The organism is Demequina lutea (assembly GCF_013409005.1).
GTDB classification, from domain to species: domain Bacteria; phylum Actinomycetota; class Actinomycetes; order Actinomycetales; family Demequinaceae; genus Demequina; species Demequina lutea.
In genome coordinates this window covers 113593-1029311 of sequence record NZ_JACBZO010000001.1, presented here as the reverse complement: position 1 = coordinate 1029311, position 915719 = coordinate 113593, and the positions used below count along the sequence as shown (strand labels likewise).

Sequence of the window (915719 nt, the reverse complement as noted above, 5' to 3'; positions counted from 1 at the left end):
CGAGATGGCTCCCCCGGCCGACGCCGAGCGGTCATCCGGATACGTCGTGGGCGGCATCTCCCCCATCGGCCAGCGCAAGGCTCTCCCTAGCGCCCTCGACGAGACGGCCGAGTTGTACGACGTGATCTACGTGAGCGGCGGCAGGCGCGGCCTCGACATCGGCCTGTCACCCGCTGACCTCGTCGCGGTGACCCACGCGGTCATCGCCCCCCTCGCGAAGGACGCCTGATGGCGGATCTCGCGGCCGCCACGCCCGCATGGGATTACGCGGCCCGGCTCACGGAGGTGCGCGCCCGCATCCACACCACCGAGTACACCTCGGGGCGCGCGGCCTCCCACGTGCAGCTGCTCGTGGCCACCAAGGCATGGGACGCCGATGCCGCCGTCGCGGCGGTGCGTGCGGGCGCGGTCCTCGTGGGTGAGTCGCGCATGCAGGAGCTCGAGGTCAAGGGCGCGGCGCTCCGCGCCGCCGGCGCGCGCATCCACGTGATCGGCCAGCTGCAGCGCAACAAGGCCGCGACCGCCATCGAGTTCGCGGATTGCGTCCAGACCGTCGACTCTCTCGCGCTCGCCGAGCGCTTGTCGCGCCTGTGTGCCGAGGCGGAGAAGAACCTGGACGTGATGATCCAGGTCAACGTTTCCGGCGAAGACTCGAAGGCCGGCGTCGCACCACGCGAGGCTCTCAGGCTTGCCTCGGCCGCGCAGGCGCTGCCCTTCCTCACGGTCACGGGGTTCATGACTATCGGCCTCAATTCGCCCGACGAGGAGGCGGTCCGAGCCGGTTACGCGCGGCTCGCCGCACTCAGGGACGAGGCGCTGATCCGGTCGGAACGAGGCGAGATCGACCTGCGGGAGGCCTGGGAACTCTCGATGGGCATGTCGAACGACCTCGAGTGGGCCATCGCCGAAGGCGCGACTATTGTGCGCGTCGGCACCGCCGTCATGGGGCATCGCACCCGGTAAACCGCCGGTTGAGCCCTTTGTTGTCAAGCACGCTTGACAAATGGTCTTCTGTCAAGCATCCTTGTCATGACAAGGTCACTTGTCATCGCAAGGAGGTCGTCATGAACCGCGACAAGCGTTCCACACTCAAGCCGAACCTCGCCGTGTTCGTACCGCTGGCCACGTTGCCTGCGCTCGTCATGGCGGCCCTTCACGGCGAACACGAGTCGCGGTGGTCTGACCCGTCGACGTGGTGGGGCGTCGTGACAGGCATCCTGCTCGCGCTCGCGGTGCTCGGCGCCCGACTGATGGTCGGCCGCCGGAATCGAGACCAGTCGTGAAGAACGATGTCCGCGAATTGCGCGAGGCCTCGGGACTGTCCCAGGCGGCGCTCGGCGACGCTTTGGGTGTCTCGCGCCAGACCATCAACTCGATCGAGACGGGCAAGTACGACCCGTCTCTCCCATTGGCGATCGCGATCGCTCGCCACTTCCAAGCCACAGTTGAGGAGATCTTCCATGTTCACTGAGTCCGGTCTTTCCGCCCGCAAGTTCCTCGGCGGCCTCGTCGGAGGCACGATTGCCGGCGCCGCCTTGGGCATCGCGGCGCACCTCGTGCACAAGCCCGACTTCGGAAAGGGGGCAATGATCGGCGCTGGTGCCGTCCTCGTGTTGTTCATTCTGTCGGCCGCCCTCGGCGCGCGTAGACCCGCGGCCGCCCGGGTCATGTTGGGAATCAAGGACGAGCGAGAGCGGGCCATCTCGGTGCGCGCTGGCGCCGACGCGGCGCTCGCCATGTTCGGGGTGGGGCTCATCGTCACCATCGCGGGATTGTGGAACATTCCCCCGCTACTGCCGGGCGGCGCGGTCCTCATTGGAGGCGAGGCCGCGTTCGCGGTCAGTCTCCTGATTCGCCTGCGCCGCTCGTAGCGTATCGAGGAAGGCAAGCCTTCCTACCGCCCCTGCGAAGCCAAAGGTACATTTGGCGGCATGAGTAGCCCCACACACAAAGCCGACTTCAGGCGCGGCCCCGACGAGGCCGACATCTCCTCCCGACTCAACTGGCTTCGCGCCGGAGTGTTGGGGGCGAACGATGGCATCGTCTCGATCGCCGCGCTTCTTGTCGGCGTGGCCGCGGCAACGACCGACAGCGGCGTCATCTTCACGGCCGCCATGGCCGGCATCGCGGCAGGTGCGCTATCGATGGGCGTGGGCGAATACGTGTCGGTGTCGAGCCAGCGCGACGCCGAAGAGGCGCAGATCGCGCGCGAACGGATCTGGCAGAAGGCCCGCCCCGCATGGGAACTCGAGCAGTTGGTGCGCCTCAACATGGAGACCGGAATGTCCGAGGAGACGGCCCGCAAGGCCGCCGTCGAGCAGACCGCCAAGGACCCCATCGCGATCCACGCCCGCATGCACCTTGGCGTCGATCCAGACGAACTCACCAAGCCCATGCACGCCGGCATCGCATCCCTGATCGCGTTCAGCGTGGGCGGCATCGGCCCCTTGCTCACCACGCTGCTCCCGCCGGCGCACCTCAGGATTCCCCTGACGTTCATCATGGTGCTCATCGCTCTCGCGATCACCGGCTACACGTCTGCCCATGTGGCGCACTCGCCCTTCATCAAGGCGATCGTGCGCAACGTCAGCGGTGGCGCCGCGGCCATGGTGATCACGTACGGCATCGGCCTCTTGGTCGGCTCGACGCTCTAGTCGGCCGCGCACCTACGGCGCCACGCCAACTCCCGCCGCGCCTACGGCGCTACGCCGACTCCCACCGTGCCTACGGCACGAGATTGATCCACGCGTCCGTGGCGAATTTCTCGACGGCGAGGGCCTCGGCTTTGGCGAGCTCGTCGGCCCGCACAGCTCCAGGCACGGTCGCGTAGCGCGACTCGAAGTGGCCCAGGAACGACTCGATGATCGCGTCACGAGTCATCCCCGTCTGGCTCCGCAGCGGGTCCACGCGCTTGTTGGCGCTCTTGGTTCCCTTGTCGGACAGCTTCTCGCGGCCAATGCGCAGCACATCGAGCATCGCGTCGGCGTCGATGTCGTACGCCATCGTGACGTGGTGGAGCACCGCTCCCGCGATGTAGCGCTTCTGTGCGGCGCCCGCGATCTTGCCCGCCGGCGAGGCGATGTCGTTGAGCGGCACGTACGTGGCCTGGATCCCCAACTCGCGCAGCGCGCCAAGCACCCAGTCGTCCAAGAACGCGTACGACTGTTCGAAGGACAGGCCCTCAACCAGGGACGACGGCGCATACAACGAGTAGGTGATGGTGTTGCCAGGCTGAATGAACATCGCGCCGCCGCCAGACACGCGCCTCGTGACCGTGACTTCGTGACGCGCCGCACCCTCGGAATCGATCTCGTTGCGAATCGACTGGAAGGAACCGATCACCACGGTGTTGCGCTCCCATTCCCAAATGCGGAGCGCCGGCCCGCGCCGGCCCGCGCCCACCTCTTGGGCGAGCACCTCGTCGAGGGCCATCTGCAGGTGAGGTTCTCGCGGCTCGTCGTGAATGAGTTCAAACGTGTGGTCGTGCCAACCTGTCGCGTGGCCGAGCGCGCGCCTCACGGCGATCGCGACGGCCTCGGGGCTGAAGCCGATGAACCGTGAATCGGCCCCAGCGGCGCGAGACACCGCAGCGGCCAACTCTGCGACGGGCATAGATGTGGGCATCCCCACCAATTGCGAGTTGATCGCGACAAGCGCCTCGGCGGGCTCAAGGAAGAAGTCTCCCGAGATGACGACGCCGCTCAGCGCCGCCTCGGTGCCCTCACCAGAGGTTTCGACATCGGCAACTACGAGCTTGCCGCCAGGGATCTTGTATTCACCATGCATGGTGTCCATTGTCCCCGTTACGGAATGGGGACTACGTCCGCCTTCAGCAATCCGTAGAACAGTGCGTCCGTGAGGGCCTCCCACGAGGCCTCGATCACGTTGGGGCCCACGCCCACGGTGCGCCACGAGCGCCCCGTCTCCGTGTCCACCGTCGTGATGAGCACTCGTGTGACGGCATCGGTGCCGTGAGAGGCGTCCATGATGCGCACCTTGAAGTCGACCAGGTCGAAGCGTCCGATCTCGGGGTACACGGTGCTGACCGCTTGCCGCAGCGCGTGGTCGAGAGCGTTCACGGGGCCATTGCCCTCCCCCACCGTGAGGATGCGTTGTTCGCCTCCGGCTCGCAGCTTCACGACCGCCTCGGCGTTGGCGTTCTTCGGGTCGCCTGGCGTGGACGCGACGTTGACGGCCCAGTTTTCGACCGTCCAGTACCTCGGCGCCTCGCCAAGCTCCGAGCGCAACAGCAACTCAAACGACGCATCGGCCGCATCGAAGGTGTAGCCCTGGGCCTCGGCGTTCTTGACGCGCTCGGTGACGCGAGTAAGAAGTTCGCCCTGACCGGCGAGGTCGAAGCCGAGCTCCTTGCCCTTGAGCTCGATCGACGCGCGACCCGCCATCTCCGACACGAGCATCCTCATGTCGTTGCCGACGCCTGCGGGGTCGGTGTGCTGGTACAGGTCGGGATCCACCTTGATCGCCGATGCGTGGAGGCCAGCCTTGTGCGCAAACGCCGACGCTCCTACGTAGGGCTGGCGGGGGAAGGGAGCGATGTTGGTGATCTCCGAGATCGCGTGCGACAGCCGGGTCGACTCGCGAAGACCGCCCGACTTGAGCGCAATGGCTCCGCGCTTGAGCTCGAGGTTCGCGGCGACGGCGATGAGGTCCGCGTTGCCGGTCCTCTCCCCGTAACCGTTGACACATCCCTGTACGTGCAACGCACCCGCGGCGACGGCAGCCATCGAGTTCGCGACCGCGCAGCCCGAATCGTTGTGTGCGTGGATTCCGAGCGTGGTGGTGGTCCTCGCGGCAACTTCCGTCACGATGCGGTCCACCTCATCCGGGAGCATTCCACCATTGGTGTCGCAGAGAACCAGCGTCGATGCGCCCGCTTCGGCGCCTGCGAGCAGCGCGCGAACGGCGTATTCACAGTCGTAGCGATAGCCGTCGAAGAAGTGTTCCGCGTCGAGAAGGACTCGATGTCCCTCACCCACCAAGAACGCGACGGTCTCGGAAATCATCGCGAGATTTTCGTCGCCCGACACCCGCAGTGCCCGCTCGACGTGTCGCACGTCGGACTTGGCCACGAGCGTGATGATGGGTGCCTCGGAGTCAAGGAGCGCCCGCACTTGGGGGTCCGAGCCAGCCGAGGTGCCCGCGCGTCGGGTCATGCCAAATGCCGCAAACTGGGCGTTCTTGAACGTGAGTTCCTTGGCCACAAGCGAGAAGAAGTCGGTGTCCTTGGGAACCGCACCGGGCCATCCGCCCTCGATGACTCCCACCCCGAGCTCGTCGAGAAGTGCCGCGATGGCCATCTTGTCCGCCACCGACAGGTTCATACCCTCTTGCTGCGCGCCGTCACGCAGCGTCGTGTCATAGATCTCCACGGTGAGACCCGCCATGATGCTCTCCTCGTTCTAGCGGCCCGCCAGCACCAATCGCTCCAACAAAAAAGCCCCCCAGGCATCGGGAGGCTGCGCGTCGGGGGTGCCGACGCGCTACGGAATGATGACCGTTGTTTCCATCGACTTCATTGTGACACAACACCCGGGTTTTGGCGGCAATCGCGATGCGCCGGCCCCTGGGCCCTGACGGGACTCGCGCCAACTATTTGTGGACGATCTCACACTATCTTTGGGTTTGCCACGCAACGCCTCCTACGATGGTCCTATGTCCGTAAGCGTGGAAGTGGCGACGGTGCGGGGCGGCCCGCCGCCGATCTATGCGGCGAGCGCGCGATGACACAATCCTGGTACGCGCCCTTGTTGACACGCGCCGCAATCCTCAGGACCATCGGAGTCACCTCCACTCTCACAGTGTTTGTTGTAGACATCCTCCTTCCGCACGGATACGACATCGCCTACCTCTATGCGGTGACGGTGCTGGTGGCGGCCTTCTCACGACGTAGCAAAACGGTGATTCGCACCGCGTTCGGCGCTGTGGGGCTCACGTTCATCGCGTTCGCCCTCAAGAAACACCCGGGCACTCCTGGCGGAACCGGCATGGATGTCTTCAGCCGTGTGATGGCGTCCGCGGTCATCGCGCTGATCGCGGTCGTCGCGATCGCTGTCATTCAGCGAGAGCTCAAGAACTACGAACTCGGAAAGGCACTTCACGCCGCCGAGGGCGACAGGGACCTAGACAGGCGCATGCTCGCGGCTGCGAGCACGATCTCACCGATTGGAACGTGGTCCATCGAGGTTGACGACGACCGCATGGATTTGTCGGATGAGGCCGCCATCATGCATGGCACCCGACCGGGCGACCGCCCGCTGCGAAGCGAGGTCTTGAGCCACATGGATCCGGCCGACGCTCAACGCCTGAGGGACCGCGTCACGCGCGCTTGGGAGTCCGGCATCCCCTTCAGGGAGGAAGTGAGGATCAACAAACCTGACGGCACCCACCGGTGGATCGTCACCATGGGCGAGAAGACTCAGTTCGACGACGGCTCGGTTGCCCGCGTGCACGGCACGGTCCAGGACATCACCCTGTGGAAGGAGGCGGAACTCGCGGCATCGGTCTTGGGAAACCGCTTCTCGCAGCTCGCGAAGTCGCTTCCGATCATCATCTGGACCGCCGACCCCCAAGGGCACGTCGACTATTTCAATGACTTCTTGTCGAGGTACACCGGCCTGCCTGACGAGGAATTGCAAAATGACGGGTGGGTGACCACAGTCGACCCCCGCGACATTGACGGGGTCCTCGAACAGTGGAGTGAGGTGCGCGCCGCGGGTAGCAACCTCGACATCGAGTACCGGGTTCGCGGAGCGGATGGCATCTATCGCTGGCATCACGTGGCCGCGCAGCCGGAGAGGAACTCAAGCGGCGAGATTGTGCGGTGGTGGGGAAGCACCATCAACGTCGACGCGACTCGGCGGCTGCGCGAGGAAGCGGAGGCGCTTGCTGCCGAACGTGAGATCATCCTCGAAAGCATGAGTGAAGGAGTCTCTGCCTTCGACTTTGACTGGCGCTTTGTCTACGTCAACGCCAGCGCGGAACGCATCCTCGAACACACTCGAGAGGAGTTGCTCGGCCGCACCGTCTGGGAGCAGTTCCCCGGCCTTGAGGGACGCGATCTCCGCGGCACCGTCGCACAGACGCTGGAAAGCCACACACTCGAACGCTTCTCGTACCGCACGTTGACGGGCAAGTGGCTCGAGATATCGATCTCCCCCAGCGCCGTGGGTGCGACGGTCTTTTTCCGCGACGTGACCGAGGTCCGCCAACTTTCCGAACAATTGGCTCAGTCACAGCGACTGGAGGCGGTTGGCCAGCTCACTGGCGGCATCGCCCACGACTTCAACAACCTGCTCACCGTGGTCTTGGGCGGCGCCGACGCGTTGACCGCAGACCCCACGCTCACGGACGACTCCCGCGAAATGGCCAAGCTCATCGGCAGCGCGGCCGAGCGCGGCGCGGAACTCACCCATCGGCTCCTGGCGTTCGCACGTCGCCAGCCTTTGGAACCCCAATCGGTAGACCTCTCGGAGCGACTGAAACAACTCGAACCAATGTTGCGCCGCACCCTGGGCGAACACATCGACATCGTGGTCAAAACAGACGGAATCGCTCCGGCCGAGGTGGACCCTGGCCAATTCGAAAACGCGCTCCTCAACCTGGCCATCAATGCGAGGGACGCCATGCCTGACGGCGGCACCCTGACCATCGAGGTGGGCACCGTCACGCTCGACGAGCCATACGTGACGGCTCATGCCGACGTCGCCGCGGGCACCTACGTGGCGGTGACGGTCAGCGACTCGGGCACCGGAATCGACCCTGATCACATGGGACACCTCTTCGACCCGTTCTACACCACCAAGATGACGGCACAGGGCTCGGGCCTTGGGCTTGCGATGGTGTGGGGATTCATCAAGCAAAGCGGCGGACACATCACCGTATACAGCGAGTTAGGTTACGGGACCTCCTTTAGAATGTACTTGCCGCCGGCTGTGAAGGTGCCCGTCCCCCCAAGACCGGCGAGCGTGCAGATCTCCACGGGACCCTTGACTGGCACGATCCTGCTCGCGGAGGACGACGACCTGGTGAGGGTCTTCGCCACTGATCGCCTGAGGGCCAAGGGATACGAGGTGGTTGCGGCGGCCTCCGGCCCAGCAGCGCTCGAGGCGCTCGAGGCGATAGAGCGACTGGATCTGCTGTTCACCGACGTGATCATGCCGGGAGGAATGACGGGACGCCAGCTCGCCGACGCGGTGGTAGCGAGGCGCCCCGGCACTCCGGTCCTCTATGCCTCCGGGTACACGGAAAACGTCATTATCCACAACGACAGGCTCGACCCAGGGGTGAAGCTCCTCGCGAAGCCTTACTCCACAAGGCAACTCGTCGAGCGCGTCGGCGATCTGCTTGCCACCATCGCAGCGGACCCGTCATGAAAACACAACGGCCCAAGGGCCGCGTCCTCATCATCGACGACGATCACCTCGTCGGCGCGATGCTCGTCGCCCATGCGCACGCCTCGGGCTTCGATGCAAAGGTCACCGACGACCCGGAGTTGTTCTATTCGTTGGCACGCGACTGGAAGCCCACCTTCGTGGTGGTGGACCTCGTGATGGGCGAGGTCGACGGGCTCACGGTGCTGAAGGCCCTTGCCGAGATGCACTCGGATGCCGCGGTCGTGATCGCGAGCGGCATGGGTGCAAAGATCCTGGACTCTGCCAGGCAATTTGCCTCCGCGAGCGGGCTTGCATACGGCGGAGTGCTTCACAAGCCATTCCACAGGGCGGACGTTGCGGCGGTGCTCGCGGCCGGTTCGCACGCGCCCGACGCAGACGGCGCGGTACTCGACGTATTCGGCGAATGGGACTCGGACCGTTTCGAGGAGGCGCTACTGCGCGCCGTGGCCCGCGATGAGCTCGGCGTGGCCTTCCAACCCAAGGTGGCCTGCGTCGATGGTCGCCTCGTTGGCTACGAAGCACTCGTCCGCTGGAGCCACCCCACCCTGGGCGCCATCCCGCCCGATGCGTTCATTCCGAGAGCCGAGAGCCTGCGCCTCGTGAGTCTCGTGACGGACTCGGTCGCCGCCACCTCGATGGCGTGGTTCGCGTCCGCGAGGGCCCACACCTCGGAGCGGCTCGCAATCAACATTTCCGCGGTCGAGCTCACCGGTCCCGACCTGGGCACCCGGCTGTTGGCCGAATGCCATCGGTCTGGAGTCGACCCGTCACGCATCATCCTTGAGGTCACGGAGACGAGCGCGATGGCCAACCCGACCGAGTCGCTTGAGATCCTCACCCGTTTGCGGCTCGACGGCTTCCAATTGTCGATCGACGACTTTGGCACCGGCTACTCGTCGATGGTCCAGCTATCGACGATGCCGTTCACCGAGGTCAAGATCGACAGGTCCTTCGTTCGCAACCTTGGCTCATCGCTACCCGCTGAGGTCATGGTTCGTTCAATGCTCGATCTCAGCAGGGGCCTCGGAGTTGAATGCGTGGCGGAAGGCGTCGAAACGGCGGCGGCGCTGGAAGTGCTGAGCGAAATGGGATGCGACTTTGCCCAGGGTTACCACATCGGGTACCCCATGACCGAGTCCGACCTCGAGGCATGGATCGTCGCTCACAACGCCCGCCTCTAGCACCCCTCACGACGCGGCGCCCTACGCCGCTGGGTTCACGATGCAGCGGTGCCGTTGAGCACGCGCCTGCGATGCTTCCAGTCGGGCAGGTGCTCGTCCATCACTGAGTAGAAGCGCGCGTTGTGCCCTCGCTCGATGAGGTGTGCGAGTTCGTGGACGATGACGTATTCGAGAAGCGACGGGTCGCGTCGCGCGAGTTCCAGGTTGAGCGTGACGCGCTTGGTGGTCGTGTTGCACGTGCCCCATCGCGTCTTCATGCGGCGAATGGCGATCGTGGGCATCGGGACGCCCATTACTTGCGCCCAATACTCCATGAGCGGCGGCACGTTGGTCTTCAGAGTGCTCCGCAGCGCCTCCGCCTCGGGGCCCGCCGCGAGCGGCTGAGGTTGACCGGCGAGCCGCTCCCTGTGCTTGGCAATCCACGCGGCCTTGTCCGCAACGAACGCGGAGATCGTGGACACCGGCACATGCCTGGGCGCGCTCACGACCACCTCGCCGTGCGGTGCCTTCACCGTGAGGCGAAGGTTCTTGATCCGCTTGCGATTGATCGTGTATTCGAACGGCGCTTCCATGGTGCGATCAGAGTACGCCCGGCCTCAGACACCGTCACTCAGGCTTGCTGCACCCGCTGTGTGTCGGCCGCCAAGGCGCGCAACTCATCCGCGGTTGTCCGCTTTACGTATGCCGGGGTGTCACGCTCGACGCGCCAGGACTCGGTCAGGGGCCCCAGATCGACGGCGTCGTATCCCAGGCTGTCGAGGAACTGCGCGACGGCGGATTTCGCGACGCCGTCGTTCCCCGCAATGGGCAAGGCGCGGCGGTTCTCGGTGCCCGTCGGCAACCCGTCGGTAGGGATCTCGTTGGCGTAGATGTTGTTGAAGGCCTTCACGACATGGCTCTCGGGCAAGTGACCCTGGAGCAGCTCTGACGTGGTGGAGGCGTTGGTGTCGAGCGCCTCTATACGGCCGTCGCGCTGCGGGTAATAGTTGTTCGCGTCGATCACGACCTTGCCCTTGAGCGGCTCCACAGGGACCGCTTCGCGTGCGTGCAAGGGAACCGCGATGAGCACCAGGTCACCGGCCTCGGCGGCCTCGTGGGCCGTCGCGGCGCGGGCCTTGGGTCCAAGCTGCGCGACCACGTCCGCGAGTGATTCGGGGCCGCGAGAGTTGGCGAGCACCACGTCGTAACCTGCGTTGACGGCCGCCTGGGCCACGTTCGTGCCGATCCTGCCGGCACCGATCATTGCGATAGTAGGCATGTGGAGTGAACGGGCGCGGGGCGAGAGCAATTCCCGAACACGGCGGCCCGCTTCCACGACCTCGCCCCGCACGAAGGCCTATCCGGTCAATGCGACGCCGCAATCCCAAGCCACAGGACCAGGACTCTAGCCCTTGTCCTTGCATTGCTCGCATTGGGAGTAGTCGTTCGTACCGTTCGCCCGTTGACCGGCCGGAATCTTCTCGCCCTCCGGGCAGTCGTTGTGATTGTGGTACACATCGGGATCATCCGGATTCCTCGAGTGATACGGATAGGTCCTCATGGGATTGCGCCCCTCTCTCCCGTTCTTAGTTGCAACCTGCTCGTCCAATCTATTCCTAGTGGGAACATTGCGCGTGGCAACCCAACCCCCAATGCCTCATCTGCGTACTACCTGCATGAAGCGCGCAAGGACGACCCCATGAGCACATGGTCTCGCGCACTGGATGAGTTGGTCCGCGAGCGTGGCCCCGCCCTCTTCGGTTACGCCTACGTCCTGACGGGCGACAGCGCCGACGCCGTCGCTACGAGCGTCGCCTTTCACGAGGCAATCCTCGCCCTCCCCCCGCGCGAGCGGGCCTGCATCGTGCTGCGCTACCTCGAGGACAAGCCCGTGGGCGCGATCGCCTCCGAGCTCGGCCTGGCGACGGGCACCGTCAAGCGCTACCTGTCCGACGCCGTCGCCGCCTTGCGAGCGAGCGCCGACATCGACTTCACCGCCGACGAGAAAATCGCCGTCGTTTCCCACTCTGGAGGCAACTCATGAACACCGCACACGAAGAACTTGAACGCATCGCCCGTGCGGGCGCCGGCCACTTCGCTCAGAGCGCTCTTGCGTCCGGTCATGCCGACGTGACCCGTCGGGTCCGCCGCCACCGCACCGCGAGGGCCGCCGCGACCACCGTGGCGGGCATCGGCGTCATTGGTGGCGCGACGTGGGGCGGACTGGCGGCGTTCGGCCAGGGCAATGCCCTGGCACCGGGCGGCACGCTGGCGAGCCCCGCGACAACGAGCGAATCGCCGTCGCCGAGCCCAGCACCCGCGCGCATCGAAGACGCCGTCACCGTGCCAAGTGCCCACACGCTCGACTTCGTTTCTACCAAGCTCAGTGAGGCATACGGGGTCTCGCAAGACGATGCGCTCGCCGCGATCACTGCATCGGTCCGGGAGCTCGCTCCCGAGGCAAGCACACCAGAGGGCTGGCCGATGCCAGGCACGTTCGACCTCACCGTTGCGCCCACGGTGCGCGATGCCGCCGACCTGATGGTCTCGGCGCGCGTAAAGGAGTTCACGGACCTGGGCGTGCCCCGCGCTGACTGGCAGACGGTCATCACCAAGGCATCCCTCGTGGAGCGCGAGGCCAAGCTTGACGTGGACAGGCCCAAGATCGCGCGCGTCATCGACAACCGCTTGGCAAAGGGAATGAAGCTCGAGCTCGATTCGACGGTCAAGTACATCTCGCCGGTCGAGGGAGTGTTCACCACGGACGCCGACAGGGCCATCGACTCTCCGTACAACACGTACCTGTACCAGGGGCTCCCGCCCGGCGCGATAGCGGCGCCTTCCGATGCATCGATCCGCGCGGTCCTCAACCCGGCCGAGGGCGACTGGCTGTTCTTCGTGACCGTCAACCTCGACACGGGCGAGACCGCGTACGCAACGACGTTCGCGGAGCACCAGGCGAACGTGCAGAAGCTTCAACAGTGGGTCAGCGAACACGCCGCATCCGTGCCGCCGGATCCGGGCAACTAGACCTCGCACGACCAAGCTCGGCGAGCTCGTGTCAGCAGCACGCCCGCGGTCATGCCAGAGTGAGTGACACCCCAGGAAGGTGGCTCGCGTGCGGCATCAGGCACAGGTTGTGTGGTGGCACGTCTACCCCCTCGGGTTCCTTGGCGCCACGATCCGGCCCGATGGCGGTGCGGCATCCGCTCCAGCGGCACCCACCCGCACCCTGACGTCGCTCATCCCGTGGCTCGACTACGCGGCGGACCTCGGCTTCGAGGGTCTGCTGCTCGGCCCGATCTTCCGCTCGTCGAGTCACGGCTACGACACGCTCGACCACCTCGCGATCGACCCGCGCCTTGGCACCGAGGCGGACTTCGACGCGCTCGCCGCGGCGTGTGCGGCACGCGGAATGCACCTGGCCCTCGATGGCGTCTTCAACCACGTGGGCGACCAGCATCCGTGGGTTCTTGACGCGCTGGCCAACGGGCCCGACTCCCCCGGCGCCAAGCGCGTGCGTGTCGACCACGCGGCCGACGGCACGGCATCGGCGCACGTGTTTGAGGGCCATGGCGGCCTCATCACCCTCAGGCACGACGCCGAGGAGGTGCGCGCCTACACGGCCGAGGTCATGATGCACTGGCTCGGCCTCGGGGCCACCTCGTGGCGCCTCGACGCCGCCTATGCGGTCCCGAACGACTTCTGGGCCGATGTCCTGGGACGCACGCGCGCCTCCCACCCCGACGCCTGGTTCCTGGCCGAGGTGATCCACGGCGACTACGCCGCGATCGCCGCGGCGAGCACGGTCGACAGCGTCACGCAGTACGAACTGTGGAAGTCGCTCTGGAGCTCGATCGCGAACCGCAACTTCTTCGAGCTTGACTGGACCCTCACGCGCCACCTTGAGTTTTGCGAGGCCTTCACCCCTTCCACGTTCGTTGGCAATCACGACGTCACCCGCATCGCCTCGCAGGTGGGCGTCGATGGTGCGATCGCGGCCCTGTGGCTACTCATGACGCTGCCCGGCACGCCATTCGTGTACTACGGCGACGAGGTGGGCGCGCTGGGCGTCAAGGAGGATCGCATCGGCGGCGACGATGCCGTGCGGCCCGAATACCCGCCCACACCCCCTGCCGATTGGGCCTCCGCTGCCGACGCGGCGCGCGTGCTTGAGGCCCACCGCGAGGCCCTCGATCTGCGCCGCAAAAATCCGTGGCTGACGCGGTCGAGCGTCACGGTCGAGCTGCTCGAGAACACCAGGATCACCTACGTGGCCCGCGGCGAGAACGAGGGCGAGGCCCTGCGCGTGGATGCCGATCTCGGTGCCGACCTGGCCGCCGCGCCGCACGTCACCGTCGTGCCGGTGAACCAGACCTAGACCGACTTGTGAGCGGCGAGCTACACCGATTCAGTCGCCGTCGGCATGGCTCGGGAGTATATCTCCTCGACCACGTCGGCGAAGTGCGTGATCACCACGTCGCGGCGGATCTTGAGTGACGCGGTCATCTCCTCGCGGGCCTCGGAAAACCCGCGGGGCAGAATCCGGTACTCCTTGATCGCCTCCGCGCGGGACACGTGCTCATTCGCCGCCGCGATGGCGCGGCCCACGAGTTCGCGCACGCGCTCATTCATCGAGGCCTCCTCGACGCCCATCTCGGGGAGCTTGTGCGCGGTCAGCCACGCGGCGAGCAGCGCCTCGTCCAGCGCTACTAGGGCGGACACGAAGTGCCGTCCCTCGCCCACCACCACGGTGTCCTGGATGGCGGGGTGCGAACGCATCGCGTCCTCGAGCATGGCGGGCTGCACATTCTTGCCCGACGACAGGACGAGGAGCTCCTTCTTGCGGCCGACGATGCTGAGCGCCCCGTCGCGAATCTCGCCCAGGTCGCCGGTGGCGAACCAGCCGTCGCGCATGACCTCCGCAGTCGCCTCGGGCGCGTTCCAGTAGCCGGCGAAGGTGTTGGCGCCCTTGGTGAGGATCTCGCCGTCGTCGGCCAGGGTGAGCATGCCTCCTGCAATGGGCTTGCCCACGGTGCCCATGATGCCCGTCTTGTCGGGTGACCCCGAGTGCGCCGCCGTGGTCTCGGTCAGGCCGTAACCCTGTAGCACCTCGACGCCAAGCCCGCGGAAGAAGTGCCCCACCTCGGGCGTCAGCTTGGCGCCGCCCGACAGGAAGTAGGCCATCTGGCCGCCAAGAAGCTCGCGGATCTTGCCCAACACCAGCTTGTCGGCGATCGCGAAGCGCAGCCCGAGCGTGGCCCTGTGAGTGCCCTCGTCTCGCGCCCTCGACTTTTCCCTCGACACCTTGGCTGACCAGCGGAAGAGCGTCTTGCGTACGCCCGTCATCGACGTGTCCGCGCGGTTGTAGATGGTCTCGAGCACGCGGGGCACCAGGGGCATCCAGGTGGGACGGAAACTCTTGAGGTCGGCCGCGAGCGTCTTGTGGGAGGGCGCGTAGCCGATCACGGCGCCCGAGCCCAGCGCGACCAGCATGACGAAGCGGGCAAACACGTGGGCGAGCGGGAGGAACAGCAGCACGCGCGTCTCGCCGCGCACGAAGCCCCCGAAGTCGGGGTCGAGCTCGACGTTCTTGGAGTGCTCCACGAGGTTGCCGTGCGTCAGCATCGCCCCCTTGGGCCTGCCCGTGGTGCCCGACGTGTAAATGATGGTGGCAAGGTCCTCGACCGTGACGTCTTTGGTGCGCGCGTCGAGCTCCGCATCGGAGATGATCTGGCCCAGGAGCGCGAGCTCGTCCATCGCGGCCTTGTCGAGGCCAACGAGCGCGGGAGCGGCCTCCAGAGCGGCGAGGGTTTCGCGGGTCTCCGCCCTTTCCGCGGCGACAAGGTGGATGCCAGCATCGGCGATGATCCACGCGAATTGCGACTGAGAGGACGAGGGGTAGATCGGCACCGTCACTGCCCCGGCGGCGAGAATCGCGAAGTCCATGACCGACCACTCGATGCGGGTCTCGCCCACGATGCCGACGCGGTCGCCCCGCTGAACCCCGGAGGCCATCAGTCCCTTGGCGACGGCGCGGACGCTCGTGTTGAACTCGATCAGGGTCACCATCGACCAAGAGCCGTGCTCATCCTTGACCTCGGCGAAGGCGCGCAAGGGGTCCGCCGCGACCCGCTCGGCGAGCATGGCGGCCACGTGCATTCCCTTGGGAATGACTGCCAAACCGGGCGACGACAGCACGATGCGAGTCATAACAAAATTGTAAACTACGGGCCCGTAAGTTACGAGGGATTTGTGGCCCTAGACGGTCCTCATCCAGCCGTGTGTATCCGAAACTCGGCCGTACTGAATCCCCGTGAGCCGCTCACGCAGCGCCATGGTCACATCGCCAGAGTGCCCCGAGCCGACCGTGTAGTCGAAGTCGGGTGACACAAGGCGACCCACGGGAGTAATGACCGCGGCGGTGCCGCACGCGAAGATCTCGTCCACGTCGCCCGAGGACACTCCTTTACGCAGTTCCTCGAGTTCGATGTCGCGCTCGATCACCTTGTGCCCCGCATCCTGCAAGAGCGTGATGACCGCGTCGCGAGTAACACCCTCAAGGATGGTGCCGGTGAGGCGCGGCGTGAGGATCGAACCGTCCTTCAGCACCGCGAAGAGGTTCATGCCGCCCAGCTCCTCGATGTACTTGTCTTCCTTGGCATCCAGGAAGAGGACCTGGCCGCAACCGTTGTCTTGGGCCTGCTGCTGGGGAAGCATCGACGCGGCATAGTTGCCCGCGGTCTTGGCCTGGCCGGTGCCGCCTGCACCCGCGCGGTGGTAGCCCTGCGCGACCCAGATCGAGACGGGCTGGACGCCGCCGGAGAAGTACGCGCCTACCGGCGAGGCCATCAGCAGGTACTCGACCGTGTGGGAGGGTCGCACTCCAAGGCAGGCCTCGGTGGCGATCATGGTGGGACGCAGATACAGGCTGCTCTCGGGTGCTCCAGGGACCCACTGTGCGTCGACGCTCAGCAGGGCCGCGAGCGAGGCCAGGAAGTCCTCCTCGGGGAGCTCTGGCAACGCGAGGCGGCTGGCCGATGCGGCGAACCTCACTGCGTTGGCTGCGGGGCGGAACAGGTGCACGGAGCCATCGGCCCAGCGGTACGCCTTGAGGCCCTCGAACACCTGCTGCCCGTAGTGCAGCACCAGGGCGGCGGGGTGGAGCACCAGGTCGGCAAAGGGTTCCACGCGGTGGTCGCCCCAGCCCCCCTTGAGCGTCCAGGTGGCCTTGGCAATGTGGTCGGTGAACACGGTGCCGAACGGCGGCGAGTCCATCAGCCGGGCGCGATCCGCGTCCGATGCTGGGCTGGGATTGCGCGTCACCGCGAATGAATGTGTCATCGGCTGAGCCTCCATTCCGCCACCTTACCTGCGCAAGTGGCGCCTACGTGGCTGCCGCCAAGAGTGCTTTGAGAGTGACTCCGGCGGCTTCCCCGATCAGCTTCTTGCCAAGGTCTCCGACGAACCGCAAGCGCCCGTCGCGGCCGCGCGCCGCGAGGCGATCCTCGATCACGGCGCGAATGCGTTCGCCGTCCCTCCCGAAGGCGTCGTCGAGCGCCGCCATAAACACGTCCGTGGTGACGGTGATGCGTTCGCGGTTGAACGAGCCGTCGGTGTAGACGTCGAGGTCCTTGAGCCTGGCGACGAACGCGTCGCGCGCAAAGGCGTCCTCTACGTTGAGCACCGCGTCTCCCGCCGCGTCGATGCTCACCACACGCACGTGGGCGAGGATCGCGGCAAGGTCTCCCCCGCCGTCGGCGCGTGCCAGGCGATACGCGTACATGAGCGCCCGCACACGCGTGGGCGTGATGCCCAGCTTGCGAGCCATCGAGAACTGGGACTCGTCCGCGTCGAGGTACCCCGCCGCCACGAGGCCGCTGAAGAGCGCGATGTCCAACTCGCGCTTGGGCACCGTGCCGAAGGGATCGCCGCCGATGCGTTCGAGCACGGCATCGGCGAACGCCACGCGCTCGGCTGGCTTCAGGGAGTCGAGGTTCATCACCTAGGCATCATCTCCTGCGGGTGTGACGGTCGCAATCGGGGGCGCGCCGCTAGGCGAGAGTGCCGACGAGCCAGTCGAGGATCTCGACGCCCGCACTCATCACCGAGATGTGCCCGTCTCCCGGCCTCTCCCACAGCACCGCTCCAGGCGTCGCGACCGCATTCCAGCGGCCGTGGCTCAGGGGGACGATGCGGTCGTCCGTGCCGTGCACAAAGAGCGCAGGGGACGCGATCGTGTCGAGCGAAAAGCCCCACTCCTTGACGTACGCCACGTCGTCCGCCGTCATGCTGCCAAGGCCGCGCGAGACGCCCTCCGCGGCGATGCCGTTGAACCACGACCACTCGCCCGCGAGCGCCAACGTATCCGCCGGGGTGAACATCTCCGGGTCAAACTCGGACGCGGCCAACAGCGTGTGGAGGTTCGACGGCCCGTGCATCGCCGCGCGCAACTCCTTGGCGCCGCCGGGATGCATTCCCGCAAACCAGTCGAGCCCCTTCGCGTCGAAGGGTGCGAGCCCACTGATCGACACCACCGACGTCACACGGTCGCCAAGGAGCGCCGCGCAAGCGAGCGCGTGCGGTCCTCCGCCCGAGTGCCCCACGGCCGCGAAAGTGTCCACGCCTGCGGCATCGGCGACGCGCGCGGCCAGGTCTGCCGCGTCGGAAACCCCGCGTCCATCCACGGCGGTCGAGCCTCCGTAGTCGGGCCGATCGAAGCCGAGCCAGCGGATGCCACGCGCGGCCGATGCCTCGAGGAGTGGGACGGGCGGCTCTCCGACGTTGGGGGTGCCATGATGCCACATCGCCGAGATGGGGGCGTCGGCGGGGCCCCCGTCGTACCACCTGACGGTGCCGTTTGGGACGTCCAGGAGGTTGAGGATCATGATGAGGCGCTAGCGCGCCGGCGCCACATCGTCAGACCCGCGCCGGTGGCGTAGTGACCAGGTCCCCCGCCATGGCCGTACCGATGATGGCGCACACGGCGGTCGCGAGTCCGAGGGCGACGGCGCCGGCCAGGTAGGCGGCGAGGGCGCCGAGCAGCAGGACGTTGAGCCGCATAAACGGCAGCATGATCCCTTTGAGCCTGCGGGGCGCCTTGGGCGCAAGGAACTGCCCCCACAGCGTGACGGCAACGGACGGCAGCGCCACGGCGAGCAGCCACGCGGCCACGCCGTCGGCCGCATGAAAGCCCCACCACGCGAGCCCCGCGAGCATGCCGAGCTCGGCAAAAAAGACGAGGGTCGCGCCGAACCACTTCATGGGCATCTGCTCATGATGCCACGGTCACGGTTCGCGCGAGAGGTGACCACACGCACTGAGCGGCGGCGGGGTGGATGGGCAGCGGCGCGGCGCCTCGACCCTGCGGTCGGTCCGCCCCTCACCCTCGCGCCACATGGCGCGCGCCATGTGATCTGAGAACTACTCGCCAAACACGGGGTTGGCAACGATTGCAGCCCGCAACTCCGCGCTCGCCGGAAGCGGATGGGGTACCACGGGGAAAATGGTCGCGAGAGTCGCGGGCATGGCACAACCGTAGGGGTGTGATGCGGCCAAGAAGGGGGACCGTTCTCCCAGAAAACCCGGGACTATGCAGGAAAGACGGCCAGTTCTGAGTCCCTGGAACCGTCGGCGAGGGGCACGACGTCGGCCACCACGTGGCGCACCACCGCGCTTGCCGCGTCCAGCGCGGGCGGTAGCGGGGGCCTGCCGAGCGAGAGCAGTCGCACCGAGCGCACCGCGCCTTCGACGCGCGTCACCTCGACGTCAGGGTGGCGGTGGGCCGCGAGCGCCAGTCCGGGAAGCATCGTCACCCCGTGGCCCACGGCGATGAGCGACTGGGCGGCCACGTAATCGTCGGAGGCGAAGCGGATCTTGGGTGCGAAGCCCGCACGATCGCAAGCACTCACCAGGTACACGCGGCAGCGCTCGCATCCGGCGAGCCAGTCGTCGTCCTCGAAGCCCGCCAGGTCGGTGAGCGTCACCAGGCTCTTGGGATAGCGCGCAGGCGGCGTCACCAAGTAGAGAGGGTCCTCCCCCAGCACCTGGGAGGTCACCGCGTCGGAACATTGCTGCCCTGCGTAGGTGAACGTCACCGCGAGGTCCACCTCGCCCGCGATGAGGAGGGCCTCGGCCTCGGGGGGCTCGGCTTCGACCACGTCGAGTTCCAGGCCAGGGTGGCGCGAGTGCAGTTCGGTGACGATGCGGGGGGCGAGCGTGGCCATCCCCGAGGGGAAGATGGCCAGCCGCACGTGGCCGCTCTGCAGGGAAATCGACGACGCCAGCTCGGTGCTGGCGCGCGACATGAGGCCGAGGATCTCCTCGCCGCGGGCGGCAAGGCGGACGCCCTCCTCGGTGAGCACGAGCCCTCGGCCGACGCGCCTGACGAGCACCGCGCCCGTCTCGGCCTCGAGGCGCTTGAGGTGGTGAGACACGGTGGGTTGGCTGTAGTGGAGGGCCTCTGCGGCCGCCGATGCGGTGCCGTATTTGGCCAACGCCACGAGTACCTGGAGCCTGTTGACATCGATCATGTCTCCATCATATCGATGGCGTCAATGGTTATGGTCGATAACATTCACTAGACCGATGCATGGGTGGTGAGCGACCATCGGAGTATGGAGAAGCTCACGATCGACGGGGTCTACGCGGCGGCAGCGCGCCTGCGCGACCTCCTGCCCCCCACCCCGGCGTGGTCGTACCCAGTGCTGGATGCGGCCATCGGCTCGCACGCCATCGTCAAGCACGAGAACGTGCAGCCCACCGGCGCGTTCAAGGTGCGCGGCGGGCTCAACCTGCTCGCCACGCTCTCCCCCGCCGAGCGCGCCGCGGGCCTCATCACGGTGTCTACCGGCAACCACGCGCAGTCGCTGGCTTACGCCGCCGCCCGTTCTGGCGTCGCGGCCACCATCGTGATGCCCCGCAGCACCCCGGCTGAAAAGGTGGATGCCGTGCGCGCCTGGGGCGCCCGCGCCGTGCTCGAGGGCGCGGACATGGCCCAGGCCGCGGACTTCGCGGTGGGACTCGCCGCGCGCGACGGCCTGCACTTTGTGAACCCCGGCAACACGCCCGCCATCGTCTACGGCCACGGGACCGTGTACTTGGAGTTGCTCCAAGCGCATCCCGAGATCGAGACCCTGTACGTGCCCGTCGGCTCCGGATCGGGGCTCGCAGGGGCGCTGCTGGTGCGCGACGCGATCGCTCCTCATACCCGCGTGGTGGGCGTGCAGGCCGAGGGCGCATCCGCCGCCTACGACTCGTGGAGGTCCGGCACCGTGAAGACCGTGGAGGCCCACACCTTTGCTGCTGGGCTCGCTACTGGCTCCGGATTTGAACTCCCGCAGTCCATCATGCGCGAGCGGCTCGACGACTTCCTGCTGGTCTCGGACGACGATCTGCGCCACGCGATGTCGCTCATGGCGACCGCGGCACACACGTTGTGCGAGGGCGCCGGGGCTGGAGGCTTGGCCGGGGCGCTGGCCGACGCGTCGCGGCCCGGTGTTGTGGGGTTTGCGTGTACTGGTGGCAATGCGTGTGCGTCGGAGATGGCAGGGCTTGGGCGGGTTGCTGTGGGGGTTTAGGGACTCGGGCTCGCCTATCTTGAGCGAGCCTGTCCAACGCCTCCCCAGTTTTGCGAGCTTCAGCGCGCAGTCACCTTGAACCGAGGTGCGATCGCATCGACGTCCCGCAATTCGCCCGACGCGACTGCCATGGTGAGTTCAAAGGCCTCGTCCTGAGTGAGATCGAGCTCGCACCCGTTGAGCGCCAGGAACACGACCGTCGAATGCCATCCGAGCCTCTTGTTGCCATCCATGAGCGCGTGGTTGCACACGAGCGAGTGAAAGAGCGCCGCAGCCTTGAACTCGATGCTGGGGTAGGCGTCGTCGCCCATGAGGGTCGTCGCGGGGCGCATCGCTGCGGACTCAAGTAGTCCGATGTCGCGCACGGGGCCTACGCCAATGTCGTCCGCGAGGTAGAGCAGGTCCTCGAGGGTGAGCCACTCGGTCATGGGCTAGACGGTGCCGAGGCGATCGAGCGTCTCGGCCCAGCGGCTCTTCGCCTCGGTTGACAGCGCGGCCACGCGATCGTGGTGGCCAAGCCTGGCTGCGCGCTCGAGAACAGCACGGCGCACCACTTCTTGCTTGGAGCCGCCGTCGTGCTGCGCGAGGAACGCGAGGGCAGCCTCGAACTCGGGGTCGGTACGAAGTGTCATGGCCATATAGTCGATGGTATCACTATGATATCACCGCGTGCCGAGGCCGACTAGCTTCTCGTGTGCAACTCCGACAAGCTAGGCGTGTGGACTATCCCGCCTGGAAATACTATCCGCTCAACTCACGGCCGCCCGAGTGGGTCACCGAGGTCGTCAACGTGGTCAACCGGTGTGAACTCGCTATTTCGACAGTCGATGCGCATACAGGGCTCAGCAGCGACGCCGTTCTTGAACACTTGCGAATTGGGCTTGAGAGCCTTGGGTACGAGGTTGAAAGCGGTAAAGGCGCGGGCCAGAAAGTGCAACGCACGGTGCTGTTCGGCGAGAACGGCCGCCCCGAGGTCAACTACGACATCGACGCGTTCAACGACTATCTAGGCGTAGCTGTCGAAGTCGAGGCTGGCCGCGGTGCAGCAAACAACGCGGACTACCGCGACATCTTGCGGACGTCGCTCATCCTGGACGCCACGTTCCTCATACTGATGCAGCCATACGCGTACAGATCGAATGCCTCCGCGACACCTATGCACGCGTATGCGAACTCGCGCGCACAACTCGACGCGATTTACCAGTCGCGTCGACTCGTCCTTCCCTTCGAGGGGCTCTTGCTGATCGGATATTGAGCCCCCGCCCGCACCGGAAGCGACGGTAACGAACCACCGAAGGCAGCTGGCAAGGGCTCGCCCGGCTCTCACAAAACCGGAGGCGGTTCACTAACGTACGCACTGCCTGCAGAACGTCCGTGGCGGCTGCGAGAATCGTGCGGACGCCGCGTCGCACAATGGAATCACTCGGGCGGCGGTCCACTAGACGCAAGGCACCATTGGCTAGGGTTGCTCATGGGGACAGCCAAACACGAAAGCACCGGTACACCCGCGCCGACTCAAGGCTGGCCGTAGACGCTCATTCCTCAGTCTGTAATCATTCCATGGAGGCGGAACGTGACTATCTTGAGAACCGCGCCGCTCCTTGCCTCGAGCCCACCCACATCGCTGTCCAGCGTCGAGTTATTCGCCGGCGCAGGCGGGCTCGCTCTCGGTTGCGAGCTAGAAGGATTTCACGCTGCGGCCACGTTGGAGTGGAACCGATGGGCGTGCGACACGATGCGCCAGAATCGAGATGCTGGCCACCCTCTCGCGCGCAATTGGAAGGTATTCGAAGGCGACGTTCGCGACTACAACTGGGAGGACCTATCGAGGAAGATCGACGTCGTTAGCGGGGGCCCCCCGTGTCAGCCGTTCTCCACTGGCGGCAAGGCGCTCGCCGCAGACGATCCAAGGGATATGTTCCCAGCTACGGCCGAGGTGCTGGCGAGCCTTGCTCCCAGGTCGTTCATCATCGAGAACGTCCGCGGGCTGGCCCGACCGCGATTTGCCGAGTACTTCGAATACATTCAGCATCGCCTCGCGATCCCCGAAGACTCTGCGCGCGACGGCGAGGACTGGACGCAACACCTCACCCGGCTGCGCGCCGAGCGGGTGTCACGTACGTACAACGGCCTTCGCTACCGGGTCACCTCAGCCCTTGTCGACGCGGCCAACTACGGCGTGCCGCAGCGTCGCCATCGCGTCATACTCGTCGGCTTCAGGGACGATCTCGATATCGACTGGTCGCTGCCGACCGCGACTCACTCGTCTGCCGCGCTCATGGTTGACCAGTGGCACGGCACTTACTTCGATCGTCACGAGGTCGCGCCGGTGCATAGGCCGCAGCGCCCAACCGAGAGCGGCCTCCACAAAGCTCGCGAATCTGCTGATGCAGCGCTCCTACCATGGCGTACCGTTCGGGACGCAATTCACGACCTACCCGAGCCAGGGCTTATGGGCAGTACCGACGTCCTCAATCATGTCCTTAAGCCAGGCGCGCGTTCTTATCCCGGCCACACCGGCAGCACTTACGACCAGCCGTCGAAGGCACTTAAAGCAGGCGGCCATGGGGTCCCTGGCGGCGAGAACATGCTGCGCCGCCAGGACGGCTCTATCCGCTACTTCAGCGTACGTGAGTCCGCGCGCATCCAGACCTTCCCCGACGACTACGAACTTCACGGAGCATGGGGCGAGACGATGAGGCAGCTCGGCAACGCCGTGCCAGTCGATCTCGCGCGGGTTGTCGCCAGGTCCGTCCACAAGGCCTTGAACGAACAGAACCACTCGATCTGGGGGACCACATGACCGAAGTACCCGACAACGCTAACCTCGCGGCGGAGGAATCGCTTGACCTAACTCCCGACCCGCGCATTCTTGAGGTGATTGCTGAGGTAGACCTCCAAGTGGGGCAGTGCCTCGCGGAACTCATCGACAATGCGTTCGACGAGCTCTCGAAGGCTCGAGCGGAGGATGCCAACGCCGAGCATCGCGTCGAGATCACCATGCCGAACAATCGCGATGCCGCTCGACTGCAGAAATCCGCCACGATCGTCGTCGCCGACACCGGCCGCGGCATGTCCCGCGATCAACTCCGCGACGCACTGCGTGCCGGTTCATCCCACAACGCCCGCTTCGGCTCTCTGGGCTTGTTCGGCATGGGCTTTAACATCGCCACTGCCCGCATGGGTCACCGCACCGTTGTCCGCAGTGGACGCGCGGGGGACACTCACTGGAGCGTCGCCACCATCGACATCCGCGACATGAAGCGCGCCCGCTCGTATTCCGTGCCGCTGAAGTACACGCCGAAGGCGCCCACTGAGCACGGGACCGTGATCACGGTATCTGACCTTCGCGAAGACATGGTGACTCGCCTGTCGTCGCCGTCAGAGGTCAAACGCGTTACCAAGTTCCTTTCGACCACCTACTCCTACCTGCTGCGCAATATGGATCACTCGTCGATTTCCGGTGCAGAGTTCATGGGTGGCATGGGGCACTCGCTAACGCTCAACGGCAGCCCAGTGAAGCCGTACATCCACTGCATTTGGGACCCTTCGCGGTCCAAGGAGTACCAGGGCGACACCGTTGAGGCCGTGCAGCGCGTGCACAAGGAATTGTCCGAGGCGTACGCCTGCATGCGGTGCGGGCACTGGATGGTGATGTACGAGGAGACCGATGGCTGCGCCGAGTGCAACTCCACCGATGTCGAGAAGCGAACCCGCGTCATCCACGGCTGGGTCGGGCTGCAACGATACAACCACGAATCCGACTTCGGCATCTCACTGCTGCGTCAGGGACGCGTGATCTGCCACAAGGATCAGGGATTATTCACATGGGATGACGGCGAAGGAAGCCGCATCAAGGAGTATCCGGTCGAACTCAACACTGGTCGCGTCGTCGGCGAGATTCACCTCGACTTTGTGCCCGTGAACTACCGCAAGTCCGACTTCGACCGTGAGAGCAAGGGCTTCCGCCAGATGGTCAACTTCGTACGCGGCGAGGGACCAATCCTGCCCAAGTCTGCCTCCTCCCGCGGCTACCCCGAGAACCGATCAGCGCTGGGCCGGCTCATCAACGCGTTCCGACGCAATGATCCCGGAGTGAAGTCCCTCCAGCCCGGCAACGGCAGCACAGCGACGCTCTCCCTCGCGCGCGATTGGGCAAAGGAGTTTGAGAAGGGAACCCCCGGCTACCTGGACGACTCGAAGTGGTACGAGGCCGCTGTCGCTCACGACGAAATCAAGTCCGGCGCGGTGGCCCCCAAGTCTGACCCAGACGAAAAGAACGACGACGCCCTCAGGAACGCAGGACTTGACCACCTCCTACCTGGAACGCGCGCCGATGCCGCCCCGGGCGTTGACTCCCCGAGCGACTCTCAGCCTCCCGCAGAGGAGAGCGCGGAGGCGCGCTTTGCTCGCTATCAGCGCCACTCACGCGGTATCCCCGGAGTGCCAGATACCGTCGCGCTAGACCGGCGGAGCGCCTTCAATATCGAGGCCTACCTCACAAGTGACGTCGAGCTGCAGAGCGAGGGAAGGCCCGCCCACCACGCGGTCCGCGTCCGGTCCGGCCATTGCGAGGTCTACATCTCCGACCGCCACCCGCTGCTCGTCGATTTCGGGTGGCCAATGATTGACGTGGTTGCCATCCACACCGCCGAGACTCTGCACCGTCTTGCCGACGTGGACACTCCTGTCGTCGACGCTCTCATCACCGTGCTGGAATCCTCTCCCGACCACAAGGTCGATTACCAAGCAGCACAACGCCGCGCTGACTCGATTATCGAAACACTTCTCGAGAAGGTCATCCCGATCGCCAAAGCCTCGCCGACGGACGCATGGGTGGCATTGTCTCCTGCAGCCAAAGTCAATGCGGCGGAAGCCGCCGCAATGAAGCAGCCCGACATAAACTGGCCCGAAACAGTCAACGCCGGGCTGTTCGCAGCCCACCTTGACGTTCGCGGCCTAATTGACCTCGTCGACGAGATGCCCGAGAAAATGCTCGACGGTCACGTCTTCACCACCACCTACAGTTCTTGGGAGCACGCGGACGCGCGCCGCAACCAAGTCGACCGACTTACCGGGCTCCTGTCTGACGTGCACCGTATGACCGAAGCGAACCGTTTCACCGACTCGCGGGAACTCGTTCGGCTCAATATTGGCGCGGAAATGCTCGAGCGTGTAATCGCGGATGACTGACCAAGGGTTTCTGGATGCTGCCTTCCTCGTCGAGGTCGGCCCCTACGGCTTCGGCCGCCAGATTCAGCGCGCGCTCCCACTCGCGGGCTACACCGAGGTCGCAAACATCGACGGCCCCGGCGACGCGGGCGGTGATCTCATCGCGAACCTGAACGGCGCCGTGTGGGTCTTCCAGGCGAAGTGGAAGAAGCACCCCGCGACGGCAACTGTAGGCGAGGACGCAGTCGACGAGGTTCAGCACGCACTGTCGGTCTACGGCGGAAACGTCGGGGTCGTCGTGACCAACGCCCGCATGTCCGTTGGTGCGAAGAGGCGGGCCAGGACACTCACGAGTCTCGGACAGACGATTCACCTTTGGGACCGCGACACTCTGCAAGCCCTTCCCGGCCGGCTGCGCCTTCCGCGCAAATTCGAGCTTCGCACCTACCAAGCCCAAGCCGTCGATGTCCTCTGGAACGACCTAAGTGAGCACAAGCGTGCCCTCGCCTATCTCGCGACCGGACTGGGCAAGACCGTGGTCGCCGGGAGCATCATCGAACGGTTCCTCGACGCTAAGCCTGACGCTCGCATCGCCGTCGTCGCGCACTCTGACGATCTCGTCGACCAGCTCGAGACCGCCATGTGGCGCAATCTGCCCGAGCACGTCCGCACCCGAAAGCTCGGCGGCGGCGAGAGACCCGACAGCCTCGACGGCGTTACATTCGCCGTTCTGCCCACCGCCGCACGCTACGTCGAGAACGGGTACCGACCCGACCTTCTGATCGTCGACGAGGCGCATCATGTCGGCGAGTCTGGCCACTACGCCCGTATTTTCGACCACCTGCACGACATACCCCGCCTAGGTGTCACGGCTACCCCATGGCGCGGCGACAAGTTCGACATCGAATCCGAGTTTCGCGCGCCAGGCGTACGCATATCCATCTCGGATGGTATCTCCAACGGTTACTTGTCCAAGGTGAAGTACCGACTGTTCTCTGACAACATCGACTGGGACTTCGTCAAAGCGTCGTCTGAGCACGGGTACGCCATCAAGGACCTCAACCGCCAACTGTTCCTGCCTCAGCGCGATGAGGAGATCCGCGACCGCCTGTACGAAGTTTGGGAACGCACAACTCGGCCACGCGGCATCGTGTTCTGCCAGACGATCGAACATGCCGAGCGGATGGCGCGGATGCTCCGTGCTCTCCCCGACTGGCGCAATGCCGAAGCGATCCACGCCAAACTCACCAAGCGCGAGCGTCAGCAGAGGCTCCTACGCTTCCGCTCCGGCGCTACCCAGGTCCTCACATCGGTGGACCTTCTGAACGAAGGTGTCGACGTGCCGGATGTGAACGTCCTGTGCTTCGCGCGTGTCACCCACTCCCGGCGCATCTTCATCCAGCAACTAGGACGCGGACTGCGCCTGCAAAGTGGGAAGTCACATGTTGAGGTGTTGGACTTCGTATCCGACATACGTCGAGTTGCGGCGGTGACCGATTTGGCGAGGCAAACCATCGGAGAGACTGAAGTCCTGCCGCTGGACACATGCGCCGAGTTCATTTTTGAAGACCAACGCATCACCTCACTTCTTGACGAATGGCTCGCCGATGTGGGAGACCTCGAAGGTGCAGACGACAGCGTGCGGCTTGAGTTTCCACCCAGTGAGTTGATGTTGTGATGAGCAGAATCCCCGAGACTGTCCGCGCCTCTGTCATCGCCGCCATCTACTCTCACCTCGATGAGATGAAGTGGGAGTCGCCCGGTATCGACCGCAACTCCGCGTACTCCGCCTTGCTCGACGACCCGGACATTGGTGAGCGCCTGACGCCGTACATGACGCTTTGGCAAGCGCGCGTCTGGATCAAAGACGGGCCCGCGAAGGAGTACAGCCGCGCCCTCGAAGGAAGGTCGCCCTACGCAAAATACACGAGCAGGACACTCCCCGGGCCGCACGCGGTAGTCTCCGCTTCGTGCGGAGACGGCTGGGCGCTCAAAGAGGGCACGGTCGTTGACAAGCCAATGCGCTGCGTTGCAACCAACGGAACCCGCAGCCGAACCGTGATGTGGGGTGACGAGAGCAAGTTCTCCGACCTGTACCAGGCGGCATCACGCGAGCGAATCGCAGGAAACGACGTTCTGCTAGTCATTACTCGTCCCGGCAACGCTCCCGTCGCTCAAATCGCGTGGAACGGGGCCTGCGACCTCGCCGCTCTCATTGGCGCCGGCATCACTTCGATCGTTTATTCGCCGGTGATGAGGACGAGCGGTCGGCCAACACCGTAATTGTGCCGTCAGTCTCCTGGCGCAATTCGCAGCCCTACGGCTCGATGGCCCTGAGTGAAGTCACCACAACCGCCTTTGTCTTCCACATTATGCGTAGCGGGTCGTGCTGGTCATGTTGCCAGGCTGACGCGCGGGCTGTAGACATATGCGGCGATGGGCTAGGAAAACTGCGACGGTGCGACGTGGCAACGCCTCGGGATCACGACATCGGAAACAGCGAGAACTGCCCGGACATGGTTTTCCGGTTCTCAACCAGGGTGTCGCACCGCTCCCCCATGAGACGAATCTCAGGCGAGCGCGTAGCGCCCTCAAGGAAGCTAGCGGTGAGGCAAGCGGCCCTTGTCACGCCACCACCACGCACTAGAAGACGAGGGGTGCCGCACAACGCTTCCACGTGGCGCTGCCCAGACGGGTCTGCGAAGGGCTCCTGCCGAAAGGAGTGCGCCAAGGCGCGAAGTAGCAAACTACTTTCGACATCAATCAGACCGTGCCCGCACTAACCCATGGCCTGCACAATCCAGTCGAGTACCTCAACACCCGAGCGCATCACAGAAACATGACCCCCGCCCGGCCTGACCCACAGCTCGGCGTTGGGAAGCGCGTCGGCGTTCCAGCGGCCATGCGCCACGGGAACCACCCGGTCGTCTGTCGCGTGGACCACGAGCGCGGGCGCCGCAACATCGCGCACAGCGAAGCCCCAGTCGCTCACATACGCGACATCGTCGGCGGTCATGCCTTCGAGCCCGCGCGCCACACCCGCGGCCGCGATGCCGTCGAACCACGACCACTCCCCTACGAGCGCCTCGTGGTCCGCAGACGTAAACATCTCCGGATCGAACTCCGTCGCCGCCAACAACGCCTCTAGCCGCGATGCCCCGTCAAGCGCCGCCCGCAACTCCGCCTCGCCGCCGGCGTGCATTCCCGCGAAGAAGTCGAGCCCGTCTGCCCCGTAAGGCGCCAAGCCCGCGATCGATACCACGGCACGCACGCGCTCGCCCAGCAGCGCACCGCACGCAAGCGCGTGCGGACCCCCACCCGAATGCCCCACCGCCACAAAGTTGCCAACGCCAGCGGCGTCGGCCACGCGCGCGGCAAGATCGGCCGCATCGGCCACTGTGCGTCCATCCGCTGCAGTCGAGTCGCCGTAGCCGGGGCGGTCGAAGCCCAGCCAGCGGATGCCGCGTTCGGCCGATGCTTCGAGGAGGGGCGCCGGGGGCTCGCCGATGTTTGGCGTCCCGTGGTGCCACATGACGATGATGGAAGCGTCAGCGGGGCCCACGTCGTACCAGCGAAGGTTGCCATCGCCAACCGCGAGGTCGTTGGTCATCATGAGGCGAGACTACCGAGGCCCCACGATCCTGCCGAGGGTTCCCGTGCCCCTGGCCGCCAGCAACCGCCGACGCTAGTGTCCTGTCCGCACAGGGCGTCGGGTAAATGGGCGTTCACCTTGCGTGATGTGCGGAAGGGGCGCGACGAACCGGGCGTTCGCCAGGCACGCGCCAGAGCATGGCCGTCGGCATCGGCACAGGCACCTGCGTCAAACACACCGCTACCACCGGACGGTCTCTCCCCGCACTCAGAGACGGCCGCCCGGCGTAGCGACGCATTGCGGTGTAGTCCGGCTACGCCTTCTTGACGATCTTGATCGTCACGGGCGTGGTGTTCGCGATGTTGTCAGAGACGGGACAGCGCGATTCGGCGATCCGGGCGATCTCCGCAAGCTTGTCCGCGTCGACGTCGCCCTCGACCTCGATGTTCACCTCAACGTTCTGGTAGCCGGCGCGCACGTCCAGGTTCTTGCCTAAGAACTTGGACGGATCCAGATCGCCGCGCGCCGTCGCGCTGAACGAGGTGAGCGTCACGCCCTGCTCCTTGGCCGCGAGGTGCACCATCACGTTGAGGCAACCGAGCAGCGCGCCCAGCATGTACTCCACCGGGTTGGGGCCGAGGTCACCGCCGCCGAGCGACGGCGGCTCGTCAACGAGAAACTCAAAATTGCGTGCCTTGACAGTCAGTCCGGTGTCGGAGGTCGATATTGCCGTCGCTTCGAAGGTAGCCATCGTTGCATTCCCTACTCATCACACGGGAAGATTTCGACGCTGTGGAGGCCGCTCCCGCGTGGCCGCCGAGACAGAGGGGGACTCATTTCAGCCTAGGCACGCGCCGCGCAAAGACTGAGGACGAGGGTCCCAGTCAGGCCACAAATAAGAGCGTCAGGCGACCGCTATGCGCCAATCACGTGCCCCACCATCAGCCAAGCCCCACCTGCGGCACACGCCACAGTCACGAGCCAGAACAGCGCCACCCACACCAGTCCGGACACGTGAGTCACGCGGGCAAGAGCATCGGCATCGGACCCGCCGCCGCCAGCCGCGCGCCGCGTGCCGTGCAACTCCACGACGGCGCGCACCGCGCCCAGCAGCAGCAACCACGCCAGCCCGTAGGCCACGCCGATGCGCCACGTGTCGGGCGCGGCCCATGCCAGCCACCCGAAGGCGCCGATGGACACCACCATCACCAAGAACCCATAGAAGTTACGGATGAAGAACAGCACCAACACAAGCACCACGACCATGGCCCACAGCAGGGCGTAGGGATGCCCCGCCCTCAGCAGCGCGGCAGCGCCAAGACCAAGGACCGCGGGCGCCGTGTAGCCCGCGAACGAGACCAGCGCGAGCGGGAGCCGCTTGGTCGAGCCGGACGACGTCGTGAGGCCCGAGGTGTCCGCGTGCAGCCGGATTCCCCTGACATCCCGCCCCAGCAGGGCGCCGACGGCGGCATGGCCCGCCTCGTGCACGATGGTGATGACGTGTCGCGAGATGTGCCACAACTGCGGCACGGCGAGAACGAGCAACACCGCCGCGAGGGGCCAGAGCGCCGTGGACAACCCCGCGACAACGTGCGCCGTGAGATCGGCCCACAGCCTGTCAATGACGCCGCCGAAGCTCATGCTTCAAACCTATAGCCTGCGCGACGCCCCGCCTCGCCTACCGAGCGCCGTGACTCGCCCACCACTCCTCGAGCAGCCGCGCATGCTCGGCCGGACGGTCGATCCATGGCTGGTGACCTGAGCGAGGCATCACCCGCACGGTCGCATCCCTCGCATGGCCGGCCCAGGACCGCATGCGATCGGGCGCCGCGAAGGGGTCTGAATCCCCCGCTACCCACAACGTCGGCGCCGCGACAGCCTCGATGTCGCCGACGCTCGCGACCCACTGAGGCCGCGGCCCCCGCCACGTTGCCGCCAGACGCAACTGCTTCAACTCGTGCACATACGTGTGGGTGTCGCGAGACAGCGCGTAGCGCCACTCGAGATCCGCCGCTGACAGTCCACCGGCACTCACCAGGTCGCCATGACCCATGGACCTGAATGACCGGCGCAGGTCCCGTTCGTTGATGTGGTGGCGAGCGACCGCACGCGCGACGGGCGAGAAGGTCGCCATGCGCATCGACACGGGCAGGCGCATGCCCTCGACGGCAGGCGCGCCTAACAGCGCAAGGGTGCGCACCAGGTCGGGGCGCCTCGCGGCAAGCACCAGCGCCGCCAAGCCGCCCGCAGAGTTGGCGACCACGTCCACGGGCCCATCGGCGATGGCGCCAATCAACAGCGACAACCACGCCTCGGTCAGGTCACGCAGGCTCTCCGGCGTCATGTCGGTGAGGTCCAACGGATCGCTCAGCGCACAGCCAGGGCGGTCCACCACGATGGCGCGCACACCACGTAACTGGCCCACGAGCGGCACGAACACGCCGCCCGCGGTGGGCATGCCGTGCACAAACAGCACCGGGCGGCCCCTGCCGTGCTCGAGCGCGCGCACGCGGAGGCTGAGCACATCGTCCTCCACCCACCGCTCTGTGGGCTCCATGCCGTGGTGCTGCCACATGGCACGCTCGGCCTCGCGGTAGCGCTGCTCGTGGCGTGCGCGTGCACTAGTTGCGTGGACCTCGCCCGCAGCGCGGGATCGGTCCATGTTCATCGCGAGTAGGTACCGACAAGCCTGGCCTGTCCCACGACGTCGGCGCGATACTCATGAAGGAAATCTCGCCGCGTGGGGGTGCCTGCGACGGGCGCCTTCAATGCGTAGACCCAAAAGTAATAGTGATGCACGCCGTGCCCCACTGGCGGAAATGGCCCGACGTAGCCCACACCGTCGTCGTCATTGGGGCCGGGTCGCCCGGCCGACACATCGATTGCGCCTTCCTGCGCCGGCAAGCCGTACAGCGTCCAGTGTGTGAAGCCCGCAGGTAGCGGAGCGTCCGGATCATGGCACACCACCGCGAGTTCGACGGCCTCGGCGGGTACGCCAGCGACGCTCAACCGTGGGGTCTCGGCGCCGTGCTGACCCGCAAAGCGATCATCAATGCGTTCACCATTGCCGATGTCAGGGCTGGTCAAGACAAAGTCGTTCACAGACACGCGCGTCTCCTTCAAGCAGGGGCGATGGACACTTCCATCATGCGCCCGCGAGGTGCAGGACGCGACCCGAGCCATCGTCTCGGCCAGCATCCACGCCAACCGTTTCACATCGGATGCGCTCCGCCTCCGCTGCGGGCGAAGGGTGCGCTAGGCACGCGCCTGAACGTCACTTTCGGGGTGCACCAGCTCGCGGTCGTGGCCCGTCACGATCCACAGGACCCCGAGCCCTGCGGAGACGCCGAACGCCAAGATCCCGTTGTGGGCCGCAAAGACGATGACCCCGTAGCACGCGAAGAACGCCGTGAGCCAGGTCGCCGCCCGCAGCTGGCCAATGCCCACGGTGGTGAGGCCCAGCATCACGCCTCCCCACAGCACGTACCACGGCTGTATCGTCGGCGCGCAGACGACAAGCGCCAGGAGCATCAGCACCAAAGCCGTCACCGGCTGCCGCGGCGCCCTTCTCAACACCAGCCAGGCGAGGACAAGCGCGCAAAAGAGCAGAGCAACCGCCTGAGTCACGGGCACGGCGAGACCGGCGATCGTATCGTGCCCCGTGCGACGCAAGCCGATCTCGAGCAGCGATCCCAGGCTCGTGGACGGTGAAAGAAAGCTCCGCACCTTCCCAGGGACGCTCATGGCGCCGATCCATCCGTAGCCCAGCCCCGTAGCCGCGGTGATGGCCGCGAAGCCCGCGAGCGCCATCGCCGATGCTGCGGCGACGTAGGCCCACCTCGCGCGGGTCCAAGACTCAGCCAGCGACCGCAGCGGTGCGGGGGCGCACAGCAGTCCCACCGGAACGACCGCGACGAGCGCTGGCTGCTTGACTGCCGCCGCAAGCGCCACGGCGAATGATGCAAGGACGAGTCGCCGCTTGGTGGCCAACCAGAGTGCCACCACCACCAGGGCGATCATCATGGAGTCGTTGTGAGCGCCGCCAAGCAGGAGCAGCACAGTCAGTGGGTTCAGCACGCCGAGCCACACGGCGAACCGGGGGTCCTTGCCGAACGCGCGCGCTAGGCGCGGCAACAGAGCCACGATGACCACGAGCGCGACGAGAGCGGGCAACCGCATCGCCACTGCGGACGCATACGGGCTGCTCCCGGCGAGGTCCACCACCACGTGCTGGATCTGCAGAGCGAGCGGGCCGTAGGGTGCGGGCGTGTTGAGCCAAGCGGGATCGACCTGGCTGGCGAACGAGCCGCCGAGCTGACCGGGGCCCACCGTGTAGGGATCCATGCCCAGTTGGACGATCCGGCCTTGGGCCGCGTAACTGTAGGCGTCGTCGCTGAACAAGGGCGGGGCGAGCAGGAGCGGCAAACTCCACAGCACGAGGGTGGCCCTGCTGACGTCGATGCCGTCGTCACGCGGGTAGAGCCGCAGCCAAGCAGAAAGGAGGATAAGGACACCGAAGAGGAGGACGGCGGTGGCCAAGACGCGCCCTGGGCCGTCCTGAAGCCACCTCAGCAGCCACAGGTGGTGCAACGCCGTGCCCGCCGGCAGGAACGCGGGAGTGAGTGAGCCGACGAAGATGAGGCACGATCCCAAGGTGCCCGTACGCACCGCAGGGACGGCCCAGGCGCCGACGACGGCGTCACGCCACCGGGCGGCGATGCCGACCTCGGGGCTGCGGAGCGCGGTGTTCGCCGTCATTGCCTCCAGTCGTCTCGTTGGGGTCACGAGCGTGACCCAGACGAATGCTAGCCGACCATGCCCATCTGCGCGCCCCTAGCCACCACCGGCGCCGCCGCCCCTCGAGGTCGCAGCGGTCTAGACGACGCGCTGCATCCACCCAAACGCATCGTCGGCACGGCCGTACTGAATGTCCGTCAGGCGCTGGCGCACCGCCAAGGTCACGGGCCCGGGCTGGCCGTCACCGACGGTCACCTCGAAGTCATCGGACCCCATGCGACCCACCGGAGTCACGATCGCGGCGGTGCCGCAAGCGAACACCTCCGAGATCTCGCCGGAGTCGATGCCCTCGCGCAACTCCGCGAGCGTGATGTTGCGTTCCACGACCTTGAGGTCTTGGTCCTCGATCAGCTGGATCACTGAGGAGCGGGTCACGCCCTCCAGGATGTTGCCGTTGAGAACCGGGGTCAGCACGCTGCCGTCGGAGCGCACGGCGAACACGTTCATGCCGCCAAGCTCCTCGAGCACCAGGCCCGTGGCCGCGTCCAGGTAGAGCACCTGGTCGTAGCCGCGCGCGCCCGCCTCGATCTGGGGCCGCAGCGACGCCGCATAGTTGCCGCCGCACTTGGCCGACCCCGTACCACCGGGGCCCGCACGGTGGAAGTCCTTCTCCACCCAGATCGACACCGGCTTCACGCCGCCCGCAAAGTACGGGCCCGAGGGCGAGGCGATCAGCAAATAGTCGACCTTCTTGGGGGCACGCAGGCCAAGGAACACATCGGTGCCGATCAGGAACGGACGCAGGTACAGCGAGCTCTCGGGCGCGGTGGGCACCCAGTCCTTCTCGACCGACATGAACGCCCTGATCGAGCCCATGAAGTCCTCGACCGCCAGCTCCGGCAGCGCCATGCGCCACGCCGACTTCTGGAAGCGCAGCGCGTTCGCCTCGGGCCGGAACAGCCACACCGAGCCATCGGCCCAGCGGTACGCCTTGAGACCCTCAAAGATCTCCTGCGCGTAGTGAAGCACCGACGCGGCGGGGTCCATCGGGATCGGGCCGTAGGGCTCGATCCTCCTGTCATCCCAGCCGCCGTCGGCCGTCCACGTGATGCGCGCCATGTGGTCCGTGAAGCTCATGCCGAACTTCATGTCGCCAACGCGCTCGATGCGCTCCGCCTCCGTTGCGGGCGACGGATGCGCGACGATGCGGAAGGCCCCAGCGGTCGACGGTGCCGGTGCTGCATTGGCGGCGGTGAAATCACCCATCGTAAAACCTTCCTTGTCGTATCTGCGTCCTGTTCGTCCAGCCAAGCTTCCTGCCAGTCACTGAGTGCTCTTGCGAGCCAGATGTGGGCACTCATCGACTGCTAGGGCGCGTTGGAGGCCTCTAGCCCCTAATGCGGGCGGCGAGAGCGTCGCCCACTTCTGCCGTGGTGCGTGTGGTGCCCGACTGCTTTCCTGCCGCACTTGCCGCGGCATCGGCCGCAACCGCGCCCTCGACCTTGGCCGCAAGATCGGGGTAGCCGAGGAAGTCGAGCATCATCGCGACGGAAAGCACGGTGGCCGACGGGTCGGCCTTCTGCTGGCCGGCGATGTCGGGTGCCGAGCCGTGAACGGGCTCGAACATCGACGGCGCCGTCTTGTCCGCGTTGATATTCGCCGATGCCGCCAGCCCGATGCCGCCAGAAATAGCGGCGGCCTGGTCGGTGAGGATGTCGCCGAACAGGTTGTCGGTCACGATCACGTCGAACTTGCCGGGGTTGGTGGTCATCACGATGGTCGCGGCGTCGATGTGCAGGTAATCCCACGTGACCGTGGGGAACTCCGGCGCGACGGCCTCGACGGTGCGACGCCACAAGTGCCCCGCGTGGACGAGCACGTTGTGCTTGTGTACGAGCGTGAGCTGCTTGCGCTCGCGACCGGCGGCCACGGCAAACGCGTAGCGCACCACGCGCTCCACGCCGTGACGAGTGTTGATGGACACCTCGGTCGCGATCTCGTGAGGAGTGTCGACGCGCAGCGCGCCGCCATTGCCCACATACGGACCCTCGGTGCCCTCGCGCACCACCACAAAATCGACCTCGGTCACGTCGCGCAACGGCGACACCTCGCCGGGGTAGAGGCGCGAGGGACGCAGGTTGACGTACTGGTCGAGCGCAAAGCGCAGCGGCAGCAGCACGCCGCGCTCGAGCACGCCAGACGGCACCGACGGGTCGCCGATGGCGCCCAACAGGATCACGTCGTGGCCGCGGATGGCCGCCAGGTCGGCATCGGTAAGGGTCTCCCCCGTCGCGTGCCAGCGCTTGGCGCCCAGCTCAAATTCGGTGGTCTCGAACGCGAGGCCGGTGCCCTCGGTCGCGGCGGCGAGGCACTTAAGCCCCTCCGCCACCACCTCCGGCCCGATGCCGTCGCCCGCGACAACCGCAAGGCGGTAGGTCTTCGCTGCTTCACTCACAGGCGCGTCACTCACAGGCGTATCACTCACAGGCGCGTCGCTCACTACCGTGCCGTCTGGCCGTCGACGTAGTCGGAGTCCTTGGCGTCCTGCCATGCGAAGAGCTTGCGCAGCTCGCGGCCGGTGGTCTCGATCGGGTGAGACTCGCCCTCCATGCGCAGGTTCTTGAACTCGACGGCGCCATTGTCCTGGTCGTCGATGAAGCGCTTGGCGAAGACGCCGGTCTGGATGTCCGTGAGGACGTCCTTCATGCGCTCCTTGACCGAGGCGTCGATGATGCGGGGGCCGGAGACGTAGTCGCCGTACTCGGCGGTGTCGGAAACCGACCAGCGCTGCTTGGTGATGCCGCCCTCGTGAATGAGGTCCACGATCAGCTTGAGCTCGTGAAGCACCTCGAAGTACGCGATCTCGGGCTGGTAACCGGCCTCGGTCAGCACCTCGAAGCCGTACTGGATCAGGCGCGACGTGCCGCCACACAGCACCGACTGCTCGCCAAAGAGGTCCGTCTCGGTCTCTTCGGTGAACGTGGTCTTGATGACGCCCGCACGCGTGCCGCCGATACCCTTGGCGTACGCCTTGGCGACCTCCCAAGCCTCGCCCGAAGCGTCCTGCTCGACGGCGATGATGTCCGGGATTCCACGGCCGGCGACGAACTCGCGGCGCACCGTGTGGCCCGGCGCCTTGGGCGCGATGAGGATGACGTCGACGCCTGCGGGAGGCGTGATGTAGCCGAAGCGAATGTTGAAGCCGTGTGCGAAGGCGAGCGTCTTGCCCTCGGTGAGGTACGGCGCGATGTCCTCGGCGTAGATGCCACGCTGGTGCTGGTCAGGCGCCAGGATCATGATGAGGTCGGCCCACTTGGTGGCGTCGGCCACCGTCATGACGGTGAAGCCGTCGGCCTCCGCCTTTGCGGTCGAGTTGGAGCCCAGGCGGAGTGCGACGCGCACCTCGACGCCGGAGTCGCGCAGGTTCTGGGCGTGGGCGTGGCCCTGCGACCCGTAGCCAACGATGGCCACCTTCTTGCCCTGGATGAGCGAGAGATCGGCGTCCTTCTCGTAGAACAGTTCAGCCATGCTGTGACTTCTCCTTGGGTTGTGATCGGCGCCTGCGATGGCGCCCACGTTGGGTCGGCGCGAGTTGCTCCCACGCCCTCTGAAAAGAACTCTATGCCCGCTAAGCGATCACGCGATCGAGCGAGCGCTCGGTGATGGAGCGGGCGCCACGACCGATCGCCACCGTGCCCGACTGAACGATCTCGCGCACATCGTGCGGCGCAAGCGCGGTCAGCAACGCCTCGAGCTTCTCGGGCGTACCCACGGCCTCGATCACAAGCGAGTCGGGCGACACATCGACAACGTGCGCGCGGAACAGGTTCACCACTTGCAGCACGTCCGTGCGCTGGCGCATGTCGCAACGTACCTTCACCAGCAGCAGGTCTCGCTGAACTGATCGCGAGTTGTCGAGCTCGACGATCTTGAGCACGTGCACCAGCTTGTTGAGCTGCTTGGTGACCTGCTCGAGGGGAAGGTCCTCGACGTCGACCACCACGGTGATGCGCGAGATGTCGGGGTGCTCCGTCTGGCCCACCGCGAGTGAGTGGATATTGAACGCGCGGCGCGAGAACAGCCCCGCGACGCGCGCGAGCACGCCCGGCTTGTTCTCCACCAGTACAGACAACGTGTGCTTCTCGTTCACGGTCACGCCTCCTCGCGGTCCCATTCGGGGGCGACGCCCCGCGCGTACTGAATCTCGTCGTTGCTCACCCCGGCGTTGACCATCGGCCACACCATCGCGTCCTTGGAGACCGTGAAGTCGACGACGACCGGCTGGTCGTTTATCTCGTTGGCGCGCTTGATCGTCGCGTCAACATCGGCGTCCGATTCGCAACGCAGGCCAACGCAACCCATCGCGTCTGCGAGTTTCACAAAGTCGGGGATGCGCGCGGTGCCGTGACCGGTGTTGAGGTCGGTGTTGGAATACCGCCCGTTATAGAACAGCGTCTGCCACTGGCGCACCATGCCGAGCGAACTGTTGTTGATGATCGCCACCTTGATGGGGATGTTGTTGAGCGCGCAGGTGGTGAGTTCCTGATTGGTCATCTGGAAGCATCCGTCGCCGTCGATCGCCCACACCGTCTGGTCGGGCATGCCCACCTTGGCGCCCATGGCCGCCGGCACGCCGAAGCCCATCGTGCCCAGGCCACCCGAATTGATCCAGGTGTTGGGGCGCTCGTACTTGATGAACTGACTGGCCCACATCTGGTGCTGACCAACGCCCGACGTGAAAATGGTCGACATCGGGTCATTGAGCTCACCGAGGCGTTGGATCACGTACTGCGGGATCGACAGGCCGTCGTGCGTGGGCGCATAGCCGAGCGGGTAGGTGGCGCGCCACTGATCGAGCTGAGCCCACCAAGCGCCCAAGTCCGGCTTGCCGTGCTTGCGATGCTCCTCGCGCAGCGCCGGCACCAGCTCCTGGAATACATCCTTGAGGTCACCGACGATCGGCACATCCACCTGACGGTTCTTGCCGATCTCGGCGGGGTCGATGTCCGCGTGGACGATCACGGCGTGCTGGGCGAAGCTGTCGAGCTTGCCCGTCACGCGGTCGTCAAAGCGAGCGCCAAGCGACACGACGAGGTCGGCCTTCTGCAGCGCGGCCACCGCGGGAACGGTGCCGTGCATGCCAGGCATGCCCAGGTGCTGCGGATGGCTGTCCGGCAGCGCGCCGCGAGCCATGAGGGTGGTCACCACGGCCGCGCCGGACAGGTCAACGAGCTTGCGCAGCCCCTCCGCCGCCCCAGACCGGATCACTCCACCGCCCACATATAGGACGGGGCGCTTAGACGTGGCGAGCAGGCGCGCGGCCTCCTGGATGGTCTTGGCGTGCGGCTTGGCCCCCGAATTGAATCCGGGCAACTCGATGCGCTCCGGCCAGTGGAAGGTCGTCCTCTCCTGCATAGCGGACTTGGCGATGTCTACCAGGACGGGGCCCGGGCGGCCATGGCTCGCAATGTAGAACGCCTGGGCAATCGCAGGGGCGATATCCGCGGCGTCCTTGATGAGCATGTTGTGCTTCGTGACCGGCGCCGTAATTCCCACGATGTCGGCCTCTTGGAAGGCGTCGGTGCCAATGAAAGAGGCGGCCACCTGACCCGTGATCGCGACCATGGGGATCGAGTCCATGTTCGCGTCCGCGATGGGCGTCACCAAGTTGGTGGCGCCGGGGCCAGACGTCACGATGCACGCGCCGGTGCGGCCGGTCGCGTGGGCATAGCCTTGGGCCGCGTGGCCGGCGCCCTGCTCGTGGCGCGTGAGGATGTGGCGCAGCTGCGTCGAGTCCATGAGCGGGTCGTAGGCGGGCAGGATCGCGCCGCCGGGAATGCCGAAGATGTCAGTCACACCCGCAGATTCAAGCGCGCGAATGAGCGACTGAGCGCCCGTCATCTCCTCGCCGACGCTGCTGGCGGCGTGCGGGTCCGTCGGACGGGGCGTTGCCGTTGCCCTGGGCCGCGAGGGCGCCTGGGGCTTGGCTTGTGCCTGAGTCATGTCACTCCCCTGATTCTGTCGAGATTGCGAGGCAACTCACCGGCCGCTTCGCATGAAAAAACCCCTCGGCCTGGATGGCTTTCGGGGAATGCGCGCGGACGATGCCTGGGCTTGGACTAGAGGTCCGCGCGCCCGGTAACTAGTACGAGAATCGCCTGCATGGTGGCGACTCTACGCGCCAGTGTGTTGACGTGTCCAGTTTCGACCGACGAATCTCACATTGTGGTTTATCGTCTCGCTATTCAAGACAACAGGTTCTCTCGTCTCGCCTCTCGACCTTGTCGAAGGTTCCTTGAAGAGTCACAGGAAAGTTCAGCCTCGCCTGCAAGATTGGCGGCGGACCACTAAGTCAGCCGACGCGTGAGGCTCACGGTAACCTCATCGCCCATCCCTTTGCCCAACTGCTTGCGAACCTTCGCATTCAGCGAGAGCATGTGACCGCCGCGACCGGTCACCATGAGCCCCACGTTCTCGAGCTGAACGTGATCCACCGCGCCGTCGATCTTGACCGCCCTGCCGGTGCCGAAGAACTCCGCGGAACCAGGCATCTCCACGCAGGCCCACATCTCGCCTTTGACTTCGACTCCGATAACGGCAGTGAACGTGTGATGCAGGGGCCCGATTTCGTGACTCATGAGACCATTATTGCCAGTCGACGGTCCAGCCGAAGATCGCCAACGAGACTCCCCCAGCTGCCCGTGCGCCGCGCGCTTAGTCGAGCACCGCGCTGTGAGTCGCACAGCGCGCTGTTACCTGTGCTGGCTCGTGACGTTGGCAGCGCGCCTGCCTGCCCTTCTCGGTTGCCGGGCTGGCGCGGTTGCCTGCCTTTCTCGGTTGCCGGGCTGGCGCGGTTGCCTGCCTTTCTCGGTTGCCGGGCTGGCGCGGTTGCCTGCCTTTCTCGGTTGCCGGGCTGGCGCGGTTGCCTGTTGCCTGTCGTGCCCAGGATGTGTGTTGGTGGTGTCTCCACAGGGTGTTGTGCCTGGTAGGTGGTTGTCTGACTGAATCGCCCCGGGTTTAGTGGAGGGTGAGTTCTCCCAGGAGCGGCTGCTCCTGGGTCGTGTTCTCACGGTAGTACAGGTCTTCCATCTCGATCGGGGTGAGGTATCCGATCGAGGAGTGCAGCCGGTTTTCATTGAACCAGTGCACCCAGGACAGGGTTGCGTATTCAAGCTCGTCAGCGGTGCGGAACGGGCCGTCGATTTTCACGCACTCGGTTTTGTAGAGCCCGACGACGGTCTCTGCGAGGGCGTTGTCGTAGGAGTCCCCGACGGTCCCGATCGACGCGATCGCTCCCACGTCTGCGAGCCGTTCCGAATAGCGCAGCGCGGTGTATTGAGCTCCCGCGTCCGAATGCTGGATGACGCCGGCGACGTCCTGACCGGCTCGCTCTCGCACCCATAACGCCATCTCAAGCGCATCAAGGGGCAAGTCAGTGGGCATTCTCGACATCGTCCGCCACCCGACGATCCGGCGCGAGAACACGTCGGTGACGAACGCGGTGAACGCCATACCCGACCAGGTCGGAACATAGGTGAAGTCCACGACCCACAACTCGTTGGGACGCTCGGCACGGAAGTTACGTTGAACGTGATCCGGCGGACGCGTCGCCGCAGCATCTGGTCTCGTGGTGATGAACTGCTTGCCACGACGCGTTCCCCGCAGTCCCTGAACACGCATCAGGCGTTCCACAGTGCACCGAGCGACCTCGACCCCGTCGCGGTGCAGCAAGCGCCACACCTTACGGGGGCCGCTGATGCCTCGGCCGCGGTTGCGGTCCCAGAACACCGCCTCGATCAAGGAGGCAACTTCCCGGTCACGCACTGAACGCGCCGAGTCGGGACGGTTCCTGGCGGCGTAGTAACCCGACGGGGCAATCCGGCACCCGTGCTCGGTGAGCACCCGGCAGATTGGCTCGACCCCGAACCGTGAGCGATGCTCATCGATAAAGGCCACTAGAACGGAAGTCGCGGGTCGAGCTCCCGCGCGAAGAAAGAAGACGCGGCAAGCAAGATCTCGTTCGCGCGTTTAAGTTCTCGCACTTCTCGCTCCAACGCCTTGATCGTGGCCGCGTCCGTCGTCGTGACACCGGCAACCTCTCCGGCATTGATCCGGGCCTGTTTCACCCAGCCACGCAGCGTGTCTGAGTTCACTCCGACCCGATGACCGACACGGACCACGGCCGCGTTCATCGACAGCGACGTCTCCTGCGACATCGCTTCTCTCACAAGCCGCACGGAACGCTCCCTGAGCTCCTGCGGATACTTCCTCGGTGCTGGCATGACTCCCATCCTTTCGGGGAATCAGACCCTCCACCAAACCCGGGGCGATTCAGACCCTGCTGGTTGACTGTTCTTGTGGCTATCGTGGCGGCGGAAATTTCCAGGGTGAGTGCCCTGGTGGGTGTGCTCGCGCGCCGTGACGTGTCGGACCTTCCGGATGCTGCTTTCTTGGAGGCGCACGATGAGATGGGCCGGCTCGAGCGGTTGGTTGGGACGTGGGGGGCGCGTTTCGCGGGTGATGTCGCGCGCAGGTCCGCCCCAGATTTGCCAGGTGGTGGTTTGGCACGAAGGCAGGGTTTTGGTTCCGCAGGCGCGATGGTTGCCCGGGTCACGGGTGGGACGACCGCGGGTGCGATGCGCTCCATTGAGGCAGGGCTCGCGCTCATGCCGGCGGTGGTGTTGGTTGCGTCGCCCGATGGGTCCTTACCCACCCAGTCCACCACCCCACCTGCGCCCCGCTATCCCGCGGTGGCACAGGCCGCCCACGCGGGTGATCTGGCCGTTGATGCGGCGGGGCTGATCACCGCAGGGCTGGAAACCCTTGCGGAACGGGTGCCGAGTGAACGGTTGCAGGAGTTGGAGCGTCGCCTGGTGGACCGGGCGGTGCATTTGGCGGTGCATGAGGTGCGGCGCCTGGTCGCCCACGCGGTGGCACACGCTGACCTTGCCGGTCATGAACAGCGTGAACGCCGTCAGCATGAGGAGCGGTTCCTGGCGTGGAAGGAAGACCACACCGGGATGGTCACCTTCACCGGCAAACTCGACGCCGTCACAGCAGCACCCATTCGTACCGTGATCGAACAAATCGTCACCCATCAGTTCCGTGCCAGGCGTGACCAAGACCCGTCGCAGCGTGATCAGCGCACGCCAGATTTGAGAACTGTGGGTCAGATGCGGGCCGATGCCTTGTTTGAGGTCTGTCGGCACGCGTTGGGGTGCAAGGAAACGGACCGGTCGGGGATCCGCACCACCATCATCGTGCGGATGAGCCTGCGCGACCGCGACACGGGGACCGGTTTGGGCAGTATTGACGGCACCAACCAACCCGTCTCAGTAGGTCAGCTGCGCCGTCTCGCGGGGGATGCGGGCATCATTGCCGAAGTGTTGGGCGGCGAGAGTGAGGTACTCGACCTGGGCCGCAGAGTCAGGCTCTTCACACCGGCACAAAGACTCGCACTACTCGAACGCGACGGCGGGTGCGCCAAATGTCATGCCCCACCCGAACACTGCGAAGCCCACCACATCCGCTGGTGGGAAAGAGGCGGTCCCACAGACCTTGCCAACGGGGTAATGCTTTGCACCAGATGCCACCACGACATCCACCGCCAAGGCTGGAACATTCAAGTGGAACACGGGCGGGTCAACTTCATCCCACCACCCCACATCGACCCCACATGCAGACCCAGACCAGGAGGACTCGCCGCAATCACCATCGACATCGGCAACCTCACCGGCGGCGGCGACCTGAGTGACATGAGCAACCCAGGCGACCCGGGCGTCACGGAAGAACTCTGCCCACCCCCCGACAACCCCGCCCGGAACGACCTAGCCTGGGACGACGCTGCCTGACACCCCGCCCCGGCCACCGCCACTACGCCAGCCAGCCCCAGCCAGCCCCGACCCGGCCCGGCCCGGCCCGGCCCCAACCTCAGCCCCAACCCCTGCCATCTAGGACCGACCGCTCGCTGAGGAGCAGTGCACCACCAAACTTGCGAGGCTCAACAGTTAGTCGAGAACAGCACCCTTTGAGGCCGAACCCACGAGCTTGCGGTACTTGGCGAGAACGCCGCGCGTGTACTTGGGTGCTGGCGGCTCGAAGCCGACGGCTCGAGCGGAGAGCTCCTCTTCGCTCACATGCAGCTCCAGCAACGCGTTGGTCACGTCGAGCGTGATCTTGTCGCCGTCCTTCACAAACGCGATCGGGCCGGCATCGACGGCCTCGGGGGCGATGTGGCCCACGCACAGGCCCGTGGTACCGCCAGAGAAGCGTCCATCGGTAATGAGGAGCACGTCCTTGCCGAGGCCAGCGCCCTTGATGGCGGCCGTGATGGCGAGCATCTCGCGCATTCCTGGGCCACCCTTGGGGCCCTCGTATCGAATGACCACCACGTCGCCCGCCTTGAGCGAGCCCTCCTCGAGTGCGTCAAGCGCCTTGCGCTCACCATCGAAGACGCGCGCGGTGCCCTCGAAGACGCTCTCATCGAATCCTGCCGACTTGACCACCGCGCCGTCGGGTGCGAGCGATCCCTTGAGGATGGTGATGCCGCCCGACTTGTGCATCGGGTTGTTGAGCGCACGCACCACGCGTCCGTCGATCTTCGCCGGCTTGAGCTCTTCCATGTTCTCGGCGAGCGTCTTGCCCGTGACCGTCATGACGTCTCCGTGCATGAGGCCTGCGTTCAGGAGCGTGTTCATGACCGCGGGCACGCCGCCGACGCGGTCAACGTCGTTCATCACAAACTGGCCGAAGGGCTTGAGGTCGCCAAGGTGCGGCACGTTCTTGGCAATGCGTGCAAAGTCGTCGAGAGTGAGGTCGACATCGGCCTCGTGCGCAATGGCGAGCAGGTGCAACACGGCGTTGGTCGAGCCGCCGAATGCCATGACCACGGCGATCGCGTTCTCGAAGGCCTTCTTGGTCATGATGTCGCGGGCTGTGATTCCCTGGCGCAGCATGTTGACTACGGCCTCGCCCGACTTGTGGGCGTACATGTCGCGACGACGGTCGGGGCTGGGCGGGGAGGCGGAGCCGGGAAGCGACATGCCGAGGGCCTCGCCAACCGATGCCATCGTGTTGGCCGTAAACATGCCGCCACAGGCACCCTCGCCTGGGCATATCGCCTTCTCGATCGCGTCAACGTCCGCTTGGGACATGAGGCCCGCAGCGCAAGCGCCGACGGCCTCGAAGGCGTCGATGATCGTGACGTCCTTCTCCGTGCCGTCCGACAACTTCACATGGCCGGGCATGATCGAGCCCGCGTAGAGGAACACCGAGGCGAGGTCGAGCCGCGCGGCGGCCATGAGCATCCCAGGCAGCGACTTGTCGCAACCCGCGAGCAAGACCGAACCGTCGAGGCGCTCGGCCATCATGACTGCCTCGACAGAGTCGGCGATGATGTCGCGCGACACGAGCGAGAAGTGCATGCCCTCGTGGCCCATCGAGATGCCGTCGGAGACGGAGATGGTGCCGAATTCGAGCGGGTAGCCGCCGCCAGCGTGCACGCCCTCCTTGGACGCCTGCGCGAGGCGCTGCAGCGAGAGGTTGCACGGCGTGATCTCGTTCCACGAACTCGCGATTCCGATCTGGGGCTTCGCAAAGTCGTCATCCCCCATGCCGACGGCGCGGAGCATGCCGCGCGCGGCGGTCGCCTCCAATCCGTCGGTGACCTGGCGGGAACGGGGCTTGATGTCTGGCGTCTTCGTCATGTTTTCGAGTGTATGGCCGCGCCACGCATCGGCGACTCCAAAGCGCAAAAACGGGGCCGGAAGTTGACGCTGCGGCAACTTTTCCCGCTCGCCAGGACCCGGAGCGGACACCCTCGATCGGGGGGACAAAGAACCCCGGGGACTTGGTCGCCTAGGCCGGTGTGCAAAAGGTCTACGCTCACCTGATGTGAGTCCCACATTGCTCAAAATGCGTCGTCTCGTTCTTGGTGCACCACTGCCGACGTACGCGGCGGGCCACCAAACACTTCGCAAGCGGATGGCCCTCCCCATATTCGCATCCGACCCGCTCTCCTCCGTCGCCTACGCGCCGCAAGAACTCCTGCTCATTCTCGCCGGCGGGGGCCTTGCCTTCATCGGCTACACCCCGTGGATCGCCGCGGCCGTCATCCTCCTTCTCACGGTGGTCGTTGTCTCCTACCGCCAGCTCGTGCGCGCCTATCCCTCGGGCGGCGGCGCCTACACCGTCGCCGCCAAGAACCTGGGCGAGAGCGCGTCGCTCATCGTCGCGTCGGCGCTCACCGTCGACTACGTATTGACGGTCGCGGTGTCCGTCGCGAGCGGCGTCGACAACGTCATTTCAGCCTTCCCGGCACTGCACGAGTGGCGCGTCGAGTTCGCCATCGTGTGCGTCGCCCTTCTCGTGACCATCAACCTCCGCGGGGTCGCCGAGTCGTCCAAGGCCTTCGCACTTCCCACGTACCTCTTCATAGGCTCGATCGGCGTGATGATCGTCGTCGGCGCGTTCCGCGCGGCTACTGGCAACTTGCCCCTGGCCGAGTCCGCCGGGTACACGCTCCAGCACCACGACCTCGCGCGCGCCGCGCTCGCGTTCCTCTTGCTGCGTGCGTTTGCGTCCGGTTGCTCGGCCCTCACGGGGGTCGAGGCCATCGCCAACGGCGTGCAGGCCTTCAAGCCGCCCAAGGCGCGAAACGCCCAGGCGACGCTCGTGGCGATGGGCGCGGTGGCCGTGAGTCTGTTTGCCGGCGTCACCTACCTCGCGCTCAAGACCCATGTGCTGTATACCGCCAACGCATGTGACCTTCACGGGTTCGCGAATTGCGATACCAAGGCGCAGCGATCGGTCATGGCACAGATCGCGGCGAGCGTGTTTGGTGGACATCACGCCGTGGGGTTCTACGCCGTGCAGGCGACCACGGCCCTGGTGCTCTTTCTGGCCGCCAACACCGCCTTCAACGGCTTCCCCTTGCTCGGCTCCGTGCTCGCTCACGACCGCTATGCGCCCAAGGCCCTGCTGGCACGGGGCGACCGGCTCGTGTTCTCAAACGGCGTCATCGTGCTCGGCACCGCCGCTGCGATTCTCTTGCTGGCGTTCCGCGCCAACCTGAACCTGCTCATTCAGATGTACATCATCGGGGTGTTCGTGAGCTTCACTCTTGGCCAGTTTGGCATGGTGGTTCACTGGACGCGGCAACTGCGCAGGGGCGACACCGTGCATCGCACGACGCGCGCTCTGCACGTCTTCAGGGCCATCAACTTTGTGGGCGCGGCCACCACGGGCGTGGTCCTCGTCATCGTCACCATCACCAAGTTCACCCACGGCGCATGGGTCGTCTTCGCGATCATGCCCGTCCTGTGGTTACTCATGTTCCGGGTGAATCGCTACTACGGGGCGGTAGCCGACCAGGTCGCGCCCGACGCGGTGACGAGGTTCGGCTCCGCCGGAGATTACGCGGTGGTGCTGGTTCACACGGTCAACAAGCCCACTCTCAAGGCTCTCGACTACGCGATCGCTGCCGACCACAAGCGTCTCGCGGCCGTGCACGTTGCGGCGGAGCCCGAGCTCACGGAGTCGCTCCGTGCCGCCTGGCGGGCGCTCGAAATCCACGTGCCGCTCACGGTTCTCGAGTCCCCCTTCCGCGATGTTTCGAGCCCGCTCGTCGAGCACCTGGAGAGAGACAGGACCCTGCACGGATCCGAGGTCGTCTCCGTCTACATCCCGTTCTACGTCTACGGGCATTGGTGGGAGGGCTTCCTGCACAACCGAAAGTCGCGCAGGGTCCGCCACCGCCTGCAGCTGTGCCCGGGCGTGGCAGTGGTGCTGGTTCCGTGGCTGCTCGACTCGTCGCAGTCCCTCTATACGCGTCCCGCGCGCCCGCTGCCAGGGCTCGAACGGCGGGGCCTCACCGCGCTACCCGCGAGCCGCAAGATCACGACCCAACGCCGCTTCCACCGGCCGATCCAGCGATAGCTTGACGTTGACGCGACGTCAACTTCTACAGTGGTCGCATGGACACCGACTACGACATCGGCAAGGTGGCGCGCATGAGCGGCGTCACGAGCCGCACGCTGCGGCACTACGACGACATCGGCCTTCTCACCCCCGCCGGGACGGGGGCCGACGGCAGGCGTCGCTATGGCCAGCCCGAGCTGCTGCGCCTGCAGCACATCCTGGTCCTTCGCGAGCTGGGAACGAGCCTGGAACGCATCGCGCGCATCGTCAACACCGATGACCCCTCCACGACGATCGCGCTGCTACGCGACCACCTCGCCGGCCTCACCGCCGAACGCGAGCGCTACGCGAGGCTGGCCGCGACGGTCGCCCGCACCATCGACTCGATCGAAAGGGGAAAACCTATGAATGCTTCACATGTCTTCGACGGCTTCTCACACGAACGCTACGAGCCGGAGGCCAGGGACCGCTGGGGGGACGACGCCGTCGACCGCTCGAACGCCAGTTGGGAGAGGCTCGGCGAGGAAGGCAAGAAGAGGCACCTGCGCATCGACCAAGAAATCGTCGAGGCCCTTGGGGCCGCTGTGCGCGTGGGCTTCACCGCCGACAGCGCGGAGGTGCAGGACATCGTGGCCAGGCACCACGCGTGGCTCAGCGAGATCTGGACGCCCGACGCACACGCCTACCGGTCGTTGACGCAGATGTACGTGGACGACGAGCGCTTCAAGGCCCACTACGACGAGGTGGCCCCCGGCGCCGCAGAACTGCTTCGAGACGCGGCCGCGTTGTACGCGGCACGGGAACTCTGAGGCCCGGTAGCGACACGCAACGAACGGCCGCACGGCGGTCGGAGCCGGACCTTTGGTTGATTTGTCAACGAGGGGAATAGGTGACGCACCGCAGTGCGTTGAGTAAGTGAAGCCGCCGACGCTGGCGGCACCCCCCTCATCTTCAAGGAGTTTGTCATGCCCCGCATCGGAATCATCGTCGGATCCCTCGCCAAGAACTCGATCAACAAGAAGGTCGCCCAGGCCCTCGTGGGACTGGCGCCCGCAGATGCGGAACTCACGATGCTCGACTTCTCGGAACTCCCGCTCTACTCGTACGACTACGACGCGAACTACCCCCAGGTCGCCAAGGACTGGAAGGCGTCCATCGAGGAGGTCGACGGCATCATCATCGTGACACCCGAGTACTCCCGCTCGATCCCGGGCGCCCTCAAGAACGCGCTCGACTGGGCCTCGCGTCCGTGGGGCACCAACTCCTTCAACGGCAAGCCCGTTGCGGTCATGGGTGCCTCGATCGGCGCCACCGGTACCGCGATCGCTCAGCAGCACCTGCGCACGATCCTGGCGCACCTCAACGCACCCACGATGGGCCAGCCGGAGACGTTCTTCCAGTACAACGCGGCCGCCTTTGCCCCATCCGGCGAGATTCAGGACCAGGGTGCCGCTGGCGTACTGCAGAACTTCGTCGACGCCGCAGTGGCGCACGTCGAGCGCAACGCGCGCGAGCACACTGCCGCCTGACAACCAAGTCTTCCGTTCAACAGAGGCGGGTCACCCACGGAATGCCCTGGTGGCCCGCCTTCGTTGATCCCACGTGACGGCGATCTGGTGGGTGCGACACGATGCACGGCTGAGCGACAACCCCGCGTTACTGGCGGCGCAATCCGCAGGCGCCGCGCTCCCCGTGTTTCCGTGGTCCCCGCCCCTCACACTGTGGTCGGGGCGGAGCCGCGCACGGAGGACGGAGATCGCCCCGATCGCGGCGCGGCGCGGCAAGGCCTAGGGCCGCGGCCTCTTAGGACTGCGCGCCCTGATTCACCTCGACGTAGTCGACGTCGACGTGTCCCGCGCCCACCGCGAACGGACCCCACCAGCTCCCCATGAACCATCCGGGGCGGCCGGTCGCAAGGCACGTGATGTCCACGGCGCCCACCATGGTCGAGTTCGCCGTCAGGGTTGCCACGTGTCGGTCAACCGAGAGCGAGAGTTCAACCGGGCCATCAAGGCCGACCTCAACCGCCCCTACTTCCGTCCGCACACCGTCGTCAACCAACACCCCACGCACGACACCATCCGGATGAAGCGCCAGTTCGAGCAACCCAGTTTCCGTGGTCCTCAGCAAGAGTCCCGCCCTGAGCGAATCGGCACCTTCGACCTCGCATCGCGCCGTGATCTGGGATGTGTCGGCGTCAAGTCGGCGACCCATAAACGACGTCCGGCCCACGATCGTCGGCTCGTCCGTCGTGGCGCGAAGCCGGGCGAAGCCGGGGCGCGCCGCGAGATCGACGAACTCGGAAGGCAACCATCGCACGGCGTTCCACGCGAGATCGAGTTCGTCGGCGTCGAAGTCGTCGCGAATGGTCGTGACGGGTGGCAACTGATCGGGAACGCCATCGACGGTCATCTCGACGGCGACTCGACCCGTTCCAGGAGCAAACAGCGGTCTACCCTCCTCGAACTCGACGGGGACCAAGTGCGTCTGGCGGCCGCGCAGGCTGTTGACCCCTTCGCGTTGGTGAGTCGCCAGCATCACGGACCACCAGGATCCATCCGTCGCTTGAACAAGATCCGCGTGGCCGACGTCGGCAATGTCCGCCCTGTCGCCAAGGAAGCGATGGGTAAGCCGGGGATTGCCCTCGTCCCCCACATACGGACCCTCGATGGCATCGGCGTAGGCGACGCAAATCGCATGGTCGCGGTTGGTGCCACCCTCGGCCGCCATGAGCATCCATCCGCCACCTGGCCTGGGGTGGATGTGGGGCCCCTCCGCCCATCCCGCGCCCACCAAGGCACCGCGCCAGATCGACCGCGGAACGCCCATGGGCACATGCGTGCGAGGGTCGAGCTCAACCAACCAGATGTCGGTCTGGCCATGCCACAACCCGGGGTCGGCGAGGTTGGTCCAACACAGCCACACCCGGTCGCCGTCAAAGGTCAGCGATGGATCGATTCCGCCGAGTCCCTCAAACCACATTGCCTCGCTCCACGGACCGGCAGGGTCCGTCGCGGTCACCAGGAAGTGTCCCGCGCGTGCGGGAGGCTCCTCCTCGCCAGGAACGTGAGTGCACACCACGTAGAACGTGCCGTCGTGATAGCGCAATGTGGGCGCGTACAGGCCCTTGGAGGCCGCGATGCCGGTGTAGTCGAGCTGGTCGGTAATGACGTGGCCCACAAGCTCCCAGTCGACGAGGTTGTGCGAGCGATGCACGGGGAGTCCGGGGAGGTACTCGAACGTGGACGTCACCATGTAGTAGGTGCCGTCGACCTCGCAAATGCTCGGGTCCGGGTGGCAGCCGGGCAGAATTGGATTGCGGTACGTACCCATGACTTACCTCCGGCGCGGTGGCGCTGTTGTTGCACGCACGACGAGTTCCGTGGGGAGCTCGACATGCCTGACCGCGGCGTCCCCCCCGGCGAGGCGCGCAAGGATCAGCTCGGTGGCCGTCTGGCCGATCAGGCGCATTGGTTGCCTGACGGTGGTGAGCGGCGGGACCAGCCGCGAGGCCTCCACCACATCATCGAATCCGATCACGGATAGGTCGCCAGGGACGTCGATTCCAAGGCCCCTCGCCACCTTGACGATGCCGATCGCAGACGCGTCGTTCGCCGCAAAGACCGCGGTGGGTCGATTCTCGTTCCCTAGGAGGGATGACCCTGCCGCCCGCGTGGTCTCCTCATCGTAAAAACCCACGCGCACGAGCGCCGGGTCATACTGGATTCCGGCCTCCGCGAGGGCCCTGCGATAGCCCGCATCGCGGGCTCGCGAGGAGCGCAGGTCGGGGCGTCCAGCGACGAAGCCGATGCGACGATGACCGAGCGAGATCAGGTACGCCACGGCGATGTGGGCACCATTCAGGCTGTCGGCCTCGACCGTCGAGATCTCGCCCGTGGACACGTGGGGGTCAATCGCCACTAGGGGTATCTCGGTCGCCGCGGCAACCACAGTCGGGGTCACCATGATCGCGGCATCGATGAGGCTGCCGCTCAGCCTGCGCAGAGACCGATTCTCCCAACCCTTGGGTTCATGACTGAAGGCGACGGTGTACACCAAGAGATCGAAACCGGAACTCTGCACAGTGGCACCGATGCCCTTGAGCACCTCCGCCGCGAAGGACTCGATCTCCGCAACAAGCACGCCGATGACGCCCGTCTTGGTCCCCCTCATGCCGCTCGCTCCGAGGCTCGATTCGTAGCCCATCTCCGCGACGACTCGCATGACGTGCTCCGAGGTATCTCTAGAAACTCCGTAGCGGCCGTTGACTGCTTTGGACACGGTGGCGACCGAAACGCCAGCAGCGGCAGCGATGTCGGAGATGGTCGGACGGCGTCCCATGCCTAGTTACATTACAGTATGGAAAAGGTTTTCGAAAACGCTTGACACGACGTGTCCGAACTGCAGACACTGAAGACACGAGGCGGCGGCGCGGCCGTTTCGGTAACACCTGGTGCGCGTGTCCAATGAGACGAGCGTTCCGCATCGCACAGCGTGCCCAACGAGGGGCTCGTGACTCAATGAAGAGAGAACGGTGTATCGATATGCAGAAGAGAAAGTTCGTGGTCGGCGCGGCAGTACTCGCGGCTGGCACTCTCTTGCTTTCCGCATGTAGCAGCGGATCTAGCAAGACCACTACCAGTGGTGGCACTACCACCGCCGACCAGAGCCTCACGCTGTGGGAGAACTCCACGACCGGCGACGGCGTGCAGTACTGGAAGGACACCGCCGCCGCTTTCGAGAAGGCAACAGGCGTGAAGGTGACTGTCGTTGCCATCCAGAACGAGGAGATGGACGGCAAGTTGCAGACCGCCCTCAACTCGGGAGACGCCCCTGACGTGTTCATGGCTCGCGGTGGCGGCAAGCTCGCCGCTGTCGTGAAGGCGGGTCAGGTCATGAAGCTCGACGGCAAGCTTGCTCAGTCCACGGTGGACGACATGGCGGGCTCGATGTCGGCCTTCCAAATCAATGGTGGGACCTACGGCGTGCCCACCGCAGTGCTTCCAGAGGGCTTCTTCTACAGCCAGGACCTCTTCACGGCGGCAGGCATTACGTCTAATCCCAAGACGATCGACGAACTGTCGACGGATGTGACCAAGTTGAAGAGTTCGGGAGTCGACGCGATCGCGGTCGGCGCGAAGGACGCATGGCCGGCCGCTCACTGGTACTACAACTTCGCGCTTCGCGAGTGCTCGCAGGACGTCATGAACAAGGCAGCTACCGAGCTGACGTTCAACGACGACTGCTGGCTCCGTGCTGGCAAGGATCTGCAGACCTTCGCGGCCACCAAGCCGTTCAACAACGGATTCCTGACCACTGCGGCTCAGCAAGGCGCGGGTTCGTCCGCTGGACTTGTCGCCAACCACAAGGCAGCCATGGAACTCATGGGTGCATGGGAGCCCGGCGTCATCGCCTCGCTGACCCCCGACACGAAGGCGCTTCCCGACCTCGCGTGGGCACCCTTCCCGGAGATCACGGGCGGTAAGGGTACCCCTGGTGCCATGATGGGCGGCGCCGATGGCTACGCCTGCTATATCAAGGCGCCTGACTCTTGCGTCAAGTTCCTCGACTTCATCGCGACGCAGGACAGCCAGGAGAAGTACGCGAAGGCCTTCCAGACGATTCCTGCGAGCTCAAAGGCGCAGTCGGTCGTTACGGATCCGTCGCTGACCAACCTGCTCGCCGCCTACAAGAAGGCGCCGTACGTCATGCTGTGGCTCGACACGATGTATGGCCAGAGCGTCGGAAACGCCCTCAATGTGGCCGTCGTCAACCTGCTCGCAGGTACCGGCACACCGGCAGACATCGTCAAGGCAGTCAACGACGCCGCAGCCAAGGCCTAATAGGACTGCCACTCTCCATGACATCCATGAGTGAAGCCGCCCCCTTGCGGAGCGCGCCAACCGTGGGTCGAGGTTCAGAGGGGGGCAACGCGGGAGCGTTGCCCCCCTCTGCGCCGCAACGCTCCCGGCTGGAACGTCTTCGCAAGCCGTTGGAGATCACGATCCTCGTTGGTCCCGCACTGCTCGTATTCCTCGCCTTTGTGATCTTTCCAGTGGTAATCGCCGCTTACTACGGCTTCTTCAGCTGGACGGGATTTGGGCCTGCCAACCACTTCATCGGGCTCCGCAACTACACACAGATTCTTGCCGACGACGCGTTCCGCGCCGCCGTGTGGCACAACGCGGAAATCGTCGGGCTATCTCTGATTACTCAGGGGCCGATCGCCCTCCTCATCGCCCTCCTGCTTAATCGCAAGATGCGATTCCAGTCGGCATTACGCGTCCTGATCTTCGTCCCCTATGTGATCTCTGAGGTCGTCGTGGGCACCGGATTGAGCCTGATGCTCGCGTCGGGCGGTGCCGCCAACGACCTTCTCGGCAAGCTCGGACTCGGTGGCCTCAAGCAGGACTGGCTGAGCAACCCGCACGTCGCCATCTGGACTCTGATAGCGATCATTACATGGAAGTACATTGGCTTCGCCGTGCTCCTCTTCCTTGCGGGGCTCCAGGGGATCCCGGAAGAACTCACCGAGGCCGCTCAGATCGACGGCGCGTCGTATTGGCAGGTGCAACGGCGGATCGTCTTGCCTCTGCTTGCCCCCACCGTGCGTATCTGGGCATTCCTCTCGATCATCGGATCACTTCAGCTCTTTGACCTCGTCTACATCATTTGGGGCCAATACGTCGCCGCCACAGCTGGCACCTCGACGATGGCCACCTACATGGTCACCACCGGTCGTACGGCCGGCCAATACGGATACGGAAGCGCCGTCGCCGTGCTCATGTTCTTGATCTCACTCACAGTCGCGCTGGTCTACCAACGCTTCGTGCTGCGCCGTGACACCGAGGGCGCAGTAACGGGAGGTGCCGCGTAATGGCCACAACGAATTTGTCCAGTATTGACCGGCGGCACGTGCGCACGTCCGGGCGACAAGTACAACGATCGCGACGGACATCTCCCAAGGCGATGTTGATCTACTTCGTTGCCCTCATGCTGGTCGCGGCCATCCTTGCACCCATCGTCTACATCATCCTTGGTGGCTTCAGGTCGAACTCGGCTATCACCGTTGATCCGTCCGGGCTACCGACCAGTTGGCACGGGGAGAACTACTGGAATGTGCTGTCCACTGGCACCTTCTGGCAAGAGATCGGTAACTCGACCTTCGCGGCAGTTGGCACGTCCGTCCTCGTCGTCATCCTTGGCGTCATGGCCGCATATGTGCTCGCAAGGTACCGGTTTAGGGGACGAGGAGTGCTGTACGCGATCTTCGCCGCGGGCCTGATGTTTCCGATGACGGTCGCGATCACACCGCTTTACATCCTGATTCGCGACCTCGGGCTCACCGACAACCTGATCGGCGTGATCATCCCACAAGTCGCCTTCCAGCTCTCGGTCACGATCATCATCATGGTGCCGTTTCTCCAGGCTCTCCCACGCGAGATTGAGGAGGCCGCATTCATTGATGGTTGCGGTCGACTCTCGTTCTTCTGGCGCATGGTGATTCCGCTTTCCAAGCCAGCGGTCATCACGATCGGAATCCTCGCCTTCATTGCCAGCTGGAACTCGTACGTGCTGCCACTGTTCCTCCTCAGCGACACCGCGAAGTACACGCTGCCACTCGGGGTCCAGTACTTCTCGTCGCAGTACTCCGTCGACACCGCAAGGGTCCTCGCGTTCACGTCGCTGTCGATGCTCCCGGCACTCGTGTTCTTCAGCCTGTTTGAACGCCGTATCGTCGGCGGACTCACGGGCGCCGTCAAGGGTTAGATCCGGGTTGGGGCGCGCCAACGCATCGGCGCGCCCCTACCGCCCAAGAAAGGTAAAAACCACCGTGAACACACCGCATGCGCCCGAAGTGTCGGCACGCGTACGCGAGCTCCACTCGCAGATGACACTTCCCGAGAAGGTCGCCCAGTTGGTGGGCTTCTGGGTCGATCAAGGGAGCGAAATCGTCGCTCCCATGCAGGGTGAAATGGCCGTCTCCTCTCGGTATGAGGACGCCACCGTTCACGGAATAGGGCACCTGACGCGGGTGTACGGAACACGACCTGTCGACCCCATTGAACGGGCCGGCTGGCTCTGGGCCGAACAGCGCCGCTTGGTGGAGCAGACCCGTCTTGGCATCCCCGCGCTCGTCCACGAGGAGTGCCTCACCGGCTTGGCCGCGTGGAAGGCCGCGACGTTCCCGACTCCACTCGCGTGGGGAGCATCCTTCGATCCCGGCCTGGTTGAGACGATGGCGGCGTCCATCGGCGACACGATGCACCAGTTGGGCATCCACCAGGGCCTCGCACCCGTTCTCGATGTGATTCGCGACCCCCGTTGGGGACGGGTCGACGAGTGCATTTCCGAGGATCCGTATGTGGTGGGCGACATTGGCACGGCCTACGTGCGAGGCCTCCAAAGCGAAGGCGTTCACGCCACGCTCAAACACTTCACCGGCTACTCCGGCTCTCAGGCCGGACGCAACCACGCCCCCAACCATGCGGGAAAACGCGAGGTAGCCGACGTCTTCCTGCCTCCGTTTGAGATGGCAGTGAAGCAGGGACACGTGCGTTCCGTCATGAACTCGTACGCCGAGATCGACGGGGTTCCGATGGCCGCCTCTGTCGAGCTACTCACCGAACTCCTTCGCGACACGTGGGGCTTCGATGGTGTTGTCGTTGCCGACTACTTTGCGGTGGCGTTCCTGCAAACGATGCATCGCGTCGCGCCCACCACGTCGGCTGCGGCGGAGCTCGCGCTCGCCGCGGGGATCGATGTCGAATTGCCCTCGGGCGACGCCTACGTCGAATTGCTCGCGGGCGACGGCGAGGCCGCCAAGCGCGCCGAACCGTTCATCGATCGCGCCGTGCTGCGCGTGTTGGCGCAGAAGGAGGAACTCGGGCTGCTCGACGCCCGGTTCGATGCGCCGCCCACCGCGATCGAGATGGACTCCCCCAGGCACCGCGCGATCGCGCTGTCGCTGGCGGAAGAGTCCATCATCTTGCTGAGCAACAACGGCATCCTGCCCTTGGCATCGGCGCCTGGCACGATCGCTCTGATCGGCCCGAACATGGATGACTCGTCGGCGCTCATGGGCTGCTACTCCTTTGCAAACCACGTGCTCGCCCACCACCCCGGGACGCCGTACGGCTTCTCCGTTCCCACGGTCGCCGATGCTCTACGTGCCCAGTTCCCCTCGTCGAACGTGGTCACGGCGGCAGGCTGCGACGTCGAGGGCGACGACAGGTTCGGATTCGCCGAGGCGATCGCCGCGACTCAGGCAGCAGACGTTGCCGTCGTTGCGGTCGGAGACCGTGCCGGGCTCTTCGGTCGAGGAACCGTCGGTGAAGGTAACGACGTCGCGACCCTCAACCTGCCCGGCGTGCAGCGTGAGCTCGTCCTGGAACTCTGCGCGACGGGCACCCCCGTGATCCTGATCATGTTGACCGGGCGGCCGTACGCCCTCGACTGGGCGCTCGACGCGCAGACGATGCCCGCCGCTGTGTTGCAGTCGTTCTTCCCTGGCGAGGAGGGCGCCGCGGCGCTCGCGGCGATTATCTCTGGCGCCACGGCGCCTTCGGGTCGCCTGCCCGTGTCGATGCCCCGTGCCGCCGGGGCTCAGCCCTACTACTATCTGCACCCCGTCTTGGGTGGAAACTCCGAGGTCACTTCGGCGGACTCCAACCCGGTGAGGCCGTTCGGATTCGGACTGACATACACCACGTTCGAGCACAGCGACCTTGAGGTTCCGGCCATCGCGGCGACTCACGAGACGTTGGAGGCGTCCGTGACAGTCACCAACACCGGCGACAGGGCAGGCACCGATGTAGTACAGCTCTACACGGCCCAGCCCTACCGCTCGGTGACGCGCCCCGTGGCCCAGTTGGTCGCGTACGAGCGCGTGAACCTGGAGCCGGGCGAATCGGTCACCGTGACCTTCTCCGTGCCGCCAACTCGGCTCGCATTTTCGGATAAGGAGTACCGCAGGGTGGTTGAACCTGGCCCGGTCGAGTGGTGGGTGGGACCCTCTTGCGAGGAGAAGGAGACGACGGCGGAGCTCATCCTGAGTGGCGCGCCGTACGAACTCACGGGCGATGAGGCGTTGTTCTCGTTGGCAACCGTCTCCAGGACCAGCGTCGTCGTCCCTGGGTGACGGCCATCGCGGCTCAGGGAACAGTCGCGTCTCAGGTAACAATGGTTCCATGACCCCGCAACCGGCCGAGCGCGCCGGGCTCACGATGGCCGATGTGGCCCGGTTGGCGGACGTGTCGGTGATGACAGTTTCCAACGTGGTCAACGACCGCGCGGAGCGCGTCAGCGCCGAGACTCGTCGACGTGTGCAGGCCGTCATCGCCTCGACCGGTTACCGCGTCAACGTGCCCGCGAGGCAACTGCGACAGGGCCGCACCGGGTCGATCGTGCTGGCCGTGCCCGACTTCGCTTCTGCCTACTTTGGCGAACTCGGAGCACGGCTCGCGGAACGCCTTCGACCACACGGCTTTCGCTTGGTCATGGAACTGACGCGGGGCACGCTTGACGACGAGCTCGCCACTCTCAGCAGCCCCCACCTCGACGGTCATGATGCGATCATCTTGTCGATGACCGCGGGGACCGCCAGAGACCTCGCCGACGCCCAGCCCCGCAAGCCCCTCGTCGTCATTGGTGAGCGGTCGGTTCCCCCCGGTTTCGACCACGTGGCGATGGACAACATCGGCGGCGCAAGGCTCGCCACCGACGCACTGCTCGACGCTGGAGCGCGGCGCATTGCCGTCATCGGCGGCCAGCTTGATGGTCCCGAGTCGATGCCGGTGCTGCGCACCCAGGGGTACCGAGACGCCTTGGCCAGCAGGTCGGTGCCGTTGGACGAGAGCCTCGTGGTCGCGGGCGGCGTCGGGCTCGCCGACGGAGAGCGCGCCATCAGGGCCTTGATCAAGGCAGGAGTGAAATTCGACGCGGTGTTCGGCCTGACTGACGCGGCGGCCCTGGGGGCCATGTCGGCGCTCGCTGCAGCGGGACTGAGGATCCCCCACGACGTCAAGGTCGTCGGATGGGACAACACAGAACTCGCGACATACGCCATTCCGCCGCTGAGCAGTGTGGAGCCGGACAACGAGGCGATCGCCGACGGCATCGTCCGGCTGCTGCTACGGCGCCTCGACGATGCCGACGCTCCCGCCGAGACCACCGCTCCCCCCGCCCGGATGGTGCACAGGGAGTCGACGCGCTAGAAGGAAGGCGCGCCCAACTCGAGCTCGATCGTGGCGAACGCGTGAGCCGGCAGACGCACGGCCAGCACTCCATCGACGAGTCCTACGGCGAGCGCAACTGGCGCGACGGCGCTGGGGTTTGCACTGCTGTTGTGCGCCGCGGGACTCTGCCCGCTGAGCACCCTTGCGCGCTGAACACTCGCGCTCACTCCCCTGAGGTCGATGCGGAGATCGAGATCGTCTTCGATCGAACCGTTTGTCAACGAGAGGAGCGCCGTCCCGCCCGAGGTCGACGCGGACATCGAAACGAGGGGGACCTTCTTGTCGCCAACGTCCACCGTGGGTCCATCGAGCACCATCGCGGGCACGTGCGTCGCGCCTTGGTGATTCTTGTTCATCTCGAACACGTGATAGGTCGGGGTGAGGATCAGCCCACCCTCGTCGTCGGTGAGGATCATCGCCTGCAACACGTTCACCGTCTGCGCGATATTGGCCATCGTGAGACGACCGGCGTGACGGTGGAACGCGTCAAAGTGGATGCCCGCCACGAGCGCGTCTCGGACCGTGTTTTGTTGGAACAGGAAGCCGGGGTTGGTGCCTGGCTCGACATTCCACCAGGTCCCCCACTCGTCGCACACGAGGCCCACCCTGCGTTCGGGGTCATAACTGTCCATGACGGCCTCGTGTAGCGAGATGATGCGCTCGATGTCATGCGCATTCGCAAGGGTGCCGTAGAACTGCTCCTGCGTGAACTCGGTGGCCGACTCGGTATTGATTCCGGCGCCAGCGTGGGTGTAATAGTGGAAGGAAACGCCCTGGAAGATGGGCGATTCTGGCTTTATTTGGCAGTCAACGCAAGATACCGCCTGCATCAGCGCTCTGGTCCAACTGAGGTCGTCGTCGGGGGCACCCGCGGCGATGCGATAGAGCGTGTTGTCGCCGTGGTTCCTGAGGAACGTCGAGTAACGACGCGCCTCGTCCGCATAGGCTTCGGGCCGCATGTTGCCGCCGCAGCCCCAGGCCTCATTGCCGATTCCCCAGAAGGGCACCCTCCAGGGCTCGTCGCGTCCATTCGCTCGGCGAAGCCTCGCCATCGGGCTATCGTCGGCGCGCGTGAGGTACTCGACCCACTCGCTCATCTCCTGAACGGTGCCCGATCCCACGTTGCCGTTGACGTAGGGGGCCGCGCCGAGCATCTCGCACAGCAACATGAATTCGTGGGTTCCGAAGGAGTTGTCCTCGACCACGTCTCCCCAGTGCGAGTTGACCATGGTAGGTCGTTCCTGCACCGGGCCGATGCCGTCACGCCAGTGGTACTCGTCGGCAAAGCAACCGCCGGGCCACCGCAGATTGGGAATGTTGAGCGCCTTGAGGGCATCGACGACGTCCTGCCGGATGCCGGCGGTGTTCGGAATGTCGGAGTCCTCGCCCACCCAGAAGCCACCGTAGATGCACCGTCCGAGGTGCTCCGCGAAGTGTCCATAGAGATGGGGGCTGATGGTGTCTCCAGCGACATCGAGATCGACCACAGCGCGTGCAGTGAGAGTCATGATTCCCCTTGGCTAGACCACCGCGCGTCGTCGGCGACCACGGTGGTTTAACGATACACCAGTCGCGACGCGGACGGCCCTGCGAGTCGGTTTACGACGCGCGGACGTCCACGAGGTTGACCGGCCCGCGGCCCTCACGACGGGCATCGATCTGGCTCTTCACCAGGTCCGTGTATCGGCGATTCGTCAGCACTTCGACTCCCGCCACGTGGGGAACGATGATGCACTGCGGTGCCGACCACAGCGGGTGGCCCGTCGGCAACGGCTCGGGATCGGTCACATCGAGCGCCGCGAACAGCCTTTTGGACTCGAGCTCGGCCAGCAAGGCGTCCGTGTCGACCACCATGCCTCGACCCACGTTGATGAGCAACGATCCATCGGGCATCGCGGCCAGGAACGCCGCGTTCACCAGCTTGTCGGTCTCGTCGGTGTGGGGCGTCACGATGATCACGATGTCGAAGGCAGGCAACAGCGTCGGCAGGTCCTCCACGGCATGCACCACCGTCCCGTCCGGTGCCGTGCGCGCCGACCGCGCCACGCCCTCGACATGAACCTCGCTCGCACGGAGCCTGACGCCGATCGCCGCGCCGATGCTTCCGTAGCCGACCACGAGCGCGCGGGAGTCGGCCAGGCTGCGAGTATCGAACTTCGGCTCCCAGGTCTCGCGGCGTTGTGCGTCAAAAAATAGGGGAAGCTGCCTCCTGCTGGCGAGCGCGAGCGCGAGCGTCATCTCCGCCACACGCGAGTCGTGCACGCCTCTCGCATTCGCGAGCGCAACGCCCGCAGGCACGAGCGGCAGGACGTGCTCGAAGCCCGCCGAGGCAATCTGGATCACCTCGAGCCGCGGGCATTGCGCCAGGCGCCCATAGACCGTGCGCCCACCCGAGTAGTGAGCGAGGCACGCAATCGTGATCCGCTCCCGCTCTGCCTCAGGTGGCTCGGATTCCGCGGGATTCCACACGATCACCCTGGCGTCATCACCAACGTCTCCCAAGGCGTCGGCAACGGCCTGATCGGGAACTGAAATGGTCATCATCCCGACAGTCTTCCACTCCGCGAGCGTCAGACGTTCAAGCCGTCGGTCACGCGCACCAGGCGTATCGCCTTGTATTGCCGCGAGGGCAACGGAATCCGGAACGATCCGGAGTACGTGCCCTCCAGGCGCTTCACCTTCATCTTCCACGTGTCGAGGTGCCCCACGGCGTGTACCGCTCGCCGTTCCCGGCATCGTGCGAGAAACGAGGGACCTCGACCGCGGGTATGTAGCACGAGCCGCAGCGGGCTGTCGTTATTCAGGCGGCTGGCCGTCAGCCCTGCACGTGCGATCGGGTCAACCTGGAAGACTCCTTCGTCACGGGGTGAATGGGGCCGCAGTCAGGCGAATCGCCCCGGTCGTCAGGCGGTGTTCCGCATCGCCAGTCCACAGGTCAACTTGTCCCGTCTCGACCACGCAATTGGAGGTGCGGTCAGAGCACGCCGGTCGCGTCGTGGGCACGTCAAACGCGATCGATAACGTTTGCGCAACAAAATCGCCGCACGTGTAGCATTCCTGTCATGGAACCGCAAGGGCGCGTCAAACTCTCCGACGTCGCTGCGCGCGCAGGGGTGTCCGTCGCCACGGTTTCCAAGGTCGTGAACAGCCGCTACGGCGTCGCGAAGCAGACCATTTCGATGGTCGAGGGCATCATCGCCGAGATGGGTTACGTAGGAAATCTCGGCGCATCTGGGCTTCGCGGCCAACGCACCAACGTCGTCGGAATCCTCGTCGCCGAGTTTGAGCCGTACAGCGCGGAGCTCATCAAGGGCGCCGCTCGCGCGACGCGAAACACGAAGTATGACGTGCTGGCATTCTCGGGCGGCGAGGCCCCCGAGTGGGAGCGCCGCTCGTTGGCTCGATTGGGCGGCACGCTCATCGACGCGGCGGTGGTGGTCACCCCCACTGCGCTTGCCACCGCGATCAGCGTTCCCATTGTCGCCATCGACCCTCACTACGGCCCCAACTGGCTACCGACGATCGATTGCGACAGCTTCGGCGGCGGGCGGTCAGCAACGCAGCATCTCATCGAGCTCGGCCACACCCGCATCGCATTTCTTGGGGGTCGCGAGGAACTCGACTCGTCGCAATTGCGCGAGGCAGGCTTCAGGGAGGCCATGCGCCTAGCTGGCATTCAGGTTGCCGAAGAACTGGTCCGCGACTCCCGTTACGACCCCGACGTCGCATACGCGGTGTGCAACGACCTACTGGCGCTTCCCGAGCCGCCCACCGCGGTCTTCGCTGCAAACGACGTGACCGCCATGCGTGTGATCGCCGCTGCTCAAGCGAGGGGCCTCGTTGTTCCGGACGACTTGTCCGTGGTCGGTTTCGACGACATTCCCGATGCCACACTCAGCACCCCTCCCCTCACCACCGTGCGGCAACCGCTTCAGGCAATGGGCGAGGCGGCGATGCGCATGCTGCTCGAGATCCTGGAAGGCAAGGAGCACGTGCAGCACGTGCGGATGGACACGGAATTCGTTGTGAGGGCAAGCACCGCTCCCCCACACGCGTAGCCCACGCCCGCTGAGCGACCGCCGCAGCCGCGGCTCCTGGAGCGTGACGCGGCAGGGGCGGCCACCCCCGCGTCGGGGAATGACCGCCCCGGCCAGAAAATCGCCGATGCTTCTCGCTTACGCGTACAACTGCTCCGTCGCGGCCCGATACTGCTCCCGCACCGCCGGCCTAAGGTCGGGCTCCAGGTGGGTTTCCATGTCGACGGTCCATTGCGGCTTCTCTCCCGTAAGGGACCACGCGGCCTGCACCGTCGCCCCCATTGCCACATACTCGCCGGGCTTGGGAATGTCTATCGGCAGCCCAAAGACCTGTGCCGCGACCTTGCCCACTGCCGGGTTGAAGGCGGCGCCGCCCACCAACAGGACGCGCTTGGCGTCCAGCCCACGCGCGCGCACCGCGTCGACCCCGTCGGCTAGGCCGCAAAGCATGCCCTCGACGTGAGCCCTGGCGATGTTCGCCCTGGTCGACGAGGCCAGGGTAAGGCCCATCAGGCTTGCGGTGGCGTCGGGACGATTGGGAGTCCGCTCGCCCTCGAAATACGGGACCAAGACCACTCCACCGGCGCCCGGCTCCGCCGAGAGCGCGAGTTCAGCCAATGCGTCAAAGTCGACCTGTAGCAGCCTGGTCGCGGAGTCGAGCACCCTCGCGGCGTTGAGCGTCACGACGATCGGCAGGTACTGGCCGGCCGCGTCGGCGAACCCCGCGATGGTGCCCGATGCGTCGGTGACGGGCTCTGGGGTCACGGCGAAAACCGTGCCGGAGGTGCCGAGCGAGACGACCACGTCGCCCTCGCCCGCCCCGAGGCCAAGCGCGGCGCCTGCGTTATCGCCCGCACCCGGCCCGACCACGATTTCCGTGGGTCCATCGATGTGGACCGTTCCCGCACTGCCGTCGGGTGCAATCACCCGCGGAACGATGGCGTCATGTCCGAGCGCGGCCACCAACAACTCGCGGTCGTACTCGCCGGAGGCTGGGCTCCAGTAGCCGGTTCCCGATGCATCGGATCGATCCGTTGTGAGCGCCTCGAGGTCGGGGCCAAGAGGCGATTCGACCGCGGGGCCGTATCCGCGCAAGCGCCACGTGAGCCAGTCGTGAGGGAGCGCCACGGCGGCCACCTTGGCGGCGTTCTCTGGCTCCGCGTCGCGTAGCCAGCGCAGTTTGGTGGACGTGAACGATGCCACGGGGACCAGCCCGGTGCGGCGTACCAGCTCCTCGGCGCCAAACTCGGCGATCAGGTCGCGCGCCGCCTGTGCGGAACGAGTGTCGTTCCACAGGAGTGCCTCGCGGACCACGGTGCCGTCGGACGCGAGCGCGACCATGCCGTGCTGCTGACCGCCCACGCTGATGGCGGCCACATCGGCCAGCCCTCCGGCATCGTCGATCGCGGCCAGCAACGCGGTCCACCAGTGGTCAGGATGAACGGATGTGCCCTCTGGGTGTGAGGCGCGGCCCGTACGGACCACCTCACCCGTGACAAGGTCGCGCACGACGACCTTGCAGCTCTGCGTGGAGGAGTCGACTCCTGCGACGAGCGTCATTGCTGTCTCCCTGGATGTGAGATGGGTGGGGACGTGAAGCCGGCCCGCCGCCAGTGGTCAATCCACGGGCGGCGGGCCGGTATATCGCTTTGCTAGCCGCGCGCGCCCATGAGGTGCTCGGCAGCGAGCTGCTGCAGGCGAACGAAGCCGAAGCCCTTGCCGTCGTAGTACGAGTCGGCGTCGAAGGTCTCGTAGACACTCGTGTTGGCCATGAGGTCCGCCACGGTCTCGTCGGCTCCCATCGTGGTCTGTGCGAGCTGGTCCTGCTTGGTGGCCACAATGGCCTCCTGAACCTCGGGGTCCGCGCGGAAAGCCTTGGCGCGCTCCTTGAGGAGCAGGTACATGCGCATGTTGGCCTTCGCCGAGTCCCACACGCCCGTGATGTCCTCGGTGCGCGACGGCTTGTAGTCGAAGTGACGAGGGCCGCTGTAGGCCTCGCCGCCATCCGGGCCGCCGTTTTCGAGCAGGTCGACGAGCGAGAACGCGTTGTACAGGTCGCCGTGACCGAAGACCATGTCCTGGTCGTACTTGATGCCGCGCTGACCATTGAGGTCAATGTGGAACAACTTGCCGTGGTCGAGCGCCTGAGCGATGCCCGCGGTGAAGTTGAGGCCCGCCATCTGCTCATGGCCGACCTCTGGGTTGAGGCCCACCATCTCGGGGTGGTCGAGCGTGTTGATGAACGCCATGGCGTGACCAACGGTCGGCAGCAGGATGTCGCCGCGGGGCTCGTTCGGCTTGGGCTCGATCGCGAACTTGATGTCGTAGCCCTTGTCGATGACGTACTCGGCAAAGAGGTTCGCTGCCTCACGGTAACGCTGGAGGGCCACGCGGATGTCCTTGGAGAAGTCATATTCGGCGCCCTCGCGGCCGCCCCACATGACGAACGTCTTCGCGCCGAGCTCGGCAGCCAAGTCGAGGTTGCGGAGGATCTTGCGCACCGTGAAGCGACGCACGTCACGGTCGTTTGACGTGACACCGCCGTCCTTGAACATGGGGTGCGAGAACGTGTTGGTGGTGATCATCGGGATCACCATGCCGGTCTCGTCGCACGCCTTCTTGAGGGCGTCGATCGCAGCCCGACGGTCTGCATCCGAGCAGCCGAACGGGAAGAGGTCGTCGTCGTGGAACGTCATGCCGTAGGCGCCGAACTCGGACAGCTTGTGAATTGCTGTCACGGCGCTCACCGGACCGCGGGTGGGGGAACCGAAGGGATCCGCTGCATTCCAGCCGATCGTCCACAGGCCAAACGTGAACCGGTCTTCGGGGGTGGGGGTAAGAGTGGGGGTCATGATGATGACTCCGATCATCGTCGATCAATAGTTGCCATTGCAAACATAATCGTGCCCGAGACCAATGTCAAGACGAAAACGGGCCGTGACTCGTGAACCGGGTCACATTGAAACCGGTCTCTCCGATCGAGCATAGTCACGATCGTGTAACACCTGCCCGTTTGAGGTTTGCACTGACCATCGAACCGGTTATATGTTTGCGGGGTCAACTTAGTGTGACAACTCACGATGCAGAGCCTGACAAAGGAGTGAGGCATGGAACGTGTCATAGCGCTAGCGGTCCTCGGACCGTTTGCCGCGATCGACGTGCCTGCTGAATTCCCCACGAGCACGCCCGCATCGCGCTCACGTCCCGGAACTTGTTCGGCGTAGTCGCCGTGCAAGCCTCCGGGTTCGCGCAACCGCAAAGTGCCTCAAGGCACGCAAGGAAGGGAATTCTGCGCATGAAGAGAAGGAACAAGCTCGCGCTTGTAGCTGGCATCGGCGCCATGGCGCTGTCGCTCGCCGCGTGTTCGTCCGGTGGCACCTCCACCACGACGGCCGCCAGTAATGCACCTGCCACGTCGGCGGCCACCTCGGCCACCTGCAACGTCGGTATCGCAATGCCCACTCGCTCGCTCGAGCGGTGGATCAACGATGGTGAGGGCTTGCAGAAGCTGCTCCAGGCCGACGGCTGCACCGTCGACCTGCAGTACGCAGACAACAAGACCGACCAGCAGATCTCGCAGATCCAGAACATGGTCGCCAACGGTGCGAACTTCCTGGTGATCGCGGCGATCGACGGCACCACGCTCGGCCCGGTACTCGACACCGCGGCCACCGCCGGCGCAAAGGTCATCGCGTACGACCGCCTGATCCTGGGCACGCCGAACGTTGACTACTACGCAACGTTCGACAACTACGGTGTGGGCAAGCTCCAGGGCCAGTACATCGTGGACACCCTCGGCCTGGCCGATGGCAAGGGCCCGTTCAACCTTGAGCCCTTCGCCGGTAGCCCCGACGACAACAACGCCGGATACTTCTTCGCTGGCGCTTGGGACATCCTGAGCCCGTACGTGGACAGCGGCAAGCTCGTTGTTCCTTCGGGCAAGAACCCCAAGACCGACGCTGACTGGAAGGCCATCGGCATCCAGGGTTGGCTCTCTGCCACCGCTCAGTCGGAGATGGACAACCGTCTCGCGTCGTTCTACGCGGGTGGCAAGAAGGTCGATGTGGTGCTCTCACCCAACGACTCTCTCGCACAGGGCATCTCGCAGTCGCTGCAGCTCGCTGGTTACACCGCAGCCGACTTCCCGCTCCTCACGGGCCAGGATGGCGACAAGGCCTCCGTCAAGAACATCCTTGACGGCGTGCAGTCCATGACGGTCTGGAAGGACACCCGTCTTCTCGGCCAGCGCGTCGAAATGATGATCAAGTCCATCATGGCCGGCCAGACCCCCGAGGTGAACGACACCAAGACGTACAACAACGGCGTCAAGGTTGTTCCTTCGTACCTCATCACCCCCGAGGTCGTCACCAAGGACACCGTTAAGTCCAAGCTGATCGACTCCGGCTTCCTCAAGGCCTCTGACGTAGGCCTGTAGTCCTCAGGCTCAGGCCTGAAACTCACCAAAGATGCGGTGGTGGCAGTCGGCAACGGCGGCCACCACCGCCTCCTACGACAGGAAGGATTACCGTGTCTGATGTGATCTTGAGGATGAAAGACATCGTCAAGGAGTTTTCGGGCGTTCGCGCCCTCGATGGCGTGTCTTTGGACGTCACCCGTGGCGAGGTGCATGGCATTTGCGGTGAGAACGGTGCGGGCAAGTCCACCCTCATGAAGGTGCTTTCGGGCGTTTACCCCCACGGCCACTTTGAAGGCGAGATTGAGTTTGATGGCGAGCCTGCCCAGTTCGGGTCGATCAACGACTCCGAGGCCGCGGGAATCGTCATCATCCACCAGGAGCTTGCCCTCTCTCCCTACCTGTCGATTGCAGAGAACATCTTTCTCGGCAATGAACGCGCATCGCGCGGCGTCATCGACTGGCACGAGACCAACCTGCAGGCCAAGACGCTTCTAGACCGCGTTGGCCTGCGTGACAAGGTCACGACCCCCGTCCTCCAGCTTGGAGTCGGCAAGCAACAACTTGTCGAGATTGCCAAGGCACTGTCGAAGGACGTCAAACTTCTCATTCTCGACGAGCCCACCGCCGCCCTCAACGACGATGACTCGGCACATCTGCTCAACCTCATCAGGCGACTTCGTGACGAGGGCATCACCTCGATCATCATCTCCCACAAGCTGGCGGAGATCCGGGCGATCGCTGACACCATCACTGTTATCCGTGACGGCCACACCGTTGATGGTTTCACCATGGACGACAAGGACAACTCGGAGGGGCGACTCATCAAGTCGATGGTCGGCCGCCCGCTGAACAACCTGTTCCCGCCACGCACCAAGAACATCGGCGAAGAGATCTTCCGGGTGGAAAACTGGAACGCCTTCCACCCGGTCGACACCCACCGTCAGGTCGTGAAGGACGCCTCCTTCTTCGTCCGCGCGGGCGAGATCGTCGGGTTTGCCGGCCTCATGGGCGCCGGGCGCACCGAATTGGCCATGAGCATCTTCGGCCGCCAATACGGCACAAAGATCTCGGGAACCGTGTACCGCCGCGGCGAGCAGATTCTCACCCGTTCGGTCGACGAGGCCATCGCAAACGGCATCGCGTACGTCACCGAGGACCGCAAGCGCTACGGGCTCAACCTCCTCTGGTCCATCGCGGCGAACATCACGGGGGCGAACCTGGCCGGTGTCTCCAAGTACGGAGTCATCGACCTTCACCGTGAAGTCGCCGTTGCGGAGGAATACCGGGAAGCGCTCAACATCAAGACGGATACGGTGACGCGTTTCACCGGCACCCTCTCGGGCGGCAATCAGCAGAAGGTCGTCCTGTCAAAATGGCTCAACACTGCACCCGATATTCTCATCCTCGACGAACCCACTCGGGGCGTCGACGTGGGCGCAAAATACGAGATCTACGGAATCATCAACGAGCTCGCCGCACAGGGCAAGGCGATCATTGTGATCTCCTCGGAACTTCCCGAGCTACTCGGTCTGAGCGATCGCATCTACACGATCGCCGAGGGCCGCATTACGGGTGACTTGCCTCGTGAAGAGGCGACTCAAGAACGACTCATGCAACTGATGACAGTGGGAGAAAACTAGAGATGTCCGAGGCACCGACCTTGACCGCGACGCCGAAGAAGCGTCAAACGCTCAACATTAACGTCCGCGACTACGCGCTCTTAGGTGCGCTCATCGCGATCGTCCTCTTCTTCCAGGTCGCGACTCACGGAAAGCTCCTGCTTCCCGCGAACGTGAACAACCTGATCAGCCAGAACGCCTACGTCGTCATCCTGGCAATCGGCATGGTCATGGTCATCATCGCCGGACACATCGACCTGTCGGTCGGCTCGCTCGTCGCGATGATCGGCGCCGTGTCTGCCATCGCCATTCAGTATTGGCATCAACCCGTGTGGGTCGCGATCTTGCTCTCGCTCGCGCTCGGCGCAGTTGTTGGCGCTTGGCAAGGCTTCTGGGTGGCGTTCGTCAAGGTACCTGGGTTCATCGTGACGCTCGCCGGAATGCTCATCTTCCGTGGTCTCGCCATCGTGTTCTTGACGGGCGGCACCATCGGCGGCCTGCCCAACAGCTACGTGGCGATCGGCGCTCGCTGGGTGCCCGCGTGGTTCGGCAAGGCAGACAAGCTTGACGTCTTGACCCTCGTGATCGGCGTGGCCGCAGCGACTGGCTACGTCGTGAGCCAACTCGCGTCACGACGCAAGCTCATGGTCAGGGACCTTCCCCACGAGTCGTCTCCCGTCTTCTTCACGAAGATGGCGCTCGTCGTGGTCGCCATGCTGTACTTCGCGCTCCTCCTTGCGAAGCACAACGGAACCCCCTACGTGCTCATCCTGCTCGGCGTGCTTGTGCTGACCTACACGTTCGTTCTCAACCGCACGGTGTTCGGTCGCCACATCTACGCCATGGGTGGAAACCGCTTCGCCGCCATGATGTCCGGCGTCAAGACCAAGTGGGTCGACTTCTTCATCTTCGTGAACATCGGCACCCTTGCCGCGGTGGCCGCGATCGTCACGACGTCGCGCGCTGGAGCCGCCCAGTCGGCGGCGGGCACGTGGTACGAGTTGGACGCCATCGCATCGGTGTTCATCGGTGGAGCAGCCGTCTCAGGTGGTGTGGGTAAGATCTCCGGCGCCGTGATTGGCGCGCTCGTGATGGGTGTGCTCAACCAGGGCCTGTCGATCATGAACGTCGACTCCGCATGGCAGCAGGTCGTGAAGGGCCTCGTGCTTCTCTTTGCTGTTGCATTCGACGTCATCAACAGGCGTCGCTCCGGCTCGTCCTGATCAAACGCGAGGAACGCGCCATCGCCGAGAGCACCGACTCATTCGGGGTAAACAAAGACACCCCGACGGCGATGGCGCGCACCCTCGCGCCCGGTCGAGGCAGTCGTCTCGACGCCACGCGGCGGCACAATCTGTCGACCATTCTGACGACGGCCCACCATCACCCTGGAGTATCGAGGGCGGAACTCACCCGCCTGAGCGGCCTGAATCGCTCGACGGTAGGAGCGCTCGTCGCGGAGTTGAGTGAGCTGAAGCTTGTGCGGGAGGTGGCCCCTGCGGAGCACTCCTCCCGGGGACGCCCCAGCCCTCACATCTACCCGCGTGCCGAGGTGACCGCCCTCGCCATCAATCCCGATTACGACGCCGTCGTCATCGGCCTTGTGGGACTCGGCGGCACGGTGCACCAACGGGAGCGACACCCCTGGAAGGGCACGCCCTCCGTCGCGGAGACCGTCCAGGTCGCGACCTCCGCGCTCGAAAGACTTCGTCGCGACACGAAGCCGACGCCGTGGGTGATTGCGGCGGGGGTTGCGGTTCCCGCGCTCGTGCGCTCCGACGACTCATCGATCGTCCGCGCGGTCCACCTTGACTGGACCGAAGAGCCCCTTGGCGAAATGCTCGCCGCAGCACTGGATTTGCCCGTCGTCGTAAGGAACGACGCCCGCGTCGCGACGATTGCGGAGACCGTCTTCGGCGCCGGGCGAGGAGTGCGCGACCTCGTCTACCTCAACGGCTCTCCTTCCGGGGTCGGCGGTGGGGCCATCGTGGATGGCGTCACCCTCAGGGGCCAGGACGGTTTCGGCGGCGAGATGGGGCACACCGCCGTCGCTGGCGGACGCGAGCAATGCCACTGTGGCCGACGAGGCTGCCTCGAAACGGAGGTGAGCCTCGTGCGGCTGCTGGCTGCGCTTGGCCGCGAGTCGGTGGACCCCCGAGACCTCGACGACGAGCTCTCCCGGGCTGCGGCAAACCCGACGGTCCGCGCAGAAATCCAGCGACAGATGACTGTCCTAGCAGGTGCGATCGGCAACTTCATCTCGATCTTCAACCCAGAGCTCGTGATTCTCGGCGGATTTCTCGGCTCGCTGTACACCGCCGCGCCACAGATGCTCGATTCCGCTGTCGCCCGTGATTCCTTCGCTCAGATCTCGGCGAGCGCGCGCATCGAGCGGGCCCAACTCGGCTCTCGCCTTCTGCTTGTCGGCGCCGCGGAACTCGCGTTCTTGCCGCTGTTGAGGGACCCCGCCGCGCACGCCCAGCCCGTCCCCAAGTAGCCGCTTAGCGCCGGCCCTGCGAGTGGCTACTCGGCCCCGAGCGGCAAGGTGAAGCGCCACCCTTGCGCCAACTTCTCATCGACTACGCGCAATGCGGCGGCCACCGAGCCAGCACGGTCTCCCCCGCCGTCGTGCACCAAGACGAGTTCGCCGGGAGTCATGACGGCGCTCAGGCGCTCCGCCAGAAGGTCCGCGTCCTGATCGATCCAGTCCTGGATCACGTTGGTCACGTCGAGCGGTTGCATTCCAAGTTCGACCGCGACCCCGGCGGTCACGCCCCAGTTGCCGTTGGGCGCGCGCCAGAATGGCACCCGTGCGTCGGAGTCCCCGAGCGCCTCGCGAATGATGGCCAGGTTTGCCTGCATGTCCGCACGCACGGCGTCGGCACCCCAGTTCCCCATGTCGGCAAAGGACGTCGAGTGGTTACACAGCACGTGGCCCTCGGCGACGGTGCGTCGCAATAGGTCGGCGCCACCGGGTGCGGCAATCTGTTCGCCAATGACCGCAAACACCGCCGTGATCCCGCGCTCGCGGAGCGCGTCGAGCAGCGCGGCGGTGTCCTTGCCGTTCGGACCGTCATCGAACGTGAGGGCACACACGAGCCCCTCGCCTGCTGCGGCCTTCACCGGCGTGGTGACGGGAGCCATTAGCCCTCGACGCCCGCCCTTGCCAGGATGATCTCGCGAACCCGCGCGGCGTCGGCCTGGCCCTTGGTGGCCTTCATGACCGCACCGACGATCGCGCCGGCGGCCTGAAGCTTGCCCTCGCGAATCTTGTCGAGCACCTCTGGCTGCGAGGCGAGAGCCTCGTCGACGGCCGCCTCAAGGGCCGAGTCGTCCGAGACCACCACGAGTCCACGGGCCGCCACGACTGCGGCGGGTGATCCCTCGCCCGCGAGCGTGCCCTCGAGGGCCTGGCGCGCGAGTTTGTCGTTGATCGTTCCGGCGTCGATGAGGCCCTGGAGTTCGGCAATATCGGCAGGCGTCACCGGCATGTCTCCCAGGCTGATGTCGCGCTCGTTGGCGACGCGCGCGAGCTCGCCCATCCACCACTTGCGAGCGGCCTGCGGCGTGGTGCCCGCGGCGACCGTGTCGGCGATGAAGTCGAGCGCATCGGCCGCTACGACGTCGCGCATTTCGAGGTCCGCGAAGCCCCAATCGGCCTGCAGGCGAGCGCGCATCTTGGCCGGGTGCTCGGGAATGGTGGCCCTGAGCTCCTCGACCCACTCGCGCGAGGGCTCGACCGGGAGAAGGTCGGGCTCGGGGAAGTAACGGTAGTCCTCGGCCTCCTCCTTGGAGCGACCCGGCGTGGTCGAGGACGTGTCCTCGTGCCAGAAGCGCGTCTCCTGCACCACGGGCTCGCCCGCGAGCAACAGCGCCGCCTGGCGGCCAGCCTCGTAGTGAATCGAGCGCTCGACGGCGCGCAACGAGTTGACGTTCTTGGTCTCGCTTCGCTTGCCGAACTTGATCGCGCTCTGATCCTCGCCCGGCCCGGCCTTGGCGCGCAGCGACAGGTTCACGTCGGCACGCAGGCGACCCTGCTCCATGCGGCCGTCGGAGATGCCGAGCGCCCTGACGATGTCGCGGATCGTCGCGACATACGCGCGGGCGACCTCGGCGGTGCGGATACCCATGCCCTCGATCGGCTTGGTGACGATCTCCACGAGCGGCACGCCGCCGCGGTTGTAGTCGACGAGCGAATAGTCCGCACCCTGGATGCCGCCGCTGCCGCCCACGTGGGTGTTCTTGCCCGCATCCTCTTCCATGTGCGCGCGCTCGATGCCGATGGTCACGACCGTGCCGTCGTCGAGCACGACGTCGAGGGAGCCCTCGTACGAGGTGGGCTCGTCGTACTGGGAGATCTGGTAGTCCTTCGCCAGGTCGGGGTAGAAGTAGTTCTTGCGCGCGAAGCGGCTCGACTCGCGAATCGAGCAGCCCAGCGAGAGCCCCAGTCGGATGGCCGACTCGACCGCCTTCTCGTTGACGACGGGCATCGACCCTGGTAGACCGAGACATACGGGGCACACCTGGGTGTTTGCCTCGTTGCCAAAGGTGTTCTCGCAACCGCAGAACATCTTGGTCTTGGTGTTGAGTTCGACGTGGACCTCGATGCCGAAGACTGGGTCGAAGCTCTCCATCGCGTCGTCGTAACCGACGAGGTGTGCGGCGGCACTCATCGCGTCACCTCCAGCTCGGGGGCCAGCGAGGCCAAGGAGCCTCCCCATTGCGCGACAAGCGCCTTCTCGAGCGCCGCGCCGACGCGGTACAGGCGGGCGTCCTCGTGCGCGGGGGCGATGATTTGGAAGCCGACGGGCAGGCCATCCTCGGGCGCCGTGCCCGAGGGAAGAGACATCGCGGGAATCCCCGCGAGGTTCACGGGGATCGTCGCGACGTCCTGCAGGTACATCGACAGCGGGTCGTTCAGCTTCTCCCCCAACTTGAACGGCGTCGTGGGAGCCGTGGGCGACACGAGGACGTCGGCCAGTTCGAATGCCGCGGCGAAGTCGCGCTGAATGAGCGTGCGCACCTTCTGAGCCGAGCCGTAATACGCGTCGTAATAGCCGGCCGACAGGGCGTAGGTGCCCAGGATGATGCGGCGCTTGACCTCGTCACCAAAACCCTCGGCGCGCGTGGCGAGCATCGTCTTCTCGATCGTGTCCCTCTCGACGCGCTTGCCGAAGCGCACCGAGTCGAACTTGGCCAGGTTGCTCGAGGCCTCCGACGGGAGGATCAGGTAGTACGCGGCGAGCGCGTACTTGAACGACGGGCAACTCACCTCGACAATCTCGGCGCCCAAGGCACGCAGGTGATCGAGTGACTCGGCGAAGCGCTGGCGAACACCGGCCTGATAGCCATCGCCGCCAAGCTCCTTCACCACGCCGATGCGTACCCCCGCCAGTCCGTTTTCGCGGCCGTCGCGGGCGGCGGCCAGGCACGCAGGCACGGGCTCGTCGAGGCTGGTGGCGTCCATCGGGTCGTGACCGCCCATGACCTCGTGCAGCGCCGCGGTGTCCTCCACGGTGCGGCCGCACGGGCCGAGCTGGTCGAGGGAAGACGCGAGGGCGATCGCACCATAGCGACTCACCCCGCCGTAGGTGGGTTTGACGCCCACTGTGGCGGTGACGGCGGCGGGCTGGCGGATCGAGCCGCCGGTGTCCGAGCCGATCGCGAGCGGAGCCTCGAAGGCGGCGATCGCAGCGGCCGATCCGCCGCCAGAGCCACCGGGGATGCGGTCCAGGTCCCACGGGTTGTGCGTGGGACCATAGCCGCTGTGCTCGGTGGAGGAACCCATCGCGAACTCGTCCATGTTGGTCTTGCCAAGAATGGGCATGCGCGCGGCCTTGAGCTTCGTGATCACCGTGGCGTCATAAGGAGGAATCCAGCCCTCGAGGATGCGAGAGCCGGCGGTGGTCGGCAGGCCCTTGGTGACGACGAGGTCCTTGACGGCGACGGGAACACCCGCAAGAAACGGCATGTCGACGCCGGCGGCGCGGTCGGCGTCCACTGCTGCGGCGGTCGCGAGCGCGCCCTCCGCGTCAACGTGCAGGAATGCGTGCACGGGACCATCGACGGCGGCGATGCGATCCAGGTGGGCCTGGGTGAGCGCCACGGAGGAAACAGCCCCCGATCGCAGGGCCTCGGCCATCTCAACCGCGGTGGAGCGGGTCCAGTCGGTCATGCTTCCTCCCCCAGGATGCGCGGCACACGGAATCGGCCGTCCTCGGCGTCGGGAGCCCCAGAGAGCACCTCGGCCTGAGTGAGAGACGGTCGCACCACGTCGGGGCGGTGCACGTTGCTCATGGGGATCGGGTGGGAGGTGGCGGGGACGTCGGCGGCCGCGACTTCGGCCACGAGCGCGACGGCGTCGACGATGGCGGCCAGTTGTCCTGACAGCCTGTCGAGGTCCTCGTCGGTCATGTCGATGCGCGCAAGTGCGGCCAGTCGCGCGACGTCTGCGCGGCTGAGTGTGGACATGCGCCCGAGTCTACTGGGCGGGCTCCCACGAATAGCCCAGCAGCTTCACGCCGTCCTGGGCGCAACTCGGGTCTTCGGCCAGGTTCACCTGCGACACGGAGCCGTCGGGGTTGTCGACCACCACCCAGTCGAGGTCCTCGCGCCGCAGGAAGCCGATCCGCTCATACAGCCGGTGGGCGGCATGCATCGTGTCCATCGTCGACAGGACCACACGGCGGGCACCGCGCTCCACGGCCATGTCGAGCGCGGCACGGGTCAGTTCCCCACCGATGCCGCGACCGCGTTCCATGGGAGACACGGCGAGCATCCTCAGCTCGAACTCATCGCGCTGAGCAAGTTCCGCGAATTTGGAACCTGGGGGTACAAGGGTGAGCGTGCCTACGATCTTGCCCTCTCCCGCACCTCCATCGAAGATCGCCAGAAGCAGGGCGTGCTCCGCGCGGGCCGAGGCGTCACGCAATTGCGGGACGTAGGGGTGGGCGTTGTCGATCAGCCCATCCGCCAGATAGGCAAGTGCTGTGAGTTCGCCAATCTCTTGGAGCCGGCCCAGTTCGGACGGTTCCACGACGCGTACCGCTAAAGTCATCGGCCACCCTTCAGTTTGTCGGTCAGTGCCTTGAACTCTGCCCACTTGCCATCGGCCAAGAGGCTAGCCTGCCTTGGCCACGAACCCGGGTTGTGGACCTTGTAGCGCGGCCCGGCCGCGTCCAGAACGCCCTGCAGGCGTTCGACATTTGCCTTGGAAAGCTCACGCCACGAGGTGATGCCGTCCGCCTTGAACAGAGTCTCGATTCTGGGCCCGATGCCCTCGATGAGCTTGAGGTCGTCGAGCTTGACCGTCACGCCTAGCGCGGTCTTCGCCACCGCCAGGTCGAGCACTGCGGCCTTCGCGGCCTGCTTGGTGGACGCCTGCCTACGGCGAGCTGGCTTGGCGGCTGGCGCGGTGGCGGCTAACACCCTGGCGGCGGCTGGCGCGGTGGCGGCTAACACCCTGGCGGCGGCTGGCGCGGTGGCGGCTAACACCCTGGCGGCGGCTGGCGCGGTGGCGGCTAACACCCTGGCGGCGGTCTTCTTGGCGGGGACAACGACCGTCGCGGGCGCGCTCGCCGCGAGCGCTGAGACCCCGAGCGCTGAGACCCCGAGCGCTGAGATCCCGAGCGCGGAGACCCCAATGGCGGAGACCCGAACGGCTGAGACCCCCACGGCGGCGGGTGTCAGCGGTGCCAGGCTGCGGTCCTCTAGATGGGCCTCATACTGGGCCTCGAGCGCGGCGATCCGCGTCGTATCGGTACTGCCCGCCGTGGCATGCGCACGCGACGGACGCCGCCTCACGAAGTACCCGATCGCGAGACCGAGCAGGAACGCGAGCAGGAGCCACAGCCAGGCCTCGCGTAGTGATGCACCCATGGGGAATTCTTACCTTTCCATCGAGACGAGCCCGATCCGGCGGTTCGTGGTGCGTCCGTCGGCGGTGTCTTTAGTCAAAGTGGGGGTTGCCTTGGTGATCGTGGTTCTCAATGTACGTCGTTGCCAGCGCGCCGCGCCAGAGCAGATGCGGGCCGGTTTCCTCGACTTGTCGGCATACCCTACAGGGGATGCGCGGGGCTCTCGACCGTCACACTTCCATCCGCAAGCAGCGCCTCGAATGCCACCTCATCGAGCACCGGAACCCCCAGTTCTTCCGCCTTCGCGGCCTTGCTACCCGCATTTGCTCCGACCACCACGTAGTGCGTGTTCTTGGACACGGACGACGCCGCCTTGCCCCCGTGGGAGATGATCGCCTCCTTGACGCCATCCCTCGTGAACCTCTCGAGGGAGCCCGTCGCGACGACCGTGAGGCCGGCCAAGGTCTGCGGAATTGACTCGTCCTTTTCGTCCTCCATGCGCACTCCTGCGGCGGCCCACGCGTCGACGATGTCGACGTGCCACTGCTCGGAAAACCACGTCTTGACGGCGTCGGCGATGATGGGGCCCACGCCGTCGACGCTCGCAAGTTCGACATCGGTCGCACCCCTGATCGCGTCCATTGAACCGAAAGAACCCGCGAGCGCACGCGACGCCGTCGGGCCCACATGCCTGATGCTCAGCCCCAAGAGCACGCGCCACAGCGGCTGGGTGCGAGCCTTCGCCAACTCGTCGAGAAGCTTCGAGGCGTTGCGCGTGAGATCTCCTGCCTGCCGCGGCTCCTCCCCCGCCGCCCGCTGGGCCTTGCTGACCTTCTCGTCCACGTCGAGCGTGAAGAGCGTCGCGCGCTTGAGTGCGTCTTCGCCGATGTCGAACAGACCCGCCTCGTTGACCAACACCCCGGCCTCGATCATGGCGGCGGCGGCCTTCTCGCCGAGCACCTCAACATCGAGCACTCCGCGCGATCCTATGAACGCAATGCGGTCGATGATCTGCGCGGGGCACGACTGGGCGTTGGGGCAACGCATGTCCTTGTCGCCCTCCTTCTGCTCCACCAGCTCCGTGGCGCACGAGGGGCACACCGTGGGCGGAACCCACGCGAGCTCGGTGCCGGTGCGTGCCGCGACGACGGGCCCCACGATCTCGGGGATCACGTCGCCCGCCTTGCGCAGCACCACCGTGTCCCCGATCAGGACCCCCTTGCGCACCACCTCGTGGAAGTTGTGGAGGGTCGCGTACGTCACGGTGGATCCGGCGACCGTCACCGGCGTCATCACGCCGTAAGGCGTCACGCGTCCCGTCCTGCCGACCCCGACCTCAATGCGCTCCAGCGTCGTGTGCACCTCTTCCGGAGGGAACTTGTACGCGATCGCCCACCGCGGCGCCCTGCTGGTCGAGCCCAGTTCGGCCTGAACCGCGCGGTCGTCTACCTTGAGCACCGCGCCATCGATCTCGTGCGTGAGCGAGTGCCGCTTCGCCTCCAGGTCCCGCAGATAGCCCTCGACCTCGCCGACGCCGTTGACCACCTTGGCGTGCTCGCTTACCGGCAGACCCCAGTCACGTAGTACCTGATAAATACCGTGTTGCGTCTCGATTCTTTCGTCGGCAGACGCATCGCCCCAGTCCAGGATGCCCAGCGCGTAGGCGGTCAGGGCCAGGGGCCGCTTGGCGGTGACGGAGGCGTCCTTCTGCCGTAGCGATCCCGCCGCCGTGTTGCGCGGGTTGGCGTACGGCGCCTTGCCCTCAGCCAGCAGATCCTCGTTGAGGCGCTCAAAGTCCTTGACAGGCAGGAACACCTCGCCCCTGATCTCCACGAGAGCGGGAACCACGCCGGCGAGCGTCTCCGGCACGGCCGAAATCGTGCGCACGTTGGCGGTGACCACCTCGCCCGTGGTGCCGTCGCCGCGCGTCAGCGCTCGCTCCAGCACCCCGTCCACGTAGGTGAGCGAGATCGACAGGCCGTCGATCTTGGGCTCACACACCACCGGCTGCGGCCCTGCGTCCTTTGTCACGCGCTCAAACCACGCCGCCACATCGTCGATCGAGAACGCGTTGTCGAGGCTCATCATGCGTTCGCGGTGACGCTCCGAGGCGAATCCCGTCTGGCCGCCGGCGCTTCCCACTGTCTGCGTGGGAGACTCCGGCTCGATCAGTTCGGGAAACCGAGCCTCGATGTCGCGGGCCTCGCGCTCGAGGGCGTCGTATTCGCCATCCGAAACCGTGGGGGCGTCGTCGCCGTAGTAGCGGGCCCGATGCTCCTCGATCTCCTGCACCAAGGCGGCATGGCGTGCACGAGCGGCGGTAGCGGCGGCGGGGGCTTCAGTCACTCCCCCATTCCACCACGCGCCTGTGACGCACGGACCTGTGACGCACGGACCTGTGACGCGCCCATCGGCACGAGGAGAGACACTGGAGGGGTGAATGACATTCTGGTTCCCACTCCCGCCCAGATCGAGGCCGCCGCCGTGGCGATCAAGCCGCACGTGAGGCGCACGCCCATCATCGAGATCGGCGGTCACAACCTGGGCCTCGACGCGACGCTCGTGTTCAAGCTCGAATACCTCCAGGTCACGGGGGCGTTCAAGGCGCGCGGAGCGGTGCACTACGTCGCGACCCAAGAGATTGCCCCCACGGGCATCGTTGCCGCATCGGGCGGAAACCACGGCGCGGCCGTCGCTTATGCGGCGCAGCGCTTTGGCCACGAGGCCCACATCTTTGTGCCCACCACCGCCAACCCCTCCAAGGTCGAGCGACTCATCCAACTCGGCGCACACGTGCACCGCGTGGGGGCCACCTATCCCGAGGCTCGTGAGGCCTCATACGCATACCTTTCCGAGCACGCCGCGACCACGATCGAAGCCTTCGACGACCCGGTGGTCATGGCGGGCGCGGCCACCGTGGCGCGGGAGTTCGAGGCCGACGGCGTGGGCGAGGATGGACGGCCGCTCGACGCGATGCTCGTCGCGGTGGGCGGCGGCGGCCTCGCGGGAGGAGCTGCCGCGTGGTGCCAGGACAGGATCCGCATCATCGGCTGCGAGACCGTCGGCACGTCGTCCTACGCCGCGTCGCTCGAGGCAGGCGAGCCCACCTCCGTGCCCATCTCCGGAGTCGCCGCCGACCACTTGGGCGCCCAGATCGGCCGCTACCCGTGGGCGGCACTGTCCGCGCACCACGTGGAGTCGGCCGTCGTGACGGACGAGGAGGTTCTCGATGCCCAATCCCGCTTGTGGCGCCTGTTGCGGGTCGTGGTCGAGCCGGGGGTTGCCGCCCCCTTCGCCGCACTCCTCACGGGAAGGTGGGTGCCGGAACCCGGTGCCCGCATCGGCGTCGTCCTGTGTGGTGCGAACGTCGTCAACCCCACGCTCGCGCCTGCCGAGGTGCTCGCCTAGACGCTCCCGCCTCGTGGGCTCGCCCGGTGCCGCCTGACAATGGCCCCGGCTGCCGCGAGGGGTCCGTGCTACGGTGAAAATCCGTCCGGTGTGCGGCCATCGCATGCCGCGTTCGAAGGGGGCCTTCCATGCATCCGGTTGCCGTCAAGTGCATCAGATGGGCCGTGGGGCTCTTTGTCTTAGGCGCGCTCACCAGCACCTACGGGTCCGACGTCTATTACAGACTCTCGGAGTACGCCGGCATCAACGCGAGCGCCGGGTTGACTGTCATCAGCGTCGTCGTCACCCTCATGCAGTGGACCTTGATGCCCCTGGGAGCATCTCTGGTTGGAGCGGCGGTGGTGATCCAGACGCTCGCGCCACACCTGCGCGAGGTCGAAGACGGCGAGGGCGAGGACAGCGGGGGAACAGTCGGCGAGGGCGAGGACAGCGGGGGAACAGTCGGCGAGCTCGAGGGCAGCGAGCACATCTAGCCCCCTCTCCCCCACGGAAGTGGGTCACCAGGTACCCGGTGAGGCCCAGTGGGCCCCGCCAGTGGGTCATCAGGTACCCGCCTACCATCAAGACATGAGCGTTCTCGGCATACTCGGCGCAGGGCGCGTGGGAATGGCCCTGGCGCGTCTGGCTCGCAACGCCGACCTAGAGGTGCTGATCGCGGGTTCCGGGGATCCGGCGTCCCTCGCGGATGGCATCGCAGCGGAGTCCCCCGGCGCAGTGGCCGTCACCGCCGAGGAGGCCGCCCGTAGCGCCTACATCGTCATCCTGGCGATCCCCTTGGGCAAGTACCGGACGCTCCCCGCCACTGCCCTCGCGGGAAAGCTCGTGATTGATGCCATGAATTACTGGTGGGAACTCGACGGCGTCCGGCCCGAGTTTTCGGACCCACAAACATCCACATCGGAGACTTTGCAGAAATTTCTTGTGGATTCGCGCTTGGCGAAAACATTTAATCACGCGAGCGTGTGGGAGCTCGAGAATTTGGCTCGCCCGGCGGGCCACCCTGAGCGCCGCGCTCTGGCAGTCGCCGCCGACCAACAGGAGGACATGGCCCAAGCATCGCACCTGGTAGATGCCATGGGCTTCGACCCGGTGCCCGCCGGCCCGCTCGCGAACGGCGTGATGCTCGAACCCGGCGCGGAGGCCTTCGGAGCCGATGCATCGGCCGCGGAAATGAGGACAATGCTGAACCGGTTCTGGACCTCTCAGAGGGGCCTTGTGGTGGCAAGAAACCGTGACATGCCACCCGCAGGGTGCTAATCTGTTACCTGTAACTCGTTATGGCAATGTCGACATCGACGCAAAGCCATGGCGAGTTTTTTTGTTCCCAACGTGGGGCCCCGGTAGCCCGGACTCCACGTTCAGGCTCCCGGTGCACCACACCAGCACAAGGAGAGTCACATGATCACCAAGTTCCTGTCAGCGTTTACCACCACGAGTCGCGACAACGGCTTCTCGCACCTCCCGCAGGCGATCCAAGACGAGATCCACGCCGCCAACGAGGCGACCTCCGTCTACGACATCCGCTAGTCCACCGCGCCCGGGGGCGTGACGATGCTGGAATGCGTCGGCGGTCCCCACCGTTGAGACTGGCGTAAGTGCAGTCTCTTTTCCACCCACTCGCTATGGCAACGTCGCTTTCCGCGGCAGCCATGGCGAGTTTTTTGTCCCAACGTGGGGCCCCGGTAGCCCGGCCTCCACGTGCAGGCTCCCGGTGCACCACACCAGCACCAACACGAAGGAGAGCCCCATGATCACCAAGTTCCTGTCCTCGTTCGCACGTAGGAGCAGCACCAACGCCTACGCCAGCCTCCCCGAGCAGATTCAGGCCGAGATCCAGGCCGCCAACGAGGCGACCTCCGTCTACGACATCCGCTAGCCCGTGCCGCCGCCCATAGCCGCGGAACGGCCGCACGCGAAACCCCGTTGATGCCCAGGCATCGGCGGGGTTTCGTGCATCTGCGCCCGGCAACGTCGTTGCTACCGGTGGTCGCGCGGCGGACGTGCGGGCGGGACAATGGCACCAATGACTTCGACACCGACGACCTCGACACCGACGACCTCGACTCGGATGACTCCCACCACCGCGCCCCTGCTGGACCTCCTGCCCGACACCGCTGCCGGCGCCAGCCCCGATCCTGACGCCCTCTACGAGGCGTTTTCCGGCTGGGCTGCGGACCAGGGCCTGGCGCTGTACCCACATCAGGACGAGGCTCTCATCGAGATCGTCTCCGGCGCGCACGTGATCCTCGCGACGCCCACGGGCTCCGGGAAGTCACTCGTGGCGACGGGCGCGCACTTCGCCGCCCTGGCGGCGCATCGGGCGGGCACGGGCGGCCGTACGTATTACACGGCGCCGCTCAAGGCGCTCGTGAGCGAGAAGTTCTTTGCGCTGATCGAGCTGTTCGGCACGGCAAATGTGGGCCTCATGACGGGCGACTCGGCTGTAAACGCCGATGCCCCGATCATCTGCTGCACCGCGGAGATCCTGGCGAACCTGGCGCTGCGCGATGGCGCCGCGACCGACGCCTCGCTCGTGGTGATGGACGAGTTCCACTTCTATGCGGATCCGCAGCGCGGGTGGGCGTGGCAGGTGCCGCTGCTTGAGCTGCCGAACGCACAGTTCGTGCTCATGTCGGCCACGCTTGGCGATACCGATTGGTTGGTGGAGGATCTCCAGCGTCGCGGCACCCGCGCCATCGCCCAGGTCACTACTGCCGAGCGGCCCGTGCCGCTGACCTTCGAGTACGTCGTCGAGCCGCTGCCCGAGGTGATCGAGCGGCTGGTCCAGACCGGGCACGCCCCCGTGTACGTCGTGCACTTCACCCAGAAGGACGCCGTGGAGCGAGCGCAGGCGCTGCTCAGCACCAAGGTCGCATCCAAGGAGGAGCGGGTGCGCATCGCCGATGCTCTTGGCGACACCCGCTTTGGCACCGGCTTTGGCAAGACGCTCAGCAAGTTTTTGCGCGCAGGCATCGGCGTCCATCACGCAGGAATGCTGCCCAAGTACCGGCGCATCGTGGAGGTCCTCACCCAGCAGGGGCTCCTCAAGGTGGTGTGTGGCACGGACACGCTGGGCGTTGGCATCAACGTCCCGATCCGCACAGTGCTGTTCACGTCTCTCGTCAAGTACGACGGCGAGCGCATGCGTCACCTCAGCGCGCGCGAGTTCCACCAGATCGCGGGCCGCGCGGGGCGGGCGGGCTTTGACACCGAGGGCGACGTGATTGTCATGGCGCCCGAGCACGTCATCGCGAATCGCAAGAATCTCGCCAACGCGGGCGACGATGCGAAGAAGCGCAAGAAGATCGTGCGCAAGAGCGCTCCCGCGGGCGCAGTGAACTGGACCGATGCGACGTTCGAGCGCTTGCGGGACGCGCCCCCCGAGGCGCTCGTCAGTCGCTTCGCGGTGACCCACGCGATGGTGCTCAACGTCCTGTCGCGCGGCATCGCGAACCCGTGGCTGGACCGCGAGGCTCAGGACCCCGTGCTCGCGATGCGCGACCTACTCGCGGCCGTGCACGACACCCCCGCCCAGAAATCCGCGCACGTGCGCCAGGCGCTCAGGATCGCGAGGTCGCTGCGCATCGCCGGCGTCGTCGAGCGCATCAGGGTGCCCGATGCGACCCACCCCCGCGGCGAGCGCCCCTCATTGCGCCTCACGGTCGATGTGCCGCGTGGCTTCGCGCTCAACCAGCCCCTATCCCCGTTCGCGCTGGCCGCGATGGATCTGCTGAACGTCGAGGCGCCCGACCACGCGCTCGACGTGGTCTCCGTGATCGAGTCGACCCTGTCGGACCCGCGCCAGATCCTCATGGCCCAGCAGTATCAGGCGCGAGGCGAGGCCGTGGCCGCGATGAAGTCCGACGGGATCGAGTACGAAGAGCGCCTGGCCCTGCTCGACGAGGTCACGTGGCCGCGGCCGCTGGCCGACCTCCTCGAGCCGGCCTTCCTCGCCTACCGCCGCACCAACCCGTGGCTCCTGGACGCCGAGCTGTCCCCCAAGTCAGTGGTCCGCGACATGCTCGAGAAGGCCATGACGTTTGGCGAACTCGTCTCGGTCTACGGCCTGGAGCGCACCGAGGGCGTGGTGCTGCGCTATCTCGCCGAGGCCTACCGCGCGCTGCGGCAGACCGTCCCTGAGGAGCACCGCACGGAGGAGGTCCTGGCGATCACCACCTGGCTTGGCGAGCTCGTGCGCGCGACCGACTCGTCGCTGCTGGACGAGTGGGAGCGCCTCATGAACCCCGACGCCGTGCTGAGCGACGAGGCGGATCCCGCCGCCGGCGCCCCACCCGCCCCTCTCCGCCCGATGTCGGGCAACCCGACCATGCTGCGCCGACTGGTGCGCAATCTCATGTTCCGCCGCGTGGAGCTCGCCGCACGCGAGAACTACCCCGCCCTTGGCGCGCTCGACGGGTCGGCGGGTTTGAACGGCGCCGGAGGGGACGGCGCGCGGTGGGATGGCAACGCGTGGCGCGAGGCCCTCGATCCCCTGTTCGAGGCGCAAGGCGACCACGCCATCGGCATCGGCCCCGATGCGCGCTCGGCCGCGCTCGTGACGTTCGTGGAGCCGGGCGGCGACCATGCGGGGGGCGGCGCGCGTGCGGCCCTCGCGGCCGCTCCTGATGGGGCGCTGACCGACGGCGCGCTGCCGGAGGGTACGTGGCTGGTGCGACAGGTGCTCGACGACCCAGCGGGCGACCACGACTGGGCGATCGTCGCCGCGGTGGACCTCGACGCCTCCGACGAGGCGGGCGCCCCAGTGCTCACGGTCCTGCACGTGGGCCCTCAGTAGAGAGCTGGCTCGACCTACGGGCTCGGCCCGGCTTGTCTTGCGGGATCTTGTTGCGGAGGTCCCGCACATCGGGCCCCCAAAAGCGCCTAGCCTGGTAACCGTGAATGCACCTATCGATCCCACCTCCACGGCCGCCTGGGCCGAGCTTGAGGCCCACAAGTCCGCCTTCGCTCCCGACCTGCGTGGCTGGTTCGCCGCCGACGCCGGCCGCGTGGAGCGCATGAGCCTGACCTTGGGCGACCTCCACGTCGACCTGTCGAAGAACCTCGTGACCGACGAGATCCTGTCGTCCCTCGTACGCCTGGCAGAGCAGACGGGTGTGGCCGAGCGCTACGCCGCGATGCTCGCGGGCGAACACATCAACACGACCGAGGACCGCGCCGTGCTGCACACCGCACTGCGCCGCCCCGCGGGCACCTCCCCCGCCTTGGTCGTCGACGGCCAGGACATTGACGCCGACGTGCAGGCCGTGCTTGGCAAGATCACCGCCTTCGCCGACCGCGTCCGCTCCGGCGACTGGAAGGGCGTCACCGGCAAGAAGGTGACGCACATCGTCAACATCGGCATCGGCGGCTCGGACCTGGGCCCCGTGATGGTCTACGAGGCGCTCAAGCCGTACGCGACCGCGGGCATCACCGCGCGCTTCGTGTCCAACATCGACCCCACCGACATGGCGCAGAAGACCGCGGACCTCGACCCCGAGACCACGCTATTCATCGTCGCGTCCAAGACCTTCACCACGCTCGAGACCCTCACCAACGCTCGCCTCGCCCGCGACTGGTTGTGGGACTCGCTGGCGGCCGCGGGCACCATTTCCGGCGACGACGCTTCCAGGGCCGACGCCGTGGCGCACCACTTCATCGCCGTCTCCACCGCGCTCGACAAGGTTGCGGCCTTCGGCATCGACACGGCCAACGCGTTTGGCTTCTGGGACTGGGTGGGCGGTCGCTACTCGGTCGACTCGGCCATCGGCACGTCGCTCGCGATCGCGCTGGGCCCGGACGTCTTCCGCGAGCTCCTCGCGGGCTTCCACACCGTTGACCGCCACGTCGCGGAGACACCGCTCGCCGAGAACGTGCCCGTCCTCATGGGACTGCTCAACGTCTGGTATGTCAACTTCCTTGGCTCGCAGTCGCACGCCGTACTCCCGTACGCGCAGCAGCTGCACCGCTTTGCTGCCTATTTGCAGCAGCTCACGATGGAGTCAAACGGCAAGTCGGTGCGCTGGGACGGCACTCCCGTCACCACCGAGACGGGCGAAATCTTCTGGGGCGAGCCTGGAACCAACGGCCAGCACGCGTTCTACCAGCTCATTCACCAGGGCACACGCCTCATCCCCGCCGACTTCATCGCGGTGGCCAACCCGGCGTACCCGCTCAAGGATGGCGAGCAGGACGTGCACAACCTATTCCTCGCCAACTTCCTGGCGCAGACCAAGGCCCTCGCGTTCGGTAAGACCGCCGCCGAGGTCGAGGCCGAGGGCACCACGGGCGCCCTGGTCGCGGCCCGCACTTTCGCGGGCAACCGTCCGACGACGTCGATCTTCGCCCCAGCCCTGACCCCGGCCGTGCTCGGTCAGCTGATCGCACTGTACGAACACATCACGTTCACGCAGGGCGTCATCTGGGGCATCAACTCGTTCGACCAGTGGGGCGTGGAGCTCGGCAAGCAGCTGGCCCTGCAGATCGCTCCCGCCGTCGAGGGCGACGACGCCGCACTCGCCGCGCAGGACGCCTCGACCCAGGCGCTCATCGCGTACTACAAGGCGAACCGCAAGTAGTTCCGTTCATTGCGAAAGGGGCTGGGCGCTCAGCGCGCCTGGCCCCTCTTGTCGTCTCCGGATGCGGCCGACGCTTGGGTTGCGCCTCTAGGTCGCCTCGACGCATTCCGTGATGAGGCTTGGCCCTGGGCGTCGCAGCGACTCCCATCAAAGCCACCATTTGTGTCGTTGTCGCCCGACGCGCCAACTCGACTGCGACCCCAACCACTACCCTTGGCACCATGTCCTACAAAGACGATCTCGCCCTTGCCCTGAGCCTCGCCGACGCTGTGGACGCGCTCACCATCGCGGGATCGCTCGGCGACTTCGCCGTCGAGTTCAAGGCCGACGACACCCCCGTCACCGCGATCGATCGCGCCGCCGAGGAACTCATCAGGGACCGCCTGCTGGCGGAGCGCCCGGCCGACACCATCGTCGGCGAAGAATTTGGCGTCACCACCGGCACAGAGAAGCTGAACTCCCCACGCCGCTGGGTCATCGACCCCATCGACGGCACCAAGAACTTCGTACGCGGCGTCCCGGCATGGGCGACACTCATCGGCCTGATCGTCGACGACGTCGCCGTGGTGGGCGTGGTGAGCGCACCCGCCCTCGGCCGCCGCTGGTACGCGGCCCAAGGCTCGGGCGCGTGGACCGTCACGACCATGCCCGGCCACCCGCAGGAGCCGCGCCGCATCTCCGTCTCGGGCACCTCGGACCTCGCCGATGCCTTCGTCTCCATCAGCTCGCTCATCGGCTGGGAGAACAGGGACCTGCTCGAGCCGCTGCTGGATTTGACGCGCGCCACCGCCAGGACCAGGGCGTTCGGTGACTTCTGGAGCTACATGCTGGTGGCCGAGGGAGCCGTCGACATCGCTTGCGAGCCGGAGCTCGCCCTCCATGACATGACCGCGTTGGTTCCGATCGTCACCGAGGCGGGCGGGATGTTCACCTCACTCGGCGGCACCCCTGGGCCCTTCGGCGGCGACGCGTTGGCGACGAACGGGATCCTTCACGACAAGGTCCTGAGCATCCTCGCGCCTCGCTAGCCCCCGCCCGCCGCAAGTGGGTCACCACGTACCCGGTGGCGGGCTCTCTGCGCCGCAGTGGGTCACCACGTACCCGGCACCACGTGCCCGGCACCACATGGCCAGCTAGTTCCCCAGCACCTCGGCCAGGTCATACCAGAGCAGCGTGCGGTCGGCCAGGCGCTCGAGCGCGGCCTCATCGCCTCCGCGCGCCGCTGCCACATCGCCGGCCGCATCGTCCTCATCGAGGAACACGCAAGCGACCGACGCCGGCGACAACTTGCCGTTGATCCGCACGGCCCCGGGATGCACCTTGGGGTCGACCACCGCGTCGGCCCTGGAGACGTCTGCGGCAATCACCGCGCGCAACCGGGAACCCAACTCGAGGCCAGACTCCATGGCGGCGGCATCGATCGCGGCCTCCGCGAGCTCGTCCTCGTCAAGGGCGTCGGAGGCATCGCGCCAGGCCTCCGTCACCGCGAAGGCAAACTCGGGCTCCCACTGGCCCGAGGTCTGGAGGGCCAAGTCATCGACAGTTGCTGGAATGTAGACCCTCATGACCCCAGTGTCACCCGGAGGCGGCTAAGAGCGCGCGGCGGCGCGCGGGACCGTCCCGACTGTCTACCCGAGCGCCGGCTATCCGAGCGCGGGCTACCTCGACACCGGCGCCGAGGCAGCGTGGGCGGGCGCCATCGCCCTCGCGGCAAGCGCGACCGCCTGCATCCCCCTCCGAGCCGCAGACCGCGGAGCGCGCTCGCCAAGCGCCTGGCCCGCCAGCGCCGCGGCATCGCAGGCGCGTGGATCCCAGCCGACCGTCCACACCTTCTGGACCCCGCTGTAGCGAAGCAAGGCATCGGCCACCGCCTCGCGCGGTCGCACGCCCGCAACGGACGGTCGCACCCTGTTCACCACCACGAGCCGCGGCGTGGTCGCCTCCGGCACCACCGCCTCGAGCGCGGCGAGCCCGTGCACCAGTCGCTGCAGGCCAACGGGCTCCGCAGACCCAATGGCCACCACGACGTCGGCGGCGGCCAGGGCGGAGAGCGCCGCGCCGTTCCGCTGCGGCGCACGGGTGTCGTACTGCAGTTCCTCATCCGACTCGAGCGGCGAGGCGCAATCGATGATCGTCACCGCCGCGTGTCTCCTCAACAGCTCCCACACGGGCTCGAGCGCGGACGGGGAGAGCTCCGGCCAACGATCCGGCCTGGTAATCCCGGACAAGACCCGCAGCCCCGGTGACACTGACAGCGCATGCCGCGCGACCGTCTCATCGGTGAGGGTGCCATGCAGCGACGCGCGCGCAAGGGCCGCGATCCCCGGGGCCTCGTCCAGCAGGCCAAAGGTCTGAGCGATTGCGCCGCCGTACGTGTCGACGTCGACGAGAATCACGGACTCCCGTTGAGCGAGGTCGTAGGCCATCGCCGCCGCGAGCGTGGTCCTTCCGGGGGCCCCTGCGGGGCCCCACACCGCGATCACGGCCCCACGCGTCACGGGAGCTAGGGTGGGGATTTGCGCGGCCGATGCCGCCGCGAGGTCCCTGTCTGGCACGCGCCGCGCCGCGCCGGTCACCACGGCGGCAAGAGCGGCGGCATCCGCATCGGCCGAAATCAAGTCCCTGATGCCGAGGCCGCGCAAGTGGTCCGCCGCGTCGGCGGCCGACGGGACGCCCACCACGACCACTCCCACCGCGGCAAACTCCGCGACCGTCCCACGGTGCAGATGAGGCTGCTCCGAGACGAGCACCACCGCGCCCAACCCCGCGTGAGCGGCGGCGAGAGCCTCGCTCAGGTCGGCGCAGCGGCGCGCGACCTGCAGCCCGGGAGCCGCACCGACGATCGCCGCGATCGCGGATTCCCGCGCACCACGGACCGCAATGAGAACGGGGATGCTCACGCGCCGCCGCCAGCGAGGCCCACCACGGAGATCCCGCCGCCCGACGCGAGCGCGTCCAACAAGTCCTCGATGCCCCCCGGGGGGACCACCACATAGACGGTCTCGATCGTTGCCCCTGAGAACGACCCTCCGCCATGCTCAACCGCTTCCACGGTGAGCCCGCGCGCGACCACGCTCGTCTTGGGTGCGGCGCCGTCGCTCGTGAGGTAGACATCGACGACCGAGCCGGCGTCAATCCCGTCCGCAAGGGGAAGCGAGGTGCGCACCGCAATGGTCCGCGCATCGAAGTCATCCGCCGCGGCCAGGGCCGCAGAGGGCAGCAATTCGCCCTTCCCTACGACGCGAGTCACGACCTTTCCCCACGGCTCCTCCCCCGCCGCAACGTAGTCGCCGCCATCGAGGCGCACCCGGACCACCCGGACGTCGTCGCGAGTGACGACCGAGCCTGGAGTCAGTGTCGAGCGCACCGCGAAATACGGGGAGGTCTCGTCTGCGGATCTCACGACGGCCGTCACCGCCGTCACCGAAATCGCCATCAACAACAGCCCTATCAGGAGGCGCGGATCACGCCACCCCGGCCTTCTCAGCCTGCCCGCCACCGGTGCGTCGACCATGTGAATCCCCCTCTCAACGTGCCTGACATCTTGCCGGATCACGCCCTACGCGCCAAGTGGGTGTGGATAACTCACCCCTGTCGTCTCCCAATGACACAATGGGTGCATGGCGCCGCGCTTCCTCACCTTGCCCGATGTTCAAGAAGTTCTCAACATTTCGTCACCCCAGGCGTACGCCCTCGTGCGTTCCGGCGAACTCCCCGCGATCCAAGTCGGGGGCAGGGGCCAGTGGCGAGTCGAGGCCGTCGAACTCGAAAACTACATCGCGCGGCAATACCAGGCCACTCGCGACAAGATCCAGGCGGGCAGCTCCGAATAACCGCATGTCGGGCTAACCCGCAGCGCACATTAGCCAGCAGCGCGCACTAGTTGGCAGCGCGCACTAACCCGCAGCGCGCACCCTGGTGATTGCCGCCATCGGCACTGCGACCGATGCACCTACGGTCGTCGACACCTCGATGAAGTCCGCGCCCACCACTCCCACGAGACCAGCCGTCGAACCAGCAACCGTGTCCACGATGACTCTTGCGCGGTCGCGCGCGAGCGCCCGGAGAGCATGGCCGATGCCTAGCCGCTTTTCGACCTCGGTCAGCTCCGTCGTTCTCGGGGGCAGCCCCGACACCAAGGCGATCGCGCGGACTGGAACAAGCGTCTGCGGACCCGTCGCCCCCAGCAGCAGCCACTGCGCCGCCGCGTCGACAAGCACGCCCCTCACCGTCTCGCCGTCGGTCAACGTGAGCCCGATCGTCCGGCCCTTCGCGCTCACCAACCGGGCCGCGAGCTCGATGCCCGCCCTCTCGGACCTCGTGAGGTCCTGAACCTCCGTTTGGAACTGGGCGCGCTCGGCCGCGCTCATCTGAGCTTCGAGGTCCGCAAAGAGGTCATTCCAGCGCATCACACCACGCTACGGGACCTTTTCTCCACACCCGAGAGCGGCACGCCTCGACAACCAAAGCCCTTTCGTGTATATCTATCTTCATCAAACAGCATCAAATAACGCTTAATGGTCTGAGGAGGGGAAATGAGGAGCATCGGGAGGGCAGTGGCCCTGGTTGCCGTGGGGGGTATGCCCGCGATCGCCTACGTACTGGGGCGGGTCGCCGTGGTGATGTGGGAGGGGATGCATCCCGCGTATGTTGCCGATGCTGGGGTCGCGCTCGAGGACGGCCTGACGCTTCTCGCGGCGGCCGTCGGCGCCACCATCGCCGCGTACCTGGCGCTCACCGGCTACGCAATGCTCCTCGGTGCCGTGTGGCGGGGTGGGCGCGCGATTCCCAGGGCGCTCACCGCCTTCTCCCCCCAGGGATGGACCAAGGTGACCGCGACCGCACTCGGACTGAGCATGTCGGCGGGACTCGCCGCGCCAGCGCTCGCCGCAGACGGAGGCTCAACGCAAGGCACGTCTGCGGGATGGGTAGCGGCGCCGGTTTCCGTGGTGGCCGACCCTGCGCCCGCGTCCCTCGCCGTCGGCTGGGTCGAGGCGGACGCTGCGTCGAAAGAGACCTCCGCACAGGCGTCGAGCACTCACATCGTTCAACCAGGCGAATCGTTGTGGCGCATCACGGAGGCCCTCCTTGGGGCCGAGGCAAGCGCGGCCCAGATCGCTGCGGCGTGGCCGGAACTCTACGAGGCGAACCGCGGCTCGATCGGCGACAATCCGTCGCTCATCCAACCGGGCACCGCACTGCTAGTCCCCGCAGGACTCGGCTCATGACCGCCGTGGCGGTCGCGGCCCCTCTCTACGCCCCCGCCCCCCAAGCCCCTGCCCCGCAAGCCCCTGCCCCGCAAGCCCCCGCCCCCCAAGACCTTGCGCCCTACTCCCGCGCGCACGCGCCGCTGACGCCGGTTGCACCTCAGCGCGCGATCCCTGCGGCCTACGTCAAGCGAGGCCCCCTGGGCGACCCCACCCCCCTGGTGTGCACCGTGGCGAAAGCCGCCCTCGATATTGCCTTGGGTGCGAACGGGATCGATCGCCTCGCACGATGGATCACGCCCACCCTGCGCACCACGCTCTTGCGGCAACAGTCCCTTTCACGCAGGGCCAAATACACCGCGCGCGGCCAGGTCTCCGTCGCGAGAGTGCGCCTCTGCAGGGTCAGCGCCACGGCGGTCGAGGCCGCCGTGGTCGCCACAGAGGGAGATGTCGCTCACGCCTTGGCCATGCGCCTCGAGGCAGTGTCGGGACGATGGCTCGTCACCGCGCTCGACGTCGGCTGACGTCGACCTCGGCTAACTAGGCAGTTCGCGAGAGACTCAGTCCTCGTTCTTGCCGTGACAGGCCTTGTACTTCTTGCCAGACCCACACGGGCACGGAGCGTTCTTGGCGGTGCCAGGGAAGGTGCGACCGTCGGCATCGGCCTTCGCGGCGCCCGCCTTGGCCGTCACAGCCTTGCCCGAGCCGTCATCCGAGGGCCCCGAGTATGTGAGCGCACCCATCGACGACCTGACCGCACCGCCACCGGTGGCGGTGCCCGCACCAAAAGTGCTTCGACCCGCAGACCCAGCCTGGCGCGTCACGGGTGCCATCGGCTTCTCTCCGGAAGCCGCGGGCGCATCCGCGGCGTTGCGGGCTTTGGACGCAGTCGCTGCAGCGGCAGTCGCGTCAAGAACGGGCGGGGGGGTCGTCTCGCGCTTTTCCACACGGAAGAGAACCTGAAGCGCCTGCTCCTTGACCGCGTCGGCCATCGCGCCGAACATCTGGTGTGCCTCGCGCTGGTACTCGATCAACGGGTCACGCTGACCCATAGCGCGCAGACCGATTCCCTCCTTGAGATAGTCCATCTCATAGAGGTGCTCGCGCCACTTCTGGTCGATCACCTGCAGCAACACCTGACGCTCCACCTGGCGCATGAGGTCCACGCCGATGCGTTCCTCGACGGCCTCGTAAGCGACACGTGCGTCAGCGGTGAGCTCGCGCACCAGGAACGGCTGAGTGAAGTACCGCACCCCACCCGCCTCCTCGATCAGCTCTTCCGGGGTGAGCGACACGGGATAGACGGAACGCAGGTCCTTCCACATCGCATCCATATCCCAGTCATCGGGCGTGCCCACCGCCGTCGAAGACGTGACCGAATTGCCGACGACATCGTCAACAAAGTCGCGCACCTGATCGCGGAGATTTTCGCCATTGAGGATGCGCCGACGCTCGCCGTAGATAATCGTGCGCTGCGACGAGGCGACATCGTCGTACTTGAGAATGTTCTTGCGGATCTCGGCGTTGCGGCCCTCGATCTGCGCCTGCGCGCTTCGCACACCGCGCGAAAGCATCCGGGACTCGATCGGCAGGTCATCCGGCAACGCGGCGGAGTTCATCATGGTCGCCGCGAGGCCCGACTGGAACATCCGCATCAGGTCATCTTCGAGAGACAGATAGAACCGTGACTCACCGGGGTCTCCCTGGCGACCCGAGCGTCCACGCAACTGATTGTCGATGCGTCGCGACTCGTGGCGCTCACTACCCAACACGTAGAGCCCGCCCGCAGCGAGAACCTCCTCGTGCTCCGCGGCAACTTCCGCCTTGGCCTTCTCGAAGACCGACGCCCACTCCCGCTCGTAGTCCTCGGGGTGGTCATGCGGGTCGATGCCCCGCTTGTGCATCTCTTCGACGGCCCTGAACTCAGGGTTTCCGCCGAGCATGATGTCGGTGCCACGGCCAGCCATGTTCGTGGCAACCGTCACGGCGCCCTTACGCCCGGCCTCCGCAACGACCGCGGCCTCGGTCGCGTGGTGCTTGGCGTTGAGGACGTTGTGAGGGATGCCGTGCTTGCGCAATTCCTTACCGAGCGCCTCCGACTTCTCGACGGAGACCGTACCGATCAAGATGGGCTGGCCAATCTTGTGGCGGACAAGAATGTCCTCAACGATGGCGTTGAACTTGGCCTGCTCCGACTTGAAGAGCAGATCCGACTCGTCGGCACGAATCATCGGCTTGTGCGTGGGGATGGGCAGGACAACCATCCCGTACGTCGAACTCAGTTCGGCGGCCTCGGTCTGAGCCGTACCCGTCATTCCCGCCAGCTTGTCGTACTGGCGGAAGTAGTTCTGCAGGGTGATCGTGGCGTACGTCTGGTTTTCCGCCTTGATCGCCACGCCCTCCTTGGCCTCAATGGCCTGGTGCAGTCCCTCGGAGTAGCGGCGCCCCGCCAGCATGCGGCCGGTGTGCTCGTCGACGATGTGCACCTCGCCGCCTTGGACCACGTATTCGCGGTCCTTCTTGAAAAGCTCCTTGGCACGGATGGCGTTGTTGAGGAAGCCAATCAGCGGGGTATTCGCGGGGTCGTACAGGTTGTCGATGTTGAGAGCGGCCTCGATCTTGTCGATGCCAGGCTCCAGGATCCCCACCGTGCGCTTGCCTTCTTCAACCTCGTAGTCGACGTCTGGCTGGAAAGTCTTGACCAGGCGTGCGAACTCGACGTACCACGTGAGGTTGTCGCCAGCGGCTGGCCCGGAGATGATGAGCGGCGTCCGCGCCTCGTCGATGAGGATCGAGTCGACCTCGTCAACGATCGCGTAGTTGTACCCGCGGTGCACCAACTGGGTGGGATCCATCGCCATGTTGTCGCGCAGGTGGTCAAAACCGAACTCGTTGTTCGTGCCGTACGTGACGTCCGCCGTGTATTGACGCTTGCGGGTCGCGGGATCCTGGCCACCAATGACACAACCCGTGTCAAGGCCGAGGAAGCGGAACACACGCCCCATAAGTTCGGACTGGTAGGTCGCCAGGTAGTCGTTGACCGTGACGACGTGAACACCCTTGCCCGACAGGGCGTTGAGGTATGCGGGAAGGGTCGCGACAAGCGTCTTTCCCTCGCCGGTCTTCATCTCGGCAATGTTGCCGCTGTGAAGCGCGGCACCACCCATGATCTGGACGTCGAAGTGCCTCAGGCCGAGAGTTCGCTTGGATGCCTCGCGTACAGCGGCGAAAGCTTCCGGCATGAGCGAGTCAAGACTCTCCCCACTCGCGTGCCGCTCCTTGAAGTCGTCAGTAAGCGCGCGCAACTCGTCGTCGGTGAGCTCCGCGTAGACCTCTTCGAGGCCGTTGGTGAGGGTCACGACGCGCTGCAGGCGGCGCATCTGGCGCCCCTCGCCCATGCGGATGATCCGATCAATGACTGCCACGATGCTTGTCCCGCCTTCCTGCGTGGGGCCGCCCACCATCCTAGGCGGTTCGTGGATCGGCTCCGATTCGTCTCGCTCTGGGCGCAACGGCACAGCGTTCACGTCCAAAACGGCTCTCGCCGTGATTCCCACTGGACCGCGCCGTTCACCAAGAACGATCGCGCCCCACACCGCGGTGATCACCGGTTCGAGTAGAGCAACGATCGTATCCACAAAGGAGGTGCGGCCTGCAATCTGGTCAGAAGAGCACCTCCATGACACGCGGTCGTGCCGGCGACCGCCACCGGACACGGCGAAGGCCCGCCCTCCCGGACGGGCCCCGCTCGCGTGACGGTTAGGCGCTTGCCCTCTCCACCTCGGCGGCGACCTGATCAAGCTGGATCACTCCGTAGGTCCAACCGCGCCTGCGGTAAACGGCGCTTGGCATGCCCGAGTCTGAATCGAGAAACAGGAAGAAGTCGTGTCCCACAAGTTCCATCTGGTCGATCGCTTCGGAGATGCTCATGGGTTCCGCGCTGTGCACCTTGGAACGGATCATGATGGGCGTGCCATCGAGCGGAATTTCGCGCACGGACGAGGCTGGCTGCCCGTCCCACGCCTCAACGCTTTCGACTTCTGACGCCGCAGCAGCAGCTTGGGCGGCGGTCATGTCGGCCATCGCAAAGGTCGCCATATCGGCCTTGCCCTGATGACGGTGGGCCCTCCGTTCGTGGAGCTTGCGTAACTGCTCGATGACTCGAATCGTGGCCAGCTCTAGCGCGGCAACCCTGTCTTCGGCCGACGCCTCGGCGCGCACCACTGCGCGGCCATGAAGCGTGATTTCCACACGTTCGGCATCGGTCGAGAGCTTGGGGTTGCGCTCGTGGACCACGTGGACCTCGGCCCTCGTCGCCAGAGGCGCGAGCGCGCTGAGCTTCTCCATCTTGGTGGCGATTCGCCCACGCATGTCGTCGTTGACCTTGGTGTGGCGTCCCACAATGGCGATGTCCATGAGAGGTGCTCCTTCGGAAGTTGCCACGCTATGACGTGGCACAACGGGTGATGATGTCGGCGCCTCTGCGCGCCCTCTGCATCACCCCCTCTTCGCCTCGGAAGGTGCGACGGGAAAGTCGTCTTTTCACGATAGTGCCCCGCGCGTCCTTACGCCAGAAGGTGGTGCGGCGGCGAGGCAGAAACCGGCTCCTACGGTGAGGAATGTCACGTCAAGGGAACGAACCGCGGCCGCAAGAGTTGCACCGGTGGTCATCACGTCGTCTACCAGGAGCACCGTGGCGGGCGGTCCCACATCCCGAGTCACCCGCAGCGATGATGCCTGTCGCCACCTCTGCTTCGCGCTCGCACCCCGCTGCTCCCCCCTGCCGATGCCGAGAACGGGGCGCACGGTCGCATCGACTCCCCCTGCGCGCAGGCCCTGTGCCGCCGCCGAGGCGAGCATCAGCGGCAGGTCGATTCCCCTCGTTCGGGTGCTCGCCGCACGAGCGGGCACGGGAACCACCGCAATCGGCGCACCGGCGTGAACGAGCCCTCGGTCCAATGCGGGTGCGATGTGTGCGGCGGCCCTCCTTGCCGCGTCGGCGAAGAAGCGATCGAGGTCCCTCCTGCCACCGTCCTTCCACGCGACAATCATCGAGTGGCTAGCGCCCGCGAGCTCGGCGATCGCCCAGACGGGGAGTGGCGGCCTACCCTCGATATCAAGTCGCGGGGACAGCGACTCGGACCGGAGCGGCGCCTCCCACCACGCAGACGCACAGTCATCGCACCAGCGCACGTCATGCGCCCCGCAGCCGGGGCACGAGACGGGCACGATCAGGCGCGCGATGTCACGCGCGGCACGCTCCACCGCGCGGATCGGTTCGCCTAGTGTGGCGCGGCCAACCTCAACCATGACCCCACGATGCGCCCTGGGCGCCGCTACCGGCGCCACGCGCGCTGGCGTCGCGGATGTGCGCGGCGCCTAGAGCCTGGGGACGACGTCAGCCCGCGAACGCGACTTCCGAAACGTTCGATGCCTGTATCTTCCAGTCGTTCCCATAACGGGCGACGAGAGTGTCGCCCTCGCCCACGGCCAACAAGGTCGGCACGCCGTTTCGGGCCGCAATGGACATCGCGCCGACCGGGGCCGTCACATCGGTGGTCCAGCCGCCCACCGCCACTACCGAGATGCGGCTGGAATCGGCTCCTAGTGCGGCGACGGACACGTCATCGAGCCACGCGAGGTCAATGGAGTCCGGCACTGCGGGGCCAAGCGCTAGCGTCGCGCCGAGGGCGAGCGGCTCGCCCGCGCTTCCCCTCACGACGGCCATGACCTCGAGGACCTGCACCCCGCTCGCGCGACTTAGTACGGCCACCCTCGCGCCATCACGCGAGACCGCAAGCGCCTGTATCGTCCGGCCCTCCAATTGGGGTGCCGCGAGTTGCGTCACGGCGCCGTCCGGCCCCGCGACCGTGATCGTGCCGTCGGAGAGCGTCTCGGTCGTCCACAACCATCCGCGCAGGTCGAATGAGGGCGCCACGAGGTTGCGGCCCTCCACGATCGTCTTGGTGGGGACGACGGGGCCGCCGGGCGCGTCCGGGTTCGCCGGTGGAGCCTCAAGCACATGCGCGTCCGACAACGCGGTCGACGTAACGATCGAGCCATTGACAACCATGGCCACCCTCTTGGCGTCGTACGAGAGAGCCAGCCCGCTCGCCCCAACAGGGACCACTCCCACATCGGCTGGTGTGACCTCCACCTTGTCGCCATTCCACATGCCGAGCCGCCCGTCCGCGATCACCGCGGCACGCTCGTCGGGAAGGGCCGCGACCTTAGGGGCAGCGGAGTCGTCACCCGCAAGTGGCAAAGCCCCGACGGTCGTGACAACTTCTTGAACGGACGGGAGTTGCGTCAAAGTCAGGCGCAACTGCTCCGCCGCGAGCGACCGTTGTGCCGCATCGCCAGCCGAGCCCGCGGCGAGCGTGACCTTCGCCACGCCGTTCTCGACCACGACGGCATCCACATTGAGCGAGGAGCCGGGAGGAAAGCCGGTGTTTACCGCATCGGCGAGCCATGGGGACGGCCCCTTGACGAGTTCGCGGGCGGTAGCAGTCGCGATCTGGTCGTTGCTGGGGAACCACCGCAATTCGGGAACGAGCGTGGCGTTGTCCTTCGACACGAAGAGCAACTTGACGGGACGGTAGTAGCGGGCGAAGTCCGCCGCGGACATGACGATGCCGTCGTCGAGACCCGAGATGCGCGAGTTGCCGTCGTTGTCGGTCGTGACGGTGAATTCGAGGGTGCTTTGCTCGTCGGACGACGCCTCGACAAGGACGCCGTCCGCGTTTACCCGCGCCGCAACGGGAACCTTGTACGTGGCCGTGCGCTTCGCCTCATCAAAGCCGAGGAAGACCTCCCTGGAGTCGAAGACCGTGACTTGCGCGAGCGGATCCCAACCGCTGCTGGCGGCGGGAGTCAGATACTCCCTGGCCACGTCAAAACCGTTCACGGAGCCGCCCGAAGCCGCCGTCAGGAATCCCTGCACGATTGCGGTAGGCGTGGCGCCGGGTGTGGGACCAGGAAGAATCGGCGAAAAGTCATTGGGGGCCGAAACATCCGTGACACCCTTTTCCACCGGACCAGAGGTGGGGATGGCGGAACAGGCCGCGAGCGCGAGGCATGCGAGCGTGGCAGCGATGAGACGCTTCATCGGTCCAACTCCTCTACGCCAAGTGTGACGCGCTGTGCGACGGCGGGGAAGTCGTCGACGTCCATGTTGAGCGGCAAGGGTTCCCTCACCCCGAGCCCTCCCGAACGGCGCGGGAGCATCAGCCGGAACGATGCGCCCTTCCCTGGGCTGCCCCACGCCTCAAGAGCGCCGTCGTGAAGTTGGGCGTCTTCGCGCGAGATCGACAGACCCAAACCCGTGCCACCCATCGTGCGTGCACGGGCGGGATCTGCGCGCCAGAATCGGTCGAAGACCCGAGCGGATTGAGATGGAGTGAGTCCCACGCCATAGTCGCGCACCACGACCGCTACGGTGCGCGAACTCGACGCGACCGCCACGTCGATCGGCTGGCCCTGGGCGTGCTCGATCGCATTGGACAGGATGTTGCGAATGATGCGGCCAACGCGCGGGACGTCCATCGACGCAGTATTTTCTCCCTCGCGCACCCAAAGCCTCAGCTCGATTCCCTGCTCGGCTGCAGCGGGGACCAGGCCCTCGAGTTGGTAGCGGACCACCTCTGCCAGGTCGTGGTTCTCGAACTCGAGCTGGGCAGCTCCCGCGTCGATGCGCGAGATCTCCAGTAGGTCGGCCAGTAAGGACTCGAAGCGGTCAAGTTGGGTCGCGAGAAGTTCCGCGGACCTGCCGACGGAGGGCTCGAACTCGCGGCGGTGTTCGTGCAGGACGTCAGATGCCATGCGAATGGTCGTGAGGGGCGTACGCAGTTCGTGCGAGACGTCGGAAACGAAGCGGCGCTGCAGCCGCGACAGGTCCTCCATGCGGGTGATCTGGCGCTGAAGCGAACTCGCCATGTCGTTGAACGTGGTGGCGAGGGTCGCCATCTCGTCATTCCCGCGCACGCGCATGCGTTCCGAAAGGTGCCCGTCTGCCAGCCGCGATGCGATCCTGGCCGCCGTGCGCACCGGCCGCACCGCCTGGAGGGTGACCGTCCACGTCATGAAGAGGACGAGGCCGACGAGCACGCCCGCCCCGAGTGCGAGCACGTTCTGAATCAGGCCCAGCGTGGCCTGCTCATTCGCCAGCGAGTAGACGAAGTACAGCTCGTAGTCTCCAGCAGATCGCACCCTGAGGGGCGCGCCGACGACGACCGCGGGGATATCCGTTCCTGGCATGACCGCGAACTGCCAGAACTGAGACCCGCCGGGCACGATCGACTCGCGCAGCGACTGCGAGATCGCGGAATCGAGCGGCGAGCCGGACTGGGATAAACCGAATGTGGTGAGGAAGACGGGGAATGTGTTCCCCGGCGCCCTCAGCACCGCCACGCTACGCCCGACGGCGCCCAGCTGGATGGACGCCAACTGGTCGTTCACGAGTCGCTGCAGTTCGTCGGGGGTCTCCGCCGTCGACGCCTCGATTGCCGCCTGGGTTCCCGCGACATCGCTCGCCGATTCGGACAGGATTCCCTCGACCCGCTTGTCGACAAGCCCGTCGCGAATCTGCGTCGTAACGTAGGCGCCGATACCCGCAACCGCAACCAGTCCCACCACGAGCGTGGATGTGACGACCCTGAGCAGCATCGACCTGGTCCAGCGCCTCCACAAGGTGCGCAACGGCGCACGCAACATCATCCCGACGGCGCGCGTGGTGGGCTTCACGGCGTGTAGCCGCCTGCTTTGTATCCCACCCCTCGCACGGTGAGCACGATCTCGGGGTTCTCGGGGTCACGCTCGATCTTGGCGCGCAGGCGTTGGATGTGGACATTGACCAGCCTGGTGTCGGCGGCGTGGCGGTATCCCCACACGTCCTCGAGCAGCACCTCGCGCGTGAAGACCTGGCCCGGGTGCCTCGCGAGGGTCACCAGCACGTCAAACTCCAGCGGGGTCAGTTGGATGACCTCGCCGTCGCGCGCCACCCTGTGGCCCGTGACATCGATCTCAAGTTCGCCGATGCGCACCACACCGGGAGCACCGTTGTCATTGCGGCGCAGCCTGGCGCGGACCCTCGCAATGAGTTCGCGCGGCTTGAATGGCTTGGGAATGTAGTCATCCGCGCCCGATTCCAGGCCCAGAACCACGTCGACCGTGTCCGACTTTGCGGTGAGCATGATGATGGGCACTCCGGACTCTGCGCGGATCTCCCGGCAGATGTCGATGCCCGACTTACCAGGCAGCATCAGGTCAAGCAAAATGACGTCCGGCTGTTCCGCCCTGAAGATCGCGACGGCGTGGTCGCCATGGTCACAGAACACCGGATCGAATCCGTCGGCGCGCAGGACGATGCCGATCATTTCGGCAACGGCGGGATCGTCGTCGACCACCAAGATTTTCGCGACCATAGCGCCATGATGCCACGCACTCCGCATGCGTCGTCGCAAACATGGCAAGAATGGCTCCCGTCGGCGTGCGCGCGCGTGGCAAGATGGGCAAGACATCAGCGAGGAGGGGACATGGCCGACAACAGCGCGTCGGGCAACGAGGCGTGGGCCTCTCCCGAAGGCGGGCCACAAGGTTGGGCCTCTCCCGAGACGGCGGGCAGCGGTGCCCCCATGCCTCCAACGCCCGATGGCGGATGGCAGGCGAACGATCCCGTTGCCGGCGCCGCGACTGGCCAGCAGTACCCCTACCCGCCGGCCGGCCCCAACGCGGCCGACGCTTACTCGCGTTACAAGCCGGGAATCATCGTGCTGCGGCCGCTCGGCTTTGGCCAGATTCTCGATGGCGGCATCAAGGCTCTTCGCCACAACCCCAAGGTAATGATCGGTCTCAACGGCGCGGTCACGTTGGCGGCCACGGTGGCCATGTTCGGGCTCGGCTACCAGTACTTCAGCAGTGCCTTCTCCTTTGACACCTCCGCGAACAGCCAGACGTTCTCCCCCGGTTCGATCATCAGCATGGTGGCGGGCTACCTTGTCGCGACGCTCCTGTTGACCATGGTCACCGTCATCAGTTCGGTGTCGGTGGGCCGCTCGGTCATCGGCGACGTGATCACCCCTCGCGACGCCTGGAAGCGGTCCATGCGGCGCATGCCAACCGTGCTCGCCATCACACTGCTGATGTTGCTCGCGATCCTGCTCGGCTATGCCGTCGTCGCCGGCCTCGTCATCGTGTCCGCGCTTGTCGCAACGTGGCTGGCGATCGTCGTCGGCCTCCTCGGCGTTTTGGGCTTGATCGTCCTGTTCGTATGGCTCGGAATCAAGTTGTCGATCACCCTGCCCGCGTCGGTGTTGGAACGCCTTGGTCCGGTCGCATCGATGCGTCGCTCGTGGCGCCTCACCACGGGCCGATTCTGGATGATCCTCTCGGTGCTGTTGGTGGCGACCATCATCACGAGCTTCATTCAGAGCTTCGCTTCCGCTCCCGTGTACATGATCATGCCGTTCATGTTCCTCAACTCCGACTCGCCTCCCGCCGGCCTCATGCTCGTGGTCCTGGCCGTCGCGTCGTACGTGGGCATGTTGGCGTCCACCGTGTTTGTCGCGTCGGTGACGGCCGTGGTCTACACCGATCAGCGGATGCGACGTGAAGGATTTGACCTCGTGCTCGCCCAAGCCTCAGTTCGCCAGGGCGCGTAGATGCGCTTCTCGATTCCGGTGACGCCCGATCCGGACACCGCTCGACAATGGGCCCAGGATGAGCTTTCCAAGTCGATCTACCAACACGGCGAGTCTCTCGCAGACCGGCTCGGGAGCTGGTTCTCGGACCTGATGAATAAGCTGCTCAACGCGGGCTCGGGAGGTTCGATACCGCCCGTGGGTTACCTCCTCGGCGCGATCGTGCTGATCGCGCTCATCGTGATCGCCACCCGAATTGCGATTCCCGCGGCTCAGCAGCGGCGGCGGCGAGGCACCGCGGTGCTCTTGGCCGACGATGCCCGTACGGCCCAGCAAATCCGTGACGCCGCACAAGCGGCCTCCCGAGCTGGCGACCACACCGCGGCGACACTCGAATACTTTCGCGCGCTCGTGCGAGGTTGCGAAGAGCGCGTCGTCATTGACGATCGCGCGGGCCGCACCGCTCGCGAGGCCGCCATAGACATCGCCGCCTCGATCAACCTACATTTCGCCCAGCTCCGCGCAGCCGCCCAGACGTTCGATGCGCTCCGCTACGGCCACCGCGTCGGAACGGCGGAGGACTCCTCACGCATGAAGGACCTCGAGGCCGTGGTGCGGGGAACTCGCGCGGTCCACCTGGTGGCATCATGACGCTCCATACCTTGCCTCCAGGGTTTGTGCTGGGAGATGGGTCGACAGCGGGAGCCGCGGCCCGCAGCGGTTGGCGGCGCTTCGGGTGGATCATCACGTTGGTGGTGGTGGCGTTGCTGGTTCTCGCGTTCCTGGTCTTCACCAAGGCGCCGACGTCGACCGCGCCGCTGAGCACCAACAATGCCCAACCGGCGGGCGCGCGGGCTCTCGCCGAGATTCTGCGCCAGCAAGGCGTCGAAGTGACAGAGTCCTCGACCCTGTCGGGAGCTTCCAAGGCGCTGGGCGCGGATGGCACGCTCGTCATCGCTGGCTACTCGATCCTGGACACGGATCAGATCACGTCGATCCTTGCCTGGCCCGGCCCGGTGATCTGGCTGGCACCCAGCGACTACGACGTGCCCACCATCGTGCCAAGTACCGTACCCGCCGCAGACGCGTCTTCCGCGATCGTCTCCGCAGACTGCTCGGTGCCGGCGGTACAGCGAGCCGGCGACCTGAACGCTCCCGGCGGGCGCTACGCGACGATGTGGAAGACGCCGTCCGTGACCACCTGCTACGCGACCCCTTCCACCGGGGATTCCATGATGCTGCAGGTCACTCGCGACGGTGCGAGCCCGATGACAGTGATCGGCGCACCCAAGTTTCTGACCAACCAGTATCTTGCCGACGAGGGCAACGCGTCGCTCGCGCTCAACCTGCTCGGTAGCACGCAACACCTGGACTGGTACATGGGTACCCCCTACGACACGTCGACTCTGGGCATTAACGGCCAGAGCGGCGTCGTTCTCAGGGCGCCCGCTTGGGTCAACGCGGCAGCACTCGCGGCGGCCCTCACCTTCTTCATGGCGGGTCTGTGGAGGGGCCGACGCCTGGGCCCGCTCGTCACCGAGCCTCTTCCCGTCGTGGTGCCCGCCTCGGAGGCCACCACGGGGCGTGCACGCCTGTACCGGCGAGGGCGCGCTTCTGGGCACGCCGCCGCCGCGTTGCGCGCCGGCTCGGCCAGACGGCTCGCACAACGCCTGGGCCTCGGCCCACACGCGGACCGTGCCACCATCACGTCCGCCGTGGCCGCATCATCGGCGACCGATGCCGCAACGGTAGATTTCCTGATCTTCGGCCCGCCGCCACGCGACGAGGCCTCCATGCTTGATTTGGTACGGCGCCTAGACGCCCTTGAAAGTGAGGTTGATCCCACGTGACCGAGACACCCGAGACCCCGCAACACGAAGGCGCGGCAGGCCCGGCATTCCAGCCTGCGGTCGGAACCGACCATTCCGACTATGCACTGCCGACCTCGCCGAGCCCTGTATCGAGCCCTGAGCCGAGCCCGGAGTCGAGCCAGTTGCCGAGCCAGGGGCCGAGCCAGGGGCCGCGCGGGCCCGAGGCGCCGCGGTACTCCGATCTAGTGACCACCCTCGCCAACATTCGCTCCGAGGTGGGCAAGGCCGTCGTGGGCCAGGACGCCGCGGTCACCGGCCTCGTCATCGCGCTGTTGTGCCGCGGCCACGTGTTGCTCGAAGGCGTCCCCGGCGTAGCGAAGACGCTTCTCGTGCGCGCGCTGGCCCAGTCCTTGGCCCTCGACACCAAGCGCATCCAGTTCACGCCCGACCTCATGCCGGGAGACATCACCGGCTCGCTCGTCTACGACGCCCGCACCGCAGAGTTCCACTTCCGCGAGGGCCCCATCTTCACCAACCTGCTCCTCGGCGACGAGATCAACCGCACGCCACCCAAGTCGCAGTCCGCGCTGCTGGAAGCCATGGAAGAGCGTCAGGCGACCATCGACGGCGTGCCGCGACTGCTTCCGGATCCGTTCCTCGTGATCGCCACCCAGAACCCCGTCGAATACGAGGGCACGTACCCCTTGCCCGAGGCTCAACTCGACCGCTTCCTGCTCAAGATCGACCTGCCGTTGCCGCCACGCGACATCGAGATCGAGGTACTGCGTCGCCACGCCAACGGCTTCAACCCGCGCGACCTCGCGGCGGCCGGGGTCCACCCCGTCGCCACCGCTGAGCAGCTCGCCGCCGCACGCGCCGAGGTGGCACGCGTGCGGGTAGACGACGCCGTGCTCGGGTACATCGCCGACGTGTGCAGGGCGACCCGCTCCGCGCCCTCGACATCACTCGGGGTCTCGCCGCGTGGGGCAACCGCCCTGGTGGCCACCTCGCGCGCATGGGCCTGGCTATCGGGCCGCACGTTCGTCACTCCCGACGATGTGAAGACCCTCGCCGGGTCGACCCTTCGCCACAGAATTCAGCTACGTGCGGAGGCCGAGCTCGAAGGTGTCACGGCCACAAGCGTTTTGGACAGCGTGCTCGCGTCCGTTCCCGTACCGCGCTGAGCCGATGTTCATCTCCTGGCCATCGGTCGCTCTGCTGGCGTGTGCCGTGCCGCTCGCCATCGTCACGGCGCGCCCCGAAACGGTCTGGGCTTGGCTCGTGCTCGTGCTCGTTGCCGCAACTGTCGACGTCGCGCTGACGCCGTCACCGCGGAAGCTCGCCGCCCGACGCACCCTTGAGGGCTCCGTCCGGCGTCTCGAGGAGACCACCAGCACCATCTTTGTCGTCAACCCCACGCGAAGGCATGTGCGCGGCCTGGTGCGGGACGCGTGGCAACCATCGGCCGAGTCGACCGGGGAGCGCCACGAACTCGACCTGCCGCCAGGGGAGATGCGCCGCATGCGGACCAGGCTCGCACCATCGCGCAGGGGCGACATCCACGCGGGCCCCGTCGTGGTGCGCGTCAACGGACCCCTGCACCTCGCCGGTCGCCAGCTGTCGATTCCCGTTCCAGCCACCCTGCGAGTCCTTCCCGAGTTTGCCTCGCGACGCCACCTGCCATCGCGGCTCGCACGGCTACGCGAACTCGACGGGCGCAGTGCGGTGCGGGTACGGGGTGCCGGTTCCGAATTCGACTCGTTGCGCGAATACGTGATTGGCGACGACGTTCGATCGATCGACTGGAGGGCAAGCGCCAGACGGTCCGACGTTGTCGTCAGAACGTGGCGTCCGGAACGGGATCGGCGCGTCCTCATCCTGGTCGACACCTCCCGCCACGCTGCCGCACGTGTCGGAGACCAGCCTCGCATCGACACCTCCATTGAGGCGACGCTGCTGCTCGCTGCTCTGGCCTCCAAGGCCGGCGACCGGGTCGAAGTGATCGCGTTCGACCGCACCGCGCGCACCCGTGTGCGAGGGCTATCGGGCCCAGCGATGATGGCCGCGCTCGCTAACCAGTTGGCGCCGTTGGAGCCCCGACTCGTCGAGGCAGACTGGACCGCCGCGGCGTCGATCGTCGATCAGGCCCTCGGCCAACGCGCGCTTGTGGCGGTGCTCACCAGCATCGACCCGGCCGCGATCGAGTCGGGCATGTTGCGCGCCCTCAGGCCCCTGGCGAGGAAACACCAGGTGGTCGTGGCATCCGTTGATGATCCGGACGTGCTGGCCATGATGTCGCTTCGGAAGGATGTTCTCGACGTCTACGGAGCGGCCGCAGCGACTCGCTTTGACCTTGAGCGCAAGGGCGTCTCGGAGCGACTGCGGAAGAGCGGAATCGACGTGGTGTCAGGCGGGCCCGAAGAGATCGCACCGCGACTCGCGGACCGGTACCTCGAACTCAAGGCCGCGGGCCGGCTCTAGTCCCTTTTTAGGTACGGTCGCCTGCTAGGTACAGTCCCCTGCTAGGTACAGTCCCCCGCTAGCCGCTCGTGGCAGCGATGGCCTCGCGTGAGCCCTCGTCCACATCGCCGGTGAAGCCCGCGCGCCATGCCCTGCGTCCTACGACCAGGACGTATACCCAGAATCCCGCCAACGCGGTCACGCCGATGGATATCTTCACGGGCCACGGCAACGCGGAGCCGGTCACGAAACCCTCAATGGCCCCGGAAACGAGCAGGACCAGCACAAGACCAAGAGCCACACCGAACATCGCGCGGCCCTCCTCCGCCATCGCCCGCAGGCGTGGCCGCGGTCCGGGCGCCAATATGGTCCAAAACAGTTTGAATGCGGCGGCCCCTGCCACCCACACCGCGGTCAGTTCGAGGAGTCCGTGGGGTGCGATCAGTTGGAAAAAGATACCGAGGTAGCCGAACTCGTGCATGATCGCGGCCGCGTCGCCGATGCCCACCGCATTCTGATATTGGACATAGAGCGGCACGACACCGGTGAAGGATCCCGCGATGGTCATCGCCGCCACCCACGCATTGTTCGTCCACACCTTGCCGAAGAAGGACAACGATGGGTTCTCGGAGTAGTACGACGCGAACGCCGTCTGCGCATACTGCTGGCGATCCGCCTCGGAGCCCAACTGCGCGAGGACCTCAGGGTGGCCCGCCGTGTGGAAGCCCACCGCGATCGCCACCGCGAAGAACGCGACCATGGTGGCGACCGTCCACCACCGCAACCGATACAGAGCTGCGGGGAATCGCCACGCGAGGAAGCGCGCGAACTCGCGCCACACCGGCTCCCTCGCTCCGGCGAGCGATGCCCGTGAGCCCGCGAGCAACACGGAAAGCCTCGACACGGTCGCGGGGTCGGGCGCGCTCGAACGCACGACGGCGAGATCGGTAGCGGTGTGCTGATACAGGCGCGTGAATTCGTCGGCCTCGGCACCGGTCAGGCGCCTCGTCGAGCCGAGCTTCTTGAGCCTTTGCCACCGCGGCTCGCGCACCGCAGAGAACGCGTCCAGATCCATGCCCCTACCTTGCCACAGGCGCTAGGGTGCATAGGTGGCCACTGGTGACGAAACGATTATCGGTGAGGGCGTCGCCCTCGACACCGCGGCGGCATCCCTCGGCTCAAGGGCCGCGTCGGCGCTCCTCGACGCCCTCGTCCTGGGTGCCGTCTACTTCGTCGCCACCATCGTGATGGCCATCGTCGTGCCGCACACCCTGGACTTCGCTGCCGTCACCACGCTCTACTTCACGGAAGCCCTTGCCGTCTTCGTCGGCATTCCGGTGGTGTTCGAGACGCTTACCCGAGGCAAGAGCGTGGGCCGCTATGCGCTCGGCCTGCGCATCGTTCGAGACGACGGTGGGCCGATCGCCGTGCGTCAGGTCGTGGTGCGCGCCCTCGTGGGCGTGATCGAACTGTGGCTGACCGCCGGGTCCATCGCGCTGATCGCCTCCGCCTCCAATTCACGCGGCAAGCGCGTCGGGGACATGCTCGCTGGCACCTATGCGCTGCAAACGCGCGCGGCGAGTGCCCAGCATCTGCCCCTGACGGTGCCATTTTCCCTGAGCGGATGGGCGCGCGTGGTGGACATCCGCCGGCTTCCCGACGGGCTTGCGCTGGAGGCCAGGCAGTTCCTCACTCGTGCCTTGGCCCTGCATCCCTCGTCCCGGAGGCACATGGGCGAGAGCCTGTCGGCCAGGATCGCACCGCACGTGTCGCCCCTCCCGCCGGAGGGCACCCACCCCGAGACGTTCTTGACGGCGGTGCTGGCCGTGCGCCGCGATCGAGAATACGCACTCGAGATGCGGCAACTACAGGCCGACTCCGCACAAGCCCTCGCCGTGCACCAACTGCCGCATGGCGTGCCCGACGTCGCAAACTAGCGCACGACGCAACGACTGCCTGAGGCGGTCAGTACCGTCGGCCGTCAGTACCTGTAATGGTCCGCCTTGAACGGACCCGCGACGGGGATGCCGAGGTAGTCCGCCTGGCTATTCGACAACTCGGTGAGGCGCACTCCTAACGCGTCGAGGTGCAGGCGCGCCACCTTCTCATCGAGCTGCTTGGGCAGGCGATGCACGCCCAACGGATAGGCGTCGAGGTTGACCCACAACTCGATCTGCGCGAGCACCTGGTTGGCGAAGGACGTCGACATGACAAAGCTCGGGTGCCCCGTCGCGTTTCCGAGGTTCATCAGCCTGCCCTCGCTCAGCACGATGATCGAGTGGCCGTCGGGGAACGTCCACTCGTCGACCTGGGGCTTCACGGGCTGGTGCTTGGCTCCCGAGCGAGACAGCCCCGCCATGTCGATCTCGTTGTCGAAATGCCCGACGTTGGCCACGATCGCCTTGTCCTTCATCGCCACCATGTGTTCGATGCGGATGATGTCCTTGTTGCCCGTCGTGGTGATGAAGAAGTCGGCGCGGGACACGTAGTCCTCGACGCGCGTGACCTCAAAGCCGTCCATCGCCGCCTGCAGGGCGCAGATCGGGTCGACCTCGGAGATCACGACGCGGGCACCCTGGCCGCGCAACGCCTCGGCCGCTCCCTTGCCGACGTCACCGTACCCGCACACGAACGCGATCTTGCCGCCCATGAGCACGTCGGTGGCCCTGTTGAGGCCGTCTGGAAGCGAGTGGCGGATGCCGTACTTGTTGTCGAACTTGGACTTGGTGACCGAGTCGTTCACGTTGATTGCCGCAAAGAGCAGCTCGCCGCGTGCGTGCATCTGGTCCAGACGGTGCACGCCCGTCGTGGTTTCCTCGCTCGTGCCGACGATGCCAGCGGCCATGCGCGTGAAGCGAGTGGGGTCGGACGCCAGGGAGCGGCGTAGCACCGCACGCATTCCCTCCACCTCGAGGTTGTAGGCCGGGTCCTCCTCGTCAAGCGGGGCGGGCACCGAGCCGGCCTTCTCCGCCTTGACCCCCTCGTGAACGAGAAGCGTCGCGTCGCCGCCATCATCGAGGATCATCGTGGGGCCGTCGAAGCCCTCCCACGTGAGGATCCTGTCCGTGTAATCCCAGTAGTCGGCGATGGTCTCGCCCTTCGTGGCGAAGACCGGCACTCCGGCGGGGGCGGAGTACGTGCCAGGGCCGACGACGATCGCAGCCGCGGCCTCGTCCTGGGTCGAGAAGATGTTGCACGACGCCCATCTGACCTCGGCGCCGAGCGCGGTGAGGGTCTCGATCAGGACGGCCGTCTGCACTGTCATGTGGAGCGATCCTGCGATGCGGGCGTTCCCCAGCGGCTGCGCCTCGCCAAACTCTGCGCGCAAGGCCATGAGGCCCGGCATCTCCACCTCCGCGAGGCGAATTTGGGTGCGACCCGCCTCAGCGAGGGCGAGGTTGGCGACGACGTGCTCGGTCATGTGGAACTCCTTGGGTCAAATGCGCGGGGGTTACCGGCGCACGTCTGGTTCTAGGTAGATAAGGCGCGCGGCAGGGACCGCCGTTCGGATGCGAGCCTCGGCGCCGTCGACGAGGTCGGCGACCTGTTGCGCGGTGAAATCGGCGGGCACGCCGACCTTGGCCGCAACCAACACGTCGTCGGGCCCCAAGTGCATCGTGCGCAGGTGAATGACGTCGCCGAGCTCTGACTCTGCCAGGGCGGCCCGAATCGCGGCCACGTCCTCGGGAGTGGCCGACTCCCCCATGAGCATCGACTTGGTCTCGCGGCCAAGAACCACCGCAATGGTGCACAACAGTGCGCCGATCAGCGCGGTGCCTGCCGCATCCCAGAGGCCATTGTGGGTGATGAGGGTCATGGTGACCCCGAACAGCGCAAATACGAGGCCCAGGATGGCGCCCACGTCCTCCAAGAGGATCACGGGCAGTTCTGGAGAGCGAGACTTGCGCACGAAGGCGGGCCACGAAGCCTTGCCGCGCGTCTTGTTGGACTCGACGACCCCCGTTCGCAACGAATATCCCTCGAGCCCGACCGCGATCACGAGGACAACGACGGGGACCCACGGCCACGACTCGATCGGCTCCGGGTGCTGAAACTTGTGCCAGGCCTCATACAGTGCGAACAGGCCACCCAGCGAGAAGAGGACCACCGCCACGAGGAACGCGTAGTAGTACCTGGCGCGCGAGTAACCGAAGGGGTGCTGCGTGTCTTCTTCCTTCTTGGCCTGCTTGCCGCCCAAGAGCAAGAGCAACTGGTTGCCCGAGTCGGCCACCGAGTGGATGGCCTCGGCAAGCATCGATGACGCGCCCGTCAGTCCAAAAGCCACGAATTTGGTAAGGCCGATGCCCAGGTTGGCGCTGAGCGCCGCGACGATCGCCTTTCTTCCGCCCTCGGTAGACACTTAACTCGACCTGATCGCCGCGAGCACCCCGTCGCGAATCCGTTCCATGACCGACTGCTCCGCCGCCTCGACGTTGAGCCTGAGCAGCGGTTCCGTGTTGGAGGCGCGCACGTTGAACCACCAGCGATCTCCCTCGTCGGACCAGTGCGTGAACGTGAGCCCGTCGAAATCGCCGATGACCACGCCGTCGCCCGCAAAACCCTCGCGGACCCTCGCGAGCGCCTCGGGCACCGACGCGACGCGCGAGTTGATCTCGCCGGACGCCGCGTACGGGTCGTGGGCCTCGAGCAGCTCCGATAGCGGGCGGTCGCTCTCGCCAAGTGCGGCGAGCACGTGCATGGCCGCAAGCATTCCCGAGTCCGCAAAGTAGAAGTCACGGAAGTAGAAATGTGCCGAATGTTCGCCGCCGAAGATCGCGTTGAGCTCCGCCATCTGGGCCTTGATATTCGAGTGGCCCACCTTGGAACGGACAGGGTTCGCACCGGCGGCCGAGAGCTGTTCGGGAACCGCCCGCGAGGAAATCAGGTTGTGAATGATCGTGGCGGTGCGCCCGACGGCGGCCTCCCTGGCCGTCTCCCGTAGCCCCACCAGGCAGGTGATCGCCGAGGCGCGCACGATGTGGCCCTTTTCGTCCACCGCGAAGCACCTGTCGGCGTCTCCGTCGAAGGCGAGGCCGATGTCGGCGCCGTGTTCAAGGACGGCGGCCTGCAGGTCACGCAGGTTCTCTTCGTCGAGCGGGTTCGCCTCGTGATTCGGGAAGGTCCCGTCCAGCTCGAAATACAGCGGGATGATCTCAAGGGGAAGCTCCGGAAGCCCTGCGGCGGTACCCAGAACGGCGGGGACGGTGTAGCCCCCCATCGCGTTCGCCGCGTCGACGACGACCTTCAACGGACGCCCGTGACCCAGCGGGACGAGCGACCTCAGGAACTCCGCGTACTCCACGAGCATGTCGCGCTCGGTCACCGTGCCTGCCGTTTCGGCCGTCTCGAAGGGCTCGACAAGGTAGCGGGACGCGAGCGCACGCACGTCACCAAGCCCCGAGTTCTCGCCCACTGCGCGGGCGCGCGAGCGGCACATCTTCATGCCGTTGTATTCGGCGGGGTTGTGGCTCGCGGTAATCATCACCCCTGGCAGATTGAGCATTCCAGAGGCGAAGTACAGTCCGTCCGTCGAGCACAGGCCCACGTGGATGACGTCCACTCCGCGCGCGGAGAGGCCGGCGGCGATGGCCGTGGCGAGTCCAGGCGAACTGTCACGCATGTCATGGCCGATCACTACGGTGCGCTCGGAGTCGGGCAACACGATCGCGTCCGCAAAGGCGGCGCCGATCGCCTTGGCCACGTCGTGCGTGAGGTCCTCACCGACCACTCCGCGTACGTCGTAGGACTTGATAAGGCCGCTCAGATCTGGGAAGTTCACGCCCCAAGAGTACCGAAGCCTGGCCGCCTTCGGGCGCCCAGGCCAACTGAGACCTCAGGCCTCCGAGGAGACGACGCGAAGGTGGCCTCGGCGGGGTTCCGATGCGAGAGAGGGCCGAGGCTCCGCGATCGGCGCTTGGGCCACGGGCCGGCCAGCCTCGCGAACGGCCCTCGCGAGCGCGTCCAAGTCATCCGGCGACGGGCCGTTGTCTTCGAACTCCTGCTGAATGTGAACGACGTCCCAGCCGCGCGGAGCCGTGAACCGCTCCGCATGGTGGGCGCACAGGTCGTAGCTGTGCGGCTCCGCCTCGAAGGACAACTGACCCACGACAACGGTCGAGTCTGCGTAGACGTACGTGAGAGTCGCCACCGCGGCGCGCGAACACGCGGTCTTGGTGCACTGCCTACTCGGGATCACACACGCGACGGTACCCGCGATCCAGTGCGCGCTACGTGAACCACGCCGCGACGCGAGTTAGGGTCGAGTCATGAGGAGAGATGCACACGGCAGGGGAATGCGAAGGCCCCTCTTGGCCGTAGCGCTCCCCGGGCACCGCACCCGGTCGGAGCGCTTCGACGAGATCGTGGCCGACGCCTCCGAGCGGCTCGCGACCCGCTGGAGTTCGCAGTGGGGTTCACTCGAATTTGGCGTGGAGGACGTGCCTCCCTCCGATCCCGCGCCATGGGAGCAAGGGGTGCCCCTCGGGAGGGTACTTCCGGGCGAGTACGGGGCGCCCACCCGCGTCGTGCTGTACCGCCGGCCGGTAGTCCAGCGCGCGGGCGAAGAAGAACTCCCCGGGCTGGTGCGTGACATCTTGGCGGAGCAAGTGGGTCACCTCTTATCGATCCGTCCCGACGAGATCGACCCCGACTATGGGGCCGCCGAGTAGCCGCACCGCGATCTCATGAATCGCGACAGTCCGTGCGAGAACTCGCGAGCCGGTCGAGTGCGCCCCTAGCCGCCCGCAGGCAGGTGCGCGGCCACGACGGTCGCGGTGAGGCTCTTCTGGCCCACGTCTACCGGTTCGGAAGAGGTGAGGTACCCGGCATCGGACTCCATGACGAACGCCCACGCGAACTCACCCGTCGTGCTCAACACGGTTCCGGCAGGTGCGGGCACATCGAGCCATTGGACCGTGCGCGCCGTAAGGTCGGCCTCCGCGACCGTCGCACCTCCGGAATCCTTCACGACCACGTGTGCGTCCGTGGGTGAGTAGACGGCGATCCGTGCGCCTTCAAGCGGCAGGACACCCGTGAGAGTGCCCTGGCTCACGGCCTCGCCGGCCACCCACATGTGGTCGTATGCGACGTCCCCTTGGATTGCCTCGCGCGGCGTGCGCGGCACCACTGTGCGCGCGGAGGCCAGCACCGCGCTGTCCGCTCGGACCTCGATCGCGCCCGCGAGCCCCTGCGGCAGGTCGATGTCGGTGACGACCCCCGGCTCTAGCGCCAGCGCGTGACCCACGGACCACGGCTGGACTCCCTGGTCAGAAACCAACGACAGTTCCACCGATGCGCCCTTCGGAGCCATGAGTCTCAAGGTCACCGTGGCGCTCGGATTCTGAGCACCCACCGCGGGGATCACGAGCGTCTTCGCCAGGTCACTTGGCGTGACCCATTCGGTTCCAGCCGGTTGGAAGCCTTCCAGTCGCGAGTCTTGAAGATCCGCTACGACACCAGGTCCTGTCGCCTGCACTCGGACCACCATCGCGGGCAATTCGGCGACAACCGCCTCGAGAAGCTTGTTGACCTGCCCCCCGGGCGCCACCGCGACGACAAACGCGTTCTGCACCTGGCCGAGCGGCCCGTACACCGTCACGGTGGCCTCGGTGGGGGCGGCGCTGGGGTTAGCGAGTACCAGTCGCGCGCTCGAACCAAGGGAGGTCGATCCCCCGACGAGCCACTGATCCAGTTGCGCCTGTCCACATGACATCGCCGACCAGCCCTCAATGTCGCCGTCGCCGATGCGCTCCACTTGGGCGGCAACCGGTGCCACAGCAACCTCGCCATCACCTTGCGGAGACGTGGGCGCTGGCGCGTAGACGTTGTAGGTGCGCTGCGTCGGTTGGGAGGCAAGGTCTCCTCCCGCGCCGACGTTGCCTACGGGCACGCGTTGCGGTCCGGGGCACGCGACAACAGGCGCGGGCGGGGCAATGGAGAACGTGGAACTCGATGGCGTGGCAAGGCTCGCTGGAGACGCCATATAGGCGGCGAACGCCCCTGCCGCTGCGACGAGAACGACAACTATTCGCGTCACGATCCTGGCGATCATGCCGCCACCTCCGAAGACCTGCGCAAGGGCACCGCGCCGAGGAGCGCCCAAGCGACTGCCACGGCACTCGCCCACCACCACCACCGCTGTGCGGGGTCTCTGTACGCGTAGGACACGTTCGATGCCCCCGCAGGAACCGCAAACGCGGCGCGGCCGAGAGCGTCGTTCACGGGCTTCAGCGCCGAGCCCTCTGCCCACGCCTGCCAACCCTTGCCCGCCGGCACCGCGATCACGAGGGTCCCGCCTGTAGCGAAATCTTGGCTCAATGAGCCCTCGGTCGCCGTTGAGCGCAACGCGACCTTGGAGCCGTTCGTCTCGACCCACGCCCGCGATGCCGTGCCACCTTCGATGCGATACGCGGTTCCGCGCTCGGAGTCACCGGCCAAGGTCAACGACCCATTCTGATCCAGAGCGCTTCGGATGCGGTCTCCTCCCGGCGTGACGACGATGGCGCCGATGCCCCACGCGGTCAGCGCGTCGAGTTTGGCTTCCCCCGAACGGCTCGCATCCGCGACGGTTTCCGCGATCGACGAGACAGCCGCAGAGGCCTCGCCCGACGTTCCGAGCGGTTCGCCCGTCGGCCCCAGGTCCGTCCTTCCGATCGCTTCGCTCGAACCGTCGTGACTCAGCACCGTGTACGCGATCGTGCCGTCGTCTCGCTGATCAAGAACAAGCACGCGTTGGCGGTACGGACCCTCTTGGTCGAGCGGCACCGCCAGGGGAAGCACCGTCGAGGCCGCTACCGTTGCCGATCCGCGCACCGCTCCGGGCCACGCCATGAACACGACTGTCGCAAGCGAAGCGCCCACGGCGAGAGTTGCCAGGGAAGCGCCCACAACCCTGCCCACCGCGAAGCGCCTCCCGATGAGGCCCCGCAATGCACCGTCGGTGCTCAACGCCGCCACGAGGGCTCCGAGCACGACGAGTGAGGATCCCGCCCCCGGCCACCCGCTAATGGCGCCAGCGCCCGCGTTGTCAGACCAAGCGACCGTCGACGAGGCCGACCACCACGAGACGCCGAAGCCAATCCCGACGAGTGCTAATCCAACGGCTGCCGAACGCCACGCCGACCGGGAAAGCAACGCGGCGAGTGCCGCGACGATCAACACGCATGCGCCCACCCGGCCGATCACGCCGGCGCCATGTATCAGGGGAGCCCATCGGCCCGTATCGGACAATCCCATGGCGACTCGCCACGCGTCTCCTTGCCAGGAGGCGCCCGGCCCAGGCTCGCGAGCGAGGATCGACAAGGCGTCGGTCGGATGAGATACGTAGCGGGCCGCAGCGACGAGGCCAGGGAGGCCGACGACAACCGGAACGCTAATCATCCCCCCGAGACGACGCCGCGAACTGCTCGCCGCCGCGCCGAGCACCACAATGACCACAATCACCGGAATCAGCAACACCGGCTGGGCCACCGTCGCCACCGTGAGAGCGAGCGCGGTTGCGAGCCCCGCCGACGCAGACGCGGGAGCAGAATCGAGCACCTCGCGATCCCTCACCAGTTCACCGCGGCGCCAACCCGTCGCTCGCGCAAATGCGTCCGCTGCGATGGCGAGCGCAATGTGCGCGATCACGGGTCCGACCCTGCCGTCGAAGATGGCCGCCAGGAACGGCGGCCACAGCGCAAAGACCAGGGCTGCGGACCCGCGCATCCACGATCCGCGCGTGGCGTGCCCCGCGGCCCTCCACGCCGCGAGCGCCGCGATGAGCGGCGCGGCGATCAGGAACACGCCGAGCGAAACCCTGAGGCCCCCAGGAAGCGCCGCAAGCGGCGCCATGAGCCCGGCGAACGCCCCGTCAATTCCGGGAGAGCCAAACCCTGTATCGGACCATCCAGTCCAAGCGCGCGACCACACCGCTCCTGAGCTGAGCGCCGTGCTTCCGATTCCTGGCCCGGTGATCATCTGCCCCCCGGCAAGCGCGCGGATCCAGCCGATGCCAAGAGCCACCGCCGCCCCCGTGGCCACGATGGCCACGAAGAGAAGGCTCAGTCGGTGTGTGGCACGGGAGCTGTCGAGTTCGGCCCGCAACAAGTCGCTCGGGACGTTCGCTGCCCGTGATCGCTCGAATACACCGAGTTCGCGCTGACGCACCGCGTCCATGACCAGCTTGGGGCTCGCAAAGAGTCTGGGCTCGATCGCTCCCCTCGCCCCCGCGCGCCGATGGGCCGCCACGGTACGCGCGATCGCGGGAAGCCTGCGAACCAGGAGTGCGGGAACCGCCAGTTCCGCGAGAGCGACGCGAGGCACGTTCTGTGCGATCCGGACAGGGACCCTGACGACCGCGGAAAGGGGAACCAAGATCACGAGCACGGGCACGAGCCACCAGGGAGCCCAGGCGAACGCATGGTGCCAATCGCTGACTCGCCTGCGGGCGTGGGTCGATGCGCGCCCCCTTCCTGCTGATCGCGCGCCGTACAACGAGGCTTGAGCGTGTCGGACGAGGGCCGACGGGTCGACAACCACATCGAGGCCGCTCGCCCACGCCCGCCTGCAGAACTCGAGGCTGTCACCGAATCCGTCGTAGCCGCTATCGATGCCTCCGAGCCGCTCGAACGCCTCGCGCCTGATGAGCGCTGCGGCGAGGGATACGGCCATGACATCTTCGCGCCAATCGTGTTGGCCTTGATTGATGTCGTCCTCGACCACGAGCGGTATGCGTCGTGCACCGATTCGCGAGACGGTGGTGCCGAGGTTGACCAACCGGGAAGTGTCGCGCCACCGGACGTGAGCCGCGCCAACAATTGCTGCCCGCGGGCGTTTACCCATGGTCGCCACGAGGCGGCCTAGGGCGTCCGGAGCGGGGGCGACATCGTCGTGAAGTAGCCACAAGAGCTCGCCGTCACGCGCGGATTGCGCCTCAAGCACCTCGTCGATTGCCGCAGCGTATGTGCTCGCGGACGAGGTGAAAACGTCCACGTCGAGACCGAAAAGATCGGAGGGACCCGCGCCGTCGACCAGGACCAGATGGAACTGGGATGGCGGGTAGTCGGACGCGGCGATCGCGGCTAGCGCGGTCGGAATGTAGTCCGTGCGACCGTCGGTGACAAGCACGGCCCTCACAAAGGGCGTGCTCATGAAGCTTGTGGGTTCCGCCGCGGCACCCTAGACCGCGCGGCGCTTGAGCTTGCGACGCTCCCGCTCGGACAACCCACCCCAGATGCCGAAGCGCTCGTCATGAGCCAAGGCGTACTCAAGGCACTCGGAGCGCACGTCACAAGAGGTGCACACCTTTTTTGCCTCGCGTGTCGATCCGCCCTTTTCGGGGAAGAATGCCTCAGGATCGGTCTGCGCACACAGCGCACGATCCTGCCAGCCGAGGGGCCCGTCGCCCTCCACCGAGAAAATGTCGACGACCGAGGCAATTTTGACCTTCGTGCCCGCATCGGACGGGAGGGAGCCCGTATACAAATTCCACATATGCCCATCCTCCGATCGATGCCGGGGTGTACCCCGCTCGCACTGAATTACACCGGTGTAATCCGCGTCCGTCAAGTCGAATGTAGCGCACACGGCGTGTTGATGCACGGGAAGGGGCATCTAGGCCCAACCGAATCGACTTCATAATCGTTGTGAGGTTGAGGCACTTACACTATGAGACTGATGCAAGCCGGAGAGTAGAACCATGACCGAACAGACCGACGTCCACGTCAGACACGCCGCCAAGAGACCTGGCCACCCGGTCCTCAAGGGCATCACGTGGCTCGTGGCGGCGACCGCCGGCTTTGGCCTGGTGTTCGTACAGACCTACAAAGCACAGGTCGAATCGCACATCACGACCGAGGACATTGCTCCCCTGCTCGGGCCCAACCGCCCCGCCGCGGCTCTCCCGCCAGCCGATGGATCATCTGGCGCCGCCGTCAATATCCTGCTGATGGGCTCCGATTCCCGTTCGGGCGCCAACGCCGCCATCGGCGGCCAGGACGGCGGCCAGCGCAACGACACGACCCTGCTCATGCACGTCTCCGCGGATCGAACCCGCATTGACGTGGTGTCGATTCCCCGCGACACGATCGTCAAGGTCCCCACGTGCGACCGTTCGGATGGGTCCTCCCAGTTGGGTTGGACAGCCATGTTCAACGTGGCCTTCGCCAACGGCGCGGCGCACGGCTCGAACGCCGATGGCGCGGCATGCGTGATCAAGACGGTCGAGTCGCTCACAGGCATCCACATCGATCACTTTGCCGTCATCGACTTCGTCGGCTTCCGGGACATGGTCGATGCCGTCGGAGGCGTGCCGGTGTGTATCCCCGTCAAGTACGCCGACCCGTTCTCGGGCACGTACCTGAACCCTGGACCGCAGGTTCTCAATGGCAGCCAAGCAATCGCGTATGTGCGCATGCGCCACGGGATTAACACGAGCGGCTCCGACCTCGACCGCATCAAACGCCAGCAGGAATTCCTCAAGAACCTGGCCAGCAAGGTCCTGAGTGCCCAGATGCTCTACCGGCCCCAGGACGTCACCAACTTCATCAAGGCCGTTGCTAACTCCCTGACGGTCGACCCCGACCTGGGCAACCTCAACTACGTGGGTGGGCTCGCGTACTCCCTGCGCAGCCTCAATCCCTCGACCGGGATCACCTTCGCCACGGCTCCGGAAGAGGCATACCCTCCGGACCCCAAAAACAGGGTCCAATTCAGCGGCAAGGCCAAGGCCGTGTGGCAGGCCATCATCGCCGATCAACCGATCGCTCCGCTGCTCGATTCCCAGTCGAACTCCCCCGCCAACACCGCCCCCGCGGCAGGAACCGCGGTGGCTCCCACGACGGGAACCGCCACCGGCGCCGCAACCGTGGATCCGAATAGCCAAGCCGGAATCCTCGCGGCTTGCGGCTCATAGGCAGATTGCATCAGACGGGTCGCCGTGGGGCCGGCTCTCGAGCCGGCTCCGCGGTGGACCCGCACGTGGCCACAGGGGCCTGCCGAGTACAGCTAGAACTCCCGAGCGCTAGAGTTCCCTAAGCGCGGCGCCCTTCGCTTCGGCAGTTGCCCGCAATCGATCCTGGAAGCCTCGCATGGCCTCACGGATAGCGGCGGCCTCTTCGCCCTCGCCCGCACCAAGAATGCGCGCCGCGAGCAGACCCGCGTTACGCGCGCCGGCGATCGATACGGTCGCAACGGGCACGCCCGCAGGCATCTGCACGATGCTGAGCAGCGAGTCCATCCCATCGAGGTAAGCGAGCGGCACCGGCACTCCGATGACCGGCAGCGCGGTCACGGAGGCGAGCATCCCGGGTAGGTGTGCGGCGCCGCCCGCCCCTGCAATGATGACCCGCAATCCACGCTCTTCGGCATCCCTGCCGTAGGCGATCATGCGCTCGGGCATGCGGTGAGCAGACACGACGTCCTTCTCGTACGCGATGCCGAATTCATCGAGCGCCGCGGCGGCTTCCCTCATCACCGGCCAGTCGGAGTCGGATCCCATGACTATGCCCACACGTGCGCTCATGCGGCGCCTCCATCCCTGATCCAGTCGGCGGCCTCGGCGGCTCGCCTCCTCACGTCATCGACACGTTGCCCCATGCACGTGACATGGCCCACCTTGCGGCCCGTCCTCACGCCTTTGCCGTACAGGTGCACCTTGACGCTGGGGTCCGCCACGCCTGGCCAAGCCGTCGCGAGATCCTCACGCGAGCCACCAAGGACGTTGGCCATCACCGTCACGGGGGCGAGAGTCGAGGTGTCGCCGAGCGGCCAATCAAGGACCGCCCTGAGGTGCTGCTCGAATTGGCTCGTCACCGACCCCTCGATGCTCCAGTGCCCGGAGTTATGGGGACGCATGGCGAGCTCGTTGATAAGTAGCCGCCCGCCAACGTCGAACATCTCGACGGCGAGCACACCGGTGACGTCGAGCTCGGTCGCGACCAACCGACCGATGCGTTCGGCTTCGGCCTGCAGCGCAGAAGAAAGCTCCGGAGCGGGGGCGATCACCTCGGCACACACTCCGTCGACCTGAATGGACTCGACGAGCGGCCAGGCCCTCATCTCACCCGATGGTCGGCGCGCCACCTGGATGGCCACCTCCCTGTCGTATGCCACCTTTTCCTCGATCAATAGCGGCGGGCCACCGTCGGCAGCCGCGGCGAGCCAGTCGTCGACTTCGGCAGGATTGCGCACGATGCGCACTCCCTTGCCGTCGTAGCCGCCCATGGACGTCTTGAGGACCCCCACACCGCCGTGAACCGCCAGGAAGGCCTCGACCTCGTCCTCCGTCTCCACCGTGCGCCAAGCGGGCATCGGCAGTCCCAAAGAGTCGAGGCGCTCGCGCATCGCGATCTTGTCACGGGCAAACAACAGGGCCGATGCGCCTGGCCGCGCGGCGACACCCATCTCGGCGGCGAGCGCGAAGACCTCGAGGGGGATGTGTTCGTGTTCCCACGTGATGACATCCGGACGAGGCTCGGCCAGCAGGGACCGGATCGCGTCGGCGTCTCCTGGGAGTCCCACTACCGTCTCGTGCGCGGCGAGGGCGGCCGATGCCTCGGTCGATTCGACCAGGACCCGCAGCGTGACACCCATTGCCGTCGCGGCAGGCGCCATCATTCTGGCCAGCTGTCCGCCGCCAACCACAGCCACTCGCGTCATGCCCCTAACCTACCTGCCAGTACGCTCGTGGCTCATGAGCACAGTGACTCCGGTGCGGCGCGCCACCTCGTGGGTGCGCGATCGCGCCGCCGTACTCACCAAGTTCGGCGTGGTCGGGGCACTCGGCGTCGTGATTAATCTCGGCGTGTTCAACCTCTTGCGCGCGGGGCCCCTTGGCGTCGACGTCGCCGTTTTCGGAAACTACGACAGGGTGGTGACCGCCAAGGTCATCGCGACAGTGGTTTCGGTTGCCTTCGCTTGGGTCGCACATCGGGGCTGGACATTCAAGGACAGGCGCCGCCACCGCCCCACAAAGGAACTTCTACTCTTTGGCGCCGTCAACGCAGTCGCCCTCGTCCTTGAGGCGGGAACGGTGGCGATCACGCACCACGGCCTCGGTTGGACATCCTGGCTGGCAGACAACCTGTCGACTCTCGTGGGAATCGGCCTGGGTACCATCGCCCGCTACGCAGGCTTCACGAGATTCGTGTTTGCGTCCGATCCGGCATCGTCAACAGACGCCGAGGGATCCGAACAGGCGCCATCGGCTCCTTAGCCGCCGCTCCTGCGTCGCCGCGGTGACTCTTGCTTTCCGTGCGAGACCACCGTGTCGAGATCCACCATTTTTGGCACCCCCTGCAGGAACACCGAGAACACTGCGGGCACGCGTTGAGAGAGCTCGAGACGGCCGCCGTCCGCGGTCACGAGGTCGCGGGCGAGCGCGAGGCCGAGCCCAGTGCCCTTTCCCGACGTCACCGCACGCTCAAAAATGCGAGAGGCGATCTCCTCGGGAACGCCCTCCCCCTGATCGCGCACCTCGATGACCATTGCGTGACTTGCCCCCGACGCGCGGGCAACAACGGTCGTCGTGCCTCCTCCATGGATGAGGGAGTTTTCGATGAGCGTCGCGAGCACCTGAGCGAGACCACCCGGAGTGGCGAAAACCGTGGCGTCGGTTTCGCCCCAGCGAAGCTTCCTCCCCGCCTTGGTAAATGCGGCGCTCCACTCGGAGCGCTGTTGTTCAAAAACGTCGCTCAACATCACCAATTCGGTTCCTGAGCCAAGCGTTCGCCGCGTTCGCCCCAACAGTTCGTCCACCACGCCGACGAGCCTCTCGATCTGTTCGAGCGAAGCCTCGACCTCCACGCGCACCTCATCCTGAGTGGTCGTCGCGCCGATCTCCTCAAGGCGCATGCTCAACGCCGTGAGCGGCGTGCGCAATTGGTGGGAAGCATCGGCCGCAAATTGTCGCTCGGCGGACAGCCTGGCCGCCATGCGGTCCGCGCTCCGCGCAAGCTCGTCCGCCACCAAGTCGATCTCCTCGACGCCGCTCGGTTTGAGTTTCGGTCGCGTTTGGCCCGAGCCGATCAGCTCGGCCGAGGCCGCCAAATACACGAGAGGTGCGGCCAACCGGTTTGCCTGCCACGACGCCATGGCGGCGCCAGCCAGGACGGCAACCACACCGACCGCGAGGACCAACCCGACGGCGCGAGCCGCCTCCCAAAACACCTCGGACCGAGAGATAGCCATGATGACAACCACGCCGGAATCGGTCACGAAACTGCCCCGGAACGACGGCTGGGGCTCGGTCCCCGCGGACATCTTTCTTCCGTCGGGAAGAGTCACGGCAATGTACCGAGGCGCGCCGGTCGAGGAACTAAGGAAATTCGCGAGGATGCTTCCGTCGAGCGGCTCGCCCGCCACGTAACGCACCTCGATTGCCCTGGCCGCGGTCGCCGTCCGCGAGTCGAGAGCCCGCAGCGAATCACCCTTCACCAACTGGAATGCGAATATTCCCAGGGGGATGCCGAGCAGCACCATGGCGACCGCCAAGGCGGAAAGCGTCGCGCCAAGGACCCTGCGGCGCACCGCTCAGTCGTTCTCGAAGCGGAAGCCCATGCCCCGCACCGTGGTGATAAAGCGCGGCTGGGCGGCATCGTCACCCAATTTTCGCCGCAGCCAAGAGACGTGCATGTCGAGAGTCTTCGACGGGGCGTGTGGGTCCGCGTCCCACACGTCGCGCATGAGTTGGTCGCGCGACACCACGGAACCGGCGTGCGCAACGAGCACCTGCAACAGGTCGAACTCCTTGCCGCTCAACTGGAGCTCCTTGTCGTCAAGGAATGCCCTGTGACCCGAAACGTCGACCCGGATTCCGCCGGCGACGAGCTCACCCGCGCCTTCGCCGTCTCCGCGTCGGCGCAGCAGGGCGCGCACGCGTGCCAACAACTCGGCCAAGCGGAAGGGCTTGGTGACGTAGTCATCGGCGCCGGCGTCAAGCCCCACGACGAGGTCTACCTCATCGGCCCTGGCGGTCAGCATGAGGATGGGAACGGTCAGGCCCTGATCGCGCACGCGACGGGCCACCTCCACGCCATCGATGTCGGGCAGACCGAGATCAAGAATCAGCAAATCCGCTGTATGTGCGGCACCGACACCACCTTGACCGGTCCCAAACCACTCCACTACATAGCCCTCTCGCCCCAAAGCGCGGGTCAAGGGTTCTGAAATGGTGGGGTCATCTTCGACCAAGACTATTCTCGCCATGAGGCCACATTACCCGTGGGGAGCGACTTTGCCACGCCGAGTTGATCGAGTGGTGTCCCGAAGCGTTGATAGTGTCCCGACGTGAGACTCAAGCGCTTTGCACGCGGCCGCGCCGCGACTGACCTGCTCTCCAGGTTCCCCGAGATGCTTGTTGCCGCGACGGTTGCCGTGGCGCTCGCCGCGGGAACCACTGTCACTTTGGGCATCCATCGGCCGTGGACCACTCTCCCCCTGGCCCTCATCGTCGGTGTCGCGTTGTGGCGTGCGATCCGACCGCACGACGCCCCGAGCGACGCCGATGCCCGCGCTGCCAGGTGGTCTCTCGGCGGCGTGGCGGCCTGGATCGTCGTCGGGTTCTTCTTTGCGTCGGAATACCTCGTCGTCACCAGGGACCCTGGTTTCCTGTCACTGACGGGCGTCTGGCTCACGAACCACCCCACGACGGATATCCCCACCCGCGGGGCGATCGAGGCTGCCGCTCAGCAGACAAACGTCATTGCCGACGCGTGGCAAGCGTGGAATTTGTCCGGAAACGTCGTTCAGCCGCAAGGCGCGAAGATGCTGCCAGCCGTCCTGTCCGTCGGCGGCTGGGTCGACGGCGTGACCGGCGTACTCGCCACCAACATCGTGATTGGCGGCATCGGAATTCTCGCGGTGTATCTCGTGGCGAGGAGACTCCTGGGGCCGTTCGCCGCCCTCGGACCCGCCGCCCTGGTTGCCCTCACCGTCTCACACATCGGCCTAAGCCGCTCGCCCTATTCGGAGCCCCTCACGCTCCTGCTCATCGTGGCGTCGATTGCTTGGGCTTGGCGCGGACTCGAAGAGGGCCGCATCGGAGCCCTCGTGGCGGCCGGCGCGACATCGGGTGCTACTGCCCTGTGCCGCATCGACGGCGGCGTCTACGCGCTTGGCGTCCTTCTCGGTGTGGGCGTGGTGTGCGTGTGGCGCGGCAAGAAGGGAATCGCGCCGCTCTTGGCCGTCGTCATTCCTCAGGCGCTCATGGTGGGCGCGGGTTACTGGTCGCTGTGGCGCTGGAGCACCTCGTATATCGAAAGGCTCGGCAGCGAGGCCCGCACCCTGGCGATTGTCTATTCGGCCGTCGTGGTCCTCGTCGTGATTTTTCAGGTGGCGATTGCGCCGTTCCTTGGCCGGGTGAGGGTCTCGGTGGCGGCGCATCGCGTCGTCCTCGCCAGGATCGCGGCGGCACTCACCGCGCTCACCATGGTGGTCCTCGCGTCGAGGCCCCTGTGGATGATCGACAGGCGGGGCACGGTCAGCACCACGGATCAGTTCACGAACAACGTCGTTGGCCAGTTCCAGCAGCTTGATGGCTACCCCGTCGATCCAACGCGCACCTACGCCGAGCACACCATCACGTGGCTGAGCTACTACCTGACGTGGCCGATACTCGCCCTCGCGACGCTCGGTCTCGCAATCATCGTCTGGCGCACCTTCACGTCGAGGCCGATCGCGGTCGTCTTCCTGGGCGCCTTCGCCGTGCCAAGCCTGGTCTACCTGCTGCGCCCCGAGATCGTTCCAGATCAGCTGTGGGCCATTCGGCGCTTCGAGCCGATCACTCTTCCCGGTCTCGCGATCGCAGCGGGCGTGGGGGCATGGTGGCTTGCGCAGTGGGTAGCACGGCGCTTTTCCTCCCCCTACGAGCGCGAGCACGCGACCCACGTCGCCTCGGTGATTGCCGCGATTATCCTGGTCGCCGCACCCATCTCGACCTACGTCAGCGTCAAACTTGGCGCCGCGAATCCCGTCTCGGCACCCCCCTATATTTACATGAGGGAACAGGGCGGAGCCCGCGCCGAAATCGACAAACTGTGCCGCATCATCGATGGCCGCCCGGTCATCCTGTCGGGATCGTCGGGTTACTTCGGGACCATCCGCGTGATGTGCGACGTTCCCGTTGTTCTCGCCTTGGAGCCGCTGCAGGCAGACGCGCTCGCGCGCATGGCCAAGGTGTGGGGCCAGGACCCTGTCGTCGTGACTCGTAGTCCAGAAACGGTGTGGTCAATCACTCCAGCACCGGTCTTCACGAGCAATTTGCTGAGTGGCGAGTACGCCCTCGAATACATTCCACGACTTGCCGTCGAGTCGACGTCGAAGTGGTACGCGGGCACGGTCGGGTCCGACGGCACGGTTACCCCCATCGCTCCGCTGGAGTAGACGCGCGGAGCGTTCATGGGGTGAGCGCGTGGAGCCCGTCAGCGAGCGCCCCAAGCGTGTCAGCGTGTCGTCCCCACACCTGGTCTTCGTGCGTAACTCACCGCGCCGCGCCCTTCTCTCGATCGTGCGGCCCGCGCCCGACAAGGTTCGAGGAGTGCGCCTGACCATTCACCACTCGCTGACCGGTCAAGGTCACGTCGACTTCGAGGTCGCTCCTGGCACATTGTTGCGCGAGGTCGTTGCCGAATTTGCCGCGCCCCGCGTGTGGTGCGGCGGTGTGGCGCTCGACCCTGAGCATGAAGCGGGCGATTGGCCGCTTCTCGCCGGCGCGATCCTTTCCGCACACCCCCGACGCGCAGGCATCGCCCCTGGCGCGCTCCATCTCGCTGCCATCTCTGGCCCGGACGCGGGTGTCGTCATACCTGTTGACCCCATCGCCGCGATCGGGTCGGCGTCGCCCGGAGCAGTGGTGAGGGATGACGCGATCGATGCCCATCACGCGACGGTCTCTGCCACATCTGGAGGGTCGTTGCGCGTCAAGGACCACGGCTCCGTCAACGGCACGGGCGTCTGGTCCCGGCGCGGCAACGCACTCTCTTGGCGCGGCAGAAGGCGCGTGGCGACAGTTCGAGTCGGTGACGTGATCGCCATCGGGCGCACGCTCCTCGAGGCGAGGCGGGGTGTGGCGCTTGAACGGGCCAACGCACCAGTCCGCGAACGTACGGAGTCGGCGGAACCCCAGGCGCGCCCGGACCCGACCGCATCCGGCCAGACACGTGGAGCAACTTCGGCGGCGCTCTCCGGCGCGATGCATCAGGCAATTCGCGCGCTGGGCGTCTTAGGCCGCGGGCGCCGCCATGACGCACCCCACCTCAGCGCGTTCCCCGATCCGACTCGATCGGGCGGGTGGTCCGGCCCCATCGCCGTCGGCGGTGCGCACTCGGTGGACCTCGCTCGCGCGGTAATTCTCGCTCGCGGTCGGCGTCCTCCATTTCCGATGCCGGTGGACGAACCATGGCTGTCGTGGCTACCTCCCGCACTCGTTGGCGATGGACTCATCCGCATCGTCACTGGCTCGCCCGCCAAGAGCGAGAGCGGATGGACCATCCTCACGGCGGAGACAGACCGCACCACATCGCGCATCGGCGCCGTCACCAGGATTGGACCTGTGTTGCGCGTCGGCGCGAATACCGCCGATGCTCTGGCACGGTCGCGAGCGGGATCGTTGCCCGATCCTCCTCCCCGGACACTCCACTGGGCCGACGCCGCGGCGCTCAGGACAATGCCAGCGGGCGGCAAAGCGAGTCTTGAGATCGTCACCGGTGTGAGGGCCGACGAACCGGCGGTGCCCTGGACCATCTCGCTCAGACCGGGCTTCCCTCACACCGTCGTCGCGGGCGCGGCTGGCTCGGGAAAGACCACGCTCCTGGCGACCATGGCCGGAGCGCTCGCGATCGGCATGCCGCCCCACGAGCTCGAGCTCGTCATCCTCTGTGCCGGTGCGGCCGGGCCCCTGGAGCCCTACCTGGACCTGCCGCATGTGAGGGCCGCGGCCTCGCACGTGCGACCCCAAGCGGCACTCCGCATCCTCGACCTCCTCGACACCGGCGCCGCCTTCACAGTCGTGATCGCCGACGACCTTGACGCCTTGGGGCCCGACGGCAGGGCCGTCACGGCGCGACTCGAGGCGATCGCTGCGCACGGCGGCTCCGGTCACGTGCACGTCGTGATGGCCACGCGACGGCCCACGGCCGTCCTCACCCCCACGGTGAGGGCCACCACCGGCACGGCGATCGCCCTAAGGACCGATTGCGAGTCCGACTCGGTCGAGATCACCGGCACCGCCGCGGCCTGCGGCATATCCCCCGATGCGAGGGGAATGGGCATCGTCAGGAGCGGCGGGCGCCTCGACAAGGTTCAGGTCGCGCTTCCCCTCGCAGACCGCCTGCCGCGAGTGCGCCGGTGCGGCGTGCCCCTTCCGGTAGCGACGACCTTGGCCGCCGCGGCGCGGGGTGCCCCTACTGCTATGCGTCGAGATCGTCCTGCTCCTGCCGACCTAGCGCGGCCTGCCTCTTGAACACCGCGACGGCGACCATCACGGCGGCAGCGATCAGTAGCGCTCCGACGATGGGGAACGCGCCGAGGAGCCACACGCCGACGCTCGCTTGCATCAGTTGCCACGTCATGGCTCCGCCGAGAGCGAAACGACGTCGCTTGGCAAAGCCCCTCGTAAAGAGCCCTAGCCCCGCGGCGAGAATGGCCGCGACAGCGGCAAGGGACAAGCCAAGACCAGAAAATGACCTATCCATGAGGGCATATGCCACATATCCGACCGCAATCACGGCTACGAGGGCGGTCTCGGCAACCAAAATCACGAGGGCCACGGCGTCCACCAAGGCGGTTGCGCTCCTGCTTTTGTGCATGGTCTCCAACCTCAACGCCAAAATTGTTTCCGAGGTTACAGGAACTATCCCTTGTCATCTGTTGTTAACAATGCGAACATGTTCACAGGACCGTGACGATGCGGCGAACTCACCACTGGTGAATCGCCGCTCTTTCTTTGTGTGAGGTGACTTGATGGATTGGCGCGACCGTGCGGCATGCCTCGATGTTGATGACCCCGAACTGTTCTTCCCCGTGGGGAACACCGGGCCTGCACTCGTGCAGATCGAGCGAGCCAAAACTGTATGCAATACCTGCCACGTGAGGGACACCTGTCTCCAATGGGCAATGGAACACAACCAAGACTCCGGCGTGTGGGGCGGGCTCTCGGAAGATGAGCGCCGCTCGCTGAAGCGTCGTGCCGCTCGCGCCCGCCGCGCAGCAAAATAGCCAGCGCAGCCAAGTAACGAGCGCAGCAAAATAGCCAGCGCGGCCGCGTAGCAACTGCGGTCTCGACGACCGGGCGACGCGTAAGCGTCGTCGCTCAGTCGCCTTCGACGACCACTTCGAGACTCACGACCGAGCCTCGTTCGGCCAACGACCATTCGATGCTCCCGTGAAGTTCGTTGGTGACGAGCGTCCGCACGATTTGTGAACCGAGGCCAGACGGTTCGGTCGTGAGCCCGTTGCCGTCGTCCGCGACGGAGGCGCGAAGAATTGCGCCCTCACGCTCCGCGGAGATCGTGATGGTGCCGTGCTCGCGGCCCTCGAATCCGTGTTCCACCGCGTTGGTGATCAGCTCGGTCATGATGAGCGCGAGGGAAGTCGCGTATTGGGCGGGGATCATCCCAAAGTCACCCTCACGGACAAGCTTCACCTGAACACTTGGCGACGCCACATCGGCAGCCATCCGCGCGGAACGCGCCACGAGGTCGTCGAAGTGGACGAGTTCGTCGAGGGTTCCCGAGAGCGTTTCGTGCACCATCGCGATCGTCGACACCCTGCGCATCGCCTCGGCGAGAGCCTCCTTGGCCTCCGGCGCCTCGACCCGGCGGGACTGCAGCCGTAACAGGGCCGCCACCGTCTGCAAGTTGTTCTTCACGCGGTGGTGGATCTCGCGAATGGTGGCGTCCTTGGTGATGAGCTCTCTTTCACGCCTGCGGAGTTCGCTCACGTCGCGGCATAGCAGCACGGCGCCGTTGCGCTGGCCCCTCTCCGTGACCGGAATCGCGCGCAGCGACAGCGCCGCGCCGTTCGCCTCGACGTCCGCGCGCCAAGCGGCACGACCGGCGGTCACCATCGCGAGAGTTTCGTCGACCACGCCCACCTTGGACACCATGGCGCTCACCACTCGTGGCAGCGAGCGGTGCATCAGCGAACCCGTGACCCCCAAGCGGTGGAAACACGACAGCGCGTTGGGGCTCGCATAGGTCACGATCCCTTGTGCGTCGAGGCGCACCACTCCATCGCCGACCCGGGGAGCTCCTCGCTTGGGGCCCGTCACCGAGGTGCGCAACGGGAATTCTCCTCGCGTGACCATTCCGAGGAGATCGTCGGCGGCGCCCTTGTAGTTGATCTCAAGCCGGCTCGACGACCGCAAAGCTGCCATCGACGCCTCGCGCGCAAGCACCGCGATTACCTTGTTGCTCTTCATCACCACGGGAAGCGCCTCTTCGCGCACGGCGTACGTCTCGTCCCACCGCGGTTCCCTCGACACGACGATTTCGCGCTTCGTGAGCGCTTGCTCGAGGTGGCCGATGCGCCCGGCGGCGGCACGGCTTCCGACCACCTCTTCCTGGTGGACCGTGGGGCCCGTGGAGGGCCTACAGTGGGCGATCGCCACGAAGCCCTCGTCAACCTTGCGCCACAGGACGAGGTCGGCGAAGGACAAGTCGGCGATGATTTGCCAGTCGGCGACGAGTTCGGAGAGCCAGGCGGCCTCGTCTTCGGCCATGGGTCCGTATTGATGAGCGATCTCACGCAAGGTTGCCACGAGACCAGCCTAAGAGTCCTACCGTCCATCGCACGCCGCGATAGTCTATGTTCCAGCATAAGGAGGCGCCATGAGAATCACTTACGAGCACCGTTTCACTGCGCCGCTGGACGACGTCGTGGCCATGATGGGCGATGAGGAATTTGCCGCAATCAGGGCGAACGCGTCTGGCGCCCTGGAGTGCGACACCTTCGTTGACCACGCCGAGGACGGCTCCTTCACCATGGTCATGCGTTGCACCATGCCCACGACCGCGATTCCGGCCGAGTTCAGGGCATTTGTGGGGTCAAGCCTCGCGGTGCGATACACGGAGGTATGGTCGGCCCCCGAGAACGGTGGCGATCGGGACGACCGTGAAGGCACGTTCGCCTTCGAAATTCCAGGCACACCCGGCCACGCCCGCGGTGCCGTGGTCTTGCGTGCCGACGGCGACGGGACGGCCTTCGGACTTGCGGGCGATGTTCACGCTCCGGTGGCGATCGTGGGCGCAGTGGTGGAGCGCGCCGTCGCGGCGGCCATCGAGCAGGGGCTTCCCGGACAACTTGCCGCAGCGGACGCCTGGCTCGCGGCCAAGTGACACCGCACGATCCCGCAATAGCGGCCCGAAGGCTTTCCCTAGTCGACCGACACTAGGCGCAGTGTCTGCAACTTCCTGACCGCGAGGAACGTGGCCGCAACCGTGGCGACAATCAACATGACGACGCCCGTGACGATGCCGACCTCGGCGGACACCCCCCATGCAGCCGCGTGGCTTCCCAACGTCCTCTCGCCGACCGACAGTGCCCACTGCCGCACGCTCACGGCACGAATGCCGGGCACGTAACCTCCCAACACCGTCTCCCACAGCAGCGCGTACAACAGGCCGAGAATGACCGCATTGCGTGTGGCCACGGACAACGCCACGAACAGCGCCGTGTAGGCGACGGCCGCGAGCGCCGTCGACAACCCGAACGCGAGTGCGAGGCGGCCCCCGTCGTCCCCCGCGATCTCGACGGCAATGATGGTGGGAAGCACCGCGAACACGAAGGCCGAGCCGACCGCGACCGCCATCTTGGAAAGCACGATCGTGCGTCGAGGAATCGGCTTGGCAAGCATGTAGACAATCGAGCCGTCATCGATCTCCGCGCCGATCACGCCGGTGCTGATGAGCAGGCACATCAAAGGCAAGAGCGTGCCCATCGCGAACTGACCCGCAAGCGTGGCCGACGCGTCGGGGGCGCCTCCCGACGACCAGCGTGTGAGGCCTGCAAGCCCCAGCAGGATGGCAGGCAGGATGAGGAGCAGGATCGCCCGACGACGGCCCAGCAGGCCGCGCATCGTCAGTCGGATCACCGTGAGGTTCATCGGGTTGTCCCCATTCCGCGCGCACTCATCGCGCGACCAAGTAGGCGAACACGCTCTCGAGCGACTCGTCGGCGGGCGTGACCTCGAGCAGGCGCACATCGTTGTCCCTCGCGAGTCGCGGCAGTGCGTGCACAAAGCGTCCAAAGTCCGAGGCCTGGACAGAGAGCGTCGGCTTGGTGAGATCCACCGTGTCGGCAGACCCGTCGGCGATGATGGCCGAGGCCAGCAGCCGGTTGTCGCTCGAGTCGATCGTGTACTGGTGAGGGCGCTCCGTCATGAGCCTGCGAATGCGCCTGAAGTCTCCAGATGCCGCGTGCCTGCCCGCAACGATGACCTCGATGGTTCCCGCAATCTCCTCGACCTCCTCGAGGATGTGGCTCGAGAACAGCACGGTGCGCCCCGATTCGCCCAGGGCCGTTAGCAGGCCCATCAGGTGGATGCGCTGGCGCGGGTCCATCCCGTTGAACGGCTCATCGAGCAGCAGAACGGCGGGGTCGTGAACGAGTGCGGTCGCCATCTTCACGCGCTGCTTCATGCCCTTGGAATAGCCCGCGATGCCGCGATCCTTCGCGTCCATCATGTCGACCTGTTCAAGCGCGGCGCGGGCGGCTCCCTCTGGGTCAGGAAGCTTGTGCAGCCTCGCGTTCGCGACCACAAACTCCCAGCCGGTCACCATGTCGTACATAGACTCGACTTCCGGCACCAAGCCAATGACCTTGTAAACGCCGGGGTTGCGCCACGTTGGCACTCCGTCGAGCGTCACCGTTCCAGACGACGGCGCGAGGAACCCGCCCATCATGGAGATGAGCGTTGACTTGCCCGCGCCGTTTGGTCCCAACAGTCCCGTTACCCCTGGACCGATGGTCATGGTCACGTCGTTGACGGCCACCACGTCGCCGTACCAGCGAGAGACGCCCTGCAGCTCGAGCGTGCTCATACGACACCGACCTTCCGGTAGCGGGCCAAGAGGATGGCAAGCGAGCCCCCTACGGTCGCGACCGCGAGGGTCGTGAATACCAACCCTCCGGTGAAGCCAAGCGAGGAAAGGGCCGTGATCGACGTGTCGGCGCTGAACCACGAGCCCGCGAGCCCGTCAACGACGTTGTACGGGTCGACGGCGCTCAGGTAGGCGCCCAGCGTCGCGTTGCCCATCTGACTGAGGATGACGGAGAGGATCGCTCCCAGCGCGTTGGCGACGACAAGAGTCGTGATGATCGCCGCCACGCCGAGCCCCCTGCGTGGCGTGAAGGCCGCGATCACGAGGCCGATTCCCGTCAACATGAGCGCCAGGATTACCGCCATCGCTAGACCCTCGGCGTAGCCGGCAATCTGTGCGCCGACAGGCAACTTGGCCAGCAGCGCGCCGACAAACAGCAGCGTCTCTGGCGCCGCCAGGATGGCGAACATCGCGAGCGACACGCCCCCGAACTTGGCGAGGACGTAGTCGCCCCGCTTGAGCGGCCGCGAAAGGTACAACGGCATGACGCCGTGGCGTAGGTCCCGGGACACCGCGTACGGGGCCCTGCCTGCGATGAAGAGCGAGATGATCAACTGCAGCGACCCGAAGTACTGGGTATACGAGACCGGAAGCCTGTCCATCCCCGTGAGGACGATGACAAGCACAAAGATCACGGGCGGCGCCAGCAGGATGCCGATCAGTATCCACGGCATGGCCTTGGCCTTGGCGGGGCGCCCAAGACCAAAGGCACCCCTGAACGTCTCGACCAGGAGCGAGCGAACGATCCAGCCGCGACCTAGTCGGGGCCCGTCGTAATGCCTGAAGCCGATGTCATGGATGACTCCTGCGGTCTGTTGCTCAGCCATGGGTCGCCTCCTCGCGGGCCTGGAACATCTCCGCCAAGTGGTGGCGCCTGCGCTGCATCCTGATGAGGCCAACGTCGAGGTCGGCCACGGCCCCCCTGATGTCGTCGAGCACGCGCTCGTCCGCGACCTCGACGGCGAATGTTTGCGCCGTCTCTGCCGCGACGACCTTCGCGCCGGAGGCCGTGAGCCGCGCGATGACCTCGACGGCTCGTTCGGTGACCTCGACGAGCACCACGGAACTCATCGTGGTAGCGGCCGCGGTGGAGGTCGACCTCTGTAGCACGCCGGCCTCGATGACCACGAGGTGGTCGGAGATCCTCTCGAGCTCACCCAACAGGTGCGACGTGACCACGACGGAGATGCCGAAGTCGGTGCTGATGCGCTGGATGAGGCCCAGCATCTCGTCGCGGCCCGCGGGGTCAAGGCCGTTAGTCGGCTCGTCGAGCAGCACCAGCTTGGGGTCATGGACGAGCGCTTGCGCGAGCTTCACTCGCTGCTTCATGCCGGTCGAGTAGCCGCCGATGGGCCGGTACCGCTCCTCGTAAAGCCCCACGTGGCGCAAGGTATCCGCGGTGCGCTCCCTCGACACATCGGTGGGGAGGCCAGACATGCGGCCCATATGGACAAGGAACTCGGTGGCCGAGACGTCGGGAGGGAGGCACTCGCTCTCCGGCATATACCCGACGAGTTCACGAATCTTGAGGCCGTCGGTGAGGCAGTCGAGACCCAAAATGGTCGCGGTGCCCGAGGTGGGGGCAAGGAGGCCCAACAGTATCTTGATGAGCGTCGACTTGCCCGCGCCGTTGGCGCCCACCAGGCCGACGACTCCGCTCGGCATCTCGACCGACAATTGGGAAAGCGCGGTCACGGACCCGAAAGTTCGGGTGAGGCCCTGGGTTGCGATGGCTTGCATCTTCGAAACCTAACAGGACAACCAGAATTTGGGCGTCCGTCCCAGGGACGACGACCACCCCTGTCTCCACTCAGGGCACACCCTGAGCGATGCACGTGCTTCCCTTCGGGGTCCCTCTTGCGTCGCTAGTCGGCGACGACGACGCCCTTCCAGAAGGCGACGCGACCGGTGATCTGCTTGGCGGCTTCCTTTGGCGCGTCGTAGTGCCACGCGGCATCCGCGTTGACGGAGTCGCCGACGACGACGTCAAAGTACGCGGCGTTGCCCTTCCAGGGGCACACCGACGTCATCTCGGATTCGCGGTAGAACTCCGGCTTGATCGACTCTCTCGGGAAATAGTGGTTGCCCTCGACTACGACAGTGTCGGCAGATTCGGCAATGACCGTGCCGTTCCATGTGGCCTTCATGGGGTTCTCCTCGCTATAGGTCCGTCAGTGAATTAACCCCGCGACGCCTGTCGAGATTCCAACCCCCGCTTGCGGACCCCGAGTACGACCGCCCGCACGACCACGGCAACCACGCCCACTCCGACCGCGGCGAGGGTCGGCACGCGATCGAGGGACAGCGCGAGCGCAAGGCAAAGGACGAGACCCACGGCCGACACCGCGCGTGGAATCGCAAAGCCCGTGGCGCGACCGCGCGCCGCGAAGGCTGCCGCATTCGCAATCGCGTAATACGTGAGAACCGAGACGCTCGACATCGCGAGCGCGAAGCCAAGGTCAGCCCACCACGCCAATGCAATCGCGGCCACACCCGCGACGGCCTCCGCAATTTGCGGAACACCCGTGGTGGGGCTCGTCCGCCCGAGGACACGGGGAAGGTCCCCCGCCCGCGCCATCGCCATGGCGGTGCGACCGATCCCCGCCATGAGCGCGATTAGGGCACCTCCCGCGGCGAGTGCGGCCAGCGCCGCCAGTGCGGAGCGCCACACAGCGATGTCCGGGACCGCGAGCGTCAGCGGTGCGTCGGCGCCGATGAGGGCCGCCACGCCTGGCCTTCTCAACAGCACCGCCCCGAGTATTCCGTACACGACGACGACGATCGCCAACGCGATCGCCACGGCGCGTGGAATGGTCCGCGCGGGATCTCGCACCTCCTCGCCGAGGGTTGCGAGCCGCGCATACCCCGCGAATGCGAAGAAGATGAGCGCGGCGGCCGACGCAACGCCCACCACCGTGATGGGCGCCGTTTCCACCTTGTGCACCGACTCAACGTTCGTCGATAGCGAGGCGACGACGACGGCCGCGATTCCCACGAGCACGATGACGGCGATGACCGTCGTCGCCCACGCCGTCCTGCTCACCCCTCTAGCGTTGAGCCCCCATACGAGCGCGACCACCGCCACCCCAACGATCGGCGCGTGAGCGGGCCACACATAGGACCCGATGGCGAGCGCCATCGCGGCGACCGACGCAATCTTGCCCACCACAAATCCAAGCCCTGCCACGAAGCCCCACGCTGGGCCGAGTTCGCGCGCACCGTAGGCGTACGCTCCCCCCGCCACGGGATGAATGGCGGCGAGCTGAGCGGTCGACGCGGCGTTAATCACCGCCACGAGGGCCGCGAGCGCGATCGCGGCAAGCAGCCAACGCCCCGCCACGGCCACCGCGGGCGCCCAGACGACGAAGACACCGGCGCCGAGCATCGACCCGATGCCAATGCCTACGGCCCCCACGAGGCCAAGCCGTCGGGGGGAGGGAGCCTGAGGATTCACGCGAGCGGTGGGCACGCGAGAAGGCTATACGGTCGGGTCCTCCGGAGCCTCAGCCTCGGCGAGCGCATGTGACGCTCCACGGGGGCGGCCCGCGCGCACCCACGCGACGTACAGCCCGCCAGCCACGATCGCCGTGGCGCCAAGAGACCCGATGGCGGCGGGCCTAAACAGGTTGGCGACGAGCGTGAAGGCCACCGCAATTGCCGCCGAGACGTTGAGGATGAGCCAACCGAAGTGCCGCTCGCGATATGCGAAGTACGACATCGCGGTAAGCCCCATGAGAAAGCTGACAAAGACGGCCACCGCGTAGAACAACACGAGCTCCTGATCCTCCGCTCCCCCGGCGATGACCACTGCTGCGGAGAGCACGAAGAATATGGCGACGCCCACGAGGGGAACGTGATGCTTGTTCATGCGGCCGAGGGCGACTGGCAACACTCCATGGAGAGCTTCCCCTGGCGTCGTGCTGCGGGCAAGGGCCTTGAGAAGACCAGGTCCGGCTTGGAACGATGAACTCGCAGCGGAGAGCAGCAGCAAAGCCGTGGCGCCTTGGAAGGCCGCGAAGACGCTTCCGGAACTGCCGGCTCGCGCGATGTTGGCGACCAGCGTCGCGTCTTCGCGAGGCACCCCAATCTGAAGGTGAACCGCCGCGACCGCCAGTCCGATCGTCAGTACGCCCACGATGCCGAGAGTGAGCCACAGCGCCCAGCGTCCGAAGGCACGCCTGCCGGCGTCATCGAGCTGAGGAAGCTGGGCGATCGCCGAGGACGGGGCCTCGACCCCGGTGGCGAGCGCCATGGCTACAGGGAAGGCCAGGATGACGGCGAGGGGCGCGGATTTGGTCAGGGCGGGCTCACTGATCACGGCGGCCGCAGAATCCCCCAAGGCCTGGATGAGGACCGTCGCACCGATGACGAGGAAAACGAGCGTCAGCACCGCGAACACCGCGCGTCCCAAGTGACCGAACTGCATCAGGAGCGCCACGAGAGTGAGCAGGCCGAGCGCGAGCCACAACCGATGAGGCGCCACACCTAGCACGTACGAGTGATCGCGGAAGATCCCGCGGAGACCGAAATGGCGATCGTCAAGACGAAGTCGACCACCAACGCGCCCATCGGCACGAATGACCAGCCCTCACCGAAGGCCTTGCCCGTCGCCGCGGCAGAGCCGCCCCCCTCGGGAAAGCGTGCGACGAGCTGGTGGTAGGAAGTCACGACAAGCGCGACGACGAACACGACCGCCGCCATCGCGGCAACGAGTAGGTCAAGCCTGCCGCCGAGCGCCCTGAGCGCCGCCTCGATCGCGTAGGCGACCGAGGACACGGGATCCGCCATGACCGAGAACGCGAAGGCAATGAGGAGAACAACACGGCTGTTCCACCAGCGTGAGCGGACAGGGACAGGTTCGCTCAAGGCTGTCGTTTTCATGGGGCCTCCGGTCGAGGCGCGTCGGTTGCCCGGCACGCACGATCCACCAGAGTACTCGCGCCCGAATGGTGCCGGTGCAGGCCCACCGGCCCGGATGCCGGCAAGTCGTGCCGACGCGCGCCTAGGCGAAGTCCGGCGGGATCATGGGAAGCGGGGTCTCGCTGGCCAGCGGACCCCTGTCATCGCGCCAATTCGGCACCCTTTTCTCACCACTCTGCCGAATCCAACGCCCGCCACGCCCGCCACGCCCGCCACGCCACGAGGCGAAGCACACTTCCCGTGGAAAACGACAAAGGCCCCGACCGGTCTAGGTCAGGGCCTTCATCTTTCGTAGCGGGGACAGGATTTGAACCTGCGACCTCCGGGTTATGAGCCCGGCGAGCTACCGAACTGCTCCACCCCGCGTCGGGTGCGCGTCGTGCGCGGATATGAACTCTACCGCGTGCCGTGGCGAGCGCCTAATCGGCCTCCGGAATGATTCATCATCATGCGCTAGCAGGATGCGGTCTTTGCCCAACTTGACTAGCGTCGTTGCTATGACGACACCACCAGCAACGCCAGATCCCTTCGCTTCACCGACTTCGGACTCTTCCCCGACGCCCGCGCCGATGGCTCCTCCCGGTTACACGCCCATGGCTCCTCCCGGTTACGTACCAATCACCGTGCAAGCGGCGGCCCCCAACAAGGTCGCGCTGTGGGCCACCATCCTGACCGGCGCGTACGCCGCGACCTCGGTACTTGGCGCGGTGTCGGCTCCCGCCATGGTCGAGGGACTCAAGCAACGACTCGCGGACCCCCAAAGCGCATCGCTATTTGCGGGCCAGAGCCCCGTGTCCGCTCTCAGCATCCCATTGTCGATCGCAAGTTTCGTCCTTCTCGCGCTGTGGATGTCCAGGATTCGTGCGGCGAGGAAGGCACGCGGCGAGACGATCGGAGGTCCCCCTGCGGTCGAGTGGTGGGGTTGGTTTGTTCCGGTCGCCAACATCGTGTTGCCGCTCCTTGGAATGAGGGCGATCACCAAGGCGCGGGCAGGGATGGGCATTCTGCTCGGCTGGTGGATCGCCTACGTGGCGGCCGTCGGCGTGTCCGTGGCGTCTGTGATTCCGGAGTTCACGGCTATTGACTTGTCAACGGGCAAACTCGCTCATCCCGAGGCCCTCGACCCGATTGTGGGCCTCATGTGGGCAAGCTCCATCGCAATGCTCGTGTCGTGGGTCTTCCTCGCGATGATCATCCGCGTCACAACGCGCCACGAGGCCGAGGTGTCCTAACTGCAGCGTGCTAGCCGATGGCTCTCCACCGAACTTGACAATGACTGGGGCCCGCGGGAAACCGCGGGCCCCAGTCATGCCATCAGTAGGTGTTGACGGGCGCTAGGCGCTCGCTGGTGCCACCGCCGGCTTGGACGGCGTGGGCGTGGGCGTTGCCTGCGGCGTCGGGGTCGGGGCCGTCACACCCGTACTCGCCGTACCGTCCAAGGTAGACTCGGCGTCGATGGCCCTGGCGAGCGCACTCTTCAGCGCATCCTGGGCCTCGCCGTATGCCGCGAAGTCTCCGTTGGCGAGGGCAGCCTGGCCGTCCTGTATCGCCTTCTGAGCATCGCTCAACGCCTGCGCAAGCGCCACGCGCGATTCGCTTCCGTTGGGGTTCGTTGGGGTTGGGGTTGGGGTTGGGGTTGGGGTTGGGCTCGTAGTCCCCGGGTTGAGACCGGGCGTTACCCCACCGCCAAATACCTGGTCCAGTGCGCCTGACAGCGTGTCGGCAAAGCCGACCTGGTCGCCAAACGACACGAAGACCTTCTGGAGTAACGGGAACTGAGTTCCCGTGGAGGACTTCACGTATACCGGCTGGACATACAGGAGTCCCCCGCCAACGGGCAACGTCAGCAGGTTGCCATTGATGACATCGGTCTCACCTTGGCGAAGAATGTTGAGCACCTTCTGCGCCTCCGTGTCTGAACGGAATTGGTTCTGTACCTGGCCTGGACCGGACACGGTCGTGTCTCGTGGCAGTTCAAGGAGGCGAAGCTTGCCGTAATCCGGATCCTTGACCCCTGGCGTACTGCCCGTCTCCGAGTTGACCGCCAAGAAACCCGTCAGCACGTTTCTCGAAGACGTGCCTTGGGGAATGAAACTGCTAGTGAGCGAGAAGGACGGCACGCTTTGACCTGGCATTTGCAGGGTCAGGTAGTACGGCGGTTGGTCCACCGCCTCGTTCGTGGGGTCCTTGGGGTTCGCCCAGAAGTCCTGACCCGAGTAGAAGTCGGACGCGTTTGTGACGTGGTAGCGCGTGAGCTGATAGCGCTGAATCGTGAACAGGTCCTCGGGATAGCGCATGTGACTCATCAGGTCGCCGCTCATGTCCGAGTACGGCTTGAGCGTCGAGGGAAACACCTTCTGCCAGGTCTGCAGGATCGGGTCCTGCGGGTCCCATGCGTACAGCGTCACTTTGCCGCTGTACGCGTCCACCGTTGCCTTGACCGAGTTTCTCACGTAGTTGAGGACCGTGGGGTTCAGCGGATCTGGGTTCGAAAAGAGCGTCGTCGACGTGATGGACGCCGAATAGGGGAAGTTCGCCGTCGAGGTATACCCGTCAACTACCCACACGATGCGACCATCGACGACTGCGGGATACGTCGTCGCGTCGAGCTTGAGATAAGGCGCAACCTTCTGGACCCTTTGTATCGGGTCGCGGTAATACAGGATTTGCGAATCGGGGGTCACGCGGTCCGAGAAGAGGATCTGCTGTTCACCGAACTTCAGTGCGAACATCAACCGCTCAAACGTGCTCCCCACGGCGGGCCCGCCGTTGCCGTCGAAGGTGTTGTTGACCTGTCCGCCGGCATTGTCGTCTGGGTAGTCGAGTTCCCACGGCGTGGAGCCCTTGGGCGCCCCCACGATCGAGTAGTCGGGCATGCCCGTGCCAAAGTACACACGAGGCTGGTACGTTCCGAGCTCACCCGTCGAGGGAATTCCCGACTGGTAGAAGACGGGTCGCCCGTCTGTCTCGACACGGTTGCCATACGCCGCGACCACGCCAAAGCCGTGCGTGTACACGGTGTGGTCGTTGACCCACGTGCGGTTCTCGGCACTGAGTCCATCGAGGTTGAGCCCGCGCACGGCGATCACGGTGTCGCTCAGTGTGCCGTTGATGCGGTACCTGTCCACGGTGAGCGTGCTCGGGAAGGAGTAGTACTGCTTGTTCTGCTGGAGTTGCTGGAACGTGGGTGAAACGACGTTGGGGTCTAGCAAGCGAATCTGTGCGGTCGTGTCGGCATCGGCGCGCAAGGCATCGGCGTTCGCTTGCGTGGTCGCCTTGTATTGCGTCGCGGTCACATTGTCGATGCCGTACGCATACCGCGTCGCGTTGATGTCACGCTGGATGTATTTCGCCTCAAAATCCTGCGCGTTGGGCTCCACCTGAAAGTTCTGGACGATCGCAGGATAGACGGCGCCAACAACGATGGCGGACAACGCCATGAGCCCCACGCCCGTTGCCGGAATCCGCCAGTCGCCGCGCCAAATCACCAGGAGGAACATCAGGCCCACGAGGATGGCGATGCCCGCGAGGATCGACCGCGCAGGCAAAATCGCGTGCACGTCGGTATAGCTTGCGCCGGAGAAACGGGTTCCTTGATTGAGCATCAGGGAGAATCGACTCAACACATAGTCGGCGGCGATTCCGACCATCACGATGAAGCCGAGCACCGCCAACTGAGTACGTGCTCCCTTGCTCGCGACGAAGCGCCTGCCGCCGCCGGAAATCCCGCCATACAGCAGGTGCACGAACGCCGCGAGCACGGCACACATGACCGCGATCGCGAGCGCGAAATCGACAATGGCGCTGAGCACCGGAAGTGTGAAAACGTAGAAGGACGCATCGAGATTGAACTGCGGGTCCTTCACCCCGAAGGGCGTGCGGTGAAGAAACGTCAGGAATTCCATCCACTTGCCTGCCATCACGCTGCCCGCGATGAGGCCCACAAACACAGGCAGGAGTCTGGTGACGACGCGCTCGATGGGCCGGATCTGCTCGCGGTATTGATCGAGCGGCGTGGACCGGGGCGCGGAAGGCGCGGGTCGAATGGACCTCGCCCAGCGCAATGAGCCCCACACGGCGAACGCCGATACGAGGGCGAAGATCGCGAAGATCGCCGCGCGCGCGACCCACTGTGTGCGCCACACGGAGAAGTAGCCGACCTGCTTGTACCAGGCGACCTCGGTCCACACGTTCGCAAACACCACGGTCACGACCACCACCACGGCGACCACAAAAACTGCAACCGCTAGCGGCGACCTGCGTCGTGGCACGTCGACGGGTCGCGGACGACGGACGGGGCGTTCCTCGTCAAAACTCACGGGCGATCCTTACTTGTTGGACTTATCGGAGGCTGCGCTGCACGTGGGCAGCCCGTCGGTCTTTCCCTGACCGATAGCCACGATGGCGGCATAGGCATCGGTGAGGTCGTTGACTGCATAAACGCTGAGGCCCGCAGGAATGTGCCCGATGACGTCGGGACAGTTCGCGACGGGCGCTAGGAAGTAGTCCGCTCCGGCTTCGCGAGCGCCTTTGAGCTTGTACTGAATTCCGCCGATCGGGTAGACCTTGCCGTCAACGTAGATCTCTCCCGTGCCGGCGACCTTCGCACCATGAAGTTCGTCTTGAGGGCTGAGCTTGTCCATGATCGCGAGGGCGAACATGAGGCCCGCGCTCGGCCCCCCGACATTGTTGATGTCCACCTTCACCTGTATGGGCAGGTTGAAGGTGGGGTCGATCGATACTCCCATGAGCGCCCGCCCGTCCGTAGCGGCGATGAGATCGAACGTCACGTCGACGCTTTGGCCGCTCCTGACGACGGTCAGGCTGATGCTGTCGCCAGGCTTGTGCGCTTGGAGCACTCGCGTGAGGTCCGAATACGAGACCAGCTTCTTGCCATCCGCCGCGGTGATCACGTCACCAATTTGGAGCACGTTCTTGGCGTTGGACGTATCAAGAATGCTCGCAACCCTCATCGTGGCCGGCACCACGACCCCGCTCGCCTCGAGCGCGGAGACCGTTGCGGACTCTTGAGACGAGATCCAGTCATCGGCGCTCTGCCGCGCCTCCTGCTTTTGCGCCTGGGGGGACTTGTAGACGCGTTCCACGGGAGCGACGGTGCTGTTGGGAGAAACAAAGGCCTCGAGAACCCTGCCGATGGTGAATGCGCGCTTGGCGCCGGTGCTGAGCAAGACCGTGGTGAGCCGCAATTCGCCCGTAGAGGCATACGTCGGGGCCCCATCTATCGCGACGAGCGCTGTTCCGTCCTTGGACGCCAAGGTGTCGTAGGTTGGTCCGGACGTTTCGATCGCGTACGGCGACGGCAACACTGTGAGCACCGCAATCAGGAGCGACGACAACAGGCCTGCGGCGGCCATCACCCCCGCCTTGCGGGTCGCCGACCGCTCGCTCCAAGCGACGAACGCATCATCATCAGGACCAGTCACCCATCCATCATTGCCCATAGCGAACGTCAGCCCCAATCGCGGTCGCCGTTCGTTACCGTGGGTAACGGTGGGTTCGCACTCTGAAGGAGACACGATGGCCGACGCCGAAGAGCCGTGGATGCGGCTGCTGAGGGAACTCTTTGGCGACGACGCCGATGAGGCGATGGAGCAAATGCAACGGATGGGCATGGACCCGTCCGCGTTGGCGCAGGCCTCGGGCATGGGCAACACCCCTGGAATGGTCGACCACGTGCTCGCACAGATTCGCGCACTGATGTCGCAATCGGCTGGTGAAGACGTGAATTGGACGCTCGCCCACGACGTGGCGCGCGGCGTCGCCGCTCAAGGCGGTGACCCGATCGTCTCTGCCGCCCAGGCCCGCGAATACAGGGCGGCCATCACGCAAGCCGAGTTGTGGCTCGATGCCGCGACCGACTTTGACCCGTCGCGCGCCCAGCCCGCCGTGTGGAGCAGGGCCGAATGGGTGGAAGCCACCCTGCCGACTTGGAAGTACCTGGCGGGACCCGTTGCATCGTCGGTGTCTCAAGCCCTCGGCGGCGTCCTCCGCAGCGAGGAGAGCGCTCTTGACGGCGAGGCCACCCGCGGGCTGATCGACACGGTGAGCCCCACCGTGTGCGGGATGCATGTGGGCCAAGCAGCGGGTGCGATGGCGCGCGAAGCCTTTGGCGCGACCGACCTGGGCATCCCTCTCGTCGAGGAACCCCGCGTCGTGGTGGTACCGCGGGCAATCGAGGGTTTCGCCGAGGGGCTCGACGTTGATGTGGCCGATGTGCGGCTGTTCTTGGCCTTGCGCGAGGCCGCTCATGTGAGGCTCTTCCAGTCCGCCTCGTGGTTGCCTGGCCAGCTTCACGCGGCAATCGAGCGCTACGCGCGCGGCGTGACCGTCGATATCGAGGCTCTGGACAACGCGGTCAAGGACGCCGGCATGGGCGACCCCGCCGCACTCCAGGCCGCGCTCACCACGGGAATCTTCTCTTCGGCGCACACCGTGGAGCAGAAGACAACTCTCGAGTCGATCGAGACGTGGCTCGCGCTGATCGAGGGTTGGGTGGACGAGGTCACGGCGAGAGCGGCCGCGCCGCATCTGCCAGCGCTCGGCCAACTGCGCGAAATGATGCGCAGGAGGCGCGCAGCCGGAGGGCCCGCCGAGGACACGTTCTCCGCGTTGCTTGGCCTGACGCTCCGCCCGCGTCGTTTGCGCGACGCCTCGGACCTGTGGGGAATGCTCACCACCCGCGTGGGGTCCGAGGCGAGGGACGCCTTCTGGTCGCACCCGGACCTGCTTCCCGACGCCGAGAAGTTGGCCGAGTGGCGTGTTTGGGTGGAGGCAGCATCGAGCCCAGGCGAGGCCGACGACATCGACAACGAGATCGCGCAACTGCTTTCAGGCACCTGGCAAGGCAATTCCGGCGAGGATAACGAATCGGACACCCCGAGCGGCGCCTAACGGGTATTGTCGGGAAGCGCGTCTACGCTTGACGCAACGGACCCTCAGGTGGGGGACCAGCGGCACACGCCGCACGATGGCAAGAAGGAGAAAGCTCATGGCCGAGAAGTACCAGGGCGAGTTCTACTGCGTGAAGTGCAAGGCCAAGCGCACCACGGAGGGCGACGTTGTCGTCTCCGAGAACGGGCGTCGCATGGCAAAGGCCGTGTGCCCCGAGTGTGGCACCAAGCTGAACCGCATCCTCGGCAAGGCATAACGCCTTTCCAGACGTTGAGGCCGGGCACCTTCGGGTGCCCGGCCTTTGCCGTCCCAAGGCCGTCCTTGGCCGTCCCAAGGCGGTTCTTGGCCGCTCGGTGACCGGGGCCTGTGGATAGCGACACATGTGTGCCCCACAGATGCCACCCTGGTGCGATGAGACTGCGAAATGGTTCTCGCGTGCTTGACAGGGGCGACGGCACGGTTCAAGTGGGTTTGCGCTCGCCGGTGGTGTTTTCCGGATTGTCGGCCGAGCAGCGGCGCTTTGTTGAGAGGCTTGAGACCGCGAATTCGGTCACGAACCGTGCGAGCGCCCCCTTTGAGGAGATCGTCTCGCGCCTTGAGGACGCAGGTTTGCTCGCGAACCGGCCCACCGAACGCCGCACTGTGGCCCTCAACGATGCTGGGCCACTGGGCCTGAACGTGGGCATCGCCCTTGCCCGTGCAGGGTGGGCCGTCCACTTCGAAGACGACGCCCCTGCGTCGGCGAGCCCTCCTCACACGTACGCTCCGGGGACTCTCGCGACGACGCGCCAGTCGGCGGCGGCGGACACCGTCGCGAGGCTCGTTCCGGGAGCCGCGGTTCGCGTGAGTGCGGCTCGCGCAGACGCGTGGGTCCTGATATCGCACGGGGCGCCCGCGCTCGATGCCGCCCTAGCCTTCATGTCGACGGATACGCCACACCTGTTTGTGGTGACGGATGAACGCGGGGCCATGGTCGGCCCGTTCGCGGTGCCTGGCGAGGGAGCTTGCGGGCTTTGCGACGGACTTGCGAGGGCCGCCGTGGACCCCGCGTGGCCGCGCCTGGCCCTCCAACTTCGCGCGCCTTCTGTGGCTCCGCCAACTGCGGACGCGGACGTGGCGGCCTCGATCGCTGGGCTTGTGTGCGGTGCTCTCGGCGCGTGGCGCGCCGGCGACGCGCGCGCCTGGCTCGATAGCGTCTGGAGCCTGACGACGGGGGCGCCACCGGCATTTCGCACCGTGACCCCAGACACCGATTGCGGTTGCGGTGCTGCGGCTCCGGTGGGAGACGAGCTCGCCGCGCACAGGGCGCGATTCAAGTGAGCTGCCGCAGCGTGTGATGCACACGTGCAGTCCGTTGCGCGACCTCAGTGGGCGGCGACGACCTCGAGGATTTCCAGGCCGTAGCGGTCCAGTTTGGTGGCACCCACGCCGTGCACCTTCGCGAGTTCGCCCAGCGTTTGCGGCCTGCTCCTCGCGATCGAGATCAGGGAGCTGTCCACCAACACGGTGAACGCAGGCTTCGCATCGGCCTGGGCGTGCTCCCATCGCCACGCCTTGAGCGCCTCGAAGAGCTTCAACTCGTCCACATCGAGGTCGTGGGACGTGGCGCGAGCCGCACGCTGTTGCTGAGCGGGCCGCGCATCGGGCCACCACTTCTCGAGGAACCTCGTGCGCTTGCGCGTCGCCTTGCCGCCCTCCCTGCGCGAGCGTGCGAAGCTGAGGTTCAGGTGTTCGCGGGCACGCGTGACGCCCACATAGAGCAAGCGCCTCTCCTCCTCGATCGCCTCATCCGTCTCGGCCAGCGAGATGGGCAACAGCCCCTCGGACATTCCGACCATGAACACGGCGTCCCACTCGAGGCCCTTGGCCGCGTGGAGCGTGCTGAGGGTCACACCCTCGACGGCGGGGGCGTGTTGGGATGATGCGCGCTCCGCTAACTGCTCGACGAAGGTCCGCATCGTCGCGCCCTCACCCGTGGCAGCGATGGACTCGGCGTCGGTGTCGTCGGCAAGCTCCGCGAGCGCCTGGAGCGATTCCCAGCGGTCCCTCACAGCGCCGCGTGCGGCCGGTGGCTCCTCGGTCCATCCGGCGCTCTCCAGCGCCGAGCGCGCCTGGACGCCAAGCGGCTCGTCCGTTGCGGATACGGCGGCCCCGCGCAACAGGAGCATCGCCTTGCGCACCTCTTCGCGCCCGAAGAATCGCTGACCGCCGCGCACCAGGTAGCCGATGCCCCGCGTCGCGAGCGCCTCCTCGAGGGCCTCTGACTGACTGTTGGTGCGGTACAGCACGGCGATCTCCCGCGCCGAGACACCGGCGGACATGAGTGCATCGATGCGTGAGGCGACACCCGCCGCCTCCGAGCCATCGTCCGCATACGCGTGAAACGCCACGGCCGGACCCGAAGGTCGCTGGGCGACCAGTTCCAGGCCACCACCGGCGTTCGAGCGCTGAGCCATGATGCCGTTGGCGAGCGTCACCACCTGGGGCGTTGACCGGTAGTCGCGCACGAGACGCACGATGGCTGCGTCCTCATACTTCCTGGTAAAACCCAACAAGTATTGCGGCGATGCCCCGGCGAAGGAGTAGATGGTCTGGGCGGGATCGCCAACGACGCACAGCTCGCGCCGTCCACCGAGCCACTGATCGAGCACATATGCCTGCAGCGGGGAGACGTCTTGGTATTCGTCCACCACGAAGTGCTTGTATTGGCGCCTGATCTGGTCGCCCACGTCCTGGTGGCGGCCGATCATGTCCGCCAGAAGTAACAGGATGTCCTCGAAATCGAGCACCACCGCGTCGGTCTTCGCCTCCTCGTAGGCTCGCAAGACATCGACGACTTGTGCGCGCTCGATCCCCGCCGGCGCGGGCCGACCCGTGTCGGTGGTGAACTGCACGTAGTCCTCGGGAGCAACCAGCGTGACCTTGGCCCACTCGATCTCGGAGGCGAGGTCGCGCACGGTGAGACGGTCGACGCTCAGGCCGGCGGCCCTGGCGGCGCGGCCAACGAGCGGCGCCTTCTGCTCCACGAGGGAAGGCATCTGCCCGCCCACCACTTGCGGCCAGAAGTAGCTCAGCTGGCGCAGGGCTGCGGCATGGAACGTGCGGGCCTGCACGCCGTCGGCGCCGAGCTGACGCAAGCGGGTGCGCATCTCCCCCGCCGCCCGCGCGGTAAAGGTCACGGCCAAGACCGAGTGGGGGTTGAACGCCCCCACGCGCACTCCGTACGCCATGCGGTGCGTGATGGCGCGGGTCTTGCCCGTGCCAGCGCCCGCGAGGACGCACACGGGGCCGTGGAGGGCCGTGGCGACCTCGCGTTGTTCGGGGTCAAGGGCTTCGAGAAGTTCGTCTGCAGACATCGGCGCCATTGTGTCAGGCGGGGGTGACGCCGGTGACGATATCCCCAGGTCGACGCTCGTGAGCATCGACCTGGGGAACCCTCGCTTGACCACAAGGCGCCGGTCAGGGAGCCGTCAGAAAAGTGAACCGATAACGGCCGCGCTCTCAGTTTGCAAGCACAGCGTCAATGTCGGCCTCGAGCTCGGCGTCGCGTTCCGCGGCCTCCCTCGCCTCCACGCGGGCCGCGTGTGTCGCTCGTTCGGCACGTCCCGCAGGGATCGTGAAGGCAAGAAGCAACACGGTCGCTGCCAGGAAGAGCGCCGAGGCGAGGAACGCCCTGTCCGCGCCGACCACGAATGCGTGAGCGGCGATCTGTTGGGCGCTCGCCCCCACTTGGGAGGAACGCGAGGCAGCCCCGCTGCCGATCGTCACCAAGATAGCGAGGCCGAGCGAGCCCCCGATCTGCTGGGCGACGTTGACGAGACCGGAGGCGGCGCCTGCCTCGGTGGGCGCGACGTCCGTGAGGCCCGCCGCCGTCAACGGCACGAAGGCAAGTCCGTTGCCCAGCCCAAACAGGACGAGCGGCAAGACGACGCCGAGGTAGTTGCTGTCGGCCGCAAGCCTCGAGAGCAAGAGCAACCCCGTGGTGGAGAGCGTCAACCCGCCCACCATGAGGGTCCGCATCCCGACCCTGCCCATAAGACCGGCCGAGACCCGCGCCATCACAAAGAGCGCGAGCGTGATGGGGAGGAAGGCCAGTCCCGTTTGGATCGGCGTGTAGCCAAGGATCGACTGCAGGAACTGGGTCAGGTAGAAGAACATTCCCATCATCCCTGCGACAAGCAGGACTCGCCCGATGAGCGCCGCGGATCGTGTGCGGTGCCTGAACAGCCCGAGCGGGGTAATGGGCGACTCGGCGCGCAGTTCGACCGCGATGAAGAGGCTGATGAGCATCGCTCCCGCAGCGAAGGCGGACACCGTGCCGATGTTCGTCCAACCGTCCGTTGCCGCCCTGATGAAGCCGTAAACGACCGCCGTCGTGCCGAGTGTCACGGTGAGAGCACCCGCGATGTCGAAGCGCCCGCGGTGGCGGACGGTCTCGGCGAGGGCGAAGCGGCTGACCAGGATGAGCGCGATGCCGATGGGGACGTTGACGAAGAAGACCCAACGCCAGTTGACCCACTGAACCAGTGCGCCGCCCGCGAGGAGGCCGACGGCCGAGCCGCCGATCGACACCGCGGAGAACCAGCCGAGAGCCCTGGCGCGCTCACGACCCTCGGGGAACGTGCCGACCAAGATGGCCAGGACGGACGGGGCGGCGAAGGCCGCACCGATGCCCTGGACTGCTCGAGCGGCGAGGAGTTGGGTCTCGTTCTGGGCAAAGCCCCCAAGGAACGACGCAAAGACGAAGAGCCCGATGCCGGCGATCAGCATCCGACGACGGCCGAGAAGGTCGCCCGCGCGTGCCCCGAGGAGCAGCAGGCCACCGAAGGCCAGCGTGTAAGCGTTGATGACCCACGACAGGCTCGTGGGGCTGAAGCCGAGCGCGGTGTGGATGTGGGGAAGGGCGACGTTGACGATTGTTGCGTCGAGCACGATCATCAGTTGGGTGGTCAGGACCGTCGCGAGCGCCAACCTCGATGGAGCCAAGGCTCTGGCCGGGGTGGAAGTGGACATGAAAGCCTCCGCGAGTACTATGGGGACAGAAGTGGATGGAACCTCCGGTTAGTACTATACGGAGGCTTCCTCCGTTTATGCAACTGCAAGACGCCGCTCGCGTCGGAAAGGCCGGTCGTGACCAAGCCCATGGCGGCGGTACAGGGCGCCTCTCGTCCGCTACGTGCGGACGCGGCCCGCAACCGCGCGGCAATCGTGGCCGCAGCGTCCGAGACCTTCGGCACGTCAGGGACGGACGCCTCTCTCGAGGAGGTCGCCCGCCGCGCCGACGTCGGCATCGGCACCCTCTACCGGCACTTCCCGACCCGCGCATCCCTGATCGAGCAGGTCTACCGCAGCCTCGTCGACGAGCTGTGTGCAACGGCGCCAGCTCTTCTCGCGACGCGCACGCCCGTCGAGGCGCTTGAGGAGTGGGTGCTGAGTTTCACGACCTATGTGGGACGCAAGCGCGGCGTCGTCGCGTCGCTACGCGCCGCCCTGGGCGACGAGCCGACGACGGTGTTCGCCGATAGCCACGACAAGCTGCAAGCCGCGACCAGGCTCCTCCTTGACGCCGCCCAACGCGACGGCGCGATCCGCAGCGATGTCGAGCCGATGGACGTCCTCCGCGCCGTCAGCGGCCTGTGCATGGTCGGCGGCGACCAGGGCGACCCGCAGGAAGCGGCCGAGAGGACTCGAAGGATGCTGGGCCTCGTGCTCGACGGGCTGCGATTCGGAGCACCCGCCTAACGTGGCCTAACCGTTGAAGCCCTCGCCATGTGGCGCATCGGCGAGCGGCCCGCCATACCAGCCCTCGAGTAGCCTGCGCGCGATCGAGCCATGCGGCGCCAAGATGACGGTGCCGTCGGCCACGAGCGCGACGATCTCCTCACGAGACACGAACATGGCCTCGCTGATCTCGTCCTGGTCGAGCACGAAGGCCGCATCGTCGACGCTGGCGGTGAAGCCCACCATGATCGAGGCAGGGAACGGCCACGGCTGCGATCCCACGTAGGCGAGGTCGCGCAACACCAGCTGCGCCTCCTCGAACACCTCCCTGTGAGCGGCCTGCTCGAAGCTCTCCCCCGGTTCGACGTAACCGGCGAGGTGAGAGAAGCGACGTGGCGACCAGTACGACGCGTGGGCAAGCAATAACCTGTCCTCCTGGTCGGTAATCGCCACAATCACGGCCGGATCGGTGCGCGGGTAATGCTCCTTCTTGTCGCGCTCACACCACCGCACCCAGCCGCCCTTGCGGGGCTCAGTGAGATCGCCACACACGGCGCACCGCGGGTGGTTCGCGTGCCAGGTAGTGATCGCCACGGCGGTGGCCGCAAGCTCCCTGTCACGCGCGCCCTCCGCACCACGCAGCGCAAGGGAGCCGATGAGGTCCCTGAGCCCAACCATCCGCTCGCCGTCGATGCCGTCGTCGTTCGTGCCAAAGGCGGGGTCGACGGGAACGAGCGCGGCAATGTCGCGCCCCGCCTCGCGTCCTAAGTAGACGCGTAGCGACGCCGCGGGTTGGTCCGCAGGCGCGACGAACACGAGCTGTCCGTCCAGCGCCAAGACGGAGCCGTCGCGCACCACGATCGCGTCAATGGCGTCAAGGTCAACCGTGTCGCGGCGGTCCGCCGCCCTGTCGACCAGCAGGGGTCCGGTCAGATGTATGGGGCTCACGCGCTCCACGGTACCCGCACGCGCGGGCGCCATTATCGACCGCGCGGACCTGGTACGCGGCGTGGAACACGCGCATCGGGGCCGTTTCGCCGTACGGTTGCTTCGTGCCCCGCTCACCTCTCGCGCTCGCCGCCCTCGCCTCGGTCGCAGTTCCCGGCCTCGACGTGTATGACGTGTTGCGCAGCCCGAACACCGATGCCGACTTTGACGTCGTGGTCGTCAAGGACGCAACGGGCAAGAGGTGGGTCGTCCGCGCGCCCAAGAGAGCCGCCGCCGGCGCTGCGCTCGAGGCAGAGCGCGGACTGTTGCTCGCTCTCGGCAGGGCCCACGAAGCGGGACTCATCGAGTTCGATGTTCCCCGTCCGGCGGGCTCCGCAATTCTGACGGGCGAGGACGGTGGACGCGCCGTCGTCTACACGGAGGTGGCAGGCACGCCGCTCACGCTTGCCGCCGTCGAACCTGGGCCCGGGCTCGCGGCATCGATCGGCAGGACGCTCGCCGAGATCCACGAGTTGCCCGTCTCTTTGGTCGAGGATCAGGGCCTGCCGGTGTATGAGGCCGCGGATTATCGCGACCGACGCATGGCGGAGCTCGACACCGGAGTGGAGACCGGCCTGGTGCCGCCTCGATTGGCGGACAGGTGGGAACGCCAACTCGAGAATGTCGCATGGTGGCGCTTCGAACCCACCGTGACCCACGGCGACCTCGGAGAGCACCAGATCTTGGTGCGCGAGGGGATCGTTGCTGGCGTCGTCGACTGGATGGATGCCCGCGTCGCCGACCCCGCCGACGATCTCGCCTGGCTTGCCGCCGCCGCGCCCGACGAAGTATTTGAGTCCATCATCGAGGCGTACACCATGCGCAGGCGCGAGGTTCGCGACCCTCACTTGGTTGACCGCGCCCGACTCGCCTCCGAGCTCGCGCTGCTGCGGTGGCTCATGTTTGGCGTGCGCACCGAAAACGACAACGTCATCTCGGACGGTCAGGGGATGCTTCGCGACCTCGAGGCCATGCTCTTCGAGAGCTAGGCCCGCAAGGGAGGCAAGCGCCACCTGAGGTCAGGCGCCACCCACGGCTACGAACCCCGGCTGGGCCACACAGGTGCGATCACGGCCCTCGCGCTTGGCGTGATAGAGCGCCGCGTCGGCGGCATCCATCAGGACTGCGACCGAGCGGGCGCCGTCCCCCGTGGTCGCAACACCCGCACTGACGGTCACGTGGAGGGCCCCCTCCCGAGTCGACACCGACGCACGCGCACACGCGTCGCGGAGCCCTTCGGTATGCGCGAACGCCTGCTCGCTCGTGAGCCCGGGAAGCAGAATCAGGAACTCCTCGCCGCCGATCCTGGCGAGCGTTGACGAGGGGACCTCCTCAAGCATCGCGCTCGCAAGTTCCCGTAACACCCTGTCCCCCACTGGGTGGCCATATGTGTCGTTCACGGCCTTGAAGTGATCCACGTCAATGACGGCGATGCTCATCGGCACGCGCTTGGCGACACATCTCGCCAGAGATTGCGGGAGCGTCTGTTCCGCGTAGCGACGGTTATGCAGCCCTGTGACGGCGTCACGCACCACAAGGTCGGCCAACTCGGTGCGCAAGTGCGCGAGCTCGCGGCGCTGCAGCACCGCATCGGTCACGTCTCGCAACACGACTGCGCGACCGCTTGGCGCCCCGTTTGCCTCCGACAACGGCGAGATCGTCACGTCCAGGACAACGTCAGCTCCCGCGACTGTCAGATCGTGCTCGCCGGGATGCATCACCGCGTCCGCGATGCACGGCCACACTTGCCGCAAGGGCTTGTCAATGTACGCGGATGCGGGGCCTTGCGCGCCAACCACCCTCAATGCGGCCGCGTTGGCGTCGAGGATGTGGCCTTGGTTGCCAAGGACGATGACGGCATCGGCGAGCTCCTCGAGTACCTGGGAGCGCGCAATCCGGACTGCTTGGCGCATCTCCAACGGTACGACGGCGCGCCAAATCAACAAGGATGTCAATGCGAATGCGGGCGCCGTGAGGTCGATGCCGGCGGGACTCGAGATGACGACCGTCACGACACTCGCGACGATCGGAATCGCCCAGAACGATGCGATCAACGGCGCATTCCTGCCCGTAAAGATCGAAGAATCGTGACGACCCTTGAACATTTCGATCGTGGCGATCGTGAAGAGCGAATATGTGATCGCCACGTTCGCCCAAAAGAGCGGCCCGTAGGCCACCGAGCCGTCCTCACCCTTGACCGCGACGAGCCCCCACAGCATTGGCAACGAAGCCGCGATGACGGTCAGCGCCGGGTGAGCGGCGAAGCCCACCACATCAGGAGCGGAGAGTTTCCGACCCGGATGCGTCGCCCCGTGAATACCCGCGCGGATGCCCGCGACGACCAAGGCGAGCGCGGGCATGGTCCACGCCTCGATCGCCTGGACCGACGAGGGCCCGATGATCACGCGCAGCAGGTCGACGGTCGCCCACCACGCGGTGCCCGTGAGGTAGATGAGTAGTCCGACGCGCAGTGAAGACAAGCCGGGTGCGCGAACGGTGGCGAAGATCACGACGACCGCGATCAGGGCCGACGTGCCGTACACCCAGAGCAACACCGCCTCATGCACGACGATTCACCCCCTTGATTGGGTCTCGTGTCTCCTCATCGTCCGTCGCGCCCCCCTTTCAAGGGGCGGCAATGTGAGATTGCGCACGCGCGGAGCGCGCCTTGTAGCCCCGTCTAGCCCGAAATCAGCGCCTCAATCTCCTCGCGGCCCAGCAGCCGCTCGGGGCGCACGGTGGCGTCGGCGCCCACGTAGTAGAACGCGGCATCAACCTCGTCGATGCTCAACCCCTCTCGTGCGGCCCACGCCAAGCGATACATCGCAAGTTGGACTTCACGCGCTTGCCGCTCCTCCGGGTCGCTCGGGGGTCTGCCGGATTTCCAGTCGACGACGGTCACGCGGTCGAGGCCCGCTCCTGGAGCAAAGACCGCGTCAATGCGCGAGCGAATCGTCACGCCTCCCACCGGAAGTTCCACATCGGCCTCAACATGGCTCGGCGTGCGCGCGGCCCACTCCGAGGCGAGGAACGTCTCCTTGAGGGCGTCGAGGACCGTCGCCTCGTCGTCTTGGGCATCCTCGTCCTCCCACAACGGAACGTGGCCAAAGCGGGCCTCGATCCACGCGTGAAGCGCCGACCCTGTGTGCGCGGCGGCCGTCGGCTCGACGGGCACGGGCCTGCGCAACTGCCGCGCGAACGACTCGCGATCGCGCCTCATCGCCACGAGGGCCGACGTGGACAGGTGCGCGGGCAAGAGGACGTCGCCCGCGTTTTGGGACCGTGAAGCCCTCTCCGCAAGCATCACGGCAACCTCGCGCGCCAAAGGCAGGTTCTCGTCCCAACCGTCGGAGGGAAGCGTTGCAGTCGCCAGACGCACACGCTCGGCGAACGCCCTCCTCGCCTCCTGAGCCGCGGTGGCGGGCCTGGGCCATGGACGTGGCTCGACCATCGCGGCCGCGGGCGCGCCATCCTCGGGACAGTCCTCCCACACTCCGACATCCAAGTCTCCCGAGTCGACAAGGCCGGTCACGTAGGGCGACGGCGCGAACGGCTTGACGCCGGTGCCGAACCACGACCCGCTGAGCAGCACATGACTGCGCGCCCTCGTGAGCGCCACGTAGAACAGCCTGCGCTCCTCGTCGAGTCGGTACATCCCGGAGGCCTCGCGGAACTCGCCGACGCTCGCGGCGAGCTCCTTGTGATCGCGCGAGTCCCTGAACGCCCAGTGCGGCAACTGGTCCCTGTCGAGGCGAAGTTCGAAGGGAACATTGCCCACGCCGTCGAGCCATCCCGAGTCGGTGTAGTGGGGGGTACGTGCCGACGGCACCCCTACCTTGGGGAATTGCCCGTCGTTGAGCCCAGGAACCGCGACGACATCCCACTCGAGGCCCTTCGCGCCGTGGACCGTCAGCAATTGCACCGCAGCGGGATCGGGCTCGCGGACGGGGGCATCAAGGCCATTCTCTTCTTCACGCGCGGCGTCGAGCCACGACAAGAAGGCCCCAAGAGTCGCATGCCTGGCGCCTGCCGCAAAGGATCGCGTCGCGTCGGCAAAGGCATCGACCGCCCTGCGGGCCCTCCCATCGGGACGGGCCGAGGCCGCCTCAATGTCGAGCCCCCACGCGCGCTCGGCGAACATCACCAGTTCGGGAAGCGTGAGATACGTGTGGCGTCGCACGGAGTCGATGACCGCTGCGAGAGCACCAAGCCTCCGGCTCGCCTCCGGGGTGAGAGACCGTCCGGCGGGAGACGCCCAGCCGCGGGCAGGCAACGACGCGAGCGCATCGACGACGCTCGGGTTGCCTTCGCGCTCCTCGCGCGAGCCCGCGAGTTGCTCGGCGCGGTCGTAGAGCGCCGCGAGGTCACGCGGGCCCAGGCACACCCTCTCGCCCGTGAGGAGCCGCATGGCCGCGTCGCCGCGCGAAGGGTCGTGTGCCACCTGGAGCAACGCGAGGAGATCGGCAACCTCGGGAACGTCGAGCAACCCGCCAAGGCCGACCACCTCGTAGTCGACGCCCGCGGCCGCAAGAGCGTCGACGAGCGCACCGTATTGTGCCCTCCTGCGACACAGAATCGCGGCGGTCACGGGCGCCGATGGCCTGTGCCTCAGTTCACGCCGCCTCGCCTTGATGAAGTCAACGACCGCGAGGGCCTCGTCTTCGAGGGTGACGTGGCGCGAGGCGACGACACCGGGCGCGGCCCTCGATGGCTCGGGCCTGCCCAACTCCTCACCACGGGAACGCAGCGGGACGCCGACAATCGACCCCACGGCCAGCGGGACTACGGCCGCATTCGCGGCGGAGAGCACCGACGCCTCGTTGCGCCAGCTCACCGACAGCGTGTGCCTCGCGACCCCCTCGCCGCCAAAGCGTGCGACAAACTGCCGCAAGGCATCGGCCGAGGCGCCACGGAAGCCATAAATTGCCTGGTTGGGGTCGCCCACGGCCATCACGGGGTGCGAGGCGCCAAACATGTGGGCAAACAGATCGAGCTGCGGCGGCGAGGTGTCCTGGAACTCGTCGAGCAGGACCGCAGCGAAGCGCGCCCTCTCGCTCTGTTGCACGTACCCGATGTGCGAAAGGCGCACCGCGACGTCGACCTGGTCGGAAAAGTCCAGGAACGAACCCGCCCTCTTGCGCGCATCGAACTCCTCGACGAGGTCGGCCATCGACACGAGCGTGCGGAGCTTTCCCACGTAGCGCTCAAGGTCCTGAGTAAAGGTCCCCGGCGCACCGTCCCCCTGCTTCTTGGGAAGGCCGGTCATGAAGGCGAGGGCCTCCGCGGCCCACCGCCTCAGTTCCGACGGAGCGACCCTGTGGTCTCGCGCCTGGGCCGCCAAACGCGCGAGCGCAACGGTCACGGTGCTGACCGCCGCCTCGGTCTCGACGGCACGGTCCCACGACTGCACGACGGAGTCGGCCAATTGCCACAGTGAGGCATTCGTGAGGATCGTCGCGCCCGGATCGACCGCGACCCTCAGCCCGTGTTCGGCGGCGAGTTCGGCGGCGTAGCCGTTGTACGTCGCGACCGTCACGTCCGGCCTGTTTGGGTCCTGGCCGAAGACGGACGTGATGCGCGCCGATGCGCGTTCCGAGATCTCCGCAGCGGCCTTGCGGGTGAAGGTGAGGCACAGAATTTCGTCGGGAGACAGGTCGCGGCCGAAGAGCGTCTTGGCGTTGTCGAGCAGGTAGAGAATCCTCAGCGAGAGCGTCTCCGTCTTGCCGGAACCCGCCCCCGCGACGACGAGCGCCGGACCGAGTCCGGCCCCCACAATGGCAGCCTGTTCGGCGGTGAGTGTCCTGTCGGGGTCGACGATTGCGGCCAGCTGCTCGGGGCCGCGCCCTTGTCCGTCGACGAGGCCCTCGTGGATGCCCTGAGTCTCGGTCATGAGTCCGTCACCTGCGTCCCCTCGGCGTGCGCGGGGCACGAGCGGCGCAACGCGCACGAACCGCATGCGTCGTTGACGAGCGCGGGAAACCGCGCGTCCGTCATGGTCTCGACCACGGCGTCGAGCCGCGCCCTCGCGAGCTCGGGATCGACGCTGTCTTGAGACCGGATCGCCCCCGCCTTGCCTGTCGACAGATACGCGAGTTCGGCCCCCGCGGCCACTCCCACTCCAGGCACCGCCCCCTCGGCAACCGCGAGTTGGTACATCGCGAGCTGGCCGTTTTCGGCGGCCTCTGCCGCCGTCGGCACTGAACGTCCAGTCTTGAGGTCAACCACGTAGGCGCCCTCATCGCGCAACTCGATGCGGTCGGCCTTCCCCGACAGGATCGCCCTTCCCAACTCGAGCTTGAAGGGGTGCTCGACCAGCACCTCGCGGTCCGCACGCGAGTCGAGGTACGCCGCAAGCCGCACCGCCATCTCGCGACCTCTCGCGTAGGCCGCGCGCTCGGGCCAGGTGTCGAGCCCGTAGGCCGCGGTCCACCGTGCATCGAAATCGGCGAGGATCGTTTCGGCACCCCCGTGCGGGTGCTCCTCTGCGATCGCGTGCAGCAGACTCCCCACCTCCTGAGCAGAAGTGGACTCGCGCGTACCGCCCTGGGACTCGAGCGCCCAGCGCAGCGCGCACTTCTCGACCCACTCAACCTTGGATGGCGAGACCCTCACCGCCTCGTCGTCGCGCCAGAACGCCTCGCCCGTCGACGGCACCGCGACGCCGTGCCACGCGTCGGGGTCCGCCCCCGCGACCCCCTCCCTGGCGAGCCACGCGAGCATCGTCGCTCGTGACCCGACCAGGGCCTGCTCCGCGTCGCCGTCGTCGCTTGCGTGAGTGGAACCTGAGGCAGGCAGGTCCGCCCCCGACCGTAGCGCGGCGACCGCCGACCTCAGGTCCGCAACGCCACGCCGTGAAGAGGCGGCGATCCTCGTCACGCCGGCCGCTTGCTCGATGAGCGCCATGAATCTCGATGGCCGCGTCTCGCCGTCATCCACTGCGGTCACGGTGAGTTGCGTACGCGCCCGCGAGGCGGCAACGAGGAGCGCGCGCGTCTCGTCATCCAGCACGGCGGTGCGCGCCGAACGAAGGTCAGCGCTCCCCGTTGCCCTCTCCGCGGCGCCGACGGGTCCATCGGCAACCGCGTCCGCCAGCCGTTGCGCCCCCAACACCGAGTCGCGCAAGGTGAGACGCGGCCAGGCGCCCTCCTCGAGTCCGGCGATGACGACCACGTCCCACTCGCGCCCTTGGGCCGACGCTGCCGTCGCGAAGGACACGGCGTTTGCCGTGGCGGCACGGGCGCCCAAACTATCGGCGGCAAAGTCCTGGCCCTCGAGGTAGTCGAGGAACGCCTCGGCTCGCGCCTCTGGCAGTCGCTCGGTGAATGTTTGAGCGGCCCTCAACAGGCCGATGATCGCGTCGAGGTCGGCATCGTCCCTCGCGGATCCGGAGAGTGCAGATTCCCTCCAAGCATCGGCAACGCCGAGGGCTTCCCAGGCGGCCCACACCACCTCGCCCACCGTCGCGTTCCCGCTCGCCACCTTGGAGCCTGCCGCCACAACGGCCGCGCAAGCGCGCCCTGCGGCGACCGCCTCCGAGCCCGCGAGTGAGGCAAATCCTCCCGGTTGCGCGAGGGCCTCAACCAACAACTCGTTCGATGACCGCAAACCCCCGCTCGACCGCTCCTCGCGCACGAGTTCTCTGCGCAGCCTCCGCACGCTCACGGGGTCGAGTCCGATCAGGCGCGAAGTGAGAACCTCGACCGCGTCGTCCTCGGTCCACGGCGTGCCGAGTGCCACGCGCAGGATCGTCAACAGTGGCGATACCGCTGGCTCCTTGTGGAGCGCGACTCCCTCGCCCAGGGACTCGCATGGGATGTCCGCCGCCAAAAGGTCCGACCGCAAGGATCTCAGAACCATGGTCGACCTCGCGATCACCGCCATGCGTCCCCACGGAGTCGCGGGGCCCTCGAGCCCATGCCGCGCCCTGCGCAATTCCGCCGCAATCGCGCGGGATTGGCCATAGCCGTGCGGGGCCGTGATCACCGTCACCGGGGACGGCCCAGCATCGTCTTCGCGCGAACGTGCGCTCGCGACGGCAACGCGCGCCGTCGCCCTCGCGCTGCCGATGCCCTTCACACCGACGCGACCGGCGATGTTCCCCGTCACCGCCGCCAGGACGCCCGATTGCCTGTGATCACTCTCAAGTTCAATTCGCACGGCACCGAGGCCCCTTGCGTCGGTGGCCGCGTGCAAAGCACCAGGAACGGCGCCCCGGTAACCCTGCACGGACTCGTCAGCGTTGCCGATGAGCACCAACCGGGAGCCACGCGCCGCCATTTGCCTCAGGAGCGCCGTAGTCGCCACCGTCGCGTCCTGGTAGTCGTCGACGATGACAAGATCCCATGACGGAGGCTCGCCGCCCACCTCGTGCTCCCAGGACGCCAAGGCGTCCGCAGCCCTGGCGACGATGGTCGCGGGGTCATACCTCGCACCCTGGTCTGCGGGCGTCGAGCGCAGCGCCATGACGCCTTCGTACTCGGCATAGACCTGTGCCGCAGCGACCCACTCCTCGCGACCGGACGCGACCCCCAGAGCATGCAGGGCTTGCGGGTCCAGGTCTGCCTCGGCTGCCCTCATCAGGAGATTTCGGAGCTCTTCCCTAAAGGCTGGCAACACCGTCGCCTCGTCGGGGAGGTCCGCGCCCCACTCGAGGCGCGCCGCCCTGCCGCCGATGCGCCCCTCGAGCAGTTCGCGCAAGACGACATCCTGCTCCGCGCCAGACACCAGGCTGGGCCGCGGTTCGCCAAGAAGCGTCGCTTGGGCATTCAATATCGCGAAGGCCGTCGCTGCGGGGGTACGCGCCATGGGCACCGAGGTGGGAACGCCGATCGCGACCGACACCCTGTCCCTGAGCGCGGCCGCCGCGAAGCGGGTCGGCGCGAGCACGAGGACTCTCTCCGGGGCCACGCCCCGCCCCACAGCGTCAGCGGCAGCCAAGACCGCGAGAGTCGTCTTTCCGGTTCCGGCGCCACCCGTCACGACGAGGTGCCCCCGCAAGCCCCTGCCAGGCTCCACACCTCGCGTGATCGCCTCGAGCGCCCGCGACTGCGACGCATCCGGGGGATTTTCGCAGGCACGCGTGGCCGGAGTCACGAGGCGCAAGGAACTCATGTCCCTATCCCACCACGCCCGGGCGACAGCCGACGCGATCGAGGTCTAGGGAGCCAATGCGGCGGGCGAAGGCGATGGGCTGGCATTCGGGTCGACGTAGTGCGCGGGGGCGTCGGGGTTTGGCCAAGGGTTGACCTTGCAGCCGTCGGGCAGCGTCACCTCCTGGACCACCATGACGTCGGCGCGACCACCCGAGCACTCGACGTCGTCGTGGCCCAACAGATGGCCCATGTGGTGGTTCAGGATGTAAGCGCGCGCCCCCGCATAGTCAGTGCCGTACGTGGGGAATCCTGCCGTCCAGTTGTAGCTGGAGATGACGATTACGCCGTCCTGTGCGCAAGACCAGGGCGAGTCCACGACGGCAGGCGATGGACTCGAGGTCGGCGTGGGCGTGGGCATGGGCGTCGGGGACGCCTCGACGAAGGAGCCTGCCGGTTTCGTCAGGTGCGGATCAGGGCACAGAACCTTTGCGGTGTAGGGGCTCGCCAGCACAATCCGGTAGTCGGCGACGCCGTCGGTCGCCACGAATTGCACCGAATGACCGGTGCCCCAGCCCCTGTTGGCGTTGAGCGTGGCTATCACGTAGGCCTTGAATGCGGCGGCGTTGATCGTGACCCCGTCTTCGACAGCGATCGATACCCAACGCACGTCTCCCGCGCCCGCTGCGGGGCTTCCGATCCCGGGAACCACCGAGATCGTGCCCGCCGCCTTGCTGGTGACCGAGGTGGTCGTCACGCCGGCGTCGCGATCTTCCCCAGTCAATTGGCGCGTAATGGGCTCCAGATAGGGCAAGACCGGAGCCACGGTGGCGGTGATTGACGGGACCGGACTGGCGGTGGGGCTCGGCGAAGGATCGGCCCTTATCAACGCGGGCACAAAGCCCGTCGCCCACCCGGCGGCAACGCCGAGTGCGAAAGCTCCAGCGACCACCAAAACGGTCACCCCAAGACCGGGTAGGGCAATTCCCCTACCCGCGAACACACGACGACCGCGCCAAAACACCCCCCTACGATAGTTCGTACCCGCACCATTACTGTCCACGGAAGGCACCATGGAGATCCGCATCGGCGTTCAGAACGTCACAAGGGAGATCGTTGTGGAGACCGACAAGTCCTCCGACGACATCTCCGCGCTCGTCACGAAGGCCCTATCAGGCGGCGTTTTGGATCTGATGGACGTGCAGGGCCGACGCGTGGTCGTACCCTCTTCGGCACTCGCCTACGTGCAGATCGGCGAAGAGGTCAAGCGCCGGGTCGGCTTCGGCGACTAGTCGATCTTCGACTACTTGTCCTGCGGCTAATAGTCCTGCAGCGCGATGAGGTCTGCGACCTCTCTCGATACCTCGCGAGCCGTGAAGTGTGAGACGTCGATCGTTCCACCCACCTCGTCAAGGCCGAGCGGCTCCAGCGTCGCATATTGGGAGTCCAGCAGATCAGTCCCCGCAAAGTGACCCTCCGTTTCGGAGCGCTTCTCGACCCGCACGGCGAGGGTCGACTTCTTTGCGGCGAGGTGAACGAACAAGACGGCCCCGGCATCGACCCTGAGGCGGTCCCGATACGACCGCTTGAGCGCGGAACAAGCCACCACCGCATCCTGGTGGCTCGCGAGCCACGAACCGACGGCGTCGAGCCACGGCCACCTGTCCGCATCGGTCAGGGGAATCCCTGCGGCCATCTTCGCCACGTTGGATTCGGAGTGGAAGTCGTCGGCCTCAGCAAACGGAATCCCGAGGGACGCGGCGACGGCGGTTCCGGCGCTCGACTTTCCGCAACCTGTCACACCCATCACGACCACGCGCATGGCGACAGCGTAGGGCCCGGACATGTCCGGCGCACGCGCAATGGGGTTCCGAACGGCCCTACCGCTACACTTGGACCTGACCCTAGAGGTTGCCCGGTCGCATGTGATGCGCGGCGTGACGCCGCAGACCAACGATATTGCGCGATCGGCTACCCGCCATCGACGCATCGTCGCACCACATTTTGAGGACCCACAAGCGCATGACTGAACAGACCTTTGCCGATTTCGGCGTGAACCCACTCATCGTGGAGGCCCTGGCTGACCACGGGATCATTTCCCCCTTCCCGATCCAGTCCATGACCCTTCCCGTCGCCCTCGCAGGCCACGACATCATCGGCCAGGCCAAGACGGGAACGGGCAAGACGCTCGGATTCGGGGTGCCGCTCTTGCACCGCGCGATCGGCCCCGGCGAGCACGGCTATGACGAGCTTGGCGAGGCAGCGGGCAAGCCGCAGGCCCTCATCATGGCGCCCACGCGCGAGCTCGCCGTTCAGGTCGCTGGCGACCTTGAGATGGCCGCGAAGAAGCGCTCAGTGCGGATCGCCCAGATCTACGGTGGCCGCGCGTACGAGCCCCAGATCGACTCCCTCAAGAAGGGGGCCGACGTCGTGGTCGGCACGCCCGGCCGCCTCATCGACCTCATGAACCAGGGTCATCTCGACCTCCGCTTCGTCCGCACCCTGGTGCTCGACGAGGCCGACGAGATGCTCGACCTCGGCTTCCTTCCCGACGTCGAAAAGATCGTCGCAGCGACCCCCGAGGGCCGCCACACGATGCTCTTCTCTGCCACGATGCCCGGCCCGATCGTCGCGATGGCTCGCCGCTACATGACGCAGCCCACGCACATTCGCGCCTCCGAGCCCGACGACTTTGGCGCGACCGTGAAGGCGACCAAGCAGTTCGTCTACCGCGCCCACGCGATGGACAAGATGGAGGTGCTCGCGCGCATCCTCCAGGCGAACGGCCGCGGCCTCACGATCGTCTTTGCGCGCACAAAGCGCACGTGCGCCAAGGTTTCCGATGACCTTCGCGAGCGCGGCTTCGCGTCCGGCGCAATCCACGGTGACCTGGGTCAGGGTGCTCGAGAGCAGGCGCTGCGCGCCTTCCGCTCCGGCAAGATCGACATCCTCGTGGCCACCGACGTGGCCGCGCGGGGCATCGACGTGGAAGACGTGACTCACGTCATCAATTACCAGTGCACCGAGGATGACAAGACCTATGTGCACCGCATCGGCCGCACGGGTCGCGCAGGCAAGACGGGCGTCGCAGTGACGTTCGTCGACTGGGACGACATGCCGCGCTGGAGCATGATCAACAAGCAGCTGGAGCTCAACTACCCCGAGCCCGCGGAGACGTACTCCAACTCCCCTCAGCTCTACGCAGACATGGACATTCCCGAGGGAACCAAGGGCACGCTCCCACGCGCCGCACGGGTACGCGAGGGCCTCGGCGCCGAGAAGCTTGAGGACCTTGGCGAGACAGGCAAGCGCCACGCGGGCAGCGACTCCGGTCGCGGCGGCAGGGATAGCGGCGGACGCGGCGGTCGTGACGGTGACCGCGGTGGTCGCGGAGACGGTCGTGGCAGCCGCGATGGTGGTCGCGGTGGTGCACCGCGCGGAGACGGCGCGGGTCGCGGAGACGGACGCGGACGCAGCGCAGGCGGCCACGATGGCGCTGCTCCCGCTGGGGCTCAGGACCAGGCGCGCGCTCCGCGCGAGGGCGGCGCAACAGCGTCGGCCAATGGAACTCCTCGGCCCAAGCGCAACCGCAATCGCCGCCGCACGGGCGGTGGAAACGCTGCCGGCGGAGCCGCAGGCGGCGGTCAACCGGGCGCTCAGGCTCCCGCAGGCGACTAGCCCGACGGCCCGGGGTCTGGCGGCTGGGAGCCTAGGCTCCCGGCGCCGCCGTGGCCGCAAGCCTGGCCGATAGGCCCTGCCTCACGGCGGGCCACTCGCCGTCGATGATCGAGAAGACGACGGTGTCGCGCAGCGTTCCGTCTCTCCACACCTGATGGTTGCGGAGCACGCCGTCTTGCTTCGCACCCAGTCTGGCGATCGCGGCCCGCGACTGTGCGTTGTGCCAGTGCGTGCGGAACTCGACGGCGATGCAGCCGAGGTCATCAAAGGCGCGCGTCAGCAACAGCAGCTTGGCGGCCGGGTTCAACCCTGTTCGTTGTGCGTCTCGACCGAGCCAGGTCGAACCGATCTCGACGCGCCTGTTCGGGGCGTCGATGTTCATGTAGGTCGTCATGCCGACCGCACGGCCGCTGGCCCGCGAAACGACGGCCCACGGCGCCATCCGGCCCTCGGCCTGGAGCCCAAGCCGCCTGTCGATCTCGGCGGCCATGCCTTCGGGCGTGGGGATGGACGCGTACCAGGTCTTCCACAGGTCGCCGATGCTCACAGCTACGGCAAGGTGGTCGGAGTGGGACCTGGATAGCGGTTCGAGACGCACCCAGGCGTTCTCAAGGACGGGTGTCTGAGCGAAAGTCACAACGCGACCCTACCGATACCTCAGCGGCCGCGGGCGTCTTGGAGTTGGTGCAGCGCCGCGTCGGAGGTGACATTCTCGCCCAAGCGGTTGACCTTCCCTGTGCCGTGATAGTCGCTCGCGCCCGTATGCACCAGTCCGAGTCGCTGCGCGATGCGCGCAAGCCTGTCTCTCTGCGGCTCGTTGTGGTCGCGGTGCTCGACTTCGAGGCCAACCAATCCGGCATCGGCCATCAGCTCGATGACCGATGTGGGAACGACCTTGCCCCTGCCGTCGGCGCCGGGATGAGCAAAGACGGTGACGGCACCAGTGGCCCTGAACGTGCGGATCGCATCGAACACCTCGGGCGCGTAGTGAGGCACGTAGTAGGCGGAGTTGCCCGCAAGCACCTTGGCAAAGGCGTCGTCCCTCGTGGCGAAGACGCCTCGCGTGACCAGGGCGTCGGCGATGTGGGGACGGCCCACCGTCTCGGCGCCTCCCGACTGCGCGAGGACGTCGTCCCAGACGAGCGGATAGTCGGCGCCGACGCGGCGCACGATCTCCTTGGCCCGGTCAAGCCGCGCGTCCCGCGTGAGACCAAGCATCGCGATGACCTCTTCGTCACTCGGGTCGGGCCAGTACGCGAGAAGGTGGACCGATATCCCGTCGTGCCTGCACGAGACCTCGATGCCGGGAACGAAGTTCATGCCAAGCGCGGCCGCCATTTCGGCCGCGTCCTCGAGGCCAGCCATCGAGTCGTGGTCGGTCAGCGCGACGACATCTATTCCAGCGGCGTGCGCCGAGCGCATGACATCGGCCGGGGACTCGGTGCCGTCGGAAACGGTCGAATGAGTATGGAGGTCGATGCGCACAGGGCCAGCCTACGGCGGCTGATGCGGGCCGCTTTCCCACGGCCCCGTTCGGAGGACTCGCCGTCTGCGGACGGGGTCGCCGTCCGCGCTGGTCTTGGGTCTAGCGTGGGCGCGCGCGGTCCCGTCTGCGCCGTGCCACGATAGCCAGGTGGAAGAACAAGACAAAGCAACCCAGGAACTGAACAAGGCGCGCGCCACGCGCCCGACCGCCGAGGAATTCAAGAAGTTCCTCGCCACGGGTTGGGGCGAGCCGGAAGACGTCAAGACGACGGCGGTCGCCGGGGCGCCCTTCGCCGCCCAAAGACGCGCTCGGCTGAGCGCGATGTTCCCTGGCGTGCGCATCGTCGTCCCTGCCGGCGAGCTCAAGGTGCGCTCGAACGACACCGACTATCGCTTCCGCCCCCACAGCGACTTTGCGTACCTCACGGGCCTGGGCGTCGACTTCGAGCCTGGCGCCGTGCTGGTGATGACCCCCGTCGACGGCGCCGAGGCCGGTCACCACGCCGCCGGTCATGACGCAGTCCTCTACCTGATCCCTCCCGCGGGCACCGACAGCGAGGGCTTCTATTCCGACCCGCGCTCGGGCGAGTTCTGGATTGGCCGCCGTCCCGGCCTCGCCGAGTTCGAGGCGATGACGGGCATCGAAACCGCGCCGCTCAAAGAACTCCCCGGCGGAATTCGCTTGTCGAACCACCCCACTAAGGCCGTGCACAGGGCGCTCGCCGAGATGCGCTTCGTCAAGGACGAATACGAGATCCAGCAGATGCGCGACGCCGTCGACGCGACGATCGAGGGCTTCGCGCGCGCCGTCAAGGAACTCCCCCGCGCGATCGACCACAAGCGCGGCGAGCGCGTCGTCGAGGCCGCTTTCGACGGCCACGCCCGCGAAGAGGGAAACGCGGTGGGCTACGAGACCATTGCCGCATCGGGAGACCACGCGACCACGCTGCACTGGATCCGCAACGACGGTCAGGTGCGCTCAGGCGAGCTGTTGTTGCTCGATGCAGGCGTGGAGGTCGAGAGCCTCTACACGGCCGACATCACGCGCACCCTGCCGGTCGACGGCACCTTCTCCCCCGTCCAGCGCCGCGTCTACGAGGTGGTGCTCGAGGCCGCCAACGCGGGATTCGCGGTGGCACGCCCAGGCGCCAAGTTCCTGGACGTCCACATGGCGGCCATGGAGGTCATCGAGAGGCGCCTCACCGAATGGGACATCGTTCCCGATGCCGAGGACCCGGAGGCCAAGCTGTATCGCCGCTGGATGGTCCACTCCACGTCACACCACCTGGGGATGGACGTGCATGACTGCGCCTCCGCCAATCGCGACCTGTACATGGAGGGCACCCTCGAGCCAGGCATGGTGTTCACGATCGAGCCCGGCCTGTACTTCAAGGCGGGCGACCTGACGGTGCCAGCGGAGCTGCGAGGCATCGGTATCCGCATCGAGGACGACGTCCTGGTCACCGAGGACGGCTACGAGAACCTCTCCGTGGCACTCCCCCGCGATCCCGACGCGGTCGAGGCCTGGATGGCGCGACTGCGGGGCTAGCGGTAGCGTCGTCGGATGACGATGCGCAACTGGTCCGAGCGGCGGCGACGCGTGTGGCGTTGGGGTTGGGTTGCGCTGATCGCGGCCGTATGGTTCATGCCGCTGGGACAATCCGGATCGTGCTCCGCAGTGCCCGGAGGCGCGGGCCAATGCACCACGAGTTACACGCCTCTCATGGGCTACGTACTCGGGTATTCGATCCCCGCGCCGTAGACCCCACCCCGCCGACGCTGCGAACCAATCTCGGAGTCGACGCGCCGAGGAATAGGCTCAGGATGCGGGAGCGTGCGGGGTGTCGCGGGCCAAAGTGGTTCGGAGCGACGGAGGCGCGCCGTAGGCGCCTTCGACACGTGCCATGCGCCTGCCCGCGACGCATCGGAGGCCGGCCCCAGCGAGCCAAACTGAACTAGATCTTCACGACCATCTTGCCGACGTTCTCGCCGCGCAGCAGGCCGAGGAACGCGTCGACGGCGTGGTCGATCCCCTCGACAACGGTCTCGTCGTGTGCAATCTTGCCCGCGCCGAACCACTCAGTCATGTGCTGCTGGAACTCGCCCGCGAGATGCAGGTAGCCGCCCAGGGTGAAGCCCTTGAGGGTCAGCGAGCGGGTGATGATGTTGCCCATGTTGCGCGGCCCCGGCACGGGCTCGGTCGCGTTGTAGGCCGAGATGGCTCCGCAGACCGCAACACGGCCGCCGTGATTGAGTGCCCCGATGGCGGCCTCGAGGTGCTCGCCGCCCACGTTGTCGAAGTACACGTCGATGCCCTCGGGGGTAGCGGCGGCCAGCTGGCCGCGAATGTCGCCGTCCTTGTAGTTGAAGGCGACGTCGTAACCGTACCTTTCGGTCAGCAGCGCGACCTTCTCGGCCGAACCCGCCGAGCCGATGACGCGCTTGGCGCCGAGCAGCCTGGCAATCTGGCCCGCAGCCGTGCCCACCGCGCCCGCGGCACCCGAGATGAAGACGGTGTCGCCCTCGCGCATCTGGGCGATCGCGGTGAGGCCGACGTAGGCGGTCAGCCCGGTCATGCCGAGCATTCCCAGGTAGACGGAAGTCGAGACGCCGGGGATCTCGGGAACCACGCGGAACTGGGCGGCGTCGGCCTGGACGATGTCGCGCCAGCCCAGCTGGTGCTGCACGAGCGCGCCCACGGGCACCTCGTCGACGTTCGACTCGACGACGCGGCCGATGGCACCCCCTGTCATCGTCTCGTCGAGCGCGAAGGGGGGCGTGTAGCTCTTGACGTCGTTCATGCGTCCGCGCATGTAGGGGTCGACCGACATGAACTCGGTGGCGACGCGGACCTCGCCAGGGGCGAGGTCGCCGTAGGTGACCTGGACCGTGCGGAAGTTCTCGGCCGTCGGCCAGCCGGAGGGGCGCGAGGCGAGCTGGATCTGAGTGGATACTGCGGTGGTCATGAAATGCCTGGGCTTTCTATTGGGGTTGGGGAAACTTGAGAGCAGGGCTCAGAAGACGGAGACTCAGAGTGCAGCGATCGCGAGAGCGATCAGCGCCAGCAGCGGCAGGGCGCCTTGCTTGACGGCGGCCGACGCCTTAGTGCGGTCCGAGGCGATGAGGACGATCGCGGCGGCGAGCATCGAGCCCACACCTGCGATCACGAGCGCGGCGCCCACGGCAGGAGAGCCGACAAGCCACGCGACGATGCCCGCGGCCGTCACGATGGCCAGGAAGAGGTTGTAGAAGCCCTGGTTGAGGGCCAAACTCCGGGTGGTCTGGGCATCGGCCTCGGAGAGTCCAAACGTGGCGCGCACCCGCGGGGTGGTCCACCACAGCGACTCCATCGCGAAGATGTAGACGTGCAGCACGGCTGCGAGGGCCGCAATCACGAGCGCAGCAATAAGCACGGAAACTCCTCGGGGTCGACATACAGGGTTTTGTACCGTTCGGTGTACTATATATAGTGAAACGAGCGATTCACAAATCGATCGCCCCCGACCGAGGAGGCCGCACATGGGCCGCAAGCGCACCTTCGACACCCAGGAGGCGGTCAGGGCCGCGCGCTCCGTCTTCTGGAGCAACGGCTTCGAGGGCGCCTCTCTTCCCGACCTCGAGCAGGCCACGGGCCTCAATCGCTCGAGCCTGTATCACGCGTTTGGATCCAAGCGCGGGCTGTTCGATGCCGTGGTCGACAGTTATCTCGACGAGGTCATCCGGCCCCGCCTGCGCGTCCTCACCCAAGACCCCGTCCCGCCGGACGCCGTCCGCACCTACCTCAATGGCATGAAGGCCGCGCTACTCGCCCCTGCGTCGGCCGCATCGGAGCACGGCTGCCTCATGGTGAACACCGCGGCCTCCCCCATCGCGAAGGACGAGGCCGTCCGCGAACGGGTCGCCGCGTATCGGGCAGAGGTCGAAGCGGCAATCGCGCGCGGACTCACTCACCAGCCCGGCTTCGACCCCTCCCGCGTCGCACCCACCGCGATGGCCGTCACCTCCCTGATCGTGGCCGCGATGACGCTCACCAGGATCGACGCGGCGGCGGCGGCCGAGACTATCGATGCGGCACTCGCGATCGCGTGTGGGGAAGCGGCGGAGCCCTACGCGCGTTGAGATGACCATGCCCCTCACGCTTTCAGTGCTCGACCTTGCCCCCATCGCCCCCGACGAGGCCCCCTCCCAAGCGCTCGCCCACACCGTGCGCCTGGCGCAGGCCGCGGACGCCGCCGGTTACGCGAGGGTCTGGTACGCCGAGCACCACAACATGCCCACCATCGCGTCGTCCGCCACGAGCGTGCTGATCGCGCACGTGGCAGCCCACACCGAGCGCATTCGGGTGGGAGCCGGCGGGGTCATGCTTCCCAACCACTCGCCGCTGACCATCGCCGAGCAATTCGGCACCCTGGGCGCCCTCCACCCCGGCCGCATCGACCTCGGCCTCGGCCGCGCTCCGGGTGGAGACCGCGCGGTGTTCGCGGCACTGCGTCGCTCCCCCTCCGATTCCGACCGCTTCCCCGACGACGTGGTCGAGCTGCGCGACTACCTCGCCGGTGCTTCCCGGGTGCCGGGCGTCCAGTCCGTGCCCCACGCGGCATCGGCCGCCGACGCGGTCCCGCTGTACATCCTGGGCTCGTCCCTGTTTGGCGCCCAGTTGGCAGCCGCGCTGGGCCTGCCCTACGCGTTCGCCTCGCACTTCGCGCCCGCCGCGCTCCACGACGCCGTGCGGGTCTACCGCGACACCTTCCAGCCGTCCGATGCCCTGGCCGAGCCCTACGTCATCGCGGGAGTGAGCGTCTACGCCGCCGACGACCCTGCCGACGCCGCGACCCAGTTCGCGACGTCGCGCAGGCGCAGGGTGCGCGGAATGATCCAACGCGGACCCATAGCGCGCGAGTACAGCGACGACGAGGTGGACGCATTCCTGGCGAGCCCAGGCGGCGCACAGACAGCGCAGATGGCCAGGTACACGGCCGTGGGCACCGCCGCGGACGTGCGCGAGTATCTGGAGAGCTTCGCGACGGAGGCGCGGGCCGACGAACTCATCACCGTGCACGGAGCGCTCGACGCGGACGACCGCGAGCGCTCGCTGCGGCTCGCCGCAGGCTCAGTCGCCTAGCCGCCGCGCCCCTCACGCATCGACCGCCCCTCACGCATCGACCGCGACACTACGAACCAAAACCAAGCGCGACACGCCGGCCAAGACTCCCTGCGGGTCCAAGCGGCGGCGTGTTGCGCCCGAAATTGGTTCGGAGCGCACGATGGCCGGGTTCGGAGCGCTGCCCGCCTAGGCCGCCCGCTCCGCAAGCACCTTGATGCCTAGCCGCATCTCCTCGGGCGGCAGGTAGAACGGCAGCCGGAAGTGGTCGGCTCCGGCACCGGGCAACACCTCGAAGGCCGCACCCGCCGCGACCGGCGCCCCCGCCTCCGCGGCCCGCGCGGCAAACCTTGCCGCCCCGCCATCGGGAAGCCGCACCCACAACGCGGGCCCGCCGAGCGGCCGCGAGTATTCCCAATCGAGGCCGTGCTCCGCGACGGCGTCGTCCACGGCATCGAGTGACTCACGTAGCGCCGCGAGGCGCCACCCTTGGTCTCGTCGAAGTGCTCGGTGAGCAGCCGCGCCGCCACCCGCTGAAACAGCAACGGCGAGCCGAGGTCCATCGCCGCGCGGCGGTGCCGCAACTGCTCGGCGAGCGTGGCATTGGTGTGCAGCCATCCCACGCGCAACCCGCCCCAAAACAGCTTGGACATCCCGCCGATGGTGATCACGGAAGCGCCCGTGCCGAACGCGGCAAATGGCGTCCGGTCCACCCCGTCAAGAGACAGTTCGCCGATGGTCCTGTCGTCAATCACGGTGGTTCCAAGCGCGGCGGCGGCCTCCAGCAGGATGCGGGCGTCGTCGTCGGCAAGCGCGGTGCCGGTGGGGTTGTGGAACGTCGTCACGTAAGCGACGTCCGGCCGTGCGGCGCGCAAGAGCTTGATCGACGCCGCCGCGTCCAGCCCCGCGGGGCCCATTGGGAGCGCGAGCGGCCGCGAGCCCGCCGCATGAACGGCGTCGAACACCCCAGGGTAGGTCACGGACTCCAGCGCCACCGGCCTCTGCGCGCTCGCGAGCATCGTCACGGCGAGCCAGATGGCCTGCTGAGAGCCAGCCGTGATGACGACCTCCTCCGGCTTGGCATCCACTCCGCGCGCGCGCAAGTGCTCGGTCACCGCCAGCACCAGGTCCCTATCGCCGAGCGCGGCGTAGCCGTTGCCCTGCACCGGCGAGCCCCCAAGGAAGGACGCCATGTCCTCGAGCGCGGTCTTGACGATGGGTGCGGGCGGCGGCGAGGCCGTGTTGAACGCGACAAGCGGCTGCACCTGTCCGGTAAGAATCTGCGCGAACCGCTCTTGTGGGCTGAGGCCCAGCACCCCGCGAGAGCTCACGCCGAGCGTCGGCGCCGCGCCGGGGCGCACCTCGAGCCACCCCGCATCGCGCAGGCGCTGGTACGCGGCCGTCACCGTGTTGCGCGAAAGGTGGAGGTGATCGGCGAGCGCACGCTCGGAAGGCATGCGGGTGCCGTGGTCGAGCGAACCCGACTCGGCAAGGGAGACGATCGCGTTTGCCAACTGGACGTAGAGCGGCCCCGTGCCCGTCTGCCAGTGGTCAAGGACGTCCGTGAGCTGTTCGGCTGTGGTCCGCATGCGAGCCAGCATGCCGCAAACTGGCGCCCCTTGCCTAGTGCCAGTGATCCGCAGACCGGCCCTGGTGTTCGGGGTCCAGTTACCGAGACCATCGTCGTCATGACCTCTCCACTCGCCCACGCACTCGTCCAGGCTCGCACCCACCCCGCCGCGCTCAACCGCCTCCGCGAGCGCATCGGCCTCACGACCGAGGCGGCCCGACGCGCTGGCGGCTACCTCGCGGCGGCCCCCTACCGCCCGATCGCGCCCTCGGCCGATGCCGTGGCCGCCCTCGACATCTTCCGGCGCCCCTTGCAAAGCGAGCCGATCCCGGCGAGGGACGTGCTGGCAGAACTCGACGTGTTCGGCTCCCCCGCCACCGTCAACCAGGGAGTCGGCCGCTACTTCGGCTACGTCAACGGCGGCGTGGAGCCTGCTGCGGCCGCCGCCGCGATCCTCGCGGGCGCATGGGACCAGAACGTGGCGATGCCAGGTCAGTCGCCCGTCGGCGCGGTGCTTGACGAGGTGGCGGCGGGATGGATCGTCGACCTGCTCGGCCTCCCGTCCGACGCCGTCGCCACCTTCACCACGGGCGCCACCCTGGCAAACTTCACCGCGATCGTCGCGGCTCGGGACGCCCTGTTGGCGCGCGCCGGATGGAGCGTCGAGGAGCACGGCCTCACGGGAGCGCCCGCCATCCGCGTCATCGCTGGGGCCGAGGTCCACGCATCGGTTCTCAAGTCGCTGCGGATGGCGGGTCTTGGTCCCGGCATAATCGAGCGGGTGCCCGTCGACGCAACGGGGGCGATCGACGCCGATGCCTTCCCCACCGATACCGACGCACTCACTCTCGTGCTCCTCCAGGCGGGCAACGTCACATCCGGCTCTTCCGACCCGTTCGCGCGGATCATCCCTGGCGTCCGCGAGCGCGGCGGCTGGGTCCACGTCGACGGCGCGTTCGGCCTGTGGGCGGCGGCGTCACCCACGCGCAAACACCTCGTCAAGGGCGTCGAACTCGCCGACTCGTGGGCGACCGATGCGCACAAGTGGCTCAACGCGCCCTACGACTTGGGAGTGGTCATCGTGCGCGAACGTGAGGACCTTTACCGGGCCATGGCCATCACCGCCCCCTACCTCGCCACCGCCGACGAGCGACCTCTGCTTCACCTCGGCCCGCACATGTCTCAACGTGCGCGCGGCGTCGAGACCTGGGCGCTGCTCACCGCGCGCGGTCGCACAGGAATCGCGCAACTCATCGACGACTCGTGCGACCGTGCCTCACAATTTGCCGACCTCCTCCGGGCCGCGGGCGTCGAGGTGCTCGCACGGCCCGTTCTCAACCAGGTTCCTGTGGCGTTTGGAGAGGCTCCAGGCGAGCCAGGCGACGATAAAGTGACCGACGCAGTCATCGTCGCCATTCAGGCCGAAGGCACGCTGTGGGCGGGGGCCAGCACATGGAAGGGCCAACGAATCTTGCGACTGTCCATCTCCGACGCGGCGACCACGAGCGACGACATCGACGCCTCCGCGGTGGCGATCGTCGAATCCTGGAAAGCCGTTCTCGCCCGGCCTCAGCGCAGCACGGGGTAGGTCACGGCGTCTGTGGCCCACCTCGAAGCGTCACCCTTGGGAGGGCTCGTCTTATTACTCCCGATTTGTGGAGGAGGTCAGCGACAACGGCCTCGGCGTGTCGTTGTGCCAAGGCGCTATATGCACTGGGTGCCCCCACTTCTAGGGTAAGGACATGACCCTTGCGACGGCGCAACCCGAGGCCGAGGTGCGCGTCGACGCAGCTCTGGTCACATCTCTCATCACCAACCAGGTGCCCGAGGCGGCCGGTTTTGCGCTCGGCGAGCGCTTCGAGGGCAAGGATGCGATCGTGTGGCGCCTGGGCGACGCGTGGGCCGTCAGGTTGCCTCGCAGGCAAGTCGCGGCCGATCGGCACGTGACCGAGGTCGACTGGCTCCCTCGCATCGGCGCCTCTTGGCCATTCAGGGCGCCCGTGCCGGTGCGCGTCGGATCGCCAAACACCGCGTTTCCGTGGCGCTGGAGCGTCGTCCCGTGGGTCCCAGGAGAGCCGGCAACCAAGGCGCCCCTGTCGCCCGCAGGCGCGACCCAACTCGGCCGCGCCCTCGCCGCACTGCACACCGACGCGCCGGTTCAGGCTCCTCGGCACCCCAGGAAGTCGAAACCGCTCGCGGTGCGCGCGGCACGCTTCGAGGATCGGCTCGCGACACTCGCCCGGCGCACCGACGGCACCGCATGGCGGCTCAACGTGAACGCCGCACGTCGCGTCCTCGGTCGCGGGGCGTCCGTCCCTCGACCAGCGGCAACGTGGGCTCACCTCGACCTCAAGGGACAGCACATCCTCACCTACCACGGAGTTCTCGCGGGCATCATCGACTGGGGAGACGCCGGCGCGGGCGACCCTGCGGCCGACATCGGCCAATGCCTGGTCCTCCTCCCACCGAGCCACTGGGACGCGTTCGTTGAGGGCCTCGGCGGGCTCGACATGCCGACCTTCGCCAGGGCCCGCGCCGAGGCGATCGATTACGCGACGATGCTCGCGTTGTCGCGCGACAAGACCGATGTCGCGGCCGGCTGGCTCGGTTTGCAGGCCCTCGGGGTTGCCCAGCACCACGTGTGACCTTCCAAAAGCACCGCGCGTAGCCTCCCGAAAGCACCGCGCGGCGACAGTACGCTGGCCCTATGAGTACGGGAGTCGAGCGAATCTTTGTGGCGCGCCTAGCAGGCACCACCGTTTTCGACCCACTTGGTGACGCCGTGGGTAGGGTGCGCGACGTCGTCCTCCTCCTGCGCAGATCCGGGGCGCCCACCGCAGTGGGTCTCGTCGTCGAGGTTCCCGGTCGGCGACGCGTGTTCATGCCGCTCACCAGGGTGACGTCGATCAACCCCGGCCAAGTCATCTGCACGGGTGTGGTGAACCTGCGGCGCTTCCAGGCGCGCGCGTCCGAAACGCTTGCGATTGGCGAACTCTTCGAGCGGTCGGTCACCCTCAAGGCGGGTCGAACCCTCGCCTACATCGAGGACATCGCCATCGAACAAGGGCGCGGTCGCGTCTGGCAGGTCACCAAGTTGTACGTCCGCAGCGGGGAGCGCAGGCGCGGGGTGCTCGGCCTCTCGCGCAAGGGCGCCTCGTCCGTGGTCGACCTCGACGAGGTCACGGGCCTCGCGACCCGCGACAAGATGCAGGGCGCCGCGCTCGTCATCGAGTCGTTTGCCGACTACAAGCCCGCCGACCTCGCGGCCGCACTCATGGAGATGAGCCCCGCCCGATCGGCCGAAATCGCGGGAGCCCTCGACAACGAGCGCCTCGCCGACGTACTCGAAGAACTTCCCGAAGAGGACCAAGTCGCGCTGCTGAGCACCCTGCGCAGGGACCGCGCAGCGGACGTTCTCGAGGCCATGGATCCCGACGACGCCGCCGACCTCTTGGGCGACCTGCCCGCTACCGAGGCCGCGGAACTCCTCGAGCTCATGGAACCAGAAGACGCCCGACAGGTGCGCCAGCTCCTCGGCTACGAGGACGACACCGCGGGTGGACTCATGACCACCGAGCCCGTGATCGTCGGCCCCGAGACCTCGGTCGCGACGTGCCTCGCGCTCGTGCGCGTCGAGGCCATCGCCCCTGCCCTTGCGTCGATGGTCTTTGTGGTGCGCCCTCCGCTCGAAACCCCCACGGGCCGCTTCATCGGCCTCGTCCACCTGCAGAGGCTGCTTCGCGAGGCTCCGCACGACAGCGTCGGCAACTTTGTTGATCCCGCGATCGCCTCGCTCGAGCCTGCCGACTCACTCGCCGAGGTCGCCCGCCGCATGGCGGCGTACGACATCCTGGCCCTGCCCGTCGTGGATGAGGACAATCACTTGCTCGGCGCGATCTCGATCGACGACGTGCTCGACCATCTGCTCCCGCGCGACTGGCGCGAACATGAACCGCGCGCCTCTCGAATGACGACGGCGATGAAGGCGGTCACGACGGCAACGGAGGGGTCCGATGGCTGAGCGCCTGGACCGCCCCAAGGGCGAACGCAAACTCTTCAAGCCCCGACGCTCGAGTCAAGAGTCCGACCGCTTCGGCAGGGTCTCGGAGGGAATCGCCAGGTTCCTGGGAACGCCTCGTTTTCTGGTTTACCTCACGGGATTCGTCGTCGTGTGGCTGGTGTGGAACTCGATTCCCTTTACGGCGGAGAACCACCTCCGCTTTGACTCGCCCAAGTTGTACTTCACCGCGCTCACCCTCATCTTGTCGCTCCAGGCCTCCTACGCGGCGCCCCTGATCCTGCTCGCACAGAACCGCCAGGACGACAGGGACCGCGTCTCCGCCGAACAGGACCGACAGCGCGCCGAGCGGTCTCTCGCGGATACGGCATACCTTGCCCGCGAGGTCGCCGCGCTGCGCCAGGCTCTTGGCGAGACCGCAACCAGGGACTTCGTGCGCAGTGAGCTTCGGTCGCTTCTCGAGGAACTCAAGGACATGGACCGCGAACGCGAGGACGAGGTCAGCGGCGAGTAGCGAGCGCTTCTGCAGTCTGTGTCGTCCAAGCGTCGGACCATGCGTCTGTGCGCCCGCGCACCGGCGCGGAGGTCCAGCGCAAGCACCCGTACGATGGTGGGCATGCCCACCGAAGACATGTTGAGAAGCGCGCTGGCCCTGGTGATCGACCCCGAGATCCGTAGACCGATTACGGAAGTGGGGATGGTGCGCTCCGTCGAGATCGACGACGATGGGGTCGCCACGATCGGCATCGACCTCACGATCGCCGCGTGCCCGATGCGTGAACGACTCACGAGCGACGTGGATGCGGCGGTTCGGTCCGTCGAAGGCGTCACCGACGTCCGCATCGAACTCGGAGTGATGACGGACGAGCAGCGTCTCGCCTTGCGCTCCAAGTTGCGCGGAGGGGCGCCCGAGGCAGTCATCCCCTTCACTCAACCCGGGAACCTCACCAAGATCTACGCCATCGCCTCTGGCAAGGGCGGCGTCGGCAAGTCCACCGTCACGGCGAACCTCGCGGCGGCGATGGCGGCCGACGGCCTCAAGGTGGGAGTCCTCGACGCCGACATCTTCGGTTTCTCCATTCCGAGCATGCTCGGCGTGAAGGGCCAGCCCACGCGCCTCGACGACATGCTCCTGCCCCCGATCTCTCACGACGTCAAGACTGTGAGCATCGGCATGTTTGTGCCGGAGGGCCAGCCCGTCGTGTGGCGGGGCCCGATGCTTCACCGCGCGCTCGAGCAATTCCTTGCCGACGTCTTCTGGGGTGACCTCGACGTGCTCCTACTCGACCTGCCTCCAGGCACAGGGGACATGGCAATCTCCGTGGCTCAACTGCTCCCCCACGCAGAACTCGTGGTCGTGACCACGCCGCAGACCGCGGCGGCGGGAGTCGCCGAACGCGCCGGTTCGATTGCCACGCAGACTTCACAGTCCGTCGCCGGCGTGATCGAGAATATGGCATGGCTCGAACAGGCAGACGGTTCGCGGCTTCACCTCTTCGGCGAGGGTGGCGGCCAGCACGTCGCCGATCGCCTCACCGCGACCCTCGGCACTCCCGTTCCTCTTCTGGGTCAGATCCCTCTCGAAATCACCACGCGCGAGGGTGGCGACAACGGTATGCCAGTCGTCATCGGCGCCCCCGAGACCGCTGCGGCACAGGCGATGGTCGCCATTGCACGCTCGCTCACCTCAAGAAGCAGGGGCCTGGCAGGCAGAAAACTGGCGGTCACACCGGTAAGCGGCACCGGACACTAGACACCGCGCACTAGACACCGCGCACGACGTTCCAACGGGTCGCGCCGCCGGGCGACGCGACCCCGACACGGGCTACTTGTGAACGTAGCCGCTTTCACGCACGCCCCAGCCGGCGATGATGGCGGCCACGAGGCCGCACAAGATCGCTCCAGTTGAGACGGCAGGCGTCGCGAGGGCAGACATCACCGCGTCGTCCCACCCGAGACCGCCCCCGATGCCTTTCGCGCCGCTGAGAACGCTGGACAGGATTCCGCTCAAGTCGCCGAACTTCTGATTCACCAGTCCCGTGGTGGCCAGCACATGAACCCCGATCGCGGCCAGGACGAAGGCCGTCACCTGGTGCCTCAGTCCGCGGCAACCCGAAAGGTAACGCACGGTGAAGCCGACGGCGAACGCCTCGGCAAGGCCGAGCAGTGTGAGCGCGAGCAGAAGGTTCGAGTTGGGCACGAGCACGGACAGCAAGAGGGCCACCGCGATGGCGACGACGAGTCCGCCTAGCATCGCCCCCATCCGGTTGCGCCGCAGGCGTTCAAGAACGGACGGGGACGGGGAAGCGGGGACCACAGGGGCAGCCGCCGCTGCCGCGGGCGCCTCAACTTCTGGGGGCTGCACAGGCTCGGGCGTTGCAGACGAGCGTGGCGTACGAGCGGCCATGAGAAGACTCCTTGAGTTGACTACAGTTCCTTCACCCATCATGGCATGCGGAAAGTGAATGCAACCGGTCAGGCATTTGGCATGATGGTCAACGTGACTGATTTGCCTGATAAGGCCGAGACGCGGTGGATGACGGCTTGGTCGCGCGAGGAAGGCAACCGGCGAGCAGAGGAGAACCTCCTCGCCGCGTTCGGAGTCGAGGCCAAGGGCACGTGGTCCGCGCCGGGCCGCATCAACCTGGTGGGCGAGTACACCGACATCAGCAACGGCGTGTGCCTGTCGACCGTCATCCCCCACCGCACGTATATCGCGGCGACCAAGCGCGATGACTCGATCATCAGAATCACCACCGACCTTTTCCGCGACGCGAACGATGCGCACCCCGTGTGGGAGGGCAACCTCGAATCGCTGGAAGACCTACGCGACGAAGACGAATGGATGTCCTACCCGGCGGGAGTGCTCTGGTCTCTCCAGGAACGCGGCTATGCGGGCAGCGGCATGGACATCGCCATCACGTCGTGCGTGCCGATTTCGGCGGGCCTCAGCTCATCGACTTCGCTGACCGCGGCGACCGCGCTGGCCGCCAACGCCGTGTGGGGCTTGGCCCTGCCCACCGATGTCGACGCCACCGAACTCGCCGAGGTCTGCATGGATGCGGAAAACGACCTGGTGGGCGGCGCAACTGCCGGCGTGGCGCAACACACGATCCTGCGATGCGCGCCAGGCGAGGCGATCTATTTGGACTTCAGCGCGCGACCTCCGATCGCGCAACTGTGCCCCCTGACTCTCGCCGATTACGGGCTCGGGCTCCTCATTATCGATACGGGAGTACGCTCCACGCGGCAAGTCGCGATGGTGCGGCAACGGATGGCCGACGCCGCCGCCGCGGCCAAGGCCCTGGGAGTGTCAGCACTGCGAGAGCTCCCAACGGGACCAAACGGTCTTGCGCGCGTCAACTCCATCGCCGACCCCATCCTCCGCAAGCGGGCGCGGCACTTCTTCATGGAGAACGAACGTGTCGAGCAGGTGCGCGACGAGCTCACCGGCACCGCTCCCGCGCACGAGCGCTTCGTCTCGGTTGGCAAGGCGATGTACCGATCCCACGCGTCGCTCGAGGTGGACCTCGAAGTCAGTTGCAGTGAACTCAACCTCGCCATCGACACGGCCTTCCGTCTGGGAGCGATCGGCGCGCGGCTCGTCGGCGCGGGCGACGGAGGCTCTGCCATCGCGTTAATGCGTCGCTCGCAGTCCGCTGGCGCCGCAACGGTGATCGACGAGGCGTTTCAGAAGGAAGGACTCGCACGCCCGCGCTTTGCCTTCTTCTAGGCGCAACGCGGCCTGAGGCGCGCCGTTCTCTGCGAACCGCCTAGCTCACACTCAGGTCGTACTCGATCGTCAGCGGCGCGTGGTCGGACCAACGTGCATCCCACGACGCCGCCCGTCCCACGACAGCTGACCTCGCCGCATCGGCCAGTGCGCTCGTCGCGAACTGATAGTCGAGCCGCCAGCCGGTGTCCGTGTCGAAGGCCTTGCCCCGCATGGACCACCACGTGTACGGACCGTCATGAAGCCCCTCGATCGCCCTGTGAACATCAACCCAACTCGACTCCACCCACCTGTCAAGGTAGGCGCGCTCTTCGGGCAAGAAGCCCGCCGACTTGAGATTGCCCTTCCAGTTCTTGATGTCGTGGTGCGTGTGAGCGATGTTGATGTCCCCCATGACCACCACCCTGTCGAACGCCCCCTGGAGCGCGGCCAGCCGCGCGGTCATCAGATCCAGGAACTCGTACTTGGAATCCATCTTGGGCGTGCCCGCTTCGCCGGAGTGGACATACACCGACACGACACGCACGGGGCCAGCAGGCGAGGCGATCGTGGCCTCCACCCAGCGACCGGTGTGCTGGGCGGCACTGGCGGCTTCACCGAGAGCGTCGGCGCCCACGAGAACATCCGACGGCTCAGCCCGCGACAGGATGGCAACGCCCGCCCGGCCCTTGACCTCGCACTCCTGATGGACGACGTGCCACCCGGAGGCGAAGGCCTCCCGCACCACGTCATCGGGCGCGCGTACCTCTTGGAGACACACGACATCGGCGCCGGAGCCGTCGAGCCACTCCTGGAAGCCCTTGCGAAGGGCGGCACGCACCCCGTTGACGTTGATGGTGACGATGCGCATGCGGACAGCCTACCGAGGCCGCCCGACGCGCTATCGGCCCGCTTGGCGCTCGGCCGACTCCACCACGTTTGCGAGCAGCATCGCGCGCGTCATCGGGCCCACTCCTCCCGGGTTGGGCGAGTACCACGAGGCCTTCTCACGCGCCTCGATGGCGATGTCCCCGACCACCTTGGTCTTCCCCGTGACCGGGTCCGTCGCGCGGGACACGCCCACGTCGATCAGGATGACGCCGTGCTTGACCATGTCGGCCGTGACAATGTCCGGCACACCGGCCGCCGCGACGATGACGTCGGCGTTGCGCGTGTGCGTCGCCAGATCGGCGGTGCCGGTGTGGCACAGGGTCACGGTCGCGTTGACGGCCTTGCGGGTGAGCATTAGGCCGATCGTGCGGCCGACGGTGGCGCCCCGGCCGATCACCACGACATCCCGGCGTCCGAGGTTCACTCCGTGGCGCTCGACCAGCTCAATGATCCCCTTGGGCGTGCACGGCAGGGGGCTTTCGATGTCCTCACCCACGCGCGCCACGAGGCGACCGAGGTTGGTGGGGTGCAGCCCATCGGCATCCTTGTCGGGGTCGATGCGCTCCAAAACCTTGTTCGTGTCGATGCCATTGGGGAGCGGCAGTTGGACGATGAACCCGGTGCAGTCGGGGTTCGCGTTGAGCCTGTCGACCGCGGCCTCGACCTCGGCCTGGGTTGCCGTGGCGGGCAGGTCCTCGCGAAGCGAGGCGATCCCCACCTCGGCGCAGTCGGCATGCTTGCCGTTCACGTACCACGTGGATCCAGGGTCTTCACCGACGAGCAACGTGCCCAAACCAGGGACGATGCCGCGCGTCGCGAGCGCGGCGACCCTCTCGGCCAGTTCGGCCTTGATGGTGGCAGCGGTGGCCTTGCCGTCGAGTATCTGTGCCATTACTGGGCCAATCCGGGGTAGAGCGGGAATTCGTCCGTGAGTCGCTTGACGCGAGCCCTGAGCGCGTCGATGTCAGCGCCACCCTTGAGCGCGGTCGCGATCACGTCGGCCACCTCGGTGAACTCGACCGATCCGAAGCCTCGCGTCGCGAGCGCCGGGGTGCCGATGCGAACACCAGACGTGACCATCGGGGGGCGGGGGTCGAACGGAACCGCGTTGCGGTTCACGGTGATGCCGACCTCGTGAAGAAGGTCCTGAGCCTGCTGGCCGTCGATCGGGCTGTTGCGCAGGTCGACGAGCACCAGGTGGACGTCGGTACCACCGGTGACGACGTTGATGCCCGCAGCAATCGCGTCGGGTGCGGTCAGTCGTTCCGCAAGGAGCCTTGCCCCCTCGAGGACGCGCTCCTGGCGCTCCTTGAATTCCGGGCCGGCGGCGATCTTCAGCGCGGTCGCCTTGGCGGCGATCACGTGCATGAGCGGGCCGCCCTGCTGGCCGGGGAACACCGCAGAGTTGAGCTTCTTGGCGAGTTCCTCGTCGCGCGAAACGATGAGGCCGGAGCGGGGGCCGCCGAGCGTCTTGTGGACCGTGGTTGACACGACGTCGGAATAGGGAACCGGGCTCGGGTGCAGGCCCGCGGCAACGAGCCCCGCAAAGTGGGCCATGTCCGTCCACAGCTTGGCGCCGATCTCGTCCGCGATCGCACGGAAGGCCGCGAAGTCGAGGTGACGCGGGTAGGCAGACCAGCCAGCGATGATCACGTCGGGGCGCTCGGCGAGTGCCTGCTCGCGCACCTGCTCCATCTCGATGCGGTGGCTCTGCTCGTCCAGGCCGTAAGCGGCGACCTCGTAGAGCTTGCCGGAGAAGTTGAGCTTCATGCCGTGCGTGAGGTGGCCGCCGTGGGCGAGCGAGAGGCCCATGATCTTCTGGCCCTTGTTGATGAGCGCGTGCAGCACGGCCGCGTTGGCAGTGGCGCCCGAGTGCGGCTGCACGTTCGCGTAGGCGGCGCCGAACAGGGACTTGGCGCGCTCGATCGCGAGGGCCTCGGCCACGTCGACCTCCTCGCAACCGCCGTAGTAGCGCTTGCCCGGGTAGCCCTCGGCGTACTTGTTCGTCAGCACGGAGCCCTGAGATTGGAGCACCGAGCGGGGAACAAAGTTCTCCGAGGCGATCATCTCGAGGTAGTCGCGCTGGCGACCGAGTTCACGGTCGAGCACTGCGGCGATCTCGGGGTCGATCTCGGAGAGCGGGGCGTTCATGATTGCCTGAGTGGCAGTGGGAGTCGCGGCTTCAGTCATCGCAGTTCCTTCGCGTCGTTCGGCGCGCGCGGCGCCGAGGTGAACTCATCGGCGACCGTGGCCCAGGCGAACGACCGTGATCGATGGCCACGCCGCGAGGCACGGCCATCATGTCGCTTCCTCGCGGTTACCCGCGTGCGCCAGTCGCGACAGGAGCAGTCTAGCCGATGTGCCAAGACACTCGGCAAGCGACAAACGCCCGTGTCCGACGTCGGATACGAGCGCCGACTACTTCCAAACGAGCGTCTGATCCAAGCGAGCGAACACGTCCTGTGACTTGTAGACCCACTCCGCCTCGTTATATGCGTGGACGACGAAGCCGCTGATTTCGGTGCCATCGTCAAGGGTGCGAGGAACGGGGAGCATCACCACGTCGACCCGATAAGCCGCCAGTTGACCAATCGAGCAATCAAACTGCACCGCGGGCAGCCCACCCAGTTCGATGCTTTTCTCGACGATGTCGGTCGCGCCGCTGTCGGGCAACAAGCTGTCGCGCACGTATGCCGAGACCACCTTGATGTCGGTCGAGTTGAACGCGGTCATCAGAAAATCTGTCTTCAACGCCTCGAACGAGATCCCCGAGCCCGCGGCACCCGAACCGAAGAGCTTGATCTCGGGTTCCCCGCTACCGGACTTGTACTCCCACCACAACTCGCTCGATGGCTCGCAGGTGTCGGGAGAGCCCTGGGCCACCCACCAGGCCTCGCCATCGATCGTGAAGCACGGGGTGTCGATCGCATCACCCCTGAACATGCCGTCAACGGAGCTCGAGACGCCGGACTCGTCCACAAAGGCGGCGTATGCCGTGTCGAAACCCGAGTCGGCGATCCCCGCCTCGGTCAACGTGACACCGCCTGCTGGCACATCGGCGACCTCTGAGGGCTGCCCCGTCGCAACGGTATCCCCCGCCTCGCTCCGCAACGCCTCCTGGGCCTTCTGGTCAGAGAAGATGGCGACGGCGCTCACGATAGCGAAGATCGAGAGCGCGGTTCCGATTGCTCCCATCACGATTCCCCACACGGCCTTCGAGTCCGAGCGGGAGCGTTTTCGACTGGCGATGCCAAGAACTATCGCCACGGGACCGATCACTGTTCCCAGCCCGCACAGCACCAGAGAGGCGATGCCTGTGATGAGGGAACCGAGAGCCAAGCCATTGCCAGGCTGCGCAGGATTCGCCTGCGGCGGGAATGCCTGGGGGTTCGCCGTACCGTACTGGGGCGCGGTTGGCGGTCCATACGGAGGCGGCAGCTGCGGAGCAGGCGATTGCGGAGTCGGCGTTTGCGGAGTCGCCGGAGTCTGGTCGGTCATGGTTTTCCCCCCAAGTTAAACGCGAACGGCCTAGTTGTCGTCCACGATGTTGCCAGCCTCGAGAATCTTGCGCAGGTATGCGTACGTCAGGTCGCCCGAGACCTCGTCGAACTGGTGGTCGAAGCCAGCCTTGTTGTACAGCGCGATGTTGTGCTTGGAGTTTTGACCGGTGAACACCCATACCTCTTTAGTCGACTCGGGCAGGTAGCCGAGGACCGCGAAGAGAAGTTGTGTGCCAATTCCCCTCGTTTGCAGGTCGGGGACGACTGCGAGCCTGCCGATCGTCGCCTTGTCGTCCTCGATCCCCACGCGAATCGAACCCACGAGACGCGGGCCAAGCCATGCACCAAGCGTCACGACGTCCTCCCGCTCGATGTCAGCGGCGAGTTCCTCCAACGTCTGCGTGAGCGCCGGGATGTGCGGGTCGTTGTACAGCTGCGCTTCGGAGACGAAGGCCGCGCGACGAATCGTCAGCAGCTCGCCTGCATGCTCTCGAGTGATCCGGTCAATGTGGACGTCGGGGTCGTCGCTCATGTACCTATGGTGTCAGGATTTTGGCCCTAACACGACTAGCGTTGTCCCCGTGTCCAACGAATCGACCGCCTGGGTGTTGTCCCTGTCCTGCCCCGATCGCGCGGGAATCGTTCACGCGGTGACGGGAGTGCTCGCCGAGCACGGGGGAAACATCACCGAATCTCAACAGTTTGGGGACCCCGACACGGGGCTCTTCTTCATGCGCGTCGAGGTCGCGTGCGCCGCTTCACGTGAGAACCTCGAGTCGGCGATCGGCGTCTTGGGCGAGCGCTTCTCGATGACGTGGCGTCTCGATGTCGCCGGACGCCGCATGCGCACCATCGTCATGGTCTCCAAGGCCGCACACTGCGTCAACGACCTCCTGTTCCGCGAGCGCGCAGGCACGCTTCCCGTCGACATCGTGGCCGTCGTCGGCAACCACGCGACACTCAAGAACCACGCCGAGTTCTACGAGAAGCCCTTCGTCCACATCCCCGTGACGGCCGAGACCAAAGCGGACGCGGAAGCCGAGCTCTTGGCCCTGGTCGAACGGATGGACGTCGAACTCGTGGTCCTCGCCCGCTACATGCAGATACTGTCGCCCGAACTGTCGGCGGCCCTGCGCGGCAAGGCCATCAACATTCACCACTCGTTCCTGCCCAGCTTCAAGGGCGCGCGGCCCTACTTCCAGGCCCACGACCGTGGCGTCAAGCTCATCGGCGCCACGGCGCACTACGTCACGGCGGACCTCGACGAGGGCCCGATCATCGAGCAGGACGTCGAGCGCGTTGACCACACCCACACCCCGGAGTCGCTCACCGCGATGGGTGCCGACGTCGAGCGCAGGGCGCTCGCGAAGGCGGTGCGCTGGCATGCCGAGCACAGGGTGCTTCTCGACGGTCACAGGACCATCGTTTTCAAGTAGGGCCTTTCGGCGGGGATATTCTCGACGCATGAAGCGCTCCGCCATCGTTGCCCTGGCCCTGACCGGTGCCCTACTCCTCGCCGGATGCACCGATTCCTCGACCACGCGCACCACGATCAGCCCGACGGCGTCGGACGGCATCGATCGTGGCTACCTTGACCAGTCGCTGCCGATCGCCACGCGCGTCGACATCCTGCTCGGCCAGATGACACAGGCGGAGAAGTTCGGCCAGATGACCCAGGTCGAGGAGAACTCGCTCAAAACGGGAGACGTCGCGAGCCTCGGACTCGGCAGTGTCCTCCACGGCGGCGGAAGCGTCGGCGGAAAGGGCGACGTCGACGCGTGGAAGTCCACCGTGGTCGAGAACCAGCATGAAGCGGTCGACGACACCCGTCTCGGAATCCCCATCCTGTACGGCGTCGACGCCGTCCACGGCTTCGGCGGAATGTACGGCGCGACCGTGTTCCCGCAGCAGATTGGGCTGGGCGCCGCGAACGACGCCTCACTCATGACGCGGATCGGAAAGGCGACCGCGCAGGAAATGTCGGCCGCGGGCATCCGCTGGGACTTCGCCCCCGTGCTCGCCGTGCCGAGCGACATCCGCTGGGGCCGCACCTACGAGGCCTATTCGCAGAACCCGACGATCGTCGCCAATCTGGGCGCTGCCTACATTCGGGGCCTGCAATCAGCCAGCCTCAGCGATCCATCGGCCGTCCTCGCGACCGCCAAGCACTTCATCGGGGATGGCTCGACGGTCTACGGTTCATCGACTCAGGTGATTGACACGCCATACCTCCTCGATCAGGGCAACACCCCAGCCGACGCGACGCTGCTGAGCGACACCCTCCTTCCGCCATATAAGGCGGCGCTCGAAGCCGGGGCCCAGTCGGTGATGGCCACCTACTCGTCCTGGGGAGGCCAGAAGGTTCACGGCGACGCGGCCCTGCTCACCGATACGCTGCGCGGAAAACTCGGCTTCACGGGCTTTGTCGTGTCCGACTGGGCGGGGTGCGACCAGATCAATCCGTCAAACTACGACGATGCGATCGTGCAGTGCATCAACGCGGGCGTCGACATGGTGATGACCCCCTATGACGGGGCGAAGTTCCTCAGTTCGCTCGCCAAGGCCGTGGCCGGCGGCACAATCTCACAGCAGCGGATCGACCAAGCAGTGAGCCGCATCCTGACGGTCAAGTTCGAGATGGACGTGTTTGCGAATCCGTATCCTGACCCTGCCGCCGCAAGCCTCGTGGGGAGCGCAGATAACCGCTCGATCGCACGTACTGCGGTGCAAGAGTCTCAGGTGCTGCTCAAGAACGACGGAGCGCTGCCCATCCCCGCAACGACCCACACCATCGCCGTCGTCGGCAACGCCGCGGACGACATGGGAATGCAGGCGGGCGGCTGGACCCAGTCGTGGCAGGGCAGCGCCGGCACCGTCATCCCTGGAACGACCATCTTGGACGGCCTCAAGAAGCGCGCAGGAGCGAACGTCACCGTCACTGCAGGCCTCCCGACGTCGGGGAAGGTCGACGTGTGCGTTGCCGCCGTCGGTGAGACTCCCTACGCCGAGGGCAAGGGCGACTCCACCGACCTCGCCCTGCCGGGACTCAGCGTCCTGGACGGATTGAAGGACCGGTGCGGGAGCATCGTGCTCGTCGTCGTGTCTGGCAGGCCCGTGATTATTACGGACGCGCTCCCGGGCGTGGATGCAGTCGTCGCGGCCTGGCTTCCCGGCACGGCCGGAGAAGGCATCGCCGACACCCTGTTTGGCGACGTTCCGTTCACCGGAAAGCTGCCCGACAATTGGCCAAAGGACATCACCCAAGTGCCCACAGCACCGGCGGGCCAGGACTACCTGTTCCCCATGGGGTATGGACTTAGCGACTAAGTCAGGCCAAGGACCGCAGCCGGTACGGTCGTGGCCGCAACGATCGCCCCGTGGTCGAAGGCCCTCCACAGCGGCAACAGCCCAACACTCCCCCGTGTGGCAACGCCCTGTGGGGCGTCTGACAGGATGAACGGGTGATCCACGCCGCAGAAGACCCCGCGCTCGTCCCCGAGCTCCTCGTCACGGACACGGCGAAGAGCATCGAGTTCTGGTGCGGCCTGTGCGGCTTCCGCATCAACTATCAGCGAGCACACGAGGGCTTCGCCTACATCTCGCGCGGCACCGCGCACGTCATGCTGGACCAGCGCGGCGTGGGGCGAGACTGGATCACCGCACCCCTCGAGCGGCCGTTTGGACGCGGGATCAACCTGCAGGTCACGGTTCCAAATCTCGAGCCGATCATCGTGTCGCTTCGAGAAGCCGGCTACCCGCTCTTCATGGCGCCCGAAACGAAGTGGTATCGAGTGAGCGACGTCGAGGAAGCAGGTGTCCAGCAATTCCTCGTCGCAGACCCCGACGGCTATCTCGTCAGGTTCCAGGCCCCCATCGACCGTCGACCGTTCACCGGCGACGTGCACGCGACCTAGAGCAGTCCGAGCTCCGTGACCGCGTCGCGCTCCTCGATGAGCTCGGCCACCGAGACGTCGATCTTCTCGCGCGCATACGCATCGATTTCCAGTCCCTGGACAATCTCCCACGCGCCGTTCTTGGCCCTCGCCGGGAAGCCACAGACGAGACCCTCGGGCACGCCGTACGACCCGTCGGAGGGCATCGCGACCGAGGTCCACACACCCTCCGGCGTGCCGTTGACCCAGTCATTGACGTGCGCCATCGCTGCATTGGCAGCCGATGCCGCCGACGACAGACCGCGTGCCTCGATCACCGCGGCACCGCGCTTGGCAACGGTGGGCACGAAGGTGTCGCGCACCCAGGCGTCGTCGTTCACGATGTCGACCGCGCTCTTGCCATCGACCACCGCGTGAGCGATATCCGGGTATTGCTTGGCCGAGTGGTTGCCCCAGATGATGACGTTGGCCACGTCGCGCACGGGCACGCCGGCCTTGAGCGCCAACTGCGCCAGGGCGCGGTTGTGGTCGAGGCGCATCATCGCGTTGAAGCGATCGGCGGGGACGTCGGGCGCGTGCGCGGACGCGATGAGCGCGTTCGTGTTGGCGGGGTTGCCGACCACGAGGATGCGCACATCGTCGGCGGCGCCGGCGTTGATGGCCTTGCCTTGCGGGCCGAAGATCCCGCCGTTCGCGGCGAGTAGGTCGCTACGCTCCATGCCCGGACCGCGTGGTCGCGCGCCCACAAGCAGGCCCACGTTGACGCCGTCAAAGGCTGCGGTTGGATCGTCGAAGATGTCGATGCCAGCGAGCAGCGGGAACGCGCAGTCCTCGAGCTCCATGGCGGTGCCCTCGGCGGCCTTGACCGCTTGGGGCACCTCGAGCAGTCGCAAGCGGACGGGCACGTCGGGCCCGAGCAGTTGGCCCGACGCGACGCGAAAGAGCAGCGCGTAGCCGATCTGTCCTGCGGCTCCGGTGACGGTGACATTGACGGGGACGGTCATAGTCCGTGCCTTCCTTCTGGCAACAGTGCCAGGGACGAGGTGGGTGGTGGGTTAAGCGAGTCGTGCTGCCAGGTTCTCGTCGAGCGCCTCAAGGAACGCCTCGGTGGTGAGCCATGCCTGGTCTGGGCCGACCAGAGCGGCCAAGTCCTTGGTCATCTTGCCGGACTCGACGGTCTTGATGACGACGTCCTCGAGGGTCTCGGCGAAGCCGGTGACCTCGGGGGTGCCGTCGAGCTTGCCGCGGTGCTTGAGTCCGCCCGTCCACGCGAAGATCGACGCGATCGGGTTGGTCGACGTGGGCTTGCCCTGCTGGTGCTGGCGGTAGTGGCGCGTCACGGTGCCGTGCGCGGCCTCCGCCTCGACCGTCTTGCCGTCGGGGCTCATCAGCACGCTCGTCATGAGGCCCAAGGAGCCGAAGCCCTGGGCGACCGTGTCGGACTGGACGTCGCCGTCGTAGTTCTTGCAGGCCCAGACGTAGCCACCCTCCCACTTCATGGCCGAGGCGACCATGTCGTCGATGAGGCGGTGCTCGTACGTGATGCCAGCGGCGTCGAACTGCTCCTTGTACTCGGCGTCGAACACCTCCTGGAAGATGTCCTTGAACGCGCCGTCGTACGCCTTGAGGATCGTGTTCTTGGTCGACAGGTAGACCGGGTAGTTGCGCTGCAGGCCGTACGCTAACGAGGCGCGTGCGAAGTCGGCGATCGAGTCATTGAAGTTGTACATGGCCATCATGACGCCACCGCCCTTGGGCATCTTGATGACCTCGAACTCCACGGGGTCCGAACCATCGGCCGGCGTGAAGGAAAGCTTCACGGTGCCCGCGCCCGCCGCCTTGTAGTCGGTGGCCCTGTACTGGTCGCCGAAGGCGTGGCGGCCGATGACGATTGGCTTGGTCCAGCCGGGCACCAGCCGGGGAATGTTCGAGATGATGATGGGTTCGCGGAAGACCACGCCACCCAGAATGTTGCGGATCGTGCCGTTGGGCGACTTCCACATCTGCTTGAGTCCGAACTCCTCGACGCGCGCCTCGTCGGGCGTGATCGTGGCGCACTTGACGCCCACGCCGTGCTTCTTGATGGCGTTCGACGCATCGATCGTGATCTGGTCGTTGGTCGCATCCCGCGACTCGATCGAGAGGTCGTAATACTCGATGTCCACATCGAGGTAGGGGTGAATCAGGCGCTCCTTGATGAAATGCCAGATGATTCTCGTCATTTCGTCGCCATCGAGCTCGACAACTTTGCCTTCTACCTTGATCTTCGCCATGCGGCGGCTCTCCTCAACAACGCGGCGTGGGGGACGAGTCAAGGTTAGTCCACGCGAGACGCCCGGCGGTTCCCGCCCGCGCGCAACGATTCCGTGCCACGATTTCCTCGAGCGCACTGTTGCGCGTCAATAGGAGGAGAGACATGGCAGACGCACCCATCGAAACCGAGACCGTCGAACTCGAGGCCGACCTCGAAACACGAACCGTCGTGACCGAACCCTCGGGCCCCAGCCTGCTCGCGCGTGTGGGTGCAGAGGCCGCCGGTACGTTCATCATGGTGCTTCTTGGCGCCGGAACCGCGCTGCTCCTCAAGGTCACCGGCAACCCCCCGATCGTGGTTGGCCTCGGTTTTGGCCTCGGCGCGATGATCGCGATCATCGCCTTTGGCCACATCTCGGGCGCCCACGTCAACCCTGCGGTGACCGTGGGATCGTGGATCGCGGGCCGCCTGTCCGGCCTCGACGTCGTGCCCTACGTCCTTGCCCAGGTGGTCGGTGGCATCCTCGCGGGCCTGTTCTTGAGGCTCGGCCTCGGATCGCTCGACGTGGTCGACAAGGCACAGGCCATGGGGCTCATGAGCTCCGTGTCGAACGGATTCGGTGATCACGCACCATTCGCGACCGCGGGCCTCAACTGGGGTGTCTTCGTCGCGCTCATCGTCGAGATGCTGGCAACCGGTCTGTGGGCGCTCGTGGTCCTGAGCGCCACGGCCAAGAAGGCGTCTCCCGCCATCGCACCGTTCGCGATCGGCCTCGCCGTCGCGGCGCTGGTCAGCTTCACGCTTCCCTTCACGAATGCCGCCCTCAACCCCGCGCGCGCCACGGCCACGGCAATCTTTGCTGACAACTGGGCACTGACCCAGTTGTGGGCATGGTGGCTCGCCCCGATCGTCGGGGCCGCTATTGTGGGACTGGCGTTCCGCATCTTCGGACCCGCAGAGGACCTCGTCGCGGTGCCGTCGGCGAGATTCGAGTAGAAAGCCCCGTCCCGAAGCAAAAGCCGCCGCGTAGCAAGTATTGCCGCGCCCCGGTGCGTACAGGAGCGCCCCAGTCAGGCGCTCGCTGCGTCTACGGGCGCGATGCCGAGCTCGCTAAGCAGCGTCAGGATGCGGCCGCGGATCTCGTCGCGGATGGGGCGCACCGAGACGATCCCCTGTCCCGCCGGATCTTCGAGGACCCAATCCTCGTACCGCTTGCCAGGGAAGATCGGGCACGTGTCGCCACAGCCCATGGTGATGACGACGTCCGATGCCTTGACCGCCTCGGTCGTGAGGACCTTGGGCTGCTCGGCTCGGATGTCGATGCCGAACTCGAGCATCGCCTCGACCGCGGTCGGATTGATCTGGTCGGCGGGCATCGAACCGGCCGAACGCACCTCCACCGCGCCACCCGAGAGAACGCGCAGGAAGCCCGCCGCCATCTGGGAGCGGCCCGCGTTATGGACGCACACGAATAGGACAGACGGCTTGGCAGTGGGGTTGTCGGTCATTCTCTCTCCTGGGGTTTCCGGTGTTTCAGGCGGGTAAGTCAGGCGGGCAGGTCGGGGCTGGTCACATCAAGGACGTGCAAATCAAGGTCGGGCAGCAGCCCGGCGAGAAGCGCACGCACGCGGGCGTCGAGCTCGTCGCGGATCGCGGCGACACCGGCCGCGGAAGCCAAGGCGGGATCTCCCACGAGCCAGTCCTCGTACCTGATGCCGGGAAGGACAGGGCACACGTCGCCGCAGCCCATGGTGATCACGACGTCGGCGGCGCGGACGGCATCGTCGGTCAGGGGCTTGGGGAACACGTCGTCGCCGGCTCCAAGCTCGGCCAGGACAGGTCGCACACCCGGGTGAACGTCGGCGGCCGGCGTCGAGCCCGCGGAGCGGACGACGACCCGCTCGCCCGCGTAGTGGCGGACAAGCGCGGCGGCGAGTTGGGATCGACCGGCGTTCGCGACGCACACGAAGAGCACCTGCGGCTTGGCGTCGACAGGGCGCGTCGTGTCGGCGAGGCGCTGACGCGCGAACCGTTCGGTCAGGGTCAGCAGGTGCACGGAAACCGTCGCCGACCGTGCGAGCGCGGTGTATGACTCTCGCACGATCCGACGCACGACGTCCATGCGCACGTCAGGGAAGCGCAGTGCGAGGCTTTCGGACAGGCGGTCCAGGGACGCGTCGGCGTCCGTGAGACCCACCATGTGATGGGATTCGGGCACGGACGCCAGGGACGCGGGTGCGAACGACTCGAGCAGAGTGGACACCGCGCCCTTGAATCCAGGGGCGATGCGGTACCAGACCCAGGTCCCGCGCCGCTGTGACGTCAGCACCCCGACGTCACGCAAGACCTTGAGGTGGTGGGAGACCGTCGGCTGCGACACGTCCGTCAGCGCGGCGAGATCACACACGCACGCTTCCCCGGCCGGGGCGGTGGCGATGAACGAGAGCATCCGCAGACGCAACGGCTCCGCGAGGGCCTTGAGGGTGGTCGCTACGGCGCCGGCGACCCCGGTGTCGATGGCGTGCGACTCGACCTGCGGGGTGCAGGTCAGGTCAAGCTCGGTGCGCGAGGGCGTCGAGGCGGTCATGATCTCGCCCCGTCCAGCGTTTTTTGGGCCGTAGCGCCGGTGTGGGGATCAACGGCGAACCAGTGGCGGGCAGACCACAGGGAGACGTAGACGAGCCCGACCAGCACGGGGACCTCGATGAGAGGCCCAACGACCCCTGCCAGCGCCTCGCCAGACGCCGCCCCGAACGTGCCGATTGCGACCGCGATCGCGAGCTCGAAGTTGTTGCCCGCCGCCGTGAACGCCAGAGTCGCAGAACGTGCATAGCCGAGGGCAAGCGCCCTACCGAGAGCCATCCCTAGCCCCCACATGACGGCAAAGTAGGCCAGGAGCGGCAGCGCGATGCGTACGACGTCGAGCGGGTTCGAGGTCACGGCCTTCCCCTGGAGCGCGAACAGCAGGACGATCGTGAACAGCAACCCGTAGAGGGCCCAGGGGCCGATACGCGGGAGGAACTTCGACTCGTACCAGTCACGGCCCTTTGCTCGCTGTCCGATCCACCGTGACGCAAACCCGGCGATGAGCGGGATCCCTAGGAATACCAGGACATTCATGGCGATCTGTCCGATCGACACCTCGAGCCCTTGCGTGTCCAGACCGAGCCAACCGGGCAAGACCGTGAGGTAGAAGTACCCGAGGAGAGCGAACGCGACGACCTGGAACACGGAGTTGATCGCCACCAACACCGCTGCGGCTTCGCGGTCCCCGCATGCGAGGTCGTTCCAGATGACGACCATCGCGATGCACCGGGCGAGGCCGACGATGATCAGTCCCGTGCGGTACTCGGGAAGGTCGGGAAGGAACGTCCAGGCGAGTGAGAACATCAGCGCCGGACCCACGAGCCAGTTCAGCACCAGGGACGAGACGAGGAGCCTCTTGTCGCCCGTCACTGCGGCAACCTTGTCGTAGCGGACCTTGGCCAGCACCGGGTACATCATCACCAGGAGGCCGATGGCGATCGGCACGGAGATCCCGCCAATCTCCATCCTCGCCAGCACGCCCGAGACACCCGGGATGAAGCGCCCCAGTGCCACGCCTGTGGCCATGGCAAGTCCGATCCAGAGCGGGAGCCAGCGATCGAGCGTCGAGAGCCTGCCGCGAGTGCCTGCAGTGGCGAGGCCGCTCACGCGAGGACCTCCCCGGTCTCCGTCGTCAGGGCCTGCTCGGGTCGCGCGCGGACAAAGACCAGACCCTCGGCTTGTATCGACATGGCTCTATATTGACATACTTGGATTCAGGGGGCAACCTCCCGCCTGGTCCGCGAGTGCGACACGAATCGCCGGGTGGTTCGAGGTCGGTCAGCGGGGTATCCGTTCCGCGACTCAACCGAGCGGCGTCGTCAACCCCAAGAAGAGCAGCACCCCGCCCAAGACCACGAGCACAACGACGTCCACGAGCTTGCTCCTCACCACGAACGCCCTGCCAAGCGGAGCGAAAGCGCGGGCCGCCGCCCCCGCAAGCGCAAATGCGGCAAGCGACAGGATGGCCACCCTCGCCGACACGAAGCCCGCGAGCGAAACGAGCACCACCGTCGCCGCGAGCACGGCGACGGCGACGTGCCGAGAGGTGAGTTCGGGCTCGTTCTTCGGCATCAGTGAAAGAAGTGCCTGGTGCCCGTGTGGAAGAGGGCGATTCCCGCGGCCTCGGCCGCGGCTATGACCTCGCCGTCCCTGACGGAGCCTCCTGGGGACACCACGGCCCTCACCCCCGCATCGATGAGCACTTGTAGCCCGTCCGCAAACGGGAAGAACGCATCTGAAGCCGCGACGGAACCGAGCACTCGCTCCGCGCCCGCCCGGTCGACGGCGAGGCGGCACGAGTCGACACGATTCACCTGACCCATGCCGATGCCCATGGCAGCGCCGTCCCTGGCAAGCAGGATCGCATTCGACTTGACGGAGCGGCATGCCTTCCACGCAAAGTCGAGATCGGCGAGTACCGCCGATGACACGGGGGCTCCCGCGACCTGGGTCCACGTCGAGGGATCGTCTCCTTCCGCGTCAATCGCGTCGGAAACCTGGACCAGCACCCCTCCGGAAATGCGTCGCCACTCGGTGCTGAGCGGTACGTGCGTCACCTCAAGCAGCCTGAGGTTCTTCTTGACGGACAGAATCTCGATCGCCTCTGGCGAGTACGCGGGCGCCACCACGACCTCGGTGAAGATGTCCGCAATCTGGTGAGCCGCCTCGGCGGTGATCGTGCCGTTTGAGGCGATCACTCCGCCGTACGCGGAGATGGGGTCGGTCGCGTGCGCCTTGCGGTGCGCCTCGGCGATCGTCGCGCCCACCGCGATGCCGCACGGATTGGCGTGCTTGATCACCGCGACGGCAGGGCCGGTCTGGTCGTATGCGGCGCGCACAGCGGCGTCGGCGTCGACATAGTTGTTGTAGCTCATCGCCTTGCCGTGCAGTTGGCGTGCGTGTGCCAGCCCACCTGGCACCGAGGGGTCGCCATAGACGGCGGCCGGCTGGTGCGGGTTCTCGCCGTACCGCAGCGTCCCCAACTTTTCGAACGACGCCCCCATCCAGGAGGGGAAGCCCGTGCCCTCGTCATCGGGGGCCACCACGCTGCCCATCCACGAGGCGACGTGAAGGTCGTAGTCGGCGGTGTGCCTGAATGCCTTGGCCGCGAGAGCGCGCCTCTCGTCGAGCGTCGTGCCGCCCTGAGCGACGGCAGCGGCGATCGCGAGGTAGGACGAGGGGTCGACAACAACCGCGACCGAGGGGTGATTCTTGGCCGCGGCACGGACCATCGACGGACCGCCGATGTCGATCTGCTCGATCACGTCATCCGGTGCCGCACCCGAGGCCACGGTCGCGGCAAAGGGATACAGGTTCACGACGACGAGGTCGAAGGGCTCGATGCCCAGGTCCGCGAGCTGGTTCCGATGCGATTCGAGGCGCCTGTCGGCAAGGATGCCTGCATGGACGCGAGGGTGCAACGTCTTGACCCTGCCGTCGAGGCACTCAGGGAAGCCCGTCAGATCCTCCACTGGAGTGACGGGAACACCCGCCGCCGCAATGCGGGAAGCCGTCGACCCCGTCGACACGATGTCAACGCCCGCCGCATGGAGGGCGCGCGCAAAGTCCTCGATGCCCGTCTTGTCGTACACGGACACCAGGGCCCGCCGCACCGGCTGACGCTCACTCATGCAATTGTTCCTTCCGTCGTTCCCACGCGGGCGATCTTGCCCTCGATGGTCCATCCCGACCGCACCATCGTGCCGATCGTGTCGACAACCAGTTCTCTCTCGGCGGCCTTAATGCGCTCATGCAGAGAGTCCTCGGTATCATCTTCGCGCACGACGACGGCCCTTTGGGCAAGTATCGGTCCCGTGTCGACGCCCTCGTCGACGATCATCACGGTACAACCGGTGACCTTCACGCCTGCGGCCAGCGCCTCTTTGACGGCGTGGGCGCCAGGAAAGGCTGGCAACAGGGCGGGATGCGTGTTGACGATGTGGCCTGGGAAGGCCCGCAATACCGGCTCGCCAAGAAGCCGCATGAAACCCGCACACACCACAAGGTCAGGATCGAAGGTCGCCGCGGCGCGAGCGATGGCCGAGTCCCACGTCGTGCGATCGGGGAAGTCGCGGGGCGAGACAATCGCGGTCGGTAGCCCTGCGTTTGTGGCCACTTCGAGGCCCCGCGCATCCGCTCGATCCGCGATGACTGCGGCGATCGTCGCGCGGTACTCGGGGTCCTCGCAGGCCGACGCGAGGGCCGCCATAATCGACCCCGCGCCCGAGATAAGCACCACAATGCGGGCGGTCCGGTTTGTCACAGTCAGACCCTATAGGCATGCTGGGACCGTGACCGACTGGAATCTGACATGACGCCCAAGCCCGAAGCGCCCGCTCCCGCGCCCGAACTCGTGAAAGTCCGGCGCTATTCGCGCCTATTTGTGTGGAGCATGATCGCGACCTGGCTGCTCAGTTTCGCGCCCATGATCTATCGGCTCGGAACACTCCCGCTCGCGCTGCTCGCCATCGTCCTCGGCGTCCTCGCCTTCTGGTCCACCTTTGGGCTCCCCAACATGGGCAGCCTCCGGGTCATGCTTGGCATGGGGGGATTTGGCGCGGCGGTGCTTGCCCTCATGGGAATCGGGTGGCTCGCCATCGCACCGGAAGTGGTGCAACTCAACTCGTGTACCCGCACTGCGCTCACTCCGCAGGGGGAACTCGTGTGTCAGCAGGACTTTCACGCTGCGGTGAAGGCTCGGTACGGGATCGAGCTTCCCTAACCGGGGCGCGCATCAGGCCCGCGAGGGCCATGAGCAGCACCGCCACGAGCGCGCCGAGGCCCAGTTCCAGGCCGATCATGACCGCCGCGACGAGAGGCTGTGGCCCCACGACCGCGAGTACGCCGGGGCCGATAGCACCGCGCGCAACCCTCGAGACCGCCCCGACCGACACGGAGACGAGGACGATTCCGATGCCGATCGCGGGTAGCGCGCGCACGCCCTGCCCAATCCGCTTCCGCAGGATCATCGTGACGATGGCACCCACGACGCCGAGGACGACGGGGCTCCACGCGAGCGCACCGCCGGCAGCGTGCGGGAGAGTGGCCAAGAGAGGCAAGGCGGGGATGGTGGACGTCGGCGCCTCCGCCGAGGACGAAATGACCCCGCCGAGCACGTAGCCCGCTCCGCTCAGCCACGACACGACCCACACGACGAGCGTTGGCGCATACAGGATTTCGAGGAACGCCAGCGCGGCCCCACCAGCGGCGTCAACGCCGAGCGACGTCGCGGATTCCGCCACCAGGTGGCGAGCCCCCACCGTGGAGACGACGAGTGCGATGGCCGCCAAGGCGACCGAGCCAGACCCCATCGCGACCGCTAGACGGATTCCCGATCTGATGGCCTCCGGCACCCGCTTGAGCCAGGTCAGTGCCGCGCCCCTCTGACGCAACAGGCCCCAAGCCACCGCGGGTATCGCGAGCATGAGCGCGACAACGGTGGCGCGAACGACCCTGGTTCGCGAGTCATCGGCGCCACCCCACGCGAGCGAGGCGGACAGTCCGACGGTTGCGGCGAAGGCGGCAACGGCCGCGAAGCCCGCGGTCCAGGTGGGTGACGCGAAGCGCCTCGCGAGTTGCATGAGCATGAGGACCGTGAGCGAGGCGACTCCCAGCGGCACGAGCGTCACGGGTACTCCATCCACGGCCCACGGCACGCCGAAGCCCGTGAGCCATACGCGCGCGGCAATCCCCGTGGCCTTGCCCCAGCTGATCTGCGCGGCGGCCGCTGAGGAGGCGATGACCCACATGGGAATGAGCACCACCGCGAGGGAGAAGAGCGCACCCTGAATCCCTGCGAGCGCGCCACCAATCCAACCGGGCGCCTCGGTGCGCACCCTGGACACGGCTTCGGTGACCGCCCGCGCGGCTCCTGCCACGCGCCCAGTGGCCGTGGGAGGTTTCGCCTGGGGGTGCACCGTCATGCCGCTATGGTCACCCGCCGCGAGCCTCGCGGCGGGGACCGGCGCGCGTCAGCGGCCCAGGATCTCCCGCATGAGCTGCGCGGTTTCCGACGGCGTCTTGCCGACCTTGACTCCTGCGGCCTCGAGGGCCTCCTTCTTTGCCTGGGCGGTGCCTGCCGAGCCGGAGACGATCGCGCCTGCGTGGCCCATCGTCTTGCCCTCGGGAGCCTCGAACCCGGCCACATAGCCAACGACGGGCTTGGTGACGTGGTCCTTGATGTACGCGGCCGCGCGCTCCTCGGCGTCGCCGCCGATCTCGCCGATCATCACGATGGCGACGGTGTCTGGGTCGTTCTGGAACGCCTCAAGGCAATCGATGTGGGTGGTGCCCACGATCGGGTCGCCACCGATGCCCACCGCGGTCGTGAACCCGATGTCGCGCAGTTCGAAGAGCATCTGGTAGGTCAACGTGCCCGACTTGGACACGAGCCCGATCTTGCCCGGTCCCGTGATCGTGGCTGGGGTGATGCCCACGTTTGACTGGCCCGGCGTGATGAGGCCTGGGCAGTTGGGGCCGATAAGCCTGACGCCCTTGGCCTGCGCGTGGGCGAAGAACTCGGCGGTGTCCTTCACCGGGACGCCCTCGGTGATGATCACTGTCAGCGGCATTCCGGCATCGATCGCCTCGACCACGGCCGACTTGGTGAAGGCGGGCGGGACGAAGACCACCGAGACGTCGGCGCCCGTAGCCGCCATCGCCTCGGCGACGGTGCCGAACACCGGGACGGCCACGGTCGCGCCATTGATGTCGAAGTCGACCGCGGTGCCGGCCTTGCGGGGGTTGACGCCGCCGACGATCTTGGTCCCGGAGGTCAGCATGCGCGTGGTGTGCTTGATGCCCTCCGTGCCGGTCATGCCCTGGACGATGACTCTGGATGCTGCGGTGAGGAAGATGGCCATGGTGTCTCCTTAGGCTGCCGAGGCGGCGAGCTCGGCGGCCTTGGCCGCGGCGCCGTCCATGGTTTCGACAATGGTAACGAGCGGGTGGTTGGCGGCCGCCAGGATCTGGCGCCCCTCCTCCACGTGGGTGCCGTCTAGGCGGACGACGAGCGGCTTGGAGGCTGCGGCACCCAACGTCTCGAGGGCGCCGACGATGCCATTTGCCACCTCGATGCACGAGGTGATGCCGCCGAACACGTTCACGAGCACGCTCTTGACCTGCGGGTCATTGAGGATGACATCAAGCCCGTTCGCCATCACCTCCGCCGAGGCGCCGCCGCCAATGTCGAGGAAGTTGGCGGGCTTGACGCCGCCGAACTGCTCCCCCGCATAGGCCACGACGTCGAGCGTCGACATGACGAGGCCCGCTCCGTTGCCGATGATGCCGACCGCGCCGTCGAGCTTCACGTAGTTGAGGTTCAGCGCCTTGGCCTTGGCCTCGAGCGGGTCGGCGGCCTCCTTGTCCTCGAGTGCCTCGTGGTCCGCGTGGCGGAAGCCTGCGTTGTCATCGATGGTGACCTTGCCGTCGAGGGCGACGATCTTGCCGTCCTCGGTCAGCACGAGCGGGTTGACCTCGACGAGAGTGGCGTCCTCCTCGCGGTACACGGTCCAAAGCTTCTGGATGGCGTCGGCGACGGGTCCAGCAAGTTCCGCTGAGAAGCCCGCGGCCGCGACGATCTCGGCGGCCTTGGCCGCGTCGATGCCCACGATCGGGTCGACTGCCACGCGGGCAAGGGCCTCGGGACGCTCGACCGCGAGTACTTCAATCTCCACGCCGCCCTCGACCGAGCACATCGCCAAGTAACGGCGCTCGGAGCGATCCAGCAGCACGGAGAAGTAGAACTCCTGCGCGATCCTGGCGCCCGCGGCGATCATCACCTTGTGGACCGTGTGGCCCTTGATGTCCATGCCAAGAATCTGCGCGGCGGCGGCCTCGGCATCGGCCGGGTTGTGCACCACCTTGACGCCGCCCGCCTTGCCGCGGCCCCCGGCCTTGACCTGCGCCTTGACGACGACGGTGCCGCCTCCAAGGCTCTCGGCCGCGGCTCGCGCCTCGGCTGCAGTGGAAGCGACAATGCCCGCCAACACGGGGACACCGTGCTTCTCAAACATGTCTCGTGCTTGGTATTCGAAGAGGTCCATCGGATTCCTTGACGCATCGGGGCACACGGGTCGCGTGGCCTGGGGGACGATAGACCCAGCCTAATGGCGTTACAGGGGGGGTCGACGACGCCTGTCATTGGGGGCGTGCGCTGAGGGGATGGCCAGGGACACCGTTGCCGAGCGCTGCGGCCTCACCCTTTTCAAGGGAGAATTCATCCATGAAGCCCCGGTTCACGCAAGGCCGCAGTCGCTGGCTCGCTGGCGGCGGCGCGGCCTTGCTCGTGGTGGTGTCCGTTGCGGCGGCCCTCTTCGCGCTCGCCTCGCCTGGCAACCCCGCCCCCGCAGCGCCTCCGACCGCCGCGGCGGTCCCTGCGATTACTGCCACCGGGCTGGCCCCACTTGAGGCCCCCTCGATCAATTCCGGGATCGCGCCTGGCAAGGCCATTCTCACGTCGACGGTTGGCACCTTGGACGTGTTCGACGCGCCGGGAGGCACCGTCACTCGGGGACTGTCTCGGTACACCTACTACTCCAGCCCGCTCACGCTCATGGCCATCGATAAAGGCGAGGCCGACGGCGACACGTGGTACCAGGTGCTGCTGCCGGGCAAGCCAAACGGGCAGACCGGTTGGGTCAGAGCATCGGACGTCACCGTGTCGTCAACCGACACCGTGATTCACGTGTACCTCGCGGAACATGAACTCGACCTGGTGGTCGACGGCACCGTCGCGATGACGGCGCCCGTCGCCGTGGGTGCCCCCGCCACGCCCACGCCGCTTGGCACGTTCTACATCACGGATTCGATCGACCTGTCCACGAACCCGTCGGGAGTGTATGGCTCCTACGCGCTGGGATTGTCGGGCTACTCGGAGGCCCTCGACAGCTTCAAGGGCACGTTGCCGCAGATCGCGATTCACGGCACCTACCTGCCGGAATCCGTCGGCAAATCGGTGTCAAATGGCTGCATCCGCATGAGGAATGACGCGGTCCACAATCTCGCGGCTCGCGTGGGCCTGGGAACACCAGTCATCGTGAGCGCCTCACGAGTCGCGGCGTAGAACCGCAACCGGTGCGTCCAGGCATCGGGAGCTAGTCGCTGCCACCCGGCGCCACAAAGCCGCTCTCATATGCGGCGATGACCGCCTGCGTGCGATCGCGCACGCCCAATTTCATGAGGATCGACGCGACGTGGCTCTTTACGGTCTCGACGGACACGAAGAGTTTTGCGGCGATCTCACCATTCGACAATCCCGTGGCAAGCAGGCGCAAGACGTCCTCCTCCCGTTCGGTGAGGTCGGGAAGCGCGACGTCGTTCGCGGGGCCCGCAAAGCGTTCGATAACGGCCCGCGTTGATGCGGGAAACAGCAAGGACTCACCGGCAGCGACGATGCGTACCGCCTCGATCAACTCGGCGGGAGGCACGCGCTTGAGCACGAAGCCCGCCGCCCCCGCGCGCATCGCCTCGAACACGTACTCGTCGACCTCGAACGTGGTGAGGACCAGCACCTTCGCACCGCTGTCGCCCGCCGTGATTTCGCGAGTGGCGGCCAATCCGTCCAGGTGAGGCATGCGCACGTCCATGAGCACGATGTCCGGCCGATGCTCCGCGACGACCGCGAGCGCTTGACTCCCGTCGCCCGCCTCGGCGACCACTTCCCAGCCCGGCTCCGAACCGACGATCGCCTTGAGTCCCATCCGCACCAAGGGGTCGTCGTCGACGATCACAATTCTCACGGTGCCACCCTCTCACGGAGCGACGCCCACGGCGAGGCGGGATCTGGTGATTCTGCGGCGAGACGGGCATCGAGCGGCAGCAACGCGCGCACGGCGAATCCACCGGCCTCGGCGCCCACTGTGGAGCGTCCCCCGAGCAGTGCGGCCCTGTCCCTGATCCCACTCAGGCCCCGCCTGTTGCGCTTCGCCCAAGGCGTTTGAGGAGTCGGCGGCGCCTGGTTGACCACCTCGAGTCCGAGCGCATCTCCGTCTCGCTCCACCCGCACGCTCACGGGCACACCCGGCGCGTGCCGCGCCGCATTGGTGAGGGCCTCGCGCACGATGGCGAAAGCGGCGCGGCCCACGGTGGCGGGCACAGGCGGCGCATCGATGTGGGCGTCGATCGTCATCCCAGCGGCACGCGACTCCTCGATAAGCCGGCCGAGGTCGCCGACCCCCGCGAGGGGGGCCCGTGTTTCCTGCTGGTCACCCCTGATCGTCGCGATGATGCGATCCAGTTCGCCCATCGCCGCCCGCCCCCGCTCCTCGATATTCCTAAGAGCCTGGCGGGCAAACTCGGGGTCCGACTCGAACACGTGGGCGCCTGCCCCTGCCTGAATGATGTTCATGGTGATCATGTGGCCGATCGAGTCGTGCAGCTCCTGGTCAATGCGCACCTGTTCCTCGGCGATTTCGGCGCGCTCGGTGGCCGCCCTCACCTCTTCACTTGTGCTTGCACCCAGGGCCCACCGCCCAAACACCACGTGGAGAACGGCGAGGCCCCTCACCGACCATGCGAATGCGGGGACCAAGAGAAGCGCCACTGGGGATCCGACAAGCGCCCAGAACGAGAGGATGCCGCTCACGTGGTCGCCAGCACCACCGCCGTACCAGTCCGCCCACCCGAGCCGATACACGGCCGCCTGAACGATGGCGCCGACGACCGAGACTGGCATCAAAACCGCGACAAGCGCGAGCGAGAATCCAAGTGGGCCAAGGACGAGCCGGCCTACGGTCCAGACCGCCACGCGCCACGCGTGACCGTCAAATAGGACGTCCCTACCCCAGCGAGCAAGGGAGCTCCACACGCCGCGTGACTCGTCTCCTCGACCGCCGTCCATCCCGACGGGCCGACGGGCGGGAGGAGCGGGAATTCGCGCGTCGAGCATCGCGTTGGCGAGCCCACGCTCGGACGCGCCGATCCACCGCATCGAGACGTGGGTGAGTACCAGGAGCGGGACGCCGATCCACACGATCACGAGCGAAGCCCCCGTGAAGTACATCGTGATTGCGTAGATGCCCCACAGCAGGCCGAGCGGCAGGCCGAGTAGCAAGTAGGCCGCCTCCCGCCAAAAACGGGCGCGGAAGAGAATCAGCGCGTAGGAGTTGTTTCCGGTCATGACCTCATCGTGCCCGCGAAGAGGTCCCTTGCACCACACCCGCGAGCCGGAAGTTCCCTTCCCCCGTGGGAGTGATGGCCCGGTCGCGCTCCCCGAAGGTGCGACGCGGCCGCCCCAATTGCGCTTGAATGGCGTAGAGGAGGGGACATGACCACACCCGCAGGCTGGTACGACGACCCACACGACCCACGTTTCATCCGCTTTTGGGATGGCTCTCAGTGGAGCGGCAACGTCGCGCCGAAGGTGGCAAACACCGGTGTCGCCGGGTCGCCGGACCGTGACCACGGCCCCTCGAACCCCATGCACTACATCGTGCCGATTGGGCGTTCGTGGCAGTCGGTCCTCGCGCCCTATCTGGGGCTGCTCTCGCTCGCGCCCGTGCCGCTCATCAGCCAGGCGCTCGGCGCCGGCGGGATCGTCTTCGGCATCATCGCCCTTCGGCGGGCCCGTTCTGGCGGTCACGGAACGGGAAGGGCGATCATCGGAATCGTGCTCGGCGCGATCGGCGCGATCGGAAGCGCGATCTTCTTCGCCGTCATGCTCGCCAACCAGGGCAACTAGTCCTCCACGGCGCCGAAGCGGTCTGCGACCGAGGCCGACCACTCCCTGGCGCCGGCGCCCGCTCGGGTGCGCTAAGGAGAAGCGGAAGCGGGCCGGCGCCTCCTCGGCGTCGCCCCAGCCGCCGTTCGCTCAGCTGTCCTGGCCGATGCCCCAGTTCTCGATGACGTAATCCATGTCCTTGTCACCGCGTCCGCTGAGGTTCACCAGCACGGTCCCTGTGCCCATCTCGCGGGCGGTGACCAGGGCGTGCGCGACGGCGTGCGCGCTCTCGAGCGCGGGGATGATGCCCTCCTTGCGGCTCAGCGCGAAGAAGGCATCGCGGCACTCTTCGTCGCTCGCCGTGACGTAGCGCACCCGGCCGGTGTCCTTGAGGTGGCTGTGCTCTGGGCCGACGCCCGGGTAGTCCAGGCCGCTCGCGCAGGAGTACACCGGCGACGGCTGCCCCTCCTCGTCCTGCAGCAGGTAGCACTTGAACCCGTGGATGACGCCCGGCATGCCGTAGGTCATCGTCGCCGCGTTGTCGCCGACGGCCGTCCCGCGGCCGAGCGGTTCGACGCCGATGAGCTCGACCGGGTCGTCGAGGAACGCCGAGAATATGCCGATCGCGTTGGACCCGCCGCCGACGCAGGCCTCGACGACGTCGGGCAGGTTGCCCGTCATCTCGTGGAACTGCTCGCGGGCCTCGATGCCGACGACCTTCTGGAAGTCGCGGACCATCATCGGGAACGGGTGCGGGCCCACGACGGAGCCGATGCAGTAGATCGAGTTTTCGAAGTCGGCAAGGTAGGCCTCGAACGCCGAGTCCACCGCCTCCTTGAGCGTGCGCAGCCCGTGCCTGACAGGGACCACCGTCGCGCCGAGCAGCTGCATGCGGCTGACGTTGGGCGCCTGCTTGGCGATGTCGACCTCGCCCATGTGGATCTCGCACTCGAGGCCGAAGTGGGCGGCCGCGGTCGCGAGCGCGACGCCGTGCTGACCCGCGCCAGTCTCGGCGATGAGCTTCTTCTTGCCCATGTACTTGGCCAGCAGGCCCTCGCCCATGCAGTGGTTGAGCTTGTGCGCGCCGGTGTGGTTGAGGTCCTCGCGCTTGAGGTAGATCTGCGCGCCGCCGTTCTCCAGGGAGAGCGTGCGTGCGTGATAGACAGGCGTCGGGCGACCCTGGAAGTGCGTCCGGATGTAGCGCAGCTCATTGATGAACGCCGCGTCGTTCTCGATCTCGTGATAGGCCTTCGTGATCTCGGCGAACGGGCCCTCGAGTTGCGGCGGGAGGAACTGCCCTCCGTAGGCGCCGAAGAAGCCGTTGTCATCGGGGACGGTCGCGCGGCGGAAGTTCTCACGCGTGCTGGTTTGCTCGCTCATCACACACCTCATCGTGGTCGTTCGTTTAGGGCCGTGATCCCATATTAGGGGCGGGGGTCCGCGCCGGGACCCGTCGCACCGCGGTGGGGCCGCCCCTATGCCACCCGCCGGGCTCGCGCGCAAGCCGAGTACAACTAAACGGCGCCGAAGCGGTCTGCGACCTCTCGGATCGAACGCGCAGAAGCATCCAACGCGGCGCTCTCGGCGGCGTCGAGCGGCACGTCCACACGGTGCTTGACGCCGCTGCGGCCGATGACTGCGGGCAGCGACATGCAGATCTCACCCACGCCGGGGTAGTCGATGAGGGTCGACACGGGAAGCACCCTGTTCTGGTCCTGCAACACGGCCTCGACGATGCGCGCACCCGCCACACCGATCGCGTAGTTCGTCGCTCCCTTGCCCTCGATGATTTTGTACGCCGACTGAAGCACGTCGCGGTGCATGCGCTCGCGCACGTCCTTGGTCATGACGACCTTGCCGGAAGCATCGTGCCACTCGAGTAGCGGCACACCGCCGATGGTCGCGGATGACCACAGTGCCACCTCGGAGTCGCCGTGCTCTCCGGCGATGTAGGCATGCACGTTGGATACGGCCACGCCGCACTCAACCGCCACCTGGTGGCGCAAGCGCGACGAGTCAAGCACCGTACCCGAACCAAACATCTGGGACGGGCTCATCCCCGAGGCCTTGAGGGCCGCATACGTGACCACATCGACGGGATTCGTCACGAGGATGTAGATCGCGTGCGGCGAGACCTCGATCAGCGGAGGGATGATCTTGTCCATCAGGCCGATCGTCGCCTCGGCGAGTTCGAGCCGCGACTGGCCGGGCTGCTGCTTGGCGCCTGCGGTGATCACGATCACGTCGGAATCCGCGCACACCCCGACATCGGAGGACCCGATGACCTTCGCCTCGGGCATGAACTGAATACCCTGTGCGAGGTCGAGAGCCTCTGCCTCGACCTTGGCCGTGTCGATGTCATACAGCGCCACCGTGCGCGCGAAGCCGCGCATCAGGCCCGCGTACGCGAGGGTGGCGCCGACCGCACCTGCGCCGATAACAGAAACCTTGGACGTTCGGGCTTCCATGGAATGTACCTTTCGTGGGGACACGCACAGCGTATCGTCGAGCACGCGGCCACCCTGGGGCAGTCAGCCGCGGTGGTTGCTAGAGTTTTGAGAGGGAATTGAAGCGCAGCACGAGCCGCTTGACCCCTGCGTCACCGAAGTCGACCTTCACGACGGCATTGCGATCCACACCCTCGACGCCCACCACCTTGCCCATGCCGAAGCTGTCGTGATTGACGCGCTCACCCACCTCAAAACCCACGTCTCCCGCGCCCGCGCCAGGGGGACTCGGCGGCACGGAGCGGGTCCGCACGGCACCCGCCGTGCCGTACACGTTGCCGTCGCCACGGTCCTGGTTGCCCCCGTAGGTGCTCGACCACCCGCCGGATCCCCTCTTGTCGGCCCGAGCGCGCAGCGACGACATCGTGGTCTCGGAGCGCCGCCAATCGACAAGTTCCGCGGGAATCTCATCGACGAAGCGCGAAGCGGGCAGGTATTGCGGCGCGCCCCATGCCGCGCGCACGTCGGCACGGGTGAGATAGAGCCGCTCCCTCGCCCTGGTGAGGCCCACGTACGCGAGCCTGCGCTCCTCCTCGAGATCCTTGAGGTCCCCCGACTCGAGCGACCGCATGTGCGGGAAGGTACCGTCCTCGAGACCCACCACGAAGACCACGGGGAATTCGAGTCCCTTGGCGGTGTGCAGCGTCATAAGCGTCACGACTCCGCCGCCGCCATCGGCATCGGGGATCTGGTCGGCGTCGGCCACGAGCGCGACCTTCTCCAGGAAGTCGGCGAGCGTCCCGTCGGGGTTCTCCTCGGAGAACTCCCTTCCCACCGACACGAGCTCCATGATGTTCTCGATGCGGCTCGAGTCCTGCGGGTCCTCGGACGACCTCATGGCGCGCAGCATGCCCGTACGGTCCGCGATCGCGTCGAGAGTCCCCGCGGGACCGTTGTCCGCGGCGAGCGAGCGCAAGTCGTCCATGAGCGCCACAAAGTCCTGGAGTGGCTTGAGCGAGCGCGTGGCGAGGCCAAGCTCGTCGGCCCTGCGCAGCGACGCACCAAAGCTGGGCCCACGCCCGCCCTCGCGCGCGGCAATTCCCGACTGCTCGCGCTGGAAGCGTTCGACGGTGTCGATCGTGGTGTCGCCGATGCCGCGCCTCGGGGTGTTGACGATGCGGCGCGTGGCCACGTCGTCGTCCTCGTTCGCGATCGCGGCGAGGTACGCGAGCATGTCCTTGACTTCCTTGCGCTCATAGAAGCGCGTGCCGCCCACGATCTTGTAGGGAATGTCGGCCCGCATGAGCCGCTCCTCGATCGCGCGCGACTGGGCATTCGCGCGGTACATGATCGCGATATCGGACGGCGCAACCGTCTCGAGGGACGTGAGACGGGCAATCTCGCCCGCGATGAACAGCGCCTCGTCCTGTTCGTTGTCGGCGGCGTAGCCGACGATGCGCTCGCCGTCGCCCGCGTCGGTCCACAGGTTCTTGGCCGGCCTGCCGACGTTGTTTGCGATGACCGCGTTCGCGGCGGAAAGGATGTTCTGGGTGGATCGGTAGTTGCGTTCGAGGCGAATCACCTCGGCGGAGGGATAGTCCTTCTCGAACTCGAGGATGTTGCGAATGTTGGCGCCGCGAAAGGCGTAGATCGACTGATCGGCGTCGCCCACGACGGTGAGGTGACCGGAGTCCCCCACCAGTTCCCTCACCAGCACGTACTGCGCATGGTTCGTGTCCTGGTACTCGTCGACCAACACGTGGCGGAACTGCGCGCGGTAGCGTGCGGCCACGTCGGGGTGGTCCTGCAGCAGGCGCACCGTCTTGACGATGATGTCGTCGAAGTCGACCGCATTCGCGGCCTCGAGCCTGCGCTGATACGCGCCGTAAGCGACGCCCGCCGCATGCTCGATCGAGAACTTGGAGGCCATCGCGGCCGACGCCGCCGCGTCGTCAGGAGAGACGAGTTCATCCTTGTACTTGCCGACGCGGCCAAGCAGGGCCTTGGGCTTGAACTTCTTGGGGTCGAGGTCGAGCTCATTCATCACGAGCTTCATGACCGCCACCGAATCGGCCGAATCGTAGATGGAGAAGCTCGAGCGGAGACCCGCGAGCTCGAAGTCCCTGCGCAGCATGCGCACGCAAGCCGAGTGGAACGTCGACACCCACATCTGGCGAGCCTCGGGGCCGACGAGCGATTGCACCCGCTCCCTCATCTCGCCGGCGGCCTTGTTGGTAAAGGTGATGGCAAGCACCTCATGGGGGCGCGCGCGGCCCGACTCCAAGAGGTGCGCGATGCGGTGAGTCAGGACTCGCGTCTTTCCCGAGCCCGCCCCTGCGAAGATCAGGAGGGCGGGAGCCTCGCTGAGGACCGCCTGCGCCTGTTCAGTATTGAGCCCCTCGATAAGTGGGGAACCGGCGTGTGATTCGAGGCTAAACAGGGCATCCATGGGAGCCCCAGTCTAAGTCCGGGGCGCGCCACGAAGTGCCTACAAGGGGGTCTCGTTCGACAAGGCCCACCGCTCGTAGTCGTCCTGGGCCGGACGCCCCTGGGCGCGGGTGGGTAGGGTCACACCCACGGCAACGACCTTGTCCCTACCCTCTTCCTTGGCGCGGTAGAGCGCGTGGTCGGCGGCGGCGATGCACTCGTCGGGCGTCTGACCGAGGGCCCCCATGGAGGCGCCAATAGAGACCGAGACGGTATGGACGTGTCCGTTGCACCGCTTCTCAATCAGGTTGATCGACCTGCGCAAGCGCTCGAGGATGGGCATCAAGTCTGCGTGTCGAACTCCGGGAATGAGAACGAGGAACTCGTCTCCACCCCACCGACTCACCATGTCCGAGTCCCTGAAGTGATTCCTGAGGGTGTCGGCGACGGCCTGGAGAATCTTGTCTCCGCAGTCGTGCCCAAACTCATCGTTGAGCCCCTTGAAGTGGTCCAGGTCAACGAGCGCGATCGCGTAGTTTCCGCGGCCGCGCTGCGCCCACTCGCCGAGTTGGGTGATGACGGGCCGGCGGTTGTACACGCCTGTGAGCTCGTCGGTGGTGGCTCGCAGCTCGCCATAGCGAGCGGCACCCTCGAGGATCCTTTGCAGCCGAGCGTGCCGGAGCTCGAGCACGCCAACCACCAAGAACAGCAATACGCCCGCCCCGAATTTGTCAACATGTGCTACTTGACGAGCCAGGTCCAGCGGGAGCTCCGCGTCACCACTTCCCTCGGGGTATACAAACTCGCACACCACATACGCCCCGATGACAAAGGCGGACAGCGCGGCCCTCATGTAAGGGAGTTCCTTGGTCACGATCAGGTACGGCATGGCAGCCAACGCGAAGAGAAAACTCTCGAGACTGAGTCCGGCCGAGATCTGTGACACGGTCACGGTAATCCCGATCGTGCTCGCGACGAGCGCCACGACCGATGCCAACATCTCTTTTCCGCTCCAGGCGAAGCCCAAACAGGCGAGAAGGAGGGCCGCCCCTCCGAAGCTCAAAGTCGCGAGCCACATATGACCTTCAGGGGCCTCCACGCGCAAGATGATCGCGGTCGCGAGTGCGCCGGAGGCCGTCATGCCGATGAAGACGAGGCTGATGAGCCGTTCGGCGCGCACACCCGCCGCTCTCGCCGCGGCGACCTGGGCGGGCGTCAGGGGAACGCCCCGCGCACCATCGACGCGCCGCCGCCTCCGCCACCGCTTCATGCACAGCCTCCTTGGCCGCAGACAGTCAACGCTCGTGCGAACCCGTGCGTTTCTCTCTCTATCGGCCCGAACATCCCACGTGAAACGCACGCAGAGCGCCCACAACTGGGGCGCCACGGCAATTATCCCTTTTGCGCGACTTCACACGCACGACATGTGCGGTTTCCCACTCACTTCCTCTTTGTGCAATTCCTCACATTTTCGGGGGCACTGTCAAGGTTTGTCACACAATACGGCGTTGGGCCGCCCATCGCGCGAGCTCGTGGCGGTTCGACAATTGGAGCTTGTGAAGCACCTTTCCCACGTGAGTCTCCACCGTCTTGATGGAGATGAAGAGCTTCTCCCCCACCTCGCGGTACGTGTAGCCGCGCGCGATCAGCCGCATGACCTCTTGCTCGCGCTCGGTCAGGCTGTTGAGGTCTTCGTCCGCATGCGCGACCTCTCCGCCCGCCGCGTTGAAGGCGTCGAGGACAAAACCGGCCAGGCGAGGAGAGAACACCGCATCACCCGAGGCGACTCGCCTCACTGCGTCGGACAGGTCGGGTCCCGAAATCGACTTCGTGACGTAACCCCTTGCGCCGGCGCGCACGACGGCCACCACATCATCGGCCGCATCTGAGACCGACAGCGCGAGAACCTTGGGCGGGGCCGCGCCGCCCAAAATCTCGGCGAGCACATCGAGGGCGCCTCCTCCCGTGCCTCCGGGGAGGTGCACATCGAGGATCACGACGTCCGGCGCGAACTCCTTGATGGCGATGATCGCGGACTCGACATCACGCCCCTCGCCCACCACATCGATGTCGTCCGCGAGGGACTCCCTCACCCCCACCCTGATCACATCGTGGTCGTCAACAATGACTACTCGCACCGTCATCTCTCGTCCTTTCGAGGCATGGTGATCGCCACTTCGGTGCGCGATTGCGGCGCCGAGGAAATGATTGCGGTGCCGCCATGCCTGGCCGCCCGCCCGACGATAGAGTTGCGGATTCCCGCGCGGTCCTCGTCGACGGAAAGCGGGTCGAATCCGGGGCCAGAGTCGCGTACGAAGATTTGGTAGGCGTCGTCGGTGAGTTCGGCGTAGACGCTGATGGGCTCCATTCCGTGGCGGGCGGCGTTCGTGGCCGCCTCGAAGGCCGCCCTCACCGCCGCGCGCAGAGGAACCGTCGTGGGAGCATCGCCGACGCTCACCACCTCAATGGCCACGCCGTGGGTGTCCTCGACCTCCGACATGGCGGCGGCGAGGGCGGTCGCGACAGAGTCGGCCTCCGAGCGGCGATCTTGATATAGGTAGGCGCGCAGGTCTCTCTCCTGTGCCCTCGCAAGCCGCGCCACCGCGTCGGGGTCGTTCGCCTTTGCCCTGATCAGGGTGAGGGTCTGCATGACCGAGTCGTGCAAGTGGGCCGCGATCTCCGCGCGCTCAAATTCGCGCACTCTCTGTTCGCGCTCGACCGCGACCTGCCGGATGAGTCTTGTCCACCATGGGGCAGGAACCAGCGCGAACGCGGCCACCGCGACCACGGGAACGACGATCGCGCGTGTCAAAGGGTGGCCGTGAAAGTCCCATTGCGCGAACCAAATCACCGATCCGATCGCAAGGAGAATACCCACCACGACACGCGCCCATGCATCGCGCGAGAACAGGCTGACGACGTCGGGCCTGCGCGCGTCACTCTGCACCGCGGAATCAAGCGGGCTCCACACCAGGATGAGCGCGATAACGAACACGATCGCTGGGAGCGCCCACGCGGACACCTCATCGAATCCCAGGCGCCGCGCGAGAAGGGCCAGGGCGAGGGCGATCATCATTCCGCCCACAAGCGCGCGCCACCATGTCGATGGGGCCGCCTCTCTCCGGAGCGGCCGTGCCACGCGCGTCGACTCGGTCACGGGTTCATCGTCACACAACACACCCCTCACGCGCCTCGGTCGTGAGGCGGATAGGGATCGAAACGGCTCGGCACAGAAATCAGGGGCGATATCAGGGGGTCCCCTCATAGCGCCACGCCCCAAGGCGGCGAGAGCATGGACTCAGAAGCATCACACCCGGAAGGACCCACGATGACGACACCACCAGAGCAGGCGCCCCAAGAGGCGGCACTGTTTCGCACCATCCGGGAGTGGGGCATCACCCGTGGCGACCACGGAGTCGTCGGCGGCGTGGTCGAGGGCCTGGGCGATCGCATCGGAATGGCACGCGTCCCCGCCCGCATCATCGTGGTCGTTGCTCTTCTTGTTTTGAAGGGTCTCGTCCTCGTGGCCTACGCAGTAGCGTGGGCGCTGTTGCCCGACCGCAAGGGCAACATCATTCTGCAGAACTTTGGTCGCGGCATCCCCAACGTGGGCGCCTTGGTTGGCATTGGGATTCTCACGCTGACGGGGCTCGGCTGGGTCGACAACGGCCCGGGAATCACGTTCCACAACATCCCCTGGGGCGACCCTGGCAACTGGGGCATCGCACGCGTCCTCGTCCTCATCTTTGCCATCTTGGTGCCGCTTATCGTCATCGGTGCAATCGTCGCTGTCGTCGTTGTTCTGTTGCGGCGAAACGGCGCGGCCAAGGGGGCCACGCCCGTAGCCAACCCCGTGTTCGCAGCGCCTCCCGCCAACGGAGCATCGGTCGCTGCATCGAGCCCGGCAGGCTCCGCCGCAACGGCCACCGCGCCTGCCGTGGAGCCCCCGCCGCCCGCTCCATCTGCGGCCGCGGCCATGCCTCCCGCGCGGCAGTGGGCGCCCGTGCCTCCCGCACCACCCGTACCGCCCCGTCGGCCGCAGGTTCCCGGGCCAGGACGCACGTTCTACCTGATGAGTCTCGCGTGGGCGGCCATCGCAGCCGCGGCGGCGGTCTGGATGGACCGAATGGGTCACCTGGCCGTGCACCCCGTGATTGCAGGCTCTGTCATCTTCGCGACGGGCCTCGGCGTGATCGCAATCTTCGTGAGCCTCGCGGGGCGCAAGCTCGGGTTCCTCGGCTTCCTCGCGATCGCGTCACTCCTCCCGCTCGTGATCATCGCGGCGAACGCCAACGAGCTCCGCACGGCCTATGCCGATCACGGGGGGATCACGCCGAACGGCGGCATCACCGCCATGGTCCCCAGCTCGCCGCCGGTCGCCTTTGACCCCACCCTCGCCTTCGACCCCACGTACACGAACGTGTACTTCGACGCCTCGTGCTACCAGGCTGACTGGACAGACACCCACGACTCGACCGCGTACGTGAGCGTTCAACGCCTGAACCTCGCGGCCAACACAGCGGCACCCACGGCACCGACAGCATCCAATGCAGCCACGGCACCCACGGCACCCACGGCGTCCAATGCACCCACGGCACCCACAGACACCAAGGTCGCCGTCACCGCAGAGCTGACCTACGTCACGATCGCGAAGGGCGCCAACGTCACCCTCACCGGCGGCATCAATGCCTCGGCCACTGTCGTATTCGCCGACAAGGGCTTCGTATGTGACTTCCAGCCAGGGACAGACCCGTACATGGAACTCACCAACCCTGGCGCACCCACGATCGACCTGGTCGTCAAGGACGACCATTACGCCAACACCATCGTCATTCAGGAGGTCGCATCATGACCCGTCGCCGCCCCGCCCACCGTCTGACCTCGGCGCTCATCGGCGCGATCGTCGCCGCCGTCGGCGTCCTCACCATCGCGCTACTGTCCGGACGTGAGCTCGACACCGAGCTCATCGCGATCATCGCTCTCGCCGCGGTCGGCGGATGGTTACTCATCACCGCGTTGATCTCGGGCAGGCGACCGCGCTCGGGCGAGTGGGCCGCGCAAGACGACTCCTCCGTATACGCAGGCGGCTTTTCGAGTACCCCACCTGGCGTCGAGACCGGCGCCGCCCCGCTCACGGCGGCAGCCCGGTCGGCGGCAAGCAAAGCCAAGCGCGGGGGCGCCGACGCGCCGTCGTGACCCGCTAGTCCCTCACCGCGACCACGGCATTGCGACCCCCGAGTTTCGCCTGGTACAGGGCGTCATCGGCGCGACGTAGCACCGACTCGGGCTCCTCGCCCCCCAGGCCACTGGCCACGCCAAGAGAGATGGTCACCGGGTGGGCGGCGCGCGCACACGCGGGAAGCGCGTTGGCGATGCTCTCGCGCAGACGGTCGGTGACCTGCGCAGCCTCGTCAATGGCGGTGTTTGGCAACACAATCACAAACTCCTCGCCGCCCCACCGCGCCACCAGGTCACCGTCGCGCATATTGGCCTCGAGCAGGCCCGCAATGTAGATGAGCGTCTCGTCGCCGCAGTCGTGGCCGTACTTGTCATTGAGCACTTTGAAGTTGTCGAGATCCGCGATCGCGACGCTGAAGGACTCGTGCTGCGCCTCGAGTGCGTCGAGCCGCGCCCACACCGGACGGCGGTTCGCGAGGCCAGTGAGAGGGTCCGTTTGCGCCGCCAGATGGGCTACCTGCAATGCCTGATCTCCCAACTGCTTCGCGAGCCTCGCCGCGCGATTCAACGCCAGCGCGAGCACGAACAGGGCGACCGTCATGATGGTGCGGTTCGCCGTCGAAATCTCCGCGGTCTGACTTTCGGAGAGGGGCGACCACGCGCGGGACCGCGTGAAGAACACTTGGATGACGATCACGGCGGAGACAAGCGCGAAGATCAGCACGAACCTGGCTCGGGCGGCTTCGTCCGGCACCGTGACGACCACGCCAAGCGCACCGACGAACAGAAGCGATCCGAAGCCCGCGTGCACTGACGTCGCGGACGCGAACACGAGCACCGACAGAACCGGCGCCGCCTGGCTCAGGATTCCCGCTCCTGTGACGTGGCCTCGAGAGACCATGCCGATTCCGAAGACCTGGACCACCGCCGTGACGGCGCCTACCACCGCCACGTACCGATGAAAGGGCTCGGAAGTGCTGGCAAAGACCACCGCGTAGCCGAGCGACACCACCGCACCCACGCCCAGATAGATCCCAACCAACCTGCGACGGCGGTCACCGGCCTTCGCGCGCTCGATTTCAAGCGCGACGCGCGCGTCTGCAAGGCCGGTCGCTATTCCCATTCGATGGTGCCTGGCGGCTTGGACGTGACGTCGAGGACGACGCGATTGACCTCAGGTACCTCGTTCGTGATTCGGTTGGAGATGTGCGCAAGCACCTCGTAGGGCACGCGGCTCCAGTCGGCGGTCATGGCGTCCTCGCTCGATACTGGGCGCAACACGATGGGGTGCCCATAGGTGCGGCCGTCGCCCTGGACGCCCACCGAGCGAACATCCGCGAGAAGCACCACGGGGCACTGCCAGATGTCGCGATCGAGGCCCGCCTTGGTGAGTTCTTCGCGCGCGATCGCGTCGGCCGCCTGCAGGATGTCGATGCGCTCCTGGTTGACGGCACCGATGATCCGGATGCCGAGTCCTGGGCCTGGGAAGGGTTGGCGCCACACGATCTCTTCGGGCAGACCGAGCTCGAGGCCAACGGCCCTCACCTCGTCCTTGAAGAGCGCACGCAAGGGCTCGACCAGATCGAACTTGAGATCGTCCGGCAGGCCGCCCACGTTGTGGTGGCTCTTGATGTTGGCCGCGCCCTCGCCGCCACCGGACTCGACCACGTCGGGATACAAGGTGCCCTGAACCAGGAACTTCACCTCTTCGCCGAGGCCCGCGTCGTGAACGAGCTTGCGCGCTTCCGCCTCGAAGGCGCGAATGAACTCGCGGCCGATGATCTTGCGCTTCGTCTCCGGGTCGGTCACGTCCGCGAGCGCGTCGAGGAAGCGGTCGCGTTCGTTGGCAACCACGAGGCGCACGCCGGTGGCGGCGACAAAGTCGCGCTCGACCTGCTCGGCCTCACCTGAGCGCAGCAGACCGTGGTCGACGAAGACGCACGTGAGCTGATCCCCCACGGCCTTCTGCACGAGGGCGGCGGCCACCGCGGAGTCGACGCCGCCCGACAGACCACAAATCACCTGGGCCGAGCCGACCTGGGCGCGAATAAGCGCCACTTGTTCGTCGATGACGCTTGCGCTCGTCCAGTCAGGAGTGAGGCCCGCAACCGTGTAGAGGAAGTTCTCGAGCGCGGCCTGGCCGAGGGGCGTGTGCCTGACCTCGGGGTGCCACTGGACGCCCGCCATGCGACGCTCGGTGTTCTCAAAGGCCGCGACTGGCGCGCCATCCGTCTTCGCGAGCACCGTGAATCCGGCGGGGGCTTCGTGAACGGAATCGCCGTGGCTCATCCACACCGTCTGCTCCGCGGGGCTTCCAGCCAAGGTGGCGCCGGCGTCGGCGATGCTCGCCGTGGTGCGGCCGTACTCGCGCAGACCCGTCTTGGCGACCGTGCCGCCCAGCGCCTTGGCCATGAGTTGGAAGCCGTAACAGATTCCAAAAACCGGAACCCCCGTGTCGTAAATCGCGGAGTCGACGTGGGGGGCGCCGTCTTCGTACACCGAGGAGGGGCCACCCGAGAGAATGATCGCCGCGGGGTTCTTTGCGAGCATGTCCGCGGCACTCATCGAGTGAGGGACGATCTCGGAGTACAACCTGGCCTCACGCACGCGGCGTGCAATCAGTTGGGCGTATTGCGCGCCGCAGTCAACGACGAGGACGGGACGATGCTGGACGGGACGATGCTGGACGGGAGGGCGCTGAGTGGTCACGCGTCAACGCTCGCGGGGATCTCGCGGGACACCCGCCGCTCCATCACAAAGGACATTGCCGGAACCACACCGCCGAGCACCATGGTCAACAGGCGCCCTGTGTGCCACTTCATGCGACGCCATAGGTCAGCACAGGCAAGCACGTACACCATGAAGATCCAACCGTGGGTGATGCCGACCATCGTGGCGAAGGCCCAGAAGGCGTCCGCATGCCACCCCGCGGCCTCACCGATGTACTTCACGAGCGTCACCGCCGTGAGCAACAACAAGAACGAACCGGTCACGAAGGCCATGACGCGGTAGCGCTTGAGCGCTCCTTGAACGGGGGCGGGGGTCATACGTCCTCCTCGGAAGTCTGTTCGCGACCATTGTCCCGCATCCATCGCACGGAAATCACCGCCGCGAAGATGCCAAAGAGCCACCACTCGACCGAATACGTGAGCGATCGCAAATCGAGCCTTTTCTGCTCGACCGGAGGGGGGAGCGCCCTCCAGCCCGGTGCGGGAGAGTCCGCGACGACAAGGTACGAATAGACCGGAGCCGTCCAGTGCTGGGCCAGGGAAGCCGTCGACATCGAGCCCAACCACACTGCCCCGGCCACGGGCGGGTCGTTGGGGGTCGGGGTGAGGCCCTCTCCCCCTCGCACGTAACCCGTGACGTGCGTGCTCCCACCGACGGCCGGCGTGGACGCGACTTCGTCTGCAGGTAGCCAACCCGCGATCACGCCGAGGGTACCTTCGGCGCCGGTGCCCGTGGCGTCCGCGGGAACCGTGAGCGGCAACACCAGGAGCACCGCGGGCACGCCCTCGAGCTCCTTGCCTGCCACGAGGCCCACGTCGACATTCGCCCACGTTCCGTCGACCTCGATAAGGCGCCCCTCGCCCCTGCCAGCCTCGCCGGGACGCATCACCGCAGCAAGCGCAGCCCTAGGGTCGGGATCGACCGCGTGCGCCTGCTGGTGAGCGCGCTGCCACTGCCAGGTGCCCAGAAATCCGCAGATGGCAACCGACAGGATTGCCACCGTCGTGGCCCCAGCGAGAGCTCCCCACCGCAGACGGCGAACGCTAGCGACCGGGGGTGCTTCCGGGACGTCGGATTCGGGAGGCACGTGGATTCTCCTGATAAGACTCAGCGGGAAGTGACTCGGCAAGACCACGCGTGCTCACGGCGTCGCGGCCTGCCACCTTTGCATCGTAGAGCGCGTCATCCGCGCGCTTCACCACGTGGTGAGACAAACCGTCTGCCGTGCCGTCGGCAACGCCGATCGACATCGTGACCCGATGCACGTGACCCACACAGGGAATGACCGTTTCGGCCGCCTGCTCCCGCAACAACTCCATGAGCGCGGCGCCTTGTTCGATGCCTGTGTGGGGCAAGACGACGATGAATTCTTCGCCACCCCACCGGCCTACGGAATCCGTCACACGCAGGCGGTCCTTGAAGCCCGACGCGATCGCGGCAAGGACTCGGTCTCCGCACTGGTGGCCGAACTCGTCGTTGAGCGCCTTGAAGTGGTCCAGATCCGCAATTGCGACGACGTAGTCGCCCTCGAGTCCGCGCGCCTCGAGCGCCTCGATCAGGGGACGCCTGTTTGACAAGCCCGTGAGGACATCGGTGTTGGCGAGGTACTCGGCGGTGGCAGCCGAGCGGGCTGCCGCGGCCTTCGCCTGGTTGGTGCGTTGATAAAACAGGCCTGCGAGGGCAGAAACAAGGACGAGCGTCAGGACGGCATTGATCGAGAACACGATGGTGAGCTTCTCAACGGGAACCGAGCGCTCGGGTCCGGGTGACAGGACGGTCTGGCACACGATGAACGTGACCGCCGCGCCGAGGATGAAGAACCACCTCCACGGGGCTTGTCGTTCCGTGAAGATCACGAACACCAGCACTCCTCCCGCGATCAGGTAGAGGTGCAGCCCCGACTCCCAACCAAGGACTTGCACGGCGGCCATGATCTGAATGTTCGCGGTGGTGACCGCAACGAGCGCCGCTGCGAGTTGTCGACCTCGGCGTGCGAGGACCACTGCGGCGAAGTGAAGACAGGCAGCCGTCACGTTGACGACAAATAGACGGCCGAGCCCCGCGTCTGCCCAGTGGAGGTAGTAAGCGAGGTATCCGACCGTGAGGAGCGCGGCAAAGAGCGCGAAGTCGTGAGCGGTCCATCTCGCCTGGGTCGCCTCGCTGTGGCTCGCGCCCGTGCGCAGATCAATCAGGCGCGCGAAATTGCCAAGGATCTCCCGCTTCGCTCCAGCCGCGAAGCCTTCGTCCGTCGCCACAGATGAACCCCCAGGATTTGTGAGCGTGAAGGTGCGTCTTCGCATTGATGAGAACCGGGTTGGCCCATGCTAGGACCTCCACATTAACTTGTGATGAATGACCTTGACCACATTCGGTCGGCCGTCTCACTCGGACAAATCGGTACGAACCTGGGCATACCTCACACGATTCCTGCCTGCGTCCTTCGCGTCGTAGAGCAACGCATCGGCGACACGAACGGTGGTATCCCATGAAATCCCAGGAGACGCAGCCGCGAGTCCAGCCGAAAACGTCACCCCGGTGCCGCCTCGCTCAGCCCCCATCAGGGCCTCGACGGCCTCGCGGGCGCGCCCAATCCCGGCAACGGCCGCGGCGAGCGGCACGTCGGTCATGAGCACCAGGAACTCTTCGCCGCCCCAGCGCGAGACAATTCCCAATTCGCCGATGGCGTCACTGAGGATCCCCGCAATCTCGGCGAGGACCGTGTCTCCGTGGGAGTGGCCGAGGGTGTCGTTGACCTCCTTGAATCGGTCGATATCCACGAGCGCCATCGCATAGGGCCTGTGCGTTGGGACCGCAGCCAGGGCCTCCACCATGCCCCTGCGGTTCGCGAGTCGCGTCAGAGGGTCTGTTCGCGCTTGCTCTTGCGCCACCTCAAGTTGGCGTTCGGCGCGGCTCCTCTCGCGCGAAAAGTAGTAATGATTGAGCCCGGAGGTTGTGCCCGTCACCACGGTGATGAGGACGACGTTCGCCACCAGCAGGCCATTGACCAGACCCGTGCTGACGTCTAGCCTCGGCTCCGCGACCCGCACGTCGATGAACGACCATGCGACGGCAATCGCCGATGCCGTTGTGAGCACCATGCCCCATCGCAGTCTGCGCGGAGCGAACGTCACAAACGAGACGCTGGGCGTCATGAGCATCGGTAGCAGAAAGCCCGCTCGGTACGAAAGCAACCACGTGAGAACCGTGAACGCGATCAGCGGCGCGACGAGCTCGACGATCGAAACGGTGCGCACCCAACCCGCCACGTTCAGCGCAAAGCACCCGAGCCAGACCGCGATCACCGCGCCCTCGACGAGCGCGGCCGGCCACAGGGTCCCGCCGTCGGCAATCAGGAAGAAGACCTCGAAAGGAAGGGCCGTCGACAGCGCAAGCAGGAGGTATTGGTTGGATCCCTGGACGTACCTGGCGGCCGCTCGGTCAACCTTGCCAAGGCCCGCGCGACTGACGCGTTTGAACCCGCGCGTCACCACATCGAGGGCCATCCCCCCAACGTAGGGGCAGCGTTCTCACACGCCAAGAGCCCGTGGCGAATCGCACAAGGTCCCCCTCGGGCCAGAGGTCCTAGACAAGGCATGGAATGCTGGAGGCGTGACACGCAACATATACATCGCATCCGTAGAGGGCGATACCGGAAAGTCAACGATCGCCTTGGGCATCACCGCCCTCCTTGCGCGCAGTGTGACGAAGGTGGGCATCTTCCGGCCGGTGGCCCGGGTTTCCGACGGCTCCGACTACGTGTTGCGCCTTCTCCTTGGGCACGACGGCGTCGACCTCAACTACGAAGAATGCGTCGGTGTGACGTACGAGGAAATCCACGCCGACCAGGAAGCCGCCCTGTCGCGCATCGTGACGCGCTATCACGAGGTCGCCCGCAAGTGCGACGTCGTCGTCATCGTCGGCACCGACTACACGGACGTCGCCGGGCCTGCGGAGTTCGAATTGAACGCGAAGGTCGCCGCCAACTTGGGCGCCCCCGTCGCGCTCGTCGTGCGCGGATCCAACCGATCACCGGCTGAGATTGCCGAGGTGCTCGAGCAGGCGCGCGTCACGATGGAGGAGCACCACGCGAAGGTAGTGGCCGCATTCGCGAACCGGTGCGACCCCGCGCAGGTCGACGCCATTAAGGCCGCGCTGCCAGAGGACATCGGCGTCGCCGCGCTGCCAGAAGAGCCGCTGCTCTACGCGCCGACCCTTGGCGCGCTTTCCGAGGCGATCGACGGCGAGATGATCGCGGGAGACGCGGCGCTCTTGTCTCGCGAGGTGCGCGGGATCCAGATCGGCGCGATGACGGTGGAACATCTTCTCGACAGGCTTGAAGAGGGCGGGCTCATCATCGCCCCAGGGGACAGGGCCGACATTCTCCTTGCGTCACTCACGGCACACTCCGCCTCGGGTTTCCCCGCGCTCGCTGGGATCGTCGTCAACGGCGGCTTCCGGCCATCCGCGTCGGTGCAGCGCCTCATCGATGGCCTGGGTCCCACGCTGCCCATCATCGCGACCGATCTTGGCACGTTCGAGACCGCGCAACGTTGCTGGAACACCCGCGGTCGCTTGTCTCGCGAATCCGTGCTGAAGGTCAACATAGCCCTCAGCATGTTTGAGAACCACGTCAACGGCGGGGAGCTCATCGACCGGCTCAACCTTGCGGGCACGGACGTTGTCACGCCACTGATGTTCGAGTACGCGTTGCTCGACAGGGCGCGCGCCCACCGCCGCCGCATCGTCCTCCCCGAGGGCGAAGACGACCGGATCCTCCGAGCAGCAGGCACGTTGCTCACTCGCAACGTGGTCGACCTCACGATCCTCGGCGATCCGGCCGCGATCACCACGAGGGCCGGCGAACTCGGCATCGACCTTTCAGCCGCCCAGCTCCTATCGCCCACCGATCCCGAGTACGTCGACCGTTTCGCGGCCGACTACTACGAGATGCGAAAGGCAAAGGGCATGACCCCCGAAGCGGCGCGTGACCGCGTTCAGGATGTCAGCTACTTCGGCACGATGATGGTGCAGTTGGGCCTCGCCGATGGCATGGTGTCCGGCGCCGCTCACACGACCGCCCACACGATCGTGCCGTCGTTCCAGATCATCAAGACGAGCCCAGGCGTCTCGATCGTCTCGTCGGTGTTCCTCATGTGTCTGGCCGACCGCGTGCTCGTCTACGGCGACTGCGCAGTAAACCCCGACCCCACCGCCGAACAACTTGCCGACATCGCTATCTCGTCGGCGGAGACGGCGATCCAGTTCAACATCGAACCGCGCATCGCGATGCTCTCCTACTCGACGGGCGAGTCCGGCACCGGTTCCGACGTCGACAAGGTGCGCGAGGCTACCCGCCTCGTCAGGGAGCGCCGCCCCGATCTGTTGGTCGACGGCCCCATCCAGTACGACGCCGCCGTCGAGCCCTCCGTGGCAAAGTCGAAGGCACCAAACTCTCCCGTCGCGGGCAGGGCCACCGTGCTGATTTTCCCGGATCTGAACACGGGAAACAACACGTACAAGGCCGTGCAGCGCAGTGCGGGTGCAGTGGCGGTCGGGCCCGTTCTCCAGGGTCTTCGCAAGCCCGTGAACGACCTCAGCCGCGGCGCATTGGTTCAAGACATCGTCAACACCGTCGCCATTACGGCGATCCAGGCACAGCAACTCACCGCGGCCCCCGCGGCGGAAGGATAACCCGTGGCAGTGAACTACATCGGCTTGGCCCTCGTCCTCAACTGTGGATCGAGTTCGGTCAAGTATCAGGTGGTCGACACGACCTTGGACGCGCCGCTCGCATCGGGGCTCATCGAGCGCGTGACGGACCACGGACAGGCGATCCGCGAGGTCATCGAGAGCCTCAACGCCCCGGATTCGGGCGTCGACCTCAGCAAAATCACCGTGGTCGGGCACCGCGTGCTGCACGGAGGCGAGGAGTTCTCCGCGCCAACGATCATCGACGACGAGGTGGAGCGCAAGATCACCCTGTTGATCCCGCTCGGCCCACTGCACATGCCCGCAAACCTCGCGGGGATTGCCGCAGCTCGTGCGGCATTCCCGAACACGCCGCACGTGGCCATCTTCGACACCGCGTACTTCCAGACGATGTCAGAGGCCGCTTACACCTACGCGATCGATAAGCACATCGCCGCCGAGCACTCCATTCGCAGGTACGGCTTCCACGGCACGAGCTACGCCTACCTGTCGCACGAGGCTCCCCGCGTCATGGGCAAGCGTCCAGACGAGGTCAACATCATCGCCCTTCACCTTGGCAACGGGGCGTCGGCTTGCGCGATGCGCGCCGGCCGCGCCATCGACACCTCGATGGGGCTTACTCCCCTCGCAGGCCTCGTCATGGGCACCAGGACGGGCGACATCGACCCCGCCGTCGCGTTCCACCTCGGACGCAGCGCTGGAATGACCCTGGACGAGATTGACCAGCTTTTCAACCGCCAGTCCGGAATGCTCGGACTTACCGGATACTCGGACATGAGGGACGTGGAGAAGGCCGCGGCCGAGGGCTCGCACGACGCTCAGCTTGGCCTCGAAATCTACTGCCGTCGCATCCGTGGCTACGTGGGTCAGTACTACGCACAGCTTGGCCACGTGGATGCCATCGTGTTCACCGCCGGCGTTGGCGAAAACTCCGACGTCGTGCGACTCCAGTCGCTCGTGGGACTCTCCGAGCTCGGCATCGTCATGGACCCCGAGCGCAACGCCGGTCGCAAGAAGCAGGCAACGCTTGTGAGTGCCGACGAGTCCCGTGTCCAGGTATGGGCCGTGCCAACGAACGAAGAGCGCGAGATCGCCCTGGAATCGATCGCCGCGGTTTCCTAAGAGTCGCCTTCACTCACACCCTTCTACGCACGACGGCGCGCCTCTCGTCGGCCTGTGCGCGCCATCACCTCGCCTGGGGACGCCCGCAGTGGGGACTTGATCGATTCGAATTGCCATGCCGAGACTCGAAGTACCGCAAACTTCGGTGTGCCAAGGCGCGCCTCCGTGTTTCTCACACCGGGAGTATCCGGGTCGATAGGGATGGCGGGTGAGGAAGGCGACGCCAGGAGGGCGTCTACCATTCACGCCGGTAGTCCACGAGGAGGCCAGGATGGCAACGACATCGAGTTGGGTGGCGCACGCATCGCGCGAGCCAAGTTCAGGCATGATCGCGGCCCTGCACGAATGGATCGACGATTCCGTTCGCCTCTCCACCGCCACGCCCGGCTCCTGCCCCGTCCTGGCCGACTCTGTATTCGCGGGCATCGTTGCCCACACCGACCGTGCGCTTCACAAGCGGCGCCAGCATCCCACGTTCCTGTCATCGCAGCCCTGCGGCCTCACTGCGTCGGCCGGCCACGGCTTGCGGCCGATGTGCGAAGTCATCGCGCATGACGAGTACGGACCGGAGGACCTCCTCGTGGAGCACACGGGCGGAGCATCGACGCTCGCGGAAGCCATCGCGCGCGCCACGAGCTCCGAGAGATCGGCCCTTGTCCCCGTATTCACCGAGGCCGAATTCATGGATGCCGACCTCTTTCACCTGCACACCTCGAGGCTCCTCGACCCGCAAGACAGCGGCGTCGTGATTCCTTTCATGATCGTTCCCGGCGGGCAAAGTGGTCTCGATGCGCAGGATCGCGAGGACGTGGTGCGCGCTACGGGATTCACGAGCTACACCTTCGAGTGCGATTGGGAGAACTTCACTCTCGAGGACCACACCCGGCTCGCGCTGCTGATGGAGGACGTTCTCGACGAGATCATTCAGATCAAGGCGGAAGGCGGGGCCCGGGTATCGAGCTTCCAGCCATTGTGGCCGCTTGTCGAGATGCGCTCCACGACGCCCCTGCGCTAGACCTGCCGCGCCGACCCCGCCCTTCGCGGCGTGTCGACCTCGCCACATTCCCTTTGCTCTGCGACGGCAGGCCTCGTACCGTTGGGACAGCTGAGATCACCGCGGTACCGGCCACGGCCCGCACCATTTCGCAAGGAGTCCCCCGTTGAGCGCGCTGATTTCGAGTTGGGTCGCACACGCCAATCGTGAACCTTCCGACCTCCTGTTGGACGTCATGGATTCGTGGTTGACCGAGGGCATGCTGAGCGATTCCAGTGTGGATTCGTGCCCCTGGCTAAGTAGCGAATTGCACAGACTGATCCTCGTGCATGTGGACCGCGCCGCGCATAAGCGCAGGCACATGCCCACGTTCGTCAGCACCAGGCCGTGCGGCCTGGTCGACCATGGCGACGGCCCCATGTCCACCATCGTGCGGGACGACGTCTACGGCCAGCAACCGCTCTCGGTGCTTCATTCGGCCCCGGAAACCGCGCTGGCGCACGCGATCAACCTCGTGAAGGAGCGCGACTCCGCGCTCGCCGTGGCCCTCGTGACCGAGTCCGAGTTCGAGGACCCCGACCGGTTCGATTCGCACAGGGGAGTGCTGCTGTCGCCGCTCCGCGACGGCGTGGTTGTCGCGGTCATCCACGCGCCGCTGCACGCCAAGGAAAACCTTGATGACGAGACGGCGAGGGAGGATCTCCTGAGGGCCGCCGGTTACGCCGCATACACTCTCGACCTTGCGCGAGAGGAGGATCCGCGCCATTTGCACAAGCGCATGGCGGCGCTCCTCGAGGACATCTTCGACGAGATCACGCAAATCAAGGCGGACGCCGCCGCCAGGATTCTGTCGAGCAACCCGCTATGGCCAGCGCTCGTGGTGAGGACGTCTCCCGAGTGGCGCACCAGGCACGGCGAGCCACTCGTCACCGACCAGATTCCTCTGGCAGCAAGCCACTAGTTTCCAGCCAAGCACGCAGCGCGCGGATGCTGGCTGCCACCGCGTCGTCTCCCCACGTGCGCGCTTGAGCGCGGATGTCGTGCACGTCAATGCCCCAAGCCTTCAGGTCTGATGTGTGGCCGATGAGCCACCGTTCGATCGCCTCCGGGTCAGCCTCCGGATGGCACTGGAACCCGACCTGCCGCCCCTGGAAAAATGCCTGGTGAAGCGTGCCAGGGGTCGAGGCGAGGCTCGTCGCCCCCGGCGGGAGCACGATTGCGTCGGCGTGCCAGTGCAGCACCGGTGCTGACGCGAGTTTCTCCCAGGGTGTCCCCTCCGCGTCGGCCGTGGGAGTGAGGGGCGACCAGCCAATTTCGCGCTGTCCGCGCTCGACGCCGCCGCCAAGCGCCATCGCCATGAGCTGCGCCCCCAGGCAGATCCCCAGCGTCGGCAGATCCGACGCGGCGCGGCTCGCCAGCACCTCGCGCACGTCGGCCAGGTACGGGTAGCGGCCGTCGTCGTCGGCGTCGATGGGCGCGCCCAGCACCACCGCCAGCTCGGCTAGCGCGGCGGGACCGAGGTCGTCGACGCCCGCGTCGAGATAGCGCACGGCGAAGCCTTTTGCGGTGAGCTCGTCCTCCCACACGCCTAGATCCTCGAAGGCCACAAAACGCACGACGTCGCATCTCATGCGGCCAGGCTATCCGCGGTCGCGACCGCGCACCGGCCTCGCCGTCTCGCGTGCGGTCGAGCCAGGTGCTCGTCGCCGTCTACCCTTGGCGAGTGGCACACCTGGTCGGAGCGGAAGACATCGGAGTTGACTACGGCACGGGGACCGTGCTCGAAGCGGTCACCCTGGGCCTCGAAGACGGGGATCGCATCGGCGTGGTCGGCGCAAACGGCGCGGGAAAGTCGACTCTCACTCGCTGCCTCGCCGGGCTCGAAACCCCCCACACGGGTCGCGTCACCCGCGCCAAAGGGGTGCGCATCGGCGTCGTCGACCAAGGCGATCAGTTTGCCGAAGGCTCGACCGTGCTCCAGGCCATCGTGGGAGACGCCGACACCCACGAGTGGGCAGGCGACGCCCGCGTGCGCGACATCATGTCGGGACTGGTCCCCGACCTTGAGGCCGATGCCCTCGTAGCGAGCCTCTCCGGCGGGCAGCGGCGCAGAGTCGCCCTGGCCCGTGCGCTCGTCGCCGACGACGACGTCTTGGTGCTCGACGAACCGACCAACCACTTGGACGTCGACGGCGTGGCCTGGCTCGCAGAACACCTCAAGCGCCGCTGGACGGCATCCAGGGGCGCGCTTGTGGTCGTCACCCACGACAGGTGGTTCCTCGACGAGGTCACCACGGCCACGTGGGAAGTCGTCAACACGGGCGTGGAGCAATACGTGGGCGGTTACGCCGAGTACATCCTGCAGCGCCTCGAGCGCAATCGCATCGCCTCCGTCACGGAGTCACGTCGCCAGAACTTGCTGCGCAAAGAACTCGCCTGGCTGCATCGCGGCGCGAAGGCGCGCAGCACGAAGCCCAAGTTCCGTGTCGACGCGGCCAACGAACTCATCGCCGACGTGCCCGAGGTGCGCGACCCCATCAAGCTTCAACGCATGGCCGCGTCCCGCCTCGGCAAGATCGTGGTGAGCGTCGTGAACGCGTTCGTGACCTACTCCAACCCCGCTGGCGACAAGGAAGTCCTCAAGGACATCACGTGGCTCATCGGGCCCGGGGAGCGCACGGGCATCCTGGGCGCGAACGGCGCGGGCAAGTCGACCCTGCTCAAGCTCATCACCGGCGAACTTGAGCCCACCCGCGGCTACGTGAAGCGCGGCACGACCGTGCGCGTGGCCGCCCTCTCTCAGCACTTGGTAGAGCTCGACGAGTGGGCGGGAGAGCGCGTGGCGACCGTGCTCAAGCAGTACACCTCGGTGAAATTGGCCGACGGCACGGAGCTCAGTCCCGGTCAACTGCTCGAGCGCGTCGGCTTCGAACCCTCCCAACTCAAGACCGTCGTTGGTGCCCTGTCGGGCGGCCAGCGTCGGCGCCTGCAACTTCTCGTCGTCCTGCTGAGCGAGCCCAATGTGCTCGTCCTCGACGAGCCCACAAACGACCTCGACACCGACATGCTGGCGTCGCTGGAGGACCTTCTCGACTCCTGGCCTGGCACCCTCATCGTCGTCTCGCACGACCGGTACCTGATGGAGCGCGTGACCGATCAGCAGTACGCCGTGCTCGATGGCGAACTGCGACACCTGCCCGGCGGAGTCGACGAATACATCGCGATTGCGCGCGGACGCACGGGGACGGGCGGCGGCGTGGGGACGTTCGGACCCGAGTCTGGGGCCGACGCCGGCGGCGGCTCCTCTCCCGCGGCCGCCGACGTGCGCCCTGCGTCGGAGAGCGGAATGGACGGCGCGGATCTCAGGAGCACGCAGAAGGAAGTGGCTGCCGTCGAGAGGCGCCTGAAGAAGGTCCTACAGCAGAAGGCCGAGTTGAACGCCAAGATGGCCGCCCACGACCCCGCGGACTACCCGGGCCTGGCCGCCCTCGCGGACAGGTTGCCGGTGCTCGATGCCGAGGCTGGAGAGCTCGAAGACCGCTGGCTCGACCTCACCGACCGTCTGGGCTGACAAGCCGCCGCCCGCCCGGGACCTCAATACTGGCCGGCGGCAAAGTCACGCACGACGCCTGTGGACAAAGGGTCGTCGGAGAGGACCTTGCGCCCGGCGCAAGCCACGGCCGCGTGGGATGCTAAGAAGACCCCACAAGAATGGAGAACCACGTGTCGCCCCACCCCTGGGCCTATCGCTCCACAGAGTCGACATCCGCCGAAGAGCTCTCAGGAATCGACCTTTGGTGGCGTGCCACCAACTACATGAGCGTCGGCCAGATCTACCTGCTCGACAACCCCCTGCTCCGCGAGCCGCTTCACCGCGACCACGTCAAGCCCCGCCTCGTCGGCCACTGGGGAACCACCCCCGGACTGAACTTCATCTATGCGCACCTCAACCGCATGATCAAGGCGCGCAAGCAACCCACGATGTACATCATCGGCCCCGGACACGGCGGCCCCGGCATGGTGGCGTCGAGCTTCCTCGACGGCACGTACACGGCGACCTACCCAGACATCTCGAACGATGAGGCCGGCCTCAAGCGGATGTTCAAGCAGTTCTCGTTCCCCGGCGGAATCCCATCCCACGTGGCCCCCGAGACTCCTGGATCGATCCACGAGGGCGGCGAGCTCGGCTACGCGCTTTCGCACGCGTATGGAGCGGCATTCGACAACCCCGACCTCCTCGTCGCGGCCGTCGTCGGTGACGGCGAGGCCGAGACGGGTCCGCTTGCCACCAGCTGGCACTCGAACAAGTTCATCAATCCCGCGACCGACGGCGTCGTGCTGCCGATTCTGCACCTCAACGGGTACAAGATCGCCAACCCCACGGTGCTCGCGCGCATCTCGGATGAGGAACTCCTCAGCCTCATGCGCGGCTACGGCCACAACCCGCACGTGTTCGTCGGCGGCTTCGACGACGAGTCACACGAGTCGGTCCACGCCCGGTTCGCCGAGGTGCTCGACACGGTGATGGACGAGATCGCTGCCATCAAGGAAGAGGCCGCGCTCAACCCGCTCATGGATCGCCCGATGTGGCCCATGATCATCATGCGCACGCCCAAGGGTTGGACGTGCCCACCCACGATCGACGGCAAGAAGACCGAGGGCTCGTGGCGTGCCCACCAGGTGCCGCTCGCCTCTGCGAGGGACACCGAGGAGCACCTGCATATCCTCGAGGAGTGGATGAAGTCGTACCACCCCGAGGAGCTGTTCGACGAGAACGGTGTGCCGCTTCCCGAGGTCACCAAGTTGGCGCCCAAGGGCGAGCTGCGCATGTCCGCCGCACCTCAGGCGAACGGCGGGCTGCTGCTGCAGGACCTCAAGCTTCCCGACTTCCGCAAGTTCGCCGTTGACGTGCCCGCACCCGGTGCTGGACAGGCCGAGGCCACGCGGGTGCTCGGCGGCTGGCTCGAGGAAGTGATGCGGTCCAACCCCACCAACTTCCGCATCTTCGCGCCCGACGAGCTCGCCTCGAACCGGCTGCAGGACGTGCTGGAAGTCAGCGACAAGGTGTGGCAGGCAAGGCGTGAGGACGATGGCACGCATACCGGCCCGCAGGGTCGCGTCATCGAGATGCTGTCCGAGCACCAGTGCCAGGGTTGGCTCGAGGGCTACCTGCTCACCGGAAGGCACGGACTGTTCACCTCGTATGAGGCGTTCATTCACCTAGTCGACTCGATGTTCAACCAGCACGCCAAGTGGCTCAAGGTGTCGCGCGAACTGCCCTGGCGTCGTCCGGTGGCCTCGCTCAACTACCTGCTGAGCTCGCACGTCTGGCGCCAGGACCACAACGGCTTCAGCCACCAGGACCCCGGCTTCATCGACCACGTGGTCAACAAGAAGGCCGAAGTCGTCAGGGTCTACCTGCCGCCGGACGCCAACACGCTCCTGTCGATCTACGACCACTGCCTGCGCTCGCGCAACTACGTCAACGTGGTCGTCGCCGGCAAGCAGCCCCAGGCGTCGTGGCTCACGATGGACCAGGCGATCGATCACTGCACGCGAGGCATCGGCATCTGGGACTTCGCGTCCAACGTGCCGCAGGGCGAGGAGCCCGACGTGGTCATGGCCGCCGCGGGCGACGTGCCCACGCTCGAGATCCTGGCCGCGATCGACATCATCCGCCGCGAGCTCCCCGAGCTCAAGGTGCGCATGATCAACGTGGTCGACCTCATGCGTTTGCAGCCCGAGAAGGAGCACCCGCACGGGCTCTCCGACCGCGAGTTCGATCAGCTGTTCACCACGGACAAGCCGATCATCATGAACTATCACGGCTACCCGTGGCTCATCCACCGCCTCACGTACCGCAGGGCCGGCCACGCCAACCTGCACGTGCGCGGGTACAAGGAAGAGGGCACCACGACCACGCCATTCGATATCGCGATGATGAACGACATCGACAGGTATCACTTGGTCATGGACGTCATCGACCAGGTTCCTGGACTGGGCACCCGTGCCGCCTCACTGCGTCAGAAGCTGTTCGACATGCGCCTTGCGGCCCGCCGCTACGCGCGTGAGCACGGCGAGGACCAGCCCGAGGTTGCCGACTGGGTCTGGGCCGACGCCCGCGGCCTCGTGGACGCCAAGGTCGACGCCGTCGCCGCTACGGGTGGCGACAACGAGTAGGTTTTCCCCTCCTGAGATAACGCCGAGGCCCCGTCTCCCCCGTGGAAGGCGGGGCCTCTGTGTGTCCGGGTGCAGGTCCGCCCAGCGCCCCCCTCCGCCCCAACCCCGCGCCGCTGCAAATGGCTCAATTTGTACCGGTTTTCGGCACAATTCTCCCGCCAGTGGCTTATTCCGTACCGGCCGACGGTCGAGCCCGGCCGACGCCGTGGCTGAGGCGACGGTCTAGCCGGGCCGACGCCGGGGCCGGGCCGATGCTGTGGCTGAGGAAAGTTGCGGCGTCACCTTGGGCGTGAGTTAGGAAGCAGCTCTCTCACGGCGGTCAGGCTTGATCCCCTCGGAAGCGACGTCGCACCGCGTGCGTGGTTAGGTAAGGCGGATGTGCACTCCGGGTTCGCTCAGACAGGGTTGGGCGTGTCGGTTGACCCGCCAGGATCATAGATGCGTAGCGCCGCACCCAAGGGGGCAACTCGCCAATACATCCCTTGCGGATTGGGCGCTCTTGCACGGAGTCGTGCCCGTTCTCGCAACTCGATCGAATCTCGGTGGGGGAGCTCAGCGCTCCCTGCTTTGCGCTCTCTGCACTCGAACCATCAATGCGGACCCGACGATTGCTATGACCGCGAGAAAGGTGGGAAACGCCCAGTTCCCACCATTGCCAGCGGCGAGCACCACGCTGAACCCGAACACGGCAGCCGCCGCAAGCGAGACCGTAATGGGTGCGGTTCGCCTCATCTTCGCCTGAGTTGCGGCCATGGTTCCTTTTTTACACCCGCACTAGGCGCGCGGCCTGCTGAACGCCGTTGCACCGCCCGCAGCCGAGGTCGACTCCAGACCGAAGTACCGGCTGAACCTCAAATGGCGTACCGCTCTGCTCTCCAGCACATGGCGGATTAACGACAAGCCGGGTTGCTGTGTGGGTCCGACCGGCGAGTGGTCACCAGCGCCGACTGAGACGCACGGGACCTTCGTGAGTGGTCCTGAGCGCCGACTGAGGCGCCGGTTGCGTTTGCACGGCCTCCGGGAGCAGCCGCGCGGCATGGCTATGGCCTAGGCGTCACCCTGCGCGCCGTCGTCCGCATCCGGTACCCACTCCAGGATGTCCCCCGGCTGGCAGTCGAGCACCCTGCAGATCGCCTCGAGCGTCGTGAAACGGATCGCCTTGGCCCTGCCGTTCTTGAGCACCGCAACATTTGCGGGCGTGATGCCCACGGCGTCCGCGAACTCCGCGACCGACATCTTGCGCTTGGCGAGCAGCACGTCGATCGAGACGACGATGCCCATCAGACGACCTCGTCCAGCTCGCCCTTGTGCTGGACGGCGGTCTGGAGCAGCCCACGCATGACCATAAGGATGAGCGCCACGGTGCTCACAGCAACCGTCGCACCCATCAGGGTGACGGGCACGGTGATGGGGCCGAGCCCCTCGATGAACGTCGCGTCGATAGTCACGATCGCGACGAGCGCGGTGGCCACCCATGCGGAGTTCACCATGAGAGTGACCCACTTCAGGGCAGCCGCGTCGAAGATCCTCCCCCGCTCGACCATCCCCGCGAGCTTCCACGTGGCCACGAGGATCAGCTCGGCGCAGGCAACGGTCGCAATCGCGAGCGCGGCGTACGGAACGGCGAGGTAGTTCACCTCGGGGAAGTCCTGGGCCTCGGCCCACGCGATCCACGGGATAAACACGACCTGGGCGAGCAGTCCGCCGGCGAAGAGGATCACGATCAGTACCTTGAGAAGACTCAGCATCCATCTGTTCATGAATCGATTATCGATAGATATCTATCGTCTGTCAATACTCAAGCGCCCTCGCCTACCCCCATCTTCCGCCAGCGGCTCAATCTGTACCGGTTGTCGGCCCCATCTCCCGCAAATGGCTTGATTCGTACCGACCGACGCTGCGTACCGGGCCGACGCTTGGAGGCTGGCCGATGTTCGGGCGGGGGTTCGCACAGGCCACTATGAAGGCTCCACTTCACCCGCCAGGGTTCCCGCGCGCTTACGAGGCACGGCGAGACGACGTGTGAGAACGTGGTCTGAGGAAACCGAGGAGGCACGGATGGCAGCGCCCGACCACATCACCACTCCCCTGCGCATCGTCGTTGCTCTCGACTCCTTCAAGGGTTCCGTCACCAGCGCGCAGGCGTGCGCGGCCGTGCGTGAGGGCTCCTTGCGCGCGGCTCCCGACGCTATTGTCACCGTCGCCCTCGTGGCCGACGGCGGGGAGGGCACGCTCGATGCCCTTGCCCGTCTGGGACGGCCGGGCGCCGTTGACACGATCGACCTGCGCGGACGTCCGCTGCGCGCCGCCCACGTCATGCTCGGTGATACCGCGGTGATCGAGTCCGCGACCACCGTGGGACTCGGGTTGCTTGACGACGTGTCGCCCGCGTCCGCTCGCCGCGCGCACTCGTACGGCCTGGGTCTGCAGCTTGCCCGCGTCGCGGAATTGGAAAACCCCTCGCTCATACTTGTGGGACTCGGCGGGACCGGGTGCACCGACGGCGGCACGGGCGCCCTGCTCGCACTCGGCGCCAGGATGTGGGACGTCTCGGGGACGGAACTCTTCGCGGGCGACGGAGTTCCCGATGCCAATCCCCTGTTGGCGAGACCCGTGCGCGTGCTCCTTCCACCGACCCTTGCGTGCGCGGTCATCGGGCTGGCCGACGTGAACTCGCCCTTGCTCGGCCCCTCCGGCGCCGCCCGCATGTTCGGTCCGCAGAAGGGAGCCGACGCCCCCCTGGTCGCCGAGTTGGAGTACGCGATGGAGGGCTGGGCCCTCGCGCTGCGCGAGGCGGGGGCCGAGGTCTCCGGCGTTCCTGGGGCCGGTGCGGCCGGCGGCTTGGGGGCCGCGATCCTCACGCTCGGTGGGCGCATCGAGCCCGGACTTCAGCGCATCGTGGCCGAGACGGGGATGGGCGCAGCGCTCGCCGGGGCCGACCTCGTGATCACGGGCGAGGGCAGCCTCGACGCCCAGACGGCAAGGGGCAAGGTGCCCGACGCGATCGCACGGCTAGCGAAGTCGAGCCCGCCCGGTGGGCGCGTACCCGTGGTGGTCGCGCTCGCGGGACGGGTTGAGGGCGACGACCACGGCGCTCTCGACGCAACCTTCTGCATCCACCCCCGACCGCGCCCACTTGCCGAGGCGATGAACCCCGAGGTGACCTTGGCGGAACTTTCGGCGACCGCCGAACGGGTGGTGAGGGACTTCGCTGCGGGGATGGCTCTTTAGCTGCGCGGACCGCGCTACCTCTTGAGTCCCGGGCGCTTGGCCAGCAGCCCCGAGATCACGCGCCAGCCAATGAGGAACGACGCCAGCACTAACCCGGCGACCACCACAAAAGAGACCTCCACGCCCTGGCCGCTCGCCACGCGCAGCAACATGCCTCCTACTAGGGTCGACGCCCACACGACGACCCCCGTGGGGCGCCAGGCGCACGGCTTGCTCCACCCCTTGGCGATGACCCAGCCGATCGCGGCGCCCGCCAGGAAGGGCCACACCGTGGTCGCGAGGCCCAAACCGGCCCGGCCAAGGATCCCCTCGTCGTGGTTCGCGCGACCCACCGCGGCGAAGAGAACGATGGCACCCGCATCGAGCGCCGCCGCGCCGCGAATTGCCTGGCGGATGTTCATGAGACTCCTCGTCGAACGGGGGGGTGCGACCGTGGCCGACCGATGCGCTTAGCCGCCCTGGTACGGGCTGACGACCACGTCGACGCGCTGGAACTCCTTGAGCTCCGAATAGCCCGTGGTGGCCATCGAGCGGCGCAGCGCACCCATGATGTTGGTGGTGCCATCGGTGTGAGTGCCAGGGCCAAAGAGGATCTCGTCGAGCGGCGCGACCGTGCCGACGTGCACGCGCTCGCCGCGAGGCAACTCGATGTGGTGCGCCTCGGGGCCCCAGTGGTAACCGCCGCCCGGCGCCTCCTCGGCGCGGGCGAGTGCCGCACCCAGCATGAACGCGTCGGCGCCACAAGCGATGGACTTGACCATGTCTCCCGAGCGGCCCAAGCCGCCGTCGGCGATTACGTGGACATACCGGCCGCCCGACTCGTCGAGGTAATCGCGGCGAGCCGCGGCGACGTCGGCCACCGCAGTGGCCATCGGCGCGTGAATGCCGAGCGAGGTGCGCGTCGTCAAGGCCGCGCCACCGCCAAAGCCGACGAGCACGCCCGCGGCGCCCGTGCGCATGAGGTGCAGGGCCGCCTGGTAGGTCGAGGCGCCGCCGACGATGACGGGGACGTCGAGGTCGTAGATGAACTTCTTGAGGTTGAGGGGCTCGCCCACTGCGGACACGTGCTCCGCCGAGACGGTGGTGCCGCGGATGACAAAGATGTCGACGCCGGCCTTGAGAACCGTCTGGTAAAGCTCCTGGGTCCGGTGGGGAGACAACGCACCGGCCACGGTGACGCCCGCGGCTCGGATCTCACCAAGTCGCGCCGAGATGAGCTCGGGCTTGACCGGTTCGCGATAGATCTCTTGCATGCGCGCGGTCGCGGCCTCGCGGGGAAGCGACGCGATCTCCGCAAGCTGAGCGGTCGGATCCTCGTACCGAGTCCACAAGCCCTCAAGGTCGAGCACCCCAAGTCCGCCCGCCTTGCCCAAGGCGATCGCGGTCGCCGGGGACATCACGGAGTCCATGGGAGCCGCAAGCACGGGGATCTCGAAGCGGAACGCATCGATCTGCCACGCGAGAGACACCTTCTCGGGGTCGCGCGTGCGCCGCGAGGGCACAATCGCCACATCGTCGAAGGAGTATGCCCTGCGTCCGCGCTTGCCGCGCCCAATCTCGATCTCGTTTGTCACGGCATCCAGCCTACCGGTCGGGCGACGGGAGGTATCCGTGGCACCCGAAGTGCTCCCCACCCGACGGCGCCCTGCCGCGCCCTGCCGCGCCCTACGCGCTATCCGCACATGACACACGGTGTCGCGGCCGTTTCCTTGCGTGATGTGCCGATAGCGCGTGATGTCGTCACCCGTCGGTGGGTCGTGCCAGGCTGGGGGCATGAGCTGGCTTGACGGACCAATGGTGGGATTCGACACCGAGACCACGGGTGTGAGCACCACCACCGACCGGATCGTGACGGCGGCGCTGATCCGCCGCGAGGGCGAAAGGGTCGAGACGCGCACGTGGCTCATCGACCCCGGCGTCGAGATTCCCGCACGAGCCACCGAGGTGCACGGCATCACCACCGAGCAGGCGCGCGCCGAGGGCGTGCCTCCAGAAGGAGCCCTCGAGGAGATCGCCGCGGCACTCGCCGAGGCGCTCACGGCCAGCGTCCCCGTGGTGGGCTTCAACGTCCAATACGACCTGAGCATCCTTGACGCCGAGCTCTCCCGCCATGGATTGCCGACGCTCGGCCAACGTCTTCCCGGCGGCGTCAGGCCCGTGGTCGACCCGCTCGTGCTCGACAGGCACCTCGACAAGTACCGGAAGGGCCCGCGCAAACTCATCGACATGTGTCACATCTACGTGGTGCCCGTCGACGCGGACAGCCTTCACGCGGCGGATGCCGACGTGCTCGCGACGCTGGACCTCGTTCACGCGATCGCGGACCGCTACCCCACCGTCGGCCAGACCGATCTGCCCGCATTGCACGATCAGCAGGCCGAGGCCCACCGCGTGTGGGCGGTGCGGTTTGGGGCCTGGCTCAAGTCCAAGGGCACCATCGACGATCTGCCACGGCCCGACTGGCCGGTGCCCATCGAGGCCTCGGAGGCTGCGCAAGACAACGACGCGCTCTTCTAGCGCAGGGAGCGGGAGAGACCATGACGGAGCAGCAAGTCACCCACGGCGCCGGGCCTCTCGACGACGCGCACGCGCAACTGGCCGAGGCGGCCGCGCACCTGGGACTGAGCGAGGGCACACACCGCATGCTCGCCGCGTCGAGGCGCGAACTCATGGTCACCGTACCCCTCAAGCGCGATGACGGCTCCATTGCGGTCTACAAGGGCTACAGGGTGCAACACAACTACTCGCGCGGCCCCGCCAAGGGAGGACTCCGCTACGCGCCGGGTGTCGACCTGAACGAGGTGCGCGCCCTCGCGATGTGGATGACCTGGAAGTGCGCGCTGCTCGACGTGCCATACGGCGGAGCCAAGGGCGGCATCGCCATCGACCCTCGCGAGCACTCCCTTCCCGAGCTTGAGCGCGTCACGAGGCGTTACACCTCGGAAATTCTGCCGATCATCGGCCCCACTGTCGACATCCCTGCACCCGACATCGGCACCGACGAGCAGACCATGGCCTGGATCATGGATACCTATTCGGTGGCCGTGGGCCACACGGTTCCGGGAGTGGTGACGGGAAAGCCGGTCAGCCTCGGGGGTTCCTTGGGGCGCGCGCTGGCGACGTCCAGAGGTGTCGCACACGTGGCCGCTCTCGCGATGCGCACGCGCGGTATCGACCCAACGCGCGCCACCGCCGCGGTCCAGGGCTTCGGCAAGGTGGGCCACGGCGCTGCGCAGCTGCTCGCCGAGCACGGCGTGCGCGTGGTGGCCGTCTCCGACATCGACGGCGCCATCTACGCGCCGGGGGGGCTGGACACGGCGGCACTTACCATCCACGCCGCGAGCACCGGCTCGGTGAGAGACTTCTCGGGCGCCGAGAACATCGACGCGACCGAACTCCTGGCGCTCGACGTTGACGTGCTCGTTCCCGCGGCCGTCGAGGGCGTGCTGACGGCGGACACCGCTCCGCTGGTGAAGGCGAGCATCGTGGTGGAGGGCGCCAATGGACCCACGACCAAGGCGGCCGACGCGATCCTCGCCGCGCGCGACATCCTCGTCGTTCCCGACATCCTCGCGAACGCGGGAGGCGTGGTGGTGAGCTACTTCGAGTGGGTGCAGGCGAATCAGGCGTGGCAATGGAGCGAGGACGACGTCAACGCGCGCCTGGCGGACAAGATGGACAGGGCCTGGCACGACGTCTCGGCGTATTCCGTCGAGCACGCGATGACGCTGCGCCAGGCCGCGACGGCGCTCGCCGTGCGCCGCGTCACCGATGCCCACCGTCTGCGCGGGCTCTACCCGTAATCGCGCGGCGCGACCTACCCCACCAGCACCCGCACGAGCATCCCGAGCGACATCACCACGATGAGCACCCTGATCACCAGGGGCTTCACTCGGAACAGCACGTGCGACGCGACATACGCGCCTAGCAGCTGCCCGCCGATCATCGCGGCTCCTGCGGCCCACACCAAGTGTCCCGCCACCAAGAACACGGCGAGCGCAGCCACGTTGGTCGCAAAGTTCAGCGTCTTGGCCACGGCGGTGGACTGCACGAGCGGCCGCGCCCTGAGCGCCACGCCCGTGAGGGCGAACAGCGAGCCCGTACCAGGCCCAAACGCCCCGTCATACGCGCCGATCGCGGGAACCACGCCGCCGTCAAACACGCGCGAGCCGATGCGCGGCTGGGCGGGAGGCTCGTGGGCGCGGGGCACGAAGAGGAAGTACGCGGCGATCACGGCGAGCACCACGGGGATCAGCACTCGCAAGCCGTCGGTGTTGACCCACTGGATGGCGACCGACCCTGCCACCGAGCCGCCAAAGGCGAAGATCATCGGCCAGCGCACATCGGGCCACGACACCCGCCCGCGCCGCAACACCTGGTAGGTCGCCATGCCGGTGCCGAAGGAACCCTGGAACTTATTTGTGCCAAGGGCCGCGAGCGGAGGCACCCCGGCGAGCAGTAATGCTGGAAGGGTCAACAGGCCGCCGCCACCTGCGAGCGTGTCGAGAAACCCCGCCACCAAAGCCACTACCGCAAGAAGCGCGAGTGCATTCCAGCTGAGCGCCACCGCTAATTGTTGCCGGAGTAGTTGGGCGCCTCGACCGTGATTTGCACGTCGTGCGGGTGACTCTCCTTGAGCCCCGCGGGCGTGATGCGGACAAAGCGCCCCTTGGACTGCAGCTCTGGGATCGTCCTCGAGCCCACGTAAAACATGGACTGGCCCAGGCCCCCCACCAGCTGGCGCACCACAGAAGACACGGGACCCTTAAACGGGACACGCCCCTCGATGCCCTCCGGGATCAGGTCGTCGTCGCTCGGCGCATCGGCTTGAAAGTAGCGGTCCTTGGAGTACGAGCGACGCCCGCGCGATGCCATCGCGCCCATCGAACCCATCCCTCGGTAGCTCTTGAACTGCTTGCCGTTGACCAGCACCAGGTCACCCGGGGTCTCGTCGCAGCCCGCGAACAGCGAACCAAGCATCACGGACGATGCGCCCGCCACCAAGGCCTTGGCGATGTCGCCCGAGTACTGGAGGCCGCCGTCGGCAATGATGGGCACTCCCGATGCGCGCGCGGCGAGCGACGCCTCGTAGACGGCGGTCACCTGCGGGACGCCCACTCCTGCGACCACACGCGTGGTGCAAATCGAGCCGGGGCCTACTCCCACCTTGACCGCGTCGACGCCTGCGTCGACGAGCGCCTGAGCGCCCGCGCGGGTCGCGACGTTGCCGCCAATGATCTGGACGTCCTTGGTCGCCGGATCGGACTTGAGGCGCTTGATCATGTCGATCATGGCTTGAGCGTGCCCATGCGCGGTGTCCACCACCAGCGCGTCCACGTCGGCATCAACAAGCGCCAACGCACGTTCCCAGGCGTCGCCGTAGAAGCCGACAGCCGCCGCAACCCGCAAGCGACCCTCGGGATCCTTGGTAGCCCTCGGGTACTTTTCGGTCTTGACGAAGTCCTTGACGGTGATGAGTCCCGTGAGGCGACCCGCGGCGTCAACGAGAGGAAGCTTCTCGACTCGGTGCTTGGCCAGCAGTTCGGAGGCCGCCGCGTTGGAGACGCCCTCCGGTGCAGTGATGAGCGGCATGGCCGTCATTTGGTCGCGCACAAAGCGGCCCGCATAGTCGCTGGGCGACACGAAGCGCATGTCCCGATTGGTGATGATTCCCACCAAGGTGCCCGCAGCGTCGACGACCGGCAGTCCCGATACGCGGTACCGCGCGCACAGCGCGTCGAGCTCCGCAAGGGTGGCGTCGGGTCCGACGGTGACGGGGTCGGTAATCATCCCCGACTCGGACCGCTTGACTGTCACCACCTGTTGGGCCTGATCCTCGATCGACAGGTTGCGATGCAGCACGCCGATCCCGCCGAGCCGCGCCAGCGCAATTGCCATGCGCGCCTCCGTCACGGTGTCCATCGCCGCGCTCAGCAACGGAACCTCGATCTCGATACCGCGTGTGAGGCGCGTCTTGGTCGACACCTCGGAGGGGATGACGTCGCTCTCGCCGGGAAGAAGGAGGACATCGTCATATGTCAGACCGGTGAACCCGAAGGGGTCGTGCTCGCTGGAGGCCATGGCCCAAGTCTAGGGCGCGCGGTCGCGAGTCGAGTTCGGCAAGGCATGGCGAGGACATCGAGGCTCTTACCGGGATGGGTTCGCGAAAACAAGTGCAGGTACCCCCATAAATTGGGGGTTCCCACGGAGCCTCCAAAGGAGTAGAAACGGAGATGTAGGAAGCGAGCAGCCCGACAGCCGTGACCATCTCATTAGTCCGGTCTACGGTGAATATGTCTCTGGCTGGACGCCAGGGGCGGTCCCGGGTCAAAGACGACGCGGGCGGGGCCCGCCGACCGAGGAGCACGATGGAGATGATCGCAACACTGCCGGCCCCCACTCAAGTTCAATGGGAGTGGCAGTACGAGGGTGCGTGTAGAGACGCGGACCCCGACCTTTTCTTTCACCCAGAGGGCGAACGCGGAGCTGCCCGGCGACGTCGCGCGGAGGCCGCGAAGCACTACTGCAACCGTTGCCCCGTGCTGGAGTTGTGTCGCGAGCGTTCGCTCACTGCACGCGAACCGTTTGGCGTGTGGGGAGGGCTGAGCGAGGACGAGCGCCATGCAATCCTCGCTGGCCGACTCAAGCAGGCCAGTTGACCACCTGCGAAGTTGGCCAATGCCGCGGCCACCTCTGACGCGACCCCCCTTGCGACAGCGGAGCGGCCCTGAAAACACGAAAGCCCCAGAGAGAAATCTCCGGGGCCTTCGTGCATGCGATCGCTAGATCGCGATTGAGAACAGACAGCGCCTAGTCGACGATGGCGAGAAGGTCACGCACGGACAGGATGAGGTAATCCTCACCCGCGTACTTGACCTCGGTGCCGCCGTACTTGCTGTACATCACGCGGTTACCCACGGCGACATCCAGCGGAATACGGTTGCCATTGTCATCGATGCGGCCGGGGCCGACCGCGACAATCTCGCCCTCTTGGGGCTTTTCCTTGGCAGTGTCAGGGATCACGAGACCTGAGGCAGTTGTCTTCTCGGCGGTCGCCGGCTTGACTACAACCTTGTCCTCGAGAGGCTTGATAGAGACCGACACAGCGGACCTCACCTTCCTTGAACGAGACGATGTGATTCGGCTACTTGCCCGCCGTCGCGGGGGTCGGGCTGTGGCCGCGTTCCCTTGAGGGAACATCAGCAATTTAGCACTCCCCGGCTGCGAGTGCTAACCGAACACTGCGCTTTCGCCACCCGTGAAACCCCGGGCATGCCAGGATCAATCCATGGAAGCAGACGCCGCTCGCCTTGCCACGTCCCCAGCGGCCCTGGCCCTCTTGGCTTCAATGCCGCCGTATGACCCCGCTCACGCGCTGACGTTGGCGAGCCAACTCCGCTCCGGCGGCGCTGATCCGGCCGTCGTGGCCGCGGCCATGACGCAGGCACGGCTACGCGCGGCCGCCGCGTCCAAGTTCGGCCCGTTCGCGGATGGCATGCTCTTCACTCAGGACGGGCTCGAACAAGCGACACGCCTCGCCGTCGCCGCTCACCATGCCAAGCGCTACCTCGATGCGGGTTTCGGCTCGGTGGCGGACCTCACGTGCGGCCTCGGTGCCGATTCGATGGCCTTCGCCTCCTTGGGGTTATCCGTGCTCGCCTTTGAGCGCGATGAGGCGACAGCCCTGCTCGCGGACCACAACCTGCGCCATTGGGACGACGCGCGTGTGGTCCACGCCGATGCAATGGCCACCTTGGCATCGGGCCACATCGATGCGGAAGCCCTCTTCGTGGACCCCGCGCGCAGGGACGGTCGCGGCCGAAGGCACGACCCGCGCGACTACTCTCCCCCTCTCGACGACATCCTCGACCTGCGGTCCACATGGCCGGACATGGGAATCAAATTGAGCCCCGCGCTTCCGCACAGCGCGGTGCCACCCGATACCGAGGCGCAGTGGGTCAGCATGGATGGCGACGTGGTCGAGATGGGTCTGTGGACGGGAAGGCTCGCGAGAACGCGCGGGCACTCTGCGCTCGTCCTGCGCGGGGGTTCCTCTCACCTCTTCGAGGGCGAGCCCTTACCTGGGGAGGTCGGCCCGCTTGGGGCCTACGTCTACGAACCGGACGGCGCGGTGATCAGGTCGGGACTCGTCGGGCCCATGGCGGCGACCGTCGGGGCGACGCTGATCGACCCTCACATCGCCTATCTCACGTGCGATGCACCTCTCTCGACGCCCTTCGCCACCGGATTCAGGGTCGTCGAGACGCTGCCGTACTCGGAGAAGCGATTGGCATCTGCGCTCGCCGCCAGGGGAATCGGAACCCTGGAAATCAAGAAGCGCGGGATGGACATCGACCCCGCAGCGCTGAGGCCTCGCCTCAAGCTCAAGGGAGACACGAGCGCGACCGTCATCCTGATACGTGTCGACGGCGCACGGTTGGCGATCATCGCGGAACGCGTCGAATCGCCGAACGCGTAGCCCGGCCCGTCACGCACCCATGATCAAGCTCGCCGCGATCGCGATCATGACCACGGCGATCGCGGCATCCAGGAACCGCCAAGCACGCGGTCCGGAGAGCCAGCGCCCCACGTACCTCGCTCCGTAGCCAAGCGCCGCGAACCACACCAGGCTCCCCGTCGCGGCGCCTGCGGCAAAGAGCCACTTTGCGTCGCCGTGGGCGGCGGCCACGGAGCCGACGAGGAACACCGTGTCGAGGTAGACGTGGGGGTTGAGCCACGTGAGCGCCACGCATGTGAGGGCAACGCGCGCGGCCGTTTCACCGCGCCGCGCCTCACTTCCCGACGGTGAGCCGTTTCCCGCCCGCGAAGAGTCGAGGCCATGATCCTCCGTGAACGCCCGACGCGCGGCAAGAAGGCCGTACGTCACCAAGAAGGCCGCGCCGGCCCAGCGCGCCGCCGTCAAGAGCCAAGGGAAGGTCGCCGCCGCCAAGCCGACGCCAGACACCCCCGCTGCGATGAGCAACGCATCGGACACCGCACAAATCGCGACCACGAGCGCCACGCGTTCGCGCCGCACACCTTGGCGGAGGACGAAAACGTTTTGCGCGCCGATCGCGACGATGAGCGACAGGCCAAGTCCAAGCCCCGCCAGGAACGTCATGCAGTCCCGCAAGCGGGGGGCATCCCCGCAACCGCCCACTGCCCCGTGGGCGTGACCGCGCCGGCGAGCACGTCCGCCAATCCCGCGAGCGCCTCATTCGACCGCCCATACAGCCCGACATAGACGCTCGCGGTCGACTTCGGAAGCCCCCAGGGGCCGTCCATCGCCACCACGACGTCGGCGCGACCAGAGCCCGTCGCCGAGCCGAGGAGGAGAATGGTCGTTCCGCCGCCCGTCGTGATGCCGTAGCCAGCCAGGGCGTCGGCGAGGGCCTGCCTCTCCCCCGGCCAGCCCCCCCTGATCGTGACGCTCGATCCCACATACGGCCCGGTGCACGACGCCGCTGACACCGTGGCGGCCGATGCCGCGAAGGCACGGGCGTAGTTAGCTCCGGAGTTCGATTCGACTGTCTTGGTATCAGAGGCCTCGGCGCGTCGTTGTTGGAGCGTCATCAGCGAGGACACGCGCGCGACGGCCTCGTCGAGCCGGTCGCGCGACAACGTTCCGTTCTGGACGGCGGCAATGATCGCCTGACGGGCGGCGGCGGGGTCACGAGGCATGAGCAAGAGGTCGGCGCCTGCGGCGAGAGCGGCGACCTCCGAGTCGCCGGGCGCGAAGGAATCGGTGATTGCCCCCATATTGAGGGCGTCGGTGACAACGACCCCCGTGAATCCGAGCGACTTCCTCACATACGCGTACGCCCGGGGGCTCACCGTTGCCGGCACTCCGCCCCATTCCGCCACCGCAATGTGCCCCATCATGACGACGGGTGCGCCGTCGGCAATCGCCTGGGCGAATGGCACCAAGTCGGCGGTCTCGAGCTGCGCCACGGTGGCGGTTTGGACGGGCACCGAGACGTGAGAGTCGGTGGTCACCGATCCATGACCTGGGAAGTGCTTGATCGCGGGGATGACGCCTCCCGCGAGCAGGCCCTTCACGGCCGCATCCACCGTGTCCGCCACACGCGCGGGATCCGAGCCCGCCGAGCGTACCCGAATCGTGGGATCGGCCAACCCCACGGTCACGTCAGCGTCGGGGGCCCAATCGACGTTTACTCCCAGCGCCCTCATGTCGCGGGCGGCGGACTCGTACGCGTTCGCCACCACCGTCTTGTCTGGGATCGAACCGGCCGCCATGAAGGCGGGAAGGCCCGGAATGACCCCGGAAAGTCGAGACACGGGCCCACCCTCCTGATCGGTCGACACGACCGCGGGCCAGCTGCGCCCGTCCTCGGCAGCGGCCGCCTGTACCGCGGCCGCGAGTGCCCCTACCTGGGAGGCGTCGGTGATGGCACCGCCCATCAGAATCACGCCCGCCAAGTGTTGCGCGCTGACCAGGGAGGCCGCGGTTGCGGGATCGGGGCTGCTCACTGTCGCGACGATCACCTGCCCGGCCGCCACATCGAGAGGAAGATCACTCGCCGTAGCAACCGCGTCCGCGTAGTCGACGACGGACGGCCCCCAAGCCAGATCCGCAGGCACCTCCAGGGGAGCCCTCTCCACCGGTGCGGCGATGGGTGCGACCACGGCGTCCGCCACGGCGGCTCCGTGGCCCTGCCCGCCCTGTCGCAACGCGACCCACGCCGCGGAACCTCCAGCAACCACCGCAATCGCGGTGGCCGCGGCGATGACCCTCGAGCGCCTCATACCGTGATGGTTTCGAGCGGCATCGACGAGTTCACACCGATCGTGAGCGCGCTCGGTGCCACGCCGCGCGCGACCACGGCGGCCCCAAGCGCGGCGATCATCGCCCCGTTGTCCGTGCAGTACTTGAGAGGCGGAATGCGCACCTCGATGCCTCGTTCAGCGCCCCTCGCGAGCGCGAGTTCTCGCAACTGACTATTGGCGGAGAATCCGCCGCCGATCACCAGGGTGTCCACCTCGTGCCTCTCGCAGGCATCGAGCGTCTTGGACACCAAGACGTCGGCGACGGCCGCGGCGAAGGAGGCGGCGACATCGGCCACCGGGATGGGCCTGCCTGAGTCCTCCGCGGCCTCGACCCAGCGGGCGACGGCGGTCTTAAGCCCGGAGAACGAGAAGTCGTAGGCGTGGCGCTCGCGGTCCTTCGGCAACGTCAGGGCGCGAGGGAACCTGATGGCGGTCGGATTGCCCTCACGAGCGAGCCTGTCGACGTGGGGCCCGCCCGGATAGGGCAGCCCCAGGAGCCTGCCGACCTTGTCGAATGCCTCGCCTGCCGCGTCGTCGAGGGTGTGTCCAAGCTCCGTGACGCGAGTCGCGATGTCGTCGACAAGCAAGAGGGACGAGTGCCCGCCCGAGACGACGAGGGCCATCGTGCGATCGGGAAAAGCGCCGTGGACAAGCTCGTCCACCGCGGCGTGGCCGATGACGTGGTTGACCCCATAGAGCGGGCGGTCGAGCGCGAGAGAGAGCGCCTTCGCGGCCGCGACTCCCACCGTCAGCGAGCCCACAAGGCCGGGGCCTGCGGCAACGGCGATCGCGTCGACATCGTCGAGCGAGCACCCCGCGCGGGCGAGGGCCTCCTCCACCGTAGGGACGAACGCCTCCAGATGGGCACGCGAGGCGACCTCGGGAATGATGCCGCCGAACCGGGCGTGCTCGTCCATAGAGGACGCCACAACGTCGGCAATGAGTTCGCGGCCGCGCACAAGTGCCACGCCCGTTTCGTCGCACGTGGACTCAAGCCCAAGGACCAGTTCCATGGAAGCAACTCTAGACGGCGAGGATCGTGCGAAAGGGCGGCAAGGAGCGAGCGGAGGCGTTCAGCGCGGTTGACCTCAGACCCGGGCCCTCGTGGGAGGACGTCGCGCGCATCTTCTAGGCCGGACGGTTCACGCGTTCGGCGTTTCCGGCACGTAGGGCCGCAGCTCCTTGCGCATGACGAGCGCATCGATGCCGCCAGGCTGGTAGTACTTGCGCCTCGTGCGCACGATTTCGAATCCGAGCGCCTCATAGAGCCCCAGCGCCGCCTCATTGTTGACTGCGACCTCGAGCCACGCATCGGGAGCCTTGTGCCGCGCGGCCTCGTCCAAGAACTCCCCCACGAGTACCTTCGCCAGGCCGCGACCCCTAAAGTCCGGAACGATCGCAAGGTTCATCAGGTGAAAGGCGTCTCCGTCGTAGCCGTACACCGCGTAGCCGGCCAGCGAACCGTCGATCTCCACTGCGCGGTACCGGCACGTGCCATATCGCCAATCCTCACGAATCAGCGCCTCCGACCACGCGGCGTTGGCAAAGAGGTCCCTCTCCACTTGGGCCATCCATGGCAGGTCGGCCTCGACGAGGTCCCTGATGCGCTCATCGGTCATGCGCCGTGCACGTCTGGCCTGCGCAAATAGAGCGGCTCGGTGGGCAAGTCTTCGCCCGCGGCCCGTCGGCGCACGGCCTCCTTGGCAAGCCACAGCGGGTCGGGGTCGGCGTCGATCGCGCCTGGAAAGGCGTCGGGGTACAGCACCGCTCCCCTGCCCACAACCATCTCGCCCTCCTCGACGAGTACCGACGCCGGGGTTCCGACCTCGGGGCCTGCGATTCGCAGCCCCCCCGCGTACCGGGCCCAGTACACCTCGCGCCGGCGCGCATCGGCCACGGCGAGCACGTCCCCGTGCTCCGCGCCGATGGCGTCAAGAGAACACACGCCCCATGCGGGAACCTTCCACGCGAGCGCGAGGGTCCGAGCCGTCACCAGACCGACCCGCAGTCCCGTGAACGGCGCGGGTCCCGTGCCCGCGACCACCGCGGTGATATCGGCGCGCGTGACACTCGCCTCGGCAAGCGCCTGGCGCACCAGGTCGCTCAACAGCTCGGCGTGGCCGCGCGGGGAAAACACGCTCGCTCGCCCGAGGGCCACCGTCGCGTCGGCGTCCGTGATCGCGACGGCAATGGCCGACGAGGTGTCGATCGCGACGATCATGACTGCCCATCCTCCGCTTGCGGCCACGGGCGCCCCTGCCAGGCGTCGCCGCTCGTGGTGACCGTCACGACTCGCTCGCCTGCGGCGGGATCCTCGCCCTCGGCGAAGGCGCCACGCGCGCGATCGATGGTGATGAGCGCGTGCCCGTCGGCCAGCGACTCTGCTTTGCCCTCGCCCCACTCGACCACGGTGACAGCCTCGTCGGTCGAATCGTCGAGGTCAAGGTGATCCAATTCGGCGAGAGATCCGAGCCTGTACGCGTCTACGTGCACCAGCCACGGCCCGTCGGCGGCGGGCTCGTGGGCTCGCGAGATGATGAAGGTGGGGCTCGCCACTTGGCCACGCACGCCAAGCCCCGCGCCGATGCCCTGAACGAGCGTCGTCTTGCCCGCGCCGAGCCCGCCTGCAAGGATCACCAGGTCGCCCGCCCTCAAGGCCTGCGCCATTGCGCGACCAAGCTCGCGCATGGATTCACCGTCCTTGATGCGATACCTCATGAAAACGTTTTGGGGCGCGAGCCACCAAAGCGGCACACGATCTCGTAGTCGATCGTGCCAACGGCGGTCGCCCAGTCCTGTGCGCTCGGGCCTCCGGGCCCGATGAGCGTCACCTCATCGCCGACGCACACCGTGGTGGCGGGTCCGAGATCGATCACGAATTGATCCATACACACGCGGCCCGCGATGCGATAGCGACGACCGCGCACGGAAACCTCCGCAACCGAGCCCGCGGCACGGAAGACTCCATCCGCATATCCGGCGCTGACCAGGCCAAGCGTGGTGGGGTGGACGGTCACATATTCGTGGCCGTAGCTCACTCCCTGACCAGCGGGAACATCCTTGACCAGGATGATCTCGCTCGTGACGCTCATCGCCGGCTTGAGGCCGAAGTTCTTGCCCTCGGGGTCCTCAACGGGAGGCAGCCCGTAGATGGCGATTCCCGGGCGGACCAGGTCGAAGTGCAGATCGGGGCGGGTAAGAGTGCAGGCCGAGTTGGCCAGGTGCCTCACCTCGAGTGCGATCGAGGCCTGTTGCGCGATCACGAGCGCCTGACGGAACACTCGCGCCTGCAGGTCAATCGTGGGGTGGCCAGGCGCATCGGCCCAGGCCAGGTGGGACCACATGCCGACCACTCGCACCAGGCCTTCGCGTTGCGCCGCCTTGACAAGCTCGAGGAGTCCTGGAAGTTCCGCAAGAGTGACGCCCTCGCGCCCTAATCCTGTGTCGACGGCGATGTGTACGCGAGGGCACGGCGCACCGTCTCGCGAGACCGCCACGATCTCGCCAAGCACCTCGGCCGAGCTCACAGACACGTCGACGCCCGCCTCGATCAGCTCGCGCGCTGGGAAGTCAGGGCCATAGAGCCACGTGAGGATGCGGCCCTCGTCGCCCAACGCCCGCAACTCGAGGGCCTCGTGTGGTTGGGCCACGCCCAACCAGGTGGCGCCTCCGGCGCGGGCAGCGCGGCCGGCCTCGACAAGGCCGTGCCCGTAGCCATCGGCCTTGACGACCGCCATCACCGCGGCAGTAGTCCGGCCCACGAGCGTCGCCACATTACTGGTGATCGCGTCGGTGTCAATCTTGACCGTCAGTCTGCTCACGTCGCCTCCGCAATCACTATGGCCGACGCCACCCCGGCGTCGTGAGAAAGGGACACATGAAACGTAGCAACTCCGAGCTCCTGCGCGCGCGCCGCCACGGTGCCGCTCACCTCAAGGCGGGGTCGGCCGGATCGATCACGCAGCACTTCGGCATCGCGCCACACCAGCCCTGCGGGTGCGCCGAGCGCTTTTGCGAGAGCCTCTTTGGCGGCCCAGCGGGCGGCGAGCGAATGGCGACCGAACTCTCGCTCCGCGGGGGTGAATACCCTCTCGAGGAACCGGGGGGAGCGCTCCACCGCGCGATCAAATCGTTCGAGTTCGACCACATCGATACCCACGCCGACGATGGCCATGCGCTATTCCACGGTGACGGACTTGGCGAGGTTTCGCGGTTGGTCAACGTCGAAGCCCTTGGCAGAGGCCAGCTCGAGAGCGAATATCTGCAACGGCACTACGGTCAGGAGCGGCATGAGAAGCGTGGGCGTCTGAGGGACCGTGAACAGGTGATCCGCATAATGGGCGGCCTCGGTGTCTCCCTCTTCCGCAATGACGAATGTCCGTGCGCCGCGCGCCCTGACCTCCTGGATATTCGAGATCACCTTGGAGTGCAGTACCTCCTTGCCGCGCGGGCTTGGCAAGACGATGAACACCGGCTGCCCAGGTTCGATCAGCGCGATGGGACCGTGCTTGAGTTCTCCCGCCGCGAACCCTTCGGCGTGAATGTACGCGAGTTCCTTGAGCTTGAGTGCACCCTCGAGCGCCACTGGGTAGCCGATGTGGCGGCCGAGGAAGAGGACCGTGCGCTCGTTGACCATCGAGTGGGCGAGCTCACGCACAGGCTCACTCGTATCCAACACGAGTTGGATCTTGGCTGGCATCTCGTTGAGTTCGGCAAGCAGCGCGGCGATCTCGTCGGGGAACTTGTTGCCACGCAACTCCGCGAGGTAGATGCCGAGCAGGTAAGAGGCGGCGATCTGGGCGAGGAACGCCTTCGTGGAAGCCACCGCAATCTCGGGTCCGGCGCGGGTGTAGAGCACCGCATCGGCTTCGCGCGCGATCGTCGAGCCTTGGACGTTGATGATCGCGACCACCGGCGCGCCTTGCTGCTGCGCGTGACGCACCGCCATGATCGTGTCCATGGTCTCGCCCGACTGGCTGAACGCTACGACCAGCGTCCGTACCGAGAGAACGGGGTCCCGGTACCTGAACTCATGCGCGAGCTCGACCTCGACGGGGATGCGGGTCCAGTGCTCGATCGCGTACTTGGCAACCATCCCGGCGTAGAAGGCCGTGCCGCACGCTACGACGATGATCTTGTCGACGGCCCCGAGCACGGTCTCGGCGATGATTCCCTCGTCGAGCTTGAGCTTGCCGCGTTCGTCGAGCCGGCCACGGAGGGTATCCGCCACGGCACTCGGCTGGTCGTGAATCTCCTTGTCCATGAAGGAGGCGAAGCCGCCCTTCTGCGCGGCCGATGCGTCCCACGTGACGGTAAACGGCTCGCGCGCGACGGGAGAGCCTCCCAGGTCGGTAATACTCACCCCCTCAGGGGTGATTTCGACAACCTCATCCTGTCCGAGTTCCAGAGCCGTCTTCGTGTACTCGATGAAGGCGACCACATCAGAGCCAAGGAAGTTCTCCCCATCGCCGATGCCGATCACGAGCGGAGAATTTCGCCTTGTCCCGACGACCACGTGGGGCTCGTTGGCGTCGATGGCCAGGAGAGTAAAGGCCCCCTCGAGCCTGCGAGCCACGGCGCGCATCGCGTCGACCAGACTCAAGCCCCCGTCGACGTAGCGAGCCAGAAGGTGCCCCGCCACCTCGGTGTCGGTGTCGGACAAGAACTGGACGCCAGACGCGAGCAACTCCGCCCTGAGCGGCGCGTAGTTCTCAATGATGCCGTTGTGAATGATCGCGATGCGCCCGCCTGCGGCGAGGTGAGGGTGGGCGTTCGCGTCCGTCGGCGAGCCGTGAGTCGCCCACCTGGTGTGGCCGATCGCGGCGGTGCCGTGCGGAAGCGGCGTCTCGGCGAGCAGTTTCGCGAGATTGGTGAGTTTTCCGGCCTTCTTGGCCATGGCGAGCACGGGGCTGCCCGGCACCACGACCGCAATCCCCGCGGAGTCGTACCCGCGATACTCCAGGCGTTCAAGTCCGCCCATGACCACACCCTCGGCCCTAGCACTCGGCTCGCCCGATCCGACATAGCCCACGATTCCGCACATGGGAGCGAGTCTAGTTTGCGTAGCGGCGCCGAGAGGTCGGCGCACTAAGAACTCCAGCCAATGCCCCACAATGGATGAGTGACCGCGAGGAACAACGACGCATTGGCGAGTCCATTTCTGTCGTTCACTCGTGCCGAGTGGGCGGAACTCGCCCACAACACTCCACTGCCCCTGACCGACGCGGACGTGGCCAGAGTTCGCGGACTCGGGGATCCGATAGACCTTGCCGAGGTCGATCAGATCTACCGGCCGCTGTCGCGATTGCTCACGCTGCACTCGGAGGCAGTCGGAGCCCTTCACCAGGCGACGAGCGCCTTCCTGGGTGAGCGCGCCTCGCGAACGCCGTTCGTGATCGGCATCGCCGGGTCGGTCGCCGTGGGCAAGTCGACGACGGCTCGCGTCTTGAGGGAACTGCTTGCCAGGTGGCCGTCTTCCCCGCGTGTGGAACTCGTGACGACAGATGGCTTCCTGCTCCCCAACGCGATCCTCGAGGAACGCGGGCTGATGGCCCGCAAGGGCTTCCCTGAGTCGTACGACAGGCAGGCGCTGCGCCACTTCATCGCGGCCGTGAAGTCGGGTGTGGCCGAGGTCAGCGCGCCGGTGTATTCGCACGTGACGTACGACATCATTCCCGACGAGTGCGTCACCGTGAGCCATCCGGACGTGCTCATTGTCGAGGGCCTCAATGTGCTGCAACCGGCCGCCGTGCGCACGCGTGAGAGCCCGGCCCTCGCCGTGTCGGACTACTTCGACGTCTCGATCTACGTCGACGCCGATCCCGCGCATGTGCGGGCCTGGTACATCGAGCGCTTCTTGTCGTTCAGGGCGACGGCGTTCGCGCGCGAAGACAGCTACTTCAAGAACTATGCATCGCTTACCGACACTCAGGCCGTCGAACGCGCCTCATTCATCTGGGACACCATCAACGCGCCCAACCTTGAGCGAAATATTGAGCCGACCCGCTCGCGCGCCACGATCATCCTCCGCAAGAGCAGGAACCATGCGGTGGAATCGGTCCACATGCGCAAGATCTAGCGGCGGGGCTCCCCGACGCGGCAACGGCGAGGGCGACGCAATCGTCACTCGCTGGCGGGCTCCTCGCGGTGCTCGATCTCTCCCGCGAGGTCGGGCATCTCTGGTGCCGTGAGGCCGAAGAGCGCCATGACCTTCTCGACGGCGAGGCCCAAGAGCACGCCTCCCGTGACACCGACCGCGATCGACAGGAGCAAGTTGTTGCCAAGCAGGCTCGCGGCCACGGTGCCGATGAGGATGCCCCAGGCCGCCCAGATTGACGTGGCAACGGCGTCGACGGCCATGAATCGCCGATGCGGATACCGCAGGGCGCCGGCGGTCAGGTTGACGGCCACGCGGCCCATCGGAATGAAGCGCGCCGCGATGATGTACAGCGCCCCCCTGTGCTCGAGCGAACGCTCGGCCCAGTCGAGCGCCGCAAGCACCTTGGGACGGCGGAAGAACTTGATCGAGCGCACGTCCAGGCGGGTGCCAATGAGGTACGCGGTCTGATCGCCACACCACGCGCCAGCCGCGGCCACGATGAAGAGGAAGACCAGGTTCGGGTGGCCGACGGATTGCCACGCCGAGGCGGAACCGATCACCACCGACTCGCTGGGAAATATGGGGATGATCGCGTCAAAGAGCGCGACCGCAAAGACCGAGGGGTACAGCCAGATCGACTCGACAAGGGACAGGATGCCCGAGTTGAGGTTCGCCGAGAGGTGGACCACCCAGTCCCAGAATGTGTTCACAGGGCCAGTCTGTCAGCCACCGTCGCCGCGAGAGAATCCGCGTGGGTCCGCGCGTTGTCCATCGTTTCCGCCTCGACCATGACCCTCACGAGCGGTTCCGTGCCTGAAGCTCGCAGCAAGACCCGACCGGCGTCGCCTAGTTCGGTGCGTACGCGGTCGACCTCACGGGTCAGTTCCTCATCGGTGTGGACGCGCGAGCGGTCAACCCCTGAGACGTTGACCAACACCTGCGGAAGCGTGGCGATGCCCGCCGCAAGGTCTCGCAACGGGCCTCCCGCCGCGACGGCGGACGCGAGAAGAAGCGAACTGAGGACCCCGTCACCGGTCGAGGCATAGCGGGACACGATGATGTGACCCGACTGCTCTCCGCCCAGCGTGTATCCGCCCTCGCGCATCGCCTCGAGTACATAGCGGTCGCCCACAGCGGTCTCAACGATGTCAATGCCTGCGTCCCTCATCGCGTGATGTAGGCCGAGGTTCGACATGACCGTGGCCACCATCGTTTGGCGATACAGCGAACCGGCGTCTCGCATCGCGAGCGCGAGCAAACCCATCATCAGATCGCCGTTGACGATCGCGCCGGTGTGGTCAACTGCCAGGCAGCGATCGGCATCGCCGTCATACGCGACGCCCATGTCCGCACCGTTGCTCACCACGGCCTCGCACAGTAGCCCCATGTGGGTGGAGCCCGCATTCGCGTTGATGTTGCGGCCGTCGGGCTCGCAGTGAATCGTGATGACGCGCGCCCCCGCGGCCCTGAGGGCCGCCGGGCCAATCGTTGACGCCGCGCCGTGAGCGCCATCGACCACGATCGTGAGGCCGCTGAGTGGTGCCTCGCGCCCGGCAAAGTCGGCGACCGAAGCGGCAAGGTGCACCACATAGTCCCCGCCAAGGTCACTCGCTACGGTGATATCGCCCACGTCGGCGCCGGTGGGTCGCTCCCACGGTTCCCCGATGCGCGCCTCGATGGCCTCCTCGACGGAGTCGGGAAGCTTGAGCCCGCCGCGCGCGAAGAACTTGATGCCGTTGTCGGGCATCGGGTTATGCGAGGCAGAAATCACCACGCCGAGATCGGCGCCGGTGGAGCCCGTCAAGTGCGCGATGGCCGGGGTCGGGATAGTTCCCACATCGAGCACGTCGACGCCCGCCGACGCCAGTCCCGCCGCCACTGCGGACGACAGGAATTGGCTCGACACACGGGTGTCACGCCCAAGGACTGCACGCGGTCGATGGCCCGAAAACTCGCCACGTTCGGCAAGAACGTGGGCGGCAGCGACGGCGAGGTCGAGCGCAAGCTCGGCCGTGATATCCCTGTTTGCCAGCCCACGGACGCCGTCCGTGCCGAACAGCCGCGCCATGCGCGCCTCCCGGTTAGCGCTTCGAGTACTGAGGGGCGCGACGGGCCTTCTTGAGACCCGCCTTCTTGCGCTCCACCACGCGAGGGTCACGGGTCAGGAACCCGGCCTTCTTGAGCGTGGCACGGTTGTGCTCGAGGTCAATGGCGTTGAGCGCACGAGCGACGCCGAGGCGCAGCGCGCCTGCCTGGCCGGAGGGGCCACCGCCGCCGATGCGGGCGTGGACATCGAACTTCTCCTCGATGTCCAGGACCGCGAACGGTGAGTTCACGAGCTGCTGGTGCACCTTGTTGGGGAAGTAGTTGTCAAGGTCGCGGCCGTTGATGGTCCACTTGCCGGTGCCCGGAACCAGACGCACGCGGGCGATGGCCTGCTTGCGACGGCCGAGGCCAGCTCCTGGAGCAATCTCGGAGACGCCCTTGCCGCGCACGGGCGCGGTCTCGGAGGTGTACTCCGTGGGGGTCTCTTCGGTCGCGTCTGCAACGGTTTCGGTGGAGGTCTCGACCTCGGGGGTTACGTCTGACATGTCACTCAATCCTTGTCCAGCGCCTTACTGCGCAACCTGGGAAATCTCGAATTGCTGGGGCTGCTGCGCGGCGTGCGGGTGCTCGGCACCTGGGTACACCTTGAGCTTGGAAATCTGCGCCTTGCCCAGCTTGGTACGAGGCAGCATGCCCCTCACGGCGTTTTCGATCACGCGTGTGGGGTTGGTCGCGAGCAACTCGCCGATCGCCTTGGTCTTGAGGCCGCCCGGGTAACCCGAGTGGCGGTAGACCATCTTGTCGGTGAGCTTCTTGCCGGTCAGGGCAACCTTCTCGGCATTGATGACGATGACGAAGTCGCCGGAGTCGACGTGAGGCGCAAAGGTCGCCTTGTGCTTGCCACGAAGGAGCACTGCGACCTGAGAGGCCAGACGACCGAGGACCACGTCAGAAGCATCGATGATGTGCCAGGTCTTGGTCACATCACCCGGCTTGGGAGAAAACGTACGCACTATGAAGCCTTCTACTCTGTGAAAACGGTGGCACGATGCGGTGCATCGAACGGTCGGAGGGTCCTGCGGCGGCGATTGAGACTGCACCGGTCACGTGGAACGCACAACGACCGGCAAGTCTACCGTCGGCTTTGCGCTCCGGTCAATTTGAGTCAAAGCGCACGCCTAAGTTCCAAGGAGGCGATGTTCACGACGTCAACGTACTTCACTCGTGAAGCGTCGGCGTCAGGGTCATCCCCTCCGTCAGGATTGTTTCTCAGAATAGCCGCATACGACTGCCCCGATTGGCCAACGACGGAGATCCGAGGCCGCCTCGCCGCCGCCGTTCGGATCAGCAACGCCCGACGACACGCCACACGTCTGCGAAACTAGCCGCAGACTTCGACGCCACGTCGCGCGCGAGCGATCTGGGCGCGGGCGGCGAGTTCGGCGTCGGGTGGGTACAGCACCTCTTCGAGAGTCAGGCCCCGTGCGGGAGCCACCTCGATCGCGTCATCGCGGCGGTCCTTGGCGGCGAGCGCCGCGAGCCAGCCGAGGTCCCGCTTACCCGTTCCGATCGCCGTGACTGCCCCCACGAGGCTGCGCACCATCGAGTGGCAGAATGCATCGGCTCTCACCGTCGCGATCACCAGGCCTGCATCCGCGCCGGTCACCACGCGCTCCCAGGAAAACTGCTTGAGGTCCCTCACCGTCGTCGCGCCCTCACGCGGCTTGCAGAAGACCGCAAAGTCCCTCAGCCCAGCCAGGGTGGCCGAAGCTTCATTGAGCGCCTCCACGTCCAGGTCGCGGTCCGCCCACGTGACGTAGCGGCGGGTGAGGGGGTCCCTGCCTGCCTGGTTGTCCGCAATGCGGTAGATGTAGCGGCGCTCAAGAGCAGAAAAACGTGCGTCGAAACCCTCGTGCGCTGGCGTTGCCGAGTGGATCACGATGTCGTTTGGCAGCACGCCGCTGACGCGCTCGCGCAACACCTGGGCGGGGTCGTGCGTCGATCGCCCTCCGAGCCGCTGCCAAGAATCGGGGGTGATGTCGACGTGGGCGACCTGGCCCCGCGCATGAACGCCTGCATCCGTCCTGCCTGCGACCGTGACCCGCAGGTCCGAAGGCTCCAGTTGAGAGCCTTCAGGACCGCGCACGACGCGGCATAGAGCCCTCTCAAGCTCGCCCTGCACCGTCCTGAGCGCGGGCTGAACGCCCCATCCGCTGAAATTCGTCCCGTCGTAAGACAGATCGAGGCGGGCCCGCACCACGCCACCTATGGTGAACGTCATGGGACCCGCCTCGGATGCTGTGTGGGCTACTTGGCGTCCTTGTCGGACTTCGGCTTGCCCATCGCCTTGAATTCGGAAGCTTCCTCGACCGCTGAGTCCATTGCAGAATCCTCTGCAACGGCCTCCTCGGCTGCGGCAGTCTCGTCGATGATCTCCTCGATGACGGACTCCTCCATGGGGTCGATCTCGAGAACCTCGGCCTTGGGGGCCTTGCCGGCCTTCTCAGCCTTGTCAGCCGTCTTGGGGGCCGACTTCTTGGTGGCCTTGGTGGCCTCCTTGACGACGCCCTTCTTGGCGGGGGTGCCGAACTCAACGAGTTCGATCACGGCCATGGGAGCGTTGTCGCCCTTGCGGGGGCTGATCTTGACGATGCGGGTGTAACCACCCTCACGATCGGCGAAGCCCGGGCCGATCTCGGTGAAGAGCGTGTGCACCACGCCCTTGTCCGAGATCATTCCCATGACACGACGACGCGTTGCGAGGTCGCCGCGCTTGGCAAAAGTCACCATACGCTCGGCGTACGGACGCAAGCGACGGGCGCGAGCCTCCGTGGTGGTGATGCGGCCGTGCTCGAAAAGAGACTGCGCCAGATTCGCCAGCATGTGGCGTTCGTGGGCAGGTCCTCCGCCGAGACGAGGGCCCTTGGTGGGGGTAGGCATGCTCTGTGATTCTCCTTGTTACTCGTCGCCGCCGGAGAAGTACACACCGGAAGCCGACGGGTCATATTCATGGCCGCCGTCCTTCAGGGTGAAGCCAAGCTCGATGAGCTTTTCCTTCACCTCGGTGATCGACTTCTGGCCGAAGTTGCGGATGTCCATGAGGTCCGTCTCGGAGCGAGCGGTGAGCTCGCCGACCGTGTGGATGCCCTCGCGCTTGAGGCAGTTGTACGAACGCTGCGTCAGGTTGAGGTCCTCGATGGGCATGTTGTAGTCCTCTTCGAGCGCCTCGTCCGTGTCGGACGGACCGATCTCGATACCCTCGGCGGCCTCATTGAGGCTACGAGCGAGCGAGAAGAGCTCGACCAGGGTCGAGCCGGCCGACGCGACCGCGTCGCGAGCGGAGATCGAAGACTTGGTTTCGACGTCAAGAATGAGTTCGTCGAAGTCGGTGCGCTGGGCCACGCGAGTGGCCTCAACCTTGTACGTCACCTTGAGCACGGGCGAGTAGATCGAGTCAACAGGGATCTGACCGATCTCGGCGTCGTAGCTCTTGTTGAGGGCGGCAGGCACGTAGCCACGACCACGCTCGACCGTGAGCTCGACCTCGAACTTGGCCTTCGAGTTGAGCGTTGCCACGTGAAGGTCGGGGTTGTGAATCTCCACGCCTGCAGGCGGGGCGATGTCGGCGGCGGTGACCGCTCCTGCACCCGACTTGCGCAGGTACATGATGACGGGCTCGTCGTGCTCCGAGGAGACCACAAGATTCTTGAGGTTCAGGAGGATCTCGGTGACATCCTCCTTGACACCCTCAATCGTCGTGAACTCGTGAAGAACACCCTCGAAACGCACGCTCGTCACGGCAGCGCCGGGAATCGACGAGAGCAGCGTACGACGCAGCGAGTTGCCAAGCGTGTAACCGAAGCCAGGCTCCAGCGGCTTGAGCGAGAACTGCGAGCGATTGTCCGAAATGACCTTCTCGGTCAAGGTGGGACGCTGTGCAATCAGCACTTTCTCTTCCTTTCCGAGCATCCACTATTTGATGCTCGATCCCGCCGGCTGTCCTTTCCGGCGAGTGTCAACGTCTGGTGTGGTGACGCACCGAGGTGCGTCGTGAACGCGGAAGCCGACCGCCGCGCGTGGACCGCGCGGCGGCGAATGGCTCTAGCCGCGGCGACGCTTGGGCGGACGGCAACCGTTGTGGGCCTGGGGAGTCACGTCCTTGATGGACGTCACCTCCATGCCCGCGGCGGTCAGTGAACGGATTGCGGTGTCGCGTCCCGAGCCGGGACCCTTCACGAAGACGTCGACCTTGCTCATGCCGGCCTCTTGGGCCTTGCGAGCAGCGGCCTCGGCTGCCATCTGAGCGGCGTAAGGGGTCGACTTGCGTGAACCCTTGAAACCCACCTGACCCGAAGACGACCATGACACCACGGCGCCCGAGGGGTCCGTGATCGAAATGATCGTGTTGTTGAAGGTCGACTTGATGTGCGCCTGACCGTGAGCGACGGTCTTCTTGATCTTCTTGCGCGGCTTGCGAACGGGTGCAGCCATGGCCTACTTCTTCCTTCCGGCAACGGTCTTCTTGGGTCCCTTGCGGGTACGCGCATTTGTCTTGGTGCGCTGACCGCGAACGGGCATGCCTTTGCGGTGACGCAGGCCTTGGTAGTTACCGATTTCGATCTTGCGGCGAATGTCGCCCGTCACCTCGCGGCGCAGGTCACCTTCGACCGTGAAGCTCGCCTGGATAAAGTCACGCAACGCAACGAGTTCCTCGTCGGTCGCGTCCTTCACGCGGGTGTCGGGGCTGACGCCAGTCGCAGCAAGAATCTGGTGCGAGCGAGTGCGTCCGATGCCGTAGATGTAGGTCAGGGCGATCTCCATGCGCTTTTCGCGCGGCAGATCGACTCCAACGAGTCTTGCCATGTGTACAACTCCGTGTGTATTCGGAGGTCTGACGCTCGGACTTCCCGCTCTGTGTAGTGCGGGCCCCGGCCTCCGAGCCGAGGGTTCCGGTTGCCCGGTGTCCAAACGTGGTCTGTCTTGTGCTGCTGTCTAGCCTTGACGCTGCTTGTGGCGCAGGTTCTCGCAGATGACCATTACACGGCCATTGCGGCGAATCACCTTGCACTTATCGCAGATGGGCTTGACGCTGGGCTTCACCTTCATGGTTAGTTTCCTTGGCTGACGCCGGCGAACCGACGGCGGCTTACTTGTAGCGGTAGACGATGCGCCCGCGGGACAGGTCATATGGGCTCAACTCCACCACTACGCGGTCCTCTGGGAGGATCCGGATGTAGTGCTGGCGCATCTTCCCTGAGATGTGGGCAAGCACGAGGTGACCGTTCGTCAGTTCCACACGGAACGACGCGTTCGGCAATGCCTCAACCACGCTGCCTTCAACCTCGATGACGCCGTCTTTCTTGGCCATGAACTCCGCTAACGTCGATTAATTGGATACGCAGGCGCGCAAAAACGCCCGACCGACGAGTTTACCCCATTGTCGGTGCACTCTCAACCGGCGCAGATGCCAGCACCGTTGCGCTCTAGCGGAAGGAGTTGCGCAGGCGCTGAACCGCGAGGTCCGCGATCGACTGATTGCGGTGATCTGCGAGGGCGCGCACCACCGAGGAGGGAGTACGCGCATTGCGCAATAGCGCCTCCAAAACGGCTACATCGTGATCGTGCCCCAAGGAAATCAACGCGCCGACGGGGCAATCCATGCGTGCCGCGACTGCGGCGCGAACGATGGCACTCTGATGGACCGCATACGGGAGAAGTTCGCCGCCCGTCACGCCAGGATCGACGGCACGCGCCACGTCGTCGGACGTACTCCGCGGAGAAGAGAGTCCCGTCATTGGTCGTCGTCTCCCTTCGCTGAGTCGCCCGATGCCCCCAAAGCATCGGTAATAGAGTAAGTCGGACTATTGCATGAGATCAACCGCGTGTGGAAAAACGGAGAAGTTGCCATTCCCGTGTCGGTCTCGCCGCAACTCGGCGCGAGCGCCCTGACGACCCTGACGTCCCTTTCCCTCGACAGGCGCGCAGACAAGGCCTCAGCCATCTGGGGTTTCCCGCCACTGCCGCACGCACGCCGCTGTCGCGCCGTGAATGCGCAAGCGGTAGCCAACGCCACGTCCCCGTCGCGGCGGGCGGTCTGCGGCCTTGTCTGGCCGTAGACGGCCACACCCTGAGCAATGGTCGCTACGCGATCTCGGTTATGGATCGTCACCGGCGGACCACGATAACGCGAGTGCCTTCGCGACGGTGCGCGACCGGAGCCTCAAGCACCACGACGGGGGCACTCGGATTGGGCGCGAGGGAGTTCATGCGGGGTGGGGCGAGGCTCCACGTTGGGCACCGGAAATGTGCTGCGCGAGACGCGAAAGCGTCCTACCGCCTGGGTAGTCGATATCTGCGCTGAACGCCCATCCGACGGGGTTTGGCACGCGTTCTGGCGGCATCTGGGCACGTTCACGCAACTCGGGGATGTGCGAATCGGGGTCCAGGACCACCGGGGCGACGGGCAAGTCACGACTTTCGAGTCGACGTATCGCCGCGTTACGCACATCCGCCCGCCGATGACTGGAGAGCTTCTGCGCCACCTCCCGTGGCGCGCTCGGGTTCGAGGCGAGCGCGAGAAGGACGCAATGGTGAGAGTCTGCGGCGAGGTGGTTCATGACCGAGATCGCGGCACGCGGATTGGCGGCAATCGCGGCACGCACTTCGTGGACATCGTCGTTCGACAGGGCCGCCTGCACGCCGAACGGAACGTCGTCCCTCCCTGCAACCACCTCACGAACTAAACCGCTTCGCGACTGCGCCAGCAACGCAATGTGCGTCCGGTGAAGGTCGTCACGCGCGGCATCGGCGAGCTCTTGCTGTGACTCCCTAGCGGTGGAAAGTCCCCTGACCATGGTGCTCCCTGATTGCGTCGAGGGCACAGGACTGAATTGCGTCGTGTAGAACCATCGACAAGACGGACGATCCACCGATTGCCCTCGCCGGCGGTTTATCCACTAGGGATACGCGTCGATGAGAACGTGCGCCAGTTCTCAGACTCATTTGTGAGAATCACCACAGGCCGCGCCGCGACGCACCTGGTATAAGAGCACATCGTGCCCCCGACTTGGGGGGCACCCTTATTTGGGGTCCTAGGGCGCGACGGGCACGATGCCGAAAGTTGCGAGCTCCGCCGCACCGCCGTCGCGAGCCGTCAACACCCAGATCCCGTCGTCGTGAACCGCAATGGAATGCTCCCAGTGAGCCGCTCGCGAGCCATCGGCAGAGACCACCGTCCAGTCGTCGTCAAGCAGGGTCGACTCAGGGGTGCCGATGACAAACATCGGCTCAATCGCGAGACACATTCCTGGCTTCACCTTGGGGTGACGTCCGCGCGTTCGGTAGTTGAGGACCTCGGGCGCCTGATGCATCGCCGTGCCGATCCCGTGACCCACGTAGCCGATGAGCGGGTGCACCTTCGCGTCGTCGGCAACGTCCTCAATTGCGCCAGACACCTCGTCGAGACGCCGAGCGGTCGCAAGCGCCGCAATCCCCGCCCACAGGGCCGCCTTGGTGCGTTCGACCAAGTGAGTGTCTTGGCCACCTCGGGGAGTGCCGGCGATGATCGAAAGTGCCGAGTCTCCGTGCCATCCTTCGACGATCGCCCCGCAGTCGATCGACACGATGTCGCCGTCCTGAATGACGCGTGGACCGGGGATGCCGTGGACGACCTCATCGTTGATCGAAATACAGGACACCGCTGGGAAGCCGTAGTAGCCCAAGAAGTTCGAGGTCGCGCCGGCGGCTGCTATCGCCCTCGCCGCGGCCGCATCCACCTGCGCCGTAGTTGCGCCGGGAACCGCTGCAGCTCGTGCCGCATCGAGGGCATCGGCTACGACGATGCCCGCGCGGGCCATGACCCGCATCTGGGGCCTGGTCTTGTACTCGACTCCGCGAGCCATGACTTACCGCGCGTCGAGCGCGGCGACGATGCGTTTCGTCACGTCGTCGACGTCGCCGATTCCGTCAACACGTACCAGCACGCCACGACTGTCGTAGAACGCAGTCACGGGGGCCGTCGACTCGGCATATATCTCGAGCCGCGTGCGGATGACGTCTTCCGTGTCGTCTACGCGGCCCTCGAGCCGAGCGCGATTGAGCAGGCGCCTTGTCACCTCATCGGTGTCGGCAGTAATCTCGAGCACCGTATCAAGTTCGACGCCAAGTTCCGCGAGCATCGCGTCGAGTTCGACGGCCTGCTCTGGGTTGCGAGGGTACCCGTCGAGAAGGAAACCCGCTGCAACGTCATCGTGCCCCAGCCGGTCCTTGACCATGGCGTTGGTGACCTCGTCGGGCACCAGGGCGCCCACGGACATGTACTCTTGCGCCTTCTTGCCCAGAGGCGTCTCACCCTTGACGTTGGTGCGGAAGATGTCCCCCGTCGAGATCGCGGGAATGGAGAACTCCTCCGCAAGCCGGGCGGCCTGTGTTCCCTTTCCTGCTCCGGGGGGGCCTACAAGCACCAGACGCATTACCTCAAGAACCCTTCGTACCTGCGTTGCTCCAGCTGCGCCTGAATCCGCTTCACGGTGTCAAGACCGACACCCACGAGGATCAGGATCGTCGTGGCGCCCAAGGGGATTGACGTGCTGAGTCCCAAGAACGTCAAAGCAAGCGTAGGAATCAACGCCACGATCGCCAAGTAGACCGAACCGGCCGCGGTGATGCGTGACAGCACGTAGTCGAGGTAATCGGCGGTGGGCTTGCCTGGGCGAATACCTGGCACGAATCCGCCGTACTTCTTCATGTTGTCGGCCACTTCGGTGGGATCGAAGGTGATGGCCGTGTAGAAGTAGGCGAAGAAGACGATCAGGAGAATGTAGAGCGCCATGTGCATCGGCGCGGCAGAATTCGTGAGGTTGTTCTGGATCCAGATCACAAACTTCGAGGGATTTTTACCCGCGAACTGGACGATGACGTAAGGCAACTGCAACAGCGACGAGGCGAAGATCACGGGGATCACGCCAGCCATGTTGATCTTGAGCGGGATGTAAGTCGACGATCCGCCAAGCATCTTGCGGCCGACCATGCGCTTCGCATACTGCACGGGAATGCGCCGTTGCGATTGCTCGACGTAGACCACTGCCGCGATCACGGCAAACACGACGAGCAGGATCACCACGGTGTTGCGCACGTGGTCCGAGCTGTGCCAGATGGTCCTCATCGCAGTCGGGAACGAGGACGCGACCGACGTGAAGATCAACAGCGACATGCCATTGCCGATGCCGCGCTCGGTGATTCGCTCACCAAGCCACATGATCAAGACCGTGCCCGCGGTCATGGTCAAGACCATCACGGAGATGACGTTCCAGGAAGTGTTGGGGATGATCGGCTCGTTACAACCGGGGAAGAACACTCCGTTGCGAGCCATCGTGACGTAGGAAGCCGACTGGATCGCCGCAAACCCGACGGTGATGTAACGCGTGTATTGCGTCAGCTTGGCCTGGCCGTCAGCGCCTTCCTTCTGGAGGGCCTCGAAGCGAGGGATGAGCACGCGCAATAGCTGCACCATGATTGATGCAGTGATGTACGGCATGATGCCCAGCGCGAAGACCGACAGGTGCAGGAGCGCGCCGCCCGAGAACAGATTCAGGATCTGCAACGGACCACCAGTCGTGCTCGACTGGTTATCTATGCACGACTGCACGTTGGCGAACTTGACGCCAGGGGTCGGGATAGCAACACCCAGGCGGTAGATCGCGAGGATCCCGAGGGTGAACAAGAGCTTCTTGCGCAAGTCCGGCGTGCGGAATGCACTCAAAAAGCCTGCAAGCATGAATCCTCCGATGAAGCTGGCGCGGCGGGTCCGCGACTGCGCGAACCCGCCACGAGCCTAGCCTTCGTTGACGGTACCGCCGGCCGCCTCGATCTTGGTCTTCGCGCTACGCGAAACCGCATCGGCGTCGACAAGGGTCACCTTGACGGCGATGTCGCCATCACCGAGCACCTTGACGGGCAGGTTGTTGCGAACGGCACCCTTGGCAATCAGGTCTGCCTTGGTGATCTTGCCGCCCTTGGGGAAGAGCGCCTCGAGCTGGTCGAGGTTCACTACCTGGTAGCGAACTTTGAACGGGCTACGGAAGCCGCGGAGCTTGGGGATTCGCATGTGCAGGGGCGTCTGACCGCCCTCGAACGCGATGGGCACTTGGTAGCGTGCGCCGGTTCCCTTGGTACCGCGACCAGCCGTCTTGCCCTTACGTCCACCCTCACCACGACCCACACGGATCTTGGTCTTGTGTGAACCAGGGGCGGGACGCAGGTGGTGCATCTTCAGCGTCGTCACCTTGGGCTCCTCTGCGGCGGCCTTGGCCTTCGCAGCAGGTGCTTTTTCGGCAGCGGGAGCCTTCGCAGCAGGTGCCTTTTCGGCAGCGGGAGCCTTCGCAGCAGGTGCCTTTTCGGCAGCGGGAGCCTTCGCAGCAGCCTTGGCGGGAGCCTTCTCAGCAACAGCCGTAGCGGGAGCCTTGTCAGCAGGAGCCTTGTCAGCAGCAGCCTTGGCCGCAGCCTTAGCAGGAGCAGCCTTGGCAGCAACCTTGGCGGGAGCCTTCTCAGCAACAGCCTTGGCAGCAGGCTTCTTGGCGGGCGCCTTGGCGGCGTCCTTCTTTTCCTCGGCCATTACTCGACCTCCTCCACGGTCACCAAGTGGCGAACCGCATTGACCATTCCGCGAATCTCGGGACGGTCTTCCTTCACGACAATGTCATTGACACGCTTGAGTCCCAGCGACCTTAGGGTCTCGCGGTGCTGCGGCTTGGTGCCGATTTCTGAACGCTTCTGCGTCACCTTCAGACGAGCCATTACTTCACCCCGGCTGCCTGAGCGCGCAACAGAGCTGCGGGCGCCACGTCCTCGACCGGAAGTCCGCGGCGAGCCGCGACGGCCTGGGGCTGCTCAAGACGCTTCAACGCATCCACTGTGGCGTGGACGATGTTGATGGCGTTCGAGGAGCCAAGAGACTTGGTGAGCACGTCGTGGATTCCGGCGCATTCGAGCACCGCACGCACCGGACCACCGGCGATCACACCGGTACCAGGCGACGCGGGGCGCAAAAACACGACACCGGCAGCTGCCTCACCCTGAACGGCGTGAGGAATGGTGCCCTGGATGCGTGGCACGCGGAAGAAGGAACGCTTGGCCTCTTCGACTCCCTTTGCGATAGCCGAGGGAACCTCCTTGGCCTTGCCGTATCCGACGCCGACGTTACCTTCTCCGTCGCCAACGACCACGAGAGCGGTGAAGCTAAAGCGACGACCACCCTTCACGACCTTGGAGACGCGGTTGATCGTGACGACGCGCTCGATGAACTTGTTGTCCGGCTCATTGCCACGACGATTGTTGTCGCGGCGGCCGCTGTTGTTATCAGCCATATGTATCAGTCCTTTACGTCCCGGCTACAGGGCCAGGCCGCCCTCTCGGGCGCCATCGGCCACCGCCGCAACGCGACCGTGGTACTGGTTGCCGCCGCGGTCGAACACGACCGCCTCGACACCGGCTGCCTTCGCGCGCTCGGCGACCAACTGGCCCACCTTGGTTGCCTTGGCGGTCTTGTCACCCTTGAGTGCACGCAGATCAGCCTCGAGGGTCGACGCCGACACGATGGTCTTACCCAGCGTGTCATCGACGACCTGAGCCACCATGTGGCGCGCGGAACGCGTCACCACAAGGCGGGGCCTGGCTGCGGTCCCTGAGATCTTCTTGCGCAGACGGAAGTGACGACGCTCGCGCGCAATCGCCTTGCCCTTGCCCTTGATCGAGATACCCATTACTTCTTACCCGTCTTTCCGGCCTTGCGACGAACGACCTCGCCTGCATAGCGGACGCCCTTGCCCTTGTACGGCTCAGGCTTACGAATCTTGCGAATGTTGGCGGCTACTTCACCCACCTGCTGCTTGTCGATACCGGCCACCGAAAACTTGGTGGGCGACTCGACAGCGAAGGCGATGCCTTCAGGTGCCGTCACGAACACGGGGTGTGAGAAGCCGAGGGCGAACTCGAGGCCCGCCTCCTTGAGCGCGACGCGGTAACCCGTGCCGACGATCTCAAGCTTCTTCTCGTAACCCTCCGTCACACCGGTGACCATGTTGGCCACAAGCGTGCGCGTCAGGCCGTGCAGCGACTTGCTGATGCGCTCGTCGTTGGGACGCTTCACCTCAATGGTGCCGTCGCCCTTCTCCACTTCGATCGGGGATGCCACGTTGTGCGTGAGGGTGCCCTTGGGGCCCTTCACGGTGACCGCGGCACCGTCGATCGAGACGTCCACTCCGGCGGGAACCGGAACGGGAATCTTTCCAATGCGAGACATTGCAGTGTTCTCCTTTCCCGGTTACCAGACCCAGGCGACGACTTCGCCGCCCACGCCCTTCTTTTCGGCCTCACGGTCTGTCAGCAGCCCGGAGGAGGTGGACAAGATTGCCACTCCAAGGCCACCAAGGACCTTGGGGAGGTTGGTCGACTTTGCGTAAACGCGCAGTCCGGGCTTCGAGATGCGGCGAATGCCTGCGAGGGCACGCGAGCGGTCCGGACCAAACTTTAGGGTGAGCGTCAAGGTCTTGCCCACCGCGGCGTCAGCCACGGACGAGCCGACGATGTAGCCCTGTTCCTCAAGAATCTTGGCGATGTTCGCCTTGATCTTCGAGTGCGGCATTGACACCTTGTCATGGTGCGCCGTATTGGCGTTACGCAGACGCGTGAGCATGTCTGCGATCGGGTCAGTCATTGTCATGAGTGAGTCACTCTTCCTCGCCGTGGTTTCCGCATGGGACCTGCGACGTAGTGGTTTACCAGCTGCTCTTGGTGATGCCCGGGAGCTCACCGCGGTGAGCCATGTCGCGGAAGCACACGCGGCACAGGCCGAACTTGCGGTACACGGAGTGCGGACGTCCGCACTTCTGGCACCTGGTGTAGGCGCGAACGGCAAACTTCTGCTTGCTTGCCGCCTTCACCTTGAGAGAGGTCTTCGCCATCGCTACTTCTCCTTGAAGGGGAAGCCCAGCTGCTTGAGCAGCGAGCGACCCTCGTCGTCGGTGGTGGCGGTGGTCACAACTGTGATGTCCATACCGCGCACTCGGTCAATCCTGTCCTGGTCGATCTCGTGGAACATCGACTGCTCCGTGAGGCCGAAGGTGTAGTTGCCACGCCCGTCAAACTGCTTGGGGCTGAGGCCACGGAAGTCGCGGATGCGAGGCAACGCCGTCGACAGAAGCCTGTCGAGGAACTCCCACATGCGGTCACCGCGAAGCGTGACGTGAGCACCAATGTTCTGGCCCTCGCGCAACTTGAACTGCGCGATGGACTTCCTGGCCTTGGTGACCTGCGGCTTCTGGCCGGTAATCGCGATGAGGTCCTTGATGGCACCCTCGATGAGCTTCGAGTCCTTGGCGGCCTCGCCAACGCCCATGTTCACGACGACCTTAACGAGGCCGGGAACCTGCATGATGTTGTCGTAGCCAAACTCAGTGTTCAGCGTCGCGACAATCTCGGAACGGTACCGCGCCTTGAGGCGGGGCATGGTGACGGTTTCGGTCGCCATCAGTCGATGTCCTTACCCGAGCGCTTGGCAACACGCACGCGCTTGGTGCGCATACGGCCGTCTTGCTCGACCTGCTCCGCGCGGTATCCCACGCGGGTGCCCTTCTTGGTGTCCGGGTCAACCAACATCACGTTTGACATGTGCAGCGGCGCTTCGACGGTGACAATGCCACCCTCCATGTTGTCGCGACGCGTGCCAGGCTTGACGTGGCGCTGGACCCGGTTGATGCCTTCGACCACAATGCGCTCGGAGTCGGTGATGACCTCCAGCACGCGGCCCTGCTGGCCGCGGTCTCCGCCAGCGATGACGACAACGAGGTCGCCCTTTTTGATCTTCGCCATGTGACTAGATCACCTCCGGTGCGAGCGACACGATCTTCATGAACTTCCTGTCGCGCAGTTCACGCCCCACCGGGCCAAAGATGCGCGTACCGCGGGGGTCCGTGTCCTTGCCCTTCAGGATGACTGCTGCGTTCTCGTCGAACTTGATGTACGAACCGTCGATGCGACGCGTCTCTTTCACGGTGCGGACGATGACGGCCTTGACGACCTCGCCCTTCTTGACGTTTCCGCCAGGAATGGCATCCTTCACCGTGGCGACGATGACGTCACCAATGCCGGCGTAGCGACGGTGCGATCCACCGAGCACGCGGATGCACAAAATCTCCTTGGCACCCGTGTTATCGGCGACACGCAGTCGCGACTCCTGCTGAATCATTGTTTCTCTCCTGTCGTCTGGTTCTCGCCGCCTCTAAAGCGACGAGCCTGGTCGAACGTTGGTTACTTGGCCTTCTCGAGGATCTCCACCAGGCGCCAGCGCTTGGACGCTGACAACGGGCGGGTCTCCATCACGAGGACGAGGTCGCCGATGCCGGCAGTGTTCTCCTCGTCGTGGACCTTGATCTTGGACGAGCGACGCAAGACCTTGCCGTAGAGCGCGTGCTTGACGCGGTCCTCGACTTCGATCGTGATGGTCTTATCCATCTTGTCGCTGGTGACGTAGCCGCGACGCGTCTTACGCTGCGCGCGGTGGTCGACGGTGGCCGTCGTGTGCTTCTTGGTCGCCATATTTCTAACCCTTACTTACGACTTCGCCGCGGGAGCGGTACGGATGCCGAGCTCGCGCTCGCGAAGGATCGTGTAGATCCTGGCGATGTCGCGCTTGACTGCCTTGAGTCGGCCGTGGTTTTCGAGCTGGCCGGTGGCGGACTGGAAACGAAGGTTGAACAACTCAGCCTTCGCCTTCTTGAGCTCCTCTGCGAGGCGCTCATCCTCCATGGCGTCCAACTCGGGCGGCATAAGGCCCTGGGTACCGATGGTCATGAGTTGCCACCACCTTCACGAACGATGAAGCGAGTCTTCATGGGGAGCTTGTGCTGTGCGCGGCTCATGGCCTCGCGTGCGAGCTCCTCGGGGACACCCGCGATTTCGAAGAGAACACGACCCGGCTTCACGTTGGCGATCCACCACTCGGGTGAACCCTTACCGGAACCCATGCGCACTTCGGCGGGCTTCTTGGTGAGCGGGCGGTCGGGGTAGATGTTGATCCACACCTTTCCGCCACGCTTGACGTGACGCGTCATGGCAATACGAGCTGCCTCGATCTGACGGTTGGTCACGTACGCGGGAGTAACGGCCTGGATCCCGTAGTCACCGAACGAGATCTCGGTACCGCCCGTAGACGCACCGGAACGACCAGGGTGGTGCTGCTTACGGTGCTTGACTCGACGAGGAATGAGCATGACTAGCCTTCCTTCCCTGCCTCGGCCACGGGGGCCGCGGGTGCTTCGACAGCAGCAACGGGTGCGGCCTCCGGCTGAGCCGCGCGGGGAGCGTCGTCACGACGCGGTCCACGCGAACCACCACGGTCGGCGCCGCGGTCGGGACGATCGCCCCGGCCACGCTGAGGAGCACGAGGAGCCTTGGCCTGCTCGGCCGCCCACTCCTTCTCCGTCATGTCGCCCTTGTAGATCCAAACCTTGACACCGATCTGGCCGAACGTCGTCTTGGCCTCGAAGAAGCCGTAGTCGATGTTGGCGCGGAGCGTGTGCAACGGCACACGGCCTTCGCGGTAGAACTCGGAGCGCGACATCTCGGCGCCACCAAGGCGGCCCGAGCACTGCACGCGGATGCCCTTAGCACCACCGCGAAGCGCGGACTGGATGCCCTTGCGCATCGCGCGGCGGAAGGCAACACGCGAAGCGAGCTGCTCCGCGATGCCCTGTGCGACGAGCTGCGAGTCGATTTCGGCGTTCTTGACCTCGAGAATGTTGAGCTGAACCTGCTTGCCGGTCAACTTCTCGAGCGAGGAACGAAGCTTGTCAGCCTCGGCGCCACGACGACCAATGACGATCCCAGGACGCGCGGTGTGAAGGTCGACGCGAACACGCTCACGCGTGCGTTCGATCTCGACCTTGGAAACGCCTGCGCGCTCCAGGTCCTTCTTCATCATTTCGCGAATCTTGACATCTTCGCCAACGTAGTCGCGGTAACGCTCCCCGACCTTGGTCGAGTCTGCGAACCAGTGCGAACGGTGGTCGGTAGTGATGCCCAGGCGGTAGCCGTGAGGGTGAACCTTCTGACCCATTACTTGGCCCCTTCCTTGACTCGAGTGCCCACGGTCACAGTGATGTGGCTCGTGCGCTTGAGGATCTGATTGGCGCGGCCCTGCGCACGCGGACGGATCCGCTTCATCGTGGGGCCTTCGTCAACCATGATCGACGTGATGACGAGCTCGCGCTCATCAAAGCGTTCGCCGGCCTTGTCGGCCTGAACCCGCGCGTTGGCAACGGCCGATGCGACGAGCTTGCGCACGTCGGTGGCCACTGCCTGAGGCTGGAACTTGAGCGAGGCAATTGCCTCGACCGCGTTCTGACCGCGCACGAGGTTCACCACGCGGCGGGCCTTCTGGGCGGTCACGCGGAGATACCGCGTCTGCGCCTTGGCTTCCATGTTGATGTACTCCTGTGATCTCTGGGCGCGCCTTAGCGGCGGCCCTTGCGGTCGTCCTTGACGTGGCTACGGAACGTGCGCGTAGGCGCGAATTCGCCGAGCTTGTGCCCAACCATCGCCTCGGTGACGAACACCGGGACGTGCTTGCGGCCGTCGTGCACGGCAAACGTGTGACCAAGGAAGTCCGGCGTGATAACACTCCGGCGCGACCAGGTCTTGATAACGGTCTTGGTACCCGCGACGTTCTGAACGTCCACCTTCTTCTGGAGGTGGCCATCCACAAAGGGGCCCTTCTTCAAACTGCGAGGCATGATCCAGTGGCTCCTTAGCGCTTGTTCTTGCCGGAACGACGGCGACGAACAATGAGCTTGTCGCTTTCCTTGTTGGCCCTACGGGTACGACCCTCAGGCTTGCCCCACGGGCTGACGGGGTGACGTCCACCGGACGTCTTGCCCTCGCCACCACCGTGCGGGTGGTCCACGGGGTTCATGACGACACCACGGACGGTCGGGCGCTTGCCCTTCCAGCGCATGCGGCCGGCCTTACCCCAGTTGATGTTGGACTGCTCGGCGTTACCCACCTCGCCGACCGTTGCGCGGCAGCGCACGTCGACGTTGCGGATTTCACCGGAAGGCATACGCAACTGGGCGTAGGGGCCATCCTTAGCAACCAGTTGAACCTTTGCACCTGCCGAACGCGCAATCCGGGCGCCGCCACCAGGGCGAAGCTCGATCGCGTGAATGACCGTACCGGTCGGGATGTTGCGCAAAGGAAGAGCGTTGCCGGCCTTGATGTCGGCGTTGGGACCGGCCTCCACCACGTCACCCTGCGACAGCTTGTCGGGGGCGATGATGTACCGCTTCTCGCCGTCTGCATAGTGCAGAAGCGCGATGCGAGCGGTCCGGTTGGGGTCGTACTCGATGTGAGCGACCTTCGCGGGGATGCCGTCCTTGTCGTGACGACGGAAGTCGATCACGCGGTAGGCACGCTTGTGTCCGCCACCCTGGTGACGAGTGGTGATGCGACCGGTGTTGTTGCGTCCACCCTTCTTGGTCAGGGGGCGAACGAGCGACTTCTCAGGCGTCGAACGGGTTACCTCGACGAAGTCGGCGACAGACGAGCCACGACGGCCCGGGGTCGTCGGCTTGTACTTGCGAATAGCCATGGTTCCTGTTCCTTACCTAGCTGGCCTGGCCGCTGAAGATGTCAATGGCCTCGTCACCGGCAACGGTGATGATGGCGCGCTTGACGTCCTTGCGCTTGCCAAGGCCGAAACGCGTCTTGCGCGTCTTGCCCTTGCGGTTGATCGTGTTCACAGACGTGACCTTGACGCCGAAGATCTTCTCGACGGCAATCTTGATCTCGGTCTTGTTGGAACGGGGGTCCACCTCGAAGGTGTACTTGCCCTGGTCCATCAGTCCGTAGCTCTTCTCAGAGACAACCGGCTTGATCAAGATGTCGCGGGGGTCCTTGCCCAGTGCGGTCATATTAGTTCTCCTCCGCCGCGGCCGAAGCCTCGGTCTCGGTGGCGACGGCCTTGACCGACGCACCCTTAACCGGGCCCGCGAGGAACGCCGCGAGGGCGTCCGCCGTGAAGACGACGTCGTCGTGAATGAGGACGTCGTAGGTGTTGAGCTGGTCAACGGCGATCACGTGGACGGCCGATGCGTTGCGCAGCGACTTCCAGGCGACCTCGTCGGAGCGCGTAAGCACCACGAGCGCCGAACGGCCATTGGTGACAAGACCGAGTGCGGTCATGGCATCTCTGGTCGAGGGGGCGCCTGCCGCCACGAGCGAAGAGACGACGTGAACGCGGTTGGCGCGAGCCCTGTCGGACAAGGCACCGCGCAGGGCGGCGGCCTTCATCTTCTTGGGGGTGCGCTGCGAGTAGTCGCGAGGCTGCGGTCCGTGGACCACGCCACCGCCGGTCATCTGAGGAGCGCGGCTGGAGCCCTGACGAGCGCGACCGGTGCCCTTCTGCTTGAACGGCTTCTTACCACCACCGGACACCATGCCACGCGTCTTGGTCGCGTGGGTGCCCTGGCGAGCGGCGGCGCGCTGGGCGACGACGACCTGGTGCATCAAAGGAATGTTTGCGGTCACGTCAAAGACGTTGCCGGGCAGGTCGGCGGTGCCGGCCTTCTTGCCCTTGGCGTCGACGACGTCGACAGTCAGCGTGTCAGCCATGCTCTCACGCACCCTTCACAGCGGAACGGATCAACACGACGCCGCCCTTGTTGCCGGGAACCGCACCCTTAACAAGGATGAGGCCCTTCTCGAGGTTGACGGCCTGGACGCGGAGGTTCTGAACCGTCGTGCGGTCGCTACCCATCCGGCCTGCCATCTTGATGCCCTTGAAGACACGCGACGGCGTCGAAGCGCCACCGATCGAGCCGGGCTTGCGGTGGTTACGGTGGGCACCGTGGGAGGCGCCGACGCCGTGGAAGCCGTGACGCTTCATCACACCCGCGAAGCCCTTTCCCTTGCTGGTGCCCGTCACGTCGACCAACTGGCCGGCCTCGAAGGCATCGGCCGCGATCTCTTGGCCCAGCGTGAACTCGGAAGCGTTCGCGGTGCGGACCTCGGCGACGTGGCGGCGAGGCGTGACGCCTGCAGCCTCGAAGTGGCCCTTGAGCGGGTTGGTGACCTTACGGGGGTCAATGGCGCCGAAGGCGAGCTGGATGGCTGCATAGCCATCCTTCTCGACATTGCGCACCTGGGTGACGACGTTGGTGTCGACCTGGACGACGGTGACGGGGACAACCCGACCCTGCTCGTCCCACACCTGGGTCATACCCAGCTTCGTACCCAGCAACGCGGAAACCGCGCGCGGAGCAGTGGAAGTCGTGTTCATGGTGAATGAGTCCTAACGGCCTTTAGAGCTTGATCTCGATGTTGACGTCCGCGGGGAGGTCGAGGCGCATGAGCGAATCGACTGCCTTGGGCGTCGGGTCCACGATGTCGATGAGGCGCTTGTGTGTGCGCATCTCGAAGTGCTCGCGGGAGTCCTTGTACTTGTGGGGCGAACGAATGACGACAAACACGTTCTTCTCGGTAGGCAGCGGGACGGGTCCCACTACCGAAGCACCGGCGCGCGTGACCGTTTCAACGATCTTGCGGGCCGAAGAGTCGATCACCTCGTGGTCGTAGCTCTTCAGCCTGATGCGGATCTTCTGTCCCGCCATGGCGTGGTTCTGCCTTTTCTCTCGTACAGCTATGGTCATCCACCGACCCCCGCGCTCGGGCGTGTCGCACAAGTACGGCACGCGTGCGCCCAGACGGTTTCTCGTGGGAGGCGGTGAGTTGGTTGGCTGCCCTATAACAGGCAACCGCACTAGTGTGCCAGATCTGTCCGCCACATGCAAAGTGGCCAGCCCTTGGGCCTCCCGGCACGACATCAGCGTGCTACGCCGATCCTACTTCGTGCCACCGGAGGCTCCATCTTACCGTCGTGTTGCCGATGGCAAAGGCGCCCTGCAGCGCCTTCAGGCACGTCCCAGGGCGCCACCAGCACGGACCACCGGCATGCCAACGGAAGCCGGGCCACCACGGGGAACGACGAAGGCCCCCGGCACGAGCCGGGGGCCTTCGTGTGCAGCAGTTGCTAAGAACGCAGCTGCGTTTAACTACTTGATGATCTTGGTGACGGTGCCCGAACCAACGGTGCGGCCACCTTCGCGGATCGCGAAGCCCTGTCCCTCTTCGAGGGCGATGGGCTGAATCAGCTCGACCGACATCTCGGTGGTGTCGCCTGGCATGACCATCTCGGTGCCCTCGGGCAGCGTGATGACGCCGGTGACGTCCGTGGTGCGGATGTAGAACTGCGGCCGGTAGTTCGAGTAGAACGGGTTGTGACGCCCACCCTCGTCCTTGTTGAGGATGTAGCACTTGCCCTCAAAGTTGGTGTGAGGGGTGGTGGTGCCGGGGGCAACCACAACCTGGCCACGCTCGACGTCCTCGCGCTTGGTGCCACGAAGCAGCAGGCCCGTGTTGTCTCCGGCCTGGCACTCGTCCATCGACTTGTGGAACGTCTCGATGCCGGTGACCGTGGTCTTCTGAGGTGCACGAATGCCGAGGATCTCGACCTCCGAGTTGATCTTCAGGCGACCGCGCTCGACCTTGCCGGTAACGACGGTTCCACGACCGGTGATCGTGAAGACGTCCTCGATGGGCATGAGGAAGGGCTTGTCGAGATCACGGACGGGCTCGGGGATGTTGTTGTCCACCGCGTCCATGAGCTCTTCGATCTTCGCAACCCACACGGGGTCACCCTCAAGCGCCTTGAGCGCCGACACGCGCACCACGGGTGCGTTGTCGCCGTCGAAGCCCTGATTGGAGAGGAGTTCGCGAACTTCCATCTCCACGAGATCGAGGATTTCCTCGTCGTCAACCATGTCGACCTTGTTAAGGGCGACCATGAGGTACGGCACGCCGACCTGCTTGGCGAGGAGCACGTGCTCACGCGTCTGCGCCATGGGGCCGTCGGTCGCGGCGACCACGAGGATCGCGCCGTCCATCTGGGCGGCACCGGTGATCATGTTCTTGATGTAGTCCGCGTGGCCGGGGGCGTCGACGTGTGCGTAGTGACGCTTCTCGGTCTGGTACTCGATGTGCGCGATGTTGATCGTGATGCCGCGCTCGCGCTCTTCGGGGGCCTTGTCGATGTCCGCGAAGTTCGTGAGCGGGTTGATGGTGGGGTACTTGTCGTGCAGCACCTTCGAGATGGCGGCCGTCAGCGTCGTCTTGCCATGGTCGACGTGACCAATGGTGCCGACGTTGACGTGGGGCTTGTTGCGCTCAAACTTGGCCTTAGCCATGCTGGCTTCCTCCTGTGATGATGAGACTCGGGTAGTGAATAAGATACGCGCTTTGGCCGGGGCCTTCGCCGGGTTCGTCTTCCCTACTGGTCGTTATTGTTTCTGGTTTTCAACCGGTGGGACTACTCGCCCCGGGTCTTGGCAATGATTTCCTCGGCAACGTTACGAGGCACCTCGGCATAGCTGTCAAATGTCATCGAGTACACGGCACGGCCCTGGGTACGAGACCGCAGGTCGCCCACGTAGCCGAACATCTCCGACAACGGCACCAAAGAGTCAATGACCTTCACGCCGACGGCATCCGTCATGGAACGGATCTGGCCGCGACGCGAGTTGAGGTCGCCGATGACGTCGCCCATGTAGTCCTCGGGCGTACGAACCTCGACGGCCATGATGGGCTCGAGAAGTGCGGGGTCCGCCTTACGCGCGGCCTCCTTGAACACCATCGACCCAGCGATCTTGAACGCCATCTCCGAGGAGTCGACGTCGTGGTAGGCGCCATCGGTCAGAGTGGCCTTGATGCCCACCATCGGGAAGCCCGCGAGAATGCCGAGCTGCATGGCGTCCTGGATGCCCGCATCGACCGACGGGATGTACTCCCTCGGCACGCGACCACCCGTGACACCGTTGACAAACTCGTACTGAAGCTCGGAACCGGCTTCCAGCGGCTCAAGGTTGATCTGCACCTTGGCGAACTGACCAGAACCACCGGTCTGCTTCTTGTGCGTGTAGTCGTACTTCATGACGGCGCGGCGAATCGTCTCGCGGTACGCCACCTGGGGCTTGCCCACGTTGGCGTCGACCTTGAACTCGCGCTTCATGCGGTCCACGATGATGTCGAGGTGAAGCTCGCCCATACCGGAGATGATGGTCTGGCCGGAGTCGATGTCGAGGCGCACGCGGAACGTGGGGTCCTCTTCAGCCAACTTCTGGATGGCGAGCGACATCTTCTCTTGGTCGCCCTTGGTCTTGGGCTCGACGGCCACGTGAATCACGGGCTCGGGGAACGTCATCGACTCCAGCACCACAGGGTGCTGAGCGTCGCACAGGGTGTCACCCGTGGTGGTGTCCTTGAGACCAATCACCGCGTAGATGTGACCCGCGGTGACCGAGTCGACCGGGTTCTCCTTGTTGGCGTGCATCTGGAAAATCTTCCCGATGCGCTCCTTCTTGTCCTTGGTGGCGTTCAACATCGCGGCACCCGAATCGGCGTGGCCGGAGTACACGCGAATGTACGTCAGGCGACCGAAGAACGGGTGCGTCATGATCTTGAACGCAAGGGCCGAGAACGGCTCCGACGCGTCAGCGTGGCGCTCGACGACGGTGTCCACGTCACCGAGGGCGTGACCCTCGATCGCGGGCATGTCGGTCGGGCACGGAAGGTAGTCGACGACCGCGTCGAGCATCGGCTGGACGCCGCGGTTCTTGAACGCGGAGCCACAGAGCACCGGATACAGCTCCGAGCCGAGCACCATCTTGCGGATGCCCTTCTTGATCTCGGCAACCGTGAGTTCTTCGCCGCCGAGGAACTTCTCAAGAAGCTCGTCACTCGCATCCGCCACTGCCTCGACCAGTTCCAGGCGGTACGCCTTGGCCTTTTCCAACATGTCGGCAGGGATCTCTTCGATCTCGTACTTGGCTCCGAGCGTCACGTCGCCCTTGGAGTCGCCGGGCCACACGAGCGCGCGCATCTCGATGAGGTCCACGACGCCGACGAAGTCGCCCTCGGAACCGATCGGCAGTTGAATGACGAGCGGCTTCGCGCCGAGGCGCTTCTTGATGGTCTCGACCGTGAAGTAGAAGTCGGCGCCGATCTTGTCCATCTTGTTGACGAAGCAGATGCGGGGCACGTTGTACTTGTCGGCCTGACGCCAGACGGTCTCGGACTGGGGCTCTACGCCCTCCTTGCCGTCGAAGACGGCGACGGCACCGTCAAGGATGCGCAGGTTGCGCTCGACCTCGACCGTGAAGTCAACGTGTCCGGGGGTGTCGATGATGTTCAGCTGGACGTTGTCCCAGAAGCACGTCGTCGCCGCAGACGTAATGGTGATGCCGCGCTCTTGCTCCTGCGCCATCCAGTCCATCGTGGCCGCACCGTCGTGAACTTCACCGATCTTGTACGTGATACCCGTGTAGAACAGGATCCGCTCGGTGGTGGTGGTCTTGCCCGCATCGATGTGAGCCATGATGCCGAAGTTACGAACCTTACTCAGGTCCGTGAGCACGTCCTGTGCCACGAGTGGGTCTCCCTTAAGTCTTTGTTTGAGGCGTCGAACGCGGCGGCGACTACCAGCGGTAGTGCGCGAACGCCTTGTTCGACTCGGCCATCTTGTGCATGTCCTCGCGGCGCTTCACAGCGGCACCAAGGCCGTTGGACGCGTCGAGGAGTTCGTTCATGAGGCGCTCGGTCATCGTGTTCTCGCGGCGCTTGCGCGAGAAGTCGACGAGCCAGCGCAGCGACAGCGTGGTGGCGCGGACGGGGCGGACATCGACGGGCACCTGGTAGGTGGCTCCACCGACGCGACGCGAGCGGACCTCGAGCGCGGGGCGCACGTTGTCCATGGCGCGCTTGAGCACGGCCACGGGGTCCTGGCCGCTCTTCTCCTTGACGCCTTCGAGAGCGCCGTAGACGATCGCTTCCGCGACCGAGCGCTTGCCGTCGAGCAACACCTTGTTGATGAGCTGGGTGACGACGGGAGCGCCGTACACCGGGTCAATGACGATTGGGCGCTTTGGCGCCGGTCCCTTGCGAGGCATTACTTCTTCTTCTCCATCTTCGCGCCATAACGGCTGCGAGCCTGCTTGCGGTTCTTCACGCCCTGGGTGTCGAGCGAGCCGCGCACGATCTTGTAACGCACGCCGGGAAGGTCCTTCACGCGACCGCCACGCACGAGCACGATCGAGTGCTCCTGCAGGTTGTGGCCCTCGCCGGGAATGTATGCCGTGACCTCGATGCCAGACGACAAGCGCACACGAGCCACCTTGCGCAGAGCCGAGTTCGGCTTCTTGGGCGTGGTGGTGTAGACGCGCGTGCAAACGCCGCGACGCTGAGGGCTGCCCTTGAGGGCAGGAGTCTTGGTCTTGGACGCCTTGGGGGTCCTCCCCTTGCGCACCAACTGCTGAATCGTAGGCACTACTTCTCCGTCTGTAGATACTGAACGCTGATCGTGTCGTCGGCCCGACCCCCGCGCCCGGGCGTGTCGCACCTGATGGGTGGTGCCTCCGGAAAGGCACACAAGAGGGCCCGACGACGCGGGCACGAGCATCTACGATACCCGGCGGCACGCCTCCAGTCAAAGCGGAACGACCCGTGCTAGCAGCCGCCGCCGAGATCGCGGCACAACTACACCATCATAGTCGTCTTCGCGCGATCTCTGTCGCCCCCTTGCGCGCTCGGAATCTAGTGTGCGCGGGAGTTCTGGTGCATCGCAAACGCACTCAAGCCTGCGCACAAAACGATTGCTGCGGCGGCCCACCACGTCAGGAACCTGATCAACGAGTCATCCTTGGGCGCTGAGCCCATCGCCGCCACCAACCGGGCCCACAAGGGCTCAATCGGCACCACCATCATCGCTGCGCTCACACCGATCACCATCACTGCTCTCCGAATGTGCTTCACAATGGCGCTCCACGGCTTGTCACCTGTTCTTGCGGATCCCATCGGCGCTTATCTCGCGAGGTGCAGGAGAATCTGTGTCGCGTCGGTCACACCGTGGTCCGGCGGGCTCCCACATCGCCGGCTGCCTGTCCTGCCGGTGTCGATCCACCGGAGGAGGGGTGCGCCCACCAACGCACGAAGGCCCCTGCCACCACAAGGGTGACGGGGGCCTTCGCGTGAACTCCTGCGTGACTACTCGCGCGGGAAGTTGAACTCCTCAAGGCGCACAGCCTCGCCGGTGCCTTCAGAGAAGAACTGTCCGTCCCACTCCTCGTACCCAAAGGTCGGGAAGAGGTTTGCCTTGGCGTCCTCGGTCGGGGTGACCGTGGCGCCGCGGTAGCGGGCCAGGCCGGTACCGGCGGGGATGAGCTTTCCAAGGATGACGTTCTCCTTGAGGCCAAGAAGCGAGTCGGACTTGCCCGACAACGCCGCCTCCGTGAGGACTCGCGTGGTCTCCTGGAACGAAGCCGCAGACAACCACGACTCGGTGGCAAGCGACGCCTTGGTGATACCCATGAGCTCGGGGCGGGCAGATGCTGCCTTGCCGCCCTTCTTCACGGTCTCACGGTTGGCGTTCTCGAAGCGGCTACGCTCGGCGAGCTCGCCGGGAAGCAGGTTCGTCTCACCGGAGTCGAGAACCGTCACGCGACGCAACATCTGCCGCACGATGACCTCGATGTGCTTGTCGTGGATCTCCACACCCTGCGAGCGGTACACCCGCTGGACCTCGTCCACCAGGTGCTTCTGGGTGGCGCGGGGGCCGAGGATGCGCAGCACGTTCTTCGGGTCGACAGCACCCGCGATGAGCTGTTGGCCCACCTCGACGTGCTCGCCGTCCTGAACCACCAGGCGCGAACGCTTGGTGACCGGGTACGAGATCGGCTCGTCGCCGTTGTCTGGCGTGATGACGAGGCGGCGCGTGGCCTCCGTGTCATCCACATTCATCCGACCCGCGACCTCGGCGATCGGGGCCTCACCCTTGGGGGTGCGGGCCTCGAACAGCTCCTGGACGCGAGGAAGACCCTGCGTGATGTCATCGGCCGATGCCACACCACCGGTGTGGAACGTGCGCATCGTCAGCTGGGTACCTGGCTCACCGATCGACTGGGCCGCGATGATGCCGACGGCCTCGCCAATGTCGACGAGTTCACGGGTCGCGAGCGACCGTCCGTAGCACTGGGCACACGTGCCCACCGCGGAGACGCAGGTCAGGACCGAGCGGACCTTGACCTCCGTGATGCCACCGGCAATGAGCGTGTCAAGAGCGGCGTCGCCAATGTCGATGCCCGCCTTGGCCAGCACCTTGCCGTCCGCGCCCACAACGTCGGTCGCAAGCGTGCGAGCGAACACCGAGGTGGCCACGCGCTCGTGCTGAACGACGTTGCCTGCAGGGTCGGTCTCGACGATCGGCATCGTGAGGCCACGGTCGGTCCCACAGTCGTCCTCGCGCACGATGACGTCCTGAGACACGTCCACCAGACGACGCGTGAGGTAACCCGAGTCGGCGGTACGCAGCGCCGTGTCCGCGAGGCCCTTGCGGGCACCGTGGGTGGCGATGAAGTACTCAAGAACCGACAGGCCCTCGCGGTAGTTCGACTTGATGGGGCGAGGAATAATCTCGCCCTTCGGGTTCGACACCAGACCACGCATACCGGCGATCTGACGCACCTGCATCCAGTTACCACGAGCACCCGAGCCGACCATCGTCTGCACGGTGTTGTACTTCGGGAAGGACTTGCGCATCTCGACGTCCACCTCGTTGGTGGCACGCGTCCAGATCTCGATGAGCTCCTGGCGACGCTCCGGGTTGGTGATCAGACCGTTGTCGTACTGGTCCTGCACCTTCGCGGCCTGCGTCTCGTAGCGGTCGAGGATCTCCTGCTTGTTCGCGGGAGTTACGACGTCGCCGATGGCGATCGTCACGCCCGAACGGGTCGCCCAGTGGAAGCCCGAGGCCTTCAGAGCATCGAGCGATGCGGCGACCTCGACCTTCTCGTAGCGCTCCGCGAGGGTGTTGACGATGTCGGCAAGAACCTTCTTGTCGACGTCGCGGTTCACGTACGGGAAGGACACGGGAAGGAGCCCATTGAAGATGGCCCGACCAAGGGTCGTCTTCAGCGTGACAATGTCGCCGAACTTCCAGCCCTCTGGCGTGGGCCAGCCTGCCGGCGGAACCGTCTCGCCGTCGACGCGGAGGAGAACCTCGGTGCCGATGGTGATGACGCCCGCGTCGAGGGCCATGACGGCCTCCGCCTCGGAGCCGAACGCGAGACCCTCGCCCTTGGCGCCTGGCTTCATGAGCGTCAGGTGGTACAGGCCGATGATCATGTCCTGGGTGGGCATGGTCACCGGTCGGCCATCGGACGGCTTCAGGATGTTGTTGCTCGAGAGCATGAGGATGCGGGCCTCGGCCTGCGCCTCCGCGCTCAGCGGCAGGTGGACCGCCATCTGGTCACCGTCGAAGTCGGCGTTGAACGCCGCACAGACGAGCGGGTGCAGGTGGATGGCCTTGCCCTCAACGAGCTGAGGCTCAAACGCCTGGATGCCCAGGCGGTGAAGCGTCGGCGCGCGGTTGAGCAGCACGGGGTGCTCGCGGATGACCTCTTCGAGCACGTCCCACACCTCGGGGCGTGAACGCTCGACCATGCGCTTCGCAGACTTGATGTTCTGCGCGTGGTTGAGCTCGACGAGGCGCTTCATGACGAAGGGCTTGAAGAGCTCGAGCGCCATCTGCTTGGGCAGACCGCACTGGTGCAGCTTGAGCCTGGGGCCGACGACGATGACCGAACGGCCCGAGTAGTCGACGCGCTTGCCGAGCAGGTTCTGACGGAAGCGCCCCTGCTTGCCCTTGAGCATGTCCGAGATGGACTTGAGGGGGCGGTTTCCTGGACCCGTAACGGGGCGACCGCGACGACCGTTGTCGAACAACGCGTCAACGGCTTCCTGGAGCATGCGCTTCTCGTTATTCACGATGATCTCGGGGGCACCGAGATCCAGCAGACGCTTCAGGCGGTTGTTGCGGTTGATGACACGGCGGTAGAGGTCGTTGAGGTCGGAGGTCGCAAAGCGGCCACCGTCCAACTGCACCATCGGACGCAGGTCGGGGGGAATCACGGGAACGGCGTCGAGCACCATGCCGGTCGGGTGGTTCGTCGTGGTGAGGAACGCGTTGACCACCTTGAGGCGCTTGAGCGCGCGCGTCTTGCGCTGGCCCTTGCCGTTGGCGATGATGTCGCGCAGGTTGTCCTGCTCGGCCGCAAGGTCGAAGTCATTCAGACGACGCTGAATGGCCTCGGCACCCATCGCACCCTTGAAGTACGAGCCGTAGCGGCGCGAGAGCTCGCGGTACAGCAACTCGTCGCCCTCGAGGTCCTGGACCTTGAGTCCGACGAAGCGGTCGAACACCGCGGTGAGGCGGTCGATCTCCGCATCAAAGCGCTTGCGGATGTTCGCCATCTCGCGCTCTGCGGAGTCCTTGACCTTGCGCTTGGCGTCGGCCTTTGAACCCTCGGCCTCAAGCTCGGCCAGGTCCTTTTCCAACTTCTCTGCACGCTCGTTGATGCCGAGGTCGCGCTGGTTGGTGAGGTGCTTCTTCTCCTGCTCGAGCTCGTTGCGGAGCTGAGGCAGATCCTCGTGACGGCCGTCGACATCAACCTCGGTGACCATGTAGGCCGCAAAGTAGATGACCTTCTCGAGGTCCTTGGGGGCAAGGTCGAGGAGGTAGCCGAGGCGAGAAGGAACACCCTTGAAGTACCAGATGTGCGTCACGGGAGCTGCAAGCTCGATGTGACCCATGCGCTCACGGCGCACCTTGGAACGGGTCACCTCGACGCCGCAGCGCTCACAGACGATGCCGCGGTAGCGGACACGCTTGTACTTGCCGCAGCCACATTCCCAGTCACGGGTGGGGCCAAAGATCTTCTCGCAGAACAGCCCGTCCTTCTCTGGCTTGAGCGTGCGGTAGTTGATCGTCTCCGGCTTCTTCACCTCGCCGTGTGACCACGTACGAATGTCCTCTGCAGAGGCCAGACCAATGCGTAGTTCCCTGAACTCGTTAACGTCGAGCACGTGGACCCCTTAAATCTCGTCGACGCTGGAAGCGTCGGGACGGCTGGACAGCGAGATGCCGAGTGACTCGGCGGCCTGGTAGGCATCGTCTTCGGTCTCACGCATTTCGACCAGCTGGCCTTCTGCGTTAAGAACCTCGACGTTGAGACACAGTGACTGCATCTCCTTCATCAGCACCCTGAACGATTCCGGAAGACCTGGCTCCGGAATGTTCTGGCCCTTCACGATCGCCTCGTAGACCTTGACGCGGCCCACGATGTCATCGGACTTGATGGTGAGGAGCTCCTGCAGGGCGTAGGCAGCGCCGTACGCCTCGAGGGCCCACACCTCCATCTCGCCGAATCGCTGGCCACCGAACTGCGCCTTACCACCGAGCGGCTGCTGGGTGATCATCGAGTACGGGCCGGTGGAGCGTGCGTGAATCTTGTCGTCCACCAAGTGGTGGAGCTTCAAGATGTACTTGTAGCCAATGTTGATGGGCTCGGGGAACGGCTCGCCTGAGCGGCCGTCGTAGAGCTTGGCCTTGCCATCGGAACCGACGAGGCGGTTACCGTCGCGGTTCGGCGTCGTGACTGCACGCAGACCGTTGATGGTGTCCTCGGAGATGCCGTCGAAGACCGGCGTGGCCACGTTCGTGCCCCCGGAGGCCTTGCGAGCGCCGTCGGGCAGGTGCTTGGTCCACTCACCCTTTTCTTCCGTGGCGTCCCAACCCTCGTGAGCCACCCAACCGAGGTGGGTCTCGAGGACCTGGCCGACGTTCATGCGGCCTGGAACACCAAGCGGGTTGAGGATCACGTCGACGGGGGTTCCATCCTCGAGGAATGGCATGTCCTCGATCGGAAGGATCGTCGAGATGACGCCCTTGTTGCCGTGACGGCCTGCGAGCTTGTCGCCTTCCTGGATCTTGCGGCGCTGAGCGATGTAGACACGCACCAGCTGGTTCACACCAGCGGGCAGGTCGTCGCCCTCCTCCTCGGTGAACACGCGGACACCGATGACGGTACCCATCTCGCCGTGAGGAACCTTGAGCGACGTGTCGCGCACCTCACGGGCCTTCTCACCAAAGATGGCGCGCAGCAGGCGCTCCTCGGGGGTGAGCTCGGTCTCGCCCTTGGGCGTGACCTTGCCGACGAGGATGTCACCTGCGCGAACCTCTGCACCAATGCGGACGATGCCGCGCTCGTCGAGATCCGCGAGGACCTCTTCGGAGGCGTTCGGGATGTCCCGAGTGATCTCCTCCGGGCCGAGCTTCGTGTCGCGAGCGTCGACCTCGTGCTCCTCGATGTGAATCGAGGAAAGGACGTCGTCCTGAACAAGGCGCTGCGACAAGATGATCGCGTCCTCGAAGTTGTGACCCTCCCAGCACATGAACGCCACAAGGACGTTCCGGCCAAGAGCAAGATCACCATTATCCGTGGCGGGACCATCGGCCAGAACCGCGCCCACTTCGACGCGGTCGCCCTCGTCGACGAGCACGCGCTGGTTGTAGCTCGTGCCCTGGTTTGAACGCTCGAACTTGGCGATGCGGTAGGAACCCATCGTGCCGTCGTCGTTGGCGACGGTCACCAGGTCGGAACTGACCTCGTGAACCACACCGGCCTTGGCCGCAACGACCACGTCACCGGCGTCGACCGCCGCGCGGCGCTCCATGCCGGTGCCGACGAGCGGCGCCTCCGAGCGGACCAACGGGACCGCCTGGCGTTGCATGTTGGCACCCATGAGGGCGCGGTTGGCGTCGTCGTGCTCCAGGAACGGAATCAGCGCCGTGGCAACCGACACCATCTGGCGCGGGGAGACGTCGATGTAGTCGACGGCGTCCGGCGCGACGAACTCGACCTCGCCACCCTTGGCACGCACGAGCACACGCTCGTCGGTGAATACACCGGCCTTGGTGAGACCCGCGTTGGCCTGGGCGATGACGTAGCGGTCCTCGTCGTCGGCCGTGAGGTAGTCGATCTGGTCGATGATCTTGCCCTTGACGACCTTGCGGTACGGCGTCTCGACAAAGCCGAGCGGGTTGATGCGACCAAACGAAGCGAGCGAACCGATGAGGCCAATGTTCGGGCCTTCAGGGGTCTCAATGGGGCACATGCGGCCGTAGTGCGACGGGTGAACGTCACGGACCTCCATGCCTGCGCGATCACGGGACAGACCGCCGGGGCCAAGCGCCGACAGGCGACGCTTGTGGGTCAGACCCGCGAGTGGGTTGTTCTGGTCCATGAACTGCGACAGCTGCGAGGTTCCGAAGAACTCGCGGATGGCGGCGACAACGGGGCGCGTGTTGATCAGGGTCTGCGGCGTGATGGCCTCGACGTCCTGAGTCGTCATGCGCTCGCGCACCACGCGCTCCATACGGGACAGTCCCGTGCGGATCTGGTTCTGAATCAGTTCGCCGACCGCGCGGATGCGACGGTTGCCAAAGTGGTCGATGTCGTCGGTCTCGACGATCACGTCACCGTGTTCGCCCTTAAGCGTCTTGTGACCGGCGTGCGCTGCGGCGATGTACTTCACCGTCGCGACGATGTCGTCCACACCCAGAACCGAGTCGCCCAGCACCTTGGTGAGGCCGAGCTTCTTGTTGAGCTTGAAGCGCCCCACCTTGGCGAGGTCGTAGCGCTTGGAGTTGAAGTAGAAGTTGTCGAGCAGGTTCTGTCCAGCCTCGACCGTGGGCGGCTCGCCCGGACGCAGCTTGCGGTACAGGTCGACGAGAGCCTCTTCGCGAGTGTGGACGGTGTCCTTCTCGAGCGTCTCAAGAACGGAGGGGTACGCAGCGAACTCACGGGTGATGTCGTCGTCCGACAGGCCGAGGGCCTTCAGGAACAGCGTCACCGACTGCTTGCGCTTGCGGTCAACGCGGACGCCGACGGCATCGCGCTTGTCGATCTCGAACTCGAGCCAGGCGCCGCGCGAAGGAATCATCTTCGCGGTGAAGATGTCCTTGTCGCTCGTCTTGTCGGGAGTCGACTCGAAGTACACACCAGGCGAACGCACCAGCTGCGACACGACGACGCGCTCGGTGCCGTTGATGATGAACGTTCCGCGAGGGGACATCAGGGGGAAGTCGCCCATGAACACCGTCTGCGACTTGATCTCGCCCGTGGTGTTGTTCATGAACTCCGCCGTCACGAACAGCTGAGCGGAGTAGGTGAAGTCCTTCTCCTTGCACTCCTCTGGCGTGTGACGCGGCTCCTCAAAGTATGGGTCTGAGAAACTGAGCGACATCGTCTGGCCGAAGTCCTCAATAGGAGAAATCTCCTCGAAGATCTCCTGGAGGCCAGCGATCTCGGGGACATCGCTGCGGCCGGCCTTCTTGGCGGCTTCAACGCGGTCCTTCCAGAGGGAGTTGCCCAGAAGCCAGTCGAACGACTCGGTCTGCAGCCCGATGAGGTTAGGAACCTCAACTGGCTCAGAGACCTGAGCGAACGAAATACGGCTAGAGAAGCGGTTGGCGAATGCGGAATCGGTGCGCGAGGCAGCCAATGGGGGTCCTTCCCATCAATTTTGAACGGTTCCGCGTTGCCTCAGCCACAGCTCCACCGGACCCTGTGGCGTCATCACGTAGGCGTGGACGCGCAGCAGGTAGGTATATGAGGGCAGGGCAATAGACAGCGCAACCTCCAACGTTAATCACCGTGGGGGCACTTGTCAAGCCACAATATCTTCGCACGATAGACCCTCCGGCAGACAGCCGTCGAGAGGCCGCGCCGATCTGGGGATAACCCCTGAGTCGCCGCGACCCGACGCTACGAACCAATACAAGGAACGCCGCGCCGACAGAAAGCCCGGAACCAACGCCGACGTCGGTGTGTCGCCGGCGAATTGGTTCGAAGCGTCGCGCTGCGGGCACAGACGCGGCGAGGGCCGAGCCACCTTGCGGCGGCCCGGCCCTCGTGAGCGTTGAGAAGAGGTGTTACTTGACCTCGACCGTGGCGCCGGCGGCCTCAAGGACCTCCTTGGCCTTAGCGGCCTCTTCCTTCTTCACACCTTCGAGGACGGGGCTGGGCGCGCCGTCGACGAGTGCCTTGGCCTCGCCAAGACCGAGGTTCGTGAGCGCACGGACCTCCTTGATGACCTGGATCTTCTTCTCGCCGACCGCCGCGAGAATGACGTCGAACGTGTCCTTCTCCTCGACCTCTTCAACGGCGGCAGCGGCGGGGCCTGCTGCGGCAACTGCGACGGGGGCCGCTGCAGTGACGTCGAAGGTCTCCTCGAAGGCCTTCACAAAGTCAGAAAGCTCAATGAGCGTGAGCTCCTTGAATGCTGCGATGAGCTGCTCGGTAGTGAGCTTAGCCATTTTGATGTCCTTTTCTAGAAGTATTCTCTGCGCGATGCAGTGAGGTGGTGGTTGCGGCGTTACGCCGCGTTTTCCTGCTTTTCGCGCAGGGCGTCAACAGTGCGGACCGCCTGCGAGAGCGGTGCCTGGAAGAGGTAAGCCGCGCCGAAGAGCGATGCCTTGAAGACACTCGCAGCCTTGGCAAGCAGTACCTCACGGGACTCGAGGCTTGCGATCTTGACAACATCGTCGGCGGAGAGGACCTTGCCCTCGAGCACGCCTCCCTTGATGACAAGGTTGTCGTTCGACTTCGAAAAGTCGCGCAATCCCTTCGCAGCCTCCACCGGGTCACCGGTGACGAATGCGATGGCCGTGGGGCCGAAGAAGAGGGAGTCAAGTCCCTCGACACCGGCGTCCTTAGCCGCGAGCGCCGTCAGCGTGTTCTTCGCGACCACAAAGGTCGCGTCGCCGCGGAGGCCGGTACGCAGTTGCTTCATCTGCGGAACGGTCAGGCCGCGGTACTCGGTGACATACACGGCCGAGGCGTTACGGAATGCGTCCGCAAGCGCCTTGACGGTAGTCGCCTTTTCTGGCGTCGCCATGATTGTCCTTCCTATGGGTAACCGCCGATGCCCCGATCGGGCTCGCCCCCACAACAGAAAAGCCCCGCGCGGGCGGGGCTGGCTAGCGGCTCGGGTCCACCAACACGAAAGGGCGGCCGTAGCCGCCCAAGGTTGGCGCGCACGAGGCGCTGTCAACATCACCTACGCTGGTCTCCGCTGTTGCGGAACTTCCGTCAATCCCAGTTACCTGGGGCCGACGACCGGCGGTCTTGGGCTCGATGAGCATACGCGATCAGGGCGCGCGACGCAAAGTGGGGCCCGCACACGGCAAAGGCCCGGCCCCCTTGAGGGGAACCGGGCCTTTGAACGCAGTACTTGTGACCTAAGCGTCGACCTTCGCCATCGCGTCGATCGGGATGCCGGGACCCTGAGTCGACGAGATCGACGCCTTCAGGATGTAGCGCCCCTTCGAGGCCGCAGGCTTGGAGCGAAGCACCTCGTCGAGCAACGCCTGGAAGTTCTCCATGAGCTTGACGTCGCCGAACGACGCCTTGCCCAGCAGCGAGTGCAGGTTGCCGTGCTTGTCGACGCGGAACTCGATCTTTCCGCCCTTGATCTCCGTGACGGCCTTGGTGACATCCATCGTCACGGTGCCCGTCTTGGGGTTGGGCATGAGGCCACGCGGACCGAGCACGCGGCCGAGTCGGCCGACCTTGCCCATGAGGTCCGGCGTCGCCACGACGGCGTCGAAGTCCTGGCGGCCGTTGGCCACCTCTTCGATGAGCTCGTCGCCACCGACGATGTCAGCGCCTGCGGCGAGTGCCGCCTCCGCCTTCTCAGCGTTGGCGAAGACCAGGACCCGGGCGGTCTTGCCAGTGCCGTTCGGCAGGATCACGGTGGAGCGGACCATCTGGTCAGCGTGACGGGGGTCGACACCCAACCTGAAGACGACGTCGATGGTCGAGTCGGCCTTCTTGGAAGAGGTCTTCTGTGCGAGGCGAAGTGCCTCGAGCGGTGTGTAGAACTGGTTCGCGTCGACCAGCATGGCCGAATCGCGATACGCCTTTGAGCGCTTCATTTCTGCTTCTTTCTCTGCAGTCGTGGTGCCGGGCCGCGCTGGCCCTCCCACTGGGGTGAAATCTTGGAAACGGCCTAGTTGACCGTGATACCCATGGAACGGGCAGTACCAGCGATGATCTTCGCAGCGGCGTCGATATCGTTGGCGTTGAGGTCTTCCATCTTGATCGTGGCGATCTCACGCACCTGTGCGTCGGTCAGCGAGCCAACCTTGTCGGTGTGAGGAACGCCAGAGCCCTTGGCCACGCCTGCGGCCTGCTTGATGAGCTCCGATGCAGGAGGAGTCTTGGTGATGAACGTGAAGCTGCGGTCCTCGTACACCGTGATTTCCACGGGGACGATGCTGCCTCGCTGCGACTCGGTCGCGGCGTTGTAGGCCTTGCAGAACTCCATGATGTTCACACCGTGCTGACCCAATGCAGGGCCAACCGGCGGAGCCGGGTTCGCGAGACCGGCCTTGATCTGAAGCTTGATCAGGCCGGCAACCTTCTTCTTCGGGGGTGCCATGTGTCTTTCGGGTCCTTCTGTGTCAGTGATGGCGACTTGCGTCGCCGCTTGGTGTCGTTCCCGTAGGTGCGTCCGCTTACGTGAGCTTCTGCACTTGCGAGAATGACAACTCGACCGGAGTCTCCCGGCCGAAGATTGAAACGAGAACGTGGAGCTTCTGCCCCTCCACGTTGATCTCGGAGATGCTTCCAGGCAGCGTGGCGAATGGGCCGTCGATGACGGTGATCGCCTCTCCCACGTGGAAGTCGATTTCGATGGGAACACCGTTGACGGTGGTCTTGTCGTCGCCCGCCGCACCTGCGGGAGGGGCGGGAGCCAGCATGCTGTAGACCTCTTCGGGCGTGAGCGGCACGGGCTGGTGAGCGTGGCCCACAAAGCCAGTGACGCCTGGCGTGTTACGCACGGCGCCCCACGACTCATCCGTCAGTTCCATGCGCACCAGGACGTATCCGGGCATGCGCACACGGGTCACAGTCTTCTTCTGTCCGTTCTTGTACTCAACGACATCCTCCATGGTCACCTCGACCTGGTAGATGAAGTCCTCCATGTTGAGGCTCACGACGCGGTGCTCAATAGCCTGCTTCACGCGCTTCTCGTGGCCGGAGTACGAGTGGATGACGTACCAATCGCCGTCCTGCATGAGCAGCTGCGCGCGGAACTCGACCATCGGGTCAATGAGGCCCTCGTCGGTGCCTTCTTCGACGACGTCCGCGACAGTGATGTCCGTCTCGACCTCGTTCGCCAGCACAGTGTCGGTCTCCAGCGCCTCGTCCGCCGCTTCGGCTGGATCGGAAGGCACGGTGTCGTCGTCGCTCTCGACGACCGCGTCAACTGGCGCGTCGCCAAAGCCCGCCTCGTCGACGGGGACAGCCTCGTCCTCTACAGGCGCGGCCTGCTCAAGGTCATCGTCAATCGAGTCAACGACGTTCTGGTCTTCGTTAGTCACATCAGTCCTTTCGTCCCGCTACTTGCCGAAGACCCACTTGGTCAGCGCGGTGAATCCGAGGTCCAAGAAAAACGTCAGCGCCATCATGACGCCCACGAAGCCGAGGACGACCCAGATGTAGTTGATGAGCTCCTCGCGGGTGGGGGCCACAACGCGCTTGAGTTCCGAGATCACCTGGCGCACGAACAGCGCGATCCGCGCGAAGAGGCTAAGACTGTCGCGCGACTCGTGACGCGGGTCCCTCTCTCCTGCGTCCGTCACAGCTGATTCGCTCACCGGGATGTCCTTTGGTTATGGGGCGCATGTGCGTCCGTCTTACGCAGGGCAGGCGGGACTCGAACCCACAACCGTCGGTTTTGGAGACCGATGCGCTACCAATTGCGCCACTGCCCTCCGGGGTGGTTGTGTCCCCGCAGGTTTGGCCGACCAACTTTCTAGCCCGTTTGACACGCTCCCAGCGATCCGAATTTGGGCACGCGTCATCATGGCTGTTGTCAATCGCCGAAGTGACATGCTACGCGGTCGACCGCCCAAACGCGAACCCGGGGGGACTGCTTCATGCCGCGGCGGTGGAACAATGGTCGCATGACTGCTCCCACTCGCCGCGTCTCCGCCCGCCTCGCCGCCATCGCGCCCTCTGCGACCCTCGCGGTCGACTCAAAAGCGAAGGCCCTCAAGGCCGCGGGCCGTCCCGTCATCGGCTTCGGCGCCGGCGAACCGGACTTCCCCACGCCGGCAGCGATCGTCGATGCCGCGGTGGCCGCGGCCAAGGACCCGAAGAACCACCGCTACACACCCGCAGCGGGACTGCCCGAACTGAAGCAAGCCATCGCCGCCAAGACGCTGCGCGACTCCGGTTACGAGATCGATCCCGCCTCCGTCATCGTGACCAACGGCGGCAAGCAGGCCGTATTCCAGGCGTTTGCTGCCATCATCGACCCCGGCGACGAGGTGCTGCTGCCCGCGCCCTACTGGACCACGTACCCCGAGGCAATCACGCTCGCTGGCGGCACCGCCGTCGAGGTGTTTGCGGGCGTCGACCAGGGCTACCTCGTCACCGTGGATCAGCTCGAGGCCGCGCGCACAGACGCCACCAAGGCGATTCTGTTCTGTTCTCCGTCCAACCCCACGGGCGCCGTCTACTCCCCCGAGCAGACCAAGGCAATCGGCGAATGGGCCCTCGAGCACGGCATCTGGGTCATCACAGACGAGATCTACGAGCACCTCACTTATGACGGCGCGGAATTCACGCCGATGCTGCGCGCGGTGCCGGAGCTCGCCGACCAGACCATCGTGCTCAACGGCGTCGCCAAGACCTACGCGATGACCGGTTGGCGCGTGGGCTGGATGGTTGCCCCCGCCGACGTCATCAAGGCGGCCTCCAACTTCCAGTCGCATCTCACCTCCAACGTCGCCAACGTGTCGCAGCGCGCGGCCATCGCGGCGCTCGAGGGCGGGCTCGAAGACGTTCACCTGATGCGCAAGGCGTTCGACCGCAGGCGCGCCGTCATGGTGGAGATGCTCCGCGAGATCGATGGCGTCGTCTGCCCCACACCCACGGGCGCCTTCTACGCTTATCCATCGGTCGAGGGCCTCATCGGCAAGACGATCCGCGGCAGGGCCATCGGGTCGAGCGCCGACCTCGCGGCCATCATTCTCGAGGAGGCCGAGGTCGCCGTGGTGCCAGGCGAGGCATTCGGCCCGAGCGGCTTCTTGCGCCTCAGTTACGCACTCGGCGACGACGACCTGGTGGAAGGGGTCGGACGCATCCAGCGTCTGCTGGCCGAGGCGAAGTAGGGGTCAACTCTTCCCACAATCGTCCGCGAGGACGATGTACGGTGCCAGGGCCCTGCAGTTACGCTCGCAGCCATGACCCCTCAGGCCATCACCATTGCGGGACTCCGCAAGACCTACGGCGCCAAGAACGCCGTCGACGGACTCGACCTCACCATTGACGAGGGCGAGGTCTTTGCCTTGCTCGGGCCGAACGGCGCCGGCAAGACCACCACCATCGAGATTCTCGAGGGTTTCCGCAAGCGGACATCCGGTGAGGTCACGGTGCTGGGCAGGGACCCGCACGACGCCGATCGCGACTGGCGCACCGAAGTGGGCATCATGCTGCAGTCGACGTCCGAGCGCAGCTTCTTGAGCGCCAGGGAGGCGCTCACTCACGCTTCCCGGCTCTACCCAAACCCTCGCGACGTCGAGGAGACCCTCGACGCGGTGGGCCTCACCGAGAAGGCGAATGCCAAGCCACAGACGCTTTCGGGCGGGCAACGCAGGCGACTCGACGTCGCCCTCGCGGTGATCGGGCGTCCCCGCTTGGTATTTCTCGACGAGCCGACCACCGGTTTCGATCCCGAAGCCCGGCGCCAATTTTGGGGCCTGATCGAGGGGCTGCGCGGCGACGGCACCACGATCATGCTCACCACGCACTACCTCGAGGAGGCCGAACACCTCGCCGACCGCATCGGCATCGTGGCATCGGGCAAGCTCATCGCGTTGGACACGCCCGCCAAGTTGCGTGCACTTGCTTCGGGATCGATCGTGCGCTGGGAAGAGGACGGCGCCCCCCGGTCCGAATCCACGCCAACGCCGACTGCGCTCGTCCGTGAGTTGGCGTCACGCCATACGGGCGAGATTCCCGAACTGTCGATCACCAAGCCATCGCTTGAAGACGTCTATTTGGACCTGATTGGGCAGAACACCGAAATGGCCACATCCGAAGGAGCCGTCGCATGACCACCACCGCCGTGGCTCACCCGTCGTGGACGTCCGTCGCAATCGACCGCATGAGGGTCGAGTTGAAGGAGTTCTTCCGATCTCGCGAGCAGATGATCTTCATCTTCGCCTTTCCCATGATCTTCCTCGTCCTCTTCGGGTCGATCTTCGGCAGCCAGGAGCTTGGCAACAGCGGCGTGAAGTTCTCCCAGTACTTCATGGCCGGAATGATCGCGACGGGCATCCTCAATACGGGATTTCAGTCGCTGGCCATCACCATCGCCATCGATCGCGATGCGGACAGCCTCAAGCGCCTGCATGCAACGCCCGTGCCGACCACCGCGTACTTCGCGGGAAAGCTCGCCCAGGTGGTCCTGGTCTCCCTCATCCAGATTGCGATCCTCATCGGGCTCGGTACCGCGCTTTACGGAGTGACGCTCCCCACCACCGTGGGACCGTGGGTGACGTTTGCCTGGGTGTTCCTGCTCGGCACGGGCGCCTCGGTGACCCTCGGGATCGCCACCTCGTCGCTGTTGCGCAACGCGAAGTCGGCTTCGGCGATCCTCACGCCCGTGGTGTTGGTACTTCAGTTCACGTCCGGCGTGTTTGTGGTCTTCACGCAGTTGCCGGGAGTACTCCAGCACTTTGCCGAGCTGTTCCCGCTCAAATGGTTGGCTCAGGGCATGCGTTCCGTGTTCCTGCCGGACTCGTTCGCGAGCGCAGAGGCGCGGGGGTCCTGGGAGCACCCCATGACAGCTGTCGTGCTCATCGTCTGGTTCGCCGTGGGACTCGTGATCGCCGTGCGCACCTTCAGGTGGCTCAGGCCCGACGACAACTAGGGCTCGACTCTCACGCAAGTGACAGGCGCGATCCCCTCGCTGCGCCTGCCCCCGCTTGCGCCGCGCGGGCCCCCGCCCGCGCCTGCTACCCGCGAATTGAGCTCGCGAGCGCCTCGTCCGTCTGCTGCAACGAGTCCGCCGCCGACCTCAGAAACTGGCCGAGCCCTTCGAGAGCGGACACGGTCTGCTTGGCCGAGGTGGTGAAGGCAAGGTACTGGTCGTGAAAGGCGCCCGACGACGCGGTGGTCACGTAGCCGCCAGACACGAGGGTATCGATGTACCCCTGGAGGCTTCCAAGCCGGTCGTCGATGTCCCCCTGCCCGGAGGCCAGTTGGTCCGCCGCACCGCGCAGATCGTCGTACGTGACGTTGAGGTTGGCCATGAGATGCCCTTCGTTTCTGCGCCACCCCGGTGGTGGCACCCCTGCAAATTAGCCAGCCGGGGGACCGCCGTGGCGGGCCTCCTCGAAATCTGGGGATAACCCGTCATCCACCCACGGCACCTGCACGGCAGCGGCCTTGCCCGCCTCGACCCAGATTCCGCGCCCAGGAGGAACCTCGGCCCTGTTCATGCGCCCCGACGCGACGCCGAAGAGCATCTGCGCATCACCCGCCTCGGGCGCAAGCAACAGCCCCCGCCTCGCGCTCCTGAGTTCGGCGACGAGCGGACCGCTCACCCAGCCCTGAGTGTCCGCCTCGCCGATGAGGAGGTGTCCATTGCGTCGGGCGCGCTTCATGGCCTGCACGAACGCGCCGTCGCTCAAAGACGCGCCAAAGTCCTGCACGTTTTCAATGCACACGACCACCTGAGAGTCCCCTTCCCCTTCGGCATCGAGCGCCGCACCCCACGCCTCGAGTAGGTCATCGCCTGCGGACGGCCCCACGAACGACGCGGTCCATGCGGGAAGGGCGCCGATGCTGGTGCGGCGCTGGGTCACGTGCACGAGCGCCCGGCCGGCGTGGCAACGGCGAATTGCGCACGCCATCCAAGCCAGCGCCGACGTGCGACCCGTGCCGGCTTGGCCCGTAATGATGATCGGTCGATCGAGGTCAAAGCCCCGTGGGGTCAGTGTGGTTCCGTCGATCCCAAGGACGGGTATCCCGCCCACCTCGGCGGGGACGTCGCGAGATCCGACCACGCGCGGCATACGCGGGATTGCCTCGGCCTCCCACGGCCCGCCGCGCGGTGTCGACAACCGCGCAGACGCCGCGAACACCTCGACGGCGCGCGCCTGCTCGTCGATCCGCGACGACCCTCCCATCACTGCTACCTGGATCTCCTTGCGCGACGCGAGATCGATTCCCCTTCCAGGCGGCGACTGCGCCGTGAGGCCCGTGGCTCGCAGGCCAAGCATCCCGTAGTGCGCATCGTCATTGAGGCGAAGGACCAGGGTGCGTGACGTGAGCGCCTGGATGGACGTGTGCAGCGCGGCGAGCCTGTCCGCGGCCAGCACGACGTTGACGCCCACTGAGCGGCCCTGGGTGAGCACGTCCCTGAAGTCTGCGAACACCTGCTGGCGCCCGAGTTCGTTCATGTAGTCGTTTTGGAACGAGCCGTAGCCGTCTACCAACACGATGATGCGGGGCATCGCACCCTCGCCACTGCGCTCCCTGTAGTCCGGCAGGCTTGAGGCCCGTGCCGCGGTGAAGGCGCGCGACCGCTCCCTCACCGCTGCGACCAGCCGCGTCAACATCCGGCCCACACGCTCGACGTCGTCCGAATCGACCACATCGGCGACGGCGGGCAGCGGCCTGAGCATGTCCAAGCCGCCGCCCGCCGCATCGATGCCATAGACATGCACCGGCCCGACGCCAGGGTCAAGCAGGGCGGCGAGCGCCAAGGTGCGTAGCGCGGTCGACTTTCCCGCTCCGGCGCCGCCAAGCACCATCAGGTTGCCATCCTTGTCGGGCTCGTAGACCGCCGCGTATTGAGCCTGTCGCGACGGATCGTCGATGAGCCCGAATGCGCCGCCTCGCGCCGCCTCGCGCGGCAATGCGGCGAGGTCATAGCGGTCGGCAAGTTGGTCCAGCCACGGGCGCCTCGGCGGCGGTGCGCCCCTGCCAAGAGCCGCCTCTGTGAGCGCGGACACCACGCGCGCGGCATCGGTCTCTTCGCTCGCTCCATCGGGAATGACGGCGGGGCCAGCTTGCCCTGCGCCCCCCCACTGCGCCCCCGACCCCAAACTCGTCCCGGGACCCCACCGCACTCCCGACCCCAGCGCGAGCCCGCGCACCGCGATCCGCGCTCGCCCGCCTCCAGGAGTGGAGTGGGCGCCCGCGTATGCGGACTGAAATGTCGCGAGGCGACCGGGCCCTGTGCGGGCGATGGCGCGCCCAGGGATCGCGGGGTCGACATGTGCGGCGGCGGCCGAGCCGAGGATGTCCGACGAGTCGGCCTCGTCCGCCATCCGCAACGCAATGCGGAGATTGGTGTTGGCCCTGAGACTGTCCTTGATCACTCCAGCGGGCCGCTGAGTGGCCATGATGAGGTGCAGACCGAGCGAACGGCCCCGCTGCCCAATGTCGACCACGCCGTCGACAAACTCGGGCGCCTCGCGAGCGAGAGCCGCAAACTCGTCGATGACGATCACCAGGCTGGGAGGCGCGTCGGGGTCCCCCCGCCCCACCAGGGTTTCGAGATCCTTCGCGGCCTTCGCGGCAAGCAGGCGCTCCCGGTAGTGAAGCTCTGCACGCAGCGAGGCAAGTGCACGCGCCACGAGATGGGGCGTCAGGTCGGTGACGAGGCCGACGCAGTGAGGCAGCTTGACGCAATCGGCAAAGGCCGATCCCCCCTTGTAGTCCACGAACAGGAACGTCACCTTCTGCGGGCTGTACGCCGATGCCATGCCAAGGACCCACGCCTGCAAGAACTCCGACTTGCCAGCGCCGGTGGTCCCGCCGACGAGAGCATGGGGTCCCTGGGTCTTGAGGTCGAGGTAGCACGGTTCATCCCCCGCATGCCCCACGAGCGCACGCAACGAGAATGGCCTCCTCGCCCCGGACTCAGGGTCCTCCGCCCGCCATCGCGCCTCGTGGTGCGCCGGATCAAGCGATTCGAATCCGTGCGCATCCAGGTAGCTCACCGCGGTCGGCACGTCCGCGGCATCGTCGATCACTCCGCCAACGTCCTCGACGCACGCGAGGCGCCTGGCAACATCCGTGGCGTCCGTCACGGATAGGACCTCGCACGTGACCGGATTGTCGAATCCCCCCCGACGCACGTGACCCGCGATGCCCATTCCCCCTGTGGCGACCTCCGCAGACTCGACGAAGCTGCGGCACGCGGCGGGCAGGCCCGACACCTTGCTCGCCATCCACAGCACGTGAACGTTGACGTCGGGGCCTTTCTCGGCCAGGCGGATGAGGCGGCCCTTGTCCGCGGGTGCATCGTCCTCGACCACCACCACGATGGCGGGCAGCGTGGGCGGTTCCTGGTGCCCGGCGGCCCGCGACGGGTCAGCGTCGGTGCCCCTCATTGCGGGAACGACGGCGCCGATGTCCCTTCCTGCACGCTGGGCGACCACCTCTTCGAGGCCGACGAGGAGTCGCTGGGCCTCACCGCGAGTGGCGGCCACGTGGTCGCCCGCGAGCGGCGACGCGGGCGAGGAAACGTGCGGGAGCCACTCGATCCAGGCCCACTCACGGACGCCCGCGGGCGAAATGAACGCCGCAATCACACACTCCATCGGCGAATGCAGGCCAGCTACCTGGATCACGGCGGCGCGCGCCATCGCCCTGGCCGTGGGCGCCGCGCCTGCAATGCCAAGCCCGCCTGCGCTCCTGAGGCTCACGACCACGGGCACGCGGCCGATGCTCGAATACCGATCGCGCAAGTGGGCCACCCTTTCCCATGTCCCCTCGACCGCATTGCTCGGCGCGGGTGCTTCAAGCACGAGCGAGCTCGGGACGGCCCCCAGCCCTACGCGAACCTCGAGGAAGCCGTCGTGCTCGGCGCGATGCGTCCACAGCGGCGGGGTCGCGGACCTGACCGCCCCACACACGTCCGCCACGGAAGGGGACCGAGCCAAGCGGATCTCCCGTTCGCGCTGGTGTGCCTCGTCGAGCCGACGCTCGCTGAGCGCGAGGGCCGCCTCGAAATCGTGCGCCCTGGCGTGCGCCTCCTTGCGCTGGTGGTGGCGGTTGTCGAGGAACCCGCCCACCATCATGAGCGGGCTCATGGCGACGAAGACGAGCGACAGCATCCTGCCCGTCATCAGGTACATGGCGAATCCGAGCATCACGGGGGCCAGCAGGGCGGTCCTGGGAAACGGCCGAGGCGTTGGCTGCGTCGGCGGCGAGGGAAGAGCGATCTCCTCGGCAGGCAATGGCGGCACCACCCGAGGCGACCGAGTGAAAGGCACCGTGGGCGTCGACGGCACGGCTCGGTCGATCGCCGCGGCCCGCGTGATGGTCATATCGGTGGCGCCCACCGTGATCCGGTCCCCCTGAGCGAGCGTCGCGCGCGTCACGAAGGCCCCGTCAATCAGGACGCCGTTCGTCGACCCCATGTCCACGATCTCGAACGTCTCGCCAACGACTAGCCGCGCGTGCCGCGGCGACGCCAAGGGATCGGTGAGCGACACTGCCGCCTCGGTGTCGCGGCCGATGATGTGGGAGCCGGCGCGGAGCAAAACCTCCTTGCCCGTATCCGGGCCGCCGACAACCGCCACCGTGGCGACGGCGGGGCTGTGCTCGGCGTCGTCGACGGCGTGGGCGGCGACAACGTCGACGTGATCACCGGAGCGGATTCCGGCCGCGGCCATCGCGGCCTCGCGTGGCGCCACACGGGTCGGGGCATCGGCGCCTTGAGACACGGGCGTCACCAAGAGCGTGGCGTCGACTGGCGGGGTCGTTCCCTCGCGCGTCGGGTCGGCGCGAAATAGGTGCTCCGCCACATCGCCCACGGTCGCGTCGGACGCCGCGGTGACGGAAACCGCCGCCACCGCACCCTCCCCCGTCGTGACGCTCAGCCTGAGACTCATCTGCCCCTCCCCGGCCATTGTGTGAGGCCCTGGCAGGCGTAGAGGGCGACCGTTGCGGATCTGTGGATAGTGGATATCCGTCGCTCCTCCCCACGACCGATGCGGAGCGGCGGACGCGCGGTCTAGCCTGGGCGCATGAAGTTCCTGTTGAGACGCGGCGGCGACCTGGGGATTGCCGTCGCGTTTTCCGCGCTCTCGCTCGTGACCGCCTACACGGCCCAGACTCAGATCTCGATCGACCCGAAGCCCTACGACGCCTTGGGTTACGTTCTGCTCGGACTCCTGGCGGTGCCTCTCTTCTGGCGCACGCGCGCCCCCGCGCTCGTGCTGTGGTGCATCGCGCTGATGTGGTCGATCATCGCGGGGCTCTCGTACTCAGCCGACGCCGGGTTCTTCCCTTTGCTGGTCGCGCTGTACACGGCGGGCGCCTACCTGCCGCGCCGCAAGGCCTACCTGCACGGGGGACTCGTGGGTGGCGCGGTCATCGCCTGGACCGTGGTGGGCACGTTTGCGACGAACGCGGTGCCATGGACCGCGACGCTGACGATGATTCTCGGCGTGGCACTTCCTGTCTTCGTTGGCCTCGCGGACCGCAAGCGCCGCGAGCGCATGACCCACCTCGAACTGAGCGCCGAACGCCGCAACCAGGCCCAACGCATCGCGGCCGTGGATGCGGTCCGCGCCGAGCGGGCCCGCATCGCGCGAGAGCTTCACGACGTCGTCGCCCACGAGATGACGGTCATGACGCTGCAGGCGGAGGGCGCGCGGCGAAGGGCCAATGGGTCCGATCCGGCGATCGCGGATGCCCTGGCGACGATCGCGGACTCCGGTCGCAAGGGTCTAGCAGAGATGCAACGCATGATCGGAGTGCTACGCACCTCCGAACGCGAGGCGGTTGACGAGGCGGCGCAACTCACGGGCAAGACCAGGGAGCCAGCGCTCGTGGGTTCACACGACACCGATGCGTTCGCACCAATGCCCTCACTCGCCGCCATCCCGGCGCTCGTGAGGCAAGTCGAGGAGGCGGGGCTTCCCGTTCGCTTGGCCATCACGGGCACCACTCACGTGCCTGCGGGCGTCGAGCTCAGCGCCTACCGGATCATCCAGGAATCGCTCACTAACGCCCTCAAGTACGCGGGTCACGGCGCCACGGCGACCGTCACGGTTCGGCGCAAGAAGGACGCGGTCACTGTGACGGTGGAGGACGACGGCAGGGGCGTGATTTCCGATGTCGCGTCGAGCTCGGGAGGCCACGGAATCGCAGGCATGGGCGAGCGCGTTGCGTCCCTCGGCGGCAGCATCGAGACGGGCACCCGCAAGGGCGGCGGCTTCCGCATCCACGCCGTCCTGCCCGTTTCGGACGATCAAGTGATGGCTCCCCGGTCGCAGTCACGCGGCGGCCCTCCTACACTTCCCGTGGAGGTGGACCTGTGATTCGAGTGGGACTCGTCGACGACCAACCCATGGTGCGTGTCGGCCTGAAGATGATCCTCGAATCCGAGGGCGACATCGAGGTGTGTTGTGAGGCCGCCAATGGCGAAGACGCCGTGGCCCTCGCGGCGTCGCACTGCCCCGACGTGATCCTCATGGATATCCGTATGCCAGGCATGGACGGTCTCGCCGCGACCGTCGAGGTTCTCAAGGCGACGCCCTCATCGCGCGTGGTCATCCTGACCACCTTTGACGACGACGAGTATCTCTACGGCGCGCTGCGCGCGGGCGCGTCCGGTTTTCTCCTGAAGAGCGCCGACGGAGACGCCCTCGTCAACGCCGTCCGGGTCGTCGCGGCCGGAGAGGCCCTCCTCGCCCCCGAGGTCACGCGCAGGGTCATCGAGCAATTCGCTCGCGGGTCGCGCGACGATGCCGCCTCCCTGCCAATCCAGCCCGCGGTGCCCGCCCTTCAGGGTGAGACCGCCGCACACGTCCCCTCTGCGGAGGCGATCGGCGACCTGTCGGATCGCGAGGTCGAGGTCCTTCAACTCTTGGCGCGCGGGCTGTCCAACCAAGAGATCGCTTCGGAACTCTTCGTGTCGAACACGACAGTAAAGACCCACGTCAGCCACATCCTCACCAAACTTGGCGTCCGCGACAGGGTCCAGGCCGTGGTCGAGGCGTACGACTCCGGCATCGTCCTCCCCCGCGGCTAGTAGCCCGCGCGCGCCCGCCGTTCCCCCAACTAGGGGAGGCGCGTGGGGGATAACCCTGGCATCGTCCGCAAGAAGGACCACCGAGAACCATCCATTCGGCCGATGCACCCGGCGGGCTCGCCCAGGCACACTTACGTGGTCGGGAACCGAAAAAACGAAAGGCATCCCCATGAGCACGACCCAGGTCGCCACCGCTCCAGCAGCGGCAACCATGACCAACGGCTACAAGGATTACGGACAGGGCGACATGGCAGTGCGCGCCCTCGACGGCATCAACGTCACCATGAACCGCGCGGAGTTCACCGCGATCATGGGCCCTTCGGGCTCCGGAAAGTCCACCCTGCTGCACACCCTCGCGGGCCTCGATCGCCTCACCGCGGGCGAGTCGACCATCTCCAACGTCACGATCACCGGGCTCACCGAGGCCCAGATCACCGACATTCGCCGCAACCACATCGGCTTCATCTTCCAGGCGTTCAACCTGATCCCCTCGCTCAATGCGAAGGAAAACATCACCTTGCCCATGGACATCGCGGGCAAGAAGGTCGACAAGGCGTGGTTTGACGAGGTCATCTCAATCCTCGGGCTCGGCGACCGTCTCACCCACCTTCCCGCCGAGCTTTCAGGCGGCCAGCAGCAGCGCGTCGCCGTCGCCCGCGCCCTCGTGGCGCGCCCGGAAATCATCTTCGCCGACGAACCATCCGGAAACCTCGACTCGAAGTCAGGATCCGAGTTGCTTGGCTTCATGCGCCGCGCCGTCAAGGAGTTCCACCAGACGATTGTCATGGTGACCCACGACCCGACTGCCGCGTCATACTCCGACCGCATCCTGTTCCTCGAGGACGGAAAGATTGTCGACGAAATGCTCGAACCGACCGCCGAGAAGGTACTCGACCGCATGAAGCGGATGGGGCACTGATTCATCATGCTGCGACTCGCACTCAAGTCGGTTCGGCACAATCCGAAACGACTCATCCTGACGGCGGTGGCCGTGGCGCTCGGCGTCGCGCTCGTGTCGTCGGTATTCACGTTTACCAACTCGCTTTCCAAGGGCTTCGGCGACCTCTTCTCGACGATCTACTCGACCGTCGACGTCGTGGTCGAACCCGATCCCCACGCCAACCTTGACCCCAACTCCAAAGAGGGGCTCTTCACCACGGCAAACGTGGCAACCATCAGCGCGCTTCCCGGCGTAAAGCTCGCCGAGGGCGGCGTGGCCTATGAGAGCGGAAGCCTGCTCAACGCTGCGGGCGACGCGCCTCTCGGCCAAGGCGCGCCCACCCTGCTGTACAACTGGACAGGCAATTCCGACCTGGACCGCGCCACCCTCATCGACGGCCGCGCGCCCGTTGCCGACAACGAGGTGGTCGTCGACGTCGACACCTTCAAGAAGCTAGGTATCCAGCTCGGTGGAGTTGCGAAACTCGCATCCGACACTGGAGTGCAGGACCTGACCGTCGTGGGAACCATCCGGTTTGGTCAGAACAACGACCTCCAGACCGCGAGCCTCCTGTATGCCAACGAGAACACGGTGAGGGCGATCGGTGGAGGCCTCACGAATTACAGCACCATCGCGGTCCTCACGGCCGATGGCGTCTCGCCGGCCACCGTCGTCAAAGAGATCACGCCCACCCTCCCCAAGGACACGAGGGCGATCACGGCCGAGGACAAGGCCAAGGAACAAAGCGCCTCTCTCAACAACATTCTCAAGTACGTCAATATCTTCGCGTTGGTGTTCGGATTGGTGTCGCTGTTCGTAGGCGCATACATCATCGTCAACACGTTCAGAATCATCGTCACGCAGCGCACCAGGGAGTTCGGGCTGCTGCGCGCAATCGGTGCGCATGGCAAGCAGATCCGAACCATGATCCTGCTTGAGGCGGCCGTCGTCGGGCTGATTGCGTCGACCCTTGGGATCCTGCTGGGGTGGCTGCTTGCTCTCGGATTGGCGGCCCTCGTCGAATCCTTCTCCGGCAATATCTTGGGAGCCATCACCCTTCCGCTCAACGGTGTGCTGTTGGGCTACGGTCTTGGCCTCGCGATTACGATCGTCTCCGCGCTCTTGCCCGCCATCCACGCGTCGAACATCTCTCCGATGGAGGCTCTCCGCGAGGCGGGCACCGCGGGCAAGAAGTCGCTCACGGTGCGCAACATCGTCGGGGGCGCCATGGCGGTCGCTGGAATCGCGTCCGTCTTCATCGGCCTCTATGTCAACGTGCCCAAGGCGTGGATCTGGGTAGCGATCGGTGCCGTCTTGGTCGTGCTTGGTGTGACGCTACTCGCCGCGCAGGTACTGGTGCCGATGGCATTTGGTCTGCGTGGGATCCTCTCGAGGCTGTGGGGCGTGAACGGCACTCTTGCCGCGAACAACATCCGCAGGGAGCCGAGGCGCTCTGCGAACACCGCCGCGGCTCTCATGATCGGCGTCATGCTTCTCGCCCTCGTTGCCACGTTCACCGCGTCATTCAAGGACACGTTTACGTCGCAATTCAAGACCACGTCGGCCGACCTGTTCGTGATCCCGACGAGCGGCCCCATTCCACAGGGCGCCCTCGATGCCATCTCGGGTACGGAAGGCGTCGCGAACGTGGTGCGCATGGGTCAGACGAAGGCAACCTTCGACGGGGTCGACTATGGGGTGACTTACGTGGATGCCGCTCACGCGAGCGAGCTCTATGACTTCCGTACCGATCGGCCGCTGTCGAAGCTTGACGGAGGCGTGTTTATCGATCCGACGATTCAGGCGCTCGGCATCAAGGTGGGCGATCAGGTCACGATCAAGGGCCTTGCAGGGACCGAGACCCTGACCGTCACCGGTCTCTACACGAACAAGGGCGACCAAGCGTTCTTGGTCGATTGGCCTCAAGGCACCGCTCTCGTGTCCGAACCGGTGGTCGTCCAGGCGTTGGTCGGCTTCAAGGACGGAGCCAACGCTGACACCACAACGACCGCCGTCAAGGACGCACTCGCCACGAACTTCCCGCTCGTGGAGCCTCAGTCGCCGGCCTCGCTGACGAAGCTGTTCAACCAAGGAATCGATACCTTCCTCGGGTTCATCTCTGCGATGCTCGGCGCGGCGCTCATCATCGCGATCCTGGGTGTGGCCAACACGCTGTTGCTGTCGGTTACCGAGCGGACTCGGGAGATCGGCCTGCTCCGTGCGGTCGGCATCAAGCGAAGCGCAGTGTGGGGAATGATCACGCTCGAGTCGGTCGTCATGGCACTGTTCGGCACGATCCTGGGAATCATCCTGGGAGTGGGCCTCGGCGCCGCGCTCGTGCACTCGCTCAGCAGTTACGGGATCGACCGACCAGTCGTCCCGTGGGCGTTGATCGGCGTGTACACAGTGTTGTCCCTCATCGCTGGCGTGGTGGCGGCCATCTGGCCCGCCTACCGTGCCTCGCGGCTGGACATCCTCAAGGCCATCGCGGCCGACGGATAGCCTCTTCGGAACGCGAAGGGCCCCAACCTCAAGGTCGGGGCCCTTCCTACGTTTCGCTTGATCGCGTTTCTCTAGATCGCGTCTCTCTAAATCTCCGCGGCCACCATGACCGGCTCGGGCACCAGTTCAATGCCGAACGCCGCCCGCACCCCGCCGCGCACCGCGCGGGCGAGGGCGAGGACATCGGCGGCGGTGGCCCCTCCCCTGTTGGTCAGCGCGAGCGTGTGCCTCGTCGACAGGGTCGCCACGGCATCGGCCGTCACTCCATAGCCCCTACCAAAGCCCGCGTGCTCGATGAGCCACGCGGCGCTCGTCTTGATGGCGCCCTCGGGGGCGCCGAGTCCCGCCGGGTACCGCGGGGCATCGTCTGGAAGGCTCGCCGCAACGTCGGCGGCGACGACGGGATTGGTGAAGAACGAACCGGCGCTCCACGTGTCGTGGTCGGTCACGTCGAGCACCATTCCCTTGGAACGCCTCAGCTCCAACACCGCGTCACGCACGGCGGCAGTGGATGCGGTTCCTCCGACCTGGACGTCGAGGGCCTGAGCCAGTTGTGCGTACTTCACGGGAGCCGAGCGGGTGCCATAGCGCATCTGGAACGTCACGTCGATCACCACGAATCGCGGAGTGGGCGACCACACCGCGCCGTCGCTCGCCGCGCCTCGCTGGGAGCGCTTGAACAGCGAGTCGCGGTAGCCGAAGCCGCAGTCGATCGCAGGGAGCGTGCGCACACGCGACTCGAGCCGATCCCACGTGCGCACGGAGGCGATCGTCTCGGCCACCTCGGAGCCATACGCGCCGACGTTCTGCACGGGAGTGGCACCCGTCGACCCTGGTATCCCCGACAGTGCCTCGAGCCCCACCCACTCATCGCGAACCGCCCGAGCCACCACGTCGTCCCACGGCACCCCCGCCGCGACGGTGACGGAGACTCCGCCGCAGAAGCCATCGTCCTGGATCGCCACGTCGCGTTCGATGTCTCGCCTGGCGTCGCGGATCACGACGCCGTCGAAGCCCTCGTCGCCCACCACCAGGTTGGAGCCGCCGCCGATTACCAGCACAGGGATGCCCGCGGCATCGGCGTCGCGAACGGCCGCGATCAGATCGGCGTCGGTTGTCGGCTCGACCAGTTCGCTCGCTGGTCCGCCCACGCGTAGCGTCGTGAGGTCGGCAAGACGTGTCATGCGCCCAGCGTAACGGCGACGCCCGGCGCGACCGGCCCCTACTCCTGCGCGTGCATCGGGATGGCGACGCCCGCCGCGTCGATCACCGCTGCGGGATCGCCCACCGGCTCCTGACGCTTTCTCCCCAACATCGCCGAGCCGACCGTGGCGGCATCCGCACGGCGGGACTTGAAGATGCGGTTCTGGCCGCGAACGGAACGAGCCAAGACAAACGACGCGACGGAACCGACGACGACGAGCAGCATCGCGTGGCGCAGCGGAACCCACTCCGCCAGGCGGCCGACCGCTTGCGGCACCATGAGCCCGGCCACCGTCGAAAAAGTCGACACTGCGGCGACACGCGCGGCCGCATGCCGCGGGTCGTCCGCGGCGGCCGAGAAGCCGATCGGGAAGTTCAGGGCGGCCCCCACACCCCACAAGAGCGCGGCGACGGGCACCAACCAGAACACGGGCGTGGTCGCGAACAGCACAACTCCGAGCACTACCAGCACGGCAGAGGTGCGCAGAGTCACGACGCGTCCCCACCGATCGATCACGCGGGCCCCGTTGACGCGCACCGAGAACATCGCCGCCACAAACACCCAGTAGATGATGTCACCCAAGGCCTCGCGCTTGCCGAAGTCGTCGACGATCGAAAGTGGAAGCCACTGCGCCGCGACGTTCTCCGTCATCGACGCGGCAAAGACGATCGCACCAATCAGGAGTACGCGCTTGTTGTGATACTCGACACCCGCCGTCGCAAACGGGCCGCCGAGTGATTTGCTCGCCACGCGCGGATCGGGGGTGCCGTCGATCACCGCGACGGGAATCATGGCAAGCCGCAACGCGGTCGCGGCGGCGGCGACGATCACGAAGTGCCACATGGGCTCGATGCGCCAGTGCGACGCTGCCACGCCGATGGCGAGACCCAGCGCCATTCCCACGGAGAACGCCGCGTGGAACTGCGACATGATCGGGCGGCCGACGAGCCTCTCGAGCTCGGCCGCCTCGGCATTGATGGGCACGTTGGAGAGCGCGAATGTGACGCTCACAAAGAAGTACGCCGTCACGAACAGCATCGACGAGCCAAGCGCACTCGCCACACCCACCCCGGAGAAGGCCACAAGGTAGCCGAAGCTCGACCACCACAGGAGGGCGCGAGCGCCGAACCGCGCCGTGGCCCACCCCGTCACCGTGAGGGCAACGAGTGCACCCATCGCGCCCGAAAGGAGCAACATGGCGAGGCCCGCGGTCGTCACGTGCATGAGGTGGCTCACCGATGGCAGGCGCGACAGGAACGTGGTGGTGAGCAGTCCCAGGATGCCGAACAGCACGAGAAGTGCCCGCCTGCCCGACTGGACGCGAGCCGCGTCGGGCGTCGTAGTCGGCGCGCGACCAAACGAGGGAACCATGATGACCTTGCTAGGTTCGGGGCCCACACCACACACCCCGGGGAATCGAAACGTTTCGATCGGAGTTTAGCACGCGGCCGGTACGCTGATCATCACAAGAGCATTACCGCTCCCACACGCCCCAAGGAGACCGCATGTCCGGTGCACGCCGCCCCACGATGGCGGACGTCGCTGCCAAAGCGGGCGTCTCGCTTTCGACGGTCTCGCTCTCCTATTCCGGCGCGGGCCCCATCTCCCCCGACATGAAGATCCGGGTCGAAAAGGCCGCAAGCGACCTCGGGTACGCCGGGCCGTCGCCCCAAGCGCGCGCGTTGCGTTCCGGTCGCACCAATGTGGTCGGATTGGTCATCCACGAACACCTTCAGTTCGCGCTCAGGGACCCGTTGACGCTAAGGGTGCTCGATGGTGTGGTGGGCGACCTTGGCGACATGGGGCTCGGCGTGCTCCTGATCCCCTCGCCCACCACGGAGAGCACCGAGCCTGGGCTGCTCGACACCGCGCCGATGGACGCGGCCGTGATCATGCGCACCCGCGATCACGACGAGCCCGCGCTCGAGACACTCGAACGCAGGGGCCTCCCCGTGACCATCGTCGAGGGAACCGCACCGGGCGCCGCCTCCGTGACCATCAATGACACGGCGGGCACCGCCCATCTGATTCGCCACCTGGTCGAGCTCGGCCACACGCGCATCGCTACGGTGACCTTGCCCCGGAATTCCCTGTGTGAGACCGCCATCGTCGAGGGGGACATGCTCGCCGGGCCCCTGTGGGCACCCACTTATCACCGTCTCCAGGCGTTCAGCGACGTCGGAATCGAACCGTGTGTGGTGATCGAGACGCGGGCGTCTTTCATCGAGGAGGGCATAGCCGCCGGGCATATGGCGTTGTCGCACCCCTCGCGCCCCACCGCGGTCGTCTGTCAGTCGGACCTTCTCGCTGGCGGTGTGGTGCTTGCGGCCAGGGAACTCGGGCTTCAGGTGCCCCGCGACGTGTCGATCACCGGCTTTGACGGGCTCGACCTCGCGTGGTTGGCCCCCATGGAGCTCACCACGATGACACAAGACGCCGCCGCGAAGGGCCACCTCATCGCGCAGTGCGTCAAGGCGTTGCTCGCCGGTGAGGAGCCCCCCGCCTTCGAGCTCCCCGTCGAGTTCAAGCGGGGCAACAGCACGGCCGTCGCGCGCGACAGGTAGGGCCAGGACGGGGCGCCTGCCCAGGCCCCGAAACGCAAAGGACGCCGCCCGGTTTCCCGGACGGCGCCCCTGATCGAGCGTTAGTGGATGAAGTGGGTGATGAGGTCCTGCGCGAAGTACACCGCGAAGAGGCCGGCCGCCGCCCACATGAGCGGCTTCACTTCCTTGGCCTTGCCCGTGGCGGCGTGCAGCACCGAGTAGCTGATGAGTCCAAGGCCGATGCCCGCAGAGATCGAGTACCCAAACGGCATGACGATTATCGTGAGGAACGCCGGAACCGCGATGCGCCAGTCCCTCCAGTCGATGTCGACCACCGAGGTCAGCATGAGGAGACCCACCAGGAGCAATACCGGCGTCGCGGCCTCGAAGGGCACCAGAGAAGTCAACGGCGCGAGGAAGATCGCCACCAGGAACGCCAGGCCCGTCACTACTGACGAGAATCCCGTCCTTGCGCCGTCACCGACTCCAGATGCGGACTCGATGTATGCGGTGTTAGACGAGACGCCACCGAGACCACCGGCGATGGCCGCGACCGAGTCGACGATCAGGATCTCCTGCGAGTTATCGGGCACACCTTCTTCGTCGTTGAGGCCAGCCTCTTCGCCCACGGCGGTCATCGTGCCCATGGTGTCGAAGAAGTCGATCATGAACAACGAGAAGACCAGCAGGACGCCGGAGACGATTCCCAGGTGAGCGAATCCGCCAAAACTCACATGACCGAGCGTCCCGAAGTTCGGAGCCGCGATCAGGTTCTTGCCGCTGAAGGTCGGCACGTTGAGCGCCCAACCCTTGGGGTTGCCGAAGCCTCCATCGTAACCGCCGAGTTTCGCGATGGCCTCAACCAGGAAGGCCAGCACCGTCGTGCTGACGATCGCAATGAGGAACGCGCCCCTGACCTTGCGGATGTACAGGAACGCCGCAATCATGACGCCGATAAGGAACACGAACGTGGGCCACGTGCTGACCGCACCATCGATCCCGAATGTCGAAGGCGTCGGATCTCCCGGACCCACACCCTTGACACCGGCGGGTGAAGGATCGGTGACCACGCGCGCATCCCACAGCGCGATAAACGCGAGGAACAGGCCGATGCCGGCGGCGATCGCCTTCTTCAGGGCCAGAGGAACCGCGACCAGGAGCTTCTGTCGCAACTTGGTGAGCACCAAGATGAGAACGAGAACACCCTCGAGGACGATGAATCCCATCGCCTCGGCCCACGTCAGCCCCATGCTGGCGACGAGCCCGTACGCGACGACCGAGTTGATGCCGAGGCCTGCCGCCACGGCCAGCGGGAACCGAGCCCACGCACCCATCAAGGCCGTCATGAGGCCTGCGACGAGCGCGGTACCTGCCGCGATCACGGCGAGGTTCTTGCCGTTCGTCGGGTCGCCACCAAGGAAGTGGCCGTTGCGGTCCTTAACGAAGCCGAGGATCAGGGGGTTGAGAACCACGATGTAAGCCATCGTGAAGAAGGTCGTGAGTCCACCGCGGACCTCTTGACCGAACGACGATCCCCTTTCGGAGATCGAGAAATATGCGTCGAGCTTCTGTGCGAAGCCCGTCCTCTCCTTTGATGCAGTTGCCATATGCGCATCGTGGCAGGGATGGGCGCACACCGTCGCCCGCTGGGGGTCAAAGCGCGCGGCAAATCGTTGTCGAGTTCCTACAACGACCGCTGTCGACTACGCATAAATCGGAATTCGCGGGCTCGCAAAAAGCCGGGACGGCCCCAGGAACGATGCGTATTCAGAAACTATGCGTATTCAAAAACTATGCGCCGTCGAGAAGCGCGCGGCCGTCGGGAACTGCGCCGTCGGGAACTGCGCCGTCGGGAACTACGCGCAGTCGGGAACTACGCGCAGTCGACGAGTGCTTGCGCCTTGCCAAGCACCTTCGCGCCGTCAACCGTAACGGTGACGTCGATGCGGGCTTGCTTCACGTCATGGTCGAGTGCGCCCACGACCGCAGTCACGCGAACCATCACGCCCTCGAGGGCATCCACGGCAATCGGCCTGGTGAACCGGGCCTGGAAGTCGACAACGTTCCCCGCGCCGGCCCACTCCTCGACCACCGACGCACCCACGCCCATGGTGAGCATGCCATGGGCGATCACCCCGTCGAGACCCACGGATTGTGCGAAGGCGTCGTTGTAATGAATCGGATTGAAGTCGCCCGATGCGCCCGCGTAGCGAACAAGCTTGCCCCTGGTGAATTCCACCTCGCGGGCCGCTACCTGGTCTCCCACGTTGAGCGACACGAAGGCGGGCAATGTCTCGTCGCTCATGAGTCGTCCCTCACTGCCAGCGTCGACCGAATGATCGATACCGGCGCGCCGTCCGCGTCCGTGATCTCGGTCCGGGTGGTCACCATCGAAATGCCCGCGCGCTGCGTGATCGACTCGATGGCCACGGCCGCCTGCACGACGTCGCCCGCAACGAGCGGCCGATGGTGGGTGAAGCGCTCGTCGGCGTGAACGACCTTCGAGAAGTCGACACCCACCTCCGGGTCAGTGACCACGTGGAACTCGGCGCGTTGCGCGATCAGGACCGCGAACGTCGTGGGAGCCACCACGTCGGGGTAGCCCTCCGCGCGAGCAATGTCGGGATAGAAATGCGCGCCAGATCGTGCGTCGACGGCATCGGCGAATTCGCGGATCTTGATCCGCGTGACCTCGTACGCCTCGAAAGGGCCGTACGTGCGGCCAACAACTTCTGGATTTACAGGCACGGAACAACCCTATCGAAAGGGAGGGCGAGCTCGTGGCCTCAGGGACAAAGATCGCAAATCACCAACGACGGGACGGTCTACTTCTGCCACACATACGTCACGACGAGGGCGCGGTGATCGGCGCTAGGAACCACAACGGTCGTGACGGAAACGGCCGAAAGTTGCGAGTTGTGCACCATCACGTGATCGATCGCGACGACGGGCATGGGCAACGTGCCGTTGGGAAACGTCGGCAGGAATCCGGCGCCGGCCTGATCCACCGCGTCCCTGAAGCCGAGCGCCTCGAGGTCGCGAAATGCGCGGTGATCCCTCGTCGTGTTGAAATCCCCCGCGACGATGACGGGTCCGTCGGGCTTGGAAAGAATCCCACTGAGAGCCTCCATGTCGCTGGCCCACCGGGAGTGGTCGAACAGCCCCGGCGCGGCGGGGTGCACGGCAAAGATGGCGACGGGCTCTCCGCCCACGGTCACCGTGGCCCTCGCCGCATGCGACGTGAGCCCCGGCACTGGCTCTGCGGAGGCCATCGGCAGGCGAGACCACAGGCCCGTCCCTTCCACGCCCGACTGCGGAAGCGTCTCGCCATACGGCAGTTCGCTTTCGAGGCCGGCAGCCCGAAGGGCATCGGCCTCCGCGGGAGTCAACTCCTCCACCGCGAGCACGTCGATCGAGCGATCCCGCACCATGGCGACGACCGCGTGGGCGTCGGCCTGGCCGAGCGTGAGATTCAGGGTCGCCACACGAAGGGTGGCGGCCTTTGCCAGCGACGCGGTAGGGCCGTTCGCCAGGGATAACGGCGCGAGCCACACGTCGCACAAGATGAGCGCGACGCCGGCCACGGCCGTGAGCGTCCACGACCGGGCGAGCAGCGCGCACACCAGCGGGAGGATGCACGCGACGGTGACCCAGGGCATGAAGGAGACGGCGTAGGCGAGGGGACCTGCCTCCCATCCCGTCAGACGCACCACGATCGGCACGAGTACTGCGGCGAGAGAGAGCGCCGCTGCCGCGCGCACGAAGACGGGCCATCGGCGGCGTCTACTCGCCACGTGTGCGGCGCCTGCGGTTCCGTCGTGAACCTGCTGCGATGCGGTATCCCCCATGGCAGGAGTCTGCCACGCGACCGAGCCACGGCGGGCTGTGGGCGGTAGCTCGGGAAAGCACGACGCCCGCCTCGGCACGGGGCCGGGCGGGCGTCGAAAAGCGTGAGGCTTAGCGCGTCTCGCGGTGCGGCTGGTGGTTGCCGCACTTGGGGCAGAACTTCTTCAGCTCAACCCGGTCGGGGTTGTTGCGGCGGTTCTTGCGCGTGATGTAGTTGCGGTTCTTGCACTCCGTGCATGCGAGCGTGATCTTGGGGCGTACATCGTTCTTGGCCATATTCTGACTCCCTGCCTTGTTGTTCACGCTCGCGCGTGCCGGACCACCTGGATCGATGGAACCTGTAGCGAGGGCGGGACTCGAACCCGCGACCCCACGATTATGAGTCGTGTGCTCTAACCACCTGAGCTACCCCGCCGGGTAAGCAACGCACGCACCGTCGCCAAAGACGGCGGTATGTCATCACTGTGAGCCCCGACAGGGATTCGAACCCTGGACCTTTTCCTTACCATGGAAACGCTCTACCGACTGAGCTATCGGGGCAAGCCGGACTAGCGTACCGGACCGAGGGCCCCGAGTGAAATCGGGCCCGCCAAGTGTCCGTCGGCGCCGCTACAGTGGCCATCGTGACCCAGTCTCTCAGCGCAGCTCAGGCTCGGAGAACCTTCCTCGACGCCCAAGGCTTGGCGGGCAAGCGCCGGGCCCGAAGACCGCGAGTGCAGGACTTCGCCACGTATCTCGAGCGACAGGGCGTGTTGCAGCTCGACACCGTGAATGTGCTCGCCCGCGCTCACTATTTGCCGTTCTTCTCGCGGCTGGGGCCCTACGACACCGATGCCCTCGACACCTACCTCTGGGGCGCCCCCGACGGCCACGGCGCTCACACATTCGAGCATTGGGGGCACGAGGCGTCGGTCATGCCGGATGACCTGTTGCCTGCGATGCACCACCGCATGGCGACCGACGGCAACTGGATGTCGCGCACTCGCGATCGCCTCGAAGCAGAACGGCCAGGGCTCATCGCCCAAGTGCGCGCGTTCGTGAACGATCGCGGCCCCGTCACCAGTAGCGAGGTCGAGCACCTCTCTCCCCGCGCGAGCAAGCGGGGCACGTGGTGGGACACGAGTCACGTCAAGGACGCGCTGGACCTGCTGTTCATCACCGGCGAGGTGGCGTCCTCGCGCGGCAAGAACTTCTCGCGGACGTACGACGCCACCGAGAGGGCCTGGGGGCTTCCCCCCGCGGCCCCGACGCCCTCGTGGGCGCTGCCCGCCGATGTCGGTCGCCAGGAGCTCTTTGACAGGGCCCTTTTCGCTTGCGGGATCGGCACGCCCGCAGACCTGTGCGACCACTTCCGGCTGCCGATGCGACCAGGCAAGAACGCCCCAGACGCGGCGGGCGGCGCGGCATGGGCGGCATCGGCCGTCGAACGCGGCCTCGCCGAATGGGTGTCCGTCGAGGGCTGGAGCGAGCCCGCCCTGCTCGCCAAGGGAGAGCCAACACCGGAGGCCCCCTGGCATCGGCCTGCAAGCGACCCTGGCCGCGCGACGGGCGCGGCGCTGCTGAGCCCCTTCGACCCCGTCTGTTGGTACCGCCCACGCCTCGAGCGCATGTTTGGCATGGAATACAGGATCGAGATCTACACGCCCGCGCCCAAGCGCGTGTACGGCTACTACTGCTTGCCGTTCCTGCTGGGAGATCAGATGGTGGGTCGGGTTGACCTCAAGGCTGACCGCCAGGCGGGCGTGCTGCGTGTCGCGGCGGTTTGGCGCGAGGAGGGTGCGGTGCGTGGAACGCGGCGACGGACTGACGAGGAGATCGTCGAGTTACTTGCCGGGGAACTGGGTGGCATGGCTCGGTGGCTCGCGCTCGATCGGATCGAGGTCGGACCCGGCGGCAACATTGCGGGCCACTTGGGAGCATTCCTGCGCTGAGCGCGGGACTCAGGACCCCGGCCCGGCCATGTCGTGACCCACGGCGACAGTGTGGACGTCGATCCACCCCACGGCCTCACGAATGTCGAACTCGGTGACATCGGCGTCGTCATCGGCGAGAATCGCTTCGCCTTCGAGGGTGACTCCTTCAGGGAGCGCCTCATCGATGAGTGCCCGCAAGTCATGTTCAAGACCCGGCACGTCGTAGTCCCCCACCGCTGGCCCGAGGGCCTCATCGATGTACCCCTGGAGCGTCGGCGAGGAGGAACCGAACAACATCTCGGTCACCGAAGGCGACACCAGGATCTTCATACCCCCCAGGGTATCAGCGTCGGTTCGAAGTCGCGCGGGCTGGCGCCGCAGCGTGCCCAAGTGCCGGGTCGCGACGGTCCCGCGTGCGGCGCGACCGTTCATCCGCCCGCCCAGCACGGCGGCGATCCGGCACTTCGGTACACAACCGGCACCTCAGTACAGCGGTGGCGAGGAGAACCGCATCAGCTCGGGACTCCGCCGGAACGCAGAAGGCCCGGCGAACCGGGCCCAGAAATGACGAGGGCCCGGCGAACCGGGCCCCGTCGTGGCAGGTGAGGGATTCGAACCCCCGTAGTCGTAGACGGCTGATTTACAGTCAGCTCCCTTTGGCCGCTCGGGTAACCTGCCGCGCGCTTGGCGCGCATGGAAGAATAGCAAGGATTGCGGGGCCATAGCGAACGCGGGCCCCGCTGACGGCGCGGCGGCCCACCGGGGCAAGCGGCCGCAAGACTTAAGGAGGACTCCATGGCAGGCGACAGCAGCTTTGACGTAGTGAGCAAGGTAGACCCTCAGGAGGTCGAGAACGCCCTCAACCAGGCCTACAAGGAGATCGACCAACGATACGACTTCAAGGGCGTGGGAGCGTCGATCGAGAAGTCGGGCGAGGCGATCCTCATGAAGGCCAACTCCCCCGAGCGCGTCAAGGCCGTGATGGACGTCTTCATCGCCAAGCTCGCCAAGCGCGGCGTGAGCCTCAAGTCGCTCGAGTACGGTGAGCCACAACCCTCGGGTAAGGAATACCGCCTCACGGCGACCATCAAGGAGGGCATCTCTCAGGAGATCGCCAAGAAACTCACCAAACTAGTGCGCGACGAGGGACCCAAGGGCGTCAAGGCGCTCATCCAGGGCGACGAACTGCGCATCACGTCCAAGAGCAGGGACGACCTCCAGGAGACGATGGCGCTTCTCAAGGGTGCCGACGTCGAGGCGGACCTGCAGTTCACCAACTACCGCTGATGACTTCCGCGTCCCGTAGGGGCGCACACGAACGACGCTGGCGGACCTGGATTCCGCCGCAACACGGCGTCTGGGCGATGCTGCTCCTGCCGTATCTGGCTGGCTTGCAGTTCGGGTTGAGTTGGCTGCACGTGCCGCTTCTTGTCACATGGCTCAGCGGCTGGCTCGCGTCGTACTACGCCTTGCTTGCCGTTAAGACCTTGCGTCTGCGCCGGTACTGGAGGCAGTTCCTCGCCTACGGGGTGGTGAGCGCCGTCGCCGCCGTGCCGCTCTTCGCGCTGAGGCCCGGCCTGCTGTGGTTTGCTCCGGCCTTTGCGGTGCTGCTGGCGGTAAACGCCCTCGCGGCCCGCATGGGGCAAGAGCGCGCATCCGTCAACGGCATCGCTTCGGTGACGATGGCGTCGCTCATGGCCATGATCGCGCCGGCGACGGCGGGCCTCGAGTGGACCCTGGGCGTTCCCGTCGCGGTTGCCGCCTGGCTCTACCTCGCGGGATCCGTCTTCTACGTCAAGACGATGATTCGCGAGCGCGGCAGTCGCGCGCACTACGTGGTTTCGGTCGCATTCCACGCGGGCGCTATCGCGGCCTGCCTGGGCGTGAACCCGTGGCTTGCGATTCCCTTCGCATGGTTCCTGCTCCGCGCCGCAGTACTGCCGCGGTTCAGCCTCAAAGTGCCGGTCGTTGGCGCCATCGAGGTGGCGAACTCCTTGCTTCTTCTCGGCTTTCTCACGCTCGCGTGGTGGGCCTAGGCGCTTGCCTGCTTGCGCCTCGCGAGAATCGCGTCAAGGGCGCCCGTCGTCGGCGACTGCTGCGCCGAGCGCTCCACAGAGGCCTCCGCCCTGGCGGAGCGGTCGTATGCGTGCGTCGAGGCCGCGTAGTCGTCCTCGGACATGGGCCGCGCGACCTGCTGGCGCACCGCAGGCTTGAGGGCGTAAGCCGGAACGGGCATCGTGCGAGGACGCCATCCAGCGGCTTCGTCGGCCAAGACCTGGGACTCTTCGGCGGCGGCCGCTTGAATCGCGGCTTCGACCGCTACGGCATGAGCCGCTCGCTCGGCTGCGGCACGGCGTGTCAGTGCAGGCGCGGCAAGCGGGGCCAAATCTGCAGACGTGACGATGGCGATGGCTTGAGTGGCAACGGCGCTCGGCTCGGCGTGCACTCCGCCCGCACGGGCAGCGGCGACGGCCCTCAGGGCGCGCGTGGCAGTAGCGGCCGCCTCGACCTCTCTCGTGACTCCACGCACTTGTGCGAGCGCCTGGCGCTCTGCGGCGCCTGCCTTCGCGGACGAGGCCACCGCCGTCGCGAGCGCGGCCGTAAACAACGCCGCAATGATCGCGGGAAAACCAGTTGCGGCCACCAATATCCATGCGATCAGAGTCGTGGCGGCCGCGATTCCCGATACCGCGGCGCGGCGCCGCGCCTGAATGGCGCGCTGCGCCATCGAACCCAGGCGGTCCTGCCGCAAGTGCAAGCTTTCGCGTTGCGCGTGAGTGGCGGCCTTGTCGAGCGGTCCTTGCGGCCGCGACATGTGCTGATCTCCCAAGGCGCTCACCTTGGCCCTCGCGGCGCCGGTAACAAGCAGCGGGATCTCGGTCGATGCGCTCGATGCATCTCGCGGAGCAACGCGCGCCGCCGAGGCCCTCACGACACGCATGTCGGCCGAATAGCGGTCCTCCGTGCGCACCAACGCGTAGTCGGATCGCTCCCTGATGCGCTGAGGCAACACATAGGCAAGGGCAAGCCCAACTGCGATGATCGCGAGAAGTCCTGCGGGTGGCATGAGACGACGGTACGGCCGCCTCGGTCACGCGAACGGGATGCGGTGCGGCGTGTCAGCCGGACACGTTGCTCGACACGCCTGTCCACCACTCGCCGGACCGGCGCTCAGCAGACGTCGCCGCGAAGATTCGGTGGTCCCGCCAGGCACCGTCGATGTAAAGGTAAGACTGCCTCATGCCCTCTTCGCGGAGGTCGAGTTTGCGGGCGACGGACAACGACGCGGAGTTCTCTGGACGAATCGCCACCTCGATACGGTGCAGGCCCTGACCGAACGCGTACTCGGACATCAGGACCACGGCGGCGGGCGCGATGCCGTGACCCGCCTCGTCTTGAGACACCCAGTAACCCAACGAGCCGCCCCGCTCCGCTCCCCACTCGATGCGGCCCAGAGTCACGCGACCCACCAGCCGACCGTCCTTCTCGATCACCATCGGAAAGCTTCGCCTGGCCCTCCACATCGAGTTTTCCTTGCGGATAAAGGTCCTGAAGCTGACGGGGGCGTCCGCGGTGCCGGGCGGAGCCGTCGCTTCCCACGGACGCAACCAGTCCCTATTGCGGTTGCGCAACGCGATCCACTCAGCCTCATCCCTCATCCTCAGGAGGCGAAGCCGAACGCCGTCTCTGTGCAACTCGGGCGCGGGCCATCTCATCGCGGCCACCACAACACATCTACGGCGTCGCCCACACGAACCTCAGTGGTCGACTCTGGGACAAGACACAGACCGTCTGAAGCCGCCAAGTCGCGCAGAGTCGGCGCAGCCGGGTCGCCGATGGGTTCGACGCGCGCCGCATCCGCGTCCTTGCATCGGACGACGGCGACTACTTGAGCGAAGCCGAAGGGCGAGGCCCAAGCCGCACCCGCGACCGACTCAACCCTGGCCGTCAAGACGCCCCTGAGTTCGGCCACCGCATCGACTACGTAGGACGCGAACGCGGCCGCCGCATCCACGGGGTGACCGGGAAGCGCGAGAAGTGCCACGGGTCGGCCATCGCCTGGCCCGATGGTCCCCAATCCATGGCGAGAACCAGGGCTCAACCGCACCATGCGGACCTCGACGCCGAAGGCATGCGACAAAACCGGCCCGACGATGTCGCTCCACTCGGTCGACAGTCCGCCCACCGTGATGACGAGGTCGGCCTGGAGCGCCGCATCGTCAATGGCCGCCCTCAGGGCCGGCGCGTCATCGGGCACGGTCATGACCCGCACGACCCTGGCACCGGCCGCACTGAACAAGACCGAGAGCATGGGCCCCGTCGCGTCGGCGATAGGTTCCGATGCCGCGACCGACTGCTCGTGAGACGTGCCGTGGGACTGGAGTTCGCTACCCACCGCAATGATGACGACGCGCGGTGCAGGCCGCACCATCATCGATGCCGCACCGCACGCAGCAAGGGCCGCGACGTGACCGGCGCTTAGCCTCGTGCCCGCGGCGACCACCACGTCGCCCTCCGTGATTTCGTGGCCAACGGGAACCACTCCAGCACCCGCAACCGTCTCGGCGTCGAGAATGACCGATGTGGCCGTGCCCTCACCGCGCATCACCACGGCGTCCGCACCAAAGGGAAGTGCGGCGCCGCGCGCCACGCGGACGGCCGCTCCCGGTACCAGTCTGGTGGGCGACCCTCCAGGTAGCGCGTCGTGAGTGACGGCGAGCGTCACCGGACGCATGCGTGCCCCTTGCGTGTCGACGCTGCGCACCGCGAAGCCATCCCGGGCCGCGAGCGCGAGTGGAGGGATGGCGTGGGGCGCCGCGTAATCCGCTACCGACACGCAGCCAACGGCATCCGCGAGAGACAAGTTGAGGGGCGCGAGCGGGGAAAAGAGCGCGACGACATCCGCCCTGTGCTCTTCGAGGCTGCGCGATGTCACCTACGCATTGTCGTGTGCCACAAGGAAGCACCGCAACCACCAGGCAACTTGTTGCCGAAAAGGCGACGGCCGCGAACCCGGGCGCCATGACCTCTGAGCGGCACGAAAAGCGCTTGCGACAGTCCGGTCACGCAGTGTTCACAAGGGTTTGACACAATGGCGGCATGACACCGCTGTCGCACATCGACCCCCACACCCTTCCGCCAGCGGAGCAGAAGTCCGCTTGGCGTAGTTCTGTGCGGCGTATTCGCTTGCAGAGGGGCGAGAAGCGCAACACGCAACATGCCGAGACCTTGAGGGATTTGGTGATGGCGCTGCCCGAATTCGAGGGCGTCAAGTGTGCCTCGGTATATGTGTCTCGCAGTTTCGAGCCTGGGACTCTCCCGCTCATCGAGGCAATGCTCGAGCAAGGCGTTGAGGTGCTGCTTCCACGGCTCGGCGAGGGACTTCAGCGGGGGTGGAGCGTGTACTCGCAGGCCGACGACCTGGTTCCCAGGTCCCCTGGGCGCCCGCCCGAGCCATCGGGCGACTTCTTGCCCCAGAGCCGCCTCGCAGACGCGGACATCATTGTGGTCCCCGCCCTGGCCGCTGATACGAAGGGCACACGCTTGGGGCAAGGAGCGGGCTGGTATGACCGAGCCCTGACCGACGCGCGGCCGGGCGTTCCCATCGTCGCCTTGGTCTTCGACGACGAGTTTCACGACGCGGCCGAACGGCCAATCCCCCGTGAGTGGCACGACGTTCCCGTCATGATTGTGGTGCGACCGTCTGGAGTGGCTCGCATAGTCGCGTAAAATCGCGCCATGCCCACCTACTCGTACGCCTGTGCCGCGTGTGCGCACCGGTATGACGTGGTCCAGTCAATTCACGATGACTCCCTGACGGTCTGCCCCGAATGCGGCGGCAAACTGCGCCGCGTGATCTCCGCGGTCGGCGTGTCGTTCAAGGGTTCGGGCTTCTATCGCACGGACTCGCGGTCCTCGAAGTCGTCTTCGCTCGCGGGATCGTCGTCGACGCCGGCGGCAAGTTCGTCATCCGAGTCTTCGTCGGGCACTTCGGCTGCACCGAGCAAGCCGGCCGCACAGGGCAATTCGACTGCACACGGCAAGCCTGCCTCTACCAGTGCGGCGGCCGATCCCTCTTAATCTCGTCGTCGCGACTGCCCGGGCCGCGGTCGCCCCAGGCAGCGTCCTCGTCCTCCCACGCACGTGTGGGAATCAGCGGCCTGCCCACGCCCTTCACCGGGGTCTTTCGCGGTTGCCACGCCTCTGAGGGTGAGACGGTGGCGCGCTCGGGCGCGGGCTCGGGCTCCGGCTCAGGTTCGAGTTCGGGTTCCGGCTCGACCTCGGGTTCCGGCTCAGGTTCGGTTTCGGGCTCGGTTTCGACCTCAGGCTCAGGCTCGGTCTCGAGTTCCGGTTCCAGCGTCGCGTGATCGAAGAAGTCCTCGCCGGAGTCCCGCTCGTCGGAAGCCTGCGGCTCGGCGTCGTCATCGGCGTCTAGCTCAGGGATCGGCCCCACCCCGCCGCCCTCGACCACGGCGCGCACCGTTGCGGCCGCGCGCGCCGGATCCATGAAGACGTCCAGCGTCCACAAGGACACGACTGTCCAACCAAGCGCCTCGAGCCTGGCGTACTGCCACCTCATCCGGTCGCGGACGGACCCGCGCGGACCATCCGGGTGCTCGTCGGTCACGACCGCGACGTGGTAGCCCCGGTCGTGAGAGCCTCCCACGACCATCGGGATGGCCTGACCGCCGACGCCATAGCGCAGTCGCACCGCGAGCCCCTCTGCACGAAGCAGGCGCGCGACGTCGGCCAACAACCAGTCGGCCGCTCCAGGCGCCTTACGCTCGGCGGGTACCGCGGGGCGACGCGAGCTCTCGATAAGCCCCCTCACGGCGTCCACACCACGAGCGTCGGCGCAAGAATGGGCGATCGCGGCAAGGTGATGAGTGTCGAGCGCGGCAAAGACGCGCACATCTGTCCGCGCCGCGACCAGTGCCTGGGCGATCGCCGCCGCACCGGTCGCCGAACCGAGAATTCCCACATCGACGGGAAGGACGCCCCGATGATCGCGCGCGTAGCCGAGGGCAAGCACCACCTCATCGACGTCCAAGCCCGTGGCTTCGCCGAGTTCGGTCACGACAACCCGTTCGGCAACCGCAGGCGCACGCTCGGCAAGGGCGTCGGCGATGCGAGCGGCGTGCAAGGCGTTTCCCGCGACGACCGCGACGGTGCGGCGCGGCACGGTGAGCGCGGCGCGCTCGACGGCCTCGACCACTGCGGCCACCTCGGCGCGCGTCGACTCGACCACATGCCTGCCTGCAACCGGCTGAGCAACCCCGTCGACCGTCGTCGCGGTGAGTCCGCGGCCCTCGACTGGCTGCCCGGGAGCGGGCACGACCGGCACCGAGCGCTCGTAACCCAAGCCGGCAAGCACCGCGCTCACGCGCGGATCACGCGCTTGCGGAAGCGCACTGAGGTGCACGTGCGGCAGCAACGAAGCCACATCCGACACGGCCGATCGTGTGGCACTCACCGTGTCGGCCACCACGATGACCTGTGTCGCCCTGGCAAGCGCAGGTACGACCTGAGCCGTCGCTAGCGATTCGATCCCCACGAGTACGAGGAGGTCGACGCATCGGGCGGGCGGCAAGAGGTGCGCGACCTGATCGGCTCGCGCGACAACCACGGGCCGTAACGCGGCGACGACGGCGCCGAAGTCGCGTCGCAATTCGCGGACCGATGACTCGCTCGCCTCCATCAACGTCGCGAACAAGTCGCGTGCATCTTCCGGGTGTCGCGCGATTGCCTTGCGGCGCTGCTCCGCGGCGGCACGCATCAGCGGCTGTGACCGCCTCGAAGCAAATTCCGCATCGAGCGCCACATAACTGTCGACGGCCGAGCCGAGAGCACCTTGCTCGATCAGCCGCGGATCCGCGCCTACGATCGCGTCGAACGCAGATGCCCACCAGGCAAACTCGAGGTCGACACGGATCTGTTCGGGTGAGGCCGCGCGTTCCTCCAGTCCCGAGACCAACTCGGAGAATCCATCTTCGACCGGGTCGATGCTGGCCGGGGCGGCGGGCGCCATCGCCAGCCCTCCTGGAATATCCTCCGCGAGATCGTGGAGAGCGGAGAGCAACTCGGACCACGGCGTCGCATCGGGTGTCTCGAGGCCGGCGGCGTCGAACAAGAAGGGCTCAAGCACCACCCATGCCTCGTCGACCTTGGCCATGCGAGATGCGTAGACAGCAAAGTCATCAGGCACGACGGGCCATCCCCCCGCAGAACACTGGGCCCGCCACCGCTCGGACTCGTTTGCCGCCGCAGTGAGCCTGTCATGCAAGGGCTCCTTCGTACGACCGGGCCGCAACAACTCGGCCGCTCTGCGGGCGAGCGCTCGCCGCGTGCGCCGCGGAAGGGTCTCTTCCATCTCGATCCCGCGGGGGGCGGTGGCGGTCACTAGGTCCACAAGTGAACGGTGATAGACGGCAGGAGTGAAGGTGTCGAGAGTCCGCTGAACATCGGTGAAGAGCAGCACCTGCTCGCGCCACACCTCCAAGCTAGGAGCATCGTCCACTCCCGTGGCCGCGGCGGCGCTCACGGCGTCAGCACGCAGGCCGGGAAGTCCACGGACCACCACTGCGAGGGCCTCGTCAAGTTGCAAGCCTTGTTCCGCGGAGGCAACGACGCGGTGCCACCACGGCACCACGGCGTCCTCGGCGGGCGCGGCGACTTGATCTTGAGGCAACTCGGTGCCGACCCCGTGAATCCGCTCCACGAGCGACGAAGCGACATGCGACAGCCCGTGTTCCGCGATCGCCGCCACCGCATCGGAACCCAGGCGGGCCGTTGTCACCGGTTGCGGCTCGCTCGCGGTAAGCCTGACGATTGCTTGCACCGTTTCGAAGGCGCTGACACCCCACGGCCGCCTTGGCCGGTGAAGGGCCTCGTAGCGGTCGGCAACTTCGGCACGCGCTCTCAGGAGTTCGTCTCCGAGGCGACGCAACTCATCTTCTCCGACTTCAGGAGTGTCGAAGGTGAGCGACGCGAGCAGGCGCGCGCGCGCGTCGGCATGCCACGCGGACGAGACCCCCGTGATGGCGATGTCCCCGATGCCCTGCTCCACAAGTTCTGCGTCAACCGCGTCGAGCGCCGCGTCCGAACCTCCCACGACCGCCGCTGTCCTTCCGGACGCCGCGGCATCGGCGACAAGCGCGGCAACCATGCCCACGGCGTTGGAACCCGGCGGGGCGTCGACCACGAAGCTGCGACCGAGCGCCGCCATGTCGACGATCGCAAACGCGCCATCATCGAGGTCACCGATTCCCCGTTCGCCGAATGGGTCGCGGTCCGCTGCGGGCCAACGCGGCAGCGGCTCCATGAGAATGGTCCTGGCATCGACGTCGCCCGCAATCGCGGCGATGACGTCAGACGCCCCGATGACGGCGTCAAGCGCGTCGAGGTCGTCGAGCAGCTGCTGTTCTTGGTCTTCGAAGCCGCCGAGCAGGAGTCTCTCTTTGACCTCGAGTTCGCCGAAGAGGGGGGCGAGTTCTCGCACCTCCGCCCAGATGGGCCTCGGGTCGAATTCCTTGCCCTCCAAGGTGCTCTGGGCCCGGGCCGCAAGATCGGCCGGACCGCTCCGCTCGCGCAATGCTGCGGCGAACACGGGGTTGAGCTCGACCTGATGACGCAAGGTGATCGTGAGGTCGTTCTCGCGAGCCCTCTCGAGCGATACCGCTCTCATCAACAGGGGGACTTCCGTGTCGTCCCACGACGCGGTGCCCACCACGAGAGCCGCCGTCCACACGCCCGTCGCGGCCATGACATCCTCGGCCTCATCCAGGATCAGCCCGCCGCGCCACGCGGCCGCATGAAACGCGTCGCGATCGCGCATCAGTGTCGACAAGAGCGTAGGTCGCCCCGCAAACAGCGAAGCTAGGCCCGAGGGATGAGCCTTTTCCATGTCGATGATGGGCGCCTGGGTAGACGCCAGATTGCGAAGGGGCGAGACCGTCGAGCGAGAGCGCAACAACTCACGCCACTCCGCCAGCGCGTCGCCCACAAGGGCGCGCGAAATATAGTCCGACACGGCTTAACCGTAACCACCGCATTCCGGGCAGATCGACTGCCACGCCGCACTCGTCGGCCTCCGGGCCCTACGGGCGGAAAGTCACGCAACAATGCGCGCCGACTTATCCAGCCGACGCGCATCGTCAATCGAATTGTGAAGCCGCCGCGAGCCTCTCGTCAAGACCACGGCGCGATCGTGATCTATCCGAAATCAAGGGGCCTCGCGAATGAGATCCATCCGGACTGATCGGCGGAGCACCTTCCCGATTTGGGAACGCGGGAGTTCGTTCAAAATAACGACCTTGCGGGGCAGCGCATACTTCGCGAAGCTCTCGGAACACCACTCGCGCACGGCCTCGAGGCTCACAGGCTCGTGACCCTCCTCCGGGACGATCGCGGCGATCACGGTCTCACCAAGATCACCGTGCGGCAGGCCGACGACGACGACGTCGCTCACTCCAGGCATGAGCCTCACGTGGTCCTCCACCTGGGACGGATAGACCTTGAAGCCGCCCGACACGATGAGCTCCTTAAGCCTGTCCACCAGCACCACGAAGCCATCTTCGCCGATCTGCACCACGTCACCCGTGCGCAGCCAGCCGCCTGGCAACAGTTGTGCGGCCGTCTCTTCGGGGAGGTTCCAGTACCCGGAAAAGACCTGGGGCCCCTTGATGAGGAGCTCGCCGGACTCCCCCGGCTCGACGTCTTGAGACGGGTCCTCCGGGTCGACCACCCTGATCTGAGTGCTCGGGTAAGGGATGCCTAGTGTCCCCGGCCTGCGTGCGCCGGTGAGTGGGTTGCCAACGGCGACGGGAGACGTCTCGGTGAGCCCATACCCCTCGATGACGAGGCCCCCGGTGAGTCGCTCCCAGCGCGCCGCGGTCTTGGCGGAGAGCGCCATCGACCCCGAGAGCGCGACGGAGAAACTGGTGAGGTCGGCGCCCTTGCTCTCGGCCGCGTCGGCGATCCTGTCGAGCATCGGCGGCACGGCGGGCAAGAACGTACCAGGCCTGCGCTTTTGCGCGGCCAGAAAGAGATCGGCGGTGAACTGCGGAAAGACGACAAGGGTCGCACCGATTCGCACGGGGTAGGACAGGCCCAACATCATGCCGAACGCGTGGAAGAACGGAAGGACGCCGTAGATGACCTCGGTCGCGGGTTGAGCGCCCGTCCACGCGGCACTCTGCACGGTGTTGGCGACGATGTTGCGGTGAGTGAGCATCGCGGCCTTGGGCGTACCCGTGGTGCCGCCGGTGTACAGGAAGGCGGCCACGTCCTCGGGGGAGGGGCACTCGACATCAGAACTCAACGGCTTCGCATTCGCGACGATCGTGTGCCAGCGTGGACGGCCAGGGAATGCGGTAGTGGTCATCTGGCCGCGCAGCGTGCGCGCCTTCTTCACAGGCAGGTGCAAAGCGAGCCGCTTGAACGTAGGCAAGTCCGCGGAGAGGTCAACGGGGAACGTGGCATAAGAAGGGACGCCCTCTTCGGCGACCACTCGCTCCAGTGTCTTGTCCCATGCGATGAACACCGTCGCGCCCGAATCGGCAAGCTGGCTGGCAATTCCATGCGCCGCGAGCGTGGGGTTGATGCTCACCACGATGGCGCCTAGCCTCAACACCGCGTTGAACGTCACGATGTGGGTGGTGCAGTTTGGCAAGGCGATGGCAACCCTGTCGCCCTTGCGGACGCCGCGCTCGTGAAGCAAACCGGCGGCGCGGGCCACGTCCGCTGCCAGTTGCGCGTACGTTGTCGTCGCGCCCAGGAAGTCGATCGCGATGTGATCAGGCCATGATGCGGCCGCGCGGTCGAGCCCATCGACGAGGGTCTCGTACGGAATGTCAACCTCGCGAGGTACCGAAGGGGCGCGTGCCGCCTCCCACAGTTTTTGAAGGGTGTCCACGAGTAACCGCCGATCCGGGTGACATGCTTGCGTTCGAGACGTCACGAGTGTGGGCGCCACGGCCCCTGTGCGCCCACCCCACGTGGCGATAGCCGTTGCGTTCGGTAACCATTATCCACTGTACGCCTAACCTACGGTTCCGTAGGTGGGAACCTCAGTCCAGGGCGCTGCGGGGTGCGCGGTGGCGAGCGCAGCCCCCAAGGTTCAGTTCCGCACGGAGTGCGCGCCGGCACGAAACAGCCGCGCGGCGTCCGAATCGCTTGGTATGGCGAAATCCGTCGCCCACTGCCCGGCTCCGATCGTCACGATGGTGGCGTCGGGGTATACCGGGTGGGCCGAAAGGTTGAGACGGTCGAGCGCGCCGAGCGGTATCACCAAGCGTGAAGACGAGTAGTCCGGATTGCGGCCCCGCACGAGCGATGCGTTCCGACCCAATAACTCCATCGCATCGACGTCCGCCACTAGCGCCGCGCCGTGCAGGGTCATCGGTGACGCGGCATGCGACACGCGCAGAAGGGCTCCTTGAAGTCCCACGACCACTGGGTGCATGCGTCGACTCCCATGGGACGCCCAGACGACAAGGCCCGGGTTGTCACTATGGAGTTCGAGAAAGCGGCTCACCAGGTGCGTGTCGACACACCCGGGATCGGGCACCGACGCGACGCCCGCGACAGCATTGCCTGCGGCGACGAGCGCCATGCCGACTGGGCCCGCCGGCCTCACGGCCGCGACCGCGCGCAGTTGGTCGACCAACCGGGCGACCTTGGCGTGGGCCGATCCGTTATACGGCACGGCGATCAAGGCCCCCGTAGTTGTCGAGACGGACAGTCGCCCGTCCAAAAGGTTGAGGTCGTCCCTGATGGCAACCACGTCGGCCAACGGAACGGCAAGGACGTCATATCCGCGACCGTCGCCCGCACTCGCTCCTCCCGTGGGCTCCACTACCCGCCTGCTGAGAAGGGTCAACGAATTCCGATCCAGGATCACGAGAAAGTCGTAGAGGTCCATGCCCGCGGTGGCGTCCCTGCGCGCGATGCCGCGAGGCACCTTGAGCACCGCTCGGGTGGCGCTCAAGTCGATCGGGTGGGAGCGAAACACCCTCGGTACGTCTTCGGGGACGGTGATCTCGTCGATCCACGGTCCGAAGCGGTCATATTCGCTCACGTCGGCTGCGGTGGGGCTCATAACCCCTCGGGTCCGCCGAAGATATCGGTGAGGGTCCTCCTCATCACCTCGGCGTCGGCGTCGAGCCCCATCCAGAGGCGAATCCCTATCACCGCCTGGTTGACGAGCATCCCGAGGCCATCGATCGCAGTGCAACCGCGAGACTGGGCCTCCTTGACAAAGGCGGTCCGCGGCGGGTTTGGGATGACGTCGGCGACGATCATCCCTGGCGTGAGCGTGTCGTAGTCAATATCCGGCTTGGCCTCCACATCGGGGAAGAGCCCGACGGAGGTCGCATTGATCAAAATCTCCGTTTCCGCCGGGACCGCAAACGCCTCGGTCCAGCGAGCGACCGACGCGCGAACCGCCGTGCGCTCGCACAGGTCGCCGACGAGGGCCTCGCCCCGCCCCGCGTCCCGGTTGACCACGAGGAGATCACCGGCTCCCGCGAGCGCGAGCTCAAACGCGATGGCACGGGCGGCTCCTCCCGCGCCGAGGACGACGATTCGCTTGCCACGCGGATCCACGAGGCGCCGCAGCGACGTGAGGAATCCCTGTCCGTCGGTGTTCTCACCGATCAGGCGTCCGTCGCGGATCACGACGCAGTTGACCGCGCCGATGAGCGCCGCGGACTCGGCGAGTTCGTCGAGGTACTGAATCACGGCGACCTTGTGGGGCAATGAGCAGTGGAACCCCGCCCAGCCCATCGCGACGGCCCCACGCACCGCATGTTCCAAGTCGGCGGGCGCGACCTCGCAGGTCATGTACCTGGCGTCGAGACCCGCGTGGCGATACGCCGACTCCACCATCGGGCCCGTCGGGTTCTCGGCCGCAGGGGACGCGAAGAGTCCGGTCAACTTGCTGAGGAAGCTATCTGGCGCAGTCACGGGGGTTCCTCCGTCGAATATCGCATGTTCGCGGTGACCGACTCCGGACGCCTCGGTCTTCGCGGTGCCCGCCGGTCGCCATCTGATTCTACGGAAACACTAAGTGCACCTGGCCGGATTCGAACCGGCGACACCCGCTTTAGGAGAGCGTCCTTGGCTGCTTCGGACTTCTGCCGTCGCTTGCGAAACTGTGCGGTTTCCGAACGAGTTCACCCAGCCATGTGTCCGGTCGCCGGCGGACGTCGTTGATCGTTCGCGGTCACGCCGTGGATGAAAGTTGGATGACGGCCCACCGGCAGCGCATCTGGCTCGTCGGAGAAGTTCTCGTTGACGAGTTGCAATTCGGGGATGCGGTTCTCGTAGCAGAGCGGCACGCATGTTGAGCGCCACGGCGTCGTATTGGCGGCGGTGTCCTTCGTCAGTGATGACGATGATGTCTGCATGCTCCGAAACGACAGGCATCTCGCGCCCTCCGCCAACCTTGGCCTCAGGCGGGATGGCCCCAGCATCGGCAAACTCACAGTGCCACTGGATGTCGACCGCAATCGTCTAACGGGCTGGCGAAAGCGCGGTGTACCGGTGGTCAGGATATTCGCGGGAGGAACAGTCGCTGCCCCGGTCACCACCGACACATTCGTGTCGTGGGATGATCGGTCTGGAACGAGTGGTGCCCCGAACAACACGCCAGAAGGGACATTGATGGCCTCCACCCCCGATGATGCCTTCGTGAATTCTGGTCGTCGCGAAACCTCTCGTCTCTCCGAAAGTGCTCTTGTGGGTCGATCCAGCGAACTCACGCTGATCGATCAACTGCTTGATCGCGCCCAGACGGGCAACGGCGGGGCGGTGTTGATCGAAGGGGCAGCTGGGCTGGGCAAGACACGACTGATCGCGGAGTGTGAGGCTCGTGCGCGGTCGCGCGGACTGACTGTGGTCGATGCGCGCGCGATTGTCCCTGAGCGTGGAGTGCCGTTCTCTACCGCGTTACAACTCTTCGAAACCCCTGTGGCGGCTGCCGGTACGAACTCGGCCCTCTTCGATGGGGCGGCCGCTCTCGCAATGCCACTGTTCTCCGGCCACTACGCCGACGCGATCGAAACACCATTCCCGTTGCACCACGGATTGTTCTGGCTCACTGTCAATCTCACCCAATCCGCGCCGCTGCTGATCTGCGTCGACGACGCACAATGGGCCGATGAAGGGTCACTCGGCTTCTTGCACTACCTCGCCCGCCGAGTCAACGAATTACCCATCGTTTTGGTCGTCGCCGCGCGACCGGGGAGCGCGGGGCAGCGACCTCCGCTACTGACCTCGATGATCGAAACCTGGTCGCATGATCGCCTGCACTTGTCACCGCTGGCCGCCCCCGACGTAGCTTCCTTGGTACGGGACCGGCTGCCGCTCGCCGACTCGTCGTTCTGCGACGACTTCTCCGAAATCACTGGGGGCAATCCGTTTTACGTCCGGGAGATTCTCAAGACGCTGGACAGGGAGGCCCTCGAGCCGACAGACCATTCATCGCTGAGTCTGCGCGATGCCGCGGTCGAATCGATCGGCCATGCGTCCCTGTTCCGCCTTTCGCGGCTAGGCACCGACCCGATCCTGGTGGCTCGGGCGCTCGCGGTCCTCGGCGACGGGTCAACCCTCAGACAGGTTGCCGCTCTCGCTGATCTCGACCAGACTCGCGCGGCCGCGGTTGCAGATGCGCTCATCACCGAGGAGTTGTTCGTCGTCGGTGCGACGCTGTCTTTCGCCAACCCGCTGATTGCCGGGCTCGTTTATGCCGAAATACCGACCGTTCAGGCTTCGCTAGCACATGGGCGCGCAGCGCGGCTGCTCGATAACGATTCCGTCGGAGTGGAGATCGTTGCCGCCCACCTACTGCTCGCGGCGCCCAACGCAGACTCGTGGGTTACCGAGAAGTTGCGACAGGCCGCTCAGCGAGCGCGGGCTCAGGGCGTCCCGCGTGTGGCCGCCGAACTGCTCTCAAGGGCGAAAGCGGAACCCCCAGCGCCGGCTGACCTGGCGGACGTCCTCGCGGAGCTCGGTAGCGCGGAATCCGCGGCTGGTCTGATTGGTGGCGTCGCACACTTGCGAGAGGCAGCAAACCTGCAAACCGATCCACGGAAGCGAGAAGTCACGCGTCGCGAACTGGTCAGGGCACTCTCAGCTCGAGGTCAGCAACGCGAGGCCGTGCAGATTCTCGAAGAGGCCATCGAGGAAGGTATCGAGGAACCCGGGCCGGCACTTCTGGCCGAGTACTTCGTCAACGCCACCTTTGAATCGGGAATGCGACAGCGCGCAATTCAGCGCATTCACGAGGCGGTCAGAACTCTGCCATTGCACACGGGTCCGGCCGAGCGCGGACTGTTGGCGACCTTGGCGATGCGCTCCGGCCAGGAGGGTGCGCCGGCGGTCGATACTATTGAACTCGCCCGTCGCGCATGGTCCGATGGGGCCATCCTGGCCGAGCAAGGCCCCGACGGCCCGGGCTGGCTGATGACCTTCTGGGCGCTGGAACTCGCGGGCGATCATCACCAGGCGCTCGCGATCACCACGGCAGCACTGGACCTCGGGCGAGCGACCGGCTCCATGGAAGCCGTCGCGACGGCGAGCATGTTCAGCGCCTGGACGCGAGCAAAACTTGGGCAAATTCTCGATGCCGAAGCCGATCTGTCTCAGGTGGACATTGCCGAAGACCTTGGGTGGCGCCGCTACCTCGTCGCCGCGTTGTCACGCAAAGCGGTACTTCAGGTGTGGCGCGGAGATCTCCAAGCTGCCGATGCGACGTTGTCCAGAGCGGCTGAGCGTGATCTTGGAGGTGGGATGGAGACTCCTTGGCGCCTTCACGCCGCCGGGTTACTGGCAATGGCTCGGCACGATAACGCGGGTGCGCTGCAGTTACTCACCGAAGCCGGCGACTGGTTGGCTGAGAACCTCGACGTTGACTACACCGTACTGAACTGGCGGACCGATGCCGCGCGTGCCGCGCTCGCACTGGGCGAGAATGATCGAGCACGCGAGCTCATCGAACGCGATGAAGCTCTGGCTGAGCGTTGCGGCTCGGCCGCACATCTCGGCCGTGTGCTTCGAGTACGGGGGCTAATGGTCGGCGGCGATGAGGGAGCGGCGCTCCTGCGTGCGGCGGTCACACATCTGGAAAGCGCGGGAGAGGCTCATGAGCGCGCCGAAGCACTGACGGACCTCGGTGCGCTGATTCGCCGACAAGGCTCGAAGGTCGCCGCTCGCCCGTATCTATTTGAGGCGTTGGACTACGCGGTGAGCAACGGAGCCAATGCGCTGGCGGAGCGCGCTCGAGATGAGCTTTCTGCCAGCGGAGTACGTGGGCGGCCCGACCGCATTTCGGGGCCGACGACACTCACCTCAAGCGAGCGCAGAGTCGCGAGGCTGGCGGGGGTCGGCTTGACCAACACTCAGATTGCGCAGGCGCTTTTCGTCACGCCCAAGACGGTGGAGTACCACCTCCGGCACGTGTACCAAAAGCTTGAGATCTCTGGCCGAAAGCAGGTGGCGGCCGCCCTCGCTGGCCCGCAACCGGATGGATCTGAAGTAGTCGATCCCGGCGTTCTCGACTAGCGAGTCACCTCCGGCGAAGTGGGAAACCCTAGGGTCGGCCCCTAGGGACAGTCGAGGGCTGGCCCGCTTTGATTGGCGGGAGGGGCCGTCGGGTGAGCCAGATGGCCGAAATCCCGAATGCCAAAGTGAGGTAACCCGATGGTCGGCCCTATCAGTCGAAAGTCCCGTTCAGGAGGCATCATGCCAGGAGTATCGCTTCACCGATTTGGCACAGCAATTACGGTTGCCGCACTTGTTGTGGGGGTCACCGTCCTTGCGACAGCACCCGCAAACGCTGTGGGTGCGGCGACGAAACTCGCGTTCACCGTTTCTCCCGGTAACACCACGAGCAACAGCCCGTTCGTCAATCAGCCTCAGGTTGCCGTACAAGATGCCGGCGGCGCCCAGACCGCCGGTACGGATCCGGTGACGCTGAGCATCACGACTCCGGCTGGGGCCGTATTGACTTGCGACGCAAATCCCACCAATGCGGTTGCTGGTCTTGCTTCCTTCGCTGGCTGTCGCATCGACCAGCCTGGCACATACACCCTGACAGCGGCTTCCGGCGCCCTGACATCGGCGGTCAGCAGCAGCTTCACCATCGCGGCAGGGACGTTAACGCTGAGCCCTTCATCCGTCACCCTCAGTGATTTCAAGAATGGGGCCACCGGTTTCACCATCACCGCCACGGGCTTTGTGCCCGGTGATGCGGCGATGGTCTTCGGCCTCCAGAACGGAAATCTCTTCGAAATCACCCCACGCGACGTGACCGCGGATGCAACAGGAACGATCGTTGTGCATCATGCATATGATGCCTTGAGCGCCGATATTCCTGCCCTAGGAGCGTTGACCATTTCCGTTGGTTCCAGGACTTATAACCCGCCAGATGCCGATTTGACCATCATCGCTGATCCCACCACGCCACCTGCCGCGACTCCCGCCACGCCACCTGCCGCGACTCCCGCCACGCCACCTGCCGCGACTCCCGCCACGCCGGTCAAGACAAAAGCCAGCTTCACGGGTTAATCGCCGACAGTCGAAGATGATGCGCCAGGCTTAGGTGCTGCCTCTGCCTGGCGCATCTCTTTCGTTTCCACGCTCGGCCTTGGTCGCCACCTGTTCGTACCGCGTCGATCCACCTCCGAAAGCCATTCGAATGACACCGCGCCCTTTCGCTTGCCTCGTGCCCGTGACGTCGACGCTTCTGACCGGGCTGTTGCTTGCAGGGTGCAATCCAAGCACCCCGATGAGTTCTCCTTCGCAGCATCCACAAACCCCGTATGTGACACCGTCACCTGCGCGTGTGACACCGTCACCTACGTATGTGACACCGTCACCTGCGCCGCCTGCCGCCCCCGCTTCGGTCGGAACGTCGGCCACCGCAAACTCTGCGCAGGTCACTGTGTACGGCGCGCCTGGCGGAGCAATTGCCACCACCCTGAGCAACCCGCAGCCGTCGGGCGCGCCGCTCACCTTCCTCGTGGCGGCCAAAGAGGGCGCGTGGCTGCAGGTTGATCTCGCGCAGCGCCCGAACGGAAGCACCGGGTGGATCAAGGCAGACGCCGTCACCCTGCACAGCCTGCAGTACAGCCTGCGTGCATCCACCGAGCAGAACACGTTGTCGCTGTACAAGAATGCGACGCTCGTGAAGACCTTCACGATAGCAACGGGAACTGGCGGCACCCCCACCCCACACGGATCGTTCTACCTCACGGAGCTGCTCGCGCCGACCAACACCGGTTACGGCCCGTATGCGTTCGGGCTCTCAGCCTTCTCCGATGTGTTGAATAGCTTCGGCGGAGGACCCGGGCAGATCGGTTTGCACGGCACCGACGACGCGGCGAGCATCGGCCGGTCGGTGAGCCACGGCTGCATCCGCCTCACCAACCCGGACATCACCGAGCTCGCGAACCTACTGCCGCTGGGGACACCGATCTCGATCGAGTAGCGGCTGCTCCCGCTGCCGCTTCTCTTGCCGCATCGATGAGCTCCTGGTAGAGCTTCTCCGTCGCGGACCTGACCCGGGCGGGCGCGGAATTAGTTGCCTTTGGGCCAATCGTTAACACGTTAACGATCTTCAAAAGGACTAACCTCCCTGCGCCCACGCCGGTGGCGGAAGGCCGATGCCCGATGCGCGATGCGCGGTGCCACGCGGTGGCCCCCACGTTGGCGATTTGTGGGTGAGTGCGCAAGTCGCGTCGACCGGGAGGTCTTGGATGCATCAAATCTCGATGCACCAAATCTCAGGTGCTTCGTAGTGCGCCTGGCCGGATTCGAACCGGCGACACCCGCTTTAGGAGAGCGGTGCTCTATCCCCTGAGCTACAGGCGCGTGGGGTTTCAGGGAACAAGGTTACCGGGTCCGCGAGGCTACCAACGCGCGTGAACGTGCTCGCGAATCGAGTCGTTGTAAATTCGTGCCAGTTCGGCCATGACGTCGTCGGGCAGGCTCGGCAGGTCTCCGACGGCGGCGTTCGTCACCGCTTGCTCCACGGTGCGCGCACCGGGAATCGCGGCGGTCACTCCCGACTGCGTCAGCCAGCGCAAGGCGAGCTGCGACGTCGTCCACCCCTCCGGAACCACGGCCGCCACTTCGCGCGCCGCACGAACGCCCAACTCAAACGGGACGCCCGAGAAGGTCTCCCCTACGTCGAACGCTGCGCCTTCCCTGTTGTAGGTCCGGTGATCGTTCGCGGCGAAGGTCGTCGATTCGTCGTACTTGCCCGATAACAGACCCGATGCGAGGGGCACTCGCGCCAGGATTGCGACACCCGCATCGGCGGCACGCCCGATGACAACCTCGAGGGGCTTGCGGCGGAACACGTTGACGATGATCTGGATCGAGGCGAGACCTTCCTCGCCGAGCACGTGAAGCGCCTCATCCACGGTCTCGACAGACGCTCCCCACGCCCGAACCACACCTTCGTCCTGAAGCGACCTGAGCGCGTCGAACGTTTCCGGGTTCTTGAGCACCTCGGTGGGTGGGCAGTGCAACTGAATCAGGTCAAGGGTGTCGACGCCCAGGTTCTGTCGCGAGCGGTCCGTCCATGCCCTGAACGCGTCGAGCGTGTACGCGCTCGCCACGTGAGGGTCGGAACGCCGACCCATCTTGGTGGCAACAAGGAACCGATCGCGATCGGCGCGCGAGGCAATGAAGGCTCCCACCGCTCGCTCTGATCGGCCGTCACCATAAACGTCCGCCGTGTCAAAGAGCGTGACGCCCGCGTCGGCAGCAGCGCCAAGGATCTCTTGAGAGAGTTCGTCGCTGACGTCGCCCCAGTCTGCGCCGAGTTGCCAGCAACCCATACCAATTTCGCCGACGGCTCGGCCAAGCTTTGTCACGGATGTCGAACGCATGGAAACATGCTCCTCAGTGATGAGGACTAGACCCGAAGGGCTCTAGCCCGTCACGCGAATGTAGACCGGGTTGACCTGCCAGATGGCGCGGAACTGAATGGTCTTGCCCGGGCGTGGAGAATCGATCTGAAGGTTGGGACCTGCATAGATGCCCACGTGTCCGGGGGTCACGATGATGTCTCCGGGCTGGGGGGAGTTCACCCTCGTGCCGACGCCGAAGTACTCGCCCGTGACGCGGGGCAAGGAGATGCCGAACTGGGCGTAGACGTATTTCACAAAACCAGAGCAGTCGAAGCCCGTTGAGGGCGAACTGCCGCCACTGCGGTAGGCGATGCCAACATACTTGGAGGCTTCGGCGATGATGCTGGATCCCGCGATGGCCTGGGCGACGTCCGCGCTATTCGCGACGGTACGTGCGGAAACCCGAGGACGATACACGACGACGGGCTTGGGGTTGACCGTGACGGTCAGTGCAGGCGTTTCTACCTGGAAGGAGGCGTCCGCTTTCGCGGCGACAGGCGCACCAATCTGCGCGACCTCAGATACGTACTTGGTTCCCTGAATGGCAACCGCCGCCGCATCTGGAGTTGGCGAGTTCGAGCCAGAGATCGCGACAGCCGCCGCTCCAGAAAGGGGCACCACAACAAGTGCCGCCCCGATAGAGACCGCCATCGCGCGCGACTTAGCGCGCATATATCCGTACCTCAAATTCAAATCCTTTCGCGCTGACAGCGCTACACAACGACCCGCCGATCATCTCGCCACTCACGTGACTCGATCGCTACCGCATCGTCCGAGGGGTTCTTCCCTGTCTTAATGTCTGGTCTAGGTTACCTGGTCAGGAGCCTACTTTGCTGTCTGTCCTAACGAACAAGTGGCGCGCAACGTCCCCGTCAATCACGATGGTGCCGCGCTCCGTCGCGATCTCGACGCCATCGGGCACCTCCGCAAGGCGGAGTAAAGTCCCAGGTAGAAGGCCAATTGCGACGACGTCTTCGAGGAATCCTTCGAGTGCCTGGGGGCCCTCTCCAATGCGAAAAAGCATGCAATTGGTGCCCCCATTTTCGACGTAATCAGCCATCGAAAGCACTCCCGGCGGGGCTTCAGCCCCGGTCTTGTGGACATCGCAGAGCTCGCTCAGGCCCGGAATCGCGTTGCCGTAGGGCGACCTTCTCTGGTGGCCAAGCATCTCCACGAGGCGGCGCTCAACCCGCTCGCTCATGACGTGCTCCCACCGGCACGCCTCGTCATGAACGTCGGTCAAGGGAAGCCCGATGATGTCCGTCAGCAACAACTCCGCCAGCCGGTGCTTGCGCATCACCCGCGTGGCCCTCGTGAGCCCCTCGTCGGTGAGGCGAAGGGTGCGGTCGCCCTCGACGACCACGAGTCCGTCCCTCTCCATCCTGGCAATGGTCTGGGACACCGTCGGGCCCGCATGCCCCAACTGCTCGGCGATGCGCGCCCGCAGCGGAGGGACACCGTCCTCGAGCAACTCGAAGATGGTCCGCAGATACATCTCGGTGGTATCGATGAGGTCCGTCATTGCGAATGCCTACCCATCCCGCGGTAGACCCACCCCGCGTTCGTCCAGGCCTCGGCATCGAGACAATTGCGGCCATCAATGACGACGCTGCGCGCCGCGACCTGGGCCAGCCGCACCGGATCCGCGTTCTTGAACTCTCGCCACTCCGTGGCCACGATGACGAGCTCGGTTCCGCTCACCGCGTCTTCCATGCCATCCGCGAAGTGCAAGGTCGGCCACGCGGCGGCGGCGTTCTTCATTGCCTCGGGGTCGTACACCCTCACATCCGCGCCCATCAGGTGCAGTCGGCCAGCCACGTCGAGCGCGGGAGAGTCCCTCACGTCGTCGCTATTGGGCTTGAAGGCGGCGCCAAGCACCGCGATGGGGCGGCCAACGACCTTCCCACCAAGTTCGCGTGCCGCCATGTCGACCACGTGATCGCGACGGCGCATGTTGACGGCGTCGACCTCGTGCAGGAACGCGAGCGCCTGGTTCACCCCGAGTTCCCCCGCCCTGGCCATGAACGCCCTGATGTCCTTGGGAAGGCAGCCTCCGCCAAAACCGAGGCCCGCACCAAGGAACTTACGGCCGATGCGCTCGTCATAGCCGATCGCGTCGGCCAGTTCCATGACATCGGCGCCCGTCGCGTCGCAAATTTCCGCGATCGCGTTGATGAACGAGATCTTGGTTGCGAGGAACGCGTTTGCGCTCACCTTGACGAGTTCCGCCGTCGCGAGGTCCGTGACGAGGAAGGGCGTGCCGCGGCCGATCGCGTCGGCGTACACGATGCGAGCCATCTCCTCGATGCGTCCGGGGTGGTTCTTGTCGATTCCAAGCACGAGCCTGTCGGGTCGCAACGTGTCCTCGACGCCAAAGCCCTCTCTCAGAAACTCGGGGTTCCACCCCAGGTCGACGGCGTCGCCCGCAGGCGCAAGCTCGCGCACCCTGGCCGCAAGCCTTGCCGCAGTGCCAACGGGCACCGTGGACTTCCCGAGGATCACTGTCGGCCGCTTCAGCAAGGGCGCCAAGCCGTCGATGACCGCATCGACAAATCTGAGGTCGGCCGCGCTCTCGCCCTTCTTCTGGGGCGTGCCCACCCCAATGAAGTGCACGTCGGCATCGGCCGCCTCGCGGGCGTCCGTGGTGAAACGGAGCCTGCCCGTCGCTACGTGCTTGCTGATGAGTTCGGGAAGCCCTGGCTCGAAGAACGGCACCTCGCCGCGGGCAAGAGTCGCCACCTTGGCCGCGTCGATGTCAACACCCACGACGTCGTGCCCCAGCTCGGCCATCCCCGCCGCGTGGGTCGCCCCCAAGTAGCCCGTGCCAAAGACCGAAACTCGCAAAGTCATGCAGTCAGACTAGCGGCGCGGCACCGGGACCGACGCGACAACGACAACGCCACGTGTCTCGATGTGGAGGTGGCCCTCGCTGGCCGCAACAAAGACCGAATCTCCGCGCCCGAGGATTGCGGCGTCACGCTCGGTCTGCACACGAGCGTCGGCGTCGATTGCCAGGACGATGCGCGGACCGGATTCGGCGTCGAACGTTCCGTCGCTGACGACCACGAGTTCGAACTCGGCAGCGTCCGTCGACAGGCGTCGCGCGGCGCCGATGATCGTCTCGGTGGGCACCACAGGCGCACCTGGTGACAGCACGGCGAGCTCGCGCAGCAGGCCAGCATTAATCGCCTTGTGGGTCAGCCCGGCGCGCACCACGTTGTCGGAGTTGGCCATGATTTCCACACCATCGCCGCGTATGTAGCAGTGGACCGTCCCAGCGGGCGTGTAGAGCGCCTCACCTGGCCTCAGTTCCACGGCGTTCATGGCGAGGGCGACCAAGGCGCCGGCGTCACGGACATGGTGTGCAAGGGACTCGGATGCGATCTGCGCAGTCACGCTGCCGCCCGAAAGGCCCTGGGCTAGCCGGACCAACGCGTCCGCGTGGTCACGGGTCAGCACCGTGAGAACGTACCCCGCGATGCCCTCCGAATCGAGAGCGTCGCGAAGAGACTCCGCATCGTCGCCGCCGAGCCGTTCGAGGTCACGCATGAGTTCCGCCTCGGGCCGGAATCCAGACAGCACGGTCATGTTTGTCACCGCGAGCAACATCTCGGGTTTGTGTGAAGCGTCCTTGTAGTTGCGATGCGGGTCCGTCATCGCGACGCCGCCGTCCTCCTCGGCTGCGAAGCCCGCCCGCGCCGTCTCCATCGTCGGATGAACCTGAATGGACAACGGTCGCGCGATCGAGAGAACCTTGAGCAAATAGGGGAGCTTGCCGTAGTCGCGGGCTACCGCCATGCCAAGGGCACCCACGGGGTCTGCGGCGATGACCGCGTCGAGGGGTCCGGATGCCGTCACCGAGGGAGCAGAGGGGTGCGCACCCCACCAGGCCTCGGCGTAGGGCCCGCCGTCGGGTGCAAAACCCAACAGGTCAGGAATGCCCTGGCTCGAGCCCCAGTCGAACCGCTGCAGTGCGGGCGTCAGAGCAATCACGGGTGCCATCATGCCATCGTCTGCAGTCGGTACTCTTGGGACATGACGGCCGACCTCGTAATACCTTCACATTTGCTGCCCCGCGACGGACGATTTGGCTCCGGTCCCTCGAAGGTGCGCGACGCACAAGTGCGCGCGCTCGTGGACGCCAACCCCGGCGTTCTTGGCACTTCTCACCGCCAGGCGCCCGTGCGCGGCTTGGTGGGCGACGTGCGGCGCATGATCGCGGAGTTGTACAACCTTCCCGACGGCTACGAGGTGCTCCTGTCGAACGGAGGTTCGACGTTCGTGTGGGACGCCGCGGCCTTCGGCCTGGTCGAGTCGAAGGCCCAACTGGCCGCATTCGGCGAATTTGGCGCCAAATTCGCGTCATCGGTCGAGGCCGCGCCGCACCTCGACACCCCCACCGTCCACCGTGCCGAACCGGGATCGATCGTCGAGCCGGTGTTCGAGGCAGGCGTCGACACCTACGGGTGGCCCCACAACGAAACCTCGACCGGGGCCACGGCCCCCGTCAGGAGAGTCGCAGGCGCCGCCGACGCGCTCATGGTGGTCGACGGCACATCCGCCGCGGGTGGCATCGAGCTCGACGCGCGCGAGGTGGACTTCTACTACTTTGCGCCCCAAAAGTCCTTCGCCTCGGACGGCGGACTGTGGTTCGCGCTGGCCTCGCCCGCAGCGCTCGCCCGCATCGAGTCGATCGCCGCGACGGGAAGGTACATTCCCCCGTCCCTGTCACTGGCCGATGTGGTCACCAATTCGCGCGCCGAGCAGACCATCAACACGCCCGCCATCGCGACGCTCGTCATGATGCGGGCACAGCTCGAGTGGATGCTCGCTGGCGGAGGACTCCGGGCGATGGCCGCACGTTCGGCCGCCTCGTCGTCGGCCATCTACGCCTGGGCCGAGGCGAGCGACTTTGCCGTGCCCTTTGTCACAAACCCTGGCCATCGGTCGCCAGTTGTTGCGACGATTGATCTGTCCAAAGAGGTCGATTCCGCGCGCCTGCAGGCGGTGTTGCGGAAGCACGGGATCGTAGACGTGTTTCCATACCGCAAACTGGGGCGCAATCAGTTGCGTATCGCGGTGTTCCCCGCCGTCGACACGGCCGATGTCGTGGCTCTCCTGCAATGTATTGATTGGGTGGTCAATCACTGGTGACCAAGAGGCGCAAGCCCGACGAAGGAGTCGAGGCAGAGGCAGAACGGGCTCCCGAGCGCCGTCGCCGCAAGCGCCGCCTGATTTGGCCCCTCGTGCTCGCGAGCGCGCTCGCCGCATCATCTTGGACTATCGCGCAGGCGGCCACGCTCCCGCCTCTCCCTGTAGCCGAGGCGGCGGCCCACGGGCCCGTCGCCGATGCCGCCCAGGCACCGATCGATGCGGTGGTGCCAACCGCCGGGCCAGTGGCGTCGGCCCAGCCCGCGCCATTTGGTCCTCAGCTCGAGGTGATTCTGCCGCCACCCCCGCCGCCGCCGCCGCCCGCTTCGAGTGGCCAGCGGAGTTCCCCCCAGCAGAAGCAGGCTGCGGCCGCGGCACTGACGACGACACAGTACTGCGATGGGAAATATGGTGCGACGACTTCCGCGTCGACGCCCCAGGGGCTCTTGACGGCCGCCAACGCCGAGCGGGCCAATTTTGGACTGGCTCCGTTGTCGTGGAGCGGCACTCTCGCGCAATCGGCCCAGGACTGGTCGAACACGATGGCGGGAAACTACGACCCAACGAATCCGGGAGCGGCTATGGGGCATGGCATGGTGCCGAGCCCTGGTGGACAAAACGTCGCGGCCGCTTGGACGAGCGGATCTATGAGCCAGGCGACCGCAATCGCTACCGCTCACTCGGGATGGATGGCATCCCCTGGACACTGCGAGAACATTCTCAGGGCATCGTTCACATCGATGGGTGCGGGAACGGCTGAGGCCGGGTCAGGCAAGGCCTGGTACACCACCGTCGACTTCCAGTAGCGGCGCCGCGAAGCTAGCCCCGAGCGTCGGCCCGCTCAACCGGCCGACCGCGCGGCGTCCACTTGAGGAACGCCCCCGCGGCGGCGGCCCCAAGACCGCCCGCCGTGAACAGGCCGACGGGCAACGCAATCGCGGCACCGATCGCGACCAGCCCAGGGCCGAGCAACCCGCCCACGTCCTGCATGATCGACCACGCCCCCAAGAAGACGGCACGCCCCTTCTTAGGCGACGCGTCGGCCCCCAGCGTCATCACCACCCCTGAGCCCCAGCCATTCCCCGCACCAATCACTAGTGCGAGCACCGCAACGAGCGCGGGCGTGGACGCGAACGGCAAGAGCGCGGCGCCTACGCCAAGTGCGATTGCCGACGGAACCGCGGTCCACACCCTGCCGAAGCGGTCCATGACATATCCGGCGGGAATGAACAGCGCCATGTCGATCGCCGCGGCCACACCAAAGACGAGCGACGCACTGGAATTACTCATGCCGATGTGCGCAGCCCACAAGGGGATGATCACGACCCGCGCCTGGCGCAAGGCGCCCATTAGCACCACGCCGACGCCCAGGGTCAACAGCACGTGGCGGTGAGGCCCGAGCACCGCCTTGGGGCTCAGTCGCACGCGATCGGCACGGGGGATCGTCAGGTGCCGCGGCGCGGTGAAGACCAATACCCCGATCGCCACGGTGACGGCCACGGCTGCAAACACATAGTCGGCGCGCAGCCCCAAAACCGCGATGATTCCCGCGCCTGCAACGGGTCCGATGAAGTTTCCGATGCGCCACACCCCCGCGAGCGTCGTGAGGGCGCGTGCGCGCGTGCCAGAGGGTGCGAGCGCATCGATGTGCGACTGTCGCGCCACGTGCACCCAGCCGTGCCCCATCCCCACGACGGCCACGCCGACCGCGAGCATCGCGACGTGGAGCGACGAGGCGCACACGAGGGCGCCCGCGGCGAGAACGCCATAGCCCGCAAACGTCGCGGGGATGGGGCCCCTGTGGCTCGCGACCGATCCGCCGATGGCCGAGCCGGCCATACGGCCACCGGAGTACACAGCGACCGCGATCGACGCGATTGATGCGGGCTCGCCCAAGGAGATGGCGGACAGCGCAAAGATCGGGAGCATCGCGCCGATGCCGATCTCGGCAAGGAACGTGGGAAGGTACACGGAGAGAGCCAACGCGCGCACTGCTGCGCTGCGGGGCACTCCCCGGTTACTCAGCTGCGGCCTCGTCCTCGGTGACATCGCTTTCGGTAGCCTCGTCCTCGGTGACATCGCTTTCGGTAGCCTCGTCCTCGGTGACGTCGCTTTCGGTAGCCTCGTCCGCCTCAGCGGCGATTTCCGGCTCCGACTCCGACTCCGACTCCGACTCCGACAAGTCGAGAGCGTCCACCGCGCCAGAGTCGACCACGGGCTCAGCACCGGGCCATTCCGACAGACGCCTCTCGGCCTCCGTCTGCGAATGCGCCCCACAACCGTGATCGACGCTCACGACGCGGCCATCCGAAGGCGACCATTCGTTCGCACACGCGCCAAAGAGCGTGCGGAAAGATCCCGCGATGGGCACCCAGAACGCACACGTCGAACACGGCTCGGCCGATGCCACGGCGGTCGATGCGCTAGGGCCGTGGGATCCGCGGTACCAGCGGTCGGCGACTGCCTCGCGCGCCTCCGGGGCGAGCACTCGCTCGCGTCCGAGGCCAAACTCGTAGATCGCCATGCGATCGAGGTCTTCATCGCCCGTGGCGGTGTAGCCGGGCACGAGCCGCTCGTCGTCGGCGACATATGGCAACACCATGCCGGGCTCAAGGTCGCCTGGGCGCACCCTGTCGGACCAGGGCACCCACTCGGGGGCAAGCAGCGCCTGCTCGCCGGGCAACAGGGCGGACTCGCACACGCTCGCGGCGCCGTCGACAACCGCGACGTCGACCGTCCAGTCCCAACCGACGTAACCGGGAAGCAGGCACTCGTACCGGACCGAGACCAGGCCCTCGCCGTTCTCAAGGACGCCCCTGAGGCCGCCGACAGAGGACTCGTCGCCAGCAGTCTCAACGACTGCGGCACGGGCCACGGATTCCACGAGGTTCTCGATTGCGACGCTCATGCTAGGCGTCCAACTGTTCTGCGACCGCTCGCAAAACCGCGGCGACCTGGGAGCCCTTGGCGGCCTCCGGGTAGCGGCCCTTGCGCAACACATTTGAGACACCGTCGAGCATCTTGATGAGGTCCTCGACGATCATCGTCATGTCGTCGGCTGGCTTGCGCTGCGACTTCGTGATCGACGGCGCCGGCTCGGTGAGCGTCACCGCCATGGCCGAGGGGCCACGTCGGCCGTCAGCAACGGAGAACTCGACCTTGGCTCCGGGGTTGGGCGGCGCGGAGCCTTCAGGGAGCGCGGACGCGTGCAGGAACACCTCATCGCCCTCATCGCTGGCGATGAAGCCGAAGCCCTTTTCGGTGTCAAACCACTTCACTCGTCCGGATGGCACGTCTATCTCTCCTGTCGATGCCGCGGAAGCGGCGGTAGCAAGTGTACAAGGGCTATGGCGGGCGACGCGGCGGAACGCCAGCATTCGGGGCCCGCTTCCCAGCCGTTTCTCAGGCTGAGACGCCACACTGGTGCCATGGCAGCCGACCCCACAGTGGTTCTCGTCGTCGATGACGAGCCCGACCTGCGCGATCTGCTCACCACATCCTTGCGCTTTGCGGGCTTCGATGCCGTGTCGGTCGCCTCCGGGCGAGCGGCGCTCGACACGCTGGCGGAGCGCCGCGTCGACCTTGTGGTCATGGACGTCATGATGCCCGCAATGGACGGCCTCACCGCGGTCCGAAGGCTCCGTGCCAGGGGGGACGACGTGCCTGTGCTGTTCCTGACGGCCAAGGACGAGGCCGACGACGTGGTTGCAGGCCTGCGCGTCGGAGGCGACGACTATGTCACCAAGCCGTTCCGCTTGGCCGAGGTGGTGGCGCGCATCGAGGCAATTTTGCGCAGGTCGAGCGCCGCGACCCAGTCCGATACCACGATCAGGGTCGCGGATCTTGAGATCGACGACGACGCCCACGAGGTGCGCCGCGGCGGTCACATCCTTGACCTGACCCCCACCGAGTTCGCGTTGCTGCGCTATCTGGCCACCAACGCTGGCAGAGTGCTGTCGAAGACCCAGCTACTTGCGGCGGTGTGGGGCTACGACGTCGGGGACGGAAACCTCGTCGAGACGTACGTCTCGTATTTGCGCCGCAAGATCGATGCGCCGTTTGATGCGCCGCTGATTCACACCAAGCGCGGCATCGGCTACGTCGTCAAGGAACCACGATGAGGTCGTGGCCGCTCAAGTGGACCATTCCGGCGATCGCTCTGGTGCTCGTGCTGCTCACGGAGTTCGTGATCGGCGCGTCCGTGCTCTTGCTGCTGCACAGGACCCTCACCTCTCAGGTCGATCGCAAGCTCGACGACGCGGTGTCGGCACTCGCATCCCATCCCGCCGCCATTGTCGCGATCGGGAATAGCGGCACCGCCGCGGGGATGCCCCTCCAGCCGCCAAACGACGTGGTGGTCGTCGTCTTCCGTGCGGACGGCAGCGAGGCAACCGCCGCCACGCAGTGGCTCAACAACGGCCGTCCACTTCCCCCGATCACCCTGAGGCCCAATGCCACCGCGACGTACACGGCCCGCGCCCCGGGAGAGTCGTGGCGGGTGGTGACTCGGCACCTTGAGGCAACCGGTCCCGGCGCTGGCACGACGATCGCAGTGATGGCCCCTCTGCGCGACATCGGGTCGGCCGCGACGATCTTGGGCCGCGGAATCATCGTGCTTGGCCTTGCGGTCGCCTTGCTCGCCGCGGCGCTCGCTGCCTGGGCCACCCGTCGCTCGCTGCGGCCTCTTGCGGAGGCGGAGCGCACCGCGGCTTCCATTGCCGCAGGCGATCTCACTCGACGTGTGCCCTCGTATCCACGCACCACCGAGGCGGGCTCCCTTGCGGCGTCGCTCAATGCGATGCTCGACCGGCTGTCCGCGACGATGACCCAGCGCGACGCCTCGGAAGCCAAGCTCAGGCTCTTCGTGTCCGATGCGTCCCACGAGCTGCGCACCCCCCTTGCGGCGATTCGCGGCTATGCCGAGCTCCACCGCATGGGCGCGGACGAAACGGGACAGGCCATCGCCCGCATCGAGGCAAACGCCGACCGCATGGCCAAACTCGTGGATGACCTGCTCCTCCTTGCACGCTCCGACGAGGCCGCCGCGGTTCTCGGGGGTAACGAGGACGTCGATATTGCCCACGTCCTCGACGACGTCGCTGCCGACGTCAGGGCACAAGATTCCTCGCGCATGGTGACCGTTGCCGCGGAGCAAGGCACCGTCGTCCGCGGCTCCACGCGCCACCTCACCCAGCTGTTCTCCAACGTGGCCGCGAACGCCTTGCGCCACACCCCGGAGGGCACGCCCATCGAGCTGACGGCTCGTGTCGAGGGCGACCGAGTGGTCGCGACCGTCCGCGACCACGGACCCGGTTTTGGCGCGGCTCACGCGGCTCGCGCGTTTGAACGCTTCTATCGCGCCGACGAGTCGCGCACCAGAGCGTCCGGCGGATCGGGCCTCGGGCTCGCGATCGTCGCGGCGATAGCCTCCGCCCATGGGGGCTCGGCCGTCGCCTCCGACATCGGCCCCGCCGACGCGCCCGAGGGTGCGATCGTGACCGTCACTCTCCCCGCGTCGCCTGCGTAGTTTGGGCTCGACGGGCGGCCCGTGGCGTAGGGTCGCGTTCCATGGCGCTGCTCATCGATCCCCCGCTGTGGCCTCGCCATGGACGCATCTGGGGGCATCTAGTCTCCGACGCCTCTCTGGATGAACTTCACTTCTTCGCGCGCACGGTGGGCATTCCCGAACGCGGCTTTGACCTGGACCACTACGACGTCCCTGCGGACATGCACGAGCGGCTGATCGCCGCCGGAGCGCAGCTGATCGACGGGCGCGAGCTGGTGCGGCGCCTGCGCGCATCGGGCCTGCGCGTGACGGCCGCCCAGCGACGCCGCTAAAGCCCCGCCACGGTGTAGAAATCCCGCCTTGCCTCATGATGCCCTTATGTGTAATGTTTTTATTACAGATGCACAAGGGAGGTAACACGTGGGCATCGACGAAGCGGGGTCCGAGCGGCTTGCCGCACGCCTCGCTGCGATCGCCAGCCCGCAACGGATGCGCATCCTCGCCGAACTACACGAGCAACCGCGTTACGTCAGCGAGCTGGCTCGCCGGGTCGAAATGTCCCGGGCGCTGCTCTACATGCACCTACGCAAGCTCGAAGAGGCGGGCTTCGTCGCCAGCCACCTCGAACTTGGGGACGACGGCAAGGCCGTCAACATCTTCGAGTCCGTCCCGTTCTCGATCTCCATCAACCCCGATGCGATCGCCGCCGCGGTCAACTCACCGAATACACGGAAGGACTAACCATGGATTCAATCCCCTGGTTTGGTTGGATCGCCATTGTCGGAACCGCGGGCTGGGCGGTCATGGGCTCCCTGAGAGTCTTGACGTCGCCGCGGGCAAGGGCACAAACCAACCTGACCGACGCGCTACGCGCCAGCGCCGACGCGAACACCAAGATGGCCGAACGCCTCGACGCCATCGACACTCGCCTCGCCACGATCGAAAAGACGCTCACGGACATTCCCTAAGGCCCGGGGCCGAGCGCCTTGCACCGCTCGCAACGCCCCTCGCCCCTCGCCCTCGCGCGGGGCGCGCAACTACGAACCAGTCTCGACAGCGACACGCTGACCGATGCGGGACCGGAGCCCGCTCCACGGCCTGTCGGGCGCCAATTTGGTTCGCAGCGTCGCGGGTGCAGGGTTGAGGGGCTTTCCGCAACGACCCCGATCGACGACGAAGGGCCCCGAGGATCGCTCCTCGGGGCCCTTCGCGTATGTCAGCTGTGGACTAGAAGCCCATTCCGCCCATGCCGCCATCGCCCTGAGGCATTGCCGGCTCCCGTTCGGGCTTGTCCGCCACGACCGCTTCGGTCGTGAGGAACAGGGCCGCGATCGAGGCGGCGTTCTGCAGGGCAGAGCGCGTCACCTTGACCGGGTCGTTGACGCCGGCGGCGAGAAGATCCTCGTAGACGTTGGTCGCGGCGTTGAGGCCGTGACCCAAGGGCAGACCCTTGACCTTCTCGACAACGACGCCACCCTCGAGGCCGGCGTTGATGGCGATCTGACGAAGAGGCGCCGTGACGGCGAGCTCGACGATGCGAGCACCGGTTGCCTCGTCGCCCTCAAGGTGGAGGTTAGCGAACGCGAGGGCGCCCGCCTGGATGAGCGCAACGCCACCACCGGCGACGATGCCCTCTTCGACGGCGGCCTTCGCGTTGCGAACGGCGTCCTCGATGCGGTGCTTGCGTTCCTTGAGCTCGACCTCGGTCGCGGCTCCTGCCTTGATGACTGCAACGCCGCCGGCCAGCTTGGCCAGGCGCTCCTGCAGCTTCTCGCGGTCGTAGTCGGAGTCGGAGTTGTCGATCTCAGCGCGGATCTGCTTGACGCGACCCTCGATGAGCTCGGTGGCGCCGCCACCCTCGACGATCGTCGTCTCGTCCTTGGTGACGGTGACCTTGCGGGCCGTACCGAGCAGGTCGATCGTGGCGTTCTCGAGCGACAGGCCAACGGACTCGGCAATGACAGTTGCACCCGTGAGGATGGCCATGTCCTGAAGCATCGCCTTGCGACGGTCGCCAAAGCCGGGGGCCTTGACGGCCACGGCCTTGAACGTGCCGCGGATCTTGTTGACCACGAGCGTGGCCAGGGCCTCGGACTCGACGTCCTCGGCGATGATCATGAGCGGCTTGCCGGTGGCCATGACCTTCTCAAGCAGCGGGAGCAAGTCCTTGATGCTGGAGATCTTCGACTCGATCAGGAGCACCAGCGCGTCTTCGAGGACGGCTTCCTGGCGCTCGGGGTCGGTGACGAAGTAGGCGGAAAGGAAGCCCTTGTCGAAGCGCATGCCCTCGGTGAGCTCGAGCTCGAGGCCCAGAGCCGAGGACTCCTCGACGGTGATGACGCCTTCCTTGCCCACCTTGTCCATCGCCTCGGCGATGAGCTCGCCAATGGCGGGGTCAGCAGCAGAGATTCCGGCCGTGGCAGCAATCTGCTCCTTGGTCGTGACCTCCTTGGCCATCTTCAGGAGTTCGGCGGTGACCGCCTCGACTGCCTTCTCGATGCCCTTCTTGAGCGCGATGGGGTTGGCACCTGCGGCAACGTTACGCAGGCCTTCCCGCACGAGCGCCTGAGCCAGAACGGTCGCCGTCGTGGTGCCGTCTCCGGCCACGTCGTCGGTCTTCTTGGCGACCTCCTTGACGAGCTCGGCGCCGATGCGCTCGAGGGGGTCATCAAGCTCGATCTCCTTGGCGATGGAGACACCATCGTTCGTGATCGTGGGGGCGCCCCACTTCTTGTCCAGTACAACATTGCGGCCCTTGGGGCCGAGGGTGACCTTGACGGCGTCAGCGAGGGCATTCATGCCACGCTCCATGCCGCGTCGGGCCTCCTCATCGAAGGCAATCATCTTTGCCATGGGTGTGTGTTCCTCTTTCGATGGGTAATGGCGCCGCAGATGCCCGCGACGGACGACGCCCGATTCGGTGTTCATGTCACACCGGCCGAGCGCCTCATCTTTAGCGCCGAAGTCTTAGCACTCTAGGTAGCAGAGTGCTAATCCGATCTTGGCACTCTCCGGGTGAGAGTGCAAATAGTGGCGGCGTTTTTCGCGCGCGGCGAAGCGCAGCGCGAACGAGGAATTCTCGCTACTTGGCCGGGTCCGTGACGAGAATGACAGAGATGTTGCCCTCGGGCGTCGTTCCCTGTTCGACCGCGGTGATCCCCAGCAAGGTCGCGACCTGCTGCGCCGTGGTGGCGTAGATCGGATCGGAGTACCTCACGGTGTTCGCCTTCGGGAGATTGCTCGACATGTTTCCCGTCGTGACGGCCGTGAAGCCACCGGCCTTGATCGTGTCCGCACTTTTACCCGCAAGGCCCGCGATCCGGGCCCCGTTGAGGACGACGACCTTCGCGTCATGATGGACGGGCTCCGCGGTCGGCGTCGGCGTCGGCGACGGCGAGGGAGACGGCGAAGGTGACGGCGAAACCGTCACGAGGCCGTCGGTCGGTCCAACGACGGCGGTCTGCGTAATGGTGGGCACCGCGATGTTGCCGAGTGGCGGCAATCCCGAACCCCCATTTTGCGCCCACAGGTACACGACGACGCCATACGCGACGGCTCCTGCTCCGATGAACACGAGGAGCGGGGCAACGATCGCCATGACGATGCTCTTGCCTTTGCGGTGCACGCCCATGGGACTGCGTTCGGACAGCGAGTTGTCGAACTCGTCGACTGGATAAGACGGCACGGGGAAAGGTTACCCCAGGGTCGAGGAATGCAGCGAACGGCTCGCACGGCCGCGCTGCCTGGACGCACGCATTCTGCGTAGCCTCTTGACCAGCATCGGGTCGTGCGCGAGTGCCGAGTGCGAGTCGATCAACGAGTTCAGCACCTGGTAATACTCCGTTGCGGACATCTGGAAGAGGTCGCGAACGCTGTCTTCCTTGGCGCCGGCGAACTTCCACCACTGACGCTCGAAGTCGAGAATCCTCGCGTCGCGCTCGCTGAGGGGCGTCGCCTCGGTCGAGGCAAGGGGTGCGGAGACTGCTGACATGGCTCCAGGGTACCCGCGAATCACATGGTTGTCATTTGCGAATGCGCCCCCTGTTCGCGTGCGGCGGCGTCGTTAGTCTGGAGGCATGTCCGAGGCATGGAAATCACAGGTCGCCCCCGACTGGGCCGTGGCCCTCGAGCCGATGGCGCCGACGCTGGCGGAGCTCGGGAGCTTTCTCAGAGCCGAGCTCGCGGAGGGGCGCACGTACCTTCCCGAGTCCCGCGCGATCCTCAACTCGTTCACCCGCCCGCTGGCCGACGTACGGGTGCTGATCGTCGGCCAGGACCCCTACCCCACGCCTGGCGACGCCATGGGACTCTCGTTTTCGGTCTCTCCCGGCCGCCCGATGCCGCGCTCGCTTTCCAACATCGCGCGCGAGCTCGAGTCCGACACGGGCGAGCGGCTGATCACCGGGGACCTCACGCCGTGGGCCGATCAAGGTGTGATGCTGCTCAACAGGTGCCTCACCGTCGCTCCTGGCGCGCCAGGTTCCCATCGGGGCAAGGGATGGGAGGAGTTCACCGAGCACGCGATCCGCACGTTGGTGGCACGCGGAGGGCCGCTCGTCGCGATCCTGTGGGGCCGCGACGCGCAGAATCTGGCGCCGATGCTCGGCGACGTGCCTCGTATCGAGTCGGCCCATCCGAGCCCGCTCAGCGCCTCGCGGGGGTTCTTTGGGTCCAGGCCGTTTTCACGTGCGAACGCGTTGCTCGAACAGCAGGGTGTCGCCGCCATCCGGTGGGCAAACGCCTAACCCAGCCTCCGCCGCCCGCACCCGGCTCGTGACGGCTCGCGGTTCTCTACGACGTGGGACAGATGAGCCACTGATCCCAACCGGGTAGGTATGTGGTGGACAGGACGAACGAGGAGGTTCCATCGCTACTTGGATTGGCTTCTTGGAACGTCACAGAGGCGGGGTTGAGACACGTCTCCCCCGGAGCTAGGACGATGTTGTCGTTGCCGGACGTGTGGGAGTAGATGTAGTAGCCACTACTGAGGCCCCCAATCCAGTTCAAGTTGGGGAGTCCGGTCAGATCCAGGGTGAACCGCCACGTGGTAGCGCCCTGGGTCGTGTAGTCATAGTCAGCGAACTCCGTTTTCACGAAGACACCGATCGCGTTGATCCGTCCCGAACTCGTCCCCGCCGTACCCACACTGCTGTTCCAAGTCAGGGCGCACTTGTTGCCCGTCAGCAACTGGCCAGTAGAGATAAGCACGCCATCACAGTTGCCCACGGACGGGAAGGGCGGCGTCGTCGAGGCTTCGCCCCACGCGGCCACGAACAGCCAGCCATTGATCTTGACAATCACTGTGCCAACCTTTTGCCGCTGATAGGTGCCCACGACCGGCACCTTGGTTGACGTGCCCGTGACGGTGCCGGATCCGGTTGTTATGGGCGTGCCGTTGGCCTGATACAAGTTCACGGTAATCGACAGGTCCTGGCATGCCGGATCGATGTTGCCGATCTCAACAGCGGCATAGTGGTTTCCGGTGGTTTGCGTCGCCGTGGTTGCGGTGAGGGTGTGAGTCACGCACTTCTCGACAGTCATGACCGAGACCTGGTCGCCGGTTTTCACGATCAGTTGTGACGCGGATGCGGTCGACGACCCATAAATCGTCAGCAGGCCCAACAAGGCGACAATCGCGGAACCGCGGAGCAACGCGGGCGCTCTGTGGCGCGGCGCCGTCGCGGCGTGGCGGGGGGCGGGAGAGGGACGCGTCAGCACGGAGAGCGCCGCGGCCCCCGCTTCGACGCCGGAGGCGACCATGCGCGCGACGGCGGCCTCGGTGCCTTCGACCACGCGGTCTATCAGGTCAAGCTCTTCTTCGGCTTCCCGTTCCGGGTCGCCTTCGCCCTCGCCCTTGCCATTGCCTTTGTTCTCGTCGTCGTCATGTCGCTCTTCACAGTCGTCACCCGTGAACCAGAGCAACAGGACCATGGCCGCAAGCAGAACAAACGCCCACACCATGGGGTTTAGCAGGAGGATGGTGACCCGCCCGAATTTGGCGTAGTGCACCAGCACCACGCCCTTGACCTCGCTCCCCTTGGGGGTGAACGGGTCAACAAAGTTGTTGTTGTCGCCCTGCATCTTCCAGCCGTCGGTGGCATTGCCTCCGATGATGCGGTGAACAATTTGCGAACCGCCGAGGCTTGCCGGCGCGTAGACGATCACGTCACCGACGCTCGGCGTCATCTTGCGGGCGATCACAAGGTCGCCGGTGAAATAGGTGGGTTCCATCGAATGCCCTGAGACCACGACGAAGGAGGTGTCTCCGCCCAACTGCGTGGGCCACATGTACCACCCGTCAATCGCAACGATGGCCCAGATCAGGACGCTTCCAAGCAACGACAGATACCGGCGAGTGGTCCACTCGCCGGTATCTATGAATCGTCGAATCTCCACGTGATCCGGTCAGTATGCTTCGTCGCTCAGCGGCACTTAGCCGATGATGACGGTCACCTTGCCGAGGTCCTTCGAGATGTCAATTAGGTCGGACGTCGCGTCGTAGACGAACGTGGTGGCGCTGGCGCCGATCTGCGTGGGGCCCGTGGTGAAGATTGGGGCATCTGTGCTGTCGGCGAGAGTCAGCCTGATGTCCTTCCCATCGCAATTCGTGCTGATGCCGGACACCGTCACCTTCGAAATTATGTAGCCCGAGGTGACTGGGATGGTCGCGGTGTCCTTGGCATATGTGTAGTCGACCTTGACGCCATCGCTGTCACACGGTGCGAACGTGTCAACACCGATTGCAACCTCGTTACCGGCAGTTACGGGCAACGACGATGCGGACGCGACGCTGAGTCCGGCAATGCCCATGATGCCGAGCGCAACAGCGAGCACCTTGCGCGAATTCTTCTTCTTAGCCATGATCTTGGCTTTCCCTTCGGTATGAGTTCAAGCACCACCCCCTTCCGGGTGGCACCACAACTGGGGTCTGAACAGCCTTGGCGAAGTGATCGACAGAACTATTCCGATGCTTGAGAGTGACAAATGCCCCAACAATGACGCGCAAGCACGTCCCTGTGACAAACATCACTCCCGCGTGTGAGAGAGCTGGCAGCGGGACTTGAACCCGCAACCGCCCGATTACAAGTCGGGTGCGCTACCAATTGCGCCATGCCAGCAGAGCCCTGAGGGCCCGCACAAGGATACCCGTGTACGGGATGTCACACGTGACTGTGAGCCACGGCACTCGGCGGACTAGCGGACTGATCCGCGGTACATGATCGGCATCGCGATCAGGTGTTCCTGGGGTTCCGTTGCTCCCGTCAGGATCAACTTTGCCACCAATCGCCCCATCGTCTCGTACGGCAACGCCGCTGTCGATCAGTTCCGAGATCGCCTCGTAGCCGGGCTCGGGCTCCCAGGCGGACAGTGGCAGTTGAGCGGACAACTGCATGTCGTACTCCTTGACCGTTTGCGCTATTCCGGCGATGCGCCTGCGGACGGTCATGGTGTCCACCCAGTCATGTGGAGCGCCGATGTCGGGCCTGCTGGCAGTTAGCCAGCGGCGCGCTCCATGATGGCTTGGCGGAGCGCCCCCTCTTGGCTCCACTGAACGCTCGCGGGGTCCGTCGGGTCTTGGATGACGCCGCTGAATCCCAAGGAAGGCGTGTACATCACGCCATCCTTGTTTGCCGCCTCGGTCGAACTGCGCACCCACGCGGCGTAGCCCTGGTCAGGAATCTTGGCCACGATCGCATCGGGCACCCCCGCGGCGGATGCCAACGACTGGATTTGCTGGTCGGGAAGACCCGTCGAGCCCTCCGCGGGCTGATGCTCCATGAGTTGCTGCAGGAAGGCAACGAACGACTCCGGGGATTCCTGGGCGACGAGCGCCGCGGCCGATGCCGCTCGCGTCGAATACTTGGTGCCAGACGATGCATCGTCGAGGTACGCGAGCGGGTGGTAGTACACATCGACGATGCCCTGGGACCGGAGGTCGTCGAGGGTCGCCGCTTGAGTCTTTTCGAAGAGCGCGCAGTACGGGCAAATGAAGTCGAAGTAGACATCGAGCCTCACACGGCTCGGATCGAGGTCCTTGCCCACGACCCCGCTGCTTCCCACGCCAAAGCCGTCAGTATTGCTCACGACGGGCGCGCCGGAGGGTCCCGCAACTGAGACGTCGGCGACCGCGCCCTGACGCACGATGAACGCCACGAGCGTGCCGATGAGCCCCACCACGATCACGCCAACGACGATCCAGATGACGGCGGCCCGTCGCTTTTGGGCGTCGACCTGGGCTTGGGCCTGCCTCTTGGCCAGAGTTGCCGCGGCGTTCGCGGCCGTCTTGTCGTTCATGGTCTCCCCCCTCGCCAGGCCCTTTGGGGCCAGCTAGTCGCTGCGCGCCACTACTTGCCCGCCGCCTTGTTGATGGCCGTCGTGATTGAGCCGGCGACGCTCCAGTTGATGTCGTCCTTGTTCTTGCTTGGGTCCTGAATGACGCCGTTGAGCGCCAGGGTCGGGGTTCCCGCCACACCGTCGACGCTTGCCTTCTCCGTCGCGCTGCGGACCCATGAGGTGTACGCGAGAGCGGGGATCTTGGCGACCACGTCAGCGGGCACGCCCGCGGCGGTGGCGATCGCCTGAATCTGCGCCTCGGTGAGTCCCGTGGAGTTCTCCTTGGGCTGGTTGACAAACATCGCCGTGGTGAATGCCAAGAACTTGTCGGGCGCGTCCTGAGCGATTAACGCGCCTGCGGATGCCGCACGGGTCGAGTACTGGGTGCCTGAGGACGAGCCGTCGAGGATCGAAATCGGGTGGTAGTACACGTCTGCCGTGCCAGCCTTACGGAGCGCGTCGACCTCGGCGCCACGGTACTGCTCAAACTCGCCACAAATGGGGCACATGTAGTCGAAGTAGATGTCGAGTCGCACGTGCGAGGTGCTGAGGTCCTTGCCACCTACAACGCCCGACGCACCCACGCCAAAGCCGCCATTGGTGGTCGCGATCGCGGGATTCAATTGACCAGGAGTCGTGGCGACGCTGGACACGTTGCCTTGACGCACGATGTATGCGATCAGGGCGGCAAACAGACCCACCACGACCACGCCGATGACGATCCACACGACGAGCGCGCGACGCTGTTGGGCGTGGACCTGGGACTGGGCCTTCTTCTTGGCCACGGCCACCTTGTCGGACTGCGGTGTGTTGCCGGACTGCGGGGTCTTGCTAGCCATGTGACGACTCCTTGGCGCTCATCAGGGACGGGAAAAGAGGGGTTCACCCTTCATCCACGCGTCGAGAGACGCGTGCGTACGGGGAAAGACAAGCAGGAAGACACCCAAGGCCACAAATCCTGCACGCTCGAGCATATGCTCCGGATAGTTGGTTGTGCCCACAGCCACATCACCGCCGCCGCCAAAACAGCCGCAGTCGATGCTGTAACCCTTCGCCCAGGCCCACGCGACTCCGAACACGAACGCCGCCATGAGGACCAGCCAAACAATCGCTGACCAACGGACGAATACTCCCACAAGGAGGATGAGTCCGAAGACGAGTTCAAGGTACGGAAGGGCTGTGCCAACGAGGGGAACGACGGCCTCGGGTAGCAGCCGATAGGCGCGGACAGCGCGCACCGACTGGTCGATGTTGATCATCTTGGGGATCGCGGCCGCAATCATGATGATTCCCATCGCGAGCCGCACCGCCAGACTCAACCACGGCTGGAGGATTTGCCACCGCGCGCCAAAGCCTCGTGAGGTTGCCACCCCGTCAGTGGCGTCAGTGCTTGACATCGCCGTCTCCCTCGCTCGTGGACTCAACGCATTGTAGGCGCGGACGGTTCCACGCAGCGGGGACCGAGCCCCTGCTAGCCCCCGCTTTGCGGCATCGCGGGAAGCGGCCACCACCACGGATCTGCTCCCACATAGACGGCAAGGGAAGCGCTACCAAAGATGATGAGCGCCACGACGATCCACGCGCCGCTCACGCCGTTGGTGGGAGCAAGCGACTCCGCGACTCGGTACGAACCCTCCCTGGTCGTCCACGACCACAGTCCCCACCACAAGGCGCCCTCGAAGGCGAGAAGCCCCACCGCGATGGCGATCGCATGACCCCACCCCTGACCGTCGGGGGTACTCGTCGCGACGGCCCCGATCGACACCAAATACCAACCGAGCGCTCCCACCGCCGTCCCGATGAGCGCGGCGACGATCAGCGAGGGCAACAGTTCCGCGGCCGCCCTGATCAGATGCCAGGGGACGCCAAGAGTGTGGAGGACGGAATCGCGCCGGCGCTCACCGCGCCTGGCACGAGCAATGCGCAGGGCCTCGCCGCGGCGAAAAACGGTGCGCGCGACGAGCGCGGCGATGATGACGACTGCGGCGCCCGCAAACGGTGCCACCGCGGCACTCGCGGCGACCGCAGTGGCCCACGCCGCCACGAGGACGGGCCGCCTCATCGCGAGTTCCAGATCGCCCTCGAGGGTCTCGCGCCCAGGTAACACCATGTCGTTGAGAACGTGGCCGTCAAAGTCGACGGTTCGCCAGCCGTCTTCGAAGTCGTCGCCGTCCGAGAACTCGCCGTCATTGAGCTCGGGGTCATTGACAGCGAGCACCTCCGTGCCGTCGGAGGAGGTTTCCATCACGGCGGTGGCGGCCAAAGCCTCGACCGGCAGGATCGCTGTCGCGCCGCGCATCGCCGCCACGATGTCCCGCATTCCCGGCCGTTCCTCAACCTTGCGGTCGAGAGCCGCCGCCAGCACCTCGGCTCCAGGAAGATCGGGCACCGACCATTTGCCCTGCAAAGTCTTGCGGATCGCGCTGTTCCCCGTGCCGTATGGCGCCTTGCCCGTCATGGCGAACGCCATCGTCGCGGCCCACGCCCACCTGTCGGCGTCGGCCCCCGGCTCCGCGCCGTCGATTACTTCGGGGGCGACGTAACCGGCGGTGCCGCTGACGAGGCCCTCCCTGGTCAAACGCGAGTCATCTGCGCGATGCGAGAGCCCAAAGTCGATGAGGACCGCGCCCGCTGGCGACATCATGACGTTCGAAGGGGTGACGTCTCGGTGCACAAGGCCCGCCGCGTGCGCGGCCTCGAGCGCGCCTGCGATTCGCTCGGCGCAGTAGGCAAGGTCCTCACCCTCAAGGGGACCCCGAGCGGCGACCTCGTCGGCGAGGCATTCGCCTTCGATGAATTCGAAGACGACGAACGTGTCATCGTCCTCAAGCTCGGCGTCAAGGACGCGGGGCACGGCCGGGTGGCGCACCGCCATGAGGGCCCTCACTTCGCGCCGCAACCGCTCCGCCGCCACCTCGTCGTGTTGGGCGTCAACGCGCTTGAGCGCGACGGCGGCGCCCTCCGCATTGCGCACGAGGTACACCTGTCCCGAGCCGCCCGACCCGAGAGGGCGTTCGACGATGTAGCCACCCACCTCGTCGCCACGGTGAAGCGCTCGGCCTGCCATGGAGCCACCGTACCGTCCCCGCGCGCACGGGAGCCCCGGCTCGGGCCGACGTCCCAAGATTCCTATGGCAAGATGGGGGTTGCCTCTCGCGACGTTGCGACGGGCAAGTGTCAGTGTGGACACCACACAGGCGCTCTTCACTCGGATCGTCCGGCACGTACCTGCCGGTGAAGGGACCAGTTATGGCAACCGTGACCTATGACAAGGCCACCAGGATTTACCCAGGCACCGACCGCCCCGCGGTCGACAAGCTTGATATCGACATCGCCGATGGAGAATTTCTCGTTCTCGTCGGACCCTCTGGTTGCGGAAAGTCGACCTCGCTGCGAATGCTCGCAGGCCTCGAGGACATCGACGAAGGCGCCATCTGGGTGGGCGACCGCGACGTCACCAACGTGCAGCCCAAGGACCGCGACATCGCCATGGTGTTCCAGTCCTACGCGCTGTATCCCCACATGACCGTTGCGGAGAACATGGGCTTCGCGCTCAAGATCGCCAAGAAGGACAAGTCGGAGATCCGTGAGCGTGTCGAGGCTGCAGCCAAGATCCTCGACCTCGTTGAGTACCTGGACCGCAAGCCGAAGGCCCTCTCCGGTGGACAGCGTCAGCGCGTCGCCATGGGCCGTGCCATCGTGCGTCAGCCCCAGGTGTTCCTCATGGACGAGCCGCTGTCAAACCTTGACGCCAAGCTCCGTGTCCAGACCCGCACGCAGATCGCCGCCCTCCAGCGTCGTCTCGGCGTCACGACCGTCTATGTGACACACGACCAGGTCGAGGCGCTCACCATGGGTGACCGCATCGCCGTCATGAAGGACGGCGTGCTCCAGCAGGTAGGCACCCCGCGCGACATGTACGACACCCCCGCGAACGTGTTCGTCGCCGGGTTCATTGGCTCCCCCGCCATGAACATCGGTACGTATCAGGTGTTCGACGGCTTCGCACAGGTGGGCCGCGGCAAGGTGGCCCTCTCTCGCGAAACGATCGCGGCCCTCAAAACGGAAGACAAGAGCCAGGTTGTTCTCGGCTTCCGTCCCGAGGCGCTCGACCGTGCGGCCCCGAACGCCGATGGCGCCATCCCCGTCGAGGTGGACGTGGTGGAGGAGCTCGGCTCCGACGCCTTCGTCTACGGCTCGGTTCCCACCGAGTACGGCGAGGCCAAGGGCATCAACTTCTCGGCGGGAGACTCGCAGGTTGTCGTGCGTCTTGACCCCCGCGAGGTTCCTAAGAAGGGCGAGACCATCTGGGTCACGATCCGCACCGGCGAGCAGCACGTCTTCTCGTCCGCCTCGGGCCTTCGCCTCACGTCGGAGCCTGTGATCTCCCACAAGAAGTAGCGCTTCACCTTTCTTCACGACGAAGGGCGGTCCGGTTCGCCGGGCCGCCCTTCGTCGTCCCAGCACGGTCGACGGCCGCACCGCTTCAGTCGCTTGCCGAGTCTGTCTCGATGTGCGCCTCGAGGAACTCATAGAGTTCGCGGTCATCGACACCCGGATAGGTGCCATGCGGAAGCGGCGCGAAGATATGCGCATGGACGCGAGAACTGGCCCACGCGTCGCCGTCCCAGCGGGCGGCGAGGCGCTCGTCCGGCCTGCGGCAACAGTCGAGGTCGGGGCACCGTGAACTGCGGCGAACGGTCGACTGCCGACCGCAGAACCACTTGGACTCCGCGTATGGCACGCCCACGGTGATCGAGAAGTCCTCCCCTTGGCCGGTGCCCGTCTGCGTCGACTCGAAGTACGTTCCCGCGGGAGTGTCCGTGTACTGCTGATACTCCGTGGTGCGCGTCGTGCGCGCGAATGCTTGGCGGGCGCTCCAGTTCCTGCACACAAATTCGCCCTCCGTGCTTCCCGTCGCGTCGACGGGGAGGGGGAGCCCGTCGTTTTCGTACGCGCGAACCACCGCACCCTCGCCCGTGACACGCAAGAAGTGCAAGGTGATGCCCAGGTGCTCTGTTGCGAGGTTGGTGAAGCGGAGCGCCGCCGCCTCGTGAGTCACACCGAACGCATCGCGATAGTCCTCGATGGCAATCGACCGGTCGTCCTTGGCCCTCGTCAGAAACTCCAGCGACGCGGCCAAGGGCAGGAGGCAGGCCGCCGCGTAGTAGCTCACCTCGACGCGCTGGCGCAAGAAGTCTGCATAGTCGACAGGGGCGCCGTGCTCCAGCAGGATGTGGGCCATCGCTTGTAGCGCCAGGGAACGCAGCCCGTGGCCTCCCGGAATCGAGGCCGGCGGGATGTAGATGCGGCCGCTCCCTATGTCGAGGACGGACCGCGCCGAATGGGGAAGATCGTCGACATGGACGATCTGAAGGCCCAACCGCTTGGCCATCTCGTTGACCGTGTGGTGAGTGAGCGCACCGCCGCGGTGTCCTACCGCTGCAATCGACTCCTCCGCGACCGCCTCGATGGCTGGCAGGTAGTTGTTGCTCTCCCGCATCTCGCGACGCTGACTCGTGTTGGCGCGCCGCGCCTCTTCGGGCGTTGCGATGGCGAGCCGGGCGCGACGGTCCAGTTCACGGTGCAGGCCCACGACCGTGCGCAGGGTGCTATCGGCGACACCCTTCGTGGGCTTGAGGATAGGCAGCCCGAGTTTGCGGTAGCCCGAACTCGATTGGAACCTCTCGAGTTCGATCTCCAACGCGGCACGCTCATCCGGCGGCGCGGTATCGAGAAGCTCGGCGAGCGGCACGCCGAGCCGTTCCGCAATGGCCGACAACAGAGACAGGCGCGGTTCCCTGTGACCGTTTTCGATGAGGGACAACTGGCTCGCACCGACACCGACGTCGGCGCCGAGTTGATCGAGCGTGAGACCGGCGACGGCGCGAAAGTGACGCACCCGTCGCCCCAAAGTAGCAAGATCCGCCATATTTTCCGCCTTGAACATTTCTCGCACAATTTATGCCTCAATCTAGCATTTGACCTCCGCTCATATCCGTATGGTGAAAGTTGTTCCTATCCTTCGACATCGGAGTCGCCATGACCGTCGCTCACTACGTGTTGCCACCTGGACCCGCGGCGCCGACGAATGCGGACAGACGCGTGACCGCGTGGGTCGAGGAGATTGCGGCGCTCACGCAACCCGACGCTGTGGTGTGGTGCACTGGCTCCGATGAGGAGTATGAGTCCCTGCTCGACCTCTTGGTCAAGCAAGGCACGCTCCTGAGGCTCAACGCTCAGTTGCGGCCCCGCAGCTATCTCGCGCGTTCGGATCCCTCTGACGTCGCGCGGGTAGAAGCCCGTACCTTCATCTGTTCGGAAGCCGAGGCCGACGCCGGACCCACCAATCAGTGGCAGGAGCCGGTCGCGATGCTCCGCGAGTTGCGAAGCCTCTTCAGCGGGACCATGCATGGCCGGACAATGTATGTGGTGCCGTTCTCCATGGGGCCGGTGGGAAGCCCTCTCGCCCGGCTAGGGGTGCAAGTCACCGACTCGCCGTACGTCGTCGCAAGCATGCGGACCATGACGCGCATGGGTTCGGAGTCGCTCGCTCAGATCACTCCAGACACCGCATGGGTGCCCTGCGTGCATAGCGTCGGCGCCCCCCTGGGACCCGGGGACGAGGACGTTCCCTGGCCGTGCAACGACACCAAGTACATCTGCCACTTCCCGGAATCCCGTGAAATTTGGTCGTACGGATCCGCCTACGGCGGCAATGCGATCCTCGCGAAGAAGAGCTTCGCGCTGAGGATCGCATCGGTGATCGCGCGCGAAGAGGGCTGGCTTGCCGAACATATGTTGCTGCTCAAGGTCACCACGCCCGAAAACCGTGTCTTTCACGTCGCCGCGGCGTTCCCGTCCGCATGCGGAAAGACCAACTTCGCCATGCTGGCGCCCACGCTGCCCGGCTGGAAGGCCGAGACCATTGGCGACGACATCGCATGGATCGCGCCGGGGCCGGACGGGCGTCTGCGCGCGATCAACCCCGAGGCCGGCTTCTTCGGGGTGGCACCCGGAACCGGCCCGCTGACCAACCGCACCGCGATTGACACTGTCCGAACGGACACGGTCTTCACGAACGTGGCACTGACGGACGACGGGGATGTGTGGTGGGAGGGCCTCACAGACCTGCCTCCGGCCCACCTGGTCGACTGGAAGGGCGCCGACTGGACCCCAGACGCGGGCACTCCAGCGGCGCATCCCAATTCCCGATTCACGGCGCGGGCGGACAGCTGCCCCACGATCGCGGACACCTGGGACGACCCGGAAGGGGTCGTCCTTGACGTGATCCTGTTCGGCGGTCGCCGTGCCACCAATGTGCCCCTCGTCGCGCAGGCCCGCGATTGGGAGCACGGGGTATTCATGGGCGCGACCGTTTCGTCGGAGCGCACCGCGGCGGCGGAGGGCACGGTGGGAGAATTGCGGCGCGACCCGTTCGCGATGCTTCCCTTCTGTGGTTACCACATGGCCGACTACTGGCGCCACTGGATCGAGGTGGGCGACGCAGTGCGCGAAGCTGGCGCGCAGCCCCCCGCCGTCTTCCAGGTCAATTGGTTCCGCAAGGACGCCGACGGACGCTTCATCTGGCCAGGATTTGGTGACAACGTTCGGGTCCTTGCTTGGATTCTCGGTCGCCTCGACGGCTCCGCCGCCGCCGCGGACACCCCGCTGGGACTGCTACCCGTCGCGGGCTCGATGAACCTCGATGGACTCAACCTCACCGACTCGCAGTGGCAGGAGTTGTTTCACATTGACCCCGCGTCGCAACTCGCCGAGGCGGCAGATGCTGCGGCCTACTTCGACCGATTCGATGGACGGGTGCCCGCGGCGCTGCGCGAGCAGCTCAGCGCGCTCACGACCTCGCTCGAGCGCCTCGCTGCACACCGGTCGGCGGCCGCGGCACACCAGCGCTAGTGGCTCACATCACGGCGTCGCGGCCCTGAGCTGGCCGAAGACGCCGTCTTCCGTCGTCGTTGGCGAGCACCGTAGTGTTGGCACATGCCCCTGCACATCACCGGAGCGGCCGACGCCGCGCTCATCGACCTGCCATGGTCCATCCCGCTGGGCGCGTGGCCGGAGGAGCGCATCGCCGCGCTACCCCGAGGACTGTCGCGGCACGTCGTGCGATTTGTGCGTCACGGCGACTCGGTGTTGGCCGTCAAGGAGACCAATCCGGAGATCGCGCACAAGGAGTTCATGATGCTCCGCGAGCTCGAGCGCATGGGGGCCCCCTGCGTCCACCCCGTTGCCGTGGTCACAGGGCGCATCGACGCCGCAGGTGAAGAACTCGCGGCGGCGCTCGTCACCGAGCACCTCGCGTTCTCCCTCCCGTACCGCGCGCTCTTCAGCCAAGATCTGCGCAAGGGAACCCTCAAGCGCCTCATCGACGCGCTTTCGGTCCTCCTCGTCAGGCTGCACCTGACGGGCTTTTATTGGGGGGATGTGTCGCTGTCGAACGCCCTGTTCCGACGCGACGCCTCCGAATTCTCGGCGTATCTGGTCGATGCCGAGACGGGCGACCTGCAGCGCGCCCTCACCGACGGACAGCGCGGCTACGACATCGAAATCGCCGTCACGAACATAGCGGGCGAGCTGTACGACCTTCAAGCGAGCGAGGACCTCGACGAGAGCGTCGAACCCGGGGAGATTGCCGAACGCATCTCCACCCGTTACGAGCAGTTGTGGCGCGCCTTGACGGAAACTGAAACCCTCACCTCAAACATCCCGATGCACGTCGCGGCACGCGTGCAGGAACTCAACGAGATGGGCTTCGACGTCGGCGAGATCGACATGCAGCAGGTTGGCGACGGCACTGCACTCACGATCAAGCCCAAGGTGGTCGACGCGGGCCACCACTCACGCAGGCTCATGCGACTCACGGGGCTCGACGTCCAGGAGAACCAGGCGCGACGGCTGCTCAACGACGTCGACGAGTATCGCTCCATCCACCCCGAATCGGGCGATGACGAGAACTACGGGGCTCACCAATGGCTCAGGCATATCTTCGAACCGACCGTACGCGCGGTCCCCAAATACCTGCGCGGCAAGCTTGAGCCGGCCCAGCTCTTCCACGAGGTTCTCGACCACCGCTGGTATCTCGCCGAGTCGGCGGGACACGACGTGCCGATGCCAGTCGCGACGGCGTCTTACGTCAAGCACGTCCTTCCGGAAAAGGACGACGAGGAGGCCGTGCTTGGCCGCTCGCTCGCCGAGATGACCGCGGAGCTCCCGGCGCTGACCGCCGAAGTGGGCTCGATTTACGAGGTACGCGACCCCTACGAAAACGACAATACGTACGGTTGGGGAATCATCCCGGAGCCCGAGGCGGCTGAGCCTCCCGTGGTGCGCAGGGAGACCACGCGCAAACCTGTCACGACCAAGCCTCGCGCGCGCAAGACGACAATCGAGCCAAAGACCGACGTCGCCGACGGCGAGGCCTAGCGGGTGACGGACGGGAATCGCGCGGCGAGCGTCAGGCGCGCAGTCTTTCTCGACGTCGACGGCACGTACGCGCATCACGGCGTCGTGCCGCCCGCTCACGAAGCCGCCGTGCGGGAGGCACGCGCCGCGGGCCACGTCGTCTTCCTCTGCACCGGGCGCCCCGTCTCCCTCCTGTCGCCTCACCTGACCGCGGCCGGATTCGACGGCGTCGTCGCCGGCGCCGGAGCGCACGTCACGGTGGGCGACGACGTGGTGCTCGATATCCGCTTCCCTGCGCCCCTGGCCGCTCGCGCGATGAGCCTCCTGGACGCCGCGGGAACGCACTACCTACTCGAGACGCCGGAAGGCACCTTCGCGCGCCAGAGCGCGATCGATGTGCTCGCTGCGCGCGCGGCGCTCAGCAGCGACCCGGCCTTTCCTCACCTGGCCGGGCTGGTCGACATCGTCGCGGCGCTGACGCCCCTCGAGGACCTGAGCGGCGTCGGCATCGGCAAGATCACCGCTTTCGACGGCCCCGTGTCGATGGAAATCATCGCCGCCCAGCTTGGGGACGAGGTGGCAATGTTTCCCTCGTCGATCGCCGACCTCGGCGTCGGTGCTGGCGAACTGTATCTGGCCCACGTGAACAAGGCCGAGGGCATGAAGGCCGCCATTGAGCGGCTCGGCATCGCGCGCGAGGACACCGTCGCCTTCGGGGACAACCTCAACGACCTCGAGATGATCGAGTTCGCGGGCGTCGGCGTCGCGATGGCCACCGGAATGCCCGAGGTCATCGCGGCCGCCGACCTGGTCGCCCCTGGCCCGGACGAGAACGGCATCGCCACCGCGTTCGCCGAGTTGGGGCTCATCGACGCGGGCCCCGTCGCGGCGTCACATACCGCGACGCCGTGACGCGCGCCGACGAGCTCCTAGCGCGCTAGCGCTTCAGGGCCTTGCTCGCCTCGTAGAGGGCGATAGAAGCGGCCACGGAGGCATTCAGACTCTCCGTGGTGGCCGAGATGGGGATCGAGGCGATCTGGTCGCACGTCTCTCGCACGAGCCGCGACAGGCCCGCACCCTCGGCGCCAACGACGATCACGAGAGGGCCGTCGAGCAGGTTCGAGTCCGCGAGCGCCACATCGGCGTCTCCATCGAGACCCAAAACGAACAGGCCCGCCTTCTTGTAGTCCTGAAGGGCCCTCACAAGGTTGGTCGCGCGAGCCACGGGGATGCGGGCGGCGGCTCCTGCCGACACCTTCCACGCGGCGACGGTCACGCCCGCCGCACGACGCTCGGGGATGACCGCTCCCGATGCACCAAAGGCGGCGGCCGAGCGCAGAATCGCGCCCAAGTTGCGAGGGTCCTGGATGCCATCCAGCGCGATGATCCGAATGGGGCTGGCCGCCTCAAGCAGGTCGACGGGCTCGAGATACTTGTACGGCAGGATCTCGAGAGCGACACCCTGGTGGGGGCTGCCGTCTGCCAGGCGGTCGAGAGTCGACTTGGGGACCTCCCGCACCTCGATCTCTTGCTCGACGGCACGCGACACGATCTCGGTGATGCGTTCGTCGGCGTCGACCCGCTGGAACACGAGCAGCACCTTGGCGTCCATTCCAGACCGGAGCGCCTCGAGCACGCTGTTACGGCCGATGACGAGGTCCTCGACCTTCGAGGTCACGTCACGAGGCCCCGTGGAGCGGTTGGCGACCTTCTTGGCGAGCTCGGCCTCGGTCGGCTTGGGCTTATACGCCTTGTGGTACGGCCTGTCCGTGGCCTTGGGCGTTGGGCCCTTGCCCTCGAGAGCCCTGCGACCCTTGCCCCCCGTGCCAATCGAGGGGCCCTTCTTGATCCGGCGCGTTGCGCCCGGACGCTTCTGATTGCCTGCCATTTAAGCCTCTCCTGCGAGCGACCAGCGCGCGCCTTCACTCGAGTCCTCGAGCACAATGCCCGCCGCGGCCAGCCGGTCGCGGATCGCGTCGGCCGCCGCCCAATCCTTGGAAGCCCGGGCTTGTGCCCGCGCCTCAATGTCTGCCTGCACGAGGGTGTCGAGCGCCCCCATCGCGCCCGATGCAGATGAGTCCGTCCCCGCCCATTCGGGCGACCCGGGGTCGAGCCCCAGGACGCTCAGCATCGCGCGCACCTCAAGAAGTGACGCCGCGAGCGCGGTTGCGTCACCCGCCGTCAGCGCCGCGTGCCCGGTGCGGACCGCGTCGTGAACCACGGCCACGGCGCGTGGCACCGCAAGGTCGTCGTCCATGGCCTCGACAAAAGCCTCGGGAAGCACCGCGCGCGCCACGTCTTCGAGCGTCGGCGAACCCACCCGCTCGGACGCGCGCGAGACGAAGCCTGCCAGGCGCGCCCACGTGGCCGCCGCATCGTCCATCGTGGCATCGGAGTACTCGAGCATCGATCGATAGTGAACTTGCGCGAGCGCGAGCCTTAGCGCGGGCGCGGGGTGGTGCGTGAGCACCTCGGAAACCAAGAGGCCATTGCCGAGCGACTTCGACATCTTGGCGCCCGACTGGGTCACCCACGCCGAGTGCATCCACAGTTGAGCGAAGTCGTAGCCCGCCGCGCGCGACTGCGCCTGTTCGTTCTCGTGGTGAGGAAAGCGCAGGTCGAGCCCGCCGCCATGGATGTCGAACGCGTCGCCAAGGTAGCGCCGGCACATGGCCGAGCACTCGATGTGCCAACCGGGCCGGCCGGGGCCCCACGGGGAATCCCACGATGCCGTCGCCGGTTCGCCGTCCTTGCGCGCCTTCCACAGTGCAAAGTCGCGCGGATCGCGCTTGACCTCTGAGGGCGCATCTGCGGCAGGGCTGAGGTCATCGAGACCCTGGTTCGTGAGCGCACCGTATGCCGGGTACGAGCGCACGTCGAAGTAGACGGAGCCCTCACTCACGTAGGCGTGACCGCGTTCGATGAGCTTCTCAATGAGCTCGACAATTTCGGGGAGGTGGCCGGTCGCGCGAGGCTCTGCCGCCGGAGGAAGCACGCCCACGGCCGCATAAGCGGCCTGGAACTCCCGCTCGAACCTCAGCGCCCAGGCCCACCACTCGGCCCCCGCCTCGGCCGCCTTGGCGAGCGTCTTGTCGTCGATATCGGTGACGTTGCGCACCATCGTGACCGCGTAGCCGGAGCGCTCAAGCCAACGCTGCAACACATCGAAGGCCACCGCGCTGCGGAGGTGCCCCACGTGCGGGGAGCCCTGAACCGTCGGCCCACACAGATAGATGCCAACCTTGCCAGGAACAAGCGGCGCAAAGGCGCGCTCTTGCCTGGTGGCGGTATCGAAAAGGTGGAGGGTCACGGGGCTAAGGCTACCGGTCGGGGGCGCAGGGCGTCTGCGCGCGGTGCTGGCGAGAGCCCCCGGCCCTCGCTCCCTCGCGCTACGAACCAATCTGGCGCCGACGCGCGAGTTTCGTTGCGCTCCAAGCGCCCGCGAGCGGCGTGTCGTGCGCCGTGTTGGTTCGTAGCGTCGGGCGGAACGCGCTAGTTCAACCCTGGGGACGTCAGCAGCGCCGTGGCGATCGCCGCGATGCCCTCGCCGCGCCCCGTGAATCCCAGGCCGTCGGTGGTGGTCGCGGAGACACTTACCGGGGCTCCGATTGCCGCGGACAGCGCGGCCTCGGCCTCGGCCCGACGCTTGCCCACCTTGGGTGCGTTGCCGACGACCTGAACGGCGGCGTTTCCGATTGCGAAGCCAGCGGAGCGCACCCTCAAGGCGGTCTCGGCGAGAAGCGCGGCTCCCGACGCCCCTGCCCACTCGGGTCGGTCGGTGCCAAAGTTCGAGCCAAGGTCGCCGAGCCCCGCGGCGGAGAACAGCGCGTCGCACAGCGCGTGTGCCGCCACATCGCCGTCGGAGTGCCCCGAGAGGGCGCGCTCGTCGGGCCATTCCAGGCCCGCTAGGTGCAAACCGGTGCCGTCGCCGTACGCGTGGCTGTCGGTGCCGATGCCTGTCCTCATCATCGCGAACTGAACCTCCGCTCAAACGCCTCGAGATCCTCGGGGTAGGTGATCTTGCGACCCAGGGGGTCGCCCTCGACCGTCGCGAGCCTGTAGCCATAGTGGAGCACAAGCGAGGCATCGTCGGTCGCAACGATGCCATCGGCAGCCGCCCTCTTGTGCGCGTCACGCACTGCGCCGATGCGGAAGGCCTGGGGCGTCTGGACGGCCCCGAGGCGGTCCCTGTCGAGGTATTCCACTTCGCCCCCGACGCCGCTCACAATGGTGTCGACCACGGCGAGGACGGGAATGGCGGCGTCGTGGTGCTCGATGGCTTCGAGGAGGCGCCCAAAGACCGCGACCGGCATGAAGGGCCGTGCGGCGTCGTGGACAAGGACGGCGTCGTCGTCGCTCAGGTCGGCGAGCTCGGCGAGGCCTACTGCGACCGAATCTTGCCTGCTCGAGCCGCCAGGGACCACGCTCACCCGAGCCGCAACTCCGTCGAGCGCGGCGACAAAGTCATCGATAGCATCGGCGGGCGCGGTGACGACGATTCGATCCGTCACCGAGGCTAGATACGACGCTGCCCACCGCACGAGGGAAACCCCGTCGATGGGCACGAGCGCCTTGGGAAGATCGCGACCCAACCGTGAGCCGCTTCCTGCGGCCGTAATGACGGCCGCCAGGTTCACGAGGCGAGAACCTTGTCCAGACGGGACTCGGCGACGCTCTCTTCGCACTTCTCTGCGAGAGCGAGTTCGCTCACGAGGATCTGGCGCGCCTTGGAGAGCATGCGCTTCTCGCCCGCGCTGAGTCCCTTGTCGGTGTCGCGACGGCTCAGGTCGCGAACGACCTCGGAGACGCGAATCACGTCGCCCGAAGCGAGCTTCTCCACGTTGGCCTTGTAGCGCCTTGACCAGTTGGTCGGCTCCTCGATGTAGGGCTCGCGCAACACTGCGAACACCTTCTCGAGGCCGGCCTCGTCGACCACGTCGCGAACACCCACCAAGTCGACGTTTTCCGCAGGAACCTCAATCGTGAGGTCTCCCTGCGCCACCTTGAGCTTGAGATAGATCTTCTCTTCGCCCCTGATGGTGCGCTTCTTGATGTCTTCGATCAGGGCCGCACCGTGGTGCGGGTACACGACCGTCTCGCCGACGACGAAGTTCATAAGTGTTATTTCCCCTTAGATCCGAGGGCCCAGTCTACCACCGAGACGTTGGGCCCATATAGGCCCTCCCGCGGGACCCTCGGGAGCGACACGCGGTGGAGCCGCACGTCTACCAGCCGGTACTCTAGGACCGAAGTCCCCCCCGCGAAAGGACCTGTCGTGGCCACTCGTTCACTTTCCGCCGTCGGCGCCCTGGGCGCCCTCGTGGCGCTGTCCCTCTCTGGGTGCGCCTTGACCGCCCAGATCACCACCGGAAAGCCCTACGCCGCGTCAGATGGCACCGGGGGCACCGTCGACGGTGTCGTGGCCCAGAACCTGTTGCTCATCACCGCTGGGGTAGGCGACAAGGCCGCGCTGGTCGGTTCGTTCTACAACGAGACCGCCGCGCCGGTCAGCGTCGACGTGACGGTGGAAGACGGCAAGGCTTCGTTCACCATCCCCTCGAAGTCGACGGTCAGCGTCGGTGTGGCCGCTGGAGAGCAGGAACTCATCGCGACATCGACCGTCGCCCCGGGGCTCACGTCGCAGATCACCATCAGCGTCGACAAGAGCGCGTCAAGCTCCAAGCCGCTTCCCGTGCTGGATGGCACGTTGCCCGAATACAAGGGAATACTGGCCGAACTCCAGGCGACGGGCTCCTAGGGCGCGCTCCGGCGGCGGGAACGGCCTGCCCGCTGGCCGGGACGCAAGGTGGCACAGGCCCAGATGGCGGCCGCTGCGATCTGTGGTCCCGACCGTTCTCACTACTCCCCTGCGAGCCGTGCGAGGAGAGGCACGGCGTTGTTGAACACACGGGTGGCCTCGGCGAACCGGGCGATCTTGAAGGTCTCGAGCAGCGTGGCGTCATCGATGCCCTGTGCCTTGGCCTTGTTCACCAGGTTCTCGACGCAGTCGCTCCCGGTAGCCAGAGCGATGCCGAGGAGCAGGATCGTACGGGTCTCCTCCGCGAGCGCCCCGCCCTCCTTCGGCATCGCGAAACCGCTGTCCTGGGCCTGCCTGAGCACCATGTCGGGCATGACGGTGGCGGCGAGCTGAATCATGGGCGGAACGGCTTTGCCGCCCAGCCCCGCGGACATGCCTGCCACGATCTGGTCGACGGTCGGCTGGGAGGTAGAGCTTGTGGTGGTCATGAGGTGACTCCTTCGTTTCGTGGGCCCCTTCGTGGAGGCCCAGTCGTGCCGGCACTTGGCTGCACCGGGTGGTGCGCGGGAGAACCTCGCGTACGGGGCCCCGGCGCAAGATCAGTCCGGCGGTGGCCGCGGGACGGCAAGAATTCCGGCTGTCGGACCCTCCTCGAGCTCGAGAGTGATGTTGGTCAGGCTGAACTGGTCGGCGAGGGTGGCCCTGACGGCGTCGGCTGTGTCATGCGCCTGGTGCAGGGTGGGTTTGCCGGACAGCACGACGTGGGCCGAGGCGGCGGGGACGTCGGAGGCCAGGTTCCATAGGTGAACATGGTGGACGCCGACCACCCCGTCGACGTCGCCGATCGCGGCGGTGACCTGGTCGGGGTCCAGTCCGCGAGGAGTGCCCTCCATCAGGACGTGGGTGGAATCGCGAAGGAGTCCCCATCCGGTCCACAGGACCAGGGCGGCGGTGGCGATCGAGGCCACGGAGTCCGCGCGGTCCCAGCCCCAGCCCAGGATGACCAGTCCCGCGATGATGGCCGCGAGGGACCCGGCGGCGTCGGTCGCCAGGTGCACGAACGAGGCCCGCATGTTCAGACTCTCGCCCTGGGCGCGGTGGACCACGAAAGCGCTGCCTGCGTTGACCACCAGGCCCAGGGCCGCCACCAGGGCCAGCCCGGCGCCCTGGACCGGCACTGGGGCACCGAGGCGGGACACGCCCTCGATCAGAATCCACACCCCTGCGGCGAGCAGCAGCAGGGCGCTGACCTGGGCGGCCATCACCTCGGCACGCGCGAACCCGAAACTGTGGCTGGTCGAGACCGGGCGGGCCGTCAGGATGAGCGCGCCCAGGGCGATACCCAGGCCTGCGACGTCGGAGACCAGGTGCGCGGCGTCGGCGAGTAGCGCCAAAGATCCGAAGATGATCCCGCCGATCACCTCGGCGACGAGAAGGGCGATGTTGACTCCGAGCGCCCAGCCCAGCGCCCGGCGTTGCCCTGGGCGGGCTATGTCGCCCGCGTGCTCGAACGCGTGGACCGTCGGCGCGGCCGGTGGTGTTGCGGCGGAGGCCATGTCGGAGGCCGCGTCGGAGGTGTCCTTCGAGTCGGGGTCGATCACGGGTGGGACGCCTCTAACCGGACGTAGGGGGTGCGGGTGTGGGGGGTGCGGGTGTGGGGGGTGCGGGCGTAGTAGTCGCGCACTCGGGGGGCCATCTTGACGTAGCCGATCATCAACAGGATCTGGAAGATCGGCATCGTGGCGGCAGGCACGGCTACCAGGGGCGAGAAGGCGGTGGCAGCGATCGCGATCGCGGTGGCGTTGTTCTTCCCGGCCGAGGCAAACACCACGGCCATGTGCTCTGAGTAAGACAGTCCGATGCGCCGGTTGAGCCAGGTCGCGAGGCCCAGTGTCACGGCCATGAACAGCGCGTTCGGGATCAGCAGGAGCAGGACCGTCTGCCAGCGGTCCACAATCATTTGGGATTTCGCGAAGAAGATGAGGAAGATGATCGCGAACATCGCCAGCATCGAGGCGGCGGAGAAGACCGGTTGTAGTCGGGATAGGAGGCCGGGCCCGCGCCAGGCCACGATGCCCTTGCGCGTCAGCCATCCGGCAAGCATCGGCGCCAGCAGGACCGTCAAGATCGAGACCATCATCGAGCCGAGAGGCAACGGAATGTCATAACCGGCCGCGAAGAGCATCATCCACAGCGGGACCGCGAGCAGTGCCACGACGAAGCTGAAGGCGACGATGACGGTGGCGAGCTCGACGTCGCCCTTGGCCAGGCCGGTGTAGGCGATGGACATGGATGAGCACGGCACCACCATCACCAGCAGGAACCCCAACGCGAGCAGCGGGTCGTGCAGGAACACCCGGACCAGCACGAGCCCCACCAGCGGAGCCCACACGAAGTTGTAGACCAGCGCCAACCCCAGGCCCCGCACGTTGCGCCCGGCCTTGACCATTGCTTCCACGCGCAGGTTGACCATCATCGGGTAGATGACCAAGAACACCGCGATCGTGGTCAGGGTCGAGAGGTCGCCCGAGTGGTGCCCCGCCCAGGCCCGCGCCGGATACCCCGCCGCCAGGCCAGCGGTGATCGCTCCCATCGCGTAGACCATCAGCCACCGGCTCAGGTGCTGCTGGACGCGCACAGGCCGGGTTGGGCGCGCGGGCCCGGAGGCCTGCGCTCCCGAGGGAGCGACCACGTCCATCAGACGACCAGGGCGGGGGTCCGCATCACGCTGTAGCTGGCGATCGCCCCGGGCAACGCCGCCGCCATCCGCTCATCGGCGTCGGGCGCCAGCGCGTAGTCGATCCAGCGGCCACGCCGGGAAGAGGTGATCAACCCAGCCTCGCGCAGGACCTTCAGGTGGTAACTCAGCAAGTTTCCGGCAACGGGCACCTGCTCCTGCAAACTGCAGACGCACCGTGGCGCCTCGGCCAAGACCGCCAGCACGGTCCAGCGAATGGGGTCCGCCACCGCCGCCAATACCGCCAAAGACTCCACCGATCGAGGAGACGTGAGTTCAATACCATTTGAATCAATCATGCTTGAACTATAACACCAAGCCGATGGCTCGGCGAGTGATCGTTTGGCGAAACGGAATGGGGGGACCGTGGCGCAAGGCCCGTTCTGGCCGAAGAGGGCGCGCCTGCCGCGCTCGTGGGCGCGCTGTACAACGACTCGGAGTCCGCAGCCATGGTTCGGCTGACGGCCGATCAGGTGACGGCGTCGTTCACCGTGCCTGCCAGGGATCGACGGCGCCTTCACCGAATACGAGAGAATTTTCGGCGAACTCGCGGCAGGCCGTGCGTAGCGGGCGCCTCACCGCGCTCACCCACTGCCGATCAGCCGAACGTGGCGATCAGCCGAAGCGTCCGCTTCGCGGACGCTTCCCAAACCTGCGCCCATCGCGCTCCGGCGGCGGGCTCCGGCCCTGAAGGTCCTCCGACCTACCCGAAGCGGCCCGAAATGTAGTCCTCGGTGGCCTTCTCCGAGGGCACCGAGAAGATCGTCGTCGTGTCGTTCATCTCGATGAGCTTGCCGGGCTTCCCGGTTCCCGCGATGTTGAAGAACGCGGTCTTCTCCGAGACGCGAGCCGCCTGCTGCATGTTGTGCGTGACGATCACGATCGTGTAGTTCGCCTTGAGTTCCTGGATGAGGTCCTCAATCGCGAGGGTCGAGATGGGGTCCAGGGCCGAGCACGGCTCGTCCATCAGAAGCACGTCGGGCTTGATCGCGATTGCCCGCGCGATGCACAGGCGCTGCTGCTGGCCGCCAGACAGTGACGATCCCGGCTTGTGCAGGCGATCCTTCACCTCATCCCACAGGTTCGCGCCCCTGAGGGACGATTCGACCAGGTCCTCGGCGTCGCCCTTGGACATGCGCTTCGAGTTGAGCTTGACGCCCGCCACGACGTTCTCGGCGATCGACATCGTCGGGAAGGGGTTGGGGCGTTGGAACACCATGCCGATGTGACGGCGTACGGCCACGGGATCGATGTTCGAGTCATAGAGATTGGTGCCGTCCATGAGCACTTCGCCCTCGACGCGCGCGCCGGGGATGACCTCGTGCATGCGGTTGATGGTGCGGAGGAAGGTGGACTTGCCGCAACCGGACGGGCCAATAAACGCAGTGACGGAATTGGGCTCGATCGCGAGCGACACGTCCTCTACGGCCATGAAGCTCCCGTAGAACACGTTGAGGTTGTTAACGTCGATGCGCTTGCTCACTGTGGAGGTCCTTGTCCTTAACGGCCGGTCTTGGGGGAGAAGTACTTGGAGACGAGGCGCGCGATGAGATTGAGTGCCATGACGATCAGGATGAGCACCAACGCCGCACCCCAGGCGCGGTACTCCGTGATCTGCGGCAAACACGTCAGACCGGCGGACTTGCTGCAGACGGCCGTGCCCTTGTGCCACTCGGTCACGATATAGACAGGCAGCGTCATCATGCGCCCGTTGAACGGGTCAAAGTTCAGGGAGTCGGCCACGCCCACTGCGATGAGCAGCGGGGCCGTCTCACCAATGACGCGCGCGATCGCGAGAGTGACGCCGGTCGTGATACCCGCGAATGCCGTGGGGACGACGACCTTCAGCACGGTCAGGTACTTGGGGACGCCGAGCGCGTATGACGCCTCTCGGAGCTCGTTGGGAACCAGGCGGAGCATCTCCTCCGACGAGCGAACCACGACGGGAATCATCAGCACCGACAGCGCGACCGCGCCCGTGAAAGCCGTCTTAGTACCCGGCCCGATGAGGATCGAGAAGAGCGCGTAGGCGAACAGGCCCGCGACGATCGAGGGGATGCCCGTCATGACGTCGACAAAGAAGGTCACCGCCTGCTTGAGTCGACCCTTCCCGTATTCGACCAGGTAGATCGAGGTAAGCAGGCCGATGGGAACCGAGATGAGCGCCGCGATACCCGTAATGATGACCGTGCCCCAGATGGCGTGGAGGATGCCTCCCGTCGGCGCTCCGCCGAATACCCCGCGCATCGACTGCTGCAGGAACTCGATATTGAAGACGTGCTGGCCCGCGGAATTGACCATGAAGCGATCCGCGCCCTTGGTCACCACCGTGTAGGACAGCCACACCAGGGGTATCAGCGCCAAAGCAAAGGCGATGTACACCAGGACCGACATGCCCGTGTTGACGAATTTGCGGCGGCGAGAGAGTTCGCCGAGAACGGAGCCGCGCGCGAGGGTCGTATCAGTCATCAGTTGGCTCCCGAGAACTCTGAACGCCGCGAGACAATCCAGCGGGCGAGGATGTTGACGAGCAAGGTAATGATGAACAGCGCGAGCCCCATCGCGATGAGGGCGCTGACTCCATAACTGTTCGACTCGGGGAATTGCCCGGCAATGTACGAAGCAATGGTGTTGTGCTCACCCGACTGCAGGATGTTGAAGGAGTATGACAATCCGACAGAAAGGATCATGTACACCGCCATCGTCTCGCCGAGTGCTCGCCCCAGGCCCAGCATCGTGGCACCGATGATTCCCGAGCGGCCGAACGGGAAGACCGCCATGCGGATCATTTCCCAGCGCGTGGCACCCATCGCGAGCGCGGCCTCCTCGTGCAGCTTCGGCGTCTGCAGGAACACCTCGCGAGTGATGGCCGTGATGATGGGAACAATCATGATGGCCAAGACGATCGCGGCGGAAAGCGCGACGCGACCCGTCGGCGATACGACGCCGGTCAGCGGGTCCGGTGTGAAGAGCGGGATCCAGCCGAAGTAGTGCCCAAGCCACTGGTAGAAGGGCTGCAACACGGGGATCAACACGATCGCACCCCAGAGCCCGTAAACCACCGAGGGGATCGCCGCCAACAAGTCGATGAGGTATCCCAGTCCGGCGGCAAGCCTGCGCGGAGCGTAGTGGGAAATGAAGAGGGCGATTCCGACCGACAGCGGCGTCGCAATGAGGAGCGCGATGGCGGAAATCAGGACTGTGCCGAAGACCAAGTAGCCGATGATCTGCACAAGGCTCTCGCCCTGCTCCGGCCGGATCCAGTCGACCTTGCTGGCCAGAAAGGTGCCGCCCTCGGTCAACGCTGGCCAGGCTTCCGTGATGAGGAAGGTAGCGACTGCGGCGAGCAAGATCAGGATCAGTGAGGCTGCGAAGCCCGTAAGCCCCGTGAAAGCCGTATTTGCGAAGGAACTGCCGTGCGTCGTCAGCGGGGCCTCTTGAGTCTCCCGCTTGTCTGTAATCGTCACGCTTGGTCTCCGTCGGGCTCAAAGGAAGGACGGTGGTGGACTCATCCTTGCGGACGAGCCCACCACCGTCCAATCGGCTTGACTAAACGCCGCTCGCCGTGGCGATTCCCTTGAGGATCGTCTCGATCTTCGCCGACAGGTCAGCGGAGATCGGCGCCGAGCCAGCGGTGGCCGCAGCGGCGGCCTGACCGTCAGCGGATGCGACGTACTCGAGGAAGCCCGTCACGTTCGCGGCAACCGTCTTGTCCGAGTACTTCTGGCAGACGATGACGTACGACGAGAGCATGACCGGGTAGGCACCCGCGGCCGTCGTGGTGCGGTCGAGGTTGTAAGCGAGGTCGTTGGGACCGTTCTGACCGGCTGGCTTGGACGAGGACAGCGCGATTGCGGCGCCCTTTGCCGACGGAGCGTTGAACGTGTCGCCAACCTTGACCGAGACCTTGCCAAGCGAGCCCACCTGCGACTCGTCGGCGTAGCCGATCGTGCCCTTGGTGCTCGTGATGATCTGGATCACGCCCGACGTGCCCTGTCCGGACTCGCCGAGGTTGTTCGCCCAGGTACCCGAGGCCTTGTAGGGCCAAGCGCCGGCCGAGGCCTTCTCGAGGTAGTCGGTGAAGTTCTTCGTGGTGCCCGACTCGTCAGAGCGGTGAACGATCGTGATGGCGGAATCCGGAAGCGTCACACCGGAGTTCGTGGCCGCGATCGCGGGGTCGTTCCACTTGGTGATCTTGCCGTCGAAGATGTTGGCGATCGTGGCGGCGTCCATGTTGAGCGAGGTCACGCCGTCGAGGTTGAACGTCACAGCGATGGGCGAGACGTAGACGGGCAGGTTGATGGCGCCGTCAGGACCGCAAGTGGTCTGAGCGGTCTTGTACTCGTCTGCGGACAGCGCGGCATCGGACCCGGCCCAGGCGATGGAACCATCGAGGAACTGGGTGCGACCGCCGCCGGAACCGACCGGGTCGTAGTTGATGGTGAGGCCGGGGTTGGCGGCCTGGAACTTGGCGCGCCAGGTCTCCATGGCTACCTGCTGGGTCGAGGCGCCGGCGCCGCTAAGCGTGCCTGACAGCGTCATCGTCGCGGCGGAGGTTGCGGGGGCGGACGCGGCCGATGAGGCCGTCGAGGTCTTGGTGGCCTCGTTCGAGGCCGAACAGGCGGAGAGCAGCAGCGTGAGCGCGGCCGCGGAAGCGACGGCACCCGAGCGAAGTGCGATGTTCACAGAATGTCCTTACGTGTTGACACATCCCGACGTTTGCCGGTCGAGTCTCACGTTAAGGACGCAAGGTAACGAGGCTGACGGCGTGGAGTGAACGAGTGGTAAACGTTCGGTGAACGCACATCACGGTTGCGCAACGCCAGACGGTCACGGTTCAAACGTGTAGCCGACGCCTCGCACGGTTTGCACGAATCGCGGGTTTCCCGGCTCCTCTTCGATTCTGCTCCTGAGCCGTTTGATGTGCACGTCGAGCGTCTTCGTGTCCCCGTAGTAGTCGGCGCCCCAGACCCTGTCGATGATGATTTGGCGGGTCAGCACGCGTCCGGCATTGGACGCGAGGAGATGCAGGAGCGCGAACTCCTTGGGCGGGAAGGGCTGAGCCACTCCCTCGCGCGTGACGGTGAGGCGCTCGGGATCGAGAGTGAAGCCCGAGACGCTGAGGCGGATGGGCTCGTCGGGAATGTCGCTCAGCCCAGCCGCGGCTCTGCGCAAGACGTTGCGAACGCGCGCGACGAGTTCCCTGCCGCTAAACGGCTTGGTGACGTAGTCGTCGGCGCCCAACTCCAGTCCGATGATCTTGTCGATCTGATCGTCGCGCGCGGTGACCATGATGATCGGCACCTTCGACCGCCCGCGGATCACGCGGAAGACATCGGTGCCCGAAACCTCGGGGAGCATCAGATCGAGCAGGATCACATCGGCGCCGTCGCGCTCGAACGCCTCGATCCCTTGCTTGCCGGTGGCAGCAAGCGTGACGCGAAAGCCCTCGCGTTCGAAGATGAACCGCAACGAATCGCGGTAGCTCTCCTCGTCTTCGACGATAAGAACGTGGTCATTCATTCGGACTCCTCGAAACGTTGCAAGGACAAAGTGAACGTTGATCCGACGGAGGGTTGCGACCAAACGGTCACGGCGCCGCCGTGCTGGAGGGCGACGTGCTTGACGATACTCAGACCTAGACCCGTGCCGCCGGTGTCACGCGCCCGCGCGGGGTCCGCGCGGTAAAAGCGCTCGAAAATGCGCTCTTGGTCCTGCGCGTCGATGCCGATTCCCTGGTCGAGCACAGCAATCGACACGATGTCGTCCTTGCACGTGACCGACGCCGTCACGCGGGCGCCGGGGTCAGAATACGAGACCGCGTTGTCGACGAGGTTGCGCACGGCCATCACCAAGAGGTCTCGGTCGCCTAGCACGTGGGGCCTTTCCCGCAAATCGGCCACGAGCGAAATGCGCTTGGCCTCCGCGGCCAAAGCCGCACCCTCGAACGCCTCGTGGACCACCCCGGCGACATCGACCTGGTCGTGGTCGAGCACCGATTCACCACCCTGAAGACGTGAAATCTGAATGATCTCCTGAATCAGTTTGGTCAGGCGTCGCGCTTCCCTGCGCATTTTGACGGCGAATTCGCGCACCATCACGGGGTCATCCGAGGCGCTCTCAATCGTCTCGGCCAGCAGCGATAGGGCGCCGATGGGCGTCTTCAGTTCGTGGGATACGTTCACCGCGAACTCGCGCCTGGTCGCCTCGGCGGCCCGCTGCTCGGTGTTGTCGTTGGCGACAGCGAACACGAGCTCGTCGTCGATCGGCGTGAGTCGCACATGGACGATCGACACCGAGCCGAGAACCCCGCGCCGCACCTCCACGTCCTCCTCGACTACCTCGCCGGTCGCCCATGCCTTCTCGGCAAGGTCGGCGACCGCCTCGTGCAGCGCCCCATCGGGGCGGGCCAGGCCGAGGGCCGCGGCCGTGTGGTTGGAATATCCGGCTCGCCTGTCGCGCCGCACCACGATCGCGCCGGACTGAAGCGCGGCGACGATCTGCCGGGTGCGGTGAGGCACCAGCATCCTTGCGACGACTTCCTTCTTGGCGCGGCGCCTGAGTGCGAGCGCCCCCACGATCACGCCTAGGCCGAACGCGAGAGACGCAACGAGCCACGCCAGCGGTGTCATGGCGCCACCATAGCGACGTTGTGGCGGCTTTACCGAATGTTCACCGAGGTCACCGATTGTTCGCCAGCTCCGGAGCGTTCCTCAAGGCTCTCGAGCCGCGTCAGGCTTTGCTGGAGTGCCGTCTCGGCGCTCGGACACCCATCGACTCCTGGACGACCTGCGAATCGTCCGAGCTCGCAGAGCGCCTCCATTTCTTCGCGATGATATGCCGTCGGAGTCCCGGTCGAAGCCCCGAGGGTCCTGAATGACGCCGATTTCGGGTGTTAACGTCAATTCCGAATGTCACAAGGCAGGGGGCGACAGGAGCAGGCGATGACTTCCCACCCCCATCACGGCATCGGTGCAGTTCGACCCGAGGGGTGGGTCTACGCCCGCGCGCCCATGATCATCTACTGGGAGGTCACCACCGCCTGCGGGCTAGCCTGCCAGCACTGCAGGGCGACAGCCATGCCGGACCCAGGGCCCGGCGAACTCAGCACTGCGCAAGCGTTGACAGTCCTGGACTCGATCGCCGGATTCGGCTCGCCGTTGCCGCACATCGTCTTCACCGGCGGCGACCCGCTTCGCCGCGGCGACCTAGACGTGCTCATAGCCGAGGCCGGCAATCGAGGGATCGGGGTGTCGCTCGCGCCAGCCGTGACCCCACTCCTCACCCGCGCGCGTCTTGCCGAGGTTCGTGACGCCGGGGTGCAGGCGATCTCACTGAGCCTCGACGGCTCCGACGCCGTGCACCACGACGGCGTCCGCGGGGTCTCGGGCACTTTCGATGCGACCATCCAGGCACTGGAGGATGCGGCGGAGCTCGGCATCCCGGTCCAGGTCAACACCCTCGTCGCCGCCCAGACCGTCGACGACCTGCCCGCCGTCTACGAGCTGCTGCGCCATCACACGCTGAATCGCTGGAGCTTGTTCTTCCTCATTTCGGTGGGCCGGGGCACACAGCTCGAGGAGCTCAGCGCGGGAGCGGCCGAACGCGTCATGCACTGGCTGCAGAAGCTGAACGTCGACTCGCCCTTCCAGGTCAAGACCGTCGAAGCGATGCAGCACCGCCGCGTCGCAGTGCAACAAATGAGGCGTGAGGGCCTGAGCGAGGAGCAGATCGAGGCCAGCCCGATCGGCCGCGGCTTCGGCATCCGCGACGGCAACGGGATCGTCTTCATCGCGCACGACGGCGTCGTGCAGCCCTCTGGCTTCATGCCGCTTCCCCTCGGCACCGTTCCGGCGGACAACATCGTGGAGATCTACCGTCACCACCCCGACTTGGTCGCCCTGCGAGACGTCACCCAGTTCAAGGACCGATGCGGCCGCTGCTCCTACGCACGTTGGTGCGGCGGTTCACGGGCGCGCGCCCTTGCCTGGACGGGTGACCCCCTCGAGTCCGACCCCCTGTGTCCGTATGTGCCACGCGACGAAGACCGTACCGACGCGATGTCCGTGGCGAGCGGCGCGTAATGGCGGCACCGGTCGTCGTCGTTGGCGGCGGCGTCACCGGGCTCGGCGCAGCATGGGAGTTGACGAATGCTGGGCACCGCGTGCTCCTCGTCGAGGCCTCCGATCGTTTTGGGGGGAAGGTGCACTCGGAGATGGTCGACGGGTTCCTCGTCGAGCACGGCCCTGACTCGTTCGTCAACTACCGGCCCGCTGCGGTGCAGATGGCGGCGGACCTGGGCATGGCGGACGACGTCGTCCCCGCTGTGCCTCCTCGCCTCGTGCACCTGCGCGTGCACGGCCGCATGGAACCCATCCCCGCCGGAATGGGAATGGTCTTGCCCACCCGGCTCATCCCGTTCGCCAGGACTCGAGTCCTCAGTTGGCCGCAAAAACTGCGCGCGACCTTGGACCTCGTCCTGCCGCGAGTGCTCGGTCCTGAGGACATGTCGATCGGGGCCTTGCTGCGGCGCAGGCTCGGAAACGGAGTGGTCGCTCGCTTCGCCGACCCGCTCGTCGGTGGGATCTATGGGGCGACGGTCGACGAACTGAGCGTCGACGCCGTCCTACCAGTGCTGCGAACCCATGAGGCACAGCGGCGCAGTCTGATCGTCGCATCCTTGGCGCAGGGCAGGTCAGCCCCGCGGCCCGCCTCCCCCGACGCCTCACCCTTTCGGTCGATGGCGGCGGGCATGGGCTCGCTGGTGGATGGCCTCGTCAAGGGCCTCCGGGAGCGGAACGTCGACCTGCGAACGGGCGCGCGCGTCGTGGGGCTGGAGGTGGCCGGGACCGCTGCTGTCGTCACTCTCGCCGACGGCACCCGCCACGAAGCCGCTGCGGTGGTGCTCGCTGGCGGGGGCGGATGCTCCGCGGCGCTGCTCGACGGCGTCGCGCCCGCGGCGGCGGCGGCCCTGCGCGCCATCCCGCACGGTTCGACGGCGACCGTCCACCTCGGCTTTAACGCCGATGACTTCGACACGCCACCTGTCGGCCATGGCTACCTCGAGGCAGGTCCCGAGCCTGCGCCGATCACCGGCATCACCATCTCTTCCAACAAGTGGCAGGGACGTGCGCCCGAGGGGACGGTCCTCATCCGTGCGTTCGTCCCTGGCAGGGTTGGCGCCGCGTCGCTTCTTCCCGACGATGCGCTGCTCGACACCGTGAGCGCTTACGTCTCGAAAGTGCTCGGGGCACACTCCGCGCCGTTCCTGCGGCACCTGGTCCGCTGGCAAGATGCGATGCCCACCTACACCGTTGGCCATCTGGACCGGGTGCGCGCCGTCGCGGAGGCGCTTGCCGGCACACCTCAGTTGCGCGTCGCCGGTTCGGCGCTGCACGGGGTGGGCGTACCCGACTGTCTGGCCGACGGCAGAAAGGTCGGCGGCGAGCTAGCCGCTCTCCTTATTGCCCGAACCGCAACCCCCTGAGGAGCTCATCTCATGTCCGCTAGCCAACGTCCGATGACCGCAGGCGAGACCCGCGATTCCGGTGCTCGAGGTGCTGCAGTGAGCGGCGGGTATGACGCCCTACTTCTCGCCTCCTTCGGTGGACCGGAGGGACCGGACGAGATCATGCCGTTCCTGGAGCGGGTGACCGCCGGGAGGGGCATCCCGCACGACCGGCTCGAGGCGGTTCATCAGCACTACCTGCGCATGGGTGGCCGCAGCCCGATCAACGATCAGAACCGAAACCTGCTTGCCGCCCTGCGCGCCGAGCTCAACCGACGCGGCGTGACGATTCCCCTCGTGTTGGGCAACCGCAACTCGCCGCCGTTCATCGATGAGGCGTTGCGCGAACTCGACACGGCCGGCTGCCGGCGTGTGCTGGCGTTCGCCACCAGCCAGTACTCCTCCTACTCCTCCTGCCGGCAGTACCGCGAGGACCTCGCCGAGGCGCTAAGCAGCACGGGGATCGGGGACCGGATGCAGGTGGCCAAGGTGCGACCCGCCTTCGACCGGGCCGAATTCGTCCAGACGACGGTCTCGCTGCTCGCCGCAGCGGTGTCCGGCAGCGAACGCGAGGGCCTGCGGGTGCTGTTCACTACACACTCCATCCCCTTGGCCGACGCGACTGCCTCCGGACCAGCCGCGGAGCCGGGCGAGGTGGACCTCTACTCGGCGCAGCACCGTGAGGTGGCGAACGCCGTCATCGCCGGGGTTGCCGCTGTTACCGGCGAGGAGCCGTTGCCGTGGCGCCTGGTCTACCAGTCCCGCTCCGGCTCGCCGCGTGTGCGGTGGCTCGAGCCGGACATCAACGACGCCCTGCGCGAGGAAGCACTGGACGGGACCCTGACCGCGGTGGTGGTGCCCATCGGGTTCGTCTCGGACCACATCGAGGTGCTCTGGGACCTGGACACCGATGCCGCCCGCACCGCGAGCGAGCTGGGCATCAACCTGGTTCGGGTGCCGACCGTGGGGACCCACCCGACGTTCGTCGCCGGACTTGCCGACCTCGTGCAGGCGCATCTGGCCGCGGGCCGTGACCTGGCCGCCGGCACGCGCTGGGCGGAGTTCTGCGCGGCGGGATGCTGTGGCGGCGCCCATGCCCAGCTTCCGACGGTGCCAGCGGTGAGCGCGTAGGCGTGGCAACGCGCGGGGCCTGCCAGACCGACAGGTCAGGGCAAGGCGTGAACCGCCACGGTGGTAACCCGCGAGGACGCGCCGCGGAAGCGCAAGCCGCCGGGCGGAGTGGCCTTCGCCGACTGTGCACGGAGGCCACCGATTGTTCACGGTCAAGTCCATTTGCGTGGTGTAGGGCGTTTGCCGTGTGATTCTTGGATTTGTTAGGCGCTGAGGGCGCCGAGTTCGGTGGTCGGTTCCTCTCTTTCGGTGGTGACGAGGGTGAGGCGGGAGCGGCCCAGGACGTCGAGGCCGAGGTAGCGGCGGCCTTCGATCCATTCGTCGTGTTGTTCGGCCAGAACCGCGCCGACGAGGCGGATCAGGGAGGCGCGGTCGGGGAAGATGCCGACGACGTCGGTGCGGCGGCGGATGTCACGGTTGAGGCGTTCTTGAGGGTTGTTGGACCAGAATTGTCGCCACAGTTCCTTCGGGAAGTCGGTGAACGCGAGCACGTCCGTGCGGGCGCCTTCGAGGTGGGTGGCGACGGGGGGAGTTTGTCTTCGAAAGCGTGCAAGACCCGGTCGAACTGGGCGTGCACGGATGTGGCGTCGGGCTGGTCGTAGACGGAGTGGAGCAGGGTCTTCACCCATGGCCAACCGGACTTCGGGGTCACGGACATCAGGTTCGCGTCGGGTTGCGTCCAACACCGGGCCTTACACCACGCTATTGGACGCAACCTTCGACTTTCCGCGTGATGCCTGGGATGGCCTTGATCCCGGTTGGTGGACACGGGGTGATGCTGCTTGTTGAACGGCCGCGGTCTGGTTGCATTGTTGCATTTCGAACGTGACGGGGCTGATCTGGCCGAGGGTGGAGTGGCCCCGACGCCGGTTGTAGCGGTCCTCAATCCAGGCCCCGACGGCGAGTTTCGCGCTCTTCTTCGTGAGCCAGACCCTGCGGTAGTAGAACTCGGTCTTCAGGGTTGCGAAGAACGACTCTGAAGCGTCCTAGGTTTGATGCCGCATCCTTTTGAGTTGAAAGGATGTATGTCATGCCAAAGAAGATCGATCCTGCCCTCCGTGACCGTGCGGTGCGGCTGGTGCGTGAGCACCGCTCGGAGTATCCCTCGTTGACGGCCGCGTCGGCGGCAGTGGCCCGCCAGGTTGGGGTGGGCCACGAGTCCGTGCGGCGGTGGGTGCTGCAAGCCGATATTGATGACGGCTCTCGGGAGGGGGTTACGTCCGCTGAGCACGCGGAGATCAAGCGTCTGAAGTCGGAGAACAGCCGGCTGCGCGAAGACGTTGCGATTCTACGGGCGGCGACAACTTTCTTCGCGGGGGAGCTCGACCCCCGCAATCGATGATCATGGGTTTCATCGACACGATGAGAGCCGAGGGGCACGCGGTCGAGTCGACTTGCAGGGTTCTGCGTGAGCAGGGCTGCCAGGTCGCCGCGCGCACCTATCGTGCGTGGAGAGGAGGCCACGTCGCGGTCCGCACGGTCACAGACGCGCATGTCGTCGACGCGGTCCGTGACACCGCGTGGACGCACGTGCCCACACCCGATGGTTCCCTGCGCCGCAAGATGACTCCCGAGGGGTTGTACGGGCGGCGGAAGATGACCGCGTTGATCCGCCGCACCACGATCCCTGGTGCATCCACAGGCGCGGTCGACCGGGCCATGCGTGTCCTCGGACTGTCGGGCGTGCGCCGCGATAAGGGCGTGCGCACCACGATCCCCGCGAAGGACGGGGTCCGTGCCGGGGATCTGCTGAATCGGGATTTCACCGCGCCGCAGCCGGATCACACCTGGGTGATGGACTTCACCTACTGCCGCACCTGGGCCGGGTGGGTTTACGTCGCGTTCATCGTGGACGTGTTCTCTCAGCGCATCGTCGCGTGGCATGCGCAGACCACCAAGCACGTCGACCTGGTGATGATCCCCCTGCGGATGGGCCTCTGGGAACGCGGCCGCCAAGGCCACCCGATCCTCCCGCAGCAGCTCCGAGCACATTCGGACGCCGGGTCTCAATATGTCTCGTTGGCCTACACCGACAAGCTCGCCCTCGACGGCATCGCGCCCTCGATCGGGTCCGTCGGCGACGCGTACGATAACGCGCTGATGGAGACGATCAACGGGCTCTACAAGGCCGAGTGCATCCGCACGACCGTGTTCCACGAGGGCCCGTATCGGACGATCGCGGACGTCGAGTTCGCGACCGCCGGCTGGGTCGATTGGTACAACACTCGTAGGCTTCACTCAAGCCTCGGCTACGTTCCACCGGCCGAGTTCGAGCAAGCTCACTACGCGACCCTCAACCGAGAGCCGCAACCCGCATAGGAGCGGCAGAGAACCTGGGGCGCTTCACTCTCACAAGCCGCACGGAACGCTCCCTGAGCTCCTGCGGATACTTCCTTAGGTAGCGGCAAGGCCCCCATCCTTTCGGGGAAGCAGACCCTCCACTAAACCCGGGATGCTTCTATGTCTTGTCAAGCAGTTGTGGCAGTCTGGGCGAGCAGTCGATAGATTTGGCGGGCGATGTAGCGCTTGAGGCTGCGGCGGATTTCTTTCGTGGTGCGGCCCTCGGCGCGACGGCGGTCGACGTAAGCGCGAGTCGCTGGGTGGTGCGCCATGCGGGTGAGCGCGATCGATGAGAGTGCACGGTTCAAGCGGCGGTCGCCACCGCGGTTGAGTCGATGCCGGGTGGTGTTCCCGGATGACGCGGGAACGGGACTCGATCCGCTGAGAGCGGCGAAAGCGGCTTCTGACCGCACTCGCCCAGCGTGTGACCATGCCGCGATGATGACGGCGGCATTGACCGGCCCGATTCCGGGCTCATCGAGTAGGTGCACCCCGTCGCTGGCCTGAACCAGCGAGGTCATTTCGTCGCGATTGGCGGCAAGCTCATCGTCACTGTCGCGAACACGGCGCGCCAGGCGAATCGCTTCCTTGCGCGCGGTCGCGGTCGCAATGTTTTCGCTTCGCGACCGCCAGGCAGCGATCTGAACTATTTGGGCCTTGGATAGTGGGCGGCGTGCGTCGATGCCGAGATCGACGGTGCGAAGGAGTGCGGTTAGCGCGTTGATCTCGCGCGTGCGCTCCGCGTTCACCAGATCGCGAGCTGTGACGAGCACGCGCAATGCCGCACGGATCCCGGAGTCCTCGCGCGGTTCCCGCAGTTGGGTGGTGTCGGCCGACAGCACGGAGCAGGCGATCAGTTCCGCGTCCAACTCGTCGCTCTTGCCCCGACCGCAGCGAAGGCGACGGGCGGTCGGGAAGGGTTCCACAACACGGTAGCTGGCCTGCGCGCAGCAGCGAGCCAGGCCGGCGCCGTAGGACCCAATGCCCTCGATTACGACCAGCACATCGGCGAGCCCGCCGGTGCGTTTGGCGATCCACGAGACCGCACGTTTCAGTCCAGCCGCGGTCGTGGGGAATGTGGTCGCGGTCTCCAACGCGCCGTTCGCGGCGTTGACGACCGCGACGGTATGCGTGCGCGAGTGGGTGTCCGCACCAACGACATAGGTGTAGGTGTTTGCGACGATGGTCATGGTGACGGTGATCCTTTCCTTTGGGTGACGTCGCCGAAGGTCGGCGTCGACCCGGGTGAAGGTCACTCCGAGGCAGTCCTGTAACGGGCCACAACCGGGAACGGTCGGGCAGGCTTCTTATCAGGCCCGCAGTGGGCCGGGTCGGCGTCGGCCCCCTGCTCGAACGGACAGATCCCGGGCAGAGCACTCCGCAACGCGGAGGCCAGGCGATTCACGAGTCACGATCGAGCAGGAGCGCCAACACCAACCCTGCCAGCCAGCCCCAGGCCAGCCAAGGAAAGACTTACAGGCGATTCAGATTCCGGGGTCCCCACCCACAGACCGGGCAGGTTCGGGATCAACGTGGCAGTCCCGCGCAGCGCGTCAAACGTTCCGGGCAGCATCACCCCAGCCGCCTCTATCGGGCCGAGCGCCGCGATGCGCCCCGTTCCACGCGCTCCACCACTGACTGCGGCCCGCGGTCGGCGAGCGTGGACTCGCTGGTCGTGTCGATCACTTGAAGCGAGCCACCAGGGCCGTCTTCGACGACCGCCGTCTTGACGTTGGTGCCGCCGATGCCCAGTCCGAGGTAGCGGGCCATCAGTGATCAGCGCGCGCGCGCGACGAAGTCGTCGAGGATCACCGCGGTCGCGATGGTACCATTGCGACTGCAGCCAACGTCAAGCACGTCAATCATCGCGTCGAGGGTCCGTACCCCGCCCGCAGCCTTGACTTTCATTTGTGGTCCGACGCTCGCACGCATGAGCCGGAGGTCGTCCAAGGTGGCGCCTGAGGGGGCGAAACCGGTGGACGTCTTGACGTAGTCGGCGCCAGCGGACTCGACCAGATGGCAGGCAGACACCTTCTCGGCGTCGGAGAGATAGGCATTTTCCAGGATCACCTTCACCAAATGCCCGTCGGCGGCCGCGACGACGGCTGCGATGTCATCTTGCACCCGCTGGAACTCACCAGAGCGCAGCAAGCCGATACTGAGGACCACGTCGATCTCGGTGGCGCCATTCGCGACGGCTTCCGCAGTCTCGGCAACCTTAACGGCGGTCGTGGAGTTTCCGTGCGGAAACGACACGACGGTGCCTATGGCGACGTCCGTACCGGTAAGTAGTCCGTGCGCGAACGTCACATCGACGGGCCGGCAGCAGACGCTCACAGTTCGGTATCTCGCGGCGATGGCGCACCCGGCCTCCACCTCGGCCAGGGTCAACTCGGGGCGCAACAGGGAGTGATCAATCGCGCCTGCGATGTCCTCGTACGTGCGGCCCCGGTACGTCGGGATGGTCGTGGTGTTTGTCACGATGCTCCTCTGTGATGTCGTCGAATTGAGCGGACGAGAATAGACAAATAGAAGATTGCACAGGTGGCCCCTGTTTGTCAACCTGGCGCGTTGACTCATGGAAAGTGCGCGCGTAGTAGGTATCGAAGAATCATTTGATAATGCGCGCCTGGCGGTGTCGGTGAGTCAGCGTCGGTAGGTCTTGTCCATGTGGCTGACGTTGAGTGAACGCAAGGCGGTAACGAAGAAGTTGGCGTTGGAGTATCGGCGTGGTAACAAAGCGGCTCGGTTGCGTCCAATAGCGTGGTGTAAGGCCCGGTGTTGATGGGCGTGTTGCACGAGTGTGAGGCGGCCACCGCGTGATTCTTGGAAAGACCGATTCAAAGTCTCTTCGAAGGAGTACACGCGATGACCGCGCCCCCCTTTATCGACCCTTCCCGTTTCCTGTCCGAACAACTCGAGCAGGCCTCACCGGATCTGATGCGGCAGATGCTCACGACGTTTATCAACACGTGGATGTCGGCTGAAGCGGAAGCTGTTTGCGGCGCCGTATACGGCCAGTTGTCGCCCGGCCGGGTCAATTCCCGCAACGGCTACCGTCACCGCGATTTCGGCACCCGCACCGGCACCCTCGATGTCGCGATCCCGAAGTTACGCGGCTCTTCACAATTGAGGGTGTGCTGACCGGGGTGTGAGTGGTTGGGGGTGGGGGTCGAGGTCCCCCAGGATGGAAGTTCTGACACTCACCATCTGAAGGACCTCGACTTGTTCCACGTTACCTTCGGCGTGCCCAACCTGACCACGTTCTGCCGCCTAGACGAGCCCGGGCTCGTGGCTGTGAGCCAACGCCTCCGACCAGATCGGGCGGTGCTCGAGTGCCGCGTCACCGATGCCGACGACGAGTGTCGGTCCTGTGGTGGTCTGGGTCGCCGACTGGGCACCGACTCCCGCACACTCGCTCATGAACCGTTCGGTGGCAGGCCCACGACGCTGCAGGTGCGGGTGCGCCGCTACCGGTGCACCCTGTGCGGGCGCTTCTGGTCGCAAGACACGTCCGCAGCCGCCGAGCCCCGCGCGAAGGTCTCTCGTGGTGGGCTGGCGTGGGCGCTGCGCGCCCTCGTCATCGACCACCTGTCCGTCGCGCGTATCGCCGCGGGGTTGGGAGTGGCATGGAACACCGCGAACGACGCGGTCCTTACCGAAGGGCACCGGCGGCTCATCAACGACCCAGCCCGCTTCGACGGTGTCGCCGTTTTGGGAGTCGATGAGCACGTGTGGCGTCACACGAGGTTCGGTGACAAGTACGTCACCGTCATCATCGACCTCACCCCCGTGCGTGACAAGACCGGCCCGGCCCGGCTACTCGACATGGTCCCTAGCCGCTCGAAACAGGTGTTCAAGACCTGGCTGGCTGAGCGACCCCCGCCATGGGCCGACGAAATCGAGGTGGTCGCGATGGATGGCTTCACGGGCTTCAAGACCGCCACCACCGAGGAACTTCCGCAGGCCGTCGCCGTGATGGACCCCTTCCATGTGGTCCGCCTCGCAGGCGAAGCACTCGACCAATGCCGCAGGCGCACCCAACAGCAACTCCATGGTCATCGCGGACGAGCCGACGACCCGCTCTACACCTCGAGGAGGACGCTCCATACCGGGGCCGGGCTACTCACAGACCACCAATGGGTCAGGATCGAGCGCCTGTTCGACACCGACGAGCACGTCGAGATTGAAGCAACCTGGGCCATCTACCAGCGCATGATCACCGCCTACCGTGACACCGACCGTGCAGCCGCCCGACAGGACCTCGCCGCACTGATCGAGTCCTTGCGCACCGTCGTGCCCACTGCCCTGGTCGAACTACGCAGGCTCGGCCGCACCCTGAACACCCGCGCCCACGACATCCTGGCGTACTTCGACCGCCCCGGCACCTCCAATGGCCCCACAGAAGCGATCAATGGACGCCTCGAACACCTCCGCGGCTCAGCGCTCGGCTTCCGCAACCTCAGCAACTACATTGCCCGCGCTCTGCTCGAGGCCGGCGGCTTCAGACCCCTGCTACACGCTCAATTGTGAAGAGCCAGTTACGCACCGGCACGTACTTCCCGGACTGGCTCCTTGAGCGGCGCCGCCGTGCTGAGGCTGCCCTGACCTCCGTCGTGGCGACGTGTTACCTGCTTGGGGTGTCGACCAGGCGGATGGAGAAACTCGTCGAGTCTTTGGGCGTGACCCGCCTGTCGAAGTCGCAGGTGTCGATCATGGCCCGTGACCTTGACGAACAAGTCGAGCAGTTCCGCACCCGCCCCCTGGACGGCGGCCCCTACACGTTTATCGCAGCCGACGCACTGGTGCTGAAGGTGCGTGAGGTCGGCCGCGTCGTGAACGTCCACGCACTCCTGGCAACCGTGGTCAACGCAGACGGACATCGTGAAATCCTGGGTTTGCAGGTCACGAGCGCCGAAGACGGTGCAGGCTGGTTGGGTTTCTTCCGCGACCTGACCGCACGCGGCCTGACCGGCGTGAAACTCGTCACGTCCGACGCGCACGCCGGTCTCGTGTCCGCGATCGGGGCTACCCTGCCCGGCGCGACCTGGCAACGGTGCCGCACCCATTACGACGCGAACCTGATGTCCGTGACCCCGAAGTCCGGTTGGCCATGGGTGAAGACCGTGCTCCACTCCGTCTACGACCAGCCCGACGCCACATCCGTGCACGCCCAGTTCGACCGGGTCTTGCACGCTTTCGAAGACAAACTCCCCCCGTCGCCACCCACCTCGAAGGCGCCCGCACGGACGTGCTCGCGTTCACCGACTTCCCGAAGGAACTGTGGCGACAATTCTGGTCCAACAACCCTCAAGAACGCCTCAACCGTGACATCCGCCGCCGCACCGACGTCGTCGGCATCTTCCCCGACCGCGCCTCCCTGATCCGCCTCGTCGGCGCGGTTCTGGCCGAACAACACGACGAATGGATCGAAGGCCGCCGCTACCTCGGCCTCGACGTCCTGGGCCGCTCCCGCCTCACCCTCGTCACCACCGAAAGAGAGGAACCGACCACCGAACTCGGCGCCCTCAGCGCCTAACAAATCCAAGAATCACACGGCAAACGCCCTACACCACGCAAATGGACTTGACCAGGTCGAACAGCCCGACTAACGTCATATCTAAAGTCCTTGTCGGCTGGCATACGACTGACATGATGGCCTATATCACATGGAAGGGATGCTCTTATGGAGTGGATCGGCACCTCGGCTCACCAACGATGGCTTGAGAACGAGGCGGACAGAGTGTTCAACTTTGCCCGGGCAGCTGTCAACCCCAATGGTGGGTTCGGATGGCTCGACAATTACGGCGTACGCGATGACTCGGTACCTCAGTACCTCTGGATCAATGGCCGCATGGCACACGTGTACTCCCTCGCCGCGCTGATGGGTCGGCCTGGAGCGTCTGACCTCGTCGACCATGCGATCGCAGCAATTAAGGGGCACTTCCACGACGACGAGAATGGGGGCTGGTACACGTCTGCCAAGCCCGAGGGCGCGGTCGACGATACGAAGTCCGGGTACCCCACATTTTTCGTTGTGCTCGGCGCGGCAGGCGCAGTGGCGGCAGGCCGGCCGGGCGGCCTCGAACTCCTGACCGAGGCGCTTGAGGTCACTGACAAGTACTTCTGGGCCGAAGAGGAAGGAATGGCCCGCGAGTCTTGGGACCGTCGGTTCGAGGTCTCGGAGCCGTATCGCGGGGGCAACGTCAACATGCACGCTGTCGAGGCGTACCTCGCCGCTTTCGGCGTACTTGGCAAGCGAGAGTTGCTCGACAAAGCAATGTCGATCGCCACGCGCCTCATCCATGAGCATGCGCGCGGTAACTCGTATCGTGTGTATGAGCACTTCACCACGGACTGGACGCCCCTGCCTGACTACAACAAAGAGAACCCTATCCATCGATTCCGTGCGTTCGGCTCAACACCAGGCCACTGGATGGAATGGGCACGCCTGCTTCTGCACTTGCGTGCGGAACTCCAGGAACTCGGCGAGACACCTCCGACGTGGCTGCTAGTTGATGCAGAGGGGCTCTTCCAAGCGGCCTTGCGTGACGCGTGGGAGCCGGATGGCAAGGAGGGGTTCGTCTATACCGTTGACTGGGAGGGGCAGCCCATCGTCCGGGAGCGCATCCGCTGGGTGATCACCGAGGCCATCGGCGGCGCATACGCACTCTTCGCAGCGACCGGAAACGATGACTACGAGAACTGGTATCAGAAGTTCTGGGATTACTCCCGGCGCCGCATGATGGACTTTCAGAGTGGGTCATGGTGGCAGGAACTGGATGTCGACAGCGAGCCGTCAAACGTGGTCTGGGATGGCAAGCCGGACATCTACCACATCATGCATGCGGTTCTGGTCCCGCGACTGCCCTTACGTCCTTCCTTGGCGGCAGCACTTGCGCTCGGCAAACTCGATGCGCCGGTCTCGTATGACGGCTCTTCAACTTCCGCGTGATGGGTGCCTGTTGTGAGGGCTCGTCGCCCTGAGGCAGGCTGGGCGTTGTCCATACCCCGAGGAAACAGGACCACGAGCGTGTTTCACAATACTGGCGACCCGGCGGCGGTGTCGCGTTTGTTCAATCTTCCCCAGTTCCATGTGTGGGATGTTGTCGCGGATGAGGAGGGTGGGCGGACCGTGACCATCGACACGGGGGTGACGGAGGCGGGGTGTCTGGCTTTGTCCCCGGTTGGTGGACTGAATCGCCACCACTTGACAAACATAGGAGATTCAACAGACGCCTCGAACACCTCCGCGGCTCCGCACTCGGCTTCTTCCGCAACCTCACCAACTACATCACCCGATCCGTCCTCGAAACCGGAGGCTTCAGACCCCAACTACACCCTGGATTGCGATGAGCCCCTTTCACGTCCCTTCAAAAGTGCCGCACGTGGGCAAATAGCTATTTCGCAGCCTGAGATATAAATAGGCCGTGCGCCGCATCTATGATGCGGATCGCTTCCAAGGACTCAACTGGATCTGTGGGACCCGGCGTGCCGTTGACGATTGCCTCGGCGACGCCGCGGTAGAAATCCGGGTAGGCGCCGCGTTCCGTGGGAACGCGACGTGTGCCTCCCGAGGTCGTGAGCACGCCCCAGTCACGCTCGGATGTGACACCGTAGGCGCTGTCCGTCACTGCCCCTCCGGCCTTAATGTAGTCCTCCTGGCCGTCGGCCTCCGCGACCACGAAAGCACCCTCAGTGCCTAGCACGCGAAAGCGGGCCGGTGCGGCACGCGCACTGCGGCTCATTGAAAGGTGCGTGCGTACTCCAGACGCGTGGAGCAGACTCAACGCCGCATCATCTTCGCTCGAGCGTCCAGGAAATACGTGACTCTCGTGCGCACTCATGAGTCTCGCGGGTCCAAACAACTGCAATGCCTGGTCCACAAGATGGCTACCCAGATCGAATATCACTCCACCGCCCTCGGCTCGACCCACGCCCTCCTGCCACGGCGCACGGAGGCGGGCACCACTGAACTTTTCCATGCTCGATTCGAAGCGAAAGATAGACCCCAAGGCGCCGTCGGCCAGCACCTTCCGGAGAGTGAGAAAGTCACCGTCCCACCGACGATTCTGATACACAAAGAGTCGACGACCAGCGCTCTTCGCCATGTCGATCATCGTCTCGCACGCGCGCACGCTCGTGGCGAACGGCTTGTCGGTGACCACGTTCAACCCATGTGACAGCGCTACGCTCACACTGTCAATGTGCGTAGCTGGCGGTGTTGCCACGACCACAAGATCGAGGTCACGCGACCCGTCGAGCAGGGCATCGAGGCTGGCGACAACGTCGTAGCCGCGAGCCCGCGCGACTGTTGAGCGCTTGTGACTGGACGTGACCACTGCCCGGATTTCGAATGCTGGGTTGGCGGCGAGTGCTGGTTCGTGGAAGATTTGTCCCGAAAGGCCGAATCCCACGATGGCCGTACGGATTTGCGTCATCTCACCACACCGTGTATCCGCCGTCGACCACGATGTCCGAACCCGTCACGAACGAACTCGCCTTCGAGGCAAGGTACACCACCGCACCGGCGATCTCCTCGGGCTTCGCAAACCTGGCTAGAGGCGTCTTGGACAACCACGCGTCGACCATCTCTGGCTTCGCCCGCGACAGTGCCGTCATCGCCGTCTCCGTGTAGCCGGGTGAGATGGAGTTCACACGCACGTTACGGTCGCCCCACTCGCCCGCTAGAGACTTGGTATACTGAATGACTGCGGATTTGGACGCGTTATACGCGGCCTGGCGTTGTGGACGATTGACGGCGTGGGCAGACATGGATGCGACATTGATGATCGACCCACCACCTGCCTCAAGCATCACGCGGCCAGCGGCCCGACAGCAGCGGAACACCCCATCGATGTTCGTGTCGAACACCATGCGCCACTCCTCGTCTGTGGTGTCCTCTGCGGGTTTGTTGAGTCGCGCGCCCGCGCTGTGCACCGAAACGTCCAGCCGACCATGCTCTTGCACCACGCTGCGCACCGCCGCATCGACAGAGTCGCTAGATGTGACATCTAGGTGCACATACGTGGCTCCGATGCGGCGAGCTGACTCTTCGCCGATGTCCTCGCGGCGCCCGCCGATGTACACCGTTGCGCCGAATTCGCGTAGCGCAGTCGCTGCCGCAAGGCCGATCCCGGTTGCTCCTCCGGTCACGAGTGCCACCCGCTCAGCGAGTGTGAAGTCAACGCGATTGTGCATATGAGGCTTGTCCTTGTTCTCTGGAATGTTTAGGGGGCATGGCGCGGTACGCGCGTCAGCCCTTGGTCGCGCCGGCGGTGAGGCCAGACACCACATATCGTTGGAAGAACATTGCGATGGCAATGATCGGAACCGTTATCGAGACACTCGCCGCCATCAGGCCGCCCCAATCAATGCTCGCGTAACCAATGAAGTTGAAGATGGCGACGGGCAATGTCTTCGTGTTCGATCCGGACAAGATCAGTGAGAACAGAAAGTTGTTCCACGAGAAAATAAACGCCAGGATCCCGGCGGTCGCGATGCCCGGTATCGACAACGGCAAACTAACCCTCACAAATGCGCCGATCGGAGTCAGTCCGTCAACCTGTGCGGCCTCTTCGAGTTCGATCGGCAAAGTGTCGAAGAAGGAAATCAAGATCCACACCATCAAAGGCACCGACAGAAACATGTGCGAAATGATCATTGCGCCATATCCACCAACCATCCCTATCTTGGCAAAAAGGAAGTACCAGGGAACGATGAGGCTGATGCTCGGAATCACACGAGCGAGCAGCACCATTATGGATGACTTGGTCATGCTGAAACGGGACATCGCATAAGCCGCTGGTACCGCAAATACCAGCGACAGTGCCGTCGACACGACACCGACGATTAGGCTGTTACGGAAGAACGGCAGAAAGGCCTGGGCCCCGAAGACCGTCTTGAAGTTATGGAGCGTCGGGCTGAAGATGAAAGTCTTGCTCGGGTCGTAGATATCTATTTGGGTCTTGAGCGACGCGAGCACAAGCCAAACGAGGGGAAAGATGAAGACGACGACGACGGACGCGAGCGCGATCACGCGGAACACGTTGTACGCCCGCGAGGGACGCATCCCCCTGCGCCGGGAGGCCCGGAGCGTTGCTGCCCGAGCACGCCGGGTCATTGCCCCCTCCTTCGCGCGACGATCTGAAGCGTTACAAGGACAAGCACCATGATGAAGAACACCACCAAAACAGCGGACGCGAGTCCATAGCGGTTGTCGCTGAAGTTGATGCCGTAGGCATAGATGTTGATGGTCTCCGCCTCGTGCATAGAGCCACCGCCTGCGCCCTTCGTCGCATACAGAATGTCGAAAGTCTTGAACGCCTCGACCGACCGCAAGATAAGCGCTGCGAAGACCACGCTGCGCATCAGCGGAAGCGTGACAAACCAGAATCGCTGAAAGACGTTCGCCCCGTCCACGCGCGCAGCCTCCTCGGGTTCTTCCGGAACTGTGGTGAGACCGGCGAGAAGGAGCAACGCCACCATCGGCGTCCACTGCCACACATCGATGAACATCAAGGTGGGAAGCGCCGTGCTCGGACTGGACAACCACTCACTCCCGGGGAGTCCAAAGAACCTCAGAAACTCGTTTGCGAATCCGATTGTGGGTTCAAAGATCAGCCGCCACAGCATCGCCACTGCTACCGGGGTCGCTACCAAGGGCATGAGAATGATGACGCGCACGATGCCCTGGCCGCGGAACTCGCGGCGCAACAATAGTGCGATCGCGGCTCCGAGCAGCATCTCTACGGATACGGCACCGACGGTGAACAACACAGTACGGTAGACCGCTGGCCAGAATCGTCGGGTATCGGTGAGGACGTTGGTGTAGTTGCCGAGCCCGGTGAAGTGGAAACTTGCCCTCAGCGAACTACCCGCATCGGTGAAACTCAGGTACAGCGTATAGCCGAGAGGTATGACGAGCAGGAGCACGATGAACGCGATCGCGGGGCCACTGAGAATCCACTTGCGGTTGCGGTTCACCCACAGACTGATGGCGGCGCGCCACGCAATGACTGGTGAAGACATCTTCTCTATCTCGTCTCTCCTTTGACGGAATGTGCTGGCGGGCCGCAGCGCTACTGCCGCGACCCGCCAGCACATGGGCCCTGTGTTTTATTTGGCTTGGCCGTCGAGAAGCGCCTGGAAGTCGGAGTTGGCTTGATCCGCTACGGCATTAGAATCGCCGCCCTGGATCGCAGCCACGATCGGGGCTCCGACAATCTGGCGAGCCTGGTCGACATTCACCACCTGTGGGCGGTCGTACCCCACACCGATCTTGGAGTTACCCTGAATCGTCGCCAGCAGATCGGGGGCGAGAGTCGAGGTTCCTTTAGGGTCGTTCCAGACTGAAGTGCGTGCACCCGGCACGCCAGCCTCCTGAATCGTCAGGCTGTTGGCCTGGTTGGTCGCCCACTTGATGAACGCCCATGCCGCATCCTTGTGCTTCGAGAACGCGCTGATACCCAAGGCCATTGCCGTGATGTTGTACGGCTTTGAACCTGCAGGACCGGCGGGAATCGGGCCGACGCCAATCTGATCGGCAACCTTCGACTGTGTCGGGTCGACTGCGCTGTCATAGTTCGAACTGGCTTCAGGATAGAACGCGACCAGACCCTGCTGAAGTAGACCCATGACCTGGGGCCAGTTCATGTCCGTTTCTCCGGGTGGTCCGTAGTCATGGATGAGTCCGCCATACAGCTTGTATGCAGCCTTCGCGGCATCGCTATTGATCGTCGAGTTGCCTTTGCCGTCAGTCCAGTTGCCACCCATGCTGTACAGGAAGCTGGAGAACTGCGTCACCGCCGCACTCACCTCACCGCGACCGGCAAAGGCGAAGATATCCGGGTGCAACTCGTGGATCTTCGCCACGACCGCCTTCAGGTCATCCATAGTCTTGGGGTAGGGCATCCCGGTCTCCGCGAGCAGATCCTTGCGGTAATAGAGCACCCCGGTTTCGCTTACCAACGGAACACCGATAATCTTGTTGTTGACCGTCACCGAGTCTCGAGCGGACTGCCAAAAATCGTTCCAGTTCCAGTCGGTGCTCGCGTTCACGTATTTCGTGAGGTCCGCAAACCAGCCGTTCTGTGTGAACTGCTGCGTATTTTGCAGGGGTCGGAACATGAGTACGTCAATGTCGGAACTGCCAGCGTTGAGCTTGACGTTATAGAGCGTTGCTTGCTGCGCATCGTCGTACACATTTACGTCAACCTTGATCCCGGTCTCAGTCGTGAAGTCTCCGATGAACGTCTGAAGTGATGTCGTCCACGCGTGATGCGAAAGACTGAGGTTGATGGTTTGGCCGCTTAAACTACTGCTACTGCTAGGGCCACTGCTACTGCTAGGGCCACTGCTACTGCTAGGGCCACTGCTACATGCACTCAAGATCAGTGCGGCCGTTAGGGAAACCGCGGCGTACCGGGACCTGCGCTTCATCTTAATATTCACGTTGTCTCCTCCAGTGAGTGATCATGTACCGCCCGACAGCACATCCGATGCACCTTTGCATCACCTCACAGTTCGAGGTTAGTCAATAAAGTATGACTTAGTCAATCCCAATCGCGGATTATTGAGATGACACGGGCATGGTGTCCCGCATAGATGCACGTGTCGGGTCGATCTGGGCCGCGAGTGATCACGACGGCCATGTCTCGTGGTTGGAAGCCTCCAAATCCAGCAGCGTCGCATCGAGGTGCTGCGCGCAAGCCGCACGCGCCGCTCGCCGGTCGCCTCGACCGATGGCATCAAAAATCATCTCATGTTCGGAGAGGGCATCCGCTGGCGGACGGCGCACGCCTGAACTCCGACGGCGGCTCAACGCAAGCAACGCCGCCGATGGCCTCATCATGTCCGCGAGGAGGCCATTCCCAGCAGCGGAGAGAAGCGCTTCGTGGAACGCGATGTCCGCGTCCACGAAGCCTTCAGGCCTGTCGAGGTTGCTCCGCATGGCATCGATTGATCGGCGCATGGCGTCGATATCCGTCGGCGTCGCACGCTGCGCGGCCAGGTCCGCAGCCGCGGGTTCGACAATCGTTCGCATCTCCGTCAGTTCACGCAGGCGACCGGCGTCGGATGCCACCGCGTGACCGAGCGTACTCGCAAACGCCCTCTCGAAATCGTGGACCACGGTCGGCCTGCGTCCCGCCACGAGTTCGAGTACCCCCTGTATCTCGAGCGCGGCGAGGCCCTCGCGGACAACGGTGCGACTCACCCCCAACTCGGCGGCAATCTCTCTCTCGGGCGGCAGCGTATCCCCAGGCATGAGTCCATCGGAGTCGATGCGCTCAAGCAGCGCAGATACCACTGCATCCCGCAGTTTGCTCCTCGTGATCATGTTTCCTCCCTGTCCTGACACTAGACGACCACCCATATGGTTGGTGTAACATTTGGTCCAGGAGGCCCACATGCAGGATGCAGTGATCGGGATCGACGTCGGCACGTCATCGTGCAAGGCGTCGGCCTTTGACTTACGCGGAGCGTGCATTGCACGTGCTCGCGTGGCCTATCCCACGCACCTCGGTCCCAATGGCGCGGCGTCTCAGTCGCCCCACGACTGGCGTGAGGCGGTACTCGACGCGCTCACCACGCTGGCGGGCTCGCTTGCCGCATGGCGCATTATGGCTATCGGGCTCAGCGCACAGATCGGCACCCAAGTACTCCTCGACTCCCAGTACAAGGAACTTCATCCCGCAGTGACGTGGCAGGACGGCAGGTCCGAGGCCGCCGCCGCCGAGGTTTGGCAGAAAGTCGACCGCGCCGAGTTGGCACGAGAACTGCGGACGTGGCTCCCTGATGGGCCGGCATGGCCTCTCGCCCGTATGCAATGGTTGCGGCAAGCACTACCGCGCGAGTTCGCGACAGCGGCGCATCTTGCGCAACCCAAGGACATCATCGTTCACGCTCTGACCGGCAATTTGGTGAGCGACCCGTCGAGTTGGCGTGGCGTAGCACAGCCCGATGGACAGATTGCGACGCGCGCTTTGGACGCTCTCGACCTCCCCAACCTCATTCCGGACCTCGTCGACGGCACTGTCAGCCCGGGAGGCCTCCTGCGCTCGGTCGCGGAACGTACAGGTCTGCCGGTCGGCACTCCGGTCGCCGTCGGCTGGAACGACTTCAACGCGAGCCTTCTGGGCATCGGCTCGCTCTCGCTCGGCAACGCATTCGACGTGGGCGGAACCTCCGAACACGTCGGAGTCGTCACGGGCGGGCCACGGCGGGATTTCGACGTGATAAGTGTTCCGTTCCACGGTGTCGACACGGACCTTTACACGGTATACGGGGTGACCTCCAATGCCGGATCGACAATCGACTGGATGACGCGGACCGCTGGGCGCAATATTGACATCGATGCCGCCCTGTCTGCCACCCCGACCGGAGCGGACGGTCTGCTCTTCATGCCGTATCTCTACGGCGAGCGCAACCCAATATGGGACGCGAGCGCATCAGGAGCTCTTGTAGGGCTACGCGCGACCCACGGCGCCGACCACATCGTCCGTGCGATGGTCGAAGGCATCGCGTTGAATCTCCGCGCGATTTTACGCATGATTCCTTCCGACTCGATACGGGCAGTGCGGTCGACCGGCGGAACCGCGGGCTCGGCCGGGTGGAACCGTGTCAAAGCGAGCGTTCTTGGTGTTCCGATCATCACGACAGTTGAGCCGGACAGTTCGTCACTGGGTGCCGCAATAACTGCGGCCGTCGGTGTCAACATATTCGCGGATGTGCATGAGGCGACCGACGCCATGGTCCACGCTGCCGACGTGTTCGAACCATGCCCCCAGGACAGCGAGCGCTACGACGCCATCGCCGCCGACTTCACCGGGCTGTATCCCAGTCTGGTCGAGACCCTGCACCGACTACGAGCGAGAGGCTGATCATGGCGGAACAACGTGCAGTTGTATATGGAGCGGGAAAGATATCTCGAGGGTTCCTAGGAAATCTCCTGGCGGACGCGGGCTTCGCGATGACGTTCGTGGACGTCGATGCTCGCATCGTCGGCCTGCTCGCGGACCGTAAACAATACCACATACACATCCTCGGAGCACCCGAAAAGGATTCGCTGGTGACGAACGTGACGGCCGTTACGGCCGACGATGCGGCCACCCGCACGCTGCTTGTCGAAGCGGCCGTCGCCTTCGTGAGCGTGGGCGGAGCCAACCTCGCCAGCGTGGCGAAGACGATCGCGCCAGCATTGTGCAACCGCTTCGTCTCCACGCGCGAGCCGCTGAACATCGTTGTGTGCGAAAACTGGCGGGCTGCAGCAGCCACTCTCCGTGACGCCATTGCGCTTGAATTGGCGGACGACGACCGTCGGATCTTCGACGAAGTGATCGGCATCGCCGAGTCGACGATCCTTCGGTCTGGAATCGCCGGGACGAAGAAGCAGCTTGAGGCGGACCCGCTCGCGGTCCAGGCCCAGGACTACTGGGATCTGCCGGTCGATGGCGATGCGTTGGTCGGAGGGCTGCCCGAGATCCCCGGGGTCTCACCGATCGCGGGATTCTCGACGGCGCTCGAGCGGAAGATGTACACCTACAACTGCGGCAACGCGCTGATCTCGTATCTCGGCTGGTTGCGCGGACACGAGTTGCTGTCGCAGGCGGCGAACGACGCTGTGCTTGCGGACTTGATCGATGAGGTCTACAAGGAGACCTGCGAGACGATGGTCAAGCGCCATGGCTATGACCGCGATGACCAGCGCGATTACGCGATGCGCTCTCTGGCCAAGTTCCGTGACGAGACCATCGTCGACCCGCTCTACCGGCAGACGGCCGATCCGATCAGAAAGTTGGGCCGTGAGGACCGGCTCGTCGGCGCGGGGCTAGCCGCGCTCGACGAGGGTGTGTCGGCCGATGCCATCGCCGTCGGAATCGCCGCAGCGTTGCGCCACCGCAACCCGGCAGACCCGTCAGCGGTGCGGCTTGCCGAACTCATCGACGAGCGAGGTGAGGGCGGCGCACTTGCGTCGATTACCGGTCTCGCCGAAGATCACCCCCTCGTAGTGCTTGCGCTCGCGAAACTTCCCGAGGTGGACGCGCTCGCGAAGGCTTAGCCGTCAATGCGCGGTGCGCGCCGGGGACATGATGAGCACCTTCATCGCAACCCCAGCGCGCATCGCGCTGACGCCGTCATTGATCTGCTCGAGCGGATAGGTCCCGGTCACCAACTGGTCAAGCGTGTCTAGTGACTTCAGCAACTCCGCGGCAGTCTCGACGTCCTCGCGCTCGTACACCCGCGTGCCGATGACCGTCAGTTCACGCCAGAAAATGCGGCGCAGATCGAATTCTCGAGGAGCGTCATGGACGCCCACGATGACGACACGGCCTCGCACCGCCGCAAGCCCGGTCGCGGTCGCGGCTCCCTGCGCCGAACCCGAGACTGGCCTTGTCCCCGTTTGGTGGACACCTTCTGAGGAAGGGTGTTTGAAGCGCCTCAGGTTTGGTGCCGCATCCTTGTGAGATGGAAGGATGTATGTCATGCCGAAGAGAATTGATCCTGTTGTTCGTGACCGGGCGGTGCGCCTGGTCCGTGACCACGTGTCCGAGTATCCGTCGGTCAAATCCCTGGTAGTGGTGTAGCGCTGGTTTCTCCTCGAGGTGTTGGGGTTAGGCGCTGAGCGCTTTTGCGGGGTGGTTTCCACCTCCTTGTCGGGGTCGGGGCTGGCCCCGGTGACGAGGTGCAGGCGGCTCTTGGCGAGGATGTTGAGTCCGAGGTAGCGGCGTCCTTCGGCCCATTCGTCGGTTTGCTCGGCCAGGACCGCGCCGACAAGGCGGATGATGGCGTCCCTGTTGGGGAAGATTCCGACGGAGTCGGTGCGGCGGCGGATTTCCCGGTTCAGGCGTTCGCCCAAGGTTGTTGGACCAGATCTGCGACCAGAGGCCTTCGGGGAAGGCGGTGAACGCGAGGATGGCGGCGCGGGCGGCGTCGAGGTGGTCGCACGCGTCGGGCAGGCGTCCGTCGACGTAGTCGAGGAGGCGGTCGAACTGGGCGCGGACAGCCTTCGCGTCAGGTTGGTCGTAAACGGAGTGCAGCATCGCCTTCACGGCGGGCCACATGCTCTTGGGGGTCACGCTCATCAGGTTCACAGCGTAGTGGGTGCGGCAGCGTTGCCATGTGGCTCCGGGCAGGTTCGCTTTGATCGCGTCCTCCAGGCCCGCGTGCGCGTCCGAGGTCATGAGTTTCACACCGGTGAGGCCGCGGGCGACCAGATCGGCGAACAGCTCGTTCCATGCGGGCCCGGTCTCCGCGGTCGCGGCCCACATGCCCAGCACTTCACGCCTGCCGTCGGCGTTCACACCGGTGGCGACCATGACGACCGCGCCCACGCCCCTCCCTGTCAGGCTGTAGTGAGACACCCCGGAGCCCCCGGGTTCACCGTTGGGGGTGGTGACAGGAGACAGCTTCGTGAGTAGCAACAGTCCAGCTCTTCCCGGTGCCGAAAATGATCCGTTGGCCAGCCCAGGAGAAGTAGTCGTAGATGCGGCGGCTCGTCCGGTCCGGCGCTCATTCATGGCGGCCTACCGGGCGAGGGTGGCCGCGGAGTATGAGGCGGCACCGCGCGGCAACAAGGCTGCGGTGTTGCGTCGTGAGGGCTTGTACCAGTCCCAGATCCGCGAGTGGGCTCGCGGACGTGATGCGGTGTGAATCGCCCCGGGTTTGGTGGAGGGTCTGATTCCCCGAAAGGATGGGAGTCATGCCAGCACCGAGGAAGTATCCGCAGGAGCTCAGGGAGCGTTCCGTGCGGCTTGTGAGAGAAGCGATGTCGCAGGAGACGTCGCTGTCGATGAACGCGGCCGTGGTCCGTGTCGGTCATCGGGTCGGAGTGAACTCAGACACGCTGCGTGGCTGGGTGAAACAGGCCCGGATCAATGCCGGAGAGGTTGCCGGTGTCACGACGACGGACGCGGCCACGATCAAGGCGTTGGAGCGAGAAGTGCGAGAACTTAAACGCGCGAACGAGATCTTGCTTGCCGCGTCTTCTTTCTTCGCGCGGGAGCTCGACCCGCGACTTCCGTTCTAGTGGCCTTTATCGATGAGCATCGCTCACGGTTCGGGGTCGAGCCAATCTGCCGGGTGCTCACCGAGCACGGGTGCCGGATTGCCCCGTCGGGTTACTACGCCGCCAGGAACCGTCCCGACTCGGCGCGTTCAGTGCGTGACCGGGAAGTTGCCTCCTTGATCGAGGCGGTGTTCTGGGACCGCAACCGCGGCCGAGGCATCAGCGGCCCCCGTAAGGTGTGGCGCTTGCTGCACCGCGACGGGGTCGAGGTCGCTCGGTGCACCGTGGAACGCCTGATGCGTGTTCAGGGACTGCGGGGAACGCGTCGTGGCAAGCAGTTCATCACCACAAGACCAGATGCTGCGGCGACGCGTCCGCCGGATCACGTTCAACGCAACTTCCGCGCCGAGCGTCCCAACGAACTGTGGGTCGTGGACTTCACCTATGTTCCGACCTGGTCGGGTATGGCGTTCACCGCGTTCGTCACCGACGTGTTCTCGCGCCGGATCGTCGGGTGGCGGACGATGTCGAGAATGCCCACTGACTTGCCCCTTGATGCGCTTGAGATGGCGTTATGGGTGCGAGAGCGAGCCGGTCAGGACGTCGCCGGCGTCATCCAGCATTCGGACGCGGGAGCTCAATACACCGCGCTGCGCTATTCGGAACGGCTCGCAGACGTGGGAGCGATCGCGTCGATCGGGACCGTCGGGGACTCCTACGACAACGCCCTCGCAGAGACCGTCGTCGGGCTCTACAAAACCGAGTGCGTGACAATCGACGGCCCGTTCCGCACCGCTGACGAGCTTGAATACGCAACCCTGTCCTGGGTGCACTGGTTCAATGAAAACCGGCTGCACTCCTCGATCGGATACCTCACCCCGATCGAGATGGAAGACCTGTACTACCGTGAGAACACGACCCAGGAGCAGCCGCTCCTGGGAGAACTCACCCTCCACTAAACCCGGGGCGATTCATACAACTACATCCACCGCCACTCCGCGATCGCCTGGCACACCCCGGCCTCGGTCCACTTCGGCACCACCGACGCGATCGACCAGGACCAACAGAACACCCTCACCGCCGCCTACCACGCCCATCCCGAGCGGTTCGGCCACCGACCGCACCCGCCGGTAATGCCCACCCAGTCCTGGATCAACCAGCCCAAGGTCGAACCCCAAATGAACTGACCACAACCGTCTCAGTTGACTTAACAGATTCCGGCCGGGGCCGCTCCGGGGCGGTCAATTCCGTCTCGGTGCCACCGTGGGCTTGCCGATACTTGACCAACCAACTCCGAAGAGTCTCCGTGCCAACGCCGTAGCCCTCCGCGACTTCCCTGACCGGCCTCGAGGTCGAGATCACCTCGAGACACAACTCATCCCTAAATTCCTGCGTGAACCGTCGTCGTGACGCACTCATCCTGCGATCTCTCTTTCAGTAGCGCCCTCATTTTAAGAGGGCCCACCGTCCGAAAAACCTAGGCCGCCCACTGGGCCACGAAGAAGGGTGCAAAACTAGCCGTCGGGGCCTGGATTGAGGACCGCTACAACCGGCGTCGACGCCACTCCACCCTCGGCCAGATCAGCCCCGTCACGTTCGAAATGCAACAATGCAACCAGACCGCAGCCGTTCAACAAGCCGCATAACCCCGTGTCCACCAACCAGGGTCAAGGCCAGACCTTGGGTCTGGTGCCGATGCTACCGGCGGCCGAGAATGTGGCCGTGTTCAAGCACGTCAATCAGCGACCGGCGGAAGTGTCCGGGGGCCAGTAACAACGCGTCGCGATCGCCCGTGCGCTGGCGAACAACCCCAAGTTGCTGATCGCCGACGAGCCTACCGGCCAGCTGGATGCCGACACCGGGGCGGCCATCATGGCTCTGTTGAGGGACGTCATCGCCACGCGGGGAATGACCGCGCTGATCTCCACCCACGATCAGGGACTCATCTCCATTGCGGATGACACCTCGCAACTGTCGGACGGGCACCTGGCGACCGGCTCCGACACTGCGCCGACCGGATCCGTCGCTACCGGAAGCGAGCAGCGGGGGCGGCTGGTCTTGGGCCGCATCGCCTGAGCGTTGTCGTGGGTCAGCCGCCCCACAAAACTACTCGGACAGCAGAACGCCTTGCGGAACCTCATGCAGTTCAGCACCATCGGCCGACGACCCCTCGATCGAGTTCACCTCGTGCATGGTGCGCTGCATGATTGACTTCATCGCGTCGTGCGCGTCGTCAGGCACCCCGCGTTGAATGGCGCTCGCGACATCCACGTGGAGTTGAAGCGCCTCGAGGTGCGTGTGCCTGGGCGCCAGACCATAGGTCCATCTCCCGCCGAGCATCTCCGCTACTACCGCGCTCAACCGTTCGAACATCTCGTTGCCGGAACTCGAAAGGACCAGACGGTGAAATTGGATGTCCAACTGTACGAAGTCGGTCTGATCTTCGGCTTCCCCCGCGACCCACAGTTTGCCGGCCAGGCCCATGAGGCCGCCCGCGTTGATGAGGGGAGCGCGAACGGCGGCGAGCCGTGCCGCCTCGGGTTCGACGGCTAGACGCAACTCCGTCAACGAGCGCAATTGAGCAATACGGGCAGGGGATGCAAGTCGCCAGCGAATGACCTGAGAGTCGTACAGATTCCACGCAGTCGCCGACAACGCCACGACACCCACACGCCGACGCGAAGCAACTAGACCGAGCGCTTCAAGCACTCTGAGCACTTCACGCATCACCGAACGTGAAACTCCGTAGTCCCGCTCGAGTTCAAAAATCTTCAGCACGCTACCCGGCGTGACCTCGCCCGAACAGATCGCGAGGCCTATGCGGTCGAGCACCTGACCGTGAAGTCCGCGTGAAGACAACGCCCGCGGAATGCCCGAGTCAGCCTCGTTTACCTCGTTAACCGCCACACCAATACACTATCAGATTGGCCTGGACCCCGGTTGGTGGACGGTTGTCGCGCGTCAGACTATGTGGCAGGGGTAGTTAGTTGCTGATGCAACGCCCTAACTGAAAGGTCTGAATCATCATGAGTCGTCCCCCGACGATCCCGGCGGAGAAGAAGCTCCGTATCGTGTTGTCCGTGTTGCAGGGCGAGGTCACGGTCGCCGAGGCCGCCCGGCGCGAGAAGTTCTCGGAGCAGGCGATTGGGAATTGGAAGCGCCAGTTCCTTGAGGGAGGAAAGGCGGGTATCGAGGCGGGCGAATCGAAGCCCTCGACCCATGAGCAGCAACTCGAGGACGAGGTCACGGAGTTGACCCAAGCCCTCGGTGAGGCTGCGGTCGAGATCCGGGTGTGGAAGAAGAGCGCGGAGGGTCGCTTGGGCCCTTCTAGACCAAAGAGGTGATCCGCATCCAGACGGGCATGTCGACCGCGAGGTTTTGTGAACTGATCGACATGCCCGAACGGACCTGGCGACGTTGGCAAGCAAAAGCGCGCGCCTTGCACCCTCCGAAGGGGCCGTGGCCGCAGCCTGCGCGGCGGGCCGCCAGGGATTTCGCGCTCAAGCACGCGACCGCGCATCCGGCGTGGGGTCACCGGAAGGTGTGGGCGATGACCCGCTATGACGGGCACCGTGTCTCGCAGGCGACCGTGCTGCGGCTGCTGCGTGATGAAAGGCTGATCCTGCCCGCTCAATTTCAGCGGGAGCGCCGCAAACTCGCGCAACGCCGTAAGGCGGCGTTCGCGAAAGAGCCGACCGGGCCGAACCAGGTTTGGCAGCTGAATTTCTCCGAGTACGAAACAACCGGTGGTGGCACGTGGCGGATCGCGTCGTGCCGGGACTACTGGTCCAAGTACGAGTTCGACGCTCACGTGTCACCGACGGCGAACATGCACGACGCCGTCACAGCGGTCGAGAAAGCCCTCGCCGAGGCTGAGCTCCTCCTCGGTCATCCGCTCATCGAGGAGGCCCTCGTGGACCCGGACACGGGTGAGATCGAACCAGTCGTGACGATCGTGACCGACAACGGCGGCCCGTTCCGCTCGTTCACCTTCGAAGCGCTCATCACAGCTCATCCCGGGCTGCGTCACGTCAGGACCCGGGTGAGGACGCCGCGCCAGAACGGGTCACGCGAACGCGGCTTCGGAACGATGAAGTACGAGTGGCTGTTCCGTGAAGAGATCGACCACGGACTCGAACTCGTTGAACAGATCAATGCCTACCGGCACGACTACAACCACGTCCGCCCCCACGAAGCGCTCGCCTGGAACCGGCCCGCCGACGTCCATGCCAGCCTCGCCGACCACACCACCCCCAACTTCGAAATCAAAGAAACCCTGCCAACCACTTGACGCGAGACAACGGTCAAGTCCATTTGCGTGGTGTAGGGCGTTTGCCGTGTGATTCTTGGATTTGTTAGGCGCTGAGGGCGCCGAGTTCGGTGGTCGGTTCCTCTCTTTCGGTGGTGACGAGGGTGAGGCGGGAGCGGCCCAGGACGTCGAGGCCGAGGTAGCGGCGGCCTTCGATCCATTCGTCGTGTTGTTCGGCCAGAACCGCGCCGACGAGGCGGATCAGGGAGGCGCGGTCGGGGAAGATGCCGACGACGTCGGTGCGGCGGCGGATGTCACGGTTGAGGCGTTCTTGAGGGTTGTTGGACCAGAATTGTCGCCACAGTTCCTTCGGGAAGTCGGTGAACGCGAGCACGTCCGTGCGGGCGCCTTCGAGGTGGGTGGCGACGGGGGGAGTTTGTCTTCGAAAGCGTGCAAGACCCGGTCGAACTGGGCGTGCACGGATGTGGCGTCGGGCTGGTCGTAGACGGAGTGGAGCACGGTCTTCACCCATGGCCAACCGGACTTCGGGGTCACGGACATCAGGTTCGCGTCGTAATGGGTGCGGCACCGTTGCCAGGTCGCGCCGGGCAGGGTAGCCCCGATCGCGGACACGAGACCGGCGTGCGCGTCGGACGTGACGAGTTTCACGCCGGTCAGGCCGCGTGCGGTCAGGTCGCGGAAGAAACCCAACCAGCCTGCACCGTCTTCGGCGCTCGTGACCTGCAAACCCAGGATTTCACGATGTCCGTCTGCGTTGACCACGGTTGCCAGGAGTGCGTGGACGTTCACGACGCGGCCGACCTCACGCACCTTCAGCACCAGTGCGTCGGCTGCGATAAACGTGTAGGGGCCGCCGTCCAGGGGGCGGGTGCGGAACTGCTCGACTTGTTCGTCAAGGTCACGGGCCATGATCGACACCTGCGACTTCGACAGGCGGGTCACGCCCAAAGACTCGACGAGTTTCTCCATCCGCCTGGTCGACACCCCAAGCAGGTAACACGTCGCCACGACGGAGGTCAGGGCAGCCTCAGCACGGCGGCGCCGCTCAAGGAGCCAGTCCGGGAAGTACGTGCCGGTGCGAAGCTTCGGGATCGCGACATCGAGGGTGCCGGTGCGGGTGCCGAAATCGCGGTGACGGTAGCCGTTGCGGGAATTGACCCGGCCGGGCGACAACTGGCCGTATACGGCGCCGCAAACAGCTTCCGCTTCAGCCGACATCCACGTGTTGATAAACGTCGTGAGCATCTGCCGCATCAGATCCGGTGAGGCCTGCTCGAGTTGTTCGGACAGGAAACGGGAAGGGTCGATAAAGGGGGGCGCGGTCATCGCGTGTACTCCTTCGAAGAGACTTTGAATCGGTCTTTCCAAGAATCACGCGGTGGCCGCCTCACACTCGTGCAACACGCCCATCAACACCGGGCCTTACACCACGCTATTGGACGCAACCCAACTTGTGCCCGAACCGCCGTTCGCTCGGTGAATCGCCCCGGGTTTGGTGGAGGGTCTGATTCCCCGAAAGGATGGGAGTCATGCCAGCACCGAGGAAGTATCCGCAGGAGCTCAGGGAGCGTTCCGTGCGGCTTGTGAGAGAAGCGATGTCGCAGGAGACGTCGCTGTCGATGAACGCGGCCGTGGTCCGTGTCGGTCATCGGGTCGGAGTGAACTCAGACACGCTGCGTGGCTGGGTGAAACAGGCCCGGATCAATGCCGGAGAGGTTGCCGGTGTCACGACGACGGACGCGGCCACGATCAAGGCGTTGGAGCGAGAAGTGCGAGAACTTAAACGCGCGAACGAGATCTTGCTTGCCGCGTCTTCTTTCTTCGCGCGGGAGCTCGACCCGCGACTTCCGTTCTAGTGGCCTTTATCGATGAGCATCGCTCACGGTTCGGGGTCGAGCCAATCTGCCGGGTGCTCACCGAGCACGGGTGCCGGATTGCCCCGTCGGGTTACTACGCCGCCAGGAACCGTCCCGACTCGGCGCGTTCAGTGCGTGACCGGGAAGTTGCCTCCTTGATCGAGGCGGTGTTCTGGGACCGCAACCGCGGCCGAGGCATCAGCGGCCCCCGTAAGGTGTGGCGCTTGCTGCACCGCGACGGGGTCGAGGTCGCTCGGTGCACCGTGGAACGCCTGATGCGTGTTCAGGGACTGCGGGGAACGCGTCGTGGCAAGCAGTTCATCACCACAAGACCAGATGCTGCGGCGACGCGTCCGCCGGATCACGTTCAACGCAACTTCCGCGCCGAGCGTCCCAACGAACTGTGGGTCGTGGACTTCACCTATGTTCCGACGTGGGAAGGGATGGCGTTCACCGCGTTCGTCACCGACGTGTTCTCGCGCCGGATCGTCGGGTGGCGGACGATGTCGAAAATGCCCACTGACTTGCCCCTTGATGCGCTTGAGATGGCGTTATGGGTGCGAGAGCGAGCCGGTCAGGACGTCGCCGGCGTCATCCAGCATTCGGACGCGGGAGCTCAATACACCGCGCTGCGCTATTCGGAACGGCTCGCAGACGTGGGAGCGATCGCGTCGATCGGGACCGTCGGGGACTCCTACGACAACGCCCTCGCAGAGACCGTCGTCGGGCTCTACAAAACCGAGTGCGTGACAATCGACGGCCCGTTCCGCACCGCTGACGAGCTTGAATACGCAACCCTGTCCTGGGTGCACTGGTTCAATGAAAACCGGCTGCACTCCTCGATCGGATACCTCACCCCGATCGAGATGGAAGACCTGTACTACCGTGAGAACACGACCCAGGAGCAGCCGCTCCTGGGAGAACTCACCCTCCACTAAACCCGGGGCGATTCACGGCTCCTTTGAGAATGGTGGTTTCGCTCGTTTCGCCGTCATGCCTGTCCTCAACCTGCACGTGCTGCCCGACGACCTCGGCGATTTAGACGGCGTGCTTTCCGAACCGCTGGCCTGCGTCACGCAGTGCTTGCTCGATCCGCCGATCGTGAATGCCGGGGATCGTGTGCTGGTCACCGGCCCCGGGGCGATGGGCCAACTCGCCGCCCAGGTCGCCAAAGCACAGGGCGGCCTGGTGGTGCTCGCTGGCTTGGAAAAGGACGCCGAACGGCTGGCCACCGCCGCAAGCCTGGGCATCGGCACAACGACGAGCACTCCCGAGGCCGACAGCTACGACGTGGTGATCGAATGCTCCGGTAGCGCGCCCGGCGCGGCGACCGCCATGCGCGCCGCTCGCCGGGGCGCAAGCTACGTGCAGGTCGGCATCTTCGGCAGGGATGTCACGGTGCCGCTCGACCTCGTGCTCTACAAGGAACTCAGCGTGACAAGCGGCTTCGCGTCCACGCCGGTGTCATGGCGCAGGGCCATGGCGCTCATCGAGCAGCGGCTTGTGACCCTCGGCCCGCTCGTGACGCGCGCGGTGCCGATCGACGAGTTCCGTGCGGCCTTCGATGCTGCTGCCGCTGGGGAGGGAATCAAGACCGTCGTCATCCCGTCATGATCGCTCCGCAGAACGTCGCATACCACTTTCCAAGTGTTTACTGCGAGGTCGAGATCGTCCGCATCCACGGACGGTCGGGAAAGGCGCAGAGCCAGTAGGGCCCTGATCGTCGTCTTGCCGGACCGAACTGGACCTCGATCGGGCGGCTGCTGGACGGCTTCCCGTTGAGTGGGACGGTGTGGCAGTCGGCCCGCGGGGTCTCACTCAACGCCACCCGCGTCCTGGCGATCCTTGAGCAAGTTGCCCCCACCCACCGTCTGCTCTTTGATGCCGAACTCGCGAGCTACCAAAGCGATTGGGCAACCCGTGCTGAAAACCAACTTCACGGCCTCGTCCTTGCACGCGGGAACAACCTCCCGACGAGGTCTTCCCAAGGCCAGGCCCTCCTTCAGGACTCAACAAACGGTCCTGCCACGAAGTTCGACGCGCGGCATCAGAACCCAACTACGCGCTCAACTGCGATGAGTCCCTTTACCGAATGTCAGGTCGTCACCGATTGTTCCCTCGCTCCTGAGCGTTCCTCAAGCTTCTTGAGCCGTGTCGGTGCTGGCGGAGGACTCAAGCAGCTCGACTAAGGGGCCCAGGTCACGATCCGACGAACGGGGCGGCGTGATCGGCCACGGCCGCCTCGACGTCCGCTCGGTCCGGCGGTTCCGCGCACGCGACACCCGATATGCGTCTGTCGCATAGCCAGGTCTGGACGAAACACGAGCCGACCGCGACTCGAGTCGGTCTCCCACACAGGATCGGCTTCGCTGCAGGTGACAAGACGACCAACCGCGAGCCGTCCGTTGACACGTACGCTCCACACCTGGTTAACGACTCCGCCAGCGAGAAGTTCGCTCTGAGCGACGTCGTCACGGCGCTGCTCGAATTCCTCCGATCCCAGGGGCCGCATCTTCGCTGATTTGAGCCGCGTGTGGGGAGTTCTCGGTACGGCAAATGGCGGGCACAAGACACCCTGGCCGGCCCATGGTCCGAGTGATTCAAGTCGCAGTACACTGCAGCGCCCGGCCTCTTGGCGCTAGGGTTATTGAGGACCGGCACGTCGGATGAGGGGTGAGGAATGGCTCCACAACTCACGCTGCGGGCCGAGTGGAACGCCCTCTCCACGGTGAGGAGATGAGCGATCCCTGGTCTGACCCACGTTTCGGGCTTGCGATGCGCCACTCGGGCGTCGGCACGGCACTAGTCGCGCCCGACGGGTCGTTCCTTGAGGTCAACGACGCGTTGTGCGAGATCCTCGGCCGCACCAAAGCGGAGCTCCTGGCCGCGACCTGGCAACAGTTAACCCACCCTGACGATCTCGCAAAGGACGCCGCGCTCGTCCAAGAACTGCTCGAGTCGCACAGTGAGGGCTACCGACTCGAGAAGCGCTACCTACGGCCCGACGGGGCGGTCGTCCATGGCGATTTATCGGTGGCATGCGTCCGGCGGGACTCCGGAGCGGTGGAGTACTTCATCTCGCAGATCGTGGACGTCTCCGAGCATTGGGCGCTGGCCGAGCGCTATCGCCTGCTAGCGGAGAACGTCAACGACGTGGTGGTTCTTGGCGACAATGACGGCGTGATCGTGTGGGTGCTCCCGTCCGTGACGGCGGTGCTGGGCTGGTCACCCGAGGAGATGGCAGGGGTCTCGTTCGGCGAGTTCGTCCACCCCGACGACGTCGGGAGCGTCGCTGCCGTGCAGCTGGGCGTCTCCCAGGGCGAGCTCGGCCAGTTCGAGGTCAGGCTGCGTTGCAAATCCGGCGCCTACCGATGGTTGAACGTGAGAGTCCGACCGGTCCTCGATGAGCACGGCGTGGTCGTGGGTCGAGTGGCCGGCTGGTGGGACGCGGAGGAGGTGCACAGGGCGAGCGACGCTCTCGTCGCGTCGGAGGCTCAAGCCCACGACCTCGCGGACCGCTACGAGGCCGCGCGCAACGAGGCGCTGCAGGCGAACCTGGCAAAGACGGTGTTCTTGTCACGCATGAGCCATGAGCTGCGAACCCCTCTCAACGCCGTGCTGGGGTTCGCGCAGCTCTTGGCGATGGACGACCTCACTGAAGACCAGCGCGACGCGGTCCGTCAGATCCGTACCGGCGGCAAGCACCTGCTCAGACTCCTCACGGAGATCATGGACATCTCGCGGATCGACTCGGGGCGCATCTCGCTGTCGATGGAGTCGGTCTCGGTCGCAGATGCCGTGGACGAGGCCCTGGACCTCGCGCGTGCCGTCGCGGAACAAACGGAAGTGACGATTGGCTGGGCCAAAGCGCCCGATCGAACCGGTTACGTGTGGGCCGACCGACAGCGGGTCATTCAGATACTGCTCAACCTGGTGAGCAACGCGGTCAAGTACAACCGCCCGGGGGGCTCGGTCGTCGTCTGGTGTGAGGCGCGCGAAGATGCGATGCTCGCCCTGCATGTGCGCGACACCGGCTACGGGCTGAGTCCCGAACAGCTCAGCCGCGTCTTCGAACCTTTCGACCGGCTTGGGGCGGAGCAGACCGCGGTGGAGGGGACAGGGATCGGGCTCACGCTGAGTCAGGGCCTCGCTCATGTCATGAGTGGACGCCTCGAGGTGGTCTCCACCCCGGGTGAGGGCAGCGTGTTCTCCCTGATTCTGCCGATCTCCACCGCGGACCCGATCGACGAAATCCCGTTGGTCACCGTGGCTCATGCGCCGGGAGGTCGCGCGACCCGTGTGCTCTCCATCGAGGACAACCCGACGAACACCCAGCTCATGGTTCGGATCGCGGCACTTCACGGCGCTACCGAGCTGCGGACCGCGGCCGACGGCTCGGCCGGTCTGGTAGCGGCCGCCGAAGATCGCCCCGACCTGGTATTCCTCGATCTGCACCTGCCCGATATGACGGGCGAGACCGTGCTCGAGCGCCTACTGCAGCTACCGACGATGGACGGAGTTCCCATCGTGGTGGTCACCGCCGACGCCACCCCAGGCCTGGGTGCCCGGCTGAAGTCCCTGGGTGCGGAGGCCGTCCTCACCAAGCCGGTCGACGTCGGCGAGATCCTGGCGTGGATCGACCACCCGATCGCGCGAAGGCCCTGATCGTGTCGCGCTCCAGTACCTTGTCCCGCGCGCTCGCCCGCACCGCTGATAGCAGAGTGCTGGTGGTTGACGACAACCCCTCGAATACCGCGCTCGTCAGCCAGGTGCTGCGACGGGCCGGTCTGCTCGAAGTCATCGAGGCGCAGGACCCGACCGCGGTGGCGGGGCTGCTCGTCACGCACGATCCAGACCTGGTGCTCCTCGACCTGCGCATGCCGGTCATGGACGGCTACCAGGTTCTCCAAGTCGTTCAGCGCTACGCAGGCGACACCTACCTCCCTGTCGTGGTCATCACCGCGGACGACTCCCACGAAAGCGTGGAGCGTGCGCTCGCCATGGGCGCGCACGACTTCGTGCGCAAACCCTTCGACACCGTCGAGCTGGTACTGCGGGTGCGCAACCTGCTGGCGACCCGCTCGGCGTATCTCGAGCAACGGCGCAACCGCGCCTGGCTCAAGGCGCGACTTGGCCTGTTCGAGCCCGACCTCGCGGATCTCGCGGGCACCGCCGACGACGCGCGACGGGCGATCCTCGCGGTGATTGAGAGCGACGCGATCCGCATCGCAGTGCAGCCCGTCGTGGACATGCGCTCGGGCGAGCTGATAGGCGCCGAGGCACTGGCGCGTTTCCCAGCCGAGCCCTTCCCTCACCCGGCAGCCTGGTTCGCCGCGGCGCTCGAGGTCGGGCTGACCCCCGAGCTCGAGATCGCCTGCGCCCTCAAGGCGCTCGAACTACTTCCGGGACAGCCCGACGGTTCGAAGCTCGGGATCAACTTCTCACCGAGCACCGTGATCGACGGGCTCCCTGAGAAGCTGGGCCTTGTCCCGTGGGAGCGGGTCGTGATTGAGCTGACCGAGCACGTGCCCGTCGCGGACTACGACAAACTCAACTCGGCGCTCGCCCCGCTGCGGGAGCAGGGAGCACAGGTCGCGGTCGATGACACAGGTGCCGGATTCGCGAGCCTGCGCCACATTCTCGACCTCAAGCCCGACACCATCAAGATCGACATCGGCATTACCCGCGGCGTCGACACTGATCCGAGCAGGGCAGCGCTCGTCACCATGCTCGTGACGTTCGCCGAGCGGACAGGGATGCACGTGCTTGCGGAAGGGGTCGAGACGGCGGCCGAACGAGACACCATGCTCAAGCTCGGCGTCACAATCGGCCAGGGCTACCTGCTCGGCCGCCCAGAGCTCACCTTGGGCTAGACGCGGCTACTGCCTGCCGGACGGGCCCTGTCGACGCTGCGTTGCGCGCGGCGGAGCCGTACCGGACGGTGCCAGCGGGACCGACTGGTCGGGGAAAGGCCCGAACCGCGATGATGCCACCCCGCGAGAACGCGCCGAGTGGTCCCGAGCCGTCGACCGAGATCGGCTTTACCGAATGTTCACGGAGGTTACCGATTGTTCACCTGCTCCGGAGCGTTCCTCAAGGCTCTTGGGCCGCGTCGGTGTCACACTTAGAACGATCAGCAATACCAAGGGAGTCCCATGCGCACGCTGTTTACTGCCGAGATGTCGGAGTTGGCCGATGACCTGGCCGCGATGGCCCGTCATGTCTCCGTGGCCATCGATCGCGCCGGTGAGGCGCTGCTGACCCAAAATGCCGAGCTGGCCCAGCAGGTGATCGCCGAGGACGCCGAGCTCGACGCGATTGAGGAGACGGTGGACGAGCGTTGCGTGCTCCTCATCGCGCAGCAGCAGCCGGTCGGCCTCGACCTGCGGACCATCATCGTCGGTTTGCGGATCTCTGCCGCCCTTGAGCGCATGGGCGACCTCGCGCAGCACATCGCCGAGTTTGCTCGCCGCGCGTACCCCGACAGCGCGATTCCCGCATCGCACACCGAGACGATCACCGCGATGGTAGCGGCCTCCAAGAAAGTTGCCCTCGAGATCGTCGAGCTCATCGAAGGGCGCGACCTCAACGTCGCGGCGGGAATCGTGAGCGATGACGACACCCTCGACGAGCTTCACGCGACGTCATACCGCCTCATGCTCGAGGATGGCTACACGGCGACTCCTCAGGAGATTTTGAACATCGCGCTCCTCTCGCGCTACTTCGAACGCTTCGGCGACCACGCGGTCGGCGTCTCGCGCCGCATCGTGTACTTGGTCACCGGCGACCACACGGGAGGGCGCGCCCTGATCTAGAGGCGCCGCTCCACAGACGCGGCGCCGACACGGCAGGCCACGCACGAGCGTCAAGACGGAGACGGGGCCCCGACCGCTAGGTCGGGGCCCCGTCGCGTCGGCCAGGCTATGAGAGGCTGACCGTCCGTCTTCGTTACTTCAGTTCTACTACTTCTTGCCCTGGTTGGCTACTGCCTGAATCGCGGCGGCCGCGGCTTCTGGGTCGAGGTACGTGCCACCTGGGTTCGTCGGCTTCAGGTTTTCGTCCAGGTGGTAGACCAGCGGAATGCCAGTGGGCACGTTCACGCCAACGATCGCGTCGTCGGCGATGCCGTCGAGGTACTTGATGATGGCACGCAGCGAGTTGCCGTGCGCGGCGACCATGACCGTCTTGCCCGCCTTGAGGTCGGGAACGATCGCGGACTCCCAGTACGGAAGCGCGCGCTCGAGCACATCCTTGAGGCATTCCGTCTTGGGGATGGGCTCGCCGTCGTAGCGCACGTCGCCGACCTGCGTGTACGGGTTGTCGTCCGAAATCGCGGGCGGCGGCACGTCGTAGGAGCGGCGCCAAATCATGAACTTCTCTTCGCCGAACTGCTCAAGGGTCTCGGCCTTGTTCTTGCCCTGGAGGTCACCGTAGTGACGCTCGTTGAGGCGCCAGTCGCGCTTCACGGGGATCCAGTGGCGATCGGCGGCATCGAGGGCCAGGTTCGCGGTCATGATGGCGCGGCGCAGAAGCGAAGTGTGAACGACGTCGGGCAAGACGCCCTCGGCCTTCAGTAATTCGCCGCCGCGCTTGGCCTCGCCCCAACCCTTGTCGTTCAGGGGGACATCGACCCAACCGGTGAAGAGGTTCTTGGCGTTCCATTCGCTCTCGCCGTGGCGGAGCAGGATGAGTGTGTACGTCATGCCTCTATCTTCGCGCATCTCACGCGCCTCTTCGCACGGCTAACGTCCCAGCGCGCCGAGGCCTCGAAGCACGTCGAGGTTTTAGAGCGCGACCACGCAAGCCGGACTTGTGACCTGCGCCGCGGCGTAGTCAAGCGTGGCCACCGCGCCGGATTCCGACTCTGGGGACAGCGCCAACACGCTATCCAAGCCGTACGCCCGCACCTCGTGTCCCCTCTCGACGGCCACCACGACCGACTCGTCAACGACGGCGAAGTAGCGTGGCCAATGGCCGACGTCGAACGCGCACCGATAACTGAGTTCGCCCTCGGGTGCGACATCGAACACCGAAATGACGTCGGCTCCCCTGACCGACACCAGCAGGACGTCGCCGTTGCGCCCGGCCACGAGGGCGACATGCGCGTCGCAGGTCGTGTCGCCCGTGCGTTGTGGAGCAAGAGTCGTCGGCTGCTCTGCGATCACCTCTGCGGTGGCGGACTGGCGGTCCCAGCGCAGCGTGCGCAACCGGTGGTCGAGCTCGCACACGACATACAGCAGCTCTCCCCTGATGGCCATGTGGCGCGGACCGGAACCCGCGGGTAGCGTCGCGGCGATCCCCTCATCGCTCAACAGCCCGCCCTCCCCCACGCGGTACCGCCGAATCTCATCGGTTCCGAGGTCAGCGACGAGCACGCGTGTGCCGTCGGGGCTCATGCAGGCGGAGTGGGCATGCGACGACTCCTGCCTATCCGTACGCGGACCAGAGCCCGCGTGGGTCCAGATCTGCTGCGGGCGGTCGGAGAGGGGGAAACCTTCGCGAGTGAGGCGCAGCACCACCAATTCTCCGGTGCCGTAGTTGCACACGTACAGCGCCGATGCATCGGGAGCGACCAGCACGTGGCACCCATACGCGCCCACGAGCTCAACCCTGGCAACTTCATGTGCGGCCTCGTCGGCGCCCACCGCCAGGACGCTCAAGGCCGTCGGTTCCGCCTCCTCGACGGCGTACAGGACGGGCAAGGCCGGGTGCCTCGCTACGAAGGAGGGCGCCGCCTGCGTCGTCACCTGAATCGCGTGGTCGAGGCGGCCGGGCTGGAGCGACAGGCGCCACACGCCCTCGCCATGCCCGACCGGTGCGCCCAGGCCCGCCGCGGGGTACGTGCCCACCCATAGCGTCGTCATGAATCAACCTCCACGTGAAAGGGCCCCGGCCGCTCTCGCGTCGGGGCCCGCGCCCGAGGGCGCCACAATGTTTGAAGCGCCGCAACTAGTGGGCTGCGGCTAGGCGGCTGCAGTTAGTGGGCTGCGGTGTAGGCGGCCCGAATCGCGGCAGAGATCCGCCCGCGCTCCGACACGCCAAGGCCGCTGGACTTGGCCCACGCCCTGATCTTGCTCGTGTCCGAGTTCGCGACGACGCGCCCCGCGGTACGACCGGAGACCTTGCGGGCCGCCTTTATCCACGGCGCGACGGAAGCCCGGAACTCGGCTGCGTGCGCAGTCGACAGGTCGATCTCGTACGACGCGCCTTCGAACGAAAACTTCAAGGCCTCGTCGGCAGATCCGCCGTCGATGTCATCAAGAAGTACCACTTGGACTTTCTGTGCCATGCCGATTTCCCTTCAAAGGTGTATGCCCAATGATCACACACGGGACCCCAAATGACAAAAGATGAAGAATCCCTCAAGAATGTTGTGGGATTCCACAATGGCGAGGAAGAGCGTTACTCGAGATACATAAGCCCCACGGGGTATTTACGCTACCCCACGGAGTCGTTCAAATCGCTTTCTCGGTGAGCCTCGGTCGGCTTCGCCGCGGCCGCCGCCTGCTCGCGGTCGTAGGCCGCGATCGCCTCGCGTTCGTGTCGGTCGCCGCGAGTGATTCCGCGCATCACATAGACAAAGATTCCGAGCACCCCCAGCGAGGGTACTACTCCAGTAAGTATCGCTACGACGTTCATCGGCCCTCCTCGGGCTTGACCAACGGAAAGAGAATGGTCTCCCGAATTCCGAGTCCCGTAAGCGCCATGAGGAGCCGGTCGATTCCCATTCCCATCCCACCAGCTGGCGGCATGCCGTGCTCCATGGCGGTCAGGAAGTCCTCGTCGAGGCGCATCGACTCATCATCGCCCTGAGCGGCCATGCGGGCCTGCTGCTCAAAGCGCTCGCGCTGAATCACAGGGTCCACGAGCTCAGAATATGCGGTTCCCAGTTCAAAACCCTTGACGTACAGATCCCATTTCTCGACGATTCCCGCTTGAGTGCGGTGATCGCGGGTCAAGGGGCTCGTCTCGACAGGAAAGTCCATCACGAAAGTCGGCGCCGACAAGTGGTCGCCCACATGGTGCTCCCACAACACCTCGACCAACTTGCCGTGGTTGACCCGCTTGGGATCGACCGAGATACCCGCGGTTTCACACCGTCGCTCGAGCTCTGCGACGGGCGTCTCGGGCGTGATCTCTACGCCGAGGGCCTCGGACAAGGATCCGTACAACGTGAGCGACGCCCACTCTCCGCCGAGGTCGTATTGAGTCCCGTCGGCGTGAGTGACTTCCGTCGAACCAAACAGGTCGACAGCCGCGCCTTGAACAATGTCCCTCGTCAGGGTCGCCATGGTCATGTAGTCGCCATACGCTTCGTACGCCTCAAGCATCGAGAACTCGGGAGAGTGAGAAGAGTCGGCGCCCTCGTTGCGGAAATTTCGATTGATTTCAAACACCTTCTCGATGCCCCCGACCACGGCCCTCTTGAGGAACAACTCGGGGGCAATGCGCAAATACAGGTCGATGTCGAATGCGTTCATATGCGTGACGAACGGACGTGCGCTCGCCCCGCCGTGCTGGGTCTGCAGCATCGGCGTCTCAATCTCGATAAATCCGCGGGAATGTAGGGACTCCCTCAGAGAACGCATCAGGTGGGAGCGATTGCGTGCCATCTCTCGAGCGGCGGGTCTCACAATCAGGTCGACGTAACGCTGGCGGACGCGCGTGTCCTCAGCCAGGTCCTTGTGGAGAACGGGGAGCGGGCGCAGGGCCTTCGCGGCGATGGCCCATTCGGTGACGAAAATACTCACCTCTCCCCTGCGCGACTTTCCCGCACGGCCCTTTGCAAAGAGGTGATCGCCCAAATCGACATCACCCTTGAATGCGGCGAGTGAATCCTCACCAACCTCGGCGAAACTCACCATCAGTTGGACCCTGTTTCCCTCGCCATCTTGAACCGCCGCAAAACACAACTTGCCGGTATTGCGCACAAAGACGACTCGCCCTGCGACGGCGACGACGTCGCCCGTCTCCTCTCCGTCCGCGAGTCCCGCGTAGGCGGCACCCACGTCCGCAATCGCGTGAGTCACGGGGACGCCCACCGGGTAGGCCTCGCCCCCGGCGGCAAGGATGCGGTCGCGCTTGTCGCGCCGCACGCGCATCTGCTCGGGCAATTCGTCTGGCGTCGAGGCGTCGGACGTTGGGACGATGGGTTCTTCAGTCACGCGCTCAAGGTTACCCGGGTGCGGGGGCCCCGGACGGGCGTCCGGGGGATCAGTGCAGGTCGAGCGCGATATCGAGGATGGGTGAACTGTGGGTCAATCCCCCGACGGACAGGAAGTCCACTCCCGATGCGGCGACCGCGCCGGCCGTCTCAAGCGTCAGCCCACCCGTCGCCTCGAACCGCACGGATCCGTACTCCGGGTCACGATTTCGCAGCTCGCTGATCAGCGTCGCCATCGCTGCGGGCGTCATGTTGTCGAGCATGAGGAACCGCACCCCCGCATCGAGCGCCTCGATCGCCTGGTCGCGGCTCTCGACCTCGACCTGAATCGGCACGCCGGGGAACGCCACCCGAATCGCGGCGATCGCGCCGGTCACCGAACCGGCCGCGACGATGTGGTTGTCCTTGACCATCGCACAGTCGTACAGACCAAAGCGCTTGTTCGTTCCGCCACCGCACCGCACCGCGTACTTGTCGAGCTCGCGCAGCCCAGGGGTCGTCTTCCGCGTGTCGAGGACCCGGGCGGGCGTGCCTTCGAGCGCCTCCACCCAGCGACGCGTGTGAGTGGCAACACCCGACGCCCTCGACACGAGGTTGAGAATGGTGCGTTCCGCGATGAGTACGACGTGCCCCACCCCCTCGATGCCGACCACGACCGTCCCCGCCGCCACCCTGTCGCCGTCCGCCACCATCGCTTTCACGGTCGGAGCGACAAGTCCGAACCGGTCGGCCACCTGAGTGAGGGTCTCGGCAATCACCCCGAGACCAGCGACGACGCCGTCCTCGCGCACCACGATGTCCCCGGTGACCGTCGCGTCGGGCGAAATCGTGGCCTGGGTCGTGACGTCGCGGCCCGGCCAGCCGCCGAGATCCTCGTCGAGAGCGGTGGCGACGACTCGTGAGAGCCACTCCTCGTCGAGCGGGCGGTCCTGGGGCAGGTCTTCAGGCATCATTTGCCTATTGTTGCGCACCGGGGCGCCGGGACGAATGGCCTTTCCGTACGGGTACGGGTGGGGGTATCCTCAAGGCGGTAGCGGTGTATCACGCCCCGCGCGACGAAGGAGTGCCAATGTCCGCCGTTCACTTGGAGTCCGAGGACCTCGAGCCCGTCATCAAGCGCCTACGGCGCGCACAGGGGCAACTTGCAGGCGTGCTCAACATGATCGCCGAGGGTCGTGACTGCGGGGACGTCGTCACTCAACTTGCGGCGGTCTCGAAAGCGATCGATCGCGCCGGATTTACCATGATTGCCGCGGGCCTCCAGCAGTGCATCCGCTCGGACGAAGACGAGACCGAGGCCCGCGTGCGCCTCGAGAAGATGTTCATGTCGCTGTCTTAGGAAGGCAACGCAAGTCGGGCTTCGAGCGACCTCCTGATCCGTGCGCTCGATTCGTCGTCGCCCGTGTCGACAGCCTCGGCCAAATCCGTGAGTTCCGCTTCAAGAACCCGTTGCAGTTCCAGGGCTTCTTCGCCAAAGGCTTCGACCACACCCTTCCGATACGCCCGACGCTTCCACCACGTCGCCCCAACAGTTCCCACGTACGTCGCCGGAACGGCGCCCAAAGCCCCTGGCCGACCCAGCACCTCGGTGAACCATCGGTGCTCCTCGGTGCGCAGGTAGCGAAGCACCGCCCACACCACGAACGGCACCACGACGAGGTAGACGACCCTCGTCCACACCGCGCCGAGCCACGGGGAATTCCACAGTCCATGGAGACCCGCCCCGAGGGTGATGAGCGCGATTCCCATCGGGATCCTTCCGCGGCGCCTTCCCACGGCCAACACCCCAATGCCCGCCCCCACCACAGAAGAAAACACGATGTGAGACACGGGACCAAACACGATGGCGCGCGCCGCGTAGATCACCGTGGTCGAGATCACCTGGTTCTCGCCAAGGTTAAGATAGGCGATGTTGAGGCCGTACAACATGTCCTCGGTCGCGGTGAAGCCCACGGCGCAGAACGCGCCCAACAGTGCCGCGTCCATCGGCGTCCGTAGTCGCTGGCCCGCGGCGAGAAGGACCACCACAATCCCGAACGCCTTGCCCGTCTCTTCCGTCAACGGCGCGATGAGTGCCGCTCCCCACTGTTGAGCCGCATCGATTCCCAGGTGTTGGCCAAGGACGGTAATGAGGGCGCTGTTGGCCGGGAGGGCGTAGATCCCCGCCGCGGCAAACGCCCCCCAGGCCATTGCGGCGATCGCGCCCGACCCGGAGACGCGGAACCACAATTGCGGCAGCCTGAGGAGCAACCACCACCCGAGGAGGAGCGGAGCGGTAAAGACGAGGCCCATGACGGCGGCAACAGGGAACACCCTCGCGCCGGGAAGCAGCGCCGATACGGCCATTCCCGCACCGACGAGGCTCGCAGCGATGAGCAACCACCAACCGACGCGGCGGGGCGCGAAAGTGACCGCGAACCGTCTCCGCGCGAGCTCCCTCACGAGGCCGCGCCCACATTCGCAGTGAAGCCTTCGAAGGCGACGGACGCGACAACGGAGTCGATGGCGACGGACGCCGCCGCGACATCGACTGCGGGACCACGAACGATCACGAGCACGACGGACTTGTCTCTCCTGAGGACGATCACCCGGCGCGGATCTGAGGTTGGGGCGTTGGGGCCCGGCAGGATCTGCCACTTCTCGCCGCCGGCTCCGTCAGCCTTGGGGGGGACGTCTGGCAGCACGGGCGGTTGGGAGTAGACCAGGCCGGCCGCATGCGTGACCAGTTGACTCGATTTGCCGAGCCACACGGCATCGGTAATCGCGATCTGCACGCCTCCAAGGCTCGCAACGGGTTGACTTTGCGACGCGGAGGCGATGTTGACGTCCCACCCCGCGGGAAGAGTCACGCTGGCCATCGCAAGTTGCGTCGTGTGGTCAGCCTCGAGATGCCTGGTAACCGGGCCGAGCGAGGGCAAAAGCGGAATCACGAGTCCAAACGCGACCAAGGTCACGGCTACAACTACGAGCCAGAGCGCACGCTGGAAGCGGTTCACCATCAGAGAATAGCGGGACCTCCGGTTCGCATACCCCCGGGGGTATCTGATAGCCTGACGCGGTTGCCGGGTAACCCCACATCTCCGGCCCAGAAATCCTGAGGAGTTGTCATGAGAATTGTGATTGTTGGCGGAGTTGCAGGCGGCATGTCTGCCGCCGCCCGCGCGCGCCGTCTCGACGAAAGTGCCGAGATCATCGTCTTTGAGAAAGGCCCCTACGTCTCGTTCGCAAACTGCGGGCTTCCGTACTACGTGGGCGGCGAGATCACGTCTCGCGAGGCTCTCTTGCTCCACACTCCCGAGACCTTGAAGTCCTCGCTTGGTCTCGACGTCCGCCCCCACACGGAGGTGACGAGCATCGACCGCGCGGCCAAGACAGTGACCGTCTCCGGCCCCAACGGCGTCGAGACGGTTTCCTATGACGCGCTGGTGCTATCGCCAGGCGCGAATGCGTTCATGCCGCCCATCCCCGGAGTCGACCTGCCCGAGGTGACCCACCTCCGCCAGGTGGACGACGCGATTGCGCTTTCTGAGCGCGTCGGCGACGCCAAGAGCGCCGTGGTGCTCGGCGCGGGATTCATCGGGCTCGAGACGGCCGAGGCCCTCAAGGAGCGCGGGCTTGAGGTTGCGCTCGTGGAGTTCGCCCCGCAAGTGCTGCCGGTGCTTGCACCCGAGCTCGCCCGCCTGGTCGAGCTCGAGCTCACCGCAAACGGCGTTGACGTACTCACGGGTGTCGCCGCCACGGCGATCGAGCCCGCGGAACGAGGCGTCACCGTCACGCTTTCGAACGGCGCGGCAGCGACCGTCGACATCGTCGTGGTGTCGGTGGGCGTGCGCCCCAACTCGGGTCTCGCCGTCGCGGCGGGCCTCGACGTCGACGAGCGCGGAGCCATCCTTGTTGACGGCCAGCAGCGCACCAACGACCCGTCCATCTGGGCCGTCGGGGACGCGATCGCTGTCCGCAACGCGGTCACCGGGGTCATGGGCCCCGTTCCGCTCGCCGGCCCGGCAAACCGCCAGGGACGCCGCGCCGCCGAGGCGATCATGGGCAAGACCCACGAGGCGAAGCCCGTGCTCGGCACCGCCATCGTGCGCGTCTTCGGCCTCACCGCCGCCGTCACGGGCGCGAGCCCACGCATGCTCGACCAGGCAGGAATCGACTACGTGGTGCACCACACGCACCACCTCGACCACGCGGGCTATTTTCCAGGCGCCCAGCAGGTGCACCTCATGGGTGTCTTCGCGCCCGACGGCACGCTGCTCGGCGCCCAAGGAGTGGGACGCGAGGGCGTCGACAAGCGCATCGACGTGCTCGCCACGTCATTGCGAGCGGGCTTCGGCGCTGACGATCTCGCCGAGCTCGAACTGTCGTACGCGCCGCCGTTTGGCTCGGCGAAGGACCCCGTCAACATGCTCGGCTTCATGATGCAGAACTCCGTGCAGGGCACGCTCAAGGTGTGGGACTCCTCGGACCTCGAATGGGCCCGCGAGAATGCCCTCATCATCGACGTGCGCTCGGCGGGCGAGTTCGCCTCCGGTCACTTGCCAGAGGCCATGCACATTCCTCACGATGAGATTCGCGAGAACCTGGAGCTCATCCGCGAGCGCGCGGCCGGCCGGCCGGTGCGGGTCCACTGCGCATCCGGATTCCGTTCCTACCTGGCACACCGCATCCTCGCGCAGAGCGGGTTTGATTCCGCGAACTTCGACGGCGGCATGCTCACCATGAAGACCGCACTGCCCGAGCTCGAGCTCGAGACCGGACCCGCGCTGGCTACCGTCGGCGCATAGGGAGTGACGGCCCACCGGCCGTCGCGACAGAGATCGTGGGGATCTCCGTCGGTGGGAGGGCCTTAGGGCCTCCCGCCGATGTCGCGTCCGGGTACCCCCGAGGCGTCCCCACGCACACCGCGGTACGAACCAATCTGGCGCGCAACACGCCGGCACGCCGGTCTCGCACGCCGATTCGCTGGCGTGGCCACGGTGAGACTGGTTCGTAGCGGCACCGGGCTGTGCCACGCGCGGACGCGCACGTCGGGCCCTGGCGCCCTTCGCCCTTCGCCCTGGCGCCCTGCGCCCTGCGCCCTTCGCCCTTCGCTACGAACCAATCTGGCGCGAGACACGCCGCGCACGCGCCGGAATCGACCTCCTCACCACGCGCGTCGTCGGGAAAGTGGTTCGTAGCGGCACCGGGCTGTGCCACGCGCGGACGCGCGCGTCGTCGGGAGAGCCGGGATTGCGGGCGACGCGCTACTCGAGCTCGAGCGGCGCGGCCGTCAAGCCAAGGTGGCCGTCCGGGTCGAGGGACGCGGCCAGCCTCACCTTGAACCGGACGTCGTCCGTCTCGGGGAAGTCGGTGCGCTGATGTCCGCCCCTGCTCTCCTCCCGAGCGAGCGCCGCCTCCGAGATGAGCGAGGCACACGCCAAGACATTCGACGTCTCCCACTCGGCAACTTGAGGCATGACCCCTGGCGCATCCATCGTGTGGAACCGTCCACGGATGTCGGCCAACGCGGTCACCGCGGTCGCGAGGCCCGCTGCGGTGCGGAATGGACCCGCACCCTTGTGCGCAATCTGTTGGATCCGCGGGCGCATCGTCGCGGGGACGAGAGAGGCCGGGCCCTGCCTGACGACCGGCTCCGCTTGAGTGAGGGTCCCATCTGCGACCAACGACGCAGCATCGGCGGCCGCCCTGGTCGCGAACACGAGACCCTCAACCAACGAATTCGATGCGAGCCTATTCGCCCCGTGAACCCCGCTACACGCTGACTCCCCCACCGCGTACAGCCCCCGCAGCGTCGACCGGCCATGGAGTTCCGTGAGGATGCCTCCCGAGTGGAAGTGCTGTGCGGGCGCGACGGGAATGAGGTCGTGCGCCATGTCGATGCCGCGCTCCTCGAGCCGGTCCCAAATGGTGGGGAACCGCTCGTGCACAAAGCTCTCGCCCAGGTGCCTGCAATCGAGGAAGACGTTCTCGGAACCCTCCTCCTCCATCACGCGCACGATGTTGCGCGACACCACGTCGCGCGGTGCAAGCTCGGCCAACTCGTGCCTGCCCACCATGAAGCGCTCGCCCGCGGCGTTGAGGAGGTACGCGCCCTCGCCGCGCACGGCCTCCGAAATGAGCGGCTGCTGGCCTCGCGCGGCCGCGCCCTGCCACAGCACGGTCGGGTGGAACTGCACAAACTCCATGTCCGCGATCGCGGCGCCAGCGCGCAATCCCGCCGCGACACCGTCGCCGGTGGCCGATGCCGGGTTCGTCGACGACAAATACACCTGGCCGATGCCGCCGGTCGCCACCACGACGGCCTTGGCGAGCGCCGCGCCGACTCCGTCGCGCGTGCCCTCGCCGATGACGTGGAGGGTCACACCACACACGGGACCCGGGCGCCCGTCGGCATCGGGGGCCGCGGTCAGGAGGTCGACGACCATGGCGTTTTCGATGACCTCGATGTGCGGATCGCTGCGCACCGACTCGAGCCGCGCCACGAGCGCACGGGAGATCTCGGCGCCGGTCGCGTCGCCGCCCGCGTGCGCGATGCGGTCACGGTGATGACCGCCCTCGCGCGTGAGGGTGATCGAGCCGTCGGCCTGGGTGTCGAAGTGCGCGCCGCGGTCCACCAGCTTGCGCACCCGCTCGGGGCCCTCGGTCACGAGCGCGCGCACTGCCTGCTCTGAGCACAGCCCCGCACCGGCGACGAGGGTGTCCTGCAGATGCTCCTCGGCCGTGTCCTCCGGGTCGAGCGCCGCCGCGATGCCGCCTTGAGCCCACACCGTGTTCCCCGAGCTCAACGGGCCCTTGGTGACGATGAGCACCTTGCCCACCACGCGGCGCAATTCGAGGGCTGCGGTGAGTCCGGCGATACCGGATCCCACCACGATGACATCGGCCGTGGCTGTCCAACCGGTCGCGGGCGCCGACAGGCGCTGCACAAAGCGGGTCATGACCTCAGCCTAGGCCCGACTTGTAGGCCCGCCATCCGCCCGAGCGGAAGTCGTGAATGGCCAACCCGGAGCGCTCAAGACCCGAGTCGGCGGGCACCTGACCGGGCTCGTCACCGACATCGACGATGCGGTTGGCGCCGTCGACGAACACCACGTGCGGCTCGTACCGTCGGGCCTCCTCGTCGCCAATGAGCCCGTAACCGATGATGATGACCAGGTCGCCCTCATGCACCAAATGGGCGGCCGCACCGTTGATGCAGATCACTCCGGTATCCGCCTCGCCAGGGATCGCATAGGTGGTCAGGCGCGAGCCGTTGGTGACATCGACGACGTCCACCTGTTGCCCTGGAATGAGATCGGCCGCCTCCATGAGGGTCTGGTCGATCGTGATCGAGCCGACGTAGTGCAGGTCCGCCTGGGTCACCGTCGCCCGATGGATCTTGGAGATCATCATGGGGCGCTGCAGGGTCTTGTGGGGCGGAGTCTCGTAGGTCACGCGCCGCCTCGCTTCTTCTTGGGTGCGGTCGCCGTCGCGGGTGCGGTCGCCGTCGCGGGTGCGGTCGCCGTCGCGGGTGCGGTCGCGGTCGCCGTCGCGGGTGCAGTCGCGGTCGCGGGTGCAGTCGCGCGTGCGACCTCGCGCGGTCCCACACGCGCCGCCACGTTGTCGATGAGCCTGGTCGCGCCAACGCGCGCGGCGACCGCGACGGTCACGTCGCCCCGATACCCATCAGGGACCGACTGCGCCGTATCGGGATCAAGAGCGGCGAAGTATTCGACGTCAACTCCTGGTACCTCGGCGAGCACCGCACGCCCCACCGCGAGTGCCAGGGTGATCGGCCCGCCCTCGTCCAGCACCTGCTCGGCCTCGCCGAGCGCGCGCGACAGGGCCAGGGCATCGGTTCGCTCGTCGGCCGAAAGGAAGACGTTTCTGCTCGAGAGCGCCAGTCCATCGGCGTCACGCACCGTGGGATTCGCGATGATCTCCACGGGAACGGAGAGGTCCCTGCACATGGCCTTGATGGCGATGACCTGTTGCGCGTCCTTCTGGCCAAACAGGGCCATGTCCGGCCGCGTGAGGTTCAGCAGCTTGAGCACGACCGTCAGCACCCCGTCAAAGTGGCCGGGGCGGAACACGCCCTCAAACACCTCGTTGAACCCACCCGCGTTGACGCGCACCAGGGGTTCGCCGCTCGGGTACATCTCGTCGACGGACGGGGCGAACACGATGTCGACACCCAGCGGCTCTAGCAGCGCACAGTCCGCATCGAGGGTGCGCGGGTAGCGCTCCAGGTCGGCGGGGTCGTTGAACTGCAAGGGGTTGACGAAGATGGTGACGACCACCTCGTCGGCCGCCTGTCTCGCGGCCCGGACCAGCGCGAGGTGGCCCTCGTGAAGCGCCCCCATCGTCATGACGACCGCACGGGTCTTGTGCTTCTTTCCCGCAAGCGCCGCAAGCTCTGCGAGCTCTGCGGCGGTGTGTGCCACGTGCATGCTCAGTCCTTTCCTAGGGCAATGATGAGGTCGGCGTATTGCACGGGTCCAATGCGACCCCCCGACAACGCGAGGTCCGCCGTGGCCAGGGCCATGGCCCGGTACGCATGAAGCGCCTCGGGCCGATGCTCGAGGGCCGCCACGTGTGCGGCAACCGTCCCCGCGTCGCCCCTCACGACGGGGCCGGTGAGCGTTGCCACCGCTCCCGCGGCATCCGCCAAGGCTCCGTCGACGGAGGCGTGCACGAGCGGCAACAATACTCGCCCCGGCTCCTCCACACCCGCGGCCGCGAGCAGCGCCGCGGCCTGGGTCACCAGGGTCACCACGTGATTCCCGCCGTGGACGAGCGCCGCGTGATACAGCGGCCTCGCCGCGTCCTCGAGCGCAAGAGGCTCCCCTCCCATCTCGACGACGAGCGCTTGGGCAATGGGCAGGAACGCCCCTGGCGCGGTGACGGCAAAGGTTGCGCCGATCATCCTGTCGAGGTCGAGCGACGTGCCGGTGAACGTCATGGCCGGATGAATCGCCATCGGGATCGCGCCCTTGGCGGCCGCGGCCTCGAGGGCCGCCAGCCCGTGCCTGCCAGAGCAGTGGATCACGATCTGGCCGGGCCGCCACACGTCGAGCGCCGCAAGGCCGGCCGCCACTTCCGCAATCGCGTCGTCGGGAACTGTGAGGAACACCAGCTCCGCGGCTCCCACCACCTCCTCGACATCGAGGCGAGGAACTCCCTCCAGCAGCGCATCGATCCGGCTGAGGGTCTCCTCGGAAACCCCGGAAGCGCCGACGATCCGGTGACCGGCGCGCAGCAGCGCCGCCCCCACGACGGCCCCCACTCGGCCCGCACCCACGATGCCAATCGCGAGGCGGCCAGGACGCGGACTACTGGCGCTCATCGGCGACCTCCGAGATGCCAACCTTGACCATCCATTGCTCCGGAGTCTGCAGCGAGCGCCGCTGGCGCGCCCTTGCGGCCTGCGCATTCACCAACTCGATCGCGTCCGCCACCGCGAGGTGGTGTGCGACCGGCTTGACCACCCCCTTGGTCGAGTGCACCTCGACCGTCGCCAAGCCGAGCGCGCGCTGCAGAGGGCCCTGCCTCAGCGAGAGCGATTGGGTGCGCTCGTGGGGCAGCACCGTGAGCCTGCGCACCCAGCGGCCACTTCGAATGAGGAGCGCGGTGTCCGTCGCGCGCACCCCGCGCCTGTGCCATTGCCACGGATCGACCCAGCGCGCCGATGGTGGGGAGGGAACAAACCCGCCGTCGCCCCCTTGGCCCACCAGCGCTCGCGCAATGGTTCCAGGGGCGTCGGGGTCGCCGAGGTCCGGCATGACCGCCCACAGGGCCAGGAGCGCCTCCGGAGTGGTTCCCACTGGAATCAGCGTGGACACGGCGTCCTGGTTGTCCTGATAGCCCGCCACGTTGATGACCACCTGCCACCAGTCCCTGCGGCGCCACAACACGGACTGCGAAAAACTCACGGCCTGCACGCGTCCCGGCGGCACGGTTTGCCTTGTCGTTTCCAGGAGGCCATGGGCGATGCGCACCCCGTCCCTCGAGATGCCGAGGCGAAAGTTGAGTCCGCGATTGAGGGTCTTGAGAGCCGACGAGGCCATGCCAGCGACACCCGTCAGCACGCCGATGAAGCCGCCGCCAAAGATCGCACCGACGATGTTCACGTCCGGCACCAGCAGCCCAACGACGATTGAGACCGCCACCGCGACGAGCATCGCGATCGCGCCGACGATGGTTCCCCAGGACAGGAGGATCGACGCCACGAGCCGCGACACCGGAACCGCGACGAGCGGCCGCTCCACCGCCGCGGCGATCGACGTCCGCGCCGAGCCGGGAGCGGGAGCGAGCCTGAACGATTCAGCCTCGGTCCGCAGGCTAAATTCCCTGGCACCGTGCTCGGGAACCGAGCCGCGAGCCGAAGCGACGTCGGCCCTGAATCCCGCCGCGAGCGCCAGGATTTCATTCCGCAGCGCCTCGGCATCGGCCAGGCGCAAGAAATGAAGCTGGATCCCCGACTTGCTACCGCCCGCTACCTCGATCGTGATCTTCGCGAAGCCGAAGATCCGTCCGAGCAACGGCTGCACCACATCGACGGCCTGGAGCCGGTCGAGCCTCGCTTGTCGCTGCTGGCGGAAGAGCCAGCCCTTGCGCTGCTCCACCGCCTCGTCGGTGATCCGGAAGGTGTGAAACCACCACGTGAGGTACCCGAACGCAATCGCGAAGATCGCGGCCACCACGGCCGCGCCCGCGAGCAGGAAGATGGATACGTGCAGTTCGCGCGGCTGCCCGGGGGCGGGCTTGGCGGGACCGTTGTAGAACCACAGGCCCACCACTGCCGCGAAGGCCGCCCATCCGCCCAAGAGCGGAGACACGGGGTGCACGTGCACCCACTCGCGCGGAGCCGAGTAGACGCGTTCGCTTGCGAGGCTCATAGGCCTGCCAGGCGCGCCTCGCCGCGCGACGTGAGCCTGTCCCGCAGCCGCGCGGCATCGTCGGCGGGCACGCCCGCGAGCGAGGCGTCGGTGCCTGGAGACGCGGTGTGCAGTTGCACAGTGGCGATACCGAAGGCGCGCGCAAGCGGCCCTGCCGTGACTTCCACGTACTGCATGCGGCCGTAGGGAACCACCGTGACCGATCGCCACATCCGCCCGCGCTTCACCAAGAGGTCGTCGTCGCGCTCCGCCCAACCATGGGCGAGGACGATGCGCACCGTGATCCAGGCGGACCATGCGGCAAGTAGCGCGACGCCCCCCACGACCCACCACAAGAACGGCGTCAGGAGCAGCGCCCCCACGACCGCGGCGGCAAGCGCGGGAACGAGCACCACCCCAAGCGAAATGAGGCGGGTGGGAATGAGTCGGCGTGATGCGGCGGTCCACGCCACGGCCTCGGGGGCGAACCAGGTCATACGGCTAGTGTGCCACCCCAGGCGCGCGGACTTCGTGGGCCGACTCATCGTCTCCGGGGTCGGTGATGCGGCACCACCACTCCGCGATAACCCCCGCGGCAAGCATGATGAGTCCTCCCAAGGCGGCCACCCCTGCCGCGATCGCGGCTTCCCTACGCGGCTCGTGCGACCAGTCGCGCAGCAACACGAGGCCAAAGCCGCCATACAACCCGCCGAGCAGGGCCCCGGCGTAGGCCGATGCTTGAGCAAGCATTGCCGTCCTCACGGCCCTGGTTGAGTCGATCCGACGGCGCTTTCCGCGCTTCAGTTGGCGAATGGGCCACGCCATGAACAGCGCGACCGCACCCAAGGCGATCCCAATGACGAGCGTCGACCACGGGAGCTTGACGGGCGCCGCGCCCCCGCGCAGCGCGAGGAACGAGCCACCGGCGCCCACGGCGCCTGCCGCCACTAGCGCCCAGGCGAGCACGCGCCACTTGAGCGGCCTCACCGCCCGCTCCCACTCACGAGGTGGCCGTCACGATCTGGAGGGCGACGGCCATGGGTTCGCGACCACGGAAACCGTCGTGTGCACTGCGGATGCCAGCGGGGCAATCGGGCCCGCGCCTGGCAGCGTGGCGTCCGGCTCAAGGTGGTACCACGGCACGAGAACAAACGCCCGCTCGTGCGCGCGCGGGTGGGGAAGGGTGAGGTCGCTCGCCGTCGCCTCGGCGCCATCGAAGTCGATGATGTCGATGTCTAGCGTGCGCGGACCGTTGGCCTCCTGGCGTTCGCGGCCGTGCACCATCTCGATGCCTTGGCACGCCCCGAGCACCTCGCGCGGAGACAGGATGGTCCGGATACGCACCACCGCATTGAGGTAGTTGGGTTGCGGCGGGCCGCCAACGGGCGTCGACGCGTACAAGGGCGACGTGGCGATGACGTCGATTCCCGTGATCCTGCTGAGGTCATCGACGGCCGCCCGCAGTGTCGGCTCGACATCGCCGATGTTGCCGCCCAACGCGAGAAGGGCAGGCACGGCCCTCACGGGTCGCTGGTCGAACTGGTCACGAACCGGCGCCTGGGCGAACAGGTCGAGCGGGTCATCGGGCATGCCTGCGGAGGAACCGATGCGCTTGTCGGCCCACAGCCCCCCCGTGCGAACATCGCGTCTGATCGCGACGGTGACGTCCTTGAACTCCACGTGGAGGGGGGCCTGCGGCTTGTGCACGCGGACTTCGACGCAATAGACGCCGTCCATGTCGAGCACGGCCAACGCGACGTGCTCTGCGACGGTCTCGATGAGGTAGGAGGGATCGCCCCCAAGCACGGCCGCAGCCCTGTCGGCAATCTCCGAGTAGTCGACGGCCTTGGAAAGATCATCCTTGGCGGCGGCGGCGCGGGTCGACACGTGTGCGACCACGTCGGCGAAGAACACCTGCCCCGTCGAGCGCTCCGTGTCGAGCACTCCGTGGTGCGCGGTTACCCGGATCCCCTCGACGGAGATCCGGTCAAGTTCGATTCCTGCCCGCATATAGGGGCCCGACGTCCAGGTCATGAGTTCATCGTGTCGCCTTTGTCGCTTCTTGCCAAGCAGACACGACCGCGATCGCGTCACACGCCGCGCTCACGTCGTGAACTCTCACGGCCCACGCGCCCGCCTCGGCCGCCAGGGTCGTGACCGCGGTGGTCGCGTGCTCCCTGGCGGATGGCCGTGCCGCGCGGCCCTCAGGGCCCGCCGCTGCCGGGCCCGCCGCCGACGGCGAGCGATCGGCGATCACAGCTCTGTCAATCGCTGCCCTGTCAATCGCTGCTCTGTCAATCGCTGCTCTGTCAATCACAGCGCCAAGGAATCGTTTGCGCGACGCACCCACGAGCACTCGCGCGCCGCCGCTCCAGTCGGCCATGCGCGCCAACAGCGGCCAGTTGCTATCGGCCACCTTGGAGAAGCCAAGCCCTGGATCGAGAATGATGCGGCGCTCGTCGACCCCCGCCGCGACAAGCGCGGCCACCCTGGCGGCGAGTTCGGACCTCACCTCGGCAACGACGTCGGCGTAGTGGTCGCGACGGTCCATGTCGGTCGAGTGCGCTCGCCAGTGCATCGCGACGTAGTCGACGTCGAGCGAGGCGACTGTCGCGACCATGTCGGGGTCGGCGAGGCCCCCCGAGACGTCATTGATGAGGCACGCTCCCGCGGCGACCGCGGCGCGCGCCGTAGCCGCCCTCATCGTGTCGACGCTCACGGGCACACCGGCGGCGGCGAGCGCCTCGATCACAGGGATCACGCGCGCGAGCTCCTCGGCAGGGTCCACGCGCCGCGCCCCCGGACGCGTCGACTCGCCCCCCACATCGACGATGTCGGCGCCGTCGGCGGCCAGGGCCAGTCCGCGGGCGATCGCCGCGTCGGTGGTCGCGTAGAGGCCGCCGTCGCTGAAGCTGTCTGGCGTGACATTGAGAATCCCCATCACCATCGTGCGGGGAGCCACGGGTAAGGCGGGCCCGGCCGTGTGGTCTTGATCGGCCGCGGGCGCCGGCATCGGCTACTTCCCGACGATGAGGCTCATGGCCTCGGCGCGGGTGGCGCCGTCGCGCATGAGCCCGCGGACCGCGCTCGTCACCGTGCGCGAGCCTGGCTTGCGGACTCCCCGCATCGACATGCACAAGTGCTCGGCCTCGACCACGACGATGACGCCGCGGGCACCAAGGTGCTCGACAAGAGCGTCGGCGACCTGAGTGGTGAGGCGCTCCTGGACCTGAGGCCTCTTGGCGTAGACATCCACGAGGCGAGCGATCTTCGACAGCCCCGTGATGCGGCCGTCGACGCCCGGGATGTACGCCACGTGGGCGACGCCGTGGAAGGGCACCAGGTGGTGTTCGCACATCGAGTACAGCTCGATGTCCTTGACCAGGATCATCTCTTCGTGACCCAGCTCGAATACCGCGCTGAGGACATCCCCTGGCTTCTGAGCCAGGCCCGCGAACATCTCTTCGTACGCACGAGCCACTCGCGCGGGAGTGTCCTTCAGGCCGTCGCGATCGGGGTCCTCACCGATGGCCGCCAGGATCTCGCGCACGGCGGCCTCGATGCGTTGGCCATCGATGGGCTGATTCACACCGTGTCCTCTGGGGACTCCGTTGCGAGAATGTCCTTGGGCTCGACCTTGCGGGGCGCGGGTCCCTTGGTCCTGCTGAGGCGAGAAGGCTTGGTCGACCAATCCCCACTCGTCCAACCCGTGCGCTCGGGCGCCTTCTTGATCTTGGTAAAGAGCACGGCGAGTTCGGATTCGTTGAGGGTTTCGCTTTCGAGCAACTGTTCGGCGAGCGCATTGAGAACCTTGCGGTTCGCGGTGAGCGCGGCGGTCGCCTCGGCCATCGCGTTGTCCATGAGCGCGCGCACCTCGATGTCGACGGTCGCGGCCAGATCCTCGGAGTACTCGCGTCCGTGACCCATGTCGCGACCCATGAACACCTCGCCCGAGGCGCTCGCCAGACGCACCGAGCCGACCTTGGGCGACATTCCGTACTCGGTCACCATCTGCTTGGCAATTTCGGTGGCCTGGGAAATGTCATTGCTCGCGCCCGTCGACGGGTCCCCGAACACAATCTCCTCAGCCACGCGGCCACCCATCGCGTAGGCGAGGTTGTCGAGAAGCTGGTTGCGCGTCTTGGAGTAGCGGTCCTCCGTGGGCATGACCATCGTGTAACCGAGTGCCCTGCCTCGCGGCAAGATCGTCACCTTGGTGACCGGGTCGGTGTGGTTCATCGCGGCGGCCACGACGGCGTGTCCGCCCTCGTGATAGGCCGTCACCGACTTGTCGTGATCGTTCATGACACGTGTGCGCTTCTGCGGGCCGGCAATGACGCGGTCGATCGCCTCGTCGAGCTCGCGGGGGCCGATCATGGTGAGTCCCCGTCGTGCCGTGAGCAGCGCGGCCTCGTTGAGCACGTTCGCGAGGTCGGCACCGGTGAAGCCGGGCGTGCGCTTGGCGATCGCCGTGAGGTTGGCGTCCGGCGACAGGGGCTTGCCCTTGCCGTGCACCTCGAGCACCTTCTGCCGGCCCTTGAAGTCGGGGGCGTCGACGCCGATCTGGCGGTCAAAGCGACCGGGGCGCAGCAATGCGGGGTCGAGGATGTCGGGCCGGTTGGTGGCCGCGATCATGATGACGTTGGTGGTCGCGTCGAAGCCGTCCATCTCGACCAGCATTTGGTTGAGGGTCTGCTCGCGCTCGTCGTGGCCGCCACCCATGCCGGCGCCACGGTGCCTGCCGACCGCGTCGATCTCGTCGACAAAGATGATCGCCGGACTTGCCTTCTTTGCCTGGTCGAACAGGTCGCGAACGCGCGAGGCGCCCACGCCGACGAACATTTCGACAAACTCCGAGCCGGAAATCGAGAAGAACGGCACGCCTGCTTCGCCAGCGACGGCGCGCGCCAAGAGCGTCTTTCCGGTACCGGGGGGGCCGTACAAAAGCACGCCCTTGGGGATCTTGGCGCCGACCGCCTGGAACTTAGCCGGGTTCTCCAGGAACTCCTGAATCTCCTTGAGTTCCTCGACCGCCTCCTCACAACCCGCGACGTCTTCGAACTTGACCTTGGGGGTGTCGGGCGAGGCCAGCGCGGCCTTTGAGCGGCCAAACTGCATGATCTTGTTGCCGCCGCCCTGCATGTTCGACATGAGGAACCACAACAGCCCGAGCACCAGGACCAGCGGGAGCATGTTGAGCAAGAGCGATTGCCACAGCGACCCGTGCGGCACGACGGAGTCATAGCCCTCGGTGGGCGCCGACGCCGCAACGGCCGCGGCCACGGACGGCCCCTGAGGCGCGACGTAGTAGAACTCGACGAGCGCCCCGGCGGTGAGCTTGTAGTCCACAAGAGTCGCGGGGACGGTGGTGCCCAACTTGATGCGGACACTTTGGTCGCCATCGGTCACTTTGACCTGATCGACGGTCTTGGTCGCGAGCACGTCAAAGCCCTGCGATGTGGTGATGTGCGTGACGGGCGTCTGACTCAGCGTCGTGAAAACAAACATGACGAGAGAAAGGACGAGCGCGCCGAGGAGGATGTAGGACCAGCGAAGTCTTTTCATGGTGAGCACGACTTTACGCGAGTCCCTGCCGGGCTTGTCCCGGTTTCGCGCTCAGCGGGATGACGATGCGACAACGGCCGCGCCTGAGGCGTCTGTTGCCCTCGAGCCCATCCGCCCGCCCAGGCGGTCCGAACCAATCCGCCCAGGCGGTCCGAACCAATCCGCCCAGGCGGTCCGAACCAATCCAAAGCGCGACACGCCGTCATCGCCACCACTGCGCGCTCGACACGCGTGCGGCGTCGTTCATTCTGGTTCGTAGTGTCGCGAGGGATGCCCTCGCTGGAGGATCCACGTCACCGATCGATGCGCGATCGGCCCTCTGCGCGCCCGCACGCCACACTGCCGCCGACACATCGGCGACCAGTTCCGGAGCGCGCGTCACGACATCGTGATAGGTGAATCGCAAGGGCACCAACCCGGCAAGCGTGAGATCACGATCCCGGAGTCGATCGCTCGCGAAGTGCCGCCGGTCGCAGTGGTGCGCATAGCCGTCAACCTCGACCGCGACCGTACCTTCAACCAGCAAGTCAACGCAGCCGATTGCTCCGATTCGTGCCTGTGGAACCACTCGGAGCCCTGCTTCGGTCAGGGCAATGCGCGCATACGTCTCCGCGAGCGACCCCGACCTCGCGTCGGCGTGTTCACGCAACCAGTCACGCCGACGCTGCTCTCCATGCTGGAGCTCCGCAAGCTCGGACCGGGCGACGATACCGCGTGCAAGGGCGGCGTCGATGAGGGCCAGTTGCGCGATTGGGGTGGTACAGAGCGCCACGAGGTCAAGGTGCGCGAGGGGGAATTCGTCGCCGTAGGAGCCGTGTCGGTGCAAGGTCACTCCTGCGATTGGGCGGGCGCGCGGTTCACCGATGCCACGCGACTGCGGTACCCCCAGATGGATGGTGGTAGGCACTGTCTCGAGCGGCAATCCCGCCCGCTCGCACCATGAGACACACGTCGGTTGCGCACGAAACACGGTCGCCATCACGGTTGCGCGATGAGCGTCACGAAGCGCGTAGCAGCCACGATGCACGCGGTCGATGCGGCCGGTCCTCACCGCCTGCGCGAGCGCGCTCTTGGAAAATCCGAGCGCGTCGAGCTCCTTCCACCGCGCCGCACCACCACACGACCGCAACGCCTGCTCGATCTCCACCCGCACGATCCTGCCGGGTCCGTTGAGTGGCAGCGCCCGCGTCGGCGAAACCTGTGGACGACGCATCCGCCGCGTGCCTGGTGACAACGTGGTTCGGAGCGACGTGGCTCGGGGCTGCCGAGTGGCGCAACTGGATTGGCTCGGAGCGACGCGGGGCCGTGGCGACGCGCTCGGCGGTACGCCACACCGGACCCGTCCGACGCTACGAACCAATACTCGCCGGGACACGCCGAGTGACCGGTGCTCTCCGACGGAGACTGCGGCGAGTCGCAACGGGATTGGTTCGGAGCGGCGTGGCTCGGAGTGGCGTGGCGCGGGGCTGCCGAGTGATGCAACTGGATTGGTTCGGAGTGGCGTGGCTCGGGGCTGCCGAGTGGCGTGACGCGGCGTGGCTCGGAGCGGCGCGGCTCGGGGCTGCCGAGTGGCGCAACTGGATTGGCTCGGAGCGACGCGGGGCCGTGGCGACGCGCTCGGCGGTACGCCACACCGGACCCGTCCGACGCTACGAACCAATACTCGCCGGGACACGCCGAGTGACCGGTGCTCTCCGACGGAGACTGCGGCGAGTCGCAACGGGATTGGTTCGGAGCGGCGTGGCTCGGAGTGGCGTGGCGCGGGGCTGCCGAGTGATGCAACTGGATTGGTTCGGAGTGGCGTGGCTCGGGGCTGCCGAGTGGCGTGACGCGGCGTGGCTCGGAGCGGCGCAGCGGCGCTCGCGACCCTGCGGGACCTATCCCTCCGCGTAGACGCTTGGCTTGAGAATCGCGACAAAGGGCAGGGTGCGGTACTTTTCCGCCCAATCCAAGCCATAACCGACGACGAACTCGTTGGGGATGTCAAAGCCGATGTACTTGACGTCGATGTCGACCTGAATCGCATCGGGCTTGCGCAAGAGGGCGGCCACCTCGACCGACTCCGCGCCCCGCGAGCGCAGGTTGCCAAGCAGCCACGACAGCGTCACACCCGTGTCGATGATGTCCTCGACGATCAGCACGTGACGGCCTGTGAGGTCGGCGTCGAGGTCCTTCAGGATGCGCACCACCCCGGAGGATCGCGTGCCGGAGCCGTACGACGACACCGCCATCCAGTCCATCTGCACATACGGGGGGAGCCTGCGCGCAAGGTCGGCCATCACCATGACCGCTCCCTTAAGCACGCCCACAAGGAGCAGATCCTTGCCCGCATAGTCGGCGCGAATCTTCACCGCGAGCTCGTCGAGCCTGGCGCCGATCTGCTTATCCGTCACCACAACCCGCGTGAAGTCGTCCATCGTGAAGGCTGCGTGGGAGAAGTCGGGGCTCACTCGGGGTTTCCGTTCTCGTCGGGGTGCTCAAAGCGCTCCAGAGGGTGGGTAAAGATCAGCCTGCCATACTCGCGCCGTGCTTCGTACCCGCCGGGAAGCCAGACGGCGCCTTGACCCGAATACGTCATGATCAGGCGGTCGAGCGCGGCGACGTGTGAAGCCGCAAGCGGTCCCGTCCCCTTGTTCTCGGCGATCATCTTGAGCATGCGGGTCCTGATCGCGTCTGGCAACGCGGCGAGCATGTCGCACTGCCACTCGTCGCCGTGGGCCTGCGGCTCGGTTTCTCGGATCGCGGATCGTGCCTGACGCTCGAGCTCGTCCGCATCGGCTTGCAACAGCGCCGCCGACCGCGCAAGCCCTGAGATGACGCCTTGACCGAGTACATCAACCAGCGCAGGCATGACGACGCCGCGCAAGGCCGAACGGCGCGGGCCACCATCGGGCTCATTCGTCGGGTCGAACCAGGGCGTGAGTTCGAGCGCCTCGCACGCGGTCACGGTGTCTTTGCGACGCAGGGACAGGAAGGGGCGCACGTATCGTCCCCTCTTGACCGGCATTCCCGCGAGGGCTCGCGCTCCCGATCCTCGCGCCAACGCCAGCAGAACCGTCTCGGCCTGGTCGTCCATGGTGTGACCCAAGAGGATGTGCGGCGTGAGCCCACCCTCCGCATCGGCCCTGCTATCGAGGGCGGCGTACCGCGCCTTGCGCGCGGCGGCCTCGAGACCGCCCTCTCGCCCCACGAGGACCCTCTCGACAAAGATGGTGTGGATGCCCGCCTTACGCGCCTGAGCGACCGCCTTCTCGGCAACAATGGCCGATTCGGGGGTGAGCCCGTGGTCAACGACGATGACCCCTGGGAGGAAGCCCTCCTTGCGACTCACGAACGCGGTCGCCGCGGCAAGCGCGAGGGAGTCGGGGCCACCCGAGCACGCGACCCAAATGCGCGAACCCATGTCGACGCCGTCGAGCGCCTCGCGCACGGCGTTGCGCGTTGCGGCCACTGCGGGATGGGGACCCGTCACTTTTCTCCCTCGTTAAGGCAATGAATCCCGCCGCGCTCTCTCACGGCTGACAACCACATTGTGCCAACCCATCGGCGAACTCGTCGATCGCCGCTTGTGGCCTCTCAGGACCGTACGGCATTCCGTCGATGAGCGCAGCGAACGCGAGCGGCCTGCCGTCGGCCGTGATCACCACGCCGGCAAGGGCCGTGACTCCCGTGAGCGAACCGGTCTTGGCGCGCACCACACCGGTCCCAGGAGACGAAGTGAAGCGATTCTGCAGGGTTCCCGTCAGCCCCGCCTCGGCGAGCCAGCCCAGAAGGTCATGGGTCGGCCCGGCCTGAACGGCGGCACGGATCGCCTGCGTCAGCACCCGCGGAGGGATGCGATTTCGCGTGGAGAAACCCGCGCCGTCGTACAGCTGCAGCCCCGACGTGTCGACGCCGAGCGCGACGAGCGACGCGGTGATGGCGGCCATCGAATGCTGGGGGGTTGCCGGGACGCCCGTCTCGATGGCGAGCACCCTCGAGAGGTCCTCGGCCACCGTGTTGTCCGAATGGTGCAGCATGTACGCCACGACGTCGGAGAGCGGGGCGGACTCGACGCGACCCACGTCGTCGCCCGTGGCACCCACCCGCGCCTTGCCCCTCGTCGCGGTGATGCCTCGTTCGGCGAGCCTCGCGGCAAACTCGTCGGCGGCGTTCGCGGCGGGGTCCGCCCACCGCTGCGGGTACTCCTCATCCAAATTCTTCTTGCCGACGTCGATTGCCAGCCCCGTCACGGGCGCCGCATAGCCCTGCTGTAGCGCGTAGGCCGGCCACTCGATGGGGTAGGCGGGGCCGGGGAACGCCGACGTGTCGGCGACGACGGTCACGGACGTGACACCTCGCTGGATGAGACCGGCGGCGACCTGATCGGCGAGATCGCCGAGACCCGCGTAGCCCACCGCCCGCTCGGCGGCCGTACGCGTGTCGCCCGGATCGGGGGTCTTTGGCACGCCCTTGTCCGCGGCGAGGAGCATGTCACCGCCCGCGACGAGCGCGACCTCCCCGCGCGCGGCGTCATAGCGGGCGACGGTCGAGAGCCGATGGTCGGGGCCCAGCTTCGCGACCACGCCGATCGTGGTCAGCAACTTGGTGGTCGAAGCGGGGACCTGGCCGTCGTCGGCATCCAGGTCCGCGAGCGTCTGGCCCGTAATGAGGTCGATCACGGAGACGTTGGTGGACGGCCCCGTCCGGGGGTCGTCTCGCAACGCTTGCGCGAGCGCTTGGATGCGGGCCGCGTCAGGCAAGGGCGCCCCTGGATCGAAGAGCGGCGCGAGCTCGGTCCCCGGCGCGGCGCTCGCCTCGACGGGTTCGGCGGTGAGAAAGGGCGCCGGGGCGACGGGCTCCGGCGACGTGGTGATCCAGCCGGGGACGAGGTCCGCGGCATCGGCCGCAAGGTACCCGGCCGCGCCCGCGAGGACGAGAATCGGCGTCAAAACACCCGCAATTACCCTTCCGCGCACGCGCCACCTCCCTTCATGCGCCAGACTAATAGCCTGCAATCGAACGTCAGGCGCGAGGTACACATGGAATTCAACGTCACGGTCGAGATCCCCAAGGGCTCGCGCAACAAATATGAGGTGGATCACCACACGGGCAGGATCGTTCTCGATCGCATGCTCTTCACCTCGACGCGCTACCCGGACGACTACGGCTTCATCGAGGGCACCCTCGGCCAGGATGGCGACCCTCTGGACGCTCTCGTTCTGCTCGAAGAGGCGACATTCCCCGGTTGCCAGATTCGTTGCCGCGCTCTCGGCATGTTCCGCATGCGTGATGAGGCAGGGGGCGACGACAAGGTGCTGTGTGTGCCGGTTGCCGACCAGCGCGCCGCATGGCGCCAGGAACTCTCCGACGTGTCCGACTTTCACCGCCTAGAGGTCCAGCACTTCTTCGAGGTCTACAAGGACCTCGAGCCAGGCAAGTCGGTCGAAGGCGCGCACTGGGTGGGCCGCGACGAGGCCGAGGCCGAGATTCTCACCTCGTTTGCCCGCGCCAAGGGCACGCTCTTTGAGCACCTCAACCCGCTGATCCCGCCGCAGCACTAGGACAGTGCTGCACTAGGACAGTGCTGCACTAGGACAGTGCTGCGCTAGGCCGCAGGGGCGCTAGGCCGCAGGGGCGCTAGGCCGACGCCGCACCGCTGGCGTGGCCGACGCGTGGCTACGCGGACCCAACACCCCTGCTTGGCCTGCTGACCTGTTACGGGCGTCCCGCGTACGGGATCAGGTCGCCGACGTTCCACGCGTCGTAGGCGCGAACGATGGCCACCTCGCCCCACGTTCTCGCCTCGGCCACCAGGCCATTGCCGATGTAGATCCCGACGTGGTAAATCGCACCCGAGTTGCGGCCGGTGCCGTGGAACACGAGGTCGCCCGGGCGCATCTCGGAGATCGGAATGTGCGTGGTCGAGTTGTACTGACCCTGCGCAGTCCGGGACGGCCTGTAGCCCGCGGACCCCCAGGCGGCGTACGTGATACCCGAACAGTCGTAACCGGGCCCGTTGCCTCCCCACACGTATTGCGTACCCATGAGCGTCAGCGCGTAGTTCGCAGCTTGTTGGCCCTGGCTGGCGGACGAGGACCAGGCCCCGGTCTGAGGGGCGCCGCTCGTCGTGCCACCGGTCGTGCCACCAGTGGTGCCGCCGGTCGTGCCGCCAGTGGTGCCACCGGTCGTGCCGCCGGTCGTGCCGCCAGTAGTGCCGCCAGTAGTGCCGCCAGTAGTGCCGCCAGTAGTGCCGCCGGTCGTGCCGCCGGTCGTGCCGCCGGCGCTGGAGTTGGACGCAGCCGCTGCGGCAGCAGCCGCCGCAGCCTTCGCAGCAGCATCGGCGGCCGCTTTCGCTTCGGCTGCGCGGACGGCGGCCTCATACGCGGCCCGCGCCTGCGCCGCGCGCTCGTTGGCGAGCCCCTGTTGACGCGCCTGCTCAAGCGCGACTGTCGTGTTTTGCAGCGACGCGAGGCGAACCATCGCCGCCGTCCGCGTGGCCGCAGCGTCGGCGACTGCCTGCTCCGCCGTGCGCTGGGCGTCCTCGGCCGCTGCCAGCGCGATCGCCGCGTCGTTGGCCGCGACCGCGGCAGCATCGGCGGTCTTCTTGGCGAAGTCGCTCAACGTGTCGGCGTACAGCTGCGCAGCCTTGACCTTCTGGGTCACCGCGTCGAGTTGGGCGGCGGCCAGGTCGTTGTCCTCGGCGCGCGCGATGGCATCCTGGAAGCCGCTGGCTCCGACGATCGCCTCGATCGACGTGAACGTCCCGCCATCTTGGTAAGCCTGTTGGGCGACTCCTGCGAGATTCGCACGGGCGGTAGCGAGACTGGCCGCGGCGTCGCTCGCGCTCTTGGCGGCCGCATCGGATTCGAGTTGGGTGCGGTCCGCCGTGGCCTTCGCTCCCGAATACCTATCCGCGGCGGCGGCAGCCTCGTTCTGTGCGGCGGCGCTCGCGTTTTCCAAGCTGACGATGGCCGCATCGAGTTGGGCGACACTGGTTTGGGCATCGGCGACGGCGGCCTTCGCGGCGGCGATATCCGCGAGTCCCGGGTAGGTGTCGGCGCCGGCCGTGCGAGGTGAGGAGGCGACGAGGATCGAGGCCGCGATGGCGACGAGGCACGCGAGAGCGAACGCACGCAGCGAACGGAACGACAGCACTCGCACCACGCGTGATCCTCCTTCTCAATTTGCCGATCATAAGTCGGCATGACCGGCTATGGACCTTTCGAGTGAGATGTCCCACTTCGGCCCGGGCCCTTTGGTTTATCGGCAGATGGCGCCGCCGCCTGAAGCGGCGGAGGGTCGATCGATGCCACCTAGCCCCCTGTCCTGCCCTAGGGTTGGTGTCGGCATGGACGACGACGGCATCGAGACAGACGCGTGGGCGGCAGACGAAGGCGCTGCGGCCGACTCCCCCATTCCCGCGTCGTCCGCATGGCGGCCGGGAGACCACCCGGGGCACCGCCAGTTCTTGAATGTGGGCGACTTGCCGCTCGAGGCGGACCCGGTGGGCACGCTTCCCGGAGTGACGCTCGCGTATGAGACCTGGGGCGAACTCAATGCCGCGCGCGACAACGCCGTGTATATCGCGCACGCCCTCACCGGCGACAGCCACGTGTGGGGACCCGCCGAGCCTGGGCACCACACCGGCGGCTGGTGGAACGCGATGGTGGGCGCCGGCAGGCCCATCGACCCGACGCGGCACTTTGTTGTTTCGGCGAACGTGGTGGGCGGCTGCCAGGGATCGACAGGGCCCGCGTCTCCGCATCCCGTCGATGGCCTGCCGTGGGGCTCGCGATTCCCCTATGTGACGATGCGCGACATGGTCGCGGCCGAGATCGCCCTGGCAGACCACTTGGGAATTGACCGGTGGCGCCTCATCACCGGGCCATCGATGGGCGGCATGCGCGCGATCGAGTGGGCCGTGACGGTGCCGGATCGCGTGGGGGCGATCGCCCCGGTCGGCTCCGCGGCTGCGACCACCGCCGACCAGATCGCGTGGTCCACGTCGCAGCTGGCGGCGGTTTTCGCCGATCCGAACTTCCGTGGAGGCGACTACTACGACGCGGCCGATGGCGAGGGGCCGCACGTTGGCCTCGGCATCGCACGCATGATCGCGCACACGACGTATAGGTCTGAGGGCGAGTTGGCGGAGCGCTTTGGTCGCTCGTATCAGGGCGCCGGCGATCCGCTGGGCCGTGGCGGACTGTTTTCGGTCCAGTCCTACTTGCAGCATCATGGTCGCAAGTTGGCGCGGCGGTTCGACGCAAATACGTACATCCGTTTGGTGCAGGCGATCCAGTCGCACGACGTCGGGCGCGGGCGCGGCGGCGTCGAGACGGCGCTGGCCCGGTACACGGGACCGGCGCTCGTGGTCGCGGTGGATTCCGATCGCTTGTATCCGCTCAAGAATTCGCAGCTGCTCGATGCAGGGTTGTCGGGTTCGAACGGGGTGAAGGTGGTCCACTCGCCAGTGGGTCACGACGGGTTCTTGGTCGAGTCCGGGCAACTCAATGCGTTCATCGCGGAGTTTGAGGCCGGGCTTTAGGCCGTCGGCCGTTACTCCGCAGTCCGCAGTCCGCAGTCCGCACCCCCAACGGTACGAACCAATTTGCATGCGACTCGCCGATGCAGATGGCGCCAGCACCCAAGCTACCGGCGCGTCGGCGCCCGAATTGGTTCGCAGCGTCGCAGCGGGGACGGCCGACGTGGCGCCCGAATTGGTTCGCAGCGTCGCAGCGGGGACGGCGAAATCCGGTACGGATTGAGCCACCAGCGGGGCCAGACCCGCGAAATCCGGTACGGATTGAGCCACTAGCGGGGCAGGGCGGGGCGGGGCCAAGCCCCGGTTTGCAATTTTCGAGCACTCGCTTCTAAACTCACCACCATGTTCCGCCGAATGTGTCGCTAGTCCAGCGCACGTTTGGCGTGCGCCCGCACAGGGCGTCCCGCTCGCACCCTTGAGTCGCGAGCAAGAACCTCCGCGGGCCCACACCCCACGTGTCGCAACCGCAGACCTGTCATGGTCGCGGGACTGGCGGCATCCCCCGCCCAGCTCCGGGCAGTGATAGGTCACCCTCTTCCCCCACACAGTAATGACCTACCCCACCACCAGGAGATACACCATGACCAACTGGGCCTTGAATCGCCCCGGGTTTAGTGGAGGGTGAGTTCTCCCAGGAGCGGCTGCTCCTGGGTCGTGTTCTCACGGTAGTACAGGTCTTCCATCTCGATCGGGGTGAGGTATCCGATCGAGGAGTGCAGCCGGTTTTCATTGAACCAGTGCACCCAGGACAGGGTTGCGTATTCAAGCTCGTCAGCGGTGCGGAACGGGCCGTCGATTGTCACGCACTCGGTTTTGTAGAGCCCGACGACGGTCTCTGCGAGGGCGTTGTCGTAGGAGTCCCCGACGGTCCCGATCGACGCGATCGCTCCCACGTCTGCGAGCCGTTCCGAATAGCGCAGCGCGGTGTATTGAGCTCCCGCGTCCGAATGCTGGATGACCCCGTCGGGTTACTACGCCGCCAGGAACCGTCCCGACTCGGCGCGTTCAGTGCGTGACCGGGAAGTTGCCTCCTTGATCGAGGCGGTGTTCTGGGACCGCAACCGCGGCCGAGGCATCAGCGGCCCCCGTAAGGTGTGGCGCTTGCTGCACCGCGACGGGGTCGAGGTCGCTCGGTGCACCGTGGAACGCCTGATGCGTGTTCAGGGACTGCGGGGAACGCGTCGTGGCAAGCAGTTCATCACCACAAGACCAGATGCTGCGGCGACGCGTCCGCCGGATCACGTTCAACGCAACTTCCGCGCCGAGCGTCCCAACGAACTGTGGGTCGTGGACTTCACCTATGTTCCGACGTGGGAAGGGATGGCGTTCACCGCGTTCGTCACCGACGTGTTCTCGCGCCGGATCGTCGGGTGGCGGACGATGTCGAAAATGCCCACTGACTTGCCCCTTGATGCGCTTGAGATGGCGTTATGGGTGCGAGAGCGAGCCGGTCAGGACGTGCTCGGTGAGCACCCGGCAGATTGGCTCGACCCCGAACCGTGAGCGATGCTCATCGATAAAGGCCACTAGAACGGAAGTCGCGGGTCGAGCTCCCGCGCGAAGAAAGAAGACGCGGCAAGCAAGATCTCGTTCGCGCGTTTAAGTTCTCGCACTTCTCGCTCCAACGCCTTGATCGTGGCCGCGTCCGTCGTCGTGACACCGGCAACCTCTCCGGCATTGATCCGGGCCTGTTTCACCCAGCCACGCAGCGTGTCTGAGTTCACTCCGACCCGATGACCGACACGGACCACGGCCGCGTTCATCGACAGCGACGTCTCCTGCGACATCGCTTCTCTCACAAGCCGCACGGAACGCTCCCTGAGCTCCTGCGGATACTTCCTCGGTGCTGGCATGACTCCCATCCTTTCGGGGAATCAGACCCTCCACCAAACCCGGGGCGATTCACATGACAACTGGGCCTTCGAAACCAAGCAGGTTCACGCAGGACAGACGCCCGATGCCGCCACCGGCGCACGTGCGCTGCCCATCTACCAGACCACGGCGTACGTCTTTAAGGACACGAACGAGGCGGCCGCCCGCTTCGCGCTGTCCGACCTCGGCCCCATTTACACGCGCATCGGCAACCCGACGCAGGACGCCGTGGAGCAGCGGGTCGCCGCGCTCGAGGGTGGTGTTGCCGCCCTGCTGGTGGCCTCAGGCAGCGCCGCCAACGTGCTCGCCATCCAGAACCTGGCCGAGGCGGGCGACCACATCGTCTCCTCCCCCTCGCTCTATGGAGGCACGTACAACCTGTTCCACTACACGCTTCCCAAGTACGGGATCGAGGTCAGCTTTGTGGAGAACCCCGATGACCCCGAGTCGTGGCGCGCGGCCGTCCGCCCCAACACCAAGGCCTTCTTCGGCGAGGCCATCTCCAACCCCAAGCAGGACCTCCTCGACATCGAGGCCGTCGCCGCGGTGGCTCACGAGGTGGGCGTTCCCCTCATCGTGGACAACACCGTCGCGAGCCCGTACCTGATCCAGCCGTTCCAGTGGGGCGCGGACATCGTCACCCACTCCGCCACCAAGTACCTGGGCGGCCACGGCACCGCGATCGGCGGCGTGATCGTCGACGGCGGCTCCTTCGACTTTGCGCAGAGCCCGGAGCGCTTCCCGCAGTACAACACCCCCGACCCGAGCTACAACGGCATCGTCTATGCCCGCGACCTTGGCGTCGGCTCCGCGCTTGGTGCCAACCTCGCGTTCATTCTCAAGGCGCGTGTCCAACTGCTTCGCGACCTCGGCCCCGCGATCTCGCCGTTCAACGCGTTCCTCATCGCGCAGGGCATCGAGACGCTGTCGCTGCGCATCGAGCGTCACGTCGAGAACGCAACTAAGGTAGCGCGCTACCTTGATGCCCGTGACGATGTGGAAAGCGTCAGTTACGCGGGCCTCGAGTCCTCCCCGTGGCACGCTCTCCAGCTCAAGTACGCGCCGCGCGGAGCCGGCTCGGTGCTCGCGTTTGAGATCGAGGGCGGGGTCGAGGCGGGCCGCGCGTTCGTCGACGCTCTGGAACTGCACTCGCTCGTGGCCAACATCGGCGACGTGCGCTCGCTCGTGATCCACCCGGCGACCACGACGCACTCGCAGCTGACCCCGGAGGAGCAGTTGACCGCGGGCGTCACGCCCGGGTTGGTGCGGCTCTCGGTGGGAATTGAGCACATCGACGACATCCTGGCCGACCTCGCGACGGGCTTTGCGGCCGCGGCGGCGGTGCGTTCAACGGGCGCCGCGCGGTCGAGCATCACGGCGAACGCGTAAGCGAGGCCTGCACACACCATGGACGACGACGCGTCCGAATGGGTTGACGCTCCCCCGACGCCTGTACCGGCGTCGGGGGCGTGGCGCCCAGGCGACCACCCCGGCGAGAGAAGGTTTCTCGACATCGGCGACCTGCCGCTCGAGGCGGACCCGCTCGAGGTGCTTCCCGACGTGACCCTCGCCTACGAGACGTGGGGCACCCTCAACGAGGCGCGCGACAACGCGATCTACGTGTCGCACGCCCTCTCGGGCGACAGCCACGCATTCGGCCACGCCGGTCCAGGCCACCTCACGGGCGGCTGGTGGAACTCGCTCATCGGGCCGGGGCGACCGCTCGACCCCACTCGCCACTTCATCGTCTCCGCCAACATCGTCGGCGGCTGTCAGGGCACCACCGGACCCGCTCACCCTCACCCCACGGACGGACGCCCGTGGGGTTCGCGCTTTCCGTGGCTGACGCTGCGGGACATGGTGGAGGCAGAGGTGCGGCTCACCGACGCCCTCGGGATCGACGCGTGGCTGCTCATGCTCGGGCCGTCGATGGGTGGGATGCGCGCGCTCGAGTGGGCGGCCACCTACCCCCGCCGGGTGAGGTCCATCGCCGCCGTCGGCACCACCGCGGCCACCACGGCGGAGCAGATCGCGTGGGGCGCCGCGCAGACCGCGGCCATTCGCGCCGATGCCCGATTCGCGGGCGGCGACTACTACGACGCGGCCGACGGCGAGGGGCCCCACGTGGGCCTGGGCATCGCGCGCATGATCGCGCACACCACATACCGGAGCGAGCCGGAGCTGCAGGAGCGGTTTGGGCGGTCGGCGCAAGCCGCGGTCAAGGACGAGGTCGCTGACGTGCTCCTCGGCCCCGGCGTCGAAGGGGCGGGCAAGTATGCCGTCGAGTCGTACCTGGAGCACCACGCCGAGAAGCTGGCAAGGCGCTTCGACGCCAACACCTACCTGCGCATCGTCCACGCCGTCAACACGCACGACGTGGGCCGAGGACGCGGCGGCATCGAAAAAGCGCTGGCAGAATTCGAGGGCCCGGCACTCGTGGCGGCGGTCGACTCGGACAGGCTGTACCCGCTGTCGCACTCCAAGGAACTGGCGGCCGCCCTACCCGGTTGCGCAGGGGTGGACCTGCTCCACTCGGACGTGGGCCACGATGGATTCCTTGTCGAGTCCGAAGCGCTCAACGCACTGGTCGACGGGTTGCTCACGCGGACTCTGGTCTAGGGGGCGTCGGGGAACTCGGGGCACCCGGGGAACTCGGGGCACCCGCGACACCCGTCCCCCGACGCTCCGAACCAATTGGCGGCACGACACGCCGTTGCCGGCCCCGACTCAACGCGGACACGCCGGCCGACGCAGGCGTGATTGGTTCGTAGCGTCGGGGGGCGGGGCGGGGCGGGACGGGACGGGGCGGGGCGGGGCGGGACGGGACGGGGCGGGGCGGGCGCGGCGTGGCGGGCGCGGCGTGGCGGGACGGGACGGGGCGTGGCGGGGCGGGACGGGGCGAAAGAGCGGACGGCGCGGAGTGGGCGCGACGCCGTGGGCAGTATCGGAAAAACACGATACTCACCGAATATCGTGATATTCCGATGAGCATGCGGTATCGTGAAATAACGATACGGAAGGATCGTCATGTCTAAGCAGACCGCCGCTCTGCATGCTCCCGCCGACTTCGGACTGGCCATCCAGCAGGCGCGTCTCGATCGTGGGATGTCTCAACAGCAGCTCGCCACGCAGCTCGCCGTCCCACAGAGCACCATCAGCGAGATCGAGGCGGGCAAGTCGACCATCTACCTGCGCCGGCTGCTGAGCCTCGCGCGTGCCACGGGAATCGAGTTCACCGCGACCTGGGGAGGCGACGATGCTCCTCGCGGTTGAGCTTCACGGGACAATCGTCGGCACACTAGAGGGCGACGCACAGAGCTTCGATTTCATCCCCAGCACCGAGGGAATCGAGCGGTTTGGCGCGAACAGCCCCGTGCTCTCGGTCGCGGTCCCTTTGGTCGCCCGACAACGGCGCGACCAGTCGGGTCGGCGGCGCAACTGGTTCGCCGAACTGCTTCCCGAGGGCGACCAGCACGACTACATGCTGCAGCAGAGCGGGCTCCGCGCGGGCGACACGCCGGGGTTCCTGGCCCGCTACGGGCGGGATGTTGCGGGGGCATTGCAGTTGTGGGACCCGGGCGACCCCACGGAACCCAAAACGCCCAGCCTCAAGCCCGTCTCGCCCGCGGAGATTCGCGGCCTCCTCGAGGACCCGATCGGATCGCCGCTCGCCAATGCGCCCGACACGGGCAAGTCGTCTCTCGGTGGTGTCCAGCCGAAGATCGTTCTGGTGCGCACGGGTGAGGGGTGGGCGCAGGCTCTCGGCGGGTACCCCAGTACGCACATCCTGAAGCCCCAGCTCAAGGATGACAAGGCGACGGTGATCTTCGATGAGGAATATGGGTCGCGGCTCGCACGCAGGATCGGGCTCGCCTCATTCGCGACACGGATCGAGGACTTCGATGGCCTTGCCACGCTGGTGATCGAGCGTTACGACCGAGCGGGCGGACGACGCGTCCATCAGGAGGACTTCAGCCAGGCGCTTGGGGCGCGTGGAAACCAGAAGTACCAGGAGATGGGCGGCGTCGTCAGCCTCCCACGCGTCGCAGAGACGCTCGTGCGGCACGCCCCCGAACAGGACTTGGTGGCCCTCGCGCGCATGGTGATCCTCGCGGTCGGCATCGGCAACCTCGACATGCACACCAAGAACATCGGGCTGCTGCACCCGACCGACGGCCAGGTGCGCCTCGCGCCCGCCTACGACGTGGTGCCGCAGGCCCACATGAGAAACGACGGCAAGCTCGCCTTGGCCGTCAACGGAAAGTACCGTCACGCCGACATCACCGGGGACGATCTGCTCGCCGAGTTCACCTCGTGGGGACTGAGGCGGGCCGCGGCCGTGATCGGGGACACGCTCGACCAACTTGAGGAGGCCGTAAAGGAAGAGGCCCCGCTGGAGGGATCCTTCCCTGCCCTACGGGAGCAGATCCTGGTCTTCATCGCCAACCTGCGTGACGGCCCAGCCTGAGCCGCACTACAGTGGGTTCGATATCGTTTTCTAACGCCGACGCACCGCCCCGCACGGGCACAGGAGCACCCACATGAACGCCGCGCCCAAAAGAGCAGCGCACGCCGTCGCCTCCCAGTACGGGCACCGCACCACCTCCACGACCGTTACCGTCCTCGACGCCGCCGGCGTCCCGCTGGCCGGTCGCGAGGTCACCGTTGAGCAGACGCGTCACGCCTTCGGCTTTGGCAACACCGGCTTCGACTTCATCGGATCCGCTAACGGTGAGACCGACGCCGACGCTGAGAGCATCTTTGGGGGCGCCAAGCCGTCACGTGCGACCACACTTGAGCCCCTGTGGTTCGGGCTCTACAACACCGTCACGCTGCCGTTCTATTGGCGTCGCTTCGAGCCCGCGGAGGGCCACCCCAATACCGACCGCCTGATGGCGACCGCCCGCTACTTCGCCGAGCGAGGCACCACCATCAAGGGGCACCCGCTCGTGTGGCACACGCTCGCGCCACAGTGGCTGATGGACAAGTCCGATGCCGACGTAGAGGCGGCCATCCGTGCCAGGATTCGCCGCGACGTCACGGCCTTCGCGGGCGTGATCGACCTGTGGGACGCGATCAACGAGGCGGTCATCCTGCCCGTGTTCACGGCGGAGGAGAACGCCGTGACCAGGCTGGCGCTCTCCAAGGGCCAGCTCGAGATGGTGCGCATGGCGTTCGAGGAGGCACACGCGGCCAACCCCTCGGCGAGGCTGGTGCTCAACGACTTCGACCTGAGCGCCGACTACGAGAACCTCATCGAGCGGTGCCTCGAGGCCGGCATTCAAATCGATGCGATCGGCGTGCAGACCCACATGCACCAGGGCTACCGCGGGGAGGACGCGATCACGTCCATCCTGGACCGGTTCGGCCGCTTCGGTCTGCCCGTCCAGATGACGGAGACCACGCTGGTCTCCGGCGAGATCATGCCTGCCGACATCGTCGATCTCAACGACTACCAGGTGGAATCGTGGCCCTCGACGCCCGAGGGCGAGGAGCGCCAGGCCCAAGAAATGGTGAGCCACTACCGCAACGTCTTCGCTCACCCAGCGACCGAGTCGCTCACCTACTGGGGTTTCGCCGACGAGGGCTCATGGCTCGGCGCACCCTCAGGGCTCGTGCGCGTCGACGGCACCCCCAAGCCCTCCTACGTCGCACTCCAGGAACTCATCAAGGGCGAATGGTGGATGAGCCCCACCACCGTCGTCACGGACGACGCGGGGTGCGTGGTCATCGACGGGATAGCCGGCGAGTACTCGGTGACCGCGAACGGCAAGACCACCACGGTGAACGCCTCCGCGCCCGGAAAGCACGAGGTCACGGTCACGCTCGCATAGCCGATGCGTGACGGAACGGTGTAGGTCACCGCCGGGGTTGGGCACCCACCACATCACTTTCCGTCGCGCGTGGACGGGGCCGTAGACTGACTCGACGCAGTGGCAGACGGTAGACGGAGAGGTTCGATCGCATGGTGGGTGAGGCCGAACCGGTGCGCACCCTTGTGGTGGTGGCCCGCCGCGACCTCGCCCCGTCCGTGATCGAACTCGAGTTTTCCGACGCCACCGGCGCACCGCTCCCCCCGCTCGAGCCGGGCGCCCACATTGATCTGCGGCTCCGCCCGGACATGATCCGCCAGTACTCACTGGTGGAAACGGCTGATTCCGGCGACACGTGGCGCGTGGCCGTCTTGGTTGACCCCAAGGGCCGCGGAGGCTCCGTTCGGATCGGCGAGCAGCTGACAGTGGACGCCACCATCGACAGCTCGGGCCCGCGCAACCACTTCGCCCTTGAACAGGCGCCGTCCTACCGCTTCATCGCGGGAGGCATCGGCGTCACGCCGCTCATCGCGATGTGCAGGCTTGCCGAGGCGAACGGCGCGGACTGGTCGCTCGCCTACCTTGGCCACAGCAGGGAGGCCATGGCCTATCTCGACGATCTCTTGGAGGAGTTCGGATCCAAGGTAGAGGCCTTTGTCAGCACGGAAGGCAGCCGCTACGACGTCGGCGCCGCGCTCGCGACGGTGCCTGATGAGGCTCTTGTCTATTGCTGCGGACCCGAGCGGCTCTTGGGCGCCATTGAGACGACGATGGAAGAGGCCGGTCGCGTGGCGAGCGTGCGCCTGGAACGGTTCGAGCCAAAGCCGATCTCCGGGGACATCGTCAATGAGGAGTTCGTCGTGTACGCGGCCAAGTCCGACATCGAGTTCGTGGTCCCCGAAGACGAGAGCATTCTTATGGCGGCCGACTTCGAAGGCGTGATCGTGCCGGGAGATTGCCTCGAGGGCACGTGCGGGTCGTGCGAGACGCGCGTGCTCAGCGGCGAGGTAGAGCACCGCGACTCCATTCTGAGCCCACCGGCAAGGGCGGCGTCGGAGACCATGATGATTTGCGTGTCTCGGGCCAAGCGAGGGTGTGCGCGGCTGGAGTTGGACCTCTAGGTCCGCGCCGACGATGGAGGGTGCGATCGCGTGACGTGGGACCACTTGGTGACGATTCTGCGCCACCTCTTCAGCCCGATGCCGAGCGCCCAGATCACCATCCTCCGAGTCGTCGTCGTCTTGCTGGCGTTGGCGCTGATCGCCACGTGGCGCGGCTGGCTGCGGGGCCCTAGAGGCTGGCTGTGGACCGCCCTCGGGCTGACGGTTGGCGGGATCATCGTCGCGACCCTGGCCTTTCGCATCGGCGACCGGGTGCCTCCGGGCACGGGTCGATCGGTGAACGTCCGGGCTTTCGTGGGACTGCGGCACGCGGCAGGCCCTCACGCGTCGACATTTGAGTCCGCAAACTTCTACGGGAACATCGCCCTGTTCGTGCCGTTGGGCATGATCCTTGCGTGGCTGTTGTATGGCTGGCTCATCGGGCGGGTGGCTCTCGCCTGGGTGATCGGGGCGACGCTGTCGGCCTCAATTGAGCTGACGCAATCGACCATGGACAGGGTGGTCGACATCAACGACATCATCCTCAATAGTTCGGGCGCGGCGTTGGGTGCGGGCCTCGGGTGTGGAGTGCTCGTTGCTAGTCGGCTGGCCAGGGCCGCTTCGCGTGCCAATGCGTCAGCTCCATGACCGTCGAGCCAATCGGCCATGCGAACTTGCGCTGCCGCACCCCGTTTGTGCCACCTACGATGACCGCACCGCAACTTGGACCGGGGCTAACCGCCGTGTGGCGAGCGTGCGCCTTGAACGCTTTGAGCCAAAGCCGATCTCGGGCGACATCGTCAATGAGGAGTCCGTCGCGTACGCGGCCAATTCGAAGGCGTGATCGTGCCGGGCGACTGCCTCGAGGGCACGTACGGGTCTTGCGAGGCGCGCGAGGTTGGAGTTGGAGTGATAGCTCGCGGTGGTGAGGCTCATGGCAGGTGCCGTGAGGGTTGTGGACCGGACAGACGCGTGGGTCGTTGCGGATTCCCGCCGGGTCGCACGTACTGCCCGCCCTCATCCGTCGTGACGACGAGGCCGCGCAGGTGAATGTCGGAACGGGCTACGCGGCTAACGCAAGCCGTCAGTACGCGCCACTTGGACTGATGACTGCATAGACCGTACGGAGCATAATGACGATGTCTCCGCCCAGCGACCAATTTTCAGCATAGTAAGCGTCGAGCCTGATCGACTCCTCCGGAGACAGGCTGGAGCGGCCGCTCACTTGCCATAGCCCCGTCATGCCGGGCCTCACCAATAGTCGACGATGCGCCACCTTGTCGTATAACGCGACTTCGGCAGCGATCTGCGGCCGCGGCCCCACTAGCGACATGTCGCCACACAGCACATTGAATATCTGCGGGAGTTCATCAAGGGAGTATCGACGAAGCACTCGACCAAATGGGGTGATGCGCGGATCGTGCTCGGCCTTGTAGTAGAGGCCGACCTTGCCACCCATTGCTTCCTCAAGCCGGGCTTCCGCGTTGGGCACCATGGAGCGAAACTTCAGCATGCCGAACACTTGACCGTTGAGTCCCACGCGCTGTTGACGGAAGATGATCGGTCCCGGCGAGGTGAGTCGTATTGCAACAGCGATACAAAACATGGGCGCCGCGAGCACGAGAGCAATCGCAAGACCTACAAACTTGTCAAAGACCGCCTTCGCTAAGTACTTTGCGCCGGAGAATGTCGGAGCTGTCACATGGATCAGTGGCAAACCCGCCACCGGAGCAACCTTGACGCGAGGTCCGGCCACATCTGCGAGTCCGGGCGCAACCAGCAGTCCTATGTCGGTGCCTTCCAGAGCCCAGCCGAGCGTCCGGCTCTCCTTAAACGACAACGACTCGGTACCGGCGACGACGATGTAGTCAGCGCCGATTGCGCGCGCCTGCGCGACAGGATCGCTGAGTTCGCCAAGACGGACGATCGACTGATCGAGCAAAGACCAATCGTCCTGACGACCGCGCACGGAAGCCACACCGACCACGCGGAACCCGGCCCGTCTGCCGCCCCTGAACCGCATGACGAGTTCATCGACACTCGGCCCGGAGCCAACTATCAAGACATTCGCCTGGAGCCCTCCCTTGTCGCGGCGTCCGTGGATCCACAGGCGCCATACGCTTCGAACGACGAGCAACGTGGCAAGCCCCATGGGCAAGGCGACAAGCAAGTATGCCCGTGAGATCTGCCATCGGGTCAGGAACGCGATTACCGCCACCACTGAGAAGGTGCGCCACGACGCGGCTACGAGTCGTTGCAGTTCTTGCGGGCCGTGGCCAAGCACTCCGGCCTCCCGGGTACCTGTCCACGAAAGAGCGAGCCACCACGCCACGCCGATCGCAACGCTCATCAGCACGTAGGAAGGCGACCAGGGGCCCGTGACATTGACCTCGGAATCAAAGCCAAACCGCACGCCCTGGGCGACGGCGAGAGCCACGGCAATGACAGCGGCGTCGGACAACCCGAGGGCAGCGCGCATCCACGCAGCCCACCCGCGGCGTCCAATCATCGCCCGAGGACGATCCGCCCCCACTGCGGCATTCCCTTTGTCCACCTGTGCCCCTCCCACCGTGGTCTGTGCCGACACCATTTCCCCCTCAGGGCGCAATTTCGTCCTTAACTACCACCCTTTGTGCCCCCAGGCTACCAACGTGGAGTGAGCGCGCCTTCCCACGTCAATGTCTCCGGTCGCTTTTGCCACGCGTGCGTCACCCGGGACCGCACGTCAGCCCCGTGGTGTCGACCCACTTGGTATACACATCCGGAGTCGAGAGCGGGGTCACCACCGGGGTGACGTTGGCGGAAATGTCCCCCGTCAACGTATACGTCAGCGACACGCTCTCGCCGGGCGAGATCTGAATCCGGTATTTCAGCACGCTCCGGCCGTCGTGTGGCAGGATTTCAAAGGCCGTCGACTCGCCATTGACCTTGAAGTCCGTGACCTGCGCGCCGAGCGGCGCATACATGAACACGTATGCGGCGAAGTCGCCGCGAGGCGCATCCGAGAAGTAGAAGCCTCCCGCCACATAATCGGGAAGCGCTGCCATCTCGCCGGAGAAGTTGAAGTTGAGATCGTAGTTCACCGTGAGTTCGGTGGGCTTCCCCGCCGCGCACTGGCTGAAGGCAAGGGTTGCCTTGGCGTCCACGTAATAGCCGAGCTTGGCACCTGTGCGGTCGTTGATGAACAACCCCACCGTGTCTCCGTGGCCCAGGAAGGTGCCGTCCACGTGCAAGGCATCGAACACCGCGGTCTCGTCCGCGGCGGGACTCCAAGCCATGATCCGTCGCTCCTTGATCCCCTTGATCACGCCCTTGATGTCGACGTCACCCTTCATCGCTTGCGAGAAGAGCGATGAAGCGGCCAGTCCGAAGAACCTGTCCTGGTTCGCTGAATCCGGGAAGGTGAGGTAGGAGTCACGCAAGAGCGTGTCGGCAATGTTCGAACCTTTGAAGGTGAGGCCCTCAATCGTGACCGGCTGGATCTTGGCCAGAATGTACTGCAGCGCGACGGGGTCGATCGAGATTACGCCAGACGGCACGTCGCCAAAATCGCGGGCCCAGAAGGCCGATGCAATTTCGGCGATTCGCGGAAACTCCGGCGTGTAGTTCATATCCTGACCGAAGTAGGTCATGCTTCCGCCAAAGAGCGCGAGCTCCTCATCGGTCTCCGGTAGCACGGTTGAGTGAGTGAGGTCGCCGAGCGACCGATATTCGCCCATCGAAATCTTGCCATCGGTCACGTGCACCTCTATGAGTGCGCCGCCGATGCCCCCCGTCGCCCGAATCTCGGCATTGTTCTGCACCATCACCAAGTACGTACGTTCAGTCCCCGCAGCGAGCAGCTGCGGCACCATCGGCAACACATTGTTCGCCGTCGTCAGCGAGGGAAGCACTTGCGTCAGGTTGTCCCTGAGCTTGATGAATCCGCTCGAGATCTTGCCAGTGGTGCCCGTCAGATCCACCGCGCCGAGCTTGGCGTCCTGCTCGGTAATGACCGTCTGCGCGTCGGCGAGGATGGGCACGAACGGCTGCGCAACATATGGATCGATGCGGCCGTCCTTAATGGGAAACTTCTGAATGAGCGACAAGTTCTGCCGCGACAGCGGCTCGATGACCTGCGTGTTGAGCTCACCCATCGCGGAGCCTGCGGCCATGAGCGGCACCACCTGCGACTTGACCCACGGTACCTTCGCGGCAAGATCCCACAGGGGCCCATGCGTGTACTCATCGAACGCGGCGGACGCGGCAGATATTTGGGTCAGAACCTCCGTGATCTTCTCCGCGTCGCGGGCCTTCAAGGCGTCCTTGGCCGGCTGGATGCTCGCCTGAACGTGATCCGCGGCGTCCTTGGCCGCGAGCACCTGCAGCCCGAAGGTGGTGAGCGTTCCCACGGCGACGGCGCTCACCAATCCGACGAGACACAACCCCACAAGCCTGCGGACGTCGCGACCCCGCAGGCCCTTCCCCGACCAGTGGCGCCCGTGGCGGGCACGACGTCGATCTCCGGGGACCGGCTCGTCGTCTACACGGAGTACACCGTCTTCCCACTCCTGAGTAGCCACTACATTCCTCTCACGACACACAGCCCGCCGGGGCATTTCACGGGCGAACGCGTCGCTCCTATCTGTGAACAGAGTAGACGACTACCCTCAGAAATCCACGCACGCACCCGACGCCCGGCACTCGGCGGCCCGTGGCCCCGGATTCCAGGCGCTGAATGCGCTGGTTGAGGGGCCGATCGCCCGCGCCCCACTGGCCGGTCGCGAGGTCACCGTTGAGCAGACGCGTCACGCCTTCGGCTTTGGCTTTGGCAACATCGGCTTCGAGCCCGCAGAGGGCCAGCTCGAGATGGTGCGCATGGCGTTCGAGGAGGCACACGCCGCCAACCCCTCGGCGAGGCTCGTGCTCAACGACTTCGACCTGAGCGCCGACTACGAGGTGGAATCGTGGCCCTCGACGCCCCAGGGCGAGGACCGTCAGGCCGAGGAGATGGTCAGCCACTACCGCAACGTCTTCGCCCACCACGCCACCGAGTCGCTCACATACTGGGGGTTCGCCGACGAGGGCGCATGGCTGGGTGCATCCTCCGGGCTGGTGCGCCTCGACGGCACCCCCAAGCCCTCCTACTTCGCACTCCAGGAACTCATCAAGGGCGAATGGTGGATGAGCCCCACCACCGTGGTGACGGACGACGTCGGCCGCGTGGTCATCGACGGGATAGCCGGCGAGTACTCGGTGACCGCGAACGACAAGACCACCACGGTGAATGCCTCCGCGCCAGGAAAGCACGAGGCCACCGTCACGCTCGCATAGCCGTCGACTGCGCATGATCTAGTTGTGCAGCTGACGTAGGTCTATGACAGTGGGTCTTGGGTTTTCTGTTTGAGACGCTCGTAAGGGGTGTTGCCTGCGAGGGCGCCGTGGGGTCGATCGTAGTTGTAGTAGTCCTCCCATTGTTGGAGTTTGTCGTTGAACAGGTTGACGTTGTCGATGACCTGGCCTTCGAGGAGTCGATAGAACTCCTCGGAGTCAATGCGGTGCGAGCGCTCAACCTTGCCGTTGAGTCGGGGTGTGGTCGGCTTGATATAGAGGTGGCCGATGCCTTTGTCGAGTAGATGCCAGTGGAAGATCTGCCCGAACTCTTTGCCGTTGTCGGTCTGGACTTTCTCAACCTTGAACGGCAGCTTCGAGAGCACGTGATCGACAAACCGGATTGCGGTCTTCTGGTCATGGGTCGGGTAGGCGCGCAGCACCCGCAGGCGGGTGCAGTCGTCGATCGCGGTGTACTGGTAGTAGCGCTTCTTGCGACCGACCTGACCCAAAGGCTCGATGAACTTCACGTCAACCTGTAGCTGGTGGCCCGGGCGTTGCTTCTCGTAGCGTTTCCAGCGCGTCTGTTTGCGTTTGTAACGCTGGGATGCTGGCAGTCGGCTTAGCCCGAGTTTGTTCAAGATCCGCCAGACCCCGGACGGGCTGATCGTGATGTCGTGATAGCGCTTGAGATACATCGCAATCTTGTGCGGGCCGAAGTGATACTGGTGGCGCAGCCACAGGATCTTCTCAATCACCTCCGCGCTGATCACGTTCGGCGAACGATGCGGCGCGCTTGAGCGTTCCTTTAGCCCCTCGAAGCCTTTCTCTTCGTAGCGTTTGCGCCACTTGTAGTAGCAGGTTCGAGTGATGCCGTATTAGCGGCAAGTCGCCGCCACGCTGCCGCTGACTTCGTCAACGTGCTGAAGCACAGCGAACTTGTGTTTGGCCCGCCGCTCGAACTCCCGCTCGGCCGAGGCAGAAAGTGTTGATGTCATGAAGTCTTCCTTCCATCAGGAAGACCAACTGTCAACAACCTCTATCAGTTTTACATCTAGGGCCCGTGCGCAAACAGGGCGTTACCGACCACATGCATCCAGCAGGATCGCCGCGACATCCTCGACGACCTCTAAGGAACTGGCGTTTCCAGTTCCCGATCAATTGCCCGGAGAGCCTATCCCATCGAGCCGCCTCGGGGACAGAGATTTCGCCCTGGCTCACGGAAAACGCCATGCTGATCTTCTTCTCCGCCGGGATCGTCGGTGGGCGACTCGTCACATTCAGACCCTTCAGCCCGGGCGTTGCATCGGCGACTAGCGACCCCTGCCAAACATTCTGACGCGCGACACCAAGACCCGTGCCCGCAACACCTCATCGGATGCGACCTTGGCCACCTGCGGGCGACGACGCCGCTTCTGCGCAGCACAATCCGCATGCACCAAGCGATACCCGCGAGTCTTGAGCCAGTTGCGACGCACCTCCCGCGAGACCATCGACGGTGAGCGATCAATATGCGCCGCGATTACCCGAATCGACCACCCCGCCTTGAGCCCCTGCGCGATCTCCACCCTGTCCGCCACCGTCAACATACTGCGCACCAGCAACCCTCCGTCGAAACCTGCACCGTTGCCACGACGCTATGACACCGCCCCTCCGCTTTGTAGGGATTGCGCGGGCTACGAACTCCACCTTCAATTGCGAAGCGCCTCGAAACACCGAACAACTAGCCGTCGGAGTTGGTCCAGTTTATTCGCTCGAATTTGGCAGAGGACCCGAGATCGACGGCGGCGATGGGCGCGGCAACGCCGTGATGAGACTTTCGTAGTACTGCCACGCCCGGCGGATCCCGTCATCCAAGTCGACCTTGGGGGACCAGTTGAGGACCAGTCGTGCGCGTTCGATGTCGAGCCATGAATGGTTGGTGTCCGTCGGGCGAGCCGCTTCCCGTCGGACGGTGACTACGCGGGGATGGATCGCCGCCTCAATGTGGTCAATCAGTTCACCGAGCGAGGTGCCGTTTCCACTTCCGACATTAAGGATGCCGCCTACAACTTCATACACTGCTGCTGCCGCGATGACGGCCTCGGCAGCATCCTCGATGTAGACGTAGTCCCTCGTAGAGGTTGGGTTGCCGAACATCGCGATGTCGTCCCCTGCAGCAACCGCCCGGAGCCAGTGGCCGATGACTCCCTGACCGGGAGTGGATGGCTGACGGGGTCCGTAGAGGTTAGACAGTCGCAGGACCCGCGGCTTTTCCGCAATTTCAAGAATGAGATTCTCAGTCTGAAGTTTTATGTGTCCATATGAGTTGGCCGGGTGGGTCGGCGAATCCTCGCGAAATGGGGGTGTCTCAGGCGCACCATACACAGTGCCTCCAGATGACGCGTAGACAAAGGTTGGCGTCAACTGTGCGGAACGCAGCGCGCGCAAGAACTCCGACACTCCGTTCGGCTCAAGGTCCTGAGTGGCGCTGCTTGTCTGGACCATGTGCGGATTGATGGCGCCTGCGCACCATGCGACGGCGTCCCATTTCGGCGCCGTCGGATGCAGCTGTCCGTCTCGGATCGCTGGGGCCGACCGCGTGAACTCCTGCACACGCCAACCAGAGCGCGCGGCGATGTGGGCGACAGCACCCCCAAGGAATCCTCTCGCACCGACGACAGCTAGTGTCCGCTCCATTTACTCCCCCTCCGTGCATGACGCCATCTGACTTCAGTCCTTCGGCCTGTTCGTCGAATCGTTGCCAATTACTGTGACGCCCAACTGTATGGGATCCCTCCGTCCTCCCTCAAAGCCGGAATCGACAGCGACGGACCCGATCAGATGCTTGGGTCAGCAACGGACAGGCGCCATCCGCAGTTCCCACGTCAGCGGCGCTGGGTCTCCATGCGGTCTGCCGTTCGGCGTTGCGCAAGCGCAGTGTGTCAGTCTGAACTCGCCCCTTGGAGCCGTAGTGTTGGCGGCCATGTGGGACTGCCCATGGGCAGTCCCTGGTTGCTGGCGGTGGGGCCGATGGCGACGCTCCTCAGTACTTACTCGTGGCTACGCGTCGGCGACGTACGCAACAGCGTCCTCGATTGATTGCGCGAGCGCATATTGCGGAGCCCACCCGAATTCCTCACGGAGACGCTCGCTCGAGCCGGTGACTTTTTGCGCGTCAACGGATCGATAGCACGTCGGATCAGCGCAAGTAGCCGGCATAGGGATACCCATGGCTGCGCAAATGCGTCCCCGAATCTCCGTGCCCGCGATCGAGACACCTGAGCACACGTTGTAGACCAAGTGCTGATGAGTGGGCGAGGCGACTAGGGCCAAGTACGCCTGTGCGACGTCTCGCACATCCAAGTAGTCGCGATACGTGCTCAAGTTGCCGACAGGCATCGGCTGAGACGGGTCATGGTCCGCGAGTTGTTGGCAAAGGTCCGGCACCAGAAATCCCGGGCGCTGCCCGGGGCCTATGTGATTGAAGGTAAGCGCCACCACGGTGCGAAGTCCCCGCCGCCTGTATTAGTCCATCTGGCTTTCGACCAGCATCTTGCTCACTACGTACGGTGATGTGAAGCCAATCGGTGATGCCTCGGTTTGTGTGCCGCCGCCCATGGGTTCGTACACCGCCCCGCGGCTCACCGCGAGCACGGTTCCTTCAAAGCCGCTCGACACGAGAGACTCGGCCATGTGCGTCACCATCGCCGAGTTGGCCTCGATGTACTCCTGGGGTGGTCGGAGGACGGCCCCACGGCCGCAAGCGCGGCGAGATGGATGACGGCGTCGGCACTCGGCGTCGACGGCCACCCTTGCCGTAGGTCCGCCGTGGTGTAACTGTCGAGCGAATCCGAGACGCTCGAATCAGGGTCACTGGAGTATCCGATGCCGTGGACCGCCATACCAGCGGCTCTCGCCTGCCGCGCGACGTGTCGGCCGACAAAGCCATCGACGCCAGTGATGATGACCGAACCAGTCTTCTCCGGCATTTTCAGCTGACGTTCGAGCGTTCGAGTGTGATGTCATTCGCAACCATGAGGGTGGCGATATCCCAACCAAGGACCGTCTCGGCGGGTGCAAGCACGAAGTCGTCGGCATAGCCCCCATCCCGTTTGGACCACAGCTCATATGGATCGATGTGACTCTGCTGACCGAGGCTGATGCGCGCAACTACATTGGTCATCTTCCGCGTCACGAATTCGAGTCCGCCAACATTGTGGGCGGCTGTCAGGGCGCCACCGGCCCCGCTCACCCTCACTCCACGGACGGCCGCCCGTGGGGTTTGCGCTTCCCCTGGCTGACGCTCCGGGACATGGTGGCGGCCGAGGTGCGGCTCACCGACGCGCTCGGCATCTACGCGTAGAGGCTCATGCTGGGGCCGTCGATGGGAGGGATGCGCGCGCTCGAATGGGCGGCCACCCACCCGACGCGCGTGCGGTCTATCGCGGCCGTGGGCACCACGGCCGCCACCACGGCGGAGCACATCGCCTGGGCCGCCGCACAGACGGCCGCCATCCGCGCCGACGCCCGGTTCGCGGGCGGCGACTACTACGACGCGGCCGACGGCGAGGGCCCGCACGTGCGACTGGGCATCGCGCGCATGATCGCCCACACCACGTACCGCTCGGAACCCGAACTGCACACGCGGTTTGGGCGGTCGGTACAGCCGGATGACGACGGCATCGAGGGCGACGTGCTGCGCGGGCCGGGCGAGCCCGGCTCGGGCCAGCACGCCATCGAGTCCTACCTGGCCCACCACGCGGACAAGCTAGCCCGCCGGTTTGACGCGAACACCTACCTGCGCATCGTCCACGCGGTTAACACTCACGACGTTGGCCGTGGGCGGGGCGGCGCGGAGGCGGCGCTCGCCGGGTTTGCGGGGCCAGCGCTCGTGGCGGCGGTCGACTCGGACAGGCTGTACCCGCTCTCGCACTCCAAGGAACTGGCGGCCGCGTTGCCGGGCTGCGAGGGAGTTGACCTCCTGCACTCCGACGTGGGCCACGATGGCTTCCTCGTGGAATCCGCGGCGCTGAACGCTCTCGTTGAGACGCTATTGGACCGCGTCGACGAGGACGTGTAACGCGGGAACTCCCGCCGCGCTACAGTGGGTTCGATATCGTTTTCTAACGCCGACGCACCGCCCCGCACGGGCACAGGAGCACCCACATGAACGCCGCGCCCAAAAGAGCAGCGCACGCCGTCGCCTCCCAGTACGCGCACCGCACCACCTCCACGACCGTTACCGTCCTCGACGCCGCCGGCGTCCCGCTGGCCGGTCGCGAGGTCACCGTTGAGCAGACGCGTCACGCCTTCGGCTTTGGCAACACCGGCTTCGACTTCATCGGATCCGCTAACGGTGAGACCGACGCCGACGCTGAGAGCATCTTTGGGGGCGCCAAGCCGTCACGTGCGACCACACTTGAGCCCCTGTGGTTCGGGCTCTACAACACCGTCACGCTGCCGTTCTATTGGCGTCGCTTCGAGCCCGCGGAGGGCCACCCCAATACCGACCGCCTGATGGCGACCGCCCGCTACTTCGCCGAGCGAGGCACCACCATCAAGGGGCACCCGCTCGTGTGGCACACGCTCGCGCCACAGTGGCTGATGGACAAGTCCGATGCCGACGTAGAGGCGGCCATCCGTGCCAGGATTCGCCGCGACGTCACGGCCTTCGCGGGCGTGATCGACCTGTGGGACGCGATCAACGAGGCGGTCATCCTGCCCGTGTTCACGGCGGAGGAGAACGCCGTGACCAGGCTGGCGCTCTCCAAGGGCCAGCTCGAGATGGTGCGCATGGCGTTCGAGGAGGCACACGCGGCCAACCCCTCGGCGAGGCTGGTGCTCAACGACTTCGACCTGAGCGCCGACTACGAGAACCTCATCGAGCGGTGCCTCGAGGCCGGCATTCAAATCGATGCGATCGGCGTGCAGACCCACATGCACCAGGGCTACCGCGGGGAGGACGCGATCACGTCCATCCTGGACCGGTTCGGCCGCTTCGGTCTGCCCGTCCAGATGACGGAGACCACGCTGGTCTCCGGCGAGATCATGCCTGCCGACATCGTCGATCTCAACGACTACCAGGTGGAATCGTGGCCCTCGACGCCCGAGGGCGAGGAGCGCCAGGCCCAAGAAATGGTGAGCCACTACCGCAACGTCTTCGCTCACCCAGCGACCGAGTCGCTCACCTACTGGGGTTTCGCCGACGAGGGCTCATGGCTCGGCGCACCCTCAGGGCTCGTGCGCGTCGACGGCACCCCCAAGCCCTCCTACGTCGCACTCCAGGAACTCATCAAGGGCGAATGGTGGATGAAGCCCACCACCGTCGTCACGGACGACGCGGGGTGCGTCGTGATTGACGGGATAGCCGGCGAGTACTCGGTGACCGCGAACGACAAGACCACCAAGGTGAACGCCTCCGCGCCCGGAAAGCACGAGGTCACCGTCACCCTCGCGTAGCCGTCGCCTGGGCGTGATCTAGCCTGAGCATGATCTAGCCTGAGCGCAACAGCGAAGGGGATCTACATGCCATGGGACAGGATCGTGGCGTTCTTGCGCCGCCTCATCAGCCCCATGCCGAGCGCGCAATTCACCATTACCCTGGTGGCGGCCGTCCTGGTGACGCTCGCGCTGATTGCGAAGCGGCGCGGCTGGTTGCACGGCCCTCGAGGCTGGCTGTGGACCGGCCTCGGCCTGAGCGTGGGCGGGATCATCATCGCCACGCTGGCCTTCCGCATTGGCGACCAACCGCCAGCGGGCACCGGCCGAGAGGTGATCCTGGCCCCCTTCAAGGGGCTATGGCACGCAGCAGGGCCACACGCGACGCCGGATGCATCGGCGAACTTCTACGGAAATATCGCCCTCTACGTGCCGTTGGGCGTGGTCACTGTGTGGTTGCTGCACAGCCAGCTCGTGAAGCGGGTGGCGCTCGCCTGGCTGCTCGCAGCCGCCCTCTCGACCTCGATCGAGCTGACGCAATCGACCATGAACCGCGTGGCCGACATCAACGACGTGATCCTCAATAGTTCAGGTGCCGCGCTTGGTGCGTGTTTGGGCGGCGCGGTGCTCATTGCTATGCGGCGGACCAAGGGTGGCGCGCCAGCACAGCAGAGCACCTCCCTGGTCTAGTCGAACGCGACCAACGAGCACCTCGGTTGCGAGGAGACTCGCCCTCCAGTTGGTCGACAACGACGGGCTGGATTTGCTGGCCCCGGCAGGCACTCGCTGACGCGATGCCACGACGTCCGAGCGTGAAATTGGCTCTTCGCAGTTAGGGGTGTCGGAGTGGTCTGAAATCTCCGGTCTCGAGGATGCTGCGGGCTACGTAGTTGGCGAGGTTGCGGAAGCCGAGGGCGGAGCCGCAGAGGTATTCGAGGCGCCCGTTGATCGCTTCTGTCGGTCCGTTCGATGTCCCGGTCCGGTCGAGGGCCGCCAGGATGTCGTGCGAGCGAGCGTTCAGGGTCCGGCCGAGTCGGCCTAGCTCGACCAGCGCAGTCGGCACGCCGGTGCGTCGTGAGCTCGCGGCGACCGGTGGTGCGGTCGGGGTCGCGGTAGGCGGTGATCATGCGCTGGTACACAGCCCGCATCACCTCAACTTGGGCGTCCTCGTCGACGTCGAACAGTCGGTCGAGCCGGTTCCATTGGCGGCCGGTGAGGAGCGCGAGCCCGGTGTGCAGTGTCCTGCGTGAGACGTACAGGGAATCGCCCGCGCGGCCCCGATGGCCATGGAGTTGCTGCTGGACGCGCCTGCTGCATTGATCGAGAGCGTCGCCAGCCAGGCGGACCACGTGGAAGGGATTATGCCGACGTCCTGGTTATGCCGATGTGGTTCGCGTTGTCCCTGTTCAGGGGCGTGTTGGGCGCGGTGAGGTCGGCATAATCCGGGGTCGTGGTGGACGCTGGACTCTCCACTATTGGAGGGAGTTCGGCTATGGGAAATCTTGATCCGGATCGTGTGAGGTTCACCGGTCCGTTGGAACCGTTCGTGCCCGGGCTGCGCGAGGAGTTGGCGCGTCTGGGGTATGCGCGGACGTCGACGGCCACCTTGCTGCAGCTCGCAGCGCACCTGTCCCGTTGGTTGGAGGCGTTGGGTGTGGGCCCTGGCGATCTGACCGGAACGGTGATTGATCGCTTCGTGGTGGAGCGTCGACGACGGTATACGAACTATCGTTCTGTTGCGGGACTGGCGCCCATCTTGGGGTACTTACGCGGGCTGGGCGTCACACCTGTTCCCGTGTCGGTCGTCGCGGTCTTACCTGCCGAGGTCTTGCTGGAGAGGTTCGCGCAATATCTGGCTGGGCAGTGGGCCCTGACCGGTCCGGTGGTGGTGGCCTACTGCCATTGGGTGCGGCCGTTTACGCAGGTTGTGCTTTTCCCCGACGGTGTTGACCGGGTCGGGGTGTTGACTGCGGCGGACGTGAGTCGATTCCTGGCTGCGCGGTTGCCGGTGATGTCGCGCAAGTCGGCGCAGATGACGACGTGCTCGGTGCGGTCTCTCCTGCGGTTCTTGCACGCGCAGGGCCTGATCCCGAGCCCGCTGGCGGATGTGGTTCCTGCGGTCGCGTCGTGGAGGCTGTCGGGCCTGCCCCAAGCACTGTCGGCCGACCAGGTGCAGGCGTTGCTGGGCGCGTGCGATCGGACCAGCGCGGTGGGGCGGCGTGACGTCGCGGTCATCACGATGCTGCGCCGGCTCGGGCTGCGCTGCGCGGAGGTGGCGGGGCTTGAGCTTTCGGATATCGACTGGTCCGCCGGGACCCTGACGATCCACGGCAAGGGCGCTCGCACGGACCGGTTGCCGTTGCCGGTCGACGTTGGTGAGGCGGTCGTGGAGTATTTGCGTCATGGGCGACCCCGCACTGCGGCCCGGACAGTGTTCGTCCGCGCGGTGGCACCGTTCACGCCTTTGGAGCCGGTGAGCGTGACGTGCATCGTGGCGCGCGCTGCCCGGCGGGCGGGGCTTGGCACGGTGCACGCCCACCGGCTGCGCCACACTGCGGCGAGCGAGACGTTGAACGCGGGGGCGTCGTTGCAGGAGGTCGCCCAGTTGATGCGGCACGCGTCGGTGGCGACCACCGTCATCTACGCCAAGACCGACCGCAACCGGTTGGCCCAGATCGCCCGGCCCTGGCCGGGCGCAGGGGGCCCGCGATGAGCGCGCAGCTGCGCGCCATGGTGGGCGACTACCTGCGGGTGCGCCGGTCGCTGGGTTACAAGCTCGTGGGCACCGAGCATGTGCTGTTCGCGTTCGTGGACTACCTGCAGGACCACGACGCCCCGACGCTCACCGTCGAGCACGCCGTCCGCTTCGCGACATCCCGGCCTGGGGTGTCGCCGCGCCAGCATGCGCTACGGCTGTCCGCGATCCAGTGCTTCGCCCGGTGGGCGCACACCCTGGATGCGGACGTGCAGATCCCGCCGGCGAAGTTGCTGCCCGCTCGGGTGACGCGCGCCGCGCCCTACCTCTACACCGGTGCCGAGGCCGCCGCCCTGCTGGACGCCGCCGACGAGTTGCGCCCGGCGATCCGGGCCGCGACGTTCCACACTCTGGTCGCGTTGATGAGTGCGACCGGGATCCGCACCGGAGAAGCCCTCGGGTTGGATCTGACCAATTTCGATGCCCAGGCCGGGACGTTGACGGTGACCGGTAAGTTCGGCAAGACCCGCATGCTGCCCCTGCACGAGACGGTCACCACGGGCCTGGGCCAGTACCTGGCCGTGCGCGCCGACCACCTGGCCGCAGCGGGTTCTGCGGCATTGCTGATCAGCACCGCCGGGACCCGCCTGAGCCCCGGGATAGTCCACCCGATGTTCCGCCGACTGACCGACCGCGCCGGTCTGAGGCCGGTGTCCTCGGCCTGCCGCCCGCGCCTGCACGACCTGCGGCACACCTTCGCGGTGAACACGATGCTCGACGCCTACCGCAACGGCGCCGACCCGGCCACCGTGGCACCGCTGCTGTCGACCTGGCTCGGACACGCTCGACCCTCGGACACCTACTGGTACCTGACCGGCACCGCCGAGCTCCTGGCCGCGGCCGCCGACCGACTCCACGCGGCCCTCGACGGCCAGGCAGGTGAACGCTCATGACGGCACTGGCCCCGACCCTGCAGGCGTACTTCACCACGCGGCTGGTCAGCGAGTTCGGCGTCAGCGTGCACACCCTGGCCGCCTACCGCGACACCTGGCGGCTGCTACTGCGCTTCATCGCCGCGACCCGCCGGACCTCACCCCAGGACCTGGACCTGGCGGACCTGGACGCCGACGTGATTAGCGGATTCTTGACCTATCTGGTGAATCGCCCCGGGTTTGGTGGAGGGTCTGATTCCCCGAAAGGATGGGAGTCATGCCAGCACCGAGGAAGTATCCGCAGGAGCTCAGGGAGCGTTCCGTGCGGCTTGTGAGAGAAGCGATGTCGCAGGAGACGTCGCTGTCGATGAACGCGGCCGTGGTCCGTGTCGGTCATCGGGTCGGAGTGAACTCAGACACGCTGCGTGGCTGGGTGAAACAGGCCCGGATCAATGCCGGAGAGGTTGCCGGTGTCACGACGACGGACGCGGCCACGATCAAGGCGTTGGAGCGAGAAGTGCGAGAACTTAAACGCGCGAACGAGATCTTGCTCGCCGCGTCTTCTTTCTTCGCGCGGGAGCTCGACCCGCGACTTCCGTTCTAGTGGCCTTTATCGATGAGCATCGCTCACGGTTCGGGGTCGAGCCAATCTGCCGGGTGCTCACCGAGCACGGGTGCCGGATTGCCCCGTCGGGTTACTACGCCGCCAGGAACCGTCCCGACTCGGCGCGTTCAGTGCGTGACCGGGAAGTTGCCTCCTTGATCGAGGCGGTGTTCTGGGACCGCAACCGCGGCCGAGGCATCAGCGGCCCCCGTAAGGTGTGGCGCTTGCTGCACCGCGACGGGGTCGAGGTCGCTCGGTGCACCGTGGAACGCCTGATGCGTGTTCAGGGACTGCGGGGAACGCGTCGTGGCAAGCAGTTCATCACCACAAGACCAGATGCTGCGGCGACGCGTCCGCCGGATCACGTTCAACGCAACTTCCGCGCCGAGCGTCCCAACGAACTGTGGGTCGTGGACTTCACCTATGTTCCGACGTGGGAAGGGATGGCGTTCACCGCGTTCGTCACCGACGTGTTCTCGCGCCGGATCGTCGGGTGGCGGACGATGTCGAGAATGCCCACTGACTTGCCCCTTGATGCGCTTGAGATGGCGTTATGGGTGCGAGAGCGAGCCGGTCAGGACGTCGCCGGCGTCATCCAGCATTCGGACGCGGGAGCTCAATACACCGCGCTGCGCTATTCGGAACGGCTCGCAGACGTGGGAGCGATCGCGTCGATCGGGACCGTCGGGGACTCCTACGACAACGCCCTCGCAGAGACCGTCGTCGGGCTCTACAAAACCGAGTGCGTGACAATCGACGGCCCGTTCCGCACCGCTGACGAGCTTGAATACGCAACCCTGTCCTGGGTGCACTGGTTCAATGAAAACCGGCTGCACTCCTCGATCGGATACCTCACCCCGATCGAGATGGAAGACCTGTACTACCGTGAGAACACGACCCAGGAGCAGCCGCTCCTGGGAGAACTCACCCTCCACTAAACCCGGGGCGATTCACAAGTCGTCAGCATTAACGACGCGCCACTCCAACGTGGCGCGGCGGGCTTCGACATGTTGACCCGTGACGATCAAACCGAGGACGTCGAGGTTGCAGAAAGTTCCGAGATCGGGCGCGGCGAATATAGCGTGAGACAAGTCGAGGTCTTCCGCACGGCGAGTGTGAGAAGTTCCATCCTGGGGGACCTCGACCCCTACCCCCAACCACTCAGCACTAGTTCACCACACCGTCAACTGCGAAGAGCCTGATTGAGCCAAGCCCCGGACGACCACAACTCAGGCGAAACCGCGTTCCGCTTGGCACTGGTGGTACCGGCCGCAAAGCTTATTGCGCCCCGAACTCAGCAACCCGCCAACTCGGACCCTCATGAATTGACACCACGAGTTCAACTGCACGCGCCGAGTATTTGTCCCATGAGAATGCCATCGCCTTCGCTTGAGCACGCGCTGAGATTTGAGGCAACTCATCCCTGGCGGCCAACACTTTGTCAATCGTCTGTGCGATGGACTCCCGATCGCAACGCGGAATCACCCAACCGTCGAGACCATCTTCAATCACGTCTATCCCCGTCTCCGCAGTAACAAGCGTTGGCGTGGCAACAGACATCGCCTCAAGACCGACCAGCGCGAAACCCTCGGCGAGGCTTGGGAGAACAAGCACATCGGCTTTCGCCATCGCCTGCTTGACCTTGAATCGCGGCATGGTGCCGTGTAGCGAGACGCCAGGATAGTCGCGGCGAATTCTCTTCTCGATATTGGGAGTTGCAGGGCCTATCACATCGAGGTGAACCTTCTGGGGATCGAGGAGATCGAGCGCCTCAAGTAGGTGACCGATGCCCTTGCGTTGGTTGACCTGACCGACGAAGAGCAACTTCAGCGGAACTGAACTCCCTGAAGGGCTCGCCAGGGGGACAGCCGCAGACTCCTTCAAGTCAACGCCAAGATTCAGCACACGAATCTTGGCCGGATCGATACCACTTTCCACAAATGTGCGTTGGACGAAGTTGCTCGGGACAATGACAGCATCCGCAAGCCCAATTTCCCTGTCCATGGCCTCACGTCGAGCAGCGTCGATGTCATTTCCTTGGAGGAACTCCGCCCACTGCGGGGCGCGAGCTGCTTCCGCGTTGAGACTCCGCCGCATCCACTCATGGTGCGCGATCGGATACATCAAGATCCGCGTTGAGTTGGCATCCTGTTCGAACACCTCGAGCGCGGAAGTGTACTGGGCAAGCACTACCTCGGGCCTGATGCTCGAAGCTGCGGAACGGCGCGCAGCGCTCTTGCGAAATGCTGTGGTGCGCTTGACCGACGTCGAAACCGTATGCGCAGGAGCAAAACGACGAGCCAATTGCGCGACGACCTCGCTGGTTCTCACCAACCCAACGGTATTTGCGGATGTCAATGAGCTCGGGAGCACCCTCCTCCGCAAGTTTGATGCAAACTCCGTTTGGGAAAACGGCTTCATCCGAGTCGCCTGCATGAGCCAATGGTCGGACGGCCACATCGTGGCGGTCATATAGGTGCAGTCCCAACCAACTGCTATCAAGCCCGTCGCAACACGTTGAGGTTCGGGGTGGTTACCTGCGTTGACTACGAGCACCTGATGATTCATCTCAATGTCAGCAACCTGCACTTGGACTGAGCGATCGGTTCCAGGAATGCTCAGCGGCCGCATCGCGAAGGCGGTGACGACTCACCGCGAGTTCCCGGCGAGATAGTCTTGACGGTCACGGGCTACCGGGAATACATCCACGACCGTCTGTGCGTCAAGGTTCTCTATGCCTCGCCCGCGGAACAACCGTAGGTCTCCAAACAGTCGGCTTATGTCCTCAAAGAACGCGGGGACTCCGCCCTCACGGAATATCCGAATCTCGTGCAAGTCTCCCGATTCGAGGTCATATGAATGATGCGGCTTCAATGCGACTTTACCGCCGGACGTCAGCGCAAGGGACAAGAACCAACTATTCTCAATTCCCACAATAAGCACCCGACGAAAACCCATCGAGACTGCTACCGACATAGCGTTGTATGCGGCCATCGAAAGGAACCCCCGTGGTCTAGTGGCATCGATATTTCGCGAGAATCCTTCAAGACCAAGCCCATTAAAGTACACAACTCTCGTATCATCGAACCCCAAAGGAGCTCGACAGTTGTGGGGTATGAAAACTCTCACCTCCGGATGTTCCCGCAAATAGCGCCAAACGTCCGCCGGGTGGAGACTACTGTTCGGCATGGTAGTCCGATCATCAAAGTCGAAAAAGAGCGGGTCAGCAAGGATGTAGAAATTCGGTGTCACTGATGCGGCGAGTTCGGTATCGCAGAATCCATTCACGACGAAGATGTCAAGGTCGCCAGCGTTCTGGCGGTCGCGTACCTTTGCCCCGTCGAGCGTCCTGCCCGTCGGCCCGAGCCCGACCACCAAGGCCTCTCGACCCTCGCCATGCTTCCGGAAGGCGACGAATCGCGCGATATCTCTTCTCCGCCGCATAGGGCTCCTCAGGCTCAATAGAAGAAACTTGACTAGTACTCGGGCCTTCATCCGCACAAGCCGCCCGACGCTCAATCCGCGATACGCGTGCTGATTAATTAGGACTGGCAAGTCGTTCCTCGATGTCTCTCGGCGGCTATGTCTGGGCCCGAACGCCGTTGCTGCTTCCTGTGTCCACACTGCCGGATCCAGCGACTGTGTTCGGTGCGGAACCCGATAGCGGGCGGAACACCACCCGTGCTCTCATCGAGCCTACATGTGTCCATCCTGCGTCCGCGAAGGACAAGCGTTCTCGGAGCGCACGTAGACCAAACTCGTGAAGTATGCCTAGAACCCCGGGAACCTCTAGACTTGCGAGCCATGGGCGACCTCAAAGGTTTTGAATCGGTACAACTCCTCGATTGCACACTTCGCGACGGGGGCTATTACACTGCATGGGACTTCGATGACGACACCGTAAGTGCGTACTTGTCAGGCATTGCGCGGCTACCAGTCGACACAGTGGAAATCGGGTACTGTAGTCCCCCTAAGCAGGGGTATTACGGCAAATACTACTTCCTGTCGCCAGAGCTCGCACGTTCGGTTGCTAGCAAGCTCCGGGGCACCCAGTCGTTGGCGGTGATGCTGGACGAGAAGTCGATCAAGCCTGCTGACGTTCGTCGGCTACTCCCTCCGCTCCAAGGCTCGGTAGACCTTGTGCGTATCGCGGTCGCACCCAGTCGCCTTGCACAGGCCGCGGATCTCGGCGCAGAGCTAGCCGATCTTGGGTTCCGAGTTGGCGTGAACATCATGTATCTTTCGCGGTACTGGGACTCCGTGGCCGAACTTGGCGGGCTGCAGCAGGTTGCCTCTGTGAGTGAGATTGTGGCCCTCGTAGATAGTTACGGATCGTGCACTCCGAGTCAGGTCACAGAAGCGATCAAGCAAATTAGGAACGTCCTGCCGGACACAATGGCTGGATTCCATGGGCACGACAACCTCGGCCTTGCCGTAGCAAACTCGCTCGCAGCGGCTTCCGCTGGAGCACGTGTCATCGACGGGACTGTGACCGGGATGGGCCGGGGCCCTGGCAACACGCGCACAGAAATTCTTGCCGTCTTGAGATCGCTCGCCCAAAACCAAAGTCTTGACTACGGTGCACTCGAGACCGTCGTGTTGCCCTTCGACGGTCTCCGAAAGCAACACGAGTGGGGCACTAATCTTGCGTACATGGCATCAGGCGCAGCGGCGTTGCCTCAGGCTGACGTTATGGAATGGCTCGGCAAGAACAGGTACTCACTCTCCGCAATTGTGCAAGCGCTTCACGGAGATCCGGTAGAGGGCCTAGAATCAGATTCGCATCCTGCGGTTACCCCCCCGAGTGGCATCAGTGAGGTGATCGTGATTGGCGGCGGCCCCTCGGTAGGGCAACAGGTGACGGTACTCAAGGAATACGCAGAGCGGACGGGAGCGGCGATCGTCCATGCCAACTATCGCCACTTGGGCCTCATATCGGAGTTTGGCGTCAGTCAATTCTTGTGTCTCGCCGGTGATGTCGCCGCACGCCTGCCAAGTGCACGCATCTTGGGAAGACTCACTAGTATCGTAATTCCCTCCGGCACCCGATTCCGCATGCCAGCGGGAATCGATGGAGCAGTTGACATCCGGCAGGCGGCCCCCTTCGCTGTTCCATCGCACAGTGCCAGCCTCGGACCGGTTTCCGACACCGCACCACTGTCGCTGGCACTCGCAACGGCAACTAGCCTAAATGCGAGGTCGGTAGTGTTGATCGGGTTCGATGGGTATGAACACGCTACGCGGGCCCAGCAGGATCTCGCGCGAGAGAGCGAGGAACTCATTACCGCTTTTGCGGCGGCCAACCCCTCCGTGAAGTTGAGTAGTGCGACCGCCACCATGTACGAACTCCCCACGGAGTCGCTTTACAGTCGGCTCGCGGGACTCGCGTGATTCGGCACCGTACGTTTGACGCAATCGTCCTCGATTGCGACGGAGTGATTCTTGACACCAATCACGCGAAGACGAAAGCCTTCGCAGCCATTGCTGCGAGCGCCGGTTTCAACGAAAGTGTTGTGGCCCCATTTGCCGTGTGGCAGTCCCAGAACTTTGGCGTCTCGCGGTATCGCGTTTTCGCGGCGCTGATGTCAGGACAGTTCGGGGCTCCACCGGTTGGCGTGGATCAGGCATCGCTACTCGTAGACTACGGTCGCGCGGTGGACGACATCTATGCCACAGCTCCGCTCACGAGTGGAATCGAGGAATTTATCGAGGCTTTCTCCCAGACGCGCATGTTCGTAGTATCGGGTAGTGAGCAGTCCCAATTGCGACGGGCTCTTCGTGATCGCAAATTCGCAGATTGGTTCACCGAGATCTACGGGTCGCCGTCCAGCAAGTCCGAACTCCTAGACCATGTCCTGAACCACCTTGCGGACGTCGGTCTCGATCAGCCGAAGATACTGTACTTCGGTGACGCGCTAGCCGATTTGGAAGCAGCTCGAACTCACGGATTCTCCTTCGTGGGTCTCAGGAAGTACTCGGCGTCACCACAACTGCTAGAAGATGCGTGTGTGAAGTTCGGGTTTCCGTGCTTCGAAAGCTTCGTCGACTATCTCTCGCGGAACAACGTTGCGCCCCTCGGCGATGCCCAAATGACGAGCCATGACTGAAGTCGTCGCATTCGTGCCGATGAAACTGAACAACGAGCGGCTTCCGGGCAAGAACACCCGCCGGTTTTCGGACGGGACGATGCTCTTCGAGAAGATCCTCGCCCAGCTCCTGTCCACTTCGCGTATCGGAAGCATTTATGTCTACTGCAGCAATTCAGACGTCGCCGAACTGCTCCCCGCCGGAGTGAAGTTCCTTAAGCGTGATACACGCCTCGACCAATCAACAACCTCAATGAACGAAGTCGCATTGGCATTCGCCACTACCGTACCTGCCGACTGCTATGTACTCGCCCACGCCACCGCACCGTTCCTGTCGTCGGCAAGCATCTCACTGGCAGTGCACTCCGTCATTGAGGGCGCGCACGATTCGGCCTTCACCGTCATTCGGAGGTCAGAATTCACGTGGCACGACGGTCGTCCAACCAATTACAACCCGGCAAATATTCCTCGGACACAGGATCTTCCCGAGACCTATGCCGAGACCAGCGGGGTGTATGTGTACGAACGTGACCTGATGGTACGAGAGAATCGACGCATAGGTCACACCCCCGCTCTGATAGAGGTCTCAAGGATTGAGGCACTCGACATTGATGACGCGGATGATTTTGCTCTTGCCAACGCAGTCAACATCGGCCTGAACGCCGTCAGTTGATCGCTCTTCATTTGAAAACTGAGCGCCAAGATCGATCGGCTCCACACATGAAGCGTCTCTTCCTCTTCCGCCCACACGCCCACACGCCCACACGCCCATGAGAGTATCTCCTCGCAAGTGGGCCTCAAACGTGGTGCGGTCGATCAAACACCAAAGCGTCTCTATCGGGCTCGACACAGCGGCCACATCGGCGACCAACGCAGCAGTCCTCCTTATTGGCGCCCGCGAACTGCCCGCCTCCCAATTTACGCCGCTCGCGATGTTTCAACTCCTTGTAGCCACCTGCGTGGCGCTTCAGAGGGCAACCATTCTCAATCCGGCGCTTGCCGCTCAACGGAGTCTGGCCCGGCCCGCTGCAGTACCGAAACGATGGGCCATATACGTGTCCATTCCGGCCGGCCTCCTCGTCGCGACGGCGTTTCCCCTCCTTCTGGGCCAACGAGCCCACTTCGTGCAGGTGCTGGCATTGAGCGCCAATGGCGTGATCGCGCTCCTCATCCAAGATGTGCTCCGATATTCTCACTACTCTCGGTCCACCGCGCACCTTGCCCTGATCGCAGATGGGATGTGGGCCCTGTCGTTCATCGTGGCGGTGCTGCTTCTCTTCTCCGGCACTAGTTGGGTAGAAATGGCCTCAATATGGACTGTAACCGCATGGATATCGGTGGCAATCTCTCTGTTCATGGCGGCTCCGTGGAGGAAGCGACGCAATGATCGAATCCCCCTTCGCAGGACCATGCATCTCGGCAAATGGAGTGGTCTCGACAATGCACTATCCGCCTTCGCGAACCTGCTACCGATGTTGGCAACCAGCCTGGTCGTAGCCAGCCCTCTCGCGGGAACCTACCGGCTCATGCAGACGGTCATCGGACCACTAAACGTCGTCAACTCAACCATGGTCGCCTCAATAGGAAAATCCTCCTGGAGACTAACCAGTTCTGACCAGATTGACTCACTTCAGAAGCGCGCCTACCGCCTCGCTGCAACCGTCGCAGTTGCAACAGTTGCCTACTTGGTCATAGCGTTTCCATTGGTAGCCCTGTTTACGGGTGTCGAATCAGACGCGCTCCCGCGCGTTATTGCAGTCTACGCATTCTCAGCACTCTGCGGCGCACTTGGCGCGCCCCTCATGTCTTCGGCACTTGCACTTGGATACCAGTACGTAGGCCTTGTCATTCGCGTTCTCGTAGTGGCAGTGTCCGTGACGGCCACTAGCCTTGCAGTCGCCGGAATATGGGTGCCTTTCGGCGACCCTATCGGAACTGTCGCAGTGTTGTCGTCCGCGTTCAATCTCACGGGATGGACCTACGGCTTCTCACGCGCCACAAAAAGAGAGAGAGGTAAGTACTTGGTCGCGGAAACTGCGAAACCTCCAAATCTCTTACGCAAGGAGCAGTAGCTGCGCAGCGACGGCGGCGTCGCCCGCAAATGGGCAAGGTCGCTTCAGATTGGGTGTTGCGGGGACGGGTCCTGGCGGATTTGGGGCTCTTCACGATTAAGGGATGCTTCTATATCTGTCAAGCCGCGTTTGGGACCGGCTGCTGGGCGGTGAGGTAATCGGGCTCTTCGCCGTTGAGTGTGGGGTGAGGGCGGCGCGCCGGGTGGTTCCTTGATGGTGGTGGGGGTCGAGGTCCCCGATGATCAGAGGACTTCTACCTCTTCTGATTGCGAGGACCTCCCTACGGGTCAGGATGAGTTGAGGCCGGTGGTTCAGAGCAAGTCTGAATCGCCCCGGGTTTAGTGGAGGGTGAGTTCTCCCAGGAGCGGCTGCTCCTGGGTCGTGTTCTCACGGTAGTACAGGTCTTCCATCTCGATCGGGGTGAGGTATCCGATCGAGGAGTGCAGCCGGTTTTCATTGAACCAGTGCACCCAGGACAGGGTTGCGTATTCAAGCTCGTCAGCGGTGCGGAACGGGCCGTCGATTGTCACGCACTCGGTTTTGTAGAGCCCGACGACGGTCTCTGCGAGGGCGTTGTCGTAGGAGTCCCCGACGGTCCCGATCGACGCGATCGCTCCCACGTCTGCGAGCCGTTCCGAATAGCGCAGCGCGGTGTATTGAGCTCCCGCGTCCGAATGCTGGATGACGCCGGCGACGTCCTGACCGGCTCGCTCTCGCACCCATAACGCCATCTCAAGCGCATCAAGGGGCAAGTCAGTGGGCATTCTCGACATCGTCCGCCACCCGACGATCCGGCGCGAGAACACGTCGGTGACGAACGCGGTGAACGCCATCCCTTCCCACGTCGGAACATAGGTGAAGTCCACGACCCACAGTTCGTTGGGACGCTCGGCGCGGAAGTTGCGTTGAACGTGATCCGGCGGACGCGTCGCCGCAGCATCTGGTCTTGTGGTGATGAACTGCTTGCCACGACGCGTTCCCCGCAGTCCCTGAACACGCATCAGGCGTTCCACGGTGCACCGAGCGACCTCGACCCCGTCGCGGTGCAGCAAGCGCCACACCTTACGGGGGCCGCTGATGCCTCGGCCGCGGTTGCGGTCCCAGAACACCGCCTCGATCAAGGAGGCAACTTCCCGGTCACGCACTGAACGCGCCGAGTCGGGACGGTTCCTGGCGGCGTAGTAACCCGACGGGGCAATCCGGCACCCGTGCTCGGTGAGCACCCGGCAGATTGGCTCGACCCCGAACCGTGAGCGATGCTCATCGATAAAGGCCACTAGAACGGAAGTCGCGGGTCGAGCTCCCGCGCGAAGAAAGAAGACGCGGCGAGCAAGATCTCGTTCGCGCGTTTAAGTTCTCGCACTTCTCGCTCCAACGCCTTGATCGTGGCCGCGTCCGTCGTCGTGACACCGGCAACCTCTCCGGCATTGATCCGGGCCTGTTTCACCCAGCCACGCAGCGTGTCTGAGTTCACTCCGACCCGATGACCGACACGGACCACGGCCGCGTTCATCGACAGCGACGTCTCCTGCGACATCGCTTCTCTCACAAGCCGCACGGAACGCTCCCTGAGCTCCTGCGGATACTTCCTCGGTGCTGGCATGACTCCCATCCTTTCGGGGAATCAGACCCTCCACCAAACCCGGGGCGATTCACCCGCCGTTCAAGATCCCTCTCGAGAACGGCACGGCCGTTCTTCTTCCGGTGTTGGTGATCGTTGCGGCGCATTCGCGGTTCCTCACCGCACGGATGATCCCGACGCGCAAGACTGAGGATCTGATCCTCGGGTCGTGGGAGCTGATCCGGCAACTTGAGAAGGTGCCGCGGCGGTTGATTTGGGACAACGAACCTGGCATCGGGCAAAAGGGCCGCCTTGCTCAGGGCGTCGCTGCGTTCGCGGGAACCCTTGCCACAAAGGTTGTCCAGTTGCGGCCATATGACCCCGAGTCGAAGGGGATCGTCGAGCGGCGCAATGGGTGGATGGAAACCTCGTTTATGCCGGGCCGGACGTTCACCTCACCGGCGGACTTCAACGCACAACTGGCCGTTTGGTTGCTCACAGCGAACACAAAGGTCGTGCGCACGATCAACGCGCGGCCGGTCGATCTGATGAGGGTGTCAGATGGTTTGTGTAAGGGGTGGGGTTTCTGACTGAAAGTGGAGACACTGATGACCATGATTGATAAGCAGGCGCGTGAGGAACGCGGTCGGGCTCAACGGGAGGGTGTCCAGGCGCTTGAAGCCTCTGGTGCTCTCGATGACCTCTACGCGAAGATCGATGCGGGCGAGGTCCAATTCGACGGTAGGGATGGCCTGATCCAACAGTTGATACGGGCGGGCTTGGAACGCGGGTTGCAGGCCGAACTGACTGAGCACGTCGGCTATGACAGGGCGACCCGGATGCGTGGTTGCATTCCAACTCACGCAACGGCAGCTTTGCGAAGACCGTCGCGACCAGTGTCGGTGATGTCGATCTGGCGATCCCCAGGGACCGGGACGGGTCGTTTACCCCGGTGTTGGTCCCCAAGGGCTCCAGGCGGCTTGGTGGCCTTGATGACATGATCATCTCCCTCTACGCAGGCGGGATGACTGTTCGCGATATTGAGCACCACCTCGTGTCCACGATCGGCACCGAACTCAGCCGGGAGACGATCAGCAAGATCACCGATGAGGTCCTCGACGAAGTCCTCGCATGGCAGCAGCGACCGCTCGAGGCGTTCTACCCGGTGATCTACCTGGACGCCTTGGTGGTCAAGGTCCGTGATGGTGCCCACGTGCGCAACAAGGCCGCACACATTGCGGTCGGTGTTGACCTGGACGGCATCAAGCACGTATTAGGGATCTGGATCCAGGCCACCGAGGGAGCGAAGTTTTGGGCCGGTGTGTGCGCCCAGCTGGCCAACCGTGGAATCCAGGACGTGCTCATCGTGTGTTGTGACGGGCTGACTGGCTTCCCCGAAGCGATCGAAGCGACCTGGCCGCAGTCGACGGTTCAAACCTGTGTGGTGCACCTGATCCGCTCCGCGATGAGGTTCGTGAACTACAAGTCCCGCAAAGCCGTCGCTGCCGCGCTCAAGCCCATCTACCAGGCCGCACACGAAGACGCCGCCCTGGCCGCGCTGACCGAGTTCGCGGCCTCCGACCTGGGCATCGCGAACCCGAACACGGTGCGAGTGTTCGAGGACGCCTGGGACAGGTTCACCCCGTTCCTGGCGTTCCCACCCATGCTAAGGCGGGTGATCTACACGACCAACGCGATCGAGTCGCTCAACTACCAGTTACGCAAAATCATCAAGAACCGAGGCCACTTCCCCTCCGATGACGCCGTCGTGAAGCTACTTTGGCTCGCGATCTGCAACATCGAAGACAAGCGGGCCCGCGACCGAGCCAAGGAACGCGGACGGGCGCCAGGCGTCAAACGCAACGCCGAAGGCCGCCTCGTCGAAGGCCAGATCACCACGAACTGGAAGCAAGCCCTCTCACAACTCGCGATCGCCTACCCCGACCGCATCCAGCCCTACCTCTAAAAACCGAACCGCACCCGCTTACACAAACAACTTGACAGGCTCGATCTGATCGAACACGACCGGTCTCTTATGCTCCCGTTGCCGCCTGTCCCGTTGCAGTTGGGATGGCGGGAACGGGTCCGCCTCGGCCGTGACTACTACGTCCGCCTCGACGCGTCCGACTACTCCGTCGACCCGAACGCGATCGGACGAATCGTTGACGTCATCGCGGACCTGGACCGGGTGAAGGTTCGCCTCGCCGGGCGGATCGTCGCTGACCATGCCCGCGTCTGGGCCAGAGGAAGCACCGTCACTGACCCCGCTCACGTCGAGATGGCCAGAAGGCTTCGGCAGCAGTTTCAACAACCACGACCAGCGCCAGCCGAAGACCTCAAGAGAGATCTCGCCGACTACGACCGGGCATTCGGACTGAACGAGGAGGTCGCGTGATGTCCACGAAAACCCCGGATGCACTCAAGCAAATCACCTATCTCGCTGGCGCCCTGAAAGCCCCAAGAATCACCGACGCCGCGACCCGGCTCGCCGACCAAGCACGGGACGCGGGCTGGTCGTTCGAGGACTACCTTGCCGCCGTCCTCGAACGCGAAGTGAGCGCCCGCAACGCCTCCGGCAGCGAACTGCGCGTCAAAGCGGCCGGGTTTTCCGCACGTAAGACCCTTGAGGACTTCGACTGGGACGCGCAACCCGCGATCCGACCCCAAGTCGCCGCATTGGCGTCCGGCGGGTTCCTCACTGAGGCCCGCAACGTCGTTATGCTCGGACCTCCCGGAACAGGGAAAACCCACCTCGCAACTGCGCTCGGGATCGTCGCCGCTCGCCACGGACACCGGGTGCTGTTCGCGACCGCGACGGACTGGGTCACCCGACTCTCTGACGCCCACCGACAAGGACGCCTTCCACAAGAACTCGCGAAACTGCGTCGCTACGGGCTGATCATCGTCGACGAAGTCGGCTACCTCCCATTCGAGCAAGACGCCGCAAACCTGTTCTTCCAGTTGGTGTCATCCCGCTACGAACACGCCTCACTCATCCTCACCAGCAACCTGCCATTCAGCGGCTGGGGAGGCGTCTTCGGAGACCAAGCCGTCGCTGCGGCAATGATCGACCGCATCGTTCACCACGCCGACGTCCTCACCCTCAAAGGCGCCAGTTACCGGCTCCGCGGACGAGGAATCGACAGTCTTCCGAGCACCAGAACCCAACATGGGGCAGACTAACAACACGAACCAGTGGCCCCATTTTCAAACGTCACTTTGGCCCCACATTCGAGCGTCGTCGACAAGCATGTTCACAATCGTGGCCGGCGTGTAGCCGCGCTGCACCAACCAGACCCGATAACCCTCGACCTGCAGCTCCAGCCGCCCGGCCTTCCTTCTCGTTCCCGACACTGCACTCGCCTCCCTCGCGGAAGCACGATTGCTCCCACGATTGGGACTCCTCTTAGCCCGCAACTATGCCGAGCCGAACCCGGTCAAAACGCTGCACAACAGCCCAACCCGTCGACCTCCTCGGCATAGGTCGATTTATGCCGATATCGGCATAAATCGATGAGGTCGGCTACATCCCCTTCGACCAGGACGCCGCGAACCTGTTCTTCCAACTCGTGTCATCCCGCTACGAACACGCCTCGCTGATCATGACGAGCAACCTGCCATTCGCCCGCTGGGGCGACGTCTTCGGCGACCTCACCATCGCCTCCGCAATGATCGACCGCATCGTCCACCACGCCGACGTGATCAGCCTCAAGGGCGCCAGCTACCGACTCAAACAACACCAACCCACCCCGACTACGACACACTAGAACCACACAACACTGGCCCTGTTTTCAGTTGGCAGAAATGGCCCCATTTTCAGTTGGCGTTAACAGTGGCGTCGTTACTGGCGCGTTATACCTCACGGCCCAGCTGCACCCACCCGTCTTGAGGTCGGGTGGGTGCAGCTACCCCAACTAGCCTCGACTCCTCGAAAGGCACTCGCATGGCACGTTCTGATGTTCCCGGCCACCCAGGCCAAGCCGGACTAGACGCAATCCCCGGACGCTTTGAGAGGATCGAACGCGAGTTGCGCGAGGGACGGGCATCGGTCGCGTCTCACGCCAAGGAACGCCGCCCGACGGGGCGTCGACGGGACAAAAGGGCACGGACTCGGTTTGTATGCTTTTCCGCGAGGTAGTAGAAACCAATCGCCACACCTACCGGCGCCAATGTCAATCCCGCGAGATAGACGAACGTGACCGGCGTCATCTGCCACCTGTCATCGGCGAACGGTACCCAGAGCGCGGCGAGGAACGCGACGACGGGCAAATGCGTGGCGTAAAGCGAGTACGACCACTCTGCCGCCCACGACCACGGTGACAATAGTTTCTTGCCGCGCGCGGTGGCGACATCCGGGATAAGTGCCGCGAGCAACCCGGCCGTCGCAATCGCGAGCAGGTACGTGAAGGCAATGCTGCCCGTCCTGCTGGCGACTATCGCAAATCCAACTACGCACAGCAACGTGGCGACTCGGGCCAGGGCGAGCGAATGTTTGTGGAGCCTTCGGAGATAGCTGACGATTACGTCGCGCTGCCCGCCGACAAGAGCTCCGAGCAGCCAAGCAGGGAACAGTACAAGCACGCCCGCTATGTTGTCGACCTTGGGAGCGGAAACTAGCGCGATGGCTGCAATGAACACGGCCGCGGAAAGGACTCGCGCGCGTATGGAAACTCCGCGAGCGACGATCAGAAGGATTGCCGGGAACATCAGGTAGTACCAGAATTCCGCCGCAAGCGACCATAGGGGCGTGTTCGTTCCCACGGATGGCACGTAGAGGTCTTGCACGAAGAAGAGATTCCCGAAGGAGTCGAGGAGGCTGAGATTTGGGATCGGACCTCCGACCGGAACGACTGTGTGGTACGCGACCGATCCGGTGTATACGTCGCTGTCGGGCCAGAGAGTCGACCCTAGACGATCGAGTGCCTGGGTGAACAGGATTGCCGGAACCAACACCAACCAGAGTCGGGTAATGCGAGCAATCCCGTAAGCTCCGACGCCAAAAGTCTTTGCGCGCGTCCCACGCACGACGGACCCGCCAACCCAATATCCACTGAGCACAAAGAAGACGATGACCGCCTGGTGCCCTAGCGACGTGACCGCGTACATCAGCTCCGTTATCGGGTCCGATCGTGCTGACTGTGAGAAGTCGACGAAGAACATCGCGCGTATGTGGCTCACGACCACGAGCAGCGCCGCCAGAATTCGCACGGCATTCATCGCGTAATTTGTTGCCAAACGTGGCCGATCCACAGGGCTAGCGCCGGAGTCCATGATCCAAACCTAGCAGGCGCGTGTTTCCAGTCGAATGAATAAGAACCGTGGAACGGCCCCGGGGTGAAACTCGTCTCTTGCCAATTCCCACGCCGCGCTGCCGCAGGCAGGCAGTGAATCGTCCTCGGTTTGATGCCGCTTCCTTTCGAGTCTGGAAGGAAGATAGACACCATGCCAAAGAGGATTCCGGAGGACACCAAGCAGCGTGCTGTGCGGCTGGTCCTTGACCATCTCGACGAATACCCGAACGTCACCGCGGCTTGTCAGAGCGTTGCCGGTCGGCTCGGCTTCGGTGCTGAGTCGCTGCGCCGGTGGGTGCGTCAAGCGCAGATCGACGGCGGCCAACGGCAGGGTGTGACAACTGTCGAGGCTGAAGAGGTGCGCCGTCTGCGCAAGGAGAACCGCGAGTTGCGGGAGGCCAACGCGATCCTGAAGGACGCAGCGGTTTTCTTCGCCGGGGAACTCGACCCCCGACGCCACTGATCGTCGCCTTCATCGACGAGCAACGGGCCAAGGGTCGTGCGGTCGAGTCGGTCTGTATCGTCCTGCGATCGCAGGGCGTGCGGATCGACGCGCGAACCTACCGAGCCATGAAGAGACGCCCGCCGTCGGCAAGGGATCGCGCGGATGCTGTGGTCATCGATGCACTGCTGGCCACAGCAGGCACGCCCGAAGGCATGTACGGGAGGCTGAAGATGGTCCCGTATCTGCGCAAACAAGGGTTGACGGTGTCTGCCCGACAGGTGGACCGGCTGATGCGAGTGCTTGGCATGCGGGGCCGGAGCCGCGGCCGCGGGATCCGCACGACCATCGCCGACCGCAACGCCGAACGTGCTCCGGACCTGCTGGATCCGGACTTCACCGCCCCGGCACCGAACCAGCGGTGGGTCGCGGACTTCACGTATGTCAGAACCTCTTGGATTCCAGCAGTCGTAGCAACACTAGCGATGAGGAGTTGGGATGCCGGCGAGAAAATACACCGAGCAGCAGCGGTTGGCGTTCATGGCGTTGATCGACCGGGGCGGGTCGGTGAGGGCTGCTGCGATCGCGGTCGGGGTGCATCCGGACGCGGGCTACAAGTGGATGAAACAAGCGGGATTGTCGACGCCGCGGAGCACCCAGCGGAGGTACTCGGCCGAGGAGAAGGCGTTGTTCTTTCGTCGGCTCGCCGAGGGCGGAAACATCTCGTCCGTAGCCCGCGAACTCGGCTTCAACCGGGTAACCTGCTACGTCTGGGCGCATAAGGCGGGGATCTTCGCCGCCGAGTATGCCGACGCGAACCGGCAGGAGTTCCTTCGGTTACGGCGCGAAGGTCTGTCCCGGCGAGTTGCCACGGCGCGGCTCGGGATCGAGAGTCATCAGGCCTCGGACTGGGACAAGGGCATTCGGGTGTTCTCGAAGGGCCGCGTCTACCCCGATGGAAGGGTCGTGCTCTACCGTCCGGCCGAGATACTGGCGAATGTGAAGAACCGCAGAACAGCGTGGGTGCAGGGAGAACGCGTTTCCCTGGCCAAAGTCGAACAGGTCATCGATCCTCGCTACCTCAGCCTGATCGAGCGGGAGCGCCTCAAAGACTTGCTGATGACGAGCGCATCAATACGGAAGATCGCCGTGACGATGGGACGGTCGCCGTCGACGATCAGCCGTGAGCTGCGACGGAACACGGTCAGCAAGGGCGGCTACCTGCCGCACACCGCGCACCGGACCTCTGTTAAGCGTCGCGAACGGGTTCGCGTTGCGAAGCTCGCGTCTGCGGGGCCGTTGCGTGACTACGTGGCCGCGAAGTTGAAGAAGCGCTGGTCGCCGGAGCAGATCAGCCATCGGCTTCGTAGAGACTTTCCGCATGACCCTGGAATGCGCGTGAGCCCCGAGACGATCTACCAGGCCATCTACGTTCACGCTCACGGTGAGCTGAAACGGGAACTGGCGGCGTCGTTGCGCAGAGGCCGGAAGCGCCGGAAGCCCCACCGCGACCCGGAAGCGCGAACCAGCAGGTTCACCGACCCGATGACGCCACTGACTGACCGACCCGCCGAAGTCGAGGACCGTGCCTTACCCGGTCACTGGGAAGGTGACCTCATCCTTGGCGCCGGGAACGGTTCCGCCGTCGCGACAGTCGTCGAGCGTGCCACGCGCTACGTCGTTCTCGGCCACCTCCCCATCGAGCGGACCGCCGAAGCCGTCCGCGACAGCCTCGTCACTGCATTGGTCGGCCTGCCCGTTGGCCTGCGACGCACTCTTACCTGGGACCAGGGCGCGGAGATGAGCGAGCACAAAGCATTCGCCGTCGCGACCGACATGGCCGTCTACTTCTGCGACCCCGCATCGCCCTGGCAGCGCGGCACGAACGAGAACACCAATGGGCTCCTGCGCCAATATCTCCCGAAACGCACCGACCTCCGAGCTCACAGCGCTCACGACCTCGCCGCGATCGCCGAGGAACTCAACGCCCGCCCCCGCAAAATCCTCGACTGGGACACTCCCGCCGAACGAATGACTGCTTTACTGAACACCACGTAGGTCACACCGTTGCGACGACTGCTGGAATCCAAGATCACCGCCGGTGCCGGCACAAACATAGGAGCGGTACAAAACCGCAGGCGATTCACTCCGACCGTGGCTCGAACTACGTCTCCCTGGTCTATACCGACCGGGTGACTGAACTCGGACCAACGCCCCCGGTCGCTACCGTTGGAGACAGTTACGACTGTCAGTCTGTTTGCGTCCCGTCCGGCAAGGATGGGGAAGTCCTGGCCAGCGCGGTCTGACCCTTGCTTACGACTGACCCGCACGGTGTCTTCGCGTTGATCTGTCGGCCGCCTGGTCGGGCACGCAGCAAGCGCTGCCGCCGGACGGGCGTGACCTGATAGGAGCATGGAGCAACACCTCGACAGCGTCCCCGTGACAGTCCTGTCCTCCCGCCAGCGACAGCGTGACATTCACGCTAACGCGCATCAAGGAGGACAGGAATGGTTTCACAGGAAGATCACCGTTCAGGGCACGTCGTGGTGGGCGTCGACACCCACAAGGACATCCACGTCGCCGCAGTCATGGACCCCCTCGTCGGGATCGTCGGCACGTTGACGATCCCGACGAACACTCGGGGCTTCGCTGCTCTCGAGACCTGGGCTGCGGCCCACGGCAAGATCATCGCGTTCGGTATTGAGGGCACCGGCTCTTACGGTGCGACACTCACGTCGTTCCTGCGCCGCGCAGGTTACAAGGTTGTCGAGGCAGGACGCCCCGACCGGCGCTTGCGCCGCATGAACGGTAAGTCAGACACCCTGGACGCCGAGAACGCCGCCCGCTCCGTCCTTGCGGGACTGGCGACCGCGACACCCAAGACCGCAGACGGCCAAGTCGAGATGATCCGCCTGCTAAAGGTCGCTCACGACACCGCCGTGACTGCCCGCACCGCGGCGATGATCACCCTCAAGAACGTGCTCGTTCACGCCCCAGACGAGCTACGCGCCACCACGCGTCGCATGACCGCCGCCACGCTCGCCCGCCACCTGGCTGCACTACGGCCGCGCGGACTCGACAGCGTCGAAGACGCTCAGCGCCACACACTGCGAAGCCTCGCGCGCCGCTGGCTCGCACTGGACACCGAAGCCAAAGACCTCAACCAGCAGATCGGAGCGCTCGTCCGATCCCGCGCGCCCCAGTTGCTCGACCGGTTCGGAATCGGCATCGACACCGCCGCGGAGATCCTCATCGTCGCCGGCGACAATCCCGAACGCATCCACTCCGAGGCTGCGTTCGCGAACCGGGCCGGCATCAGCCCCGTCCCGACCGGCTCCGGCATGACCAGCGGACGCCACCGGATCAACCACGGAGGCCACCGCCAGCTCAACGCCGCGATCTACCGCACCGTCATCGTCCGCATGCGATTCCACGAACCCACGCTCGCCTACGTTCAACGCCGCACCGCCGAAGGCCTATCCAAGCGCGAGATCATCCGCTGCCTCAAGCGCTACGTCATCCGCGAGGTCTACCACGACATCAAGCACCGACCCGAAGCCCCCGAATTCGCGAGTTGACAACTATAGGAGCGTCAACGCTCTCGCTGAGGCCGTGAACGGGCTGTTCAAGACCGAACTGATCCGCCCCCGCGGCCCCTAGCGCACCGTCGAGCAAGCCGAACTCGCCACCCTCGAATGGGTGTGGTGGTGGAACAACCAGCGGCGCCACTCCGAGCTCGACTACCGCACACCAACCGAAGTCGAAGCCAGCCACTACGCTGACCTCGAAACACGCGAACTGGCCACCGCCAGCCACGGAAAACCCTAGGAACAAAAACCAGGGCGAATCACTTCCAATTGTGAACATCCTCTCCTACGAGGTGTCCACCAACCGAGGTCATAGCCAATGACAGTGTACCGTCAAGACCATGTTTGCCGAATCTCGCGTCAAAGTCTCTTGGACACTGCTGGGTCTCGCGACGGTTGCGGCCGTTGCAACAATCGTGGGCTCAGGAGAACTAACGGCGACGCTCGGCCCCGCCTGCATACCGCTCGCGCCCCTTCTTCTGCTGTGGTTGTTTCGGGCTCGCTTTCAAATTGTTGCGCTGTCGCCGGTTTGGGTGATTGCTATTGTAGTTGGAGGAGCGGGTTCAATCGGGTGTTTCCTCGCGGCTTCGCTTAACAGCGTTGGTGGAGGAGGCATCGTACTGTATCTGCCCGCGAGTGACCGGTTAAGGACGGCAGCGGTATTTGGATTCGCTACGTTGTTCTTCTCAATCGGATCACTTCTGGTGGCGCTATTCAGCGAGCGACGATCCCAAGTTGTGATTCCTCAGATCAAGGTCTCACAATCCAGTCAGGCCAGGATGTTGTTCTTAGCAGCCGCTCCCATCGCAATGGTCGTCGTCGCGTTAGGAGGGGCTCTGCTACTCAGAGACAATTACTTACGCGGCGCGTATCTTTCTGGCGGTTTCGGTCGCGCGCTCTTCGGTTTTGGAGAGCAGCTCGCTACGGCAGGAGTAGCGCTGGCAGGCTACGTTCTCGCTGCCGGACGCGGAGCAAACCGCCTCGGCGCCATGCTGCTCACAGTGGCGTATTTCTCCCTATTCTTTTCACTGGGCACTCGCCGTCTAGCACTCGTGCCAATCCTTCTCGTAGTCGGAATGCTGATGGCGCGCCCAAAAAGAACGTGGTTCAAATTGGCTGCCGCTACTATCATAGCGACCTTACTGTTGCCCTTACCGCTGTACCTGAGGGGACAGAATCAGCATGGCTTGTTGCCCTATCTTTCGTCTCTTAGCGGATACCATTTTGACGGCGTGGATTGGTTGTCGACCATCAACAATGTCCTAATCACGTTTCCAATTACTGGGATGACCGCGTTTTACGTCGACAAGCTCCCTCTAAGCTACATGTTGGTTAGTCTAGATCCGTTGCCCGGCCAACTCGCTGGTTGGTATGAAATCGCGTCAAACATGACGCTGAATCCCTGGACTCCGTACTCAACAATCGGAGAGTTATGGAATTATGGTTTCGTTCCATCAGCTCTCGTGTGGGTCTCATTTGGGATTGTCGCAGCGTGGCTTGACAGAGTGGTAAGAAGACTGTGGGTTTGGGGTGTGCCGATTGTTAGTCTGGCGGTTGTCGGCCTGTCTGCACTGTTTGCGCTGCAGGCAATTCAGTACAACCTTCGCTCATCGTCTCGAATGCTCTGGTATGCGGCTCTGATAGCGATCGGAGGGTTGATATATACTTCCCTCCAGCGATCCCGCCACAGAAGCAAGCAGGCTTCGCAAAGAGTGAGCCAATTCGGAGATACTGTCGCCGAGTTTGGAGCGGAGTTCCGTCCCACACGGGGCCGATTAGTTGCACCGCGTACCTATCGTCCCGTTCGTAGAACTCCTTTACCGAGGCGTCCTCTCTCATCCCAAGGGTTTTCCCAACCGCGAATCGGCGAGTGAACTCCATAGGAAGACGAGGCGCCATAAACGAATATCACGCGACGTCAGTCGGTGCCTCACGCGAACACAGGGTTCTAAGGCTCTTCGCATTTGAGGGTGTAACTCCGGTTCGCGTGGCGGTCCCAGGGTAGGGGGAGGTCTTCCAGAATTGAAGTTCTCACACTGCCCAGCCGGAAGACCTCAACGTGTACCACGCTACCTTTGCTGTTCCTGATCTGAGGTTTTGTGGCTCTTCACGATTGAGGGTGTCGTTGTGGTTTGAAGCCTCCGGCTTCGAGTAGGGATCTGACCTGTCCCGCCTTTTCCGGACGGTTTCTGTATGTTGATCATGCCGCAGCGGGTGCTGTGGTGTGAAGGGTTTTGTATTCGATTGGGGCGAGATATCCAAGAGCGGAGTGTCGTCGGCGGGGGTTGTAGAACGCTTCAAGCCACTCGAACATCGCGTTCGCTAGTTCGGCCCTGGTTTCCCAAGCGCGGCGGTCGAGGAGTTCGATCTGCATCGAGCCTTCTACATGTCAACGACGCGACCCGACCCCATCACCACGAACCGCGAAGAGCCCGCAAACGATGCCCGGACAGCCATGACGTGAATTGAGCGCCGCGGTCAGACCTGACTCGTGCCACTTGCTTTAGTGACCTGTTTCAAGCCGGTTGAGGATGGCGCGGACGGTGTCGGTGAGGTCAGGGTCGAGGGTGAGGTGTTCGCCGTTGATCTTGATGATTGCTGAGCGTGCGGTGCGCAGGGCCTGGACGATCTTCTTGATGCTGGTGCCGGTGGCCTCCTGCAGGTGACGGGCGACCGCCAGGGCTGCGAACACGACGGTCAGGTGGGCCTCAATGGCCTCGCGTTGGTGGTGGAACACGGGCCGGGCCCGCAGGTCGGACTTGGTCATGCGGAACGACTGCTCAACGTGCCACGGGTCGTGGTATGAATCGCCCCGGGTTTAGTGGAGGGTGAGTTCTCCCAGGAGCGGCTGCTCCTGGGTCGTGTTCTCACGGTAGTACAGGTCTTCCATCTCGATCGGGGTGAGGTATCCGATCGAGGAGTGCAGCCGGTTTTCATTGAACCAGTGCACCCAGGACAGGGTTGCGTATTCAAGCTCGTCAGCGGTGCGGAACGGGCCGTCGATTGTCACGCACTCGGTTTTGTAGAGCCCGACGACGGTCTCTGCGAGGGCGTTGTCGTAGGAGTCCCCGACGGTCCCGATCGACGCGATCGCTCCCACGTCTGCGAGCCGTTCCGAATAGCGCAGCGCGGTGTATTGAGCTCCCGCGTCCGAATGCTGGATGACGCCGGCGACGTCCTGACCGGCTCGCTCTCGCACCCATAGCGCCATCTCAAGCGCATCGAGGGGCAGGTCAGTGGGCATTTTCGACATCGTCCGCCACCCGACGATCCGGCGCGAGAACACGTCGGTGACGAACGCGGTGAACGCCATCCCTTCCCACGTCGGAACATAGGTGAAGTCCACGACCCACAGTTCGTTGGGACGCTCGGCGCGGAAGTTGCGTTGAACGTGATCCGGCGGACGCGTCGCCGCAGCATCTGGTCTTGTGGTGATGAACTGCTTGCCACGACGCGTTCCCCGCAGTCCCTGAACACGCATCAGGCGTTCCACGGTGCACCGAGCGACCTCGACCCCGTCGCGGTGCAGCAAGCGCCACACCTTACGGGGGCCGCTGATGCCTCGGCCGCGGTTGCGGTCCCAGAACACCGCCTCGATCAAGGAGGCAACTTCCCGGTCACGCACTGAACGCGCCGAGTCGGGACGGTTCCTGGCGGCGTAGTAACCCGACGGGGCAATCCGGCACCCGTGCTCGGTGAGCACCCGGCAGATTGGCTCGACCCCGAACCGTGAGCGATGCTCATCGATAAAGGCCACTAGAACGGAAGTCGCGGGTCGAGCTCCCGCGCGAAGAAAGAAGACGCGGCGAGCAAGATCTCGTTCGCGCGTTTAAGTTCTCGCACTTCTCGCTCCAACGCCTTGATCGTGGCCGCGTCCGTCGTCGTGACACCGGCAACCTCTCCGGCATTGATCCGGGCCTGTTTCACCCAGCCACGCAGCGTGTCTGAGTTCACTCCGACCCGATGACCGACACGGACCACGGCCGCGTTCATCGACAGCGACGTCTCCTGCGACATCGCTTCTCTCACAAGCCGCACGGAACGCTCCCTGAGCTCCTGCGGATACTTCCTCGGTGCTGGCATGACTCCCATCCTTTCGGGGAATCAGACCCTCCACCAAACCCGGGGCGATTCAGTACGCCGCGATCACCGCGGCACTGTCCATCGACGAGGTCGGCAGGTAGGTGACGTAGCCCTTCAGGCCCGCCAGTTGGCGGGCCCGGTCGATCGTGGCCTGGTCGAGCTCTTTGGTGGACCCGGTGACCTTCAAGAACCGGGCCTTCTTCAACGGCGCGCGCCCGTCGGCGATCCTCTCGGCCGGGCGTGTCAAATGGTTTGTGTAAGGGGTGGTGCTCTTCACTGAACAGGAGACACTGATGACCATGATTGATAAGGAGACGCGTGAGGGGCGTCGTCGTTCCCAGCGTGAGGGTGTGGAAGCTCTCGAAGCGTCGGGTGCGCTTGGATGACCTCTACGCGATGATCGATGCTGGCAAGGTTCGCCTGGACGGCAGCGACGGGCTGATCCAGCAACTCATCAAGGCGGGCCTTGAGCGTGGCTTTCAGGCTGAGTTGAGCGAGCATCTGGGCTACGAGAAGGGTGACCCTGAGGCGGGGTTTTATCCGAACTCCCGCAACGGGTCCTCGGCGAGGACCGTCGCGACCAGTGTGCGCGATGTCGACCTCGCGATCCCGAGGGACCGTCAGGGGTCCTTCACCCCCGCACTGGTGCCGAAGGGTTCCAGGCGTGTGGGGGGGTCTGGACGACATGATCGTGTCGCTGTATGCCGGCGGGATGACCGTGCGTGATATTGAGCATCACGTGGTATCGACGATTGGGACCGAGATCTCTCGGGAAACGATCTCGAAGATCACCGACGAGGCCCTCGACGAGGTGATGGCCTGGCAGCACCGGCCGTTGGCATCTTTCTACCCGGTGATCTACCTGGACGCGATCATCGTGAAGGTCCGCGACGGCGCGCACGTGCGCAACAAGGCCGCTCATATCGCGGTCGGTGTCGACATGGACGGCATCAAGCATGTTCTAGGGATCTGGATCCAAGCCACCGAAGGGGCGAAGTTCTGGGCCGGGGTTTGCGGGAAACTCGCCAACCGCGGCGTCCAGGACGTGCTCATCGTCTGCTGCGACGGGCTGAGCGGGTTCCCCGAAGCGATCGAGGCGACCTGGCCTCAGTCGACCGTTCAGACGTGCGTCGTCCATCTGATCCGCTCCGCGATGAGGTTCGTGAACTACAAGTCCCGCAAGAGCGTTGCCGCTGCGCTCAAGTCGCACGCACGCAACCATGCCGTCTCGATCCTGGCCTGCCCGACAGGCGAGGTCATCGATGAAGCCCCGTTCCCTGCCACCGCAGCAGGCCTGTCACGGGCGGCGTCTTGGGTCGGGCGCCGCACCGGCGGTGACCTCCACGTACTGTGGGTGATCGAGGGCACGGGCACCTATGGTGCACGGCTCGCGCGCGTTGCCGCAGACGCCGGATACACCGTCATCGAGGCCCCGCGGATGAACGCTCGCGCGCACCGGCACATCGGCAAGTCCGATCCGCTGGACGCGCGCCGCATCGCCACAGCAGCGCTCCCGCTGCACGAGACCCAGTTGCGACAGCCCCGCCGACGCCGGCATCCGCGCGGCCGTCAAGGTCCTGCTCGCCTCCCGCGATCACATGAGCGCCGAACGCACCGCGACGATCAACGCCCTCACCGCGCTACTACGCGTGGTCGACCCCGGCTTCGACGCACGCCGTCCGCTCACCGCGACCCAGATCGCCACCATCACCGCCTGGCGAACCCGAGACGAAGACCTCGCCACCGCCACAGCCCGGGGGGAAGCCACCCGCCTCGCCAAGCGCGTCACCGCTCTCGATCACGAGCTCAAGGACATCACCAAACGGATCACCGACCTGGTCCGACACAGCCCTGCTGGCACACTACTCGACCAGCCAGGCATCGGCCCGGTCACCGCCGCCGTCGCGCTGACCGCCTGGTTACACTTGGGCCGCATCAGATCCGAGGCCGCGTTCGCCAGCCTCGCGGGGGCCAGCCCGATCCCCGCGTCCTCGGGCAACACCGTCCGGCACCGCATCAACCGCGGCGGCGACCGTCGCCTCAACCGAGCACTCCACATGGCCGTCGTCACCCGCATGCGCATGGACCCCCGCGCCTACGTCGAGCGCCGTACCACCGAAGGCCGCGCACCCTCCGAGAGACCCGCCGCCACCTCAAGCGCTACCTCGCCCGCGAAATCTACCGCCGCCTCAACACCGCTGCACAGAACGAACTCGCCACCACTTGACAAACATAGGAGATTCAACGGCCTCATCGAACTCCACTGTCGCGTCGCCCGCGGCTTCAGAAATCGCGACAACTACCGACTGCGGATGCTCCCCATCGGCGGCAGGCTGAAGCGCCCCAGGTTCTCTGCCGCTCCTATGCGGGTTGCGGCTCTCGGTTGAGGGTCGCGTAGTGAGCTTGCTCGAACTCGGCCGGTGGAACGTAGCCGAGGCTTGAGTGAAGCCTACGAGTGTTGTACCAATCGACCCAGCCGGCGGTCGCGAACTCGACGTCCGCGATCGTCCGATACGGGCCCTCGTGGAACACGGTCGTGCGGATGCACTCGGCCTTGTAGAGCCCGTTGATCGTCTCCATCAGCGCGTTATCGTACGCGTCGCCGACGGACCCGATCGAGGGCGCGATGCCGTCGAGGGCGAGCTTGTCGGTGTAGGCCAACGAGACATATTGAGACCCGGCGTCCGAATGTGCTCGGAGCTGCTGCGGGAGGATCGGGTGGCCTTGGCGGCCGCGTTCCCAGAGGCCCATCCGCAGGGGGATCATCACCAGGTCGACGTGCTTGGTGGTCTGCGCATGCCACGCGACGATGCGCTGAGAGAACACGTCCACGATGAACGCGACGTAAACCCACCCGGCCCAGGTGCGGCAGTAGGTGAAGTCCATCACCCAGGTGTGATCCGGCTGCGGCGCGGTGAAATCCCGATTCAGCAGATCCCCGGCACGGACCCCGTCCTTCGCGGGGATCGTGGTGCGCACGCCCTTATCGCGGCGCACGCCCGACAGTCCGAGGACACGCATGGCCCGGTCGACCGCGCCTGTGGATGCACCAGGGATCGTGGTGCGGCGGATCAACGCGGTCATCTTCCGCCGCCCGTACAACCCCTCGGGAGTCATCTTGCGGCGCAGGGAACCATCGGGTGTGGGCACGTGCGTCCACGCGGTGTCACGGACCGCGTCGACGACATGCGCGTCTGTGACCGTGCGGACCGCGACGTGGCCTCCTCTCCACGCACGATAGGTGCGCGCGGCGACCTGGCAGCCCTGCTCACGCAGAACCCTGCAAGTCGACTCGACCGCGTGCCCCTCGGCTCTCATCGTGTCGATGAAACCCATGATCATCGATTGCGGGGGTCGAGCTCCCCCGCGAAGAAAGTTGTCGCCGCCCGTAGAATCGCAACGTCTTCGCGCAGCCGGCTGTTCTCCGACTTCAGACGCTTGATCTCCGCGTGCTCAGCGGACGTAACCCCCTCCCGAGAGCCGTCATCAATATCGGCTTGCAGCACCCACCGCCGCACGGACTCGTGGCCCACCCCAACCTGGCGGGCCACTGCCGCCGACGCGGCCGTCAACGAGGGATACTCCGAGCGGTGCTCACGCACCAGCCGCACCGCACGGTCACGGAGGGCAGGATCGATCTTCTTTGGCATGACATACATCCTTTCAACTCAAAAGGATGCGGCATCAAACCTAGGACGCTTCAGGCTCCAACTATGACCCCCACTCAACCGCGAAGATCCAACATCACGCTGAATGTCGAAGGGCCGATCTCACCGCTTCCACTCAACCCAAGTTCCGCTACCCTCTGCCAGGTTACCGTCGTTTGCGACTCACCTTCGATTCTCAGCGCAGCGCGCTCTCCTTGCGATATATCTCCTCCAGCGCATCGCCCACTGCCGAGATACTGAATTGCCTCTCCATGGTTCGATCCGCATTTTCGATGGTCGACCTGCGAAACGCCGCGTCAACTAGCAACCGCTCCACGGCCTCTGCGAGACCCTCTGCACTTCCATCCGTTACAAGTCCCGAGGAATCCTTCCGGAAATACGCCGCGAGTCCGCACGAGTCCGTGATGACGCAAGGAGTGCCTACAGCCATCGCCTCAAGTACCGTAACTGGGAAGGGTTCATTCACGCTTGGGAGAACATAGACCGAACTCTTACTGAGCCGGGAGCGTACCTGAGAATAGGGCACTGCACCTTCGTAGATGAGTACGTCGTCCAGTCCGTGATGGGAGATGAACGCACGCAACTCGCCTAGATCGCCTTCGTCCGGACCGATGACAACAAAGCGCGACGCAACCCCTCGGTCGCTTAACTGCAGGGCCATCTCCGCAAATGCCATAACGCGTTTACGAGGGTGTAGCCGTGCCATGAATAACACTTCGTTTCGTGATGAGTCACCAACACGATCATCCAAACCGATACTGACCCCGTTGACCAAGTACTCAATATTTGCGCGCCCTCGAGAGACTGCGTCCAAATCCTTGTCGTCAACGCCACGGTAGGCGATAACGGACCCTGCCTCTCGAAGAACGCGGCGCACGGCCACATGGTCAAAAACGCGACCCCGAATACGGCTATCCGGAACCACCATCCCGTGCGACTGGACCACGTATTTAGCGTGGTGCCTCGCGAGAAAAGAGGCCGCCGGCAGCGTTATCAGATCACGGGCCAAGTGCACGTGCACTGCATCGTAGAACATGTAGTTCGTGCGCAGGTGCGCCATGAGCCCAGGCGCAGTTAGACCGCTGAATCCGGCAGGCAGAAGTCTCCGTGTGCGGAAGAGCCGCACGTTCACGCCCGGTGCGTCAATCCTCGCAACCCCATCCCACCCAGCCAGCAACTCAACATCGTGGCCTCGTGAAGCAAGTTCGACCGACTGGGCAATCGCCACTGAGACGGGCCCACCGAAAGCGCCGTTCTTTGAAACATATGTGACTATCTGTGCAATCTTCATGCCCTGAGGATACGCGACCGGTTTCGCGGTCCATCTTCGCCGCTCACTTTGGTCCTCACCATGCATCCTGGAGTACGTGCGATCGCGAGTGTCGGCGCAGCCACTACGTTGACACGTGATAGGTGCGTCTGGAACGGACGCGATACACGTTGTCGGTACAAAGACACAACGTGGTTCCGGGCATCGTCGAGATCCTCACGATCAGAGGAGGTAGAAGTTCTCTAATCCTCGGCGCCCTCAACCAACCACTCGGTGCGCCGTGCTCACCCCAAACAGAACGGCGAAGAGCCCCTAAGACCTCAGTTGGCGGAGGTGAGAGTGACCACCCGCAGCATCTTCACAAGCCTTCTTCGAATCGTGGCGCAACAAGCCGTGCGGGATTCCCCCGCACAATTGCGTTGGGCGATACGGACTCAGAGACGACAGATCCTGGTGCGACCAGCGCGGACCGCCCGACCGTAACACCGCCGGTCACGATACATCTCGCAGTGACCCACGCCCCGTCATCGATAGTGATCGGTTTGGTGATAAGGGCCATGTTCTTACGATGCAAGTGGCTTCCGGTGGTAATCATGGTCTCCTGAGAGATCACGACATCGTGACCGATCGAGACCTGATCTTGATTGTGAATCCAAACGCCCTCACCGATCCAGCAGTGGTCACCGATTTCGAGTTTCCAAGGGAACCTAATGCGGGTGCGTGGGCGAAAGATGACTCCCCGTCCGATTTTCGCACCGAACGCGCGAAGCACCGCGACGCGGAGACTAGACGAGATCTGTAGCGCGTTTGTCACAAACAGCCACTCAACGATGCCCCAAAGGTAGACGAGCGCCGCAGGCCTCCCCCAGGACTCACGCTCGCCAAGAGCGTCACTCAGTGGGATCACCGGAACTCGGCCGTCAGTGTCATTTGGTTCGGTATCCACGTCTCCCCTTAGGCCAGCGCATGTCACTAGGCTGATCGCATGAACAAAGCCCGTCGAGTGACAATACTAGGGCTTAATTATGCCCCCGAGCCCACCGGTAACGCCCCGTACACGGCCTCTCTGGCGGAACACTTGGTGCGAAACGGAACCAAGACGCGCGTAATTTCGGGGTTCCCGCATTACCCCCAGTGGCGACGAATGCCAGGTGACGAGGGTTGGCGCCGGACGGACGTCCTCCGCGGAGTGGACGTCAGGCGCCTCGCCCACTGGATACCGAATCCTCCGAGAGGCGTCCGCCGACTTCTCAGTGAGATCACCTTCGGCTTGCACTCGATCACGGTAAGTTGGGGGCGCCCAGAAACGATCGTGCTCGTATCGCCCGCCCTATTCGCATCGGCACTTGCAATGTTACGAGCTACCGCGACGAGGCGCGCGCGCGTCTTGTGGGTCCAGGACCTCTACTCGCAAGGCATGACAGAAACCGGCGAGGGCGGAGGCGTAGCGGTTGCCGTCACTCGCTGCGTGGAGCGGTGGACTCTCAGACGAGCGCACCGAGTCGTTGCGATCCACGACGCCATGGCCAACCGTATGGTCCAAGATCTGGACGTAGACCGGGAGCGAATCATGGTGATAGAGAATTGGACGCACATTGCGCGCTCAACAGCGTCACGCAACGAAGCGCGCCAACGGCTTGGGTGGAGTCTTGAGGGATTCGTCGCTCTTCACGCTGGAAACATGGGACGCAAGCAGGGGCTGGAAAATCTCGTCGAAACCGCGCGGCTAGCGGAAGAGCGGGGTGTCCCCATCCATATCGTGATGTTGGGTGACGGCGCCGAACGCAAGCAACTTGGCGAACTCGCCGCAGGTCTCGACCGAATCATCTTCATGGACCCGTTGCCCGGTGACGAATTTCCTCTTGCCTTGGCCGCTGCCGACGCCTTGCTCGTCAACGAACTCCCGGGCGTGAGCGAGATGGCGGTGCCAAGCAAGTTGACGAGCTATTTCGCTGCCGCAAAGCCGGTCGTCGCTGCAGTGGGCCAAGGTGGGATCGTCGCTTCGATAATGGGTCGCGCCCAGGCAGGGCCTGTCGTCGAGAGTGGTAACCCGGGTGCATTGCTCGGTGCTCTCAAGTCTCTGTCGTCCGACATAGAGGAACAGGAACGGGCCAGCCGAGCGGCTAAGGCATATTGGCACGATCACCTCTCCGCCGAGATGGCACTGGCGGCTTGGGACGAAATCCTCGTGGACGTAACCCGGCGGTGACCTCACCTCGATATAGTGATCGTGACGGGCCTACTGACACGAGTAGCCAAGGGGGGACGAAAGTGACCAAGAAGGCGTTTATCACGGGCATCACCGGCCAAGACGGGTCCTACCTGGCAGAGTTGCTGCTGAGCAAAGGCTACGAGGTGCACGGTCTCATTCGCCGCGCATCAACTTTCAACACCACGCGAATTGATCATCTCTACGTCGACTCGCACAACCCTAATGCGAAGATGTTTCTCCATTATGGGGATCTCTCCGACGGTGCCCGCCTGGTGTCCCTGTTGGTGACCATCAAGCCTGACGAGGTCTACAACCTGGCCGCCCAGTCTCACGTGCGTGTGAGTTTTGACGAGCCCGAACACACTGGTGACACAACAGGTGTGGGCACGATTCGCCTGCTGGAAGCCGTACGAATGGCAGGCATAGAAACGCGCTTCTACCAGGCGTCCAGTTCGGAGATGTTCGGCGCGACCCCTCCTCCCCAACATGAGGAGACCCCCTTCTACCCTCGCTCGCCCTACGGCGCCGCGAAGGTCTACTCCTACTGGGTGACGAAGAACTATCGCGAGGCCTACAGCATGTTTGCCGTCAACGGCATCCTGTTCAACCACGAGTCCCCCCGTCGCGGCGAGACCTTCGTGACACGAAAGATCACCCGTGCCGTGGCACGCATTAAGGCCGGGCTGCAGGACGACATCTGGTTGGGCAACCTCGACGCGATCCGCGACTGGGGGTATGCCGCCGAGTACGTGGAAGGCATGTGGCGCATGCTTCAGGCCGACGAGCCCGACGACTATGCGCTGGCCACCGGCGTTGGATGCACAGTCCGGGACTTCCTCGACGAGTCCTTCACCCATGCGGGTCTGAACTGGGAAGACCACGTCAAGTTTGACGAGCGGTACCTGCGTCCCACCGAGGTCGATGCCCTCGTGGGTGACGCCTCCAAGGCGAAGACGAAACTGGGATGGGAAGCCACCGTGGATGGGCGTGCACTGGCACGGCTGATGGTCGATGCCGACATTGAGGCGCTCGCTTGTGAAGGCAAGCCGTGGCACGACGTCGTGTCCCTTGAGTCCTGGGGAACCAAGTGACGGTGAGCGACGGCGAGGACTTCACCCCCGGCCCCCTCGGCCGGGACGCCACGTTTTACGTCGCGGGCCACAGGGGGCTCGTGGGCTCCGCGATCTGGCGTCGCCTGGAAGTGGAGGGGTTCACCAACCTCTTGGGACGCACTTCTGCTGAGCTGGACCTGAAAGACAGGGATGCGACGTTCGCGTTCTTCGCGGAGACACAGCCCACGTATGTGGTGTTGGCGGCCGCGAAGGTGGGCGGCATCATGGCGAACTCCACCTATCCGGTGGACTTCCTGTCCGATAACGTGCGTATCCAAACCAACGTCATCGACGCCGCGATCGCCCACGGTGTGAAACGCCTGTTGTTCTTGGGCTCCAGTTGTATTTACCCCAAATTCGCGCCACAGCCCATCCCCGAAGAGGCGCTCCTGACGGGGCATCTCGAGGAGACCAACGACGCCTACGCGATCGCAAAGATCGCCGGCATCCTCCATATCCAAGCCGCACGCCGCCAATACGGCCTGCCATGGATCTCCGCGATGCCCACCAACCTCTATGGCCCCAACGACAACTTCTCACCCACCGGGTCCCACGTGCTCCCCGCGCTGATCCGCCGCTACGACGAGGCCTCCAGGTCCGGCGCGCCAAGCGTCACCAACTGGGGCACCGGAACACCACGACGCGAATTCCTCCACGCCGACGACATGGCGGACGCCTGCCTTCACCTGCTGGAACACTACGACGGACCCACGCAGGTCAACGTGGGCACAGGAACCGACGTCACCATCCGCGAGATAGCGGACACCATCGCGCACGTCACGGGGTATGAGGGCCAAACCCTGTGGGACACCACCAAACCCGACGGCACCCCTCAGAAGCTGCTGGACGTGTCCCTGCTGCGCGATGCGGGGTGGACCTCGCAGATCACCCTAAAAGAGGGCCTGAGCCGCACGGTGGACTGGTACCGCGAGCACAGAGATCAACTGCGCGGCTAATACGCGCCAGAGGGCTTCAACACCGTGACGACAGTACGGAGCAGGATCGCCAGGTCTCCCGTGAGCGACCATTTTTCCGCGTAGTACAGGTCCAGCCGCACGGATTCTTCCCAGGACAGGTCCGAACGCCCGCTGACCTGCCACAGCCCCGTGAGCCCCGGCTTGACCAGTTGGCGGCGGCTCACGTGGGCATCCCACTGCTTCACCTCTGCGGGCAACGGCGGCCGCGGCCCCACGAGGGACATGTCACCCCTGACCACATTCAGCAGCTGGGGTAGCTCTTCCAGCGAGAAGCGGCGCAGAAAGCGGCCCACACCCGTCACGCGTGGGTCGTCACGCATCTTGAAGTGCACGGCGGTGAGCAGCATGGGCACGCCCATGACAATGAGCAGCGCCACGGCGATGGCGCGATCGAGGGCACTCTTGACCCCATAGCGCGCTCCCGCGAACACGGGGCGCATCCACGTGCATGAGCGGCAGTCCCGCGACAGGGCTCATGCAGATGCGCGGCCCCGCGACATCCACGAGCGCGGGCGCGCCCAGCACGAGCCACCGCAACGCCCCAATGGCGACGGTCACCGCGGCGTACGGGGTGTCCGACGCGCCCAACCATTCGTGCGATCCATCCGATGAGAATCGGTCACGTGAATTTCCCACGTCTATTCTCTAGGCAAGAATACCGTGGCACCACGCCGAAGCCATCCGTCCCGGGTGCCGGGCCATGACACAATGGTGCACAATTGATCGCACAGCGTGCGACGCGACCAGGGCCAGGTGCCCGTCGAAGACATTGACGGTGGAGGGAATCCCTGTGGAACTGCACGACTACATCCGCATTCTGCACAAGAACTGGCTGATCATCGTGGTGACGACTGTGGTGGCGGTGGCGGCAGCCACGGCGTACTCGCTGCTGGCGCCGCCGGTCTACACGGCCAACGCCAAGGTGTTCGTCTCCACGTCATCGGTGGACAGCACCGCGGACCTGGCCTCGGGCAACAGCTTCACTCAGCAACGCGTTCACACGTATGCGGACCTGGTCAAGACGGCCGCGGTGCTACAGCCCACGATCGACAAACTCAAGCTGCCACTGAGCGTCGAGCAACTGCGGCCCGCCGTCTCCGCGACCGCACCGCTCAACACCACGGTGATCGACATCACGGTGACATACGGCGATGCCGTGTATGCGACGCAACTGGCCACGGGCGTGGCCCAGCAGCTCGCCACGGTGGTAGAGAAGCTCGAGACCACCAACAGCGTGCAGGGCTCGCCCGTGCGCCTCAAGGTGGTGCAGGAGGCCGAGGTACCCGGGGCTCCCTCGAGCCCCAAAAAGACACTGGACGTGGCCCTCGGGCTGCTGCTCGGCCTCGCGGCAGGTGTGGGCATCGCCCTGCTGCGCTCCACGCTCGACACCCGCATTCATAACGAGAAGGACCTCGAGCGCATCACCGACGTGCCCCTCCTGGGCGGCATCGTCTTTGACCGCAACGCCAAGACGCGCCCCCTGATCATCCACGCCGACCCCCACAGCCCCCGGGCCGAGTCATTCCGCACCCTGCGCACCAACCTCCAGTTCCTGGACGTCGGGCGCCCCGAGCGCGCCTTTGTCATCACCAGCGCCATGCCCTCCGAGGGCAAGTCCACCACCGTAGTCAACCTCGCGATCGCGCTCGCCGAGACCGGCACGAGCGTGCTGCTGGTGGACGCGGACCTGCGCAGGCCCCGGGTGGAGCAGTACCTGGGCATCGAGGGAGGCGTGGGCCTCACCGACGTAATCATTGGCCGCGTGACGGCCAGCGACGCGATCCAACGCTGGGGCACCACCAGCCTCTTCGTCCTCGCCTCGGGCCCCATCCCCCCCAACCCCTCCGAACTGCTCGGATCCTCCACCATGTCCACCCTCATTGGCAGCCTGGCCAGCGAGTTCGACGTCGTCCTGTTCGACGCCCCCCCCCTGCTCCCCGTGACCGACGCCGCCATCCTGGCCCGCCTGGTGGGAGGCTGCGTGGTGGTCGCCGCATCGGGCAAGACCCGCTCCACGCAACTCGGCGCCGCACTCGACGCACTCGTCACCGTAGGCGCACCCCAGTCGGGAATCGTGCTCACCATGCTTCCCACGTCGGGCCCCGACTCGTACGGATACGGACGCTACGGCTACGGTTACAGCGAACCCGGGGCCACGCCTCAGCGCGGCAAGGCAAAGCGCTGACCCTGAAGAGCGCTGACCCTGCGTGGCCTCTAAGGTGCTAGCGAGCTGCCATCCTAAGAACTACCAGTTGCGTAGCGCGCGGCGACGCCTGACCATCAAGATGGTGCCAACGCCCATGAGCGCAAAGCCGCCCGCGGCAATGCCCAGGCCCGATTTATCGGCTCCGGTGGCGGCGAGCCCGCTGGCGGACGCCACCACGGTGGTGCTGTCCGCAGCCACCCCGTCGATGGCGGCCGAGATGGCGATGGCGCCCGCGGTCGAGGGCGCCGTCACGGTGAACGTGGCCACGTGGGTGGCGTCAATGGTCTTGGTGAGAGAGACGGTGCCGCGGATCGCCGCGTCGGCTCCCGACGTGGTGACACCGAGCGTGGCCTTGGATCCCTCCGCGCCCCCCACGGTGCACGTGAAGGTGCCGCCATTGACCACGTTCGCGCTCGAACAGGCGAGCGACTTGTCGGAAGCTGGATACGTGGGGCCCGCAAAGGCACCCGCCGCCGGCGCGACGATCAGCACGCACGCAAACGCGGCGCTTGCCAAGGTCTTGCCCAGCATCCGTGAATCCTCTCAAGACAGCGACCTAGCGGCACGCACAAATGGCCGCCTTCACGATACCAGCCCGCGCGCCGCCACCACACTGGGCGTCCGCAAGGGTGACAAAGTGCCACATGACCGCGTCGGCGTCGCGCGCGGCCTCTTCCGTGCCCCACAAGGCATCGCTAGACTCGGGTTTCCAAGGAATGAGGGGGTGGCCCTGTGCCTCACATCTTGACGGTCTGTACCGGTAATATCTGCCGATCGCCCGCGGCCGAGATCGCGTTGCGTCGCCACCTGGGAGACGCCGTCACCACCTCGAGCGCGGGGACGCGCGCAGTGGTGGGGCGCGGGGTGCCCGAGCAGATGGCCCGCGAAATGGCGGCCGATGGCCTCGACGCATCCACGCACGTGGCGAGGCAGTTCACCGCCGCGATGGCGCAGGATGCCGACCTGGTGATCGCCCTGGCGGCCGAGCACCGCCGACGGCTCGTCTCCGAGGCCCCCGCGGCCCTCAAGAAGTCCTTCCTGCTCATGGAGCTCGCCGCGATGGCCCGCAGCGGGGCACCACTCGAGGGTGAGGGCACCGCCGAGCGGGTGGCGAACATCGGCCCGGCCGTGATCGCCTACCGGCCCCAACTCGCCGCCCTGGACATTGTGGACGTGCCGGACCCGTACGGACGGACGGACCAGGAGTACGCGGAGTCGTTCGCGATGATCCGCGACGCCGTGAACGACATCGCCGCCTGGGTCAGGGGCTAGACGGCCGTTTGCGCGGGGTGGGTAGTACGCCCGCCTGGGCGCGGTAATCGCCCCCCTGAAACAGGCAAGTGCCCCCGGAGCAGGCAGTGCCCCCGGACGCGCGCGAAAGCCCCCGGCGCCGAGAGGGAGAACGCGGGGGCTTTCGACGTGAGGTGTTACGCGGGCTGCGAGGAGCGGCGACGGCGTGGGCCGTGACGTTGAACGTCGCGACGTTGCTCGCTCCAATGGTCTTGGTGGCGCTTACCGTGCTGGCGATCGCGGCATTTGCGCCCGTGGTCGTGGCCGAGAGGACAACATCAGCGCCGTTTGGTCCACGCGACCGGCCCCCCCGTGGGCACCAGCGCATACGTGAGCGTGGTCTTCTGGCCCGGATCCAGGCCAATGCGTGTGCTGCTCGCGAGGCGCGAGCCGTTCATTGCCGAGCTCATCAGCGCCTGCTTGCCGTCTGCCATCAGGCTCGACACGCCCAGGCCCTGAGGCGGGTAGACCAGCAGGTTTGCCTCGAACCGGCCCGGTGCTACGTAGCTGCCGCCTATCGCCACATAGTCGGGAAGGTCCGCGACCTTGCCGTCGTACGTGTGGGTCACCGTGACGGTCAGCGTGCCGCCCGTGATCACACCCGACGCCACGCACTGGTTCACCGGCGCCGTCACGGCGGTGTCGATGTAGTAGCCAATCTTCGAGCCCGAACCATCGATAAAGAAGACCCCTGCGGCGTTGTCTCTGATGAGAAAGTCGCCGCCCGCGCGGGTGCCATCAAGAATCGACTGCTCTGCGGGGTGGTCCGACCACACGGAGAACCGGCCCTCCTTGAGCGACCGTTGCACGCCCGTTGCACGCCCGCGACTGTCGCATCGCCCCCCGTGACGCGCGGCTCCGCATTATTCTGCACAATCACGGCGTAATGCCTGGGGCCGTCCGCCCCAAGCATCGACGGCAAGAGCTGAGCCAAGGCATTCGCGTTATCGAGAATTGCGCCGACGGAATCGAGATCCGCCACGAGGCTAGCGAACGGACGCTTGACGGCGCCCACCGTGTGGTCGAGATTCACGGCCGCAAGCGCCTGCTGCTCCCGGTGCACCGCCTCGGATGCGGTCTCGAGCGTCGGCCGGTATGGCTCGAGCACCTTCGGATCGATCCTGCCGTCGACAAACTTAGGTGTGTCGAGCGCGTCGAGCCCCTGAAGTTTGCTGAGCGGGCCCAGGGCATCCGCCGTGAGACCCTCGACCGCAGTGCCCGCCGCACGCAGCGGCGTCACCTGATCGCCCACCCACGGAATGTGGGCGGCGATCCACCACTGCGGGCCACTCGAATGCCCGGCGAAACTGTCAGACGCCTTCCCCAAGGCGGCGGACTCCGTCGCGAGCGCCTGGATGTCCCTGCCATCCACGGCCTGCCGCGCTGCGGCCGCATGGTCGCGCAACGCCGCGGCATCGCCGCGCATCGTCGCGCAAGTGGACGGCATCCCAACCCAGAGCGACCGCCCACAGCAGGACCAACGCGACCGGAATCGCCCACCACCAGTCAAGAATCGAACGCCGCAACTTCTTCGCGTGCGTCGGCCTTCACTCATGGGGTCCCTTCGAATGGCTGTTCGCCAGGGCGAAACTCTGCCACGAAGTTCAAGGCGTGCCGAGTAGCGACCCCGCAGTCACCTCGCGTCAGGGCGCGATACGTCAGGGAGCGGTACGTCAGGGGGCGGTACGTCAGGGGGCGGTACGTCAGGGGGCGGTACGTCAGGGGGCGGTACGTCAGGGGGCGGTACGTCAGGGGGCGGTACGTCAGGGGGCGGTACGTCAGGGGGCGGTACGTCAGGGGGCGGTGCCCTCAAAGATCTCCGAACACAGCATCCCCCCGACGGCATCCCCCTTCAGCGCCGCCCTCGACGAATCGTCAAAAGCCGAGGCGACACACGCGACGCCCAACACGCGGAAGTTGGGATCGACGATGTTCGCCCTGTGCCCCGCCGAGTTCATCCACGCGTCCACCAACTCGGACGGCATATAGATGGAGTGACCCAGGTTCTCCCCCGCCGTGTTGGCATCCCCGCATCCGGCGGCCAGCGGCGGGTGTTCGAGGCGACCGGTGGGAAGAATGATGGCGATGCGCTGCGCTGCGAGGGCTGCGGCGCAGTCATCCCACGTGAGTGCGGGCAGGCCCTGCCCGGTGCGCGCCGCATTGGTGTTGTCGAAGACCTGCTGCGTATAGACGTCCGCCGCGGGAAATCCCGCAGGAACCGGCTGCCCGGCGACGTTCGCCGTGTTCTCCACGGGGGCACTGGCCCTGCCTGCCGTGCCCGCCGTGCCCGCCGTGCAACTCACGAAGAAGAGCACTCCCCCGGCGCACATGAGCGCGACGCCCACGGCCGTTGTAGCGGCCGACCTCTTATCCATGGCTCAGAGTCTAGGTCGCGGGGGCGTGGGGGTTGGGGGTCTGTTGGTTGTGTGGGTGCGGTGCGTCGTGCGTCGGTCGCGTCGTGCGTCGGTGCGGTGCGTCGGTCGCGTCGCCGGCGCCCTTCACGGCAAGCCCGCCCCCGCGTCGTACCCAAGCAGCCACCCCTCCCAAGTTCCACAATTTGATGCCGTTTGACCCCATTTGTCAGACCCCCCTGGTTGACTAGATCCATGGAGATTTCCACCGGTGCGACTGCCGCGGCCCTCGGGGACCTCGCGGCATTCGAGGGGCGCGCGGTGGCGGGACTCGAGGACGGCGAGCTCATCGCCGCGCTGGGAGCGGCCGCCCTCGTGGTCCGCACTTCGGAAGCGACGCTCGCGGCGCTCGCGTTCCAAGTGGGCCAGCGGTCCGCTCCCGACCTCGGCCCGAGCGGGCTGGCGCGAGAGCATGGCTTCTCCTCGCCGGGTCGCATGGTTGCTCATGCCACTGGGGGCTCGCTCGGCGATGCCGCTCATCTCATCGATGCCGGGCGCGCGTTCGCCCCGCGCACGATGCCCGATGGCTTGAATTTGGACGGCGCAAATCCCGGCGGCTTGAATTTGGGCGGCGCGAATGTGGACGGCGCGAATGTGGGCGACCCGGCGCCCGCGCCCTCGCTATCTGCACGCCCGCAGCCCGCCTACCCACGTCTAGCAACGTGTCTGGCTGCAGGCGACATCGGCGCGGCGGCGGCCGCACTGGTAGGACGCACCTTGGACACCTTGGGCGAGCAAGCCCAGTTCGTGGAAGAGCGGCTCGTGGAGCGCGCATGCGAACTCGACCTCGGTGAGTTGCGGCGCGTCTGCCAACGACTCGAGGCAAGCTCGGATCCGGTCGCATGGGAAGCCCGGGAACGACGCCAATACGAGGCGCGCCACGTGTCCATCAGTGAGGACCACGACGGCATGCTTCTCATCCATGCCCGGCTCGACCCCCCGTCCGCAGCGCCCGTCGTGGCTTGGCTGGACGCCCAGGTCAAGGACGCTTTCAGGCGCCGACGCGACGGTGACCCGCTCGATGCGGACACCCGAACGGTCGGGCAGATTCGCGCCGATGCACTTGTGGGACTTGCGCGGCACGGCATGGCCTGCGACGAGCCGACGTCTGGCGTCAGCACCACCATGGTCGTACGCATTGGGCTCGACGAATTGCTAACAGGGACCGGTCTAGGCGAGAGCGACAACCTCACCGCCCCGCTGAGCGCGGGTGCCATCCGCGTTATTGCCGCCGACGCCGAAATCATCCCGGCGGTGCTGGGTGCCAACTCCGAAGTCCTCGATATTGGACGACAGCGGCGACTCTTCACGAGGGCCCAACGGCTCGCACTCGTGGAGCGCGACGGAGGATGCGCAATGTGTCACGCGCCGCCGTCATACTGCGAGGCCCATCACATCAGGTGGTGGCGACATCTTGGCGGAACGGATCTCGACAACGGCGTGCTGCTTTGCACGGCGTGCCACCACCGCGTGCACCGAGACGGCTGGCACATCGAATCGACCCGCGGCCAGGTGTGGATCACACCTCCGCCCTCAGTGGACCCCACAGGGAAGCGGCGACTCGGTGGCCGGGCGCGGATGCAGCTGGCCGCGTAGGTGGCGGGGTGAGGTGCGGTGACGTGCACCCACCCCGAACGGCTGCGCTGCAGCGCGAACTCGCTACTTGGCGCGCAGCTCGCCACCACGCCAGCTCGCTACTTGGCGCGGTCGACGATCCTTGCCGCCAGAAGCTCCGCGATGTGCAGCCCCTGGACTCCGACCAGGTCGTCGGCCTGAGTGCGGCAGCTCACGCCGTCGGCGATGTAGACGACACCGGCGGGTGCCTCGCCGCCGGCGAAGCCATTTCCAGCAGACCCGTCTCCAGCCGGCCCATTTCCACCAGACCCGTCTCCACCAGACCCGTCTCCACCAGACCCGTCTCCAGCAGACCCGTCCCCCACCAATCCCGCCTCGCGCAGAGCGGGAAGAAGCGAGTTCTCTGCGACCTTGGCCGAGACGTCGTAGTGACCCTTCTCATAACCCCAGTTGCCCGCAAGCCCGCAGCAACCGGCAGCCTCCGTGACCTTCACTCCGGCCCGAGCGAGTAGGTCGCGGTCGGCCGTGAACCCCGTGACCGAATACTGGTGGCAGTGCGGCTGAACAACCGCCGTGACATCATCAAGGCGCGGCACCTGCCACCCCTCGCGGGGCTTGACCGGCGCGCGGCCCGTGAGCACCTCGGCGAGCGTGTAAGTGTTCGCGGCGACCGCGTGCGCGCGCGGGTCCTTGGGCAGCAACTCGAGCAGGTCTCCACGCAACACGGCGGTGCACGAGGGCTCGACTCCGATGATCGGGATGCCGTTCACCGCGAACGGCCCGAGCACCTCAAGCAAGTGATTGAGGTGCTTCTTGGCGCCGTCGAGCTGACCCGTCGAGATCCAGGTGATTCCACAACACGCGTCGCCCGCCGTGACCAACACGCGCAGCCCCGCATCCTCGAGAACGCGCACGATCGCCTCGGGAATCTGCGGGCTCAGGCCATCCGTGAACGAGTCGGCCCACAGCACCACCGTGTTGCCGCGGATGTCGGCAGTGACATTGACACCCGTCGCATCGGCCGCCGCTCCTTCAGAAGACGCTCCTTCAGAAGACGCTCCTTCAGAAGACGGTCCTTCAGAAGACGCAGCGAGCGCCGCCGACGTCCCACGCGACCGCTCCTTGGCGAACCGCTCCTTGGCGAACCTCTCCTTCGCAAAAGCAGTGCGGTGGAACGGCTTGGGCGCGAACTTGGGCAGCCCGCGCTTGGGGTCGAGACCCGCGATCGGCAAGACGATCTTGCGCACGATCCCGAGGCCCATAGCGCCGTTGACCAGCCACGGCACCCAGCCGATGGCCTTCATCCACAGCGGCAGCCACCCGATCGAGTAGTGCGCCATCGGGCGGAACTTGCCCTTGAACGTCTGGTAGAGCGCCTCGGACTTGTACGCGGCCATGTCGACGCCCGACGGACAGTCCGCGCTGCAGGCCTTGCAACTGAGGCACAGGTCGAGGCTCTCGCGCACCTCGGGCGCCGTGAGCCCCCCGATGAGCGAGCCATTGATCGCGTCCTGCAGCACGCGCGCGCGGCCGCGCGTCACGTCCTTCTCGTCACCCGTCGCCTGGTAACTGGGGCACATGAAGCCTGAACCCGTGCCGATCGAGTCCGCGCGGCACTTGCCCACGCCCGTGCAACGGTGCAGGGCCTCGCTCATGTCGCCGTGGTCGTGCTCGAGCGCCAGGCCGACGCTGGGGCTGCGCTTCGCGGCCGGGCGGCGCAGGTCGCGGTCGAGGGGCGCCGGGTCGACGAGCACGCCCGGGTTGAGCGCGCCGTTCGGGTCGAACAGGGCCTTGATGTCCGCGAACGCCCGGATCGCCTCCGGCGAGTACATGAGGGGCAGCAGCTCCGAGCGGGCGCGCCCGTCGCCGTGTTCGCCGCTCAGCGAGCCGCCGTGCCTGGTCACCAGGGCCGCCGCGTCCTCCATGAACGCGCGCAACGGCGCCCCGTCCGACTGGAGCGGTATGTCGAGCCGCACATGGATGCAGCCATCGCCAAAGTGGCCATACGGCTGGCCCGTGACGCCGTGCACGGCCATGAGCGTGTCGAACTCGCGCAGGTACGTGCCGAGGTTCGCGGGGGGAACCGCGGCATCCTCCCAGCCGGGCCAGCACTCCTTATTGTCTGCACTGCGTCCGGCGATCCCCGCGCCGTCCGCGCGAATGGCCCACAGCGCGGCGGCCTCCTTGGGGTCGTTCACCACCCTGAACACCGTGGTGCCGGAGTCCGCGGCGAGCGCGGCCATCGTGGCCTCGGCCTCGGCCTTCGTTGCGCCGCCCACCTCGACAAACAGCCACCCGGCGCCCGCGGGGAGCTTGGGAATGGCGTGGTCGCCCTTGGCGTCGCGCACCCTCGCCACCAGGCGGGCATCGAGACCCTCGACGGCCTGCGGCTTGTGCGCCAGCATCGGGACGACGGCGTCGGCCGCCGCAGGCATGTCGTCATACGCGAACACGCCCGTGAGGGTGAAGGCGGGAACGTCGACGAGCCGCACAGTCGCCTCGAGCACGGTCGCGAGGGTGCCCTCGGACCCGACGAGGAAGCGCGCGAGGTGTGCGCCGTTTTCCGGGAGCAGGTGCTCCATGCTGTAGCCGCTCACCTGACGGCCGAAGCGGCCGAACTCCGTGCGCGCGAGCGCCATGTTGGCCTTGACCAGCTCGGGGAGGCCCGGAACCGCCGCGAGCCCATCTGCACCCGCCGTGAAGCGTCGGCCCAGGCCGTCGATCACATCGAGCGAGACGATGTTGTCGCTCGTCTTGCCGAACGCGACGGCGTGGGGGCCGCACGCGTTGTTGCCGATCATGCCGCCAAAGGTCGCCCGCGTCGAGGTCGACGGATCGGGCCCGAAGCGCAGCCCGTGGGGCGCCAACTCGGCCTGCAGCACGGACAGGATGAGGCCCGGCTGGACGCGGGCCGTCTTGGCCTCGACGTCGATCTCGAGGATCCGGTTCATGTGGCGGCTCGTGTCCACGACGATGCCCGGGCCGATCGCGTTCCCCGCGACCGAGGTGCCGCCGCCGCGCATCGTGAGGGGAACGCCCGTCTCGCGCGCCACTCGATGGGCCGCGATCACGTCGTCGGCGTCGCGGGGGAAGACCACGACCTGGGGAACGACTCGGTAGTTGGACGCATCGGTGCTGTACTCCGCGAGGCGCCTGGGCGCGGCGTCGACCTCACCGGCGATGGCCGCGCGCAGGGCTGCGGCCAGATCGGTGGTGGATGCGGAAGAGGAGCGGGGCGCCGTTGTCGTCACGTGGCGATTGTTCCACGCCCGGGACCTGCGACCCGGGCCCTGGGTCACCCGATCTTGGAAGCGCCCGGCGATTAGCGACGGGTTCGGGTGCTGGAAGGGTCGCGAGCCCCGCACGCCCCCTTCCCCCGACCGCGCACCGTCCCGTGAACACGGCGGATCGACATGCGGCCTCATGAGCGCGCTGGACCCGGCGCGAGAGTGTCGATTGGCCGTGCTCACGCGACGCGAGGAGCCCCAACTACTCGGCCGCGTCGCGCTCCAGCATCTGCGTCACCATGTCCACCAGCGACTCCTTGAGCGGCCTGTATGTCGCCCCCAGGCTGCGCCGCGACTTGCCGTTGTCCGCCCTAAAAGGGTGGCCGACGTTCCCGGAGACGTAGCGCCTGCTCACCCCGAACGCGGGCGCCACCGCCTTGAACAGCCACTTGGGTATCGCATTGCGCGGCAGCGGGAGGCTGGACCCAAAGTGCTCGCGCAGCTGCCTACCCATGTCCAGGGTGTCCGAGCTGGCGCCGGAAACGATGTGGCGACCCTCGGCATCGGGCAGGAACCCGGCGGCGATGTGTGCCCTGGCGAGGTCGCGCACGTCGACCGCGCCCAGCGACACGCGCGGGGCACCGATCCTCATCTGCCCGCCGATGAGCTGGCGCATGATCCCAAAGCTTTCCGACGTGGGGCTCGGCTGGAGCGAAGGGCCGATGACGAGCGAAGGGTTGATCACGACGAGCCGCCAGCGGTCTTGAGCGTCGGCGATGCTCCAGGCGGCCTTCTCCGCCTCGACCTTGGAAAAGCTGTAGGGCTCGTAGTCGAGGGAGGCCGTGGTGTTCCACACGTCCTCGGTCAGCCGGCCTCCCGGGGCCGCGGCGCACTCCGCGGCGTCCGTGTAGATCGCGGCGCACGAGCTGGTGACCACCACGCGCGTCACCGTGTCCACCGCGTTGGCGGTGGTGAGCACATCGCGCGTGCCGCCGACGGCCGGGTCCACGAGGTCGCGCTGCGGGTCCTCGACGTCGCGAATGAACGGCGACGCGGTGTGGAAGACAACGCCGCAGCCTGCCATCGCGTCGGCGTAGGAGCCGGGTTGCATGAGGTCGCCCGCGAAGAGCTTGAGTGTTCCAGGCGCCGATGCCGCGGCGGCGGTCAGGTGGGCGACCTTGGCCGCGTTGCCGGGTTCGCGCACGGCCGCGTGCACCGTGGCACCCGCGTCGAGTAGCCCCTTCACAATCCAGCCCGCGACATAGCCCGTGGCCCCGGTAACCAGCACCGGACGCGTGGTGTCTATGGCAATTCCGGTCAGGTCGGGGTCGGTCACGGTTTCTCCTTGAGACGGGGCGATGCTCTTCTGAGACGGGGCGTGCTTGTTCGAGACGCGACGATGCTTGTTCCCACGCTAACTCGATAAGCGGCCACCGACATGCCGCCATCGACGTGGGACTCAGACGATCGACGCGGCGACGGCGCGCACTTCTTCCACGGCATCGATCAGGGTCGACAAGGGGGTGCGATACGCGAGCGCGGAGACGCTCAACGCCCCTTCACCGCTCGGTGTCACGACCCGCACCGCAATGCAGTTGATGCCTGGATCGTTCTCCTGGTCATCCACCGCGAAGCCCTGCTCACGCACCCGGGCGATGTCCTCGGCCCACCGCTTGTCGGAGGTCAGCGTGTTGGGCGTGCGCTGCTCCACAGGATGCTCGCGCGCCCATTTCATAGCCTGGGCCGTCGTCGAAAGCTGATGCGCGAGAATCGCCTTGCCCACACCTGTGACGCGTGCGGGGTTGCGCCCACCGATGGATGACGACAGCCGTACGGAGCCCACCGCGGGATCGACCTTGGCGCGGTACACCACATCGCCCCCTTCGAGCACCGCGTAGTGCGCGGTTTCTCCAAAGCGCTCCGCCAATCGACGCAGGGCTGGCATCACGCGGGCCGCCTCTGGCCGTGACTCTTGGTACGCGAACGCGAGCCTCAAGAACTCGTCGCCCAGCGAGTAGCGCCCGAGCGACTCCCGCGTCGCGAGGCCCGACCGCGTCAGGGATCCGAGCGCACGATGGACGGTCGACTTGGCGCTGTCCAAGGCGACCGCAAGGTCGTCTAGGCTCGCCCCGTCCGGACGCCGGGCCAACTCGATGAGCAGTGCAAGGACGCGATCGGAACCCACGAGCCGCCCGTCGGCCTCTGCACGGTCTTCGGACATCACCATGCCTCGCACCCTACCAACAAGTTCCGTTTATTGGAACCGGCTTCGCTCTATCAGAACATCACTACACTTGAGGCGTTGCGTTTACGCTCGATTGGGAGGACCCGCATGCGCGCCTTCGTCATCACCGGACCAGGAATCGGTGGAGTCGCCGACGTCCCCGAACCCGTCGCCGATCCGGGCCAAGTGATCGTCGAAGTGGACCGCGTTGGTGTGTGCGGCACGGACATGGAGTTCTACCGGGGCGACATGGCCTATCTCGTCTCTGGCGACGCGACGTTCCCGATGCGCATCGGCCACGAATGGTGTGGGCGGGTGGTCGAAGTAGGCGACGACAGCGACGCATCCTGGGTGGGGCGTCGTGTCACGGGCGACACGATGCTCGGTTGCCGCACGTGCCCGCGATGCCTGGACGGCCGCCAACACCTGTGTGAGGAGCGCTACGAGATCGGCGTGCGCCACGGATGGCCGGGAGCGCTCGCCGAACGACTCACCGTGCCCACTTCCGCGCTCATCGCGCTGCCGGAGGACTTCGACTCGGTTCTCGGCGCGCTCGTGGAGCCGGGTGGAAACGCCCTGCGGGCGGTGCGCGGCGCGAATCTTCGCCCCGGCGATTCGGTACTCGTCATCGGCGCAGGAACCATCGGCCTGCTCGTCGCTCAGATCGCTCAAGCTCAAGGCGCCGAGGTGCATATCGTGGGCCGTTCCGAGCGCTCCTTGGACTTCGCGCGGAGCCTCGGCTTCAGGCACACCACGACTCTGGACGGGCTTGACCGCGCCCACGCCTTCCGCGCCGTCGTCGACGCATCCAACACCAAGGGCTCCCCCGCGCTCGCCGTGGACATCGTGGAACCCGGAGGGCGCGTCGTACTGATCGGGATCGCGGGCGAGCCGAGCCTCATCGACACCCGGGAAGTGGCAATCAAAGACGTGACCGCCGTGGGCGTGCTGTCCGCATCGGGAGGGCTCGAGGAAACCGTCGAGCTCTACGCCACCGGCGCGGTCGACCCTCGACCGCTCGTGGCGGCAACCGTGGGTCTCGATGCGACCGCCGCGATCCTCGCTGGCGAGCGCCCCGCTGGCGCGGGCCCTGGGCCCAAGTTCCACATCGACCCGCGCCGCTAGCTCCGCGAGCCGCGCAGGCCACTCGCGACCCGACGCACGCTGCCCGACGCACGCTGCCGAACACTCGCGACCCGACGCACGCTGCCCGACGCACGCTGCCGCAGCGCCTCCGCGGCCGCTTCAGGATCAATACGGCCGGGGAGACTCTGGCGCTGCGTCACCGCCGCGACCACGTGCCCTGTGCAGCGCCTTGAGCGCTCCCTCGGCGAGGAGTCCGGTGTCCTGCGCAATCGTGACCATCGAAACGCCGCGCGCAATCCAGTCGCGGCCCATCTCTGGGTCCGAGCAGTGCAGTCCCACGGGCACCCCGGCCGCCCGACATGCGTCCACGATCTTCTGGATCAGCGCCGCCACCGCGGGCTCATCCCGGTAGGTGCCGCGACCGAAACCACATGCGAGAGCGAGGTCGTTGGGGCCGATGTAGATGCCGTCGAGGCCCTCCGTGGTCAGGATCGCGTCGAGCTCCTCGATCGCCTCCGCCGTCTCGATCATGACGATGCACAGCACACCCGCGTCCTGCTCGGCGGGAGGCAGGGCACCGTCGGAGCGCACGTAGCCCCACATGGGGCCCCAACTTCGTACGCCGACAGGCGGGAACCGGCAGGCGCTCACCGCGGCCTTCGCCTCGTCAGCGGACGAGACCATCGGCACCACGACACCGTAAGCGCCCGAGTCGATCGCCCGCATGATCTGTGCGGGGTCCTTCCACGGCACGCGCACCAGAGGGGCGTTGCCCGCCGCACGCATGGCCTGGGCAAGCGCGGGAAGCTCGGTGAAGGTGGTCACACCATGCTGGAGGTCGACGATGACGTAGTCGTACGGCAGTCCCCCCACGAGCTCGGCCACCGACAGGTCGGGGATGGACGTCCAGATGCCGTAGGCGCCGCCGTTCGCGATGGCGGAGCGGAGGTGGGCCGCAGCGCGGGCCGTCGTGCCGTGATTCTGTTCCATCGTTCCTCCTTGTGGGCCACCGGGCACTGCCTGGCGGGACATCACTGCTGTGAATTGCTGGGGCAGGGACTCCACGCTCGGGTGGGCAGTCCGGTCTCGGGGCCACGACGCGCGAGGAGCCTGCCGTCCACCGCGCCGGGGGTCGCGCCGGACCCCGCGCTGGTCACCACCAGCAGGTCAAGGTTCGGCCCTGCGAACGCGCAGTTCGAGGTGCGCTCGACCCCCGTGTGCAGCGGGCCGCGCAGGGCGCCGTCTGGTCCAAACCGGCGAATCTGGGCCTCGCCCCAGACCGCGAGCCACAGGTCCCCGTCGCGATCAACGGCCAGCCCGTCAGGTAGCCCGTCTCCCACGTTGATCAGCACCGACGGCACGCCGACGCGTCCGGAAACCGAGTCGTAGTCACGTGCCGTCACCACGTGGCGCCGAGTGTCCACGTGGTACATCACTCCGCCGTCGGAACTCCACGCGAGGCCATTGGACAACCCGATCCCCTCGTCAAGCACCGTCACGGTGCCGTCGTGCTCGAGCCGCCACAGCTGCTCGTCGCCGGACGAGGAGTCGAGCAACATGCTGCCGACCACGAAGCGGCCCGCGGGGTCGCACGCCCCGTCGTTGAGCCGGCGCGGCGCGTCCGGCGGAATCAGCTCCCACGTTGCGACCGTGTCGCCAGAAGCATCGCGGTGCTCAAGGTGTCGGGTCCTCGCGAGAAGACAGCCGCCGTCCTCGGCGTGCACCGCGGCGCTCAGCGTGCCGTCCACCGAGAGAACCATGCGCGTGGCGCCCACGTGGTCGGCGGTCACCGGGGCCTCGAACCACGCGCCCGCCTCGATGTCGACCCACCGCACCATGCCCGCGTCGGCGTCCCACGTGGGGCCCTCACCCAGGGCGCACACCACGTCGGAGACGGGCCGCGGCGTGTTGCCCGCGTCCCACCCTCCGCGCTTACTCGACCCTCCGAGCCCGTCCGCCTTCACGGGTCGAACCTCTCTCAGTGCGATTCCCGCGTCACGCGGGACCCGGACGAGCCAACGAGGAAGTCGAGGTCGGCACCCGTGTCCGCTTGCATCACGTGGTCGACGTACAGGCGCTCCCACCCGCGCGTGGGCGCCGCGTAGGCGTCGATCGTGGCCGCGCTCGCCGTGCGCGCCGCCAGCACATCCTCTGGCACATCGAGCGTGAGGCGACGCCCTGCCACGTCCAGCTCGATCCAGTCCCCGCTCTCCACCAGCGACAGCGGCCCGCCCGCCGCCGATTCGGGGGCCACATGGAGCACCACGGTGCCGTAAGCGGTGCCGCTCATCCGGCCGTCGCAGACGCGCACCACGTCGCGCACGCCTTGGGCGAGCAACTTCGCGGGAATGGGCATGTTCGAGACCTCAGGCATTCCCGGGTATCCCTTGGGCCCGCAGCCGCGCAGCACCATCACCGAGTCGGCATCGACGTCCAGGTCGGGATCGTCGACGCGGGCGTGGAAGTCCTCGATGCTATCGAATACGACGGCGCGGCCGCGGTGTTGCAGCAGGTGCGCGGAGGCCGCGGCGGGCTTGATCACGGCGCCGTCCGGAGCGAGGTTGCCCCTCAGAATGGCCAGGCCGGCCTCGGCGACGAGCGGCTCCTCGCGCTTACGGATGACCTCGCGGTCCCACACCTCGGCACCTTCCAGGTGCTCGACCAGGGGGCGACCGGTGACGGTCAGCGCGGCGGGATCGAGCAGATCCTTCACCTCGTTCAGCACCGCGGCGAGGCCGCCCGCGCGATAGAGGTCATCCATCAGGAACCGACCTGCGGGCTGGAGGTCCACCAGGAGGGGCACGCGCGAGCCGATGCGGTCGAAGTCGTCGAGCGTCAGGTCGACCCCGACCCGGCCAGCAATGGCCAAGAGGTGCACCACCGCATTCGTCGAGCCGCCGATGGCCGCGAGCGCGATGATCGCGTTGTGGAATGCCGCGCGCGTGAGGATCTGGCTGGGCCGGCGGTCCGCCCGCACCATCTCCACGGCCAGCCGCCCCGCGGCGTGCGACTGCTGGAGCAGGCGAGAGTCGGGAGCGGGAATGCCTGCCGTCCCGGGCAGCACCATCCCGAGCGCCTCGGCGAGCAGACCCATCGTCGAGGCCGTGCCCATCGTGTTGCAGTGGCCCTTGGAGCGGACGGTCGACTTCTCGCTGTCCGTGAACTCTTCGTTGGTGATGGTGCCCGCACGCACCTCCTCGGACAGGCGCCACACCTCGGTGCCGCAGCCCATCGGGCGGCCGCGGAAGGTGCCGGTGAGCATCGGCCCGCCAGGAATCACCACCGCAGGGAGGCCGACGGAGCATGCCGCCATCAGGAGGGAGGGGATGGTCTTGTCACAGCCACCCAGGAGCACGACGCCGTCGATGGGGTTGGCACGGAGCATCTCCTCGGTCGCCATCGCCGCCATGTTGCGCCACAACATCGCGGTGGGCCGCACCTGGGTCTCGCCCAGCGAGACAACGGGGAGCTCTAGCGGGATGCCGCCCGCCTCGTAGACGCCGTCGCGGACGGACTTTGCCACTTCGTGCAGGTGCACGTTGCAGGGAGTGAGGTCCGATGCGGTGTTGGCGATCGCGATCTGCGGGCGTCCTTCGAATGCACTGTCGGGAGCGCCGCGCCTCATCCACCCACGGTGGATATACGCGTTGCGGGTCTCGCCCTCGTACCAGTCGTCGCTACGCAGAGGCATGCGCTCGCCTTTCTGTTTATCAGAATCGCTTGCTGTATATAGAAAAGTCGTCTTCAGCATAGACCCGCAGGCGCGCCGATGCCCGCGTCGAGGTTCGGCCCAGGCGCAGTGTCGCGGAGTGGGATCACCACACCCGCCGTGCCGCGCGGGCAACCACGAGGACCGTGCGGGGAGGTCCAACTTCACTCAAATCTCTGCAGTTTCGGCCGGTGGTCAATTCAATTCAATTGACTCGACTTGACCTAGGCGCTGGCGGAGGTTCTGAATGTCTGGTCGCCTGGTTGGGCGCACCCCTCCTTTGACGCCGCGTGGCGCGTGGGCCCATCGGGCGCGGGACATGGTGGCCGAGCCCAACACGATCGCCGGGCTACTTCCGGCGATGGCCACGGTGTCCGTCCTCCTCGTCCTCCCCCTGCGTCACTGGTCGACCGCGGCGCTTGCCGTCCTGGTAGGAGCATCAATCGCGGGTGCCTTCTTCGCGGTGATGTGGCTCGTGGTGGCGCGGCGGCGGCAAGTCGCACCGTGGACTCGGCACGTCAACGTCGATGTCGGCAACGTGTTTGTGACTGCGGTGGTGGTCGTCTGCTTGCCCCAGCACATCAACATGGCGAACCTCTACCTGTTGACCGCGACCTTCGCCGCCCTGTTGTTCTCCGCGCGCGCCGCGCTCGCCCACATAGGCGCGGCTGGCGTCTGCTACGCGGCGGTACTCGCCTTCGGGCCGGCGACGGCTGAGACACCGGAGGTTGCGTGGGCGGCGGTCTTCGGCACCATTGCCGTGGTCGGTGCGGTCGTGTTGGGGCTCGTGAGCGTGCTGCGGCTGGCCGCCACCGTAGACCCGCTCACCGGGCTAGCCAACCGGCGGGCCTGGGACGAGCGTCTCGACGAGGAAATGGAACGGTCCCGACGGACCGGCACGACAGTCACCGTCGTACTGGTCGACCTCGACGGGTTCAAGGCCGTCAACGACCGCGACGGGCATGCCGCCGGAGACCACCTACTCCAGACCATCGCCCATGCGTGGCAGAAGCAGGTCCGTGACGGCGGAGACTTCCTCGCCCGAATCGGCGGTGATGAGTTCGCCGTACTCGCTCCCGGCACGGATCAGGTGGAGATCCGTCGCCTGATCAAACGCTTCGAGGAGGTCACACCGGCCCGGGTTTCCTTCTCCTCCGGCGAGGCCACCTGGGACCAGACCGAGCGAGCCCCGGACCTGCTCCGCCGGGCCGACCTTGCCATGTACGAGACGAAAAAGCTCAAGCGCCCACACGATGGTCGAGGCCACACCGCCTGACAGGCTCCACCGGCCGCTAGCGATGAGCCACAAGCCATGAGCCACAAGCCATGAGCCACAAGCCACAGTTGTGTCCTCCCAAGTAGACTGATCTACCGCGGGTACCTTGTGGCCAACGAGTATGAGTGGCATGACCCGAACACAAGAACTGCTTGCACGCGTGCCCGGATTGGCGCTGGCGACCGGGATCGCCGTTGTCGCCACCGCCATCGGCCACTTCGTGCCGCTCATCGGTGGCCCAGTGTCCGGAATCATCATTGGCGTGATTCTGGCAACGGCAATCAAGCCGGGGCCACGATTGGAGCTAGGAATGCACACGGCAAGGAGGTCCGTGCTTCAACTATCCGTCGTGGTACTCGGATCCCAGCTTTCCCTCGCGCAAATCGCCAAGGTGGGGCTCGAGTCCCTTCCTGTCATGATCGGCACCCTCGTCGTGTGCCTCACCGCAGCGTGGCTCATCGGTCGGTGGCTTGGAATCACGGGAAATCTGCGCACCCTCATCGGAGTGGGCACCGGGATCTGCGGCGCCTCGGCCATCGCGGCCGTCACCCCAGTGATCGGCGCGGTCGGCATCGATGTTGCGTACGCCATCTCCACCATCTTCTTGTTCAACATCACCGCGGTCCTGGTTTTCCCCATCATCGGCCACCTCCTCGGCCTCAGCCAGCACGCCTTCGGCCTCTTCGCCGGGACCGCGGTGAACGACATGTCCTCCGTCGTCGCGACGGCAACCACCTACGGACCCGCCGCAGCCAACTACGCGGTGGTCGTCAAACTCGTCCGCACATTGATGATCATCCCCATCAGCTTTGTTCTTGCCGCCTGGGCTGGACGGCGGGACGCTGCGGCTGAGCGGGCCGCGGTTGCGGGCATCGGGGTTGCGGGCGTCGGGGTTGCGGGCGTCCGGGCTCAGGGCCTCGCGGTTGCGGGCATCACGACCGACGGCACCGCGACCGACGGCACCGCGACCGACGGCACAGCAAACTTTGCCGCGCTCGCGACAAACGCACCACGCACGGCGGTTTTCGATCCGACTCATACCCCGACCCCGACCCCGCCTCAGACCCCGACCCCAACTCAGACCCCGACCCCGACCCCGACTCCGACTCCGCCTCGCGGTCCAGTCCCGAGGGCACGGGTCCACGTGCTCCGCCTCGTCCCGTGGTTCCTCATCGGATTCATCCTGGTGGCCGCGGTCAACTCGATGGGCCTCATCCCCGCGGGCGCACACTCCGGGCTCAGCACCACATCGGTGTTTCTGATCACGATCGCCCTGTCGGCCATCGGGTTGTCGACCGACCTCGCGGGGTTCAGGAAGGCCGGAGCCAAGCCTCTGATCCTCGGAGCCTCGCTGTGGGTCATCGTCTCGCTCACGAGCCTCGGCCTGCAATTCGCCACCGGCCTGAACTGACCGCACCGCGAGCGGCGCGGGCATCGGGCAGGATGGTTGTCGACCTATCCGGGGACTAGCGTGCATACGCTGGCACCTGCCACTGAAGATTGGACGCCCCCATGCTCGAGTTGCTCGGCGGGTCGCTGGGCGCCGTCCTGCTCATGGCGCTGGCCGCGGTCATCATCGGCTTCTCCAAGACCGCCCTGGGCGGCCTCGCCGCCATCTCCGTCGCCATCTTCGCGACGATTCTCCCCGCGAAGGAGTCCACGGCCGCCATCCTCGTGCTCTTCATCGTGGGCGACCTCGTCGCGGTATGGCACTACCGCCACGACGCCGACTGGTCCCTGATCCGGCGACTGCTACCGGCCGTGCTCCCGGGGCTCGTGCTCGGGTCGATCTTCCTCCGGGTCGTGTCCGACGGCGTCCTGCGCCGCACCATCGGCGTCGTTCTGCTCGTGCTCGTCCTCCTCCAGCTCCTGGTGAAGTGGCACAGCAAGGCCCCCACATCGAACGCGCATCTGCACCCCGTGGCGGCCTGGACGGCGGGGACCAGCGTGGGGTTCGCAACGATGACGGCCAACGCCGCCGGGGCGGTGATGACCCTCTATCTGTCGGCGTCGGGCATCGACAAGCGGCGCTTCATCGGCACCAACGCGTGGTTCTTCTTCATCGTCAACCTCGTCAAAGTGCCCTTCTCCGTCGGGCTCGGCCTGATGCACTGGAGCGACCTCGGACGCGCCGGGACGCTCGCCCCGCTCATCCTGCTCGGGGGGATCATCGGCTACGCCACGGCGCGCCGCATCAGCCAGCGCCGCTTCGACGTCGCGGTGCTCCTCGCGTCGGCCGTAGCCGCAGCGGCGCTGTTGCTATGACCGACGCCATTCGTCACGCCCCCGCCGGAACCCCTGCAGGAGGCGGCGACGGACATCGCCTTGGCGCCTTGATCCGTTCGCGCCGGCTACCAGCGAGGATCGCACCCAGACCTGTCGCGGCAGAGCAATGGGGGAACGATGCCCCCTGGGGCATCGTTCCCCACCTAAAAGATGCACTCCATGCCTGCTTCGCGTGACGTCCCGGGTGGTCCCATGGTTGTGGCACGTGAAGGAGGCCAACGTGAGTGAGACAGAAGAGTCGGTGCCCACCCGTGACGATGTCCAAGGTTGGAGCGCGCATAAGCGTGCCAGCGTCGCACGGCTGCTGGCGGAGAGCATCGACCCGCCTCCGGTGGCGGCGCGGCCTCTTGGCCGACGAAGGGTTGTCCTTGCGGTCGGTGGGGTTGGTGCCGTGTTCCTGCTGCCATGGTTGGTCTTCTTGTCTGTCACCCTTCCTGCAACTTCGTCCGGTGGCGCTTGGCGGACCGTCTGGGTCGGTTTCGACGTTGCGCTCGTGGCGGCGCTTGTCGCGACGGTGCTGACTGTCTGGCTTCGTCGACAAGTTGCGCTTATCGCCCTGGTTATCACCGCGACCCTGTTGGCCTGTGACGCGTGGTTCGACGTCTGCCTGTCCTGGGGAACCGACGAACACTGGGGCTCGATCGCAGCGGCGCTCGTGGAACTGCCCGTGGCGATCTTGCTGGCCAACAGCGCCGCCGTGTTGATGCGCCGCAACTTCGCCGTCATCGCGCTACTGCGTGGGCTGGACCCGACAGCCCTCCCTCTGTGGAGACAACCGATGATTCACTTCGCACCAACCGGTCGGAGCAAGAGAATGAATCCCGCCGGCCAAGCTAGGTAGGAAGGCGCCGTGTTGGGCAGTGTCGCATAGCGTGGACATCGTTGAGGCTGTCGGAGTTGTGTGCGACATCATTCAGGCATGAGCGAGGAACCGGAGAGTTGGACGGCGCGGCTCTTCTCCCAAGCCAACCCGACCGGACGAGGGCAGGTGACGTTCCTGCGTTGCTACGTCGAGTCGCCGACACGCTCGAGCGTTTGGGGTCAGTCGAGGTTCAGGACCTGGTCCTGCACAACGAGACCACTCCCGAAGGGGACTGGCCGTCGTTGACCGTCTATTTCACCGCAGACGATGTGGAGGAAGGCTCCGCCGAGCGTCGGGCCTGACGCCCCATTGCGCGGTGGGGATAGGAATCAGCGCCACGAGAGCGGCGCCGACGCCTACCGCGATCGCCGCGTCCACGAGCAGGATCCGACCGCCGATCGGGCCGAGCGCCTCGGTGAGAACCCTGGGGAGGCCGAGCGTCGCCAGCTTGCCGTCGGTCAGGCTGGGTGCCGCCATCAACGCCGTGATGATCAGAAGGCCGCCCCCGACGACCTGGAAGCCAGTCCAGACCGCAGGAAGAACGGCCTGCAGCACCACGTCCGCGACCGCCACGGTGACGAGTAGCTGGCCCGCGAAGACCAGCGGCCAGGTCCAGAAGAAGGAGGCACCCCCGAGTCCGAATCCGAGAGCGAAGAGCTGGAAGACGGTTGTCAGAATCGCTGTCTTGTTCATCGAGAGGGCGGAAAGAGTGGAGCACTGTCACCTGATAGATATGACAGACACAGTCTGACCCGGCGACTCAGTGACCTTGTTTCGGCCTCGCGAACTTCTCGTTACGACAACGGGCTGCTGACGATCATCCGAACCGCTGTCGGGTCGAACCCGTTGCAGGGGTTGTTGATCTGCGGGCAATTCGAGATGAGAACGAGCACGTCACGGTCCGCGCGCAGTGTGAGCGACAGCCCGGGCGCCGAGATCCCGTCGACGATGCCCATCACGCCGCTGGGTTCCAGTGGCACGTTCATGTACCAGTTGATGTTGCTCACCAGGTCGCGCTTGCCGAGGCCCCAGCGAGCCCCCTCCGCCAAGAAATTCTCGACACAGGCATGCTGGTGCACCGTGTGGTGCCCGTAGCGCAGCGAGTTCGATTCCTTGCTGCAGGCGCCGCCGATGGTGTCGTGCCGCCCGACCTCATCGCGCACGAGGGTCATCAGGGGCGCACCCGTGTTCGCCCTGAGTACCGATCCCTCGGTGAGATAGACGTTGCGCTGCGAGGCGATCGTGTCGGGCGCGCTGTAGCGGATGCCCGTGTCGTGGGCGTCGTACACGATGCAGTCGACGGCCTGATTGCCGAACAGATCGATGATGGTGAGGTTATCCCCCGCGTGCACTATCCCCGACCACGGACCGCGCGGTGCTGCGATCGTGTCGTCCAGGATGCGGTGGTCGGCGATGAACGCTGGCACGTTGACGGGCGCGGTGTCGGTCATCAAATCCCCCTCAGTTCGGTGTAGGCGATGGTATTGGCGATGGCTCGCGCTGCCTCCGGGCCGACCTTGGTTTCCGGCGACGGCGCGCTGCCGGGTTCGCCCGCCCAGGCCCGCAGGCGCAGCGGGGTCGACACGTAGTCGTCACGGGGATCCAGCGGATGCGGCACGTTCGCAATCAGCACGATCAGCGGAAGCTCGGCGCGTATCCGCACCGCGGCTCCGGCCCCTGCCGATCCCCTGAACGTCAAGCTGCCATCAGGCTCGGCGAAGACCCCCTGAAAGAAACTGAGTGTTGGGGGGATGTCGCGCGGCGACAGTCCCACCTTGGCTGCCGCGAGGACGAGCAGTTCGCGTCCGGCCGGGCTGCCGGACTGCGGCGAGCCGTCACCGTAGCGTGCCGTGTTGCCCGCCAGATTCGTGGTGCCGGCGAGCGTGTCGTGGTGCGCCGAGCTGTCGGCGACGATCGAGGCAAGCGCGCGACCACGGTCCGAGAGCAGCAACTGGCCCGTGGTGGGGTACGCCTGCCATTGCACTTTGATGGTGTCGGCAACGTTGAGCCGTTCATCGATCTGCCACGCGTTGTAAAGCGCGAGATGTGCGCACGCGTCTCCTTCAAGATCAGTGAACTCGATCAGCGTTCCGCGGGCGACCGTCAGGGCGGTGTAGTTACCGCCGGCGATCGTCTCGGCCCAGCGACGGTCGGCCACCGCGACGTCGCCCGGCCAGTGGGATGCACTGCTCGGCGGCAGCACCGGCATCGTGTCGACGACTGTGCCTGACTGCGCGCGCGCGTGAGCCCTGGCACCCTCAGGACTGTCGGTGGCGATCTCGCTCATGTCATCTCCAATTTTTATCGCTCGATAGATACCCATCGTGCCGCACGCACATTTCGCGCATGTAACGAATCGTTCGACAGGGGTGTGGCACCATGGTGGACGTGGAGACTCGCCGCGTTCGCGATCGCGGTCGACCGCGATCGGGCACAACCCTCCGACCCGACCTCAGCGCCCCCGAGCAGATCCTGGATGCCGCGGCGCAGCTCTTCGTGGAAGGCGGATACTCCGCCACCTCCACCCGGGCCATCGCCGATCAGGTAGGTATCCGGCAGGCCTCGCTCTACTATCACTTCCCGAGCAAGGAGCACATCCTCGAGGCGCTCTTGATGCGTACCGTTTCGCCGTCGATCGGGGCAGCGCGCTCCCTCCAGCAGGCCGACGCGGATTCACCCGCTCGGCTCTGGGCGCTGATCGCCTACGACGCCACACAGCTATTCCAAGCGCCGCATAATGTCGGCACTCTCTACCTGCTGCCCGAGATTCGGAACGAGCGGTTCGAGCCCTTCCGCCGCGAGCGGAAAGCCCTGCGAGACATCTACGCCGCACTGATTGCGGCCAGCATCGCGACCTCGGTACGCGTCGATCTCGGCCCGACCCGCGGGTCGGCGGAGCAGTCGTCGCTCGACTACCTGGTGGATGTGGTGTTCGGCATGGTCGAAAGCGCGATCGCGATCCGCGCCGACCGGGCGGGCGACGACGCCAATACTTTGGTCACGACGATCGCACAGAGCTGCCTGCGAGTACTTGGCCACACGGACGACCCCCTGCGCACGATCAGCGCCGACGGGCGGCGGATTCTCGCCGAGCTCACCGTGGCGCAGGATGCCGCCCGCTAGTCGGGAAGCACCACCACGAGAGTCTCCCCCGCGCGCACCTGACGCCCGAGTTCGGTGCGCACTTGGTGCACCGCGCCGGATACGGGACTCGTGACCGAGGTCTCCATCTTCATCGCCTCGAGCGACACGAGCACCTCGCCCTTCTCGACGTGCTGCCCCTCGGTGACACCGACCTTCCAGACGTGGGCGACGAACGGCGCGTCAACCAACACGGCACCGTCTGGGGTGTCGGCGAACTCGATCGGCTCTGGCACAGCGGCGATGGACTCGGCTCGATCGAACTCGCCCGAGAGCGCCCACGCACTCCGTTCCGCCGCGAAGGCGACGGCCTGTTGCGCGCGAAACTCGGCGATCGAGTCCGCGTTGTCCGCGAGAAAGCGCTCGTGCTCGGCGAGGGAAAAGGTGCCGTCTTCGATGTCGACGGTCCCCCGGCCGGCCGCGAGGTCCGCCCGCTGCTCAAGGAGCTCCTCTGGCGAGACCGGGTACCACGAGATGCGGTCGAAGAAATTGAGAAGCCAGGGTGTGCGCGGGCCCCCGCCGACGCCGGGGTACGAGCCGTATCGGCTCCACACCTGAGTCGTACGACCCACGAACTGGTACCCGCCCGGGCCCTCCATTCCGTAGATGCACAGGTATGCACCTCCGATGCCGACCGCGTTCTCGGGTGTCCAGGTGCGGGCCGGGTTGTACTTGGTGGTCACTAACCGGTGGCGCGGATCCAGCGGAGTCGCCACGGGCGCCCCAAGATAGACGTCGCCGAGACCGAGCACGAGGTAGTCGGCGTCGAACACGGTTCGGTAGACATCATCCGTCGTCGCCAGCCCGTTGATGCGTCGGATGAACTCGATGTTCCAGGGCGTCCAGGGCGCGTCGTCCCGCACACCGTTCATGTAGCGCAGGATCGCCTCGCGGGTCGCCGGATCGTCCCAGGAGAGCGGCAGCCGCACGCGACGGCTCGGCACGACGAGCGAAGCAGCACCGGGGATCTCGGCCTCCATTTCACGCAGCACTCCAAGCAGCCGAGCAGCGGGCAGCGCATCCGGATCGAAGTGCACCTGCAGAGAACGGATGCCCGGCGTCAGGTCGAGCACCCCGTCGAGTCCGGCATCCCGGAGTAGCAGGTGCAGCGCGTGCACCCGCGCACGTAGACCGAGATCGAGCACGATCTCGCCGTATTCGATAAGGATGTTGTCGTCGCCGCTGCGACGATAGGCCACCGAGGGACTCCCGTCGACGCGCAGGATGAGCCCATCATCCCCGTCGCGCTCGCCATGAGGCACGACGGCGCTCCCGGCCCCGCGTGAGTCGTCGACCGCCGCGAGCCGGGGAGCCGCGGCCGCCGCGATCGGGACGAAGCGCACGTGATCGCCCGGCTTCAACTGGCCGAGCTTCCAGCGCTCCGCCGACACCACCGTGATCGGGCACACGAAACCGCCGAGGCTCGGGCCGTCGGGACCGAGCAGAATCGGAGTGTCGCCGGTGAAGTCGACCGCGCCGATCGCGTAGGCGTTGTCGTGGATGTTGGACGGGTGCAACCCGGCCTCGCCGCCGTCCTGTCGCGCCCAGCTCGGCCGGGGGCCTACGAGTCGAACCCCGGTGCGCGCCGAATTGAAGTGAACCTCGTAGCTCGCCTCGAAGATCTGACGCATGTCGGCGCGGGTGAAGAAGTCCGGCGCGCCGTGCGGCCCCTCAGTGACCGCGAGTTCCCAGTCATGCACCATCGCGGGGCGTGAACCGATCGGAACGGGCGCCGCGAGACCCGTGACCCCCGATCTCACCCGCAGCACGTCGGCACTCGTCAGTGCCCGACCTCCATGCCCGCCGAACTGCCCGAGCGTGAAGGTCGAGGCGCTGCCTAGGTAGTCCGGAACGTCGAGTCCGCCCGCGAACAACAGGTAGCTTCGCAGTCCCTCGGTGGCTGCCGCCCCCACATCGATCACGCCCCCGGGTGGGACGGTCACCGGCTCCCACATCGCCACCTGGATGCCGTCGACGGTGACGTGTGCCGGCGCCCCGGTGACGGCGACCACGGTCTCGTGGCTGAAACGAAGCTGCGGCCCGGTCGCCGTGCACTCCAGTCCGGGCGCACCCTCCGCGTTGCCGACAGCGAGGTTGCCGAGGCGGAACGACAGGTCATCCATGGGGCCGCTCGGCGGCACGCCGATCTGCCAGTAGCCGGTGCGGCCCGGCCAGTCCTGCACGGTCGTCATCAGGCCAGGGCGCAAAACCGAGATGCGCGGCTCCTCGTCGCCAAGACCGGCCAGCGTCGAGGTGGAGTGGCGACGGTCACGCACCGCCTCATCGACCGAGATGGCCCGCAATAGCCCGAGGTTCGTCTCGATCCCATCGAGCCGAGTGGCCCGAAGAGCCGTGGCCAGCCGACCCCACGCCTCCTCCCGCGACGCACCGGAGGTGATGATCTTGGCGAGCATCGGGTCGTACGAACTGGGAACCTCGGTTCCCGTCCGAACCCACCCGTCGACCCGCGCGAGCTCGGTCGGAAGCACGGCCTGCGTGATGGTGCCGGACGACGGCTGATACCCGCGCACCGGGTCCTCGGCGTAGACACGCGCCTCGACCGCGAATCCGGTGATGGGAACGACGTGAGTGTCGGCATAGGGCTCGAGGAAGCTGGTGTCCCCTCCCGCGAGCCGAAGCATCCACTCGACCAGATCGACGCCGGTGATGGCCTCGGTGATCGGATGCTCCACCTGAAGTCTCGTGTTGACCTCGAGGAATGAGGCTTCGCCGCGCTCCGAGTCGTAGACGAACTCGACGGTGCCCGCCGAGCGGTAGCCGAGCGAGGCGCAGAGCTCGCGTGAGGTGCTGTGCAATCTCGCGCGCAGCTCGTCGCTCAGGTCGAAGGCTGGTGCCTCCTCGACGACCTTCTGGTTGCGACGCTGCAGCGAGCAGTCGCGATCGCCGAGGCTGACGACGTGCCCCACGCCATCACCGAAGACCTGCACCTCGATGTGCCGCGCGTTCACGATGAACCGCTCGGCGAAGACCGCGCCGCTCCCGAAGCTCGAGCTGGCGATCCGCTCGATCGACGCATACGCGTTGCGCACCTCCCCGGAGGTGCGGCACACCTGCATGCCGATTCCGCCGCCGCCGCTGGTGGCCTTGAGGATCACCGGAAAGCCGAGGTCGGCCGCTGCAGCGACCGCCGTGTCGGCGTCCGGCAGCACTCCCGTGCCGCGCACCATCGGAAGCCCAGCGTGCGCGGCGGCGGTGCGGGCTGTGTCCTTGGCGCCGAAGATCGACAGCTGTTCGGGGGTCGGGCCAACGAAGATCAGCCCGCTCGCCTCGACACTCGCTGCAAAGTCGGCGTTCTCTGACAGAAAGCCATAGCCGGGATGGATGGCGCCCGCACCCGTCTCGAGAGCGACCCGCACCATTAGTTCGCCGTTCAGATACGACTCGCGCGGCGACTCGGCCCCGATGTTGACCGCCACGTCTGCGAGCGCTACGTGCGGAGCTCCACGATCGGCCTCGGAGTAGACCGCGACCGTGCGGAGTCCCAATGCCTTCGCGCTGCGGATGATGCGGCAGGCAATCTCCCCGCGGTTGGCGACAAGGAGGGTGGAATATGTCAGGATCGGCGGAACAGCGGTCGCGTTGGTCATCGGTGAAAGAGTGTCCTGTCGTCGGGGTGGATCACTTTCTATCGTATGATAGATTTGTTGCGCGTCGGCACCGACCACGTTAAGTTCTCGTTACGCCGCACTGTTCCTACGCCCCTTAGTTCCTATGCCGCATCGCACGGAGGACGCCCATGCCCCCGACAGTCGAGTCAGCCGCCGCACGCGTTACCCGTGCACTCGCCCGCCTGCGCGAGGTCGACCGACCCGAGATCTGGATCACGCTTCGTGATCCCTCGGAACTCACCGCGGCCGCCGCCGAGCTCGATACCCGCGTCGCAGCCGGCGAGCGGTTGCCGCTCGCCGGACTCCTGGTTGCCGTCAAAGACAACATCCACGTCGCGGGCTTGCCGACTACCGCCGGGCATCCATCCTTCCTGCACCTACCGGAGCGCTCCGCCACCGCTGTCGAGCGGCTGATCGCCGCGGGCGCCCTGGTCATGGGCAAGACCAATCTCGACCAGTTCGCCACCGGCCTGGTCGGCACGCGGAGCCCTTACGGTGCCGTGCGCAACAGCCGTTTCCCAGAGCGCATCTCGGGGGGCTCTTCGAGCGGCTCGGCCGTGAGCGTCGCGCTAGGAATCGTGGACTTCGCTCTCGGCACCGACACCGCAGGTTCGGGGCGCGTTCCCGCCGCGCTCAACGGGATCATCGGCATCAAAGCCACACTCGGCATCATCCCCCTCGACGGTGTGGTGCCCGCCTGCCGTTCCTACGACTGTCTCACCGCCTTCGCCACGACTCTCGAACTCGCCACGACGGTGATGCGCGTCATGGCAGGACCCTCCTCGCTCGACCCGACGTCACGCGCGTGGCCCGCCGATGTGAACCTCGCGGCTTCGACCAACTCGCGGGTCGCGGTCCCGGTACCCCGGCTTCTCGAAGGGCTATCCGCTGAGCGACGAGCGCTGTTCGCCGCATCGGTCTCGGCGCTCGAGACCGCCGGTGTCGCGACGGCAGAGGTCGACATCCAACCACTGCTCGACTGCGCCAAGCTGCTCTACGACGGCGCCCTGGTCGCTGAGCGATATGCCGCATACGGCGACTTCATGGCACAGCATCCGGATGGCGCGGATCCGACCGTCGCTCGCATCGTCAGCGCGGCGGCAGCGCACGCCGGTCACGCGCTGGTCGCCGACCAGGATCGAGTCGCCCGGTATAAACGGAAAGCCTTGGAACTTCTTGACGGCTTCGACGCGCTGCTCACACCCACCACCCCCGACCATCCCACGCTCGCCGACCTCGAGGTCGATCCGATCGGCGCGAACTCACGGATGGGTACCTTCACCAACTTCATGAACCTGCTCGACCTGGCAGGGGTGGCTCTCCCCGCGGGCGAAGCCAGCGACGGCCTCTTCGGTGTCTCCATGATCGTGCGGAGCTTCGACGACCAGATTGCCATCGACCTCGCCGCCCTTCTTCTCGGTGAGCAGCCGACGGTCTTCCCCACCGGGGGAATCGACCTCGCCGTCTTCGGTGCCCACCTCACCGGGCAGCCGCTCAACCACCAGCTCATGTCCCGTCACGCGCGCCCGCTCGGCGAGGTCGCGACCTCAACCGACTATCGGATGGTCGCGCTTCCCGGCGCTGTCGCGAAGCCGGGAGTCGTGAGAGTCGCCGCGGGCGAGGGCGCGCAGCTCGCCGGTGAACTCTGGTCGCTGTCCCCAGCGGCACTCGGCGCCTTCCTCGCCGGACTGCCGCAACCGATGTCGCTCGGAAAGATCGAGCTGGCCGACGGACGCGAGGTGCTCGGCTTTGGATGCTCCTTCCCCGAGGGCTCCGACATCACCGAGTTCGGCGGCTGGCGCGAGTACCTTGCGCGGCAGTAGTTGAGTCGTGGCGCTCTTCTGCGGTCGGCCCGCGCCAGCCGTTCGGCCAATCGACAGTTGGAGTCCCCAACTTCGGCGCCACGACCTCATCGCCAGTATCCACACAGGCCTACCCCCGGGTGACGCAGCTGAAAGTACTGCCGTCGGCTCAGGTTCAAGCAGGAGTATTTGCGCGCCGCGCGCCGAAAACCGCCCACGCAACTTGCGTGTGCTTCACGCGCTTGGGCCCAAGCGGGGAATCAAGGCACAAGGAAAATGAGACTGAGCGACGTCGGTCCAAGCAGGCTACAGAACGTTCGCTGGGCGAGTTCAGAGACCAGCGCTTTTGCTGTCGACGCCCGCCTTTCAGGCCTGGACGAGAAAAATCTTCCGGCGTTACCTCGCTCCGCTCCTTGAAATCACGCCAACAAAGGTGGCGAAACTTAGCCACAATGTAGCGGACGTTCAGGCGACACAACTCGTCTGTAGCGTCGAGCCATGGAATTCGATCCGTACAGCGATGGCCTTCTTCGAGGAGATCGAAAGCAATCTTCTCGCCGGCTGGGCGATCTCATGCGCGCCGAGGCTCGCAACTCGGCCACGCCCACGGCGCTGAGCGAAGAGGCGCTGATCTTGGAATTCGGCGCCAGCCGTAACGCGATCCGGGCGGCTCTGGCTGCGCTGCAGAAACAGGGTGTCGTATCCCGCCGTCGCGGCATCGGCACCACGATCAGCCCGCACTGGGACTGGTCGGATTTTGCCGAGCTCCGAGGATTGAGCGAGTCGGCCAGTGCCAACGGCGGACGAGTAACGAACCGAGTTCTCGTGGCCGACATCGTTTCGTCGCCTTTGGCCATCAGTGCCGCCCTCAATCTCCCGGTGCGATCACCTGTGCTCCTGATTGAGAGGGTCCGCATTCTCGATGATCAGCCCCTCTCGCTCGACACCAGCTACTTGAATGTCGAACTCGCTGCTGGCCTCCTTGACTGCGTCCTGGAGAGCGACGATCTCGTGTCACTCCTGGAGGGCAAGCTCGGCCTTCCCCTTGGGAGCGCTGATCTGGTCATCGAAGCGTCCACGGCGGGCGATGCGTTGGCGAGTCAACTTCAGATTGCGCCTGGGGACCCGGTGCTTTCCGTCGACCGCGTCCTGCGGCTGGACGGCGGAGTCGTCCTCGCTCTCGAGTTCCTCCGACTGCGTGGCGATCGCGCCGCTATGACCGGGCGCAGCGACAGGGAACCCGCCCTCTACCCCGAACGGCCATCGCCAAGGCGACGCCGCACCTTCCCAAATACCGATTCAACAAAGGGAACAAGAATGACCGTGAAAACCGCAACCGGTGTCGTGCACCTCGACCGCACCCAGGTCTATGAGAGCTATGTCCTCTTCAGCGGACCGGACGGAGTCTCCCGACTGATCGATCTTGACGGCGAGGTTCGCCACGAGTGGCCCTTCTACGGTGTCCCGGCGCGCATCATCGATCCCGAGATGAATGGCGGCAGGATCGGCGATGTCGGGGTGCAGATTTCTGAAGTCGATGGCTCACCGGGCGGCATCTACGCGAACCGGACCGTCGGCCAGGTGTCGTGGAGCGGCGAGATCCTGTGGGAGTGGGGCAGCGAGGCGCCTGGCGGTGCAGCTCGGCAGAACCATGATTGGGAGCTTCTCCCGAACGGCAACCGCCTGCTCCTCGTGACGATGCCGCGCGTTGTTCCGGACCTCGGTGAGAACATCGTGGGCGATCAGGGCATCTACGAAGTTACGCCGGCCGGCGATATCGTCTGGACCTGGCGAGCCGGAGACCACCTGAGCGAGTTCGGCTTCTCTGCCGCCGGTTGGGCGCACCTCCGCGCGACCGTCGCCCGTCGCCCCGACGACGTCTGGGGCTACCTCGAGATGAACAGCATGAAGACGCTGGGCCCGAACAAATGGCACGACGCCGATCCGACTAGCGTCTTCCACCCCGACAACATCATTTTCAGCACGCGCAAGGCCAACGTCGTCGGAATCATTGACAAGAAGACGGGTGCTGTGGTCTGGCGCATCGGTCCCTACTACGGTGAAGAGCCAGGAGCCGAGCACCAGCGCATCAACCGGTTCTCCGTACCGCGCCCGGTTGACCAAATTTCCGGCCAGCACAACCCCCATTTCATTGCCGAGGGGCTTCCCGGCGCGGGCAACATCCTCGTGTTCGACAATCAGGGCGGCGCTGGCTACCCGCCCGCCCCGCTAGGCATCTATGCCGGGTCGCGCGTCCTCGAGATCGACCCGTCGATCAAAGAAATTGTCTGGCAATACACGGCAGAGGACTCGGGGCGCCCGTCTTGGGAGTTCCACAGCTCCTTCGTCAGCAACGCGCAGCGCCTGCCTAACGGCAACACGCTAATCACTGAGGGCATGAAAGGGCGCCTGCTGCAGGTAACCCCCGCCGGCGAGATCGTCTGGGAGTATCACTCCCCATACGAAGCACCAGGCATCGCCGGTGAACCCGAGGTGCAGGCCGCTACCGTCCCCGGCGTCGACCGCCTCTCGATGACCAAGCTCGTCTACAGGTCGCAGGCGGTGCCCTTCGAGTGGGTGCCGGCCGCAACAGAAAAGGTCGGCGTGTTCGTCGATCAGCAAAGCTCATGCTGACGGAGACGCTCGTCACACGTCCCGTGCGCCGTGCAGACCCGACGGTAAGCCCGCCGACGACGACATCCTCCAGCCCTCGATCCACCAGTTCGAGAAGCGTGGCACGCCTTGCCGGGACATTCGGAGGGGGCGCCATCCTCGGAATCGCCCTGCTCGTAGCGGTGTGGTCCTTTCTCTACGCCACCCGCCTGTTCCCAGACAATCTCTTCCCGAGCGTGCCTGCTGTGTGGCGTGCTGGCGTCCAGATGTGGCAACAGGGTCTGCTCGGCCCTGATATCACGGCGAGCATTCGAGAGACTGCTGTGGGATTCGTCATCGGTACGGTCCTCGGAATCGCCCTGGCACTCGGGACTGCGACGACTAGAACGGGGAGGTTTATCCTTCAGCCCGTCCTGAGGCTGCTTGCGCCCATTCCGACTATCGGCTTGATTCCACTCGCGATTCTCTGGTTCGGCATCGGCGATGCGAGCAAGTATGTGGTCGTCGCACTCGGCGTGTTCGTTCCCGTCTGGATCAACGCCCACGCGGGCCTTGCCTCAACGCCGGCCGACTACTTGCAGGTCAGCGGCTGCCTGGGCTCATCCCGCTGGCTAACACTCCGGAAGGTCATCCTGCCGGAGGCTCTCCCCGACATCGTCGCAGGCATGCGTGTCGGCTGCGCGACGGCTTTCGTGGTGATCGTCGTCGCGGAAATGACCGGGACCATCAATGGTCTGGGCTATCGAATCTCACAGGCACAGCTGTTCTCCCAAGCCGACCGGCTGATTTTCCTGCTGGCAGTTCTGGGGGTTATCGGCGCGATCTGCGACCAACTCATTGTCAACGTGGCGCGGCCATTCGTCGCCTGGGCCAAAGAGGAGAACTGACATGGATCTCGCAGTTCATGACCTCGGAGTCACATACAAGACCAAGGCCGCACCTGCTCTTCGCGCGGTAAACCTCGACATCAAGTCCGGATCGTTCGTGGTCCTGGTCGGCCCATCCGGCAGCGGTAAATCCACGCTCCTACGATGCCTAGCAGGGATAGAGAGCCCGACAAGTGGACACGTCACCGCCGACGCCGAACCGATCCTGGGGAGAGACCCGAGTCGCGGCATGGTTTTCCAGCGCGACATCCTCTTTCCTTGGGCAACTATCAGAGCCAACGTCGCGTTCGCTCTGCAGGCCAAAGGTACGCCGAAGCGGGACATGGAACCGATCATCGATGAGCTGCTGACCGTCGTCGGACTGCCCCTCGAGGTCAAGCGTCAGCGTCCGGTTGCTTTGTCCGGGGGAATGCGTCAACGTGCTGGCATCGCCCGAATGCTTGCCGGCGAGCCTGAGGTCATGCTCATGGATGAACCCTTCGCCGCCCTGGATGCACAGACTCGCCTGCGGATGCAGGACCTCGTGACAGACCTCTGGTCACGACTTGGCCGCACCGTCGTCTTCGTCACGCACGACGTGGACGAGGCCATCCGGCTTTCACAGACAATCTTCGTTCTCCGAGACGGCCAACTCGCCGCCACGATCGAGAACCCTTTGCCGCCCGAGCGGCCGGCTGGCAAGTTGGCAGACGCCGCAGGCTACAGCGACCTTCGTCGTCGACTCCACGATGAACTCCATGAGACGGCCAACTCGCCGCCACGATCGACAACCCTTCGCCGCCCGAGCGGCCGGCTGGCCAGCTGGCAGACGCCGCAGGCTACAGCGACCTTCGCCGTCGACTCCACGATGAGCTCGTGAGGCGGCCAATATCGGACCGACTTCACTTTCCAGGTAGTTCCGCTCCTCCCCCCGACTTCACCTAGCACCACACCCCCTTCCCCACTACCGCATACAGAAGGAATCCGCATGCCCTCCACATTTCGCCGGCCCCTCGCAAATCGCGTCTTCGTGCTCGCCCTTGGGGCGATCGTTGCCACCTCTCTCAGCGCCTGTTCCTCTTCGAACACGACCGCCGCCAACAACAGCGCCGCGTCCAAAACCCTGACCGTCGGCTTCGTTCCGGATCCTTCGTGGGCACAAGTGCCCGTCGCCGAAGCGAACGGGTACTTCAAATCCGAAGGCCTCACTGTGAAGGTGATCGACTTCTCCACGGGCGTTCAATCACTCCAAGCTCTTGCCGCCGGGCAGGTCGACATCACCACTTCCGCGGACGTCCCCGTCTCCGCAGCTCTTGCCAGCGCCAAGAACATGGTCATCATTGCTGACGGTTCACGCTGGAAGGGTTCCGTCATCGTGGGCAGCGCGAAAGCCGGCATCAAAACCGCCGCCGACCTCGCGGGCAAAAAGGTCGGGACACCCCTCGGAACTAGCGCAGCGTACTTCGGCGCCAGCTTCCTGAAGCAATCTGGCGTCGATGCCCAGCTGATCAACGTCGCCCCTTCGGCGATCGTTACCGCAATGCAGCAGGGCAACGTGCCCGCAGTTTCCATCTTCCAGCCTTTCCAGCAGCAGGTCATCGCGGCTCTCGGAAGCGACGCCGTCGTGCTCAAGCCAGCAGCAGGAACCTATGTTCAACAGAGTCTCTACCTAGCATCGACGACCGCCGTCAAAAACAAAGCCGATGCGCTCAAGTCATTCGAACTAGCATTGGAAAAGGCCAGCAAGGACCTGACGAGCCAGAAGGCCAGCGCGGTCAGCGCCGTCGCCACGGCCACCCAACTTTCACCTGATCTCGTCAAGACGATCCTGCCGGAGTTCGACTACACGATCGAACTACCGTCCGACCTGCCGACCGGGCTGTCGTCCCTAGGTCAGTGGGCCAAGACCGAGGGGAACCTCCCGTCGACTGCGACGATTCCCGATTACTCCACGTTCATCAACCGCGACTTCCTGCCAGCACCGTGAGCCGAGGTGGCATGACGCAGAGCCTTCTTTAGATACTCTGCCAACAACAGGCGCCGATCGTAGTGATCGGTGCCTGTTGTTGCGTCCGAGGTTTCTCACGAAACGCCTCTTAAAGCCTCCGGGGGGTCTGGCGGTCTCGAATACGCGGGCGGACCATCGGCCGCCAACGTCCTCGCGACCGTGTCCCGGGCGAGCCGCAGATGCGCCGCTATCCCCCGGATCGACATGCCCGCAGTGCCATGCAGGTGACGGATCTCCGCCCATTCGTTCACTGTGATCACCCAACCAATCTGCCTGGGTGGCCAAGTTTTCGAAGAGCGCTACCGGACTAGCTTTCGAGGAGCGTCGACAGAATTGAAAAGAGACTACGCATAGGGCGCTACCTCCACGTCCGGGAGGCGGACCAGCCCTGCACCCTTGCCTACTGGTTTTGACCGCGCCGATTGCGAGGCGTACCCCTTTTGGCGGCTCGACATAAGCGCTGCGCGGTGTGCATTCAGGTCAGGATCTGGCTGTGGCGAGCTTGGACCGGACGCGCACTAGGGGCGCGTTTGGATCCTGTGGTTGGGGCAGAGCGGCAAGGGCGAACTCGTCGATTACGCCGGGCCGGAAGACGAGACACGCGGTCGACCCACCGAACTGGAAGTAGCCCAACTCGTCGCCTTTGTTGACGTGGTATCCGGGCACGATTTCGGGATCGATGACGCAGGAGGAGACCTCGACCATGCCGACCGGGATCATCGCCATCAAACCGATCACCGGATCATCTGCCTTGATCAGGATGATCGCCCGGGCCGCGACATGAGCCAGATACGACTGCGACAGAGTCGGATCGACCGCCTCGACACCCTCGGAGTCCGCTTCGGAGAAATACGTGCCGTCTCTCAAATACGCCCGGACGATCGTTCCCGCGACCGGCGCATGCCAACGGTGGTAGTTCAGCGCACTCAAAAACGCCTGGTACACGGTCCCGCCGACGAACTGGTCCACAGATTCATCTCGTGCGAGGAGGTCATCGAGAGAGTAGGGCTGATTCTTGACCCAAAACCTGCTCTGACGTTGCACGTCCGAGCTGATCTTGCACGGAGTCGACTCGCACGCACTGACGATTACCTTGTCGTCCTCTCGATCCGCCACAGGCCGGGAGGTCGCGGTCAGCCGTCGGGCGAAGAAGTCATTCCACGAGGTGAATCCCCAATGCGCGGCCAGAGGATCGTACTCGTAGTCGTCCATCCCGACGACCTCCCGAGCCTTCTCTGACATCCACCCGGAGGGCGAGTCATTCAATACGTACAGTGACTCCTCGCTCGTCAGGAACACGCACCAGGCATCCAACACCTTGCGGAACATCGCGACGATGCGCGGGTCGCGGTGCGCAGCGAACCCTGCCTCCGTCCCCATGGTCCAGTCGAGGAGAGCTGTCAGCGGGGTGGTGATCATGCCGCCATCACTGAATTCCGGGGCCGTGGTGAGGATCTCGTTGATCAGCAGGAGCATCTGGTCGACGCTTGTGAGGTGCCTCTTGCGGTAGGGCTTAGATTTCGGAACCTGCTTGATCATCTCCGTCATGTAGAGCCGGACGACCGGGTCTCTGGCAATCAGATCCTGGAACTCGAGGATCACCGGGTGCAATTGGACGTTTTCCCGCTGCGCTTCCACGCGTTCCCGGTGCCCCTCGATCCAGTCCTCGAGGTCATCCTGTTTTTCGGGCAGCCAACCTCCCGGGCGCCGGATCCGGTCGGGAGGCGAGTCCATAGTCATGCCGCCAAACCTACCCCTGACTCTCAACCCGGGGTGAGGCGCCTACTTCCTGACAATTCGTGACCCATGGGCGGGGATGGAGACTTCTCTCGAATGACGATGACTACGACTGTGCTCGACTCCTCGGTTGTAATCGAGGATCCTGTTCTGATGGTTGATGATGCGCAGCGTCCGGACCCGGAGGTTCCTCAGCGGGCTCGGCGTCGTGCGTTCACCGCGAAGTACAAGTTGGAGGTGCTTGCGGCCTACGACGCCGCGTCCGGGGGTGAGAAGGGGGGACTGCTGCACGGATAGATGACAGGTTGACCTGACCCACGGTTTGGTTACCTCTCCTCATCGCACCACGCCCCGTCTGGGTTCGTCCCCGGCGGGGCGTGGTGCGGTCCCGCGAGGCTTCTTGAACCCCCACGCGTCATGTTTCGCGAATGGTGTCGTGGTTAGTTGACACGCGCGCTAATGTCAGCGATAGTTGACACATGAGTTCGCGTCACCCACAGACGACAGGAGAGGGCAATGATCGCGCTCGACGCAATTGACATCGGAGCACAGATTCGCAGCGGGCGGCAAGCCAACGCCTGGTCCCAGCAGGACCTTGCCGACAAGATGGGCGTCTCGCGCCAGTGGGTCGTGTCTGCGGAGAAGGGTTCCCCGACGGCACAGATACGCCTCGTGATCGAGGCGCTGCGCTGTGTGGGCTATGTGTGCGACATGGTCCCCGAGGCCAGCGATACCCTTCTCGACCAGGTCACCGGCGGCGCGTGATGGCGCTCGACGTCTACATCGAAGGTCATCACGCGGGCCAGATGACGCGCAGCGCCTCCGACACGGTGGTGTTCACCTACCTCGCCGCGTACGCCGCGTCTGGGGAGCGCACCCCGTTATCGCTGTCGATGCCGAAGCGGACCGCCGAGCATGCTGGCGTGGTGCCGCAGCGGTGGATCGAGAATCTGCTGCCGGAGAATGAAGACGCGCGCGTCGCAATCGCGAGCAAGTTCGATGTGCGCGCTACCGATGCCTACTCTCTGCTGCACCACATCGGCCTGGACGTTGCCGGAGCGGTGCAGTTCGTGCCTGAGGGGCAACCTATCGAGCGCCCTGGCGAGTTGATTCCGTGGAGCGACAAGCACATCGCCGCCGAGATCGATCGGCTCCATGCCAACCCGGCTGACGTGGACCTTGATTCCGAGATCGGTCGCTGGTCGCTGGCCGGGCAGCACGGCAAGTTCGCCCTCTCCCGCGTGGGGGAGCGTTGGGTAGAGCCGACGGGTACACAGCCATCGACGCACATTTTCAAGGTGGGTATGAACCACAGGGAACACTCTGATGTCGCCGAGTTCGTCACGATGCGCGCAGCGAAGATCATGGGGCTGTCGGTGCCAGGGGTGGACCTGCTCAACTTCGACGGACGGCTGGTTGTGGCAGTGGAGCGTTACGACCGCACGACGAGCGAGGACGCCGTTGTGCGCCTCCATCAAGAGGACTTTTGCCAGGCCCTCGGGATCGGCAGTGCGCAGAAGTACGAGAGTGATGGCGGGCCATCGATGCGAGCAGTAGAGGCGCTCCTGCGCGCCAACGTGTCGCCGGCGCAACGAGAGCGCTCCATCGCCGAGTTCGCCCGGCTACAGGCCTTCAACATGGTCGTGGCCAACACTGACGCTCACGGCAAGAACGGGTCGCTTCTGATGCGTGGCCCGCAGGTGCGTCTGGCCCCCGCGTACGACTTGATCAGCGCCGCGCTCGTGTGGTCGCCCAAGAGCGTGTGGTTCAAGGGCAAGATGGCGATGAAGTTCGGCGGGGACTACCGGCTGCGAAGGCTGGATGCGCGCACCACCGCCAAGGCGGCGGACGATCTCGGCGTGGACCCCGAAGGGTATTCGGCTGCGGTTTCCGATTTCGCCTCTCGGGTGGGCCCCGCACTGGATGAGGCGCTTGGCGCCGCGGCCGTCGCGGGCGTTGACCCGGCGGTGGTTGAGTCTCTGCGCTCGCGCGCCCAGGAGTGGGGCGAGCGGGTCGATGGAGTGTGCGGCGCGGCCCAGCCCGGTGCGGCTGCGGAGTTGGCCGTGGTCCGGAGACGCGCTAGTGCTCGCCTTGCGACCGCAATGCCGCCAGCGCGGAAGCCAGAAACGAAGACAGAGAGGGTTTGCAACGCTTACATCGCACGCACAAGGTCACGCTGCGTGCTGCCAGAAGGACACCCCGGCTCGCCGAGCAAGGGCCACCGCTCCGGTCGGTAGTCGACGACAACGAAAAGGACGATGAGGATGAGCACCACGACGATGAAGAGGCGTGTGGTGGCTGGCACGCTGGGCGGTCTGGTGCTCTTAGGCCTTTGCTCCTTCTCGACTGTGATGCACGACTAACCACCCACTCCGCGCAACGCCCCGCCCCGGTTCGCCCCGACGGGGCGTTGCGCTTCCCTGGCGCGACTGATCGAGCCGGGTAGATTGCCGCTGCACTCCACTTGAATATGCAACATCACTCGTAGGGGTATTCGGGGTCGGCTACCGGGGCTTCACGTGGACCTACCCGGTATCGCTTGACGCTGGACGGGTGGTTGGCCGCCAGTCGGCGGAGGCGGCCGCTCCGCACAGATGGTGCCGCTCAACCCATGGTGTTTGGCCCCGGCTCCCTCCCGACACCCCGAGCGTCGGGCATTGGCGACACGTGGGCGAGCTGGCGTTCCCGCATCGAAGTCGTCACGCAACCTTGGCGGCAATCCCACATCGTTCAGGAACCCGTTGCGGATGGCTCCCATCGGCTGGTTCCGTCGCCCGTGCTTGAGCGGCGGGCTTGAACGTACACGCAGCCTCTTTGGGCTTCGCGTGCGCTCCCACGCTGCAGACTGTCCATACGGCAACATCCAAGAACCACGATGGAGCGGCACCAACAAGAGCGGCGCGCCATGCCTCGCGGAACGTGGGGCGCTCTGCTGACTCACTAGTGCGCGCGGTGCGGCAGAATATCGGCGAATCGAAGCCGAATGGCTGACCTGATGGCTGACCAAACGTGCGGCGCGCGCGGCGTAATCCTACAAAATCCCTGGTAAATATTGGAGCCGCCTAAGAGAATCGAACTCTTGACCTATTCATTACGAGGAACGCGCGCTTAACCGCCCGTGACGTCGTCCGGCGCAACCGTGAGGAGTGTGTCGAGTTGGTCGCCACGCCCGCTGATCTGCCACAGTAAATCAGCGCTGCACTGCTCGCGTTCGGGGGTAGTCATGGTGCCGGCCCGCAGGTCTATGGTGCTGCTCCAGCACTGCCCGTACGAGACGGAGACGTCGCTGTACAACTTCTGCAGACTCACGACTGCCGCGTCGATCACCACAATGCGACGCACATTCACGTCGTGAGGATCTCGTTCTATCAGCCGCAACGAACTGCCCGGAGGCACGTCATACCCACCCGCCTTGAGTGCCGAGTCGGACATGCCATAGGTCGATGTGTCGAAGCAGCCCTTGATGTACGCGGGCAAGTCCGTGTCGTTCACATAGACCCCCGCGTCGAGGTTCCGCTGCATGCAGGCGACGGTGGCAACGTGATACTTCGCGATCTCGTACCTTGCGCCCTTGTCGGCCTGCGCCATCAACGCGTCGTGATCCGACGTGCACCCAGCGAGCCCAAGCATGGCGACGAGAGCGAACCCCACGACCGGCGCCAACGCTGTCACCTTGCCACGCCCGACCGGGCTCGAAGTACTCGGAGTATGTGTGGATGCCATCGTCGTTCCCCCCAAGGGTCCGTCAAGACACCAACCTACCCGCCTCATCGAGTCCGCTCCACGACTCCCCAAACGGGGAGAAAGTGTCCCCATAGTTGGGGAGCGTAGAGGGGGTCAAAAACTCAGCGTCCCCATTGTGTCCCCATACGGGCGTCTTGGGGAGCCTCAGTTGAGTCCCTTTCGGAACACAATCCCTGGTAATTGGTGGAGCCGCCTAAGAGAATCGAACTCTTGACCTATTCATTACGAGTCATTAGTAGCGCCTCAGCGCTCTTGGATGAGCCCGTTCCAGTCGTAGATGCCAGACAGTGCTGGCCCACTTAGACCACCTGTTCCACCTCTGGTGCTGACTTCTTGCTGACTTCGTCAGTGGCTCCATTGACGTCCCTCTCGCACGACATGCACCCCCACCGGGGTGCGCGAGAGGGACGTTTTGCTTGCGCCAGCAAGAGCAAACCCCCGCTCCCTGAAACTTGGCGGTGACAGGAGCGAGGGTTCTCAATCCAACGTGGTTGGACCTCCATGGTAGGCCGACCGAATCACACCGGTCAACGGCAATATCCATCGGCGAACCCGCGCATCGCGGAGCCCACACTCGCCGACGCGGTGACACGTCCCGCAGAGGTCTTGGCGCAGCTCTACGGCGCGCGCGCCGTGGACGTTCAGTTGAAGATCCAACGCACCATTGCCCCCCAACCGACGCCGGCGGCCACGCGATTGCCCGCTTGGCACCAGTGCACTCCCGTCCAACAACAACTCATCCGCGAATCGAGGAGAGCGATGTCACGCGCAGTCCACGCCGACGCCCCACTCCGGGGCCGGCGGGCCGAGGACCGGAACGCCGAACTCACCGTCGCCCGGGAGCGCCAGCACGACGGTGAGCGGCCTCGACGCTTCAGCAAGGCAAATTGGTGGACCTCGTATGCCACCTCGAACTTCCGCTCGGGCCTCGATGACACTCAGCGTGACCCAAGAACGGCACACACCGCACGCGACCGCATGGACGCCCTAGTTCGCGTGTTGGGAGCTGAGGCGAGACCACGAGGCCTTCGCACCGCGCCAGGACACGCGCGGCTCGCTGCGCGGTTGGCCGTGTCCGTCGGCACCATCAAGCGCTACGTCGGCATGCTGATTCGCGCAGGATTCCTGGCGCGAATAGTTGCGGGCCGAAGCGCTGACCTCGCTCACACCAATGGCTCAGCATTGCGTGCGGTGTATGTGCTGAGCCAGCCCGCCGACTCTCGACCTTCTGCGTCTCCCACAGGCAAGATCCTGCGGGCTGTGGAAAAGGTCGATACCCCCCGTGTGAACCCCCGTAGGGGGTCACTAACCCTGCGCGCGCGCGAAGCATCGCACCCGATCCCGTGCACGGAGAACATGGCGCTTGGGCTATTCGGCCGACTATCCGAGAGTTCACCGCGGCACCTTCCGACGCAAAGCGTCGGGCCTCGCCGTCGCGCCCGCGAGGTTCGATGCGAGTTCGCGGCCGCGCTGCGACACCGCGCCCCCGACTTGAGGCGATGCCCCTCGGCCTCAATTCGCTCGATCGCGGCCACAATCAAGGTCTTCGTGGACGCGGGCTGGTCAGTCGACGACCTGGTCCATGCGCTCGACCACACCCCAACCAGCAGGCGTAGCACGGCGCTCACCGCAGACATCGGGCAACCAGTTCGTTGGATGACCTGGGCGCTACGCGCCTGGCTCGATCCCGATGGCGCCCCAGTGGCTTCGCGCGCTCAACGGCGAACCGCCGAGACCGACGCCCGACACAAGGCCGCCGCAGAAACCGCCGCGAGACTCGGTGAACGGGCTGCGCTGCGCCGCCACTACGCCGCAGATCCCGCAACCCGTGCCGCCGTGGCGACGGCCCTCACTGCGGTGGCCGCCGCGGTGGCTGACACCACCGAACCTACGCGACCCGTCCGAGCCGGAACCAACCGGATTGTCACAGAACCCCACACAAGGAAGAGGTAAGAGCGCATGTCTACAGAACCCGGAATGAGGGCGCGCATGACAAGTTGGTGCCCAAGCTGCAACGCAATGATCGCGGTCGGCGACCCCATGTGGCCCAGGTTCGACCAAGCCGGCTGGATATGCACGCGGTGCGCCAATTCCCAGCAGCCGACGCCAACGGAGCGACTGCTGGCGCGGCTGGACTACCTCGCGCGCACCTCTTGCACCGCTTCGTTGAGACACGACGAACTCGAGATCATCCACACGCTCGTCTCAACACTCGGCGCCGCTTCGGCCCCACGGGGAGGTGCCACGCCTTCGCAGACCGCCAAGAAACGGCGGGTCAACAACGCCATCAGCAACTACTGAACCACGGAACTACGGAACCACGGAACTACTGACCTACTGACCTACTGGAACCCGGAGAAGGAACTCATGCTCAAGATCGCAATCACGAACCTCAAGGGCGGCTCCGCCAAAACCACGAGCACCGCATACCTCGCACACGCGCTGGGCTTGCAAGGCCGCCACGTCCTCGTCGTCGATGCCGATCCGCAAGGATCCGCCCTCCGATGGAGCGAGGTTGGCGAGTGGCAGACACCCACGATTGGCCTCCCCGTGAAAGACCTTCACACCCGCCTGCCTGGCATCGTGCCGGACTCAATCGACGTCGTCATCATCGACACGCCTCCGCTCGCAGAACAGGCTGGCGTAGTCCGGAGCGCGCTCCGATACGCGGATCTCGCGATTGTCTCGATGGCGCCAACGATGCTCGAGTTCGAGCGCCTGCCCGACGTCTGGCAAGCGATCGATGAACTCGAGGAGATCGATCAGGCGCCGCGGGTCACTCGAGTCCTGCTGACTCGCACAGTCGCGAACGCCAGGTCAACGGCACTGTTTCGTTCGGCGATTGAAGGCGGTGGACACCAGGTGCTGGCGACCGTCGTGCCACGTCGGGAGAGCATCGCGCAAGCATTCGGTGCACAAGTTACCGAACTCGGAGCGTACGAAGGTGTCGCACTCGAAGTCCTCGGACTCGAGGTGACCCTGTGACTCCCCGGGATAACGACCTCGCCATCCGACTTGCGAAGGCCGGATCGCGAACGGCAGCATCTGCGAAGCCCCCGCTACCGGCAGCCGGCTCGCAGGCCCCGGAAACTGGGGTCACGATGCCGAAGGGCACGAGCGTGCGCACCAAAACTGTGCGCGTCACCACGGACCTATCACCCCGCGACTATCGGACCCTGGTGAAGTTTTGCTCAGAAGCGGCAGGCGACTTGGCCGTGGCGAGAGTGCCGCACTCAGTGGCCGTCCGTCTCCTCATTGAGAGGCTCTCCACAGACCGCACGATGCAACTCGCATTGATTGAAGAGATCCGAGCGGCGAAGGCCTGAGCTGCGGCGAGCGGTGTCGGGGCAATGGGGTAGCAAGAGCGGGCCGCCGTGCCAAGAGGAGGCGGCGTGGAGAATTGGGCATTCCTTGCTCGGGATGCGGACCTCCTGGAGCAACTCTCGAGTTCACAGCGTGTCCAAGCAGTAGGGGTACTCACATCGTTCGAAATCGAAAGCATGGAGCCCGCGCGCATCCACACCCAGGCCGTGGTGGACCTCGTTCGCCGCCTGATCAGCGCTGACTAGTTCGCAGCAACCGTGGCCGCTGCCCGGACAGGAAACCACGGTTCAGCGTGACAGTGCGGTTGTCGACGCCCCGCAGACGAATCGCCAGCAACCCAGGCAATTCCTCGCGCCGATCCCCCGGCGATCCGCAAGAGCGGCTGACGCTGCGAGACTCGGCGCCAGAAGGCCGGTCCTCGAACAGCTAGACCCCCTGATCCACGTGAGTGGCGGGGGTCCGCAGAACAACGATACCTCCGACCCACAGGGCACTAGGCGGGCGTGCGCCAGCGGTGCGAAGGGCGACACCCAAGTTGCCTTCGCGACCCCGGTAGCGGCCGCGAGCCGTACGCACATTCTCAAACTGAAGTGCGGCGGACCGTCGCAACGTCTCCCAACACGAACCATCGCAAACGCGTTAAGTGCTCACGAAGTCGCGTTCCGGTAGCGTCATGAACCATGGACATCGATTGGGCTCGAACCCTTCTGAATGAGTACGTCAACATTTGCGAGCGACTCACTGCACACCAGAAAGCGAACAGGTACGACTGGGACGAAACCTGCCGTCAACTCGACAACGAAGCGATCGCGCGCGTCGCAACCATCACTCACATCATCCGGGAGCTAGACCCCGAGTGGCGCGGCCCGCTGGACCCACCCTCGCTCGCATCCGGAGACGGCGAGAGAATCGTGCGCCGGGCCTTGGGCGCTCTCAACGATCGAGAACAATGGCCCGAATACTTGGCGCCGGACTCACCCAAGATTCGAGCGGACAAGATGCATCCGGTTGTTTGGGACGCCGCATCAGTTGTGTGGGAGACCGGAGAGTACCGTTTAGCGGTGCAGCAGGCGGCAGTGTCCCTGTCTGCGCACATCAAGGCGCGTGTTCGATCGCCACTGAGCGACCGAGACCTTGTGCAACAGGTCTTCTCTCCGGATCCGCCAAGGATTGGCCAAACGCGCCTTCACTTTGATGGAGACTCGAAAGACAAGACCTGGCAGTCGAGGCAACAGGGCCTTCATCTGGTGGCCCAAGGAGCCTTCGCAGGGCTCCGCAATGTCGCCACGCACGATGTCGCTACTTGGGAAGAAGGCGAAGCCCTCGAGTACCTCGCCGTGATGTCGGTAGTTGCGCGTTGGGCAGATGAAACGAAGGTCGTTCGCCACACGTGAGAGTCATGTCGACGACGCTTGAAAATGAGGCCATAGCGACGGGCGAAAGCGAGGCCACCCAGGCAGATTGGGTGGATGATCACAGTGGAGGATTGGGCGTTGATTCGGCGGCTGGTCGCGGATGGTGTGCCGCGTCGACAGGTTGCTAGGGATTTGCGGATTGGCCGGTCAACGGTGGATCGGGCGTTGGCGTCGGCGCGGCCGCCGAAGTATGAGCGGCCAGCGCAGTTGACGTCGTTCTCGCCGTTCGAGGGCCGGGTGCGGGAGTTGTTGGCGGAGCATCCGTCGATGCCTGCGACGGTGCTCGCAGAGCGGGTCGAGTGGTCCGGGTCGATCACGTGGTTCCGTGACAACGTCAGACGGTTGCGGCCGGAGCAAAGCCCTGTCGACCCGGCTGATCGTCTCAGTTGGGCGGCGGGTGATGCGGCGCAGTGTGATCTGTGGTTCCCGCCGTTCAAGATCCCTCTCGAGAACGGCACGGCCGTTCTTCTTCCGGTGTTGGTGATCGTTGCGGCGCATTCGCGGTTCCTCACCGCACGGATGATCCCGACGCGCAAGACTGAGGATCTGATCCTCGGGTCGTGGGAGCTGATCCGGCAACTTGAGAAGGTGCCGCGGCGGTTGATTTGGGACAACGAACCTGGCATCGGGCAAAGGGGCCGCCTTGCTCAGGGCGTCGCTGCGTTCGCGGGAACCCTTGCCACAAAGGTCGTCCAGTTGCGGCCATATGACCCCGAGTCGAAGGGGATCGTCGAGCGGCGCAATGGGTGGATGGAAACCTCGTTTATGCCGGGTCGGACGTTCACCTCACCGGCGGACTTCAACGCACAACTGGCCGTTTGGTTGCTCACAGCGAACACAAAGGTCGTGCGCACGATCAACGCGCGGCCGGTCGATCTGATCGAACACGACCGGTCTCTTATGCTCCCGTTGCCGCCTGTCCCGTTGCAGTTGGGATGGCGGGAACGGGTCCGCCTCGGCCGTGACTACTACGTCCGCCTCGACGCGTCCGACTACTCCGTCGACCCGAACGCGATCGGACGAATCGTTGACGTCATCGCGGACCTGGACCGGGTGAAGGTTCGCCTCGCCGGGCGGATCGTCGCTGACCATGCCCGCGTCTGGGCCAGAGGAAGCACCGTCACTGACCCCGCTCACGTCGAGATGGCCAGAAGGCTTCGGCAGCAGTTTCAACAACCACGACCAGCGCCAGCCGAAGACCTCAAGAGAGATCTCGCCGACTACGACCGGGCATTCGGACTGAACGAGGAGGTCGCGTGATGTCCACGAAAACCCCGGATGCACTCAAGCAAATCACCTATCTCGCTGGCGCCCTGAAAGCCCCAAGAATCACCGACGCCGCGACCCGGCTCGCCGACCAAGCACGGGACGCGGGCTGGTCGTTCGAGGACTACCTTGCCGCCGTCCTCGAACGCGAAGTGAGCGCCCGCAACGCCTCCGGCAGCGAACTGCGCGTCAAAGCGGCCGGGTTTTCCGCACGTAAGACCCTTGAGGACTTCGACTGGGACGCGCAACCCGCGATCCGACCCCAAGTCGCCGCATTGGCGTCCGGCGGGTTCCTCACTGAGGCCCGCAACGTCGTTATGCTCGGACCTCCCGGAACAGGGAAAACCCACCTCGCAACTGCGCTCGGGATCGTCGCCGCTCGCCACGGACACCGGGTGCTGTTCGCGACCGCGACGGACTGGGCCACCCGACTCTCTGACGCCCACCGACAAGGACGCCTTCCACAAGAACTCGCGAAACTGCGTCGCTACGGGCTGATCATCGTCGACGAAGTCGGCTACCTCCCGTTCGAGCAAGACGCCGCAAACCTGTTCTTCCAGTTGGTGTCATCCCGCTACGAACACGCCTCACTGATCCTCACCAGCAACCTGCCATTCAGCGGCTGGGGCGAAGTCTTCGGAGACCAAGCCGTCGCCGCAGCAATGATCGACCGCATCGTCCACCACGCCGACGTCCTCACCCTCAAAGGCGCCAGTTACCGGCTCCGCGGACGAGGAATCGACAGTCTTCCGAGCACCAGAACCCAACATGGGGCAGACTAACAACACGAACCAGTGGCCCCATTTTCAAACGTCACTTTGGCCCCACATTCGAGCGTCGTCGACAAGTCAGACACCCGTGCGTCCCAGGCACACGGACTTCCCAACCCTCACGTCTCGGGACCGGCCACGTGCACGGTTTCACCCGCCGGGTGGATTAACGACAGGCCGGGTTAGCCAGGGCCTTCAGCGCTTGGGACTGCCGGGGCGGCCGCTTCAGCGGCACGTGAGAATCGACTGAGACAGGCCTTGGAAAGGTATCCCCGCACGAAGTGCCGGGCGGCGCTCGCAGGCGTGATTCCCCAGCGGTTGCGCATGTGATCGTCCAGGCCAAGTGACTGGACTGTCTGAACGAGGCTATTGCGCTCGAGCATGGAAAGGGCCGGTCCCAACAACTCATCGAAGCCTGACACCGCCTTCAAATCTTGCCAGGAGGCCACCATCATGTGGCCCGGCGTTTCTGGATCTTGCTTCGCGAGGTAGTCAAGAATCCGCAGATGCGGCGCCTCGATTTCACGGAGCATGACCGCCCACCCGACCTCCTCCATCACTAGAGCGTCGTCCTCGGTCACCGCGCCCGACGCCAAACCCCGGCCAAGAACACGAACCTTTGCCTCGGAGGCTGAATCCGCCGCCGCCTCAAGCGTCCGTGCTAGTAGCAACGCCTTCGCAGGATTGTTGACCAAAGCCTCAACCAGCTCGTCAATCGGCGTGTTTGCTTCGTTCGATGCCACTGCAAGCACGTAACCGCACGAATTCCGGCGGCGCTCGCGCAGCGCAAGTAGGCCAGTGTCTAGCGCCGGTAGCGCCGTCATCGCCAAGACCGCGGCTTCTGGGTGAAGCATCGCGACGGTGGCCGCCAGCCCAGACACCGCCATGCGACCGACCAGCGCGACCCCGTCCTTGTCCGCTTCATCCATGCGACCAGTATCCTCGGGTCACGCTTCGCATTCAGAGTTCCCAACTAGTTGAGGCCGACCGGGCGGCTTAACGACAAGCCGGGTTGACGACGTCAGTGAGCAAGTCAGTCCTGGCTCTCGACAGCGTTCGGGCCCGTGGATCAGCCATCTCCGGATTGGTACTGTGCAAGCCAATCCGCTGCACGTTCCAGAGTCGGGACCACATCCTTACCCGCCAGTTCCCTCATATACGACCGGCGTTGAGACTCATAGCCAGACGGAGGTGCTTCATCAATCCACCTGGGAATCACGGGGATTGAGAACGGCACTGTGAAGGGGATCGTGAGACCGCCTGCCGAGATCGCAATCCTTGCCAATTCACTATGGACGCTCGCATTCCGTACGAAGCGAATCCCTGTCATGAGGTCATCTACTGCCCCCTGGCGTCGGGCTTCGACATATGCCCCGCGTTCAGCCTTGCCGCCGAGCCCCTCGTCAACCGCTGCGATCCAAAACGCTGCCTCGGCGGCCGCGTGGGCAATCACCCGGGGGTCGCTTGTGCCACCGAGACGCGCTATGGCGCGGCGTGCACCGTCGAGCGCATAGTCAATTGCACTGGCTGTCAACGGTGTCAGCTCATGGTCTTGCATGGTTCATTGTGGGCACGTCGTGGGAGGCCCTTGCGTAGGGACGCGCCGAACCCAGATCGGTCCATGCATCTCAGATTGGTAATCCACGGACCGTAAGGGCACCTGTGCCCGCCAATAGGGGTTGATTAACGGCAAGCGGGGTTGGATGTGTCAGTTGACCCGCCCGGTCCACGGGTGCGCAGCGCCACACCCAAGGGAGCAACTCGTCAATACACCCATGCGGTGAATTTGATTCCGACGCTCCGCAAGCGTCTCCGGGCGTCAGGCTCTTGCCGCGCACGCGAAGCAGGAGCACACGGTCCATGCTCGGCGGCGCATCGCGCAGGCTCGCCGTCCATCGGTGGACCGCTAGTGACCGTGACGGTGGTGAGCGTCGGGGTAGTGCTCGTGGGTGTGGGTCTCACTGGCGTGGTGATGCTGGTGACGATGCCACGTGCCGGACTCAACTGGCTCCGAGTGGTCGTGCTGATGGTGGCCGTCGTGGGAGTGCCAGTGACTGTGGTCGTGCGGAGGGTGCATGTGCTCATGGAGGTGCCGCTCGGTGAGGTGCAGCCAGATCCCCACGCCCATGAGTGCCGCGGCGAGCAGCAGTGGCCATGTGACAGGCTCGCCGAACCCGATGGCGATGACCGCGCCCGCGAACGGTGCGACGGAGAAGTAGGCACCCGCTCGAGCGGTGCCCACGTGCCGCATTCCCACGATGAACAGCGTCAGGCTCAGCCCATAGGCGAAGAAGCCAAGGACGAGCGCGCCCGCGATGTTCGCGGCCGCGGGCAGTTGGGCACCGAGGCTGAACGCGAGGATCAGATTTACCGGGCCTGCAACGGCACCCTTGACCGCGGCCAGCCACGTGGCGTCCGTGAGGGCGATAGCGCGGGTGAAGTTGTTGTCCAAGCCCCAGCTGAGGCAGGCACCCAGGACGGCGAGGGCGGGCCAGGGGCTGCCGAATTGGACGCCCAGGGGGACGGTGATCACGATTGCGCCCGCCACAATTGAGGTCATCCCGAGCGCGACGCGGCGGTCGAAGTTCTCGCGGAACACGAACCACGCCAGCAAGGCGGTGAAGACGCCCTCCGCATTAAGCAGCAGGGACGCTCCCGACGCCGGCATGTTCGACAGCCCGACCAGCAGGAGTACCGGTCCCAGGATGCCCCCGAAGAGGATGGACCCTGCGAGCGGGAGCATCTCGCGGCGGCTGAGCCGGACGCGCGGCGCTCGGCGTGCCACACGGATGATGGTCAGGCCCAGGCCGGAACCGCAGTATAGGAGCCCGGCCAACGTCCACGGGCTGACGTCGCCCAGAAGAATCTTGGCGAACGGTGTGCCAGCGCCGAAAAGCACGGCCGACGCGAGGGCCGCCTGAACGCCCCGGTTGCGCAGCGCAACTGATATCACGCCGCCGTCCCGGGCTCACACCACGTGTTGCTCACTCGCAGATTCTCTCACGCGCCCTCGCAGGCGAACGGGCCGGGCTGCGCCCCGGCCACGGTGACAAGCGGCACCACTGACGACAGCAGCATCTGCGCAAAGGGTGTCTTACTGTGCACCCGCTCGGGGGTGGATTAACGACAAGCCGGGCTGACGGTTTGAGCCGGCTGTGAATGGGCGTGACGGTCACGCAGGATGCACTGGGCGTCAAATAGTGGTCGCCGGCGCCACATCAACGCGGTGGACTAACGGCAAGCCACCTTCGCGAGGGCATCCCGGTCAGTCCAGTTCGAGGTTGTCACTGGCTGATTCCCCAGTCACGGCATCGTCAGTGAACAGTTCCGGGAAGCGTTGCCTACGAGCGGCGAGAACGTCGGGTGAAGCCGTGGGCGCTACGGCCAATGTTCAGCGGGCGAGGCGTCACCGGCCCGCCTGGGTCACCGCGTGCAGCCGCGGTTCGATCGAGTCGGCCATCATCGTGACCTCGCGCTCGGTGATGCCGTGGCGACGGGCGTGATCTCGCCATCCGGCGAGCGACGCAGCGACATGGGCGATGCGGGCGCGGGCCTCGTCGGCGCCGATGCCTGCGTCGTCTGCGAGTGCTAGAAGCCCTTCCGCTTCGTCGGGGGGAACATCGGCTCCGGCGATCGACGTTGAGCGCGGCTTCGAGAGGTCAGGGTTGGGGTTGACGTCGAAGGCTGGGCTGAGCGACCAAAGGCCGCCCGTGGCGAGAAAGCCGTGGTTGCGCAGGTGGTCGTCGGTGTTGCCGAGCGCCACGGACGCGACAACCCTGTCGTAGAGCTCACGACGGTCGGCCTGGCTGGACACCGAGATGTCGCGTATCGCCTCGACGATGTCCGCGTAGTCGCGGCGCTGCCCGTCGCTGGCGCCGGTCGCCGTCATCGCGCTGATGTAGCCCACGCGCACGCCGGTCATAGTCCTGTCGAATCTGCGCACCAGCAGCACGCTGCGATCGTTGACACGCACGAGACGACGCCAGGGCGTGCGGAGACCCGCGTTCTCGAGCAGGTCGAGCGCGGTGGCCTCCCAGGCCATCACATCCCACTGGTCGGATGAGTGAGGGAACTTCGCGATGGCGAGAGCGCCATCCTCGAGACGGACCGAGGCTTTGGGGCGGGCGCCACCCAGGCCGGTGGTTCCGGTGTCGAGCAGCTGCTTGACCGCGTTCGAGGGATCCGCGTCGGAAGCGAGCTCGTCGCTGGCACGCAACAGGAGGGGCAGCGAGATGAGCTTCGGCACGATCGACGGCCGGCCGAGGTACTCCTCGTGTCCGGGTAGACGGAACCGCAGCGCCCCCTGGCGGGTGTCGTCGCTCACGCCGAGCAGAAAGTCCACGTCGTCCAGACTGTGCGGCGTGCGGCTGTCTTCGCGGGCTCGCACGCGTTCCGCCTTCTCGATGAGGTTGCGCCCCCATCGGTCGGGGGCACTGTCGGCAAAGGCGCGAAGCAGCCCAACTTGGTGCTGGGATCCGCTCGTCAGTTGCAGCCCTGGGTCGATGTTCATTCCGCCGTCGGCGAGATATCCGGCGTCGTACACGAAGGTCGTGGAAATCTGGCCGCGGGTACGGGTGAAGTGCGCCTGGCCGACGATGCGCGTGTGGCCATCCAGTTCTGTGGACACCTCGAGGGTCGTCATCGTGCACGCTTCTTCGTCAGGTTGCCCGCTCGCAGTCGCCCGATGTCGCTGCCCAGCGGATCCAGGGCGTCGACCACCAGGTCGAGCGCGCCGAGCGCGCGGAATACCTGTGCAACGTTGGCGAAACTGACGTTCGGATCGCCCGACTCGATCTTGCGCAACGTGGTGCGCGAGATGTCTGCGCGCTCGGCGACCTGTTGCGCGGTCAGGTTCAGCACCATGCGCCAGCCGCGCACGTGCTCTCCCAGCTCGGTGATCTCACGGTCAATCTTGTAGCCACCCACGGTCGCCTCCTTATGGTCACCAGAGTACGCCTATGTACGCGTAATGGACAGTATAGCCACCATAGCGGGAGACGGCCCCCGGTGCCGTTCTCGGCGCCGCTGGCCTCATCTAACCCTGACACGTAGGGTGAGCCCGATCGCGATCTCCGCCCGATCCGACACCGTCACCAACCTCCGCACCAACGCCTCCCAAAACTAGAGTGTTACTACGACGCTATGACACCGCCATCTGGCAGCCCTGCTCACGCAGGACCCGGCAGATCGACTCGACCGCTTACCCTTCGGTTCTCATCGTGTCGATGAAACCCAGCATCAATGGTTGCGGGGGTCGAGTTCCCCCACGAAGAAACTTGTTGCCGCCCCCAGGATCGCGACATCCACACGCAGGTGTTTGTTCTCCGCCTTCAACCGTTTGACCTGCGCATGCTCGACGGACGACACACCATCGCGGGTGCCGTCATCGATATCGGCCTGCAACACCCACCGCCGCACGGGAACTCGTGCCCCCGCCCGACCTGAGGGGCCACAGCCGCAGACGCGGCCGCCAACGAGGGACACTCCGGCCGGTGCTCCCCCACAAGTCGCGCCGCCCGGTCGCGGAGCGCGGGATCAATCTTCTTCGGCATGACATACATACTTCCAACTCAAAAGGATGCGGCATCAAACCCGGGGCACTTCAGCCCCAATGGTGAAAGGACTGCGGCCGCGACGCGAATGCTGATTCCGTCCCCTGCAACGCAATGCATGGTGGATCCGACGAGTTGACGCCAACGAGCCCGAACGTACTCTTCGTGGACTCCAGGCAAAGGCTCACGGCACGAAAGGATGTAGAGCACGAGGCCGATCGGGCCGGTGAACAGGGTAACGATCACGAATCCCCACTTCAGCACCGGCGACTCGGGTGTTCGCGCAATGTCGATCGCTACGAACGCGAACGAGGTGAGCACCTCCGCGAACCAGAGCAGCATGATCCCGTCGAGCATCAATTCGGCGTCTCCATCGTGCGGCGACCGTGACGCGACTGGAATGCCGCCGGACTATCAGGACCTCGGTGGCATGCGACGCGCTCTCACTCGGCATCGGTCGATGTCAGGTAGAGGGCGGGATTGGCGACAAAGGCCGTCCGGCAGCCTTCCGAGCAGAACGAGTAGTCGACACCCATGTGTGTCGCGTGCCCCGCGGCCGTGCGTGGGTCGATGCTCATCCCGCACACCGGGTCCGTCACCGTGGCGGCCGCATCGTCGTCGGTCACGTTTTCTGGGGACGCATCCGTCACGTCCAAGGCAGGCTGGCCCGTGGTGTACTTCGCCGGGTCTGCGACGAACTTGTCGTGACAGTTGTCGGAGCAGAAGTAGTAGTCCTGGTCCTGGTAGATGGTGTGGGCCGGAGCATCGGACGTACGCACCTGCATGCCGCACACCACGTCCTTGGCGTATCCCCCGCCTCCACCGAACTTCGCAGCGTTCTTGTACATGTAGTACAGCAACCCGAAGATGGCCACGGCGAGGGTGTCGAGGATGGTGGTGTAGTTCAGGCCGAAGTGGACCGTGGCGATGTCTCCCACGAGGGTCCCTGGGATCTGTCCCAGGAGGGTGAAGATCCCCTCGGTGATCAGCCCCGCCAGGCTCATCGTGGCCCAGAACACGAGCGAGAGCCTGATCGCAAGCCGGGTGCCGTAGAACTTGCGGTAGATCAGCACCAGCGGCAGCGCAAGCAGGTCGGCAAACACGAAGGCGATGACCCCGCCGAAGCTGATGCCGCCCTTCCAGAGTGCGGCGGCTAGGGGTACGTTGCCCACGGAGCAGACGAAACTGATGAATGCCAGTACCGGTCCGACGATGACGTTCTCGAGCGCTGACCAGATGCCGTGCCCGGTCAGGAACAGGGCCCTCCAGACTGAGGTCGGGACGGCCACCGACGCGAACCCCGCCACGACGAACCCGATGACGAGCTCCTTGCGGAGCATCGTGACGTCGCTGATGGTGTAGCCCGACGCGTCGGACCAGCCCGCCCGGGAGCGGATCCGCTGGCGCCACGGGGTGGACGTGTGAGCGTCTTCCTCAGCGTCGGCGTGCCCTTCGTGTCCGTCGCGACCCGTCTTTCGAGCGCGCAGGCGCTCTCGCGCGGCGTCGATCTCGGCAACGTCGATCACACGCGGCAGGATAAAAGCCAGCAGTGCGATCATGATGGATCCGCCGATGAACTCGGCGACCGCGAACTGCCAGCCGATCAGTAGCCAGAGCACCGCGCCAAGTTCGATGACCAGGTTCGTGCTGGCGAACATGAACACCATGGACGACGTAAAGTCTGCCCCGCGCACGAATAAACTCTTGGCCAGTGCACTCGCAGCGTACGAGCACGAGGAACTGACCATCCCGAAGAAACTGGACCGCACGATTGTCTTCGGTCGGTGATCACCCAAGACGCGCTGCATCTCACGTTTCGACACGAACGCCTGTATGGCACCCGACAGGGCAAACCCGAGAACCAGCGCCCACAGTGTGTCGTAGAACATCCAGAAGCCCTCGGCCAAACTGGACCCGATCGTTCCCAAAATTCCCACGTCACACGCTACTTTGTTCGCCGGACGCCGGGTCTGCTAGGGGTGCCGTCGCGTGTCCGGATTGGGGCTCACGGTGCTCGTGCAGTTCACGCCAGAGGTCCCGCAACTCAGAAACGACGAATTGCGCGCGCCCGGCCAGGCCGGTACGACACTCCGGCACGCCCGAACCGTCCGGATCGCACTCTTCGGCAACTGGCATCAGCCTTCACCTCTCTTCTCGATGGGTGCCCTCGAGTTTCCGCCTACACCCTGCTACTTAGCCTGGTGCGCTCCCGTGTACCCATTCGCGACGAACGTGTCGGCGCATCCCTGGGAGCAGAAGTAGTAGGTGGTGCCGTCGTGTTCGATCGTCGCGGCTGCGGTCGCCGGATCGATGCTCATCCCGCAGATGGGATCCGTAACCTTCTCGGATGTCATGGACATGGTGGATCTCCCTTGCTCTGAGACGGCTGTGGCCGCCATCGCTGCGTGCGACACACAGGCGCGTCGCCTGTCTCGACAGTAGCCCTTCCAGTGGACTGGAAGGTAAAGGCCGAGATCGACGCCGCATTCCGCGTGATGCCAAGAGGGCTGGCTGCGCCGCCCCGAGGCGTTGTCACGCAGGTGTCAAGATGGGCCCATGAGCACTACAGCCGACTTGCAGGGCCCCTTGCCGCGTGCTCGCGTCCTGGTGGTGGAGGACGAGGTGTCGCTTGGCCGATTGATCGCGTCGTACTTGTTGCGCGACGGCTACGACACGGAGGTCGTCGCAGATGGTCGTGAGGCGATAGCGGTCGCACGCGCGAATCCGCCCGACGTCGTGGTCCTAGATCTTGGGTTACCGGGCGCGGACGGTATTGAGGTCTGCAGGACGCTGCGGACGTTCACAGATTGCTACGTGATCATGCTCACCGCGAGGGTCGAAGAGGTCGATCGCCTCATCGGGTTGTCCGTCGGCGCCGACGACTACCTAACCAAACCCTTCAGTCCCCGCGAACTTGTGGCACGGGTCGGTGTGATGCTGCGGCGACCACGGGGGTTTGCGGGAGGGGCCGACGCGCCCGAGGTGCACGAGACGGTGGAGGCGCATGAGGTCCTCACGGTGGGCGAACTCAGCGTGGATCTCACGGCCAGAGAGGTCCATCTGGCCGGAGGGGTCGTGGAACTGACGCGCACGGAGTTCGATCTGCTCGCGGTGTTGGCGCGGCAGCCGCGCCGGGCCTTCTCTCGCGACCAGCTCACCGAACAGGTGTGGGGCCCTGCGTGGTTCGGAGACCCCCACCTCGTGGACGTCCACCTGGGCCACGTGCGTCGAAAACTCGGCGACGACTCCTCAACGCCCATGTACGTGCAAACCGTGCGCGGGTACGGGTACCGGTTGGGGCCAGGCACATGAGGCGGTGGATGGCGTTGGCGGATCGGGCCGACCTAGCAACGCGCCTGCTGATCGCCATAGCGCTCGTCGTCGGGGTGGGCGCAGCCACGGACTGGGCCGTCGGCGCGACCGTCGGTCCCGGCCTCTTCCATGAGCACTTGCTTCGCGCGGTCGCAACGGGGGAAAGCCCCACGGATCATGCCGATCGTGCGTACGCCGCCGCATCGGCGCTCACTCTCTCGATAGCCCTCGTCACCGCGCTAATCGCGTCAGCGGGCGTGAGCGTTATTATCGCCAGGCGGATTCGACGCTCGCTCGCGCCTTTCGCTCAGGCCGCCCATCGCGTCGCGATAGGCGAACGCAACGTGACCGTCAGCCCGCCAGGAATCGGGCCAGAATTCGATCGAGTCGCGGCAGCGTTTACCGCAATGGCAACAGATCTGGCGCATGTCGAGGACACCCGCACTCACATGCTCGCGGACCTGGCTCACGAGATGCGAACACCACTCGCCGTGCTTGCCGCGTATCTCGAGGCGGTCGGAGACGGCGTGGAGCGGCTCGACGAGTCGACCATGCACATAATGCAGGCGCAAGTCGAACGGCTCAGCAGACTCTCCGCAGACGTGGCACTCGTGACCTCGGCACAGGAGGGGCGCCTGTCCCTGGACCGACACCCCATCGACGTCGACACGGTGGTGAAGGGGGCAGCCGCCCAGGAGTCCGATCGCCTCGCCGAGTGCGGCCTGACGATCCACGTGCGAAGCGCGCCGGGTCTGCTCGTGGACGCGGACCCGGACCGGATTGGCCAGGTGCTCACCAATCTGCTTGAGAATGCTCGACAGCACACCCCTCCGGGCGGTGTCGTCGACGTTGAGGCGACCGCAGAAGTCGACGCGGTCCGCGTGACGGTGCACGACTCGGGCGAGGGCATCGCGCCCCAGGATCTCCCTCGAGTCTTCGACCGCTTCTTCCGTGTCGATGTGGCGCGTGACCGGGCTCACGGTGGTTCGGGCATCGGACTGTCGATCGCTCGGGCCATTGCCACGGCTCACGGCGGCACCCTCGTCGCTGAAAGCGAGGGCCTGTCGATGGGCTCGACGTTCAGCCTGACCTTGCTGCGGCTGCGGACCGAGCCCGAGCGGGCCGGAGCCCCAGAGCGATAGGCGCGCGTCGGACATTCGCGGCGATCTTCATCAAACCTTCGTGAAATGCGTACGAGAATCCCCGTGTCCTGCGTCGATGCTGGAGAGCAACGACACGAAAGGACAAGATCATGATGGGTTGGTACGGCGGAGGAATGACAGGATTCGCATGGGTGGGAATGGGCCTGTTCTGGTTGGCCCTGCTCGGATTCATCGTGTGGCTCGTGATCCGCCTGTTGCCCGGCAAGTCTCACGAGCCGGCAGCGGCGGCGATCCCGCCCGTGTCGCGAGTAGCGGCCCCCGCGGTCCCCGCTTCCGCTCGGGCGCTCGCAATTCTCGACGAGCGCCTGGCCAGCGGCGAGGTGGACCTTGACTGGTATCGCGCCGTTCGCGAGACTGTCCTCGAGAGTCGCGAAGGCGAACGATGACGGGCCTCACGCGCGGATGGACTATCGCCGCGCTGGTAGCGGCCATGGCCGTATTGGCGGTGTCGGCCGTCGCCACATTCAACCTGGCGGCACGCGGGCAATACGCGACCAGCTGGCCCGGGACCGACCGCGCGGTGGCGGGCCAAACGGAGCCGTCCGCGCAGAACGCGGGGACCGTCGTCGATGTCGTTGCCATGGACATGGCGGGCGGTCGGATGATGGGGAGCCAGCGCGGCATGATGGGCGGCGCGATGGCGCTGCGCTCCGACCGCGTCGACGTTCCGGCGGGCACCGTCACACTCCAGCTCTACAACCAGGGCACCATCACACACGAACTTGTGGTCCTGCCGCTTGCTGAAGGTCAACAGGTGGGTGCGCGCTCGGTGGGAGCCGACGGAAGAGTGAGCGAGTCGGGCAGCCTCGGGGAGGCATCAAAGTCCGGTGGCGAGGGCGCCGGCGACGGCATCGAACCCGGCACCACCGGTTGGGTGACACTGAATCTTCCTGCCGGCCGCTACGAGATCGTCTGCAACATCGAGGGTCACTACGCAGCGGGCATGTACACGCTGCTCGTGGTCGGCTAACGCGGCGGGGTACAAAAGGACGCGTATCAATCGTGCGGTCACGTGCCGCGCTCGAACGAGGAGACTACACATGGAGAACATCAACACGACTACCTACACGGTCGAGGGGATGACGTGCGCACACTGCGTGTCTTCGGTCTCCACGGGGGTCGGCCAGGTTGATGGCGTCACTTCGGTCGAGGTCGAACTCGTGCCGGAGGGGACATCCTCGGTGAGGGTCAGCGGGAGGGTTCCCGCGGACGCGGATGCCATCAGCGCCGCCGTCGACGAAGCCGGATACGTCGTGACTGGGGTCCTGGCGTGACGAACTCCGTTCGCTTGGTGCTCTTCGCGGTGGGACTGCTTGTCGCACTGGGCCTCGGTCTCGCGATTGGGGCAGCGGCCGGGCCGATCACGGCTGCAGGGGCAGACGGCGGCACCGTGGTCCATGTCGGAGAGGTCTCATGAGCAACATCATCGAACTTGAAATCGGCGGGATGACGTGCTCGTCATGCGCCGCCAGGATCGAGAAGCGCCTCAACCGGATCCCGGGTGTCGAGGCGAGTGTGAACTACGCGACCGAGCGGGCGAAGGTCGAACTTCCTGAGAGTGCAACGGTTGAGGAAGCGATCGCATCGGTCGAGAGGAGCGAGTGAAACCATGCCAGTAGGAACCGATATTTCGCTCCAGTCGGCGGGTAAGTTCATCGTGGTCATTCTCCTGGCTGTCATCCTTGTCGTCGCCCTCGCCTCCTTCGCCCTGCGATCGGTGTCGCGGCGCCGCGGCCGTGAGCACCACGCCGGTGGTGGGCAAGGCGCGGCGGTGGACGAGGAAGCGATCACCGCGGCATTGAGCACGCGGGCGAGCGCCGCCCTCGTCGCGATTGACGATGCGATCAGGACCTCAGGTCAGGAGCTCGCCTTCGCACAAGCGCAGTTCGGGCAGCAGGCGACCGCCACCTTCGACGTCGCCCTTCGCGAGGCCAGGACGTCGGTGGCGCGCGCGTTCGCGCTGCGCCAGCAGCTCGACGACGATTTCCCTGAGAGTGAGCCGCAGGCTCGGGCCATGGCGGCCGAGATCCTGCGGATCTGTGCACAGGTCACCGCGGAACTGGACTCCCATACGCATGAGTTCGACGAGCTTCGCGATCTCCATGCACGCGCACCCGAACTGCTCGACGACCTCAAGCGGGACGTGGCCGAGGTCGAGGCACGGATCCCGACCGCGCGCCTCACCCTAGAGGCGCTGTCCGCGTCGTACCCGGCGGGCGCACTGGCGTCGGTCAGCGGCAATCCGGACCAGGTGGAGCGGCTGGCCGCGGGGATCGTGCTGACCCTGGCCGCGGGCCGGTCCGGGTTGGAGAAGGGCGACCGCGGGGCCGCCCTAGCGGCGGCGCGGTCCGGTGAGGCTGGCCTCGCGCAGTCGTCCCAACTCCTCGATGCCGTCGAGCACGCCGCAGAGAACCTTGCCGAGGCGCGTCACCAGCTCACGACCAGCATCGCCGCACTGTCCCAGACGGTGATCGACGCCGCTCGACTCGCCCCGTCGGACCCTGAGGTCGACGCTCAGGTCGCCGCCGCCACGGCACTGATCTCCGAGAGTCGGGAGGTCGGGACCGGCGAGGACCCGATCGCGGTTCGGAACGCCGTGAACCAGGTGCAAGGGGCCCTGAACTCCCAGCTGGCGCCGTACCGGGCGCGGTCTGAGCGGACCGCGGCTGCCCAGAAGCAGATCGTCGAACTGCTTGGACACACCAACGCTCAGATCGGCGCCGTCGGCGCGTACATCGACAGCCGACGCGGCGCGGTCGGTCCCGACGCGCGAACCCGCCTGTCCGAGGCGACCCGCCACGCGCAGCAGGCCCAAGAAGCCGCGCTCGTGAGCCCCGTCCGGGCATTGGCCGAGGCGACCCAGGCGAGCCAGCTCGTCGATTCCGCGCAGACCCTCGCCCAGCAGGACGTCGCGGACTTCGAGGCGCAGCAGCGCGGGGGCCCCGGCGGATCTCCGTTGGGTTCGCTGGGCGGCGCCGGAGGCATGGCTCTCGGAGGAATCCTGATCGAGGAGCTCCTGCGCGGTCGCGGTCACGGTCACGGTCACGGTCACGGATCCCGCGGTGGATTCGGGGGAGGTGGTTGTTGACCTCACCCGAGCCACACTTCCGCTACTGACGTTCGACAGCTCGACCGACGAAAGGAACCACCGTGTCTGACAAGCAGACCGTTCTTGGCCGCATCACCCAGCTCGCCAAGGCCAACATCAACGCACTCCTCGACCATGCAGAGGACCCGGGCAAGATGCTCGACCAGCTGGTTCGCGACTACACGAACACCATCGCTGAGGCCGAGGACGCGGTTGCCCAGACCATCGGCAACCTGCGCATGGCCGAGCAGGACCATGCCGCCGACCTCGCTGCCTCAGCGGGCTGGGGTCAGAAGGCCGCAGCGGCGTCAACCCGGGCCGACCAGATGCGGGCCACCGGCAACACCACGGACGCGGAGAAGTTCGACAACCTCGCCAGACTGGCGATCGCCAAGCAGATCGACGCGGACCGCAGCGCTGCCGATGCGAAGCCTCTCCTCGCGTCGCAAGCCCACGTCGTGGAGAACCTCAAGGCGGGCCTCATCGCGATGAAGGAGAAGTTGTCCGACCTCAAAACCCGGCGCGACTCGCTGGTGGCCCGGCAGAAGACCGCAGAAGCGCAGAGCCTGGTGCAAGGGGCAATCTCCAGCATCAGCGTCCTCGACCCAACGACGGAGATCTCACGGTTCGAAGACGTCGTGCGACGAGCGGAGGCTCACGCGGCCGGCCAGGCCGAGGTCGCAGGCGCCTCGCTGGACGCGCAGTTCGAGGAGCTCAACGCCGCAGGGGACAGCCTCGAGGTCGAGGCCCGACTTGCCGCCCTCAAGGCCGGTTCACAGTGACGAGGCACCTGTCGTCGCGCCACGAGTGGCGCGACCAACGACGCCCCGACGCACCCAACGTCCATCTGATCGAAAGGATCACATCATGAGCTACGGACTTACCCTCACCATCGACCAACCCTTCGAGCAGGCTCTCGCGGCCGTGCGGGCCGCATTGGCCGAGGAGGGATTCGGGATCCTGACCGAGATCGACATGGCGGCCACGATGAAGAAGAAGCTCGACGTCGACATGGCCCCACAGGTGATCTTCGGGGCGTGCAACCCCCCGCTGGCTCATCGCGCCCTGCAGGTGGAGGAGTCGATTGGAATGCTCTTGCCGTGCAACGTGGTCGTGCGCTCGGTCGGCGAGGGTCGCACCCGGATCGAGGCCCTCGACCCGCACGTCATGGTGACCCTCACGGGCAACGACGACCTCGAGGCAGTCGCCGACGATGCAGCCACTCGGCTCGGTGCGGCTCTTCGACGTCTGGAATCGCCACCAAAGGTGTGACCGCCCCGCGACGGGGCTCGGAACGACCGTCCGGCGCCGGTAGCGCGCCCAGACGCAACTGGCCACTATCCTGCTCGCGCTCGTGCAAGGTGATGGCCGTGCGGACGCGGTCACTGGGATCGCCGCCGCCAACCGCGGCCTCGACCGTGCCGGGCTCGCCGTCACGACCACCGGACTGGAGGAGCGCCTGTGCAGTGCTGAGGCAGGCTGGCTCGATCTCCACGTCAGTGAGGTCGCCGCATGCGACCTGCTCATGGTCGCTGCACGCGCCGAGGCGTTGGCCTTCGAAGCCAAGGGCGTGCGCCTGACCCTCGGGCCTGGCGCCAGTGCCCGAACGGTTGTCGTCGACCCGGACCGCATGCAGGAGGTCCTCGTCAACCTCCTGGGGAACGCCCTGCGTCATACGCCCGCAGGCGGACAGGTCCAACTGTCCGCACGTTCATCTGCGGGGGGGGTAGCGATTACGGTCCGCGACTCCGGTGACGGAATCGCTGCCGAGCACCTCCCGCGGGTCTTCGAACGTTTCTACCGCGTCGACGACGGCCGCTCTCGCGGCGTCGGTGGCAGCGGTATCGGTCTCGCGATCGCGCGTGTGCTGACCGAGGGCCATGGCGGCCACATCCGAGCGGAGAGTGCCGGGGCAGGGAAGGGCGCCAGCTTCGTCGTCACCCTCCCGGCGCGAGGCCCGGACCCCAAGGGCCGGTGACGCCATTCCTGCGCTCGCGGTCCCGGCGAGCAAAGGAGGATGCGGAGCCGTGAGGGGTGCGATGCCAGCCCGCGCCGCTCCTTGTGAGCCCGCGGCGCGGCGAAAGCCACACGCCAGCCGATGCCGCGCTGGCGTGTGTGAATTGCAGCGATAGATGGCGGGTTTTTCGTAGCGCTAAACGTCACCCCCGCTGCACGTAAGCCGATCCGCGTGTGGAAGGCCGGTAATGGTCCGGCCTGCGGGGCGGCTTCGTCCGCTGCTCTCGCAAAATGGGGTCGTAGCCAGTGGCGAATGATTCCTTGGCGCGAATGGGGTCCGTTCCTGAGATTGTCTTCGTACGGGACGTGTAGTTCGCGATGGCACGGCCGTCGCGAATCTAGAGCATGGAGCCGAGGTCAGATCCGACCGTGGGGTAGGCGGCCGTAGCGGATTTGAGTTGACGAGCGGTGAGTCCGAGCTTGATGGCTAGGCCGAAGGTGTTGATCAGTTCGCCGTATTCGGGCCCGAGCAGGTGCGCGCCGACGATGAGGTCGTTCGACCGGTCGATGAGGATCTTTGCAGCTGCGGTGTGTTCGCCGATCCGAAAGTTGGAGTACCAGTCGCTGGTGTCGGAGTAGCGGATCTCCACATCGATGCCCTGTTGGGTGGCTTCGGATTCCAGCATCCCGACGCGGGTGAGTTCCGGGATGGTGAAGACGGCGGTGGGGATTCCGGTGTAGTCCGGAGTGGTGGTAGTGCCCTTGATCATGTTGGACGCGGCGACTTTCGCTTCGGACACGGCGACTGGAGTCAGCGGCATCCCGGCGGTGTCTGCCGAGTCGCCCGCAGCCCACACGGCCGAGTTGGTGGTGCTTTGCAGGTGGCCGCCCACACGCACGCCCCGTTCGCCCCACTGAACCCCAGCGGATTCCAGATCTAGCCCGGCGAGGTCAGCGACACGTCCCGCGCCGTGCACGACGAGGTCGGCCTCGATTGTTTCGCTGCCACCGTCGCGTTCGACGGTGACTCGGTAGCCCCGATTGGCCCTCTTGACGGCTACGACGTGCGTGTCGCGTCGCAGGTCAACGCCAACCTCACGACCGCGGTCGACGAGGAGTTCGACAAGATCCGGATCGAAGCTCTTCAGCGGGCGCGCCCCGCGGTCGATGATCACCGCAGTGCTCCCCGCGCGAGCGACGACGTGAGCGAACTCGAACGAGATGAAGCCGCCACCGATGAACAGGATCCGCGTGGGCAGGGCGTCAAGATTCAGGAACTCGGTGCTGTCGATGAGGTACTCGTGGCCGGGAAAGTCCAGTGGTCGCGGTCGCGCTCCGGTCGCGACCAGGAAGCGTTCGGCTTCGTAGTTGGTTCCGTCGACATCGATCTGGCGGGTACCGGTGAAGCGTGCATGCCCGTGGAGCGTGTCGATACCGTTGCGGGCGAGGTCATCTTCCATGCGCTGCGGGACAGGGTCCGTGAAGCCGTGCTTGTGCGTCATCAGGTCGGGCCAGTTGATCGCCAGCCCGGCGTCATCGATGCCCTTGCCGCGCATGAGGCGGGCGCTGTCGATGATCTCGGCGCCTCGTCGCAGGATCTTTTTCGGATCGCAGCCCCGCAGCGCGCACGTCCCGCCATACGGGAGAGAATCGGCGATAGCGACCCGCCAACCCTGGTTTGCACACTTCTTCGCGGCGGCGATGCCCGCCATGCCCGCGCCGATGACGACCAGATCGTATGTCCCGCTCATAAATGGTCCTCCCACAATAAAGTCGGCGCGAAGGTCGCGCCCAGGTCACGCATCGGCGAGGACCGTGCGGAGCTGGTCAAGCGTCGGCGCACCCTGGTATCCGTCCGGTGTCGGATACAGACGGCACATCAGGCCTACCTGCGAACCGGGCGCGGCGAACACGTCGACACCGTCGACCTGGATGCTCGGCGAACCGAGGAATCCGACACGGTCGGCCTGCTCGGGGGTATCGACCACCTGGTGTCTCACGGTGATGTCCGGACGTTCGACCGCGACCAGGCGCAAGCGCTCGTCCGCAATCTTCCAGTTCGGGCACCCTTCGAAGTAGAGCAGGGTCACGTCCATAGGAGTCACTGTAAACCTTGATCCTAGGTATAAGGTCAAGCGCGTACCATCGAGGACATGCACATTGGAGAAGTCGCCGCCGCCACAAGTCTTGATACCCAGACGATCCGGTTCTACGAACGCAAGGGTCTGCTCCCGCAACCTCGACGCGATCCGAACGGCTACCGCAACTACGACCCCTCGATCGTCACCCGACTCCAGTTCATCCGAGCTGGACAAGGCGCCAGCCTCACCCTGGTCGAGATCGCCACCATTCTCGACATGCGCGGCGAGGGCGTCACGCCCTGCACCCACGTCCGCGATCTTCTCTCGACCAAACTCCGCGAGGTCCGGACGCGACAAGACGAACTCGCGGCCCTCGGAAAGGAACTGGAAGACCTCATTAGCCGTAGTGATCGGCTTGATCCGGTCGACTGCACCGACACCGAGTTCTGCCACATCATCGCTCGTACAGGTGTCGCAGTACCCCCCAGCATGCTCGATGGGTAACCTCGCGCCACCGTGAAAGGCATCGCCATCGTCGTCACGGTATACCTGGCCGCGGCGGTGGTCACCGGCGCAACTGAGACCGCCGGACTACAGCGATGCCACTGTTGCCCTGTTGCCCCTCCCGGCGAATTTGCCCGTAAGTGTCAGTTCTCGAAGTCGCCTGCACGGTTGTCCGAAGTCGCCTGCACGAGTCACCCTTCGGGCATAGGGCCGGGGCGCGAGCGAGAGCTGGCACGTGCTCAATATCAACCAGCTCGAGGCCATCATCGAGGCCGCCGCGAGCATCCTCATCGTCGGCAACTGGCGACACGGAGCGACCACAGAACACCGCCAAAGAGCGTCAAAACCCACAGCGGGGAAAGGAGCCGTCTCCGAGACGCCACAACCGACCGTTTGTGGCGTGAGGCCGGAATGTCAGATCGACAGATGTGTGGCTTTCAATGGTGAATGGCGGGATTCTGTTGCCGTGTGGTGGCGGTATCAGGTGACGTCATCGGTGATGGCCTCGAGCTGGTTGATGTGGAGCACGCGAGTGTGTGAGCTTCAACGATGAGTGGCGGTGGATCTTCAGGTGGTGTTTGGTCCGCTGAGCACTCTGCGTTTGCTGCGATCTACCCGAACTGAGTGACATGCTCGAAACAAAGACCCCCCGATCTCCTGTCTCATGACAGGGGGCGGGGGCTCTTCTTTTGCTCGAGACGGTAACGACGCCGAAGGCGCGAAATGACATGCGGGTCGCTGCATTGCGGCGACCGAGGATTTCCGTGAAGGAGCAGGGGCGTCCCGCTCCGTGACGATCACCACCGAGAGAGAAGAGCACCCACCATGGACGAATGCCTCTGCGACGAGCGCACTTGCATCATCTGCGCCGGCGACGGCTGCACCTCTTGCGGGTGGAGCGGCCAACGAGCGTGCCCCCTCCACGGCCCTGGGTCGTGGTGAATGGCGCCCTCCCCTCGCCGCAACAACCCCGTCGCGGTTGCTCTCACGAGCGCCGCGGCGGGGGTTTTGTCTTTGTCGCGCCTACCTACAGCGCGCTTCACACGGCGCGCGCCGACTCGACGAGAAACTCCATTGCGCGCGTAGCGCGTCGAACGCGATCAGCGCTGATCGTGGTCGTTCCGTAACCAGCGACCGTCTTGAGTTTGAGCAAGGCGTCCAGATGGTTCGCCGCCGTCTTGTCGACCCTGACCAGAAGGCCGACGGCCTCCACGTGGCTCTCGCCCCGCGCATACTCGCCGAGCGCCGCAGCGCAGCGAACGTCGGCAGCTGCGATGCCCGCGTGGACGCACAGCGTCACATACGCGTTCGTCACGTCCTCGGCGTCGTCAGCGAGCTCCCGCACCATCTCCGCGGCCTCGTAGAACTGCAAGGCGACCGCCATTCGGCCGGCCTTCGCAGCGGCGTTGGCGCGCACTGTTCGGGGCATCATCGTCGAGCACTCCTCACCGTACGACGCAGCCAATCCGTCGGCCCGGACACCACGAGCGCGTCAGCGAGCAGCGACTCGATGATCGGGTCTCGCTTGGCCGCGCCAAGTCGCACCTCTTCTTCTGTGAGGCTGAGTATGCGCAGGTCGTTCCCTGTCCAGGCGGACACGTCGGCTGCGAATGCACTGGTCCACATCTCCCACAGCTCAGCATCGACCCCGGGATCGACCATGAACAGGTCGATGTCGGAATCCACGCGCATCTCACCACGGGCGGCCGAACCAAACAATGCAGCCCACCGCGGCGGTGTCGGCCAGACCTTGAGGCTCTCTTGCATGCGTTCGATCAGCGTGTCGCGCAGACGCGCGATCGCGACCACGTGCGGTGCTGCAAGATGGCGTCGATTCAACCTGTGGCCGACGACGTCACCCACGTGCTCCGAGTTCACGATGCCCTGCGCGCTCAGTCGATGCAGCGCCTTCCTGATCCCCTCATCCGAGCGATGCGGAAGCAGTGACCGTATCTGGCCAACGGTAAGGCTCGACTCGACTCGAGCGAGCACTGGAAGGATCTCCCCCTCTAGTGTCGGAGTCACCACCGCGAACGGACTTTGTAGTTGCATCTGCCACCTCCGCTCCCAACTATAGTTGGCGGCCGCCTACTATTGTGGGATCTGGCGCGAGAGAACAAAGGTCTACCCAAGCTGAGTGGCATGCTCGAAATGAAGACCCCCGCTCTCCTGTCTCATGACAGGGGGCGGGGGCCTCTTCTTCAGTTCAGTTGGGACCTCGTGCGAGTCTGCCAGGCTATCAACTTGCGCGGAGTTGGTCTCGAATCGACGAAGCTCGTGCCATTGGCATGTAGAGCCGCATGCTGCCGTCGGTGAAGGGGTGCAGCCGACGGCGACCAAAAGGACCGTCGGGAGCCAGGTCAGGATCCTCGGGGGCGTCGCCGGGGCGCCCCGCGAGGGGGGTGCGGGTCTGCCCGGCTTTCTGAGGAGCCTGACGACGCCCCCCGAGGATGTCTCCACGATAGCGCCGACGCGCCAGCCCGCAACGTGCACCCCCGGCGACCTACTCACTGTCTACGCACCCGTTACGCACCGACTGCACAGTGCGCCCAAGGAGGGCTTCGCCCCCTACGCAGTAACGGAGTTCATCGCAATCGAGGGTGTATTGGCCGCACCCGGTGGCGATCTCCGGGCAGAGGCCCGACCACCAAAGAAGGGCACCTGGCACCGCTTCTAGACATGTACGTCGGCAGCGGCGGCGCGGTTCGTTTGGTGCGCCAGGGACTCTGCTCTATCGCAGATGGCCCAGCAAGGTCGGGATCGCAAAGTCACCGACGTGCGGCCGCCAGCCCAGGGTGCGAGTTGTGAGGGCACTCCGGCAAGTCTGGCTGATCGGCCTCAACTCGGAGGCGTAATCATATTCGCCAGGAGCTTCCTGCCGACCCCGAAGACGGCCTTCTCTTCCGCGCCGTTGTGGGTCACCTTGAAGAGCCGATCAAGAAGCGCAACGTGATACTCATCGACGTCGAAGCGCACCTTACCCCTGCCCCCCGCTGACAACTTGGCCGGAATTTGTCAAGGTGATTGAGGCCAGCGTGAGTTTACGCAGCTAGTTGCGCCACCCCTTCCACGACGACCAGAACCTCGACCGACCTGTTGATCCATGCCGGTCCCGGCAACGCCAGAATCTTCGGATCCCTGACCGTGGCAAAACACTCCGGGGTCTCCAGTCTCGCCTGGGCAAGGACCGCGAAGCCGGTCTCCCGCCTTGCCGGCCGCGAGGCCGTGATGGACATCAGCAGGCGTATTCAACCCGAGCCCAGTATGGCGGTGGGAATGGTTGTAGCCCCCCGGGGACAACCTCGCTTTCTCTGCTAGCCTGCAAGTGGTTTAGCACCTCCGTTGGGCGAGCGATCGGTCTGCAGTCACCTCCTCTGCCTACAACCACTACTCAGGAGCACGATGAGAACTCACACGCGGTCACATCTGGCACGGGTAGCGCTCGCACTCGCGAGTGGTTTGGTCCTGGCCACCCTCGCTCCGCTGACCGCGCAAGCGGCAACGTCGACCTATCAGGTGACCTCCACCATCCCTGTGGGCTCCTACCCGGAGGGGGCGGCGGTGAATGCGACCACGAACACCGTCTACGTCGTCAACGACGGTGGCAATTCGGTGTCGGTGATCGATGGGGCGACGGGCGTGGTGACCTCCACCATCCCTGTGGGCTCCTACCCGTCCGCGGTGGCGGTGAATGCGACCACGAACACCGTCTACGTCACCAACAACGGTGGCAATTCGGTGTCGGTGATCGATGGGGCGACGGGCGTGGTGACCTCCACCATCCCTGTGGGCTCCTCCCCGTATGCGGTGGCGGTGAATGCGACCACGAACACCGTCTACGTCGCCAACAACGGTGGCAGTTCGGTGTCGGTGTCGGTGATCGATGGGGCGACGGGCGTGGTGACCTCCACCATCACTGTGGGCTCCAACCCGTCCGGGGTGGCGGTGAATGCGACCACGAACACCGTCTACGTCGGCAACGAAGTTGGCAATTCGGTGTCGGTGATCGATGGGGCGACGGGCGTGGTGACCTCCACCATCACTGTGGGCTCCTCCCCGTATGCGGTGGCGGTGAATGCGACCACGAACACCGTCTACGTCACCAACCTCGGTAGCAATTCGGTGTCGGTGATCGATGGGGCGACGGGCGTGGTGACCTCCACCATCCCTGTGGGCTCCTCCCCGTTCTGGGTGGCGGTGAATGCGACCACGAACACCGTCTACGTCACCAACTCCGGTAGCAATTCGGTGTCGGTGATCGATGGGGCGACGGGCGTGGTGACCTCCACCATCCCTGTGGGCTCTCTCCCGTATGGGGTTGCGGTGAATGCGACCACGAACACCGTCTACGTCACCAACGCGAGCGGCAATACGGTGTCGGTCATTTCGGTGGCTGTGGCCCCGTCGATCACGACCAGCACGCTTCCTGCCGCGACAGTGGGCACGCCGTATTCCGCAACCGTTACTGCGGGCACCGAGCCGATCACGTTCACCGTGTCGTCGGGAACCCTGCCCGCCGGGCTCACCCTGAACTCCACCACCGGGGTGGTGTCAGGGACCCCGACTGCTACCGGTTCTGCGACATTCACCATCACAGCGACCAATAGTGCCGGAACAGACTCCAAGGCATACACCATCGCCACAGCGGCAGCAGTTGTGGTCCCGACTATTACGACCAGCACGCTTCCTGCCGCGACAGTGGGCACACCGTATTCCGCAACCGTGACTGCGGGCACCGGGCCGATCACGTTCACCGTGTCTTCGGGAACCCTGCCCGCCGGGCTCACCCTGAACTCCACCACCGGAGTGGTGTCGGGGACCCCAACCTCGACAGGCTCTGCGACGTTCACACTCACCGCAACGAATAGTGCCGGGACAAACTCGAAGACCTACACGGTTGCGGTTGCAGCCGCCGCTGTGGTCCCGTCGATCACGACCAGCACGCTTCCTGCCGCGACAGTGGGCACGCCGTATTCCGCAACCGTGACTGCGGGCACTGGTCCGATCACGTTCACCGTGTCCTCTGGTTCTCTGCCGGCTGGGTTGGTGTTGGATTCGGCGACCGGGGTGGTGTCAGGGACCCCAACCTCGACAGGCTCAGCGACGTTCACGCTCACCGCAACGAATAGTGCCGGGACAAACTCGAAGACCTACACGGTCACGGTTGCAGCCGCCGCTGTGGTCCCGTCGATCACGACCAGCACGCTTCCTGCCGCGACAGTGGGCACACCGTATTCCGCAACCGTTGCTGCAGGCGCCGGGCCGATCACGTTCACCGTGTCGTCGGGAACCCTGCCCGCCGGACTCACCCTGAACTCCACCACCGGGGTGGTGTCGGGGACCCCAACCTCGACAGGCTCAGCGACGTTCACGCTCACCGCAACGAACAGTGCCGGGACAAACTCGAAGACCTACACGGTCACGGTTGCAGCAGCCGCTGTGGTGGCGCCTGTTCTGGCAGCCACCGGATTCGACGTTCTGCCTTGGGGCGTTGGTGGAGTCCTAACATTGCTTGTCGGTGCCGTGCTACTCGTCCTAGCGGCAAAGTACCGTCGAAGCCACGCTGCTTAGGGAAACTGTCGCAGACCCAACGGCTGCGACCCGGGAGCGGCACGATTGAGGAACGCGCCCTGGATCACCGTGCGCAGGGCGGGGATCTCGTTGCTCTTGAGGGCGACCTGCACCTGTCCCAGGACGACCCCGAGGGTGTGGTCCAGGGCTACGACCCGGCATAACCTCCAGCTTGATCGCCACGCCGGGCGAGGCTGGGTGGGATCAGCCAGGGAGGCGGCTATCTTGGTATCCAAGCGACAGTGCGCCCGAGTGTGCACTGAGTGGAGCTCTTCACCTGCACCCAGCAAAGCATGACGGTGAAGAACTTTTGGACTTAGGCCCGTCCCCCGTCAGGGGGCGGGCCATCGCTTGGTCTGCGGTTATGCGGGACGGGGGAGGCTTCGGGACGGGCTGGGCCGGCTCAAAGGCCGTGGGCGACCGCTGCTCCGGCTGAGAGCCAGGCCCGCCGGGTGGCGGGGCGCAGCGCGCCGTGGTGTAGCACGCCGTCGACCATCGCGGGGTCGACGGGATCGTGACGGCCTCACGGACGAGAATGGTGTAGCCCACCATGGTGCGCTGCACCTCGCTGCGGTCGGCCGTGGGGTCGGCCTGGCTGACAACGACGACGGGCTGGTGCGCGAGGTCGGCCGACCGCTCGTCGCGGCCTGCGGATGCGAGCTGCACGGAGATCGGAGACTACGCGTGGTCCCCCCAGCGCGACGACTACGCGACCGCCGCGCTCGTCATTTGCTCCAACTGTTTGGTTCAGGCCGCCGCCGCAGACCACCGTCCGGCACCCGCACCACAACCTCGACAACCTGCTCACCCAAGCAGTTCGAGTAATCGCCGCATGCACCTCGCGACTGCCCGCTAGCCGGTCGGTAACCGGGCGTGGCTCATTCCGATCGAACTGCCGCGGTCGCGTCATTACTGGGATGCCCGTTTACCCCGCCCGATGAAAATGCACGCAAGGGTGCCTTACCGGTAACACGGCTACGTCTTAAAAAACAACAGCTTTCTGAGACGCCGAATCGTTGCCGCCAGCACCCTGTCTCCTCAGCACAACCCAGGGGCTTCGTATGTCTTACAAACACGTCTCATCACAAAGTGTCTCAGGGTGGTGACCGCGGGGGGTTTGTGAGCCACAACGGCCGAGTGAGACTTCTTGGATACACACGAGTGAGCACATCGAGTCAGGATGCGCAGCTGCAACTCGACGCCCTCGTCGCGGCCGGCGTTCAAAAACGAGACGTGTTCGCCGATGTCACATCCGGGACTAAAACCGCTATCGCGCGTCGAGGGATGAAGAAACTCCTCGAGCACGCACAGTCCGGTGACACCGTCGTCGTCTGGCGAGTCGATCGCCTCGGCCGCTCCTTGATTGATGTGCTGAACACTGTGAACTTGTTGCGCGAACGCGGTGTGCACGTGCGCTCCATCTCCGATGGCATCGATCCGGCGACGTCGACGGGCCGGCTGATGCTGAACATGCTCGCCACCCTCGCCGAGTACGAACGTGAACTGATTGTCGAGCGCGTCAACGCAGGCATCGCTGCAGCTCGACACAACGGGACACGCTTCGGCCGGCCCCTGTCCGATCCGGCGGTGATCGCCGACAAACTCGCGATCGCCACTGATGCTCGAGCGAAAGGTCGCACCGCTGAAGACGCCGCGCGACTCGTCGGATGGAGCCGCGCCACGCTGTACCGACACCAGCAAGCCCTCGCCAGCCGCGAAAGCCCCGCCGCGTAGCGATGTCATGAGCGGCGACGAACGATGGCGGATTCTCCGAACTCACCTGGAAGACCAGGCACCCCTCGCCGTTCTCGCCCGAGACACTGATATCAGCCTACGCACCCGGCAGCGCTGGCACCAGCTCTAACGCAAACGGGGCATCACTGGCCTGACTCACATCCCCGGGCGGACGCGCAGATACGCACCGCGATTTGGCGAGGCCTGCAGCCCGCCATGGAGCGAATGCAGACCTCCCAGGGATCTGCACCACCCCGCGGCCGGACGTCGCGCACAGTTAAACGAGCACCGATGGCCGCGATCGATCCGTCAGGCAGATTATGCGCCGACGCGTGCGCGCCGTATCCCCTCCGTCGCAGTCATCCTGGCCTTCGGTCGACGAGGCTTGCGACGAGAGGGTGCGGATGGTGCATCTTCCACCACCAGCGCAACCGTAAACTCCGTCACCGCGACGCGATCCAACCGGCGACATGGAGAGCCGGTGGGCCGTCAAGCGGTAACGGCACTATCCGGTCGGCTGGCCGACCCCGCCCGAACAAGGCGCTCCCAGTTCCGGGGTCTGAGGCCCGTTCTCGTACTTCTTAATGAACGTCTCCACCCTGGGATCGCTCGCGCTGTCGACGCGAAGCTGCAGGCCCCATGCCGTGAGAACAATCGGCGACGGCAGGTTGGGGAAGGGACTGACAAGTACGTGGTCATGGTTAGTCGCTGCGGCGGCCAGCTTGGCCACCTCGCCAGCCGCAATCCCCGGGGCGTACGTGATCCACACCGCGCCGTGTTCAAGCGAGTGGACCGCATGCCACGTGCCTACCGGCGCGTCATATACGCCGCAATTTTGGGGCACGGCGTCATGGTCCCCGCCCACCGGCGGCATCAAGACCCCCGCAGTCGGCGTTGGCTCCGGGAGGTTCTTCACGTGATTGGCGGATTTCGGCGTCGACTTAACTATCCCGGCGATGGGCGCGGCGACCGCAGCCTTGAGGGCCTCGCCGCGAGCGGAAGCGTCAACCAGCACCTTGGTCGCCACCCCCACGAGGGACAAGATGATGACCGCCACTGCGCCCCAGACCATGAATACTCTGCGGCGATCCGCTCGTCGTGCCGCCATTACGGCCTGGCGTGCGGCATCGGCCCCACCGGCTCTCGCCTTCTGATTCTCAGCCATGCCTCGAACCGTTCCTTTCAAATCCGAACAATGACGACGCCAATGGCGCGCCGTCTGGTTTTGTCGTCAGGCTAGGCCGAATTTGCGCCCAATTCGACGGGCTCGGGACGCAAATGACGGCGCCTGGGCCTAGCGCCGCGAGTATCTTCATCAGAACTTCATCGGCGAAAAGCCGAAACTCAAGCAGCGCAGACCGAAATCGGGACATGAGATGCGTCCGCATCGAGGCGCCGAACGCTACGACGAGTCGAAATTCGCTGCCGCGTCGAGGTCGAGGTCGCTGCATCGGCAAGTCGAATCCGCCGTGTTCGGCTAGGACGGCGCCGCCGAGGGAAGTGACACCGTCGCGACTCTGGGAGCCCGTCGACGACGGCGCGGGCCACGCGAGACCTCCCGCCATGGCTACTTGCCGGCCTTTCTCGTGCCCTCGAACTCCGCGACTAGGGCCCCCACAGGGCGGTAGAGCCACGACCCAAGACACCACAGGGTCGTCGCAAGGACGGTACCGCCGATAGCTACCGGGACCCCGAAGAGAATGCCCAGCAGCGGCAGCCCAAAATGGAACGACGCGGCCGAACCGGCAAGCCAGACAGTGGAGATTCCATATGAGAACCGTCGCGGCGTCGGCGTGGGGGGAAGTCGCGGTGAATTGAATATGTGACGAATCCCCAGGTTGTACACCACATCGATGAGCATGCCGCGCGGGAAGAGCACGCCACTGAGACCGATGAGCGCCATGGATCCGATCACGATGGGTGATTGCAAGATCAGACCCATGACCACGAGGATGGTGGCCACCGCTGGCGTGAAGCGCAGGGGCCGGGCGTAGCGGGACTTGCCCGCTTCTCCCAAGTCGCAAAAGCCCTGCTTGTCCAGGTTGTCACTCGTCAACTGCGAAAGTTCTGCCATGTGCCGGTACGCCTCCTCAAATAGTCCAGACCTAACTACGAAACGCGAGCCGACTCTCTAGCTGGCGCGCCATACGGCGCCTGCTTGAGCAAGTTCGTCGCCCTATCGCAGTTCAAGCGAGTTGCGCCTCCCTGGGGGCCGCTGCTCTGGCCCCCAGGAACGAACCTCGCTAGTGCGAGTGTCCGGCGTGAGCGTCAGGCGCCTTCTCAAACGCAGTCGCGCACCCCTCGGAACAGAAGTAGAACTTCTGCCCATCGCGTTCGATGACGCGGGCGGCGTTGGCTGGGTCGATACTCATCCCACAGATGGGATCCTTCACTGTCGATGTGGCGTCGTGCATGGTGTGTTCCTCTTCCTCTTCATCGCGTCCCACGTCCACCACCGGATCGGTGGCTGGAACCCGGACAACGTCTGGCAGCGGCTTCGCCGTGAATCCGCGGAGCCGGTTGGAGTTCGCAACGACCGACAGCGACGACAGGGCCATCGCTCCCGCCGCAATCATGGGGCTCAGCCTCAGGCCAAATGTCGGATAGAGCACCCCGGCCGCAATCGGAATTCCCAAGCCGTTGTACACGAACGCGAAAACCAGATTCTGCTTGATGTTGCGCATCGTCGCGCGCGAGAGGTCGATCGCGGTGACGACGCCCAAGAGCGCGCCCGAGGTCAACGTCACGCTCGACGACTCGATGGCGACATCGGTTCCGGTCCCCATCGCGAACCCCACGTCGGCTTGCGCAAGCGCCGGAGCATCATTGATGCCGTCGCCGACCATGCCGACGACCCGCCCCTCGGCCTGCAGCCGACGGACCTCGCTCGCCTTGTGCTCCGGCATGACTTCAGCGAGGACACGCCGGATTCCGACTTCGCGCGCGATCGCCGCCGCAGCCAGGCGGCTGTCACCAGTGATCATCACCACGTCCAAACCCCGGTCGTGAAGTGCGGCAATTGCGGCGATCGAACCGTCCTTGACCGTGTCCGCTACGCCAATGACGCCCGCGGCCCTGCCGTCAAGTGCGACGAACATCGCGGTCTTTCCATCGCGTCCGAGTGCGGACGCGTCGGCCACGAGAGGGGTTGGATCGACGCCCGCGCCCGCAAGTAGACGCTCGTTTCCCACGAGAACCTCGAGTCCGGAGACGTGTGCTCGAACGCCCTGGCCCGTGACGGACTCGAACGTCGCGGCCTCGGTGACCTTCAGGCCCCTGTCGCGCGCTCCCTCGACAATTGCCGAAGCCAAGGGGTGTTCGGATGAGGCCTCAGCCGAGGCGACCAGCCGGAGCAGGTCGTCTCCCGCAGTGCCGTCGACAGGCAGGATGTCCGTAAGCACGGGCGAACCCTTCGTGATGGTTCCCGTCTTGTCGAGCACCACTGTGTCAATCTTGTGGGCCGTCTCGAGCGCCTCAGCGGACCTGATCAGGATTCCCGCCATGGCACCCTTACCGGTTCCGACGGTGATCGACAACGGAGTTGCGAGGCCGAGGGCGCATGGGCACGCGATGACGAGTACTGAGACGGCGGCGACCAACGCGAAGATGAAGGAGGGTGGCGGGCCCGCGATCATCCATACTGCGAACGTCCAGATGGCAATGGCGACGACGGCGGGAACGAAGTAGCTCGAGACCTTGTCGGCGAGGCGCTGGATGGGGGCTTTCGATCCCTGGGCCTCACGGACAAGTTTGATGATTTGCGCGAGCATCGTGTCCGAGCCCACCTTGGTGGCCACGTACTTCAGGGAGCCGGTTTGATTGATCGTCGCACCGATCACCACGTCGCCCGTGGTCTTGACGGTCGGGATTGGCTCCCCGGTCACCATCGATTCGTCGACCGGGGAGCGACCCTCAATGACCTCGCCGTCAACGGGGAGTTTCTCGCCCGGGCGCACCATCACGACGTCACCGACCGCGACGTCCTCGATGGGGACCTCGAACTCCTTGCCCTCGCGGATGACCGTTGCGGAACGGGGCTGAAGTCCGATGAGCGTGCGGATCGCGGCGCCTGTGCCTGCCTTCGCCTTGGTTTCGAAGAGGCGTCCCAGCAAGATGAGTGTGATGATGACGCCCACGGCCTCGAAGTAGACCTGCCGCACATCGCTCGGAAGTACGTTCGGCGCGATCGTCACGACGAGGCTGTAACCGAACGCCGCGATCGTGCCGAGGGTGATGAGGGAGTTCATCTCGGCTGTGCGATGCGAAAGCGCGAGCCAGCCCGTTCGGTGGATGGGCCATCCGCTGTAGAACATGACGGGGCTGATGAGGGCGAGCTGCACCCAATGGTTCAGCAACACGCCCGGAACCCACGTCACTGAGAACAGCTCCGTCGCCATCACGGCGAACACGACAGGCAGGGCGAGGACCGCCCCCACCAGAACTCTGCGCGTCAGGTCGCGGATCTCAGCGTTGCGGTCCCTCGCTTGGGCCTCCTCGTCCTCCGCGTCGGTCGGCGTTCGGTTTGACACGGCGACAGGATCGGCGGGCCCCTGCACCTTCGCCAACGAATCACTTGCAGCCGTCGCTGAGCCTGACGCGGCGCGCGGTCGCTCTTGCGGCCCAGGCTCGATCACGAGCAACCGACCGTGAAGCATGTTCATGCCGCACGCGAACCCGAAGTCGCCTGAACGGTCGGGTGTGAATTCCACCGCCGTCGTCTCAAACGCGGTAAGCGCCTGGTTGACCTTGAAGTCGGGAAACACTACGCGGGACGAGCAGTCCCCCGACTCCTGTCGGTCGAAGAGCATTCGCACCGGTACGCCAGCGACCACCTCGATGACATCGGGACTGTAGCCGCCCTTGACCGTGACACTAACCACCTGGATGCCATCATCCAAGCTTGCTCGGTGTGACTTCTTCGGGCCGAAGAAATACCAAGCAATCAACCCCGTGAGAGCCACCGCCGCCAGCAAGACAACTATCGACATGGTTTCCATAGCACTAACCCACTTCTTGGTCGCCCGTAGCGACCACGGTGATGCTGCGCGCGCGGTCGCGCGCCACCATTCGTTGGAACACCAGTGCCGCTACGGCAGCAAGAGCCGCTTGCCAGGCAAGCGCGAACCAGCGCCCCACCGGTGTAGCCAAACGTCGGCGTAACGGCCGCGTTGAGGAGCCGGCGCGAGTGCTCAACGAGCTGACGTCCCTTGAGGGAAACGGCATCCACGGCGGCGTCCATCGCTCACGCGACTTTCCCGCGACACGGTCGTAGACGCGCTCGAATCGGGCCGCGTCTGAGATAGAGCGGCTGATGTGTACACCGCTCCGATGGGACTTCCGCATTGCCCGTCCCTCGCGCGGCGGACGTGCCCGCGCTTTCTCGCTGCCCATTCCCATAGTTCCCGTGCCTGCCGCCCTACCCGCCGCCGTCAATTGGCCACGCTTGGTGATCCACGCGGGCCATGACGGTCCGCTCCGGGCCCCATTCTCGGCCCCACGCACAGGCTAAACCTTCCATCCAAGTGGAAGGTCAATAGCCGCCTCGACGGCGGAGGACAACGCTCCTCAGGACCGCTGGCGGGCGGCTACCGCCCGCGGCGGCGGTGACTCGTGCACGTCACCTACTTCATCGAAACTTGATCGCACATCAACCGATTGGACGTTACTCGAGGCCTACGTTGCACAGATGCTCACCAACACCACGACCGCAGCCGCCCGGTCCACTAGCGGCTCGCACCTCTCTCCACCGAAGCGCCGCAGTCTTTGGACCGTCGTCACCGGCGCACTACGCATCGGGCCGGTTCTCGCCCGGCTGAGTGGTGCTAGCACCAAGGCTTCACCGCTGGAGTTCGTCGCGTTTGACTGGAGCGTCCTCGCTTCCGTGGAGCCCCAAGACGTGGCGCTCACCTACTGGTTCGATGTTGACGAGAATTGGGATACCTACGGAGTGGCCGTCAAGTTCACGGGCCGCCGCATCGATGTCAAGGGAAAGCCGGAAAGCGGCGACGCGTTCCGGGTCGCGACGGGCATCGACGGACTCAAGCGGGGCATGGGTCGCGTCGCGCTCACGCATCGGGTATCCGACGCGAACCCCGGAAGGTGGAAGGTCGACGCGGCCGCCGAAGCAATACCCCAAAACGCCAAACACCGGAATCGGCCGGTTACCCCACATCGACTCTCCTCGGCAGTGGCCACCGGCACCTCTGTCTACGCTCCAGTTGCCCGCCAGCGGGCACCAGGGATCATTCTTGGCGCGTGGCCTGCCCTCGTGGGGTTGGGCGCGCTCGCTGGTGTCGCGCTGCAGTCGACATTGGCTCGGGCGGTGGGCCTACCGGTAACCCGCGTCCTCCTCCTCGCCCTCGCGTCATGCCTCGTGGGGATCGTCGGCGCCAAGGTCTACTACCGGCTCACCCACCTCGGGGAAAAGACCGGCCTTCTCGTCACCGGCGCCAGCTTGCAGGGTTTCGTCATCGGCGCGATCACCGTCTTGGCGCTAGGCAGCGCGCTCTGGCGCTTGCCCGTCGGCACGGTGCTCGACGTCACCGCGCCTGCTCTCTTACTCGGCCAAGCCATCGGGAGAATCGGGTGCTTCTTCGGCGGCTGCTGCACCGGGCTGCCGACCACGTCACGCTGGGGATTGTGGTCCTCCGACCGCCGGATTGGGGTCAAGCGAGTGCCGGTACAACTGATGGAGTCTGCGTCCGCCGCGGTCCTTGCCGTCTCCTCCGTCGCCATCCTTCGATTCGCGGCGCCTTTGCCTCAGGGCCTCGTTTTCGTTGGCGGATTGTCGGCCTACCTGGTGGTGAGGCAACTCCTCTTTCCGCTGCGCGGTTTGCCACGGAAGACGGCACACGGACGCATCATCACGCTCGCCGTCGCGTCGGCCGCGCTCGTTGGAGCGGCCTTCACCGCCTTCCTGAACTGACTTGTCAGGCGTCCCCCCGAGCCGTCCCGGCGTGCTCGGCTCGACCACACCACCCGGGCACGATGCGTAAGCCTCGCGGGCTCGGAGGCCGTTATGGCATTTCTTGATTGGAGCCTGAACCCTGAGGTCGCTCGCGGTGCCGACCCAAGGTTGGAATCCCCGGGCGCTGAGAACTGCCTGCGATGCGCTGGCTGGCGAACGGTCCGGTCGCGTCGGGGCGGCCTCACTTTGGCACCAATGAGAGCCCTGATTTGTGCCCTGGAAGGTTAAGGCCACCGCCGCCTTCATCAGTACTTCATGGCAGGCCAACCGCGTCTTCACTGCCCACGGGTGTAATGGAGGAACGTGGCGAACTCGCCTCAACGTCGAGAGGATCAGACATGATGTGGTTGGGCGGTTGGAACGAAGGAATGGGCGCTGGGTGGTGGGTACTGATGGGGATCTTCTGGATCGCCGTCATCGTGTTCGGGGTGTGGGGGCTGTCGCGTCTGTTTCCGCGCGGCACGGAACCCCGAGATCCCGTAGCCGTTCTGCGGTCGCGGCTCGCAGAGGGCGAGATCAGTCTCCAGGAATACGAGCAACTCAGTTCGGAACGTGATCCCCCAAAGTCGGGGCGCCACGACGCCAAGGAGCGCCAGCCGTAGTTCCCCTCGAGTTGTGAACTCGCGAGGCCCGACGCGGCCGCCGACGCACCTGTCGGGTCACCTGGCCCGCCACCGACTGCATCGTTTCATCGACCGCGGGGCACACTCGTCGAACAGCCTCCATCGGCTCGACACCGCAATCCCGCGCAGCCCTCGCTCAACTGGAAAGCCCGCGAGACTCCTCCTCCGCCGTTCGCGGGCCCGAATCCGCCCCCGGACCGTCGTTGACTCGAAGCCGGCCTGCCGACGACGTGTGGCATGATCGGATTCATGCTTGCTGGCGCAGTGCTTCTTTGGGCGATCCAGGTCATCGCCGCCGTCGCGTTTGTCGCGTGGGACATCCGCAAGACGCCCGAAGCGACCGTGATGAAGTGGGCGTTCGTCATTTTCACGGCTTTCAGCGGCCTTGCGGGCGCGCTTCTCTACGTTCTGTCCTGCCGGGAGCCTCTGCCTAACACGCACAATCTCTTCGTTTCCGCGCGCTGGCGTCAGGTCGTCGGCTCGACCATGCACTGTGTCGCTGGCGACGGAATCGGCATCCTCGTCACCGCCGCCATCGTCGCACCCCTCGGTCTCGCCAAGGGCGTCGACCTGGGCCTCGAGTACGCCGTCGGGTTTGCCTTCGGGTGGACCATCTTCCAAGCGCTGTTCATGCGATCCATGGCGGGCTCCTATGCCCAGTCGCTTCGGTCGACCTTCGTCCCCGAGTTCCTATCGATGAACGGGGTCATGGCCGGGATGATGGCTGTGAGCGTCCCATGGATGGCGGCCGTGCCCGCCGCGTCGGATCCCACCCACGGCGCTTTCTGGTTCGTGATGTCCCTCGCGTTGTGCGCGGGTTTCGTCGTCGCTTACCCCATCAACTGGTGGCTCGTCGCCCGCGGCCTCAAGCACGGTATGAAAACGGTGAGTCCCAGGGGCGACTCCGACATGACGGCCCATTCCGCCCACGTTGCCGCGCCTCCGCCCCGGCGTCAGATGGCGCTCATCAGTACCGCGAGCCTCACCGTGCTCGCGGTAGGCATAACGATCGCTGGCCTCGCGACAAGCCTGACGGCGCGATAGGTCGCCCGCGCTGTCATTGTCGCCGGCCCTATCGCCACACACTCGATCTGGCAGGGCCCTGCGGAGTTACAACGAGCGGCCGACGCCGGGCATCACGATGGTGAACGCGGATCCCGCACCCATACCGTCCGATTCAACCGTGACGCGGCCCCCATGCGCTTCGACCAGCCCCTTCACGACCGCCAGGCCAACGCCCGAGCCGCCCCGTTCCCGGTCTCTCGCGGCATCGACGCGGTAGAACCGGTCGAAGATGTGGCCGATGTGCTCAGCACCGATGCCCTCGCCCGAGTCGACCACCACGATCCGAACCGTCGCGCCCGCCGGAGCCCATCGCACCGTGACGCGGCCGCCCGCAGCCGTATGGCGCAGAGCATTGTCGAGAAGGTTTCCCAGGATCTGTCCGAAACGATCCGGGTCCGCGCGGACCTGAACTTCGGAAGCTCCTTCGGCATCGAGCGAGACGCCCTTCGCGTCGAACGCGGGTGCGGCGGCCGCGATGGCGGCGGCGGCGAGCACTCCCACCCTGATCGTCTCCGCCCGCAGAGAAGATGCCCCCGCTTCCGCAGACGTGACCTCGGCGAGGTCGGTGACAAGTCTCACGAGCCGGGCGGTCGACGAACGGAGCACCTCGAGCGTCGCGCCGTCGAGGGGGCGAACGCCATCCTCAATGCCCTCGAGATAGGCGGCGAGGGTTGCGACCGGAGTGCGGAGCTCGTGTGCCACGTCTGAGATGAGTCGCTTCCTCAGTCTCTCGGCCTGGGCGAGTTGCGCGGCCATCCGACGGAAGTCATCCGCCAGGGAATCGAATTCTGCGCCAGCGTTGAGCGTGGGCGACAACGCGGCTTCCTCGCCCCGTGCGACGCGTGAGGCGGCATCCGAAAACGCTCTCAAAGATCGGCCGACCCGGCGTGCAGCGAAGATGCTCACCCCCAGCGATGCCACGCTTGCGGCGGCGAGGCCGAGCAGGAGCGACTTCCCGCTTGCCGCGACGAACGCCGCGCGCGCGTGCTGGACGGCTTCGGAGGTTGGGCTGAGGCCAGCCCGCGCGAGGTGGGCGTCGAAGGTCGAGGGTCCTACCGCTTCAGCCACGAGGAAGGCGGTGAGGCCCCCCAACGCGATGACAATGGCGAAGCCAATGATGAGTCGCGTCGCGAGAGTACCTCGCCACACCTGCCGTCGGGCCATCCGTCAGCCCTCGCCCATCCGGTAGCCGACTGCTGGGTAGGTCCTCACATAGCGCTGCGTCGTCGCGTCGTCGCCCAGTTTCCGTCGAATATGCAGAATATGAACGTCGACGATGTGCTCGTCGCCGAACCACCCCTCGCCCCACACCGCAGCAATCAGCGTGCGGCGAGTGAAGACTTGCCGCGGTCGGCTAGCCAGTGCGGCGAGAATGTCGAATTCCGTCTTCGTCAGCCCGACCGGCGCGCCATTGACCGAAGCCTCGCGCGCCACCAGGTCGATCATGAGCCCACCGAACTTAGCGACTCCGCCCTGGGGCCCGCTCGGCTCAGAGCCCTCGCGCGGTCGGCGGAGCATCGCCCGCGCGCGCGCGGCGAGCTCGCGGGGGCTGAACGGCTTGGTGACATAGTCATCCGCCCCAACCTCGAGCCCGAGGATCGTGTCGATCTCGTCCGACCGGGCCGTCACCATCATGATGTAGCAGTCCGAGAAGGAGCGAATCTGTCGGCAGACCTCGACGCCGTCGAGGCCCGGCAGGCCCAGGTCGAGCACCACGAGATCGGGTGGATCTTCCCTGGCCGCCGCGATGGCAGACGGCCCGTCGAACACAGTCTGCGTGACGAAGCCATCCCGCACCAAGTAGTCCGCGATCAGGAGTGCGAGCTCCCGCTCGTCGTCGACGACCAAAGCGCGCGGCGCTTGATTCGACGGTGAACTCATACCGCCGAATCTAGTCGAGCCCAGCACCCCCCGCGCCCAGGGGGTCGCAACATAGCCGGGTCACCACACGGTCTTCATCGAGTCTTCATCGAACATTAACGCCGCGCCATGGGTCGCCTCGCGAAACTCTCCACGACACCACAAGAAGGAGAGAACCTGCCGTGCACCCCACTGAAGGCGCTCTAACGACCGTCGTCACCCTCGTCCATGCCGAGGCATGCCACTTCTGCACCGACGCGGGAGAAGCCCTCGAGAACCTCCAGCGCACGTACAGGTTCAACGTTGAAAGCATTCGTGCAGACTCCGAAGAAGGGCGCGCGCTCGTCGCCCTGCATCGGCCCGCCATGAGTCCACTCGTGTTGCTCGACGGCGAGTTCTTCAGCCACGGCAGGTTCCCGCGCAAGAAACTCGCACGGGTGCTTGATGAGCGCGCGGCCGCCATGACAGGGACGAACCGTGGGCACTGAACTCCTCGCAACCGGCAGCGTCCTCGCGGCGTTCTTCGCCGGTGGTGTCGCCCTCTTCGCGCCGTGCTGCATCGTATTTCTCGCACCCAGCTACCTCGCGGGCGCCGCGAAGAACCGCCGCTGGCGACTCCTGCCTCTCACCTTCATCTTTGCTGCGGGCCTCGCCGTCGTGCTCGTGCCCTTAACGATGGGCGCGAGCCTGGTAGCAGGCGCAGTGGCCAAGTATCACGAGCCCCTCTACATCGCGGGAGGCCTGCTCATGTTCGCCATGGCATACCTGACCATTAGCGGCACGATGTGGTCCCTACCCAGCTTCATCCGCATGCCCGACACTTCCCGCGGCGACTCGGCCTCGTTCTTCGCCCTTGGAGTGTTTTCCGGAATCGCGTCGAGCTGCTGCGCCCCCGTCCTCGTGGGCGTCATGACGCTATCGGCGCTGTCGGGGAGCGTGGTCGGAGGAATCGGCCTGGGCGCCGCCTACGTGTTCGGCATGGTCTTCCCGCTGTTCGCCATGGCGCTCCTGTGGGACAAGACGCGCTTGTCGAAGATTCGCACGGCGCGCCCCCACCCGGTAGTTCTTTCAGTGGCCGGCAAGACGTTGCGAACGACGCGGCTCAACCTGATCATCGCCGCCACGTTCGTCGCCATGGGCGCAGGAGTGATCGCGCTGTCCCAAAGCGCGTCAATGACGGGCGGGTCCGCGGTCCAGGACTGGATCAGCGAACGGCTCGTCACCATCTTCTCCAGGGTCGAGCAGTGGCTTAGCCCCGTACCCGAGCCCGTCCTCGGCCTCGTTCTCGTCGGCATCGTGGCCGCAATCGTCGCCGCGACCATCACCGGGCGGTCTCGCACTTTGCCGCCCACTCAAGCACCATCGCACGAGAGGATCGACCACCCATGAAAGACCCTGATGAGACCCCCAACCCCTCGAAGGAAACCGGGCGCGCCAGGCCAACCAGTTCCTCCTCCGGGACTGCCGCCATTCGCAAGACCCGCGTCTTCCGCCTGGTCGCGTGGTCCGTGGGCCTTGTCGCAGTGGTGGGGATCGTGGCCGCGGCCATGCTCTCCGCGCAGCCGAAGGTCAGCGCGGCGTCCGGCCTGGCGCCAGCATTCACGCTGCCCAACACGAGCGGCAAGACCGTATCTCTCGCCGACTTCGCGGGCAAACCAGTCATTCTCTACTTCAGCGAAGGTGCGGGTTGCTCATCCTGCATTGTCCAGATGAAGGCCCTCGAGGCCGACCCTCAGTTCGCCAAAGAGGGGCTCACGATCCTCCCGATCGTCATGGACCCGCCCGACTTCATTCGTAGCGCGATGACCTCCGTGGGGATCTCCACGCCCTTCCTGATCGACGACGGGAAGGTCTCAAAGGCCTATGGCGTGCTGGGAACGGGGATGCACGCGGACCTACCCGGACACGGGTTCGTACTCATCAATGCCGCGGGCGACAAGGTGTGGCAAGGCAACTACCCGTCAATGTGGCTCGCGCCCGCAGACCTCTTGGCAGAGGTGAACAAGCACCTGTAATCCAATGGCGGCGCTCGCGCGGGGAGCGGCGATCCTCTGACTGGCCTCGGGCTGGTAGACAAGCCTACGTCGACGCGAGTTTGTTCGCGGCGTCGAGGATGCCTTGAGGCCCCGAGGCTCCTTGGAGCGAGGTGATCTCGCCGTTGTCGTTGATCAGGACGAAGGCGGGCTGGTACGGAACTCCAAACGTGCTCCACAGCCGCCGTCGGGATCGATGATGTTCGTGACATCCGCAAGGCCAGACGTGTTGACGAACCTCTCCATTGCGGCCTGATCCGACTTGCCGGGGACGCCATAGACCGTAATCCCTCGGGGAGCTGCGGGACCGCCTCCGCCACGCCCGGGGCCTCGGCCTGCCACGTGGGGCACCACGAGGCCCAGAACCAGAGGATTGAATCGTGGCCCGCAAGGCTCGCGCCCGAGAATTCCTCGCCGGCGAGTGTGGTGACCTTGAAGTTGAGGCGAAGGTCCAGCGAACCCGCCTGGTCGACGTCATCCACGGAATCACGCGGCAAAGGGCGCGCCGCCTGCGACGCGTCGGCGCTCATCATGGTGTCCTCGGTTGGGGTCTTGGGCGAATCCGATGGGGCGCAGCCCACCATGGCGAGCGCGGCGGCCAGGCCAACGGCGAGGGGAACGAGCGTCGAGGTCCCCATGGGGGTTCCCTTCGCAGTGCGGCGCTCAAGGCACGCTGGACGGCATCCGGTGTTCATACGAGGATTCGAGGCGTGGGCCCGCGCGGATGGGTACGCGAGGCCAAAAACCCCGACAGGAACCCCTACCCGAGGGCCAAGTCCAAGGTCACGAGCATTTCCTCATGGTCGCTGAATGGCGCCTGGGCCGGACAAGGCTTCGTGCGTTGCGTCGAGGAAATGGCTGTCGACCGAACGTCCCGCTGACACCGAGGGAACATCTAGGTCGAGAAAAGCGGCGATGGAGGCCGCTAGTTGCGCTTTCGTCGGATTGCTTGCTTCCTGCCCATGAATCATCAGGTGGTCACGCCCTCAAACTGAGTCTCTTGTCTGAAGCGATCTTACGAGTGAGGTGCCCAATGATAGGGGTTTGCGGGGGTAGAACCTGAACTTGAAGTAGCAACATAACTCGTCAGGGTTCCCGGCGGCCTGCCGCGGGCAGTGTAGGTACCGCTCGACGATGGATGGGCGGCGTCCCGTCCGCCACCGGCGGGCTTGAACGTGCACGCAGTTCTCGTTGCGCTGGGAGTGCGCTCGCACGCTGCAGAGTATCCATGCGGCAACATCCAAGAACCACGATCGCGCAGCACCGACAAGAGCGACGCACCATGCCTCGCGGAACGTGGGGCGCTCTGCTGACTCACAAGTGCGCGCGGAGCCGCAGAGTATCGGCGAATCGAAGCAGAATTGCTGACCTGATGGCTCACCAATCGCGCGGCGAGCGTCATGCAATCCCACAAATTGCCTGGTAAACCGTGGAGCCGCCTAAGAGAATCGAACTCTTGACCTATTCATTACGAGTGAATCGCTCTACCAACTGAGCTAAGGCGGCCGGCGCCGTGGCGCGGCTCACCATCTTAGCGGGTCGAGCGCCGCGACCAAATCACCGGCGCCCCTCCGTCAGCAGGTCACTCCCGACGGCGGCATGACGCCACCAACAAGGAACCCATCCACCGCGTCGGTGATGCACTGATTGGAGCGGCCATAGGCGGTGTGACCCTCGCCTTTAAAGGTCAACAGCGTCGCGCCCAATTGCTTGGCGAGTGACTGCGCCCACGTGTACGGGGTCGCCGGGTCGTTCGTGGTTCCCACGACCAGCATCGGCGCGGCGGACGTCGCGTTGACGATCTTGGTCACCGTCTGGTGGGCGTGATACGGCCAACCCTCGCAACCGACAGAGCCCGCGAACCACCACCCGAACGTCGGCGCCACCGCCTCGATCTTGCTCGCGAAGTCACGCTGCTTCGCAATGGTCCAGTCCTCTTGCGCGCTGTCGAGGCACGAAATTGCCGTGAACGCCGCCGTCGAGTTGGTGGTGTACGCGCCCGTGTCGCCGTTGCGGTCGAGGTAGAAGTTGCCGAGCGCATAAAACGTCTTTGCCGTGCCTTGGTCTATGACCTCCTTGAGCGCGAGTTCGAGGTACTGCCAAGAGTTCTGGTCGTACAACGTGACGACCATCCCGTAGACCATCAGGTTGCCGTCTACGGGCGTGTCGCCGCCCGACGCGTACGTGTGGTCCCTCGCCTGGACTGCGATGTCCGCAATCTGCTGGCGGGACTGCTCGACATCACCCGTCAGCGGGCACGTAGCCTGCTGGTGACACCAGACGATGAAGTTCTTGAGCGCGTTCTCGAAGCCCGTCGCTTGAGTGATCGACTGCTCCTCGGACGACAGCGAGATGTCGACGGCGCCATCGAGAACCACCCGGCCCACCTTGGCGGGGTAGATCTCGGCGTAGGTCGCGCCAAGTTGGGTTCCGTAGGAGAAACCCAAGTAGTTGAGGTGATCGTCGCCAAGGACCGCGCGGATGACGTCCATGTCACGCGCCGCGGAAACCGTGTCCACGTTCTGGAAGATGGGCCCGGACTTCGCCAGACACGCCTTCGCAAACGCCGCATTGCGGGCCACCGCCTGGTCGAGATCCTTCTGCTCCGAGACGATGAAGTCCTTCACGAAGTACGCGTCGAGCGCCTTGCCGTCGCCACAGCTGATGGGGTCTGATTCGCCGACACCGCGCGGATCAAAGCCGATGACGTCGTAACTGTCGAGCAACTTCTTGCCCGCAATAGTCTCAAAGTGCGCGAGAAGGTCCTTCCCCGAAGCCCCGGGACCGCCGGGGTTGATGAGCAGCGATCCCACGCGGTGCGCCTGATCGTTCGCGAGCCGACGGTTGATCGCGATGCCGATGGTGGGGCCGTCTGGCGCGGACCAATCCAGCGGCACCTTGATCGTCGCGCACTGGAGCGTGCCGCAGTCCTTCCACGACACTGACTGTTGATAGACGGGCGAAGAGGAGGGGTCCGCAGGAGCGCCGCTCACCGCGGGGGCGGCGCTCACCGTAGGACTTGGCGATGGCGATGGCGACTTCCCGCCCGTCGTCGGCAAGAGTGAACAGCCCGTGAGGAGAACGGCGGACGCGGCGAGGACGGCGATGCGCTTCATGGGAAAAGACTAAACGAGTCCGATATTTCCGGTGACCGTGCCCCTAGACGCGGGGGCGAAGCGCCAGGATCATCGCCTCGATGGCAAGCAGCGGCTGCACATTCGAGGCGAGCCTGGTGCGGGCGAGCGCAAGCGCATCGAGGCAGCGCATCGTGTCGGCAAGGCTCGTTCGGCCCGCGAGCTCCCTGGCCTGCCCATCGTGCGCCGTGTTAAGCGGAGTGACGTCCGCCCCGACCTGCACCGCCGCCACGTCCCTGTATAGAGACATGAGGTCGGTCACGGCGCGATCCAACACGTCGCGCTTGTGACGGGTCGCCCTGCGCTTCTGGTCGTCCTCGAGCTCCCGCACTTGTGCCCTGAGAGCGGGGGGAAGCGTCCCCGATTCGGCGCCAAGCATCATCAGCAGTTCCGCCTTCTCGGCGGCGTTGCGCTCCTCCGTAGCTGCGGAGGCGTCCTCGTCTGCCACGGCGACCAGGTCCGCTGCGGCAAGCACCGCATCGCCGACGCCTCGCACGTCGGTCGCGAGGGCGAGAACCTGGTCTCGCCTCGCCCTGGCGTGGGGGTCCTTCGCGAGACGTCTCGCAATGCCGATGTGACTCTGGGCGGCGAGCGCGACCTCCATGGCGAGGTCGGGCGCGATGCCGTCCTTCTCGATCAGGAGCGCCGCCACCACTTCCGGCGCCGGGGTGCGCAGCGACACGGTCCTGCACCTGGAACGGATCGTCACTCCCACGTCGTGGGAGTGGGGCGCACACAGGAGCCACACGGTCCGCGGCGGCGGCTCCTCGATGGCCTTGAGGAGCACGTTGGACGTGCGCTCCGTCATGCGGTCGGCGTCCTCGATGATGATGACCCGCCAGCGCCCACCGCTTGGGGATCGTTGCGCGAGGCCCACCAGGTCACGCACCTCGTCGATCGAGATGGTGACCTTCTCGGTCGCGACCCTCGTGACGTCCGCATGGGCTCCGCTCAGCGCGGTGATGCACGCGTGGCACTCCCCGCAACCGCCCTTTTCGCACTGCAGCGCCGCGGCAAACGCCCTCGCGGCGTGGGAGCGACCCGAGCCGGGCGGTCCGGTAATGAGCCACGCGTGGGTCATGGCGACGGGATCATCCACCGCCGCGCGCAGCGGCTCGATCTGCGCGTCCTGGCCAACGACTTCGGCCCACACTCCGGGCAGCGTCACGCGATGCCCTCCTTGGTCATGGCCGAGGCGACCTGCGTCTTCACGAGGCGACCGCCTTGGCCATGGCCGCCGCGACGGCCACGCGCACGTCGGCGGCGACATCGGCGACGGGGCGGGCCGCATCGACCACGGCATAGCGCTCCGGTGCCCGTGCGGCGAGCACGAGGAAGCCCTCCCGCATGCGTGCCGCATGCTCGGAGGTCTCGCGCTCGACCCTGTCCAGCTCGCGTTCCAAACGATCCGCGCGGGGCTCCATGTCGAGCACCACGGTGAGGTCGGGAACGGCGCCCTCCGTGGCCCACAGCGAGATCTGTTCGACCATGTCGCCAAGGCCGCGAGCTCCGCCTTGATACACGATTGATGAGTCGAGGTAGCGGTCCTGGACCACGATCGCGCCGCGATCGAGCGCCGGGCGCACGAGCGTCGCAATGTGGTGCGCGCGGTCCGCCGCGTACAGCAGCGCCTCCGCGCGCGGCGCCACGTGGTCGCCGTGCATCACGGCTTGGCGTAGCTCGACGCCAAGGGGCGTCCCACCTGGCTCACGAGTCGTCACAACCTCGGCAGACCCCGCACCCCCGGCGCGCAACCACGCGAGCAGGGCGTCGATCTGCGTGGATTTGCCCACGCCGTCGCCGCCTTCGAACACGATCCAGAATCCGCGGCCAGCCATGGGCCTACGGTACCGTCACGCGGCGACACCCGGGGCTGCCCGCCCGCCCCGCACCGGAGAGGGAGGCGACGGGCAAACGTGGAGGCCTAGAGCAAGGCCCGAGCATCGGCGCGGCGCGTCACTTCTCGTTGGGGTAGACCACGCCGATCTGGGCGCGAACCTTGTCCAGAAGCGCCATGACCTCGCGCGTGTCTTGCCACGTCTTGATGGGGCTCTCGGTGAGCCCCGCGGCGATGCAACGCGCCACCTCGGCCGCCTGGAACTGGAAGCCGTTGTCGACGTGACCGTCGAACTCCCACTCCGTGACGTCGTCGCGGACAAGGCGGATCGTCGTGGGCGTATAGAACCAGCTGTCCACCTCGAACCGTCCGGTAGTGCCGATGATCTGAGCGGTGTTGGCCGACTTGCCCACCATCGAGGTGTGGAGAGAGGCCTGCGCGGTGGGGTAGTCGAAGATCATCGCAACCTGGTTGTCCACGCCCTCGTCGGTGAGGTCACCCACAGCCGTCACGGACGTGGGCATGCCCAGGAAGTCGTGCGCGAAGGCGATCGGGTACACGCCGAGATCGAGCAGCGAACCCCCCGCAAGGTCGGCCCTGTACATGCGGGGCACGTGCGTGAGCTTCTGGCCGTGGTCAGCAATGACCGCGGTGACGTCGCCGATCTCGCCGGCCTCGACGGCCGCGCGGAGCTTGTAGACGTGTGGCAAGTGCCTAGTCCACATCGCCTCCATGACGAACACGCCAGCCTTTTCGGCGGCCGCGAGGATGAGTTCGGCCTGCGCTGAGTTTTGCGCAAAAGACTTCTCTACCAGGACATTCTTTCCCGCCTGGATCGCCAGAATGGCGGGCTCGTGGTGATTATTGTGCGTGGTGGCCACATAGATCGCGTCGATGTCGTCGCGCGCCACCAACTCCGCGTAGGACTGATAGGCGTCGCCCGCATCGTGCGCCTTCGCGAAATCCTGCGCCTTCTCGAGGGATGACGCGGAGGCGACGGCCACCACGGAGGACGCGGTGTAGTCCTTCACGGCCTCGGCAAACTTAGCGGCGATCCCGCCTGCGCCAAGGATTCCCCAGCGGATGGCGGGTGCGGACATGGGATCGGGTGCGTTCATGTGGCCAGCATAGTCACGTACGGTTCGTAACGTTTCGGGCGGGAGGAGGCACCGGGCGCGTGCGCACCGCCTTCTCATCGCCCCAGCCGCCAGTCCCCGGGCTCCCCCCGCCCCCACCCCAGCCACGAGTCCCCTTCAGCGTCGCGTGAGCACCATGAATCGACACTCACGCAGAGGCCTGTGCGGCGAGCGCAAGGCAAACGTCGATATGTGGTGCTAGCGCGACGGTCGATCAGTCAGCGCGAATCGTGCGGTACTCACCGACCGAGCCCAAACACCCAGGCGAGCCTGCGCGCGGTGTCTCGGCGCACAGGCCCACTCACCACCTCGGCCACCTCGGCCACCTGCGCCAGGATGGCCTGCGGATCCGAGCGAAGGTCCCGAGCCGTGAACCTCATGACGGGCAGGTTGCGTGTGAGCATGAGACGGTCTCGAGTCCGGTCGCGCTCAAAGGCGTCACGACTCCGATGGAACTCCCACCCATCGAGTTCCACTGCCACCGTATCCTCGACCACCAAGTCCACCCTCCCCACACCAGGAACGATGACCTGCTCCTTGACAGAAAGTCCCGCTGTTACGAACGCGGCGCGTGCGACAGTCTCGAGCGGCGACTCTGCGGCACCCGAGGCCATGCGCCTGAGCCAAGCTCGACGCCGGGCACCCCGCACCTCGAACTGCGCGAGGTCACCGGGCATCAGCACCCCTGAGTGGAGCGCTGCGTCAACCAACACCAACTGCCCCACGGGCGTCGTGCACCATCCCGCCTGGTCGATCGCCTGCGCGACGGGCACCCAGAGAGCGCTCGGGAATGGTGCCGAGGTGCGGTGCAATACCGCGCGAGTGCGTTCCCGCGGATCACGCCTGGATGAGGACCTCCCCCAAGGGACGACCAGGTGCGGCAGTCCGTGGTCCTCCCACACCGGCAACCCCCAGTGCTCACATGCCGTCACGCAACCAAGACTCGCGCGAAAGAGCTTGGCAATAGCTACCTCGGGCGCCGCCCACGGGAGCGAATAGGTGCCGTGACCCAGCTTCTTGACTCGGCCGTCCAGCACCGACCGGCGCAGCGAACGCTCAGGTACGCCGGCCAACAGCAACTCGGTGCGGCGGGCAGCTCCGCCTAACTCGTCGAGAACTCGAACGATGTCCATGAACCCACCGTGCCCGCGGACCACGGTGCACCGGAGCCCGCCACCGCGATCTGTGGACAGAGCGCGTCGCGTGAGCACCACTTATCGACACTCGATCGCCGCGGCGAACGGCGGTTGCGAGGCGAACGTCGATTTTTGGTGCTCACGCGGCAGGCAGCGGGCAGCGGGCAGCGGGCAGCGGGCAGCGGGCAGCGGGCAGCGGGCAGCGGGCAGCGGGCAGCGGGCAGCGGGCAGCGGGCAGCGGGCAGCGGGCAGCCGCGGGCAGCGGGCAGCCGCGGGCAGCGGGCAGCGTGCAGCGGGCAGCCGCGGGCAGCGGGCAGCGTGCAGCGGGCAGCCGCGGGCAGCGGGCAGCGGGCAGCCGCGGGCAGCGGGCAGCGTGACAGGGACCTCGGCATGCGCGTGGGGCGCCGGTTCAGGAGCCGGAGAACGGGCTAGCGCCCGGCTGCATCCACCTCGGGAAGCGAAGGGACTCCGAGCACCACGGTGATGGGGTCGAGCGTCACGACTTGAGTGGACCCGTCAGCCGCCGTGTAGGACAACCGTGCGTCGTAGCCACCGTACGGCAGCTTGCCTGCGCTGCAGCCCTTGTCCGGTGTCACGGTGACGAACACACCTTGCGCATCGTGCGCGAGGTCACTCCTCTCGAACCACTCCAAGGTGAAGCCCCAGACCGACCCGTCTGCTCCGGTCAACGCGAGTTCCGCGGGACCGGCCGAGAAGTCCGCAACGAGTGCCTGCACGGAGCTGAAGTTGGCTTGATCGCTCGCGGCAAGGGGAATCGGAGACCCGCCTGCGGGAATGCCTGCACCCCAGCCATAGAGGCGACCGGTCTCGAGCCACGAGGGCAGTGGCACCCGCTGTCGCTGCATGTCGTAGCCGACGCCCGTCTCGGGTTCCGATGCGGCCAGCGACTTGCAGCTAAGCGGGCCCGGCGCGTCCCACTGCGTGTTGGCTGCGGCGAGGTAGCCGTCCGTTCCGAGCGCAGGCGGCTTCACGTCCATCCCGGGTCTGGACGGATCATCTCTCGGCAAAGGAGTGGCCGTGGACGTGCCCGAGTCCGTCGGAATCGCGGACGTCCCCGTAGCACTCGTGAGCACCGAGGTTGAACCAGGCATCGACAGTCCGCCTCCAAGCCGCGGCACCATGACGACTCCCGCTGCCAACACACCCACCGCGGCGACCGTCCCCACGCCCACCTTGGCGTTCTGCACTCGGCGCCCGCGGGTCACCCGTGCGTCAAGCCGCGCCCGTGCATCGGCGCCACGCAGGCGCGCACCGGACTCCGAGGCCCGTGCCCGCGCAAAGTTGTCAAACTCATCGTGAAGATCCATGATCACTTCTTCCTTTCCACGAGGCCGATGCGCTCGGTCGAGTCATCGATGCTTCCCAGTTCGCCCGCGAGCTTGTCGAGTGCTTGCGACAGATACCTCTTCACGGTGCCCTCGGCGAGGTGCATCTGGGCGGCGATGTCGGTGACCTTGAGGTCGTCGTAGAACCTCAGGATGACGACGGTCCGCTCCTGCTTTCCCAAGGTGCCGAGCGCTTTGCCGATGCGGTCCTGCTCGCCCACCGCGTCGTCGGTTCGCTCAGGATCACGGCGGTCAACGAGTCGAGGCATCAGCCCCCGCCAGTGCGTCTCGCGCCGCATGTGATCGATGTGGAGCGTCCGCATGGCGGCGCGCACGTAGGCCTCCGCGGCCCGCGCGTTGTCCAACCGACGCTGCCTCACGAAGACCTTGACGATCGCGTCCTGGACCAGGTCCTCGCCCGCGTGCTGGGATCCGGTGAGCAGGTACCCGTACGCCGCGAGCCTGTCGGCCGCAGAATCGAGCATCTCGCCCAACATGTCCTGATGCTTCATGCATTCCCCCTCCGTCGACACATGAACGGATCGGGGCACCAAACCGTTGTCCTGGGCAAGCCTGAATCTGGCCGATGTGGGAGTGGCGCGGCGTCCTACGAATGGGTGGGCGCGGCCGGTGCCGCATCCACTTAGCCGACCTTGATCACCGCCGCGCCCTGCGGCGTGGAGTACTTGTAGTCCAGCGCGAGTTCCAGCACGTAGACCTGCGTGGTCGCCGGGTCGGTCACGCCGCACGGCTCCATCGGGTCCATCTCGCGCAGCGGCTGGTTGTAATCCAATGCCTGTGGACCCGATTCCACCGTGCCGACCGCCACGACGACCCCGTTCGCCACGGCGAAGCCCTGAGCGACGGGAAAGGTGCCCGGCAGGAGGTTCGAACTCAGTTTGACCTCAACGTACTGCCAGATGCCGTCGCTCGCGTCGGTGCCCGACGGACGCGGGGCACTCGCTGAATCCGGACTGGCGTCCAATGGGCGCGTGGAGAGGCTGGAAGTCTCCAAAGGCACCGCAGCGCCGGCAGGCAGCGACGCAGAGACCATGCCGTCGGCCTCCCACGTCCGGCCCTCGACGGGGCTCGGGTCGCCGCACTTGATGGGGACAGCCTCCACGTTTGGCAATCCGTCGATTGCCAACACGTCACCCCAGTACTTCCCTATCTCCTTCATCTTCAGCGTGGTAGGCGCGACCGGGTCGACGACCGTGGCAACGGCTGTGAAGTTGGCATCGACCAGTTGGACCCACAGGTGGAACGTGTAGTCGCCATCTGGCGAGTCGTGCCAGCCGGCCTGTCCTGCGCACAACCCTGGAGTCGGCGCTTCTCGGGTAGGGACCACGCCCGAAGCGACGAGCGGTTGGACCCCCAGCGTGGCCGAGCCAACCACGATACCGTTCGACTCGACGACGCCATAGGTAACCAGATAGAGGTCCGCGAGCGACTCCGCGGACGCGACCTGCACATTCCACGTGAGCGGGTGCGCAGCCGCCGTGAAAACGCCATCGGTTCCACCCGCAAGCGCGGCCGATGCCGTGATGGTCACGGGCAATTGGCTCGCGCCGTCGACTTGTCGAGTGGCGCCCGACGGCACGGCATAGGGCTCGCCGCAAGCGAGGGGCGCCTGCCCGGCATCCGGAGGCAACCAAGACGGCGTGGTGTTGAGCGGAGTCGACGCATCGATCACCGTAGTGGCGGTGGCGGGCGGCCCGGCGGGAGCCACGGCGGAGGGCGACCAGGGCCCGACGTACAACGCGGCGACAACGAGGGCCGCCACGCAAGCGGCGCTCACCCCTGTCACGACGGTCGCGCGACGGCGCCGACGGCGCCCCACCAGGGCAACCAGAGTGTCACCAGCGCTCGCGGCACCGAGCCGCTCGGCGGCGGAAGCGCTGGCCGCCCGTGCGCGCCTTTCGAGTTCTTCGTGGAGGTCCATCACTCGCCCCTCTCGGTTACGGCAATGCGTTCAAACTCAAGGTCCTGATCCCCCACGGCGGTCGCCAAGCGGCCGAGCGCGTCGGACAGGTAGCGCTTCACCGTCCCCACCGCCAGACCCATCGCGGCGGCGACAGCGGCCAAAGAAAGGTCTTCGTAGTAGCGCAACACGATTGCGGTGCGCTGTTGTGGAGTAAGGGTCGTGAGCGCTTGGCCCATGGCGTCGGCCGCGTCGATCGTCGCCGCCGAGTCGTCGGCGGCCAGCGGCGCCACCTGACTAGGCATGATCCTGCGCCAGCGGATGGCCCTGCGAATTCCGTCGACGTGCAGCGTGCGCATCGTGGCGCGCACATAGGCCTCGCCCGCACGGGCATTGGGGATGGCTCGGCGGCGCGCGAACACCTTGACGACGGCCTCTTGAACGAGCTCCTCACCCGCGTCTTGAGAGCCGGTCAGCAGGTACCCGTACGCGGCGAGCCGCGCCGAACCCTCCGCGAGCGTCTCACGCAACACCGCCTCGTACTCGGCCACCGTTCCCCCTTTGTTGGCATAAGAACGACCAACTCCCCGCGGAGGTTGTGATGCCACACGATTCGCGCGGGGAAGGCGCCGTGCGACGCCCTACTTCTTCTTGGGCGCCGCCTTCTTCGCAGGCGCCTTCTTGGCGGCAGGCTTCTTCGCAGCGACCCGACGCGCGGGCTTCTTGGCGGGGCCCTTGGCGCGCTTGTCGGCGAGCAACTCGACGGCCCTCTCAGCGGTGAGCGTCTCGACGGTGTCGCCGCGCGGGATCGTCACATTGGTGGTGCCGTCGGTGATGTAATCGCCGAACCGACCGGACTTTGCAACGATCGGCTTCTCGCTCACGGGGTCGACGCCGTACTCGGCCAGCGGGGGCGCCACCGGACGGCCGCGGCCACGCTTGGGCTCGGCGTAGATCGCAAGCGCCTGCTCGAGCGTGATGTCGAGCAGCAGATCCTCGCTGTCGAGTGTGCGCGAGTCCGTGCCCTTCTTGAGGTACGGGCCGTAGCGGCCGTTCTGGGCGGTGATCTCGGCGCCATCGGCCGGGTCGGCGCCCACCACGCGCGGGAGCGACATGAGCACGACGGCGTCGGCGAGCGTCACGGTCTCGAGCTGCATCGACGTGAACAGCGACGCGGTGCGCGGCTTGTCCTTCGAGCCTTCGGGCAGCACCTCGGTGACGTACGGGCCGAAGCGGCCCGCCTTGGCAACAACCTGCAGTTTGGATTCGGGGTGGACACCAAGCTCGCGCTCGTCGCCTCCCTGGTTGGCGAAGAGTTCCTCGGACACCGCGACCGTGAGTTCGTCGGGAGCCATGTCTTCGGGCACCGATGCGCGCTGCATCTCGCCGTCGACCTCGCGCTCGACGTAGGGCCCGTAACGGCCGACGCGCAGCGAGATTCCCTCGCCGACGGGGAACGTGTTGATGGCGCGGGCGTCGATGTCGCCGAGGTTCTCGACGAGCTTCTTGAGGCCCTCATCGCGACCCTCGGTGGCGCCGTCCTTGCCAAAGTAGAAGGTGCTCAGCCACTCGGTGCGATCGGCCTTGCCGGTCGCGATGAGGTCGAGCCCCTCCTCCATGTCGGCCGTGAAGTCGTAGTCGATGAGCCAGCCGAAGTGCTGCTCCATGAGTCCGACGATCGAGAACGCGATCCACGTGGGGATGAGCGTCTGGTTGGCGACTCGCACATACCCGCGGGCCACGATCAGGTCCACGGTCGATGCATACGTCGACGGGCGACCGAACTTGCGGTCCTCGAGTTCCTTGATCATCGAGCCCTGAGTGAAGCGCGGCGGCGGCGTGGTCGCGTGAGTCAGCGGCTCGAGGCCATCGGCGGCCACGGCCTGACCCTCGGCGAGCTGCGGCAGTCGCGCCTCCTTCTCGTCGGCGACCTTGGCCTCGTCGTCCTCGTAGCGGTCCTTCTCGCGGCTCTCCTCGTAGGCGGCGAGGAAGCCGGGGAACGTGATGATCGTGCCCGATGCGGAGAACTCGACGGCATGGCCGTTCGCGCTCTTGGCGCCGATGCGCACGGTCGAGGTGGTTCCAGCGGCATCGGCCATCTGTGAGGCGACGGTGCGCTTCCAGATGAGCTCGTACATGCGGAACTCTTGGCCGCGCAGTTCGGCGCGCACCGACTCGGGCGTCCGGAAGGTGTCTCCCGCGGGGCGGATGGCCTCGTGCGCCTCTTGGGCGCTGTCGTCCTTGCTCGAGTAGACGCGGGCCGCAGACGGCACGGAATCGGAGCCGTACAGCTCGATGGCCTGCTTGCGCGCGGCACGCACCGCCTCACCAGACAGCGTGGGCGAGTCGGTCCTCATATAGGTGATGTAACCGCGCTCGTAGAGGCCCTGGGCGACGCGCATCGACTCGCGCGCGCCGAGGCGGAGCTTGCGGCTCGCCTCCTGGATCAGCGTCGAGGTGATGAACGGGGCGGCGGGACGACGCTTGTACGGCTTCGAGTCGACGCCCGACACGGCGAAGGCCGCGTCGGCGAGGCCCGCGGCGAGCGCTGCGGCGGCCCCAGCTGTGAGGTGCGTGACCTTGGCCGCGTCGGAGGTCAGGGCGCCGCGGTCGTCGAAGTCCTTGCCCGATGCGACGCGCTTGCCATCAACGGTGGCGAGGCGGGCCGTGAACTTGCGGCCCTCGTCGGCGCCCGATGTGGCGGCAAAGGTCGCGGTCAGGTCCCAGTATTCGGCGGCCTGGAAGGCCATGCGCTCGCGCTCACGGTCGACGACCAGGCGCAGCGCGATCGACTGCACGCGGCCAGCCGAGAGCCCCGAGGCGACCTTGCGCCACAGCACGGGCGAGACCTCGTAGCCGTACAGGCGGTCGAGAACCCTGCGCGCCTCCTGAGCCTGCACGAGCTCCATGTCCACCTCGCGAGGGTGTTCCATGGCGCGCATGATGCCCTCTTTGGTGATCTCGTGGAACGCGAGACGCTTGATGGGCACCTTGGGACTCAGCACCTCGAGAAGGTGCCACGCGATGGCCTCTCCCTCGCGGTCTTCATCGGTTGCGAGGTAGACCTCGGTGGCGTTCTTGAGCTTCGCCCTGATCTCGGCGACGACCTTCTTCTTCTCCGGGCTCACCACGTAGTACGGCTCAAAGCCGTTGTCGACGTCGACGGCGAACTTGCCGATGCCACCCTCGCGCTTGTCCGCGGGGAGCTCGCTCGGCTGGGGAAGGTCGCGGATGTGGCCAACGCTCGAGACCACCTCGTACTCGTCGCCCAGGTAGCCGCCGATGGTGCGCGACTTGGTGGGGGACTCGACGATGACGAGCTTGTGAGCCATGAAAACCTGACTTCCGGCGGGATGAGTTCTTGGGTTCGAGACCGTCACAGAATACATACGGCCCCAAGCGGCGCTAAACGACGCCCCCTCGATGGCTCCCGCTTGGGCGCCACACCGGGTTCATATGAAGCTGCGTAACTGTCTCTCGCGACCACCATAGACGGAGCGCATTCCCCGCCGCTCTCCACACCTGAGACCATGGGGGGTGACTCTTCCTTCCCACATCATCGCCGAAGACCTGTCCAACGCCGTTCTCGCCGCCATGGCCGATGCCGCGGTCGCCGAGATCATGCCCCGCTGGCGGTCCCTGACGGCGAGCGAAATCCGCACCAAGTCCGCCGATTGGGACCTCGTGACGGACGCCGACGTCAACGCCGAGATCATGCTCACCGCGGCGCTCAAGACGCTGATCGACATTCCCGTCGTGGGCGAGGAGGCGACGGCCGCCGATGCCTCTCTCCTCGACATCGTGGGGGCGCCGGGCGCGTGCTGGGTGGTCGACCCCGTCGACGGCACCCGCAACTTTGTCGACGGCAAGGAGTCGTTCGCGTGCATGATCGCCCTCGTTGACGAGGGCCGGACTCAAGCCGCGTGGATCACGTACCCGACGACCGGACGCGAGATCCATGCCGCCGCCGGCATCGGCGCATTTCTCGATGGCGAACGGATCGTGACGCCCCCACCCGCCGAGCCGTTCGCGCTCCGCGGCGCCATCGGAGCCAGGTTCGATCACGGCGGCCCCGACTCAGTGCTCGAACGCGCGGCGACCCTTGGCCCCGCGTCCCCCATCAGGTTTTGCGCGGGCTGGGACTACCTCGATGTGATCACCGGCCTCACGGACTACGTGTCCTTCAGCCGCACCCTGCCGTGGGACCACGCCCCTGGGTCGCTCATCGCGCGCGAGGCCGGGCTCGACTCGAGGCGGCACGACGGCTCCGAATATCTTCCGGGCGACGGTCGCAGCGGCATTCTCACCGCGCACCCCAGCGTGTGGCAGCGCGTCGCCGATGCGCTCGGGCAGATGCCCGAAGCCGTCTAGGGGCGCGTCGCCGATGCGCTCGGCGAGATGTCACCGCTCACCTAGAAGCGCGTCACCCCAGAGCGCGTCACCTAGGAGCGCGTCAATTAAGCGCGGACGACGAGGCCCTCGAGGTCGGACCCACTCAGCACGCTGGTGAGAAGCTGGCTCCCGAGCGCGCGCTGAAACTCCTCGCTCGTGCCTTCGGCCCGCGCCTCCTGAAGCACCGGCGTCGGACCACCCATCGCCCGCACCCGCTTGATCACCGACAGCACCGATTCGCGAGTGTGAGTCGTGGGGTCGACCGTGAGGCGCACCTCAAGGTCGCCGCCCCACTCGAGAGCGATCTCGAGCGACTGCCAGGCCTTGGGGCCCGCAGCACTCTTGCCCGTGACGTCCTGGTAGCCCTCCGGCATCGCCTTGATGTCGAGGCCGAGCCAGTCGACGAAGCCGAGCGCTTCGCGCAGCCGCGCCGGGTAGGCGCCCGCCGAGTGCAGGCCCACCCCGAAGCCGAGCGACCTGACCTGCTGCATCGCGGGAATGAGGGACGCCTGACGCGTCGGCTCGCCGCCGCTGAAGACGACGCCATCCAACTGGCCCATGCGGTGAGCGAGGTGAGCGAGGACGGCGGACCACTCCACCGTTCCCGCCACTTGCGAATCCTGCATGTCCGGGTTGTGGCAATACGTGCAGCGCCAAGGACACCCTTGAGCGAAGAGCGTCGCCACGAGCTTTCCTGGCCAATCGACCGTCGAGAACCGCTCGAATCCCGCGATCTGAAACTCGTCCGCGAGCACCTCGGTCTCGCTTCCAAAAAGCATCGCCACTTGGCTCATAGGGCGCCTTTCCGCTAGTGCCGTCAAGGGCATCGTCACCTCTTGAGCGAAGCCCCCGACGGGACTAGTGTCCCGGTCGAGCGTGACAACACCACCAGCTTCCTTCCCGTCCCGAAGAAGTGGACCGGTCCAACGCCTCAAGCCGTCGCCGCTGGCATGTCGCGCCCGCGGTGCGCGCCCGCTAATCGAGAACATAGCTCGACTCACTAAACGGCAACCGCTCGGCGTGCTCACCCTTCTTGCCGATGTTGAACGACTTGACGGGCCGGTGGTACCCCATGACGCGGGTCCAGACCTCGCACTCGGTGATCTTGTCCTCCGCGGCGCACAGGGGGCATGTGGGCTGCTCGCCATCAAGGTAGCCGTGCTGGGGGCAGATCGAGAACGTCGGCGTGATCGTGATGTACGGAAGCCGCTCGGTCTCGAGGGTGCGCTTCACCAGCATCTTGCACGCGTAGGAAGAGCTGACGCGCTCACCCATGTACAGGTGCAGGACGGTGCCGCCCGTGTACTTCGATTGCAGCTTGCTTTGACGGGACGCGGCCTCGAACGGGTCCGCCGTGAAGCCCACGGGCAGCTGGGACGAGTTGGTGTAGTACGGGTTCTCGTCGGTGCCCGCCTGCAGGATGCCTGGGTAGCGTCGGCGGTCCTCCTTGGCGAAGCGGTACGTCGTGCCTTCGGCGGGCGTGGCCTCGAGGTTGTACAGGTGGCCCGTCTCCTCCTGGAACTCGACCATCCGGTCGCGCACGTGGTCGAGGACGTCGAGCGCGATCTGCTCGCCCTCTGGCGTCGTGATGTCGTGCACGTCGTCGGTGAAGTTGCGGATCATCTCGTTGATGCCGTTGACGCCGATCGTGCTGAAGTGGTTGCGCAGCGTCCCCAGGTAGCGCTTGGTGTAGGGAAAGAGGCCGTCCTCGATGGCCTTGCCGATGACCTCCCGCTTCGTCTCGAGACTGTCGCGCGAGATCTCGAGCAGGCGATCGAGTGCCCGGTAGAGCGCCACCGTGTCGCCCTTGTAGAGGTGACCCAGGCGCGCCATGTTGATGGTAACCACGCCCAGCGAGCCGGTCTGCTCGGCCGATCCGAAGAGGCCGTTGCCTCGCTTCAGCAGCTCGCGAAGGTCCAGCTGCAGGCGGCAGCACATCGACCGCACCATGTGCGGCTCGAGGTCCGAGGAGATGAAGTTCTGGAAGTACGGCAACCCGTACTTTGCGGTCATCTCGAACAGGGCGTCCACGTTGGGCCCGTCCCAGTCGAAGTCCTTGGTGATGTTGTACGTCGGGATCGGGAACGTGAACACGCGACCCTGCGCATCGCCTGTGGTCATCACGTCGATGTAGGCCCGGTTGATCATGTCCATCTCCGGCTGGAGATCTCCGTACGTGAAGTCCATCTCGCGGCCCGCGATCACGGGCACCTGGGGCTGCAAATCCTCGGGGCAAATCCAGTCGAACGTGAGGTTGGTGAACGGCGTCTGAGTGCCCCAACGCGACGGCACATTGAGGTTATAGATCAGCTCCTGAACACCCTGGCGCACCCGGGTGTAGTCGAGCCCCTCGAGCCGAATGAACGGCGCCATGTACGTGTCGAAGCTCGAGAATGCCTGCGCGCCAGCCCACTCGTTTTGCAGCGTGCCGAGGAAGTTCACGATCTGTCCAATGGCCGACGAGAAGTGCTTGGCAGGGCTCGCCTCAACCTTGCCGCTGACCCCGTTGAAGCCCTCTGCCAAGAGCGTGCGCAGCGACCAACCCGCGCAGTAGCCCGAGAACATGTCGAGGTCGTGAATGTGAAGGTCACCCGAGCGGTGAGCCTCCCCCGCCTCGGGCTTGTACACGTGGCTCAGCCAGTAGTTCGCGATGACCTTGCCCGCCGTGTTGAGGATGAGTCCGCCGAGCGAGTAGCCCTGGTTGGCGTTGGCGTTGACACGCCAGTCGCGGCGGAACAGGTACTCCTCGATCGAGTCCTCGACGCTGATGAGCGGCGTGCCGTTGCTCGGCGTGACCACGTCGAGCCCCGCCGTGGGTGGGTTCGGGTCAACGACACGATTCGGGTCAACACGGAGCAAGGCTGCGGTGTCGGTGCGGTCGGCACCGCTGCGGTCGGCACTCATAAAGTCGGCGTCGTCGAGGGCGGCGTCGTCGAACGCGGTAGTGGCGTCATCTATTGCAGTCATGGCTTCTCCCCTAGCGGCAAGGGCGGAGGTTAGAACCACAACATGTAGTGGCTTCATTGCCCGTTGGTGCCTACATGTAGTGTTCTATGCCCGTCGATGCGGCGGACACCGGGACCTAGGGCCCGCTCCCGTTCAGAGATCCCGCGTGTCGCTGCGGGGCCCGCCCGCGTGTCGCCGCGGGGCCCGCCCGCGTGTCGCCGCGGGGCCCGCCCGCGTGTCGCCGCGGGGCCCGCCCGCGCAAAACTCACTACCCACTTCACACGGCGCCCCGGGGCCAAGCGGGCCGCGTACTCACTTGGTCAGCGCAGTAGCGAGTTCTTCACCGAGGCGACTAACCGCGACGCAAAAACCCGTCCCGCACTAGCTCCCTGATCGCAGGCGCCAAGCCCTCAACCATGCGACCGGGAGGCACATCGAGCAACGCGGCGAGCGCATGCGCAATCTGCCCGGCGGTCAGTTCGCCATCGCACGTCCCCACAAAGCCGGCGAGCGCGGTATCCGCCTTGATGGCTCGCCCGAAGCCCCCACCCTGGCGCAGCAAAATGTGCTCGGGGTCGTGAAGCGTCGGCCGCCCGTAGGTTTCGCGAGTAACGTCGCCCGCCACGACGTAGCGCTCCTCAAGCAGCTCGGTATCGGTGCGATAGGCCAGCCAGTCGTGCGCGGCGAGGGAGGCCGCGATATGCGGACCGAGCGGCACCGGAAGCTCGCCCTCGTGCTCCTCGAGCCTGCGCAGCGTGGGCGCCCCCGTCGCGCGCCTCAGGGTGATGATGCCGAAGCCAACACCCTCCACTCCGCGCGCGTCAAAGTCGCTCAGGTACGCCTCGTAGGCGGCATCGAACGCGTCGCGTCCGCGCTCGGGAATCACGCCCGCGTCCCGCAGCCACGTCTCGGCGTATTCGGCCGCATCGAGCACGTCCCTCTGGATGATCCAGGCGTCGAGCGGCCAGCCGGAAGCGGCGGCATCGTCGAGCCATCCCTCGAGGCGTTCCGTCCACGACTGGCCCTTGCGAATCTCCCAGTTGCCGAGCATCTGCGCGACGCCCCCTGGGGAGAGCACCGACCCCACCTCCGTCACTAGCCGCCTCACGATGCCGTCCCCGCCCAGTCCGCGGTCTTCAATGCCACCGTCGCGATACTCAAAGCTCGGCGTTCCAGGCGGCGTGATCACGAAGGGCGGATTCGATACCACGAGGTCGAAGAGCTCACCCTCGACCGGCTCGAGCAGAGAACCGAGCCGCAGGTCCCACGCCGCCGGGGGCGCGTTGAGTCGGCGATTGAACTCGGCGAAGGCGAGGGCGCGTTCCGAGACGTCGGTAGCGACCACCTCTCGCGCGTGGACGGAGGCATGCAGCGCCTGAATCCCGGAGCCCGTGCCCAGGTCAAGGACGCGGCCGACGGGCGTGCGCATCGTCACCGACGCCAAGGTGGTCGTGGCCCCGCCGATGCCCAACACGTGGTCGCCCTCGAGCTGGCGGCTGGTGACCGCCTCGCCCGTGTCCGACGCGACCCACCACGTGATCTCGTCATCGCCGTCGGCGGTCGCGTAGGGACGCAAATCGATGAGCGCCCGAGCCGCGTCGTCGTCCCCAGCGCCGCCCACGGCCACGAGCCCGCAGCGAGCAGCGCCATCGGCACCGAGCCGCGGAAGGGCGCGCTCGACATCGGCGCGCGTCAGGGTTTCCCCGAGCGTCAACAAACGGGTGAGGAGCGCGACGGGGTCGCGACCCGCCTCGCGGGCGGCCAAGCGGGCGGGCACCACGTGCTCGCGGCCAAGCGCCCTGACCGCACGATTGCCGACGAGCTCGGAGACGGCGTCAACCGTCCACGGGGCGAGGTCGGCGCGCAGGGCGACCGCGTCGTCGCCGTCAAGCGTGATCGGTGCGGCATAGGGAGTCATGACTTTTCCTTCGTTGGCCTGCCCGGGAACCCTACCTCGGGCAGGCCTGCGTCGAAGCGGCGAGTTGCCGTCGACCCACCGGCGCTAGCGAACCGCGTGACCCTCCGCGAGTGCGGCCTTCTCGGCCTCGAATTCGACCCCGCCCTCATGTGAACGGCGCGAGGCGCGAATCACGGCGAATGCGGCGACCGCAGCCGCCGCGAGCGCGATGGCCCACCGCAGCACGGGGTTCGCGCCGTCGCCATAGCTGAGCGCCACCACGGCCGGAGCGATGAGGAGCGCCACCAAATTCATGACCTTGAGGAGCGGGTTGATAGCGGGGCCCGCGGTGTCCTTGAACGGGTCGCCGATCGTGTCACCGATGATGACGGCCTCGTGGGCGGGAGAGTTCTTCCCCCCGTAGTTGCCGTCCTCGACGATCTTCTTGGCGTTGTCCCACGCGCCGCCCGAGTTGGCAAGGAAGACGGCCATGAGCACTCCGGTTCCGATGGCACCTGCAAGGAACCCTGCGAGCGCCCCGACGCCAAGGCCGAAGCCGACGAACACGGGCGCCATCGCGGCAAGGAGGCCGGGGGTGACAAGTTCGCGCAGCGAGTCCCGCGTGCAGATGTCGACCACGCGCGCATACTCGGGGCGCTGGGTACCGAGCATGATGCCTGGCATCTCCCTGAATTGGCGGCGCACCTCGAACACGATCGCGCCGGCCGCTCGGGTCACCGCATCGATCGCGAGGCCCGAGAAGAGGAACACCGTCGCGCCACCAAGGATGATCCCCACCAGGGTGAGCGGGTTGATGACCTCGTAGCTGAAGTCGGACACCGAGGCGCCGGCCTTGGCGATCGCCTGGTTGACCGCGTCCGAGTACGAGCCATAGAGCGCGGTGGCCGCGAGGACGGCCGTGGCGATCGCGATGCCCTTGGTGATGGCCTTGGTGGTGTTGCCGACCGCGTCGAGATCCGTGAGGATCTTGGACGCGTCCTCGTCGACCTCGCCGGACATCTCGGCAATTCCCTGAGCGTTGTCGCTCACCGGCCCGAACGTGTCCATCGCGACGATGACGCCCACCGTGGTGAGGAGCCCGCACCCGGCGAGCGCGACGAGGAACAGTGCGAGAGGGATGGAACCGCCCGCGAGCCAGAACAGCACGACGATCGCGCCGGCGATCACGCCAGCCGTGTAGACGGCCGATTCGAGGCCAAGGCCGATGCCGGAGAGCACCACGGTGGCCGCTCCGGTGAGCGACGTGCGGGCGACCCGCTGGGTCGGCTTTCCCGCGGTGTCGGTGAAGTAGCCGGTGAGCCACAGGATGAGTCCCGCGAGCGCGATGCCCACGACCACTGCAATGGTGGCGACGATGCGGGGGTTGCCCCCGAGGTCGGCAAGCTTTGAACCGTGGAACCCGGCAAACGTGCTCGGCAAGTACACGAACGATGCCACCGCGGACAGAAGCGCTCCGGCCGCCGCGGACGTGTAGAAGCCCCTGTTGATCGCCTTCAGCCCTGGCTCGTTGTTGCGCACCTTGGTAATGAAGACGCCCATTGCGGCGGTGAGCGCGCCCACCGAGGTGATGATGAGCGGGAAGACGAGTCCCTCTTCACCGAAGGCAACCTTGCCAAGAATGAGGGCCGCCACGAGTGTCACGGCGTAGGACTCGAACAGGTCGGCGGCCATGCCCGCACAGTCGCCCACGTTGTCACCGACGTTGTCCGCGATCGTCGCGGGGTTACGGGGGTCGTCCTCGGGAATGTGCTGCTCGACCTTGCCCACCAGGTCGGCGCCGACGTCGGCCGCCTTGGTGAAAATACCGCCGCCGACGCGCATGAACATCGCGAGGAGCGCCGCGCCAAAACCAAAGCCCTCGAGGACCGCAGGGGCGTTGTCGCGGTACAGGAACACGACTGCCGCCGCACCCGCAAGGCCCTGACCCACCACGCCCATGCCCACGGCGCCGCCGGTGCGGAACGCGATGCGAGCGCCCTTGGCCCTGCCGTCGGCCTCGGTCGAAGCGGCCGCCACGCGCACGTTGGCGCGAACGGCGAGCCACATCCCCATGTAGCCGATTGACGCGGAGCAGAACGCCCCCACCAAGAAGAAGACGGAGCGGCCGATGCGCACCCCCGTGTCGCCAGGAAGCAAGAACAGGAGCGCAAACACGACGGCCGCGAACACAATGAGCGTGCGGAACTGTCGGTTCAGGTACGCGGCCGCACCCTCTTGAACGGCTTGCGCAATCTCGCGCATCTTGGACGTGCCATCCGGCGAACGCAACACCTGTTGGCGTAGCGTCCAAGACAGCAACAAGGCGGCCGTTGCGACCACTCCGATCACCACAACAATGACAACGCTCGACTGTCCAAGCTCGAGGGCAGAGACGGCGGCCTGACGCATTCGTCCTCCTTGACGGTGAGCACGCACCAATGCGCGCCAATGCACTACCCCGAGAGTCTAAGGGACGCGCGGGACCTAGGGCCCCAACGTTTTGAGGCCGCCGGGCGTCGACAAGGTGAATAGCAACACGGGAGGACTCATGGCCGCCAGGCTCGAAGGGATGGAGCGACTCGTCCGCGAACGCCAACGAGCGCTGCTCGGCTACGCGTACGTCGTGTGCGGCGACCCCCACCTCGCTCAGGACCTCGTTCAAGACGCCCTCGTCAAGACGTTCTCGCGGCCACGCGAGGGGCTGGCCCAGGCCAAGGTCGAGGCCTACGTTCGCCGCGCCATCACCACGATCTACGTGGATCAATACCGGCGCCAGCAGCGGTGGTCACGGGTCCAACACCTCTTCCGGCCCACCATCGTCCAAGAATCGACGACCCCCTTCTCTGACCTCACCGCAGACGTCGCGACCGCCCTCGCCGACCTCGCTCCGCGGGTGCGCGCATGCATCGTCCTTAGGTTCTTTGACGACCTCACCGTTCCAGACATCGCCGCCCAACTCGGACTCGCCCCAGGCTCCGTCAAGCGCTACCTCTCCGATGGTTTGCGCGCGCTTGAGCTTCGGCTCGGCACCCTCGACGACGCGGGCCTCGCGCTCCGCGAAGAGGTCGCCGTGACCGATCAGGAAAGGACACACTCATGACCAGGCTTTCGGACTCCCTGCGCGGTCTCGCAGACCGCGCGCCCGTTGACGGGGCGGGCGTCTCGGCCTCAGCCGCGGCACGCCGCATCTACAGGGGCAGGCGCCTGCGCGCCGTCGCCAACGCGACCGCGGGAGTTGGCGTGGTGACCGTCATCGCGCTCGCCGCGATCAACCCCGGGATGGGCGCTGCGGATTCGAGCACCGCCAATGCCGCGTTGCCGTCCGCCCAGGTGGCGGGTGGCAAGGTGGCGGCCCCCGGCTTTGATGCGTCCGGCGCAAGCCAACTCGCATGGGGACAGTGCGGAACGAGTCCGTTCGATGCCGAGGTTCCTGCGGTCTCCAACAGGTTTTCGGTCGCATTGGGCGAGATCGGCGCCGAGGTCGATCAAGGCACCACCGTGAAGGCCGCGCTCACCGTCACCCGCTCGGCGGATGTCGCGAACGCCTACCAGAGTCAGGGAGCCAACTTCATGGTGTTGTGGGACGGCGTCGTGGTTGGCACCGCCGACGGCTCAACGTTGGACCCCGAGGTTCAATCCCTTGCCGACGGCACGGCGAAAGAGAGCTCGCAGATTGACCTGGTGAACTGCTGGGACGGCACCCCCCTTCCTGCCGGCAACTACACGCTGGTCGCGTACGAAGACTTCTATCTGTCCGACCAGCCCGGTCCCACGATCGAGCCGACGCCACTTCCGGTGGACCCGACGCTCGCTCCGGTTGAGCCGACGGCAACCCCCGGCGTTCCGATTCCGGTCGATGGCGGCGTAAACACCACCGCCACCATCGGCGGCGGCACGACGAGCTCTGGCGCTGCTGTCCAAGGCGTTCCCGACCAAGGCACCACATCGAGCAACGGGGGTCCAGTCACCGGCAACACGGGCGTCGTTGGCCCCGCCCCGGTTGCTTCCGCCGACCGAGCAGTGTCGAACACCGTCAAACTCGTGATCGCCGGCGATGTTCCGAAGGACCCGTTCGGCGCTTATCTCACGCCGGCCGCTCCAGCCGTCGTCCACCCCGCCGACTACCTAACTCCCGCGTCCGCCCGTGATGAATACACGGCACGAGCCACGACGGGAACATGGGACATGGCCGCCGGGTCGCAGCGCGTCGTCAGGACGGGCGACTCGCTGGCCGCAAACGACCAGAACGCCTGGACGGACAGCTACTACGGTTGCTCGGCCGACGGCACCACCGTGCCTTCCTTCCCTGCCACGTCGGCGGACTGGCCTCTCTTGGCGGTCGACGCCACGTTGCCCGGATCTGTTGGCGTCAGCTACGGCTGGGTGGTCGACGGTAACCCCGAGGTGAAGGTGTCCGTCAAGAACATCTCCGGACACACCCTCCCCGGCTTCTGGGGACAGCCGAACACCACGATGTATCTCGTCAAGGACGGCAAGGTTGTCGCCACGTCATTCCTCGCACCAACCGATCCGAACGCGACCTCGACTCCCATGTCGAGCGACGGCCTGCTGGCCCCGGGCACAAGCCTGAGCGGCACATATTTGTGGCGCGATGTGAACGGCTGCTGGATGGGCAGCGCGCAGGTGACCGTCACGCCAGGCACCTACACGGTGCTCATGGAGCAGGACGTCTATCTCGACAACGGCAACTCCGGATCGGGCGGGGGCATCGCGTACCTTGGCGGCAAGAGTGCCACCGGCGGTGGCGACTCGGGTGTCGGCACCTCGGGCATCGGCAACTCGGGCGTCGGCAGTACCGGGGCCCCCTCGATCGCACAAGGTGCCGTCGCGACCCCCCCGATTGCGGAGGGCCCCGTGGCGACCCCCCCGATTGCGGAGGGCCCGGTGGCGACGCCCCAAGGCCCGACGGCCGACGCCCCCAACCTCATCGCCCCCACCCCGCCCGCCGACGGAAGCTATGACTGGCTGTCGCTCCAGGTCTGGACATCCCTTGGCGCGGTGACTGTCAAGTAGTTCACTGCACACTGCACTGCGCTGCGCTGCGCTGCGCTGCGCTGCGCTGGACGGCCGCGGCCCGGTCGGCGCAACCCCCGCGTCGGTCGGCTGGGTATGGAATGGAAGTTCTTGTGTGAAGGCACCAAACCCAAGAGCATGACCTTGTCGCAGGCCACTCCTCATGAACTTGGGCCGACCGGATCGCGGCATCGCATTCGCATTATGTCTCTCGCGAAGACGGCCGGATCGCGTATCCTAGTGAGTGCCCTGCGGCGGCTCAGATCCCTCAGCCTGAGCCGTCGCTGGGTTTTCTGTCTTCCGGGATCCACTCAGCCCCATGACGGGCCCGCTCTCGCCGAAGCGCGCAACGGCCCGGGCCACGCACGGACGCGCAGTTCGACGGTGACGAGGACCGACGCGCGGGGGCCTCGGACGCACGAGCTCACTGCCATGCCATTGCGTGATGCGACCTCACGGGCCGCCTCACAACCGGCCTGCAAGGCCGAGCCCGCGGACGCACCTTCAGCGCGCGAGTCTCGATCGACGCGAGCCGCAGCCAGAACGGCCAAGTCGGCCACGGACTCGGTCTTGGCGGAGGCGACCATCACAGCGCCACCGTCGACCGCGGAGAGGCCGACGATCGCGATCATCGCCAACACCGCGACCACGAGGGGCGTCGCGGAACCGCGTTCGCACTCGAGGACCGCACTCCGTGCACGCATCGGCGCGCCTTCATGACCATGCCCCCATGACCACGCCCTCATGTCCGCGCCGCCTCATGCCCATGCCCCGGGGACCACACCCTCATGGCCTGTCTCTGGCGGTGGCGCATCTGGCGACCGCCGGCCAAGGGGCTCGCGTGACGGTCACGCAAGCGGTCACGAAGCCTTCCGAGCGAGCGATGCTGACGTCGTTCGCGCCGCTCGCCCTAGTGGCCACCGCGACGGCCGCCGCATCGGACTCGACTATCGCGGCGCGAGCAGCCTCCGCCGCCCCGCGTTGGGCGGACTCGATGTCCAGCGCCCACGCGACGGCGGACAAGGCGAACGCCAAGACCACCACCAGGCTGGGAAGCCCCAGGGCGAATTCGACGGTCGCGGAGCCCGCTTGGCCGCGGATGGAACTGCGGCCGCGGCCCCCGCGCGTCCTGGTGCCGCGGCCCCCGGGCGGACTAGTGGCGCGGCCCCCGGGCGGACTAGTGGCGCGGCCCCCGGGCGGACTAGTGGCGCGCGGCGACCTTGCGCCGTTCGCCGCATGCAGCGGCATGCCGTTAACTTCCGCCGAGCGCTTGACCAACGAGCGATGCGAGCGCCGATCGCACCTCGGGTGACTTAACGATCGCGATCAGCACGGCGGCGAAAGCCGCCGCGGCGACCGTCACGAGCGCGTATTCGACGGTCGCCATCCCCTCATCGTCTCTTGCACACCACCGGCAGATTGCCTTCTTCATTGCGGATCCCTTCACTCGTGGATGATTACTTCTGTACTGGGGTGCAGCCGGGCCAGGCGCCGCGTGAGCCTCCCGCCTCCCGCCTCCTGACGCCACCCGCGGTGCTCACCGATCACGGCGCGTTCACGGCCCGCCGCCCGTGACATCCCCCACCACGGCGCCGCCCACGGCGATGAGGAGCGGCACGACGCCGATGAGCACGAAGGCCGGGAGCAGACACAACGCGAGCGGCAGCGACAGGCGGACTCCGAGTTCCGCAGCGGCCATGTCTCCGGATGCTCTCGCCTTGGCGAGCGTCGCGTCGGCCAACGTGTCGAGGGCATCGACGGGACTCGACCCGCGCTCCCATGCGGGTCCCAGCGCGCGGCCGAGCGGCCAAAACCGAGGAGGCGCAATGGTCCAAGCATCACCCCATGGCACACCCGCGGCGAGGCCGTTCGCGACCTCACAGAGGGCCCTGGCATCGCCCTCGGCAACGCGACCAACGTGCTCGAGCGCCGAACGAACATCGAGCCCGGAACGCACCGCGGCGGCCAACAGCGCACACAGCGTGACGAGGCTCGTATCGGTACTCACGGAACCGCTCCAGCGGCCGACGCCGTGCGGAGCAACGTGGTCATCCACCGGCGCCCCATCGCCGTCAGACCCACCGCAACGACGATCAATCCCCAGCCGAGCCTCGTGGTCGCAAGCACCGCGACGGTGCGGGGGTCCACCACGGCACTCACCAGGAGACCGGCGACGGGCAACCACCCAAGCAGGCTCGCCGAGGCACGCGGACCCGCCATGGCCACGCCGACCGCAAGCCTCGCGTTTTCCCGGACCGCCTCCACCCTCGCGAGCGAAGACACGAGGTCCGCGAGCGGCACCCCTGACTCGTGCGCCAGGCGGGCCGCCGCAATCGCGTCGCGCGCAAGAGCGTCATCGCGATTGAGGATCGGCACGCCCTCGTCGGTGGTCGCCGTGTCGTCACCCCACTGCCTCCACGATTCCCATGCGGAGGCGCCCGCGCGCGAGGCGGCAGCGACGGCCGCGAGGCGTTCCGCGTCGGTCGCTAGCTCAGGTTCGCGCCCAACGGAGCCGCTTCGCCGCCTCACGACACCCGCCTCACGAAGCGACCTCAAGACGCCACCGCAACCCGGTCGTCGTCAGGGAGGGCAATCTGCCGCAACTTGGCCCACGCCGCACCGTGATGAAGGCGCCCCTCGGCGTCGACCATCGCAGCGGGCACTGCCTTCAGCTCGTCGTCTCTCGACTGCAACAGCGCCACCTCGGCGACCCTGCGCCTCCGCGAATCCCTTTCCAGATGCACGATCGCGGCGAATGCGGCGCTCGCGTGGAGTGCCACCGCACGCTCACTCAGCCCGGCCAGCGCGCCAAGTGCAATCAGCCGTGCAGGCACGTCCGCCGCCGCATTCGCATGCAGCGTGGTGAGGCTCCCCCGATGCCCGGTGTTGAGCGCGAGGAGGACCTCGCGGATCTCTGCACCGCGGCACTCTCCCAGCACGATGCGATCGGGCCGCATACGGAGCGCCTCCCGCACCAGTCGCGACATGCCCACGGCTCCCGCCCCGTCGACGTTGGCAGGCCGCTCAACCAACCGCACCACGTGTGGATGCGAGGGACGAACCTCACCGGCCTCCTCGATCAGCACAATCCGTTCCCGCTGATCGACGTCGGCCAGCAGCGTCGCCAACAAGGTCGTCTTGCCAGAACCCGTGGCGCCGGACACGATGACGGACGACTTCGACCTCACGAGCCCGCGCAGTACCGGCTCGAGCACCGGGTGAACGGCTCCCTGAAACAGGAGGTCCTCCCACGTCATCGAGGCCGATCTCACTCGCCTCAGCGACAACAGCGCACAACCGTCGGCGATCGGGGGCAGCACCGCATGGAAGCGGGTGCCGTCCGGAAGCCGCGCGTCGACGGCAGGAGACGCGTCGTCCAGCCTCCTTCCGGCGAGAGACGCAAGCCGCACGGCAAGGGCCCTCACCTCTCCGACGGATTCGGCTCCCCGCGTTTCCGGCGCGAGCACGCTCGCGCTTTCCAGACCCAGCCCGCGATCGAGCCATACGTCGCCAGGGCCGTTGATCAAAACGTCCGTCACTCCTGGCACCTCCCACAGCAGGCGGAGCCAGTCAGGGAGCCATGCGTGCGTTGTCATGGGTCAACGATGCGCGGCGGCGCTTCGGGGGTGATTTCGCTCGCCCCGACACATGGGAAGACCGGCACGCTGGCGGCCTGGGCACGACGCGCGACCACCGCGCGACCACCGCGCGCTGCCTGCGCGACCACCCCGCGACCACCGCGAGACAACTACGCGACCACCGCGCGGTGCACGCTCGCGCCCCCCGAGTGGCCGCTATCGCACAATGGATTCGCCAGATACGCTGACCACATGGCCGGACAAACTGCCGCATTCTTCGACCTCGACAAGACGATCATTGCCACGTCATCGTCTGCGGCGTTCTCGCGCCCGATGATGAAGGAAGGCCTTTTCACCAGGGCCGATGCGGTCCGGGCCGCCTACGCGCACTTCCTCTTCACCATCGGCGGCGCCGACGAGCGGCAAACCTCGAGGCTGCGGGATGCGATTTCGGAGCTCATCAAAGGCTGGGACGTGGCCAAGGTCACCGCAGTGGTGCACGAGACAATCCACGAACTCATCGACCCCGTCGTCTATGACGAGGCGCTCGCTCTCATCAAGCGCCACCAGGCAAACGGTCGCGAGGTCATCATCGTGAGCGCCTCCGGCGCGGAGCTCGTCGCTCCCATCGCCGATCTTCTGGGAGCGGAACACTGGATCGCCTCGCGCATGGAAATCGCCGACGGCCTCTATACGGGCGAGATCACGTTCTACGCATACGGCCAGGCCAAGGCCGACGCGATCAAGGAACTCGCGGCGGCGCAGGGCTACGACCTGGACGGGTCCTACGCGTATTCGGACTCGATCACCGACGCGCCGATGCTTGGCGTCGTCGGCCACGGCTTCGTGGTCAATCCGGACCGCTCCTTGCGCCGTGCGGCCGCGACCAACGGCTGGGGCGTACTTCGCTTCCGCACCCCAGTTGCCTTGCGCAAAGCGGAGGCCGCGGGACCCGCGTTGGCGACCGTCGTGCTCGTTGGCCTGGGCGTCCTCGTGGCCGCCCTCATGGTTCGCTCGGCGAGGAGGAGACGACGCGCGAAATAGCTCCACGGACAACGAGGGTCCAGGACGCACGGGAAGTGCTGACCTGGCTCACAGCCTGGGTGCGCTTGATCGCGGACAATGATGCCGCTGTGGAGGTGGCGAACCACGCCGTGACCCGCGTGGCGTCCCGCCGCAAGCGCCTGCGAGGGACCGATCTGAAGTTGGCCGCGCACCATGAGGCCGCTCAGCTTCTCGCGCAAGGTGTCGCCGCCGTTCCTTACAAACATGCACAACATTCACCCCCCAAAGCCGCAATCGTCGAGGTGGCTTCGGAGGCGTACGTTCCTGGACCCGCCAGAGACGCCACGCTTCGCCGCAAGGAGGAGCGGGACCCGCGCGAGCAGACGACCGTTGGACGCCTGGAGATGGCACTCGAGAAGCTCACACCCTACGAACGGCTCGCGTGCGTTTCCTACTTTCTCGACGGAGCCTCGACCGATGCTGTTGCCTCGCTCTTGGAGGTGTCGAGAGAGCGGGCAGTCGAGATTCTCGAGGGCGCTGCACCCACGATCGCTCGGGCGGTTGGCGACGACGAGATTCCCGACTTCTCGGCCGCGACCGACGAGGTCGAGGTGTTGACGCTGTGAGTTCCGAAAGCACGCACGAAGCGTTTGCTCTACTGCTCCGCCACCACCAGAGCAAAAGGACCGCGCTCGGCACCGCTGCCGTGAGGACGATTCGCCGACGCGTCGCAACGCGATGGACCGGCCGACTCGGCGCCCTGGTCGTCGTCGGCATCCTGGGGGCGGTCGCTCTCGACGGTGCCAGCGGCGGTACTGACGGCAACCGCCACGCCGCCGTCGGCGAGAGTCCCATTTCGACTCCAACTATCGGGTTTGTATCCGCCACTTTTCCGTTGACGGGCGGGCCCGAGTTCATACCCGCATCGGCCACCCTGCGTTGCGGCGATCCTGCGCCCACCCCTCATCCCGTGGACCACGACCTCAGCCTGACGCTCAGGGTGGGCACGGCACTCACCCTCGGCGATCAGTTGTCCAGCGACGGGCCTCCCCTCTTCCAGGCGGTCGTCCGGTCGGTCACGACTGCCGACCAAGGTACGGTCGCGACATCGGGGATCGACTTCCTGGTCATCCAGGATGGAATCATCAGGGGCATGATCTCGGGCGGCGGCGTCATCCTGTCCCAAAATCTGAAGGGCGGCACGGTCACCGTCCCCCGCTCCCAGTTGCTCATCGACGGGGCTTTCTGCTCGGACGGGCAGCACGCGAGCCCCGCGAACATCGGCCCCGGCGCATACGACGTGATCGCGATCGGAAGGGTCTTCTCCACCGCCGAGTCCGTCGCGCTGGCCCAAGCACTCGGCGACACCATCAACACGATGTATCTCAACCCAAACAACCAGGCCGACCCTACGGCGGTCTACCTTCCGGGCATCTACAACTGCAAGCAGGCCCGCCCATGGCGGGCCGCTCTGCGCGGGTGCCTTCCCGAGGTCACCGACAATGCCACGGTGGACGAGGCGAGGGGAACGGTGACTGTCGTCTATCACGCCAAGGACCTCGTCGACGAGTTCTCCGCGGTGCTCGTGAGCGATCCGCTGACCGTGGAACTCGTCAGCGGCCAAGGCACGGCGATGACCGCGGCAGCCGCGTGACAACGGGCCGCTTGCGCGAGACGTTCGCGCTTCTTCTTCGCGAAAAGCATGTCCAAGCGGCGACCCTGAGCACCGATGCAGAGCGGGCGATACGCCGACGCATCGCGGTGCGGTGGGCTGGCTTCATCGCGGTACTCGTCCTTGCGGGAACCCTCGGCACGACGGCGGCCGCGGGAGCATACGGCGGTCGGGGCGGCGCCCACAACGCCTCGCACAGCCCCATCCCCACTCCCACGATCGGTTTCGCGGCGGCGACCTTTCCCCTCGGTGGCGGTCCCGACTTCGTGCCCGCATCGTCCGGGCTGAAGTGTGGCGACCCCGCGCCCCCGCCGCACAGCGTCGGAAACGACCTGAAACTCGAGGTCACGCCGAGTGACTCGACGGTCGTTTCCCTACCCGGCTCAGACCAAGCCGCCGTTCCAGCGGTGAACGCGGTCATCTCGCATCTCACCAACAAGAGAATTGGGACGGTGTCGACGTCCGGCATCGACATTCTCGTGGTGCAGGACGGGATCATCAAAGGCATGCTCGATGGAGAGGGAACACAACTTGCCACGGCGCTGTCGAGTTCGAGTCGCAGCGACTGGCCAAGCCTCCTCGTCGCCGAGCGGACCCACTGTCCCAACGAGCCTCCGTCGAACAACTCTGGAGTGGCTCCAGGGACCTACCAACTCGTCGCGATCGGCCGCGTCTTCTCGACCCCGGAGTCGGTTGCGCTTTCCCAGACGTTGGGTTCCTCGTGGTATCTCGACGCCGGCACTCAGACCGATCCCCACGGCGTCTATCTCCCCGGTTCGTATGACTGCCACGGGCTCGAGCTTTCTCGGTCAACCGTGCGCGCGTGCCTCCCGGACATCACGAAGGATGCCGTCGTGGACCCGAAGGCGGGAACCGTCACCGTCCTTTACAAGACCACACAACTCGTCGATGCGTTCTCTACCGTTCTCGTGAGCGAGCCCCTGACTGCGACCCTCGTAAGCGGCGCGACGCTGGGCTGGGGAAACTCCGGGAGGCGGGACGGCTTCGGCTCGTTCAACAGTCTGGCAAGCGTCACGTGCGGGGCGAAGGGATCGGGAATGGCGTTGGGCGTCGACGCGAAGTATCACGTCGAGACGACGTACGCGACGGTCCCACTCAACGCCGAGCAAGACGGAGCAGGGTTGCCTGGCACCGTCTTTGCCACGGATGCACCCGACGGTTCAACCGTGGAACTCCTTCCGGGTGCGCGCCTCGTCTTCCTCAACGACTTCACCTATGTGAGCCTCGAAGGCGCCGCCACCGCCACCCTGAGTACGGTCGTGGCGTGGGCCCCGGTAACAGGCGCGGGGGCGGTGACGGCCGACCGTTTTGTCGGTCCACAGCAAACAACGTTCACGGCTGGTCCCGCGACGGCGTGCCAGGCCGGGCAGGCGGACCTCACACTAAACACCGTCCATACGGTGATCGTGGGTCAGTGGCGCATCACCGCCCCCGATGGCACAGTCACGACGGTCGAGGCGGCATCCGGCAGGAATTGAGAGGATGCTGGGGTGATTGTGGGCCGCTTAAGCGAAACGTTCGCGCTTCTCCTTCGTGAAAAGCACGTCCAAGCGGCCACCCTGAGCGCCGATGCCGAGCGGGCAATTGGCCGACGCATCGCCGCGCGGTGGGCGGGGAGCATCGGCGCAATTGTCGCCGTGGGCGCCCTGGGGGCCGCAACCGTCGTGGGCGAGTATGGCGGTCGGAGCGGCGGAGACAGCGCCATCAAGAGCCCCATTCCCACTCCCACCATCGGAGTCGCCGTGGCCACCTTTCCCGTCACCGGTGGGCCCGAATTCGCGTCCGCCACGGCGGGCCTCAAGTGCGGCGACCCGGCACCCAATCCGCATCCCGCGGAGCACGATGTCCTGTTCGCGCTTACGCAAACGAACGCCGTATCCCCTGGCGAAACGATCCAAACCCCTGGCAACATGCCCGCGGTCAACGCCCACCTTGCGCAAACTCCTGGCACCGACCTCGGCGTCGTTGCCGACTCCGGCATGTCCTTGATCATCGAACGCGACGGCGTGGTGGTAGGAGTCGTCCCGTACGGCGCACCGGAATTGGGCTGGAACGCGCCCGGAGGAATGGCCGCTTCCCAGGGTCAAAACGGCGCGCAGCTCGTGGCATCGTGGATCCACTGTCCAGGCGACGACACCTCGACAGAGTCCACATTAGAGCCTGGGCAGTATGACATCGTGGGGATCACTCGCGTCTTCTCGACGCCCGAATCGGTCGCGCTCTATCAAACGCTTGGGACCTATCGCAGCGCTTATAGCCTGGACCCTGCCAACCTCGACCCCCAAGGCATCTACGTCCCAGGCTCCTACGACTGTGCCCAGACAATCGATCAGGACTCCCCCGCCCGCGCATGTCTGCCCGACTTCACACCCGATGCCAAGTTGGATGAGACGGCCTCGACCATCACCATGCTGTACGACAAGAAGGACCTGCGCGAGGACTTCAGCGCCGTCCTCGTGAGCGAGCCCGTCACCGTCACGATCCCCGGCACTGATTCCCTCTCGTGGATGCAAACCTACGACCAGGAGTCTGTTGGCGTGTTCGACTCGATCGACGCCTTCACGTGCGGCGCGAGCGCGGGCTACTTTTCGCTGGCTAGTGAGTCTCGCGACTCGGTATACCTTTCGTTGGGCATGGCGACGGCCGCAGCGGTGCGGAATGGCGGAGACATCGATGCGACCGCGTGGGCACTCGGCATTCCCGACGGTTCTCGCGTCGAGCTCCTTCCAGGCGCGCGCATCGTCTACCTCCAGACCTCCACGATCACCATCCCTGGGTCCAAGGTCACCACCGACGCCTCTACTGTGGTGGCATCTGCGGCCATCAGCGCAACACAACCCGTCACGACGAACCGCTTTGCGGGACCTCAATCACTGACGGTCAAGGCAGAGCCCTGGACCATGTGTCCCGGTGTTGGCGATGCGGACATTACGTGGTCTAACTACGTTTTGCTCGTCGGCCAGTGGCGCATCACTACCCCCGACGGCGCGGTCAAGACGGTGGACACCGCCCAATACCTCAACGTCTACTGACCCCCACCTCGCCCGGCGTCAGCCCGTCTTGCGGCGGAACACCGTCGGTGCGTGGCTCGCGCCGTTGCCGTGGAGGTTGGAGCCCGGGCCCGTGGGGCCGCCGGCCACGCGCGACCCTGCGCCCGCGCCGCCGATGGCCTCGGCCATCAGCTCTTGCGCGTCACCCTTTTCGGCGGCGGCCAGGAACGCCGCGGCGTCCTCGCCCTTGAGCATCTTGGCCAGTTTGCCTTGGCTAAAGATGTGAACCTCTCCGTTGGTGCGGGTGCGAAAATCAAATCCCTTAGGTCCACTCATGGCTCCATGGGACCACGCGCGCGGCCCCCGCGCAAACGCGGCTCCGACCTGAGCCTGTCGATTCAGCGCCGCGTAGCCCATCGGGATCGCAACACCGGCTGCTCAAGCCACCGCCAGCTGAACGTCGCAATGACATACGAGACCACCAGCACGGCACCGCTGATGGCCAGGTGCTGTGGCCATGAGTGGATGCCGTAGTACTCGAACCGGCCGTCCGTGATGTACGAAAACAGATAAAGCACCAGGTAGTGCCACACATAGAGGCCAAACGAGACCGTCGCCGTGTAGCGCGCAAAGCGGTTGTCGACAATACGTCCAAGAAGTCGCGAATGCGCCAGGCCGACCAGCGTGATTGCCACCGCGAGTGCGAAGAGCGGGAACAGGTAGGGCTGGTCTTGAAAGCCGGTGAGATTGGTGGGCTCGGCGGGCGAGCGCACGGTCCACAGCAGCACCCCCGACGCGACGAACCCGGCTGCGGCGATCGCATCCCACCACCAACGCGTCAGCGCGACAGCGGTATCGCCCGCTTTCCCGCCGGCCCCTGCCTGCCGCGCGCTCCACGACGCGATGGCCCACGCCGCGAGGATTCCAAGCAGGAAGTGCCCAAAGAGTCCGAGCGGGTTGTAGCCCGGCATCCACTCCTTGGCGCCACCGATATCTCCGTACTGCCAACCCTTGCCCTCATCGGACAGCTTCACGGAGGCGACCAGCACGCCGTTGAGCACGTTGACCGCCACAAAGATGACGGCCCAGTACGCGAGGCCCCGCAGCGGGGTCCCCTTGCGACGTGCCGCCGCGACCTTGGCGCCGCTCCCCGCCACCCGGCGACCAATCCACCAGAACAGAGCTGCCATCATCAGTGCCAGCAGCACGTAGCTGAACACCTCGAAGCTGATCGACCACAGCGGCCCGTTGATCTCCGACGGAAAGAAGGTCACGTAGTCGAAGTCGGAGGTGAATGTGAGGCCTGCAATGAGTCGCCACACCTTGTAGCCCGCGTCGGGCGCGATCGCGAACGTCAGCGCAAAACTGACGAGCAGGCTCGCGTAGTAAGCGGGCACGATGCGCGCGGCACGGCGCCTGACAAAGTGGCCCAGCTTCGGCATCGGCTGGCCTGCGAGGTACGCCTTCCAATACGGGTAGCTGAGCAGCATCCCCGAAAGCACAAAGAACGTGGACACCCCGAAGGCGCCCTTCATGAACAGCGCCTGGACCGTCTGGTACCACTGAGCCTGATCCGGCATGAAGAGCCGCTGGTAGAGGTGCGAGAAAATCACGCCCAGGGCGGCCATGGCGCGGATGCCGTCGGCGCCAAGGATGCGGTCTGAGTGACGCTGGTCGGCTTCGTTGCCCATGGCCGAGAGAATAGCGGCCCGCCACTGTCGCAGCGGCTATGCCGCGACGGCCGCCAAGCCTTGGACCTTTTCTTCCGCCGGGCTCATCGCCAGCACGACGCAAGCGACGAGTGCGGCGGCCGTCGCGACCACGGCGGCGGGCGCCCAACCGCCACGCACCACGTCGTTTAGCACCACCAACCCGATCCCTGCAGGGACGAGCACGTCCACGACCGACAGGACCGCGGTCGCAGGCCCCACGGCCGCGCGCTCGAGCGACCGCGCATACGCCACCGCTGTCAGCACGCCAAAGCCGACGATGGCCCACACGAGCGGCTGCGCCGCCGTTCTCACCAGCTCGAGAGGACCCGAAGGCATCGCGAGGTGGGCCGCGCGAGCACTGATCGCCGCGCCGGACGAGGCGAGTCCCGCGAGCACCGCGAACCAGATTCCGGACCCGCGCCGATAGGTGAGCACGGCGGCGACCACCAGGGCAACCAACGCGGCGAGCATCGCCGCCTTGAAGCCCCCCGAGACAAGGTCGCCCGCACCCGCAGGATCGGGCCCTGCCGCGAGCGCGAGCACCGCGAGCGCGACGACGATCACCACCACGGCGACGATGTCAATGGTGCGCAGCACCGCGGCAAGAAAGATGCGTGCCAAGAGGACGGCCACCGCGAGCGAGCCCGCGAGGACGGCCTGGACCGTGAACAAGGGCAGTGCGTTCAACGCGAGAAGGGATGCGACCCAGGCCGCGCCATCGCAAGCGAGTCCTGCAATGTAGAGGGGCTGCCTCAGCGCGCTCAGCCCGGCCGCCCTCCTCACGGCGAGCGCCTGGAGAATGGACCCGACACCGTAGAGCACTGCACCGAGGACGGCCGCGATGAGCGAAAGGGTCATGTGCTCCGGCCCAAGAACCGACCAAGGAGGGGCAGTTCGCCCACCCCCTCGGCATCGGCCATCGCAAAGCCTTGAAGCACCAGTTGGTCAAGCGAGTCGAGGACCACGTAGCGGGGAACCCATGCCGGGTCGTACTTGGAGTTGAAGCGCCACAGCGACTCGACCTGGGTCTTGCCGGTGAGCGCGCGAACCGCGGCCTTGGACAGCCGCGCCCGTCCCGATGTCGACTCGCTCGCCACAACCTCGCGGAGCATCGCGAAGTTGAGTCCCAGCCCGCCGCCGCCTGGGGCCACGTGAAAGATGGTCGCGACGATCGCGAAGTCCATGATGCCGTTGGGCAGGTCTCCCGCCGGGTTGCGACGCATCACGTCGAGCGACCAGCCGCCGATGCGCGTCGCAGGGGTCCACTGCAGAAACGCCTGGATCGTCCCGTCTCCGTCGCGCACGATCGTGAGCAGCAACCCCGCGTCGTGCGGGTCAAACATGCGCGACAGTGTCATCGAGAAGCCGCGCTCCGCCTCACCACGCCTGCTTGCCACCGTGAGGTCCTCAATCGCGGCCCTGTCCTGGGGCGTGACCGCAAGAGGGTCCGTGAACTCGGCCGTGTATCCGGCGCGTTGCACGCGACCGTAGGCACCGCGCAGGCTCTTCATCGGGGGACCCTCGAGGGTGAACTTCCCGCAATCGACGACGGCCTCATCGCCCATGTACAGCGCCCGCATCCCCGTGGCCTCATATAGAGGTAGCCACTCGGGCGACGCGCCGATCACGGCGACGGACCACCCGTGACGCTGCGCGTGCGCCAAAAAGGCCGCGAGCGCGCCTTCCCGCTCCGCCGCCGGGCCAATCGGATCGGGGGACACCAGGCACACGCCGCGTCGCACCGAATGCGCGACGACCGAGGATTCGTAGAAGAACCAGTCCTTGTCGTCGCGCAACGCAAAGTAATCGAGAGTGCCGCCGCCGTGCGCCTTGACGATCTCCCTTGCCCTCTCCCTTTCCTCGGCGTGGGCGGAGGCGGAGAGCCTGCGACCTGGCCGTGGCGACAGCAAAAGCCACAGCGTCGTTCCCGCCAGGCCGATGCCGAGCGCCACGAGCATCGGCGTCACGAAGTCACCCCCGCCCGGCAAGGGGAGGGCCCAGTCACCGCCGAGTCGCTGGGCGACGGCACGGGTGGATTCGCCAAAGTGAGGATGGTGCTTGCGTCCCACGGCCATCGACAGTGCAACGCCGCCGAGCACGGCGGCGACTGCGCCGCCTCCTCCAAGGACAAGCGCCCTGCGCGCCGCGACCCGCGTCGGCAATACGGGAAACGCGTGCCGCTGCGTGGCAAGCCAGACTGCCGCTGCAAGACCCACGGCAGCCTCTTCAATGTCCAGGCCCTTGACGATGTTCAGCGCAACGGAGAAGGCGAGCAGCGCGACCGTCCCCGCCCAGGCGAGCCGCCCACCGCGCCGCAGGCCGCGCGCCGTCAGCACGAGAGCGAGGGACACGAGCACGAGCGTCGACGCCGCGCCGCGCGTCGCGTGGAACGGAATCCACTCGAGCACGATCTCGAGGCGGCCGCGTAGCGGCCTGGAGACCGCAGACAGGATTCCGACCACGCCCACCGCCCCCACCACAATTGCGGCGACACGCCTGGTGCGATCTCGGCGTCGCCAATCGTTGGCAGCAGTAGGGGGCATGGGACCATTGTGGTCGACAACGAGCGCTGAGGAGTGAGGGTAGCGGGCATGGCGATGATCCCGGCGGCGGCCCCCGACCTGACGGCGCCCAGGTCACTGTCGCTGCCCCCCGCCATCGTCGACAGGCTCGCGGACGGCACCGACTTGCTCGCGACCTGGTGGCCCTTCGCGGCGGCCGTCGCGGCGGCCGTGGCGCTTGTGGTGCTGGCGGTGCGGTGGCGACGGCGCAAAGGGCGCGCGGTGCTCACGGTGCTTGGTTCGGTGGTCGCGGCGATCGTATCCGTGGCGCTCGGCGTCAACGCGTGGAGCGGCTACGCGCCGTCGCTTGACGGAGCGGTCCGGCTCGTCACCGACCAGGCTGTGGCGGCCACGGCGACTTCGGGCGGGCTGACGCCGGAGAGCATCCCGATGCCACGCGCGCTGAACATGCCCGCCTCGACCACGTGGGTATATACGCCCCCCGGATATCGCAAGGCATCGGCCGTGCGCTACCCGACGCTCGTCCTGATCCACGGGTCGCCCGGCACGTCGGCCGACTGGAGCGTCGGCGGGGCCCTTGCTCACACCATGGATGTACTGATCAACGAGGGTCTGATTCAGCCGATGATCGTGGTCATGCCCGAGGTCAACGGCTTCGGACTAGACCAGCTCGACACCGAATGCCTCGACTCGACCACGGGGGGGCCGCAGGTGGAGACCTACCTCACCGACGTCGTGGTGCCGTGGGTCGACGCCCACTACGCGACGGCCGCCACCTGGGAGTCCCGCGCCATCGGCGGCATGTCGGCGGGGGCCTTTTGCGCCGTCGACCAGGGTCTGCGCCACCCGGAGCTTTACGGCGCCATCATCTCGCTCGAGGGGTACGACAACCCCGGCGAGGGCGCCCGCGGGGCGCTCGCGACCAACGCCGAATTCCTCGCGCATTCACCCGGCGTGTACGTCGACACGATGACGTTCGAGCACCCGGTGGCGACGTTCTTTGGCACGTCGGGCAATGGCGACGCCGGCGACAGAAACGACAACGTGACACTCGCGGCGAAGCTCACAGCCCGCGGCCAAGACGTCGTCTATCGAAACCTTCCAAACGGATTTCACACCTGGCATACGGCCCGCGAGTTACTTCCTTATGCGCTTGTATTTATCTCGGGACATCTCAAGGCCGGGGGCGCGGCGGGCTAGAGGCGTCTTGGCCCCGCAGGTGGCGCTCACACAACCCTTTGGGCCCTTTGCTCGTATAGGGGGCATGAGCATCCGGCAGGATGGCGGTACAAGGGGGAACGCGTGGCGAGATGGCAGGGCTTCTACGACGAGCTCGCTGAGGCGAGGTATCCGTCGCTGCTCGCCTACGCCATGGCATTCACCGGCCAGCGCGCGACGGCGGAGGACCTCGTCCAGGAGGCCATGGTGAGGACGTTCTCCTCGCCGCGCAGGCTGAGCTCCGCCCAGCACGCCGAGCACTACGTGCGGCGGGCCATCGCGTCGGTGTTTGTGGACGACAAGCGCCGCGAGCAGCTGTTCCGGCGCTCGGCCTCGCGCTTGGCCGATGCGGAGGTCGCCCCGGACCGCGCCACCCAGGTCGACAACCGCGACGCGGTGGCCGACGCGCTCGCGACCCTCACGCCGCAGGTGCGCGCGTGCGTCGTGCTGCGCTACTACGACGACCTCACGGTTGCGCAGATCGCCGACCGGCTTGGCCTCGCGCTCGGCACGGTCAAGCGGTACCTGCACGACGGCGCCGAGAGTATGCGCGGCGAACTGGGCGCAGAGCCCGATGCGGAACGCGTCGAGGTCCTCGTGACCGAGCGAAGGGAGAGGTGACATGCCCACACTTCACGACCTGATGTCGCAGTCGATCGATGCGCGCGCGGCCGCGCTCGGGGCCGCCTCACTCACCACAACCGACGCCTCCCGCGCCGGCGCGACCCGTGGACTGATCTCGCGGCGCCGTCGTCGCAATGCCGCCGTCGCGGGAGGAACGTCGGCGCTTGCGATCGGCGGGCTGGTGGCGGCAGTGCTGGTGCAGGGCTCGCGCGGGCAAGTGCCAGCGTCGACCGATCCCAACGGGATCCAGTACGTCAAGGTCGACATGAGCGGGTCCGATGCGTGGCAAGGATTCACCAACCCGGTGGTATCCACGAACTGTGGAGCCTCCCTGCCTGCCTCCAAGACCGAGGATCAGGGCTTTACACAGTCCGTGGCCGTGGACCCGGCCGCCCCCGATGGCACCTTGCGAGTGAATGCGTCACTAAACTACGACGGGCCCGACCGCGCTTCCGCGCTCATCAACCCGGGCAGCGCGCTGCTCACGCGAGACGGTGTCGTGATCAACTATTACCCGGGCAACAACAACGGGGCCCCCTTCGGCGCGGTGGCCAGCGGCGACACCTGGACCAACCGCAGCGTGGTCAGCGGGCCCGTGTTCGAGCAGCGCCCCTGCTTCAGCGGCGTCGACTACGTTGAGCCAAACGCGACCGATGTGGCGTATCCGGCGGGCGACTATCAGGTCTACGTCGTATCGCAAGCGTTCGCGAACCCGACGTTGCTTGCCGAGCACGCGTTGCAGGCTCAGGGTTACTACGTGGCGGCAAGTGGAAGTGGTGCGTGGAACCCCGGCTCCGTCGACTGCCAGCGAGCGGCCACATCGGCGGGGGGTGGATTTACCCCCGTGCAATGCCTAGACCCTCTGCCGTCGGGAGTGTCCATTGACACGAAGTCACACACCGCCACGCTTCCGTACCACTCGGCAGACTATTCGGGTGAGCTCAACGTCACCTTGATCTCCCAACCCATCGCGGTGACCCTTGACCACGACATCACCTATGGCGACTTGGGGTACGTCTCCGCCCCCACGGCCCAACCCACGAGCGACAAGCCGCTGACGTGTGGTCAGTTTGACGGCCCGCGGACCTTAGGAGGCAGCATCACGGCAAAATTCGTACAGCCGGTCTCCGTCGCAAACCTGTTGTCGGGAGGTGAGGTGCCGATCCTCGTCGACGACATGACCGGGAACGCACGCCAACGCGGCACTCTTCGCCTCGCCGATGGCGCGATCGCTTCGGTGGTTTTGAGCGATTCTTCGTCGGGCGCTTGGGTCGCCGCTCAAGGCACGGCCGCCCTGACGCCCTCGGTCGTGAGCGTCGACCGCGCGAAGGGCTACCCCGATGTTTCTCTGAAGCTCGATGGCATGACCGAGTGCCCCGCACCCACCGAGGGACCAGGGAGCGTGCAAAAGCTCGACTCTGCGGCCACGAGCCTGTGGCTTGTTGTGCAAGGAGATCTCCGCATCGACTGGGAGGACGGCACCACGACGACCTCAACGTCGATCACGCTGAGCGGCGGCACGGAGGGCTAGCGGTTGAGGCATCTGCTCCCGGTGAGTGCCTGAGTGCTCGATTCCGCACCACCCGAGCGCTCATGTCCTCACAGGGCGCGATGGCAGAGGCAGCGGGGACGTCAGGCAGGACTCTGGGCTCACCGCGAAACGGCCGACGGCGCAACGGGCGCGGTGATCGGCGTGTCGCGGCTGTGACTTCCGTCTCACTGCCACGAGGTTGGCAAGTGGACGCGGTCTTCCGATGTCACATTTGAGGTGTTTTGGAACCCCGCTTCGCGGAGCGAGCCCCTCCTGCATAAGAATTCCCTGGCATGTCGGACCTAAGTCCTGTAATGTGACGCATATCACACGACGCGTGTATTATCTGGAAATGGCTCACCGAGAGCCCACACGGTAGCTGAGGAGCGACAACCGATGATTAAGACAAGAGCACGAAGCGTGAAGGCCGCAGCAATAGTGGCAATCGGCTTCCTCATGGTGGGCATGAGCGCTACTGGAGCCTCTGCCCATGATCGGCACGACGGGAACAACGCACCGGCCACTACGTGGCCCTCGTCCTCGTCCTCGCCCTCTTCCTCTTCCTCTTCCTCGTACACGGAAGTCCAGTGGGCAATAAATATTCCATCCTCAAAGTCCATCGGTAGTTCGAGCATCTGGCCTCAGAAACTCGCCACCAGCAGCACCTGTGGCGTCTGGCTCCAGGTAGACCGGTACACGAACGGCCCGGCCCTCGACAAACTCCTCGCCACAGGGGTTCTGCTTGGCAGCTACCAGGACTCCTTCCTCCTGGATAACAGCCACCCCTTCTCTAGTACGGGCCAACCGTGGGAGTACATCAAGGCTCCGGACTGCGTGACGGTCACCACCGTTACGCCTGCGGCAGTGACGGTGGCTCCCAAGTGTGGAGCCAACAACGACACGGTCAATATCCCCACCACCACTGGAGTGACGTACGCCACCGTGGGTTGGAAGAACAACTCGATCACGATCACGGCCTCCGCCAATTCGGGCTACAAGCTCACGGGAACGACTTCCTGGACGTTTACCGATGCGGCCACCTCCTGCAGCACGACCGTGACGCCTGACCGAGTGACGGTGGCTCCCGCGTGTGGACCCAATAACGACACGGTCACCATCCCCACCAAGACCGGAGTGTGGTACTCCACCACGGGTTGGCACAGCAATTCGGTCACGATCACGGCCCACGCCAATGCGGGTTACACCCTCACGGGAACGACTTCCTGGACGTTCACCGATGACGCAACCGCCTGCAGCACGACCGTTACGCCTGCGGCAGTTACGGTGGCTCCCAAGTGTGGAGCCAACAACGACACGGTCAATATCCCCACCAAGACCGGAGTGAACTACACGAGCACGGGTTGGCACAGCAACTCGATCACGATCACGGCCCACGCCAATGCGGGTTACACCCTCACCGGAACGACCTCCTGGACGTTCACCGATGCGGCAACCGCCTGCGCCGTGACCGTGACGCCTCCGCCAGTGACGGTAGTTCCCACGTGTGGACCCAATAACGACACGGTCACCATCCCCACCAAGACCGGAGTGTGGTACTCCACCACGGGTTGGAAGAACAACTCGATCACCATCACGGCCCACGCCAATGCGGGTTACACCCTCACCGGAACGACCTCCTGGACGTTCACCGATGCGGCAACCTCCTGCAGCACGACCGTGACGCCTCCGCCAGTGACGGTAGTTCCCACGTGTGGACCCAATAACGACACGGTCACCATCCCCTCCGCTACCGGAGTGTGGTACTCCACCACGGGTTGGCACAGCAACTCAATCACGCTCACGGCCCACGCCGATGCGGGTTACACCCTCACCGGAACGACTTCCTGGACCTTCACCGATGACGCGATTGCGTGCCCCACCACTGTCGTCACCGTGACGCCTGACCCAGTGACGGTGGCTCCCGCATGTGGACCCGATAACGACACGGTCACCATCCCGACCACCACTGGAGTGAGTTACACCAGCACGGGTTGGCACAGCAACTCGATCACGATCACGGCCAACGCCAATGCGGGTTACACCCTCACCGGAACGACTTCCTGGACGTTCACCGATGCCGCGACGGCCTGCCCCGTCACCGCGGTGGCAGCATTGGTTGTTGACCCGCCTCTCTGCGGACCCGACAACGACGTCATCAACATCCCAACCACCACTGGAGTGACCTACTCCGACACGGGTTGGGTGAGCGGCTCGCGCACCATCACGGCCCACGCCGCCTCGGGCTACACCCTCACGGGAACGTCCTCCTGGACGTTCAACGATGCAGCGACCGTCTGCCCCGTCGTGACGCCTGAGCCACCTACGGTTGTTGCGCAATGCTTGCCCAACAACGACACGGTCACCATCCCGACCACTACTGGAGTGACCTACTCCGACACGGGTTGGAGTGGCGGCACGCGCACCATCACGGCCGCCGCCGCCTCGGGCTACACGCTCACCGGAACGTCTACCTGGACGTTTACCGACGTGCCCTCTGTCGGCTGCCCCCCGATTACCGTGTTCTCAGGCCCAGATCTCGCCTTCACGGGTACACCCGACTACACCGGTGGACTCGTGGCCCTGGCGATATTCCTCATCGCCAGCGGTGCCGTCCTGGCGGTCCGGAAGGTACGTGCCTAGAAAATAGTGCCAAAGCCCCCTCTTCTGCTTCGGCGGAGGAGGGGGCTTTACTATGTGAGGCGGGCCCTGGCCCGCGTCCGGACGCGCCCGCCCCGCAGTCGCGCAACCCGTGACCTTGGGCCTAGGCTGGACACATGGTCAGAGACGCCCATGTCCCCGGCGGCCACGTACCCAGTCGCCACACGCTTGAGAACCTGCACACCGAGACGCGCACGTTCGCGCCCCTGGTGGGCATGGCCGCGCACGCAAACGCGACCGGTTACGAATACAAGAAGGCCAAGGCGGACAGCCTCGAATACTGGCGTGAGGCCGCACTGCGCCTTTCGTGGAAACAGCCCTTCACCGAGATCCTCGATTGGTCCGACGCCCCCGTGGCCCGCTGGTTCCACGACGGCACCCTCAACGCTTGCGACAACGCCGTGGACCGCCACGTGCGCGAGGGCCGCGGTGACCGCGTTGCCTTCCACTTCGTCGGCGAACCAGGCGACACACAGACCCTCACCTACGCCGACATGCTCGACCGCGTCCAGCGCGCCGCCAACGGGCTGTTGAGCCTCGGCGTCGGCAAGGGAGACCGCGTCGCGATCTACCTGCCCCAGATCCCGGAGGCCGTGGTCGCGATGCTGGCCTGCGCGCGCATCGGCGCCATTCACTCGGTCATCTTTGGCGGGTTCAGCGCGGAGAGCCTGCGCCAGCGCATCGACGACGCCGAAGCCAAGCTCGTCATCACGGCCGATGGCGGCAACAGGCGCGGCGCCCACCTCGCCCTGAAGCCCCTGGTCGACGAGGCGCTCGCACCCACGGCCGAGCACCCCACCGCTTGCGAGTCGGTCAAGCACGTGCTGACGGTCAAGCGCACCGGCCAGGAGACGGCGTGGCAGGACGGCCGCGACCTGTGGTGGCACGACGTTGTGGACCCGCAGCTCCCCGAGCACGAACCGGAGTGGGTCGAGGCCGAGCATCCGCTATTCATCCTTTACACGTCGGGCACCACGGGCACCCCCAAGGGTCTCTATCACACGACCGGCGGCTACCTGACGGGCGTGGCGCACACACACAGGATCGTGTTCGACATCAAGCCGGAGACGGACGTCTACTGGTGCACCGCCGATGTGGGCTGGGTGACCGGGCACAGCTACATCGTCTACGGACCCATGATCAACGGCGCTACCCAGGTGCTCTACGAGGGCACGCCAAACACCCCGCACGAGGGCCGCTGGTGGGAGATCATCCAGGAGTACAAGGTCACCATCCTGTACACCGCGCCCACCGCGATCCGCACGTTCATGAAGTGGGGCCACGCGATCCCCGACCAGTACGACCTCACGTCGCTACGCCTGCTCGGCTCGGTGGGCGAACCCATCAATCCCGAGGCGTGGATGTGGTACCGCAACGTCATCGGCGGCGACCGCTGCCCCATCGTCGACACGTGGTGGCAGACCGAGACCGGCTCGATCCTCATCTCTCCCCTGCCGGGCGTGACCGCGACCAAGCCCGGCTCGGCCATGACGGCCATCCCAGGAATCGCGGTCGAGGTGGTCGACGACTCGGGCGCTCCGGTGCGCAACGGCGAGGGCGGCTACCTGGTCATCACCGAGCCATGGCCGTCGATGCTTCGCGGCATCTGGGGCGACAGGCACCGCTACCAGTCCACCTACTGGAACCACTTTGACGGCATGTACTTTGCGGGCGACGGTGCCAAGAAGGACGTCGACGGCGACTTGTGGCTCATGGGCCGTGTTGACGACGTCATGAATGTCTCCGGCCACCGGTTGACGACCACGGAGATCGAGCACGCCCTCGTGTCCCACCCGTGGGTGGCCGAGGCGGCCGTGGTGGGCGCCAATGACGAGATCACCGGTCAGGCCGTGGTCGCCTTCGTCATCGTGAGGTCCGATGTCGAGGGCATCCCCACCGACGGCGAGGCCGTCGCGACTGCGCTGCGCAACCACGTGCGGAAGCAGATCGGCCCCCTCGCCAAGCCGCGCGACATCCTGGTGGTCGCCGAGGTGCCCAAGACCAGATCGGGCAAGATCATGCGCCGCCTGCTGAGGGACGTGGCCGAGAACCGGCCGGTGGGCGACGTCACGACGCTGGCGGACTCGTCGGTGATGGACGCGATCAGGGAGGGCCTGGCCGCGGGCAAGGCCGACTGACGGAGCCGGGCCGTGCCGCTTGGCCAGGTCTGTCTTTGAGTCCGCTCCCGGTGCACCTAGGATCGGTCAGATGCCGGCGAACAACGGGATCGTGATCGCTCAACTCGAGCATCCGCCTTGGCTGCCACCCGGGAGTTCGGCTCAGATCCGGCGCGGGGGCGCCGCTCCACGCCCGATGTGCCTGGTTCGCCTCCTTCTCCGCAAGGACGACCTCATATTCACCCTGCCTCGCGACGACACAGGCAAGCTCGATCTCCCCACTCGCCGCACGGAAGTGCACGACCTCGATGGGACCGAGGCAATCACCTTGCTCCAACAGGAAGTGACGGGAGTCGTCGGCAATGCTCGTTTCGTCGGCTCGGTACGCAACCTCGTCGAGACCCCGACTGACGATTATGAATGGCCGACCCCCATTGCCCACTTCGGAGTATGGGAAGCAGGTGTTCAGCCCATGGTGCCTGGGCACTGGCTTAACCCAGAAGAGGCGGAATCACCGCTTCGGGATCGCCATTGGTATCCGCTGCTCTCTCGACCCTCGACACCGTAGCGCGGAGCCAACTCTTCCTTGATGGATGCGATCAGCGCGGGCCTGGCCGCGGGCAAGGCCGACTAGCGCGGTCGCTGCTTACTTCTTCTTCTTGCCGCCAGACTTCGACTTGGCCTTCTTTGCGGCCTTCTTTGCGGCCTTGCGTTCCGCCTTCTTCGCGGCCTTCTTTGCCGCGCTCTTTTGAGAGTCGGCCTTCTTCGCGGCCTTGTGTTCCGCCTTTTTCGCGTGTTTCTTCCGGTGGAGCTCGCTCGCGGGAGTCGCTGCCGCCGTCGTGGCAACGGCCGCTGCCGCGGCTGCCTTGCTGATGAAGCGGCCGTCGGCCGATCGCGCTCGGTTGCCCGCGGTGACCTCTGTCGTCATGAGTGGCGTCCCCTATCTGCGCAATCGTCGCAGCGCCTGCCCGCGCCAACGCGGGTGATCGCTACTTGATGGTAACCACCTATCGCCAATTCGTATCGGAAGAGCCCGCCACGGCGACGTGCCGCGTCCGCCACCCGTTGCCCACCTTGGGGTGTGGGAAACCAGCGCCCAACCCTTGGCGCACGGGTACTGGCTTGACGCACAAGAGGCGAGCTCGCCGCTGCGGGATCGCCACTGGTATCCGTTGCTGTCTCACCTCTCGGCACGGTAGCGAGGAACCTGCTAACGAGTCGAAGTCGCTGCCCCTTTTTTGCCGGTGACCTCAGGCCAAGCGGCGGTCGTGTTCACTGATTGCAGGTCCGAAATGGGGGCGCCCCAACACCCGCGCCACCATGAGTCGCGGAGCGGCCGCGCACCGCCATCACCCTGACGCACAAGCCGCGGCACATGCACAAGTGCCGGATGAGCCGGCCGCTACGCGCACCAACGTCGCTGCCACGCAGGCCAATGCAGGGCGGGATCCGGCACTTGTGCACGTGCGGTGGGGGGTGGCGGGCAAGGCGGGATCCGGCACTTGTGCACGTGCGGAAGCCTGTTCGGACCAAAACACCGCCCGCAACAGCGCAGCGACCTACAGCGCCGCGTCAGCCTCCCGCAGTGCTTCCCACTGCGCACGACGCACGGCCTGAGCATCGGGATCGGGCACGGGCAGGGACGCCAACAGGCGCTGCGTGTACGGCTCGCGCGGGGAACCAAGCACCTCGTCGCCCGTGCCCTCCTCGACCAACTTGCCCTTGTGTAGTACCGCGATGCGGTCCGCCAACATGTCCACCACCGCGAGGTCGTGGCTGATGAAGAGCGCGGCGAAGCCGAGCTCGCGGTGAAGCTCGTCAAACAGGTCGAGCACGCGCGCCTGGACCGACACATCGAGGGCGGAGGTCGGTTCATCGGCGATCAGCAGTTCGGGGTTGAGCGCGATCGCCCTGGCAAGCGAGGCGCGCTGACGCTGGCCCCCAGACAGCTCGTGGGGATAGCGCTCGCGGAACGATGTCGGCAACTGCACGGCCTCGAGCAACTCGTCGACCCTAGCCCGGGCGTCGGCCGCGTTCTCGGCCTGCCCATGCACGACGAGGGGTTCGGCCACGCACTCTGCGATGGTGAGCAGCGGGTTGAAGCTCGTGGCGGGGTCTTGGAACACGAAGCCAATGCGGCGCCGCAGGGGGCGAAAGTTGCGCTCGTGGATTCCATGCATCTCGGCGCCGAGCACCGTGAGGGAACCCCCTGACACCTTGGTGAGTCCAGCGATGGCCCGGCCAATAGTGGTCTTGCCCGAGCCGGACTCGCCCACCAGCCCCACAACCTCGCCCGGCCGAATGCGCAGGTCGACGCCGTCGACGGCGACGAAGTCGGGCTGACGGAAGCGGCCCGGGTAAACGATCCGCAGGTTGCTGGCCCGGACCACGGGAGTGTGGTCGTCCCAGCCTTCCGGCCTCGCGGCGGCCCTCTCATGCGCCCGCGCCAAGCCCTCGCCGATGCGGGGAACCGCGGCGAGGAGCTGCTGGGTATAGGGATCCTTCGGCGCGTTGAAGATCGTCCGCACGTCGTCCTGCTCGACGAGCTTTCCCTGGTACATCACGGCAACGCGATCGGCGAGGTCCGCGACGATGCCCATGTTGTGCGTGATGAGCACGATGGCGGTACCGAACTCATCGCGAACCCGCCGCAACAGGTCCAGGATCTCGGCCTGCACGGTGACATCAAGCGCGGTGGTGGGCTCGTCGGCGATGATCACGCCTGGGTTGAGAACGAGCGCCTGCGCAATGACGATGCGCTGCTTCTGGCCCCCGGAGAACTGGTGGGGGTAGTGGTCCACCCGCACCTCGGGGTCGGGGATCCCGACGCGTCTCATCACGTCGATCGCCGCGGCGCGGGCGTCCTTCTTGGAGATCTTTGAGTGGGCACGCATGCCCTCGGCTATCTGCCAGCCGACAGGGAAGACCGGGTTGAGCGCGGTCGAGGGCTCCTGGAACACCATGGCGGCGTCACGCCCGCGCACCTCGCGCAGTTGCGACCCAGACATCGTGACGATGTCGCCGTCGCTCGCGCCGTCCCTACGGGTGAGCAGCACTACCCCACGCACGGTCGCCGTCTCGGGTAACAGGCCCAGGATGGTCTTGGCCGTGACGGTTTTGCCGCTGCCGGACTCCCCTACGATCGCGAGTACCTCGCCCGGGTGGACCGCGAGAGTTACGCCGTCGACGGCCTTCACGGGCCCGGCATCGGTCTGGAAGGTCACCGCGAGGTCGCGGATATCGACGACGTCGCTCATGACTCTCCCTCTCCCGACTTCGTCGCCGGCGGTGCGGTGCTGTCGGTTGGGGCGGTGCTGTCTTTTGCGCCCGCCTTGCCGGCCACGTCGGCCGCGGGCGGCAGCTGGACCCCAAGGTCCTCGACGGGCTCCGCGCCCGCCGCGCGCTTTCGAAGCCGCGGATCGGCGAGGTCGTTGAGGCTCTCACCGACAAGCGTCAGGCCAAGGACCACCAGCACGATCGCGGCGCCGGGAAACACCGCGGTCCACCAGACACCGCTCGAGACATCGGCGATCGACTTGTTGAGGTCGTAGCCCCATTCGGCTGCTGCCGTCGGCTCGATTCCGAAACCAAGGAAGCCCAGGCCTGCAAGCGTGAGAATGGCCTCCGACGCGTTGAGCGTGAGGATGAGGGGAAGGGTCCTGGTGGCGTTGCGCAGGACGTGACGCGTCATGATCCGAAAGTTCGATGCGCCGATCACGCGAGCGGACTCCACGAACGCCTCGGACTTGATACGCACCACCTCGGCGCGCGTCACACGCAGGTACTGCGGGATGAACACCACGGTGATCGACAGCGCCGCCGCGAAGATTCCACCCCACATGTCCGACTGCCCGCCGCTAATGACGATGGCAAGCACGATCGCGAGAAGCAGCGACGGGAAGGAGTAGACCGCGTCGGCGATCACGATGAGGACCCTGTCGAGCCAGCCGCCAAAGTAGCCCGAGACCAAGCCGAGGAAGACACCCACGATGATCGATGCGAGGACGGCAATCACGATGACATAGAGAGCCGTGCGCGTACCCCAAATCAGGCGGGACAACACGTCGAGGCCACCCTGGGTGGTGCCGAGCCAGTGCTCGCTCGACGGACGCTGTGTGGCGCCGAAGGCCCCGTTGTCTCCGCGCAGTTGTGAGAAACCGTAAGGGGATAGCAGCGGCGCAAAGAGCGCGGTGAGCAGGAAGATGCCGGTGAGTACCAGCCCGCCCACGAGCATGCCGCGTTGCAGGCCGACGCTCTGGCGATAGTGGGAGACGATCGGCAGACGCGTCCAGCGCGGGGCGCGGGGGGCCTCCGTCGGCGCCATGGCGTCTCCTGGAATTGATAGGGGCAAAGTCATGTCAATACCTCACCCGGGGATCGATGATCGCGGCAATGACGTCGACGATGAAGTTGGTGACCGCCACGATCACGGCCAGCAAGGCGACGATGCCCTGGACGGCCACGAAGTCCCTGGCTTGCAGGTACTGGGCGAGTTGGAAGCCCAGGCCCTTCCACTCGAACGTGGTCTCGGTCAGCACCGCGCCGCTGAGTAGCAAGGCAACCTGCAGCCCCATCACCGTGACGATGGGGATGAGCGCAGGCTTGTACGCGTGCTTGCGCAACAGGCGCCTCTCGGACACTCCGCGAGACCTGGCCGCCTCCACATAGCCCGCCCCGAAGGTCGAAATCACATTGGTGCGCACCAGACGCAGGAAGACTCCGGCCGTCAGCATCCCCAGCGCGAGGGCTGGCAGGATCGCGTGCTGAAGCACGTCCCCCACGACGGCGGGGTCGCCCGTGCGGATGGCGTCGATGATGTAGATGCCGGTGGGATGGTGGACCTTTTGCAAGGTGAGTTCGGTGCGCGTCGAGGCGCGGCCAGCCACCGGAAGCACGTTGAGCCACACAGCGAAGATGAGCTTTAAGAGCAGCCCGGCGAAGAACACGGGAGTGGCGTATGCCAGGATCGCGCCGATGCGCAACACGGCATCGGGAGCCTTGTCCCTGCGATGCGCCGCGATCCGACCTAGCGGGATGCCCACGATGAACGCGACCGCGAGCGCGTAGACGGCCAGTTCGAGCGTCGCGCCTCCGAAGTGGGTAAGCACTTGGGTCACGGGCCGATGGTCGGACAGCGTGGTTCCGAAGTTGCCGTGGAGCAAGTCCCGCAAGTATTCGACGTACTGAACGAGGATGGGGCGGTCGTATCCGGCCTGATGGATGCGTTCCGCCAGCTGATCGGCGGGCAACTTGCCGCCTTGCGCCGCGGTGATCGGGTCACCGGTAGCGCGCATCAGCACGAAGACAGTGGTCACCAGGATGAACACGGTGGGGATGATAAGAAGCGCCCGGATCACCAGGTACCGCCCAAGCGAGCCGCCCGACTTCGCGCGGCGCACCTTGGGTACCTTCTGATCAACGGGCGTGGTCATGCTCGGGTCCTCAATGTCCACGTGGGGACTCTACAGGGGTGCGTGAAGACGACGGCGTGGGGAGCCGGTTGCCCGGCCCCCCACGCCTCGCGATCAGCTCTTGGAAATGGCACCGTAGCGGAACTTGAACGATGCATCCAAGGTGTCCTGTACACCAGAGACATTGGCGCCGGTGACTGCCACCTGAGCACCCTGCAACAGGGGCAAGGTGGACAGGTCCGCGGCGACGGCATCCTGGATCTGCCCAATGAGAGCGGTGCGGGCGGCCGGGTCGACTGTGACCGCCTGCTTCAGGATCATGTCGTTCACTGCCTGGTTGGAGTAGTGGTTACCCAGGAAGTTGTCCTTCAGGAAGAACGGCGACAGGTAGTTGTCGGCGTCCGAGTAGTCCGGGAACCAACCCAGCTGGTAGGCCGGGTAGACGTCCGCGGTGCGGTCCTTGGCGTACTGGACCCACTCGGTGGACTGCAGGTTGACCGAGAACAGACCGCTCGACTCGAGCTGGTCCTTGACCAGGGCGTACTCGTCTGCCGACGAGGGTCCGTAGTGGTCGGAGTTGTACTGCAGGTCCAACTTGACGGGCGTGGTGACTCCGGCATCGGCCAAGGTCTTCTTGGCCTTAGCGGCGTCGGGTCCACCCGAGCCATCGCCGTACATGCCCTTGAGCGACTCGGTCGCGCCGGTGAGCCCTGCTGGAACGTAGGAGTACAGCGGCTTGTACGTGTCCTTGTAGACCTGCGTCGCGATCTCCTGACGGTTGACGAGGTCGGCGACTGCCTGGCGAACCGCCAGGGACTTCGCCGCGTCAGCGTCGGCCGTCGTGGCGCCATACGGCATCGTGTTGAAGTTGAAGACGATGTAGCGGATCTCGCCGCCTGGACCGTCAACGACCTTCACTTTGCTGTCACCGCGGAGGTCCGCGATGTCGGTGGCGGACAACGAGCGGAACGCCACATCGATGTTGCCCTGCTGGATGTCCAGCTTGAGGTTCGACGCGTCGGTGTAGTACTTGACGTCAACGTTCGCCGTCTTGGGAGCCCCAAGCACGCCCTGGTAGTCAGGGTTGGCCTTGTAGCTGATGAGGTTGTTCATGTCATAGCTGGTGATGACGTACGGGCCAGCGAATGCGTTGCCCGCCACGATGTCGGCATCGGGCGTCAGCGCGTCGGCAGCAAAGACCTGTTCGTCAACGATCGGGCCTGCGGGGCTCGACAGAATCTGCGGGAAGACCTGGTCGTTCGCCGACTTGAGGTGGAAGACCACCGTCGTGGCGTCGGGAGCGTCCACGCTGTCGAGGTTGTACAGCAGCGAGCCCGGTCCGTTGCCGTTGTCGGCGCCCGAGGCGAAGATCGCCATCTGACGGTCGAACGAGAACTTCACATCGGAGGATGTCAGGTCGTGTCCGTTGGCGAACTTCAGGCCCGGCTTCAACTTGACCGTGTAGTCGGTCCCCGAGGTGAACTCAGCAGACACGGCGATGTCGGGCTTGACGTCCGACGTGCCATACGGCGAGTTCATCAGGAACGGGTACACCTGGTTCATGACGGCAAACGAGCCGTTGTCGTACGAGCCGGCCGGGTCGATCGTGGTGATCTTGTCCGTGGTGCCGATGATGATCGACGACTGAGTCGATCCTCCACCGGCGGAATCGGATGCGCTGGCGGTCTTGTCACCACCTGAGCAAGCGGCGAGGGCTAGCGTCGCCATGGCGATGCCAGCGACAAGCGCCGCGCGACGGTTGCTAAACGAGGGCAACATCAAAAACCTTCTCTCGTGGGAGTGTTCGCGCGGATGCACTACGACCACGCGATTATCAATAATTAGCACAATGCGCGCGTCGTGTTTAGGTAAGTACCCAGGTATTTACACTCCGGCAACAAATGGCGCGGCCTACCCCGCACGTCGTGGCCAAACCGTGATCTTCGCGACGGTCGCCTCGCGACCCATTTGGCGCCTTGGCGCCAGCCCTACGCTCGCGACATTTGCCCCTCGATCGCGCCATCACCATCCGCAAGCCCGCCCGACGCTGCCCGTCACCTCGGGCGTTGGCACCCACGCCGGGGCTGCGGGCCACTTGTAGGCTGAGGCCGTGAAGCGCGCCGACCAGGCCCAGGAGAAGTGGTTCCGTCGACCCCTCGCGCTGATCGCACTGATCGTCCTGGCCAGCGCGATGGGTGTCGCCGCCATCCTCGAGCGGGGCGAGCCCTCCCCCTGGCCGCTCCCCACCCTCATAGGTCTCTTCTACGCGACGCAATACCTGCCGCGCCCGATGGCGATAGGGGGATCGCTCTTCGCGAGCGCCTCCTTCTTCGCGGCCTCGGTTGGCGTCGTTTCGGAGGGTGCGCTCTCCCCCAGGGCCCTGCTGTTGTTCCAGGTGCCGCTCATCGTGGGCGCTATCGGCATCGCGATCGGCACCCAGCGCGACTACCGCCTCGCCGCCGAGGAGCGGGCATTGCGCGCGGAGGAGTCGCGCGACAGCGATTCCAGGCGCCGCGTGGCGGACGAACGACTGCGCATCGCGCGCGATCTCCACGACGTGATCGCCCACCACATGGCGGTCATCAAGGTCCAGTCGAGCGCCGCTCAGCACCTGCTGCGCGACGACCCAGACGCGGCCGCTAAGGCGCTCGCGAATGTGGTCGACTCGAGCCGCGATGCGCTCGAGGAGCTGCACGTGATGGTCGGGGTCTTGCGCTCGGAGCCCGACGACGACGACGAGTCCACGCGGCCCGCACCCGGACTGGGCCAGCTCGACGCCCTCATCGCGCAGTCCTCCGCCGCGGGGCTCGCCGTGAGGCGACGCGACTCCGGTGCGGCGCGGCCGCTGTCGCCCACGCTCGACCTGGTTGCCTACCGCATCGTCCAGGAGGCGCTGACGAACGCGGGTAAGCACGGCGATGCCACCGCCGACGTGTCCCTGAGTTTCGACCCACGGCGACTCACCATCGTCGTCTCAAATCCAATCCCCCGACAGGTGCTCGACTCCGAGACGGCAGACGGCGAGGGCTTCGGTCTCGTGGGAATGCGCGAGCGGGCCGCCGCGGTCGGTGGAACCCTGTCCGCGGGCCGCTCCGGGGGATTCTTTGTGGTCACCGCGACGCTGCCTGCCGCGAACGGGGGCGAGCAGTCGTGACGCTGCGCATCCTGATCGCCGACGACCAGGCCCTGATCCGCGCGGGCTTCCAGGCCATCATCGACTCCACGCCGGACCTCGAGGTCGTCGGCCTTGCCGAGAACGGCGAGGAGGCCCTCGCGATGGTGCGGAAGACACACGTCGACGTGGTCCTGATGGACATCCGCATGCCCGTGATGGACGGTCTCGAGGCGACGAGCCGGATCATGACCGACCCGACCCTGGGACACGTCAAGGTGCTCGTCCTCACCACCTTCGAGCTTGACGCGCTCGTGCTGCAGGCCATGCGGGCGGGCGCGAGCGGTTTTCTTGGCAAGGACGTCGACCCCGAGGACCTCCTGCATGCCTTGCGGGTGGTCGCGGCCGGCGAGGCGTTGCTGTCGCCGCGTGCCACGCGGGCCCTCGTGGAGAACTTCATCGCCCAGCCCAGCACGGGGGACGCTCCGTCCGCCGAGGTGGATGTGCTGACGGAGCGCGAGCGCGAAGTAGTGGTGCTGGTCGCCACGGGCCTCAGCAACGATGAGATCGCACGTCGGCTCGTCATCTCGCCCTTGACGGCGAAGACCCATGTGAGCAGGGCCATGACCAAGATCGCGGCGCGCGACCGCGCTCAACTCGTGGTGTTCGCGTACCAGTCGGGGCTCATGAGCCCGGCGGCCTCGGGGTAGGTACTCCCAGGGGAGTACGCCCAAGTGTCTCCTCAGGGACGACGACGACGAGGCGAAACCGGCGAACGATGGGTGACATACCGGTACGACCGGTCCCCCAACGCGAGGTCGCCATGATCGAAGTCGAATACCTGTCCAAACATTACGGTTCCATCGCCGCGCTCGACGGAATGAACTTCACCGTTCGCCCCGGAATCGTCACCGGGTTCCTTGGCCCCAACGGCGCGGGGAAGTCCACGTCGATGCGCGTCATCCTGGGCCTCGACAAGGCCGACTCCGGTCGCGCCACCGTCAACGGCAAGGATTACCGCGACCTGGCCGCCCCCCTTCACGAGATCGGCGCGCTGCTTGAGGCCAAGTCGGTCGAGGGCAGCCGCACGGCACGCAATCAACTGCGCGGAATCGCCGCGACCCATGGCATCGGCGACGCCCGCGTCGATGAGGTGCTGCACATGGTGGGACTCACCGACGTGGCGCATCACCGACTGCGCACCTTCTCCCTGGGCATGAGCCAGCGCCTCGGCATCGCAATCGCGCTGCTGGGCGATCCTGCGGTCGTGATGCTCGACGAGCCCGCCAACGGCCTCGACCCCGACGGCATCAAGTGGATCCGCGAGTTGCTGCGGGGCTTGGCCGACGAGGGCCGCACCGTGTTTGTGTCGTCGCACCTCATGAGCGAGATGGCGCTCACCGCAGACCACCTCATCGTGGTGGGAGCCGGCCGCGTGCTGGCCGACGTCTCGATGTCCGAGTTTGTCTCTGGTGCATCGGCTGGAAGCGTGCTGGTCCGCTCCCCGCAGGCGCAAAAGTTGCGCGGAATCATCGGCGCCGACGGGGTCACCGTGACGTCCACCTCAGCCACCGAGCTCGAGGTCTCTGGACGGTCTGCCGCCAGCATCGGCGAGATCGCCGCGTCGGCCGGCCTCGTGCTCCACGAGCTCGCCACCCGCTCTCCCTCTCTCGAGCAGGCCTTCATGGAACTCACCAACTCGACGGTGGCCTACCACGGCGATTCCGGGACCGCCCACCACGCCGCCTCCACCGCAGCAGCCTCGACCTCAAAGGACCCCTCATGACCACCCTGGCCACCCGCGCCCCGTCTGCCTCCCCCACGACACGCAGTGGCGCGACCTGGCCGCGCGCCGCGCGGTCCGAATGGATCAAGTTCTGGAGCGTGCGCTCCACCGTGTGGACGCTGCTGAGCGCCGTGATCGTCATCCCGGTTGTCGGCATGATGATCTCTGCGGTGATCACAGGGGACGTCACTCGTCAAGGGGGTGCGGGCCCCGGCCCCGGTTCCCGCCTCGGCGGCGGTTCCCCTCTCGATGCGTCTCTCGCCGCCGTGGATTTCGGCGTCCTCATCGTGGGCGTGCTCGGCGTCCTTGTGGGGTCGCGCGAGTATTCGACGGGACAAATTCGCACCACGCTCCAGGCCGTGCCGCACCGCCTCACCGTGCTCGGCGCCAAGGCGCTTGTCACGGGGTCCGTGGTGTTCGGGGCGATGCTCGTCGCCGTGTTGGCGGCATTCTTCGGAGGACAGGCCATCCTGTCCTCGGGGGGCCACGCCTCGGCGTCCATCACGGATAGCGGCTCGTTGCAGGCCCTGCTGGGGGCCGCGTTCTACCTCGCCGGCGTATCTCTCATTGGCGTGGCGCTCGGGTTTCTGTTGCGCTCGACCGCGGGAGCGATCGGCACGCTTATCGCGGCGCTGATGATCGTTCCCGGCATTTTGGGCCTGCTGCTGCCCAGCAGTTGGTCCGGAGTCTTGGACTATCTGCCCGGCGCGGCGGGCGACGCGATGCGCGGAGTGTCGAACTACACCGGCTCGCTGGGGGCGTGGGCCGGCCTGCTGGTGTTCGTCGCCTGGGTCGTGGCGCTGCTCGCTGGCGCAGGTGCGGTGCTCAAGCGCAGGGACGCCTGATCTAAGTGAATGGTGCGGCGGCCCCACGGGGGCCGCCGCATTTGACACCTCCCGGGGAATACCCGGGGTCCCCAGGCGCTTCCTTACACATGGCCCTACATCACACCCAGTTCGACACCATCGTCATCGGCGGCGGCCAGGCGGGCCCGTCGCTGGCCTCCAAACTCGACGCTCGCGGAGAGAAGGTGGCCGTGTTTCAGGAGGGGCCCTTCGGCGGCACCTGCCTGAACGATGGCTGCCGGCCAACCAAGGCCCTGCGTGCCTCAGCCCACGCGGCCCACGCGGCGCGCACGGCCGCACCGTACGGCGTCCATGTCGACGGCGTGACCGTCAACGTTGCCGAGGCCGTCGACCGAAAGGACTCCATCATCGGCGCCTGGCGCGACGGCGCGACGGACTATTACGAGAACCACGAGACCATCAGTTACGTCACCGCCCGCGCTCGCCTCACCGGCAAGGACGGCGACAACTACCTGGTGACGTTCGGCGACAAGACAGTGACGGCGCCCCGCATCATCCTCAACCCCGGTGCACGCTCCGTTCCTCCCCCCATTGAGGGCCTCGACGCCGTCGATTTCCTGGACCACCACACGCTGCTGGACCTCAAGGAGGCGCCGGGGCACCTCGTCGTCATCGGCGGCTCCTACATCGGACTCGAGCTGGGCCAGGTGTGGTCGCGCTTCGGCTCCAAGGTGACGATCCTCGAGCACGGCGAACACATCATTTCTCGCGAGGACACCGACGTGTCCGATGCCATTGCGGCGATGCTGCGCGACGAGGGCCTCGACGTGCGCACGGGAGTCACCATCGATCGCGTCGAGGCCGACGGCGGCGGCGCCGTGGTGGTCCTGGGCGACGGCGAGCGCCTCTCTTGCGACCGCATCCTGGTGGCCGCAGGCCGCATCCCCAACAGCGACGACCTCGGCCTCGCCACGGTAGGAGTCGCGACCGACAAGCGCGGCTACATCACCACCGACGAGCACTTCCTGACTTCCGCCCCCGGCATCTTCGCTGTGGGAGACGTGAACGGCCGCGGCGCCTTCACGCACACGAGCTATCAGGACCACGAGATCCTGGCGGATCACCTCGCGGGCGGCGACCGCACCGTCGCGGGGCGCATTCCGACCTACGCCCTCTTCACCGACCCGCCGCTCGGCCGCGTCGGCATGACCGAGGCGCAGGCCCGCGCGGCGGGCGTCAACATCACGGTGTCCAACTACGAGATGGCCTCCGTGACCAGGGCGGCACTCGACGGCATCACGCCGGGAATGATTCGCTTGGTCGTTGACGCCGATGCGGACCGCCTGGTGGGCGCCGCGATCTTCGGGCTACACGGAGACGAGGTCATCCAGGCGCTGTCGCTCCTGATGCACGTGGACGCCCCAGCGTCGGCGCTTGCCACCTGGTTGCCGATCCACCCCACGGTCGCCGAGTTCCTGCCGACCATCTACGGGGGCCTCGAGCCCGCCTAGCCGTACTCACTTCACCCCGCTGCCCGCGCGGCGCGCGTGGCGACATTGGCTCATGGCGGGTGACGGCAAGATCGGCCTGTGGCCCGTCGTTGCCATCGGCGTGGGCGGCATGGTGGGCGGCGGCATCTTCGCGGTGCTTGGGCTCGCGGTGCAGCTGGCACACGGCGGCACTCCCCTAGCGTTCGCGATCGCGGGCGTCGTGGCGCTGCTGACCGCGTACTCCTCGTCAAGCTCTCGCTCGCGTACCCGGGCAAGGGCGGAACGGTGACGTTCCTCAACCGCGCCTTCGGCCCAGGCCCCATCACCGGGGGCCTCAACCTGTTGAGCGCCCAAGCCATCGGGAAGGCCGAGAACTGGATCGTCGCGCTCAAGATCGCGATCCTCGGGGTGTTCGTGGTGGTCGGCGTGTTCGCTATCGACCCTGCACGGCTCGCGGTCGGCCAATGGTCGCCCGTGATCCAGGTTGCCGCGGGCGGCATGATCATCTTCCTGGCATACGAGGGTTTTGAGCTCATCGCCAACACGGCCGACGACATTCGCGACCCCAAGCACAATCTGCCCCGCGCCTACTTCATCGCCGTGGGATTCGTCATGGTCCTTTACGTGCTCGTGTCCGCCGTGACGGTCGGGGCGCTCGACGTGCAGAGCATCGTCAACGCCAAGGACTTCGCCCTCGCGGAAGCCGCCAAGCCTTTCCTCGGCCAGGCCGGCTTCACCCTCATCGCCATCGCCGCGATGCTCTCCACGGCATCGGCCATCAACGCCACCCTGTACGGCTCCGCGCGTCTCAGCTACGCGATCGCGAAGGACGGGGAACTCCCCAAGCAACTCGAGCGAAAGGTGTGGGGTCGCCCGGTCGAGGGACTGCTAGGGCTAGCGGCCACCATCGAGGGCGCGTTTCAACTCACCGAGCGTCGGCCGCTCCGCCTGCCTCGCTAGCCGGCGATGCCGGGCGCCGCGGTCAGGCGCCGTTGCCTGAAATCAAGCCAGCCCGAGGTGGCAACCACCAGTCCGAGCGTCACCAGGCCGAGGCACGCTCCCGCGAGGACATCGGTCACAAAGTGGTAGCCCAAGTAAAGCCGTGACCCGCCGACGAGCGCGATGATCAGCACCGATCCCACGGTCAACGCCATGAAACGCCGACGCCCACGCGGTCCGCTCCATGCCAGGTAGGCGAGCGTCAGCACCAGGGTCGCGGCGCCCGCTGTGTGCCCCGAAGGGAACGAGAAGGACGTCTCAAGGCCAGGAATCACCTGCAGGCTGGCGGGCGGGCGGGGCCGATGCACGATCGCCTTGACAACAAACGCAATGACCGTCGATGTCACCATCGCCCCCACCAGGAGCGCCGGGTTGCGCCACTGCTTCGTGGCCAGCCACCACGCGAGACACGCGACCCCCACCAGGATCGGCAAGATCCCAGGACCAAATGCGTTGGTCACCCACGTGAGCACCGTAGTGAGCCACGGAGTGCGCTCCCTCGCCAAACCCGAGAGGACCGGCTGGTCCACGAAGTAGAGGTCGTCCCTCTCCAGGAACTGATTGAGCACGGCCACGAAGGCAACAACCCCGACACCCGTGAGCAGCAGCCCCGGAAACAGGGCCCTGACCATGGGAGACCGGATGCGATCAAAGAAGGTCCGAGTCATCGGACCAGCCTAGGAGAGTTTCCTCTCCGCGTGCGCGCACGCGCCCCTTCTAGACGGCGCGCTCGCGCGCACCGGCGTCGTCGGGGTCTCCCTCGAGGTGAACCTCCGGAACGATCCGCCCAAGCCAACGCGGCAGCCACCAGGCGGCCTTGCCCAGCAGCGTCATGATGGCGGGCACCAGCGTCATGCGGACAACGAACGCGTCCACCAGGACCCCGAACGCCATGGCGAAGCCCATCGACTTGATGATGACGTCGTTGTCGAGCAGGAAGCCGAGGAAGACCGAGCCCATGATGAGCGCCGCCGCCGTCACCACGCGCGCCGAGTGCGAGTGACCCTGCACGATGGCCGGTGTCGGCTCGGCGCCAGCGAGGTGCTCCTCGCGCATGCGGCTCACCAGGAACACCTCGTAGTCCATGGCAAGGCCAAACAGGATGCCGATGGTGAGGATCGGTAGGAAGGCCACGATCGGCCCGCTGTAGGTCACGCCAAAGAGGCTCTTGAGCCAGCCCCACTGGAACACGGCGACCACCGCGCCGAAGGTCGCGGCGAGAGAGAGCAGGAATCCCGCGAGCGCTTTCAACGGAATCAGGATCGAGCGGAACACGATCACGAGCAGCAGCAGCGCAAGTCCCACGACGACGGTCAAGTAGATGGGCAGCGCGTGAGCAATGCCATCGGACACGTCGATGCGGATGGCGGTCTCGCCCGTGACGCCCAGCTTGATGCTTCCGGCGGGGGTGATCGCGCGGATGTGGTGCACCAATTGCTCGGTCGCCACCGAGTCGGGCCCGCCCGATGGAATCACCTGGATGAGGTAGGCGCTTCCGTCCGCGCTCGGTATCGCCGGCGAGACGAAGACCACGTTGTCGAGCTTGGCAACCTGCGCCGCGGCGGCAGCCGCATCGGCTGCTCCCGTCGCCGGATCGGTGGTCTCGGCCAAGATCACGATCGGGCCGTTGAAGCCGGGGCCGAATCCCTTGGCGAGCAGGTCGTATCCCTTGCGCGCCGAACTCTGCTCCGGCTGAGACCTCTCGGAAGGCAGTCCCAGACGCAAGTCGACTGCGGGAATCGCGATGGCCCCGAGCATCGCCACCACACCGACGACGGTGATGAGGGGGTGCTTGGTCACGAATGAGATGCCGCGGCCCGTAGACGGCTCGGCCTCGACGTGGGTCCCAGCCGCCACGGTGGCACGCAGCTTGCGCGGCAGGATACGCACACCGGCGAGCGAAAGCACTGCGGGCAGCAACGTGAGAGCCGCTACGACGGCGAGGGCGACCGTGCCAGCCGCCGCGTTGCCCATCACCGTGAGGAACGGGATTTTCGCGATGAAGAGGGCCAGAAGGGCGAGAACGACGGTGGAGCCCGCAAATACCACGGCCGCGCCCGCCGTGCCGATGGCCCTCGCGATCGAGGCGTTGACGCTCATCCCCGAAATCAACTGAGCCCTATGCCTGGCGACGATGAAGAGCGAATAGTCGATACCCACCGCGAGCCCGAGCATAAGCGCGAGGATGGGCGCAGTCGAGCCGATGGACGTGAAGCCCGTGAGCGCGTACACCGTGCCCACTCCGGCGCCGACGGCCGCGATTCCCGTCATGAACGGCAGGACGGCTCCGACCAGGGATCGGAAAGTGATGAGGAGGACGAAGATGGCCACGACGGCCCCGAGGGCCTCGCCGATGCCGCCACCGGGGGTGGTCTGCGCCACGTAGGCCGTACCCGCGTATTCGACCTCGAGTCCAGCGGCCGCGATGGGCGCGGTCGCCTGCTGGGCCCGGTCGAGGGTCGTGGCGGGGAGGCTGGCGGCCGGCAGCTTGTAGTTCACCGTGATGTACGCGATCGACTTATCCTGCGAGACGCCCCTCGCCTTGAACGGGTCGGACACGGCCGCCACGTTAGGAAGCCCACCGAGCGCACTCACCGCCTCAGAGACGGCTGCTGCGTTGGCGGGATCGGCCAGCGTTTGCCCGGCCGGGGCGGCGATGACGACCGTACCCGTCGCGCCCGACGATGCGGGGAACTCCTTGCCAAGCTGCTCCAGGGTCTGCACCGAGGGCGTTCCTGGGATCGAGAAGGCGTCGTCGGTCGGCTGGTGCAACGTGATGGCGGCGGCACCGATGCCGGCCAGAACGGCGAGCCACACGCCGATGACGAGCCAGTGGCGACGGGCGCTGAATGCTCCGACGGCGTGCAAGAGAGAACCCACGACGACTCCTGAGTGAGGGGGAAAGGTCGCGCATCGTCGCGCATGAGACAGGCAGAGCGAGTTCAGAAACTTGCACTGACTGCAACAATACATGGTTGCGGCCTAGAATGTGCAGATGACATCGGCCACCGAGGGACGTCGCGAAAGCAAGAGGCGCGAGACCCGCGATGCGCTCATCGCATCGGCAACAAGCCTCTTCGCCGAGCGCGGCTACCAGGCCACCACCATCGCCGCGATTGCGGCGGGCGCCGGAGTCGCACCGCGCACCTTCTTTGGCTACTTCCCCACCAAGGAGGCCGTGCTCTTTTGGCCGTTCGACGTGCTCGCCGCCAATCTCGAGGAGGCACTCTCGGACGGGCCGGACGACGCTCTCACCACGCTGCGCACCTGGGCGCACGCGCACTCCGCATGGTTTGACACCGACTTTCGCGATCTGCGGCGTCTCATCGAGACGGCGTCCCAGGAAAACCACACCGTGGCGATCACGGGACTCCTCTTCATCCAGCGCCTGTCTGTGGCGGTCGCGTCGCGACTCAGGCTGGACCTCGGCGTCGGGCCAGACGACGCGATGCCCGACATGGCGGCGGCGGCGGCCGTTGCGGCGCTGACGGTGGCGCTGCCGATGGGCATGGCGTGCCGCTCGACCGACGGCCCTCCCGACCTGTCGCGAAACCTGCTCGACGATCTTGACACCGCGATCGGCTTTGCGCGCGCGGGGCTCGAGGCGACCCGACCGGTGCGCGCCTAGAAGCCTTGCCGCGGCACGTCGCACTAGCCGTCGGTGTGTGCGAGCATCCAGGCCGGCGTGACGACGCGCCGTCGTGGTAATCGGTCGCGCGTCACGCCCCTCAGCACCCAGTCCCTTTGCCGCTCGCCATGCGCGCGCAGCCATGCCACCATGGAGCCATGACCAACCACCTCGAGGACACGTCTGCTGACCCAGAAGGCGAATTTGGCTACGACTCGATCGCGGTTCCCTTGGTGGACGACATCGGTTTTGGAGTGGCCGACGTCATCTCGTCGGGTGTGGGACCCGCGCTTACCAGGCCGATTCCCGATCACGTGTCGCATCTCCTTCACGATGCAGTCGCTCCGGCAGCGGACGCGGACGGCGAGCAGACCGAGCCCCCTCCCCCTCCAGCGCCCCCGGCGACGCCCGCACCCGCCTCCGTGTATGCGCCCATGGATTGGCCCGTTCCCGATGACGAGGAGCCGCGGCAACCAGAGCGGCCCATGTCGCCGCTCGATCCGACGACGGAGTCCATCGCGATCGCCACGTCCGAAGAGACCTTCGCGGTGCCCTTGATGCCCAGCCCAGTCCAGCCACACGAGGAGCCTCACGACACACTTCCCGCCAAACGGTTCCTCGATCGCGAACTGTCGTGGCTCGCCTTCAACGAACGCGTTCTTGAACTCGCGGAGGATCCCCGAACACCTCTGCTGGAGCGCGCGCGATTCTTGGCGATCTTCGCGTCGAATCTCGACGAATTCTTTATGGTGCGCGTCGCGGGCCTCAAGCGTCGCATTGCGGCAGGATTCGCCGTGCCGAGTGCGACGGGAATGAGCCCCACCCGCCTCGTAGAGATGCTGACGGACAACGCCCACGAGCTCATGGATAGGCACGCCAGGGTCTTCCACGACGACGTGCGCCCCGCCATGGCGGCCGAGGGCATTCACCTGGCGCGCCACGAGGACCTTGAGGACGCGGAGCAAGGACGCCTCCGCAAGCTCTTCCGGTCCGACATCTTCCCCGTACTGACGCCGCTCGCGGTGGACCCCGCCCATCCATTCCCGTATATCTCCGGCCTGTCCCTCAACCTTGCCGTCGAGATCCGCGACCCCGACACGGGAAAGGACTACTTCGCCCGCGTCAAGGTCCCGGAGACGCTTCCCCGCTTCCTGTCCGTCGACTCTCACGGCAAGGCCTCGCAGGTCACCGACGCATCCACCCTGTCCGACGAGCCCCGCAGCTTTGTGCCGCTCGAGGACGTCATCTCCGCCCACCTTGATTACCTCTTCCCCGGAATGGAGGTCGTCAACAGTTACGCCTTCCGCGTCACGCGAAACGAAGACGTCGAGGTCGAAGAGGACGATGCGGAGAACCTCCTCAAGGCGATGGAGCGGGAGCTCCTGCGGCGCCGCTTTGGCCCCGCGGTCCGGCTCGAGGTTGCCGAGGGTCTGAGCCCCAAGGTTCGCGAGCTCTTGGTACGCGAGCTAGGCATTTCCGATTCGGATGTCTACGACCTGCCCGCCCCCCTCGACCTGCGTGGTCTCGAGGTCATGGCGGACCTCGACAGGCCGCGGCTGCAGTTCCCCGCGTTCCGCCCTACGACTCACCACAAGCTCGCGCCAGTGGAAACCGCCGATGAACAGAACATCTTCGACGCCATCAGCCGGTCCGACGTCCTGTTGCACCACCCCTACGACTCGTTCTCGACGTCGGTCCAGGCGTTCTTGGCGCAGGCCGCAGTCGATCCGAGGGTGCTCGCGATCAAGCAGACGCTGTATCGCACCTCGGGCGACAGCCCGATCGTCGACGCCCTCATTGAGGCCGCGCGCAACGGCAAGCAGGTGCTCGCCCTCGTGGAGATCAAGGCCCGCTTTGACGAGCAGCGCAACATCTCGTGGGCCCGCAAGCTCGAGCAGGCTGGGGTGCATGTGGTGTACGGCCTCGTGGGTCTCAAGACACACTGCAAGTTGCTGCTCGTGGTGCGCCAAGAGGACGATGGCTTGCACCGGTATTGCCACATCGGCACCGGCAATTACCACCCCCGCACGGCGAGGCTCTACGAGGACTACGGCCTGCTCACCAAGGACGCCGATGTCGGCTCGGACCTCACCAAGCTCTTCAACCAGCTGTCGGGTTACGCCCCGAAGGCCAAGTTCCGTCGCCTCCTGGTAGCCCCTACCTCCGTACGCGCCGGCCTCATCGATCTGATCGATGCCGAGGCGACTCGAGCCCGAGAGGGCGGCGAGGCCTGGGTCAAGATCAAGATCAACTCGGTGGTCGACGAGAAGGTCATCGACGCCCTCTATCGCGCCTCTCGGGCCGGCGTCCAAGTGGACCTCGTCATCCGTGGGATTTGCGCCATTAGGCCCGGCGTTCCAGGGCTGAGCGAGAACATCAGGGTGCGATCGGTACTCGGTCGGTTCCTGGAGCACTCGCGCGTCTTCGCGTTCAGGGGCGACGACGATCCCATCGTGTTCATCGGCTCCGCCGATCTCATGCACCGCAACCTGGACCGCCGCATCGAGGCGCTCATCTCAATCTCCGACCCGGACCAGCGTGAGCTCCTGATCGAGAACATCGATCTCGCGATGTCGGAAGACGTGGCGGCGTGGGAGCTCGCGGCGAACGGCGACTGGACCGTCACCACGATGGGAAGCGGGGGCGAGCCTCTCCGCGACCTTCAGGAGATATACATCGAACGTCAACCCAAGCGCAGGACCTCACGCAAGTGAAGACATTCGCTACCGACGCCGTGCTCGCGGCGGGCGCCCTCGTGTGGCGAGAACGCGAGGGGCAACTCGAGGTGCTCGCGGTTCACCGCCCGCGTTACAACGACTGGTCGTGGCCCAAGGGCAAGCTCGACCCCGGCGAAACGATGCCCGCGTGTGCCGTGAGGGAAGTTGCCGAAGAGACTCGCGTGACGATCGACCTCGGCGTGCCCCTGCCGACGCTGCGGTACCCGATCGCCGGCGGGAAGATCAAGGTGGTGCGGTACTGGGCCGCTCAAGAGACGTCGCCCGACGCCCCCGCCGCATCGGCGCGGGAGCCCGTCAAGGCCGCCACCAAGCACGAGATCGACGAGATTGCTTGGCTCACGGTGGAAGAGGCCAGGGAGCGCATCACCTTTCATGATGACCTGAGGCCGCTCGAGCGCCTGATCGAGGAGCATGCTGCGGGTCGGCTGAAGACCAGGGTCTTCATTGTGGCGAGACACGCGCGTGCCCAGCGTCGCAAGGCCTGGCAAGGAGCCGACGAACGTCGACCCCTCACCACGGGCGGTGCCGCACGCGCCATGCAGCTCAAGGACCTCTTCGCCGCGTTCGGCACCGTTCGGATCGTGTCGTCGGCGGCGGTGCGCTGCGTGCAAACGGTCAACCCCTACGCACAGGCCGCGGGGCTTCCCGTGCGCGGTTACGAGTCGCTCACGGAAGAGGCTCACCGCACACATCCTGACTCCACCGCCGCGACGTACGCTGCCTTGCTTGGCAAGCGGCGCAGCCGCGTCGTGTGCGTGCACCGTCCCACGCTGCCCACGATGGTGGCGCTCCTTCGGTCTCGCATCACTGGCAAGACGAGGGGGGCTCTTCCACGCACGATGCCGTTCCTGCCGGCGGGTGGCGTACTGGTGGCACATGTGATGGACCACGACGGGCATCCACGGATTGTCGCCATAGAGACGCACCTGCTCAAACCCACCTTGTAGCAACGCGGGGCCCGCCCCGATTGCGTAGAGATAAGGGACGCCGAGCCGGGAGCGCCAGTCGGCGCAAAGGCCGCTCGAGGCGGCTGGTATTGGAGCCCGGGGCTGCCGCGGCCCGACGTCACTCCTAGGATACGCGAGGTCGAGTCGGGTGACGCCCTAGTGGCTATCGCCGCGGAGAATTACTCGAGCAGGTCCTTGCGCCAGAGCGCGGCGCAGCGCTCGAGGTCCTCTCCCGTACGCAGCAGCTGGGCCGCGCGCAGCGTCGACTGATGAGCGCGAGCGTCGGCGTGACCCTCATCCGACTGGGCCTCGAAAGCCGCACCCGTGGCGACGACGCGGCAGAAGGCTCCCGCGCGATCGAGGGCCAACGCAAGGTCGCCCTGGAATACTCCGGTAAGGATCAGATCGGCGAGGCGCTTGACCTCGTCGGGACCGGGAGGGTCCTCGACGCCCGCGATCGCGTGACGCACTTGCGCCGCGTTGACGCCGTGGTGGTACGAACGTGCCACCGCGTCCGCTGAGAATTGGACCCACTCGCGCAGCATGTAGATGCGCCAGAGCGCGCCAGGGAGCGTGTGCGGCTCCGCCTTCGACCACATCATCGCGACGGTGTCGATGCCCTCTTCGTCGACGAGACGCACGAGGCGCGCGGTGAGTTCGGGATCGCTTGACTCACGGGCTCCCGCCACGAGCGCCGCTGCGGATTCATGCGCGACGAGTGCCTTGTCCAAGGGGTCGATGTCGCCCTCGATTTGTTCGGCCTCTTCCATGTCGAGCATGGCGGGGCGGCGGTAGCGTCGTTGTTCGACCACTTAGACGGCCCCTCCCGCGTCGGAGTCGGCGTCGCCTTCGTCAAACGTGAGGGACACCGAGTTAATGCAGAAACGGTCACCCGTTGGCGTTTGCGGCGCGTCGGGGAACACGTGGCCCAAATGCGAGTCGCAGGCGGCGCACCGCGCCTCGACGCGAACCATCCCGTGGGTGTTGTCCTCGAGCAGCGTCACCGCGTCGTTCTCGGCCTGGAAGAAGGACGGCCAACCGCAATGGGAGTCGAACTTGGTGTCGGACCGGAACAGTTCGGTCCCGCACGCGCGACAGCGGTAGATGCCCGCTCGCTTCTCTTCGAGCAACTCTCCGGTCCAGGGGCGCTCGGTCTCGGCCTCGCGCAACACCTTGAACTCGAAGTCGCCCAACTGGGCGCGCCACTCGGCATCGGTCTTGATGATTTTGTTCGGGGACATCTTCGCTCCTTCACCATCCACGGTACCGGGCCGCGCGCGCGACGACTTCCGCGCGGAGACAACAGACCCGCCAGAGTGCGAGACCCACGGAAAGCAACGAACGCAGGCGCCCGGCTTCTGAGGGGGGGGGTAGAAGCCGGGCGCCACGCAGTTCAATTGTCTCCCCGTGAGGCTCGCGCCTTGGCGGGTACAAATGCTCCAACGTGACGGGTTCCCGGAATGTTCCCGGGCTGACGGCGATTCGGCACATGACTTTTGGCGAGGACTGCCGATACTCGCCATGCCATTTTGCGAGATGGCGGGGTCGACGCGCGTGCCACACTTGCGGGGTGACGCCACCTCAGTCCGGGCCCATCCCGGCGTCTGGGAGCGGCGCGGCCAACGGCGGCCCCGTGCTGGGCATCGGCCGCCAACAATGGGTCGACTCGTGGTCGGGGCTCAAGGCGATCGCGCCCCTCATGCCCGGCTCCGCGGCATTCGGGTTGGCCTTTGGCGCGCTCATTCCCGCGGCCGGAGTCAACGGCTGGACGGGAGTCTTTGCCTCTGCCTCAGTGATGGCGGGCGCGAGCCAGATCTCGATCATCGAGTCGGTGAAGGCGAACGCGCCGGCCTTCATCGCCGTGCTCACGGCGCTCATCATCAACGCGCGCTTCGCCCTGTATTCCGCCGCGCTCGGGCCGGTGTTCGCCTCATTTCCCCGCCGGTGGAAACTCGGCCTCGCGCATCTCATGACCGACCAGGCCGCCGTGGTGGCGCTCCAAAACGCCCAACGGTATCCGGACCCCGTTCGCCGACGCTGGTTCATCCTTGGCGGCGCGCTGCCGTTCGTGCTCGTGTGGATGGTGGGCTCCGTCGTCGGCATCCTCGCGGGCCCGATCATCCCCGCCTCCTGGAACATCGGCTTCATCGTGCCGCTCATGTTCATTGCCGTCATGGTGCCTGTGCTTCGCAAGCCCGAGGAGCTCGTCGGCCTCGGCGTGACCGCCGCCGTGGTGCTGCTGTCCAGGGGGATGCCCTTCGGCCTCAACGTCCTGACCGGAATCGTTGCGGGCCTCATCGCGGGTACGTTCTTCGCCGAGTTTGCCGATGCCCGACGCGCGCGGCGCGGGGAACACCAGGACACCGTGGTCGAGGCTGCCGAGCATGAGGCCGGTGAGGCAATGTGACCGTCTTCCTCATCTTCCTTGCCGCCGCCGTCGGCACCTACCTCATCCGAGTTTCAGGCATCGCGCTGCTGAGCGACCCCGAGAGGTTGCCCCCGCGCCTGCGACGCGCGCTCGCCCTCGTGGCGCCCACCGCGCTGGGCGCCATCATCGTGAATTCGCTGTTCCTCGACGAGGGCCAGTGGCGGGCCTTCGGCGCGTGGCACCTTGCGGCCGCGGTGGCAATCGGTGTCGCGCTGTGGAGGCGTTCGGCCGGATGGGCCATGACAGCGGGCGCCGTCGCGTTCGCGCTGCTCTTGGTCGCGGGGCTCTGACCGGAAGTTATCGAGACGGCGGCGCCCGATGCTTATCACTCGGCGCTCCGCCGTCCATCGCGCTACCGTGAGAGTGAGCCGCGAGGACCAACCGCGAGCGCCAGGCAACTCGTCGGTGAGGCACGCTGCCACAGGAGGCCGCGATGGATGTTTCCGCCCACATTCTGGCCGTCGTTGCGACGGCCACGATCGCCCTCGCTGGCTGTACCTCGGGGGGTGGCGCCTCGTCGAGCGGTGCCTCGTCGGCTGGCAGTGCGTCGCCATCGACCACACCCGTCGCGACGCTGAGCGCCTCCCCGTCGCCGTCCGCCCCAGCGCCCTCTGCGTCCGCTGCCACGGGTGACTGCTCGACGGACGGAATCGTCCCCGGCCGCCTCGGCTGCCTCGACACCAACCTGCCCGTGGCAGGCAACCCCGGAGAGTCCGCCGTCTCCTGGGAGGCGGATCACTGCTCGGCGGGCGACGGGCGCTTCGTCTTCACCGCCGCACCTACCCTGGTGGGACTCGGAGGGGAGGGCGGAGGCAAGGTCGGCCGCATCGACGTGTACGACCCGTCGCTCACCACCGCCGAGGGCATCCACGTCGGCTCGACAGCTGCGGACGTCGCCACCGCATACCCGGCCCACCCGGCCGTCACCTCGTTCTCCGGCACCAAGCTCGTGGTGCTCACGGGTGCGGAGGGATTTGTCACGATAGAGCTCGCCGACGGCTGGGGCGCCGAACCTTGGACCGTGGCCAACATCCGGATCTACGCCACCGACCAGGATGCGAACGTGCCCGTGTACGGCACCGAGGATTTCGCCGGCGCCTGCCCGATGGACTTCTAACGCAGCGCGGACGGTTGGGACGTTGAGACATGTGGGCGAAATCGGTCCCGTGACACACTAGGCCGGTGACCGAGCGTGACGCCTTCTCCCTGCGCGTGCCCCGGCACCTTCGCCACGAGGCGGCGCGCGGCGCCAAAGAGATGCTTCCGCTGTCGGTGGGCGGCGCCGTATTTGGCCTGGCCATGGGCGCGCTCATCACCTCATCGACCACGATCCGGCCTTGGGCTGGCGCCATCGGCACCTGGACCCTCAACGCCGGTGCGGCACAGTTGGCCCTCATGGACCTGCTCGAGCGCGGCGCGCCGTGGCTCATCATCCTGGGCACCGTCGCGGTGGTGCAGGCCAGGTTCGCGTTGTACTCGGCGTCGCTCGCCCACATTTACAAGGACTTCCCGCGCCGATGGCGCATCGTGCTGGCGTATCTGCTCACCGACCAGGCCGCGGCACTCGAGAAGCACTTCACCCCCCTGCTCCCCGACCCGGTACGCCGGCGCTGGTTCTTTCTGGGAGGCGCGGCGCTCTTCACCGGCCTGGCGGCGGGCGGGGCGATGCTCGGCATCGTCATTGGCCCTGTCATCCCCTCGTCTTGGCAAATCGGCTTCATCGTCCCGCTCATGTTTCTCGCGATCATCCTGCGCACAGTGAGCGACAGGCCCAGCATCATGGCGGCGCTCATCGCGGTTGGGGTTGCCGTGGCGGCGCACTCGCTGCCCTACGGTTCGAACGTCATCGTCGCGACTGTTGCGGGCATCGGCGTCACTCGCTTGGTCGCCCCTGCGTCGTGGTACCGCGGCGCTCCAACGGGCGAGGAAGACGAACCCAGGGAGGGCACTCCATGAGCGCGCTCATCCTGTTCTTCCTGGCCTCCGCGCTCACGTTCGCGATCAAATACGCGGGGATCGCGCTGTTTGCGGGGGAACGCGAGCTGTCCCCCGGCTGGGCCCGCACCCTGGAACTCGCGGGTCCCGCCGCCATGGCCGCGATCGCCGCCAACACGCTGCTGCTGAGCGGGGGCGAATTCAGGGCGTTTGGTGCATGGCACCTGATGGCACTTGGCGCGGCAACCGTCGCCATCTGGAAGCGCGACACCAACTGGATTCTGCTCGCCGGAGCGGTGGCCTTTGCCGTCTTCCGTTTGCTGGGGATGTAGCGGAGCGGACGGCGCTGGCCAGCGCCGGGCCTAGTTCTTGCCCTCCCAGCCCGAGTGATTCATGCCCTGGCTGCGCTGCTGCTTCTGGACCTGAGCGGCGGGTGGCAACTTGGCGTCCGGGTTCTGATCGGTGCCCTTCTCGCCACGCGACTCGTTCTGCCAAGTGGGCGCACCCGCACTTTCCGGTCGGTGATCTGCCGCGTTGTCGACGTCAACCGGCTTGTCCTGGTCGTGATGCTCGTGATGCTCGTTTTCGGTCATCGTGAACTCCTTTCTTGGGAACGGTCGGCCACTAGTTCAACGATTGGGGGGGCGGCATGATCCCCCCAGGGCGCTATCGGGGCTCCGCGCGGTCGCCGGCGCACCGCACGCGGCGTCGATCGCCGACACGGCACCATGTGACACGCTACCGTCGACGCATGGTGAGGAATCGATGACCCGCGCGTGGAACGTTGCCGGGTACACCCCAGTCATCGTCGCGATGCTCGCCGCCGTGGTGGTCATCCTGCTCGTGGCTCGGGTCTCGGTGGCAAGGGGCGGCGCGCGGCTGGCGCTCAAGGCGACCATGTGGACGATGCTCGCGGCGACGGCTGGCGTGATCCTGGTGGCGACGATTGGCTTCAGCGTGGGCGACGCGGAGGCCGGCTCCCGGGTGAACATTCACCCTCTCGTCGAGATTAGGCGCGGGCTCAGGTCCTCCGCCTCGGACGCGACCATGGCGAACCTTTACGGCAATATTGCGATGTTCGTGCCCATCGGCGTGCTACTCGTGTGGCTGTGGACCTCGCCGCTCATCGCGCGAGTCATCATGGCGACCATCGCTGGAGCCGGCCTGTCGCTCATCATCGAATTAACCCAACTCACCCTGAGCCGCGTGGCCGACATCGACGACGTCATCCTCAACGGTTCTGGGGCGCTGCTTGGCGCGGTGGCCGCCGCCGTGGTGGTCGTGCTCCTTCGCGTCGTGAAGTGGGTCCGGCGGTGGTGGCGCGGGCGCGGCGCGACACCGGCCTAGGGGCCAGGCTTCCGCGGGTCTCCGCCTCGAAGTCACTGTCAAGAAGTCACTACTGGATCGACACCGACCTCGCGGACCCGCCTACGCCTGACGGCCGTCGTGACGCCAGTAGTGAGTTCTTCACGGACGGATTGCCGTAACTACCCCAGGTAGCGCTCCACAAGCGCAGGGACCGCCTCGTCGATCGGCTCACGGATGATCTCGGCCGCGTAGCGGTCGTATCCCGTTGGCTCCGCATTGACGATGATGAGGTCGGCCCCCGCCTCGACGGCAATGCCCGCGAGGCTCGCCACGGGAAAGACCGAGAGCGTGGTGCCAATCGCGATGAACACCTCGCAAGCCTGGGCCGCCTCAACCGCACGGTTCATCGCCTCGGCAGGCAGCACCTCGCCAAAGTAGACGATGTCCGGCTTGAGGATGCCCCCGCAACTGGCGCACGCCGGGTCCGGGTGGGCGCCCAAGTCGGCGAGGACGTCGGCCGTCGGCACGCCGCGACCGCACCGCTGGCACGACGTCGCGTGGAGGGTGCCGTGGAGTTCGACCACCGCGTCGTCCGGGGTGCCGGCGGCCTGCTGGAGCCCGTCGAAGTTCTGGGTGAGCACCTCGCCGAGCGACCCCGATGCGACCAGCCGGGTGAGCGCGAGGTGCGCCGCCGTCGGCGTGGCGCCAAGGGCAGGACTCTTGCTCCAATCGAGCCAACCGGCGACCCGCACCTCGGGATCACTCAGGAAGGCGTCGATGTCGAGCAACCGGGCGCGATCGGGGTGAAGGGTCCACACGCCGGCGGGGCCGCGAAAATCTGGAATGCCCGAGCCCGTCGAGATACCCGCGCCGGTCAACACTGCCAGCCTTGACGTGCGCAGCCGCGAGTGGTCCATCCTCGGAGCGTACGCCGGACCGCACCGGTGCTCGCGGCAGGCAAGCGCCAATGCGAGGGTCTAGACGAGCATCCCGAGAGGGCTCTCGATGCGCCTCACGAACGCCGCGAGCCACTGTGCCGCGAGCGCGCCATCGAGCACCCTGTGGTCGGCCGAGAGCGTGACGGTCATGATCGTGCCCACCTCGAGAGCGCCATCGACGACGACCGCCTCCGGGCGAGCGCGACCGACCGCAAGGATCGCGGACTGCGGCGGGTTGATGATCGCCGAGAACTCGGTGACGCCGTACATGCCGAGGTTGGAGACGGCGAAACTGCCGCCCTCGAGCTCGTGCTGCTTCAGTTGACCGGCCCGGGCGCGCTGGGCGATGTCGGCGACGTTGAGCGCGATCTCGGTGAGCGTCTGGGATTCGACCGAACGCAGCACGGGCGTCACGAGTCCACCGTCGATCGCGACGGCGACCGACATGTCGACAGTGGAGTACCGCGTCACGGCCGTCTCGCCCCACGTGGCATTCGCCTCGGGAACATCGACAAATGCGGCGGCTGCGGCCTTGAGGACGAAGTCGTTGAGCGACACCTTGACGGGCGAAGACTCGTTGACCTCCTTGCGCAGCGCGACCAGGCGGTCCACTTGACAGTCGGCCACGAGGTAGAAGTGCGGCACCGTCGACTTGCTCTCGGTAAGGCGACGGGCAATCGCGCGACGCATCCCGGTGTGGGGCACCTCGACAGTTCCGGCTCTGGCGGCGACGACGGGCGCGGCGGCCGATGCTGCGGCCGATGCTGGTACGGGTGCTGCTGGTATGGGTGCTGCGGCCGCAGTAGTCGGCAGCGAGTCGAGATCGCGGCGCACCACCCGCCCGCCCGGACCCGATCCCACGACGGTGGTGAGGTCGAGTCCGCGCTCCTTCGCGAGACGGCGCACGATAGGGCTGGCGAACTGCCGGGAGGGGGTCGCGACGCGCTCGGATACCGGGGCGTCGGCAACTACCGGGGCGACGTCGACCGCCTGGGTCTCCACGACCACTGGGGGACCGTCGACCGCCTGGGTTTCCGCGACAGCCGATGCCGCCGGGCCGAGTTCCGCGTCGTCGGCGCTCTCGCCCTGGGCCCCCACCACCGCGATGGGGTCGCCAACATTCACCGCCACGCCCTCGGCCGCGAGCAGCTTGAGCACCGTGCCCTCGATCTCGGCGGCATACTCGACGACGGCCTTCTCGGTTTCGATTTCGGCGAGCGGCTGGCCGACTGTGAGGGTCTGGCCGGGCGCGACGAGCCACGTCTGGATGGCGGCCTCGTCACTGCCCGCGCTCACTGCCGGCATGCGGATGATGGTGGCCATCAGCGGTCGCCCATTCCAAGACGTACGCGCTCGAGGCCGGCGACGACCTCTTCCGTGCGGGCAATGGCGGCGCGCTCGAGCACCTTCGAGATGCTCGGGCTTGCCTCGGCTCCCGTGACGCGTTCGATGGGCTGGTCGAGCCAGTCGAAGAAGCGGCGCTGGATCTCGTCGGACAGCCAGGCACCGTAGGACGTGCCCTGCGAGCCCTGCTCCACAATCAGCACGGCGTTGGTCTTCTTGATGGATTCGCCGATCGTGTCCCAGTCGAGGGAGGCGCGGTCGAGCCAGCGCAGGTCGATGAGGTCTGCGTCCACCCCCGTCTGGTCGAGGGCCTCGATGCAGTGCTTCACCATCGAGAGATAACTGATCACCGTGACGTCGGAGCCGGTGCGCCGAAGCGCGGCCTTGCCCGGCGGCAGGATGTAGTCGAGGTCACCCTCGGGAACCGTGTCCATGGTGCCGTAGAGGTCCACGTGCTCGATCACGAGCACAGGGTCTTGCAGGGCGAGGGCGGCGTTCATGAGTCCCACGTAGTCGGCGGCCGTGGACGGGGCAACGATGCGCCAGCCCGGGCTCGTGGCGAAGATGCCTGCCGGGTCCATGAGGTGCTGCGAGCCGTATCCCGATCCCATGGCGATCTTCGTGCGCAACACGAGCGGAACGGGGTTGTCGCCACCAAACATGTGCCGTGCCTTGCCGATCTGGTTGAAGACCTGGTCGGCCGCGACCCACATGAAGTCGGGATACATGAACTCGACCACGGGGCGGAAGCGGCCGTCGAGCGCGAGTCCCTCGGCGAGACCAGTGAAGGCGTTCTCGCTGATCGGGGTGCCCATGACGCGCTCCGGCCCGTACTTCTTGGCGAGGCCCTTGGTGGCGCCGTTCGTTCCGCCGTTGAGGCGATGCACGTCCTCGCCGAGCACGACGATGCGCGGGTCCCGCTCCATGCGGCGGTCCATGACCGTTGCCACGGCGTCCACAAACTTGAGATCGCGGGACGCGCCCGTGTAGTCGACCGGATCGGCAACCGTGAGCGACTTGAGCTCGCTGCCGTCGCCGCGCACCCCCACGTTGACAAAGCTCACATCGGGCCAGAGGGAGGGCCTGATGCGGCGCTTGCCTTCGGCGTCGGGGTCGGCCTCCAGCAGTTCGGCGGCGGCGGTCGCGATGGCGGATTGCGCCCGCTCGCGCAGCGCTGCCACCCCCGCCGCATCGATGAGGCCGAGCTTGGTCATCTCGGCCGCTACGCGGTCGAGCGGGTCGCGGGCACGCCACGCGGCTTCCTCTTCCTTGGTGCGGTAGCCAAAGGCACTACCGGGGTAGGCGCCGTTCTGGTGGAAGAAGCGGTAGACCTCGGCCTCGATGATCGTGGGGCCTTCGCCGGAACGCAGTCGCTCTGCGGCGGCCTCCATCGCGAGATGCACGGCGAGAGGGTCCATGCCGTCGACGCGCCAGGACGGGATGCCAAAGCCCTGGCCGCGAACCGAGAAGCGCGGGTCGGCGCTGATCTCGGCGGCGGAGGTGGAGACGGCGTAGAGATTGTTCTCGATGAAGAAGCAGACCGGCAGCTTCCAGGCCGCGGCGAGGTTCATCGACTCGAGCACGGAGCCGATCTGGCTGGCGCCGTCGCCGAAGTAGTTGATGGTGAGGTCGGTCGTGCCCGCGTGCTTCTGGGCCCAGGCGTTGCCGGCGGCCGAGGGCGCGCCACCGCCGACGATCGCATTGGTGCCGAGCGCGCCGGCCTCGAACCACTGGAGGTGCATCGAGCCGCCGCGGCCGCGGCAGTAGCCCTGCGACAGGCCGAGGATCTCGGCGAGGGTGCGCTGCAACACCTCCTGCACGCGCGCATCGACGTCGGCGTTGGGATCCATGGTGCCGCCCGAGACGTGCGTGAGGGCCTTGGCGAGAAACTGGTGATGCCCGCGGTGGGAGCCATTCACGGCATCGGTCGACCGAAGCCCGACGATCGAACCGACCGCCCCGCCCTCCTGGCCGATGCTCGAGTGCGCAGGCCCGTGCACGAGGCCTTCGCCCGCGAGTTCCAGCACCGTCTCCTCGAACGCGCGGATGAGGTGCAGCTGCGTGAGCATGGTGCCGAGCAGCGCGGGGTCGGCAGCCTTCCAATCCGCGGCAGTCGTCGAGATCTCGATCCAGTCAACACCAGTGGTCAGACGTCTTTGTCGTGGCATGTCGAGCACGATACGCCTAGATTGTCGCCAATACAATCCCTTTTCTAGCGAAAGGCTGGAATTTGCGGCCACTTTGAGTCACACTGTATCCAATAGACAAAGGAGTCGCCGTGGCACTCGGGCTACCCGGCATGCGGGGCATCGACCACATTGGCATCACCGTGCCCGACCTCGACCAGGCCGAACGCTTCCTCGTCGACATCCTCGGCGCCCAGCACATCTACACTCTTGGCGCCAAGAGTGCCGAGGACGACTGGATGGCGGTGACCCTGGGCGTGCACCCGCGCACCGTCATCAAGGAGATCCGGTTCTACCGGCTCGGCAACGGCAGCAACATCGAGACCTTTCTCTACGACGCGGCCGATGGCCAGGCGTCTCAGCCGCGCAACAGCGACATCGGCGGCCACCACCTCGCGATCTACGTCGACGACATGGATGCCGCGATCGCCCACCTGCGCGCCCACGACATCGAGCTCATGGGCTCGCCCATCGCGAGCGCGGGACCCGCCGAGGGCCAGCGCTGGCAGTACTTCCGTAGCCCGTGGGGCATGCAGTTCGAGCTCGTGAGTTTTCCCGGCGGCAAGGCCTACGAGGCGGGCGCGGATGTGAAACTGTGGCATCCATGAGTTCAGAGCAAGTACCTACCCTGGAGCCGGCGCCGCACGGGGCCGCGGGATCACGTATCGCGGACGTCCTGCGTAAGTCGATTCTCGCCGGAGAGTACGAGCCCGGTGCGCGCATCCGACAGGAAGAACTCGCCGACCGGCATGGCGCGAGCCGCCTGCCCGTACGCGAGGCACTGCGCGCGCTCGAGGGCGAGGGGCTCGTCACGGTGGTCGCCAATACGGGTGCATGGGTATCGCGCCTGAGCCTCGCCGAGTGCGAGGAGATGTACCAGATTCGCGAGCGCATCGAGCCCCTGCTGCTGCGCTTCAACGTGCCGCTGCTGAGCGACGAGTCCATCGACAAACTCGAGGCGCTCGCGATGCAGATGGAACTCTCGGCCGACATCGAGGGCTTCATCACGCTCGACCGCCAGTTTCACCTCTCGATGTACGGCGTCGCGCAGACCAACGTGCTAGGCGACACGGTGCTGCGGCTGTGGAACCGTACGCATCACTACCGCCGCGCGTTCATGCATGTGTTTAGCAGGGGAAACGACCAAAGCGTGCACTACGAGCACCACCTGTTGGTGTCCGCCATTCGGCGACGTGACCTCGACGAGGCGGAGCGCGTGCTCGCGGGCCACATTCGCCGCACGCGGCTCGAACTTGCGCGGCATCCCGAAGTCTTCTCCGAAACCCACTAGCCCCCAGGAGCACCATGGCAATCGCGACCATCAACCCGACGACGGGCGAGACCCTCGCCACCTTCGAGCCGCACGATGCGGCCGAGGTCGAGCGCCGCATCGGCGAGGCGCAGGCCGCCCATCTCGTGCTCAAGGCCACGACCTACGCGCAGCGAGCGGAGTGGATGGTGGCAGCCGCCGCCGTGCTCGAAGCGGAGGTCGAGGCCACCGCCCGCATGCTGACCCTCGAAATGGGCAAGCCGCTCGCTCAGGCCAGGGCCGAGGTGCTCAAGTGCGCCAAGAACATGCGCTTCTACGCCGAGCATGCCGAGGGCTTTCTCGCCGACGAGGTTCTGGACGACCCCGCCAGCGTCGGCGCCTCGCACGCGCACACCCGGTACGAGCCGCTGGGAGTGGTACTCGCGGTCATGCCGTGGAACTACCCGCTGTGGCAGGTGGTCCGTTTCGCGGCCCCCGCCCTCATGGCCGGCAATACGGGGCTGCTCAAGCACGCCTCGAATGTTCCGCAGGCGGCACTGTACCTCGACGCCCTCTTTGAGCGCGGCGGGTTCCCCAAGGGGTCGTTCCGCACCCTGCTCATTGGTGCGCGCGAGGTCGCGCACGTGCTTGAGGATCCGCGCGTGAAGGCGGTCACCCTCACCGGGTCTGAGCCCGCGGGCCGCTCCGTCGCCTCCACCGCCGGTAGCCACATCAAGAAGGCCGTGCTCGAACTCGGCGGCTCCGACCCCTTTATCGTCATGCCCTCGGCCGACCTCGATGCCGCCTCCACGATCGCGGTGAAGGCGCGCGTGGGCAACAACGGACAGTCGTGCATCGCCGCCAAGCGGTTCATCGTGCACGCCGAGGTCTACGACGAGTTCGTGGGCCTGTTCGCCTCCAAGATGGCCGCACTCGTGGTGGGCGACCCGCTCGACCCGACCACCGACGTCGGGCCCCTCGCCACGGAGGCTGGCCGCGACGAGCTGGCCGGACTCGTCGACGACGCCGTTGCCAGGGGCGCGATGGTGCTCGCAGGGGGATCGGCTCCCGACCGCCCGGGCTGGTTCTACAGCCCCACGCTTATCGTCGGCCTCGCCGACGACGCGCGGCTGGTGATGGAGGAGGCCTTCGGCCCCGTCGCGACGCTCTACAGAGTGGCCGACCGCGAGGAGGCCGTGCGCGTCGCAAACCAGACGACGTTCGGGCTGTCGAGTGCCGTGTGGACGACCAACGCCGACGAGGAGGCGTGGTTCATCCGCTCGATCGACGCCGGCGCCGTGTTCGTCAACGGGATGACCGTCTCTTACCCCGAACTGCCTTTTGGCGGCATCAAGGATTCGGGCTACGGCCGCGAACTCGCGGCCGCGGGCATCCGGGAGTTCTGCAATCTGAAGACCGTGTGGAAGGGCTAGGCATGGCTGAGATCGGATTCCTCGGACTGGGCACGATGGGCTCCGGCATCGCCGGGCGACTCGTGGGGGCCGGCCACGATGTCGCGGTCTGGAACCGCTCCCCCGAGGCCGCGACACCCCTCGTCGAGGCGGGGGCAGTGCGCGTGGATACCGCGCGCGAGGCCCTGGCGCGGCCTCTCAGCTTCTCGATGCTTGCGAATGATGAAGCGGCCGACGCAACCTTGTCGGCACAGGCCCTCGAGGGTGAGGCCGGTCGCGTCCATGTGAATATGGGCACGATCAGCGGCGGCCTCGCCTCGCGCCTCGCCGAGCGGGCGCGTGCCGCGGGAGTGACCTACATTGCCGCGCCCGTGCTGGGGCGACCGCAGGTGGCGGCCGCGGGCAAACTCAACATTCTCGTGGCAGGGCCAGCGGACGTTGTCGCGAGCCTCGAGCCCTACCTCGCCGTGCTCGGCGTGCGCACCTGGAACTTAGGTGTCGACCCGGCGTCGGCCAACGTCGTGAAGATCGCCGTGAATTACAACATCATTGGCGCCCTCGAGGCAATGGGCGAATCCGTGGCCCTCGTCGAACGCTACGGCGTGGATGCCGGCGAGTTCGTCGAACTGCTCGGCAGCACCCTGTTCGGCGGTGTCGTGTACCCCGGCTACGGAAAGATCATCGCCGAGCGCAGCTACCGGCCGGCGGGATTCACCGTCGAACTGGGGCTGAAAGACCTCGCGCTCGCCGAGGTAGCCGCGGCCGAAGTGAGACTTGCCCTGCCGACATCTCCCGCACTGCGCGACGTGTTCGAGCGAGCGGTCGCGAACCCGGAGCTCGCCGGTGCCGACTGGTCGGCGATCGCGGAGATTTCCAGGGGCGGCGGCCACACGGCCTAGGCCTCCCCTCGGCTCTCAGGGGGCCGGGGTCTCGCCGCGGCCCGCGGACGTGTTGAGGTGCGACTGCGAGTCACGGATCGAGTTGAGCGTTCCCCCGACGGTGTAGTAGCGCTGACCCGCGACCAGGAGCTCCTCGGCCGGGAACTTCGTGATCACCTCGCAGCCGTCTGCGGTCACCACAACCTCTTCTTCGATGCGCGCGGCACCCCAGCCATCGGCCGACGGCCAATAGGTCTCGAGCGCGAAGACCATGCCCTCTTCAAGCACCTCGGGGTGGTCGAGAGAGACGAGCCTGGAGAAGATGGGCTTCTCCCAGATGGAGAGCCCGACGCCGTGACCATACTGCAACCCGAAGGCGGCTTCCTCGTCCTCGAACCCAAACTCCTGCGCTGTGGGCCACACGCTCACGATGTCTGCCGTGGTCGCGCCGGGCTTGACGAGGGCGATCGCCCAGTCGATGTACTCGCGTGCTCGCGTGTAGGCGTCGCGCTGTGCCGAGCTCGCCGACCCGACTGCGAACGTGCGGTAGTAGCAGGTGCGGTAGCCGTTGAAACTGTGCAGGATGTCGAAGAAGGCCGGGTCACCCGGGCGGATGAGGCGGTCAGAGAAGACGTGGGGGTGCGGCGAGCAGCGCTCACCGGAGATGGCGTTGACGCCTTCCACGTACTCGGAGCCGAGGTCGTAGAGAGTCTTCGCCACGAGGCCGACGGCCTCGTTCTCGCGCACACCGGGGCGCAGGAAGGTGTAGAGCTCGTCGTAGGCGGTGTCCACCATCGACGCGGCCTGCGTGAGCAGCCCGATCTCGTCGGCGGTCTTGATGCGGCGGGCCTCCATGAACAGCTGCTGGCCGTCGACCACCTCGATGCCGAGCTGCTGCAGCGCGAAGAGGACGGGCAGCTCGATCACGTCGACGCCTAGCGGCTGGTCGGCGACACCGAACTTGTCGAGTTCGCGCTTGATCTTGGCGGCGAGCTTCTGGGCGATCTCGGCGTCGGGGTTGAACGCACCGCGCAGGGTTGAGATGCCGGCGCGCGCGCCCGATTCGAGACGCGGGCGCGTGGCTCCGTGGTGGGGGGCGTGGGGGTCGGCGTCTGCCTCTGCGGTCGTGACATCCAGCCACGGGTTGTAAAGAGCGTGGTGCTTGGCGGCCGAACCAAAGTCCCACGAGATTGGGTCGGTCTCGCGCGTGAGGAGGCTGAAGCGGATGAGCTTGTCCATCGCCCACGTGCCGATGTGGGTCGAGGTCATGTACCGGATGTTGGAGAAGTCGAAGGCGAGCACGGCGCCCATGTCGGAACGGTTGAGTTCTGCCTTAATTCGTGCAAGACGCTCCGAGCGGAGGCGATCGAAATTGATCCTCTGCTCCCAGTCGACCGCTGTGGTACCAGTGGTGTCAGTGTTACGCATGGAATCCTCCCAAAACGGCTTCGTCGGCGTGCAGTCCTATAGAAGTACTGTTTAGCACAAGTGAACACTCGCGTCTAGTGAATCGACACCTTTCAGCTGGCTGTACCCGACTCTTTGTGCTGAGTTTCGCACTATGCGCCGAGATTTTCGGTGAAGGGCGGCCCGGTAGCGAGCGCTGCGACACCCGACCACTCCTAGGCGCGAATGGCGCACAGTGTGCACCCTCGCTTGATACAGTGTGCAGAGGGCATTTCAACCCGATGTAGAGGGGATGCACATGGCTGCGGAATTCGGAGTGCGGTTGCGAGAGGCGCGCACGCTGCGCGGAATGAGCCTTCGCAGTGTTGCGCAGGCGGTGGGAGTCTCGGCAAGCCTGATTTCGCAGGTAGAGACCGGCAAGACTCAGCCCTCGGTGTCTACCCTCTACGCACTCGCCAACCATTTGGGCATCTCGATGGACGGGCTCATGGGAGTCACCGCTCCGGTGGTCGATTTAGGTTCCCCAGATTCTGCCGCTTCCGGCAAAACAGGATCGGCCGAGCCTGCCGTACAGCGCGGCCCCGAGAACCCCGTACTCGAGATGGAGAACGGCGTGCGCTGGGAACATCTGGCCGTCGGCGAAGGCGGACCGGCCGATGCCCTCCTCGTGAGCTACGATCCGGGGGCTACGAGCTCCGTCGAAGGCCGGCTCATGCGCCACTCGGGTCTCGAATACGCCTACATTCTCGAGGGCGAGATCACCCTCCAACTCGAGTTCACGACCCACGTGCTACAGCCGGGCGACTCGTTGCAGTTCGATTCGGTGCGACCGCACATGTACTCCAACAAGGGCGATGTCGTCGCGCGAGGCATCTGGTTTGTGGTGGGTCGCCGCCAGCAGAACCAGGCAATGCCGAGTGCTACCGGGGTTGATTCGTCGCTCTCGCGCGGCTCCGACGCCCCACTGACCTCCGCAGTCGATGTGCTGCAGGCAATGGACGACCTCCGCGCCTGAGCCCGCAGGGACGGATGACGTCTCAGGTCACTTCCCGTCGACTCGAGAACGCCTCAAGCGTGCCACGATGGGCGCTATCGCGGCGAAGAGAGTCGCCTCGGCTCCGCACGAACTTCCAGGCAATTGGTCATCACGCGTTTGGGCCTGCGGCGCGAAGCCCACGACCGGTGCGCGACTACCGCCGAAGCACCCGCGACCACGCGTCGATGCCGACAGCCACCAGCAGGATGACGCCGAGCGCGATCTGCTGATAGAGGACGTTGATGCCGAGCAGATCGAATCCGTTGCCGACCAGCGCAATGAACAGCACGCCGGTGACGGTGCGCCAGATCGCGCCCTCGCCACCGAGGATGGACGTCCCGCCGACAACGATCCCGGCGAGAACCGTGAAGGTGAGGGACGTGCCCGAGGACGACTGCGCGCTCAGCACACGCGACGTGTCGATGATTCCTCCGAGCGCGGCAGCGCCCCCGCTGAGCGTGAAGGCGAGCATGCGCACCCAGTTGACGCGGATGCCGGCCAGGCGAGAGGCCTCGGCGTTGCCGCCTGCGGCGTAGAGATACCGTCCGTTCGTCGTCCTCGCGAGCAGCAGGCCGAGCACAAAGACGACCACGAGCGCGATCCAGATGGAGGTGCGCACGCCAAGGATCTCCGTCTGGGCGATGGCCGCGAAGCTGGGCTCGTTGGTGAGAACGATCAGGTTGCCGCCAGAGATGCTGCTGCCGATGCCGCTGACGATGAACGACATCGCGAGGGTGGCGATGAGCGGGTTGATGCGGAACAGCGTGCTGATGACGCCGTTGGTGAGTCCGACGAACAGCCCGACCACGAGAGACACGATCACGGCGACGACGACGCCGTGCGCGAGCGCAACCTGTGCGGAGACCACGCCGGCGAGCGCGTAGGTCGCCCCGACGGACAGATCGATTCCCCCGCTGATGAGCACGAGCGTTCCGGCCGCGGCGATGATCAGGGTCGCCGACTGCTGGCTCAGGATGTTGAGCAGGTTCGTCGTGTTGAAGAACCATGGGCTGCCGACGGACAGCACGACGAACAGGACCAAGAACGGGATCAAGATGGCGACGGAGCGCCACGATCCCGGGCGGAACCACCTTCGCTCGGACATGCTGGCCTTCAGCCCGGAGACGCTTATGGCTTGGGGACTCATATGTTCACCTTTTCATCCGCGAAGGCGGCGACGAGGATGTTCGATTCGGTCATGTCTTCGCCGGTTAGTTCGGCTGTGATGCGACCCTGTCGCATCACGTAGATGCGGTGGGCGAGCCCCTGGACCTCCTCGATGTCGGAGGAGATGACCAGTACTCCCACTCCACGCCGGGCGTTCTCAGCCAACAGGTCGTAGATGGCACGGCGGGACCCGACGTCGACACCGCGGGTCGGTTCGTCCGCGATGAGCACACGGGGTCGATGGAGCAGCCCGCGCGCGAACATGACCTTCTGCTGGTTGCCTCCGGAGAGGGCCGCGACCGGGCGCGAGGAACTTTCGCCCCTCACCGTCACCTCGTCGAGCGCACGCCGGGTGGCTGTGTCCTCGAGTGTGCGGCGAATCCAGGTTCCCTTGCTGAAGAGACGAAGGCCAGCAAGGGTGACGTTCTCCCGAATGGGGCGCAGCAGCAGGAGTCCCTGCTCCTTCCGCGACTCCGGAATCAGGAAGACGCCCTGACGCAGGGAGCGTGAGGGCGACCTCCCGGTGAGCGGCTTGTCCAGCACCGCGATCTCGCCGGCCGATCGCCTGCTCGCGCCGAAGATCGCGTGGGCGAGTTCGCTGCGTCCGGCGCCAACGAGACCTGCGAGCCCGACGATCTCCCCCACCTTGACATCGAAGGAGACGTCCGAGACGCCGGGCGCCGTCAGATGACGAACGGCGAGCGCCGGCGGGGCATCCGCCGCCGGCGGGGTCTTCGGTGGGAAGACGGAGGTGAGGGTGCGACCGAGCATGCCCTCGATGAGGGTCGCCTCGGTCTCGTCCGCGCTCGCCCCCGTCCGCACCAGTTGCCCGTCGCGGAGGATAGTCACCGTGTCCGAGAGCGCGAGCACCTCGGACAGGAAGTGAGAGATCAGCAGGACGGTGTGACCCGTGGCGGCCAGGGAACGCACGACTCCGTGAAGCTTTTCGGCATCCTCTCGCGACAGGGCCGCCGTCGGCTCGTCCATGATGATGAGGTCCGCGCCACGGGACAGCGCGCGAAGGATCTCGACCTTCTGCTGGTCCGCCGTGCGCAGGGAGCCGGTCATGGCATCCGCCGGCAGATCGAAGCCCGCCTCCTCCGCAAGCGCGCGGAACCGTGTCTTGAGCTCCCGGCGGCGCACGAAGCTCGCCTTCCTCGGTTCGGATCCGAGGAAGACGTTCTCGGCGACCGTAAGGCCGGGGACGAGCGCCAGTTCCTGGGCGATGGTGGCGATGCCGTGGCCGAGGGCTTCCCGCGGTGAGCGGAAGCTCACCTGCTCCCCGTTGACACGGAGTTGGCCGCCATCCGCTACCAGCAGTCCTGCGATGATCTTGCTGAGTGAGGACTTGCCCGCGCCGTTCTCCCCGACCAACCCGTGAACCGTTCCGCGCTCGATGGTGAGCGTGATGTCGGACAGCACGGTCACACCGCCGAATGTCTTGACGATATCGGTCAGTTCGATGTGCGGGTCGGGGGAGAACGACGCAGTCATGTCCCGTTACTTTCTTCTCGTGCTGGGATGGCCGAAGAGGGAACCCTCCATTAACCGGCCCACTCCGGCGCGAAGGTGGTGGCCGTGGCCTTGGTCACGATCCCGTTGTTCGGCAGGCTCGCAACCGGGTTGATCGCACCCCCGTCCGTTCCCGTGCGGATGGCGGCGATGAGGGCCCGGACACCGAGCTTCCCTTCGGATGCAGGCATCTGGGCGACCTCGGAGAAGATCGCACCGGACTTGACGCCGGCAATGCCGGCCTCACTCGCACCGAATCCGACCATCGCGACCGTCTTCTTGGCCGCGGCGAGCGCCTGGATCGCTCCTTCCAAACCTTGATCGCTTCCCGCGATGAGATTCATGTCCGGGTTCGACTGGAGCATGTTCTGCACCGCGGTGAGTCCGACCGCCGGGGTGAAGAAGTCCTCACCCTCCGCGACGACCTTGATCGAGGGCGTGGCGCTGATCGCCGCGACGAATGCCTTATGGATAGCAATATCGAGCGACGAGGCCTTGATGTCGTAGAGGTAGCCCACGTTGCACGGGTCCAGTTTGTCCGCGGCGCACGCGGCGACGACCTGCTCGCCGAGCTGCTGGCCGATCGTCGTCGGCACGAAGGTCACGTTGGCCGAGAGTCCCGTTACCTGGGGCTTGTCGGTCGTGAGGTCCGCCCCGAGGATCTGGTCGATGTTCACAACCTTGATCCCCTTGGCGATGGCCTGCTCAACGAGGCTCACCAACCCTGGGCCAAGGATCGGCTGGGTGATGATGCCCTGGTACTTGCCCGACGCGATCGCATTCTGGAGCTGCGTGAACTGGACCTGCGGATCGTTGTTCGCGTCAAAGACCGTGAGCGTCGCGTTCGAGCTGGCCGCTTCTGCCTGAGCCGCCGCCAGCATCGGTGCGTCGTAGCTATTGGCCACCGCGAACGACATGTAGGCGATTTCCAACGGCGTGGTGCTCGCCGGCGAGGTGCTCGGCGAGGTGGTGCCTGGCGACGAGGCGGCTGGCGACGAGGTGCTCGCCGCTCCGCTGCTGCATCCGGCGAGCGCGAGAGACGTCGCCGCGAGCAGGACCGCCGATCGGACTAAGGAGCTGTGTTTGACCATGGCGTTCGCTTTCCTTTTCTCTTCATCGACTGAATCAACAGCCATGCTGCCGCGTCGTTGCGGCGCTTCGGAGTGCTCTTGCCATGGTAGGAGTGGCACTTCACAGTGTCAACCACAGATTACATTTTTGTTTAGTACTAGTGAACTTCTCGCGCTCTTGGTGCCGTGGGACGCCGATCGCGGGCTGCGCGATGAAGCCCTCATTAACGGCCATCCGCTCGCACGGATGGCCGTGAGGCTCCTCGGGGTGGGCCCAGTCCGCTGGTGCCTACGGGGTGTGCACGGGCGCGCGGGGCGCGTTGATCCAGGGATCGATGAGGGTCTTGATCTGTCGTGAATGGCCCGCGACGAGAGGTTCGAGCCCGTCAACGACGAGAGATTCGAGCGGGATGACCTCTCGCGTGAAGTCCGTCCAGTCGGGACGAAGACCGAGCAGCCGCACGGCCTCGGGCAGATCGGTAGCGAACACGAGCGCGACTGTGCCGACGATCGTGTACTCGCGCAGGGTCCAGCCGCCGAGCGGTTCAGGCTGCGGTCGCTTCTGAATGCCGACGGGCACGATCACGGCGCCCGGCTGTGCCGCCGCAAGCACCGATTCGAGCCCGGGGGCCGAGCCACTCACCTCGAAGAACACCTCGGCTTCCATGCCCAGCTCGGCGAGCCGCTCGGCGATCGTGCCGTCGCCCGCCCGCATCGTCGCGAACGCCCCGAGGGTCTTCGCGAGCTCGAGCCGCGCCGGGTCAAGGTCGACCACCAACACGCGCGCTCCGGTCGCGACCGCAGCAAAGGTGAGGAAGGCGCCGATGCCTCCCACACCCACGATCACGGCGTCGCGCCCAGCGGTGAGACCACTTCGGCGCACGGCGTGCACGGCGATCGCCATCGGCTGGGCGAGCGCAAGGGTGTCGAGCGGCAGTCCCGAGGCGGACGCGTCGAACACAATGCTCGCCGGAACGACGACGTAGCCCGCAAGACCGCCATCCTTGTGAAACCCCACGGTGTGGTAGCTGCGGCAAAGGTTGGTCCGGCCGCGACGGCACATGACGCACTCCCCGCAAGAGATGCCCGCGCCGCAGACGACGCGGGCGCCCACCTCAAAGCCGTTCACTCCGTCGCCGACGGCCTCAATGGTTCCCGCGAACTCGTGGCCGAGGATCACGGGGTCGACGTGTCCGTCGGCACCCTGCGTCACTAGCTGCGGCCCCAGGCTGAACTCGGCGGCGTCAGAACCGCAAATGCCGGCTGCCGCAATGCGGATGAGCACCTCACCGGCGCTGGGAACCGGCGCCGGCCACTCCTGCACCTGCACGTCGCGCATGCCGCGGTAGACCGCTGCCTTCATGGTTATCCCTCCCAAAGTGGCGCCCAATCGTCCGGCAGTTCGACCTGAACGGCCTGACGTTGGACAAGGAATGGCGCGATGCTCGTCGTGACGAGGTCGACGTGGTCGGGCGAGTCGAGGTATGCGTCAATTCCCGCTTGGTCTTCGAGCACCGCGACGACACCGAAGTCGGCTCCGCCGGGTCGCATTCGCAGGTTGGGGCCAGCGGTGTAGCGCTTGATCGACGGGATGCGCAACGCCATAGCGCGCAGTTCCACGGCGAGTGCCTCCGTGCGCTCCTCGGTCATCTCGGGGCCGAAGGTGAACACGGCCACGTGCGCGATCACTCCTCGTCCTGGTATCCGTAGGGGTTGGGGATGCGCTCCGTGGGGGTGAGCTCAGGGTGCATGCCCTCCTCCCACGCCTCCTCGCCCAACTGCGAGCGCACGTACTCCACCGACTTCGCGACCGCGTCGCGCGCGGGGGCGATGTCGAGGCCGATGCGCTTGCCATCGAACTTGAGCACGCGGCCGTCGACGACCACCGTGTGGATGTCGGCCGTGCCCGCCTGGTACACGACGTGCGCAGTCGGGTTGAGGATCGGCGTCATAGCGGGTGACTGGTCGTTCTTGATGAGCAGCAGGTCCGCCTTCTTGCCGGGCGTGATCGAACCGATCTTGCCTTCCATGCCGAGCGACTTCGCGCCACCCATGGTTGCCATCCAGATCACGTCTTCAGCACGCAACTGGTTGACGTTGACCGTGTCGCCCTTGGCTTGGGCCTCAAGGTGCTCACGCGAACGGTCGGAACTCAGGGTTGCACGCATGGCGGAGAAGAAGTCGGCACTCCACCACACGCTCGTGTCCATCGACAGGGATGCCGGGATGCCGTACTTGCGCAGCTCCCACGTGGAGGGATAACCCTGGCCCGCGCTCTGCTCGCTCTCGGTCGAGACCGAGACGGTCCCGCCGGTGGCCGCGATCTTGTGGTAGCTGTCCGGAGACAGGGTGGCGGAGTGCACGTAGGTGATCTGGTCGGTCATCACGCCGGCCTTGTACATGTGGCCGAGACCCACGTCGGTCGTCGCACCCCAGACGCCAGCGTGGGTCGTGGCGCGCAGGCCGTTGTCACGCGCGAAGTCGAAGGCCGCCTTCTCGGGGAAGTCCTCGGAGTCGGGGACGTCGAACGCGATCTGCAGGCCGAGCATGTCGGTCTGGGGGTGATTCTTGACCCACGTGCGGAAGGTCGGGTCCGCGGTCCACTCCCAGGGCGCGCCGAGGTAGTTGCCGTAGCCGAGCACGAACCGGCCGGGGATCTCCTTGAAGGCCTGGACCGCGGCATCGGCGTAATCCGGCGTGCGAAGAGCGTGAGACCAGTCGAGCGTCGTCGTCACGCCGGTATCGACCGACTCGAGGGCGCTCAGCAGGTTGCCTGCGTAGATGTCTTCCGGACGGAAGACCTGGCCGTGCTGCAGGTAGTAGAAGACGAAGTACTGGCTGAGTGCCCAGTCGCCGCCGTAGCCCCGCAGGGCGGTCTGCCACATGTGGCGGTGGGTGTCGACCATTCCGGGCATGAGGATGCCGCCCGTCGCGTCGATCTCGACAGTTCCTTCCGGTACGGCGAGGCCCACTCCGACTGACACGATCTTGTCGTCAGCGATGAGCACGTCACCGCCTTGGATGATTCCGGGGGTGTCAACCGTGATCACCGTCGCGTTGCGGAACACGACAGGGCGACCCGGGGTGAAGTCTTCCGGGTGGGCGGCTGGGATGCTGGTAGCCATGGATCCTCCTCGTTGAGAATTTCAGTCTCACTTTACTTTGCTTGCCGAATTTGTCCAGCGAAAGAAGGCAAGAAGGCAAGATTTGTTCATCCAAGCTTCATTTCTCCGCCGTGAGGTTCTAGTGTGGACACACACATCCCGATGACGAGGTGAGGTCGAGTCATGCGTGCACAGAAGATCGCCGTACTGGGATCGGGGGCCAACGGCGCCTCGATCGGGGCGGACCTCATCCGTGACGGGCTCGATGTCACGCTCATCGAACAGTGGCCGGCGCACGTCGAAGCGATGCGTGCCAACGGCCTCACGATTGAGATGCCCGAGACGTCGCTGCACGTGGAGCCGCGCACGATGCACCTCTGCGAGGTTGCGACGCTCAAGGACAAGTTCGACGTCGTGCTCCTGGTCATGAAGGCCTACGACAGCCGCTGGGCGAGCCAGTTGATCGCGCCGTACCTCGCCGAAGACGGCGTCATCGCGGGCGTCCAGAACGGCATGGCAACGCAGGCGATCGCCGACGTCGTGGGCACTGAGCGCACCATGGGCACCGTCATCGAGATCTCGTCGACGATGTACGAGCCGGGCATCGTGCAGCGGCATTCGGGGCCGGCCCGATCCTGGTTTGCGGTGGGCGCACTCGGCCCCGAGGCGCGCCGCCACGAGCAGCGCGTCGGGGAGCTACTGGCCCACTCCGGCACTGTCGCGTACGTCGACGACATCCAGTCGACCAAGTGGATGAAGCTCGTAAGCAACTCGTCGGTGCTGGTCACCACGGCCATCCTGGGGCTCCCCATGCTCGATGCCCTCGCGGTGGACGGCATGCGCTCTCTCATGGTGGGCGCCGGTCGCGAGGCTCTCGCCACGGGCGCCGCGCTCGGTCATCCCGTGCTGCCGATCTTTGGCCTCACGCCCGACGAGGTCAGCCGACGCGACGAGGTCGTCGACACTCTGCTCGACAAGCTCTACGCAGGTTTCGTGCTGCCTCACGCCACGACTACCGTTCTACAGGACTGGACAAAGGGCCGCCACAGCGAGGTCGACGACCTCAACGGACGCGTGGTCGCCGAGGGGGCCAGGGCGGGCGTGCCCACGCCCGTCAATTCGGCGGTAGTCGAGGTTGCCCGCCGCATAGAGCGCGGGGAACTGGCACCAGCCGTCGAGAACGTGGCGCTGCTTCAGAGCCTGGCGTTTCAGAAATAGCTTGCGTGGCAGGACTTCACAAGTTGTATAGTATGGCTGCACAAGTGGGCAAGGAGGCCTCAATGTCGTCACCGAAGGTCGCGTTCGTCGGTACCGGTGCAAATGGCGCTGGCATCGGGGCGGATCTCACTCGCGCGGGCCTCGACGTGACCTTCATCGAACAATGGCCCGCTCACGTCGAGGCGATGAAGGCGAAGGGCATTGAGGTGCGGATGCCGGGCGAGACCGTGATCACGCCCGTCACTGCCTACCACCTGTGCGACGTCGCAACGCTGCGTGAGCAGTTCGACATCGTGTTCGTGCTGGTCAAGGCCTACGACACCCGCTGGGCGTGCGAACTCATCAAGCCACTCGTCGCACCGGACGGGCTCGTGGTGGGGCTGCAGAACGGCATGAGCATCGACGACATGGCGTCGATCATGGGGCCGGAGCGCACCATCGGCGCGGTCATCGAGATGGCTTCCAACATGTGGGAGCCCGGCATCGTCAATCGCCAGAACACTCCGGACCAGGCGTGGTTCGCCGTGGGCGCCTTCGAACCCGCACACGCCGGTCGTGCGGCCGAGGTGCAAGAGGTTTTGCGGCACGCGGGCACCGTGGAGATTGTGGATGACATCCGCTCGGCCAAGTGGATGAAGCTCATCGCGAATGCGGGTGAGCTCGTTCCCTCAGCCATCCTCAACCTGCCGCTTGAGGACGCCATGAACCTGCCGGGAGTGCTCGACTACATGATCGAGTGCGGGCGCGAAGCTGCACGCGTCGCCGTCGCCGAAGGGGCGACGCTCGTGCCGATTTTCGGAATGACATCCGCCGACATCGCTGGTCCGGACCAGTACGCCGAAGACCTGCTGGGCGTAGTGAGAAGCCATTTCCTGTATCCCGATACCAAGACCACCGTGCTCCAAGACTGGCTGAAAGGAAGGCGTGCCGAAGTGAATGAAATCAATGGATTAGTCGTCGAACTGGCGAAGAAGAGGGGAAGTTCCGCGCCCGCGAACGAGCGCACCGTCGAGCTGGCCCGCCGCATCGAAGCGGGAACACTCGTGGCCGACCCGTCCAACGTGGACCTGCTCCTCGGAACGAGTGCACTGTGAGCGCCCAGACGATCGTCGTCATCGGCGGCACCTCGGGCATCGGCCTCGAGATCGCCAAGGATGTCGTCGCCCGGGGTGACAACGTCGTGATCTCCGGTCGCGATCTGGCCCGCGCCCAGGAAGTGGCGGCCTCGATCGGGCCGCAGGCGACGGCCGTTGCCGTCGACCTGTCTGAGCCCGACACGGTCGGCCCCGGCCTGGCCAGCGTCGGCAAGGTCAACGGCCTCGTGATCGCCGCGATCGAGCGCGACGCGAACAGCGTGCGCGACTACGACTTCGAGCGGGCGAAGCGACTCGTGACACTCAAGCTCGTGGGGTACACCGAGACCATCCACACGCTCATCGACCGCCTCGATCCCGACGGCGGCACGGGCATCGTGCTCTTCGGTGGTCGCGCCAAGGACATTCCCTACCCTGGCTCGACGACCGTGTCCTCCATCAATGGCGGCGTGGAAGGCATGACCGTCACGCTTGCACTTGAGCTCGCTCCCATTCGGGTCAACGCTCTGCACCCCGGAATCGTCGGCGACAGTCCGTTCTGGGCTGGGAAGCCGCAGTCCGTGCTCGATGGCCACCGTGCCCGCACGCCGGGTGGCGAGCTCGCGACGATGGCAGACATCGTGGATGCCGTGCAGTTCCTGTTGCGCAACCGCGGCATCTCCGGCACGAGCATCTACATCGACCGGGGCGTTCGCGTCACCTGAACGTTCGTCCCTGCTGGCGGAGCGGGGCGCGCCCCTCGACCCCATTAGGATTGCGGGGCGGGCCTCTAGCTCAGTTGGTAGAGCAGCGGACTTTTAATCCGCGGGTCGTGGGTTCGAGCCCCACGGGGCCCACCTGAAGTGTGTTGCTCGCACCCTTGCCTATTCGGGAGGAACCACGGTCTCGACCGATACACGCTCTCGCCGCGAGGCGAGCGCGATCGCCGCCGAGACGGCAACCAGCCCGATGCCTTCGATGAGGGTGGGAATCTCTGCGAGCATCACGGCCCCCACAAGAAGCGCGGTAGCGGGGAACACGGACAGCAGCACGGAGAAGCGCGCCGTCGGGGCATGGCGCAGCACGATCTGATCGATGCCGTAGGGCAGCACCGACGAGAACACTGCCACCACGACCAGCAGCAGGATCAGGTGTAGATCGGCGATGGGCGCTACGTCCCCGCTCACCATGCCAAGGACTCCGATCGGCGCGAACACGACGGCCCCTGCAGCCATCGACACCGATAGCGATTCCAGGCCCGACGGCTCCCCGGGCGCCGGAGTCGCCACCTTACGGCCGAGCATGATGTAACCCGCCCACCCCGCGGCCGCAAGCAGTATCCAGAACAGGCCGATGGCGGCATCACGGCCGCCTGCATCAAGCGCGACCCCGACGATCAGAACGACGCCGACCGCGGCGAGCGCGATGGCCGCGCGCTCTCGCCAGCCTCGGCCCGTCAGGGCGCCGACCGCGACAGGGCCGATGAACTCCACCGCAACCGCGGTGCCCAGGGGAAGATGCTCCAGTGCTAGGTAGAAGGCGATGTTCATGCCCGCGAGCACGGTGCCGAAGGCCACAGCGCGCCACCAGGTGCGACGGGTCCAGTGGCGTCGCCATGGCCGCAACAGAATCATCAGCACGACCGCCGCGATCGCGATTCTGGACCATGCGACAGACACCACCGGCATGCGGTCGAACAACCCGACGGCCACGCCAGCGCCCACATACTGGAACGTCCCCGAGAGAACGAACACCAGCGGCGCGAAGATCACGAATGCCGAGCGGCGGGTCACGGCGTCACGGTAGCACCGTCATGTATCCCGGAATCGCTCGCACCGGCGACGGTCGCGCAGCGGAAGTTCTCGCGCGCTTCCCCTCATCGGCAAACCCGGCGAAATAGGATTCGTAGTGGAGCGCGATGTCGGGGTGGAAGTCGCGGATTCGACCCCGCCAGAGGCACGCGAACACGCGCGGCGCCAGGAGGGATCACTCATGTACCAGACCCGATCACTCGTCGGCTCGGCCGACGCTCTCGCCACCCACCTCGACAACGCCATCACTAGGGGCAGCGTCTCGGCATCGATCGAGCACCAAGATGTGCTCTCGATCGGGGACGCGCGCATGATCCTACGGACGTACGAGCGGTACAGCATGACCGGAGGGAACCGCCTCACGCTGTCGGTGAGCATCCTCGCCGTCGGGGACCGGATGGAGGTCGCGCTCACAACCTCCGGCGGCAGCCAGGGCGTGTTCTTCAAGATCAACACGTTCGGCGAGGGCGCGTTCATGGACAAGGGCCTCGAGGCCGTTGACGGCTTCGCTGGCGCCTGAGTTCCGCCGGCGTCTGGCCGCGGCAACCGTCGAGCGCTTCAGTTGCTCCCCGCCACCGGTCAGTTTTCCGGCACTACCGGATTCGAAGCCTCGAAGCCGATCCGCATCTCGTCTTCGGTAATGGGACGCAGGGTCGCGAGCGCTAGAGCGACATCTGCGGGATTCGCGGTGCGCGGTGCCCCCGCGAACCTGACGTTCACGTCGTCTGCGCTTTTCACTGTCACGTATTCGCCGTCTCGCAGACGCGTAAAGCCCGTCCCGTCGGTGCGAGCCCATCCCTCGTCGTCGGGAACGCACCAGTCCGCAAAGTCCTCGATCGCATCCGTCGATTTCAGGCCCATTTGTCCATAGCGCAACGTCCAGCATGGGTAGACGGACGCGACGTCCTCGTCGGGAGGGCGGACGTCGTATGAGATCTGGACCACTCCGCCACCCGGCGTCTTCTCCCACGCTGTGTAAGCGCCGCTGCGGCGCACGCGCACCACTTCGAACCCCGGGGCGTCCGCGACGAGCGTCCCTGAATTCAGCATGGTGAACCGTGCCAACTCCTCCTTGGGGGATGAGCCGTTACTGGGGTCGAACCCCACGGGTTCGGACTTGAACACCGAGACCGCCACCACCACGATGGACAGCGCAGCAACCGCGCCCGCCACGCGAACCCGCCACGGTCCGAGGAAAAGCCCGAGCGCCAAGGCGCCGAACACAGCAATCACGGGGTACACGAGGTCAAGACCGGGCTGTACCCACATCATCGGGATCTGGCCGAAGTGCGCGAGTGCCACCGCCTGCGCCACTCCGGCGAATAGGGTCACCGCAATCGCCGCGCCCACGCGCCGACGCCCGGTCGCTGCCTTGATGATCGTGGCCAACACGACGACCACCAACACCATCACGATCACGATCCCGACCAGCCCCACAAAGGCGCCGAAGAGCACGGCCATGAACGCCGACATGCCGACGTAGAGCCCAACCCACAGCACTCCGACGGCGGCGGCCATGGCGAGAAGTGATCTCGCGGCACCAGCGTGTTCGCCCCGCGCGTCTTGCGATTCCTCAGCTTGCGATTCCGCGGCGTCGTGACGCGCGGTCCCCCCATCAGGCCCCATGGCCTGATTCAACACGCACACGACGACAAGGGCAAGCGGCTCCCTGGCACGCCGGGCGGAGGCACGAGCCCCACGGGGCCCACTACGTAGACCACTCGAGTGCGGTCGGCCGCGAGGTCGGCCGCGCGTGAAAGACTCGTCCCATGTCGACAACCCTGCGCCCGATGAGCGCCGAGCGGCTGCCAGCCTGGCTCGAAGATTCTACTCGCGAGTACATCGAAGAGCTCGTGGCCGCCGGACGCACCCGCGAGGACGCCACTCAGCACGCGGCGACGAGCGTGGCCCCCGCGTTCCCTGACGGTTCGCCCGCACCCGGACAATCCGTCTTCGACGTGCTCGACGACGAGGGCGAGCGCGTGGGCTTCCTATGGATTGGCCCAGATACGAGCGCCGACCCAGATGCTTGGTGGGTGTGGAACATCCAGATCGACGCTGACAAGCGCGGGCATGGCCACGGGCGCGCGGCGATGCTTCTTGGCGAGGACCATGCGCGGCGTGAGGGCGCGCGAACCCTGGGCCTGAACGTGTTTGGATCCAACTCCGTCGCGCGCGGGCTGTATGAGAAGCTCGGCTACGAGACGACCGCTCTGCAGATGCGCAAGCTCCTCACGCCGGAAACCGACTAGCCGCTCACGGCCGACGCGGGTCCTCGGCCTCCATGGCGGCGTTGAACTCGCGCTTGCTCGACTGCCAGCCGTCCTCGTTGAGGCCCGTGCGCCAGTAGCCCGAGATCGACACCCGCGCACGGTCGAGCCCCGCATCAAAGAACAGAAAGCGCCGCAGCGGCTTCACCATGTCGGCGTTGCCGTGCACAAAAGCTTCAACCACGCCGTCGGGCACACCCGCTGCTACCACCGCGCGCGTCAGGGCCTCGCCGTACCCGAGCCCGTGCTCGTCGCGGTGCACCCACGTGATCTCGGTCCTGGACGTCGCGGGTAGCGGCTGGTGATGTTCCGCCGAGGTGACCTCAATGAAGACCAGCGCCCTCGCATCGTCGGGTAGCGCCTCGAGTGCCGCGGCGATCGCGGGGATCGCGGCCTCGTCGCCGACGAGGAGGTGCACGTCGGCATCGGCCGATGGTGCCCAGGCGCCGCTTGGACCCATGAACGAGATCTCGTCGCCGGGCTTGGCACGCGCGGCCCACGGGCCCGCGAGCCCCACGTCGCCATGGATCACAAAGTCGATCGCCATCTCGTTGGTCCCGCGGTCGAAGCGGCGGACCGTGTAGGTGCGCGTCACCTCGCCGAACCGGAGCTTGACGTAGGCGTCCGTAAACGTGAGCTCGGGTAGGGCGCGCAGGTCCTCGCCGGTCAGGATCACGCGGACCATGTCGCGCGCGACGGTCTCGGTGCGCACCACGGTCGCGGTGTGCACTGGACGGGGTGGGCGGGCGGGTGTTGTCATCGCCCCTAGCCTATGCGCGGGCACGTATCGCGAGCCACGGCCCGTCGGGCGACTCAGAGACCGTCGGGCAAAGGCGCGGTGCCGTGCGCGACGGACCGCGCCGCAGCGACCACCCAGCCGATCGACGCGATGAGGACAAGCAGCAGCGCAAAGAGCCATGCCACGGGTTGCAGCGCCCCCACCACGAGCACGGCGAGGGCCGCCACCAGCAGTGTCGCGGACACGACCGGGAAGCCCCGGTTCTCGGCTCGAGCGTGGGGAAGCGTCTCTGACACTCCGACGAGCGAAACGAGGAAGAGCGACGTCGCGCTCGCGAGCAGCCACGCGGTGGCCGCGGGCGTGTGTGCTTCGCCAGAGTGCTCGACGAGGCTCACGACGGCCGCGCCCGCTCCCACGATCGCCGCCGCGATCGGCAGGTGCCAGCCGATCCATGCACCGATAATGCGCGGCTCGTTCACCGGCACGTGGCGGCCCACAAAGTCGAAGTAGAGCCACCAGAACGCGAACGCGAGCACCATTCCGAGAACTGCGGCGACGACGCCGGTGGTGGCCAACTCGGAGCCGGACAGCCCGATGACCACCCCGGACACCACCTCGCCGAGGACGAGGATCGTGAAGAGGTCGAATCGCTCGACGAGGGACTCGGTGGGCACCGTCGCGACCTGGTCCGCCGGGCGGTGGCGCATGAAGGTGAGGAGCGCGAGGGTCAGCCCGATGACGGCGAACACCGCCCACACCGGCACGCGCCACGCCTCGGGCGCCCACGCACTGCTGCCCATCAGGGCGACGCCGCCCATCATGAACCCGACGTAGCGCCTGGCCTGCGGGAGGTACTTGGGGTCGTCGTAGCGCTGCACGCGCCACCAGAACAGCGTCACGACCGCGAGCAGCAACGCGTAGACGGCGGCGAACTCGCGCCCGTACCCGCCGTTGGCACCCCCTGTGAATACCGCAAGGATCGCCAGCAGGGTCATCTCGAGAAAGACGAAGGTGCGGGTGCGGCCGTCCTCGCGGCCATGGAGCTCGTAGTACATCGTGCCGTTGAGCCACAGGATCCACACCATCGCAAAGATGACAGCGAAGGCTCCAACTCCACCCCACGAGACGTGGTGAGCGAGGGCGTTTGCCGCTCGCGCGACCACCACGACGAATACCAGGTCATAGAAGAGCTCGACGTAACTGACCCGCCGCTCCTGCAGCACCTCGCCGTGGGCACGCGGCGGCATCCAAAATAGCTTCCAAAACTGACGCCGCATGGGCGCCAGCGTAGCCGGGGTTCGATCGCCCTCGCCAGGGGTTCCGTGAGAGTGATCGGGCGTGACCGGGCCGAGGCCTACTCGCCGCGCACGATCGCGAGGTACTCGGGGTCGACCACCTCGCCGTGCAGGTCCACGAGCCCAAAGTCCATGGCCTTGTAGGACCACAGACCAAAGCCGATGTCGTGCTCGCGCAAGAGGCCAAGAAAGTCGCCGAGCCAGGCGCGGCGGCTCGCGGGGTCCACCCAGTCGGCGACGCCGAACTCGCCGCAATAGACCTCGTGGCCGGTGCGCTGGGCGAAGGCCACTGCGGGCGCCACGACATCGGCCAAGAACTCGCGGTCCATGCGCTGGTCCACGTGCTGGTCGCCGAACTGGTTGTGCTGCGGATTGGCCGCGAGCCACTCGCCAAGACCATGGAGGTAGCCGGGGTACAACGGCGCGCCACCCCACTCGCGCGGTCCCTCGACCCACGGCGCATTCTGGTGCGTGAAGTACAGCGGCTCGTACGTGTGGAACGTGTAGACGAGGTGGGGGTCGTCGATCTCGACCAGTCCGTCGAGGCCGCTCACCGCGTTGTTGTGGGTCCCGCCGATCATGATGACCGCCTCGGGCGCTATCGCCCTGATGGCCGCGACCGTACGCGACACGAGCGCGTTCCATGGGCCATTGTCGGGCAGGGTCACCTCGTTGAGGAGCTCAAAGACCATGGGGACTGCGGCGTCCGCATATCGGCGCACGATGGTTTCCCACAGCGCGACGAAGCGATCCTGGACGGCGGGATCCGTGAACAGGTTGTTGGCTGCGGCGTCGCCCTCCTCGAGGTCATTGCGGAACGTGAATCCGGGCGCCTCGTGAACATCGAGAATTACTGCCAGCCCCGCGTCGGCGCACCACTCAATGCACCTGTCGATGTAGTCGTACCCGTCCTCGCGCGGCGCCCCGATGGCGTCGTCCGACTCGATCACCGGGTAGTCGACGGGCAACCGCACGTGGTCGAGACCCCATGCGGCGATCCGCTGAATGTCACGCCTGGTGATGAAGGTCCGGAAGTGCTCGTGATCGTAGGCCGCATATTGAGATAGCCATCCACCAAGATTGACGCCCCTGTCGAAGTCCTTCATCACTGCCTTCCATGCACGTCTGTGCTAAGACCATCCTAGGTACGAGGGCGCGCGTCGCCGTGGGACGTGAAGCCTTGCACGTTCCCCTGCAGGCCACGACGCTCAAGATGCTAGCGTCGCTCGCGTGAACGCGAACGTGGCCGCATGAGCAGCGACATCACCCCGCCGGACGCGCATCCGTCGATCACCCACGAGACGGTCGTCTCGCTTGTGGCCGAGCAAACTCCCCACTTCGCGCATCTGGGCATCGGCGAGCGCTTCGACGGTTGGGACTGCGCCATGTTCCGACTGGGGGACGAGTTCGCCGCGCGCCTGCCGCGCACCCAGGAGGCCGTCCGGTTCCTCCAGGCCGAGATGCACTGGGTGCCGCAACTCTCGAGCGGCTGGGACTTTCCCGCGCCGCGCTTCGTGGCGCACGGCGTGCCCGGTCACGGCTTCCCGTGGCCCTGGGCGGTGGTCACCTGGGTTCCAGGCGACATGGCCGATGCCCTCCCCCTGAGCGCCGACGCAGGGACGGCCGTAGGGCGCGCCCTCGCGCAGGTGCACAGTCCGGCGCCGGACGACGCGCCCTTCAACGTGGAACAGTCGATCCCCATGGCCGCCCGCGACGCCAAGGTTCGCGGGCGCGTCGCCACGTTGGCCGCGGCGCCCGGCCCGAGCGGGGAGCAACTGGACAGCGAAGCGGCGCTCGAGATCTGGGCGGAGGCCCTCGCCGCAATTGAGCACACCGAGTGGGTGTGGTCCCACGCCGACCTGCACGGAGCCAACGTGCTGAGCCACGAAGGCGTCTTCGGCGGCATCGTCGATTGGGGCTCGATGGCCATGTGCGACCCCGCCGTGGATCTGGGTTTCACGCACACCCTCATGCCACGCGAGGGAGTGGACGCCGCATTCGCCGAGTACGGACGCCTCACCGGGCGGGTAGACGCCGGCTTTCTTGCCCGCGCACGCGGCATCGCGCTCAGCAAATGCGTTGGCGTCGCCCTCAGCCCACGGGAGGTGACGAGCGCGATGGGTTGGCGCGGGCTCGTGGCCCTGGGGGCGGCCAAGTGGGCGCCCTGAAGGTCACCTCGCGGAGGTGCGCGTGCCGCCCCTGGTCGTGTCAGAGACGGCGTGCTCGCCCAAATCAGGGAGTGCCACCCAGCCCGAACGTCCCTGAGCACTATGGCGGAACCGGCTCCACGCTTCGGCGCCTACTCTGGGTGTACTGCCTCCCCCAAGGACTCCCGTGACCCCCGCCGCCACTCCGCAGCCCGTCCTCCCACGCGCCAGCCACACCGCGTGGGTCGTCTTTGGCGTGGCCGTCGCCGCCTATGTGGTGGCCGTCATTCACCGCACCGCGTTCGGCGTGGCCAGCGCCGATGCGCTCGATCGCTTCGGCATCGGCGCTACGGCGCTGTCGATGCTTGTGGTCGTACAGATCGTCCTCTACGCGGGGATGCAGGTTCCCGCGGGCACGATGCTCGATCGCTGGGGACCCGCTCGAGTCATCATCGCCGGCTCCTTGGTGATGGCAGTGGGCCAGGCGCTCATGGCGTTCGCTCCGGGCTTTGGGTGGGCAATCGTGGCGCGCGCGCTCATCGGCGCGGGAGATGCACCGATCTTCATCGCGGTCGCCCGCTTGGTCACCATTCACTTCCCGCCGCGCCGTGTGCCGGTGATGGTCCAGCTCACGGGTCTCATCGGTCAAACCGGTCAACTCATCTCCGCAATCCCGCTCGCCTACCTGCTCCACCGGTCCGGGTGGACCCCCGCATTTGCCAGCCTCGCCGCCCTCGGCGCAGTGACAGCGGCCACGGTCTGGTGGGTGCTCGTGCGCCCCAGCGACGACGCATCACTCTCCGAGCGCCTGCCAGCCGCCTCGGTCAGGGACGCCCTCAAGACCCATTGGCACACTCACGGCGTGCGGCTCGGCTTCTGGAGCCACTTTGTGGGCCCCTTCTCCGCAAACACGATTGCGTTGCTGTGGGGGTTGCCGTACTTCACCACGGCCCAGGGCCTCTCGAAGGCAGGGGCGAGCCTGCTACTCACGTGCATGGTCCTGGCAAATATCGCGGTGGCACCCTTCATCGGCTTACTGACCGCCAAGTACCCGATGCGCCGTTCATGGCTCGTGCTCGGCGGCGCCGCGGTGGTGGCAATCGCATGGACGGCACTCCTGCTGCCCACCACGCCGCGACCGCTGTGGGAGTTGATCGCCTTCGTCCTGGTGATTGGCGCGGGAGGCCCGATGTCGCTTGTCGGCATGGACTTCGCGCGCTCCTATGCCGTCGCCCACAAGGCGGGTAGTGCGAGCGGGTTCGTCAACATGGGCGGGTTCATCGCCACCATCATCAGCGTCCTGTTGGTGGGCGTCGTGCTTCAGTTTGTCGCACCCCACGGAGCATCGATTTACACGCTGGGCGAGTACCGGATCGCCTTCGCGTCACTCGCGGTCCCGTGGATCATCGGCGTCGTCGGCGTCTATGCCAGCAGGCGCGACACACGTGCCGTCATGGCGGAGGACGGGATCTTGGTGCCCACCATGCGCGAGGCGTGGCGCAAGCGCCTGCGGCGTTAGCGTCCCGACTAGCCGACGACGGAGACGTGCTCCCTGCGGTGCCCCGCGGCGTCGACGATGTCGACAACGGCCATGGCGAAGTCGGGTGCCGAGACGTACGACTTGCCGTTCTTGTCCAGGATCGCCACCTCGCCACCCAAGCGGTACTTGCCCGTGGCGGGGCCCGGCGCGAAGGCTCCGAAGGTCTGCGCGGGGCTAACGAACGTCCAGTCGAGTGCGAACGGCTCGGCCATGAGTATCTCGAGTACGGCATGGCCGACCTTGGCCTCCTGGAGGTATTGGCTCGGCACAAAGCCCTCGATGAAGCGCGGCTTCCCAGGCGCGGGGCGCAAGGAGGAGTAACCGCCGACCACAATCAACCGCACTCCAGATGCCCCCGCCCGCGAAGCAAGCGCCTCGCTCAGCTCGAGTTGCTGGTCGGCCATCGCGCCGCGAGGCGCGGTGGCGGTGACCACGGCATAGGCGCCGTCGAAGGCGCGCGCCCGCACGTCCACGTTCATAATCGACCCCTGGATATAGGTCACGCCAGCGATCGGCTCCGTAGGCGCCGTGCGGGAGATCGCGGTGACCTGATGCCCACGCCTGACCGCCTCGGCCACGATGGCGGCGCCTGCGTAGCCGGTGCCCCCGATGACGGTGATGCGTGACATTCGTTCCTCCTCGAAGCGGGGGTGCTGGGACAAGATCGCGAGGTCCAGCACGCCCAACTTAACCCCGAAACTCGGAACCCCAACACCCGAAGGGCCACGGCGTCGTAGCCTGGGTTCATGAGCATCCCTACCCACAACCTGAACGATGGCCACACGATTCCCGCGATTGGCTTTGGGACGTATCCCCTCGTGGGCGCGGACGGCTACCGCGCCATCCGTTCCGCTCTCGATGCCGGCTACCGGCTCATCGACTCGGCCGTGAACTACGAGAACGAGGGCACGGTGGGGAAGGCGGTGCGCGACTTCTTGCGTGAGTCGGGTACTCCTCGCGAGGCACTCACGGTCCAGACCAAACTCCCCGGACGCCACCACGAGACCGCTCGCGCGATCAAATCGGGCTTCGAGTCTGCGGCGCGGCTGGGCCTCGACCAGATCGACGTGCTGCTGATCCACTGGCCCAACCCGACCACGGGAAAGTACCTCGGCGCGTGGCGCGGTCTGGTCGAACTGCAGAAGCAGGGCATCGCGCGCAGCATCGGCGTCTCCAACTTTACGGCGCCGCTCCTCGCCGAGATCATCGCGGACACGGGTGTCACCCCCGTTCTCAACCAGATCGAGTTGCACCCACTCTTCGTTCAGAAACAGATGCGCGCCGAGCATGCTCGCCTTGGAATTCTTACCGAATCGTGGAGTCCCCTCGGCAAGCGCAACGCCCCCTATGCCACGGCCGCGGTCGCCGATGCCGCGGCGGCCCACGGCGTCAGCCCCGCCCAGGTGGTGCTTCGTTGGCAGGTCCAATTGGGCAACCTGCCCATCCCCAAGTCCTCCACACCGCAGCGCCAGGTGGACAATCTTGACGTGTTCGGCTTCCAGCTCGGCGATGCCGAGATGGCGGCGATTACGGCGCTCGACCAGCCCGACGGCAGGCTCTTTGGCGCCGACCCCGCCACCCACGAGGAGATGTAGGCGCACGGCGCGGCTACCCAACCCCAAACTCTCAGCGCAGGGCACTGTTCGCGCGCGTTGACACGTGCGCCTCGCCGCATTGACATACCTAAAACTGCTATGCATACTTGCTCTAGGTGACCGCTCGGGTCGCGGGAGGAGGCGGCATGGACATCCCCAAGGACCTCGTGGCCGCGAGCGCAACCCCGCTCGTGCTCACGATCCTCGCCGAGGCCGACAGTTACGGCTACGCGATCATCAAGCGCGTCGCCGAGCTCTCGGCGGGCCAGCTCGAATGGACAGAGGGACTCCTCTACCCACTCCTGCACCGCCTCGAACGCCAAGGCCACATCGAGGGAACATGGGGAGCCTCCGAATCCGGGCGTAAGCGCAAGTACTACCGGCTCACGGCCGACGGGCGCGCCGCCCTCGCGGGTCACCAAGCGCAGTGGCGCACGGTGTCGACCGCGCTCGAGGGAGCCTGGACCGCCATCAAGCTCGACTTCGGACCCTCGGGGGCCTTCGCATGACCGACGCACTCGACACCCAGATCGACCTGTGGCGCGCGCACATGGAGCGCCGCGCCACCGTCACCACGACCGACGTCGACGAGCTTGAGGACCACCTCCGCGGCCACATCGAGTCGCTCACGGCCGCGGGACTCAGCGACGACGAGGCCTTCCTTGTCGCCATGAAGCGCCTGGGCAGCCAGGACGACATCGCGCACGAATTCGCTCGCGAAAACTCCAAACGGCTGTGGAAGCAACTCGTGCTCGGCGCCTCGGAGGACGAGGCTCGAGGCGCACGCGCAAGCGGATGGCTCCCCGCCGTGCTCTTCGCCGTCGCCGGCGCAGCGCTCGTGCGGCTGCCCCTCTTCGGCGACATCAACGGCTGGGCGGGCGAGTCGTACGCGCGGGCCGCGGGTGTCATCGGCCTGGCAGCCGTCGTCGCCTACCTCTTATGGCGCAACGCTCCTGGACGCACGCTGACCGCCGCGGTCGCGGGTGGCATGGCCGCTCTCGCGGCGCTTGCGCTCATGTATCCGCTCCGCGCCGGAGGGGACGCCTTCATCTCGACGATGCTTCACGTTCCGGTGGCCGCGTGGCTGCTCGTCGGCCTCGCGTACGCGGGCGACCGCTGGCGCACCACGGAAGGCCGCATGGACTTCGTGAGGTTCACGGGCGAGTGGGTCATCTACATGACGCTGCTGGCGCTGGGCGGCGGAGTGCTCATGGGGATCAGCGCCCTCGTCGCATCGGCGGCGGGGGTGGATCCCGCCACGGTCCTCACCGAGTGGATCCTTCCGTGCGGCGTCGGCGGCGCCGCCGTGATCGCCACGTGGCTGGTCGAGGCGAAGCGCTCGGTGATCGAGAACATGGCGCCCGTGCTCGCACGCGTCTTCACTCCCCTCTTCACCCTCACCTTCGGCGTGCTCCTGGTGGTCGTGCTCGCGTCGGGGAACATTCTCAATCTCGACAGGAATCTGCTCGCGGTCTGCAACGCGATCCTGGTGCTCGCGGCCGGACTTGTCCTCTACAGCCTCACTGCCAGGTCGGACGATGCCCGTACCGGCTGGTTCGACTGGCTGCAGGTGGCACTCGTGACGGGGGCGCTCGCGCTAGACCTTCTCGCGCTCGTCAACATCGTGACGCGCATCGGCGACGGCGGCTGGACCTTTAACCGCACCGTGGTGCTCGGGGCCAACCTGATCCTGCTGGCCAACCTCGCGGTGAGCGCGTGGCTTCTCATCCGCGTAACGCGGGACGAAGGTGGGGCCGTGCTGCGGCTCGAACGCTGGCAAACGGCGCTTTTGCCGGTCTACGGGGTGTGGGTGCTCGTCGTGATCGTGGTGCTACCACCCGCGTTCTCACTCCTCAAGACGTAGGCGGGCCATAGGCCCATCCGTGGCGATGACCGGCGGGCCTAGGCTTTGCCCCGAGGCACGCATCGTGGCGGCGCCGTTCCACGACGCGCGCTCGACCGAGCCGTGCCGCGTAGCGACCCGAGGAAGACCGTGACCGCACCCACCCGCACCACCCGCCGTGCGTGGCTGGTCTTCGCCGCCGCGGGGGCCGCGTACCTGATCGCGATCGTGCACCGCACCGCGCTGGGCGTGGCGGGAGTCGAGGCCCTCGCCCGCTTCCACATTGGTGCCACGGGGTTGGCCGCGCTGTCCATCGCACAAATTGCGACGTACGCGGCACTACAACCTCCCGCGGGACGGCTGCTCGACAAGTGGGGCCCGCGCACGATGATGGTCGCGGGCTCACTTCTCATGGCCGGGGGCCAGGCGCTCCTGGCCGTCAACCACGATTACAAGGTCGCGCTCATCGCGCGCGTCCTGATCGGCGCGGGGGACGCCCCCATCTTCATCACCGCTTCGCGCCTAGTGGCGCACTGGTTCCCTCCCCGAAGGGCGCCGATGATGGTGCAACTCACGGCACAGATCGGCCAACTGGGACAGCTCACCACCGCCATTCCCGTCGCGTGGCTGTTGCACGCGCAGGGCTGGTCACCCACGTTCCTGACGCTGGCCGGTCTTGGCGTCGTGGCGGCCGCGCTCGTGTCTGGCGTGCGCGCGCCGACCGATGCGGATAGGGCCGGCTCGGCCGCGTTGTCCGAGGTGCGAGCGCGCGGAACCGTCTCCAAGGCCGGGGTGAGGCTCGGCTTCTGGACGCACTTCACCGCGCTGTTTTCGGCGAACACCATCGCCCTGTTATGGGGCGTGCCGTTCTTCATCACGGCCCAAGGTCGCAGCCCCGCGGAGGCGAGCGTCTTGCTCACCGTGCTCACGCTCAGCAAGTTTGCGGTGAGCCCCTTGGTGGGCACCGCGACCGCCAGGCACCCCTTGAGACGCTCCTGGCTGGTACTGACCTTTGCCGGGATCACCGCCGTGGCGTGGACGGCCCTGCTCTTGCAGTCGACCCCGCGGCCGATGTGGCAACTCGTGGTCTTCGTCGCCGTCATCGCCGCCGGGGGCCCCGTGTCGCTCGTTGGCCTCGACTACGCGCGCACGTTCGCCGACCACGATCACCTGGGCGCGGCGAACGGCAGGGTCAATACCGGCGGCTTCGTGTCGACCATCGCGGCGGTGGGCCTCATCGGGCTCGTGCTGCAGTTGGCTGCACCCGATGGCAACTACGACCTGCACGCGTACCGACTGGCTTTCGCGTCGCTCGCGCTGCCGTGGGCGGTGGGCGTGATGGGCATCCTGAGAAATCGCAAGCAGGCGCGCGCCGACTGGGCGGCCGATGGCGTGATCATTCCTCCCGTGAGGGACGCCTTGGCGCAACGCAAGGCACGTCGCACCCGATAGTCGCACCTATTCGAGCACTGGCTCGCTTACGGGACGGTTCGCTTACGGGACTGCTCGCTTACGGGACTGCTCGCTTACGGGACGGCAACCCCGATCACTACAGTGAGGCTCAGAGAATTCGTCGTGCCGCCGCGCCCCAGGAGGAACCCGTGACCGTTACCGAGCGCGAGCGAAGGGCCGTCGGCATCGTCGCCGAACTGGACCTCGCCACCAAGGTGCGCCTCTTGTCGGGCCGCGACTTCTGGACCACCGAGCCGCTGCCAGAACACGACGTGCCGTCGGTGATGATGACCGATGGCCCCCATGGGCTGCGCAAGCAAGACGCCTCGAGCGACAACATCGGCATGTTCGCGTCCGTGCCCGCCACGTGCTTCCCCACCGCGTCGGCCCTCGCCTCGACGTGGAGTCCCGCGCTCGCCGAGGAGGTGGGCGTCGCCCTTGGCCGTGAGTGCGTGACGGCCGACGTCGCGCTGCTGCTTGGCCCCGGCCTCAACATCAAGAGGCACCCCGCGGGCGGGCGCAACTTCGAGTACTTCTCCGAGGACCCGCTGATCAGCGGGCGCATGGCAGGCGCGATGGTGCGCGGCATCCAGGGCCAAGGAGTAGGGGCCTGCCTCAAGCATTACGCGGTCAACAGCCAGGAGTCCGACCGGTTCCGCGTCGACACGATCGTGGACGAGCGGACGCTGCGCGAGTTGTACCTCACGGGCTTCGAGATCGCCGCGCGCGAGTCGCGGCCGTGGGCCGTGATGTCGAGCTATAACAGGGTCAACGGCGAGCACGTGGGCGAATCCGTCCGGCTCGCTCGCGAGAAATTGCGCACCGAGTTCGGCTTTGACGGTCTCCTCATTTCCGATTGGCTCGCCGTCTCCGACAGGGTCGCGGGCGTGAGGGCCGGCCTCGACCTCGAGATGCCAAGCAGCCACGGGACCTGGGACACCCAGGTGATCGACGCCGTACGTTCCGACGCTCTCGACGAGTCTCTCGTTGACGAGGCGTGCGCCCGGGTCATCGGTTTCGCACTGCGCGCAGGCGAGGCGCGTGAGGCCCGCGCGGCCGACGCCGACGAGGCCCACCCGCTCGACCTCGATTCTCACCACGCCGACCCTCACCAGGCCGCTACTCATCACGACCTCGCGCGCCGGGTGGCCGCCGCGAGCACCGTCCTGCTCACCAACAACGGCACCCTCCCCCTCGACAGCGCCGACGGGCTGGCCGTCATCGGCGCGTTCGCCCGGACGCCGCGCTTTCAGGGAGCGGGTAGCTCGCTTGTCAACGCGACCCGCGTCACGACCGCGCTCGACGCTTGTGCCGAGCGAGGCGCCGAGGTCACTTTCGCCCTCGGCTACGACGCGTCCACGGGCGAAACAAACGACGCCCTGGTGGCCGATGCCGTAGCCGCCGCCACCGGAGCATCGGCCGTGCTCCTCATGGTGGGCCTGCCAGCGACCTCCGAGACCGAGGGCCTGGATCGCACCCACCTCGACCTCCCCCAGGGCCAGGTCCGCCTCATCGAGGCGGTCGCCGCCGCAAACCCGCGCACCATCGTCGCCGTGTCCGCTGGCGCCCCCGTCCACATGGATTGGGCGGAACTTCCGGCCGCGGTATTGCTGTCCTACCTGGGAGGACAGGCATCGGGAGAGGCGCTGATCGACATCATTCTCGGCGCCGCGGAACCCAGCGGACGCCTGGCCGAGTCCATCCCGACGCGCGTCGAGGACCTCCCCTCGCACGCCAACTTCGCGACGCATCCCACCCAGGTGGAACACCGCGAGGCCCTCAACGTGGGCTACCGCTTCCACGACACGTGGGGGGTGCCCGCGCGCTTCGCCTTTGGTCACGGGCTGGGATATGCGACGTTCGAGTTCGGGGCGCCAAGGGCGGCACTGACCGGCCGGGCAGCCACCGTGACCGTCCCCGTGACGAACACCGGCAAGAGAGCCGGAACCGCGGTGGTCCAGGTCTATGTTCACGCGCTCGCATCTGCGATTCAGCGCCCCGCCCAGGAACTCAAGGGTTTCGCGTCGCTCACCCTCGAGCCGGGCGAGACAGCCACGACCACCGTCGAACTGGATGAGCGGGCGTTCGCCGTCTACGACGCGTCATCCGCACGGTGGGCGGTCGAGGCGGGTGACTACGAGATCAGGGTGAGCGCCTCCTCGGTCGACGTGCGCGGCACGACGGTGGTGAGCATCAAGAGCGGCGATCGGCTGACGCCGATGCCCTTCCTTGCGGGGCCGGTTGCGAGTGATGCGGAGTGGGAGGCACTGCTGGGACGCCCAGCGCCGACGCCGCGCCCACTGCTTCCCTTCAACCGCGAGTCCACCGTCGCCGACCTGCTCCTGACGTGGGCGGGTCGCCTCCTGAGGCAACAGTTGCTGCGCGCGATATCGAAGGCGATGGGCGTCGACACGGACGACGTCAACCAGACCACCGCGGACGCCTACGCGGATGGCATTTCCTTGCGCGGCATCGCGGCCGGCTCGGAGGGTCGCGTCACGCTACGCGGGCTTGGCGCGATCATCGGCACCCTCAACGTGCTCGCGGGGCCGCGCGCCTGGCGACGTCTGCCCTGAAGGCGACCCGCTAGGCCCGCCCGGCCTCGAGAACGTCAGACACGAAGCCGACGATGACATCCACATCGGCGTCGACAAAGCCATTGCTGCCCGGGTAGGCGACGTGCCAGTTACTGATCGCCTCGTAGCCAGCGGCCGCCGCCGCGATCGCGCGCATGAGGTGAGCTGGGGGCACGTCGCCGATGTCGTTCGTGCCGCTCGTGCCCATTCGCCCGGCCTTCCGTTCGCACCAGGGTAGGTACACCGTTCGCGGGATCACGCGACTCTGAACTACTGAACCTCGCGGAGCTGCCCCGTGTGCACATCGAAGATGAAGCCCCTGAGCTGCGTCGCATCCGCCAAGAACGGGCACCGCTGAACTCGCGTCATCGACTGCTTGAGATCGGCGTCAAGGTTCGTAAAGCTTTCGGGGCTCCACGTGGGCTTGAGTCCGGTCTCCTCGAGAAGCTCGTTGCGCAACTCGTCGTCGGTGAAGGTCAGCGCGCCGCAATCGGTGTGGTGGATCAGGATGATCTCGCGAGTTCCGAGCTTGCGCTGGGAGATCGTGAGGGAACGGATCACGTCATCCGTCACCACTCCGCCCGCGTTCCTGATGATGTGTGCGTCGCCGATGTCGAGCCCTAGCATCGCGAAGGTGTCGAGTCGCGAGTCCATGCACGCCACGACGGCGAGCTGACGCGCGGGCGCCAGCGGGCGGTCAGGAATGTACTGGGCCGCGTATGCCGCGTTGTGGACCAGGAGTTCGTCGGTGATACCCATGCGGCCTACGGTACCTGGCGATACGGTTATCCTGACCTTCTCGAAACGTTTCGATGTGCTCGTTTCGCCATCCACCCAAGGAGACCCTCATGGCACGCATCTTCATCACCGGCTCTACCAGGGGCATCGGCGCCGAGACCGCGAGGCAGCTGATCGGCCTCCGCCACGACGTCGTCCTTCACGCGCGCGACGCCTCCCGCGACGACGCCGCAAGGCACGACTTTCCCGAGGCCGCGGGCGTGGCAGTGGGCGAGTTCGACAGCCTCGAGTCCACGACGGCGCTCGCAGCCGCCGCGAACGACCTGGGCCCGTACGACGTCATCATCCACAATGCGGGAGTTGGCGGCGGGGTCGCGGGACGAGCCCTCACCGCCGACGGACTCGAGCGCATCTTCCACATCAACGTGGTGGCGCCCTACATTCTCACGGCGCTCATGCCGGTTCCCTCGCGCCTCATCTACCTCACCTCCGGCCTTGAGGCCGACGGCACGTGGGAGCCGGATGACCTCCAGTGGTCCTCCCGCGACTGGAACGGGATGAAGGCCTACTCGGACTCCAAACTCCACGACCTCATGCTCGCTTTCGAGGTGGCGGCCCGGCACCCAGAGGCCATCGTGAACGCCGTCGACCCCGGCTGGATCAAGACCAACATGGGTGGCCCCCAGGCCCCCGACCCCGTCGAGCTCGGCGCCGAGACCCAAGTGTGGCTAGCCACTTCCGACGACCCTGCCGCCACCGCATCGGGCCGCTACGTGAAGCGCCGCGAGGTCCACGAGCCCAACCCCAGCGGCCGGGACGCCGCCGCGCGCGCGGCGCTCGTGGCCGAACTCGAGAGGCTCACGGGCATCCCTCTGCCCTAACGCAAGCGCCCGTCCAGTGACGGTGGCGACAAGGCAACGGGCCCGCATCGGCGCAAAAGCGCGATACGGGCCCGTTGCTAAGCGGGGCGGCTATTCGCTACCTCGTACCTGCGCGGCGCTTGTTGATCACGTCGAACGCCACTGCCGCGACAAGGACGAGGCCCTTGACGATCTGCTGGGTGCCCAGAGGCTCGCCCATCAGCAGCATGCCGTTTGACAGCACCGCCATGACGAGACCACCGACGATCGCGCCGGTCACACGACCGACGCCGCCCGTCACGGCCGCACCGCCGATGAAGCATGCAGCGATCGCGTCGAGCTCGAACCCGGTTCCTGCGTTCGGCTGGGCGCTATTGAGGCGGGCCGAGAACAACACGCCAGCCACACCGGAGAGGAAGCCCATGTTGAGCATGATGCCGAAGTTGACCCACTTGACCTTGACGCCCGAAAGTGTCGCGGCAGCGAGGTTGCCACCGATCGCGTACACGTGGCGGCCGAACACCGTGCGAGTCGTGACCACCGTGTAGATTATCACCAAGCTGCCGAGGATGATCAGGACGTACGGAAGCCCGCGGGCGTGGGCGAGTTGCCACGCGAACCACATGACTACGGCCGACACGGCCAGGACCTTGAGAGCGAATACCGGTATCGAGGCCACCGGCTGGTTGTAGGCCATGCGGGCGCGACGAGCACGGTAGGAACCAAAGGCGTAGCCAACAAGCGCAATGGCGAAGACGACAAGCGTGAAGAGGTCGTAGCCGTTGCCGCCCATGACGCCATTGAAGAAGCCATTTCCGATGTCCTGGTAGGGCTTCGGGAAGCCCGACAGCGACACGTTGTGAAGCACCCCCCACGCCAAGCCGCGGAAGAGGAGCATGCCTGCAAGAGTCGTGATGAACGCCGGTATCCCAACGAACGCGACCCAGAACCCTTGCCACACGCCCACGAGGAGGCCCACGCCTATGGCCGCGAGCACGCCGACCCACCATGGATGCCCGTCCTTGATGACGAGCACCGCGGAGAGGCCGCCCGTGAGCGCCACCACGGCACCCACCGACAGGTCGATGTGGCCGCCGATGATGACGATCACCATGCCGATGGCGAGCACCAGGATGTAGGAGTACTGCAGCACGACGTTCGTGATGTTGTCCGCGACCAGCAGCTTGCCGTGAGTCAGGAAGGTGAACAGCGCGACGATGGCCACGAAGGCCAGGACGATTCCGCTTTCGCGCAGGTTGCCCACGAGGCGATTGCCCATGCTTTCGTGAGAGCCAGGGTCTGCCAGGGGCGATGCGGTGACGCTCATCGTCGCCGTGTCGTTCGGGTTGGCGTTGTCCGACATGGGTCGCCTACTCCTTTTCTCCGGCGCCCGAGCGCGCGGATGTTCGTTCTTGGGTCATGAGCTTCATGAGGGACTCCTGAGTCGCGTCGGCGACGTCGAGAACCCCGGTGACTCGCCCGAAGGCGATGGTGTAGATGCGATCGCACGTGCCGAGCAGTTCCGGCAACTCAGAGGAGATCACGATGACCGCCTTGCCCTCGGCAGCCAGGCGATTGACGATCGTGTAGATCTCATACTTGGCACCCACGTCGATGCCGCGCGTGGGTTCGTCGAGAATCACCACGTCGGCGTCCGTGTAGATCCACTTGGACAACACGACCTTCTGCTGGTTGCCGCCCGAGAGCTGACCCACGACCTTCATGACCGACGGGGTCTTGATGTTCATCGACGTGCGGTAATCCTCGGCGACCTTGATCTCCTCGTTGCCGTTGACGAAGCCTCGCTTGGACATCTTGCCCAGCGCGGCCCCGGAGATGTTGCGTCGCACGTCCTCGATCAGGTTGAGTCCGAAGCGCTTGCGGTCCTCCGTGACGTACGCGATCCCGTTGGCGATCGCGTCTGACACGGAACGCAGCCGCAACTCCTTGCCGTTCTTGAAGATGCGTCCCGAGTGCGCGCGACCATATGCACGGCCGAACACGCTCATGGCGAGTTCCGTGCGACCGGCTCCCATGAGACCTGCGAGTCCCACCACCTCGCCTGCCCTCACAAAGAAGGAGGCGTTGTCGACGACGATGCGGTCCTGCTGGGTGGGGTGATACACGCTCCAGTCCTCGACCCGGAAGAGCTCTTCGCCGATGTGCGGCGTGCGCTCCGGGTAGCGGTGCTTGAGGTCGCGACCCACCATCCCGCGAATGATGCGGTCCTGGTCAGCGTCCGGGTCCGACATGTCGAGGTGCTCGATCGTTTTACCATCACGGATCACCGTGGTGGTGTCGGCGATGGCCTCGATCTCGTTGAGCTTGTGCGAAATCATGATGCTCGTGATGCCGCGCGCCTTAAGGGAACGCAACAGGTCGAGCAAGTGCGCGGAGTCCGTGTCGTTGAGTGCCGCGGTGGGCTCGTCGAGGATGAGGAGCTTCACCTCCTTCGAGAGCGCCTTGGCGATCTCGATGAGCTGCTGCTTGCCGACTCCGAGCTGGTTGATGGGCGTCATCGGGTTCTCGTACAACCCGACCTGCTTCATCAGTTCGGTCGCCTCGTGATTGGCGCGGTTCCAGTCGATGAGGCCCACGGCGTTGCGTCGCTCGTTGCCAAGAAAGATGTTTTCGGCGATCGTGAGGCGCGGGATGAGCGCGAGTTCCTGGTGAATGATGACGACGCCAGCGCGCTCGGAGTCGTTGAGCGAATTGAACTTGACGATGTTGCCCTCGAACTCGATCTCACCGTCGTAACTGCCGTGTGGGTAGACGCCTGAGAGCACCTTCATCAGGGTCGACTTGCCTGCGCCGTTTTCGCCGCAGATCGCGTGGATTTCGCCTTCTTCGACCTTCATGCTGACGTGAGACAGGGCAAGCACGCCGGGGAAAGTCTTGGTGATGTCACGCATCTCGAGGATGGTGGACACGTGCCTACCTCCGTTGGTCGGTTCGTGTGGGTCGGGGCCGTATTGCTTGGGCCGTGGGGGTGGCGCCGTTCCGGTACCGGGCCAAAGCGCACCCGGTACCGGAACGAACAGACGAGCGGTCTTAGCCTGCAGCAACTCCAGAAGCGACCTCAGCGGCGGTCCAGTAGCCCGAGTCCACCAGCAGCGGCGTGATCGTGTCCTTGTACACGATGTCCGACTGAAGCAGGAAGGACGGGACAACCTTGACGCCATTGTTGTACGACTTGGTGTCGTTCGCGACCGGCTCCTTGCCCGTGAGGTAAGCCTGCGTGGCCGTCACGGCCTGTTCGGCGAGCTTGCGGGTGTCCTTGAAGATCGACGAGAACTGCACGCCGTCGGCAATGAGCTTGACCGAGTCAATCTCGGAGTCCTGACCGGTGACGACTGGGAAGCCGTTGCCGACAGTGCCCTTGTAGCCACCGTTCTGGAGCGACGTGATGATGCCGCGCGAGATGCCGTCGTAGGGCGACAGCACGCCGTCAACCTTGGTTCCGTCGGCGTAGGTCGACGTCAGCAGGTTGTCCATGCGGGCCTGAGCGGTCGCCTGGTCCCAGCGCAGAGTAGCGACCTGTTCGATGGCGGTCTGACCCGACTTCACGACGAGCGTCTTCGCATCGATGTAGGGCTTGAGGGTGTCGACCGCGCCGTTGAAGAAGAAGGCCGCGTTGTTGTCATCGAGCGAACCAGCGAACAGTTCGATGTTGAACGGACCGGTGGCAGTGCCCTTCGAGCCGTCTTCCTTGAGCAGCCCGAGGCCGACGAGCAGCGAGGTCGCCTGCTGGACGCCCACCTTGTAGTTGTCAAACGACACGTAGAAGTCAACGTTGGCCGAGTCACGAATGAGTCGGTCGTACGCGATGACCTTGATGCCGGCCTTGGCGGCGGCGTCAAGCTGAGTCGACAGCGCGGTGCCATCGATGGCGGCGATGATCAGCACCTTGGCGCCGTTGAGAATCATCTTGTCGATCTGCTGGGACTGCGTGGGAATGTCGTCGCCCGCGTACTCAAGGTCAACCTTGTATCCCAGGCCTTCGAGGCCGGACTTGACGGCCTTGCCGTCGGCAATCCAGCGCGACGAGGTTTCGGTAGGCATTGCGACGCCGATGAGGCCGCCGGCGGCGGGAGCCGCGCTATTCGTTGCGGGGGCGGCCGACGTGGTCGTGGTACCGGCTCCCGAACCGCTACAAGCGGCGAGCGCCAGCGCAATCACGCCTGCGGCAGCCACAGCGTAGAGCTGCTTCGCTTTCATATCTCCTCCTTGAGATCCACCCCACGTGAGCCGTGAGAATGGTGGTTCTCGAATTATGTTCACGTTCACATCACGGTGTCAATCGCGCCGGGGTCACGATTCGGTTAAGGCGCATCTTGGCCACAACAAACGCTGGAAAGGTCCAGCGCGAACCGCTAACGGCGTGCGGACGCCCTCGGGGCGGCGACGGACGCTCGCACAATCAACTCGGCGGAAAGTGGCGTCGTGTCCGGCAGTTCGTGGCCGCTGATGGCGGCAACGAGCAGTTCGACGGCCAGCTCACCCACCGCAGGAAAGTCCTGTTTGATGGTGGTGAGGGGCGGCAGGATGAACGCAGACTCCGGGATGTCGTCGAAGCCAACGACCGACATGTCGGCCGGGATGCGAAGTCCAGCATCGACCAGTGCGTGAATCAAACCCATGGCCATCTGGTCGTTTCCGCAAAAGACCGCGGTGGTCGACGGATCCAGCTGGTCGGCGAGCTCATAGCCAGACAACGGCGTCCAGTCCCCATACAGCGTCGGAAGAGGCGCCAGTCCGTGGCGTTCATACTCGACGCCGATCGCCTCCACGCGCAGCAGCGCCTCGGTGGACGTCAAAGGACCGGCCAAGTGCTGGATCCTCTCGTGACCGTGGCTTACCAGGTGCGCAATCGCCAACGCGACGCCCTCCCCCTGGTTGACGGACACCGACCACGGTGCGCGTTCGTCTCCAGTCAGCAGGTACGCGACGGGCACCCCAGCGTCGTACGCGTCGATCGCGGCCAAAAAGTTGCGCACGGACGCCATGACCACGAGCGCCTCGACCGCGTGGTCGAAGAGAAAGTCGAGCGCGCCCAGAACGGACTGCGTGTCCTCTGGCGTGACGGTCACGAGCGGCTGAAAGCCCGCCTCCCTGATCGCTCGCTCCACCGCGTACAGGCTCGAAGTCGGCCCGAAGTTGGGCCCGTTGGGGACCAAAACGCCGATGGCGTGGGAACGGCCAAGCACAAGACTGCGCGCGGCGTTGTTGCGGCGGTAGCCGAGCTCCCCGATGGCCGCCAAGACGTCGGCCTTGGTTCCGGGCCTGACTCCGGCAAAGCCGTTGAGGACCCGCGAAACGGTCTGGTGCGACACCCCGGCGCGAGTGGCAACGTCGTGCATGCTTGGTGCGCGCTCCGCCTTGGGCACGCGCGCCGAACGCGGTACCGCCATCCGAAACCTCCGCTCACCATTGATGCGAATGCGGCCGGCCTCTTCGCGCCGATGCGAGAACCCGCCACCTTTGCCGCGAAAGAACGGGCCACACCTGACCAATGTTCACGATAACATCAGTCGAAGAAACACTTCGATGAATGATGGTGCGCTGGCGCGGACTATCTGAGAATGGGGCCTGGGCAATGGCGCACAGCAACGATGCGGCGCATGAGAACCGCGACACGGTACGCCGTCTGTCCTGCCCCTGTCGAGACTTCCATTCTCGGCATCAACCAGGCACGATGTTCGGGAAGCGCGATCTGCAACGAGGACATTCATGACCACGTCAGTTGAAGCCCACGCCGCGGCGTTTGGCTCATATCCCGACGGAACGTGGTCGGCTCCAGGGCGCGTTAACCTTGTCGGCGAGCACACTGACTACAACGACGGCTTGGTGCTGCCCTTTGCGATCGATCGCCGCACTGAGTGCGCGGTCAAGGTCACAGACGATGGTTCCATCCGCGTCGCGTCCACCCATTCACCGGAAGTCGTGTGTGTCAAAGTCGCCTCGCTTACTCCGGATGGCCTCGATGGATGGTCGGCGTACCCCCTGGGAGTCGCGTGGGCTCTGCGCGAAGTCGCCGTCAGCAAGGGACTCGCGGATCGCCTCCTGGGCTGCGACCTCGCGATCGCTTCCGACGTTCCCATCGGCGCGGGCTTGTCGTCATCGGCGGCGATCGAGTGCGCGGTTGCCGTCGCTCTCAACGAGCTGTGGGGCCTTGGCCTCGAGCCGATGGAACTTGTGCTCGCGTGCCAGCGGGCGGAAAACGTCGCCGTCGGCGCACCCACCGGAATCATGGACCAGACCGCCTCGCTCTTCGGGGTCGAGGACCACGCGGTACTGCTCGACTGTCAATCCCGCGAGGTTCAGACAGTGGAACTCGGACTTGCCGCGGCGGGACTGTCCATCATGGTGATGGACTCCAAGGTCGAGCACGCACATGCGACGGGCGGCTACAAGGAGCGCCGGGCCGACTGTGAAAGGGGCGCCACCGAACTCGGAGTCGCCACGCTGCGCGCGCTCAGCCCTGCCGACCTGCCGCGGGCAAAGGCCGTCCTATCCGACCGTGTCTTCCGGCGCGTCCGCCACGTCGTGACCGAGAACGAGAGGGTGCTCGACACGGTACGCGCGCTCGGCACCCTGGGGCCCACCGCCATCGGCGACCTCATGCTCGGTTCTCACGCTTCGATGCGCGACGACTTCGAGATCTCCGTGCCCGAGATCGACGTGGCCGTCGACGTGGCCGTCGAGGCCGGGGCGCTCGGTGCCCGCCTCACAGGGGGCGGGTTCGGCGGCGCGTCGATCGCGTTGGTCCCCACTGCAAAATGGGACGACATCGCGGCGGCCGTGACCGAGGCGCTCGACTCAAGGTCGATGCAGGCCCCGCACATCTTCGGCGTGAGACCATCTGACGGAGCGCGACACGACGAGCAAGGATGAGCGGATGACCTCACGGTGGATGGTGACCGGCGGCGCCGGGTACATCGGTGCGCACATTGTTCGGGCCCTGGCCGCTGCGGGGATGACTCCCGTGGTGCTCGACGACCTCTCCTCGGGGATTGCGAAGTTCGTCCCCGACGGCGTGCCCTTCGTGCGCGCCTCGGTACTCGATACCGAGGCGGTCGCCGACGCCCTGCGCGAGCATGCGATCGACGGCGTCATCCACTGCGCGGGATTCAAGTACGCCGGAGAGTCGGTGGCGCGTCCGCTTCACACCTATAGGCAGAACGTCACCGGAACGGAGAGCCTGCTCGACGCGATGGCGCGTGCGGCCGTTTCCCGCCTGGTGTTCTCGTCCTCGGCTGGGGTCTACGGTACGCCGCCCGTCGAGCGGGTCACCGAGGACACCGCCACCTCCCCCGAGTCTCCCTACGGAGAGTCCAAGCTCATCGGAGAATGGCTCATCCGGGATCAGGTTCGTGCCACCGCCAGCACCGAGGCTCCCCTGGTAGCGACCAGCTTGCGTTACTTCAACGTGGTGGGCTCCGGCGATGACGGCATCTACGACGCCTCGCCCCACAACCTGTTCCCCAAGGTCATTGCCGCTCTCGCGGCCGGCCAGGCGCCACGGATCAACGGCATCGACTACGCGACTCCCGACGGCACGTGCGTGAGGGACTACGTGCACGTGAGCGACATCGCCGCCGCGCACGTCGTGGCGGCCCGCAAGCTTGCCGCAGGCGAAGCCTTGGCGCCGGTGTACAACCTGGGATCCGGAGAGGGGTCGTCCGTTCGCGAGCTCGTCGACGCCCTTCAACGCGCGGCGGGATCCACTGCGGAGCCCGTGATCGGCCCGCGTCGCGAGGGCGACCCCGCCCGCATCGTCGCCGATGGCACCCTCGCCGCTCGCGACCTCGACTGGGCAACACGCCACTCCTTGAGGGACATGGCAATGAGCGCATGGAGCGCGCGTCCCTGACGTCTTGAGTGCTTCCCGCGACACGGGGACCAGCTACCTATTCCACCAGGGACCTTCTGCCCCTAGAGTTCGAAACGACCGGGTGCACTGGCAAGCCCGGCTAGGGATTACTCAAAGGCGAAGGAACCCCCTCAATGGCAACTCTTGACAAGCTCAGTAGCTTTTTTAGTTGGCAGGTCCACGGCAACGGCAAGCGCGTCGGCGTTGGGAAGGCCGTAGCGCCCGACGAGCGCCTCTCCTACCCCCGCACCATCGGGATCGGCGCGCAGCACGTGCTCGCCATGATGGGCTCGACCCTGCTCGTCCCGGCGATCACGGGGATGCCCGCAGCTACCACCCTCTTCTTCAGCGCAATCGGCACGGCACTCTTCCTCACGATCACGGGCAACAAGGTGCCGTCGTACCTCGGCTCGAGCTTCGCGTTCATCGCGCCGCTCGCCGCTGCGGGCGTGACTGCCGCCAACGCCCCCCTCGACGCCGCGACCATCGGTAAGGGTCTTGGCGGCATCCTGCTGGCTGGCCTGCTGCTCGCTGTGGTTGGCGCACTTGTGAACGCCCTTGGCGGCGGCTGGATTCAGAAGATTATGCCCCCCGCCGTCACAGGTACCATCGTGGCGCTCATCGGTCTCAACCTCGCTACCACCGCCAAGGGGATGTGGGATGCCAGCCCATGGACGGCCTTGGTGACGCTTGCGGCGGTGCTGCTGCTCATGGTGATCTCCAAGGGCTTCCTGGGCCGCATTGCCATTCTTGCTGGCGCGGTGATCGGTTCTCTGTTTGCCGCCATCCGGGGCGAGTGGAAGGGCGCTGGCGACGTCGTCGGCGCCGCCCACTGGTTCGGCCTGCCGGCCTACCACCACCCGAGCTTCGACGGCTCGGTGTTGGTCGCCTTCGTCCCCGTGGTGATCGTGCTCATCGCCGAGAACATCGGCCACGTGAAGTCCGTCGCGGCAATGACGGACAGGAACCTGGACGCTGTCACTGGCCGCGCGCTCTTTGCGGACGGTGTCGCGACGACCATCGCGGGCCTCGGCGGCGGCTCGGGCACCACCACGTACGCCGAGAACATCGGCGTGATGGCTGCGACCCGGGTGTACTCCACGCTCGCCTACTGGGTGGCCGCAGCCTTCGCCCTCGTTCTGAGCCTCGTGCCGAAGTTCGGCGCGGTCGTGTCGGTGATTCCCGTAGGTGTGCTTGGGGGACTCGCCACACTCCTGTTCGGCCTGATCGCCGTCCTGGGCGCCCGCATCTGGGTCCAAAATGGCGTGAACTTCTCTCACCCCGTGAACCTCGTGACGGCCGCAGTGGCGCTGATCGTGGGAACGGCCAACTACACGGCCCACTGGGGCTCGATGGTGTTCGAGGGCATCGCGCTCGGCACGATCGCGGCTCTCGTGATCTACCACGGACTCTCGTGGGTTGCCAAGGTGCGCGGCACTCAGGACCAGCTGCCCACCTCACCGGCGCTCGTTGAGGCCGACGTCGTAGCGGTAAGGGCCGCCGCTGGTAAGCCGACGGTCAAGCCTCCCATCAAGAAGAGGTAAGACCTCCATCGGACGCCGCGTTCCCTACCGCAGGGGGCGCGGCGTTCTGGCGTCGGCGGGTACGTGGTGACCCACTGGGGCACCCGCGAGGAGCCAGCGGGTACGTGGTGACCCACTGGGGCACCCGCGAGGAGCCAGCGGGTACGTGGTGACCCACTACGAGCGGGATGGGGCGTTCGTCAGTCCCAGCCGAGCGCGTGGAGCCGTTCGTCGTCGATTCCAAAGTGGTGCGCGATCTCATGCACCACCGTGACCGCGACCTCGTCCCTCACCTCGTCGACCGTGTCGCATATCGCGAGCGTGGGGTTGCGATAGATGAAGATGCGGTCGGGAAGTTCACCGAACCCCCAGTCGCTCCCCCTGTCCGTGAGCGAGACCCCGTCATACAGGCCAAGAAGCTCCGGATCACCGCCGGGAGAGTCGTCCTCGATGAGTATCACCACGTTGTCGACCAGGTCGAGCAGCTCCGCTGGCACGCGATCGATGGCGTCGTCTACGGCTTGCTCGAAGTCCTCGCGCGACATCTGCACCATGAGTCCATTGTGGCGGTCCGTCGCGGTCGCGGCGACGCAAGTGGACCGGCACCGCCGCGGGCCCCTATCATGGTCACCCAGGCAATTTTCATTGGCCACGCCCCCATCGTCTAGCGGCCTAGGACGCCGCCCTTTCACGGCGGTAGCACGGGTTCGAATCCCGTTGGGGGTACTCCGGTTCACCGGACATGGTTTACACTTTTTCCTGGTCTCCCCGGAGACCATAAGGCCCTGTAGCGCAGTTGGTTAGCGCGCCGCCCTGTCACGGCGGAGGTCGCGGGTTCAAGTCCCGTCAGGGTCGCGGGTATGAATGCCCCTCTTTCGAGAGGGGCATTCGTCTCAGTGAGGTTCGGTCTCTCGCCGATGCCGTTCCTCGCACGGCTCTGTAGCTCAGTTGGTAGAGCGCACGACTGAAACTCGTGAGGTCACGGGATCGACGCCCGTCGGAGCCACCTCGTCTACGCGGATCGAAGATCCGTTCTACCCCGGTGCAAAGTCCCGTCATTTGCCATTTCCGCGTGGCCTCCAACGACTTTGGAGAGTGCCTTCGTGCGCGGCGGGGATGGCTTCGCCCAGACAACGTCGGACTGCCCCACGACGGTCGGCGCCGCCGCGTGCGGCAATACCGACGAATAGGGGGCGCGCGTCACGACGGCGGCGGCGTCGAGCCGTGATGCGGCAGCAAGTATCTGGGCCCGGTTCGTGAGGGACCGAGCCCGCGGGAGGTCCGACGGAGTTCATCGGCGAAAGACGCGATCTCGACTCTCGAGCCACCCCGACTCGTCGGCACCGGATTCCGTCCCTGGTTGTGCCACACGGTGACTCCGGTCCGCGGGCGCGACCACTCCGCGCGCCATGGGCGCGCTCATCGAACCCGGCCAGGGCCGGCCCGCCACCGATCCTCGACGGAGGGGCTAACCCTGGGGCGCACTCTCGGACGGGGAGTCCGTGGAGACAGCCGCTACGGCATTGGCACCGAGATACAGGCGAGCGACCTCTGGGTCGGTGAGCAACTGCTCTCCCGTTCCCGTGAGGGCGACCCTGCCCGCTTCGAGCACAGCCGCATGATGCGCGACCGCGAGCCCCGAGCGCGCATTCTGCTCGACGAGCAGCACGCTCCTGCCGTCGGCCGCGAGTTGCGTGATGCTCTCGAAGACCGACTTGCGTGCCTTCGGGTCGAGGCCGATCGACGGCTCATCCAGCAGGATCAAGGCGGGGTCAAGCATGAGCGAGCGAGCAAGCTCGACCTGCTTCTGCTCGCCGCCAGAGAGCGATCCCGCAGCCGCATTCTTCCGCTCCGCAACGATCGGGAACAGCGTCGAGACCTGCTCCATTCGGCTGCGAATGAGCGCCTGGTCCTTGAGGATGAAGGCACCCATCACCACGTTCTCCCACACGGACATCCCTGGAAACAGGCTGCGGTCTTGCGGCACATGGACGACGCCACGATCAAGCCGCTCCCGCGAGGAGAGCCGACTGATGTCTTCGCCGCGAAACAGCACTTGACCATCCTCGGGACGGAGCAAACCGCTGATGGTCTTGAGCACCGTGGACTTCCCCGCGCCGTTTGGGCCGATGAGGCACACGATCGTGCCGGTCGGCACGGTGAGGTCGACGCCCTTGAGGATCAGACCGGCGCCATAGCCAGCCGTGACGCCCTTGAGTCGGAGAATCGTCGACTCATCGCCCCCTGAAGCCGCGGCGGAGTCCGCAACGATCTCTGCCATGGTGATTGCTCCATCCATCTCAGGCACCGAGGTACGCGTCGAGAACTAGGGGATTGGACTGAACGTCCGCGGGCTTCCCTGTCGCGATCGGTGCTCCGTTGTCGAGCACGATCACCGGGTCGCACAGCCGCATCACGAGTTGCATGTCGTGCTCGACGATGAGGAAGGTGACACCCTCCGCATGGCGCGCCCGAACATGTCGCTCCATCGTGTCGATCATGACGGGGTTCACGCCGGCAGTGGGCTCGTCAAGCAGGACCAACTTCGGACTGCTCATGAGCACGGCCGCGAACTCAAGCAGCTTGCGCTGACCGTAGGAGAGGTCGGCGGCCCGCAGGTCGGCGAGCGCATCGAGCCGAAACTCCTCGAGCATCTCGTTCGCCGCCGCCCGATCGCTCTTCGACACCCGCATTCCGAATAGGTCGCCCCAACTGAAGCCGGAGGCCACCACGAGGTTCTCGCGCACCGACAGCTCAGGGAAGATCCTGGCCTGCTGGAAGGTGCGGGAGAGTCCCGAGCGGTACAGCTTGGCAGGGTTCGGCTTCGCCACGTCGTGGCCGTTGAACCGCATCGTGCCTGCGTCCGCCTTGAGATATCCCGTAATCATGTTGAAGGCGGTTGTCTTGCCCGATCCGTTCGGACCGATCAGTGCGGTGATGGTGCCCTTCTCGACCGAGAAGGAGCAGTTGTCGACCGCGGTGACTCCGCCGAATCGCTTGGTCAATCCGGCAACCTCAAGCAACGCGCTCATCGGGCCTCCCCCACTTTCGCCGTTCTCGATTCTGTATCGGCGGGCTCGTCCTTCGCCTGAGCAACCCCGGGTGCTAACTGATCCCCAAGTTTTCGCAAGCGCCAGAGTCTTAGCCTCTCGCTGATCGTCGGCAGGATGCCGCGCGGCAGCAGGAGCATGATCGTCAGGAAGATTGCGGCATACGCGAGCAGGTAGAACTGGCTCGCCCCCAACTTATAGGCGAAGATCTGTTGCGCCGGCACGAGGATAAAGGCACCGATGACGGGGCCCCACAGGGTGGCGCGGCCACCGAGGAAGGTCATCAGGACCATTCCGATCGTGATCAGCGGGTCCACGGCGAAGCCCGGGTAGATGAACCCGATGTAGAAGGCCCACACTCCACCAATCATCGCCGTGATGCCGACGCTGACCGCAAACGCGAGCACCTTCACCGGCACCACCTGCACGCCGACACCGTGCGCCTTGTCCTCGTCGGCGCGCACCGCGGAAAGCGAGAGTCCGATCTTGGAGCGCCGGAAGTAGAAGGAGATCCCCATGGCGACCGCGAGCAACGCCAGCATCGCGTAGTAGAACGGCCATGTGTAGGTCTCGATTGGGAACGGAGGAACGGCCACTCCGATGCCCTGCGCGCCGCCGGTGAGCGTCCGCAAGTTGTAGGCGAGGGCCTGCGCGACAAACAGGAGCGTGATCGTGACGATCGCGAAGACGTCGGCTCGAGTGCGCATCGCGATCCAGCCGACCGGCACACTCAGCAGTGCCGCGCCGATTCCGATCAGCGGGAGCACGAAGAACGGCGTGTACCCGTTTCCGACGCTGTCGTGGAAGATCAGGGCGACCGAGTAGGCGCCGACTCCGAAGAACGCCGCGTGCCCGAGCGATGGATAGCCTGCGTAACCGCCGACGAGGTTCCATGAACTCGCCAATCCCGCGTACATGACCGAGAAGATCAACAGGTTCATGATCCACTGCGGCCCGATCCCGTAGGGAACGGCGAGTAGCAACCCGAAGAAGACCACGGCCCTGATGAGGCCGGCCCGGGTCACAGTGCGCCCCGAGTCTTTGCGCCAAACAGGCCGCGCGGACGGAGCAACAGCACGAGTAGGAGGACCACAAAGAACGTGAAGTCCGACCAGATCGGCGAGGCCAGGGCCGAGACGAGCGCGGTACCGGTACCCATCACGAGAGCCGCGATGATCGAGCCGCCGATGCTCCCGAGACCGCCAAGGACGACGATCGTGAGCAATCTGCTGATGAGGTCATAGTGGCTTCCCGAATTGAATGGCGTGATGATCCCGAACACGGCGCCCGCCGCGGCCGCCGTCGCGGCGCCGAGTCCAAAACCCAACGCCGCGACGACCCGTGAATTGACCCCGAGCAGCTGCGCTGCCATCGGGTTTTGCACCGTTGCGCGGACTGCACGTCCGAACTTGGTGCGTTGGAGCAAGAAATACAGGGCCGCAAGCATTACGAGGGACAGAACGAATGCAAACAGCCGTACCGCGTTCACTTGATAGCCGAGCACTGTCCAACTGAAGTTCTCATAACCCGGCTGGATCGATCGGTACGTCGTGCTGTAGGTCGCGGAAAGCAAGCCTTCCAGACCGAGCGCGACGGCGAACGTGACCAGCAGAGAGAGCTCTGCAGCGTCATCCCGGTGCAGTGGACGCAAGAGCGTCCATTGGATCGCGACTCCGAGCCCGAAGAGCACGGGAGTCGTGATGACGATGGATAGGAACGGATCGATTCCCCAGTTGGTCAGAAGGCTGTAGCTCAGGTACGCGGAGAGCACGACGAGCGCGCCCTGGGCAAGGTTGATGACCTTCATGATTCCGAAGATGAGAGTCTGTCCGCTGGCCATGAGCGCGTACACGCCGCTGGTCAGAATTCCCAGAATGAGTGCCTGGATCAGTGAATGCACGGTGATAGTTCCCTTTTGCCTAGCCGGCCCACGGGGGCTTTGGTGCGACGGGAGCGTGCTGTGCCGAAGCAGCGGGGTAGACGGTGACGAGCTTGCCACCGATCCACTGCTCCAACAGATACTCGCCCTGTGGGACGCCGTACTTGTCCCAGCTGAGGTCCCCGACGAGCGTGGGCCACTTGCCGGAGTGCAGCGTCGAGATGATGGTCGCGTTGTCGATCTTGCCGGTCTTGGCTGCGACCTGCTCGAGCAACATGCCCGCCGAGTACGCCTCGGCCGAGGTCGGGTCGATGCTGTTGGCATCTCCGCCGTACATCGCCGTGTAGGACGCGATGAATGGCGCGCTCGACGGTTGGGTCGATCCCGGGTACCAGTCACCGCTCGAGAAGACACCCTCGGTGTTGGCCGCGCCAACCTTGTCGGGGAATTCCACAGGCGAGTTTGCGCCGTTGGACAGGAACATCCACTTGGGGTTGGACTTCAACTGGATCATTGCCTTGACGATCCCGAAGGCGTCGAGCGATTGCGTACCACCGATCACGACGTCCGGGTGAGTCGCCGCCATGCCCGAAACCACGGGAGTCAGGTCGGCCGTCTCCGAGGGGTAGGTCTGGTCGTAGACGGTCTGAATGCCTGCCGCCTCGAACCGTGCCTGGATGTTCGCCGCGATAGGAGCGGCAAACGGGTCGTCGAGCTTGAGGTACGCCGCCGTCTTGGGCTGCTGGTCTGCGGGCAACGACAGGATGTAGTCCGCGAAGACGTCACCACCGTTCGTTGTTTGGGCCGGCTGCACGAAGAACAGATTGTCGAGCTTCTGCGCGAAGACGCTGGGTCCACCACCCGCGGGCTCGATGAACGAGTAGCCGTAGCGCTTGGCCACGCGTGAGGCCGGGATCGTCAGGAGGCTCGAGAACGGGCCGAGGACGATGTCAACCTTGTCTTGCGTGATCAGGTTCGTGTAGTTGGTGACGACCTGGTCGGGGCTCGATGCGTCATTGACGATCTTGAGCGTGACCTGGCGCCCGAGGATGCCACCCTTCTTGTTGACGTCGGAGGCCCAGAGTTCGTAGCCCCGCTGTGCGGCCTTGCCCGGGTCGGCGAAGTCGCCCGTGAGTGACAGCGAGATTCCGATGGTCAGCGGCGAGGTGTCCGCCGGGGGCCCAGCGGTCGGTGTGCCGGATGTCGAGGCTCCACCGGTCGGTGCGCTGCTGGTGGGTGTGCTGGTCGAGGTCGAGCAGGCCGCCAAGACCATGACCATTGCGGTCGTGAGTCCGAAGGCCCTTAACCAGCGTCGCTTGCCGGACAGAGATTTCCGAGTTGGTAGTTGCATCATTGCTCCTGTATTGGTCGAGAAATCCACCGAAGGTCGCAACGGAGTGCCACCTCTTCGTGACTGTCGCCCTTGTGAGGCTGCAATCGATCGCTACCGCTTCGTGGATACACCCTTTGAGGTTGCAATCGATTGCGCCCACTGTGCACCACGTGCGCCTCCCGTGTCAAGAGACGTGTTCAGGAAATCGCGCGACGCCGTGCCGGCCCCGATGATCCACGCACGACGAGCGCGACCGGGAGCTTGACCGAGACCGCGCTTGATTGACCCGAGGCGATCTGTTCGAGCAAGAGGCGTGCGGCCTCGACTCCCATCTCGAAGTGGGGCGAGCGCACGGTCGTCATCGGGGGCAGAAAGTCCCCCGCAAAGGGCATGTCATTGAACCCGACCACCGAGATGTCACCCGGGCAATCGAGCCCATGCATGCGCAGCGAGTGGTAGGCGCCGAGGGCGAGCAAATCGTTGGCCGCCACGACGGCGGTGAAGCCGTCGACCCCCTGGTCAAGCACCACATCGAGCGCGGATTGTCCCGCATCGATGCTGTAGGACGAGGTCGGAACGACGCGGCCAGCCGCGCCGGTTTGGGAGCACGCCGCCTGGAACGCGCTCTCGCGGATCTCGCTCGTCGAGAATCCGCGCGGCCCCGCCAAATGGAGGATGCGCCGATGTCCGAGTTCACTCAAATGCGCGACTACCTCGTGGATTCCACGCGCATCATCTCCGGTTACAGACGGGAAAGACACCCCGTGCGCCTCGCGATTGACCATGACGGCGAGCACGCCGCGCGCGAGCGCGTCGGCCATGAGCACGTGATCGGTGTGGCCGGTCGCGACGATGAAGCCGTCGACCTGACGCTCCATGAGCGACTCGAACAGCGTCCGCTCGGCGGCGTCCTTGCCATCCGTGTTGACGACAAACGCCGAGAATCCGCGTGGGGCGAGATAGCTGTCGATGCCGCGCACCATGGGCGGAAAGATCGGGTTCATGAGATCGGGCACAATCACGCCGATCGTCATCGACGAGCGCGTCCGCAAACCACGCGCCATGGCGTTTGGCATGTAGCCGAGCTGCTTCGCGGCGCGGCGCACGCGCCGGACGGTCGCGGCGTTGACCTGATTCTCGGTCTTGCCGCTCAGCGCGCGTGACACCGTTCCGGGATGAACCCCCGCCAGTTTCGCGACATCGGCGAGCGTGATGCGATTGCTCATGACTGCGACGATATCAGCCAGCGTTCCTGGGCCAGGGATGAGCCCCGGGCTTGACGCGGATCGCCAAGCAATGAATAATCAACTTCGATCGCAATCGATTGCGGCAATCTTGCCGTGAGGAGGCAGACCAATGACGAATACTGGGCTCGCAAAGATCGGCTGGATTGGCACCGGCCGCATGGGCTTTGCCCTGTCGGTTCGCCTCCTTGAGGCCGGCTACGACGTCGCGGTGTACAACCGCACCAGGTCCAAGGCCGAGCCGCTCGCGGCACTCGGTGCCACCGTCGTCGATCGGCCTGCGGATCTCGCGGACCGCGACGTGGTCTTCATCATGGTGTCCGCGCCGAAGGACCTCCAACAGGTCGTCGAGGGCGACGGCGGCCTGCTCACCGTCGAGAACGTCTCGCCGGGCGTCATCATCGACTCCTCGACCGTGTCGACCGAGGCCTCCGCGAAGATCCGCGCACTCGCGACCGCGCACGGCAGCCACTTCCTCGCCTCCCCCGTGAGCGGCAACCCCGGAGTGATCGCGGCTGGCAAGCTCACCCTTGCCGTGTCCGGCCCGCGCGAAACCTTCGAATCGGTGGAGGCCCTGCTCAACACGCTCGGCCAGGGCGTGACGTGGGTCGGCGACGGTGAGGCCGCGCGGCTCGTCAAGATCGCGCACAACGTCTTCCTTGGCATCGTCACTCAAGCGATGGCCGAGATCACCGTCCTCGTCGAGAAGGGCGGCGTGAGTCGCGAAGCCTTCCTCGCGTTTCTCAACGATTCCGTGATGGGATCGACCTTCACGCGGTACAAAACACCCGCCTTCGTCAACCTCGACTTCACGCCAACCTTCACGATGCCGCTGCTCAAGAAGGACTTCGACCTCGGGCTCGACGCGGCTCGCGAACTCGGCGTCCCGATGCCGATCTCGGAGGCCACCGCCGAACTCGTCTCCGCGGCCGTTGACTCCGGTCATCTCCTGGAGGACTTCGCCGTGCTCCTGCTGGACGAGGCGAGGCGGGCAGGCATCACCCTCGTCTCCGAAGACAAGCACGTCCTCAGCGGACTCGAGGTGTCGCCCAATGTCTGAACTCATTCCACTCTCCGCCCCCGGCCACATGGGCGTCGACTACGAGTCGAGAGTCGACTTCGATCGCCTTCGCGACTACCGCATCACGCGCGCCAAGCAGTCCCTCAACTCGAGCGAGTGCGGCGCCTTTCTGCTCTTTGACTTCTACAACATCCGCTACACGACGCAGACGTGGATCGGCGGCGCGCTCGGCGACAAGATGACGCGTTACGCGTTGCTCACGCGCGACGGCGATCCCATGTTGTGGGACTTCGGCTCTGCGGTGCGCCACCACAAGCTCCACTCGCCGTGGCTCAAGCCCGAGAACAACCGACCGGGCATGCTGGGGATGCGTGGCGCGGTCGCGCCGTCGGCCGGACTCATGGAGTCCGCCGTGCGCGAGATCAAGGCGCTGCTCGTCGAGGCGGGAGTCGCGGACCTCCCGGTCGGCGTCGACATCGTCGAGCCCCCGTTCCTGTTCGAGATGCAACGTCAGGGCCTGAAGGTCGTCGACGCGCAGCAGCTCATGCTCGACGCGCGACAGATCAAGTCGGTCGACGAGATCATGCTCCTCAACCAGGCGGCCGCGATGGTCGACGGCGTCTACCAAGACATCGTCGACGTGCTCAAGCCGGGCATCAGGGAGAACGAGATCGTCGCGCTCGCAAACAAGCGGCTCTACGAGATGGGCTCGGATCAGGTCGAGGCGGTCAACGCCATCTCAGGTGACCGGTGCAACCCGCACCCGCACAACTTCACCGACCGCATCATCCGGCCCGGCGACCAGGCCTTCTTCGACATCATCCACTCGTTCAACGGCTACCGCACCTGCTACTACCGCACCTTCGCGGTCGGCAGTGCCACTGCAAGCCAACGCGACGCCTACACGAAGGCGCGCGAGTGGATGGACGCCGCGATCCAGACCGTGCGCGTCGGAGTCGGCACGGACGACATCGCAAAGGTGTGGCCAAAGGCCACCGACTTCGGCTTCGACAACGAACTCGCGGCCTTCGGCCTGCAGTTCGGCCACGGCCTCGGACTCGGCCTGCACGAGCGGCCCATCATCTCGCGCCTCAATAGCCTCGACAACCCGATCGAGATTCAGTCCGGAATGGTCTTCGCGCTCGAGACCTACTGCCCGGCAAGCGACGGCGTCTCGGCCGCTCGCATCGAAGAGGAAGTCGTCGTGACCGACCAGGGCGTGCACGTCCTGACGAAGTTCCCTGCTCAAGACCTCTTCATCGCCAACGAGTACTAGTTTCGGGGCGTCGATCAGCACACACTCGTGCGTGCCGCGCACGCTACCGACGCCAGGCGGCGACCCCGTTCCGTGATGTGGGCCTCGCGCGTTTGCGCTGACGTACCGATACCAGGTGTACTAGACGTACACACCTAGGAGGAACCATCATGGCCGCAGGCTTCGGCAAGTATGTTGTCAACGCCCTGGTGGCGGCGACCGCTGGTCGCGTCACCGGTATCCTGCGCGGCGAGCTCGAGGACGCGAAGGTGGAGATGCAGACCAAGGCCAAGGGCCTTGGGATTGGCGCCGCCCTCGTTGCCGTCGCGACAACGTTCCTGTTCTTCGCGATCGCCGTGTTCCTGACTGCCGCCGTGCTCGGCCTCGCGCAGGTGTGGCCCGCCTGGTTGGCCGCGCTCGTCGTCGGCGGTACGCTCCTGGTCATCGCAGGGATCTTCATTGCGATCGGTGCCGCCAAGATCAACAAGAACAAGGATCTGCGGCCCGAGCGGGCAATCGCCCACCTGACCAAATTCTTCGCGCGCTGATCACGCTCTTCGCGAGCTACACGAGCTAGGCGAGGTCCGCCTCGGGCGCACCCACCGGCTCGGCGATGCGTGGGTGAGGCCCCTTCCGCGGACTACGGCCAGCCAGCCACACCCCCGCGAGAACGATCACCACGCCCAACGGCTGGTACCAACGCAGGGTCTCCCCCAGCACGAGGATGCCGAGTGTTGTGGCGACCACGGGAACAAGATAGGTGACCGATGCGGCCGTCGTGGCACCCGCCATCTTCACGACGCGCCAGAACATCACGTAGGCGAAGGACGTGCCGAACACTCCCAGGCACAGAAGCCCCCACAGCGCCGAGCCCGAGGGCGAGAATGCCCCTTGTTCGGGCGAACCGCTGAGGAGCGCGACCGGGGCCAGCATCACCGCGGACAGCCCCACCTGGGTCATCGCGAGCGTCTCAGGACGCGCGGAGACCCTGCCAAGCAACCTGCGGGACATCGCCCCTCCCACGCCGTAGAAGGCGGTCGCCGTCAGCATGAGAAGGGTGCCACCGAGCGAGAACTCATGGACGTCCCACGCCCCCACCAACACCGCGATGCCCCCGGCCCCGACGAGAAGCCCCATCAACTGGGCCTTGGTCGTCCGCTCTGCGGGGATGAGTAGCGCCACGAAAACGGCCGTCCACAACGGCGTGGTGGCGTTGAGCAGGCTCGCAAGGATCGAGGTGACCCGTTGCTCGGCCATCGGGATGAGGACCATCGGCACCACGGACATGCCGATCGCAGTCACCGCGATACCCCCCACGGTTCTCCAGCCGAATCGTGGCCACGACCGATAAGCGGCCACGATCGCGACAAGGACCACGGCGCCCACGGTAAGTCGTCCGAAGCCGACCTGGGCCGGAGTGAAACCGCGCAGGGAGATCTTGATGAACAAGAACGAGGAACCCCACCCGAGCGCCGCGATCACGAGCGATGGCAGCCACGCCCGCATGGGCGTCGCGTTGGGGCTCACCTCACGCCCTGCATCGCCTGCGTGGGAGGCAACGCTTGCGCGGGCGCGAGGGAACCGGGATGGGCGGCGACCGCGGCTCGCTCGATCGCCGCAGAGTCACCTCCCGCCTCGAGTGCGAGCATGGCTGCCTTGATCGCCGTCCCCCCGTAGCCGTACGATCCGAGTTTTCCGCCCGCGCTGACCACCCGGTGACAAGGAACGAAGGGCGCGACCGCATTGTGCGAGCACGCCGTGCCGACCGCCCGCATCGCGCGTGGACTGCCGGCGGCCTCGGCGAGTTCCTTGTAGGACAGCGGCTCGCCCGCAGGTAGGTGCCGAAGCGTCTCCCACACCTTCTGGAAGAACGGCCCACCCGCTTGCGCTACTGGTACCGACGCGAGCGCATCGCCATCACCGGCAAGCCACCTCTTGACGGCGGAGTCCACGGCGGGCAGTGCAGCGTCGATCCAGCCGCAGCCTTGCCACGGCGGCGCAAGTTGGGCCGCGATGTCGCCGACGCCGCGGAAGCCCGACGCACGCACGGTGCCATCGGCACTGGCGAGGACGTGGAGCACGCCGAAAGGCGTCCCATACGAGGCATGAAGGAGCGGCTCTTGCATGGCGCAAGGCTACGCCCACGGCCCGACATCTGCGATGGTCCACGGGCTCAGCGAGTGGCACCTCTATGGGCACGGCCCCCACCCAAGTCGGGGACCGCGACAAACGCCAAAACTCTGCGGAGTGGGCCTATTCCTGCGCGTCTAGGAGCAGAGCACGAACCTCTAGCTCACGGAAGCGACGGTGGCCGCCCAGGGTGCGAATGGAGGAGAGCTTCCCAACCTTGGCCCAACGGGTCACGGTCTTGGGGTCGACGCGGAAGATTGCGGCGACCTCGCTTGGGGTGAGCAACTTCTCCGGGTCTTGGAGAGTATCAGCCATCATGTTTATCCCTCAATTGTGCCAAGAGCCCTGCGGGCTTTGTTGCACCATGAGACCCTCCAGCCGGGCGATTATGACGCGGTTCGCAGGAAATATTTCCACTTTGTACTGATGCGGCGTGGTTCACGAGTGGTGTGGCGGACGTTGTACAGTATGCACAGGACTCGAGGTCGAGGGCCGCGTAACCGCGTGCCCTCAGTCGCAGAAGGGACGGGCGACCATGGGGCGCGGCCGTCAAAAGGCGAAAGACGCAAAGATCGCGCGTCAGATCAAGTACACGAGCCACAGCGGAGATATCCGCGAGTTGGAACGTGAGCTGATCGGCGGCGCTCCTGCGCACACCCCTCCGCCCGCCGCGGCAGTCGAAGTAGACGTAGAAGACGACTTCTATGATCGCTGGGCCGAAGAAGAGGACGACGACTAGTCGCAAGACATCCGCGTCGCCCGCACGGTCCCGCCTTCACGGTCCCGCACCGGTGCCCGCGTGTTGCACGAAAGTCACGGACCTGTTGGGGGCAGCCCCAAAGTAGCAGGCATCTCGCGACCGAACGTCACTACACTCGTGACTTCGTAAGGGTGCCGGGCAACACCACGGCACCATTCGGCTCCGAGTTGCCCCGGTACGCCATGTCGCACATCTCGCTGTGGAGAACCGCCTCTGGCTCCCCGCGAACTGATCTGATGGACCTGTGCGCGCGGTGGAGATACTTGCGGACCTCGGCGGGGTGGCCGAGGCGGGCACGCTGCGCCGGTTCGGGGTCACGGCCGCCCACATCAACGCCGCGTGCGCTTCCGGTGAGGTCTATCGAGTGCGGCGCGGGGCGTACGCACTGACCAACGCCGATCCCGTCCGTGTCGCCGAGCTTTCGTGGCACGGAGTGTCAACGTGCATCACCGCGGCCGAACACCGAGGGTTGCCTGTGCTTGACAGAGACGACCGCATCCACCTCCGCGTCGACCACGCTCGGTCACAAGGCGGCCGTAACCTCTCGCTCCCGCGGCACGTCGTTCGCCATCCTTCGGCCGGTACCGCGCGGCGGCTCGGAGTGATCGAGGTGATTGACGACTCCGCGCGCTGCATCGACCGCGCCGCCCAGCTGGTGCTCTTGGATGCGGCGCTGAACCGCAAGCTCATCGTTCCGGGCGACATCACGGGCCTCGCACTTGGGAGCGCTCGCAGACGCGCATGGTTGTCGAGCCATGCGGATGGTCGGGCACAGAGTCCGCTCGAGACCCTGGCACGAGTAGCCCTCATCGGTGCCCGGATCCCCTTCGACCTTCAGGCTCAGATTCCCACCGTGGGCCGCGTCGACATTCTCGTCGATGGCCGAGTGATAGTCGAGATCGATGGACGCGGCTATCACGAAGACCCTGCCGCATTCACGAACGATAGGCGTCGCGACCGCGCGGCAGTGGCGAGCGGTTTCACCGTGCTGCGATTCACCGCAGCCGACGTCCGAGACGGCGGAGCGGTCGCGGTCGAGGCCGTGCGGGCAGCTCTCAGGGCGCCGCTGCGACCACCATCGTGGGGGCGCGTTCGTGATGGTGGACGCGCGCTTCGATGACGAAGTCACGGGTATGGCCACCGACCCTGCGCGTTACCAGGGAACATGAGGGCACTCGCACCGTGATCCGTGACTTGTGCCGAATCGCCGGGCCAAACGACTAGGAACGACACCCTTGGGGGCACGACTTCGGGTGAAGAGCCCGAGGCGCCTACGCGCTGTAGTTCCCCGTGAGGTAGACAGCGCCGCCGTGCACGCCCTTAGCGCCCCTGATGACGTCGGGGGAAGCCATTCGCCCGTCGTCGATCACCACTTCACCCAGCGCCCATGCAGGCACACCCGCCGCCTTGCAGGCCGCCATCAGCGCGTTCGCGTCCTCAGCGGTAACGAGCGCAACCATGCCTACTCCCATGTTGAGCGTCGACTCGAGGTCGTTCCACGGCACGCCGCCCGCGGCCTGAACCACAGAGAAGATGGCGGGCAGTTCCCACGCGTCTCGTGCCACGTACGCGGCCAGTCCGGTGGGCATCACGCGTGCGACGTTTGCCGCGAGTCCCCCGCCGGTGACGTGCGAGAAGGCATGGAGGCCCGGCACCGTCGCCGCGAGGTCCACGCACAACTTGGAGTAGATGCGCGTCGGTTCGAGCAGTTCGGCGCCCACCGAGCGGCCAAGGTCTGGTAGTTGCGTCTCGAGGGCCCAGCCCGCGTGAGCCACGACGCTACGCACGAGTGAGTAGCCATTCGAGTGCAGCCCCGATGCGGCCATCGCCACGACGACGTCGCCCTCACGCACGCGTTCGGGGCCCAGCAGGGCATCGGCCTCCACCACGCCAATCGCGGCGCCGGCAACGTCGTAGTCGTCGGGGTCCATGACGCCTGGGTGTTCGGCGGTTTCGCCGCCGACGAGCGCGACACCCGCCATTTCGCAGCCCATCGCGATTCCGCGCACGATGTCGGCGATGCGCTCGGGAACTACCTTGCCGCAAGCGATGTAGTCGGTCATGACGAGCGGCTTGGCGCCGCACACGACGATGTCGTCGACCACCATGGCGACCAGGTCTTGACCGATCGTGTCGTGCACACCCATCTGGCGCGCGATGACGATCTTGGTTCCCACGCCGTCTGTGCTCGAGGCGAGCAGCGGGCGGCGGTACGCCTTCAGCGCGGACGCATCGAATAGCCCGGCAAACGCGCCGATGCCGCCCAGCACCTCGGGCCCGTGGGTGCGAGCGACCGCGTCCTTCATGAGTTCGACGGCCTTGTCGCCCGCGTGGGTGTCGACACCCGCGTCGGCGTAGGTGATGCGCGCCGCTGCTGGCCGCACGCCCTGCGCCTCTTTCCCCGCCGCGCCCGTCACTTGGCCACCTGAGTCATCAGGAGGTGGCGCGCGTCGACGGGCGTGTCCATGGGGTATTGGCCCGTGAAGCAAGCGGTGCAGAGGCGGTCCTCGGCCTGTTGGGTCGCCGCGACCATGCCCTCAAGCGAGATGTGGCCGAGCGAGTCGGCGCCGATCTGTTGGCGCAACTCCTCGACGCTCTTGCCCACCGACGCAAGCTCGTCGCGCGTGGGGAAGTCGATCCCATAGAAGCACGGCCATTGGACGGGCGGCGCCGAGATGCGCACGTGGACCTCGGTGGCTCCCGCCTCGCGCAGCATCGCGATGATCGCGTGCTGCGTGTTGCCGCGCACGATCGTGTCGTCGACCACAATGATGCGCTTGCCCGCGATGACCTCACGCAACGGGTTCAGTTTGAGCCTGATGCCAAGTTGGCGCAGGGTCTGCGACGGCTGGATGAACGTGCGCCCCACGTAGGCGTTCTTGGTCAGGCCCTGGGCGAAGGGGATTCCCGATGCTTGGGCGTAACCGACGGCGGCGGGCGTACCCGACTCGGGGACGGGGATGACCATGTCGGCCTCGACCGGGTGCTCGCGAGCAAGCGTGCGACCCATCTCGAGTCGCGCCGCCTGAATCGATCGGCCCGCGATCGAGGTGTCCGGCCTTGCCAGGTACACGTATTCGAAGATGCAGCCGTGCGGATCCGCCTTGGCAAAGCGCTCGGAATGCACGCCGTCTGCGTCGATCGTGAGGAACTCCCCAGGCTCGACCTCGCGTTCGAAGACCGCGCCCACAATGTCGAGCGCGGGAATCTCGGAGGCAACCACCCAGCCGCCGGAGGGCAGCGCGCCGAGCACGAGGGGGCGGACGCCATGGGGATCGCGCGCCGCATACAGCGCGTGCTCGTCCATGAACACGAAGGAGTAAGCGCCCTTGAGGTGCGGAAGCAGCTCGAGCGCCGTCTCGGCGAGCGTGTCGAACTCGTCAGAGCCGAGCAGGGCCGTGACGATCGCGGTGTCGGTGCACTTGCCACCCTTGAGGTCGACGCGCTTGGGGTAACCCTCGCGCTCGATCAACAGGTCGATGAGTTCCTGGGTGTTGGTCAGATTGCCGTTGTGGCCCAAGGCGACCGTGCCGTGCGCCGTCGGCCCCAACGTCGGCTGGGCGTTTGCCCACGTCGATGCGCCGGTGGTCGAGTACCGGGTGTGCCCCACCGCGATGTGGCCCTGAAGCGCCTCGAGGGCGCCCTCGTCGAACACCTGGGAGACGAGACCCATGTCCTTGAAGACGAGGATCTTCTTGCCGTCCGATGCGGCGATCCCGGCGGACTCCTGTCCACGATGCTGGAGCGCGTACAGGCCAAAGTAGGCGAGCTTGGCGACCTCTTCTTGTGGCCCATAGACGCCGAAGACGCCACAGGCGTCCTGCGGGCCCCTCTCGCCTGGCAGGAGGTCATGGCTCAACCGTCCGTCACCGCGAGCCATCGCCGGCCCCTTCGTCGTCGCTGGTCGCCGGGACGGCGCTGTCTTCTGCCGTGCGGGGCTCGGGTACTACGCCAAACATGGGCGCCCAGTCCGTCTCGATGTCGTGGCGTTGCCTGTCGGCCGAACGTCCGGACGTGTACTCCATGATGGCCGCCTGGGAACCTGAGATCAGGCCGCCCGCGAGTGCACCAGCTAGTGCGACAAGCAGCCCCGCCGCGGCGCGGCCCACGCCGGTACCCGCAGGAAGAAGCACACCGGCGATGAGGCCAACAATCGCGCCGATGCCAATTCCGGTGATGATGAACCGTTCGGTGCGGGGAGCTCTGCGATAGGTCGCCGGAATAGCGTGCTCTGGCACGTCGATGGGGGTGGGCTCCGGACCTTCGCTCACAAGGAGAGTCTAGGCGGTGGTGAGCCCGCGCCGGTGCGTTCCGGCGCGGGACCGACTTTTGACCCTTTGTCGAGCCGGCCCGAAGGCCGCGAACGCAGCACCGCTGGAGCGCGCAGCAGGTCGTTCCACACTCACACGAGCAGCAACGCCCCCGCATCGGCTGTTCAGGCGCCCCACCCTCGCCATGCGGGCACCCACGACTCAGGTGCCCGCCTGCCGCATCTTCAAGGCGCTAGGCCATGAGGAGCGATGGGCATCGGCCAGAATCGGCCACCCAGCCTCGGTTGGCTGTGATCTGCCCTCGGTCGGTCCCGACAACTACCCCTTGACGCTGCCCGCAAGGAGGCCCTTGACGAAGTACCGCTGAAGCGCGAGGAACACGATGATCGGGATGATGATCGTGAGGAAGCCAGCGGGCGCGAGCAGGTCTAAGTGCGCGCCATAACTGCCCACGAGACTCTGCATGCGCGCCGTCACAGGTTGCTGCGCCGGATCCGAACTACCAAAGGTCTTCGCAACCAAGAGATCGTTCCACACCCAGAGGAACTGGAAGATGCCGAATGACACGATGGCCGGCATGGATAGCGGAAGAACAATCGACCGGAAAATTCTCAGATGCGCGGCACCGTCCACACGCGCCGCCTCAATGAGAGGAGTCGGTATTTGCGCGATGAAGTTATGGAGGAGGAAAATCGCAAGCGGAAGCGAGAACATGGTGTGTGAGAGCCAGATCTGGGCGAGCGTTCCGTTTATCCCCGGCGAAGGCAAGACCGTGACGCCAAAGAAATGTAGTCCGTGAACGTAATACTGTTGCAGAGGGACCAATGCCATCTGCAACGGCACCACCTGGAGGGCGAAAATGCCGAAGAAGATTGCGTCACTGCCACGGAATCTCATCCACGCCAGCGAGTAAGCCGCCAACGACGCGATGAAAATCGGAATGATCGTGGCGGGAATGGTGATCGCGAGCGAGTTCACTAGCGGCATCGTGAACCCGCCGTTGGCGGTCAACACCTCTTTGTAATTCCCCAGGCTAAAGCTCGGGTGGACGAAGAACTGCCACCAGCCCGTGGTGGCGGCGTCCTCCCCGGAACGGAAGGAGTTCACGAAGAGGCCCAACGTGGGAATGGTCCATACGATGGCAATAACGACGATCGTGGCGGTGGCGATCGTCGAACTGAATGCCTGCCTGATGGCCGAGGAAGCCGCCTTGCCGTGAAGCTTGCCGTCGGACCTCTCGGATGCGATGGGGGGCGTGGTGGATGTCATCTCTCTGTCCGCTCCCTGCGTAGTTGGCGAATATTGAAGTACATCATCGGGAGTACCACAATAAAGAGAATGACCGCCAGGGCACTCCCCCTGCTGACCTGACTGGTGACAAACATGTCCGCATACATTTGGCGCGCAAGCACATCGGTGTTGAAGTTACCGTTGGTCATGGTGAAGACAATGTCGAATACCTTGAGTGTAGTAATCATGACGGTCGTCAACACCACGATGACGGTATTTCGAATCATCGGGATTTGGACAGTGCGGAAGAGGCTGAATCCATTCGCGCCATCCAGCCGCGCCGACTCGATGATTTCATCCGGGATGGACTGCAACGCGGCGCCTAGCACTACCATGGCAAATCCGACCTGAATCCAGATCATGATGATCATGAGTAGGAAAGTGTTCACCGGTACGCTCGTAATCCAGTTGGGCGGATTGCTCCACCCCAGCTTCATCACCACCTCGCTCAACAGGCCGGTTTGAGTCTGCGACGGCGCCACATAACTGTAGACGTATTTCCAGATCACCGATGCGCCCACAAAGCTAATCGCGGTCGGAAGAAAGATCAGCGTCTTGAGCAGGTTATTGTGCTTGACCCTGTCAAGCAGCAACGCCGCCGCCAGCCCAATGATCACGGTGATGGAAGGAACCACAATAAGCCACACAAAGCTACGTAGAATAGTTTGCAGAGTGTAGGGGTCGGTCAGCGCGTACTTGTAATTCTCAAGACCGATGTACTTGGTGTTGGGTTGTCCCAAGAACTGTTGATTCTTCAAACTGTTGTTGATCGTGGTGAGTGCCGGGATGATCAATCCCAGGAGCAGCAGAAACAACGCTGGCCCTAGGGCGATAACAATCGCCACCGGCCTTTGGAACCTACCGGTCACGCGGCCCGCAATAAAGAAGACGACCCCCAGGATGGCGACAAAGCCCGCCACCGCCACGATCACCCCAAAGAGCGTGCTCGCGGCGTCGCCGACGACGGAGGACGCCATGAGGGGCCTCATGGTGACACCTGTATCTAGAAGTATGGCTGGCACGGAGGCCCCCTTATGAGTGCAATGTGCGGTGACGAGCGACCGCTGCTGACCGAGTGGTGCTTGCTCCTCGGCCCCGGTCCGAAACGGACCGGGGCCGAGGATCAGCGATAGAGGCTAGCTAGTGGGCCAGGAGGCGTCGATTTCTTTAGCGACGTCTGCAGCCGACTTGCCGCCGAACCAGTCCACCATGCCCTTCCAGAAGGTGCCTGAACCGACAGCAGCTGGCATCGCGTCGGAGGCGTCGAAACGGAACGTCGCCGTCGGATCTGCCAGGTACTTAGCGGAGATCTTGTCGATCGGGTCGGTATAGAGGGTCTGGTCAACCTTCTCGTTGGCCGATACCCATCCCGGGGCAACCGCGATGCGGCTGTCTGCCCACTCCGGGCTGGACAGGTAGTTCTGCACCGCCTGCGTCGCCGGATCGTCAGCGAACGCGGTGACGAACTCGCCGCCGCCCTCGACCGGGTTCGAGATGGACGGGTCTACTGCCGGCAACTTGAAGGCGAACACGTCGCCGTTCTCGCTGACATCGGTGCCCTTGGGCCACTGGGCCTCGTAGAAGGACGCCTGCTGTAGCATCCCGCACTCGTTCTTCAGGATGGGTAGCCCAGCATCTTGGAAGGTCGTGGTCGCGACCGTCTGGACGTTGCCGTAGCCGCCGTTGACCCACGCGGGGTTGAGCATCCAGTCAGCGACAGTCTTCATCGCAGCCTGGATCTTGGGGTCAGAGAATGTCACCTTGTGGCTGATCCAGTCGTCGTAGACCTGGCCGCCATAGGTGCCGAGTACGGCCTCCTCAAGCCAGTCCGTCGCGGGCCAGCCCGTCGCGGTGCCGGAGCCGATTCCACCGCACCACGGCTTCGCCACACCGGTCATGTTGGTCGCCATCTTGGCGGACAGCGTCATCATGTCCGCCCAGGTGGTGGGCACGGTGTAGCCGTTGGCGGCGAAGTACTTGGGTGAGTACCACACCAGGGACTTCATGTTGGAGCTCATGGGGGCGGCATAGAACTTTCCATCGACGCTCCCATAGCTCTTCCACGCGTCGTTCCAGTTGCCCTCGTTCGTGACCGTCTGTGCCGGCGGGTCCTTCACGGTGCCCGTCGCCACCATCTGCGCGAGCAGCCCCGGCTGGGGGATGATCGCGAGGCCGGGGGCGTTGCCGCCGTTCACCTTGACAGGCAGGTCAGATTCGAACGTGTTTGAGCCTGTGTATTGGATCGTGATGCCAGTGCACTTCTCGAAATCGGCCCACGATGTAGCAAGCGAATCCGATTCGGGACTCAAAATGGATCCGAACATGGTGACAGTCGATCCGCTGTGTCCGGCATACGCCTGGAACTGAGCGCAGTCACCACTTAGCGTGGGCGCGGCTGCGTTGCTACTACTAGTCGTGGTGCTGGAACCCGTGTTACTGGAACACCCACTCATCGCGATCAAGGTGGCGGTCGTTGCCGCCGCCGCGATCCATCGAGTCTTCTTCATCGATCATCCTTCCGTTACAACGGCGGAGGAGCGCACAGGCTTACAAACACGCAAGCCAAGAACAGGAGCACTTCTTCGTGCTCCCCTCGCCGGCGCCGCCATCATTGGCAGGCCTGGTTGGTGTGGGTAATGCTTTTTCAAACGATACAACACACAAAGTGACAATTGTGCTTCAGACCACTGCTACACACCTAAGTGAGAAGTCCGTGATTTCCACCATAAACAGGCACTAGGCGCGTTGCAAGCCCTAGCGCGCCGCCAAGGGCGTCCGCTCGCTCATCGATAACGTTATCGTTACCGCAATGCAACCGTTTACAGTGCGCGTGCGACGCCCTCCCCCGGCGATCTCGGCACAACTCCCACCAGGCTGGTGGCTCGATTTGTACCGACATCTGCGCCCAAAGTTTCGCGAATGGCTCGATCCGTACCACCCCCTCCCCCAAATCACGGCAAATGGCTCGATCCGTACCATCCGCGCTCCCAAAACACGGCAAATGGCTTGTTCTATACCGGCGCGTCTAGAGCGGCAGATACGCCGCAAGATCGGCGCGCTCGCCCGAGGCAAGGACGCGACCGCTCGCCACAGCATCGGCCCATGTGAGGGCACCCGTCGCGAGAGACAACCACGTGTCCGCGTCGGTCTCGACGACCGCCGGGGGAGTACCGCGACGGTGCGAGGTTCCCTCGATGCACTGCACGGCGCCAAAGGGAGGGACACGAACCTCCACGCTGCCACCGGGCGCGCGAGCCTCGAGTTGCTGGAGGGTGAACCTCACCGCCGTCGCCAGAACGGGCCGCGCGGCGGGGGCGCCCGATGGGTCGATCGCGGCGGCCACTGCCGCCCGGCCAGCGGCGGAGTCGATGCGTTTCGCCATGGCTTCAGTGTGCCTTGACGGAGGCGTAGCGGGCAGTACCTACGCGAAGTGTGCGGGAAGCAGTGCTTCCCAGGTGTCACGCAGCGTCGCAAGCGGTAGCGTGAACTGACCCTGCAACTCGATCACAGGCTCCTCCTGAGTCACGCCGATGCGGGCGAATGGCACTCCGCGCGCCGTCAACATGTCGGCCCAACGGGGCTCCTCCGTGCGCGGGACCGCCACGAGCACGCGGCCCTGCGACTCGCTCAGCCAAGCCTGCGCGGGCGTGACGCCATCGCGGGCAACGACCTCGTCGAGCACGATTCGCGCGCCGACGCCATAGCGCAGCGCACCCATCGCCACCGCAGTCGCGAGGCCGCCCTCGGTGACCTCGCGGGCCGCGTCGGTCAGGCCGTCGCGCGAAGCGGAGACCATGACCTCGGCCAGCACCTTCTCGGCCTCGAAGTCGACGGCGGGCGGGAGCCCGCCGAGGTGGCCCGCCACCTGAGCGAAGACGGAGCCATCGAGTTCGGCTCGCGTCGCGCCCACGAGGTACAGCGACTGACCCACCTCGCGCCAGCCCGCGGGCGTGGCCCGGCGGACGTCGTCGAACACGCCCAGGATGCCCACGATCGGGGTCGGATTGATCGACGAGTCGATCTGCCCTGGCTTGCCAGTCCCGTTGTAGAGCGACACGTTGCCGCCGGTGACGGGCACGCCCAACGCGAGGCAGGCATCGGCGATGCCGCGCACCGCCTCCGCGAACTGCCACATCGAGTCGGGGTCCTCGGGCGAGCCGAAGTTGAGCCCGTCGGTGACGGCGCGCGGCTCTGCCCCGGCGATCGCGACCGCGCGGTACGCGGCCACGACGGCCTGCTCTGCACCGGCGTACGGGTCGAGCTTGGTGTAGCGATCATTGGAGCGAGTGGCAATGGCGACGCCGCGGCCCGTCACCTCGTCGACGCGGACCACGCCCACCACGTCGGGCCGCGCCATCGCGGTGTTGCCCTGGACGTAGCGGTCGTATTGGCTGGTCACCCAGCCGCGCGCCGCGAGCGCGGGCGAGCCGAGCATCTCGAGCGTCGTCGCCAGAAGGGCGTCGCCGTCGGCCGGCATCGGGAGGGACGCCGACGTGTCCGCCTGCAGGCCGTCCATCCACGCTGGACGCGCGTAGGGGCGGTTGTACGTGGGGCCCTCATGGGCCACCGTGCGCGGGTCGACGTCGACGATGCGCTGGCCGTGGTGATCGATCGTGAGGCGGCCGGAGTCGTTGACCTCGCCCACCACGGAGGACTCGATCTCCCACTTGCCGGTGATCGCCATGAACGCGTCGAGCTTCTCGGGCGTGACGACGGCCATCATGCGTTCCTGGGATTCGGACATGAGGATCTCGCCTGCATTGAGCGACGGGTCACGCAGCAGCACGTCGTCGAGCCACACGTGCATTCCGCCGGAGCCGTTGGACGCGAGCTCGCTGGTCGCGCAGGAAATCCCTGCCGCGCCCAGGTCCTGGATGCCCTGCACCACATCGGCCGCGAACAGCTCGAGGCAGCACTCGATGAGCACCTTCTCCATGAAGGGGTCGCCCACCTGGACGGAGGGGCGCTTGGCGGGCACGCCGCCCTCGAAGGTTTCCGAGGCGAGGATCGACGCGCCGCCGATGCCGTCGCCACCCGTGCGCGCGCCGAAGAGCACGACCTTGTTGCCCACGCCCTCGGCGCTGGCCAAGTGGATGTCCTCGTGCTTCATGACGCCCACGCATAGGGCGTTGACCAGGGGGTTTCCTTGGAACGACGCATCGAAGGAGCAGCCTCCGCCGATGTTGGGCAGGCCGAGCGAGTTGCCGTAGCCCCCCACTCCCGCGACCACGCCGTGAACCACGCGCTGGGTGTCGGGGTGGTCGATTGCGCCGAACCGCAACTCGTCCATGACCGCCACGGGGCGCGCGCCCATCGCGAGGATGTCGCGCACGATGCCGCCCACACCGGTCGCGGCACCCTGATACGGCTCCACATAAGAGGGGTGGTTGTGGCTCTCGACCTTGAAGGTCACGGCCCAGTTGTCGCCGATGTCCACGACGCCGGCGTTCTCGCCGATGCCGACCATGAGGTGCTTCTTCATGGCCTCGGTGGTCTTGTCGCCGAATTGGCGCAGGTGCACCTTTGACGACTTGTAGGAGCAATGCTCGGACCACATCACGGAGTACATCGCGAGCTCGGCGGCCGTGGGGCGGCGGTCCAGGAGGTCCACAATTTGCTCGTACTCGTCGGCCTTCAGGCCGAGCGCGGCGAAGGGCATCTCCTGGGTTGCGGTCGTCTGGGCGTGCTCGACCGTGTCAAGGTGCGTGCCCGCCGAAGCTGCGGCGGGCGATCCCGCCGGACTTGCGTCGGGCGAGGCTGCGGAGGCGGGGCTGGCGGCGGGCGCGTCGGTCATGCGGGTCCCTACGTGGACGGGGAAGGAGGCTGCCCCCAGCCTACCGGCGCTCGGCCTCGCGCACGGCGTCGCGTCGCCTCCCACCGGCTGCCGCGCCGCGTTGCCGTACCGCCCCTGACACCGGAGGGGCTCGGCGGACGGCGAGGCGCGCGAGACACGCCGCATGAGGACGCCAGCAGATGTCAGGGACGGTACGCCGTTGACGTCACACGCGACGCGGGGCCCGAACGGGCGGGACGCGGCCCCCGCAACCGGACCGAGGGGTGCGTGCGCGGCCAAACCCCCGTGCGCCGCGAGATGTGGCACTCTGCTGCGATGGACATGAGCGACTGGGACGCGCGCGTCGCCGCGTGGTACGAGGCCGGCTTCGACGAGTCGCGCCCCGAGGAGTCCGTTGCGGGCATGCGCGACCTCTTAGCGGGGCACCCCGAAGCGGGCCCCCTCGCCACCTTCGAGCTCGCCGGTGTTTACGACTCTTTGGGCCTCGAGACCGACGCCGTTCCGCTCTACAAGCAGGCGTTGGCGGAGGGGCTCGACGACACCCATGCCACGCGTGCGCGCATTCAGTTGGCGAGCACGCTGCGCAATCTGGGCGAGACGGACGAGGCGCTTGCGCTCCTCAGTGTGCCGAGCGACTCGGGTTACGACGCCGCGCGTCGGGCCTTCCTTGCCCTCGCGCTCCACAGCGCGGGCCGCCACGATGAGGCGCTCAGACAGGTTCTCGAGGCTCTCATCCCCACGCTCCCCCGCTATCACAGGTCCCTGACCGGCTATGCGGCGGAACTGACCGAAACGGAAAACTGACTCTGCGCGAAGGCGGCGGCGCCGGTGCCGTCAGGCGGCGGCGAGGTACCCAGCAAGGGCATCTTGCGCGTCGCGGAGCAAGTTCTCCCAGCCCAGGCCCGGCGCGCGGACGTTGAGCCGCTCGGAGTCTTCCCACGAGTAGGCCTCGACCCCAACCACACGACCAATGATGAGACCGAAGTTGTCCATCGTGTTTGACCCCAGCATCACCTCTGCGGACCCCGAGATCCACAACACGTGGGTAAAGCCGGGAACGCGCGAGGTTCCGCAATCGAGGATGATGGCGCGGGGGCCCACCGGGATCCGCTCGCACTTGCCGAGCGCTTCACCCGGGTTGCGGTCCGGAAGCCCGTCAATTTCATCGTGAGCCGCGGGCGCGTATCGTGACGCGCCCTCGCCGAGCCGGTGGGTCAGCGTGTGAAGCGCGGCCGTATCGATCGTGCCTTCGCCTCGCGTGACCATCCGACACTCCCTTTTGCCCGATTCGTTCCCTACCATCACACCGCCATCCGGGGACGTCTGTCTAGTAAGTGTCGACAACTCCACAGAGTCTTCGGCATGACCTACCCAACGGTTGAGGCCCTGTGTGCGTTGCTCTTAACAAAGGGGGTCACCATGACCGCAGGTATTCGGCGCCACTCCGCTCGCCGAGGAGTCGCCGCACTCGCCGCCATCGGCATACTTGGACTCACTGCATGCGCCTCGCCTGGCGCCGCCCAGCGGGACCCCGTGGTCGATCGCCCAGCCGCCGACGCGTCGGCCGCCTCAAACCTTGCGCGCTCGCTCAACGACGCGGGCTTCCGCATCTTCCACGCGTCGCTCGCCGATGGCGAGAACACCGCCGTCTCTCCGCTCAGCATCGGCCTGGCCTTCGGGATGCTCGACGCGGGCGCAACCGGGCAGGTCGCCGATGCCCTCGACGGGCTCTTCGCCTACCCCACCACCGGTGACGCGCGGCTTGGCGCTTTCAACTCCCTGGATCTACTCGCGTCTTCGGGCCCTGCCGCGCTCCCCGCGCCAGGCAAGGGAGAGCCAGTCCACGCGATCGTCCGCGTCGCCAATCGCATCTTTGTCGACACCAACTTTGCGCCGCTCGACGGTTACCGCAACGACCTTGCGCGCTACTTTGGTGCGGGCGCCCAGACCGAGCCGCTCGCGACCGATGGCTCCAAGTCCGCCAAGGACATCAACGCGTGGATCGACAAGCGCACGGAGGGGCTGATCCCGACGCTGGTCACTCCCGATGCCTTTAACGCCGATTCTCGACTGACGCTCGTCAACGCGCTCTACATGAAGGCTCAATGGCAGACGCCGTTCGAGCACGACGCCACCTACGACGAGCCGTTCACGCTCCCTGATGGGAGCGCCGTTGACGTGCCGACGATGCACAGCGGCTCGCAACATGGGGAGGTCTACCAGGGAGAAGACTTTGTTGCGGTCGCCCTCCCGTACGCGTATGACGAGTTGGAGATGACGCTCATCGTGCCGTCCGTTGGCAACTACAGCGACGTGGAGGCGTCCTTGAACCAGTCGATGCTCGACGCTATCGACGCGGGCGCGAGCGACACGGCGTACAGCCTCGCGCTGCCCAAGTTCACGACCGAGTCGACCACCGACTTGCGCGCAGTGATCGAGGGAGGCCTAGGCGTCACAGGACTATTTGGCACGGTGGGCCTCGATGGCATCGGACCCAAACTGCTGGTGTCGGGTGCGGTGCACGCGACCAAGGTGATCGTGGACGAGGACGGGACCGAGGCCGCCGCCGCGACGGCGATCATGATGGGCACCACAAGCGCGCCCGCGGACCCGCCGCTCGAGATCAGGGCCGACCACCCGTTCCTGTACGTGATCCGCGACACCGACACCGGCGCGGTGCTGTTCGTTGGCAGGGTGCTCGACCCACGCTAGCCCGCCCAATGCCCTCCAGGGCCCCTCTGCCTGATGGCTTGATTTGTACCGGGATATGACCCCATCGGGCCCCCAGTGGCTCAATCCGTACCGCGCTCGGGCGAGACTGCCCCGCCATACGGCCCGCCCCGTCCGGGCATACGCTGACCCCATGATCTGGCTGGGGTGGACCCTCGCGGTGGCCGCGAGCGCGGTCGCCACGTGGGCTCTCGCTCGCCTGCGCACCGAGCGCCTCCGCACCCGCGCCGCCGAGCTTGCCTCCGCCAAGGACGCCGACGCCGCCAGGGCCCTCGCCGCCTCCGACGAGCGCGCCCGCATCGCCCGCGAGATGCACGACGTCGTGGCCCACACCCTTTCCGTGGTGGTCGCTCAGGCCGACGGCGGTCGCTTCGCGGCCCCCACCGATCCCACCGCCGCCGCGCGCACGCTCGACACGATCGCCGAGGTCGGCCGCTCGGCCCTGACCGAGATGCGCGCACTGCTGGGCCTGCTCAGGGAATCCGATGGGGCCGCCGAGATGGGCCCTCAGCCGAGCATCAGCGACATCCCTGCGCTGGTCGCGGCCACCCGCGAGGGCGGGCTCGAGGTCTCATACGTGACCACCGGGACGCCGCGGCCCCTGCCGATCGGGGCGGGCCTGGCGGTGTATCGCATTGCCCAGGAGGGACTGACCAACGTGCTCAAGCACGCGGGACCCGTGGCGGCGGCGTTCCTGCAACTGACCTGGGGGGACGACGACGTCACACTCACCGTGAGCGATGACGGCCGCGGCGCCGCGGCGAGGAAGGACGACCACGGCGGCGGCATCGAGGGGATGCGGCAGCGGGCGACGGTGTTCGGCGGGACGCTCACGGCCGGGCCCAAGGCGGGCGGCGGTTTCGTGTTGCGCGCGCGGCTGCCCCTTCCGCACAGGGACGACGCTGGCGCTAGGGACGGCATGGCAAGGGACGCCGGCGCGGCAAGGGACCGCCCGGCAACGGACGACGTCGCAGGAGAGGCCCGCGCGTGACCGCATCCCAAGCGGCACCGGCATACTGGCGCTTATGACCATTCATGTGGCGCTTGTCGACGACCAGCAGCTCATTCGTGCGGGCTTCCGCATGGTGGTTGCGTCGCAGCCCGACATGGACGTGGTGGTCGAGGCGGGCACGGGCGACGACGCGGTGACGGCTCTCGCCGCTCTCGACCCGCCCGCCGATGTGGTGCTCATGGACGTGCGCATGCCCGGCCGCGACGGCATCGACGCATGCGCGGAGATCACGGCAAGCTCGGGCTCCAAGGTCATCATCCTCACCACCTTCGATCTCGACGAGTATGTGGTCGCCGCGATCAAGGCTGGCGCCAGCGGGTTCTTGCTCAAGGACGCGCCGCCCGAGGATCTGCTGCACGCGATCCGCACGGTGCACGCCGGAGACGCGGTCATCGCTCCGACCACCACGCGGCGGCTGTTGACGCGCCTGGTGAGCACGATGCCCGAGCCGGTCGACGCCGCGGGCGTGGCCGACCTCACCGACCGCGAGCGCGAGGTGCTGGTCCTCATGGCGCGCGGCCTGTCCAACCAGGAGATCTGCGCCGAGCTGGTCGTCGCCGAGGCCACCGTCAAGACCCACGTCGGCAAGGTGCTCGCCAAGCTGGGCGCGCGCGACAGGGTGCAGGCCGTCGTGATCGCGTACGAGACCGGGCTGGTCAGGCCTAGCGCGTGAGAACTCATACCCCGGTATGAGCCAAAGTCCATCCCGGGGGCCGATGCGCATCGGGCGCGCCCTCCCGTAGCGTCGAGACATCGGCACCGCGTGTGTTGATGTTGAGGGGGGGAGGCGCCATGACAACGGATACCGCCACAGCGGGTGCGGCTCACGCCGCGCCGCTGGCATTGCGCTCGCGCGGCCTGACCAAGACCTACGGGTCCGGTCAGGCCGCCGTGACCGCGGTGGACCACGTTGACCTGGACGTCGACGCGGGGGTGCTGACCGCCGTGATGGGTCCTTCCGGCTCCGGCAAGACGACGCTGGTGCACCTGCTCGCGGGTCTCGATAGGCCCGATGCCGGCCAGGTCTGGGTGGGCGACGACGAGCTCACTGGCATCTCCGATGCCGCACTCGCGCGCATCAGGGGGCGCGTTGTCGGCTTCGTGTTCCAGGGCTTCAACCTGCTGCAGACGATGTCGGCGGCCGACAACATCGTCCTGCCGCTGCGACTCAACCAACTCCCGCGCGACGAGGCTTGGTACGCGACGCTCATCGACATGTTGGGCATCGGCAAGGAGCTGGAACGGCGCCCTTACGAACTGTCCGGCGGCCAGCAGCAGCGCGTCGCGATCGCCCGCGCGCTCATCACCAGGCCCCGCGTCGTCCTCGCCGACGAGCCCACCGGCAACCTCGACACCCACGCGAGCGCCCAAATCCTTTCCCACCTGCGCGCGAGCTGCCGCGAACTGGGCCAGTCAGTGGTGATGGTTACGCACGACCCGACCGCCGCGTCGTACGCCAGCAAGGTGCTGCTCTTTGCGGACGGCAAGGTGGCGGGGCACATCGACAACCCCACGCCGGAGTCGGTGCTCGCGGGGCTCGACGCCCTCGCGGGGGTCGAGCGATGAGTGCTCGGCTCGTTCGGGTGCTCGAGATCGGCATGTTCCCTGTGCTGTGGATCGCCAGGAAGGGGCTGTCGATTCCCTCCTTACCGATTTCCGCTCTGTGGTGGAAGCGCATCGGCCTCGCGATCATGTCCGCCGCGTTCGGCGTGACGGTGTGGGCGCGGTTCCACTGGACTCCAGGCACGCTGGGCGAACGACAGTGGGCGCCGGTGGGCAACCTCGCCTTCATCAGCGGCCTCGTGTGCATGTGGATGGTCTACGTGTTCGGCTTGATCGTTCTCGACCAGGTCGTGGTCGCGGCGGTGCGCCGCCTCGCGCGCTTGCTTCCGGTGGGGGGAAGCGGCTCCCTGGCAATCGCGAGGCACACGCTCGAGTCTCGCCGCGCCGTCGGCAGACGCGACTTCTGGCACTCCAAGATCGAACTCGGCGCGTTGTCGCTCGTGGCCATCGTGCTGTGCGGCTCCGTCGCCGGGTTCACCATCGATCGCGCTACCGCACACCAGGTGGACTCACTCGCGTTCGATGCGGTGGTGGAGCCCGCCGGCTCGGCGCAAAGCACCCAGGATCCCGTCGTCGGCGTCGATCGAGTCGCGCTCAATCCCGCGGTGATCGCCGCGCTCGAGGCCGACCCCTCGCTCGCCGTCGTTCCCTTTGGTCGCGTCACCGTGGGCCCCGTGGACTCCACCGTGCCCACCGCCCCGATTACCATCGTGTCGCCAGGCGACCTCGACCGCGTCACGCCGGGCGGCGCCAGGCCCCTCGGCCTTCAAGACGGCTTCCTGCTCAGCCCCGACATCGACGAGGGGACCCTCCGGTTCCCCGCTCCCGAGCGCGTGATCGACGTGTCGACCGGCCTGGGCACCGCGACCCTCTTTCACCGCCCGTGGTTCAACGCCTCCACGCTCGCCACGCGCGGATGGGCCGAATCGGTATGGGGCGACGTGCCCGTGGTCGGGGCCATGGTCAAGTACGTCGGTGACGACGTCCCCGCGAGCGACCGCTTCCAGTACGTCGCCGATGCTGCGGCGCGCGCGGGCGCCGTGGCCCAACCAGCTCCCGCGCTAAGCGCCAAGGACGTCGCCTATTTTCGCAGCGTCCACGACTTCTCGCGCGGCGCGCTCGGTGTCTTGTCGGTGGTCGTCGGCATCTTGGCAAGCGGCATGATGATCGTGCTTGCGGTGCGCACCGTGAGGACCAACCGCCGCGTGCGGGCGACCGTCGCTGCGCTGGGGGCCACGCCCCGCGCGCTCGCGCTCGCCGTGCCCATCGATGCCGCGATCTCCCTCGGGTTCGCGTTCGTCGTTGGCCTGCCAGTGGGCGTCATCGTCGCCGCGGTGATCAAACACCCCACGCTTCTCGTCGACGGGGCGCCTCTCGACCTTGGCAACACGGCATGGGGACTGTGGTGGAACCTGACCCACATCGGGTGGGGCCAGATGGTCGCGATCGCAGCCGCGACGTGGGTCCTCGCGGTCGCGGCGACCACCGTCTACGGGTTCATGGTCGCGCGGCGCACGCCTGTTGACGAGCTGCGCGAGGCCATAAAGGAGGGAGTGTCATGAGGTCCAGGACGCAGCCCGACGGCACACCGCGTTTGGGCCTCTTGCGGTGGGTGGGGCCCGGTCTGATCGGGCTCCTCACGCTGGCCATTGCGCTCAGCCAACCACCCCTCTTTGAACACTGGCCAAACGAGGGCTCGGTTACCTTCCCGATGATGTATCCGGGAGTCTTCGGCTTCTGGATCATGCTGTTCTACTCGCCGTTCCTGATCGGACTGCTCGCGTCGCTCATCGGCGCGTTTCGCGCGATCGCCGCGGCCTCTCATCGCGCAGAGTTCCGCGCACTCATGGACCTGGGCGCGCCTCGACGCGGACTCGTGCGCCACCAGACTCGGCTAGGGCTCATTCACGGCGCTTTCGCCGCGCTCTCGGGCTCAGGGCTCGGCGTCGCGATGACCCAGTCGGCGGCGGGCCTCGGCGGTCAGTTCAACTCAACCACCTTGTGGATGCTTCTCACCATCGTCGGCCTGACTGTCGCGGCGACCACGCTCGCGTACTGGGTAGTGGCGCGGTGGATCACGCGCGGCACGGGCCGCGCACCCTCCGTCTATGACGTCGATGCCGCGATGGGTGTGACTTCCGGTCCCGCACCCCAGAGCCGTCTCAGGCGATTCGCCGTTCCCCTCGCGCTGGCGGCCTTCGTCGTGGTGTCGGCGTTCGTGACTCCCAGGCTCGAGTCATCCTCGTCCGTGCCGTCGGGACTCCTGTCAGCCTGGATACTGGCGTACGGCTTAGTGCTCGGCGTCGGCCTGCCCGTGCTCGTGGTGTGGGCAGGCGCCCGGGCAGCCACATGGCTGAGCGGACTCGCGGGCAAGGCGCTCCTGCACGGCGGCAACGCGGCGAGGATCGCGGGCGACGGGCTCACGCGCCCCGCACCTGCGCGCGCCGTGGCCATCGGCGCGGTGGGCCTTGTGCTCGGCGGCACGCTCGCTATCGGCGTCATACTGAACGCCATGGGTGCCCGCAACGAGGCGGGGGCCACGCTCACTCCCGTTCGCGTGATCTCGACTGCGGGGCTACCCAACCTCAACCTCGGCACGGCACCTGCGCCCGCCATCGGCTGGGAACAGCAAGGCCTGGACCCGACGCTGGTGGCGAACCTCCAAGCCGACGACCGCATCGTCGTGGTCACCGCCGACATGCTCACCGCCCGCGTCGCCTCCGTCGACCCAGCCATCGTCATCAACCCCCACACCACCACGTACCTGGCGGTGAGCGCCAAGGACCTGGACAAGGTCAGCAAGGGCGCCGCCCGGGCGCTGTACTTTGACGGCGCCGTGGCGATGGGTGGCGGCGCCAACCCCTCGGTGCTCACGATCGGCGCCGCGTCGGCAGAGGTCACCACCCCCTTAGTGGCGGGCCCGTTCTCCGCACTCCCGCGCGAATGGGCCGAACGCGAATTCGGCACGGGCGTGACCAGCGCGGTGTTGCTATACGACGCACCAGGTGGCAGCGTCACGACCGCGATCGCCGACTACGACCTGACTGGCCTGCACGTGCAGGACCTCGGCGGAAGGGGCGCGAGTTCGGGGCCCCTCAACCGCACCGGAGTGCTCGCGGTGTCGGGAACACTACTCATGCTCGCCGTCGGCCTCGTGGTCGCGCTGTCGCTCAGCGTTCAGAAGACGCGCGGTCACGACTACGCGACGATGTCGGCTCTCGGGGCATCGCGCGGTGCGCTCAGGTGGGGCACGGCGATCGAGTCGGCCGTGGTCACGTCCGCCGGGGCCACGATGGGCGTGGTGCTCGGCGCCGCATCGGGACTCTGGCTCGCAGTGAGCGGCGACCGCGTCCCCTGGAGCCTCGCGTGGAAGGGCATCACCTTCGACATCGACCACGCACCGTGGGGCACGGTCACGTTCCTTGCGCTCGCGTCGATCGCGGCCGCAGCGGTCGCGTCCGTCATTGCGCGGGCGCGCCTCGAGCGCCTCACGCCGACGGAGCAACTCCGCGAGGCCATAAAGGAGGGCGTGTCATGAGGTGGCTCGCATCGCTCACGATCGGCATCGCAGCGCTCCTTGGCGGGCTGGGCTTTGGGCGAGTCATGGGCCCCGCCGAGGACCCGAACATGCGCGACAACCCGTACGCGGTGCTGGTCGCGGTCGCGGTCTACGGAACCTTCTTCATGGTGATCCTTGGTGTGGTCGCCGTGAGCCTCCGCAGGCTCGCCGTGTCGGCACGCGCACGCGAGTGGAATACCGAGCGAGCGCTCGGCGGCACCTTGCGCCGCGTCGTCATCTCCGAGGCCCGGCTTGGATTGAGGCACGGCATCCTCGTGAGCGGCTCACTGGTGCTCCTGGGGGCCGCGGCGCGGCAATTGCTTCCCTGGTTCGACGGTCACTCTTACCTCCGCGGCGGTCACTTCGAGCCGGCGGGCCTCGCCGGCATCGTCTTGGTCTTCGTCATGTGCGCGACCACGACGGTGGCCGTCTACGTCGTCGCGGCTCTTGCCGCCATCGGGGCGTCTGACGGACCGGGCGCCATCCCCGCTTCGGTGCGACCCTCGCGACTGCGGGAACGGGCGGGTCGCGCCTTGAAACTGGTCGCGATCGCGTTGTATGTCGTCTCCGTCGCGGGATTGATTTGGCGGCGGGTGTTCCCGATTCGATGGGAAGCCTCACCAACACACTGGGGATCTGCACCCCAATACTGGTGGGTGTCACCGGCCGTGCTGGTCTTCGTGCTGGGCGGCGTAGTGCTGGTGACGGGAGCGGTCGCCTCCATGGCAGGCCTGCTATCGCGGGTCACGGGGCGCGCGCTCATCTCGCGGGGCCGGGGCGTGCTGCTCCAGGCAGGCGACGCACTCGCTCGCCCTTCGACGGAGAGGCGCATCGCGGTAGGAACCATGGCGATCGTGTTGGGGCTCGTCACGTGGGTCTCAGGTGCCAGCGACATTTCCAGGGCCCGCAACCAGCTGGCAGATGCGTTCCTGCCCCTCGCCATCGTCACGCCTTCCGTCATTGCGAACCAGGACATGCAGGCCACCGCCCCGCCCGAGGGGTACCCCACGGCCACCTTGGACCCGACCCTTGTGGAAAGTCTTGCGGCGGACACTCGCCTGATCGCCATCCCGTTCGCCTACCTCCGCGCCGACACCCTGAGCGTTGAGAACCCCCCATCGATCACGTGCGGCGGAGATCACTGCGTCCAGCAAAACTGGCGCATCGGCACCTATGTGGTCGTCGACCCTGGCGCCCTGACGCGATTCTCGCCCGACGGCCTTCGTCCCTTTGGCTTTGCTCCGGGAGTGGCGATGCAAGGCAGCGGCCCGTTCCTGATCACATCTGCAGTCGGATCAGCCGGTCCCACGTGGCTCATGGTCGACGGCACTCGGTATCCGATCTATCGCTCCGGGCTCAACTTGCCGGCCAGTTTCATCGACGCGGCATGGGCTCGATCCCGGTTCGGTGAACCCCCCGTGACCGGACTGTGGCTGAAACTTGCCCACCCGGACGGCCTCACCGCGCAGGAACAACTGGACACGATGCACGCGATCCTGGCTGCCCACATCGGAAGCCGCACCGACGTCGCGCCCATGACATATGACTACGGCAACTACGGAACATCGACCGGCGGGGGCGCCAGTGCCGCCCTCGTCGGCGCGGCGATCGTGGGGCTGCTGCTGGGCGTCGCGCTCGTGGGATCGTTGGCGGCACGCTCCGCGCGCGACCGACGACGCGAACTCGCCACCATGGCCGCGTTGGGCGCATCGCCGCGAACTCTTCGCCTGACGCCGGTGGTGGAGATGCTCGTGACGACCTTGTCCGCCGTCGTGTCGGGCGTGGGTGCGGGCCTGATCCTCGCGATCGCGACCACGCAACCCACCCTGTTCGCGCCGGGTGCACCGCTGTCGTTCGGCGACACGATGTGGCTGTTGCACTGGAACGCCTCCCAGATCTCGTGGGGCCCCATCGGCGCCGTCGTGTTGGCGGCCGTGCTGCTCACCACCGCGGTCGCCGCGGTGTTCGCCGCCGCCATGGGCCGCCGGACACCTGTTGAGCAGTTGCGCGAAGCCATCAAGGAGGGGGCAGCATGAAACGGCTAGCCGGATGGATCGCCGCAAGCGCGGCGCTCGTTGTGATGCTGCTAGGCCTGCCGTGGGACCGCCTGTCGTGTCAGCGCGCCTCGTGCTCGATGTCGGTCTCGTACGACACCTTCGGGGTATGGGCGATCTTCATCGCGATTGAACTTGCCATTCCCCTCGCGATTCTCACCGCGATCCTTGTCGGCGTGCTGGGTCTGCGGGACGCGAACGAGCCTCGGGACATCGCCGTCATGGCGGCCCTGGGCCAGACCCGCGCCGCAGCCGTCCGCAAGGCCGCAACGACGGGCGGCCGTCACGCGGCCATCGGCATCGGCGGGGCGTATGTCCTGACCGGCATCCTGCAACTGGCGGTGATTGCGAAGTCCGGATGGCCCCTCTTCACCACGGACGCCGACCTGTGGCTCGTCCGCCTCAGCACGGCCGCCGTGGTGACAGCGGCGCTCGTACTCGCACACGTGATCGACGCGACGCGACCGCGTCGCACTCCCGTCGAGCGGCTGCACGAAGACATCGCCGAGCAGGCGCCCAGGCGCGTTTCGCTGCGGCTACGCGCGGCGACCATCGGCGGCATCGGCGCCGCCTCCGCCGGCCTGGTCGTCGGCCTCGCGCTCGCGCACAATCAGGCGAAAGGTGACGCCTACTTCGTGGCGAAGAACGCCGCCGGCATCGCGCTCGCGGTGCTCGCAATCGCTCTCGGCGCGATGCTGCTGGCCGTCGTGATCCCGTGGGCACGAGGCGCGGCGCCAGCGGTGTTGCGGGCATCGGCCGCCATAGCACAGAGGGTGGGTGCACCCCGTCTCGCCGTCATCCTCGAGGGCCGCGCGAGCACTACGTCTGCCGTCGCGGGAAGGATCGTCGGCGTGCTGGGGGCGATGGCGTACCTGGTGGCCATCCTCGCGGCCGGTCCCACGAGCCCCGCTCTGTCGGACCGCTACGTGAGGACGGTGGCGTTCGCCACTACCGGCAATCCACAACTGGTCATCGACCAATACCGCGGCATCGAGGGCGTGGGCGCGGTCGTGGTCGGCAGGATGCACGAGTCCATTCCCGACTTGTCGCCGATTCTCATCAACCCCGACGATCTCACCGGCGTGGACGAGACCCTCCGGGATCTCCTATCGCGCTATCCCACCGCCACCATTGGTGGATGTGGCTCGTCCGGCGGCGTGGACGGATTCATCCCCACCGGCTCGGTGTCCCTCGCGGCCGGCTGCGGCGGCACCTACGTCAATGGCTCAGCCGTCACCTTCAAGACCAACGCCTATGCGCTCCTGGTGTACGCGGCCCAGGGTGTCGACAAGCAGGCACTCATCACCACGCTTGACCAGACATCACCGCAAGGCCCTGGGATCACGTTCGACGGATACAGCGGCGGGGGGTCGTCGAGCACGAGTTGGGTCAGCAACCTCATCGAGGCGGGGATGCTCCTGATCCTCGTCATCGTGCCGATGGCCGCGCTGAGCGTGGGAGTCGCACGGCGCAGGCGAAGGGACGACGCGACACTCGCCGCTCTCGGCGCCCAGCCGCGCACCCTGCGCGCGGCAGTGGTGGTCGAGGCGACCGTCGTCGCGGCCTTCTCGATCGCGGTCGGGCTGGGCTGGGGAGCGCTGTCGCACGTCGCGGTGGCGGTCAACTTCGCACGCCAATCGCTCGGCGGCGTCATCACTGACTCCTACCTCCGCTGGACGTTGAGCTCGGTTCCCTGGGTGCCTCTGTTGCTGATCGGCGCTTGTGCCGTGGTGGTCTTCGGGGTGTCGGCAGCCGTCGCGGCACGTGCGTTGCAGCGCCGCACGCCGGTGGAAAACCACCGGCCCGTCGACTCGGGGGTGCTGTCGTGATTCGCACGCTCCTGCGCGAGCTTCGCCGCAGCCAGGGATTCCCTGCGCGGGGCGCGCTCGTGCTCGTGCTTTTCGCCGTCGAACTCGCGTCCTTCACGATGGTGTCTGTCAGCACCCGCGCCGCCGAGCAGTCGCGTGCCGATCACGCGCAAGGCACGGACCGAGAGCACATGGCCTTCGTGGGGGCGTGGACCAACGGCCCGGGCGTCGAGCGTGGTTCAGGCAACGGTATCGCCGAACCCGAAGCGCTAGCCAAGTTGTCTGCAGACATCCACACTGCGGACCCACGAGTCTTCGCCTGGGAGCAGTTCTACCCGTCGATCGTGGGCCTTCGCGGAAGATACATGTTCAATGCGGTTGATCCGTTGTCTCCGCTGGCACTCGCCGAGGGCCGCGCACCCGACCAAGGCGAGGTCGCGATCTCGAGGCAGATTGCCACGGAACTTGGCATCGGCGTGGGAGACGAACTGTCCTTGACCGCGGAAAGGGACGTACCCGGCGCCGACCTCACGCTCACGGTGACGGGCATTCTGAGGGAGCCTTCGTCGGATGCCGTCGAGTACAACATGGGCTCCGCGGTCGTTTCGCTCGAGGATGCGGGCGCGCTGGCAGTCAGCACCGGATCCTTCGCCGAGCTCAACGCGGACGGCGCCGTCACTGCGGTGCTCTTTCGAGTCTTCTGGTGGGACGGGTCCGTCCCTGCTAGCGCGGCGCCGTACATCGCGAGCGACGAAGGCGGCGACTTTGGCGGCGCACCCTCGGGCTATCGGATTAAAGGCGCGGAAGAAGTGCTGACCACGTCGCTCGCCGTGCTGTTCGCTGTGGCCACACTGGTTGCCGCGGGGCTCGCAGCACGCAATCAGGTCCAGTCCAGATCTCGGTGGGTGGGCACCGTGAGAGAGCTCGGGGCCAAGCGGCGCCAGGTGGCGGCGGCGGCGCTTATCGAGGCGTCGATCACGGGCGGGGCCGTGGCGGTCCTTGGCGGCGTCATGGGCTGGGCAACCAACGCCGTGCTGTTGGCACACACGAACACGAACACCCCAGCCACCTTCCTCCCCAGCACCGCTCCGTACCCGGCGTGGGCGCTCGGCGCCACGTTGCTCCTCAGCCTGTTGCTCGCGGCGGCCCTCAGCCTGGTTCCCGCGTACTGGGCCGCCCGCGCGTTGCCCGGGGAGCGGTCCTCGGAGGCGCTCGAGCCCGCCGAACGCATCGCGACCACGGAAGGGGCGCCATGATTCTCACGCTCATCAGGGAGCAGTTGCGCACGCAGCGCTCGTATGTCATTTGGGCGGCCACGCTCATCGCCGCGACGGTGGCGGTGGTGGCCTTCGCGATGGGCCTGGGCGCCACGCAGCAGGCACACGCACAATTTGGGAACACGCTTCAGGGCCACCCATTCGAGCACGGGGCGTTTGTGATCGCGCCCGGCTCAGAGGCGGCCACACCACCCGTTTCCTCATCATCGCAAAACGCGTCCATGACGTGGGAACAACTCCGCACGACCGTCGCGCAAGCCCAAGCGGACGGCGTCCGCGCCGTCGCAACCGCCTCCATACCGCTCACGATTGTGCCCGGCGATGGCTCACCCGCCGCGAGCCGAGGTCCTCTTACATGGAATGCCACCGCGGTCGTCGGCGACTTCCCATGGAGTCAGGTGCTCGCAAGGGGAAAGGCGCCTCGCAGTGGCGAGGTCGTCCTCTCGCCGTGGATGGCACAAGGGCTCGGCGTCGACGTGGGCGACACCTTGCGATACACCGTTGACGGCTCGCCTGCGGGCACCTTCAAGGTGTCGGGGGTCTCCTATTCCATCGGAGGCTGGACAAGCCAGGAGTGGACGCCGGGCATATATCTCCTCGCCGACTCCGTCGCCGTGGCTGCGGCCGATGACCCCTCTTCTCGCGCAACAGACCCAGGTATCACTGGCGGTCAACCATCCCTGAGCGTCGATCTCAGTTGGGCGGGCGACTACCCCCCGCTCGACACTCTCAACACCACACCCTCCTTCACCTGGGGCTCCGCGGGATTCACGTCTCCGAGTACCACCCCGTGGGTCTTGGCCGCGATGCTCAGCGTCGGAGTGGTCGTGATGGCGTTTGCGGCGGGCAGAGCCCGTGCTCACGAGCGCGTGCGGTGGTCCGCTACCGCTAGGGCGCTGGGCGCGACGCGTCGCACGGTTGGCCTCGCATCGCTCGGCGAGGGAGCAGCCGTCACCGTCGTCGCAGGCATCGTGGGCATCGCCGCGGGGGCGGCGGCGGCGTGGGTCGCTCACGCCATCCGGCAGGCATCGACACTCGACGCCCCGCCCATCGCGTTCTCCTTCTCTGCGTACGCGGTCCTTGTCGCCGGGATAGTCGCCGTCGTCCTTGGGGGCGTCATGGCCGCGGTTCCCGCCTTCCTCTCAACTCGGGTTGCTCCCGCAGCGGCCCTTAAGGACGTCGCCGCCATCGACGAGGTGGAGGTTTCGCGTCGGGTCCCCGTCTGGCCCGTAGTCGTTGTCGCGGCGGTGCTGTACGGGATCTTGCTGTGGGCGGTGAGCGCCACGCCGGCCACGCCCGTCACGAATTGGACCGCGGGAGTGACCACCCTCGCTCTCGTCGTCACCGGTCTCGCGATCCTGGTCGAGGCATCGCGCAGGCTTGCGAGGCTGCTCGGCGCCCGGCTATCGCGTTCGGACCGTCCGTGGGCGCTGCGCGCGGGCATCGAGATGCTCGCGCACCCGCGGCAGGCCGCTGCGCTCATCACCCTGCACACCCTCACGGCAGGGAGCATGGCGACCTGGGCTGCGGTGAATGACGCGAACGGCGGGTTCTTTGGCGACGGCGCGTACAACGGATTGTTCAGGGGTGCGACCCTTGGCTTCACCTCCATGGTGGGCTACGCGGGCGGTTTGCTGCAGTGGCGCCTGACGCTCGCGGTCCTCATTACTGTGCACCTCATAGGCGCGGCGACCTTCGCGGCGACTCGCAGGCTTGGCGAGGACGACGCCCGAGTGGCGAGCGCGCTCGGCCTCGACCACGCGGCGGCTCTCAAGGGGACGGCCGCCCGGCTCACGCTCCCCAGTTTCGTGGGGACGGTCATCGGCGCTCTTGGCGGCGCCGTCATCGCGGGGCTCCCGCTGATGATTGACCGCACCAACGGCTTCACCGCGAACACTCCCGGACAGAACGGCACGATGGTGACGGCACTCGCCCTCGGCGTGCTGGGGATCGTGATCATGGGCGCGGTGCTGTCCGCGGTCGTGGCACTCGTGATCCTGCGAGTGCAGGTACCCCGACGGCGAGCGCACCGGGAAAGCGCAATGCCCGTCGCGTGAGCACCACAAATCGACATTCGCGTTGCAGCACACGCGTGGTCACCGCAGTGGATGTCGATTTATGGTGCTGGCGCGACGCGTAGCGCGGGGAACCCATTGCCCTGGGGCGCCGGCACCCGCGCGGTAGTCTCGCCTCACCGATCGCAAGGACCGAGTGAGGAGTTCCCATGTCGGGCGAGGAGCGCGAGGTCCTGACCTGGCAGGGCTACGGGGACGCGTCCCGCGCGCTCGCACAGATGGTGGTCGACTCCGGGTTCATGCCCGACGTGGTGGTGGCCATCGCTCGCGGCGGCCTGCCGGTGGGCGGCGCGATCTCCTACGCGCTCGGCACCAAGGGCGTGGGCACCATGAATGTCGAGTTCTACACGGACATCGACGAGCGCCTGCCCGCCCCGATCATCCTCCCGCCACTTCTCGACACGGAGTACATGAAGGGCCTCAAAGTCCTCATCGCGGACGACGTGGCCGATACGGGCGAGACCCTCGCCCTGGTCAAGGCGCTCATGTCGCAGCACGCGGGCGAGGTCCGCACCGTCACCCTGTACGCCAAGTCCCACTCGATCATCGAGCCCGACTACGTGTGGAAGCGCACGGACAAGTGGATCACCTTCCCGTGGTCGGCGCTGCCGCCCGTCGCCCGCCCCAGGCTTCGAACCACCTCGACAAACGCCCAGCATCGCCCCTGATCAATCGCCATATCGTATGCCCCTAGCCGCATCGGCGCGCGTTGCCTACACTGTGGGGGAACTCACCGTCGAGGAGAAGCAATGAGCGAGTACGCGGGCGACCTGACACCTCAAGAGGCATGGGAACTTTTGCTAAGTGATCCCGCAGCGATATTGGTGGACGTGCGCACCGAGGCGGAGTGGCGCTTCACGGGCGTCCCCGACACGTCCGAGACGGGTCGCGAGCCCATTTTCGCCGAATGGGTGAACTACCCCGCGGGCGCCCGTAACACCCAATTCGTGGATCAGCTTCGCGATGCGGGCATGAGCCCAGAGACGGGAGCACCCATCGTGTTCCTGTGCCGCTCGGGCCAGCGGAGCATCGGAGCCGCTAGCGCCGCCACCGCTGCGGGCATGGGTCCCGCCTACAACATTCTCGACGGCTTCGAGGGAGCGCCAGACGAGGACGGCCACCGTGGCGTTCAGGGATGGAAGGCCAGCGGCCTGCCCTGGCGCCAGGGCTGAGGCCCCTCACCGAACCGGTTGATAACAATTCGGCAACGCCCTTGATTGTTTCCAGGTTGTCCGCATAGTCTCTTTCATGAGGCGCATCGAAGCGCTTCGACGATCGGGCAAACACCCCCGATCCGGCCGCACACATGACGACGGAGTCACACATGGCGACAATCGAGGACGTGGCCCGCGCAGCGGGCGTATCGATCTCGACCGTCTCGTATGCCCTGTCAGGCAAGCGGAGCATCAGCAGCGACACGAAGCGCCGCGTCGAGGATGCCGCCGCCACCCTCCACTACGCACCCCGTGCATCGGCCCGAGCCCTCGCCGCCAACCGCACCGAGATCCTCGCGGTCACCGCTCCTCTCCACGCCGACACCGATCCCACAGCTCACATGGCATTCGCCATGGAGGTCACCATTGCGGCGCGCACTCGCGACTACGACACCTTGTTGCTGGTTCAGGACGACGCGCTCTCCGGCATGAAGCGATCCGCCAACAGCGCCCTCGCCGACGGGATCATCGTCCTCGACGTCGCCGCGCACGACGAGCGCGCGAAACTCGCGCGATCGATCAGCTGCCCCACCGTCTTCATCGGGGTTCCGGAAAACACCGACGGCCTGGTGTGCGTCGACCTCGACTTCGAGTCGTCCATTCGGCAGTCGATCGACGCCCTGGTCGAGGCCGGCCACACGCGCATCGCCCTCATTGGCCACACCCGCGAGACCCTCGCCCGCGAGTCCAACTACCCCCTGCGCATCCAGCGCGAGTTCGCCCGCTATGCGGCCGCGCGCGGCCTCGACGCCGTCATCGTGAGCCCTCCGAGCGACGAGGCCGCCGACGCGCTCGAGATCCTGTTCCGCGAGCAGCCGGGCACCACCGGCATCGTGCTCAGCACGGCAAACGCCGTGGCGCTTTTGCTCACGGCGGCACTGGCCGACCGCGGGCTTGCCGTCCCGCGCGACGTCTCGGTCATCGCGGCCGGAATGACCCCCGTCTTGTCCCGCACCCCTCTTCCATTCGACGCCCTCCCTCTCGACCCCGCGCTGACGTGCCCGGTCGCGGTCGACATTCTCGTCGGCCTCATTGAAGGCACGCGGCCATCGTCGGCCGTGACCCTCGTCCCCCCCGTCTACCAGTCTCGTGGCACGGTCGCTTCCGCGGCAGTGCCTTCCGGCCAAGCTCGCTGATGTCGCACCCCTCGCTTCATCGCATCCGTCGAAATTCTATCGAAGCGCTTCGACAGACGAGTCAGGCTTTCACACACGGCCCCCCGGCCACTACAAGGAGGTAGGAATCCCATGAAGTACCGCAAGCGCATTGTGGCGGCAGCCATTGCCGTCGGCGCCCTCTCACTCGGCGCGTGTTCGTCCGGTTCGGGCAGCACCACCACACCCGCCAGCGCCAGCAGCGGCGCAGGTCAATACGCAGGCCAGACCCTCAAGGTCATGGACTACGAGGGTGCAGACTCGGCCATGGGCATCGCCTGGGCCAAGGCAATCCAGATCTTCGAGGCCCAGACCGGCGCGAAGGTCGACCACCAGAGCACGTCGTTCGAGACCCTGAACGCCTCGGCCTCACAGCTCTTCGACTCCTCTGACGCCCCCGATGTGTCCGAGTACAACAAGGGCAACGGCACCGCGGGTCAGCTCGCGGCGACCGGCATCATCCAAAACCTTGACGACGCCTACGCGAAGTACGGCTGGGCCGACAAGCTCGGCGCGGGCATCTCCACCATCGCCAAGTACGACGCCAACGGCGTGATGGGTTCGGGCTCCTACTACGGAGTTCCCAACTACGGCGAGTTCGTGTTCCTGTACTTCAACCAGGACATGTTTACCAAGTACAACGTCAAGGTTCCGACCACCGAGGCCGAGCTCGAGACGGCGATGCAGACCTTCAAGGACAACGGCGTCACCCCGATGACGACGTCGGCTCAGGAATACCCCATGGGTCAGCTCTGGTACCAGCTCGCACTGAGCAAGGCCAACCGCCAGTGGGTCAACGACTACCAGCTGTACCAGCACCCCATCGACTGGAACGGTCCCGAGATCACCTACGCGACCACGACGCTCAAGAGCTGGCTCGACAAGGGCTACATCTCCAAGGACGTCTCCGGCATGAAGGCGGAGGACGCGGGCCTGCAGTTCATCAACGGCCAGGTCCCGATGTTCTACTCGGGTTCGTGGTGGTACGGACGCATGCTGACCGATGTCAAGACGTTCAAGGTGGGCATCACCAACTGGCCTGGCACCACGCTCACGCCCGGTTCGGGTGGCAACATCTGGGTCATTCCCGCCAAGTCCAAGCAGCCCGAACTTGCGAAGATCTTCATCAACATCACGATGAGCCCCGAGGTTCAGGCACTTCTCGGTGAGTCTGGTGGCCTTCCGGTTGCGGCCAACACCGCCGACGTCAAGGACCCCAACGCTCAGGCACTCATCAAGCTGTTCAACGAGGTCAACGCCCGTGATGGCCTGTCGTTCTACCCCGACTGGCCGACGCCCACCTTCTATGGCGACCTGAACGGCGTCATGCAGGGCCTGGTCAACGGCACCTACTCCCCCGAGCAGGCGCAGGCGGAGCTCAAGAACTACTACGAGACCTACGTCTCCACGGTTACCAAGAAGTAGTTACTCACCCCTTCAAGCGCGGGGGTCCCGGCCATCACGGCCGGGGCCCTCGCCGGAGACGGATCCCCATGTCATCGTTGACCCGCATCGTGCGGCCTCAGAAGCGCCCCGCTGAGGCCGCGAGGATTCCCGAACGCGGCAAGAGCAAACTCGGCTACTGGCTGTACTTCATCCCAGGCGCCATCCTCATTTCGGTCGTCATCTTCTACCCGATCGTCCGCAACCTGCGCCTCAGCCTGTACCACTGGCGCGGCGGACGCGCCGCCGAGCACTTCACCGGCTTCGACAACTGGTTCGCCCTCTTCCACGACTCCGCGTTTCTGCAGTCCTTCACCAACATCGCCCTAGTGGTCGTTGCCATGGTGATCGTGCCCACCCTGGTGGGTCTCGTGATCGCGGCCGCCCTCTTCGACGTCGTAGGCCGCCGCTTCGGAGGCAAGATCTCCAGCCTCCTGCGCGCCACCTACTACCTGCCGCAGATTCTGCCCATCGCCGTCGCGGGTGTCATGTTCTCCTGGATTCTCAAACCCAACGGCGACGGAGTCCTGAATCAAATACTTTCCGGCATCGCGGGGCACGCGGTGACCGTGAACTGGCTGGGCGGCCAATACAGCACCGCGATCGCCTCGGCCATGGTGCTCATGATCTGGATTCAGATCGGGTACCCCGTCGTGATCTTCATGGCGGCCCTGCAGCGCGTCGAACCGGAGCTCTACGAGGCCTCTGAACTCGACGGCGCCAACTGGTTCCAGCGCTTCCGCGCCATCACCTTGCCGCAGATTCGCCCCGAGGTGTTCGTGGTGTCACTCACCACCACCATCGCGGCGCTCAAGGTCTTCGCGCCCATCTTCATCCTGACCATGGGCGGCCCCTCCAAGTCCACCTACGTGCCGTCGTTCTATGCATATGAGGAGTTCATCAAGGGGCCCGATAAGGGATACGCCGCGACGATCGCGTCCGCCATCACCATCGTCGTCTTTCTCGTCGCCGTGATCTTCATCAAGGTGCAGACGCGCTCCGAGCGAAAGGACGCGTGATGTCCGCGATCGCCACGCCCACCACGCCCATTACCCGCAGGGCTGCAGGGACCAAGCACAAGAAGCGCCCCCGCACCGCGAGCGAGTGGATCGTCCTGACCCTGTCGATCGTGGGCGCGCTGCTCGTCATCGCCCCGATGCTCTTGCTGCTCATCAACGCCTTCAAGTCGCCCTCTGAGTACGCCAATTCCAACCCGCTCGAGCTGCCCCACGCGCTCAGCTTCGACGGAATCAGGGCCTTCTGGAGCGGGCACAACTTCCCGCGAGCGCTGTGGAACTCGATCTTTATCTCCGGCATGGTGGCGATCCTCGGGGTCATCCTGTCGGTGCTCAACTCGTTTGCCATCGGCATCGGTCGCGTGAAGGGCCGCACCTGGCTCGTGCTGGTCTTCCTCATGGCCAACCTGGTGCCGCAAGAGATGCTCTTCGACCCGCTGTTCAAGCTCTACGACAAGCTCGGATTACTGTCGAACTCGTGGTCGGTGATCATCACCTTCACCGTGATCCAGTCGGCCTTCGGCACGTACCTGCTCTCGAGCCTGCTGGGCACCTTCCCCAAGGAAATCCTGGAGGCGGCCGCGGTCGACGGCGCCTCACGCTTCCGGTCGCTCCGGTCGGTGATCGTGCCGATCCTCAGGCCCACGCTTTCCGTCCTGATGGTCTTCTTCTTCATCTGGACCTGGAACGAGTTCCTGTTGCCGCTGGCGTTCCTCAACACGAGCGACTCCTTGACGGTGCCCCTCGTTCTCCAGCAGCTCAATGGAGAACGTCAGACCGACACGACCACGCTGATAGCGGGAACGCTTATCAGCATCATTCCCACGATCATTTTCTTCCTCTTCTTCCAGCGGACGCTGACAAGGGGAATCACGGCAGGAGCAGTGAAGTAGTGAAGTTCACCGACGGTTTCTGGCATCTTCGACCCGGCGTCACGGCCAGCTACGCGCAAGAGGCGTACGACATCACGGCCGATGGCGACGGCATCGTTGTCACCGCGCCTGCACGGCGCATCGAGTCGCGCGGCAACGTGCTCAACCTGCCCGTGCTCACTACGACGCTCACGCCCGTGGCGGACGGCGTCATCAAGGTGCGCATCGAGCACCACACGGGCGGCCGACGCTCACCCGGTTTCGAGGTCAACGAGCGGCAAGCGGCGGGCGGCATCGCCATCACCGACGGCGACGGGACGGTCACGGCGGGCACGCTACGCGCCGTCATCAGGCGTGGCGCACCGTGGGACCTGTCGTTCTGGCACGCAGACGTGCGACTGACCGGCTCCGGGGCCAAGGCCCAGGGCTACATGACCCTGGCCGATGGCGCCCCCGTCGCCGCCGAGCCAACGGGCGTCGCGGGAGTCACCACGACGGGCCTCGCGCCGTCGCGCACGTATGTCCACGAGCAGCTTGACCTGGGCGTCGGCGAGGTGATCTACGGACTCGGCGAGCGCTTCGGTCCGTTGGCGAAGAACGGTCAAGTGGTCGACATCTGGAACGCCGACGGCGGCACCAGTTCCGAACTGGCATACAAGTCGATCCCGTTCTACATGAGCAACCGCGGCTACGGCGTGCTCGTCAACCAACCGGAGCACGTGAGCTTCGAGGTGGGTTCCGAGTCGGTTGAGCGCGTGCAGTTCTCGACCGCGGGCGAGGCCATCGAGTACTTCGTCATCGACGGCCCCACCCCCAAGGACGTGATCGACCGCTACACCGCGCTCACCGGCCGTCCCGCCGAGGTCCCCGCATGGAGCTACGGGCTGTGGCTGTCGACGTCGTTCACCACCGACTACGACGAGGCCACCGTCAATTCCTTCGTTGACGGCATGCGCGACCGCGGGATTCCGCTCAGCGCGTTCCACTTCGACTGCTTCTGGATGCGCGAATTCAACTGGACCGACCTCGAGTGGGATGCCCGCGTGTTCCCCGACCCGGAGGGCATGCTCCATCGCCTCCACACCGAACGCGACCTGCACATTTGCGCGTGGATCAACCCGTACATCGCGCAACGCTCGGCGCTCTTTGCCGAGGGCAAGGAGAAGGGTTACCTGGTCAAGCGGGCCGACGGCTCGGTCTGGCAGTGGGACTGGTGGGTCGCGGGCATGGGCCTCGTCGACTTCACCAACCCCGAGGCCACACGCTGGTTTCAGGACAAGCTCCGCGGCTTGCTGACCCAAGGGGTCGACGCGCTCAAGACCGACTTTGGCGAGCGCATTCCGCTCGACGTCGTGTGGCACGACGGAACGCCCCCCGAGACGATGCACAACCTCTACACGCAGCTCTACAACAAGGCGGTCTTTGAGGTCTTGGTCGAGGAGCGCGGAGAGCGCGAAGCCGTGCTGTTTGCGCGCTCCGCCACTGCTGGCGGCCAACAGTTCCCCATCCACTGGGGCGGCGACAACACCTCGACCTTCCCGTCGATGGCGGAAACCCTGCGCGGCGGCCTGTCGTTGGCATCGAGCGGCTTCGGCTACTGGAGCCACGACATCGGCGGCTTCGAAGGTACTCCCGACCCCGCCGTCTTCAAGCGGTGGGTGGCGTTTGGTCTGTTGTCCTCGCACTCCCGCCTGCACGGTTCCGACAGCTATAGGGTTCCGTGGGCGTTCGACGAGGAGGCGGTGACGATCACCGCCAAGTTCGCCCAGCTCAAGAACACGCTCATGCCGTACATCTACGCAGCGAGCGCCGACGCCGCGGCCACTGGAGTCTCCGTGGCCAGGCCGATGTACTTCGAGTTCCCGTCCGACCCGGCCGTGGCGTACCTCGACCGCCAGTACATGCTGGGTTCACACCTGCTGGTCGCACCCGTCATGTCGGCCTCGGGCGACGTCGAGTTCTACCTGCCAGCGGGGACGTGGACCAACTTCTGGACGGGCGAGACCGTGGCGGGCGGCGCGTGGCGCCGCGAGCAGCACGGCTTCGACACCGTCCCCCTGTACGTCCGCGAGGGAGCCGCGATCGGCATCGGCGCGCATGCCGACCGCCCCGACTACGACTACCTCGACGGCCTCACCATCCGCCTCTACGGCGCTCCCGAAGTGTTGGACGTGACCATGCCGGTCATCCGGCCCGACGGTAGCGCTCACGCCGTGCGGATCACCGGACCGGTCGACGCACCCGTCGCCGACCGCGAGGGAGTGACAGTGCAGGTCGTCTCCCGCGCGTAGCAGCCGGGTCCCGCGGGCTTACACCCTTTCACCGCGGGACCCGGCTGCTCGCCAGTGGGAACGATCGGCGCCAACGCTCACGCCCCTGGCCCCCGGTCGCCCCGCTAACCTGTGTCCATGACCGACGCACTGTCCCCCACCGGCGTAGCCCCCGCCGTTTCCCCGTTCCGTCCCGACACCCTCGCCGTGCGCGCGGGATTGCACCGCACGCCCTTTGACGAGATGTCGGAGGCACTGTTCCTCACTCAGGGCTACGTGTACCCGAATGCCGCGAATGCCGAGGCGGCCTTCGCGGGCGAGATCGACCGGTACCAATACAGCCGCTACGGCAACCCGACGGTCACCACGTTCGAGGAACGCCTGGCCGCGATCGAGGGCGCCGAGGCGTGCTTCGCCACCGCGACGGGCATGGCCGCCGTGTTCGTGTCCCTCGCCTCGATCCTCAAGCAGGGCTCTCGCCTCGTGGCCGCCCGCGCGCTGTTCGGCTCGTCGATCGCGGTGTTCGACGACTACTTCGCCCAGTGGGGCATCGTGGTCGACTACGTGGACGCCCACGACAACGCCGACTGGGAGCGCGCCCTCGCCACGCCCGCAGACGCGATCTACATCGAGTCCCCCACTAATCCCATGCAGGACGTCGTGGACATCCCGTTTGTTGCCGCGCTCTCCAAGAAGGCGGGCGCCCTGTTCATCGTCGACAACGTGTTTGCCACTCCCCTGGGCCAGAAGCCGCTCGAGCTGGGCGCCGACGCCGTGGTGTACTCGGCGACCAAGCACATCGACGGCCAGGGTCGGGTGCTGGGCGGCGCGATCCTCGGCTCGGCCGAGTACGTGAACGGACCCGTGCGGACCATGGTGCGCACGATGGGCGCCACCATGAGCCCCTTCACCGCATGGGTGCTCGCCAAGTCTCTCGAGACCCTGTCGCTCCGGGTGCGCGCCATGGCGGCATCGGCCGCCGATCTTGCCGCGTGGTTCGAGGCTCACCCCAAGGTCGCGTTGGCCCGCTACCCACTCTTACCCTCCCACCCCCAGTACGAGCGCGCCAAGGCGCAGATGACGCTCGGCGGAACGCTCGTGACCATCGACATTGCGCTGCCGGAGGGCACCGACCCCCACGGCGACGAGGCGAAGGCTGCGGCGTTCCGCTTCATGGACGCCCTGCAAGTCGTCGACATCTCCAACAACCTCGGCGACGCCAAGTCGATCGTCACTCACCCCGCCACGACGACCCACCGCAAGCTGGGCGCAAAGGGCCGCGCCGCCGTCGGAATGTCGGCCGCGACGGTGCGCATCAGCATCGGCCTCGAGGACGTCGAGGACCTGCGCGAGGACTTCGCTCGCGCGCTCGACGCCGTCTAACCCCCGGCATGGCGGGGACCGTGCTGGCCGGGACCGTGCTGGCGCGGGACCTCCCTCACCCTGTCTTCGCAGGCCGTCCGGCGACGTTGTGACACGCCCTCTCGCGGCTTTGTCGCAGCTTGCATCCGAACTCTGTGCAGAAGTGACGGACACCGGCCCACTCATCGCTCACCGCACGCGTGGCACACCAGTTCCCGCGGCATCTGATCCGGCACTTATGCACGCGCGGGTGACGTGAGCGAGTTGTGCAGCACGGGGTCTCGATGGCGGCCGGGGCGCGCGTTCGCGGGCGAGGACCGAATTAGCCTGGCAAGTCCGACGGCGCTAGCGGCTAACGCTTGGGCGTATACCCGCGCAGCCTAAGCGAATTGCCGACGACGAACAGGCTCGATCCGCCCATCGCGGCCGCGGCGATCATCGGGTTGAGCAGGCCGGAAGCGGCCAGCGGGATGGCGACGACGTTGTAGGCGAAGGCCCAGAACAGGTTGCCTCTGATGGTGCCGAGCGTCCTGCGCGCCAAGCCGATCGCGTCGTCAACCGCACGCACGTCGCCGCTCACGAGGGTGAGGTCGGAGGCCTCGCGTGCGACGTCGGCGCCTGTCCCCACGGCGATGCCGATGTCGGCGGCCGCGAGCGCGGGGGCGTCGTTCACGCCGTCTCCCACCATCGCGACGCGCCCTCCCTCGGCACGCAGGCGCTCGATCACGCCGGCCTTGTCGGAGGGCAGCACCTCGGCGATGACGTTGTCGATGCCGAGCTCGCTGGCCACCGCGGCGGCGACGCGCTGGTTGTCGCCGCTCAGCAGAGTGACGACGAGCCCGCGGGCCTTGAGCGCAACGATGGCTTCGCGAGCGCCCGGCTTCGTGGTGTCGCGGACGGCGATGGCGGCCTCGGCCGCGAGGGGCGCGACCACTGGGGCACCAGCGGCACCCGCTGTGTCAATGACCCCTGTGCCGATCAGCCCTGCGCCAAGCGGCACGGAGCGACCGACGTAGACGACGGTGTGTCCAGTCTCCTCGCGCGCCAACGCCCACTGAGCGAGGGCGTCGGGCATCGAGTCGAACAGGCGGTGCGAGCCCACGGTGACGTCGGCGATGCCGCCGTCCGCCCCCGCGCCCTGGACCGTAGCGGCCGCACCACGACCGGGGAAGGAGCGGAAGCCCTTGAGTAGCGGGCGCCCCTCGAAGGCAGAGGCGATGGCCTTGGCGACGGGGTGCTCCGAACGCGCCTCCACGGCTGCCGCGGCGGCGAACAGCGTGGCTGCGCCGTCGTCGGAAAGGCCGGACGTCTGGTCAGCAACGGACATGCGGCCGGTGGTGAGCGTGCCGGTCTTGTCGAGCACCACGTGCGTCAACGTGCGGGTGTCCTCGAGGACGCGCGGGCCGCGGATGAGCACACCGAGTTGGGCGCCGCGGCCTACGCCGACCATGACGGCGAGCGGCGTGGCGAGTCCGAGCGCGCACGGGCAGCTGATGATGAGGACCGCGACGGCCGCCGCGACGGAGCGGGTCGCGTCGCCGGTGGCGATGAGCCACACGATGAGGGTGATGAGTGACAGCCCCATCACCACGGGGACAAAGATCGAGGCGATGCGGTCGGCCAGCCGCTGCACGTCGGCCTTGCCCGATTGCGCCTCGTCGACCATGCGCGCGATCTGAGAGAGCATCGTCTCCGAGCCGACGCGGGTGGCCTCGACGGTGAGCGAGCCATCGGAGGCGATCGTGCCACCCACCACCTCGGTGCCAACGGTCACGGCGACCGGCGCACTCTCGCCCGTGACGAGCGAGGCGTCGACCGCGGCCTCGCCCTCGACCACCATGCCGTCGGTCGCGATGATCTCGCCCGGCCGCACCACGAAGCGCATGCCCATCTCCAGGGCGTCGCGCTGAATGACGGTCCCGTCCTCGAGCGTGGCCGTGGCGCTCTGGCGCGCGCTGAGGGCACGGATCGCGTCGCCAGCGTGAGCGGTCGAGCGCACCTCAAACCACTTTCCAAGCAGGATCAGGGTCACGATGACGGCGCCGGTCTCGAAGTACACGTGTCCGGTGCCGCGCACGAGCGCGACCGCCGACCACGTCCACGCCGCGAGGGAACCCACGGTCACGAGGGTGTCCATCGTGGTGGCGCCGTGCCTTGCGGACATCACCGCGGAGCGGTGGAACGGCCAACCGCTGTAGAAGACGACGGGGGTCGCGAGCGCGGCGGCCACCCAGGCCCAACCCGAGAACTGCAGTGCGGGGATCATTGACAACAGCAGGAGGGGAACGGCCAGGGTGGCGCCGACGATCACGCGGCGACGATAATCGGCGATGCGGGCGGCATCGGCGGTGATGTGGGCGGCGTGCTCATCGCTCAGGGTCATGGCCTCGTGAGCGGGGTCATCCGCGCGCGGGGTGAGTACCTGGTAGCCGAGCCCCTCAATGGCGGCGCGCATCATGTCTTCGAGCTGTTCTGGCTCCAGGGTTCCGTCGACGTTGACCGTGGCGCGGCGGGTCGCGATATTGACGACCGCGCCATCAACCCCAGGGAGAATGGCAAGCCCGCGCTGGATGGTCGATGCGCATCCCGCGCACGTCATCCCGCCCACGGCCAGGTTGATTGTCTGCGGCGCTTCGCTGATGGTGGTCATGAAATGGGACTCCCTGGTGCCGGCGGGCGCTCAGCGCGCGCACGGAGGTGGCTAACTAGACGACTCGTACTAGACGACCTTGTAGCCGGCGTCAAACACGGCAGAGTCGATCGCAAACTCGAGCGAATTGCGGTCCACCGAACCGTCGAGGTGGACGGACACCTTGCCCGATGCCACGTCGATATCGGCGGCGGTGATGCCGTCGGTCGCCGTCAGGGCGTCGCGCACTTTGCCGGCGCACCCTTCGCACGTCATGCCTTCGACGGTGACGTCGATGGTGGGGAGGTCTGTTGCGGCCATCACGGTGCCTTTCTCTTGGCGTTTGTCTCTGAAATGGAACGCGAACCTCACCGTAAACCTTCCCGTGGACAGGAAGGTCAAGCCAGGGGCAGCAAGTGCCTGTGCGCGGGGTGCGGCACGGGGTGCGCCGCCGCGTGCGCCGCGGCGGTGTTTGCGGCTATCACCTGACACCTCGCCGGATCCGTGCACGACGCAGGGTCGAGAGCATCGGCCCTTTCAGCCATCGCCGTCAGCTCGGCCCGCGTGGCCAACAGGCGCTCGATTTGCGTGTCAACCTCGGCGATGTGGCGCGCCAGCAGGCTCCGCGTGTGGCCGCACGTTGACTCACCCGCGGCCTTCATTCCCACGATCTCGCTGACCTCGGCGAGAGTAAGACCCGCCGCCTGCGAGTCCCTGATGAACCGCAATCGATCCACGGCTTCGTCGTCGTAGTCGCGGTACCCGTTCGCGTGGCGATAGGGCTCGCTCATGAGGCCGATGCTCTCGTAGTACCTGATCGTCTTGGACGTGAGGCCGGCCTGATCCGCTAATTCTCCGATGCGCATGCTTCCATCGTACTGGAAGGTTTCCCATGAGTGTGTCCGGGCCCCGCGAGGATGGGGTCCACCATTCAGCGCCGTGGCACCGAGGGGCCCGCCTACGATCAAGTCATGCGCAACTCTCCACGCCGCATCGGCCTCCTCGGCGGCATTACATGGCACAGCACGCTCGAGTACGAGCGCCGGCTCCACGAAGGCATCGCCGACGCGCTACCTGGCCAGACGGCCGACCTCGTGATCCGCCACTACAACTTTGGGCAGATCGCGGCCGCGCAGGCCGCGGGTGACTGGGACGGGCTCGCGGAACTCTTTGCCGACGACGCGAGATGGCTGGTCGCGGGCGGCGCCGAAGCGATTCTCATCTGCGCAAACACGATGCACCTCGTCGCACCCCAGGTCCAGGCGGCCGTCGAGGTACCCGTGATCCACATCGTCGACGCCACCGCCAAGGCCATCCAGGCCGCGGGCGTGGACAAGGTCGCCCTCTTGGGCACGGGCTTCACGATGCGTATGCCGTTCTACCGCGAGCGCCTGGCGACATTTGGGATCACGACACTCGTGCCCGAAGAGCCCGACCTGCAGGCTCTCCACGACCTCTTGTATGACGAGGTCACTCAGGGCCTCGTCACGGACGCAGGCCGCGCGCTCACCAAGCGCATCACCGGCGCCGTCCTCAGGCGCGGCGCCCGCGGCGTCATCGCGGGCTGCACCGAAATCCCGATGGTGATGACCGCGGAAGACGTCGACGTCCCGTACTTCGATGCGCTCGCCGAGCACGTGCAAGCCGCGGTCGAGTTTGCGCTCGCCGACTAGATTGCGGTGCGAGCCCCCGGCGGGTGGGGCCACTTAAGGGACGTTTCGCCCATTACGTGCCATGATGCTCGACGATTCGCCCTCGTGGAGTTAATGTAAGCCTCACATCACACGAGCATTGGGGGTCTCGGAGTGGCACTGCCTCCACGGGTTGTCCCCCCTTCCCAAACCGAAATTCCCAGTTGGTGCACGCGAAACCAGTTCGCGGCTAGCCACTTGGTGGCTCACGACGCCTTGCGTCGTGGCCCGCGTGAGCGCGCACAGATGCTTCGCGCCATCGGGCTTACGAAGATCATCTGGGACTGGCGCGATGAACACGTCGACGCGTTCGACGCGGAGCTTGATGCGCTACGAATGAACCAGATCGAACTGTCGGGCATCTGGACACCCTCGCCGATGCCCGCGCTCGAAGAGCCGGAATACTCGTCGCGATTCGGCGTGGTCTCGGCGCGTATCAAGACCCTCATCACGGAGGCCGCGCGGCGCGGTCACACCCCCGACCTGTGGACCCAAATCGCGTTCGGCGGACCGGGCGCGCCCAGCGCACTGTCGGAACAAGCCCATCGCGCCGAAGTGATGCGCGCGGCGGACCACCTCACCGGATTGGCGCGGTTGGCGAGGGGCCACGGCATGTGCGTGGTCCTCACGAACCACGGCGGCTGGGCCGGGGAGCCCCGCACCCTTGTCGACATCGTGACGGAACTCGCGCGACGCGGACTTGGCAACGTCGGCATCGGCTTCCGCTTGCAGCATGCGCACCACCTGATCGCCGACCTCGACCATCACCTCGCCGTCATGAGTGAGCATCTGGTTGCCGTCATGCTCAGCGGCGCCGATGCCGGGGCCGAACTCACCGGCAGGGTCATCCTGCCTTTCGGTGCCGGAAGCCGCGATCGCTGGGTCACGCACTCCCTCCTCGAATCGGGCTGGCAGGGGCAGTTGGTAGTTCACGCCGTCGGCAACGACGACTCCGAGGCGCGTCTCTTGGACAGCCTCGAGGGCTGGGAATGGGCAGTCGATCGCTTCCTCAGGCACCCGCGACAACGGCCCGTGCCCCGCATCCTTGAGCCGACCTGGCCGCCCGGCCCCTCGTGGGCCGGCCGGTCGGCCGCGGCGGCGCTGACGACGACTCGTACGATGCCCTGGCACGAGAGCGTCGCCAGCCAGATGGCGACCGCAGGTCCCATTCCAAGCCCGCACGTCCCCACTCCCTATGGCCAGATCGCGCCCGCTCGCGAAGAACACGTGCCCGTCGACGCCGCATCGTTCTTCAGCGCCGCATGGTCCGCGGCGCGAAGCCAGACCGCCGAGGCCCGCAGGGCCGTCGCACAAGCACCCGTCGCGCCCGTCGCACCCAGCCCACGCCCCGTCGCGCAAGCACCCGTCGCACAGGCACCCGTCGCACAAGCACCCGTCGCACAAGCACCCGTCGCACCCGGCCCCCTCCCCGAAGCGGCAGTCGCGGCACCCACAGCCCCCCTGTCGGCGATCCGCACACCGCTCACGACCACCGCACCTGGTGCGCCCCGCGAGCCGGGGCCGCTCAGCATCCGAGCCGGCTGGACCTCGAGCCCCGCCAACCCCTTTGACGGGCTCAGCCGACGCGAGCGCAGGGAGCTCCACGCGCAACACGAAGCCGCGACCCGCCACGCAGTCAAGATCTCCCGCGATCAGCAGCGAGCCGCCGTCAGGGAACCCGAGCGCATCGGCCACCGCGAGGTTCGGGCCATCGCCCCCGACCCTTACAGTGGTGCGCTTCACTCTCTGCTCATGCACCTCGAGAAGGTGGGCTTCACCGGCGCGCCGCGCTCATTCGGTTGGGACGACAAGGGCCGGCACCTTGTCGAGTTCGTTCCGGGCCTGCGGGCGGATCACCGCGATGCTCCCGCGGGCGCGCTCGAACCCAGCCGCCTGGGCGCGTTCCTGCGCGAGATGCACGACGCTCTCGACAGCTTCGTGCCGCCCGACTACGCGCGCTGGTTCGAGGGCATCCCCTTGCATGGCAAAGATCTCATCGTTCACCAGGACATCGCGCCGTCAAACATCGTGCTGCGGGCCGATGGCTCGTTGGTCGCCATCGACTGGGACGCCGCAGGCCCAGGCACGCGCCTGTGGGACCTCGCGTATGCATGCCACTCATTTGCGCCGCTCTACCGTGTCGATGCCGACATTGCCAGTTCAAGTCAACGCCTCCGACAGCTTGTCGACGGCTACGGACTCGACGATGCGCAGCGGGTGGAACTGGTTCCTTTGCTCGCGATGCGTTCGCAGCGCATGTTCGAGTACCTCGATCACATGCGCCTCACCGGCAGGTCGCCGTGGGTCGAGTTGTGGGACAAGGGCGTGGGCGCGGTGTGGAAGTCCGATGCGCAGTGGATTCGCGACAACGCCGACACCTGGCGCTGGGCCCTGATGAGCTAGGCCGCTACCAACCTGCGGCGTCGAGGGCCGCCTTCGCGACGTCGAGCCTGCTGGCACCCTCGCTCGACACGACCCCGTCGTCCAGGTCGAGATCCTCAAGGATGTCGTCGAGCTCGACGGTGCGGGCCAGGCAGAGTTCGCGCCAATAGCCTTCCGGCTCCCGCGCGGCGATGCGCGAGACCCGCGCGTCTTGAGATGCCGTCACGCGCACGATCGACACGTGGGCGCGGCCACCTGGACCGGAGAACGCCGCCGCGTAGCGGTCGCGGTCCCTCGCATCTTCGACCACCCTGGCAATGACCATGCACCCGTACCCTCGCGCTCGATAGACGGGCGACACGGCCGCGAGGTTCTCGAAGAGCAACCCCTGTCCGAACGCGTCGTCCTCGGGTAGCGGCGCGGCCTGACACAGGTAGTCGGCGTCGATAAAGGCCGACCGCGCGCCCTCCTCGGCGAGGACATCGTGAACGGCCGCAGCCGTCGCGGTCTTGCCCGCTCCGATCGTGCCGTTGATGACGAGCACCCGGGTGGGCAGCTGCTTGGCAAGGCACACGGAGTCTGGCTCGCCCGCGTACGCGCCGAAACCGGCCATGTCGCGGTAGCCGATGCCCCTGTACACCGCGACGGCCTCGGGCTGCAGCGCCCCCGTCTGCAGTACCAGTTCGGTCGCGCCCGCACGCCACGTCGCCCGCTCAAGGGCGCCCATGAGCACACGCGCGTGGCGATGCCCCCTGTGTTTGGGAGCCACATAGAGGCGCTTGATCTCGGCGGCGCCTGGACGGTCTGGGTGATACTCGGACCACTTCGCCATCACGGTGCCCACGGGCTCGCCCTCGCTGCCGATCGCGAGCAGCGACACGATGACGCCCTCGGCGTGGAGTGCAGTGCGGACGTCTGGCCGCCCGTAGATGGCTTCGACCTCGTCCTGCTGAGCCGCCCACAGCGCCTGGGCGCGTTCATCCTCGAACGGAACCGCAACAACTGTGATCATGATCCGAGCGTATCCGCGCACGGCCGTAATTACAGCCCCGGAATAGCAGGGGGTTGGCCGAGGTTCTGCTTGCTGAAGATGACGTATCGACCGGCGCCCTGAGCGATTCATGGCGCCTCGGCACCCTCCCGATGAAAGGATGGGGCTCGTGAAGAACGTCGGCTTCTTGTCGTTCGGTTGGTGGTCCCGCTCCCCCGGGTCCAAGGTGCGCAGCGCGTCCGAGCTCATGCACGACACGATCGCGCTCGCGGAGGCGGCCGAGGATGCGGGCATCGATGGCGCCTGGCTTCGCATTCACCACTTTGAGCAGAACACCTCCTCGCCCTTCCCGCTGTTGGCGGCGATGGGCGCGCGCACCTCGAGAGTGGAGCTGGGCACGGGCGTCATCAACATGCGCTACGATTATGTAACCACTTGAAAGATGTCTAGGGCACCTCAGCGGTTATCTCGACGCCTAAGGTCTCGAAGCCTCGTTTACGAGGCAAAAATCCGAATGAACAGTGCTCATACCGACTTCGCGACTGCGACGACCGAGACCTCACGGACGATCTCCAGAGGCCCTGTCTCCCCGGCCACCGGAGCGCTGAGGTTCAACAATAGGAGCGTGTCCGTGGGGGTCGACTCCGGCCGCCACCCATGCGTCCCATGCCGCCTCGTCACGGATGTCTAGCCTGCCTGCGGCTGCGGCCTCGATGCGGGCCCTTGGGTAGGTGAAACCCCGGTATGCCCACTGACGGCCCGTGACCTCGCCGGATGCGCTGAGGTCCACTCTTGCCGGGCCGGACAGGGATCCGATGTCGCCGCCCTCCATGTGCAGTACCTCGACTGCCCCACTGTGATACAGGGTGAACTCGACGTCGCCCCACGTGATGATGGCCACGCCCTCGGACTGCTGCCAGATCTCAGGCTTGGTCATGGCCCTATCTCCACACTCATCTCCTCCAGGTCGAGGATGCCGAGCGCGTCCTCTGATCCGTCGGCTCCTAGCCCGTAGACGCGTGTCTCGTGCTCCACGAATGGCACCTTGAACGTGTCCTCCACCCGGAAGTGGAAGTGGCCATGGATGAGGATCTCCGGCTGCACCGCGGCGACTACCTGTGTGAGACGGCGACGCGACTCCTCGGCGTAGGCGATGTCAACCGCCTTGCACGCGTGCGGGTTGCCCGCGAGACGGTCGTCGATGGCTTGGACACCGATGGGCGCGTCGTGGCAGATCATGACGTCGGCATGCCCGCCGGCGATGGCGCGCTCCACATCCTCGTCGGTGAGCGCCTCCTGGGGCCACCAGGACTTGACCCGCTTTGATGACCCGCACGCCTCGTACTTGCGGTTGTCGATGGCGTCGCTGCGAACGCGCCAAGTCCTATCGACAGAGCCAGCCCCTCCCAGCCACAGGATGGACCGGCCCCACCACTCGGTACGGTGTCCCCGCGGCGCGAGCAGAATGTGCTCCCTGAATGGCAGCCAGCCATCGTCGCGTGGAGTGAGAGCCTCTATCTGGTCGTAGTCCTCATGGTTGCCCGGTGCGACGTACATGGTGACGTTGCTCTCTGCGAGCCGCTCCTCGGCGGTTTCCCACGTCTGGGTTGAGCGGCCTCCCGGCCAGATGCCGAGGTCTCCCACGTGGATGATGGCTGAGTTCCCACTCCACCCGGCTGTATCGATCGCGCGGGCTATCCACCTGCTGCTGCCGTGAGTGTCGCCTACAAGTAGTGGCATCATCGCTGTTCCTCGTCGAAAGGCGGTGAGACGTACCGGACACTCACGATGAAGTCCGCGGGGACGCGTCCAGTGAGCGCTGCCGCCTTGCTAGCAAGCGCGTCCGCTGCGTCGTCGAGGTTTGCAACCTCCACCTCACAGCCAGGGAACTCCGGGACGATCACCGCCCAAGCGCATGCGCGTTGGACCGCGACTCCGATGAGGATGATGAGTCCGGTCTGTGGCATCCATGCGTCTGGTCGGGTGCGCGCGCCCTCTGGGGGCATGGACTCGAGCCAGCGTATCTCCTGGCACACACGGCTGCTCACCCAATAGATCGGGCCGTTGGGGTGGTCTGGCTCACGTGTCGTGATGTAGGTGTGGTAGCACCCGACCTTGAGGGTCCACTCCCACGCGTCGGCGTCGTCGGGGTCGTCGTCCGGTGACGCTCCGAGCATGATGAGGTCGTGCCAGCGGTTGTCCATAGGGGATGAGAGGGAGATGCCGGCACCACGCCAACGCATGTATCGCGGGGTGGCTGGGTTGGTGCTGTCGACGTAGTACGTCGTTGGTCCGAGTGAGGTGAGAGAGTACAGGCCCGGCTCGTCCAGGACGCTGACTGCGGTCAGGGTGGTGCCGTCGCCGCTCATGCCGTCGGCCTCTCACCAGTGAGGATGAAGCGCCTAATGTCAATCAGGTGCCGGCGATCCATGCCCCTGCGGGCGTCAGGGCGCACCGCGAGCAGCCGCGCAGGGTCCATCCAGTCAAGGCGGTCATGGGGTCCGGTGTCGCGCAGCATGTCCATCCATAGGCTGATGTGGTCGTCGATCCACACCACACGATCGGCAGAGGTGAGGGCGTCGCGAGCGATGTCCGCCTTCCACCAGTCAAGGTCGGGCTCTACCGCGACCGCCTCTGCGTCCTCCCGGTGAGAAGTGGGCCAGTCGCCGCCCAGGCCGATGGCGGGAGCGAAGTCCGCGCGTGCGCGCCGCGTCCACGTGGAGAGCCAACCGATGTCGACGTCAGGCATATCGGCTATCTCGCGAAGCCCGTTGACAGCCGCGGCTGACCATGTCACCCGCCACACATCGTTAAGGGACGTGGGGTAAATGGTCCGGCTTCGCCAAGTCTCCTCAGGCCAATGGGTAAGGGCGCGCGCGTTGACGACTCCGTCGATGTCGACGAGAACGGTGGTGCGGGTCACTAGATGCCCTCTGGTCACGGCACGGTCTCATCGATGAACTCTGCGATATCGGCGAAGTGGCGAGACTCAAGGCCGTGAAGGCTGGCCGGGCGCACGGTGAGTACAGCCCCGGGTGTGATCCACTCGAGGCGCTCCGGTTTCCCAAAGATGCGTGCGAGGCGCTGCCACGCAGCGATGTCGTCGTCGATCCACACCACGCGATTCCCGGCACGGACGCAGGCGCGCACCGCGTCAGCCTTCCACCAGTCCAGGTACGAGGTGCCTAGCCCCTCCAAGGTCGTCGGCTCCACCATGACAGGCCACGTGGAGCCAATACCGATGACGGGGGCAAGGTCCTCGGCTGCTGCCTGCTGCCACGTCGTGAGCCACCTCATTTCGACACCAGGCATGGCTTCGATGTCCCGCAGGCCGTCCACTACCGCGGTGGAGTAGTCGATGCGTTGGGCGGAACCGATCGAACGCATGAACACGTCGGCTCGGCGATGCGTGTGAGTGGGCCACTGTGGGATGTCGGCGTTGATTACGCCGTCCACGTCAACGAAGACGACTGTGGGGCCGGCATGCCTGGTCATGGCCTGTCCCCGTACTCCTCGGCCTTGGCCCGCTGCCCCTCAGGCGGCATCTCGTCGAGACGCACGATGCGTGTGACAGGGCGTTGCTTCCACCAGTAGTCGGTGGTGTCGAGGAGTCCACCCGGCACGCGGTAGTCATAGACATGGAAGGCGTCCACGCGTAGCACCATGGGCACAACATCGTCAGGGTTGATGGGCGCTGTCATGGGGTCGGGGCTCTCGGTGAGGTCCAGGCCGTGGGACACGATGCCGGTACAGCGCTGCCAGGCGTTGTCGTGTGCGCTGGTCATGGTGCGGCCGTCACCGCGGGCTCGCAGTACCTCGAGGCCGCGCTCCTTAGTGGCTCGCAGGTAGTACCTCGTGGCGCTCGTGGTCTCGAGGAGATACAAGAACTCACGCTCGGAGCCGTCGAGGTCCACGCGGGTGATGGGGGTGTCTGTGGTGTCGGTCATGGCACCATGATCCCGCCGTCGTGGGCGATCTGCGGGTAGGACTATCACATCTACGAGGAACGATGTGGTAGACGTCGAGGTGGGGCTCGGCGGGGTTGGCTACCCCTAGGTGGGTGTATGCGCCCCGTAAGGTGTGGTTGCTCCGTATGGCGGTGCGGCAGGCACCGGCGTGTCGCGCGCGGCCAGTAGCATCTCGGAATATCGATACGAGGGGGCTGAAGTGCGCCAATCCGACCTTATGAAGCCGGGACGTAAGTCGAGTGACCCGTGGGTCGTAGACCGGACTGAATACGGCGATTCGGAGACGGGCGATTTCGGGGGTACTGCATTGTACGGTCGACGGGTTTGTCACCAAAGACGTCGACGCACGGCTTGAGGCCGTCGGGGGTCAGCGCGGAGGGCAAAACGCCGGCCTGTTTCCGCTGCGAGGGGTTGCAACGGAGTTAACTGTTGAACCGGAACCCGACCACTTCACAACGGCCACATGCGTCAGATGCGGACCGTCGCTCGAGTGTCGTGATGCTCGCCGGCCGCATCCGTCCACGTCACCACGCAGTCGACAGCGTTCGGGGAACCCATCCCAAGCGCCAACGGAAATCGGGCCTCCTGCCCTGGAGGTATGGTGCCGAGTGGTCCGTCCTCGCGGAGCACAAGGAAGAATGCATCGTCAGGCAGGCCTTCGAAAGTGAAGTCGACGTCCGAGGCCGGGCCACGAGACGTGTTATGGAGCACGAGCGACCAGTGCCTCTGGGTCTTGACCCGTCCCTGACTGTCGGTCTCCACGCTCTCGCGTACCTCTGCCCTCGGCCACACACCCTGGAACTGGTCCGGCTCCTCCGGCCCCTCCTTCGACGCCTCGACTGACTGCTGAAACTGACCGGTCGCCCTGCTGAGAAAGTTGTTGAGGTGCCCGACGAGGTCTGCCGCGTTCGCGTACTCGAAGACGAGGGCGACCTTGCGCAACTCGTTCAGATAGGCGTCGAGCCGCTGTCGCTCCTGCAAGGCCACACCCCTGAGGGGCGCTCGAGGTGTCGCACTCGCCAGGACGGCAACGGACTTCCCCGCCGCGACGAGAACCTTTATCTCCTCGGCCGTGCCCGACTCGGCCTCCCCCGTCGGTGTGCCCAGACGGTCGTAGAAGATCGCGATGGCGAGGTCAGCCTCCTCGACGATCTGGTGGTTGAGGATGGCCTGCGGCCGCTCGCCGAACTCGGCAACGGCGTGCTCGGTCCACGAAACCGGCAGCACCGTGAGCCCGACCGCGCGGCCGAGGTTGAGGTTCCACTGGCTGATCGTCTTGCGGACGGTCGCCATTTCATCGAAGGGCACGTCCCCTGGGGCGGAGATGAGGAGGTGGAGAGCAAGTGTGGGGTAAGCCATCGTTGAGAGTCCTTCATCGTCCGCGAATAGGGGGACGGCCGGGTGTGGGGTGGAGCGAACCGTCACCCGTCGCCGACGAGCCGCAGCACCGGGCGCTGGTCGGCCTCTCCGAGGAGGTCACGGACCTGGAAGGGGCTGATCTTGAGCGCCTCGGCCAGAGCAGGCACGCCCGCGCCGTGTTCACCGGCGAGTTCGGCGGCCGCGCCGCGCGTGATCGCAAGGGCGAAGGGCGAAGGGCGCGATCCTGACCGAAGCGCTGGCGATGAGGCATCTCCGGAGTCGATCTTCAATGCTGTGCTCGCATTTCGAGCGCCGAGCGGTGCCGGCCTACGGGAACTTGTCAGGATGGCGCGGTACGGTCGTTGCAGTGCGCTCGACGACGGAGGCGGGGCTGTGACGAAACCAAAGAGGGCGAGCCCGGCTCGGCACACGGCTTCCGCAATCTCAGCACCCGCATCGCCCGCGCACTGCTCGAGGCCAACGGCTTAAGACCACTCGTACGCCCCCAATTGTGAAGAGCCGAAAGAGGACCCCGCGGGAGTCCTCCGCATCTGTTCTACGTCTTTGCGAGTACTGCGCGCTCGGGGCCCATGAGTAGCCATATCGTTGCGCCTGAAAGAGCGAGGCCGCCCGCTACGGCGGCTGCCACAGCGGACGACGGGGCGGCTATGGGAAAGGCCCACACCTGAACGCTGCCATCGGTAGTCGGGCCTAGGAGTGTCACGAGCACGAAGAACGCGACCTGTGACACGGTCCCCGCGAGACGGCCCCCTTGCGCGCACGCCAAAAGGCCGAGGCCGATGAATCCCACGAGCGCCCTGACCGCGACAACGACAGCGACCCGTGTGACGATCTGTGAGGCCAACCCGGCGACGGCGAATGCGGCTGGCACCGTCACGAGCATCGCGGTGTCAAATGCCGCGATTCTACGAACAGCAATAGCCTCGAGTCGAGGGTCTCCACCTCCGAGCCCGCCGACGAGGGCGATGGAGAGAAGAAGCGCTGCGATCACGGTGAAGGGGGTTTCCCTCAATGCCACGGCGGCAAACGACGGCAGCCTGACGCCGTGTGAACCGGCAAGAAACATCGCGCACACTGATAACAGTAGGCATGCAAACGTCCATCTCCGCGAACGAGTGCGCAAGTACAGACGGGTCAAGACGATATTCCTTCTCGGTCGCATTGAGACACGGTGGCGCTGACATCTTTCAACCACTCACTGAACGCATCGGCACCGTAGGCGAAGATCTGTTCGACGAGCACCTCATCCTCAGGCGGGATCGCACCTTGGTCCGCCATCGGCAGGGACCCTGTTGCGCGCGAGACCAATGCAACCATTGCGGTCTCACGCAACAGCCCGTTTGCGTAGGGCTTTCCTGGTGCGCAGATGGGTACCGGGGGCAGGACGGCTCCCGCGAACTCCGCCACTGCGGAACTGTCTGATAGCGATCGACCGAATTGGACCACATGTTGATTCGTCGCGGGGTCTACCATCTCTGTGAACACGGATCCCCGAAGCGCTTTGGCACCGGGCCACGCGTCATATGCTCTCCGATACGCGTCTTCGGCTAGCGTCCGTTCCGGCTCGTGCTCGGTGAACAAACAGAGCGAAGCGCCGTCATGTCCGAGTGGTGCGCATTTCAAACCGTTGCTTCTCGCCTGTACCGGCTCTCCGCCCAACGGCGCGGCGAGATAGGAGGCCGTCGCCGCGGCCACCGCCGCCGCAACCAAAGACAGGGCTATCCGCCCACGCGTGAGACGGCCCGCGTATAGGAGGGCTATCACAGACAAGCCTATCGATACCGCGGCGACTGCCCCAAGCCCGCGTAGCGAGGGTTCGTACGGGACCGAACAGCAATCTGGCCAATGGCCATTGAGGTGCCGTAGCCACAGCGGCTCGAAGGCCATGGGCATTACCATCCACAGATAGCCGCCGAGAAGGGTGAGCGGTGCGGAGTAGATTCCGGCGAGGAAGCGCCCCAGGAGGACACCGAGAGCCACCATCTGCATGATGGCAAGTGCCGCGAGCGCTACAAGCGCTGGCGGCGGGGCAGTGAAGCCTGCTGCGATAAGGCCCGTGACGGCGATGACGAGCAGCCCTGTCGCGGCGCTCACCCATGTCGCATCGAGATAGATCGCAGCACGCCCCCTCGGCCAACGACGTTCCAAGAAGCCCGCGCTACGCAGTCGAGAGACCGACCACGCCGCGCTAGCACCAACTACGGGCGCGATGAGGAACACAGTTGAAACCGAGTGTGCCCACGACGCAAGCGCGTAGCGATCCGCGCCGTCAATGTACGTGCCGACATGGCCGAGTGCCAACACGAGAAGCACGGGCGCAATGATCGGCAAAGGCTCGCGCAAGTACCGTGCCGCGAGCGAAGTTCCAGCGCGCGTCACGCTGACTTCTCCAGCGGGTGAGCGAGGGCACGCTCGTATGCAGCGATGATTGCACCCTTCGTATCTGTTGTGGATCGGCTACCTACGAACTCGCCGACAGTGCCGTGGAACCTGATTTGGCCGTGGGCAATTACGGCGACGTCGTCAAAACTTGTTGTCAGGTCGGCAACATCGTGAGTGGCAACGAGTGTGTGGTCGACGGTGGCTGAGATAGTCCGCAAAAGGTTTGCGAAGTTCTCCCGCTGAGCAATGTCAAGCCCCGCAGTCGGTTCGTCGAGTAACAAGATTGCAGGGTCATGCACCAAGGCCTGGGCGAGGCCAAGGCGCCGCAGTTGTCCGCCTGAAAGCGCCATTGCCTTCGTGTCCGCGCGGTCGTCAAGATCCACGCGTCCGAGAACGCGGCGTGCGGATCCCCACGCCTGACGCTTGGTCAAGCCCGCCAACCAGCCGGAGTACGCGATTTGCTCGGTGACCGTGAATCCACGTAGCGGGCGGATCTGCTGGGCCATCCAGCCCACGCTTGGGCGACCATCTCCAGCAGTGACCTCCACCGTCCCGTATGTGGGCTTGGCAAGGCCCGCCAAAATGGAAAGGAGAGTGGATTTTCCTGCACCATTAGGTCCAAGCAGGATCGTTCGACCAGGACGAAACTCGACGGTGACGTCGCAAAGTGCGAGATCCGCGCGGCGTCGATAACGGTACCCGACCCCATTTATAACTACAGCCATTAATACGTCCCTTCCGCCCCAGGGGCAGGCATGCGGTTGTGCGCCAAAAAGTCTTGTGGCGCACAACCGCATGCCGAAATTGTATTTGACATTCCCCTAAGTCAGTAGCCGACTCCTACCCAGCCAACATCAATGCGAGCGTAGACTGGAGTTGAACCCGATGGCTGACCATTGATGTTCACGATGGTAAAATGGTAGTTGCCACTCGACACTCGACCGAAGTAGGCCGTGTCGCTGGTGTTCTTGCAATAGAGGGTGTCTTGACCCTTATTCTCATCCGGCTGATACCAGGGCGTCTCCCTAGTCAACTGGATCTTCGCGTGGTCGTTATAGGACGCTGAGGTATACTGGTCGTTGCAGTTTTGGAAGGTTACGTGGGTGCTAGTGGCATCGTTGTTATTGTCAGTCCACGTACGTGAGTTGAACGGCGCGTATGCGCCGGTGATGGAGGAACTAAACGAGCCTTCTGCCAACGCTGGCGCCGCAAGCGCGACGGCCAATGCCGCTGTGGAGGCCATTACAATCACTGCCCTCTTCCGAAACGATAGATTTAACATGCTTCCCTCTCCCTCTTTGATGTAGGACGCGCCTACGCCAAGCATGAGCCCCCGAAAAATCGTTGGAAGGCGACGGCCCCGACGTCGACTCTCGAAATCTACATCAATGCTTCGAGTTTCGCATCCTGAATTCCATAGGAGCCTGCCGCGGCTCCTCGGGACGGGGATCAGACGAGGCGTGTCGGGTGACATCCCTGGGGTTGGTGTAGTTTTCGCGCTTGTGTGTCACGTCGTTGACGTGGAGAGTCATCATGCGATGGTCAGTGAGAACTATCTAGGAATCTCACGGCAGGACAACGCACGATGGCTCTTGACCAATCCGTCCCCCTCGACCTGCTCCGCGAACTGAAACTCGGCGACGTTGGCGATCGGATTCGGATCACGACCGATGCGCTCTACCAGGAACGGATCGATGCGGGAGCATCCGCGTTCATTGGTGCCGGCGCGTTTGAGCACACCCTCGGCGAACGACGCAACGCAACGGCAGCCGCGCCCGCACCCTCACGACCACCGCGGGGGATCTGGAGGCGCGGGCAGGGTCGTTCTTCCCGTCACCGTTGGACAGACGCTGCCGTGTCGACCAGGCCTTATTCGCGGTCGTGATGGAGGCCTATATTCACGGCATGAGCACCCGCTAGGTCGACGACCTCGTCAAGGCGCCTGGCGCTGACACCTGTATTTCGAAGTCGGACGTCTCACGCATATGTGCGTACCTCGACGAGGAGATCGCGGCGTTCTGTGACCGGCCCCTGACGGACACCACTTACCCGAATGTCTTCCTCGACGCGACTTACTACAAAGCCCGTGTCTGGCGTCGGGTGGTGTGCCAGGCCGTGGTCATCGCCGTCGGTGTCGCTGCGAACGGGCGCCGGGAAGTGCTCGGGTTCGAGGTCAGAGACCGCGAGTCGCAACCGTTCTGAACAACGTTCCTGCGCTCGCTGAGGGCCCGCGGTCTGTCCGGCGCGAAACTGGTGATCTCTGATGTTCATACCACCCTGAAAACAGCAATCGCGACGGTATTCGTTGGCTCCAGTTGGCAACGCTGCCGGGTCCACTTGATGCGCAACGTGCTCGCGAATGTCCGCAACCTCGCGGGCCCCCGCCACCGCCACGAATGGCAGGTGATTATCGAGCACCTGCGGAATGCGGGTTACCAGGTCTCCGAGCAGAGCGCCGTCTTCTCCCCTCACCAGATCAAGCCGGAGTATGGCGGTCGCCCTCAGGTTCGCGAGCGCGTATTGATCACCGCCACCTTGGTTCCCGAGGGCATGCAAGCCGACCCGTTCATCGACCCGGTCTCACTGCCCGAGAACATTCGCATGGACCGCGAGTGGGACCTCATCAACGATCTCCAGATTGATCCCGAGGAGACGCCGGCGGGCACTGACATCTCACAGGTCGAACGCAACTGGATCGACCACTGGGAAGTCATGGTGCAGCACATGCGCGAGTGGCGTGCCACGCAGGCTGATGCCTCTGGCGAGACTGCTCGCCGCCTCCCAGGATTCCCGATTTGGACCGACACCTGGGGCTCAGACTGGTCGCCCATGGAGCGCGGGCAGGCGATTGACGAGGCGCCACCTTGGAAGGCCGACTTTCTGCGAAAGAACTTCGCTCTGTACGACGCGTTGGCAGAACACGTAGGAGGCCGCGCGATGGGCACTTGGCTGCGAAAGGTGAGGACGTTTCCCGAATCGCGACGGAAGTTGGAGTGGCAGGCTCAGGACGCTGAGAGCCTGTGGGATTGCGTCATTTCACTACGTCCGTCAGGCCTACGCGCCAAGCGTCCAACCCACCTGCCAGCGCTGGTCGCAATCACTCAGACTCCGATCATCGGCCCTCTGCAGCGGAAACTGTCGGCTCGGGAGGCAGCGCGTCTCCAAGGCCTGCCTGATTCGTTCTCGTTCGACGGACAGTCCGACAAGGCCACGTTCAAGCAGTTGGGCAACGGCGTCAGCGTGGGCGTGGTGTGGAACGTACTGAAGGCGCACTGCGAGCGCGATCGCGACCTCTTGCTCGCAACACCGACCGGCCGCGAGATTTACGCTCTTGTGTCGCAGGCCCCTGACGACCCAACTTCTGCCATAGCAACCGCGCTCGACACAGTGCGGCGGGTTGACTCTGTGCGGGCCGCTACCGTCCCGTTGAAGGTCTAATTCTGTCGCCGTCCCGTTTCCCCTGGCAGGAAATCGGCCCACTCTTCAGCGATACCGTTAATCGCATGAAACGAAATGATGACTTCGAGGGAGCACTGGCAGTGCGCACCGAGTTGGTCAGGTCGAGTGGCACAGGCGGCTACCGCGCTGCATGCGATCTTCTCTACGAAACCGGTCTCATTCGACGGGTGGACTGGCCCCGTGGCGAGGATGGCACACGTTTCGCAGATCCGGCCGTACTGCTTGCTGCGTCTCGGTCCTGGTCGAGCGGCGAGAACGCCATTGCGCAATTCGCCTCAGGGCTACTCGGATACACGACGTCTGCGGAGTTCGGCCCTCTCGATTTCGCGGCGACGCTTGAGGGCTTCCCCACGCAACATCGCGAAACGCTACTGCGAGTCCTCAGGGCCATGTGGGGCACAAAGTTGGTCATGTAGGCATTCGTAGGTGTTCGACAGATTGGTGGGACTTCCCTGTCTGGTGTCCGTCCGACGCCGCGCACGGCCGTCAACCGCCTGAGACGCAAAGCCACCGGCTCAGGCGGGCGCGCACCCCGCTCCCCCGCTACTGCGTCCACCACGAGGTCGCGTGACCGGAACGGTCACGCAGTGTCGTCGGGCCCGATCACGCGCGGCTTGAAGGTGGTCACCGGCGTTCGCTCCGCCTCATACGCATGCAACTGGTCGACCGCTTCCTGCGCGGCCTTGAGGTTGTCCCGCGCCTTGAAAGCGGCAGTACGTCGCGCCTCCACACCGACCAACTCCGTCTTGACCAGGGCGACCTCGCGAATGAAGTGCTCGGCAGTGACCTTCCAGGCATCGCCCCGGTCTCGCCGTTCGACTGACTGCAGACGCAGGCGTTTGACCTCGGCTTCAAGTTCGGCAACCCGTTCAGCGAGTTCGGCCTCACGAGCGGTGAGGGGGCCGTCGGTCGCCCCTCGGACGGCCGCCTCGAACGCGACCTTCTCGGGCACGTACTGGCGGTTGAGCCAGTTGAGGGGCACGTCCGCTTCCTTGGCCAGCCCCCTAACGCTGGTGTTGCCAACCTCGATGCGCTCGGGCGCACCCATGAGGATGCGCTGCTGGGCTTCGCGGAGGCGGCGGGCGACGTTCGAGTCCCGCTAACTCGGACCTACTGCGGTACGTGACTCACTCTTCCGACCTCGGCACGTGGGTCGCCGAATTGCGGTCCGAATGGCCTCTACGAGCGCGTCTTCGTGTTCGCGTGGAAAGCGTTGCAGCGCCTCCGAGATATCGATCTCAGTGTCCCCCAGGAGTGCGGCGACGACGTGACTTACCGCCCGCTCGCCTGTCGACCAAGGCAGGCCCGCCTTGAGCAGTTCATTCGCTCCGGCGACGACGCCATCCTGGTCTGCCCGCCACGGAACGCGTTGGACAAGGACGGCATGAGGCGGGCGCTCGAGCGAAAGCGATACAAGCGCCCGTTCTTGCTGAAATAGACGCACCGCGGCCGTCAACGCCGCGCACTCGGGACGTGAGCGAAGGTCGCCGTGCGGGCGTAGATGATGCGGACCGCTACTTGACCGGGCGGAGGTGCCCGCGGTTGCCCGGACCGACGTCCGGCCCAGCGTCGGCATCACCGTTAGACTCCGACTCGGGGGTGTACTTCAGGGCCGCTGCGGCAACCTGCTCCGCGAGCGTCGTCGTCAATGCCTCCAGTTCCGTCACCTTCGCGCTGAGCCTCTCGATGCGCTCGACGCCGTCCGCACTCAGCATGCGTCCGGCGAGGTCACCGCATGCGTCGATGAGCGCCTTGAGGTCGAGGTTCCTCTGAGTGATTCCGCTCCGTGCGATGCTCGCCTCGTCGGCAACAGCCTTGACTGTTACTCGACCTGAGCCGTGCTGGGATGTGCCTGTCAGCACCCGCGTCAGCGCGGTGAGTATGGCATCTCGCTCGGTCTCATCTCCACGTCGATTCATACCTCACCCCGCGCCTTTCTGTGCCGCTCGATCTGGTGCGTCAGAACCGCGATGTCCTCCTGGGCCCGCTCTGCCCAGGGCTTAGGCATGCGGGGCAATGCGGTAGTGAGTTCGTCGCGCTCTGCGATCTTGATCTCGATGTGCCGGTCGAGCAGCGTCACGTTCGGGCAGCCGACCTTGAAGTTCGCCAGGTCGGGCCCCTCGGCGTCCTTGCGGATGCGGCACAGTGCGGTCTCAGCGTTCCAAGCGCAGATGTAGTTGGCATGGGGGTTGTCGTAGAGGGTTGCCACGCCGCTCTTCCTAACGCGCCTAAGTTCCGCCTCTGTCATGGTCGCGCCAGCGAACTCGTGCTCATACTCCCTGAGAGCCGCCTTAGTTCGCGCCGCGCCAGGTCCGCTAACCGTCGAGCCTGCCTTGACCTCATCCACCGCGCGACCCATGTCGCGCATCGCAACCATGATTGCCTCCAGTTCGACCTCGTCGACAAAGCCGGACTCCGACTGCCCCGCATATCCCTGCGATACCACTGAATTGACGTGGCCATACTGAATGCCGAGTGCGATCTCGCCGCCGGGGATGTTGGCAATGTGGTGGGCGAGAGTGCGACGGAACCGGGTGGTGGCGACGTAGGTCTTGTTGTCGCCAAGGATGCCGCCGGAACCTCCCGTCAGGACCGACTGCTCGCCCGTCTTCCCCGCGAGGTCGTTCCATCGGCGAGCGAATTTGAACAGCATCGTCCCCATGGAGCCTGCGGTGTGAACAGCGCCCTTGCGCTGGCGGCCGCTCTGCTCCGTCACTGCGAAGAGCAGTTCTCCATCCGTGAGTTGTTCCAGCGCCCTGACGGCGCGCGCCGCCGGTTCGATGGTGACCCAGGGCTGATCCCGAATCTCACCCTCGGTGATCTGGTTACCATTCTCATCACTGACGCCCTTGAAGTGCAGCCCGGTGATCCGGTACTCGACAGCCCGGCTGCCATGTTCCGGAGCGGGCGTGTAGGTTACACATCCGCGTCTCAGGTTGAGCACCTCGGCAGGGCGCATGCCCGTGAAGTACGCAATGACGGCGAACGCGGCTGCAACGACGTTCGACTTCTGGAGGGGCGCGATCCAGCCGGTGTCACGCTTGTACTGGAGCAGGGTCTCCTCGGAGAGGCCACCACTACCACCCCTCCTCAATTGGATCTCGATTCCGCGCTCTCGGGCCCAAGCACTCACCTCTGCGTCGCGCGGCCGCCACGTGAAATCGAGGTCTCCTGCGAGGTACCGGCCAATAGTTGCAAGCGAAGCGGTAATCAGTGAAGAGATCGCCTCAGGATTGAACGGCGGGGTCTTGTTGTCGCCCTTGCTAGGCCGCCGCCCCAGCCACTCGGAATAACCCGATCCACCAGCCACCCACGGTGGTGCTGCAATGGTGTACTCCCACGGAAGTTCCCAGTTGTGAGACAACAGAGTCGACACACATCCAAGCGTGTCCTCCTTGTACCGGTATTTCCACGGCTGCTGCACGACGTGGTAGGCGAAGTCGTCCCACTGCTTCGATGTCATCTTGTTGAGTGAACGGATTCCCGCGCTTTCCATCCACCTTGCGAGGTTCGTGTATCTCGCGAAGAGCGTGCTCAGGGTCGACGCCGAGGGGAGGCTGACGCCCCTGGTGCGTCCCTGCGACGGCGTGTTGATCGCGTTGAAGAAGTGGACCTTGGCCGCATCCTGCAGCAACGGGGGCAGCGCCGCGAAGTTCAGGCTCACAGGAGACTGGTGCTCAGCCTCAGACAAGTAGTGCACGGGCCAGACGTTGTCGTGAAAGACCGGCGCGGGCACACCTGCGGGCAAGTTGACGGACTCCCGATGCAAAAAGATGGGCGTCGTCGGGCCTGGCACCCACGGCAAATAGCGGTCGTCGCGGGCGTGCGCTACCACTGCGTCTGGCTGAGTCATTCGTCGTCGTTCCACCTGTCCTTGATCAGCCTGGCCACGAGGTCCCGGTCGTCATCTGTTACGACCTCGCGCGCCTGTTCCACGTCGTCCTGGGAGTAGCGTTCGAGCACAGAACTGACCCGCGCGTGGTAGATGGCGTATACGCGGTTCCAGCCGGCGTCCGGCGTATAGGAGCGCAGGAACTCCAGTCGCTCGTAGATGGCGATGTTGCGTGGTAGATGCCGCTTCAGCACGACGGCGTTCTTGCATGCGAAGCAGTCCAGGAAGGACACTCGGCAGGGTGCATGCGTCTCGGGGTTGTGGTCATGGTCCAGGCACGACGAGCCGAGTGTGTCGAGTTGCCCCGCCTCAACGTCCTCCAGAACGCCGCGAGCGACCACTTGGGGTGCCTGCGAGGCAATGTCAGCGTCATCGGTCACCACCGTGGCAACCATGCCGTCAAACTCGCTCTCTAGGACCTTAGCGATTGAGGGCTGTACGAGTTGCTTCATGGTCGGGTCCGTCAGGCTGTACTCCATGTTCATGGAGGCGACATGGCCCTCCGGATGAACATGGACCACGAAGTAGTGGCGGAGCGCCCGAGGTGTCGCCCAAACATGTCCCGTCGACCTCCTCCAACTTGCCATTGGGGAGTAGGCAACGTCGTAGGCGGCCCATGGATGGATCGGTAGTCGAGTTGTGGTCCGACTCCCGCGGTGTAGGCCATCTGTGAGGCCGACGATGAGGTTGTCGCACGGACGCCCTGCGGCGGCCAGCGTCTGGCGGCCACCCTCGGTCAACTCGATGACCATGGTCAACAGTCGGCCCTTCGAGTGCTTGTCGCCCCTGACCTCGAACCGCGCGTCAATCGGTTCGGGCGCATCGTCACCGTCGCCTTCATCCCAGTCGCCATCGTGCAGGTTCTCCCCCCATTGGCTAACGGGACCGAGACGAGGCTTGTCGAGTAGCACGTGAAACTCGGCCGCCTGTGTACCGTCCTGCGGGTCCACTCGCGTGATGTTGGTCATGTGGAGTCGCAGCAGGGTGGTCGCGTTCCAGCCGCACGTAGCGATCAGGCCGGTCACCGCCGCACACGTCTCATCAGAAGTCGGATACAAGTGACTCCAGAGAGGAAATGCGGAGACGCGAGCGATCGACTGCCCAGGGTAGAGGCGCTGGCGAACCGACACAGGAAGCAAGATGCGTCCCGGGTTGGACGGATCCCTGGTAGCCAATGTGCCGGTGCGGGCGATCTCGTCCAACACCGTCCCGTACTCCCAGTCTGCGGTGCCCTCCGCGTACTCACCGTTGCGGTAGGAATCGAGCACGGCCCAACCGGCCTTCACCCTTCGCAGCGCAGACTGCACCGACTCGAAGCACAGTCGCCGCAGGTCAACGAACTCCTGCTCGGTAATCACATGCCTGCTCGAATCCTGCGCTGGCCTCGGCACCCTGTGATTGATAATGCGGGATTTCTCCTCGGGATCGACTCCGCGAATCTCCTGGACCACTTTGCGCAGCCGCATGTGGTGCGTGTAGCGAGTGCCCTGCGGGAGGGACATCAATCGTTCGAGGTACTTTCCGTGCGTGATCTCCCCCGCACGCGTCACGCCGAGCCCTTCGAACAGGGTCCTAAGCGACCAGAGCCCGCCCTGCGCTGTCAATTTGCCCCACATGCCGGTCGGGCCCACCCTTGCCTTCACGATTTCCATCAGACTTCGCCGCAGATCATCTCCGACGTCGACACCAGAGAAATCGAGTTCGTACGGCTCCTCACCTGGAGGGCTGACGATCAGGACGCCGCCCTCAGACTCAACCTTCACGCGTCAATCACCCGGTCATCCACCTGGGCGATGTTGCGCATAGCCTCATCGATGCTCGTGACCATGGCCCAGTTGTCCTCATCAGTGACGGTGCGCGTGATCGTGCTCGGGGCATCGTCACGTCGAGCGAGGATCTGCGCGTACTCCATCGCCTGGAGCGGGGCAAGGTAGTGACTCATTGTCGTCTCGACGTTCGAGTGCCCAAGCCTGTCCTTCACGTGCTTCCAGGCGTTCATCTCGTTCACGATCCGAGTCAAATCGCTCTCGCTGACATGCCGTCGCCTCTGCTCGTTGCGCATCGCGGCGGCGATGTACAACTGCATGGCGAAGCAGTGGCGCAGGGTGTGCGGGTGAACGTCAATCTTCCCGGTGCCGTCTGACCGCTCGGTGCGCGCCGACGCCTCCCTAAAGATTCTGTTCCATCTGCGAATGTCGAGAGGCTTGCCTCCATCGCCAAGCCATGCCAAGAGCGGGCGACGCTTCCCGTCGGCCTCGTCGATCTCATACATGTGGATGCGCTCTCTAAGATCGATCAGGTCGAGTTTGCGCCACTTACCTGGCGCATCAGCAGACCCCCTAGACACGAGCACCGTGTTCGGAATCCCGTCTCTCGTGTTCACCTTCTTCACAATCAGCGCTTCGGGGTCGTTCTCGTAGATGCCCGACTTCTTTCCGAACGCTATGTCCACCTCACGGGCACCGACGAAGTAGTCCTGGATCGTCTTGCGGTGGCTCCCGTCGAGGTAAACAAGCCTCCCAACCTCAGGCCTGCCCTTTGACAATGCTCCCGGGATGCGCCCGACCAACACCTCGCCTCTGAGGGGCCGGGACGGCACCTCGAAGTAGAACAATCCATGTCCCTCCAATCTGCGCATGCCTGTCTGATAGAGAAGATCCACGTACGCCAGGTTGCGCTCGCGCATCATCATGGTCTCCTCGCGAGCGGACCCCAACCCCAGGACGCCTTCCTGTCGCCAACGCATAATCGAAGCGTGTGGGTACGAAATAGCGGCCGACTGCTTCCGACCCTTGGTCGCGTTGATCTCGCCGCGGGGAATCGGGTTGAAGGCGATGAAGCGCATGTCGACGGCCCGGTCATGCAACGCAAGCAAGGGAGTGATAGTCCGCTTGAGCGTCGTCGGCCCTACGACTTCGCGTCGCGCGACAAGGAACTCGTCGACCACATTCCGGTCGACGTGAGGCCAAGCGAGACCGCGTTCTCCGAGGAACCGGAAGTAGACGGCCACGTCATAGGCGTAGCCCCGTGCCGACGTCTCGGTCATGTTGCTGGCAGCCCAGCGCACTACGGCAGGGTGAAGCGTCCCGTCGGCGAGTACGGGTACATACATCCACTCACGGTCCAGGAAGCGCCGTGGAACGTCTTGGATGACCGCGGCGAGCCACGCGGGACGGCTCTCCATCGACAGCAGGTTCCTCGGGCGGAGTTCAAGAACCCTTGCGAGATTCGGCATTGTGGCCGCACCGGGGTCCTTCACGATGCAAACACTAGCCGCACTGCAGACATGTGTCAATGGTTACAAAAGGACGAGAACCCGCTCTACATGGCCGAGGCTGCGGGCACGGCCGACCTCATTGCGGGCGGACGACTCCAGCTCGGGGTATCGCGCGGCTCGCCCGAGTCGGCCGCCGACGGCCCGGGGTTGTTCGGCTACCCCCTTCCCGCAGGCAAGCTGCCTGTCGAGGACGCCGCCGAGCGCATCGCCACGCTCCGGCGCGCGATCTCGGGTGAGGGCATCGCGCTCCCTGGCCCCAACGCACCCACCCCGCGCGGCGAGCTGCTGCCCATCACCCCCCATTCCCCTGGGCTCAGCGACCGCATCTGGTACGGCGCCGGAAACACCGAGTCGGCCAAGCGCGTGGGGGAGCTGGGGATGCACCTCATGTCATCGACCCTGGTGCTTGAGGCGACCGGAGAGTCACTCGGCACCGTCCAGGCCAGGCAGATTGAGGCGTTCCGCGAGTCGTGGCACGAGGCGGGCCATGCGGGCGAACCGCGAGTCTCGGTGTCGCGGTCGATTATGCCGATCATTGACGACAAGACCCGCATGTACTTTGGGCCCCTGCTCGAGCGCGACAAGATCGGCGCCAACAAGGACCAGGTCGGCTCGATCGACAACTCCGTCGGCACGTTCGGAAAGTCCTACGTGGGCGACGTCGACAAGATCGTCGCCGAGCTGCGCGAGGACGAGGCCGTCATGACCTCCGACACCGTGCTGGTCACGATCCCCAATCAGCTGGGCGCCGATTTCAACCGCACGACCTTCGATGCGTTCGTGGAGATTCGCAACCAGTTGGCGCCCGGGCACAGCGGCTAGAGGCCACCATCGCGTGGCGACGCACGGTTGTGCACCCGCCTCCGCGACGCTCCGAACCAATCTCGGTCCCGCCACGCCGCCGATCCGGGGTCAACGCGCGCGCACTCCGGCGCGCCGCGCGGCGAATTGGTTCGGAGCGTCCGAGGACGGGCGCCGCGCTACAGCTCTCGTTCTTTGACGCGCGCCGACGCAGCGGCGCCGTTCACGACCTGTTGTCCTTGACGATGCTCGGGTTGCCGGGGTCCGTGTTGTCGACCACGATCCCGGCGCGCTCAACAGGCGTGCAGGTGCGCTGATAGTGCCGCTGCGTCTCGGTGTACCGCAAGTTGCTCGGCGCCTCGGGGTCTGCGGGGAAGCCGTTGCGCACCGCGAGCCGCTGATAGGTCTCCTCGAACGGAACATCCAGGTAGATAGCGCAATTGAGGTTGCTGATCACCTCGCGGCGCTGGATCAGCACACCGTCGATCAGCAGGATCGCGTGAGGGTCCGCCTCGAGCCATCCTTCCTCGACGGGGGTATCCGTCTCGAGGTCGTGCGCCTTGGTGCGGTACCGCAGGGTGCCCCGCGGGCCGAGCGGCGTGAGCAGGTCGGAGGTGAGGGTCTCGTAGTCAAAGGCCGCCGCCCAGTAGCCCTCCCACGAGTCGCGACCCATCGCGTAGCGCACCACACGTGGGCGGTGGAAGTCGTCGAGGCTCGCCTCGATCACGTCGAAGCCGCGCCCACGCAGTACCTCGGCAAGCTCCTGGCGCAGGGTCGTCTTGCCGGAGCCGTCGGGCCCGTCGATGCCAATCCGTGCGGGGTGAGTCTTGTGTTCGCCCGACCGCACGACCACGGCATCGGCGAGAGCCTCGAGAACTGCGTCCCTGGGAGTCTGGGCGCGCGCGTCGGAAATCATTAGGCCTTCGCCAGCATGCCCTTGATCGCGGATGTGAAGAAGGCGAGCCCATCGGTGCCCGTGCGGCCACCCTCGAGCGAGTCGGGGCCAAAGCCAGGTTCCGTCGCGTGCTCTGGGTGCGGCATCAGGCCGACGACGTTTCCGCGAGCATTGGTGACGCCCGCGATGTCGCGGCGAGAGCCGTTCGGGTTCCAGCCCACGTAGCGGAATGCGACGCGGCCCTCTCCCTCGAGCTCGTCGAGAGTGCGCTCGTCGGCGACGTACTGGCCATCCTGATTCTTGAGCGGGACCACGATCTCCTCGCCAACGCGGTACTCGCTGGTCCAGGCGGTCTCCGCGTTTTCGATGCGCAGGGTCTGGTCGCGGCACACAAAGTGGAGGTGCTCGTTCTTGATCATCGAGCCAGGCAGCAGGTGCACCTCGGTGAGGACCTGGAATCCGTTGCAGATGCCCAGCACCGGCATGCCGCCGTTCGCGGCGTCCACGATCGAGTCCATGATTGGTGCGAAGCGAGCGATCGCTCCCGCACGCAAGTAGTCGCCGTAGCTGAAGCCACCGGGGAGCACCACGGCGTCGACGTCCCCCAGGTCGGCGTCCGCGTGGAAGAGCGACACCGGCTCGGCGCCTGCAAGACGCACGGCGCGCAAGGCGTCGCGGTCATCCAGCGAGCCGGGGAACGTGACGACGCCGATGCGCGCGGTCACGCCAGGAGGTCCTTCTGACCGTTGGGAGCGTCGGCCGTCTTCGCGTGGCCGCAGCCACAGTTGCCGCCGCATTCCTTCTGCTTGACGGAAACGACATCCTCGATGACTGGGTTGCTCAGGAGCGTCTCGGCCGCGTGGCGTACCGTGGCGAGCACCTCATCCGTGATCTCGCCGTGCACCTTGAGCTCAAAGCGCTTGCCCTGACGGACCTCGCGGAAGCCCTCGATGCCGAGGCGAGCGAGGGCGGCGCCGATGGCCTTGCCCTGGGGGTCGAGGATCTCGGGCTTGGGCATCACGTCAACGATGATTTTTGGCATGCCCGCAGTCTAGCCGGGCCCTTGCTCGAAGCGCGCAACGGCCCGCGCGCTCGGGTACCGACCCATCGTGCGCGGCGGGTTCAGGATTTCTCGGGCGTCGCCACATCTTCCGCGAGGAGCGTGGCCAGCTTGCTGGCGATGTCGGGAGTCGGCCAGCACAAGATGACGCTTCCGGAGTGGTAGATCTGCTTCCCGCAGAGCGAATCCGCGAGCTGATGCCCAAGGACGGCCAGGTGGCCGCGCGGATAGATGTCGATCACCAGGAGGTCTTGTGCATTGACGTCGTAGAGGATGCTGTGCGCCGGCTTGTCCGCTAGAAGCGCGAGCGGCACCATCGGCCCCCAGATGCCTTGCACCTGGGCCGTTCCAGACTCGTCGATAATCTCGGCCAGTCCCCTTTGGGTGCTCAAGTACCCGAAACGTGGTTCACGAAGCGCAGCGTCGACGTGCCGCAAGGGCACGACCGTCAACACCAACATCAACACCACCAGAACCGCGGCTCCCAGCCTTCGACCGGACCCTCCCCAGCGCACCAGCGCCGTTCCTGTCGCCACAAGAATCGCCGCCCCGACGCCCGCAGCAATGACCAGTCCGGGCGCGGGATGGCGGATCCATTGCGGATCCGTGTTCTTCAGGGCGGCCCATCCAAGCAGTATCCCCATGCCCGCAGTCAGACCTGACGCCGCCATCACGAACCTCTCGTCCGACGCGATAGCGCGCCACGACAGTCCCGCCGCCTTCCACACTTGCATTCGCGTGGCCACGACGCCGCTCACGAGTGCCAAGGCAAGGGCCGCCAGGGCGAGGACCACCGGGGTCGGCAAAAACCACGATTGCCACAGAGCGGAAGTCTTCTCATCCACCATGTATTCCGTGAGACGCGGCACCTGGGTCGCACCCCAATAGGTATGTACGAGTTGGAGATACGCGCTCCAACCGAGCACGACAAGCTTGACGGCCTCGAAGGCCATGACGGGCACCAGCGCGCCCGCGGTGAAACGCAAGAGATCGCGCGCCAACGAGCGGCGCGGCACGACCAAGCGCGCCAGGATGATTGCGAGGAGTACCGCCGGCAGGAGGAAGGCGACGACCACCTTCGCGAGCACCGCGAATCCGAACAGCACGCCCGCTACGCCGGGGCGGCGGCGCGCGGTGACCAAAGCCCATGCAACCAAGGCTGCCGCCGTGTACTCGCCCAGGACCACTTGGGGTGCGTAAATGGGCGACTGATCGAACGTGAAGGTGTTGAGCAAGACAGGACCCAAGGTCGCCGCCAAGCCGCCCCATCGCCCGCCGATACGCCAGCCAATAAACCACATCGCCACGAGTAGTGCCAGGTAGAATGGTGTGGCCGCCAGTCTTCCCGCGAGTAGCGGTTCGATCCCCAATGCGTGGAGACCGGCGGCTGGCACCAGCAGCGTCGGGCCGGTGGAGATACCTGTGGAGAACGGCTCATTACTCGTTCCGCCGTAGTTTCCAGTGGCGACATAGCCGTGGCCCGTACCCAGGTTATGCACCACGTCGAGGAAGTAACCCTCATCGACCTCTACCGAGGTTTCGGTGAACCCGATGTAGAAGAGAACTCCTTGGACCGCCGCAACCGCGGCGACTGCGACACTGAAGGCGATCCTCGCCAGGTCAAGGCCCGATGCCTCGGCCCTAATGCGTGCCGACCCCGGAAGGCTCGAGACGACTCTCAACAATCGGTCCAGCCCCTGAGCGGTGGCCATCAGTTCCCCTTCTTCCGGCCCACCCCCGTGACGAGCCCTCGCCATGCTAGCAACCCGCACCCGTCAGCGGGCCCCACCGTATTCGCTCTTCTGGTTCGTCAGCCACGTGCGGAGACCGCCGGAGTCCGCCTGCAAATACGAGAGGTCGTTCGTGTAGATCACCAGGGTGCCGACGTCGTCGCCCGGGCTGGGCGCCGCGCCTCGATGAGGTGCCGCGTGGACGTCGCGACAAAGGGGATTCCTCGTCGCATCTGAGAGTCCAACCGCAACAGGGTCCCGCGGTACTTGTCGACCGAGAAGTCCGGCACCCACCAGACGCACTTGCGCAACGTCCAGACCACAGCGCCGACGTCGTGGAACTCCATGCGACAACTTGCCGTGAGGAGAGCGGTGACTTCGAGCCCAGCGGCTCGCGCGGCCGAACTCTCTGCCGCGGGGTCGCGCGCCTCGCGTTCGTTGCCAAGCGGGCCCCGAAACTCCTCGATCAGTTCGAACGCGGAGGCCGGCCCGACGTGCTGAGCAAAGTAGGAACCGCCGGGCCTCAATACGCGATGGATCTCGCGCCAGTCGGGCGCCACCGGATGACGAGCGGTCACCAAGGCGAAGGTGGCATCGGGAAACGGCAACGGCTTCCCGGGCGCCACGTCCACGACGTCAACGCCGCGAGGTCTCAGCGTGGACCGCGCGCGCTGCAGGTTGGGAGGCCAGCCCTCGGTCGCGACCATCCGGGCAGGGAAGGACCGCGCCTCTCCCAACACCTCTCCGCCGCCCGTGTCCAGATCAAGCGCGGAGTCGACGGTGGTGAGCCGCTCCGCCAAGAGGCGTGCGTAGCCCCAAGGTGGTCTCTCCTCACTCGCGCGCCCATCGAGCCAGCCAAAGTCCCAACCGGAGACGTCTGCAGCGTCGGCTTCCGCGACGAGGTCATCGAAGGCTCTCATGCCGTCATGGTGCCACCACGACGCGGTGAGGGGACCTGGCGTAGGTTGCGTGGCGGGGATCAGCCCGCAACCAGCCTGTCATACGCCTCGAGGTAGCGCTGCCTGGTCTTGTCGACCACGTCGTCCGGCAAGGCCGGCGGCGGAGTGTCTCCGTGACGATCCCAGCCCGATGCCGGCGAGGTCAGCCAGTCGCGCACGAACTGCTTGTCGTAGCTCGGCTGCGCGTGGCCAGGCTCCCATGTTTCGGCGGGCCAGAAGCGGCTCGAATCGGGAGTGAGCACCTCGTCCGCCAGCACGATGTTCCCGGCGGCGTCGCGGCCAAACTCAAACTTGGTGTCCGCCAGCACGATGCCCTTGGCGCGGGCGATCTCGTGCGCGAGCCCGTAGACGGCGAGGGTGAGGTGGCTCAACGCCTCGGCGTCCTCGCGGCCGATGAGAGCCGCCACGGCGTCCAGGGTGACGTTCTCGTCGTGCTCGCCCACCTCGGCCTTGGTGGCAGGGGTGAAGATCGGTACGGGCAGGCGCGAGCCGTCGACCAGCCCGGCCGGGAGCGACACGCCACACACGGAGCCCGTGGCGCGGTATTCCAGCAGGCCCGAGCCGGTGAGGTAGCCGCGGGCGACGCACTCGACGGGGAACATGTCCAGGCGCTGGCAGATCATGGCGCGGCCCGCGACCTCGTCGGGCACCGGAGCTTCGACCGTGTGGTCGGGCACGATGTCGCGCAACTGGTCGAACCACCACAGGGTCAGGGCGGTCAACACCGCGCCCTTGCCCGGGATCTCCGTGGGAAGCACCCAGTCGTACGCACTGATGCGGTCGGACGCGACCACAAGCATCACATCGCCGCGCGGGTGCGGCTCGGTGGGCTCGTAGAGGTCGCGCACCTTGCCCGTGTAGACGTGGCGCCAGCCCGGGATCTCCTGAACGGCGGGCATCGTCACGAAGCCTGGCATTAGCCCTGCTCCGCCTCGGCCACGGCCTTCGCGATGTCCTTGCGGTAGTGGGACCCCTCGAGCGTGATGTAGTCGACGCCCTTGTAGGCGCGCTCCCGCGCGAAGGCGAGCGACGGCCCGTGACCCACGATGGAAAGCACGCGGCCGCCAGCAGAGATCAGCACCCCGCCCTCGCCATAAGCCGTCCCCGCGTGCAGCACGTGGACGTTGGGTTCCTCTTCGACCTCGGCCAGGCCACCAATGCTGTCGCCAGTGCGCGGCGCGGAGGGATAGTTCTTGGCGGCGATGACCACGGTGACCGCCGCTCCCTCGGCCCACTCAAGCGGGGGGAGCTCGGCGAGACGCCCCTCGGCGGCGGCGAGCAGCACGCCAGCGAGCGGGGTGCGCAGCTGGGCCATCACGCCCTGCGTCTCGGGGTCGCCGAAGCGGACGTTGAACTCAATCACGCGCGTTCCCGTGGACGTGAGCGCCAGGCCGCAGTACAGGACGCCTGTAAAAGGGGTGCCGCGCTTGGCCATCTCGTCGATTGTCGGCTGGGCGACGGTCGCGACCACCTCGTCAACCAAACCTGGGGGCGCCCACGGCAACGGCGTGTACGAACCCATGCCGCCTGTGTTCGGCCCCGCGTCGTTGTCGAAGGCGCGCTTGAAGTCCTGAGCGGGCTGAAGCGGCACCACCGTTGTGCCGTCGCACAGGCAGAACAGGCTCACCTCCGGCCCATCGAGGTATTCCTCGACCACCACCACGCCGCCCGCCTCGATCACGGCGAGGCCGTGCGAGAAGGCCTCCTTGCGGCTGTCGGTGACGACCACTCCCTTGCCCGCGGCCAGTCCGTCGTCCTTGACCACATGCGGTGCGCCGAACTCGTCGAGCGCCTCCTCAAGATCCTCGGGCGACGAGCACACGCGCGCGAGTGCGGTGGGCACTCCGGCGGCCGCCATGACCTCCTTGGCGAAGGCCTTGGAGCCTTCCAACTTTGCCGCAGCCGCGTCGGGACCAAACACGGCGATGCCCGCCGCGCGCACGGCGTCGCCCACTCCGGCGACCAATGGACCCTCCGGCCCGATGACGACCAGGTCGACTCCGAGTTCAACCGCAAGCGCCGCCACGGCGGCCGGGTCGAGCGGATTGCCGTGGTGCAAAACGGTGGGCATTCCGGCCGTACTGACCACGGAGCCGATGCCCGGGTTGCCTGGCAACGCATGGAGCGCCTTGACGGCTGGGTCCTGGCACAGGGTGCGGGCCAGGGCATGCTCGCGCGCACCGGAGCCGAGGAGAAGGATTTTCACGTGGCCCAGCCTAGCTGGCGCGGACGCAGACTTTGCGGCGAGGGCAGCAACCTACGCTTGTGCATTGAACAGATGTTCAGTATGTTGAACACATGGTCAACGATGGCGACACCACCGCGAGGGCAAAGATTCGCGACTGCGCGCTGCGACTGTTCGGCGAGCACGGACCCGATGCGGTGACGGTCCGAGACATCGCCGCGTGCGCAAGAGTCTCCCCCGGCCTGGTGCTGCACCACTTCGGCTCCAAACAGGGCCTCCGGGAGGCCGTCGACGCTCACGTGATGTCCATTTTCGACGCCATGCTCGCGAGCGCGGCGGAGGATCCGGATGCGTTCGCGTCCGGAGAACCCCAAGCCGTCGCTGGCTTCGCGGAAATGTTCGCTTCACAGATTCCGGCGGACTCGCCGATCCCTGGGTACCTGCGCCGCCTCTTGCTCTCGGGCGATCCGGTGGGCAGGCACCTCTTCCGCCAGTGGTTCCAACTGACGCTATCGGCCACCGACATCATGTCCGCGAACGGCAATCTGCAGCCGACACCCGACCGTGACGCCCTGGCGGCGTTCCTCTTGGTGAATGACCTCGCGATGATCCTGCTCCACGACCACGTAGCCGATGCGATCGGCACCGACCCACTCAGCCCGGCGGGCATGCGGCGATGGGCCTCCATCGCCTTTGACGTGTACCTCCATGGCGCATTCACCAAGGAGGATTCATGACAGCCACACCCCAGGTCGTCGCGACCGGCACCGCCGTCCGTCTCGAGGCAGTGACCAAGGTGTTCGGCACCAACGACGCCGCAGTGCACGCCCTCAAGGGCGTCGACCTGGAGATCGGCACGGGCCAGCTCGCGGTCGTCCTCGGCCCCTCCGGTTCGGGGAAGACCACCCTGTGCAACATCATCGGCGGCATCGAATCCGCGACGAGCGGCTCGGTCACGGTGGGCGGCGAGAGCATCGGCGGTCGCAAACCCGGAGACCTGGGCGACTTCCGCCGTAATCACGTCGGGTTTGTGTTTCAGTTCTTCAACCTCATCCCCACGCTCACCGCCCGCGAGAACATCGAGGTGATCATCGAACTTACCGGCCGCGGAGACAAGGGCCGCGTCGCAGAACTGCTCGACTCCGTGGGCCTCGCCGACCGTGCAGACAACTTCCCCTCGCAGCTCAGCGGCGGCGAGCAGCAACGCGTGGCGCTCGCGCGCGCGCTCGCAACGGACCCTGCCATCCTGCTCGCCGACGAACCCACCGGCGCCCTGGACCTCGACACCGGGCGCCAGATCCTCGCCCTCCTGCAGGACCTGCGCAATGAGGGCCGCACCGTTGTCATCATTACCCACAACTCCTCCGTCGCGCAGATCGCCGACCGCGTCATCACCGTGGTGGACGGCCGCATCGAATCGATCGAGGACAACCCCTCCCCGGCCGACGCTGCCACGGTCACGTGGTGATCGCGATGCGCGCCACCACCCGCAAGGGCTTCAGGGACCTCGCCAGGCAACGCGCCCAAGTGAGCGCGGTCGGCGTGACGATCATGCTGGGCGTCATGCTTTATGTCGCCACCGCCGGCGCCTTCTTGAACCTCAGTGACTCCTACCGACAGACTTACGACCGCCTGCACTTCGCCGACCTGATCGCCACCGGACCCGACGCACAGGCCGTGGCCGATGCGGCGCTCACCGCGGGCGCCACCGCCGCGATCACCCGGATCCAAGCCGACCCACCCATGCGGATCAACGGCACGGCCTTGGTGGGCCGAGTGATCTCGCTCCCCGACTCCGGTCAGGCAGCCGTCGACAACGTGGACATGATCGCCGGTTCCTACCTCGATCCTGGCGCCGGTAAGAATAGCGGCGCCGACCAGGTGCTGCTTGAGAAGCACGCCGCCGATACGTTCGGCCTCAAGCCGGGCGACACCCTGGAGGTGTTTGGAGGGGGCACATGGCACACGGCCACCGTGCAGGGGATCGTGGTCTCACCCGAATACATTTGGGCGGCCCGCAGCCGCCAGGAGGTCATCGCCGACCCCAACTCGTTCGCCGTGGTCTTTGCTAGCGAGAGCCTCGCCCACAGTTGGCTCGGCGCCACACCCACTCAAGCGCTTGCGTTGCTGCCGCCAGGCACGAACGCCGACGCTTCGGGCCCCGTCGCGACCGCGATGCGGGGGGCGGGCGCACACGACGTGGTCACGTGGCGCGAACAGGCATCCCAAGCCACTCTTCAGGAGGACCTCAACGGCTTCAAGGAGATGTCCGTGGCGTTCCCGCTGCTGTTCCTCACAGCCGCAGGCGTCTCGTCGTATGTGATGCTCGCGCGACGCATCCTGCGCGAGCGACCCATCATCGGCACGCTCATGGCCTCGGGCGCACGGCGCGGCCGGGTGCTCCGCCACTACCTTTCCCAAGGAGTGATCGTGGGCCTCGGTGGGGCGGTCGTCGGCGTGATCCTCGGCGCCGCGGCAAATGGGGCGGTGACGTCCGCATACACGGGCGCGCTGGGCATCCCTGACACCGTCGTGCGCACTCACGCGTGGATGCTGGTGGCCGGCCTCGCATTCGGCGTCGTGGTCGGCCTGCTGGGCGCTTTCGGTCCCGCCCTGACCGCGTCCCGCACCGCCCCCGCGGAGGCCATGCGGCAGAGCGCCATGCCCCTCAAACCCGGATCGTGGAGCCGATTCGTGGCCCGGCTGAGCGGCCTACCCGTCAGCACCCGCATGGCGCTACGCGACGTGGGTCGCAACCGCAGGCGGACGCTCGCCACCGCGCTCGGCGGCGTACTCGCGCTCGTGATCGTCATCGCCTCGGTGGGGATGATGACCAGCATGCTCGATGCTCTGCACATCCAGTACCACGACGTTTCCACACAGGACGCGACCGTCACGGTTGCCTCGGGCGGCGTCAGCGCCGATGCCCTCGCGGCCGTCCCCGGCGTCACCGCGGTCGAGCCCACCGTGGTGGGAAACGCGACAGCCGTCTCCGGCGACAGGAGTTATGCGACCACGCTCCAGGGATTCGAGCCTGGCACCGCCATGCACGGGTTCCTCGCGCCCGACGGCTCATCGGTGGCCCTGCCCAAGGACGGCGTGCTTGCCGGCCAAGCCCTCACCGGAATCCTTCACGTCAAGGTGGGCGACACCATCACCCTGACCATCGGCGGCAAGGATCATCAGGTGGTCTTGGCCGGCCTTGTCGACGAGCCGCTCGGCACGGCCCTCTATGCGACCAACGCCGTTGCGTCCGGCATCGTCCCCTCCCAGGGCCTCGACACCTACCTCCTGAGCCTCGATTCCGGCGCAAATCACACCCAGCTCCGCAACCAGATCACCGGGATGAATGGAGTGGTCGCATATCAGGACGCCAATGCGATCGTGGGCATCGTCGACCAGTACCTGGGCCTGTTCTATGCGTTCATCGGCGTGATGATCGCGCTGGGTTCGGTACTCGCGCTCGCCATGATCTACGTCACGATGGCGGTCAGCGTGGCGGAGCGCACGGGCGAACTGGCGACCCTCAGGGCCGCGGGCGTGAGCGTCGGCAAGGTGGCGCGCACTATCGCGACCGAGAACCTGCTGGCAACCACTCTCGGGCTCCCGTTCGGGCTTGGCCTGGGCGTGCTGGCGGCGCGGGCGTTCCTCGCGTCGTTCTCGAACGACCTGTTCAATCTGCAACTCAGCATGCCGTGGTGGATGCTGCCCGCATGCGCCGTCGGCGTGCTCGCGGCGGCCGGGCTTTCGCAATGGCCAGCAGTGAGGTCGGTGCGCCGGGTGGACGTGGCGAAGGTGGTGCGGGAGCGCGCCGCCTAACGTTACCCCTAGGCCCCCGGCTGAACCGCCTGCACCGTGAGCAAGTGGACGTCGGCGTTGAGGCACGCCGTGTCACTAGTGTCCGCGATGAACTGGGCGTGGGTCTCGCCCGGTGCGTAGACGCGAAGCCCGTCGGAGGCCGACGGCTGACAACTGGCGGCATCGAAGTTCTCCGCGACGGTGATCTTCAGCGGGGCATGAGCCGAACCCCCGGGTGCGAGGGTCACGGTCGCCGCGGGAACCGACGTATCGAAGTCCGCAGGCGCCCCCAGTTGCGTCCCATTCCCGTTGCCTACGAACGAGACGCCGGGCCGGCCGTAGAGGGTGCAACTGGTGGAGCCGGTGTTCGTGAACACGATGTACGGGAATCTGCTTCCCGCACCGGCGCCGCCCCCCGCCGTCAGCGTCAGGTCAAGGTGCGCCGAGGTGCAGCGTGTGGGGCTCGCGGCGGGGGTCGGTGGAGGTGCCGCTGCTGCGCTTGGACCGATCGTCGCAGTGGGCGTCCCCGCGGAGGACGCAGTCGCGGTCGCCGTCGCAATCGCGGTCGCCGGCACGGACGTCTCGGTCGCCGAATGAGTTGCGGACGATGTGGACGACGAAGGCGCGGAGGACGTGCATGCGGCGAGCGCCAGCACCGCGAGCGCGCTCGTGCCGACCCCAAGCACCCGCTTGATGGCCGCTCGGCGTGAACGATGAGCAAAGAGAGCCACGCCTTGCAGTATTGCGCGCCTCACCGCGACAACTCAAGTGGTGAGGCGTACACGCACGGTTACCTGCGGCTACACACCCCTCGCGTGAAGCAGGTCGTGACGAACCAGGATCTCGTCGCGGGCGGGGCCCACTCCGATGGCCGACATGCGGCAACCGGAGATCTCCTCGAGCGCGATCACGTAGTCCTGAGCGGTCTGCGGGAGTTCCTCGAATGAGCGGGCCTTCGAGATGTCCTCGGTCCAGCCGGGGAACGTCTCGTAGATCGGCACGGCCGCGGCAAAGTCTGCCTGGTCCTGAGGCAGCTCGTCGAAGCGCACGCCGTTGACGTCGTAGGCGACGCAGACGGGAATTTCGTCGAGGCCCGTGAGCACGTCGAGCTTGGTGAGCACGAAGTCGGTGAGGCCGTTGATGCGCGACGCGTAACGTGCGACCACCGCGTCGTACCAACCACAGCGGCGCGGACGCCCGGTGGTGGTGCCGAACTCGTGGCCGATGTCACGCAGGCGCTCACCGAACTTGTCGAGCAGCTCGGTGGGGAATGGGCCCTCGCCGACGCGCGTCGTGTACGCCTTGACGATGCCGATGACGGCGTCGATCTTGGTGGGGCCAACGCCCGAACCCGTGCAGGCCCCGCCCGCCGTCGCGTTGGACGACGTCACGAACGGGTACGTGCCGTGGTCGACGTCGAGCATCGTCGCCTGACCGCCCTCGAAAAGCACATTCTTGCCCGCGTCGAGCGCCTGATTGAGCAAGAGCGAGGTGTCGGCCACCATCGGCGCCAAGCGCTCGCGGTACGAGAGCAGCTCGTCGGCCACCTCGTCGACCGTGATGGCACGCCGGTTGTAGACCTTGACGAGCAGGTGATTCTTCATCGCCAGCGCGCCCTCGATCTTGTCGCGCAGGACCGCCTCATCGAAGAGGTCGCCCATGCGGATGCCGAGGCGGTTGATCTTGTCGGCGTAGGCGGGACCGATGCCCCTGCCGGTCGTGCCAATCTTGCGGCTGCCCAAGAAGCGCTCGGTGACCTGGTCCAGGGTGCGCGCGTAGGGCGCGATCACGTGGGCCGCATTCGAGATCAGCAACTTGGAGGGGTCCACTCCGCGCGCGATGAGCTCGTCGAGCTCCCCCATCAGCACGGAGATATCAACCACGACGCCGTTGCCGATCACGGGAATGACCCCAGGCGTGAGAATGCCCGAAGGCAACAGGTGCAGGGCGAACTTCTGATCGCCAATCACGACAGTGTGACCGGCGTTGTTTCCGCCATTGAACTTCACCACGTAGTCGACGCGGGAGCCAAGAACGTCTGTGGCCTTGCCCTTACCCTCGTCGCCCCACTGGGCTCCTACAATCACGACACCTGGCATCGTGTACTCCCCTCACCCGGTCACCGCCGGGGCTTGGTTGTTACTGAAACGTGCGAACGCCCCCGGTGTCCAACGACTCCGGGGGCGTTCCGCGAAATCGTGGTACCTAGATCTTCTTGCCGGCGGAGCCGAGCTGCTGGCAAGCCTCGACCACACGGGCCGCCATGCCTGCCTCGGCCGCCTTGCCCCATGCACGGGGGTCGTAGACCTTCTTGTTACCCCACTCGCCGTCGACCTTGAGGACGCCATCGTAGTTCTTCATCATGTGGTCAACCACGGGACGCGTGTACGCGTACTGCGTATCCGTGTCGACGTTCATCTTGATGACGCCGTGTGACACAGCGGTCGCGATGTCTTCCGCAGACGAGCCGGAGCCGCCGTGGAAGACGAGGTCGAAGGGCATGTTCTTGCCCACCTTGGCGCCAACCTCGGCCTGGATCTCGCCGAGCAGTTCGGGACGCAGCTTGACGGCGCCCGGCTTGTACGCGCCGTGCACGTTGCCGAACGTGAGGGCCGTCATGTAGCGGCCCTTCTCGCCAAGACCGAGTGCCTCGATGGTCTTGAGGCCGTCCTCGGCCGTGGTGTACAGCTTGTCGTTGACCTCGGCGGCGTGGCCGTCCTCTTCGCCACCGACAACGCCGATTTCGATCTCGAGGATGATATTCGCGGCCTGGGCGAGCTCGAGGAGTTCGGCAGCCATGATCAGGTTCTCTGCCATCGGCACGGACGAGCCGTCCCACATGTGCGACTGGAAGATCGGCAGGCCGCCGGCCTTGACCTTCGCGGTCGATGCGGCGAGGAGGGGGCGCAGCCAGGAGTCGACGTACGTGGCGTGGCAGTGGTCGGTGTGGAGCGCAACGGTGACGCCGTAGCTGTCCGCGACCTCGCGGGTGTACGCGGCGAGGGCGAGCGAACCGATGACCGGGTCCTTGATTGTCGAACCGGAAGCGTACTGACCGCCACCCACGGAAACCTGAATGATGCCGTCAGACTCGGCCTCCGCGAAGCCCTGAATGGCCGCGGTGATGCTCGAGGACGACGTGATGTTGATTGCGGGGAATGCATAGCCGCCGGCCTTGGCGGCGTCCAGCATTGCGTTGTAGGACTCGGGTGTGGCGAGGGCCATGCGTCTCTCCTGAACGTCAGAAATGTGAAAGGGAACCGTTGGCTATTGTGTCAGAAATGAAGGGTGCCCGCCGCTGGCCTTAGGTCCTTGGCGTCACCGCGCGGGCGAGGACGATCCTGGCGGTTCCTGCGAAGGGGGCTCGGGTGCGAAGGTCTGTGCCGACGGCATGAACGTCTGCGGCGCGAACGATGCGGGTGGCGCATTCATAGCGCTGCGATCCTGGGCCTGACGGTAGATGTCCTTCGCTCTCGCGATTTCGCTGCCGACCGAAGCGGCGGCCTCCTTCGCGCCAAACGAAGTGAAGGCAACCAGTTTGGACACGATGATGACCGCGAAGCCCGAGAGAAAACATGCCAGGGCTCCCGCCATACCGTCGCGTCCCGACACTGCGTAGATCGGCGCCGCGAAGATCACGCCGAATCCCACCAACTCGGCGATCGATAACAAGGCGCGCGGCCACGACGTGCTTTGTGACAGGGTGCGCAATCCCGATCCGGCCAAGAAACTCCATGCGATCGCCGCGAAGATGATCACCGCCGCCTTCATCTCGCCGCTGGATACGTTGGTCACGGTCCCACCGCTAGTGGTCACGTCGCCTGATCCGGACTGCGTGGCCATGTAGATGAACAACCCGGCGAACAGCACTAGCCCGAGCCCAAAAAGCACTCGAGACGCCCACACCAAGGCTCTGGTCGCATTCATCGAACGTCACCCCCCATGACCCACCTCCAGGTCTCCATGCTGGCGCACCCACGCGTGCATGGCAATCGCCGCCGCCGCGCCCGCGTTGATCGACCGCGTCGAGCCATACTGCGCGATCGCGAGAGTCGCATCGGCCGCCTCTCTCACGGCGTCGGTGAGCCCGATGCTTTCCTGGCCGAACACGAGCACGCAAGCGGTGGGTAGCTGGTAGGTCTCGAGAGGCACCGAGCCCTGCAGGTTGTCGATGCCGATGACGGGCAGGCCTTCGCCGTGCGCCCAGGCGACGAACTCCTCGACCGTCGGGTGATGGCGAACGTGCTGGTAGCGGTCCGTCACCATCGCGCCGCGCCTGTTCCAGCGCTTATTACCCACGATGTGCACCTCGCGCGCCGCGAACGCATTCGCCGTGCGCACCACGGAGCCGATGTTGAAGTCGTGTTGCCAGTTCTCGATCGCGACGTGGAACGGGTGCCTCAGAGTGTCGAGGTCCGCGACTATCGCGTCGTGGCGCCAATAGCGGTAGCGGTCGACGACGTTGCGCCTGTCTCCCTCGCGCAGCAGGTCGGGGTCGAGCCGCGGGTCCTCGGGCCACTCGCCCTCCCACGAGCCGACGCCGTGACCCGGTTCCGTGTCGGACTCCCGCGCGTCCGCGTCCGCGCCTGGGCCGTTTGGCGTGCTCAATCCGCTCACGCGAGTTCCACCGTCAGCGCCGCGGCCGATGCCCGCGCCGTCGCCCTGGCCGCGTCGACACCGGCGCCGTGATCCATAGCGCCCCCGCCCACGGCGCGCGCGAGCGTCACGCCCACGCGGCGTCGGCCGTCGACCCTGGGCTTGCCGAAGAGGCGCAGGTCGGTGCCCGCCACCGCGAGCGCATCGGCAACGCCGTGGAAGACGGGCACGCCACTGCCCTCCGCGAGGACGGCGCACGATGCGGCAGGGACGCACGGCGTCTCGTGCACGGGGAGGCCAAGGATCGCCCGCGCGTGCAGGGCGAACTCGCTGAGGTCCTGAGAGACGAGCGTGACCAGCCCCGTGTCGTGCGGGCGGGGAGAGACCTCGGAGAAGAGCACGTCGTCGCCGCGCACGAACAGCTCGACGCCGAACACTCCCCAGCCGCCCAGCGCCTCCGTCACCGCACCCGCGATCCGCCGCGCGGCCGCGAGCGCCGCATCGGACATCGGCTGGGGTTGCCAGGACTCGCGATAGTCGCCGTCGACCTGGGTGTGCCCGATCGGGTCCAGGTAGGTGGTGCCTCCCGCGTGCCGAACGGTGAGTTGAGTGATCTCGTAGTCGAAGTCGACAAAGCCCTCGACGATCACGCGCGTCCCCGCGGCCCTGGCACCACCCATGGCGTAATCCCAGGCGTGCGCCACGTCGCTCGACTCGCGCACCACGGACTGGCCCTTGCCGGACGACGACATCACTGGCTTGACCACACAAGGCACGCCCACCTCGGCGACGGCGGCCTCGAGGTCGGCGAGCGAGTCGACGAAGCGATATGGCGAGGTGGGCAGGCCAAGCTCCTCGGCCGCAAGCCTGCGGATTCCCTCGCGGTTCATCGTCAGCCGCGTGGCCCTTGCCGTGGGTACGACGGTCACTCCCCCGGCCTCGATGTCGGCGAGCGCCTCGGTGGCGATGGCCTCGATCTCCGGGATCACCAGGTGCGGGCGCTCCAGGGCGACCACCGCGCGCAAAGCATCGGCGTCGAGCATGTCGAGAACATGGGCGCGGTGCGCGACCTGCATCGCGGGAGCATCGGCGTACCGATCGCAAGCGATGACCTCGACGCCGAGGCGCATGAGCTCGATCGCCACCTCCTTGCCCAACTCGCCCGAGCCGAGCAACAAGGCGCGCGTAGCGCCGGGACTGAGCGGGGTGCCGATGGAGGTCATGTCGCCATTGTTCCAGGTTGCGGGTTCGAGGCCGCAGGCCCTCTCGCACCGCCGCAGAGATTCAGCAGAAATCACCTGAATCTCATGTAAGCCGCGTAGCCTAGGCGCGTGCTTACCACCATGCTTCCCACACTCGGCCCCAGCTGGCTCAACGCGGACACCCTGCTCAACGACCTCATCGACCGCTACGGCACGTGGGCGATCGTGGCCATTTGCGCGGTGATCATCATCGAGACGGGCCTGCTCTTTCCGTTCCTGCCCGGCGATTCCCTGCTCTTCACCGCAGGCCTCTTCACCGGGACCGCGCAGATTCACCTGCCGATCTGGGCGGTCGCCGCGATCCTCGGCGGGGCCGCGTTCATTGGACCCCAATCCGGCTACTGGATCGGGCGCGTCAGCGGCCCCAAGATCTTCAACCGTCCCGACTCGCGCTTCTTCAAGAAGGCGTACGTAGACCGCACTCACGCGTTCTTTGAGCGCTACGGTGGCCGCGCCATCATCCTCGCGCAGTTCGTGCCCTTCGTGCGCACCTACATTCCCGTCGCGGCGGGCGTCGGCAAGATGTCGTACCCGCGCTTCGTGCGCTTCAACGTCATCGGCGCTCTTTCGTGGGGAGTGGGCGTGACCATGCTCGGCTACTGGCTGGGCCGGTTCGCCGTGGTCAAGAACAACATCGACGTGGCACTCGTGCTGGTGGTCGCCGTCTCGCTCATCCCGATCGCTGTCGAGTGGATTAGGCACCGGGTCGACGCGCGCAAGGTCGTCGCCGCATTGACCGAGGACTAGGCGGCCGCGATTTGGCCTGCAACGCGACCCCTCAGATCGTCAATCAGAAACGGGGGCACCAGCGCGGCGACGTCCTGCAGCATGCCAACCACCGTGTTCGGCTCGGTGAGGTCGCTCGCTTGAGGTGCAAAGGACATGAGACGTTCGCCCTGGAAGATCGCCGCGCGGTCTCGCACGTCGGCGTGCATGAACCGCCCGATCATCGGCCCCGTCAGGATCGCGTGCGCCACCCGCTCGTCGTTGGCCCGCACGCGCCACCTGGCATTGAACTGGGCCGACTCGGTGTTGAGATCGTGCCCCGCGAGCGAACCCAAGGCGCGAAGCCACGCTGAATCCGGCGTGATCCGCACGTGAGGGAACGGGGCGGGTACGGGAATCCACGTCACCTGGAAGCTGTGCGTCGTCTTGGTGGTGTTGCCATTCGCGTCGCGCGTCTCGGTCTCGTAGGAGTACGCGAAACTCTGGAACGGGTCGCCCGCGTGATTGCCAGCGACCACATCCCGCGCGCGCCGGTTCTGCCCCTTGCCGAACGGGTCACCAACGAATGAGTCGACCAGGGAGTGGTCCTCGCCCACATAGCTCAGGCCGTTGACGGTCACGATCGCCGCGATGGATTCGCGGCGGCGGCGTGAGGCTCGCACGCCAAAGACCACGGCGCCGATCATGACGGCTACGACCACCACAAAGAACACGATGAAAATGGTGGGGAAAATGTAGAACAAACCCGAAGAGAGACCTGAGTTGGGGTCCATCTTCTACACCTCCAGGACGTCGAGTCCTAGAACTTCACCTCGGGCGTGGCCCGCACGGCCTGGTCGTCCACCTCGAAGTACTCGGCCTTGGCAAAGTGGAACATCCCCGCGATCACGTTGGTCGGGAAGACCTCGATCTTGGTGTTGAGCTCACGCACGTTCGCGTTGTAGAAACGACGCCCAGCAGCGATGCGGTCCTCGGTGTTGGTCAGCTCCTGCTGGAGCTGCTGGAACCCGATGTTCGCCTTGAGGTCGGGGTAGGCCTCGGCGACGGCGAACAGTCGCCCGAGCGCCTGGGTCAGCACGTTCTCCTGAGCGGCCTGCTGGGCCACCGTGGATCCGGGAGCGGCCGCGGCGGTGCGAGCCGCCGTAACGGCCTCAAAGGTCCCGCTCTCGTGCTTCGCGTAACCCTTGACCGTCTCGACGAGGTTCGGGATGAGGTCGTGCCTGCGCTGCAGTTCGACGTCGATCTGCTTCCACGATTCCTGAACCAGGTTCCGGAGCCGCACGAGCCCGTTGTATTGGGCGGTGGCCCACAGCGCGACGATAACCACAACGGCCACAGTGATGATGATGGCTGGCACAAATGCTCCCTCAGTAGGTATAGCGCCGATGCTATATCGCGTCGGGGTCAAACGCGACGGGCGTGCCAGGCTGCGCCGCAGGTGGCTCTCCGGTACGCGCGGCGTCGATCCACTTCTGTTGCTTGCGCGGCTTGGCAGTGCGCCGGTACTCCTCATCCGCCGCGAGCATCTCGGGGTTGTAGCCATGGGTGAGAGCGCCAGGCGTCACGGCGGAGGGCAGTGGGCCAATCGAGTTGGCGAGGTGCCCGTAATCCTCGATCGTGTGCTCCGGCAAGAAGCGCGCGACGGCAAGGATCCCGCTCAGTCGCTCCGCGAGCGAATCGATGCCCTTGGAGTCGTCGTCGATCCGTACGCCGAAGCCCCTCTCGAACAGGAGGGGCGCCTTCGACTCCATCGCCTCAAGCCTGGCGAGCGCGCGCGGGTTCAGCATCTCGTACGCGACCTTTGGGTTATCTGCGAGCACCCTCCACGAGCGGTTGAACGCGCTCGACTCGAAGTCGATATCCGCGCCACCGAACACCTTCGCGAGGCGAGAGCCGAGGCCTTCGGGAACAAGCATCAGCCGTGGGAGCTCGTCGGGAAGTCGCACCGCCGCGACGCGGTGCGAACCCGTGACGTAGTTGTCCCTGTCGACGCGCTTGCGCCACTCGAACAATCCGTCGAAGCACTCGTACCCACCGAAGCGCCCCGTGACGACCTGGGTGTAGGTCATCTCTTGGGCGTCGAAGGGAGGGGTCTTCAGGCCCGCGAAGAGGCCATTGAGGCTCTCCTGGAAGGTCCAGTTGCTCAGGCTGGCAAAGGTCTGCGCCGCAGCACGCTCGCGGCTACGCTTCCGTTCCGACGCGAACAGGCCGATGCCGAGCGCCACCAGCGCGGCAAGAATGAGGTAGACCGTCACGCGGGTGAGCGGGAGGTAGACGAACGCGAAACTCGCGATCGCGCCGAGCACGCCCGCCATGCTCCGCACGAGATTGCGCCCCGTGAGCATGCCGGACCACCGCATGACTACGCCAAACCCAGGTCCGCGAGTCCGTAGAGAGACAGGTACGGCAGGCCCTCGGCCTCGACCTTCTCTCGCGCACCCGTGTCCCTGTCGACGATGACGGCAACGGCGACGACGTTCGCCCCAGCCTCGCGGAGCGCCTCGACGGCGGTCAGGACCGAGCCGCCTGTGGTCGAGGTGTCCTCGACCGCGACGACGTTCTTGCCCGCCACGTCGGGCCCCTCGACGCGGCGCTGGAGGCCGTGTGCCTTCGACTCCTTGCGCACCACGAAGGCGTCGAGCTCGAGCCCCCTCGAGGCGGCCGCATGCAGGAGCGCGGCGGCGACCGGGTCGGCACCCAGGGTCAGGCCACCCACGGCGTCTACCTCGGCGGGGCCGAAGCCGGCCTCCTCGAGCGCATCGAGCAGCAGGTGACCCACGAGCGGTGCGGCCGCGTGGTGCAGGGTGATGCGGCGCAGGTCGACGTAATAGTCGGCCTCCTTGCCGGAGGACAGCGTCACTCGGCCGCGCACCACGGCCAATTCGGTGATGAGGTCGCGCAATTGCTCGCGAGGAGTGTTCAAGGTCATGGCCGCAAGCCTATCGAGACGAAGCGTCGAGGGGACGCGCGCCGCCACGACCGGAAATCAATGCGTTCCGTGCCTAAACCTCTGCGATCAGGAGAATTTGGCGCGTAGGGCGACCGGAATCAACGCGTCGATTTCGCGCAGGGCCGCGGCCGACACGTCCGTGTGCATCACGATGTCCTCAAGTGGCACCGCGTCGTCAACCAAGCCGATGCGTCCCTTTTCGAAGAAGACGGATCTGCCCATCAGGTCGGGTCGCATGAAGCGCTCCTTCATCTGCGGGTGCATGATCGCTTGGCCGACGCTTTCATCCGCAGCTCTCACGTTGGTGGTGTCCGCGCCCGCCTCGACCTCGACCTCGACCTCGAGCTTGGGCAGCTTGGGCCCACCGACAATCATCGTCACTCGCTTCGTGTGGTCGCTCTTGTGCTCGCCGGATCCCGTCGTCCACCTGTACGTGAAGGACACGAGGCGCTTGTCGGCCGACCGGATCACGTCTTCGCAACGACGGTGACTGCCTGCACCGAATGGCGCCGCGGTCAGCCCCGCCACCACCTGATCGCCGCGCACGGTAAGGTTCCAGTCCCGCTCGGACAGTGGGCCTGCGAGCGACGCGGTAGCCGCCTTGCGCTTGCGCCCGTCCAAGACGACCCACGCGCCGACCCCGCCGACCATCCCCAGGATGAGTACGGTCGCGATGATGGGTTCCATGATTACCTCCGCTATGGCAGCGAGCGACGCTCCCGCTCAGGTTGATAGGGTCCCACGTCTGCGCGGATAGAGCCACGTAGGGGCGCGGCGACGGCGCCTCCGTCGGGGCTGAGCCGCTAGACCCGGTTGCGGCCCGCCGCCGCCCGCACCCACGTGCGAGGGAGCACCTTCACGATGCCTGCGAGCGCGCCGTAGCGCACAGATGGCGTCACCAGGACCTGCCTGCGGCGGACCGCTGCCAGGGCGGCGCTCACGACATCCTCGGCCTCGAGCCACGCGAATTCGGGCAGTTCGTCGTAATCGCCGAGCTCGGCCCGCTCGTGGAACTCGGTGTGGGTGAGGCCAGGCAGCACCGCAGTGGCGCTCACACCCGTCCCCTTGAGTTGAGAGGCGAGGCCCTCGGTGAACGACGTCACCCAGGCCTTGTGCGCCGCGTAGGTTCCGTTGCCCAGCCAACCCGCGATCGACGAGACGTTGAGGATCGCCCCTCGGCCCCTCGATGACATCGCGCCTGCCGCGGCGTGAGAGAGGACGAGGACCGCACGCACCATGACATCGAGAGCCGCAACCTCGTCGGCGACGTCGGTCTCCAGGAAGCCGGCCTTCAGTGCGTAGCCGGCGTTGTTCACGAGGAGGTCGATCGGGCGGTCCTTGTCCGCGATGCGCGCGGCTACGGCAGCCGTTCCCTCCTGCGTGGAGAGGTCCGCCACGAGCACCTCGACGGCCACGTTCGTGGCGCCCGCGAGCAACTGCGCCATTTCCGAGAGCCTGTCTTTGGAGCGCGCCACGAGGACGACGTCTCGCCCGGCCGATGCCAATTGCCAAGCGAATTCCTCGCCAAGACCCGAACTTGCTCCCGTGATGAGTGCTGTAGCCACGGCACCAGGCTACGCGGGCCGCGCGGGTACCGTGGTGCCCATGCGCATCGCCACGTGGAACGTGAACTCACTCCGTGCCCGAGTAGACCGCGTGGTCGAGTTCCTCGAGAGGTCTCACGTGGACGTCTTGCTGATTCAGGAAACCAAGTGCAAGCCGGAGCAGGCACCGCTCGCAACCCTTGAGGCAGCGGGCTACGAGGTCGCGACGCACGGGCTCAATCAATGGAACGGCGTGGCCATCGCGTCGCGAGTCGGCCTGGCCGATGTTCGGATCGGCTTCGAAGGCCAACCAGCCTTCGGCAAGCCGGGTCAGGACGCCGTTGTCGAGGCGCGCGCTCTCGGCGCACTGTGCGGAGGCGTCGACGTGTGGAGTGTCTACGTACCCAACGGTCGAGGAATCGACGACCCCCACTATGCATATAAGCGGACGTTCTTGCAGGCCCTCGCCGGCACGGCGGCAGGCTGGGCGAGCCGCCCCACCGTGATCGGCGGCGACTTCAATGTTGCTCCGCTCGCGACCGACATCTGGAATGAGGATGATCCCGAGGCGGCCACTCACGTCACGGCGGAGGTGAGGCACGACCTCGACCTGCTCGCCCACGCGGGCTACGAAGAGCTCAGCAGAACCTTCATCCCTGACGAACGCACATACACGTTCTGGGACTACAAGCAACTGCGGTTTCCACGAAACGAGGGGCTACGCATCGACTTCCTCTACGCCTCGCGGGCCCTCGCATCTCTCGCCACCGCATGCGAGATTGACAGGAACGAGCGCAAGGGCACAGGGGCGTCCGACCACGTTCCCGTCATCGCCGATTTCGACCTTGTCGTCAGCGATTTTTCGTAGGCGCATTGTCGATGGCGACGAGTGGCCCGCTACCGTGCGGGCTACGCACCGGACCCACGAGCATCGCCCGGTGCGTCAACGGAACTGCGCGTGGCGATCGCGTCGGTAATGCCGTCGCCCCCGCTCGAGGCCAGCCAACCAAGAACGTTGGCGGGCGTCGCGGGGTTGTTCGCAATCGCGACCCTCAACTCGGGATGCGCATAAGCAAGGTCGGCCAATTCAGTGCCCGAGGCGGTGGGATCGGATGCGGTGCACAGTGGAGAAGACGCCGCGACTTCGGCCGCCTCCGAGGCACTTGCGGCCCTATCCTTCACCGCTCGGTGAGGCGCCAAGCACTTCACCAATGCGTGCGAGCCTGACAAGTCTTCTGCCGCGCGCGAGCCGACCACCACCATCAGTACGGTGGGCAGGAGCGCGGCAAGCCAGGTCCAAGGGGATGAGGTCCACCCCCCGTAAGTGCGGGAGAGGAACGCTGCGGTGAAGAAGACCGCCGCAACCACGAGGATCGACATGAGCGCAAGGCGGCTGGCCCTCACAGTGGGACCGCTAGCGATCGCTCCGCACAAAAGGAAAAGAGCGCCGGTGACCGCGAAAGCGGATCCTTCGGCGCCCCATCCCATCGGATCTTCTCCCCCCGTAAAGGGAGGAAGGAGATCCCCCCTCGGCAGAAAGAGTTTCATGCCCGGAACTTCCGCGCAAGCCCCCATTTATGGGGGCACTGTGTGAGATACCGCACCCACAAAATGTCTTTCTCAGAATCGGGTTGACCCGCTATCGTTGCAAGATACGCCGCGAAAGGGAAAACCATGGCAGCCCCACGCACGATTGCCCTAGTAGAGGACCACGCGCTCATTGCCATCGGGTTCAAGGATCTGGTCGCGACCGCCCCCGATTTGATGCTCGTGGGGATGGTCGAATCGGTCGCTGACCTCAAGACCTTCGGCGAGAAGCTCGACCTCGTCGTCCTGGACTTGCGACTCAGCGATGGCTCGCAACCCGAAGAAAACGTTGACGCGATTCACGCGCTTGGCGCGCACGTCCTCATCTATACGGGCGCCGAGGATCGTCGCCTCATCCAGTCGGCCGCACGGTCTGGAGCGCTTGGGCTCATCCGCAAGTCAGTAAGCGCCGAGGTGCTTCTCGACGCGGTGCGGACCGCAGCGGAAGGTCGCGAAGTCTTCGGCACCGACTGGGCGGCGGCAATCGACGCCGATGAGGTTCTCGCGGACGCGAAGCTCTCGAATAGAGAACAAGAAGTCTTGAGCCTCTACGCGTCCGGAGAGACCGCCACTTCCGTCGCGCAGCGCACGGGCCTCTCACGCGAGACCATTGCCGACTACGTCAGCCGTATTCGCCGCAAGTACGCGGAGGCGGGACGACCAGCGCACTCCCGCATCGACCTGTACAAGCGCGCCCTCGAGGACGGCATCTTGGACGGCCCCACGCCATGACTGCCGAGCTGACGCCGCTTGACCGCGTCAGCGCAGACACCGCGAGAGCAAGGCTCGAACGGCTTCTCTATGCTTCAGTCGGGTTCGCGGCTCTGATCTACGGTGGGGTGCTCTTCCCTGGCATGGGTGGCATTGAGGGCCAGACGCCGCAACTCGAGGTGTGGTACGCGTACGCGCTGGTGCTCATCGCGATTGTCTTGCCCTTTACGCTTGGCATCCTGGCGTGGATCGCGCCGCGCCCCTTTGTCACGCGCCTCGCGGGCAGCATCGCGATGCTGTTCCTCATGGCAATGACGCTCTTCCCCTGGGGGCTCACGGCCGCAACCCTGACCAACAACGAGGTCCCTTGGTACCAAGGCATCCACGCCCTGCACGCGATGATCGCCGCGATCGTATGGCAGCGCAAGGCGATCTGGTCTTACGGAGTCGCTCAAGGCATCGTGATCGGCGTCGTCCAAAATAACGTCAGGAACAACGCCACCAAGGCCGCCTTTCTCGACGGAGCGGGCTCGCTCGTCTTTGTCGTGATCCTGATGGCCGCGACCGTAGCGGTGATTCGCGCCGCGGACCGGCTCGACGTTGCGTCGGCTCAGGCCCGAGCGCAGGCCGCGCGCACGGCGGAATCGCGCACCAGGGAGCGCGAAGAGACTCGCATCAATGCCATGGTTCACGACGACATTATGTCCGTGCTCCTGACCGCCTCTCGGGACAGGCCTCCGGAGACCTTGCGAGATCAGGCTCGGGTCGCGCTTGCGTCGATTGACGCCCTCGAGACGCACGACGCCACGGCGCGCGAGTACACCGTCAAGGAGACCGTCGCCGCTCTCCTTGAGGTCGTCTCTCGCGTGGCGCCCTCCACGGCGATCACGCACAGCGAAGACGACGGCATCGGCGTTCCTGCCGAGGTGATGACGGCGCTCTCCGATGCCCTGGCAGAGGCGCTCCGCAACAGCGTGCGGCACGCGGGACTCGACGGAACCGACGTTCCGCGTCGGGTGGGAATCGACGCGCACGAGCGAGGAATTTCCGTGATCATGAGGGACGAGGGCAAGGGCTTCAACACCCGAGCGGTGGCATCGCGCCGGCTCGGTATCCGGCTCAGCATCCTCGAGCGCATGGGAATGGTTCTCGGTGGATCTGCCGACGTCCAGAGCCGGCCAGGAGAGGGCACGATGGTGTTGCTCTTGTGGGAGCGACCGGAATGATTGCTCCCGCCGACGTCGGCACCGTCGACACCACCCAACTGCTTGGCCTCACCTCACCCGCTGCGCGAGTCGTCATGTGGCTCTTCGTGTTCTCCAACTTCCTCTATGCCTTCGCCACGATCGACGAGGTCAAGCATCCCGAGCCCGTCCTCCTGGCAGTCCTCATCGTCAACTCCGCCGTGATTCTGCTCGTGCGTGAGCACGCGGACCCGTTTCCCATGCTGTGGACGATCGCGGTCCTCGCTGCCGTCGCGCTCAGCACCGTCCTGGTGGCGTTTCAGTTGCCCGATGTGGGCCCCCCTGGCCGCGCGAGCTGGCACTTGGGCTCCAACGCGTGGATGCTCTTCTTCTTGGCCATGAGACGGCGCCCTGGGGCCGCCTGGGTGGGCTATGGGATCATGGCGACCATCACCGTCACTTGGTCGCTCTCCGCAGGCCGGGGGGTGGTCGATGCGGTATTCCTTCTCGATACCCACGCGGCGATTCTCTTCGTCGCTACCCTCTTTGCCCTCAACCTGCGCCGCACCGCGCGAGGGATCAACGAGTTTGATCGTCGCGCGGTTAGTTCGGCGATTGAGGCGGCGGAGGGCGCGACATCCGCGCAGATTCGCAAACGCAGGGTCGTGGAATTGCGAGCGTCGGCCGCGCATCTTCTCGAAGCGCTCGTCAACGATGGGCCCCCGATCGACTCGCATACAAGAACTCGTTATGCGACCGCAGAGGCCCTGCTCAGGGACGGCGTGCGCGGTCGGTCGCTCATGAGCCCCAGAATCGCCGCGGCGGCGACCGCCGCCAGGGAGCGCGGCGTCGAGGTCACGTTGCTCGACGACCGGGGTCAGGGACTTGCGACCGGCGATGCGATGGTTCGACTCAGCGAGATCGTCGTCGAACAACTCGATGCGCTCAGCGGCGGCTCGGTGACCGTCCGGCTCGCGCCCAAGGGCAGGCGAATCGCCGTGTCGATCGTGGCCTCAGACGGGGCAGTGCATCCGCGCATCGAACTCGACGGCGGCGGCCACCAACTCGTCGATAAAGAAGGCTAGCTGCCGGGAACGCACAAAGGTCCTCGCATCGTGCGACGCGAGGACCTCATGTACTTGCGCGCCCGGAGGTATTCGAAACCCCAACCTTCTGATCCGTAGTCAGATGCTCTATCCGTTGAGCTACGGGCGCTTAGGTCCTTGAGGACCGAGAACTGAGTATAGCGGCTCGCCTTGAAACGACGAACTCAGCGGAGACGGTGGGATCTGCTGTCGTGACCTATCGCACAGTGATGAGGCGATCAGTAGCGCCACGCCCCCGGGCGTGTCCCATGCCTGCAGACCCCACAGAATCCACCAAAGCCTTCAACCCAACGACACCGCCGTCCACGACACCGGCGGCAGCGTAATCGTCACGGTGCCAGGCGCGACGACGACGGAGTCATTGTCGACGAGGCCCACCCGCTCGCGGTCGGCGAGACTGTTCTTTGCGTAGTAGTCATCGTCGCTCAGAGTGCGAGCCGCCGTGACCTCCACCGCTCCCAGGCCTCGCACGTCGATCGTGACGACCACGCTGGACTCCTGGCTTCGATTGACCAAGAAGACCGCCGAAACGCCAGCCTCCGCGTCATGCGTGGCGACGGCATCTACGACGCTCACCGTGCCGTACTCCGCAGTCTCGTAGGTGTCGGATGTCAACTTCAGCGTCAGTGCCTCGCCTCGGGCGAGGCGCGAGGTCTCCGCGAACGGAAAGAACGTCGTCTGCCGCCACGCCGGGCCGTTTGGCTCGGTCATGATCGGCGCGATCACGTTGACGAGCTGCGCCATGCTGGCGGACGTCACGCGGTCGGCATGCCGAATCAACGAGATGAGCAAGCTACCGAAGACCACGGCATCTGCGACCGAATAGACGTCCTCAAGAAGCCTCGGAGCCTCGGGCCAGTCGTCACGTCCGGTCACCTTGTCGACGCCGTGATAGCGGTCGATGTACCAGACGTTCCATTCGTCGAAGGAGATGTTGATCGTCTTGCCGCTTCGGCGCACCGCCTTGACGTGATCTGCGGTGGCCACAACCGACTCGATGAAGCCGTCCATGTTGACGGCCGAAGCGAGGAAGCTGCCGAGATCGCCGTTCTTCTCCTCGTAGTACGCGTGGCACGAGATGTAGTCAACATCGTCGTATGTGTGCTCGAGCACAGTGCGTTCCCACGAGCCGAACGTCGGCATCTGAGCGCTCGAACTGCCGCAGACCACGAGCTCGAGGTCACCGTCGACCTGATGCATTGCCTTGGCGGTCTTCGATGCGAGAATTCCGTACTCGTCCGCCGAACTGTGGCCAAGTTGCCAGGGGCCGTCCATCTCGTTGCCGAGGCACCACATGGAGATGCGGTGTGGCTCGGGATGTCCGTTCGTGACCCGCATGTCCGACAGCCGGGTGCCCGACCGAATATTGGCGTACTCGAGCACATCGAGCGCCTCCTGCACTCCGCGTGTGCCCAGGTTGACCGCGTACACGAGTTCGCTGTCCACCTTCTTCAACCACACCGCGAACTCGTCGAGGCCCACTCGATTGGACTCAGTGGAGTGCCATGCAAGGTCGAGTCTGCGCGGGCGCTCAGAACGAGGTCCCACACCGTCTTCCCAGCGGTACCCCGACACGAAGTTGCCGCCCGGATAGCGGATTGCCGAGACGCCCAACTCCTTGACCAGGGCAATCACGTCTTCGCGGAACCCGTCCCCGTCGGCGGACGGGTGTCCCGGCTCGTAGATGCCGTCGTATATGCAGCGCCCAAGATGCTCGACGAAGGAGCCGAACAGTCGGCGATTGACCGGCCCCACGGTGAAGTGAGGGTCAAGCGTGAGGTGCGCGTGCAACATGTTTCGCTTTCGGAAGGTATTGGAACGAAATGGAAGGTAATCAGGTGCTTATTTGAGGCTGCCCATCGAGAGTCCGCCCTGCCAGTAGCGCTGGAGCGACAGGAACGAGATCACTAACGGAATGATCGACACGAGCGAGCCGATGATGATGAGGCTCCACAGTGACGTGCCTCCACCGTTGTTGGAGGATGCGAGGCTCTGCCACAGACCGATCCCCACGGTGACCGGAAACAATTTGCTGTCGGAGAGCATCGCGAGAGGCAAGAAGTAGTTGTTCCAGGTTGCGACGATCGACAGCAGCAGGACGGTCACGACCGCCGGGCGCATGAGTGGCAGTGCGACTTGCACAAACGTGCGGAAATCGCCGGCTCCATCGACGGCCGCGGCGTCGATCAACTCGTCTGGGACGGCGTCACGCGTATACACGGTCATGAGGTAGACGCCGAAGGGGCTCAGCAACGACGGCAGGATGACCGCCCAGATGGTGTTGGTCAGGTGCAACTGCGACAACATGATGAAGGTCGGGATAACCAGGGCCGTGAGCGGCACCATCACAGCGCCCAAGAGCGCCGAGAATGCCAATTGTCTGCCGCGAAACTTGAATTTCGCGAAGCCATAGCCGGCAAGGACGCACAGCACCGTGGCGCCGCCGCCGCCAACAAAGGCGTAGAGAGCGGAGTTACCGATCCAGCGAAGGTAGATGCCTCCGTTGTAGGTAAAGAGCTCGTGGAGGTTGCCGATGTAGTCGACGCGGCCGGCGAACCAGAGGGCGCTGCCGCCGCTAAAGAGTCCAGCCGCATCCTTAGAACTATTAACCGCGATCCACCAGAATGGGATGACGAAGTACACGAGAAGCGCACCGATGAACAGATGCGGAACAATGTTGCGCGGTCTCTGCCTGGTAGCGACGGGGCGCGCGTTGCGGGAGGCTTTTGCGGATGTAGTAGTCATGAGAGGAAATTCCCTCGCTTACGTGTAAGGAAGAGGAAGACGTACACGCAGACAAATACGACGAACCCGAGGGAGAACGAGATCGCGGATCCGTAGTTGAAGTTCGCGAGAGCGAACGCCTGCTGGTACGCATACATATTGGGTGTGAAGTCGGGCCCGATGGAACCGGCGGCAAGAAACCTGAGCACTTGCGGTTCGGTGAAGAACTGCAGGGTGCCTATGAGTGCGAAGACGAGAATCAGGAGGAGCGCGTTGGTGATGAGTGGAACTTTGATCCGCAAGGTGATCTGCCACGTGCTTGCCCCGTCAATGCGGGCCGCCTCGTAGAGCGTCGGGTCGATCCCCTGCAAGGCCGCATACAGGATGATCATGTAATAGCCAGCCCACTGCCAGGTCACCACGTTCAGCAGTCCAAAAAAGACGAGATCCTTGCCGAGGAAGTCCGGCGCCGTGGCACCGAATCTACCGAATATCTCCCCCAAGGGGCCAAAGTTCTTGCTGTAGAGGAACCCCCACATGATGGTGCCGATGACCACGGGGATCGAGTACGGGAGAAAGATCATGAGTCGGGAGAACCGGGCAAATCGCGTCACGACAACATCCAACATGAGCGCAATCGCCAGCGAGATCAACATCTGCAGCGGGATCAGAACTGCTGAGAACCTGATCACGAAGCGGATGCCCGAGAGGAAACTCGGGTCGCTGAAAGCCTTTGCGTAGTTGTCGAAAAGTACGAAGTGGGTACCGCCGATGAGTGCCGAACGGAAGAGACTGAGGTAGAACGCGTACAGCAGAGGCGCCGCCAGAAACACGAGGAAGACAATGCCGAACGGCGCGATGAAGAGCCATCCCACAGCGCCCCGGCGACGGCGTGCCTGGGCGCGTGTACATGGGGCCTTGGTATTTGCGGTGGTCGAGGCACGTGCCTCGCCATTAACGACTGTTGCTTGATGTGCCATACGAGGATATCCTCCGTGATCGAGGTATGCGTGCCGGCCCCGTCACGGGGCCGGCACGCACCGTGATGACCTACTCGGTGACCGTGAAGCCTTGCTCCTTGGCGTAAGCAACGACGGTCTTTTGCAGTTCAGTCGCCGCATCAGCACCGCCGATCTCTTTGTTATTGATCTTGCCCAACTGCGTTGTCATCGACGCGTAATAGAACGCTCCGAATGGGCTGTACGTGAATCCCTTGTACGCGTTCTCGGCGGGGATGTAGACCTCCTTGTTGGCCTGCTGGCCGTTGAAGAAGGCCACCTTGGCATTCAGGAACTCGTCCGACGTGAGGACGCCCTGGTTGAGCGGGAAGATGATCTGGTTGGTCCAGCCATCCTTGAGCGATGCCGGGTCGGCGTAGAGGCCGAACGCGACCTCGCCTGCGAGCGCCTGGTTCTTCGCCTGGGTGGTGACGGCGAATGCCGAGCCTCCCCAGTTCACCGAAACCGGGTTGGACGGATCCCATTGGGGAAGTGGTGCCACGGCGAACTTGCCCGCATCGGCACCCTTGCCAACTCCTGCGCCACTGAGGTACCCCGGTGCCCACGCGGCCGAGATGTACGTGGCGTAGTCACCGCCGACAACCCCAGAGATGTACTCGGGCGTGAACTGGTCCTGAGTTCCGACAAGGCCATCCTTCACAAGGCCGGCCCAGTAGCCGAGCACGTCCTTGGACGCTTGATCGTCCATGTGGATCGTGATATCTGCCGGCTTCGTCGGGTCGTACTTGAATGGCGTCGCACCCTTTTGGATCTCGAGAGCCATCATGACCGCGGGCACGTTTGCGCCCAAGTCGCCGAGCAGCGGACCACCAGCATCCTTGAGCTTCTGGCCGACCGCCCGGTACTCGTCCCAAGTGGTGGGGACGGAGATGCCGTACTTCGCGAAGACGTCGGTGCGGTAGATCATTCCCATGGGGCCACCGTCGACGGGCGCGGCGTATACCGAGTCACCGACGGAGACGTCCTTCCACGCTCCTGCGCTGAAGTTATCCTTGACGGCGTCGTAGCCGTAGCTCTTGATGTCAACCAACGCCTTTTGAACCACATAGTTCGCGATGCGGTCGGCTTCCAGCATGACGACGTCCGGAGCTCCGGTACCCGCGGTAACGGCAGTCTGGAACTTGTCGTATTCGACGTTGCCCTGGCCGGCATTGGTCCAGCAGACCTGGACATCGTCGTGGCCCTGGTTGAAGTTGTCCACGACGGCGGCCATGTTGGGGTACCAGCCCCACACGCTGACCGTGGGCAGGTCCTTCTTGGTGATCGTGTTGTCGCAGGAGGACGAACCGCCCCCTCCGCCTGCGGCTGCACCTGCGCTGGTCGAGGCATTCGGGGTGCCGCCACCTCCCGAGCTACTACAGGCGGTGAGCATCAGAGCCAGTGCGGCTCCGGTGACCGCAGTCTTGATGAGTGAGTTCTTCACAGTGAGAGTTCCCTTCGATGGTGCGTTGGACTTCGTTGTCTCTTCAGGGGTAGATCGGGAGCCGCAATGCCCTGGGGCCAGCAGACCCCAATGCGACGCGAGAACGGCGAGCGACCCGACTCGATGAGGCGTGGACCTCTTCCAGGACGAATCTTCTTTGATCCGACAGCCACATTGATCGGCCGTTTGCAACGTTGTAAATTTGATGTTACAGGGGAATTGTGCAGGCTCTGGGTGGCCGTGTCAAGCGCTCGTGATCCAATCGTGACTATCCGCTTGAGGACTCGCGCACCACCAAGCGGAACGCCGACAACGACTCCTCCGGCTCGCGCTTGGCCTTGCCCTTCTCTCCGATGCGGTCCATGAGAACGTCAATGGCTGTTTCCGCGATCTCGCTTCTACCAGGATCGATGGTCGACAGGCTGGGGATTGAGTATCGGCCCTCGTCGATGTCATCGAAGCCTACGATGGCGACATCTGATGGAATGACAAGGCCCGCCTCCTGCAACATGCGCATCGCCCCAAGTGCCAGCTCGTCACTCATCGCGAAGAGACCGTCGAACTGTGCGCCGTCCGCGAGGAGCCGCCTCATCCCCTCGGCGCCATTGGCTCGGTGCCACAACCCCACGTGGGCGACGAGCGATTCATCGAAGGGAATGCCTGCGGCATCGAGAGCCTGTCGATAGCCCGTGAGCCGCAATCCGGCCGACCCGATCACCTCCCCCTCGTGCGCGCCGAGAACCGCGATGCGCTGACGGCCGAGGCCGATCAGATGCTCGGTCGCCGCCTGCGCCGCCTCGACGTTGCGCATGGTGACGTGGTCGGCCGGGCCGTGGAAGATCCGCTCTCCAAGCAAGACGAGCGGGGTGTCGATGTCGACGAGTGCGGCGTCGTCTATGCCCAGCCCGAGAGGACTGAAGAGCAGCCCGTCGATCAGTTGCAGCCGCGGGCTTCGAAGCACCTCCAACTCACGATCGCGGTCACCGCCAGTCTGCTCGATGAGCACGACGAGTCCGCGCTTTTCGGCCGCCTGGATGACCTCGTCGGCGAGTTGGGCGAAATAGGCCAGGCTCAGTTCAGGTACGGCGAGCCCTATGACGCCCGACCGCCCAGATCGCAGGTGGCGCGCCGAGACATTCGGCTGATACCTGAGTTCGTCGATCGCCGCCTGCACACGCACGCGCGTCGCTTCCCTGACGTGCGGGTGATCATTGACGACGTTCGACACCGTCTTGAAAGACACCCCCGCCAACTTGGCGACGTCGTGCAAGGTGATGGCCATTCGGAGATCCTCCCGTTGCGCCGAGACTACAACCTTGACCCCTGCCACGCGTATTGCTCAATAGCCTCGCCCAGGCCGCGAACAGGACCGCTGTTGCGAGTCGCGATCGAGCGCGTCCGTGGTGCGGCGCGCTCCCAGAATGCCGTCGATGCCGCATGGGCTTACCGCATCGAGCGCCGGTCGCGGCCGGAGGTCCCCGTGTGTCAAGAGCGGCAGGCCACGCCGCTCGTCGCGGGCCCGAACTCCCTCATCATCGACCAGATCACCGGCGAAATCATCGTCGAACACCACCTCAACCGACACCGCGACTACCAACCCAAGAGTCCACAAAGGCCCCTCCCAAAGGAGGGGCCAGGTGCCAGATATGTCGGGACACGTCTGTCAGACATGTCCCGACACATCACTCGGCGGAGACGGTGGGATTTGAACCCACGGAGGGATTTAACGCCCTCACGGTCTTAGCAGGACCGCGCACTAGGCCGGACTATGCGACGTCTCCTAGTACTTGTTGTACGGCCACCCAGAATAGCGGGCTCGGGGGGCGACGCGAAACCACGGGCGGAGAGTGCGGGATTCGAACCCGCGGAGGCGGGTTACGCCTCAACAGTTTTCAAGACTGTCACCTTCGGCCGCTCGGTCAACTCTCCTCGGCCCCCGCGAGAGGCGCCGACGGCCCATTGTGCCAGCCCCGGGGCACCGGCGGCGTCACGGCCGAATCCCTCGGGCCCGATCCCGGTCTGTTGACACCGGTTCACGCCGAGCGCTGGATGAGTTCGCCGGGTCAACCAGGGGGAATCGCATGCACATCATCGACAGGATCATCCTCGTGGTCATGGGCGCGCTCTTTGGCGCCGGCCTCACGCTGTTTATCACCTACGACTGGATGTCACGGACCGAGATCGTGCTGTGCACGCTCGTCGCGACAATCGGGTTGCCGTACTCCGCCATCCGCTCCAGCCAGAGGCGCAGGTCGGCACGCGCGACCTCGCAATTCGCAGGCGCGTCCCTCGCCGCTAGACACTCGCTTGAGGACGAGCGATGTCGTTCTGCCAGCCGTCCGGCATTCCGGGCGTCACGACCTTGAGCTGATACAAAATGGCGACCCGCGCCAGTTCCGAGTCGTACGTGGCCACGGTGTCGACGTCGGGGTGGGTGACGGCCGCACCAATATGTAGCGCGGCGAACGGTTTGAGGACCGCGGCGGCGTGAGTCGATACGGAGACATTGGCATCCGAGAATCGAATCGTTGGCACCCGCGCCTTGACCTGCTCGACGATTTCGAATGCCTGGGACTTCGTCTCGCGGGGATACAACTCCGCCGCTTGCCGCAATTCGGTAAGCCCCAATTGGGTGGTGACAAACTCGGGGAGGCGGGGCAAGGCCCATGCGACCCACTCGTCGTAGTAGCGCACTCCGGGAAGGAAGCGCATCAGGGCCGAGCCGTCGAGATAGATCACCACACCAGGGTAGTCGGGCGGCGCCTGCGGTAGGGGCCGTACCAGCCAAACCATGCTGGTGTCACGCGAAACCGTGCGCCTCACTGGCGACTGGACGCACGCACCGGTTCGCACCGGCGGCGCCCAGGCTTCGCCTAGGTCGCGGCCGCTACGACAAGGCGACTATGACTTGAGGCGCTGCATCGCGAGCTGAACGACCGCGATGAGTGCTTGCTTGGTGGCCGAACGCTCACGAGCGTCCGTATACATCATCGGCACCTCGGGGGGCACGCCAAGCGCCTCCCGCACGTCCTCGAGCTTGTGCCGCGCAACGCCATCAAAGCAGTTGACGCACACGACAAACGGGATGCCCTTGCCTTCGAAGTAATCGACGGCGGGGAAGCACTGGTCAAGACGCTCCGTGTCGACCAGCACGCACGCGCCGATGGCGCCGCGAACCAGGTCGTCCCACATGAACAAGAAGCGGTCCTGACCGGGCGTGCCGAACAGGTAAAGCCACAGGGCGCCGGGCAGCGCGATGCGCCCGAAGTCCATGGCCACCGTGGTGGTGGTCTTGCGATCGGTGACGCCGCCGGCATCGTCGACGCCAACGGAATGCTCCGTCATGGCGGCTTCGGTGTTCAGCGGGTCGATGTCAGAGATCGATCCGATGAAGGTGGTCTTGCCGACGGCAAATCCACCCGCAATCACGATCTTGACGACCGTCGGGGCAAGTGGCGTATCGCTGGGAGCGACCGCCGCGTTAGAGGGCTGCGATGCCATCGAGGACACTCTCCAGAAGGCTGAGGGAAAGTCCGCCGTTGGCATCGTGCGTTGCCTCGTCGTCGGCCGTCCCACTGGTATGAATTGTCAGGTACTTTTCTTCAGCAAGATCCGTAACGAGCACGCGAACCACACCCAGCGGTAGCCGGGTATGGGCCGAGAGCTCGGCCACGGATTGATATTGACCCGCAGCAAGCTGCAAGATCTTTCTCTTCTCGGGCGTGAGCCCGCGAGCATTCTGTGCAGCGGAATCGGCCTGGACGAGGGCTTCCATGGGGAGGCCCTTGCTGGCGCCACTCACCCGCCCACCGGTCACGGCATAGGGCCGGACCGTGTAGGCCTCGTCATCCGCACCTTTGTACGGGTCCAGGGTTTCCGTCATAGCCATTCCTTAACGAAGCGCTCCGTCGGTGGGAAGATTCTGGCGCATCTCGGTAATGAGCTGCGGCGTGAGTGCATTCTCCGTGCGCGAGACCAACAAGGTCATCTCGTAACCTACGAGGCCCACGTCGCACGTCGAGTCGGCGGCAACGGCCAAGACCGCGCCGTTGTTGACGCTCATGAGGAAGAGGAAGAGTTCATCCATCTCAATGATGGACTGACGCACCTCGCCCGCCTTGAGTTGACGCGCGGCACCGCGCGTCAGAGACGCCATTCCAGACACCACCGCGGCGAGAGTGTCGCCACCCGTCCGGTCGAGATTCTTGGACATCGCCATGAGCAAGCCGTCGGCACTGACGACGAGCGTGTGGCGCGTTCCGGGCACGGTCTGGACGAAGTTGTCCAGCAGCCAACCAAAGTTGGTGGCTTCAGTACTGAGCGCGGTCACTTGTCCTCCTTGTTGCTGTGGCCCCTGGTTGGGCCACACTTGAGTGTGTTCATGGTTCGGTGAGGGAACCCTGCGTGCTGTTATTGAAGTTTCGCACGTCATCTCTTGCACGCTGAGTGCCAGAGTAGAACGCCAAGAAGCGGTTGCGCACCGCTTCGGCGTCCCTAGGCGGCGTCGGCGGGCCTTGCACAGGCTCGTCGGGCACTATTTCGCGGGCCACCGGCGTACGTTTTGCCAACCCCGCGCGTGTCGTTTCGACCTGCGGACGTTGAGACGCAAGTGAACTCAACTCCGAGAATACGGCCGACGCATAATCTTCCTGGCCCATGCTGTTCGAATCCGGCGAGATTTGAACGACCGGCCGGTACTCAATAGCCGAGTCTGGCGCCGCGGCCTGTAGCGCGCTCGCTCCCGCGGTCTCCCAACCGAGAGGTCGCGCCAACTGGTCCGGCGAGTACACCGTTCCCAAGGGGTCATGGCCAAGCGCGGACGGGGCACCGGCTTGCGGGTCGTTGACCGCCGGCGTCACATATCGGGGCTCGACGGGCAGAGAGTCGACCGGCCCCGGGTGGCTGGGCATTTCACCGAAGCCCTGACGCTCCGCGTACGGCAGCGGACTCGGGGAGGACAGCGGCGACAACATCGTCCACTGCGGGGCGCGGTCATCGTCATCAATCGGGGTCTCACGGCTCGCGGGACCGTACGAGCCAGGGTCGGCGATCGGCATGGGCTCGGGAGCGGCCGGCGAGAAGTCATTGCGATAGCCCTCGTGCACAGCGGGTTGTTCCGGCACGGCCTCGGAGAGCGACTCAGGCTCCGGCGCGGGAATCGCCCACGAGGGTGCCGGGCCCACTCTCACAGCCTCCGTAGGCGGCTCCTGGGGCGTATTGACCGGCATCGGCGCGGCGGGTTGGCCTTCAACTGGCCCGCTCTTGCCTTGCTTGCCAAACAACCTCGAGAAGAACCCTCCGCGATCTTCACCGCGAGCGCTTTCTGCACCGTCCATGATGAGATCATCGAGGCTCGGGATGGACGTCACTGGGTCGGCCTCGAACTCGGGTTCGCGCGGCGCTTGCTGCTGCCACGGGTTCGACGCGACGGGAGCAGCCTGAGGCTGGGCCTCCCCCGGCGCTTGCTGCTGCCACGGGTTCGACGCGCCGGGAGCGGCTTGAGGCTGGGCCTCCCGCGGCGCTTGCTGCTGCCACGGGTTGGACGCGACGGGGTACAACGGCGACCGGTACACCTGGTCCCCCGCTGGTGCGGTCCGCTGCGGGGTCTCATCGAGCGACACCGCATCGACGCCGGCGCCCTCACCCTCGCTCGTCCCATGCCACCTGTCATCCATGGCGGGGCGTTCCCTGAGTACGGGAGCGGTCACCGTCGGCTCATCATCGTCTTCGAGCTTGGGAACGAGCATCTCCGCGGCGGGCGCGTCGACGAATCGTGCATCCGAAGCACTTGGGGAGTTGTCGTCAACATATCCGGACGTGATGAGCGGCGATTGGCGCACCGCGGGGTGCTCCGGATCACGACGATCGGCTTCGTCCGCGGCGAAGTTTCTGAACACATCGCTGGCCCCGTCGCGAGTGCGGTTCTCCGGTTCGAACGCATCCGCTTCGCTAGCATTCGCGATCGTCGGCACCGGGCCCAAGCTTGCGGGCGCAGGCCCGCGGGGCGCGATCGGCGGTGCGGCGGCGTCTACGGGCGCATCGCCGATTCCTGCGCTCCTGCGCATCTCGTGTCCCAACGACTCGGCGTCGGGGGCAAGGGCCTCTGGTTCCGGTTCGGTGCCGCGCAGGGGCCGGAAGCCGCGGAACACTCGAGACCTGGCCTCGGCGCTCTCCGGAGACAACTCGTCAGCGGCCAGGATTGGAGTGAATCCCGACGTGGTTGCGTTCTTTAGCGCGCTCAGTTGTTCGTCCGATGCCCGCTGCGGAAGCGCAATGATGCTATTCGTGTCGTGCGACGCCTCGGGGCCTGCGGCGGCGCGTCGGTAGCCCAACCTCCGTGACGCCTTCCGTGAAATCGTCGAGGTCGACGGCAACTGCGGCCGGGGCCTGTGCGGCGTCCGCAGCGACGAGTTCGTCGATGGCTTGCGCCTCTGCCGGTTGCGGCACGCCTCTGGGCGCAAGGGGTGCCGGCGGTGGCTGCAGGTCAGGAGCATCCGCGGGACGGCCAGCGAGAATCGCGCCGTCCTCGATGACCGTCGGCTGGTAGGCAGACAGTCCTCTTGAGTTCAGCGCAGGCTCGGAGATCTCCTCGATAGAGGCATCGTGGTGGACGAGCGCGGCAGGCGCGTGGAGTTGGTCGTCCGCCGTCGTGCCGCTCGAGTGTCCTTGTGTGTACGCGACCGAGGTGTCAAACAGAGAAGGGGGCATGATCACGGTCGCCTCGGTTCCCCGCCCCTCCGCCGATTCAATGTGGACGCGCGCGCCCACTCGCCGGGCAATGCGCCCCACCACGAACAGGCCCAGGCGCTGTGCCCCAATGATTTCGGACGCCGCCGTCGAGGCAACGCGAGAGTTGGCCTCCCCAAGTTCCTCGGACGTCATGCCGATGCCATGATCGACGATCGTCACGACGAACGCGCCGTCCCGTTCCATGGTGCGCACCACGACTTGCGTTCCTGGGTCAGAGAACACCGTGGCATTCTCAAGGAGCTCGGCAAACAAGTGTGCGGCGGTCAAAGCGGAGTGACCGAGCATGGCGGGGTCAGCGTCAAGTTCAAGCTGGATGCGCTCATAGAGCTCGATCTCGGACGAAGCGGTGCGGATCACGTCGGAAAGCGGCATGGGCCTGCGCAAGCGGCGACCGGTGTCGATGCCTGCGAGCACGAGCAGTGACTCGCTGTTTCGACGCATGCGGGTGGCGAGGTGATCCAGTGCGAAGAGCTTGGTGAGGGTGTCCTGGTTATCCTCGGTGCGCTCCATCTCATCGATCGAGGCGAGCTGCCTGTTGAGGAGCACCTGGTCACGGCGGGCCACGTTGACGAACATCTCGGAGATGGATCCACGCAGCGCCGCTTGCTCGGATGCGATGGCTAACGTTGCCGCGTTGACGGAGTTGAACGCCTCCGCGAGCCGGCCCACCTCGTCTTGCGATTCGACCGGGATCTGCACTTCGGAAAGGTCGACGGTCTGACCGGGCATGGCCACCCGCTCCACGAGTCGCGGCAACTCTTGACGCACCGCCGTTGCCGTGGTGGTCAGGCGGCGCAGCGGGTTGACGATGCGGCGTGAGATGGCGAGAGCGACGAATAGCGAGGCCGCCACAGCAAGCACGGCGATCACTGCCGTCGCGAGCGTCTGGAGGAGGCTGTTGCGCTGGACGGGCGCGGCGCGTCCGTTCACGTCACTCGTGAGCTGCGTGGTGATGGGCGCGTATGCCGCGATCTCTTCATCCACTTGCAGCGGCCAGTTGTTCGTCCGCTGGGAAAGCAAGCCCTGAGTGGTCGCGTCGTTGATGATGCGGTCGCGAATTGACTCGAAACCCACGATGGTGCTGGGGTCGTATGAGGCGCCAAACTTGGGTACCGGCGTCACGTCTGGGAGCAGCGCTACGGCGGTTTGGGCGTTCGCGAGTGCGGTGTTTGTCGCGAAGTAGTATGCCTGGTACTGCACCTGTTCGCCGAGTCGCCAGGTACCCTGGGCGATCTTGCGCGTGACGTAGGCCTCCTCATTGCGCAGTGCCTCGACCAGTTTGCCCATCGACGCGTAGCCCTTGAGGTCGTTCGACAGGGTACGGTCGCCCGCGATGTTCGCGACTTCGCTGGTGGCACCGAGCAGGTCGTTGACGATCGTCGTGTATGCCGTTACCGCGGGGCCAAACAGCACCGTGCCAGCCGCGACTTGCGCGCGAACGGCGGCGAGCGCCTGCAGGCCCTTGTCCGCACCGTTGACGAAGGCGATGACGCCTTCGTTATTTGAGTTCGACTTGGCCTGTGCCGCGTTGCCGAGGAATACCGCGCCCGTTTGGTCGGTCTTGGCGAACTCTGCGGGAAGGGCCTCGGCGGCCGTGCGCGAGTCATCGAGGTACGCCTTCGACGCCCTTCCTTCGGCGCGAATCAACGCAGGCAGGCCTCGAGCCACGTTGCCCGTGTCGCTGACTGGGGCCACATTGACGATGTCGGTGACTGCCTTCGCCACGTGCTCGAAGGTGTCGGAAACGGTCTGGGACTCGGTCGCGTCGGGCCACACCGGAAAGGCGCCAGTGGTCGCGGGGACCGGGGCAACGGCGCGCGCGGAATTGAGGCCAAATTGGACATTGGTGCCAACAATCGCGGCCGTTATCTGATTCGCGATCGCCGCAAAGGCGGGATCCGTGACGCCCGCGTTCGTCAGCGCGGCAACGGCCGTGTCGACGTTGGTTTGAGCGATCACGCGGTCGGATTTGCCGTCCGAGATCGCCCGCAAGTAGCCAGACACGTCGGAGCGCTCGGCCTGAAGCGCGGCAATCACAGGACTGCCGCTCTCGACGAGGTTGACGAGCTTTGTCGTATCGCGACCGCTGGTGTACGCCGAGGAGGCGTTCAACACCACGAAGGAGGCGGCAAGAAGCAGAACGATCGTCGGCACCGCGACGACCGCGAGGAGCTTCCCGCGAATTCCTAGCCTCTGGAGCATGTACCTCTCCCTCGTGCCCGCTGTGGTCAAGCCAGCGGGTCAAACAGCGCCACGCTGATCATCGGACCTTTGAGGTATCGGCATGAAGCCGGAACCACATGAGTCCCTCCAGTGCGATCTTCATCATGAGACGGTATAACGACCCAACTATGACGGGAAAGGGGCAAATCGCCAATGCGCATCATTAGTGTCACACGTCACATCAGTGACAACCCGCTCCGCGTGAGCCAGATCGAGTCCCCTGTCGCCCGTCCGGGCGAGGTTCTTATCGACATCCTTGGCGCAGGTGTTAATCGCGCCGACCTGCTGCAGCGGAGAGGCTCGTATCCCTCCCCTTCCGGCTGGCCCGAATGGCCGGGCCTCGAGTGCGCGGGGACCATCAGCGCCGTGGGCGACGACGTGCAGGGCTTCCAGGTGGGCGACCACGTGTGCGCGCTTGTGGGCGGCGGGGCGTATGCCGAACAGATTGCCGCACCCGCCGACCTCGTGCTGCCCGCGCCGAGCGCCCTCACCCTCGTCGAGTCCGCGGCCTTGATGGAGGCCGCCTGTACGGTGTGGTCCAACTTCCAGGCCGCGCGCTTGATGCCCGGCGAGACTCTGGTCATCCACGGAGGTTCGGGGGGCATCGGCACGTTCGCAATCCAAGTGGCGAAGGCCCTCGGCGTGCACGTGATCGTCACCGCGCGAGGCGCCGAGCGCACCAGACGGTGCCTCGAGCTGGGCGCCGACGTTGCGGTCGACTACACGTCAGAAGACTTTGTCGAGGCGGCCCAAGCCATCGGCGGAGCGGACGTGATTCTCGACGTCGTGGGCGCGGCCTACCTCGAGCGCAATCTTGCCGCGCTCGCCACGGGGGGCAGGCTTGTCGTCATCGGGCTTCAACGCGGTGCGAAGGCCGAAGTGGATCTCGGAACGCTGATGACCAAGCGGGCTCACATCATCGGCACGACGCTGCGCGCGCGGCCTCATGCCGAGCGGGCGGCGATCGTGGCCGGAGTTGGCCGCGAGGTCTGGCCCCTCATTCCCGACAAGGTGCGCCCTGTGATTCATGGCACGGTTCCCTTCGACGACGCCCAAGCCGCTCACGACCTCATGGAGTCCGGAGAGGTCTTCGGCAAGGTCGTGCTCGTTCCGTAGGAACTTGAGAGCGCCGTGCCCTAGGGGCGCCGGGCTGGCACTGCCGCGTCTTAGGAATGCCGCGTCGCGAGGGAGACGGCGAGCGCGGGAGCCAAGGGCAGCCGCGGGAACAGGGTCGCCTGCATCGCGTGGTACAGGTCTGGCTTGCCCTCCCAGACGACGTGAGACGGACGATTCGACGCGTCGAGCTCGTGCCACCAGGAGCCTTGTTGCTCATCGATCAAGTATTCGCGCGCATAGGCCCACCAAGCGGCGTAGTCGCGCTCGTAGCGTTCGTCCCCGGTGCGCCGGAATAGCACAGCCGCCGCACCAATCGCCTCGGCGTCCACCCAGTGCATGCGTTCGCGAACCACGGGAACGCCGTTCCAGTCGACGGTATAGACAAAGCCATCGGCTCCGTCGACGGCCCAACCGTCGCCCACCGCACGGGCGTAGAGCGATCCGGCCGCCTCCGACATCCACTCCGGCGCCGCGAGCCCTGCGAGCAGCAGCGATCGCTCGGTCTGCAGAGTGAGTCTTGACCACTCGAGTCCGTGACCTATCGTCGCGCCAAACGGCCGAAACGGGTGCGCCCGAGCGTCGGCGTTGTAGTCAAGGAGCGGCTCCCAAGTCGCCGTGAAGTGCTCAGGCAGGCGCCAATCATTGCCGCGACCAAGAACATCGACCACTCGCGTCACGATGCGCATCGCCCTGACCAAGAGGGATCGATCCACGAGCACGTCCGCCGCCGCGAGGTAGGCCTCGAGCGTGTGCATGTTGGCGTTGACGCCCCGATAAGGCTCCTCGGCGCTCCAGTCCCGCGTGAAGCTCTCCCTGGCCATTCCCTCGGTCTCGTCCCAAAAGTGCTCCGAGTGCACCGTGATCGCTTCGCGCAACAGGGCCTCGGCGCGTGGGTGGCCGGCCGCGACCGCGGACGACGTCGCGAGAATCACGAACGCGTGGGCGTATGCCTCCTTGCGATCATTGACTGGGCCCACGTCGATCGAGGAGAACCAGCCGCCATGCTCGGCGTCCCGCAACGGGCCCTCGATGGCCGCGAGGCCGTGCTCAACCAGCGCGCCAGCGCCGTCAATCCCTGCGAGTTCCGCGAGCGCATACACGTGGGTCATGCGGCACGAGATCCACAATTCGACGGGGCGAGACTCGTCTCTGGTCCCGTCATCGAGCAGCCAGCCAAAGCCTCCCCTTGGATCAACGCTCGCGACCCCAAAATGCGCGAGCCTGCGGAATTCGTCGTCCAACCACTTTCGGTGCGCAGTCTCATCCATGAGGACCATGGGTCCAGCATAGGGTTGCGGGATTGCGAGCGGACGAGGCCACCAATCCCCGCTACATTGCCAAGCGCCGCGGATCGATCAGCGGACCCAAAACCTCGAGCACGCCATCCTCGTCGACGGGCCCCACACGCCTACCCGCCGCGGCAATCACCTTGTCGGGAGCATTCGCCATCGCGTAGGAGTCGCCGGCCCATCGCAGCATCTCGATGTCGTTATTGCCATCGCCCACCGCGACCGTGTGTGCGGGCTCAACACCGAGTTCCTCGCGCACGAACTCAAGAGCCGAGGCCTTCGATACCCCCGGCGGGGTGAGGTCGAGCCACGCGGAATAGCCCACCGCGTACGTCACGTCGTTGAGGCCGATGCGGCTCACGATATCGTCGAAATGCGCGACGTCCGCTCCCGGGGCCCTGATGACGACGCGGGTGACATCCTCACTGCACAGCGACTCGAAGTCCACCACCATCTGACTCCCCACCAGTTCGCCCATCGGGAAGTGTTTGGTGACGCGAAATCCCACTCCCAGGTCCTCCACGGCGAAAAACGCATCGGGCATCTCATCCCTGATGAGTTCGAGCGCCGCACGAGGATTGAAGGTCACCGTGCGCACGATCTCGTAGCCGCCAGGCATCGCTGGATTCAGGCGAATGGTGACGGCACCGTTCGAGGTGACGGCCCACCCGCGCTTCAGGCCGAGCGTCTTGGCCACCGGCATGGTCGCCATGATGTTGCGACCCGTGGCAAGGACGACATGGTTGCGCGACAGGCGCACTCGCTCGATGGCTTCGATCACGGCGTCGCTGATATCGCCGCCCCAATGCATGAGCGTCCCGTCGATGTCGAGGCCAACGAGCCGCCAGTAGTCAGGGTTCAGGGGCGGGTCGAGATCCTCTGGTGCAACGGCCATGGATCGACCCTACGGTGCCGGAACCCGACGACACGGCACGGCGCGGTGACGGTCGGGTTAACGCTGCTCGCCCTTGACCTATGAGGCGGGCGTGAGGGACTCCGCGCCACCGAAGAAGGGCCGCAGGATCGGCGGCAGGTAGACACTTCCGTCGGCCTGCTGATGGTTCTCGAGCAGAGCGACGATCCAGCGAGTGGTGCCGATCGTGCCGTTGACGGTCGCGACGGGCTGGGTACCCGATTCTCCTCGCTCACGAATTGCAAGGCGTCGTGCCTGGAAGGTGGTGCAATTCGAGGTCGACGTGACCTCCATCCATCGCTCCTGGCTAGGCAGCCACGCCTCGCAGTCGAACTTGCGGGCGGCGCTCGAACCGAGGTCGCCTGCGGCCGTGTCGATCACGCGGTAGGGAAGCTCCAGCGCGGCGAGCATCGACTCTTGTATCGCGAGGAACCTCTCGTGCTCTGCCGTCGCATCGTCCGGCCTCGTGTACGCGAACATCTCGACCTTGTGGAATTGGTGCACCCGAATGATTCCGCGCGTATCGCGTCCGGCGGAGCCAGCCTCACGGCGGAAGCAGGCACTCCAGCCCGCGTAACGCAGCGGGCCACCATTGAGGTCCAGGATCTCGTCGGAGTGGTAGCCGGCCAGGGCCACCTCGGACGTGCCCACCAAGTACAGCTCATCCTTCTCGAGGTAGTAGACCTCGTCGGAGTGGCTGCCAAGGAAACCCGTGCCGCGCATCGTCTCTGGGCGCACGAGCGTCGGCGTGATCATGGGCGTGAACCCGTGCGCGGTCGCCACGCCCATGGCCGCGTTGAGGATTGCGAGCTCGAGCTGCGCGCCCACGCCCGTCAGAAAGTAGAAGCGGGAGCCGGACACCTTGGCGCCGCGCTCCATGTCGATCGCCTTGAGGCCCTCGCCGAGCGCCAGGTGGTCCCTGACCTCTATGCCCTCAGCAGCGAAATCGCGAGGAGTGCCCTCGTGGCGCAGCACCACGAAGTCGTCCGGTCCCCCCGCAGGAACACCCGGCTCCGCGATGTTGCCGATCGTCATGATCAGCTCGTGAGCCTTGGCCTCGGCCTCATCCGCGTCGACCTCCAGGGCCTTGACCGTCTCGGACAGTTCCTTGGTGCGCTTAAGCAGTGCGACCTTGGCATCACCCGAGGCCCGAGCGACCTCACGCCCGAGAGACTTCTGCTCGGCCCGCGCCTGCTCGAACTCCGTGAGCGCGGTCCTGCGCTCGAGATCTGCGGCCAGAACCGCGTCGACGACGGCGGGGTCGTCGCCGCGGGAGATCTGGGAGTCCCTGACGCGATCGGGGTTTGAGCGAAGCAGAGCGAGGTCAATCATGATGGCGAGTCTAACGGCGGGGACGTAGGCTCGGCCCATGGATCATGTCGTACTTACGGACGTGATCGCGGCCGCCGCCCTCATCGTCGCTGCGCTCGGCCTGTCGCTCGCGGTCACCATCACACGCCGCGTCGGCTCCCGCGATCCGATTGCGGTGCCCCGGCTGTGGCGGCGCCTGCTGAGGATCGACGTGCCTCCCATGTCGGTCGATGGTGACTTCGGCCTGATCGAGAAGGGCACCGACAGGATCGCCTTCATCGCGAACCCCACCAAGGCGGGAATCTCCGAACTCCGCGAGCAGGCGATCCGCGCCTGCTCGACCCGCTACCTCACCCAGCCCATGTGGCTGTCCACCACCGTCGACGATGCGGGGTCCGGAGCCGCGCAACACGCCATCGACTCGGGCGCCGACGTCGTCGTTGCAATCGGCGGCGACGGCACCGTGCGCGCGGTAGCAGAGGCGCTCGCGGGCACCGGCGTGCCGCTCGGCATCATCCCCGTAGGCACTGGGAACATCTTCGCGCGCAATATGGACCTGCCTTTGGGTGACATTCCCGCGCTGCTCAGGATCGCGCTCGACGGGAGGGACGCGCCAACGGATGTGGGACGACTCGTCCTGAACCGGGGGCCAAAGGGTCCCGACGAGGAACACATGTTCCTCGTCATGGCGGGTGTCGGCTTCGACGCCGAGATGGTCGCCGGAGCCGATGAGCGCCTCAAGCGTCGGCTCGGCTGGCTCGCCTATTTCTTCGCCGCGATCAAGCACCTGGGCTCGCGGCGCATCCATGCCGTGGTATCTGTCGACGACTCGCCCGAGGTCGCCGGGCAGATGCGCACCGTGCTCTTTGCCAACGTCGGCCGGCTTCCCGGCGGGCTCATTCTCGCCCCGGACGCCACCGCGGATGACGGCCTGCTCGATGCGGTGACCCTCGATGCCCGCGCCGGAATCGTGGGCTGGACGGGCCTGTTCGGCAACGTGATTGCCCAAGGCGCCGGCTTGAGGCAACCCGCCGTGCTCAAGGCCTACGCCGCCTCGCGGATCGATCACGCTCGCGGCGCCGCCATGACCGTGACGCTGGATCACTTATACAAGGTCCAAGCGGACGGGGAAAACCTGGGGCTCGCGCGCAAGATCACGGCCACCGTCGACACGGGGACCCTCATCGTGAGGCGACCGCGGGTCTAGCCGGTTCGCTTCGGCGCGTCAGGACCCGCTGGCCGACCGAATGCGCTCGACCCACGCGTGCGCCGCGTCGTAGTCAACGTCGGAGGTTCCCCTGGCGACGGGCGTAGGCACTCCGTGTGCCGCAGGGTATGAACCAAGGAACGTGACCACGGGACACGTGCGCTTGAGGCCGACAAGGACCTCCGCCATGCGCGCCTCACCGACGTGCGCGAGCGCGTCGATCGAGAATGCGTATTCGCCGGGCTTGTCGCCGATGGGCCGGGACTCGATGCGCGACAGGTTCACGCCGCGCACGGCGAACTGCTCAAGCATCTCGAGCAACGCCCCCGCACGGTCATGGGGCAGGTGCACCACGAGCGTCGTCTTGTCCGCGCCCGTCACGGGCGGCAAGGCGCCAGGGCGACCCACGCGCACGAAGCGGGTGGCCGCCTTGGAATTGTCAGCTACCCCATCGGTCACCAGGTGGAGCCCGAGGCGCTTTGCCGTTCCGGGAGGGGCGAGCGCCGCGTCAAAGTCGGCCGTTCCGTCGGCGAGTGCCACCGCGGCGGCGCTGTTCGACGTGGCCGCCACTTGGATGACGTCGGGAAGGTTCGTGGAGATCCACCTGCGGCACTGGGCAAGTCCATGTGCGTGTGCCGCGACCCTGCCGATCGACGCCATCGTCCTCGCGTCGCGGGCAACAAGCTCAAACGCGACGGGAATCACGTACTCCTCGAGGATGACCAGCGGGGCGCCCTCGGCCAACGTGTCGAGCGTGGCGGTGACGCCTCCCTCGACAGTGTTCTCGATGGCAACGACGGCAAAGTCGGCCTCTCCCGAGCGCACCGCAGACAGCGCGGCTGGCACGTCAACGGTGGGGAGGGTCTCGATCTCGACACCGGCCGTCATTGCGCGCAGGGCCGCGTCGGTGAAGGTGCCCTCCGGACCGAGGAAGGCGTACACGGGAAGACTCATTCCTCGCCCTTCTTGCCCCTGCGGACCTTCACCGTTCCGGACCTGCTGGCGACGTGGAACGCGTCCTCCACCACATGTTGAGTGCTGCGGAGTGACAGGCGAATGCGGCGGGCGCTGATGGCCATCATGACGTCACGGTACTGGCTTGCACGCGTCAGCGCCTTGCCCGCGCGCCGTGACGGTCGCTGCTTCAGGTCGCAAGGTACCTCGGTCACCATCAGACCTGCCTCGATGACATCGAGAGTGACCGCAGTCTCAAGTCCGGCTCCCCGCGCCAACGGAAATGCCGCCTCGAGAGCCTCCCGTGTGAGGCATCTGACCTTGCTCAGGGGTTGCATGGGGCTCCAGCCCGACAAGGACGCGATCGCCTTGCGTGCCGCACCTGCGCTCGCCCCCGTTGATCGGGAAGGGCCTCCCACCAGGGCGATGGCTAGGTCCGCGACCTGCTCGACCACTGCGGCAACGATCGGCGCCGCACCCGAGGCGCTTGCGCCGAGGCCTGCCTCGAGGAGCAAGACGGCGCGAGGCGTTGCGCCCTCTTCGTCTCTCATGGCGATGACTGCGGCACCGGTTTCGATCGACGTAGCCCGGCCACGCCGATGCGACTGCCGCACCACAACCGCCCCTGCCTTGCGGGCAAGGTCCTGCGTGTTGTCGAGTGATCCGTCGTCGACGACGAGAACGAGATCTACCCCAGGAATCGCGCGCGAAGCCCTCACGGTCGCTGCAATGCGCCGAGCCTGGTTGTGGGCAACGATCAGTACCGCCGCGGAGGGCGAGGCGGCCGCCGCGGCAGCCGCTTTCGCGACCGACTTTGGTGCCCGCACGGCGGAACGTCGCGCCGAGCCCGTCGTCTTTGGGGCCGCGCTCACTGATGTCTCCCGGCCATGCTCCGCCACGGTCCTAGCCTAGCGTCGCACTCTCCAATCCAATAACCCCTCTTTACTCTTTCGTGGGTCAACCGTGACCGGCGGGAAGACTGCGGCGGTCCCGATGAGGTGTCACACTTGCCGTATGGACGAGCGCGCCGGAACTGTAGCCCTGCCCGAGGACCTCATCGATGTCGACGCCCTGGTCGGCGCCTACTACGACCTGGTCCCGGATCCCAAGATCGCGGATCAACGCGTGGTGTTCGGCACCTCCGGGCATCGAGGCTCTGCCCTCGACACGGCGTTCAACGAGGCGCACATCGTCGCGACCACGGCCGCGATCGTCGAATACAGACGCAACCAGGGAATCGACGGCCCTCTCTTCATGGGCAAGGACACTCACGCGTTGTCCGAACCCGCGCAGCGCACCGCGCTTGAGGTTCTCGCCGCGGCCGATGTTGAGGTGCGCATCGACGCGCGCGACGGCTATACGCCCACGCCCGCGGTGTCGCTGGCGATCCTTGTGGCGAACGGCGCCGTCGACAAGAACGGCCTGCGCACCACAGGCCGCGGCCTGGCAGACGGCATCGTCATCACGCCGTCTCACAACCCTCCCCGCGATGGCGGCTTCAAGTACAACCCGCCCCACGGCGGGCCGGCGGACACCGACGCGACCAGCTGGATCGCCGCACGCGCCAACGAGTTGCTCGCGAGCGGCTGGAGGGACGTGCGCCGCTTCCAGTACGCGAGGGCGGTTGCCGCCGACACCACGCAGGGCTTCGACTTCATGGACCTGTACCTCCAGCACCTGCCCTCGGTCATCGACCTGGACGCGATCCGCAAGGCAGACGTGCGCATCGGCGCCGATCCGCTGGGCGGCGCGGCCGTGGACTACTGGGGTGCCATTGGCGAGGAGTTCAAGCTCAACCTCACCGTGGTCAACCCCAAGGTGGACCCCGCATGGTCCTTCATGACTCTCGACTGGGATGGCAAGATCCGCATGGACTGCTCGTCGCCGTACGCGATGGCCAGCCTGCGCCACCTCATGGAGGGCCCCAACGCGCCGTACGACATCGCCACGGGAAACGATGCGGACAGCGACCGCCACGGCATCGTCACTCCCGACGGCGGGTTGATGAACCCCAACCACTACCTCGCGGCCGCGATCGCGTACCTGTACGGCGGCGCGCGTCCCCAGTGGGCGCCCGATGCCAAGATCGGCAAGACCCTCGTGTCGAGCTCGCTCATTGACCGCGTCGGCAAGAAGCTGGGCCGCACCGTTGTCGAGGTGCCCGTTGGCTTCAAGTGGTTTGTCCCCGGCCTGCTGAGCGGGGAGGTCGCATTCGGCGGCGAGGAGTCGGCGGGTGCGTCGTTCTTGCGCCGCGACGGCCGCGTCTGGACCACGGACAAGGACGGGCTGATCATGTGCCTGCTTGCGTCCGAGATCACCGCGACCACGGGGGCCTCACCTTCGGCCCTGCACCGCTCTCTCACGAACGAGCTGGGCGAGAGCTGGTACGCCCGCGTCGACGCTGCGGCCACCAAGGATCAGAAGGCCGCGCTGGGCAAGCTCAGCGCCGACCGCGTGCCCGCCACCAAACTCGCCGGCCAAACCATCCGCGAGAAGCTCACGGCCGCACCCGGAAACGGCGCGGCAATCGGCGGCCTCAAGGTCACCACGGACGATGCCTGGTTCGCCGCCCGCCCATCGGGCACTGAGGACGTCTACAAGATCTACGCCGAGTCCTTCATCTCCGAGTCCCACCTCGGCGAGGTCCAGGCCGCGGCCCGCGACGTCGTGTCGGAGGCGCTCGAGGGCTAGCACGCGCGTTTGGGGAGGGCAACCGTGTCGCTCGTGTCCGACCGCAGCTGGCGTGACACCCTCACAGGTATGAACCGGCGGAAGCTAGCCATCGTTGCCGCCGGCGTGGTGGTAGCACTCACCGGCTGCCTGCGCTTCGACGCCAACCTCACTCTCTCCCCCGACGACAGCGTGACGGGTCGGTTCATCGTCGCCGTCAAGGCCGGGACGGGCACGAGCTACGGGACAACTGACCGCGCCATGGCGGAGAACATCTGGGCCGACTATCCCGCCGCCAAGGCGCTCGGCCACGCCAAGGTCTCCGATTACCGCGGCGACGGCTATGTCGGGATCTCCGTGCGGTTCTCCAAAGAGCCGCTCACCACCTTCGCGCCGACGGCGACCGCGTGGGGGATCACGCGCGTAGGGGACGAATTCGTGGTGTCCGGCCCCTCGAACGCGACGACGACTCAAGAAACTGGCAGTAGCGGCACCGGGACGTTCGCCGGCGACCTCTCGCAACTGTCCGATGCGGAACTCATGGTCGCAATCACCTTTCCGGGGCCCGTCACGTCGGCGAACGGCGCGGTCCAAGGCAAGACCGTCACATGGAACCTCAGCGACGGACCCGCGACACTCGAGGCCCGAGGCTCCGCCGTGGCCACGGAGGACCCCGCCGTCCGCATCGCTTACGTCGGTTTTGCCGTCATCGCGCTGGGTGCAATTGCTTACGCGCTCGCGGGCAAGCTCGCTCGCCGATACTCCTAGCAGTCGCCGCCCGCGTGTGGCAGTGTGAGAACCATGAAACGCCTTGCCCGCGCTGTCGTTCTTGCCCTCGTCACCGTCGTCGCCTTGACCGGCTGTATTCGGTACAACGTCGACATGACTCTCGCGCAGGACAACACGGCATCCGGAACCATCGTGATCGCCGTGCAGAAGGGCGTCGGCCAGCAAATGGGCGTCGGGAGCGACCAAGAAGCCCTCGTACAACTCTTTGGCGAGTCACCCTTCGGGCCGAACTTCACCCCAAAGGACTACGCGGACGGCGACTGGGTGGGCAAGAGCTACGCCTTTAGCGCGGTCCCCATCACCGACCTTGCCGACCTCGCATCGTTGTTCACCGTGACCCGCGACGGAGACGTCTTCTCGGTCGATGGACCCGGCGCGCCCGTCACCGCGGACGAGAAGAAGCAGCTTCCTCCCGGCGCGGAATCGAACCTATCGATCACCTTCCCCGGTGAGGTCATCGAGAGCAACGGAACCGTCAAGGGCACGACCGTCTCTTGGAACCTGTTTGCCATGACCGGCCCGGTCCATGCCACGGCCAAGGCCACCGTCCCTGGCTCCGGCTCCTGGCTCCCCACGTGGGTCCTGATCGCCGGCGGCGCGGCGCTCGTCGCCCTGATTGGCGCCGCCGTCACGGTGCTCCTGGTGCGTCGTCGGCGCAATCCCGTGACGCCGGTAGGTCCCGAGCCGATCGACTGGGAAATCCCCGCTGCTGCCCTGCCGACCAAGGCGCCCACAGAGTCGGCCGTTGACCAGCCCGCCCCTGCGCCGTCGGCCGTTGAGCAGCCCGCCCCTGCGCCGTCGGCCGTTGACCAGCCCGCCCCTGCGCCGTCGGCAGCGGCCCCCAAGAAGAGTTCGCGCCCAGCGCGGAAGCCCCGCGTGGCGCCCGAGCCGGATCCCGATGCAGAAGGCGACGGCAAGGAGTGAGCCTCCGCGTCGTGCGCCTCGCGTTGACCGCCATCGCGGTCCTTGCGCTGGCTGGCTGCGCGCGGTTCACCGCCGTGGACAGCTTCAGCACTGACAACACGGTCACTCAAGACCTGACCGTGGCGCTCACCCCCGACGCTGCCAAGCAGGTAGGGGTAGACCTCAGTACCCTCACGGCGGCCGCCCTCAAGAGCGCGAGTGCGAAGGCGTTCCCCGGCATCGATCCCGCCAAGATCACGATCAATGACTACACCGAGGGCGACCGCAAGGGCGTACACATCGTGGCGCGCGACCTGACCTTCGCCGAATTCAATACCGCGGCGACCGCAGGCTCGACCGCCGTCGCGAACGGCCTCGGAACGCCGATGACCGTGGCACGCGAGGGCGACACCTACATCGTGACCTTCCCCGCCGATCCAAAGAGGGATATCTCTCAGGTGCCTGGAGGTAGCTCGATTGGCCTGATCTCGAGTTCAATCGACTTCTCGATCACGCTGGACTTTCCCGGTCCGGTGAAGTCCGCGACCGCGGGACAGGTGAACGGCAAGAAGGTGGTTCTCGGCCTCGAGGACCTCTTGACTCCCGACGCAATCGTCATCAAGGCCCAGGCAACACCGGGCATCGCGTGGGAACCCATCCTGCGGTGGCTTGGCATCGGCGGCGGTGCGGTCGTCATCGTCGGCGGCGCAGCGCTACTGATATGGCAAGACAAGCGAAAGCAGCGGCTCAACAACCTGCCCTCGATCGCGCAGGCGGCGCAGGCGCCCGACGAGCCCGCCAACTAGGGCACAGCCCACTCCACGCCAGCAACGCGCCGCCCACCGTCCTAACCCCCCTCGCCGCCCCCGAACGGGTAGGAGGGCGGATTTCCGTTGCCGCCGCCGTAGCCGATGCAGCCCACGATCCCGCTCGTCGCGCTCGCGAACGTCACGGCATGGGCGTTCACGGTGTCGATGATGGCGCACGCCTCATTTGCCCTCACCAGGGTCACTCCCTCGGCGACTCTGGCGGCGTAGAACTGCGAAAGACCACCGTACGGTATGCCTGAACCAACCTTCAGGACGGCCACCGGTGACCCGCCAGAGTCAACCGAGACCTCATACACCTGCGGGTCCTTTACGGCGGAAACTACGGAGATTCCCTGTGCGGGAAAGGCGGCCGTCGTCACGTCGTAAAGGGCGGATGACATCTGGAGGGTCCGAAGACTCTCCTGCGAGAGTTCCACCAAAGGCTTCCCGTCCACGGCCGTCGCCCACTGAGTTTGCTGGCTTGCCCCCTCCCAACACGCGACGATGGGATCCCCCGCGTCGGACACGGCGGTCAGGTTGCAGTAGCGGTCCCCGGAGGGCCCATAGGAGGGCCGTACTAGGGTTTGCGATCCAGAAGCCACGTCGTAGACGACTAATACGGGCTCCCCAGGGGGCCCAGACCGTGCGCTCGCATAACCCGAGTCACCCGTGCTGTAGAGCTCCGCCGCGACCACGGATCCGTCGTGATTTGCGATCGCAGTCCACGGAGACACATCTGCGTCGGTCAGTGCTCGCTGCCAACCGCCCGCGGCCGTCCACCGCTCGTACCGTCGTTCGCTGTAGTTCTCATCCACCGCGGACCACAGTTCGCCGCCCGCGGCACTCGCCGCCAGGAAGGTTTCGGTGGCCGACTGACCTGTAGCCATGGTGAAGGCAATGTCATCCACCGCCCCCGTCTGGAGGTCAACAAGCGCGCCATGCGTGTCCGGCTGGGTGTACGACATCGAGGTGATTTGAATCCGCGCTTTTCGTTCGCCGGTGAGCCAGCTCACCACCTGAATGACGCTACCGGGCTTGTTCACATGCGCCAGGTCGAACAGCACGCCCTCCGGGCTCGCCAGATAGATGACCGATGGCCCCGCCGTGCGCGCAGTGGGGTCATAGTTTGAGACGGACACGAGCGTCCACGTGGGCCCCACGTGATCCCACACCCAATCCTTCATGATGAGGGCATTCGGATAGCCTGGGCCCGCGCTCGGAGCGGCTGGGGGGTACTCGTCGGCGGCGATGCCGTCGTCGAGGAGCGTGGGCACGGCTGGTTCGGCCGATGCTGAAGGAGAGGGCGACGTTCCCGTCGGAGAGGGGGACACGGTCGGAGCCGCTCCCGCAGTTCCACCACCCGTCAGAGCCAGAATGACGCCGATCACCGCACCAAGCACAATGATGCCCGCGGCGGTCGCGATCACCCACGTGCGCCTGAACCACGGCAGCGCTTGGACCGGCTTCCGGTAGAGGTGCGGCAGGGGCGCCTGTTCCGTCGCGGCGAACGCCGGGTACACCTCAGTCGGCTGGTCACGCGCGTCGGTCGGCTCATCCGCAACCTGGGCGTTCTCAGCGTCGTGGGTCACCGGAACCTCGTCCGATGCGCCCGGAATCAGCGACCGACGCCTCGGCGTCTCGCCCTCGTCGTTCGACATGCCTCCCCCATTTCCGATCTCAACTAAGAGAATCTCATCCCTGCTGCCCGATCAACGGTTCAACGACCCGAGCTACATCACGATTGCGCAACGGGCCAGCCGCAATACGCTCACCGCCTCGCCATCTGCGCCCATGCCCCCGTGGCGCGCGGTCGCGCGGGTGAGATCATGTCCCCCGTGCCTTCCACCAGCTACCGCGCCCTCCTCGCCCGACCTGGCGCGCGCCAGTTCGCGCTTGCTGGGCTCCTCGCACGGTTGCCTATCTCCACCGTCGGCATCTCAACCACGTTGATGGTTCAGATCCAGTATGGCAAGTGGGAGATCGCGGGGCGCGTGGCCGCGGTCGGCGTCGCCGTGTGGGCGCTGCAGACCCTGCCGACCGCAAGGCTCATCGACCGCAAGGGCCAGCGCGCCATGATCCCCTTGGCCGCGCTGTTCGTCGCGGGAATCGTGCTCCTTGTCGTCACCGCCATGATGCGCGGACCCGAGTGGCTCTTGTGGATCGGAGCGGGGGTCTCGTCCGTCTCGGGCCCGCTCGGCTCGCTCACGCGTGCGCGCTGGTCGCACATCCTCGAGTCCGATGACCAGATTCACACCGCCTTCTCGCTCGAGGGAGCCCTGGACGAGGTGCTCTTTGTCGCGGGACCCGCCTTTGCGACGGCCATGGCATACGCCGTGCACCCCGCCTCCGGCCTGGTGATCGCGGTGGTGGCGAACGTGATCGGCCTCACCTTGCTGCTGCGCGAGCGCACCACCGAGCCTCCCGTCCGCAAGGTGGGTGGCACCGGCCTCGGGTTCCGAGTGCCCGCCGGCGTGATCGCGACCGCGTTCATCGCGATCGGCCTCGGGTCGATGTTCGGCGCGCTCGACATCTCCACCGTCGCTTTTGCCAAGTCGCAGGGACACGGAGGCGCCGGAGGAATCGTGCTCGGCGTCATCTCGGGCGGGTCATTCGTCGGCGGGCTGCTCTACGGCGCTCGCAAGTGGCACGTGCCGCTCTGGAAGAGGCTGCTCGTGGGTGCGCTGCTGCTCGCGGCAGGATTCAGCATCCTGTCGACGATGCCTACGTTCCTGAGCTACGCCGCGGCCGGCTTCGTGGTGGGGATGGCGATCGCTCCTTCGATCACCGCGCAGGACTCGGTGGCGCAACGGCTCGTGCCGCAGGACCAACTGCTCGAGGGCATGTCGTGGCTGCGCATCGGCCTCGGCGCCGGCGTGGCACTCGGGGGCTGGCTCAGTGGGCGCCTCATCGACGAGAGCGGCTTCCGCGCAGGACTGCACGTCATGGCGTTCTCGGCCGTGGCGGTCGCGGTGTTCGCGCTTGTGGGCATCTGGTGGATTAGGCGCGACACCATGGCGGCCGTGGCCGCTGGCAGGCCCGACGTGCCTCCGCCGCCTGGTGGGGCTCACGGCGAGCAGCCGCCGATGCTCCCTGTGCTCTAGGCGCCACGCCAGCCGCAGCGGCGGGGCCGGTCCTCGATGGCAGGTGGAGTGGCCGGGGCATAGGGGCGGTGTTTGTTGCCAGGAGGAGCACTCGTTGGAGGTGCACGCGTGTTTCCCGCGCCGCTACTGTTCTGGCTCGGGAGGGCCGCTACTGGTTTGCCGGGCGCTGCCTGTGCCGTGCGGGCGTGCGAATCCCATGGCGGGGGCGCGCGCGTTGAAGCGCGTGGCTAGGCGGCTAGCGCCGCATTTGATACGGCCTCGTTTTCGACAGAGTTGTCCAAGTGGCCGTTGGGCGGTGGGTAGCCGTCCCGGGCGGGGTGGTTCGAGGCGGCATTGTTCCGGGCGGGGTTGTCGGGGGGTGGGCAGAGTTCTTCCGTGACGCCTGGGTTGCTTGGGTTGCTCATGTCACTCAGGTCGCCGCCGCCGGTGAGGTTGCCGATGTCGCGGATGGTGATTGCGGCGAGTCCTCCTGGTTTGGCGTGTCGCGTGGGATCAATCTCGGGTGGTGGGATGAAGTCGACGCGATTCGCGTGGACGAGGATTTCCCAGCCGTGGCGGTGGATGTCGTGGTGGCATCTGGTGCAGAGCATCACCCCGTTCGAGAGGTCTGTGCGACCGCCTCTTTCCCACCAGTGGATGTGGTGGGCTTCGCAGTGTTCGGGTGGGGCATGACATTTGGCGCAACCGCCGTCGCGTTCGAGTAGTGCGAGTCTTTGTGCCGGTGTGAAGAGCCTGACTCTGCGGCCCAGGTCGAGTACCTCACCCTCGCCGCCCAACACTTCGGCAATGATGCCCGCATCCCCCGCGAGACGGCGCAGCTGACCTACTGAGACGGGTTGGTTGGTGCCGTCAATACTGCCCAAACCGGTCCCCGTGTCGCGGTCGCGCAGGCTCATCCGCACGATGATGGTGGTGCGGATCCCCGACCGGTCCGTTTCCTTGCAGCCCAACACGTGCCGGCAGACCTCAAACAAGGCATCGGCCCGCATCTGACCCACAGTTCTTTGATCACGTTCAGTGGGGTCTTGGTCACGCCTGGCACGGAACTGATGGGTGACGATTTGTTCGATCACGGTGCGGATGGGTGCTGCTGTGACGGCGTCGAGTTTGCCGGTGAACGTGACCATCCCGGTGTGGTCTTCCTTCCACGCCAGGAACCGCTCCTCATGCTGACGGCGTTCACGTTGTTCATGACCGGCAATATCAGCGTGTGCCACCGCGTGGGCGACCAGACTCCGCACCTCATGCACCGCCAAATGCACCGCCTTGCCAACCAGGCGACGCTCCAACTCTTGCAACCGTTCACTCGGCACCCGTTCCGTGAGCGTCTCTAAACCGCGCGTGATGAGCCCTGCCGCATCAACCGAAAGGCCACCCGCCGAAGCAGCCTCTGCTACGGCCGGGTAGCGCGGCGCAGGCGGGGATGCGGCGGTTGGGGACTGGGTGGAACCGTCGGATTGGCTGGAGTCGTCGGGCGGGGCACCATGCGCCACCACTGCGGGCATGAACGCCAAGCCCGCCTCGATGGCCCGCATTGCACCAGCAGTCGTCCCACCCGTCACCCGGGCAACCATCGCCCCCGCGGAACCAAAACCCTGCCTGCGCGCCAAACCACCACCGGGCAGCTCCGGGGCGGACCTACGCGCAAGATCGCCCGCAAACCGTGCCCCCCACGTCCCAACCAACCGTTCCAGCCGGCCCATCTCCTCGAGCGCCTCCAAGAAAGCAGCATCCGGAAGGTCCGACACGTCACGGCGCGCGAGCACACTCACCAGGGCACTCACCCTGGAAATTTCCGCCGCATCGATGGCCATAAGAACAGTCAACCAGCAGGGTCAGACATCCACCTACCAGGCACAACACCCTGTGGACAGCCCAACAAGACCAGTCCCGGGCACGACGGGCGATGGCCCGCCCCGAACGGTACAGATCAAGCCACCCCGCAACAGGACAAGCCCAAAACCGGTACGAATCAAGCCACCACGCAAGCAGACCCGCCCAAAACCGGTACGAATCAAGCCACCACGTGCGAGCCAAGACACCTCGGCGCTGTCACTCCAACACCACGGCATCCGCCCCACTACACCGCTATTGCCGCGGCGCCTGTCCGTATCCGACGTAGCCCGACCTGCTCACGACCGTGGTATCGGCGATCGGGTCGAGGCGTGGGTAGGCGGAGGCGCCTGCCGCGTTGTCGAATGCCGGGGCGAGCGGCAACTGAACCACGTGCGTGATCTTCGTAGTCGCACACACGTACTGCACCGACCCCGCGTCAAGCCATGCTTTCGCAACGCAGTCGCCCCCAAGCTGTTCGGTCACGTCCGCCTTCGCGTAGTCAGCGGCGTCGAGGTCGTACACCGCGATCTGCGTGGGGGCGCCAACCGTACCGCCCGCGGCGCGCTGCTCAAACAGCACGGTCGCGCCGTCCGGCCTCGTCGCGATCGAGGTGTCGCCATCCGACGCGGCCAGGCGCCACCTAGCGTTCGCGTCGAGATCGTCAACACCGTCAAGCTCGTTGACGGTCGCGACCGTCCAGCCGCTGGCGGCCCCGTACCTGTAGAAGCGCACGTGGCGGCCGAGCCACGCCTCCCACAACTCGTTTCCGGCGGCCGATACCGCGACGGGAGCCACGGTGCTCGACACACCCCACGGAGTGGCGAACACGATGGGGAGTATCTCGCCCGTGGTGAGGTCGATCTCGGCACCCCCCGACGGCACGCCCGCCTCATGGTCGCCAGTCCAGACGATGTGCGCCGTGCGCGCGCCCGCCTGCCAGGACACCACGCGCAGTCCCTGCGAATACTCGGGGGCCAACTCCTGAAGATCGAACTTCTCTCCATCTGGGCCCACCAGGTAAATCACCGCGCCCGACGTTGTGGGCGACGTGCTGGAGTAGACGCCGGCACTCGCCGAAAACGACTGCAGAGACCACCCCTGGCCCACGTAGGCCCAAACCCAGGCCTGCATCTCGTGCGCCGCAGGGAAGCCGGCGCCTCGGGAGGGGGCCAGCGGGGGGTAGTCGGCGATCGCGAGGGGTGCGGGTTCGGAGGCGGTCGTCGGTGGCGAGGTTGTTGCCGCCACGCTCGAAGGGCCCCATGACGGAACCTCGGCATGCGTCGCAGGACCGACGTCGCCACCGCGCAACGTACTCATGACCGCGAACGAGCCTCCTCCGACGGCCAACACCCCCACCACCGCGGCGGCGACCGTCAGCGCGCCGGTGACCCGGCGTCGGCGCCTGGCCTTGCCGATGATCGAAGCTGTCACCAGGGAGATGTCTGCGCCTTCGTTGGCCGCCCTTGCGTGCGCGCCGGCCGCCTCCTCGAGGCGACGCGAGACCTCATCGCTCATGATGAGCGCTCCTTCTTTGGGCTCACGGGCGCCCACTCGTGGTCGGCCGCCTCGATCTCGATGTTGATGGCGGCACTGAGTTTGCGGGCCCCGTCGTACACGTAGCGCTTCACCGAACCTTCGGAGATTCCCAGCGCGATCGCGGCCTCTCGCGTTGACAGCTGATCCATGTAACGCATGGCGACACAGGCGCGCTCTTGCGGAGTGAGCAAAGCCATCGCCTGGTCGATTGACGATCGATCGGTCGCTTGGCCCTCCGGACCGGGCACCGTCTCCTCCGGCTCGGCGGCAACGCGCCGGAACGCTAGCCGTTCTCGGCTACCCTTGCGTGCTCTGTCCAGAAACTTGTTGGCGATCGCGCGGCGCACATAGCCCTCCGCGGCGCCGACGTTGGGGAGGCTCCGTCGCTTGCCGAACACGGCGATGAGCGCATCGTGCACGATGTCTTCGGCATCGGTCCGCGACCCGGTCAGCATGGTCGCGTAGCCAACAAGAGCGCCGTAGCGCGTCTCGACAAGTTCGGTCGCCACGTGTTCCCACGCCCCCGTCACTATCGCCCCCTCCTCTGCCCCTTCTCTACCAAAACTCCGCGGCGCGCATTTTGGTTGGGGCACCTCAGCATTTCACGCCCGATGCGGAGGGGTGGGCGCGAGCGGGAAAAAACCTACGTTCGCGCTAGGCAACTCCAGGAATGGTCACGGTCACCATGAGCCCGCCCTCGGGGCCCGGAATCGCGACGACCTTGCCGCCGTGAACGTCGGCGACGCGAGACACGATCGGCAGGCCAAGTCCGTGCCCGCTGACCTCGGAGCGCTGCGCACCCCGACGGAATCGCTCGAAGAGAGCCTCGACGTCTGCGGGCTCCACCGCGGGGCCGGAGTTAGCCACTTCGATCGTCGCTGCACCATCAACGGTCCGCACGGTGCACGTCACCCACCCGTCGCGCTCCACGTTGTAGCGGACCGCGTTTTCGATCAGGTTCGCGATCATGCGCTCCATGAGAATCGGGTCCGCCCACACGGGGGCGTCCTCGACATCGAGTTCGAGCCTGATGCCCGCGGCCGTCGCACGCGGCTCCTTCTCGGTGACAACCCTTGCCGCAATGTCGGCAAGGTCGACGCGCTCCCGAGTGTGCGTCACGTCGTCGGCGCGCGAGAGGGTCAGGAGCGAATCCATGAGCGAGTCGGACCGCGACACCTGGCGTTGCACCTCTTCGGCAAGCTCGCGCGCTTGCTTGGGCGGTCGCGCAGAGGCAAGCACGTTGTCGGCCGATGCCTGCATCACCGCCAGCGGGGTCCGCAACTCATGCGAAGCATCGGAAGCGAAGCGTTGGCGCGACTCGAAGGCGCCCTCAAGCCGGGCGAGCATTCCGTTGAACGCGGTCTTGAGCCTGCCGAATTCGTCGGCGGGGCCGTCGTTTGACAGTCTCCGGTCGAGGGTCGACTCCGACAGGGAATTCGCGGCCCGAGCGATCTCGTCGATGGGTCGCAGCACGCGCCCCGCGAGCCAATAGGCGAGCCCAACGGCGATGACGGCGCTGATCGCGAAGGCGAGGACCGAACGCTTCAGGAGATCTTCGAGAACGTTCGCGCGCGCCTGGTTCTCGATCTCGTGTAGCGCCTGCGCCACGGGGTCTCGCGAAGGCACTCCGGGCCCGCCCTGATATTGCCAATCTGAAGGCCGCAAGTTGACCTGGATCCCCTGATCGGCGAGCGCCTTCTGCAAGACACTCGCGCGCTCCTCTGCCTGGGCCTGGGGAGTAGTGGCGCGCGCAACAAACGCGTACGAGGTCCCCACGAGTACGGCGGCAAGAATGAGAAAGAGCGCGGCGAAGAGCGCGGTCAGTCGAACCCTGATCGTGATCTTCATGTCGACTCGCCCTCTAGGCGTAGCGCGTAGCCCACACCCTTGACGGTGATGATGGGGCTGGGCTCGCCAAGCTTGCGACGCAAGGTCACCATGGTCACCCTGACCGCGTTAGTCAGCGGATCGGTGTACTCGTCCCACACCTTCTCCAGGAGGGTCTCCGCCGAGACGACGACACCCGGCCGGGCCGCGAGGACCTCGAGAACCCCAAACTCCTTGGGCGAAAGCGCGACTGGCTCTCCCGCGCGCGAGACCCTGCGCTCGTCGTGACGGATCTCCACATCGCCGACGGTGACGACCGGACGCGATGCCGGACCGGAACGCCGCGCAAGCGTGCGGACTCTGGCGATGAGTTCGGCCATCGCGAAGGGCTTCGAGAGGTAGTCGTCTGCGCCGAGATTCAGGCCGTCGACAATGTCGCCGAGCGATCCCGCCGCGGTGAGCATGATGATCCTGGGCCCGTCCGGTTGCGACGCGACGCGCCTGCATACCTCATCGCCGTGCACCTTGGGCAAGTCGCGATCGAGCACCACGACGTCGTAATCGTTGACGTCCGTCTTCTCGATCGCCTCCTCGCCGTCGCGGGCAATGTCCACGGCGAAGCCGTCGCGGCGCAAACCGGTAGCGACCTCGCGCGCAAGCACCGCGTGGTCCTCAACAACCAGGATCCTCACGAGTACACCTCTCGTTGCCGCGTCTTATCCCTCAATAGTGTCGCCCTCTTTGAGGTCTGTGCTCGAAACGGCCGTGCTCCGACCGGCCGTGGCGATCACCGCTACCTCCACATCACTCACGACGCCGGCGCGCACCACCCGCACCACGGTGCGGTTTCCCTCGAGCAGAACGAGCGCGTAGGGGTCGATGAGCAACGCGCCCTTCGCGAGCACACGGGAGTAGGAGACCGTGACGGTCAAGTCGTCCCCCGACACCTTGACGCTCGGGTCAAGCTGCGCCGTGAGAGCAAAGGTACCGTCGGAGGCCGGCGCCGCCGCGATGAAGGCGACGGTGGCATTGGCGCTGCTGCCATCCAGAAGCTTGACGCTGACGGTGTCACCCACCGCGATCGACGTGAGCTGAGCGGGGTCGAGAGAGACGGTGACGTCGCGTTCCTGATCCGCCATGACCAGAATCTCGGTACCGGACGGCGCCGAGTCCCCCACTGCGGCCACCAGGGTGCTCACCACCACGGGACCGTCGTGCATCACGACGGTCGTGAGGTCGAGGCTGCCGGTCGCAGTAATGCCCATGGCGGTCTGAAACGCCTTGAGGTTTGCGGCCGTGACCGAGGTGAAGTTGTTATCGACCGTCATGTTCGTGTCGTATCCCAAAGCCGCGAGCGCCGTCTCAAGCGCGTGGACATCGTCCCCCGTGTCACCGACCGTGAGATTGCGGTAGAGGGTCGCCGCGCCTTCGAGCAAGACCACCGGCTGGTTATTCACGCGGTAGAGCACCTCGCCGCTTGAGACGACGGAGCCTGCGGTGGGGAGCCAGGTCACGAGTCCGGCGCTTGCAACCGTCGGGGTGGTCGATGCGGCAGAGGTGCCGCTGGACCCCGTGCTCCCGGACGACCCCGTTCCCCCGAACGACCCGGTGCTCCTGGTGGGCGAGTGCGACGGGCTCGCCGAGGGACCCGCCGAGGGACCCGCCGACGGGCTCGGCGACGGGCTCGGCGACGGGCAGGGCGAGGGGCTGGGCGACGGGCTCGGCGACGCGCTGGGCGACGGACTCGGCGACGCGCTGGGCGAGGGGCTCGGCGACGGACTCGGCGACGGACTCGGCGACGGACTCGGCGACGGGCAGGGCGAGGGGCTGGCCGACGCCGTGGCGTCCAAGGCAACGCTGAAACTCGCGACCTTGGCCGCTACCGTTGCCGACGCCAACCCGCCCGTCGATGCGGAGTGCGTCCCGGCGGAGCCTTGTCCGCTCTTGTAGACGAGCGATGCGGCGTTTGCGTACGCGAGTTTGCCCGTCCACGACAGCGTCTGCGTAAGGTCTCCCTTGGTGACCTTCGACGTGGTTGCCTGCGTGCTTGACGAGGCGCCGTAAGCCATCGTCGAGCCCGTCAGCGCGACGATGCTGACGGCCGCGACGAGCGCCCAGGTCCGCATCGATGTTGCTTTCCTGGTCATCTCAACTCCTCAAGGCTTCGGTAGGCGCAAGCGCGGCGGCGCGCATGGCCGGATACAGTCCCGCGACGGCCCCAATGACCAGCGCGCCTCCCAAGCCGCCCGCAATGGCGATCGGGGGGATCACCGTCTGCCAGCCTTGACTGGTCGCGTAAACAAAGGTCGCGAGCGCACCCAGCGCCACTCCCGCGACGCCCCCCAGGCCTGCGAGCATGAGCGACTCGATGAGGAACTGATCGCGAATGTGGCCCCGCGTCGCACCGAGCGCCCGGCGCAGGCCGATTTCGGCTCGGCGCTCCACCACACCCATGATCATGACGTTGGCGATGCCGACGCCTCCCACGAGGAGTGCCACCGCACCGAGGCCGAGGAACAGCGCGGTGAACGCGTTGTTCGCTGCCTTCTGGGCCTCGAGCGCATCGGAAGGACGGGTGACCTGGACATTTTCGGGGTGCTCGGGGTTGGCCGTCGCTGCCAGCACGGACTGGACGTTGTCAACGAAAGCGGGGACGGTGGTGACGTAGACGGTGCTCGGTGCCAGTGTGGCTCCCAAGTAGTCGACGGCGGCCTTGGTGCCGATGATCGCGGAGCGATCCAGGTCCGCCGCAAGAGGGAAGGGATTGAGAATTCCCACGACGGTGAAGCGCTTGCCGCCGATGAGGATCTGCTGTCCGTCCGCGGCGGTCGTCACGCCCAACCGTTGCGCCGCAGTCGCGCCCAGAACCACCGCGGGGTAATCGGACGTGGCCGCGTTGAGCCACACTCCGTCCGCAACCGATGAGTTGAGGGTAGCGAGCAGGTTGAGGTCGGCGGCAACGGCCTGCACGCCGCCGGTGGCGTCGACATTTACCTCGGAGTTGCGCAATACGGGATCGGTCAGGGTTACCACCCCTGTGACGTTCTCGATTGGACCGATGCGGGCGATCGCCGTCGTGACATCGTCGGGAAGCGTCGCGTCGCCTGCACCAAAGCCGGAACCGGCCTGGATCGTCAGGAGGTTAGTCCCGAGCTTGCCGATCTGCGTCTGGAGATCCGCGCGACTCGAGTCGGAGAGTCCGAGCACGGCCACCATCGAGGCGATGCCGATCGTGACCCCGAGTGCGGACAGGAGTGTGCGCATGCGCCGTGAGCTCATCGCCGACGCGGCAACGGCGGCGAGATCCCCTAGGCGCACCCTGCTCCGACCGAGGTCGACGGCAGGGGCCGGCTCCTCCCGGACGACGACGACGCTCATGCGGCCACCGTCGCTGCCGAGTCCGACTCGAGGCGGCCGTCCCTGATGTGAACCTGACGGGGCAAGCCTTCGGCGAGTTCGCGGTCGTGGGTGATGACGAGAATCGTCGCTCCTTGGGCGTTGAGGTCATGGAAGAGGCCCATGATTTGCTCGCCGGTATGGGTATCGAGGTTTCCCGTCGGCTCGTCGGCCAGGATGATCGCTGGCTTGTTGACGAGGGCTCGCGCGATGGCGACGCGCTGCCGCTCCCCCCCCGACAGTTCGCTCGGCAAGTGGGTGAGGCGATGGGCGAGGCCGACGCGCTGTAGCGCCTCAAACGCCTTGAATCGCCTCTCAGTCAGGTTGGCGCCCGTGTAGAGCAAGCCAGTTGCGACGTTGTCGAGCGCCGTCATCGAGGGAATCAGGTGGAACTGCTGGAAGACGAAGCCGATCAGGCTCGATCTCGCGGCCGAGAGCCGCCTGTCCGACATCGTCGATACGACGTGGCCGCCGATCGTCACGACGCCCGATGAGGGCCGATCAAGCGTGCCGATGATGTGGAGCAGCGTCGACTTGCCCGACCCCGACGGGCCCACGATGCCCACAAGCTCTCCCTCATGGACCGTGAGGCTGACTCCGGCTAGCGCATGGACTGGGGGATGACCCGGGTAGGACTTGACGACATCGGCCAACTCGAGGACCTCGGTCATGCGGGCACCTGAACCTTGTCTCCCGGTGAAACCTTGCCTGTGACCTGGACCCAACCGTCTTGGAACACGCCGGTTTGGACGGCGACGTAGCTGCTCGCGCCGGTGCTACCAACGACCGATACCGCGAAGCCGCCGCCTTCGAGAGCGACCAAAGCGCGCAAGGGGACCATGGTGAGGCCCTTTTGTACGCTGTTGGTGACGTCCACGTTGGCGGGACCCTCTATGAGGCCCCCAGCGGGGACGGTGGTGATTGCCACGGTCACGTCAAGAACGAGGCTGGCATTGGGCCCCGATCCATTCCGACGCGGAATTTCGCTGAGCGTGCTCACCGTGCCGGCGGCCGTGCTGGAGTCCGCCTGGACCACCTGGACGGAGTCGCCCACCTTGAAGGTTCCCTGGTCGGTCGTGGGGATGGTGAACGTCACCGCCTGCGTGGGCGTGGTGGCGGTCGTCACGACGTCATTGGTGACGGTGTCCTGCGCGTGCTCGAGCAACGCCGCCGTGACGACGCTCGTCCCCGCCGAAACCGTTGTGCCGCGCGTGAGGACGCTGTCGACACGAATGGGGCCCTGCGAGAAGACGACCTCGCCTGGGTCCAAGATGCCGTCGGGATTGGACTCGCCGATGGCGGTCTCGAACGCCTTGAGGTTCGCGGCCGTGACCGCCGTGAACGTGTCGTCAACGGTCATATTCGTGCCGTATCCCAGCGCCGCGAGATTGGTCTCGAGCTGCAGGATGTCGGGGCCGGGTGTGGACGCCGTCGACAGGGTGCGCCACGCTGGCAGGTCGCCATACATGAGTGCGACTGGCTGCTCGTCGATACTGAAAGCGACCTGGCCTCGCTTGAGATCGGTGCCCACCGCTGGAACGGACGTGAGAACTCCTGACCCCCTCGTGACAACACCGACCGCAGTTCCATAACCCAGCGTGCCCGCGTATTCCGTGTACAAATTGACGTCCTGGGACTTCGCAGCGACGGTCTGCAGCGCCACCGAGGTGCGCGCCTGTGCAGGGGTCGACTTGCCGAGCTGAGTCGCCGCCACCACTCCTCCCGCACCCAGCGCGAGACCGATGACGGCCGCAATCGCTGCTGTCCTGCGCACCTTGGTGCGCTGGCCACCGACAAGCGCGGCGACGTCCTGAAGCGTCGGCCCCGCGACGGGGGCCTCGATGAGGTCGGTCACGCGCCGGTTCCCGTTCCGCTAGGCGCAGTTGCGGTGGATCCGGCGGCGCCACCGCGCGCACTCGTCATGGCCTTCGTGAGGACGGGCTGGCATACCTTATTGGCCGCGATCCACGCGGGGCTGGTCGGGTCTTGGCCCAACTGTGTGGCGAAGCGGTCGGTGTTGTTGAATCCTCCGCCGCGCACGCCAGCGGGAGCCTGCCCATCACCGGGCGCTGCGGACGGCGGAGCGGCGTTCGAGCCCGAGGACGTCCCGCCAGAGGTTGTCCCGCCAGCACCCGGCGCACCCCCTCCGCCGGGCCGCCCCGAGCCCAGGGTGATGTCACCCACGTCGAGGCCTTGGTCGCGCAGGCACTGCGTGTATGAGTAGAGGGCATCGGTCATGGCCTGCGAGTCAAAGTTGCCGCCACCCCCGCCGATCTGCAAACCACTCGCGAGGCTCTGGCAGGCGGTCATCGCGGTCCTGAAACTTGTGTCGCCGGGTTTAAAGCCGCCGGATTGGCTCTGCTTGAACGCGTTCGCGAAGCTGGGGTTTCCTTGCGCGTCAACTGTGGGGTCTGGGAAGTCGACTCCGTTGTCGCGCATGCATTGCGCGAAGGCGATCGCTTGGTCCTCGGCACTGCCCTTGGGCTTGGCGGCGGCCGTCGGGCCGGCCTTGGCATTGCCGAGGTTGGCAATTCCGGAGTTGGTTGTCTGCGAGCTGCAGCCACTGAGCACCAGTGCGAGTCCCGCCACGCTGGCCATCGCTATCGTCTTGCTGAACACGTGAGGTGTCCTTCCCTAGTAGAGCATCCGAACCGACGCTATGCGGAAGGCTGTGTGGCAAACGTAAGGACAGCGCGCGCTACTGTGGCGCACATGAGCCCGCGCATCGCGTTCGTGACCTCTCGTGAGCTGCCGCACCCTGACATCGATGAGCAACTGCTGCTTCCGCTCGTCCCTGGCGCGGCCCTTATCGCGTGGGAGGACGAGACCGTTGATTGGGCGTCGTACGACGCCGCGATTGTCCGTTCCACGTGGAACTACACGGACCATCTCGAAGACTTCCTGGTGTGGGCCGAGCGCGTGGACTCCTTGACGCGTCTCATCAATCCCCTGTCCGTGATCCGCTGGAATACCGACAAGCGGTACCTCGCCCAGCTCGAACGCGGGGGCTTCGCCGTCGTGCCCACCGTGTACGTCGCCCCCGGTCAGGTGGCGCCTGAAGCCGCGCTCGCCGGCCGCATCGTCGTGAAACCCACCGTCGGCGCCGGCTCCAAGGGAGCGACCCTCATCAGGGACGACGCCGATGTTGCGCTGACGCATGTTGCGGCGCTCCACGCCGCGGGCAAGACAGCGATGATCCAGCCCTACCTCGACAAGGTGGACACCCTGGGCGAGACGGCGCTTGTCTACGTGGGCGGTGAGTTCTCTCACGCGGCGCGCAAGGCCCCCATCCTGTCGCGCGCCATGGAATGGAGCACGGGCCTCTACGCAGACGAGGAGATCGTGTCGGCGACGGCAACGGCGGACGAACGGTCGCTCGCCGATGCCATCGTCGCCGCGCTGCCCACGCTCGTCGAGGGCGGGGGCGACATCGCCTACGCACGCGTCGACCTCCTGCCGACGGCATCGGGGCCCGTCGTGCTCGAACTCGAATTGACGGAACCCTCGCTGTTCCTCAGCGTCGACCAGGCCGCGCCAGCGCGAGCGGCTGCGGCCTTCGTGGCGCACGTCGTTGGCGGCGCGGCGCGGAGCTAACGCGGGCCGCCAGGGGGAGATTCGCAGAGCAAATCTGCTTGTCGCGCCGGACTCGGTGCACGTGGGAACGGGTGACGATCCTCGCGCAGGGGAACCTTGACTACCGACGCGTGCCACGCCACGCTTGGGTCTGAGGATAGCGGCGCGAGGACGGCCACATGAGGCGTGAGTTCTCGCTGCCCGCTGAGTCGCCAGCGATCATCATGCGGGAAGCGATCCTCCACTCCGTAGAGCGAGCATGGACGGTGCGGTTCGAGGCCCTGTATGTGGCGCAGTGGTGGCGACCAAAGGGCTACATCAATCCCATTGTCGAGATCGACCCGATCCAGGGTGGCCACTGGCGAATCTCGCAGCGCGACCCCGAGGGCAACGAGTTCAGCTTCTATGGCGTCTTCACGGAAGTGGTGCCGCTCGTTCGGACGGTCCAGTCGTACACCTCGGAACTGTTTCCCGAACTCCCCACGGTCCTCACGACGGAGTTCCACGCGACCCCGGAGGGCACCGTGGTCGTGAGCACGCACATGTATCCGGACGACGTCACCCGCACGGGCGCGTTGCGGCTTGGAGTCATCGAGCGCATGTCTGAATCGTCGGATCGCTACGAGGAACTTTTGTCACAATTGCGGTCCCCTTAGCGGATGCGCAAGGCGCGCCCGCGGCACCCGGAAATGCGTGCCTCAAATGGGAAGCGCCCGTTTGCAGTGTGACGTACCTCACACTCATTCGCCTGGCGAAAACGTCCCGAAGGCCTTATGATTGTTGTCACATCCAACAAACAGCAGTTCGTAGGCGCGCGCCCATACCCGGAGCACAGCCTGACTGACGGCGATGCCGCTACCCGCGGCACCGACGAAAGGACCCCCTTCCCCCATGCAAAACCCAGAATCCCAGTCCCTCACGCCCGAAACCGACGTCTCGTTCCGCACGGACCGCGTCGAAAATCCCCAGCAATACTCCACCTGGCGCGACTACGCCTTCTCCGAAGAGCCCGAGTCCGAGACCACACTCCCCCGCTAACCACTGCGCAGAGCGTGCCAGACTGGACGCATGCAGCTGGCGAATCCCCTCACTCAAGTTCCCTACGAGCGACTACGCGAACGCACGTCCATCAAGTGGCAGCGCTATGACGCGGACGTGCTGCCCCTGTGGGTGGCCGAGATGGACGTCGACCTCGCCGACCCGATCAGGGAGGCGCTCGAGAGTGCCATCCGAAACGGCGACACGGGGTACCCGGGATCGACTCCGTTCGTCGAGTCTTTCGTCGACTTCGCGAGCGCCCGATGGTCGTGGCCCGGCCTCGATGCCGCGTCGGTCCGCCCCGTGTCGGGCGTCATTCCCGGCTATACCGACGCCCTGCTCCTCGCAGCCGGGCCAGGCGGCACCGTCGTCGTCACCTCGCCCGTCTACCCGCCGTTCTACTCATACTTGCGCGAGGCTGGCCTCACGGTGGTCGAGGCGCTGCTCACCGCCGAGATGAGGCTCGACCCGGAGACGATCGACGCCGCGCTTGGGGCCGCGACGGCCGCCGGCGCTCCCGGCGTCGCCGTGTTGCTGTGCAATCCACACAACCCGGGCGGAACGCTGCACACTCGTACCGAACTTGAGACCCTCTCCGGCGTCGCCGCCCGCCACGGCGCCACCGTCGTCTCCGATGAGATTCACGCCCCCCTCGTGTACCCGGGTGGAGAGTTCATCCCGTATGCGTCGGTTGACCCCACGGGCATGGCGCTCCATTCGGCATCCAAGGCCTGGAACCTCGCGGCCTTCCCCGGCGCGGTACTCGTCTTCGGCGCCGACGCGTCGGCGAAGCTAGACACTTTCAAGGCTGGCGCCCACCACTGGCCCACACACTTTGGCGCGATCGCCCAGACGGCCGCATATCGCGAGGGCGGGCCGTGGCTCGACGCCGTCATGGCGGGCCTGGACGCCAACAGGAAGCTGTTGGGCGAACTCCTCGCCACACACCTGCCGACCGTCGGCTACCGGATTCCCGAGGCAACCTACTTGGCTTGGCTCGACTGCACCGCACTCGGCCTTGGCGACGACCCCGCGGCCGTCTTCCTGGAACGCGGGCGCGTTGCCCTCAACTCGGGTCCGACCTTCGGCACCGGCGGGGCGGGACACGTGCGGCTCAATATTGCGACCCGCCCCGACCTCCTCGAAGAGGGCGTGCGAAGAATGGCGTCGTCCATCTCCTAGCGAGGGGTCAGAGAGTAAGGCGCCACCTGCGCAGCCGCACGCCTCTCAGGAGGCGGGCGGCGCGTCCCACCTGATCGTGTAGCGCCACAGCATCTGCTGCTTGTACTCGGATCCCGGCAGAAGTTCTGCGGCGGCGCGCTCGACCTCGCGGTACGTGTGCGGCGGCGGCCACACCTCAGGTGAGCCGTGTCGCCACACTCCCTTGACCAGGGCGAACGCCTTATCGATGACGGATGCGGCAAACTCGCGGGGAAGGTCTCGCCACGTGTTGCGTGCAGTACCGACGATGAGCAGAACGCCGCCGGGCGCCACCAGGGACCGGAAACGCTCGAGCCCCTCACGCAGGTCGATGTGGTGCAACATCACTCCCGAATAGACCACGTCCGCCGGCTCGATCTCCGTGGTGAGGACGTCGCCAACGATGTACGTGATTCCTTGGGTGTCTTGCGCCCGGGCACGGTCAATGCTGGGGGCATCGGCATCGACGCCCACGACGCTGAGCCCTGCCGCCGCGAGCGTGCGCGCCGCGAGCCCCTCACCGCATCCAAGGTCGAGCGCGGTGCGCGCGCCCTCGGGCAGCGCCGCGAACAATTCGCGCTGGTACTTGATGGTGTTATTGAAGCGCTTGCGGTCGGGGATGTCGGTGCTCATGGGTCAAGTGTGCCGTGACAACTCGCGGACGTCACGCCAGCCCTCGACCGCGGCGCACAACCATAGAGTGGGCAGGGTGATCAGCGACGCCACGCCTCCTGCCGAAGTGCCGATCGACGACGCCCTGGTCGCGGCATTGCTTCACTCTCAGTTTCCCGACCTGGCGGGGCTGCCACTCGGCTCGCGCCACGAGGGCTGGGACAACGTCACCATTCGGCTCGGAGACGACCTCGCCGTGCGTCTTCCGCGACGCAAACTGGGCGCGACGCTCGTCGTCACCGAATTCGAGTGGTTGCCCAAAATCAGTGCCGAGTGGACGTTCCCCATACCGCGACCGGTACGGATCGGCGAGCCCGAAGCCGACTACCCGTGGCGATGGTCCGTGGTGACATGGCTCCAAGGAACGGTCGCATACGACGCCCCGCTGAGCGCCGATGGTGCGCGAGACCTGGGACAAGCGCTCGCTCAGGTGCACGTGGCCGCGCCACGCGACGCGCCACGCAACCCCTACCGATCGATTCCATTGACATCAAGGGCGGAGCGGCTGGACCTTCAGCTGGAGGTCCTGGTGGCGCGCTTCGGCGACGCGGTGCACCCCGAGGTGGCGCGCGCGATCTTTCGGGACGGGGCTCTCCGGGAGCCGGGCCCGGTGACCTGGGCGCACCTCGACATTCATGGGCGAAACGTCATCACCACAGGGGGACGCCTCAGCGGACTGTTGGACTGGGGCGACGCCGCCGCCGGCGACCCCGCCGCCGACTTGGGCCAGGCCCTCACGCTGGTGGGCGACGAGCTCTTCGATGACCTCGCCCGCTCTTACGCAGACGCGGGAGGCGGGGCAGGCGGGGCAACGTTCCAAGGGTCGCTGTCGGCGGCCACGGTCGCGAGAATTCGGGCGGAGGGCGTGGCCTATGCGACCCTGCTGGCGGGGATCGATGAGGACGGCCACTCCGCAGCAGGTTGGAAGGCACTGGCAGCGTGGGGCGTGGCCGATGCCGGAGTCGTCCTCTCCTAGCTCTTTCCTTCTGCCACGGTCCTCGAAATCGCGACGACGGTCGTCACCTCGACCTCAACCCCGTCGCTGAGGGTCGCGGAACGCACGGGCATCCCCGGGTGTGTAGCGGCAAACCAATACGCCAAGGTCGTCTCCCCACTCGCCACGTCGTAGCGCGTGCAGGCGAGGCTCCCCAACGGGGTGTCGATGGTCTCCTCGGTCACCGTGGTGGTTTCCTCGGGATAGACCGCGTGATCACGCAGGTCCGCCCATGTGGTGCGCGCCTCCATCGCCTCCGCGTCCAGCACACCGGCGTCACTCAGCGGAGCCAGGCGCATCGACACCGAGGTCTCGTCCGGGTCGAAGTAGATGGTCCGACGCCTGTCGACCACCTCGCCCTCGCGGGTGGTGACGATGTCGAGGGTATGACCGTCGGGGGTGCCCATGCGGATTTGCTCTGCCGAAAACGGGGGCGAGGAACTGTTCATGGCTCCACGCTACGTGGCGCCGCGCTCTCGCGCACGACCGACGGTCCTGTGCCTGCTACAGAGCGCCCGGCCGCTAGGAGTCGGTCGGGCCCGCATGTTCGCCCGGCCTCGTGACTCGCGCGAGCGCCGCCTCGACGTCGAGCGCGTACATGATGACCGCATCGTCCACGGGCGACGCCGTCGCGAGTTCGTCCGCCGCCGCGATAAAGCCGTCGCGCCTCAAGAAACCGCGCGCGCGCACGTCCGAAGAGGGAACCGAAGTCGTCAGCATGTCGCCGCCACGCGACGCACAGTTCTCGACCAGGTGCCTCAAAAGGGTCTGAGCGACCCCTCGGCCTCGCACACTGTCGTTGGCCTGAATGGCAAACAGCTCGCAGGCCCCGTCGGTGATGGCATGCCGAACGGCAGCCACCCCTTGAAGGGCACCCGTACTCTCAGAAATGAAAACCGTGAGCGCTTCGTCATCTGCGAGGAGCCCGGCAACAAGGCGCTGAGGTATTTCGAGCGAACCCGCGGAACCGATCCCGTGTCGCGTCTCGTGGAGCTCGGTCAAGAACGACGCCACACGATGCGCATCCTCGCCTGTCGCAAGGCGGATATCCATCCACATGGGGACAGCCTAGGTGTCGTCCCGTGCTGCCCTGTCTCACTTTTGTCGGCATCCGCACCCGACCGCCGCGTCGCGCTTCACGGAATCTTCACCATCGCGCACCCGGTGGCTTCATACGCCGCTGGTGCACTTGGAGCATTCACTTACTACGGAGTTCATCATGAGGAAGCGCTTTATTGCGGGCATCGCTCTTGGCGGTGCAGCCCTCTTCGCAGTTCCAGCTGGAGTCGCCTACGCAGTCTCTGCCGGCGGCAACGCCCCGGGATCCGCTCTGCCCGCCGAAGAAACCGCAAGCCTGACCTACATGGTTGAGGAAGAGAAGCTCGCTCACGACCTCTACGTGGAACTCGGCGACGCTTGGGACCTGCGCGTCTTCGTCAACATCTCCGGCGCAGAGACGCAACACGCGGATGCCATCAGGTCGCTTTTGACCGCATATGGCGTCGATGACCCCACAGCGGGCATGGGCACGGGCGAATTCGCCGACCCCGCCCTTCAGGGTCTTTACGACTCGCTACTGACGAAGGGCCTCACGTCGAGCACCGACGCCCTCGAGGTTGGCGCGCTCGTCGAGGAGACGGACATCGCCGACCTCCGCGACCGGGAGAGCACCAATGCCGCGATCGACCAGGCCTTCGGTCAGCTCGAGGCCGGGAGCGACAACCACCTGCGGGCCTTCACGACCAACCTCGACCGCCAGGGCATCAGTTACGACGCCCAGGTTCTGACCTCCGCCGACGTGGCGCGAATCATCGGTCAATAGGATGGAGGACGTGAGCGCCAGGAGCATCCTTGTTGTAGATGACGAGGCAAACATCCGCCAACTGCTCACCGACTATCTCCACCGCGACGGCTTCGATGTCGAAGAGGCGGTATCCGGCGAGCAGGCCCTCGACGCGCTCGCACGCCGGGTACCCGACCTGATCATCCTGGATGTGCGCTTGCCAGGGATCGACGGATTCGAGACGCTCAGGCGCATCCGCAAAACCTCCGACGTGTACGTGTTGATGCTTACCGCACGCTCCGAGGAGTCGGACACCCTGATCGGCCTCGAGGTGGGAGCGGACGACTACGTCTCCAAGCCGTTCAGCCCGCGCGAGGTCGTGGCGAGGGTCCGCACTCTTCTTCGCAGACGAGGGGGCATCGCTCCCGCAGACGATCGACGAGAGTTCGTGGGACTGTCGCTCGACACGACTCGCCACGAGATCTTCGCCGACGGCGCGACGGTCATGCTCACCGCCCTCGAATTCGACCTTCTCGATGCCCTGACGTCCGCGCCGGGGCGAGTATTCACGAGGAGGCAACTCATCGAGCGGGTGTGGGGCTGGGACTTCTACGGAGACGAACGCATCGTCGACGTCCACATCCGCAAACTTCGATCCGCTATTTTCGATGCGGCCGACGATCCTCGCTTCATCGCGACGGTGCGCGGAGTGGGCTACAAATTCATTGGGGTCCAGCAATGACATCGACCCTGCGTCGCAGGCTGCTCGTGTCCCACCTTGCGGTCGCCCTCGTGGGAGTGGCCGTCCTCGTGGGCATCGGGATGATCGTCGGCGACACCCTCCTCAGTCGCCAACGCCGGATGAACGGCGGAATGGGCATGCGCCCAGACACCACCAGCGATGCAGTCGCCTCCATCTTGCCGAGCGTCCTGATCGTTGGCGGCCTTGCCGCCGTGATCGCGGCGGGGGTTGCCGCGATACTCGTCACCAGGTCGATCATGGGGCCGCTGTCCTCGATCCAAGAGGCGTCTCGCCGCATCGCCGATGGCGACTACGCGCAGCGCGTCCCCACGCCCAAGGACTCCGAACTCGCGGCCGTCGCTCACGACATCGACGCGCTCGCGCACCGCCTGGCGGAGACCGAGGCGCGCAGGTCGCACCTCATCGACGAGGTCGCTCATGAGATGAGGACACCCCTCACCACCATTAAAGGGTCGATGGAGGCGTTGCTTGACGAAGTGGTCGAGCCGGGTCCCGAGGTCTACGCGCGCGTCGCCGACGAGGCCTCCCGGCTCCAACGCCTCGCGGAGGACCTGTCGACCTTGTCCCGGGCAGAGGAGCACAGCCTCAGCCTCCACGCGTCGCCGATCGACGTCGCAAACGTTGCCGCCGACGTCGCCGCAAGAATGCGCACTCAGTTCGAACACGCGGGCGTCGCGCTCGCCGTGGAGGGCGGTCCCGGACCCACCGTGGGAGACCCGCAACGGCTCGCGCAGGTCCTCGTCAACCTCGTCGGCAACGCGCTCGGCCACACGGGTCAAGGCGGGAAGGTCACGGTCACGTCGGGAAGCGACGCGACGACGTCGTGGGTGTCGGTCGCCGACTCGGGCCCCGGCATTGCGCCCGAGGAACTCGACCGCATCTTCGAGCGCTTCTACCGGGTCCCCGATGCGTCCACCCCTGGAGGTCGCGGCATCGGGCTGACCATCGCGCGCTCCCTGGTGCAAGCGCACGGAGGGACCCTGACGGCCGCGTCGAAGGGTCTCGGCCATGGGGCGACGTTCACCATGAGGTTGCCTCGCGGCGATTAGGGCACGCCCGGCCGCCTCTCGGGCATTGCGCTGACTCGAAATAGCATGAAGTTATGCCAGATCCGATCCTGCGCACGGCTCGCCTCACGGTACGGCCGATGACTCTCGCGGACGCCGACGACCTCGCGTCACGGCGTTCGGACCCGGAGACCGCGCACTTGCAGGGGTGGGAGGTGCCCTATCCGCTTGAGCGCGCCGTCGCGCTGATCGATGACATGATCGCCCGCGGAGGACCCGCCCCCGGTGGGTGGTCGCAATTCGCTTGCGTCCGGCACCAGGACGGTGTCATCGTCGGCGATGTGGCGCTGCACCTCGACGAACAAGGCCACAACGGCGAGATCGGCTACACGCTGCACATCTGGGCACGCGGCCAGGGCTATGCGACCGAGGCGTCGACCGCGGTGCTCAACTATGCGTTCACCGTATGGAATCTGCACCGTTGCGCGGCCTCGATCGACCCGCGCAATGCGGCCTCTCGCCGCGTGCTTGAGCACCTCGGCTTTCGCCACGAGGGCACCATGATTGAGTCATTTTGGCAAGGGGAAACGGTCACGGACGATGCCCGTTTTGGCTTGCTGCGCCGCGAGTGGCAGGCCCGACGCGCCGAGGCCCGATCACGGGCCGACGTGCTCTCGGCTAGCGGCCAACCCCACTAGACCCCCATACTCGTCCCATGAGCACGCAAAGAATGTCTCTCATGACGCTTCCCGTCGACGACCTCTCCGACGCCATTGATTTCTATGAGCGGGCCGCGGGCTGGGAGATCCAGATGCGCTTCGGCGACGATATCGCGTTCGTGCAGATGAACGGATTTGTCGCCGCGCTGTGGTCACGACGCTCATGGGAGGCCGAGGGCCTCGACTTCGATCCGCCGGGCTACACCTCGTTTGCCATCAACTTCTCACGGCCTCCCGAGGTCGATGCCGCCGCCACGAAGTGGGCCGCCGCGGGCGGCGCCGTGGTCAAGCAGCCAGGGATGGCGTACTGGGGTGGCTATTCAAGCTACGTGCGGGACCCGTGGGGAAACCTCATCGAGTTTGCCGTCAATGACGTGCTGGAAATCACGGAGGATGGCCGCACCATCCTGAGGGGCGTCTAGCCCTTCGTATTGCCGGCGCTTAGCCGCGCATCAACTGGTCTCGCCGCGCCTCGACGGCTCGTTTGGCCTCCGCGAACCTCGTGCCATAGATGTCGCGGTAGAACTTGATCGCCGCGATCAACTGGCCCTCCATCACGAGCTGGTCGAGATGCGCCTGAGGGTCCGCGCCCGGTGACGCCTCGGGCCGTGCGCGGCTGCTCTCCGCTTGCGCGGTGCCGCTCACCAGTCGGTCGCCTCGCGCGATGGCATCGACCACTTGCTTCGCTTCGGCGAGCCCCGCCCCGCTCTGCTCACAGTAAGCCTTGATGGCCGCGATCATCTGTTTGCGCTGGACTTCCCCGAGGACCCGCCCATCGGGCTCCGGCAGCAGCCCGAGGTTGAACTCAGCCCGCGGGCGCCCGGCCGCAGCGTTGCGTGGCGGGGCCGACTCGTCGGGAAGCCCCATCATGCGACTCAAGAAGCTCATGGAGCCGATGCTACCGCCGGGGCCTGTCTGCCGACGCTGAGCGCGTGCTGACGGGTACCGCGGCGACTCCTCCGACCGGACCCTCGCGCCGACGGACGCAACGGCCCGCGCGGATGGTTGACGCGCATGGGACAGTAGGGCCATGGAGATCTACGAGACCCCGCTGCCGGGCATCGGAGTGCGCTACGAATTCACGTCCGAATCGGGCGATCACGTTGGCGTTGTGGTGCGACGCGACGGCAAACGCGACGTCGCGCTCTACGACCGCCAAGACCCGGACTCGTGCAAGGGAACCATGGAGCTGTCCGAGGGCGATTCGAGCAAGCTGGCTGAGCTCTTGGGTGGCACCAACATCACCGCGCGGCTCGAGTCGCTCAGGCACATGGTCGAGGGTCTCGCGATCGAATGGGTCACGATGCCTCAGTCCGGCGGGCTCACCGGCAGAACGATCGGCGACGGCCACATCAGGACCGTCACCTCGGCGTCCGTCGTGGCGATCATTCGCCACGACTCGGGAATCCCCGGCCCCGGGCCCGAGTTCGCTCTCGAGGCGGGCGACACGGTCCTAGTCATGGGGAGCGACGACGCAGTGGGCAAGGCTCGCACCATCCTGATCGGCTAGGACATGGCCTTCCTCGGAGGTGTACCGCTCGCGGTCGCTGCCGCCGCGCCGCACCAGGCCGCCATCGTGCTCATCGAACTGGGCGTGATCTTCCTGGTGCTCGCCGGTCTTGGCCGACTGGCGGCGCGCATCGGCATCCCCTCTGTGCCTCTCTACCTCCTCGCCGGCCTCATCATGGGCAAGGGCGGCATCTTCCAGGTCGATGCTGGGGAGGAGTTCCTCTCGGTTGGCGCTCAGATCGGCGTCGTCCTGCTGCTGTTGCTGTTGGGGCTCGAGTACTCGCCCATCGACCTCAAGAACGGCGTGCGCATGACGTGGCAGGCGGGCCTGCTCGACATCGTCGCAAATACCGCGCCCGGCGTCGCCATGGGCCTCATCTTGGGTTGGTCGCCCGCCGCCTCGATGCTCCTCGGCGGCGTCACCTACATCTCATCGTCGGGAATCATCGCGCGCCTGCTCGACGACTTCGATCGCTACGCCAACCGTGAGACCCCCGTGATCCTGAGCCTCCTCGTCATGGAGGACATCGCGATGGCGATCTTCCTGCCGATCGTGGCCGTGGTGCTGGTTGGGGCAAGCATCGCTCAGGGAGCCGTCGCCGCCGGCGCAGCCATCGGCATCGTCGCGGTCGCCTTCTTCATTTCGCTGCGCTACTCGATCCAGGTGTCACGGGTGGTTCACTCACACTCGCGCGAGCTCCTGTTGCTCTCGGTGCTTGGACTGGCGTTCCTGGTCGCGGGCCTGGCCGAGGCCGCCCAGGTCTCGGCCGCCGTCGGCGCGTTCCTCTTGGGACTCACCCTCTCGGGTCAGGTGGCGGACGAGATGCGCTCGCTCCTGCCACCGCTGCGCGACGTCTTCGGCGGAATCTTCTTCGTGTTCTTCGGCCTCTCGATCGACCCACGTGACCTGGTGCCCGTGCTGGTGCCCGCGCTCATCCTGGCGGTCGTCACCGCGGTGACCAAGATCGCTACCGGGGCGTGGGCGGCGGCTCGCGCGGGAATTGGACCGAAGGGCCGTTGGCGCACCGGGCTGTCGCTCATTGCGCGCGGCGAGTTCTCGATCGTCATTGCCGGCCTGGGCGTCGCGGCAGGGGCCCAGAGCATGCTCGGCCCCTTGGCGGCGGCGTATGTCCTCATGCTGGCTCTCGCGGGTTCGGTCCTGATGCGATTCGCCGACCGGATTCCCGTTCCGCGCATCATCGCCGGCAAGCCCAAGCAGCAGCCGCTAGGCGCCCCCTAGCGCTGGCAGAACTGGCCAAGCGCAAGGGCCCCGCAGGTCCGAAACATCGGCAGCGACCGCTCGAAACGCCATCGATGCGGCGCAAGCGCCATGTGCGAGTATTGGGCGTCGCTTGGAGCGGCCACCGCACCACCCGCGCGATGTGCTCGGCGATGCGCCTGTCACATCGCGCGGTTGGTGTGACGCGGACGCTCCGGGGCGTTCCGCGTTGTTCTCCATAGGAGTCTGTTCCGTGTTTGCGCGCTATCGCGAGATCCTCGCCCTTCCAGGGGCGGCCCCATTCTTCTGGTGGGGCCTCCTCGCCCGCACGCAAATGGGCATGACCGGCCTCGCCACCTTCCTGCTGATCCAGATCGAGTACGGCTCCTACGCGACCGCGGGGGCCGTCCTTGGTGTCGCGTCCATCGGCAACGCCCTGGTGGCGCCGTTCATCAGTCGGCTGGTCGATGCGTACGGCCAGTCGCGCGTGCTGCAGCCCGCGTTCGCGATCGCGATCGCGGCCCGCGTGGGGCTCGTCGTCGCCGCGATGGCGCACGCCCCCGCGTGGGTCCTCTTCTGTGTGGCGCCGTTCTTTGCGGCCACGGGATCGCAATCGACCCTGTCGCGCGCACGGTGGTCCCACATCGTCCCCGACAAGCACGCACTCAACACCGCGTTCTCCCTCGAAAGCTCTCTCGAGGAGGTGCTCTACATCGCCGGGCCGGCCCTCGCCACGATCCTCGCGACCATGGTGGTGTCGTGGCTGCCGAGCATCATCGCGGCCGCAACGCTCTTGGTGGGCGGTTACGTGTTCCTGTCCTTGCGCGCCACCGAACCGCCCGCACGCAGGGCCGATGCCGGCACCGTCCCGCTCACGATGGCGCCCGTGATCGACGGTTCGCTTCACCGTGTCGGAATCAGTGACCTTCCTCCGGCCAGGCCGCGCCGGTACAGGAACCCCTTCAGGGGCCACCTCCTCGTCACGACTCCCGCCCTGGTCATCACCACCATCGTCTTTGCGACGCAGGGCGCCCTCTTCGCATCGGTGGACGCCTCGACGGTCGCGTTCGCGGACGAGCTCGGCCACAAGAGGTGGTCAGGCGTGGTGCTCGCGGTCTTTGCCCTCGGTTCGCTCATCGGCGGGCTCGTGTACGGCGCCCGAGTGTGGACGGGCTCGCTCGCCTCGCGCCTGCTGTGGGGAGTGTCCGCCGCCGGCATCGGCGCCGCACTCTTCCACCTGGCGCCCAACCTGGTGGTGCTCGCCGCCCTCATGTTCGCGACGGGGCTCGTCATCGCACCCACCATGGCCGTCGGCGACGGCGTGGTGCACGCGCTCGTGCCTCGATCGAGGGTCACCGAGGGCATGGCGTGGACGCGCGTGGGACTCGACATGGGTGTCGCGGCGGGCGCGTGGCTCGCGGGGCTGCTCATCGACCGCGGCGGTGCCGCCGATGGCTTTGCGGTGACGACCGTGGCCGGTGTCGCCGGCCTCGCCATCATGCTCGCCGCGTGGAGATACCTGCGCCGCACGCGCGCCTACGACGAAGAGGTCGTCCGCGAGGTCGCCGTAGCGCACTAACTCCGTCGCGCGCCGACGCCGCATTCTGGAATGATCGGTGCATGACCGCGCACCCAGCTCCTCAGTGTCCTCGATGACCGCCCGCTTCGAGATGCGCGACGCGAGGCAAGACGATGGCGCGGCTCTCGCGCGCATCTACAACCACTACATCCGCGAGACCGTCATCACCTTTGAGGTCGAAGAGCTCGGCGATGCCGAGATGTCCGCCAGGGTCACCAAGATCCAAGCGGCCGGACTCCCATGGTTGGTGGCCGAGCGCGATGGCGCCGTCAGGGGCTTCGCCTATGCCGGGCCGTTTAGGGAACGCGCCGCCTACGCGCACACCCTGGAGACATCCGTCTACCTCGACCTCGCTGCGCGCGGCAGCGGACTCGGCACGGCCCTCTTCGCGGAACTGTTCGCGCGGCTCGCCGATCTCGACCAGGGACACAGTCCGCATGCCCCCGTCCACGCGCTGATGGGCGTCATCGCCCTCCCCAACGACGCGTCTGTCGCGCTCCACGAGAGGTTTGGCATGAAGCACGTGGGGACGTTCCCCGAGGTCGGGCGCAAGTTCGATCGTTGGATCGACGTCGGCTACTGGCAGGCGACGCTCGACTAAGCTCCCGCGCGCGGTAGGAGCAAGACTCATTTGCGATCCGCTCACGACCACGGACACAATGGGCGCAGCGCCTCGACCCGGAGCGCCCCCTTCTACCCCTCGCGGGTACGGCACCGAAAGAGAACCCCGATGGACTCCGGCCACACACGACGGCAGCTACTTGATGGTTACCCGCTCAGGGAGTTGCTGGCGGTCACCCTCATCATTGGTCTGCTGGCAGGCATCGCCATACCCCTGTTTCTCGACCAACGGAAGAAGGGTCACGACGCCGCGGCTAAGGCCAGCCTTGATGCCGTAGCCACCGCAATCGTCGACTACACCAAGGCGAACCAAGAGCTGCCCACCGTCACCGTCACCGGTTCGATCGTGACCTTAAATGACGGCACATCCGTGACGCTCGGCTCGGGTGTGATTCTTGGAGCCCTCACGGGAACCACCGATGCCTGGTGTATCGACGACAAGCAGCCCCACGGCAACCGCGCCAAGATCAAGGGCTACAAGTACTCGGCGACAAAAGACGCGACGGACGACAAGGTGGCAGAGGGTCAGTGCGCCTGACCTGAATACCGTTCGCGCCACACGCAAGAAGGGCGCCGAAGCCCCCGTGGGAAGCGTCGGCGCCCTTCGGCGTTGTGCTTGAGTCTTAGCGCACTGCCTTCGTGGCCGCGATGAGGTGCTCGAGGCTCTCAATGGTCTCCGCGTACCCGCGGGTCTTCAGCCCGCAATCGGGGTTGACCCACAGCTGCTGACCCGACACCGAGTCCTTGGCGAGCGTGAGCAACTCCGTGATCTCCTCGGTCGAGGGAACGCGGGGGCTGTGGATGTCCCACACGCCTGGGCCGATCTGGCGCTCGTAGCCGTGAGCCTTGATCGCGGGAAGCACCTCCATGCGTGAACGGGCCGCCTCGATCGACGTGACGTCGGCATCGAGGCCGTCGATCGCGTCGATGATCTCGCCGAACTCCGAGTAGCACAGGTGCGTGTGCACCTGGGTGTCGTCCTTGGCGCCGGAGGTGGCGAGCTTGAAGGAGTTGACCGACCAGCCGAGGTAAGCGGCCTTGTCGGCGTTGCGCAGGGGAAGCAGCTCGCGCAGGGCGGGCTCGTCCACCTGGATGATGCCGATGCCGGCAGCCTCGAGGTCGGCGATCTCCTGGCGGAGGGCGAGGGCAACCTGGTTGGCGGTCACGCCGAGCGGCTGGTCGTCGCGAACGAACGACCACGCGAGGATCGTGACGGGACCGGTGAGCATGCCCTTGACGGGCTTGTCCGACAGCGACTGCGCGTACTGCGCCCAGCGCACCGTCATCGGCAGCGGGCGAGCGACGTCGCCCCACAGGATCGACGGGCGCGTGCAGCGCGAGCCGTAGGACTGCACCCAGCCGTTGACGGTCACGTCGAAGCCGTCGAGCAGCTCCGCGAAGTACTGGACCATGTCGTTGCGCTCGGCCTCGCCGTGGACCAGGACGTCGAGGCCCAGGTCCTCCTGGAGTTTGACGACGGAGGCGATCTCGGCCTTCATCGCGGTCTCGTAGTCGGCGTCGCTCAGTTCGCCCTTGGCCCACGCGGCGCGAGCCTTGCGGATCTCGGGAGTCTGGGGGAAGGAACCGATGGTCGTGGTCGCGAGTTCGGGAAGGTGGAAACGGGCCTCCTGCGCGGCCACGCGATCGGCGTAAGCCGAGCGCTCAAGGTCGGCAGGCGTGACGGCCGCGAGGGCGTCGCGCACGTCGGCGCGGTTGGTGCCTGGGTGTGCCTTGCGTGAGGCGAGTGCGGTGCGGGCGGCGGCCAGCGCGTCGGCCGCTGCGGCCTCACCCTCCGTGTACGCGGTCGCGAGCGCGACGATCTCGGCGACCTTTTCGTCGGCGAAGGCGAGCCAACTGATGAGCTCGGCGCCCAGGTGATCCTCGCCCTTGAGGGTGTGGGGCACGTGGAACAGCGAGGTGGAGGTGGACACGGCGACCGTGGCGCCGAGCGCCTCGACGGCCTTGAGCGTCGCGAGCGCGGCGTCGAGGTCGGTGCGCCAGATGTTATGGCCGTCGACCACTCCCGCGGCGATGACCTTGCCGGTGAGGTGAACGCCCACGGGGACGGCGCCGCGCACCAAGTCGATGCCGATGGCCTCGACCGGAGTGGCCGCGAGCACGGGAAGCGCGTCGCCGAGCGAACCCATCGGGGCCGCAACCAGCAGCTGCGGGCGGGCGGTCTGCTCGCCGAGCCACTGGTAGACGCGCGCCGCGTTGGCGAGGACCTCGGTGCGATCGGTGTCGGTGTCGGCAACCAGGATCGGCTCGTCGATCTGCACCCACTCGGCGCCTGCGGCCTTGAACGCGGCCAGGAGCTCGGCGTAGATGGGAAGCAGGTCGTCGAGACGGGAGATGGGCGCGAAGCCCGCCTTCGCCTCGTCAGACGCCTTGGCCAGGTACAGGAACGTCAGCGGGCCGGTGATGACGGGGCGGGTCACGAAGCCCGCGGCCTTCGCCTCGAGGAACTCGTCGACCCAACGCGCGCTCGACAGGGCGAACACCGTCTCGGGGCCGATCTCGGGGACAAGGTAGTGGTAGTTGGAGTCGAACCACTTGGTCATCTCGAGGGGGGCCTTGTCGCCCACGCCGCGCGCGATCGTGGAGTAGGCGGCGAGGTCTACCGTGCCGTCGTTCGCGCGCAGGTCGGCGAAGCGGCTCGGGATCGCGCCGAAGGTGACGGCGGCGTCGAGCATGTGGTCGTAGAACGAGAAGTTGCTGGGGATGGCGCTCGTGGTGGCGCCCAGGCCCAGTCCGGCGAGGCGGTCCCGCGTGACCGTGCGGAGCTCGGCGGCGGTGGCCTCGAGGTCGGCCTCGGTGGTGGCGCCCTTCCAGAACGACTCGAGGGCCTTCTTCAGCTCGCGATTCGCGCCGATGCGCGGGTAGCCGAGGATGGTGCCGGTGGGAAAGGGGGCAGGCGTGACGTCAGACATGTTTCCTCAAGAGGGTGCGTGCGCGGCGGGCTCGCCATTGCGCTTGGCCGACGCGGGGCGCGCGCCGGGATAGCGCCGCACAGTCTATCCGCAGACGCGGCGTGAGACCAATACGGGTAAGTTACGGCTTTTCGATGAGCGCGACGGCGGTGACAGCCTCGAGCGTCCGAGAGACCGTGCACTCCTTCTCGTGCGAGATCGCGAGGGCGCTCGCGATTCGCGCGCGGGCCTTGTCGCCGTCCTCGCCGAGGGGGAACGCGAGGTCGAAGAGCACCCTGATGTTCTGCAGGATGTTCCCCTCGTCGCTGTCGTGAACGTGGTCCGCGGAGGCGGTGACCTCGAAGCGGTCGGGCTGCGCGCGGCGCGTGGTCATGTGGTCGACGTCGATGCTTGAGCAACCGGCCACGGCAGCGAGCAGGAGTTCGACGGGGCCAAGGAGCCCCTCGCCTCGGCCGAATTGGAGGGTCGCGCCCTCGGCATTCGTGGCGGTGTAGACGCCGAGCGAGTCGCGCGTGAGGGTCACAGAACGGGGGGAAACGGTGCGTGCCATGGGTTTATCGTGCCACGGCGGAGACGTGCGGCTAATCCCTGTGCGGAACTGGCGCCTGACACGCGGTGGCACCCGCGGGCCGAAGTGCCGGATCGGCCGGGACCCGCTTGGCCGCCCCAACCGTCCCCACGTACCGAAGTGCCGGATCGACCGGGACCCGCTTGGCCGCCCCAACCGTCCCCACGTACCGAAGTGCCGGATCGACCGACCCATTTCACTTGGACCATGCGCAAACCGTGGCGGTCCGACCTCCGTGATCCGGCACTTGCGCACATGGGGGGGCCCACCGCCGGGGCCCGATCCCTTGCGCACATGGGGGGCCCACCGCCGGGGCCCGATCCCTTGCGCACACGGGGGGCCCACCGCCGGGGCCCGATCCCTTGCGCACATGGGGGGCCCACCGCCGGGGCCCGATCCCTTGCGCACACGGGGGGCCCACCGCCGGGGCCCGATCCCTTGCGCACATGGGGGGCCCACCGCCGGGGCCCGATCCCTTGCGCACACGGGGGGCCCGCCGCCGGAGACGGAACCAGACAGGCTCAGGCTCCGCGCAGCCCCAGGGCATTCACCAAGGCGAGCGCAGCGTCGTGCCTGTTGAACGTGATGATGTGGATTCCAGGGGCGCCCGCGTCGAGCAGGTCCGTGGACAGGCGTGCCGCGTGGGCGACTCCCGCGGCGAGCGCCGCGGAATCATCCGCTGCGGTCTCAAGCGCGGCCACGAGTTCGCTGGGTGTATCGACCCCGGTGAGTTCGGCCGCCCTGGTTGCCCTCCTGGCCGAGACGAGCGGCATGACCTCGGGGACGATCGGCAGGCCGATGCCCTGGGCGGAGGCATCGGCGACGAGTGCCGAGAACTGGGGCACCTCGTAGAAGACCTGGGTGATCGCGAAGTCGGCGCCCGCATCCTGCTTGGCCTTCAAGACGTCGAGGCCCTGTTGCCGCCATCTCTCGATCGCGTGCTGGGCGGGGAACGCGGTGACGCCCACGCTGATGTCGGCGCCGTGCGCCGCGGCCACCTCTCGCAACAGCTCCACGAGCTGCGACGCGTAGAGCAGCCCATCGGGATGAGGGCGCCAGTCGGCCTGGCCCTGGGGTGGGTCTCCGCGCAGCGCGAGGAAGTCGCGGACGCCCTCGGCCAGGTACGTCTCGATGACGGCGGTGAGCTCTGCGCGCGACTGGTCGACGCATGTGAGGTGAGCGAGCGGCGGCACCGAGTGAGCCTCTGCGAGGCGCTGGACCACGTCGCGACTCGTGCCGCGAGTCGACCCCGAGGCGCCGTATGTGATCGACATGAAGTCGGGGTGGGTCCGAGCGAGCATCGCCATCGTCGCTGGCAGCGCGTCTTGAGCCGCCGCGCTGCGCGGCGGGAACAGCTCGTAGGACAGGGTGGGCCTGTCGGCGGCGAGGAGGTCACGGATCGTCATAGCGTGGGCAACATTACGCGGACACGTGCGCGACGGGCTAGTCCCGGGCGGGCCACTCCTCGACGCGACGGGTTGCGGTCGTCCCCAGGCAGGGCACGTGACGCCCGTCCCGCCGTGCCGCGCCGACGCTTGGGGTGCGTCGGCCCCTCCCGCCACACTGGAGCCATGATCACCGAGCCGAACGACCTCATCCGCTGCTTTGGAAATGGGGACCCGCTATACGAGCGGTACCACGACAGCGAATGGGGCCTGCCCGTCCACGGCGACGCGGCGCTGCTCGAACGCATCGTCCTCGAGGGAGCGCAGTCGGGACTGTCTTGGCTCACGATTCTCCGCAAGCGCGACAACTATCGCGCGGCCTTTGCGGGCTTCGATCCCGCCGTGGTCGCGGATTTTGGCGACGACGACGTGGAGCGGCTTCTGGCCGATGCCGCAATCGTGCGCAACCGCCAAAAGATCATCTCGGCCATCACGAACGCCCGCGCGGTGGTGGCATTGCATGAGGCCGGCGAATCGCTCGAGGAACTGTTCTGGTCCTTCGCTCCCGAGGTACGGCCCGCGCGAGTGAAGACGTGGTCGGACGTCCCCGGGTCGACCCCCGAGTCTGTGGCGCTCGCGAAGGCCCTCAAGAAGGTTGGCTTCGTCTTTGTGGGACCCACCACGATGTACGCGGCCATGCAGGCGTGCGGCCTCGTTGACGACCACCTCGACGGGTGCGTGGCGGCTCGCTAACAGGCCGCGCGCTAACAGGCCGCGCGCTAGCAGGTCCCGCGCTTGTGAATCGCGATGGCGTCGTCAAGAAGCGCGGCGACGATGCGCTCGTCGGCCGGGAGCCAGCGGACCCCCTCGCGCCACGAGCCCGGCTCGAGCCACGTGAGCTGATCGTGGTCCTCGAGAGGCTCCGGCTGCGGCGATCCAGGCGCAAGCTCGCACCAGAAGAGGCGCATCACAAAACGCAAGGGCGACGGCTCGGCCCCTGGCCCGGGCACGGAACCCGGCGCCCTGATCTCCCAGACCCTGTCACCGGTCACGTCGGAGACATCGGGCCCGAAGAGCTCGTCGCCGAGCACCACCTCGACACCAAGCTCCTCGCGGAGTTCGCGATGCAGGCCCGCGATGGCCGTCTCGCCGGACTCGACCTTGCCGCCGGCGAACTCCCACAGGCCACGCGCCCATGCGGGCTCGGTACGGCGGCCCGCGAGCAGCAAACGGGGTGTGGCGAGGGAGTCGGTGAGTGCACCGGCCACAATCAACAACTCACCAGCCGCGCCGATCACGGGCGCGGCGTCGGTCACGAGATGTGTTCCGCGTACGCCTCGGCGTCGAGGAGTTCGGCGTCCTCGCCCACCTCGACCTTGAAGATCCAGCCGGCGTCGTAGGGCTCTGCGTTGATCGCGCCGGGGCCGTGGCGCAGGGACTCGTTGACCGCGGTCACGGTGCCCGTCACGGGCGAGTAGAGCTCGCTCACGGCCTTGGAGGACTCGAGCTCGCCACACACCTCGCCAGCCGTCACGGGGTCGCCCACGGAGGGCAACTCGACGTAGACAACGTCACCAAGAGCGTCGGCGGCGTGTTCGGTAATGCCAATCGTGACGACCGAGCCGGGCTCGGCATCGCCACCCACCCACTCGTGCTCGGTGGAGTACAGCAGGTCTGCGGGGACCGAGGACATGACGACACCCTTTCACGCGGTGTGGATGGAAATTCGAGTCGCTACGAGGCTCGCGAGTACAACGGTAGCGCTGTCACGGTCATGGTTTCGCTCCGACCGCGCACATCGACATCAAGAACCGTACCTACAACGGCGGCCAAAGGGTGCACCATCGCCATCGCGACGGGAACTCCGAGCGTCGGCGAGGGCGCGCCTGATGAGACGATGCCCACCCGACGGCCGTCCATCAACACCGCGAACCCCGCACGGGCGGCCCGCCCCGGAGAGCCGACGAGTCCCACCAGGATGCGCGCCTCTTCGGGGGCAGAAGCCGGATCGGCCTCGGTCGCGACGGCTCGTTCCTTGGCCGCGGCGAGGGCCTCGCGGCCCACGAAGTCGCCGCGGGCGACGGGCTCGGCCGACATGGAAACCGCACCATCGATGCCGGGACGCTGAAGCACGCGCGCCGCGCCGGTCTGGACCACCCAGGAAAGCCCCGCGTCGTACGGCGTGGTCGCGAGCGTGAGTTCATGGCCGTACAGCGGCATTCCCGCCTCGAGTCGCAGTGTGTCGCGGGCGGAGAGCCCGCAAGGAATCAGCCCCTCGGACTCGCCCAGGGCGAGCGCCAAACGCCACACCTCGACGGCATCGGCAGGGACGACGAACAACTCGAAGCCGTCCTCGCCCGTGTAACCCGTACGGGCAACCATCGCGTGCACGTCGCCCTGCAGCAGCACGGTGCACCACGTGTAGTTCTTGAGGGCCCGCACGTCGTCGGCTCCGGCCGCGCACATCGCTGCGACGATGCCCACGGCCTTGGGGCCTTGGACCGCGATCAGCGACACCTCGGCCGTGATGTTCTCGACCGTCGCGTCGAAGGCGGAGAAGCGCTCGACGAGTTCAGCCGTGACCGTCTCGACGTTGGCGGCGTTCGCGACGATCAGGAAGTGATCCCAATCGCGGCGATAGACGATGAGGTCGTCGATCACTCCCCCGCCGGGGGTGCAAAGCATCGTGTACTTGGCGCGGCCGATCGCGAGGCGCTCCATGCCGGAGACCACGGCCGCGTCGAGCCCGGCCGCGGCATCGGCGCCGCGAATCGCGATCTCCCCCATGTGCGAGATGTCGAAGAGGCCCGCGGCCGTGCGCACCGCAAGGTGCTCGGCCACGTCCCCGGAATAGCGCACCGGCATGTCCCAACCGGCGAAGTCAACCAGGGTGGCGCCGAGCGCAACGTGCTCGTCGTGCAGGGGAGAGCGAGTCATGCGCCAAGCGTAACCGCGCGAAGGCGGGACCAGTGATACGCCAACACCCGCGCATCGCCCCAGTTCTTCGGCTTCACGGGCTTCAGTCCTCGAACGCCTCGGGCGGGGGGCACGAGCACACGAGGTGCCTATCGCCGTAGGCGTTGTCGATGCGGCGCACCGGCGGGAAGTACTTGTCTCGCCTGAGGGCCTGCACGGGGAACGCGGCGCTCTCGCGTGAGTACGCGTGGTCCCATGTATCGGCGATCACGGACTCGGCCGTGTGCGGCGCGTGGCGCAACGCCGAGGCGCTGGCCTCGATTTCGCCGCGCTCCACGGCCGCGATCTCCGCACGGATGGCGATCATGGCGTCGATGAAGCGGTCGAGCTCCGCAATGTCCTCCGACTCGGTCGGCTCGACCATGAGGGTTCCGGCGACCGGCCACGACATCGTGGGCGCGTGCAGCCCGTAGTCGATCAGGCGCTTGGCGACGTCCTCGGCGGTGATTCCGGTGGCCTTGGTCAGCTCACGCAGATCGAGAATGCACTCGTGAGCCACGAGCCCGTTAGCGCCGGAGTAGAGCACCGGGAAGTAGTCCCTCAGGCGCGCCGCCACGTAGTTCGCGGCGAGCACCGCCACTTGAGTCGCGTGCTGGAGGCCATCGGGGCCAAGCATCGCGATGTACGCCCACGCGATGGGCAAAATACCCGCGGAGCCATACGGTGCTCCGCTGACGGCCGCGCCCTCGCGCATGAGGTCGCGCGGTCGCTGGATACCCTGGCGCACCCTGGGCAGGAACGGCACGAGGTGCTCGGCAACGGCCACGGGGCCGACGCCTGGGCCGCCACCGCCGTGCGGGATGGCGAAGGTCTTGTGCAGGTTCAGGTGCGAGACGTCGCCGCCGAAGTGGCCGGGCTTGGCCAAGCCGACGAGGGCGTTGAGATTGGCGCCATCGATGTACACCTGTGCGCCGGCCTCGTGCACGGCCGCGCAGACCTCGCCCACGTGAGCCTCATAGACGCCGTGGGTCGACGGGTAGGTGATCATGATCGCGGCGACCGCGCCCGCGTGCTTCACCAGCTTGGCCCGGAGGTCGGGCAGGTCAATCTCGCCGCTGTCGTTCGTCGCGACGACCACCACGCGCATACCCGCGAGCACGGCCGAGGCGGCATTGGTGCCGTGGGCCGAGGCGGGGATCAGGCAGATGTCGCGACCGGTCTGATTCTGGCTGAGGTGATAGTTGCGGATGGCCAGCAGTCCCGCGTATTCGCCGCGCGAGCCCGCATTCGGCTGGACGGACACCGCAGCGTAGCCGGTGATCTCGGCAAGCCAGTCCTCGAGCTGCTCGATCATGTGGCGGTAGCCCGCCGTCTGCTCGGACGGAGCGAACGGGTGGATGTTGGCGAATCCTGGCCACAGGATCGGTTCCAGCTCTGCGGCCGCGTTGAGCTTCATGGTGCACGAACCCAGCGGGATCATCGTGCGGTCGAGAGCGAGGTCCCTGTCTCCCAGGCGGCGCATGTAGCGCGTGAGCGAGGCCTCCGAGTGGTGCGTGTTGAACACCGGGTGCGTCAGGTACTCGGACGTGCGACGCATGGCCCGGGGGATGGCCACGCGGGGCGCGGTGTACACGGGGTGGCGCTTGGTGGCGATGATCGCCTCGACCAGCGTGTCGAGGGTCGCGAGCTCCGTCTTCTCGTCGCAAGCGATAGCCACGCGGTCGTCGTCGACCTTGCGAATGTTGATGCCCGCCGCGGCCGCGCGAGCGACCACCGAGTCGGCTCCGCCTGGCACGTGAAGGATCAGGGTGTCGAAGAACGCCTCGTGCATGGGCTCATGGCCCATCGCCGCGAGCGCGTCGGACAACGTGACCGCGCGCGAGTGGATCTGCAGGGCGATATCACGCAGACCATTGGGGCCGTGATACACCGCGTACATCGAGGCGACCACCGCGAGGAGGGACTGCGCCGTGCAGATGTTCGACGTCGCCTTGTCGCGGCGGATGTGCTGCTCGCGCGTTTGCAGCGCGAGCCGATAGGCGGGCTTTCCCTCCGCGTCGATGGATACCCCGATGATGCGGCCGGGCATCTGCCGTTCGAGGCCCGCGCGAACCGCGATGAATGCCGCGTGAGGGCCGCCATAGAACAGCGGCACGCCGAAGCGCTGCGCGGAACCCACCGCGATGTCGGCGCCCACCTCACCTGGCGGCGTCACAATCGTGAGGGACAAAAGATCACAAGCGATCGTGACAAGCGCACCCGCGGAGTGAGTGGCCTCGATGTGGGGGCCGAGGTCACGCAGGACGCCCGACATGCCGGGGTTCTGAATGACGACACCCACGACATCTGCGGTGGGGGTCCAACCCTCGTCGATGGTCTCGACACGCGCAGCGACGCCCACCGCCTCGCACTGTGCGAGGACCACCTCAAGGGTCTGCGGGAAGCACTCGGCATCGAGAACAACCGTGCCGGCGCCCGCGGTCGCACGCGCCATGAGCAGGACGGCCTCGCTCACCGCAGTGGACTCGTCGAGCAACGATGCATTCGCCACAGGCAGCGCCGTCAGGTCGCTCACCATGGTCTGGAAATTGAGGAGCGCCTCGAGCCTGCCCTGGGAAATCTCTGCCTGGTAAGGGGTGTAGGCGGAGTACCACGCGGGATTCGTGAGGATGCCACGGCGAATCGCCGCGGGCGTCACCGTGTCGTAATAGCCCTGGCCGATCATCTGTGCGGCCTGCACGTTCGCGTTGGCGAAGCGCTCGAGCTTGGTGAGCGCCCCGGCCTCCGTCAGGGCCTCCGGCAGGACGAGAATGTCGTCTTGACGGATCGACTCTGGCACGGCGTCATCGATCAAGGCCTCAAGCGAGGCGTAGCCCACGGCGTGCAGCATCGTAGAGATGGCGTCGTCGTCTGGTCCAACGTGGCGGTCGGCGAAGGAAGTCACGTGCCCATTCTGTCTTACGAAGTGATGTGGCGATAGGGAAGACGTCGCAGTGTGACGGAACTCCCGCCGCGACGAAGACGCAACAACGGGCGCCGACGTCTATCTGCCAGCGCCCGTTGAACGCTAAGAGTTGTCGATGGTTACGGCGCCAGCGGCGTCGGACATGATGCGTTCGATCGCGTTCACCGCGGAAGCCTTCTGCTTGTAGCCCTCGCTCGCGGCGAGAATGTTGCCGTTGGTGGCGGTGATCCGGAAGCGGAATTCGCCTGCCTTGTCCTTGTAGATCTCGAAATGCACCTCAAGCTCCTTTGCGTAGTGCGAGATACCTGGCGTCTCACATCTTAGGCATCCGGCGCCCGTGGCGTCACTGCGATCGTGGCACGAATTCGCACGAGCCCTAGCCTCACGGGGAGCAACGTGTCGACACGGCATCGGCTTGCGACTAGCGTTCGAGACCATGGATCTCTACCTGCCGATGGTCGTGGGCGCGATGACTGGCTTTGGGATCGCCATCGCGCATGCCTCCTTCCAGGGGAAGTGGTGGCTAAGCATCCCCTCGGGAGCGCTCGGCGGGCTCGCGGGTAGCGTGTTGTGGGCCGGCTCCCTCGCCTCCTCACTCCAGAACTCCACCATGGCGGGAATCGCCGTGTCCGCAGCCATCGGGGGCGCCGCACTGAGTCTCGTGACGGCCATTGGCCGCAGACTCCTCTCCGCACGGATGCAGGCCGCGCCGCGCGACTAGCCGGTCGCCATTACCCTGGTGGCAGTCGAAAGGTCGCCGTGAAGCTCATCGTCCAAATCCCTTGCCTCAATGAAGAGGCCACTCTTGCCTCCGTGCTCGAGTCAATTCCCACCCGCATCGATGGCATCGACAAGATCGAGATCCTTGTGATTGATGACGGTTCGACGGACCGGACCGTTGAGGTGGCCGTCGAGCACGGCGTGCACCACATCATTTCGCACACGGGGCGCATGGGCCTTGCACGGTCGTTCCGCGACGGCGTGGACTACGCGATGTCGCACGGCGCGGACATCGTGGTGAACACGGACGGCGACAACCAATACCCGCAAGCGAGGATTGGTGACCTCGTTGCCCCGATTCTTGCCGGGCGCGCCGATATCGTCATCGGCGATCGCCAGACCCACACGATCGAACACTTTTCGGCCTTCAAGAAGGTCATGCAGCGCTTCGGCTCCTGGGTGGTCAACAGGGCCGCTGGCACCGAATTGCCGGACGCGGCATCCGGCTTCAGGGCCTACTCGCGGTACGCGCTTTACCGGATCAACGTCGTGACGCAGTTCAGCTACACGATGGAGACGATCATCCAGGCGGGAAACAAGTCGATCGCGATCGCCTCCGTCGAGATCGACACGAACGCAAAGACCCGCGAGTCGCGGCTCTTCAACAACATGTTCGAGCACATGATCAGGTCGGGCCAGGCCATCTTGCGCTCTTACGTGATGTTCAAGCCGTGGTCGGTTTTCGCGGCGCTCGGCACGTTCCTCGGCGTGATCGGAGTCATCCCGTTCGTGCGCTACGCGATCCTCCTCGCCGATGGCGACAAGGGCAATCACTACCAGTCGCTCATGCTCGGCACGCTGTTGCTCATCGGCGCCGCTCTCTCGATTGCCTTGGGCGTGCTATCCGACCTCTCCAAGACCAACCGCGTCCTTACCGAGGATCAGTTGTTCCGCATCAAGGAGCAGATGTATGGTCCCGCGTTGCCCGCCGCGACCGCCGCGCGACTGCGCCAAGCGCAAGACCAATAGCGTCGGCGAGGGTCATCGCGAAGCGGCTCAGTAGCGCGAGCGCGAGGGCCTGAGGCTGCGTCACGGCCGCACCAAGGAGCAAGACGAGGGCCGCCTCGCGTGCGCCAAGGCCCGCCGGTGCAAACACCACCACGAACCCGACAAGCCAAGCCAGGGCGAACGCGCCCGTCGCAAGGCCATAGGTGGCCTCGGATCCCCCAAGCGCCCTCAGCAGCACCCATGCCTGCGCACCGAGGGCCACCCAGTTGAGGGCGGACCAAGCCGCCGATGCCGCGAGCGCGTTGCCGCCTATGCGCGGGACCTCGCCCTCGCGCCTGAGCACCCTGAGTGCAAGCTTCAGAAGCCGGGTCAATACGGCAGGGATGAGCGTGATCGCAAGGGCGAGGGCGAGCAACAGCACCCACCAGTACGTGAGGACCGAGCCAGGTGAGAACGCTGCGAGCGCGACGGCACCGACGACGGCCGCCATCACCACGCCCACCGCCATCGCCACGAGCGAGCCGACCGTGGCTCGCGCGCGGGTCACGCCGTGAGCGCGCGCAAACTCGGCCTGGGCCACCACGGGCCACACCGCGCCGGGGACGTATTTGCCCGCTTGCGACACCAGGAAGACGCCCGACGCCTCGCGCAGCGGCGCTTGCAACCCCACCGACATCATCACGGTTCGCCACGACAGCGTGTTGAAGGCCAGCGCGACCAGAGCGAGTCCCGTCGCGAGCGCCACACGTGACCAACCCACCGCGGTGAGGCTGTCTGAGACGCCCGCCCACTGACGCATGACGGCCCAGGCGATCAGCGCCGCGGCGAGCGCGAAGAGTCCCCACCGCAGCCACGCCCCCGCGCGCCCGCGACTCATTGCGAGGCCCGCCACTGCCACATCCTGGCGACGCCCTCGTCGAGACTCACGGTCGCTCTCCAGCCAAGCGACTCTCGCGCAAGCGTGGCATCGAGAGTCGAGTGATCGGTGTCCGTCGCGCGCGCGGGATGGCGAACGGTGTCGAAGCGCGCGGGCGCGACGGCAAACTCGAGAGACTCCAAGAGCCGGTCAAGCGTCGTCGGCAGTCCGCTGCCGATATTGACGACTTGCGGCGGCGTGTCTGCGCGATGGGCAGCCACCACGGCGTGCGCGATGTCGTCGACGTACACATAGTCCCTTGTCGACGACGGATCACCGTAGAGGTGAACCTCGCCGCCGCTCAAAACCGCCTCCATCCAGTGCGCGAGGACGCCTTGACCGGGGGCCGGTCGCTGACCTGGGCCGTAGGCGTTGGAGACACGCAGCGACACCGTCTCAAGGGTGCTGCCCGCGAGCTGGTGCTCCAGGTCGAGCTTGGCCGCGCCGTACTCGTTGACGGGTGAGGGCTCCATCGTCTCCGCATACGGAGGCTCGGCTGGCGGCCCGTAGACCGTACCGCCGGACGAGAACGCGATCACGCGCGGCGGCCGGTCCCACGATGCGAACTGTGCAAGTGCCTCCGCGAGATCGCCGCGGTCCCGCTCCACGAGCTCGGGGCGTTCGGTCGCGAGGCGGGGGTTGATGCGCGAGGCGCACCACACGACCGTGCGCACGCTGGCGGCTTCTGCGTCGACCACACCACCCGAAAACAGCGGCCTGTCGAGGGTAAACCCGCCAGCCCGATAGCCCGCGGCCGTGAGGGCGGACATCACGGAGCCGCCCAAGAAACCGGCGGCGCCAACGACGGCAACCTCATACACTTGGGGCTCCCTGATGTCACTCACGGTGGACAAGCCTATGACCCCGAACTCCTCGCGACCCTCGCTTCTGATTCTCGCGTCGACTTATCCCGCGCGGGTGGGCGATGGAACGCCCTCCTTTGTCCGGGATCTGGCCGTCGGGCTAGCCGCCTCTTTTGAGCCGTTCGTTCTCATTCCCGCGGTTCCGGACGGCGCGGCAGAGGAGCACGGCGACGGCATTCGTGTGCGCCGCTTCCGCTTCTTCTTCAGGCGTTGGGAGGACCTCGCGGCGGGCGCGATCCTGGAAAACGTGCGCTCGCGCAAGTCGCGAATGCTGCAAGTGCCCTTCTTCATGGCCGCGCAGTTTTTCGCCGTGCGCCGTGCGGTGCGCAGCGAGCGGCCTGCGGTGCTGCACGCGTATTGGATCATCCCGCAGGGCCTCGTGGCGCGCTGGGCCGCGCCCCGCGTGCCGCTCGTCGTGACGACCCTCGGGGGCGACCTGTACGCGCTGGGCGACCCCGTGTCGCGCGCGCTCAAGCGCAGCGTGCTGCGCCATGCCCGCGCCGTCACCGTGATGAACGCCGACATGCGCGAACGCGCCATCGCGCTCGGAGCGAGCCCCAACACCACGCACGTGATGCCCATGGGCGCGCAGGTCGCCCAGTTCGCCGACGCCGCGGCCGGGCGCCTCTCGCGCGCAGCCGACGGTCCGGTACGGCTCCTTGCCGTCGGCAGGCTCGTGGAAAAGAAGGGCTTCCACCTGCTTCTCAAGGCGCTCGCGCAGATTGACCCCGCCACGTGGCACCTCACCGTCGTGGGCGACGGCCCAGAGCGGCACGGCTTGGAGGAGGCCGCTGCTGACCTCCCGGTCGCGTTCGTTGGTCAGCTGACTCGCGAGGCGCTTACCCACGCTGACGCGGAGGCCGATGTCGCCGTGTTCCCCTCCGTGCGTGCCGCGAGCGGCGATCAGGACGGCCTGCCAGTGGCATTGCTCGAGGCGATGGCATCCGGATGTGCGGTCGTCGTGTCCGACCTGCCTGGGCTCGACGAGGCCGTCGAGCCGGGAGTCTCTGGGCTGTCGGTGCCGAGCGGCGACGTCACGGCCCTGCGCGACGCCCTCGCCACGATCATCGGCGATGCGCCGTTGCGCGCGTCCCTGGGCGCGGGCGCCGCTTTGCGCGCGCAGTCCTTCGACGTGGCCACGGTGGCCGATGCGTATGCGGGAGCGCTCGAGGCCGCGATCCGCAGCTAGCGCCCGAGGCGCTCGTACTTCATCTCGGTCTCGAGCTTCTTGGCGCGCCACCACGGTTCGTTGTCGCGGTACCACGCGATGGTCGCGGCGAGGCCGGCGGCGAAGTCCTTGTACATCGGCTCCCAGCCGAGTTCCTCACGCAGCTTGCTCGAGTCGATCGCGTAGCGCATGTCGTGGCCTGGACGGTCGCTCACGTGGTCGTAGGCGTCGGGCGCCTGACCCATCTGCTCGAGGATCATCTCGATGACGGACTTGTTGTCCATCTCGCCGTCGGCGCCAATGAGGTACGTCTCGCCGGAGACGCCCTTGTCGATGATGGTCCACACCGCGCGGTTGTGGTCGTCCACGTGGATCCAGTCGCGCACGTTCTCGCCCTTGCCGTACAGCTTGGGGCGGATGCCGTCGAGCACATTGGTGATCTGGCGAGGGATGAACTTCTCGACGTGCTGCGCGGGGCCGTAGTTGTTCGAGCAGTTCGAGATGGTCGCCTCAATCTTGAACGACCGCACCCACGCGCGCACCAACAGGTCCGATGCGGCCTTGGACGACGAGTACGGCGACGACGGGTTGTACGGCGTCTCGGCGGTGAACTTGGCGGGGTCGTCGAGCTCCAGGTCGCCGTAGACCTCGTCGGTCGAGATGTGGTGCAGCTTCTTGCCGTGGCGGCGCACCGCCTCGAGCAGCTGATAGGTGCCGATGATGTTGGTCTGAATGAAGGGCCACGGGTTGTCGAGCGAGTTGTCGTTGTGGCTCTCGGCCGCGAAGTGGACCACCAGATCGTGCTCGGCCACCAGATCCTGAACCAGCTCGGGCTCGGCGATGTCGCCCTTGACAAGGGTGACCCTGTCGTCGTCCGGAAGCGAGGCCTCGTTGCCCGCATAGGTGAGCGCGTCGAGCACGGTCATCTCCACGTCGGGACGCTCCGCGAGAGTCAAGCGCACAAAGTTGGAGCCGATAAACCCGGCGCCGCCGGTGACTAGAGCCTTCATCACTGCCTTCTTTCACCACCTAGGACCTTTTCCCGCGCGCGCGAGACCGCTGGCAATCCTACGGGAACCACTCTGCCAGGTACCGGGCCGCACCCGAGCGACGCGCCCCTGCGAACTTCCCTCTATTGCGTCGACCGTCGGTTAGCCTGGACGAATGGCGACACATGCTTCTGGCAAACGACCCGCGACTTGGTGGATCTGGGTTTTGGTCCTCCTGGCAATCGCCGCGATCGCCTATTTTGCAGGCACTATGCGTGACTCGCGCAATTCAGCGCCCTCTGCGAGCGTGTCGCCATCAACATCGCCGACGCCGTCCGCGACCCCTTCGACTTCCCCTTCGACTTCCCCTTCAGCGTCACCCTCGCCGACGCCGAGCGTCGAGCCGACTACGGCGGCGTCGGACCCGCCTGTCGGACGAAAGGACGCAAGTGTGACTATCGTCACGTCGTACTGGGACGAATCCCAGAACGGCTTCGTGGTGACAGCCTTCGCGAATGTTTTGGTTCCCAAGGCGACCTGCACGGCCACCGCGACCAAGGGCACGGCGCACGCGCAGATCACGACAGATGCGACACCCGGGGCCACAACGACTGACTGTGGGACAATGTTATTTCCTGACGGCGTGCTCTCGACCGGACAGTGGACCATCACCGTGAGTTTCGAGAGCGCAGACTACTCCGGCGTATCCGGCAAAACTACGGGGATCGTGCCATGAAGAAGGTAACTGTCAGCGGACTCTCCGTTGCACTGATTGGCTGCCTCGCGGCCACGGCCATGGGCGCCCTTGGAGGGACAGCGAACGCTGCGGACCTCTCGACGTTCAACCCCGGAAACATCATCTCGGATGCTGTGTTCAACAATTCGAACACCATGGACACGGCGGCCATCCAGAGTTTCATCGATGCCAAGGGCAAGAACTGCGTGGCGGGAAGTGACGGCACTCCGTGCCTCAAGGACTTCCACATGGACACGCGTGACTGGGACGTGTCCACGCGGTGCACGTTGGGATACACGGGTGCACTGAACGAGTCCGCCGCCACGATTATCAGCAAGGTGGCGACATCGTGCCACATCAACCCGCAAGTTCTGCTGGTCACGCTTCAGAAGGAGCAGGGCCTGATCACAGACTCAGGCACCAACCTCTACGCCAGTCGCTACCGAAGCGCGATGGGGTACGGGTGTCCAACCGGGGCGCCGTGCGACACGGCCTACTACGGGTTTCAGAACCAGCTCATCAATGCCGCCGCGCAGTTCCAGCGCTACGCGCAAAGCCCCCAGAACTACTCCTACAGGGCGAGGCAGAACAACAACATACTTTTCAGCCCCACCGCGTCGTGTGGATCGTCTTCCGTGTACATCGAGAATCAGGCGACAGCGGGACTGTATAACTACACCCCGTACCAACCGAACGCGGCGGCGCTTGCCGCGGGCTATGGGACCGGCGACCCGTGCTCGTCCTACGGCAACCGAAACTTCTACGAGTATTTCAATGACTGGTTCGGTCCGAGCGCGGGGACCCCGGCGGTTGTCTACATCGACGGCATCACAGCAGTGGCAGACGGCATCTACACGGCAGGTTGGGCGTACGACGTCGATACGACGAGCCCACTGAACGTTGAGGTGTCAGTGGGTGCCACGACCCAAACGGTCCAGACAACGCAAGTTCGATCGGACGTGCAGGCGGCATTCCACCTGTCGACGAATACGCTCGGATACGGCCTCTTCTCCACCGTGGATCCTGGAAGTTACGCGGTGTGCGTCGCTGCGATCGACGTGCCGACGGGAACACGGCAGGTAGCCAATGGATGCAAGACAGTCGTCGTACCCGAGGTCTCCGTCGTTGGCAAGCTTGAATCCAGCACACTCACGGACGGAACGCTCAACGTCGTCGGGTGGGCTGCCGATCCGAATAATGATCGATCCGTCAACATTACGGTGACTCAGGGCGACGTCACCGAGACCATCACCACCGGAGTCGATCGCGCCGACATCGCCGCAACGAAGGGCGCGAAGTACCTCAAGTCCGGATTCACGGGCGCCGTGAGTGTTGCCCCTGGAGCCACCAAAGCCTGTTTCACGGCACAGGACAATACGTCCGCCGCGACGGTCTCGCTCGGCTGCGTGAGCACGGTCCCCGTGACCGTGACCGTGACCCCGACTCCAACCCCTACTCCGCCTGCAGTCGTTGGAACCAAGTCACCCACTGGTGCGATTGACCGGGTGGCACTCGTGGCCGGCGGGGTGAACGTCGCTGGCTGGGCGTGGGACCCGGATATTGCGGATCCCATCAATCTTCACGTCTGGGCCGGCGATACCCGAACGATCATCCAGACGGGCGGGACTCGAACTGATGTGCCCCGCGTCGTCACCGGTGCACCCAACAACACCGGATTCTGGGCGATCGTTCCAGCGCCGACCGCGATCCAGTTTTCCACGTGCATCTACGGAATGGACAGCACCGGAAATAGCAACACCTTGCTCGGTTGTCGTTCCCTCACCAATCTGGCACCGAGGGGTTCGGTCGACTATATGGGCGCAACTCGTACAACCGTGACGGCGGGTGGCTGGGCCTATGACCCCACGACCCCGCAAACTCCGATCACCTTGCGCATTCGCGCGAACGGTGAGACGTGGGAGTTGGCAACCGGTGGGCCACGAGCCGATGTGCCCCGTGTCATCGCGGGTGCACCCTCGAACGGTGGATTCCAGAAGACTTTCTCCTTCACCACCCCACCGGTGGGGCAGTCCGTTAACGTGTGCGTGGACGCCGTCGACTCATCTTCTGGAGTTTCAACGACCCTCAGTTGTCGAGATATCCCTCTGAGCTGAGGTTCCTCGGCCATCGCAAAGACGCGGCACGTGTCCGTATCGAGTGACGGTGGCTGGAGCTACGCAAGACCCGCTCGATGCGCCCGTGCGGCCTCGTAGGACGGTAGTACGCCCGCCTCAGCCGCCTCCGAGAGCGTGGGCGCGGCCTCGTCTTTGGCAGAAAAATCGTAGGTGAGCGCCGAGCCGTCGCGCGCGACCGAGGGCCAATCGATGCCGATCGCGGGGTCGAGCGGATTGATGCCGTGCTCCCTCGCGGGGTTGAACGGCTCGGAAACGAGATAGACGACGGTGGACCCGTCCTCGAGCGACAGGAACGCGTGACCAAGACCCTCGCTCAAATACACGGCGCGACGGTCGATATCGTCGAGAAGCACAGAATCCCACTGGCCGAACGTGGGCGAGCCCACGCGAATGTCAACGATGACGTCGAGCACTGCGCCCTTGGGACACATCACGTACTTGGCCTGACTCGGCGGCACGTCGGCAAAGTGAATGCCCCTGAGCACACCTGCCGCGGACACGGACAGGTTGGCCTGTGCGAGGTGCAGAGCGTGGCCAACGGTCTCGACAAAGCTGGGCTCCTTGAACCACTCGAGGAACAGGCCTCGCTGGTCTCCGTGGCGCACGGGCGTGATCTCCCATGCGCCCTCGATCGATAGTTCCCTGTAGTCCATGCGGCCTCCTCTTGCCTGGACCAGCCTAGTAGCGCGGCTAACCTATGGATGTGAACCTCACTGAAGCTCGGATCCTCATCACCGGCGCCAACGGCATGCTCGCCACCGACGTGATCGACGCCCTCCGCTCCGCTGGCGCGACCCACCTGACGCTGACCGATCGCGACGAGCTCGACATCCTCGACGCCGATGCAGTCGCCGCTGCCGTCGCGCTCGCAGACCTCGTGATCAACTGCGCCGCATACACCGCGGTCGATGCTGCGGAGGAGAACGAGGATCTCGCGCTCGCGATCAACGCGACCGGCCCCGCCAATCTGGCCGCGGCGTGCGCGGCATCCGGCAGCCACCTGGTGCACATCAGCACCGACTACGTGTTTGCCGGTGACGCCACCGAGCCCTACGCCGAGGACGCCCCGATGGCACCCCAGGGCGCGTACGGGCGCACCAAGGCGGCCGGCGAGACGGCCGTCAGAAACTCCGGCGCCGACGCGCTCATCCTGCGCACCGCCTACCTGTACGGGCGCGGCGGGCCGTGCTTCCCCAAGACGATCGCCAAGGCAGGCAAGGCTCGGGGCGCGCTCACCGTGGTAGATGACCAGATCGGCCAGCCCACGTGGACGCGCGACGTGGCCGGTTTCATGCTGCGCCTGCTCGAGGCCGACGCCCCCGCGGGCACATATCACGCGACCTCGTCGGGCCAATGCTCGTGGTTCGACTTCGCGCGCGAGATCGTCGCCTCCGCGGGGCTGGGCGACATCGTCGCCCCCACCGACTCAAGCGCGTACGCGGCGAAGGCTCCCAGGCCAGCGTGGTCAGTCTTGGGTCACGAAGCCAGCGTGGCGCTTGACATTGAAGGCCTCGGTGACTGGCGCGAGCGCTGGCTCGCCGCAGCGGACGAGGTGCTCGAGGGCGTCCTCGACTAGTCGCTGCCCGCGGCAGCCGCAGGCGCTACTTGCCCTCGTCGAGCACCTTCAGCAGGTACTGCCCGTAGCCAGACTTGGTGAGTCTTTCGGCGCGCTCGCGCAGCTCGTCGTCGTCCAGGAAGCCCTGCCGCCAGGCGACCTCTTCCGGCGAGCCGATGCTCTGGCCCTGGCGGTGTGACACCGTCTGGACAAACTGTGAGGCCTCGATCAGCGAGTCGAACGTTCCCGTGTCGAGCCACGCGGTGCCGCGCGGGAGTACGCCCACCTGGAGCTTGCCCGCCTCGAGGTAGATGCGGTTGACGTCGGTGATCTCATACTCGCCGCGAGCGGAGGGCTTGAGGTCGCGCGCGATCTCGATCACGTCGTTGTCGTAAAAGTAAAGCCCTGGCACGGCGTAGTTCGACTTCGGCTGTGCGGGCTTCTCCTCGAGCGAGATCGCCTTGCCACTCGCGTCGAACTCGACCACGCCGTACGACGTCGGGTCGGCCACGCGGTACGCGAACACGGCCGCGCCGTCGATGTCGGCGAAGCTCTGCAACTGTGAACCGAGCCCGGCGCCGTAGAAGATGTTGTCGCCGAGCACGAGCGCCGACTTCTCGGACCCCACGTGATCTGCGCCGATGACGAACGCCTGCGCGAGGCCATTCGGCTCTTGCTGCTGCGCGTACGTGATCGAGATACCGAACTGCGAGCCGTCGCCAAGGAGGCGCTCGAACTGCTCGGCATCGTGCGGCGTCGTGATGATCAGCACGTCCCTGATGCCCGCGAGGATCAGCGTCGACAGGGGGTAGTAGATCATCGGCTTGTCGTACACGGGGACGAGTTGCTTGCTCACGCCGATGGTGATGGGGTGCAGTCGGGTGCCGGATCCGCCGGCCAGGATGATTCCACGCATGGGGTCTAGTCTGCCCGAGTTGCGAGGCGCTTGCGCGCGGCGGCCACTTCCGCCCGCTGACGCATCTCCAAACCTGCGGCGACGGCCGCGCGAACGGGCGCCTGCCACCACCGCGGATAGACCCGATGGACGTAGCGCCTCGCCGACGCGTGGTGTGCCTCGAGCATCGGCGCCGGGTCCGAGCGATAGCTGTGCCCACCCAAGTGGGTGACCGACGCCGCGGGCGTCCACACGCGACGGTATCCCGCCCTGTCGAGGCCGCGCCCCAGCTCGACGTCCTCGAAGAACATGAAGTAGCCCTCATCAAAACCGCCGACGGCGTCCCACGCCGCGCGCCGCACGAGCAAGCACGAGCCGGACAGCCAGCCAGCCTCCACCTCGCCACCGTGAGGATCAAGCACGATGCGGTACCGCTTGCTCCACGGATTTGAGGGCCACACCTTGCCGAAGAGCGCGTGACCCGCGCCGAGCACGAGCGTGGGGAGCGGTCGCGCCGACGGATAGGTCGTCCCATCGATTTCGCAAACGCGAGGGCCCACCGCGCCGATGCTCGGGTCGGATTCACCCACGGCCACCAAGGACGCGATCGCACCGGGGCCGACCACGATGTCGGCGTTGGAGATGAGGATCCAGTCGGCGCTTCCGTGGGCGGCGCCCAAATTCGCGCCCGCACCGTAGCCGCCGTTGCGAGCGGCGCGCACGAAGGCGACCTCCGCCTCGGCCGCCGCCCTCTCGGCCGCTTCGTCGCCGGTGGCGTTGTCGACGATGGTGACGCTCGCCACCGCGTCGGCCCCCACCACCGATTGCAGGAAGGACGTGATCGTGTCACCTGGGAAGTAGGTCACGACCACCACGTCCGCGGCGGGATTCGACATGGCTTCGAGCCTACTGGCGCGGACGCATCGTGGCCGCCCGCACTGCGCCTAGGCAGTGACGATCCCTTCGCGTGCCCAAATCAGCTGCGGCCGCGCAGGCGATCGAGCTGGCGCCGCTCCTTCTTGGTGGGCCGTCCGGTCCCCGGATCGCGCACGGCGGGGGGCGCCACGAACTTCGCGGGGGGCGCGACGGGCGTGTGGTCGATGTACGCGCGCGCGGCGGGCTCGGCCCCCACTCGCTTGGCGAGCAGCACCGTCACCTCGACGGTCCGCTCGCGATCACCGCCGCGCACCACGAGGCGGTCGCCAACGTGGACGGGCGTCGCGGGCTTCGCCTTGTCACCGTTGACGCGCACGTGGCCCGCCTTGCACGCGGCCGTCGCAAGCGTGCGCGTCTTGTACAGGCGTACCGCCCACGTCCAGGCATCGGCGCGCACGGCGGACGGGGTCATGTCTCGAGGTTAGGCCCCGCCTACTCTTGAGGGATGCACACCTTGCTTGAAACTATCGGCTGGATCGGATCCGTCCTTGTGGTGGTGTCGCTCACCCAGTCTCGGGTGGTGCGGTTCCGGTGGATGAACCTCGTGGGGTCCGTGGTGGCGACCGTGTACAACGTCGTCATCGGCGTGTGGCCCTTCGCCGCGATGAACGCGGCCATCGCGGTCATCAACGTTTACTGGCTGTCTCGCCTGTACCGCGAGTCCAAGGACCCCGAGGTCTATCAGGTCATCGCCGTTCCCCCGGAAGACCCCTTTCTCCAGCACCTGCTGCAGGTTCACGCCGCGGACATCGCCACCCATGCGCCCGACTTCACCTTGGAACCCGCCGCGGGTGGCGGCAAGCGTTCCACCCTCCTCGTGGTGCGCGGCGACGAGGCGGTCGGCGTGGTCGCCGTGCGCGACACGGGCAACGGAGTGGGCGAGGTGGAACTCGACTGGGTGAAGCCGCGCTTCCGCACGTTCACGCCGGGACAGTTCGTGTATCGCGACTCGGGAGCTCTTCCCGCCGCGGGATTCCGCACCGTCACGGTGCGGCCACACGGCGCCACCGATACCGAGTACTTGCGCCGCGCCGGTTTTCGCGTCGACGGCGACCAATGGGTGAGGGACCTCGAGGACGCCGCATGAGCGCACTTCCTTGCCCGTGCGGCTCGGGATCGCCCTACCGCGACTGTTGCGGACCGCTGCTTCGCGGTGAGTCGCCCGCAGCGACCGCCGAGGCGCTCATGCGATCGCGCTACACCGCCTACGTGCGCCGCGATGAGGCGTACCTGCTGCGCACCTGGGAGGCGTCGCATCGGCCCGCCGCCTTGGAAATGGACGACGACGCGTGGCTTGGCCTCGAGGTGCTTGCCACCGAGGCGGGCGGGGCCGACGACAGGGAGGGCATCGTCGTTTTCGTCGCGCGCTATCAGGATCAGGCCGGCGTCGTCGCAGAAGTCAGGGAACGCAGCCGCTTCGCGCGCCAGGCCGGGGAGTGGCTGTACGTCGATGGAGAGACGCACCCGTAGGCGCGCCCTCAAATGAGTGCCAACGCACGGAACTCTGCGCAAGACTCTGGCGCGCATTCACGGGGCCCAGACTTCAGGGCCGACGTTTAGGCCCTACCTCGACTCGCTCCGAGTTCCTGGCGCACAGCCACTCCGCCCTCCGAGGACGCGGTGAGTTCGAAGGTACCCGCACGCACGTCGAACTCGAGCGTGACCGCGGCGCTGCCGCGCTCCCATCGCATCGAACCCCGCGTGCCTTCGACGTGAATGGCGAACTCGCCCTCGAATGCCGGATGGCTATTGCGCAGCTTGATCGCGTCGACTTGGGCGGCAACCACTGGGCGTTCGAGTTCCTTCTCGATCTCGGAGACGCTGTAGTGATGTCGATTGATGTTGCGGCCCACTCCCGTTCGCTCCAACAGCTCCATGTCGCCCGAGCCCGCGAGGAGGCCGACGTAATACACCTGGGGAATTCCCGGAGTCATGAGCTGGATCAGACGGGCGAGCAGGTATCGGTCGTCGTCGCGACCGAGCGCGTCATAGAACGTGCAATTAACCTGATAAAGATCAAGATTGGATGCTGCAGCGCCTGTTGCAGCGAGGCTCGTGCCGTGGCTCGCTCGGTGGATGGCATTCACGAGGGCATCGATCTGATCTGGACTGAGCAGGCCCGGAACACCCGGCGCGAGATCGCTCTCGCCAACATCGACGATGCCGATGCCGTCGTGCGTGTCGAGCACCGTCACCGAATTCGCTGGCCTGATCGCGAACCAGGCCGCGAGCGGCTCGAGGTCATGGGCGTGGAGCGCGTGCAACACCAAAGGCGGCAGCGCGAAGTCGTACACATAGTCGACGCTCCTCGCGATCTCGATCTGCTGGCTGTGGTGGCCGTGGACCTCGAGCAGTACCTGGGCTCCGCGCTCGTCCGCCATCTGCGCAATCCGCTGGGTGTACCGCTCGGTCGCCGGCGTCATGAAGCAATCCGTGCCCGCCTCCTTGCCCGTGTAGCCGATGGCATCGAGTCGGAGCATCGTCACGCCCCCATTCGTCAGCGCGTCGACGACCGACTCGATGTAGGCCCAGGCTTGCGGCGTCGTCAGGTCAATATCGATCTGTTCGGGGGTGAAGGTGGTCCACACAAGCCGACGCTTCCCCGCCCATGTCATCGCGGTGAAGGGCAAGCCTGGCCTCGGTCGGTAGATGCGCGCCAAGTCCTCCTCGGACGCTCCTTTGGGGAAGACGGAACTCAAGGTGAGGAACATCGGCGCCCACGGAGAGTCATCGCCATGCGCAACTACGTCCGTGAAACGCTCCGATCGCGCGGAGACGTGGTTCACGATCACATCGCTCATCAGCGTGTAACTAGCGCTCAGTTCACGAATGTCGCCCCAGGTCCCGAGCCGGGGGTCAACGGCGGTGTGATCCTCGGGGTCGAAGCCCGCGTCGACTCCGTCGAAAGGCGTGAAGTAGGGCAATAAGTGGACGCCACCAAACACGCCCTCGAGTTGTCCCTCGAGAAGCCCGCGAAGCCCCGACACCGAGCCGCCGCACCTGTCCGCGTAGGCGATGAGCTGTGGTCCCGCTGGCCTGGTGTGCTTCACGTTCACGTTCCCTTGTCGGTTGATGGCGCTAGACGCGAGTGAGAAGTCGCCGTAGCCAGGCGGTCCGTGCCTCTCGCGCATCCCGCGACATCGGCGCCCACGGCGTGAGGAAGTCGAAGCCGTGAGTCCCGCCGGGCCACACATGAAGTTCGGCATCGCCGCCCGCCTTCCACATCTCAGCCGCAAATGCGATGCACTCGTCGCGGAACGTTTCGGCAGATCCCACGTCGATGAACGTTGGCGGAAGATTGCTGTAGTCGGCACACCTCGCCGCCGACGCGTACAGCGACACCTCGCGGTCGTGGGCGTCGGGCCCAAGATACGCATCCCAACCCACCACGTTTGCGACGCGGTCCCACGAGCCCGCGCCCTCCATCTGCCTCGCCGAGAACGAGTCGCTGCGATGGTCAAGCATCGGACACATCAGCAGCAAACCTGCGAGCTGGGGACCGTCGTGATCGCGTGCGAACAGGGCCGTTGTGGCCGCGAGGCCGCCGCCCGCGCTCACCCCAGAGAGGACGATGCGAGCGGGATCGACCGTCGCGGGCGCATCAGGTCCAGCGAGCCAGCTCAGCACCACAGTCGCATCTTCGAGCGCCGCGGGGTAAGGGTATTCGGGAGCGAGTCGGTAGTCGAACACCACGAGCGAGCACCCCGTGTCGGCCATGAGCTGTGTCAGGCCAGGGGTATCTGAGTCCGCGTGGCCTGCGATCAGGCCGCCGCCATGCAGATGGAGCAACACGGGAGTTGGCCTCTTGGTACCGACGGGGGTGTAGACCACGACCGCCAGCGCGGTGCCGTCTTCAGGACGAGTCAGGGCGAACTCCTCGCGCGTGAAAGCTCCGTGCATCGTCAGCTCGGCCATCGGGAAGGGCGCAGCAAGCTCACGCACCCGCGAAATGTCCGTGGCCGACATGTCCGTGACGATCAACTCGCTGAACTCGTCAAGAGCCCTGGCGACCGCCTCATCGAAGGGTGGTCGCGCCGGCGTTGCCGTCATCCCTTCACCGCGCCCTGGAGCAGGGCGGCCACGAACTGGCGTTGGAAGGCGAGGAACACTAGCAACGTCGGAGTGAGGATCAGGAGCGAGCCCGCGCAGAGCATCGGAATGTCGGTGCCCCATTGACCTTGAAATGCGCCGAGCGCTCCGGCCATCGTCCGCTTGCTCGGATCATCCACCAGCACGATCGCGAGCAAGAACTGGTTCCACGTCCACAAGAACAGCAGAATCGCGAGCGAAGAGATCGCAGGCATCGACAACGGCACGTGGATTCGCCAGAAGAGCTGCCAGGTCGATGCGCCGTCGACGCGCGCGGCCTCCGACAGGTCTTCAGGCATGTTCACAAAGTGCGCGCGCATCCACATCACCGCAAACGGCATGAAGAGTCCGAGGAGCGGCAGGATGATCGCCCACTGGGTATTCAGCAGGCCATAGCTGCGGATCTGGTAGTACAGCGGGACGATGATTCCCTCGAACGGGAGCGTGAGGCCCAGCACGAAGATGACGAGCAGGGTGCGCCTGAAGGGCACCTTGAGGTGACCGAGAGCAAATCCAGCGAGAGTCGACATCAGCACCGCTGCGGGCACTACGCCGAGCTCAATGAGGAGGCTCGACTGTAGCAACTTGCCCATCTTCGCGGCCTTGAAAGCGTTGACGAAGTTCTCCCAGTGGGGTTCCGCGGGCCATGCGAGGCCAGAAGGATAAGTGCCGGGCGCGTGAAGTGCCGTCACAAACAGGCTGACAAACGGGATGATCGTGATGAGCATGACGAAGACGAGAAGACCTCGCCCCGTCCACAGCTCGCGTGCCGAGGTCTTCACGATTCTTCCTTCCCGCGCGCAAGCCTGTTGATCGGCAGCACAACGGCGAGCACGAGGATGGTGAGGGCCACAGCGAGCGCAGACGCTTGGCCAATGGCACGCTGGAAGAACGCAAGATAGTAGATCTCGAGGCCGGGCACGAGCGTGCTGTTGCCGGGTCCCCCTTGGGTGGAGATGTAGATGATGTCGAAGCTTCTCAGTGCGCCGATCACCGTAATGGTGACGGCAACACCAAGTTCTTGGCGCACTGCGGGAAGGGTGACTGCCATCAACTCACTGATGGCCCCCGCGCCGTCGAGGCGTGCCGCCTCATAGAGAGCGGGGTCGATCTTGGACATGCCCGCGAGGAAGAGCAACATGCACAGTCCGAGCGACACCCAGGCCCCGATGACGCCCACCGCGGGCAAGGCCGTGTTGAAGTCGCCCAACCAGGCGCGGGTAATCCCACCAAGCCCGATCAGCCTGAAGAACTGGTTGACCGCTCCGTTGGTGGCCATGAGCCACGTCCACATGATGCCTGCGGCAACGAGGGGGATGACCTGCGGCAGGAACAGGACGGTGCGCGAGACCAAAGCCAGGCGACTCGTGCCAAATTTGCGTATGAGCGCGGCCGCGATTAGTCCGAAGGTGACCGGAACGATGGAGAAGTACAGGATGAGTTGGAACGCGTTGATGATCGATCCAAGGAGTTCCTTGTCCGTGAATAGTCGTGTGTAATTTTCGAGACCCGTCCACTTTGCCAGGGTGATCCCATTCCAGTCGTAGAACGAGTACTGGATCGTGGACGCAAGCGGCTTGAGCACAAACACTGCGTAAAAGAAAGCGGCCGGCGCGACGAGCGCGAGCCCGGGGATCCCGCGGCGCAGGCGTCGCGCGCGGTCCGCGCGACGCCTGGCCTCATGAATTGCGGGCCGATCCGAGACGGACGGACGGCCGCCAAGGCTTTCGCCCGTTCGCCTGGAATCAGTCATGGTGAGATCAACTACCGATTTCGGTGAGGTAGTCGGCCTGGACGGAGGTCAGCATTCCCTGAGGAGTTTGCTGACCGGCGAACAGCTTCTGCAGGTTGGGCGTCCAGCTCTTCGCATAGATGGCGCCCGTCGCGTTGGCGATGAAGTCCATGGAGCCATTGTTCTTTCCAACGACGGCACCGGCGGCGAGTGTCTGAGCGGTAACCGAGTTGGGGTCGATGGTAGGCATGAAGGCGTCTGTCGGTCCCATGGGGTGTGAGCCACCGACCTGGATGTCGATCGTCCTGGCCTTGTCGTTTGTCGCTACCCAGTTCAGGAAGAAGGCGGCGCAGTCGGGGTTCTTGGCCTTGGCCGAGACACCGTAGGTGAGCGGAGCCGACATGGCGCCGAGCTGACCACCCGCTTCGAGCGGAGGCATGAGGAAGAATCCGGCCTTGCCAGCCATCTGCTTGTCGAGGTTGCCCGACTCCCAGTCGCCATCGAAGATGAAGACGCTCTGGCCACCGATGAAGCGGCTCATCATCTGCGAGTAGTCCATAGCGTTGATGTCGGCAGCGAAGTAGCCTGCCTTGATCCAATCGTCGAGGTGCTGTGCTGCCTTCACGTTCGCGGGAGTGTCGATGGTGGCACCCGCCTTCTGGTAGATCCACGAGTTGATGTCGCTCGGGCTACCGTAGGAAGCCATGAGCGCCTGGAGCGGGAATGCGAGTCCCCCAGTGGCGCCACCGTTGAATTGGGCGATAGGCGTCAGGCCCGCATCCTTCGCGGCCTTGAGGTCGGCGTCAAACTCGGCGAGCGTCGTGGGCGGCTTGGTGATTCCTGCCTTCGCCGCGAGCTCCTTGTTGTAGAACACGCCTGTCATCGAGAAGTTGATGCCCATTGCGTAGAGCGGGCCGTCGCCGCGCTGCCCGTTTGCGTTGACGCGCATCTGCTCGAGCTGAGAAGACGGCCACTTGTCCCAGCCGAACGCCTTGGCGTAGCCGTCAAGGTTGTAGAGAAGGCCGTCCTTGGCGAGTCCCGACACCTGTGGGAGGCGCATGAGGTCAGGGGGAGAGTCCACCAACACGCGTGGAGCGTTCGCCGTGATGACCGCGAACTGGTCCTCTCGCGTGTTGAAAGTCACGTTCGGGAATTGCTTGGAGAACTCCGTGGCGAGGTCGTTGAAGACGGGGAAGCCCGTCTCGACGTAGGCCTCGAGCGTGACGGGGCCGGTGCCGCACGTCGGGGCGCCTGCGACGGGCGCGGCGCTCGTCGACGCAGCGTTACTCGTGGTCGTATCGGCTGGCGTTCCTGGGGCGGAACAGGCCGCCATCGCGAGTAATCCAGCTACTCCGAAAGCCAAGGCGACAGGTCGCCTGGCCCCCGAAGCGTGGCGGATCGTGGGATTGAAGGACATCATTGTCTCCCTTTTATGAGGCTCACACGAGGTGAATGGCCGTGCTAAAACGAACTAGCACCTGAAGATTGACTCACGACAGTGCATACTGTCAACTCAGGTATGCATCGATTCGGTCACGGTCACTCGACGACACGTGCGGCCATCGCGGCGAAGGAGGGGAAGTGGCAGCGAAGCGCGTAACGCTCGCCGATGTGGCGGCCGCGTCGGGCATCGCCGTCTCCACGGCCTCGCTTGTGCTTGCAGGTCGGGGCACTGACGTGCGCATCTCCCAGGTGGTACAGGAGCGCGTCAAGGCGAAGGCGCTCGAGCTCGGATATCGTCCCAACGCGATGTCTGTCGGCTTGCGGAAGGGCGTGACGAGCACTCTTGGTTTCGTGTCTGACTCCGTCGCGTCATCGCGCCTAGCGGGCGACATGATCAAGGGCGCCATCGAGGCCGCGCGCGATCGCGGATTCATGGTCTTCGTCGGAGAGACCAGCGGGAACCTGACCCAAGAACACCTGTTGCTGGATGCGATGTTTGATCGGCAAGTTGACGGCCTCATTCTTGCGTCCATGTTCACGCAGGAACGTGACCTCCCGTTGACGATCGAACGCACTCCCGCGGTCTTGCTCAACATCGGACCGACGTCTCCTACGTGCCTGCCCGTGGTCCTTCCCGCCGAGTACGAGGCGGGACGCAACGCCGCACAAGCGCTCATCGACGCCGGCCACCGCGACATCCACCTCGTCGGATCTGGCCCTGGGCCGGACGACGTCCCGCCGAGGGCCCTTGCAGGCACGCAACGCCTCGCAGGGATCCTCGCAGTGCTTGGCGAGAACGGGCTCCGGCCCGCCTCCGGAACCGTCGCCCATCAGTGGCTACCACGTGATGGCTGGACGATCGTGAGCGAACTTCTCGAACACCGCGTCCCCGGAGCTCTCCTCTGCTTCAACGACCGACTTGCCATGGGTGCGTACCAAGCGCTCCAGGAGCACGGCCTCCGGATTCCCCAGGATGTGTCAGTCGTCTCCTTCGACGACGCGTCGATCGCCAGCTGGATGCGTCCGGGCCTCACCACCTTCGCACTCCCGCACAGAAGCATGGGAAAGCGCGCAGCGGAACTGCTCATCTCCCAGATCGAGCACGAGCGCGCTCATGGTTCCGTGCCCGCGGACGGCGGCACTCACCTCATCCCGATGCCGATGCGCGACCGCGAGTCGCTTGGGCCGCCGCGGGCCTAGGCCCATTCGCGCCCCACCCATGCAGAAGGCCCCCGATCTCTCGGGGGCCTTCTATGGTGCGCGAGGGGGTGTCTGATGTCACGACTTAGTTCACACATGTGTCGCGACATCGTTCACACCCCTTGACGATGGGACATGGGAAACGTCGAGCGAAACCACGTCATCGTTCTAGCAGTCATCGAGGGCGCAATGTCCGTCACCGAGGCCGCAACCAGATTCAAGGTTTCCAGGCGTTGGATCCACACCCTCCTGGCCCGCTACCGCACGGGCGGCCTGGGCGCCCTGGACCCCCAATCCAGGGCCCCTAGGTCCTCACCCCACGCCACACCACCCACGCTGCGGACAAGAGTGTTGGAGTTGCGCACCGCCTTGCAACGAGACGGCCTGGACGCCGGTGCAGAGTCCATCCATGACCGTCTGACGCGTGAGTATCCGAACCCACCGTCAGTATCAACAATCTGGCGGATCCTCAAAGCCGACGGCGCCGTCACACCCCAACCCCACAAACGGCCCCGCTCATCCTGGATCCGTTTCGAATCCCCCGCACCCAACGGCTGCTGGCAATCCGACATGACCCACTGGTCACTCGCCGGCGGGGTCCCCGTGGAAATCATCACCTGGCTCGACGACCACTCCCGACTCGTGTTGCACATCTCTGCTCACACCACCGTGACAGTGAAGGTCGTGACCTCAACGTTCCTGGCCACCGCGAAACTTCATGGATTACCAGCCTCAACACTGACCGATAACGGCATGATCTTCACCACCCGCTTCGCCCGCGGCAAAGGAGGACCCAACCACTTTGAACACGTCATCGCCCAGCACGGCATCGTCCAGAAGAACGGACACCCCGGCCACCCTCAAACCCAAGGCAAAATCGAACGCTTCCACCAAACCCTGAAACGGTGGCTGGGTGAAGCGCCCCAGGTTCTCTGCCGCTCCTATGCGGGTTGCGGCTCTCGGTTGAGGGTCGCGTAGTGAGCTTGCTCGAACTCGGCCGGTGGAACGTAGCCGAGGCTTGAGTGAAGCCTACGAGTGTTGTACCAATCGACCCAGCCGGCGGTCGCGAACTCGACGTCCGCGATCGTCCGATACGGGCCCTCGTGGAACACGGTCGTGCGGATGCACTCGGCCTTGTAGAGCCCGTTGATCGTCTCCATCAGCGCGTTATCGTACGCGTCGCCGACGGACCCGATCGAGGGCGCGATGCCGTCGAGGGCGAGCTTGTCGGTGTAGGCCAACGAGACATATTGAGACCCGGCGTCCGAATGTGCTCGGAGCTGCTGCGGGAGGATCGGGTGGCCTTGGCGGCCGCGTTCCCAGAGGCCCATCCGCAGGGGGATCATCACCAGGTCGACGTGCTTGGTGGTCTGCGCATGCCACGCGACGATGCGCTGAGAGAACACGTCCACGATGAACGCGACGTAAACCCACCCGGCCCAGGTGCGGCAGTAGGTGAAGTCCATCACCCAGGTGTGATCCGGCTGCGGCGCGGTGAAATCCCGATTCAGCAGATCCCCGGCACGGACCCCGTCCTTCGCGGGGATCGTGGTGCGCACGCCCTTATCGCGGCGCACGCCCGACAGTCCGAGGACACGCATGGCCCGGTCGACCGCGCCTGTGGATGCACCAGGGATCGTGGTGCGGCGGATCAACGCGGTCATCTTCCGCCGCCCGTACAACCCCTCGGGAGTCATCTTGCGGCGCAGGGAACCATCGGGTGTGGGCACGTGCGTCCACGCGGTGTCACGGACCGCGTCGACGACATGCGCGTCTGTGACCGTGCGGACCGCGACGTGGCCTCCTCTCCACGCACGATAGGTGCGCGCGGCGACCTGGCAGCCCTGCTCACGCAGAACCCTGCAAGTCGACTCGACCGCGTGCCCCTCGGCTCTCATCGTGTCGATGAAACCCATGATCATCGATTGCGGGGGTCGAGCTCCCCCGCGAAGAAAGTTGTCGCCGCCCGTAGAATCGCAACGTCTTCGCGCAGCCGGCTGTTCTCCGACTTCAGACGCTTGATCTCCGCGTGCTCAGCGGACGTAACCCCCTCCCGAGAGCCGTCATCAATATCGGCTTGCAGCACCCACCGCCGCACGGACTCGTGGCCCACCCCAACCTGGCGGGCCACTGCCGCCGACGCGGCCGTCAACGAGGGATACTCCGAGCGGTGCTCACGCACCAGCCGCACCGCACGGTCACGGAGGGCAGGATCGATCTTCTTTGGCATGACATACATCCTTTCAACTCAAAAGGATGCGGCATCAAACCTAGGACGCTTCAGGGGGCCCGCCCGCCGGCTACGACCCTGATCGAGCTGACCACCCAACTGGCCGCCTTCGAGCACGTCTACAACCACGAACGCGCCCACCGCTCCCTAGGCAGGCGAACCCCTGCCCAGGCCTACGCGGCACTACCCAAAACAGGACCCACCCTCGAACTACTACAACGCCACTGGCGCGTCCGCCACGACACCGTCGACACCGCAGGCGCCATCACCCTGCGCTGGGCAGGCAAACTACGCCACCTCGGCATAGGACGCACCCACAACGGGCACCACGTCCTACTGCTGGTCGCCGGCGCCGACACCCTCGTCATCCGACCCGACACAGGAGAAATCATCGCCGAACACCAACTGGACCCCAACCGCGACTACCAACCCAAAAAACCACAAAAGCCCCTCCCGAAGGAGGGGCCTCTGTGAACGATGACCCGAGACACCTGAGAACGATGTCCCGACACATCACAATGGTGCGCGAGGGGGGATTTGAACCCCCACGCCCTTTCGGACACTGGCACCTGAAGCCAGCGCGTCTGCCGTTCCGCCACTCGCGCGCGCCGGAAAAGACTAGCACGCAGGGGGGCCGCGGAGCGATGGGTTCTTGAGGGCGCCGGAACCCTAGGTGCTGGGCGTTTCCGTTCCGGGCGCGGGTGCGGACGCTTGCGAGGGCGTCGACCTGGGCGCGAGTGCCCTGAGCTCTTCGAGCGCGCTGTCGACGGCGGAGGCCGCCTCGACGTTGTGCTGCTCGACCGCCTCGAAAATTTCGGCACGCGTCACGCGGATCTCTCGCGGGGCGTCGATCCCCACGCGCACCCCGTCGGAACGCACGTCAATGATCGTCACCACGATGTCGTTGCCGATGAAGAGACGCTCTCCAACGCGACGTGACAAGACCAACATGTACGCGACACTATCGGGTTCACGCCCCCGGGCTACGCGCGACGTGGCACGGACTCGACCGCTTGACCCCATGCCACAGGTGATTCCCTCGCGGGAACGAGTCAGGAGCGGCGGGACGACTCGGGCGAATCGTCCCGCCGCTGGGACAGGCCTGGCTAGGCGCCGACAACCGCGGTTTCCTCGTTGGACTGCGGGCGAACGACGACTAACTTGCCACGCGCTCCCACATGTGGGCGGCCGCGTTGACCGAGGGTGCAAGCGCTGCCGCTCCCCGCGATTGAACGGCGCGAGCGGCGATCGACACGCAGTAGGCCTTGCGGCGACGCTCGGCCACTCCCTCTCCTGGATCGACCTCTGGGGTCTCGTCCGCGTCGAGGTTGGCGCCAAGGCCATCCTTGAGCAGGGACAGCGCCTCGGTGCGGAGCTGGCTAATGCGCGAGCGCGTAAGTCCCATCTCGTCGGCCAACTCGATCACCGGGCGATCGTGGAAGAAGAGTTGCTCGACCACGTAGCGGAGCTTCTCAGGAAGACACACCACTCCGGTGCGCAGGTACTCGAGTTGCTCCGCGTTGACGAGGGCGTCGAGCGGACCCACCGAGCCGTCGACGACCATGTCGGCGATCGCTCCGTCGAAGGCCTCCATTGACAGCACACGGGTGCCCGCGTCGGCGTGGGCCGCGTTGACCGTTTGTACGCTGACGCCAAGCGCCTGGGCGAGTTCCGGCTTGGTGGGCGTGCGTCCCAGCTGGCTCGTCAAGTGGTCGGAGACCTCCGATGCCTGACGCGCCCTGTGGCGCGCGGCGCGAGGCACCCAGTCCATCGAACGCAACTCGTCAATAATGGCGCCGCGGATGCGCAAGGAGGCATAGCGGGCGAACGGGACTCCCCTGGAGTCATCGAATGAACGGGCGGCACGTACCAAACCCATCGCCCCTGCCGAAGACAAATCGGCCCGAGACACGTGCGAAGGTACGCGAGCGAGTACCTCGTTCACGCTGTATCCCACCAAGGCCAGGTGCTGCTCCACCAGGGCGTTGGATCGGTTCATGTCGGTCATGTCGCCACTATTGGGGAAGGAAAGGAAGCCGACAAGGAGAGACCTCACACGTGTCGTCCATCACCCCCCATAGCGGAAAATGTCACAGGACACGCCCGAGGTCAAAATGTCCGTTTCCTCGATGCGGTTATGTGACTTGGTCGACTCCACAGACGGAGGGGCCCCCACGTTGGAGGGCAGCAAACGACGCGATGTGGCACGAAAAAGGAGTTAAGTGAGAATTGTCACAGAATGCCCACAACTGCCGACAAGGACCTGTCACCGAACGCCGCCGCGAGCCGATAGGGAAGGCATCGACCGTGACCGGATAGCCACCCGAAAGTGAAGGAGTCGCCATGGGACTCAACGAACTGTCCACCGCCCTGTGGCGCGAGCGGGAGCTCCTCGAGATGTTGCTCTTCAAGCTCGAAGAGGAAGAGTTTGTGCTCAAGAGCGGACGCACGCGTTGGCTTGGACGCGCCACGCGCGAGGTCGAGTGTGTTCTCGATCAGATTCGCGGCGTCGAGCTTGGGCGCGCGATCGAGGCGGACGACGCCGCGCGCGAGGTGGGAGTCCCCGAGGGCGCCTCGCTGCTTGAGCTCGCAAAGGTCGCACCAAGCCCGTGGAACGACCTGTTGCGCGGGCACCACGTCGCGCTCGCGGACGTGGCCTCGCAGATCGACGCGCTCGCCCACTCGAATACGGAAGTGCTGTCGCGGTCGTTGCGCGCCGTTCAAGAGGCGCTCAAGGGAATGAACGCGACGGTGAGCGCCGACACCAGGGGCGGTTCGGTTCAGACGTAGACGCGTCCCTCCGGGTGGACCGCGCCTCCGAAACCTCCCGCTGCGTCGCCGAGAACCTTCAACGCAGCAATCCGCGAGTCGATGGAGAAGAAGAGAAGATCAACATGCTCAGTTTCCGGCCTACGAGGGTGCGGCCCGCGTGCTCACGGCGGTCGACCGGATGCTTGACGCCCTTATCAACCGCACAGGATTGGTGGGAAGGTAACCCGTGACTCATCGAATGACGCAGCGGATTCCTCAGCGCAACGCGCTTGCGAACCCGCCGTCGAACCTCTCTGGAGCGTCCGACGCTCGGTGGTCGACTGCCGCCAAACTCCAGGGCACGGCGTCCAGCACTTCCGGCATCGAGGACATCGACCTGGCGGAGACCATCTTGGAATTGAACATGCAGCAGGTCGCGTACCGCGGTGCCCTTGGCGCGGCGGCGAAGGTGCTGCAACCCACGCTCATGGAGTTCCTGCGATGAGCGTTGCGGTCGCAATCGACGGGGATCGCACGAAGTTGCGCGAGCTCCCCGACGAGATCGTCTTCGTGGAGTCGCCTCCCGGGATGGCCACGTCGACGCGCTTTGTCCTCACGGCGCTCGACGATTCCGGCTTCCTGTTCGCGCTGCGCAGCCTCGAAACGCCAGGCGTGCGGTTGTTTGTGATCACGCCACGGGCGTACTTCCCTGGATATGCCCCCGAGGTGTCGGCTAGCGTGCGCACCGCCCTTGGCCTGGATGCGGCGACGCCTGCCGTGCTGCTCGCGGTGGTCCACCCCGGTGGGGACCAAACCTCCACGGCAAATCTGTTGGCACCGCTCGTGGTGAACCCTGACACGGGAGCCGCCGCACAGGTGGTTCTCGACGGTGACGAGTGGCCGCTGCGCGCGCCTCTCGGTACGGGGACCGAAGCGCCCTAACGCTCCGGTCCGACGCCGGGGAGGCCCGGCGTATCGGCAAGCGCGATCAAGACCGCAATCAGGTCGCGGTGACTTGCGCAGCTGGGACATGCGAGGCGGGGATACGCGTCGTGGGGATACGCCGTGCGGAGAGCAGCATGATTACGGCCGCCACGGCCAGGACGGTGAGGGCCGTGTGTGGTCCATCGAGCAGGCGCTCTCCGGCCCGATGCAGATGCAGCGCAAGGGTCACCAGCGCGACGCCGAGGGCGGTACCAAGGCCCCGGCTCATGTTCAGCATGCCGCCGCCCGTCGCGGCCGTGTGGGAAGGGACCGCGCGCATCACCAGGTTGTTGTTCGCGGGCGTGAAGATGCCCAAGGCGATGCCCAGTGCCCCCAGGAACGGGACCAACCACGCGGCGGTGAGCGGGGCGCCCGCCATCCCGATCAGGACGGCGATGCCCAGCAGCGCCCCGAGGGAGGATCGGCGACGATCGCCCCACGAGTGAGGGATGAGCCGCTCGCCGACCGTCGCCGCCAGGGCGAAGCCGGCCGGGAGCGCGGTCAGGACGAGTCCCGCGTGCAACGCAGAGGTGCCTGACGAGGTCAGGACGATGGGGACGAGGACGAGCGGGCCGAACAGCACCAGGTACCCGCACAGCGCGCCAAGAAGTCCAGAGCTGACCGTGCGATCGCGTAGCAGGGCCAGGTCGAGAAGGGGGGCGGCCGCACGATGCTCGCGAAGAGCGAAGCCTGCGGCACTCGCGACGGCGGTGACCAGCAACGCGATCGTCGCCCAGCGGGGCAGGCCCAGCCCAGACACCGCCGAGATGGCCAGGAGTGCCGCCGTGGTGGACGTCACGAGGAGTAGCAGGCCCGAGCGGTCCCTGCCGGTGGTTGGCGTGAGTGTCTTGCTCCTTGGCAGCAGATAGATGCCTGCGACGACCGCGACGATGCCGACGGGGACGTTGATGCCGAACACCCAGCGCCACCCCCACGTGGAGACCAGCAGCCCCCCGAGCGTCGGGCCGAGGGCCAGGCCGATTGCTTGAGCGGCGGCCTGGATTCCGAGTGCCTTGCGCACCTTCCCGTGGGGCGCGCTGGTGACGACGAGGGCGACGCTATTTGCCTGCAGCAGGGCCGCCCCGATGCCTTGCACGATCCGGAAGGCGATCAGCGCGCCCAGGGTGGGCGCCAGCCCGCAAGCGGCCGATGCCACGGTGAAGACCACGAACCCGTACAGGTAGAGGAGCTTGTGGCCGCGCGCGTCGGCCAGGCGGCCGACCGGTATGAGCAGCGCGGCCAGGGTCAGCAAGTACGCCAACGACACCCATTGCACCCCAGCAAGGGAGGCACCGAAGCCTGTGCTCAGCGGCCGGTAGGTCAGGGTGACGATGCTCGCGTCGAGCTGGCCCATGAAGGCGCCGAAGCACACGGTTGCCACCGCGAGCCAGCCCGCGTTGGGCCTCTCGCGGATCCGCGCGGGTCGGGCCCTCTCTTGGGTGAGCGCGCGCAGGTGCATGACGTGCTCCGATCAGGTTTCGGAAGGTGCTTCTTCGGAAGGTGCTTCGTCGGGGGCGAGGAGAGCCCCGTCGGACGCAGGGGGCTCCCCTTCAACTGCGGGAGTCGACGATTTGTCGGCGCGGGACCGGTGAAGCACGAGGTACGCGACCGCCGCCACGAAGACGATCACGCTGGTCCAGTCGTTGAGGCGCAAACCCAAGAAGTGGTTCGCATGGTCTACCCGCAGCGCCTCGACCCAGGCCCTCCCGAACGTGTAGGCGGCGACGTACAACGCAAACAGTCGCCCGTTGTGCAGGGCGTACCGGCGCCCGGCCCACACCAGCAGCACTGCGACGCCCACGTCCCACAGGGACTCGTACAGGAACGTCGGCTGGTACAGCCCGATGTTCGGCGTGGCGGCTGGCCGGTGTGCGGGATCGATCATCAGGGCCCAAGGCAGCTTGGTGGGCCCGCCGTAGAGCTCCTGGTTGAAGTAGTTGCCCCACCTACCGATCGCCTGCGCGAGGATCAGACCGGGGGCCACCGCGTCAAGGAATGCGGCAAGACTGATCCCCTTGCGGCGGCATCCGATGAGCGCGCCGACGATGCCGAGCGCGACCGCGCCCCAGATCCCCAGCCCGCCGTCCCAGATATACAGCGCCCGGATGGGGTCCTTCCCTGCGGTGAAGTAGAGTTCGGGATCGGTGATCAAGTGGTAGAGGCGTCCTCCGACGATGCCGAATGGCACCGCCCACATCACGACATCCAGCACGTCGTCCGGGTCCCCGCCGCGGGCGACCCACCGCCGCCTGGTCCACCAGGTAGCGACGAAGATCCCCGCGAGGATGAACAACGCGTACGCCCGAATGGGCACCGGCCCGAGGTGCCAGACGCCCTGTGAGGGGCTGGGAATATACATGTGGAACATGTGGAACATGTGGAACATCATTCCTCGTTCGGTCGCAGGCACTGGGGACGTGTATATGTCTGACACCGATATAGTCGCACACCGATGCGGTTCGCGCTACAGTCGGTTTATGGTAGCCAGGGGACCGGATCCGACGACGGAACGCGGCGACCCCTCGGGCGCTCGAGTTCTCACCGAGGTCGTCACCCGGCTGCGCCGTGCGCTGCGGACCAGCATCCGCTCGGATGACCGGTGGGAGTCCCTTCCCATGGCGCGGGTCGAGGTGCTGCTGGCGCTACGCGAGCATCAGAGCGTCCGCGTCGGCGAGCTCGCGACCCTGCTCCAACTCGCCGCCAACACGATGAGTGGCCTGGTGCAGGCGCTCGTGGAGACGGGACTCGTGACGCGGCGATCCGACCCTACCGATCGGCGTGTCGCCCTCGTCGGGCTCACCGGCGCAGGCCGCACCCAGCTCGCCGACTGGGAGCGAGCCCACCAGCAACGCATCGGCGATGCCCTGGGGCGCCTGCCCGCGGCCGAGCAGGCGACGATCAGGGAAGCCTTGCCCGCGCTCGACCGCCTTGTCGAGCACCTGGCAAACCCGGACACCGAGGTCGACGGGTAGCCCCTGGCACGTAGGATCACGGTGTGAGCACGACTTCAGCCAATGCCGACGAAGAATCCCTCAGGCCGCCTACGTCGGCCGGTTGGTTTGTGCTCGTCTACCGCATCCCCTCCGAGCCGACTCGCCTCCGGGCGACCGCCTGGCGCCGCCTCAAGTCGCTCGGCGCCGTCTACCTCCAAAACTCCGTGGCCGCCCTTCCGATCACCCCTGCGGCCGAGCGCGCGCTACGCAAGTTGCAACACGACATCACCGAAATGTCGGGTACCGCAATTCTCATGAGGTCCTCCGTCTTGGTGGGCGAATCGCATGTCCTGGCCATCTTTCAGGCGGCGCGGACCGACGAGTACGAGGAGATCGTCGACCGCTGCTCCGGTTTCCTGGCCGAGTTGCAGAAGGAATACGACAAACAGCACTTCACGTATGCCGAGCTCGAGGAGAACGAGGTCGACCACACGAAGCTCGTCAACTGGCTCGCTAAGGTCCAGGCTCGCGACGAGTTCGTGGCCCCAGGGCGCGCGGAAGCCGAGGCCGCCATCAAGGAGTGCGAAACCGCCCTCGAGGAGTACGCGGCTCGGGTCTACGTCGAGGAGCCTGAGGGCCACTGACCCTCGGTCCCCGCTCAGCGCATGGCGCGCCTGACGCCGTAGGGAAGCAGGACCGCGATCGCGACGGGCATCACGATCCACGCGAGCGAAGACGCGCTCGACACGACGAAGACCATGAGCAATCCGAGCGCGACCCCCGCCGCAACCTGCCAGTCGTCCCCGATGATGAAGTCGTACCAGAACGCCCCGAAGGCGCGCAGCCGTGACTCGAGACCTCGCTGCGGCGTCTCCGTCGCAACCGCGACGGCACGGACGTGCGCGGCGGGCTCCGCTGCTTGAGCATCCTCCGCCGCGCCTGCGATTTCCTGCGCGAGATTCATCTGCGCGAGATTCATCTGCGCGAGATTCATCTGCGCGAGAGTCGTCTGTGTGAGAGCTACCGAACCCTCGCCCACGCGAGCCCCGACAGGGATCAGCTCGGGAGCTGGGACGCGGGACACGCGGAATCGCCTCATCCCCACGGCGAGCGCGAGGCCAAAGATCGCCACGGCCGGGGCGATGACGAGCAGCGAGGTGTCGGAGCCCGGCCAATCGGCCCCGGCGCCCTCGGCGCCCCAGAAGATGCCAAACGCCGTCAGCATCACACCGACGACGAACTTAAGGGTGTTCTCTGGCACGCGAGAGAGCGGTCCACGCACCACCGCGCCCAGGATCACCACGATGACGACGGCCGTGGCCGCGGCGACAGCGGCGACCGGCAGGTTCTTCTGGTTGGTGCCGAACGTCAGGACGATGAACACGACCTCAAGGCCCTCGAGCACAACCCCCTTGAACGAAAGCGTGAAGGCGTACCAGTCCTTGACCCCGCGACGCGAACCCTGCTCCGCTTGAGCCGCGGCGGCGACCTCCTTCTTGTAGATCGCGGCCTCGTCGTGAAGCGCCTTGTAGCCGCTGGCACGCAGGATCGCCTTGCGCATCCACTGCAGGCCGAAGACGAGAAGCAGCCCTCCGACAAGGAGGCGCAAGGCGCCGAGCGGGAGGTGGGAGATGGCCGGGCCCGCAACCGCAATGGCGACGACCAGGACGGCGAGCCCGGCAAGCGTGCCGAGCATTGCCGAGCGCCAGTGGCGCGCCGTGCCGGCGGCGAGCACGATCGTCGTGGCTTCAACCGCCTCCACAAGGCAGGCGAGGAAGACGGCAACGAACAGGGAGATGTCACTCATGGATGCACTTTCCGATGGGATTCGTTCGGTTTGAATAGTAACAGCGGTTAGACATTCGCAGAGAATGCGATCATCCCCGCCGGGTCGATGGATGCGACACAGGCCGCGCCGCGAGTCCAGGGCCTTTCGTCAAAGACGGCCGCGAGCAGCCCATGTCCCGTGTCGACGACGTGGTCGTATCCACGGCCTCGGTAGGCGACATCGACGATCCGCGAAGGCAGCCGATGCCGTGACCCGTCGTGCGGGCCCGTCGCATCGACCGTCTCGAGCCGGGTGGCCGTCGGACGCACGAGCACTTCCGCCGTGTCGCCGACGCCGAGCCCGCGCCCCGCCGCCGTCGTGAGGACGTGCTCTCCGACTTGAAGCTTGGCCGTGTCATCGGACACGTGGACGGCAACACCCTCGAAGGAACCGGCGAGGCCGGTGAACCGCGCGACGAACGGCGTCGCGGGATGCCGAAAGATCGACTCAGCACTTCCCCGCTGTTCGATCACCCCCGCGTTGAGGATCGCCACCTCATCGGCCAGGGCGAACGCCTCCGACTGGTCGTGAGTGATGTAGAGAGCGGTGGCTCCGGTTTCCCTTGTCAGCGTGGCAATCTCGAGTCGCAGGTGCTCCCGCAGATCGGCGTCGAGGTTCGACAGGGGCTCGTCAAACAGGATCAGCTCCGGCTCGCCGACGATGGCGCGGGCGAGAGCGACCCGCTGCTGCTGTCCGCCTGACAGCTCGTGCGGATAACTGCCCGACTTCGCGCCGAGCCCGACCCTCTCCAGCATGGACTCCACGCGCCGACCCGCCTCTTGCCCCCCGAGGCGTCGGCGCCGCAGCGCGTAGGCGACGTTCTGGCGCACCGTCAGGTGGGGCCAGAGGGCGTAATCCTGGAAGACCATGGCGAGCGCGCGCTTCTCCGGCTTCACATGGGTCTGACGATCGCTGATGGTTCTCGGTCCGAAATGGATAGTGCCTCCGTCGAGCTTCTCAACGCCTGCGATCGATCGCAGCAGCGTGGACTTGCCCGATCCGGACGGCCCAAGCAGCACGGTGAACGACCCCGCCGCAAGATCGAGATCGATACCACACAGTGCCTCGAGGGAGCCGTAGCGCTTGCTCGCACCGCGGACAATGACGTGATGGCCTGTCATGAAATCGCCGTTCCTAGGGTTCGCCAGCCGCGGGGCGTCACGAGCCGGAAGATGAGAGCCGCCACACCGACAACCAGCAGAGCCGTGACGATCGCGAGGACCTCCATGGCCATCCCGCCGCCAAAGTCGTACTTGGAGAGCGTGTTCGTGATCCCTACCGAGATCGGTTGGGAGCCGGGCGGGGCGAGCAGCTGGGACACCGGCAACTCGAGCAGGGTCGCCGTGTAGGTCAGCAACCACGCGTTCAGCAACGGCCGCGCGATCACAGGGAGGACGATGGACACCCAGGAGAAGATCTCGCTCGCGCCATGCACCCTGGCCGAGTGCACCATCGAATCCTGGATCTGGCTCATGCTCCCCATCAGCAGTCGCGTCGTCGACGGCAGTGCGGTGGCAATGTAGGCAAGCACCAGGAGCGTGGTGGTCCCGTACAGGTGGATGCCGAGCGCGTTCGTGAGCGGCAGGTTGTAGGCGAAGACGATCCCTGGCATCGCGACGGCCGCAAGCAGCGCCATGTCAAGCAAACGCGCGCCGAGGGTCATCCGGCCGGCCGCCAGGAGGCGGGCACAGACCACGGCGAGAACCGTGGCAACGGTCGCGGCGATCGCGGCGGCCTGCATCGAATAGAGAAGGGGCGCGCTGAGGTCCGGGCTGGTGATCACCCTGGCGTAGTTGTCGAGGGTCAGTTGATGAGTTCCCCCGAGTGAGCCGAGCCCCTTGATGAGCGATGAGGAGACGGCCCCGAAGGCGGGAACGCCGAGGGCGACGACAACCAGCAGCAGCATCGCCGCAACGGTCGCCGCCTTCTCAGGTTTGCCAAGGTGACGGCGAACGGCCCTGCGCGAACGCCCGCCGAGTACGCGATAGCTGCGTCCCCGAAGCGCTTGACCTTGGGCGAGGAGAGCCAACACGACGAAGATCAGCAGCACCCAACTGATCGCCGAGGCGACGGGGAACTGCACAGGGAAGGCCTGCACGGCGGTATAGAGCTCAAACGTTGCCACCGTGAAATGGGAGTCATTCGCCAGCGTCGATGCGACGCCGAAATCGCTCACCGACTCCGCAAACACGATCGCAAGGGCAGCCCAGACCGCGGGCGCGAGCAGCGATACGACGACGCGCATCGCGGCGAGGCTGCCGCCCCCGTGCACGCGCACCGCGTTCTCATACTCGTGGCCAAGCCCCCGCAGCGCGTTGGAGATGGCGAGGTAGGCGAAGGGAATTCCCTTCACGGTCAACACGATGACGATGCCGACGGGCCCGTAGAACACGTGCCGAGCGGCGGTCGGATCCCATCCAAGTGTTTGGAGCACGCCGTTCGGTTCGAGAAGGCGCTCCCAACCAAGCGCGATGAGGTACGACGGGGTGAGAAACAGTGCGAAGACGACCCCGGTCCAGATCCCGCGAGCGGGGACGTCGGTGCGCAACACGATCCAGGCGAGCGCGAATCCAATCGCAGCCGCGAGGACCGCGGTCACGATCCCGACGACAAGGGAGTTCACGAACCCCAGAAGCAGATGACCGGAGAGGGCGGTCTGGAACGCCGACAGGGTGAACCAGTTGTGACCCTGCGACAACAGGGCGGGAGAGAGCGCCACCGCGAGGAACAGGGCGATCGGCAGCACGAGGATCGCCACGATGAGCAACCAGAAGGCGGTCCGCGCATCGAACTTCAGCCGGCGGCGAGCGGGACGTCCCGCGATTGCGATATCGAGGGTCTCATCGACACCGCGCTCCTCTTCGCGAGCGTGCTCGCGAAGAGGAGCGGACTGGGTGACCATCCGATTACTTGATGTTCGATTCGAACCAGGTGACGACCTGGCTCTGGAGCGGGCCCCAGAACGCCGGGTCGATCGACTGGTATGCGGTCGGGAATGCGGGGAGTCCGGGAAGCGACTTCGTGCCGGTGACGACGGGCCAGAAGAGCGAGTCCCCCGTCGGGTCTCCCGTGAGCATGACGGCCTGTCCCTCCGGCGAGACCACGTAGTCGATGAACTTCTTTGCCTCCGCCTGCTGAACCGGCGACGCACCCTTGTCGATGCCGATCACGCTGGGGAGCAGCGTGGACTTCGGCAGGTAGGCGATCTTGGGTTCGAAGTCGGCGGTCGGCTTGACCTTCAGCGCCTCGCCGATCGCAGCCGAGCTCTGGATCAGCCCGAAGTCGATCTGGCCGGTCTCGATGGCGTGCAGCGTGTCGCCGTTCGTCGGGAACACCTGCAGGCCGTTCGCCTTCAGCTTCGTCAGGTAGGCCTCACCCGCGGCAACCCCGCCGGTCTGGCCGCCGAGTTGGTTCATGAGCCCGGCGACGAAGGGGTAGGTCGGCCCCGACTGGGCCGGGTCGTTCATGCCGACCTTTCCGGCGTAGGCGGAGCCGAGCAGGTCGTCGTAGGTCGCCGGCACGGTCGTGACCTTCGCCGCGTTGTAGATCAGGGCGGACATGACGGTAGTTCCGGTCGGCGTGTAGCTGTTGTCGCTAGGGATGATGGCCTTGCCGACATCGTTGAAGTCACCCTTTGCGGCATACGGGGCCAACATGCCCTGCTGGTCGAGCGCAGCGAACGCGGTGTCGCCATCCACCCAGAGCAACGACCACTGCGGGTTGTTCTTCTCCGCCTGGATCTTGGTCAGAAGCGGCCCCGTGCTGTCGTCGACGAGCTTCACGGGAATCCCCGTCTTGGCCGTGAACGCCTTCGCCGCAACGGAGTCGAAGCCTTCGGCTGCGTACAGGACAAGGGGTTCAACCGCGGCCTTCGCCGCCACGGAGGTCGATGCCGACGCGGTCCCGGCACAGCCGGTCAATCCGACAAGAACAGCGGCGGCGCCGCCCAGAGCCGTCCAGCGGGTGATGACATTCATGGCAAGGGTCTCCTTCGAGGTTTCTGGTTGCATTGCGGAACTAACCATCGTTAGGAACCATAGGGAACGCTCATGGCGGAAGGGTGGCTTTCCGGTGTCAAAAGGGTGAACTCCGCTCCGCGGTCAGTCGGGATACCGCTGCGATCCCCCTCAAGGCCCTGAGAGCGGGCGGTCTGCGACGTCTTCGAGTCGTTTCGCGACGGCCCAAAACGCCGCCACCACCACGCACCACGCATCACCGCCGCGCGCCCCGCGCCCCACCCACAAGCGAGGCGCAAAGGCGCTACGAACCGCGCACGTTACGATTCGATGTATGGGAGTCCTCGATCGTTTTGAGAAGGGCGTCGAGAACGTGATGCAGTCCGCGTTCGCCAAGACGTTCCGCTCCGGAGTCAAGCCCGTGGAGTTGTCGAGCGCGCTCAAGCGCGAATGCGACGCGAGGGCGGCCGTGGTGGACCGCCAACGCACCGTGGTGCCCAATGAATACGTGCTCGTGCTGAGCCCCCTGGACATCGAAAACGTGCAGGCGTGGGGCGACGATGCCCTTGCCAGGGAGTTCGAGGACGCGCTCCACGATCACGCCGACAGGCAGCGATACAGCTTTGTGGGCCCCGTCGCCGTGCGCTTCGAGGAGGACGAATCGCTCGCGACCGGTCGCTACTCGGTGCAGTCCCGTTCGACGAGGGGGCCCGCGGCTCCCGCAGGCAACGGCAACGGCCAGTCGCGCTACCCGCTGCTCGACATCGACGGCAAGCGGTACCACCTCACCGGAACCACGACGACGGTGGGTCGCGGCACCGAGGCCGACCTCACGGTCGACGACACGGGCGTGAGTCGCCTGCACGTGCGCTTCGAACGGAGCGAGTACGGCACGATCCTCACCGACCTAGGGTCGACGAACGGCACCTTCGTCGAGGACCAACGAATCCGCGAGGTCACGTTGGTCGACGGGAACGCCATCACCATCGGCCGCACCACCATCCTCTACTGGGACGGCTTGCCCGCGGCAGAGGACGCTTAATGAGCCAGCTCTCCATCACCCTGCTGCGGCTCGGATACCTCGTCCTCCTGTGGGGAATGGTGCTCGTCGCGATCGGTGTGCTGAGGTCGGACCTCTACGGCACTCGAGTCACATCCCGCGGTCGTGGCCTGCGCCGCAAGCCGCACCCCGACGCCAGATCACAAAAGTCGGCGGCGCCCGCCCGCGCCTCGGTGGGCGTGCGACCCGGATCGGTCTCGACGCGAAGCCCCGCGGTCGCACACCTCGCGATCATCTCGGGCTCCCTCAAGGGCACCACCGTGCCGCTGGGTGAGACGTCGATCCTCATCGGCCGCGCCTCCACCTGCACGATCGTGATCGAGGACGACTTCCTGTCGGCGAGGCACTGCCGGATCTTTCCCGAAAACGGCCAATGGTTCGTCGAGGACCTTGGCTCCACGAACGGCACATTCCTCGGCAACCAACGGATCGACGACCCGGTGCCCTTCGGCATCGGCGAGCGCGTTCGCATCGGCTCCACCACGCTCGAATTGAGGTCGTGACATGTTTTTGACCCTGCGCTTCGCCGCGCGATCCGACGTCGGGTTGGTGCGAGCCGACAATCAGGACTCCGGCTTCGCGGGTCCGCACCTCATCGCCGTCGCCGATGGCATGGGCGGGGCTGCCGGCGGCGACATCGCGTCGTCGATCGCCATGGGGCACCTCGCCGCGCTCGAGGGCGAGGGACTCGGCCAGGATGAGTCCCTCGATCGCCTCAAGGAGGCAATCGCCGACGCACACGCGGACATCGTCGAGCGGGCGCACAACGACCCCGAACTCTCCGGGCTCGGCACCACGGTCACGGCGATTCTGCGTTCGGGATCGTCCCTGGCAATGGCCCATATCGGCGATTCGCGCGGTTACCTCTTGCGCGACGGCGTTCTCGATCAGGTCACGTCCGACCACACGTTCGTCCAGCACTTGGTCGACACGGGGCGGCTCTCACAGGCCGACGCGGAAAACCACCCCAAGCGCAACCTTGTTCTCCGCGTCCTCGGCGACATCGACGCCGACGTTCCCGTGGACATCTCCGTGCGCGAGGCGCGCGTTGACGACCGCTGGATGCTCTGCTCCGACGGGCTGTCAGGGGTCGTCTCCCGCGCCACGATGCTCACCACCCTGAGCGAAGTGGAAGATCCAGGCGATTGCGCCGATGCCTTGGTCGCGTTGGCTCTTGCGGCGGGCGCACCCGACAACGTGACCTGCATCATCGGCGACGTGGTCGACATCGACAACCCTCAAGGCGCCAAGGCCAAGGCCGCCCCCAACGAGATCGTCGGATCGGCCGCGCGCGACCGCAAGCGTCCCACGCAGGGCTCCGAGTCGTCGGCTGGGCGGGCGGCCAAGCTGTCGTCGGCACCCGCGGACGACGACGAGGAGGAAGAACGAACCGGTCGCTGGTCAAGGATCAA

The 915719-nt window shown here is 65.9% G+C and carries 850 protein-coding genes, 16 tRNA genes, 27 pseudogenes, 1 riboswitch and 9 other annotated features (2 of these 903 only partly in view); of the genes and pseudogenes, 367 read left to right on the top strand and 526 right to left on the bottom strand.

Annotated elements, in window-relative coordinates; all coding sequences use genetic code 11:
* From ybaK to BKA03_RS04965, 6 genes are all read left to right on the top strand, one after another.
* On the top strand, positions 1 to 229 hold the 3' end of the coding sequence (gene ybaK / locus BKA03_RS04990; RefSeq protein ID WP_062075872.1) for a Cys-tRNA(Pro) deacylase. 278 nt of this gene lie to the left of the window's left edge; the window shows 229 of its 507 coding nt (coding positions 279-507); its start codon lies beyond the left edge, outside the window; it ends in the stop codon at positions 227 to 229.
* A complete protein-coding gene (locus BKA03_RS04985; protein ID WP_062075871.1) occupies positions 229 to 963 on the top strand; it encodes a YggS family pyridoxal phosphate-dependent enzyme in 735 nt (244 codons plus the stop codon). Before ybaK ends, BKA03_RS04985 begins: the two co-directional genes overlap by 1 nt.
* A 101-nt stretch (positions 964 to 1064) precedes the next feature.
* Complete coding sequence (locus BKA03_RS04980; RefSeq protein ID WP_062075870.1) at positions 1065 to 1283, top strand: hypothetical protein; 219 nt, start codon at positions 1065 to 1067, stop codon at positions 1281 to 1283.
* Positions 1280 to 1471, top strand: coding sequence for a helix-turn-helix transcriptional regulator (locus BKA03_RS04975; RefSeq protein ID WP_062075869.1), 192 nt, complete (start codon positions 1280 to 1282; stop codon positions 1469 to 1471). Before BKA03_RS04980 ends, BKA03_RS04975 begins: the two co-directional genes overlap by 4 nt.
* The gene (locus BKA03_RS04970; protein WP_062075868.1) at positions 1461 to 1871 is read left to right on the top strand and encodes a hypothetical protein; all 411 of its coding nucleotides are present in this window, start codon (positions 1461 to 1463) and stop codon (positions 1869 to 1871) included. Before BKA03_RS04975 ends, BKA03_RS04970 begins: the two co-directional genes overlap by 11 nt.
* A gap of 60 nt (positions 1872 to 1931) precedes the next feature.
* Complete coding sequence (locus tag BKA03_RS04965; RefSeq protein ID WP_062075867.1) at positions 1932 to 2654, top strand: VIT1/CCC1 transporter family protein; 723 nt, start codon at positions 1932 to 1934, stop codon at positions 2652 to 2654.
* A 70-nt stretch (positions 2655 to 2724) separates the two neighbouring features.
* On the opposite strand, the gene lplAB is transcribed toward BKA03_RS04965, so the two are convergent.
* Together lplAB and cimA are read right to left on the bottom strand one after the other, a co-directional pair.
* Entirely contained in the window at positions 2725 to 3786 is a 1062-nt protein-coding gene (gene lplAB / locus BKA03_RS04960) for a lipoate-protein ligase LplAB (RefSeq protein WP_062075952.1), read from the bottom strand.
* 17 nt (positions 3787 to 3803) lie between these two features.
* A complete protein-coding gene (gene cimA, locus BKA03_RS04955) occupies positions 3804 to 5405 on the bottom strand; it encodes a citramalate synthase (RefSeq protein ID WP_062075866.1) in 1602 nt (533 codons plus the stop codon).
* A 414-nt stretch (positions 5406 to 5819) separates the two neighbouring features.
* Here cimA and BKA03_RS04950 point away from each other — a divergent pair, with 414 nt between their 5' ends.
* Both BKA03_RS04950 and BKA03_RS04945 read left to right on the top strand, forming a co-directional pair.
* Entirely contained in the window at positions 5820 to 8393 is a 2574-nt protein-coding gene (locus BKA03_RS04950; protein ID WP_179397707.1) for a hybrid sensor histidine kinase/response regulator, read from the top strand.
* Entirely contained in the window at positions 8390 to 9595 is a 1206-nt protein-coding gene (locus tag BKA03_RS04945) for an EAL domain-containing response regulator (protein WP_062075864.1), read from the top strand. The genes BKA03_RS04950 and BKA03_RS04945 overlap by 4 nt, the downstream gene beginning before the upstream one ends.
* A 35-nt stretch (positions 9596 to 9630) precedes the next feature.
* On the opposite strand, the gene BKA03_RS04940 is transcribed toward BKA03_RS04945, so the two are convergent.
* A complete protein-coding gene (locus BKA03_RS04940; protein ID WP_062075863.1) occupies positions 9631 to 10167 on the bottom strand; it encodes a M48 family metallopeptidase in 537 nt (178 codons plus the stop codon).
* 38 nt (positions 10168 to 10205) lie between these two features.
* Positions 10206 to 10910, bottom strand: coding sequence for an NADPH-dependent F420 reductase (locus tag BKA03_RS04935; protein ID WP_308477948.1), 705 nt, complete (start codon positions 10908 to 10910; stop codon positions 10206 to 10208).
* A 363-nt stretch (positions 10911 to 11273) separates the two neighbouring features.
* On the opposite strand from BKA03_RS04935, the gene BKA03_RS04930 reads away from it, so the two are divergent.
* The 3 genes from BKA03_RS04930 (at position 11274) to BKA03_RS04920 (ending at position 13955) form a co-directional block, all read left to right on the top strand.
* A complete protein-coding gene (locus BKA03_RS04930; protein WP_062075861.1) occupies positions 11274 to 11618 on the top strand; it encodes a sigma factor-like helix-turn-helix DNA-binding protein in 345 nt (114 codons plus the stop codon).
* Positions 11615 to 12604: an endolytic transglycosylase MltG gene (gene mltG / locus BKA03_RS04925; protein ID WP_062075860.1), complete on the top strand. Its 990-nt coding sequence runs from the start codon at positions 11615 to 11617 to the stop codon at positions 12602 to 12604. The genes BKA03_RS04930 and mltG overlap by 4 nt, the downstream gene beginning before the upstream one ends.
* A gap of 88 nt (positions 12605 to 12692) precedes the next feature.
* Entirely contained in the window at positions 12693 to 13955 is a 1263-nt protein-coding gene (locus BKA03_RS04920) for an alpha-amylase family glycosyl hydrolase (protein ID WP_062075951.1), read from the top strand.
* 20 nt (positions 13956 to 13975) lie between these two features.
* Here the strand turns inward: BKA03_RS04920 and BKA03_RS04915 are convergent, their stop codons facing one another.
* The 6 genes from BKA03_RS04915 to BKA03_RS04890 form a co-directional block, all read right to left on the bottom strand.
* Positions 13976 to 15787 carry an AMP-dependent synthetase/ligase gene (locus BKA03_RS04915; RefSeq protein ID WP_062075859.1) on the bottom strand — a complete coding sequence of 604 codons (1812 nt, stop codon included), beginning with the start codon at positions 15785 to 15787 and terminating at the stop codon, positions 13976 to 13978.
* Between the two features lie 48 nt (positions 15788 to 15835).
* Positions 15836 to 16918 carry a branched-chain amino acid aminotransferase gene (locus BKA03_RS04910; protein WP_238579459.1) on the bottom strand — a complete coding sequence of 361 codons (1083 nt, stop codon included), beginning with the start codon at positions 16916 to 16918 and terminating at the stop codon, positions 15836 to 15838.
* A gap of 43 nt (positions 16919 to 16961) precedes the next feature.
* A complete protein-coding gene (locus tag BKA03_RS04905) occupies positions 16962 to 17579 on the bottom strand; it encodes a hypothetical protein (protein ID WP_152649616.1) in 618 nt (205 codons plus the stop codon).
* Between the two features lie 49 nt (positions 17580 to 17628).
* Complete coding sequence (locus BKA03_RS04900; RefSeq protein WP_062075856.1) at positions 17629 to 18462, bottom strand: alpha/beta fold hydrolase; 834 nt, start codon at positions 18460 to 18462, stop codon at positions 17629 to 17631.
* Between the two features lie 31 nt (positions 18463 to 18493).
* The gene (locus BKA03_RS04895; protein ID WP_202965759.1) at positions 18494 to 18838 is read right to left on the bottom strand and encodes a YrdB family protein; all 345 of its coding nucleotides are present in this window, start codon (positions 18836 to 18838) and stop codon (positions 18494 to 18496) included.
* A gap of 326 nt (positions 18839 to 19164) precedes the next feature.
* Positions 19165 to 20106 (bottom strand): LysR family transcriptional regulator, encoded by a 942-nt coding sequence (locus BKA03_RS04890; RefSeq protein WP_062075854.1) that lies wholly within the window; start codon positions 20104 to 20106, stop codon positions 19165 to 19167.
* An 84-nt stretch (positions 20107 to 20190) separates the two neighbouring features.
* On the opposite strand from BKA03_RS04890, the gene BKA03_RS04885 reads away from it, so the two are divergent.
* Positions 20191 to 21153, top strand: coding sequence for a threonine ammonia-lyase (locus tag BKA03_RS04885; RefSeq protein WP_062075853.1), 963 nt, complete (start codon positions 20191 to 20193; stop codon positions 21151 to 21153).
* A gap of 59 nt (positions 21154 to 21212) precedes the next feature.
* On the opposite strand, the gene BKA03_RS04880 is transcribed toward BKA03_RS04885, so the two are convergent.
* Complete coding sequence (locus BKA03_RS04880; RefSeq protein ID WP_062075852.1) at positions 21213 to 21581, bottom strand: type II toxin-antitoxin system death-on-curing family toxin; 369 nt, start codon at positions 21579 to 21581, stop codon at positions 21213 to 21215.
* 3 nt (positions 21582 to 21584) lie between these two features.
* Entirely contained in the window at positions 21585 to 21791 is a 207-nt protein-coding gene (locus BKA03_RS04875) for a hypothetical protein (protein ID WP_062075851.1), read from the bottom strand.
* Between the two features lie 80 nt (positions 21792 to 21871).
* Here BKA03_RS04875 and BKA03_RS04870 point away from each other — a divergent pair, with 80 nt between their 5' ends.
* The 5 genes from BKA03_RS04870 (at position 21872) to BKA03_RS04850 (ending at position 28608) form a co-directional block, all read left to right on the top strand.
* The gene (locus BKA03_RS04870; RefSeq protein ID WP_062075850.1) at positions 21872 to 22408 is read left to right on the top strand and encodes a hypothetical protein; all 537 of its coding nucleotides are present in this window, start codon (positions 21872 to 21874) and stop codon (positions 22406 to 22408) included.
* 318 nt (positions 22409 to 22726) lie between these two features.
* Entirely contained in the window at positions 22727 to 23956 is a 1230-nt protein-coding gene (locus BKA03_RS04865; protein ID WP_202965758.1) for a DNA cytosine methyltransferase, read from the top strand.
* Positions 23953 to 26346 carry an ATP-binding protein gene (locus tag BKA03_RS04860; protein ID WP_062075849.1) on the top strand — a complete coding sequence of 798 codons (2394 nt, stop codon included), beginning with the start codon at positions 23953 to 23955 and terminating at the stop codon, positions 26344 to 26346. Before BKA03_RS04865 ends, BKA03_RS04860 begins: the two co-directional genes overlap by 4 nt.
* Entirely contained in the window at positions 26339 to 28003 is a 1665-nt protein-coding gene (locus BKA03_RS04855) for a DEAD/DEAH box helicase family protein (protein WP_062075848.1), read from the top strand. The genes BKA03_RS04860 and BKA03_RS04855 overlap by 8 nt, the downstream gene beginning before the upstream one ends.
* A complete protein-coding gene (locus tag BKA03_RS04850) occupies positions 28003 to 28608 on the top strand; it encodes a hypothetical protein (protein ID WP_062075847.1) in 606 nt (201 codons plus the stop codon). Before BKA03_RS04855 ends, BKA03_RS04850 begins: the two co-directional genes overlap by 1 nt.
* Positions 28609 to 29104: 496 nt before the next feature.
* On the opposite strand, the gene BKA03_RS04845 is transcribed toward BKA03_RS04850, so the two are convergent.
* The 13 genes from BKA03_RS04845 to BKA03_RS04785 form a co-directional block, all read right to left on the bottom strand.
* Entirely contained in the window at positions 29105 to 29938 is an 834-nt protein-coding gene (locus BKA03_RS04845; protein WP_062075846.1) for an alpha/beta fold hydrolase, read from the bottom strand.
* A 292-nt stretch (positions 29939 to 30230) separates the two neighbouring features.
* Positions 30231 to 30668 (bottom strand): OsmC family protein, encoded by a 438-nt coding sequence (locus BKA03_RS04840; RefSeq protein WP_062075845.1) that lies wholly within the window; start codon positions 30666 to 30668, stop codon positions 30231 to 30233.
* 164 nt (positions 30669 to 30832) lie between these two features.
* Positions 30833 to 31558, bottom strand: coding sequence for a M50 family metallopeptidase (locus tag BKA03_RS04835; RefSeq protein ID WP_062075844.1), 726 nt, complete (start codon positions 31556 to 31558; stop codon positions 30833 to 30835).
* A gap of 37 nt (positions 31559 to 31595) precedes the next feature.
* The gene (locus BKA03_RS04830) at positions 31596 to 32585 is read right to left on the bottom strand and encodes an alpha/beta fold hydrolase (protein WP_083971934.1); all 990 of its coding nucleotides are present in this window, start codon (positions 32583 to 32585) and stop codon (positions 31596 to 31598) included.
* Complete coding sequence (locus BKA03_RS04825; RefSeq protein WP_062075842.1) at positions 32582 to 33025, bottom strand: YbhB/YbcL family Raf kinase inhibitor-like protein; 444 nt, start codon at positions 33023 to 33025, stop codon at positions 32582 to 32584. Before BKA03_RS04825 ends, BKA03_RS04830 begins: the two co-directional genes overlap by 4 nt.
* A gap of 147 nt (positions 33026 to 33172) precedes the next feature.
* Positions 33173 to 34675, bottom strand: coding sequence for a polyprenol phosphomannose-dependent alpha 1,6 mannosyltransferase MptB (gene mptB, locus BKA03_RS04820; RefSeq protein ID WP_062075841.1), 1503 nt, complete (start codon positions 34673 to 34675; stop codon positions 33173 to 33175).
* Positions 34676 to 34792: 117 nt separating this feature from the next.
* On the bottom strand, positions 34793 to 35920 hold the full coding sequence (locus BKA03_RS04815; protein WP_062075840.1) for a branched-chain amino acid aminotransferase: 1128 nt from the start codon (positions 35918 to 35920) through the stop codon (positions 34793 to 34795).
* A 121-nt stretch (positions 35921 to 36041) separates the two neighbouring features.
* Positions 36042 to 37109, bottom strand: a complete 1068-nt coding sequence (locus BKA03_RS04810; RefSeq protein WP_062075949.1) for a 3-isopropylmalate dehydrogenase — start codon at positions 37107 to 37109, stop codon at positions 36042 to 36044.
* A gap of 44 nt (positions 37110 to 37153) precedes the next feature.
* On the bottom strand, positions 37154 to 38182 hold the full coding sequence (gene ilvC / locus BKA03_RS04805; protein ID WP_062075839.1) for a ketol-acid reductoisomerase: 1029 nt from the start codon (positions 38180 to 38182) through the stop codon (positions 37154 to 37156).
* A gap of 100 nt (positions 38183 to 38282) precedes the next feature.
* Positions 38283 to 38804, bottom strand: coding sequence for an acetolactate synthase small subunit (ilvN, locus tag BKA03_RS04800; protein ID WP_238579457.1), 522 nt, complete (start codon positions 38802 to 38804; stop codon positions 38283 to 38285).
* A 2-nt stretch (positions 38805 to 38806) separates the two neighbouring features.
* Positions 38807 to 40657, bottom strand: coding sequence for an acetolactate synthase large subunit (locus BKA03_RS04795; RefSeq protein ID WP_062075837.1), 1851 nt, complete (start codon positions 40655 to 40657; stop codon positions 38807 to 38809).
* Between the two features lie 344 nt (positions 40658 to 41001).
* The gene (locus tag BKA03_RS04790) at positions 41002 to 41292 is read right to left on the bottom strand and encodes a DUF1905 domain-containing protein (RefSeq protein ID WP_062075836.1); all 291 of its coding nucleotides are present in this window, start codon (positions 41290 to 41292) and stop codon (positions 41002 to 41004) included.
* 379 nt (positions 41293 to 41671) lie between these two features.
* Positions 41672 to 42936 (bottom strand): IS3 family transposase gene (locus BKA03_RS04785; protein ID WP_179397706.1). Its coding sequence is split into 2 segments (ribosomal slippage): positions 41672 to 42651 and positions 42651 to 42936, totalling 1266 coding nucleotides; the frame shifts between segments, so codons are not numbered across the junction.
* Positions 42524 to 42655, bottom strand: a sequence feature (AL1L pseudoknot). (Overlaps the previous gene by 132 nt.)
* Before the next feature lie 75 nt (positions 42937 to 43011).
* Between BKA03_RS04785 and BKA03_RS04780 the strand changes: the two genes are divergently transcribed.
* Entirely contained in the window at positions 43012 to 44505 is a 1494-nt protein-coding gene (locus tag BKA03_RS04780) for an HNH endonuclease (RefSeq protein ID WP_179397705.1), read from the top strand.
* 156 nt (positions 44506 to 44661) lie between these two features.
* On the opposite strand, the gene ilvD is transcribed toward BKA03_RS04780, so the two are convergent.
* Positions 44662 to 46359: a dihydroxy-acid dehydratase gene (gene ilvD, locus BKA03_RS04775; RefSeq protein WP_062076105.1), complete on the bottom strand. Its 1698-nt coding sequence runs from the start codon at positions 46357 to 46359 to the stop codon at positions 44662 to 44664.
* A gap of 208 nt (positions 46360 to 46567) precedes the next feature.
* Here ilvD and BKA03_RS04770 point away from each other — a divergent pair, with 208 nt between their 5' ends.
* The 4 genes from BKA03_RS04770 (at position 46568) to BKA03_RS15690 (ending at position 50362) form a co-directional block, all read left to right on the top strand.
* Positions 46568 to 48589: an APC family permease gene (locus BKA03_RS04770; RefSeq protein ID WP_062076100.1), complete on the top strand. Its 2022-nt coding sequence runs from the start codon at positions 46568 to 46570 to the stop codon at positions 48587 to 48589.
* A 38-nt stretch (positions 48590 to 48627) separates the two neighbouring features.
* A complete protein-coding gene (locus BKA03_RS04765) occupies positions 48628 to 49380 on the top strand; it encodes a MerR family transcriptional regulator (protein WP_062076099.1) in 753 nt (250 codons plus the stop codon).
* A 156-nt stretch (positions 49381 to 49536) separates the two neighbouring features.
* Positions 49537 to 50100 carry an NADPH-dependent FMN reductase gene (locus BKA03_RS04760; RefSeq protein ID WP_062076098.1) on the top strand — a complete coding sequence of 188 codons (564 nt, stop codon included), beginning with the start codon at positions 49537 to 49539 and terminating at the stop codon, positions 50098 to 50100.
* 73 nt (positions 50101 to 50173) lie between these two features.
* Positions 50174 to 50362 (top strand): deoxyribodipyrimidine photo-lyase, encoded by a 189-nt coding sequence (locus tag BKA03_RS15690; RefSeq protein ID WP_062076097.1) that lies wholly within the window; start codon positions 50174 to 50176, stop codon positions 50360 to 50362.
* Positions 50363 to 50374: 12 nt separating this feature from the next.
* Here BKA03_RS15690 and BKA03_RS04750 read toward each other — a convergent pair whose 3' ends face one another.
* Entirely contained in the window at positions 50375 to 51904 is a 1530-nt protein-coding gene (locus BKA03_RS04750) for a glycoside hydrolase family 43 protein (RefSeq protein WP_062076096.1), read from the bottom strand.
* 3 nt (positions 51905 to 51907) lie between these two features.
* Entirely contained in the window at positions 51908 to 52912 is a 1005-nt protein-coding gene (locus BKA03_RS04745; RefSeq protein WP_062076095.1) for a LacI family DNA-binding transcriptional regulator, read from the bottom strand.
* 203 nt (positions 52913 to 53115) lie between these two features.
* Between BKA03_RS04745 and BKA03_RS04740 the strand changes: the two genes are divergently transcribed.
* From BKA03_RS04740 to BKA03_RS04720, 5 genes are all read left to right on the top strand, one after another.
* Entirely contained in the window at positions 53116 to 54414 is a 1299-nt protein-coding gene (locus BKA03_RS04740) for an extracellular solute-binding protein (RefSeq protein WP_062076094.1), read from the top strand.
* Positions 54415 to 54440: 26 nt separating this feature from the next.
* Positions 54441 to 55448, top strand: a complete 1008-nt coding sequence (locus tag BKA03_RS04735) for a carbohydrate ABC transporter permease (protein ID WP_062076093.1) — start codon at positions 54441 to 54443, stop codon at positions 55446 to 55448.
* Between the two features lie 92 nt (positions 55449 to 55540).
* Entirely contained in the window at positions 55541 to 56341 is an 801-nt protein-coding gene (locus BKA03_RS04730) for a carbohydrate ABC transporter permease (RefSeq protein ID WP_373366728.1), read from the top strand.
* Positions 56342 to 56405: 64 nt separating this feature from the next.
* Entirely contained in the window at positions 56406 to 58712 is a 2307-nt protein-coding gene (locus tag BKA03_RS04725; RefSeq protein WP_062076091.1) for a beta-xylosidase/alpha-l-arabinosidase, read from the top strand.
* 49 nt (positions 58713 to 58761) lie between these two features.
* Complete coding sequence (locus BKA03_RS04720; RefSeq protein ID WP_062076090.1) at positions 58762 to 59787, top strand: LacI family DNA-binding transcriptional regulator; 1026 nt, start codon at positions 58762 to 58764, stop codon at positions 59785 to 59787.
* Here the strand turns inward: BKA03_RS04720 and BKA03_RS04715 are convergent.
* The 3 genes from BKA03_RS04715 to BKA03_RS15685 all read right to left on the bottom strand — a co-directional run bounded on the left by BKA03_RS04715 (position 59784) and on the right by BKA03_RS15685 (position 62516).
* Positions 59784 to 61316, bottom strand: a complete 1533-nt coding sequence (locus BKA03_RS04715) for an alpha-N-arabinofuranosidase (protein ID WP_062076089.1) — start codon at positions 61314 to 61316, stop codon at positions 59784 to 59786. The genes BKA03_RS04720 and BKA03_RS04715 overlap by 4 nt on opposite strands.
* A 91-nt stretch (positions 61317 to 61407) precedes the next feature.
* Positions 61408 to 62352: a 2-hydroxyacid dehydrogenase gene (locus BKA03_RS04710; RefSeq protein WP_062076088.1), complete on the bottom strand. Its 945-nt coding sequence runs from the start codon at positions 62350 to 62352 to the stop codon at positions 61408 to 61410.
* A gap of 26 nt (positions 62353 to 62378) precedes the next feature.
* Positions 62379 to 62516 (bottom strand): DUF5605 domain-containing protein, encoded by a 138-nt coding sequence (locus BKA03_RS15685; protein ID WP_179397704.1) that lies wholly within the window; start codon positions 62514 to 62516, stop codon positions 62379 to 62381.
* A gap of 354 nt (positions 62517 to 62870) precedes the next feature.
* Here BKA03_RS15685 and BKA03_RS04700 point away from each other — a divergent pair, with 354 nt between their 5' ends.
* A complete protein-coding gene (locus tag BKA03_RS04700; RefSeq protein WP_062076087.1) occupies positions 62871 to 63866 on the top strand; it encodes a LacI family DNA-binding transcriptional regulator in 996 nt (331 codons plus the stop codon).
* A gap of 117 nt (positions 63867 to 63983) precedes the next feature.
* Here BKA03_RS04700 and xylB read toward each other — a convergent pair whose 3' ends face one another.
* The gene (xylB, locus tag BKA03_RS04695; RefSeq protein WP_062076086.1) at positions 63984 to 65405 is read right to left on the bottom strand and encodes a xylulokinase; all 1422 of its coding nucleotides are present in this window, start codon (positions 65403 to 65405) and stop codon (positions 63984 to 63986) included.
* A 92-nt stretch (positions 65406 to 65497) separates the two neighbouring features.
* On the bottom strand, positions 65498 to 66715 hold the full coding sequence (gene xylA, locus BKA03_RS04690) for a xylose isomerase (RefSeq protein WP_238579473.1): 1218 nt from the start codon (positions 66713 to 66715) through the stop codon (positions 65498 to 65500).
* A gap of 425 nt (positions 66716 to 67140) precedes the next feature.
* On the opposite strand from xylA, the gene chvE (BKA03_RS04685) reads away from it, so the two are divergent.
* The 4 genes from chvE (BKA03_RS04685) (at position 67141) to BKA03_RS04670 (ending at position 72378) form a co-directional block, all read left to right on the top strand.
* Entirely contained in the window at positions 67141 to 68280 is a 1140-nt protein-coding gene (gene chvE / locus BKA03_RS04685; protein ID WP_062076085.1) for a multiple monosaccharide ABC transporter substrate-binding protein, read from the top strand.
* A gap of 92 nt (positions 68281 to 68372) precedes the next feature.
* Entirely contained in the window at positions 68373 to 69902 is a 1530-nt protein-coding gene (gene mmsA, locus BKA03_RS04680) for a multiple monosaccharide ABC transporter ATP-binding protein (protein WP_179397703.1), read from the top strand.
* A 2-nt stretch (positions 69903 to 69904) separates the two neighbouring features.
* Complete coding sequence (mmsB, locus tag BKA03_RS04675; RefSeq protein ID WP_062076084.1) at positions 69905 to 71104, top strand: multiple monosaccharide ABC transporter permease; 1200 nt, start codon at positions 69905 to 69907, stop codon at positions 71102 to 71104.
* 71 nt (positions 71105 to 71175) lie between these two features.
* Positions 71176 to 72378, top strand: a complete 1203-nt coding sequence (locus BKA03_RS04670) for an ROK family transcriptional regulator (RefSeq protein ID WP_062076083.1) — start codon at positions 71176 to 71178, stop codon at positions 72376 to 72378.
* Positions 72379 to 72404: 26 nt separating this feature from the next.
* On the opposite strand, the gene BKA03_RS04665 is transcribed toward BKA03_RS04670, so the two are convergent.
* From BKA03_RS04665 to ligA, 7 genes are all read right to left on the bottom strand, one after another.
* Positions 72405 to 73025 (bottom strand): polysaccharide deacetylase family protein, encoded by a 621-nt coding sequence (locus BKA03_RS04665; protein ID WP_062076082.1) that lies wholly within the window; start codon positions 73023 to 73025, stop codon positions 72405 to 72407.
* Positions 73025 to 74554: an Asp-tRNA(Asn)/Glu-tRNA(Gln) amidotransferase subunit GatB gene (gene gatB / locus BKA03_RS04660; protein WP_062076081.1), complete on the bottom strand. Its 1530-nt coding sequence runs from the start codon at positions 74552 to 74554 to the stop codon at positions 73025 to 73027. The genes BKA03_RS04665 and gatB overlap by 1 nt, the downstream gene beginning before the upstream one ends.
* Positions 74551 to 76056, bottom strand: coding sequence for an Asp-tRNA(Asn)/Glu-tRNA(Gln) amidotransferase subunit GatA (gene gatA, locus BKA03_RS04655; RefSeq protein ID WP_062076080.1), 1506 nt, complete (start codon positions 76054 to 76056; stop codon positions 74551 to 74553). The genes gatB and gatA overlap by 4 nt, the downstream gene beginning before the upstream one ends.
* Complete coding sequence (gatC, locus tag BKA03_RS04650; protein ID WP_062076079.1) at positions 76053 to 76352, bottom strand: Asp-tRNA(Asn)/Glu-tRNA(Gln) amidotransferase subunit GatC; 300 nt, start codon at positions 76350 to 76352, stop codon at positions 76053 to 76055. The genes gatA and gatC overlap by 4 nt, the downstream gene beginning before the upstream one ends.
* Positions 76353 to 76362: 10 nt before the next feature.
* Positions 76363 to 76938 (bottom strand): GNAT family N-acetyltransferase, encoded by a 576-nt coding sequence (locus tag BKA03_RS04645; RefSeq protein WP_083972048.1) that lies wholly within the window; start codon positions 76936 to 76938, stop codon positions 76363 to 76365.
* Positions 76935 to 77759: a helix-hairpin-helix domain-containing protein gene (locus BKA03_RS04640; RefSeq protein WP_062076078.1), complete on the bottom strand. Its 825-nt coding sequence runs from the start codon at positions 77757 to 77759 to the stop codon at positions 76935 to 76937. Before BKA03_RS04640 ends, BKA03_RS04645 begins: the two co-directional genes overlap by 4 nt.
* A 179-nt stretch (positions 77760 to 77938) precedes the next feature.
* Entirely contained in the window at positions 77939 to 80083 is a 2145-nt protein-coding gene (gene ligA / locus BKA03_RS04635) for an NAD-dependent DNA ligase LigA (RefSeq protein ID WP_062076077.1), read from the bottom strand.
* A 90-nt stretch (positions 80084 to 80173) separates the two neighbouring features.
* Here ligA and BKA03_RS04630 point away from each other — a divergent pair, with 90 nt between their 5' ends.
* The 8 genes from BKA03_RS04630 (at position 80174) to BKA03_RS04605 (ending at position 88748) form a co-directional block, all read left to right on the top strand.
* Complete coding sequence (locus BKA03_RS04630) at positions 80174 to 81145, top strand: serine/threonine dehydratase (RefSeq protein WP_062076076.1); 972 nt, start codon at positions 80174 to 80176, stop codon at positions 81143 to 81145.
* A gap of 128 nt (positions 81146 to 81273) precedes the next feature.
* Positions 81274 to 81618, top strand: a complete 345-nt coding sequence (locus BKA03_RS04625) for a hypothetical protein (protein WP_062076075.1) — start codon at positions 81274 to 81276, stop codon at positions 81616 to 81618.
* Positions 81619 to 81712: 94 nt separating this feature from the next.
* A complete protein-coding gene (locus BKA03_RS04620) occupies positions 81713 to 82402 on the top strand; it encodes an NADPH-dependent F420 reductase (RefSeq protein ID WP_062076074.1) in 690 nt (229 codons plus the stop codon).
* Between the two features lie 141 nt (positions 82403 to 82543).
* Complete coding sequence (locus BKA03_RS15210; protein ID WP_257020107.1) at positions 82544 to 82672, top strand: hypothetical protein; 129 nt, start codon at positions 82544 to 82546, stop codon at positions 82670 to 82672.
* A gap of 220 nt (positions 82673 to 82892) precedes the next feature.
* Positions 82893 to 83021, top strand: coding sequence for a hypothetical protein (locus BKA03_RS15205; protein WP_257020106.1), 129 nt, complete (start codon positions 82893 to 82895; stop codon positions 83019 to 83021).
* A 192-nt stretch (positions 83022 to 83213) separates the two neighbouring features.
* Positions 83214 to 85940 carry a DEAD/DEAH box helicase gene (locus BKA03_RS04615; RefSeq protein ID WP_062076073.1) on the top strand — a complete coding sequence of 909 codons (2727 nt, stop codon included), beginning with the start codon at positions 83214 to 83216 and terminating at the stop codon, positions 85938 to 85940.
* A 100-nt stretch (positions 85941 to 86040) separates the two neighbouring features.
* A complete protein-coding gene (gene pgi / locus BKA03_RS04610) occupies positions 86041 to 87720 on the top strand; it encodes a glucose-6-phosphate isomerase (RefSeq protein ID WP_062076072.1) in 1680 nt (559 codons plus the stop codon).
* A gap of 221 nt (positions 87721 to 87941) precedes the next feature.
* The gene (locus tag BKA03_RS04605) at positions 87942 to 88748 is read left to right on the top strand and encodes an inositol monophosphatase family protein (protein WP_062076102.1); all 807 of its coding nucleotides are present in this window, start codon (positions 87942 to 87944) and stop codon (positions 88746 to 88748) included.
* Positions 88749 to 88853: 105 nt separating this feature from the next.
* On the opposite strand, the gene BKA03_RS04600 is transcribed toward BKA03_RS04605, so the two are convergent.
* The 3 genes from BKA03_RS04600 to BKA03_RS04590 all read right to left on the bottom strand — a co-directional run bounded on the left by BKA03_RS04600 (position 88854) and on the right by BKA03_RS04590 (position 91234).
* Positions 88854 to 89285, bottom strand: coding sequence for a DUF6912 family protein (locus BKA03_RS04600; protein WP_062076071.1), 432 nt, complete (start codon positions 89283 to 89285; stop codon positions 88854 to 88856).
* Between the two features lie 93 nt (positions 89286 to 89378).
* Positions 89379 to 90620: a CpaE/TadZ family protein gene (locus BKA03_RS04595; RefSeq protein WP_062076070.1), complete on the bottom strand. Its 1242-nt coding sequence runs from the start codon at positions 90618 to 90620 to the stop codon at positions 89379 to 89381.
* The gene (locus BKA03_RS04590) at positions 90617 to 91234 is read right to left on the bottom strand and encodes a hypothetical protein (RefSeq protein WP_062076069.1); all 618 of its coding nucleotides are present in this window, start codon (positions 91232 to 91234) and stop codon (positions 90617 to 90619) included. Before BKA03_RS04590 ends, BKA03_RS04595 begins: the two co-directional genes overlap by 4 nt.
* Before the next feature lie 106 nt (positions 91235 to 91340).
* Here BKA03_RS04590 and BKA03_RS04585 point away from each other — a divergent pair, with 106 nt between their 5' ends.
* Entirely contained in the window at positions 91341 to 91553 is a 213-nt protein-coding gene (locus BKA03_RS04585; RefSeq protein WP_062076068.1) for a helix-turn-helix domain-containing protein, read from the top strand.
* A 63-nt stretch (positions 91554 to 91616) separates the two neighbouring features.
* Here BKA03_RS04585 and BKA03_RS04580 read toward each other — a convergent pair whose 3' ends face one another.
* Positions 91617 to 92129, bottom strand: a complete 513-nt coding sequence (locus BKA03_RS04580; protein WP_062076067.1) for a hypothetical protein — start codon at positions 92127 to 92129, stop codon at positions 91617 to 91619.
* A 126-nt stretch (positions 92130 to 92255) separates the two neighbouring features.
* Between BKA03_RS04580 and BKA03_RS04575 the strand changes: the two genes are divergently transcribed.
* Both BKA03_RS04575 and BKA03_RS04570 read left to right on the top strand, forming a co-directional pair.
* A complete protein-coding gene (locus BKA03_RS04575) occupies positions 92256 to 92948 on the top strand; it encodes a LysM peptidoglycan-binding domain-containing protein (RefSeq protein WP_083972042.1) in 693 nt (230 codons plus the stop codon).
* Positions 92945 to 93451 carry an Rv3235 family protein gene (locus BKA03_RS04570; protein ID WP_179397702.1) on the top strand — a complete coding sequence of 169 codons (507 nt, stop codon included), beginning with the start codon at positions 92945 to 92947 and terminating at the stop codon, positions 93449 to 93451. Before BKA03_RS04575 ends, BKA03_RS04570 begins: the two co-directional genes overlap by 4 nt.
* A gap of 36 nt (positions 93452 to 93487) precedes the next feature.
* On the opposite strand, the gene secA is transcribed toward BKA03_RS04570, so the two are convergent.
* The 6 genes from secA to mtrA all read right to left on the bottom strand — a co-directional run bounded on the left by secA (position 93488) and on the right by mtrA (position 102349).
* A complete protein-coding gene (gene secA / locus BKA03_RS04565; RefSeq protein WP_062074685.1) occupies positions 93488 to 96355 on the bottom strand; it encodes a preprotein translocase subunit SecA in 2868 nt (955 codons plus the stop codon).
* Between the two features lie 331 nt (positions 96356 to 96686).
* Entirely contained in the window at positions 96687 to 97343 is a 657-nt protein-coding gene (hpf, locus tag BKA03_RS04560; RefSeq protein WP_062074443.1) for a ribosome hibernation-promoting factor, HPF/YfiA family, read from the bottom strand.
* A gap of 126 nt (positions 97344 to 97469) precedes the next feature.
* Positions 97470 to 98237, bottom strand: coding sequence for a ComF family protein (locus BKA03_RS04555; RefSeq protein ID WP_062074444.1), 768 nt, complete (start codon positions 98235 to 98237; stop codon positions 97470 to 97472).
* A gap of 88 nt (positions 98238 to 98325) precedes the next feature.
* Positions 98326 to 100035: an LpqB family beta-propeller domain-containing protein gene (locus BKA03_RS04550; protein ID WP_062074445.1), complete on the bottom strand. Its 1710-nt coding sequence runs from the start codon at positions 100033 to 100035 to the stop codon at positions 98326 to 98328.
* Positions 100032 to 101669, bottom strand: coding sequence for an MtrAB system histidine kinase MtrB (gene mtrB / locus BKA03_RS04545; RefSeq protein ID WP_062074446.1), 1638 nt, complete (start codon positions 101667 to 101669; stop codon positions 100032 to 100034). The genes BKA03_RS04550 and mtrB overlap by 4 nt, the downstream gene beginning before the upstream one ends.
* The gene (gene mtrA / locus BKA03_RS04540; protein ID WP_062074447.1) at positions 101666 to 102349 is read right to left on the bottom strand and encodes an MtrAB system response regulator MtrA; all 684 of its coding nucleotides are present in this window, start codon (positions 102347 to 102349) and stop codon (positions 101666 to 101668) included. The genes mtrB and mtrA overlap by 4 nt, the downstream gene beginning before the upstream one ends.
* Before the next feature lie 111 nt (positions 102350 to 102460).
* On the opposite strand from mtrA, the gene BKA03_RS04535 reads away from it, so the two are divergent.
* Genes BKA03_RS04535 through BKA03_RS04515 form a run of 5 tightly spaced genes read left to right on the top strand, consistent with a single transcriptional unit; the run spans position 102461 to position 107856 of the window.
* Positions 102461 to 103585, top strand: coding sequence for a DUF7847 domain-containing protein (locus BKA03_RS04535; protein ID WP_062074448.1), 1125 nt, complete (start codon positions 102461 to 102463; stop codon positions 103583 to 103585).
* Complete coding sequence (locus BKA03_RS04530) at positions 103586 to 104215, top strand: DUF4129 domain-containing protein (RefSeq protein ID WP_062074449.1); 630 nt, start codon at positions 103586 to 103588, stop codon at positions 104213 to 104215.
* Positions 104212 to 105414, top strand: coding sequence for a DUF4350 domain-containing protein (locus BKA03_RS04525; RefSeq protein ID WP_062074450.1), 1203 nt, complete (start codon positions 104212 to 104214; stop codon positions 105412 to 105414). Before BKA03_RS04530 ends, BKA03_RS04525 begins: the two co-directional genes overlap by 4 nt.
* A complete protein-coding gene (locus BKA03_RS04520; protein ID WP_083971288.1) occupies positions 105411 to 106559 on the top strand; it encodes an AAA family ATPase in 1149 nt (382 codons plus the stop codon). The genes BKA03_RS04525 and BKA03_RS04520 overlap by 4 nt, the downstream gene beginning before the upstream one ends.
* Before the next feature lie 4 nt (positions 106560 to 106563).
* Positions 106564 to 107856 (top strand): DUF58 domain-containing protein, encoded by a 1293-nt coding sequence (locus BKA03_RS04515; protein ID WP_062074452.1) that lies wholly within the window; start codon positions 106564 to 106566, stop codon positions 107854 to 107856.
* A 58-nt stretch (positions 107857 to 107914) separates the two neighbouring features.
* On the opposite strand, the gene BKA03_RS04510 is transcribed toward BKA03_RS04515, so the two are convergent.
* Positions 107915 to 108910 (bottom strand): stage II sporulation protein M, encoded by a 996-nt coding sequence (locus BKA03_RS04510; protein ID WP_062074453.1) that lies wholly within the window; start codon positions 108908 to 108910, stop codon positions 107915 to 107917.
* A gap of 34 nt (positions 108911 to 108944) precedes the next feature.
* On the opposite strand from BKA03_RS04510, the gene BKA03_RS04505 reads away from it, so the two are divergent.
* Positions 108945 to 109772, top strand: a complete 828-nt coding sequence (locus BKA03_RS04505) for an RDD family protein (protein WP_062074454.1) — start codon at positions 108945 to 108947, stop codon at positions 109770 to 109772.
* A 44-nt stretch (positions 109773 to 109816) separates the two neighbouring features.
* Here the strand turns inward: BKA03_RS04505 and ahcY are convergent, their stop codons facing one another.
* Genes ahcY through BKA03_RS04485 form a run of 4 tightly spaced genes read right to left on the bottom strand, consistent with a single transcriptional unit; the run spans position 109817 to position 114031 of the window.
* A complete protein-coding gene (gene ahcY / locus BKA03_RS04500) occupies positions 109817 to 111256 on the bottom strand; it encodes an adenosylhomocysteinase (RefSeq protein ID WP_062074455.1) in 1440 nt (479 codons plus the stop codon).
* A 30-nt stretch (positions 111257 to 111286) separates the two neighbouring features.
* Positions 111287 to 112195, bottom strand: a complete 909-nt coding sequence (locus tag BKA03_RS04495; RefSeq protein ID WP_062074456.1) for a cation diffusion facilitator family transporter — start codon at positions 112193 to 112195, stop codon at positions 111287 to 111289.
* Positions 112196 to 113614 carry a phosphomannomutase/phosphoglucomutase gene (locus tag BKA03_RS04490; protein WP_062074457.1) on the bottom strand — a complete coding sequence of 473 codons (1419 nt, stop codon included), beginning with the start codon at positions 113612 to 113614 and terminating at the stop codon, positions 112196 to 112198.
* 54 nt (positions 113615 to 113668) lie between these two features.
* Entirely contained in the window at positions 113669 to 114031 is a 363-nt protein-coding gene (locus BKA03_RS04485; RefSeq protein ID WP_062074458.1) for a DUF3499 domain-containing protein, read from the bottom strand.
* A gap of 70 nt (positions 114032 to 114101) precedes the next feature.
* Between BKA03_RS04485 and BKA03_RS04480 the strand changes: the two genes are divergently transcribed.
* Positions 114102 to 114503: a metallopeptidase family protein gene (locus tag BKA03_RS04480; protein ID WP_062074459.1), complete on the top strand. Its 402-nt coding sequence runs from the start codon at positions 114102 to 114104 to the stop codon at positions 114501 to 114503.
* A gap of 65 nt (positions 114504 to 114568) precedes the next feature.
* On the opposite strand, the gene BKA03_RS04475 is transcribed toward BKA03_RS04480, so the two are convergent.
* Genes BKA03_RS04475 through BKA03_RS04465 form a run of 3 tightly spaced genes read right to left on the bottom strand, consistent with a single transcriptional unit; the run spans position 114569 to position 119307 of the window.
* Positions 114569 to 115885 carry a DUF5719 family protein gene (locus BKA03_RS04475; protein ID WP_152649491.1) on the bottom strand — a complete coding sequence of 439 codons (1317 nt, stop codon included), beginning with the start codon at positions 115883 to 115885 and terminating at the stop codon, positions 114569 to 114571.
* The gene (locus tag BKA03_RS04470) at positions 115882 to 118965 is read right to left on the bottom strand and encodes a glycosyltransferase family 2 protein (protein ID WP_062074461.1); all 3084 of its coding nucleotides are present in this window, start codon (positions 118963 to 118965) and stop codon (positions 115882 to 115884) included. The genes BKA03_RS04475 and BKA03_RS04470 overlap by 4 nt, the downstream gene beginning before the upstream one ends.
* 27 nt (positions 118966 to 118992) lie before the next feature.
* On the bottom strand, positions 118993 to 119307 hold the full coding sequence (locus BKA03_RS04465) for a WhiB family transcriptional regulator (RefSeq protein WP_062074462.1): 315 nt from the start codon (positions 119305 to 119307) through the stop codon (positions 118993 to 118995).
* A 205-nt stretch (positions 119308 to 119512) separates the two neighbouring features.
* Here BKA03_RS04465 and BKA03_RS04460 point away from each other — a divergent pair, with 205 nt between their 5' ends.
* A complete protein-coding gene (locus BKA03_RS04460) occupies positions 119513 to 120727 on the top strand; it encodes an LCP family protein (RefSeq protein ID WP_062074463.1) in 1215 nt (404 codons plus the stop codon).
* Positions 120728 to 120835: 108 nt separating this feature from the next.
* Here the strand turns inward: BKA03_RS04460 and purE are convergent, their stop codons facing one another.
* Together purE and BKA03_RS04450 are read right to left on the bottom strand one after the other, a co-directional pair.
* Positions 120836 to 121336, bottom strand: a complete 501-nt coding sequence (purE, locus tag BKA03_RS04455) for a 5-(carboxyamino)imidazole ribonucleotide mutase (protein WP_062074464.1) — start codon at positions 121334 to 121336, stop codon at positions 120836 to 120838.
* Complete coding sequence (locus BKA03_RS04450; RefSeq protein WP_062074465.1) at positions 121333 to 122472, bottom strand: 5-(carboxyamino)imidazole ribonucleotide synthase; 1140 nt, start codon at positions 122470 to 122472, stop codon at positions 121333 to 121335. The genes purE and BKA03_RS04450 overlap by 4 nt, the downstream gene beginning before the upstream one ends.
* A 34-nt stretch (positions 122473 to 122506) precedes the next feature.
* Here BKA03_RS04450 and BKA03_RS04445 point away from each other — a divergent pair, with 34 nt between their 5' ends.
* A complete protein-coding gene (locus tag BKA03_RS04445) occupies positions 122507 to 123028 on the top strand; it encodes a GtrA family protein (RefSeq protein WP_179397701.1) in 522 nt (173 codons plus the stop codon).
* On the opposite strand, the gene BKA03_RS04440 is transcribed toward BKA03_RS04445, so the two are convergent.
* Together BKA03_RS04440 and BKA03_RS04435 are read right to left on the bottom strand one after the other, a co-directional pair.
* Positions 123025 to 124341 (bottom strand): ATP-binding protein, encoded by a 1317-nt coding sequence (locus BKA03_RS04440; protein WP_062074467.1) that lies wholly within the window; start codon positions 124339 to 124341, stop codon positions 123025 to 123027. The two genes, BKA03_RS04445 and BKA03_RS04440, sit on opposite strands and share 4 nt — an antisense overlap.
* 3 nt (positions 124342 to 124344) lie before the next feature.
* Positions 124345 to 125019, bottom strand: a complete 675-nt coding sequence (locus BKA03_RS04435; RefSeq protein ID WP_062074468.1) for a response regulator transcription factor — start codon at positions 125017 to 125019, stop codon at positions 124345 to 124347.
* A gap of 81 nt (positions 125020 to 125100) precedes the next feature.
* Between BKA03_RS04435 and BKA03_RS04430 the strand changes: the two genes are divergently transcribed.
* Both BKA03_RS04430 and BKA03_RS15680 read left to right on the top strand, forming a co-directional pair.
* Positions 125101 to 127194 carry a glycosyltransferase family 39 protein gene (locus tag BKA03_RS04430; RefSeq protein WP_062074469.1) on the top strand — a complete coding sequence of 698 codons (2094 nt, stop codon included), beginning with the start codon at positions 125101 to 125103 and terminating at the stop codon, positions 127192 to 127194.
* 28 nt (positions 127195 to 127222) lie between these two features.
* Entirely contained in the window at positions 127223 to 129271 is a 2049-nt protein-coding gene (locus tag BKA03_RS15680; protein WP_062074470.1) for an FtsK/SpoIIIE domain-containing protein, read from the top strand.
* Here BKA03_RS15680 and BKA03_RS04420 read toward each other — a convergent pair.
* The gene (locus tag BKA03_RS04420) at positions 129219 to 129617 is read right to left on the bottom strand and encodes a hypothetical protein (protein ID WP_062074471.1); all 399 of its coding nucleotides are present in this window, start codon (positions 129615 to 129617) and stop codon (positions 129219 to 129221) included. The two genes, BKA03_RS15680 and BKA03_RS04420, sit on opposite strands and share 53 nt — an antisense overlap.
* 154 nt (positions 129618 to 129771) lie before the next feature.
* Between BKA03_RS04420 and BKA03_RS04415 the strand changes: the two genes are divergently transcribed.
* Positions 129772 to 130026, top strand: a complete 255-nt coding sequence (locus BKA03_RS04415; protein WP_083971294.1) for a WhiB family transcriptional regulator — start codon at positions 129772 to 129774, stop codon at positions 130024 to 130026.
* Positions 130027 to 130120: 94 nt separating this feature from the next.
* Here BKA03_RS04415 and BKA03_RS04410 read toward each other — a convergent pair whose 3' ends face one another.
* Positions 130121 to 131569: a sensor histidine kinase gene (locus BKA03_RS04410; protein ID WP_062074472.1), complete on the bottom strand. Its 1449-nt coding sequence runs from the start codon at positions 131567 to 131569 to the stop codon at positions 130121 to 130123.
* Positions 131570 to 131639: 70 nt separating this feature from the next.
* Between BKA03_RS04410 and BKA03_RS04405 the strand changes: the two genes are divergently transcribed.
* Positions 131640 to 132146, top strand: coding sequence for a DUF2505 domain-containing protein (locus tag BKA03_RS04405; RefSeq protein WP_062074473.1), 507 nt, complete (start codon positions 131640 to 131642; stop codon positions 132144 to 132146).
* A gap of 38 nt (positions 132147 to 132184) precedes the next feature.
* Here BKA03_RS04405 and BKA03_RS04400 read toward each other — a convergent pair whose 3' ends face one another.
* The 9 genes from BKA03_RS04400 to BKA03_RS04365 form a co-directional block, all read right to left on the bottom strand.
* Complete coding sequence (locus tag BKA03_RS04400) at positions 132185 to 132913, bottom strand: ABC transporter permease (protein ID WP_062074474.1); 729 nt, start codon at positions 132911 to 132913, stop codon at positions 132185 to 132187.
* Between the two features lie 25 nt (positions 132914 to 132938).
* Entirely contained in the window at positions 132939 to 133850 is a 912-nt protein-coding gene (locus BKA03_RS04395) for an ABC transporter ATP-binding protein (RefSeq protein WP_062074475.1), read from the bottom strand.
* On the bottom strand, positions 133847 to 134737 hold the full coding sequence (locus BKA03_RS04390) for an ABC transporter permease (protein ID WP_062074476.1): 891 nt from the start codon (positions 134735 to 134737) through the stop codon (positions 133847 to 133849). The genes BKA03_RS04395 and BKA03_RS04390 overlap by 4 nt, the downstream gene beginning before the upstream one ends.
* On the bottom strand, positions 134730 to 135650 hold the full coding sequence (locus BKA03_RS04385; protein ID WP_062074477.1) for an ABC transporter ATP-binding protein: 921 nt from the start codon (positions 135648 to 135650) through the stop codon (positions 134730 to 134732). Before BKA03_RS04385 ends, BKA03_RS04390 begins: the two co-directional genes overlap by 8 nt.
* A 125-nt stretch (positions 135651 to 135775) precedes the next feature.
* Positions 135776 to 136057: a DUF427 domain-containing protein gene (locus tag BKA03_RS04380; protein ID WP_062074478.1), complete on the bottom strand. Its 282-nt coding sequence runs from the start codon at positions 136055 to 136057 to the stop codon at positions 135776 to 135778.
* 32 nt (positions 136058 to 136089) lie between these two features.
* Positions 136090 to 137379 (bottom strand): APC family permease, encoded by a 1290-nt coding sequence (locus BKA03_RS04375; protein WP_238579386.1) that lies wholly within the window; start codon positions 137377 to 137379, stop codon positions 136090 to 136092.
* 9 nt (positions 137380 to 137388) lie between these two features.
* Positions 137389 to 138393: an APC family permease gene (locus BKA03_RS04370; protein WP_202965713.1), complete on the bottom strand. Its 1005-nt coding sequence runs from the start codon at positions 138391 to 138393 to the stop codon at positions 137389 to 137391.
* Between the two features lie 2 nt (positions 138394 to 138395).
* On the bottom strand, positions 138396 to 138791 hold the full coding sequence (locus tag BKA03_RS14990) for a hypothetical protein (protein WP_202965714.1): 396 nt from the start codon (positions 138789 to 138791) through the stop codon (positions 138396 to 138398).
* 331 nt (positions 138792 to 139122) lie between these two features.
* Positions 139123 to 139196: transfer RNA gene (locus tag BKA03_RS04365), tRNA-Met, on the bottom strand.
* Between the two features lie 131 nt (positions 139197 to 139327).
* On the opposite strand from BKA03_RS04365, the gene BKA03_RS04360 reads away from it, so the two are divergent.
* Positions 139328 to 140062 (top strand): DUF4328 domain-containing protein, encoded by a 735-nt coding sequence (locus BKA03_RS04360; RefSeq protein WP_179397700.1) that lies wholly within the window; start codon positions 139328 to 139330, stop codon positions 140060 to 140062.
* A gap of 102 nt (positions 140063 to 140164) precedes the next feature.
* On the opposite strand, the gene BKA03_RS04355 is transcribed toward BKA03_RS04360, so the two are convergent.
* Both BKA03_RS04355 and BKA03_RS15535 read right to left on the bottom strand, forming a co-directional pair.
* Positions 140165 to 143149: a UPF0182 family membrane protein gene (locus BKA03_RS04355; protein WP_083971302.1), complete on the bottom strand. Its 2985-nt coding sequence runs from the start codon at positions 143147 to 143149 to the stop codon at positions 140165 to 140167.
* 9 nt (positions 143150 to 143158) lie between these two features.
* Positions 143159 to 144274, bottom strand: a complete 1116-nt coding sequence (locus tag BKA03_RS15535; protein WP_179397699.1) for a YlbL family protein — start codon at positions 144272 to 144274, stop codon at positions 143159 to 143161.
* 94 nt (positions 144275 to 144368) lie between these two features.
* Between BKA03_RS15535 and BKA03_RS04345 the strand changes: the two genes are divergently transcribed.
* From BKA03_RS04345 to BKA03_RS04335, 3 genes are all read left to right on the top strand, one after another.
* A complete protein-coding gene (locus BKA03_RS04345) occupies positions 144369 to 145742 on the top strand; it encodes a zinc-dependent metalloprotease (RefSeq protein WP_062074481.1) in 1374 nt (457 codons plus the stop codon).
* 97 nt (positions 145743 to 145839) lie between these two features.
* The gene (locus tag BKA03_RS04340; RefSeq protein WP_179397698.1) at positions 145840 to 145998 is read left to right on the top strand and encodes a DUF5679 domain-containing protein; all 159 of its coding nucleotides are present in this window, start codon (positions 145840 to 145842) and stop codon (positions 145996 to 145998) included.
* A gap of 155 nt (positions 145999 to 146153) precedes the next feature.
* Positions 146154 to 147062 (top strand): hypothetical protein, encoded by a 909-nt coding sequence (locus tag BKA03_RS04335; protein WP_152649493.1) that lies wholly within the window; start codon positions 146154 to 146156, stop codon positions 147060 to 147062.
* Positions 147063 to 147106: 44 nt separating this feature from the next.
* Here the strand turns inward: BKA03_RS04335 and BKA03_RS04330 are convergent, their stop codons facing one another.
* Together BKA03_RS04330 and BKA03_RS04325 are read right to left on the bottom strand one after the other, a co-directional pair.
* Entirely contained in the window at positions 147107 to 149098 is a 1992-nt protein-coding gene (locus tag BKA03_RS04330; RefSeq protein ID WP_062074483.1) for an ATP-dependent DNA helicase UvrD2, read from the bottom strand.
* 145 nt (positions 149099 to 149243) lie between these two features.
* On the bottom strand, positions 149244 to 150755 hold the full coding sequence (locus BKA03_RS04325) for an MFS transporter (protein WP_083971305.1): 1512 nt from the start codon (positions 150753 to 150755) through the stop codon (positions 149244 to 149246).
* A gap of 117 nt (positions 150756 to 150872) precedes the next feature.
* Between BKA03_RS04325 and BKA03_RS04320 the strand changes: the two genes are divergently transcribed.
* Positions 150873 to 151484, top strand: coding sequence for a TetR/AcrR family transcriptional regulator (locus BKA03_RS04320; protein ID WP_202965715.1), 612 nt, complete (start codon positions 150873 to 150875; stop codon positions 151482 to 151484).
* A gap of 6 nt (positions 151485 to 151490) precedes the next feature.
* Here BKA03_RS04320 and nudC read toward each other — a convergent pair whose 3' ends face one another.
* Complete coding sequence (gene nudC, locus BKA03_RS04315; RefSeq protein WP_179397697.1) at positions 151491 to 152411, bottom strand: NAD(+) diphosphatase; 921 nt, start codon at positions 152409 to 152411, stop codon at positions 151491 to 151493.
* A gap of 104 nt (positions 152412 to 152515) precedes the next feature.
* On the opposite strand from nudC, the gene BKA03_RS04310 reads away from it, so the two are divergent.
* The gene (locus BKA03_RS04310) at positions 152516 to 153439 is read left to right on the top strand and encodes a phosphotransferase (protein ID WP_062074485.1); all 924 of its coding nucleotides are present in this window, start codon (positions 152516 to 152518) and stop codon (positions 153437 to 153439) included.
* Between the two features lie 30 nt (positions 153440 to 153469).
* On the opposite strand, the gene BKA03_RS04305 is transcribed toward BKA03_RS04310, so the two are convergent.
* From BKA03_RS04305 to BKA03_RS04290, 4 genes are all read right to left on the bottom strand, one after another.
* Complete coding sequence (locus tag BKA03_RS04305) at positions 153470 to 155017, bottom strand: histidine kinase N-terminal 7TM domain-containing diguanylate cyclase (RefSeq protein WP_062074486.1); 1548 nt, start codon at positions 155015 to 155017, stop codon at positions 153470 to 153472.
* Positions 155018 to 155130: 113 nt separating this feature from the next.
* A complete protein-coding gene (locus BKA03_RS04300; RefSeq protein ID WP_179397696.1) occupies positions 155131 to 158340 on the bottom strand; it encodes an ATP-dependent helicase in 3210 nt (1069 codons plus the stop codon).
* Positions 158337 to 161561, bottom strand: coding sequence for an ATP-dependent DNA helicase (locus BKA03_RS04295; RefSeq protein ID WP_062074488.1), 3225 nt, complete (start codon positions 161559 to 161561; stop codon positions 158337 to 158339). The genes BKA03_RS04300 and BKA03_RS04295 overlap by 4 nt, the downstream gene beginning before the upstream one ends.
* Before the next feature lie 45 nt (positions 161562 to 161606).
* Positions 161607 to 162503 (bottom strand): DUF3152 domain-containing protein, encoded by an 897-nt coding sequence (locus BKA03_RS04290; RefSeq protein ID WP_062074489.1) that lies wholly within the window; start codon positions 162501 to 162503, stop codon positions 161607 to 161609.
* Positions 162504 to 162612: 109 nt separating this feature from the next.
* Between BKA03_RS04290 and BKA03_RS04285 the strand changes: the two genes are divergently transcribed.
* Complete coding sequence (locus BKA03_RS04285; RefSeq protein WP_062074490.1) at positions 162613 to 162831, top strand: DUF3107 domain-containing protein; 219 nt, start codon at positions 162613 to 162615, stop codon at positions 162829 to 162831.
* A 26-nt stretch (positions 162832 to 162857) separates the two neighbouring features.
* Here BKA03_RS04285 and BKA03_RS04280 read toward each other — a convergent pair whose 3' ends face one another.
* Positions 162858 to 163361, bottom strand: coding sequence for a gluconokinase (locus BKA03_RS04280; protein WP_238579387.1), 504 nt, complete (start codon positions 163359 to 163361; stop codon positions 162858 to 162860).
* 200 nt (positions 163362 to 163561) lie between these two features.
* Between BKA03_RS04280 and BKA03_RS04275 the strand changes: the two genes are divergently transcribed.
* Positions 163562 to 165217, top strand: coding sequence for a DEAD/DEAH box helicase (locus BKA03_RS04275; RefSeq protein WP_083971308.1), 1656 nt, complete (start codon positions 163562 to 163564; stop codon positions 165215 to 165217).
* 31 nt (positions 165218 to 165248) lie between these two features.
* On the opposite strand, the gene BKA03_RS04270 is transcribed toward BKA03_RS04275, so the two are convergent.
* Positions 165249 to 165854 (bottom strand): GNAT family N-acetyltransferase, encoded by a 606-nt coding sequence (locus BKA03_RS04270; RefSeq protein ID WP_062074492.1) that lies wholly within the window; start codon positions 165852 to 165854, stop codon positions 165249 to 165251.
* Between the two features lie 20 nt (positions 165855 to 165874).
* Entirely contained in the window at positions 165875 to 166702 is an 828-nt protein-coding gene (locus BKA03_RS04265; RefSeq protein ID WP_062074493.1) for a PHP domain-containing protein, read from the bottom strand.
* A 148-nt stretch (positions 166703 to 166850) separates the two neighbouring features.
* Here BKA03_RS04265 and BKA03_RS04260 point away from each other — a divergent pair, with 148 nt between their 5' ends.
* Together BKA03_RS04260 and BKA03_RS04255 are read left to right on the top strand one after the other, a co-directional pair.
* Entirely contained in the window at positions 166851 to 168251 is a 1401-nt protein-coding gene (locus BKA03_RS04260) for an aminopeptidase P family protein (protein WP_062074494.1), read from the top strand.
* A 15-nt stretch (positions 168252 to 168266) separates the two neighbouring features.
* Positions 168267 to 168464 (top strand): hypothetical protein, encoded by a 198-nt coding sequence (locus BKA03_RS04255; RefSeq protein ID WP_062074495.1) that lies wholly within the window; start codon positions 168267 to 168269, stop codon positions 168462 to 168464.
* Between the two features lie 193 nt (positions 168465 to 168657).
* On the opposite strand, the gene BKA03_RS04250 is transcribed toward BKA03_RS04255, so the two are convergent.
* Both BKA03_RS04250 and BKA03_RS04245 read right to left on the bottom strand, forming a co-directional pair.
* Positions 168658 to 169668: an NADP-dependent oxidoreductase gene (locus BKA03_RS04250; protein ID WP_062074496.1), complete on the bottom strand. Its 1011-nt coding sequence runs from the start codon at positions 169666 to 169668 to the stop codon at positions 168658 to 168660.
* A 63-nt stretch (positions 169669 to 169731) separates the two neighbouring features.
* Entirely contained in the window at positions 169732 to 170115 is a 384-nt protein-coding gene (locus BKA03_RS04245) for a DUF1304 domain-containing protein (RefSeq protein WP_062074497.1), read from the bottom strand.
* Between the two features lie 106 nt (positions 170116 to 170221).
* Between BKA03_RS04245 and BKA03_RS04240 the strand changes: the two genes are divergently transcribed.
* Both BKA03_RS04240 and BKA03_RS04235 read left to right on the top strand, forming a co-directional pair.
* On the top strand, positions 170222 to 170821 hold the full coding sequence (locus BKA03_RS04240; RefSeq protein ID WP_062074498.1) for a TetR/AcrR family transcriptional regulator: 600 nt from the start codon (positions 170222 to 170224) through the stop codon (positions 170819 to 170821).
* 1 nt (position 170822) lies between these two features.
* A complete protein-coding gene (locus BKA03_RS04235; protein WP_202965716.1) occupies positions 170823 to 171824 on the top strand; it encodes an LLM class flavin-dependent oxidoreductase in 1002 nt (333 codons plus the stop codon).
* A 200-nt stretch (positions 171825 to 172024) separates the two neighbouring features.
* Here BKA03_RS04235 and BKA03_RS04230 read toward each other — a convergent pair whose 3' ends face one another.
* Positions 172025 to 173392, bottom strand: a complete 1368-nt coding sequence (locus tag BKA03_RS04230) for an aminotransferase-like domain-containing protein (protein WP_179397695.1) — start codon at positions 173390 to 173392, stop codon at positions 172025 to 172027.
* Between the two features lie 99 nt (positions 173393 to 173491).
* Here BKA03_RS04230 and BKA03_RS04225 point away from each other — a divergent pair, with 99 nt between their 5' ends.
* The 5 genes from BKA03_RS04225 (at position 173492) to BKA03_RS04205 (ending at position 179144) form a co-directional block, all read left to right on the top strand.
* Positions 173492 to 174961 (top strand): pyridoxal phosphate-dependent decarboxylase family protein, encoded by a 1470-nt coding sequence (locus tag BKA03_RS04225; protein ID WP_062074500.1) that lies wholly within the window; start codon positions 173492 to 173494, stop codon positions 174959 to 174961.
* 154 nt (positions 174962 to 175115) lie between these two features.
* On the top strand, positions 175116 to 176018 hold the full coding sequence (locus BKA03_RS04220) for a phosphotransferase (RefSeq protein ID WP_062074501.1): 903 nt from the start codon (positions 175116 to 175118) through the stop codon (positions 176016 to 176018).
* A gap of 62 nt (positions 176019 to 176080) precedes the next feature.
* On the top strand, positions 176081 to 177394 hold the full coding sequence (locus BKA03_RS04215; protein ID WP_062074502.1) for a magnesium transporter MgtE N-terminal domain-containing protein: 1314 nt from the start codon (positions 176081 to 176083) through the stop codon (positions 177392 to 177394).
* Positions 177387 to 177905 carry a DUF1003 domain-containing protein gene (locus BKA03_RS04210; protein WP_062074503.1) on the top strand — a complete coding sequence of 173 codons (519 nt, stop codon included), beginning with the start codon at positions 177387 to 177389 and terminating at the stop codon, positions 177903 to 177905. The genes BKA03_RS04215 and BKA03_RS04210 overlap by 8 nt, the downstream gene beginning before the upstream one ends.
* A gap of 102 nt (positions 177906 to 178007) precedes the next feature.
* On the top strand, positions 178008 to 179144 hold the full coding sequence (locus BKA03_RS04205; protein WP_083971314.1) for a P-loop NTPase: 1137 nt from the start codon (positions 178008 to 178010) through the stop codon (positions 179142 to 179144).
* Between the two features lie 72 nt (positions 179145 to 179216).
* On the opposite strand, the gene BKA03_RS04200 is transcribed toward BKA03_RS04205, so the two are convergent.
* On the bottom strand, positions 179217 to 179798 hold the full coding sequence (locus tag BKA03_RS04200; RefSeq protein ID WP_152649495.1) for a hypothetical protein: 582 nt from the start codon (positions 179796 to 179798) through the stop codon (positions 179217 to 179219).
* A gap of 45 nt (positions 179799 to 179843) precedes the next feature.
* On the opposite strand from BKA03_RS04200, the gene BKA03_RS04195 reads away from it, so the two are divergent.
* Positions 179844 to 181124: a galactokinase gene (locus BKA03_RS04195; protein WP_083971316.1), complete on the top strand. Its 1281-nt coding sequence runs from the start codon at positions 179844 to 179846 to the stop codon at positions 181122 to 181124.
* Positions 181125 to 181164: 40 nt separating this feature from the next.
* Here BKA03_RS04195 and BKA03_RS04190 read toward each other — a convergent pair whose 3' ends face one another.
* The 5 genes from BKA03_RS04190 to BKA03_RS04170 all read right to left on the bottom strand — a co-directional run bounded on the left by BKA03_RS04190 (position 181165) and on the right by BKA03_RS04170 (position 186026).
* Positions 181165 to 181974: an exodeoxyribonuclease III gene (locus tag BKA03_RS04190; RefSeq protein ID WP_062074507.1), complete on the bottom strand. Its 810-nt coding sequence runs from the start codon at positions 181972 to 181974 to the stop codon at positions 181165 to 181167.
* Between the two features lie 30 nt (positions 181975 to 182004).
* Complete coding sequence (locus BKA03_RS04185; RefSeq protein ID WP_062074508.1) at positions 182005 to 182886, bottom strand: bifunctional methylenetetrahydrofolate dehydrogenase/methenyltetrahydrofolate cyclohydrolase; 882 nt, start codon at positions 182884 to 182886, stop codon at positions 182005 to 182007.
* The gene (gene glyA, locus BKA03_RS04180) at positions 182886 to 184184 is read right to left on the bottom strand and encodes a serine hydroxymethyltransferase (protein WP_062074509.1); all 1299 of its coding nucleotides are present in this window, start codon (positions 184182 to 184184) and stop codon (positions 182886 to 182888) included. Before glyA ends, BKA03_RS04185 begins: the two co-directional genes overlap by 1 nt.
* 53 nt (positions 184185 to 184237) lie before the next feature.
* A riboswitch (ZMP/ZTP riboswitch) is annotated at positions 184238 to 184342 on the bottom strand.
* A 70-nt stretch (positions 184343 to 184412) separates the two neighbouring features.
* On the bottom strand, positions 184413 to 185492 hold the full coding sequence (locus BKA03_RS04175; RefSeq protein ID WP_152649496.1) for a DUF4190 domain-containing protein: 1080 nt from the start codon (positions 185490 to 185492) through the stop codon (positions 184413 to 184415).
* 30 nt (positions 185493 to 185522) lie between these two features.
* The gene (locus tag BKA03_RS04170; RefSeq protein ID WP_062074511.1) at positions 185523 to 186026 is read right to left on the bottom strand and encodes a GNAT family N-acetyltransferase; all 504 of its coding nucleotides are present in this window, start codon (positions 186024 to 186026) and stop codon (positions 185523 to 185525) included.
* On the opposite strand from BKA03_RS04170, the gene purU reads away from it, so the two are divergent.
* The 3 genes from purU (at position 186025) to BKA03_RS04155 (ending at position 189408) form a co-directional block, all read left to right on the top strand.
* The gene (gene purU, locus BKA03_RS04165) at positions 186025 to 186930 is read left to right on the top strand and encodes a formyltetrahydrofolate deformylase (RefSeq protein WP_083971319.1); all 906 of its coding nucleotides are present in this window, start codon (positions 186025 to 186027) and stop codon (positions 186928 to 186930) included. The genes BKA03_RS04170 and purU overlap by 2 nt on opposite strands.
* A 28-nt stretch (positions 186931 to 186958) precedes the next feature.
* Positions 186959 to 188821 (top strand): glycoside hydrolase family 3 protein, encoded by a 1863-nt coding sequence (locus BKA03_RS04160; RefSeq protein WP_083971321.1) that lies wholly within the window; start codon positions 186959 to 186961, stop codon positions 188819 to 188821.
* 134 nt (positions 188822 to 188955) lie between these two features.
* On the top strand, positions 188956 to 189408 hold the full coding sequence (locus BKA03_RS04155; RefSeq protein WP_062074513.1) for a bleomycin resistance protein: 453 nt from the start codon (positions 188956 to 188958) through the stop codon (positions 189406 to 189408).
* Here the strand turns inward: BKA03_RS04155 and BKA03_RS04150 are convergent.
* Together BKA03_RS04150 and BKA03_RS04145 are read right to left on the bottom strand one after the other, a co-directional pair.
* A complete protein-coding gene (locus BKA03_RS04150; protein ID WP_062074514.1) occupies positions 189405 to 190391 on the bottom strand; it encodes a malate dehydrogenase in 987 nt (328 codons plus the stop codon). The genes BKA03_RS04155 and BKA03_RS04150 overlap by 4 nt on opposite strands.
* Positions 190392 to 190442: 51 nt before the next feature.
* Positions 190443 to 191660 carry an NADP-dependent isocitrate dehydrogenase gene (locus BKA03_RS04145; RefSeq protein ID WP_062074515.1) on the bottom strand — a complete coding sequence of 406 codons (1218 nt, stop codon included), beginning with the start codon at positions 191658 to 191660 and terminating at the stop codon, positions 190443 to 190445.
* Between the two features lie 143 nt (positions 191661 to 191803).
* On the opposite strand from BKA03_RS04145, the gene BKA03_RS04140 reads away from it, so the two are divergent.
* Positions 191804 to 192637, top strand: a complete 834-nt coding sequence (locus BKA03_RS04140; protein WP_062074516.1) for an aquaporin — start codon at positions 191804 to 191806, stop codon at positions 192635 to 192637.
* A gap of 74 nt (positions 192638 to 192711) precedes the next feature.
* Here the strand turns inward: BKA03_RS04140 and BKA03_RS04135 are convergent, their stop codons facing one another.
* The 6 genes from BKA03_RS04135 to purN all read right to left on the bottom strand — a co-directional run bounded on the left by BKA03_RS04135 (position 192712) and on the right by purN (position 197990).
* Positions 192712 to 193149, bottom strand: a complete 438-nt coding sequence (locus tag BKA03_RS04135) for an arsenate reductase ArsC (RefSeq protein WP_062074517.1) — start codon at positions 193147 to 193149, stop codon at positions 192712 to 192714.
* Positions 193150 to 193187: 38 nt separating this feature from the next.
* The gene (locus tag BKA03_RS04130) at positions 193188 to 194228 is read right to left on the bottom strand and encodes a metalloregulator ArsR/SmtB family transcription factor (RefSeq protein ID WP_062074518.1); all 1041 of its coding nucleotides are present in this window, start codon (positions 194226 to 194228) and stop codon (positions 193188 to 193190) included.
* A complete protein-coding gene (arsB, locus tag BKA03_RS04125) occupies positions 194225 to 195334 on the bottom strand; it encodes an ACR3 family arsenite efflux transporter (protein ID WP_062074519.1) in 1110 nt (369 codons plus the stop codon). Before arsB ends, BKA03_RS04130 begins: the two co-directional genes overlap by 4 nt.
* Positions 195335 to 195529: 195 nt before the next feature.
* The gene (locus BKA03_RS04120) at positions 195530 to 195799 is read right to left on the bottom strand and encodes a hypothetical protein (protein WP_062074520.1); all 270 of its coding nucleotides are present in this window, start codon (positions 195797 to 195799) and stop codon (positions 195530 to 195532) included.
* On the bottom strand, positions 195799 to 197358 hold the full coding sequence (purH, locus tag BKA03_RS04115; RefSeq protein ID WP_062074521.1) for a bifunctional phosphoribosylaminoimidazolecarboxamide formyltransferase/IMP cyclohydrolase: 1560 nt from the start codon (positions 197356 to 197358) through the stop codon (positions 195799 to 195801). The genes BKA03_RS04120 and purH overlap by 1 nt, the downstream gene beginning before the upstream one ends.
* A complete protein-coding gene (gene purN, locus BKA03_RS04110) occupies positions 197355 to 197990 on the bottom strand; it encodes a phosphoribosylglycinamide formyltransferase (protein ID WP_083971324.1) in 636 nt (211 codons plus the stop codon). The genes purH and purN overlap by 4 nt, the downstream gene beginning before the upstream one ends.
* 48 nt (positions 197991 to 198038) lie before the next feature.
* On the opposite strand from purN, the gene BKA03_RS04105 reads away from it, so the two are divergent.
* Positions 198039 to 198449, top strand: a complete 411-nt coding sequence (locus tag BKA03_RS04105) for a hypothetical protein (RefSeq protein ID WP_152649498.1) — start codon at positions 198039 to 198041, stop codon at positions 198447 to 198449.
* On the opposite strand, the gene BKA03_RS04100 is transcribed toward BKA03_RS04105, so the two are convergent.
* From BKA03_RS04100 to sucC, 3 genes are read right to left on the bottom strand one after another with little or no spacing between them, the layout of a single operon-like run.
* Positions 198370 to 199650: a cell division protein PerM gene (locus tag BKA03_RS04100; RefSeq protein WP_062074523.1), complete on the bottom strand. Its 1281-nt coding sequence runs from the start codon at positions 199648 to 199650 to the stop codon at positions 198370 to 198372. The genes BKA03_RS04105 and BKA03_RS04100 overlap by 80 nt on opposite strands.
* 48 nt (positions 199651 to 199698) lie before the next feature.
* Positions 199699 to 200589, bottom strand: coding sequence for a succinate--CoA ligase subunit alpha (gene sucD / locus BKA03_RS04095; protein WP_062074524.1), 891 nt, complete (start codon positions 200587 to 200589; stop codon positions 199699 to 199701).
* Positions 200590 to 200598: 9 nt separating this feature from the next.
* Positions 200599 to 201771 carry an ADP-forming succinate--CoA ligase subunit beta gene (gene sucC, locus BKA03_RS04090; protein ID WP_062074525.1) on the bottom strand — a complete coding sequence of 391 codons (1173 nt, stop codon included), beginning with the start codon at positions 201769 to 201771 and terminating at the stop codon, positions 200599 to 200601.
* Between the two features lie 179 nt (positions 201772 to 201950).
* Between sucC and BKA03_RS04085 the strand changes: the two genes are divergently transcribed.
* Entirely contained in the window at positions 201951 to 202790 is an 840-nt protein-coding gene (locus BKA03_RS04085) for a L,D-transpeptidase (protein ID WP_062074526.1), read from the top strand.
* A 31-nt stretch (positions 202791 to 202821) separates the two neighbouring features.
* On the opposite strand, the gene BKA03_RS15675 is transcribed toward BKA03_RS04085, so the two are convergent.
* Together BKA03_RS15675 and BKA03_RS04075 are read right to left on the bottom strand one after the other, a co-directional pair.
* Positions 202822 to 203466, bottom strand: a complete 645-nt coding sequence (locus BKA03_RS15675; RefSeq protein WP_083971326.1) for a response regulator transcription factor — start codon at positions 203464 to 203466, stop codon at positions 202822 to 202824.
* The gene (locus tag BKA03_RS04075) at positions 203463 to 204845 is read right to left on the bottom strand and encodes a sensor histidine kinase (RefSeq protein WP_062074527.1); all 1383 of its coding nucleotides are present in this window, start codon (positions 204843 to 204845) and stop codon (positions 203463 to 203465) included. The genes BKA03_RS15675 and BKA03_RS04075 overlap by 4 nt, the downstream gene beginning before the upstream one ends.
* A gap of 147 nt (positions 204846 to 204992) precedes the next feature.
* Between BKA03_RS04075 and BKA03_RS04070 the strand changes: the two genes are divergently transcribed.
* Positions 204993 to 205406, top strand: coding sequence for a DUF2510 domain-containing protein (locus BKA03_RS04070; protein WP_062074528.1), 414 nt, complete (start codon positions 204993 to 204995; stop codon positions 205404 to 205406).
* Positions 205407 to 205535: 129 nt separating this feature from the next.
* Here BKA03_RS04070 and trpB read toward each other — a convergent pair whose 3' ends face one another.
* The 6 genes from trpB to BKA03_RS04040 form a co-directional block, all read right to left on the bottom strand.
* Positions 205536 to 206765 (bottom strand): tryptophan synthase subunit beta, encoded by a 1230-nt coding sequence (gene trpB / locus BKA03_RS04065; RefSeq protein WP_062074529.1) that lies wholly within the window; start codon positions 206763 to 206765, stop codon positions 205536 to 205538.
* Between the two features lie 134 nt (positions 206766 to 206899).
* Entirely contained in the window at positions 206900 to 207853 is a 954-nt protein-coding gene (locus BKA03_RS04060; protein ID WP_062074530.1) for an L-lactate dehydrogenase, read from the bottom strand.
* 79 nt (positions 207854 to 207932) lie between these two features.
* Positions 207933 to 210281 (bottom strand): DNA helicase PcrA, encoded by a 2349-nt coding sequence (pcrA, locus tag BKA03_RS04055; RefSeq protein WP_062074531.1) that lies wholly within the window; start codon positions 210279 to 210281, stop codon positions 207933 to 207935.
* A gap of 39 nt (positions 210282 to 210320) precedes the next feature.
* Positions 210321 to 211529, bottom strand: a complete 1209-nt coding sequence (locus BKA03_RS04050) for a GGDEF domain-containing protein (RefSeq protein ID WP_062074532.1) — start codon at positions 211527 to 211529, stop codon at positions 210321 to 210323.
* A gap of 223 nt (positions 211530 to 211752) precedes the next feature.
* Positions 211753 to 212403 (bottom strand): response regulator, encoded by a 651-nt coding sequence (locus BKA03_RS04045; protein ID WP_062074533.1) that lies wholly within the window; start codon positions 212401 to 212403, stop codon positions 211753 to 211755.
* The gene (locus BKA03_RS04040; protein WP_062074534.1) at positions 212400 to 213416 is read right to left on the bottom strand and encodes a sensor histidine kinase; all 1017 of its coding nucleotides are present in this window, start codon (positions 213414 to 213416) and stop codon (positions 212400 to 212402) included. The genes BKA03_RS04045 and BKA03_RS04040 overlap by 4 nt, the downstream gene beginning before the upstream one ends.
* Before the next feature lie 171 nt (positions 213417 to 213587).
* On the opposite strand from BKA03_RS04040, the gene BKA03_RS04035 reads away from it, so the two are divergent.
* Together BKA03_RS04035 and BKA03_RS04030 are read left to right on the top strand one after the other, a co-directional pair.
* Positions 213588 to 215111: a PspC domain-containing protein gene (locus tag BKA03_RS04035; RefSeq protein ID WP_062074535.1), complete on the top strand. Its 1524-nt coding sequence runs from the start codon at positions 213588 to 213590 to the stop codon at positions 215109 to 215111.
* Positions 215108 to 215455 carry a hypothetical protein gene (locus BKA03_RS04030; protein ID WP_062074536.1) on the top strand — a complete coding sequence of 116 codons (348 nt, stop codon included), beginning with the start codon at positions 215108 to 215110 and terminating at the stop codon, positions 215453 to 215455. The genes BKA03_RS04035 and BKA03_RS04030 overlap by 4 nt, the downstream gene beginning before the upstream one ends.
* 4 nt (positions 215456 to 215459) lie before the next feature.
* Here the strand turns inward: BKA03_RS04030 and BKA03_RS04025 are convergent, their stop codons facing one another.
* The 6 genes from BKA03_RS04025 to BKA03_RS04000 form a co-directional block, all read right to left on the bottom strand.
* The gene (locus tag BKA03_RS04025) at positions 215460 to 216560 is read right to left on the bottom strand and encodes a GGDEF domain-containing protein (RefSeq protein WP_062074537.1); all 1101 of its coding nucleotides are present in this window, start codon (positions 216558 to 216560) and stop codon (positions 215460 to 215462) included.
* Positions 216551 to 218146, bottom strand: a complete 1596-nt coding sequence (gene guaA / locus BKA03_RS04020) for a glutamine-hydrolyzing GMP synthase (RefSeq protein WP_062074538.1) — start codon at positions 218144 to 218146, stop codon at positions 216551 to 216553. The genes BKA03_RS04025 and guaA overlap by 10 nt, the downstream gene beginning before the upstream one ends.
* A complete protein-coding gene (locus BKA03_RS04015; protein WP_062074539.1) occupies positions 218143 to 218484 on the bottom strand; it encodes a DUF3817 domain-containing protein in 342 nt (113 codons plus the stop codon). Before BKA03_RS04015 ends, guaA begins: the two co-directional genes overlap by 4 nt.
* Complete coding sequence (locus BKA03_RS04010; protein ID WP_062074540.1) at positions 218481 to 219254, bottom strand: SURF1 family protein; 774 nt, start codon at positions 219252 to 219254, stop codon at positions 218481 to 218483. Before BKA03_RS04010 ends, BKA03_RS04015 begins: the two co-directional genes overlap by 4 nt.
* Positions 219211 to 220422 carry a GGDEF domain-containing protein gene (locus BKA03_RS04005; protein ID WP_179397693.1) on the bottom strand — a complete coding sequence of 404 codons (1212 nt, stop codon included), beginning with the start codon at positions 220420 to 220422 and terminating at the stop codon, positions 219211 to 219213. The genes BKA03_RS04010 and BKA03_RS04005 overlap by 44 nt, the downstream gene beginning before the upstream one ends.
* A gap of 126 nt (positions 220423 to 220548) precedes the next feature.
* The gene (locus BKA03_RS04000; RefSeq protein WP_062074542.1) at positions 220549 to 221670 is read right to left on the bottom strand and encodes a GGDEF domain-containing protein; all 1122 of its coding nucleotides are present in this window, start codon (positions 221668 to 221670) and stop codon (positions 220549 to 220551) included.
* 106 nt (positions 221671 to 221776) lie between these two features.
* Between BKA03_RS04000 and pta the strand changes: the two genes are divergently transcribed.
* The 4 genes from pta to BKA03_RS03980 all read left to right on the top strand — a co-directional run bounded on the left by pta (position 221777) and on the right by BKA03_RS03980 (position 226953).
* Entirely contained in the window at positions 221777 to 223858 is a 2082-nt protein-coding gene (pta, locus tag BKA03_RS03995) for a phosphate acetyltransferase (RefSeq protein WP_062074543.1), read from the top strand.
* 3 nt (positions 223859 to 223861) lie between these two features.
* A complete protein-coding gene (locus tag BKA03_RS03990; protein ID WP_238579388.1) occupies positions 223862 to 224998 on the top strand; it encodes an acetate/propionate family kinase in 1137 nt (378 codons plus the stop codon).
* A 271-nt stretch (positions 224999 to 225269) separates the two neighbouring features.
* The gene (locus BKA03_RS03985; protein ID WP_062074544.1) at positions 225270 to 226013 is read left to right on the top strand and encodes a phosphoketolase family protein; all 744 of its coding nucleotides are present in this window, start codon (positions 225270 to 225272) and stop codon (positions 226011 to 226013) included.
* Positions 226014 to 226158: 145 nt separating this feature from the next.
* A complete protein-coding gene (locus tag BKA03_RS03980) occupies positions 226159 to 226953 on the top strand; it encodes a phosphoketolase family protein (protein WP_062074545.1) in 795 nt (264 codons plus the stop codon).
* Here BKA03_RS03980 and BKA03_RS03975 read toward each other — a convergent pair.
* Positions 226919 to 227623, bottom strand: coding sequence for a glutamine amidotransferase-related protein (locus BKA03_RS03975; RefSeq protein ID WP_083971335.1), 705 nt, complete (start codon positions 227621 to 227623; stop codon positions 226919 to 226921). The genes BKA03_RS03980 and BKA03_RS03975 overlap by 35 nt on opposite strands.
* Positions 227624 to 227715: 92 nt before the next feature.
* Here BKA03_RS03975 and BKA03_RS03970 point away from each other — a divergent pair, with 92 nt between their 5' ends.
* Positions 227716 to 229563 carry an ABC-F family ATP-binding cassette domain-containing protein gene (locus BKA03_RS03970; protein WP_062074692.1) on the top strand — a complete coding sequence of 616 codons (1848 nt, stop codon included), beginning with the start codon at positions 227716 to 227718 and terminating at the stop codon, positions 229561 to 229563.
* A 140-nt stretch (positions 229564 to 229703) separates the two neighbouring features.
* Positions 229704 to 232172, top strand: coding sequence for a phosphoketolase family protein (locus BKA03_RS03965; protein WP_062074546.1), 2469 nt, complete (start codon positions 229704 to 229706; stop codon positions 232170 to 232172).
* A gap of 552 nt (positions 232173 to 232724) precedes the next feature.
* Here BKA03_RS03965 and BKA03_RS03960 read toward each other — a convergent pair.
* The 3 genes from BKA03_RS03960 to BKA03_RS03950 form a co-directional block, all read right to left on the bottom strand.
* Positions 232725 to 232925 carry a hypothetical protein gene (locus BKA03_RS03960; protein ID WP_062074547.1) on the bottom strand — a complete coding sequence of 67 codons (201 nt, stop codon included), beginning with the start codon at positions 232923 to 232925 and terminating at the stop codon, positions 232725 to 232727.
* 294 nt (positions 232926 to 233219) lie between these two features.
* Positions 233220 to 233453, bottom strand: a complete 234-nt coding sequence (locus BKA03_RS03955) for a helix-turn-helix domain-containing protein (protein WP_062074548.1) — start codon at positions 233451 to 233453, stop codon at positions 233220 to 233222.
* Positions 233453 to 233932 carry a DUF2975 domain-containing protein gene (locus BKA03_RS03950; protein ID WP_083971338.1) on the bottom strand — a complete coding sequence of 160 codons (480 nt, stop codon included), beginning with the start codon at positions 233930 to 233932 and terminating at the stop codon, positions 233453 to 233455. The genes BKA03_RS03955 and BKA03_RS03950 overlap by 1 nt, the downstream gene beginning before the upstream one ends.
* A 298-nt stretch (positions 233933 to 234230) precedes the next feature.
* Between BKA03_RS03950 and BKA03_RS03945 the strand changes: the two genes are divergently transcribed.
* The gene (locus BKA03_RS03945; RefSeq protein ID WP_083971341.1) at positions 234231 to 235403 is read left to right on the top strand and encodes a glycerate kinase; all 1173 of its coding nucleotides are present in this window, start codon (positions 234231 to 234233) and stop codon (positions 235401 to 235403) included.
* Between the two features lie 14 nt (positions 235404 to 235417).
* Here the strand turns inward: BKA03_RS03945 and BKA03_RS03940 are convergent, their stop codons facing one another.
* Together BKA03_RS03940 and BKA03_RS03935 are read right to left on the bottom strand one after the other, a co-directional pair.
* Positions 235418 to 235804 (bottom strand): DUF3054 domain-containing protein, encoded by a 387-nt coding sequence (locus tag BKA03_RS03940; protein ID WP_062074550.1) that lies wholly within the window; start codon positions 235802 to 235804, stop codon positions 235418 to 235420.
* A 48-nt stretch (positions 235805 to 235852) separates the two neighbouring features.
* Entirely contained in the window at positions 235853 to 236977 is a 1125-nt protein-coding gene (locus tag BKA03_RS03935) for a GuaB3 family IMP dehydrogenase-related protein (protein ID WP_062074551.1), read from the bottom strand.
* A 199-nt stretch (positions 236978 to 237176) separates the two neighbouring features.
* On the opposite strand from BKA03_RS03935, the gene BKA03_RS03930 reads away from it, so the two are divergent.
* Positions 237177 to 237920, top strand: coding sequence for an exonuclease domain-containing protein (locus tag BKA03_RS03930; protein ID WP_062074552.1), 744 nt, complete (start codon positions 237177 to 237179; stop codon positions 237918 to 237920).
* A 20-nt stretch (positions 237921 to 237940) separates the two neighbouring features.
* Positions 237941 to 239206 carry a Glu/Leu/Phe/Val family dehydrogenase gene (locus tag BKA03_RS03925; protein ID WP_062074553.1) on the top strand — a complete coding sequence of 422 codons (1266 nt, stop codon included), beginning with the start codon at positions 237941 to 237943 and terminating at the stop codon, positions 239204 to 239206.
* Between the two features lie 14 nt (positions 239207 to 239220).
* On the opposite strand, the gene BKA03_RS03920 is transcribed toward BKA03_RS03925, so the two are convergent.
* A complete protein-coding gene (locus BKA03_RS03920) occupies positions 239221 to 239970 on the bottom strand; it encodes a TSUP family transporter (protein WP_062074554.1) in 750 nt (249 codons plus the stop codon).
* 2 nt (positions 239971 to 239972) lie between these two features.
* Complete coding sequence (guaB, locus tag BKA03_RS03915) at positions 239973 to 241484, bottom strand: IMP dehydrogenase (RefSeq protein ID WP_062074555.1); 1512 nt, start codon at positions 241482 to 241484, stop codon at positions 239973 to 239975.
* 287 nt (positions 241485 to 241771) lie between these two features.
* Here guaB and BKA03_RS03910 point away from each other — a divergent pair, with 287 nt between their 5' ends.
* Positions 241772 to 242062: a WhiB family transcriptional regulator gene (locus tag BKA03_RS03910; RefSeq protein ID WP_062074556.1), complete on the top strand. Its 291-nt coding sequence runs from the start codon at positions 241772 to 241774 to the stop codon at positions 242060 to 242062.
* A 151-nt stretch (positions 242063 to 242213) separates the two neighbouring features.
* Here the strand turns inward: BKA03_RS03910 and groES are convergent, their stop codons facing one another.
* Positions 242214 to 242507, bottom strand: a complete 294-nt coding sequence (gene groES, locus BKA03_RS03905) for a co-chaperone GroES (RefSeq protein WP_062074557.1) — start codon at positions 242505 to 242507, stop codon at positions 242214 to 242216.
* A 184-nt stretch (positions 242508 to 242691) separates the two neighbouring features.
* Here groES and BKA03_RS03900 point away from each other — a divergent pair, with 184 nt between their 5' ends.
* Positions 242692 to 243882 (top strand): THUMP-like domain-containing protein, encoded by a 1191-nt coding sequence (locus tag BKA03_RS03900; RefSeq protein WP_062074558.1) that lies wholly within the window; start codon positions 242692 to 242694, stop codon positions 243880 to 243882.
* A 9-nt stretch (positions 243883 to 243891) separates the two neighbouring features.
* Here BKA03_RS03900 and BKA03_RS03895 read toward each other — a convergent pair whose 3' ends face one another.
* From BKA03_RS03895 to glmS, 9 genes are all read right to left on the bottom strand, one after another.
* Positions 243892 to 244524, bottom strand: coding sequence for a LysE/ArgO family amino acid transporter (locus BKA03_RS03895; RefSeq protein ID WP_062074559.1), 633 nt, complete (start codon positions 244522 to 244524; stop codon positions 243892 to 243894).
* A complete protein-coding gene (locus BKA03_RS03890; RefSeq protein WP_062074560.1) occupies positions 244521 to 246170 on the bottom strand; it encodes a glycoside hydrolase family 3 N-terminal domain-containing protein in 1650 nt (549 codons plus the stop codon). Before BKA03_RS03890 ends, BKA03_RS03895 begins: the two co-directional genes overlap by 4 nt.
* Positions 246167 to 247204, bottom strand: a complete 1038-nt coding sequence (gene tsaD, locus BKA03_RS03885) for a tRNA (adenosine(37)-N6)-threonylcarbamoyltransferase complex transferase subunit TsaD (protein WP_062074561.1) — start codon at positions 247202 to 247204, stop codon at positions 246167 to 246169. Before tsaD ends, BKA03_RS03890 begins: the two co-directional genes overlap by 4 nt.
* Before the next feature lie 129 nt (positions 247205 to 247333).
* Positions 247334 to 247810 (bottom strand): ribosomal protein S18-alanine N-acetyltransferase, encoded by a 477-nt coding sequence (gene rimI, locus BKA03_RS03880; RefSeq protein ID WP_062074562.1) that lies wholly within the window; start codon positions 247808 to 247810, stop codon positions 247334 to 247336.
* Positions 247807 to 248412: a tRNA (adenosine(37)-N6)-threonylcarbamoyltransferase complex dimerization subunit type 1 TsaB gene (gene tsaB, locus BKA03_RS03875; protein WP_062074563.1), complete on the bottom strand. Its 606-nt coding sequence runs from the start codon at positions 248410 to 248412 to the stop codon at positions 247807 to 247809. The genes rimI and tsaB overlap by 4 nt, the downstream gene beginning before the upstream one ends.
* Entirely contained in the window at positions 248409 to 248909 is a 501-nt protein-coding gene (gene tsaE, locus BKA03_RS03870) for a tRNA (adenosine(37)-N6)-threonylcarbamoyltransferase complex ATPase subunit type 1 TsaE (RefSeq protein WP_062074564.1), read from the bottom strand. The genes tsaB and tsaE overlap by 4 nt, the downstream gene beginning before the upstream one ends.
* Complete coding sequence (gene alr / locus BKA03_RS03865) at positions 248906 to 250012, bottom strand: alanine racemase (RefSeq protein WP_062074565.1); 1107 nt, start codon at positions 250010 to 250012, stop codon at positions 248906 to 248908. The genes tsaE and alr overlap by 4 nt, the downstream gene beginning before the upstream one ends.
* Positions 250009 to 250365: a holo-ACP synthase gene (locus BKA03_RS03860; RefSeq protein WP_062074566.1), complete on the bottom strand. Its 357-nt coding sequence runs from the start codon at positions 250363 to 250365 to the stop codon at positions 250009 to 250011. Before BKA03_RS03860 ends, alr begins: the two co-directional genes overlap by 4 nt.
* Positions 250366 to 250368: 3 nt before the next feature.
* Positions 250369 to 252234 (bottom strand): glutamine--fructose-6-phosphate transaminase (isomerizing), encoded by a 1866-nt coding sequence (gene glmS / locus BKA03_RS03855; protein WP_062074567.1) that lies wholly within the window; start codon positions 252232 to 252234, stop codon positions 250369 to 250371.
* 78 nt (positions 252235 to 252312) lie between these two features.
* On the opposite strand from glmS, the gene coaA reads away from it, so the two are divergent.
* The gene (coaA, locus tag BKA03_RS03850; protein WP_083971344.1) at positions 252313 to 253269 is read left to right on the top strand and encodes a type I pantothenate kinase; all 957 of its coding nucleotides are present in this window, start codon (positions 252313 to 252315) and stop codon (positions 253267 to 253269) included.
* A gap of 44 nt (positions 253270 to 253313) precedes the next feature.
* On the opposite strand, the gene BKA03_RS03845 is transcribed toward coaA, so the two are convergent.
* The 51 genes and pseudogenes from BKA03_RS03845 to BKA03_RS03595 all read right to left on the bottom strand — a co-directional run bounded on the left by BKA03_RS03845 (position 253314) and on the right by BKA03_RS03595 (position 292114).
* On the bottom strand, positions 253314 to 254000 hold the full coding sequence (locus BKA03_RS03845; protein ID WP_062074568.1) for a DedA family protein: 687 nt from the start codon (positions 253998 to 254000) through the stop codon (positions 253314 to 253316).
* Positions 253997 to 255358, bottom strand: a complete 1362-nt coding sequence (gene glmM, locus BKA03_RS03840) for a phosphoglucosamine mutase (RefSeq protein ID WP_062074569.1) — start codon at positions 255356 to 255358, stop codon at positions 253997 to 253999. Before glmM ends, BKA03_RS03845 begins: the two co-directional genes overlap by 4 nt.
* Positions 255359 to 255371: 13 nt before the next feature.
* Positions 255372 to 255881, bottom strand: coding sequence for a 30S ribosomal protein S9 (gene rpsI / locus BKA03_RS03835; protein WP_062074570.1), 510 nt, complete (start codon positions 255879 to 255881; stop codon positions 255372 to 255374).
* A gap of 24 nt (positions 255882 to 255905) precedes the next feature.
* A complete protein-coding gene (rplM, locus tag BKA03_RS03830) occupies positions 255906 to 256349 on the bottom strand; it encodes a 50S ribosomal protein L13 (RefSeq protein WP_062074571.1) in 444 nt (147 codons plus the stop codon).
* Between the two features lie 368 nt (positions 256350 to 256717).
* Entirely contained in the window at positions 256718 to 257617 is a 900-nt protein-coding gene (truA, locus tag BKA03_RS03825) for a tRNA pseudouridine(38-40) synthase TruA (RefSeq protein ID WP_062074572.1), read from the bottom strand.
* Positions 257618 to 257643: 26 nt separating this feature from the next.
* The gene (gene rplQ / locus BKA03_RS03820) at positions 257644 to 258276 is read right to left on the bottom strand and encodes a 50S ribosomal protein L17 (protein ID WP_062074573.1); all 633 of its coding nucleotides are present in this window, start codon (positions 258274 to 258276) and stop codon (positions 257644 to 257646) included.
* An 18-nt stretch (positions 258277 to 258294) separates the two neighbouring features.
* Positions 258295 to 259284: a DNA-directed RNA polymerase subunit alpha gene (locus BKA03_RS03815; RefSeq protein ID WP_062074695.1), complete on the bottom strand. Its 990-nt coding sequence runs from the start codon at positions 259282 to 259284 to the stop codon at positions 258295 to 258297.
* 153 nt (positions 259285 to 259437) lie between these two features.
* Positions 259438 to 259827, bottom strand: coding sequence for a 30S ribosomal protein S11 (rpsK, locus tag BKA03_RS03810; protein WP_062074574.1), 390 nt, complete (start codon positions 259825 to 259827; stop codon positions 259438 to 259440).
* 3 nt (positions 259828 to 259830) lie between these two features.
* The gene (gene rpsM / locus BKA03_RS03805; protein ID WP_062074575.1) at positions 259831 to 260199 is read right to left on the bottom strand and encodes a 30S ribosomal protein S13; all 369 of its coding nucleotides are present in this window, start codon (positions 260197 to 260199) and stop codon (positions 259831 to 259833) included.
* Positions 260200 to 260328: 129 nt separating this feature from the next.
* Positions 260329 to 260442, bottom strand: coding sequence for a 50S ribosomal protein L36 (gene rpmJ, locus BKA03_RS03800; RefSeq protein WP_062069916.1), 114 nt, complete (start codon positions 260440 to 260442; stop codon positions 260329 to 260331).
* 40 nt (positions 260443 to 260482) lie between these two features.
* Positions 260483 to 260704, bottom strand: coding sequence for a translation initiation factor IF-1 (gene infA / locus BKA03_RS03795; protein WP_061963594.1), 222 nt, complete (start codon positions 260702 to 260704; stop codon positions 260483 to 260485).
* A 115-nt stretch (positions 260705 to 260819) separates the two neighbouring features.
* Positions 260820 to 261131, bottom strand: coding sequence for a hypothetical protein (locus tag BKA03_RS03790; RefSeq protein ID WP_062074576.1), 312 nt, complete (start codon positions 261129 to 261131; stop codon positions 260820 to 260822).
* 468 nt (positions 261132 to 261599) lie between these two features.
* Complete coding sequence (locus BKA03_RS03785) at positions 261600 to 262190, bottom strand: hypothetical protein (RefSeq protein WP_062074577.1); 591 nt, start codon at positions 262188 to 262190, stop codon at positions 261600 to 261602.
* A 237-nt stretch (positions 262191 to 262427) separates the two neighbouring features.
* Complete coding sequence (gene map, locus BKA03_RS03780; protein WP_062074578.1) at positions 262428 to 263237, bottom strand: type I methionyl aminopeptidase; 810 nt, start codon at positions 263235 to 263237, stop codon at positions 262428 to 262430.
* A gap of 3 nt (positions 263238 to 263240) precedes the next feature.
* The gene (locus BKA03_RS03775) at positions 263241 to 263807 is read right to left on the bottom strand and encodes an adenylate kinase (RefSeq protein WP_179397691.1); all 567 of its coding nucleotides are present in this window, start codon (positions 263805 to 263807) and stop codon (positions 263241 to 263243) included.
* Positions 263807 to 265111, bottom strand: a complete 1305-nt coding sequence (gene secY, locus BKA03_RS03770) for a preprotein translocase subunit SecY (RefSeq protein ID WP_062074579.1) — start codon at positions 265109 to 265111, stop codon at positions 263807 to 263809. The genes BKA03_RS03775 and secY overlap by 1 nt, the downstream gene beginning before the upstream one ends.
* 57 nt (positions 265112 to 265168) lie before the next feature.
* Complete coding sequence (gene rplO / locus BKA03_RS03765; RefSeq protein WP_083971347.1) at positions 265169 to 265948, bottom strand: 50S ribosomal protein L15; 780 nt, start codon at positions 265946 to 265948, stop codon at positions 265169 to 265171.
* Complete coding sequence (gene rpmD / locus BKA03_RS03760; RefSeq protein ID WP_062074580.1) at positions 265948 to 266130, bottom strand: 50S ribosomal protein L30; 183 nt, start codon at positions 266128 to 266130, stop codon at positions 265948 to 265950. Before rpmD ends, rplO begins: the two co-directional genes overlap by 1 nt.
* Complete coding sequence (rpsE, locus tag BKA03_RS03755) at positions 266130 to 266699, bottom strand: 30S ribosomal protein S5 (RefSeq protein ID WP_062074581.1); 570 nt, start codon at positions 266697 to 266699, stop codon at positions 266130 to 266132. Before rpsE ends, rpmD begins: the two co-directional genes overlap by 1 nt.
* A 24-nt stretch (positions 266700 to 266723) precedes the next feature.
* Positions 266724 to 267095 carry a 50S ribosomal protein L18 gene (gene rplR, locus BKA03_RS03750; RefSeq protein WP_062074582.1) on the bottom strand — a complete coding sequence of 124 codons (372 nt, stop codon included), beginning with the start codon at positions 267093 to 267095 and terminating at the stop codon, positions 266724 to 266726.
* Positions 267095 to 267634, bottom strand: coding sequence for a 50S ribosomal protein L6 (gene rplF / locus BKA03_RS03745; RefSeq protein WP_062074583.1), 540 nt, complete (start codon positions 267632 to 267634; stop codon positions 267095 to 267097). Before rplF ends, rplR begins: the two co-directional genes overlap by 1 nt.
* A gap of 21 nt (positions 267635 to 267655) precedes the next feature.
* Positions 267656 to 268054 carry a 30S ribosomal protein S8 gene (gene rpsH, locus BKA03_RS03740; protein ID WP_062074584.1) on the bottom strand — a complete coding sequence of 133 codons (399 nt, stop codon included), beginning with the start codon at positions 268052 to 268054 and terminating at the stop codon, positions 267656 to 267658.
* A 55-nt stretch (positions 268055 to 268109) separates the two neighbouring features.
* On the bottom strand, positions 268110 to 268295 hold the full coding sequence (locus BKA03_RS03735; protein ID WP_062074585.1) for a type Z 30S ribosomal protein S14: 186 nt from the start codon (positions 268293 to 268295) through the stop codon (positions 268110 to 268112).
* A gap of 2 nt (positions 268296 to 268297) precedes the next feature.
* Complete coding sequence (gene rplE / locus BKA03_RS03730; RefSeq protein ID WP_062074586.1) at positions 268298 to 268861, bottom strand: 50S ribosomal protein L5; 564 nt, start codon at positions 268859 to 268861, stop codon at positions 268298 to 268300.
* Entirely contained in the window at positions 268861 to 269202 is a 342-nt protein-coding gene (gene rplX, locus BKA03_RS03725; RefSeq protein WP_062074587.1) for a 50S ribosomal protein L24, read from the bottom strand. Before rplX ends, rplE begins: the two co-directional genes overlap by 1 nt.
* 4 nt (positions 269203 to 269206) lie before the next feature.
* On the bottom strand, positions 269207 to 269578 hold the full coding sequence (gene rplN, locus BKA03_RS03720; RefSeq protein ID WP_062074588.1) for a 50S ribosomal protein L14: 372 nt from the start codon (positions 269576 to 269578) through the stop codon (positions 269207 to 269209).
* A gap of 62 nt (positions 269579 to 269640) precedes the next feature.
* Complete coding sequence (gene rpsQ / locus BKA03_RS03715) at positions 269641 to 269928, bottom strand: 30S ribosomal protein S17 (RefSeq protein ID WP_062074589.1); 288 nt, start codon at positions 269926 to 269928, stop codon at positions 269641 to 269643.
* Between the two features lie 27 nt (positions 269929 to 269955).
* Positions 269956 to 270183: pseudogene (gene rpmC, locus BKA03_RS03710) on the bottom strand (50S ribosomal protein L29); the annotation flags it as partial.
* Positions 270180 to 270602 carry a 50S ribosomal protein L16 gene (rplP, locus tag BKA03_RS03705; RefSeq protein WP_062074591.1) on the bottom strand — a complete coding sequence of 141 codons (423 nt, stop codon included), beginning with the start codon at positions 270600 to 270602 and terminating at the stop codon, positions 270180 to 270182. The gene rplP and the pseudogene rpmC, both read right to left, overlap by 4 nt.
* 2 nt (positions 270603 to 270604) lie before the next feature.
* A complete protein-coding gene (gene rpsC, locus BKA03_RS03700; RefSeq protein ID WP_062074592.1) occupies positions 270605 to 271447 on the bottom strand; it encodes a 30S ribosomal protein S3 in 843 nt (280 codons plus the stop codon).
* Complete coding sequence (rplV, locus tag BKA03_RS03695) at positions 271447 to 271812, bottom strand: 50S ribosomal protein L22 (RefSeq protein ID WP_062074593.1); 366 nt, start codon at positions 271810 to 271812, stop codon at positions 271447 to 271449. Before rplV ends, rpsC begins: the two co-directional genes overlap by 1 nt.
* A 32-nt stretch (positions 271813 to 271844) precedes the next feature.
* Positions 271845 to 272123, bottom strand: coding sequence for a 30S ribosomal protein S19 (rpsS, locus tag BKA03_RS03690; protein WP_062074594.1), 279 nt, complete (start codon positions 272121 to 272123; stop codon positions 271845 to 271847).
* A gap of 14 nt (positions 272124 to 272137) precedes the next feature.
* Positions 272138 to 272977 (bottom strand): 50S ribosomal protein L2, encoded by an 840-nt coding sequence (rplB, locus tag BKA03_RS03685; protein WP_062074595.1) that lies wholly within the window; start codon positions 272975 to 272977, stop codon positions 272138 to 272140.
* Positions 272978 to 272993: 16 nt separating this feature from the next.
* Positions 272994 to 273299: a 50S ribosomal protein L23 gene (gene rplW, locus BKA03_RS03680; RefSeq protein WP_062074596.1), complete on the bottom strand. Its 306-nt coding sequence runs from the start codon at positions 273297 to 273299 to the stop codon at positions 272994 to 272996.
* Between the two features lies 1 nt (position 273300).
* Positions 273301 to 273999 (bottom strand): 50S ribosomal protein L4, encoded by a 699-nt coding sequence (rplD, locus tag BKA03_RS03675; RefSeq protein ID WP_062074597.1) that lies wholly within the window; start codon positions 273997 to 273999, stop codon positions 273301 to 273303.
* 4 nt (positions 274000 to 274003) lie between these two features.
* Entirely contained in the window at positions 274004 to 274666 is a 663-nt protein-coding gene (gene rplC, locus BKA03_RS03670; RefSeq protein WP_062074598.1) for a 50S ribosomal protein L3, read from the bottom strand.
* A gap of 22 nt (positions 274667 to 274688) precedes the next feature.
* Positions 274689 to 274997: a 30S ribosomal protein S10 gene (rpsJ, locus tag BKA03_RS03665; protein ID WP_062074599.1), complete on the bottom strand. Its 309-nt coding sequence runs from the start codon at positions 274995 to 274997 to the stop codon at positions 274689 to 274691.
* Positions 274998 to 275438: 441 nt separating this feature from the next.
* Complete coding sequence (tuf, locus tag BKA03_RS03660) at positions 275439 to 276629, bottom strand: elongation factor Tu (protein ID WP_062074600.1); 1191 nt, start codon at positions 276627 to 276629, stop codon at positions 275439 to 275441.
* A gap of 122 nt (positions 276630 to 276751) precedes the next feature.
* Positions 276752 to 278866 (bottom strand): elongation factor G, encoded by a 2115-nt coding sequence (fusA, locus tag BKA03_RS03655; RefSeq protein WP_062074601.1) that lies wholly within the window; start codon positions 278864 to 278866, stop codon positions 276752 to 276754.
* A 49-nt stretch (positions 278867 to 278915) separates the two neighbouring features.
* Positions 278916 to 279386 carry a 30S ribosomal protein S7 gene (rpsG, locus tag BKA03_RS03650; RefSeq protein ID WP_062074602.1) on the bottom strand — a complete coding sequence of 157 codons (471 nt, stop codon included), beginning with the start codon at positions 279384 to 279386 and terminating at the stop codon, positions 278916 to 278918.
* Positions 279386 to 279763 carry a 30S ribosomal protein S12 gene (rpsL, locus tag BKA03_RS03645; protein ID WP_062074603.1) on the bottom strand — a complete coding sequence of 126 codons (378 nt, stop codon included), beginning with the start codon at positions 279761 to 279763 and terminating at the stop codon, positions 279386 to 279388. Before rpsL ends, rpsG begins: the two co-directional genes overlap by 1 nt.
* A gap of 266 nt (positions 279764 to 280029) precedes the next feature.
* Positions 280030 to 280248 carry a hypothetical protein gene (locus BKA03_RS03640; RefSeq protein WP_152649499.1) on the bottom strand — a complete coding sequence of 73 codons (219 nt, stop codon included), beginning with the start codon at positions 280246 to 280248 and terminating at the stop codon, positions 280030 to 280032.
* Between the two features lie 231 nt (positions 280249 to 280479).
* Positions 280480 to 284355, bottom strand: a complete 3876-nt coding sequence (locus tag BKA03_RS03635; protein WP_062074605.1) for a DNA-directed RNA polymerase subunit beta' — start codon at positions 284353 to 284355, stop codon at positions 280480 to 280482.
* 9 nt (positions 284356 to 284364) lie between these two features.
* Entirely contained in the window at positions 284365 to 287835 is a 3471-nt protein-coding gene (rpoB, locus tag BKA03_RS03630) for a DNA-directed RNA polymerase subunit beta (RefSeq protein ID WP_062074606.1), read from the bottom strand.
* 430 nt (positions 287836 to 288265) lie between these two features.
* Positions 288266 to 288649 carry a 50S ribosomal protein L7/L12 gene (gene rplL, locus BKA03_RS03625; RefSeq protein ID WP_062074607.1) on the bottom strand — a complete coding sequence of 128 codons (384 nt, stop codon included), beginning with the start codon at positions 288647 to 288649 and terminating at the stop codon, positions 288266 to 288268.
* Positions 288650 to 288708: 59 nt separating this feature from the next.
* Positions 288709 to 289230 carry a 50S ribosomal protein L10 gene (gene rplJ, locus BKA03_RS03620; protein WP_062074608.1) on the bottom strand — a complete coding sequence of 174 codons (522 nt, stop codon included), beginning with the start codon at positions 289228 to 289230 and terminating at the stop codon, positions 288709 to 288711.
* A 343-nt stretch (positions 289231 to 289573) separates the two neighbouring features.
* Positions 289574 to 290269, bottom strand: coding sequence for a 50S ribosomal protein L1 (gene rplA, locus BKA03_RS03615; protein ID WP_062074609.1), 696 nt, complete (start codon positions 290267 to 290269; stop codon positions 289574 to 289576).
* Between the two features lie 74 nt (positions 290270 to 290343).
* Positions 290344 to 290775 (bottom strand): 50S ribosomal protein L11, encoded by a 432-nt coding sequence (rplK, locus tag BKA03_RS03610; RefSeq protein ID WP_062074610.1) that lies wholly within the window; start codon positions 290773 to 290775, stop codon positions 290344 to 290346.
* A gap of 76 nt (positions 290776 to 290851) precedes the next feature.
* Positions 290852 to 291721, bottom strand: coding sequence for a transcription termination/antitermination protein NusG (nusG, locus tag BKA03_RS03605; protein WP_083971350.1), 870 nt, complete (start codon positions 291719 to 291721; stop codon positions 290852 to 290854).
* A gap of 18 nt (positions 291722 to 291739) precedes the next feature.
* Positions 291740 to 291997, bottom strand: a complete 258-nt coding sequence (gene secE / locus BKA03_RS03600) for a preprotein translocase subunit SecE (RefSeq protein WP_062074611.1) — start codon at positions 291995 to 291997, stop codon at positions 291740 to 291742.
* Between the two features lie 44 nt (positions 291998 to 292041).
* Positions 292042 to 292114: transfer RNA gene (locus BKA03_RS03595), tRNA-Trp, on the bottom strand.
* Between the two features lie 192 nt (positions 292115 to 292306).
* Here BKA03_RS03595 and BKA03_RS03590 point away from each other — a divergent pair.
* The 3 genes from BKA03_RS03590 (at position 292307) to BKA03_RS03580 (ending at position 295281) form a co-directional block, all read left to right on the top strand.
* Positions 292307 to 293518, top strand: a complete 1212-nt coding sequence (locus BKA03_RS03590; RefSeq protein ID WP_062074612.1) for a pyridoxal phosphate-dependent aminotransferase — start codon at positions 292307 to 292309, stop codon at positions 293516 to 293518.
* A gap of 72 nt (positions 293519 to 293590) precedes the next feature.
* A complete protein-coding gene (locus BKA03_RS03585; RefSeq protein WP_062074613.1) occupies positions 293591 to 294463 on the top strand; it encodes an ABC transporter ATP-binding protein in 873 nt (290 codons plus the stop codon).
* On the top strand, positions 294460 to 295281 hold the full coding sequence (locus BKA03_RS03580) for an ABC transporter permease (protein WP_062074614.1): 822 nt from the start codon (positions 294460 to 294462) through the stop codon (positions 295279 to 295281). The genes BKA03_RS03585 and BKA03_RS03580 overlap by 4 nt, the downstream gene beginning before the upstream one ends.
* A gap of 85 nt (positions 295282 to 295366) precedes the next feature.
* Here BKA03_RS03580 and BKA03_RS03575 read toward each other — a convergent pair whose 3' ends face one another.
* On the bottom strand, positions 295367 to 295663 hold the full coding sequence (locus tag BKA03_RS03575; protein WP_062074615.1) for a WXG100 family type VII secretion target: 297 nt from the start codon (positions 295661 to 295663) through the stop codon (positions 295367 to 295369).
* Positions 295664 to 295711: 48 nt separating this feature from the next.
* Positions 295712 to 300262 (bottom strand): type VII secretion EssC family protein, encoded by a 4551-nt coding sequence (locus BKA03_RS03570; RefSeq protein WP_062074616.1) that lies wholly within the window; start codon positions 300260 to 300262, stop codon positions 295712 to 295714.
* Between the two features lie 135 nt (positions 300263 to 300397).
* On the opposite strand from BKA03_RS03570, the gene BKA03_RS03565 reads away from it, so the two are divergent.
* From BKA03_RS03565 to BKA03_RS03550, 4 genes are all read left to right on the top strand, one after another.
* Complete coding sequence (locus tag BKA03_RS03565; protein WP_062074617.1) at positions 300398 to 301696, top strand: sensor histidine kinase; 1299 nt, start codon at positions 300398 to 300400, stop codon at positions 301694 to 301696.
* Positions 301693 to 302409 carry a response regulator gene (locus tag BKA03_RS15670; protein ID WP_202965717.1) on the top strand — a complete coding sequence of 239 codons (717 nt, stop codon included), beginning with the start codon at positions 301693 to 301695 and terminating at the stop codon, positions 302407 to 302409. Before BKA03_RS03565 ends, BKA03_RS15670 begins: the two co-directional genes overlap by 4 nt.
* Before the next feature lie 169 nt (positions 302410 to 302578).
* Positions 302579 to 303328, top strand: a complete 750-nt coding sequence (locus BKA03_RS03555) for an ABC transporter ATP-binding protein (protein WP_062074618.1) — start codon at positions 302579 to 302581, stop codon at positions 303326 to 303328.
* Positions 303329 to 303334: 6 nt separating this feature from the next.
* Positions 303335 to 305851 carry an ABC transporter permease gene (locus BKA03_RS03550; RefSeq protein WP_062074619.1) on the top strand — a complete coding sequence of 839 codons (2517 nt, stop codon included), beginning with the start codon at positions 303335 to 303337 and terminating at the stop codon, positions 305849 to 305851.
* Between the two features lie 86 nt (positions 305852 to 305937).
* Here the strand turns inward: BKA03_RS03550 and BKA03_RS03545 are convergent, their stop codons facing one another.
* Together BKA03_RS03545 and BKA03_RS03540 are read right to left on the bottom strand one after the other, a co-directional pair.
* A complete protein-coding gene (locus tag BKA03_RS03545; RefSeq protein ID WP_062074620.1) occupies positions 305938 to 307035 on the bottom strand; it encodes a UDP-N-acetylmuramate dehydrogenase in 1098 nt (365 codons plus the stop codon).
* A gap of 38 nt (positions 307036 to 307073) precedes the next feature.
* Positions 307074 to 308453: an MFS transporter gene (locus BKA03_RS03540; RefSeq protein WP_062074621.1), complete on the bottom strand. Its 1380-nt coding sequence runs from the start codon at positions 308451 to 308453 to the stop codon at positions 307074 to 307076.
* Positions 308454 to 308560: 107 nt separating this feature from the next.
* Here BKA03_RS03540 and BKA03_RS03535 point away from each other — a divergent pair, with 107 nt between their 5' ends.
* Positions 308561 to 309619: a LacI family DNA-binding transcriptional regulator gene (locus BKA03_RS03535; RefSeq protein WP_062074622.1), complete on the top strand. Its 1059-nt coding sequence runs from the start codon at positions 308561 to 308563 to the stop codon at positions 309617 to 309619.
* Positions 309620 to 309699: 80 nt separating this feature from the next.
* On the opposite strand, the gene BKA03_RS03530 is transcribed toward BKA03_RS03535, so the two are convergent.
* The 7 genes from BKA03_RS03530 to BKA03_RS03500 form a co-directional block, all read right to left on the bottom strand.
* Entirely contained in the window at positions 309700 to 311205 is a 1506-nt protein-coding gene (locus BKA03_RS03530) for an NCS2 family permease (protein ID WP_062074623.1), read from the bottom strand.
* 266 nt (positions 311206 to 311471) lie between these two features.
* Entirely contained in the window at positions 311472 to 311903 is a 432-nt protein-coding gene (locus BKA03_RS03525) for a MaoC/PaaZ C-terminal domain-containing protein (protein ID WP_062074624.1), read from the bottom strand.
* Complete coding sequence (locus BKA03_RS03520; RefSeq protein WP_062074625.1) at positions 311900 to 312346, bottom strand: FAS1-like dehydratase domain-containing protein; 447 nt, start codon at positions 312344 to 312346, stop codon at positions 311900 to 311902. Before BKA03_RS03520 ends, BKA03_RS03525 begins: the two co-directional genes overlap by 4 nt.
* A gap of 77 nt (positions 312347 to 312423) precedes the next feature.
* A complete protein-coding gene (locus tag BKA03_RS03515) occupies positions 312424 to 313446 on the bottom strand; it encodes an endonuclease/exonuclease/phosphatase family protein (RefSeq protein WP_062074626.1) in 1023 nt (340 codons plus the stop codon).
* Between the two features lie 109 nt (positions 313447 to 313555).
* Positions 313556 to 313720 (bottom strand): 50S ribosomal protein L33, encoded by a 165-nt coding sequence (gene rpmG, locus BKA03_RS03510; protein WP_062074627.1) that lies wholly within the window; start codon positions 313718 to 313720, stop codon positions 313556 to 313558.
* A 65-nt stretch (positions 313721 to 313785) separates the two neighbouring features.
* Positions 313786 to 313859: transfer RNA gene (locus BKA03_RS03505), tRNA-Met, on the bottom strand.
* 52 nt (positions 313860 to 313911) lie between these two features.
* Positions 313912 to 313984, bottom strand: a tRNA-Thr gene (locus tag BKA03_RS03500).
* Between the two features lie 83 nt (positions 313985 to 314067).
* Between BKA03_RS03500 and BKA03_RS03495 the strand changes: the two genes are divergently transcribed.
* Positions 314068 to 315375, top strand: coding sequence for a winged helix-turn-helix domain-containing protein (locus BKA03_RS03495; protein WP_179397690.1), 1308 nt, complete (start codon positions 314068 to 314070; stop codon positions 315373 to 315375).
* Positions 315376 to 315384: 9 nt separating this feature from the next.
* Here the strand turns inward: BKA03_RS03495 and BKA03_RS03490 are convergent, their stop codons facing one another.
* Complete coding sequence (locus tag BKA03_RS03490; RefSeq protein WP_062074628.1) at positions 315385 to 315687, bottom strand: hypothetical protein; 303 nt, start codon at positions 315685 to 315687, stop codon at positions 315385 to 315387.
* 266 nt (positions 315688 to 315953) lie between these two features.
* A tRNA-Tyr gene (locus tag BKA03_RS03485) sits at positions 315954 to 316035 on the bottom strand.
* 117 nt (positions 316036 to 316152) lie between these two features.
* On the opposite strand from BKA03_RS03485, the gene BKA03_RS03480 reads away from it, so the two are divergent.
* Complete coding sequence (locus BKA03_RS03480; protein ID WP_062074629.1) at positions 316153 to 316644, top strand: YajQ family cyclic di-GMP-binding protein; 492 nt, start codon at positions 316153 to 316155, stop codon at positions 316642 to 316644.
* A complete protein-coding gene (locus BKA03_RS03475; protein ID WP_083971357.1) occupies positions 316644 to 317393 on the top strand; it encodes a YwiC-like family protein in 750 nt (249 codons plus the stop codon). The genes BKA03_RS03480 and BKA03_RS03475 overlap by 1 nt, the downstream gene beginning before the upstream one ends.
* Here BKA03_RS03475 and BKA03_RS03470 read toward each other — a convergent pair.
* The 3 genes from BKA03_RS03470 to BKA03_RS15665 are packed head-to-tail and all read right to left on the bottom strand — an operon-like array spanning position 317390 to position 320293.
* Entirely contained in the window at positions 317390 to 318424 is a 1035-nt protein-coding gene (locus BKA03_RS03470) for a hypothetical protein (RefSeq protein WP_062074631.1), read from the bottom strand. The two genes, BKA03_RS03475 and BKA03_RS03470, sit on opposite strands and share 4 nt — an antisense overlap.
* A 52-nt stretch (positions 318425 to 318476) precedes the next feature.
* On the bottom strand, positions 318477 to 319073 hold the full coding sequence (locus tag BKA03_RS03465) for a GNAT family N-acetyltransferase (protein WP_062074701.1): 597 nt from the start codon (positions 319071 to 319073) through the stop codon (positions 318477 to 318479).
* Positions 319070 to 320293: a molybdopterin-binding protein gene (locus BKA03_RS15665; RefSeq protein ID WP_062074632.1), complete on the bottom strand. Its 1224-nt coding sequence runs from the start codon at positions 320291 to 320293 to the stop codon at positions 319070 to 319072. Before BKA03_RS15665 ends, BKA03_RS03465 begins: the two co-directional genes overlap by 4 nt.
* Positions 320294 to 320457: 164 nt before the next feature.
* Between BKA03_RS15665 and BKA03_RS03455 the strand changes: the two genes are divergently transcribed.
* Positions 320458 to 321087 carry a 5-formyltetrahydrofolate cyclo-ligase gene (locus BKA03_RS03455; RefSeq protein WP_062074633.1) on the top strand — a complete coding sequence of 210 codons (630 nt, stop codon included), beginning with the start codon at positions 320458 to 320460 and terminating at the stop codon, positions 321085 to 321087.
* A 9-nt stretch (positions 321088 to 321096) separates the two neighbouring features.
* Positions 321097 to 321438 (top strand): FmdB family zinc ribbon protein, encoded by a 342-nt coding sequence (locus tag BKA03_RS03450; RefSeq protein WP_083971360.1) that lies wholly within the window; start codon positions 321097 to 321099, stop codon positions 321436 to 321438.
* On the opposite strand, the gene BKA03_RS03445 is transcribed toward BKA03_RS03450, so the two are convergent.
* From BKA03_RS03445 to BKA03_RS15180, 5 genes are all read right to left on the bottom strand, one after another.
* Entirely contained in the window at positions 321410 to 325387 is a 3978-nt protein-coding gene (locus tag BKA03_RS03445; RefSeq protein ID WP_062074634.1) for a PDDEXK-like endonuclease domain-containing protein, read from the bottom strand. The genes BKA03_RS03450 and BKA03_RS03445 overlap by 29 nt on opposite strands.
* Before the next feature lie 192 nt (positions 325388 to 325579).
* Positions 325580 to 327271, bottom strand: coding sequence for an AMP-binding protein (locus BKA03_RS03440; protein WP_062074635.1), 1692 nt, complete (start codon positions 327269 to 327271; stop codon positions 325580 to 325582).
* Positions 327272 to 327475: 204 nt separating this feature from the next.
* On the bottom strand, positions 327476 to 328456 hold the full coding sequence (locus tag BKA03_RS03435) for a hypothetical protein (protein ID WP_062074636.1): 981 nt from the start codon (positions 328454 to 328456) through the stop codon (positions 327476 to 327478).
* The gene (gene aroE, locus BKA03_RS03430; RefSeq protein WP_062074637.1) at positions 328453 to 329322 is read right to left on the bottom strand and encodes a shikimate dehydrogenase; all 870 of its coding nucleotides are present in this window, start codon (positions 329320 to 329322) and stop codon (positions 328453 to 328455) included. The genes BKA03_RS03435 and aroE overlap by 4 nt, the downstream gene beginning before the upstream one ends.
* Positions 329323 to 329531: 209 nt before the next feature.
* Positions 329532 to 329765 carry a hypothetical protein gene (locus tag BKA03_RS15180; RefSeq protein WP_062074638.1) on the bottom strand — a complete coding sequence of 78 codons (234 nt, stop codon included), beginning with the start codon at positions 329763 to 329765 and terminating at the stop codon, positions 329532 to 329534.
* Between the two features lie 256 nt (positions 329766 to 330021).
* Between BKA03_RS15180 and BKA03_RS03420 the strand changes: the two genes are divergently transcribed.
* From BKA03_RS03420 to BKA03_RS03410, 3 genes are all read left to right on the top strand, one after another.
* Positions 330022 to 332919 carry a helix-turn-helix transcriptional regulator gene (locus BKA03_RS03420; RefSeq protein ID WP_179397689.1) on the top strand — a complete coding sequence of 966 codons (2898 nt, stop codon included), beginning with the start codon at positions 330022 to 330024 and terminating at the stop codon, positions 332917 to 332919.
* A 180-nt stretch (positions 332920 to 333099) separates the two neighbouring features.
* Positions 333100 to 333924: a hypothetical protein gene (locus BKA03_RS03415; protein WP_062074640.1), complete on the top strand. Its 825-nt coding sequence runs from the start codon at positions 333100 to 333102 to the stop codon at positions 333922 to 333924.
* A 298-nt stretch (positions 333925 to 334222) separates the two neighbouring features.
* Positions 334223 to 334846: a L,D-transpeptidase gene (locus tag BKA03_RS03410; protein WP_238579390.1), complete on the top strand. Its 624-nt coding sequence runs from the start codon at positions 334223 to 334225 to the stop codon at positions 334844 to 334846.
* A gap of 310 nt (positions 334847 to 335156) precedes the next feature.
* Here BKA03_RS03410 and BKA03_RS03405 read toward each other — a convergent pair.
* The 6 genes from BKA03_RS03405 to manA all read right to left on the bottom strand — a co-directional run bounded on the left by BKA03_RS03405 (position 335157) and on the right by manA (position 340268).
* Positions 335157 to 335229: transfer RNA gene (locus BKA03_RS03405), tRNA-Arg, on the bottom strand.
* A gap of 38 nt (positions 335230 to 335267) precedes the next feature.
* Positions 335268 to 336254, bottom strand: a complete 987-nt coding sequence (locus tag BKA03_RS03400) for an aldo/keto reductase (RefSeq protein ID WP_062074642.1) — start codon at positions 336252 to 336254, stop codon at positions 335268 to 335270.
* 42 nt (positions 336255 to 336296) lie between these two features.
* Positions 336297 to 336926: a C40 family peptidase gene (locus BKA03_RS03395; protein WP_083971391.1), complete on the bottom strand. Its 630-nt coding sequence runs from the start codon at positions 336924 to 336926 to the stop codon at positions 336297 to 336299.
* Between the two features lie 166 nt (positions 336927 to 337092).
* Positions 337093 to 337797, bottom strand: a complete 705-nt coding sequence (locus tag BKA03_RS15510) for a metal-dependent transcriptional regulator (RefSeq protein ID WP_062074644.1) — start codon at positions 337795 to 337797, stop codon at positions 337093 to 337095.
* Complete coding sequence (locus BKA03_RS03385) at positions 337794 to 339119, bottom strand: UDP-glucose dehydrogenase family protein (protein ID WP_062074702.1); 1326 nt, start codon at positions 339117 to 339119, stop codon at positions 337794 to 337796. Before BKA03_RS03385 ends, BKA03_RS15510 begins: the two co-directional genes overlap by 4 nt.
* Positions 339120 to 339134: 15 nt before the next feature.
* Entirely contained in the window at positions 339135 to 340268 is a 1134-nt protein-coding gene (manA, locus tag BKA03_RS03380) for a mannose-6-phosphate isomerase, class I (protein ID WP_193745833.1), read from the bottom strand.
* A 42-nt stretch (positions 340269 to 340310) separates the two neighbouring features.
* Between manA and serC the strand changes: the two genes are divergently transcribed.
* Both serC and BKA03_RS15505 read left to right on the top strand, forming a co-directional pair.
* Positions 340311 to 341429 (top strand): phosphoserine transaminase, encoded by a 1119-nt coding sequence (gene serC, locus BKA03_RS03375; protein WP_062074646.1) that lies wholly within the window; start codon positions 340311 to 340313, stop codon positions 341427 to 341429.
* Entirely contained in the window at positions 341426 to 342232 is an 807-nt protein-coding gene (locus tag BKA03_RS15505) for a CAP domain-containing protein (protein ID WP_062074647.1), read from the top strand. The genes serC and BKA03_RS15505 overlap by 4 nt, the downstream gene beginning before the upstream one ends.
* Before the next feature lie 13 nt (positions 342233 to 342245).
* Here the strand turns inward: BKA03_RS15505 and BKA03_RS03365 are convergent, their stop codons facing one another.
* The 3 genes from BKA03_RS03365 to BKA03_RS03355 are packed head-to-tail and all read right to left on the bottom strand — an operon-like array spanning position 342246 to position 344719.
* Positions 342246 to 343436 carry an MFS transporter gene (locus BKA03_RS03365; protein WP_193745834.1) on the bottom strand — a complete coding sequence of 397 codons (1191 nt, stop codon included), beginning with the start codon at positions 343434 to 343436 and terminating at the stop codon, positions 342246 to 342248.
* 7 nt (positions 343437 to 343443) lie between these two features.
* Positions 343444 to 344334, bottom strand: coding sequence for a DUF3027 domain-containing protein (locus tag BKA03_RS03360; RefSeq protein WP_062074649.1), 891 nt, complete (start codon positions 344332 to 344334; stop codon positions 343444 to 343446).
* 1 nt (position 344335) lies between these two features.
* Positions 344336 to 344719 carry a cold-shock protein gene (locus tag BKA03_RS03355; RefSeq protein WP_062074650.1) on the bottom strand — a complete coding sequence of 128 codons (384 nt, stop codon included), beginning with the start codon at positions 344717 to 344719 and terminating at the stop codon, positions 344336 to 344338.
* 135 nt (positions 344720 to 344854) lie between these two features.
* Here BKA03_RS03355 and BKA03_RS03350 point away from each other — a divergent pair, with 135 nt between their 5' ends.
* The 5 genes from BKA03_RS03350 (at position 344855) to BKA03_RS03330 (ending at position 347900) form a co-directional block, all read left to right on the top strand.
* Complete coding sequence (locus tag BKA03_RS03350; protein WP_062074651.1) at positions 344855 to 345547, top strand: response regulator transcription factor; 693 nt, start codon at positions 344855 to 344857, stop codon at positions 345545 to 345547.
* Complete coding sequence (locus tag BKA03_RS03345; RefSeq protein WP_062074652.1) at positions 345544 to 346953, top strand: sensor histidine kinase; 1410 nt, start codon at positions 345544 to 345546, stop codon at positions 346951 to 346953. Before BKA03_RS03350 ends, BKA03_RS03345 begins: the two co-directional genes overlap by 4 nt.
* 41 nt (positions 346954 to 346994) lie before the next feature.
* On the top strand, positions 346995 to 347264 hold the full coding sequence (locus BKA03_RS03340) for a DUF4031 domain-containing protein (RefSeq protein WP_062074653.1): 270 nt from the start codon (positions 346995 to 346997) through the stop codon (positions 347262 to 347264).
* Between the two features lie 88 nt (positions 347265 to 347352).
* A complete protein-coding gene (locus BKA03_RS03335) occupies positions 347353 to 347673 on the top strand; it encodes an ArsR/SmtB family transcription factor (protein ID WP_238579391.1) in 321 nt (106 codons plus the stop codon).
* A 2-nt stretch (positions 347674 to 347675) separates the two neighbouring features.
* A complete protein-coding gene (locus BKA03_RS03330; protein ID WP_062074654.1) occupies positions 347676 to 347900 on the top strand; it encodes a hypothetical protein in 225 nt (74 codons plus the stop codon).
* 259 nt (positions 347901 to 348159) lie between these two features.
* Here the strand turns inward: BKA03_RS03330 and groL are convergent, their stop codons facing one another.
* From groL to BKA03_RS03315, 3 genes are all read right to left on the bottom strand, one after another.
* Positions 348160 to 349785 (bottom strand): chaperonin GroEL, encoded by a 1626-nt coding sequence (gene groL, locus BKA03_RS03325; RefSeq protein WP_062074655.1) that lies wholly within the window; start codon positions 349783 to 349785, stop codon positions 348160 to 348162.
* A gap of 229 nt (positions 349786 to 350014) precedes the next feature.
* Positions 350015 to 350617 carry a LytR C-terminal domain-containing protein gene (locus BKA03_RS03320; RefSeq protein ID WP_062074656.1) on the bottom strand — a complete coding sequence of 201 codons (603 nt, stop codon included), beginning with the start codon at positions 350615 to 350617 and terminating at the stop codon, positions 350015 to 350017.
* Between the two features lie 9 nt (positions 350618 to 350626).
* Positions 350627 to 350923 carry a DUF3263 domain-containing protein gene (locus BKA03_RS03315; protein ID WP_062074657.1) on the bottom strand — a complete coding sequence of 99 codons (297 nt, stop codon included), beginning with the start codon at positions 350921 to 350923 and terminating at the stop codon, positions 350627 to 350629.
* Positions 350924 to 351008: 85 nt separating this feature from the next.
* Here BKA03_RS03315 and BKA03_RS03310 point away from each other — a divergent pair, with 85 nt between their 5' ends.
* Positions 351009 to 351677, top strand: a complete 669-nt coding sequence (locus BKA03_RS03310; RefSeq protein ID WP_062074658.1) for a uracil-DNA glycosylase — start codon at positions 351009 to 351011, stop codon at positions 351675 to 351677.
* Between the two features lie 46 nt (positions 351678 to 351723).
* Here the strand turns inward: BKA03_RS03310 and BKA03_RS03305 are convergent, their stop codons facing one another.
* The 8 genes from BKA03_RS03305 to BKA03_RS03270 all read right to left on the bottom strand — a co-directional run bounded on the left by BKA03_RS03305 (position 351724) and on the right by BKA03_RS03270 (position 358333).
* A complete protein-coding gene (locus BKA03_RS03305; RefSeq protein ID WP_062074659.1) occupies positions 351724 to 353328 on the bottom strand; it encodes a signal peptidase I in 1605 nt (534 codons plus the stop codon).
* 36 nt (positions 353329 to 353364) lie between these two features.
* On the bottom strand, positions 353365 to 353793 hold the full coding sequence (locus tag BKA03_RS03300; protein WP_062074660.1) for a hypothetical protein: 429 nt from the start codon (positions 353791 to 353793) through the stop codon (positions 353365 to 353367).
* Positions 353794 to 353977: 184 nt separating this feature from the next.
* Positions 353978 to 354050, bottom strand: a tRNA-Thr gene (locus BKA03_RS03295).
* The gene (locus tag BKA03_RS03290) at positions 354029 to 354379 is read right to left on the bottom strand and encodes a hypothetical protein (protein WP_179397685.1); all 351 of its coding nucleotides are present in this window, start codon (positions 354377 to 354379) and stop codon (positions 354029 to 354031) included. Before BKA03_RS03290 ends, BKA03_RS03295 begins: the two co-directional genes overlap by 22 nt.
* A gap of 47 nt (positions 354380 to 354426) precedes the next feature.
* Positions 354427 to 355227, bottom strand: coding sequence for a DsbA family protein (locus BKA03_RS03285; protein WP_062074662.1), 801 nt, complete (start codon positions 355225 to 355227; stop codon positions 354427 to 354429).
* A 50-nt stretch (positions 355228 to 355277) separates the two neighbouring features.
* Positions 355278 to 356105 carry a DsbA family protein gene (locus BKA03_RS03280; RefSeq protein ID WP_062074663.1) on the bottom strand — a complete coding sequence of 276 codons (828 nt, stop codon included), beginning with the start codon at positions 356103 to 356105 and terminating at the stop codon, positions 355278 to 355280.
* Between the two features lie 21 nt (positions 356106 to 356126).
* On the bottom strand, positions 356127 to 356663 hold the full coding sequence (locus BKA03_RS03275; RefSeq protein WP_062074664.1) for a DoxX family protein: 537 nt from the start codon (positions 356661 to 356663) through the stop codon (positions 356127 to 356129).
* Between the two features lie 74 nt (positions 356664 to 356737).
* Entirely contained in the window at positions 356738 to 358333 is a 1596-nt protein-coding gene (locus BKA03_RS03270; RefSeq protein WP_062074665.1) for a serine/threonine-protein kinase, read from the bottom strand.
* Between the two features lie 182 nt (positions 358334 to 358515).
* On the opposite strand from BKA03_RS03270, the gene BKA03_RS03265 reads away from it, so the two are divergent.
* Positions 358516 to 359667 carry an ABC transporter ATP-binding protein gene (locus BKA03_RS03265; protein ID WP_062074666.1) on the top strand — a complete coding sequence of 384 codons (1152 nt, stop codon included), beginning with the start codon at positions 358516 to 358518 and terminating at the stop codon, positions 359665 to 359667.
* A gap of 85 nt (positions 359668 to 359752) precedes the next feature.
* On the opposite strand, the gene BKA03_RS03260 is transcribed toward BKA03_RS03265, so the two are convergent.
* Positions 359753 to 361198: a helix-turn-helix domain-containing protein gene (locus BKA03_RS03260; protein WP_062074704.1), complete on the bottom strand. Its 1446-nt coding sequence runs from the start codon at positions 361196 to 361198 to the stop codon at positions 359753 to 359755.
* 110 nt (positions 361199 to 361308) lie between these two features.
* On the opposite strand from BKA03_RS03260, the gene BKA03_RS03255 reads away from it, so the two are divergent.
* The 3 genes from BKA03_RS03255 (at position 361309) to BKA03_RS03245 (ending at position 365601) form a co-directional block, all read left to right on the top strand.
* Positions 361309 to 363183 (top strand): phosphoenolpyruvate carboxykinase (GTP), encoded by a 1875-nt coding sequence (locus BKA03_RS03255; protein WP_062074705.1) that lies wholly within the window; start codon positions 361309 to 361311, stop codon positions 363181 to 363183.
* Between the two features lie 84 nt (positions 363184 to 363267).
* Entirely contained in the window at positions 363268 to 364710 is a 1443-nt protein-coding gene (locus BKA03_RS03250) for a DUF4032 domain-containing protein (RefSeq protein ID WP_083971373.1), read from the top strand.
* 3 nt (positions 364711 to 364713) lie between these two features.
* Entirely contained in the window at positions 364714 to 365601 is an 888-nt protein-coding gene (locus BKA03_RS03245) for an HAD hydrolase family protein (protein ID WP_062074667.1), read from the top strand.
* 25 nt (positions 365602 to 365626) lie between these two features.
* Here the strand turns inward: BKA03_RS03245 and rlmB are convergent, their stop codons facing one another.
* The 5 genes from rlmB to BKA03_RS03220 all read right to left on the bottom strand — a co-directional run bounded on the left by rlmB (position 365627) and on the right by BKA03_RS03220 (position 369805).
* The gene (rlmB, locus tag BKA03_RS03240) at positions 365627 to 366577 is read right to left on the bottom strand and encodes a 23S rRNA (guanosine(2251)-2'-O)-methyltransferase RlmB (protein WP_062074668.1); all 951 of its coding nucleotides are present in this window, start codon (positions 366575 to 366577) and stop codon (positions 365627 to 365629) included.
* A complete protein-coding gene (gene cysS / locus BKA03_RS03235; RefSeq protein ID WP_062074669.1) occupies positions 366578 to 367999 on the bottom strand; it encodes a cysteine--tRNA ligase in 1422 nt (473 codons plus the stop codon).
* A 182-nt stretch (positions 368000 to 368181) separates the two neighbouring features.
* Entirely contained in the window at positions 368182 to 368658 is a 477-nt protein-coding gene (gene ispF, locus BKA03_RS03230) for a 2-C-methyl-D-erythritol 2,4-cyclodiphosphate synthase (RefSeq protein WP_062074670.1), read from the bottom strand.
* Positions 368655 to 369326: a 2-C-methyl-D-erythritol 4-phosphate cytidylyltransferase gene (gene ispD, locus BKA03_RS03225; protein WP_062074671.1), complete on the bottom strand. Its 672-nt coding sequence runs from the start codon at positions 369324 to 369326 to the stop codon at positions 368655 to 368657. The genes ispF and ispD overlap by 4 nt, the downstream gene beginning before the upstream one ends.
* Positions 369323 to 369805, bottom strand: coding sequence for a CarD family transcriptional regulator (locus tag BKA03_RS03220; protein ID WP_062074672.1), 483 nt, complete (start codon positions 369803 to 369805; stop codon positions 369323 to 369325). The genes ispD and BKA03_RS03220 overlap by 4 nt, the downstream gene beginning before the upstream one ends.
* 159 nt (positions 369806 to 369964) lie before the next feature.
* Between BKA03_RS03220 and BKA03_RS03215 the strand changes: the two genes are divergently transcribed.
* Positions 369965 to 370447 (top strand): hypothetical protein, encoded by a 483-nt coding sequence (locus tag BKA03_RS03215; protein WP_062074673.1) that lies wholly within the window; start codon positions 369965 to 369967, stop codon positions 370445 to 370447.
* A 101-nt stretch (positions 370448 to 370548) separates the two neighbouring features.
* Here the strand turns inward: BKA03_RS03215 and BKA03_RS03210 are convergent, their stop codons facing one another.
* The 10 genes from BKA03_RS03210 to BKA03_RS03165 all read right to left on the bottom strand — a co-directional run bounded on the left by BKA03_RS03210 (position 370549) and on the right by BKA03_RS03165 (position 379816).
* Positions 370549 to 370935 carry a carboxymuconolactone decarboxylase family protein gene (locus tag BKA03_RS03210; RefSeq protein ID WP_062074674.1) on the bottom strand — a complete coding sequence of 129 codons (387 nt, stop codon included), beginning with the start codon at positions 370933 to 370935 and terminating at the stop codon, positions 370549 to 370551.
* Between the two features lie 111 nt (positions 370936 to 371046).
* Complete coding sequence (locus tag BKA03_RS03205; protein WP_062074675.1) at positions 371047 to 372048, bottom strand: cation diffusion facilitator family transporter; 1002 nt, start codon at positions 372046 to 372048, stop codon at positions 371047 to 371049.
* Complete coding sequence (locus BKA03_RS03200; RefSeq protein ID WP_083971376.1) at positions 372045 to 373145, bottom strand: arsenic resistance protein; 1101 nt, start codon at positions 373143 to 373145, stop codon at positions 372045 to 372047. Before BKA03_RS03200 ends, BKA03_RS03205 begins: the two co-directional genes overlap by 4 nt.
* Positions 373145 to 373483 carry an ArsR/SmtB family transcription factor gene (locus BKA03_RS03195; protein WP_062074676.1) on the bottom strand — a complete coding sequence of 113 codons (339 nt, stop codon included), beginning with the start codon at positions 373481 to 373483 and terminating at the stop codon, positions 373145 to 373147. Before BKA03_RS03195 ends, BKA03_RS03200 begins: the two co-directional genes overlap by 1 nt.
* 404 nt (positions 373484 to 373887) lie before the next feature.
* Positions 373888 to 374667, bottom strand: a complete 780-nt coding sequence (gene pstB, locus BKA03_RS03190) for a phosphate ABC transporter ATP-binding protein PstB (protein ID WP_062074677.1) — start codon at positions 374665 to 374667, stop codon at positions 373888 to 373890.
* 17 nt (positions 374668 to 374684) lie between these two features.
* Positions 374685 to 375653, bottom strand: coding sequence for a phosphate ABC transporter permease PstA (gene pstA, locus BKA03_RS03185; protein ID WP_062074678.1), 969 nt, complete (start codon positions 375651 to 375653; stop codon positions 374685 to 374687).
* Positions 375653 to 376612 (bottom strand): phosphate ABC transporter permease subunit PstC, encoded by a 960-nt coding sequence (gene pstC, locus BKA03_RS03180; protein WP_062074706.1) that lies wholly within the window; start codon positions 376610 to 376612, stop codon positions 375653 to 375655. The genes pstA and pstC overlap by 1 nt, the downstream gene beginning before the upstream one ends.
* Before the next feature lie 121 nt (positions 376613 to 376733).
* Positions 376734 to 377870, bottom strand: a complete 1137-nt coding sequence (pstS, locus tag BKA03_RS03175) for a phosphate ABC transporter substrate-binding protein PstS (RefSeq protein WP_062074679.1) — start codon at positions 377868 to 377870, stop codon at positions 376734 to 376736.
* Positions 377871 to 378014: 144 nt separating this feature from the next.
* Positions 378015 to 378707 (bottom strand): response regulator transcription factor, encoded by a 693-nt coding sequence (locus tag BKA03_RS03170; RefSeq protein ID WP_062074680.1) that lies wholly within the window; start codon positions 378705 to 378707, stop codon positions 378015 to 378017.
* On the bottom strand, positions 378704 to 379816 hold the full coding sequence (locus BKA03_RS03165) for a sensor histidine kinase (protein ID WP_062074681.1): 1113 nt from the start codon (positions 379814 to 379816) through the stop codon (positions 378704 to 378706). Before BKA03_RS03165 ends, BKA03_RS03170 begins: the two co-directional genes overlap by 4 nt.
* Positions 379817 to 380128: 312 nt before the next feature.
* On the opposite strand from BKA03_RS03165, the gene BKA03_RS03160 reads away from it, so the two are divergent.
* From BKA03_RS03160 to BKA03_RS03150, 3 genes are read left to right on the top strand one after another with little or no spacing between them, the layout of a single operon-like run.
* Complete coding sequence (locus tag BKA03_RS03160) at positions 380129 to 381268, top strand: TIGR04053 family radical SAM/SPASM domain-containing protein (protein WP_062074682.1); 1140 nt, start codon at positions 380129 to 380131, stop codon at positions 381266 to 381268.
* On the top strand, positions 381268 to 382671 hold the full coding sequence (gene hemG / locus BKA03_RS03155) for a protoporphyrinogen oxidase (protein ID WP_062074683.1): 1404 nt from the start codon (positions 381268 to 381270) through the stop codon (positions 382669 to 382671). Before BKA03_RS03160 ends, hemG begins: the two co-directional genes overlap by 1 nt.
* Before the next feature lie 33 nt (positions 382672 to 382704).
* Complete coding sequence (locus tag BKA03_RS03150) at positions 382705 to 383823, top strand: ferrochelatase (RefSeq protein WP_062074684.1); 1119 nt, start codon at positions 382705 to 382707, stop codon at positions 383821 to 383823.
* A gap of 203 nt (positions 383824 to 384026) precedes the next feature.
* Here the strand turns inward: BKA03_RS03150 and BKA03_RS03145 are convergent.
* Positions 384027 to 384511, bottom strand: a pseudogene (locus tag BKA03_RS03145) (transposase); the annotation flags it as partial.
* A gap of 4 nt (positions 384512 to 384515) precedes the next feature.
* A pseudogene (locus tag BKA03_RS15800) lies at positions 384516 to 384791 on the bottom strand (IS3 family transposase); the annotation flags it as partial.
* A gap of 62 nt (positions 384792 to 384853) precedes the next feature.
* Here BKA03_RS15800 and BKA03_RS03135 point away from each other — a divergent pair.
* Positions 384854 to 386142 (top strand): IS3 family transposase gene (locus BKA03_RS03135; RefSeq protein WP_152649667.1). Its coding sequence is split into 2 segments (ribosomal slippage): positions 384854 to 385127 and positions 385127 to 386142, totalling 1290 coding nucleotides; the frame shifts between segments, so codons are not numbered across the junction.
* Positions 385126 to 385257 (top strand) — a sequence feature (AL1L pseudoknot). Its footprint overlaps the gene before it by 132 nt.
* Before the next feature lie 149 nt (positions 386143 to 386291).
* Here the strand turns inward: BKA03_RS03135 and BKA03_RS03130 are convergent.
* From BKA03_RS03130 to deoC, 3 genes are all read right to left on the bottom strand, one after another.
* A complete protein-coding gene (locus BKA03_RS03130) occupies positions 386292 to 387353 on the bottom strand; it encodes an IS110 family RNA-guided transposase (protein ID WP_062076310.1) in 1062 nt (353 codons plus the stop codon).
* Between the two features lie 397 nt (positions 387354 to 387750).
* On the bottom strand, positions 387751 to 387933 hold the full coding sequence (locus BKA03_RS03125; protein ID WP_062076308.1) for a hypothetical protein: 183 nt from the start codon (positions 387931 to 387933) through the stop codon (positions 387751 to 387753).
* A 6-nt stretch (positions 387934 to 387939) separates the two neighbouring features.
* Positions 387940 to 388644, bottom strand: coding sequence for a deoxyribose-phosphate aldolase (deoC, locus tag BKA03_RS03120; protein ID WP_238579495.1), 705 nt, complete (start codon positions 388642 to 388644; stop codon positions 387940 to 387942).
* A gap of 387 nt (positions 388645 to 389031) precedes the next feature.
* Between deoC and BKA03_RS03115 the strand changes: the two are divergent.
* From BKA03_RS03115 to BKA03_RS03100, 4 genes and pseudogenes are all read left to right on the top strand, one after another.
* Positions 389032 to 389289: pseudogene (locus tag BKA03_RS03115) on the top strand (transposase); the annotation flags it as partial.
* A 99-nt stretch (positions 389290 to 389388) separates the two neighbouring features.
* The gene (locus BKA03_RS03110; protein ID WP_062076312.1) at positions 389389 to 390696 is read left to right on the top strand and encodes an ISL3 family transposase; all 1308 of its coding nucleotides are present in this window, start codon (positions 389389 to 389391) and stop codon (positions 390694 to 390696) included.
* 5 nt (positions 390697 to 390701) lie between these two features.
* Positions 390702 to 391702 (top strand): annotated as a pseudogene (locus BKA03_RS03105) (IS256 family transposase); the annotation flags it as partial.
* Between the two features lie 147 nt (positions 391703 to 391849).
* A complete protein-coding gene (locus BKA03_RS03100) occupies positions 391850 to 393118 on the top strand; it encodes an AGE family epimerase/isomerase (RefSeq protein WP_062076257.1) in 1269 nt (422 codons plus the stop codon).
* Positions 393119 to 393563: 445 nt separating this feature from the next.
* Here the strand turns inward: BKA03_RS03100 and BKA03_RS03095 are convergent, their stop codons facing one another.
* The 6 genes from BKA03_RS03095 to BKA03_RS03070 all read right to left on the bottom strand — a co-directional run bounded on the left by BKA03_RS03095 (position 393564) and on the right by BKA03_RS03070 (position 399502).
* Complete coding sequence (locus tag BKA03_RS03095) at positions 393564 to 394604, bottom strand: Gfo/Idh/MocA family protein (protein ID WP_062076256.1); 1041 nt, start codon at positions 394602 to 394604, stop codon at positions 393564 to 393566.
* Between the two features lies 1 nt (position 394605).
* Positions 394606 to 395364 (bottom strand): SDR family NAD(P)-dependent oxidoreductase, encoded by a 759-nt coding sequence (locus BKA03_RS03090; protein ID WP_062076255.1) that lies wholly within the window; start codon positions 395362 to 395364, stop codon positions 394606 to 394608.
* A gap of 55 nt (positions 395365 to 395419) precedes the next feature.
* Positions 395420 to 396286: a carbohydrate ABC transporter permease gene (locus BKA03_RS03085; protein ID WP_238579489.1), complete on the bottom strand. Its 867-nt coding sequence runs from the start codon at positions 396284 to 396286 to the stop codon at positions 395420 to 395422.
* Positions 396283 to 397194 (bottom strand): carbohydrate ABC transporter permease, encoded by a 912-nt coding sequence (locus tag BKA03_RS03080; RefSeq protein ID WP_218855981.1) that lies wholly within the window; start codon positions 397192 to 397194, stop codon positions 396283 to 396285. Before BKA03_RS03080 ends, BKA03_RS03085 begins: the two co-directional genes overlap by 4 nt.
* 87 nt (positions 397195 to 397281) lie before the next feature.
* Positions 397282 to 398604, bottom strand: a complete 1323-nt coding sequence (locus BKA03_RS03075; RefSeq protein ID WP_083972120.1) for an ABC transporter substrate-binding protein — start codon at positions 398602 to 398604, stop codon at positions 397282 to 397284.
* Between the two features lie 199 nt (positions 398605 to 398803).
* Entirely contained in the window at positions 398804 to 399502 is a 699-nt protein-coding gene (locus BKA03_RS03070; protein ID WP_062076252.1) for a FadR/GntR family transcriptional regulator, read from the bottom strand.
* Positions 399503 to 399572: 70 nt separating this feature from the next.
* On the opposite strand from BKA03_RS03070, the gene BKA03_RS03065 reads away from it, so the two are divergent.
* Both BKA03_RS03065 and BKA03_RS03060 read left to right on the top strand, forming a co-directional pair.
* A complete protein-coding gene (locus tag BKA03_RS03065) occupies positions 399573 to 401045 on the top strand; it encodes a xylulokinase (RefSeq protein ID WP_062076251.1) in 1473 nt (490 codons plus the stop codon).
* 2 nt (positions 401046 to 401047) lie between these two features.
* On the top strand, positions 401048 to 402223 hold the full coding sequence (locus BKA03_RS03060; RefSeq protein WP_062076250.1) for a mannitol dehydrogenase family protein: 1176 nt from the start codon (positions 401048 to 401050) through the stop codon (positions 402221 to 402223).
* 576 nt (positions 402224 to 402799) lie between these two features.
* On the opposite strand, the pseudogene BKA03_RS03055 reads toward BKA03_RS03060, so the two are convergent.
* A pseudogene (locus BKA03_RS03055) lies at positions 402800 to 403505 on the bottom strand (IS256 family transposase); the annotation flags it as partial.
* A 70-nt stretch (positions 403506 to 403575) separates the two neighbouring features.
* Here BKA03_RS03055 and BKA03_RS03050 point away from each other — a divergent pair.
* Both BKA03_RS03050 and BKA03_RS03045 read left to right on the top strand, forming a co-directional pair.
* On the top strand, positions 403576 to 403815 hold the full coding sequence (locus BKA03_RS03050; protein ID WP_152649648.1) for a transposase: 240 nt from the start codon (positions 403576 to 403578) through the stop codon (positions 403813 to 403815).
* Between the two features lie 49 nt (positions 403816 to 403864).
* Positions 403865 to 405129, top strand: a protein-coding gene (locus BKA03_RS03045) for an IS3 family transposase (protein ID WP_179397684.1) whose coding sequence is annotated in 2 segments (ribosomal slippage) — positions 403865 to 404150 and positions 404150 to 405129 — 1266 coding nt in all. Because the reading frame shifts where the segments join, the coding sequence is not laid out codon by codon here.
* Positions 404146 to 404277: a sequence feature (AL1L pseudoknot), on the top strand. (Overlaps the previous gene by 132 nt.)
* Before the next feature lie 262 nt (positions 405130 to 405391).
* Here the strand turns inward: BKA03_RS03045 and BKA03_RS03040 are convergent.
* Positions 405392 to 405589 (bottom strand): annotated as a pseudogene (locus BKA03_RS03040) (transposase); the annotation flags it as partial.
* A gap of 231 nt (positions 405590 to 405820) precedes the next feature.
* Between BKA03_RS03040 and BKA03_RS15155 the strand changes: the two are divergent.
* From BKA03_RS15155 to BKA03_RS03035, 3 genes and pseudogenes are all read left to right on the top strand, one after another.
* A complete protein-coding gene (locus tag BKA03_RS15155; protein WP_257020375.1) occupies positions 405821 to 405943 on the top strand; it encodes a hypothetical protein in 123 nt (40 codons plus the stop codon).
* A gap of 6 nt (positions 405944 to 405949) precedes the next feature.
* Positions 405950 to 406003: pseudogene (locus BKA03_RS15500) on the top strand (hypothetical protein); the annotation flags it as partial.
* A 39-nt stretch (positions 406004 to 406042) separates the two neighbouring features.
* Entirely contained in the window at positions 406043 to 406246 is a 204-nt protein-coding gene (locus BKA03_RS03035) for a hypothetical protein (RefSeq protein WP_152649662.1), read from the top strand.
* Between the two features lie 30 nt (positions 406247 to 406276).
* On the opposite strand, the gene BKA03_RS03030 is transcribed toward BKA03_RS03035, so the two are convergent.
* Positions 406277 to 407077 (bottom strand): FadR/GntR family transcriptional regulator, encoded by an 801-nt coding sequence (locus tag BKA03_RS03030; RefSeq protein ID WP_238579498.1) that lies wholly within the window; start codon positions 407075 to 407077, stop codon positions 406277 to 406279.
* 119 nt (positions 407078 to 407196) lie between these two features.
* Between BKA03_RS03030 and BKA03_RS03025 the strand changes: the two genes are divergently transcribed.
* Together BKA03_RS03025 and BKA03_RS03020 are read left to right on the top strand one after the other, a co-directional pair.
* A complete protein-coding gene (locus BKA03_RS03025; RefSeq protein WP_083972172.1) occupies positions 407197 to 407514 on the top strand; it encodes a transposase in 318 nt (105 codons plus the stop codon).
* A 50-nt stretch (positions 407515 to 407564) separates the two neighbouring features.
* Positions 407565 to 408461: an integrase core domain-containing protein gene (locus tag BKA03_RS03020; protein ID WP_257020098.1), complete on the top strand. Its 897-nt coding sequence runs from the start codon at positions 407565 to 407567 to the stop codon at positions 408459 to 408461.
* Between the two features lie 64 nt (positions 408462 to 408525).
* Here the strand turns inward: BKA03_RS03020 and BKA03_RS03015 are convergent.
* Positions 408526 to 409766, bottom strand: a pseudogene (locus tag BKA03_RS03015) (IS256 family transposase).
* Between the two features lie 203 nt (positions 409767 to 409969).
* Between BKA03_RS03015 and BKA03_RS03010 the strand changes: the two are divergent.
* Positions 409970 to 411234 (top strand): IS3 family transposase gene (locus BKA03_RS03010; RefSeq protein ID WP_179397665.1). Its coding sequence is split into 2 segments (ribosomal slippage): positions 409970 to 410255 and positions 410255 to 411234, totalling 1266 coding nucleotides; the frame shifts between segments, so codons are not numbered across the junction.
* Positions 410251 to 410382: a sequence feature (AL1L pseudoknot), on the top strand. It overlaps the preceding gene by 132 nt.
* Positions 411235 to 411289: 55 nt before the next feature.
* Positions 411290 to 411910, top strand: coding sequence for a zinc-binding dehydrogenase (locus BKA03_RS03005; RefSeq protein WP_152649636.1), 621 nt, complete (start codon positions 411290 to 411292; stop codon positions 411908 to 411910).
* A gap of 200 nt (positions 411911 to 412110) precedes the next feature.
* Here the strand turns inward: BKA03_RS03005 and BKA03_RS15145 are convergent, their stop codons facing one another.
* On the bottom strand, positions 412111 to 412236 hold the full coding sequence (locus BKA03_RS15145; protein WP_257020097.1) for a hypothetical protein: 126 nt from the start codon (positions 412234 to 412236) through the stop codon (positions 412111 to 412113).
* Positions 412237 to 413032: 796 nt separating this feature from the next.
* Between BKA03_RS15145 and BKA03_RS03000 the strand changes: the two genes are divergently transcribed.
* From BKA03_RS03000 to phoU, 3 genes are all read left to right on the top strand, one after another.
* Positions 413033 to 414961 (top strand): PAS domain S-box protein, encoded by a 1929-nt coding sequence (locus tag BKA03_RS03000; RefSeq protein WP_062076146.1) that lies wholly within the window; start codon positions 413033 to 413035, stop codon positions 414959 to 414961.
* 2 nt (positions 414962 to 414963) lie between these two features.
* On the top strand, positions 414964 to 416169 hold the full coding sequence (locus BKA03_RS02995) for an EAL domain-containing protein (protein WP_179397682.1): 1206 nt from the start codon (positions 414964 to 414966) through the stop codon (positions 416167 to 416169).
* Positions 416170 to 416451: 282 nt separating this feature from the next.
* Positions 416452 to 417111 (top strand): phosphate signaling complex protein PhoU, encoded by a 660-nt coding sequence (phoU, locus tag BKA03_RS02990; RefSeq protein WP_062076148.1) that lies wholly within the window; start codon positions 416452 to 416454, stop codon positions 417109 to 417111.
* 147 nt (positions 417112 to 417258) lie between these two features.
* Here phoU and BKA03_RS02985 read toward each other — a convergent pair whose 3' ends face one another.
* From BKA03_RS02985 to nadC, 6 genes are all read right to left on the bottom strand, one after another.
* Positions 417259 to 417999, bottom strand: a complete 741-nt coding sequence (locus tag BKA03_RS02985) for a phosphoglyceromutase (protein ID WP_062076169.1) — start codon at positions 417997 to 417999, stop codon at positions 417259 to 417261.
* 81 nt (positions 418000 to 418080) lie between these two features.
* Complete coding sequence (locus BKA03_RS02980) at positions 418081 to 419160, bottom strand: lactonase family protein (protein ID WP_062076149.1); 1080 nt, start codon at positions 419158 to 419160, stop codon at positions 418081 to 418083.
* 113 nt (positions 419161 to 419273) lie between these two features.
* Complete coding sequence (locus tag BKA03_RS02975) at positions 419274 to 419585, bottom strand: histone-like nucleoid-structuring protein Lsr2 (protein WP_062076150.1); 312 nt, start codon at positions 419583 to 419585, stop codon at positions 419274 to 419276.
* Positions 419586 to 419734: 149 nt separating this feature from the next.
* A complete protein-coding gene (locus tag BKA03_RS02970) occupies positions 419735 to 419935 on the bottom strand; it encodes a hypothetical protein (RefSeq protein ID WP_062076151.1) in 201 nt (66 codons plus the stop codon).
* Positions 419932 to 421398, bottom strand: a complete 1467-nt coding sequence (gene lysS, locus BKA03_RS02965) for a lysine--tRNA ligase (protein WP_083972081.1) — start codon at positions 421396 to 421398, stop codon at positions 419932 to 419934. The genes BKA03_RS02970 and lysS overlap by 4 nt, the downstream gene beginning before the upstream one ends.
* A gap of 112 nt (positions 421399 to 421510) precedes the next feature.
* Positions 421511 to 422413, bottom strand: coding sequence for a carboxylating nicotinate-nucleotide diphosphorylase (gene nadC / locus BKA03_RS02960; RefSeq protein ID WP_238579480.1), 903 nt, complete (start codon positions 422411 to 422413; stop codon positions 421511 to 421513).
* A 116-nt stretch (positions 422414 to 422529) separates the two neighbouring features.
* Between nadC and BKA03_RS02955 the strand changes: the two genes are divergently transcribed.
* Positions 422530 to 422799, top strand: a complete 270-nt coding sequence (locus BKA03_RS02955) for a metal-sensitive transcriptional regulator (RefSeq protein WP_062076153.1) — start codon at positions 422530 to 422532, stop codon at positions 422797 to 422799.
* On the opposite strand, the gene BKA03_RS02950 is transcribed toward BKA03_RS02955, so the two are convergent.
* Together BKA03_RS02950 and BKA03_RS02945 are read right to left on the bottom strand one after the other, a co-directional pair.
* On the bottom strand, positions 422796 to 423902 hold the full coding sequence (locus BKA03_RS02950; RefSeq protein WP_062076154.1) for a PrsW family intramembrane metalloprotease: 1107 nt from the start codon (positions 423900 to 423902) through the stop codon (positions 422796 to 422798). The genes BKA03_RS02955 and BKA03_RS02950 overlap by 4 nt on opposite strands.
* Complete coding sequence (locus tag BKA03_RS02945) at positions 423899 to 424459, bottom strand: hypothetical protein (RefSeq protein ID WP_062076155.1); 561 nt, start codon at positions 424457 to 424459, stop codon at positions 423899 to 423901. The genes BKA03_RS02950 and BKA03_RS02945 overlap by 4 nt, the downstream gene beginning before the upstream one ends.
* A 108-nt stretch (positions 424460 to 424567) precedes the next feature.
* On the opposite strand from BKA03_RS02945, the gene BKA03_RS02940 reads away from it, so the two are divergent.
* A complete protein-coding gene (locus tag BKA03_RS02940) occupies positions 424568 to 426247 on the top strand; it encodes an FAD-dependent oxidoreductase (RefSeq protein ID WP_062076156.1) in 1680 nt (559 codons plus the stop codon).
* A gap of 459 nt (positions 426248 to 426706) precedes the next feature.
* Here the strand turns inward: BKA03_RS02940 and BKA03_RS02935 are convergent, their stop codons facing one another.
* The 15 genes from BKA03_RS02935 to dacB all read right to left on the bottom strand — a co-directional run bounded on the left by BKA03_RS02935 (position 426707) and on the right by dacB (position 442842).
* The gene (locus tag BKA03_RS02935) at positions 426707 to 428401 is read right to left on the bottom strand and encodes an L-aspartate oxidase (RefSeq protein WP_062076157.1); all 1695 of its coding nucleotides are present in this window, start codon (positions 428399 to 428401) and stop codon (positions 426707 to 426709) included.
* 4 nt (positions 428402 to 428405) lie between these two features.
* The gene (gene panD, locus BKA03_RS02930; protein ID WP_062076171.1) at positions 428406 to 428855 is read right to left on the bottom strand and encodes an aspartate 1-decarboxylase; all 450 of its coding nucleotides are present in this window, start codon (positions 428853 to 428855) and stop codon (positions 428406 to 428408) included.
* 38 nt (positions 428856 to 428893) lie between these two features.
* Positions 428894 to 429892: a pantoate--beta-alanine ligase gene (panC, locus tag BKA03_RS02925; RefSeq protein WP_152649637.1), complete on the bottom strand. Its 999-nt coding sequence runs from the start codon at positions 429890 to 429892 to the stop codon at positions 428894 to 428896.
* Between the two features lie 2 nt (positions 429893 to 429894).
* Positions 429895 to 430788, bottom strand: a complete 894-nt coding sequence (locus BKA03_RS02920; RefSeq protein ID WP_062076158.1) for a Rossmann-like and DUF2520 domain-containing protein — start codon at positions 430786 to 430788, stop codon at positions 429895 to 429897.
* Positions 430775 to 432340: a PH domain-containing protein gene (locus BKA03_RS02915; protein ID WP_062076159.1), complete on the bottom strand. Its 1566-nt coding sequence runs from the start codon at positions 432338 to 432340 to the stop codon at positions 430775 to 430777. Before BKA03_RS02915 ends, BKA03_RS02920 begins: the two co-directional genes overlap by 14 nt.
* Positions 432337 to 432816 carry a PH domain-containing protein gene (locus tag BKA03_RS02910; RefSeq protein WP_062076160.1) on the bottom strand — a complete coding sequence of 160 codons (480 nt, stop codon included), beginning with the start codon at positions 432814 to 432816 and terminating at the stop codon, positions 432337 to 432339. Before BKA03_RS02910 ends, BKA03_RS02915 begins: the two co-directional genes overlap by 4 nt.
* A gap of 4 nt (positions 432817 to 432820) precedes the next feature.
* Positions 432821 to 433306 carry a DUF3180 family protein gene (locus BKA03_RS02905; protein ID WP_062076161.1) on the bottom strand — a complete coding sequence of 162 codons (486 nt, stop codon included), beginning with the start codon at positions 433304 to 433306 and terminating at the stop codon, positions 432821 to 432823.
* 27 nt (positions 433307 to 433333) lie between these two features.
* Positions 433334 to 434353 carry a 2-amino-4-hydroxy-6-hydroxymethyldihydropteridine diphosphokinase gene (gene folK, locus BKA03_RS02900; protein ID WP_062076162.1) on the bottom strand — a complete coding sequence of 340 codons (1020 nt, stop codon included), beginning with the start codon at positions 434351 to 434353 and terminating at the stop codon, positions 433334 to 433336.
* Positions 434354 to 434357: 4 nt separating this feature from the next.
* Positions 434358 to 435332: a dihydropteroate synthase gene (folP, locus tag BKA03_RS02895; RefSeq protein WP_062076163.1), complete on the bottom strand. Its 975-nt coding sequence runs from the start codon at positions 435330 to 435332 to the stop codon at positions 434358 to 434360.
* 3 nt (positions 435333 to 435335) lie between these two features.
* On the bottom strand, positions 435336 to 435908 hold the full coding sequence (gene folE / locus BKA03_RS02890) for a GTP cyclohydrolase I FolE (protein ID WP_083972071.1): 573 nt from the start codon (positions 435906 to 435908) through the stop codon (positions 435336 to 435338).
* The gene (ftsH, locus tag BKA03_RS02885; protein ID WP_083972088.1) at positions 435905 to 437884 is read right to left on the bottom strand and encodes an ATP-dependent zinc metalloprotease FtsH; all 1980 of its coding nucleotides are present in this window, start codon (positions 437882 to 437884) and stop codon (positions 435905 to 435907) included. Before ftsH ends, folE begins: the two co-directional genes overlap by 4 nt.
* A 202-nt stretch (positions 437885 to 438086) precedes the next feature.
* Positions 438087 to 439031: a type IV toxin-antitoxin system AbiEi family antitoxin domain-containing protein gene (locus tag BKA03_RS02880; protein ID WP_062076164.1), complete on the bottom strand. Its 945-nt coding sequence runs from the start codon at positions 439029 to 439031 to the stop codon at positions 438087 to 438089.
* A 730-nt stretch (positions 439032 to 439761) separates the two neighbouring features.
* Positions 439762 to 440301, bottom strand: coding sequence for a hypoxanthine phosphoribosyltransferase (hpt, locus tag BKA03_RS02875; RefSeq protein ID WP_062076173.1), 540 nt, complete (start codon positions 440299 to 440301; stop codon positions 439762 to 439764).
* 29 nt (positions 440302 to 440330) lie between these two features.
* Positions 440331 to 441356 carry a tRNA lysidine(34) synthetase TilS gene (gene tilS, locus BKA03_RS02870; RefSeq protein ID WP_062076165.1) on the bottom strand — a complete coding sequence of 342 codons (1026 nt, stop codon included), beginning with the start codon at positions 441354 to 441356 and terminating at the stop codon, positions 440331 to 440333.
* A gap of 40 nt (positions 441357 to 441396) precedes the next feature.
* Complete coding sequence (gene dacB, locus BKA03_RS02865; RefSeq protein ID WP_062076166.1) at positions 441397 to 442842, bottom strand: D-alanyl-D-alanine carboxypeptidase/D-alanyl-D-alanine endopeptidase; 1446 nt, start codon at positions 442840 to 442842, stop codon at positions 441397 to 441399.
* Positions 442843 to 442905: 63 nt separating this feature from the next.
* On the opposite strand from dacB, the gene BKA03_RS02860 reads away from it, so the two are divergent.
* Positions 442906 to 443427, top strand: coding sequence for an inorganic diphosphatase (locus BKA03_RS02860; RefSeq protein ID WP_062076167.1), 522 nt, complete (start codon positions 442906 to 442908; stop codon positions 443425 to 443427).
* 154 nt (positions 443428 to 443581) lie between these two features.
* Here the strand turns inward: BKA03_RS02860 and BKA03_RS15660 are convergent, their stop codons facing one another.
* Positions 443582 to 445030: a C40 family peptidase gene (locus BKA03_RS15660; protein WP_062076168.1), complete on the bottom strand. Its 1449-nt coding sequence runs from the start codon at positions 445028 to 445030 to the stop codon at positions 443582 to 443584.
* A gap of 184 nt (positions 445031 to 445214) precedes the next feature.
* On the opposite strand from BKA03_RS15660, the gene metX (BKA03_RS02850) reads away from it, so the two are divergent.
* Positions 445215 to 446411: a homoserine O-acetyltransferase MetX gene (gene metX / locus BKA03_RS02850; protein WP_238579481.1), complete on the top strand. Its 1197-nt coding sequence runs from the start codon at positions 445215 to 445217 to the stop codon at positions 446409 to 446411.
* A 608-nt stretch (positions 446412 to 447019) separates the two neighbouring features.
* On the opposite strand, the pseudogene BKA03_RS02845 reads toward metX (BKA03_RS02850), so the two are convergent.
* Positions 447020 to 447358: pseudogene (locus tag BKA03_RS02845) on the bottom strand (integrase core domain-containing protein); the annotation flags it as partial.
* 49 nt (positions 447359 to 447407) lie between these two features.
* On the opposite strand from BKA03_RS02845, the pseudogene BKA03_RS02840 reads away from it, so the two are divergent.
* Positions 447408 to 447848, top strand: a pseudogene (locus BKA03_RS02840) (DDE-type integrase/transposase/recombinase); the annotation flags it as partial.
* Between the two features lie 86 nt (positions 447849 to 447934).
* Here the strand turns inward: BKA03_RS02840 and BKA03_RS02835 are convergent.
* A complete protein-coding gene (locus tag BKA03_RS02835) occupies positions 447935 to 448261 on the bottom strand; it encodes a transposase (RefSeq protein ID WP_062076355.1) in 327 nt (108 codons plus the stop codon).
* On the opposite strand from BKA03_RS02835, the gene BKA03_RS02830 reads away from it, so the two are divergent.
* The 7 genes from BKA03_RS02830 (at position 448260) to BKA03_RS02800 (ending at position 455841) form a co-directional block, all read left to right on the top strand.
* The gene (locus BKA03_RS02830; RefSeq protein WP_179397678.1) at positions 448260 to 449669 is read left to right on the top strand and encodes a bifunctional o-acetylhomoserine/o-acetylserine sulfhydrylase; all 1410 of its coding nucleotides are present in this window, start codon (positions 448260 to 448262) and stop codon (positions 449667 to 449669) included. The genes BKA03_RS02835 and BKA03_RS02830 overlap by 2 nt on opposite strands.
* 18 nt (positions 449670 to 449687) lie before the next feature.
* Positions 449688 to 450899 carry a homoserine O-acetyltransferase MetX gene (metX, locus tag BKA03_RS02825; protein WP_062076342.1) on the top strand — a complete coding sequence of 404 codons (1212 nt, stop codon included), beginning with the start codon at positions 449688 to 449690 and terminating at the stop codon, positions 450897 to 450899.
* Between the two features lie 408 nt (positions 450900 to 451307).
* Positions 451308 to 451553 (top strand): helix-turn-helix domain-containing protein, encoded by a 246-nt coding sequence (locus BKA03_RS02820; RefSeq protein WP_062076349.1) that lies wholly within the window; start codon positions 451308 to 451310, stop codon positions 451551 to 451553.
* Positions 451537 to 452748, top strand: a complete 1212-nt coding sequence (locus tag BKA03_RS02815; protein ID WP_062076348.1) for a type II toxin-antitoxin system HipA family toxin — start codon at positions 451537 to 451539, stop codon at positions 452746 to 452748. Before BKA03_RS02820 ends, BKA03_RS02815 begins: the two co-directional genes overlap by 17 nt.
* A gap of 73 nt (positions 452749 to 452821) precedes the next feature.
* Positions 452822 to 454114 carry an endo-1,4-beta-xylanase gene (locus BKA03_RS02810; RefSeq protein WP_179397677.1) on the top strand — a complete coding sequence of 431 codons (1293 nt, stop codon included), beginning with the start codon at positions 452822 to 452824 and terminating at the stop codon, positions 454112 to 454114.
* A gap of 131 nt (positions 454115 to 454245) precedes the next feature.
* The gene (locus BKA03_RS02805) at positions 454246 to 455214 is read left to right on the top strand and encodes a PDR/VanB family oxidoreductase (RefSeq protein ID WP_062076278.1); all 969 of its coding nucleotides are present in this window, start codon (positions 454246 to 454248) and stop codon (positions 455212 to 455214) included.
* Positions 455215 to 455244: 30 nt separating this feature from the next.
* Positions 455245 to 455841, top strand: coding sequence for a VanZ family protein (locus tag BKA03_RS02800; protein ID WP_062076277.1), 597 nt, complete (start codon positions 455245 to 455247; stop codon positions 455839 to 455841).
* A 436-nt stretch (positions 455842 to 456277) separates the two neighbouring features.
* Here BKA03_RS02800 and BKA03_RS02795 read toward each other — a convergent pair whose 3' ends face one another.
* Positions 456278 to 457672, bottom strand: a complete 1395-nt coding sequence (locus BKA03_RS02795; RefSeq protein ID WP_179397676.1) for a sugar transferase — start codon at positions 457670 to 457672, stop codon at positions 456278 to 456280.
* A gap of 229 nt (positions 457673 to 457901) precedes the next feature.
* On the bottom strand, positions 457902 to 459755 hold the full coding sequence (locus BKA03_RS15655; protein ID WP_179397675.1) for a DUF4012 domain-containing protein: 1854 nt from the start codon (positions 459753 to 459755) through the stop codon (positions 457902 to 457904).
* Between the two features lie 64 nt (positions 459756 to 459819).
* On the opposite strand from BKA03_RS15655, the gene BKA03_RS02785 reads away from it, so the two are divergent.
* Complete coding sequence (locus BKA03_RS02785) at positions 459820 to 460506, top strand: glycoside hydrolase family protein (RefSeq protein ID WP_062076274.1); 687 nt, start codon at positions 459820 to 459822, stop codon at positions 460504 to 460506.
* 41 nt (positions 460507 to 460547) lie between these two features.
* Here the strand turns inward: BKA03_RS02785 and BKA03_RS02780 are convergent.
* The 5 genes and pseudogenes from BKA03_RS02780 to BKA03_RS15795 all read right to left on the bottom strand — a co-directional run bounded on the left by BKA03_RS02780 (position 460548) and on the right by BKA03_RS15795 (position 464474).
* A pseudogene (locus BKA03_RS02780) lies at positions 460548 to 461501 on the bottom strand (IS481 family transposase).
* A gap of 351 nt (positions 461502 to 461852) precedes the next feature.
* Positions 461853 to 462092, bottom strand: a pseudogene (locus BKA03_RS02775) (helix-turn-helix domain-containing protein); the annotation flags it as partial.
* Between the two features lie 157 nt (positions 462093 to 462249).
* Positions 462250 to 463182 carry an NAD-dependent epimerase/dehydratase family protein gene (locus BKA03_RS02770; RefSeq protein WP_062076272.1) on the bottom strand — a complete coding sequence of 311 codons (933 nt, stop codon included), beginning with the start codon at positions 463180 to 463182 and terminating at the stop codon, positions 462250 to 462252.
* 363 nt (positions 463183 to 463545) lie between these two features.
* A pseudogene (locus BKA03_RS02765) lies at positions 463546 to 463992 on the bottom strand (NAD-dependent epimerase/dehydratase family protein); the annotation flags it as partial.
* Positions 463993 to 464010: 18 nt separating this feature from the next.
* Positions 464011 to 464474: pseudogene (locus BKA03_RS15795) on the bottom strand (NAD-dependent epimerase/dehydratase family protein).
* 149 nt (positions 464475 to 464623) lie between these two features.
* Between BKA03_RS15795 and BKA03_RS15130 the strand changes: the two are divergent.
* The 4 genes from BKA03_RS15130 to BKA03_RS02740 all read left to right on the top strand — a co-directional run bounded on the left by BKA03_RS15130 (position 464624) and on the right by BKA03_RS02740 (position 467613).
* Positions 464624 to 464848 (top strand): hypothetical protein, encoded by a 225-nt coding sequence (locus tag BKA03_RS15130; RefSeq protein ID WP_152649650.1) that lies wholly within the window; start codon positions 464624 to 464626, stop codon positions 464846 to 464848.
* 6 nt (positions 464849 to 464854) lie between these two features.
* Positions 464855 to 465565: an alpha/beta fold hydrolase gene (locus BKA03_RS02750; RefSeq protein WP_083972126.1), complete on the top strand. Its 711-nt coding sequence runs from the start codon at positions 464855 to 464857 to the stop codon at positions 465563 to 465565.
* 86 nt (positions 465566 to 465651) lie between these two features.
* On the top strand, positions 465652 to 466944 hold the full coding sequence (locus BKA03_RS02745; protein ID WP_179397672.1) for an endo-1,4-beta-xylanase: 1293 nt from the start codon (positions 465652 to 465654) through the stop codon (positions 466942 to 466944).
* 66 nt (positions 466945 to 467010) lie between these two features.
* On the top strand, positions 467011 to 467613 hold the full coding sequence (locus BKA03_RS02740; RefSeq protein WP_062076327.1) for a VanZ family protein: 603 nt from the start codon (positions 467011 to 467013) through the stop codon (positions 467611 to 467613).
* A gap of 142 nt (positions 467614 to 467755) precedes the next feature.
* Here the strand turns inward: BKA03_RS02740 and BKA03_RS02735 are convergent.
* Positions 467756 to 468284: pseudogene (locus BKA03_RS02735) on the bottom strand (ISL3 family transposase); the annotation flags it as partial.
* A 131-nt stretch (positions 468285 to 468415) separates the two neighbouring features.
* Between BKA03_RS02735 and BKA03_RS02730 the strand changes: the two are divergent.
* From BKA03_RS02730 to BKA03_RS02715, 4 genes are all read left to right on the top strand, one after another.
* Complete coding sequence (locus tag BKA03_RS02730; protein WP_062076324.1) at positions 468416 to 469636, top strand: site-specific integrase; 1221 nt, start codon at positions 468416 to 468418, stop codon at positions 469634 to 469636.
* Complete coding sequence (locus BKA03_RS02725) at positions 469633 to 470571, top strand: tyrosine-type recombinase/integrase (RefSeq protein ID WP_062076323.1); 939 nt, start codon at positions 469633 to 469635, stop codon at positions 470569 to 470571. Before BKA03_RS02730 ends, BKA03_RS02725 begins: the two co-directional genes overlap by 4 nt.
* Positions 470568 to 470885 (top strand): site-specific integrase, encoded by a 318-nt coding sequence (locus tag BKA03_RS02720; protein ID WP_179397671.1) that lies wholly within the window; start codon positions 470568 to 470570, stop codon positions 470883 to 470885. The genes BKA03_RS02725 and BKA03_RS02720 overlap by 4 nt, the downstream gene beginning before the upstream one ends.
* Positions 470828 to 472092 (top strand): IS3 family transposase gene (locus tag BKA03_RS02715; protein ID WP_179397669.1). Its coding sequence is split into 2 segments (ribosomal slippage): positions 470828 to 471113 and positions 471113 to 472092, totalling 1266 coding nucleotides; the frame shifts between segments, so codons are not numbered across the junction. Before BKA03_RS02720 ends, BKA03_RS02715 begins: the two co-directional genes overlap by 58 nt.
* Positions 471109 to 471240, top strand: a sequence feature (AL1L pseudoknot). Its footprint overlaps the gene before it by 132 nt.
* Positions 472093 to 472432: 340 nt before the next feature.
* Here BKA03_RS02715 and BKA03_RS02710 read toward each other — a convergent pair.
* A complete protein-coding gene (locus BKA03_RS02710) occupies positions 472433 to 473743 on the bottom strand; it encodes a glycosyltransferase family 4 protein (RefSeq protein WP_062076300.1) in 1311 nt (436 codons plus the stop codon).
* Positions 473744 to 473803: 60 nt separating this feature from the next.
* Positions 473804 to 474598 carry a hypothetical protein gene (locus BKA03_RS02705; RefSeq protein WP_062076301.1) on the bottom strand — a complete coding sequence of 265 codons (795 nt, stop codon included), beginning with the start codon at positions 474596 to 474598 and terminating at the stop codon, positions 473804 to 473806.
* Between the two features lie 360 nt (positions 474599 to 474958).
* Between BKA03_RS02705 and BKA03_RS02700 the strand changes: the two genes are divergently transcribed.
* The 4 genes from BKA03_RS02700 (at position 474959) to BKA03_RS02685 (ending at position 479312) form a co-directional block, all read left to right on the top strand.
* Entirely contained in the window at positions 474959 to 476545 is a 1587-nt protein-coding gene (locus BKA03_RS02700) for a hydroxymethylglutaryl-CoA lyase-like TIM-barrel protein (RefSeq protein WP_062076302.1), read from the top strand.
* On the top strand, positions 476542 to 477261 hold the full coding sequence (locus BKA03_RS02695) for an HAD family hydrolase (RefSeq protein ID WP_062076303.1): 720 nt from the start codon (positions 476542 to 476544) through the stop codon (positions 477259 to 477261). The genes BKA03_RS02700 and BKA03_RS02695 overlap by 4 nt, the downstream gene beginning before the upstream one ends.
* Positions 477254 to 477913: an acylneuraminate cytidylyltransferase family protein gene (locus BKA03_RS02690; RefSeq protein WP_062076304.1), complete on the top strand. Its 660-nt coding sequence runs from the start codon at positions 477254 to 477256 to the stop codon at positions 477911 to 477913. The genes BKA03_RS02695 and BKA03_RS02690 overlap by 8 nt, the downstream gene beginning before the upstream one ends.
* Positions 477914 to 478295: 382 nt before the next feature.
* Positions 478296 to 479312 (top strand): MATE family efflux transporter, encoded by a 1017-nt coding sequence (locus BKA03_RS02685; protein WP_152649657.1) that lies wholly within the window; start codon positions 478296 to 478298, stop codon positions 479310 to 479312.
* A gap of 338 nt (positions 479313 to 479650) precedes the next feature.
* Here BKA03_RS02685 and BKA03_RS02680 read toward each other — a convergent pair.
* A protein-coding gene (locus BKA03_RS02680; protein WP_179397669.1) for an IS3 family transposase occupies positions 479651 to 480915 on the bottom strand; the annotation gives its coding sequence in 2 pieces (ribosomal slippage) (positions 479651 to 480630 and positions 480630 to 480915; 1266 coding nt in all).
* Positions 480503 to 480634: a sequence feature (AL1L pseudoknot), on the bottom strand. (Overlaps the previous gene by 132 nt.)
* A gap of 95 nt (positions 480916 to 481010) precedes the next feature.
* Here BKA03_RS02680 and BKA03_RS02675 point away from each other — a divergent pair.
* The 5 genes and pseudogenes from BKA03_RS02675 to BKA03_RS02655 all read left to right on the top strand — a co-directional run.
* Positions 481011 to 481367, top strand: a pseudogene (locus BKA03_RS02675) (IS21-like element ISMyma9 family transposase); the annotation flags it as partial.
* 114 nt (positions 481368 to 481481) lie between these two features.
* A pseudogene (locus BKA03_RS02670) lies at positions 481482 to 482839 on the top strand (IS256 family transposase).
* 78 nt (positions 482840 to 482917) lie between these two features.
* On the top strand, positions 482918 to 483268 hold the full coding sequence (locus tag BKA03_RS02665; RefSeq protein ID WP_179397668.1) for a Mu transposase domain-containing protein: 351 nt from the start codon (positions 482918 to 482920) through the stop codon (positions 483266 to 483268).
* Positions 483268 to 484056 carry an IS21-like element helper ATPase IstB gene (istB, locus tag BKA03_RS02660; protein WP_179397667.1) on the top strand — a complete coding sequence of 263 codons (789 nt, stop codon included), beginning with the start codon at positions 483268 to 483270 and terminating at the stop codon, positions 484054 to 484056. Before BKA03_RS02665 ends, istB (BKA03_RS02660) begins: the two co-directional genes overlap by 1 nt.
* A gap of 326 nt (positions 484057 to 484382) precedes the next feature.
* A pseudogene (locus BKA03_RS02655) lies at positions 484383 to 484640 on the top strand (ATP-binding protein); the annotation flags it as partial.
* A 289-nt stretch (positions 484641 to 484929) separates the two neighbouring features.
* Here the strand turns inward: BKA03_RS02655 and BKA03_RS02650 are convergent.
* Positions 484930 to 486090 carry an acyltransferase family protein gene (locus BKA03_RS02650; protein ID WP_062076340.1) on the bottom strand — a complete coding sequence of 387 codons (1161 nt, stop codon included), beginning with the start codon at positions 486088 to 486090 and terminating at the stop codon, positions 484930 to 484932.
* Between the two features lie 225 nt (positions 486091 to 486315).
* On the opposite strand from BKA03_RS02650, the gene BKA03_RS02645 reads away from it, so the two are divergent.
* From BKA03_RS02645 to BKA03_RS02620, 6 genes and pseudogenes are all read left to right on the top strand, one after another.
* The gene (locus tag BKA03_RS02645) at positions 486316 to 486627 is read left to right on the top strand and encodes a transposase (protein ID WP_062076339.1); all 312 of its coding nucleotides are present in this window, start codon (positions 486316 to 486318) and stop codon (positions 486625 to 486627) included.
* Positions 486628 to 486734: 107 nt separating this feature from the next.
* A complete protein-coding gene (locus BKA03_RS15790; RefSeq protein WP_179397666.1) occupies positions 486735 to 487388 on the top strand; it encodes an IS3 family transposase in 654 nt (217 codons plus the stop codon).
* 70 nt (positions 487389 to 487458) lie between these two features.
* A complete protein-coding gene (locus BKA03_RS02635) occupies positions 487459 to 488664 on the top strand; it encodes an IS30 family transposase (protein ID WP_152649659.1) in 1206 nt (401 codons plus the stop codon).
* A gap of 449 nt (positions 488665 to 489113) precedes the next feature.
* A complete protein-coding gene (locus tag BKA03_RS02630) occupies positions 489114 to 490184 on the top strand; it encodes an IS110 family RNA-guided transposase (protein ID WP_062076307.1) in 1071 nt (356 codons plus the stop codon).
* Positions 490185 to 490281: 97 nt separating this feature from the next.
* Positions 490282 to 490434: pseudogene (locus tag BKA03_RS15785) on the top strand (hypothetical protein); the annotation flags it as partial.
* Between the two features lie 100 nt (positions 490435 to 490534).
* Entirely contained in the window at positions 490535 to 492067 is a 1533-nt protein-coding gene (locus BKA03_RS02620; RefSeq protein WP_152649658.1) for a hypothetical protein, read from the top strand.
* A gap of 326 nt (positions 492068 to 492393) precedes the next feature.
* Here BKA03_RS02620 and BKA03_RS02615 read toward each other — a convergent pair whose 3' ends face one another.
* The 4 genes and pseudogenes from BKA03_RS02615 to BKA03_RS02600 form a co-directional block, all read right to left on the bottom strand.
* Positions 492394 to 492567, bottom strand: a complete 174-nt coding sequence (locus BKA03_RS02615) for an IS3 family transposase (RefSeq protein ID WP_083972157.1) — start codon at positions 492565 to 492567, stop codon at positions 492394 to 492396.
* Positions 492568 to 492696: 129 nt separating this feature from the next.
* A pseudogene (locus tag BKA03_RS02610) lies at positions 492697 to 492996 on the bottom strand (IS1634 family transposase); the annotation flags it as partial.
* A gap of 15 nt (positions 492997 to 493011) precedes the next feature.
* Positions 493012 to 494276, bottom strand: a protein-coding gene (locus BKA03_RS02605; protein ID WP_179397665.1) for an IS3 family transposase whose coding sequence is annotated in 2 segments (ribosomal slippage) — positions 493012 to 493991 and positions 493991 to 494276 — 1266 coding nt in all. Because the reading frame shifts where the segments join, the coding sequence is not laid out codon by codon here.
* Positions 493864 to 493995: a sequence feature (AL1L pseudoknot), on the bottom strand. Its footprint overlaps the gene before it by 132 nt.
* Before the next feature lie 52 nt (positions 494277 to 494328).
* Positions 494329 to 494514 (bottom strand): annotated as a pseudogene (locus tag BKA03_RS02600) (IS1634 family transposase); the annotation flags it as partial.
* A 55-nt stretch (positions 494515 to 494569) separates the two neighbouring features.
* Between BKA03_RS02600 and BKA03_RS15120 the strand changes: the two are divergent.
* Positions 494570 to 495756: pseudogene (locus BKA03_RS15120) on the top strand (IS256 family transposase); the annotation flags it as partial.
* A 118-nt stretch (positions 495757 to 495874) separates the two neighbouring features.
* Positions 495875 to 496312 (top strand): annotated as a pseudogene (locus BKA03_RS15780) (transposase); the annotation flags it as partial.
* A gap of 325 nt (positions 496313 to 496637) precedes the next feature.
* Here BKA03_RS15780 and BKA03_RS02580 read toward each other — a convergent pair.
* From BKA03_RS02580 to BKA03_RS02570, 3 genes are all read right to left on the bottom strand, one after another.
* Positions 496638 to 497926 (bottom strand): IS3 family transposase gene (locus BKA03_RS02580; protein WP_152649667.1). Its coding sequence is split into 2 segments (ribosomal slippage): positions 496638 to 497653 and positions 497653 to 497926, totalling 1290 coding nucleotides; the frame shifts between segments, so codons are not numbered across the junction.
* Positions 497523 to 497654 (bottom strand) — a sequence feature (AL1L pseudoknot). It overlaps the preceding gene by 132 nt.
* A gap of 193 nt (positions 497927 to 498119) precedes the next feature.
* Positions 498120 to 499235: a glycosyltransferase gene (locus tag BKA03_RS02575; RefSeq protein WP_062075484.1), complete on the bottom strand. Its 1116-nt coding sequence runs from the start codon at positions 499233 to 499235 to the stop codon at positions 498120 to 498122.
* A gap of 337 nt (positions 499236 to 499572) precedes the next feature.
* Positions 499573 to 500160: a WcaF family extracellular polysaccharide biosynthesis acetyltransferase gene (locus tag BKA03_RS02570; RefSeq protein WP_062075483.1), complete on the bottom strand. Its 588-nt coding sequence runs from the start codon at positions 500158 to 500160 to the stop codon at positions 499573 to 499575.
* A 39-nt stretch (positions 500161 to 500199) separates the two neighbouring features.
* Between BKA03_RS02570 and BKA03_RS15495 the strand changes: the two genes are divergently transcribed.
* The 3 genes from BKA03_RS15495 (at position 500200) to BKA03_RS02555 (ending at position 503494) form a co-directional block, all read left to right on the top strand.
* The gene (locus BKA03_RS15495; protein ID WP_083971751.1) at positions 500200 to 501423 is read left to right on the top strand and encodes a glycosyltransferase; all 1224 of its coding nucleotides are present in this window, start codon (positions 500200 to 500202) and stop codon (positions 501421 to 501423) included.
* A gap of 62 nt (positions 501424 to 501485) precedes the next feature.
* Positions 501486 to 502517: a GDP-mannose 4,6-dehydratase gene (gene gmd, locus BKA03_RS02560; protein ID WP_062075481.1), complete on the top strand. Its 1032-nt coding sequence runs from the start codon at positions 501486 to 501488 to the stop codon at positions 502515 to 502517.
* 2 nt (positions 502518 to 502519) lie between these two features.
* Complete coding sequence (locus BKA03_RS02555) at positions 502520 to 503494, top strand: GDP-L-fucose synthase family protein (protein WP_152649579.1); 975 nt, start codon at positions 502520 to 502522, stop codon at positions 503492 to 503494.
* Here the strand turns inward: BKA03_RS02555 and BKA03_RS02550 are convergent.
* Positions 503491 to 504031, bottom strand: a pseudogene (locus BKA03_RS02550) (sugar transferase); the annotation flags it as partial. The gene BKA03_RS02555 and the pseudogene BKA03_RS02550 sit on opposite strands and share 4 nt — an antisense overlap.
* A gap of 274 nt (positions 504032 to 504305) precedes the next feature.
* Between BKA03_RS02550 and BKA03_RS02545 the strand changes: the two are divergent.
* On the top strand, positions 504306 to 505700 hold the full coding sequence (locus BKA03_RS02545; RefSeq protein ID WP_062075478.1) for a tyrosine-protein kinase domain-containing protein: 1395 nt from the start codon (positions 504306 to 504308) through the stop codon (positions 505698 to 505700).
* A 60-nt stretch (positions 505701 to 505760) separates the two neighbouring features.
* Here the strand turns inward: BKA03_RS02545 and BKA03_RS02540 are convergent, their stop codons facing one another.
* A complete protein-coding gene (locus BKA03_RS02540) occupies positions 505761 to 506252 on the bottom strand; it encodes an LPXTG cell wall anchor domain-containing protein (RefSeq protein WP_062075477.1) in 492 nt (163 codons plus the stop codon).
* 201 nt (positions 506253 to 506453) lie between these two features.
* On the opposite strand from BKA03_RS02540, the gene BKA03_RS02535 reads away from it, so the two are divergent.
* Positions 506454 to 506993, top strand: coding sequence for an arsenate reductase/protein-tyrosine-phosphatase family protein (locus tag BKA03_RS02535; protein WP_062075476.1), 540 nt, complete (start codon positions 506454 to 506456; stop codon positions 506991 to 506993).
* Positions 506994 to 507289: 296 nt separating this feature from the next.
* On the opposite strand, the gene BKA03_RS02530 is transcribed toward BKA03_RS02535, so the two are convergent.
* From BKA03_RS02530 to BKA03_RS02520, 3 genes are all read right to left on the bottom strand, one after another.
* Positions 507290 to 507646, bottom strand: coding sequence for a hypothetical protein (locus BKA03_RS02530; RefSeq protein WP_062075475.1), 357 nt, complete (start codon positions 507644 to 507646; stop codon positions 507290 to 507292).
* The gene (locus tag BKA03_RS02525) at positions 507643 to 508437 is read right to left on the bottom strand and encodes a DUF4012 domain-containing protein (protein WP_062075474.1); all 795 of its coding nucleotides are present in this window, start codon (positions 508435 to 508437) and stop codon (positions 507643 to 507645) included. Before BKA03_RS02525 ends, BKA03_RS02530 begins: the two co-directional genes overlap by 4 nt.
* A gap of 367 nt (positions 508438 to 508804) precedes the next feature.
* The gene (locus tag BKA03_RS02520) at positions 508805 to 509386 is read right to left on the bottom strand and encodes a CAP domain-containing protein (RefSeq protein WP_083971749.1); all 582 of its coding nucleotides are present in this window, start codon (positions 509384 to 509386) and stop codon (positions 508805 to 508807) included.
* A gap of 231 nt (positions 509387 to 509617) precedes the next feature.
* Here BKA03_RS02520 and BKA03_RS02515 point away from each other — a divergent pair, with 231 nt between their 5' ends.
* Positions 509618 to 511018, top strand: a complete 1401-nt coding sequence (locus tag BKA03_RS02515; protein WP_062075472.1) for an HNH endonuclease — start codon at positions 509618 to 509620, stop codon at positions 511016 to 511018.
* A 98-nt stretch (positions 511019 to 511116) separates the two neighbouring features.
* On the opposite strand, the gene BKA03_RS02510 is transcribed toward BKA03_RS02515, so the two are convergent.
* From BKA03_RS02510 to BKA03_RS02500, 3 genes are all read right to left on the bottom strand, one after another.
* A complete protein-coding gene (locus BKA03_RS02510) occupies positions 511117 to 514248 on the bottom strand; it encodes an FAD-binding and (Fe-S)-binding domain-containing protein (RefSeq protein WP_062075471.1) in 3132 nt (1043 codons plus the stop codon).
* 238 nt (positions 514249 to 514486) lie between these two features.
* Positions 514487 to 515560: an NAD-dependent epimerase/dehydratase family protein gene (locus BKA03_RS02505; protein WP_202965748.1), complete on the bottom strand. Its 1074-nt coding sequence runs from the start codon at positions 515558 to 515560 to the stop codon at positions 514487 to 514489.
* 123 nt (positions 515561 to 515683) lie between these two features.
* Positions 515684 to 516451 carry an IclR family transcriptional regulator gene (locus BKA03_RS02500; RefSeq protein ID WP_083971744.1) on the bottom strand — a complete coding sequence of 256 codons (768 nt, stop codon included), beginning with the start codon at positions 516449 to 516451 and terminating at the stop codon, positions 515684 to 515686.
* A gap of 105 nt (positions 516452 to 516556) precedes the next feature.
* Here BKA03_RS02500 and BKA03_RS02495 point away from each other — a divergent pair, with 105 nt between their 5' ends.
* A complete protein-coding gene (locus BKA03_RS02495) occupies positions 516557 to 517573 on the top strand; it encodes a zinc-dependent alcohol dehydrogenase (protein ID WP_062075469.1) in 1017 nt (338 codons plus the stop codon).
* Positions 517574 to 517699: 126 nt separating this feature from the next.
* On the opposite strand, the gene BKA03_RS02490 is transcribed toward BKA03_RS02495, so the two are convergent.
* Genes BKA03_RS02490 through BKA03_RS02480 form a run of 3 tightly spaced genes read right to left on the bottom strand, consistent with a single transcriptional unit; the run spans position 517700 to position 521225 of the window.
* Positions 517700 to 518524: an HpcH/HpaI aldolase family protein gene (locus BKA03_RS02490; protein ID WP_179397663.1), complete on the bottom strand. Its 825-nt coding sequence runs from the start codon at positions 518522 to 518524 to the stop codon at positions 517700 to 517702.
* Positions 518525 to 518565: 41 nt separating this feature from the next.
* Complete coding sequence (locus BKA03_RS02485; protein WP_062075468.1) at positions 518566 to 519498, bottom strand: SMP-30/gluconolactonase/LRE family protein; 933 nt, start codon at positions 519496 to 519498, stop codon at positions 518566 to 518568.
* A gap of 14 nt (positions 519499 to 519512) precedes the next feature.
* Entirely contained in the window at positions 519513 to 521225 is a 1713-nt protein-coding gene (locus tag BKA03_RS02480; RefSeq protein WP_062075467.1) for an IlvD/Edd family dehydratase, read from the bottom strand.
* A 337-nt stretch (positions 521226 to 521562) separates the two neighbouring features.
* Here BKA03_RS02480 and BKA03_RS02475 point away from each other — a divergent pair, with 337 nt between their 5' ends.
* The 4 genes from BKA03_RS02475 to BKA03_RS02455 all read left to right on the top strand — a co-directional run bounded on the left by BKA03_RS02475 (position 521563) and on the right by BKA03_RS02455 (position 525646).
* Positions 521563 to 522519 (top strand): GGDEF domain-containing protein, encoded by a 957-nt coding sequence (locus tag BKA03_RS02475; RefSeq protein WP_062075466.1) that lies wholly within the window; start codon positions 521563 to 521565, stop codon positions 522517 to 522519.
* A 130-nt stretch (positions 522520 to 522649) separates the two neighbouring features.
* Positions 522650 to 523930 (top strand): YeiH family protein, encoded by a 1281-nt coding sequence (locus BKA03_RS14985; RefSeq protein WP_062075465.1) that lies wholly within the window; start codon positions 522650 to 522652, stop codon positions 523928 to 523930.
* Positions 523931 to 524031: 101 nt separating this feature from the next.
* Positions 524032 to 524784: a sulfite exporter TauE/SafE family protein gene (locus tag BKA03_RS02460; protein WP_062075464.1), complete on the top strand. Its 753-nt coding sequence runs from the start codon at positions 524032 to 524034 to the stop codon at positions 524782 to 524784.
* A 241-nt stretch (positions 524785 to 525025) separates the two neighbouring features.
* Positions 525026 to 525646, top strand: coding sequence for a hypothetical protein (locus tag BKA03_RS02455; protein WP_152649578.1), 621 nt, complete (start codon positions 525026 to 525028; stop codon positions 525644 to 525646).
* Positions 525647 to 525922: 276 nt separating this feature from the next.
* Here BKA03_RS02455 and BKA03_RS14980 read toward each other — a convergent pair whose 3' ends face one another.
* The 3 genes from BKA03_RS14980 to BKA03_RS02440 form a co-directional block, all read right to left on the bottom strand.
* Positions 525923 to 526360, bottom strand: a complete 438-nt coding sequence (locus BKA03_RS14980) for a hypothetical protein (protein ID WP_062075462.1) — start codon at positions 526358 to 526360, stop codon at positions 525923 to 525925.
* A gap of 101 nt (positions 526361 to 526461) precedes the next feature.
* Complete coding sequence (locus BKA03_RS02445) at positions 526462 to 527118, bottom strand: urea amidolyase associated protein UAAP2 (protein ID WP_062075461.1); 657 nt, start codon at positions 527116 to 527118, stop codon at positions 526462 to 526464.
* Complete coding sequence (locus tag BKA03_RS02440; RefSeq protein ID WP_152649577.1) at positions 527118 to 527954, bottom strand: urea amidolyase associated protein UAAP1; 837 nt, start codon at positions 527952 to 527954, stop codon at positions 527118 to 527120. Before BKA03_RS02440 ends, BKA03_RS02445 begins: the two co-directional genes overlap by 1 nt.
* Positions 527955 to 528046: 92 nt before the next feature.
* On the opposite strand from BKA03_RS02440, the gene BKA03_RS02435 reads away from it, so the two are divergent.
* Positions 528047 to 528790 (top strand): TetR/AcrR family transcriptional regulator, encoded by a 744-nt coding sequence (locus BKA03_RS02435; protein WP_062075460.1) that lies wholly within the window; start codon positions 528047 to 528049, stop codon positions 528788 to 528790.
* Here the strand turns inward: BKA03_RS02435 and uca are convergent.
* A complete protein-coding gene (gene uca, locus BKA03_RS02430; RefSeq protein WP_062075459.1) occupies positions 528787 to 532416 on the bottom strand; it encodes an urea carboxylase in 3630 nt (1209 codons plus the stop codon). The genes BKA03_RS02435 and uca overlap by 4 nt on opposite strands.
* Positions 532417 to 532565: 149 nt before the next feature.
* On the opposite strand from uca, the gene atzF reads away from it, so the two are divergent.
* From atzF to BKA03_RS02405, 5 genes are all read left to right on the top strand, one after another.
* Positions 532566 to 534260: an allophanate hydrolase gene (gene atzF, locus BKA03_RS02425; protein ID WP_062075458.1), complete on the top strand. Its 1695-nt coding sequence runs from the start codon at positions 532566 to 532568 to the stop codon at positions 534258 to 534260.
* 477 nt (positions 534261 to 534737) lie between these two features.
* Positions 534738 to 536873 carry a UTRA domain-containing protein gene (locus BKA03_RS02420; protein WP_083971736.1) on the top strand — a complete coding sequence of 712 codons (2136 nt, stop codon included), beginning with the start codon at positions 534738 to 534740 and terminating at the stop codon, positions 536871 to 536873.
* 98 nt (positions 536874 to 536971) lie between these two features.
* Entirely contained in the window at positions 536972 to 537739 is a 768-nt protein-coding gene (locus BKA03_RS02415; protein WP_238579436.1) for an ABC transporter permease, read from the top strand.
* A gap of 1 nt (position 537740) precedes the next feature.
* Positions 537741 to 538598: an ABC transporter ATP-binding protein gene (locus tag BKA03_RS02410; RefSeq protein WP_083971732.1), complete on the top strand. Its 858-nt coding sequence runs from the start codon at positions 537741 to 537743 to the stop codon at positions 538596 to 538598.
* Between the two features lie 108 nt (positions 538599 to 538706).
* Positions 538707 to 539705, top strand: a complete 999-nt coding sequence (locus BKA03_RS02405) for an ABC transporter substrate-binding protein (protein WP_062075457.1) — start codon at positions 538707 to 538709, stop codon at positions 539703 to 539705.
* A 501-nt stretch (positions 539706 to 540206) separates the two neighbouring features.
* On the opposite strand, the gene BKA03_RS02400 is transcribed toward BKA03_RS02405, so the two are convergent.
* Positions 540207 to 541466: a phosphatidylserine decarboxylase family protein gene (locus tag BKA03_RS02400; RefSeq protein ID WP_062075456.1), complete on the bottom strand. Its 1260-nt coding sequence runs from the start codon at positions 541464 to 541466 to the stop codon at positions 540207 to 540209.
* Between the two features lie 93 nt (positions 541467 to 541559).
* Between BKA03_RS02400 and BKA03_RS02395 the strand changes: the two genes are divergently transcribed.
* The 3 genes from BKA03_RS02395 to BKA03_RS02385 all read left to right on the top strand — a co-directional run bounded on the left by BKA03_RS02395 (position 541560) and on the right by BKA03_RS02385 (position 543700).
* Positions 541560 to 541760, top strand: a complete 201-nt coding sequence (locus tag BKA03_RS02395; RefSeq protein ID WP_062075455.1) for a hypothetical protein — start codon at positions 541560 to 541562, stop codon at positions 541758 to 541760.
* Between the two features lie 219 nt (positions 541761 to 541979).
* Positions 541980 to 542228 carry a helix-turn-helix domain-containing protein gene (locus BKA03_RS02390; RefSeq protein WP_062075454.1) on the top strand — a complete coding sequence of 83 codons (249 nt, stop codon included), beginning with the start codon at positions 541980 to 541982 and terminating at the stop codon, positions 542226 to 542228.
* Entirely contained in the window at positions 542228 to 543700 is a 1473-nt protein-coding gene (locus BKA03_RS02385) for a type II toxin-antitoxin system HipA family toxin (protein WP_062075453.1), read from the top strand. The genes BKA03_RS02390 and BKA03_RS02385 overlap by 1 nt, the downstream gene beginning before the upstream one ends.
* 871 nt (positions 543701 to 544571) lie before the next feature.
* On the opposite strand, the gene BKA03_RS02380 is transcribed toward BKA03_RS02385, so the two are convergent.
* Positions 544572 to 545126 (bottom strand): hypothetical protein, encoded by a 555-nt coding sequence (locus tag BKA03_RS02380; RefSeq protein ID WP_062075452.1) that lies wholly within the window; start codon positions 545124 to 545126, stop codon positions 544572 to 544574.
* A gap of 582 nt (positions 545127 to 545708) precedes the next feature.
* Between BKA03_RS02380 and BKA03_RS02375 the strand changes: the two genes are divergently transcribed.
* The 7 genes from BKA03_RS02375 to istB (BKA03_RS02345) all read left to right on the top strand — a co-directional run bounded on the left by BKA03_RS02375 (position 545709) and on the right by istB (BKA03_RS02345) (position 551994).
* Positions 545709 to 547160, top strand: coding sequence for a hypothetical protein (locus tag BKA03_RS02375; RefSeq protein WP_062075451.1), 1452 nt, complete (start codon positions 545709 to 545711; stop codon positions 547158 to 547160).
* Between the two features lie 6 nt (positions 547161 to 547166).
* Positions 547167 to 547508 (top strand): hypothetical protein, encoded by a 342-nt coding sequence (locus BKA03_RS02370; RefSeq protein WP_152649574.1) that lies wholly within the window; start codon positions 547167 to 547169, stop codon positions 547506 to 547508.
* Between the two features lie 66 nt (positions 547509 to 547574).
* Positions 547575 to 548192, top strand: a complete 618-nt coding sequence (locus BKA03_RS02365) for a nucleotide-binding protein (protein WP_062075449.1) — start codon at positions 547575 to 547577, stop codon at positions 548190 to 548192.
* 407 nt (positions 548193 to 548599) lie between these two features.
* Positions 548600 to 548776 carry a hypothetical protein gene (locus BKA03_RS02360; RefSeq protein WP_179397662.1) on the top strand — a complete coding sequence of 59 codons (177 nt, stop codon included), beginning with the start codon at positions 548600 to 548602 and terminating at the stop codon, positions 548774 to 548776.
* A gap of 435 nt (positions 548777 to 549211) precedes the next feature.
* Positions 549212 to 549925, top strand: coding sequence for a TIGR02391 family protein (locus BKA03_RS02355; protein ID WP_062075447.1), 714 nt, complete (start codon positions 549212 to 549214; stop codon positions 549923 to 549925).
* A gap of 75 nt (positions 549926 to 550000) precedes the next feature.
* Positions 550001 to 551206, top strand: a complete 1206-nt coding sequence (gene istA, locus BKA03_RS02350) for an IS21 family transposase (RefSeq protein WP_179397661.1) — start codon at positions 550001 to 550003, stop codon at positions 551204 to 551206.
* Positions 551206 to 551994 (top strand): IS21-like element helper ATPase IstB, encoded by a 789-nt coding sequence (gene istB, locus BKA03_RS02345; protein WP_179397660.1) that lies wholly within the window; start codon positions 551206 to 551208, stop codon positions 551992 to 551994. Before istA ends, istB (BKA03_RS02345) begins: the two co-directional genes overlap by 1 nt.
* Before the next feature lie 170 nt (positions 551995 to 552164).
* On the opposite strand, the gene BKA03_RS02340 is transcribed toward istB (BKA03_RS02345), so the two are convergent.
* The 9 genes and pseudogenes from BKA03_RS02340 to BKA03_RS02300 form a co-directional block, all read right to left on the bottom strand.
* On the bottom strand, positions 552165 to 552911 hold the full coding sequence (locus BKA03_RS02340; protein WP_062076287.1) for a hypothetical protein: 747 nt from the start codon (positions 552909 to 552911) through the stop codon (positions 552165 to 552167).
* 140 nt (positions 552912 to 553051) lie between these two features.
* On the bottom strand, positions 553052 to 553516 hold the full coding sequence (locus BKA03_RS02335) for a hypothetical protein (protein ID WP_179397659.1): 465 nt from the start codon (positions 553514 to 553516) through the stop codon (positions 553052 to 553054).
* Between the two features lie 372 nt (positions 553517 to 553888).
* Complete coding sequence (locus BKA03_RS02330) at positions 553889 to 554935, bottom strand: DMT family transporter (RefSeq protein ID WP_062076289.1); 1047 nt, start codon at positions 554933 to 554935, stop codon at positions 553889 to 553891.
* A gap of 453 nt (positions 554936 to 555388) precedes the next feature.
* Positions 555389 to 556624, bottom strand: a complete 1236-nt coding sequence (locus BKA03_RS02325; protein ID WP_062076290.1) for a type II toxin-antitoxin system HipA family toxin — start codon at positions 556622 to 556624, stop codon at positions 555389 to 555391.
* Complete coding sequence (locus BKA03_RS02320) at positions 556621 to 556908, bottom strand: helix-turn-helix domain-containing protein (RefSeq protein WP_062076291.1); 288 nt, start codon at positions 556906 to 556908, stop codon at positions 556621 to 556623. Before BKA03_RS02320 ends, BKA03_RS02325 begins: the two co-directional genes overlap by 4 nt.
* A 277-nt stretch (positions 556909 to 557185) precedes the next feature.
* Positions 557186 to 557534: pseudogene (locus BKA03_RS15110) on the bottom strand (IS3-like element ISPfr13 family transposase); the annotation flags it as partial.
* Positions 557535 to 557552: 18 nt separating this feature from the next.
* Positions 557553 to 557891: a hypothetical protein gene (locus BKA03_RS02310; RefSeq protein ID WP_062076292.1), complete on the bottom strand. Its 339-nt coding sequence runs from the start codon at positions 557889 to 557891 to the stop codon at positions 557553 to 557555.
* 86 nt (positions 557892 to 557977) lie between these two features.
* Entirely contained in the window at positions 557978 to 559471 is a 1494-nt protein-coding gene (locus tag BKA03_RS02305; protein ID WP_152649655.1) for a permease, read from the bottom strand.
* Positions 559472 to 559723: 252 nt separating this feature from the next.
* Positions 559724 to 559894: a YHS domain-containing protein gene (locus BKA03_RS02300; protein ID WP_238579493.1), complete on the bottom strand. Its 171-nt coding sequence runs from the start codon at positions 559892 to 559894 to the stop codon at positions 559724 to 559726.
* Between the two features lie 196 nt (positions 559895 to 560090).
* Between BKA03_RS02300 and BKA03_RS02295 the strand changes: the two genes are divergently transcribed.
* The 11 genes from BKA03_RS02295 (at position 560091) to BKA03_RS02245 (ending at position 567075) form a co-directional block, all read left to right on the top strand.
* On the top strand, positions 560091 to 560846 hold the full coding sequence (locus BKA03_RS02295) for a response regulator transcription factor (protein WP_062076294.1): 756 nt from the start codon (positions 560091 to 560093) through the stop codon (positions 560844 to 560846).
* Positions 560847 to 560854: 8 nt separating this feature from the next.
* The gene (locus BKA03_RS02290) at positions 560855 to 561988 is read left to right on the top strand and encodes a sensor histidine kinase (RefSeq protein ID WP_179397657.1); all 1134 of its coding nucleotides are present in this window, start codon (positions 560855 to 560857) and stop codon (positions 561986 to 561988) included.
* A 110-nt stretch (positions 561989 to 562098) separates the two neighbouring features.
* Positions 562099 to 562395, top strand: a complete 297-nt coding sequence (locus BKA03_RS02285) for a hypothetical protein (protein ID WP_062076321.1) — start codon at positions 562099 to 562101, stop codon at positions 562393 to 562395.
* On the top strand, positions 562392 to 562979 hold the full coding sequence (locus tag BKA03_RS02280) for a sulfocyanin-like copper-binding protein (protein ID WP_062076320.1): 588 nt from the start codon (positions 562392 to 562394) through the stop codon (positions 562977 to 562979). The genes BKA03_RS02285 and BKA03_RS02280 overlap by 4 nt, the downstream gene beginning before the upstream one ends.
* 70 nt (positions 562980 to 563049) lie before the next feature.
* Positions 563050 to 563283 carry a heavy-metal-associated domain-containing protein gene (locus tag BKA03_RS02275; RefSeq protein WP_083972164.1) on the top strand — a complete coding sequence of 78 codons (234 nt, stop codon included), beginning with the start codon at positions 563050 to 563052 and terminating at the stop codon, positions 563281 to 563283.
* Positions 563280 to 563426: a hypothetical protein gene (locus tag BKA03_RS02270; RefSeq protein WP_179397656.1), complete on the top strand. Its 147-nt coding sequence runs from the start codon at positions 563280 to 563282 to the stop codon at positions 563424 to 563426. Before BKA03_RS02275 ends, BKA03_RS02270 begins: the two co-directional genes overlap by 4 nt.
* Positions 563423 to 563614: a cation transporter gene (locus tag BKA03_RS02265; RefSeq protein WP_062076319.1), complete on the top strand. Its 192-nt coding sequence runs from the start codon at positions 563423 to 563425 to the stop codon at positions 563612 to 563614. Before BKA03_RS02270 ends, BKA03_RS02265 begins: the two co-directional genes overlap by 4 nt.
* A gap of 4 nt (positions 563615 to 563618) precedes the next feature.
* Entirely contained in the window at positions 563619 to 565097 is a 1479-nt protein-coding gene (locus tag BKA03_RS02260; RefSeq protein ID WP_062076318.1) for a hypothetical protein, read from the top strand.
* 62 nt (positions 565098 to 565159) lie between these two features.
* Complete coding sequence (locus BKA03_RS02255; protein ID WP_062076317.1) at positions 565160 to 565879, top strand: PspA/IM30 family protein; 720 nt, start codon at positions 565160 to 565162, stop codon at positions 565877 to 565879.
* A gap of 85 nt (positions 565880 to 565964) precedes the next feature.
* Positions 565965 to 566369 carry a DUF302 domain-containing protein gene (locus tag BKA03_RS02250; RefSeq protein WP_179397655.1) on the top strand — a complete coding sequence of 135 codons (405 nt, stop codon included), beginning with the start codon at positions 565965 to 565967 and terminating at the stop codon, positions 566367 to 566369.
* An 82-nt stretch (positions 566370 to 566451) separates the two neighbouring features.
* Positions 566452 to 567075 carry a sensor histidine kinase gene (locus BKA03_RS02245; protein ID WP_062076328.1) on the top strand — a complete coding sequence of 208 codons (624 nt, stop codon included), beginning with the start codon at positions 566452 to 566454 and terminating at the stop codon, positions 567073 to 567075.
* 376 nt (positions 567076 to 567451) lie between these two features.
* Here the strand turns inward: BKA03_RS02245 and BKA03_RS02240 are convergent, their stop codons facing one another.
* Positions 567452 to 568804 (bottom strand): dihydrolipoyl dehydrogenase family protein, encoded by a 1353-nt coding sequence (locus BKA03_RS02240; RefSeq protein WP_062076329.1) that lies wholly within the window; start codon positions 568802 to 568804, stop codon positions 567452 to 567454.
* 45 nt (positions 568805 to 568849) lie between these two features.
* Positions 568850 to 569149, bottom strand: a complete 300-nt coding sequence (locus BKA03_RS02235; protein WP_062076330.1) for a DF family (seleno)protein — start codon at positions 569147 to 569149, stop codon at positions 568850 to 568852.
* A 57-nt stretch (positions 569150 to 569206) separates the two neighbouring features.
* On the opposite strand from BKA03_RS02235, the gene BKA03_RS02230 reads away from it, so the two are divergent.
* Positions 569207 to 569638 carry a heavy metal-responsive transcriptional regulator gene (locus BKA03_RS02230; RefSeq protein WP_062076331.1) on the top strand — a complete coding sequence of 144 codons (432 nt, stop codon included), beginning with the start codon at positions 569207 to 569209 and terminating at the stop codon, positions 569636 to 569638.
* Positions 569639 to 570677: 1039 nt separating this feature from the next.
* On the opposite strand, the gene BKA03_RS02225 is transcribed toward BKA03_RS02230, so the two are convergent.
* The 3 genes from BKA03_RS02225 to BKA03_RS02215 all read right to left on the bottom strand — a co-directional run bounded on the left by BKA03_RS02225 (position 570678) and on the right by BKA03_RS02215 (position 572874).
* Positions 570678 to 571070, bottom strand: coding sequence for a hypothetical protein (locus BKA03_RS02225; RefSeq protein WP_218855976.1), 393 nt, complete (start codon positions 571068 to 571070; stop codon positions 570678 to 570680).
* Positions 571067 to 571663: a nucleotidyltransferase domain-containing protein gene (locus tag BKA03_RS15650; protein ID WP_179397654.1), complete on the bottom strand. Its 597-nt coding sequence runs from the start codon at positions 571661 to 571663 to the stop codon at positions 571067 to 571069. The genes BKA03_RS02225 and BKA03_RS15650 overlap by 4 nt, the downstream gene beginning before the upstream one ends.
* A gap of 1016 nt (positions 571664 to 572679) precedes the next feature.
* On the bottom strand, positions 572680 to 572874 hold the full coding sequence (locus BKA03_RS02215; RefSeq protein ID WP_062076337.1) for a hypothetical protein: 195 nt from the start codon (positions 572872 to 572874) through the stop codon (positions 572680 to 572682).
* A 166-nt stretch (positions 572875 to 573040) separates the two neighbouring features.
* On the opposite strand from BKA03_RS02215, the gene BKA03_RS02210 reads away from it, so the two are divergent.
* A complete protein-coding gene (locus tag BKA03_RS02210) occupies positions 573041 to 575209 on the top strand; it encodes a putative Ig domain-containing protein (RefSeq protein WP_179397653.1) in 2169 nt (722 codons plus the stop codon).
* Between the two features lie 273 nt (positions 575210 to 575482).
* Here BKA03_RS02210 and BKA03_RS02205 read toward each other — a convergent pair whose 3' ends face one another.
* Positions 575483 to 575875, bottom strand: a complete 393-nt coding sequence (locus tag BKA03_RS02205) for a hypothetical protein (RefSeq protein ID WP_179397652.1) — start codon at positions 575873 to 575875, stop codon at positions 575483 to 575485.
* Positions 575876 to 576346: 471 nt separating this feature from the next.
* On the opposite strand from BKA03_RS02205, the gene BKA03_RS02200 reads away from it, so the two are divergent.
* Complete coding sequence (locus BKA03_RS02200; RefSeq protein ID WP_062074707.1) at positions 576347 to 576943, top strand: recombinase family protein; 597 nt, start codon at positions 576347 to 576349, stop codon at positions 576941 to 576943.
* Positions 576944 to 577448: 505 nt separating this feature from the next.
* Here the strand turns inward: BKA03_RS02200 and BKA03_RS02195 are convergent.
* The 4 genes from BKA03_RS02195 to BKA03_RS15100 all read right to left on the bottom strand — a co-directional run bounded on the left by BKA03_RS02195 (position 577449) and on the right by BKA03_RS15100 (position 582079).
* On the bottom strand, positions 577449 to 578108 hold the full coding sequence (locus tag BKA03_RS02195; protein WP_083971401.1) for a thioredoxin-like domain-containing protein: 660 nt from the start codon (positions 578106 to 578108) through the stop codon (positions 577449 to 577451).
* A 402-nt stretch (positions 578109 to 578510) separates the two neighbouring features.
* Positions 578511 to 579017 (bottom strand): DUF4395 family protein, encoded by a 507-nt coding sequence (locus BKA03_RS02190; RefSeq protein WP_062074709.1) that lies wholly within the window; start codon positions 579015 to 579017, stop codon positions 578511 to 578513.
* 169 nt (positions 579018 to 579186) lie between these two features.
* The gene (locus BKA03_RS02185) at positions 579187 to 581940 is read right to left on the bottom strand and encodes a heavy metal translocating P-type ATPase (RefSeq protein WP_062074710.1); all 2754 of its coding nucleotides are present in this window, start codon (positions 581938 to 581940) and stop codon (positions 579187 to 579189) included.
* Positions 581941 to 581944: 4 nt separating this feature from the next.
* Complete coding sequence (locus tag BKA03_RS15100; protein ID WP_257020093.1) at positions 581945 to 582079, bottom strand: hypothetical protein; 135 nt, start codon at positions 582077 to 582079, stop codon at positions 581945 to 581947.
* Between the two features lie 550 nt (positions 582080 to 582629).
* Between BKA03_RS15100 and BKA03_RS02180 the strand changes: the two genes are divergently transcribed.
* The 3 genes from BKA03_RS02180 (at position 582630) to BKA03_RS02170 (ending at position 585577) form a co-directional block, all read left to right on the top strand.
* A complete protein-coding gene (locus tag BKA03_RS02180) occupies positions 582630 to 583868 on the top strand; it encodes a prolipoprotein diacylglyceryl transferase (RefSeq protein WP_062074711.1) in 1239 nt (412 codons plus the stop codon).
* Positions 583869 to 584248: 380 nt separating this feature from the next.
* A complete protein-coding gene (locus tag BKA03_RS02175; protein WP_062074712.1) occupies positions 584249 to 584512 on the top strand; it encodes an SHOCT domain-containing protein in 264 nt (87 codons plus the stop codon).
* Positions 584513 to 584782: 270 nt separating this feature from the next.
* Positions 584783 to 585577 (top strand): DUF4396 domain-containing protein, encoded by a 795-nt coding sequence (locus tag BKA03_RS02170; RefSeq protein WP_083971475.1) that lies wholly within the window; start codon positions 584783 to 584785, stop codon positions 585575 to 585577.
* Positions 585578 to 585643: 66 nt separating this feature from the next.
* On the opposite strand, the gene BKA03_RS02165 is transcribed toward BKA03_RS02170, so the two are convergent.
* Together BKA03_RS02165 and BKA03_RS02160 are read right to left on the bottom strand one after the other, a co-directional pair.
* Complete coding sequence (locus tag BKA03_RS02165) at positions 585644 to 586762, bottom strand: sensor histidine kinase (protein WP_062074714.1); 1119 nt, start codon at positions 586760 to 586762, stop codon at positions 585644 to 585646.
* Between the two features lie 3 nt (positions 586763 to 586765).
* Positions 586766 to 587479 (bottom strand): response regulator transcription factor, encoded by a 714-nt coding sequence (locus BKA03_RS02160; RefSeq protein ID WP_062074715.1) that lies wholly within the window; start codon positions 587477 to 587479, stop codon positions 586766 to 586768.
* A gap of 161 nt (positions 587480 to 587640) precedes the next feature.
* On the opposite strand from BKA03_RS02160, the gene BKA03_RS02155 reads away from it, so the two are divergent.
* Genes BKA03_RS02155 through BKA03_RS02145 form a run of 3 tightly spaced genes read left to right on the top strand, consistent with a single transcriptional unit; the run spans position 587641 to position 589473 of the window.
* Positions 587641 to 587946, top strand: a complete 306-nt coding sequence (locus BKA03_RS02155) for a hypothetical protein (protein WP_062074716.1) — start codon at positions 587641 to 587643, stop codon at positions 587944 to 587946.
* The gene (locus tag BKA03_RS02150) at positions 587936 to 588847 is read left to right on the top strand and encodes a cytochrome c biogenesis CcdA family protein (protein WP_062074717.1); all 912 of its coding nucleotides are present in this window, start codon (positions 587936 to 587938) and stop codon (positions 588845 to 588847) included. The genes BKA03_RS02155 and BKA03_RS02150 overlap by 11 nt, the downstream gene beginning before the upstream one ends.
* The gene (locus BKA03_RS02145) at positions 588844 to 589473 is read left to right on the top strand and encodes a peroxiredoxin family protein (RefSeq protein ID WP_062074718.1); all 630 of its coding nucleotides are present in this window, start codon (positions 588844 to 588846) and stop codon (positions 589471 to 589473) included. Before BKA03_RS02150 ends, BKA03_RS02145 begins: the two co-directional genes overlap by 4 nt.
* Before the next feature lie 1448 nt (positions 589474 to 590921).
* Here BKA03_RS02145 and BKA03_RS02140 read toward each other — a convergent pair.
* The 11 genes from BKA03_RS02140 to topA form a co-directional block, all read right to left on the bottom strand.
* Positions 590922 to 590997 (bottom strand) — tRNA-Thr (locus BKA03_RS02140).
* A gap of 68 nt (positions 590998 to 591065) precedes the next feature.
* Positions 591066 to 592607: an alpha/beta hydrolase gene (locus BKA03_RS02135; RefSeq protein WP_062074720.1), complete on the bottom strand. Its 1542-nt coding sequence runs from the start codon at positions 592605 to 592607 to the stop codon at positions 591066 to 591068.
* Between the two features lie 43 nt (positions 592608 to 592650).
* The gene (locus BKA03_RS02130; RefSeq protein ID WP_062074932.1) at positions 592651 to 593787 is read right to left on the bottom strand and encodes a DNA polymerase III subunit delta'; all 1137 of its coding nucleotides are present in this window, start codon (positions 593785 to 593787) and stop codon (positions 592651 to 592653) included.
* Positions 593788 to 593833: 46 nt separating this feature from the next.
* Positions 593834 to 594463, bottom strand: a complete 630-nt coding sequence (gene tmk / locus BKA03_RS02125; RefSeq protein WP_062074721.1) for a dTMP kinase — start codon at positions 594461 to 594463, stop codon at positions 593834 to 593836.
* A gap of 118 nt (positions 594464 to 594581) precedes the next feature.
* The gene (locus tag BKA03_RS02120; protein ID WP_062074722.1) at positions 594582 to 595580 is read right to left on the bottom strand and encodes a Gfo/Idh/MocA family protein; all 999 of its coding nucleotides are present in this window, start codon (positions 595578 to 595580) and stop codon (positions 594582 to 594584) included.
* A gap of 257 nt (positions 595581 to 595837) precedes the next feature.
* A complete protein-coding gene (locus tag BKA03_RS02115) occupies positions 595838 to 596731 on the bottom strand; it encodes a type IV toxin-antitoxin system AbiEi family antitoxin domain-containing protein (RefSeq protein ID WP_152649503.1) in 894 nt (297 codons plus the stop codon).
* Between the two features lie 431 nt (positions 596732 to 597162).
* On the bottom strand, positions 597163 to 598062 hold the full coding sequence (locus tag BKA03_RS02110; protein ID WP_062074724.1) for a hypothetical protein: 900 nt from the start codon (positions 598060 to 598062) through the stop codon (positions 597163 to 597165).
* Positions 598063 to 598064: 2 nt separating this feature from the next.
* Positions 598065 to 598592, bottom strand: coding sequence for an RNA polymerase sigma factor (locus BKA03_RS02105; protein ID WP_062074725.1), 528 nt, complete (start codon positions 598590 to 598592; stop codon positions 598065 to 598067).
* Between the two features lie 131 nt (positions 598593 to 598723).
* Positions 598724 to 600022, bottom strand: coding sequence for a hypothetical protein (locus BKA03_RS02100; protein WP_062074726.1), 1299 nt, complete (start codon positions 600020 to 600022; stop codon positions 598724 to 598726).
* The gene (locus BKA03_RS02095; protein ID WP_062074727.1) at positions 600022 to 600552 is read right to left on the bottom strand and encodes a sigma-70 family RNA polymerase sigma factor; all 531 of its coding nucleotides are present in this window, start codon (positions 600550 to 600552) and stop codon (positions 600022 to 600024) included. Before BKA03_RS02095 ends, BKA03_RS02100 begins: the two co-directional genes overlap by 1 nt.
* A 90-nt stretch (positions 600553 to 600642) precedes the next feature.
* Complete coding sequence (topA, locus tag BKA03_RS02090) at positions 600643 to 603333, bottom strand: type I DNA topoisomerase (RefSeq protein ID WP_062074728.1); 2691 nt, start codon at positions 603331 to 603333, stop codon at positions 600643 to 600645.
* A gap of 205 nt (positions 603334 to 603538) precedes the next feature.
* Here topA and BKA03_RS02085 point away from each other — a divergent pair, with 205 nt between their 5' ends.
* Complete coding sequence (locus tag BKA03_RS02085; RefSeq protein ID WP_062074729.1) at positions 603539 to 604372, top strand: inositol monophosphatase family protein; 834 nt, start codon at positions 603539 to 603541, stop codon at positions 604370 to 604372.
* 86 nt (positions 604373 to 604458) lie between these two features.
* Here BKA03_RS02085 and BKA03_RS02080 read toward each other — a convergent pair whose 3' ends face one another.
* The 4 genes from BKA03_RS02080 to BKA03_RS02065 form a co-directional block, all read right to left on the bottom strand.
* Positions 604459 to 605187 carry an anaerobic ribonucleoside-triphosphate reductase activating protein gene (locus BKA03_RS02080; protein ID WP_062074730.1) on the bottom strand — a complete coding sequence of 243 codons (729 nt, stop codon included), beginning with the start codon at positions 605185 to 605187 and terminating at the stop codon, positions 604459 to 604461.
* A 181-nt stretch (positions 605188 to 605368) separates the two neighbouring features.
* Positions 605369 to 607360 (bottom strand): ribonucleoside triphosphate reductase, encoded by a 1992-nt coding sequence (locus BKA03_RS02075; protein ID WP_238579395.1) that lies wholly within the window; start codon positions 607358 to 607360, stop codon positions 605369 to 605371.
* A gap of 331 nt (positions 607361 to 607691) precedes the next feature.
* Entirely contained in the window at positions 607692 to 609257 is a 1566-nt protein-coding gene (locus BKA03_RS02070; protein ID WP_062074731.1) for a DUF7059 domain-containing protein, read from the bottom strand.
* A gap of 84 nt (positions 609258 to 609341) precedes the next feature.
* Entirely contained in the window at positions 609342 to 611645 is a 2304-nt protein-coding gene (locus tag BKA03_RS02065; protein WP_062074732.1) for a sodium-translocating pyrophosphatase, read from the bottom strand.
* A gap of 139 nt (positions 611646 to 611784) precedes the next feature.
* On the opposite strand from BKA03_RS02065, the gene BKA03_RS02060 reads away from it, so the two are divergent.
* Both BKA03_RS02060 and BKA03_RS02055 read left to right on the top strand, forming a co-directional pair.
* Positions 611785 to 612336 (top strand): sigma-70 family RNA polymerase sigma factor, encoded by a 552-nt coding sequence (locus tag BKA03_RS02060; RefSeq protein WP_062074733.1) that lies wholly within the window; start codon positions 611785 to 611787, stop codon positions 612334 to 612336.
* Positions 612333 to 614270 (top strand): hypothetical protein, encoded by a 1938-nt coding sequence (locus BKA03_RS02055; RefSeq protein WP_062074734.1) that lies wholly within the window; start codon positions 612333 to 612335, stop codon positions 614268 to 614270. The genes BKA03_RS02060 and BKA03_RS02055 overlap by 4 nt, the downstream gene beginning before the upstream one ends.
* A 311-nt stretch (positions 614271 to 614581) precedes the next feature.
* Here BKA03_RS02055 and BKA03_RS02050 read toward each other — a convergent pair whose 3' ends face one another.
* The 6 genes from BKA03_RS02050 to BKA03_RS02025 all read right to left on the bottom strand — a co-directional run bounded on the left by BKA03_RS02050 (position 614582) and on the right by BKA03_RS02025 (position 617866).
* Entirely contained in the window at positions 614582 to 614974 is a 393-nt protein-coding gene (locus tag BKA03_RS02050; protein WP_062074735.1) for a pilus assembly protein TadG-related protein, read from the bottom strand.
* A gap of 82 nt (positions 614975 to 615056) precedes the next feature.
* Positions 615057 to 615518, bottom strand: coding sequence for a TadE/TadG family type IV pilus assembly protein (locus BKA03_RS15775; protein ID WP_152649505.1), 462 nt, complete (start codon positions 615516 to 615518; stop codon positions 615057 to 615059).
* Between the two features lie 4 nt (positions 615519 to 615522).
* The gene (locus BKA03_RS02040; protein ID WP_062074737.1) at positions 615523 to 615702 is read right to left on the bottom strand and encodes a DUF4244 domain-containing protein; all 180 of its coding nucleotides are present in this window, start codon (positions 615700 to 615702) and stop codon (positions 615523 to 615525) included.
* A 123-nt stretch (positions 615703 to 615825) separates the two neighbouring features.
* Positions 615826 to 616278, bottom strand: a complete 453-nt coding sequence (locus BKA03_RS02035; RefSeq protein WP_062074738.1) for a type II secretion system F family protein — start codon at positions 616276 to 616278, stop codon at positions 615826 to 615828.
* On the bottom strand, positions 616275 to 616799 hold the full coding sequence (locus BKA03_RS02030; protein WP_062074739.1) for a type II secretion system F family protein: 525 nt from the start codon (positions 616797 to 616799) through the stop codon (positions 616275 to 616277). Before BKA03_RS02030 ends, BKA03_RS02035 begins: the two co-directional genes overlap by 4 nt.
* A 23-nt stretch (positions 616800 to 616822) precedes the next feature.
* Complete coding sequence (locus BKA03_RS02025) at positions 616823 to 617866, bottom strand: TadA family conjugal transfer-associated ATPase (protein WP_083971412.1); 1044 nt, start codon at positions 617864 to 617866, stop codon at positions 616823 to 616825.
* 234 nt (positions 617867 to 618100) lie between these two features.
* Between BKA03_RS02025 and BKA03_RS02020 the strand changes: the two genes are divergently transcribed.
* Genes BKA03_RS02020 through BKA03_RS02000 form a run of 5 tightly spaced genes read left to right on the top strand, consistent with a single transcriptional unit; the run spans position 618101 to position 623578 of the window.
* Entirely contained in the window at positions 618101 to 618892 is a 792-nt protein-coding gene (locus BKA03_RS02020) for an HAD family hydrolase (RefSeq protein WP_062074742.1), read from the top strand.
* Between the two features lie 35 nt (positions 618893 to 618927).
* Positions 618928 to 619479: a hypothetical protein gene (locus BKA03_RS02015; protein ID WP_062074743.1), complete on the top strand. Its 552-nt coding sequence runs from the start codon at positions 618928 to 618930 to the stop codon at positions 619477 to 619479.
* Positions 619476 to 620507 carry a hypothetical protein gene (locus BKA03_RS02010; RefSeq protein WP_062074744.1) on the top strand — a complete coding sequence of 344 codons (1032 nt, stop codon included), beginning with the start codon at positions 619476 to 619478 and terminating at the stop codon, positions 620505 to 620507. The genes BKA03_RS02015 and BKA03_RS02010 overlap by 4 nt, the downstream gene beginning before the upstream one ends.
* On the top strand, positions 620504 to 622024 hold the full coding sequence (locus BKA03_RS02005; RefSeq protein WP_062074745.1) for a hypothetical protein: 1521 nt from the start codon (positions 620504 to 620506) through the stop codon (positions 622022 to 622024). The genes BKA03_RS02010 and BKA03_RS02005 overlap by 4 nt, the downstream gene beginning before the upstream one ends.
* A gap of 12 nt (positions 622025 to 622036) precedes the next feature.
* On the top strand, positions 622037 to 623578 hold the full coding sequence (locus tag BKA03_RS02000) for a hypothetical protein (protein ID WP_062074746.1): 1542 nt from the start codon (positions 622037 to 622039) through the stop codon (positions 623576 to 623578).
* A gap of 18 nt (positions 623579 to 623596) precedes the next feature.
* Here BKA03_RS02000 and BKA03_RS01995 read toward each other — a convergent pair whose 3' ends face one another.
* From BKA03_RS01995 to BKA03_RS01980, 4 genes are all read right to left on the bottom strand, one after another.
* On the bottom strand, positions 623597 to 623872 hold the full coding sequence (locus tag BKA03_RS01995; protein ID WP_152649506.1) for a hypothetical protein: 276 nt from the start codon (positions 623870 to 623872) through the stop codon (positions 623597 to 623599).
* Positions 623873 to 623934: 62 nt separating this feature from the next.
* The gene (locus tag BKA03_RS01990; protein WP_062074748.1) at positions 623935 to 625227 is read right to left on the bottom strand and encodes an acyltransferase family protein; all 1293 of its coding nucleotides are present in this window, start codon (positions 625225 to 625227) and stop codon (positions 623935 to 623937) included.
* A gap of 36 nt (positions 625228 to 625263) precedes the next feature.
* Positions 625264 to 626106 carry a hypothetical protein gene (locus tag BKA03_RS01985; RefSeq protein ID WP_062074749.1) on the bottom strand — a complete coding sequence of 281 codons (843 nt, stop codon included), beginning with the start codon at positions 626104 to 626106 and terminating at the stop codon, positions 625264 to 625266.
* The gene (locus BKA03_RS01980) at positions 626103 to 627791 is read right to left on the bottom strand and encodes a bifunctional lysylphosphatidylglycerol flippase/synthetase MprF (protein WP_083971414.1); all 1689 of its coding nucleotides are present in this window, start codon (positions 627789 to 627791) and stop codon (positions 626103 to 626105) included. Before BKA03_RS01980 ends, BKA03_RS01985 begins: the two co-directional genes overlap by 4 nt.
* A 48-nt stretch (positions 627792 to 627839) precedes the next feature.
* On the opposite strand from BKA03_RS01980, the gene BKA03_RS01975 reads away from it, so the two are divergent.
* The 3 genes from BKA03_RS01975 to BKA03_RS01965 all read left to right on the top strand — a co-directional run bounded on the left by BKA03_RS01975 (position 627840) and on the right by BKA03_RS01965 (position 631143).
* Positions 627840 to 628970, top strand: coding sequence for an alpha/beta hydrolase (locus BKA03_RS01975; RefSeq protein ID WP_062074751.1), 1131 nt, complete (start codon positions 627840 to 627842; stop codon positions 628968 to 628970).
* 102 nt (positions 628971 to 629072) lie between these two features.
* Positions 629073 to 629609 carry a sigma-70 family RNA polymerase sigma factor gene (locus BKA03_RS01970; protein WP_062074752.1) on the top strand — a complete coding sequence of 179 codons (537 nt, stop codon included), beginning with the start codon at positions 629073 to 629075 and terminating at the stop codon, positions 629607 to 629609.
* Between the two features lies 1 nt (position 629610).
* On the top strand, positions 629611 to 631143 hold the full coding sequence (locus BKA03_RS01965) for a hypothetical protein (RefSeq protein WP_062074753.1): 1533 nt from the start codon (positions 629611 to 629613) through the stop codon (positions 631141 to 631143).
* Between the two features lie 326 nt (positions 631144 to 631469).
* On the opposite strand, the gene BKA03_RS01960 is transcribed toward BKA03_RS01965, so the two are convergent.
* Positions 631470 to 631778, bottom strand: a complete 309-nt coding sequence (locus tag BKA03_RS01960; RefSeq protein ID WP_062074754.1) for a hypothetical protein — start codon at positions 631776 to 631778, stop codon at positions 631470 to 631472.
* Positions 631779 to 631977: 199 nt separating this feature from the next.
* On the opposite strand from BKA03_RS01960, the gene BKA03_RS01955 reads away from it, so the two are divergent.
* The 3 genes from BKA03_RS01955 (at position 631978) to BKA03_RS01945 (ending at position 636486) form a co-directional block, all read left to right on the top strand.
* Positions 631978 to 633783, top strand: a complete 1806-nt coding sequence (locus BKA03_RS01955; protein ID WP_062074755.1) for a hypothetical protein — start codon at positions 631978 to 631980, stop codon at positions 633781 to 633783.
* A gap of 134 nt (positions 633784 to 633917) precedes the next feature.
* Entirely contained in the window at positions 633918 to 635939 is a 2022-nt protein-coding gene (acs, locus tag BKA03_RS01950; protein ID WP_062074756.1) for an acetate--CoA ligase, read from the top strand.
* 70 nt (positions 635940 to 636009) lie between these two features.
* Entirely contained in the window at positions 636010 to 636486 is a 477-nt protein-coding gene (locus BKA03_RS01945) for a hypothetical protein (RefSeq protein ID WP_062074757.1), read from the top strand.
* Between the two features lie 78 nt (positions 636487 to 636564).
* On the opposite strand, the gene BKA03_RS01940 is transcribed toward BKA03_RS01945, so the two are convergent.
* The 5 genes from BKA03_RS01940 to BKA03_RS01920 all read right to left on the bottom strand — a co-directional run bounded on the left by BKA03_RS01940 (position 636565) and on the right by BKA03_RS01920 (position 643108).
* On the bottom strand, positions 636565 to 636846 hold the full coding sequence (locus tag BKA03_RS01940) for a hypothetical protein (RefSeq protein ID WP_062074758.1): 282 nt from the start codon (positions 636844 to 636846) through the stop codon (positions 636565 to 636567).
* Between the two features lie 631 nt (positions 636847 to 637477).
* A complete protein-coding gene (locus BKA03_RS01935) occupies positions 637478 to 639175 on the bottom strand; it encodes a dipeptide ABC transporter ATP-binding protein (protein WP_062074759.1) in 1698 nt (565 codons plus the stop codon).
* The gene (locus BKA03_RS01930) at positions 639172 to 640242 is read right to left on the bottom strand and encodes an ABC transporter permease (RefSeq protein WP_083971416.1); all 1071 of its coding nucleotides are present in this window, start codon (positions 640240 to 640242) and stop codon (positions 639172 to 639174) included. The genes BKA03_RS01935 and BKA03_RS01930 overlap by 4 nt, the downstream gene beginning before the upstream one ends.
* A gap of 34 nt (positions 640243 to 640276) precedes the next feature.
* Positions 640277 to 641350, bottom strand: coding sequence for an ABC transporter permease (locus BKA03_RS01925; protein ID WP_062074760.1), 1074 nt, complete (start codon positions 641348 to 641350; stop codon positions 640277 to 640279).
* A 93-nt stretch (positions 641351 to 641443) separates the two neighbouring features.
* Positions 641444 to 643108, bottom strand: coding sequence for an ABC transporter substrate-binding protein (locus BKA03_RS01920; protein WP_062074761.1), 1665 nt, complete (start codon positions 643106 to 643108; stop codon positions 641444 to 641446).
* Positions 643109 to 643439: 331 nt separating this feature from the next.
* Here BKA03_RS01920 and BKA03_RS01915 point away from each other — a divergent pair, with 331 nt between their 5' ends.
* From BKA03_RS01915 to BKA03_RS01890, 7 genes are all read left to right on the top strand, one after another.
* Entirely contained in the window at positions 643440 to 644483 is a 1044-nt protein-coding gene (locus BKA03_RS01915) for a sensor histidine kinase (RefSeq protein WP_062074762.1), read from the top strand.
* Positions 644480 to 645151 (top strand): response regulator transcription factor, encoded by a 672-nt coding sequence (locus BKA03_RS01910; RefSeq protein ID WP_062074763.1) that lies wholly within the window; start codon positions 644480 to 644482, stop codon positions 645149 to 645151. The genes BKA03_RS01915 and BKA03_RS01910 overlap by 4 nt, the downstream gene beginning before the upstream one ends.
* A gap of 113 nt (positions 645152 to 645264) precedes the next feature.
* Positions 645265 to 646227 carry an ATP-binding cassette domain-containing protein gene (locus BKA03_RS01905; protein ID WP_062074764.1) on the top strand — a complete coding sequence of 321 codons (963 nt, stop codon included), beginning with the start codon at positions 645265 to 645267 and terminating at the stop codon, positions 646225 to 646227.
* The gene (locus tag BKA03_RS01900; protein WP_062074765.1) at positions 646224 to 647072 is read left to right on the top strand and encodes an ABC-2 transporter permease; all 849 of its coding nucleotides are present in this window, start codon (positions 646224 to 646226) and stop codon (positions 647070 to 647072) included. The genes BKA03_RS01905 and BKA03_RS01900 overlap by 4 nt, the downstream gene beginning before the upstream one ends.
* An 89-nt stretch (positions 647073 to 647161) precedes the next feature.
* Positions 647162 to 648544, top strand: a complete 1383-nt coding sequence (locus BKA03_RS01895; protein ID WP_062074766.1) for an FAD-dependent oxidoreductase — start codon at positions 647162 to 647164, stop codon at positions 648542 to 648544.
* 52 nt (positions 648545 to 648596) lie between these two features.
* A complete protein-coding gene (locus BKA03_RS14975) occupies positions 648597 to 648812 on the top strand; it encodes a hypothetical protein (RefSeq protein ID WP_062074767.1) in 216 nt (71 codons plus the stop codon).
* Positions 648809 to 649483, top strand: a complete 675-nt coding sequence (locus BKA03_RS01890; protein WP_062074768.1) for an APC family permease — start codon at positions 648809 to 648811, stop codon at positions 649481 to 649483. The genes BKA03_RS14975 and BKA03_RS01890 overlap by 4 nt, the downstream gene beginning before the upstream one ends.
* Here BKA03_RS01890 and BKA03_RS01885 read toward each other — a convergent pair.
* The gene (locus BKA03_RS01885) at positions 649480 to 650190 is read right to left on the bottom strand and encodes a phosphatase PAP2 family protein (RefSeq protein ID WP_062074769.1); all 711 of its coding nucleotides are present in this window, start codon (positions 650188 to 650190) and stop codon (positions 649480 to 649482) included. The genes BKA03_RS01890 and BKA03_RS01885 overlap by 4 nt on opposite strands.
* A gap of 49 nt (positions 650191 to 650239) precedes the next feature.
* Positions 650240 to 652402 (bottom strand): MMPL family transporter, encoded by a 2163-nt coding sequence (locus tag BKA03_RS01880; RefSeq protein ID WP_062074770.1) that lies wholly within the window; start codon positions 652400 to 652402, stop codon positions 650240 to 650242.
* A 115-nt stretch (positions 652403 to 652517) separates the two neighbouring features.
* Between BKA03_RS01880 and BKA03_RS01875 the strand changes: the two genes are divergently transcribed.
* From BKA03_RS01875 to BKA03_RS01865, 3 genes are all read left to right on the top strand, one after another.
* Positions 652518 to 653150 carry a TetR/AcrR family transcriptional regulator gene (locus BKA03_RS01875; RefSeq protein ID WP_062074771.1) on the top strand — a complete coding sequence of 211 codons (633 nt, stop codon included), beginning with the start codon at positions 652518 to 652520 and terminating at the stop codon, positions 653148 to 653150.
* A 557-nt stretch (positions 653151 to 653707) separates the two neighbouring features.
* Positions 653708 to 655864, top strand: a complete 2157-nt coding sequence (locus tag BKA03_RS01870; RefSeq protein ID WP_238579406.1) for an RNA degradosome polyphosphate kinase — start codon at positions 653708 to 653710, stop codon at positions 655862 to 655864.
* A complete protein-coding gene (locus tag BKA03_RS01865; RefSeq protein WP_062074772.1) occupies positions 655861 to 656835 on the top strand; it encodes an NUDIX hydrolase in 975 nt (324 codons plus the stop codon). The genes BKA03_RS01870 and BKA03_RS01865 overlap by 4 nt, the downstream gene beginning before the upstream one ends.
* A 179-nt stretch (positions 656836 to 657014) precedes the next feature.
* Here BKA03_RS01865 and BKA03_RS01860 read toward each other — a convergent pair whose 3' ends face one another.
* Together BKA03_RS01860 and msrB are read right to left on the bottom strand one after the other, a co-directional pair.
* Positions 657015 to 657647: a hypothetical protein gene (locus BKA03_RS01860; protein ID WP_238579397.1), complete on the bottom strand. Its 633-nt coding sequence runs from the start codon at positions 657645 to 657647 to the stop codon at positions 657015 to 657017.
* The gene (msrB, locus tag BKA03_RS01855; RefSeq protein ID WP_062074773.1) at positions 657648 to 658076 is read right to left on the bottom strand and encodes a peptide-methionine (R)-S-oxide reductase MsrB; all 429 of its coding nucleotides are present in this window, start codon (positions 658074 to 658076) and stop codon (positions 657648 to 657650) included. It lies immediately after the preceding gene.
* 329 nt (positions 658077 to 658405) lie between these two features.
* Between msrB and BKA03_RS01850 the strand changes: the two genes are divergently transcribed.
* The 5 genes from BKA03_RS01850 to BKA03_RS01830 all read left to right on the top strand — a co-directional run bounded on the left by BKA03_RS01850 (position 658406) and on the right by BKA03_RS01830 (position 661530).
* A complete protein-coding gene (locus BKA03_RS01850; RefSeq protein ID WP_179397649.1) occupies positions 658406 to 659242 on the top strand; it encodes an AzlC family ABC transporter permease in 837 nt (278 codons plus the stop codon).
* Positions 659239 to 659553 (top strand): AzlD domain-containing protein, encoded by a 315-nt coding sequence (locus BKA03_RS01845; protein WP_062074775.1) that lies wholly within the window; start codon positions 659239 to 659241, stop codon positions 659551 to 659553. The genes BKA03_RS01850 and BKA03_RS01845 overlap by 4 nt, the downstream gene beginning before the upstream one ends.
* Before the next feature lie 143 nt (positions 659554 to 659696).
* The gene (locus tag BKA03_RS01840; RefSeq protein ID WP_062074776.1) at positions 659697 to 660380 is read left to right on the top strand and encodes a hypothetical protein; all 684 of its coding nucleotides are present in this window, start codon (positions 659697 to 659699) and stop codon (positions 660378 to 660380) included.
* A gap of 65 nt (positions 660381 to 660445) precedes the next feature.
* Entirely contained in the window at positions 660446 to 661219 is a 774-nt protein-coding gene (locus tag BKA03_RS01835) for an AzlC family ABC transporter permease (RefSeq protein ID WP_062074777.1), read from the top strand.
* Positions 661216 to 661530, top strand: coding sequence for an AzlD domain-containing protein (locus BKA03_RS01830; protein ID WP_062074778.1), 315 nt, complete (start codon positions 661216 to 661218; stop codon positions 661528 to 661530). Before BKA03_RS01835 ends, BKA03_RS01830 begins: the two co-directional genes overlap by 4 nt.
* A 30-nt stretch (positions 661531 to 661560) precedes the next feature.
* Here BKA03_RS01830 and BKA03_RS01825 read toward each other — a convergent pair whose 3' ends face one another.
* Positions 661561 to 661791, bottom strand: a complete 231-nt coding sequence (locus BKA03_RS01825) for a hypothetical protein (RefSeq protein WP_062074779.1) — start codon at positions 661789 to 661791, stop codon at positions 661561 to 661563.
* A 172-nt stretch (positions 661792 to 661963) separates the two neighbouring features.
* On the opposite strand from BKA03_RS01825, the gene BKA03_RS01820 reads away from it, so the two are divergent.
* Positions 661964 to 662545: a VanZ family protein gene (locus BKA03_RS01820; RefSeq protein ID WP_062074780.1), complete on the top strand. Its 582-nt coding sequence runs from the start codon at positions 661964 to 661966 to the stop codon at positions 662543 to 662545.
* A gap of 140 nt (positions 662546 to 662685) precedes the next feature.
* On the opposite strand, the gene BKA03_RS01815 is transcribed toward BKA03_RS01820, so the two are convergent.
* From BKA03_RS01815 to BKA03_RS01805, 3 genes are read right to left on the bottom strand one after another with little or no spacing between them, the layout of a single operon-like run.
* Complete coding sequence (locus BKA03_RS01815) at positions 662686 to 663423, bottom strand: SIR2 family NAD-dependent protein deacylase (RefSeq protein ID WP_062074781.1); 738 nt, start codon at positions 663421 to 663423, stop codon at positions 662686 to 662688.
* A gap of 60 nt (positions 663424 to 663483) precedes the next feature.
* The gene (locus BKA03_RS01810; RefSeq protein ID WP_062074782.1) at positions 663484 to 664767 is read right to left on the bottom strand and encodes a dihydrolipoamide acetyltransferase family protein; all 1284 of its coding nucleotides are present in this window, start codon (positions 664765 to 664767) and stop codon (positions 663484 to 663486) included.
* Positions 664767 to 666956: an alpha-ketoacid dehydrogenase subunit alpha/beta gene (locus BKA03_RS01805; RefSeq protein ID WP_062074936.1), complete on the bottom strand. Its 2190-nt coding sequence runs from the start codon at positions 666954 to 666956 to the stop codon at positions 664767 to 664769. The genes BKA03_RS01810 and BKA03_RS01805 overlap by 1 nt, the downstream gene beginning before the upstream one ends.
* Positions 666957 to 667066: 110 nt before the next feature.
* On the opposite strand from BKA03_RS01805, the gene BKA03_RS01800 reads away from it, so the two are divergent.
* Genes BKA03_RS01800 through BKA03_RS01785 form a run of 4 tightly spaced genes read left to right on the top strand, consistent with a single transcriptional unit; the run spans position 667067 to position 670534 of the window.
* Positions 667067 to 667582 carry a VOC family protein gene (locus BKA03_RS01800; RefSeq protein WP_238579398.1) on the top strand — a complete coding sequence of 172 codons (516 nt, stop codon included), beginning with the start codon at positions 667067 to 667069 and terminating at the stop codon, positions 667580 to 667582.
* Complete coding sequence (locus BKA03_RS01795) at positions 667579 to 668265, top strand: GntR family transcriptional regulator (protein WP_062074783.1); 687 nt, start codon at positions 667579 to 667581, stop codon at positions 668263 to 668265. The genes BKA03_RS01800 and BKA03_RS01795 overlap by 4 nt, the downstream gene beginning before the upstream one ends.
* Before the next feature lie 14 nt (positions 668266 to 668279).
* Positions 668280 to 669656: an NADP-dependent succinic semialdehyde dehydrogenase gene (locus BKA03_RS01790; protein ID WP_062074784.1), complete on the top strand. Its 1377-nt coding sequence runs from the start codon at positions 668280 to 668282 to the stop codon at positions 669654 to 669656.
* A gap of 2 nt (positions 669657 to 669658) precedes the next feature.
* A complete protein-coding gene (locus tag BKA03_RS01785) occupies positions 669659 to 670534 on the top strand; it encodes an NAD(P)-dependent oxidoreductase (protein WP_062074785.1) in 876 nt (291 codons plus the stop codon).
* A 15-nt stretch (positions 670535 to 670549) separates the two neighbouring features.
* On the opposite strand, the gene BKA03_RS01780 is transcribed toward BKA03_RS01785, so the two are convergent.
* Entirely contained in the window at positions 670550 to 671941 is a 1392-nt protein-coding gene (locus tag BKA03_RS01780; RefSeq protein WP_062074786.1) for a M24 family metallopeptidase, read from the bottom strand.
* A gap of 277 nt (positions 671942 to 672218) precedes the next feature.
* Here BKA03_RS01780 and BKA03_RS01775 point away from each other — a divergent pair, with 277 nt between their 5' ends.
* On the top strand, positions 672219 to 672935 hold the full coding sequence (locus tag BKA03_RS01775; RefSeq protein WP_202965722.1) for a helix-turn-helix domain-containing protein: 717 nt from the start codon (positions 672219 to 672221) through the stop codon (positions 672933 to 672935).
* Positions 672936 to 673110: 175 nt separating this feature from the next.
* Here the strand turns inward: BKA03_RS01775 and BKA03_RS01770 are convergent, their stop codons facing one another.
* The 6 genes from BKA03_RS01770 to BKA03_RS01745 all read right to left on the bottom strand — a co-directional run bounded on the left by BKA03_RS01770 (position 673111) and on the right by BKA03_RS01745 (position 679830).
* A complete protein-coding gene (locus tag BKA03_RS01770) occupies positions 673111 to 674103 on the bottom strand; it encodes an ABC transporter permease (RefSeq protein WP_083971426.1) in 993 nt (330 codons plus the stop codon).
* A complete protein-coding gene (locus BKA03_RS01765) occupies positions 674100 to 675617 on the bottom strand; it encodes a sugar ABC transporter ATP-binding protein (protein WP_062074788.1) in 1518 nt (505 codons plus the stop codon). Before BKA03_RS01765 ends, BKA03_RS01770 begins: the two co-directional genes overlap by 4 nt.
* A gap of 50 nt (positions 675618 to 675667) precedes the next feature.
* Positions 675668 to 676726: a sugar ABC transporter substrate-binding protein gene (locus BKA03_RS01760; RefSeq protein WP_062074789.1), complete on the bottom strand. Its 1059-nt coding sequence runs from the start codon at positions 676724 to 676726 to the stop codon at positions 675668 to 675670.
* A gap of 268 nt (positions 676727 to 676994) precedes the next feature.
* Positions 676995 to 678068, bottom strand: coding sequence for a zinc-dependent alcohol dehydrogenase (locus BKA03_RS01755; RefSeq protein ID WP_062074790.1), 1074 nt, complete (start codon positions 678066 to 678068; stop codon positions 676995 to 676997).
* Positions 678069 to 678070: 2 nt separating this feature from the next.
* Positions 678071 to 678394 (bottom strand): Dabb family protein, encoded by a 324-nt coding sequence (locus tag BKA03_RS01750; protein WP_062074791.1) that lies wholly within the window; start codon positions 678392 to 678394, stop codon positions 678071 to 678073.
* On the bottom strand, positions 678391 to 679830 hold the full coding sequence (locus tag BKA03_RS01745; protein ID WP_062074792.1) for an amidohydrolase family protein: 1440 nt from the start codon (positions 679828 to 679830) through the stop codon (positions 678391 to 678393). The genes BKA03_RS01750 and BKA03_RS01745 overlap by 4 nt, the downstream gene beginning before the upstream one ends.
* 162 nt (positions 679831 to 679992) lie before the next feature.
* Between BKA03_RS01745 and BKA03_RS01740 the strand changes: the two genes are divergently transcribed.
* The 4 genes from BKA03_RS01740 to BKA03_RS01725 all read left to right on the top strand — a co-directional run bounded on the left by BKA03_RS01740 (position 679993) and on the right by BKA03_RS01725 (position 682957).
* Positions 679993 to 681027 carry a ketopantoate reductase family protein gene (locus BKA03_RS01740; protein ID WP_062074793.1) on the top strand — a complete coding sequence of 345 codons (1035 nt, stop codon included), beginning with the start codon at positions 679993 to 679995 and terminating at the stop codon, positions 681025 to 681027.
* Between the two features lie 62 nt (positions 681028 to 681089).
* Positions 681090 to 682121, top strand: coding sequence for a ketopantoate reductase family protein (locus BKA03_RS01735; RefSeq protein WP_062074794.1), 1032 nt, complete (start codon positions 681090 to 681092; stop codon positions 682119 to 682121).
* Positions 682118 to 682825 carry an SDR family NAD(P)-dependent oxidoreductase gene (locus BKA03_RS01730; protein ID WP_062074795.1) on the top strand — a complete coding sequence of 236 codons (708 nt, stop codon included), beginning with the start codon at positions 682118 to 682120 and terminating at the stop codon, positions 682823 to 682825. Before BKA03_RS01735 ends, BKA03_RS01730 begins: the two co-directional genes overlap by 4 nt.
* 59 nt (positions 682826 to 682884) lie before the next feature.
* Positions 682885 to 682957, top strand: a tRNA-Lys gene (locus BKA03_RS01725).
* Positions 682958 to 682984: 27 nt separating this feature from the next.
* On the opposite strand, the gene BKA03_RS01720 is transcribed toward BKA03_RS01725, so the two are convergent.
* Entirely contained in the window at positions 682985 to 683893 is a 909-nt protein-coding gene (locus BKA03_RS01720; protein WP_238579399.1) for an EamA family transporter, read from the bottom strand.
* Between the two features lie 115 nt (positions 683894 to 684008).
* Between BKA03_RS01720 and BKA03_RS01715 the strand changes: the two genes are divergently transcribed.
* Positions 684009 to 684431, top strand: a complete 423-nt coding sequence (locus BKA03_RS01715) for a DUF6054 family protein (RefSeq protein ID WP_062074796.1) — start codon at positions 684009 to 684011, stop codon at positions 684429 to 684431.
* A 59-nt stretch (positions 684432 to 684490) separates the two neighbouring features.
* Here the strand turns inward: BKA03_RS01715 and BKA03_RS01710 are convergent, their stop codons facing one another.
* Positions 684491 to 685537 carry a hypothetical protein gene (locus BKA03_RS01710; RefSeq protein ID WP_062074797.1) on the bottom strand — a complete coding sequence of 349 codons (1047 nt, stop codon included), beginning with the start codon at positions 685535 to 685537 and terminating at the stop codon, positions 684491 to 684493.
* 143 nt (positions 685538 to 685680) lie between these two features.
* Here BKA03_RS01710 and BKA03_RS01705 point away from each other — a divergent pair, with 143 nt between their 5' ends.
* Positions 685681 to 686163, top strand: coding sequence for a GNAT family N-acetyltransferase (locus BKA03_RS01705; protein ID WP_062074798.1), 483 nt, complete (start codon positions 685681 to 685683; stop codon positions 686161 to 686163).
* 4 nt (positions 686164 to 686167) lie between these two features.
* On the opposite strand, the gene BKA03_RS01700 is transcribed toward BKA03_RS01705, so the two are convergent.
* The 3 genes from BKA03_RS01700 to BKA03_RS01690 all read right to left on the bottom strand — a co-directional run bounded on the left by BKA03_RS01700 (position 686168) and on the right by BKA03_RS01690 (position 689321).
* Complete coding sequence (locus tag BKA03_RS01700; protein WP_062074799.1) at positions 686168 to 686941, bottom strand: siderophore-interacting protein; 774 nt, start codon at positions 686939 to 686941, stop codon at positions 686168 to 686170.
* A 53-nt stretch (positions 686942 to 686994) separates the two neighbouring features.
* Positions 686995 to 688197: a low temperature requirement protein A gene (locus BKA03_RS01695; RefSeq protein ID WP_083971431.1), complete on the bottom strand. Its 1203-nt coding sequence runs from the start codon at positions 688195 to 688197 to the stop codon at positions 686995 to 686997.
* A 77-nt stretch (positions 688198 to 688274) separates the two neighbouring features.
* Complete coding sequence (locus tag BKA03_RS01690; protein WP_062074801.1) at positions 688275 to 689321, bottom strand: glycoside hydrolase family 5 protein; 1047 nt, start codon at positions 689319 to 689321, stop codon at positions 688275 to 688277.
* A gap of 144 nt (positions 689322 to 689465) precedes the next feature.
* Here BKA03_RS01690 and BKA03_RS01685 point away from each other — a divergent pair, with 144 nt between their 5' ends.
* Together BKA03_RS01685 and BKA03_RS01680 are read left to right on the top strand one after the other, a co-directional pair.
* Positions 689466 to 690383, top strand: a complete 918-nt coding sequence (locus tag BKA03_RS01685) for a phosphotransferase (protein ID WP_062074802.1) — start codon at positions 689466 to 689468, stop codon at positions 690381 to 690383.
* Between the two features lie 166 nt (positions 690384 to 690549).
* Complete coding sequence (locus BKA03_RS01680) at positions 690550 to 691881, top strand: MFS transporter (protein WP_062074803.1); 1332 nt, start codon at positions 690550 to 690552, stop codon at positions 691879 to 691881.
* An 8-nt stretch (positions 691882 to 691889) separates the two neighbouring features.
* On the opposite strand, the gene BKA03_RS01675 is transcribed toward BKA03_RS01680, so the two are convergent.
* On the bottom strand, positions 691890 to 692531 hold the full coding sequence (locus tag BKA03_RS01675) for an NAD(P)-dependent oxidoreductase (protein WP_062074804.1): 642 nt from the start codon (positions 692529 to 692531) through the stop codon (positions 691890 to 691892).
* A gap of 117 nt (positions 692532 to 692648) precedes the next feature.
* On the opposite strand from BKA03_RS01675, the gene BKA03_RS01670 reads away from it, so the two are divergent.
* From BKA03_RS01670 to BKA03_RS01650, 5 genes are all read left to right on the top strand, one after another.
* Positions 692649 to 693497: an aldo/keto reductase gene (locus BKA03_RS01670; protein ID WP_062074805.1), complete on the top strand. Its 849-nt coding sequence runs from the start codon at positions 692649 to 692651 to the stop codon at positions 693495 to 693497.
* A gap of 146 nt (positions 693498 to 693643) precedes the next feature.
* The gene (locus BKA03_RS01665; protein WP_062074806.1) at positions 693644 to 694006 is read left to right on the top strand and encodes a PadR family transcriptional regulator; all 363 of its coding nucleotides are present in this window, start codon (positions 693644 to 693646) and stop codon (positions 694004 to 694006) included.
* Positions 694003 to 695361, top strand: a complete 1359-nt coding sequence (locus BKA03_RS01660) for a permease prefix domain 1-containing protein (RefSeq protein WP_062074807.1) — start codon at positions 694003 to 694005, stop codon at positions 695359 to 695361. Before BKA03_RS01665 ends, BKA03_RS01660 begins: the two co-directional genes overlap by 4 nt.
* Positions 695362 to 695490: 129 nt before the next feature.
* On the top strand, positions 695491 to 696792 hold the full coding sequence (locus tag BKA03_RS01655; RefSeq protein ID WP_062074808.1) for an MFS transporter: 1302 nt from the start codon (positions 695491 to 695493) through the stop codon (positions 696790 to 696792).
* A gap of 149 nt (positions 696793 to 696941) precedes the next feature.
* A complete protein-coding gene (locus BKA03_RS01650) occupies positions 696942 to 699368 on the top strand; it encodes a beta-glucosidase (protein WP_062074809.1) in 2427 nt (808 codons plus the stop codon).
* Between the two features lie 10 nt (positions 699369 to 699378).
* On the opposite strand, the gene BKA03_RS01645 is transcribed toward BKA03_RS01650, so the two are convergent.
* Positions 699379 to 699576: a hypothetical protein gene (locus BKA03_RS01645; protein WP_062074810.1), complete on the bottom strand. Its 198-nt coding sequence runs from the start codon at positions 699574 to 699576 to the stop codon at positions 699379 to 699381.
* 62 nt (positions 699577 to 699638) lie between these two features.
* Positions 699639 to 700127, bottom strand: a complete 489-nt coding sequence (locus BKA03_RS01640; RefSeq protein ID WP_062074811.1) for a beta-class carbonic anhydrase — start codon at positions 700125 to 700127, stop codon at positions 699639 to 699641.
* A gap of 89 nt (positions 700128 to 700216) precedes the next feature.
* Between BKA03_RS01640 and BKA03_RS01635 the strand changes: the two genes are divergently transcribed.
* On the top strand, positions 700217 to 700987 hold the full coding sequence (locus BKA03_RS01635; protein ID WP_062074812.1) for an SDR family NAD(P)-dependent oxidoreductase: 771 nt from the start codon (positions 700217 to 700219) through the stop codon (positions 700985 to 700987).
* Between the two features lie 97 nt (positions 700988 to 701084).
* Here BKA03_RS01635 and mmsB (BKA03_RS01630) read toward each other — a convergent pair whose 3' ends face one another.
* The 4 genes from mmsB (BKA03_RS01630) to BKA03_RS01615 form a co-directional block, all read right to left on the bottom strand.
* Positions 701085 to 702245 (bottom strand): multiple monosaccharide ABC transporter permease, encoded by a 1161-nt coding sequence (mmsB, locus tag BKA03_RS01630; protein ID WP_062074940.1) that lies wholly within the window; start codon positions 702243 to 702245, stop codon positions 701085 to 701087.
* A 91-nt stretch (positions 702246 to 702336) separates the two neighbouring features.
* Positions 702337 to 703878 carry a multiple monosaccharide ABC transporter ATP-binding protein gene (mmsA, locus tag BKA03_RS01625; RefSeq protein WP_062074941.1) on the bottom strand — a complete coding sequence of 514 codons (1542 nt, stop codon included), beginning with the start codon at positions 703876 to 703878 and terminating at the stop codon, positions 702337 to 702339.
* A gap of 139 nt (positions 703879 to 704017) precedes the next feature.
* Entirely contained in the window at positions 704018 to 705184 is a 1167-nt protein-coding gene (gene chvE, locus BKA03_RS01620) for a multiple monosaccharide ABC transporter substrate-binding protein (protein ID WP_062074813.1), read from the bottom strand.
* 155 nt (positions 705185 to 705339) lie between these two features.
* Positions 705340 to 706377, bottom strand: coding sequence for a LacI family DNA-binding transcriptional regulator (locus BKA03_RS01615; RefSeq protein WP_062074814.1), 1038 nt, complete (start codon positions 706375 to 706377; stop codon positions 705340 to 705342).
* 319 nt (positions 706378 to 706696) lie between these two features.
* Between BKA03_RS01615 and galK the strand changes: the two genes are divergently transcribed.
* The 3 genes from galK (at position 706697) to BKA03_RS01600 (ending at position 710383) form a co-directional block, all read left to right on the top strand.
* Positions 706697 to 707860, top strand: a complete 1164-nt coding sequence (gene galK / locus BKA03_RS01610) for a galactokinase (protein ID WP_062074815.1) — start codon at positions 706697 to 706699, stop codon at positions 707858 to 707860.
* 4 nt (positions 707861 to 707864) lie between these two features.
* Positions 707865 to 708839: a UDP-glucose 4-epimerase GalE gene (galE, locus tag BKA03_RS01605; protein ID WP_062074816.1), complete on the top strand. Its 975-nt coding sequence runs from the start codon at positions 707865 to 707867 to the stop codon at positions 708837 to 708839.
* 134 nt (positions 708840 to 708973) lie between these two features.
* Positions 708974 to 710383 (top strand): uracil-xanthine permease family protein, encoded by a 1410-nt coding sequence (locus BKA03_RS01600; protein ID WP_062074817.1) that lies wholly within the window; start codon positions 708974 to 708976, stop codon positions 710381 to 710383.
* Between the two features lie 179 nt (positions 710384 to 710562).
* Here BKA03_RS01600 and BKA03_RS01595 read toward each other — a convergent pair whose 3' ends face one another.
* Positions 710563 to 710916, bottom strand: a complete 354-nt coding sequence (locus BKA03_RS01595; protein ID WP_062074818.1) for a metallopeptidase family protein — start codon at positions 710914 to 710916, stop codon at positions 710563 to 710565.
* A 99-nt stretch (positions 710917 to 711015) separates the two neighbouring features.
* Here BKA03_RS01595 and BKA03_RS01590 point away from each other — a divergent pair.
* The 3 genes from BKA03_RS01590 to BKA03_RS01580 all read left to right on the top strand — a co-directional run bounded on the left by BKA03_RS01590 (position 711016) and on the right by BKA03_RS01580 (position 711368).
* Positions 711016 to 711088, top strand: a tRNA-Glu gene (locus tag BKA03_RS01590).
* A 55-nt stretch (positions 711089 to 711143) separates the two neighbouring features.
* Positions 711144 to 711217: transfer RNA gene (locus tag BKA03_RS01585), tRNA-Asp, on the top strand.
* Positions 711218 to 711295: 78 nt separating this feature from the next.
* Positions 711296 to 711368, top strand: a tRNA-Phe gene (locus BKA03_RS01580).
* A 462-nt stretch (positions 711369 to 711830) separates the two neighbouring features.
* Here BKA03_RS01580 and BKA03_RS01575 read toward each other — a convergent pair.
* The 6 genes from BKA03_RS01575 to BKA03_RS01550 form a co-directional block, all read right to left on the bottom strand.
* On the bottom strand, positions 711831 to 712643 hold the full coding sequence (locus BKA03_RS01575) for an ABC transporter ATP-binding protein (RefSeq protein ID WP_062074819.1): 813 nt from the start codon (positions 712641 to 712643) through the stop codon (positions 711831 to 711833).
* 19 nt (positions 712644 to 712662) lie between these two features.
* Entirely contained in the window at positions 712663 to 713394 is a 732-nt protein-coding gene (locus tag BKA03_RS01570) for an ABC transporter ATP-binding protein (RefSeq protein ID WP_062074820.1), read from the bottom strand.
* Entirely contained in the window at positions 713391 to 714437 is a 1047-nt protein-coding gene (locus BKA03_RS01565) for a branched-chain amino acid ABC transporter permease (protein WP_062074821.1), read from the bottom strand. The genes BKA03_RS01570 and BKA03_RS01565 overlap by 4 nt, the downstream gene beginning before the upstream one ends.
* The gene (locus BKA03_RS01560; RefSeq protein WP_062074822.1) at positions 714434 to 715312 is read right to left on the bottom strand and encodes a branched-chain amino acid ABC transporter permease; all 879 of its coding nucleotides are present in this window, start codon (positions 715310 to 715312) and stop codon (positions 714434 to 714436) included. The genes BKA03_RS01565 and BKA03_RS01560 overlap by 4 nt, the downstream gene beginning before the upstream one ends.
* A 19-nt stretch (positions 715313 to 715331) precedes the next feature.
* A complete protein-coding gene (locus BKA03_RS01555) occupies positions 715332 to 716645 on the bottom strand; it encodes an amino acid ABC transporter substrate-binding protein (RefSeq protein WP_083971436.1) in 1314 nt (437 codons plus the stop codon).
* A gap of 176 nt (positions 716646 to 716821) precedes the next feature.
* Positions 716822 to 717850, bottom strand: a complete 1029-nt coding sequence (locus tag BKA03_RS01550) for a LacI family DNA-binding transcriptional regulator (protein WP_062074824.1) — start codon at positions 717848 to 717850, stop codon at positions 716822 to 716824.
* A gap of 130 nt (positions 717851 to 717980) precedes the next feature.
* Between BKA03_RS01550 and BKA03_RS01545 the strand changes: the two genes are divergently transcribed.
* The 3 genes from BKA03_RS01545 to BKA03_RS01535 all read left to right on the top strand — a co-directional run bounded on the left by BKA03_RS01545 (position 717981) and on the right by BKA03_RS01535 (position 720692).
* A complete protein-coding gene (locus BKA03_RS01545; RefSeq protein WP_062074825.1) occupies positions 717981 to 718928 on the top strand; it encodes an NAD(P)-dependent oxidoreductase in 948 nt (315 codons plus the stop codon).
* Entirely contained in the window at positions 718921 to 720165 is a 1245-nt protein-coding gene (locus BKA03_RS01540) for a M24 family metallopeptidase (RefSeq protein ID WP_062074826.1), read from the top strand. Before BKA03_RS01545 ends, BKA03_RS01540 begins: the two co-directional genes overlap by 8 nt.
* 149 nt (positions 720166 to 720314) lie before the next feature.
* Complete coding sequence (locus BKA03_RS01535; RefSeq protein ID WP_062074827.1) at positions 720315 to 720692, top strand: phage holin family protein; 378 nt, start codon at positions 720315 to 720317, stop codon at positions 720690 to 720692.
* A gap of 25 nt (positions 720693 to 720717) precedes the next feature.
* Here the strand turns inward: BKA03_RS01535 and BKA03_RS01530 are convergent, their stop codons facing one another.
* The 3 genes from BKA03_RS01530 to BKA03_RS01520 all read right to left on the bottom strand — a co-directional run bounded on the left by BKA03_RS01530 (position 720718) and on the right by BKA03_RS01520 (position 722589).
* Entirely contained in the window at positions 720718 to 721671 is a 954-nt protein-coding gene (locus tag BKA03_RS01530) for a DMT family transporter (RefSeq protein ID WP_152649510.1), read from the bottom strand.
* Entirely contained in the window at positions 721668 to 722270 is a 603-nt protein-coding gene (locus BKA03_RS01525) for a methylated-DNA--[protein]-cysteine S-methyltransferase (RefSeq protein ID WP_062074829.1), read from the bottom strand. Before BKA03_RS01525 ends, BKA03_RS01530 begins: the two co-directional genes overlap by 4 nt.
* A gap of 127 nt (positions 722271 to 722397) precedes the next feature.
* Positions 722398 to 722589, bottom strand: coding sequence for a BldC family transcriptional regulator (locus BKA03_RS01520; protein WP_062074942.1), 192 nt, complete (start codon positions 722587 to 722589; stop codon positions 722398 to 722400).
* Positions 722590 to 722809: 220 nt separating this feature from the next.
* Between BKA03_RS01520 and BKA03_RS01515 the strand changes: the two genes are divergently transcribed.
* Positions 722810 to 723013 carry a DUF3073 family protein gene (locus BKA03_RS01515; RefSeq protein ID WP_062074830.1) on the top strand — a complete coding sequence of 68 codons (204 nt, stop codon included), beginning with the start codon at positions 722810 to 722812 and terminating at the stop codon, positions 723011 to 723013.
* 265 nt (positions 723014 to 723278) lie between these two features.
* The gene (locus tag BKA03_RS15490; protein ID WP_062074831.1) at positions 723279 to 724154 is read left to right on the top strand and encodes a type IV toxin-antitoxin system AbiEi family antitoxin domain-containing protein; all 876 of its coding nucleotides are present in this window, start codon (positions 723279 to 723281) and stop codon (positions 724152 to 724154) included.
* A 151-nt stretch (positions 724155 to 724305) separates the two neighbouring features.
* Here BKA03_RS15490 and purM read toward each other — a convergent pair whose 3' ends face one another.
* The 8 genes from purM to purL form a co-directional block, all read right to left on the bottom strand.
* Positions 724306 to 725451: a phosphoribosylformylglycinamidine cyclo-ligase gene (gene purM / locus BKA03_RS01505; RefSeq protein ID WP_238579400.1), complete on the bottom strand. Its 1146-nt coding sequence runs from the start codon at positions 725449 to 725451 to the stop codon at positions 724306 to 724308.
* Positions 725448 to 726914 (bottom strand): amidophosphoribosyltransferase, encoded by a 1467-nt coding sequence (gene purF / locus BKA03_RS01500; RefSeq protein WP_062074832.1) that lies wholly within the window; start codon positions 726912 to 726914, stop codon positions 725448 to 725450. Before purF ends, purM begins: the two co-directional genes overlap by 4 nt.
* Complete coding sequence (locus BKA03_RS01495) at positions 726901 to 727305, bottom strand: hypothetical protein (protein ID WP_062074833.1); 405 nt, start codon at positions 727303 to 727305, stop codon at positions 726901 to 726903. Before BKA03_RS01495 ends, purF begins: the two co-directional genes overlap by 14 nt.
* Before the next feature lie 318 nt (positions 727306 to 727623).
* On the bottom strand, positions 727624 to 728574 hold the full coding sequence (locus tag BKA03_RS01490) for a carbohydrate ABC transporter permease (RefSeq protein WP_062074834.1): 951 nt from the start codon (positions 728572 to 728574) through the stop codon (positions 727624 to 727626).
* On the bottom strand, positions 728571 to 729584 hold the full coding sequence (locus BKA03_RS01485; protein ID WP_062074835.1) for a carbohydrate ABC transporter permease: 1014 nt from the start codon (positions 729582 to 729584) through the stop codon (positions 728571 to 728573). Before BKA03_RS01485 ends, BKA03_RS01490 begins: the two co-directional genes overlap by 4 nt.
* Before the next feature lie 147 nt (positions 729585 to 729731).
* Entirely contained in the window at positions 729732 to 730919 is a 1188-nt protein-coding gene (locus tag BKA03_RS01480) for an ABC transporter substrate-binding protein (RefSeq protein ID WP_218855973.1), read from the bottom strand.
* 701 nt (positions 730920 to 731620) lie between these two features.
* Entirely contained in the window at positions 731621 to 731977 is a 357-nt protein-coding gene (locus BKA03_RS01475; RefSeq protein WP_062074837.1) for a sterol carrier family protein, read from the bottom strand.
* A gap of 39 nt (positions 731978 to 732016) precedes the next feature.
* Positions 732017 to 734389: a phosphoribosylformylglycinamidine synthase subunit PurL gene (gene purL / locus BKA03_RS01470; RefSeq protein ID WP_062074838.1), complete on the bottom strand. Its 2373-nt coding sequence runs from the start codon at positions 734387 to 734389 to the stop codon at positions 732017 to 732019.
* A gap of 315 nt (positions 734390 to 734704) precedes the next feature.
* Here purL and BKA03_RS01465 point away from each other — a divergent pair, with 315 nt between their 5' ends.
* Complete coding sequence (locus BKA03_RS01465) at positions 734705 to 735193, top strand: tetratricopeptide repeat protein (protein WP_062074839.1); 489 nt, start codon at positions 734705 to 734707, stop codon at positions 735191 to 735193.
* Positions 735194 to 735223: 30 nt separating this feature from the next.
* Here BKA03_RS01465 and BKA03_RS01460 read toward each other — a convergent pair whose 3' ends face one another.
* A complete protein-coding gene (locus BKA03_RS01460; RefSeq protein ID WP_062074840.1) occupies positions 735224 to 735655 on the bottom strand; it encodes a hypothetical protein in 432 nt (143 codons plus the stop codon).
* A 96-nt stretch (positions 735656 to 735751) separates the two neighbouring features.
* Between BKA03_RS01460 and BKA03_RS01455 the strand changes: the two genes are divergently transcribed.
* The 18 genes from BKA03_RS01455 (at position 735752) to metZ (ending at position 759819) form a co-directional block, all read left to right on the top strand.
* Positions 735752 to 737101, top strand: a complete 1350-nt coding sequence (locus tag BKA03_RS01455; protein WP_083971439.1) for a serpin family protein — start codon at positions 735752 to 735754, stop codon at positions 737099 to 737101.
* A 151-nt stretch (positions 737102 to 737252) separates the two neighbouring features.
* Positions 737253 to 738110, top strand: coding sequence for a sensor histidine kinase (locus BKA03_RS01450; RefSeq protein WP_062074842.1), 858 nt, complete (start codon positions 737253 to 737255; stop codon positions 738108 to 738110).
* A gap of 34 nt (positions 738111 to 738144) precedes the next feature.
* Entirely contained in the window at positions 738145 to 738804 is a 660-nt protein-coding gene (locus BKA03_RS01445; RefSeq protein ID WP_062074843.1) for a response regulator, read from the top strand.
* Positions 738805 to 738923: 119 nt separating this feature from the next.
* Positions 738924 to 739697 (top strand): ABC transporter ATP-binding protein, encoded by a 774-nt coding sequence (locus BKA03_RS01440; RefSeq protein WP_062074844.1) that lies wholly within the window; start codon positions 738924 to 738926, stop codon positions 739695 to 739697.
* Complete coding sequence (locus tag BKA03_RS01435) at positions 739694 to 741256, top strand: ABC transporter permease family protein (protein ID WP_062074845.1); 1563 nt, start codon at positions 739694 to 739696, stop codon at positions 741254 to 741256. Before BKA03_RS01440 ends, BKA03_RS01435 begins: the two co-directional genes overlap by 4 nt.
* On the top strand, positions 741253 to 743232 hold the full coding sequence (locus BKA03_RS01430; RefSeq protein WP_062074846.1) for an FtsX-like permease family protein: 1980 nt from the start codon (positions 741253 to 741255) through the stop codon (positions 743230 to 743232). The genes BKA03_RS01435 and BKA03_RS01430 overlap by 4 nt, the downstream gene beginning before the upstream one ends.
* On the top strand, positions 743229 to 745289 hold the full coding sequence (locus tag BKA03_RS01425) for an FtsX-like permease family protein (protein WP_062074847.1): 2061 nt from the start codon (positions 743229 to 743231) through the stop codon (positions 745287 to 745289). Before BKA03_RS01430 ends, BKA03_RS01425 begins: the two co-directional genes overlap by 4 nt.
* Positions 745286 to 747136 (top strand): FtsX-like permease family protein, encoded by a 1851-nt coding sequence (locus BKA03_RS01420; protein WP_062074848.1) that lies wholly within the window; start codon positions 745286 to 745288, stop codon positions 747134 to 747136. The genes BKA03_RS01425 and BKA03_RS01420 overlap by 4 nt, the downstream gene beginning before the upstream one ends.
* The gene (locus BKA03_RS01415; RefSeq protein ID WP_062074849.1) at positions 747133 to 748371 is read left to right on the top strand and encodes an FtsX-like permease family protein; all 1239 of its coding nucleotides are present in this window, start codon (positions 747133 to 747135) and stop codon (positions 748369 to 748371) included. The genes BKA03_RS01420 and BKA03_RS01415 overlap by 4 nt, the downstream gene beginning before the upstream one ends.
* Entirely contained in the window at positions 748368 to 750449 is a 2082-nt protein-coding gene (locus tag BKA03_RS01410) for an FtsX-like permease family protein (protein WP_062074850.1), read from the top strand. The genes BKA03_RS01415 and BKA03_RS01410 overlap by 4 nt, the downstream gene beginning before the upstream one ends.
* A 167-nt stretch (positions 750450 to 750616) precedes the next feature.
* Complete coding sequence (locus BKA03_RS01405) at positions 750617 to 751135, top strand: phosphoribosyltransferase (RefSeq protein ID WP_062074851.1); 519 nt, start codon at positions 750617 to 750619, stop codon at positions 751133 to 751135.
* An 81-nt stretch (positions 751136 to 751216) separates the two neighbouring features.
* A complete protein-coding gene (locus BKA03_RS01400; protein WP_062074852.1) occupies positions 751217 to 751639 on the top strand; it encodes a rhodanese-like domain-containing protein in 423 nt (140 codons plus the stop codon).
* Between the two features lie 152 nt (positions 751640 to 751791).
* Complete coding sequence (locus BKA03_RS01395) at positions 751792 to 752817, top strand: LacI family DNA-binding transcriptional regulator (protein ID WP_179397648.1); 1026 nt, start codon at positions 751792 to 751794, stop codon at positions 752815 to 752817.
* Between the two features lie 111 nt (positions 752818 to 752928).
* Complete coding sequence (locus tag BKA03_RS01390) at positions 752929 to 754260, top strand: ABC transporter substrate-binding protein (RefSeq protein WP_062074854.1); 1332 nt, start codon at positions 752929 to 752931, stop codon at positions 754258 to 754260.
* 68 nt (positions 754261 to 754328) lie between these two features.
* Complete coding sequence (locus BKA03_RS01385; RefSeq protein WP_062074855.1) at positions 754329 to 755297, top strand: carbohydrate ABC transporter permease; 969 nt, start codon at positions 754329 to 754331, stop codon at positions 755295 to 755297.
* Positions 755297 to 756187, top strand: a complete 891-nt coding sequence (locus tag BKA03_RS01380) for a carbohydrate ABC transporter permease (RefSeq protein ID WP_062074856.1) — start codon at positions 755297 to 755299, stop codon at positions 756185 to 756187. Before BKA03_RS01385 ends, BKA03_RS01380 begins: the two co-directional genes overlap by 1 nt.
* A complete protein-coding gene (gene yicI, locus BKA03_RS01375; protein WP_062074857.1) occupies positions 756187 to 758457 on the top strand; it encodes an alpha-xylosidase in 2271 nt (756 codons plus the stop codon). The genes BKA03_RS01380 and yicI overlap by 1 nt, the downstream gene beginning before the upstream one ends.
* Positions 758458 to 758574: 117 nt before the next feature.
* Complete coding sequence (metZ, locus tag BKA03_RS01370; protein ID WP_062074944.1) at positions 758575 to 759819, top strand: O-succinylhomoserine sulfhydrylase; 1245 nt, start codon at positions 758575 to 758577, stop codon at positions 759817 to 759819.
* 331 nt (positions 759820 to 760150) lie between these two features.
* Here metZ and BKA03_RS01365 read toward each other — a convergent pair whose 3' ends face one another.
* The 3 genes from BKA03_RS01365 to BKA03_RS01355 form a co-directional block, all read right to left on the bottom strand.
* Entirely contained in the window at positions 760151 to 762448 is a 2298-nt protein-coding gene (locus BKA03_RS01365) for a heavy metal translocating P-type ATPase (protein WP_062074858.1), read from the bottom strand.
* 69 nt (positions 762449 to 762517) lie between these two features.
* Entirely contained in the window at positions 762518 to 762748 is a 231-nt protein-coding gene (locus BKA03_RS01360) for a heavy-metal-associated domain-containing protein (RefSeq protein WP_062074859.1), read from the bottom strand.
* Positions 762749 to 762825: 77 nt separating this feature from the next.
* Entirely contained in the window at positions 762826 to 763293 is a 468-nt protein-coding gene (locus tag BKA03_RS01355) for a heavy metal-responsive transcriptional regulator (protein WP_083971444.1), read from the bottom strand.
* Between the two features lie 105 nt (positions 763294 to 763398).
* Here BKA03_RS01355 and BKA03_RS01350 point away from each other — a divergent pair, with 105 nt between their 5' ends.
* Entirely contained in the window at positions 763399 to 764100 is a 702-nt protein-coding gene (locus tag BKA03_RS01350) for an aspartate/glutamate racemase family protein (RefSeq protein ID WP_179397647.1), read from the top strand.
* Between the two features lie 219 nt (positions 764101 to 764319).
* Positions 764320 to 766521, top strand: coding sequence for a phosphotransferase (locus BKA03_RS15485; protein ID WP_152649511.1), 2202 nt, complete (start codon positions 764320 to 764322; stop codon positions 766519 to 766521).
* Positions 766522 to 766525: 4 nt separating this feature from the next.
* Here the strand turns inward: BKA03_RS15485 and BKA03_RS01340 are convergent, their stop codons facing one another.
* Positions 766526 to 767512 carry a GNAT family N-acetyltransferase gene (locus BKA03_RS01340; protein WP_062074862.1) on the bottom strand — a complete coding sequence of 329 codons (987 nt, stop codon included), beginning with the start codon at positions 767510 to 767512 and terminating at the stop codon, positions 766526 to 766528.
* Between the two features lie 148 nt (positions 767513 to 767660).
* Here BKA03_RS01340 and BKA03_RS01335 point away from each other — a divergent pair, with 148 nt between their 5' ends.
* Positions 767661 to 767930 (top strand): LLM class flavin-dependent oxidoreductase, encoded by a 270-nt coding sequence (locus BKA03_RS01335; RefSeq protein ID WP_202965723.1) that lies wholly within the window; start codon positions 767661 to 767663, stop codon positions 767928 to 767930.
* Positions 767931 to 768050: 120 nt separating this feature from the next.
* Here the strand turns inward: BKA03_RS01335 and BKA03_RS01330 are convergent, their stop codons facing one another.
* The 12 genes from BKA03_RS01330 to BKA03_RS01275 form a co-directional block, all read right to left on the bottom strand.
* Complete coding sequence (locus tag BKA03_RS01330) at positions 768051 to 768428, bottom strand: hypothetical protein (protein WP_062074864.1); 378 nt, start codon at positions 768426 to 768428, stop codon at positions 768051 to 768053.
* Positions 768425 to 769234: a metallophosphoesterase family protein gene (locus tag BKA03_RS01325; protein ID WP_062074865.1), complete on the bottom strand. Its 810-nt coding sequence runs from the start codon at positions 769232 to 769234 to the stop codon at positions 768425 to 768427. The genes BKA03_RS01330 and BKA03_RS01325 overlap by 4 nt, the downstream gene beginning before the upstream one ends.
* Positions 769231 to 769860, bottom strand: a complete 630-nt coding sequence (locus tag BKA03_RS01320) for a hypothetical protein (protein ID WP_062074866.1) — start codon at positions 769858 to 769860, stop codon at positions 769231 to 769233. The genes BKA03_RS01325 and BKA03_RS01320 overlap by 4 nt, the downstream gene beginning before the upstream one ends.
* The gene (locus BKA03_RS01315) at positions 769857 to 770414 is read right to left on the bottom strand and encodes an HAD domain-containing protein (protein WP_062074867.1); all 558 of its coding nucleotides are present in this window, start codon (positions 770412 to 770414) and stop codon (positions 769857 to 769859) included. Before BKA03_RS01315 ends, BKA03_RS01320 begins: the two co-directional genes overlap by 4 nt.
* Before the next feature lie 14 nt (positions 770415 to 770428).
* Positions 770429 to 770986, bottom strand: coding sequence for an HAD domain-containing protein (locus BKA03_RS01310; protein WP_062074868.1), 558 nt, complete (start codon positions 770984 to 770986; stop codon positions 770429 to 770431).
* Entirely contained in the window at positions 770983 to 771438 is a 456-nt protein-coding gene (locus tag BKA03_RS01305) for a hypothetical protein (protein WP_062074869.1), read from the bottom strand. The genes BKA03_RS01310 and BKA03_RS01305 overlap by 4 nt, the downstream gene beginning before the upstream one ends.
* A 489-nt stretch (positions 771439 to 771927) precedes the next feature.
* Positions 771928 to 772818, bottom strand: a complete 891-nt coding sequence (locus BKA03_RS01300) for a DUF4062 domain-containing protein (RefSeq protein WP_062074870.1) — start codon at positions 772816 to 772818, stop codon at positions 771928 to 771930.
* A gap of 62 nt (positions 772819 to 772880) precedes the next feature.
* Complete coding sequence (locus tag BKA03_RS14970) at positions 772881 to 773108, bottom strand: hypothetical protein (RefSeq protein ID WP_062074871.1); 228 nt, start codon at positions 773106 to 773108, stop codon at positions 772881 to 772883.
* A 266-nt stretch (positions 773109 to 773374) separates the two neighbouring features.
* Positions 773375 to 773914, bottom strand: a complete 540-nt coding sequence (locus BKA03_RS01290) for a hypothetical protein (protein ID WP_218855972.1) — start codon at positions 773912 to 773914, stop codon at positions 773375 to 773377.
* Positions 773915 to 773973: 59 nt separating this feature from the next.
* Positions 773974 to 775218 carry a DUF7224 domain-containing protein gene (locus BKA03_RS01285; RefSeq protein ID WP_062074873.1) on the bottom strand — a complete coding sequence of 415 codons (1245 nt, stop codon included), beginning with the start codon at positions 775216 to 775218 and terminating at the stop codon, positions 773974 to 773976.
* Positions 775215 to 775946, bottom strand: a complete 732-nt coding sequence (locus tag BKA03_RS01280; protein WP_179397646.1) for an ATP-binding cassette domain-containing protein — start codon at positions 775944 to 775946, stop codon at positions 775215 to 775217. The genes BKA03_RS01285 and BKA03_RS01280 overlap by 4 nt, the downstream gene beginning before the upstream one ends.
* A gap of 101 nt (positions 775947 to 776047) precedes the next feature.
* Complete coding sequence (locus BKA03_RS01275; protein ID WP_062074875.1) at positions 776048 to 776464, bottom strand: hypothetical protein; 417 nt, start codon at positions 776462 to 776464, stop codon at positions 776048 to 776050.
* A gap of 342 nt (positions 776465 to 776806) precedes the next feature.
* On the opposite strand from BKA03_RS01275, the pseudogene BKA03_RS15085 reads away from it, so the two are divergent.
* The 3 genes and pseudogenes from BKA03_RS15085 to BKA03_RS01255 all read left to right on the top strand — a co-directional run.
* Positions 776807 to 777585, top strand: a pseudogene (locus tag BKA03_RS15085) (IS256 family transposase); the annotation flags it as partial.
* Positions 777562 to 778659, top strand: a complete 1098-nt coding sequence (locus BKA03_RS01260) for a DNA cytosine methyltransferase (protein WP_062074878.1) — start codon at positions 777562 to 777564, stop codon at positions 778657 to 778659. The pseudogene BKA03_RS15085 and the gene BKA03_RS01260, both read left to right, overlap by 24 nt.
* A gap of 65 nt (positions 778660 to 778724) precedes the next feature.
* Entirely contained in the window at positions 778725 to 779096 is a 372-nt protein-coding gene (locus tag BKA03_RS01255) for a hypothetical protein (RefSeq protein WP_062074879.1), read from the top strand.
* A 164-nt stretch (positions 779097 to 779260) separates the two neighbouring features.
* Here BKA03_RS01255 and BKA03_RS01250 read toward each other — a convergent pair whose 3' ends face one another.
* The 5 genes from BKA03_RS01250 to BKA03_RS01230 form a co-directional block, all read right to left on the bottom strand.
* Positions 779261 to 779662: a hypothetical protein gene (locus BKA03_RS01250; protein ID WP_152649513.1), complete on the bottom strand. Its 402-nt coding sequence runs from the start codon at positions 779660 to 779662 to the stop codon at positions 779261 to 779263.
* A 532-nt stretch (positions 779663 to 780194) separates the two neighbouring features.
* Positions 780195 to 780599, bottom strand: a complete 405-nt coding sequence (locus BKA03_RS01245; protein ID WP_062074882.1) for a hypothetical protein — start codon at positions 780597 to 780599, stop codon at positions 780195 to 780197.
* Positions 780596 to 782533, bottom strand: coding sequence for a hypothetical protein (locus tag BKA03_RS01240; protein ID WP_062074883.1), 1938 nt, complete (start codon positions 782531 to 782533; stop codon positions 780596 to 780598). Before BKA03_RS01240 ends, BKA03_RS01245 begins: the two co-directional genes overlap by 4 nt.
* Entirely contained in the window at positions 782530 to 784335 is a 1806-nt protein-coding gene (locus tag BKA03_RS01235) for a hypothetical protein (RefSeq protein ID WP_062074884.1), read from the bottom strand. The genes BKA03_RS01240 and BKA03_RS01235 overlap by 4 nt, the downstream gene beginning before the upstream one ends.
* Positions 784332 to 785831 (bottom strand): site-specific integrase, encoded by a 1500-nt coding sequence (locus BKA03_RS01230; protein ID WP_152649514.1) that lies wholly within the window; start codon positions 785829 to 785831, stop codon positions 784332 to 784334. Before BKA03_RS01230 ends, BKA03_RS01235 begins: the two co-directional genes overlap by 4 nt.
* Before the next feature lie 27 nt (positions 785832 to 785858).
* Between BKA03_RS01230 and BKA03_RS01225 the strand changes: the two genes are divergently transcribed.
* Positions 785859 to 786671, top strand: coding sequence for an LLM class flavin-dependent oxidoreductase (locus BKA03_RS01225; protein WP_083971454.1), 813 nt, complete (start codon positions 785859 to 785861; stop codon positions 786669 to 786671).
* A gap of 202 nt (positions 786672 to 786873) precedes the next feature.
* Here BKA03_RS01225 and BKA03_RS01220 read toward each other — a convergent pair whose 3' ends face one another.
* The 7 genes from BKA03_RS01220 to purD form a co-directional block, all read right to left on the bottom strand.
* A complete protein-coding gene (locus BKA03_RS01220) occupies positions 786874 to 787566 on the bottom strand; it encodes a nucleoside/nucleotide kinase family protein (RefSeq protein ID WP_062074887.1) in 693 nt (230 codons plus the stop codon).
* On the bottom strand, positions 787566 to 788270 hold the full coding sequence (gene purQ, locus BKA03_RS01215) for a phosphoribosylformylglycinamidine synthase subunit PurQ (RefSeq protein ID WP_062074888.1): 705 nt from the start codon (positions 788268 to 788270) through the stop codon (positions 787566 to 787568). The genes BKA03_RS01220 and purQ overlap by 1 nt, the downstream gene beginning before the upstream one ends.
* On the bottom strand, positions 788267 to 788587 hold the full coding sequence (purS, locus tag BKA03_RS01210; RefSeq protein ID WP_083971459.1) for a phosphoribosylformylglycinamidine synthase subunit PurS: 321 nt from the start codon (positions 788585 to 788587) through the stop codon (positions 788267 to 788269). The genes purQ and purS overlap by 4 nt, the downstream gene beginning before the upstream one ends.
* 80 nt (positions 788588 to 788667) lie before the next feature.
* The gene (locus tag BKA03_RS01205; protein ID WP_062074889.1) at positions 788668 to 790317 is read right to left on the bottom strand and encodes a hypothetical protein; all 1650 of its coding nucleotides are present in this window, start codon (positions 790315 to 790317) and stop codon (positions 788668 to 788670) included.
* A 158-nt stretch (positions 790318 to 790475) separates the two neighbouring features.
* Entirely contained in the window at positions 790476 to 791255 is a 780-nt protein-coding gene (locus tag BKA03_RS01200; protein WP_062074890.1) for a class I SAM-dependent methyltransferase, read from the bottom strand.
* 59 nt (positions 791256 to 791314) lie between these two features.
* Positions 791315 to 792211, bottom strand: coding sequence for a phosphoribosylaminoimidazolesuccinocarboxamide synthase (locus BKA03_RS01195; protein WP_062074891.1), 897 nt, complete (start codon positions 792209 to 792211; stop codon positions 791315 to 791317).
* Positions 792211 to 793500, bottom strand: a complete 1290-nt coding sequence (gene purD, locus BKA03_RS01190; RefSeq protein WP_062074892.1) for a phosphoribosylamine--glycine ligase — start codon at positions 793498 to 793500, stop codon at positions 792211 to 792213. Before purD ends, BKA03_RS01195 begins: the two co-directional genes overlap by 1 nt.
* Positions 793501 to 793592: 92 nt before the next feature.
* On the opposite strand from purD, the gene BKA03_RS01185 reads away from it, so the two are divergent.
* Genes BKA03_RS01185 through BKA03_RS01175 form a run of 3 tightly spaced genes read left to right on the top strand, consistent with a single transcriptional unit; the run spans position 793593 to position 797298 of the window.
* Complete coding sequence (locus tag BKA03_RS01185) at positions 793593 to 794216, top strand: TetR/AcrR family transcriptional regulator (protein WP_062074893.1); 624 nt, start codon at positions 793593 to 793595, stop codon at positions 794214 to 794216.
* Entirely contained in the window at positions 794213 to 794947 is a 735-nt protein-coding gene (locus tag BKA03_RS01180) for an ABC transporter ATP-binding protein (protein ID WP_062074894.1), read from the top strand. The genes BKA03_RS01185 and BKA03_RS01180 overlap by 4 nt, the downstream gene beginning before the upstream one ends.
* A 5-nt stretch (positions 794948 to 794952) precedes the next feature.
* The gene (locus tag BKA03_RS01175) at positions 794953 to 797298 is read left to right on the top strand and encodes an ABC transporter permease (protein WP_062074945.1); all 2346 of its coding nucleotides are present in this window, start codon (positions 794953 to 794955) and stop codon (positions 797296 to 797298) included.
* An 8-nt stretch (positions 797299 to 797306) separates the two neighbouring features.
* Here BKA03_RS01175 and BKA03_RS01170 read toward each other — a convergent pair whose 3' ends face one another.
* The 6 genes from BKA03_RS01170 to purT form a co-directional block, all read right to left on the bottom strand.
* Positions 797307 to 798008, bottom strand: a complete 702-nt coding sequence (locus BKA03_RS01170) for a DUF4232 domain-containing protein (protein ID WP_062074895.1) — start codon at positions 798006 to 798008, stop codon at positions 797307 to 797309.
* A gap of 69 nt (positions 798009 to 798077) precedes the next feature.
* A complete protein-coding gene (locus BKA03_RS01165) occupies positions 798078 to 799376 on the bottom strand; it encodes an adenylosuccinate synthase (protein WP_062074896.1) in 1299 nt (432 codons plus the stop codon).
* 106 nt (positions 799377 to 799482) lie between these two features.
* The gene (gene fbaA / locus BKA03_RS01160) at positions 799483 to 800502 is read right to left on the bottom strand and encodes a class II fructose-bisphosphate aldolase (protein WP_062074897.1); all 1020 of its coding nucleotides are present in this window, start codon (positions 800500 to 800502) and stop codon (positions 799483 to 799485) included.
* Positions 800503 to 800595: 93 nt separating this feature from the next.
* Positions 800596 to 801204, bottom strand: a complete 609-nt coding sequence (locus BKA03_RS01155; protein ID WP_062074898.1) for a hypothetical protein — start codon at positions 801202 to 801204, stop codon at positions 800596 to 800598.
* 6 nt (positions 801205 to 801210) lie between these two features.
* Positions 801211 to 801885 (bottom strand): TrmH family RNA methyltransferase, encoded by a 675-nt coding sequence (locus BKA03_RS01150; RefSeq protein WP_179398126.1) that lies wholly within the window; start codon positions 801883 to 801885, stop codon positions 801211 to 801213.
* A 5-nt stretch (positions 801886 to 801890) separates the two neighbouring features.
* Positions 801891 to 803096 carry a formate-dependent phosphoribosylglycinamide formyltransferase gene (gene purT / locus BKA03_RS01145; RefSeq protein WP_062074900.1) on the bottom strand — a complete coding sequence of 402 codons (1206 nt, stop codon included), beginning with the start codon at positions 803094 to 803096 and terminating at the stop codon, positions 801891 to 801893.
* A gap of 108 nt (positions 803097 to 803204) precedes the next feature.
* On the opposite strand from purT, the gene BKA03_RS01140 reads away from it, so the two are divergent.
* Positions 803205 to 803882 (top strand): VTT domain-containing protein, encoded by a 678-nt coding sequence (locus BKA03_RS01140; protein WP_238579401.1) that lies wholly within the window; start codon positions 803205 to 803207, stop codon positions 803880 to 803882.
* Here BKA03_RS01140 and BKA03_RS01135 read toward each other — a convergent pair.
* The 6 genes from BKA03_RS01135 to BKA03_RS01115 form a co-directional block, all read right to left on the bottom strand.
* A complete protein-coding gene (locus BKA03_RS01135; protein WP_062074901.1) occupies positions 803879 to 804634 on the bottom strand; it encodes a DUF3137 domain-containing protein in 756 nt (251 codons plus the stop codon). The two genes, BKA03_RS01140 and BKA03_RS01135, sit on opposite strands and share 4 nt — an antisense overlap.
* Positions 804635 to 804660: 26 nt before the next feature.
* On the bottom strand, positions 804661 to 805218 hold the full coding sequence (locus tag BKA03_RS01130; RefSeq protein ID WP_238579402.1) for a LemA family protein: 558 nt from the start codon (positions 805216 to 805218) through the stop codon (positions 804661 to 804663).
* A 31-nt stretch (positions 805219 to 805249) separates the two neighbouring features.
* Complete coding sequence (locus tag BKA03_RS15080) at positions 805250 to 806221, bottom strand: hypothetical protein (protein ID WP_062074902.1); 972 nt, start codon at positions 806219 to 806221, stop codon at positions 805250 to 805252.
* A 2-nt stretch (positions 806222 to 806223) separates the two neighbouring features.
* Positions 806224 to 806790, bottom strand: coding sequence for an orotate phosphoribosyltransferase (gene pyrE, locus BKA03_RS01125; RefSeq protein WP_062074947.1), 567 nt, complete (start codon positions 806788 to 806790; stop codon positions 806224 to 806226).
* A gap of 87 nt (positions 806791 to 806877) precedes the next feature.
* Positions 806878 to 807498 carry a hypothetical protein gene (locus tag BKA03_RS01120; protein WP_062074903.1) on the bottom strand — a complete coding sequence of 207 codons (621 nt, stop codon included), beginning with the start codon at positions 807496 to 807498 and terminating at the stop codon, positions 806878 to 806880.
* Between the two features lie 116 nt (positions 807499 to 807614).
* The gene (locus tag BKA03_RS01115; protein WP_062074904.1) at positions 807615 to 808376 is read right to left on the bottom strand and encodes an SDR family NAD(P)-dependent oxidoreductase; all 762 of its coding nucleotides are present in this window, start codon (positions 808374 to 808376) and stop codon (positions 807615 to 807617) included.
* On the opposite strand from BKA03_RS01115, the gene BKA03_RS01110 reads away from it, so the two are divergent.
* On the top strand, positions 808360 to 809223 hold the full coding sequence (locus BKA03_RS01110; RefSeq protein ID WP_306457073.1) for an exodeoxyribonuclease III: 864 nt from the start codon (positions 808360 to 808362) through the stop codon (positions 809221 to 809223). The genes BKA03_RS01115 and BKA03_RS01110 overlap by 17 nt on opposite strands.
* 41 nt (positions 809224 to 809264) lie before the next feature.
* Here BKA03_RS01110 and BKA03_RS01105 read toward each other — a convergent pair whose 3' ends face one another.
* Entirely contained in the window at positions 809265 to 809735 is a 471-nt protein-coding gene (locus BKA03_RS01105) for a variant leucine-rich repeat-containing protein (protein WP_179397645.1), read from the bottom strand.
* A gap of 294 nt (positions 809736 to 810029) precedes the next feature.
* Here BKA03_RS01105 and BKA03_RS01100 point away from each other — a divergent pair, with 294 nt between their 5' ends.
* The 3 genes from BKA03_RS01100 to BKA03_RS01090 are packed head-to-tail and all read left to right on the top strand — an operon-like array spanning position 810030 to position 812922.
* Positions 810030 to 810674: a response regulator transcription factor gene (locus BKA03_RS01100; RefSeq protein ID WP_062074907.1), complete on the top strand. Its 645-nt coding sequence runs from the start codon at positions 810030 to 810032 to the stop codon at positions 810672 to 810674.
* Complete coding sequence (locus BKA03_RS01095) at positions 810671 to 811879, top strand: sensor histidine kinase (protein ID WP_062074908.1); 1209 nt, start codon at positions 810671 to 810673, stop codon at positions 811877 to 811879. Before BKA03_RS01100 ends, BKA03_RS01095 begins: the two co-directional genes overlap by 4 nt.
* A complete protein-coding gene (locus BKA03_RS01090) occupies positions 811876 to 812922 on the top strand; it encodes a DUF8320 family protein (protein ID WP_152649516.1) in 1047 nt (348 codons plus the stop codon). Before BKA03_RS01095 ends, BKA03_RS01090 begins: the two co-directional genes overlap by 4 nt.
* 57 nt (positions 812923 to 812979) lie before the next feature.
* Here BKA03_RS01090 and BKA03_RS01085 read toward each other — a convergent pair.
* The 14 genes from BKA03_RS01085 to BKA03_RS01020 form a co-directional block, all read right to left on the bottom strand.
* A tRNA-Arg gene (locus tag BKA03_RS01085) sits at positions 812980 to 813052 on the bottom strand.
* 173 nt (positions 813053 to 813225) lie between these two features.
* Positions 813226 to 814737 carry an arabinosylfuranosidase ArfA gene (gene arfA / locus BKA03_RS01080; RefSeq protein WP_062074910.1) on the bottom strand — a complete coding sequence of 504 codons (1512 nt, stop codon included), beginning with the start codon at positions 814735 to 814737 and terminating at the stop codon, positions 813226 to 813228.
* A 48-nt stretch (positions 814738 to 814785) separates the two neighbouring features.
* A complete protein-coding gene (locus tag BKA03_RS01075) occupies positions 814786 to 815688 on the bottom strand; it encodes a carbohydrate ABC transporter permease (RefSeq protein ID WP_083971470.1) in 903 nt (300 codons plus the stop codon).
* Entirely contained in the window at positions 815685 to 816647 is a 963-nt protein-coding gene (locus tag BKA03_RS01070; protein WP_083971472.1) for a carbohydrate ABC transporter permease, read from the bottom strand. The genes BKA03_RS01075 and BKA03_RS01070 overlap by 4 nt, the downstream gene beginning before the upstream one ends.
* 70 nt (positions 816648 to 816717) lie before the next feature.
* The gene (locus BKA03_RS01065) at positions 816718 to 818109 is read right to left on the bottom strand and encodes an ABC transporter substrate-binding protein (RefSeq protein ID WP_238579403.1); all 1392 of its coding nucleotides are present in this window, start codon (positions 818107 to 818109) and stop codon (positions 816718 to 816720) included.
* Positions 818110 to 818377: 268 nt separating this feature from the next.
* Complete coding sequence (locus BKA03_RS01060; RefSeq protein ID WP_062074912.1) at positions 818378 to 819391, bottom strand: LacI family DNA-binding transcriptional regulator; 1014 nt, start codon at positions 819389 to 819391, stop codon at positions 818378 to 818380.
* Positions 819392 to 819799: 408 nt separating this feature from the next.
* Positions 819800 to 819890, bottom strand: a tRNA-Ser gene (locus BKA03_RS01055).
* Between the two features lie 60 nt (positions 819891 to 819950).
* Positions 819951 to 820038 (bottom strand) — tRNA-Ser (locus BKA03_RS01050).
* Positions 820039 to 820404: 366 nt separating this feature from the next.
* Positions 820405 to 820848 (bottom strand): PIN domain-containing protein, encoded by a 444-nt coding sequence (locus tag BKA03_RS01045; protein ID WP_238579404.1) that lies wholly within the window; start codon positions 820846 to 820848, stop codon positions 820405 to 820407.
* Positions 820849 to 821010: 162 nt separating this feature from the next.
* Positions 821011 to 821610: a GTP-binding protein gene (locus BKA03_RS01040; RefSeq protein WP_062074915.1), complete on the bottom strand. Its 600-nt coding sequence runs from the start codon at positions 821608 to 821610 to the stop codon at positions 821011 to 821013.
* The gene (locus tag BKA03_RS01035; protein ID WP_062074916.1) at positions 821591 to 821992 is read right to left on the bottom strand and encodes a DUF742 domain-containing protein; all 402 of its coding nucleotides are present in this window, start codon (positions 821990 to 821992) and stop codon (positions 821591 to 821593) included. Before BKA03_RS01035 ends, BKA03_RS01040 begins: the two co-directional genes overlap by 20 nt.
* Positions 821993 to 822001: 9 nt before the next feature.
* Positions 822002 to 822439 (bottom strand): roadblock/LC7 domain-containing protein, encoded by a 438-nt coding sequence (locus BKA03_RS01030; RefSeq protein ID WP_062074917.1) that lies wholly within the window; start codon positions 822437 to 822439, stop codon positions 822002 to 822004.
* Positions 822440 to 822488: 49 nt separating this feature from the next.
* Positions 822489 to 824441, bottom strand: coding sequence for a hypothetical protein (locus BKA03_RS01025; protein WP_062074918.1), 1953 nt, complete (start codon positions 824439 to 824441; stop codon positions 822489 to 822491).
* Positions 824389 to 827061, bottom strand: coding sequence for a sensor histidine kinase (locus BKA03_RS01020; RefSeq protein WP_062074919.1), 2673 nt, complete (start codon positions 827059 to 827061; stop codon positions 824389 to 824391). The genes BKA03_RS01025 and BKA03_RS01020 overlap by 53 nt, the downstream gene beginning before the upstream one ends.
* A 174-nt stretch (positions 827062 to 827235) precedes the next feature.
* Here BKA03_RS01020 and BKA03_RS01015 point away from each other — a divergent pair, with 174 nt between their 5' ends.
* Positions 827236 to 828198: an NAD(P)H-quinone oxidoreductase gene (locus BKA03_RS01015; RefSeq protein ID WP_062074920.1), complete on the top strand. Its 963-nt coding sequence runs from the start codon at positions 827236 to 827238 to the stop codon at positions 828196 to 828198.
* 50 nt (positions 828199 to 828248) lie between these two features.
* Here BKA03_RS01015 and BKA03_RS01010 read toward each other — a convergent pair whose 3' ends face one another.
* The 3 genes from BKA03_RS01010 to serS form a co-directional block, all read right to left on the bottom strand.
* Positions 828249 to 829475 carry an AGE family epimerase/isomerase gene (locus BKA03_RS01010; protein WP_062074921.1) on the bottom strand — a complete coding sequence of 409 codons (1227 nt, stop codon included), beginning with the start codon at positions 829473 to 829475 and terminating at the stop codon, positions 828249 to 828251.
* 52 nt (positions 829476 to 829527) lie between these two features.
* Positions 829528 to 830382: an HAD family hydrolase gene (locus BKA03_RS01005; protein ID WP_062074922.1), complete on the bottom strand. Its 855-nt coding sequence runs from the start codon at positions 830380 to 830382 to the stop codon at positions 829528 to 829530.
* Between the two features lie 78 nt (positions 830383 to 830460).
* Positions 830461 to 831732 (bottom strand): serine--tRNA ligase, encoded by a 1272-nt coding sequence (gene serS / locus BKA03_RS01000; protein ID WP_062074950.1) that lies wholly within the window; start codon positions 831730 to 831732, stop codon positions 830461 to 830463.
* 37 nt (positions 831733 to 831769) lie between these two features.
* Between serS and BKA03_RS00995 the strand changes: the two genes are divergently transcribed.
* Complete coding sequence (locus BKA03_RS00995; protein WP_062074923.1) at positions 831770 to 832918, top strand: diacylglycerol/lipid kinase family protein; 1149 nt, start codon at positions 831770 to 831772, stop codon at positions 832916 to 832918.
* Positions 832919 to 832936: 18 nt separating this feature from the next.
* Here the strand turns inward: BKA03_RS00995 and pheA are convergent, their stop codons facing one another.
* Complete coding sequence (gene pheA, locus BKA03_RS00990) at positions 832937 to 833872, bottom strand: prephenate dehydratase (protein WP_062074924.1); 936 nt, start codon at positions 833870 to 833872, stop codon at positions 832937 to 832939.
* A complete protein-coding gene (locus tag BKA03_RS00985) occupies positions 833869 to 834744 on the bottom strand; it encodes a glycosyltransferase (protein WP_152649521.1) in 876 nt (291 codons plus the stop codon). The genes pheA and BKA03_RS00985 overlap by 4 nt, the downstream gene beginning before the upstream one ends.
* 142 nt (positions 834745 to 834886) lie before the next feature.
* On the opposite strand from BKA03_RS00985, the gene pgm reads away from it, so the two are divergent.
* From pgm to BKA03_RS00965, 4 genes are all read left to right on the top strand, one after another.
* Positions 834887 to 836563 carry a phosphoglucomutase (alpha-D-glucose-1,6-bisphosphate-dependent) gene (gene pgm, locus BKA03_RS00980; RefSeq protein ID WP_062074925.1) on the top strand — a complete coding sequence of 559 codons (1677 nt, stop codon included), beginning with the start codon at positions 834887 to 834889 and terminating at the stop codon, positions 836561 to 836563.
* 69 nt (positions 836564 to 836632) lie between these two features.
* Positions 836633 to 837310 carry an LppM family (lipo)protein gene (locus BKA03_RS00975; RefSeq protein WP_152649517.1) on the top strand — a complete coding sequence of 226 codons (678 nt, stop codon included), beginning with the start codon at positions 836633 to 836635 and terminating at the stop codon, positions 837308 to 837310.
* A gap of 33 nt (positions 837311 to 837343) precedes the next feature.
* The gene (locus BKA03_RS00970) at positions 837344 to 838255 is read left to right on the top strand and encodes an LppM family (lipo)protein (protein WP_062074927.1); all 912 of its coding nucleotides are present in this window, start codon (positions 837344 to 837346) and stop codon (positions 838253 to 838255) included.
* Positions 838252 to 839040, top strand: a complete 789-nt coding sequence (locus BKA03_RS00965) for an LppM family (lipo)protein (RefSeq protein ID WP_062074928.1) — start codon at positions 838252 to 838254, stop codon at positions 839038 to 839040. Before BKA03_RS00970 ends, BKA03_RS00965 begins: the two co-directional genes overlap by 4 nt.
* 41 nt (positions 839041 to 839081) lie before the next feature.
* On the opposite strand, the gene BKA03_RS00960 is transcribed toward BKA03_RS00965, so the two are convergent.
* Positions 839082 to 840701: a hypothetical protein gene (locus tag BKA03_RS00960; RefSeq protein WP_062074929.1), complete on the bottom strand. Its 1620-nt coding sequence runs from the start codon at positions 840699 to 840701 to the stop codon at positions 839082 to 839084.
* Positions 840702 to 840878: 177 nt separating this feature from the next.
* On the opposite strand from BKA03_RS00960, the gene BKA03_RS00955 reads away from it, so the two are divergent.
* The gene (locus BKA03_RS00955; protein ID WP_152649518.1) at positions 840879 to 842144 is read left to right on the top strand and encodes an MFS transporter; all 1266 of its coding nucleotides are present in this window, start codon (positions 840879 to 840881) and stop codon (positions 842142 to 842144) included.
* Positions 842145 to 842371: 227 nt separating this feature from the next.
* Here BKA03_RS00955 and BKA03_RS00950 read toward each other — a convergent pair whose 3' ends face one another.
* The 6 genes from BKA03_RS00950 to BKA03_RS15645 all read right to left on the bottom strand — a co-directional run bounded on the left by BKA03_RS00950 (position 842372) and on the right by BKA03_RS15645 (position 848857).
* Positions 842372 to 843958: an HNH endonuclease gene (locus tag BKA03_RS00950; protein WP_179397643.1), complete on the bottom strand. Its 1587-nt coding sequence runs from the start codon at positions 843956 to 843958 to the stop codon at positions 842372 to 842374.
* Between the two features lie 274 nt (positions 843959 to 844232).
* Complete coding sequence (locus BKA03_RS00945; protein WP_062075391.1) at positions 844233 to 845495, bottom strand: hypothetical protein; 1263 nt, start codon at positions 845493 to 845495, stop codon at positions 844233 to 844235.
* Entirely contained in the window at positions 845492 to 846025 is a 534-nt protein-coding gene (locus BKA03_RS00940) for an RNA polymerase sigma factor (protein WP_179397642.1), read from the bottom strand. The genes BKA03_RS00945 and BKA03_RS00940 overlap by 4 nt, the downstream gene beginning before the upstream one ends.
* A 145-nt stretch (positions 846026 to 846170) precedes the next feature.
* A complete protein-coding gene (locus BKA03_RS00935; RefSeq protein WP_062075393.1) occupies positions 846171 to 847364 on the bottom strand; it encodes a sensor histidine kinase in 1194 nt (397 codons plus the stop codon).
* The gene (locus BKA03_RS00930) at positions 847361 to 848035 is read right to left on the bottom strand and encodes a response regulator transcription factor (protein ID WP_062075394.1); all 675 of its coding nucleotides are present in this window, start codon (positions 848033 to 848035) and stop codon (positions 847361 to 847363) included. The genes BKA03_RS00935 and BKA03_RS00930 overlap by 4 nt, the downstream gene beginning before the upstream one ends.
* A gap of 24 nt (positions 848036 to 848059) precedes the next feature.
* Entirely contained in the window at positions 848060 to 848857 is a 798-nt protein-coding gene (locus tag BKA03_RS15645) for a peptidoglycan-binding protein (RefSeq protein ID WP_062075395.1), read from the bottom strand.
* On the opposite strand from BKA03_RS15645, the gene BKA03_RS15640 reads away from it, so the two are divergent.
* A complete protein-coding gene (locus BKA03_RS15640; RefSeq protein WP_179397641.1) occupies positions 848841 to 849293 on the top strand; it encodes a hypothetical protein in 453 nt (150 codons plus the stop codon). The genes BKA03_RS15645 and BKA03_RS15640 overlap by 17 nt on opposite strands.
* Positions 849294 to 849491: 198 nt before the next feature.
* On the opposite strand, the gene BKA03_RS00915 is transcribed toward BKA03_RS15640, so the two are convergent.
* From BKA03_RS00915 to BKA03_RS00900, 4 genes are read right to left on the bottom strand one after another with little or no spacing between them, the layout of a single operon-like run.
* Positions 849492 to 850721, bottom strand: coding sequence for an ABC transporter permease (locus BKA03_RS00915; protein WP_062075396.1), 1230 nt, complete (start codon positions 850719 to 850721; stop codon positions 849492 to 849494).
* Entirely contained in the window at positions 850718 to 851410 is a 693-nt protein-coding gene (locus BKA03_RS00910) for an ABC transporter ATP-binding protein (protein WP_062075397.1), read from the bottom strand. Before BKA03_RS00910 ends, BKA03_RS00915 begins: the two co-directional genes overlap by 4 nt.
* On the bottom strand, positions 851407 to 852594 hold the full coding sequence (locus BKA03_RS00905; RefSeq protein WP_062075398.1) for a peptidoglycan-binding protein: 1188 nt from the start codon (positions 852592 to 852594) through the stop codon (positions 851407 to 851409). Before BKA03_RS00905 ends, BKA03_RS00910 begins: the two co-directional genes overlap by 4 nt.
* Positions 852591 to 853358 carry a hypothetical protein gene (locus tag BKA03_RS00900; RefSeq protein ID WP_062075399.1) on the bottom strand — a complete coding sequence of 256 codons (768 nt, stop codon included), beginning with the start codon at positions 853356 to 853358 and terminating at the stop codon, positions 852591 to 852593. The genes BKA03_RS00905 and BKA03_RS00900 overlap by 4 nt, the downstream gene beginning before the upstream one ends.
* Positions 853359 to 853451: 93 nt before the next feature.
* Here BKA03_RS00900 and BKA03_RS00895 point away from each other — a divergent pair, with 93 nt between their 5' ends.
* From BKA03_RS00895 to BKA03_RS00880, 4 genes are all read left to right on the top strand, one after another.
* Complete coding sequence (locus BKA03_RS00895; RefSeq protein WP_062075400.1) at positions 853452 to 854333, top strand: ATP-grasp domain-containing protein; 882 nt, start codon at positions 853452 to 853454, stop codon at positions 854331 to 854333.
* 158 nt (positions 854334 to 854491) lie between these two features.
* Positions 854492 to 854968, top strand: coding sequence for an SRPBCC domain-containing protein (locus tag BKA03_RS00890; RefSeq protein WP_062075401.1), 477 nt, complete (start codon positions 854492 to 854494; stop codon positions 854966 to 854968).
* Between the two features lie 235 nt (positions 854969 to 855203).
* A complete protein-coding gene (locus tag BKA03_RS00885; RefSeq protein WP_179397640.1) occupies positions 855204 to 855350 on the top strand; it encodes a hypothetical protein in 147 nt (48 codons plus the stop codon).
* Positions 855351 to 855380: 30 nt separating this feature from the next.
* A complete protein-coding gene (locus BKA03_RS00880; protein WP_062075402.1) occupies positions 855381 to 856532 on the top strand; it encodes a MalY/PatB family protein in 1152 nt (383 codons plus the stop codon).
* A gap of 45 nt (positions 856533 to 856577) precedes the next feature.
* On the opposite strand, the gene BKA03_RS00875 is transcribed toward BKA03_RS00880, so the two are convergent.
* Positions 856578 to 857183, bottom strand: a complete 606-nt coding sequence (locus tag BKA03_RS00875; RefSeq protein ID WP_062075403.1) for a class I SAM-dependent methyltransferase — start codon at positions 857181 to 857183, stop codon at positions 856578 to 856580.
* A gap of 76 nt (positions 857184 to 857259) precedes the next feature.
* On the opposite strand from BKA03_RS00875, the gene BKA03_RS00870 reads away from it, so the two are divergent.
* Positions 857260 to 858198 (top strand): phosphotransferase, encoded by a 939-nt coding sequence (locus tag BKA03_RS00870; RefSeq protein ID WP_179397639.1) that lies wholly within the window; start codon positions 857260 to 857262, stop codon positions 858196 to 858198.
* On the opposite strand, the gene BKA03_RS00865 is transcribed toward BKA03_RS00870, so the two are convergent.
* Both BKA03_RS00865 and BKA03_RS00860 read right to left on the bottom strand, forming a co-directional pair.
* Positions 858195 to 858665, bottom strand: coding sequence for a hypothetical protein (locus tag BKA03_RS00865; protein ID WP_062075405.1), 471 nt, complete (start codon positions 858663 to 858665; stop codon positions 858195 to 858197). The genes BKA03_RS00870 and BKA03_RS00865 overlap by 4 nt on opposite strands.
* Before the next feature lie 73 nt (positions 858666 to 858738).
* Entirely contained in the window at positions 858739 to 859275 is a 537-nt protein-coding gene (locus BKA03_RS00860) for a GNAT family N-acetyltransferase (RefSeq protein ID WP_062075406.1), read from the bottom strand.
* Positions 859276 to 859435: 160 nt separating this feature from the next.
* Here BKA03_RS00860 and BKA03_RS00855 point away from each other — a divergent pair, with 160 nt between their 5' ends.
* Genes BKA03_RS00855 through BKA03_RS00835 form a run of 5 tightly spaced genes read left to right on the top strand, consistent with a single transcriptional unit; the run spans position 859436 to position 862910 of the window.
* The gene (locus BKA03_RS00855) at positions 859436 to 860038 is read left to right on the top strand and encodes a DUF2202 domain-containing protein (protein WP_062075407.1); all 603 of its coding nucleotides are present in this window, start codon (positions 859436 to 859438) and stop codon (positions 860036 to 860038) included.
* Position 860039: 1 nt separating this feature from the next.
* Positions 860040 to 860741: a response regulator gene (locus tag BKA03_RS00850; protein WP_062075408.1), complete on the top strand. Its 702-nt coding sequence runs from the start codon at positions 860040 to 860042 to the stop codon at positions 860739 to 860741.
* The gene (locus tag BKA03_RS00845; protein ID WP_062075409.1) at positions 860738 to 861811 is read left to right on the top strand and encodes a sensor histidine kinase; all 1074 of its coding nucleotides are present in this window, start codon (positions 860738 to 860740) and stop codon (positions 861809 to 861811) included. Before BKA03_RS00850 ends, BKA03_RS00845 begins: the two co-directional genes overlap by 4 nt.
* 53 nt (positions 861812 to 861864) lie before the next feature.
* On the top strand, positions 861865 to 862467 hold the full coding sequence (locus BKA03_RS00840; RefSeq protein WP_062075410.1) for a GNAT family N-acetyltransferase: 603 nt from the start codon (positions 861865 to 861867) through the stop codon (positions 862465 to 862467).
* A 17-nt stretch (positions 862468 to 862484) separates the two neighbouring features.
* Positions 862485 to 862910, top strand: coding sequence for a VOC family protein (locus BKA03_RS00835; RefSeq protein WP_083971720.1), 426 nt, complete (start codon positions 862485 to 862487; stop codon positions 862908 to 862910).
* A 19-nt stretch (positions 862911 to 862929) separates the two neighbouring features.
* Here the strand turns inward: BKA03_RS00835 and BKA03_RS00830 are convergent, their stop codons facing one another.
* Entirely contained in the window at positions 862930 to 863376 is a 447-nt protein-coding gene (locus tag BKA03_RS00830; protein ID WP_152649569.1) for a hypothetical protein, read from the bottom strand.
* A 142-nt stretch (positions 863377 to 863518) separates the two neighbouring features.
* Between BKA03_RS00830 and BKA03_RS00825 the strand changes: the two genes are divergently transcribed.
* The 5 genes from BKA03_RS00825 (at position 863519) to BKA03_RS00805 (ending at position 867954) form a co-directional block, all read left to right on the top strand.
* Positions 863519 to 863998: a cation:proton antiporter regulatory subunit gene (locus tag BKA03_RS00825; protein ID WP_062075413.1), complete on the top strand. Its 480-nt coding sequence runs from the start codon at positions 863519 to 863521 to the stop codon at positions 863996 to 863998.
* A gap of 3 nt (positions 863999 to 864001) precedes the next feature.
* Positions 864002 to 865237, top strand: a complete 1236-nt coding sequence (locus BKA03_RS00820; RefSeq protein ID WP_062075414.1) for a cation:proton antiporter — start codon at positions 864002 to 864004, stop codon at positions 865235 to 865237.
* Between the two features lie 232 nt (positions 865238 to 865469).
* Positions 865470 to 866795 (top strand): MFS transporter, encoded by a 1326-nt coding sequence (locus BKA03_RS00815; RefSeq protein WP_062075415.1) that lies wholly within the window; start codon positions 865470 to 865472, stop codon positions 866793 to 866795.
* Positions 866796 to 866868: 73 nt separating this feature from the next.
* Positions 866869 to 867396, top strand: a complete 528-nt coding sequence (locus BKA03_RS00810; RefSeq protein WP_062075441.1) for a GNAT family N-acetyltransferase — start codon at positions 866869 to 866871, stop codon at positions 867394 to 867396.
* Positions 867397 to 867525: 129 nt separating this feature from the next.
* Entirely contained in the window at positions 867526 to 867954 is a 429-nt protein-coding gene (locus BKA03_RS00805) for a type IV pilin protein (protein ID WP_062075416.1), read from the top strand.
* Between the two features lie 85 nt (positions 867955 to 868039).
* On the opposite strand, the gene metE is transcribed toward BKA03_RS00805, so the two are convergent.
* From metE to BKA03_RS00790, 3 genes are all read right to left on the bottom strand, one after another.
* Entirely contained in the window at positions 868040 to 870346 is a 2307-nt protein-coding gene (gene metE, locus BKA03_RS00800; RefSeq protein ID WP_062075417.1) for a 5-methyltetrahydropteroyltriglutamate--homocysteine S-methyltransferase, read from the bottom strand.
* Between the two features lie 121 nt (positions 870347 to 870467).
* Positions 870468 to 870896 carry an OsmC family protein gene (locus BKA03_RS00795; RefSeq protein ID WP_062075418.1) on the bottom strand — a complete coding sequence of 143 codons (429 nt, stop codon included), beginning with the start codon at positions 870894 to 870896 and terminating at the stop codon, positions 870468 to 870470.
* Positions 870897 to 871435: 539 nt separating this feature from the next.
* Positions 871436 to 872320, bottom strand: coding sequence for a methylenetetrahydrofolate reductase (locus tag BKA03_RS00790; protein WP_062075419.1), 885 nt, complete (start codon positions 872318 to 872320; stop codon positions 871436 to 871438).
* Between the two features lie 165 nt (positions 872321 to 872485).
* Here BKA03_RS00790 and BKA03_RS00785 point away from each other — a divergent pair, with 165 nt between their 5' ends.
* Positions 872486 to 873052, top strand: coding sequence for a DNA-3-methyladenine glycosylase I (locus tag BKA03_RS00785; RefSeq protein WP_062075420.1), 567 nt, complete (start codon positions 872486 to 872488; stop codon positions 873050 to 873052).
* A 26-nt stretch (positions 873053 to 873078) separates the two neighbouring features.
* Here the strand turns inward: BKA03_RS00785 and BKA03_RS00780 are convergent, their stop codons facing one another.
* The 5 genes from BKA03_RS00780 to BKA03_RS15635 all read right to left on the bottom strand — a co-directional run bounded on the left by BKA03_RS00780 (position 873079) and on the right by BKA03_RS15635 (position 878456).
* Positions 873079 to 873615, bottom strand: a complete 537-nt coding sequence (locus BKA03_RS00780; RefSeq protein WP_274518622.1) for an NUDIX domain-containing protein — start codon at positions 873613 to 873615, stop codon at positions 873079 to 873081.
* Entirely contained in the window at positions 873612 to 873992 is a 381-nt protein-coding gene (gene gcvH, locus BKA03_RS00775) for a glycine cleavage system protein GcvH (protein WP_062075421.1), read from the bottom strand. The genes BKA03_RS00780 and gcvH overlap by 4 nt, the downstream gene beginning before the upstream one ends.
* A gap of 41 nt (positions 873993 to 874033) precedes the next feature.
* Positions 874034 to 875236 (bottom strand): glycine cleavage system aminomethyltransferase GcvT, encoded by a 1203-nt coding sequence (gene gcvT / locus BKA03_RS00770; RefSeq protein ID WP_062075422.1) that lies wholly within the window; start codon positions 875234 to 875236, stop codon positions 874034 to 874036.
* Between the two features lie 82 nt (positions 875237 to 875318).
* Positions 875319 to 878159 carry an aminomethyl-transferring glycine dehydrogenase gene (gene gcvP, locus BKA03_RS00765; protein WP_062075423.1) on the bottom strand — a complete coding sequence of 947 codons (2841 nt, stop codon included), beginning with the start codon at positions 878157 to 878159 and terminating at the stop codon, positions 875319 to 875321.
* A 123-nt stretch (positions 878160 to 878282) separates the two neighbouring features.
* Positions 878283 to 878456: a YegP family protein gene (locus BKA03_RS15635; RefSeq protein ID WP_238579433.1), complete on the bottom strand. Its 174-nt coding sequence runs from the start codon at positions 878454 to 878456 to the stop codon at positions 878283 to 878285.
* Between the two features lie 160 nt (positions 878457 to 878616).
* Between BKA03_RS15635 and BKA03_RS00755 the strand changes: the two genes are divergently transcribed.
* Both BKA03_RS00755 and BKA03_RS00750 read left to right on the top strand, forming a co-directional pair.
* Positions 878617 to 878901 carry a hypothetical protein gene (locus BKA03_RS00755; RefSeq protein ID WP_062075424.1) on the top strand — a complete coding sequence of 95 codons (285 nt, stop codon included), beginning with the start codon at positions 878617 to 878619 and terminating at the stop codon, positions 878899 to 878901.
* Positions 878902 to 878939: 38 nt separating this feature from the next.
* Positions 878940 to 879929, top strand: coding sequence for a glycosyltransferase family 2 protein (locus BKA03_RS00750; protein ID WP_062075425.1), 990 nt, complete (start codon positions 878940 to 878942; stop codon positions 879927 to 879929).
* On the opposite strand, the gene BKA03_RS00745 is transcribed toward BKA03_RS00750, so the two are convergent.
* Positions 879856 to 880800, bottom strand: coding sequence for a lysylphosphatidylglycerol synthase domain-containing protein (locus BKA03_RS00745; RefSeq protein WP_062075426.1), 945 nt, complete (start codon positions 880798 to 880800; stop codon positions 879856 to 879858). The genes BKA03_RS00750 and BKA03_RS00745 overlap by 74 nt on opposite strands.
* The gene (locus BKA03_RS00740; RefSeq protein WP_152649571.1) at positions 880782 to 881669 is read right to left on the bottom strand and encodes an NAD-dependent epimerase/dehydratase family protein; all 888 of its coding nucleotides are present in this window, start codon (positions 881667 to 881669) and stop codon (positions 880782 to 880784) included. The genes BKA03_RS00745 and BKA03_RS00740 overlap by 19 nt, the downstream gene beginning before the upstream one ends.
* Positions 881670 to 881682: 13 nt before the next feature.
* Here BKA03_RS00740 and BKA03_RS00735 point away from each other — a divergent pair, with 13 nt between their 5' ends.
* Complete coding sequence (locus BKA03_RS00735; protein WP_179397638.1) at positions 881683 to 882876, top strand: glycosyltransferase; 1194 nt, start codon at positions 881683 to 881685, stop codon at positions 882874 to 882876.
* Here the strand turns inward: BKA03_RS00735 and rfbB are convergent.
* Positions 882873 to 883865, bottom strand: coding sequence for a dTDP-glucose 4,6-dehydratase (gene rfbB, locus BKA03_RS00730; protein WP_062075429.1), 993 nt, complete (start codon positions 883863 to 883865; stop codon positions 882873 to 882875). The genes BKA03_RS00735 and rfbB overlap by 4 nt on opposite strands.
* 430 nt (positions 883866 to 884295) lie before the next feature.
* Between rfbB and BKA03_RS00725 the strand changes: the two genes are divergently transcribed.
* A complete protein-coding gene (locus BKA03_RS00725; RefSeq protein WP_152649572.1) occupies positions 884296 to 884580 on the top strand; it encodes a hypothetical protein in 285 nt (94 codons plus the stop codon).
* A complete protein-coding gene (locus BKA03_RS00720; protein WP_062075431.1) occupies positions 884577 to 886694 on the top strand; it encodes a hypothetical protein in 2118 nt (705 codons plus the stop codon). The genes BKA03_RS00725 and BKA03_RS00720 overlap by 4 nt, the downstream gene beginning before the upstream one ends.
* A 59-nt stretch (positions 886695 to 886753) precedes the next feature.
* On the opposite strand, the gene BKA03_RS00715 is transcribed toward BKA03_RS00720, so the two are convergent.
* Positions 886754 to 887368 carry a dTDP-4-dehydrorhamnose 3,5-epimerase family protein gene (locus BKA03_RS00715; protein WP_062075432.1) on the bottom strand — a complete coding sequence of 205 codons (615 nt, stop codon included), beginning with the start codon at positions 887366 to 887368 and terminating at the stop codon, positions 886754 to 886756.
* 50 nt (positions 887369 to 887418) lie between these two features.
* Here BKA03_RS00715 and rfbD point away from each other — a divergent pair, with 50 nt between their 5' ends.
* A complete protein-coding gene (rfbD, locus tag BKA03_RS00710; RefSeq protein ID WP_238579434.1) occupies positions 887419 to 888291 on the top strand; it encodes a dTDP-4-dehydrorhamnose reductase in 873 nt (290 codons plus the stop codon).
* A gap of 25 nt (positions 888292 to 888316) precedes the next feature.
* Here rfbD and rfbA read toward each other — a convergent pair whose 3' ends face one another.
* From rfbA to BKA03_RS00695, 3 genes are all read right to left on the bottom strand, one after another.
* Entirely contained in the window at positions 888317 to 889186 is an 870-nt protein-coding gene (rfbA, locus tag BKA03_RS00705) for a glucose-1-phosphate thymidylyltransferase RfbA (protein WP_062075434.1), read from the bottom strand.
* 5 nt (positions 889187 to 889191) lie between these two features.
* Positions 889192 to 890061 (bottom strand): glycosyltransferase family 2 protein, encoded by an 870-nt coding sequence (locus BKA03_RS00700; protein ID WP_062075435.1) that lies wholly within the window; start codon positions 890059 to 890061, stop codon positions 889192 to 889194.
* Between the two features lie 80 nt (positions 890062 to 890141).
* The gene (locus BKA03_RS00695; RefSeq protein WP_062075436.1) at positions 890142 to 890513 is read right to left on the bottom strand and encodes an RNA-binding S4 domain-containing protein; all 372 of its coding nucleotides are present in this window, start codon (positions 890511 to 890513) and stop codon (positions 890142 to 890144) included.
* Positions 890514 to 890546: 33 nt separating this feature from the next.
* Between BKA03_RS00695 and BKA03_RS00690 the strand changes: the two genes are divergently transcribed.
* Together BKA03_RS00690 and BKA03_RS00685 are read left to right on the top strand one after the other, a co-directional pair.
* Positions 890547 to 891188 carry a YgjV family protein gene (locus tag BKA03_RS00690; RefSeq protein WP_062075437.1) on the top strand — a complete coding sequence of 214 codons (642 nt, stop codon included), beginning with the start codon at positions 890547 to 890549 and terminating at the stop codon, positions 891186 to 891188.
* A complete protein-coding gene (locus BKA03_RS00685; RefSeq protein ID WP_062075438.1) occupies positions 891185 to 891571 on the top strand; it encodes a YchJ family protein in 387 nt (128 codons plus the stop codon). Before BKA03_RS00690 ends, BKA03_RS00685 begins: the two co-directional genes overlap by 4 nt.
* 86 nt (positions 891572 to 891657) lie before the next feature.
* On the opposite strand, the gene gtfA is transcribed toward BKA03_RS00685, so the two are convergent.
* Genes gtfA through BKA03_RS00660 form a run of 5 tightly spaced genes read right to left on the bottom strand, consistent with a single transcriptional unit; the run spans position 891658 to position 897339 of the window.
* Positions 891658 to 893151, bottom strand: coding sequence for a sucrose phosphorylase (gene gtfA / locus BKA03_RS00680; RefSeq protein ID WP_062075443.1), 1494 nt, complete (start codon positions 893149 to 893151; stop codon positions 891658 to 891660).
* Positions 893152 to 893179: 28 nt separating this feature from the next.
* Positions 893180 to 894151, bottom strand: coding sequence for an alpha/beta hydrolase (locus tag BKA03_RS00675; RefSeq protein ID WP_062075439.1), 972 nt, complete (start codon positions 894149 to 894151; stop codon positions 893180 to 893182).
* Positions 894148 to 894972, bottom strand: coding sequence for a carbohydrate ABC transporter permease (locus BKA03_RS00670; RefSeq protein WP_152649573.1), 825 nt, complete (start codon positions 894970 to 894972; stop codon positions 894148 to 894150). Before BKA03_RS00670 ends, BKA03_RS00675 begins: the two co-directional genes overlap by 4 nt.
* A complete protein-coding gene (locus BKA03_RS00665) occupies positions 894969 to 895943 on the bottom strand; it encodes a carbohydrate ABC transporter permease (RefSeq protein WP_083971725.1) in 975 nt (324 codons plus the stop codon). The genes BKA03_RS00670 and BKA03_RS00665 overlap by 4 nt, the downstream gene beginning before the upstream one ends.
* Positions 895944 to 895950: 7 nt before the next feature.
* Positions 895951 to 897339: an ABC transporter substrate-binding protein gene (locus BKA03_RS00660; RefSeq protein WP_062075446.1), complete on the bottom strand. Its 1389-nt coding sequence runs from the start codon at positions 897337 to 897339 to the stop codon at positions 895951 to 895953.
* A 164-nt stretch (positions 897340 to 897503) separates the two neighbouring features.
* Here BKA03_RS00660 and BKA03_RS00655 point away from each other — a divergent pair, with 164 nt between their 5' ends.
* Both BKA03_RS00655 and BKA03_RS00650 read left to right on the top strand, forming a co-directional pair.
* Complete coding sequence (locus BKA03_RS00655) at positions 897504 to 898565, top strand: LacI family DNA-binding transcriptional regulator (RefSeq protein ID WP_062075440.1); 1062 nt, start codon at positions 897504 to 897506, stop codon at positions 898563 to 898565.
* A 135-nt stretch (positions 898566 to 898700) separates the two neighbouring features.
* Entirely contained in the window at positions 898701 to 899543 is an 843-nt protein-coding gene (locus BKA03_RS00650; RefSeq protein WP_179397637.1) for a DDE-type integrase/transposase/recombinase, read from the top strand.
* On the opposite strand, the gene BKA03_RS00645 is transcribed toward BKA03_RS00650, so the two are convergent.
* The 4 genes from BKA03_RS00645 to BKA03_RS00630 all read right to left on the bottom strand — a co-directional run bounded on the left by BKA03_RS00645 (position 899507) and on the right by BKA03_RS00630 (position 902803).
* Positions 899507 to 900795, bottom strand: a protein-coding gene (locus BKA03_RS00645; protein ID WP_152649667.1) for an IS3 family transposase whose coding sequence is annotated in 2 segments (ribosomal slippage) — positions 899507 to 900522 and positions 900522 to 900795 — 1290 coding nt in all. Because the reading frame shifts where the segments join, the coding sequence is not laid out codon by codon here. The genes BKA03_RS00650 and BKA03_RS00645 overlap by 37 nt on opposite strands.
* Positions 900392 to 900523, bottom strand: a sequence feature (AL1L pseudoknot). (Overlaps the previous gene by 132 nt.)
* 519 nt (positions 900796 to 901314) lie before the next feature.
* Positions 901315 to 901400, bottom strand: a tRNA-Leu gene (locus BKA03_RS00640).
* Positions 901401 to 901464: 64 nt separating this feature from the next.
* On the bottom strand, positions 901465 to 901746 hold the full coding sequence (csrA, locus tag BKA03_RS00635; RefSeq protein WP_062075697.1) for a carbon storage regulator CsrA: 282 nt from the start codon (positions 901744 to 901746) through the stop codon (positions 901465 to 901467).
* 205 nt (positions 901747 to 901951) lie between these two features.
* Complete coding sequence (locus tag BKA03_RS00630; RefSeq protein ID WP_083971864.1) at positions 901952 to 902803, bottom strand: sigma-70 family RNA polymerase sigma factor; 852 nt, start codon at positions 902801 to 902803, stop codon at positions 901952 to 901954.
* Between the two features lie 335 nt (positions 902804 to 903138).
* Here BKA03_RS00630 and BKA03_RS00625 point away from each other — a divergent pair, with 335 nt between their 5' ends.
* From BKA03_RS00625 to BKA03_RS00615, 3 genes are all read left to right on the top strand, one after another.
* Entirely contained in the window at positions 903139 to 903585 is a 447-nt protein-coding gene (locus BKA03_RS00625; protein WP_062075696.1) for a flagellar protein FlgN, read from the top strand.
* Between the two features lie 208 nt (positions 903586 to 903793).
* Positions 903794 to 904051, top strand: a complete 258-nt coding sequence (locus BKA03_RS15070; protein ID WP_238579446.1) for a hypothetical protein — start codon at positions 903794 to 903796, stop codon at positions 904049 to 904051.
* Positions 904048 to 904488, top strand: a complete 441-nt coding sequence (locus tag BKA03_RS00615) for a flagellar assembly protein FliW (RefSeq protein WP_062075694.1) — start codon at positions 904048 to 904050, stop codon at positions 904486 to 904488. Before BKA03_RS15070 ends, BKA03_RS00615 begins: the two co-directional genes overlap by 4 nt.
* Positions 904489 to 904546: 58 nt before the next feature.
* Here the strand turns inward: BKA03_RS00615 and BKA03_RS00610 are convergent, their stop codons facing one another.
* Positions 904547 to 905989 (bottom strand): MFS transporter, encoded by a 1443-nt coding sequence (locus BKA03_RS00610; RefSeq protein WP_062075693.1) that lies wholly within the window; start codon positions 905987 to 905989, stop codon positions 904547 to 904549.
* A 12-nt stretch (positions 905990 to 906001) separates the two neighbouring features.
* Positions 906002 to 906940 carry a prolipoprotein diacylglyceryl transferase gene (lgt, locus tag BKA03_RS00605; RefSeq protein WP_373366727.1) on the bottom strand — a complete coding sequence of 313 codons (939 nt, stop codon included), beginning with the start codon at positions 906938 to 906940 and terminating at the stop codon, positions 906002 to 906004.
* 67 nt (positions 906941 to 907007) lie between these two features.
* Between lgt and BKA03_RS00600 the strand changes: the two genes are divergently transcribed.
* Both BKA03_RS00600 and BKA03_RS00595 read left to right on the top strand, forming a co-directional pair.
* Positions 907008 to 907502, top strand: a complete 495-nt coding sequence (locus BKA03_RS00600; RefSeq protein WP_062075692.1) for a MarR family winged helix-turn-helix transcriptional regulator — start codon at positions 907008 to 907010, stop codon at positions 907500 to 907502.
* A gap of 23 nt (positions 907503 to 907525) precedes the next feature.
* Positions 907526 to 908107: a Chromate resistance protein ChrB gene (locus BKA03_RS00595; RefSeq protein WP_062075691.1), complete on the top strand. Its 582-nt coding sequence runs from the start codon at positions 907526 to 907528 to the stop codon at positions 908105 to 908107.
* A 14-nt stretch (positions 908108 to 908121) separates the two neighbouring features.
* On the opposite strand, the gene BKA03_RS14965 is transcribed toward BKA03_RS00595, so the two are convergent.
* Genes BKA03_RS14965 through BKA03_RS00570 form a run of 4 tightly spaced genes read right to left on the bottom strand, consistent with a single transcriptional unit; the run spans position 908122 to position 913268 of the window.
* On the bottom strand, positions 908122 to 909270 hold the full coding sequence (locus tag BKA03_RS14965) for a COG4280 domain-containing protein (protein WP_202965751.1): 1149 nt from the start codon (positions 909268 to 909270) through the stop codon (positions 908122 to 908124).
* Positions 909271 to 909317: 47 nt separating this feature from the next.
* Positions 909318 to 910412 (bottom strand): ABC transporter ATP-binding protein, encoded by a 1095-nt coding sequence (locus BKA03_RS00580; RefSeq protein ID WP_062075690.1) that lies wholly within the window; start codon positions 910410 to 910412, stop codon positions 909318 to 909320.
* Entirely contained in the window at positions 910409 to 912193 is a 1785-nt protein-coding gene (locus BKA03_RS00575; protein ID WP_062075689.1) for an ABC transporter permease, read from the bottom strand. Before BKA03_RS00575 ends, BKA03_RS00580 begins: the two co-directional genes overlap by 4 nt.
* Before the next feature lie 4 nt (positions 912194 to 912197).
* A complete protein-coding gene (locus tag BKA03_RS00570) occupies positions 912198 to 913268 on the bottom strand; it encodes an ABC transporter substrate-binding protein (protein WP_062075688.1) in 1071 nt (356 codons plus the stop codon).
* Positions 913269 to 913581: 313 nt separating this feature from the next.
* On the opposite strand from BKA03_RS00570, the gene BKA03_RS00565 reads away from it, so the two are divergent.
* The 3 genes in view from BKA03_RS00565 to BKA03_RS00555 are tightly spaced (at most 1 nt apart) and all read left to right on the top strand, a layout consistent with a single transcriptional unit that may run on beyond the window.
* Complete coding sequence (locus BKA03_RS00565; RefSeq protein WP_062075687.1) at positions 913582 to 914289, top strand: FHA domain-containing protein; 708 nt, start codon at positions 913582 to 913584, stop codon at positions 914287 to 914289.
* Positions 914289 to 914810 (top strand): FHA domain-containing protein FhaB/FipA, encoded by a 522-nt coding sequence (locus BKA03_RS00560; protein ID WP_062075686.1) that lies wholly within the window; start codon positions 914289 to 914291, stop codon positions 914808 to 914810. Before BKA03_RS00565 ends, BKA03_RS00560 begins: the two co-directional genes overlap by 1 nt.
* Before the next feature lies 1 nt (position 914811).
* Positions 914812 to 915719: the 5' portion of a PP2C family protein-serine/threonine phosphatase gene (locus BKA03_RS00555; protein ID WP_062075685.1), read on the top strand. Its footprint extends 298 nt past the window's final position; the window shows 908 of its 1206 coding nt (coding positions 1-908); the start codon lies at positions 914812 to 914814; the stop codon falls past the right edge of the window.

What these genes read in the sequence shown, in the direction of transcription:
- BKA03_RS00690 (WP_062075437.1), top strand. Translation starts at nt 890,547, where the DNA reads ATGCACACCTTGCTTGAAACTATCGGCTGGATCGGATCCGTCCTTGTG.
- BKA03_RS00650 (WP_179397637.1), top strand. Translation starts at nt 898,701, where the DNA reads ATGGGAAACGTCGAGCGAAACCACGTCATCGTTCTAGCAGTCATCGAG.
- BKA03_RS04175 (WP_152649496.1), bottom strand. Translation starts at nt 185,492, where the DNA reads ATGACCGACCAGACTCCGGCGACTCCGCAAACGCCGACTCCGCAATCG.
- BKA03_RS02480 (WP_062075467.1), bottom strand. Translation starts at nt 521,225, where the DNA reads ATGCCTCTGCGTAGCGACGACTGGTACGAGGGCGAGACCCGCAACGCG.
- BKA03_RS01015 (WP_062074920.1), top strand. Translation starts at nt 827,236, where the DNA reads ATGCGCATCATTAGTGTCACACGTCACATCAGTGACAACCCGCTCCGC.
- BKA03_RS02955 (WP_062076153.1), top strand. Translation starts at nt 422,530, where the DNA reads ATGTCCGCCGTTCACTTGGAGTCCGAGGACCTCGAGCCCGTCATCAAG.
- BKA03_RS02325 (WP_062076290.1), bottom strand. Translation starts at nt 556,624, where the DNA reads ATGACGACCCTCGAGGTGTCCACAGAACTGGATGGCCACACGCGCATC.
- rpsK (WP_062074574.1), bottom strand. Translation starts at nt 259,827, where the DNA reads ATGGCTGCACCCGTTCGCAAGCCGCGCAAGAAGATCAAGAAGACCGTC.
- BKA03_RS03565 (WP_062074617.1), top strand. Translation starts at nt 300,398, where the DNA reads ATGAAGTTCCTGTTGAGACGCGGCGGCGACCTGGGGATTGCCGTCGCG.
- BKA03_RS02525 (WP_062075474.1), bottom strand. Translation starts at nt 508,437, where the DNA reads ATGCGCGGCGATGCCGCGGCGTTGCGCGACCATGCGGCCGCAGCGCGG.
- BKA03_RS02225 (WP_218855976.1), bottom strand. Translation starts at nt 571,070, where the DNA reads ATGATGCCCCGAACAGTGCGCGCCAACGCCGCTGCGAAGGCCGGCCGA.
- BKA03_RS02185 (WP_062074710.1), bottom strand. Translation starts at nt 581,940, where the DNA reads ATGGAAACCATGTCGATAGTTGTCTTGCTGGCGGCGGTGGCTCTCACG.
- xylA (WP_238579473.1), bottom strand. Translation starts at nt 66,715, where the DNA reads ATGATCGGAGTCATCATCATGACCCCCACTCTTACCCCCACCCCCGAA.
- rplO (WP_083971347.1), bottom strand. Translation starts at nt 265,948, where the DNA reads ATGGCCGAGGAAAAGAAGGACGCCGCCAAGGCGCCCGCCAAGAAGCCT.
- BKA03_RS04145 (WP_062074515.1), bottom strand. Translation starts at nt 191,660, where the DNA reads ATGGCGAAGATCAAGGTAGAAGGCAAAGTTGTCGAGCTCGATGGCGAC.
- csrA (WP_062075697.1), bottom strand. Translation starts at nt 901,746, where the DNA reads ATGTTGGTCTTGTCACGTCGCGTTGGAGAGCGTCTCTTCATCGGCAAC.
- BKA03_RS04855 (WP_062075848.1), top strand. Translation starts at nt 26,339, where the DNA reads ATGACTGACCAAGGGTTTCTGGATGCTGCCTTCCTCGTCGAGGTCGGC.
- BKA03_RS04120 (WP_062074520.1), bottom strand. Translation starts at nt 195,799, where the DNA reads ATGCCGAAGAACGAGCCCGAACTCACCTCTCGGCACGTCGCCGTCGCC.
- BKA03_RS02280 (WP_062076320.1), top strand. Translation starts at nt 562,392, where the DNA reads ATGACGGGCCTCACGCGCGGATGGACTATCGCCGCGCTGGTAGCGGCC.
- BKA03_RS00885 (WP_179397640.1), top strand. Translation starts at nt 855,204, where the DNA reads ATGCAAAACCCAGAATCCCAGTCCCTCACGCCCGAAACCGACGTCTCG.
- BKA03_RS00975 (WP_152649517.1), top strand. Translation starts at nt 836,633, where the DNA reads ATGAACCGGCGGAAGCTAGCCATCGTTGCCGCCGGCGTGGTGGTAGCA.
- BKA03_RS02705 (WP_062076301.1), bottom strand. Translation starts at nt 474,598, where the DNA reads ATGCGGCGGAGAAGAGATATCGCGCGATTCGTCGCCTTCCGGAAGCAT.
- BKA03_RS04050 (WP_062074532.1), bottom strand. Translation starts at nt 211,529, where the DNA reads ATGAAGCGGTGGCGGAGGCGGCGGCGCGTCGATGGTGCGCGGGGCGTT.
- ilvD (WP_062076105.1), bottom strand. Translation starts at nt 46,359, where the DNA reads ATGACGAAGACGCCAGACATCAAGCCCCGTTCCCGCCAGGTCACCGAC.
- gatB (WP_062076081.1), bottom strand. Translation starts at nt 74,554, where the DNA reads ATGAGTGCCGCCGCACACCTCGTCGGTTACGACGACGCGATGGAGAGC.
- BKA03_RS00915 (WP_062075396.1), bottom strand. Translation starts at nt 850,721, where the DNA reads ATGAGCGTCGTCGTCGTCCGGGAGGAGCCGGCCCCTGCCGTCGACCTC.
- arfA (WP_062074910.1), bottom strand. Translation starts at nt 814,737, where the DNA reads ATGTTGCACGCGCACCTCACGCTTGACCCTCACTTCACCGTGGGGCCG.
- BKA03_RS01645 (WP_062074810.1), bottom strand. Translation starts at nt 699,576, where the DNA reads ATGGGCACGAGCGGCACGAACGACATCGGCGACGTGCCCCCAGCTCAC.
- BKA03_RS03455 (WP_062074633.1), top strand. Translation starts at nt 320,458, where the DNA reads ATGACACCGCTGTCGCACATCGACCCCCACACCCTTCCGCCAGCGGAG.
- purH (WP_062074521.1), bottom strand. Translation starts at nt 197,358, where the DNA reads ATGAGTGAGCGTCAGCCGGTGCGGCGGGCCCTGGTGTCCGTGTACGAC.
- BKA03_RS03160 (WP_062074682.1), top strand. Translation starts at nt 380,129, where the DNA reads ATGACTTCCCACCCCCATCACGGCATCGGTGCAGTTCGACCCGAGGGG.
- BKA03_RS03130 (WP_062076310.1), bottom strand. Translation starts at nt 387,353, where the DNA reads ATGACCATCGTCGCAAACACCTACACCTATGTCGTTGGTGCGGACACC.
- BKA03_RS04625 (WP_062076075.1), top strand. Translation starts at nt 81,274, where the DNA reads ATGCATCCGGTTGCCGTCAAGTGCATCAGATGGGCCGTGGGGCTCTTT.
- BKA03_RS04605 (WP_062076102.1), top strand. Translation starts at nt 87,942, where the DNA reads ATGTCCTACAAAGACGATCTCGCCCTTGCCCTGAGCCTCGCCGACGCT.
- BKA03_RS03900 (WP_062074558.1), top strand. Translation starts at nt 242,692, where the DNA reads ATGGAAGCAGACGCCGCTCGCCTTGCCACGTCCCCAGCGGCCCTGGCC.
- BKA03_RS00630 (WP_083971864.1), bottom strand. Translation starts at nt 902,803, where the DNA reads ATGACCGACATGAACCGATCCAACGCCCTGGTGGAGCAGCACCTGGCC.
- BKA03_RS01515 (WP_062074830.1), top strand. Translation starts at nt 722,810, where the DNA reads ATGGGGCGCGGCCGTCAAAAGGCGAAAGACGCAAAGATCGCGCGTCAG.
- pstA (WP_062074678.1), bottom strand. Translation starts at nt 375,653, where the DNA reads ATGACTGATACGACCCTCGCGCGCGGCTCCGTTCTCGGCGAACTCTCT.
- BKA03_RS03080 (WP_218855981.1), bottom strand. Translation starts at nt 397,194, where the DNA reads ATGTCTTCACCAGTCATTGCGTGGCGCGCCGCCATCAGTCTGTGGGTG.
- BKA03_RS01355 (WP_083971444.1), bottom strand. Translation starts at nt 763,293, where the DNA reads ATGCGCATCGGAGAATTAGCGGATCAGGCCGGCCTCACGTCCAAGACG.
- BKA03_RS01525 (WP_062074829.1), bottom strand. Translation starts at nt 722,270, where the DNA reads ATGCAAGAGCCGCTCCTTCATGCCTCGTATGGGACGCCTTTCGGCGTG.
- hemG (WP_062074683.1), top strand. Translation starts at nt 381,268, where the DNA reads ATGGCGGCACCGGTCGTCGTCGTTGGCGGCGGCGTCACCGGGCTCGGC.
- BKA03_RS03210 (WP_062074674.1), bottom strand. Translation starts at nt 370,935, where the DNA reads ATGACCACCACAAGCTCTACCTCCCAGCCGACCGTCGACCAGATCGTG.
- BKA03_RS03265 (WP_062074666.1), top strand. Translation starts at nt 358,516, where the DNA reads ATGGCAACCGTGACCTATGACAAGGCCACCAGGATTTACCCAGGCACC.
- BKA03_RS02405 (WP_062075457.1), top strand. Translation starts at nt 538,707, where the DNA reads ATGCCCTCCACATTTCGCCGGCCCCTCGCAAATCGCGTCTTCGTGCTC.
- BKA03_RS01110 (WP_306457073.1), top strand. Translation starts at nt 808,360, where the DNA reads ATGAGTGCTGTAGCCACGGCACCAGGCTACGCGGGCCGCGCGGGTACC.
- BKA03_RS14990 (WP_202965714.1), bottom strand. Translation starts at nt 138,791, where the DNA reads ATGAAAACGACAGCCTTGAGCGAACCTGTCCCTGTCCGCTCACGCTGG.
- BKA03_RS02275 (WP_083972164.1), top strand. Translation starts at nt 563,050, where the DNA reads ATGGAGAACATCAACACGACTACCTACACGGTCGAGGGGATGACGTGC.
- BKA03_RS04620 (WP_062076074.1), top strand. Translation starts at nt 81,713, where the DNA reads ATGAGCGTTCTCGGCATACTCGGCGCAGGGCGCGTGGGAATGGCCCTG.
- BKA03_RS02795 (WP_179397676.1), bottom strand. Translation starts at nt 457,672, where the DNA reads ATGCGCGCTGCCCTCGGGTTGTCCGACGCCGCTGTCATTGCCGTGGCT.
- BKA03_RS02915 (WP_062076159.1), bottom strand. Translation starts at nt 432,340, where the DNA reads ATGAGCCTCGCAAGCGAACGCGTCTACTCGGCTCCGCGCGAGTGGGTG.
- gcvT (WP_062075422.1), bottom strand. Translation starts at nt 875,236, where the DNA reads ATGACTCGCTCTCCCCTGCACGACGAGCACGTTGCGCTCGGCGCCACC.
- rpsM (WP_062074575.1), bottom strand. Translation starts at nt 260,199, where the DNA reads ATGGCAAGACTCGTTGGAGTCGATCTGCCGCGCGAAAAGCGCATGGAG.
- BKA03_RS02070 (WP_062074731.1), bottom strand. Translation starts at nt 609,257, where the DNA reads ATGACTCCCTATGCCGCACCGATCACGCTTGACGGCGACGACGCGGTC.
- BKA03_RS03735 (WP_062074585.1), bottom strand. Translation starts at nt 268,295, where the DNA reads ATGGCGAAGACCTCTCTCAAGGTGAAGGCGGCAAGCAAGCAGAAGTTT.
- BKA03_RS03195 (WP_062074676.1), bottom strand. Translation starts at nt 373,483, where the DNA reads ATGATTGATTCAAATGGTATTGAACTCACGTCTCCTCGATCGGTGGAG.
- BKA03_RS01635 (WP_062074812.1), top strand. Translation starts at nt 700,217, where the DNA reads ATGGCACGCATCTTCATCACCGGCTCTACCAGGGGCATCGGCGCCGAG.
- BKA03_RS01445 (WP_062074843.1), top strand. Translation starts at nt 738,145, where the DNA reads ATGACCATTCATGTGGCGCTTGTCGACGACCAGCAGCTCATTCGTGCG.
- BKA03_RS04300 (WP_179397696.1), bottom strand. Translation starts at nt 158,340, where the DNA reads ATGACCGAGACTCAGGGCATCCACGAGGGCCTCGTCGACGGACAAGGG.
- BKA03_RS04665 (WP_062076082.1), bottom strand. Translation starts at nt 73,025, where the DNA reads ATGGCTCCCGTCACCACGCCGGTGAAGGCCGCAGCAGGCGAGGGGCTC.
- BKA03_RS01895 (WP_062074766.1), top strand. Translation starts at nt 647,162, where the DNA reads ATGGCCCTACATCACACCCAGTTCGACACCATCGTCATCGGCGGCGGC.
- BKA03_RS04060 (WP_062074530.1), bottom strand. Translation starts at nt 207,853, where the DNA reads ATGGAAGCCCGAACGTCCAAGGTTTCTGTTATCGGCGCAGGTGCGGTC.
- glyA (WP_062074509.1), bottom strand. Translation starts at nt 184,184, where the DNA reads ATGACTGAAGCCGCGACTCCCACTGCCACTCAGGCAATCATGAACGCC.
- BKA03_RS01240 (WP_062074883.1), bottom strand. Translation starts at nt 782,533, where the DNA reads ATGACTCAGCCAGACGCAGTGGTAGCGCACGCCCGCGACGACCGCTAT.
- BKA03_RS01570 (WP_062074820.1), bottom strand. Translation starts at nt 713,394, where the DNA reads ATGAGCGCGTTGCTTGAGGTTGCCGGATTGACCAAGCGATTCGGCGGA.
- BKA03_RS04590 (WP_062076069.1), bottom strand. Translation starts at nt 91,234, where the DNA reads ATGGTCGACGCACCGGTGGCGGGCAGGCTGAGAAGGCCGGGGTGGCGT.
- BKA03_RS01975 (WP_062074751.1), top strand. Translation starts at nt 627,840, where the DNA reads ATGGCGATGATCCCGGCGGCGGCCCCCGACCTGACGGCGCCCAGGTCA.
- BKA03_RS01155 (WP_062074898.1), bottom strand. Translation starts at nt 801,204, where the DNA reads ATGAATGCGACCAGAGCCTTGGTGTGGGCGTCTCGAGTGCTTTTTGGG.
- BKA03_RS04830 (WP_083971934.1), bottom strand. Translation starts at nt 32,585, where the DNA reads ATGAACATGGACCGATCCCGCGCTGCGGGCGAGGTCCACGCAACTAGT.
- BKA03_RS01810 (WP_062074782.1), bottom strand. Translation starts at nt 664,767, where the DNA reads ATGGCCACCATCATCCGCATGCCGGCAGTGAGCGCGGGCAGTGACGAG.
- BKA03_RS02540 (WP_062075477.1), bottom strand. Translation starts at nt 506,252, where the DNA reads ATGCTGGGCAAGACCTTGGCAAGCGCCGCGTTTGCGTGCGTGCTGATC.
- BKA03_RS02650 (WP_062076340.1), bottom strand. Translation starts at nt 486,090, where the DNA reads ATGAATGCCGTGCGAATTCTGGCGGCGCTGCTCGTGGTCGTGAGCCAC.
- tsaB (WP_062074563.1), bottom strand. Translation starts at nt 248,412, where the DNA reads ATGATCGTCGCGATCGACACCTCGTCGGCCATTGCCGTCGCGATCACG.
- BKA03_RS03895 (WP_062074559.1), bottom strand. Translation starts at nt 244,524, where the DNA reads ATGACGTTCCTGGCGGGGCTTGGACTTGGCCTGTCGCTCATCGTCGCG.
- tsaD (WP_062074561.1), bottom strand. Translation starts at nt 247,204, where the DNA reads ATGGAACTGGTCCTTGGGCTTGAGTCCACGTGCGACGAAACGGGCGTG.
- BKA03_RS01870 (WP_238579406.1), top strand. Translation starts at nt 653,708, where the DNA reads ATGCCCAGCCCAGTCCAGCCACACGAGGAGCCTCACGACACACTTCCC.
- BKA03_RS04385 (WP_062074477.1), bottom strand. Translation starts at nt 135,650, where the DNA reads ATGCAAGCCATCGCAACCCAGGGCCTCACCCGAACTTTCGGGTCCGTG.
- BKA03_RS01275 (WP_062074875.1), bottom strand. Translation starts at nt 776,464, where the DNA reads ATGGCCTCCACAGCGGCATTGGCCGTCGCGCTTGCGGCGCCAGCGTTG.
- BKA03_RS01535 (WP_062074827.1), top strand. Translation starts at nt 720,315, where the DNA reads ATGGCCGCAGGCTTCGGCAAGTATGTTGTCAACGCCCTGGTGGCGGCG.
- BKA03_RS02075 (WP_238579395.1), bottom strand. Translation starts at nt 607,360, where the DNA reads ATGACTGCAATAGATGACGCCACTACCGCGTTCGACGACGCCGCCCTC.
- BKA03_RS01195 (WP_062074891.1), bottom strand. Translation starts at nt 792,211, where the DNA reads ATGCCAGGCTTCGTGACGATGCCCGCCGTTCAGGAGATCCCGGGCTGG.
- BKA03_RS04420 (WP_062074471.1), bottom strand. Translation starts at nt 129,617, where the DNA reads ATGCACAAAAGCAGGAGCGCAACCGCCTTGGTGGACGCCGTGGCCCTC.
- BKA03_RS01360 (WP_062074859.1), bottom strand. Translation starts at nt 762,748, where the DNA reads ATGGCCGCAACAGACCTCCCCACCATCGACGTCACCGTCGAAGGCATG.
- BKA03_RS02920 (WP_062076158.1), bottom strand. Translation starts at nt 430,788, where the DNA reads ATGAGCGCCAGTAGTCCGCGTCCTGGCCGCCTCGCGATTGGCATCGTG.
- gatC (WP_062076079.1), bottom strand. Translation starts at nt 76,352, where the DNA reads ATGTCCACACTCAGCCGCGCAGACGTCGCGCGACTGGCCGCACTTGCG.
- BKA03_RS02170 (WP_083971475.1), top strand. Translation starts at nt 584,783, where the DNA reads ATGCTTGCTGGCGCAGTGCTTCTTTGGGCGATCCAGGTCATCGCCGCC.
- BKA03_RS04030 (WP_062074536.1), top strand. Translation starts at nt 215,108, where the DNA reads ATGACCCGTCGCCGCCCCGCCCACCGTCTGACCTCGGCGCTCATCGGC.
- BKA03_RS01745 (WP_062074792.1), bottom strand. Translation starts at nt 679,830, where the DNA reads ATGGCTACCAGCATCCCAGCCGCCCACCCGGAAGACTTCACCCCGGGT.
- BKA03_RS04070 (WP_062074528.1), top strand. Translation starts at nt 204,993, where the DNA reads ATGACCACACCCGCAGGCTGGTACGACGACCCACACGACCCACGTTTC.
- BKA03_RS04720 (WP_062076090.1), top strand. Translation starts at nt 58,762, where the DNA reads ATGACCCCGCAACCGGCCGAGCGCGCCGGGCTCACGATGGCCGATGTG.
- BKA03_RS01760 (WP_062074789.1), bottom strand. Translation starts at nt 676,726, where the DNA reads ATGGTCAAACACAGCTCCTTAGTCCGATCGGCGGTCCTGCTCGCGGCG.
- BKA03_RS04890 (WP_062075854.1), bottom strand. Translation starts at nt 20,106, where the DNA reads ATGATCGATGTCAACAGGCTCCAGGTACTCGTGGCGTTGGCCAAATAC.
- BKA03_RS03475 (WP_083971357.1), top strand. Translation starts at nt 316,644, where the DNA reads ATGACTTCCGCGTCCCGTAGGGGCGCACACGAACGACGCTGGCGGACC.
- BKA03_RS04730 (WP_373366728.1), top strand. Translation starts at nt 55,541, where the DNA reads ATGTTGATCTACTTCGTTGCCCTCATGCTGGTCGCGGCCATCCTTGCA.
- BKA03_RS02175 (WP_062074712.1), top strand. Translation starts at nt 584,249, where the DNA reads ATGATGTGGTTGGGCGGTTGGAACGAAGGAATGGGCGCTGGGTGGTGG.
- BKA03_RS01465 (WP_062074839.1), top strand. Translation starts at nt 734,705, where the DNA reads ATGGACATGAGCGACTGGGACGCGCGCGTCGCCGCGTGGTACGAGGCC.
- BKA03_RS02500 (WP_083971744.1), bottom strand. Translation starts at nt 516,451, where the DNA reads ATGGTGATGTCCGAAGACCGTGCAGAGGCCGACGGGCGGCTCGTGGGT.
- istA (WP_179397661.1), top strand. Translation starts at nt 550,001, where the DNA reads ATGATCACAGTGGAGGATTGGGCGTTGATTCGGCGGCTGGTCGCGGAT.
- BKA03_RS02100 (WP_062074726.1), bottom strand. Translation starts at nt 600,022, where the DNA reads ATGGACCTCCACGAAGAACTCGAAAGGCGCGCACGGGCGGCCAGCGCT.
- BKA03_RS01485 (WP_062074835.1), bottom strand. Translation starts at nt 729,584, where the DNA reads ATGAGGCCCCTCATGGCGTCCTCCGTCGTCGGCGACGCCGCGAGCACG.
- BKA03_RS01755 (WP_062074790.1), bottom strand. Translation starts at nt 678,068, where the DNA reads ATGAAGGCAGCGGTCTACCGCGGCATGCGCGACGTGCAGGTGCAGGAG.
- mmsA (WP_062074941.1), bottom strand. Translation starts at nt 703,878, where the DNA reads ATGCGTGACATCACCAAGACTTTCCCCGGCGTGCTTGCCCTGTCTCAC.
- BKA03_RS04330 (WP_062074483.1), bottom strand. Translation starts at nt 149,098, where the DNA reads ATGTCTGCAGACGAACTTCTCGAAGCCCTTGACCCCGAACAACGCGAG.
- BKA03_RS04550 (WP_062074445.1), bottom strand. Translation starts at nt 100,035, where the DNA reads ATGAAGCGTCTCATCGCTGCCACGCTCGCATGCCTCGCGCTCGCGGCC.
- istB (WP_179397660.1), top strand. Translation starts at nt 551,206, where the DNA reads ATGTCCACGAAAACCCCGGATGCACTCAAGCAAATCACCTATCTCGCT.
- BKA03_RS01985 (WP_062074749.1), bottom strand. Translation starts at nt 626,106, where the DNA reads ATGACCCTTTCGCTCATCGCGGCCGTCCTCGGTGCAGTGCTCTACGGT.
- ftsH (WP_083972088.1), bottom strand. Translation starts at nt 437,884, where the DNA reads ATGAAAAGACTTCGCTGGTCCTACATCCTCCTCGGCGCGCTCGTCCTT.
- BKA03_RS03585 (WP_062074613.1), top strand. Translation starts at nt 293,591, where the DNA reads ATGACCCCTCAGGCCATCACCATTGCGGGACTCCGCAAGACCTACGGC.
- BKA03_RS01700 (WP_062074799.1), bottom strand. Translation starts at nt 686,941, where the DNA reads ATGACAACACCCGCCCGCCCACCCCGTCCAGTGCACACCGCGACCGTG.
- rplD (WP_062074597.1), bottom strand. Translation starts at nt 273,999, where the DNA reads ATGGCTGACACGCTGACTGTCGACGTCGTCGACGCCAAGGGCAAGAAG.
- BKA03_RS02940 (WP_062076156.1), top strand. Translation starts at nt 424,568, where the DNA reads ATGAGAATTGTGATTGTTGGCGGAGTTGCAGGCGGCATGTCTGCCGCC.
- BKA03_RS04815 (WP_062075840.1), bottom strand. Translation starts at nt 35,920, where the DNA reads ATGGGTGATTTCACCGCCGCCAATGCAGCACCGGCACCGTCGACCGCT.
- BKA03_RS04185 (WP_062074508.1), bottom strand. Translation starts at nt 182,886, where the DNA reads ATGGCACAGATACTCGACGGCAAGGCCACCGCTGCCACCATCAAGGCC.
- BKA03_RS03330 (WP_062074654.1), top strand. Translation starts at nt 347,676, where the DNA reads ATGGATTCAATCCCCTGGTTTGGTTGGATCGCCATTGTCGGAACCGCG.
- BKA03_RS15205 (WP_257020106.1), top strand. Translation starts at nt 82,893, where the DNA reads ATGATCACCAAGTTCCTGTCCTCGTTCGCACGTAGGAGCAGCACCAAC.
- BKA03_RS02575 (WP_062075484.1), bottom strand. Translation starts at nt 499,235, where the DNA reads ATGAAGATTGCACAGATAGTCACATATGTTTCAAAGAACGGCGCTTTC.
- BKA03_RS04510 (WP_062074453.1), bottom strand. Translation starts at nt 108,910, where the DNA reads ATGGATCTGGACGCGTTCTCTGCGGTGCGCGAGCCGCGGTGGCAAAGG.
- BKA03_RS01440 (WP_062074844.1), top strand. Translation starts at nt 738,924, where the DNA reads ATGACAACGGATACCGCCACAGCGGGTGCGGCTCACGCCGCGCCGCTG.
- BKA03_RS03290 (WP_179397685.1), bottom strand. Translation starts at nt 354,379, where the DNA reads ATGACCGTCCGCAGGCGCATCGCCGGAATAGCGCAAACGGTCAAGGAG.
- BKA03_RS00840 (WP_062075410.1), top strand. Translation starts at nt 861,865, where the DNA reads ATGCCAGATCCGATCCTGCGCACGGCTCGCCTCACGGTACGGCCGATG.
- rpmD (WP_062074580.1), bottom strand. Translation starts at nt 266,130, where the DNA reads ATGGCTCGTCTGAAGGTGACGCAGAAGCGTTCAGAAATCGGCACCAAG.
- BKA03_RS03550 (WP_062074619.1), top strand. Translation starts at nt 303,335, where the DNA reads ATGCTGCGACTCGCACTCAAGTCGGTTCGGCACAATCCGAAACGACTC.
- BKA03_RS02690 (WP_062076304.1), top strand. Translation starts at nt 477,254, where the DNA reads ATGACTGAAGTCGTCGCATTCGTGCCGATGAAACTGAACAACGAGCGG.
- rpsC (WP_062074592.1), bottom strand. Translation starts at nt 271,447, where the DNA reads ATGGGTCAGAAGGTTCACCCTCACGGCTACCGCCTGGGCATCACTACC.
- BKA03_RS04105 (WP_152649498.1), top strand. Translation starts at nt 198,039, where the DNA reads ATGACGCCCAAGCCCGAAGCGCCCGCTCCCGCGCCCGAACTCGTGAAA.
- BKA03_RS04395 (WP_062074475.1), bottom strand. Translation starts at nt 133,850, where the DNA reads ATGAGCACGCTCGAGCTGCAGGGCGTCTCTCGCTGGTACGGCGACGTG.
- BKA03_RS02300 (WP_238579493.1), bottom strand. Translation starts at nt 559,894, where the DNA reads ATGTCCATGACATCCGAGAAGGTTACGGATCCCATCTGCGGGATGAGC.
- BKA03_RS00895 (WP_062075400.1), top strand. Translation starts at nt 853,452, where the DNA reads ATGAGCCCGCGCATCGCGTTCGTGACCTCTCGTGAGCTGCCGCACCCT.
- BKA03_RS00945 (WP_062075391.1), bottom strand. Translation starts at nt 845,495, where the DNA reads ATGAGCGATGAGGTCTCGCGTCGCCTCGAGGAGGCGGCCGGCGCGCAC.
- BKA03_RS04765 (WP_062076099.1), top strand. Translation starts at nt 48,628, where the DNA reads ATGGACACCGACTACGACATCGGCAAGGTGGCGCGCATGAGCGGCGTC.
- BKA03_RS03930 (WP_062074552.1), top strand. Translation starts at nt 237,177, where the DNA reads ATGAGCTGGCTTGACGGACCAATGGTGGGATTCGACACCGAGACCACG.
- BKA03_RS01425 (WP_062074847.1), top strand. Translation starts at nt 743,229, where the DNA reads ATGAGGTGGCTCGCATCGCTCACGATCGGCATCGCAGCGCTCCTTGGC.
- BKA03_RS00910 (WP_062075397.1), bottom strand. Translation starts at nt 851,410, where the DNA reads ATGACCGAGGTCCTCGAGTTGGCCGATGTCGTCAAGTCCTACCCGGGT.
- BKA03_RS15210 (WP_257020107.1), top strand. Translation starts at nt 82,544, where the DNA reads ATGATCACCAAGTTCCTGTCAGCGTTTACCACCACGAGTCGCGACAAC.
- BKA03_RS03490 (WP_062074628.1), bottom strand. Translation starts at nt 315,687, where the DNA reads ATGAAGATCCTGGTGTCGCCTTCGGTGACCGAGATGTTGTTCGGTTCC.
- BKA03_RS04795 (WP_062075837.1), bottom strand. Translation starts at nt 40,657, where the DNA reads ATGACTCAGGCACAAGCCAAGCCCCAGGCGCCCTCGCGGCCCAGGGCA.
- BKA03_RS00665 (WP_083971725.1), bottom strand. Translation starts at nt 895,943, where the DNA reads ATGACTGATTCCAGGCGAACGGGCGAAAGCCTTGGCGGCCGTCCGTCC.
- BKA03_RS04435 (WP_062074468.1), bottom strand. Translation starts at nt 125,019, where the DNA reads ATGGCGAGAATAGTCTTGGTCGAAGATGACCCCACCATTTCAGAACCC.
- BKA03_RS04845 (WP_062075846.1), bottom strand. Translation starts at nt 29,938, where the DNA reads ATGATGACCAACGACCTCGCGGTTGGCGATGGCAACCTTCGCTGGTAC.
- BKA03_RS03555 (WP_062074618.1), top strand. Translation starts at nt 302,579, where the DNA reads ATGAGCACGACCCAGGTCGCCACCGCTCCAGCAGCGGCAACCATGACC.
- lplAB (WP_062075952.1), bottom strand. Translation starts at nt 3,786, where the DNA reads ATGCATGGTGAATACAAGATCCCTGGCGGCAAGCTCGTAGTTGCCGAT.
- purL (WP_062074838.1), bottom strand. Translation starts at nt 734,389, where the DNA reads ATGACCGACGCGCCCGCCGCCAGCCCCGCCTCCGCAGCCTCGCCCGAC.
- BKA03_RS04460 (WP_062074463.1), top strand. Translation starts at nt 119,513, where the DNA reads ATGACCGAACAGACCGACGTCCACGTCAGACACGCCGCCAAGAGACCT.
- BKA03_RS04575 (WP_083972042.1), top strand. Translation starts at nt 92,256, where the DNA reads ATGAGGAGCATCGGGAGGGCAGTGGCCCTGGTTGCCGTGGGGGGTATG.
- BKA03_RS04745 (WP_062076095.1), bottom strand. Translation starts at nt 52,912, where the DNA reads ATGGGACGCCGTCCGACCATCTCCGACATCGCTGCCGCTGCTGGCGTT.
- ispF (WP_062074670.1), bottom strand. Translation starts at nt 368,658, where the DNA reads ATGATGAGGACAGGCATCGGCACCGACAGCCACGCGTACGGCGACGGC.
- BKA03_RS01185 (WP_062074893.1), top strand. Translation starts at nt 793,593, where the DNA reads ATGGTCAACGATGGCGACACCACCGCGAGGGCAAAGATTCGCGACTGC.
- BKA03_RS00825 (WP_062075413.1), top strand. Translation starts at nt 863,519, where the DNA reads ATGGAGATCTACGAGACCCCGCTGCCGGGCATCGGAGTGCGCTACGAA.
- BKA03_RS01300 (WP_062074870.1), bottom strand. Translation starts at nt 772,818, where the DNA reads ATGGCTTACCCCACACTTGCTCTCCACCTCCTCATCTCCGCCCCAGGG.
- BKA03_RS02065 (WP_062074732.1), bottom strand. Translation starts at nt 611,645, where the DNA reads ATGCGTCAGGCCGCCGTCTCTGCCCTCGAGCTTGGACAGTCGAGCGTT.
- BKA03_RS00560 (WP_062075686.1), top strand. Translation starts at nt 914,289, where the DNA reads ATGAGCCAGCTCTCCATCACCCTGCTGCGGCTCGGATACCTCGTCCTC.
- BKA03_RS02370 (WP_152649574.1), top strand. Translation starts at nt 547,167, where the DNA reads ATGTCTACAGAACCCGGAATGAGGGCGCGCATGACAAGTTGGTGCCCA.
- BKA03_RS01690 (WP_062074801.1), bottom strand. Translation starts at nt 689,321, where the DNA reads ATGAAGGACTTCGACAGGGGCGTCAATCTTGGTGGATGGCTATCTCAA.
- BKA03_RS01925 (WP_062074760.1), bottom strand. Translation starts at nt 641,350, where the DNA reads ATGACCACGCCCGTTGATCAGAAGGTACCCAAGGTGCGCCGCGCGAAG.
- BKA03_RS00880 (WP_062075402.1), top strand. Translation starts at nt 855,381, where the DNA reads ATGCAGCTGGCGAATCCCCTCACTCAAGTTCCCTACGAGCGACTACGC.
- BKA03_RS02060 (WP_062074733.1), top strand. Translation starts at nt 611,785, where the DNA reads ATGGCCGCCAGGCTCGAAGGGATGGAGCGACTCGTCCGCGAACGCCAA.
- BKA03_RS04045 (WP_062074533.1), bottom strand. Translation starts at nt 212,403, where the DNA reads ATGACGGTGCGAGTAGTCATTGTTGACGACCACGATGTGATCAGGGTG.
- BKA03_RS04450 (WP_062074465.1), bottom strand. Translation starts at nt 122,472, where the DNA reads ATGACGCGAGTGGCTGTGGTTGGCGGCGGACAGCTGGCCAGAATGATG.
- BKA03_RS02235 (WP_062076330.1), bottom strand. Translation starts at nt 569,149, where the DNA reads ATGGACGTGACCCTGCTCTACTTCGAAGGGTGCCCGAACTGGAAGATT.
- BKA03_RS00805 (WP_062075416.1), top strand. Translation starts at nt 867,526, where the DNA reads ATGGACTCCGGCCACACACGACGGCAGCTACTTGATGGTTACCCGCTC.
- BKA03_RS02910 (WP_062076160.1), bottom strand. Translation starts at nt 432,816, where the DNA reads ATGACCTGGTTCGCCCCCGAGGCCGTGGCGTGGACCGCCGCATCACGC.
- BKA03_RS00600 (WP_062075692.1), top strand. Translation starts at nt 907,008, where the DNA reads ATGGTAGCCAGGGGACCGGATCCGACGACGGAACGCGGCGACCCCTCG.
- BKA03_RS02860 (WP_062076167.1), top strand. Translation starts at nt 442,906, where the DNA reads ATGGAATTCAACGTCACGGTCGAGATCCCCAAGGGCTCGCGCAACAAA.
- BKA03_RS03065 (WP_062076251.1), top strand. Translation starts at nt 399,573, where the DNA reads ATGCAGGATGCAGTGATCGGGATCGACGTCGGCACGTCATCGTGCAAG.
- BKA03_RS01840 (WP_062074776.1), top strand. Translation starts at nt 659,697, where the DNA reads ATGGATGTTTCCGCCCACATTCTGGCCGTCGTTGCGACGGCCACGATC.
- BKA03_RS01380 (WP_062074856.1), top strand. Translation starts at nt 755,297, where the DNA reads ATGTCCGCGATCGCCACGCCCACCACGCCCATTACCCGCAGGGCTGCA.
- mltG (WP_062075860.1), top strand. Translation starts at nt 11,615, where the DNA reads ATGAACACCGCACACGAAGAACTTGAACGCATCGCCCGTGCGGGCGCC.
- BKA03_RS02445 (WP_062075461.1), bottom strand. Translation starts at nt 527,118, where the DNA reads ATGACCGACACCGCGCCCGTCAACGTGCCAGCGTTCATCGCCGACCAC.
- pgm (WP_062074925.1), top strand. Translation starts at nt 834,887, where the DNA reads ATGGACGAGCGCGCCGGAACTGTAGCCCTGCCCGAGGACCTCATCGAT.
- hpf (WP_062074443.1), bottom strand. Translation starts at nt 97,343, where the DNA reads ATGGACATCGCCATTGTGGGACGCCACACCAAGGTCAACGACGACATG.
- BKA03_RS00835 (WP_083971720.1), top strand. Translation starts at nt 862,485, where the DNA reads ATGAGCACGCAAAGAATGTCTCTCATGACGCTTCCCGTCGACGACCTC.
- BKA03_RS04880 (WP_062075852.1), bottom strand. Translation starts at nt 21,581, where the DNA reads ATGACCGAGTGGCTCACCCTCGAGGACCTGCTCTACCTCGCGGACGAC.
- BKA03_RS03090 (WP_062076255.1), bottom strand. Translation starts at nt 395,364, where the DNA reads ATGCACAATCGCGTTGACTTCACACTCGCTGAGCGGGTGGCACTCGTG.
- BKA03_RS03420 (WP_179397689.1), top strand. Translation starts at nt 330,022, where the DNA reads ATGGCCTCCACCCCCGATGATGCCTTCGTGAATTCTGGTCGTCGCGAA.
- BKA03_RS04700 (WP_062076087.1), top strand. Translation starts at nt 62,871, where the DNA reads ATGGAACCGCAAGGGCGCGTCAAACTCTCCGACGTCGCTGCGCGCGCA.
- BKA03_RS02615 (WP_083972157.1), bottom strand. Translation starts at nt 492,567, where the DNA reads ATGCAGATCGAACTCCTCGACCGCCGCGCTTGGGAAACCAGGGCCGAA.
- rplF (WP_062074583.1), bottom strand. Translation starts at nt 267,634, where the DNA reads ATGTCTCGCATTGGAAAGATTCCCGTTCCGGTTCCCGCCGGAGTGGAC.
- BKA03_RS03530 (WP_062074623.1), bottom strand. Translation starts at nt 311,205, where the DNA reads ATGGCAACTGCATCAAAGGAGAGGACGGGCTTCGCACAGAAGCTCGAC.
- BKA03_RS00820 (WP_062075414.1), top strand. Translation starts at nt 864,002, where the DNA reads ATGGCCTTCCTCGGAGGTGTACCGCTCGCGGTCGCTGCCGCCGCGCCG.
- BKA03_RS01545 (WP_062074825.1), top strand. Translation starts at nt 717,981, where the DNA reads ATGACGAATACTGGGCTCGCAAAGATCGGCTGGATTGGCACCGGCCGC.
- BKA03_RS01340 (WP_062074862.1), bottom strand. Translation starts at nt 767,512, where the DNA reads ATGATCACAGTTGTTGCGGTTCCGTTCGAGGATGAACGCGCCCAGGCG.
- BKA03_RS01670 (WP_062074805.1), top strand. Translation starts at nt 692,649, where the DNA reads ATGAGCATCCCTACCCACAACCTGAACGATGGCCACACGATTCCCGCG.
- hpt (WP_062076173.1), bottom strand. Translation starts at nt 440,301, where the DNA reads ATGGACGACTTCACGCGGGTTGTGGTGACGGATAAGCAGATCGGCGCC.
- BKA03_RS04915 (WP_062075859.1), bottom strand. Translation starts at nt 15,787, where the DNA reads ATGACTCGCATCGTGCTGTCGTCGCCCGGTTTGGCAGTCATTCCCAAG.
- BKA03_RS00970 (WP_062074927.1), top strand. Translation starts at nt 837,344, where the DNA reads ATGAAACGCCTTGCCCGCGCTGTCGTTCTTGCCCTCGTCACCGTCGTC.
- rimI (WP_062074562.1), bottom strand. Translation starts at nt 247,810, where the DNA reads ATGACCGATGAGCGCATCAGGGACCTCGTCGAGGCCGACCTGCCATGG.
- BKA03_RS00575 (WP_062075689.1), bottom strand. Translation starts at nt 912,193, where the DNA reads ATGGTCACCCAGTCCGCTCCTCTTCGCGAGCACGCTCGCGAAGAGGAG.
- BKA03_RS01685 (WP_062074802.1), top strand. Translation starts at nt 689,466, where the DNA reads ATGAGCAGCGACATCACCCCGCCGGACGCGCATCCGTCGATCACCCAC.
- BKA03_RS03200 (WP_083971376.1), bottom strand. Translation starts at nt 373,145, where the DNA reads ATGGACGTGGTCGCTCCCTCGGGAGCGCAGGCCTCCGGGCCCGCGCGC.
- istB (WP_179397667.1), top strand. Translation starts at nt 483,268, where the DNA reads ATGTCCACGAAAACCCCGGATGCACTCAAGCAAATCACCTATCTCGCT.
- BKA03_RS04135 (WP_062074517.1), bottom strand. Translation starts at nt 193,149, where the DNA reads ATGACCGACAACCCCACTGCCAAGCCGTCTGTCCTATTCGTGTGCGTC.
- BKA03_RS02210 (WP_179397653.1), top strand. Translation starts at nt 573,041, where the DNA reads ATGAGAACTCACACGCGGTCACATCTGGCACGGGTAGCGCTCGCACTC.
- BKA03_RS01395 (WP_179397648.1), top strand. Translation starts at nt 751,792, where the DNA reads ATGGCGACAATCGAGGACGTGGCCCGCGCAGCGGGCGTATCGATCTCG.
- BKA03_RS01980 (WP_083971414.1), bottom strand. Translation starts at nt 627,791, where the DNA reads ATGCCCCCTACTGCTGCCAACGATTGGCGACGCCGAGATCGCACCAGG.
- BKA03_RS01705 (WP_062074798.1), top strand. Translation starts at nt 685,681, where the DNA reads ATGTCGACAACCCTGCGCCCGATGAGCGCCGAGCGGCTGCCAGCCTGG.
- BKA03_RS02115 (WP_152649503.1), bottom strand. Translation starts at nt 596,731, where the DNA reads ATGGACATCGTTCGAGTTCTCGACGAGTTAGGCGGAGCTGCCCGCCGC.
- BKA03_RS04445 (WP_179397701.1), top strand. Translation starts at nt 122,507, where the DNA reads ATGAGCACAGTGACTCCGGTGCGGCGCGCCACCTCGTGGGTGCGCGAT.
- BKA03_RS02400 (WP_062075456.1), bottom strand. Translation starts at nt 541,466, where the DNA reads ATGACTATGGACTCGCCTCCCGACCGGATCCGGCGCCCGGGAGGTTGG.
- rplK (WP_062074610.1), bottom strand. Translation starts at nt 290,775, where the DNA reads ATGGCACCCCCGAAGAAGAAGGTTGCCGGCCTGATCAAGCTTCAGATC.
- lysS (WP_083972081.1), bottom strand. Translation starts at nt 421,398, where the DNA reads ATGCGCGTGCGGCGCGACAAGCGCGACCGCATCCTTGCCGCCGGGGGC.
- BKA03_RS01740 (WP_062074793.1), top strand. Translation starts at nt 679,993, where the DNA reads ATGCGTGCACAGAAGATCGCCGTACTGGGATCGGGGGCCAACGGCGCC.
- BKA03_RS02240 (WP_062076329.1), bottom strand. Translation starts at nt 568,804, where the DNA reads ATGAGCGGGACATACGATCTGGTCGTCATCGGCGCGGGCATGGCGGGC.
- BKA03_RS01540 (WP_062074826.1), top strand. Translation starts at nt 718,921, where the DNA reads ATGTCTGAACTCATTCCACTCTCCGCCCCCGGCCACATGGGCGTCGAC.
- BKA03_RS00855 (WP_062075407.1), top strand. Translation starts at nt 859,436, where the DNA reads ATGAGGAAGCGCTTTATTGCGGGCATCGCTCTTGGCGGTGCAGCCCTC.
- BKA03_RS03270 (WP_062074665.1), bottom strand. Translation starts at nt 358,333, where the DNA reads ATGGCAGGCCGAGCGCTTCACCGTGGCGACGAGGTGGGTGGCTACATC.
- BKA03_RS03415 (WP_062074640.1), top strand. Translation starts at nt 333,100, where the DNA reads ATGCCAGGAGTATCGCTTCACCGATTTGGCACAGCAATTACGGTTGCC.
- BKA03_RS00995 (WP_062074923.1), top strand. Translation starts at nt 831,770, where the DNA reads ATGGATCATGTCGTACTTACGGACGTGATCGCGGCCGCCGCCCTCATC.
- BKA03_RS01490 (WP_062074834.1), bottom strand. Translation starts at nt 728,574, where the DNA reads ATGACATCCACCACGCCCCCCATCGCATCCGAGAGGTCCGACGGCAAG.
- BKA03_RS02975 (WP_062076150.1), bottom strand. Translation starts at nt 419,585, where the DNA reads ATGGCACAGAAAGTCCAAGTGGTACTTCTTGATGACATCGACGGCGGA.
- BKA03_RS00830 (WP_152649569.1), bottom strand. Translation starts at nt 863,376, where the DNA reads ATGAGCTTCTTGAGTCGCATGATGGGGCTTCCCGACGAGTCGGCCCCG.
- BKA03_RS03005 (WP_152649636.1), top strand. Translation starts at nt 411,290, where the DNA reads ATGCCTGTCCTCAACCTGCACGTGCTGCCCGACGACCTCGGCGATTTA.
- BKA03_RS02340 (WP_062076287.1), bottom strand. Translation starts at nt 552,911, where the DNA reads ATGGATGAAGCGGACAAGGACGGGGTCGCGCTGGTCGGTCGCATGGCG.
- BKA03_RS14975 (WP_062074767.1), top strand. Translation starts at nt 648,597, where the DNA reads ATGGCGGGTGACGGCAAGATCGGCCTGTGGCCCGTCGTTGCCATCGGC.
- BKA03_RS02820 (WP_062076349.1), top strand. Translation starts at nt 451,308, where the DNA reads ATGTCTAAGCAGACCGCCGCTCTGCATGCTCCCGCCGACTTCGGACTG.
- BKA03_RS01575 (WP_062074819.1), bottom strand. Translation starts at nt 712,643, where the DNA reads ATGGCAGAGATCGTTGCGGACTCCGCCGCGGCTTCAGGGGGCGATGAG.
- BKA03_RS04985 (WP_062075871.1), top strand. Translation starts at nt 229, where the DNA reads ATGGCGGATCTCGCGGCCGCCACGCCCGCATGGGATTACGCGGCCCGG.
- BKA03_RS01595 (WP_062074818.1), bottom strand. Translation starts at nt 710,916, where the DNA reads ATGGTGCAGATGTCGCGCGAGGACTTCGAGCAAGCCGTAGACGACGCC.
- BKA03_RS04580 (WP_062076067.1), bottom strand. Translation starts at nt 92,129, where the DNA reads ATGCGCTGGAATGACCTCTTTGCGGACCTCGAAGCTCAGATGAGCGCG.
- BKA03_RS04255 (WP_062074495.1), top strand. Translation starts at nt 168,267, where the DNA reads ATGACGATGCGCAACTGGTCCGAGCGGCGGCGACGCGTGTGGCGTTGG.
- BKA03_RS01070 (WP_083971472.1), bottom strand. Translation starts at nt 816,647, where the DNA reads ATGGCACATCAAGCAACAGTCGTTAATGGCGAGGCACGTGCCTCGACC.
- BKA03_RS01940 (WP_062074758.1), bottom strand. Translation starts at nt 636,846, where the DNA reads ATGACGACAGAGGTCACCGCGGGCAACCGAGCGCGATCGGCCGACGGC.
- BKA03_RS15080 (WP_062074902.1), bottom strand. Translation starts at nt 806,221, where the DNA reads ATGCGGTGGTCCGGCATGCTCACGGGGCGCAATCTCGTGCGGAGCATG.
- msrB (WP_062074773.1), bottom strand. Translation starts at nt 658,076, where the DNA reads ATGTCCCCGAACAAAATCATCAAGACCGATGCCGAGTGGCGCGCCCAG.
- BKA03_RS01100 (WP_062074907.1), top strand. Translation starts at nt 810,030, where the DNA reads ATGGCAGCCCCACGCACGATTGCCCTAGTAGAGGACCACGCGCTCATT.
- pheA (WP_062074924.1), bottom strand. Translation starts at nt 833,872, where the DNA reads ATGAGTCTTCCCGTGTACGCCTTCCTCGGTCCGGAGGGCACCTTCACC.
- BKA03_RS04750 (WP_062076096.1), bottom strand. Translation starts at nt 51,904, where the DNA reads ATGGGTACGTACCGCAATCCAATTCTGCCCGGCTGCCACCCGGACCCG.
- uca (WP_062075459.1), bottom strand. Translation starts at nt 532,416, where the DNA reads ATGACCAACGCGACCGCTGTTCCGCCGATCCTGACATATTCCACCCTC.
- rlmB (WP_062074668.1), bottom strand. Translation starts at nt 366,577, where the DNA reads ATGGCAGGCAATCAGAAGCGTCCGGGCGCAACGCGCCGGATCAAGAAG.
- BKA03_RS03945 (WP_083971341.1), top strand. Translation starts at nt 234,231, where the DNA reads ATGGCAGCGCCCGACCACATCACCACTCCCCTGCGCATCGTCGTTGCT.
- BKA03_RS02395 (WP_062075455.1), top strand. Translation starts at nt 541,560, where the DNA reads ATGACGATGACTACGACTGTGCTCGACTCCTCGGTTGTAATCGAGGAT.
- BKA03_RS01435 (WP_062074845.1), top strand. Translation starts at nt 739,694, where the DNA reads ATGAGTGCTCGGCTCGTTCGGGTGCTCGAGATCGGCATGTTCCCTGTG.
- BKA03_RS04945 (WP_062075864.1), top strand. Translation starts at nt 8,390, where the DNA reads ATGAAAACACAACGGCCCAAGGGCCGCGTCCTCATCATCGACGACGAT.
- BKA03_RS01945 (WP_062074757.1), top strand. Translation starts at nt 636,010, where the DNA reads ATGCCGGCGAACAACGGGATCGTGATCGCTCAACTCGAGCATCCGCCT.
- BKA03_RS03275 (WP_062074664.1), bottom strand. Translation starts at nt 356,663, where the DNA reads ATGTCAAGCACTGACGCCACTGACGGGGTGGCAACCTCACGAGGCTTT.
- BKA03_RS15775 (WP_152649505.1), bottom strand. Translation starts at nt 615,518, where the DNA reads ATGCCGCTGCATGCGGCGAACGGCGCAAGGTCGCCGCGCGCCACTAGT.
- BKA03_RS01400 (WP_062074852.1), top strand. Translation starts at nt 751,217, where the DNA reads ATGAGCGAGTACGCGGGCGACCTGACACCTCAAGAGGCATGGGAACTT.
- BKA03_RS04075 (WP_062074527.1), bottom strand. Translation starts at nt 204,845, where the DNA reads ATGACCGGAAACAACTCCTACGCGCTGATTCTCTTCCGCGCCCGTTTT.
- BKA03_RS02835 (WP_062076355.1), bottom strand. Translation starts at nt 448,261, where the DNA reads ATGCCAGCACCGAGGAAGTATCCGCAGGAGCTCAGGGAGCGTTCCGTG.
- BKA03_RS01710 (WP_062074797.1), bottom strand. Translation starts at nt 685,537, where the DNA reads ATGGGGCCTGATGGGGGGACCGCGCGTCACGACGCCGCGGAATCGCAA.
- panD (WP_062076171.1), bottom strand. Translation starts at nt 428,855, where the DNA reads ATGATGATCTCCAAGATCCATCGGGCGACGGTGACCCAGGCGGACCTG.
- BKA03_RS01695 (WP_083971431.1), bottom strand. Translation starts at nt 688,197, where the DNA reads ATGCGGCGTCAGTTTTGGAAGCTATTTTGGATGCCGCCGCGTGCCCAC.
- rplA (WP_062074609.1), bottom strand. Translation starts at nt 290,269, where the DNA reads ATGAAGCGCTCAAAGGCGTATCGCGATTCGGCCATGCTGGTCGACGCG.
- BKA03_RS01175 (WP_062074945.1), top strand. Translation starts at nt 794,953, where the DNA reads ATGCGCGCCACCACCCGCAAGGGCTTCAGGGACCTCGCCAGGCAACGC.
- BKA03_RS14965 (WP_202965751.1), bottom strand. Translation starts at nt 909,270, where the DNA reads ATGAGTGACATCTCCCTGTTCGTTGCCGTCTTCCTCGCCTGCCTTGTG.
- BKA03_RS04790 (WP_062075836.1), bottom strand. Translation starts at nt 41,292, where the DNA reads ATGAGTCACGAAATCGGGCCCCTGCATCACACGTTCACTGCCGTTATC.
- rplV (WP_062074593.1), bottom strand. Translation starts at nt 271,812, where the DNA reads ATGGAAGCCAAGGCGCAGACGCGGTATCTCCGCGTGACCGCCCAGAAG.
- BKA03_RS04535 (WP_062074448.1), top strand. Translation starts at nt 102,461, where the DNA reads ATGGCCGACAACAGCGCGTCGGGCAACGAGGCGTGGGCCTCTCCCGAA.
- BKA03_RS02230 (WP_062076331.1), top strand. Translation starts at nt 569,207, where the DNA reads ATGCACATTGGAGAAGTCGCCGCCGCCACAAGTCTTGATACCCAGACG.
- rplL (WP_062074607.1), bottom strand. Translation starts at nt 288,649, where the DNA reads ATGGCTAAGCTCACTACCGAGCAGCTCATCGCAGCATTCAAGGAGCTC.
- BKA03_RS01120 (WP_062074903.1), bottom strand. Translation starts at nt 807,498, where the DNA reads ATGGAACCCATCATCGCGACCGTACTCATCCTGGGGATGGTCGGCGGG.
- BKA03_RS03590 (WP_062074612.1), top strand. Translation starts at nt 292,307, where the DNA reads ATGACTGCTCCCACTCGCCGCGTCTCCGCCCGCCTCGCCGCCATCGCG.
- BKA03_RS03280 (WP_062074663.1), bottom strand. Translation starts at nt 356,105, where the DNA reads ATGGCTAGCAAGACCCCGCAGTCCGGCAACACACCGCAGTCCGACAAG.
- BKA03_RS04195 (WP_083971316.1), top strand. Translation starts at nt 179,844, where the DNA reads ATGCGGAAAGTGAATGCAACCGGTCAGGCATTTGGCATGATGGTCAAC.
- BKA03_RS01255 (WP_062074879.1), top strand. Translation starts at nt 778,725, where the DNA reads ATGAAACGAAATGATGACTTCGAGGGAGCACTGGCAGTGCGCACCGAG.
- trpB (WP_062074529.1), bottom strand. Translation starts at nt 206,765, where the DNA reads ATGAGCGAGCAAACCAGCACGCGTGAGAACTTCCGCCGCGCGACCGTC.
- BKA03_RS02020 (WP_062074742.1), top strand. Translation starts at nt 618,101, where the DNA reads ATGGCCGGACAAACTGCCGCATTCTTCGACCTCGACAAGACGATCATT.
- BKA03_RS02770 (WP_062076272.1), bottom strand. Translation starts at nt 463,182, where the DNA reads ATGGAGCGGACACTAGCTGTCGTCGGTGCGAGAGGATTCCTTGGGGGT.
- BKA03_RS03545 (WP_062074620.1), bottom strand. Translation starts at nt 307,035, where the DNA reads ATGACACGTCTTGCCGACCTCACGACGCTACGCGTGGGCGGACCAGCG.
- BKA03_RS01035 (WP_062074916.1), bottom strand. Translation starts at nt 821,992, where the DNA reads ATGACGGAAACCCTGGACCCGTACAAAGGTGCGGATGACGAGGCCTAC.
- BKA03_RS00675 (WP_062075439.1), bottom strand. Translation starts at nt 894,151, where the DNA reads ATGACGGCAACGCCGGCGCGACCACCCTTCGATGAGGCGGTCGCCAGG.
- BKA03_RS02110 (WP_062074724.1), bottom strand. Translation starts at nt 598,062, where the DNA reads ATGGATCTTCACGATGAGTTTGACAACTTTGCGCGGGCACGGGCCTCG.
- BKA03_RS01930 (WP_083971416.1), bottom strand. Translation starts at nt 640,242, where the DNA reads ATGGCGCCGACGGAGGCCCCCCGCGCCCCGCGCTGGACGCGTCTGCCG.
- folK (WP_062076162.1), bottom strand. Translation starts at nt 434,353, where the DNA reads ATGACCTGGACGTCGGGCCCCTATATGCGGGCAGGAATCGAACTTGAC.
- BKA03_RS04645 (WP_083972048.1), bottom strand. Translation starts at nt 76,938, where the DNA reads ATGACTTTAGCGGTACGCGTCGTGGAACCGTCCGAACTGGGCCGGCTC.
- BKA03_RS02970 (WP_062076151.1), bottom strand. Translation starts at nt 419,935, where the DNA reads ATGAACGTCGTAGCGATACTTACTGGAGTAGTACCCTCGCTGGGGGTG.
- BKA03_RS00860 (WP_062075406.1), bottom strand. Translation starts at nt 859,275, where the DNA reads ATGTGGATGGATATCCGCCTTGCGACAGGCGAGGATGCGCATCGTGTG.
- BKA03_RS04740 (WP_062076094.1), top strand. Translation starts at nt 53,116, where the DNA reads ATGCAGAAGAGAAAGTTCGTGGTCGGCGCGGCAGTACTCGCGGCTGGC.
- BKA03_RS00700 (WP_062075435.1), bottom strand. Translation starts at nt 890,061, where the DNA reads ATGTCGAATCCCGCCGCGGACGTGGTGGTCGTGACCTACTTCCCAGGT.
- BKA03_RS02080 (WP_062074730.1), bottom strand. Translation starts at nt 605,187, where the DNA reads ATGAGCCAAGTGGCGATGCTTTTTGGAAGCGAGACCGAGGTGCTCGCG.
- BKA03_RS01200 (WP_062074890.1), bottom strand. Translation starts at nt 791,255, where the DNA reads ATGAGAGCCTTCGATGACCTCGTCGCGGAAGCCGACGCTGCAGACGTC.
- BKA03_RS03450 (WP_083971360.1), top strand. Translation starts at nt 321,097, where the DNA reads ATGCCCACCTACTCGTACGCCTGTGCCGCGTGTGCGCACCGGTATGAC.
- BKA03_RS01390 (WP_062074854.1), top strand. Translation starts at nt 752,929, where the DNA reads ATGAAGTACCGCAAGCGCATTGTGGCGGCAGCCATTGCCGTCGGCGCC.
- BKA03_RS01875 (WP_062074771.1), top strand. Translation starts at nt 652,518, where the DNA reads ATGACATCGGCCACCGAGGGACGTCGCGAAAGCAAGAGGCGCGAGACC.
- mmsB (WP_062074940.1), bottom strand. Translation starts at nt 702,245, where the DNA reads ATGGGCAATCGCCTCGTGGGCAACCTGCGCGAAAGCGGAATCGTCCTG.
- rplR (WP_062074582.1), bottom strand. Translation starts at nt 267,095, where the DNA reads ATGGGTATCTCGATCAAGGGCAAGGGCAAGGCGATTGCGCGCGAGCGT.
- BKA03_RS00735 (WP_179397638.1), top strand. Translation starts at nt 881,683, where the DNA reads ATGACCCCGAACTCCTCGCGACCCTCGCTTCTGATTCTCGCGTCGACT.
- BKA03_RS02040 (WP_062074737.1), bottom strand. Translation starts at nt 615,702, where the DNA reads ATGAAGAAGGCAATCTGCCGGTGGTGTGCAAGAGACGATGAGGGGATG.
- BKA03_RS01480 (WP_218855973.1), bottom strand. Translation starts at nt 730,919, where the DNA reads ATGTTCGGATCCATTTTGAGTCCCGAATCGGATTCGCTTGCTACATCG.
- BKA03_RS02740 (WP_062076327.1), top strand. Translation starts at nt 467,011, where the DNA reads ATGCCATGGGACAGGATCGTGGCGTTCTTGCGCCGCCTCATCAGCCCC.
- BKA03_RS00810 (WP_062075441.1), top strand. Translation starts at nt 866,869, where the DNA reads ATGACCGCCCGCTTCGAGATGCGCGACGCGAGGCAAGACGATGGCGCG.
- BKA03_RS01350 (WP_179397647.1), top strand. Translation starts at nt 763,399, where the DNA reads ATGCGCAACTCTCCACGCCGCATCGGCCTCCTCGGCGGCATTACATGG.
- chvE (WP_062074813.1), bottom strand. Translation starts at nt 705,184, where the DNA reads ATGAAAGCGAAGCAGCTCTACGCTGTGGCTGCCGCAGGCGTGATTGCG.
- BKA03_RS00755 (WP_062075424.1), top strand. Translation starts at nt 878,617, where the DNA reads ATGGATCTCTACCTGCCGATGGTCGTGGGCGCGATGACTGGCTTTGGG.
- BKA03_RS01430 (WP_062074846.1), top strand. Translation starts at nt 741,253, where the DNA reads ATGAGGTCCAGGACGCAGCCCGACGGCACACCGCGTTTGGGCCTCTTG.
- BKA03_RS04295 (WP_062074488.1), bottom strand. Translation starts at nt 161,561, where the DNA reads ATGAGTTCCTTGCGCCTCGTGACTCCGGCCACGCGTGCCTGCGAAAAT.
- gcvH (WP_062075421.1), bottom strand. Translation starts at nt 873,992, where the DNA reads ATGTCCTCGGTCCCCGCAGACCTGCTGTACTCCACCGAGCACGAGTGG.
- BKA03_RS04190 (WP_062074507.1), bottom strand. Translation starts at nt 181,974, where the DNA reads ATGCGCATCGTCACCATCAACGTCAACGGGGTGCGTGCCGCCCTTCGC.
- mmsB (WP_062076084.1), top strand. Translation starts at nt 69,905, where the DNA reads ATGTCCGAGGCACCGACCTTGACCGCGACGCCGAAGAAGCGTCAAACG.
- BKA03_RS02295 (WP_062076294.1), top strand. Translation starts at nt 560,091, where the DNA reads ATGAGCACTACAGCCGACTTGCAGGGCCCCTTGCCGCGTGCTCGCGTC.
- BKA03_RS04770 (WP_062076100.1), top strand. Translation starts at nt 46,568, where the DNA reads ATGCGTCGTCTCGTTCTTGGTGCACCACTGCCGACGTACGCGGCGGGC.
- BKA03_RS02365 (WP_062075449.1), top strand. Translation starts at nt 547,575, where the DNA reads ATGCTCAAGATCGCAATCACGAACCTCAAGGGCGGCTCCGCCAAAACC.
- metX (WP_238579481.1), top strand. Translation starts at nt 445,215, where the DNA reads ATGGACGACGACGGCATCGAGACAGACGCGTGGGCGGCAGACGAAGGC.
- BKA03_RS14985 (WP_062075465.1), top strand. Translation starts at nt 522,650, where the DNA reads ATGACCCGAACACAAGAACTGCTTGCACGCGTGCCCGGATTGGCGCTG.
- BKA03_RS01135 (WP_062074901.1), bottom strand. Translation starts at nt 804,634, where the DNA reads ATGGACCCCAACTCAGGTCTCTCTTCGGGTTTGTTCTACATTTTCCCC.
- map (WP_062074578.1), bottom strand. Translation starts at nt 263,237, where the DNA reads ATGGCTCGCGGAGTCGAGTACAAGACCAGGCCCCAGATGCGGGTCATG.
- rfbA (WP_062075434.1), bottom strand. Translation starts at nt 889,186, where the DNA reads ATGCGTGGAATCATCCTGGCCGGCGGATCCGGCACCCGACTGCACCCC.
- BKA03_RS03170 (WP_062074680.1), bottom strand. Translation starts at nt 378,707, where the DNA reads ATGAATGACCACGTTCTTATCGTCGAAGACGAGGAGAGCTACCGCGAT.
- BKA03_RS03035 (WP_152649662.1), top strand. Translation starts at nt 406,043, where the DNA reads ATGGCTCTGTTGAGGGACGTCATCGCCACGCGGGGAATGACCGCGCTG.
- BKA03_RS02830 (WP_179397678.1), top strand. Translation starts at nt 448,260, where the DNA reads ATGACTCCCATCCTTTCGGGGAATCAGACCCTCCACCAAACCCGGGGC.
- BKA03_RS04555 (WP_062074444.1), bottom strand. Translation starts at nt 98,237, where the DNA reads ATGGTTGAGGTTGGCCGCGCCACACTAGGCGAACCGATCCGCGCGGTG.
- BKA03_RS00615 (WP_062075694.1), top strand. Translation starts at nt 904,048, where the DNA reads ATGAGCGTTGCGGTCGCAATCGACGGGGATCGCACGAAGTTGCGCGAG.
- BKA03_RS00610 (WP_062075693.1), bottom strand. Translation starts at nt 905,989, where the DNA reads ATGCACCTGCGCGCGCTCACCCAAGAGAGGGCCCGACCCGCGCGGATC.
- BKA03_RS03300 (WP_062074660.1), bottom strand. Translation starts at nt 353,793, where the DNA reads ATGGCTAAGAAGAAGAATTCGCGCAAGGTGCTCGCTGTTGCGCTCGGC.
- BKA03_RS03350 (WP_062074651.1), top strand. Translation starts at nt 344,855, where the DNA reads ATGGCAGCCGACCCCACAGTGGTTCTCGTCGTCGATGACGAGCCCGAC.
- BKA03_RS02515 (WP_062075472.1), top strand. Translation starts at nt 509,618, where the DNA reads ATGGAGATTTCCACCGGTGCGACTGCCGCGGCCCTCGGGGACCTCGCG.
- BKA03_RS15180 (WP_062074638.1), bottom strand. Translation starts at nt 329,765, where the DNA reads ATGCAGACATCATCGTCATCACTGACGAAGGACACCGCCGCCAATACG.
- BKA03_RS03125 (WP_062076308.1), bottom strand. Translation starts at nt 387,933, where the DNA reads ATGGCCCGCTACCTCGGACTGGGCATCGGCGGCACCAACGTCAAGACG.
- BKA03_RS03955 (WP_062074548.1), bottom strand. Translation starts at nt 233,453, where the DNA reads ATGGGCATCGTCGTCTCGATCGACGTGCTGCTCGCCAAGCGCAAGATG.
- BKA03_RS03525 (WP_062074624.1), bottom strand. Translation starts at nt 311,903, where the DNA reads ATGAGCGACGAGACATTGCCCGCCTTCGTGTCGCTCAACGTGGGAGAC.
- BKA03_RS01410 (WP_062074850.1), top strand. Translation starts at nt 748,368, where the DNA reads ATGATTCTCACGCTCATCAGGGAGCAGTTGCGCACGCAGCGCTCGTAT.
- BKA03_RS01010 (WP_062074921.1), bottom strand. Translation starts at nt 829,475, where the DNA reads ATGGTCCTCATGGATGAGACTGCGCACCGAAAGTGGTTGGACGACGAA.
- BKA03_RS04405 (WP_062074473.1), top strand. Translation starts at nt 131,640, where the DNA reads ATGAGAATCACTTACGAGCACCGTTTCACTGCGCCGCTGGACGACGTC.
- BKA03_RS02435 (WP_062075460.1), top strand. Translation starts at nt 528,047, where the DNA reads ATGGTGGACGTGGAGACTCGCCGCGTTCGCGATCGCGGTCGACCGCGA.
- BKA03_RS04670 (WP_062076083.1), top strand. Translation starts at nt 71,176, where the DNA reads ATGGCGCGCACCCTCGCGCCCGGTCGAGGCAGTCGTCTCGACGCCACG.
- BKA03_RS04850 (WP_062075847.1), top strand. Translation starts at nt 28,003, where the DNA reads ATGAGCAGAATCCCCGAGACTGTCCGCGCCTCTGTCATCGCCGCCATC.
- BKA03_RS04475 (WP_152649491.1), bottom strand. Translation starts at nt 115,885, where the DNA reads ATGATCGCCAGGATCGTGACGCGAATAGTTGTCGTTCTCGTCGCAGCG.
- rplX (WP_062074587.1), bottom strand. Translation starts at nt 269,202, where the DNA reads ATGGCGAAGATCAAAAAGGGCGACCTCGTTGTCGTCATCGCTGGCGGA.
- BKA03_RS04205 (WP_083971314.1), top strand. Translation starts at nt 178,008, where the DNA reads ATGCCCACCGAAGACATGTTGAGAAGCGCGCTGGCCCTGGTGATCGAC.
- BKA03_RS01995 (WP_152649506.1), bottom strand. Translation starts at nt 623,872, where the DNA reads ATGAGTGGACCTAAGGGATTTGATTTTCGCACCCGCACCAACGGAGAG.
- BKA03_RS04860 (WP_062075849.1), top strand. Translation starts at nt 23,953, where the DNA reads ATGACCGAAGTACCCGACAACGCTAACCTCGCGGCGGAGGAATCGCTT.
- BKA03_RS02410 (WP_083971732.1), top strand. Translation starts at nt 537,741, where the DNA reads ATGGATCTCGCAGTTCATGACCTCGGAGTCACATACAAGACCAAGGCC.
- BKA03_RS04585 (WP_062076068.1), top strand. Translation starts at nt 91,341, where the DNA reads ATGGCGCCGCGCTTCCTCACCTTGCCCGATGTTCAAGAAGTTCTCAAC.
- BKA03_RS00865 (WP_062075405.1), bottom strand. Translation starts at nt 858,665, where the DNA reads ATGAACAGTTCCTCGCCCCCGTTTTCGGCAGAGCAAATCCGCATGGGC.
- BKA03_RS04615 (WP_062076073.1), top strand. Translation starts at nt 83,214, where the DNA reads ATGACTCCCACCACCGCGCCCCTGCTGGACCTCCTGCCCGACACCGCT.
- rpsG (WP_062074602.1), bottom strand. Translation starts at nt 279,386, where the DNA reads ATGCCTCGCAAGGGACCGGCGCCAAAGCGCCCAATCGTCATTGACCCG.
- BKA03_RS04600 (WP_062076071.1), bottom strand. Translation starts at nt 89,285, where the DNA reads ATGAGGGTCTACATTCCAGCAACTGTCGATGACTTGGCCCTCCAGACC.
- galK (WP_062074815.1), top strand. Translation starts at nt 706,697, where the DNA reads ATGACCACGTCAGTTGAAGCCCACGCCGCGGCGTTTGGCTCATATCCC.
- BKA03_RS04000 (WP_062074542.1), bottom strand. Translation starts at nt 221,670, where the DNA reads ATGGCCCTCGATGTGGTGACGCGCGGGTTCAAACGCGTCAGTCGCGCG.
- rpsE (WP_062074581.1), bottom strand. Translation starts at nt 266,699, where the DNA reads ATGGCTGATAACAACAGCGGCCGCCGCGACAACAATCGTCGTGGCAAT.
- BKA03_RS01550 (WP_062074824.1), bottom strand. Translation starts at nt 717,850, where the DNA reads ATGAGCAATCGCATCACGCTCGCCGATGTCGCGAAACTGGCGGGGGTT.
- BKA03_RS04715 (WP_062076089.1), bottom strand. Translation starts at nt 61,316, where the DNA reads ATGACTCTCACTGCACGCGCTGTGGTCGATCTCGATGTCGCTGGAGAC.
- BKA03_RS02815 (WP_062076348.1), top strand. Translation starts at nt 451,537, where the DNA reads ATGCTCCTCGCGGTTGAGCTTCACGGGACAATCGTCGGCACACTAGAG.
- BKA03_RS03000 (WP_062076146.1), top strand. Translation starts at nt 413,033, where the DNA reads ATGAGCGATCCCTGGTCTGACCCACGTTTCGGGCTTGCGATGCGCCAC.
- serS (WP_062074950.1), bottom strand. Translation starts at nt 831,732, where the DNA reads ATGATTGACCTCGCTCTGCTTCGCTCAAACCCCGATCGCGTCAGGGAC.
- BKA03_RS01220 (WP_062074887.1), bottom strand. Translation starts at nt 787,566, where the DNA reads ATGATTTCCGACGCGCGCGCCCAGACTCCCAGGGACGCAGTTCTCGAG.
- BKA03_RS03345 (WP_062074652.1), top strand. Translation starts at nt 345,544, where the DNA reads ATGAGGTCGTGGCCGCTCAAGTGGACCATTCCGGCGATCGCTCTGGTG.
- BKA03_RS03085 (WP_238579489.1), bottom strand. Translation starts at nt 396,286, where the DNA reads ATGACCCGGCGTGCTCGGGCAGCAACGCTCCGGGCCTCCCGGCGCAGG.
- BKA03_RS02105 (WP_062074725.1), bottom strand. Translation starts at nt 598,592, where the DNA reads ATGAAGCATCAGGACATGTTGGGCGAGATGCTCGATTCTGCGGCCGAC.
- BKA03_RS01830 (WP_062074778.1), top strand. Translation starts at nt 661,216, where the DNA reads ATGAGCGCGCTCATCCTGTTCTTCCTGGCCTCCGCGCTCACGTTCGCG.
- BKA03_RS03575 (WP_062074615.1), bottom strand. Translation starts at nt 295,663, where the DNA reads ATGGCCAACCTCAACGTCACGTACGACGATCTGCGCGGTGCGGCGGAC.
- BKA03_RS02520 (WP_083971749.1), bottom strand. Translation starts at nt 509,386, where the DNA reads ATGGATAAGAGGTCGGCCGCTACAACGGCCGTGGGCGTCGCGCTCATG.
- BKA03_RS03985 (WP_062074544.1), top strand. Translation starts at nt 225,270, where the DNA reads ATGGCAACGACATCGAGTTGGGTGGCGCACGCATCGCGCGAGCCAAGT.
- BKA03_RS01640 (WP_062074811.1), bottom strand. Translation starts at nt 700,127, where the DNA reads ATGGGTATCACCGACGAACTCCTGGTCCACAACGCGGCATACGCGGCC.
- BKA03_RS01310 (WP_062074868.1), bottom strand. Translation starts at nt 770,986, where the DNA reads ATGACCAGGCATGCCGGCCCCACAGTCGTCTTCGTTGACGTGGACGGC.
- BKA03_RS03975 (WP_083971335.1), bottom strand. Translation starts at nt 227,623, where the DNA reads ATGAGATGCGACGTCGTGCGTTTTGTGGCCTTCGAGGATCTAGGCGTG.
- atzF (WP_062075458.1), top strand. Translation starts at nt 532,566, where the DNA reads ATGCCCCCGACAGTCGAGTCAGCCGCCGCACGCGTTACCCGTGCACTC.
- BKA03_RS01990 (WP_062074748.1), bottom strand. Translation starts at nt 625,227, where the DNA reads ATGGGCAACGAAGCCGACCAGCGTCACTCAGACCGCATCCTTGGCGCC.
- BKA03_RS03960 (WP_062074547.1), bottom strand. Translation starts at nt 232,925, where the DNA reads ATGGCCGCAACTCAGGCGAAGATGAGGCGAACCGCACCCATTACGGTC.
- tmk (WP_062074721.1), bottom strand. Translation starts at nt 594,463, where the DNA reads ATGGCTGGCCGCGGATTCTGGATCGTGTTCGAAGGCGGCGACGGCGTG.
- cimA (WP_062075866.1), bottom strand. Translation starts at nt 5,405, where the DNA reads ATGGCGGGTCTCACCGTGGAGATCTATGACACGACGCTGCGTGACGGC.
- BKA03_RS02490 (WP_179397663.1), bottom strand. Translation starts at nt 518,524, where the DNA reads ATGGAACAGAATCACGGCACGACGGCCCGCGCTGCGGCCCACCTCCGC.
- BKA03_RS02135 (WP_062074720.1), bottom strand. Translation starts at nt 592,607, where the DNA reads ATGAAGCGCATCGCCGTCCTCGCCGCGTCCGCCGTTCTCCTCACGGGC.
- rpsI (WP_062074570.1), bottom strand. Translation starts at nt 255,881, where the DNA reads ATGTCAGACGTAACCCCCGAGGTCGAGACCTCCACCGAAACCGTTGCA.
- BKA03_RS15495 (WP_083971751.1), top strand. Translation starts at nt 500,200, where the DNA reads ATGAACAAAGCCCGTCGAGTGACAATACTAGGGCTTAATTATGCCCCC.
- BKA03_RS03435 (WP_062074636.1), bottom strand. Translation starts at nt 328,456, where the DNA reads ATGAGCCCCACCGCAGCCGACGTGAGCGAATATGACCGCTTCGGACCG.
- BKA03_RS04130 (WP_062074518.1), bottom strand. Translation starts at nt 194,228, where the DNA reads ATGACCGCCTCGACGCCCTCGCGCACCGAGCTTGACCTGACCTGCACC.
- BKA03_RS04015 (WP_062074539.1), bottom strand. Translation starts at nt 218,484, where the DNA reads ATGACCCCCGCCCCCGTTCAAGGAGCGCTCAAGCGCTACCGCGTCATG.
- BKA03_RS03925 (WP_062074553.1), top strand. Translation starts at nt 237,941, where the DNA reads ATGACGGAGCAGCAAGTCACCCACGGCGCCGGGCCTCTCGACGACGCG.
- BKA03_RS04875 (WP_062075851.1), bottom strand. Translation starts at nt 21,791, where the DNA reads ATGGCCATGACACTTCGTACCGACCCCGAGTTCGAGGCTGCCCTCGCG.
- BKA03_RS01965 (WP_062074753.1), top strand. Translation starts at nt 629,611, where the DNA reads ATGCCCACACTTCACGACCTGATGTCGCAGTCGATCGATGCGCGCGCG.
- rplN (WP_062074588.1), bottom strand. Translation starts at nt 269,578, where the DNA reads ATGATTCAGCAGGAGTCGCGACTGCGTGTCGCCGATAACACGGGTGCC.
- BKA03_RS03150 (WP_062074684.1), top strand. Translation starts at nt 382,705, where the DNA reads ATGACCGCAGGCGAGACCCGCGATTCCGGTGCTCGAGGTGCTGCAGTG.
- BKA03_RS04515 (WP_062074452.1), top strand. Translation starts at nt 106,564, where the DNA reads ATGTTCATCTCCTGGCCATCGGTCGCTCTGCTGGCGTGTGCCGTGCCG.
- BKA03_RS03775 (WP_179397691.1), bottom strand. Translation starts at nt 263,807, where the DNA reads ATGCGTCTGGTGCTTGTAGGCCCCCCCGGAGCAGGAAAGGGAACACAG.
- BKA03_RS01330 (WP_062074864.1), bottom strand. Translation starts at nt 768,428, where the DNA reads ATGACCAAGCCTGAGATCTGGCAGCAGTCCGAGGGCGTGGCCATCATC.
- BKA03_RS01785 (WP_062074785.1), top strand. Translation starts at nt 669,659, where the DNA reads ATGGCTGAGATCGGATTCCTCGGACTGGGCACGATGGGCTCCGGCATC.
- BKA03_RS03570 (WP_062074616.1), bottom strand. Translation starts at nt 300,262, where the DNA reads ATGAGTCTCAGGCTGAGCGTCACGACGGGGGAGGGTGCGGTGGCGGCG.
- BKA03_RS04285 (WP_062074490.1), top strand. Translation starts at nt 162,613, where the DNA reads ATGGAGATCCGCATCGGCGTTCAGAACGTCACAAGGGAGATCGTTGTG.
- BKA03_RS14980 (WP_062075462.1), bottom strand. Translation starts at nt 526,360, where the DNA reads ATGAACAAGACAGCGATTCTGACAACCGTCTTCCAGCTCTTCGCTCTC.
- BKA03_RS04530 (WP_062074449.1), top strand. Translation starts at nt 103,586, where the DNA reads ATGCGCTTCTCGATTCCGGTGACGCCCGATCCGGACACCGCTCGACAA.
- rpsS (WP_062074594.1), bottom strand. Translation starts at nt 272,123, where the DNA reads ATGCCTCGCAGTTTGAAGAAGGGCCCCTTTGTGGATGGCCACCTCCAG.
- BKA03_RS04400 (WP_062074474.1), bottom strand. Translation starts at nt 132,913, where the DNA reads ATGAACCTCACGGTGATCCGACTGACGATGCGCGGCCTGCTGGGCCGT.
- BKA03_RS02980 (WP_062076149.1), bottom strand. Translation starts at nt 419,160, where the DNA reads ATGACGACGCTATGGGTGGGCACGTACCCCGCGGCGGGCCTGGGCGCA.
- BKA03_RS04035 (WP_062074535.1), top strand. Translation starts at nt 213,588, where the DNA reads ATGACGACACCACCAGAGCAGGCGCCCCAAGAGGCGGCACTGTTTCGC.
- metE (WP_062075417.1), bottom strand. Translation starts at nt 870,346, where the DNA reads ATGTCTGACGTCACGCCTGCCCCCTTTCCCACCGGCACCATCCTCGGC.
- BKA03_RS03315 (WP_062074657.1), bottom strand. Translation starts at nt 350,923, where the DNA reads ATGTCAGCAGTCTCCGCACCCCTTGCCTCGACCGAGGCGACGCCCCTC.
- BKA03_RS04930 (WP_062075861.1), top strand. Translation starts at nt 11,274, where the DNA reads ATGAGCACATGGTCTCGCGCACTGGATGAGTTGGTCCGCGAGCGTGGC.
- xylB (WP_062076086.1), bottom strand. Translation starts at nt 65,405, where the DNA reads ATGACGCTCGTCGCAGGAGTCGACTCCTCCACGCAGAGCTGCAAGGTC.
- BKA03_RS02190 (WP_062074709.1), bottom strand. Translation starts at nt 579,017, where the DNA reads ATGGCAGAACTTTCGCAGTTGACGAGTGACAACCTGGACAAGCAGGGC.
- BKA03_RS01405 (WP_062074851.1), top strand. Translation starts at nt 750,617, where the DNA reads ATGTCGGGCGAGGAGCGCGAGGTCCTGACCTGGCAGGGCTACGGGGAC.
- BKA03_RS01765 (WP_062074788.1), bottom strand. Translation starts at nt 675,617, where the DNA reads ATGACTGCGTCGTTCTCCCCCGACCCGCACATCGAACTGACCGATATC.
- BKA03_RS04390 (WP_062074476.1), bottom strand. Translation starts at nt 134,737, where the DNA reads ATGGCTGAGCAACAGACCGCAGGAGTCATCCATGACATCGGCTTCAGG.
- BKA03_RS02495 (WP_062075469.1), top strand. Translation starts at nt 516,557, where the DNA reads ATGCGCGCCTTCGTCATCACCGGACCAGGAATCGGTGGAGTCGCCGAC.
- BKA03_RS01555 (WP_083971436.1), bottom strand. Translation starts at nt 716,645, where the DNA reads ATGATGCAACTACCAACTCGGAAATCTCTGTCCGGCAAGCGACGCTGG.
- sucD (WP_062074524.1), bottom strand. Translation starts at nt 200,589, where the DNA reads ATGGCCATCTTCCTCACCGCAGCATCCAGAGTCATCGTCCAGGGCATG.
- BKA03_RS02945 (WP_062076155.1), bottom strand. Translation starts at nt 424,459, where the DNA reads ATGGTGAACCGCTTCCAGCGTGCGCTCTGGCTCGTAGTTGTAGCCGTG.
- BKA03_RS00625 (WP_062075696.1), top strand. Translation starts at nt 903,139, where the DNA reads ATGGGACTCAACGAACTGTCCACCGCCCTGTGGCGCGAGCGGGAGCTC.
- phoU (WP_062076148.1), top strand. Translation starts at nt 416,452, where the DNA reads ATGCGCACGCTGTTTACTGCCGAGATGTCGGAGTTGGCCGATGACCTG.
- BKA03_RS04900 (WP_062075856.1), bottom strand. Translation starts at nt 18,462, where the DNA reads ATGATCCTCAACCTCCTGGACGTCCCAAACGGCACCGTCAGGTGGTAC.
- BKA03_RS03860 (WP_062074566.1), bottom strand. Translation starts at nt 250,365, where the DNA reads ATGGCCATCGTCGGCGTGGGTATCGATGTGGTCGAACTCGAACGATTT.
- groL (WP_062074655.1), bottom strand. Translation starts at nt 349,785, where the DNA reads ATGGCAAAGATGATTGCCTTCGATGAGGAGGCCCGACGCGGCATGGAG.
- secY (WP_062074579.1), bottom strand. Translation starts at nt 265,111, where the DNA reads ATGCTTGCAGGCTTTTTGAGTGCATTCCGCACGCCGGACTTGCGCAAG.
- BKA03_RS03095 (WP_062076256.1), bottom strand. Translation starts at nt 394,604, where the DNA reads ATGACGCAAATCCGTACGGCCATCGTGGGATTCGGCCTTTCGGGACAA.
- rplQ (WP_062074573.1), bottom strand. Translation starts at nt 258,276, where the DNA reads ATGCCTACCCCCACCAAGGGCCCTCGTCTCGGCGGAGGACCTGCCCAC.
- BKA03_RS00565 (WP_062075687.1), top strand. Translation starts at nt 913,582, where the DNA reads ATGGGAGTCCTCGATCGTTTTGAGAAGGGCGTCGAGAACGTGATGCAG.
- rplC (WP_062074598.1), bottom strand. Translation starts at nt 274,666, where the DNA reads ATGAACACGACTTCCACTGCTCCGCGCGCGGTTTCCGCGTTGCTGGGT.
- BKA03_RS02215 (WP_062076337.1), bottom strand. Translation starts at nt 572,874, where the DNA reads ATGTCCATCACGGCCTCGCGGCCGGCAAGGCGGGAGACCGGCTTCGCG.
- BKA03_RS01795 (WP_062074783.1), top strand. Translation starts at nt 667,579, where the DNA reads ATGAGTTCAGAGCAAGTACCTACCCTGGAGCCGGCGCCGCACGGGGCC.
- BKA03_RS00695 (WP_062075436.1), bottom strand. Translation starts at nt 890,513, where the DNA reads ATGACCCCGTCCGCCGTGCGCGCCGATGCCTGGACGTGGGCGGTACGC.
- infA (WP_061963594.1), bottom strand. Translation starts at nt 260,704, where the DNA reads ATGGCCAAGAAAGACGGCGTCATCGAGGTTGAAGGCAGCGTGGTTGAG.
- BKA03_RS01385 (WP_062074855.1), top strand. Translation starts at nt 754,329, where the DNA reads ATGTCATCGTTGACCCGCATCGTGCGGCCTCAGAAGCGCCCCGCTGAG.
- BKA03_RS02440 (WP_152649577.1), bottom strand. Translation starts at nt 527,954, where the DNA reads ATGAGCGAGATCGCCACCGACAGTCCTGAGGGTGCCAGGGCTCACGCG.
- BKA03_RS01460 (WP_062074840.1), bottom strand. Translation starts at nt 735,655, where the DNA reads ATGGTCACGCGAGGCGAAGGCACGATCGATACGGCCGCGCTTCACACG.
- BKA03_RS01245 (WP_062074882.1), bottom strand. Translation starts at nt 780,599, where the DNA reads ATGAATCGACGTGGAGATGAGACCGAGCGAGATGCCATACTCACCGCG.
- tsaE (WP_062074564.1), bottom strand. Translation starts at nt 248,909, where the DNA reads ATGAGGTATCGCATCAAGGACGGTGAATCCATGCGCGAGCTTGGTCGC.
- BKA03_RS02620 (WP_152649658.1), top strand. Translation starts at nt 490,535, where the DNA reads ATGTTTGCCGAATCTCGCGTCAAAGTCTCTTGGACACTGCTGGGTCTC.
- BKA03_RS03910 (WP_062074556.1), top strand. Translation starts at nt 241,772, where the DNA reads ATGGAGATGATCGCAACACTGCCGGCCCCCACTCAAGTTCAATGGGAG.
- rpsQ (WP_062074589.1), bottom strand. Translation starts at nt 269,928, where the DNA reads ATGGCGACCAAGAAGCACACGACGGCCACCGTCGACCACCGCGCGCAG.
- BKA03_RS15790 (WP_179397666.1), top strand. Translation starts at nt 486,735, where the DNA reads ATGAAGAGACGCCCGCCGTCGGCAAGGGATCGCGCGGATGCTGTGGTC.
- BKA03_RS03285 (WP_062074662.1), bottom strand. Translation starts at nt 355,227, where the DNA reads ATGAACGACAAGACGGCCGCGAACGCCGCGGCAACTCTGGCCAAGAGG.
- BKA03_RS03515 (WP_062074626.1), bottom strand. Translation starts at nt 313,446, where the DNA reads ATGGGGGATACCGCATCGCAGCAGGTTCACGACGGAACCGCAGGCGCC.
- BKA03_RS02935 (WP_062076157.1), bottom strand. Translation starts at nt 428,401, where the DNA reads ATGACCCGCTTTGTGCAGCGCCTGTCGGCGCCCGCGACCGGTTGGACA.
- BKA03_RS02120 (WP_062074722.1), bottom strand. Translation starts at nt 595,580, where the DNA reads ATGAACGCACCCGATCCCATGTCCGCACCCGCCATCCGCTGGGGAATC.
- BKA03_RS02700 (WP_062076302.1), top strand. Translation starts at nt 474,959, where the DNA reads ATGGGCGACCTCAAAGGTTTTGAATCGGTACAACTCCTCGATTGCACA.
- purF (WP_062074832.1), bottom strand. Translation starts at nt 726,914, where the DNA reads ATGGCTCGCGGTGACGGACGGTTGAGCCATGACCTCCTGCCAGGCGAG.
- panC (WP_152649637.1), bottom strand. Translation starts at nt 429,892, where the DNA reads ATGCACGTGGCACACACCGCCGCAGAGCTCGCAGAGCTTGCGGCGCTT.
- BKA03_RS02720 (WP_179397671.1), top strand. Translation starts at nt 470,568, where the DNA reads ATGACGGCACTGGCCCCGACCCTGCAGGCGTACTTCACCACGCGGCTG.
- rplB (WP_062074595.1), bottom strand. Translation starts at nt 272,977, where the DNA reads ATGGCTATTCGCAAGTACAAGCCGACGACCCCGGGCCGTCGTGGCTCG.
- BKA03_RS01180 (WP_062074894.1), top strand. Translation starts at nt 794,213, where the DNA reads ATGACAGCCACACCCCAGGTCGTCGCGACCGGCACCGCCGTCCGTCTC.
- BKA03_RS04235 (WP_202965716.1), top strand. Translation starts at nt 170,823, where the DNA reads ATGACCATGCCCCTCACGCTTTCAGTGCTCGACCTTGCCCCCATCGCC.
- BKA03_RS04170 (WP_062074511.1), bottom strand. Translation starts at nt 186,026, where the DNA reads ATGAGCGACGACCCCGACGTCCACATTGACCGGATCACTCGAGAGCAT.
- BKA03_RS02250 (WP_179397655.1), top strand. Translation starts at nt 565,965, where the DNA reads ATGAGCTACGGACTTACCCTCACCATCGACCAACCCTTCGAGCAGGCT.
- BKA03_RS04220 (WP_062074501.1), top strand. Translation starts at nt 175,116, where the DNA reads ATGACCCTTGCGACGGCGCAACCCGAGGCCGAGGTGCGCGTCGACGCA.
- BKA03_RS04150 (WP_062074514.1), bottom strand. Translation starts at nt 190,391, where the DNA reads ATGACCGTCCCCGTCAATGTCACCGTCACCGGAGCCGCAGGACAGATC.
- BKA03_RS01935 (WP_062074759.1), bottom strand. Translation starts at nt 639,175, where the DNA reads ATGAGCGACGTCGTCGATATCCGCGACCTCGCGGTGACCTTCCAGACC.
- BKA03_RS00580 (WP_062075690.1), bottom strand. Translation starts at nt 910,412, where the DNA reads ATGACAGGCCATCACGTCATTGTCCGCGGTGCGAGCAAGCGCTACGGC.
- BKA03_RS01735 (WP_062074794.1), top strand. Translation starts at nt 681,090, where the DNA reads ATGTCGTCACCGAAGGTCGCGTTCGTCGGTACCGGTGCAAATGGCGCT.
- BKA03_RS02310 (WP_062076292.1), bottom strand. Translation starts at nt 557,891, where the DNA reads ATGCTCGACGGGATCATGCTGCTCTGGTTCGCGGAGGTGCTCACCTCG.
- BKA03_RS02630 (WP_062076307.1), top strand. Translation starts at nt 489,114, where the DNA reads ATGGTTTCACAGGAAGATCACCGTTCAGGGCACGTCGTGGTGGGCGTC.
- BKA03_RS00720 (WP_062075431.1), top strand. Translation starts at nt 884,577, where the DNA reads ATGAAGAAGGTAACTGTCAGCGGACTCTCCGTTGCACTGATTGGCTGC.
- purS (WP_083971459.1), bottom strand. Translation starts at nt 788,587, where the DNA reads ATGCCAAAAATCATCGTTGACGTGATGCCCAAGCCCGAGATCCTCGAC.
- BKA03_RS04140 (WP_062074516.1), top strand. Translation starts at nt 191,804, where the DNA reads ATGGCAGACGCACCCATCGAAACCGAGACCGTCGAACTCGAGGCCGAC.
- BKA03_RS04735 (WP_062076093.1), top strand. Translation starts at nt 54,441, where the DNA reads ATGAGTGAAGCCGCCCCCTTGCGGAGCGCGCCAACCGTGGGTCGAGGT.
- BKA03_RS02025 (WP_083971412.1), bottom strand. Translation starts at nt 617,866, where the DNA reads ATGACAACGCACGCATGGCTCCCTGACTGGCTCCGCCTGCTGTGGGAG.
- BKA03_RS01455 (WP_083971439.1), top strand. Translation starts at nt 735,752, where the DNA reads ATGACCTACCCAACGGTTGAGGCCCTGTGTGCGTTGCTCTTAACAAAG.
- truA (WP_062074572.1), bottom strand. Translation starts at nt 257,617, where the DNA reads ATGACGTTCACCATAGGTGGCGTGGTGCGGGCCCGCCTCGATCTGTCT.
- BKA03_RS04760 (WP_062076098.1), top strand. Translation starts at nt 49,537, where the DNA reads ATGCCCCGCATCGGAATCATCGTCGGATCCCTCGCCAAGAACTCGATC.
- rpsH (WP_062074584.1), bottom strand. Translation starts at nt 268,054, where the DNA reads ATGACAATGACTGACCCGATCGCAGACATGCTCACGCGTCTGCGTAAC.
- BKA03_RS01905 (WP_062074764.1), top strand. Translation starts at nt 645,265, where the DNA reads ATGATCGAAGTCGAATACCTGTCCAAACATTACGGTTCCATCGCCGCG.
- BKA03_RS02730 (WP_062076324.1), top strand. Translation starts at nt 468,416, where the DNA reads ATGGGAAATCTTGATCCGGATCGTGTGAGGTTCACCGGTCCGTTGGAA.
- BKA03_RS03220 (WP_062074672.1), bottom strand. Translation starts at nt 369,805, where the DNA reads ATGAACTTCGTCGTCGGCGAGACGGTCGTGTACCCGCACCACGGTGCG.
- BKA03_RS03025 (WP_083972172.1), top strand. Translation starts at nt 407,197, where the DNA reads ATGAGTCGTCCCCCGACGATCCCGGCGGAGAAGAAGCTCCGTATCGTG.
- BKA03_RS02745 (WP_179397672.1), top strand. Translation starts at nt 465,652, where the DNA reads ATGAACGCCGCGCCCAAAAGAGCAGCGCACGCCGTCGCCTCCCAGTAC.
- BKA03_RS04215 (WP_062074502.1), top strand. Translation starts at nt 176,081, where the DNA reads ATGAGTACGGGAGTCGAGCGAATCTTTGTGGCGCGCCTAGCAGGCACC.
- BKA03_RS04980 (WP_062075870.1), top strand. Translation starts at nt 1,065, where the DNA reads ATGAACCGCGACAAGCGTTCCACACTCAAGCCGAACCTCGCCGTGTTC.
- BKA03_RS04360 (WP_179397700.1), top strand. Translation starts at nt 139,328, where the DNA reads ATGACGACACCACCAGCAACGCCAGATCCCTTCGCTTCACCGACTTCG.
- BKA03_RS02265 (WP_062076319.1), top strand. Translation starts at nt 563,423, where the DNA reads ATGAGCAACATCATCGAACTTGAAATCGGCGGGATGACGTGCTCGTCA.
- BKA03_RS04840 (WP_062075845.1), bottom strand. Translation starts at nt 30,668, where the DNA reads ATGGCTACCTTCGAAGCGACGGCAATATCGACCTCCGACACCGGACTG.
- BKA03_RS02390 (WP_062075454.1), top strand. Translation starts at nt 541,980, where the DNA reads ATGATCGCGCTCGACGCAATTGACATCGGAGCACAGATTCGCAGCGGG.
- sucC (WP_062074525.1), bottom strand. Translation starts at nt 201,771, where the DNA reads ATGGACCTCTTCGAATACCAAGCACGAGACATGTTTGAGAAGCACGGT.
- BKA03_RS04085 (WP_062074526.1), top strand. Translation starts at nt 201,951, where the DNA reads ATGAAGCCCCGGTTCACGCAAGGCCGCAGTCGCTGGCTCGCTGGCGGC.
- BKA03_RS01305 (WP_062074869.1), bottom strand. Translation starts at nt 771,438, where the DNA reads ATGACCGACACCACAGACACCCCCATCACCCGCGTGGACCTCGACGGC.
- BKA03_RS02420 (WP_083971736.1), top strand. Translation starts at nt 534,738, where the DNA reads ATGGAATTCGATCCGTACAGCGATGGCCTTCTTCGAGGAGATCGAAAG.
- BKA03_RS04280 (WP_238579387.1), bottom strand. Translation starts at nt 163,361, where the DNA reads ATGCGCGTGGTCGTGATGGGTGTGACAGGTTGCGGAAAGTCGAGCGCC.
- BKA03_RS02750 (WP_083972126.1), top strand. Translation starts at nt 464,855, where the DNA reads ATGCTGGGGCCGTCGATGGGAGGGATGCGCGCGCTCGAATGGGCGGCC.
- BKA03_RS01820 (WP_062074780.1), top strand. Translation starts at nt 661,964, where the DNA reads ATGACCCGCGCGTGGAACGTTGCCGGGTACACCCCAGTCATCGTCGCG.
- BKA03_RS00685 (WP_062075438.1), top strand. Translation starts at nt 891,185, where the DNA reads ATGAGCGCACTTCCTTGCCCGTGCGGCTCGGGATCGCCCTACCGCGAC.
- topA (WP_062074728.1), bottom strand. Translation starts at nt 603,333, where the DNA reads ATGGCTCACAAGCTCGTCATCGTCGAGTCCCCCACCAAGTCGCGCACC.
- BKA03_RS15510 (WP_062074644.1), bottom strand. Translation starts at nt 337,797, where the DNA reads ATGACGGACCTCATCGATACCACCGAGATGTATCTGCGGACCATCTTC.
- BKA03_RS04835 (WP_062075844.1), bottom strand. Translation starts at nt 31,558, where the DNA reads ATGAGCTTCGGCGGCGTCATTGACAGGCTGTGGGCCGATCTCACGGCG.
- BKA03_RS03580 (WP_062074614.1), top strand. Translation starts at nt 294,460, where the DNA reads ATGACCACCACCGCCGTGGCTCACCCGTCGTGGACGTCCGTCGCAATC.
- BKA03_RS04210 (WP_062074503.1), top strand. Translation starts at nt 177,387, where the DNA reads ATGGCTGAGCGCCTGGACCGCCCCAAGGGCGAACGCAAACTCTTCAAG.
- BKA03_RS01815 (WP_062074781.1), bottom strand. Translation starts at nt 663,423, where the DNA reads ATGGACCACTCGCGGCTGCGCACGTCAAGGCTGGCAGTGTTGACCGGC.
- BKA03_RS00850 (WP_062075408.1), top strand. Translation starts at nt 860,040, where the DNA reads ATGGAGGACGTGAGCGCCAGGAGCATCCTTGTTGTAGATGACGAGGCA.
- BKA03_RS04345 (WP_062074481.1), top strand. Translation starts at nt 144,369, where the DNA reads ATGGCCGACGCCGAAGAGCCGTGGATGCGGCTGCTGAGGGAACTCTTT.
- BKA03_RS01165 (WP_062074896.1), bottom strand. Translation starts at nt 799,376, where the DNA reads ATGCCAGGTGTCGTGATTGTAGGAGCCCAGTGGGGCGACGAGGGTAAG.
- BKA03_RS04200 (WP_152649495.1), bottom strand. Translation starts at nt 179,798, where the DNA reads ATGGCCGCTCGTACGCCACGCTCGTCTGCAACGCCCGAGCCTGTGCAG.
- BKA03_RS00785 (WP_062075420.1), top strand. Translation starts at nt 872,486, where the DNA reads ATGATCACCGAGCCGAACGACCTCATCCGCTGCTTTGGAAATGGGGAC.
- rplP (WP_062074591.1), bottom strand. Translation starts at nt 270,602, where the DNA reads ATGCTCATTCCTCGTCGAGTCAAGCACCGTAAGCAGCACCACCCTGGT.
- purE (WP_062074464.1), bottom strand. Translation starts at nt 121,336, where the DNA reads ATGAGCGCACGTGTGGGCATAGTCATGGGATCCGACTCCGACTGGCCG.
- BKA03_RS02355 (WP_062075447.1), top strand. Translation starts at nt 549,212, where the DNA reads ATGGACATCGATTGGGCTCGAACCCTTCTGAATGAGTACGTCAACATT.
- BKA03_RS04100 (WP_062074523.1), bottom strand. Translation starts at nt 199,650, where the DNA reads ATGACGGTGCACCCCCAGGCGAAACCTCCCACGGCCACTGGGCGCGTG.
- BKA03_RS00845 (WP_062075409.1), top strand. Translation starts at nt 860,738, where the DNA reads ATGACATCGACCCTGCGTCGCAGGCTGCTCGTGTCCCACCTTGCGGTC.
- BKA03_RS03250 (WP_083971373.1), top strand. Translation starts at nt 363,268, where the DNA reads ATGCCCCTGCACATCACCGGAGCGGCCGACGCCGCGCTCATCGACCTG.
- BKA03_RS01320 (WP_062074866.1), bottom strand. Translation starts at nt 769,860, where the DNA reads ATGAGCGGCGACGGCACCACCCTGACCGCAGTCAGCGTCCTGGACGAG.
- BKA03_RS00660 (WP_062075446.1), bottom strand. Translation starts at nt 897,339, where the DNA reads ATGTCCTTCAATCCCACGATCCGCCACGCTTCGGGGGCCAGGCGACCT.
- BKA03_RS01365 (WP_062074858.1), bottom strand. Translation starts at nt 762,448, where the DNA reads ATGACCACCATCAGCGAAGCGCCGCAGACAATCAACCTGGCCGTGGGC.
- glmS (WP_062074567.1), bottom strand. Translation starts at nt 252,234, where the DNA reads ATGTGCGGAATCGTGGGCTATGTCGGATCGGGCGAGCCGAGTGCTAGG.
- BKA03_RS01885 (WP_062074769.1), bottom strand. Translation starts at nt 650,190, where the DNA reads ATGACTCGGACCTTCTTTGATCGCATCCGGTCTCCCATGGTCAGGGCC.
- BKA03_RS01060 (WP_062074912.1), bottom strand. Translation starts at nt 819,391, where the DNA reads ATGGCCATCACCTTGCACGACGTCGCCAAGTTGGCGGGGGTGTCTTTC.
- BKA03_RS04885 (WP_062075853.1), top strand. Translation starts at nt 20,191, where the DNA reads ATGGAGAAGCTCACGATCGACGGGGTCTACGCGGCGGCAGCGCGCCTG.
- BKA03_RS02805 (WP_062076278.1), top strand. Translation starts at nt 454,246, where the DNA reads ATGGTGGGTGAGGCCGAACCGGTGCGCACCCTTGTGGTGGTGGCCCGC.
- BKA03_RS01105 (WP_179397645.1), bottom strand. Translation starts at nt 809,735, where the DNA reads ATGTCGATCCTCGTGGTTGCGGCGGTCTTCTTCACCGCAGCGTTCCTC.
- BKA03_RS04570 (WP_179397702.1), top strand. Translation starts at nt 92,945, where the DNA reads ATGACCGCCGTGGCGGTCGCGGCCCCTCTCTACGCCCCCGCCCCCCAA.
- BKA03_RS04335 (WP_152649493.1), top strand. Translation starts at nt 146,154, where the DNA reads ATGAGACTGCGAAATGGTTCTCGCGTGCTTGACAGGGGCGACGGCACG.
- BKA03_RS00790 (WP_062075419.1), bottom strand. Translation starts at nt 872,320, where the DNA reads ATGACGATCCGTGACCTCCTCGCCGCCGACAGGCCCACCCTGTCCTAC.
- folP (WP_062076163.1), bottom strand. Translation starts at nt 435,332, where the DNA reads ATGCCGGCGCCCGCGGCCGATCAAGACCACACGGCCGGGCCCGCCTTA.
- pcrA (WP_062074531.1), bottom strand. Translation starts at nt 210,281, where the DNA reads ATGGATGCCCTGTTTAGCCTCGAATCACACGCCGGTTCCCCACTTATC.
- BKA03_RS03940 (WP_062074550.1), bottom strand. Translation starts at nt 235,804, where the DNA reads ATGAACATCCGCCAGGCAATTCGCGGCGCGGCGGCGCTCGATGCGGGT.
- rfbB (WP_062075429.1), bottom strand. Translation starts at nt 883,865, where the DNA reads ATGAAGGCTCTAGTCACCGGCGGCGCCGGGTTTATCGGCTCCAACTTT.
- galE (WP_062074816.1), top strand. Translation starts at nt 707,865, where the DNA reads ATGACCTCACGGTGGATGGTGACCGGCGGCGCCGGGTACATCGGTGCG.
- BKA03_RS03020 (WP_257020098.1), top strand. Translation starts at nt 407,565, where the DNA reads ATGCCCGAACGGACCTGGCGACGTTGGCAAGCAAAAGCGCGCGCCTTG.
- BKA03_RS04025 (WP_062074537.1), bottom strand. Translation starts at nt 216,560, where the DNA reads ATGGGAATAGCGACCGGCCTTGCAGACGCGCGCGTCGCGCTTGAAATC.
- BKA03_RS01260 (WP_062074878.1), top strand. Translation starts at nt 777,562, where the DNA reads ATGCGCAACGTGCTCGCGAATGTCCGCAACCTCGCGGGCCCCCGCCAC.
- BKA03_RS02260 (WP_062076318.1), top strand. Translation starts at nt 563,619, where the DNA reads ATGCCAGTAGGAACCGATATTTCGCTCCAGTCGGCGGGTAAGTTCATC.
- BKA03_RS04525 (WP_062074450.1), top strand. Translation starts at nt 104,212, where the DNA reads ATGACGCTCCATACCTTGCCTCCAGGGTTTGTGCTGGGAGATGGGTCG.
- BKA03_RS02385 (WP_062075453.1), top strand. Translation starts at nt 542,228, where the DNA reads ATGGCGCTCGACGTCTACATCGAAGGTCATCACGCGGGCCAGATGACG.
- BKA03_RS04465 (WP_062074462.1), bottom strand. Translation starts at nt 119,307, where the DNA reads ATGTGGAATTTGTATACGGGCTCCCTCCCGTCCGATGCGGGCACGAAG.
- BKA03_RS00570 (WP_062075688.1), bottom strand. Translation starts at nt 913,268, where the DNA reads ATGAATGTCATCACCCGCTGGACGGCTCTGGGCGGCGCCGCCGCTGTT.
- BKA03_RS01780 (WP_062074786.1), bottom strand. Translation starts at nt 671,941, where the DNA reads ATGCGTAACACTGACACCACTGGTACCACAGCGGTCGACTGGGAGCAG.
- BKA03_RS01600 (WP_062074817.1), top strand. Translation starts at nt 708,974, where the DNA reads ATGGCAACTCTTGACAAGCTCAGTAGCTTTTTTAGTTGGCAGGTCCAC.
- BKA03_RS03785 (WP_062074577.1), bottom strand. Translation starts at nt 262,190, where the DNA reads ATGGTCAGGGGACTTTCCACCGCTAGGGAGTCACAGCAAGAGCTCGCC.
- BKA03_RS01075 (WP_083971470.1), bottom strand. Translation starts at nt 815,688, where the DNA reads ATGACTACTACATCCGCAAAAGCCTCCCGCAACGCGCGCCCCGTCGCT.
- BKA03_RS01420 (WP_062074848.1), top strand. Translation starts at nt 745,286, where the DNA reads ATGAAACGGCTAGCCGGATGGATCGCCGCAAGCGCGGCGCTCGTTGTG.
- glmM (WP_062074569.1), bottom strand. Translation starts at nt 255,358, where the DNA reads ATGGCGCGGCTGTTCGGCACGGACGGCGTCCGTGGGCTGGCAAACAGG.
- mtrA (WP_062074447.1), bottom strand. Translation starts at nt 102,349, where the DNA reads ATGGTCGCGAAAATCTTGGTGGTCGACGACGATCCCGCCGTTGCCGAA.
- BKA03_RS03310 (WP_062074658.1), top strand. Translation starts at nt 351,009, where the DNA reads ATGTCCGAGGCATGGAAATCACAGGTCGCCCCCGACTGGGCCGTGGCC.
- BKA03_RS03360 (WP_062074649.1), bottom strand. Translation starts at nt 344,334, where the DNA reads ATGAGCGTCGCAATCGAGAACCTCGTGGAATCCGTGGCCCGTGCCGCA.
- BKA03_RS02050 (WP_062074735.1), bottom strand. Translation starts at nt 614,974, where the DNA reads ATGCGTGCACGGAGTGCGGTCCTCGAGTGCGAACGCGGTTCCGCGACG.
- BKA03_RS04965 (WP_062075867.1), top strand. Translation starts at nt 1,932, where the DNA reads ATGAGTAGCCCCACACACAAAGCCGACTTCAGGCGCGGCCCCGACGAG.
- BKA03_RS04640 (WP_062076078.1), bottom strand. Translation starts at nt 77,759, where the DNA reads ATGGGTGCATCACTACGCGAGGCCTGGCTGTGGCTCCTGCTCGCGTTC.
- BKA03_RS01280 (WP_179397646.1), bottom strand. Translation starts at nt 775,946, where the DNA reads ATGGCTGTAGTTATAAATGGGGTCGGGTACCGTTATCGACGCCGCGCG.
- BKA03_RS04240 (WP_062074498.1), top strand. Translation starts at nt 170,222, where the DNA reads ATGGGCCGCAAGCGCACCTTCGACACCCAGGAGGCGGTCAGGGCCGCG.
- BKA03_RS03535 (WP_062074622.1), top strand. Translation starts at nt 308,561, where the DNA reads ATGTCCGGTGCACGCCGCCCCACGATGGCGGACGTCGCTGCCAAAGCG.
- BKA03_RS04380 (WP_062074478.1), bottom strand. Translation starts at nt 136,057, where the DNA reads ATGAAGGCCACATGGAACGGCACGGTCATTGCCGAATCTGCCGACACT.
- fbaA (WP_062074897.1), bottom strand. Translation starts at nt 800,502, where the DNA reads ATGGCCCTCGCCACACCCGAGTCCTACAACGCAATGCTGGACGCCGCC.
- BKA03_RS03255 (WP_062074705.1), top strand. Translation starts at nt 361,309, where the DNA reads ATGACCGTCGCTCACTACGTGTTGCCACCTGGACCCGCGGCGCCGACG.
- BKA03_RS01805 (WP_062074936.1), bottom strand. Translation starts at nt 666,956, where the DNA reads ATGCCACGACAAAGACGTCTGACCACTGGTGTTGACTGGATCGAGATC.
- BKA03_RS01040 (WP_062074915.1), bottom strand. Translation starts at nt 821,610, where the DNA reads ATGGCATCGCAGCCCTCTAACGCGGCGGTCGCTCCCAGCGATACGCCA.
- BKA03_RS03470 (WP_062074631.1), bottom strand. Translation starts at nt 318,424, where the DNA reads ATGCCACCCGCAGGACTTCTCGCGATCATCGCAGTTGGGCTTGCCCTT.
- BKA03_RS02055 (WP_062074734.1), top strand. Translation starts at nt 612,333, where the DNA reads ATGACCAGGCTTTCGGACTCCCTGCGCGGTCTCGCAGACCGCGCGCCC.
- BKA03_RS01615 (WP_062074814.1), bottom strand. Translation starts at nt 706,377, where the DNA reads ATGGCGGTACCGCGTTCGGCGCGCGTGCCCAAGGCGGAGCGCGCACCA.
- BKA03_RS04275 (WP_083971308.1), top strand. Translation starts at nt 163,562, where the DNA reads ATGACTGAACAGACCTTTGCCGATTTCGGCGTGAACCCACTCATCGTG.
- BKA03_RS01090 (WP_152649516.1), top strand. Translation starts at nt 811,876, where the DNA reads ATGATTGCTCCCGCCGACGTCGGCACCGTCGACACCACCCAACTGCTT.
- guaB (WP_062074555.1), bottom strand. Translation starts at nt 241,484, where the DNA reads ATGGCCTCCAGCGAGCACGACCCCTTCGGGTTCACCGGTCTGACATAT.
- BKA03_RS01665 (WP_062074806.1), top strand. Translation starts at nt 693,644, where the DNA reads ATGGACATCCCCAAGGACCTCGTGGCCGCGAGCGCAACCCCGCTCGTG.
- BKA03_RS03890 (WP_062074560.1), bottom strand. Translation starts at nt 246,170, where the DNA reads ATGAGGCGCTCGAGGGTCATCGCCGCGGCCACCGCGATTGCGGTGGTT.
- BKA03_RS02290 (WP_179397657.1), top strand. Translation starts at nt 560,855, where the DNA reads ATGGCGTTGGCGGATCGGGCCGACCTAGCAACGCGCCTGCTGATCGCC.
- BKA03_RS01675 (WP_062074804.1), bottom strand. Translation starts at nt 692,531, where the DNA reads ATGTCACGCATCACCGTCATCGGGGGCACCGGCTACGCAGGCGCCGCC.
- purU (WP_083971319.1), top strand. Translation starts at nt 186,025, where the DNA reads ATGTACCTATGGTGTCAGGATTTTGGCCCTAACACGACTAGCGTTGTC.
- BKA03_RS02725 (WP_062076323.1), top strand. Translation starts at nt 469,633, where the DNA reads ATGAGCGCGCAGCTGCGCGCCATGGTGGGCGACTACCTGCGGGTGCGC.
- BKA03_RS03260 (WP_062074704.1), bottom strand. Translation starts at nt 361,198, where the DNA reads ATGGCGGATCTTGCTACTTTGGGGCGACGGGTGCGTCACTTTCGCGCC.
- BKA03_RS03070 (WP_062076252.1), bottom strand. Translation starts at nt 399,502, where the DNA reads ATGATCACGAGGAGCAAACTGCGGGATGCAGTGGTATCTGCGCTGCTT.
- BKA03_RS01475 (WP_062074837.1), bottom strand. Translation starts at nt 731,977, where the DNA reads ATGGCGAAACGCATCGACTCCGCCGCTGGCCGGGCGGCAGTGGCCGCC.
- BKA03_RS00875 (WP_062075403.1), bottom strand. Translation starts at nt 857,183, where the DNA reads ATGAGCACCGACATCCCCGACCGCAAGCGCTTCAATAACACCATCAAG.
- pyrE (WP_062074947.1), bottom strand. Translation starts at nt 806,790, where the DNA reads ATGACCTTGAACACTCCTCGCGAGCAATTGCGCGACCTCATCACCGAA.
- BKA03_RS03465 (WP_062074701.1), bottom strand. Translation starts at nt 319,073, where the DNA reads ATGAGATGGCCCGCGCCCGAGTTGCACAGAGACGGCGTTCGGCTTCGC.
- BKA03_RS02160 (WP_062074715.1), bottom strand. Translation starts at nt 587,479, where the DNA reads ATGAGTTCACCGTCGAATCAAGCGCCGCGCGCTTTGGTCGTCGACGAC.
- BKA03_RS04910 (WP_238579459.1), bottom strand. Translation starts at nt 16,918, where the DNA reads ATGACACATTCATTCGCGGTGACGCGCAATCCCAGCCCAGCATCGGAC.
- tuf (WP_062074600.1), bottom strand. Translation starts at nt 276,629, where the DNA reads ATGGCTAAGGCCAAGTTTGAGCGCAACAAGCCCCACGTCAACGTCGGC.
- BKA03_RS00960 (WP_062074929.1), bottom strand. Translation starts at nt 840,701, where the DNA reads ATGTCGAACGACGAGGGCGAGACGCCGAGGCGTCGGTCGCTGATTCCG.
- BKA03_RS04940 (WP_062075863.1), bottom strand. Translation starts at nt 10,167, where the DNA reads ATGGAAGCGCCGTTCGAATACACGATCAATCGCAAGCGGATCAAGAAC.
- rplW (WP_062074596.1), bottom strand. Translation starts at nt 273,299, where the DNA reads ATGACCGCACTGGGCAAGGACCCCCGCGACATCTTGATCAAGCCGGTT.
- BKA03_RS02985 (WP_062076169.1), bottom strand. Translation starts at nt 417,999, where the DNA reads ATGACGTACACACTCATCCTGCTCCGCCACGGCGAGAGCGAATGGAAC.
- BKA03_RS02810 (WP_179397677.1), top strand. Translation starts at nt 452,822, where the DNA reads ATGAACGCCGCGCCCAAAAGAGCAGCGCACGCCGTCGCCTCCCAGTAC.
- nadC (WP_238579480.1), bottom strand. Translation starts at nt 422,413, where the DNA reads ATGATGCCTGAAGACCTGCCCCAGGACCGCCCGCTCGACGAGGAGTGG.
- metZ (WP_062074944.1), top strand. Translation starts at nt 758,575, where the DNA reads ATGACCGACGCACTGTCCCCCACCGGCGTAGCCCCCGCCGTTTCCCCG.
- BKA03_RS03340 (WP_062074653.1), top strand. Translation starts at nt 346,995, where the DNA reads ATGGCGCTGCTCATCGATCCCCCGCTGTGGCCTCGCCATGGACGCATC.
- ilvC (WP_062075839.1), bottom strand. Translation starts at nt 38,182, where the DNA reads ATGGCTGAACTGTTCTACGAGAAGGACGCCGATCTCTCGCTCATCCAG.
- BKA03_RS02145 (WP_062074718.1), top strand. Translation starts at nt 588,844, where the DNA reads ATGAAAGACCCTGATGAGACCCCCAACCCCTCGAAGGAAACCGGGCGC.
- BKA03_RS04470 (WP_062074461.1), bottom strand. Translation starts at nt 118,965, where the DNA reads ATGAGCACGCCCTTTGTGAGGGCCGTGCTTGTCACCGACGGTCGCACG.
- rpmG (WP_062074627.1), bottom strand. Translation starts at nt 313,720, where the DNA reads ATGGCCAAGAACGATGTACGCCCCAAGATCACGCTCGCATGCACGGAG.
- chvE (WP_062076085.1), top strand. Translation starts at nt 67,141, where the DNA reads ATGAAGAGAAGGAACAAGCTCGCGCTTGTAGCTGGCATCGGCGCCATG.
- BKA03_RS01450 (WP_062074842.1), top strand. Translation starts at nt 737,253, where the DNA reads ATGATCTGGCTGGGGTGGACCCTCGCGGTGGCCGCGAGCGCGGTCGCC.
- BKA03_RS03060 (WP_062076250.1), top strand. Translation starts at nt 401,048, where the DNA reads ATGGCGGAACAACGTGCAGTTGTATATGGAGCGGGAAAGATATCTCGA.
- BKA03_RS02475 (WP_062075466.1), top strand. Translation starts at nt 521,563, where the DNA reads ATGGTGGCCGAGCCCAACACGATCGCCGGGCTACTTCCGGCGATGGCC.
- BKA03_RS04225 (WP_062074500.1), top strand. Translation starts at nt 173,492, where the DNA reads ATGACCTCTCCACTCGCCCACGCACTCGTCCAGGCTCGCACCCACCCC.
- BKA03_RS02285 (WP_062076321.1), top strand. Translation starts at nt 562,099, where the DNA reads ATGATGGGTTGGTACGGCGGAGGAATGACAGGATTCGCATGGGTGGGA.
- BKA03_RS04480 (WP_062074459.1), top strand. Translation starts at nt 114,102, where the DNA reads ATGAGGAGAGATGCACACGGCAGGGGAATGCGAAGGCCCCTCTTGGCC.
- BKA03_RS03395 (WP_083971391.1), bottom strand. Translation starts at nt 336,926, where the DNA reads ATGGCGGTCTCTATCGGGGCGGCACTTGTTGTGGTGCCCCTTTCTGGA.
- BKA03_RS04340 (WP_179397698.1), top strand. Translation starts at nt 145,840, where the DNA reads ATGGCCGAGAAGTACCAGGGCGAGTTCTACTGCGTGAAGTGCAAGGCC.
- BKA03_RS03950 (WP_083971338.1), bottom strand. Translation starts at nt 233,932, where the DNA reads ATGAACAGATGGATGCTGAGTCTTCTCAAGGTACTGATCGTGATCCTC.
- BKA03_RS03965 (WP_062074546.1), top strand. Translation starts at nt 229,704, where the DNA reads ATGGAGAACCACGTGTCGCCCCACCCCTGGGCCTATCGCTCCACAGAG.
- purT (WP_062074900.1), bottom strand. Translation starts at nt 803,096, where the DNA reads ATGACCTCCATCGGCACCCCGCTCAGTCCCGGCGCTACGCGCGCCTTG.
- BKA03_RS01770 (WP_083971426.1), bottom strand. Translation starts at nt 674,103, where the DNA reads ATGAGTCCCCAAGCCATAAGCGTCTCCGGGCTGAAGGCCAGCATGTCC.
- BKA03_RS01825 (WP_062074779.1), bottom strand. Translation starts at nt 661,791, where the DNA reads ATGACCGAAAACGAGCATCACGAGCATCACGACCAGGACAAGCCGGTT.
- gatA (WP_062076080.1), bottom strand. Translation starts at nt 76,056, where the DNA reads ATGACCGACTGGACCCGCTCCACCGCGGTTGAGATGGCCGAGGCCCTG.
- BKA03_RS03165 (WP_062074681.1), bottom strand. Translation starts at nt 379,816, where the DNA reads ATGACACCGCTGGCGTGGCTCGTTGCGTCTCTCGCGTTCGGCCTAGGC.
- BKA03_RS03400 (WP_062074642.1), bottom strand. Translation starts at nt 336,254, where the DNA reads ATGCGTTCGACATCCGTGACAAAGCTTGGCCGAGCCGTCGGCGAAATT.
- BKA03_RS04250 (WP_062074496.1), bottom strand. Translation starts at nt 169,668, where the DNA reads ATGACCACCGCAGTATCCACTCAGATCCAGCTCGCCTCGCGCCCCTCC.
- BKA03_RS00890 (WP_062075401.1), top strand. Translation starts at nt 854,492, where the DNA reads ATGAGGCGTGAGTTCTCGCTGCCCGCTGAGTCGCCAGCGATCATCATG.
- BKA03_RS00795 (WP_062075418.1), bottom strand. Translation starts at nt 870,896, where the DNA reads ATGGCACGCACCGTTTCCCCCCGTTCTGTGACCCTCACGCGCGACTCG.
- BKA03_RS01005 (WP_062074922.1), bottom strand. Translation starts at nt 830,382, where the DNA reads ATGGCCGTTGCACCAGAGGATCTCGACCCGCCCCTGAACCCTGACTAC.
- BKA03_RS01225 (WP_083971454.1), top strand. Translation starts at nt 785,859, where the DNA reads ATGTGTCAATGGTTACAAAAGGACGAGAACCCGCTCTACATGGCCGAG.
- BKA03_RS01790 (WP_062074784.1), top strand. Translation starts at nt 668,280, where the DNA reads ATGGCAATCGCGACCATCAACCCGACGACGGGCGAGACCCTCGCCACC.
- BKA03_RS04230 (WP_179397695.1), bottom strand. Translation starts at nt 173,392, where the DNA reads ATGCGGACCACAGCCGAACAGCTCACGGACGTCCTTGACCACTGGCAG.
- BKA03_RS03100 (WP_062076257.1), top strand. Translation starts at nt 391,850, where the DNA reads ATGGAGTGGATCGGCACCTCGGCTCACCAACGATGGCTTGAGAACGAG.
- BKA03_RS04970 (WP_062075868.1), top strand. Translation starts at nt 1,461, where the DNA reads ATGTTCACTGAGTCCGGTCTTTCCGCCCGCAAGTTCCTCGGCGGCCTC.
- rplJ (WP_062074608.1), bottom strand. Translation starts at nt 289,230, where the DNA reads ATGGCGACGCCAGAAAAGGCGACTACCGTCAAGGCGCTTGCGGACGCA.
- BKA03_RS03480 (WP_062074629.1), top strand. Translation starts at nt 316,153, where the DNA reads ATGGCAGGCGACAGCAGCTTTGACGTAGTGAGCAAGGTAGACCCTCAG.
- BKA03_RS01325 (WP_062074865.1), bottom strand. Translation starts at nt 769,234, where the DNA reads ATGATGCCACTACTTGTAGGCGACACTCACGGCAGCAGCAGGTGGATA.
- BKA03_RS04415 (WP_083971294.1), top strand. Translation starts at nt 129,772, where the DNA reads ATGGATTGGCGCGACCGTGCGGCATGCCTCGATGTTGATGACCCCGAA.
- ahcY (WP_062074455.1), bottom strand. Translation starts at nt 111,256, where the DNA reads ATGACCGAGCACGTCGTCGCCAACCTCGCCCTCGCTGAGGCGGGTCGC.
- BKA03_RS03075 (WP_083972120.1), bottom strand. Translation starts at nt 398,604, where the DNA reads ATGAAGCGCAGGTCCCGGTACGCCGCGGTTTCCCTAACGGCCGCACTG.
- BKA03_RS00950 (WP_179397643.1), bottom strand. Translation starts at nt 843,958, where the DNA reads ATGGCCATCGATGCGGCGGAAATTTCCAGGGTGAGTGCCCTGGTGAGT.
- BKA03_RS01960 (WP_062074754.1), bottom strand. Translation starts at nt 631,778, where the DNA reads ATGCTCGAACTACCGATGGACTTTGAGGATGGAATATTTATTGCCCAC.
- BKA03_RS01660 (WP_062074807.1), top strand. Translation starts at nt 694,003, where the DNA reads ATGACCGACGCACTCGACACCCAGATCGACCTGTGGCGCGCGCACATG.
- BKA03_RS02645 (WP_062076339.1), top strand. Translation starts at nt 486,316, where the DNA reads ATGCCAAAGAGGATTCCGGAGGACACCAAGCAGCGTGCTGTGCGGCTG.
- acs (WP_062074756.1), top strand. Translation starts at nt 633,918, where the DNA reads ATGGTCAGAGACGCCCATGTCCCCGGCGGCCACGTACCCAGTCGCCAC.
- BKA03_RS02460 (WP_062075464.1), top strand. Translation starts at nt 524,032, where the DNA reads ATGCTCGAGTTGCTCGGCGGGTCGCTGGGCGCCGTCCTGCTCATGGCG.
- mptB (WP_062075841.1), bottom strand. Translation starts at nt 34,675, where the DNA reads ATGACGGCGAACACCGCGCTCCGCAGCCCCGAGGTCGGCATCGCCGCC.
- serC (WP_062074646.1), top strand. Translation starts at nt 340,311, where the DNA reads ATGACGGCCGACCTCGTAATACCTTCACATTTGCTGCCCCGCGACGGA.
- BKA03_RS02180 (WP_062074711.1), top strand. Translation starts at nt 582,630, where the DNA reads ATGCTCACCAACACCACGACCGCAGCCGCCCGGTCCACTAGCGGCTCG.
- metX (WP_062076342.1), top strand. Translation starts at nt 449,688, where the DNA reads ATGGACGACGACGCGTCCGAATGGGTTGACGCTCCCCCGACGCCTGTA.
- rpmJ (WP_062069916.1), bottom strand. Translation starts at nt 260,442, where the DNA reads ATGAAGGTGAAGCCCAGCGTCAAGCCCATCTGCGATAAGTGCAAGGTG.
- BKA03_RS04160 (WP_083971321.1), top strand. Translation starts at nt 186,959, where the DNA reads ATGAAGCGCTCCGCCATCGTTGCCCTGGCCCTGACCGGTGCCCTACTC.
- BKA03_RS02195 (WP_083971401.1), bottom strand. Translation starts at nt 578,108, where the DNA reads ATGGCTGAGAATCAGAAGGCGAGAGCCGGTGGGGCCGATGCCGCACGC.
- BKA03_RS01900 (WP_062074765.1), top strand. Translation starts at nt 646,224, where the DNA reads ATGACCACCCTGGCCACCCGCGCCCCGTCTGCCTCCCCCACGACACGC.
- rpsJ (WP_062074599.1), bottom strand. Translation starts at nt 274,997, where the DNA reads ATGGCGGGACAGAAGATCCGCATCAGGCTGAAGAGCTACGACCACGAG.
- BKA03_RS01095 (WP_062074908.1), top strand. Translation starts at nt 810,671, where the DNA reads ATGACTGCCGAGCTGACGCCGCTTGACCGCGTCAGCGCAGACACCGCG.
- BKA03_RS02375 (WP_062075451.1), top strand. Translation starts at nt 545,709, where the DNA reads ATGGTAGGCCGACCGAATCACACCGGTCAACGGCAATATCCATCGGCG.
- BKA03_RS01520 (WP_062074942.1), bottom strand. Translation starts at nt 722,589, where the DNA reads ATGGCTGATACTCTCCAAGACCCGGAGAAGTTGCTCACCCCAAGCGAG.
- BKA03_RS01775 (WP_202965722.1), top strand. Translation starts at nt 672,219, where the DNA reads ATGGCTGCGGAATTCGGAGTGCGGTTGCGAGAGGCGCGCACGCTGCGC.
- BKA03_RS04710 (WP_062076088.1), bottom strand. Translation starts at nt 62,352, where the DNA reads ATGATGACCATTTCAGTTCCCGATCAGGCCGTTGCCGACGCCTTGGGA.
- BKA03_RS01020 (WP_062074919.1), bottom strand. Translation starts at nt 827,061, where the DNA reads ATGCTCCAGAGGCTAGGAATTCGCGGGAAGCTCCTCGCGGTCGTCGCG.
- BKA03_RS01920 (WP_062074761.1), bottom strand. Translation starts at nt 643,108, where the DNA reads ATGTTGCCCTCGTTTAGCAACCGTCGCGCGGCGCTTGTCGCTGGCATC.
- BKA03_RS02165 (WP_062074714.1), bottom strand. Translation starts at nt 586,762, where the DNA reads ATGGCCCGACGGCAGGTGTGGCGAGGTACTCTCGCGACGCGACTCATC.
- BKA03_RS00935 (WP_062075393.1), bottom strand. Translation starts at nt 847,364, where the DNA reads ATGAAGATCACGATCAGGGTTCGACTGACCGCGCTCTTCGCCGCGCTC.
- BKA03_RS04325 (WP_083971305.1), bottom strand. Translation starts at nt 150,755, where the DNA reads ATGTCCACTTCCACCCCGGCCAGAGCCTTGGCTCCATCGAGGTTGGCG.
- BKA03_RS01205 (WP_062074889.1), bottom strand. Translation starts at nt 790,317, where the DNA reads ATGGCCACCGCTCAGGGGCTGGACCGATTGTTGAGAGTCGTCTCGAGC.
- BKA03_RS03790 (WP_062074576.1), bottom strand. Translation starts at nt 261,131, where the DNA reads ATGACGGGACTCTCTTCTCCGCGGAGTACGTCCGACGACGTGGCGCGT.
- BKA03_RS00715 (WP_062075432.1), bottom strand. Translation starts at nt 887,368, where the DNA reads ATGGACTACAGGGAACTATCGATCGAGGGCGCATGGGAGATCACGCCC.
- BKA03_RS04895 (WP_202965759.1), bottom strand. Translation starts at nt 18,838, where the DNA reads ATGAAGTGGTTCGGCGCGACCCTCGTCTTTTTTGCCGAGCTCGGCATG.
- rplE (WP_062074586.1), bottom strand. Translation starts at nt 268,861, where the DNA reads ATGGCGACCGAAACCGTCACCATGCCCCGCCTCAAGGCGCGGTACCGT.